Here is a 906326-nt window from a genome sequence, read left to right on the forward strand (position 1 = left end):
GCGCGAGGTGCCCTTGCCACGGCTGCGAAAAATCGCGGAGGACCCCGGGATCACGCCCTTGCCGGTGGTCGCAATGACGGGGCCGATCTGGTCGGGCACCCGGGCGGACGGGCGAACCGATCTCGACACGCTGCCGGTCGATGCCTCCGATTCGGGCGCCGATCACAGCCGGCTCGAGATGGTGCCCCAGACGAGCCGCGACGATGGCGCGAGGCGGATTTTTACGGTGGCGAGTTTCGGCGCGCGCTCCAGGCCTTTCGCGCAGCTGGTGCTGCCGCTGACGCAAGGCGGAGTGTACCGCGCCGATGCCGGTGCCTTCGCCGGGATTGCGTTCAAGGCACGCGGGCAGGGAAACTATCGCCTGCTGATCGAAACCCATGGAGCGAGCGGCGGCCAGGCTGCCGAGTTCGCCGCTTCGGACGATGCCCGTGAAATACGCCTGCCGTTCTCGCAATTCGCCGGCAGCCGCGCCGGTCCCGCGCTCGATCCGACGAACCTGCGCGCCTTGCGGTTCGAACTGGCTGGCGAGCCGGGCGGCAGCCACTGGCTGGAGCTGGGCGATGTCCGCTTCTACTGAAGGCCGGTCAGCTCCAGCGCCGCTCGTCGACGAGTTGTGCGAAGGCTTGCGGTCCTTGCGACAGGGTGGCGCGTGCATCGGCCATATCGAGGCCGAGCGCGAGCAACACGGCGAGCCTGATGTTGCGGTCTGCATCGACGAGGGCGTCACGCGCGATTTCGTCGCGGACCGATGCGATATCGGCGACCATCCTCACCGCCCTTTCGAGCAGCTTGGCGTTGGTGATCTGCATGTCGACCATGAGCCCGCGATAGACGAGCCCCATGCGCAGCATGATCGCGGTCGACAGCAGATTGAGCGCGGCCTTCTGCGCCGTACCGGCTTTCATCCGCGTGGAACCGGCGACTGCCTCGCTACCGCTGTCGAGGAGGACCGCGTAATCCGCCGCTTCGAGCAGCGCAGAGCCCGGATTGGAGGCCAGCGCGATCGTCAGGCTGCCACGTGCGCGCGCCTCTTCGATGGCCGAGATGGTGTAGGGCGTGCGCCCGCTAGCCGCGACGCCGATCAAGACGTCGGACGGACCGAAACCTGCCGCGGCAACCTCCGCCGCGCCGGCCCCTGCGTCGTCTTCCGCGCCTTCGACCGCGCGCATCAGGGCCGCCTCGCCGCCCGCGATGAAGAACGCCAGTCGCGCTTCGGGCCAGCCGAAGGTCGGGGTCAGCTCCACGCCGTCCTGTACGCCGACCCGGCCAGACGTGCCTGCACCCGCATAGCCCAGCCTGCCCGTCTCGCCGAGCCGCAGCGCCGCTGTCTCCGCGGCATCGGCCAACGTGCCCGTCTGCGAAGCGATCGCTTCGATCGCCTGGCGTTGCCCGTCGAGCATGGCCTCGATAGCGCGTTCGGTCGGCCAGCGATCGATGTCTGCAAGTGCGGGGTCGGCGGCTTCGGTCTTCATGGCCCCAAGCATATCGCGCAGCCCGGCGCGCCTGCCAATGCCCCATCGAGCCTGATTGCCATAGGGTGCCGCTATGGATGATGCGCCGAGCCTGATGTTCGCTGAGGCCGCCAGCGCGGGCGACGTGGTCGATCGCCAGCTTTCCGTCAATGCCAAGGCGATGGAGGATCTCGCCGCGCACTTGCGGCGGAGCGATCCGCCTTTCGCGCTGACGATCGCGCGCGGATCGTCGGACCATGCAGCCAGCTTTGCCAAGATCCTGCTCGAGACCCGGCTCGGCATTCCCGTGGTCAGCCAGTCGCCGTCGCTCGCCACGCTCTATCGGCGCGAACAGCCCAAGCTGGCCGGCGCACTCGCGCTGGCGATCTCGCAATCGGGCAGGAGCCCCGACCTCATCGAGACGGGGCGTGCTGCGCGGGGGCAGGGTGCCTTGCTGGTCGCCATGGTCAACGAGGTGGACTCTCCGCTTGCGGAGGAGGCCGACGTGGTCATTCCCCTTCATGCCGGTCCGGAACGCAGCGTTGCGGCGACCAAGAGCTTCATCGCTTCGCTGTCGGCGATCATGCAGCTTGCGACGTGCTGGAGCGATGATGCCGCGGCGCGCGCGGGTATGGAGGGTATGGGCGATGTCCTGAAGCAGGCATGGCGGATGGACTGGAGCGAGGCGCTCGAACCGGTTGCGGCGGTCCGAAGGCTGCTCGTTCTGGGGCGGGGGCTTACCTGGCCCATCGCCGCCGAAGCCGCGCTGAAATTCAAGGAAACGGCGCAGCTTCATGCCGAGAGCTTCTCGAGCGCGGAGGTCGCGCACGGCCCGATGGCGCTGGTGGGCAAGGGCGATCCCGTGTTTGCCTTCACTCCGTGCGACGCGGCGGAGCAAGGCTTTGCCGAGCGACTGGCGGGCTTTGCCGAACGGGGCGCGCAAGTCATCGCCGTCGGCAGCGGGAACATCGTTGCTCCGGCAGCGATCCAGCTTCCGACCGCCGTCTCGTCCGATGCAGCGGTGACCAGCATCGCGATGATCGCCAGCTATTACCGCTTCGCCGAATCGCTCGCCAGGCACCTCGGGCTGAACCCCGACGAACCGCCTTACCTGTCCAAGGTTACCCGCACCCGATGAGCCGTATCGTCCTCGAAGGAGCTGCGGTGGTGACGCCCGATGCAATCCTGCCCGAAGGTCGGGTGGCGGTGGCCGACGGCTGTATCGTCGATGGCCGGGAAGGTGATGCGATCGACCTCGGCGGCGGCTACCTCCTGCCCGGCTTCATCGACACCCAGGTGAACGGCGGGGGCGGGGTGCTGTTCAACGATGCGCCGAGCGTCGAAGGAATTGCGGCCCTTGCCGAAGCGCACCGCCGGTACGGGACGACCGGCATCATGCCGACGATCATCAGCGACGACCTGTCGGTGATCGCCAGCGCCATAGCAGCCACCGACGAGGCGATCGCGGAAGGGGTTCCCGGCGTGCTGGGCCTCCACATCGAGGGGCCGTTCATCAATGTCGAGCGGCGCGGTATCCATGATGCTCGGTTCATGCGCGAACTCGACGACGAGGCACTCGCCGTCCTGACGAGCGACGGACGGGGCGCAAGGATCGTCACGCTCGCGCCTGAAACGGTGCAACCGGGCACCATCCGCCGGCTGCACAAGGCGGGGCTTATCGTCGCTGCCGGGCACAGCACCGCCGATTACGATGAAACCCGTGCCGCGCTGGCCGAGGGTCTCGACGGTTTCACGCATCTATTCAACGCGATGACGCAGTTTTCCAGCCGCGCTCCCGGGATGGTCGGCGCCGCGCTGGAGGATCGGAACAGCCGGTTTGGCCTGATCGTCGACGGGCATCACGTCCACCCGGCTGCATTGCGCGTTGCGATCGCCGCACGCGGTATCGACGGGGCGATGTTGGTCACCGATGCCATGCCGCCGGCCGGGACGGACATGCGCGCATTTTCGCTGCAGGGGCGACAGATCTCGGTCGAGAGCGGCACGTTGCGCGGAGAGGACGGCACGCTCGCGGGATCGGCCCTTACGATGGATCTCGCGCTGCGAAATGCGATGGACCTGCTCGGCCTCGACCTGGTCGCCTCATCGCGGCTTGCGAGCGGCAATCCGGCGGCATTCCTACGGATGACGCAGAAGGGGGGCGCGATCGCGCCGGGCAAGGCCGCCGACCTGGTTCACCTCGATGACGATTTTTGCGTCCGCCGCATCTGGATCGGCGGAAAAGAATGTCCTGTCAGTCAGGCAGACGGCGACCGGTAACCGGCGAGATAGAGCGCACCGTCCAGCGGGTCGCCCTGTGGCTCGACAAGCCGCGCAACCGTCCGTTCGCGCAACCAAGGGCGGATGCGCTGCGCCAGCCCGCCGGCAAGCGAGCACCGCTCTGCTCCACGCCGGAAGATCGTTTCGATGAACTGTTCGATATGCAGCACCGCGTCCTCGACGATCGACCGGGCGATCGCGTCATTGGCTTCGGCGAAATCCATCACCAGGGGTGCGAATGCGGCGTAGTCGCCCGGCGTCGCCTTATCCATCCAGGCGATCGCGAGCGCGGTTTCATGGTCGAACTGTGCGGTGACCGCGCTGCTGAGAGGGGTCGGCTTGGTCCGCCCGTCCAGTGCGCGCAGGGCATGGCGCATGGCGCTGAGGCCGAGGGCCGCGCCGCTGCCCTCGTCGGAAATCGGGAAGCCGTAGCCACCGATGGCGAAGCTCTTCCCCTCGTGTCGGACGTGGGCGATGCTGCCGGTCCCGATCACCAGGATCGCGCCGTCCCTGCCGCCATGTGCGCCCAGATTGGCGATCATTCCGTCGCTGTCGAAAGCGCAACTCGCGTAGGGGAACGGTAGCGCGGCGATCGCCTCGCGCATTCCGGGACGCGAAAGGCCCGCGATCCCTGCGCCCATCGCGATCTTGCCAACGGCATCGCTGTCGAGCCCTGCCATGGCTATCGCTTGCGAACCCACCTCGAGCAGCCGGAGATGGACCGTCTCGAGGCCGAGATGCGTGTTGGCAGCACCGCCGTCTGCCTGCCCGATGACGTTTCCCCGATCGTCGATCAGCCGTGCGCGGCATCGACTGCCGCCGGCATCGAACCCCAGGAAATAGCTTGGCATCGCGAAGCCCGTCCTTTCTCGCAAATAGCCCGTGAGGCCTATCGGTCCCTGCTTTTGTTGGCAATCGTACCACGAAGGCGATCGGTGGCAGTCCATCACCGCGAGCTATGAGGCTGGGCCTGAAATTCCTGTGTCGCAGAATCGCTTCGGCGCAGTAGCATGGGCCGATGCGCACACCCGCCTTCCTGTTCGCCGCAGCCGCCTGCATTGCCGCAACGCCTTTCGCCCTTGTGGCGCAGGAACGCGAGAGCGCACCGGTCGCCCCTTCGCTGCCCGCGAATGCCGCGCAGGCGAGCCTGCTCGACAGCGTGGAGGCCATCCTGTCTGCAGCCCCCGCGGGAACGCGGTACGGCCTGATGGTCACGACGCTGGACGGGCGCGAACTGCTCGCGATTGCGCCGGACCAGCGCTTCATGCCCGCGTCAAACACCAAGATATTCACGACCGTCGCGGCCTATCATCGCCTCTCGCAACTCCAGGACGCCGCGCGCGGCACCGGCGTCAGGCTGGAGCCGGCCAAGGGCAAGCGGGTCGATGTCGTTCTCGAAGGGCGTGGCGATCCCGACCTGTCGAGCGCGAGCGACTGTACGCACCAGTGCCTCGCCACGCTGGCCGATGCGGTCGCGGCGAAGACGCGGGTGGTCCACGACATCGTGGGCGACGCCAGCTTTTATCCCGACGAGCGCTGGACCCCGGGAATGAGCTGGAACAACATGCCCTTTACCTGGGGCACGGCGATCGGCGCACTGGTGGTCGACGACAACGAGGCCCCGATCACGATCGCGCCGGGAGAAGTCGGAGCGCGGCCGAAGATCACCGGCAATGGTTTCTTCACGATCCGCAACGACGCAATGACTGTCGAAGGCGTGGCCAATACGATCGACCTGTGGCGCGATCCGGGCAGCTCCGAATTGCGCGTTTCGGGCACGATAGGGTCGGAAAACAAAACACGGGACTACGATCTGGGGATCGACGATCCCGCCCTGTACGCGGCGTTTCAGCTGAAGCGGCTGCTCGAGGAGCGCGGGGTGAAGGTGACGGGAGCGGTCCGATCGAGTTACCGGCCGCTTTCGCCCTTGGACGATCCGGTAAAGCGCGGTGAAGCTCCGGTCGCGACCGAAGCCGAGGAACCGATGCTGATGCAGCTTCCCGCTTCGCCGATCGCCGACGACGTCCGGGTCATCAACAAGGTCAGCCAGAATCTCCACGCATCGCTCATGCTGCGGCGGCTCGGCAAGCTGGCCGGGTCGGGTTCGATCGCTGACGGGCAGGCGCAGGTCTCGGAGACTTTGCGCGCGGCAGGCGTGGGCGAGGGCGGTTGGTTCCTTGCCGACGGCTCGGGCATGTCGAGCTACAACCGGGTGACCCCGCGCACGACCGCGACTTTGCTGCAGTGGGTCGCCGGTCAACCCTGGGGCGAGGCATGGCGCGCAACGCTACCGGTCGGCGGGATCGATGGCACTCTCGCCCGGCGCTACGGCGACACGGGGCTGAACGGCCGGATTTTCGCCAAGACCGGCTCGATCAACGCCTCCCGGGCATTGTCGGGCTACATGGAGGCGGCGAGCGGCCAGATGCTCGTTTTCTCGGCCTTCGCGAACGATATCCCGCCCGATGTCGAGGGCGAGGCAGTAGCGGCGATGGATGCGGCCCTGCAGGCGATTGCCGCCGCGAACTGAGGTGCGGGCGCTCAGCCTGCGGGCTCGATGATCGTCTCGCAGGTGGTAGCCGCAGCGACGGCGTCTTCGGAGAAGGCCATCGGTTGCATGTCTCCCGCGAGCCAGTCCGCGTAGAAATCGCGGTAATGCGGGGATCCGGCCTCCAGCGACTGACCGGGCAGCAGCAGATAGCGCCCTGCATCCCAGTTTCCGGCTTGCGTCGCGAACAGGAAGCTGGCGCCGTGGCGCACTTCCCACCCTCCGGCGGGTGCCATGCCGCGCGCCATGACCGTGGTGGTGTCGCCGCCGGAGCGTCCACCGGTGATGGCGGGATAGGTTTCGGCGACGGCGGGTATCGCGGACAGCGGGTGGGTAATTTCGACGCGGTGCAGGTCGCCCCATCGCCACGCGGCCGGATCCTCTCCGCCGAGTTCGATGGCGCGCTGCCAGCCCTCGGCAAGCGCGCGATCGAGAAGCGCATCGCGTGCTTCTGACGGCTTTTCGCCCAGTGCCGGGCCGGGATCGGCGAGCGTTTCGAGCATCGCCGAGAGGTTCACTGTCGGGATGAGATCACGCGCCGCTTCGGGAATGACCATCTCGCGGAAAGCGGCGCGAAGGATCGGCAGCGTCACCTCGTAGAGCAGCGCGGCAGCGCTGTCCGCGTGCACGTCGCAATCCCATTCGAGCAGCATGTCCGCAGCCTTGCGCGCCCCGTCGGAAAGCTCGCGCGGCAACAGCTTCTGCAGGGCGCGTGCAGGAAGCGACTGGACATCGTGCATCAGCGCGATGCTGTCGGCCAGCGTGTGCCTGTCTTGCGCGGAAAGGACCTCGGCGATCCGGTCGTGCCGGTAGGGGTCGTTCCAGGTGTAGCTGAGCGAACGCTGTGCAAAGGGATAGCTCGCCGGAATGTTGCAGGCATTGGCAGAGGCGATCCATCCCGCCTCGGGATTGAAGATGCTCGGCATCTCGTCCATTTCGAGCAGGCCGTGCCAGTCGTGACTGCCATCGCCGGGCGCGGGCAACAGCCCGTCGTGATCGGAGCGGCGGGGCGCATAGCCGATAGCATGCCAGCCGATGTTCCCCTCGACGTCGGCGTAATGGAAATTGGTCGGCGAGACGTGCAGCCTGAACGCCTCGCGCAAATCGTCCCAGTCCTTCGCCAGGTTCAGCGCCACAATCGCGAAACGCATGTTCGCACCCGGGGTCATGCTGACTGTGGCGGCGCAGACGGCCCGGTTGCGATCGGGCTGCGAGGCGATCACCGGCCAACCGTTGGCGTAGCGCGTTTCGACCGTTCGAGATGCTCCGTCGCGCACTTCGATCGCTTCCTCGTGCCGCTCGAAACCGACCCATTCCCCGCGATAGCGGAAATGGTCGGGCCGCGCGGGATCGGTTTCCAGGATCATGAGATCGGTCTGGTCGATGTGGAAATTGGTCCGTCCGAAGGCATAGCGATCGGTGTGACCCTGCATGATGCCGGGAAGGCCCGGAAAGCCTGCCCCGATGACGTCGAGCCCGGGCGCGGTCAGGTGGACCATGTGTCGTGGGCCGAAGCCACCGATGGCAAGATGCGGATCGTTGGCGAGGATCGGCCGTCCGCACTCGGTCCGCGACCCGGCCACAGTCCAGGCATTGCTGCCGAAATTGGCGACGTCGTACTGTCCCTGGTGCTCGAAAGAGGCGGGGAGGAGATCGCCGAGCATCCCGAGGTCTTCCGGGCCGACCGCGGCCAGATCGAGACCCCTCGGCACGATCGGGTCGTGCGAAGGGCGGAGCGGCTCGTAGTAATGATCGAACGCGAGCATTCCGCGCGCAGCCAGCATGGCGCGGCGGATCTCGTCGCTCGCATTGCTCGTCGCCAAGCCGCGAATGCGGATCATGTCGCGCATGGTCCAGATAATCGGCTCCGTGCCGAGGATGGTGTATTCGGGCGGAAGCAGCCTTCTGTCTTCGAGGCACTCTGCAATCCGTGCATTCACACCGGCAATGTAGCCTTCTACGCAGAGGCGGACATCGTGCGGAATGCCGGCAAGTTCGGCATCCAGATCACCGCGATAGTGCAGCAGGCGGGCTGCCGTATCGCCCGGCACGAAAGCCTCCCCGAAGACTTCCGCCATGCGGCCCAGTTGCTGGCGACGTTCGAGGTCGATCTGGAACAACCGGTCGCGGGCGACCAGCCAGCCTTGGGCGAAAAACGCGTCCCGCGTTGACCTAGCCTCGACATGCGGAATACCCCGGCCATCTTCGCGGATCCTGATCCGTCCGTGCAGGCCGCTAAGTGTCCGGCGTGCCGGTTCGGGCCGCTGAGCGCGCGCCATCGCTAGAAGTACCCCGTCCGTTTCATTCCCTCTCCGATCCTATCGGCACGGCACACCGGCGCACGAATAGATAGGCAGGGGAGCGCCATAGCCGCCGGCTATCGCGGCCTGACCTGACAATTCGCCGGCGCGGGGCGCAGGAGCACGCGGCCGGCCGTCGTTCCGGTGGGGTTGCTGTTCTCGACCGCCAGCGCGCCATTGACGAACAGGGCGGTCACTCCGGTAGCCAGTTCGCGCGGATTCAAGTAGTCGGCGCGAGGCGCGTAGCCGCCCGGATCGAACACCAGCACATCGGCGAAGTATCCGCTCTTGAGATAGCCGCGCTCCTCGATCCCGTAGATGTCGGCCACCTTGCCGGTCGACTGGCGAATGAAATTTCCGAGATCGATGGTCCGGCGATCGAGCACGTAGGCGTCGTATTTTTCCGGGTATGTCGCATACATGCGCGGATGGCCGTTCGACCCGTCCGATGCCGTCACGACCCACGGTTGCCGCATGAATAGGTCGACATCGGAATGAGCCATGTTGAAAGAGGCGACGTTGGTCTGCCCGCCGCCGTGCTCCAGGCTCCGCGCTATGATCGCGAGCGCCGTATCGACCGCATTTCCCCCCTGCAAATCAGCCATCTGCGCAAGGGTCTTACCAGTCCATGCCAAGTCCGGCGAAGTCAGCAGCATGGCCGAGGCACCGCCGCGACGGCGCAGGTTCTCTGCCATGTCCGCTTTCATGCGTGCGCGCTCGTCGGGTTGCGCCAGGCGCAGGCGAAGCGCGTCGTTGCCGCCGTCGAGCGCCCAAGGCGGAAGGAGCGAGGCCTCCAGGCTGGTTCCAGACGCAAGCCAGGGATACTGGTCGGCGGTCACCTCGATGCCCTGCGCGCGTGCTTTCTCGACCATCGCTATGACGGCCGGAGCCTGTCCCTGAACGTCGACCCCCAGTGCCTTTATATGCGCGATATGGACCGGCATCCCGGTCTCCCGACCGATCCGGATGACTTCGGCCACGGAAGCCAGCAAGCCAATCGAATAGCTGGATTCGTCGCGCTGGTGGGTATCGTAGATGCCGCCGCGAATGGCTGCCTCCCGCGCGATCTCGATTACTTCCCCGGTCTCGGCAAAGCTTTGCGGGGCGTAGAACAGACCGGTCGAGAACCCTCTCCCGCCGTCGCACATGGCTTGGGCGACGAGTTCCTTCATGGCGGCAAGCTCGGCGCCGCTCGGTGTCCTGTCTTCCTCGCCCATCACCCGGCTGCGGACCGCTCCGAAGCCCACGAACGGCACCGCGTTGGTCCCGATCCCGCCGGTCTCGAGCCTATCGGCGGCTTGTGCGATGTCCGGCGAGCCCCCGCCGTCGACCCCGATCATCACCGTGGAGACGCCCTGCGCGAGCCAGGCCGCGTTGACCCGCTGTTCCGGGTCCGGCGAGTTCAGGAATACCTCGGCATGGGTGTGCGGATCGATGAAGCCGGGTGCGACGATCATGCCACGCGCATCGATCGTGCGCCGTGCAGCAAGGTCGCGTTGCGGCCCGACATAGACGATCCGGTCGCCGCGCATTGCGACATCGCCGAGGTACGGCTCGCCACCGCTGCCATCGTAGACCGTGCCGCCGGAAATCACGACGTCCACAGGTTCTGCTGGCGGGGTGACGCTCGTGCAGCCACCGAGCAATGCCAGCACGATAGTGGAGCCGAGTGCCATTGTGAGGGCCGGGATGCTTTGTCGCTGCATGTCTTGAACTCCCGGCTTGGCGTAGTGGCAATCCGCCGCGTGATGCGCCGGAGACGACACTTCCGGATCGACGGCTTCTTGTCCACATTCGCCTTGCGCCAGTTGCATAGCCCGTTGGAATGCTCGCCCCTTTCAATGACCGATCCCGCACGATAGGGTCCGAACGCGATGAACCTGCGCCAGATCGAGATCTTCCACGCCGTTTACCTGCACGGCACGGTGAGCGCTGCAGCGCGCGCGCTGAACGTGTCTCAGCCTTCGGTAACGAAGGTGCTGCGCCATGCCGAGCAATCGATCGGCCTGACCCTGTTCGAACGGGCCAAGGGCCGCCTTATCCCGACGCAGGACGCACGGACGCTGTTCGAGGAAGTGTCCGATGTCCAAGACCGGGTTCGCTCGTTCCGGCGGGCATGCCAGAACCTCAAGAAGGGCGAGGGCGGCCTGCTGCGGATTTCGTCGCTGCCGTCGCTCGGGCTGGCAGCCATTCCCAAGGCGGTCGCGCGGTATATCGAGGGGCACGAGCGCATTCTGTTCGACCTGCAGACCGCGCATCACGACGACATCCTGCGGCGCCTCTACGAACGCACGACCGACATCGCGATCAGCTTCGATGTGCCCGCATCGGCCCCGGTCACTCACAAGGTCATCGGCGAGGGGGAGCTGGTCGTGCTGTTCCGCGAGGAGGATTTCCCCGATGCCCCGCCGCGGCTGCATCTCGAAGATCTGCAAGGGCGCGACATCATCAGCCCGGTGCAGAGCGGACCGATCGGGGACTTGCTGGCAGCCGAGCTCGATCGTCTCGGCATCGCCCTGACCGAATCGATTTCGGCGCGGACCTACTATGTCGCTGCCGGCCTAGTGCGAGCGGGCCTCGGCATGGCGATCGTCGACAATTTCACCGCCGAGGCATCGATCGCCGAGGGGCTTGTGAATCGACCGCTCCAGCCCGCGCTGACCTTCAACATCAACGCGGTGCACCTGGAGAACCGGCCACCTCCACACGCCGCGAACGATTTTCTCGAACTCCTGTCGCAAGTTCTGGACGAGATGTGAGGGCTTGCGGGCGCGCGCGGCCATAAGGTTCGGCTATAAGATCGCCTGCGCGCAGTATCTGGGCGAGCGTTCGCTACCTGTTTAGTCTTGGCCGCTGGACAGGGACAATTGCGACATGAGTATCGAGACGCCGTACCTCCTCTACCTGGGGCATTCCACCGATCCCGTGGAGATCAAGACTTCGCGGGGCATCGCCGTGTTCCGCCGCGAGATCTGCGTCGGCGAGTTTCGCCATGACGATTGCCCGCTGACGCTTGATCTGCCGCGCCTGACCTTTGCCGAGGCCGTGCAGCAGGGCGCGAAGACTCTCGTGCTCGGAATTGCGAATGCCGGCGGAACGTTTGCAAAGCCAGTCATCGAGGATGCGCTCGCGGCAATGGAGGCGGGGCTCGATCTCGCAGCCGGGCTGCACCAGCAGCTGGCCGACCAGCCCGCCATCACTGGGGCGGCGCGGCGTCTAGGCCGCAAGCTCCACGATGTTCGCAAGCCGTCGCCCGATCTGCGCGTGGCGACCGGCGCACCGCGCACGGGCAACCGCTTGCTGACCATCGGCACGGATTGTTCGGTCGGCAAGATGTACAGTTCGCTCAGCCTGGTGAAGGGGCTGACCGAGCGCGGGGTCACAGCGGATTTCCGCGCTACGGGACAGACCGGTATTCTCATCGCCGGGGCCGGCGTCCCGCTCGATGCCGTACCTGCCGATTTCATCTCGGGCGCGATCGAGGAACTCGCCCCTGCACGCAGCGATGCTGGCTGGGATATCATCGAGGGACAGGGATCGCTCTATCACCCGTCCTTCGCCGGGGTTTCGCTCGGCCTGCTGCACGGTGCCCAGCCCCAGGCGCTGGTGCTGTGCCATAACCCGGCGCGCGAGCACATGCGGCACCTGCCCGGCTATGCCTTGCCCGACCTTGCCGAGTGCCTTGCCGCCAATCTCGCGGCGGCCCGGCTGACCAGCCCGAACGTGCGGGCCGTCGGCATCGCACTCGATACCTCGTCGATGGGCGAGGACATGGCGCGCCGCCTGTGCGACACGATCGGTGCCTCGCTCGACCTGCCATGCACCGATCCCCACCGCTTCGGGGTGGAGGCCATTCTCGACAAGCTGCTGGCCAAGGATGAGTCCGGCATCCAGGCAGTCGCCTGAAACCATGGCGCAGCGCCGCCTGACCGCCAGTGGCGAGGCTCTGCCGCTTGCCAGGCCGTTCCGTATCTCGCGCGGGGTCAAGACCGCTGCGGACGTGGTAACGGTCTCGATCTCGGAAGGCGGGGTGACCGGGCGCGGCGAGGGCGTGCCCTATCCGCGTTACGGCGAAAGTGTCGGGTCCGCCCTCGCGCAGATTGCCGAGGTCGAGGCGGCGATTGAGAGTGGGGCGGGGCGCGAGGAATTGCTCGACGCGATGCCGGCTGGCGCAGCGCGCAACGCCCTCGATTGCGCCTTGTGGGACCTCGGACTGCGCTTGGCCGGGCGAACCGTGGAGAGTGTCGCCGGCCTCGGTCGCGCCGACAGGATCGTCACCGCCATGACCGTGGGGCTCGACCAGCCAGAGCGCATGGCCGAGGCAGCGGGCCTGCTCGCGAATGCTCCGCTCCTCAAGGTCAAGGTCGATGCAAACGATCCGGGAGCGCAATTGCGTGCAGTGCGGCGGGCTGCTCCGCAACCGAAAATGATCGTCGATCCCAATGAGAGCTGGACAATGGCGGAAGTCGAAGGGCTGCAGGACTTGCTGGCCGAGTTGCGCGTGGACCTGCTGGAGCAGCCGCTTGCGGCGGGCCAGGACGAGGGGCTGCGTGGTTATCGCTCGCAGATCGCCATCGCGGCCGATGAATCGCTTCACACGGCAGACGACCTCGCCGCGCTTCCCGACGGGTACACGGTCGGCAACATCAAGCTCGACAAGACGGGCGGCCTGACGGGTGCGTTGCAACTCGCGGCGGCGCTCGAGGCGCGCGGCATCGGCTTGATGATCGGCTGCATGATCTCGTCGTCCTTGTCGATCGTCCCGGCGATGGCATTGGCCCCGCGTTGCCGCTTCGTCGATCTAGACGGGCCGCTGTGGCTGTCGAACGACCGCGACGGGGGTGTGACCGGCGAGAACGGTTACATTTATCCGGCGCGGCCCGGTTTCTGGGGCGGATAGGCCTTCAGCCCCGCCACTCAGCGGCTTGTCGGCCGGCCAAAGAAAAAGGCGCCGGAAGTTTCCTCCCGGCGCCTCCCCCTTTTTTGTCCATTCGGCCTAGAACTTGACCTCGGCCAGCACCGTGAACGAGCGGCCACGCGGGTCGGCCACACGCGGCTCCCACGAGCTACCGGCACCCGAGTTGCTGTCGTAAGTGATGGCGAACGGCGGATCGGTGTTGAAGACGTTGCGGACGCCGAAGGTCAGCTTGAACGCTTCGTCGATGTCCACCGACGCGGTTGCATTGTAGATCGTGTAGGCATCCACACGCTCGTTGTAGCCCGGGCGCGTTACGGAGCCGTTGGCGATGCCCGGCAGGGCATAGTTCTCGTATCCGCTGCGATGGATCTGCGAGAAGGTCAGCCTCCACGCATCCTGTTCGTAGCTGATCCAGGCGTTGTGCTTCCACTTGAGGCCGAGATCGCCCGAGAAGCTGAAGACGCCGAGCTGATCCTCGAAGGGAGCGATCGGAACCGCCTTTTCCTTCTTCTTGAGAAGCAGCGTGCCGTCCATGCCGATGTCGAGAATCCCGCGGCCCAGGTCGAAGCCCCCGCGACCGGAGAACTCGATCCCCTTGGTGCGCCGGGCACCGAGGTTGTCGTAGCGCAGGTCGACCAGCGTCAGCTCGCCATTGGTCCGCGTGAAGCGGGCCGGATCGAGGAACTCGTAGTTGTCGAGCGCCTGGCTGAGCGAGAGCAGGCCGATGGTGTCATCGACCGCGATCGACCAGTAATCGGCCGAGAAGCTCCACATCGGAGCCGGACGGATCACGACGCCGACCGAGTACTGTTCCGAAGTTTCGGGCCCGAGGTTCGGATTACCGCCACGGATCGTTTCCGGAGTGATCGCGGAGCAGCCCGGATCGGAGCTGACCACGCCCGACGGGCAGGTCGTGGGATCGACCAGCGTATTGCCGGGGTTGGGCGAGATCGACTGGCCGTTGAAGATCTGGTTGAAGTTCGGCACCCGGAAACCGGTGCTGTAAGAGCCGCGGAACATCAGCCAGTCGGTTGGCGTGAATTTCGCGGTGAACTTCGGGTTCCAGGTCGTACCGAAACCGCTGTAATCGTCCATGCGGATCGCACCCGTAACCTCGAGCATGTCGAACACGGGGACGAGAACTTCTGCATAGACGGCTTTGACGGTACGCTTCTTGGTGGCCAGCGCGTTGTCGTTGTCGAATGCGACGTTGAAGATCTCCGCCCGGTCCAGTTCGGCTGCCGAGGAGCCGTTGAAGCTGTAGCCTTCGCGGCGATAGTCGGCACCGAGGGCGATCTGGACGGGACCGGCAGGAAGCTCGAAGAGCGAGCCCGAAATCGAGGCATCGGCCTGCCAGACGTCGTACTTGCCGCCGTAGAGCCGGACGCCCGAAGCCGAAACGGCTTCGAGAGCAGCCAGGGCTTCAGGGGTCTGCTCGATCGAGAAGGGGTTCAGGATACCGCTGTTGAGCAGGCCGACGATACCCGGGTAGGTGGCGCCCGGTGCCGTCGGTGCACGATAGTCCGGGCCGCCGCGGAATGCGCCAGCCTGGCCGGAAGCGGCGGCAGCTGCCGTCGAAGAGAAGATCCCGCGATAGGCGTAGCCCGAACCGAGCGTCGAGACCGCCTTGCTCTCTGCGTAAGAGATACCGGTGCTGTAGTCCCAATCGCCGAACAGCGGCCCGTCGAGATAGGCGCCTGCACGGAACGTCTTGGTATTGGTCTGATACTCGCGCGGGCCGCACTGCACACAGCGCCAGCGATAGGCGATCGGCCGGCCATACCGACCGGTCGCGTCAACCGTTCGGTCACCGACCGCACCGATCGCCGGGAATACCGCCGCGATCTGGTCGTAGATCGAGTTGTAGGTGTCGCGCGTGATGTCGTTGAGCGGGTAGAAGAGTGGCGTCGTCGTGGTGTTGCCGGCATACTGGTTCGACGAGAACTGCTTGGACGAATCCGCTTCCGAACCCGTCACTTCGGCCGACAGCTGGTGCGAACCGAAAGCGAGCGTTCCGCGGGTGTAATAGGTGAAGGTGTCGATCGGCTGCTGCAGGATCGCAGCGCGGCCCGTGTCCCACGCACAGGCGTAATAGGCACCGTTGAATGCCCACAGCTCGTGATCGTAGGGCATCCCGCCGTCGAAGCTTTCGCATCCCGCGCCGCCCGGCAAATCGAGCACGTTGATGCCACCGGTCGAGTTGAACGGCTGGCCGGGGATCGGCAGCGTCACGCCACCGGTCAGGCTGCCCTGCGGTGCGAGCGCGTTGAACAGCGGCGTGCCGTTCGGCATGACGGTCGCGATCGGGGTACCACGCGTGTCGACCGAAAGGCCGCGTTCCGGCTGGTTGGTGTTGACGAAGTCCCGCTCCGAACCGCGCAGGATGCCGCGCCAGCTCTTGCTGACCGAGGCCATGATGTTGAAGCCCTGGTCGGCCAGGTCGCCGTAGCCGACCGTCCCGGTGATCCGGTAGATCGGGCTGTCGCCTTCCTGCGTGATGTCGGTGAAGCCCGACACCGCGACGCCTTCGAAATCGGTCTTGGTGATGAAGTTGATCACCCCGCCGATGGCGTCCGTACCGTAAATAGCGGAGGCGCCGTCCTTGAGGATTTCCACCCGCTCGAGCGCGGCGAAGGGAATCTGGTTCACGTCGACGGCAGAGCCGGTCAGGCCGTGCGCGGCAACGCGGCGTCCGTTGAGCAAGACGAGCGTCGCGGACGAACCCTGGCCGCGCAGGTTGGCGGCCGACAGGCCGTTGGTGCCGCGCTGGGCGCCGCTGGTCACGTCGGTGTTGGAAGCGAGGTTGTCCGCGCCGTTACCGTTCGAGGTCAGATAGGAAATCAACTGCTCGGGGCTGCTGATGCCTTCGCGCGACAAATCGTCAGGCACCAGGATTTCGAGCGGCAGTGCGCTGCGGGTCGGGTCCTGCTTGATGCGCGAACCGGTGACGAGAATGGTGCCTGCGTCTTCCTGTACGATGGCGTCTTCTACAGGGGTGACGGTTTCGGGATCCTGGGCGTGGGCCGGAACAGCAAGCGCCATGGCCCCGAAGGCACATCCTGTCGCTAGCGCCGATCGAAACGAAGCATTCATATTACGAAACCCCCCTTAGGTGTTGTGTGATTTCGTTGTGCATTAGATCGAGGCCGAGTTGCAAGGCGCTATAAACGACTTTCGACCGTCCATAACCGCGATGCATCCGAGGCGAATAAGCCTCAGAAAAGACGAAGGAAATGCGTCTCCTTCGCTGACCACGCTGGTCCAGCCGACCTCAAAACAGTTTCCTTCGGGCAACAGCTTGGGACTAAGTTGTCCGGGCGCGGATTTTCACTGGACGCGATTGCGGCCAACGTGGCCGTCGGATCTGCCCGGCAGGTCGCATTTCAGGATCGGGAAACCATGGCGGGAAAATGTACAGCCCTGATTGTCTTGGCGTTTATGATCGGGGCCTTGCCGGCAATGGCCGCTGACGATCCCGCGACGCCCCGCCAGAGCCCGCTCGCCGAAGCGCGGGCGACGTTCGACCGGAACGATCTGACCGCAGTCGAGGCCGCTGGCGTTGCCGATCTCGCGTCCGGCCGGCCGCTGACGGCCGACGATCCCGTGCGTGTTGCCTCTATCTCAAAGCTCGTGGTCGCCATGGCGGTCATGCGGCTGGTGGAGGACGGAGTGCTCGATCTCGATGCCGACGTTGCCGAAACGCTCGGCTGGCGTATTCGCAATCCGGCTTTTCCGAATAAGCCGATTACTTTGCGGTTGCTGTTATCCCACACCTCCAGCCTGACCGACCGGATCGACTACGTCCTGCCGCTCGACGCGGACATGTCGCATGTCCTGGCCCAGCCCGCGGCCTGGGACGCCGAGCACGCACCCGGCACGTTCTTCCGCTACACCAATTTCAATTTTCCCGTCGTCGCCTCTGTGATGGAACTGGCGACGGGTGAGCGCTTCGACCGGCTGGTCGATCGGCTTGTGCTGAAACCTGCCAGGGTCGACGGCTGCTTCAACTGGAGCACGTGCGGCGAAGAGCAATGGTCGCGCGGAGTGGTGCTCTACCGAGAGCGTCAGCCGACCAAGGACGAGCAACGCGATCCGGCGGCTGCCTGTGCGGTGACGCCTGCGCGCGACGGCAGCTGCGACATCGACGCCAATTGGCAAGCGGGTCGCAACGGGGCGATCTTTTCGCCGCAAGGCGGGCTGAGGATATCGGTCAAGGGACTGGCAAGGATCGGCCAGTTCCTGCTCAATGACGGAATGTATGACGGCGTGACGCTCCTTTCGCCGGAATCGGTCGAGACCATGCTCGAACCTGTTTGGACCTATGACGGGACGAACGGAGAGACGCAGGAGGCGGGCGACCCGCATGCAGGCTTCATGTGCCGCTATGGCCTGGCGACGCAGACTCTGGCGACTTCTGTCGATGGCTGCCGCGACGATCCCTTTGCCGACGGGCGCGAAAGGGTGGGACACGCGGGAAGCGCCTATGGCCTTAAGTCGGGCCTTTGGATCGACCGCGAGGCCGGAACGGGCGTCGCCTATTTCGCGACCGACGTACTCGACGCCGACAGCGGCAGCCACTCGGCTTTCACGCGGATCGAGGAGGAGCTGGCCACGGGCAAGCCCATGTCGGTCGAGGCGGCCGGGGCCGACTGACCCGAACCCGCGATCTCTCGCGTTGCACCTTGCGTTTCGGCTCTTTAGGCAGGAGTCGATTTCCAGGGAGAAGACCTTCGTGAAAACCCGTGCCGCCGTAGCCTTCGAACCCAAGCAGCCGCTGGAGATCGTGGAAGTCGATCTCGACGGGCCCAAGGCGGGCGAAGTGCTGGTCGAGATCATGGCGACGGGCATCTGCCACACGGACGCCTACACGCTCGACGGGCTGGATTCTGAAGGCATATTCCCGTCCATTCTCGGACACGAGGGTGCAGGGATCGTGCGCGAGGTCGGACCGGGCGTGACCAGCGTGAAGGAAGGCGATCACGTCATTCCGCTCTACACGCCCGAGTGTGGCAAGTGCAAAACCTGCCTTTCGGGCAAGAGCAACCTGTGTACCGCGATCCGGGCAACCCAGGGCAAGGGATTGATGCCCGACGGAACGACGCGCTTCTCCTACCAGGGCAAGCCGATTTTCCACTACATGGGCTGCTCCACCTTCTCGAACTTCACCGTCCTGCCGGAAATCGCCGTGGCGAAGATCCGCGAGGACGCGCCGTTCAAGACCAGCTGCTATATCGGCTGCGGCGTGACCACCGGGGTCGGCGCAGTGACCAAGACCGCGCAGGTACAGCCCGGCGACAACGTGGTCGTCTTCGGCCTGGGTGGAATAGGCCTCAACGTGATCCAGGGCGCGAAGCTGGCGGGAGCAAACGTCATCCTCGGCATCGACATCAATCCCGAGCGCGAAGAATGGGGCCGCCGTTTCGGCATGACCCATTTCCTCAACACCAAGGGCATGAGCCGCGAGGACACGATCGCCAGGGTGGCGGAATTGACCGATGGCGGTGCGGATTACAGCTTCGATGCCACCGGCAATACCGAGGTCATGCGCACCGCGCTCGAATGCTGCCACCGCGGGTGGGGAACATCGATCATCATCGGTGTCGCCGAAGCGGGCAAGGAGATCTCCACGCGGCCTTTCCAGCTGGTGACCGGGCGCAACTGGCGCGGCACGGCCTTTGGCGGAGCGAAGGGGCGCACCGACGTTCCCAAGATCGTCGACATGTACATGGACGGGCTAATCCAGATCGACCCCATGATCACCCACGTGCTGTCGCTGGAAGACATCAACAAAGGCTTCGACCTGATGCATGCGGGTGAGAGCATCCGCAGCGTGGTCGTCTACTGAAGCAAGGCAGAAAAAGAGGAGAGAGCCATGTTCAATCACATCATGATCGGTTGCAACGACATCGAGAAGTCGAAGGAGTTCTACACCAAGGTACTCGGCGTGCTGGGCTGTCCGGAGCCGATGCGGAACGAGGATGCCAACGGCAACGTCCGCTATTTCTTCATCCATGACGGCAGCGTCTTCGCGATCACCCAGCCGATCGACGGGGCCGAGGCAAGCTGCGCCAACGGGTCGACCATCGGCTTTCGCTGCGGTTCGGGCGAAAAGGTCAAGGAACTGCACGATGTCGCGGTCGAAGCCGGCGGCACGAGCATCGAGGATCCGCCAGGCGTTCGCAACGGCTCGATGGGACCGATGCACCTGAGCTATTTCCGCGATCTCGACGGACACAAGATCTGCGGCATCCACCAAGGCGCGTAACCGGTCCATGGGCGGCGAGGCACGGCTTTATGCGGACCTCGCCGCACTCGGTATCCCTTTCGAGCTGCACGAGCACGAGGCGGTCTTCACGGTAGAAGAAAGCCACGGCATCAAGGCGAGCATACCCGGCCTCCACACGAAGAACCTGTTCCTGAAGGACAAGGGCGGAGCGTTCTGGCTGCTGACCGTCCCGGGCGAGGCGCCGGTCGATCTGAAAGCCCTGCCTGCAGCGATCGGCTGCAAGCGGGTCAGCTTCGGCAATCCGGCAGACATGCAGCGGCTGATCGGAATCGCGCCGGGATCGGTGACGCCGCTCGCGATGATCAATGCCGAACCCGGCACCCTAATCTGCGTCATCGACGCGGCCCTGGCGCAAGCGGAACTCGTCAACGTGCATCCGCTCCGCAATACAGCGACCGTGGGCCTGTCCGGCCCCGACATCCTCCGGCTGCTATCCCATTGGGGGCATCGACCGATGACCGCAGCAATCCCGAAGAAGGACCTCGAATGATACTGGAAACGGTCAGCGAGAATCGCGCTCACCGCGGCACGCAGGGCGTCTACTCGCACTCGTCGCAAGCGACAGGGACGGGGATGACCTTTTCGGTCTTCGTCCCGCCGCATAACGAGGGAGCGATCATGCCTGTCCTGTGGTATCTTTCGGGGCTGACCTGCACGCATGCCAATGTCACCGAGAAGGGCGAGTATCGGGCTGCCTGCGCGGAACACGGCGTAATTTTCGTCGCGCCGGACACCTCGCCTCGCGGCGAGGATGTGCCGGATGCCGCCGACGAATACGATTTCGGAAAGGGCGCGGGCTTCTACGTCGATGCAACGCGTGAGCCATGGTCCAGGCACTACCGCATGCGCAGCTATATCGAGAGCGAGCTGCCTGATCTCCTTGCAGCGAACTTCCCCGTGGACATGACGCGGCAGGCCATAACCGGCCATTCGATGGGCGGGCATGGCGCGCTCACGATCGGCCTCCGCAATCCCGGTCGCTTTCGTTCCGTAAGCGCCTTTGCTCCGATCGTCGCGCCGAGCGAAGTGCCGTGGGGCGAGAAGGCGCTGGGCCGCTATCTCGGCGATAATCGTGCCCGCTGGCGCGAATATGACGCGGTCGCACTGATAGAGGACGGCGCGCGCTTACCGGAACTTCTGGTCGACCAGGGGACAGCGGACAACTTTCTAGAAGAGCAACTCCAGACCCACCGCCTTGCCCGGGCCTGCGAGATGGCGGGCATCGGTGCGACGATCCGGATGCAGGAAGGGTACGACCATTCCTATTATTTCATCGCCAGCTTCATGGCCGACCACGTCCGTTGGCATGCCACGCGGCTGAAAGGCTGAGCCATTCCCGTAACGCGCTCCCGCTTGCTGCTGTGGCTGGTGCTCGCCTTGCCGGGCATCTGGATGCTTGGCCGGTGGACGTTCGCGCCCGATGTCTACGGCTACGGCCACGCGATCGGGGACAGTGGCGACTGGGCAGCCTGGCTGTTGATGGCGACGCTGGCGGTAACGCCACTACGCCTGCTGTTTCGCAAGCAAGGGTGGACAGGTTGGCTACTCAAGCGCCGGCGGGACCTGGGAGTTGCGAGCTTCGCCTACGCAGCGGGCCACACGCTCGTCTATTTGTGGAAGAAGGCCTCGCTGACCACGATCCTGGCAGAGGCTTCGGATGCCTACCTCATCGCCGGATGGCTGGCGCTCGCCCTGTTCGTGCCGCTGGCGGTCACTTCGAATGATCTGTCGATGCGGGCGATGAAACGCTCGTGGAAAGCCCTGCACCGGCTGGTCTACCCGGCCGCGATCCTGGCGTTCCTGCACTGGATCTGGTCGGCGTTCGATCCGACCACGGCCTGGATCCACGCCGGGATCCTGGCCGCGATCGAATTGCTCCGCGTCGCGCTGCAGCGGCAGCAACGACGCGGAAGGTCGCGCATCAGAGCGTGACGTACTGGCGGAAGCGGGCGACTTCCGCTTCGTCGACATACTTGCCGATCTCGCGGTCGAACTCGGTCATGTCCGCGTAAGGACGATATTCCTCGAACTCGTGGACCATCTTGGGGGTCATGCCCGGGATCAGCTCGATGTCCTCGCGCGTGGCGGTATTGAGATCGACCGGGACGAAGACCTTCTCGCGGACCGTGGCGGCCTGCGCTTCGTCGAGCGTTTCCATCAGCTTCGCGTTGAAGGCAGTGGCGCTGGCATAGGGCTGGCCGGCAACGACAGCTGCGGCGAGTTCGGGCGTCATGCCCTCGATGGCGGCGAGCTGCTCGGCCGTGGCAGTGCTGGCGTCGAGCACGGCTGCATCGGCAGTAGCTTCTGCTGCGGGTGCCTCCACTTCGGCTGCTGCCGTTTCCTCGGTTGCCGCTTCATCGGCACCGCCGGAACAGGCAGCAAGAGTAAGAGCCGACGTTGAAATGGTGGCAGCGATCAGAATTTTGCGCATGAATCATCCTTTATTGCGATTGGATCGCAATAGCAGACCTGCCGCGTAAGCGAAGGCCTAAAGCCCGCGCTATTACAATTTGCGACGGAATTCGGGGGGAGTGGCTGGGGTGGCAGGGATCGAACCTGCGAATGCCGGTACCAAAAACCGGTGCCTTACCACTTGGCTACACCCCAGCAGGTGCGCGCCCCTATAGCGCCTACGACGAGCAAGGGAAGGGGTTGGAGCGCATTTTGGTAGCGCCGGTCAAGACGCGGCGCGCCGCTCGGCGAGGTCGGCTTCCATCGCCGCGATCGTGCTGCGGTCGAGCTTGTAGAACAGCATCGCCAGGCCGGCAGGAACGATCATCGCCGCGGGCACGATGGCGAAGGCCAGATCGATTCCGAAGCGCGCGCCCTGGCTCTGGACGGCACCGGCCTCGAAACCGGTCAGGGCGAAGAGCGCGCCGGGGAGGGCCGCACCGATCGCGACGCCGGTCTTGATCGCGAATACCGCCCCAGAGACTGCCAGCCCGGTCATCTGCCGGCCGCTCGTCCATTCGAGGTACTCGGCGATATCGGTGAACATCGAATAGGCCAGCACCATCATCATCCCGAGCCCGATGCCCACGAACAGCTGGGCGATGGTCTGCGGCCAGACGGCGTCGACCGGCATCAGGTGAAAGACGACGATGGCAGCGATCTCGATCGCCCCTGCCAGGACCAGCAAATGGGCCTTGTCGAACCGCCTTGCCATCGCTCCGGCCAAGACGACGCCGAGCAACTGGCCCAGCGCGAAGGCGCTGTAGAACAATCCGATCCGGTCGAGGAAACCGAATACCGGCTCGCCATCGTCGCCTGCCACGTACCGGAACCAGAACAGGGCGCTGCCTGCGCGAGAGGCAAGCGCCACAGGGGTCAGGATGGCGGCTATGGCTACCGCGATCCATGCAGGCGTGCGGACGAGCAGTTTCAAATCGTCGAGCACAGCGCCGTTGGTTTCGGCGGGAGGGATCCGCTCCTTGGTGGTGGCGAATGTCAGCATGAGGCTCGCAGCGCCGATCGCGGCGATCACAAACATCGTCAGCATGATCCCGCGCCGCTCGTCTCCTGCGCCGAGTTCGCGCACGAGCGTGGTCGCGACGACCGCCACCAGCACCACGGCGAGTGCGGAGAAGATCATCCGGTAGGATGCGACCGAGGCGCGCGTGTCGGCGCTCGGCGAGATCACGCCCATCAGCGCGGAATAGGGAACGCCGGTTGCGGTGTAGGCGGCCATGGTCAGCGTATAGGTTACATAGGCCCAGGCCAGCATTGCACCGGGCGACAGGTCCGGGGCGGCGAAGATCGCCGCTCCGCTGAGGCCGAAGGGGATCGCTCCCCATAGCAGGTACGGGCGATAGCGGCCCCAGCGTGTTCGCGTCCGGTCTGCCAGTGCGCCCATCGCCGGGTCGGTCACCGCGTCGAACAGCTTGGTCAGCAGCAGCATCAGCGCCACCGCCGCCGGAGCAACTCCACCCAGCTCGATGAAGAAGTAGAGCAGGTAGATGTTGAAGAAATTGATGAACAGGGACGACGCTAAGTCGCCCTGACCGTATCCGAGCTTCTCGAGGATGCCGACGCGATCGGAAGTCCTGGTCACGACCGCGCCGCTCCCGTCAGACGTTCTTGCCGTCGAAGTCGCTCGCCGAGTGGCGCTCGGCCAGCTGGCTGTCCTCTTCGCCCCAGGTCTTGTTGACGATCCGGCCCCGCTTCACTCCGGGCCTATCGGAGATCTCGCGCACCCAGCGCTCGACATGGGTATATTCATGGATCGAGAGGAACTTGCGCGCATCGTTGTAGATGCCGCCGTAGATGAACGGCGCGAGCCAGGGGTAGTTGGCGATATCGGCGATGGTGTATTCGTCGCCAGCGAGAAAGCGGGTTTCGGCCAGCCGCTTGTCGGCGACATCGAAGATGCGCTTCGTTTCCATCGAATAGCGGTCGATCGCATATTCGATTTTTTCGGGCGCATAGGCGTAGAAATGGCCGAAGCCGCCGCCGATGAACGGGCCGGTCCCCACTTGCCAGAACAGCCAGCTGAACACCTCGGCGCGCGCTGCCGGATCGCTCGGCAGAAAAGCACCGAATTTCTCGGCCAAGTGGACCAGGATCGCGCCGCTTTCGAAAATACGGAACGGCTTATCGCCGCTGTGATCGACCATGGTCGGGATCTTGGAATTGGGGTTGGCGTCGACGAAGCCAGAGGTGAATTGCTGGCCTTCCGAAATGTTCACCAGCCAGGCATCGTATTCGGCGCCCGCGTGCCCCAGTTCCAGAAGCTCCTCGAGCATGATGGTCGCCTTGACGCCATTGGGCGTGCCCAGCGAATAGAGCTGCAGCGGGTGTTCGCCGACCGGCAGGTCCTTCTGCTCGCGCGCGCCTGCAGTCGGGCGATTGATCGCCGCGAACCGACCGCCGCTCTCCTTGTCGTACTGCCAGACTTCGGGCGGCGTGTAGATCGTATCGGCCAAGGTTCTCTCCGGTTCTGTCTTTAAATCGTTTCGTCGCAAATGCCTGTTCGGCAGCGGAACTGCAAGCAGGGTCGCAGGTTTGAGCGACATGGCGTCGCAAGCATCCGATCTGATCTACATCGATGACGATCTGCCCGGCATCACGCGCAAGCGTGCCGGCAAGGGCTGGGCCTATTACGATCCCAAGGGTCGGCTGATTACCGACGCGGCGGAGAAGAAGCGGCTCAATGCGATCGCGTTGCCGCCCGCCTATGTCGATGCCTGGTTCTGCCCGGCAAGCAACGGACACATTCTGGCAACCGGCATCGATGCGAAAGGCCGCAAGCAATATCGCTACCACCCGGATTTCCGCTCTGCGCGCGAGGGCGAGAAATTTGACGGGTGCCTCACGTTCGGCAAGCTGCTGCCGCTGGTTCGCAAAAGGGTCGAAAACGATCTGAAGGCGCCGCGCCTCACCAAGGCGCGTGCCGTCGCCAGCGTCGTTCGCCTGCTCGATCTCGGTGCGATCCGGGTCGGCAACGAAGGCTATGCGAAATCGAACAAGAGCTTCGGGGCGACGACCTTGCGTGATCGCCACGCCAAGCTCACCGGCAACACGCTCAAGCTCAAGTATCGCGGCAAGGGCGGCAAGATGCGGGAGGTGACGCTGTCCGACAACGCGCTCGCCCGCTGCGTTCGCGCGATGCAGGATCTGCCCGGCCAGAACCTGTTCCACTGGGTCGACGACGACGGCGAAACGCACGACGTCTGTTCGTCCGACGTGAACAATTACCTGTGCGAAACGATGGGCGAGAAATTTACCGCCAAGAATTTTCGCACCTGGCACGCGAGCGCGATGGGTTACGAGTTGCTCGCGAGCACGAACGACAAGGTGACGATCAAGAACGTGATCGAGAACGTCGCCCAGCATCTCGGAAACACGCCGGCCGTCACGCGCCGGAGCTACGTCCATCCGGCGGTGATCGGTCTGGTCGACATCCAGGACGAGTGGCGCGAAGGGCTCGAAGTGCCCCGGACGACGAAATGGCTCACACGGTGGGAGCGTGGGCTTATGGAGCTGCTCGAGCAGAGCCCTGCAGCAGAGGAATTGCTTGCAGCAGCGTGACTTGTCTTGGGTATCCTGATGGGATACTCATCCGGAATGCATGTAGCCGGTCAGAAAATTCGTGCCTGGCGCGAAGCCCACAGCCCCCCGCTCTCCGCCGAGGAATTCGGCGAACAATACGGTGAACCCGATCCATGGCCCAGCCGCACCGTTTATGGCTGGGAACGGCGCGGGAAGGTTGCCCGGCCAGCCGTCCAGAAACGTTTGGCGGAATTGGGAATTTGCAAGGTGAGCGACTGGATCGAAGACGTGGAAACTGACGCCAGTAACCGCGCGGAACAACGCGCAACCGGTTCCTTTTTCTCGCCTACGACGCACGGGCTGATCCGCGTCGCGACGAGCACGCCGCATGTCCGTACCGCCGACATCGACTATAATCTTGCGGGGATACTGGAGGAGGCCAGCCGGGCGGATCATGCCTGCGTGGACCTCGTCGTTTTTCCCGAATTGTGCCTGTCGTCCTACGCGCTCGATGATCTTCATTTGCAGCAGGCACTGCTCGAAAAGGCAGAGCACGCGATCGCCAAGCTGGTCGCCGCGAGCGAGCGTCTGCGTCCGGTACTGCTCGTCGGCGCACCGCTACGCCGCAACGGCCGGATCTACAATTGCGCCCTGGCGATCGCGCACGGCAAGCTGCTGGGCGCGGTCCCCAAGAGCTACTTGCCGAATTACCGCGAATTCTACGAGAAGCGCTGGTTCGCCAATGGCCGGTCGATCCAGGGACTGACGATCGCGGTGAATGGCGAAGACGTGCCTTTCGGGACTGACCTGATCTTCGCCGCGCGCGACAACGCCGGGTTCAAGGTGTTCGTCGAGATCTGCGAAGATTACTGGTCGCCCAATCCTCCCTCTACGCTCGGCGCGCTCGCCGGAGCGACGATCCTCGCCAATCTCTCGGCGTCGAACATCACGATCGGCAAGTCGGACGAACGCCACATGCTGTGCAGGGCGCAGGCCTCGCGCGCGGTAGCCGCCTACGCCTATTCGGCCGCCGGACATGGCGAGAGCACGACCGACCTCGCGTGGGACGGGCAGGGCATGATCTACGAACTGGGCGACCTGCTTGCGGAAAGCGAACGCTTCTCGCTCGAGCCGGAACTATGCATCGCGGACGTGGATGGCGAGCGTATCCTTTCCGAACGCATGCGAATGCAGACGTTCAACGATGCCGCCGAGGCTGCCGGGCGCCCGGAAGACTGGTTTCGCACCGTGCACTTCGATCAGTCGCCGATTCCCGACGGCGACGTAATCCGCCCGATCCGCCGCTTTCCCTTCGTGCCGAACCGCTTGCACAAGCTGGATGAGGATTGCTTCGAAGCGTTCAACATCCAGGTCGACGGGCTGATGCGGCGGGTCGAGGCGACCAGGCCGAAGAGTCTCGTCATCGGAGTTTCCGGCGGGCTCGATTCGACCCATGCGCTGATCGTCGCCGCCAAGACCTGCGACCGGCTGGGTCTGCCGCGCACGACTATTCGCGGATACACCATGCCGGGCTTCGCGACGTCGGACGGGACCAGGTCGAACGCCTGGAAGCTGATGAAGGCGCTCGGCATCACCGCCGAGGAGATCGATATCAAGCCGACCGCTCGGCTGATGCTGGAGAACATCGGCCACGCCTTCGCGGATGGCGAGCCGGTTTACGACACCACCTTCGAGAATGTGCAGGCAGGATTGCGTACCGACTACCTGTTCCGGCTCGCGGGTCAGCACGAGGGCTGGGTGATCGGGACGGGCGATCTGTCCGAGCTGGCGCTGGGCTGGTGCACCTATGGCGTGGGCGACCAGATGAGCCATTACGGCGTCAACGCAGGCGTGCCCAAGACCCTGATCCAGTACCTGATCCGCTGGACGACGCGCACCAATCAGTTCGATCCGCAGACAGACGCAGTGCTGGAAGCGATCCTCGCGACCGAGATTTCGCCCGAGCTCGTTCCAGCCGGCAAGGACGGGACGATCCAGAGTACGGAGAGTATCATCGGGCCGTACGAGCTCAACGACTTCTTCGTCCATCACGTGATCCGCTATGGCCAGCGGCCGAGCAAGGTCGCGTTCCTCGCGTGGCAGGCATGGAAGAGTGCCGAAGCGGGCCTATGGCCCCCCGACTTTCCCGAAGGCGCCAAGAATGAGTACGATCTGGCGACCATCGCCGGCTGGCTGGAGAAGTTCCTCAAGCGTTTCTTCGGCTTCAGCCAGTTCAAGCGGAGCGCGCTCCCCAACGGCCCGAAGGTCAGCGCGGGTGGGGCGCTCTCTCCGCGCGGGGACTGGCGGGCACCGTCCGACGCGGTGGCGGAATTGTGGCTGGAGGAATTGCGCGAAGCTTTGCCGGATCTCGGCTAGGCGGGCCTACTGGCCGCTGTCGAAATTGCACTCGCTTTCGAAACGCGCGCTGCCGCTGGAGTAATCCGCCCAGGTGTGATCGGCCTGCTGGCGGATCGCGACGGGCACGCCTACCGGACAGCTCGCCCCGGCCGCATCGGCTAGATAGTTCATCTCGGCCACCTGGTCGTACATCGTGTCGAGATTGCTTTCATAGGCTCCGCAGAAGCCGGTCAGCTTGCGGCTCGACAGGGTCATGTTGCCGTAACGCGCGGCAAAGCTGCGTGCATTGCTCATGCGCGAGCGCGTGATTTCATTGAAGCGAGCGACCACCTGGCCGCAGCTCGGGTCGGCTTCGGCTGCGGCAGGAGTGGCAGCAGCAGAGGCATATTGCGCGGACATTTGCTGGCGAGCCACGATCGGGGTTCCGTCTGCGATCGGGGTCGCTTCCCAGACATCGGCGCTTTGCGCCTGCGACACGGCAGCGCCCTGCAGCGCGGCGAAGCCGGCTCCGGCAGAAGCGATCAGGGCGAGAGCGGTGCGGGCCGACATGTTATCCTTCCAAATGCCCCGTCCGGTCAGAAAACCGACGGTTTCACAGGAAGTTCCGGGCCCCGGATGCGATGGCCCGGCGTGGTCAGTCGATGCGCATCACCCAGCCGTGCGTGTCCGCAATCTCGCTGCGCTGGATGCCGACCAGCCGCTCGCGCAATTTGCTGGTGATCTGGCCCGGGCCGCCGGTCCCGATGGTGAAAGCGCCGTCCGGCCCTTCCACCTTGCCGACGGGCGTGACGACTGCGGCCGTGCCGCAGGCCATCGTCTCGACCAGGTCGCCCCTTGTTGCATCGGCGCGCCACTGGTCGATCGAGTAGGGTTCCTCGCGCACCTGCAGGCCTTCTTCGCGCAACAACTGGATCAGGCTGTCGCGGGTGATCCCGGGCAGGATCGTTCCGGTAAGCGGCGGAGTGACGACGCTGCCGTCGTCGAACACGAAGAACAGGTTCATGCCCCCCAGTTCCTCGATCCATTTCTTCTCGACCGCATCGAGGAAGACCACCTGGTCGTGCCCCTTGGCGATCGCTTCGGCCTGCGGAACGAGGCTGGCGGCATAATTGCCGCCGCATTTGGCTGCACCGGTGCCGCCGGGTGCGGCGCGCGTGTAATTCCGGCTGACCCAGATCGAAACGGCGGGCGCGCCGGACTTGAAGTAGTTTCCGGCCGGGCTCGCGATCACGAGGAACTTGTACTTCTTGGCCGGGCGCACGCCGAGAAAGGCTTCGGAAGCGAACATGAACGGTCGCAGGTAGAGCGATCCGCCATCGACGCTCGGAAACCAGTCGCGGTCGGCCTTCACCAGCTGCCTGATCGATTCGAGAAACAGTTCTTCGGGCAGGTTCGGCATCGCCAGCCGGTCGGCCGATGCGTTGAAGCGGCGCGCGTTTTCCTCGGGCCGGAACAGCGCAATTCCGCCGTCCGCCTGCTTGTAGGCCTTGAGACCTTCGAAGATTTCCTGAGCGTAGTGAAATACGGCGGTGGCCGGATCGAGGCTCAGCGGCTCGCGCGGCCCGACAGTGGCATTGTGCCAGCCCTTGCCTTCCTCCCAGTCGATCGAGACCATGTGGTCGGAAAACAGCGTGCCGAAACCGGGATCGGCCAGCGCCTGCTGGCGGGTTTCACCGGGGACCGGGGCGGGGTGCGGGATCGAAGAGAAGTCCATTTTCGCGCGGGTAAAGATTGCACGCTGACAGGGCAAGACAGGAGGGCTTTAGTCGTCCAAAATGAGAAGGGCAGCGACACCGTGACGATGTGCTGCCCTTCGCATGGTCAGCGGCCGGAAGCGCCGCTCACGAAGCCTTACTCGGCTGGAATATTACCGAATATGCTCCGTAGGGATCTTCACCGACCTCGCTACTGAACCATGAGACATCGGATCACCTCCTTTCGAGCTTGTGAGCTAGAACCCCGTTTCACCGGGATCCAAGACCGCGCTAGCCGCTGATCTTGATCGCAATGTGAGTCGAATCGGGGGCGAAAACAAGGCTTGAAAAAAACTTATCCCGCGTCAGAATTGTGCGCTGTGGCCCGCGAGATTTCGCGGGCTTTTTGATTCTCGTTACCGGCAGTCCTCGATCACCCTGGTGACCTCCGGCCAGGACGGGACGTAGAGCGTCGCCATGCCGGGAATCTCGACCGCGAAACGCCCCTTGCTGATGGCCATCGCATCGAGGAAGCGGTCGTTCGCAGGCAGCACCGCTGCCAAGCTGGGAGTGGCACCGAAAGGCTGGGCGGCAAGCGTGCGATTGCCGGTCTCTGTGCGCACGATCATCGATGTCTGCCCGCGTGCCTCACCGGCGCGGGCGAGCGTGATCGTCCGGTTGGAACGGTTGCAGGTCATCGTGAACCGCGCATCGGCGGAAGAAGGGCCGAAGAAGGCCGATGTCGTGGTGCCGCCATTGCGGTAGGTCCAGTCGCCCGGCGTTGCTGGCGCGTCCATCCAGTTCTGATAGACCGGCTGGACCACGGCGGTCGGGGTCGGTGTAGGTGCCGGGGCGGGTGCGGGCGCAGGCGTCGGGGTGGAGGCAGGCTGCGGTGCGCAAGCGGCGACGGCGAGAGTTACGGCAATCGCGCCGGCGAAATGGGAATAGATCGGTTTCATGTCCTCTCAATGCGCGCTAGGCGGCAAGTTTCCAATGCCCGAGAACAAATGAGCCGAAAGAAACGCCTCGACCAGATGCTCGTCGACCGGGGGATGGTCGAAAGCCGGACCCGTGCGCAGGCGCTGGTGATGGCGGGACTGGTGTTCTCGAACGAGCGCAAGCTGGAAAAGCCGGGCCAGCAGATGGCTGAGGACGCGCCGCTCGACGTGCGCGGACGCGATCATCCCTGGGTCAGTCGCGGCGGGATCAAGCTGGCCCATGCCATCGAACATTTCGATCTCGATCCGGCGGGCGTCACCGCGATGGATATCGGCAGCTCGACCGGCGGCTTCACCGACGTTCTGCTCCAGGGCGGCGCTGCCCATGTCTTCGCGGTCGACAGCGGCACCAACCAGCTCGCCTGGAAGCTGCGGCAGGACGAACGGGTGACGGTTCTGGAGCAGACCAGCGCGCGCATCCTGACGCCGGAGTTGATCGATCGGCCGTGCGGCTGGGTGGTGTGCGACGCCAGCTTCATCGGCCTTGCCAAGGTGCTCGAACGCCCGCTCGAACTGGCAGCGCCTGCATGCAGGCTGGTCGCACTGATCAAGCCGCAATTTGAAGTCGGGCGCGAGGAGGTCGGCAAGAAGGGCGTGGTCAGCGATCCGGCCTTGCACGAACGGGTGTGCGGCGAAGTGCGCGCCTGGGTCGAGAGTATCGGGTTCGAGGTGCAGGGCATCGTCGAGAGCCCGATCACCGGACCCGAGGGCAATGTCGAGTTCCTGATTTCCGCGCTCAGAACCGGCTAGCCGATCCGGTAGGGGACCACGCCGCGATGGTCGGGGTCGACCTCGATTTCGCGATCGCTCGGCGGGAAGGCGCGCTGGTCGCAATCCGGGCGCGGACAGATGCGGCAGGAAATCCCGATCGGCACCACGCTGCGTTCCGAGGCGAGGTCCAGCCCGTCGGCGTAGATGAACTCGCCCGCGTGGGTCGTCTCGCAGCCCAGCGCCACGGCATAGCGGCGCGGCGGCCGCTCGAAAGTGCCTGACGGTTTTACCAGGCCCTTGGCCATCGAGACATAGCGCACCCCATCGGGCGTTTCCGCCAGCTGCACGAGGATACGGTCGGGCACGGCGACGGCCTCGTGCACGATCCAGAGCGGGCAGGCCCCGCCGAATCGTGCGAACTGGAGCCGCGTCGCCGAATGCCGCTTGGTGATGTTGCCGGCCATGTCGACGCGGCAGAAGAAGAACGGCACGCCCTTCGCGCCATCGCGCTGGAGGGTCGAGAGCCGATGGCAGGTCTGTTCGAAACTGGTGCCGAAGATCTGCGCGATGCGGTCGATGTCGTGCCGCAAGGTCCGGGCGGTGCGACGAAAGTCGTCGTAGGGCATCAGCAGCGCGCCCGCCGCGTAGTTCGACAGGCCGACGAACAGCAGCTGGCGCGAGGCGGCGCTTTGCAGCTTCGCGCCTTCGATGACGGCGAGGATCTCGTCGCGCAAGGCCAGCGAGACGAGCTGGTGCGCGAGCTGGAAGCGGCGGCTTTCGGCGGGCTGCCCCGGGTCGATGACCAGGTGGCTCATCTCCGCGTCGAAACTGCGAATGCCCGACTGGCCGGAATAGATCAGCGAGATCGACAGCGCCTGCCTGAGGTGCGTCTCGATCGCCTCTGTGCCGGGGGAGGGTGCACGGCCGCGCAACTGCCGAGCCAGCTTTTCCGCCGCGCGGTCGAGCGTGTCGACGTAATTGTTGGCGAAGTGAAACCAGTCGCGCACCTGCTCCCACGGAAGGCGGGCGGTCGCAGCGGTGTCGGCCGCGGGATTCTCGGTGGTGAGCGCCTCGTCCACCATCGCGAGCCGCTGGCCGGTGCGGCGATAGGCCTCGTGAAGCGCGACGAACCGCTCGGCAAAGGCCGGGTTCTGCTCGGCGAGGCGGGCAAGCTGGTCGGGCGGCAGCGGTTCGGCGAACAGCGGGTCGGCGCTCGCCTCGCGCAGCGCGACCACCAGCTGTTCGGTGCCGTCGGTGCCCAGGTCCTGCCAGTCGACTGGGAACAGGCTGGCGAGCTTCTCGATCAGCGCCGAAGTGAGCGGGCGCTGGTCGTTTTCCAGCTGCGAGAGATAGCTCGCACTGACGCCGAGCGCCGTCGCCAGGTCGGCCTGCCGCAACTCGCGACTTTCGCGCAGGGCGCGCAGGCGTTGACCTGCAAAGAGGCGGCGACGGACCGGCATCACACTTCGCATAATTTGCAAACACCGGCTTTGCAACTTCGCAACTTTGCATTGGACAGCGCCGTCGGGCAGCGCCAACACGCACGCTTCGCCAGTCGTGAATGGCCGCTTGTGGAGAGCCAATGTCCGCCAATATCGCCGAAATGGAACGCCGCCGGGACGCAGCAAAGCTGGGCGGCGGGGAAAAGCGCATCGCCGCGCAACACGCCAAGGGCAAGCTGACCGCACGCGAGCGGCTGGACATATTGCTGGACGAAGGCAGCTTTGAGGAACTCGACACCTACGTCGAGCATGACTGCGTCGATTTCGGGATGCAGGATCAGAAGATCCCGGGCGACGGTGTCGTCACCGGCAGCGGCACGATCAACGGCCGGCTCGTCTTCGTATTCAGCCAGGATTTCACCGTCTTCGGCGGCTCGCTGTCTAAACGCCACGCGGAAAAGATCTGCAAGGTGATGGACATGGCCATGAAGGTGGGCGCACCGGTCATCGGCCTCAACGACAGCGGCGGCGCGCGCATCCAGGAAGGCGTGGCTTCGCTCGGCGGATATGCCGAGGTGTTCCAGCGCAATGTACTCGCCAGCGGCGTGGTGCCGCAAATCAGCCTCATCATGGGGCCGTGCGCGGGCGGCGCGGTCTATTCGCCCGCTATGACCGACTTCATCTTCATGGTGGAGGACAGCTCCTACATGTTCGTCACCGGGCCGGACGTGGTGAAGACGGTGACGAACGAGGTCGTCACGCAGGAAGAACTGGGCGGGGCAAAGACGCACACCACCAAGACTTCCGTCGCCGACAACGCCTTCGCGAACGATATCGAGACGCTGCTCGCGACGCGCAATTTCTTCGATTACCTGCCGCTGTCGAACCGCGAGGATGTGCCCGAGCGGCCGACCAGCGACCCGTGGGACCGCATCGAGGACAGTCTCGACACGCTGATCCCCGACAACGCCAACCAGCCTTACGACATGCACGAAGTCATCCGGAAGACGCTGGACGAGGGCGACTTCTTCGAGATCCAGCCGGGCCATGCGGGCAACATCATCTGCGGTTTCGGCCGGGTCGAGGGCCGCACGGTGGGCGTGGTGGCGAACCAGCCCATGGTGCTCGCCGGCGTTCTCGACATCAATTCTTCCAAGAAAGCCGCGCGCTTCGTGCGCTTCTGCGATGCTTTCGAAATTCCGATCCTGACCTTCGTCGACGTGCCCGGCTTCCTTCCCGGCACGGCGCAGGAGCATAACGGCATCATCAAGCACGGCGCGAAGCTGCTGTTCGCCTATGCCGAGGCGACCGTGCCCAAGATCACCGTGATCACCCGCAAAGCCTATGGCGGCGCCTATGACGTGATGGCCTCCAAGCACCTGCGCGGCGACTTGAACTACGCTTGGCCCACGGCCGAAATCGCGGTGATGGGCGCCAAGGGTGCGGTCGAGATCATCTTCCGCCAGGACCGCGACGACCCCGACAAGATCGCCGAGAAGACGAAGGAATACGAAGACCGCTTCGCCAACCCCTTCGTTGCGGCACAGCGCGGCTATATCGACGAGGTGATCTACCCGCACTCGACGCGGCGGCGCATCGCGTTGGGGCTAAGGAAGCTGCGCGGCAAGCAGCTCGAAAACCCGTGGAAGAAGCATGACAATATTCCGTTGTGAGTAAGCGCGGCATCCTGATCGTTTTGCTTCTCACTGGGGCAGTTTTTGCGCTGATGCTTTACAGCGGGATGTTCATGCACGGAGATCCAATCGAATGAAACTCGGCCGGCTCAACCATATCGGCGTCGCGACGCCCTCGATCGCGGACTCCATCGCCTATTACCGCGAGACGATGGGGGCGGTGCGGATAACCGAGCCCTTCGATCTCGAGGCGCAGGGCGTAAAGGTCTGCTTCGTCGAAACGCCGGACGCCCATGGCGAGCTCGGCAAGGGCACCCAGATCGAGCTGATCGAGCCGTTCAACGAGAGCAGCCCGATCAACGGTTTCCTCGCGAAGAACCCGGCGGGCGGCCAGCACCACGTCTGCTACGAGGTCGAGGATATCGAAGAAGCGCGCAGCTGGTTCGAGGACAAGGGCAAGCGTATTCTCGGCCCCACGCGCATCGGGGCGCATGGCACGCCGATCTTCTTCCTCCATCCCAAGGACATGATGGGGCAACTGACCGAGATCATGGAGACGCCGAAGGACGGCGCGCACTGGTCGAACTGAGATAAACTGAAGAGACACGATGGCCGACTACGAAACTATCAAGACCGAACGCGACGGCGACGTCCTGATCATCACGCTGAACCGGCCGGAGCGCCTGAACGCGATGCCGCCGCAGATGGCGGACGAAATCGGCGCGGCCTTCTACGATCTCGAGGGTGCGCGCTGCGTGCTCATCACCGGCGAGGGCAAGGGCTTCTGTTCGGGCGCTGATCTGGCCGCGCGGGGCGAAGGCAATGCGCTCGCCAACAAGGGCGGCAGCCATCGGGCGCTGTCGAACCACTACAACCCGGCGGTCAACATGGTGCTGCGCGCGCCCGTGCCGGTCGTGTGCGCGGTCAACGGCCCGGCGGCGGGCGTCGGCTGTTCGCTGGGCCTTGCCGGCGACTTCGTGCTGGCAGGCAAGAGCGCCTATTTCCTCCAGGCCTTCGTCAACATCGGCCTGGTACCCGACGGCGGATCGACCTGGCTGCTGGCTCGGACCATCGGTCGCGCCCGCGCCACGCGCATGATGATGCTGGGCGAGAAGATTTCGGCCGAACAGGCGGAGGACTGGGGCCTCATCTACAAGGCGGTCGACGACGATGCGCTGATGACCGAAGCGAAGGAACTCGCACAGCGCCTCGCAAGCGGCCCGACGCTCGCCTATTCGACGATGAAGCGGAACATCGCCACCGCGCTCGACGGCGGCCTGCCAGAAGTGCTGCAGGCCGAGGCCGAGGGCCAGCGCCTGGCCGGCGCGAGCGAGGATGCGCGCGAGGGAGGCATGGCCTTTCTCCAGAAGCGCAAGGCCGAATTCAAGGGCAAGTAGGCGGATGCTTTTCTTCGACAGCCCCAATCCCGCGCCCAATCCGCGACGCGTGCGCATCTTCGCGGCGGAGAAAGGCGTCGAGCTGCCCACGCGCACGATCTCTATCCCCGAGCGCGAGCAGAAGTCGGACGAGTACCTCAAGCTCAATCCGCGCGGGCAGACCCCGGCGCTGCAGCTCGACGATGGCACGGTGATCGCCGAAAGCGTGGCGATCATGCGCTATCTCGAGGCGAAGCATCCCGAACCGCCGATGTTCGGGACCACGCCCGAAGAGATCGCGGCGATCGAGATGTGGAGCCGCCGGGTCGAGATGGTCCTGATGGCTCCGGTCGGCGCGGTGTGGGTGCACACGCATCCCTTCACCGCCAGGATCCCGATCCGCATGCCCGAATGGGGCGAGACGAACCGCCCGCTGGTGGAGGCGGCGTTCCGCTTCTTCGACCAGTCGCTGGAAGGACGCGAATTCCTCGCGGCCGACAGCTTCACCAGTGCAGACATCCTGCTGCTGACGACCTTCGATTTCGCGAAGTTCGTCGGCTGCGGCACACCCGACGATTGCACCCACCTGCGCGACTGGCACGAGCGGGTTTCGGCTCGCCCGAGCGCCAGCGCATGAGGACACGATGACCGACAAGCCCACCTATGACGACTGGAAGCCCCTCGCCGAAAAGGAAGTGAAGGGCCGCGATCTCACCTGGCACACGCCGGAAGGCATCGCCGTGAAGCCGCTGTACACGAGCGAGGATACCGAAGGGCTCGACCCCGCCGTGTACGCCGGAGTTCCGGGCATCGCGCCGTTCACGCGCGGGCCCTATGCCTCGATGTACACCGGCCGTCCGTGGACCATCCGGCAATATGCGGGCTTCTCGACCGCCGAGGAATCGAACGCATTCTATCGCCGCAATCTTGCCGCTGGGCAGAAGGGGCTTTCGGTCGCCTTCGACCTCGCCACGCACCGCGGCTATGACAGCGACCACCCGCGCGTGGTCGGCGATGTCGGTAAGGCGGGCGTCGCGATCGATACCGTGCGCGACATGGAAATCCTGTTCGACCAGATCCCGCTCGACACCATGAGTGTCAGCATGACGATGAACGGTGCGGTGATTCCCGTGCTCGCTTTCTACATCGTCGCGGCAGAGCGGCAGGGGGTCAGCCAGGACAAGCTCGCCGGGACCATCCAGAACGACATCCTCAAGGAGTTCATGGTCCGCAACACCTATATCTACCCGCCCGAACCATCGATGCGGATCGTTTCGGACATCATCGCATATACCTCGGCCAACATGCCGAAATTCAACAGCATTTCGATCTCGGGCTATCATATGCACGAGGCCGGGGCGACGGCCGTGCAGGAGCTCGCGTTCACCATCGCCGACGGCAAGGAATACGCCAAGCGTGCTATGGAAGCGGGGCTCGATATCGATGCCTTCGCGCCGCGCCTGTCCTTCTTCTGGGGCATCGGCATGAACTTCTTCATGGAGATCGCCAAGATGCGCGCCGCGCGGGCGCTGTGGCACGACGTGATGGACGGGCTGGGGGCGCAGAATCCCAAGTCGAAGATGCTGCGCACGCACTGCCAGACGAGCGGCGTGAGCTTGCAGGAGCAGGACCCCTACAACAACGTCATCCGCACTACGATCGAGGCGATGGCGGCGGTGCTGGGCGGCACGCAGTCGCTCCACACCAACGCGCTGGACGAGGCGATCGCGCTGCCGACCGACTTTTCCGCCCGCATCGCGCGCAATACGCAGCTGGTGATCCAGGAAGAGACCGGCGTCACCAGGGTCGCCGATCCCTTGGGCGGCAGCTATTATATCGAAAGCCTGACCGCCGCGCTGGTGGATGAAGCGAAGAAGATGCTCGACGAGGTCGAGGCGGCGGGCGGCATGACCGAATATGTCGCCAGCGGAAAACCCAAGGCGCAGATCGAGGAAGCCGCCGCCGCCAAGCAGGCGAGCGTCGACAAGGGCGAGACGGTGATCGTGGGCGTGAACAAGTACCGCCTTCCGCAAGAGGCCGAGATCGACACGCTCGACATCGACAACCACGCCGTGCGCCAGAGCCAGATCGAGCGTATTGCGAAGGTGCGCGATGGCCGTGACGAGGCGGCTTGCCGGGCGGCTCTCCAGGCGCTGACCGAAGGTGCGAAAGGCGGCGCGAACGTGCTGCAACTTGCAGTGGAAGCCGCACGCCACGACGCAACTCTGGGTGAAATTTCCTCGGCCATGGAAGAGGTGTTCGGGCGCTACGACACTTCGCCCAGGCCCGTGCGCGGGGTCTTCGCCGAAGCCTATAACGAAGATGATCGGTATGCCCAGGTCGTCGAGGGCGTGAAGGCGGTCGAGCGGCGGCTCGGCCACAAGCCCAAGCTGATGGTCGCCAAGATGGGCCAGGACGGGCACGATCGCGGCGCGAACGTGATCGCCAGCGCCTTTGCCGACATGGGCTTCGATGTGCTCAGCGGCCCGCTGTTCCAGACTCCGCAAGAAACCCGCGACATGGCACTGGCCGAGAACGTCGACGCCATCGGCGCGAGCAGCCTTGCGGCAGGCCACAAGACGCTGATCCCCGAACTGATCGGTTTGCTGAAGGAAGCAGGCCGCAGCGACATCAAGGTGATCGCCGGCGGCGTCATCCCGCAGAAGGACTACGACTTCCTGCGCGATGCCGGAGTGCAGGGGATCTACGGACCGGGCAGCAATGTGGTCGAATGCGCCGCGGATGTGCTGCGCCTGCTCGGCCACAATATGCCGCCCGCGGGCGAAGATCTGGACGAGGCGGCGGAATGAAACCCCTTGTTGCCTGGGTCAACATCTTCGGAGGCACACTGGTCTGGATCGTGGTGACTACGGTCGTCTTCTTCTATTTGAGTTTTCCCAACTACTCGACTGGCACCACGCCGCCATTTTGGCCGAGAATCGTTCTACTCGCCATTTCGATCGGCACGTGGACGCTAATGGTTCGACACTACCTTAGAAAGGCAAAACGCTAATGCCTTTGCAAATCCGCACCGATTGGACCCGCGAGGAAATCGCGGGGCTGTTCGACCTTCCCTTTACCGAGCTGCTGTTCCGTGCGGCCAGCGTACACCGGGAGAACCATCCGCCCGAACAGGTCCAGCTCTGCACGCTGCTCAGCATCAAGACTGGTGGGTGCCCGGAGGATTGCGGCTATTGCTCGCAGTCGGTGAAGGCCGACAGCGGGGTCGAGGCGACCAAGCTGATGGAGGTGCAGTCGGTCCTGCAGCGCGCGGCGCAGGCGAAGGATGCAGGTTCGCAGCGGTTCTGCATGGGCGCGGCATGGCGCAACCCCAAAGACCGCGACATGCCCGCGATTCTGGAGATCGTGAAGGGCGTGCGCGCGATGGGGCTGGAGACCTGCATGACGCTCGGGATGCTGACGCCGCGGCAGGCCGACATGCTCGCCGAAGCGGGACTCGATTACTACAACCACAACATCGACAGCAGCCCCGAATACTACGAGCGCGTCATCACCACGCGCACGATGGGCGAGCGGCTCGATACCCTCGCCAACGTGCGCGCGGCGGGGATTAACGTGTGTTCGGGCGGGATCGTCGGCATGGGCGAGACGCGTGAGGACCGCGTCGGCTTCGTCCACACGCTCGCCACGCTGCCGCAGCATCCCGAAAGCGTGCCGGTCAACGCGCTGGTGCCGGTCAAGGGCACGGTGCTGGGCGACATGCTGGCCGACACCCCGCTCGCCAAGATCGACGATATCGAGTTCGTCCGCACCGTGGCGGTCACGCGCATCACCATGCCGCTCTCGATGGTGCGCCTCTCTGCGGGCCGCGAGAGCATGAGCGAGGCCACCCAGGCGCTGTGCTTCCTCGCCGGCGCGAACTCGATCTTCACCGGCGACAAGCTGCTGACCGCGCCCAACGCCGGCGACGACAGCGACGCCGCGCTGTTCGCAAAGCTGGGGCTGATGGCGCTGAAGGGTGAGGAGCCGATGCGCGATTGTAAAGTGGTGGAGGCGGTGGAGTGACATTCACTCAGAAACTGCGTGCGAAACTGCCTTTCACGATCGCTGGCCTGATCGTCGCGGTCCTGTTGAGCGTGGCGATGTTCACTGTTTTTCCGACGAATTACCCCTGGATCAACCTAATCCCGGGGGCGATCATCTGGTTGATCGTAACCCCGCTCATGCAGCGGCGTGCAGTCCGCCTCCGCGACAGAAAGACGAACTAGGATGTTCTCCAAAATCCTCATCGCCAACCGTGGCGAAATCGCATGCCGCGTCATCAAGACCGCTCGCCGCATGGGTATCGAGACCGTCGCGGTATATTCCGATGCCGACGCGCGCGCGCCCTTCGTCAAGATGGCCGACGAAGCCGTGCATATCGGCCCGGCGCCCGCGGCTGAAAGCTATCTCATCGCCGACAAGATCATTGCGGCGTGCAAGCAGACGGGCGCCGAGGCGGTCCATCCGGGCTACGGCTTCCTCTCCGAACGGGCGAGCTTCGTCGAGCAGCTCGCTGCAGAAGGCATCGCCTTCATCGGCCCGCCGGCGAATGCGATCGCGGCCATGGGCGACAAGATCGAATCGAAGAAACTGGCCAAGCAGGCGGGCGTCAACGTCGTGCCCGGCTTCGTCGGCGAAATCCGCGATACCGACCATGCGGTCGAGATCAGCAACGAAATCGGCTACCCGGTGATGATGAAGGCCAGCGCGGGCGGCGGGGGCAAGGGGATGCGTCTAGCCTACTCCGAAAAGGACGTGCGAGAAGGTTTCGAGGCGACCAAGCGCGAAGGCCTCAACAGCTTCGGCGACGACCGCGTCTTCATCGAGAAATTCATTCTCAATCCGCGCCACATCGAGATCCAGATCCTCGGCGACCAGCACGGCAACATCGTCTACCTGAACGAGCGCGAATGCAGCATCCAGCGCCGCCACCAGAAGGTAGTCGAGGAAGCGCCGTCGCCCTTCGTCACGCCCAAGATGCGCAAGGCAATGGGCGAGCAGTGCGTCGCCCTGTCGCGCGCAGTCGGCTACTTCAGCGCGGGCACGGTCGAGCTGATCGTCAGCGGCGCGGATCCGAGCGGCGAGAGCTTCTACTTCCTCGAAATGAACACGCGCCTCCAGGTTGAACATCCGGTGACCGAGGCGATCACCGGGGTGGATCTGGTCGAGCAGATGATCCGCGTGGCGGCCGGCGAGAAACTTCCGTTTACGCAGGACGACATCGGTATCGACGGCTGGTCGATCGAGAACCGGGTCTATGCCGAGGATCCCTATCGCGGGTTCCTGCCCAGCATCGGGCGGTTGGTCCGCTACGACCCGCCGATCGAGGGCTGGACGGAAGGCGAGGTCGCCGGGAGCGACCGGCGCGGCGTACCGGTCGGCAATGGCGGGGTACGCGTCGATGACGGCGTCTACGACGGCGGCGAGGTGTCGATGTTCTACGACCCGATGATCGCCAAGCTGGTCACCTGGGCCCCGACCCGCGACGAGGCTGCGGACCTGCAGATCGCCGCGCTCGACGCGTTCCGGATCGAGGGACCGGGCCACAATGTCGACTTCCTTTCGGCGCTGATGCAGCATCCGCGCTTCCGCTCCGGCGAGCTGACCACGGGCTTCATCGCCGAGGAATATCCCGACGGCTTCGAGGGCGCGGCGACGAGCGAGCGCACGATCGGCGTGCTGGCGGCGGTCGCCGGCGTGATCGCAACGGCCGACGCGGACCGTGCGCGACGGATCGAAGGCCAGCTCGACGGGTCGCTCGCTCCTCCGGGCGACTGGTCCGTCAAGATCGGCGAGACCTCGCACGAGGTCGTGCTCGACGAGGAAAACATCACCGTCGATGGCGAACCGGTCGCCGTTTCGTTCGAATACACGCCGGGCGATAGGTTCGTGATGGTCGATCTTTACGAGACCACCGAGCGGGACGACGAGGCCGAGCCGCTGGAAAGCTACGGCATCCAGCTCGAGCCGATCCGCATGGGTTATCGCATGACCACCCGCGGCGCCAAGCACGAGGCGCACATCCTGCCGCAGCGCGTCGCGCATCTCGCCGATTACATGATCGAGAAGGTGCCGCCGGATCTGTCGAAAATGCTGATCTGCCCGATGCCCGGACTGTTGGTGAAGCTGCACGTCGCCGAAGGCGACGAGGTCCAACCGGGCCAGCCGCTCGCCACGGTCGAAGCGATGAAGATGGAGAATATCCTGCGCGCAGAAAAGGAAGGCACGATCGCCAAGATCAATGCGGGCGAGGGCGACAGCCTCGCGGTGGACGAGGTGATTCTCGAGCTGGAGTGAGCGGGACTATTCCTCGACCATCGCGACAGCGCGGATCCAGCCCGCGCTCGCGCGTTCGATCTTCACCGGAAAGCAGCTCAGCGTGAAGCCGTGGCTAGGCAGCGCGGCGAGGTTGGTCAGCTTCTCGATCTGGTAATAAGGGCGGATGCGGCCGGCCTTGTGGCCTTCCCAGATGATCGATGGATCGCGGGTTTCTGCCCAGCGCTTGGCCGTGTGGCTGAATGGCGCGTCCCAGCTCCACGCGTCGGTGCCGACGACTTCGACGCCGTGATCAGTCAGCCATAGGGTCGCTTCTTCGCCAAGGCCGACGCCCTGGTCGGTGAAATTAGCGGTGCCGTAGATCGCCCCCGATTGCACCAGCACGATATCGAGCGGCTGTACCGCGTAATCGATGCGCTCGAAGGCCTCTGCCACCTCGGCTCCGGTGACGACGTGCCCGTGCGGCAGGTGGCTGAAGTCGAGCTTCACGCCGGGCCGGAAGAACCGGTCGAGCGGGGCCTCGTCGATGCTCGGGGCAGGGGAGGCACCGGCATCGGTCGTCGAATGGAAATGCCAGGGCGCGTCCATGTGCGTGCCGTTATGCGTACTCAGCGTGAGGCTCTCGACCGCCCAGCCTTCGCCGTCGGGCAAATCGTCCTTCTCCAGCCCCGGGAAGAACATGGCGATCTGCTGCCACGTGCTCTCGTGCGTCATGTAGGTGATCTTCGGGCGCATCACCTCCGGGTCGGAAACGACGTCATTGGTGATCGGGATGCTGAGGTCGATGAAGCGGGTCATCGCCCGAACCTAGTGCGCTTGAAGCTGCTCGTCGAGGAAGGCCGCGACATCGTCAAGCGCGACGTCTTTGGCGAGAAATGCTGCACCGATGCTGCGCAGCAAGATGAACGGCAGCGTGCCTGCATCCATCTTCTTGTCGTGGAGCATGTGGTCGGCCAGATCGCGTCCGGCGCAGTCCATGCCCAGCGCGGCGATCTCTGCCGGCAGGCCGGCCGCGTCGACCGCTTCGGTCACGTTCAGCGCGGTTTCTGCATCGGTCAGCCCGGTCCGGGCGGAATAGCGTGCGGCAAGGACCATTCCGAGCGCGACGCCTTCGCCGTGGAGCAAGCGGTCGGAAAAGCCCGTCTCGGCTTCCAGTGCATGGCCGAATGTATGGCCAAGGTTCAGCAGCGCGCGCGCTCCGCTCGTCTCGCGCTCGTCTTCCGCCACGATCCGGGCCTTGGCGGCCACGCTGGTCGAGACGGCATGTTCGATTGCCGCATCCTCGAGCGCCAGCACGTCGGCGCCATTCGCGCGCAGCCAGTCGAAGAATTCCCGGTCGCCGAGAACGCCGTACTTCAGGACCTCGGCATAGCCGGCCCGCAATTCGCGCAAGGGGAGGGTGGCGAGGCACGCGGTGTCGGCCAGCACCAGCGAGGGCTGGTGGAATGCCCCGATGAGATTCTTTCCGGCAGCAGTATTAATCGCAGTCTTCCCGCCCACCGAACTGTCGACCTGCGCCAGCAGGGTGGTCGGTATCTGGATGAACCCGCAACCGCGCTTGAGGATCGCGCAGGCAAAGCCCGTCAGGTCGCCGACGACGCCTCCACCGAAGGCGAGGACGTGGTCGCCCCGTTCTACCCCCTGGGCGAGCAGCCAGTCGGTCAGTCGTTCGAGACCGGACCAGCTCTTCGCGCTTTCGCCGCCGGGCGTTTCGTACAGCGCGATCTCGTAACCCGCTGTCGCGAGGGCCGACGTCAGCCGATCGCCATGCGCGGCCCATGCGGCGGCATCCGCTACGACGGGGACGATCCTCTTGCGCAGGAAAGGCGCGGACAGCTTGCCGGCGTCTTCCAGGAGACCCTTTGCGACATGGACTTCGTAGCTGCGGCCGGCGAGCGAAACGGGAATTACAGCCATCGGTCGATTGCCTCGATTATCCGCATCGCGGTCTCGGTGTGTGGTGCATCGTCGGTGACGATGTGAATCTGTGCCTGCGAATAATCGCCGCTGCGCTGTTCTTTCAGCTGGGTCAGGATTTCCCGGGGATTGCCGTTCCTGAGCAACGGGCGGGTTTTCTTGCGACTGGTGCGCTCGACCAGTGTCTCGATTTCGCAGTCAAGCCATACGGCGATGCATTCGTCGAGTATGAGCGCCCTAGTTTCGGCATTGCAGAACGCTCCGCCACCGGTCGCGATCACGCCGCGTCGTTCCTCGACGAGCCGCGCGATGACCCGGCGCTCGCCATCGCGGAAATAGTCTTCGCCGAATTGCTCGAAGATCTCCGCCACCGTCATGTGTGCTGCATCCTCGATCGCCGTGTCTGCGTCCACGAAATCGCGTCCCAGCAGAGCGGCCAGCTTGCGCCCGACCGTCGATTTGCCGACCCCCATCAGGCCGACCAGCACGATCGGCCGTTCGATCCGGCGCGCGATCGCGGCGATCGCCGCATCGTTCAATGTGCTTGCTGTTTCGGTCATTGCCGCATCGCCTATAGATGGGCTAGATGCCGCGCAACCATGGACACGAGGGTCGAAACAGGTTTGGGACGCATGCGGATCGGGCGCAGGGAATTCATCGCGATTGCGGCCGTGGTGGTGGCCTTGCTGTTCTTCGCCTGGTTCGATGGCGGGGAAGAGCCTGTGCGCCCGATCGTCCAGGAAATCCCCTATGAAGGTTCGGCTCAATGAGGCGCGGACTGCTGATCGGCGGTGCCGCGCTGACGCTGTGCTCGGGCTTGGTGGTCGCACAGGATGCCCCCGAATCGATCCTTCCGCCCGGTTTTGACGATCCGGCTCCGGCTCCCGCCCCGGCGCCCGCTCCCTCGGCCGCACCTGCGCCGCGTCCCACGCAGCCTCCCAGCGCGCCCGGTTCCTCGCCCGGCGCATCGGTGCCGACGATCCAGCCATTGCCCGGCATTCCGGCCGACGACGGGCTCGATCGGCTGCCGTCGCTCGAGGAACTGCAGGCCATGTCGACCGACGAGCTGGACGAACTTCTGGGCCTCAAGCCCAAGTTCGATATTCCTCCGGCCGCGCGGCGCGGCCTGACCCGGGTCGGAGTTCTATCGAGCGAGGAAGGCGGTTTTCCCGCAGGTTCGCTTGCGCGTCAGCCCGGCCGACTGGTCGCGGCGGCGCTGGCGGGGACCGACGGACCGCTGGTGTCGCGATGGGGTCATATCATGCTCCGCCGCGCGCTCGCCAGCCGGCTGGCAAGTCCCGAGGGGCTGGATCCCGTGCGCTTTGCGGCGCTGCGGGCCAGGGTCCTCAACTCGATGGGAGAATTCGCCGTCGCTCGCGCCATCGCGCAGGATGTCGATACCCAGAACTGGGACGAAGGCCTGACGAACGCCGCGCTTACGTCGAGCCTTGCGACCTCCGATATTGTCGGCGCCTGCCCCGCGGTGCGGTTGCAGGGCAGCGTCCGCGACGATGCCGAGTGGACCATGCTGCAGGCGATCTGCGATGCCTATGCCGGCGAGGAAACCCGCGCCAACCTGCAGCTCGGCCGCGCGCTATCGCGAGGGATCGCCCCGCGCATCGACGTGCTGCTTGCCCAGCGTTTCGCCGGCGCGGCGGGGAATGGCCGACGGGCGGTCGACATCGAGTGGGACGAGGTCGAGGAGCTGACGCCGTGGCGGGTCGCCTTCGCCAACGCGCTCGGTCTGGAAATTCCTGAAAATCTGCGGAGCGGCGCAGGCGACTACTACCGGATGGTCTGGGCAACGTCGCCCGCGATGTCGCTGCCGCAACGTACCGACGGTGCGGAGCTTGCCGCGGCCCGCGGCATCTTCTCGTCCGACGCGATGATCGACCTGTATTCCCAGATCTATGCCATCGACGAGATCACGGGCGATCCCGCGCTCGTTTCCACGCGCCTGCGCGAAGCCTATGTGGGTAGCGATCCGGCGACGCGGGTCACCGCGATCAAGGACGTGTGGGGCGGCGAAACCCCGGACTACGGCCGGCTGGTGCTGACCGCCTATGCCGCGGCGCGAATCCAGCCGAGCGAGGATCTGGCGGACGATGCAGGTCTGCTCATCGCGTCGATGCTGACAGCCGGTCTCGATCGCGACGCCGCGCTCTGGGCCAACGCGGTCGATGACGGAAGCCTTGGCTGGGCGCTGCTGGCGCTCGCGCGCCCGGCCGACAACCTGCAGTTCGATGGCGGCGACGTGGACGGCTTCATCGACGACGACGACAGTGTCGGACAGCGCAAATCCGCGTTCCTCGTTGCCGGCCTCGCGGGTCTGGGGCGGATCGACGACGGCGTTGCCTCCGACATGAGCGAGCGGCTGGGTTTCAACCTGCGTTCGCAGAACCGCTGGACCGTCGCCATCGATCGTGCGGCGGAAGTCGGCAATCCCACGCTGGTCGCGATTCTCGCCGGGCTCGGGATGCAGGGTGACGACTGGTCGCAGATGACGCCGCGCCACCTGTATCACATGGTGTCGGCCATGCGCCGGGTGGGCCTCGAAGCCGAAGCGCGGATGATTGCGGCAGAGGCCGTCGCGCGCGCATGACCGGCGACCGATGTCGCGGGAAATAGACGAGTTTCTGGTGATGCTGGCGGCCGAACGCGGGGCCGCCGCCAACACTCTCGCCGCTTACAGGCGCGACCTCGAAGGCGCAGAGGAGACGATCGGCGATCTGGCTGGCGCCAGGAAGACAGGGCTGGCAAGGCTGGGCCAGGGCTGGGCGCATTACGCGCCGAGCACCGTCGCCCGGAAAGCCTCGGCGTTGCGACAGTTCTACGGTTTCCTCGTCGATGAAGGGCTGCGCGCGGACGATCCGAGCGATGCGCTTCCGCGCCCCGCCACGCGCCGCCCCTTGCCCAAGATCCTCTCGCACGGCGACGTCGAGGCCTTGTTCGCACGAGCCGAACTGGAGGCAGCGAGCGACGATGCGAAAGCGGTCCGGCTGCTGGCAATGCTGGAATTGCTCTACGGGTCGGGGCTGCGTGCAACCGAACTCGTCTCGCTGCCGCTTGCAGCCGTGCCGCGCGACGCGCCGTTCCTGACGATTACAGGGAAGGGCGGGCAGCAACGCATGGTCCCTGTGAGCGGTCGGGCAAAGCAGGCCCTGGCCCGCTGGCTGCCGCTTCGCGGTGCAGAGCGATCTCGCTTTCTTTTTCCCTCGCGCGACAGCCATCTTGGGCGGGTCCGCCTGTTCCAGATGCTGAAGGCGCTCGCGGTGCGGGCCGACCTTTCCCCCGATGCCGTTTCTCCGCACGTACTGCGTCACGCCTTTGCCACGCATCTGCTGGAGGGCGGGGCGGATCTGCGTGTGCTCCAGAACCTGCTGGGCCATGCCGACATCGCCACGACGCAGATCTACGCCCACGTCGATGCGGCGCGGCTGGTCGCTCTGGTCAACGAGCGTCACCCGCTTGCCAAGCGCACCCTTGCCGACCGGCGCGGTTGAGACTAGCGGGTGCGGATGAATTCTTACCTCGATTTCGAGAAGCCCGTCGCACAGCTCGAGCAGCGGATCGCAGACCTCAGGGCCGCAGCGGTCGACGACGAGGTCGACATCGCCAACGAACTGAAGCGGCTCGAACTCAAAAGTGCGGACCTGCTTGCGAGCACCTACGCGTCGCTGACGCCGTGGCAGAAAACGCAGGTCGCCCGTCACCCGTCGCGGCCGCATTTTCGCGACTACGTCGATTTCGCGTTCGAGGATTTCATGCCGCTGGGCGGCGATCGTACCTACGGCGAGGACGAAGCGATCCTCGGCGGGTTCGCGACGATCGACGGCCGCAAGGTCGTGCTGATCGGTCACGAAAAGGGCAACGACACCGAGAGCCGGCTGCGCCACAACTTCGGCATGGGCAAGCCCGAAGGCTATCGCAAGGCGATCCGCCTGATGGAACTGGCCGGGCGCTTCGGCCTGCCTGTTGTCACGCTGGTCGATACCTCGGGAGCCTTTCCCGGGATCGAAGCGGAAGAGCGGGGCCAGGCAGAAGCCATCGCGCGCTCGACCGAGGCGTGCCTTGCACTCCCGGTCCCGATGGTCGCGACGATCGTGGGCGAAGGCGGATCGGGCGGCGCCGTCGCGCTCGCCAGCGCCGAGCGGGTGCTGATGCTGGAACACGCGGTCTATTCGGTGATCTCTCCGGAAGGCTGCGCCTCGATCCTGTGGCGAACTGCCGAGAAGGCGCCCGATGCGGCAGAGGCGATGAAGATCACGGCACAGAACCTCAAGAAGCTGGGCGTGATCGACCGGATCGTGACCGAACCGGTCGGCGGCGCGCATCGCGATCCGCGCAGGATGGCCGAATCGCTGCGTACGGTGATCGTCGAGGAGCTCGACATGCTGTCCGGTCGCTCGTCGGACGAGCTGCGCCGAATGCGCGAAGAACGCTTTCTCCGGATCGGCGGCTAAATCGAACTTCGGACTGCGGGAACATCGCCTGCGCGCGAATGTTGACCCCTCATGACCAACCCGGCGCCGTCGGTGGCTGCGCCTGTCCGGAGAATTTCATGAAGGGTCTCAAAAAACTAGCTCTCGCCTCGACGGCTGCCTTGCCGATGGTGCTTGGCGCCTGCGCGTCGACCGGCAGCATTCCCAGCGCATCGGCACCGATCACCCAGACCGAGGCACAGCAGGGCGCAGAGGCGCACCCGCAGCTGTTGCAGGAATTCGGCGGGGCGATGACCGGCAGCACCGCGCAATATGTCGAGAGCGTGGGCAAGGGCATCGCAGTCCAGTCCGGGCTCGGAAACGCGCGTGACAGCTTCACCGTCTCGCTGCTCAACTCATCGGTCAACAACGCCTTCGCGATCCCCGGCGGCTACGTCTACACGACCCGCCAGCTGGTCGGCCTGATGAACAACGAGGCTGAGCTTGCCGGCGTGCTCGGCCATGAAGTCGCGCACGTCGCGGCGCGCCATTCCCAGCGGCGCCAGGCAAAGGCGCAGCAGAATTCCATCCTCGGCGCGGTTGGAGCGATCCTTTCCGGCGTCCTGCTCGGCAACAGCGGCATCGGCCAGCAATTGGGCCAGACTTTCCTGCAAGGGACGCAGCTCCTGACGCTCAAGTTCTCGCGCAGCCAGGAACTCGAGGCCGATACGCTCGGCATCCAGTATCTCAACAAGGCGGGTTACGATCCGCGCGCTATGGCGACCGTTCTGCAGAGTCTCGCGGCGCAGAACTCGCTCGATGCCTCCATCCAGGGCCGCAATGCCACGATCCCCGAATGGGCATCGACTCACCCCGACCCCGCCGGCCGCGTGCGCGAGGCGCTGCAGAAGGCGCAGGCCGTCGGCACGGGAGGTGTCACGAATCGCGACACGTTCCTCACGCGGATCGATGGACTGATGTATGGCGACGATCCCAAGCAGGGCGTCATCGAAGGTCAGAGGTTCATCCACCCCGATCTGGGCTTCTCGTTCAGCGCGCCGAACGGTTTCTACATGATCAACGGCACCACTGCCGTGTCGATCAACGGCCAGAGCGGCCAGGCGCAGCTGAGCCTTGCCCCCTACAACGGCAACATGGACAGCTACATCCGCAGCGTGTTCCAGAAGCTGGGCGGGCAGAATACCCAGCTTGCGCCGCAAACGATCGAACGGACGACCGTCAACGGACTGCCGGCTGCCTATGGTTCGGCACGCGTCAACAACGGTAACAGCCAGGTCGACGTAACGGTCTTCGCTTACGAGTTCGCGAACAACCGCGCGTATCACTTCGTGGCGATCACCCCGGCCGGCCAGGCGGGGACGTTCAACTCGATGTACCAGTCGATGCGCCGGATTTCTTCGAGCGAAGCGGCTAGCGTCGTTCCGCGCCGGATCGACGTGGTGACGGTCGGCAGCAGCGATACGGTAAGCTCGCTGGCACGTCGCATGGCCTATACCAATGCGCAGGAACAGCGTTTCCGCGTACTCAACGGCTTGTCGTCGAGCGACCGGGTTACGCCGGGCCAGAAGGTCAAGATCGTCGTCCGCTCGCGCTGAGGCGGCCCGGACGACCGGCAAAGAAAAAGGGCGGCTGGGTTTCCCCGGCCGCCCTTTTCTTGTGCCAGCTTAGTGACTGAGCGTTAGGCTTATGCCGGCGCCTTGTCGTTGCCTTCAGCCATCTTCGACTGGACGGTGTTGAACGTGGTGTTCAGTTCCGAACCCAGGCTCTGCATCGCGGTGATCGCAGCAACGGCGATCAGGGCGGCGATGAGGCCGTATTCGATGGCGGTGGCGCCCTGCTCGTCGCGGAGCAGCTTGTTGATGAACTTCATTGTGTGTCTCCTGGTTCAGTCTTCGGTACCCGACCCTGTTCGGACTGGCCGTCCAAGGCATTTGCGGAATTAGGAGCAACCGATTGATAAATTCCTAACGCCGCACTTCTCATCTCAGCCTTCGCGAGCCTTGGCGGACGAATCCGACACCTGGCTGTTCACGTCGTTCCAGGTGCTGGTGACTTCGGTGCCGACACTCTCGACAGCCCCCACCATGGCCAGGAACATCAAGGCCAAGATCAGCCCGTACTCGACGGCGGTAGCCCCCGAGATGTCGTCGCGAAGAGCCTTCAAGGATTTGAACGGATTCATCGAAACACCTGTCGAAACGGTCTGATGCTTCGCTTTTTCCGTATAACCTCTTAAGAATTTCTTATCGGGAGCCGCACGATTGAAAAATATTCCGACAGCGATGGTGGTCGTGGCAGGCGCTTTGCGTGGCGCGGACGGACGCTGGCTCATGCATCGCCGCCCGTTCGACAAGCACCACGGCGGCTTGTGGGAATTCCCGGGCGGCAAGGTCGAGGAAGGCGAAAGCCGCCCGGCTGCGCTGGTGCGCGAAATGCAGGAGGAACTCGGCATCGAGGTCGATCAGGGTGCACTTGTCGAGGTCGCCAGCGCGGCGACCGACGGCGGCGATGGCTCGCCTGCCATTGTCATTTATCTTTACACTGTCGGCCGCTGGATCGGCCAGCCTGCCGCGCTCGAAGGGCAGGCGATCGGATGGTTCGATTTTGCCGAGATCGCTGCGCTCGAAAAGCCACCGCTCGATGTCGAGCTTTCGGCGGCACTTTTTGCCGCCAACGGCGCCGATCGGATCAAATAGGACCGCATTGGGGATTGCATTGCCGGTGAGGCCTGACTATGTGCCGCCCTCCAACGCGCGCCAGTAGCTCAGCTGGATAGAGTACCTGACTACGAATCAGGCGGCCGGAGGTTCGAATCCTTCCTGGCGCGCCATAAAAAGCCCATGACCCCCACCGGGTCGTGGGCTTTTTTGGTTCCGGCGATGCCTCTCAGTCCGCCTCGTCCTCGAGCGCGTGCATGTCGTCGTCGCTGAAACCGAAATGATGGCCCGCTTCGTGCACGACGACGTGCGTTACGAGGTCGGCAAGGTCCACGCCGGTTTCCTCCCACTCGGCGATCAGCGGCATGCGGAACAGCCAGATTCGCGGCGGCATCTCGGACGGATCCCACTGGGACTGTTCGGGCAGGGGCACGCCTTCGTACAGGCCCGAGAGCTCCCACTTGTCGTCGAGGTCGACCGCAGCCAGCTGTTCGGGGGTGGCGAAATCGACCACGCGCAGTGCGACATCGACGAGCTGTTCGCGGAACTTAGCCGGCAGCCGGCGCAGCGCCGCGTCGGCCAGGCGTTCGAAGGTCGCGATGTCGGGATCGCCCGCACGTTCGTAGGACATGTGCTGCGATATGGGTCGTGGTTCGGCTAAAACCAGTGCACCGAGGAACCGTAGCGCACCTTCGCCTGTTGCTAGGGCAAATCAATCCCGGAGACTGTCAATGGCTGCCAATCAGGAAATTTTCGCTCGTTTGAAGGAAGACCACGATCGGCACCGCGACCTGCTGGATCGGCTGCTGCAGACCAGCGGGGATTCGCCCGAGCGCCAGGAGCTGTTCGAGGAGCTCACGAAGGAGCTTAAGGGCCACGCATCTGCCGAGGAGCAGGCGCTCTATTCGACCATGCTCCGCAAGCCCCCGACCACCGACGACACGCGGCATTCGGTGGCCGAGCACCACGAGATCGAAGAAGCGCTCAACGACCTTGCCGCGACCGACATGAGCGAGGGCGGCTGGCTGACGAAATTCAAGACATTCGATCACGATTACCGGCACCACATCGACGAAGAGGAGAAGGAACACTTCCCCGAATTCGCCGAATATCTGACGAAAGAAGACGAGCAGCACATGAAAGAGGTGTTCGAACGTCGGAAGAAACAGGAAAAGGCAGAAGCCGAGGTCACGCCCGAGAAGAAAGAGGACGCGAAGGAGTAGGCCGTTGCAAATGGGGGGCAATGCTGACGAAACCCATCACAATCCCGAGTTCTCCGACGAGTCGGTCGAACCCGGTGTATGGCGATACGAGAAGGCGCGGCGCGCAAGCGTTATCGTCGATGCGGAGGATTATTTCCGCCTGATGCGACAGGCGATGCTGAAAGCCCGTCGCCGGATCCTGCTCATCGGATGGGACTTCGATACCCGTATCCATCTGGAGATCGGGCGGCGTTGGTATCAGCGCTTCACATCCGACCAGGCACCGGCGAGGCTCGGAAGTTTCATCCTCTGGCTCACCAAACACAATCGCCAGCTGGAGGTGCGCGTCCTGCGCTGGGGCTACGGCGCGCTCAAGTTCTTCACCCGAGGGTCGATGACGATGGACCTGCTGCGCTGGTGGCCGCGCAAGCGCATCGACTTCGAATTCGACACTGCGCATCCGACCGGCGCGAGCCATCACCAGAAGATCGCAGTCATCGATGACGATTTTGCCGTGTGCGGCGGTATCGACATGACGACCCACCGATGGGACACGCGCGAGCATCGCGAGGACGATGATCGGCGCAAACGGCCGCGCGGTTCCAAATATGGTCCCTGGCACGATGCCACCATGATGATCGAGGGCGAGGCGGCCACTGCGCTGCGCGAACTGGGCGAAAATCGCTGGGAGCGGGCGAACGGTCCGCCGCTCGACAAAGTCGAGCCGAGCGACGACAGCCCGTGGCCCGACGAACTCGAGGTGCACTTCGAGAACGTGGAGATCGGCATTGCGCGCACGCGCGGCGAGTTCGACGATACGACAGAGGTGATGGAAATCGCCCTCTTGTTCGAAAGGCAGATCGCGGGCGCCAAGAAATTCATCTACGCCGAAAGCCAGTACTTTGCGTCGCGGCGGATCGCCGAGGCCTTGTGCAAGCGGCTGTCGGAACCCGATCCGCCCGAAGTGCTGATCGTGCACCCTGCCAATGCCGATGGCTGGCTGGAGCAGCAGGCGATGGATCACGCGCGCGCGGAGCTGGTTCGCACCCTCGGGGAAGTCGATCCGGGCAATCGCTTCAACCTCTACGTGCCCTACACGGGCGAGACGCCGATCTATGTTCACGCCAAGATCCTGATCGTCGACGACGAGATTTTCCGGATCGGTTCGGCCAACATGAACAACCGGTCGCTTGGCCTCGACAGCGAATGCGACGTCTTCATCGACAGTACGCGAGCCGGGAACGGCCACGCGCAGCCGCAGATCGCCCGCCTCCGCTATTCACTGCTGGCGGAGCATTGCGGGATCGAGGAAGACGAGGTTCCCAATCTGATCGCCCGGCACGGATCGATGGCGGCGATGATCGAGTCGCTGGGGCGCGAGCGCAACCGGACACTGCGGCGGTTCGACCTGCCCGAGCTCAACGAGGTGCAGGAAAAGCTCGCCACTTCCCAGTTGCTCGATCCCGAGAAGCCGGAAGAACTTTTCGAGCCATTCAGCAAGGGCGGCTTGTTTCAACGCAATTCGCGGCTACGGCACATCCGCAAGAAACTGATGAGACGGAAGGACCGCGAATGAGCAGCCTAGTTGGACCGGACGAAGACAGCCCGATCGATCGCAGCGGCGACCGCAAGCCTCCCGTGCCCGAAGACGTCCAGGACGCGATCCGCACGCTGATCCGGTGGACGGGCGACGACCCGACGCGTGAAGGCCTGATCGACACGCCGAAACGCGTAGCGCGCGCGTGGAAGGAATACTGTCTCGGTTACGAAGAAGATCCGTCCTATCACCTCAGCCGCGTGTTCGAGGAAGTCGGCGGGTACAACGAGATCGTCCTGCTCAAGGACATCCCGTTCCAGTCGCATTGCGAACATCACATGGCGCCGATCATCGGCAAGGCGGCGATCGCCTATCTTCCCAACGACCGAGTTGTCGGTATCTCGAAACTCGCCCGTGTTCTGCATGGCTTTGCGCGTCGGCTGCAGGTGCAGGAGAGGCTGACTGCCGAAGTGGCCGACTGCATCTGGGAGCACCTCAATCCCCAGGGCGTGGCCGTGGTCATCGAAGCGTCGCACAGCTGCATGACCGCGCGCGGAGTGCGGACGCCGGGCGTCGGCATGATTACCAGCCGGATGATGGGCACTTTTCTGGAAGACCAGCGTAGCCGCAAGGAAGTGCTGAGCCTGATGGGCTACGGTTGAGGCCGCGCCCGCTGGAAGGGTCAGGCGGGAGCGCCGCCAAGCACGCAGCGCGGACTAGATCGTACCGGGCTCGACCGCTTCGATGCTTTCGGTCAGGCAATCCGAGGCGGGGCACAGAGCGCGCCAGCTGAGGCCGCTGTCCGCATAGTCGAGCGAGACCTTGCCGCCGAAAACGTGCTCCATGTTGCGCGTAATGAGCGTAGTGCCGAAGCCCGTCCGCGTGGGCGCAGTCACTGCCGGACCTCCCGTTTCCGTCCAGGAGATATGAAGCATCTCCTCGCCGGCTTCGTCGGTAGTACGGGACCACTCCACCATGACCGAGCCGCTCTCGTCCGATAGCGCCCCGTACTTCTCGGCATTGGTGGCAAGCTCGTGGATGGCGAGACCGAGCGCTTCGGCTTGCGCCGCCTTGATCGTGAGATCGTCGCTGCCATCCAGCCGGACACGTTCGCGCGCCGCATCATCGATGTGCGCCAGCTGTGCCTCGACGATCGCATCGATCCGCGCACCCGACCAGTCGCCCCCGTCGAGCAGTTCCTGGTTCGATGCGAGGGCGGTGATCCTGCGATGAAGCGATTGCGCGAGTTCTTCGGCAGTGTCGGCGGACGAGCGATTGACCATCGCCTTCAATGTCGAGAGCATGTTGCGCGAGCGGTGATTGACCTCGCGGATCAGGAGGGCGATCCGGTTCTTCGCCTCCAGCTCGTCGGTGATGTCGGTATTGGTCCCGCACCACAGGATGACGTTTCCGTCCTCGTCCCGCAACGGGTTGGCCCGGCTCAGGAACCAGCGAAAGACCCCGTCCGCGCGCCTCAGCGGAAACAGGTCTTCCCACGGCTCGCCAGTGTCCCACGAATGTTGGATGCGTTCGACCACGCGATCGACGTGGTCGGGATGGTGGACCCGCCGCCAACCCCAGCCTTCCATGTCCTCGAGCTTGAAGCCGGTGTATTCGAACCACCGCTGGTTGTACCAGTAAATCCAGCCCTGGCTGTCTGCCAGCCATGCGAGCTGCGGGATATTGTTCGCAAGCGCGGTGAACTGGTCGCTGCGCTCACGAAGCCCGAGTACCAGCTTGGCCTGTTCGCGGGAATCATGCGCGATCTTGGAAATCGCCACCACGGTTCCATCGCTGCCGCGAATCGGAGAAACCGTCAGCGATACCGAGATGGTCTCGCCGTTTTTGGTCCGGCGCTCGGTCAGCATCCGCGAAACATTCTCTCCGCGCGCAACTGCTGACAGGATTGCAGCCTCCTGCTCGTGCAGGGCGGGCGGCACGATCAGGTCGATCGGTTTGCCGATTATTTCTTCGGGCCTCCAGCCGTAGAGCCGGGTTGCCGCGTTGTTCCAGGTCTGCACGATCCCGTCGAGCGAGGTGGACAGGATTGCATCCGAAGAATGGTCCACGATGGCAGCCAGGCGCGCCAGTTCCAGCTCGTCGGGGGGCTCAACCGCCATGGTCGGTGATCACATTGCTCGGCATCAGCTACGCTTTGGCCAATTTGCAAGCAGTGTGCAATCGCAGCATGATTCGCTGGCTGGCGTAAACCCGCTCCCGCGCAACCAGCAGTCCCTCGACCCCGCCAGAATTAACTTCGTAAGGGCCTAACAGATAAAGATAAACGGTTACTTGTATAGTTTCGCTGTTTACCGTGCCCTGCGGCAACTATTAGTTCCATGATGACGCACGCATTTCTCTCGCATCTCCGTCGTTTCGCACTGGACGAGCGAGGCGCATCCTCTTCCGAGTACGCCTTGATCCTGCTGGTTCTGGGCGTTGCCGTGGTTCTGGGTAACATGGCGATCGGCGCCGCGGTTCGCACGACGATGGATCACGAGCGGATGGCGATGAATCCCACCACCACGAGCGATGGCGGATCGACTTCCGGCAGCGGAGGTGGTTCCGGCAATGGCGGCGGTTCAGGAAATGGTGGCGGATCCGGCAACGGCGGCGGAACGAACCCGACACCGACGCCGACGCCGACGCCGACTTCAACTCCGACCCCTACGCCAACCCCGACCGCAACTTCTACGCCGCCCGGAAACGGCAACGGCAACGGCGGCGGCAACGGCAATGGTGGTGGCAACTGCAACGGCAAGAAGGCCAATTGCTGACGGCGCAGTTACCCGCAGCCATTAGGCTCGGGGACGCGAAGGGTTACGCTTCGCCGCGCTCCATGTGGCGTTTGCTGACGACATAGGCATAGGCAAGTCCGGCGATCAGCAGGACTCCGCCGCCGCGAGCGACGAAGCTGAGCTCGAAAATGACCGCCAGCATGATCAGCAAGACGGTCGCCATCAGGATTGTCAGCGTGGTTCTCGACATCTCAAAGGCTCCGGTTGCGGTTTTAAAGGTTGTTCGCGGCTTCCATCTTGCTCTGAGCGGTCTGGAAGGTCGAGTTGACCTCGCTACCGACGCCCTGGATGGCAATGATGGCTGCGACCGATACGAGGGCGGCGATCAGCGCATATTCGATCGCGGTCGCGCCGGTCTCGTCTCTCAGAAGATCATGGATAATCACCGGCCCGGTCTGCCGGCGCGAAGTTAACGTCGTGACTGGAGACGTGGTGAACACCCGATCAAGCACGAATGATCGGTTCGTGCCGGAAAGAAAAAGGGGGCGCGCCCGCAAAGGCCCGCCCCCTGTAATCAATGCAGTCGGTGCGATCACATGTGGTTGAGCATGTATTCCGCGCTCGACACTTCGAAATTGCCGCCTTGCTCGACATTCAGCTGCTGAACCACGCCGTCGTCGACGACCATCGACCAGCGCTGGCCCCGCTTGCCCATGCCGAAACCTGAGCCATCCATCGTCAGTCCGACCGCTTCGGCGAAATCGCCGTTGCCGTCGGCCAGCATCGTCACCGGGTCGGCGTCGCTAGCGGATTTCCACGCACCCATCACGAACGCGTCATTGACGGCGGTGCACGCGATCTCGTCGATCCCCTGGGCCTTCAGCTCGTCCGCCTTTTCCACGAAGCCCGGCAGGTGCTTGGCCGAGCAGGTCGGGGTGAACGCACCCGGGACCGAGAACAGCGCGACCTTCCGGCCGGCGAAAAAGTCGGCCGACTGGACCTGCTCGGGTCCGTCGGCGGTAGCTTTCACCAGCTTCACATCGGGCAGCTTGTCGCCCACCGAAATCGTCATCGCGCAATATCCTTTCGTATCTCTTCCCGTCCGCGTGTCGATATAGGCGCTTGTCGCTCGGCGGCAACGGACAATCATATAAAGATATCTTTATATTTGCCCTTGCGAGGGCTGGTCGCTACATCGCCAGGCGACCGGGTCGACCTGCCGTCGGCCCCTGTGAATTCCGCAACAGGAGATGCCAGTGGCCACGCTCGCCAAGGACCAGGATTACGTCATCAAGGACATCGCGCTCGCCGATTACGGCCGCGCCGAGATTAATATCGCCGAAACCGAAATGCCGGGCCTGATAGCCACGCGCGAGGAATATGGCGCATCGCAGCCGCTGAAGGGCGCCCGCATCACCGGCTCGCTCCACATGACCATCCAGACGGCCGTGCTGATCGAGACGCTGACGGCGCTGGGTGCCGAGGTGCGCTGGGCGACCTGCAACATTTTCTCGACGCAGGACCACGCAGCAGCCGCGATCGCCGCGCAGGACATTCCCGTTTTCGCGATCAAGGGCGAGAGCCTGGCCGATTACTGGGACTACGTCGGTCGCATCTTCGACTGGTCGAGCGAGGACGATGCCGACCAGACCGCCAACCTCATCCTCGACGACGGTGGCGATGCAACGATGTTCGCGCTGTGGGGCGCACGGGTCGAAGCGGGTGAGGAGCTTCCCGAGCCGACCAATGCCGAGGAAATCGAATTCCAGCGCGCGCTCAAGGCTTTCCTCAAGGACAAGCCGGGTTACCTGACCAGGACGGTCAAGAACCTCAAGGGCGTTTCGGAGGAAACCACCACCGGCGTCCACCGACTCTATCACCTCGCCAAGCAGGGCAAGCTGCCGTTCCCGGCGATCAACGTGAACGACAGCGTCACGAAGTCCAAGTTCGACAATCTCTACGGCTGCCGGGAATCGCTGGTCGATGCGATCCGCCGAGCCACCGACGTGATGCTCTCGGGCAAGGTTGCCTGCGTCGCGGGCTACGGCGACGTCGGCAAGGGCTCGGCTCAGTCGCTGCGCAACGGCGGCGCTCGCGTGCTCGTCACCGAAATCGATCCGATCTGCGCGCTGCAGGCGGCGATGGAAGGTTTTGAAGTCGTAACGATGGAAGACGCGGTGACCCGCGCCGACATCTTCGTGACCACGACCGGCAACGAGAACGTCATCACCGCCGAACACATGAAGGCGATGAAGCCGATGGCGATCGTGTCGAACATCGGCCACTTCGACAGCGAGATCCAGATCTCGGCGCTCGACAACTACGAATGGACGGAACTGAAGCCGGGCACCGACCTGGTGAAGTTTCCCGACGGCAAGGAAATCATCGTGCTGGCCAAGGGCCGGCTCGTGAACCTCGCCTGCGCCACCGGGCATCCCAGCTTCGTGATGAGCTGCTCCTTCACCAACCAGGTGCTCGCGCAGATCGAGCTGTGGACGAATGCCGACCAGTACCAGAACGACGTCTACGTGCTGCCCAAGCACCTCGACGAGAAGGTTGCGGCGCTGCACCTCGACAAGCTCGGGGTGAAGCTCACCAAGCTGAGCCAGAAGCAGGCCGATTACATCGGCGTGCCGGTCGAAGGGCCGTTCAAGCCGGAACATTACCGCTACTGACCGGGTCGTCGGACCCGGCTCATGCAACCAAGTGACGGGGCGGGCGGGGATTTCTCCGCCCGCTTGCGTTGGGGCCATTGCATCCGCGCTGCGGGCGGCATAGCGCATCCGCCATGGAATTTTCCGCTCTCGCGCTGGTTGCGATCGGGCTGCTGCTGGCGGCCTGGACTGGCGTTGCGGCGTGGATGATGATTGCCGCCTCGGCCAAGGCGCGCCGCGCGGAAGCAGCGCGCAAGGCTGCCCGCCGTCTTGGCCGGATGGTCGAAGAGGCGCCAGCCGTGCCGCTGACGGTGCGCGCGGACGGTCGGATCGAGGCGCCCGAGCGCCTGGCGCACTGGCTCGGCCTAGACAAAGTCCCCGCCTATCTGAGCGAGCTTTCCGGAGGTGAGGGGAAAGGCCTTTCGCCGCCCCAGCTGGAACAATTGTCCGAACTCGTCAGGCGCACCCAGAAGACCGCCGCCCCGTTCCGCATGTCGATGACCGTGCCCGGTTCCCAGCGGGCGCTCGCGCTGCGGGGCTCGCTAGCCGATCCGCAGGTTTCGCCGAGCGGCGCGGCGATGGTGTGGATCTTCGACTTCACCGAAAGCGAGCGCGAGCTCACCGACTTGCGGCTCGAGGCCGCGCGGGCGCGGGACGATTTTGCCGCGCTCGTCGGTCTGATCGAGGCTGCGCCCATGCCGATGTGGTTCCGTGGCGACGACTACCGCTTGCGCCTCGTCAACGGGGCTTACGTCGCGTCGGTCGGCGCCAGCAGCGCCGATGCCGTGGTCGAGAACCAGATCGAGTTGATCGAGCCGGTCGACGGTGTCAGTGCCGAGCAGATCGCAGTGCAGGCTGCCAGCCGGCGGATGCCGATCGAGCGGGTGGTCAGCGCCACCATCGATGGAGCTCGCCGCACCTTGCGCGTGACCGACCTGCCACTCATCGGGGCAGGGGTGGCGGGCTACGCCGTCGATATCGAGGAAATGGAGGAGCAGGCCCGCGAATTCCGCGCGTTCCGCGAGGCACAGCGCTCCATGCTCGACCAGCTGTCGGTCGGCGTCGCGCAGTTCGACCAGGAACGCCGCCTGACCTTCGCAAACCAGCCGTTCCGCCGGATTTTCTCCCTCCCGCACGGGGCGGTGAGCGAGCATGCGAGTTTCGAACAGGTGCTCCTGAGCGCACGCGATCACGGTCGCACGCCGGAGGTGCGCGATTTCCCGGCTTGGCGTGCTGAACATTCCGAGTGGTTTCTGTCGGACAACACACACGAGGAAGCCTGGCCGCTGCGCGACGGGACCCATCTGCGGATCGTCGCCCAGCCGATGCCCGATGGCGGGCTGGTGCTGATCGCCGAAGATCGGACCGAACAACTTTCGCTCTCGGCAACGCGCGACACTTTGCTGCGCACGAGGACGGCCACTTTCGACAATCTCTACGAGGCGCTGGCGGTGTTCTCGCCGGGTGGGTCGCTGGAGTTGTGGAACCGCGGTTTCGCCAGTGCCTGGGGCCTCGATGCGGAACTGCTCGACACGCATCCCGCGGCCGAACGCCTGCTGCAGGCGATCGCGCCCAACCTGGCCAATCCCCAGGAAGCCGAGGCGATCGGCCAGGTCGTGCGTTCGGCCACGCTCGACCGCCAGCGGCGCGGGGGCCAGGTGGTCATGGAAGACGAGCGTGTGCTGCAATACGCCGGTGTGCCGCTGCCCGACGGAAACGGGATGCTGACGGTTCTCGACGTGACCGATTCCCGCAAGGCGGAGGACGCGCTGCGCGAACGCAACCGCGCTCTGGAAGAAGCGGACGCGGTGATGACCCGCTTCCTCGCCAACATGTCCTACGAGTTCCGCACGCCGTTGACCTCGATCGCGGGATTTGCGGAGATGCTGGCGAGCGGGCTGGGCGGCGAACTGCCGGAGCAGGCCAAGGGATACGCGCAGGACATCCTTACCTCGGTCGAACGGCTGACCGAACAGGTCGAAAATGTGCTCGATCTTTCGCAGAGCGAGGCGGGCCTGATGCCGCTCTCGAAAGAGAAGGTCGACCTGATGCCCTTCGTGACGCAGATCGTTCACAAGCGCGAGCAGGCGATCACCGATGGCGGCCTGACGGTGAACTTGCGACGGGCCCGAGGGCTAGAGGTCCAGGCCGATCCACGCCAGCTGCGACGCGCTTTGTCGCAGCTGTTCGACAATGCAATCGCCTATACGCCGCGCGGTGGCAGCATCCTGGTGATGCTCGGTCGCGAAGGCGGGCTGACCCAGATCGTCATTTCAGACAATGGCCCGGGTATGGCTCAGGACGAACTCGCCCGCGCGCTCGATGGCTTGCGCGCCGCGCCCGACGGCAAGGGGCTAGAGCGTCGCCAAGGGCTCGGCATCCCGCTCGCACGCCAGCTGATCGAAGCGCATGACGGCACCCTGGAGATCGTTTCGAAGAAGGGCGAGGGCACCACGGTCACCGTGCGCCTGCCGTGACCATAGCGCTGCCCGATCTGGCCAGCATGGCCGCGCTTGGCGGGCGCATTGCCGGCAAATTACGGGCGGGAGACGTGGTCGCGTTGTCGGGCGGTCTCGGCGCGGGCAAGACGACTCTCGCGCGTGAAATTCTGGCCGCTCTGGGACACGAGGGCGAAGTTCCATCGCCGACATTTACGATCATCGAGACTTACGACCATCTGGCCGTGCCGGTGGTTCATGCCGATTTCTACCGTCTGGACGACCCGTCCGAAGTCGGGGAGCTGGGGCTGGAAGATTACCGTGAAGGCGCTGCGCTCATCGCCGAATGGCCCGATCATGCAGGCGGCTTCGGTCATGAAGCCGGTTGCCTAGCGATCGAGCTTCAGGTCATGCCGGAAAATGTGGGTGGCGGTCGCAAGGCGATTGTGCAGGCGGGACCGGATTGGGTAACGCGCTGGCCATGAATCGACTGCCACAGGGACTGGAAGCCTTTCTCGCCGCGAGCGGCTGGGAGGGTGCGAGCATCGCGCCTCTCCCTGGCGACGCGTCTTTCCGGCGCTATTTCCGGATTGCCCGGGGTGACGACAAGGCGATGCTGATGCACGCCCCGCCGCCCGAGGAGGACCCGGGCGAGTTCCTCGACGTCACCCGCTACCTCAACGAACAAGGCATGCGCGCACCTGCGATCTTCGCCGCCAAGCCCGAGGATGGCTGGGTGCTGCTGGAGGATTTCGGCGATCACCGCATGCGCGACTGGCTGGACGACAACCCACAGCATGAAGAGGCCACCTACGCCCGGGCCATCGACGCGCTGGTCGACCTTCACGCAAAGCCCGCTGGACCGTTCTCGCCCTATGACATGGCGACCTACCATCGCGAGGTCGACCTGTTCGTCGAATGGTATTGCCCGGCAAAGCAGCTGGCCGTGGATTCGCGTAGCTGGACAGCCGCGTGGGAAGGGGTGCTTGCCCCCTTGCACGCACAGCGGCAGCCGGGCGTTACCGTGCTGCGTGATTACCATGCCGAGAATATCATGCTTCCGGCCCCGGAGGAGGATGGTTGCGGGGAGCAGGGACTGATCGATTACCAGGATGCGCTGGTTGGCCATCGCGCCTATGATCTCGTTTCCCTGCTGCAGGACGCCCGGCGCGAGGTTTCGCCGGAACTCGAGAGCAGGATGTTCCAGCGCTACCTCTCGAAAGTCGACGCCGGCAAGGAATTCGCGGCAGACTATGCCCGCCTCGGAGCGCAGCGGAATGCCAAGATTGTCGGCATCTTCTCGCGGTTGTGGAAGCGTGACGACAAGCCGCGATACCTGTCGCTGATCCCGCGCGTGTGGCAGGCGATGGAGCGCGATCTGGCGCATCCGGCGCTGGCTCCGGTTTCCGCATGGTTCGACGCGAACATACCGCAAGACATCCGCGACAATTTCGGCGGCGAGATCGGATGAGCGAGCTTGCCAGCGATACCGCCATGCTCATGGCGGCAGGCCTCGGCAAACGCATGCGCCCGCTCACCGCGACCCAGCCCAAGCCCATGGTGCGGGTTGCCGGAAAGCCGCTGATCGATCGCGCGCTCGACCGCCTGGAGGAGGCGGGCGTCGCGAAAGCGGTCGTCAACGTCCACTACCTTGCCGACGCGATCGAAGCGCATATCGCGAAGCGACCGATGCCGCAGGTGACCTTTTCCGACGAGCGCGAGCTGCTTCTCGAAACCGGCGGCGGCATGGTCAAGGCTCGCGACGCGGGGCTGCTTCCCGATCCCTTCTTCGCGTGCAATGCCGACAGCATCTGGCTCGATGGCCCGCGCAATGCCTTCGCCGATCTGACCGCCTGCTGGGATCCGGAGCGGATGGACGCGCTGCTGCTGGTGGTGAGCCACGCGCGCGCGTTCAATTTCGACGGGACGGGCGATTTCTACATGGACGGCGCGGGCCGCTTGCGCCGCAAGGCCGCTGGCCGGATCGCCCCGTTCATCTACACCGGTATCCAGCTCGTGTCGCATCGCCTGCTGCGCGATGCTCCCGAGGGAAAGTTTTCTACCAACGTGCTGTGGGACCGCGCGATCGCAGAAGGCCGGCTGTTCGGAGTGGCCTTTACCGGCGAGTGGTACGAAGTGGGCACACCGCAGCACATCCGTCCGACCGAGGAGGCGCTGACGGGTGGGTGAGAGGGTCGCGCCGCAGGTCTATTCCATCGCTGCCCATCGCGGCTTTGCCGACGCGCTGGTCGCAGGACTCGTGCCGCGCTATTCGGAAACGGGCCTGGGGCTCGCCCGGTTGACGCTGCTGCTGCCGAGCCGCCGGGCCGCGCGCACGATTTCGGAAGCTTTCATCCGCCTGATGGGGCGGGGCGGCGAAGGCAGCACGGGCGGGATGCTCATGCCGCGCATGGTCGTGGTCGGCGATCTCGATCTCGACGAGGCGCTGGGAACACTCCTCGATCCGCTCGGCGCGAGCGATATTCCGCCTGCCATCGACCCGACCCGGCGGCTGCTTGAACTGACCGGCCTCCTGCAGGAGGAACTGGCCGAACAAGCGCCCAAGGGCCCGGCGCTTTTCCGGCTTGCCCGCGAATTCGGCCAGACGATGGACCGCCTGCTGGTAGAGAATGTCGCACCGCAGGATCTGCTTTCGGACGACATCCTCAATCTGCGCGAAGAACTCGCCACCCATATGCAGAACGGCCTGCGGACCTTTGCCCGCGTGCAGGCCCGCTGGCTGGCGAGGCTCGCCGAACTCGGCGCAGTCGACGCGGCGACGAGGCGGAACCTGCTGTTCGCCCATGCGGCGCGGCGCTGGCGCGAAGACCCGCCGCCACACCCGATCGTTGCTGCCGGAGTGACCTCCGCGGCGCCGAAACTCGCTCGCTTGCTGCGGGTCGTGTCGGAGCTTCCGGAAGGAGCGGTCATCCTGCCCGATCTCGACCTGTCGATGAGCGACGAGGTGTGGCGCGAACTCGGCAATGCCGGTGCGCCGCGCGAGGATGGCGGTGCGGAGCTTTTCGCCAAGGGGGATGCGGTGACGCATCCCCAATATCACCTCAAGCTGCTGCTCAATCGCATGGGTGTCGCCCGCGCCGAGGTGCAGCAATGGCATCGCAAGGGCGAGGCCGCCGCTCCGCCCGAACGGACCCACGCCATCTCCTCTCTGTTCCTGCCGCCCGAAGCGAGCAAGAGCTGGGTCGACCTGCCGCCCGAACGGCGGCGGCTTTCGGGCGTGCGCCTGATGGAGAGCGCGACCCCGGAAGAGGAGGCGCAGGCGGTTGCATTGCTGGTCCGCCAAGTCCTGGCAGAGCCGGCTAAGCGGGTGGCGGTGGTCACGCCCGACCGCGGTCTCGCCCGGCGGGTCGTAGAACATCTGCGGCGCTGGAACATCACTGCCGACGACAGCGCCGGCCGGCCCTTGTCGCAGACGCCGGCGGGGCGCCTGTTCCTGTTGCTGGCGGAGACGATGGCGGAAAAGGCCGCGCCGGTTCCGTTGATGGCGTTGCTCGGTCACCCGCTGGTCGAGCGTGGCGAGGAAAGCCGCGGCGAATGGCTGCGCAATCTGCGTCGGCTGGAACTGAAATTGCGCGGGCCGCGGGGTGAGCCGGGCCTCGGCTGGATTGCGGCGAGGGCGGCCAAGGCAAAGGTGGGCGACTGGTGGTCCGACGTTGCCCTGCGCCTCGCTCCGCTGGTCGATCGATCGAAGCCGGAACCGCTCGATGCGCTGGTCGACACGCTCGCTTCGGCCGGCGAGGATCTGTGCGGCGATGCCCTGTGGGCGCGTGAAGATGGGCAGGCGCTTTCCGCTTTCGTCGAGGACCTGCGGCTCCATGCCTCGCAGGCACCGGTCGGGATCGAGCCGGACGACCTGTATGGCATCTTGCGCGATGCGATGGAGGCGATCGCCGTGCGTCCGCCCTATGGCGGCCACCCGCGGGTTTCGATCTACGGTCTGCTCGAATCGCGAATGAGCCGCGCGGAACTGGTCATCTGCTGCGGCCTTGTCGAGGGGACGTGGCCGGCGGCACCTGCGCCCAATGCGCTGCTCGCTCCCGCTGTGCTTCGTGCGCTGGGCGTGCCGGGCGGCGATTTCCGGATCGGGCTGTCCGCGCATGACCTAGCCGGCGCACTTGGCGCGCCCGAAGTGGTGCTGAGCCACGCCGCGCGCGATATTTCCGGGCCGGCCATCCCGTCGCGCTTCGTCCTGCGGGTGAAGGCGCTGCTGGGCGAGCAATTGCTGGAGAGGCATAGGGAGATCGAGGCCGTTGCCATCGGCCGGGCACTCGATGACCCGGGAACGGTGACGCCTGCCGGCCAGCCCAAACCACGCCCTTCGGCGGAGCAGCGCCTGGTCGAGATCAGCGTGACCGCTCTCGACCGGCTGCGCTCCGATCCGTACCAATTCTACGCCTCCGCGATCCTCGGGCTCTCGGAACTCGACAAGCTCGACGCCGAGCCGACCCCCGCCTGGCAGGGCACGCTCGCGCACGGCATTCTCGAGGACTGGCACAACGGTGACGGCACGCTCGACGAAATCGCCGAACGACGGCTTGAGCAAATGAGCGCGCACCCGCTGGTTCGCGCGCTCTGGCGGCCACGACTTTCGAGGGCACTCGAATGGGTGGCTGCCCGGATTGCTGCAGAACCCGAACGGGTCCCGACCGTGATCGAAACGAAGGGCGACATGCTGGTCAGGGGCGTGCGGATAAAGGGCAAGGCCGACCGGATCGATGTGTTGCCCGACGGGTCGCTGACGGTGGTCGACTACAAGACTGGCAAGCCGCCGTCCGGCAAGCAGGTCGAAGCAGGCTATGCGCTCCAGCTCGGAACGCTGGCGTTGATGGCGCAGCAGGGCGGCTTCGGGAATGCACCGGCGCCAGCCGGCGGTTTCGAATACTGGTCGCTCGGTCGCAGCGACAAGAGCGAAACCGGCTTCGGCTATATCGAAACGCCGCTCAGGATTCCGCCCAAGCGCAGCGGGATCGAACCGGACGAATTCCTGCCCGAAGTCGAGCGGATGCTGCACGAAGCGCTCGACAAGTGGATCCTCGGCGACGAGCCGTTCACCGCGCGCGAGAATCCCGACGCGCCGGTCTACGCCAGCTACGACCAGCTGATGCGCTTGCAGGAATGGTTGGGGCGCGAGGCATGAGCGGTAAGGTCTACCAGCTACAGGACAACCAGGCGCTGGCGGTCGCGCCGTTCGATAGCGTATGGCTGTCGGCCTCGGCGGGAACGGGCAAGACGCAGGTGCTTTCTGCGCGCGTTTTGCGCCTGCTGCTGCGGCCAGATGTCGCCCCCGACCAGATATTGTGCCTCACCTTCACCAAGGCCGGCGCGGCGGAGATGGCGACGCGCGTGAACGAGGTCCTCGCGCGATGGGTGCGCCTGGACGAGGCGGAACTGGGCCGCGAGCTCGGTCATATAGGTGCGCCGGTGGATCCCGAGACCCGCGCGCGGGCGCGAACGCTCTTCGCAAGCGTTCTCGACTGTCCGGGCGGCGGCCTGCGGATCGACACGATCCACGCCTTTGCCCAGTGGCTGCTTGCAGCTTTCCCCGAAGAGGCCGACCTCACGCCGGGCACCCGCCCGATGGAGGATCGCGATCGTGACCTGCTGGCGCAGCAGGTGCTGGGCGACCTGTTGCTCGAAGGCGATCCGGACTTCGTCACCGCGATCGAGGAATTGTCGGTGCGGCTCGGCCCTGAGGGGACACGCGCCTATCTGATGCGCTGCGCCGAGGCGCGCGAGGCATGGTTCGGGCCGGGCAGCTGGCAGCCGCCCATGGAAGCGCGCACGAAACAGCTCCTCGGCTTGGCAAGCGATACGAGCGAAGCCAGCCTCACCGAACTGGTGAGCGACGGGGCTTTCGACCGTGCCGCTCTCGACCGCTGCCTTGCAGCCAACCGGGCCTGGGGCACGGCGACGGCGCAGAAGTCGATCGATGCGATCGAGGCGTGGACCGCGTCGGATGCAGCCGGGCGGATCGACCTGCTCGGCGCCTTGCAGGACAAACTGTTCACCCAGAAAGGCGACATCCGCTCCCTGAAATCGCTCGAGAAGCAGGACGCGGGCTATGCCGATGCTGCGGCATCGGTCCAGTCGCTGTGCCAGCAGGTCGCGCAGATGCGGGCGTTGCTGTCGCTGGCGCAATGGCTGGCCCCCGCGCTGGCTGCCGGTCGCGCATTCGCGCTTGCGTGGGACGATGCCAAGCAGCGCGAAGGCTTCATCGATTTCGACGACCAGATCCGCCGTGCGGCGGAACTCCTGTCGCATTCGGACCTATCCGACTGGATCCGCTACAAGCTCGATCGCCGTTTCGACCACGTCCTGATTGACGAGGCGCAGGATACCAACGAGTCGCAATGGAAGATCATCGACGCGCTGACGGACGATTTCTTTTCCGGCGCGGGGCAGCGGGAAGGGCGGCAGCGCACGCTGTTCGTGGTCGGAGACTACAAGCAGGCGATCTTCGGCTTCCAAGGGACGAGCCCGGAGAATTTCAGGCAGGCCAAGGAGCGCTTTGCCGCCATCATGCGCTCGAGCCGCGAGAACGCCGAAGCCTTGCGCGAACCGGTCTCGATCCGCGACCTGGTCGATCTGGGGCTCGGGCGCAGCTATCGCACCGCGCAGCCGGTGCTGGATTTCGTGGACGAGGCGATCGCATCGATCGGACCGGCCCAGTTCGGGCTGGATGCCGCGCCCGAACGGCATCGCGGCTTCGACCGCGACGGGCTCGTCCGCTTGTGGAAGCCGGTTAGTGCGATAGCCGATGATACGGAAGACCCGGACGGCCCGGACTGGATATCCGAGCCGGAGCGCCGCATGGCGGACAGCATCGCCGAACAGGTCCAGGTATGGCTGCGTGACGGCTATCCGCTGCTCAAGGAGAATCGCAACGCGAATGCCGGCGATATCATGGTGCTGGTCCGCAAGCGGCGGGAACTCGCCGGGCTGATCGTCGCGCGGCTGCACGCTGCCGGTATTCCGGTCGCCGGCGTCGATCGCCTGCGCCTCGGCGCGCCGCTGGCGGTGCAGGACCTGATGGCCGCCCTGCGCTTTGCCGCCCAGCCGCTTGACGATCTTACACTCGCGAGCCTGCTGGTTTCGCCGCTGATGGGCTGGTCGCAGGATGAGTTGCTCGAATACGGCTATCGCGATCGGGGCAAGGCGCTCTGGCGTCATCTTCGCGACAGCGATGCTCCGAAGGTCCACGAGACGGTGGACCGGCTGGGCCAATTGCTGGCGCTGGCCGATTTCGAGCCGCCCGAGGCGCTGCTGCACTGGGTGCTCGTCGGTCCGTGGAAGGGTCGCAGCACGTTGATCGGGCGGCTGGGTCGCGAGGCGAACGATCCGATCGACGAGTTGCTCAATGCCGCGCTCACATATTCGGCATCGCATGTACTGAGCCTGCAGGGATTTATCCGCTGGTTCGACGCGGGCGAGGGCGAACTCAAGCGCGACCAGGGCGAGGGTGGCGGGCAGGTGCGCGTCATGACGGTCCACGGGTCGAAGGGCTTGCAGGCGCCGATCGTCATCCTTGCCGATGCAAGCGGAAATCCGGACAATTCTCCTGTCCGCAGCCTCGTTCTGCCCGATCCGCTCGACGATACCCGCAAGCTGCCGCTTCCGCCGCTGCGGAAGGACGACCGCGCAGGCAGGATCGAGGAATATGCGGAGGCCCAGGCGACCGTCGAGCGGGAGGAACACTGGCGGCTGCTCTACGTGGCGATGACGCGCGCGGAGGAAGCTCTCTTCGTTGGTGGAGCCTTGGGCAAGCGCGAACAGGAACCGGCGCCCGACAGCTGGTATGCAAGGCTCGCGCGCATCATGCCGTCTGACGAAATTGACGACCCCGTATGGGGCTGGCGCAAGGATCGGGGCACGATGCCGCCGCCACTGGCTGGCTCGCAAGGCGCGGAAGAATCGGTCGCAGCCCGCACCGTCCCCGACTGGGCGCGGACACCGATTGGCCCCGAACCGCGCCCGCCGCGTCCGCTAGCGCCTTCCGGCCTGGGCGAGGAACGCGTAGCCAATCCGCCCCTTCCGGCGGAGCAGGTCGCCATCGCCGCGCGGCGGGGGGTCTTGATCCACGCCTTGCTCGAGCGGCTCCCCGAAACCCCGGCGGCAGGGCGGGAGGAAAAGGCGCGCGCGTGGCTTGCGCGACAGGCGGGCGATCTCGGCGAGGCAGTCCGGGAGGAGATGCTGGCGAGCGCGCTCGCCGTGCTGGCCGACGAACGCTTCGCCCATGTTTTCGGGAAGGACAGCCTTGCAGAGGTGCCGCTGGCCGCGGTGGTCGAAGGCCAGGTCGTCGCCGGTACAGTGGACCGGCTGCTCGTCACTGACCAGACGGTGACCGTGGTCGATTACAAGACTGCCAGGCGCCCTCCGACCTCGCTCGAAGCGGTGCCGGAAGCGATCCTGAGACAGATGGCCGCCTATGCGGCAGCACTGGCACAGGTCTATCCGGGTCGGGTGATCGAGGCAGCGCTGCTGTTCACCCAGACCCCGCAGCTGATCGCGATTCCCGCCGAAATGCTGGAGCGGTTCAAGCCCGCCTACCAGACCGGGCAGGAAAGGTTTGGGCCTCTGCCCGTTGAGTAACCGTAGGGCCGACCTAGATTGGCCGCCGAGACAGGAGATACCGATATGGCCACCAAGACCGTCACCGACGACAGCTTCAAGACCGACGTCCTCGAATCCGACAAGCCCGTGCTGGTCGATTTCTGGGCCGACTGGTGCGGCCCGTGCAAGATGATCGCACCCGCGCTTGAGGAAATCAGCGAGGAACTCGCCGACCAGGTGACGATCGCGAAGATGGACATCATGGAAAACACCGGCATTCCTGGCGAGATGGGCGTGCAGTCGATCCCGCTGATGGTGCTGTTCAAGGATGGCAAGCCGGTCGCGCAGAAGCTCGGCGCGGCGCCCAAAAGCCAGCTCAAGGGCTGGCTCGAAAGCGAACTCTGAGAGATCAGCCCTCGGCGGTAACTCTGGCGACGAATTCGTCCCAGATCTGCGGACTGGATGCGCCGACGAGGCCGGGCTTGTCCCCCTCGTCCACGCGATACTCGCTGCCGTCGAGGCGGCAGGCCTTGCCGCCCGCTTCGTTAAGGAACAGCACGCCGGCGGCATGGTCCCAGGCCAGTGTTCGCTTGAAACTGGAAACGTCGTTTTCGCCCAGCGCCAGCCGCGGGTATTGTTCTGCCGCGCAGCGCGGGATCTCGACCAGCCGGTAGTGCGGTGCCAGCTTGCGCCCGACCATTTCGCGCTGCTCTTCGGTCAGGAAGATGAGCGAGATCGCCGCGACCGGCTCATCTTCGCCGGTCGGTCTGGATCGGATGCGCTCTCCATCCACATAGGCCCCTTCGCCCAACGCTGCATGGCAGAGCCGGTCCGATAGCGGATCGTAGAGCCAGCCGGCCTCGGCAATCCCGCCAGTCGCGCGCGCAAGGAGAATGCCGAAGGGCGGTTTGCCCGCGGCAAAATTGTTCGTCCCGTCGAGCGGATCGATGATCCAGCAATCGCTGGAAAGCCGTTCCAGCACCGATGGGTCTGCGTGGGCAGCTTCCTCGCCGACAATCGCCAGCGACGGGTCGATGGCGGCAAGTCCCTCTGCAAGCATCTCCTCCGCCAGATGGTCCGCGACGGTGACGACATCGTCCGCCGCCTTGTTTTCGACCTGGTGGCTCGACAGCGAGCGATATTGCGGGAGGATCGCTTCTTGTGCGACCTTGCGCAGCAGGGCTGCGACGGCTTCGTTGAGGAAGCGGCTTTCCATCCTCAGGAACGGTAGTCAGCGTTTATCGAGATGTAGCCGTGCGTGAGATCGCAGGTCCATACGCTGGCGCGGCCGTCAGCCATTCCCAGATCGACATCAATGCGGATTTCCCGTCCGCGCAGATGCGCTGCAACCGGTGCCTCGTCGTAGTCGGCGAGCGGCTGGCCTTCGCGCGCTGCCCAAGTACCGCCGAAGCCGATGGACAGTCGGTCGCGATCCGCGGGTTCGCCCGCCTTGCCCACGGCCATCACCACGCGGCCCCAGTTCGCGTCCTCGCCTGCGATCGCGGTCTTCACCAGCGGCGAATTGGCAATCGCGAGGCCTACCCGGCGCGCGCTTTCATCTGAAACTGCCCCGCCGACCACGATTTCGATGAACTTGCTGGCACCTTCGCCGTCGCGCACCACCAGGTGGGCGAGCTGCCGGCAGACATCGTGCAGCGCTGCGAAGAATGCGTCCGCTCCCGCATCCTCGACCGAGGTGAGCGGGACATTGCCTGCGCCACCCGTGGCGAAAGCGAGCACGGTGTCGCTGGTCGAGGTGTCGCTGTCGACGGTGATGCAATTGAAAGTCCGGTCGCTCGCGGCGCTCAGGCAGTGCTGGAGAAAGGCCGGATCGACCGCGGCATCGGTGAAGATGTAGCCAAGCATTGTCGCCATGTCGGGCGCGATCATGCCGCTTCCCTTCACGATGCCGACCAGTTCCACCCGCGTATCGCCGATCATCGCGCTCGCCGTTGCGCCCTTGGCGAATGTGTCGGTCGTTCCGATCGTGTCGGCGGCCTCTTTCCAGCTGCACTGCGGCGCTTCGAGCGCTGCGGCGATCCCGGCCCGGGCCTTGTCCTTCGGCAGCGGGACACCGATTACGCCGGTCGAGGAAACGAACACGTCGCTCGGCTGGCATCCGAGGTGATCGGCCACCTGCGCCATGATCTGTTCGACCGCCTCGCGCCCGCGATAGCCGGTGAATGCGTTGGAATTGCCGGCATTGACGACCAGCGCACGGGCCTTGCCCAGCGTCACCTGTTCGCGTCCGAGTTCCACCTCGCTCGAACAGCACACATTCCTGGTAAAGACGCCCGCAACGCTCGTACCCTCGACCAGTTCGACATAGGTCAGGTCGCAGCGGTCCCAGTCCTTGTAGCGAGCGCGCGCGACGCGCGGCGTTGCACCCGCAATCTCAGGCATGTCGGGGAAGGGCAGGGCTAGCGGAGACGGCTCGAGATCCATGTGCCCCGCGTTATTTCAGCAAGAGGTCCGCAGACAAGCTCATTATGGCGCGCTAGGCTGCTATCGGACGTGGACAGGGCGAAAGGAAACGGACGCAATGCTTGTGCTTCCCCTCACGCTGGCTCTGGGTAGCGGACAGATCGCTGTTTCCGACAGTCCGATTCCGCGCGATCCGCCCGTAACCGCGCAGGTTTCCGAGGAGGATGCTAAAGCGTCGCCGGATTCATCCGGAGCCAGGAAACCGGCACCACTCAATGCAAGCGTATGGTTCAGTCATTACGATGTGCCGGCCCGCAATCTGAACAACCCCGCGATCCGGCCGGTCAGGTTCCGGCTGGATGTCGGCCCTGCCGGACGCGTAATTGGTTGCGCTATTCTCGACAGCAACGGTTTCGAGGACGTCGACGAGGGCATTTGCCGGGCTGCGAGCGAGCGTGCGCGTTTCGCACCTGCTCGCAACGGGCAGGGTCAGCCGATCGAGGGATATTATGTCGGCAAGATCTCGTGGAACCGCAATCAGGATCCTGTGACGGCGACATTTACCGCTGTATACGAGTTCACCCTGCACATCGACGGCACGACATCGGATTGCGAGGTGGTCGGGCTTTTCGGCCCGGTGCCGCCAACGCTGATGAACAGCAATCCTTGCACCCGCCCGCGAACCTTCGCGCCGGTGCGCGACGAGGATGGAAAACCCGTCGAACGGCGAATACGCTCGGTCTATTCGATGGAAGTGATCGAGCCGGCAGAGGGCTACTGACACGCATGCGGGCTGGCTTTTACCACCCGGCGCCCTTATATCGCGCCGCAATGCTACGCCGCCTGCTTGCCCTCTTTGCGCTCATCACCGGTCTTGCCGCGACGGCGACCCCGGCAGAAGCTGCATGGGCCGGGGAAAGACGCGCCAGCGTAGTCGCGTCGGCCTTCGCCGTGACAGGTCAGGCGGAGCAGCATTTGCATGCTGAGTTTTCCGCCTTGAACCGCCCGGTCGCAGCACCGGCCGAGCAACGCTCGCTGCTGGTCGAACGGCCCGCCGTCCGGCTGGCGCCGGTCATCCTGAAGGCCGACCGCGCGCTCGAATAGCGCCGTATCCGCCGACGACTACCCAATGCCGCCGGCCTGGCCACCAGGTCGCGAGCGGCCTCCAAACCTTATCCATATCTCCAGAATTACCGGGATTCCGCCCATGATGAACGTATTCATGAAATCCATTTTCGGTTCGTCCAACGACCGTTACGTCAAGTCGATCGGCAAGGTGGTCAATCAGATCAACGCGCTCGAGCCGCAGATCCAGGCCCTGAGCGATGCCGAATTGCAGGCCCAGACCGACAAGTTCCGCAGCCAGATCGACAATGGCGCGACGCTCGACGACATCCTGCCCGAAGCATTCGCGACGATCCGCGAAGCGTCCGTTCGCGTGCTCGGCATGCGGCATTTCGACGTGCAGATGGTCGGCGGCGTGGTGCTCCACCGCGGCGAGATCGCGGAAATGAAGACGGGCGAAGGCAAGACGCTGGTTGCGACGCTTGCGACTTACCTCAATGCCATCGAGGGCAAGGGCGTCCACGTCGTCACGGTTAACGATTACCTCGCCAAGCGCGATGCCGAGTGGATGGGTCGCCTGCATACCTGGATGGGCCTGACGGTGGGTGTGATCGTGCCCAATCTCAACGAGCAGCAGCGGCGCGAAGCTTACAACGCCGACATCACCTACGGCACCAACAACGAATTCGGCTTCGATTACCTGCGCGACAACATGAAGCACGAGCGCAGCCAGATGGTGCAGCGCCCCTTCAACCACGCGATCATCGACGAGGTTGATTCGATCCTGATCGACGAAGCGCGTACGCCGCTGATCATCTCCGGCCCGACCGAGGACAAGACCGATCTCTACGTGACCATCGACAAGGTGGTGAAGGACTTCGTCGCCGAGCAGAGAGCGCGCGAAAAGGCAGCGGGCGGCACGCTGCCCGAAGGCGAGGCCTTTTTCGAGACCGACGAGAAGTCGCGGACAGTATCGCTGACCGAGGAGGGCGCGGAAGAGATCGAGCAGCGCCTTGCCGCCAGCGGGCTGCTCGAAACCGACAACCTCTACGATGTCGAAAACACCCAGGTCGTGCACCACCTGAACGAGGGCCTGCGCGCGAACCTGATGTTCAAGCTGGACGACAATTACATCGTCAAGGACGACAAGGTCATCATCATCGACGAGTTTACCGGTCGCATGATGGAGGGCCGCCGCTGGTCGAACGGCCTGCACCAGGCGGTCGAGGCCAAGGAAGGCGTGAAGATCGAGCCCGAGAACCAGACGATGGCCTCGATCACCTTCCAGAACTACTTCCGCATGTATCCCAAGCTGTCGGGCATGACCGGTACCGCGGCGACCGAAGCGGCCGAATTCTGGGACATCTACAAGATGAACGTGGTCGAGATTCCGACCAACGTCCCGGTGTCGCGCATCGACGAGGAAGACGAGTTCTACAAGAACACGCAGGACAAGTTCCGCGCGATTGCCAAGTCGATCCGCGAGAAGAACGAGATCGGCCAGCCGGTGCTGGTCGGCACGGTCTCGATCGAGAAGTCCGAATTGCTGAGTGAATTCCTCAACCAGGAAGGCGTAAAGCACGAGGTGCTGAATGCACGGTTCCACGAGCGCGAGGCGCATATCGTTGCGCAGGCGGGGCGCCTCGGCGCGGTGACAATCGCGACCAACATGGCGGGTCGCGGGACCGACATCCAGCTCGGCGGTAACGTCGAGTTCCGGATCGAGGACGAGCTCAGCGAGATGGAGGAAGGCCCCAAGCGCGAGATGGAAGTCGAGCGCATCAAGGCCGAAGTCGCCGAGGAAAAGCGCAAGGTGCTCGAGGCGGGCGGTTTGTTCGTCCTGGGTACCGAGCGCCACGAGAGCCGCCGCATCGACAACCAGTTGCGCGGTCGATCCGGCCGCCAGGGCGACCCGGGCCTGTCGCGCTTCTACCTATGCCTCGAAGACGACCTGCTGCGCATCTTCGGGCCCGATACTCTGTTCGCCCGGATGATGAATTCGAACCTCGAGGACGGGGAGGCGATCGGCTCCAAGTGGCTGTCGAAGGCGATCGAGACGGCGCAGAAGAAGGTCGAGGCACGCAACTACGAGGTCCGCAAGCAGGTCGTGGAATACGACGACGTGATGAACGACCAGCGCAAGGTCATCTACGAACAGCGCGCCGAGATCATGGATTCGGAAGCTGTCGAGGATGTCGTCGTCGACATGCGCAGCGATGCGATCAACGCGATCGTCGGCGAAGCCTGCCCGCCCGGATCCTATCCCGAACAGTGGGATGTCGCCGGCCTCAAGTCGCGGATCGAGGAGGTCTTCGGCCTCACTCCCCCCATCGAGCAATGGCTCGAGGAAGACCAGATCGAGCCCGAAATCATCGAAGAGCGCATCCAGGCGGCTGCCGATGCCGAGATGGAAGCCAAGGCGCAGGGCACGGACCCGTCGATCTGGCGCCAGATCGAGAAAAGCGTCCTGCTCGAACGGCTCGATTTCCACTGGAAGGAACACCTCGCAACGCTCGATGCGCTGCGGCAGGTGATCTGGATGCGCGGTCTGGCGCAGAAGCAGCCGATCAACGAATACAAGCGCGAGGCCTTCGGCCTGTTCGAAAGCATGCTCGACAAGCTGCGCGAGGACGTGAGCGGCATACTGGTAAAGGCACAGCTGCGGATGCCCGAGCCGCAGCCGGCCGCGCTGCCGGACCTGCCCGATTTCCTGACCGGCCACATCGATCCGCTGACCGGCTTCGACAACAGCGACGATGGCGATGGCTCGGCGCAGCGTGCGGCCCTTTTCGGCGCGCTGGCCGGTAGCACCCGTGCCGATGCAGGTCCCGGCGGCATGGCGGACAATCCCTACGCGGACATGGAAATCAACCGCAACGCCCCATGCCCGTGCGGTTCGGGTAACAAGTACAAGCACTGCCACGGCGCGGCGCGATAACGCGGCATAGGTGACGGGTCGGCCTTGCCTAGCGGGGCCGTCTCGTCATCGGCACCAGCGGAGGGCTGCCGGGTTCCGGGTGGATGGCATCCGCCGACTGCTCGAACCCGCACGACCGGTAGAACGCCGTGTTTTCCGGGTTCGAGTTCTCGAGATAGGCGGGAAGCCGGGCCCGGTCGCATGCCTTGAGCACCGGCGTGATGAGCTTGCGGCCAAGGCCCTTGCCCTGGCTCGCCGGGCGCACGCCGATCGTGAACAGATAGGCATGCGGGAACGTGGGATGAGCGGCCTCCATCGCCGGAACCGTGTGATTGATCCGCCGGACCGCGCCGCGCGTACCCCGAAACAGCGTATTGAACTGCAGCTTCTTGAGCGCCCAGAAACCGAAATCGGCATGCTGTCCCGGTAGCAGCCACATGCAGGCGCCATCGTTGCCGAGGTGATAACAGAAGCCCTGTGGCACGTAGACGTGGCGCGCTAGTGGCAGGAAGATACCGCGAACGCCTGCCCGCGTACCCACGAGCCACAGGTTGAACGGATCATCGGCGAAGGCATCTGCGGTGATGTCACCGACCAGCCGTGCCTCGGCGGGTCCCGCACGGGTGAGATCGGTGCCCAGGTCGATATCGTCAGCTGTCATCGCCGCCTCCCGCAATCGTGTCTAGCGCAGCTTGTGCCGAACCGATAGGCGCGAACGATGCTCGCGATGATCCTCGCCTTTTTCGTCACGGCGCTGCTCTATGCGAGCGTAGGCTTCGGCGGGGGATCGACCTACAGCGCGCTGCTGGCGCTGTCCGGCTTCGACTATCGCCTGCTGCCCATTCTCTCGCTCGCCTGCAACGTCGTGGTCGTGACCGGCGGATCGATCCGCTTCGCCCGCGCGGGATTGACGCCCTGGCGCGGAGCCTTACTCCTGACCGCGGTCGCCGCGCCGGCGGCATTCCTCGGCGGGCTGACGCCGATCGCGCGCGATGAATTCCTGTTCCTGCTGGGGCTGAGCCTGCTGCTGACGGGCGCGGGCCTCCTTGTCCCGATAAGCGGCGGCGATGCGGCGGTCCCGACGCGGTTTGCGCGTTACATGCCGCTGGCTGCCGCACCGATCGGCTATCTCGCCGGACTGGTCGGGATCGGGGGAGGCATTTTCCTCGCGCCGCTGCTGCATTTGGCGCGCTGGAACTCGGCCCGCGCCGTGGCCGCCACGGCGAGCCTGTTCATCCTGGTCAATTCGCTGTTCGGTATTGCCGGACAATTGCTCAAGAGCGGGCCCGGCATGATCGGGGCAGCGGTGGAAAGCGGCCTGCCCTTGCTTCTCGCCGTCGTCGTCGGCGGGCAGATCGGCAGCCTGCTCGCGGTGCGATTCCTGCCGCAAAGGGTTATCCGCTGGCTGACCGCCGCCCTGACGATCGTGGTCGGGCTACGCCTCCTGACCGGACAGTGACGATGGCATCGCTTCCGGCGACGGGGCCGGCTCGATCTCGACCAGCTTGAGCAGGCGCCAGAAGGCATAGACTGCCGCGATCGAGACGATGCCGTCCCAGGCATAGTGCCAGGCGAGGTGGAACGAGCCGATCCAGATCGCAAAGCAGAACAGGCCTGCGGGGACCACTGCCCACCACCGGCCGACCTTTTCCCGCATCAGCAGGAAGAAGAAGAAGGCGATTGCCACGTGTACGGATGGCATGGCCGAGATCCCGGAGCCCAGGTTGCCGCTCGCACGTTGTTCGAGCAGCCACTCCGCGATCGGCAGCATCGCGAGAGGGGAGATGGCATCGGCGCGGTGCAACTCGGCCATCAGCGGCGCGTAATAGGCGCTGCGGTAATACTCCTGGTAGAAGACCGGCCCGCAGGACGAGAGCGCCATTGCCGCGAAAGTGCCCAGCACGATCCAGATGAAGAACAGCGTCAGGATCCCGCGAAACTGGAAATTGCGATCGCGAGTGGCGCAGATCCACACCGCCAGCGGCGGGATGAGCATGAACCACGCGATGTAGATCTTGTCGATGACGATGGTCCCAGCGGTTCCGAACAGGCCATGGGTCACTCGCCAGGGATCCGTGCCGAGGAACAGGAGCTTGTCCGCTTCGAGCAGCAACGGGTCGAGATAGAAGGGCACGTGCGTTGGGATCGCATCCTTGAGCAGGACGAACACGCGGCTCGGGAAAACGGTCAGGAAAATGAGCGCCACCGGGGCCAGCAGCGCCAGCGGGTTACGCTTCACCTGGGCGATCGCATAGCCGAGCGGACTTTCGACCTTGGCGCGGAATCCGTCCCAGATATACAGCATCAGCACCACCAGCGAACCGAACGAGCCGATGCCGAGCATTCGCGGGGAGAACGGGTTGCCGAAGAGACCTGCGGGCCCGTCGAAGAACGCCATCGCGATCGCGCCCGGGATCAGCGCGATGATCGCGATCACTACCAGGGCGACGGGATAGGACAGCCTAAGCACGGGGTTCTTCCGGATGGTTAACGGCAACGCCAAGGGATAGCGATCCGCGCTCTACCGTCCAGACGCTGACAAATCCTTACACAGGCGAGTGCGAGCTGGTTCAGCTGGCCTTGAGCAGGCGGCTGAGGAACCCGCGCGGGCGATGCATCGGCTGGATTGGGCCATAGGCCATCCGGCGCAGCGTGGCGTCGCTATAGGGACGCGGTGACACCCATCCGTCGGGCCGGCTGGAATGATAACTGTATTGCGACATGGCGATACTCCCTTTCTGGGTGCATCGCTGATGTCGCGCGCCATCCGCGAAGGGAACCACGTTAACCGGTCGCGTCCCGTAGCGGGATTGCGGAAATTTTGAAGGTTAAGAGCCTTGCGGGTGCCGGCCTTCGGGCGGCTGGCTGCAAGTGGCTCCCCGAGTTGGATTCGAACCAACGACCAAGTGATTAACAGTCACCTACTCTACCGCTGAGCTATCGGGGAGCAGCCTCTTGCGGGCAGGGCAGGGCCTATAGCAGCGCGCCGAGGCAATGCAATACGGCTGTTGGCGATTTTTGCCGCTAGCCCCGGATTCAGACCACGAACTGCTCGGCGACGATGCGGTCATCGAGAGCATGGCCAGGGTCGAACAGCAGGGTGAGCTCGCGATCGCGCGCGATTTCCAGCGATACTTCGGCGATGTCGCGCAGTTCCTTCTGGTCGGCCACCGCCGAAACCGGTCGCTTGTCGGGCTCGCGTACCGTGAACTTGACCTTCGAGCGATCGGGCAGGATTGCGCCGCCCCAGCGCCGCGGGCGGAAGGCGGAGATCGGCGTCAGTGCGAGCAGGTGCGAATCGAGCGGAAGGATCGGGCCATTGGCGGACAGGTTGTAGGCGGTCGAGCCGGCCGGGGTCGACAGCAGCACGCCGTCGCAAACGAGCTCGTCGATGCGGACCTTGTCGTCCACCGAGATCTCGATCTTCGCGGTCTGGCGCGTCTCGCGCAGCAGCGAGACTTCGTTGATCGCGTAATAGCTGCGGGCCTCGCCCGTCTGCGTGACGGCGTCCATCCACAGCGGCGCAACAGCGGTGGCCCGGGCGCGATTGATCCGTTTGAGGACGTTTGCCCCGCTCCGGTAGCGGTTCATCAGGAAGCCGACCGTTCCCAGGTTCAACCCGTAGGCCGGCAACACCCGGCCACCGTCGAGCATCGAGTGGAGCGTCTGCAGCATGAAGCCGTCGCCACCGAGCACGACTGCCGCCTCGGCGTCTTCCAGCGCGACGAAATCCATCGTTTCGCGCAGCGCGTCGCTGGCTTCCTGCGCACGTTCGCTTTCGGAAACCAGGAGCGCCACTCGCTCGAAGGTGTTGGTGCTGGTCAGATGATCCTCCCGGCCGGGTCACTTTATCGTCCGACGTGCCGGGAAACTATGGACCCGTGTCCCATTTGGCAACGCATTCGCAGGGCATTGTGTCGCGCACTGCCAATTTGACTATGGCAGCGGGCGATGTTGTCGCTTTCCAACCTGTCCCTGCGCGAGGGCTACTATGCCGTGCCCGGAGCGCGTGCAGCTTCGCTCGAAACCGATCTCATCGGCGCATTAGACTGTAACGAGATCGAGGTGCTGTTCCAGCCGCAATACCGGGTCTGCGATCGTGCTCTGTACGGGGGGGAGGCGCTGGCCCGCTGGCGACACCCCGCGCTGGGCGTGATCGGTGCGCAGGAGCTATTTGCCGCAGCACAGCGCGCCCATTGCGTCGCCGAGGTCTCGCAGCAGGTCTTCCAGCGGGCGCTTGCCAGCGCGGCGGATTGGCCTGCCCATCTCGTCCTGTCGCTCAACGCGACACCGGGCGAACTGACCGACAGCCGGTTCGTGGAGAAGATCGCCGCGCTCGCCGCATGGTACCGGCGCTCGCCCGAAACCGTCACGGTCGAGATTACCGAGGAATGGCTGCTCGAAGACATCGATCTGGCGGCCGAAGCATCGGAGCGGCTGAAACAGCTGCGATTTCGCATCGCGCTCGACGATTTCGGCGCCGGCTTCTGCAATTTTCACTACCTCAAGCGACTGCGCCTCGATGCGCTGAAGCTCGACCGCAGCATGATCGAGGGGGTCACGCGCGACGAGCGCGACGTCGCCGTGTTGCGCGGCATCGTCGCCATGGCGAAGGCACTTTCGCTGCAAGTCGTTGCCGAGGGGATCGAAACGGCGGCACAGCACGCGGTAATCACCCACGAGCGACTGGACGTATACCAAGGGTTTCTCGGCGCACCGCCGCTGACGGCGGAGACTTTCCTCCAGCTGACGCGCAGCTAGGCGGGCTCCTTCTCTTTCGCTGCTCCCGCTCCCGCTCCCGCCTTGGCCGCGATCCGGCTGAGGCCCTTGGTGAGCTGGAACAAGCCGTTGAGCCGGCTCTGCGGATCGGTCCAGGCCCGGCTGATCACCAGTTTCATGTCGGGCCGCAGCTTGGCCGTCCCCTTGAGCCGGTCGACATATGCCAGCAGGCCCACAGGATCGGGGAAATCGTCGTTGTGGAAGGTGACCAGCGTTCCCTGTGCCCCCACGTCGATCTTGGCGATATTGGCCACAAGTGCCTGGTGCTTGATCTCGATCAGGCGGATGAGGTTGGTCGTCGCGGCGGGCAACGGGCCGAAGCGGTCGATCATCTCTGCGGCCATCGCCTCGATTTCCGCCTTGTCCTGCGCATCGTTGAGGCGGCGATAGAGCGCCATCCGGACGGCGAGATCGGGGACATAGTCTTCCGGGATCATGATCGGTGCATCGACGGTGATCTGCGGCGAGAATTTCTCCCGCGCCGATTCGAGGCCCATCTCGCCCGCCTTGGCAGCCAGGATCGCGTCTTCGAGCATCGACTGGTAGAGTTCGAAACCGACTTCGCGGATATGGCCCGACTGCTCGTCGCCGAGCAGGTTGCCCGCGCCGCGAATGTCGAGATCGTGGCTGGCGAGCTGAAACCCTGCGCCGAGCGAATCGAGATCGCTGAGCACCTTGAGCCGCTTTTCGGCGATCTCCGAAAGCTGCGTATCCTTCGCGGACGTGAGATAGGCGTAAGCGCGCAGTTTCGCGCGCCCGACCCGGCCGCGCAACTGGTACAGCTGGGCAAGGCCGAAACGATCGGCGCGATGGATGATGATCGTATTGGCAGTCGGCAGGTCGAGGCCGCTTTCGACGATCGTGGTCGAAAGGAGCACCTCGTACTTGCCTTCGTAAAAGGCGCTCATCCGCTGTTCGATCTCGCCGGCGCCCATCTGGCCGTGCGCTGCGACGACCTTCACCTCGGGTACGTTGTCGCGCAGCCACTCCTCGATTTCCGGCATGTCCGAAATGCGCGGAACCACGATGAAACTCTGCCCGCCACGATGATGTTCGCGCATCAGGGCCTCGCGCATCACCATGTCGTCCCACTCCATCACATAGGTCCGCACGGCGAGCCGGTCGACCGGCGGGGTCTGGATCGTGGTCAGTTCGCGCAGGCCCGACATGGCCATTTGGAGGGTGCGCGGGATCGGCGTCGCGGTCAGGGTCAGCATGTGCACATCGGCGCGCAGCTGTTTCAGCTTTTCCTTGTGCGTGACGCCGAAGCGCTGCTCCTCGTCCACGATCACGAGACCGAGGTTCTTGAAACTCGTGTTCTTGGACAGGATCGCGTGCGTGCCGATGACGATATCGACGTCGCCACTGGCAAGGCCGTCGCGTGTCTCGCTCATCTCCTTGGCGGAAACGAGGCGCGAGAGCCGCCCGATCTTCAGCGGGAAGCCGGCGAAACGTTCCGAGAAATTCGTAAAATGCTGCCGTGCGAGCAAGGTCGTCGGCGCGACGAGAGCGACCTGCTGTCCGTTCATGGCGGCGACGAAGGCCGCCCGCAGGGCGACCTCGGTCTTGCCGAAACCGACATCCCCGCAAATCAGCCGGTCCATCGGCTTGCCACTTTCCAGATCGCTGAGCACATCGCCGATCGCGCGATCCTGGTCGTCGGTTTCCTCCCACGGGAAGCGGTCGACGAACTGGTTATAGCTGGCGTCATCGGCTTCGAGCACCGGGGCCTTGCGCAGCGCGCGGGCAGCAGCGGTTTTCATCAATTCGCCCGCGATCTCGCGGATCCGCTCGCGCAGGCGTGCCCGGCGCTTTTGCCAGGCTTCGCCGCCGAGCCGGTCGAGCATGACCTCGTCCTCGCTCGAGCCGTAGCGCGAGAGGACGTCGATGTTCTCGACAGGGATGTATAACTTGTCGCCGCCCTTGTACTCGAGCATCACGCAATCATGCTCGGACTTGCCGACGCTGATCGGTTCGAGACCGAGGTAACGCCCGATTCCGTGCTCCACATGGACTACGAGATCGCCGCGGCTAAGCGCTTGCAATTCCGCGAGAAAGGCATCTGAATCCTTTCTGCGCTTGCGACGGCGGACGAGCCTGTCTCCCAGGATGTCGCGTTCGGTCAGGACTTCGAGATCGTCGCTGGCAAAGCTCGCCTCGAGCGGGAGCACCATCGCTGCCGCCTTGCCCTTTGCCGATTTGCCGAGCGCGTCCTGCCAGCTTTCGGCGAGCGCGACGGGAACGCCTGCTTCGGACAGGATCGAGGCCATCCGCGATCGGCTGCCGGTGGAATAGGCCGCGAGCAAGGGCCGCTTGCCCGACTTGCCGACGGCCTTGAGATGCTCGGCCACGGCTTCGTAGACGTTCTCGCCGCGCGCCCGCTCGGGGGCGAAATCCCGCCCCGACCGGAAGCCGAAATCGACCACCCCGTCACGCTCCGGCTCGGGCAGGGGGGTGGCACGATGCACCGGCCATTCGGCGAGCCTGGCGTCGAACTCGGCCTTGGCGAGGTACAGCGCCTCGCTCTCGATCGGGCGATAGCTGCCTGCCGCCTGTCCGGCGGTTTCCGCGCGAGCCCTGCGATAATCGGCGATATCGTCCAGCCGCTCTCCTGCCGCTCCTATGGCGGACGTCTCGATCACCACGAGGTCGTCGTTTCCGAGGTGATCGAACAGGGTGACGAGCTTTTCCTCGAACAGCGGCAGCCAGTGCTCCATGCCGGCGAGGCGACGACCATCGCTGACCGCCTCGTAAAGCGGGTCCTGCGTCGCATTGGCCCCGAACTGTTCGCGATACCGCGTCCGGAAGCGCTTGATGCTGTCCTCGTCGAGCAGCGCCTCGCTGGCGGGCAGCAGCAGATGCCGATCAATCACGCCGGTGCTCATCTGGGTCGATGGATCGAACAGGCGCAGGCTCTCGATCTCGTCGCCGAAGAAATCGAGCCGGAGACCCTGGTCTAGACCCGACGGCCAGATGTCGACGATGGATCCGCGCATGGCATATTCGCCGGCATCGACCACCGTGTCGACGCGGCTGTAACCCTGTCGGCGCAGGAGCGCGGAAAGGCTTTCGTGCCCGATCTGCGTGCCGACCGCGAATTCGCGCACGGCTTCGCGAATCCGGAAGGGCGAGAGCACCCGCTGCAGCAGGGCATTGGCCGTCGTTACGACGAGCTGGCTGCCGCTCTTGCCGGCCTGGAGCCGGTGGAGGGTAGCCAGCCGGGTCGCGCTGATCGATAGGGCAGGGCTGGACCGGTCGAAGGGCAGGCAGTCCCACGCCGGGAACTCGAGTACCTCGAGCTCGGGCGCGAAGTACTGCGCGGCATCGCTCACCGCGCGCATGGCCGCATCGTCCGCGGTCACCAGCACTGCGCGGCCGGTCGCCGCACGGGCAAGGTCGCTCATGACCAGCGGCTGGGCTCCGCGGGCGAGCGATGCGAGGGTCAGCGGCTGCTTGGCGGTCAGGATCTTGGAAAGGTCGGGCATCGTGGCTTCAATCCGCTTTCGGGCAATTGGTTCACGCGGCCTGCCGGATTGCAGACGCGTCGAAGCCCGCCGGAAGTATTTTTCCGCGGGCGCTTGTCATCGGGTCGCCACGGCCGGGCCGCGACATCGTCGCCGTCTATATGGTGACGTAATCCAGTTTTTGCATCGCTTTCATCAGCGGGCCGTCGAATTCGGGCGGCGTGGGCTGCGTGCCCAGCGCCCAGGCCATGACGTCGACGTCGTCCTCGTCGAGCAGCGCCTCGAACCAGACCAGTTCGGCCTCGTCCCAACCTTCGTGGTAGCGATCGAAGAAACCGCCGATCATGTAGTCCGCCTCGCGCGTGCCGCGATGCCAGGCGCGGAACTTCGCGCGGGCGATACGGGCGGGCTTGGTCAGCGACTGGGGCATGGAAAGGGCGTCATCCTCTTGCGGAATGACGCCCCTGTGGCCTTTCGGCCAGGTCAGATCAAGCGCAAGGCCCGATCACGCCCCCATGCTGCTAGGGATGGGTATGGGTGTACATGGTCTTGCTGGCCTTCTCGAGCTTGTCCCATTCTTCCAGGATCGGCGGCATCTTGTCGGCACCCCCGGCGATCTTGTTCACCTGTTGCCGGAAAGCCCAGCGCGACGCGGGCCGGTGGGAATCGAAAGTAGCCATGCCGTCCGGCATTTCGGACACCACCATCAGGTCGTAATCGTCGTTCAGCATAAGGAAGTGCACGACCTCGGGGCTCTGGCCTGCGGCCTTGCGTGCAGGAACGACATACTTTTCGTGCATCTCGAGCCAGCGCTGCTCGGCCCCGTCGGCCAGCTTTATCATCGTAATGGCGTAAGTGGTCCGCTGGTCTTCGACGTAGTTGTCGGCATCTTGCGCCAGCGCCGGAACAGCTGTGGCGCAAAGCGTCACGGCGGCAATGCCGCCAAGAATAGTACGGATCATGGTAGTCCCCCTCAATGGTTCTGCGACCACACGAGCGACCCGAAAGAACGCTCCAGTAGAGAAACCTGGGTTTCCCGGAGCGTTGTCCAGCCTTAGAGCGCGGATCGGATTCTTTTGCAAGCCACGCGCAAGCTTCGCTTTGGCGTAGGGATTGGCTAGGGCAGGCGCACGATGCGTCCCGAAGCCCTCAACCCGCTGTTCGCCGAAGTCGAAACGCTCGACGGCGTCGGGCCCAAGCTGAAAAAACCGCTCGAACGGCTGGGCCTGTCGCGGGTCCGGGACGTGCTGTTCCACCTGCCCGACCGCTTCGTAACGCGCCGCCCGGTGGCCAGCCTCGACGAGGCGGGCGAAGGCGAGAACATCGTCATCGCGCTCACTGCAACCGAACACCGCGCTTCTCGCAACCAGCGCGCACCGTACCGGGTGTTCGCGCAGGACGAGATCGGCAACGTGCTGGCGCTGACCTTCTTCGGCCGGGCATCCTTCACCGCGAAGAAACAGCTGCCGGTAGGGGAGAAACGCTGGGTCGCAGGCAAGCTCGAACGCTATGGCGACATGCTGCAGATGGTCCATCCCGATCACGTGATGGAGCAGGCCGATGCATCGCTCGTCCATTTGAACGAGCCGGTCTATCCGCTCGCCGAAGGGCTGACCCAGCCGCGCATGGCATCGCTGGCGGCTCAGGCTCTCGACCGCGCACAGGCTCTGCCGGAATGGATTGAACCCGGCGTGATCGCGCGAGAGAAATGGCTGCCATGGCGCGAGGCGCTGGTCGCTGCCCACAAGGCGGAGGCGCCGGCGGCGCGCGACCGCCTTGCCTATGACGAGCTCTTCGCCAACGCGCTCGCCCTGATGCTGGTGCGGGCGGACAACCGGGCCAGGCGCGGGCAGTCGCTGCAAGGTGACGGCTCGCTGAGGGACAGGCTTCAGTTGCCGTTTCCCCTGACCGGGGCGCAGCGCCGCTCGATCGACGAAATAACCGGCGACATGGCCCAGGAATCGCCGATGCTGCGCCTGCTCCAGGGCGACGTCGGGGCGGGCAAGACCGTGGTCGCGCTGGAGGCCATGCTCGTCGCGGTCGAGGCGGGGGCACAGGCGGCGATGCTCGCCCCGACCGAGATCCTGGCGCGCCAGCATTACGATACGCTGCGCCGGATGGCCGCGCCAACGGGTGTCGAGATCGCGCTGCTGACGGGGCGCGACAAGGGCAAGGCGCGCGAATCGACATTGCTGGGCCTACTGGATGGCAGCATCGATATCGTCATCGGGACCCACGCCATTTTCCAGGACACCGTCGGCTATCGCAATCTCGGCCTGGTGGTGATCGACGAGCAGCACCGCTTCGGGGTCAACCAGCGGCTGATGCTGACCAAGAAGGGCAGACGCACGCCGCACACGCTGGCTATGACCGCCACGCCGATCCCGCGCACGCTGACGCTGGCGCAATACGGCGAAATGGACGTCAGCCGGCTCGACGAGATGCCGCCCGGTCGCCAGCCGATCGACACGGTCGTGGTTGCGCAGGAGCGCATGGACGAGGTCGTCAACGGCGTCGCGCGGCACCTGTCGGCAGGACAGCAGGCCTATTGGGTGTGTCCGATGGTGCGCGACAGCGAGACCGCCGATATCGCCGCAGCGGAAGCCCGCTACGCCATGCTCGAACAGCGTTTCGGCGACCAGGTCGTGCTGGTCCATGGCCAGCTCAAGCCGGAGATCAAGGACGCGGCGATGGAGCGTTTCGCGAGCGGCGAGGCGAAGCTGCTCGTCGCGACTACCGTCATCGAGGTCGGGGTGGACGTACCCGCGGCGACGTTGATGGTGATCGAACAGGCCGAGCGTTTCGGTCTCGCGCAATTGCACCAATTGCGTGGACGCGTGGGGCGGGGCAGCGAGAAGTCGGTCTGCCTGCTGCTGCGCGGCGAGGCATTGTCCGAAACCGGCAAGGCGCGGCTGGCCCTGATGCGCGAGACGCAGGACGGTTTCCGCATCGCGGAAGAAGACTTGGAACTGCGGGGCGGAGGAGAGCTGCTCGGCACGCGCCAGTCCGGCGACACGCCGTTCCGGCTCGCCACGCTCGAGCAGATCCAGCGGATGCTGCAAATGGCTCACGACGATGCGCGCCTGCTGATGGAGCGCGACGGCGGGCTGACCGGCGAACGGGGCGAGGCGGCCCGCCTGTTGCTGTATTTGCAGGAACGCGACTGGGGCGTTCAGCTCCTGCGCGGCGGCTAGGCTTCGGCGAGCAGTTTTGCGACCAGCGCCTTTGCCGCAGTCCTCGCATCGTCCCAGGTGTCGAGGAAGTTCTCTTCGCCGCCGTAATACGGATCGGCGATCGATGCGCCTTCGCGCCCCGGCACGACATCCATCAGCAGGCCGATGCGCGCCGTCGTATCGCCCGGTGCGAGGGTCTTCAGGTCTTCAAGGTTCCGGTGGTCCATCGCCAGGACATGGGTGAAGCGCGCGAAATCGCGCGTCTGGACCTGCCGTGCCTCGTAATGGCGGATGTCGATGCCATGCTCTGCCGCGGTCGCGATGCTGCGCGGATCGGGCGCCTTGCCGACGTGATAGGCAGCTGTCCCCGCGCTATCGCAGTCGGCGTCTAGCCCGGCGCGCTCTGCTTCTGCGCGAAAGGCGGCTTCCGCGAGCGGCGAGCGGCAGATATTGCCGAGGCAGACGAAGAGTATCGCCGGGGGCTGGCTCACATCGCGCGGTCGCCGGCCTCGCCGACCGATTCGATATCGCGGCCAAGGCCCTTGACCGTGTTGCAGCCCGTCAGGGTCACACCTGCCAGCACTATCGCGATCATCATCTTGCGCATCTTTCACTCCCTGGAATGCGTCGTTCGGGGTCTGCGCTAACCCACCGACGCTGGCGAGGCAATGAACAGGCGACCCAGTCGATCGCACCAGCGCGCCTGGCAGACGCAATTGACGGCCGGACCCGGGAGGGGACCGACCGCCATGCGACGAGGCGAATGTCGCGGAGTTGCAGCGTATCGGCTGACGCCAGGGCAGAACCTTGCGGGGATGGGATACCGGGGATCGATGGGCAATGCCTCGCGGCGCACGACCTCGAGCATTGGCGCGATCCGATGCCGGCGCGACAAGCAAGGCCCAAGGGCCCTCAGGTCCGGCGCATGCGATCTTTAGAAGAGAAGAGAATTGGTCGGGGAGAGAGGATTCGAACCTCCGGCCCCTGCCTCCCGAAGACAGTGCTCTACCAGGCTGAGCTACTCCCCGACCGTGTCGCGCCCACCGCTCGATAAAAAGCTGTGGGTCGAGGCAAGGCGCGCCCTATAGGCAGCATGCCGCGGGGTGGCAAGCGGGCAATTGCGCGTTTAGGACACTCGGATGGCGACCGCCTCGATTCCTTCCGAACTCGTCGGCCCCGGACATCCGGAGCGGCAGTACCTCGACCTCATGCGCCGCATCAGGGAAGAGGGCAGCGAACGCGTGGATCGCACGGGAATCGGCACGCGATCGATCTTCGGCACGATGCTGCGGTACGATCTTTCCGACGGCATGATGCCGCTGATCACGACCAAGCGCGTCTACTGGAAGACCGCCACCCGCGAGATGCTGTGGTTCCTCACCGGCGAGACCAATATCCGGCCGCTGGTGCTGCAGGGCGTCAAGATTTGGAACGAGTGGCCGCACGCCAATTACGTGCGCCAGACCGGCGATGCGATCTCGCTCGGGGATTTTGTACAGCGGATTGCCGATGACGAGGATTTTGCCGCGCGCTGGGGCGATCTCGGCCCGGTCTACGGCAAGCAATGGGTCGACTGGCCGACTTATCGCTATCGCAAGGACGGTCTCTACGAGAAGGGCGAGGGGATCAACCAGGTCGCCGAGGTGATCGCGAGCCTGCGCGCCAATCCCGGTAGCCGGCGGCATATCATCGAAGGTTGGAACGTTGCCGAGCTGGACCGGATGGCGCTGCCCCCGTGCCACAAGACCTACCAGTTCCATGTCGCGGGCAACCGCCTCAACTGCGCGCTGTACCAGCGTAGCTGCGACGTGGCACTGGGCCTGCCGTTCAACCTGTGGGGCGGGGCTCTGCTCACCCGGATGATCGCCCAGCAGGTCGACCTCGAGCCCGGCGAGTTCGTCTGGATGGGCGGTGACACGCATCTCTACCTCAACCACGAGGAACTGATTGCCGAGCAGCTCGGGAGGGAACCACAGGGTCTACCGCGGCTTGAAATAAAGCGGCGGCCCGACAGCATTTTCGGATACCGGATCGAGGATTTCGAGGTGCACGACTACCAGCCGCATCCGCCGATCAAGGCTCCAGTGGCAGTCTGAAAGCCCGCGACCTTGACCAAATCATCGCCGCGCAATAATATGTCGCGAGCTTAAAACATTGCGTCAGGGAGAGCGCCGCATGGCCGACAAGGCCGCAACCACACCGGGTAGCAACCGCCCCTCGCTCGAACTGCACGTTCCCGAACCGAAGTTCCGCCCCGGGGATGCCGTCGATTTCGGCCATATCGCCATCCCTTCGGCAGAGGGGCAGAAGCGGCCCGATGAAGCCAGCGAACCGAGGGATCTGTCGGAGTATCCCTACGGCCTCGTCCGAGTGCTGGGCGACGACGATCGGGCGCACGGCGAATGGGATCCCAAGCTCGATCCCGAAACGCTGCGCACGATGCTGCGCAACATGGCGCTGGTGCGCGCTTTCGACGAGCGGATGTTCCGCGGGCAGCGGCAGGGCAAGACCAGCTTCTACATGAAGTGCACCGGCGAGGAGGCGACCAGCGTCGCCGCCGCCATGGCGCTCGCCAGCGACGACATGGTGTTCCCCAGCTACCGCCAGCAGGGCATTCTGATCACGCGCGGCTACGATCTGGTCGAGATGATCAACCAGATCTATTCGAACAAGGGCGACAAGCTGCTCGGTCGGCAGTTGCCGATCATGTATTCGAGCCGGGAACACAGCTTCTTCAGCATTTCCGGCAATCTCGCGACGCAGACACCGCAAGCGGTCGGCTGGGCTATGGCGAGCGCGATCAAGCGCGATAGCCGCATCGCCGCGACCTGGGTGGGCGAGGGCAGCACCGCGGAAGGCGACTTTCATTCCGCCTGCACCTTCGCGACCGTGTACAACGCGCCGGTCATTCTCAACGTCATCAACAACCAGTGGGCCATCTCGAGCTTCTCTGGATTCGCCGGGGCCGAGCGGACGACCTTCGCGGCGCGCGCACTGGGCTACGGTCTTGCCGGGCTGCGGGTCGACGGGAACGACGCGCTGGCGGTCTACGCGGCGCAGGCCTGGGCAGCGAACCGGGCGCGGGCGAACGGCGGCCCGACGCTGATCGAATACTTCACCTATCGCGCGGAAGGGCATTCGACATCGGACGATCCGAGCGGATATCGCAGCGCGACCGAACGCGAGGAATGGCCGCTGGGCGACCCGATCAACCGCCTGAAAAAGCATCTGATCGCGATTGGCGAGTGGGACGAGGAGCGTCAGGCGGAGATGGACCGCGAGGCCGCCGAGCGAGTGAAGGCCGCGACCAAGGAAGCCGAGAAGAACGGCATCCTCGGCCACGGGATGCACCATCCGTTCCGCACCATGTTCCAGGATGTCTACGAGGAATTGCCCTGGCACCTCAAGGAACAGGCCGAACAGGCGCGTCACGAGCGCGAGGTCAAGTGGCCGGAGGGCAAGCCGGAATGAAAAGGCCTGGCGAAATGCGCAAGTACGCAGGAATGCGGATCCTAGCAGTGGCCCTTGCGGCTTCCCTGACCGCTGGTTGCGCGATGGACCGGGCAGCAATCGCAGACCCACAGGCGGTCACGGCCGCGACGGCGGAGACGGTCACTCTTGCGGTACGCGAAGGCCGGACGACCGAACTAACCATCTGGTCGCCCGCCAAACCGCGCGGAATTGCGATCTTCTCGACCGGGATGGGTTCTTGGCCGGAACGGTATGAACGCGCTGCACGCATGCTAAACGAAGAGGGCTTCGTCGTTGTCGCCCCGTTGCACGTGGACTCCCAGCGAAGCCCCGATCTCGGCAAGTTCTCGATGCAGGAAAGCCTGGTTGAACGGGTTGCCGACTTGCAGGCGAGCGCGGCATACGCCTCCCTGCGATTTGCCGGCCTGCCGATGATCGCCGTTGGCCATAGTTACGGCGCTTTGCTTTCGATGGGAGAAGGCGGCGCGTTCGCCGGCATGATTCCGATGCGAATACCGCAGGTTCGCGCAGTGCTGGCTTTCTCTTCTCCCGCGCGCATTCCGGGCCTTGTCAGCGAGCAGGCATATTCGACGATCGAGGTTCCGGTAATGATGATCACGGGCACCGCCGATACGATCCCGGCGCAGATGGGATATGCCAATACTGCTGCCGATCATCTGCTGCCGATCGAAAGTACGAAGACGTCGGCTTACGCGGTGACGGTGCAGGATGCCGATCACGGGCTGGTCGACGACGCGAACCTTCTTGCCCGAGCGGCACCGGCGATCCGGCTCTTCCTGCAGGGACATGGTCTCGACGATAAGCAAGCCGTCGCGCGGCTCACGGCCTGGAAGGCTCACGCCGGAGACGAGTTCGTGGTGAAGGGGTCGAAGCGATGAGCACGGAAGTGAAAGAGGCTTTGGCGACGTCGAACGGCACCGAACGACGGCTCAACATGATCGAGGCGATCAACGAGGCGCTCGACATCATGCTCGCGCGCGATCCGGACGTTATCATCATGGGCGAGGATGTCGGGTATTTCGGCGGCGTATTCCGTTGTACCGCCGGCCTGCAGGAGAAACACGGCAAGACCCGGGTGTTCGACACGCCGATCTCTGAATGCGGAATCATCGGCGTTGCCGTCGGCATGGGCGCCTACGGCCTCAGGCCCGTTCCGGAAATCCAGTTCGCCGATTACATCTATCCCGGGCTCGACCAGCTCATCAGCGAGGCGGCGCGCCTGCGGTATCGCTCGGCGACGGAATTCATCGCCCCGATGACGGTGCGCTCGCCCTTCGGCGGGGGCATTTTCGGCGGGCAGACGCACAGCCAGAGCCCCGAGGCGCTGTTCACCCACGTATCGGGTCTCAAGACCGTGATTCCCTCGACGCCTTACGACGCCAAGGGCCTGCTGATTGCCGCGATCGAGGATAATGATCCGGTCATCTTCTTCGAACCCAAGCGGATCTACAACGGACCGTTCTCGGGCTATTACGACAAGCCGGTCGAGCCGTGGAAGCGACACGACGCGAGCGTGGTCCCGGAAGACTATTACCGCATACCGCTCGGCAAGGCGCGCACCGTGCGCGAAGGCGATGCGCTGACCATCCTGACCTACGGCACAATGGTCCATGTCGCCGAGGCGGTGTGCCGCGAGAAGGGCTGCGATGCGGACATCCTCGACCTGCGCACGCTCGTCCCGCTCGATATCGAGGCGATCGAGGCCAGCGTCGAGAAGACCGGCCGTTGCCTGATCGTCCATGAGGCGACCCGGACCAGCGGTTTCGGCGCGGAGCTTTCGGCCCTTGTTACCGAGCGGTGCTTCTATCACCTCGAAGCTCCGGTCGAACGCGTGACCGGCTTCGACACGCCCTATCCCCACAGCCTCGAATGGGCCTATTTCCCCGGCCCGGTCCGTATCGGCGAGGCCATCGACAAGATCCTGAGCGAGTAACCGACCATGGCAAAGTTCACATTCAACATGCCCGATGTCGGCGAAGGCGTTGCCGAGGCGGAAATCGTCGACTGGCACGTCAAGGTCGGCGATACCGTCAGCGAAGACCAGCACCTGGTCGACGTGATGACAGACAAGGCGACCATCGACATCGAAAGCCCGGTCGACGGCAAGGTTCTGGAAGTCGCGGGCGAAGTCGGCGACACGATCGCGGTCGGCTCGATGCTGCTGGTGATCGAGACCCAAGGCGATGTCGAGGTCGAGGAAGACTCACCTGCCGAGACCACGCCTGCTCCCGCGCCGAAGGATGAAGACGTGGTCGAGCGAATTGAGGTCGAGACGTCGGATGCGAGCGATGCCGACGATGCGATTGCTGCCGATCCCGACCCGCAGCCGCTGCCTGAGCCGACCCCGGCACCTGCGCCGCAATCGCACGCGAAAGTGCTGGCCTCGCCCGCAGTCCGTGCGCGAGCGAAGGACCTTGGCGTCGACCTGTCGCAGGTGAAGCCGGCCGGCGATGGCCGCGTTCGCCATGCGGATCTCGATAGCTTCCTGTCCTACAACGGCGGATTCTCCGCCGGTGGAGCCACGCGATCGGACGAGGAAATCAAGGTTATCGGCCTGCGCAAGCGCATCGCGCAGAACATGGCAGCCTCCAAGCGTTCGATCCCGCATTTCTCCTACGTCGAGGAAGTCGATGTCACGGAATTGGAGCGGCTGCGCGCCCAGCTGAACAGCGCGAAGGGCGATCGCCTGAAGCTAACGATGCTCCCGCTGCTGATCACCGCTATCTGCAAGCTGGTCCCCGAGTTCCCGATGATCAACGCTCGCTACGATGACGAGGCCAATGTCGTGACGCGGCACGGATCGGTCCATCTCGGCATGGCGACCCAGACAGATGGCGGGCTGATGGTCCCCGTGATCCGGGATGCGCAGGCGAAGAACCTGTGGCAGCTCGCTCGGGAAATCACGCGCCTGGCCGAAGCTGCGCGCGACGGTTCGGCGAAATCGGAGGAACTGTCTGGATCGACGCTGACGATCACCTCGCTCGGCCCGCTTGGCGGAGTAGCGACGACACCGGTCATCAACCGGCCGGAAGTCGCGATCATCGGCCCCAATCGCATCATCGAGCGGCCGATGTTCGTCAGCGACGGAAATGGCGGCGAGCGCATCGAGAAGCGCAAGCTGATGAATATCTCCATCAGTTGCGATCATCGCGTCGTCGACGGCTGGGATGCCGCCAGCTTCATCCAGGAGATGAAGAAGCTGATTGAAGCGCCGGCGAGGTTGCTCGCCGACTGACTTGACCGTTCAGCGCACGATCGCGCTGTAGGCAAGGCGGCGTGTCGCGCCCGTGCGCCAGCGAAGGTGCGTAACCCGGCCGCTCGCATTGCTGTCTGCGGCCTGCCAGCTGCGTCCGCCGTCTCGCGACAGCTCGACATCGTCGAGGCTCGCGTCGAGGAAGCTGAGGTGCGACGGCACCTCGCTGGTCAATACTTCGTTGCGGCGGGGCAGGGCGGACCAGTCCAGCACCGCTACTACGCGATCGCCCCGGCGCAATTCGCGCGGTTGCGACACCATGCGTTGCGAGCCGTCACGGCTCTCGAGATAAATGCGGCTGTCGACCGCGCGGTCCTGCGCGCTGAGCGGCCCCCAGAACATTGCCATCATTGCCATGCATTCGAGAATTCTGCGCATCGATTGCCCCCGCATCGCGCTGTTGTTGCGAGGCGGCAAATGGCGCCTGAGCGGTCAAAATATGGTTAACGCGGTGGCAGTTTTCTTCGTCCGAAGGGCGTGGGAAAAAACCATGCCCAAAGCGCCCCGAACGCGGTTGACAGCCTTTCGACCCTCCACTAGATGCGCGGCTCCCAAGAGGCGCTGAAGCCGCTTAAATGCGCGGGTGTAGCTCAGTTGGTTAGAGTATCGGCCTGTCACGCCGAGGGTCGCGGGTTCGAGTCCCGTCACTCGCGCCACTTGGGACCATCTTTCTAGAGAAGCTGATCGAATGTGATCGTGGATTTGCCTGCGGGCAGGCTGACGATCATGCCGTCCTTCGCCAGTTCGAGGTCGCCGGAAAAAGCTTCGCGCGCGCTGCCGAGGAAGGCCTCGTTCATGAGCGCTACGGGCGGTCCGGGAACCATGTGGTACAGCACCAGCGTCGATGCGCCGGCCCGCTCGGCAATTCGCGCTGCCTCGAGTGGCGTTGCGTGGTAATCGGGAATGTCGGTCATGATCTTCGCCAGCCGCGGCTGGTCGTGCCGCTTCAGCGCGGCGCCCATCCGGCCCACCATCTGAGGATTGAGCGCGTCGTGGAAGATGACGTCCGCATTCTTGGCAAATACAGCCAGATCGGGAACGGCAGAGGTGTCTCCGCTGATCACCACCGCGCGCCCGCCGTACTCGATGCGATAGGCGAAGGCGAAATCGACCGGGCTGTGATCGACCCGCAGCGCTTTGATCACCACCCCGTTCTCGGAGAAAACCATACCGTCCCAGCCGGCCGCTTCGAGCGCATCGATGTCGATGACCTTCGCATCTGCGCCAAAGCCGCCGGGCTTGGCAACTTGCGGGCCGTGATGCGCGATCCTGAAGCCGCGATCGGGAGCGTAGGCGCTGGTGAAGCCTGCCACTGCCTCGTCGGTCCGCGGGGGGCCGTAAATCGGCAACGGCGTGTTGCGGCCGCCGGCAATCCAGGCCTGCAGCATGAGTTCGCCGAGACCATCTATGTGATCGGAATGCAGATGCGTCAGGAAAGCCGCATCGAGCCGGTCGAACGGAAACTGCATCGCGCCGAGCTTGCGGATAGAGCCGGAGCCTGAATCGAAGACGAATCCGTGCTTACCTGCGAGTACGGCGATGCACGGTCCGGCTCGCTCTGCATCGGCCAGAGGGGCGCCGCTGCCGCAGACGAAGGCGTGCAGGCCGTCCGGCAATTCGGCGACTAGATCCCGCTGGACACGCTGATCCACCGCCCGGTCGAACAGGCGTTGTCCGATCGCGCGCTGGTTGACCCACGCGAGCGCCGCCACGGTGAGCAGAACGATTAGCGCATGCCCGAGCAGGCGCTTCACGCGCGGACGTCTCGTTCGGCCAGCTGGCGCAGGTTCTCCTCGTGGCCGGCCTTGTCGATCCTGTAGCGCGAGATGCACCACAGCGCGCTCAGCCACAGCACCAGCAGGGTGGGGGCATAGAACGCGCCGAGGTTCCACAGGATCTGCGGCGCCACGCTCGACGGTTCGGCACCTTCGGGAAACTGCACGATGGAGAGGATCAGGCCCGCGGCGAGCACGCCGAGGCCCTGCGTCGTCTTCCGGGTAAAGGTGAGCGAGGCGTAATAGACCCCCTCGTTACGGCGACCGGTCCTCAGTTGGTTGGACTCGACGAGGTCGGCGATCATCGCATAGGCCGTTGTGGTCACCGCGATGATCAGCGAGAGGTCGACGACGTTGATCGCCAGCACCAGGGGGAAGAGCAGCGGATCGCCGTTTTCCGGCATCAGCCCGGCGAGGCGCGCAAGGACCGGTGCGGGCTGGATAGTGAAGGCGAGAACGCCGAGGATCATCGTCGCCTTCTTCTTGCCCCAGCGCCGGCTTGCCCAGGGCGCGACGATGAAGCCTATCGCTGCCGAGAAGAACACCGTGCAGGTCCAGATGAAGATCTGGAATTCGGAGAATCCCCAGAAGTAATTGAGCATCAGGAAGGCAAGCGCCGCGGACAGGCCGCTCGCGATTGCGAAGATTACGGTCGAAAAGAACAGGGCGATGAAGCTCTTCTCGCTCAGCGTCTCGATCATCTCGCGAAAGATTCGCCGCACGCTGTAGCGTTCGCCGCGAGCAACCGGTCGGTGGAGATAGGGGATGCGGCTATGCGTGCCCAGCGCGGAGACCATGATGGCGATGAAGATCAGCACGCTGGCGATAATGCCGTAGGTCTCGAAAGCCTCGCGGTCGCGCATTCCGAGCGGTCCGGTCAGCAAGATGCCGAACATCAGCACGCTCATCACGTTGCCGCCGGTCCAGGCGAAGAACATGCGGAACGACTGAAGACTCGTGCGCTCGTCGTAATCGGTGCTCAACTCGGGGATCAGCGCCGAACTGGGAGTTTCGTAGAAGGTGATGAACGTCCGGATCAGGATCGCGATAAGCGTGAGGTAGACGAACAATCCGGTCTGACCCCAGTCCGGCGGGTTCCAGAGCAGGAAATAGCTGAGCGCCACGGGGATCGCGGCGGCATACATGAAGGGGTGTCGACGGCCCCATTTCGAATGGAGATTGTCGGACCAGTAACCGACCAAGGGGTCCGAAAGGGCATCGGCGCACAATGCGATCAGGATGGCGAGACCTACGAGGCCCGGCTCGAGCCCGACGACGGTGCCATAGAAAAGCAGCAGGAAATAATCGAAGCCGTTGTTCTTGATCCCGAATGCGGCTGCGCCGAAGCCATACGCCGATTTCAGGCCGATCGTTGCCGGAGGCGCAAGCTCCGCGCCTGCAACACCTTCGCGTGATACCATCCCCGTACCTCTCTCTCGAACGCGAGGCTACGGCGGCTTGGGACGCTTGGCAACTCAAACCGGAGCGTTCAGTCGGTCGGGGGCGCGCTCCAGCGGCCGGTCTCCATCCAGATCAGGAAGCGGCGCAAGGGCAGTAGCCAGATCAGTCCGAGAACCAGATAGACGACCGTCTGCACGAGGGTCGGCCAGTTGCCGATCGCGTGTGGAACATAGCGCGCGATCACGATGCCGTAGATCAGCAGTGCTGCGAGCAGCAGCAAGATGCCCACGGGAATGCGCCAGGTCGGTTCGGTTCTCATGACATGCTCCGGTCGAAGGGGCCATAGAGGCGGGTAGGGGTGACTACCGCGGTAAGCGGCACGTCGTGCGCTTCGGTAGGCAATTCGTCGACGAGTTGCGCGTCCCAGGCCATGCCGATCGTGACCGTGTTTGGATGTTCAGCGAGCCAGCGATCATAGTGGCCCGCGCCCTGGCCGATCCGTTCGCCGCGTTCGGTGAAGCCGAGCAACGGGACGAACAGCACGTCCGGAACCAGCGTCTGCGCTCTTGGTCCCGGTTGCATGATACCGGATGGAGTTTCAACGAGATCGCCTTTATCGAAAGGATCCTGGTGAAGCGCAAAGTCCATGGGCGCTTCGCGGCCCGTGAAGCGGGGCAGGGCGATGGTGTGGCCACGCTCGGCGAAGAAGCGCGCGTAAGCACCTGCAGGGGCTTCGTTTTTCGTCGCGTGATAAAGGCCGACGACCGCATCGTCTGGCACAAGCTCCTGCACCGCGCCGGGCGGACGCAGGAAGATCAGCGCGCGCGTCGTATCGGGCAAGGCGGCGACATGGGCCGCCCGCGTGGCGCGCAGCTGTGTGCGAAGCGAAGATTTGTCCATCTCGTATGGTGCCTAGATTGAAGTGCGGGTCTTCGACAAGACCGACCCTGCAGGGTTGTCAGGCACCGCGCTCGGGCAGCGGGAGCGAAACCGGCCACGGTACCCTGTGGCGCGATAGTAAAGTAGCGGAACCACCATGGGTCGTTTGCCAGTGAAATCCTCTGACGCCAAAACGTCAGGTGGGCGCCGTGTACCCCAGTTCCCAGGACGAACCCGTGTTCCGGGGCAGGGACAGCTCCCTAGGATTGCTTATAGCCTCAGGGATATTCGAACGGCTCGTGCCGGGCAGTCCCGCCAGTGGCCGATTTAGGAAGCCGGACGCCCGCTCTCAAGACCCTGCGCGCATCGTTCGAGCGAATTGGCAACGCGTTCGAGCGCATCGGCCATTTCTTCGGAGTCGTTTTCGGGGCTGGAGGTCTCGTGCACCTGGTCGGCAAGCATCAGGGCGGCGAACAGCAGGGATTGCGCTTCCGGAGTCGGGCGGCCGCCGGTGACGGCCTTGACCTTGTCGTCGATCAAACGGCCGAGGTCGCGCACATGCGCTTCCTCGCCATCGCCGCAGGAAACGGTGTAATTGCGGCCACCGATGTTGAGCGTGACCTGGCTCATCGCTCGAGCCTTGCAATCAGACTGTCGAGCTCGCCGAGTTGCTCGCGAACGGTGTCTTTCAGCCGCTCGTGACGCTTCGCAAGATCCGCGTCACCGGCGTCGACCGATCGGGGACTGGCAGCAGCACGTTCGATGCGCGCGAGCGCGTCCTCGATGCGCGACATGGCACGGGTTACGCGGCTGCTGTCCATGACCGTAAAATTACAGGCTTTGCGCAAATTGTGCAAAAGCTTGGGACGGGCTGTTGATAACTCGTCGGATCGGCAAGCGACCGCGCGAATGCGGGGCCCAATTGGGGAGTGACAAGGGCAGCTTGCTTGACCTCTTACCGAGGGTCCGCAAAGGCACTTGCGCGCGCCCGAATCAGCCTGCCGCAGGAGCCCTTTCGCATGAGCCTCGATCCCGCCCGCCTCGCACCGATGGCGAATGCCGTCCGTGCCCTTTCGATGGATGCGGTACAGGCAGCCAATTCGGGCCACCCCGGAATGCCGATGGGCATGGCCGACGTGGCCACCGTGCTGTGGTCGAAATATCTCAAATTCGATCCGTCCGCGCCCGACTGGGCAGACCGCGACCGCTTCGTCCTGTCGGCCGGCCATGGATCGATGCTGATCTACGCACTGCTCAACCTGTCAGGCTATGCCAGGCCGACGATGGAAGACATCGCCAATTTCCGCCAGCTGGGCAGCCGTTGTGCCGGTCACCCGGAGAATTTCCTGCTCGACGGCATCGAATGCACAACCGGCCCGCTGGGGCAGGGTCTCGCGATGGCGGTCGGGATGGCGATGGCGGAACGTCATCTCAACGCGATCTACGGCGACGCGCTGGTCGACCACCGTACCTGGGTGATCGCGGGCGACGGATGCCTGATGGAGGGCATCAACCACGAGGCCATCGGGCTCGCCGGGCACCTGAAGCTCGGCCGGCTCAACGTGCTGTGGGACAGCAATAACATCACGATCGACGGCGACACCGACCTGTCGACCTGCGAGGACATTCAGGCCCGCTATCGTGCGAATGGCTGGCATGTCGTCGAATGCAGCGGGCACGACTTCGGCGAAATCGACACCGCCCTGGCCGCCGCTCGGGACGACACCGACCGTCCCACGCTGGTCGTCTGCAACACCGTCATCGGCAAGGGCGCTCCCAACAAGCAGGGGACCAGCGGCGTGCACGGCTCACCTCTTGGCGCAGACGAGATTGCCGCCGCGCGCGAGCAGCTGGGTTGGGAATACGAGCCCTTCGTCGTTCCGGACGCGATCCTCGCCGACTGGAAGGCGACCGGCGAACACGGCAAGGCCGCCCGTTCGCAGTGGCAGGATCGCGCAAAGCAATACGATACCACCGGCGAATTCGCCGACCGCATGGCCGGCAAGCTGCCGGATGGCGACCTGCTTGCCGGCGCGATGGAGGAATGGCTTTCGGGCGATCAGAAGGTCGCGACGCGCAAGGCATCGGAGATGGTGCTCGGCAAGCTGACCGCCAGCGTGCCGGCGATGATCGGCGGTTCTGCGGATCTCACCGGCTCGAACAACACGAAGACGCCCTCAACCGGGCCTTTCACGGCAGACAATTACGACGGGCGCTACGTATATTACGGCATCCGCGAATTCGGCATGGCCGCGGCGATGAACGGCATGGCGCTGCACGGCGGCGTGATCCCCTATGGCGGCACCTTCCTGATCTTCAGCGACTATTGCCGCAACGCGATCCGGCTCGCGGCGCTCCAGCAGACGCGCTCGATCTTCGTGCTGACGCATGACAGCATCGGGTTGGGCGAAGACGGGCCGACCCACCAGCCGGTGGAACAGGTGATGAGCCTGCGCCTGATCCCCAATCTCAACGTATTCCGGCCGGCGGACCTGATCGAAACGGCGGAATGTTGGTTGCTGGCGCTCGAACACGCCGGAACGCCCTCGGCACTGTGCCTCACCCGGCAGAACCTTCCGCAGGTTCGCAAGGCCGATCTCGGCCAGAACATGTCCGCCAAGGGGGCCTACCGCCTGAAAGCGGCGCAAGGACCCCGCAAAGTCGTGATCGTGGCAAGCGGTTCCGAAGTGGAAGTAGCACTGGCTACTGCCGCGAGGCTGGAAGAGCAGGGCGTGGGGGCAGATGTCGTCTCGATGCCGTGCATGGATCTTCTTGAGGCGCAGGACGCAAACTACAAGGCGGACCTCTTCCCGGCTGGTCTGCTCAAGGTTTCGATCGAGGCGGGCAGCACGCTCGGCTGGGAACGCTATGTCGGCAACGACGGCATCACCATCGGCCTCGACCGGTTCGGCGCATCGGCACCGGCAGAACAACTGTTCGAGAAGTTCGGCTTCACCGCCGATGCCATCGTGCCCAAGATCATGAACAAATTGAACGGATAAGCAGGAGCTTTTAACATGGCGACCAAGGTTGCAATCAACGGTTTCGGACGCATCGGCCGCCTCGTGGCGCGGGCCATCCTCGAACGTGACGACCACGATCTCGAACTGGTCTCGATCAACGATCTCGCCGACACCGGCTCGAATGCGCTGCTGTTCGGCTTCGACAGCACGCATGGCCGCTTTCCCGGCACGGTCGAGGTCGACGGCACCGACCTCGTCGTCAACGGCAAGCACATCAAGGTCACCTCGGAGCGCGAGCCGGGCAAGCTCCCGCATGGCGACAACGGCATCGACATCGTCCTCGAATGCACCGGCTTCTTCCAGTCGGACGAGGCCGCCAGGCCGCACTTGTCGGCCGGTGCTAAGAAGGTGCTCATCTCCGCTCCTGCGACAGGCGTTTCCAAGACCATCGTCTTCGGCGTCAACCAGGACACGCTGACGCCTGAAGACGACGTCGTTTCCAACGCCAGCTGCACGACGAACTGCCTCGCTCCGGTCGCCAAGGTGCTGAACGACCTCGTCGGGATCGAACGCGGTTTCATGACCACGATCCACAGCTACACCAACGACCAGCGGATGCTCGACCAGATCCACAGCGACCTTCGCCGGGCGCGTGGCGGGGCGCAGAACATGATCCCGACAACCACCGGTGCGGCCCGCGCGGTCGGCCTTGTGCTGCCGGAACTGAAGGGCAAGCTCGACGGCTCCTCGGTCCGCGTGCCGACGCCCAACGTCAGCCTCGTCGACCTGACCTTCGTTCCCAAGCGCGATACCAGTGCCGAGGAACTGAATGCGGCGCTCAAGGCGGCCGCGGAAGGCAAGATGAAGGGCGTGCTCGATTATACGGACAAGCCGCTCGTCTCGAGCGACTTCAACCACCATCCGGCCAGTTCGACCGTCGACAGTCTCGAAACCAGCGTTATGGAGGGCAAGCTGGCGCGTGTCGTATCTTGGTACGATAACGAGTGGGGCTTCTCCAACCGGATGATCGACACCGCCGGGGTCATGGCCGGGATGCTTTGATGGCGGCCTTCAAGACCCTCGACGACCTGGGTGACGACCTGACGGGCAAGGTCGCGCTCGTACGCGTCGATCTCAACCTGCCGATGCAGGAAGGCCGCGCGAGTGACGTGAGCCGGGTCGAGGCGGCCAAGCCGACGATTCTCGAGCTCGCCGACAAGGGGGCCAAGGTGCTCCTGCTCGCCCATTTCGGTCGTCCAAAGGGGCAACGCCACTCGACCATGAGCACCAGCATGGTGCAGGGCGATCTCGAGAGGGTGCTCGATCGCGAGATCATGTTCATTCCCGAGGTTTCCGGGCCGGTCGTCGGACAGTCGATCGGGATCCTCGGCAACGGCGACATCGGCCTGCTCGACAACGTCCGCTTCTGGCCGGGCGAGGAAGCCAACGATCCCGAATTCGCCAAGGCGATCGCCGCGCATGGCGATCTGTACGTCAATGATGCCTTTTCCGCCGCGCACCGCGCCCACGCCTCGACCGAGGGGCTGGCGCATTTCCTGCCTGCCTACGCCGGACGTTCGATGGAAGCCGAACTCAAGGCGCTGGATGCGGCGCTCGGCTCGCCCGAACAGCCGGTGGCCGCAGTCGTCGGCGGGGCGAAGGTATCCACCAAGCTCGACGTGCTGGAAAACCTAGTCGGCAAGGTCCAGCACCTGATCATCGGCGGCGGCATGGCGAACACCTTCCTCGCCGCGCGCGGGGTCGATGTCGGCAAGTCGCTGTGCGAGCACGACCTGACCGATACCGCAAACCGGATCATGGACGAGGCAGACCATGCAGGGTGCACCGTGCATCTGCCCTATGACGTGGTAGTGGCGAAGGAATTCGCGGCCAATCCGCCCAGCCTGCGGACCTGCAACGTCCACGAAGTCGCCGGAGACGAGATGATCCTCGATCTCGGGCCGCAGGCGGTCGAAGCACTGGCCGACGTGCTCAAGACCTGTCGGACCCTCGTATGGAACGGGCCGCTCGGCGCGTTCGAGACCGAGCCTTTCGACGAGGCGACCGTCGCTCTTGCCCGGACTGCAGCGGCGCTGACCCAGGACGGTTCGCTGATTTCCGTCGCCGGCGGGGGCGATACCGTCGCTGCGCTTGCCCACGCGGGCGTGAAGGAAGATTTTACCTTCGTTTCAACGGCTGGTGGCGCTTTCCTCGAATGGATGGAAGGCAAGGATCTGCCGGGCGTTGCGGCGCTGCGAGCGTGAGCGGGCGGGCTGTATGAGCGAAATCGTCGAATCGTCCCACGGGCCCATCGCCATCACCGAAGGCGAGTGGGCGGGTTGGGCCACCTGGAAGTCCGATGCGTTCGAACAGCGGGCAGGCCCGTTCTACGAGAAGCAGGACGCCAACGGAGACTGGATCTGCGCCTTCGTCGCGGAAGAGCGGCACATGAACGGCGCCGGCTTCATGCACGGCGGGTGCCTGCTGACCTTCGCGGACGCGGCACTGTTCACCATCGCGCGCGAGGAAATGCGCGACAGCTACGGAGTGACGATGAACCTGGCGGGCGATTTCCTCGCCGCGGGGCAGGTAGGACAGTTCATCGAGGCCCGCGGCGAGGTGACGCGCGGAGGCGGCAAGACGATCTTCGTACGCGGCATCGTGACCGGAGACGGGACGCCCTTGCTCAGTTTCACGGGTATCATCCGCAAGCTCGGCAAACGCGGCGAGCGAGCCGCCGGCTGATCAGCGGTATTCGGGGTTGGGCGCGTCGAAGCGCCGTCCTTCCTTCCACAGGTCGACCGAGTTGCCGTGACAAGGGATGCCGCCCGCATCCTTCAGCATTCGCGCCATGTGCATCAGGTTCCACGTCATGAAGGTGGTGTTGCGGCGCGTGAAATCGTTGTCGAAACCGACATAGCCGTCGCCGTCCTCCTTCGGATCGCCATAGCTCGGCCCTGGACCTGCTTCGCCGATCCACCCCGCGTCGGCTTGCGGAGGGATGGTGTAGCCGACGTGCTGCAGCGAATAGAGCACGCCCATGCCGACGTGCTTGATGCCGTCTTCGTTGCCGGTGACGATGCAACCGCCGACCTTGCCATAGAATACATACTGGCCCTTGTCGTTTGTCTGCCCCGAATGCGCGTAAAGTCTTTCGATCAACCTCTGGCAAACACTAGATTTTTCACCGAGCCAGATTGGCGTTCCGACGATCAGGATGTCGGCTGCCCGGAACTTTTCCCAAATGACGGGCCAATCGTCCTGCTCTGCGCCATGTTCGGTCATGTCGGGATAGACGCCCGGAGCGATGTCGTGATCGACGAGCCGGATCTGCTCCAGCGCGACCTTGTTGCGCACCAGGATGGTTTCGGGAATGCCGAGCAACTTGTCGGTGTGCGATCCGCCGGGTGATGGCTTCAAAGTGCAATTGATCGTCAACGCTTTCAAGTCGCTGAAATCGGTCCGATTGTCGGTGCAGAGCTTTTCCTGGGTTTTGTCGAGCACGGGAGCCTCCTTTTCTATTTCCCCAACGCCCGGAAGCCGCGAAGGTCACGTTCCCACAGCCGCGCATGATTGTTATCGTTCACAAAGTTGCGGGCAGCGGACGTGCTGGCTAAGCCGCCTCGCAACCGCATCTCCGCCACCGAGCAGCCAAGGATCCGCCCGCATGAACACCGAGCAAATGACCGCCCAGATCGAGAACGGCGAGGGCTTCATTGCCGCGCTGGACCAGTCGGGTGGTTCGACCCCCAAGGCGCTCCAGGGCTATGGCATCGGTGACGATGCCTGGGGCAGCGAGGCCGAGATGTTCGAGCTCATTCACCAGATGCGCAGCCGTATCATCACCTCGCCCTGCTTCGCCAATGGCAAGGTTCTGGGTGCTATTCTGTTCGAGAAGACGATGAACGGCATGGTCGATGGCAAGCCCACCCCGCAAGCCCTGAAGGATCGCGGGATCGTTCCCTTCCTGAAAGTCGACAAGGGGCTGGAAGACGAGGACGACGGGGTCCAGCTGATGAAGCCGATCCCCGATCTCGACGACCAGTGTCGCCACGCTGCCGGCCTGGGGATGTTCGGCACGAAGATGCGTTCCGTCATCAATCTTGCCGATCCGAGCGGCATCGCTTCGATCGTCGAGCAGCAGTTCGCCTTCGGACGGCAGATCCTCGGCCACGGACTCGTCCCGATCATCGAGCCGGAAGTGAACATCAAGAGCCCCGAACGCGAGGCTGCCGACGCGATCCTGCTTTCGAAGCTCGGTGAGGCACTCGATGCTATGGACGGACCCGAGCGCGTGATGCTCAAGCTGTCGATCCCGGTGGATGCCAACCTCTACGCTCCGCTCATCGCACATCCGCGTGTTCTGCGCGTCGTGGCGCTGTCGGGCGGCTATTCGACCGAGGAAGCTTGCAGCGAACTGGCCAAGAACCAGGGCATGATCGCGAGCTTCAGCCGGGGACTGCTGCAGGACCTGCGCGCCGAGATGAGCGACGAGGAGTTCGATTCGACGCTCGGCGCGGCGATCGATCAGATCCACTCGGCCAGCGTCGCCTGACCGTTATCTGACCGGTGGCGGTGCCATCCGGTCCGGTGCGAACAGGAAGCCGAAGCGATAGCGGGCGGCCGGCACAGCCTCGCCTTGCGCTGTCTCGCCTGGCACGACCTCGCCGATGGAGAGCATCCCGCCATTGACGCGATAGGGCCGTTCGGTCGTCAGTTCCGCCTCTATGGTTTCCGTGCCCGTCGTCAGCCTGGCTGACAGGCGTACGCGGCCTGCCCAGACGCATTGTGCGCCGGTGGGGCAGCGCGAATCCTCCAGAACCTGCAGCGGGGTGACGACGAGGTCGCCGTCCCATCGGCCGACCTGCTGGGCTTCTCCGAGGGCGACGCATTCCATTGCGCCGCACCTTTCGGGTTCGGCCTCGTCGGCGGCGGAAACGCAGCCGGCCAGCGCCAGCACGATGAAGCCTGTCATGATCGCTTTCATTTGCGTCGCTGTGCTCCGGGGCTATTGAGCGCTCCATGAACGAACCCGGTTGCCTCCTCTACCTCATTTCGCCGCAGGACGTCGGCGGAGAATTTCCCGAACGGCTCGAACGCGCGATCGTTGCGGGGGAAGGTCTGGTCGCTGCCTTCCAGTTTCGGGTGAAGGGAATCGACCAGCACGAGGCCGCCAGGCTTGCCGAGCCGTTGCAGGCAATCTGTGCGCGGCATGACGTCGCCTTCATCGTCAACGACGACATCGCACTCGCAAAGCGGTTGAAGGCCGATGGCGTCCACCTGGGACAGGGCGACGGCGAGCCGAAGTCTGCGCGGGAAGAACTCGGCAAGGACGCGCAGATCGGCGTGACCTGTCACGATTCGCGGCACTTCGCGATGGAAGCGGGCGAAGCCGGGGCTGACTATGTTGCCTTCGGCAGCTTCTTTCCGAGTACCACGAAGGCGAGCGACCATCGCCCGCAAGTCGAGATCCTGGAATGGTGGAGCCAGCTGTTCGAGATCCCCTGCGTCGCGATCGGCGGTATCACGCCCGACAATTGCGCCCCGGTGGTGGCAGCGGGGGCGGATTTCCTCGCAGTTTCGGCGGCTGTCTGGGTCGGGGACGAAGCTGCGAACGTTAAGCGATTCAAAGACGTAATCTCCGCTTAGTCCTGCTCGTTGGACCCATCGTGGACGATGTGCGTTAGGGACCGAAAGGGCGTGAGGGTCGCGCCCGGAAAGCTGGGAGTCCCGCATGCGCCATATCCTTATCACTGCCTCGTTGATCGCCTTGGCCGCTTGCGGTCCGAACAAGAACGCCGACGATGCCGATACCGAGACGGCGCAGACGCAGACGCAGAGCGACAATCTCGCCGATTCGATGGCGTCGAACGACGACGGCGACCCCAACGATCCCGCGCTCGACATCGCGGATCCCGAAGATCGACCGATCATGCAGGCACAGGTCGTGCTCGACCGGCAGGGCTTCGGGCCGGGCGTGATCGACGGCAAGATGGGCATGAGTACCGAGAATGCGCTCGTTGGTTTCCAGACAGCGAACGACCTCGAAACGACAGGCAAGCTCGACGAGGCTACCAAGGAAGCGCTCGCGCGCTGGGAGACGATCCCGGCAACCCGCGTCGTGCGCATCCCGGCGGACTGGTCGGACAACGAATACACCGACATTCCCGACGATACGGCGGCGCAGGCCAAGCTCGACCGGATGGGTTACGAATCGCTCGACGAGAAGCTGGCGGAACGTTTCCACACGACGATCGAGGTTCTCGAGCAGCTCAATCCCGGCGGCAAACCGGCAGGCATGAAGGAAGGCTCGGCCACCGGTGATGCAACGCCATCGGCTTCGCCCAGCGCCATGGCCAGCGCGTCTCCCAGACCCACCCCGTCCGCCTCGCCGAGTGGCGGGGAGACCACCCGCACCGCCGAAAATTCCAGCACCAGCATGTACCGGCCCGGCCAGCTCATCCGGGTCCCGAACATCGGCGCCGACACGATCCAGCCGGGATCGGTCGACGACAGTGACTGGCAGGCCACGCTGACGTCGCTCGGCGTCGGTTCCGAACAGCCCAAGCTCGACCGGATCGTCGTCAGCAAGGCGGGCAAGACGCTCAAGGGTTACCAGGGCGACAAGCTCGTGGCATTGTTCACGGTCAGCTCCGGCTCGAGCGAATTCCCGCTCCCGCTCGGGAACTGGAAGATCAAGGGGGAGGCGTATAATCCGCCCTTCGCTTACGATCCCAAGGTGCTCAAGGGCGACAAGAACGCCAAGGGCGAGGAACACCAGCTCCCGCCGGGACCGAACGGCCCGGTCGGCGTCGTTTGGATCGACCTCAGCAAGGAGCACTACGGCATCCACGGTACGCCGGACCCCGAAACCATCGGTCGCGCGCAAAGCCACGGCTGCGTTCGCCTGACCAACTGGGACGCGGCGCGCCTCGCCCAGATGGTTTCGCAGAGCACCAAGGTGGAATTCGTCGCCTGATCCGGTAGAACGATAGACATGGGGATCATCGACCGCCTCCTGACCATCGTGATTACTGCCACCGCGACGTCCGCCGTGTGGATCGTGGCGGGTGGCAGCATCATCGAGAATACGTCGACCATGCGCGGCGACCAGTCGGTCAGGCCGGCCGAGGCCGCCCCGAGCCCCGATACGGGGCCGGGGGTGGTCGACCGGGAGAACGGCACCGTCGCGCGCAGCACGGCTGCTCCGCCGCTGGACCGCGGCGGTGCGAGCAATCCGGCAGCGTCGGAAACGCGGGACCTGATGATCCCGGTGCTCAATATCCGTGCCAGCGAACTGTCCGATACCTTCACCGATTCGCGCGGGAGCGGCAGCCGGTTGCACGAAGCGATCGACATCATGGCGCCGGAAGGGACCAGCGTGGTGGCGGCCGCGCCCGGTACGATCGAGAAGCTGTTCTTGTCCGATGCGGGCGGCAAGACGATCTACGTGCGCTCACCCGACCGGCAGACCATCCATTACTACGCGCACCTGGCCGATTATGCGCCGGGTTTGAAGGAAGGTCAGAAGATCGCTCGCGGCCAGCGTCTCGGCACGGTCGGCTCTACGGGCAATGCCGCGCCTGACGCGCCGCACCTCCACTTTGCGATCATGCGGACGACGCCTGGGGCGGAGTGGTGGGAGCCGGCCAATGCGCTCAACCCCTATCCGCTGCTGACCCGCTGAAGGGTCAGCTGCCGCGTTTCACACAGCGCAATTCGCCCAGTGTGCCGTCCGCCATCCGTTGCCGCAACATCGTTTGGGAAACCCGTTCGAACGTCTCGCCGCGCAGGACACCCGAGGTGAAAACCACCCGGGTCCCGGTGTGCAGATAGGTTCCGCGCTTGCCATCGCGTTCGTAGCTCGACCCGTTGACGACCTTGAAGTTTTGATCGTCGCGCGCAACGATCGGAGTATTCCCGGCCAGTCCCGGCAAGGCGCAATCATAATGCCCGCGCGGCAAGGTTCGCAGCGGCCCGCCGGGCGCGGCGGCGGCGTGGGTTGCCGCCAGAAGGGCGGCGATTGCGATCGAGATGCGGCAAATCGTCATGCTGTCTCGCGTATCATCACCGCCATGCGCTGGCCAGATCGCACATCGCCAGCCTTGCCGCACCGGCAGCGCTAGGCTAAGGCGCGCCGCGCATCCGCGGATCATCCCGCGCACTCGCACAATCGAAAGCTCATTCTCATGAAGATCAGCGGCGTGGACATCCGTCCCGGCAACATTCTCGAATACGAAGGCGGCATCTGGAAGGTCGCCAAGATCCAGCACACCCAGCCCGGCAAGGGCGGTGCCTACATGCAGGTCGAGATGAAGAACCTGCAGGACGGCCGCAAGACCAACGTGCGCTTCCGCAGCGCCGACACGGTCGAAAAGGTCCGGCTGGACACCAAGGACTACCAGTTCCTTTACGAGGATGGCGACATGCTCGTCTTCATGGACAAGGACACCTACGAGCAGATCAACCTGCCGTCCGACCTGCTGGGCGACGCCCGCCCGTTCCTGCAGGACGGGATGGAAGTCATGCTCGAACTGTGGGACGAGAAGCCGATCAGCGTCGAACTGCCTTCGCAGATCGAAGCGACGATTGTCGAGGCCGATGCAGTGGTGAAGGGCCAGACCGCCTCTTCCAGCTACAAGCCCGCGATGCTCGATAACGGCGTGCGCATCATGGTCCCGCCGCACATCGAGAGCGGTACGCGGATAGTCGTCGACGTCTACGAGCAGTCCTACGTCGGCAAGGCCAGTTGAGGTCTAGCTGATGGCTGCAATCTCCGGTCTCATTCGCGTGATGGAAAAGGCTGCCCGCAAGGCGGGTGGCCGGTTGCGGCGCGACTTCGGCGAAATCGAGCACCTCCAGGTGAGCCGTAAGGGTCCTGCGGACTTCGTTTCCAAGGCCGATATCCGTGCCGAGCGCGCGATCTACGATGAATTGCTGCAGGCCCGGCCGGACTGGGGTTTCGAGCTCGAGGAAGCCGGCACGATCGAGGGCGCCGAGGGTGCTCCGCGCTGGATCATCGACCCGCTCGACGGAACCAGCAACTTCCTTCACGGCATCCCGCATTTCGCGATCTCGATCGCGGCGCAGGAACCGCGCCTCGATGGCAAGGGTTGGGGCGACGTGATCGCGGCGGTCGTCTACCAGCCGATCACCGACGAAACCTTCTGGGCGGAAAAGACCCGCGGAGCATGGCTTCACGACGGTCGGCTGCGCGTGTCGTCGCGCCGCCAGCTCTCGGATTCGCTGATTGCAACCGGAATTCCGTTCCAGGGTGCGGGTGACCCGGTCGAATGGACCAAGATTTATGCGGCGCTCGGCCCGCAGGTGGCCGGCATCAGGCGTTTCGGCGCGGCCTCGCTCGACCTCGCATGGGTCGCAGCCGGTCGGTTCGACGGCTTCTGGGAAAGCAATCTCAAGCCGTGGGACACGGCAGCAGGCACGCTGCTGGTGCGCGAGGCAGGCGGTTTCGTGACCGACTTCCGCGGTCGCTCGAACCCGGTGCACGACGCGCAGGTTCTCGCGGCCAACGACGGCCTTCATTCCAAACTGCACAAGTCGCTGGTCAACGCTCTCAAGTAGCGCGATCGAGTGAAGCGGAAGGCTTGATGCCGCGCGGGGTCACGGCTAACAGCCGCGCTCCCGCATCAGTGCCCCTGTGGCGGAATTGGTAGACGCGCTCGACTCAAAATCGAGTTTCTTCGAAGTGCCGGTTCGAGTCCGGCCAGGGGTACCAGGGTTTCCGCATTCCCGCTTCCGCACCGGAAGCGCGAAACTCCTTGCAAAGCCGCAGCCCCTCTGGGATTCACGATCGCAACGATGCTCGGCGTCCCTTCCTTCCACGCACTGGCTGCCATGGCCGTCACGGTCTCGATGTTCGTGGCGTTCGCGCGGGGACGGCTGTCGGTCGAGATCGTGTCGCTGGTGACGATCGCGGTGATCGCGGTCGGGCTGTATTTCTTTCCGCTGCCGGGCACCGAGCCGACCGACGGGCTGGAGCTCGCCTTTGCCGGCTTCGGTCATTACGCGCTGATCACCATCTGCGCGTTGATGATTATGGGCCGCGGGCTGGTCGTCACGGGGGCGCTGGAGCCAGCCGCGCGCCTGCTCGAACGCATCTTCAAGTTCAACCTTCAGATCGGCCTGCTCGTGTCGCTGGTGGCGGCAATGGTGCTGTCGATGGGCGTCAACGATACGCCCGTGCTGGTGTTGCTGATGCCGATATTCGTGGCGCTTGCCTCGCGCGGGGCGATGCCGGCTTCAAAGACGCTGATTCCGCTCAATGCCGCCGTGCTTATCGGCGGGATGGCGACGACGATCGGCACGTCTACGAACATCCTGGTCGTCTCGATCGCGGTCGATCTGGGAATGCCGCAGATGAGCGTGTTTCACTACACGCCGATCGTGCTGATCGCTGCGCTGGTGGCGCTGCCTTACCTGTGGCTCGTCATGCCGCGGCTGCTGGGCGACAACCGCGTCGAGGCGGCCGGTGTGAAGCGCCGGTTCCACACACGCCTTCGCATCGGCGAGGGGAGCATCCTGAACGGGCAGGAACTCGCCAGCGTGATCCCGAACCTGCCCGAAAGCATCACTTTTCACGACCAGCCCGAAGGCCCGCTCTCCAGTCAGCAGCGGCTTCATATCTCGGGCACGCACGAAGCGCTCGAAGACGCGATGCGCGTACTCAAGGGCGAGGTCGCGCCCGCCTGGGTACTCGACCGCATTCGGCGGTCCTCGTCGCAGCGGCGCGAGGACATCACCGTCGTCGAGATGACGGTGACGGGCGATTCGCGCCTGATCAACCGGACGCTGCCGACATCCGGCGTCGCCGATCTCTACGGCGTGGCCGTACTCGGGATTCATCGCCCCAATCGCATAATGGGCGAAAAGGAACAGTATTCGACCGGCGGCGACCTGCGCATCCAGGAAGGCGACGTGCTGCTGGTAATGGGCCTCAACGAGGAGTTGCAGGAGTTTGCGCGCAACGACAGCCTGCTTACGCTGGACGGGGCGCAGGAATTGCCCCGCCGCTCGAAGGCGCTGTTGTCGGCCGCGATCATGGTCGGTGCCGTCGGCACGGCCTCCGTCGGGCTGCTGCCGATCGCCATTTCGGCGCTGGCCGGAGCGATCGCCATGTTCCTGACCGGCTGCGTCAAGTTCGACCGCGTCGGGCGCGCGCTTTCGGCCAAGGTGATCGTATTGGTCGCTGCGAGCATCGCGATCGGCCGCATCATCCTAGAAAGTGGGGCGGCCGAATGGCTCGGCACGGCGCTCGCATTGGGCCTGCAATTTCTGCCGCCGGCAATGGTGCTCGCCGCGATCATGCTGTTCGTGACGCTACTGACGAATTTCGCTTCCAATGCGACTGCCGCGACGGTCGGCACGCCGATCGCCTACAATATCGCGACCCAGCTGGGCTTGCCGGCAGAGCCGTTGATCCTGGCCGTGCTGTTCGGCTGCAACCTGTGTTACGCGACACCCATCGCCTACCAGACGAACATGCTGATCATGGCGGAGGGGTCGTACGAATTCAAAGACTACATCCGCACGGGCGTGCCGCTCGTGATCCTGATGACCGCGACCTTGTCGGTCCTGCTGGTGATCAGTTACGGCATGGGGTGATCGGCACGAAAACGGGGGAGCAATTATGAAAAGATGGATTCTGGCAAGCGCGGCAATGGCCGTATGCGCACCGGCACAGGCGCAAGACCTGGCGGCGGAGGTGGCGACCGACATGCCGATGCTGATGGACCTCTATCGCGACCTCCATGCCAATCCCGAACTGAGCTTCCAGGAACACCAGACCGCGGCCAAGCTCGCCGCGCGCATGAAAGCGCTCGGCTTCGAAGTGACCGAAGGCGTCGGGCAGACAGGCGTGGTCTCGGTGATGCGCAACGGCGATGGCCCGACAGTGATGATCCGCGCCGACATGGACGCGCTGCCCGTGATCGAGCAGACCGGCCTGCCTTACGCCAGCAAGGTCCGCGCGGTGTCGAGTGCCGGCGTCGAAACCGGGGTGATGCATGCTTGCGGCCACGACACCCATATGGCGGGCTTCATCGGCGCGGCGCGCAGGCTTGTTGCCAACAAGGGGGCCTGGAGCGGGACGCTCGTCATGATCCTCCAGCCAGCCGAGGAGATCGGCAGCGGCGCGCGCGCGATGATCGAGGACGGCCTGTTCACGCGCTTTCCCAAGCCGGACTACGCTCTTGCTTTCCATGATGCGGCGGCGCCGGCACCTGCCGGCATGATCGGCGCGACGCCGGGCTATGCGCTGGCCAATGTCGATTCGGTCGATGTGACGGTGAAGGGCATCGGCGGGCATGGCGCGCAGCCGCACACCACGAAGGACCCGATCGTCCTGGCGAGCGCGATCGTGATGAAGCTGCAGACCCTGGTCAGCCGCGAAACGAGCCCGATCGACCCGGCGGTCGTCACTGTCGGCAGTTTCCATGCCGGCGCAAAGCACAACATCATCTCGGACAAGGCGGAACTGCAGCTGACCGTGCGCAGCTATTCCGACGAGACGCGCAAGGCCCTGCTCGACGGGATCGGCCGGATCGCGAAGGGCGAGGCGATGGCTTCCGGCGTACCGGAAGACCTGATGCCGGTCGTCACCGTGAAGGACGAATTTACCCCTTCCACGTACAACGATCCGGAGCTGACGCAGAAGCTGATCGGCCAGTTCAAGCAGCGCTTCGGCGAAAATCGCGTCGCGGTGATGCCGCCGACCACTGGCGGTGAGGATTTCGGGCGCTACCGGCGCGAGGACCCGGAGAATATCGAATCGGTGATCTTCTGGGTCAGCGGAACGCCGCAGGCCCTGCTCGACAAGGTCGCGGCGGGCGAAGCCACCATGCCGTCGCTTCATTCGCCCTTCTGGGCTCCCGATGCGGAGAAGGTGATCGCCACCGCTGCCGAGGCGCTGTCCGCCGCGGCGATCGACCTGATGCCCGCTAGCGGCGGCTGAATTTACCTGGCCCCACAAAAAAATGACGGCCGCCGGAGCTTGGGGGCGCTCCGACGACCGTCTTCTCCTCCCCAGGAGTTGGTGTCAGCTCGGCGTGTAGGTGCCCAGCCGGTGATGCAATGCGTTGATCTTGGCGAGTTCCTCGCGGTCCTCGGTGGCCTTGGCGTGGCTTTCGAGCGCACGCCGCAGCAGTTTGAAATCGGCGGTCGAGAACAGCGCCCTGGCGCGGGCGGGTTCCTTCTGTCCGGTGCTTTCATCGCTCATGTCGAAATCTCCTCAGTCTGGCGAAGCGATCAGGCCGCTTCGAACTGATTCATCGTGTTGTCCGCGCCGCCCGCTTTCAAGGCTGCTTCGCCGGCGAAGTATTCCTTGTGGTCGTCCCCGATGTCGGAGCCGGCCATGTTCTGGTGCTTCACGCAGGCGATGCCTTCGCGGATCTCGCGGCGCTGGACCTGCTGGACGTAGCCGAGCATTCCTTCTTCGCCGAAGTACCGCTTGGCGAGATTGTCGGTGCTCAGCGCGGCCGTGTGATAGGTCGGCAGCGTGATCAGGTGATGGAAGATGCCGGCACGCTTGGCCGCATCGGCCTGGAAGGTGCGGATCCTCTCGTCGGCTTCGGCGGCCAGTTCTGTGTCGTCGTAATCGACGCTCATCAGCCTGTCGCGCTCGAATGCGGACACGTCCTTGCCGGCCTCCTCCCAGGCATCGAACACCTGCTGGCGGAAGTTTAGCGTCCAGTTGAAGCTGGGCGAGTTGTTGTAGACCAGCTTGGCGTTGGGGCAGACTTCGCGAATGCGGTCGACCATGCCGGCGATCTGTTCGACGTGCGGCTTCTCGGTTTCGATCCAGAGAAGGTCGGCGCCGTTCTGGAGCGAGGTGATGCAGTCGAGCACGACGCGGTCCTCGCCGCTGCCGGGGCGGAACTGGAACAGGTTCGAAGGCAGGCGCTTGGGCTTCAGCAGCTTGCCGTCACGGCTGATGTAGACATCGCCGTTGGCAATCGATGCCGGATCGACTTCATCGCAGTCGAGGAAGCTGTTGTACTGGTCGCCCAGATCGCCTTCTTCGCGGACATAGGCGATCTGCTTGGTCAGGCCGGCACCGAGGCTGTCGGTGCGCGCCACGATCACGCCATCGTCGACGCCGAGCTCGAGGAAGGCATAACGGACCGCCCGGATCTTCGCGAGGAAGTCTTCGTGCGGAACGGTAACCTTGCCGTCCTGGTGGCCGCACTGCTTTTCGTCCGACACCTGGTTTTCGATCTGGATGGCGCAGGCGCCGGCCTCGATCATCTGCTTGGCGAGCAAGTAGGTCGCCTCGGCATTGCCGAACCCTGCATCGATGTCGGCGATGATCGGCACGACATGCGTTTCGTAATTGTCGATCGCGTTTTCGAGGCGCTTCGTTTCCACCTCGTCACCGCGCTCGCGCGCGGTATCGAGATCGCGGAACATGCCGCCCAGTTCACGGGCGTCGGCCTGCTTGAGGAAGGTGTAAAGTTCCTCGATCAGCGCGGGCACCGAGGTCTTCTCGTGCATCGACTGGTCGGGCAGGGGACCGAAATCGCTGCGCAGCGCGGCGACCATCCAGCCCGAGAGATAGAGGTAACGGCGCTTGGTGCTGCCGAAATGCTTCTTGATGCTGATCAGCTTCTGCTGACCGATGAAGCCGTGCCAGCAGCCGAGCGACTGCGTGTACTGCGCGGTGTCGGCATCATAAGCGGCCATGTCTTCGCGCATGATCCTGGCAGTGTACTTGGCGATGTCGAGGCCGCTGTTGAAGCGGTTCTGCAGCTTCATGCGAGCTGCGCTTTCGGCATCGATCGCGGCCCACGACGATCCGTTGTCCTTGATCAGCTTCTGCAGGTCGGTGATGGTGTTTTGGTAGGTCATGGTTACGCTCCTTGGGGAGTGGGAATCGGCAGTGCGCCGTTGCAATCCAAATGCCGGAGCATGCAGCGATTCGACAGGAAAAGTTACAAACTATCTTGTCTTACGAGCGCATTTAGACCAAGTTCTGTGTAAATGTGTAAATAGCTTTACAGGTGAACCATGGCCGATGATGCCGTTTTTGCCGGGGCTGCCCTGCGTCGCCTGCGCCGCAAGGAGGGGATGACGCAGGCCGCGATGGCTGAGCGTATCGGCATTTCGCCGAGCTATCTGAACCTGATCGAGCGCAACCAGCGCCCTTTGACCGCGCGCGTGATGATGCAGGTCGTCGACCGGTTCGATTTCGATCCACGCGGGTTTCGCGAGGACGAGAGCATCGGCGGCGTTGCCGGTCTCGTCCGCCGCTTCCAGGACGAACGGTTCGCCGATCTCGGGATCGATCGCGACGACATTGCCGAGTTCCTTTCGCAGGCACCGCAAGCCGCAGCCGCATTCGCGCGTCTTTACGATACGTCGGGCGAGGGCGGCATCGTGGGCACGGATCCCCTGGACGAGGCACGCCGCGAGATCGAGCGGTGGCGCAACCACTTCCCCGACCTCGATCGCGATGCGGAAGAACTGGCCGACGAATTGCGCCTGTCGCGCGGCGATATCGGCGTCGCCCTGACGGAACGCCTGCGGGACAAGCACCAGCTGGCAGTGCGAATCTTGCCGCGCGAGGTCATGCCCGATCTGCTGCGACGGCTCGATCTTCACGCCCGGCAACTGCAGATAAACGAGATGCTGCCGCCCTCGGCACGCAACTTCCAGGTGGCGACACAGCTCGCCCAGCTCGAGAAGCGGGAGGAGATCGCGAATATCGCGCGCGGACCCGATTTTTCCGACGAGGCCGCCCGTGCGCTGTTCGAACGGCATCTGACCGGGTATTTCGCCGCCGCCCTCATCATGCCGTACAGCCGCTTCCTGCGCGCCTGCGATGCGACCGGATACGATCTCACCGTGCTGCAACGGCGTTTCGGCGTGAGTTTCGAGCAACTCGCTCATCGCCTCACCACGCTGCAGAGGGTGGGGCAGCGCGGCTTGCCCTTTTTCATGGCGCGGATCGATCGCGCCGGCCAGTTCTCGAAGCGCTTCGTCGGCGCCAGCGGCACGACACTGCTCGACAGCGATACCAGTTGCCCCTTCTGGAACGTGCATCAGGCGTTCGAACAGCCCGATCGCCTGCAGGTGCAGCAGATCGAGCTGGCCGGGTCGGACGCGGCGCCGTCGCACTGGTTCACGCTCGCCCGTTCGATCACGGCCGCCGATGGCGCCGAGGGTGCGCGCTTCAGCGTGGTAGTTGGCATCGAGGCCAGGCTCGCCGGCGAACTCGCGCATGCGCGAGGCGTCGACCTCGATCCGGCCAAGGCCCAGCCGGTCGGATTGGGATGCGCACGCTGCTTTCGGGAAAACTGCCGCCAGCGCAGCCTTCCGCCGCGCGCCACGGCGTTGCACTTCGACCCCGTCACGCGCTCGGTCGCGCCGTTTTCCTTCGGCTCCCGCTGAGCGAACCAAGCTGCGACGGGAACCGCAGGTAGCCGGCCCGCGTTCTGCCGCGATAACATAGGGAGATTCCCATGACAGAAGAACGCATTACGACCGTCGAGACGCCGACCGGCAATACGCATACGACCACCACCGTCACGCATGACGATGCGCCGCGCAAGAGCGGTGGCGGCATCATCCTTCTCGTGGTGCTGGTGATCGCGGCGATTGCTGCGGTCTTCCTGTTCTCGAACATGAGCAATTCGGAAGTCGCCAAGGACAATGCCATCGCGGGCGCAGCCGAGAGCGTTGGTGACGCAGCAGGCCAGGTCGGTGACGCCGCCCAGGAAGCCGGCGACGCGATTCAGGGCGCTGCTGACTAATTCATCGCCAGCAATGACGAGCGAGGCGGGGCAGGGCGCTGCTCCGCCTCGTCTCGTCTCATGAAGCGTCGGTTCACCCTTTTCATAAGCAAAAGGCTAAGCGCACTGGTGTGGAGCAGGCTCTCGAACACGGGAGCTTGGCATGGCAGACTGGAACCGCACCGATTACGACGCGCTCGAGCGAGCCGGGCGATGGCGTATGACTGTGCTGTCGCCTGACTCGCTGCATGGCGTCTCGCCGGTCCTGATCGGCTATCTCGCTGTAGCGCTCGCTGTCCTCGCCGCCGTCGGACGGTAAGGGTTCGGATCCCTGCCAGCCTCTCGACGCGCCTGAGGCTGTAAAGTTTACCGACATTTCATACCTTACGATTAATCCGAATGCCGGGTTAACGAGGGTGAAGACCGGCTGATGCTGCCTTTCCGATACTGCCAATCTGCAGAGGCCGCGCCGGTGCGCGGGGCGATCTCGTGAGCATTCCGGTCGATGGATGGTCGGCAGTCGTGGGCACGTTGTTCCACATGCTCGGGGCCATCGTCAGCATCAGTGCGGCTGCCTGGGTCTATCGCCGCGGCGAGAAGGCCCGTCCCGAACGTGCTGCCATCATCGGCGCGCTGTGCCTTACAGCGCTGTGGTGCATTTCCGTCGCTTCGTTCGGTCCGTTGTCGTTTCTCGCGGTCGTCACCGAAGCCGCGCGAACACTAGCGTGGCTGGTGGTCGTGCTGCGGCTGTTCGCCAATGACGGGCGCGATGCGAGCATGGCCCCGGTGCGGCCGGTAGTCGTCGTCCTAGCGCTGGTGGTGTGCCTCCAGCCACTGCTCGGCTTTGTCGAGCGCAACATCGCGGCAACGGGAGAGATCTCGCTGCTGACCGCGCAATCGGCGCGCCTGCTGCACCTCCTCGTCGCGGTCGGTGCGCTGATGCTGCTCCACAATCTCTACGCGGGGGCGGCTACGGCTTCGCGGCAGATGCTGCGCTGGAGCGCGGCAGGCCTCGCTGCGATGTGGGCGTTCGATCTCAATTACTACACGATTGCCTGGCTCGGAAAATCGCTGCCGGTCGAGCTTGCGGCATTCCACGGGCTCATTGCCGCCATCGTCGCTCTCCCGGTCGCGATCAGCACGCGGGCGAGTTCCTCCGGCATGGCTTTTCGCCCGTCGCGCGCGGTTGCTTTCCGTACTCTCTCGCTGGTCGTGATCGGCATCTACCTGCTGGGCATGATCGTGATCGCGCGGTGGCTGAGCCTGTTCGTGGGCGACATGAGCCGGCTGACGCAGGTCGGCTTCGTGGTCGCCGCGACCACGGTAGCGCTCTTGTGGCTGCCATCCCATCGCATGCGCGCCTGGTTGCGCGTGACGGCGGCCAAGCATTTCTTCCAGCATCGCTACGACTATCGTGCGGAATGGCTGAGGTTCAACGCGACTATCGGCAGCGGCGGAAACAGCGCGCTTACGCTGCAGGAACGCGCGGTGCAGGCGGTGGCGGACATCACCGACAGTCCCTCGGGACTGCTTCTCACGCCGACCGACGATGGCTCGCTCGAACTGGCTGCACGCTGGCAGTGGCCCTCGCTCGAAGTGCCAGGCCAGGCCTTGCCCGAGGACCTGGGCGACCTGCTCGAGCGCGAAAGCTTCATTCTCGATCTCGACGAGACCCGTCAGGGGCGCGACCATCATGGCGAAATGGCGCTGGTCCCCGCCTGGCTACATGCCGATCGCCGGGCCTGGGCATTGGTGCCGCTGTCGCATTTCGACCGCCTGGTCGGCGTGGTGGTGCTGGCCCGGCCACCTCATCCGCGCTCGCTCGATTGGGAAGACTTCGACCTGCTGCGCGTGGTCGGCCAGCAGCTGGCCAGCTACCTGGCGGAATATTCCGGCCAGCAGGCGCTGATGGATGCAAGCCGGTTCGACGAATTCAATCGCCGGATCGCCTTCGTCATGCACGACATCAAGAATCTTTCGAGCCAGCTGTCGCTCCTGCTCCGCAATGCCGAAAAGCACGCCGACAAGCCGGAATTTCGTGAGGATATGCTCGTCACGCTGCGCAACAGCGCGGACAAGCTGAATCATCTGCTCGCGCGGCTCGGCCGGTACGGCACGGACAGCGCGCCGCAGCGCGACAAGCTCGAGCTGGGAGGGATCGCCCGTGCGATCGCTGCGCGTTACGACGGGCAGCACAGGGTCGTCGTCGTGGCCCCCGAGCCGTGCGAGGCTTCGGGCGATCGGGAAGCGCTGGAGCAGGCAATCGCGCACCTGGTGCAGAATGCTATCGACGCGAGCGAGGCCGGTCAGACCGTCTACCTCGAGGTTTCGAACGACGGGGTGCTGGGCCGGATCGACATAGCGGATTCCGGCCATGGCATGAGCCCGAACTTCCTGCGGTCCGGGCTCTTCAAACCATTCGTGTCCTCCAAGCCCGATGGCTTTGGCATCGGCGCGTTCGAGGCGCGCGAATTGGTCCGTGCGATGGGCGGGCGGCTCGAAGTGGAATCGCGGGAAGGGCTGGGAACGCGCTTTTCGCTGTGCCTCCCGCTCAGCGCCACCGCCACCTTCCTCGCTCCCGAAAACACAGACATCCAGAAGGTCGCCTGATGCCGGAGAAGAAAACCCAAGCCCTGCCCAAACTGCTGATCGTCGAGGACGACGAGGGCCTGCAGGCCCAGCTGAAGTGGGCCTACGAGGATTTCGAAGTCCTGATCGCGGGCGATCGCGACACCGCGCTGGCACTGCTCCGCTCGGAAGAGCCGGCCGTCGTCACGCTCGACCTCGGCTTGCCCCCGGATCCCGACGGGACGAGCGAGGGCTTCGCGGTGCTGGACGCGATCATGCAATTGCGGCCCCAGACCAAGGTGGTGGTCGCCTCGGGTCACGGGGCACGTGAAAGCGCGCTGCAGGCGATCGAGCGCGGGGCCTACGATTTCTACCAGAAGCCGGTCGATATCGAGGCTCTCGGACTGATCGTGCGCCGGGCCTGCAACCTTGCCCAGATCGAGGCCGAGAACCGCAAGCTGGCAGCGCGCGCAGGCGAAGAGAACACCGTGCTGGGCGGTCTCATCACCAGCGCGCCGGAAATGCTCAAGGTCGCGCGGACCATCGAACGCGTCGCCGATACCAACGTCTCGGTGCTGCTGCTCGGGGCGAGCGGAACGGGCAAGGAACTGCTCGCCAAGGGGCTTCACGAATCGAGCGAGCGGCGCGACCGTGCCTTCGTCGCGATAAACTGCGCCGCGATCCCCGAGAACCTGCTCGAAAGCGAGCTGTTCGGGCACGAGAAGGGCGCGTTTACCGGTGCCGTTCGCACGACCGAGGGCAAGATCGAACTCGCCGACGGCGGCACTCTGTTCCTCGACGAGGTGGGCGACATTCCGCTGCCCTTGCAGGTCAAGCTGTTGCGCTTCCTGCAGGAGCGCACGATCGAGCGCATCGGGGGCCGCAAGGAAATCGCGGTCGACACGCGGATCGTGTGCGCGACCCACCAGAACCTGGAAAAGATGATCCAGGAAGGCAGTTTCCGCGAGGACCTCTATTACCGCTTGGCTGAGATCGTCGTCACGATCCCGTCGCTGCGCGAGCGTCCGGGCGATGCGCCGCTGCTCGCCAGGGCATTCCTCAACCGGTTTGCGAGCGAGATGAACCCGGCGATCAAGGGCTTTGCGCCCGATGCACTGGCCGCGATCGACGCGTGGCCCTGGCCGGGCAATGTCCGCGAACTTGAAAATCGCGTGAAGCGCGCCGTCATCATGGCCGATGGGAAGCTGGTTTCCGCCGGCGACCTCGATCTAACCGACCCGGCCGAGGCGGAACTCGATGCGCTGAACCTCAAGAGCGCCCGCGAGATGGCCGATCGCAAGATCATTCGCCACGCCCTAGCGCGAAGCGAAGGCAATATTTCCAGCACCGCCCGGATGCTCGGCATCAGCCGTCCAACGCTCTACGACCTGCTCAAGCAATACGACCTGCACGCCTGAGCGCACTCGACAGCACGCAGAGTTGAAGGCAGTGGGCCGCGGATGCGTTCACGTCTCGCAATCCTTGCCGATCCGATGGTGGTCATGCTGGTGCTGGCAACCGGCTTTGCCGTATTGCTGCCGGTCGCCGGCGAGGCGCGCACTGCAGCGCAGCAAGTCTCCAACGTCGCGATCTTCGTGCTGTTTCTCGTCAACGGGATGCGCGTCCCGCGTGGCGATATCGCGCGCGGGCTCGCCAACTGGCGGTTCTTCCTCCCGCTGACGCTGTTCGTGTTCGGCGCGATGGCCCTGATGGGGCTGGGGCTGTCGCGACTCGCGAGCCTGACGCTTCCACCGCTGGTGGCGCTGGGTTTCGTGTTTCTCGGTACGCTACCTTCCACTGTGCAATCGGCCACGTCCTATTCGACGCTGGCAGGCGGCAATGTCGCGCTCTCGGTGATCGGGGCGGCCTTGCTGAACATCCTCGGGGTATTCGTGACTGCACCGCTGTTCGCATTGCTCGGCGGGGGCGAGGCCGTCGCCGCGGGCAGCGATGTCATCGTGAAGATCGGCCTGATCCTGGTGTTGCCCTTCGCAATCGGGCAGGTGGTGCAGGGCTGGACCGGCGAGTGGGTGAAGTCGCACAAGTCCAAGATCGTCTGGCTCGATCGCGGGATCATCGCGCTCGCCGTCTACGTCGCCATGTCGGGTGCTGTCTCGCAAGGCCTGCTCGGCGATCTCGATGCGGAGAGCTGGGCCTGGCTGGTCGCAACAGTCGTCCTGTTCCTCGCGCTCGCCAATATTGCTGCGTGGATCGGCGCAAGGATGCTCGGCTACCCGCTGCCCGACCGGATCAGTTTCCTGTTCGCGGGATCACAGAAGAGCGTGGCCATCGGGGCTCCGCTCGCGGCAATCCTGTTCCCCCCGACAACCGCCGGCTTCGTGATCGCGCCGCTTTTGCTGTACCACCTTCTGCAGCTGGTGCTGGCGGCGCCGCTCGCTACTCGATTGGCACGGCTGGCGAGGAACTGACGCCGTGCCGCCGATTGTGGCGGACCGACCACCACAGCGAGAGCCCTATCAGGATTGCACCGATCAGTCCCGTGATCGTTTCCGGGATATGGATCTTCGCCGACAGCAGCATGATCGCGCCGAGCACGATGATGGCCCAAAACGCCCCGTTCTCGAGGAACTGGTATTGCGCAAGCGTGCCCTTCTTCACGAGGTGGATGGTCATCGACCGAACGAACATCGCGCCGATCGACAGGCCCAGCGCGATGACGACCATGTTGTTCGACAGGGCGAATGCGCCGATCACGCCGTCGAAGCTGAAGCTGGCATCGAGCACGTTGAGATAGAGAAATCCGCCTAGCCCGCTGCGCACGGCCGCGCCTGCAAGCTTCTGCTTTTCCTCGTGCAGTTCGAGCAGCGCGTTGATCCCCTCGACCGCGATGAAAGTCACGAGACCCAAGATACCGGCAATGAGAAAGGTCAGCGCTTCCTCATCCGGCAGCAACGTCGAAATGCCCCACAGCGCCAGCAGCAGCAGCGCGATCTCGGCGGCGGGAAGAGCCGCGAACTTCGCGAGGAACTCTTCCACCTTGCGGATCCAGTGCACTTCCTTGTCGGCATCGAAAAAGAACTTCAATCCGACCATCGCCAGGAATGCGCCGCCGAAGCCTGCGATGCCGACATGGGCCGAACTGACAAGACGCTCGTATTCCGCAGGATCGTTGAGCGACAGGTTGATCGTCTCGATCGGACCGAGGCCGGCTGCGATCGCGACGATCGCCAGCGGAAAGACGATCCGCATTCCGAAGACCGCGAAGGCGATTCCCCAGGTCAGGAAACGCCGTTGCCATACGTCGTCCATGTCCTTCAGAACCGAGGCGTTCACCACGGCGTTGTCGAAGCTGAGCGAGATTTCGAGCACTGCCAGCACCACGACGATCCACAGCAGCGACAATGTTCCTCCCACCGAGCCGGTGCTCGCCCAGCCATACCAGACCGCGAGGCCGAGGCAGAACAGCGTGAACAGGAAAGAGAATTTGTAGAAGCGCAGCAGTGTCGCCATGGGGCAGGGGCCTTCAGGTCTTGGGCTGGTAAGTCTGTTCTTCGCCCGGGAAAGTGCGTGAACGCACTTCCGAGGCATAGGTTTCGGCGGCCTTCGAGATGACGCTCGCCATGTCTTCGTAGCGTTTGACGAAGCGCGGAACCCGCTCGAACATGCCGAGCATGTCCTCGGTGACCAGTACCTGGCCATCGCATTGCGACGAGGCGCCGATGCCGATGGTCGGGCATGAAACCGCCTTGGTAACGTCGATCGCGATCGGCTCGACCACGCCTTCGACGACGATGGCGAAGGCTCCCGCCTCGTCGAGCGCCTTGGCATCGGACACGATCTTGTCCGCTTCGGCATCGCTACGCCCGCGCGCCATGTAGCCGCCGAGCACGTTGACCGCCTGCGGGGTGAGGCCGACGTGGCCCATCACCGGGATGCCGCGTTCATTCAGGAAGCGGACTGTCTCGGCCATTTGCGCCCCGCCTTCCAGCTTCACCGCTGCCGCACCGCTGTCCTTCAGCAGGCGCGAGGCGCTCTCGAAGGCCTGTTCGGGCGAACGCTCGTAACTGCCGAAAGGCATATCGACGACGACCACTGCGTGATAGCTGCCGCGCACGACGGCCGCGGCGTGGTTGGCCATCATGTCGAGAGTGACGGGAATGGTCGAAGGCAGGCCATAGATCACCTGGCCCAGGGAATCCCCGACCAGCAGGATATCGCAATGCGCGTCGAGCAGCTGAGCGGTGCGGGCGGTATAAGCGGTCAGCATCACGAGCGGTTCATCGACCGAGCCATCCTTCTTGTGCGCGCGGATTTTGGGCACCGTGAGCCGCTTCATCGGCTGCGGGGTCGGATTGGCGCGGCTGGTCGACGTATCGAGCTGGAAGGTCGTGGACATGGTCGCGGTGTGTAGACGGCCAATCTGGGCGGGGGAAGGGCGCAGATTCCGCCTTGCTTTGATACGGGCAAACGCTAGCTTCCGGCGCATTATCAAGGGGCCGGCATCCTCGAGGGAAACGACCGGTCGGGAAAGGGAACTCCTCCATGCTCTTGGATCGCGTCAAACCGCTGGATGCCATTTTGGCGGCAGCGGAAAAGAAATCGCTCAAACGCTCGCTCGGAGCGATCCAGCTGATGCTGTTCGGCATCGGCTGCATCATCGGCACCGGCATCTTCGTGCTGACCGCCGCCGGTGCGCAGAAGGCCGGACCCGGCCTGATGCTCGCGTTCATCATCGCCGGCGCCGTCTGCGTCGTGGCGGCGCTCTGCTACGCGGAAATCGCCTCCACCATCCCGGTTTCGGGGTCCGCCTACACCTACTCCTACGCCACAATGGGCGAATTCCTCGCCTGGACGGTCGGTTGGGCGCTGGTGCTCGAATACGCGATCGCGGCGAGCGCCGTTTCGGTCGGTTGGTCTGGGTATTTCGTCGGGACGATCCTCAACGAGTTCATGGGCGTACAGCTACCAGCCTGGCTCGCGGCCGGGCCACTGGTACTCGGCGGCGCGGAAGGCGGGTTCATCAACCTGCCCGCCATGTTCATCGCGTTGCTGATCACCGGCCTGCTGATGATCGGGACCAGCGAAAGCGCGAAGGTCAATGCGGTGCTGGTAGCCATCAAGGTCACCGCGCTGACGATCTTCATCGCGCTGACCCTGACCAGCGCCTATTTCGACCCCGACAAGTTCAACCCGTTCCTGCCCGCCGGCCTGTTCGGCGGCTTCGGCTCGGGCGTCGGTGCGGTCGGTGCCGCAGCGACGATCTTCTTCGCTTACGTCGGTTTCGACGCGGTCTCGACTGCGGCTGAAGAAACCAAGGACCCGCAACGCAACGTGCCGATCGGCCTGGTCGGTTCACTCGTATTCTGCACTATCTTCTACATTCTCGTCGCTGCCGGTGCGGTCGGCACGATCGGCGGCCAGCCGATCATGGGACCGAACGGCATTCCGTTCCCCGCCGGGTCGGAAGAACTGGCGCGCCAGTGCATGATGCCGGAACACGCACAGGCGCTGGTCTGCTCTAACGAGGCACTGGCTCACGTCCTGCGCCAGATCGGCTTCTCGGGCGTCGGCAACATGCTCGGCATCGCCGCCTTCCTCGCGCTTCCGTCCGTCATCCTCGTTCTGCTGTTCGCGCAGACGCGCATCTTCTTCGTGATGAGCCGCGACGGGCTGCTGCCGGAATTCCTCAGCAAGGTGCACCCCAAGTGGCACACGCCGCACGTGGTCACCGCGATCACCGGCTGCGTCGTTGCAGTCGGCGCCGCCTTCTTCCCGGTCGGCCAGCTCGCGGATATCGCCAACGCCGGAACGCTCTACGCCTTCCTGATGGTCGCGATCGCCGTCATGCTGCTGCGCAAGCAGCGTCCGGACGTGAAGCGCAGCTTCCGTGTCGCCGGCTTGTGGCTGGTTGGCCCGCTGACGATCTTCGGCTGCGCCTTCCTGTTCCTGAACCTGCCGTCGGAAGCCATGTTCGTGCTGCCGATCTGGTCGGTGCTCGGCTTCGTGATCTACTTCGGTTACAGCCGCAGCCACAGCCACCTGGGCCGCGGCATCGTCGAAGTGGTCGACGACATCGAGGGCGTGGAGCACGCCATTCCGATCGATACACCGGAAAGCAGGCGGGACTGATCCGGCAATCGGACAAGAAAAAAGGGCCGCTCCTTCATCGGGAGCGGCCCTTTTCGTTGATGCATTCGACGTGGTGAGCTGACCTTACAGTTCGACTGAGGTCACGTGCTTCTTTTCGGCATCGTCGTGGACGTTCATGCCGAGGGCCATCTTGCCGACATTGAGCAGGCTCATGTCGCCGTCCCAGATCTCGGCAGTGCCGAGGTCCATCCGCAAAAACAGGATATCGGGATCGTCCTTGCCGCCGTCGTACCAGGCGGCGACGAAGTTGTTCCACATATCGTCGAAGATTTCGCGGTCGGTTTCGACGGCTAGGGTTCCGTTGAACCGGGCGAACATCTTGTGATCGTTGCCAGCGTAAGTGGCAGTCACTCGGCCGAGCTTTGCAAAGTCGCTCTTCGTTTGGGTGAAGAACCAGATCGCGCTGTTGGCGTCCTTGTCGAGTTGTGCCGTCATCGGCACGGCCGTCTGCGGCTGGCCATCGAGCTCGAGGAAGAGGAACGAGGAATCGGCCATCGCCTTCCAGAATTTCTTCTTCAGTTCGTCGGGATTGCCTTCAGCGTGTTTCATGGGTTTCTCCTTATCAATTGTCGACGCAACGAGCAGGAGAGAGAACGGGTTCCGCAAATGTCCGGCAGATCGTTGGCGACAAGCGGCCAGCGGACGCGGGGGTGCAGGGTCAGTTGCGCGAAACGAGGCTGCGCCGTCCCTTTTGCGCGACGGGAATGTTTCCGAAATTGGCGACCGGTCCGCTGGGCGACACGCTCCTTGCAGCCATGGCCTCGATGACCTCGCTCGAGAGCGGGCGCTCGAACTCCAAGCCGCAGCCCTCTGCATTCGACCAGATGATCTTGCCGAAGGCTTCGAAACCGGCCCACTCGAGCAAGCCGGATGTTCCGGTGGGCGGCGGGTTGCTGGTCGTGAACCGGGCGCCTTCCTGCGAGATATCGTAGAGCCATCCCTGGCGCTCGCCCATCGGCATGCGGAGCTTGGCCTGGCAATCCACGCGGTAGCGCGCGCTCGATCGCCGTTCGGACGGTCGAACCGTGGTCTGACCGCGGAAAAGGCCCATGCTGTGCTCCCGAAAAATGGTGTCGGACCGGCTTCGGGCAATTTAGTTAAGAACGGATTGAGGGCGCCTCGCTGGCCACGATCAAGGGTCGCCAATTTAACATGAAAAAGGCGCGCCCCTTTCAGGACGCGCCCCTTCATCGTCACGCGGCAGTAGGCGGTCCGATAACCGCTAGCCTGCCAAATGTTCGAGCCTCAACCTTTGCGCAGAAACTCGAGAATATCGTCACCAAGGCGCTCGGTCTGCGTGGCGAATACCGCGTGCGGTTCGCCTTCGTATTCGATGATCGACGCGCTCTCGACCTGGTCGGCAACTGCGCGGCCGGTCGCATCGATCGGCACGGTCACGTCCTTGGTCCCGTGGACGACGAGTGTCGGAACGGTGAAATGCGGCAGGTCCGGGCGGAAGTCGGTGGTCGCAAAGGCATCGGCCGACTGCAAGGTTGCATACTGGTTTGCCTGCATCGTCGTCTGCCAGGCCCAGTGACGTTCTTCATCGCTGACGTCGTCGCCGTAAAAGTCCTTGAAAAACCCGGTGAAGAAGGCGCGGAAATCGTCCTTCATGCCCTCGGCCATTTCATCGAACGTCGATTGCGGGACGCCTTCGGGATTGTCGTCGGTCTTGAGCATGAAGGGCACGACCGAACTTACCAGTACGGCCTGCGTGACGCCCTTTCCGCCGTGGCGCGACATGTAGCGGGCGATCTCGCCGCCACCCATCGAGAAGCCGACGAGCGCGACATTCTCGGTTGCACCGGTTGCTGCCATGACGTCGGCAAGGTCGTCCGCGAAGGTATCGTAATCGTAGCCTGCCTTCGCATGATCGGACCGGCCGAAGCCGCGTCGGTCATACGCAATCGCGCGATAGCCGTTTTCGGCGAGCTTCATCATGATCGGATCCCAGCTGTCGCCGGACAGCGGCCAGCCGTGGATGAGAATGACGGGGCGTCCTTCGCCCAGTTCCTTGTAGCGCAGTCGAGTATCGTCCTTGGTTTGCAGATTCGGCATTGAATAGTCTCCTTGAGCCGCTCCAACCGTCGGAAAACGGCTTCAGTTCCGGCATTTGCGCGGAATTACACCTGACGCCCGTTCAGACACCGACAAAACTGTTGGCGTTGTCGTTGTGAGAACGTATATAGAACAAATGGGCGCACCATCGATCATCGAACGACTTGGGATTCTCGCCGACGCGGCGAAATACGATGCTTCCTGCGCGTCATCCGGAACCGCAAAGCGCAATTCCAAGGGAAGCGCGAAAGGCATCGGTTCGACCGAGGGGATGGGCATCTGCCACGCTTATGCCCCCGATGGTCGCTGCATTTCGCTGCTCAAGATTCTCCTGACGAACCACTGCATTTTCGACTGCCACTACTGCGTCAATCGGAAGAGCTCGAACGTGCGACGGGCGCGTTTCACGCCGCAGGAAGTGGTGGACCTCACCCTTAGTTTCTATCGCCGCAATTATATTGAGGGGCTGTTCCTTTCGTCGGGGATCATCAAGAGCTCGAACCATACGATGGAGCAATTGGTCGAGACCGCGCGGATCCTGCGCGAAGAGCATGATTTTCGCGGCTACATCCATCTGAAGACGATACCGGAAGCCGATCCGGAACTGGTTCACCAGGCCGGTCTCTACGCCGATCGGGTGTCGATCAATGTCGAATTGCCGACCGACAGCGGTCTCACGAGGCTCGCCCCCGACAAGGATGCGCGCCAAATCGAAGGCGCGATGGGCAAGGTAAAGAACGATGTCATCGAGGCGAAAGATGCGCGGAAGCGGTTCAGGAATGCGCCGCGGTTTGCGCCTGCCGGACAGTCGACGCAGATGATCGTCGGCGCGGACGCCGCGACCGATGCGGACATCGTCGGCAAGGCGAGCAGGTTGTATGACAATTTCCGCTTGCGCCGGGTGTATTACAGCGCCTTTTCCCCGATCCCCGACGCGAGCGCGGTTCTGCCGCTGAAACGTCCCCCGCTGATCCGAGAACATCGTCTCTACCAGTCGGACTGGCTCATGCGCTTTTACGGCTACAAGCCGGGCGAGGTGATGCAGGCGACCGAGGCGGACGGCAACCTTCCGCTCGACATCGATCCGAAGCTCGCGTGGGCGCTCAAGTTCCGCGAACGGTTTCCGGTCGATCTGAACTGCGCCTCGCGAGAGGAGATGCTTCGCGTGCCCGGGCTCGGTGTGAAAGCGGTGAACAAGATCCTCGCCAGCAGGCGGCACAGGACCCTGCGCCTCGATGACGTGGCACTGCTCACCCAGAGCATCACCAAAGTCCGGCCCTTTATCTGTACGGTCGACTGGCGTCCCGTGATGTTGACCGATCGGGCCGATCTTCGCGCCTTGCTCGCGCCGAAGCAGGAGCAGTTCGAACTGTTCACCGCATGAGTAGGCTCGCGAAAGACCCGGCATCGGAATGCTGGCTGGTCGAGCTGGAGCGGCCCGACGATTTCGACGCATGGCGGGACAAGGCCCGTATCTTCGTGCAGGCCGGCGTCGCGCCCGCATCGATCGTCTGGAGCGAACCGGGAGCGAGTGGCGAATTGTTCGGCGGTGGGCGCGCCGGTTTGCCGTTGCCAGCGCCGGACGCGCCGATCGTCAGGGCCAACCGGCGCTTCGTCAGCCTGGCGCGCAACGCTGCCTTGCACAGCGATCCGCAGCGGTTTGCGCTATTGTATCGTGTCCTGTGGCGGTTGCAGGCCAGTCCCCGGCTGATGGAAGACAAGGCCGACCTCGACGTGCGACGTCTGGAGGAGCTCGACAAGAACGTGCGTCGAGACAGTCACAAGATGCATGCCTTCGTGCGCTTCCGCGAAGTGGAGGATGCGCAAGGCGAACGGTACGTCGCCTGGTTCGAGCCCGAACATCATATCCTGCGCGCCAACGCCGGTTTCTTCGTCAGACGCTTCGCCAATATGAAATGGTCGATCCTGACCCCGCGTGGTTCGCTCCACTGGGACTGCGAGACCGTATCGGAGGGCCCGCCGGCCGAGCGTAGCGACGCGCCGGACGGCGATCCGACGGAAGACCTGTGGCGCAAGTATTACGCGTCCATCTTCAATCCGGCGCGGCTGAAGGTCGGCTCGATGCTGAGCGAAATGCCCAAGAAATACTGGAAGAACATGCCCGAGGCAGAGTTGATTCCCGACCTCATCGCAGGCGCGCAAAGGCGCGAGGCGCAAATGGTCGCGGCGGGGGCGCTCGATTTCGAAGATCGGCCGGAATCTCTCGCGGCGATCGCGCGTGCGATAGAGGGGTGCCGCAAGTGCCCGATCGGTGCGCTCAACAATCAAGGGGTCATGGGCGAGGGGCCGCAGGGCGCGCCGCTGATGATCGTTGGCGAACAGCCGGGCGATCAGGAGGACCAGCAGGGCAGACCCTTCGTGGGACCGGCGGGCCAGTTGCTCGATGTGCATTTGGCAAAGGCGGGGATCGACCGGTCGGCAGCTTACGTCACCAACACGGTCAAGCATTTCAAATACGTCCAGCGCGGCAAGCGGCGTATCCACCAGTCGCCATCGGCGCGCGAGATCGATACCTGCCGCTGGTGGATTGAAAGCGAGCGCGCGATCGTCCAGCCCAGGCTCGTCCTGGCGATGGGTGCCAGTGCTGCGCGCGGCGTGCTCGGCAAGACGGTGAGCATTACCAAGGCCAGGGGAACGCCGATCACGCTCGAGGATGGAAGCGAGCTTTGGATCACGGCCCACCCGTCTTACCTGCTGAGGCTGGAGGGAGAGGCGCGCGATCGCCAGTCGGAACTGTTCGATGCCGACCTTGCCGCAGTCAAGACGCGGCTCGACGAGATGTCATGCTGAATCCCGGGGAGCCTTGACCGGCGCCGGTCGTTATCGAGCGAATGAATCGCACGAATGCCTTTCGATTGTCGCGCCGCGTCGGACGGTTCCGGTGGGATCGGGCGCTCATTTCCATGCTTTGCGTCCTAGCGGTCGCAGCCGGCGCGCATGGCTGGTTGCTCGCGCATCCCGAACACGATCCGCGCGCCCCGCTCGATCTGAACGACCCGGTCGTTTGGGCGACGCAGGCCAAGCTTGACGCATTGCAAGGCGACCCGGGATTGTGCCGTGCGGTCCTGGAGCGCAGCGGCATAGAGTTCGAAGTGCAGCCGCCTGCTGGCGAGGGACCATGCCTGCGCGCGGACCGGACACGGCTTGGCGATCTTCCCCTCTCGCCCGATACGCCTTCGATCACCTGTCCTGCGGCAGTGGCGCTGTATCTGTGGGAGCGCGATACGGTGCAGCCTGTGGCGGAGCGGCATTTCGACCAACCCGTTGCTTCGATCCGTCACCTTGGAGCTTATTCCTGTCGACGGCTCTACGGCCGCGACAGCGGACCCTGGAGCGAGCACGCGACCGCCAACGCGATCGACATTTCAGGTTTCGTCCTCTCCGACGGTACCGAGATCAGCGTGCTCTCAGACTGGGACGAGCCGGGATCGAAATCCAGTTTCCTTCGGGAGTTGCGCGATGGCGCATGCGACGCTTTCGCCACGACACTGTCGCCTGATTACAACGAGGCTCATGCCGATCATTTCCACCTAGACCAGGCGGACAGAGGGTGGGGCAGCGTCTGTCGATAGGATGAAAAAAAGGCCCCGCCGCAGCGGAGCCTTTCTTTGTTCGACAAAGCGAATCAAGCGCTTACCGGATCATCGTCGTCATCGATGATCAGGAAGACCGCGATCACCAGCCCGGCCAGCAGCGCGATGTGCACGATGGCGGGCAGGCCCAGGGCATCGCCCATTTCGTTCGATTCGGCGGCCGGAGCGCTCGCGCGGTCCATGGCCGGAGCGGCGCTGGCGGAGACCGAAGTCCCGGCCAGCAAGCCAGCCGCCACGGCGGCAGAAACTAGTTTCCTCATATTCAATTCCCCGAAATTGTCTGGTTTGCGACCTTATCGTTGAGCGCCCTTGTAAGGCACCGGCCGAGACCCGGTCAAATAGGTAATATCCTCAAGCCGGTTCGAGAGCGTATCCCGCGCTCCTGACCGTGCGGATCGGATCGGTCGCCCCATCGATCTCGATCGCCTTGCGAAGCCGGCGGATGTGAACGTCGACCGTTCGCAGTTCGATGTCGCTGCCGGTCCCCCAGACGCCGTCCAGCAACTGGTTGCGGCTGAACACGCGGCCCGGGCTCTCCATGAAGAACTTGAGCAGCCGGTACTCGGTCGGACCGAGTTGCAGTGCCTGACCCTGCCGGACGACCTTGTGGGCGACAGGATCGAGGATGATGTCGCCGACCTGGACGCTCTCGCCGGCAAGCGCGGGGCGGATTCTCCGCATGACGGCAGCAACCCGCGCCAGTAGCTCCCTCGGGCTGAAAGGCTTGGTCAGATAGTCGTCTGCCCCGATCTCGAGCCCGCGGACGCGATCGTCTTCGGATTCGCGCGCGGTGAGCATGATGATTGGCAGGTGGGAAGTGAGCTTGTCCCGGCGCAACCGGCGGCAGACCTCTATTCCGCTTGTTCCCTCGATCATCCAGTCGAGGATCATCAGGTCGGGCTGGTCTTCGCGCGCCATCACCAACGCCTCGTCGCCATCAGGCGTGGCTCTTACCGAATAGCCTTCCTTCTCGAACCGGAACTGCAGCAGCTCGGAGAGTGCCGGATCGTCTTCGACGAGGATAAGCTTGGGCGACGTCACGTTCTCAGTTCCCTGCAGGTGCCTGTGTTACTGAGCAGCCTGCTGTTACGGTTTCGCGACACCGATATGACCGAAGTCGGGTTCAGTCTTCCTCGTCGGCTGGGTAGTTGCCGGTCGCGGCAAAGTGGACCATCTCCGCGACATTGGTCGCGTGATCGCCGATCCGTTCGATGTTGCGCGCGACGAACAGCAACTGGGCTGCGCTGGAAATCGTCGCCGGGTTCTCGACCATGTGGGTCACCACGTTGCGGAAGATCGAATCGTAGAAGGCATCGACCTTCTCGTCGGTCTTGATGACTTCGCGGGCCAGGATCGGGTCGCGCGCCGCATAGGCGGTGAGCACCTCGTGGACCATGTCGCCCGCGACGTCCGCCATTGCCGGGAGAAGTGTGAGCGGCTCGAAATGCTTGCGCTGTCCGATCTCGCGGCTCGCCTTTGCGATGTTCTTGGAATAATCGCCGATGCGTTCGACGACGCCGGCGATCTTGAGGGCGGCGATGACTTCGCGCAGATCGTCCGCCATCGGCGCACGCAGTGCGATGATACGCACGGCCAGCTTGTCGATCTCGCTTTCCAGCGCGTCGATCTTCTTGTCGCCCTTGACGACCAGTTCGGACAAATCGTCGTCGCCTTTGACAAGGGCTTCCATCGCCTGGTGGAGCGCCACTTCGGCAAGTCCGCCCATCTCGGCAATCAGGCCGCGCAGCTTCGTGATGTCCTCGTCGAAGGCCTTGACCGTGTGTTCCTGCATCGCCCGTGTCCTATCCGTACCGGCCTGTGATGTAATCCTGCGTCCGTTTTTCGAGCGGATTTGTGAATATGTCCGTTGTGCGACCATATTCAACCATCTTGCCGAGGTGGAAGAAGGCCGTTCTCTGGCTGACGCGCGCGGCCTGCTGCATCGAGTGAGTGACGATCACGATCGCGAACCGGCCGTTGAGCTCGTCGATCAGTTCCTCGATCTTCGCCGTGGCGATCGGGTCCAGTGCCGAGCACGGTTCGTCCATCAGGATGACTTCGGGATCGACCGCGATGGCGCGAGCGATGCACAGGCGCTGCTGCTGGCCGCCCGAGAGGGCCGTGCCACTGTCCTGCAAGCGGTCTTTGACCTCGTTCCACAGGCCCGCCCGTTTCAGCGAGCTTTCGACGATGGCATCGAGATCGTCCTTGCCCTCGGCCAGCCCGTGGATTTTGGGACCGTAGGCGATGTTGTCGTAGATCGACTTGGGGAAGGGATTGGGCTTCTGGAAAACCATGCCGACCCGTGCCCTGAGCTGCACGACATCCATCTTCGAGCGATAGATATCCTCGCCGTCGAGCATGATCTCCCCTTCGACCCGTGCCGAGGGGATCGTGTCGTTCATGCGGTTGAGCGTACGCAGGAAGGTCGACTTGCCGCAACCCGAGGGGCCGATGAAGGCGGTCACGTATTTCGTCGGAATGTCGATCGAAACCTCGTCGATGGCTTTCTTGTCACCGTAATACACGGAGACATCGCGAGCCTTCATCTTGGCGTCGGTTTCCTCGAGATTGGGATGGACTAAGGTCACCAGGTCTTCTCGAATTTGTTGCGGAGGTAGATTGCGAGGCCGTTCATCAGCAGCAGGAACAGCAGGAGCACGATGATAGCAGCGCTGGTGCGTTCCACGAAGCCGCGATCGATCTCATCGGACCACAGGAAGATCTGCACTGGCAGCACCGTGGAGGGAGACGTGAAACCGTCGGGCGGGGAAGCGACAAAAGCGCGCATCCCGATCATCAGCAGCGGCGCGGTTTCACCGAGCGCGCGGGCCATGCCGATGATCGTGCCGGTAAGAATACCGGGCAGGGCGAGCGGCAGCACGTGATGGAAGACGACCTGCACCGGGCTCGCGCCGATGGCCAGCGCGCCATCGCGGATGCTGGGCGGCACGGCCTTGATCGCGTTTCGACCCGAGATGACGATCACTGGCATGGTCATGAGCGCCAGCGTCATGCCGCCGATCAGCGGGGCCGATCGCAAGTTCGGAAACAGCGTCAGGAACACCGCCAGGCCGAGCAGGCCGAAGATGATCGACGGGACCGCTGCGAGGTTGTTGATCGACACCTCGATAACGTCGGTCCAGCGGTTCTTCGGCGCGTACTCCTCTAAATAAAGAGCGGCGAGAACACCGATGGGGAACGCGAGCAGCAGGGTGACGATCATGGTCAGGATCGATCCCTTGAGCGCGCCCCAGATGCCGACCATCTGCGGGTCTGTAGCGTCGGCGCGGCTCATGAAGCCGGAATCGAACGACTTGCCCAGAACGCCCTGGTCGGACAGCCGCTTGGCCAGCGCCTGCATTTCCGGCGAACCTTCGCCTTCGAGGCCCGCTGCCAGATTGCCGCTGGCCGGCAACTCGAATACTTCCTCGCGTTGCAGGATCCCGGGATCGGCCACGATGGCATCGCCGACAATTCGCCACGCTTGTCCGTTGAGTTCTTCGGCACCATCCGCGCCAAGCGATTGTTCGGCGAAGAAATCGACGACTTCGGGCAGACCCTGCCGTTGCAAGTTCTGAACCGCATCGGGTTCCGACAGGCTCCCGCTGTCTCCCGCGAGGCCCGCCTCGGTAAAGTCGATCGGAACGGATAGCTCCGCACGCTGGAAACCGCCGACGCCGTTGATGGTCATCGTTCCGAGCAGGAACAGAAGAACCGCAATCGAGAACAGGATCGCCGCCAGGCCGAGCGCCTTGAAACGTCGCTCCGCCTTGTAGCGCTGCTTCAGCCGTGCCTCGAAGGCTGGCGTGCGGGTGGGGGCTACGAACTCACTCATAAGCTTCGCGGAACCGCTTGACGACGCGCAGGGCGATGAAATTCAGCCCCAGGGTCACGAGAAACAGGACCAGGCCGAGCGCGAATGCGCTGAGGGTGGCCGGGTGGTCGAAGCTGCCTTCGCCGGTCAGCATGGCAACGATCTGGACGGTCACGGTGGTCATCGCCTCGAGTGGATTGGCCGAGAGATTGGCCGCCGTTGATGCCGCCATCACGACGATCATCGTTTCGCCGATCGCGCGGCTGATCGCCAGCATCACGCCGGCGACGATCCCGGGCAGGGCGGCGGGCACGAGCACACGGCGGATGGTCTCCGAAGTGGTGGCCCCCATCGCGAGGCTGCCGTCGCGCATCGCCTGCGGCACGGCGGCGATCGAATCGTCGGCCATCGACGAGACGAAGGGGATGATCATAACGCCCATCACCAGGCCTGCGGCTAGCGCGCTTTCGCTCGAGGGAGTGCTGGCGCCCAGGGCAAGCGCCGTGTCGCGGATCGCGGGCGCGACCGTCAACGCGGCGAAATACCCGTAGACCACCGTGGGCACGCCGGCGAGGATCTCGAGCGCGGGCTTCACCCACTTGCGCACGTTCGGTGCGGCATACTGCGTGAGGTAGATCGCGCTCATAAGGCCGAGCGGGATCGCGACGATCATGGCGATGATCGCCCCAATGAAGATCGTACCCCAGAAAAGCGGGATCGCGCCATATCGGCTCGCGTCCGGATTGGCTGGGTTCGCCATCGGGTCCGGGCCCCAATGGGTGCCGAACAGGAAGTCGATCGGCGACACCATGCCGAAGAACCGGACGGTTTCGAAGATCAGGCTCACGACGATGCCGAGGGTCGTCAGGATCGCGACCAGCGAAGCGACGAGCAAGATCGACATGACCGTGCGCTCGACCCTGGTACGTGCGGAGAAGTCAGGCTTGAGCCGCAGGAACGCCCAGGATCCGCAGAGCAGGGCGATCGCCAGCGTGACCGCTATCCCGACCCAGTTGTAAAACCCGAGTGCCGAGCGAAACGGTTCGACCAGATCGCGCGCTGCCGGATTGAAGACGGCCGTGCTCGCGCCTGTGGCGACAGAACGCGCCTCGGACAGCAGGGTCTGGCGCTGAAGGCCGAATGCCGGAAGATCGCTCGCCGCCGGCGAGGCGAGGACGGACTGCAGGACCAGTTGCGGTGCGATTATGCTCCACACCACGAGGAAGGCCACGACCGGGATGGCGATCCACAAGGCGACGTACCAGCCATGGTAATTCGGGCGCGAGGAGATTCGTCCGGTCTGGCTCGACGCCTGGAAATTCCAGGCGCGCGCGCGGGCGGCCAGCCAGCCGGACAGGGCCAGGGCGAGCGCCAGCAGGAGGAGAACTGTCAATGACATCGGGTATGGTGTTGTCTGGTGGAGGTGGCGCCGAAATCGGCTTCTCGCAGGCTATGGTCCGGACGGGTGGCGGTGATTTGTGACAGTTTCATGACACATCCTCCCGCTCGGTGCCGGCGAGGGGGATCCTCACGGTCACCGTCGTGCCCTGACCCAGCGCACTGGAGATGTCGAGCCGGCCGCGGTGGCGTTCCACAATATGCTTCACGATCGCAAGGCCTAGACCCGTTCCGCCGGAGGCCCGGCTGCGCCCCGGATCGGTCCGGTAGAACCGGCGCGTGAGGTGGGGCAGGTGCTCTGCGTCGATGCCCGGGCCGCGATCGGTCACCTGCAGGCGTGCCTCTTCCTCGGCAGTTCGCGACAAGTTCACGGTTACCCGTTCGCCGGTGCCGCCGTATTTGAGCGCATTGTCGACTAGGTTGCGGACGAGCTGTTCCAGCTGCTGCGTGTCGCCATGGACCGTAAGCGACCCTTCGAGATCGAGTTCGAGTCGGTCGGTCCGCTTGGGGCCGGCACCCTCGCGCGCCGCCCGTTCGACGAGCGGCCGCATGTCGACCGGCTCACGCGGGAGATCGTGCTTTTCGGCTTCCACCCTCGATAGCGACATGAGGTCGCTGACCAGGTTCTGCAGGCGCTTGGCCTCGTGCAGGATCGTGTCGAGAAACTTCTGCGACATGCCGGCCTCGATCTCGCCGTTCCCTTCGCGCAGGGTTTCCGCGTAACCGATGATCGACGAAAGCGGCGTGCGCAGCTCGTGGCTCGCATTGGCGACGAAGTCTGTGTGGGCGCGGCTGATGTCGGCCTCGGCTGTCTTGTTGATCAGTTCGATGAGGAACAGGCCTTCGGCGAGTTCCTGCCGGTTGATCTGCCATATGTCGTGACGCCGGGCGAGGCCGCTGACCACGATCGAGCCGTTGCGACCGGAATTGAGGAACTTCACCGCATCGGGCTGGCGGAATGCGACGCGAAGGTCCTGGCCCACGATGTGTCCGCCCAGCGTCCTGCGCGCCTGCAGGTTGGCCGAAGTTATCTTCGAACCTTCGATCAGGAGAAACGGAGTTCCCGACAGCTCGGTCAGGCTTTGCATCGAATCGCGGGTGAACGGGGACCCGGACGGTTTTCGAGAACTTTCCGGGGGCTTGCCCGAGACGAGGTAGAGCGAGCCGATCCACAGCGCCATCACGACGAGCGATATGTCCCAGCGTACGCCGAACACGATCAGCCCGATGGCCGCAGCGACGGCCAGGGCGAAACCCGGCCAGGGAAATGTGCGCTGATTCACCATCGCCTGCGCGCCTTAGCGGGCGATCATGACTGAATCGAGTCAAACGCCGCTGCGCCGCCAGCCCTTCCACGGGAGATACCGGTTTGCATGATGCACCGCCATGTCGATCCGATCATCGCCAGCCCGACCAGATAAGCGGGCAGCATCGTCAGGATCCAGTATTCGTTGTTCGGTCGTGCGAACAGCGCGATTACCGCGCCGAAACCGGCGAACCAGAGGATCGGCAGCATTGGGCGCGCCAAAGATGACCAGCCGGCAAGGGGTAGAAAGGTGAGAAGCGCGGCAAGCGGAATTGGCAACAGACCCAACCAGCTAACTCTAGCCAGGTCTTGGACGAGCGCGGTCGGGCCACGCAAACCGGTCCAGGGGGGAGACTGGAGATCGGCAGGCAGCCGCACCTCGACGACGGCGAGGTAATGAAGCGCCAGGAACGCTGCGAAAAGCCCGATCACTCCGGCAATCGCAGCGACTTGGCGCCAGCGCCGCTCGATGAGGGCGAGGAACCCCATCGCCAGCAGGAACAGCACTGCAAACTCGCGCACAAATACAGCGGCAGCCGCGAATGCGACCTGCATTGGCCACTCCTTGCGGGGCTGGAATCCCATGGCGATGGTCAACAGCAGGCCGCACCAGAATTCGTGGAGCACGATCGCAGCTGGTGTGATCGTTGCCGCGCCGCCCAGAGCCAGCAGTGCAACAGCCAGCGTGCGCGTAACCAGGCCATGGTCTGCAAGAGCCCTGAACCAGACAAGGATCGCGCCCAGTAGCAGCAGCCATGCCGCGACGAAGAGCCCGCTCGAACCGATAGCAGCGTTTACGTGGGCGAGCGTCGGAAGGCGAACGGTGAAGAAGGGGAAAAGCGGATAGCTTCGCTCCCGATGCAACTCGGCGGCGACCTCGTAATAATTCTCTCCTGCGGCAACGCGTGCCGCGATTGCACGATAAAGCTGGGTGTCGCGGTTTTCCGGAAGGTCGCTCGTCGTGGCTGCCAGGGAAGTGAGGCCGACTGGTGCATCGGTGCGATCGGGCTGGAGCAGTGCACTCGCGAGCGCGAGCGCCAAGGCCAGCACCGTTGTGGACAGGCAGAGAAGGCGCGCTTGCATCGCCAGCCGGGATGCCATTGGCTCGCACATGGGGGCAAGGCGCAACCGTCACGCAACTGTCGAAAGCTGGTGACCCCTACGGGAATCGAACCCGTGTTTCAGCCGTGAGAGGGCCGCGTCCTGACCGCTAGACGAAGGGGCCGTTCCAGATGAGTGGAAGACGCCCCGGCCGATGGTGACCCCTACGGGAATCGAACCCGTGTTTCAGCCGTGAAAGGGCCGCGTCCTAACCGCTAGACGAAGGGGCCAATCCGATCGGGCCGGTGGCGTGGCGGCGCAATTAGGGGCGCATGGGAGCCGCGTCAAGCTTCCTCTGGCGGGTTTTTGGCATCCGTGGCTCAATCGGCCCAAGCAGCATCTTCCAGATGAAGTTCCGCTTGCGGGCGCGAGCCCCAGTCGTCGATCTTCGCACGCCCGGCCAGCCACAGTTTGCGACCGGCGGCACCGTGCAGCAGGGCCTGGCCCATCGCACTCTCAGCAGCACGGAACGCGATCGCCTTGAGAGATCTGCCATCGTCGCCCGAAACGATCAGCCTCACGTGATCGCTGCCGACGATGTCGCATTTCACTATGCGGACCGGGCCGACCGCCACGCGCGGCCCCGGCCAGCCGACTCCGTAGGGTCCGGCACTTTCGAGTGTATCGACCAGTTCCGGCGTCAGGCCACCGGGGGCGACCGACAGGTCTAACTGCATCGTCTGGTCCTGCATTGCCTTATCGACTGCGCGCCCCAGCCGGCTGTCGAGCCACTCGGCCAGCGGATCAAGCTTCGCCCGCTCGATGGTGAGGCCGGCCGCCATCGCATGTCCACCGCCTGCCACCAGCAGCCCTTCCTCGCGCGCGGCGATGATGGCCGCACCGAGGTCGACGCCCGAGATCGAGCGGCCCGAACCCTTGCCCTGGCCGCTTTCCTCGTCGAGGGCGATCACCAGCACCGGCTTGCCCGTCTTTTCCTTAATCCGCCCGGCCACGATTCCGATCACGCCCGGATGCCAGCCGTTGCCCGACAGGACGAGCACGGCGCGGTTGTGCTGGCTTGCGATCTGCGCCTCGGCGGCCAGCTGCACTTCCGCCTCGATCGCGCGGCGTTCGTCGTTCAGCGCGGACAGCTGGCTGGCAATGCCTGCAGCCTCGTTGCCATCCTCTGTCGTGAGCAGGCGCACGCCCAGGGTCGATTCGCCCACACGCCCGCCTGCGTTGATCCGCGGGCCCAGTGCAAAGCCGAGATCGCTCGAACGCGGGGCACGCTGGAGCCGGCTGGCGTCGATCAGCGCGGCCATGCCGATTCCACCGCGCCGTGCCATGACCTTCAGGCCCTGCGTCACGAATGCGCGGTTGAGCCCGTGCAATGCCGCCACGTCCGCCACCGTGCCGAGGGCAACCAAGTCGAGGAGGCCCATCAAATCGGGCTCTGGCCGGTCGTCGAAGAACCCGTTTGCGCGCAGCGTGCGAACCAGTGCCACGGCAAGCAGGAAAGCCACCCCGACCGCGGCCAGGTGGCCGTGCGCCGCAGCCTCGTCGCACTCGTCGAGCCGGTTGGGATTGACCAGCGCTGCGGCCTTGGGAAGCTCGCTCGCGCATTTGTGGTGGTCCACGACGATGACGTCGACACCGGCCTCGTGCGCCATTTCGAGCGCTTCGTAGGCCATCGCTCCGCAGTCTACCGTCACGATCAGGCTGGAGCCTTGCTCGGCGAGACTGACGAGCGCTTCCCCGCTGGGTCCGTAACCCTCGAGCAGGCGGTCCGGAATGTAGTAGCGCGCATCGTGGCCGAGCGCCCGGAAAAGCCGGATCAGCAGGGCAGCACTCGTGGCCCCGTCGACGTCGTAGTCGCCATAGACCGTGATCGCCTCGCGCGAGAGGATCGCCTGTGCGATGCGCTCAGCCGCGAGGTCCATGTCGCGGAAGATCGACGGGTCGGGCAGGAATCCACGCAGCGTCGGATTGCGATGCCGTTCCAGCTCGTGGTCGGCCACGCCGCGCGATCGCAGCAACTGGGTGACCAGGTCGTCGGAGCCGCCCGCACCATTTCCCAGATCCATGTTGCCGGCTCGCCAGGTCCAGGCCTTGCCCGAGAGCGAGCGCTCGACACCGAACACGAGAGATTTGAGACGGGTTGCCATGGGACATTACTAGTCGACCGGGCGCCCGGGTTAAACAGGCTGGTGATTGACAATCGACAGGCGCGGGGAAATCGTCGCTCCCATGGCGGAAACATCCTCGATCCTGATTGCGTGGCACAGCCGCACCGGAGCAAGCGAAAGCCTCGCTAGAGCCGCAGCGGAAGGGACTGGAAACATGGGCCGGCTACTGCGGGCATCGGCGGTGCAGCCCGAGGACCTGCTGGCAGCTTCGGCCTACGTTTTCGCCTGTCCGGAGAACCTCGCCACAATGAGCGGCGAGATGAAGGAAATGTTCGACCGGTGCTATTACCCCGTGCTGGGCAAGTTGGAGGGACGCCCATACGCCACCTTGATCGCGGCGGGTTCCGATGGCGAGGGCGCGCAACGACAGCTGGACAGGATCGCGACCGGGTGGCGCCTGAGGCGGATAACCGAGCCCCTGATCGCCAACACCGATGCGCAAACTCCCGAACGGATCTACGCGCCCAAACACCTGGACAGTGCCGTAATCCGAAAGGCGCGCGATATCGGTCAGGGGCTGGCGGAAGGGCTCGCCCAGGGCATCTTCTGAAGAGTTGCATCCGATTACGATGAAGTAACTGGCCCGAGACTCGACCCTTGGACCAAAAGTCGGCAAGAGTTCTCTGGACTGGGACAGGGTCACGGCGAATAGGAACGGGGCCATTTCGGACGGGCGTATACAGACTGCCGGGCTGATTTTGCTCTTCGCCAAATCGGACAGGCCAGACCGTGTGGCAATCCGCGCGGCGCTTTCGCGCGTCCCGAATGCATCGATCAGCTTCGATCCCGGTGCCTCCCAGAGCAGCGAGGGGACCAGCTGGTCCGCATCCGGGGAAAACGGAGGTGAAAGCGACGCGAACGCCTGGATGGAGTTGCTGGTCGACGGACTGACGTTCGACCTCGTCGGTCTCGCGCCGGGCCCCCACGTCAGCGGGCCACCTTTCGCATTCCGCATCGATTGTCCGGCGGATATCGAGATCGAGGACTTCGAAGCAATCGGACTGGCGCCCGGTCCCCATCTTGCGGGCGGCGCGAACAGCCTGGTGGTCGCAAAGGCCATGGCCGGGCTTGCGGTTCGCCTCGCCGACGCCGTCGGGAAAGTGGCCGGCTTCTACTGGCTGCCATCGCGCAGCGTCACCGGGCCATCTTTCTTCGCCACCACGGTCAACTCCTGGATCGAAGGCGGGCCGTTTCCCGCGCTCGGCCTGTCGGCTTTCTCTACCGACGAGGACGGGGCGCTGCGCAGCATCGGGCTGTCTTTCTTCACCGGGCAGGAAGTCGTCCTGCCGGTCGAACTTTGCAGCGATCTGGCCAGTGCCACCCGGCTCGCCATGCGGCTGGTGCACCAGCTGGTGTTGCACGGCCCGCTGGAAGAAACACAAGTCATCGTCGGGCCGGACGGCCGCCAACTGGAGTTGAGGCCCGACGGGTCGGGCAATCTCGTTCGCGTGAGACCTATCTGACAGGACAATAAATGGGGTCGCAACCCTTGGCTGCCCGGCCCGGAAGGAGGCGCGGCAGCTTACCCTTTCGCGCGGTCAATCGCCGTGGCGAGCCGACGCATGATGCCGCCTTGCAGCGGCATCACCTGCTGCCGCGTCAGCTGTTGAGAATAGATGCGTTCGCCAAGCTGTTCGAGTGTCTTGTTACGCGCGCGATCGGCTTCGAGGACTTCCGGCTCAACGGCTTGCTGCTACCCGCCAAGGAAGAGGCAGTGCTGCGCCTCGGCCTTCCGCTCCACCGTGGGCCGCACCGCGGTTACAACGCGGTCGTCATCGAGCGTGTCGGACAGATCGAAATAGCCTGGTCGCTCGCCATGCGTCGGGACAGGGAGCGCGCCGGTATCCAAACCTTGCAGCGTCTCGCTGCGCTCCAGCAGGACCTGCGCGCGGAACTCCTCGCACCGTGCGTCGACTACCTGCGGCTTCACGCCAACGATCCGCTGGGCAAGGGTTTCGACTTCTCCGTGCTCGACGACATGGCCGAGCGGCTCTGGTCCGCGACCTAGCTCGCCCAGGAGCGATAGGCAGACTTCGCGTCGAGGGCGGCCTTCGCCTCGTGATACTCGCGCTCCATCCGCGCGACCATGTCCTCGACCGTTCCGACCGCCTTGATCGCGCCGACACCCTGACCCGAGCCCCAGATGTCCTTCCACGCCTTGGCCTTGGTGTTGCCGCCACTGCCGAAATTCATCTTGCTCGGATCGCTTTCGGGGAGATTGTCCGGGTCCATGCCGGCTGCCTCGATGGAGGAGCGAAGATAATTGCCGTGCACGCCGGTGAACAGGTTGGTGTAGACGATGCCGTCCGCACGCCCTTCGACGATGCCGTTCTTGTAGCCTTCGTTCGCGTTCGCTTCCTCGGTCGCGATGAAGGCGCTGCCGATGTAGCCGAAGTCCGCCCCCATTGCCTGCGCGGCAAGCACCGATGCACCGTGCGCGATGGAGCCCGACAGCGCGACGAGCCCGTCGAACCATTCGCGGATCTCGCGCATCAGGGCGAACGGTGACAGCGTGCCTGCATGGCCGCCGGCCCCTGCGGCAACAGGGATCAGCCCGGTCGCACCTTTCTCGATCGCCTTGTGCGCGAAGCGGTCGTTGATGACGTCGTGCATGGTGATCCCACCCCAGTTGCGGACGGCGTCGAACACCTCCTCGCGCGCGCCGAGCGAGGTGATGATCATCGGCACCTGCCACTTCTCGCAAGTCGCCATGTCGGCATCGACCCGGTCGTTCGACTTGTGGATGATCTGGTTGACCGCGAATGGCGCTGCCGGGCGATCCGGGTTCTCGCGGTTGTGCTTGGCCAGTTCCTCGGTGATCTGGTGCAGCCACTCGTCGAGCAGGCTCTGCGGACGTGCGTTCAGCGCCGGAAAGCTGCCGATGATCCCGGCCTTGCATTGCGCGATGACCAGTTCGGGCCCCGAAACGATGAACAGCGGCGATCCGATGATCGGCAGCCGCAGGCGGTCGAAGGGGGCGGGAAGGGTCATCCGTTACTCCGTTGCATTGTGAAACCTGCCAGCGGACTATCCACGGGCAGCAGCCTTGTCGAGCCTCGCATTTTGCTAGGCTCAGTCGAGCAGGTGTTCGATCCCGTAGAAGCGCGCAGCGGTCCCGGCGAACAGAGCGGATTTCTCGCTGTCGGAAGCACCCGACGCGAGCCGTTTGAAGGAGTTCCACAGCACCGCGTAGCTCGCGCCCCAGCGATCGACCGGATAATTGCTTTCGAACATGGCGCGATCCGCCCCAAAAGCGTCGATGCAGGTGTCGATATAGGGCTTCCACATCGCGGCGAGTTCTTCCGATCCCTTGCCCGCGGCCGGGCCTTCCTCGGGCAGTCCGCAGAACGCCATGGCGAGGCCGCCCAGCTTGACCACGACGTTCTCGCACGTCGCGATCTCGCGGATCGAGGCTTCCCAGCGATCGAAATGCTCGTCCAGCTTGCCGCGATAACAGCCGATGTTGAGCGGGGTGCCGCAGTGATCGAGGCAGATGGGCTGATCGGGGAAGGCGCGCGCCAGGTCGAGCACATCGGCCAACTGCGGTTCGAGCAGCCAGGCATCGAAGGTCATTCCGCGCTTGCCCAGTTCCGCGAAGCCTTCGCGGAACGCCGCGTCGCGGTAGAGCCCTTCGGGATGGTGGAACGGGGGGCCGAGCACATCGGGGTCCGCATCCCATGCGGCGGCGTGCCGGATTCCCTTGAAGCGGGTGGGCGAGGCGGCATGCAGCGCATCGAGTACTTCGCCGGCTCTGGCACCGAGCGTGAGGTCGGCATGGCCGATGATCGCGGCGCAGGGGCGATAGGCACCATAGAGACCGCTGGCGCCTTGGGCAGCCACGCCGTTGACGAACTCGACTTCGCCGACGGTCTTTTTCTCATCGCCGCGGCTCGCATCGTAGAAGGCGCCGCATTCCATGAACACCGTGCCGACGATGTTGTGGCCCGAATGCGTATCGGCATGAAGTTCGTCGAAGGTGTAGTAGCTTGCATCGACCAGCGCTTCGAGGAAGTCGTGCCGCGGCTGCGGGAAGGCGTCGATCAGCGGACGCAGGTCCCACAGGTGATGATGGGGATCAATAATCGGCAGGTCGGGTTCGATGATCGCTTCGGTCATTGTAGGCTCTCTCTCCGCTCAGTCCTTATCGATGGAGCACGTGGAGCACTCACATGGCAAGGAAAACTCTGCGCTCGATCGCAACTCCGCATCGCAGTCCATTCGACGATTGTGGATCGGTAGGAAAGGGCCGGAAAAATGTCGGCCCATCACTGCGTGCGCGAGATGCAAACCCGGCCTTGCGATCACGTTTGCCAACGACACGATCACGGCCATTCGGGATGCCGCCATGCATGATCGAAACCGGGTTTTCCGACCCGAAGGGTTGCACATTTCGGCAAGAGCAGTAGTCTTCTCGGTGATAAGTCATTGAGAACAGGGAGATGATATCGTGCTTGGTCTTCTGGTGATGGCGATGGGGGCGGCTCAAATCCCCGATGCAATGCTTTCCCGAACCGAAGCCGAAGCCATGTCGTCCGACAAGCTGGCGGATTTGCTTCTGGCAGAATTTCCTCATGACGACATCGTCGGCGCATATCTTCCGGACACCGGACCCGGACCACACGGAGAGATCCGCGATCCATCGCTCGGTCACATATCCTTTCAAGAGCAGGGCAGCGCGGGCGGCGGCCGACTGTGCAAAGCGCGCAGAATAGTCGCTACATTCGACTGGCCTGATGGTGAAAGCGGTAAACCGCTCGCCGAACGCAGTGCCGACGATCCCAAGCGTCTGTTCAGGGTGTACGGTCTCCCGCAAACCGCAGTCTTGGCTGAAACTGCGACCGACGCTGATTGCGCATCATTACCGAGCGAGCGTTATGCCAGTCTCGGTCAGCCGCCCGAACATGAGCAACGCTTGCGACAATTCATCGAATTGACCGGCGCCGTCGACGATGGGCGCCAGCGAGCATTACCGATTGCCTGCGGTGATTGGACAGGAGCGCAAGAGCAGCCTTGCGATGCTGACGAGGCGATCGCGAAGATCAACTGGGACAGGCTGGCCTCCGTCCGGCCGGTCGATTGGCCGCACGGCGTTTCTGCAACGCGCATCACCTTCTCGCAGCCCGACGGCCCGCTCATCCACGCCTACCTGTCCGGAGCGGAAACGATATCCGCGGCAAAAGTCACCTATGCGTGGCCAGCGCCGTTCTGAGACCTCAAACTGAAGGCCTTACCAAGCGTCATCCCGGCATAAGGGCAGGCGAAAGCCAACTCGGAAACTGGCGATTGCCTATCCTTTGCCGACAGCCGAATTCGCCGCGCTAAGCACGGCCCGGACGCTGGCGGTTGCGACGTCCTCGTCGATGCCGCAGCCCCAGATGGTATTGCCGGCTCCGTCGCGGCATTCGAGATAGGCTGCCGCGCGTGCGTCGCGACCGGTACCGAGCGCGTGTTCGGTGTAATCGCAGATTTCCAGGTGCAGGCCGAAGGCATCCTCGATCGTCGAGACGACCGAGGAAATCAGGCCATTGCCGCGACCCGAAACGCGCTGCTCCTGTCCCTCGACCGCGATCGTGCCGGCAAAGATCCGCGTGCCGTCGGATGCGCGGGTTTCCTCGTAATCGACCAGCTGGAAATGCTTGGGATGCGTCTGGACGTGATAGGTCTTGCGGAAAGCGTCCCAGATGTCGGTGGCGTTCAGCTCGCGGCCGAGATCGTCGGCCATGTTCTGCACTGCCTTCGAGAAATCGGCCTGCATCTTCTTGGGGAGCTTCAGTCCCTGGTCCTTTTCGAGCACCCAGGCGAAACCGCCCTTGCCGGATTGCGAATTGACGCGGATGACCGCTTCGTAACTGCGACCCAGATCCGCCGGGTCGATCGGCAGGTAGGGGACGCGCCAGTGCTCGTCGTTCTGCTTCTCGTTGGCTTCGAAGCCTTTCTTGATCGCATCCTGGTGGCTGCCGGAAAATGCCGTGAAGACCAGCTCGCCGCCATAGGGATGGCGTTCGTGGACGGGGATCTGGTTGCAGTATTCGACAGTCTCGATAACCCGGTCGATGTCGGAGAAGTCTAGGCCAGGATCGACGCCTTGCGTGTACATGTTGAGCGCAACTGTCACGAGGCAGCAGTTGCCGGTCCGCTCGCCATTGCCGAACAGGCACCCCTCGACCCGGTCCGCGCCCGCCATCAGGCCGAGCTCGGCCGCGGCCACTCCCGTCCCGCGATCGTTGTGGGTGTGCAGGCTAATGACCGCGCTCTCGCGGTTGGGAAGGTTGCGGCAGAAATACTCGATCTGGTCGGCGTAGACATTGGGCGTCGCCGCCTCGACCGTGGCCGGGAGGTTGAGGATGATCGGATGATCGGGCGTGGGCGCGAGCACGTCCATCACCGCCTCGCACACCTCGATGCTGAAATCGATTTCCGCAGTCGAGAAGGTTTCGGGCGAGTACTCGAAATGCCAGTCGGTATCGGGGCGCCTGCCAGCCTCGTCGCGCAGCACTTTCGCGCCGTCGACGGCGATCTGGCGGACCTCGTCCTTGCTCATTCGGAACACGATGTCGCGCCAGGCCGGGCTGACTGCATTGTAGAGGTGGACGATCGCCTGCCTGGCACCGGCCAGGCTTTCGAAGCTGGTGCGGATCAGGTCCTCACGGCTCTGTGTCAGAACCTGGACGAAGACGTCCTCCGGAATACGGCCGGAGCGGACCAGGCCGGAAATGAAATCGAATTCCGTCGCGCCCGCGCTCGGGAAGCCGACCTCGATTTCCTTCAGGCCGATTTCGACGAGCAGGTCGAAGAACCGGTTCTTCTTCACCGAATCCATCGGGTCGACGATGGCCTGGTTGCCATCGCGAAGGTCGGTCGAAAGCCAGCGCGGCGGGGCGGTGATGGTCTGGCTCGGCCACTGCCGGTTCGGCAGGTCGATCTGCGGGAAAGCGCGATATTTACGCGAAGGTTCGCTCAGCATGGGCATCCGATGGGTCCGTCAAGTCTGCTTCGAAGATGTGCCGGGCAGGTGATGTCCCTTGGGCGATCCGCGCGCCCGGAGCACGCGTTATCTCACGCCCAAGGGCGGATAAGTCGTAGCGGAAGCAGGCTGCCGATGCGGATCATGGGCACGGGTATGGGTCGCCACGGCGGGCTTGTAAAGCGAAAGCTGCGCGGGCATCGCAGGGAAAAATCGGCCTGATGCAAGGGAGACTTTATGCCGGAAGCCGCACGCGCGCCCGAGACGCTCTACGAGGAAATGGGACTGGTCGAGGTCGTTTCGACCGATTCCGAAGGCAAGGCCACGATGGAGTTCGAGGCGCGCATGTCGCAATGCCATTCGGGCGGCGTGGTGCAGGGCGGCTTCGTGACGGTGTGGATCGACGCGGCGATGGCGCACGCCTGCATGGCGAAGAACGGGCCGGGCGTCGTGCCGATGACGCTGGAATTCAAGGTCAGCTATTTCGGTCCGGCGCGCCCCGGCAAGGTGATAGCCGAGGCCTGGGTGGTGAAGCACGGCAAGCGCACGAGTTTCTACGAAGGGCACTTGAAGGCGCCGGACGGAACCGTCCTCGCCAAGGCGACGAGCACCGTGCTGTTGATGGACCTGGGCCGGGTGCAGGCCGCTTCCGAGGCCGCGCGCAAGAGTGACGGGGCATGAGCGACGTCCGCCCGTTCACGCTCGACATCCTGCAGGCCGAGATCGACCGGCTGCACCGCAAGATCGACGATACCCGCTGGCCCGAAAAGGAGCCGGTCAACGACTGGTCGCAGGGCACGAAGCTCGACACGCTCAAGGATCTCGTCGCCTATTGGCGTGACAGCTACGACTGGCGGCGCTGCGAGGCGGAACTCAACGCGCTCGGCCAGCACGTCACCGAGATCGACGGGTTGGCGGTGCATTTCCTGCACGTGCGCTCGAGCCGCGCGGATGCAATGCCGCTGCTGATCACGCATGGCTGGCCGGGTTCTGTGGTCGAGTTCCTCGACGTGATCCCGCTGCTGACCGAACCGGAAGACGGGCAGCCATTCCACGTCATCGCGCCCTCGCTTCCCGGGTTCGGATTTTCCGGCAAGCCGGAGCAAACCGGTTGGGGCGTGGAGACGATTGCGACCGCCTGGGCGGAACTGATGCGACGCCTCGGCTACGAAAGATGGGTGGCGCAGGGCGGCGACTGGGGCAGCGCTGTGACCACCGCGATCGGCGCGCAGGCGCCCGAGGGCTGCATCGGTATCCACGTGAACATGCCGATCGGCTCGCCCACTCCGGAGGAGATGGCCAACCCCTCGCCGGAAGAGCTCAAGGCGCTGATGGCGCTCAAGCATTACCAGGACTGGGACAGCGGTTATTCGACCCAGCAGAAGACCCGCCCGCAGACCGTGGGATACGGCCTGGTCGATTCGCCGGTCGGGCTGGCGGGCTGGATCCTCGAAAAGATGTGGGCGTGGACCGACAATTCGGGCTCGCCCTACGACGCGCTGAGCAAGGACCGGATCCTCGACAACATCATGCTCTACTGGTTGCCCGCGACCGGCGCGTCTTCCGCACGGTTGTACTGGGAGAGCTTCAGCAAGTTCGGCGAAGGACAAGTGGCCATTCCGGCCGGTGCGAGCCAGTTCCCCAGGGAAATCATCCCTGCACCGCGCAAGTGGGCCGAGCGCCGTTACACCCACCTCGTCTACTGGAACGATCTGCCCAAGGGCGGGCATTTCGCCGCCTGGGAGCAGCCGGAACTGTTCGCGGGGGAATTGCGCGCCTGCTTCGGCAAGATGGTCGCCAGCTAGCCGGGATCAGTTGCCGCAGCGTGCGTCGCGGATGATGCCGCTCGCATCGAGCATGACATTGAGCCGCCGGGAGTTCGGGTCGGGCTGAACGGTCGATCCGGGCAAGAGGAAGCGCACGTCTCGCTGCGGCGCGATGGCTTCCATGATCGCAACCCGCGTCGGCTCGTCCGCCTGCTTGCCATAGAAGGGCGCGACCTTGGGCGCGGCGCAACCGTTTGCCTGCGGATCGGTCGCGGTCCCGGGCACGAACTGGCCCTCGGCCGCACCGGGCATCGGCGTAGCGGTCGCGGCAGGCGTAGCGCCTGCCTGGGGCGTCGTGCTGGCGGTGGCCGAGCCACCGTTGACGCGCGCGGCGAAATCGTCGGCATTCTCGCCGTCGGCAGTTTTCGTCTGTCCGCAGGCGCTCAGCGCCAGTGCGGCAGCCAGGGGAAGAAAAGCGAATCGGATCATGCTTGCGGGCTTTCAGGAGTGGTTCGCCCGCCCAAGACGACAGCAAGTTTGCGCTTTCGTGACAGCTCAGCGCCAGCGAAGCCGCTCCGCCGTCAACTGCGAGACCGAGGTAACGCCCATCAGCCGCATCCCGCGTTCGATCTCGTCCCGCAAGATGCCAAGCGCACGCTCAACCCCGTCCTGTCCGGCAGCTGCCAGCGCATAGAGATAGAGCCGGCCGCCGCTCGCCGCGGTCGCGCCTGCACAGATAGCTTTCAGCACGTGCGTACCGCGCCGCACGCCGCCATCGCAGATGATCTCGATCTCGCCGCCGACCGCATCCTCGATCTCGCGGATCTGGTCGAAGGGCGACCGGCTGCCGTCCAGTTGCCTGCCCCCGTGGTTCGACACCATGATCGCGTCTGCTCCGATTTCGACCGCCCGCCGCGCGTCGCCTGCGCTCATCACGCCCTTGAGGCAGAAGGTGCCGCCCCAGTCCTGCCGGATCCTCGCGGCCGTGTCCCAGTCCATCGAGGTGTCGAGCATGGTGTTGAAATAGTCCGCGATGCTCACTGCCTTGCCGCTTCCTTCGGCGACGTGCGTATCGAGGTTGGGCAGGCGGAACTTGTCGCGCAGCAGGTAGTCGAGCGTCCAGCGCGGGCGCGTGGCGTAGCTCCAGATGGCCGAGGGCGAGAAGCGGGGCGGGGTGGTGAAGCCCGAGCGCAGGCACCGTTCGCGCTTGCCGGAAACGATGGTGTCGACCGTCAGCGCCAGCGCATCGAAACCCGAGTGCTGGCAACGCTCGATCATGCTGGCGTTGAGCCCCTTGTCCTTGTGGACGTAGAGCTGGAACAGCTTCGGGCCGCCGGTCAGCGCGGCGATGTCCTCGATCGAATGCGTCGCGAGGCTTGATATCCCGAACCACAAGCCGAACTTCTCCGCTGCCCGCGCCACGGCCTTTTCGCCTTGCCAGTGAAAGGCGCGCTGGACGGCGGTGGGGCTGAGCATCAGGGGCAGGGCGCTGGTCCGGCCCATGATCGTGCAGCTCGTGTCAATCTCTGCAACGCCTGCGAGGACGTCGGGCACGAGATCGGCTTCGTCGAAGGCGCTGCTATTGCGCGCCTTGGTCAACTCGTCGTCCGCCGCACCGTCGATGTAATCGAACACCGGCCACGGCAGCCGCGCCTTCGCGAGCGTGCGAAAGTCGTCGATGTTGTGACAGTCCGAAAGCTTCATGGCGCAATTCCCATAGCCCGCTCTGCAGCCGTCAGTCGTTTCGGAGCAGCGATCGGCTCGAGCGTCCGTGCATCGAACAGCGCGGCACGCCGCCGATCTCCCGAAACGACGTCTTTCACCATCCGCACGAAGAAACGGCGCATCAGTTTGTTCATTTTCAATGCCCGCAGTCCCGACACGTCACCGGTCGCGTCGGCGAGGAACAGATGGCCGAGAGGGGTGCCGAGGCTGCCGCGTCCCGTACCATCGCAGGCTGCGAGTTGCGTGGTGATGTAGGGTATCTTGCCGTTGGCATAGGTGTTGAACAGCGGCGTATTGCAGCATTCCGCGTACCAGCGCAGCGTGCCTTCCTCGGTCATGTGCAGGCCGGCGAGGCGTTCGCGCCCCTGGTCGACGGTGACGCTGGCGCAGCGCGACTGGTAAAGGTGGCTCCCGCCGTGTGCATCGAGCACCCGGTCGGCCTGGCCGAGGTAGCGCGTAAGATCCTGGCAATCGCTGCAGTGACACACGACGTAATCGCCGTGCCGGGGGTCGGCGTTGGCGATCTTGCCGCGAACCGCGCCGCACTGGCACGCAAACCGCAGGACGTTGCTCGCGCTCATACGAACCTCCTCGAAGGGGCGACCGGATAGCGCGGTACCGGCTGATGCGGCAAGGCCGTGGCGGCCGTGCCTACTGTTTCTCGAAAGCTGCCGAGATGTGCAGTTCGACTTCCTTGCCGACCATCGGAGCAGCATAGTCGATGCCCCATTGCGTGCGATCGATCACGGCGCGCCCTTCGAAGCCGATCGTCTCGGCCTTGCTCATCGGGTTGGCCCCCGCTCCGGTAAACTGAACGAGTATGGCGACCGGCCCGGTCTTGCCGTTCATCGTGAGCATTCCGGTGACGAGCGCGCTCGTCTCGCCCGTCTGGCGGACGTTGGTCGAGACGAACTTCGCCGGTTCGGGCGCCGGGCCGAAGAAATCGGGTGCCTTGCCGTCCTTGCCCGCCCGCAGGAGGTGATCCTTCAGGCCGGAGCTCGCCACGGTGACTTCCGCGATCGGGATCAACAGGTCGAAGCTGCTGGTCGCGATGTTTGCAGGATCGAGCTCCATCGTGCCGGAGATGTTGCCGAACAGACCGATGTAGTCGTTGAAGCCGAAGTGGTTCACGCGCCACGATACCAGCGTATGCGCCGGGTCGAGTGCGTAGGTGCCCGCCGTGACGCGTGAGGCATCGACAACGCCCGGTAGCTGCGGCGCATCCTGCGCGGCGATCGACACGGCGCCGATCGTGCCGGCTCCTGCGAGGGCGAGGGCTGCGAGAAGTTTCTTCATGCGTCGTCTCCGCTTCGTTAGCGTTTTTGCGCCGTGCGTCAGTTCTTGTCCTTGTCGACCAGCTTGTTGGCGGTGATCCACGGCATCATTGCGCGCAGTTCCGCCCCGGTCTTCTCGATCGGATGGGCTTCGGCGGCCTTGCGGCTGGCCTTTAGTTCCGGCTGGCCGGCGCGGTTGTCGAGCACGAAGTCCTTTACGAAACGGCCCGACTGGATGTCCTTAAGGACGCGCTTCATCTCGGCCTTGGTTTCTTCCGTGATGATCCGCGGACCGGTCTTGATGTCCCCGTATTCGGCGGTGTTAGAGATCGAATAGCGCATGTTGGCGATGCCGCCTTCATACAGAAGGTCGACGATCAGCTTGGTTTCGTGGAGGCACTCGAAATAGGCCATTTCGGGGGCGTAACCAGCCTCGGTCAGCGTTTCGAAACCGGCCTGGATCAGGTGAGTGATGCCGCCGCACAGCACGGCCTGCTCGCCGAAGAGATCGGTCTCGCACTCTTCCTTGAAATTGGTCTCGATGATGCCCGAACGGCCGCCTCCCACGCCGCGCGCATAGGCGAGTGCGACATCGTGCGCATTGCCGCTCGCATCCTGGTGGACCGCGATGAGGCAAGGCACGCCGCCGCCCTTCTGGTATTCGGAGCGGACCGTGTGGCCCGGGCCCTTGGGCGCGATCATGATGACGTCGATGTCCTGCGGCGCCTCGATCAGGCCGAAGTGGATGTTGAGGCCGTGCGCGAAGGCGAGCGCGCTGCCCGGCTTCATCTTGCCCTTGAGGTCGTTCTCCCAAATCGCTGCCTGGTGCTCGTCCGGCGCGAGGATCATCAGGATGTCGGCCCATTCTGCCGCCTCGCTGTTCGAGAGCACCTTGAACCCGGCATTCTCGGCCTTGCGGGCCGTGGCCGATCCTTCGCGCAGCGCGATGGCCACCTCCTTCACGCCGCTGTCGCGCAGGTTCTGCGCGTGGGCGTGGCCCTGGCTGCCATAGCCGAGCACGGCGATCTTCTTGTCGGTGATGAGGCCCAGATCGGCGTCGGCGTCGTAATAGACTTTCACGGCATTTCCCTTTTTCGCTTCGTCGTCGCTCCAGCCGATGCCGGTAGCGCTGTCTACAAATTCTGTCTTGGCTTTGCCCGAACCCAGCTTGGACAGGGGCTCCGGCTCGTGGCTATGCCCCTTCCGGCCCGCGCATCATGCCGACCACGCCCGAGCGACCTACCTCGACCAGGCCGAGTTCGCGCATCAGGGCGATGAAATTGTCGATCTTGCTGGTCGATCCGGTCAGTTCGAACACGAAGCTCTCCGTCGTGGTGTCGACCACGCTGGCGCGGAACACGTCCGCGATCCGCAACGCCTCGACCCGCGCATCGCCCGTGCCCCTGACCTTGACCAGTGCGATCTCGCGCTCGACGTGCGGTCCGGCGGTGGTCAGGTCGACGACCTTGTGGACCGGCACCAGCCGTTCCAGCTGCGCCTCGATCTGGTCGATCACCTCCGGCGGGCCGTTGGTGACGATGGTGATCCGGCTGACGTTGTGGCTTTCGTTGATGTCGGCCACGGTCAGGCTGTCGATGTTGTAGCCGCGCGCGGTGAAGAGCCCGGCGATCTTGGCGAGGATGCCCGCCTCGTTATCGACCGTCACGGCGAGTACGTGCCGCTCGGAATGCTGCTGTTTGATATGCATCAGACCAGGGCTTTCGCTTCGTCGTCCATCGTGCCTTGCACCTGGTCGCCATAGAGCAGCATGTCGGTGTGCGCCGCGCCGCTCGGGATCATCGGGAAACAGTTGGCGTGCTTGGAAACCATGCAGTCGACGATCACCGGACCGTCATGGTCGAGCATCGCCTGGATGCCTGCATCGAGGCCGGCCTCGTTCTCGATCCGGATGCCTTTCCAACCGTATGCCTCTGCCAGCCGGACGAAGTCCGGAAGGCTGTCGGAATAGCTGTTCGAATAGCGGCTTTCGTAGGTCAGTTCCTGCCACTGGCGGACCATGCCCATGTATTCGTTGTTGAGAATGAAGATCTTGACCGGCAGGCGATACTGGCTGGCGGTGCCCAGTTCCTGGATGTTCATCTGGATGCTGGCTTCGCCCGCGATGTCGATCACCAGGCTGTCCGGATTGCCCAGTTGCGCGCCGATGGCGGCGGGCAGGCCGTAGCCCATCGTGCCGAGGCCGCCGCTGGTGAGCCACTTGTTCGGGCCGAAGAAACCGAAATACTGCGCCGCCCACATCTGGTGCTGGCCGACCTCGGTGGTGATGATCGGGTCGCGGTCCTTCGTCAGCTCGAACAGGCGCTGGACGGCCTTTTGCGGCATGATCATCTCGCGATCGTCGGGATAGGCGAGGCTTTCGCGTGCGCGCCAGCCGGCGATCCGCGCCTTCCATTCGCCGAGGTCGCGCGGCTTGCGATCTCCCCACGCGCCGAGGATCTGCTCGAGCACCTGGCCGCAGTCGCCGACGATGCCGATGTCCACCGGCACGACCTTGTTGATCGATGCGCGGTCGATATCGATGTGGATCTTCTTGGAATTGGGCGCGAAGGCATCGAGCCTGCCGGTCACCCGGTCGTCGAAGCGCGCGCCCACGCACAGCATCACGTCGCAGCGGTTCATAGCCATGTTCGCTTCGTAAGTGCCGTGCATTCCCAGCATGCCGAGCCAGTCGGGATGGTCGGCTGGAAAACAGCCGAGGCCCATCAGCGTGCTGGTCACCGGAGCACCGGTCAGGTCCTGGAGCTGGCGCAGCAATTCGCTGGCACGGGGGCCGGAATTTATTACGCCGCCGCCCGAGTAGATCACCGGTGCTTCGGCGTTTGCGAGCAGTTCGACCGCGTCGATGATCTCGTCGATGCTGCCGACGGTCTGCGGATTGTAGCGCGAGGAGGCGAGGGTGTCGTTCGACTGCTCGCTCCAGCTCGCTAGCGCGATCTGCACGTCCTTGGGAATGTCGACCACGACCGGGCCGGGGCGACCGGTGGTCGCGATGCGGAACGCCTCGTCGATGGTCCGGCGCAGGTCTTCCGGATCCTTCACGAGGTAATTGTGCTTGGTGCAGTGCCGGGTGATGCCGATCGTATCGGCTTCCTGGAAAGCGTCCGTTCCAATGAGCGCGGTCGGCACCTGGCCGGTGATGACCACCATCGGGATCGAATCCATGTACGCATCGGCGATCCCGGTGATCGCGTTGGTCGCACCCGGGCCGCTGGTGACGAGCACCACGCCGGGCTTGCCGGTCGAGCGGGCATAGCCTTCCGCCGCATGGGCCGCACCCGCTTCGTGGCGGACGAGGATGTGACGCAGCCGCTCGTCGGAGAACAGTTCGTCGTAAATCGGCAGGACTGCGCCGCCGGGATAGCCGAAAACGAATTCGACGCCCTGCCGCACCAGGCATTCGACCAATATGTTCGCGCCGCTGCGTTCTTCGGACACGGGTACACCTCTTTCCTGTTGCACGGTCTTCTAGCGGGGGGAGGTCCGCAAGCCGAGCCAGCATTTGCTATCGCCAGACAAAGATCGACCCGATGCCGCGTGGGCACCGGGTCATCCTCTCCAGCTCCATTCATCGCCGCACTATAAGACACGAAATAGCGCGTCAACCGCTAATTTTGTAATAATCGTGCAAACTGAGTCGTAATATCGATGTTTTCCGTCCCTGCGCGCGCCCAGTCCTGCGGCGGCTGGCGGCGGAACCAGGTGTATTGCCGCTTGGCGTAATTGCGGGTCGCCTGCTGCCCGGCCGTGATCATCGCCTCGCGGCTCGCGTCGCCGCGCAGCCAGCCGGCGATCTCGGGCACGCCGATCGCCCGCATCACGGGCAGGGCGGGGTCGAGTTCGCGCGCGAGCAATTCCTCGACTTCGGCGACCGCGCCAAGTTCCAGCATTTGGGCGAACCTGCGGTCGCACCGGTCGTAGAGCCACTCGCGATCCGGCAGCAGGATCAGCGGATGGAGATCGATCGCCGCGCCGATGCCGCCGGTCTTGCTCTGCTGCCACTCGCCAAGCGGTTTGCCGGTAGACAGGACGACTTCCAGTGCGCGGGTGATCCGCTGGTTGTCTGCCGGGGCGAGGGCCGCTGCGCGCACGGGGTCCTCGTTCAGGAGTCTGGCATAGGCGGTTTCGGTATCGAGGCCGCGAATCTCGCGCCGGATCTGCGGATCGATCGCCGGAATGTCCGCGATCCCGTCGAGCAGCGTGCGGATATAGAGGCCGGTCCCGCCGACCAAGATTGGCACCGCGCCGTCCCGGTGGAGCGCCTCGATCTCGCCTCTCGCGGCGCTCGCCCAATCCGCTGCCGAACACGCTTGCGCGCCGTCCCATGTGCCGAACAGGCGATGCTCGATCCCGCCCGTCTCTTCGTCAGTCGGGCGGGCGCTCAGCACCTGCAAGTCGGCATAGACCTGCGCGCTGTCGGCGTTGACGATGACCGCGCGCCTGCCTTTGTCCTCGATCGCCTGCGCCAGCCGCACGGCCAGATCGCTCTTGCCGCTCGCGGTCGGCCCTGCAATGAGCGCGACCGGCGGCAATCCGGTCGCATTTTCGGGAGACGGTAACGTGCTCATCGCGCGGGTGATAGCAGACCCGGCCACTCTGGAAACTCGCCTCGACGCGGCATCTGCCGCGCTGGAGCAGGCTGACCTGCGCGTTGCGGCGGCGACCATGCTCGATTTCTGCGGCGACGTTCTCCAGATCATGCTGCCGGATGGCAGCCCGCAAGCGGTGGCCGCCATCCTTGCCGAACATTTCGATCCCAGCGACATCCTCGTCAGCGACCGCGAGATCGACGTGCCCCACCTCTTCGTGTCCGACATGGATTCGACGATGATCGGGCAGGAATGCATCGACGAACTCGCCGATTATGCCGGGCTGAAGGAGCGGATCGCCGCGATCACAGAGCGCGCGATGCAGGGCGAGCTCGATTTCGAGAGCGCGCTGCGCGAACGCGTCGGCCTGCTGGAAGGGCTGGGCGAGGATGCGATCGATGCGTGCCTTGCCGAGCGGATCCGGCCGATGGACGGTGCGCGCCGGCTTGTCGCGACACTGAAGGCGCGCGGTTGCCGCACGGTTCTCGTCACCGGCGGATTCCACCATTTTGCCGATCGGGTCGGCGAGGACCTGGGTTTCGAGCGCGTGGTCGGCAACCGCCTTGCCGTTGCCGAAGGGCAGCTGACGGGCGAACTGGTGGGCGCGATAACAGACAGTTCGACGAAACAGCGTGTCCTGCTGGAAGAGCTCGAGAAGCTGGGCGATGGCGCGGTGTCGCTGGCTACCGGCGACGGCGCAAACGACATCCCGATGATCGGGTCTGCGACATACGGGATCGCCTACCACGCCAAGCCCAGGGCGGCGGCCGCGGCCAACGGGCGGATCGGCCGGGGCGATCTCACGTCGGTCCTGCGATTGCTAGGTATTCCGGAAAGCGACTGGCTGGCTGCCTGACCGGCATCGGACGCGGGCGATTTACATATCGTTTCGAAACCTTATATTGACATTCGTGTCAGTATGAGAGGCCCGTCATGACCGATGCCAGTGTGATTTCACGAGACGCCACGGGCGTCGAATGCGCCCCCGACGGTACGCCGCTGCGCGCGCCCGAGCGGCCCGAGCCGAAGTACGAGCCCCTCAAGGCGTGGCACCATTTCCGCGAGCTGCTGAAGGACAAGGAAGACACCGCCGAGGTCTTCAAGATCTTCGAAGCGCTGCCGCACAAGGATTTCATGCCGCGCGTGCGCAATCTCATGCTGAGCGAGCAGGGCGAGAAGCTGCGGGCAACCGAAGGCTACCTCCCGTCCATTCTCGACGATCACGATGCGCTCCGCCGGCTGCCGGCGGGTTCCGTCGCCCATGCCTATTGCGATTTTATGGAGCGCGAAGGGCTGTCGGCTGCCGGGCTGGTGGAAGAATCGGAGAAGTCGGGCCGCCCGACCTATGACGATCTCATCCAGTTCTACGGGTTTCGCCTGCGCGACACGCATGACCTGATGCACGTGCTGACGGGCTATGGCCGCGATGGTCTTGGCGAACAATGCGTGCTGCTGTTCACGCACGGCCAGAACCCCAGTCACGGCCACCTGCTGATCGGCTATGCCGGCGCGGTCCACATGAAGAAGACGGTCAAGAGCAAGGCCCCGGTCTTCAAGGCGGTTCGCCAGGCGCACCGGACGGGCGTCGCCTGCCCTTCGATCGTCGGGATGTCGATCCGCGAACTGCTGGCGATGGACCTTGCCGAGGCGCGCAAGCAATTCAACATTCCGACGCCTAGCTGGTACCACGAATGCCATCGCATCTGGCGCAGCGAAGGGATCGATCCCTACGATTTGCTCGCGCCGCGCCGGGAATCGGAAGAGCTGGCCGCAGCCTGACGGTCAAAGCCAGCTGGCGATCTGGTCCAGCGGCTTCTTCTTCAGAGCGTGTTCGGGGACGGTGGCGTCGGCCGCCGGGTGCCCCACGACCACGATCATCAGCGGCTTTTCGCTCGCGGGTCGCTCGCAGATGTCGCGCAGGAAGCCCATCGATGAAGGGGTGTGCGTCAGCGTTGCGAGCCCGGCCTCGTGCAGCGTCGCAATCAGCATTCCGCAGGCGATTCCGACGCTTTCGGCGACATAGTAATTCTGCGTTTCGGCATCCTCGTCGATCCCGCCCTTGCGCTGGGCGAAGCAGACGATGAGCCAGGGAGCGGTCTCGAGGAACGGCTTGTCCGCATCGGTTCCGATCGGATCGAGTGCGCCCAGCCACTCGTCGCCGGCTTTCGGCGCATCGCCGTCGCTGCCGTAGAACCGCCGCTCTTCCGCCTCGGCCGCTTCGCGGATTGCGCGTTTCGTTTCCGCCGAGCCGATCGCGGCGAAATGCCATGGCTGGTGGTTGGCCCCGCTGGGTGCCGTCCCGGCAGCGCGGATCGCGAATTGGATAATCTCGCGCGGGACCGGGGTGTCGGCAAAGCCCCGGCAACTGCGCCGGGTCCGCAGCCGTTCGAATGCCGCTTCGGCGCGGGCGATGCGCTGCTCGTCGGTCAGCGCTGGAAGGAGCGGGTAGGGCCGGTGGCCCCCGCTCACATGCCCATCCACTCGCGGAAAAAGCTCTCGTGGGCTTCGCGCATGCTCGCCAAGGAAGTGCCGAGCAGGGAATCGCCGCCGACCGTACCGATCCGGTGGAAACCGACGAGCGCCGCCTCGTCGTTCTCCGGACCTTCGGCGAGGATCGCGTTGAACGCTTCGATCTTGTCCGCGCTGACCGTCATCACGTAGCGCGCCTGGTCTTCGCCGAACCACCATTGAGCTGCGGTGTAGTTAGGGCTGCCTTCCACTTGCGCACCGATGCCGCCCGCGAGCGCCATTTCGGCGAGGGCGACGGCAAGGCCACCGTCCGACACGTCGTGCACGGCGTTGACGAGGCCCTCGCCGATCAGCCGCCGCACGATCTCGCCTGCGCCGCGCTCGGCAGCAAGGTCGACCGGCGGCGCGCGCCCGTCGTCATTGCCGTGGACGATGCTCATCCACAGCGACTTTCCGAGATGCGAACGGGTCGTGTCGGGCCGCGCCCAGAATTCGGGCGCAAGCAGGTAGATCGCGTCGCCGTCGTTTTTGAAACCCGTCGTCATCATGGTCGCGTAGTCGTCGATGATGCCGACCCCGCCGATCGCGGGGGTGGGGAGAATGGCCGAACCGCCGCCGGTCGCCTTGCTCTCGTTATAGAGGCTGACGTTGCCGCTCACGATCGGGAAGTCGAGCGCGCGGCAGGCATCGCCCATGCCTTCCAGGGCGTGGACGAACTGGCTCATGATCTCGGGCCGCTGCGGATTGGCGAAGTTGAGGCAATTGGTCACCGCAAGCGGGCGCGCGCCGACTGCGCACAGGTTCCGGTATGCCTCGGCAATCGCCTGCTTCCCGCCCTCGTAGGGGTCGGCGTAGACATAGCGCGGCGTGCAATCGGTGCTGATCGCCAGCGCCTTCCTGGTACCATGCACGCGCACGACACCCGCATCGCCGCCGGTCTGTAGCGTGTCCGCACCGACCTGGCTGTCGTACTGCTCGGAGATCCAGCGGCGTGATGCGAGTGCGGGGCTCCCCATGAGCGTGACGAGGTCGGCGCCCGGATCGCTGCATTCGGGAATATCGGTTAGCGGCTTCACGCCCGCCCAGGCCTTGTATTCGTCCATCGGCAGATAGGGGCGGTCGTATTCGGGCGCGTCGGCGGCGAGGGGGCCGAGCGGGATGTCGCACACGACCTCGCCATCGAATTCGAGCTCCATGTGCCGTGTATCGGTGACTTCGCCGATCACCGCGAAGTCGAGCTCCCACTTCCTGAAGATCGCTTCCGCCATGGCTTCCTTGCCGGGCTTCAGAACCATGAGCATCCGCTCCTGGCTCTCGCTCAGCATCATCTCGTAGGGCGTCATGCCCTCCTCGCGGCACGGCACCTTGTTCATGTCGAGCCGGATCCCCGCCTTGCCGTTGGTCGCCATTTCGACCGACGAGGAAGTCAGGCCCGCCGCGCCCATGTCCTGGATCGCGACGATGGCATCGGTCGCCATCAGCTCGAGGCAGGCCTCGATCAGCAGCTTCTCGGTGAAGGGATCGCCGACCTGCACGGTCGGGCGCTTGGCTTCGGCATCTTCCTCGAAATCCGCGCTGGCCATGGTCGCGCCGTGAATACCGTCGCGGCCGGTCTTGGAACCGACGTAGACGATCGGATTGCCGACGCCGGTCGCGGCCGAATAGAAGATCTTGTCGGCATCGGCGACGCCCACCGTCATCGCGTTGACCAGGATGTTGCCGTCGTAGGCCGGGTGGAAGTTCGTCTCGCCGCACACCGTCGGCACGCCCACACAATTGCCGTAGCCGCCGATCCCCGCGACCACGCCTTGCACCAGGTGCTTCATCTTCGGATGGTCGGGACGCCCGAAGCGCAGGGCGTTGGCGTTTGCTACCGGACGCGCGCCCATGGTGAACACATCGCGCAGGATGCCGCCCACGCCAGTCGCCGCACCCTGGTAGGGCTCGATGTAGCTGGGGTGGTTATGCGACTCCATCTTGAAGATCGCCGCCTGCCCGTCACCGATATCGATCACCCCTGCGTTCTCGCCCGGGCCGCAGATCACCCACGGTGCCTCGGTCGGCAGCTTCTTGAGGTGCAGACGGCTCGATTTGTAGGAGCAATGCTCGCTCCACATCACCGAGAAAATGCCGAGCTCGACCAGGTTTGGCTCGCGCCCTAGGGCATTGAGGACGCGCTCGTATTCCTCGGGGCTGAGCCCGTGCTGTTCGACGATCTCCGGGGTGATTTCGGACGTGTGCGTAGCCATGCCCGCGCACTTAGCCGCGAGGGGCCGGATGCGCTAGGCCGTGGACACCTGCCGAGGCGAAATTTCCCCGCCTAGCCGAACTTGAGTGCGGCCCATGTTCCGACGCCCGCGGCAATCGCCGTCGCGAAAGCGCCCCAGGCGATGTCGGCAAGGCTGATATGCGTGGCCCAGACCTTCATGATCGCCTGGCTCGTGAGGTCGAAGGTGGCATAGCACAGCGCGCCCAGCAGCGCGCCGTTCAGCATCGCGGTGCCGACATTGCCGGCAGCCAGACCCGGCTTCACTGCGAACCACATCATGCCGAGCAGGTAGAGCAGGTAGAACGCGATCGCCGCGCCCTTGCGGAAGTCCTCCGCCATGATCGGACCGATCACCGGCCGGTAGAGATTGGGGCCCGCCCAACGCAGCCACATGGCATCGAGCAACCCGAAAGCCACGGCGGCAGCGACGTAGGCGATAATCCACTTCATTGCTCTGTCCCCTGTTTTCCTACAGCTTGACCCCGCGCGCCGTGGCGGTCAATGCTTCGCGCCATGAGTGAGGCCCCCGGACAGATTTCCGAGATGAGTTTCGAGGACGCGCTGCGCGCTCTCGAAGATGTCGTTCGCAAGCTTGAAGGTGGCGAAGTGCCGCTCGACCAGTCGATCGAACTTTACGAACGGGGCGAGAAGCTGCGCGCCCATTGCCAGGCACGGCTCGACGCCGCGCAGGCCCGGATCGAGAAGATCGTCGCGGGCAGCGATGGCAGAGCGACAGGCACCGTCCCCTTCGACGCGGGCAGCTGACGTGGAACTGGCCGAGGCCAACCGGGCGCTATTGCCGGACGCGCTCAGCCGCATTCAGGCTGAGGTCGATGCCTGCTTCGACGGCCTCCTGCCGGTCCCCGACGATACCCGCGCCCCGCTGTTCGAAGCGATGCGCTACGCCGCGATCGGCGGCGGCAAGCGGGTGCGCCCGTTGCTGCTGGTCTCGACCGCCGAACTGCACGGGGTCGATCGCGAAATCGCGGTGCGGGTCGGCTGCGCGGTCGAATCGATCCACGTCTACTCGCTGATCCACGATGACCTTCCCTGCATGGACGACGACGAGTTGCGCCATGGCAAGCCGACCGTGCACCGCGCCTATGACGAGGCGATCGCCGTGCTTGCCGGAGATTCGCTCCATGCGCTGGCTTTCGAGATACTGTCCGACGCAGCAGAACTGCCCGACCCGTTCGTGCGCGCCGAGCTGGTATCCGCGCTGGCGACCGCGTCGGGGATGAACGGAATGGCGGGTGGGCAGGTCATGGATATGGCGTCCGAGCATTCGGAATACGACCTCCATTCGATCACCCGGCTGCAGCAGTTGAAAACCGGTGCGCTGCTCAGCGCGAGCGTGGAGATGGGGGCCATCCTCGGCCACGTTCCGCCGGAGGGCCGTACGCACCTGCGGGGCTACGCCCGCGACATCGGGCTCGCATTCCAGATCGTCGACGACCTGCTCGACGAGGAAGGCGACGAGGAACTGGCCGGCAAGGCGCTTCGCAAGGATGGCGAACAGGGCAAGCAGACCTTCGTTTCGCTGATGGGCAGCGACAAGGCCCGCGCCCAGGCACGCATGCTGGTCGACCAGGCGATCGGGCACTTGTCCGCCTATGGCGAGGAAGCCGACCTCTTGCGCGAACTGGCGCGTTTCATCGTGGAGAGAGACAGGTGAGCACACCGCGTATCGGCATCTATCCGGGCACGTTCGACCCGATCACACTCGGCCATGCGGACATCATCCGTCGCGGCAGCAAGCTGGTCGACAAGCTCATCATCGGGGTGACGACCAATCCGTCGAAGAACCCCATGTTCTCGACCGAGGAACGCTTTGCCATGGTCGAGCGGGAGATCGCCAACATGGGCATCTCCAACGTCGAAGTCGTCGGGTTCAATGCGCTGCTGGTGAAATTCGCGCAGAAACAGGGCGCCAACGTCCTGATTCGCGGGCTTCGAGCTGTCGCCGATTTCGAATACGAGTACCAGATGGCGGGAATGAACCAGCAGCTCGACGACGATATCGAGACGGTGTTCCTGATGGCGGATGTGTCTCTGCAGCCCATTGCCAGCAAGCTGGTCAAGGAGATCGCACTGTTTGGCGGCGACATCCGGCCGTTCGTGAGCAGCCAGGTTTGCGAAGACGTGGAAGCTCGCGTCGAGGAGCTGGGCCGGCTCGGCGATTACTGAAGCGGCGCGTTTCCACAGCTATTCATTGAACCGACAGTCGCGCTTGGGTAAGCGGCGCATCAATCAATTTCGATCACCTGACGGGAATCCCATGATCAAACGCATGATCGCCGCCGGCGCGCTTCTCTCTGCCGCCATGCTGCCTGCCATGGCGCAGGCCCAGGAAGAGGGCGCGAGCGCCGAGCCGGCCGTCGCCGCCGAGGCAGACACCCGGGTTTTCAAGTCGGTGAACTTCAACCTCTCGGAAGACCGCGACGACATCCTGTTTCTCGACCTGTCGAATGGCGAGCGGGTTGCCATCCGGCTCATGCCGAGCTGGGCTCCCAACCATGTCGAGCGCATCAAGACGCTGGCTCGCAGCGGCTTCTACGACGGGGTCATCTTCCACCGCGTCATCGACGGGTTCATGGCGCAGACCGGCGATCCGACGGGAACCGGGCAGGGCGGCTCGCAGCTTCCCGATCTGGCCGAGGAATTCAACCGCATGCCGCACATCCGCGGCACCGTATCGATGGCGCGCGCGGCCAGCGAAGACAGTGCGAACAGCCAGTTCTTCATCGTTTTCTACCCGCGCTTCAGCCTCGACAACCGCTACACCAATTTCGGTCGAGTGATCTCGAACATGGCTGCCGTCGACGCAATCACCCGCGGCGAACCGCCCCAGAACCCGACCAGGGTGCTCCAGGCGTCGATCGCATCGGACAACAAGCCCGTCCCGGCACGCATGGCGCCCGCTCCCGTGCAGGACGAGGCAGTGACCGCCGATATGCTGAGCGCGCCGGCAAGCTGATCTTCCGCTTGCCTGTCCGCTGCCCTAAGGGCGCGGCATGAAAGTCGACCTCTTCGATTTCGAGCTTCCGCCGGAACGCATTGCGCTGCGTCCCGCGCGGCCGCGCGACAGCGCACGGATGCTCGTGGCACGCGGCCCGCACGAGACCATCGACAGGTCCGTGAGGGACCTGCCGCAGATGCTCGAGCCCGGCGACATGCTCGTTTTCAACGACACCCGCGTCATCCCGGCCCGGCTCGAGGGCAGAAGGGGCGACGCCAAGATCGGCGCGACCCTTCACAAGCGGATCGACCTCAGGCGCTGGCAGGCGTTCGTCCGCAACGCCAAGCGGCTGCGCGAAGGCGATCGGGTCGAATTTCCGCAGGGCGTTACCGCATTCGCCGAGACACGCCATGCCGACGGCAGTTTCACGCTCGCCTTCGAAGGCGACGAGCCGGTCGAAGTGCTGCTGGAACGGGCCGGGACAATGCCGCTGCCGCCCTATATCGCGGGCAAGCGGGCGACCGACGAACAGGACCGCTCGGATTACCAGACCATGTTTGCCGAAAAGGACGGGGCGGTCGCCGCGCCGACGGCTGCGCTTCATTTCACCGATGACCTTATGGCGGCATTGGCAGAGCGCGGAGTTCTCACCGAAACGCTGACATTGCATGTCGGGGCAGGGACCTTCCTGCCGGTGAAGGCCGAGGACACTACCGAACACGTCATGCATTCCGAATGGGGGCGGATCGATGCCGCCACGGCGGAGCGGCTCAATGCGGCCCGGGCAGCGGGCGGCCGGATCATCTCGGTCGGAACCACCAGTCTGCGTGTCCTCGAGAGCGCGGCGGGGGAGGACGGCAAACTGGCCGCGTGGGAAGGGGACACCGACATCTTCATCACGCCTGGGTATCGCTTCAAAGCGATCGACGGGCTGATGACCAACTTCCACCTGCCGAAATCGACGCTGTTCATGCTGGTCAGCGCGCTGATGGGTCTGGAACGGATGCAGGCCGTCTATGCCCATGCGATCGGGCACGAATACCGCTTCTACAGCTACGGCGACTCGTCCCTATTGCTTCCCTGAACCGAGAAAAGCGACCCGGTATCGAGCAGCACGTCGATGAGTTCGTCGTCTGCAGGAATGCGCCCGTCGAGCATGAGCATCGCGATCCCGTGCGCGATCGACCAGGCCTGCAGCGCGAGCCGCTCCGCGTTCTTCCGGTCGCCGGCCAGCATCCGCGTGTTGGCAGTCAGGAGTTCACGAGCCGGATCGCTGGCTTGGTGATCCGAGATAGGGTCGCCCTGAGTGAACATGAGCCGGAAGAGGGCAGGGTGCGCCAATGCGAAGCGCACATAGGCTCGCCCCGTTTCCGCGAAGCCCGATGGCCCGCCGCCAGCCTTTTCTGCCGCCGCCAGCTGCGCCGCGCCGAGACGATTCAGCCCTTCGAGTGCCAGCGCTTCCATGAGGGCCTGCTTGTCGGGAAAGTGGCGATAGACCGCGGTCGGCGAGACGCCAACTTCGCGGGCCAACGCGCGCAACGAGACATCCTTGCCGTCGGCCCCCTCCAGCGAGGCAATGCCGGCCTCGATCAGCGCTTCGCGCAGGCTTCCGTGATGATAGCTGTCGGTTGATGTTGACACTGTTACCATTACTGCTATGTTGACGTTGTTCACATCATAGAAGGTCCGAGTCGATCATGGCAAGCGTCATCGAGAAAACCATCCGCAAGGCAGTCACCCCGCTCATTACCGGTGTCGCGGAGCGAAACCGCAAACGGCTCGGCGATGCGGCGCAGAACCCGTTCCTCGGCGGGATCCATACTCCGATGCGCGAGGAAAAGACGCTGGACGATCTGGCTGTCACCGGCTCGATCCCGACCGAACTCGATGGCACTTATGCCCGCATCGGGCCGAACCCCTTCGACGCTACGAAATCCGGCCACCACTGGTTCATCGGCGACGGCATGGTCCACGGCGTCCGCATTCGCGACGGCAAGGCCGAATGGTATCGCAACCGCTACATCCGCTCGAATGATCTCGAGCGCGAAGGCGGTCCAAAGGCAGTCGGCGGGCCGCGCCGCGGTTTCGGGGACAGCGTCAATACCAACATCCTGCAGGTAGGCGGCAGGACCATGGCGCTGGTCGAGGCCGGATCCTTCCCCGTCGAACTCGACGAGAACCTCGACAGCGTCGCCTATTCCGATTTCGGCGGTGGTCTGACGGGCTCCTTCACCGCGCATCCGCACCAGTGTTCCGCGACCGGCGAATATCATGCGATCTGTTACGACGGGGCGGACGACAAGACGATCCGCCACGTGGCGATGGACGAACACGGCACCGTGCTGCGCGAAACGCCGATCTCCGTCCGCAACGGACCCTCCATCCACGATTGCGCGCTGACGCAGAACCACGTGGTCATCCTCGACCTGCCGGTGTGCTTCTCGATGAAGACCCTGATTGCCGGTTACCGCTTTCCGTATCGCTGGAACCCGGAGCATCAGGCGCGCGTCGGCCTGCTTCCGCGCGGCGGGACGAACGACGACGTCCGCTGGGTCGATGTCGATCCGTGCTATGTCTTCCACATCGGCAACAGCTACGAGAAAGCCGACGGCACGGTGGTCATCGACGCCTGCGTCTACGAGACCATGTTCGATGGCGACGCGCCCGGCCCTTACGGAAAGCCGCTGGGGCTCGAGCGCTGGACCATCGCGCCGGGCGCCTTGAAGGTGCAGCGCGAGACGCTCGATCCCGATGCCCAGGAATTTCCGCGACCCGACGAGCGGTACTTCGCTCAAGACTATCGCTACCTGTGGTCGATGGGTCTGCCGGCCGACCAGGACCTCGAATTCGTCGCGCCCATGCCGCTTTATCGCCACGACCTCGAAACCGGCGAGCGCGTAACGCGCGAACTGGGCGAGGGGTGCGTGCCGGGCGAGTTCGTCTTCGTACCGCGCGCCAAGGACGCGCCCGAAGGCGATGGCTGCCTGATGGGTTACATCGTCGACCGAAATGCCCGAACGACCGATTTCGCCATCCTCGATGCGATGACGCTCGACGACGTGGCACGGGTGCACATCCCGCACATCGTGCCTCCGGGCTTTCACGGAAACTGGTTACCCGCTAGCTGAGGCGGGTGACCAGCGCGCCCGATACAAATTCCGAACCGATTCTCGAACTGGATGGCCTGACCAAGGTCTATCCGGGCGGGTTGACGGCTCTCGACCATGTCGACCTTTCGATCCGCCGCGGCGAGATCTTCGCCCTGCTCGGGCCGAACGGGGCCGGCAAGACGACCCTCATCGGGGCCGTCTGCGGCCTCGTACGGCCGAGTGGCGGCACGATGCGCGCCTTCGGCCACGACCTTTCCAGCGACTGGCGCAAGGCGCGCTCGCGCATCGGCCTCGTCCCGCAGGAACTGAGCACCGACATGTTCGAAACCGTGTGGCGCGCGGTCAGCTATTCGCGCGGGCTGTTCGGCCTCGCACCGGACAAGGCCCGCATCGAGGAAGTGCTGCGGAGCCTGAGCCTGTGGGACAAGCGCGACGAGCAGATCCGCGCGCTGTCGGGCGGCATGAAGCGCCGCGTTCTGATCGCCAAGGCGATGGCGCATGAACCGGACCTCCTGTTCCTCGACGAGCCGACCGCCGGTGTCGATGTCGAACTGCGCAAGGACATGTGGCGCCAGATCGACGCGATGCGCGCGCGCGGCGTCACCATCATCCTGACGACGCATTACATCGAGGAGGCCGAAGAAATGGCCGACCGCGTCGGGATCATCGACAAGGGCCGCTTGCTCATGGTCGACGACAAGGACGCGATCATGAAGCGCCTGGGGCGGACGGAAGCCTATTTCACGCTGTCCGAGCCCTTGGCCGAAATGCCTGCCATGCTGGCCGATTATCCGGTCGAGCTGGCAAATGGCGGGCGCGAGCTTTGCTATCGCGGGGGCGACGGCACGGGCAAGGGCAAGGAGGACGTCGCCGAGATCGCGAAGCTGCTGACCCGCGCAGGGATCGATTTCGCCGGCATCGACGTGCGCGATTCGACGCTGGAGGACATCTTCGTCTCGCTGCTCGAGAACGATCATCAGGAGCGCGCGGCATGATATCCTGGCGTTCTACCTGGTCGATCTACACCCGCGAACTGACGCGTTTCCTCCGCACCTGGATGCAGTCGCTGATTGCCCCGGTGATGACGACATCGCTGTATTTCATCGTCTTCGGCGCTGCCATCGGCGACCGGATGCCGGACTTGGGGGGAGTAGGCTATGCTGCCTTCATCATCCCTGGCCTGATGATGCTGACGCTGCTGGGAGAAACCACCAGCAATTCCAGCTTCGGCATCTACATGCCGCGCTTCACCGGCACGATCTACGAATTGCTGTCCGCCCCCATCGGAGTAGCCGAGACGCTGATCGGGTTCGTCGGCGCGGCCGCGACCAAGAGCCTGATCCTTGCGGGGATCATCCTCGCGACCGCGCTGGTTTTCGTCGATTACTCGATCGCACATCCGTTCTGGGCGGTGCTGTTCATCGTGCTGGTAGCTGCGGCCTTCAGCCTTTTCGGCTTCATCCTGGGCATATGGGCGGACAATTTCGAGAAGCTCGGCATCATTCCGACGCTGTTCCTGACGCCGCTGACCTTCCTCGGCGGGACTTTCTATTCGATCGACATGCTTCCCGAGCCGTGGGACAAGGTCGCGCTGGCCAACCCGATCGTCTATCTCGTGAGCGGTCTGCGCTGGACGTTTTACGGCAGCGCCGATGTCGACTTCCGCGTATCGCTCGGCATCACGATCGGCTTCCTCGCCATCTGCGTTGCGGTTATCGCGACTATCTTCAAGACAGGGTGGCGACTGCGCGCCTGATTGGCTAGCAGGCGGCGCGTTATGACCCGCCTGTTGTCCATCCCTGCGGTCGCGTTCGCGCTGTCGACCGCCTCGCCCGCTTACGCCCATCTCGACGAACCGGTCCGCGCGATGATCGACGCGGCCATCGCCACCGGGGATGCGAAGAAGGTCGCCGTAGTCATCGAGATCGCGCGCCAGACCAATCCGGCCCATGTGGCAGAGATCGATGCCCTTTATGCCGCCTTCAAGGACGACCAGGCGAGGGAGCAACGCCTCGCCGAGAAGCGCCGCGAGAGCGAAATTCGCCAAGCCGGCCTGTTCGATCGCTGGTCGGGCGAAGGGCAGATCGGCGGATCGCATTCCTCCGGCAATTCCGACACGCTCGGCTTCAATGCGGCGGTCGCTCTGAAGCGCGAGGGGATCGACTGGAGCCACCGCCTGCGCGCGACCACGGATTTCCAGCGCAGTGGCGGCACGACGCGGCGCGAGCAGTACCTGATCGCCTACGAGCCGCGCTACCAGATCAACGACCGGCTGTTCGGCTATGGCCTCACGCAGTGGGAGCGTGACCCGGTCCAGGGTTTTTCGGCGCGCTACGCGGTGTCGGGCGGGGTCGGCTACCAGGTGTTCGACGGAAGCACCCTCGACCTGTCGGTGAAGGCCGGCCCGGCCTTGCGTCGGACCGCCTTGGTCGACGGCGGAACGGACACGCGACTGGCCGCGCTGTTCGGCCTGGATTTCGACTGGGAGATCCTCGACGGGCTAAAGCTGACGCAGGATACCAACATGGTCGCAGAAACCGGCGGCAGCGCCACGGTGCTGGTCGATTCGCGCAATACCACGCTCAGTCTTCTCACCGGCCTGCAGGCGCGGGTGAACGAGCGGATCAGCACGCGGCTGTCCTACGAAATCGAGTATGACAGCAATCCGCCTCCCTCGGCGGTAAGTACCGACGCGACATCGCGCTTCTCGCTGGTATACGGCTTCTGATGCCGCGTTTCGCATTCACCATCTCCGCTACCGACGGGGCGGCGCGCACCGGTAGCATCGCGATGCAGCGCGGCGAGATCCGCACGCCTGCGTTCATGCCGGTGGGCACGGCAGCCACGGTCAAGGCGATGAAGCCCGAAGCCGTCCGCCAGACCGGCGCGGACATCATCCTGGGCAATACCTATCACCTGATGCTGCGGCCGGGAGCGGAGCGCGTGGCGCGGCTCGGCGGGTTGCACCGCTTCATGAACTGGCAGCGCCCGATCCTGACCGACAGCGGCGGCTATCAGGTCATGAGCCTGTCCGACTTGCGCAAGCTGACCGAGACCGGGGTCGAATTCCGCAGCCATATCGACGGCAGCAAGCACATGCTGACGCCCGAACGCAGCATGGAGATCCAGCGCCTTCTCGGCAGCGATATCGTCATGGCGTTCGACGAGTGCCCGCGCGCCGACCGGCCACGCGACGAGATTGCCGCGAGCATGGAACTGTCGATGCGCTGGGCAAGGCGCAGCCGCGAGGCGTTCGATGGCGGCGGAGAGCACGCGGATCGTGCGGCGCTGTTCGGTATCCAGCAGGGCGCGCTCGACGAGGAGCTGCGACGCATTTCGGCGGAAAAGCTGACCGAGATCGGTTTCGACGGTTACGCCGTCGGCGGGCTGGCGGTGGGGGAAGGGCAGGAAGCGATGTTCGCCACGCTCGACTTCGCGCCCGCCCAGTTGCCGCCCGATCGCCCCCGTTATCTGATGGGTGTCGGAAAGCCGGACGACCTGGTCGGCGCGGTCGAGCGCGGAATCGACATGTTCGACTGCGTGCTGCCTAGCCGATCGGGTCGAAACGGGCAGGCTTTCACCTGGAACGGCGCGCTCAACCTCAGGAACGCGCGCTTTGCCGAGGATTCCGATCCGCTCGACGATCGCTGTTCCTGCCCGACATGCGCCACGTACAGCCGCGCCTATCTGCATCACTTGGTCAAGGCCGGCGAGATGCTCGGCGCGATGCTGATGACGGAGCACAATCTGAGCTTCTATCAGCAGCTGATGCAGGCGATGCGCGATGCGATCGGGGATGGGCGCTTCACTGCATTCGCGAGCGATTTCCGCCGCGATTACCTGAAGGCCTAGAGATGGTCGCCGCTGCCGACCGCACGCGCAGGATGGCGCTGCTCGCCATCCTCGCCTTCGGGTCGATCATGCTGTGGCAGAACCCGATCGGTGCAAAGCTGCTATATCCCTTCACGATCCTGTCGACCTGGTTTCACGAGATGGGCCACGGGTTGATGGCGATGCTGGTCGGGGGGCGATTCGAGAGCCTTGCGATCTATGCGGACGGTTCGGGTGCGGCGCTTTCCTCCTACGCTCCGGGGCGCCTCACCGATGCTCTCATCGCCGCAGGCGGGCCGTTCGGCCCGGCCTTGGCCGGCGCAGCCCTGATCCTCGCCTCGCGCCACCCGCGCTCGACCCGCATTGCGCTTGCCGTGCTGGCCGGCGCGATCCTGCTCTCGACCCTGATCTGGGTCCGCTCGCTGACGGGTTGGCTGGTTCTTCCGCCGATTGCCCTGGTGCTCGGCCTCATTGCTGCTCGCGGATCGAACGAAGTTCGCGAGCTCACCGCCCAGTTTGTCGGCGTGCAGGCGGCAATCAGCACTTACCGCCAGACCGGCTACCTCTTTTCACAGGGAGGGGTCGTCGGAGGCCTGCCGCAGCGGTCGGACACGCAGGCGATGGCCGATGCCCTGCTTCTTCCCTACTGGTTCTGGGGCGGCGCCATAACCGTGGCGATCGCGCTGCTCCTCTGGTGGAGCCTGCGCAGGGCGCTACGCTAGGTTACGTTTTCTCGTTCTCGCGCATCTCCAGGATCGCGCCGCGACACGGGGTGAACTGACCCTTCGGATCGAGGAATCCGGCGCCGATCGAATTGGCAAAGCGCTGGGCATCATTGAGGCTGTCGTACCACTTGCCGTGGCGGCCTTTCACATGGAAACGATACTGCGTCATGGTGATGCCGCAACGCCCGGGAATCGACCCAAGTTCCTGTAAGCCAACCGTAAATGCGACGAACGGTTGGGCGCAGATACGAAAAGGGCGGCCCCGCAGGACCGCCCTTCGAATTCATATGAGCCGATCAATCAGCGCGAGTAGAACTCGACGACCAGGTTCGGTTCCATCGTGACCGGGTAGGGCACTTCGTCGAGCGTCGGAACGCGCGTGAAGGTCACCTTGTCGTTGCCATCCGGCGAGACATAATCGGGAATGTCACGCTCGGGCAGGCTCTGCGCCTCGATGACCAGCGCCATGTCCTTGGCCTTACTGCCCAGCGAGATCACGTCGCCGACCTTGACCCGTGCACTGGGGATGTTCGTCTTCACGCCGTTCAGGTAGATGTGGCCGTGGTTGACGATCTGGCGAGCCGAGAAAACGGTCGGCGCGAACTTGGCGCGATAGACGACCATGTCGAGGCGCTGTTCGAGCAGGCCGATCAGGTTCTGGCCGGTATCGCCCTTCATGCGCGATGCCTCGAGATAGGTGCGCTTGAACTGCTTTTCGGTGACGTCGCCGTAATAGCCCTTGAGCTTCTGCTTGGCGCGAAGCTGCAGGCCGAAGTCGCTCATCTTGCCCTTGCGGCGCTGGCCGTGCTGGCCCGGACCGTAGGAACGCTTGTTGACGGGAGAATTGGGGCGACCCCAGATGTTTTCACCCATCCGGCGGTCGAGTTTGTACTTGGCGCTGTTGCGCTTCGACATGAGTCGTATCCTTCGATTTGCTGGACGGGCCCTTTGCCCGCCATTCAACCCGGCATCGCACCGCTGGAGCATTCCTCCAGCGCGGCCACCGCTTCACCGGGGTGCGGGACCAATTCGCGAAGGCGCGCATATAGCGGCCTTCCCGAAACAATCAAGTGTCGCGTGGCGGCTTGCCGAGCGAGGACAGGACGCCGCGCAGCGTGCGCACCTCGAGGTGGTTCCAGCCGGGCCGGGTCAGGATATTCCGGAGCGTGAGCCTGGTCGCGGCCACGCGATCGGGTGGCTGGAAGTATCCGCGAGGCTGGAGGAGTTGCTCGAAATGCGCGATCAGCCCTTCCAGCTCTTCCTGGGGGGCTGGCGGCAGGGCGTCTTCGGCAGTGGGCTGGACGAGAGTGCCATCGGCTTTCTTCGACCATTCGTAGGCGCACAGAATCACGGCCTGGGCAAGGTTGAGCGAACCGAAATCCGGATTGATCGGCACGGTCAGGATTTCGCGGGCAAGAGCCACGTCTTCGGTTTCCAGCCCGGAGCGTTCCGGCCCGAACAGGATCGCCGAGCGGCCATCGCGCGATGCGATGAGATCGGCTGCCTGCTCCGGGGTGACGACCGGCTTGGTGACGCCGCGCTTGCGGACGGTGGTGGCGTAGACATTGGCGCAGTCCGCCACCGCTTCGGCCGTGGTCTCGTAGACTTTCGCGTCGTTGAGGACGCTGTCCGCGCCGGACGCGGCGGGCCCGGCGGACGGGTTCGGCCAGCCATCGCGCGGAGCGACCAGGCGCATTTCGGTAAGTCCGAAATTGAGCATGGCACGCGCCGCCTTGCCGATATTCTCGCCCAGTTGCGGCCGCACGAGCACTATGATGGGCGCCTTGCCCGCCAGATCACCCATCCGCGACATCTCGCACGCTGCTGGCGAATTCCTCGAAATCGCGCGCCTCGCTGAAGTCGCGGTAGACGCTCGCGAAGCGGATGTAGGCGACGCTGTCGAGCTGGCGCAGGCCGTCCATCACCATTTCCCCGATGCGCGAGGACGAGACCTCGTTTTCGCCAGCGGTTTCGACCTGCCGCTGGATCCCGGACACGAGCTGGTCGATCCGTTCCTGCGGCACATCGCGTTTGCGACAGGCGAGCGTTACCGATTGTTCAAGCTTGCGGCGATCGAATGCCTCGCGCTTGTCGTCGCTCTTGACCACGGCGACTTCGCGCAGTTGCACGCGCTCGAAGGTGGTGAACCGTGCGCCGCAGCTCGAACACTGGCGGCGGCGCCGGATGGAGGCATTGTCCTCGGTCGGCCGGCTGTCCTTCACCTGGCTGTCGTCATGGGCGCAGAAAGGGCAGCGCATCGGGCGTGGAGCTTACTTCTTGATGCGGTTGTAGAGGACGTAGCCCGCACCGGCCGCAAGCCCGATCGGCCAGGTCACGATCGGCAGGATCGCACCGGCAACCGCGCCGATGGCCGCGCCCTTGAGGACAGGCTTCGTCGCGGGATGGTGCATGCCTTCCTTGGCCATACCGACGATTTCCTCGCGGGCATCGTCGATCATGTCCTTCTTGTCGCCGGGCTGCTTGTTCTCGCTATCCATAGTCGTGTCTCCTTACATACCCGGATAAACGGGGAAGTCGGCGCAAAGCTCCGAAACCTTGCGGCGCACGGCTTCCTCGACCTGGGCATCGCCTTCGGCCCCGTTCTTCGACAGGCCTTCGGCCACTTCGGCGATCAGCGCGCCGACCTTGCGGAATTCCTCCGTGCCGAAACCGCGCGTGGTGCCTGCCGGCGTGCCGAGGCGAATGCCGCTGGTCACAAACGGGCTGCGCGTGTCGTAGGGAATGCCGTTCTTGTTGCAGGTGAGCCATGCGCGGTCGAGACCGGCCTCTGCGGCCTTGCCGGTCACGTCCTTGGCCGTGAGGTCCACCAGCATCGAATGGTTGTCGGTGCCACCGGACACGATCCTGAGGCCGTTTTCCTCCAGGCTCGCAGCGAGCGCGCGAGCATTGGCGACCACCGCCTTGGCATAGTCCTTGAACTCGGGGCGCAGCGCCTCGCCGAACGCGACCGCCTTGGCTGCGACGACATGCATCAACGGGCCGCCCTGCATGCCGGGGAACACCGCCATGTTGATCGGCTTGGTCAGCTCCTCGTCGTTCCACAGGATCACGCCCGAACGCGGACCGCGCAGGCTCTTGTGCGTCGTGGTCGTGACGACGTGGGCGTGCGGGAAGGGGTTGGGGTGCTCGCCGCCGGCGACGAGGCCGGAGATGTGGCTCATGTCGACCATCAGATAGGCACCGACCTCGTCCGCGATCTTGCGGAACGCGGCCCAGTCCCACACCCGCGAATAGGCGGTGCCGCCCGCGATGATGATCTTCGGATTGTGGGCCTTGGCGATGGCACGGACCTCGTCCATGTCGATGCGCTCGTCTTCCTTGCGCACGCCGTAGGGGACGGGGTTGAACCACTTGCCGCTCATGTTGACCGGCGACCCATGCGTGAGATGGCCGCCCGAATTGAGGTCGAGGCCCATGAAGGTATCGCCCGGATTGAGCAGCGCGAGGAAGACCGCCTGGTTCATCTGGCTGCCCGAATTGGGCTGCACATTGGCGAACTGGCAGCCGAACAGCTTTTTCGCGCGCTCGATCGCCAGCGTCTCGACGACGTCCGCATAGTCACAGCCGCCGTAATAGCGCTTGCCGGGATAACCCTCGGCATACTTGTTGGTGAACACGCTGCCGGTCGCTTCGAGCACTGCACGCGAGGCGATGTTCTCGCTTGCGATCAGTTCGATCTTGTCCTGCTGGCGCTTGAGTTCGTTGCGGACCGCGCCGAAGATTTCGGGGTCGGCCTGCTCGAGGCTGTCGGACCAGAAGCCGGTCATCGGGCGGGTGAGGGTGTCGGTGCTCATTGGAAGGGCTCGATCGTGTCGGTGTCGGAGGGAGGGTTGGAAAGCTTGTCGACCCGGCGCTGGTGGCGGCCACCGGCGAAGTCGGTGTCGAGGAACGAAGCCAGGCAGGCTTTGGCCATGTCGCTACCGGTCAGGCGCGCGCCCATCGCGATGCAATTCGCATCATTGTGTTCGCGGGCGAGGGCGGCGGACAACGGCTCGGATACGAGCGCGCAGCGCACGCCAGGGTTGCGGTTGACCGAGATTGAAATACCGATGCCAGACCCGCACAGCGCGACGCCGCGCTCGGCCGTGCCTTCGGCGACCACTGCGGCGAGCTTGTAGCCGTAGTCGGGATAATCGACGCTGTCGGTCGTGTCGGGGCCGAGATCGGCGACTTCGTGACCCTGTTCGATCAGCCAGTCGCGCAGCTCGGCCTTCAGGTCGATTGCGGCATGGTCGGAAGCGATCGCAATGCGCATGGCACACCTTTGCTGTTGGAGGGTGCCCAGACGAGCGGCAATTCAATGCTCGCGCTCCACGGCGGTACTCCGCCTGTCTCGTCAGTCACGCAAGCGAATCGCGATATACGGATGCGGGCTTCGACTCGCAACCCGGGCGGCGAGGTTCATGCCCGCCGGATTGCAGTTTTCGTAAGGTGACGCGCACGCCCCTGCGCCATGGCCAAGGCTCCGGCGACATAGAGACAGAACAGCATCCCTTCGAGCGCACCCGTGGCCGCCGCGGTGAGCGGCCCGAAACCGGGATCGCCGATGCCACTGCCCAAGGTATCGAGCCGCACGGCGGCTTCCGGAAAGGCGTTCGACAGGCCGACGAGGCTTCCGCCGAGCATGGTTCCCCCGAGCAATGGAATGAGCGCGCCGGTCGCAGCGCCGATCATCGCTGCAAGTGCGATCCAGCTCTTGCGCTCGCCGGCGAGGGTGCCGGTGCGGGACAGGAACAGGAGCAATCCGATCGCCGCTCCGAAGCACAGGCCTTCCAGCGCGCCTGTCACGCCCAGGGGCGCGCGCCCGACCAACAGGCCGAAGGCGTCTGTGCTTACGAGATTGCCCAGCCCGCCGGTCACAAAGCCGCCAATCGCGCCGCCGACAATCGGGCCGTACTGCCTGAGCGCAGCAAAGCGATCCGCGATTTCGATGCCGAGCGCGATGCCCATTGCCGCAACCGCCGCGATCCCTGCGCAGATGGCGAACATCACCACCAGCAGGGAGACACCCGCGCTTGCTCCGCTGCCGGAGGGCGCCGACGCGGCGAAGGTGTAGAATACGGCCATCATCGCGCCCGCGAGCGCGCCGCCCAAGGCGGCCATCAGCACTGGGGAAGGCGTATCCACCCGCATGGTCACGGCGCGGTGGCCGAGCGTTTCTGTCGGTTCGCGCACGTTTTCGACGGGCGCGATGAAGCGATAGCCGTAGCGCGGGACCGTCTCGATGAAGCGCGGGTTCTGGGCCTCGTCGCCCAGTGCCTGCCGCAGGCTGCGGATCGCCTGGGTCAGTGCCTCGTCGGTGACCGGCACGCCTTTCCAAGCTTCGTTGAGAAAAAGGTCCTTGGTGACCAGTTCGCCCCGATGGCGAAGGAGCAGCAGAAGCACGTCGAGATAGCGCCCGCCCAGATCGACCGGCTCGCCATTGCGCAGCAGCCGTCGTTCGTGCGGTTCCAGCACGTAGTCGCCGAAGGACAGTGCCTCGTCCGGCATTGCTCAGATATTCCTCATGCGTTGCTCATGGCTTTCACCGCCATCCTAGGCACGCTCCGGCTATCGCTCAATGGATGAAGGAATACGACATGACCGACACGACAAATATTCCGGGCACCACTGCCGACGAAGCGGGGCGCCTCGATGGAGTGCTGCGGATTGCCGGCTGGGGCACGGCGGGAGTGATGTTCGCGATCCCGGCAATCGCCATGACGCTGACGCACGAGGTCGACTGGGATGCGACCGATTTCGCGGCGTGGGGCATCATGCTTCTCACCACCTGCCTGCTGGGAGAGGGCGTGCTGCGCGCGTACCCGAACTGGCCGGCCCGCGCCGGCGCAATCCTGTCAATCGCCGCCGGCTTCCTGCTCGTGTGGGTCAACCTGGCGGTGGGCTTCATTGGCGACGGGATCAACCAGTACAACGCCGTCTACCTCGCCATGCCGATCGGCGTCGTGGCAGCAGGAGCACTCGCACGGTTTCGCGCGAACGTCATGCAATGGTTGTTGATAGGCTGCGCCCTGGTCCAGCTGGCGATCCCGGTCGCGGCGAGTGAGAGCGGGCGGTTCGAATGGATCGCGACGGCCGTATTCTGCGCCTTGTGGCTGGGTGCCGCCGGACTTTTTCGGAAATCACTGGGCTTCCGCTGAGACAGGCGATCGCAGGGTGGTCGCCAGCATCAGAAAGCCCCGGCATCCGAAGATGTCGGGGCTCGTGAAGATAGCTCCACAAGGAAGCTACATCATAACCAGATGATTTTTACATCGTCTGATACATTAGCAATGTTCGGGCCCTCGATCGCTTCCCGAGAAAGATCACTGGTCGAGGAAGCTGCGCATCTTGCGGCTGCGCGACGGGTGCTTGAGTTTCCTCAGCGCCTTCGCCTCGATCTGGCGGATACGTTCGCGGGTGACCGAGAACTGCTGGCCGACTTCTTCCAGCGTGTGATCGGTATTCATGCCGATGCCGAAGCGCATGCGGAGCACGCGCTCCTCGCGCGGCGTTAGCGAGGCAAGAACACGGGTGACCGTTTCCTTGAGGTTCGACTGGATCGCCGCGTCGACCGGGATGACCGCGTTGGGATCCTGGATGAAGTCGCCGAGATGCGAATCTTCCTCGTCGCCGATCGGCGTTTCGAGACTGATCGGCTCCTTGGCGATCTTCATCACCCGGCGAACCTTTTCGAGCGGCATGGAGAGTCGAGCGGCCATTTCTTCCGGCGTCGGCTCGCGGCCTTCTTCGTGGAGGAACTGGCGGCTGGTGCGCACGAGCTTGTTGATCGTCTCGATCATGTGGACCGGGATACGGATCGTGCGGGCCTGGTCGGCGATCGAACGCGTGATCGCCTGCCTGATCCACCATGTCGCATAGGTCGAGAACTTGTAGCCGCGGCGGTACTCGAACTTGTCGACGGCCTTCATCAGGCCGATATTGCCTTCCTGGATCAGGTCGAGGAACTGCAACCCGCGGTTGGTGTATTTCTTGGCGATGGAGATAACGAGGCGCAGGTTCGCCTCGACCATTTCCTTCTTCGCGATGCGCGCCTCGCGCTCCGCTTTCTGCACCATGTTCACGATGCGGCGGAACTCGTTGAGGCTCATGCCGGTGGCCGCGGCGATGTCCGCGATCTCCGAGCGGATACGCTCGATCGCATCGGCTTCCTTCTCGGCGAAGGCGGCCCACTTCTTGTCCTTCTTCGACGCGTCCTTGATCCAGGTGTCGTCGAGTTCGTTGCCGATGTAGATGTCGAGGAACTCGCCGCGCTTCACCTTGTGGCGTTCGGCAAGGCGAAGCATCTGCCCGCCAAGCGCGGTCAGGCGGCGGTTGAAGGCATAGAGATTGTCGACCAAGAACTCGATCTTGGTCGCGTGGAACTGCATGCTCTCGACCTCGGCCGTGAGTTCCTCGCGCAGCTTTTCGTATTTCTTTTCCTTGGCGGCGGGGAAATCGTCGCCTCGGCCGAGCACGTCGACGCGCTCTTCCTGGATCTTCTCGAAAGTCTTGAACAGCTTGGTGATGCGCGCGAACCGTTCGAGCGCCTCGGGCTTCAGCGTCGCTTCCATTTGGGCGAGCGAGAGGGTGTTGTCTTCCTCGTCGTCTTCGTCCTTCTTGGAGGACGAGCCTTCCTCGCCATCCTCGTCGTCGGAATCGCTTTCCTCCTCGACTTCATCGTCGTCGTCGCGGATCGAGGGACCGGCGGTCTCTTCGGAAATCTCGCCGTCGTCGTCGTCTTCCGCGTCGTCGGTCATCTTGTCCGGCGGCGGTTCCTTCGACAGCATGGCGTCGAGATCGAGGATCTCGCGCAGCTGCATCTCCTCCGCATTGAGCGCTTCGGACCACTGGATGATCGCGTGGAAGGTGATCGGGCTTTCGCACAGCCCCATGATCATCATGTCGCGGCCGGCCTCGATGCGCTTGGCGATCGCGATCTCGCCTTCGCGGCTGAGCAGTTCGACCGCGCCCATCTCGCGCAGGTACATCCGCACCGGATCGTCGGTCCGGTCGACGGTTTCCTTCTTCTTGGCAGGCGCGGCGGCAGCCGTCTTGGTGCTCTTGGACGGAGCGGCGCTGATCTCTTCGACTTCGTCGGAGCTCTCGGCTTCGCCTTCCTCGTCGTTCTCGACGATCTGGACACCCATCTCGGACAGCGCCGTCTGGATGTCCTCGATCTGGTCGCTGCCGAGATCCTGCGGCAGGGCCTCGTTCAGCTCATCATAGGTGACGTAGCCCTTTTTCTTGGCCTTGGAGATGAGCTTCTTCACCGACGCCTCGTTGAGGTCGATCAGGGGAGCGTCTTCCTTTTCCGTTGCCTTCGACTTGGTGGCCATAAATCGAAATCAGTCCATCTGCTGTTCTTCCGCCTGCCGTTCGGCTTGCGGAGGAGTGGGATCCTGGGGGGCTGCGCGCGCGGCCCGTCTGCTTGCCATCTGCCCGAGTCGGCCCTCAAATTCCAGCTTAAGCTTGAGCAGTCGTTGCTGCTCGGCGAAAGCGGCTTCCGGGTCGGTCTCGAACCGCGCAGTCGCCGCTTGGAGTGCAGCTTCGAGCGCAGGCCGTTCGACCAGTAACGACACGGCTTCGGCCAGATCCTCGCGAGCACAATCCGGATCATATCCTTCCTGGAGGAAGGCAAAGCGGGTTTTATCCGGTGGCGCAGGTAGGCCTGTGAGGCGCGATATGGGCATTTCGCCGGACGGATCAAGCGTTTCCGCGGCATCCAGAGCAAAATCTATCGCTTGTCCGTACCTCGGGTCGTCCGCGGCATAGCGTGCAAGGGCTTCTGCATGGGCGAGTGCGACATCGGGAAACATCGTGAGGCCGATGGCGACTGCCGCCGCGAGCTCGCCTCGCGCGCCCCCCAAACTGGCGTTGCGCAGCCGCGAAGCCGTCTCGGGCGAGAGCTTGGCAGGGGCAGGGCGCCAGGAGCCTGCGCTGCGCGGGGTGAACGGGCGCTGTTCGCGCGGCGGATAGGCGAAGGCGGAGAATTTCTCGAGCAGTTCCCGGCGGTAGAGCGACTTGATGTCCGGGTGCTCGATTGCCTCTGTCTGTTCGATGAGGCGTTGCTTTAGTCCCGCCTTGTCCTCCGGCGTCTCGAGCGGTGCGGCGTCGCGTTCGAACAGCCACAACGTTTCGATGAGACTGGCCGCATTGTCGAGAAGGGTGTCCAGCGCTGCGCGTCCGCGCTGCTTGAGCAGGTCGTCGGGATCGAGCCCGGCGGGAAGGCGCACGATCGCCAGCGACTTACCGGGACGCAGCATCGGGAGCGCACGCGAAATGGCCCGCATCGCCGCCCGCTGGCCGGCATTGTCGCCGTCGAAGCACAGGATCGGCCTGTCGACCATGCGCCACAGCATCTCGATCTGGTTCTCGGTGAGCGCCGTGCCGAGCGGAGCGACCGCATCGGCAATCCCGGCATCGGCGAGGGCGATCACGTCCATATAGCCCTCGACCACGACCATGCGATCGCTCTGGCGGCTTGCCGGTCCGGCGCGGTGCAGATTGTAGAGCGTGCGCCCCTTGTCGAAGAGCGGTGTGTCGGGCGAATTCAGGTATTTCGCGACCCCGTCCCGCGCTTCGAGGATGCGGCCACCGAAGGCGATGACGCGGCCGCGCTGGTCGTGGATCGGCAGCATCAGACGGTCGCGGAAACGATCGTAGGGTGCCTTGTCGTCGACCGAGATCTGCATGCCGCTTTCGACCAGCATGGCCTCGTCGAACTGCGCCAGCGCGCCCTTGAGTGCGACCTTGCTGTCGGGCGCGTAACCGAAACCGAACTCGCGGATCGTGCGCCCGGAAAAGCCGCGCGACTTGAGGTAATCCTGAGCGCGCTTTCCCTCGGGAGCGCGCAGTTGCTCCATGAAGAACGCCTGGCTGGCATCCATCACGTCGACCAGGCTGGCGCGTTTCTCCGCTCTCTGCGCGGCGACCGGATCGGGGGCGGGCACATCCATCCCGGCCTGCTGCGCCAGTTCCTTCACTGCATCCATGAACTGCAAGCCGCGCTGGTCGGTCATCCAGCGGATGACATCGCCATGAGCGCCGCAGCCGAAGCAGTGGTAGAAGCCCTTTTCGTCGCTGACGGTGAAACTGGGCGTGTTCTCGTTATGGAACGGGCAGCAGGCCTTCCATTCGCGGCCCGCGCGCTGGAGCTTGGTCGTGCGCATGATCACGCTCGAAAGCGTGACGCGTGCGCGCAATTCGTCCAGCCATTGCGGGGAAAGGGCCATGCCCTAGTGTTGCATTGCGACTCTGGCGCTGTCGAGATGCCAATCCCCGATCATCTGAAGCTGGTCACTGACCCTGCGCCATGCAGGCATTGGTCGCACCGGCAGCTTCGCCCGGGAACGGTCCCTTGGCATTGGCTTCGGTGTAATTGACCTTGAGCTGGTATGCATCCTGCGGACCTGAAGGCGGGACGGTCGACTTCCAGTAGAAGGTGAGGGGTTCGGCCTGCTCCCACTGGTTGCCGCCGTCGCCCGCGCTGACCGTCCACACCAGCGCGCCGTTGTCGCAGGAGATGACGACATCCGCCTTGGGACCGATCGCGGCAAGCGCCTCGGCCTTGGAATAGCCGGCCTCGCCGGTGAAGCCGACGGCCGGGCGCGTCATGCGGAACACTTCCGCGCGTTCCACGTCGGAGGAATCATTGCCGTTTCCGCTGCCGGTGGTCGGATCGTTGTCCTCGCCCGGATAGACGATGTGGACGTAGGTATAGACCGTTCCTGCAGGCGCATTCGCCGGATCGCAGCTATCCATCCCCGCGGGACAGGCGACGTAGCTCGTCATGTCGGCGAAGTTGCCTTCCGCGGTGGAGAACACGGTCTTGGGCTCGGGCCCCTGCGGGCCTGAGATCTTTGCGCCCAGCTGCAGGTCCATGAAGCTGCCGGCGGCGATGGCGTTGGCCATGGCGACGGCCTCGCCATCGGAATTGGCCTTTTCGAGGTCGGTGGCAGAGGTATCGTCCGCTTCGCTCGTGCAGGCGCCCAGCGCCAGGGCAATCGTCGCGGCAGCGGCAAACAGCTTCGTCATGTCAAACTCTCCTTTACCAGGGCCGAGGCCCGGCTCATGTCGAGTTCAGCGCCATGCCGCGCCTTTAGTTCCGCCATCACGCGGCCCATATCCTTAATGGAATCAGCGCCCAAGGTTGATTTCACGTCCTCGATCGCGGCGCGCGTTTGCGCTTCGTCCATCTGGCTGGGAAGGAACTCCTCGATAATGGCGAGTTCCTTGCGCTCCTGCTCGGCCAGTTCCTCGCGGCCACCGTCAACATACATGGTTATCGACTCGCGCCGCTGCTTGGCCATTTTTTGCAGCACTTCGATCACGAGATCGTCGTCGTTGGCCGGAGCTTTGCCCGTCCGCGCCTCGATATCGCGGTCCTTGATCTTGGCCGAAACCAGCCGGAGCGCGGCCGTACGCTCCTTGTCGCCGGCCTTCATCGCGGTGATGGTGTGCTGCTTGATGTCGTCGCGGATCATGTGTCTCGTCCTGCCTTGGAATGGAATGTTGGCCGCCAGATAGGGATTTTGCCCCGATTAGTCGACATATCCACCGAACCCGTGTTGACGGCAGGGGCGGCTGTCCCTAGCGGGTGAGACTTAGCGACATCGCCGGAAAACCCCCTGACTCGGAGCGCCCCTTATGGCCCTTTCCGCCCCTACTCCTGCGCAACCAGCCGGTGCGACGGGAGTCCTCGTTCTGGCCGACGGAACGGTCGTTTGGGGGCGTGGCTTCGGCGCTTCGGGCGAAGCGGTCGGCGAGGTGTGCTTTAACACCGCGATGACCGGCTATCAGGAGGTGATGACCGATCCCTCCTACGCCGCGCAGATCGTCACATTCACATTCCCGCATATCGGCAATGTCGGTGCGAACGAAGAAGACCTGGAAAGCCGCGTTCCGGGCGCGGTCGGATGCATCGTGCGCGAGGATATCACCGCGCCGAGCAATTTCCGCAGCGCCGAGCCGTTCCACGTCTGGATGCACAATGCCGGAAAGATCGGGCTTGCGGGCGTCGATACCCGCGCGCTGACCCGCCGTATCCGCATGTCCGGCGCACCCAATGCGGTGATCGCGCATCACCCGCGGGGCAAGTTCGACATCGCCAAATTGCTGAAGAAGGCACAGGGCTGGGCCGGCCTCGAGGGCATGGACCTGGCTGGAAAAGTCACCCGCGAAAGCCAGGAGGACTGGGCCGGCGGAAGCTGGGCGCTGGGTTCCGGCTACGAGACGATGGGCGAAGGTGCGGGCAAGCCCCACGTCGTCGCGATCGACTACGGCGCGAAGGATAACATCTTCCGCAACCTCGTAAAAGCGGGCGCAAAGGTGACCGTCGTACCGGCCAAAACCTCGCTGGACGAGGTCATGGCGCTGAAACCTGACGGCGTATTCCTGTCGAACGGGCCGGGCGATCCGGCGGCGACTGGCGAATACGCGGTGCCGGTTATCAAGGGACTGCTCGACAAGGACGTGCCGATCTTCGGCATCTGCCTCGGCCACCAGATGCTCGGGCTGGCCGCAGGGGCGAAAACGGCCAAGATGTTCCAGGGCCACCGCGGCGCAAACCACCCCGTGCAGCGTGTCGGCGAGGGCTGGGGCGAAACGGAGGGGCTGGTCGAGATTACCAGCATGAACCACGGCTTCGCGGTCGATAACGAAACGCTGCCGGACGGTGTCGAGGAAACCCATCGATCGCTGTTCGACGGCACCAACTGCGGCATTTCGATCAAGGGCAAGAAGGCCTTCGGCGTGCAGTATCACCCCGAGGCAAGCCCCGGCCCGCAGGACAGTTTCTACCTGTTCGAGAAATTCGTGGGGATATTGGGGTGAACAGCAGCGTTAGCCACGAAGATTTGCAGGCGCAGATTGTCGAACTACTGTTCGATGCAATGAATCAAGATGCCGGGTTCGTTGGTCCAGATCAAATAGGACAGAATCTCAATATTTCGGGCGATCGCGTGACCCTTGCCGCGAGCGCACTTGTACGGAAAGGTTACCTACAAGCTCGGTACAATACTCGCTCTGGTGCCCGCTATCAAATTTCAGAGCAAGCGTATCTTGATGTCGAGGAACGGCGGGCAAAAGAAATGGAAGTGGTGGGCAAATCGTCGTCCGACCCCATCCAAGCATTGGAGGAGCAAATCGCTCCCGCTGCCGGGCGTATGGTCAGCTTTGGAGACAATCAAAGCGACGCCGATCAGGCTATTGAAATCATCGAGGAAGCAACATCTGCTCTACGCTCCTCAAATAAGATCGATACAGAACTTCGCGACGAGACAGTAATTAATCTCGACACATGGAAAGGCATGGTAGCGAAGGGTCAGCGGTTCGCAGTTGGAGCGTTCCGTTTTCTAGTCTGGGATCGGATTAAGGCGGTAATCGAAAACGGCATTGAAGATATTTATCGCGTCGCCCTTGTGACCGCGCTCATCACTCTCGGAACCCTCATAGTGGCTTTATTCTAATGCCCAAACGCACTGACATCTCCTCGATCCTCGTCATTGGCGCCGGTCCGATCATCATCGGTCAGGCCTGCGAGTTCGACTATTCCGGCACGCAGGCGATCAAGGCGCTGAAGGAGGAGGGCTACCGGGTCATCCTGGTCAACTCCAATCCGGCCACGATCATGACCGATCCGGAGTTCGCCGACGCCACCTATGTCGAGCCGATCACGCCCGAGATCGTCGCCAAGATTATCGAAAAGGAGCGGCCCGACGCGCTGCTGCCGACGATGGGCGGGCAGACCGCGCTCAACACTGCGCTCGCGCTGTTCAACGACGGTACGCTCGAGCGGCTGGGCGTCCAGATGATCGGTGCGGATGCCGATGCCATCGACAAGGCGGAGAACCGCCAGCGCTTCCGCGAAGCGATGGACAAGATCGGCCTTGAAAGCGCGCGCAGCGGCGTCGCCACCACGGTCGAGAAGGCTTACGAAATCCTCGAGCGGACGGGCCTGCCCTCCATCATCCGGCCCAGCTTCACGCTCGGCGGCACGGGCGGCGGCATCGCCTACAACAAGGCCGAGTTCGAACGAATTGTACGCGAAGGGATCGACGCCAGCCCCACCAACGAGGTGCTGATCGAGGAATCGCTGCTCGGCTGGAAAGAGTTCGAGATGGAAGTCGTCCGCGACAGGAACGACAATGCCATCATCATCTGCGCGATCGAGAACGTCGATGCGATGGGCACGCACACGGGCGATTCCATCACCGTCGCCCCGGCGCTGACGCTGACCGACAAGGAATACCAGATCATGCGCTCGGCGAGCATCGCCGTGCTGCGCGAAATCGGCGTGGAAACAGGCGGTTCGAACGTACAGTTCGCAGTCAATCCGGACGATGGCCGGTTGATCGTGATCGAGATGAATCCGCGCGTTTCGCGCAGTTCGGCCCTAGCATCCAAGGCGACCGGCTTCCCCATCGCCCGCGTCGCGGCGAAGCTTGCCGTGGGCTACACGCTCGACGAGATCACCAACGAGATCACCGGGGCGACGCCTGCCAGCTTCGAACCGACGATCGACTATGTCGTGACCAAGATCCCGCGCTTCGCATTCGAAAAGTTCAAGGGCGCCAAGCGCGAGCTCGCCACCGCGATGAAGTCCGTCGGCGAAGTCATGGCCATCGGCCGCAATTTCCAGGAATCGATGCAGAAGGCGCTGCGCGGGCTCGAAACCGGGCTCGACGGGTTCAACCGCGTCGTGGCGCTGGAAGGCGTGAGCCGCGAGAAGATCGTCGCCGCGATCAGCCAGCGCACGCCCGACCGGCTGCTCAACGTTGCGCAGGCTTTCCGCGAAGGCCTGACGGTCGAGGAAATCCAGCCGCTCACCGGCTACGACCCGTGGTTCCTGCGCCAGATCGAGGCGATTATCTACGAAGAGCGGATGATCGCGCACAACGGCCTGCCGCGCGATGCCACCGAAATGCGGCGGCTGAAGGCGATGGGCTTTTCCGACAAGCGGCTGGCGACGCTGGCCGTGCGCTCGGTCGGGGTGGCGGGCGGCCTTGCCGAGACGCAGGCGCGCCGTTCCGGTCTTTTGCACGACACGCTGCGCGCCATGGCTGGCGCAACGAGCGAGGCCGAGGTTCGCAAGCTGCGCGAAAAGCTTGGCGTCTTCCCGGTCTACAAGCGGATCGACAGCTGCGCTGCCGAGTTCGAGGCGGTGACGCCGTACATGTATTCGACCTACGAGGCTCCGAGCTTCGGCGAACCGGAGTGCGAGGCCGATCCCTCGGATCGCAGGAAGATCGTGATCCTCGGCGGCGGCCCGAACCGGATCGGGCAGGGCATCGAGTTCGACTACTGCTGCGTCCATGCCTGCTTCGCGCTCGCTGAGGCGGGTTACGAGACGATCATGGTCAACTGCAATCCCGAGACCGTCTCCACCGATTACGACACCTCCGACCGGCTCTATTTCGAGCCGCTGACCGAGGAAGACGTACTCGAGATCCTGCGGGTCGAGCAATCGCGCGGTGAACTGGTCGGCGTGATCGTCCAGCTCGGCGGGCAGACCCCGCTCAAGCTGGCACAGGCGCTGGAGGATGCGGGCATCCCGATCCTGGGCACTTCGCCCGACGCGATCGACCTTGCCGAAGACCGCGAACGCTTCGCCAGGCTGGTCGGCAAGCTCAAGCTCAAGCAGCCGGCCAACGGCATCGCGCGCAGCCGCGACGAGGCGGCCGCCGTCGCGCGCAAGATCGGCTACCCGGTGCTGCTGCGCCCCTCCTACGTCCTGGGCGGCCGGGCGATGGAGATCGTCGACAGCGAAGCGCAGCTCGACGATTATATCAACACGGCCGTCAATGTGTCGGGCGACAGCCCGGTGCTGGTCGACCAGTATCTGCGCGACGCCATCGAATGCGATGTCGACGTCATCTGCGACGGCGACGAGGTGCGCGTCGCGGGCGTGATGCAGCATATCGAGGAAGCGGGCGTCCATTCGGGCGACAGCGCTTGCACCATTCCGCCCTACAGCCTCCCCTCGGAAATCATCGAGGAAATGGAACGGCAGGCCGATGCGCTCGCGCGGGCGCTGAACGTCATCGGGCTGATGAACGTGCAGTTCGCGGTCAAGGACGGGGAGGTCTATCTCATCGAGGTCAATCCGCGCGCGAGCCGGACCGTGCCCTTCGTCGCCAAGGCCATCGGCCAGCCGATCGCGAAGATCGCCAGCCGGATCATGGCGGGCGAGAAGCTGTCGGCCTTCGATCCCTTCCGCCGTGACTTGCCGTACATGGCGGTCAAGGAAGCGGTGTTCCCCTTCAGCCGCTTCCCGGGAAGCGATCCGGTGCTCACACCGGAAATGAAGTCCACCGGCGAAGTCATGGGAATAGACAAGGATTTCGCTCGCGCTTTCCTCAAGTCGCAACTGGGTGCGGGGGTCCGCCTGCCGCGTTCGGGCACGCTGTTCGTTTCGGTGAAGGAGGGCGACAAGCCGCAGATCGTCGAGGCGGTGCGCGATCTGATCGCTCAGGGTTTCAAGGTCATCGCCACGGGCGGGACGCAGACCTATCTTGCCGACAAGGGGCTCGACGTCGAGCGGGTCAACAAGGTCGCCGAGGGACGGCCCCATATCGTCGACCGGATCGTGGACGGCGAAGTGGACCTGATCTTCAATACGACCGAGGGTTGGCAATCGCTTCTCGACAGCAAGTCGATCCGCGCTTCGGCTCTCGAGTTCAAGATTCCGTACTACACCACGGCGGCCGGTTCGGTCGCTGCGGCACGCTCGATCCGGGACGTTGCGCCCGACACGCTTGAAGTCCAGCCCCTGCAAGACTATTATAGCTGAGAAATACGCCTCCTTCCCCTGACAATCGAGCCGGAAAGCGGCCGCACCACTGGCGCGGCGGATGGTCCGATTGTTGCGGGGGCAGGCTCAACAGGGAACAGGCTGGGACGTCATGGAAAAGGTGCCGATGCTTGCGGAAGGCTATGAAAAGCTGACCGCGGATCTAAAGATGTTGCGGGCCGAGCGTCCGAAAATCGTCGATGCGATCGAGGAAGCGCGCGCCCATGGCGATCTTTCCGAGAACGCCGAATACCATGCCGCCAAGGAACGCCAGGGCCAGGTCGAGGCGCAGATCGCCGAGATCGAGGACAAGGTGACACGCGCACAGATCATCGATCCGACCACGCTGTCGGGCGACAAGATCGTGTTCGGGGCGACGGTGACGCTGCTCGACGAGGACGAAAAGCCGGTCAGGTACCAGATCGTCGGCCAGACGGAGGCAGATGCGGCCCGCGGCCGGATATCCTACAACTCGCCGATCGGTCGTGCGCTCATCGGCAAGAGCAAGGGCGAAGAGATCGAGGTCACCGTACCGTCGGGCGACCGGTTCTATCTCGTCGACAAGATCGAATACATCTGATCGCCGCCGGGGCCGGACTCAGGCGTCCGGCGTCAGCAGCTTGTGGATGTGGACGATGACGTATTTCATCTCTGCATCGTCGACCGTGCGCTGCGCATTGGCGCGCCACGCTTCGACCGCCGCATCATACGAACTGTAGACGCCCGCGACGTGGATGCTCTCGGGGTCGGCGAAAGTCGTCGAGCGCGGATCGGTGACCTTGCCGCCCATGACGAGGTGCAGGCGCTGAGTGGATTGTTCTTCCATGGTGGGATCCCGGGGATTGGATGAGGGGGAGGACTCGAGCGCCCCATAGAGAAAGCGGCGCTGCAGGCAAACCCGCAACGCCGCTTTAATCGGTCTCAGGATGCGATCAGTTGGTCAGGCTACGGCGGGCGTCGCGTACTGCGCGGCTCGACTTCTTGCTGACCGTCCGGCCGAGCGAGCGGAGCGTATCCGAAGCGTTCGCGGCCTTGTATCCAATGTCCCGGCGTGCCGAGCGCGCCGTCGAGGCCACTCCGTCTCCCAGGTCGTCGAGCCGGTCCCTGCCAGTGATCGCGGCATCTGTCGCGTAGACCAGGCCAGCTTCCGCAAGCGCGGTAGCAAGCGAACCCGCGCGCCGGCCGAGCTTTCGGCCCTTCGGCGTAAGCGCGCCGATCAGCAGTCCGAGGACAACGCCGCCGGCGACGGTGGCGAAAGGATGCTCCTTCGCGAAGCCGACAGCATTGTCGCGTGCCTCGCGTGCGTACTGCGAGAACTCCTTGCGCTCTTCGTTACGCTGTTCGCCGGCGGCGATCCGCTGGCGAAGTTCTGCGCGCTTTTCTTCGGTTGTCATGGGGCACTCCGTATCTCGAATTTCGGTTCATTGAATGAACGAGGCGACCCCCGCGATGTTCCGGATTTCGGACCTGGCAGGTCCGCGACCCATCCTAGCGAGCGCGATCCTGTTCGTCGTCATCGTCGGCAGCGTCTTCGTCGGAAAACAGTGACAGGATCGGATTGCGCGCGAACCAGATGAACACGGCGGCGATCAACGTCGCCAGGACGCCCTTGTGGTTGTCGGCTACCTCGACTGCTTCCTCGAAAACGTCGATCGCCCCTTCGCTCACCCGATCGACGAACCTTTCGCCGAAGCTCTTGCCGGTCAGATTGTTGCGCAGGTGCGAAACGTCGGCCTTGAGCAAGGCGAGGGACGCATCCCGGATGGCGCGATCTTCGCGCAGGCGCTGTGCGTAATCGGTCATCGCTTCGTCTCGCTGTAGGCCGCCGAGAGAGCATCGAACCGCCGCTTGGCCATCCTTACCAGAAGGATCGCGGCCAGCACGAGAACGGCGGTGACAAGAGCGGTAGCGCCGAAGGGCGTCAGGATCGGCGTCAGCGCAATAACCGAGCCGACCACGAGCGCCACCAGCGCCAAGTGCAACAGAGCGAACGCTGCTACGCCATACAGCGCAGCGCCTTTGCCCATCGTAGCGGTGAACGCGAGACGCGTCTTCTGAAACGCTACCTCCGATTCGACGTAGGTCTTTCCGTCATCGATCAGTGCGACGAGGTCATCCGTGAGCGAAGGGGACGCAGAGCCATGCCCTGCGTCCTCCTCGAAGACTTCGTCATCGTATTGCCGCGGCCCTTCGCCGACCGGTTGCTCGTCCAGCATCAGGTGCCCCCGCCTGCCGGGTTCAGTCGCTGCGGCCGCGGAAGAGGCGTGCGAGCAGGAAGCCCGTCACCGCTGCAATACCGATTGCCGTGCCCGGGCTCTTGCGCACGAATTCGCGAGCATCCTCGCCCAGTTCGTCGATGCTCTTGGTGTCGAGCTTGGCTGCACCTTCCTGCAAGCTGCGCGAGGCCGAACGGGCATAATCGCCGTACTTTTCGCCGAGCTGCTGGTCGATCTTGAGCGCCGTTTCGCTGATCAGATTGGCGAGACCCGAAATGGCATCGCTGGTCTTCTTCTTGCCTTCGACGGCGAGTTCGCCGGCCTTGACCTTCGCCTGGTCGCCGTAGCCCTTGGCATCTGCGACGTAGCTGTCGCGCTTGCCCTTGGCCTGCTCGCGATAGGCTACCGCGCGCTCACCGGCTTCGCTTTTGAGCGCGACTGCGCCTGCCTTTGCTTCCTCGAGCGCCGCGTTGAAACGCGATTTCGCCTCCGAGGTATTGGCGGAACCGGTCGCCGCGGCGAGTTCGGCTTGCTTGGCCGGGGTTTTCTTCGGTTTGCTGGTGCTAGCGGTGGCGTCTGCCATGATCTTTTCCTTTACCCTCACAGGTTCTGTACGTGTTTTAGGCCTGCGGAGACCGCAAACCATTCTATGTTGCAACGCAACTTGCGCCGCATAGTTCCGGCGCATACAGCGCGCCTGCATCCCCCAGATGGGGGTGTATTATGAATATGCAACACCGGCAGGGGAGTTAGCGGTACCAATGACAGCGATCATCGATGTGCACGGACGGGAAATCCTCGACAGTCGCGGTAACCCGACGGTGGAGGTCGACGTGCTGCTCGACGATGGCAGTTTCGGACGCGCCGCGGTCCCGTCAGGAGCATCTACGGGTGCGCACGAGGCGGTCGAACTGCGCGACGGGGATAAGGGCCGTTACCTCGGCAAGGGCGTGTCGAAGGCAGTGGACGCGGTCAACACGGACATCCGCGAACTGCTGGTCGACATCTTCGATGCCGAAGACCAGCGCGACGTTGACATGGCGATGATCGAACTCGACGGGACGGACAACAAGAGCCGCCTCGGCGCGAACGCGATCCTCGGCACCAGCATGGCGATTGCAAAGGCTGCGGCGAATGCGCGCGGTCTCCCGCTCTATTCCTACATCGGAGGCGTCTCGGCCCACGTGCTGCCGGTGCCGATGATGAACATCGTCAACGGCGGCGAACATGCCGACAACCCGATCGACATCCAGGAATTCATGATCATGCCGGTCGGGGCGGACAACATCGCCGAGGCCGTGCGCTGGGGCTCGGAGATCTTCCACACGCTCAAGAAAGGTCTGTCCGAAAAAGGGCTGTCCACTTCGGTCGGCGACGAAGGCGGTTTCGCGCCCGACCTTGCCAGCACCCGCGATGCGCTGGATTTCATCATGGACTCGATCGACAAGGCAGGCTTCACGGCGGGCGATGACGTCGTTCTTGCCCTGGATTGCGCCTCGACCGAATTCTTCCGCGAGGGGAAGTACGAAATTTCCGGCGAGAACCTGTCGCTAACGCCGCACGAAATGGCGGAATATCTCGACAGTCTGTGCCGCGACTACCCGATCCGTTCGATCGAGGACGGCATGGCGGAAGACGACTTCGAAGGCTGGAAGGCGCTCACCGACCGGATCGGCAACTCGGTGCAGCTGGTCGGGGACGATCTGTTCGTCACCAATCCCAAGCGCCTGGCGATGGGCATCGGCGACGGGCTCGCCAACTCGCTGCTGGTCAAGGTCAACCAGATCGGCACGCTGACCGAAACGCTGGAGGCGGTCGATATGGCCCACCGCGCGCGCTATACCTGCGTGATGAGCCACCGCTCGGGCGAAACGGAAGATGCGACCATCGCCGATCTCGCCGTCGCGACCAATTGCGGGCAGATCAAGACCGGAAGCCTGGCGCGTTCGGACCGCCTCGCGAAATACAACCAGCTGATTCGCATCGAGGAAGAGCTTGGCGACAGCGCGCGCTATGCCGGTCGCGGCTGTTTCGGCCGCTGACCCGCGGCCTAACACGGCGGCGCCGCTGAAAGTTTCGATCCGCTACCGAAGCCGATTGCCAGAACGACGGCCTGCCGATAGCCTCTGCTCCGAGATTATCCTTGGGAGAGGAAATTGGCAGAATTCCCGGTCCATCCGGATGCAGTCACGGCTGCGTGGCTGAGCGAGCTGCTCGGTGCCCGAGTAGCAAGCGTTGCATGGACCCCGATCGGAACCGGCCAAGTCGGCGACAGCGTGCGTTTCGAGCTCGAATATGCCGGTGACGCGCAAGGTCCGGCAACGCTCGCGGGCAAGTTCCCGGCGGCCGACCAGACGAGCCGTGCGACGGCTTCGACCTTCGGGCTCTACGCGAAGGAAGTGAACTTCTATCGGGACCTGGCGCCGGCACTCGAGGTCCGCGTACCCGATGTGCGATTCAGCGGCTTGAGCGAGGATGGCAGCGAGTTCATCCTGCTGTTCGAGGATCTCGGCCCGGCACGTGGCGGCGACCAGGTCGCGGGCTGCTCGATCGAGGACGCGGAGCAGGGCATCCGGCAGGCAGCAGCGATCCACGCACCCAGTTGGGGCAGGGCGGACCTGCTCGATCGGGAGTGGGTCAAGCCGCGCGAAGGGCATGGCGCGCAGGTTGCCGCGCTCTATCCGCAGGCGCAGGCGCTGTTTCGCGAGCGTTACGCCGAAACGCTTCCGCGCGAGATGATGCGGCTGTGCGACGAGCTTGCCGAACTGAGCACCTCGTATTTCACGCCGTCCGATCGCCCCGCGCCGCAATGCGTGGTCCATGGCGACTTCCGGCTCGATAACATGCTGTTCGACATAAATGGCGGCAGCGAACCCATTGCGGTTCTCGACTGGCAGACCTGCACGACCGGACGGCCGATGACCGATGTCGGATATTTCCTCGGTTGCGGCATCGGCGACGAACGGCGCCGCGCACACGAAGAGGAGCTGCTTGACCTTTATTGTTCGGAAATGACCCGGCGCGGCGTCCCGCTGTCGCGCGAGGACATCTGGCACGAGTATCGGCTCGGCGCGCTGCACGGCGTGTCGACCGCAGTCTTCAGCGCGGCATTCGTCGAACGGACCGAGCGCGGAGATGCCAATTTCCTGTCGATGGCGATGGGCGCCTGCGCGCTGGCGCTGCACCACGACAGCCTCGGCGCACTCAAGGGAGAAACATGAGATGGTCCTGACCCGCGGCGACGATTATCCCATTCATCAGACGCCCGAACCGGTTGCCTATTCTGGCACCGACCGCAATTTCTACGACCGCTACTTCTTCAACGGCTACGGGCCCGATGGCGAGGATTTCTTCGCAGCAGCTTTCGGTGTCTACCCGCACCTCGATGTCGCCGACGCGCATTTCTGCGTCGTGCGCGATGGCAAGCAGCACTGTCTCCACGCGAGCCGCAAGCTGGGCATGGAGCGGATGGAACTGAGCTGCGGGCCGGTCCGGATCGACATCGTCGAGCCACTGGAAAAGCTGCGGGTCATCGTCGAGGGCGAGGGGATCGCCGCCGACATCACCTTTACCGGCAGGGCCTTCCCCATCGAGGAACCGCGGTTCGTCTGGCGGATCGGCCCGCGCACCATCATGGACTACACGCGCCTGACGCAGAACGGCCATTACGAGGGCTGGATCGAGGTCGACGGCAAGCGCAAGACGCTCGTTGCAGGGACCTCCGGCACGAGAGACCGCAGCTGGGGGGTGCGTCCGGTCGGCGCTGCCGATCCGCAATTCCAGGGCGGCGCCGCGGTACCGCAGTTCTTCTGGCAATGGACCCCCGTCAACCTGCCGACGCGCAGCCTGTTCTATCATGTCAACGCTCATGGCGACGGAACGCCATGGAATACGCGCGGAGTTGTCGCGCCCGACGGCAACGGGCCGGAAGCGTTCACGGACCATCACGATCCGCACATGGACACGCCCCTCACGAGTGGAACCCGCTGGCCTGCCGGCGGTACGTTGACGATGGGTGACGAGAGCTTCACCTTCGAGCCGGTCGGCAGGTTCCAGATGCGCGGGCTCGGTTACACTTCACCCAAGTGGAACCACGGCCTCGATCACGGCACGCTCGAGGTGGAACGCGAGGAGATCGATCTCGATGCCGTCGATCCCGAGCGGCCCGACCATCTCCACGTCCAGATGCTGTGCCGTGTCACCAGTGATAGCGGCGAGCAGGGCATGGGCGTGTTCGAACAGCTTGCCATCGGCCCCTACGAACCTCTCGGCCTCGAAGGACTGGCCGAAGGAGCGCGCTGACCTGGCTCAGCCGGCGAACTTCTGCTGCAAGTCGAACAGGGCGAGGGCGGCTTTTGCAGCTTCGCCGCCCTTGTCCTTCTGCGCCGGGTCCGCGCGGACCAGCGTTTGCTCGCGGTTCTCCGTCGTGAGGATGCCGTTGCCGATGGCGATCCCGTCCATGGTCAAGGCCATGATCCCGCGCGCGCTTTCGCCCGCCACGATCTCGAAATGGTAGGTCTCGCCACGGATGACCACCCCGATGGCGACGAACCCGTCGTAACGACCGGTTTCCGCAGCGAGGGCGATCGCGCCTGGAAGCTCCAGCGCGCCCGGGACCGTCAGGACCTCGACCGAATGGCCGGCATCCTCGAGAACGGTCCGGGCACCCGCGACGAGCATGTCGTTGAAGTCGTCATAGAAGCGCGCTTCGACGATCAGGAAATTGGCCATGGTGCTACTCCGGGATTGCCATGTGTTCGACGATGTTGAGGCCGTAGCCTTCGATCGCGACGACGTTGGGCGTCGAATTGCTGAGCAAGATCATCTCGTGGACGTCCATGTCCGCGAGGATTTGCGATCCGATGCCAACGTTCCTGTATTCCGGATCGTCGCGGTCCTGCGGTGCGCGCGTGCGGTCCGGCGTGATGACGACGATGATCCCGGAGCCGTGCTTCCCGACCGCGTCCATGGCGCGTTGCAGCGTGCGCTTGCGGGGTCCTGCCTGGCCGAGAACATCGTCCATCAGCGAAATTGGGTGGACGCGGACCAGTGTCGGCTCGTCCGGCACGACGTGCCCTTTCTGAAGAACGAAGCTCTCCTTGCCGTCGACCTTGTTGCGATAGGTGATCAGGCGCCACTGGCCGCCGTAATCGGAGGTGAAGGCGCTGTCGGCAACGCGTTCGACCAGGTGATCCTTGCGGCTGCGATACTCGATCAGGTCGCGGATGGTGCCGATCTTGAGATCGTGCTTGCGGGCGAAATCGACCAGGTCGTCGAGCCTCGCCATGCTTCCGTCCTCGCGCATGATCTCGCAGATGACGCCGGACGGATTGAGACCCGCAAGGCGCGAGATGTCGACCGCGGCCTCCGTATGCCCGGCGCGCACCAGGACACCGCCATCGCGGGCGGTCAGCGGGAAGACATGGCCCGGCGTGACGATGTCTTCCGGACCTTTCGACGCGTCGATGGCGACCGAAACGGTGCGGGCGCGATCGGCAGCGCTGATGCCGGTCGTCACGCCCTCCTTCGCCTCGATCGAGATCGTGAAGGCAGTCTGCATGCTCTCGCGATTGTCGCGGCTCATCGGCTGCAGGCCGAGTGCATCGACGCGCTTGCGATCGAGCGCCAGGCAGATCAGGCCGCGTCCATGCGTCGCCATGAAATTGATCGCCAGCGGCGTTGCCATCTGCGCGGGAATGATCAGGTCGCCCTCGTTCTCACGGTCCTCGTCGTCGACCAGAATGTACATGCGACCATTGCGCGCCTCTTCGATGATTTCCTCGATCGGGACGAGCACCGGCTTGTCGTCGATTGCCTCGAGAAAGCGCTGGAGCTTGCCGAGCGTTTCCGCAGTCGGATTCCAGTCGTCCTCGGTGCAGTCGCGTAGCGAGTTCGCATGAAGGCCTGCCGCGCGGGCGAGGCCGGATTTGGTGAGCTTGCCGTCCAATACGATGGAGCGAACCTGTTCGATGATCGTCGTGTCCATGCGATGCAGCTATCACACTGGAATGTGACGGAGCAAGCCGATTATCACACTCTAATCCGGTTCCGATGCAGCATCGACGAGCGGCAACCGAAACTTAGCACATGATCGAAAGGGTCTGTTTACCATCGACAGGTAAAGAAAGCTGCGGCGACGATCGGATCATAATGCCCCCGAATTAACCGGAAATGCGGGAACTGGATGGCAATTCTGCCCCAAATCAACAGGTTGAACGAACGGGCTCGCGATGCCGTCTGGGCGGCCGTGGCCGCCGGTATCTTCGCTCTACTAGGCTTGCTCGGCCCGCTCGACCAGTCGATCTGGATATACCAGTCCATTTTCAGCGACGAGCAGATGAGCGGGGATATCGTCTTCGCTACCTCGCGTGACAGTTTGTCTGATCCTGCCAAGCCGCAACAGCGCAAACGATTGGCCAGCGCGCTCGACGCGCTCGGCGAAAGTGGTGTCGATCACATCTATATCGATGTCGTCTTCGATCGCCCCTCCACGCCCGAGGCCGATGCAAGGCTTGCCCAAGCGATCGAAAGGCTCGGCGATCGGGTTACGCTGGTCCGCCGTGTTGAAACCTACATCGCAGGTAAAACCTGGGTACAGACCACGATCGAGCCCATAGCCGGTGACACGCGCCAGGTCATAAGTGACCGAGTGGTGAATTACATGGGGTTCACCTGGGAGATGCCGCTGGTTCTCGAAACGCGAGCTGGTCGGTTCGAGACCCTGCCAGCAGCCTTGGCTGATGCCGAAACCTCCTCGGTCAGGTCGACGTTGATCAATTACGACTTCGACCCGACTTCCATGAAGGTCATCGAGATCGATGAAGACATCGAGCCTGCTACTCTTGCCAGTCTTGCCGGCAAGCGCGTGCTCTTTGGCAATCGTGGAGCAAAGGCTGCCGAACTTGCTAACATTCCCGGCTTGCCGGGGGTGCCGGGAAGTTACGTCTCGATCTTTGCGGCGGAGACACTCAAGGCTGGTTACGCAAAATATCTGCCCGCATGGCTTGCATGGGCCGTCGCTTTCGTTGTTCTTTTCCTGATCACAGGACTGTGGCGGCCGGCAACCGAATTGCGTCGCAAGGCCTACGCCCTGTTCGCGCTGGCCGTTCCGGCCACGGTTCTTCTCGGAACTCACTTTCACATTCGGGTCAGCGTGGCGTCGGCGCTGATGACGGGTGTGTGGTACGGTGGTCTTCGACTTCGCTCTCGCTGGCAGCGTAAATTCGCGCTGGAAGATGACAAGACCGGTCTGCCGACCTTCCGGGCGTTCGAGAAACTCATCGCGGAAAAAGGTGCACCCAGCGCGGTCATCGTCGCCAAGGTCCACGGCTACGAGGAAGTCGTGAAAGCGCTGCCACCGGATCTCCACTCCGAATACGTGCACAACATGGTCGAGAGGCTGAGGGTGACGGAGAAAGGGATGGCGATTTACGCGACCGAGGGCCGCTATTTCTCCTGGGCATCGGCGGAAACCGCGCCGCAGGACATCGAGGAGCACTTGAACGGCTTGCGCGCGCTGTTCGCCACGCCGATCAGCGTCGGGGATACTGAACTCGACGCGGGCATGACATTCGGTGTCGACATGTCCGGCGAACCGAACCCGGCACGGCGCATCGCTTCTGCCGTTTCAGCAGCCGAGAAAACCGACGAAGCGCATCGACCGATCATCTTCGCTGAAGAAAGCAACCAGAGCGACGCTCTCTGGAAATTGTCGCTCCAGGGACGGATCGATCGTGCCCTCGACCGGGGCGAAATTTACCTCGTTTACCAGCCTAAGGTCGACATCTCGACCGGCCAGATGGTTGGTGTCGAGGCTCTGGTACGATGGAACGACCCTGCTCGCGGCCAGATTTCGCCAGCCTTCTTCATTCAGGAGTGCGAGCGGGCGGGGCGGATGGACCACCTGACGCAGTTCGTGCTCGACGAAGCGGTCAAGGCTGCCGTCCTCCTTCGCGGACATGGCATCGATGCCAAGATGTCGGTGAACATCTCGGCGACCCTGCTGCGAGACAATCGTGTCGAGCGAATGGTTCAGCAGACCCTGCGAGAACACAATCTTCCGGCGCATCTTCTCGTGCTCGAGCTGACCGAGACAGCGCGCATCCTCGACCTCGACCACGCGGTAACCGTGCTCGAGCGGTTGCGCCTGACGGGTTGCAGCATATCGATCGATGACTTTGGTGTTGGTGCTGCAAATCTGGAAGTGATCTACAAGCTGCCGCTCGACGAGTTGAAGATCGACCGGGAATTCGTCGCCAACGTCCAGAATCCCAAGGCCGCCGCGGTCATCGGAAGCATGATCGCCTTCGGAAAGGCGGCGGGAATCGTGGTGATCGCAGAGGGCGCAGAGGACGCGCAAACGATTCGCAATCTGGCAGATCTGGGGTGCAATATCATTCAGGGCTACGGGATTTCCCGGCCTGTAGAGCTTGCCGATCTCCTTCAATTTCAGTGGACTACGACAAAACCGACAGCAAAAAACATGGTTTAAACTTTACAAACAAACCTGGTTAACGCATATGCAAGGTCTACAAAATGGAGACCTTGCAGTGATCGATCTTATCGCAATCGCGCTTGGCAGCCGCCGCGGCAGCTGAGCCTACACAGTTTCTGAGCCTCGGGATTTGGAAGCACAGCGCTTTCGACCCAGGTTCTCTACCGAATAAAGAAGGGGCCTCTGGTCCCTTTTTTTGCGCCCATTGGATACGTGGCTGACTGCGGCCGCCCCCGACAATCGAAGCCGAGCGCACACCACCGCCCGCTCATTGGGCGGGACTGGGTCTACGCTAAGGCTGAGGGGAAGGTGGTGGACGCACTAGGGCTCGAACCTAGGACCCGCTGATTAAGAGTCAGCTGCTCTACCAACTGAGCTATGCGTCCACACGTCGATTGCTGGCTGAACCGTAGGTGCGGTCCGAATCGAACGAGGCGCTCATATAACCGCTGTCTCGCGCATGGGAAGAGGCCACGGGCCAAAATTAGCGAAAATCAGCGCATCCCTCGCAATCCCGTTTTCGGGGCATCGCGATTCCACCGGTTCACCATCATCAGCGTGCCTATGCAGATCATGTTCGTCATCATCGACGAGCCGCCGTGGCTCATGAACGGCAGGGGGATGCCGACCACCGGAGCGAGGCCCATGACCATCATAAGATTGATCGCGATGTAGAAGAAGATCGTCGCGACCATGCCTGCAGCGAGCAGGCGCGAGAAGCGGTCGTTCGAACGCATCGAGACTTTCCAGCCCCACCGCAGGATCAGCGCGAAGATGCCGATGACCACAATGCCGCCGATCAGGCCCCATTCCTCCGCCATCGTGGCGAAGACGAAGTCAGTGTGCGGTTCGGGCAGATAATTGAGATGGCTCTGCGAACCCTCGTTGAACCCCTTGCCGGTGATACCGCCGGACCCGATCGCGATCTTCGACTGCGTAATGTGATAGCCTGCACCAAGCGGGTCGCTTTCCGGATCAAGGAAAGTGAAAACGCGCCGCTGCTGATAGGGCTTGAGGCCGAAAAAGAACGCCAGCGGGGCGATGACCATCGCCGCGGCTCCGCCAAGAGCGAACCAGCGCATCGGCAGCCCTGCGAGAAACATGGTAACGACGCCGCCGAAACCGATCGCCAGAGCGGTGCCCAGGTCCGGCTGGAGCAGAACAAGCGCCATCGGAAAACCGATCAGCGCCCCGGTAGGCACGATCGAGCGCCAGCTGTTGGTCAGACCTGTGGGAAGGGTTTCGTAGAACCGTGCGAGGGTCAGCACGATCACCGGCTTCATCAGCTCGGACGGCTGCAATTGCATGAAGCCAAGGTCAAGCCAGCGCTGGCTCCCGCCTCCTACGAAGCCCATCGCCTCGACCGCCATGAGCATGACCAGCACGATCCCGTAGACCGGATAGGCGAAGAAGCGCACGAAATCGCGGGAGAAGCGCGTCATGATCGCGGCAACGGTGAGAAACACCGCGAAGCGTACGAGGTGGGACGAGGCGTAGGGCGACATATGCCCACCCGCCGCGGAGTAGAGGACGGCCGCACCGAAAGCGACCAGCACGAACAGCGGTGCGAGCATCTGCCACGGTTGGCGCGCAATCGGTGCGGGAACGATGCTGCTCATCGGGCAGGGCTTGCCGGTGGCGAGGGTGCCGGTGTCGGAGCGGAAGCCGCGGCCGGATCGGTCGGACTCGCTGCCGTTGCCCCTGCCGGATCGGCAGCGCGCGGCGCAGACGCTGGGTTGGCTTCCGTCCGCGGCGTGATGGCATCGGTCGCGATGGCTTCTGGCTGGGTCGCAGCTGCTCGCGCTTCCGCCTCGACCTGGTCGAAGATATCCTCGTCGCGCCTCGGCGCAGGGGCCACGCTTTCGCCCGCAGCGGCGGCATAGGCCGCATACTTTCGCTCGAGCCGTTGCTTGGCAGTGCCGCCCCACTGCTTCTCCAGCGCAAACAAAGCTTCGAGGCCCTTCTGCGGATCGAACAGGAAAGTCATCACGTCGCGTGCGATCGGGTAGGCCGAGCCCGAGCCGCCGCCGTGTTCGATGACGACGGCGCCGGCGTAGCGCGGCTTGTCGAACGGCGCGAAGAACACGAACAGGCCGTGGTCGCGATATTTCCACGGGCCGGTCTTACCGTTCGAAATGCTGAGCGAGACGACCTGGGCCGTCCCGGTCTTGCCGGCCATCTTGACGTCTTCGAGCGGCAATCGGGCACGTCCCGCGGTACCCGGCCCGTTGACCACGTCGCTCATCGCTTGCCGGACGTAATTGATCTCTTCCGGCGTGAACGCGAAATGTTCGAACTTGGGTTTCTTGCCGTCGAGGATGAGGCGGGGCATCACCCGGTCCCCGGTGGCCATCCTCGCACTCATGACGGCAAGCTGCAGCGGGCTCGTCAGGTAGTAGCCCTGGCCGATGGAGGCGTTGACCGTGTCGAACGGTTGCCATGCCTGGTCGTATTTCTTCCGCTTCCAGGTCGGCGACGGAACGGTCCCGTAAAACTGCGTCGTCACCGGCAGATCGAATTCTTCGCCCAGGCCCATGCGATGCGCCCATTCGGCGACCTTGGCGAAGCCGACCTGCTGGGCGAAATGGTAGAAGTAGCTGTCGCAGCTCTGGTAAATGGCTTTGGCCATGTTGACCTGGCCGTGATTGCTCCAGCAGTTGAAGAAGCGGTTGCCGATCCTGCGTCCGCCGCCGCAGATGATCGTCTCTTCCGGTTTCACACCGGCGTCGAGGAACGCCATGCAGTGCATGGGCTTCACGGTCGAACCGGGCGGATAGAGGCCTTGCAGCACCTTGTTGCGCAGTGGCACGCGCTCGTCGTCGCGAAGCATGGCATATTCGACGCGCCCGATCCCGGCGCTGAAACTGTTGGGGTCGTAGCTCGGCATCGATGCCATGCAGAGCAAGTCGCCGGTCTCGCAGTCCATCACCACGACCGACCCGGATTCAAGGCCGATCCGCCGGGCCGCGTAATCCTGCAACGGGCCGTCGATCGTCAGTTTTACCGGATCGCCCTGGACGTCCTCGCGGGTTTCGAGATCGCGCACGATCCGCCCCGAAGCCGTCACCTCTACCCGGCGAGCGCCCGGAATGCCGCGCAAGTCCTGCTCGAATTGCTTTTCCATCCCGTCCTTGCCGATCTTGTACCCGGGGGTGATCAGCAGCGGGTTGCGATCCTTTTCGTATTCTTCGGCCGACGCCGGACCGACGTAACCCAGGAGATGGCCGACGGCAGGACCGGTCGGGTAGAAGCGCGAGAAGCCACGTTGCGGCACCACGCCGGGCAGATCCGGCAGGCGGACGCTGATCGCGGCAAACTGGTCGTATTTCAGGCCGCTTGCCACTTCGATGGGCTGGAAGCCCCGTGCATGATCGACCTGGGTCTTGAGATCGGCGATCTTGGCCGCATCGAGATCCAGTATCTCGGCAAGTACGCCGATGGTGTAATCGGCATCGCGCATGCGTTCCGGGATGACGTCCACGCGAAAGTCGGCACGATTGGACGCGAGCGGCGCTCCGTTGCGATCGAGGATCCAGCCACGACGCGGCGGGATCAATGACAGGTTCACCCGGTTGCTCTCGGATTCGAGCCGGTATTTCTCGTTCTCGGCGATGGCGATGTAGCCCATCCGGCTCGCGAGCAGGACGCCGATGCCCCCCATGACCGAGCCAATGACCATGGCGCGCCGGTCGAAGGAGTGCTTGAGACTTGCAGTCGTGACTTTTTGATTGGGAAGCTTGCCGAGCATTACGCGACCCTGCGTACCCGCATCAGCCTGAACCGGTCCAGTCTCGCCACCAGGCGCGAGAGCAGGGGGTAGACGAAAATGCCGATCGCCATTTGCGGGCCGCCCGCAATCATCATCGGCACGGTCAGCGATGCGCCGGACACTACCATGGCGAGCAAGATATATGCGAGGATCAGGCTGGCAGCGGTGATCCAGTCGATCAGGAAGTGTCGCCAGGGAAAGCGCGCTTCGAGCATCTCGAGCGCGATCATCGCCAGCGACCAGAGCGCGATGGCGCTGCCGAATGGCTGGCCGCTGTAGAGATCGTCGAAAGCGCCGAGGGGAAATCCGGCCCACACCGGCAGCAGCCCAGGACGCTGCATTCGCCACGCGATCAGCATGATGAAGCCGAGCGGCGGGAAAAGCGGAAGCGCGGTCGCCATGAAGAAGATCGGTATGAGGGAGGCGATCATCACCGAGAGCCACGGGACCACGTTTGCGAGCAGCGGCGAATGGGCGCGGTTGATGCGCCGGCCGTACGGGTCGCTGCGGGATCGGGGATTGAGCCGCTCCATCAGTCGGCCAGTTCCTCTTCGATCGGTGTCTGAACCGCGAGGACGGCTTCGGGCTGCCAGATCGGCTCGACCGATACCCAGTCCGTGGCGGCCGGATCGCTGATGATCCGCGCAAGGCCGCCATCGTCGTTGACCTCGCTGACGATCGCGACGGCGATGCCGGGGCGATAGTAGCCGCCCGCGCCACTGGTGACGAAGACATCGCCCTTCTTGAGCGGATTGATCCCGAGATTGATGAGACGGATGCGGAGCAGTCCGTCGCCGCGACCTTCGGCGAAAGCCACGACTTCGTCGCCGGCGCGGCGGACCGGAAGCACGCTCTCGCTATCGGTCAGCAGGAGGACACGCGAGCTGTCGCGGCTGACTTCGAGAATCCGTCCGACGACTCCGCGCGGCGAGCGCACCGACATCCCGACTTCGACTCCGTCGGCGGAACCCGCTCCGAGATAGGCGAAGCGGCGTGTGCTTGACGCCGTCGAGCCGACCAGCCTGCCGACAGCGACGGGAGCGACATCTTCGTCCTTGAACCCGAGCAGGCCCTTGAGGCGCCGGTTTTCCTGTTCGGTGGCCCTGGCTTCGGCGAGCTTGATGCGGGCCAGTTCCACTTCCCGCTTCAGCGCCGCGTTCTGGCTTCCGGCCCGATAATAGCCATTGATCGTTTCGAACAGCCCAAGGCCCCAGGTCCGCCCTTGCGCGCTACTTTCCGCAACCGGTTCAACCACATCATGGGCCGAGCCGCGCACGCCGTTGAAGGAAGATGGGCGCCAGAGCGAAACGCCCAGCAGGATCGCGCCGACCAGTGCACCGATACCGGCCAGGATATAGCCGGTGAATACGCTGTACTGCGCCTTGCGAGAGTAACTCGAGCGCCGGGATGAGGGCGGCGCCATGGGCCGTGGAACCTCCTTCGTTCGGTCAGGCGGTCATCAACACGCCGCGATAGATTTCGTCTTCCATCGCCCGGCCAGTACCAAGGGCAACGCAGGACAGCGGATCTTCAGCGATGCTGACGGGCAGGCCCGTCTCTTCGCGCAGGAACTCGTCGAGGCCTTGGATCAGTGCGCCACCGCCGGTGAGCACGATACCCTGATCGACGATGTCGGCTGCCAGCTCGGGCGCGGTGTTCTCTAGCGCGATGCGCACGCCTTCGATGATCGCGCCGATCGGTTCGGACAGCGCTTCGGCGACATGCGCCTGGTTGATCGTGATTTCCTTGGGCACGCCGTTGACGAGGTCGCGACCCTTGATCGTGATGCTTTCGCCGACACCGTCTTCGGGTGCCTGGGCGATGCCGTAATCCTTCTTGATCCGCTCCGCGGTGGATTCACCGATCAGCAGGTTGTGATGTCGTCGTACGTAGGAGACGATCGCTTCGTCCATCTTGTCGCCGCCGGTGCGAACCGATGTGGTGTAGGCGAGGCCGCGCAGGCTCAGCACAGCGACTTCGGTCGTGCCGCCGCCGATGTCGACCACCATGCTGCCGACCGGCTCGGTCACCGGCATGTCCGCGCCGATCGCCGCTGCCATCGGTTCGAGAATGAGAAAGACTTCCTTCGCGCCTGCGTTCGAGGCAGCATCGCGGATCGCGCGGCGTTCGACCGAGGTCGAACCGGAGGGAACGCAGATCACGATCTGCGGATAGCTGAACATGCTCTTGCGACCATGCACCTTCTGGATGAAGTGCTTGATCATCGCCTCGGCAATCTCGATGTCCGCGATGACACCGTCGCGCAACGGGCGGATCGCTTCGATGCTGTCCGGCGTCTTGCCCATCATCATCTTCGCATCGTCCCCCACGGCCTTCACTCGCTTGATGCCGTTGATCGTCTCGATCGCGACGACCGACGGCTCGTTGAGGATGATGCCTTGGCCTTCGACGTAGACCAGCGTGTTGGCCGTCCCGAGGTCGATGGCCATGTTGTGGGAGCCGAATTTGAAGAGGTTCGAGAAGAAGCTCATGGAATTGGTGCAATCCGTTATGCTTGCGTGTCGACGGCACCGATCCCGGTGCAGCGCGACGCGCCAATGGTGGGAGTGATGCGTCCTCTAGCCAAAGCGCGGTTAAAAGGCCAAAAATTTATGTCGAAAGACACGATGATTTCCACCGGCGACCTCGAATCTGCGCCGCTTCATCGCTAGGCTCTGCAAATGCCGCAAATCCGCCGCCTCCCTGAATCGCTGGTCAACCGTATCGCGGCCGGCGAGGTGGTCGAACGTCCGGCCAGCGCGCTCAAGGAGATAGTCGAAAATTCGATCGATTCCGGCGCGCACCGGATCGACGTGCGGCTGACCGGGGGCGGGCTCGATCGGCTCGAGGTCACCGACGACGGTTGCGGGATGACGCCCGACGACATGAGCATGGCGCTCGAACGCCATGCGACCTCCAAGCTGCCCGACGAGAACATCGAGCAGGTCGCAACGCTCGGCTTCCGTGGCGAGGCCCTGCCGTCGATCGCTAGCGTCGCGCGGTTCACACTCGAAAGCCGTCCGCGCGATGCCGCGCAGGGCTGGCGCAAGGTCGTCGATCACGGAACGCCGGTCGAGGACGAGCCGGTAGGCTTGCCGCCGGGCACGAGGGTCCGGGTGGAAGAGCTGTTCGCCAAGGTCCCGGCGCGGCGCAAGTTCCTGCGCACCGAGCGCAGCGAATATGCAGCCTGTCACGATGTCGTCCGGCGGCTCGCCATGGCTCGGCCGGACATCGCCTTCAGCCTGATGCATGGCGAACGGCAGGTCTTCCGGCTGCCCGAGAACCAGCGTCTGGCAGAGCGTGTCGCCCAGATCGTCGCGCGCGAGCTGCAGGAGAACGGCGTGGCGATCGAGGCCGAACGGCCGAGTAGCGAGGGGATAATGCGGCTCACTGGGATCGCCGGTCTGCCGACCTACAATCGCGGAGTCGCCGATCACCAGTACCTGTTCGTCAACGGGAGGCCGGTGAAGGATCGCCTGCTGATCGGTGCGGTGCGCGGGGCCTATTCCGACATGCTCGCGCGCGACCGGCACGCGGTACTGGCGCTCTTTCTCGACCTTGCGCCGGCCGATGTCGACGTGAACGTCCATCCGGCCAAGACGGAAGTGCGGTTCCGCGATCCGGCCGCCGTGCGCGGCTTCATCGTCTCGGGGCTTCGCGCTGCGCTGTCCACCGGCGACCGGCGCAGCGCGCAAACGCCCGATGCCGCGGCGATGGGCAAGTGGCAGCAGGAGCCGGCTCCGGCCTTGCGGTCGATCTTCGAAGGGCGCGACTGGAGCAGGCCGTCCGGCTCGCCTGCATCCGTCCGGGACGCTTCGCGCGAATGGCGTGGCTACGAAGCCGAGGTGATGACCTCGTCCGACGCCTTGCCGCAGGGCAGGGCGGAACAGGCCGAGCCCTTGCCGCAGGATGCTGCCGACTACCCGCTCGGTATCGCGCGTGGCCAGGTCGCCGAAACCTACATCGTTGCCGAGGCGGCGGACGGGCTGGTGCTGGTCGACCAGCACGCAGCGCACGAACGCCTCGTGCTGGAACGACTGAAGGCTGCCGGGTCAGGGGACGCGGTCGCCCGTGCGCAGGCGTTGTTGATCCCCGATGTCGTCGAACTGGACGAGGCCGATTGCGACCGGCTCGAGGGATCGATCGACAAACTCGCCCAGATGGGCCTCTCCATGGAGCGCTTCGGGCCTAGCGCGATGCTGGTGCGAAGCCTGCCGCATGCGTTGGCCGGGGCGGACAGCCACAAGCTGTTGCAGGACATCGCCGACGATATCGCACATCACGGCGAGGCACTTCTCCTGGGCGAAAAGCTCGACCTCGTGCTCGCGACGATGGCGTGTCACGGTTCTGTCCGGGCAGGCCGCGTCCTCTCGGTCGCCGAAATGAATGCGTTGCTGCGCGAGATGGAGCGCACGCCGCGTTCAGGCCAATGCAATCACGGCCGCCCGACGTGGGTCAAGCTGTCGCTCGACGACGTCGAGAAACTTTTCGGGAGACATTGATGCGAATGATCGGCCTCATGCTGGCTGCGGCCAGCGTTGCATCGTGCAGCGAGGAAATGTCGCCCGAAGAGCAGCGGACGGCAGACGCGGCAGATATCGCCGCTGTCGAAGCCTTGCAGACCCCGCCGCCGCAACCGATCGTCCCGCAGCCGATCGGCTATCCGGATATCGAGAAGCACAATCTCTACGGCGCGGGATGCAACTTCGCGCCCGAGGGCGGGGGGCTCGGAGCGATCGCCCTGGCACAGACGAAGGCCGGCTACATGAAAATCGACAACGCGATCCAGCGCTTCGCTCCGGATGTCGGCAGTGCCAAAATGCCCTTGGGCACCCGCGCCAAGTACGATGGCACGTCGAACAGTTTCCGGCTCAGCTTTCTCGATCAGAAAGGTAAGCAGTCGGGCATGGAAACGGTCGATTTCAAGGCGCATCTCGTCGTCAGGAACTCGTCCGACGCTATAGTCTACGAGGCGGATGGCATCGCGCAGTGCGGATCCTGACGAGCGACGGCCCGGACCGACTGGTCCAGGCCGCCATTGTCGTAGTCTTTCAGGAGATCAGGCTCGGAATTTGGGCACCCTGCCTTGGGCACCAAGGTCCGGAATGATGCGGTATCGGGCCAGCACGAGGCTGAAGAGGCCGAACATGATAAGGCCGATTGCCGTGAGCGTGAAAACTGCGCCTTCGCCGGCGAGGCTGGCGACAGCATCGCCCAGCGTCTTCACCTGTTGTGCCCCGGCCGACATGAAGCCTGCCTTGAACAGCGACCAGCCGATTACGGCGTAAACGACTGCACGGGCAAGGTAGCCCGCTGCACCCAGCCACCGTGTCGCTTCGGGGGCACGCCCGGAAATGCGGTGCATGAATTCGCCGCTGACGCCCTTCTTGGCCTGGAAGGCTGCGGTGACGAAAAAGATGATTCCGAGAATTCCGAGCACCACGCCGCCGAAGTCCACCGACAGGACGCCGGAGACGGCTTCCTGTGCGCCGCCGCCATTTTCCGATCCAGCCGATGCTTCGGCGCTGGTGGCCGAAGTCGCGAACTTGTACGCCGAATAGGCCAGCGCGAGGTGGGCAATTCCGCTCCCTCCATGGCCGAGACGCTTCGCCCAGCCTTTCTTGTCGCTACCCTCGTTCTCGATATCGAAGGCGAGAGAAGCGAAGCGGAACAGGGCGTATGCAAACAGGCCGACGACCATGAGCCACAGGATCGCCGAGCCCAGCGGAAATTCCTTGATCGCTTCGAAGATGCCATTCGTGCCCTTGGCGATCTTTTCGGCGCTGGTGAGCGCAATCAGCCCGAGGACCGAATACATGATTGCACGGCTGAAATAGCCGACGCGAACGAGCCAATTGAATTTCTCGGATTTGTCGACCACCGACACTTCTCCCCTTTGATAGTGTCCCGTCTAACGGGTCATCGCGGGAAAAGTGCCGGAGGGCGTCGATCGGGCTTTCAGTTTCCGAGGCTCAAGCGTGCAAAGACGGTGTAGCCCCACGGATTTTTGCCATACGCCGCGTCGAGCGCTTCGGGCTTGGCATAAAAGGAAGCCGAGCCTCCAAGCGCCAGCTGGAAATCACCCAGCGGGATGCGCCGGGCGTAGCCGGCCTGGAACTTCGACACGCGAAAGCGCTGGTCGTGGAGAGGATCCTCGTGATCGGGAAACAGCTCGTCATTGGCGACATTCTCGAACCGTGCGAAAACGGTGTTCGCATCGTCGAGGTCGTAATTCGCCTCCGCGAGCCAGGTGGTCAGCGCGCCTTCTTCCTCGTGGTCGGCGTCCATCGCGTCATCATGCGCTTCGACATGCTTCTTCGAGCTGAAGGCGAGCATCGCGGAAAAGCCGGAGAGGTCGGCGTAGTGGGCCGATGCGGTGAACCGGCGTTCGTCTTCACCCGGATGAATGGCTTCGGGTTCGGTTATGTCGCCGTAGCTTGCCTGCAGAACCCAGTTCGGCGTCGGCGTCAGCGTGCCGCGGATCGACCAGCTGTCGAGCTTGGGCGTCTCGATGTCCCATCGGTCCTCGTCGGGCTCTGCCCCGCGGAACGCCGACACCTCAACCTGCCCCTTGCGGGAAGCCCAGCCGAGCGTGGCGACGCCGTAAGTGATGTGGGTCGAATCAAACCAGTGATGAGTGATCGGCGGCTCCGGGTTCAGTGCTGCCGAACCCCGGTGCATGAAAGCGCTCGGGCCTAGCGCCGGTTCGCCGACCGGCCCGCCGTAAAGAAAGATCGATCCATCGTCGGTGACGTCGAAGTCTACCCGCGCGGCAAGTTCCATGAACAGGTCGTGCGGATGCTGGCGGTCGACCAGCGGTTCCCCGTCCGCCGTCTCGCCGGTCGCGAAGAGATTCGGATATCCCCGCGCATCCATCAGCGGCTCGAGGCTCATCATGCTCTTCAGCTGGATGCGTCCCCACGACGTATCGCGCTCGCCCATCAGCATCGCCATCGTCGTGACATAGAACTGGTCGTCGCCGCGCGGCCCTGAATGGTCGGTATATTGCGTGGAGGCAAAGCCATGTGTCATGAGCATCCAGTCACCGGTCTCGAAGTGCACGCCGGGCATCAAGCCTTCGTTGGACGGCAATCGCGCCGTACCCGAACCGATGTTTATCGACGGGACCATCTGGTGTCCCATCGGCATGCTGGCGTCGTCCATCGCGGCCTGCGTGGAATGGTCCATTTGCGAATGGTCCATGCCGGAATGGTCCGCGACGGGCGCTTCCTGCGCCTGCGGTGCGTGGCCAGTATGTGCTGAATGATCCTGCGCCATGGCAGGAACAGCGAAAAGGGCGCTCGAGGCGAGCGCGAGCGGAAGGGTCTTCATGTGTGCGTACTCTCAGGTCTGAAATAAACTGGCGCAGCCGGGCTGCGGCGGATCAGACCTTGAGTCGGGGAGGGGGCGTGTCTGGCTGCGGCAGGGAGGAAAGGAGCGGCTCCAGCTTCCCTGGCACGGGGTCGATAGCCTTCAGGTCGGTCGCCGCCTGCGCTTCAGGCAATCCACTGCCGGGAGGAACGCAGCCGATGCAGCTGTGAATATCGCCGGAGGTATCGTTATCTGCCGGCAGGTGATGCTTGTCCTGACGCGCGCCATGATCATCCGCGTGCTCCTCGCTCGCGATGCTCCGTTCCACGTCGGTCGGACTTCCGTGACACGCGGCGCCTTGCGCTGCCACCGGAGCGGGCAGCAGTGAAGCGAGCAGAGCCAGGATCAGTGCCTTGAGCATGTCCAACAGATACGGTCGTCGTGCGACCTGCGCAATCAGACGTTGAACTTGAACAGCATGACATCGCCATCCTGTACCAGGTATTCCTTGCCTTCCTGACGCAGCTTCCCGGCATCGCGCGCGGCACTTTCGCCGCCGAGGCCCACATAGTCATCGTAGGCGATGGTCTCGGCGCGGATGAAGCCCTTCTCGAAATCGGTGTGGATCTCGCCCGCTGCCTGCGGAGCCTTCGCCCCCGACGGGAATGTCCAGGCGCGCGCTTCCTTCGGCCCGGCCGTGAAGAAGGTGTTGAGGCCAAGCAGCTTATAGCCTGCGCGGATCACGCGGCTGAGGCCCGATTCCTCGAGTCCGAGATCGGCCAGGTACTCGCCCCGCTCGTCCGGCTCCATCGCGACCAGTTCGCTCTCGATCGCGGCTGAAACGACCACGGCTTCCGCGCCTTCTGCCTCTGCCTTTGCAAAGACCTGCGCCGAAAGGGCATTGCCGTTGGCCGCGTCTTCCTCTGCGACGTTGCAGACATAGAGGACGGGCTTTGCGGTGAGCAGCTGGGCCTGGCGGAAGATCCTCGCTTCCTCGTCGTCCCTGGGTTCGGTGAGGCGCGCCGGCTTGCCCTCGCGCAGCAGCTCGAGCGCCTGTCCAAGGACGCTGGCGGTGAGCTTGGCTTCCTTGTCGCCGGCAGTTGCCCGCTTTTCCGCTGCCGGAACGCGCTTTTCGAGACTCTCGAGATCCGACAGCATCAGTTCCGTCTCGACGACTTCCGCATCCGTCAGCGGATCGACCTTGTTCGCGACGTGCTGGATGTCGTCATCCTCGAAACAGCGCAGCACGTGGACGATCGCATCGACCTCGCGGATGTTGCCGAGGAACTGGTTGCCCAGACCTTCGCCCTTGCTCGCGCCCTTCACAAGGCCGGCGATGTCGACGAAGGCCAGCTGCGTGGGCACGATCTTTGCCGAACCGGCAATGGCAGCGATCTTGTCGAGCCGTTCGTCGGGAACGGCGACCTGGCCGACATTCGGTTCGATCGTGCAGAACGGATAATTCGCGGCCTGCGCGGCCTGCGTCTCGGTCAGTGCATTGAAAAGGGTGGACTTGCCGACATTGGGCAGGCCGACGATCCCGCAACGGAAACCCATCGATAACTCCGGAAAAATGGCTTGGCGCGCGCCTTAGCCGTGCCGGTCGTACAATGCCAGTCCGACAGCGAGCCGTCGCGATTTCGCTTGTGCGCGAGCCGAGCCGGCAATAGCCAGCAGCGATGTGGTCGCGATCCTTGATGCTGTGCTTCGGCACGCTTGCCCTGTCCGCGTGCGAGACAACCAATTCCGAAGACTGGACCGGCGGCGGCTCGACCCCGTTCGGTACCGCCGAGCGCACTTGCGAAGACCAGGCCGCGAACATCCGCGAGGAAGATAACCGGGCCGCGTTCTTCACCGGGTGCATGCAGGCGCTGGGATGGGAGCCCAGGCCCGGAACGTCGCCCGATATCTAGCTCGCAGCCGGCTCCGCTTCGTCGTCGAACACCCGCAGCCGGTGCAATTCGTCCTGCAGGTAAGCCAGGGCGAAGATGTCGTACACCGCATGGCCGATCATCACGATCAGCAGACTTCCGGTCGCCTCGTAGATGACGCCGAAGAGGATGCCGATCGCAAAGATGATCGCGCTGACGACCGGCTTTGCCAGGTGGACTAGCGCAAACAGCGCGCTGCTCGCTAGTATCGCGAGCACCGGGCCGATGTAATCGCCCGCGAGCGTCTGCAGCCCTGCGCGAAACAGCGCTTCCTCGTTGACGCCGGCGCAAATCGCTATCCAGACCACGGCGGGGAACGAGAGCCGGTTGCGCAGGAAATCATAGGTTCCGGCCTGGCTGCGGACGAGTTTCTCCGACATGCGGGGAAAGGTTCTGAACGCCGCGTAGGCGACGAGGATCATCACGCCCGCCAGCAGCAGGCCGAGCATGGCCTCGCGAAAGTTCAAGTGCAGAAAGTCTTCCAGCGGGCGACCGGACCAGTACCACAATCCTGCGCCGAGCGCGGTGAACGCAATCGTCTGAAAGGTCTGCGCCATCAGGATGGTGCGCTGGGTCATCGCCTTGTCCGGCCTGCGCGTCATTGCATCCTCAGCGCCAGGTCGCTCATGAAGCGCGCATCGTCATTTTCGGCCAGCCAGTGCGCTTCGGCCGCGATCCCCGACAGCATGTCGACCAGCGGCTCCTGCTCGGCCTTGGCGTAATTGCCCAGGACGTGGCCCGTCACGCGCGATTTGTCGCCCGGATGGCCGATGCCGATGCGCACGCGGCGGAAGTCTTCTCCGATGTGCTGGATGATCGAACGGATGCCGTTCTGGCCGGCCGCGCCGCCACCGCGCTTTACCTTGATGCGAAAAGGATCGAGATCGAGCTCGTCGTGGAAGACCGTCACGTCCTGCGGCTCCAGCTTGTAATAGCGCATGGCCTCGCCGACCGACTGTCCCGACTTGTTCATGTAAGTCGCGGGCTTCAGCAGCAGGATTTTCTCGCGCCCGATCCGTCCTTCCTGCAACCAGCCGGAAAACTTCTTCTGCACCGCGCCGAAATCATGCACTTCGGCGATCACGTCGGCTGCCATGAAGCCCACGTTGTGCCGTTGCATCGCATATTGCGGTCCGGGATTTCCGAGGCCTGCCCAAAGCTGCATTCGATGCGTCCTATCGTTTCGGGCTCACAAAACAAGAACGCCGGCCTCTTTCGAGACCGGCGCCCTGGTGATTTGCCTGGAAAGCGGAGCGGTTATTCGCTCTTCGCTTCCTGCTCGTCGGCAGCATCGTCGTCCGGACCCTGCTCGGTGGCAGCGGTTTCGCCCGGCTCCATGCCTTCGCCCGTCTGGTCGTCAGCATCGCCTTCGGCGCCTTCCGACTTCTTGAGAGCCGAAGGAGCAACCAGCGTGGCGATCGTGAAATCGCGGTCGGTGATGGCGCTCTCGCTGCCCTTGGGCAGTTCGATTTCGCTGATGTGGATCGAATCGCCGACTTCCTTGCCGGTGACGTCGATCGCGATCTCGTCGGGGATCTTGTCCGATTCGCAGATGAGGTCGAGCTCGTGACGGACCACGTTGAGAACGCCGCCCTTCTTGAGGCCCGGCGAATCTTCCTGGTTCACGAAGACGACCGGGATCTGGACTTCGATCTTCGAGTCCTTCGAAAGGCGCAGGAAATCGACGTGGGTCGGACGGTCGGTGACCGGATCGAAAGCGACGTCCTTGGGCAGCGTGCGAACGCTCTTGCCGCCGACGTCGATCATGACGATCGAGTTCATGAAGTGGCCGCCGCCGAGCTGGCGAACCAGTTCCTTGGCTTCGACGTGGATCGGGGTGGGTTCTTCCTTGCCGCCATAAATCACGGCGGGGACACGGCCTTCGCGACGCAGTGCACGGGAGGCTCCCTTGCCAGCCCGTTCGCGCGTCTCGGCCGGCAGGGTCAGAGCATCGCTCATATCAGTGCCTTTCGAAATGCAGATTTGTCTTTCCGGTCGCGCCACGCCTCCAGGGATGACCATGGCTCCGGAAGGGCGCGCCTATAACGGGATGCGGGCGGATTGCAACCACTCGATGCTGCTGCCGCCTCCGGCCCTATTGCAGGCGCCTGACCTCGTAACCGTTGCGCGCGAGCGATTCGGTCAGCCCGTCAGGCCCGACCAGATGACCTGCGCCGACGGCGATCAACGGGCGAGTGCCGCCAGCGATGATCCGTTCGATCCTTGGAAGCCATGCCCTGTTGCGGGCCAGCAGCAAACGGGCACGCAGTTCCTCGTTCGCGAGCATTCCGCTGCGCGTCTCCGCTTCCAGCGCGGCGATGTCACCCGCCAGCCAGGCTTCGGCGCGCCTGCGCTTGCTATCCGGCGCGTCGCGTTCGTCGAGGACCGACAGCAGCAGCAGGCGTTGCTGCGGCTCGGGCAGATTGTCGAAAGCGCCGAGCTGGTCGGCGGTGGTTTCGAGGCCGACGAGCGGCCTGTCGCCGCGCGCTGCCTTGAGCTGTTTGTCGACGCCTTCGCCCTTGAACGCGTTGGTCCGCGAGAGGACGAGCGCCACCGCCCAGGTCTCGAACCGGGTCATCCTGTCGGGCTCGATGCCTTCACCCGCCAGTGCAGCCTGCAAATCGTCTCGCCGGGAAGGTGCGACCCGGTCGAGAACGGGCGGCTGGTCGGGCGAAATCACAAGCTGGTTGAAGGATTCGCCGATCTTGTCGTCGTCGCCGACATCGGGAACTTCGAGGACGAGCGTACCGGCTTCGGCCCACGCGGCACCGAAAACCCCGGTGCGCCACCGGGTGCCGTCGGGGAGCGCATGGATAGTTCCGAACAGCCATCCCTTGCGGCCATCCGGCGAGGTCACTTCCCATAGTGCGGGGGAGACCGTTTCGACCTCCACCGGTTGCTCCTGCGAGCAGGCGGCCAGCACGAAGCCGGCCGCCAGCCACAAGAGAAAGCTGCGCAGCACCGCGTGTTACTGGACGCGGGTGGTTTCGATCCCGCGAGCGGTCAGCGCGTCCTGCACGCTCTGCTCGCCGGCGAGATGACCCGCGCCGACGGCGATGAAGATAGTGCCGGGCGCATCCAGGCGCTCGTCGATCCACTCGGCCCAGGCGCGATTGCGCTGGTAGAGCAGGGTTTCAGCCAGGACCGGATCGTCCATGCTCTCGTTCATCAGTGCGGCGAGGCCGTCGGCGTCGCCTTCGAGCCATTCGCCGACCATCTTGTCGAGAAGCGGCTTGATCTCGTCGACCTGATCGACCGTTTCCATCATGTATTCGATCTGCTTTTCCTGCGGCAGGTTGTCGAACAGCGAAAGCTGGTACTCGACGGTTTCCAGCTCGCCGCGCTTCTTGGCTTCACCGGCACTCTTGGCGAGCGAGAACTCGACGCCTGCTTCCGGCGAATAGCCCTGCTGCAGCAGCGGCAGCATCGAGAACATCATCGAGGCATACCACGGCTCGAAACGGTCGAAGGCCGCAGCCGGGAGGCCGAGCTTGGTCATCGTCGCCTCGTACCGCTTGGCCTGATCTGCGTCGAGCAGGCCACGCAGCGACTGATCGGCCGGGAGCATCCCCTTTTCCATCACAAGCGCCTGCATTTCGCTGGCCATACCCGGGTCGGCGATGATCTCGGTCACCAGCTCTTCCGAACCCGTCAGCGCGGTTTCAACGGGCCCGGTGTACCAGTTGAGGCCTTCGGGCAGGGCATGGACCGTGCCGAACAGGTAGATCGTGGTATCTTCGTCGGCGACCTTCCACAGGGCCGGTGTCGCGACCTTGGCTTCGACGACGGCAGTTTCGGCGACCGCGGTTTCCTGGTGGTGATCCGCGAAGGCAGGCGACGACAGCAGCAGGGCGAAGCCGGAAGCGGCAGTTGCAAGGGTATTCTTGAGTTTCATGATAGCGATCCTTCTGATTGGAGATGATTGAATTGATGGTTTGAACGGATGATGAAAATCAGCGCCAGCCGAGCTTGCGGATGCCGTAGGCGACGAGCATTGCGCCCATAGTCGTCCAGAATATGACGTCGGCGTTGATAGGAGGCGCGATGTCGAGCGAAGCGAACAGGTACCAGGAACCATAGACGACCGCGTAGGTGTAGAGGGCAGCCAGGCTTGCCCAGAGATTGTCCATGAGGTCCAGTTCGTCGACCCTGCGGAAATAGTCGCGGGTGAACCAGACGAAGGCGACCAGCATGATCGCCCAGACCGCGAAAAACAGCCAGACGGGCGCATTGCCGAGCGAAACGTTCGCAGCCAGCGCACCCGATGCGATGCCCGCGCCGAGGGCAACCACCATCGCAACACCGACGTAGGTGAAAAAGGACTTGCGACGCTTGCGGAAGCGTTCTTCGCCGCTGACCGGAAAATCTTCATTGGCCGTCATCGAAAATCTCCTCGATCGGCATGTTGAAAAGACGGGAAATGCGAAAGGCGAGCGGCAGGGACGGGTCGTGCTTGCCGGTTTCGATCGCGTTGACTGCCTGGCGCGATACGTCGAGCCGGCCGGCCAGTTCGGCCTGGCTCCAGTCGCGTTCCGCGCGCAGCACCTTGAGGCGATTGTTCACGGCTGCCTCAGAAGTTCGCGCCGACGAACTTGCCGAGATGATATCCGGCGAAACCGAGCACGATCGCGGCGAGGAACAACAGCGTCCCGCTCTTGGCGTTGAGATCGAATTGCATTGTGCGCTCCGTCAGGTTGATTCGACTTTATGTCAGGTTGTCCTGACCATATGTCGCGATTCGCTGACTATGTCAACATGACCTGACAAAATGTATCGATAACCTTCCAATCCAGTGATGGTCACGGCCCGCCGCGATTGACGCTTGCCACCCTCTCCGCCATGGGCGCAGCCCATGACCGCGATACCGCAAAGAAACCCGGCGAAAAGCTTCCAGGACATGATCCTCGCGCTCCACGATTTCTGGAGTGCGAAGGGCTGCCTGATCCTGCAACCCTATGACATGCGCATGGGGGCGGGGACCTTCCACACCGCGACCACGCTGCGCGCGCTCGGACCGGAACCGTGGAACGCCGCGTTCGTGCAACCCTGCCGCCGACCGACCGACGGCCGCTATGGCGAAAACCCGAACCGGCTGCAGCATTACTACCAGTACCAGGTTATCCTGAAGCCGAGCCCGCCGGACATTCAGCAATGGTATCTCGACAGCCTCAAGGTGATCGGGATCGACCCGCTTAAGCACGACATCCGCTTCGTCGAGGACGATTGGGAAAGCCCGACGCTGGGCGCATGGGGTCTCGGTTGGGAAGTCTGGTGCGACGGGATGGAAGTCACCCAGTTCACCTATTTCCAGCAGATGGGCGGTTTCGACTGCAAGCCGGTCGCGGGCGAGCTTACCTACGGGCTCGAGCGGCTCGCGATGTACATCCAGGGCGTCGATAACGTCTACGACCTCGATTTCGACGGGCGCGGGACCAGTTACGGCCACGTGTTCCTGGAGAACGAACGGCAGATGTCGAAATGGAATTTCGAAGTCGCCGATACGGACGCGCTGTTCGACTTGTTTAACAAGGCCGAGGCCGAGTGCAGGAACGCGCTCGCTGCCGAAGTCCCCATCGCCGCCTACGAACAGGCGGTCGAGGCAAGCCACATCTTCAACCTGCTGCAGGCGCGCGGCGTGATCAGCGTGCAGGAACGCGCGAGCTACATGGGCCGCGTCCGCGACCTCGCGCGCGGCAGTTGTGAAGCGCATATGGCGAAGGAAGCTGCCGGCTGGGCTGAGAAATTTCCGGAGTGGTCGGCATGAGCGATTTCCTCCTCGAACTGCGCAGCGAAGAGATCCCCGCCCGGATGCAGACAGGTGCGCGCGCCGAACTGGAAAAGCTGTTCCGCCGCGAGATGGAATCCGCCGGAGTCGCTGCGGGGGAGATTACCGTCTGGTCGACGCCGCGCCGCCTCGCGCTGATTGCGCGCGGTCTCCCGGAAGCAACCGAAGCGGTTAGCGAAGAACTGAAAGGTCCGCCGGTCGGCGCGCCCGACCAGGCGCTCGACGGGTTCTGTCGCAAGGCCGGTGTCGACAAGGCCGATCTCGAGATCCGCGAAGTAAAAGGCCGCGAGACCTACTTCACTGTGATCGAGCAGCCGGGCAGGGCGATGACGGACCTGCTGGCCGAGGCGATTCCTACCGTAATCGCACAGTTTTCGTGGCCTAAATCCATGCGCTGGGGTGCGGCTTCAATCAGTACCGCGTCGCAACGATGGGTGCGCCCACTTTCTGGCATTGTCGCTCTCTTCGGAGATGAGGTCGTAGAATTCGAGATCGCCTCTCATGCAGACATATATGCAAACGCTGAGGGCGATATTCGTGTTGAGCGAGTGCCGCTTGGTCTGAAGTCAGGCGCGGTGACGTTCGGCCACCGCTTCCATCATTCAGGCGAAATCACCATCGGCAATGCCGACGACTATGCGGCGAAGCTGCGCGCGGGACATGTGATCGTTGATCACGAGGAACGGCAGGACCTGATCCGCAAAGGCGCCGCGAAGGTTGCCGCTGAAACCGGTCTCAAGCTGGTCGAGGACGAGGGTCTGGTAATCGAGAACGCCGGCCTAACCGAATGGCCCGTCCCGCTGCTCGGACGCTTCGAGGAAGATTTCCTCGAAGTTCCGCCAGAGACCATCCAGCTCACCGCGCGTGTGAACCAGAAGTATTTCGTCTGCGAGGACGCAGCAGGCAAGCTCGCCAACGCCTTCATCTGCACCGCCAATATCGAGGCGGAAGACGGCGGCGCACGCGTGGTCGACGGCAACCGCAAGGTCCTCGCCGCGCGCCTGTCCGACGCGCGCTTCTTCTGGGATGTCGACCGCAAGAAGACTCTCGTCCAGCACGCCAAGGGTCTGGAGCGCATCACCTTCCACGAAAAGCTGGGCACTGTCGCCGACAAGGTCGACCGCGTGGCGAAGCTGGCCCGCTGGCTGGTTGAGGAAGGGATCGTCAAGGATGCCGACCCGGACATGGCCGAACAGGCCGCGCGCCTCGCCAAGGCCGATCTCGTCACCGAAATGGTCGGCGAGTTTCCCGAATTGCAGGGCCTGATGGGCGGGTATTACGCCCGCGCCGAAGGCCTGCCCGATGCGGTGGCCGACGCGATCCGCGATCACTACAAGCCGGTCGGGCAGGGTGACGATGTGCCGACCGCTCCGGTGACGGTGGCGGTGAGTTTGGCTGACAAGCTAGATACGCTGATCCAATTCTTTGCGATTGGCCATTATCCCTCAGGCTCAAAAGATCCGTTCGCGCTTCGGCGCGCTGCTCTCGGGGTTCTTTCGGTTTTGCAGACCAACGGGGTTCGACTTCGCTTCTCAACGCTTGCTTCGCAGACAGACGGTCAAATCTCAGCACTTTATTCACAGGGCACAAAGAACGCTCTTCCCGACCTGCTCGACTTCTTCGCCGATCGCCTCAAGGTCCAGCAACGCGAAGCAGGCGTCCGCCACGACCTCATCGACGCGGTGTTCGCGCTCGGCGGGGAGGACGATCTCGTCCGCCTGCTCGCCCGGGTGAAGGCGCTCCAGTCCTTCATGGAGACCGAAGACGGCGCGAACCTGCTCGCCGGCTACAAGCGCGCGGCCAATATCCTCAAGAAGGAAGAATGGGCCGAAACGTCGCTCGGCTACACGCCGGAACCTGCTGAGAAGGCGCTGATCGATGCGCTCGATGCCGCGGGGCCGCAGGCAGAGGCCGCCATCGAGCGCGAAGATTTCGCCGGCGCCATGACCGCGCTCGCATCCCTGCGCGCACCGATCGACCGCTTTTTCGATGAAGTGACGGTAAACGCGGATGAAGAAATGAAGCGCGCATATCGGCTCGGCTTGCTTGATCGCTTCCGTGCTGCGGTGCACAAAGTCGCCGATTTCAGTCGCATCGAGGGATAATTGGCAGTGAAGACGGTCTATACATTCGGCGGCGAGAGCGATTATTCGGATCCGCGCCAAGGCGACAAGACCGTCACCGGCGGCAAGGGCGCAAACCTCGCCGAAATGGCCAGCATCGGCCTGCCGGTTCCTCCCGGTTTCACGATCACGACCGAAGAAAGCGTGCGTTATCTGCAGGATGGCCAGGATTTCTCGGACGAGTTGAAAGCCGAGGTCGGCAAGGCGCTGGCGCATATCGAGGCGACAGTGGGCAAGAAGCTGGGCGACGAGGCAGACCCGCTGCTCGTCTCCGTGCGGTCGGGCGCGCGCGTTTCCATGCCCGGCATGATGGACACCGTCCTCAACCTCGGCCTCAACGACCGCACGGTGGAAGGCCTGGCGGCGACATCGGGTGACGAGCGTTTCGCCTGGGACAGCTATCGCCGGTTCATCCAGATGTATTCCGACGTCGTCCTCGGCCTCGACCACGGCCTGTTCGAGGAAGCGCTCGAAATCGCCAAGGAAGACCGCGGCTTCTACGCCGACACCGACATGGAAGCGGGCGACTGGAAAGAACTGGTCGCAGAATACAAATCGATCGCCGAGGGCGAGCTCGGCCACCCGTTCCCGCAGGACGTCACCGAGCAGTTGTGGGGCGCGATCCGCGCCGTGTTCGACAGCTGGGACAGCGACCGGGCCAAGGTCTACCGCAGGCTGAACGATATCCCTGGCGACTGGGGCACGGCGGTCAACGTGCAGGCGATGGTCTTCGGCAACATGGGCGATACCTCGGCCACAGGCGTTGCCTTCACGCGCGATCCCGCCACCGGCGAGCGCGCCTATTACGGCGAATGGCTCGTCAATGCACAGGGCGAGGACGTCGTCGCCGGTATCCGTACCCCGCAATATCTGACCAAGGCTGCCCGCGAGGCCGCGGGGGCCAAGCAGCCGAGCATGGAAGAGGCAATGCCGGGTGCCTATGGCGAGCTGGCGCGCGTGTTCGACCTGCTCGAAAACCACTACCGCGACATGCAGGACATCGAGTTCACCGTGCAGGACGGCACGCTGTGGATGTTGCAGACCCGCACCGGCAAGCGCACCGCCAAGGCCGCGCTCAAGATGGCGGTCGACATGGTCGACGAAGGCCTGATCGACGAGAAGACAGCGATCCTGCGTGTCGATCCGATGGCGCTCGACCAACTGCTCCATCCCACGCTCGATCCCGATGCGCAGCGCGACGTGCTGACCACCGGCCTACCGGCATCGCCCGGCGCGGCGTCGGGAAAGATCGTGCTCGATGCCGACACCGCCGAAACCTGGGCCGGGCGCGGCGAGAAGGTAATCCTCGTCCGGGTCGAGACCTCTCCCGAAGACATCCACGGCATGCATGCCGCGCAAGGCATCCTGACCGCGCGGGGCGGGATGACGAGCCATGCTGCCGTCGTCGCGCGGGGCATGGGTCGCTGCTGCGTCTCGGGTGCGAGCGCGGTTTCGATCGACCTGAAGGCGCGCACGCTGCGGATCGGCAATCGCGACCTCAAGGAAGGAGATCTGCTGACACTGGATGGTGGCAACGGGCAGGTCATGGCGGGCGAAGTCGCGACGATCGAGCCGGAGCTTGCCGGCGATTTCGGCATCCTGATGGAATGGGCCGACCAGCACCGCCGGATGAAGGTCCGCACCAACGCCGAAACACCCGACGATTGTCGCATGGCGCGCCAGTTCGGTGCCGAGGGGATCGGGCTGTGCCGCACCGAACACATGTTCTTCGACGCGGCGCGGATCAGTGCCGTGCGCCAGATGATCCTTGCCGAAGACGAGAAGGGCAGGCGGGCAGCGCTCGCGAAGCTGCTTCCCGAACAGCGCGCCGATTTCAAGGGCATCTTCGAGGTCATGGCGGGCCTGCCTTGCACGATCCGCCTGCTCGATCCGCCACTCCACGAGTTCCTGCCGCACGGCGATGCCGAGTTCGAGGAACTGGCCAATGCGACCGGCTACGGGGTCGATCACCTCAAGCGGCGTGCGGGCGAATTGCACGAGTTCAACCCGATGCTCGGCCATCGAGGCTGCCGGCTCGGGATCACCTATCCCGAGATCTACGAGATGCAGGCGCGCGCCATTTTCGAAGCGGCCTGCGAAGTCGCCAGCGAAAGCGGCGAATCGGTCGTGCCGGAGATCATGATCCCGCTGGTGGCGACGAAACGCGAGCTGGAATTGCTCAAGGCGCTGGTCGATCGGGTGGCGCAGGAAGTTTTCGCCGACACGGGAACATCGGTCGATTACCTCGTCGGAACGATGATCGAGCTGCCGCGCGCGGCCCTGATGGCGGGTGAGATCGCCGAGGAAGCGAGCTTCTTCAGCTTCGGCACCAACGACCTCACGCAGACGACGCTGGGCGTGAGCCGCGACGACGCCGGTCGCTTTCTCAACGCCTATGTCGACAAGGGTATCTTCGCACGCGATCCGTTCGTCAGCCTCGATATCGACGGTGTCGGACAACTGGTTTCGCTGGCGGCCGAGCGGGGCAGGGCGACCCGGCCCGACATCAAACTGGGCATTTGCGGCGAGCATGGCGGCGATCCGGCATCGATCCGCTTCTGCGAGCAGACCGGTCTCGATTACGTCTCCGCCTCGCCATATCGCGTACCAATCGCGCGGCTCGCCGCGGCGCAGGCGGCACTGAAGGACTAGCTTAGCCCCAGCCGGTCAGGGTCAGCAGCTCGAAGATTTCGCTCGTCTTGCCGTCGCGGGCGGCGGCGGCGAATGTGTCGCGGGCGCGCGCCCGGCTTTCGCGGGTCAGGGCTGGAGGGCGTGAGACGAGCTGATTGCCGAAACCGTGCGCGCGCAGGTCCGCGACCAACCTGTCGAGCGTTGCGTAGCGCACTTCCATCGTATGGCTGTCGACCACTTGCCGCCTGAAACCTGCGCGCTGCATGAGCGCCGTAGCCGACCCGCTGTCGATCATCGGGTGAAGCCGCGCCGCAGGCCGCTCGCCATCGGCTGCAAGCATCGCCTCGCGCAGGCGAGGCAGCGATCCTGCCCCGAGGATTGCCGCGATCGCGATGCCGCCCTCGGAGAGAGCGTGACGCATGTGGAGCAGGGCTCCCGGTAGGTCGTTGATCCGGTCCAACCGCCCGAGGTTGACGACAAGATCGTAGCTTTCGCCCCATGGATGTTCTTCGTCGAAACTGAGCGGATCGGGCACGTCGACTTGCCACGCTGCTGCGCGCAGGCTCGCCGAAAGGCCGGTCAGTTCGGCCCCGATGACGAGTGCGCGACCGGCATCGAGTTGCATGAAATCGATCCGCTCCAGAACGTCCTCTGCCATGTCCTCGAGCAGGAATGCATCGGCGCCTTTTCTGGCGGCGATGGCCAGGGCGCGCTCGGCGGCACTGCGGCGACGCGCGGGGTCAAAGATACGGGGCGGCACTGACATGCGATCCGCCTGCCGCGCTTGCGCTCGCATGGCAAGCGGTGCAGCCTGCCGCGCATGAGTGTGCTGCAGGAAATCAAGGCGGGAATCGTGCCGGTTGTGGACCTGATCTACCCGCCACGGTGCCCTCTGTGCGGCGACGGCATGGCTGCTCAGGATGGCTTGTGCGCTTCCTGCTGGAGCGAACTCGTCATTCCGGGCGAGCCGTGTTGTGCCTCGTGTCAGCGTCCGTTCGATAGCGAGCACATCGAATCAGGCGCCATCTGCGCGCCCTGTCTTGCCGACCCACCGCGCCATGCCGGGATTGCCGCCGCGACACTTTATAACGACGCCTCGCGCAAGCTGGTGCTCGCATTCAAGCACGGCGGCAGAATCGCCCTGGCTGCCATGCTGGCGCGGTTGATCGCGGCGCGTGTGCCGCAGCGTCACGAACCCTGGATGATAATTCCCGTGCCGCTCCACCGGTGGCGCCTGTGGAGGCGCGGTTTCAACCAGTCCGCATTGCTCGCAGGCGAGCTGGCCAAGCGGATCGACGGCGATCTGGCGGTCGACGCTCTGGTCCGGACACGGCACACGCCGCTGCTCGGCGGGCTCGGGAAGAAGCAACGCAAGCAAGCGCTCGCCGGCGCGATTGCCCTGTCCGGTGCCGGCAGAGTACGGGTAGCAGGGCGCGATATTCTGCTGGTGGACGATGTTCTCACCAGCGGGTCGACAAGCGATGCCTGTGTTTCCGTGCTGCATCAGGCCGGTGCGCGCTCGGTCACCATCGCCTGTTTCTCGCGCGTGCTCGACGAGGCCATCGCGCCGCGCGGACCCCGCATAAACGAAACGCCCGGAGCCGAAGCCCCGGGCGTAACGTGACGAAAAGTCATTGGATCCGCCTTGCGGCTCGGACTGCCATCCCCCAATGGCCGGTCCGGATCCGATCCCTCATTTCGTTCCGGGACGCGCCTTCGCTCTGTGGCTGGCTGCTATCCCGTGCCCCTGAACCTGGCGCTTGCTTGCACCGTCGTTCCGACGCATGACCCTTTCGGATCGGCACCTTCATTTCATCAAACGGGTCGCAGTCAAAGTAGCAATCCGGTAGCTGCCGGATTTTGGCGAACGCTTGTGGTTATCATGCAACAAAGCATCATACGACGCGTATCAAGCGCAGCTTTCGAAAGGTCAGAATAGTGGTCAGCGAAGTTTCCCCAGCCGAACGCGAAAGCGGCACGAGTTTCCTGCCCAAGTTCGGCGCAGACGGGTTGCTGACGGCAGTGGTCGTCGACGCCAACGATGGCTCGGTGTTGATGGTTGCACATATGGATCGCGAAGCGCTCGATGCCACCACGACAAGCGGCGAGGCGTATTTCCATTCCCGGTCGCGCGGTCGCCTGTGGAAGAAGGGCGAGACATCAGGAAATGTCCTGCGGGTCGAGGAAATCCTCGTCGACTGCGATCAGGACGCGCTGGTGATCCGCGCCCAGGCCGCAGGTCCCACGTGTCATACGGGTGCCCGCAGCTGTTTCTACCGCCGGCTCGAGGGCGGCGAGTTGCAGCCTGTCGCTTGACGCTTACGTAAAGAGCGGCTAGGGGCTGGTCATGGCCAGCGTGACCCATGAAGAGCAGCATTCGGGTGCCCATCTCGAGCGTCCCGACGTCCATCAGCGCGAGAAATTCTCGATCTCCGACCTGACGTCGGAATTCGAATGCTCTGCGCGCACGCTGCGCTTCTACGAGGACGAGGGGCTGATCGCGCCGTCGCGCGTCGGCCTCACCCGCGTCTATTCCAAGCGCGACCGTGCGCGTTTGGCTTGGATCATGCGCGCCAAGAACGTCGGCTTCAGCCTCGGCGAAATCCGCGAGATGATCGATCTCTACGATCTCGACGACGGCCGCGTCGAACAGCGCCGCTTCACGATCGAGAAGTGCAAGGAACACGTCGCCAAGCTGAAAACGCAGCGGGCCGACATCGATTCCTCGATCAAGGAACTCTCGGCTTTCATTACGCTTGTCCAGAAACAGGCGCTGGACGCCGACAAGAACTAACCCCCGACCAACAGGATAATCATGCCCACCTATACCGCCCCGACGCGTGACACGCGCTTCATCGTCAACGAGATGCTCGATCTTGCCAGCTACTCCAACCTTCCGGGGTTCGAGATGGCGACACCCGACATCACCGATGCCGTCATCAACGAAGGCGGTCGTTTCTGCTCGGAGATCCTGTTCCCGCTCAACCAGTCCGGCGACCAGCAGGGTTGCACCCGGCACGAAGACGGGACGGTGACGACGCCCGAAGGTTTCAAGCAGGCTTTCGACCAGTTTCGCGAAGCGGGCTGGGGAACGCTGGCGCAGCCCGAGGAATTCGGCGGGCAGGGCATGCCGCACGTCCTGGGTTTCGCGTTCGAGGAATTCATCTCGAGCGCCAACCAGGCTTTCGGCATGTACCCGGGTCTGACCAACGGCGCGATCTCGGCGCTGATTGCCAAGGGCAGCCAGGAGCAGAAAGAGAAATATCTGCCGAAGATGGTGTCGAACGAATGGACCGGCACGATGAACCTGACCGAGCCGCATTGCGGCACGGACCTGGGCCTCATCCGCACCAAGGCGGAACCGCAGGCAGACGGCAGCTATGCCATCACCGGCACCAAGATCTTCATCTCGGCCGGTGAGCACGACATGGCGGACAACATCATCCACCTGGTGCTCGCGAAGACACCAGGCGCGCCCGACAGCACGAAGGGCATCTCGCTGTTCGTGGTGCCGAAGTTCCTCGTCAACGATGACGGCTCGCTGGGCGAGCGCAATGGCGTCGTATGTGGTTCGATCGAGCACAAGATGGGCATCCACGGCAATGCAACTTGCCTCCTCAATTACGACGAGGCGAAGGGCTGGCTCGTGGGCGAGGAGAACAAGGGCCTCGCCGCCATGTTCATCATGATGAACGCGGCGCGCCTCGGCGTCGGCATCCAGGGATTGAGCCAGGCCGAAGTCGCATACCAGAACGGTGTCGCCTATGCGCTCGACCGCCGCCAGGGCCGCGCGTTGACCGGCCCGGCCGAGCCCGACGCCAAGGCTGACCCGATCTTCGTCCATCCGGACGTGCGCCGGATGCTGATGGACGCCAAGGCCTTCACCGAGGGCATGCGCGCACTGACGCTGTGGGGCGCCCTGCTGGTTGACCTGACGCATAAGGCCGCGACGGAGGAAGATCGCGCCGAAGCCGATGCGATGATCGGCCTGCTGACCCCGGTCATCAAGGGCTATGGCACCGACAAGGGCTACGAGATCGCGACAAACATGCAGCAGGTCTACGGCGGCCACGGCTACATCGAGGAATGGGGCATGAGCCAGTATGTCCGCGATGCCCGGATCGCCCAGATCTACGAAGGGACCAATGGTATCCAGGCGATGGACCTGTGCGGTCGCAAGCTCGCCCAGAGTGGCGGTGCGGCGATCCAGGCCTTCTTCAAGATGGCAGGCGAGGACATCGCCACGGCCAGGGAAATCGAGGGCCTCGCCGACATGGCCGAACAACTCGAGAAGGCGGTCGGCCAGCAGCAGGCAGCGACCATGTGGTTCATGCAGAATGCGATGCAGAACCCGAACGATCTGGGCGCCGGTGCGCATCACTACATGCACATCATGGGCATCGTCACGCTCGGCCTGATGTGGCTACGCATGGCGAAGGTTGCCACGAACCGTCTCGGCGATGCGGGTGACGACAAGCCGTTCTACGAACAGAAGCTCGCGACTGCGCGTTACTACATGGACCGCTACCTGCCCGATGCCGGTGCACTGCGCCGCAAGATCGAAAGCGGAAGCGCATCGATGATGGCGCTGGGCGAAGAAGCTTTCGCCACCGCCGCCTGATCGCAACGTCAGTATCTTGAGAGGCCTGGGCGGAAGCGTCCGGGCCTTTTCGATTCAGTCCAGTATCTCGTCGAATAACGAATGCATCGCCGCCCAGCTCTGACGGTCGGCGCTGGCGTCGTAGACGCTCGGTCCGCCCGAAGGTGGCGGGTTGGGATTGGTGAATCCGTGCGGCACTCCCGAGTAGCTATGGAAGTGCCAGTCAGCACCTGCCCGGTCCATCTCTTCCCAGAAGGCGAGGACCTGCTCGCGCGGAACGAGGCTGTCGGCATCGCCGTGGCAGACGAGGATCCGCGCCTTGACCGCACCGTTCTCTGCCTGTCTGCCCGTTTCCAGAAGCCCGTGAAAACTCGTCACGGCGAGAAGCTCGGCTCCGTCGCGTGCCAAGTCCAGCACCGCTTGTCCGCCCATGCAGAAGCCGATCGCGAGCATCGGAATATCGCCGGATAGTTCGCGCAGGGCATCGAGGCCCGATCGCAATCGCACAAGCCACGCGTCGACATCGTCGCGCAGTTCGTTCGCCCAGGCAAAGGCATGGGCGATGTTGCCCGGCTGTTTGCCGTAGAAGTCGCAGATCATCGCCAGATAGCCTGCATCGGCCAGTGACTGCGCTTTGGCCTCGACCGCAGGAGTCGGATTCATGATCGTCGGAAAGACCGCGACGGCGGCGCGCGGCGAGCCCGCGGGACGGTAGATCTGCCCGTCCAGATCTGTCTCGCCATCGCGATAGGTAATCGTTTCGCCCGTCATGCAAAAAGTCTCCGCAAACTCGACAGCGCCAGATTGGTCTCGTCCCAATCCACGCTTTCATTGTCGATGCCGTGACCCCAGTCGTCGTTGGGGCCGAGGTACTGGACGATCACGCCATCGGGCCGGGAAATGACGCTCATGGCATCGTAATACAGCGCGTAATGCGCTTCGGGTTGCGGGAGCAGCCAGTTGATCTGGCCACGCACCGGAACGAGGCTGTCATCGCCCCACATCGCCCTGGCGCCATATCCCATGCAATTGACGATCACCGCTTCCGGCAAGGCGAGCACCTCGGCCCGGTCGGCGAATTCCCGCCGCACCATGCGTCCGCCGCGAAGCAGGAACTGCCGGGCAAGCCGGTCCGTGTAGCGCGCCACGTTGAACGTCATCACCGGGCCGCTGCGCACATCCTCGTCGCCGAAAGGATTGTTCGTGCCGTCGAGCGTGGTCCAGCGCGGCCCGATTACGTCGAGTTGCCGGTCGAGAGCTAGATAGGACCGCGAGGGCCGGGTGCGCGGGTTCGACCCTCCGGGCAGATTATACTGCGTGACGTACTCGACCGGATCGTCCGCCAGGCCGACCATCTGCTGGTGTCGGGCATACGAGCGTTCTGCCCAGCCTTTCCAGCGTTCGACGAAAGCGGCATCGGTATTGTCGGCAAGGGCCACGCGGCTGCTCGGCGACCACACGCCGGTAGCGCGCGCAGAGCGTGTCTCTGCCGGAAAATCGTTCGCGTAAATGGTGACCCTTGTGCCGGATTCGACCAGTCGCAGTGCAGTCGTCAGACCGATCACCCCTGCGCCAATGACTGCAAATTCGTCTCCGCCGCCCGAGCGGGCAAGTGCGCTTGCCTCTTCGGCGCACCCCCAACTGAGCGACCAGCCCGATCCGCCGTGTCCGTAATTGTGGACGACCGTCTTCGCGCCGAACCTTTCCACCTCGAGCCGCGGGCCAGCAGCGCGGAATGGGCGCAGGCACACGGTCACCTTCATCAGGTGCTCGCGGTCGGCCAGTATCGGCGCAATCTTCGGGCGGGCGACCGGGACAATCGGCGCGAGCGCCGTGCTGCGCACGCATCCGGCCAGCGCGAGCGCGCCACCCGCGACCACGAAGTCGCGGCGGCTGAGGGATTGTGCGGCGGCCCGCGAGAGCATTATTCCGGCAGGAAGTCCGGCACCGACAGATACCGTTCGCCGGTGTCGTAGTTGAAACCCATGATCCGCGTTCCCGCGGCAAGGTCGGGCAGCTTCTTGGCGATCGCCGCCAGCGTTGCCCCGCTGGAAATGCCGACCAGAAGGCCTTCCTCGGCAGCCGAGCGACGGGCCATTTCCTTGGCGTCTTCCGGGTCGACCTGGATCGCCCCGTCGATCGACTGGGTGTGCAGGTTCTCCGGGATGAAGCCCGCGCCGATGCCCTGGATCGGATGGGGACCGGGTTGTCCGCCGGAAATGACCGGAGACAGCGAGGGTTCGACTGCATAGGCCTTCATGTCGGGCCAGGTCTTCTTCAGCTCTTCCGCGCAACCGGTCAGGTGGCCGCCGGTGCCGACGCCCGTAATCATGGCGTCGATCGGGCTGTCCGCGAAGTCCTTGAGGATTTCCTGTGCGGTGGTGCGCGCGTGGACCGCGACATTGGCCGGGTTCTCGAACTGCTGCGGCATCCAGGCGTTTTCCATCTGGTCGACGAGCTCCTGCGCGCGGGCGAGCGCGCCGTTCATGCCCTTTTCCTTGGGCGTCAGGTCGAAGCTCGCGCCATAGGCTAGCATCAGGCGACGCCGTTCGAGCGACATCGATTCGGGCATTACGAGGACGAGCTTGTAGCCCTTGACCGCCGCGACCATGGCAAGGCCGATGCCGGTATTGCCGCTGGTCGGTTCGACGATGGTGCCGCCCGGTTTCAGGTGGCCGTCACGCTCTGCGGCCTCGACCATCGCCAGGGCGATCCGGTCCTTGATCGAACCGCCTGGATTGACCCGCTCGCTCTTGATCCAGACCTCGTGGTCGGGAAACAGCCGCGACAGGCGGATGTGCGGGGTGTTGCCGATGGTTTCGAGAACGTTGGCGGCTTTCATGGGATATTCTCCTCGAGTGTCTGCTCCGGAGTCTCTTCGTCGAGGGACTCGGGCGGGTCGAATGTCTTGGTCGTGCGTAGCACGGGGAACAGCCGGCTCCATAGGCCGACCGTCAGGATGGCACCCGCGCCACCGGTGACGACTGCCGCGACCGGGCCGATCAGGAAGGCAAGCGTGCCGCTGAAGAAATCGCCGAATTCATTGGATGCGGAGATGGTCAGCAACGACACTGCGGAGACACGGCCGCGCTTTTCGTCCGGCGTATGCAGCTGGATCAGCGACTGGCGGATGTAAACGCTGAACATGTCGGCCGCGCCCACGATGAAAAGCATGGCGAGGCTGAGCGGCATCGAGGTCGAGACGCCGAAGACGATCGTCGCGAGGCCGAATACCGCCACCGACCAGAGCATCTTTGGGCCGACCTGGGTTTTCAGCGGACGGAAGCTGAAAAACAGTGCGGTCAGCGCCGCGCCCACCGCAGGGGCCATGGCCAGCTGGGCGAGCCCCGTTTCGCCGACTTCCAGAATGTCGCGTGCGTAGACCGGGAACAGGGCAGTCGCACCTGCGAGAAACACGGCGAACAGATCAAGTGTGATCGCGCCGAGCACCATCTTGTTCTGGACGACGTACTGAAGCCCATCGACCATCTGCCGGATCGGGTGCTCGTTCGCCGGTCTTGCCGGCTGCGGCACCTTGCCGATCATCGAAAGGCACAGGATCGCGATCACGAAGAGTCCCGACGCGGCGACGTAGGGCAGGGCAGGGACGATCGCGTGGAGATAGCCGCCGACCGCAGGCCCGACGATCATGCCGACCTGCCAGCTGATGCTCGACAGGGCGATGGCATTGGGCAGGATGGCCTTGGGTACCAGGTTCGGGGCAAGAGCCGACAGGGCCGGTCCGTTGAAGGCTCGCACCACGCCGAGCGCGATTGCGACACCGTAGATCCAGGGAATCGTGAGTTGCTGGGACCAGGTCAGCCACGCGAGCGTCGCGGCGCAGGCCAGCTGTACCAGGATCGTCAGCCGCGCGACATTGCGACGATCGAAATTGTCCGCGACCCATCCCGAAAAGGGGGTCAGCACGAACAGCGGCAGAAACTGCAGCAGCCCGATCAGCGCGAGTTGGCCGGAGGCTTCCCCCACGCTCATCCCGCCGTCGCGCGCGAGGTTGTACACCTGCCAGCCGATGATCAGCATCATCGCGTACTGCCCCAGCGTCATCGACAGGCGGGCGACCCAGTATGCGCGGAAGTTCGCGATCCGGAGCGGTGAAGTCTCTGCTGGCTGGGATAGGGTCTCGGCGCTCACCCGCACGCCATGGCAGGCAGCGTCACCACTGCCAAGCAATCAGTGCTTTACGGGTGCGATCCCGACTTTCAGCGGCTCTTGCGCAGCCGCGGGTTCGGCTGGATCTCGTCGATCATCGCCATGAAGTCGTCGACCCGGATGATCCGTTCGAACTGGAAGCCGGCACGTTCCTCGCGCTGCCAGATCACGTAGGCCTCGATCCGGCCGACTACGGGCAGTCGAATGAGGACCCGATCGCCGCGCGAAAGTTTGCCGGTCGCATCGTCGATCATGAAGCCGTGCGCCGAGATATTCGCGATATGCAACTGTATATCGCCCTGAGCGTGATGCTCGGCGATAACCGGGTAATGCACCGGATGACGCGCTGCGCGGCGCATATCGGTGACGCTCAGTTGTGCTCCGACACCCACGGTCGACGACTCCCTTTTTCTTTGACGGGGCCGTCCACCCCGTGTGCTGGGAGCCGTATATGCCCGGCAATGCCTGCTATTTGGTAAAGCGGCAGGTCACATTTGCGTAAGAGATCAGGGTGTCAGGATCGCGTGCCGCTTCTTGCCGAGGCTGAGGCGGCCCGCCGTCGCCAACGCCTGAATGTCGGCCACCGTCTCGCCGTCCAGCTTGACCGCGCCTTCGGCGATCTTGCGCTTGGCCTCGCCATTGGACTTGGTGAAGCCCAGCGCGGTGAGCGCCGCCATCACCGTCATCCCGTCCTCGATCTCGAGGCTCGGCAAGTCTTCGCCCGCACCGCCGGAGAAAGTCTCGGCAGCCGTCGTTGCGGCCTTGTCTGCCGCATCGCGTCCGCGGACCATCGCGGTGACCTCGTTGGCGAGGACCGTCTTCGCCTCGTTGATCTCCGCCCCTTCGAGGGCTTCAAGTCGCGCGATCTCTTCGAGCGGCAGATCGGTGAACAGGCGCAGGAAGCGGCCAACGTCGCGGTCGTCCGTGTTGCGCCAGTATTGCCAGAAATCGTAAGCCGGCAGCATGTCTTCGTTGAGCCAAATCGCCCCGTCGACGGACTTGCCCATCTTCGATCCATCGGCGCGGGTGATCAGCGGCGCGGTCACGCCGTAGAGTTCGGCCCCGTCCATCCTGCGCCCCAGTTCGATGCCGTTGACGATGTTGCCCCACTGGTCGCTGCCGCCCAGTTGCAGCCTCACTCCATGGTCACGCGACAGCTTCACGTAGTCGTAAGCCTGCATGATCATGTAGTTGAATTCGAGGAAGGTCAGAGGCTGTTCGCGGTCGAGCCGAAGTTTGACCGAATCGAAGGTCAGCATCCGGTTGATCGTGAAATGCGGGCCGACGTCGCGCAGCAGTTCGATGTAACCGAGCTTGCTCAGCCAATCGTCGTTGTTGATCAGCAGCGCCCCGGTTTCGCTGTCGTCGAAACGCAGGATCTTCTCGAAGCTGCCCTGGATCGAGGCGATGTTGCTGGCAAGCTTCTCGTCGGTCAGCATGGTGCGCGTCTCGTCCTTGCCCGACGGATCGCCGACCTTCGCCGTGCCGCCGCCGAGGATGACGATCGGGCGGTGGCCGGCCTGCTGCACACGCTTGAGCAGCATGATCGAGGCGAGATTGCCGACGTGGAGCGAAGCCGCGGTCGGATCGAATCCGACATACGCAGTGACCACTTCGTCGCAAGCCAGCTTGTCCAGCCCGGCCGCGTCGGTCACCTGATGGATGTGGCCGCGCTCTTCCAGCAGCCGCAGCAAATCTGATTCGTAGGTCGTCATCGGTCCTCTCGTGCGGGGGCCGCGCCTAGCATGGGGATACGTCGTTGCAAACGCACCAACTGACTTGCCACCCGGCAACGCCTCCGCTCGCGGTCCGCAGCGTGGAGGCCCGGGTACTCTCGATTACCGACAACTGGTTCCGCGTTCGCTGGCGTGTAGACGGCGTCGGAAAGCTGGTCATACCGTCCTTCGCCGGGAAGGGCCGCCAGGACGAATTGTGGAAGACCACCTGCTTTGAACTGTTCCTGCAGCCCAGGGGCGGCACGGCCTATTGCGAATTCAATCTGAGCCCATCGGAGCGGTGGGCGGCCTATGACTTCACCGGTTATCGCGAGGGAATGAGCGAGCGGGAGTTTCGCCGCGAACCCGATTGCACCATGCGTGTCGGCCAGGCGATCGCGATTTTCGACGCAGCACTCCCACGCGCGCAGGTCCCTGATGGCAAGTGCGCCGTCGGCCTTGCAGCGGTGATCGAGGAAGAAGGCGGGCACCTGAGCTACTGGGCGCTCGAGCATTCGGGCGACCGGCCCGATTTCCACGACGCGTCTTGCTTCACCGCCAAGGTTGGTGCACCCACGCCGGCATGAAATTCGGCATCGACCGGCTCCTCGCGGACGCCGACCTCATCAAGGAGCTCGGCGGACGCCGCGTAGCTCTCGTCGCCCACCCTGCCAGCGTTACGGAGGATCTGACGCACAGCCTCGATGCGCTGATCGCCGCCGGCATCAACGTGTCCAGCGCATTCGGCCCGCAGCACGGGCTGAAGGGTGACAAGCAGGACAACATGGTCGAGACCCAAGACGAGACCGATCCGCAATACGGGATCCCGGTCTTCTCGCTCTACGGGGAGGTGCGCCGCCCGTCCGGACAGATGATGTCGAGTGCCGACGTCTTCCTGTTCGACCTGCAGGACCTCGGCTGCCGGATCTACACCTTCGTCACCACGTTGCTGTACCTGCTGGAAGAGGCCGCCACTCACGGCAAGAGCGTATGGGTGCTCGACCGCCCGAACCCCGCCGGTCGCCCGATCGAGGGAACCTTGCTCGTCGCGGGTCAGGAAAGCTTCGTCGGTGCGGCCGAAATGCCCATGCGTCACGGCCTGACCATGGGCGAGATGGGACATTGGTTCATCCGCCGCTTCGGCCTCGACGTCGATTATCGGGTGATCGAGATGGATGGGTGGCAGCCCGATGGCGCGCCCGGTTTCGGCTGGCCGACCGATCGCATCTGGATCAACCCTTCGCCCAATGCGGCGAGTCTCAACATGGCGCGCGCATATGCCGGTACGGTCATGATCGAAGGGGCGAACGTCAGCGAGGGGAGGGGCACGACCCGCCCTCTCGAAGTGCTGTTCGGCGCGCCGGACATCGATGCGAAGGCGGTGCTGGCCGAAATGAAAAGCTTCGCGCCGCAGTGGCTCGCCGGTTGCGCTCTGCGCGAGGTGTGGTTCACGCCGACCTTCCACAAGCATGCGGGCGAGTTGTGCCACGGGCTGATGATCCACGCAGAGGGCAAGTTCTACGACCACCACGCCTTCAAACCGTGGCGTTTGCAGGCGCTCGCCTTCAAGGCGATCCGGCGCTTGTACCCGGACTACGACATCTGGCGCGACTTCGCTTACGAATACGAATTCGACCGCCTCGCGATCGATGTGATCAATGGCGGTCCAGCGCTGCGCGAATGGGTCGATGATCCCGGCAGGACGCCCGCGGACCTGGAAGCGGTCACCGCGCCCGACGAACAGGCCTGGCGCGAGCAGGTCGCCGACCTGCTGCTCTACTGACATCATGCTGCGCCGCAATTTCCTGAAGGCGAGCGGGCTGGGGCTGGCAGGTGTCGCACTGGCACCGCAACTTGCCCTGGCCTCCGCCGACGACGACGACCCCCCGAACCTGGCTGCCGATGCGATCCCGATCACGGTCGAGGAACGACAGGCCCGTGTTGCCAGGGCAGCCGCGCTGATGCGGGCGCACGAGATCGATGCCGTGCTGGTCGAAGCCGGATCAAGTCTCGTCTATTTCACCGGCGTCCAGTGGTGGCGCTCGGAGAGGCTGACAGCCGCGATCCTCACGCGCGAGGGCGAGATCGCGGTCGTCACCCCGTTCTTCGAGGAACCGTCGGTACGGGAAACGCTCGCATTGCCAGCCGAAGTCCTGACCTGGCACGAGGACGAGAGACCGACGCGACTGCTTGGTGCTTGGCTGGAGAAGCGCGGCCTTGCGAAGGGGCGCATCGGTATCGAGGAAACGGTCCGATTCTTCGCAGTCGACGGCCTGCGCCAGGCACTGCCCGATGCCTCGATCATCGATGGGTCGCCGGTCGTGCGGGGTTGCCGGATGGTCAAGTCACCGGCCGAGATCGCACTGATGCAGACTGCCAACGACGTAACTCTTGCAGCCTACCGCCATGTCGTCCCGAAGATCGAGAAAGGCATGAGCAATCGCGAAATCGGCGCCATGATCAATGCAGCGACGCGGCAATTGGGAGGAACGCCCGAATTCGCGCTGGTTCTGCTCGGCGAGGCGAGCGCCTATCCCCACGGCACCAATTCTCCGCAGGAAGTGCGCGACGGCGAAGTCGTCCTGATGGACGTGGGTTGCAACGTCCACGGCTACCAGTCGGACATCTCGCGTACCTTCGTACATGGTGGCGCCGACGTCCGGCAGCGCACGGTCTGGAAGCAGATGCGGCGCGCGCAGCAGGTCGCTTTCGATACGGCGGCGAACGGTCTGCCGGCGGGCGAGGTCGATGCGGCGATCCGGCGTTATCTGGAAGGGCTGGGCTACGGGCCACGCTACAAGCTGCCGGGTACTTCGCACCGCACCGGCCATGGCATCGGGCTCGACGGGCACGAGCCGGTCAATCTCGTCCTCGGCGAAACGGCGCCGCTCGCCCCCGGAATGTGCTTCTCGAACGAGCCGGGTATCTACCTGCCCGGCGAATTCGGCATCCGGCTCGAGGATTGCTTCCACATGACCACGGACGGGCCGCGCTGGTTCACCGAACCGCCGCGCACGATGGACGATATCCTCGCGTGAAACTCGGGCGGATATCCCTTCCGGGTTGACGAAAGACCATAACTGATTGAGGTTGCAAGCCAAGAAGCGGGCATACCCGCTCTTCTAGGAGAGAGCATTCCATGGCTACAGCCGCCCCGGTGACAACCGGCAAGCAATCCGTGCGCGTGACGCTCTGGATCCTGCTGATCGTCTACATCTTCAATTTCATCGATCGGCAGATCGTGAATATTCTGGCCGAACCGATCCGGATGGAGCTGGGACTGTCCGACACGCAGATCGGTCTGATGACCGGGCTCGCATTCGCTCTGTTCTATACCGTTCTCGGCTTGCCGATTGCGCGTTTTTCCGATCGCTCGACGACCAACAGGGCCTGGCTCATCGGCGGAGCGCTCGCCGTCTGGTCGACGATGACGGCGCTGTGCGGCCTGGCACAGAATTTCATTCAGCTGCTGCTCGCGCGCATCGGCGTCGGGGTCGGCGAGGCCGGTTGCACGCCGCCCGCCCATTCGCTGATCGCCGACATGGTGGAGCCGGCCAAGCGCTCTTCGGCGCTGGCATTCTACGCTCTCGGCATCCCGATCGGCACACTTCTCGGCATGCTGGTGGGCGGATTTCTGGCGGACACGGTGGGCTGGCGAAACGCTTTCCTGATCGTCGGCGTGCCGGGCGTGCTGCTGGCGGTTTTCGTGTTCATGCTGCTGAGGGATCCGCGGCGGACGGGCATGATGCAGGCGCAGTCTACTGGTGCGAGCCAGGAACAGATGCCGATGAAGGACGCGCTCCGTTCGATCTTCACGTCCAAGGCCTTCGTCCTGCTCGTGACTGCCGGGTCGGCGGCGGCCTTCCTCTCCTATGGCAAGACGACCTGGATCACGATCTTCTTCCAGCGCACGCATGGCCTGACGCCGGGCGAAACCGGCTTCTATTTCGGACTGGTCAACGGCGTGGCGGGCATCGCGGGCACCATGCTCGGGGGCTACCTGGCAGATCGGTTCGGGTCGAAGAACCGGCGTCACGTGCTGACGGCCCCGGCCATCGGCATGGTTATTTCGATCCCCTTTGCGCTGCTCGCCTTCATGACGGACAACTGGTCGCTCGCGCTCGTGCTGCTGATCATCCCGACACTGTGCAACTCGCTCTATTACGGCCCGACTTATTCGAGCATCCAGGGCCTCGTCCCGCTGCGCGCGAGGGCGATCGCCGCCGCCGTACTGCTGTTCTTCCAGAACCTGATCGGGCTCGGCTTCGGGCCGCTGTTCTTTGGGATGCTGTCCGATTTCCTCCAGCCGAGCTACGGCGAGGATAGCGTGCGCTACGTACTGTACGGTGCCACCTTCCTCGGCCTGGTGCCCGCGTTCTTCTTCTGGCGTACGTCGCTGAGGCTCAACGACGAACTGGACAAATACTAGTCGAGTTCCACGTAGTCCTGCGTTTGCGCGTCCCACTGGAACGCGGAGCCGACCGGGCTGTCGATCAGGTGTAGCCAGCGATCGTCGGCATTGAGGACCTTGCCGATCGCGATATAGAGCGGGGCGTCGTCGCGCTGTTGGTCTTCCGCTATCGCGGCATCCGTGCCGCGGATGCGCCAGCCGCTGTCTTCGTATTCATCGCCGTCGCGCCTCATATCGGGCTCTTCGCGATAGAGGTAGTCGGCATGGCTGCGTCCTTCGACAACGCACGCATCGACCATGCAGCGGTTCCAGAAATTGGGCCGGTTTGGCGTCTCCGGCCTCGGGTTGGCTTCGGAGAAAGCGGTGGAAATCACGTGGGTCAGCGGCACCGCCACGGGCATTCCGGCTTCGATCAGCGTCATGTCTGCCGGGTCATTGTCGAGAAGTCCGAAGACTATATCATTTTCGATCCTCTCGATTAGGACCCACAGTCGCTCTGCGGAATATTTCGTCCCGCCTTCGGTCTGTCGGAAGATCGCCTGAACGCCGTCGCCGGTCCTCAGTGCTGCCAGTTCGACATCGAACGGCACCTCGAAGGTATAGGGCGCACTCGCAGCGATCGGACGCGGATCGTCGAGGACGATGCCGGGCGGCAGGCCCGAGATATCAATGCCCCTGCTTGCGGCTCAGTTCGCGCATCGCATCGTCCAGACCGTCGATCGTGAGCGGATACATCCGGTCGTTAACGAGCTGCTTCATCACCTTGGTCGACTGCGAATAGCCCCATTGCTTCTCGGGCACGGGATTGATCCACACGGTTGCAGGATAGGTGTCGGTGACGCGCTTCATCCAAGTCGCGCCGGCTTCCTCGTTCATGTGCTCGACGCTGCCGCCCTGGTGGGTGATCTCGTAGGGGCTCATGGCCGCATCGCCGACGAACACGACCTTGTAGTCGTGACCGTATTTGTGGAGGATGTCCCAGGTTTTCGTCCGCTCCTGCCAGCGGCGCTTGTTGTCCTTCCACACGCCTTCGTAGAGGCAGTTGTGGAAGTAGAAGAACTCGAGGTTCTTGAACTCGCTGGTAGCGGCGCTGAACAACTCCTCGACCAGCTTGATGAACGGGTCCATCGACCCGCCGACGTCGAGAAACAGCAGCAGCTTCACGGCATTGCGGCGCTCGGCACGCATGTGGATGTCGAGCCAGCCCTGTTTGGCGGTGCCTTCGATCGTCGCATCGAGATCCAGCTGGTCTTGGGCGCCTTCGCGGGCAAAACGGCGCAACCGGCGCAGGGCCATCTTGATGTTGCGCGTGCCCAGTTCCTTGGTGTTGTCGAGGTTCTTGAACTCGCGCTTTTCCCAGACCTTGATCGCGCGCTTGTGCTTGCTTTCTCCGCCGATCCGCACGCCTTCCGGGTTGTAGCCCGAATTGCCGAAGGGCGAGGTGCCGCCCGTGCCGACCCACTTGTTGCCGCCCTGGTGACGCTTCTGCTGTTCCTCGAGCCGCTTCTTGAGCGTCTCCATGATCTCGTCCCAATCACCCAGCGACTTGATCTCTTCCATCTCTTCGGGGGTGAGGAATTTCTCGGCGACAGCTTTCAGCCACTCTTCCGGCACTTCGACCGGGTTCTGGCCGTAATCGGACAGGATACCCTTGAAGACGCGCTGGAAGACCTGGTCGAACCGGTCGAGCATCCCTTCGTCCTTCACGAAGGTCGCACGACTGAGGTAATAGAACGCCTCGGGCGTCTGCTCGATGACGTCCTTGTCGAGCGCCTCCAGCAGCGTGAGGTGTTCCTTGAAGCTGGCCTGGATACCGGCCGCGCGCAGCTCGTCCACGAAGTCGAAAAACATACCCGCTTCACTATCCCATCGCAGGGGCTCGCGCCAGCAGGCATTTTGCAGAGGTTCCGCAGAGCTACTTAACCGATCGCTAACCATCGCGGCCTATTCCCCTCGCGAACTTGGAAGGATCGTATTCACGATGGAACACTTCGCAATCCGGCCCGCGGATGGAGAAAATCAGGTTTCGCTGGATCTGATCACCGAGAGCTGCGGCAAGGTCACCGTCGGCTGTTCCGATGTCGCAGGAATCGTCCAGGCGGTCATCGATTCGACGGGACGCCTGCGCGCTGAACACGTCGAGCTCCAAGGCACTGTCGCCGAGCTCGAGACCGACCAGCGCAAGGTCGCCGAAGCGAGCGACGAGGCGCGGCTGCTGTCGGAACGGGCAATCGCCAGGCTGGGGGAGGGCACCGAGCTCATCCACAGCTCGCTCGGCCAGATCACTCAGCTCCTGGAACTCGTCGATACGTTGACCACGCACGTCACCGGCTTTGCCGCCGCGATGGAACAGGTGCGCCGGTCGAGCCAGGAAATCGATGCGATTGCGGAAACGACCAACATTCTTGCGCTCAACGCCACGATCGAGGCGATGCGGGCAGGCGATGCCGGGCGCACCTTTGCCGTGGTCGCCAACGAGGTGAAGAGCCTCGCCAACGAGACGCGCCGCGCTACCGACGAAATCGCCAAGACCGTCGACAATCTCGGCGAACAGGCCAGCCAGGTGATCGGCCGGATCGAGGCGGGTGCCAAGGCGAGCGGTCAGGCGAAGGCTTCTGTCGCCAGCATCGAGACGACGCTGATGGGCGTGTCCGACTTGGTCGAGGAAGTCGACAAGCAGAACGACCAGATCGCACGATCGACCAATACGATCAGCGATCACGTCATCCGTGTACAGGACGTCCTGGCAGGCTTCCAACATGCCGCGATCCAGAACGAGGGCAAACTCTCCAACGCGCAGGAGCGGATGGAAGATCTCGAGATGACCGCGAGCGAGATGTTCGACCGGTTCGTCAAGGCCGGCCTGTCGCCTGAAGACAGCCTGCTCGTCGAGACGGCCCAGGGTGTCGCGCGCGAAATTGCCCAGGTTACCAGTTCGGCAATCGCATCGGGCGATTTGTCGACCTCGCAGCTTTTCGACGAGGATTACGTGATCATCGAAGGCAGCAACCCGCCCCGGTACCGGACAAGGCTGATGGACTGGGCCCATGAGAACTGGCGTCCGATCTACGATCGGATCGAGGCGAGCGACCCGCGTATCCGCGCGGCAGCCTGCACCGACATGCACGGCTATCTGCCGACGCATCTGTCAAAGCATTCGAAGCCGCCGACCGGCAACCTTGCCTACGATACGCAGAACTGCCGGAACGGCCGTCGCATATTCGATCCGATCGACCGCAAGGCCAAGCAGAGCCAGGCACCCTACATGATGGCGGTCTATCGCCAGGAAGGCGACGGAACGACCTACCAGGTCGTCCGCAACGTCTACGTGCCGCTGGTCATCGATGGCCGCCGCTGGGGCGACCTCGAGCTGGCCTACGTGCTCTAGGCTAAAGGCTTGGGCGAATCAGGTCTGGCGGCGCGCCATGAAGGCGAGCCGCTCGAACAGCATGACATCCTGCTCGTTCTTGAGCAGCGCGCCGTGAAGCGGCGGGATCGCGCTGTTGGGATTGCTGTCCTGCAGGACTTCCAGCGGCATGTCCTCGTTCAGCAGCAGCTTGAGCCAGTCGAGCAGTTCGCTAGTCGAGGGCTTCTTCTTGAGGCCGGGGACGTCGCGCAGCTCGTAGAAGATGTCCATCGCCTTCGTGACGAGCACCTTCTGGATGTCGGGGAAGTGGACGTCGATGATGTCCTGCATCGTCTCCCGGTCGGGGAACTTGATGTAGTGGAAGAAGCACCGGCGCAGGAAGGCGTCGGGCAGTTCCTTTTCGTTGTTCGAGGTGATGACGACGATCGGGCGTTCCTTCGCAGTGATCGTCTCGTGCGTTTCGTAGACGTCGAACGACATGCGATCGAGTTCCTGCAGCAGGTCGTTCGGGAACTCGATGTCCGCCTTGTCGATCTCGTCGATCAGTAGGACCGGAAGCTGTTCGGAGGTGAAGGCCTCCCACAGCTTGCCTTTCTTGATGTAATTCGAGATGTCGTGGACGCGCTCGTCGCCGAGCTGGCCGTCGCGCAGGCGGGCAACCGCGTCATATTCGTAGAGGCCCTGCTGCGCCTTCGTGGTCGACTTGATGTTCCACTCGATCAGCGGCGCGTCGATCGCCTTGGCGATCTCGTGCGCCAGCACCGTCTTGCCCGTGCCCGGCTCGCCCTTGACGAGCAGGGGCCGGCGCAGGGTAACCGCAGCATTCACGGCGACCTTCAGATCGTCGGTCGCGATGTAGGATTTGGTGCCTTCGAAACGCTGCATGGGGACTCCTCGTTCTCAAAACTTGGCGAGCGGGTTAGGTTGTGCAACGCAACGTTTCAAGGCGAATCGCGGTTGCGGTATGGTCGAAATTGCGAGGGGCAGGGGGCTGATCGGGTGAAGCGGTGCATATGATCATTCTTGGCGACCTGCGAACTGCCAGCCGGCTAGATGCCCGTTCGGCCCGTGTTTTCGCGTGGATGTTCGCCGGATTGGCAGTGCTTTCGCTCGCCGTCCTGATCGCCACTGCGCATGGCGGGATCGACGCATTCGGCCACCTGCTCGGCAGCGATTTCCTGAGTTTCTGGTCTGCCGGGCGGTTGCTGGTAGCCGGAGGATCGCCCTACGATGCCGCGGCGCACCTCGAGACGATGAAAGCCTTTGCGCCCGACCTGCCGGGCTATCCCGCCTACTGGTATCCGCCGCTGTTCCTGGTCCTCTGCTGGCCGTTCGGCCTGTTCGCGTATTTTCCGGCGCTGGTCGCCTGGATGGCGCTGAGCGGGGCGGCCTATTTTGCGGCATTGCGCCTGTGGGCCAAGGGACTGGGGCTTAACGCGCCGGTCTGGCTCTGGTTCGTGGCCTTTCCGCCGGTCGTGACGACCATCACCCACGGCCAGACCAGCTTCCTCGTCGCCGCGCTGCTCGGCGCGAGCCTGTTCCTGGTCCGCCGCCGCCCGTTACTGGCAGGCCTGTTGCTGGGCCTCGCGACCTTCAAACCGCAATTCGGATTGCTGATCCCCTTCGCCCTGCTGCTGACCGGTAATGTCCGCGTCGGCCTGATGGCCGTGGTCAGCATGTCGGTGCTGATAACGATCGCCACGCTGGCCTTCGGCCCGCAAGTTTGGACCGACTGGTACGCGCTGACGACTACCGCCAACGCCGCGATGGAGCAGGGCGCGGTCGGGTATGGCAAGATGGTGAGCCCGTTCGCCGGCCTGATGCTAATGGGCGCGCCGGAAATGCTGGCTTACGGCGTGCAGGTGGCGATCAGCCTGTCGCTGGCGGCACTCGTCGCCATGGCCAGCTGGAAGCGCGACTGGACCGACTGGCACGCCGCACTGGTCCTTGCAGGGGCACCGCTGGCGACACCTTTCGTTCTGGATTACGACCTCGTGATCCTGGCATTTCCGCTGATCTACCTCGCCGCCACGGGGTACCGCGACTGGGAGAAATCGGTGAGTGTGCTGGTCTTCGTGGCCACGCTCGTTGCCCGCCCGATCGCTTTGAACATCGGTGTGCCGATCATGCCGGTCGCCATCGCGCTGCTGTTCTGGGTGCTCTGGCGGCGACGGGGCGCCGCGCCCGACAGCTGATTCTCAGGCGTCGATCATGTCGCGGTCGATCTCGCCCGCACGATTCTGGATGAAGTTGAACCGGTGTTCGGGGTTGCGGCCCATGAGCCGGTCGACCAGTTCTTTTACCGCGTGGCGCTGCTCGTTTTCCTGCGGCAATGTGATCCGGATCAGGCTGCGCGTTTCCAGGCTCATGGTCGTCTCCCGCAGCTGCTGAGGGTTCATTTCGCCGAGGCCCTTGAAGCGGCTGACCTCTACCTTCTTGCCCTTGAACACCGTCTCTTCCAGCTCGCGTCGATGCTCCTCGTCGCGGGCATAGGCGCTCTCCTTGCCGGCGGTCAGCTTGTAGAGCGGGGGCTGTGCCAGGTAGAGATAGCCGCCGCGCACCAGGTCGGGCATCTCCTGGAAGAAGAACGTCATCAGAAGCGTGGCGATATGCGCGCCGTCCACGTCGGCGTCGGTCATGATGACCACCCGGTCGTAGCGCAGGTTTTCCGGATCGCAGTCCTTGCGCGTACCGCAGCCGAGCGCAAGCGCCAGGTCGGCGACTTCCGAATTGGCGCGGATCTTGTCGGCACTGGCCGAGGCGACATTGAGGATCTTGCCGCGGATCGGCAGGATCGCCTGCGTCTTGCGGTCGCGGGCCTGCTTTGCGCTGCCGCCGGCCGAATCGCCCTCGACGATGAAGATCTCCGTCTCGGCATCCGTCTCGCCCGAGCAATCGGTAAGCTTGCCCGGCAGCCGCAGCTTCTTGGCATTGGTCGCGGTCTTGCGCTTGACCTCGCGCTCGGCCTTGCGTTTCAGCCGCTCGTCCATGCGCTCCATGACCGCGCCGAGCAGCGCGCGCCCCCGGTCCATGTTCTGCGTGAGGAACAGGTCGAAATGGTCGCGCACGGCGTTCTCGACGAGCCGCGCCGCCTCGGGCGAGGTCAGGCGGTCCTTGGTCTGGCTCTGGAACTGCGGGTCGCGGATGAAGACGCTGAGCATCACCTCGGCTCCGCCCATTACGTCGTCGGCAGAGATGTCTTTCGCCTTCTTGGTGCTGGTCAGTTCGCCGAAGGCACGCAGCCCCTTGGTCAGGGCGGCGCGCAGGCCCTGTTCGTGCGTTCCGCCGTCGGGCGTCGGAACGGTGTTGCAGTACCAGCTGGTCGAGCCGTCCGACCACAGCGGCCAGGCGATCGCCCATTCGACACGCCCCTGCTGCTCGCCCTTGTCGTTGGCCGGAAAATCCTGCGAGCCGGCGAAGGGATCGCTCGTCACGCATTCGCGCGTGCCGACCTGTTCCGCCAGATGATCGGCCAGGCCGCCCGGGAACCTGAAGGTCGCTTCCGTCGGGACATCGTCGCCGGCCAGCGCGGGATCGCATTTCCAGCGGATCTCTACGCCGGCAAAGAGGTAGGCTTTCGAGCGGGCCAGCTTGAACAACCGCTTGGCCTTGAACACCCGGTCGCCGAAGATCTCCGGGTCGGGAACGAAGGTGACGGTCGTGCCCCGCCGGTTCGCAGTGGTGCCCAGTTCCTGGAGCTTGCCTTTGGGCTGGCCCTGCGAGAATTCCTGCGCGTACAGCTGCTTGTCACGCGCGACTTCCACGCGTGTTTCGATGCTCAACGCGTTGACCACCGACACTCCGACCCCGTGCAGCCCGCCGCTAGTAGCGTAGGCCTTTCCGGAGAACTTGCCACCGGAGTGGAGCGTGGTGAGGATGACCTCGAGCGTGGATTTTCCCGGGAATTTGGGATGTTCGCCAACCGGAATGCCGCGCCCGTTGTCGCTGATCGACAGACGTCCCGCGGTCCCGTCCGGCCCCTTCGTCAGTGCCACTTCGATACGGTTGGCGTAGCCGGCGACCGCTTCGTCCATCGAGTTGTCGAGCACTTCGGCCGCGAGGTGATGGAGCGCGCGGTCGTCCGTGCCGCCGATATACATGCCGGGCCGGCGCCGGACGGGTTCGAGCCCTTCCAGCACCTCGATCGAGGAAGCATCGTAATCGCCGCCAGCAGCTGGCGGATTTTCGAACAGATCGTCGGACATGCGCCCGGCTATATCCTACGCGACTCCGCCTGCAAGCTGGGCCGCGAGGTTATCGTCAGTCGCTGAACTTCGCGGGAGCGCCGTCGACGACGACCACTTCGCCTGCACGGACCTGCCGGACCTCCATCGATCGTTCGACCACTCCGCTGCGCTGGAACCGGAACGGACCGTCGAGACCGAGGAATCCTCCGCTGTCGCGGAGCTTGGCAACGGGGAACACGCGGCCGACCTTCCAGTCGCGTGCCACGTTGAGTACGAGGAGCACGGCGTCGTAGCCGAGCGTCGAAATCCGGTAGGGCTGGCTGCCGAAGCGCGACTTGTAGCTGTCGTTGAAGCGGCGGTAGCGTCCGTCGGAGACGGCGGAGAACAGGGCTCCGCGCAAGGACGTCGAGCTCGCGACCGAGCTTTCGCCCGACCACAGTTCCGTTCCGAGCAGTTGGGTCGCAGCGCCACCGGCCTTGAGTTCCGCTGCGCCAGTGGCCGCGAGCCGCGCACCGTCGGGAATGAGCACGGTGTCGTAGCCGCCCTTTGCTTTCAGCCGCTGAGCCGCGCTCATGATCGAGGTGTTGCCGCGATCGTAGCGTTCGATCGCCGCGATCGATCCGCCGGCGGCGCGTACGCTGGCCGTGAGCGAGGCTTCCGCACGCCGGCCGTATTCGCCATCGGGAATGATCGCGGCAAAGGCGTTGGAACCGCGCGAACGGGCGTATCGAACCGTGCGGTCGATCGATTGTTCGGGAATCTGGCCCATCACGAAGACGTCGGCGCCGGCGACCGAGGTGTCATTGGAAAAGGAGATGAGCGGGACGTTGGCCGGCCGTGCTTCGGCCAGCACCGCACCCACGTTGTTGCCGAGCAGCGGGCCGAGGATGACCTTGTTGCCGTCCGCAACGGCCTGCTTGGCAGCGGCGCGCGCGCCGCTCGCCGTGTCGTAGGTAGTGATGCGCAGGTTGTCGGCGTTCGTATCGAGCAGCGCCATCGTCGTCGCATTCGAGATCGATTGCCCGACCGCGGCGTTCGAGCCCGAGAGCGGGACCAGCAGCGCGATCCGGTGGCGCGTTTCGTCGGTCGGAAGCGATGTCGAACTGGGTTCGGGCGTCGGAGTGGTTACCGGGCCGGTCGTCGGCTCGGCACCTTTGGGAATGACCGAACACCCGGCCATCAGGGCCGAAGCCCCCGCGAGGATCAGCATGCGCCGATCGATCCTGAAACGCTTCATCCTTGCCGCTCCCCGTGCAAATCGTCATTGGTGCGCGCGTGCAACACGAGCCCCTCATGCCCGGCCTCTACATCGTGGCAACGCCGATTGGCAATCTCGGCGACATCACTATGCGGGCAGCCGACATTCTGGCGCGATGCGATGGTGTCGCCTGCGAGGATACGCGCGTCACGGGCAAGCTGATGAAGCATCTCAAGCTGTCCAAGCCATTGTGGCGATACGACGATCATTCGGGCGAGCGCGACCGGGCGAGGCTGGTCGAATCGATGCGCGAGAAAGCCGTGGCGCTGGTCAGCGATGCCGGCACGCCGCTCGTTTCGGACCCGGGATATCGCCTGGTGCGCGATTGCCGTGAAGCCGGTATCGCGGTGACCAGCCTGCCGGGACCGTGTGCCGCCGTCGTCGGTCTGACGCTGTCGGGCTTGCCCAATGATCGCTTCCTGTTCGCCGGTTTCCTGCCGAACAAGGACAAGGCGCGCCGCGAGACGCTCGAAGAGCTTGCAGCGGTCGAGGCCACGCTGGTATTCTACGAAACCGGGCCGCGCCTGACCAAGAGCCTCGATGCGATCGCCAACGCGCTGCCCGGGCGCGAGGTTTCGGTCGCCCGCGAACTGACCAAGCTGCACGAGGAATGCCGCACCGCTTCGCCCGAGGAACTGGCCGAGCATTACACGGCGCACCCGCCCAAGGGAGAAATCGTGCTGCTGGTCGCGCCTCCTGTCGAGGAGCAAGTCAATGCCGAGGACGCGGATGCCCTGCTGATAGAGGCGCTTGCCACGATGAAGGCGTCCCAGGCCGCAGGGCAGGTCGCCAGGGAAACCGGGCTCGACCGCAAGCTGCTTTATGCCCGCGCGCTGGAATTGCGCGGCAGGTGAAGCGCCAGCAAGCCGAGCAGAGGGGCAGGGCGGGCGAAGCGCGCGCGGCGCTCTGGCTGCAGGCACGAGGCTGGCGCATTCTCGACCGGCGCCGCAAGACACCGCTCGGTGAGATCGACCTCGTCGCAAGGCGTGGCAGGATCGTTGCCTTCATAGAGGTGAAGTGGCGCAAGAGCGCTGCCGAACTCGACCACGCGATCGACCAATACCGCCTGCAGCGGGTTGCCGCCGCTGTCGAAGCGGTCGCCCACGAATACGCACGAGATGGTGAAGACATCCGTGTCGACGTGATCCTCCTTGCACCCAGGAGCCTGCCGCGCCACATCGTCAACGCCTGGCAGCCTTAGGGAGACAACATGGCCTTGCGCGTAGCCGTCCAGATGGACCCGCTGGAATCGATCAATCTCGCGGGCGACAGCAGTTTTGCGCTGATGCTGAAGGCGCAGGAGCGCGGCCATTCGGTGTGGCACTACGACGTCACCACTCTCGCATGGGAGAATGGCCAGATCACCGCCTGGGCGAAGCCGGTGACGGTCAAGCGTGTCGCCGGCGATCATTTCATCGCCGGTGAACTGCGCAAGATCGATCTCGCCGAAGAGATCGACGTCATCCTCATGCGGCAGGATCCGCCGTTCCACCTCGGCTACATCAGCGCGGCGTTGCTGCTCGATCGGCTCAAAGGCACGACGCTGGTCGCGAACGACCCGCGCGAAGTCATCAATGCGCCCGAAAAGATGTTCGTCCTCGACTACGCGCGGTTCATGCCTCCGACGCTGGTTGCCCGCACGCTCGCCGACGTGAAGGCGTTCCAGCGCAAGCACGGTGCGGTGGTGGTCAAGCCGCTGCACGGCAATGGCGGCAAGGCGATCTTCCGTATCGATGCGGACGGATCGAACCTTTCAGCACTGTTCGAAGTCTTCAACCAGACCTGGCCCGAACCGCACATGGTCCAGCCGTTTCTTCCCGAGGTGGCCGAAGGCGACAAGCGGATCGTCCTGGTGGACGGCGAAGTGACCGGTGCGATCAACCGTTTTCCGGGCGAGGGCGAGTTCCGCTCCAACCTGGCGCAAGGTGGCCATGCCGAGGCGACGACGCTCAGCGATCGCGAGCAGGAGATCTGCGATGCCATGGGGCCTGAACTCAGGCGCCGCGGGCTGGTCTTCGTCGGGATCGATGTGATCGGTGGCAAGTGGCTGACCGAGATCAATGTGACGTCGCCCACCGGCATCGTCGCCATCGACAAGTTCAACGGTACGGACACGCCCGGCCTCATCTGGGATGCGCTCGAACGTCGCCACGCAGAAATGTCGGAGCGGTAATCCGTCCGGCGCGTTGAGCGCCCATGCAGGATTTCATCATCAGTGCGATCGAGCAGGGCGGCTATTTCGGCATCTTCCTGCTGATGGCGATCGAGAACATCTTTCCCCCGATCCCGTCTGAAGTGATCATGGGCGTCGGCGGCATGGCCGTGGCCCGGGGCACGATGGATTTCTGGCCGTTGATGATCGCCGGCACGGTCGGGTCGACTGCCGGAAACTACGCATGGTACTGGGTCGGCGCCACCTGGGGCAAGCATCGCCTCGAAGGTTTCATCGACAGGCGCGGTCGCTGGCTGACGCTCGAATGGGAAGACATCGAGAAGGCACGCAGTTTCTTCCAGAAGCACGGCCCGTGGGTCGTTTTCCTCCTGCGCTTCACGCCGTTCCTGCGTACGATGATCTCGCTCCCGGCCGGGATCGCGCACATGGGCAGGGTGCGCTTCCTCGTCTATACGACGCTGGGTGTCGCGATCTGGAACCTGCTGCTGATCGAGGGCGGACGCCGGCTCTCGATCTGGCTCGCCGAATCGCAACATATCCTCGGTTACGTCATCCTCGGGTTCCTCGCTCTGGGAGTCGCCGGTTACCTGTGGCGGCTCGCGACCTGGAAGCCGCGCGCCCAGCGCTGATGGTCAGCCCTTGCGTTCGCGGGGATGCGCGTTGCGATAGGTATCGAGCAGCGTCGCGGCATCGACCTTTGTGTAGATTTGCGTCGAGCCGAGCGAGGCATGGCCGAGCAGTTCCTGCAGGCTCCTCAGGTCTGCCCCGGCACCCAGCAGATGCGTCGCGAAACTGTGGCGCAGGGCGTGGGGCGTGGCAGTGTCGGGCAAACCGAGCGCCTTTCGCGCCTGCGCCATCGCTTTTTGCACCATCCCCTGGCTGAGCGGACCACCCTTGGCCCCGCGAAACAACAACTCCTCCCGGGGGATTGGCCACGGACATTGGGCGAGATAATCTGCGACCGCTTCCTGCACGATCGGGAGGACGGGCACGACCCGCTGCTTGTTACCCTTACCCGTTACCTGAAGCGTCGGGCCGAGTGGGACGTCGCCGCCCTTCAGTGAGAGCGCCTCGGCGATCCGCAGGCCCGAGCCGTAAAGCAGCAGCAGCACGGCCCGGTCGCGCGCACCGATCCAGTCTGTTCTAGCCAGCCCGCCGGCCAGATCCGCGACGTTGATCGCTTCGTCCGGGGTGACGGGCCGGGGAAGACCTTTCTTGATCCGGGGGCCGCGCAGCCGCGGCGCAGAGGCTTCGTCTTCGCCCACCTGGGTCTTTGCGTAGGAAATAAAGGACTTTAGCGCCGACAGTTCTCGCGCTGCCGAGGCATTGGACAAGCCTTCGCTACGGCGATGGGCCAGCTGCCCCCGTAGCATTTGCGTGTCTATCCGCGCGGCGGCGGGCCAGTCGGCGATCCTTGCACGATCGAGCAGGCGGTCTGCACAGGCGAGATAGGCGCGGACCGTGTGGGGCGAGCGGCGCCGGTCGTGGAGGAGATAATTGCGCCAGTCTTCGAGCAGGTCGGCCTTGCTCATGCCGACACGAGCGCCTCGGGAACGAGCTCTGCCAGCAACCCGTCGAGGAGCGGCATCCCGCTGTCGGTCACCGTGATGCGGCTGCCGTCTTGCCGCACGAGACCGAGGTCGGAATAGAGCCGCAGCTTTTCGGGCGCGATGAGGTCGCGCTGCGCGATACTGAAGCGGCCGGAAAGTTCGCCCAGATCCAGGCCTTCGGCCAGGCGCAAGCCCATCAACAGCGCTTCGCTCGCCTGCTCGCGCAGGCCCAGGTCGCGTGCTTCCTTGATGCCGTCACCGCCGTTCTCGACCGCAGCCAGCCAGTTTTCGGGCTTCTTGTGCCGCAAGGTGGCGGTACCTCCGCGCCGCCCGTGCGCGCCCGGGCCGATCCCGAAGTAATCGCGGTAGCGCCAGTAGGCGAGGTTGTGCCGGCTTTCCTGCCCGATACGCGCGTGGTTGCTGATCTCGTATGCGGGCAAACCCGCTTCGGCGGTCAATGCACGGGTCAGCGCGAAGAGATCTGCGGCAGGATCGTCTGCCAGCGGGTCGAAGGCGCCCAGCCGGACGTCGGTCGCAAAGCGCGTGTTGGGCTCGATGGTCAGCTGATATAGCGACATGTGGTCCGTGCCGAGCGCCAGCGCTTGCGACAGTTCCTCATGCCACGCGTCCTCGGTCTGGCCGGGGCGCGCGTAGATCAGGTCGATCGAGACGCGATCGAAGTTGGTTTGTGCGGTCTCGACGGCGTCCAGCGCTTCCCCGACGTTGTGCAGCCGTCCGAGAAACTGCAAGCTTTCCTCGCGAAGCGACTGAATTCCCAGCGAAACGCGATTGACCCCGGCCTGCGCGAGTGCCGCGAAATTCGCCGCTTCCACCGAGGAGGGATTGGCTTCCAACGTGATCTCGATACCGGGTGCAAAGCCCCACAGACGCTCGGCCTCTGCCAGAAGCGCTGCGACGGTCTCCGGCGGCATCAGCGATGGAGTGCCGCCGCCGAAGAACACCGATTCGAGCGGCTCACCACCGGCTATATCGGCTTCGTGACGCAGATCGGCGAGCATCGACGCCGCCCACCGCGCCTGGTCCACGTCCTGGCGAACATGGCTGTTAAAGTCGCAGTAAGGGCACTTTCTTATGCAGAAGGGCCAGTGAATGTAGAGCGCGCGCGCCATCAGGGATTATGGGCAGCGTGCGGCCTGCAAAGTCAAGCTGGACGCTACGCAGATTAAAGGGATCGGGACGGGTCGAACATGAAACATGCCATCGGATTGGCGCTGGTGACGGGTGCGATGCTGGCTGGAATGGCGATGCAGACGCCGCCGGTGCAGGCAAGCAGCGGTTTCGCGGCCGAATTGCTCATGCACCATAATGTCGAGCGCAAGCGACTGGGGAAGCCGCCGCTCGCATGGAGCAGCAAGCTGGCCCAGGATGCGAAGCGGTGGGCGGATCGCCTCGCTCGCAGCGACCGGCTCGAACATTCCAGCCAGGCCGAGCGGGGCGGTGCGGGCGAGAACCTGTGGATGGGCTACGCCGGCTACTACAGTGCCGGCGACATGATCGGCGGATTCATCGACGAGCGGCGCCACTTCAAGCCCGGCACTTTCCCGAACATCTCACGGACCGGAAACTGGCGGGACGTCGGCCACTACAGCCAGATCATCTGGCGCGACACGCAGCAAGTCGGATGCGCGGTTGCCAAGGGCCGGACCAACGATTTTCTCGTCTGCCGGTACTGGCCGGCCGGCAATACCTACGGCAAGGAAGCTTGAGCGTGCTCTAGCCGAACTGGTCGGCGACCAGCTTGGCGAACGCATCCGCACGGTGGCTGATCGCGTGCTTTTCGGCAGGGTCGATCTCGGCGAACGTTTTGTCGCTACCCGAGGGCACGAAGACCGGATCGTAGCCGAAACCCATCGCTCCCCGTGGCGGCCAGCTCAGCGACCCGTCGCATCGCCCCTCGTAGGCGACATGCTCGCCGTCGGGCCAGGCAATGGCGAGTACGCAATGGAAGGCTGCGCTGCGATCGGTGTCCGGCCCGAGTTGCTGAAGCATCCCCTCGACCTTGCCCATCGCCATGTACCAGTCGCGCCCCGGCTCGCCTTCGAACCACTGCCGCTCGGCCCAGTCGGCGGTGTAGACACCCGGACGTCCGCCCAGTGCATCGACCGACAGGCCGCTGTCGTCGGCCAGCGCGGCAAGGCCCGATGCCTCGGCTGCCGCACGCGCCTTTATCAGCGCATTGGCGACGAAGGTCGTCCCGGTCTCCGCCGGTTCGGGCAAGCCCAGCGAGCCCGCGCTGATGCACTTGATGCCATGCGGGGCGAGCAAGGCGGATATTTCCTTAAGCTTGCCCGCATTGTGCGTTGCGATGACGAGTGACCCGGAGCCGATACGGCGCGTCATGCCACGGCCGCGTCCTGTGCCTTGAAGACCTTGGCACACCCCATCTGCGCCAGGCGGAGCAGGCGCAGGAACGCTTCCTCGTCGTACGGTGCGCCCTCGGCGGTCGCCTGAGCCTCGGCGATCTTGCCGCCCTCGATAAGCACGAAGTTTGCATCGGCCTCGGCGTTGCTGTCTTCCGGGTAATCGAGGTCGAGCACCGGCGTGCCTTGGTAGATGCCGCAGGAAATCGCCGCGACCTTTGCCGCGATCGGGTCTTCCTTGATCAGGCCCTGCTGCATCAATCCGTTGACGGCGAGACGCAACGCGACCCAGGCACCAGAGATCGACGCCGTGCGCGTGCCGCCATCGGCCTGGATGACATCGCAATCGAGCGTGATCTGCCGTTCGCCGAGCTTCTTCATGTCCACGACTGCGCGCAAGGAACGCCCGATAAGCCGCTGAATTTCTTGAGTTCTTCCACTCTGTTTGCCGCGGGCTGCCTCGCGCTGACCGCGGGTATGTGTGGCACGCGGAAGCATCGAGTACTCTCCCGTGACCCAGCCTTCACCCTTGCCGCGCAGCCACGGCGGGATGCGTTCTTCCACGCTGGCAGTGCACAGCACGCGCGTCTCGCCGAAGCTGATCAGGCACGATCCTTCCGCGTGCTTGGTGAAGCCGGTTTCGATGGTGATGGCGCGCATTTCGTCAGGCGCACGGCCGGAAGGTCGCATGGATTATCCTTGTCAGATTCGTTTCTGCCGGTGCGTTAGGCGTTTGCCGCTTGAGCCTGCAAGGGCATCGACTAGATAGTTTGCATGCCGACCCCGCCGATCGCCGAAATGACCGACCGCGCGCGCCAGATCTTCGCGATGGTGGTGGAAGGCTATCTGGAAAGCGGGCAGCCGGTCGGATCGAAGACCCTAGCCGGCAATTCCGCGCTCGACCTCTCGCCTGCCTCGATCCGTTCGGTCCTTGCCGAACTGGAAGGATTGGGCCTGCTCGCGGCTCCGCATACCAGCGCGGGCCGGATGCCGACCGAAAGCGGCCTGCGCCTGTTCGTCGACGGCATGATGCGGATGGCCGAGCCGACGCGCGAGGAACGTGCCGCGATCGAAAATCGCCTTTCCGCACCCGGCCCGATCGAGCAGGCGCTGGAACAGACCAGCGCGATCCTGTCGGATCTGTCCGGCGCTGCGGGCATGGTCATGGTTCCCACGCGTGAGCAGCGGCTCGCGCAGTTCAACCTGGTCAACCTGGGTCAGGGCCGGGCGCTGGCAATACTGGTCGGCGAAGACGGGTCGGTGGAAAATCGCGTGATCGAGACCGGCGGTGCCATCCCGCCTTCCGCGATGGAACAGGCGAGCAATTATATCACCGCGCGCCTTGCGGGGCGCACCCTGGCAGAAGCGCTTTCGGCCATGCGACAGGAGATCAGCGCCGGGCGCAGCCAGCTGGATAAAGTGAGCGAGGCGCTGGTCGAACAGGGCCTCGCAGTATGGAGCAAGGACGCGGCCCAAAGGCCGGTGCTCATCATTCGCGGGCAGGCAAACCTTCTCGACGATGCGGCCCTGGGCGATATCGAGCGCGTCCGCCTGCTCCTGGACGATCTCGAGAACAAGCAATCGGTTGCCGAGTTGCTGGAAAATGCGCGCGAGGCCGGTTCGACCAGGATATTCATCGGCAGCGAGAACCGCTTGTTCGCGCTTTCCGGCTCCTCGGTCATCGCCTCGCCCTATCGCGACCGGGAAGGGCGGGTCGTCGGAGTGCTGGGCGTGATCGGCCCGACGCGGTTGAATTACGCGCGCGTCGTCCCCATGGTGGATCTGACAGCCCGCTCGCTGGGCAAGCTCATCGGATAGCTGGAAACTTTTGACAATGATCGACAACGACAAGTCGCACGACGATGCGATTGCAAAGGAACTCGAAGGTGTGCCCGAGGAATTCCTCGATGACGGTGCGGACGCGCAAGCGGATGAAGGCGAGGCCGATCTGGCTGCGGCGCTGGAATCGCTGCGCAACGATCTCGAGACTGCCAAGCAGGAAACCCTTTATGCCAAGGCGGAGACGCAGAACGTGCGTCGCCGGATGGAAAAGGACGTGGCCGATGCCCGGGCCTATGCCGCGACCGGATTCGCGCGCGACATCCTCTCGGTAGCCGACAACCTTGCACGCGCGATCGAGGCGGTTCCGTCGGAACTGCGCGAGGACAGCAAGTTCAAGGGCCTAGTCACGGGGGTCGAGGCCACCCAGCGCGAGCTCGACAAGGTGTTCGCCCAGAACGGCATCAGCCGCATCGCGGCGATGGGTCTTCCGCTCGACCCGAACCAGCACCAGGCGATGATGGAAATTCCGACCGGCGATGCAGAGCCTGGAACGATCGTTCAGGAAATGCAGGCCGGCTACATGATCAAGGATCGGTTGCTGCGTCCGGCCATGGTCGCCGTCGCCAAGAAGCCTGACTGATTCCTGCCGTTCGGAACTCTGGCCTGACCCATCCGTAGGTAACGGAACAGGGACAGTCGGAGACGAAAGCCATGAAAAAGCAAATTCTTATCGCACCGGCGCTTGCGCTGTCGGCACTCTCGCTCTCGGCCTGCGCCGAGAACTATGCAGCCGAAGGCGGATTGGCAGGAGCCGCCGCAGGTGCCGGCATCGCCGCGGTAACCGGGGGCGATATCACGCGCTATGCGCTTGCCGGCGCTGCAGCAGGGGCGCTCGCGGGCTACTTCGTGGACAAGAACGACAAGTGCGATGGTTACGACCGCGACGGGTACCTGGACGACGACTGCTTCGACACGCGGGGCTACCCGGTCGATCCGCGCTACTAAGCGGAACCAAGCTCGAACCAATAGAGTGGGGCTGCCGGAAACGGCGGCCCTTCTCGTTTCAACCGCCCGTGCTGTGCCTGAGGGCGCCCGGAAAATTGACCAGCACATCGTAGGCCGCGACATCGGCCATCCCGGCCAGCTTCAGGCCGTTCCTGAGCAGAAAGGCATGCTTCACGATCTCGGCCTGCTGCTCGATCCCGTATTTCTCGAGCGGCCATCCCGGGCGCAAAGAATAGTCGTAGCGCGCCCAGGGCATCCGCCGCGTGACGAGATACCAGTCGCCCAGTGTCTGGGTCTGCCAGACATGCGTCATCTCGTGGATGAAGTGCGCCTGCATCGTCAGGCTGGCACTTGAGAAGTCATCGCAATAATTCTGGCCAAGCGGATGAAAGTGCAGGTGTCCGCGCGGAGCCATGGTCACGCGTTTGGGTTGCAAGGGAAACCACTTGCGCCGACGGATCGTCACCTTGCCATAGTCGATCGCGGTCCCGAAAACCGTCCGGGCGAGTTCGATTTCGCCGGGCGTGAGCGGGCGCTCTCCGCCCACCGGGCAGACCGCACCTTGCGCGATCGGTTCTGCCTTCGTCAGTCTTCGGGCTCCTCGACTTCGCCGGCAGCGACGATGTCGACCGGGAAGGTGGCGGACTTGCCGCTAGAAACCGTGAGGGTGACGTCGGTCGTGCCGCCCGGCTTGAGGTCCGGGGAGACGCCCATCGCCATGACGTGGCGCGAACCCGGCTCGAAGGCCAGCTCGGTCCCCTTGCTGAGCGTGATCGGCAGCGCTTCCATCATCTCGCGCTTGCCCTGGTTGTCGCCGTATTCGTGGATCATGGCGCTCTGCGCGCCTTCGACCGACGCGCTGCGTATCGCGAGGCCTCGATCGCCTTCGTAAGCGAGCTGGAAATAGACCGCCGCCGGATTACCTTCGACCGCGTTCAGAACCATCTTTCCGTCGGTGATCGCCAGCCCGTCGATGCCCGTTGTATCGACTTCGGCCTGCGGCGCCGGCGCGTCGCCGCATCCGGTCAGAACGAAGGCGCATCCGGCAAGCAAGGCGGCAGCAAGGTACGATTTCACGACGGATTCTCCCCCATTTGTCAGGGCGGAACTACCGTTGCCGGCACGCCCTGCCAAGGTCTTGTGCGACCGAAAAGCACACCTATATCGCTTTCGCAAACGAGCTGCCGAGCGGTCCTGCCGAGCACGGGGGGCCAAGCGAGCGGCGTCCAATTAACTGCAGAAGATAGGGAAACCATGGCAAAAGTAATCGGTATCGACCTCGGCACCACGAACTCGTGCGTAGCCGTCATGGACGGGGGCAAACCCAAGGTCGTCGAGAATTCGGAAGGTGCGCGCACGACGCCGTCGATCGTCGCCTTCACCAAGGATAACGAGCGCCTCATTGGCCAGCCGGCGAAGCGCCAGGCCGTTACCAACCCGGACAACACGCTGTTCGCGATCAAGCGCCTCATCGGCCGTCGCTTCGACGATCCATTGACCAAGAAGGACATGGAACTCGTCCCCTATGACATCGTCAAGGGCAAGAACGGCGACGCGTGGGTCGAAGCGGGCGGCGAGGAATATTCGCCCAGCCAGGTTTCCGCCTTCATTCTCCAGAAGATGAAGGAAACCGCCGAGAGTTATCTCGGCGAGAACGTCACGCAGGCGGTGATTACCGTTCCCGCGTACTTCAACGACGCGCAGCGCCAGGCAACCAAGGATGCCGGCCAGATCGCCGGCCTCGAAGTCCTGCGCATCATCAATGAGCCGACTGCGGCTGCGCTGGCCTATGGCCTCGACAAGGAAGACGGCAAGACCATCGCCGTTTACGACCTCGGCGGCGGTACCTTCGACATCTCGATCCTCGAGATCGGCGATGGCGTGTTCGAAGTTAAGTCGACCAACGGCGACACCTTCCTGGGTGGTGAAGATTTCGACGCAGCGATCGTCGAATACCTCGCCGACCAGTTCAAGAAGAAGGAAAACATGGACCTGAAGACCGACAAGCTCGCTCTTCAGCGCCTGAAGGAAGCGGCCGAGAAGGCCAAGATCGAGCTGTCGTCCTCGCAGACGACCGAGGTCAACCTGCCCTTCATCACCGCCCGCATGGAAGGCGGCTCGTCCACGCCGCTGCATCTGGTCGAAACGATCACCCGCGCTGACCTCGAAAAGATGGTCGGCGACCTGATCAAGCGTACGCTCGAGCCGTGCAAGAAGGCGCTCGAGGATGCCGGCGTGACCAAGGACCAGATCGACGAAGTCATCATGGTCGGCGGGATGACCCGCATGCCCAAGGTGCGCGAAGTCGTCGAACAGTTCTTCGGGTCCAAGCCGCACACCGGCGTGAACCCGGACGAAGTCGTTGCCATGGGCGCGGCGATCCAGGCAGGCGTCCTGCAGGGCGACGTCAAGGACGTGTTGTTGCTCGACGTCACTCCGCTCTCGCTGGGCATCGAGACGCTGGGCGGCGTGTTCACCCGGATGATCGATCGTAACACGACCATCCCGACCAAGAAGACCCAGACCTATTCGACCGCTGAGGACAACCAGAACGCGGTGACCATCCGGGTCTTCCAGGGCGAGCGTGAAATGGCGGCCGACAACAAGATGCTCGGGCAGTTCGACCTCGTCGGCATCCCGGCAGCACCGCGTGGCGTGCCGCAGATCGAGGTTACCTTCGACATCGATGCCAACGGCATCGTAAACGTGTCCGCCAAGGACAAGGGCACGGGCAAGGAACAGCAGATCAAGATCCAGGCCTCGGGTGGCTTGTCGGACGCCGACATCGACCAGATGGTGCAGGATGCCGAAAAGTTCGCCGAGGAAGACAAGAAGCGCAAGCAGGCTGCCGAGGCTCGCAACCAGGCCGACAGTCTTGTCCACGCGACCGAAAAGCAGCTCGAGGAGCATGGCGACAAGGTCGATGCGGAAACCAAGGCTGCCGTCGAGAGCGCCTTGGCCGAAGCCAAGACCGCGCTCGAAGGCGACGACGTCGATGCGATCAATGCAAAGGCGCAGGCGCTGACCGATGCGGCCATGAAGATGGGCCAGCAGATCTACGAAGCGGAGCAGGCGAATAGCGCCGGTGCCGCTGCGGATGACGGTGCGGCGGAGGAGCCGGCGAAGGACGACGATGTCGTCGATGCCGAGTTCTCGGAAGTCGACGAAGACGCCAAGAACTGAGACTGACTGTGAAAGACGACCGCCATCGGTGCCGATCCGCGCCGGTGGCGGTTGGCCTTTGAGGGGATCGCGACTGTGTCGGCGACCGAAATAGATTTCTACGAACTGCTCGAAGTGTCCCGCGACGCCGACGAGAAGACGATCAAGTCGTCCTATCGCAAGCTCGCGATGAGGTATCATCCGGATCGCAACCCCGGGTGCGCCGAGAGCGAAGCCAGATTCAAGCAGATCAGCGTTGCCTACGACTGCCTGAAAGACCCGCAGAAACGCGCCGCCTACGATCGTTTCGGCCATGCGGCCTTCCAGAACGGCGGTCCCGGTGGTTTCGGCGGGCAGGCCGGGGCCGACTTCGGCGATATCGGCGACATTTTCGAAACGATTTTCGGGAGTGCCTTCGGCGGCGGCGGCGCACAGCGCCAGAGGCCGCGCCGCGGGGCGGACCTGCGCTACGACATGGAAGTGAGCCTCGACGAGGCCTTCCATGGCAAGTCGACCGAAATCGAGATCGAGACCTCGCAGCAATGCGATACGTGCGACGGATCGGGAGCCGAACCCGGCACCGGAAGCCGCACCTGCAACCTGTGCGGCGGTTACGGCAAGGTGCGCGCCAAGCAGGGGTTCTTCGTGGTCGAGCGGCCATGCCCGAACTGTCACGGCCGCGGCGAGGTCATCGAGAAGCCGTGTCACGAGTGTCGCGGTGAGGGGCGGGTGGACCGGGCGAGCAAGATCGCCGTCGAGATTCCTCCCGGTGTCGATACGGGCACGCGCATTCGCCTGACCGGAAAAGGCGAGGCGGGACCGATGGGTGCGCCTCCCGGCGATCTCTACATCTTCGTCCATATCAAGCCGCACGCTGTCTTCCAGCGCGAAGGCACGGCGTTGTTTACGCGGGTTCCGATCAGCTTCACCACGGCAGCGCTGGGCGGTTCGGTCGACATCCCGGGGCTCGACGGCAAGACCAATGAAATCGAGATCCCGGCCGGCATCCAGTCAGGCAAGCAATTGCGCAAGCGCGGTGCGGGGATGCCGGTCCTGCAAGGGCGCGGCTATGGCGACCTGGTCGTGGAGATCGAGGTCGAAACGCCGACGAAGCTGACCAAGGAACAGCGCAGCCTGCTCGAACAGTTCCGCGATACCGAGACCGGGGAAGAATGCCCGGGGACGCGCGGATTCTTCGACAAGATCAAGGATGCCTTCGGCGGCTGACCGGCGAGGCGAAAGCTACTTCGTCCGTTCGCCGATTTCTGCTCGCAACCCGTCAAGCAGGCTTTGGCGGCATCGGCCACTCTCCGCTTCCTCGTCGAGAATGGCGTGAAAGGCCGCGCGCTTGTAAGAGTTACAGACATGGTCCGCCAGCGGCGCGTCGAGGGTAGAGCAGACGATGTCGATCAATCGCTCGGCGCCGTGCAGCCGGCCCCAGAGATAATCGTTCTCGCGATAGGCCCGGCTGAAGAAAGCCCCGAAATTATAGAACTCGGTTCCCCGCAAGGTGGCGCTGGTCCCGCCTTCCCGGATCGCGCGCGCGTCTTCCGGGCTGATGCGATCGACCTTGACCGGGTCGAACTCGGTCAAACCCTCGTTACGCAGGAGCGGTAGCGTCGCGACATCGTAGAACGGGAAGCCGAGGTAGGCGAGCAGCATCCGCCGGCGCAGGTTCTTCGGCATCTTTTCGAGCGCGGAGGACAGCATCTCCTCGGCGCGGTCGTCGACTTCGGGCAGCAGGCGCGACTGCGACAGGTGATCGAGAACACCATGCGCATCCTCGAAAACCGCGTGGGAGAGGCCGGCGAACTCGTCGCCGAGCGGTGTCAGCCCCTCGCGCTCGAAATACATGGCAAGTATCTCGTAAACCGTCTCGCGCGCTTCCTCGAGTGCGCTGTCGTCGATCTCCGGATCGGACTCCCATTCGCGCGCCAGCCGACGTGCCAGCAGCCGCATCCGGCGGATCCGGAAACCGATGTCGTGCGCGCGGAAGAAGTCGATCGCCTCTGCGCTCGCACCGCCCGACGGGTTGGCCAGGTCGGTCAGTCCGCGCTGGCTCAGCGCGATGCGTAACTGGCCGACGATCGGATCGGCAGTCGGCAAGGATAGTCCCGGTGCCGAAGCGTGGACGAGCCCTGCCAGGCGTTCGAGGATGCCGGTCAGCTTCGCCTGCGCATAGGAATGAAACGCGTAACCCGCCTGCTCGGCGGCAGCCTGCTGCGCCTTGTTGCGCCACGCCTTCAGCCGTTTGGGTGTCGGCCTGTCCAGGAAGAGGGTCATGCCGAACAGCTTTTCCACCGTCCGCTCGACCTCCGGCCGCAAGGCAGCGACTATCACCCGCAAACGCTCGGCTTCGCGCGATTGCTGTTCCAGCACCTCGAGATTGTCGCGGATCGGTTGTTCGCGCGGAATCGTCGAGAGCGAACCGAATATGGCCGAGAAGAACCCGACGTCTTTCTCGCGCGATTTGCCGATCGCGCCGAGCCGGTCCGGGCGCGGGTCAATGTAGATGAAGCGGCGGTCGACCTCGCGCTGGGCAGGGCGCCCGCGCAAGCCGGCGATCGCGCCGGCGAATGGCGCGTTCACCAGCACCGACCCGTCGATCAGCGCGACGTCGTCGGCCGTCTCGCGCCTGACGTGCACGGGCATGATCTTGCCGAGAAATTCGTCGCGCCCGCTCCACTCGAGCGCGTGTTCGTCGGCCAGCCTGTCGATCTCTTCCACCTTGAGCGGTGGGAATGCGCCGGGAAAACTAGCCGTCGATCGTGCTGACAGGACGAGTTCGGGAATGGCGGCGAGGCTCTGACCGCTCGCGGCAGGCGTGCGGGCCCTGAAAGCGATCGGCATGCGGTGTTCGCTCTCCTCGACCACCGGTGGGCTGTTGAGGCGCAGCAGCTCGACATAGCCGCGGAAATCCGTTGCCGTGACGAAGAGGTCGAGCGGATGGTTGGGTGGCAGTAGCGGCGATTCCGTCGGGCTTTGGGCCATTGCCACCAGTGCATCGTGGAGCATGCGCGAGAAGCCGATGCCGGAAAACGGCGGCTCGAACCATCTCCCGCGGATGAGATGCGACACCTTTCTGCGTACTTCGGACCGGGTTTCCGGGGCGACACTTTCCGAAACCGCATTGCCGGGGCGCTTGAGCAACCACCAGACGAAGGGCATCGCCCACCATTTCGACACGCGCGACCAGGGCCTGGCATCGGGATCGATCAACCGGTCGACATCGGCCATTTCCAGCCAGAGCTCGGTGACCGGCTCGAGCGATTGGCCCGAGTGGACGGCCTGTGCGAGGAACACCGCATTGATCCCGCCCGCACTTGCGCCCGTGAGGATGTCGGGGAGGATCCGCAGCCGCAGTTCGCTCTCCTGCTCGATCCGCTGGAGGAACTCGCGATATACCTGCCGAACGCCGTTGCCCGGTTCTGCGTTATCGAGAAAATCACGACTGGCGCGCGCGAGATTCCAGATCTCCTTCGTCACGCCGTGCATGTAGACGGCGAGGCTGACCCCGCCGTAGCAGACGAGCGCGATCCTGAGTTCTTTCTGCCGCATCCTGAAGTGGATAGTGACGGTTCCTGAGTGACAACGCAATTGCGTTCCACAAATGTTCCGGTTATTTGCCGGGGATGGCCAAGACCAAACGACGCTACATCTGTGCTGCCTGCGGCGGCGTTTCGCACCGCTGGCAGGGGCAGTGCCCGGATTGCGCGGAATGGAACACGCTTACGGAGGATGCGCCGGCCAGCGTCTTTTCGATGAAGCACGATCTGTCGAGCGGGGGGCGGGCGTTCGAGTTCGTGCCGCTCGATGCGCCGAGCGAGCCATTGGTACGCCGATCGACCGGACTGGCAGAATTCGACCGCGCATTGGGAGGCGGGCTCGTGCCGGGAAGCGCGATCCTGATGGGCGGCGATCCGGGCATCGGCAAGTCGACCCTGTTGTTGCAGGCGGCAGCCAGCGTCGCGCAGGCTGGCGGGAAGGTCGTTTACGTAAGCGGCGAGGAAGCGGCCGCCCAGGTCCGGATGAGGGCCGACCGGCTCGGTGTCGTGAAGGCTCCGATCAGCCTCGCTTCAAGCACTTCGGTCCGCGATATCCTGACGACACTGGGCCGCGACGAACCGCCCGCTTTGCTGGTGATCGATTCGATCCAGACGATGCATTCGGATACGATCGAGGGTGCGCCGGGCACAGTCAGCCAGGTGCGCGGCTGCGCATTCGAGCTGATCCGCTATGCCAAGGAAAGCGGATGCGCGCTGGTGCTGGTCGGGCATGTCACGAAAGATGGCAGCATTGCCGGGCCGCGCGTGCTCGAACACATGGTCGACGTCGTGATGAGCTTCGAGGGGGAGCGCAGCCACCAGTACCGCATCTTGCGCAGTCTCAAGAACAGGTTCGGCGCGGTCGACGAGATCGGGGTCTTCGCGATGGAGGGCAAGGGCCTCCAGGAAGTCGCCAACCCCTCGATGCTGTTCCTCACGGGCCGCGACGAGCCGCTGGCGGGCAGTGCCGTGTTCCCGGCGCTGGAAGGTACCCGTCCCGTTCTCGTCGAGGTACAGGCGCTGATCGTGCGCCTGCAATCTGGCGCGACCCCGCGCCGCGCGGTCGTCGGGTGGGACAATGGCCGCCTCGCCATGTTGCTCGCGGTCCTCGAATCGCGTTGTGGCCTCAATTTCTCCACTGCCGAAGTCTATCTCAACATCGCCGGCGGTTATCGCCTGACCGACCCTGCGGCCGATCTGGCCGTCGCGGCAGCGCTGGTTTCGGCACTGGCCGACAGGCCCTTGCCCGATCGCAGCATCTGGTTCGGCGAAGTCTCGCTCGCGGGGGAAATCCGGCCGATCGCCCATGCCGGCCTGCGGCTGAAGGAGGCAGCCAAGCTCGGCTTCGAGAGGGGTTTCGGTCCATCGGACGTCAAAACCGGCTCGTCGCGGCTCGATTACGCCGGATTGCGACAATTGCCCAATCTCGTTGACCGGGTGATGCGATAAACCTACGTCCTTCATCGGGTTATGACGGTATTCGACATCTTGGTGCTGATCGTCGTGGGGGTGGCTGCCGTGGGCGGCTTCATGCGCGGGTTCGTGCAGGAAATCCTCTCGATCGCGGCGTGGATTCTCGCGGTGTTCGCGATCCACTACCTGCATACTCCGCTGACCGAGGCGCTGCGCAACGTCTACGATGCGGAGCCGGCAACCTCCTTGCTCGGCCTCGTGCTGCTTCTGTTGATCCCTTATGCGGGGATGAAGCTCATCGCCGGTCGCTTCGGCAACGCGTCGGGGGCAAGCATTCTCGGCCCGATCGACCGCGTCCTCGGCTTCGGGTTCGGCGCGCTCAAGGGTGCGCTGATCGTCGTGGTCGGTTTTGCAGTCATCGTTCTCGGCTATGATACCGCCTGGGGCTACAAGGGCCGACCGGACTGGATCACGCAGGCGCGGACCTATCCGATCGTCAACGCCTCGGTGAACGAGATGGTCCAGATGATCGCCGAACGGCGCGCCAGCCTGCGCCGCGAAGCCGAAGAAGGCTGATGCCCGCAGGCGAGCGCGAGAAGCTCTACTCGCTGGACTTGCTCGGCCTGGCGGTGCGTCTTTCCCAGTATCCGTTTCACAAGGACTGGTCGCTGGTCGGCGAAGCCCGCTCGCGCACCTGCGGCAGCGTTGTGCAATGCTGCATCCAGGCGGAGTCCGACCGGATCGTCGCCCTCGGATTGCAGGTTTCGGCCTGTGCCGTGGGACAGGCCGCGGCAGCGATTTTTGCCGCCCACGCCGAGGGATACGGCGTGGCCGAACTCGCGCGCACCGAAGGCCAGTTGGAAGCCTGGCTCGCAGGGGGCGGGACGCTGCCGAACTGGCCGGAGATCGAGAAACTGCAACCGGCTCTGCCGTTTCCTGCACGCCACCGCGCCATCCTGTTGCCGTGGACGGCCGCGATGCGTGCGCTTTCCAAGGCCTGAGGCCTCGGCTAGAGCGGCAGCCACATTCATGGATTGGCCACGGGGAAGGGGATCATGAGCGACAGCGCGATCGCGCAGCATCAGCCAAGCGACAAGGAAGTGCGACTCGTCATTGCCGCTTCCTCGGCAGGCACGATCTTCGAATGGTACGATTTCTTTATCTACGGCACGCTCGCGGCGCTGATCGGAGCGGCCTTTTTCCCGAGCGACAATGAAACCCTGCAGACGCTGCTGGTCTGGGCCGGCTTTGCGGTCGGCTTCGGGTTCAGGCCGCTGGGTGCAATCCTGTTCGGCTTCCTGGGCGATCGCCTGGGCCGCAAGTACACGTTCCTCGTCACCGTCACGTTGATGGGCATCGCGACCGCCGGTGTCGGCCTAATCCCGAGTGCCGCGAGCATCGGCATTGCCGCTCCGATCATCGTGATCGGTTTGCGCATCCTGCAAGGCCTTGCGCTGGGCGGCGAATACGGCGGCGCGGCGATCTATGTCGCCGAACATGCGCCGCCGGAGAAGCGCGGATTCTACACCAGTTTCATCCAGGCGAGCGTGGTCGGCGGCTTCGTGCTGAGCATCATCGTGGTGCTGCTGTGTCGTTCCTTGATACCGCCGGACGATTTCGCCGCCTGGGGCTGGCGCGTGCCATTTCTGGTCTCGATAATCCTTCTCGTGATCTCGCTGTGGATGCGGCTGAAACTGTCGGAAAGCCCGGTCTTCAAGGCGATGAAGGAAGCCGGGGAAACCGCGCACAACCCCTTCGTCGAGAGTTTCACCTACCCCGGCAACAAGAAGCGCATATTCGTTGCGCTGTTCGGCGTCACCGGCGTGCTGACGACGATCTGGTATACGGCGTTCTTCTCCGGAATGAGCTTCCTGCGCGGTCCGATGCGAATGGACGACCAGCTGGTCGAGATCGTGTTGCTGATTGCCGGGACTATCTCGATGAGTTTCTATCTCCTGGTCGGGAAATGGTCCGACCGGGTCGGGCGCCGCAAACCCATCATCATCGGCGCGCTCGCTTCGCTCGCCCTGCTTTTCCCTGTGTTCTGGGGCATGGGCAGCCTTGCCAATCCCGGGCTGGCGCGCAGCTCGGCGGAAGCGCCGGTGGTCGTCGAGGGAGCAGAATGCACCTACGACCCGTTTGCCGAGAAACAATCGACCCAATGCGGCCGGATGCTGGCCGACCTGACCGCGCTCGGCGTCTCCTACTCGATCGACCGCAATGCCTGCGGCCCACTCGATGAATGCGCAGCGGGCGCATGGTCGATCGGTGACCAGACCTACATCTACGACGGGCTGGACGACGCGCAACGCAAGGCCGACGTGAAAGCCAAGCTGGAAGCCGCCGGTTACGATTTCGCCGACCAGACGCCGCCGCTGGGCAGTATAATCGGCATCATCGGCCTGCTGTGCGTCCTGGGCATGCTCTCGGCGCTGACTTACGGTTCGGTCGCGGCGCTGCTGAGCGAGATGTTCCCGCCTCGCATCCGCTATAGTTCGATGTCGATCCCCTATCACATCGGCGCAGGCTACCTCGGTGGCTTCCTGCCTCTCATCGCGAGCTACATCGTCGCGACGACCGGCAATGCCTATTCCGGCTTGTGGTACACCTGGGTGGTCGTGGCATTCGGGGTCGTGATCGCATGGTGGGGGCTTCCGTCCGGCCCGCCGCGCGATTTCGCGGACAGTCACGACGATCCGCCGGTCTCGCCGGCGATGCCCTGAGCATCATGGCGCCACTGCCTCCGGCGACATTGCGGCTGAGCGTCGACACCGACGCCCTTGCGCATAACTGGCGCGCTCTCGACACCATGTCGGGAAGCGCGGAAGCCGGTGCCGCGATCAAGGCCGATGCCTATGGGTTGGGCGTGGCGACCTGCTTGCCCGCTCTGCGCGATGCTGGCGCGCGTGCCTTCTTCGTGGCGCACTGGTCCGAGGTACCCGAAGCGATCGCGCATGTTCCGGCAGGCCAGGTGTCGGTGCTGCACGGCCCGTCGAACGCGCAGGATGCCGCGTTTGCACGTGCCACCGGGGTCAAGCCGGTCATCAACTCGCTCGCACAGGCGCGGCTGTGGATCGATACCGGCGCAGGTGCGTGCGACCTGATGGTCGATACCGGGATCAACCGGTTGGGGCTCTCGATGCACGAGATCGGCGATGCCGCCGTAGCGCAGCTCGAAATCGACACGCTGATGTCGCATCTCGCCTGCGCCGATGAAGACAGCGCCATGAACGCAGGCCAGCTTGTCCGCTTCCGTGAAGCCGTCGCCGCGATTCCGGCGAGGCGGCTGAGCCTGGCGAACAGCGCCGGGATCGCGCTGGGGCCGGACTATCATTTCGACGTGACCCGGCCCGGCCTGTCGCTCTACGGCGGAATCCAGCGCCGCGAGCACGAGGGCGTTATCCGGCAGGTCGCGCAGCTGCAGGCAGCCTTGATCCAGACACGCGAGATCGCTGCGGGCGAAAGCGTCGGCTACAATGCGACCTTCACTGCAAGCAAGCCCATGCGGATTGCAGTCGTCTGCCTCGGCTATGCGGACGGTTTCCTCCGCTCGTGGAACGGGGCATCGCTGGCTTTCGGCAGCGCACGACTTCCCATTCTGGGGAAGGTGAGCATGGACATGGTGGTCGTCGATCTGACCGCAGCGCCGGACCTGAAAGAAGGGGACTGGGTCGATGTGCCTTATAATCTGCGCAACGCTGCAGAGCACACCGGTCTATCGCAATACGAACTGCTGACGGTGCTCGGGAAACGATGGCAGCGTTGATCGGGCCACGCTTGACCTAGGCGTTATGTTGCACTGCACATTGTGCAGGTGCTAAGGTGCAGCATTACTGCCTTTTCGGGAAAGGTCCTTCATGGCCAAACGCAAAGCGGATGACGGGTCGCCGACCATCATCAAGAAATACGCCAACCGTCGTCTCTACAACACGGGCTCTTCGAGCTACATCACGCTCGACGATCTGGCCGCGATGACGCGCGAGAACGTCGACTTCCAGGTGGTCGATGCGAAATCGGGCGAGGACATCACCCACTCGATCCTCACGCAGATCATCATGGAGGAAGAAGAGAAGGGCGAGCAGATGCTTCCCGTCAGCTTCCTGCGCCAGCTCATCGGCATGTACGGCAATTCGATGCAGGCGCTGATGCCCAGCTATCTCGAGGCATCGATGGAAAACTTCCGCGCCAACCAGACGAAGCTGCGCGATGCCTTCGAGAAGGGCATCGCCGCCAACCCGATCGCCAAGATCGCCGAGACCAACATCGCGATGATGCGCGCCGCGAGCGAAGCCTTCCTGCCCAAGACCGGCTCGCCAAGGAAGTCGGCCGCCGCCGAGGACGAACTGGCAGCGATGCGCGAACAGATGGCGCAGATGCAGAAAAAGCTCGACGAGCTGTCCAAGTAATTTACCGGCGGGCGCGACCCGCCATCTTTTCCAGGAATATCATCTCCCGTGTCCAATTTCCGCCACGCCCTCAACACCAGGCGCGATGCCGATTTCTCTGCCTGGTATCAGGAAGTCATCTCCGCTGCCGACATGGCCGAGGAATCGGGTGTGCGCGGCTGCATGGTCATCAAGCCGTGGGGCTATGGTATCTGGGAAAGATTCCAGCGTCTTATGGATGACCGTATCAAGGCGGCAGGCGTCCAGAACTGCTACTTCCCGATCTTCATTCCGCTGGCGAATTTCGAACGCGAGGCAAGCCACGTCGATGGCTTCGCGAAGGAAATGGCCGTCGTCACCCACCATCGGCTGATTTCTGATGGCAAGGGCGGGCTCATTCCCGATCCCGAGGCCAAGCTGGAAGAGCCGCTGGTCGTTCGCCCGACCTCGGAGACAATCATCGGCGATGCCATGGCGCGCTGGGTGCAGAGCTGGCGGGACCTTCCGCTGCTGACCAACCAGTGGGCCAATGTCGTGCGCTGGGAAATGCGCACGCGCATGTTCCTGCGGACCAGCGAGTTCCTCTGGCAGGAAGGGCACACCGCCCACGAGAACCGCGATCAGGCCATGGAAGAGACGCTGCGCGCGCTCGAGATGTATCGCGCGAGCGCGGAAGAGGATCTCGCCTTGCCGGTCATCACCGGAGAGAAGCCGGAGAACGAACGTTTCCCGGGTGCGGTCGGCACGTGGTCGATCGAGGCGATGATGCAGGACGGAAAGGCCTTGCAGGCCGGGACCTCGCACTATCTCGGCACCAATTTCGCCAAGGCGGCGGGCATCAAGTACCAGGATCGCGACGGAGCCGAGCAGTTCGCCCACACGACCAGCTGGGGCGTATCGACGCGCCTCATCGGCGGTATCATCATGACCCATGGCGACGATGACGGACTGCGCGTGCCGCCCAAGGTCGCTCCCTACCAGGTCGTCATCCTGCCGATGCTGCGCGACCAGCCCGAGGACGAGGCACTGCTCGCTTACTGCGAGGAGATGCGCGCTGGCCTTGCGGCGCAAGTCGCACTGGGCGAACCGGTCCGGGTCCTGCTCGACAAGCGGCCCGGCAAGGCTGCCGGCAAACGCTGGGATTGGGTGCGCAAGGGCGCGCCGCTGATCGTCGAGGTCGGCCCGCGCGACATGGAGGGCGGCAAGGTCGCCCTGCTGCGCCGCGATCGCCTGTGGAACATGGACAACGGCAAGCCCAACTTCGATTTCACTCCCAGGGATGCCTTCGTCGAGAAGGCTGCGGCCTTGCTCGAGGAAATCCAGCGGGGGCTGTTCGACGAGGCACGCAAACGGCGCGACGAAAATATCGTCCGAGGTGTCACCTCGATGGAGCAGGTCTCGGAATTCTACAGCAGCGGTGCGAAATATCCGGGCTGGATCGAGGTGCAGTGGGCCAAGCCGACCGGTGCCGCGCTCGACGCGGTGGTCGAGCAACTCAAGACGCACAAACTGACCATCCGCAACGTGCCGATGGATGCACAGCCTGCCGACGGCAATTGCATCTTCACCGGAGAGCCCGCAGTCGAGCGGATCCTGATCGCGCGGGCTTACTGATTTGGCCAAACGTCAAATGCCCAGACAGGCCGGTATGCCGAGCCGCGAGCAGATACTGGAGTTTCTCCAGACGTCCGATACGGTTGCCGGAAAGCGGGAGATCGCCAAGGCGTTCGGCCTGAAGGGCCAGGAAAAGATCGCGCTGAAGAAGTTGCTGAAGGATATGGCCGAGGAAGGCCTGATCGACGGGAAGCGCACGGCATATCACCGGATGGGCGGTGTGCCGAAAGTCACCGTGCTGCGGGTGGAGGAGATCGAGGACGGCAGGCCGGTCGCGGTCCCCGAAAACTGGGATTCGGAAGCCGGCGGCAAGCCCCCCCGCATCGTGCTCAAGGAGCAGAAGAAAGGCGCGGCCCTCAAGCGCGGTGACCGCGTACTGACGCGCACCGAGGATACGCAGAACGGGTGGGTCGGCTATCCGATCAAAAAGCTTCCTTCCCGCACCGAGGGGCTGATGGGCATCGTCGAGTTCGACGGCGCCGGCAAGCCCTGGCTGGCGCCGATCGAAAAAAGCGTGCGCCAGTCCTCGCCGATCAGCGATGTCGGCGGGGCGGAGGCAGGCCAACTGGTGATAGCAGAGCGGGCAGGGCGATCTCCGCGTGCCGGGGTGAAAGTCGTCGAGGTCGTCGGTGACCCGCTGGCACCCAAGAGCTTCAGCCTGATCGCCATCGCCAAGCACGGCATTCCGCACGTCTTTCCCGAAGCTGCGATCGAGGAAGCGCAGGCGGCGACCGAGCTGGCGCTGTCTCCCGACCACCGCGAGGACCTGCGGGCAGTGCCGATCGTCGCGATCGATCCGGCCGATGCGCGCGATCACGACGATGCGATCTGGGCCGAGCCCGATCCGGACAACGAGGGCGGCTTTCGCGCGATCGTCGCCATTGCCGACGTCAGCTATTACGTCCGGCCCGGAAGCGCGCTCGACAAGGAAGCGCGCAAGCGCGGCAACTCGGTCTACTTCCCCGACCGGGTCGTACCGATGCTGCCGGAAGTGCTCAGCGCGGACGTCTGCTCGCTACGACAGGACGAGGATCGCGCGGCGATGGCCTGCCACCTGCGCATATCGGCCGGCGGCAAGGTAACCAGCCACCGTTTCACCCGCGCGATCGTGCGGATCACGCACAACATAGCCTACGAGGATGCGCAGGCAGCGATCGACGGCGACGATGCGCCACAGCATCTCCAGCATCTCTGGCAAGCATGGAAGCTGCTCGCCAAGGCCCGCGCCGAACGCGACCCGCTCGAACTCGAATTGCCAGAGCGCCAGGTCAGGCTGAACGATCAGGGCAAGATCGAGGAGATCGCCATTCGCGAGCGGCTCGACGCGCACCGGGTGGTTGAGGATTTCATGATTGCTGCCAATGTCGCGGCGGCCAAGGCGCTCGAAGCGAAGACCGCTCCGGTGGTCTACCGGGTGCACGAGACACCGAGCCGTGAGAAGCTGATCGCGCTGCGCGATTATCTCGGCACCATGGATCGCACGCTGGCGCTTGGGCAGGTGGTGACGCCCGGCCTGTTCAACCGGATGCTCAAGGACATTTCCGACGAAGCGGAAAAGGCGCTGGTGATGGAGGCGGTGCTGCGCAGCCAGATGCAGGCCTATTACGGCCCGGCCAATGCTGGCCATTTCGGCCTCGCGCTCGGCTCCTATGCACACTTCACCTCGCCGATCCGTCGCTATGCCGACCTGCTGGTCCACCGCGCGCTGGTCGACGCCTACAAGCTCGAACAGCCTGCTCCGCCCAGAAAGCTCGATTTGCCGGAGGGCACCGGCCTCGCGGATCGGGACAAGGCCAACCTGCAGGGCATAACCGATGCCATCAGCCAGACAGAACGACGCGCGATGGAGGCCGAGCGAGATACCATCGACCGCTACATGGCTGCCTGGCTGTCGAGCCGCGTGGGAGAAACCTTCAAGACGCGGATCACCGGTGTGCAGAGCTTCGGGTTCTTCGCCACGATCGTGGGAATGGGCGGCGACGGGCTTGTGCCGGTATCCTCGCTCGGGCGCGAATACTTCCGCTACGACGAGAAAGCGCAGGCGCTGATCGGCGAGAACAGCGGCACGACCTACGCCAGCGGCGACGTGCTCGAATTGAAACTGGCCGAAGCCAATGCGCTGACGGGCGCGCTCAAGTTCGAGGTTCCGGGCAGCGAGGGCCAATCGATCGAGCCACGGGGCAAGCGGCCACTCGCAAAGAAAACGGGGACTGCAAAGCATGCGCCGAAACACACGCAGGGCAAGCGCGGCCGGCCTGGAAACATCCGGCACCAGGGGCGCAAACAGGGTGGCGGAAAGAAGAAGCGCTAGCCGGCGAGCGTTTCAGGCGAGTTCGTCGATCTTCTCGTCGCTGAGGCTGCCGGGCACGATGTAGACCGGGCAGGGCAGGGCGTGCGCCCCGCTGGTGAAATGCGTGACAAGCGGTCCGGGATTGCTGTCTTCCGCGGCCGCCAGCACCAGTGCCGCGACTTCCTCGTGTTCCTCGAGATATTCGCGGACAACCGTTTGCGCGCTGCCGACCCGGACGGCGATTTGCGGCATCTTGCCACCCTCGGCAAAGATGTTGCCCGCGGCGTTGTCGGCCATCACCTCGGCCCGCTCGCGCGCCTCCTGCTCGATCGTGGCCTGCACGCCGCCGAAGGCGTTGAAGTTCTGTTGCGGCACCAGCGCGAGGATATGAAGCGATCCGCCGGTGTTGGCGGCACGGCGCGAGGCGAAGCGCACGGCTTTGCGCGCCTCCTCCGTTTCGTCCATCACGACGAGATAAACGCGAACCACGTGCCCTCCCTCGGCCGCCCAAGCGGGGCTTGTATCTGCTGAAATCTATTTTGGCGCAAGAACCTTGCCCGTGCGAACCAAATTGGCCAGAGGTGGCGCTACCCACTCCCCGGGAAGGACGTAACGTAAACCATGCCCATCGCCATCAAAATGCCCGCGCTTTCGCCCACCATGGAGGAAGGAACGCTGGCCAAGTGGCTGGTCAAGGAAGGCGATACGGTGTCCGCCGGGGACATCATGGCCGAAATCGAAACCGACAAGGCGACCATGGAATTCGAGGCGGTGGACGAGGGCACGATCGCCCAGATCCTGATCGCCGAGGGAACCGAGGGCGTGAAGGTCGGCGAGGTCATCGCCATGCTTGCCGAAGAGGGCGAGGATCCCGCCTCCATCGATACCAAGGCTGCCGTCGATGCCGAACCGGCGGAAACGCCTAAGCCAGTCCCGTCCTCCGCGCCTGCCCCGTCGCCCGATGGCCCTGCCGCCACGCCGAGCGCGCGCAAGCTCGCGGCCGAAAAGGGTGTCGACCTTGCCTCGATTACCGGAACCGGGCCGGACGGGAAGATCACCAAGGGCGATGTCGAGGATGCGCCTGCTGGCTCGGCACCCGCCAGCACACCGGCCACTACTCCGACCCCGTCGCCGAGCCCTGCTCCGGCATCGTCTCCCGCGCCGTCCGCTAGCGGCGATCGCGTTGTTGCCTCTCCCCTGGCCAAGCGCATTGCCGAGCAAAAGGGGCTCGACCTGACGGTGATCAACGGGTCCGGACCCAACGGCCGCATCGTCAAGGCGGACGTCGAAAACGCCGAGCCCGGCCAGGCTGCTGCCGCACCCGCACAGGCAATGGACGCACCCAAGACACCCGCCAGGACACCCGCCGAAAGCGAATTCGGCGCGCCTTACGAGGCGGAAAAGCTCAACAATGTCCGCAAGGTCATCGCGCGCCGCCTGACCGAGGCGAAGCAGACCATTCCGCACATCTACCTCACGGTCGACGTGCGCCTCGATGCGCTGCTCAAGCTGCGCGGCGAACTGAATGCCAGCCTGGAGGCCGATGGCGTGAAGCTGTCGGTCAACGACCTGCTCATCAAGGCGCTGGCCCGCGCGCTCCAGCGTGTGCCGGCGTGCAACGTCAGTTTCCAGGGCGACGAACTGCACCGTTATTCGCGGCAGGACATCTCGGTCGCGGTGGCTGCGCCTTCGGGCCTGATCACGCCGATCATCGTCGATGCCGGGCGCAAGGGCCTCGCGCAGATCAGCACCGAGATGAAGGAGCTTGCCGGCAAGGCGCGCGACGGCAAGCTGCAGCCGCATGAATATCAGGGCGGCACCGCCAGCCTCTCCAACCTCGGCATGTTCGGGGTCAAGCAGTTCGACGCGGTGATCAACCCGCCGCAGGCGATGATCCTCGCTGTCGGCGCGGGCGAGCATCGTCCGTACGTCGTGGACGGCGCTCTGCAGGTGGCGACGGTAATGAGCGCGACCGGCAGTTTCGATCACCGCGCGATCGACGGCGCCGACGGTGCACAACTGATGCAGGCGTTCCAGCAGCTGTGCGAGAACCCGATGGGGCTGGTGGTTTGACCTCTCGGTCAGATATCAAGGCTTATCTACTCGCTGTAGTTTGCGCATCGGCGGCCGGAAGTATTCCGCTCACTGGATTCTTTGGAGGGTGGGACTCTTTTGCACGATTGCTCATCTCCATCTTCGCAGGAACGGTAGTTCTCATCCCCTTCGTCGCTGTTGCTGGTGTTGTAATAGGATTACCGATTGCGCTGGCCCTCCGAACGACGAATATCGATAAACCAATTTGGCTAATCATCATCGGGACCGGGATTGGAGGTGGGATTAGCCTACTCCTTCTCGGACCGCTAAACGTCGATGGAGATACTCAGTTCTATCTCTTAGCTGGGTTGACTGGTGCTCTGCCCGGGCTTGTTGCCGCGCTCTGCTGGTCGAGACTCGCTGAAATCTCAGGTACGGATTCCAACCATGCCTGACCGCTCGCCCTTCATCCGCGTCACGGCTATGCCCGAACACCTCAACCCCTATGGTGGAATATTCGGCGGGTGGCTGATGAGCCAGATGGCGCTCGGCGCCGGTTCGCTTGCAAGCAGGACCGGGCAGGGCCGCGCCAATGTCGTCGCCGCGACGGATTTCGCCTTCCCGGCCGCAATGGCGCTGGGAGACGAACTCTCGGTCTATTGCGAGATCGTCCGCGAAGGGAACACGTCGATCACCATCGCCGCCGAAGGGATCGCGCGAGAGCGCAATGGCGAGACGACCATGCTGGTGTGCAAAGGCACCTTCGTCTTCGTGCTCGCCGATGATGACGGTACACCGCGCCCGGTGCGGATGGCAGCGCAGTCTGCGAACGCGATCAACGATTAGAGAGGCTTATGGCTGACACCAATTACGACGTCATCGTTCTGGGCAGTGGACCCGGCGGCTATGTCGCGGCGATCCGCTGCGCGCAGCTGGGGTTGAAGACCGCCATCGTCGAACGCGAACTGCTCGGCGGCATCTGTTTGAACTGGGGCTGCATCCCGACCAAGGCGCTGCTGCGTTCGGCCGAGATCCTGCACTATGCCCAGCATGCGAGCGACTACGGCCTGAAAATCGCAGGCACAATCGAGGCGGACCTCGAGGCGGTGGTGAAGCGCAGCCGCGGGGTGGCCAAGCAGCTCAACCAGGGCGTCACGCACCTGATGAAGAAGAACAAGATCACGGTGCACATGGGCGAGGGCACGCTGACCGGCCCGACCAGCCTAACCGTGAAGGGCGAGAAGGGTGAGGAGAAGCTCACTGCCAAGCACGTGATCGTCGCCACTGGCGCCCGTGCGCGCGACCTGCCCTTCGCCAAGGCCGACGGCAAGCGCGTATGGACTTACCGCCACGCAATGACGCCCGCCGAAATGCCGAAGAAGCTGCTCGTGATCGGTTCGGGTGCGATCGGCATCGAGTTCGCCAGCTTCTACAACGACATGGGCTGTGAAGTTACCGTGGTGGAAATGCTCGACCGGATCGTGCCGGTGGAAGACAAGGACGTTTCAGCCTTCCTCGAAAAGAGCCTGACCAAGCAGGGCATTACCATCATCACCGGTGCCGGCGTGGAGGACATCAAGTCCACCGACAAGGGCGTGACGGCCAAGATCAAGGCCAAGGACGGTAAAATCTCCGAAACCGATTTCAGCCACTGCATCGTAGCCATCGGCATCGTCCCCAACACCGAGAACATCGGCATCGAGAAGCTGGCCGAGATGGACCGCGGTTTCATCCAGATCGACCCCTATGGCCGCACGAAGTCCAAGGGCCTCTGGGCGATCGGAGACTGCACGCCCGGTCCGTGGCTGGCGCACAAGGCGAGCCATGAAGGCGTCACCGCTGCAGAGGCCATCGCGAAAGAGCTCGGCAACAAGGATGTGCACCCGCATCCGCTCGACCGTTCGAACATCCCGGGCTGCACCTATTGCCATCCACAGATCGCCAGCGTCGGCCTGACCGAGGAAAAGGCGAAGGAAGCCGGTTACGAGGTCAAGGCGGGCACCTTCCCCTTCATCGGCAATGGCAAGGCGATCGCGCTGGGCGAGGCGGATGGCTTCACCAAGACGGTATTCGACGCCAAGACCGGGGAACTGCTGGGCGCGCACATGGTGGGCGCGGAAGTGACCGAGATGATCCAGGGTTTCGTCGTCGGCAAGACGCTCGAGACCACGGAGGCGGAACTGATGAACACGATTTTCCCGCACCCGACGATCTCGGAATCGATGCACGAGAGCGTTCTGGCGAGCTACGGACGCGCGCTCCACATCTGACCGCAAACGTATATAGGGGAGGGCGATGACCGGTTTCCTGATCCTCGCCTTCCTGATCCTCGTCGCCGGGGTCGTCGCGGTCCCGCTGGCGAGCCGTTTCGGCCTGGGATCGGTGCTCGGCTATTTGCTGGCCGGCATGGCGATCAGCCCGCTGCTCGGCGCGTTGCGGGTCGATGTCGAGGCATTGCAGGTGTTCGCCGAGTTCGGTGTCGTGATGATGCTGTTCATCATCGGCCTCGAGATCGAGCCCAAGCGATTGTGGGACATGCGCGGCAAGCTGCTCGGCCTCGGCGGCGGACAGGTACTGTTGACCACGGCGCTGATCTTCGGGATCGGCCTCCTTGCCGACAATCCCTGGCAGACGTCGCTGGCAATCGGCATGGTCCTGGCGCTTTCGTCGACCGCCATCATCGTCCAGACGCTGACCGAAAAGAACCTGCTCAGGAGCGAGGGCGGGGAGGCCAGCTTCTCGGTGCTGCTGGTGCAGGACATCGCGGTGATCCCGATCCTGGCACTGATCCCCCTGCTGGCCTTGCCCGAACTCGTCGGTGGCGGCGCAGGTCACGCAGCCGAGGGCGCGCATGGAGGTCTCGACCTCACCGAACACATGAGCGGGTGGCTGGCCGCCATCGTCCGGATTGCCGCCGTTGCAGCGGTCGTCGCCATCGGCATCTACGCCATACGCCCGCTGTTCCGCTACATCGCGGCAGCGAACCTGCGCGAGCTTTTCACGGCCGCAGCATTGGTGGTGGTGATCGGCATCGCCTTGCTGATGAGCCTCGTCGGCCTGTCTCCGGCGCTCGGCGCGTTCATCGCGGGCGTCGTGCTGGCGACGAGCGAATACCGGCACGAACTCGAAAGCGACATCAATCCGTTCAAGGGGCTGTTGCTCGGCCTGTTCTTCATCACCGTCGGCGCCGGGATCGATTTCGCGCTCGCGGCCGAGGTCTGGCAGGACGTGGTGTTCTGGGCGGCAGTCACCATCGCGGCCAAGTTCGCGGTGCTGCTGGCCGTCGGATGGTTCTACGGCCTGCGCCGCCAGGCACTCTGGCTCTTCGCTCTCAGTCTTCCGCAGGCGGGCGAGTTCGCATTCGTCCTCATTTCCTTCGCCGTGGCCAATGCCGTGTTCGAGCAGCAGATGGCGGACCTGCTGCTGCTCATCGTGGCGCTGACGATGCTCGCGACCCCGCTGCTGTTCATTCTCTACGACAAGGTCATTGCCCGCGCCCTGTGCGAGGGAGAAGCGCGCGAGGCCGACGTCATCGAGGAAGAAAATCCCGTGATCATCGCCGGTCGCGGCCGCGTGGGCGGCATAGTCGACCGGATGCTGCAGGCTGCGGGCCATTCCACCACGGTGATCGATTACGACAGCAAGCAGCTGGAAATCGTCCGCAAGTTCGGGTTCCGGACCTATTTCGGCGATGCGACAAGGCCCGACCTGCTGGCATCGGCGGGCATCCACAAGGCGAAGCTGCTGGTCGTCGCACTCGACGAGCGCGAGCAGATCGATCGGCTCGTCCAGTATGCGGTCAAGCACTACCCCGATCTCCACGTCACCGCCCGCGCGATCGACCGGAACCACGTGTACGAGCTCTGGGCATATGGTTGCCGCGATGTCATCCGCGAAACCTATGACAGCGCGCTGCGCATGGGTCGTTCCGCGTTCGAGGCGCTGGGCATGGACCGCCAGCAGGCGCAGGCAGCGACCGACGCGTTCGAGGAGATGGATCGCCGATCGATGCCGCAGGTCGCCAGCCTCTACCGGCTGGACATCCCCTATCATGAAAACGAGCCCCTGATGGAGAAGGTCAAGGAGTTGCGCAGCGAGTGGGATCCGATCCTGCGCGAGCAGATGGAGTACATCCTCAAGCGCGGCCGCTGAAGCCGTTCGTCGGGCATTGGCGGTGGATTTTCAGCCGGACGTTCCCATCTGGACGGGATGACCGAAGCAAAAACCGCGACCCTTTACCGCATGGCTCTGCCAGACCACCTGTGTCCATCGGGCCAGAAGGCCAAGTGGCTGCTCGAAAGCGAAGGCTTCACGGTCGAGGATCATCGCCTGCTCACACGCGAGGAAACCGACGCCTTCAAGGCCGAGCACGGCGTCGCGACGACACCCCAGGCATGGATCGGGGTCGAACGGATCGGCGGCTACACCGATCTTCGCAAGCATTTCGGTCGCAAGGTCATCGAAAAGGGCGCAACGACCTATCAGCCGGTTATTGCCCTGTTCGCGATGACGGCGCTGATGGCGCTTGCCGCGGCCTGGGTCGCGACGGGGCAGGCCGTCTCGGTCCTGGCCGCCGAATGGTTCGTCAGCTTCTCGATGTGCGGGCTCGCCTACCTCAAGTTGCGCGATGTCGAGAGCTTTTCGACGATGTTCCTCAATTATGACCTGCTGGCCCGGCGCTGGGTTCCGTACGGTTACATCTACCCCTTTGCCGAGGGGCTCGCCGGCGTGCTGATGACCGCGCATGTGCTCGACATCGTCTCGATCCCGGTCGCGCTGTTCATCGGGACGATCGGCGCGGTAAGCGTGTTCAAGGCCGTTTACGTGGACAAGCGCGAACTGAAATGCGCCTGTGTCGGTGGGGACAGCAATGTGCCGCTGGGCTTCGTCTCGCTGACCGAGAACCTGTTCATGATCGGCATGGCGCTGTGGATGCTGTTCAAACCGGCGATGATGATGGGCTGATTGGCGGACAGGGTGGGATTCGAACCCACGAAGGGCTTGCACCCTTGCCGGTTTTCAAGACCGGTGCATTCAACCGCTCTGCCACCTGTCCGCGCAGGCGCGGCGCTAGCCTCGCGGCGTGGCCTTGTCACGCCTTGACGAACATTTCGGACACCAACTGCAATGCAGCGCGTTGGCTTGACGACTGGTCGCACAGCTCTTCCCATTTTCCGTCCCGTTTGAGACAAGGTCGCATGAAGTTCAGATACGCTCTCGCATTTATGGCATCACTTCTGGCCGGCGCATGCAGTTCGCCCGGCTCGGCACAGGACATGAGCTTCGACGCTTACATGCAGTTGCTGATCGCACGGGCGCGGGCGGAAGGCGTGAGCGAGAGCACGATCTGGCGCATGACCGACGGGCTCGAACCCAGTCAACGCGTGATCGAGCTCGACCGGTCTCAGCCCGGAACGCCGACGCGAAGCGGCTATCCGCCGCTGGCCCCTTACATCGCGACGCATGTCGACAGCGCCCGCATCGACGGTGGCCGCCGGATGCACTCGGCGACTTATGGTCTCCACCGCCAGATCGAACAGCAATACGGCGTGCCGTCCGAAATCCTTATGGCGATCTGGGGGCACGAGACCGCGTATGGCCAGGTTCTGGGAGGGTTCGATCTTGCGCAGGCGCTTGCCACGCTTGCATGGGAAGGGCGTCGCCGCGAACTTTTCGCTACCGAATTCGTCGACCTTCTGAAGGTGGCGGACAAGGGCTATCCCCGGTCGCGCTTGCGCGGCAGTTGGGCCGGCGCTTTCGGAAATCCGCAGTTCCTGCCCAGCGTCTATCTACGGCTTGCTGCGGATGGAGATGATGACGGGCGAGCTGACATCTTCTCCAACCGCGCCGACACGCTGGCCTCGATCGCGAATTATTTCCGCGATGCCGGCTGGCGTCCCGGCCAGCCCTGGGGCGTCCGCGCCAGCGTGCCGAACGGCTTCGACTGGGCGGCGGTGGACGGCGAAATCAACTCGCCCGTTTGCGAGCGCGTGCACGAACGGCACAGCCAGTGGAAGACCGTGGCCGAGTGGCGCGCGCTCGGCGTGCGTCCACAGCAGGCCATCGCGGATGACGTCATGGCTTCGCTGTTCCAGCCCGATGGTCCGGGCGCTCCGGCATGGCTGCTGACCGGCAACTATCGCGTTATTCTGGAGTATAACTGCTCCAATTATTACGCGATGAGCGTCGGGCTTCTCGCAGACGAAATCGCACGCTGAACGGCGGACAAGAGATCTGCAGGCGCTGGCCTGATCGGCAAGCCGGCGATATAGGCACAGGTCAGATGTCGGCTCGCTTTCCTACCGCCCCCCGCTCGCTCCTTGCTCTCGTCGTGGCTGCGACCGCGCTGGCCGTTCCATCGGTCCAGCCGCGCGCGGCCGAGGACATCGTGCCTGCCATTCCGAGCGAAGAGGACGCGCCGATCGCCTTGCTGGTCGATCTCACCTCCGGCCAGACGCTCTTCTCTCGCGAGGCCGACAGGCGCTTCGTTCCGGCATCGATCACCAAGACGATGACGACGTTCCTTGCCTTCGAGAAGCTCGAGCGCGGCGAAATCAACACGCAGCAGGTTGTCACAGTCAGCGACGATGCATTCCGCAAGTGGCGGCGCAAGGGATCGACGATGTTCCTCGGGCGGGGTGACCGGCTGACCGTCGACCAGTTGATTCACGGGGTGACGACGGTGTCGGCCAATGATGGATCCTACGTTCTCGGCGAAGCCGCAGACGGGTCGATCGAGGCATGGCTGGCGGAGATGAACGCCACGGCTCGCCGCTTCGGCATGAAGGACAGCCATTTCGGTTCACCCAATGGCTATCCGGACGAAGGGCAGACGTGGGTCACGGCAAACGACCTCGTCACACTGGCCAGGGCCATGATCCGCCGCCACCCGAGCAAGTTCGACCATTTCGTCGGCCATCCCGAGTTCGAATACAACGGCATCACGCAGCCCAATCACGACCCGCTGATCGGCAAGGTCAAGGGTGCGGACGGCATCAAGACCGGCTTCACCTACCAGGCAGGCTACGGATTTCTGGGTACGGCCGAGAGGGACGGGCGACGTCTCGTGATGGTCGTCGCCGGATCGGACAGCGGCCGGGCCCGCAACAAGGCCGCCCAGGCCTTCATGGAATGGGGCTTCGCCGCGTTCGACCGGATGGTGCTGTTCGGCAAGGACGAGCGAATCGCCAGCGCGCAGGTCCAGGACGGCAGCTGGCCGTCGGTCGATCTGGTCGCGCCGCGCATGATCGCCTTGTCCGTACCCGACAACGCCCGGCCGGACGTGAAGCTGTCGATCCGCTACGAAGGCCCGGTGCGCGCTCCCATCCGCAAGGGCGAACAGATCGCGACCCTGCATGTCGAGAGTGCCAGCGCACCCGCTGCGGATATTCCCCTCGTCGCTGCCGCGGATATCGAGCGGGCCGGGCCGCTGCAGCGCGTGGTCAACGGTGTCGTCGGCTGGTTCCGGTGAAGCGCGGCAGGTTCATCGCGCTCGAAGGGGGGGAGGGCACCGGCAAGTCCACCCAGGCGCGGTTGCTGGCCGACGCGCTCCGCAACCGCGGGCTGGAAGTCGAACTGACCCGTGAACCGGGTGGAACACCGGGCGCAGAAGCAATCCGCAAGCTGCTGCTCGATCCGCCCGAAGGCGGATGGAACCCGCGCGCGGAGGCGCTGCTGTTCGCGGCCGCCCGGTCCGACCACGTCGAGAAGCGCATCCGTCCCGCTCTCGCAGCCGGCCACTGGGTCGTGTGCGATCGTTTCGTCGATTCGAGCCGGGCGTATCAGGGCGGAGCAGGTGGGCTTGGCGATGCGGCCGTCTCCGCCTTGCACGACTTCGGCAGCGAGGGCCTTCGCCCCGATCTGACGGTGCTCATCGTAGCGAGCCAAGAAACCGTCGTCGCCCGGCTCGCCGCCCGCGACGAAGGCGTGTCGGACGCGATTGGCGGACGGAGCGCCGATTACCATGCGCAGGTCGCAGACAGCTTCCTCTCGCTCGCAGAGGCGGATCCGGCAGGTTTTGCCGTCATCGATGGCAATGGGACGCCTGAAGAGGTCCAAGTCCGCGTGATGGCCGCCGTTGCCGAACTGCTCGAGGCAGACACTTGAGCCTGCTCGGTCACGATACGCCCTGGCGGGAGTGGCGCGAGGCGAGCGAAGGCAGCCGGATGCACCATGGCTGGATCCTCGCCGGTCGAAAGGGGCTCGGCAAGATGCACTTCGCCATGCAGGCCGCGCGAGAACTTGTCGCCGAACCGGGTTTGCCCCAGCCCGAAGATCAGCATCCCGACATCCTCGTGCTGACGCACCTGCCCAAGGACGACAAGGAAGAGCGCAAGCGAGACGAGGGTAAGGCTTTCGAGTTGAAACGTAATATCGCGATCGCGCAGATCCGGCAGATGCAGCAGCGGTTGAATACTCGCCCCACTCTGGGCAGCCGTAGGGCCGTCATCATCGATCCGGCCGACGATCTCGAGACGAGCGCGGCCAATGCGCTCCTGAAGAGCCTGGAGGAGCCGGCGCGTGGCACATTTTTTCTGCTCGTCGCCCATCGCCCCGCGCAACTTTTACCGACGATCCGCTCGCGCTGCCGGGTGCTCAGGTTCCCTACGCTGGACGATGCCGCGATGCGCGGGTTTCTCGCCGACAAGGCGCCGCATGTCGATGAGGCGACCCGCGATGCCGCCATTGCCGCAGCGCAAGGTTCGCCGGGCATGGCGCTCGATTTCGTCGAGCGCGACCTCGCGCCTGTCGATCGGCTGATGCGGGAGATCGTCCAGAGCGGCGACCGCGATTTCATCTTGCGCGGCAGGCTGGCACAGGCGATCGGCGCAAGGCCCGATCGTGCCCGCATGCAAGCGGCCCTCGATCTGTCACGGTCGGTGCTGGGCCAGGCGCTCGAGACCGCCGGCGACGACAGGATGCCCGCGATTGCCGATGCGCACGGCGAACTCGTGCGACTGGCAGGCCAGGCGCCGACTTACAATTTTGATCCCGGTCTGCTCGCCATGGAAATCGGCGGCTTGCTAGCCTCGACCGCGACCCCTAACTAGCGCGCCCATGTCAGAACCCTTCTACATCACCACCGCGATCAACTACCCCAACGGGCGCCCGCACATCGGGCACGCATATGAAGGGATCGCGACGGACGTCATGGCGCGATTCCAGCGACTGCGCGGTCGCGATGTCCGGTTCGTGACCGGTACCGACGAACACGGCCTGAAAATGGACCAGACGGCGCGTCAGCAGGGAAAGACGACGATTGCCTTGGCTGATGAAATGTCGTCCTATTTCAAACAGATGTGCACAGGCCTTAACATCGCTTACGACGATTTCGTGCGCACCACCGAGCCGCGGCACAGGAGTGCGAGCGAGGAACTGTGGCGACGCATGGAAGCCAATGGCGACCTGTACTTGGACCGCTACGAAGGCTGGTACTCGGTGCGGGACGAAGCCTTCTACGACGAAAGCGAGCTGATCGACGGGGAAGGGGGGGCAAGGCTTTCCCCGCAAGGCACGCCCGTGGAATGGACGGCAGAGGAAACCTGGTTCTTTCGTCTCTCGCAATATCAGGACAAGCTGCTGGCGCTCTACGCGCAGAACCCTGACTTCATCCGGCCGGCAAGTCGCCGCAACGAAGTCTTGCGGTTCGTCGAGGGCGGCCTGAAGGATCTCAGCGTCTCGCGCACCAGCTTCGACTGGGGGGTTCCCGTACCCGACAGCGAGGGGCACGTCATGTACGTGTGGGTCGATGCGTTGACGACCTATATGACGGGCGTCGGCTTTCCCGATGTCGAAGGCGACCAGTTTTCGAAGTACTGGCCCGCCGATATTCACATGATTGGCAAGGATATCGTCCGTTTTCACACGGTCTACTGGCCGGCCTTCCTGATGAGCGCACGGTTGCCGCTGCCCAGACAAGTGTTCGGCCACGGGTTCCTACTCAATCGCGGGCAGAAGGAATCGAAGTCTCTCGGCAATGTGACCGATCCGATGGACTTGGCCGAGCGATACGGCGTCGACAATCTGCGATATTTCCTGCTGCGCGAGATCGCTTTCGGGCAGGATGGCAGCTATTCCGCCGAGGCAATCGTGACACGCTGCAATGCGGAACTCGCCAACAGTTTCGGCAACTTGGCGCAGCGCACGCTGTCGATGATTCACAAGAACATGGACGGGCACCTGGAAGCCTACGAGCCGGATGGCGACGACAAGACGCTGCTGACCACAGTCCAGGATGCTTGTCGCGAGGCTCTGCCGCGCGAATTCGAGCAGCTGGCCTTTTCCGTCGGCATCGAGGCGTGGTTGAAGGCGGTTTACGCGTGCAACCAGTACGTCGACGAGCAAGCGCCGTGGACGCTTAAGAAGACCGATCCGAAGCGCATGGTTGCCGTGCTGCAGACGCTTTTCATCGCGATCCGCGACCTCGCACTGGCAATCCAGCCCGTAATTCCCGAAAAGTCCGCCGCCGTGCTCGATGCGCTGGGCCTGCCACAGGAACGTCGCGACTATCAGGCCCTGGCCGACGAGGGCTGGTTCGGCGCTCTGGTTGCCTCCGGCCACGTCATCGACAAGCCGAACCCGATATTTCCCAGGCTCGAACTGCCGGCTGAAGCAGAATCGTGATGTTGATCGACAGCCACTGCCACCTGGAATACGAGGGACTGGTCGACGATCAGGCAGGCGTGCTGGCGCGAGCGCGCAAAGCCGGGGTCGGCGGGTTTCTCAACATTTCAACCCGGCAGAGCGAGTGGTCCCAAGTCGTCGGCACCGCTGAGCGCGAAAGCGACGTCTGGGCCAGTGTCGGGATCCATCCGCACGAAGCCGATGCGCACGAGGATCTGGGGCGCGAAGTGCTGCTGGAGGCGACCGGCAATCCGCGCGTTGTCGCGATCGGCGAAAGCGGTCTCGACTATTATTACGACAATTCGAAACGCGAGACCCAGCAGGCACTGTTCCGCATGCATATCGACGTGGCGCGCGAAACCGGGCTTCCGCTGATCATCCATACGCGCGACGCGGAAGATGACACGGCGGCGATTCTGGAGGACGAATTGGGGAAGGGGGCCTTCCCGGCGCTCATCCACTGCTTCACCGCCTCCCGGGAGTTTGGCCGCAAGGTACTGGACATGGGGCTGACGATCTCGCTTTCGGGTATAGTCACTTTCAAGAATGCGAAGGAACTGCAGGAAATTGCTGCGGAATTGCCCGGCGATCGCATGCTGGTCGAGACCGATAGCCCGTTTCTGGCGCCCATCCCCCACCGCGGACGAAAGTGCGAGCCTGCCTTCGTGCGGGATACTGCGGAATTCGTTGCCGGATTGCGCGACGAGCCGTTCGAGGCGCTCGCGCAACGCACCTCGGACAATTTCCGCCGGCTGTTTGCCAAGGCCGCGGCGTGAAGGTTCTCATGCTTGGTTCGGGAACTTCGACCGGGGTTCCGCGCGTCGGCAACGACTGGGGCGACTGCGATCCGGCAGAACCGCGCAACCGGCGAACAAGGGTATCGATCCTGGTCGAGAGCAACGATGGCAAGCGCCTGCTGGTCGACACGTCGACCGACCTGCGTCGCCAGTTGCTGGACAACGGTATCGACCGGATCGACGGAGTATTCTGGACTCACGATCATGCGGATCACTGCCACGGCATCGATGATCTGAGAGTGCTGCGCTACGGACGCGGCGGCCCGATTGCGGGCTTCGCCAGCGACATAACGGCGCGCCGCTTGCGCAGCCGGTTTGGCTACGTATTTGCCGGTGAATTCGGATATCCGACGATTTGCTCGCTGGAAACTCTCGAAAAGCTGCGCATTTTTGCCGGCTTCGGCATCGAATGGTGCCAGATGCCCCATGGACCGACCGAAACGACCGGTTTCCGGTTCGATAATGACGGTAAATCGATCGTTTATGCGACTGATTTCAGCGCGATTACCGACGAGATGGTCGAGACCTTCGCAGATTGCGACATTCTCGTCAGCGATTGTCTGCGGCGCGATCCGCATCCGACCCACGCGCATCTCGCCATGGCCATCGAACTCGGTGAACGCTGCGGAGCAGGACGCGTGGTTCTCAGCCATCTCGACAAGAGCATGGATTACCGAAGCTTGTGCGACGAGGTGCCGGATAACGTGGTGGTCGGTTATGACGGCTTGGAGATGGTCGCTTGAACGAGTTCCAGATCGTGCATCTGGTAGGCATTGCGGCGATGCTGGTGCTGGTCGGTAGTGGACTGGCTGCGCGGCGGTTGTCATTGAAGCGCGGCGCGCAGATGGTGCTCATCTGGATCGGGATTTTCGTTGGTGTCACGATTTTTATCGATCTGGTGCGGTAGGGGACCGTCGCGCATGATCTTGCAGACACCATCCAGTATTTTACATAATATATATTATCATTCCCTTGTCGTGACCAATGTGGTGATGAGTGACGCCGAGATCGATCGCCCCCTCTGCCGGACGCAAGCGCCGTGAGCGACGACCTGCAGCGCCTTTTGTCGATCATGGCGCGACTGCGCGACCCGGACGACGGTTGCGAATGGGACACGGCACAGACATTTGCCACGATCGCGCCCTACACGATCGAGGAAGCATACGAGGTCGCTGACGCGATCGAGCGCAACGACCTTCCCGACCTGAAGGCGGAACTGGGCGACCTGCTGCTCCAGGTCGTGTTTCACGCCCGCATGGCCGAAGAAGCAGGCGCTTTTGCATTTGACGACATCGCCCGGTCGATCGCCGACAAGATGGAGGCGCGTCATCCGCATATCTTCGGTTCCGAGAGCGGAACGATGGACAGCGCCCGTTGGGAAGACCTGAAGGCGGCGGAACGCGAGACCGCAGGTGCCGAAAGCGCAATGGACGGGGTTGCCCGCGCGTTACCTGCTTTGCTGCGCGCCGAGAAACTGCAGAAGCGCGCCGCGCGCGACGGCTTCGACTGGCAGGATGCACAGGGTCCCCACGCCAAGATTATCGAAGAATTGGAAGAACTTGCGACTGCAGATTCAGACAAGGTCGAGGAAGAGGCGGGCGACCTGCTGTTCGCGGTCGTCAATCTGCTGCGGTTTCGGGGGATCGCTCCCGAAGATGCCTTACGCGCTGGCAACGCCAAGTTCGAACGCCGCTATCGCGCGATGGAGCAACTCGCAGGTGGTTCGATTGCCGGGCTCGATATCGATGCGCAGGAAGACCTTTGGCAGCAGGTCAAACGCAACGAGAAATCATAGCGTTTCATATTGCCCCAGCTCCTTCGGGTTAAGTCTCACTCTTAGCCTTCGAAGCGGTCCGTCCTCCCCTTCCCCCGCATCCGCTTCCTCGATCACGTCACCATGTGCGTGCAGCCAGGCGATCCTCCGCCCGGCCGTTGCCGGCAGTATGAACTCTCGTGTCGTCGCTCCGGCAGTAAGAATTTCGTCAATCCTTTCCGTCAGTTCGCCGACGCCGGTGCCATCGATTGCCGAGAGAGCAACGACGTTTTCGTCATTGTGCGCAAGGGCGAATATCTCCTCGCGCTGCTCGGTGGCCAGCAGATCGACCTTGTTCCAGGCTTCGATGATCGGGATGTCCAGCTGCTCATCTGCGCTTGCGTCGGTGTCCGAGGTTCGCACGCCCAGGTCCGACAGGACCGACAGAACCTGCGCCTTTTGCGCAGCGGTGGCATCGCTTGCGATATCGCGCACATGCACGATGAGATCGGCCCCGGTAACTTCCTCGAGAGTTGCGCGGAATGCGGCGACGAGTTGGGTCGGCAAGTCCGAAATGAAGCCGACCGTGTCGGACAGGATCGCCTTTTCGATCCCGGGAAGTGCGACCGCGCGCATGGTCGGGTCGAGCGTGGCAAACAGCAGGTCCTCGGCCATGACCTCCGCTCCGGTGAGCCTGTTGAACAGGGTCGATTTCCCCGCATTGGTGTAACCGACGAGTGCAATCACCGGCCAGGGCGCCCTTCCCCGCCGCTCGCGATGCAGGGCCCGTGTCTTGCGAACCTGCTCCAGCTCCTTGCGCAAGCGTCCCATACGCTGCCGGATCATGCGCCGGTCGGCCTCGATCTGCGTCTCGCCCGGTCCGCCGAGGAAGCCGAAGCCGCCTCTCTGTCGTTCGAGGTGGGTCCAGCTTCGGACGAGCCTGCTCTGCTGGTAGTCGAGATGGGCAAGCTCCACCTGCAAGCGCCCCTCCGCAGTCGAGGCCCGTTCTCCGAAGATCTCGAGAATGAGCCCCGTCCGGTCGATGACCTTGCGCTTCAGCTTGTCCTCGAGGTTGCGCTGCTGGATCGCACTGAGCGACCCATCGACGATTACCAGTTCCGCCTCGTGAAGGTTGCAGCTCGTCTCGATCGCCTCGACCTGGCCTGAGCCGAACAAGGTACCGGGCTTGACCGACCGGATCGGTATCACCGTACCGTGAACGACTTCGATGCCGATCGCGAGGGCGAGCGCCGAGGCCTCCTCGAGCCGCTCGCCGGCATCGAGATCGTGCGTCTGTCCGCGGATGTCGGGCGAAATGACCAGCGCGCGAGCACCACGCGAGACTTCGCCCATCAGATCGTCATCGAAACTCAGCTGTCGTCGCCTTCCCAGTTTTCGGTCAGGTCGACCGGTCCAGCAGGCTGGATCGTGCTTACCGCGTGCTTGTAGGCGAGTTGCACCATGCCCTCGCGTTCGAGCAACATGCAGAACAGGTCGTAGGCGGCTATCTGGCCTTGCAGCATCACGCCGTTCACGAGGAACATGGTCACCTGTGCTTCCGCTTCGCGTACGCGCGACAGGAATACGTCCTGGAGCAGACGCTGCTTGGCGTTACTGTTCTGGCTTCCGAACTGGCCGACATCGACTGGCTGCGACGGCATGATGGTGGAGATGGCGTGCTTGTAGACGAGCTGCGATTGGCCGTCGCGCCGAAGCAGTATCGAGAAATTGTCGAACCAGGTCACGATGCCCTGCAGCTTCACGCCTTTGACCAGAAACATCGTTACCGGCACCTTCTCCCGGCGGAGAAGATTGAGAAACGCATCCTGCAGGTTCTGTTGCTTGCCCGTGGCGCGGGCTGGTTCCGGTTTCTTGGCTACCGGACGAGCCGAAAGAGTCTTGCCGCTGGACATTGCCAGGCTCCTTTTGTTGTTGGCGGCCGTTGGTGCGGTCCGCAATCTGGGTGCTGGCGCGTCGGTGCCAGCTCCCGTCTCGGTTCGTCACGAAATAAGCGTTGATCCGCTTATCGCAACTGTTTCAGGAGCAACCGGTTTCCGGCTCGCTCGTCATTCGTCCTCGTCCCCCTTGCGATTGGCCATGCCGAGCAGCTTGAGCTTGCGATGCAGCGCCGATCGTTCCATCCCGATGAAGCTCGCGGTCTTCGATATATTGCCGGAAAACCGCCGTATCTGGACCGTTAGATATTCGCGCTCGAAGCTCTCGCGTGCTTCGCGCAAGGGGGCGCCCATCATCGCATTCATGCCCGATCCTGCGCCCATCCTGCCGCCGGTGATTTCCGCCGGCAGCATGTCGACCTCGACCCGGTCGAGATGCTCGCGGGGGGTCAGTATTATCGTCCGCTCGACGACATTGCGCAGCTGCCGCACGTTACCCGGCCAATCGTAGGACTGCAGCGCTGCAAGCGCATCGTCGGACAGTTCGGGCGGCGCGATGCCTTGCTCTGCCGACTGACGAGTGAAGAAGTGTTCGGCAAGCGCCGGGATGTCGTCCCGTCTCTCCGCCAGCGAAGGAATCGAGACCGGCACGACATTGAGCCGGTAGAACAAATCCTCGCGAAAGTTCTTGGCGTCCATCTCCGCCTGCAGATCGCGCGAGGTCGAAGATACGACGCGCACGTCGACCCCGATCTGACGCGTCCCCCCTACCCTCACGAAACTCTGTTCGGTCAACACGCGGAGTATCCGCGCCTGCGTCGAGAGCGGCATGTCGGCCACCTCGTCGAGATAGAGTGTGCCGCCGTCCGCCGTTTCCAGCAAGCCCGGACGCACCAGCTTGCCGTCGGCTTCCTCTCCGAACAGCTCCTGCTCGAACCGTTCAGGGGTTATGCGGGCGGAATTGACGATGACGAAGGCGTTCTCGGCGCGCGGGCTCCACGAATGGAGCAGCCGGGCAGCGACTTCCTTGCCCGATCCGCCGGGCCCGGTGATGAGCACGCGGCTGCCGGTCCCGGCAACCCGCTTGAGCGTTGCCCGGACCGCGTTGATAGCCGAGGAATTGCCCGTGAATTCCTCTCCGCCGGCAAAGCCCTGCTTGAGCCGGGTGTTTTCGCGTCGCAGCCGCTCTGTCTCCGTGGCCCGCTCGACGAGATGGAGCAGCCGCTCGGCCTCGAACGGCTTCTCGATGAAATCCATCGCGCCGCGGCTGACGGCAGAAACCGCCGTGTCGATATTGCCGTGCCCGGAGAAGACGATGACCGGGAGTTCCGGCTCGCGCTGCTTGATCTCGTCGAGCACTTCGAGCCCGTCCATGGCGCTGCCGTGGAGCCAGACATCGAGCAGCACCAGGCTCGGTCGCCGGTCGTCGATCATCTCGAGCGCCGACTTGCTGTCGCCCGCCGTGCGGCACTCGTAGCCTTCGTCGCTCAATACGCCCGAGACGAGCTCGCGGATGTCGCGTTCATCATCTACGACGAGAATTTCTAGGGCCATACGGTCACTTCCTTGAAGGTCGTTCGTGTCATTCGCCGCGCTCTCGCGACGGAGGCGCGGGATTGCGCGCAAACCGCAGGACGATCCGGGTGCCGGTCTCTTCCGCGGGTGAAAGGTTCATCTCTCCGCCGTGCTCCTCGACGATCTTGTTGACGATCGCGAGACCGAGGCCGGTGCCTTTCTCGCGTGTCGTCACATAGGGTTCGAGGATGCGCTCGCTGTCCTTCGGCAGGCCGACGCCGTTATCCTCTATCACTATCCGCACCATCGTGTCGCTGGCTTCGAGCAGCACCGCGATACGGCCGCGATAATCGGGCTCCGAGACGTTCGCCTTGGCTTCGACTGCCTCTACGGCGTTCTTGAGTACGTTGGTCAGCGCCTGGCCCACTTGGTGCCGGTCGGCCTGGAAATGGATCGGTCCCTCTTGCGCCACCGACAGCCCGAAGTTGATTTCGGGATGGGCGACTTCTTGGAGGAACAGTGCCTGCTTGACCAGGTCGAGCGCGTCTTCCTGCCGGAACACCGGCTTGGGCAGGCGGGCAAAGGACGAGAACTCGTCGACCATCTTGCGCAGGTCGCCGACTTGGCGAATGATAGTGTTGGTCAGTTCGTCGAACAGCTCCCCGTCGCTTTCGATCTGCTTGCGATACCGTCGCTTCAGACGCTCGGTAGCGAGCTGGATCGGGGTGAGCGGGTTCTTGATCTCGTGCGCGATGCGCCGCGCAACGTCGGACCATGCGGCCTGGCGCTGGTTGAGCAGCTGGCTGGTGATGTCCTCGAAGGTGATGACGTGTCCGTCGCCCTCGCGGCCGATCTTGACTGCCAGAGTGCGCAGGTCCCCGCCCTTGTTCGCGCTGACCACGCCCTGCGACAAGTCCGCCTCGATCATGACGGCAATCTGCGGCGCGACATCGCGCAGATCGAGGCCTGTCCCTGAGCGACCGTCTTCGGTCAGTAGCTCGTTTGCCGAACTGTTCATGAGCAGGATCTGGCGGTCGGCATCCACCGAGATGATCCCGGCTGTAACGGAGCCGACCACGGCCTCGATGAACGCGCGCCTTTCGTCGAGCTCGTGGTTCGCAGTGACCAGATCGGCGGTCTGCTTCTCCAGCTGTGCGGTCATCCGGTTGAAGGCGCGGTTGAGCAGGCCGATCTCGTCGGCGCCGGTGCGTCCCTCGACCCGCAAGGCGAAATTGCCGGCGCCGACCTCGCGCGCCGCGAGGACCAGGTCGGTCAGCGGCTTTACCTGGCGATCTGCGAAGCGAAGCGCGAACCACACTGCCAGCCAGACCAGCCCGAGCGAGACGAAAAACAGGGCTAGGTTGAACCGTAGCTGCAGGGCGCGCGCCCGGCTCGTCAGTATGTCGTAAGCCGACGAGATCGATTTGGCCCGTTCCCAGCTGTTGAACGAAAGGGCCTCGGAATTGCGGGCGTTGTAGAGGAAGATTCCGCTGTCGCGATCGATCGGCGCCAGCGCCTCGATCCGGGTGGCGTTGCCTTCCACGACGACCTGTTCGCCCTTGCGCAGCGGAGCGATGAAATCGGAATCGAGGTCCTGCGGCTCGTTATCCTTGCGCAAGTCGAACATGGCTGCAGTCCGCAGCGAGCCGTCGGGCATTTCCTGGAGAATGGCTGATTCGTTGAGATCGCGACCCTGCGCCTGGAACCGGTAGAAGTCGGCGAATTCCTCATCGGTCAGCGTGCCGCGCTCGAAATAGAACCGCAGGTCGCTCGCCATGGCGATAGTTTCGTTCGCGACTTCGAGCTGGTTCTGTTCGTAGTAGGCTTCGGCCAGCTGGTTGGCGTTCTCCATCAGTCCGCGCGAGTTGTCCGAGAACCAGAAATCGACGCCGGACTGGAACAGGATGGCCGCAAAACCCGCGACCAGCAGAGTCGGAATGGCGGCGACGAGCGAGAAGAAGAAAACCAGCCGAACATGGAGCTGGGCGGTGCTGCCCGCAGCCCTGCGCAACGCGCGGCGGCGGCCCCACAGGACCAGGATCGCCATTGCCGGAATGAGCGTCCCGATCAGCAGAACCGAAACTTGCCGGGACGGCAGCAGCTGGCCGTCGGGCGGCGCGGTGGTGAAGGCAAGGTAGGTGGTGACGACCATTGCCAGGAAAGCGATCGCGGCAACGATTTCCAGCAGGAAGAATATGTTCGCCCGGCGCGCCGCGACGACGGTCCGGCGCCAGAAGCGCGGCAATCGTCTTGTCGTGGTAGCAGGAGCGGTCGCCATCGTTGCACGCTTACAACGCCGGTGTTGCCATCATGCAAGCACTAATTCGACAAACGGCGGCTGCCGGCCCGACAAACGCGATCAAATCACCGCCGGCCGGCAAATTCCTCGGGATAGATCGCGAGTTCGGCCAGGCGCTTACGCAGGGTGTTGCGGTTTATGCCGAGCAGCTTTGCCGCCTGGACCTGGTTGCCATGCGTTTCGGCAAGGGCATGTTCGAACAGCGGCTTCTCGAAAGCAGCGAGCGCGCTGTGGTACATCGTTCCATGCGCAGGATTGCTGACCGCTACCCACCTGGTCAACGCCGCCTGATAGCCGAACCGGTCGTCGTCCGACTGGCGCTCTTCCCTCGAACTGACGACTTCGCGCACCGTTGCGTCGTCGATCACGTCCTCGCGCGCAAGCAGGGCCAGCCGGTAGATGGCGTTACGCAATTCGCGCACGTTCCCCGGCCAGGAAGGCGTTTGCAGCGCGGCGATCGCTTCATCGGAAATCTGGTGGCGCGGGAGGCCTTCCTCGGCCGCAAGATGCAGGAAGTGCCTGGCCAGCGGTCCGATGTCTTCGGTCCGGTCGCGCAGTGGCGGCAATTCGATCGGCACCACATTGAGCCGGTAGAACAGGTCCTCGCGGAACGTCCCGGCAGCGATCATCGGCTGCAGGTCGCGATTGGTGGCAGCCACGATCCGCACGTCGATGCGGATTTCCTGACGACCTCCCACCCGGCGGATGCGACCGGACTGGAGCGCGCGCAACAGCCGGGTTTGCGCTTCCAGGGGCATGTCGCCGATCTCGTCCAGGAACAGCGTGCCACCGTTGGCCTGTTCGAACTTGCCGATCGATTGCGCGATCGCACCGGTGAAGGCACCCTTTTCGTGTCCGAAGAGCTCGCTCTCGATCAGATCGCGCGGGATCGCCGCGGCATTGACCGCGACGAAGGGGCCGGACTTGCGATGACCGAGCTGGTGGATCGCTTCGGCCACCAGTTCCTTGCCGGTTCCCGATTCGCCCAGCACGAGGACCGTGAGGTCGTTGCGCAGCACGCGTGTGATCATCCGGTACACCTGCTGCATGGCGCGACTACGGCCAACCATCGGCAGCCCGTCGTTCTCCGCTTCGGCTGACGGCGCACCGCTACCGCGCGACGACGCCGCCTGGTTCACCGCAAGCACCAGCTCGTCGAGATCGAACGGCTTGGGGAAATATTCGAATGCCTCGGTTTCGGCTGCGCGAACCGCGGTATCGAGCGTATTCTGAGCGGACAGCACGATGATCGGCAGCTGTGGTTGTGCCGCCCGCACCGTGGCGATGCTCTCGATGCCGTCGCCGTCGGTCAGGACGACATCGGTCAACATCACATCGTAGGTCTCGGTCGCGATGCGCTCATCGCGCCTGACGATGCTCTCGCAATGATCGACCTGGTAGCCCTCGTCGCCGAGCGCCGCCTTGATCACCGTGGCGATCGCCGGGTCGTCTTCCACCAGCAGGACTTTCTTCGCCATGGCTGGTTCCTACCTCGCGACCGGCAGGTGAATGCGGAAATGCGTGAGGCCGAGCTTTTCGTCGCGCTCGTGATGGATCCGGCCGTCCATGTCCTTGACCAGCTTGCGAACCAGCGCGAGGCCAAGTCCCTGCCCCGTCTTCTTGCCCGTGACGAAGGGCTCGAAAATGTGTCCGCGGATGGCGGGGTCGATACCGGGGCCATTGTCCGTCACGGTGACCTCGATTGGCAGGCGGATCGACTTGCCGAACCGGATCGCATTGAAAACCAGTCCGCTGACGAAGCGGGTCTTCACCCTCACCTGGGCGTCATCGTGCCCATCGACCGCATCGCGAGCATTGCTGACGAGGTTTATCAGGACTTGCTCGAGCGCGTCGGCATTCGCGAGCACCTGCGGCAGGGATGGATCGAACTCCTCGATCAGCTCGACGCCATTGGTGCCCGCCGCGCGCACGCTGGCCAGCGCACTGCGGACGACCTCGTGGAGATTGATCGGTCCGACGGGTTCGACGTTGCGGCTGCCGAGCTGCTGCATGCGGTCGATCAGCCGGGCGATGCGATCGACCTCATCGGAAATCATCCGGGCAAGGGGCCGATCCTTTTCTTCCAGCTTGCGGGCGATCAGCTGCCCTGCCCCCCGGATCGCGGAGAGCGGGTTTTTAATCTCGTGCGCGAGGATCGCCGGTGCGCGCAGTTCCGCGTCGGCCAGTTCCTCCACCTCGCTGTCGGATGGCTTGGCATCGCTCAGGGTGAGGACGCGCCAGCCCGGATGCGAAGGAAGCGGGGATGCCGTCAGGTTGACCGTCCGCGCGATCCCGTCGAGCGACAGCGAAATGCCGCGCGCAATGAGCTGTTCGTCCACGGAAGCCAGCCGCTCGCGCATCCGGCGCTCGGCAATCGGCAGTAGATCGAAAAGCTGCGTACCGACGATGCGCTTTGCGCTGCGGCCGAACATGACCTCGGCAGCGTGGTTCGCCTCGGTGACGAGGAGATCCTTGTCGATCAGGATGACTGCAAAGATCAGGCCGGCAATCTGCGCCTGCGCATCGGGGCGCTCGACCGCGATCTCCGGTTCGGCGGAAGCCATCGTCGGCTAGGCCGCCCTGCGATGGAGGAATGGTTCGTAGAAGCGCTCCACCTCGCCCAGAACCTGGTCGGGGTCGTCGATGAAATTGACCCGGTTCCGGAATTCGGCCGAGCCATGCATGCCCTTCGTATACCAGCCAAGGTGCTTGCGCGCGATCTTGGCCCCGACATCGCGGCCGTAAAGCTCGAGCATGCCGTGGTAATGCTCGACCAGCGTATCGTACTGCTCGTCGAAGCTCGGTGTGGCCAGCAGTTCGCCGGTCCGCCACCAGTGCATGACCTGACCGAGCAGCCACGGCTTGCCGTAAGCACCGCGCCCGATCATCAGGCCATCCGCACCCGATTGTTCCAGCGCCTTTGCGGCATCCTCGACGCCGCAGATATCGCCATTGACGATGACCGGGATCGAGACCGCTTCCTTGACCTTGCGCACGAAAGCCCAGTCGGCACTACCCTTGTACATCTGGTTGCGCGTGCGGCCGTGGACAGTGACCATCTTAACGCCGAGATCTTCGGCAATCCGGGCGAGTTCCGGCGCATTGAGATCGCCGTGGTCCCAGCCCATCCGCATCTTGACCGTCACCGGGACGTCGACCGCTTTGACTGTCGCTTCCATCAGCTTCGTCGCCAGCGGTACTTCGCGCATAAGGGCCGAACCCGCGAGCTGGCCGACGACCTTGCGAACCGGACAGCCGAAATTGATATCGATAACCTCGGCGCCGTTACCTTCCTGCAATTGTGCCGCTTCCGCCATGCTTGCCGGATCGCAGCCGACGAGCTGCATCGAAACCGGTTCCTCGGTCGGGTGCCATTCCGCCTTCTGCACCGACTGGCGCGTTTCCCGGATCGCGGCCTCGCTGGCGATCATTTCGGTAACATTGAGGCCCGAGCCATAGCGCCGGACAAGCGTGCGGAAGGGCTTGTCCGTCACGCCGGTCATCGGCGCGAGCACGACCGGGCAGTCGATCGTGACCGGTCCGATCGCGATCGGCTTCAGCGCCGGAGGGGTGGGAAGCGAAGTCATTGTCGTCGATGTGCCTAAAATTTGTGCAGCGCATAGTGGATTGCGGACTTGAGGGCAAGCGTCTAGCGGCTGGCCATGGCGGATGTCGCCCCCCTCCCCCCTTTCGCAGCCATCGTTGTCGCCGCGGGCGCAGGCCTGCGCGCAGGGCAGCCGCTACCCAAGCAATTCGCGCCCTACCGCGGCAAGCCGCTGCTGCGCCATTCGGTAGAGCGATTGCTGGCTGCCGGTTCAGATCCGGTTGCTGTCGTCATCCCGCTGAATGCCGAGACGATAGCCGAAGAGATCCTCACCGGCTTGGAAAACGTCGTACTGGTCACGGGCGGTGCGACCCGGCAAACATCGGTCATGCATGGCCTGCTCACGATCATCGGTCCCGATATCGAGCACGTCCTCATACACGATGCGGCAAGACCGGACGTGCCGCGGGATGTGATCGAGCGCTTGCTCGGTGCCCTCGAAACCAGCGAAGGCGCCATTCCTGTCCTGCCGGTGGTCGATAGTATCGCCGTCGCGCAAGGCGACCGGATGCAGGGTAAGGCCGATCGCGAGACGCTGCGCCGCGTCCAGACACCACAGGCCTTTCGCATGGAAACGATCTTGGCAGCACACGAGGCTTGGCAGGGCCAGCCCGACGCCGGCGATGACGCGCAGGTGCTGATGGCGAACGGAGGCGAAGTCCGCTTCGTTGCCGGCGACGAGCGGCTGAAGAAAATCACTTTCGCGGAGGATTTCGTGGACCGGCTTCCCCTGACCCGCACCGGAATGGGCTTCGATGTGCACCGCCTGGTAGAAGGTGAGGAATTGTGGCTCGCCGGCCTGAAACTCGATCACGACAAGGGGCTGTCCGGTCACAGCGATGCCGACGTGGCGCTTCACGCCATTACCGACGCGCTGCTCGGCAGTGTCGGCGCGGGCGATATCGGCGATCATTTCCCGCCCAGCGATCCGCAGTGGAAAGGCGCATCGTCCGACCGGTTCCTTGCCCATGCAGGCGGGCTCGTCGCCGAAGCGGGCTTCGCGATTGCCAGCATTGATCTGACGATCATCTGCGAAGCGCCGAAAATCGGCCCGCATCGGGACGCCATGCGAAACCGTATCGCCGACATCCTGCAATGCGATCCGGCCCGGGTCAGCGTCAAGGCAACCACTACAGAGCGCCTCGGCTTTACCGGCCGCGGAGAAGGCATCGCCGCGCAGGCTATCGCAACCGTTCAATCCAGCTGATACGGTAGGACCATGACGACCGACAGATTACTCCCCGCCGACATCGACGATCTCGCCCGCCGCGTGATCGAGGAAAACGCGGCGCTTGGTCGCAAGGTCACCGTCGCCGAGAGCTGCACCGGCGGCCTCGTGACGGCGGCATTGACCGAGATTCCCGGCTCGTCGGCGGTGCTGGAACGCGGCTACGTAACCTATTCCAACGAAGCGAAGATGGAGATGCTCGGCGTTTCGAGCGAGATTATCGAGACCTTCGGTGCCGTGTCCATCGCTTGCGTGTGGGCGATGGCCAAGGGCGCGCTCGAGAAAAGCGGAGCCGATGTCGCCGTCGCAATCAGCGGAGTAGCCGGGCCCGGCGGCGGAACCGCGCTGAAGCCCGTGGGGACGGTCGTATTCGCAAAGGCGGTCCGCGATGCTCCCGGGGAGCCGCAAGGGGAATCACGCGATTTCGGTGATAACGGGCGCGGCGAGATCCGCCGTCAGGCCGTGCTTTGCGCGCTGGACCTGCTGCTGCCGTAGAGTTCATGCGCACGCTGCTCGAAGGCGGCTACCATCCGCCGGAACGCGCTGTCGAAATACTGCCCTGCGAGCGCCTCGAACACCCTGTTCTTGAACGTGAAGTCGACGCAGAACTCGATCTCGCAACTGTCCGGCCCGAGCGGGCGGAATTCCCACCGGTTGTCGAGATCGCGCAAGGGCCCGTCGACGTAATGGACGACGATCACCCTCGGTCGATCCTTCGTCACCCGCGAGGTGAACTTCTCGCGGATCGCCTTGAAGCCCACGAGCATGTCGGCAACCATTTCGGTCTCGCTGTCCGAACGGACCCGGGTGGCGACCACCCACGGCAGAAAGTCGGAATAGCGCGCAACGTCGGCGACCAGATCGAACATCTGCTCCGCGCTGTACGGCAGGGCGTGGACTTCGTGGATTCCCGGCATCAGGCGGACTGTTTGGCGGCAGCCTTGGCGAACTTGGCTTCACGGGCGGCACGCATCTCTGCAAAATCGTCACCCGCGTGATAGCTGGACCGTGTGAGCGGACTGGCCGCGACCTGCAGGAACCCCTTCGCCCGGGCGATCGCGCCGTATGCATCGAAGGCCTTGGGCGTGACGAATTCCTCGATCTTGGCGTGTCGGGGAGTGGGTTGCAGGTACTGCCCCATCGTCATGAAATCGATGTCCGCAGTGCGCATGTCGTCCATCACCTGATGCACTTCCAGGCGCTGCTCGCCGAGGCCCAGCATGATGCCCGACTTGGTGAAGATCATCGGATCGTGCGATTTGACTTCCTCGAGCAACCGCAGCGACGCGTAATAGCGCGCGCCCGGCCGGATCGTGGGATAGAGCCGCGGCACGGTTTCCAGATTGTGGTTGTATACGTCGGGCCCGGCCTCGCAGATCGCCTCGACCGCGGGGCGCATCTTGCCCCTGAAATCCGGCGTCAGGATCTCGATCGTGGTGTCCGGAGTCTCGCGCCGCAAAGCCTTGATGACCTTGACGAACTGCCCTGCCCCGCCATCCGGCAGATCGTCACGATCGACCGACGTGACCACGATGTGTTCGAGGCCCAGCTTGGCTGCAGCCGCGGCGGTATGCTCGGGCTCGAGCGGATCGACCATCCGCGGCATGCCCGTCTTGACGTTGCAGAACGCGCAGGCGCGCGTGCAGACATCGCCGAGGATCATCACGGTCGCGTGTTTCTTGGTCCAGCATTCCCCGATGTTGGGACAAGCCGCCTCTTCGCACACCGTGTTGAGGTTGAGTTCGCGCATCAGCTTGCGCGTATCGTTGTAGCCCTGGCTCGTGGGTGCCTTGACCCGGATCCAGTCAGGCTTGCGCTGGCGCGGCTCGCGCGGTTCCGGGACAGATGAGAGATCGTTCATCCGGCCCATCTAGGGCGGCACGAGATTGGCCGCAAGACAAGCCTACTTGAACTGTGACGAGAAACATTGCAGCGCAGCCCGCGATGAAGACATTCGCAGACATGATCGAGGGCTATCGCATTTTCCGCTCGGGAGACTGGCGCGAGGAACGCGCCCGCTGGGCCGAGCTAGCCGAAGGACAGTCGCCGCAGGTGATGGTCATCTCGTGCTCCGACAGCCGGGTCGATCCTGCGCAGATCCTGAATGTCGCACCGGGCGAAATCTTCGTAGTCCGCAACGTTGCCGCGCTGGTCCCCCCTTACGAAACCACGCCCGGGCGTCACGGCGTCTCGGCAGCGGTCGAGTTCGCGGTGCAATTCCTCAAGGTGAAGGAAATTCTGGTCATGGGGCATGGCCTGTGCGGTGGCTGCCAGGCGGCCCTGACGCAGAGCCTGCACGGCAACGAACTGGGCGAAGGCGGCTTCGTCGCCCATTGGGTGGACATGCTGGAGGAAGCGCGCGAGCCGATCGCTGCTCGTCTCGGCACGAGTGGGCGCGAAGCCGAACTTGCGATGGAGCTGGAGGCGGTCAAGGTGAGCCTGACCAACCTGATGAGCTTCCCATACGTGCAGGAGAAGGTCGAGCGCGGCGAGCTTACGCTGCACGGCGGTCACTTCGCGATCTCCGACGGCATCCTGCGCGTGCTCGATCACGGGACGGGAGAGTTCGTGCCTGCGGAGTGACTTGCGCATGGATGGCCGGACGGCCATCTAGCCGGGCATGGCGGAAAACGAACTCAAGAATATCGCGTTGCTGATCGACGCGGACAACACCTCGCCGCGCGGAATCGACCCGGTCCTGACCGTCATGGCGGAACTGGGCCAGGTCAACATCAAGCGCGCCTATGGCAATTTCGCCAAGAACAACCTCGCGAAGTGGGACACGATCACCCATCGCTACGGCATCCAGCCGCACCAGCAGTTCGACCTGACGGCAGGCAAGAATGCGACCGACATGGCGATGACGATCGATGCCATCGACCTGCTCTACCAAGGGAAGGTCGACGGGTTCGGCATTATGAGTTCGGACAGCGACTTCACGCCCCTCGTTACGCGCCTGCGCCAGGACGGCCTCGTCGTCTACGGCTTCGGCAGCACGCAGAAGACCCCGGCCGCCTTCAAAAGCGCGTGTACTCGCTTCATCGACATCGACGCCCTGATCCGCGGCGCATCGGACGAGGAAACCCCGCAGCAGAAGAAGAGCGCGGCCAAGGCTCAGATCGACGAGGAACTGGTCGATCTTCTCGGAACGGCGTGGAAAGCCGCCAACCGTGACGAGGACGGTTACGCGCAGATGGGCGAAGTCGGCCAGATCGCCGGAAACCGCTCGAGCTTCGATGTGCGCAACTATGGCTTCAAGCGACTGATCGACCTGTTCGACGCGATCGAGCAGTTCAAGGTCGAACGCCGGGACAACTCGGTGTGGGTCAAGCGCCTGCGCTGACCGAGGACCGCGCTGAGAGCGCAAAAGAAAACGGCGCGGAGGTTTCCCCCCGCGCCGCTTTTCGTTCAAGAGAGGGCTGTCAGCCGCCGCTCTTCTGGGTCGCGTAGACCGAGTAGAGGTTGGCGATCGCCTGCCTTGCGCCCTGCACCTTGTTGAAGGTCGCCTGCGCTTCGGCATACTTGCCCTGATCGAGCTGTGCGATACCAAGGCGCGTGAGCACCAGCGGGGTGTTGGCGCCCGGCATGCCGGCAGCCTTGCTGTAGAACTCCTCGGCTTCTGCAGCCTTACCGTAGTTGAGATAGGCATCGCCTGCCGCAACCACAGTCTTGACGGTCGCATTGGGCTTGCGGGCATCGGCGCCGTAGCTCGGCAGTTCGGCGAGATCGACCTTCTCGCGCTCCTTGGCGATCTTGTACCAGTCGCTGATCAGCGTGTCGCTGCGATCCAGCTTGCCCTTGGTATAGCCTTCGTCGATCAGCGACACCACTTCGCCCGGAAGACGGCGCGGATCGGCTGCTTCGAGGTATTCCTTGTAGAGCTGGGCATCGCGCAGACCGTCCGCCCGGCGTGCCAGGCGCATCAGGTCGAGGATTTCCGGATACTCGTAGTTGTTCGTGTTGAGCACGATGGCGACTGCATCGGCCCAGCTCGTCTGGCTGGGATACATGCTGACGTACCGGCGCGCGTAATCCTGCGCCTGCGCATTCAGCTTGTTGTTGTACGCATTGGCCAGGCCAGCTTTGATCCACGCCTCGTCGACCGGCTCGCCGGCGGCCTGCTTGGCATCGATGATCGCGCTCAGATACTTGAGACCTTCGGCATACTGATCGTCGTTGAAATAGGTCTGTGCGATCAGCAGCTGCGGATCGTTCTCGCGGTAGCCGAGGTCGTAGGCCGTCTGGATGTAATTACGCGCCTTGGCGTAGTCCTTCGCATTGTAAGCCAGCTGACCTGCGAAGAAGTTATACAGCGGAGCCTTGTCGGCAGCGGCCTTGCCGCTGGCAATCATGAGCTCGAGGCCCTGGTACTGGAGAGCAGTGTCCTGGCCGAACTGGCCGACCTGCAGAACGAGGCTACCCGCGGCGAGGCGATCGTCCGGCGTCTGCACGGCGGCAAGGACTGTCGGCAGTGCGGCCTTCAGTGCCGCCACGTCAGGCGGCGTAACCTTGGTCATTTCGGAAACCGGGCTGTAAGCCGCGATGAATTCCTTGGAATAATTGGATTTGGGCGCCTCTTCCTTCTTTTTCTTCTGCGCATAGGCAGGCTCTGCGAAGCCGGCGGTCGCGACCAGCGCGCCGGTTGCCATCGCGAGCGCGAGTGCAAGGTGAGAAGAGCCACGCGACTTGCGCGCAACGAGATTACGGGGATCGAAGATCATTGAGTTAGTCTCCCAGAGATATCTGGCGAAGCGGTCCGGCCTCGCGTGAATTTGATGAATCTGCTGATGGCGGCGATTAGGTGAAAATGCAATTTGGTTGTAGGGTTTGTCCGCTGAACAGCCTTTGAATGCGATATGGACCAAAGCTTCATGTAACCATGGTCCGGTATTGTGGAAAAAGCGCTCGACACAGCGCCTTGGTTCCCGGTCTTGGTGGCATTGCACGGCCAGATGCCCTAGGCTCACGACGATACCGAAAAGCGCGGAAATCTGACAAAAAGGCCGCATTTTGAGCGACGAAACCGACATTATCGACACGCCCCCTCCGGGCGACGAATTCGAACGCATCGACATCGTCGATGAGATGAAGACGAGCTACCTCGATTACGCGATGAGCGTGATCGTCAGCCGCGCGTTGCCCGACGTGCGCGACGGGCTCAAGCCGGTGCATCGCCGAATTCTCTACGCCAGCCAGGAAGGCGGCTTCGTCGCCGGGCGGCCCTACCGCAAGAGCGCCAAGATCGTCGGCGACGTGATGGGTAATTATCACCCGCACGGCGATGCCGCGATCTACGATGCGCTGGCGCGCATGACGCAGCCATGGTCGATGCGCGTGCCGTTGGTCGATGGCCAGGGCAACTTCGGGTCGATGGACCCGGACCCGCCGGCTTCCATGCGCTACACCGAGGCGCGCCTGGCGCGGGTCGCCAATTCGCTGCTCGACGATCTCGACAAGGACACCGTCGACTTTGCCGAGAACTACGACGGTTCGACCAAGGAGCCGACGGTACTTCCGGCGCGCTTCCCCAATCTGCTCGTCAATGGTGCCGGCGGCATCGCGGTCGGGATGGCGACCAATGTCCCGCCCCACAACCTGGGCGAAGTGATTGCCGGCTGTCTCGCGTTCATGGAAAACCCGGCGATCACCTCGGAAGAATTGTTCGAGATCATCCCCGGTCCAGATTTCCCGACCGCGCCGCTGATCCTCGGCCAGTCCGGGGCGCGGGCAGCCTACACGACCGGTCGCGGCTCCATCCTGATGCGCGCGCGTCACGAGATCGAGACCAAGCGCGGCGATCGCCAGTCGATCGTGCTGACGTCGATTCCCTATCAGGTCGGCAAATCGAACCTGGTCGAGAAGATCGCCGATGCCGCGAAGGAAAAGCGGATCGAGGGCATTTCCGACATTCGCGACGAAAGTTCGCGTGAAGGCGTCCGCGTCGTCGTCGACCTCAAGCGCGATGCGACCGCGGATGTCGTGCTCAACCAGATCTGGCGGCACACCCCGGCGCAATCCAGCTTCCCTGCCAACATGCTCGCGATCCGCGGCGGGCGGCCGGAAACGCTTACGCTGCGCGACATCATCAAGGCCTTCATCCAGTTCCGCGAGCAGGTCATCACGCGGCGCACCAAGTTCGAACTGAACAAGGCGCGCGAGCGGGCGCATGTCTTGCTCGGCCTGGTGGTCGCCGTGTCCAACCTCGACGAGGTCGTCGCGATGATCCGCACCGCGCCCAATCCGGCTGAGGCTCGCTCGCGCCTGTTGACCAAGGATTGGCCGATCGGCGACATCGCGCAGTACATCCGACTGGTGGAAGCGATCGAGCCGAACGCCGACGAGAGCGGCGGAACCTACCGCCTGTCCGAACGGCAGGTGAAAGCGATCCTCGACCTGCGCCTGCATCGCCTGACCGCTCTGGGTCGCGACGAAATCGGCGACGAGCTCAAGGAACTCGCGACCAAGATCGAATATTTCCTCTCGCTCCTTGCCGACCGCGTGAAGCTCTACGCCGTCATGCGCCAGGAACTCGAGGAGATCCGCGACACCTACGCCACGCCGCGCCTCGCCGAGATCGCGCCGGCCTGGGACGGGCTCGAGGACGAGGACCTCATCGAGCGCGATGAGATGGTCGTCACGGTAACCCATGGCGGTTACATCAAGCGCACCCCGCTCTCGACCTTCCGCGCCCAGAAGAAGGGTGGCAAGGGCCGCAGCGGCATGGCGACCAAGGACGAGGATGCCGTGGTCGAGATGTTCGTTACCTCGACCCACAATCCGGTGCTGTTCTTTACGAACACCGGCCGGGTCTATCGCCTGAAGGTATGGAAGCTGCCGGAAGGCGGCCCGCAGACCAAGGGCCGGCCGATGGTCAACCTGCTGCCTCTTGGAGACGATGAGAGGGTTACCAACGTCCTGCCCCTGCCCGAAGACGAGACCGAATGGGCAAACCTCAACATCGTCTTCGCGACCGAACAGGGCATGGTCCGCCGCAATTCGATGGACGCCTTCACCAATGTGCCGACCAACGGCAAATACGCGATGGGCTTCGTCGAAGGGTCGGGCGACCGGTTGATCGGCGTCGAACTTCTTACCGAAGAACAGGAGATTTTCCTGGCGAGCGATGCCGGAAAGGCGATCCGGTTTTCCGCAACCGACGCGCGCGAAACCAAGAGCCGCACCGGCATCGGCGTTCGCGGCATGAAGCTGAAGGAAGGCCAGAAGGTCGTCTCGATGGCGGTGCTCGATGCGGGCGATTGGGATACCGAGCAGCGTGACGCGTATCTGCGAGCCGCGGCCTGGAAGAACAACGATGCCGAATCGGTGTTGGACAGCGCCGTCTTCGAGCAGATGGCGGAGAACGAGGAATTCATCCTCACGCTGACCGCCAACGGCTATGGGAAGATCTCGTCCGCCTACGAATATCGCACCATCGGGCGTGGCGGCATGGGCCTGACCAACATCGGCGAACCGTCGAGCAATCCAGACCGCAATGGCCCGGTCGTGGCGAGCTTCCCGGTGCGCGACGGATCGCAGCTCATGCTTGTCACCGACCAGGCCAAGCTGATCCGCTTGCCGATCCGCTTGCGCCATCTGCTCGAGAACGGGTTCGAGGAGCACAAGGGTTTCTCGGTCTACGGACGCGGGTCTTCGGGCCTCAAGATCTTTGACGTAGCCAAGGGTGAACATATCGTCGGCGCGGCGCTGATCGACGAAACCGAGGAACCGGAAAACGAAGCGGAAGAGGCGATCGCCGAAGAACTCGCCGATCGCGAAGCTTCAACGACCGAGCCCTACACCACCGCCCATTCCGACAAGAATATCGAGGGCGAACCGGGAGGCTGAGTTGCAGCAATGTGCTTGCACGTCGAATTGAGCGGACAGGCATGCGGCGCCCGTGTGAGTGGTGTCGACCTGTCCGCGCCGCTCGGTGCCGAGACCATTGCCGAGATCCGCGAAATCTGGCTTCGCCATCGTGTCGTCGCCTTCCCGGGCCAGTCCGGAATGGACGATGACGCTCTGGAGAGGTTCACTCTACACATGGGTGGTTTCGGCGAAGACCCGTTCTTTGCCCCGATCGACGGGCGACAGAACATCGCCGCGATCCTGCGCGAGGCGGACGAGACGACACCTCTGTTCGCAGAAAACTGGCACAGCGACTGGAGCTTTCTCGAGCAGCCGCCGGCGGGCACTTGCCTCCTCGCCATCGAAATTCCGCCGACTGGCGGCGATACTCTGTTTGCCGACCAGGTCGCGGCCTTTGCTGCGCTGCCCGGCGATCGCAAGCAGCACCTGCGTACGCTGACCGCGATCCATAGCGCCAGACTGGCCTATGCACCCGACGGCACATATGGCGAAAAGGACGAAGGACGCAGCATGGCGATCCGTCCGGGGGAGACGGCCCGCGCGACGCAATTGCATCCGCTGGTCCACCGCCATCCCGAGACCGGCGAAGAGGCTCTCTATTCAACGCTCGGCTACATCGTCGGGATCGAAGGCATGGCGGAGGGCGACGCCTTCGCCTTGCTGTCCGAACTTGCAGCCTGGCAGTCGCGCGACGAGTTCGTCTACCGCCATCGCTGGGAGCCCGACATGCTTGTCATGTGGGACAATCGCGCCGTCCTGCACAAGGCGACCGGCGGCTACGAAGGCCACCGGCGTGAGTTGCACCGCACGACGATCGCTGCCTTTGCCGGTTAGTCCGTGCTGGCTTTCAATTCGCCGCGCAACGTGCGGATGACGCCGGTGGCGATCAGGAACTGCGCCGAGAAATAGATCGGCCAGACGAGCAGGTCCGCAACGCCTACCAGATTTCCGCCCATGCGTGCGAAGATCAGAAAATCGGAAATCACGAACAGCACTGCCCCGGCGCCGACGCGGTAGCGGGGGAAACGGCTGATCCAGGCACCCGCCGCCATCCCCCCCAGCGCGAGGCCGTAGAGTCCTACGGCAGGGCTGGACGAAAGCAGCCAGCAGACGAGCGGTGTCGCCACGAGCAAGAGCGCGGCAAGAATTCGCTGGCTCGGCGCCAAGTGAATGCGCCGGTTGCGCAGATACAGCGAGATCGCCGCAAGGTGCGCGGCGAAGAACAGCGCGCCGCCGATCTCGAACCAGAGCTCGAGCGCCATGTCCGCCAGCGAGCACAGTAACAGGTAGAGTGCGATCAGCTTCGCATTGGCACTGTCATGCCGCTGCCACGCGTAGACCGCCAGTGCCATGCACGCGCCGCCCTTCAGGAGAATAAGCCACGTGCCCCCGAGCTGATTGTCGGTCAGGAAGTAGTACGCCACGGCGCTCACGATGCTGAGCAGCAGCCAGGGGCGATGATCGACAAGGGCGCGCTTCGGCATGATGCGGTGATGTCTGGACTTGATGCCCGCCCCTCGCAAGCTCTAGGGGGCGGCCATGGCACATGATGTCCACATCATCGGCGGCGGGCTGGCAGGCAGCGAGGCCGCCTGGCAACTCGCCAAGCGCGGCTTCAGCGTGCGGCTGTCCGAAATGCGCGGCAGCGGCGAGACGACGCCTGCACACCAGACCGATGGGCTGGCCGAGCTGGTCTGCTCCAACTCCTTCCGCTCGGACGACAGCGACAAGAACGCGGTCGGCCTGTTGCACGACGAGATGCGGCGGCTCGACAGCATCGTGATGTCGGCGGGCGAAGTGGCGCGCGTTCCGGCCGGCAGCGCCATGGCGGTCGATCGCGACGTTTTCTCCGCCGAGGTCGAGCGGCGCCTTCTGGCACATCCCGGGATCACCGTGGTACGCGAGCGGGTCGACACGCTTCCCGATGCCGGACTGACGATTGTGGCGACCGGGCCGTTGACGGCGCAAGCCCTCGCGCAGAGCATCGTCGCGGCAACGGGCCAGGACCGCCTGGCTTTCTTCGACGCGATCGCGCCCATCGTCCACCGCGACAGCATCGATATGTCGAAATGCTGGATCCAGAGCCGGTGGAACAAGCGCACCGAGGCTTCCAACGAAGGCGGCGACTACATCAACTGCCCGATGACGAAGGAGCAGTATCTCGCTTTCCACCAGGGGCTGATGGACGGCGAAAAGACCGAGTTTCGCGAATGGGAAGCGGACACGCCCTATTTCGATGGGTGCATGCCCATTGAAGTCATGGCTGCGCGCGGGGTCGAAACGCTGCGGTACGGCCCGATGAAGGGTGTCGGTCTCGACAATCCCTACGACACCAGCGAGGAACATCCACAGGGCCGCTGGCCCTACGCCGTCGTGCAACTGCGGCAGGACAACAAGCTCGGTACGTTGTGGAACATGGTCGGCTTCCAGACGAAGCTCAAGTATGGCGCGCAGGTCGAGCTGTTCCGCACGATCCCGGGCCTGGAGAACGCGGAATTCGCCAGGCTCGGCGGGCTGCACCGCAACACCTTCATCAATTCGCCACTGGTGCTCGACCGCCAGTTGCGGCTGCGTGGCGCCTCGCACGTACGCTTCGCCGGACAGATCACCGGCTGCGAAGGCTATGTCGAATCCTCTGCGGTCGGCCTGCTCGCAGGCATGATGACGGCAGCCGAACTGGCGGGCGAAACGTGGTCGCCGCCGCCACGTAGCACTGCAATGGGCGCGCTGCTGAGCCACATCACCGGTGATGCCGAAGCGGCCACGTTCCAGCCGATGAACGTCAATTTCGGATTGTTCCCGCCGCTGCACGAGGTGAAGAAGAAGCAGCGCAAGGAGGCTTATACCGCCCGCGCCAAGGCCGATATCGGGGAATGGCTTGCCGGGATGGACGCCGTCCCGGCCTGACGCGCTGGGTCAGCAGCGACACGCAGGCTTGCGTTTGGCCGGCTTGGGTGCGGTCGTCGCGAATTCCCGCTGGGTCAGGCTGTTGTCCCCGTCCACGTCCGCGCCTTCGAACTTGCCGACGGTGGCTACCGCCCATTCCTCGAAGGTCAGCAGGTTGTTGCCGTCCTTGTCGAGCTTGCGGAAGGCGTCGGTGCGGGTCGAGAGCATCTCGTTGCGCGTAATTCGCAGATCGCGATTGCGATCGTAGCGGAAGAAACGCCTTTGCTCGCGGGTCAACTCGCTTGCTTCGGGCGGCGCGGGGCCCTGCAAATCGGTGACGTCCACGCTCGGCAGGACGGTCGGATTGGCAACAGGCTCCTGGACCATGGGTGGCGGCGCGCCCTGCTCCACCTCGGCCCGACCCTGCCACCAGAACACGCCGAGGCCGGCCAATGCGAGCGCAAGAAATGCTCCGAGAACGAATGAGCGCATCGCTATAACCCCTTGTTTCGCCGAGGATAGCCTAGCGACCGGAAAAGCCAAGCCGTAGCGCGGCGAGTGCCCCGCCCCGGCCCGCCATCAGCGCGGGATCGTTGCGACGGGCGGCGCGCATCCCGAGCCCCGCGAGCACGTGAAGTCCGCGCAAGACACGGGGCAGCACCGGCAGACCGTGGTCGAGCGCAATCGCGCGCAGCATCTCGCGCTCTCCTGCGTCCGAGGCGTGGACGCTCGCGTCCATCGCTGCCCAGATAATTCCCGCCTCCCGCGCCGCCGCTTCGCTTTGCGGTTCTACAAGAGCGGCAAATCCGGCAAGGCCGTCGGCTCGTTGAGCGACGAAGTTCTCCGCCACATGGGGCGCGAGTTCGTCGACCAGCAGCAGTTCCCAGCCATCGACCAAGCTTGCGAGCGATCCTTCCCGCCCGCGCCAGTGCGCGCCGATCGCGTCCAGCACGACATCGCCGGTCGGCCTCAGCTCCGGCGGCTTCGCTAGTTCGTCACGCCACCAGGCGAGCCGCAATTGTGCGAGCATGGGCTCGCTCGCCTGGCTCACGATCCGCGCCAGCCGCTGGTCCAGCCCTAGAAAGGTCGCCAGCAACGGGCGAGCGCGAACCGGCGTCCACGCGAGCGCCACGCGCTTTTCCGGCGCGAAATCGTCCGTCAGCACATCGGGCGTCACGTCAGTCGACGTAGCACACCTTTTTCGCCGCCTCGACGATCCGCTTGCTGTCGATGAGAGCCAGCTTTTCGAGATTGGCGGCATAGGGCAGCGGCACGTCCTCGTTGCAGACCCGCAGAACCGGCGCATCGAGGTGATCGAAGCCCTGCTCCATGCAAACCGCAATGACTTCGGACGCGATCGAGCAGGTCGGCCAGCCTTCCTCGGCAATGATGAGGCGATTGGTTTTCTTGAGGCTTTCGAGGATCGCCTCTGTGTCGAGCGGGCGCAGGGTGCGCAAGTCGATCACCTCGGCATCGATGCCCTGCTCCGCCAGGTCTTCAGCCGCTTCCAGCGCGAGGCCGACGCCGATCGAATAGCTTACGATGGTCACGTCGCTACCATCGCGCACGATGCGTGCCTTGCCGATCGGCAGCACGTAATCGTCGACGTCCGGAACGTCGAAGCTGCGCCCGTACACGAGCTCGTTCTCGAGGAATACGACCGGGTCCTCGCTGCGGATCGCCGCTTTCAGCAGGCCCTTGGCATCCGTGCTGTCATAGGGCGCGATCACGATGAGACCGGGCACGCTGGCGTACCACGGGCCGTAGTTCTGGCTATGCTGTGCACCCACGCGGCTTGCTGCACCGTTGGGGCCACGGAACACGACCGGACACCGCATCTGCCCGCCGGACATGTAGTTGGTCTTGGCGGCAGAGTTGATGATGTGATCGATCGCCTGCATCGCGAAGTTGAACGTCATGAATTCGACGATCGGACGCAAGCCGCCCATCGCGGCGCCTGTACCGATGCCGGCAAAGCCATATTCGGTGATCGGGGTGTCGATGACCCGCTTGGGACCGAACTCGTCGAGCAGGCCCTGGGTGACCTTGTAGGCCCCCTGGTATTCGGCGACTTCCTCGCCCATGACGAAAACGCGTTCGTCGGCGCGCATTTCCTCTGCCATGGCATCGCGCAAGGCTTCGCGAACGGTCACCGAAGTTATCGTTGTGCCTTCGGGCACCTCGGGATCGCTGGGGCGAGCTTGCGCTGCCGGCTTGGTTGCCTGGGCTTCGCTCGTTTCGCGGCCCACGTCCTTGCCTTCGCCCGGTACGTCGTCGACTTGATCGGTAGAACTTTCGTCAGCAGCCGATGCCGCCGGCGCTTCGACATCGCTCAGCTCCTCGCCATCCTCGGCGAGCATGGCGATCACCGTGCCTACAGCCACGTTCTCGGTTCCCGCTGCGACGACGATCTTGCCTAGCGTGCCTTCATCGACGGCTTCGAATTCCATCGTCGCCTTGTCGGTCTCGATCTCGGCGATGATGTCGCCGGAGGCAATCTGGTCACCTTCCTGCTTGAGCCACTTGGCGAGCGTGCCCTCCTCCATCGTCGGGGAAAGCGCCGGCATCTTGAGTTCGATCGCCATCAGTAGTTCTCCACCAGAACGTCGGTGTAGAGTTCGGGCGGCCCCGGCTCGGGCGAATTTTCGGCGAAGTCCGCGGCTTCGGCAACCGTCGAGCGGATCGCCTTGTCGATCGCTTTCAGATCGTCTTCCGACTTGCCCTTTTCGATCAGGATCTTCTTCAGCCCTTCGATCGGATCGTGATGCTCGCGTTGTTCCTGCACTTCCTCGCGCGTCCGGTACTTGGCCGGGTCGGACATCGAGTGCCCGCGATAGCGATAGGTATTGCACTCCATCAGCACCGGACCGTTGCCTTCGCGCACGTGCTTGAAGGCCACCTCTGCAGCCTGCCTTACCTCAAGCACGTCCATCCCGTTCACTTCCATGCCGGGGATGCGAAAGGCCGTGCCGCGACGATAGAAGCGCGTTTCGGCAGAACTGCGCTTGGTGGCCGTTCCCATCGCGTACTGGTTGTCCTCGACCACGAAGACGATCGGCAGATTCCACAGGGCCGCCATGTTGAAGGTCTCGTAGACCTGGCCCTGGTTGGCAGCACCGTCACCGAAATAGGCGAGGCACAATCCGCCGTCCTCGTTGTACTTGTGCGCAAGCGCCAGTCCGCCACCGAGTGCGACCTGCGCGCCGACGATGCCGTGGCCGCCGTAGAATTTGTGCTCGGTCGAGAACATGTGCATCGACCCGCCCTTGCCCTTGGAGATACCGGCCTCGCGCCCTGTCAGCTCGGCCATGATGACCTTGGGGTCGATGCCGTAGGCGAGCATGTGACCGTGATCGCGGTAGCCGGTGATCACGCTGTCCTTGTCGTTGTCGAGCGCGGACTGCAGCCCGATCGCGACGGCTTCCTGGCCGATGTACAGGTGACAGAACCCGCCGATCAGTCCCAGGCCGTAGAGCTGGCCCGCCTTCTCCTCGAACCGGCGGATCAGCAGCATCTGCTCATAGAACTTGAGCATCTGTTCCTCGCTCGCATCGAAGCGGCGGTTCCGGTCGTATTCTTGCTGCAGGCTTCGCAGGAGGAAGTCGGTATCATCGGCTGCTGATGACGCCGGCGCGTTCTGTGGCGACTTGGCGGAGTTGGCCAACGCTGGCTCCTTGTTGTGACGGGCTGCCTGGGGAGGCGGAAAGTGCAAGCGGCTATAGGCATAACCGGCGTGGCTGCGCAATCGCAACCGGCCGCGACATCAGCAATTTACGTTAGGTCACGGCCAAGCCGCGATTACTCATTCGGCCGGATGTTCGGGCTCGAGCGTAACGACGATCTCGTCGGGATGTACGAAATTGAGATTGCCGCGAAGCAGTTCGCCAATCAGGTCCGGATCGGCATTGTTGGGGTCGAGCAGAGCGACGCGGTTCTTCAGTTCCGTACGCTCTTCCTGCAGCGACGCGATCTGCTGGTTGCGCTCGTCCAGAAGCCGGAGATTCTCGCTCCACGCAAGCAAGCCGGACGGGCCGGCAACTGCCAGACCGCCCATCAGCAAAAGCAGGCCGAGCGCAAGCGCCTGAATCCGGCGCTCCTTGCTGGTAAGTATCTGATGCCCCTCGCGTGCCACGTCGCAATAGAATCACGGTTAACGCCCGAAAGCAAGCGATTCTGCGCGTTTGTCAGTAGGAACGCGGCAGGCCGAGCACGTGTTCGGCCAGATAGCTGAGGATGAGGTTGGTCGAGATCGGCGCGACGGTATAAAGCCGCGCTTCGCGGAACTTGCGCTCGATGTCGTACTCCTCCGCGAATCCGAACCCGCCGTGGGTCTGCACGCACATGTCGGCCGCAGCCCAGCTGGCCTCGCTGGCGAGCATCTTCGCCATGTTCGCTTCCTCGCCCGCATTACCCCCCTCGTCGTAAACGCGAGCCGCATGGTGAACCATGAGTTCGGCGGCGCGCATCTGGGCATAGCAGCGCGCGATCGGGAACTGGACGCCCTGGTTCTGTCCGATCGGTCGCGAAAATACGGTCCGGTCCTTCGCGTAGTCGACAGCGCGGTCGATGAACCACTTGGCATCACCGATGCACTCGGCAGCGATCAGCACGCGTTCCGCGTTCATTCCTGACAATATGTAGCGGAAGCCCTTCCCCTCCTCGCCGATCAGCGAGGTCGCCGGGACGCGCATTTCGTCGAAGAAGACCTCCGTGGTCGAATGGTTCATCATCGTGCGGATGGGCTTGATCGTCATGCCGCCTGCGTCGCGCGCCGTGCGCATATCGACGAGGAAGATCGAAAGGCCCTCTGTCTTGCTGGCGGCTTCCTCACGCGGCGTCGTGCGTGCCAGGAGCAGCATGAGGTCCGAATGCTCGGCGCGGCTCGTCCAGATCTTCTGGCCGCTGATGACATAGTCGTCGCCGTCCCGCACCGCGCGCGTTTTCAGCGACAGCGTGTCGGTCCCGCTTGTCGGCTCGGACACGCCGAAGGCCTGCAGACGGAGTTCACCCGTCGCGATCTTGGGCAGGTATTCGGATTTCTGTTCCTCCGATCCGTAGCGCAGCAGCGTGTTCATGATGTACATCTGGGCATGGGCCGAGGCGCCATTGGAGCCGCTCGCCTGGATCTCCTCCATGATGACGGCCGCTGCGTCCAGTTTGAGGCCGCTGCCGCCGTACTCGGTAGGTATCAGCGCGGCCAGGAACCCGGCCTCGGTCAGCGCGTCGACGAATTCGGAAGGGTAGGCCCGGTCGCGGTCCTTTTCGCGCCAGTATTCGCCGGGAAAGTCTTCGCAGAGCGCGCGGACTGCGCGGCGGATCTCCGCCAGGTCTTCGGATTCGGTCATGGGGTCCTATCGTCCGGTGTCGAGAAAATCGGTGGCGGAGAAACTTTCGGGCGCGGCGACTTCCACGACTGGATCGTCGCGATCGTCGAACTCCAGTCGTAGCGCCTTCGTCATCACCGCGTGCATGTCGTAGAGGCAGGTCGTGTATGTCAATTCGAGGATCTCTACTTCGGAGAGAATGTCCTTGATCTGCGCAAACAGCGCATCCGGCACCCGCCCGCGATGCGTGACCAGCCGATCGGCATAGGCAAGGACAATCCGCTCTCGCTCGTCGAAGCAGTCCGCGCTCTGCCATGTCGGGAGCGCGGCTATCTTCTCCTCGCTGACCCCGAGGCCGCGCAGGCTCTTGCAGTGCTGCGAGAAAACGAACTGGCTGCCGACGGCATAACCGGCCCAGGTCTGTCCCAGTTCGCGGAGCACCGGGTCGAGCTTGCGCTGCGGGCTGCGGTAATAGGCAAAGCCTTGGGCGGCATGTTTCAGCGTATCGGGCGAAGCGGCGAAGACCGTCCACCAGTCCCCGCGGGTGCCGGTATCGGTGCCCGGCTCCGCAACCGGATCGCGCTCGCCGAACAGCAGCTTGTAAAGCGGCAAGGCAACTTCGGTGTCCGCCTCCTCGCGGGGTATCTCGCGCAGGCGCGGCATGTCAGGCGGTCTCCAGGCTTGCGGGTTCGTGAGCAATGTCGTCCGGCCCAAATTCCTTTGTGGTCGATGCAAATTCCATCATGATGCCATTGGGATCGGTGAAATACACCGATCGCACGAAGACGCCTTCGTGCATCTCGGCGGCGACACCCTGCGGGCTGTCGTCGTGATTGACGACCACTGGCGTGTGCGGGACCCCGGCATCCTTCAGCCGCGCCAGCATCGCCTCGAGCTGGTCCTGCTCCACGTCGAAGGCAAGATGGTTCATCGAGCCGATCGCGGTCTTGGGCTTCATCGGAAAATGCTCGACCGAAGCGATGCCGGGCGCCGCTGGCGGAGCGTCTTTCCACCAGAAGAAAGCAACGCTCGCCCCGCCCCCGCAATCGAAGAAGAAATGCTGGCCTCCATCGGGAAGCTGCACCGTCTTGAACAGGGGCATCTCCAGCACCCGGGTATAGAAATCGACCGTCTGCTTCATGTCGCGGCAGACCAGCGCGACGTGATTGATGCCTCTCGTTCTCGTCATCGACGCTCTCCCTCGTAGCCATTGTGCACTGCGCGGTTCCGCTCTGCAACGCCTTGGCATGGAACCAGCGGACGCTCCATCGGCTTTACAAATAGGGCCGAGTGGGCTATTTAGTTTCAGACGAAACCAAATCTCGTGGAGAAGATCATGCCCGACCTGTTCGACAACCCCGCCGGCCTCGACGGTTTCGAATTCGTCGAGTTCTGCGCACCCGAGAAGGGCCAACTCGAACCGGTCTTCAAGGCTATGGGATTCCAGCATGTCGCGACGCACCGTTCGAAGGATGTCGACCTTTGGCGACAGGGCGGAATCAACCTGATCGCCAATTACGAACCCAAGAGCGCCGCGTGGTATTTCGCCCGCGAGCATGGCGCCAGTGCCTGCGGCATGGCGTTTCGGGTCAAGGACGCGCGCAAGGCCTACCAGCACCTTCTCGACAAGGGTGCCGAGCCGGTTCAGGTCGAAACGGGTCCGATGGAACTGCATATCCCTGCCATTCGCGGGATCGGCGGCGCAATCCTGTATCTCGTCGACCGGTACCAGGACGAAAATGGCGACGGCCTGACCATCTACGACATCGATTTCGAGTATCTTCCCGGCGTCGACAGGCATCCCGAAGGCGCGGGCTTCACCCACATCGATCACCTGACGCACAACGTCTACGGTGGCCGGATGAAGTACTGGGCCGATTACTACGAGACCCTCTTCAACTTCCGCGAGATCCGCTTCTTCGACATCAAGGGCGAGTATACCGGACTGACCTCGAAAGCGCTCACCGCGCCGGACGGCAAGATCCGCATTCCGCTCAACGAGGAAGCCAAGGGTGGCGGCGGCCAGATCGAGGAGTTCCTGCGCGAGTTCAACGGCGAAGGCATCCAGCACATCGCTCTCATCTGCGATGACCTGATCGCAGCCTGGGACAGGCTCAAGGAATTCGGCGTGCCGTTCATGACCGCACCGCCGGAAACCTATTACGAGATGCTTCCCGAGCGCCTGCCCGATCACGGCCAGCCGACCGACGAACTCAAGGCGCGCGGCATCCTGCTCGACGGGACGACGGAAGGCGGCCAGCCACGCCTGTTGTTGCAGATATTCGCCGAGGCACAGGTCGGCCCAGTGTTCTTCGAGTTCATCCAGCGCAAAGGCGACGAGGGCTTCGGCGAAGGCAATTTCAAGGCGCTGTTCGAAAGCATGGAGCGTGACCAGATTCGGCGCGGCGTCCTGAGTGTCGAAGACGCCGAAACCGTCGATGCGGAGCCGGCAGAATGAGCGGCGCTGCATCCCATCCCGTCCGTCTCGGCGGTGTCCATCACGCGGCCTATCGCTGCAAGGATGCGAAAGAGACCGTGGACTGGTACGGCAAGGTGCTCGGCATGGACTACACCACCGCATTTGCCGAAGACCACGTGCCGTCGACCGGCGAGTACGATCCGTACATGCACGTTTTCCTGGATGCGGGTAACGGCAACATCCTGGCCTTCTTCGAACTGCCCAACCAGCGGGACATGGGCCGGGACGAAAACACGCCCGCCTGGGTCCAGCACCTCGCCTTCAGGGTCGGCAGCGAGGAAGAATTGCTGGCTGCCAAGCAGCATATCGAGAGTTGCGGCGTCGATGTCCTCGGCCCGACGCATCACGGGATTTTCAAGTCGATCTACTTCTTCGATCCGAACGGGCACCGCGTGGAGTTGGCCGCCGACATCGGTACGGACGAGCAGTATGCCGAGCTCAAGCGGGTAGCGCCGATGATGCTCGACGAGTGGAGCGAAACCAAGAAGGCCCCGCGTCATGCAGACTGGTTGCACGAGATCGCGCGCAAGGAACATGGCAGCGCGCCGGCGCCTGACTGATTGGCCAGAACCTCGGAACCCCGCCATTTTTGACGCATTATGAGGGCAGAAAACAGGGGCTCTCTTGAATTATATCGAAATACTGAAAACCCAGCTTCAGGGCATGGCCAAGGGCGCCATCGAGATCCTGCCAAGCCTGGCCATCGCTCTCGTCGTCCTCATCATCGCGTGGATCGTGTCGAAGGTCGCCCGATCGATCGTCGACAAGGTTACCGCGCGTACCAACATGCGCGAGGACCTGCGCAGCCTGATGCGTACACTCGTCAAGCTGGTCGTTTTCCTCATCGGCTTCCTGCTGGCTGCCGCGATCGTGGTGCCTGGTTTCACGCTTGGCGGAATGATCGCAGGCCTCGGAATAGGCGCGGTCGCCATCGGCTTTGCCTTCCAGGATATTTTCGAGAATTTCCTTGCCGGCGTGCTCATAATGCTGCGCGAGAAAATGCGCATCGGCGACCTGATCGAGGTCGAAGGCGTCCTGGGCAAGGTCGAACATATTACCTTGCGTGAAACGCACATCCGCCAGCTCTCCAACGAGCTGACGATCATGCCGAATTCGATGTTGTTCAAGAACCCGGTGCAGATCCTCACCGATGAAACGGTCCGCCGCAACGAGGTCGTCGTCGGCGTGAGCTACGATACCGACCTCGAAAAGGCGCAACAGGTCATCGCCGATGCGATGAAGACAGTCGACGCCATCGTCGAGGACCGGCCCGTCATCGTCTACGCGCAGGAATTCGGTGCCAGCTCGGTCGATTTCCTGGTCCAGTGGTATGCCCAATCGGCTGCTCGCGACTTGCGACAGACCAAGAGCGAAGCGATCAAGGCGATCAAGAAGCACCTCGATGCTGCAGGGATCGAGATACCGTTCCCCTATGTGACCCATACCTTTAAGGAGAAGGTGCCGTTGGGCAAGGAACCGGGCGAAGCTGCTGGCAATTAGGTTTTTGCGTGCTACTCGATCCTGCGCAAGGGAGTTCAGCCGATGCAAATTCTGTCATTCGACCCCGCCCGTTTCGCCAGTTTGCCGGACTATCCGTTCGCCGAGAATTGGCTCGAGATCGATCTTGGCGACGGCCACCACGGCCGGATGCACTATCTCGATGAGGGTCCGAGCGACGCACCGCCGGTGCTTCTCTATCACGGCGAGCCAAGCTGGAGCTTTCTCTACCGCAAGATGATTCCGATCCTCGTGGAAGCTGGATTCCGCTGCCTCGCTCCCGATCTCATTGGGTTCGGCAAGAGCGACAAACCGGACGACCAGGCATTCTACACCTATGATCGCCATGTCGACTGGCTCGGCCAATGGCGTGACAAGGTAGTGCCTGGCAAAGCCGCTCTGTTCTGCCAGGACTGGGGTAGCCTCCTCGGCCTGAGGATGGTCGGCAACGAGCCCGATCGCTTCGCCTGCGTGGTTGTGAGCAATGGCGCCCTGCCGGTCGGCGGGAGGGTGTCCGAAGGTTTCATGGCGTGGCGAGAATTCGCCCGTACCTCGCCCGATTTCGTTATCGGAAGCCTGCTCCAGCGCTCGACCGCGACCGAACTGACCGAAGCGGAGGTGGCCGCGTACGACGCCCCCTTCCCCGACGAACCGAGCAAGGCTGGCGCCCGCGCCTTCCCCGCATTAGTACCGGTCGAGGACGGGATGGACGGCATTGCGCAGAACAAGCGTGCCTGGCAAGGTCTTGCTGCTTTCGACAAGCCCTTCCTGACCTTGTTCGGCGAGGACGATCCCGTTCTCGGCCGGGGCGGTCCCGCTCTTGCAGACAATATCGCGGGTGCGAAGGGACAGCCGCACGCAATGCTGTCGCGCTGTGGCCATTTCAGCCAGGAAGATCGTCCGCGCGAACTCGCGCAGGGCATCATAGACATGGCGCGCAAGGCGGAATTTCTCACCTGACCCAAGCTCTGCCGCACAGGATGCTGACTCGGCGTGACCAATGGCTGCTGGCGCTCGCCGCAGCCGTCGTGACCGCGAATGCCTATTACATCCACCCGATCATCGGCGACGTCGCCGACGATTTCGGCGTGAGCCACGCACGGATCGGGCTCGTTCCGGCGCTCAACCAGCTCGCGCTGGCGGTGGGCATCTTCCTGTTGCTTCCGCTCGGCGATCGCTACTCGAACCGCACGCTGACGACGATCTTCACGATCGGGCAGACGATCGGTCTGGCGATCATGACGCTGGCTGGCAGTTTCGTTCTGTTCACGGCGGGATCGACGCTGCTGGGGTTCTTCACGATCGCGCCCTATCTGCTGCCTGCATACGCATCCAAACGGATCGCGCCCGAGCGGCTCGGCCAGGTCACCGCCCTGCTGACGGTCGGCGTGATCTTCGGGATTCTCGTCGCGCGTGTCGGCGCCGGAGTCATCGCCGAGAACTTCGGCTGGCGCCCGGTCTACTGGATCGCGACGAGCCTGATGATCGCGATGACGATCATGTTGCCGCTGGTGATGGACAAGGGCGAACGCGAGCGTTCTGCCCGTGGCAGCTACGTCGGACTGCTGAAATCGCTGGTGACCATTGCCCGGCAGCATCCGGACATCTTTCGCGCAGGCTCCATCCAGGCGCTGAACTTCGGCACGTTCATCGCCCTGTGGCTTGGCCTCGCATTGCACCTGACATCGCCGGAGATGGGCTACGGGACCGATACCGTGGGCTACCTGGCCGCGCTCGCCGCTGTCAGTATCTTCTCGACCCCGCGTATCGGACGCTGGGCCGACCGGGTCGGTGCTCGCAAGGCGCGCGCGGTCCTGGCGGTCATCGCGCTCTGCGGGATTGCGCTCTATTACCCACTGGGGTGGAACCTGTGGCTGTTGCTCGTCCCGCTCATCCTGACGAACCTCGTCGGTCCTACCGTCGACGTGACGAGCCGGATGACGTTCCTCGCGCTCGACGCCAATCTGAGAACGCGCCTGACGACGATCTACATCGTGATGATGTTCGTGGGCGGGGGCCTTGCGAGCTTTGCCGGCACGTGGGTGTTCGACCACTACGATTGGGCCGGAACCTGCGCCCTGCTCGTCACCATGTCGGCGATTTCGGCCTTGCTCGCATGGCAGGGAACTCGCCGAACATAGGCTGGTGCGCCCGACAGGATTCGAACCTGTGGCCCCCAGATTAGGAATCTGGTGCTCTATCCGACTGAGCTACGGGCGCACCGCAAGCGCGCCATTAGCATGCAGGCGCGAGCGCGCAATCAGTTCAGTTCGCCGGGCGGCGTGTAAGGCGCCAGGAGCGGCGCCACCGCCACGCCTTCCTCAAGCAGTTCCTTCGCTTCCTTCAGCGTTGCCTTGCCGTGGATCGCTTCCAGATCCTTGTCGCCGTAATGCATGGCGCGGCTCTCTTCCGCGAACTTGTCGCCGACATAGCGGCTTTCCTTCAATGCCTTTGCCTGCGCTTCGGCGAGTGCCTGCATGGCCTTGCGGACTTCGGGAGGAATATGACCGCCCGACACGGTCTCGCTACGATCGATGGCAGCCGGGCGCTGGTTGCCTTTGGCGGGGACTGCCGGCGCCATCGGCGCCTTGGATATTTCGGCCGATCCGCAGTGCGGGCAGGTAACCAGTCCGCGATCCTGCTGGGAGCGATAGTCGTCGGACGATCCGAACCAGCCTTCGAATCGGTGGCCGAGGGCGCAATCGAGGTCGAAAACGATCATGACTAGCTATGTGGCGATGTCGCGACGGTTGGCAAGGCTGGGAACCTGCCGGCGAACTGCCTCGATGCGCGTCAGGTCGATCTCGCACAGCCCCACCCCGGCACCTTCCTCTCCCATGTCGAGCAGTACCTGCCCCCAGGGATCGACGACCAGCGAGTGGCCATAGGTCTGTCGGCCATCCTGGTGCTCGCCCACCTGCGCGGCAGCGACGACGAAGGCGCTTGCCTCGATGGCCCTTGCCCTTTGCATGACGTGCCAATGATCGCTTCCAGTGGGTACGGTGAAGGCCGCGGGAATGGCGATGCAATCGCACCCAGCCCTCCCCAGCGCATCGTAGAGAGCAGGAAATCTCAGGTCGTAGCAGATGGTCAAACCGAGCTTGCCGACCGGCGTGTCCGCAACGGTCACGACTTCGTCGCCCGGCACAAAGGCGTTCGATTCGCGCCAGCTTTCGCCCGTCTGCAGGTCCACGTCGAACATGTGCATCTTGTCGTATCGCGCGCGTACTTCGCCTGCGCCGTCGATCAGGAACGAGCGATTGGCGTAGAGCCCGTCCCCGCGATCGATCGCGAGCGAACCGATCGCCACCCAGATACCGGCCCGCGCCGCAGCTTCGCGAGTGCGTGCCAGCACCTGATCGACGTCTTCCGAGACGATCGAAGCGGCTGCCCGCTTTCGGTCACGGTCGAGCAACCCGCTCATCTCGGGAGTGAAAAGGATTTCGGCGCCATCGCCGGCGGCTTGTTCGATACCTTTGGCAATCGACCCGGCGTTGGCCAACGGATCGATGCCCGTTGTCATCTGCAGAAGCGCGATGCGGGTCATGCCCCGGCAGCCATCAGCCGGCCAGCAGCCCGTCGAGTTTTCCGTCACGCTCCAGCGCGGCCAGCTCGTCCGAGCCGCCGACATGCGTGTCGCCAATGAATATCTGCGGGACGGTGCGAGCGCCCGGAGCCCGCTCGAGCATTTCGGCACGCTTGGGACCGCCCATCGTGATGTCGAATTCCTCGTATTCTGCACCCTTCTCGTCGAGCAGCCGTTTCGCACGATAGCAGAAGCCGCAGCCGAACTTGGTGTAGACGTCGATTTTCGGTGCAGTCATTCTGGCCCTTCATTCCGGTCGCTCGCCGGATGCTTGAAAGCGATCCGGCCGACCTTATCTTGATCCTGCGTCCCACGCCATACGGGTGGAGCGCAAAGGAACGTCGGTTTCGGCCGAGTTCCATACATGTCAAATTGCTCAGAAGAGGATTTGTTTCGATGAACCGTTTTGATTTCACCCCGTATCGCCGCAGCACCGTCGGTTTCGACCGCGTCTTCGACCTGCTCGAATCGACTGCCCGAAACAACGCCGGCGACAACTATCCCCCTTTCAATATCGAGCGTCGAGGCGATGACGACTTCCGCATCACGCTGGCGGTGGCCGGCTTCAAGCCCGCCGATCTCGATATTACCGCCCAGCAGAACCTGCTCGTGATCCAGGGCCGCAAGCGCGACGATGCAGCCGATGGCGAGATGATCCATGTGGGTATCGCCAACCGCAGCTTCGAACGCCGCTTCGAACTGGCGGACTACGTCCGGGTAGAGAACGCGGACCTCCACGATGGGCTGCTGGTGATCGACCTGGTGCGCGAAGTGCCCGAGGCCATGAAGCCGAAGAAGGTTTCGATCAACGGGCAGCCGACGCTCGAAGTCATCGAAAACGATGACGACGATCACGCCGACAAGGTTGTCGACGCCGCCTGAGGCATTCCAGCATTGGTGCATAAAATAGTGGGGGCGGATCCGAAGATCCGCCCCCGCGACGCATTGCGCCGCCATGTCCGATGTTGATCGCCCGGGTCGCAGAAGACGATCAAAACCGGAACAAGTCCGGTACTCGATTAGAGAGCCACCCCACCGTGGAGACTCGCATGGCTCCAACGCTGAAAACACAGTGCAGCAAACATAACAAAAGATAAAGGGTCTTTGTAGAAAACCGACATTTAGCGCGCGCCAGGGGCGCCGTCGGTCTTCTAGCGGATCAGACCAGTCGCGATTGCGCGAGTGCCGCTGCCACGAAACCGGCAAAGAGCGGATGCGGATCGAACGGCTTGCTCTTTAGCTCGGGATGGAACTGGACGCCAACGAACCAGGGATGGTCCGGTCGTTCCACGATCTCGGGCAAAAGTCCGTCGGGCGACATTCCGGAAAAGATCAGTCCCTGCTTCTCGAGTGCGTCGATGTAGGCCGAATTGACCTCGTAGCGATGACGATGCCGCTCGGAAATCGTCGTGGCACCGCCGTAGATCGCGCTGACATGGCTGTTGGCCGCAAGGCTCGCATCATAGGCGCCGAGCCGCATCGTACCGCCGAGGTCACCCCCGCTCTCGCGCTGCTGAAGCCCTTCCTGGCTCATCCACTCGGTGATGATGCCGACGACCGGCTGCTCGGTTTCGCCGAACTCCGTCGAGGACGCTTTTTCGAAACCGGCGCTGCGTGCCGCCTCGATGCAGGCCATCTGCATGCCGAGACAGATCCCGAAGAAGGGGACGCTGTGCTCTCGCGCGAAACGGACGGAAGCGATCTTGCCTTCCGACCCGCGCTCGCCAAACCCGCCCGGGACCAGAATCCCGTGCAGCGGCTCGAGTTGCGCCGCGATCTCCGAATCGTCCTGCTCGAAGATCTCGGCGTCGATCCACTCGATCTTGACCTTGGTCCGGTTGGCGAGGCCGCCGTGCACCAGCGCCTCGTTGAGCGACTTGTAGGCATCTGGCAGGCCGACGTACTTGCCGACCACGCCGATTGTGACTTCGCCTTCAGGATTGAAATAGCGGTCGGTCACGTCGTCCCAGCGCGACAGGTCCGGCGGCGGTGCATCGTGAATGCCGAAGCTCTTGAGCACCTGCTCGTCGAGGCCCTCGCGATGATACTGCATCGGGACGGAATAGATCGAGGGCGCATCGAGCGCCGGGATGACCGCTTCGGCCCTGACGTTGCAGAACTGCGCAATCTTGCGCCGTTCGCCTTCGGGAAGCGGATGCTCCATCCGGCACAGCAGCACGTCCGGCTTGATGCCGAGCGATGCGAGTTCGCGCACCGAGTGCTGGGTCGGCTTGGTCTTGAGCTCGCCGGCTGCGGCGATGTAGGGCACCAGAGTAACGTGGACCGACAGCGTTTGCAGCGGCTCGAGTTCGTTCCGCAGCTGACGGATCGCTTCCATGAAAGGCAGCGATTCGATGTCGCCGACCGTTCCGCCGATCTCGCACAGAACGAAGTCGAGATCGTCCGCGTCGGACAGGGCGAACTTCTTGATCTCGTCGGTGACGTGCGGGATGACCTGCACCGTCGCGCCGAGATAATCGCCCCGCCGCTCGCGCTGGATGATGTCGCGATAGACCCTGCCCGAAGTGATGTTGTCGCTTTGCCGCGCGGAAACGCCCGTGAAGCGCTCGTAGTGACCGAGATCGAGGTCGGTTTCCGCGCCGTCGTCGGTCACATAGACCTCGCCGTGCTGATACGGGCTCATCGTGCCGGGATCGACGTTGAGGTAGGGGTCGAATTTCCGGATGCGGACCTTGTAGCCACGCGCCTGGAGGAGGGCAGCAAGGCTTGCCGCCATCAGACCCTTGCCGAGCGATGAAACCACGCCGCCGGTGATAAAAATGTACCGCGCCATGGGAGTCGGGCCTTAGGGACTTAAACGGATTCGGGGCAAGCGCGAAATGGCGACGCGAAGGCCGCCATCCACAACTTGTTCGGGGTGCTTACTCGGTCGCGCCGGCGAGCGGGTCGTCGCCAGTCGCGGGAGCCGCTTCGGCAGGCGCTGACGGCTGAACAGGCTGGCTCGGCGCAAGTGCGCCTGCCAGCGGGTCGTTCTCGACCGGAGCGACACTGCGATCGAGCGTGCTGGTGATTTCGTCGGTGCCGGTCGTCTCGACCGCCACCGCTGCCAGCGCAATCGACAGGGTCACGAACGCGATCGCGAGGATCTTGGTCGTGCGGGTCATGAAATCGGCCGCACCGCGCGCACCGAGCATTCCCGTCGGGCTGCCCCCGATGCCGAGCCCGCCGCCCTCGGAACGCTGCATCAGGATGATGCCGACAAGGGCTGCGGCGACGATCGCCTGGAGTACGGTCAGGAAGAGAAAAAGGGACATGTCTGGTCTTCTGCTATGACTTGGGGGCCCAGATAGGCGTCGCGCGCCGCCCGGGCAAGCATTGAGCCGTCAGGCGGCTACGAGTTCGCTGGTGGCAAGAACGATGCCGAGGAAACTTTCGGCCGTCAGGCTGGCGCCGCCGACGAGCGCACCGCCGACGTTCTTTGCCGCCATGAGCTCGGCAGCATTGTCCGGTTTGACCGAGCCGCCATAGAGGATGCGGACGTCGCTTCCCGCCGTTTCGCCGTAGAGTTCGATCAGCAGCGTGCGGATCGCGCCGTGCATTGCCTCGACCTCCGCGACCGTCGGCGTGCGCCCGGTCCCGATCGCCCAGATTGGCTCGTATGCGACGGTCAGGCGGTCGGCAATTTCGTCCGCCTCACTCTGCATCTGCGGCAAGGACTTGCGCAGTTGGTTGAGAACGAAGGCTTCCGCGGTTCCGCCATCGCGCACGCTTTCTTCTTCGCCGCAGCAGAGGATGACACGCATTCCGGCACCGAGCGCTGCATCGGCTTTCGCCCGGACCAGCTCATTCGTCTCGCCGTGGTCCTGGCGCCGCTCGCTATGACCCAGAATGACGAACTTGGCGCCGGCGTCGGCCACCATCGTGGCCGAGATGTCGCCGGTATGCGGGCCATCTTCGCCGGCGTGACAATCCTGCGCTCCGACGCCGATCTGCTCGACTTCGCGATGGACGGCGTGGATGAGGGTGAAAGGAGGAGCGAGGGCGACTTCGACCTTCATCAATCGCTGCGCTGCGCGATCGATTGCGCGGGCTTCGCCGAGCATCGAGCGCATTCCGTTCATTTTCCAATTGCCGACGATGTAGGGCCTCGGGGCCATGCGACTACCATTCCTGTATGAAATGCGAATCTGCAATCAGCAGGTTCTGCGTGTTTGGATCGCTCCGCTAGCCGAGCAGGGCCCGTCAGTCAAAACCCCGCCGATCCCTGTTGGCGAGACTGCCGAGACCTGTTGCCGCGAGAACGCAGGCCCGATAAAGCGCCCCGGTAAATCGGGCCCGTCCCATCGGGTCCGTCCCACCCATTTGCCGGACTTCTCGTTCTCATGATTCACTTCTTCCGCAGGTTCTTCCAGTCCAAGGTCGGGCTCGGCATCACCTTTGCGTTCCTGGCGCTTATCGCCTTCGCCTTCGCCAGTTCCGACGTTGCGAACACCGGGACCTTCGGCGGCGTTGCCGGCGGCAATCGCGTGGCGGTGGTCGGCGATACGAAGATCGGGACCGCGGACCTCAGCCGTGCGGCGACCTCGGCGGTGAACCAGATGCGTCAGGAAAACCCGACGATGTCGATTCAGGCCTTCGTCCAGCAGGGCGGCCTAGAAGAAGTCCTGGACAGCCTGATCAACCGGACGGCGATCCGCGAATATGCCCAGAAGTACGGCCTGCGTGCCGGCGCCAACCTGATCAACAGCGAGATCATCGGCATCCCGGCGTTCCGCGGGCCTGACGGCAATTTCAGCCAGACCGCTTACCAGAACGCGCTCGCCCAGCAGGGCCTGTCGGACGCGGTCGTTCGCGAGGACATCGCCAGTTCGCTCTACGCCCAGCAATTGCTCGTGCCGGCAAGCTATGCTGCCACCATGCCAGAGCCGATGGCGCGGCGGTATGCAGCACTGCTTCGCGAACGCCGCCAAGGCGCGATCGCGACCTTGCCGAGCGCCGCCTACGCACCCAAGGGCGATCCAACGGCAGCGCAGCTTCAGGCTTTCTACCAGTCGAACCGGTCGGACTTCATCCGGCCCGAACGCCGCGTGATCCGCTATGCGACCTTCGGCACCGATGCGCTCGACGGATCGATCGAGCCCACCGACAACGAGATCGCCGCCCGCTACGAACGCGACAAGGCGCAATATGCCGCGAGCGAGACGCGCACTCTCACGCAGATCATCGTCCCGACCGAGGCGGGCGCAAACGCGCTGCGCCAGCAGCTCGCCGGGGGTGGCTCGATCGACCAGGTCGCCCGCAGCGCAGGCTTTTCGACTGCGCAGATCGGCCCGATCGGCAAGGCAGCGTACCAGCAGCAATCCTCCAAGCCGGTTGCCGATGCCGTATTCGGCGCGGCCGGTGGCTCCGTTGCGCCGATCGCGCGGTCCGGCCTCGGCTACCATGTCGTCAAGGTGGACAGCGTCGCACGCACCGGCCAGCGCTCGCTCGCCGATGCCCGCAGCGAAATCGCCGAGTCAGTTCGCGCGGAGAAGCGTCGCGCCGCGATTTCAGACCTGAGCGCCCGCGTCGAAGAGGAAATCGACCAGGGCATCGCTCTTTCCGACATGGCCAAGCAGCTCGGCGCGAAGATCGAGACCACGCGTCCGCTCACCGGAGACGGCCGCGTGTACGGCGCCACCGATGAAACCGCTCCCGAAATCCTGGCACCGGCGCTGGGCACCGCGTTCCAGATGCAGGAAGGCGAGCCGCAGCTCGCCGAGGTCGTACCCGGCCAGACTTTCCTGATCTACGAAGTTTCGGAAATCACCGAGAGCGCGGCTGCGCCGCTGGCAGAGATCCGCGAGCAGGTCGTCAATCGCTGGCGCACCAAAGAGGGATCGACACGGGCCCGCGCCGCTGCCGACCGGGTGCTCGCGCGGCTGCGGGAGGGCAAGACCCTCGCTGCCGCCGTCGCCGAGGAAAAGGTAACCGTCCCCGGCGTCGACCGGGTCGATTTCAACCGCGAACAGCTGACGCAGATGTTCCAGGGCCGCGTGCCCTCCCCGCTGGCGCTGATGTTCTCGATGGCGCAGGGAACGGCGAAGAAGCTCCAGGCGCCCGGCGCCAACGGCTGGTTCGTGGTCGATCTCGACAAGATTTCGGCTGAGCCGCTGGCAACGGACGATCCGCTGATCGCCCGCGCCCGCGCCGAACTGTCGCAGGCGGTCGGGGCGGAATATGCCGAACAGCTCGGCATCGCGATGCGCAAGGAAATCGGCGCGGAACGCAACGCCGACGCGATCGAGGCTGTTCGCAAGCAGCTTGCCGGCGAAAGCTGAGGTGGGCACCGAGCGCCGCTACCTGCTCGAGGGTGAGGACCGTGCCCGCGCCGCGCTGGCGCAGGGCAGGCACGCGCTCGTCTGGCGCAGGACCATCGCCGATACCGAAACGCCGGTCGGCGCGGCATGCAAGCTGTTCGAGGCCGAGCGCGGCGATTTCCTGCTGGAATCGGTCGAAGGCGGCGAGGTACGCGGACGCTACAGCCTGATCGGACTCGACCCCGATCTGGTATTTCGCGCGCAGGGCGACACGTCCAAGATCAACCGTCGCTGGCAAACCGATCGCGAGAACTTCGAGGAATGTGCAGGCGATGGCGTCACCGCGTTGCGCGAACTGGTCGAAGCCTGCCGCATAGACGTGCCCGAAGGCTTGCCGCCCGCGCTATCGTGCCTGGTCGGCTACTTCGCGTACGAAACCGTGGGGCTCGTCGAAAACCTTCCTCGCGCACCGGAAAATCCGCTGGGGCTGCCGGACATGCTGTTCGTGCGACCGACCGTGATCCTCGTCTTCGACCGGCTGAGCGAGGAACTCTACTGCATCGCACCGGTCTGGGCCGATGTTTCCCGCGACCTCGAATCTGCGCTGGAGCTTGCGGCCGAGCGGATCGACAACGTCCAGCGACGGATGCAGGCCAGCGTGGTGCCCGAGAATGCCGGATCGCATGCGGGCGAACTCGCCCTCGAGCCCCAGATGCCGCCCGGGCGGTATCGCGAGATGGTGCTCGCCGCGAAGGAGTATATCGCGGCAGGCGACATCTTCCAGGTCGTGCTGGCGCAGCGCTTCACCTGCCCGTTCGACCTGCCACCACTCTCGCTCTACCGGGCATTGCGGCGCGTGAACCCCTCGCCCTTTCTCTATTTTCTCGACCTGCCGGGATTTGCGATCGTCGGCTCCAGTCCGGAAATCCTGGTTCGCGTGCGCGACAACGAAGTGACCATCCGGCCGATCGCCGGTACCCGGCCGCGTGGCGCGGATCCCAAGGCCGATCGCGAGGCCGAGATCAGCCTCCTCGACGACCCCAAGGAATGCGCCGAGCATCTCATGCTGCTCGATCTCGGGCGCAATGACGTCGGCCGGGTAGCCGAGAAAGGCACCGTCGAGGTGACCGACAGTTTCACCGTGGAGCGCTACAGCCACGTGATGCACATCGTCAGCAATGTCGTCGGCCGGCTGGCAGGCGACAGGGACGCGCTCGACGCCATGTTCGCCGGCTTTCCGGCCGGCACGGTCAGCGGTGCACCCAAGATCCGCGCCTGCGAGATCATCGCCGAACTGGAACCGGAAACGCGCGGTGCATATGCCGGCGGGGTCGGCTACTTCGCGCCTGACGGTTCGCTCGACAGCTGCATCGTCCTGCGCACGGGGGTCGTGAAGGATGGCGTCCTGCACGTGCAAGCCGGTGCGGGGATCGTTGCCGACAGCAATCCCGAATACGAACAGCGAGAATGCGAGGCGAAGGCCGGCGCGCTGATCGCGGCAGCGCGCGAAGCAGTGCGCGTGTCGAACGAGACCGGATACGCCCAGTGAAACGCATATTTCTTCTGACCCTGTTGAGCCTGGTTGCGTGCGATCAGCAGCAGGAAGCGGGCAATCCCGTCATCAGGCATGACATCAGCGGCGACACGGTTCGCGATGTCACCGGCGCGAGCAAGAAAGCTGCCCCCGCTCCGAGCGAGTCGCCGAGCGCCGCATTCGCATCCGCCTGCACACCGCATTTCTTCGAGGACGTCCTGCTGACGGATTGCGTCGCCGAGCCTGGCAAGCATGTCATTAGCACGGCGCTCGGTCCCAAGGGCGGTGCGCCCTATCGCTCGCTGAAAGCCTATGCCGGCGCGGTCGAGGCAGGATCGGTGGCGTTTGCCGTCAACGCCGGCATGTTCGACAAGGAAGGCAAGCCGATCGGCTATTTCGTCCAAGGCGGTGATCGGCTGAAGGAACTCAACCGGGCCGACGGATCGGGCAACTTCCACATGAAGCCCAATGGCGTGTTCTACGGCAGCAGCGGCAACTGGCACGTCAAGACCAGCGAGGACTTCTTCTCCTCGGTGCGCGATCGCCCGGCCTTTGGTACGCAGTCGGGGCCGATGCTGGTCATCGGCGGCAAGCTGCACCCTGAATTCCAGGACGATGGCCCGTCCAAGGCGATCCGCAACGGTGTCGGCGTCGATGCCCAGGGCCGCGCCCACTTCGTCATCAGCGAAGCACCGGTATCGTTCGGCAAGTTCGCGCGTTTCTATCGTGACGAGCTGAAAGTGGCGAACGCGCTCTATCTCGACGGCAGCGTTTCGGCGCTGTGGGATCCGGCCAAGAACCGCATCGATGGCGGTGCGCCGATCGGCCCGATGCTCGTCGTCACGCGAAAGGACTGATCCGGTGACCGACGAACGACGCACACTCTATCCTGAAATCGAACCCTACGAGACAGGCATGCTCGATGTGGGAGAGGGTCATTCGCTCTACTACGAGCGGGTCGGGACGCCCGGCGCGAAGCCCGCCGTCTTCCTGCATGGCGGGCCGGGCGGCGGCATGTCGCCTAGCCATCGTCGCCAGTGGGACCCCGAACTCTACGACGTTCTGCTGTTCGACCAGCGCGGCTGCGGCAAGTCGCTGCCGTTTGCCGAGATCGAGAACAACGATACTTGGCGCATCGTCGCGGACATCGAGCGGTTGCGAGAAATGTGCGGTCACGATGCATGGCAGGTGTTCGGCGGCAGCTGGGGCGCGACGCTCGCCCTCGCCTACGCCCAGACGCACCCCCAACGCGCGACCGAACTGGTGCTGCGCGGCGTCTTCCTCGCCCGCCAGAAGGAAAAGGACTGGCTCTATTCCTACGGCGCGAGCGAGATCATGGCCGAACAGTGGGACGATTTCTCCGGCCTCGTTCCGGAGGATGAGCGCGGGAATCTGGTCAAGGCTTACTACGAGCGGCTGACCAGCGATCGGGAGGACATCCGGTTTGCGGCCGCGCGCGAATGGTCCCTGTGGGAGGGCAACGTCGCCACTCTCCTACCCGACGAGGCGCTGCTCGACAGCTTTGCCGATCCATCCAAGGCCGTGCCGTTCGCGCGGATCTGCGCGAAGTTCTTCCTCGAAAACTTTTATCTGGAGGAAGCGCAATTGCTGGAGAACGTCGACAGGATCGCGCATATTCCGGGCATCATCGTGCAGGGTCGCCATGACATCTGCACGCCGCCGACCTCGGCCTGGGCGCTGAAGAAGGCGTGGCCGCAAGCCGAGCTTTGGATCGTCCATGATGCCGGCCACTCCGCCGGCGAACCGGGCATTGTCGACGGCCTTGTCCGCGCGACCGACAAGCTGGCCGGCAAAGCGGACTGACAAGAAACTTGCTTGATCGAGATGCCCGGAAAAGCGATGGCCGCCCGATGATCCTAGTCATCGATAATTACGACAGCTTCACCTTCAACCTTGTCCATTACCTGATGGAACTGGGTGTCGAGGTCCAGGTCGAGCGTAACGACGCCTTGTCGGCAGCCGATGCAATCCGGACTGAAGCAGCAGGCTTTCTGATTTCCCCCGGCCCTTGCACGCCGAACGAGGCCGGCATCAGTCTCGAACTCGTCGCGGCCTGTGCGGATGCGCGCAAGCCTTTGCTCGGCGTGTGCCTCGGCCACCAGGCGATCGGCCAGCATTTCGGCGGTACGGTCGCGCGCGGCGGATTGATGCACGGCAAGACCTCGCCGGTCGATCATGACGGTACGGGAGTGTTCGCCGGCCTACCCTCGCCCTTCACCGCGACCCGGTATCACTCGCTTATCGTGGAAGGCATCCCCGATGCGCTACGGGTCAATGCGACGAGCGAGACTCCCGGCCTCGACGGGACGAGCGTGATGGGCTTCCGGCACCGCGACCTGCCGATCCACGGTGTCCAGTTCCACCCCGAAAGCATAGCGACAGAACACGGCCACGCCTTGCTCGCAAACTTCCTGCGGGTTTGCGGGCTCGATCCGGTCATGCCGAACAGGCTGGCGGCATGAAGACGCTTCCTGCAGCTGACGCCCATCTGACCGAGGACGAAGCCGAGGAAGTCTTCGGCGCCATTCTGGACGGCGAGACGAGCGAGGAGGAGATTGCCCGCTATCTCGTCGATCTGTCCGATCGCAGCGAAACCTCCGAAGAGATTGCAGGCGCGGCCCGGGCGCTGCGCGCGCGTCTCGTTCCGATTTCCGCGCCCCCGGGTGCGATCGATGTTTGCGGAACGGGCGGCGACGGCCATCACACGCTGAACGTATCGACTGCGGTCGGGCTGGTCGTCGCGGCTTGCGGTGTTCCGGTGGCGCGACACGGCAACCGGGCGGTCTCGTCGCTGGCCGGCGTCGCCGATACACTCGAGGTCCTTGGCCTCGACATGGCTGCCGCGGGGCAGTCCGCCGAGCGTACGCTCAACGAGATCGGCATCTGCTTCCTGTTCGCGCCAAATCACCATCCGGCGATGGGCCGCATCCAGCCCATTCGCAAGAAGCTCGGCCGCCGCACGATCTTCAACCTGATGGGCCCGCTCTCCAACCCCGCGCAGGTCGAGCGGCAGCTGATCGGCATCGCGCGCCCTGCCTATGTTCCGATCTACGCGCGGGCGAAGGCAAGGCTCGGCGGCGAGCACACGATGATCGTCTCCGGCGACGAGGGGCTCGACGAACTCAGCCTTGCCGGGGGGAACGAGCTAGCCGACGTGCGCGGCGCGGATTTCGAGATGCGCCGCGTCGATGCAAGCGCTGTCGGCCTCGACCATGCGCCGGTAGAAGCCATTCGCGGCGGCGATGCGGCCCACAACGCAAAGGCGCTGAAGGCCCTGCTGCAAGGAACGCCCGGTCCCTATCGCGACGCGGTGCTGCTCAATGCGAGCGCGGCCTTGCAAGTTGCCGGAAAGGCGACAGGCTGGACCGACGGCGTTGCCATGGGGGCCGAGGCCATAGACAGCGGCTCTGCCGAGGCGCTGCTCGCCCAGTGGATCGACCTGACCCGATGAACAAGCTCGAGGAAATCTGCGCCACGAAGCGCATCGAGGTCGCTGCGCGCCGCGCGGCGGAATCGATCACCGCGCTCGATCACCGGGCGGCCGGCCAGTCCGCGCCGCGGGGATTCCGCGCGGCACTGGAAGCCAAGGCCAAGGCGGGCTTCGCACTGATTGCGGAAGTGAAGAAAGCATCGCCTTCCAAAGGGCTGATCCGAAAGGATTTTAAGCCTGCCGATCATGCGCGCGCTTACGAAAACGGAGACGCAGCCTGTCTCTCCGTTCTGACCGATGCGCCCTATTTCCAAGGTCATGAGGACTATCTGATGGAAGCGCGCGCGGCGTGTTCCCTGCCGGTCCTGCGCAAGGACTTCATGGTTGAGCCCTGGCAGGTCGCCGAAGCGCGTGCGATCGGCGCCGATGCCATCCTCATCATCGTCGCCGCGCTAGATGATACGGCGATGGCCGAAATCGAGGCGGCAGCGATCGAGCGCGATATGGACGTGCTGGTCGAAGTCCACGACAAAGCCGAAATGGAGCGCGCCGCTCGCCTCAAATCCCGGCTGATCGGCGTAAACAATCGCGACCTCAGGACTTTCACCACCGATCTCGCCACGACGGAGCGGCTTGTCCCGCTCGCACCCGAGGGAACACTGCTGGTCGGCGAGAGCGGGATTTCGACGCATGCGGATTGCGAGCGGCTCGCCGCGAGCGGCGTGCGCACTTTTCTCGTCGGCGAAAGCCTGATGCGGCAGCCCGACGTCGAGGCGGCGACCCGCTCCCTACTGACGGGCACGGCATGACCGAAAAGCTCACGCATCTCGACGATACCGGGGCGGCCCGCATGGTCGACGTCGGCGGTAAGACGCAAACGCAGCGTGTCGCGATCGCCAGCGGCACGATCCGAATGCAGCCGGATACGCTCGAAGCGGTTCGCCTGGGCAATGGCCCCAAGGGTGACGTTCTCGGCGCGGCGCGGATCGCCGGGATCATGGCCGCGAAGAAGACTGCAGACCTCATTCCGCTGTGCCATCCGCTGCCGCTGGATTCGGTCAGCGTGGATTTCACCTTCGAAAGTGGCGCCATCAGGGCGACCGCAACTGCCAGCATCACCGGCAGGACCGGCGTCGAAATGGAAGCCCTTACAGCAGCTTCGATCGCATTGCTTACAATCTACGACATGGCCAAGGCGCTGGAGAAGGGCATGGTCGTCTCCGACATCCGGCTGCTCGAGAAGCGCGGTGGCAAGTCGGGCGACTGGCGCGCATCGTGACAGGCACGCAGCCGCCGATCCCGCTCGACGAAGCGTTGGACCGGCTGCTGCGCGGCATCGAGCCCCTTGCAAGCGAACACCTCGATACAGAGCAGGCAATCGGCCGGTATCTCGGCGAAGACCTGGTGGCCCTACGCACCCAGCCCGCGACGGACCTGTCGGCGATGGACGGCTATGCCCTGCATGCAGATGACGACCGGGGCCCCTGGCAGGTTGTCGGCGAAAGCGCCGCCGGACACCCGTTCCGCGGGAGCTTCGGTCGGGGCGAGGCAATCCGCATCTCTACCGGCGCACACATGCCGGAAGGCGACATGGCGGTGCTGCTCCAGGAAAACTGCACGCGCACCGGCGAGGTCATCGCGCTCAACGGCGAAGGCGAGCCGACAGCGCGCCATATCCGGCGTGCCGGTTACGATTTTTCCAAGGGGCAAGTCTTGCTTCCTGCCGGAACACGCATCGATGCCAACCAGATGGCGCTCGCATTGGGATCGGGCCACGCAAGGCTGTGCGTTCACCGGCTTCCTTCCCTCGCGGTAATCGACAGCGGCGACGAGTTGGCACCGTCTCCCGAAGATTGTCCCGCGCACCGGATTCCGGCGACCAACGGCGCCATGCTGGAAGCGCTGGCGCGCGCCCCTGCTGGCCGGATCGAACGCCTGGGACCGGTGGCCGATACGATGGAGGCTTTGCTGGCCGCGCTCGACAATGCAGGCGCTTGCGACGTGATCGTCACCACGGGCGGTGCCTCGGTGGGCGATCACGACCTCGTGCGCCCGGCGCTCGAACGATGGGGCGCGCGCATCGATTTCTGGCGGGTTGCCATGAAGCCGGGCAAGCCCCTGATGGTCGGGCGCAAAGGAAGTCAGGTCATCCTCGGGCTGCCGGGCAATCCCGCCTCCGCCTACGTCACGGCGTTCCTGTTTCTGCTCCCGCTCTTGCGGAAGCTGGCAGGCTGCCTGAGACCGGGGCCGCAGGCCATCTCGTTACCGACGGCGCTCGATCTTGCGCCGGGTCATGCCCGAAGGGAGTTTCTCCGCGCCACCGTAGCCGAAGGGAAGGTCCATCCGGTCCTTGAACAAGATTCCGCTGGCTTGCTGGCCTTGGCGACCGCGACCGCCCTCATCGATCGACCGCCGAACGCACCCGAGACGAAAGCGGGAACATATGTTCCGGTGTACCTGCTCGAAAATGGCGGGATTGCTTGACTTCACCTATTTGGTTGCCTAATTGTTCCGCATTCGTTCGCATTCGCGAGTCGAAGGAACAGATGGCTATCACGGAGCCCGGCCCATGCTGACGGCAAAACAGCACGAATTGATCCGCTTCATCCAGCAGTGTCTCGAAGAGACGGGCATCTCGCCCAGCTTCGAGGAAATGAAGGAAGCGCTGGACCTCAAGAGCAAGTCGGGCGTCCACCGCCTCATCTCGGCGCTGGAAGAGCGCGGCTTCATCCGCCGCCTGCCGAACCGGGCACGGGCTCTCGAAGTGCTCAAGCAGCCGGAGGATGCGATTTCTACCGCCCCGCGCGCTCGCGCAGCGAACGACATGGTGGCAGCCGCGACCAAGCCGACCGCGTCGCGCCAGTCCGAAGCGGCGAACGATGTCATCGAGATACCGCTGCACGGCCGCATTGCCGCCGGTGCCCCGATCGAGGCGCTTGAAGGTCAGAACTCGCTGCCGGTCCCTGCCGCCCTGCTCGGTCCGGGCGAGCATTATGCGCTCGAAGTCTCGGGCGATTCGATGATCGAAGCGGGTATCTTCGACGGCGATTTTGCATTGGTCCGCCGCACGGACAGTGCTCGCGATGGGGAAATCGTGGTCGCACTGGTCAACAATGAGGAAGCGACGCTGAAGTACCTGCGCCGCGAGAACGGTCGCGTCCGCCTCGATCCGGCAAACGCCAGCTACGATCCGCAGATCTACGATGCCGGGCAAGTGCAGGTCCAGGGCAAGCTCGCCGGGCTCCTGCGCCGATACCACTAATTTCGTGACGCGGGGCGCGTGGAGCTTATGGCTCCTCGTCCCGCCACCACCCGTGTTCGCCTTGGTGATCGGCTACCCGGTTGATCCTTTTCCGCTCCAGAAACAGGGCGAGGCCACCTGTCTGCCGCATCATCCGCGCATCGGCCTTCAGCCAGCGCGGGCGACAGCTTCGCGGCAACCAGCGATCGGCGACCACGATATCGATTTCGCTGCAGGCGGCTGCAAGTGCGCGCTCCTCGATCCTGTCGTGGCTCCGTGCCATCAGTAGCGTCCATCTCCTGCCGCCACGATCGAGCATAAGGGTGCAGAAATCGCGAGAGCAGCGCGCCGCCGGCCAGTCTGCAAGGGCAATCGGTTCGCCATTCATTCCTGCCATTTCGAGCAGATTGTCCTTCGCATAATCGGATCGCCCTTCGCGCAGGACAAGCAGCCTGTCCCCCTCGCCCGCGATTCCCACATGGCGCGCGTCACTAGAGATCAAAACATCCGGCGTCGGCGTTACCGCGAGAAGCAGGGTCGCAACGGCAGCCGGCGCCAGGCCAAGCAGGCGCGCTCGCCCACGCCACAAGCCCAGCCACAGTCCGCCTGCGAGGAACAGGAAGTAAGTAAATCCGCCGATCTGCGGGAACAGCTTGATCGCACCTGGCTGCGCTGCGGTGAAATGCGCGATCCCGACCAGCAGCTCCAGCGAATGCTGCGTCAGCCACCATGCCGGTGCGCCAAGGCCCGCCAGATCGAGCAACAGGCCGAGCGCGATCAGCGGCATGGTCACGAATGTTACCAGCGGTATTGCCACGACATTCGCGAACGCGCCGTAGACCCCGCCACGATGAAAGTGGAAAAGAACGATCGGCATCAGTGCGAATTCGATGACGAGCCCCGTGGCGAGCAACATCGTGCCACGCCGCCCGATCCGGGCCTGCCAACTCTCCTCGCGCGGAGCGAGGAATCGCCGCACCGGCCCCGCATTGTGGAGCGCGACGATGGCCAACACCGCGGTGAAGCTCATCTGGAAGCTCGGCCCGACCAGCGATTCCGGCCAGACGAACAGCACGAAAGCCGCCGCGACGGCAACCATGCGGATGCTCAGCGGCTCCCGTCCCATCGCCAGCGCGAGCAGCACCAGCACCGCTCCGATGCAGCTGCGGACGGTCGGAACCTCGCTGCCGGTCAGGATCGTATATCCGATGCCGAACAAAGCGCCGATGGCCGCAGCAACGACCGGCAGGCGGACCCGCAACGCGAGCCACGGCCAGAGCGCGAGAAGTTTCAAAGAGAGGAAGTAGCCTGCCGCGATCACCGCGCTGACATGCAGGCCGCTGATCGAGAGCAGGTGGGTCAGCCCGCTGTCGCGCATCGCCTCTTCGTCGGCATCGCTGATCGCGCCCCGGTCCCCGCTCGCAAAAGCGGCAGCGATCGACGCCGGCGAGCCGCTCATCTGCGACCTCACGTGGCCTGACAGGCGGCGCTGGATGCCTGCCAGGCCCGTGCGCTCAAGGCTCTCCTCGACCAGTTCGACCGGACCGAGGATGGAGCCGGTCGCCGACAATCCCTGGAACCACGCGGCACGGGCAAAGTCGTAGCCGCCCGGTAGCATCGGCGGTGCGGGCGGCATCAAGCGGGCGCGAAGCCGGATGACTGCGCCCTCGCGAAAGCGTGGGTCGTCCCGGTCCAGCGCCAGGTTGAGACGGATCTTGCGCGCTACGCCGGCCTCGGGATCGTGCATGGCGACCGTTAGGCGCACGCGCTCGCGCGCAGGTTGTTGCTCCCGCTCGAGGATCCGCGCTTCGAAGCGTTCGACCCGGGGATAATCGATCGCCTCGACCCCGACGCTGGCCGAGCGTGCCCAGACGATCAGCACGCCGGCGGCAAGCGCGAGTGCCAGGCCGGTTAACGCCAGCGCCAGTTCGCTCCGATCCGGTCGGTCCCGGTAGCGTGTGCTTGCAGCGATCGCGGCGAGTATGCTCGCTCCGACCAGCGCGCTCCACTGCCAAGGCCCATCGAGCACGAACCACGCGGCAATCCCGCCGGCAAAGGCAACCGCCAGCCACGGCCCGCGATCGAAACCGGCCCGGCGCAGAAATTCGTTCGCGCCCCTTGCAAAACTGGACAAACCGGTACGCTTGCGCCAAGTGCGCTGCACCGCAGCATCAAGGCTGCCCGCATTATCTCCCATCGGGACAGCCGGGCCCTGGTTAGTCGCCATTGGGCCATCGAAAGGAAGCGCTTTTTCATGGCAAGCGAAGGTGGATTAAAAGACGGCAAGGTGGTCACCCGCTTTGCTCCCTCTCCCACCGGATTCCTGCATATCGGCGGCGCGCGTACTGCGCTGTTCAACTGGCTGTTCGCGCGCCATAACGGCGGCACGGCGCTGCTGCGGATCGAGGATACCGACAAGAAGCGCTCGACGCAGGAAGCGATCGACGCGATTCTCGACGGGCTCGACTGGCTCGGGCTCGATTACGACCAGGAGCCGGTATTCCAGAGCGAACGCGCAGCGCGTCACGCCGAAGTTGCGAACGAGCTGCTGGCCAGTGGCAACGCGTACAAATGCTTCGCCACTCCCGAAGAGCTCGAAGCCATGCGCGCCGACCAGCGCGCCAACAAGCAGCCGATGCGCTATGACGGGCGGTGGCGCGATCGCGATCCTGCCGAGGCGCCCGAAGGCGCCCCCTTCGTGATCCGGCTCAAGACCCCGGCCGATGGCGAGACGACGATCGAGGACGCGGTCCAGGGCAAGGTCTCGGTCAAGAATGCCGAGATCGACGACTACATCCTGCTGCGCGCCGACGGCACGCCGACCTACATGCTGGCCGTGGTTGTCGACGATCACGACATGGGCGTCACCCATGTCATTCGCGGCGACGATCATCTCAACAACGCGTTTCGCCAGCTGCCGATCTATCGCGCTATGGGTTGGCCGGAGCCGGTCTATGCGCATGTGCCCCTGATCCACGGCAATGACGGTGCCAAACTGTCGAAGCGCCACGGTGCGTTGGGGGCAGAAGCCTATCGCGATGAGCACGGCATTCTGCCGGAAGCGCTGTTCAACTACCTGCTTCGCCTTGGCTGGGGCCACGGCGACCGCGAGGAAATCACCTGGGACGAGGCGATCTCGCTGTTCTCGCTCGATGGTGTCGGAAAGAGCCCTTCCCGCTTCGACATGAAGAAGCTGCTTCACCTCAACGGTCATTATATTCGCGAGGCGGACGATGCGCGGCTAGCCGCACTGGTTGCGCCGCGGATCGGTGACGCCGCAGACGAGGCTTTGCTCGCCGAGGCCATGCCGGTTCTCAAGCCGCGCGCCCGCGATCTGGACGAATTGGCCGAAGGCGCCGCCTTCCTGTTCCGGCAACGTCCGCTGCAGATGACCGACAAGGCCGAGGCGCTGCTCGATGACGAGTCGCGGGCGCGCCTCGCAGGGATTTCGGCCCTTCTGTCGCAGGAAAACGACTGGACTTTGGAGGCTCTGGAGGCCAGTTTGAAGGCCTATGCCGAGGAGCTCGAAGTGGGTCTCGGCAAACTGGCGCAGCCATTGCGAGCTGCGCTGACCGGGACGACCACGTCGCCCGGGATTTTCGATGTTCTGGTCCTGCTCGGCCGGGAAGAATCGCTTGCTCGCATCGACGCGCAGGCGCACCCGGCCAGCAAGGACTAAATTGGTAAGGAGAACGCATTTGGCAGACAAGCAGGCACAGCTCGATCTGGCGGGAAAGACGACCGATTTTCCGGTCCTCGAAGGCAGCATCGGGCCGGATGTCGTCGACATCCGCGCGCTCTACGGCAAGACCGGCGCCTTCACCTACGATCCCGGTTACAAGTCGACTGCCAGTTGCGAAAGCGCGCTCACCTACATCGATGGCGAGGAGGGAATCCTTCTCCACCGCGGCTATCCGATCGGTCAGTTGGCCGAGCATTCCAGTTTCATGGAAGTCGCCTATCTGCTTCTCAACGGCGAGCTGCCCAGCGGCGAAGATCTCGACGATTTCACGCACACGATCACCTACCACACGATGCTGCATGACCAGATGCGGCAGTTCTATCAGGGTTTCCGCCGCGACGCGCACCCGATGGCGATCATGTGCGGCGTGGTGGGAGCGCTGTCGGCGTTCTACCACGACAGCACCGATATCTCGGACCCCGAGCAACGCAAGATCGCCAGCCACAGGCTGATTGCGAAGATGCCGACGATCGCCGCGATGGCCTACAAGTACTCGGTCGGTCAGCCGTTTCTCTATCCCGACAACACGCTGAGCTACACCGGCAATTTCCTGCGGATGACGTTCGGCGTTCCGGCTGAGGAATACGAAGTGATCCCGGCCGTCGAAAGCGCGATGGACAAGATCTTCATCCTCCACGCCGATCATGAACAGAACGCCTCGACTTCGACCGTCCGGCTCGCCGGGTCGTCTGGCGCCAACCCGTTCGCCTGCATCTCGGCCGGTATCGCCTGCCTGTGGGGCCCGGCACACGGCGGCGCCAACGAAGCTGCGCTCAACATGCTGCGTGAAATCGGGACGCCGGACCGGATCCCGCACTACATCGAGCGTGCCAAGGACAAGAACGATCCGTTCCGCCTGATGGGCTTCGGCCACCGCGTCTACAAGAACTACGATCCGCGGGCCACGGTCATGCAGAAGACCGTTCGCGAAGTCTTTGATGCCCTCAAGGTCACCGATCCGGTGTTCGAGACCGCCCTGCAGCTCGAGGAAATGGCGCTCAACGACGACTATTTCAAAGAGAAGAAGCTGTTCCCCAACGTGGACTTCTACTCGGGTGTCATTCTGTCGGCGATCGGATTCCCGACCACCATGTTCACCGCATTGTTCGCCCTCGCCCGCACAGTGGGCTGGGTTGCACAGTGGAACGAGATGATCTCCGATCCCGCACAGGTCATCGGTCGTCCGCGCCAGCTCTACACCGGGCCGACGCAGCGCGATTACGTGCCGGTCGACAAGCGCTGAGGCATCAATCGAGGGCGGGGACGCTCAGCGTGAAGCGAGCGCCCCGCCCCGGTTCGCTCTCCACGGTCAGCTCTCCGCCCATCGCACGGGCTATCCGGCGCGAAATGTAGAGCCCGAGCCCCGAGCCACCGTCGCCGCTGCGACCCAGGCGTTCGAATTTCTCGAAAATCTTGCGTTGCTGGTCTGCGTCCAGCCCCGGGCCCTGATCGGCAACGGTCAGTGTCGCATGGTCGCCGGTCCGCCCGATCGATAGGGAAACCGTGCTGCCTTCCGGCGCATAGCGGATGGCATTGCCCACCAGGTTCAGCACCACTTGCATGACCCGCCGGAATTCAGCCCTGGCCATCTGGCTCGCCTCCGCACCCGGCAGCACCAGATCTATCCCGCGTTCCTGAGCCTTTCCGCCTAGGATACCGCTTGCCCTGCGCACCGCGTCGATGAGGTCGATCTGATCCGGCGCGGTATGGAAATCGTCCTTCTCGACCGCATCGAGGTCCGCGAGGTCGTCGATCAGGCCGAGCAGATGCTGCGCCGCGTCGGCAATATCCCCGGCGTACTCGCTGTATTCCTTCTTCAGCGGCCCGGCGAGGCGCGAGCGGATGGTTTCCGCATTGGCGATGATGCGCCCGATCGGTTCGCGCAGGACCGGTGCGATGTCGCGTCCGATCGGCGTTGCATCGGCATCGCTCGCTTCGAGCGGCTTGCGCGAGGGCAGCGGCGTATCGGCAGTCAGGTAAAGCTGGAACCCCGCGCTGCCTTGCTCCGCCTGTCCCAGCGGGACGAGCGAAGCGGTCCACAACCTGGACGAGCCTTCGATCACGCAGCGCGCACCGTCGAGAATACGCCAGTGCATCGGCTGCTCATGCCCGAGTTCCGGCAATTCCAGGAAATCGGTCCAGGCGCGGCCCAGCCCACCTTCCATCCGTTCGACAAGGCCGGCAAGATCGCCTGCATCGCTGCTGACCGAAAGGACGCGTTGACCGGGGCCGAGCCGGGCTGAAAATTCCGCCAGCTGGCGGTCGATCTCGCGAATTCGTCGTGCCTCGGCTTCTTCGGTTTCGGGCGCCTGCGCCTCTATGTTCCAGGACACGACGCCGATGTCGCATCCTGCTTCGCCACCCTGTCCGACTGGCGTTACTTCGACCCATGCGGAAACGTGGCGCTCGCCATCGAAAGCGCGGACCTCGCGCGAAAGGCGAAGACCGTACTCGCGCGACCTTCGAACGAGCGCGAGCAGTTCGGGAACCGCGATCACCCCCTCGAGGCTGCCGCCGCACTCGCCGTGCAACCGGGCGAGCAGCTCGTCGGCCTCGACCAGGCGGTCCGCCGCATCGCTTCGCCCTACGGCCAGATAGGTCGTCGTGGTGATTGTCATCGCGGCAACCCGCTTGCGGCATCGTCGAGTATCGCTGCCGCCTCGTCCGGATCGATGGCACTGCTGCCCGGGGGCAGGCTCACCGAGGGATGAAGGAAGACTAGCTGCAGGTCGACGGAATGGGGCTTCAATCCGGTCGCGCGGAGCGACAGCAGCAGCCGAGCCGCCTGCGATTCATTGGTCGAGAGGATGATGCGGTTGCGCGGTTGGCCCGATGCTGCGGCCAGAGCGCTGACGAAAAGCGCTACACCGGCGTGTTCGATCGAGAGCGCAGCCGTGACGCCTTTCCCCATCGCCACGACCAGGCGTTCCAGCAGGCCCAGGCGGCTCGTGCTGCTGTCGAAAGCGGCACGCAGCGCGCCCTCGGCGGCGTCGAGCGCGTTTACGCTGGCTGGCCCGGCCTTCCCGCGCCAGCACTGAAGCGCTTCGTGGAAAAGCTCGGGCGGCAATTCGCCTAGCGGCAACTCCATCCTGCGCTGCGACTGGGCGAAGCGAGCCTGCGCCGCGAGCGCGGCCATGCCCAGTCCCGAAGTCGAGGTCTCGTCGGAGGCGATCAAGGCCTGGACGAGCGGGGAAAGGACCGGGTCGAGCGCCCGTTCAGATTCCATCCGCAGAGCCAATTGCCATTCCAGCGCGACGGCGTGGCAATGGGCGAGCAATGCCGAATGGTCGATCAGCGCCCGAAACAACGCCTGGGTCCGCCTCGGATCGGGCACGAAGTCCCGATCGCTGTCGCTCGCGTGCATTTCGGCGGCAATCAGCTCTCGAGCCATGCCTGCGAGCATGCCGCGAACGCGCGCCACGACCTCGTCGCTGAACAACGCATGGTCGGCATTGCCGAGCAGGTGGCCGAGCACCGGCGCCACCTTGGCAAGATCGCCGTCGCCACGCGCCAGCCTTTCAGCGAGCTGGTCGACGTGGTCGGTCTTCGCGGAACTGATCTGGGCGCGCTCGATCATGCGATGAACCTAGCACAGCGTAGTTAAGCGGGCGTTAGCCGCGCCTGTCGCTGCACGAGCAGCAGGAGGCCGATGATCGCGAGGCACAAACCGGCCATGGCAGGCTTGAGCAAGCCGATCCCTGCGCCGATCGCGAGGACGATGTAAACGAGCGTACGATCCTTTAAGGGCGCGAGCAGGCGCGACTGGCTCACCTGTTCCGAAAGGTGAAGCAGGCCGATCAGCATCAGGGCAAGGACCCCCATCTCGATACGCGGGCCTCCGTCAGCGGCGAGCACGGACAGCGCGACCAGACTGACATCGAACACGAGTGAAAAAGCCGTAGCAACCCATTGCTTTTGGCTGCCCTTCTGCCGGATGGCCGCTAGCATATCGCTCAAGGAACGGCCGATGTCCCGCGCAAAGGATCCGAAGGCGAGCAGGCCAAGCCCCAGAACCGGCATGCCTTCGGAGGCCGCGGCAACCGAGCCGACGGCGCAGACTGCCCCTATTATCGACGCGGGAAGACCTGTCGCCTGCCGGTCGAGCGCCCTGCCGGCAAAGCGGAGCGCGATCACGTCCGCCAGAGAGCGCGTCGGTTGGGCCAGGCCGCTGTGTTTGGCAAACCGCCGCAGGAATTCGGTTTCCTGTGCGGCGAGCTGCGTTTCGTCGCGTGCGAGCAGCCAACCTGCGCGCATGGCTTTCGCCCCGTCGATTGGGACTACCCTGGTGCCGCGCTGCAGTGCGATTCGCAGCAATGCGGACACCGGATCGATATCGACCGGCAACTGCGAAAGCGCTTCGATACTCGCCCCGCTGGCCCGCAATACGCCCGCCCACGCCCATTCGCCGTCGATCCGCTCGTACCCTTCCTCGACCGCGCCTTCCGCCGGTATCACGAGCACACCCGATCGCTCACCCAGGTGCTTTTCGACCGCCGCGCCCGCCGGCAGGACACCGTCGCCGAAGAGGAGCAATTCATCGCCGGCCGCGACTTGCCCCAGCAGCGACCTGGCACCCGATACGGCAGTAAACTTGACGCCCAGGTCGCGCGCGGCATCCTGCAGGTCGATCACCTCGGCATCGATCGTGTCGACCAGGCACACTACGCGGTCGGCACCCATGCGCACCGCCAGCTCTATCTGGCGCTCGGCAATGCTCTGCCCGGCGAAATGCAGCAGTCCGCGGGGAATTTCTCCGCCGCTTTCCGGCTCGGCACAAATTGATAGCAGTGCCACCAGCACGCGCGAATTCTCCCGTCTCGAAGCCCGACCTTATCGGCTTGCCGCCACCTTGACCACGGCATTCGCACCCCGATCGGGCAAACCAAAAGGTGGCGCAGGTTAACGCTCTTTCACCATTGCAGAAACATGGTAGATTTGCCCGATGACATCCGGAACGCATATTCGCGCGGTCGACGAGACGAAGCCTGGCAAGGATCTGCTGGCCGAAGACGCGCCGCTGGAACTCGACCAGCCCGCAGATAGCGATGGCGAGTGGGTCGACTGGGTCGACGAGCCCGCAGCGACGGCCCGTCGTCCGATGGACTACTTGTTGCCGGCGGTTTTCGGTCTCGCCATCGCAGGTTGGACGGGTTTCTTCGCTTTCGTAAGGCGCGCGGAGATCCTGGCCGGTGCGAGCGGCGAGCAGTGGATCGGCTTCATCACCCAATGGGCGATACCCGTGCTGCTGGTGATCGCGGTCTGGCTGCTGGCGATGCGGTTGAGCCGCCGCGAAGCGGCCCGGTTCGGCGATGCCGCCGCTGCCCTGTCGTCCGAAGCGCGCGAACTGGAGACGCGCCTTTCGGTCGTCAATCGCGAGCTGAGCCTGGCGCGCGAGTTCCTCGGCGAGCAGTCGCGCGAACTGGATTTCCTGGGCCGGACCGCTGCGGACCGGCTGTCCACGCATGCCGACAGGCTGCAGGCGCTAATTCACGACAACAGCGCGCAACTCGACACGATCGCTTCAGTGAGTACCTCGGCAGTCGAGAACATGGACCGCTTACGCGACGACCTGCCGGTGATCGCCAATTCGGCCCGCGACGTGACCAATCGCATCGCCGGCGCTGGTCGCGAAGCGCATATTCAGGTCGCGGACCTCGTGACTGAGTTCGAGCGGTTGCAGGAAATTGGCGAAGCGAGCGAGAAGCAGGTGGCGTCCTTCCGGTCGCGCGTGGACGACGCCGTCGCCGCATTCCACCAGCAGGCCGGCCAGCTCGGCGACGTTGCCGACCAGCGGTTCGCGGCCCTGCGCGACAGGTCCGACCAGTTCCGCCACGAGCTTGCCGCGCGCGAGGTCGACGCGCTGGCCGCGATGCGTACGCGCGCGGACCAGCTGGACGAACAGATCGCCGCAGCACGGCTGGCGCTCGAAGCGGAGGAAGAGGAAGCGCTGAAGTCGCTGAGGTCGCGGGTCGAGACGCTTCGGGACGAGGCTGGCACCATCTCTCGCTCCGTCCGCAATGCGGAAGACCATGCTGCCACGGCCTGGCAGGGACAGATCGAGCAGATCCGGGCACGACTGGTCGAAGCGATCGAAGAGATCCAGCGCATCGACGCTCTCGCACTGGAGAATGCACAGGCGAAAATGGCCGGTCTGCGCCAGGAAGCCGAGAACATCGACGCGAAGCTCATCGAGCGCAACGCCGTTTTCGCATCGGAGCTCGAGAAGCGGCAGAAGATCTTCGCCGACGACGAGGCCAGTGCGATCGCTGCCCTACACGAACGCCTGGCATTCCTGGACGAGCAGGTGGCATCGCGCCAAGATGCCCGCATCGAGCAGGCACGCACGTTCGCGGGCGAGAGCGACGCGCTGGTTGCTCGGATCGATGGCCTCGGCGAGGCGCTGGACGCGATGGCCGAACGGGCAATCCAGGTCGAATCGGTGCTCGGTACCGGTGCGGACACTCTACATGCCAAGCTCGGAGAGAGCCGGGAAGCGATCGACGCGACGAAAACCGTGCTCGCAGACCTGACCGAAGCGAGCGTGCGCCTGCTCGAACTTATCCAGGCGGGATCGCAGCACAGCAAGGGCGAGCTTGTAGAATCGATCGGCGTCGCCAACCGCCAGCTAGAACAGATCGAGGAGCGCGGACAGGCGATGCGGCTGATGCTCGAGGCCTCCGAAGAACGCGGCAAGTCGCTATCGGATTATGTCATCCGCGCTCGCACCGTGAGCGAGGAGACGGCCGGCCACATCGACCGGCTCCACGAGGGCTTCGATCAGCGCAACCGCCAGCACATGCACGAGCTCGGCCGGTTGCAGGAGCAGCTCGTCACGCTGTCGACGCAGAGCGATGCCCTTTCGCAGCGCGCCAGGACAGAGCTGTCAGAAGCGATCGAACAGCTGGAAGGCGCGGTGCGTGCCGTCGGGTCGAGCCTTGCGGAGACATCGCGGGATAATGTCCGCAAGCTGGCCGACGAAGTCGGCGAAGAAAGCGCCAAGGCGGTCGAACGCGCCCTCAGCGAACATACACGGCAATCGATCTCCGACGTCGAACAGGCGGCGGCTCGCGCCTCTACCGTCAGCCGCGAGGCCGCCGGTCAGCTCAGGGACCAGCTCGTCAAGGTGGACGAGCTTGCCGGCAATCTCGAAGCGCGCGTCGCACGGGCGCGTGAGCGGGCCGAGGAAAACACCGGCAATGATTTCGCCCGGCGCATGGCGCTCATCACCGAAAGCCTCAATTCGAATGCTATCGACATCTCAAAGGCACTGGACAGCGAAATTCCGGACACGACCTGGGCATCCTATCTGCGCGGTGACCGGAGCATTTTCACCCGCCGCGCCGTACGCCTGGTGGACAATGTTTCGGCTCGCGATATCGCCGAAATCTACGATAACGACACGGCGTTCCGCGACCAGGTGGCCCGCTATGTCGCCGATTTCGAGGCCATGCTGCGCTCGGTTCTCTCGACCCGCGACGGCAACGCGCTGGGCGTCACATTGCTTGGTTCGGACATGGGCAAGCTCTATGTCGTGCTGGCGCAGGCGATCGAGCGCCTGCGCGACTAGCGATCAGCTGCCGCGGGCCGGCGGTTCGGGAAAAATCCTGATGTCGTCGATCCCGATCCAGCCATACACGTAGTTCAGGACGTAGATCGTCGTCAGCACCATCGCGACGAGGGTGGCGCGAACCACGAGCTTGCCGGGCCGGAAGTTGCCAGGTGCGCTGTCTGCCTGTCCGGGCACCTTGTCGATGCCGAGCTCGTCGTGCGTGCGAACGCCGAACGGCAGCAGGACGAATGCGCTCATCACCCAGAACAGGGCGTAGATTGCGAGTATCGAGGTCCACTGCATCGCGTCAGTCGCCCAGCATCATCACGCGGACCTGCGGGCGCTTGCCGCTCCAGCGCTGCGCCGCCCTGCGCGTCGCGAGACGGGTGGCTTCGGAAATCTCGGAGCGGTCCTTGCGCGCGGCGCCCTTGAGCCGCGCGATGGCCTTTTCGATATCTGCCGTCGCCTCGAGAACGAACTGCGGCATGTCCTCGTCGAGCGGCAGGCCGAAAGCCTCGATATGCGGCTGCAGCTTGCGGTCGAGCACGACGACGATCGCACCATCGCGCATGATCCGCCGGCGCATGGTGATCGCCTCGCCATCGGCCGGCACGATGAGATCCCCGTCGAGCAGCAGCCTGCCGGTCTGCACCTGAGCGATCCGTTCCGCCTTGCCGGGCGCGAGCCGCACGATGTCGCCGTTCTTCTGGACGATATTCGCCGCGATCCCGTGCGCTTTGCCGACACGCGCCTGTTCGGCCATGTGCTTCATCTCGCCATGCACTGGGACGAGCACGTCGGGCCGCAACCAGCTGTACAGGGCTTCCAGCTCCGGGCGGCCCGGATGACCGGATACGTGAATCAGTTCCTGCCGATCGGTGACCATCACGATGCCGCGCTCGGCGAGCTTGTTCTGGACTGCGCCGATCGAAATTTCGTTGCCGGGTATCTGCCGGCTCGAGAACAGCACCACGTCTCCGGCGACCAGTTCGATCGGGTGGTTCTCCTCCGCGATGCGGGCAAGCGCAGCGCGTGGTTCGCCCTGCCCGCCGGTCGCGACGATCAGGACTTCTCCACGCGGCAGGCTCATCGCCGTGTCGAAATCGACCGGCTTCGGGAAATCCTGGAGGTAGCCATTGTCCTGCGCGACCTCGATGATGCGGTCGAGGGACCGGCCCGCTACGCACAGCTGCCGGCCGGTCGCCTTCGCGACTTCGCCGAGCGTGTGCAGGCGCGCGACGTTGCTGGCGAAGGTGGTGACCAGTACGCGCTTGCCGGCGTGCCGCTTCACCTCGTCCATCAGGCCCTTGTAGACCGCCCCTTCCGAGCCGCTCGGCTGCGGATTGAAGACATTGGTCGAATCGCAGACAAGCGCGAGAATGCCTTCATCGCCCAGTTCGATCAGTTCCTGCTCGGTCGTCGGATCACCGATTATCGGCTCGTCATCGAGCTTCCAGTCGCCGGTGTGGAACACCGTGCCGTAGGGCGTTTCGAGCAGCAGCGCGTTGCCTTCCGCGATCGAATGGGCGAGCGGCACGTAGGTGACGTCGAACGGGCCGATCGCGAAATTGCCGTGGTCTTCCTCGACCACGTGTACTTCGACCGTATCAAGCAGACCGGCCTCGGCCAGCTTGCGCCGCACCAGATCGGCGGTGAACGGGGTCGCCCAGATCGGTACGCCCAGTTCCTCCGCGAAATAGGGGACCGCGCCGATGTGATCCTCGTGCGCGTGGGTGAGCACGATCCCGAGGAGATCGTCGGCACGCTCCTCGATGAAGTCGAGGTCGGCAAAAACCAGGTCGACACCGGGATACTGGTCGCCGCTGAACGTCATGCCCAGGTCGACCATCAGCCACTTCCCGTCGCATCCGTAAAGATTGACGTTCATGCCGATCTCGCCCGACCCGCCGAGCGCAAGGAAGAGCAGTTCGTTTTCGGGGGAGTAATCGCGTCTCACGCAGTGCCCGCCCGTTCCGCGAGGATCGCCAGCCCGTCGAGCGTGAGGTCGGCATCGACCGCATCGAAAGCATCCGTGTGCTGGTCGAACAGGATCGCCAGGCCTCCTGTCGCGACCACCGTGAGATCGCGTCCGATCTCGGCCTTCATGCGCCCGATCAGCCCCTCCATCATCGCGACATAGCCCCAGAATACGCCGACCAGCATCTGATCCTCGGTATTCGTGCCGATCACGCTGCGCGAACGCGGTGCCTCGATTGCGATCCGGGGCAGCATCGCAGTCTTGCCGACGAGCGCATCGAGCGAGAGGTTGATGCCGGGGGCTATGATCCCGCCCTTGTATGCCCCGTTGAAATCAATCGCGTCGAACGTCGTCGCGGTACCGAAATCGACGATGATCAAATCGCCGTCGAACTTGGCGTGGGCGGCAAGCGCGTTGAGCGCGCGGTCGGCGCCGAGCGATCGCGGGTTGTCGACGTCGATCTGGAAATTCCAGCAGGCCGCACCCTGCCCGGCGACCAGCGGCGTGATGTCGAAGTATTTCTCCGCCAGCACGGTCAGGTTGTGAATCGCCCGCGGCACGACCGTGCCCACGATGATCTGGTCGATATCCTGCCGCCCCAGCCCTTCGAGCTCGAGCAGTTGCATCAGCCAGACCGCATATTCGTCTCCCGTGCGACGGGGATCGGTCGCAATGCGCCAGCGGGCCTTGATCTCGCGCCCCTCGTAAAGCGCAAAGACGACATTTGTGTTTCCGACATCGGCGACAAGCAGCATCTTCAATTCCTGGTGGCGAGCATCACATCGCCCGCATGGATGGCACGGAGCGAGCCGTCAACCAAGCGCAGTCGCAGCGACCCGTCGCTGGCGAGCCCGGCGTAGGATCCTTCGACGATCGCGCCGTCTGGTTCGTGCACCGTCAGCGGCGTCCCCTCGATATGGGCGACAGCCTGCCAGCGACGCAACAGCGGGTCGATCCCGAAATCGCGCCAACGAGAAAGCTCGGTCGCAAAGCTGGCGGCCAGCGCGTGCGCGAAAGTGTCCCGGACGGGTGCCGGGCCGAGCGCGGAAAGCGCCACCGTCTCGCGATCCGGCAACTCCGGGGCTTTCGCGAGGTTCACCCCGATCCCTACGATCACGGCATCCTCGACCCGCTCCAGCAGGATTCCGGCGAGCTTGGCATTGTCCAGCAGCAGGTCGTTGGGCCATTTGAGCGAGAGCCCGGCACGCCCCTGAACCATCGGCGTGACCGCCTCGTACAGGGCGAGGCCTGCCATCAGGGCAAGCGTCGGCGGTGGCGGATCGTTGGGGCCGAGCAGGACAACGGTGGAACCCATGAAATTGCCCGACCCGTCGAACCAGGCGCGGCCCTGGCGCCCCCGGCCGGCAGTCTGGCGGTCCGCGACCAGCCAGTCACCCTCGCCCACGCGCTCGCGAGCCGACAGGCGCGTTGCGAGATCGGCGTTGGTCGAGCCGGTTTCGGCGATAAACTCGATCAAATGGTCAGCAGCAGCGCTTGCGCGGCATGGTCGGCCCAGTTGCCGAGCCATCCGTTGAGCAGATAGCCAAGCGGCGACACGAACAGCGTCGCGGCCAGCAGAACCACCCAATGCGCCGTGCCGGGCTTGCCGGTTACCACGCCAGCTGCATCGTCGAAGTACATCACCTTGACGATCTTGATGTAATAGAACGCGCCGATCACGCTCGCCGCAATACCGAGGACCGCCAGCGGCAGCAGGTCCGCTTCCACCGCAGCCTGGAATACCACGAACTTGCCCCAGAAGCCGAACAGCGGCGGAATGCCGGCGAGGCTGAACATCATCGCAGCAAGGCAGGCGGCGAGCAGCGGCTGCGTCGTCGAAAGTCCGGCGATATCGGCAATGCTCTCGACCTGGTCGCCCTCTGCATTGCGCAGCATCAGTACGGCAACGAAGCTGCCGATGGTCATTGCAACGTAGATCGCGAGGTAAACGAGCATCCCGCTCGCGCCCGCAGCCGTTCCGGCAGCCAGACCGATGAGGATGAAGCCGACATTGTTGATCGAGGAATAGGCCAGCAGGCGCTTGACGTTAGCCTGACCGATGGCGCCGAGCGCACCGATCACGATCGATGCCAGGGCCGCGAATACGACGATCTGGCGCCAGGCATCGATCTGGCCACCGAAGGCATCGAGCGCCATGCGCATCAGCACCGCCACGGCCGCGACCTTGGGCGCACTGGCGAAGAACGTGGTCACCGGCGTGGGCGCGCCTTCGTAGACGTCCGGCGTCCACATGTGGAACGGCACAGCGGCGATCTTGAAGGCGAGGCCTGCAAGGACGAACACTACCCCGAAGAGCGCTCCGGTCGACAGGCCACCGGCGAAGGCAGTGCGAATGCCGGCATAGGAGGTCGAGCCGGCGAAGCCGTAGGTCAGGCTCATGCCGAACAGCAGGATCCCGCTGGCGAGCGCGCCGAGTACGAAATACTTGAGCCCTGCTTCGGCCGAGCGCGTGTCGTGCCGCATGAAGCTGGCAAGAACGTAGGACGACAGGCTGCTGAGTTCGAGACCAATGTACAGCGTCATCAGGTTTGTCGCAGAAACCATCAGACCCATGCCGAGCACGCTGAAGACGATCAGCAAGGGATACTCGGGACGGTAGGTCGCGGCACTGCGGACGAAGAACGGCTGCGAAACCGTCAGAACCGCGATCGCCGCGAGGCCGATCAGTATCTTGGCGAAACCGGCGAAACCGTCGGCTGCGAACTGGTCACCGAAAGCAAAGACATCCGGGCCGATCGCGGCACCGCCGTTCATGGATGCGACTGTGAAAGCCATCGCGCCGACGATGATCGCGACTGCAAAGATCGACATGGCGCGCGCGGACTTCTCGCCGAGCCAGGCTGCCAGAAGCGTCATCGCGAGCCCACCGAGGCTGAGGACCAGCTCCGGTGCGATCAGCGAGAGGGACTTGCCGAATTCCATCAGTGTGCCCCCTCGGCAGCGGATTCGTCGCCGTGCGCTTCACCGCCGGCGGAATGGTGGATTGCATTGGCAGCTTCTGCCCGCGGCTCGCCGACGACGAGCATGGAATCTCCTGCCGGAGCGGAGCGTTCGAGGCGCGCATCGAGTGCGGCTATGTCGGCGCGCATCGGTGCAAGGAAGCTCTCGGGATAAACGCCCATCCACAGCACGCCTGCGGCGATCGGCGCGAGCATCGCCCATTCGCGCAGGTTGAGATCCGGCATGGCGGCTGCATCGGCGTTCTTCTGCTCGCCGAATGCGACGCGGCGATAGAGGTAGAGCATGTAGGCCGCGCCCAGGATGATGCCGGTCGTGCAGACCAGCGTGACAAGCGTCGAGACCTCGTAGATGCCCGCCAGCGCGAGGAATTCACCCACGAAGTTGCTGGTGCCCGGCAAGCCCACGCTGGCCATCGTGAACAGCATGAAGAAGATCGCGTATTTCGGCATGTTGATCGAAAGCCCGCCGTACCGGTCGATCTCGCGCGTGTGCAGACGGTCGTAGATGACGCCGACACAGAGGAACAGCGCGCCCGAGACGAGACCGTGACCGAGCATGACCATCATCGCGCCTTCGAGCCCCTGCACGTTGAACGCGAACAGGCCGACCGTCACGATCGCCATGTGGGCAACCGAGGAGTAGGCGATCAGCTTCTTCATGTCGTGCTGCACCAGCGCGATCAGGCTGGTGATGACTACCGCCAGCATCGAGAGAATGTAGATCAGCCAGGCGAACTGCGCGCTCGCTTCGGGGAACATCGGCAGGCTGAAGCGGATGAAGCCGTAGCCACCCATCTTCAGCAGCACGCCGGCCAGGATCACCGAGCCCGCAGTCGGCGCCTGGACGTGCGCGTCAGGCAGCCAGGTATGGACCGGCCACATCGGCATCTTGACCGCGAAGCTGGCGAAGAACGCGAGCCACAGCCAGGTCTGAGCCTGCGCCGGGAAATCGTACTGCATCAGCGTCGGGATGTCGGTCGTCCCGGCCTCGTTCACCATCCACAGCATGGCGATCAGCATCAGGACCGAACCGAGCAGCGTGTAGAGGAAGAACTTGTAACTCGCGTAAATGCGGTTGTCCCCGCCCCACACGCCGATGATCAGGTACATCGGGATGAGGCCGGCTTCGAAGAAGATGTAGAACAGGAACAGGTCCTGCGCTGCGAACACGCCGATCATCAGCGTTTCCATGATCAGGAACGCGGCCATGTATTCGCCAACGCGCTTGGTGATCGAATCCCAGCTCGCGAGGATGCAGATCGGCATCAGGAAGACCGACAAGGCGATCAGCAGCAGGGCGATGCCATCGATCCCGAGTGCGTAGCTGAAGCCGGCGAAAATGTCCGCCCGCTCGGTGAACTGCCACTGCGCCCCGCCGATGTCGTAGCTCAGCCACAGGACCACGCCGAGCGCGAGGTTGACCAGCGTCGCGACCAGCGCGGTCATCCGCGCAGCCCCGGCATCGAGGAAATAACATGCGATACCGGCCACCAACGGCACGGCGAGCATCAGCGAAAGGATGGGAAAGCCCTCCATCAGAACAGCACCCAGCTGATTGCCGCGACAAGGCCGAGAAGCATCACGAGCGCGTAGCTGTAGAGATAGCCGGATTGGACCTTCCTGGCCGCGATCGTGCCTTTCTCGACAACCCAGGCCGCACCGTTGGGTCCGAACCTGTCGATCAGCCCGACGTCGCCGCGCTGCCAGAACACCCTGCCGAGCCAGAACGCGGGAACGACGAACAGGTAGTGATACAGTTCGTCGAACATCCACTTGCGGTAAACGAAGGTGTAGATCGGACCGAGCTGCTCTGCGACCTTTCCCGGGAAGCTGGTGTTGCGGATATAGCCGTACCAGGCGATCACGAAGCCGAGCACCATGACGATGAAGGCGGCGTATTTCACCAGCGTAGGCACCCCGTGCATCGCGTGGATCAGCGGCTCGTTGTAGAAGATCGAACCGTTCCAGAACGCCGCGCTGTCGAGGAAGCTCGGCGCGAAGACCTGGCCTGCTGCGATCGCGCCCAGGCTCAGCACGGCGAGCGGGATCAGCATCGAGATCGGACTTTCGTGCGGGTGGTAACCCGCGGTCCCCGCTTCGTAGTCGGACGAAGGCGCATGATGCTGCACGTCGTGGCCGGCATCTTCCTGGCGCGGCGGATTGTGTTCGTCGGGCTCGTCATGGCCGTGGTGGACGGCGTGCTGGATATGTTCGCTGTCGGCCCAGCGCGGCTTGCCGAAGAAGGTCAGGAACACGAGGCGCCAGCTGTAGAAGCTGGTCAGCAGCGCGGCGAAGACGCCCATCCAGAAAGCGAAGGTCGCAGCTTCCGTCCCGCGAGCGAAAGCGACCTCGATGATCGCGTCCTTCGACCAGAAACCGGCGAAGCCCGCATGTAGGTCGTAGACACCGAAGCCGGTGATCGCGAGCGTGCCCATCATCATCGCCCAGAAGGTCAGCGGGATGTGCTTACGGAGCCCGCCGTAATACCGCATGTCCTGCTCGTGATGCATCGCGTGAATGACGGAGCCGGCCCCCAGGAACAGCAGCGCCTTGAAGAAGGCGTGGGTGAACAGGTGGAACATCGCCGCGCCGTAGGCGCCGACGCCGGCGGCGAAGAACATGTAGCCGAGCTGCGAGCAGGTCGAATAGGCGATGACCCGCTTGATGTCCCACTGGGTGGTGCCGATCGTCGCGGCGAAGATGCAGGTTGCAGCGCCGATTACCGTGACCACCGTCAGGGCGACCGGTGCGGCTTCGAACATCGGCGAAAGGCGGCAGACCATGAAGACGCCTGCGGTGACCATCGTCGCGGCGTGGATAAGCGCCGAGACTGGAGTCGGGCCTTCCATGGCGTCTGGCAACCAGGTGTGGAGCCCGAGCTGCGCGGACTTGCCCATCGCACCGATGAACAGGAGGATGCACAGGATATCCATCGTCTGCAGCCGCATGCCGAGGAAGCCGATGCTCGCCCCGCTCATTGAAGGCGCCGCCGCAAGGATTTCCGGGATCGACACCGTCCCGAACACGAGGAACGTGCCGAAGATGCCAAGCATGAAGCCGAGATCGCCGACGCGGTTGACCACGAAGGCCTTCATCGCGGCAGCGTTGGCGCTGGGCTTCCTGAACCAGAACCCGATCAGCAGGTAGCTGGCGAGGCCCACGCCTTCCCAACCGAAGAACATCTGGACGAGGTTGTCGGCGGTCACCAGCATCAGCATGGCGAAGGTGAACAGCGACAGATACGCGAAGAAGCGGGGCTGATCCGGATCCTCGTCCATGTAGCCCCAGCTGTAGAGGTGGACGAGTGCGGAAACGGTGGTGATCACCACCAGCATGACCGCAGTCAGCGTATCGACACGCAGCGCCCAGTCGAAAGTCAGATCGCCGCTCTGCACCCAGGTGAGAACCTCGACGACGCCGGCTTCGGAGGTGCCGTTGAGGAACCCGATGAAGATCGGCCAGCTCAGCGCACAGGAGACGAACAGCGCGCCGGTCGTGATCGCCTTCACCACGGTGTTGCCGAGCGCACGGTTGCCGAGCCCGCCGACGATGGCCGCGAGCAAGGGCAGGAAGACGATAAGCAGGATCGTGTTCACGGGGTGCTTATCCCTTCATCCGGTTTACGTCGTCGACCGCGATAGTGCCCCGGCCGCGGAAGTAGATGACCAGGATCGCAAGGCCGATCGCCGCCTCGCCCGCCGCCACGGTCAGCACGAACATGGCGAAGACCTGGCCGGTCAGGTCGCCGAGGAAGGCACTGAAGGCGACGAGGTTGATGTTCACCGCGAGCAGGATCAGTTCGATCGACATCAGGATGACGATCACGTTCTTGCGATTGGCGAAGATGCCGAGCACGCCGAGCACGAACAGGATCGAGCTCACCACGATGTAATGTTCGATGCCGATCACAGCTCGACCCCCTGCCCGACTTCGGGCTGCTTGAGCACGGTTGCCTCTTCCGGACGACGCCGGACCTGCTTGCCGATGTCCTGGTGTCCGCGCGTGGTCTTGGTCGGGCGATGGGTCAGCACGATGGCGCCGATCATCGCGACCAGCAGGATGATGCCGGCACTCTCGAAGAGGAACAGGTAACGCCCGTAAAGCAGCGCGCCGATGCTCTCGATATTGCTTTCCCCCACCAGCGGAGCGCCTTCGCCCGCAGGTGTGCCCAGATCGAGCGCGCCCGCCTGCCAGGCACCAATGCCCAGCACCAGTTCGGCCAGCAGGACCAGCGCGATCAGGATGCCGAGCGGGAAATTCTTGGTGAACCCTGCGCGAAGTTCGGCGAAATCGATGTCCAGCATCATCACGACGAACAGGAACAGTACCGCCACCGCGCCGACATAGACGATCACGAGCAGCATCGCGATGAACTCGGCGCCGACCAGCACCATCAGCCCCGCCGCGTTGAAAAAGGCCAGGATCAGCCACAGCACCGAGTGGACCGGGTTGCGCGCGGTGACGACCAGCACGGCGCTGGCAATCACGAGAAACGCGAACAGGTAGAAGGCGATTGTCTGGATCATCTTTGCGCGCGGCCCCTATCGGTAGGGCGCATCGGCTTCAAGGTTCGCGGCCAGGGCCCGCTCCCACTTGTCCCCGTTGGCCAGCAGTTTCGCCTTGTCGTAGAGCAACTCCTCGCGCGTTTCGGTCGAATATTCGAAGTTCGGCCCTTCGACGATCGCATCGACCGGGCAGGCTTCCTGGCAGAAACCGCAGTAGATGCACTTGGTCATGTCGATGTCGTAGCGCGTGGTGCGGCGGCTGCCGTCCTCGCGCGGTTCGCTCTCGATGGTAATCGCCTGCGCCGGGCAAACCGCTTCGCACAGCTTGCAGGCGATGCAACGTTCCTCGCCGTTGGGATACCGGCGCAGCGCGTGTTCGCCGCGGAAGCGCGGAGACAGCGGGTTCTTCTCGAACGGGTAGTTGATCGTCACCTTGGGCTTGAAGAAGTACTTCAGCGTGAGGGCGTGCGCCTTCACGAACTCCCACAAGGTGAACGATTTGATGAGGTGCGCGACGGAGGTCATGCGGCAGCTCCAAAATGGCCTGTGGCCATCAGATATCCGGAAATGAGGACGACGAAGATCAGGCTCATGGGCAGGAACACCTTCCACCCGAGCCGCATCAGCTGGTCGTAACGGTAACGCGGCACCGTCGCCATGACCCAGCTGAACATGAAGAAGAAGAAGAACGTCTTCAGCAGCAGCCACACGATGCCGGGGATGTCGAACCACGGGATCAGGTCGATGTTGAGCGGCGGCAGCCACCCGCCGAAGAACAGGATGGCGTTGAGAATGCACATCAGGAGGATGTTCGCATATTCGCCGAGCCAGAAGAGCGCGAAGCTCATCGAGCTGTATTCGGTCTGATAGCCGGCGACGAGTTCGCTCTCCGCCTCGGTCAGGTCGAACGGCACGCGTTGCGTCTCGGCCAGCGAACTGATGAAGAACACCACCCACATCGGGAACAGCAGCGGATGCACGACATAGGCATTGATCAGGCCGAGGCCGAAGCCTTCCTGCGCCCGGACGATGTCGTTGAGGTTGAACGTGCCGGCGAACAGCACGACGCAGATCAGGATGAAACCGATCGAGACTTCGTAGCTGATCATCTGCGCGGCGGCGCGCATTGCCGAGAAGAACGGGTATTTGGAGTTACTCGCCCACCCGCTCATCACGACGCCGTAAACCGACAGAGAGCTGATCGCGAGTATGTAGAGCAGGCCGACGTTGATGTCCGCCAGCACGGCAGTCGCGCTGAAGGGCACCACCGCCCAGGCGGCAAGCGCCACGGTGAACGTGACGATCGGCGCGAGGATGAAGATGCCCTTGTTCGCCGCGCTCGGAATGATGGTTTCCTGCAGGAAGACCTTCAGACCGTCGGCGAAACTTTGCAGCAGACCGAAGGGTCCGACCACGTTGGGCCCGCGGCGAAGGTTGATCGCCGCCCAGACCTTGCGATCGACATAGATGATCATCGCCACCGCGAGCATCAGCGGCAAGGCGATGAGCAGGATGCCAGCGATGGTCGCGGCAAACCAAGCAGCCCCGTAGGACAGGCCGAGGTCCCACGGACCCCAAGGTGTCCAGAATGGCAATTGGAAAGCTTCGGTCATTCCGCGGCCTCCTGCAACTCGTCACCGTGGAGCAATTCTTCCGAGCACCGCTGCATCACCGCGCTCGCGCGGGCGATCGGGTTGGTCAGGTAGAAGTCCTTGATCGGATAGGCTTCCATCGTGCCTTCGGCCTTCGCATTCGCATCGACATCGGGCAGTGCGCCGTAATCGGCGAGACCTTCCTCGCCCAGCGCCGGCACCTCGGCAATCATTGCCGACTGGAGCTCGGCGAAACTGTCGAAGCCCACCTTGACGCCCAGCGCATCGGCCAGCGCGCGCAGGATCGTCCAGTCTTCCCGCGCGTCACCCGGCGCGAAGACGGCCTTTTCGGCGAACTGCACCCGGCCCTCGGTGTTGACGTAAGTGCCGTCCTTCTCCGCATAGCTCGCAGCGGGCAGGATGATATCGGCCGCATGGGCGCCCTTGTCCCCGTGATGGCCGATATAGACCTTGAGGCTGTCCTTGAAGCTGGAGAAATCCATCTCGTCGGCGCCCAGTGCGAGCAGCACCTTGGGCTTGGCCTTGGCGAGGTCGGCCATGCCGCCCTTCTGTGCGAAGCCGAGCATCAGGCCGCCCATGCGCGCGGCCGAGAAATGCAGCACGTTGAAATCCGCGCCCCAGCCCTTCGCAAGCGCCATCGCCTTGCCGTGCGCGCCCTTGAGCGCGCCGCCACCGACGATCACCGCGGGCCGCTCGGCCTTGGCGAAGACGTCGCTCATGTCGGACGACAATTCGTTCAAAACGCCGAGGTCGTTGCCGAGGAAAGTCGCCGGATAGGTCGTGTCCCATTCCGGCCCGACCACAAATACCTTGGCCCCGCGCTTGACCGCCTTGCGCAGCCGCACGTTGACCAGCGGCGCTTCCCAGCGGATGTGGCTGCCCACGATCAGGACCGCGTCGGCATGCTCGATGCCTGCGAGGGTCGAGTTGAAGTTGACCGCCGCCAGGTTGGACACGTCGTAGTCCATGCCGGTCTGGCGGCCTTCGATCAGCTTCGAACCGCAGGCCTTGAGCAGCGCCTTGGCGGCGAACATGGTCTCGCAATCGAGCATGTCGCCCGCGACCGCGGCAATGCTCTTGCCGGGCTTGGCGGAAGCGATCTTGCTGAACGCCTCGTCCCAGCTCGCCTGCTCCAGCTTGCCGCGCTTCCTGATCCACACCTTGTCGAGCCGGCGCCGCATCAGACCGTCGACCTGGTAGCGGGCCTTGTCCGAAATCCATTCCTCGTTGACCGCATCGTTGATGCGCGGCAGCGCCCGCATCACTTCACGCCCGCGGCTGTCGAGACGGATGTTGGCGCCGACCGCATCGGAAACGTCGATGCTCAGCGTCTTCTTGAGCTCCCACGGGCGCGCTTCGAACGCATAGGGACGCGAGGTCAGCGCGCCGACCGGGCAAAGGTCGATCACATTCGCCGAAAGCTCGTGCTCGGCCGCCTGCTCGAGATAGGTCGTGATCTGCATGTCCTCGCCGCGACCGATCGCGCCGATCTCGTCAACGCCCGCGATCTCCTCCGAGAAGCGGACGCAGCGCGTGCAGTGGATGCAGCGGGTCATCACCGTCTTGATCAGCGGACCCATGTATTTCTCGGTAACGGCGCGCTTGTTCTCGTCGTAGCGCGAGGCGCCGCGACCATACATCATCGACTGGTCCTGCAGGTCGCATTCGCCACCCTGGTCGCAGATCGGGCAATCGAGCGGATGGTTGATGAGGAGGAACTCCATCACCCCTTCGCGCGCGGTCTTGACCATCTCGCTGTCGGTGCGGATTTCCTGGCCTTCGGTCGCGGGAAGCGCGCAGCTTGCCTGCGGCTTGGGCGGTCCGGGCTTCACCTCGACCAGGCACATACGGCAATTGCCGGCGATGCTCAGCCGCTCGTGATAACAGAAGCGCGGGATCTCCTTGCCGGCAAGCTCGCACGCCTGAAGCACGGTCGCGCCGTCCGGAACCTCGATTTCCTGTCCGTCTACGGTGACCTTAGGCATCGGCATCGTCTTTCTGGGCGGCAAGAAGGCGGAAAGACGCGGTCGCGAGCATCGAGCGCATCGCGAGCGGCGAAGCCTCGACCGGCGTACGGTCTTTGGTGCAATAGGCGACGACCGGCGCGAGCGCGGCGAAGGAGGCTTGCTCGTCCGGCGTCTCAATTTCGGTCGCGAACAGGCGGGCGACGATGTCCGGCGCGCCGCGAACCGCGCACATGGCGACCTCGTCGGTGTAGGAGAAGGTTTCGGCCTCGGGTCCGATCACGGCCATCGACAGGCGCGTCAGCAGCGGTTCGGCATCCTGTTCGATCAGCCGCTCGGCCAGCCCGCCGGCAAAGGGTAATCCGCCGAGTCTCATCTGCCGGTAACGGCGCGGCATCGCGTCGAAGCATTCCTGCGACACGCGCGTCTGCGCAAGCGCTTTCATGCCGAGCTTGTAGCCATCCGAGCGATAATCGCGGACCAACAGGTCGCGCGCGGTATCGGCATTCTCGTCCGCGATGCAGGTCGCCCAAGCTGCGACCGCCGCCCGCTGCTCGGCGACCGGTGCTTCGCGCTGCGACAGTGCCGGGCCGGCACCGAGTGTCGCACAAGCGAGGAAAAGAGCTGCCTTCTTCATTCCGCAGCCTCCGCAAACTTGGCGTTGTGCTCGTGAATGCGACGCTCGAGCTCGGGGCGGAAATGCCGGATCAGGCCCTGGATCGGCCAGGCCGCCGCGTCGCCTAGAGCGCAGATGGTGTGGCCTTCGACCTGCTTGGTCACCTGCTGCAGCATGTCGATTTCCTCGATCGCGGCGTCGCCGGTGCGCAGGCGTTCCATCATGCGCCACATCCAGCCCGTGCCTTCGCGGCAGGGGGTGCACTGGCCGCAGCTCTCGTGCTTGTAGAAGTAGCTGAGGCGGCTGATCGCCCGGACGATGTCGGTCGACTTGTCCATCACGATGACGCCTGCCGTGCCGAGGCCTGAGCCCAGTTCCTTGAGCCCGTCGAAATCCATCGGCGCGTCCCAGATCTGCTCTGCCGGAACCAGCGGGACCGACGAGCCGCCAGGGATCACGGCCAGCAGATTGTCCTTGCCGCCGCGAATACCGCCGCAATGCTTCTCGATCAGTTCGCTGAACGGGATCGAAAGCGCTTCCTCGACCACGCAGGGCTTGTTCACATGGCCGCTGATCTGGAAGAGCTTGGTGCCCTTGTTGTTTTCGCGGCCGAAGCTTGCAAACCAGCTCGCGCCGCGCCGCAGGATTGTCGGGACGACGGCGATCGACTCAACGTTGTTCACCGTGGTCGGGCAGCCATAGAGGCCTGCCCCTGCCGGGAATGGCGGCTTGAGGCGCGGCTGGCCCTTCTTGCCTTCCAGGCTCTCGATCATCGCGGTCTCTTCGCCGCATATGTAGGCGCCCGCGCCGCGGTGCATGAACACGTCGTAGTCGTAGCCCGACCCGCTAGCGTTCTTGCCGATCAGCCCGGCATCGTATGCTTCGTCGATCGCGGCCTGCAGCGTCTCCGCCTCGCGGATGTATTCGCCGCGAATGTAGATGTAGGCCGCCCTCGCCCGCATCGCGAAGCCGGCGACCAGCGCGCCTTCGATCAGCTTGTGCGGATCGTGGCGAATGATCTCGCGGTCCTTGCACGAACCGGGTTCGGATTCGTCGGCGTTGATGACGAGGAAGCTCGGGCGCCCGTCCTTCGATTCCTTCGGCATGAACGACCATTTTAGGCCGGTCGGAAAGCCTGCGCCACCACGGCCGCGCAGGCCCGAGGCCTTTACTTCCTCGATGATCGAATCCTGCCCGCGCTGGATCAGCGCCTTTGTATCGTCCCAATCGCCGCGCGCCTGCGCCGCCTTCAGCCCCCAGTCCTGGAAGCCGTAGACATTGGTGAAGATGCGGTCCTTGTCAGCGAGCATTGTTGCCTCGGTTCTTGCCTGCAACACGCGGGAGTACGAGCGCGATGACGCCCACGACTATTGCGACGATGCCGGCATTGTCGCCCTGCACGAAGACGACGTACGCGCCGAGCAGAATAGCGATTACACCAAGCAGCATTGCGACTGTCGCCAAGGTCTTGCTCATGCCGCAAACCCTCCGGTCGAAAGGAACCACACGGTCGCGACGATCACAATGGCGATGGCTGCAAACTTGATCAGGCCCGACAGGACCTTCCACGCGATGAAGGCGATCGCCAGCGCGATGAGGATGGAGACGATGCTCATGCCCATTCACTCCGGTAATCGTGGTTTTCGGTGACCATTTCCTTGAGCGTCGTCGGACCGCCTTCGGGCTCGCTGGTGCGCTTGCCCTCGATCTGCGTGCCGGTCTTCGGTTGCTCGCCGGCGGCCAGTTCGTCGAGAATTTTGTCGAGGCGCTCGGGCGTGAGGTCTTCGTAGTTGTCGTCGTTGATCTGGACCATCGGTGCGGTGGCGCAATTGCCCATGCACTCGACCTCGGTCAGCGTCCACAAACCGTCGTCGGAGACATGGCCCTTCTTCATACCGCGCGCCTTGCAGGTTTCGAACAATTCGTCGGAACCGCGCAGCATGCAGGGCGTCGTGCCGCAGACCTGCACGTGGTACTTACCCACCGGCACCATGTTGTACATGAAGTAGAAAGTCGCAACCTCGAGCACGCGGATGACCGGCATGTCGAGATAGTCGGCGACGTATTCGATCACCGGCAGCGGCAGCCAGCCCTGCGTGTTCGTTTCCTCGCCGACCTGGCGCTGGGCAAGGTCGAGCAGTGGCATCACCGCAGAACGCTGGCGCCCTTCGGGATAGCGCGCAATCGCCTTGTCCGCCTTGGCCTTGTAGGCCTCGGTGAATGCGAAATTGCCCCAGCGCTCGCGCAGCTCGGGAGTGTCGGGTGCGGGGGAACGGTCAGCCATGGCGGTGGATCTCGTTGCGACGTTTGAAGCGCGCGGTGTAAATGGTCAGCACAATCAAGCTCAACATGATGAGCACAAACGCACAGAAAACAGCAGAGTAGAGAGCAGGAAACGCAGCTTCCTCAATGAGGAAAAGTGCACCGGCGGAGGCAGCCGCTAGCAAGCCAATTGCACGCCCAAGGGTCACGAGTTTCTCGTATTTCTCAAGCGCAACACTCACCGGTCACACTCCCCGAACACCACGTCGATCGCGCCGAGAATGGCGGTTGCGTCGGGCAGCATGTGGCCCTTGCTCATGAAGTCCATCGCCTGCAGGTGGCTGAAGGCGGTCGGGCGGATCTTGCAGCGGTACGGCTTGTTCGAGCCGTCGCTGACGAGGTAGACGCCGAATTCGCCCTTGGGGCTTTCGGTGGCGACATAGACTTCGCCCGCAGGCACGTGGAAGCCCTCGGTGTAGAGCTTGAAGTGGTGGATCAGCGCTTCCATCGACTGCTTCATCTCGCCGCGCTTGGGCGGGGAAACCTTGCGGTCGTCGCTCGCGATCGGGCCTTCCGGCATTTCGGCGAGACACTGCTTGATGATGCGCGCCGACTGGTAGACTTCCTGCACGCGGACCATGAAACGGTCGTAGCAGTCCGAGTTCGTGCCGACGGGAATGTCGAATTCCATCCGGTCGTAAACGTCGTAGGGCTGCGACTTGCGCAGATCCCAGGGAATGCCGGCAGCGCGGATCATCGGACCCGAGAAGCCCCAGGCGATCGCGTCGTCCTTGCCCACCACAGCGATATCGACGTTGCGCTGCTTGAAGATGCGGTTGTCGGTGACAAGGCTCATCGCATCGCCGAACAGTTCCGGCAGGCGGCCATCGATCCAGTCTCCGATGTCGGTCAGCACCTTGAGCGGCACATCCTGGTGGACCCCGCCCGGACGGAACCAGGCCGAATGCATCCGCGCACCCGAAATCCGCTCGAAGAAATTCATGCAGTCTTCGCGCAGTTCGAACACCCACAGGTTGGGCGTCATCGCACCGACATCCATCACATGCGCGCCGATGTTGAGCATGTGATTGGAAATGCGGGTCAATTCGGCGAACAGCACGCGCAGGTACTGCGCGCGGATCGGTACTTCGACGTTGAGCAGCTTCTCGATCGCGAGGACGTAGCTGTGCTCCATGCAGAGCGGGCTGCAGTAATCGAGCCGGTCGAAGTACGGAAGCGCCTGCAGGTAGGTCTTGTTCTCGATCAGTTTCTCGGTGCCGCGGTGGAGCAGACCGATGTGCGGATCGATGCGTTCGATAATCTCGCCGTCGAGCTCCATGACCATGCGGAGCACGCCGTGCGCAGCAGGGTGCTGGGGCCCGAAATTGATCGTGTAGTTGGAAATGACCTCGTCGCCGGTGGTCGGCGACTGTTCGGCTACGAGACCGTTCATGCCTTGTCCTCCGCGCCATCGCCCGCTGCGTCCGCGTCCTCGTCGACCTCGGTCGCAGCCTTGGTGTCGGTGGTCTTGCCTTCGCGTTCCTTGCGGTCAGGCCGATCCTCTGTCGGATCGGGCGCTTCGCTCTCGACGTTGGAATCCTCTTCCGCCGGAGCACCGGCACTGACCTTCTCTTCCGCTTTCGCGTCGGTTTTCGCGCCGGCACCGGTCTGCGCCGGGCTCTCGGTCGTCTTGGGCTCGTCGACCGGAGGCGTATCCGCCTTTTCGTCGCCGGGCAGGACGTAGTCGGCCCCTTCCCACGGGCTCATGAAGTCGAACTGGCGTAGGTCCTGCGCGAGTTCGACCGGCTCATACACCACGCGCTTTTCCTCTTCGGAATAGCGCAACTCGGTATAGCCCGTGAGCGGGAAGTCCTTGCGGAAGGGATGCCCTTCGAAACCGTAGTCGGTCAGGATGCGGCGCAAGTCGGTGTTGCCGTCGAACAGCACGCCGTAGAGATCGAAAACCTCGCGCTCGAGCCAGCCCGCATTGGGCCACAGCCCGGTGACCGTCGGCACCGGCGTACTTTCGCTCGCCGTCACCTTCACCATCACGCGGTGGTTCTTCGTCAGGCTCAGGAGCATGTAGACGACTTCAAACCGCTCGGGGCGACCGGGATAATCGACCCCGGCAATTTCCATCAGCTGCTGGTAGCCATGCTCGTCGCGCAGCGTGCGCAGCACCGGCTCGATGGCCTCGCGCTTCACGGTGAGCAGGATTTCGCCGTGCTCCTCGCGCGAGTCCAGCAGGCTCGCGCCGATCGCGGAGCCGAGCGCGTCGCGCACGCCTGCGTTGGAGGCGTATTTCGGAGCGGAATGGAGGACAGTGGCCATGTCAGCGCACCCTTACCGTTCGACCGTGCCGACGCGGCGAATCTTGCGCTGCAACTGCATCACGCCATAGAGCAACGCTTCGGCAGTCGGCGGGCAGCCTGGCACGTAGATATCGACCGGGACGATGCGATCGCAGCCGCGCACGACGCTGTAGCTGTAATGGTAATAGCCGCCACCATTGGCGCAGCTGCCCATCGAGATGACGTACTTGGGGTTCGACATCTGGTCATAGACCTTACGCAGCGCGGGTGCCATCTTGTTGCACAGCGTCCCGGCGACGATCATCACGTCGGACTGGCGCGGGCTGGCGCGCGGGGCGACCCCGAACCGCTCCATGTCGTAGCGCGGCATGTTGACGTGAATCATCTCGACCGCGCAGCAGGCGAGACCGAAGGTCATCCACCAGAGCGAGCCGGTGCGGGCCCACTGGAACAGGTCTTCGGTCGAGGTGACGAGGAAACCCTTGTCGTTGACCTCGGTCTGGAGCGCGTTGAAATATTCGGCGTCCGGCTGCCGCGTCTCGCCCGGCTGGGCCGTCGGCTGCACCAGCGCATCGCGCCCGTGCGGTGTGGTCGTCATCTGCTGGGTCATGCGGTCACTCCCACTCCAGCGCGCCGACCTTCCACGCATAAGCGAGGCCGATCGCCAGTTCACCGAGGAACACCATCATCGTGATCCAGCCCGGCCAGCCCGTCAGGTCGAGACTGACTGCCCAAGGGAAGAGAAACGCTGCCTCGAGGTCGAAAATGATGAACAGGATCGCGACGAGATAGAAGCGCACGTCGAACTGGCTGCGCGGATCCTCGAAGGCGGGAAATCCGCATTCGTATTCGCTGTACTTCTCGGCCGTCGGCTCGTGCGTTCCGGTCAGGCGTGCGACACCCATCGGCAGGAACACGAAGAGCGCGGAAAGAGCCACGGCGACGCCGAGGAATATCAGGATCGGCAGGTATTCAAGAAGATCGACCAAGGGTCTGACTCGTCCGGCTGCGGGGTTGTGCGCGCCCTAGTATCCCGTACCCGCAGGCGCAAGGGGTGCCACGTGCAAATCCCGCAATTCCAATTGCAAGCGGCAGGACAGGCGGGCGCTCGCCAAAGGCCGACAGAGCGCCCCGCCCCGTCATCGGCGTTACTTCAGCATTCCGCGCACCGCCTTGTCGGTCTTCTCGCCATAGGGCGGCTTGAAGCCTGCCAGACCGGCGACGTCGATCTTAGGCTGGGTGTAGACGCTGCGACCGTGGCTGAACTCGCGGAACCCCTCGATACCGTGGTAGCTGCCCATCCCCGACGGACCGACTCCGCCGAACGGCAGGTCCTCCATCGAGACATGGAACACCACGTCGTTGACCGTCACCCCGCCGGAAATCGTCTTGGTCAGGACATGCTCGCGCTCGTCTTTGTCCTCGCCGAAGACATAGAGGCCCAGCGGACGATCGCGCTTGTTCACGTAATCGATCGCCTCGTCGATGTTCTTGTAGGTCTTGACCGGCAGGACGGGGCCGAAGATTTCTTCCTGCATCGCCTGCATGTCGTCGGTGACGTTGCGCAGCACCGTCAGCGGCATCTTGCGGGCATTGGTGTTGGAGAAATCCTCGTTCCCCGGATTGATCTCGATCACTTCGGCGCCTTTCTCGCGCGCGTCGGCGACCAGGCCCTGAAGCCGGTCAAAATGGCGATCCGTCACGACCGAGGCGTAATCGTCGTTGTCGAGCAGGCTGGGATACATGTTGCGCACGCCCAGCTCGACCGCCGCGATCGCGCTGTCCTCGCGCTCTTCCGGGACATAGAGATAGTCCGGAGCGAGGCAGATCTGCCCCGCGTTCATCATCTTGCCCAGCGCGATGCGTTCGCCCGCCTTCTCGTAATCGGCGCTGCGACCGAGGAACACCGGAGACTTGCCACCCAATTCCAGTGTCACCGGAACGAGGTTGGCTGCAGCCGCCTCCATCACCTTGCGGCCCGTCGCGGTCGATCCGGTGAAGACCAGGTGATCGAACGGCAAGGAGGAGAAAGCGTGCGCGACTTCGGGTCCGCCGGTGAACACCGCGACCTCGTCCTGGGTGAAATATCCTTCCACCAGTTCCTTCATCAGCTCGCTGGTGCGCTCGGTAAACTCGCTCGGCTTGATCATCGCGCGGTTGCCCGCGGCGAGCACCTGCATGAGCGGCCCGAAGGCGAGGTTGACCGGGAAGTTCCATGGGCTGAGGATGCCGATCACGCCCTTGGGCTCGTAGCGGACTTCGGCCTTCGCGCCGAGCAGGCCCAGCGGGAACTGGACGTGGCGCTTGTCGGGCCTGGCCCACTTGTCCAGGTTCTTGAGACAATATTTGCCGAAGCCGATCGTCGAGGCGATGTCGGTGATCATCGACTGGCGCATGGAGCGGCTGCCGAAATCGTCGGCCATGGCCTTGGACAGCGCCTCGCCATTGTCCTTGAGCAGCTTCATCGCGCGATTGATGCGGTCCTTGCGCAGGTCCATCGGTTCGGGACGGTTGGCCGTGTGGGCATCGCGCTGCAGCTTGAGCACGCGCTCCATTTCGCTCTTCTGGTCGTCGGCCATTTTCGGCTCTCCCTCTGGGTTTCGATTTGCCATCGTGTTTGGGCGAAAGCTCGGCTTGTGACAAGCGCAGAGCTATTCGGTTTGCACTCGCCGCAGTGCAGCATTAGATCGTCGGCTCACCCATACTACTCCCAAGCAGGACATCCGCTCCCATGACCCAGTTTGCCGCGAACGATCCCGTCGTCATTCTCTCCTACGCACGCACCCCGATGGGCGGCATGCAGGGCGCGCTGTCCGACGTGAGCGCGACGGACCTCGGCGCGACGGCGGTCAAGGCTGCGGTGGAGCGTTCGGGCGTGCCGGGCGAGAAGTTCGACCGCGCCTACATGGGCTGCGTCCTTCCCGCGGGGCTTGGCCAGGCGCCCGCACGCCAGGCGATGGTCAAGGCAGGCTTGCCCAAGTCGGTCCAGGCGACCACCGTGAACAAGGTCTGCGGCAGCGGCATGCAGACCGTCATCATGGGCGCAGAAGCGCTCGCCAGCGGAACGATCGATTATGTCGTATCGGGCGGCATGGAGAGCATGACCAACGCCCCCTACCTGCTCAAGAAGCACCGCTCGGGCGCGCGGATCGGCCACGACACGGCCTATGACCACATGTTCCTCGACGGGCTGGAAGACGCCTACGAGGAAGGCCGTGCGATGGGCACTTTCGCGCAGGAAACCGCCAACGAATACCAGATGACGCGCGAAGAGATGGACGAGTATTCCATCGAGAGCCTCCGCCGCGCCAATGCCGCCATCGAAAGCGGCGCCTTTGCCGACGAGGTCGTGCCGGTGACCTTCTCGACCCGGGGCGGCGACGTGACCGTGGAGCATGACGAGCAGCCCGGACGCGGCAAGCCGGACAAGATCCCGACGCTGCGCCCGGCTTTCGCCAAGGACGGAACCATCACGGCCGCGACATCGAGCTCGATTTCGGATGGCGCCGCAGCCGTCGTGCTAACCCGCGAAAGCGTTGCCAAGGAAAACGGCCATCAGCCCGTCGCCAGGATCGTGGCCATGGCTGCCCACGCCCAGGAGCCCGCCAAGTTCACCACCGCCCCGATCGGGGCGATCGAAAAGGTGCTGAAGCAAGCCGGCTGGAGCGCCGACGAGGTCGACTTGTGGGAAGTCAACGAGGCGTTCGCCTGCGTCGCCATGTTCGCGATGCGCGACATCGGCATCCCGCACGACAAGATCAACGTCAACGGCGGCGGCACCGCGCTAGGCCATCCGATTGGCGCCAGCGGCACACGGATCATCGTGACGCTGCTGAATGCGCTCAAGCAGCAGGGCAAGACCAAGGGCGTCGCCTCGCTGTGCATCGGCGGTGGCGAGGCGACTGCGGTGGCGGTCGAGCTGGTCTAGCCGCTCGCATTCATGATTCGCTCTCGGGCTGCCATCGTGGTATGTCCCCAGTTCTTCGTTCCGGGTCCGAAGGTGGGGAGACACGTAATGAAGAACTTGATTGCAGCAACATCCGTATTCTTGATCGCGGCCTGTTCGGAGCCGGCAGCAGAAGCGCCGGTCGACGACGAGGTAGTGGTCGAGGAAACCGCAAGCGCGATGGCAGCCGTCGGCGGTCCCGGTACCTACGAGGTTACTTACGCGGATGGCAGCATCGGCACCGTGACATCGACGGCCGACAACACCTTCACCGCTACCGTTGGCGACCAGACCGTGAACGGCACGGTTTCCGAAGCCGACGGCAAGGTCTGTTTCGACTTCGAGGCCGAAGACATGGAAACGCGATGCTGGACCAACGGCGATGTGGCCGCGGACGGATCGTGGAGCTCGACCGCGGATGACGGCGAAGTCGTCACCGTGCGTCCCGCAGATGCCGCTGCACAACCGGCAGCCTGAACCGACAACTCGATGAGACGAAGGCGGCCCCGCTTGGGGTCGCCTTTGTCGCGGTTCGTCAGGGGTCGCCGTCGCCCCAGAGACGTTCTGCATCGACCCAGCCCTTGTGCCCCGCAACATCGAGCTGGCACCAATTGCCCTCGCACTTGCCGAGACTGCCGACCACGCCGGGCTCGAGATTCCAGAGCATCCTGCCCGCACCTCCCGGTTCGGAGCGCATCTCTGCCTCGCCCTCGCCGATCACCAGCGCGTGGCGATCGGGCGTCAGCAGACGCGCGACGACCCAGCCTTGCGCGCCGTCGACATCCTGGACCAGGCGCCACCCTTCGCGCATCCGGATGACCCGGACCGGCAATCCCTGCCGGTGATAGACCCACTCGATCTTGTATTCCGCGCTCGGCCCAACGCGCATGTTCACTTCCTCGGCACGCATCGCCGCCCAATAGGGTAGCTCGCGATCCTGCGAGGCAGCCGGGGCTGCAACGACGAGGGATGCGATCATGGCAAGGAATGTCCGGGTAAGCATCGCTGCCCGATACACGCGCACGAATGCAAATTCATCAATTTCCTGTTGTCGCCCGCTTGACCGGCTCGCCGCCCTACCCCAATCCCGGCCCATGCCCAAACAGCCACAGGACAGCCAGCGTCGCATCGAAGGCACGCCGCGCGTGATCGTCACCCGCCACCTGATGCCTTCGGTCGAGGCGCGGATGGAAGAGCTCTTCGACTGCCGGCTCAATCGCGAGGACAGGCCGATGAGCCGGGACGAGCTGGTGGCCGCCATGCAGGACTGCGACATCCTCGTGCCGACAGTGACGGACACGATCGACGGCGAAATGATCGCGGCAGCCGGCGACCGTTTGCGCCTGATCGCCAATTTCGGGGCCGGGACCGATCATCTCGATCTCAGGGCCTGTGCCGAACGGCGCATCATGGTCACGAACACGCCGGGCGTCTTCACCGACGATACCGCCGACATCGCGATGGAGATGATCATCGGCGTGCCCCGGCGAGTGCGCGAAGGCGTCGCGCTCGTCCGGCGCGGCGAATGGACGGGGTGGGCTCCGTCCCACCTCCTGGGACGCAAGCTCGGCGGGAAAGTGCTCGGCATCGTCGGGATGGGGCGTATCGGACAGGCCGTGGCGCACCGGGCCAAGGCCTTCGGCCTCGAGATTGCCTATCATAACCGCAAGCCGCTGCCCGAGGCAGTCGAAAGGATGTTCGGCGCACGCTACGTCGCCGAACTCGACGATCTGCTCGCCGAAGCCGATATCGTCACCCTGCATTGTCCGCATACCAAGGACACGCACGACCTGATCGATGCGCGGCGCTTCGCCCTGATGAAGGACGGGGTCTCGCTCATCAACACCGCCCGCGGCGAACTCGTCGACATCGACGCTCTGGTCGATGCGCTCGAGGCGGGCAAACTCGCCGGAGCGGGGCTCGACGTCTATCCGAACGAGCCGGAAGTGGATCCCCGGCTGCTCGCATTTCCCAACGTGATGACCCTGCCGCATATCGGCAGTGCCACGATCGAGGGACGCGAAGCCTCCGGCGAGAAGATCATCGCCAACATCCGCTTCTGGATCGACGGACACCGGCCGCCGGACCAAGTGCTCGACGCACTCGTCTGAGGCGCAATCCCGACCTGTTCGACGGTTAATTCTGCCCGAGTGGCAAATAAGCAATTCGGCAAGGATTTGCCCTTACAAGCAGTGACATCGAAGGATGTCGCACGCGTGATCGAAGTCGAAATTCAGAACGAAACGCACCAGACGCAAGCGCGCCTGCGGTTTGCCGCAGTGCCACGCATCGGCGAAGGCATTCGCCTGCGCGAACCCGACGGATTCTGGGCGTCCTACGACGTCATCGATCTCTGGTACCAGCAAGCCGAATACGGCGACATCTGGATTCCCTATCTGCACGTGCGCATGACCCCGACCGAGCACGCCGCGCAAAATGGCACCGGCATTGCCAATCAGTTCGTAGACCCATCGCGCGACTACGAAGAGCTGGAGTTCGATCCATTCAAGGGCTGATCAAACGCAACAACCCGCCCGCCGGGACGAAGCTATCCGCAGACGGCACGGTGCGCGATGCACGTGCTTCCGATAGTGCAGGTGCGACTCCCGGCCGTCAGGTCGAGCGGAGCGCGGCTCCTGCGACCAAGCGGTACGCGCTGATCGTCGACGACAGCCGCATGATCCGCAGCCTTTCGCGAAGAATCGTCGCAAGCGTCGGCTTCGAGGTGAACGAGGCGGAGAACGGACAGGAAGCGCTCGCCCGGTGCAAGGCTGCCATGCCCGATCTCGTCCTGCTCGACTGGGACATGCCGGTTATGACCGGCATCGAGTTCGTCGCCGCACTGCGTGCCATGCCCGGCGGAACCCGGCCGAAGGTAGTCTTCTGCACGTCCAAGTCGGGCGCGCACGACATCCACAAGGGGATCGATGCGGGCGCCGACGAATGGATCGCCAAGCCGTTCGACGAAGCCGGCCTGCGAGCGAAGCTGCAGACCGTCCTCGCGAGCTGATCAGTCGCCGGTCAGGATCCGCTCGACCAGCTGCGCCACCGTGGGCGTAAAATTGTTCGAATAGAACGGGTCCTGCTTGAACCGGTAGGCCGCATGGCCGGCAAACGCGAGATTGTCGTCCGGATCGCCGCCGTGCGCGATGTCCTGGAGCGTCTTCTGGATGCAGAAGCTGCGCGGGTCGGCGAGGCGACCGGTCGTGTGGTTGTCGTGATCCTTCCAGCTCGAAAACTGGCAGTGCGACAGGCAGCCCATGCAATTCTGCTGATCGGTGCGGATTTGCTCGGCGCTTTCGGGCGTGGCGAACACGACCGTGTCGTCGGGCGTCTTCAGCGCTTCCGTGAAGCCTTCCTGCATCCAGCTCTGCGCCTTGCGCTGATCGCCCGGGTGGACGAAGAAATACTTGGCCTTGCCGTGATCCATGAGCGGGATCGTGCCTTCTTCCTCGTCACGCTTGAAGATCGGGATCTGGCGCTCCGACCGGTGCATCAGATCGTAGAGGAAAGGGGTCTTCACCGCGCTCGAATAGAAGCCGGTGGGCGAGAACTTGTGCAGCAGGACGTCGCCCGGCTCGACGGTGCGGAGCATGTCCTTCCACACCTGCGGAATGGGGCTTTCCTCGGTCAGCAGGGGCCTCGTTCCGAACTGGAAGGCGATCTTGCCCAGCTCGGGATTGTCGATCCATTCATCCCATTCGCGCAGGAACCACACCCCGCCGGCCATGACGATCGCGGTGTCTTCCGAGACGCCTTCGGCACGCATGGTTTCACGCAGCGCCTTGACGCGCGGATAGGGGTCTTCGGGCTTGCGCGGGTCTTCCGCATTGGAGAGGCCGTTGTGTCCGCCCGCGAGCCAGGGGTCTTCGTACACGACCGCCGCCATCAGCTCGGGCACCTTGGAATAGCTGCGCTTCCAGAGCGCGCGGAACGCGCGGGCCGAACTGACGATCGGCAGGTAATGGACATTGTGCTTCGCCGCGATCTCGGCCAGCTTGTAAGGCATGCCTGCACCGCAGGTCACGCCGGTGACCAGACCCGGGCAATTTTCGAGAACCCCTTCGAGCACCTGCTGCGCGCCGCCCATTTCCCACAGGACGTTGATGTTGATCGCGCCCTTCCCGTTTGCGATCTCGTGCGCCATCTTCACCTGAGTGGTGGCTCCATCGATCGCGTAACGGACCAGCTGCTCGAACCGCTCCGTGCGGGTTGCCTGCGGATAGACCTGCGGGATCGGATTGCCATCGCTGTCGTAGCTGTCGGCGTTCACCGCGCTGACGGTTCCGATGGCGCCGGCCGCAGCCCAGGCGCCCGAACTCGCATGGTTCGTCGCGGAGACGCCCTTGCCGCCTTCGATGATCGGCCAGACTTCCCGTCCGCCGTAAACTATCGGGCTCAGCCCCTTGAATGCCATCGGTAATCCTGTCCAGTTTCGCGGTTACTTCGCCGCTTTGCCAGCCTCGCCCGGCGACCCGCGGCATGGCTTGATTTCATTCGGTTGCGGCCTCTTAGCCGCTGCCTTGAATTGTGCATAGTACCCCGACAATTCGGGCGCATCCTTGAAGGCGACGAGTTCAAAGCCGACCTGCTTGAACTCGCACGACAGCAGCAGGGGGTCGATGCCGTGCCGGTCGGTCGGCCGATCGATATCGACGACGATCACTTGCCCGTTCTCGCGAAGCGACGGCCACATGTGCCACAGGAACGCGTAAGGCTCCTGAATCTCGTGATACATGTGGACCATGAATATCCGGTCGAAGCTGCCCGCGGGAAGCTTGGGATCTTCGGGCTCGCCGAGCTTGATCGACACATTGTCGAGCCTTTCGCGCTCGACGCGCCCGGCAAGACGCCGCAGGGCTTCCGGATCGATGTCTTGCGCCAGGACCCGGCCGCCCTTCCCGACACGTTCCGCCAGGCGGACGGTATAATAGCCGTTGCCTGCACCGATATCGGCGACGGTCATCCCTTCCTCGATTTCGGCGAGATCCATCACGGTCTGCGCCTCGCCCCTGCTGTCGCGGGCATCCTCGGTCGAAAACTGGTTGGAACCCAGATTGGAGACCGGACGGTCGGGCTGCGGGAAGCTGGCTGCCTCTTCAGAGCGCCCCTTGCCTGCCTGCTGGCACCCGGCGAGCAATGCAGCTGTTAACAGGTATGGCCCGAGCGACTTCATCAGTCGACGTCCTCGATCTCCACCTTCTCCCCGGTCACGCGCTGTGCAAGGGCGGCGGAGATATAGTCGTCGATCGCGCCGTCGAGAACGCTGTCGGGAGAGGAAGAGGTGACGCCGGTCCGCAAGTCCTTGACCATCTGGTAGGGCTGGAGAACGTAGCTGCGGATCTGGTGGCCCCAACCGATGTCGGTCTTCTCGGCATATTCGCCGCTCGCCGCCGCTTCGCGCTCGGCCATCTCGCGTTCGAACAGCCGCGCCTTCAGCATGTTCATCGCGGTGGCGCGGTTCTTGTGCTGGCTGCGATCGTTCTGGCTTGCGACGACGATACCGGTCGGCTGGTGCGTGATCCTGACCGCGGAATCGGTCGTGTTGACGTGCTGACCGCCCGCCCCGCTTGCGCGATAGGTGTCGATCTTGAGGTCGCTCTCGTTGATCTCGATCGCGATGTCGTCATCGATCACGGGATAGACCCAGACCGAGCTGAAGCTCGTATGGCGCCGCGCCGAACTGTCGTAGGGGCTGATCCGGACGAGCCGGTGCACGCCGCTCTCTGTCTTGGCGTAGCCATAGGCGTTTTCGCCCTTGATCAGCAGCGTCGCCGACTTGATCCCGGCCTGGTCGCCAGACTGGTATTCCACCGTTTCCACCTTGAAACCGCGCCGTTCAGCCCAACGGGCATACATCCGCAGGAGCATCTCGGCCCAGTCCTGGCTTTCCGTGCCGCCTGCACCGGCGTGGATTTCGATATAGGTGTCATTGCCATCGGCCTCGCCTGAAAGCAGCGCCTGAACCTTGTCCGCATCCGCTCGGGCGGCGAGCTTTTCCAGACTGGCGAGACCGTCCGCGACGACGTCCTCGTCGCCTTCTGCGTCGCCCATCTCGATGAACTCGATCGCATCGGCCATTTCGGAGGAGATGTCGTTGACTGTGTTGACCGCCGTCTCGAGCTGCTTCTGCTCCCTACTGACCGCCTGGGCTTCCTTGGGATTGTCCCACAATGTCGGATCCTGGACGCGCGCATTGAGCTCGTCGAGGCGGCGCAGCGCCCGCTCCCAGTCGAGCGATTGGCGGACCAGCGCAAGCGCAGCTTCGATACGGTCGATATAGGCCTGCCCTTCGGCACGCATGTCAGGTCCCCAAGCAATCGGAGGGTAGGAATTGGCGCCCGCTTAGCGGACGCTCCGGAAATGTGAAAGCCTTGTGGCGATCGTGTAAGCGGCGGTTAGTAGATGCCGCCCTGGTCTTCCACGAAATCGGCAGGTTCATCGGCGCGGCCGCTTCTCCGCCCGCTGCGAACCGGATTGCGCGCGGCCCGGATCAGTTCGAGAATCTCGTCGCGACGCGATGCGATCTCGTCCTGCCGGGTGCTGCGATCGGGCTCGGTATCGGGCTTGAAGGCTTCCCAAATGACCCCGGCGAGGGGCTCGTCCGTCGGCCAGGCGTCGAATACGCGCTTGCCAGAGCGGCGGTCGATGCGGACCATGCGGATGCCGGGCGGTGCGACAAAGGGCTCGTCGCTCCATTTCTCGCGCGTTTCCTGCACGAACTGCTTGAAGATCGGCGCGGCGTGCCGCCCGCCCTGGGCATAGCCGCCAAGGCTGCGAGGCTGGTCGAAACCCATGTAGACGCCCGCCACGATGTCCGGCGATCCGCCGACGAACCAGACATTGGTCGGGCCGTTGGTCGTGCCCGTCTTGCCGAACAGGGGGAGATCGAGATCGCGAAGGACGGTCGCGGTGCCGCGCTGCACCACGCCTTCGAGCATGTGCACGACCTGGAAAGCAGTGCGCGGGTCGAGGACCTGCTGGCCGGCCGGTTTGAAGCGCGGCATCGGCTGCCCGTCCCATTGCGCCATGTTGCAGCCGGTGCACTTGCGGTTGTCGGCGCGCCAAACGACCTTTCCGCGCCGGTCCTGCACGTAATCGATCGTCGTGCCCGCTTGCTGGCGTCCGTGATTAGCGAGCGCCGCGTAGGCGTTGACCATCTTGCGAACCGTCGTGTCGCCCGCACCGAGCGCGGTGGAGTAATAGGGATCGTAGTCGCCGATGCCGACGCGCTTGAAGGTCTTGACGACGTTGGTCATTCCCGCCTCGTCGGCGATATGCACCGTCATCAGGTTGCGCGACTGTTCGAGGCCCCAGCGCATCGTGTGCACCCCGCCCCCGCCGCGGTCGAAGTTGCGGAAGCATTTCTCTCCCAGGGCAGCGCCCTGATAGACGCAGAACGTCTGGTCGGGCACTTCGCTCGCGGGCGTCATCCCGCTGTCGAGGCCGGTCGCGTAGACGAAGGGCTTAATCGTCGAGCCCGGCTGGCGATCGGCCTGGGTGGCGCGATTGAAATCGCTGAGCCGCGAATCGAACCCGCCCTGCATCGCGACGATGCGCCCCGTCTGGGGCTTCTCGGCGAGGAATCCGCCCGATACTTCGGGCACGGTGCGCACGCGGTAACCGTTGCCCGAGGGCGAGGCGACGATGACATCGCCCGTCTTGAGAGCGTCGGGAAGGCCGGTCAGCGGCTTTTCCTCGCCATCGGAAAATCCGATAGTCGCGCTCTGTCCCGTTCGCTGGGTCACGACACCCACGCGCCAGTCCTCGTAATTGATCCCGAGGTAGGAGCTGACGAGCTGGCTCTGCCAATTGCCGTCCTCCATCTTCAGGGTGGCAATCGGGCCCGTCCAGCCACGTCCACCATGATAGCGCAGCAGGCCTGCCCGCAGGGCGTTGCGCGCGGCATCCTGCAACTCCGGATCGAGCGAGGTGCGCACCCACAGTCCGCCGGCATAGACCGAATCCTTGCCGTCCTCGGCCGTCTCTCCGAAGCGTTCGATCAGCTCGCGGCGCACTTCCTCGAGGAAGTAGCCGGCATCGACCGAGGCATGGGCCGAACGCAAGGCGCCCAGCCCCAGCGGCCGCGCTTTCGCTTCGGCAGCCTGCGCGTCGGTAATGAAATCGTTCGATGCCATCTGGTCGAGCACGAAGTTGCGGCGCTCGATGGCAAGCGCTTCGTTCTTCTTGCGGCCATAGCGTTCCGGCGCCTTCGGCAGGATCGCGAGAAAGGCCATTTCGTGCAGCTCGAGGTCGCCGACGTCCTTGTCGAAATAGGCGCGCGAGGCGGCCTGCACGCCGAAGCTGCGCCGGCCGAGCGGAATCTCGTTGAGATACAGCGTCAGGATTTCCTGCTTGGACAGGACGCTCTCGATCCGGCGGGCGAGCAGCATTTCCTTCAGTTTGCGGGTGACCGAGTATTCGTCGCCGAGCAGCAGGTTCTTGGCGACCTGTTGGGTGATGGTCGAGCCGCCGACCGCACGCTCGCCCGAGCCGTATTTCGTGGCATAGTCGACGACGGCGCCCAGCGTGCCGGTGATATCGACGCCGCCGTGGCTGAAGAAGGTCTTGTCCTCTGCCGCCAGATAAGCCTCGATCAGCTGCGAGGGGAAATCCTGGTACTGCAACTGGACGCGCCGTTCGCGCGCGTAGGAATGGACGATCTCGCCGTCGATCCCGCGCACCATCGTCGGCAGCGGCGTCTCGTAATCCAGTAGCCGGTCGGCGTCGGGCAGATTGCTCGCGAGCACGGTCCAGCCGATGATGACGATGGCCGCGCCGAGGCCGAATAGAACGGCGAAGACCTTGAACAGGCGGCTTTCCCGCCAGCGCGCAAGAAACCATTGCCACAGAATGGCGGGGTCGCGACGCAGGCGATAGCGGAGGTATTCGAGATCGGCGAGTTCGGTCATCGTGGGCGGTGCCCTAGCATGCGTGGCTCATCTATCGCCAGCCACATTGCTGGAAAGTTTACGCGAAAAATGCGTCCTGATAGCCGAGGCCATTGCTTGCGCAAATCGCTCCTGTCCTTCGCGCGAAGCGAGGCGCTGCGCATCGCGCGCGTTGGTGACGAAACCCGATTCGAACAGGACCGAGGGGATGTCGGGGGCACGCAGCACGATCAGCGAGGCAGATCGCTGCACCTGCGGGTGGAACTCGATCTGTCCGCGGCCCGAACGCTCGATCAGCTGCGCGAACGCGACCGATTCCTCCTGCGTGCGGCGGCGCGACAGGTCGACGAGGATGTCGTTTACCGCCGCGCTGCGACCGCCAAGGTCCACACCGTTGACGGCACCGGACGCGTTCTCGCGCGCCGCGAAGCGCGCCGCAGCCGCGCTCGATGCCGAACTCGACAGCGTGTAGATGCTTGCCCCCGAGACGTCGCTCTGCTCGCCGGCGGAATCGGCATGGATCGAGATGTAGAGGTCGGCCGACAGCTCGCGCGCGATCTGCGGACGGCGCTCGAGCGGCACGAAGCTGTCGTCGTCGCGGATCATCGCCACCCGTACATCGCCCGCCTCGAGCAACCGCTGACGCAAGGCATTGGCAAGGCCGAGGACCAGGTCCTTCTCGAGATAGCCATCCCCGGTCGCCCCGTAATCGAAACCGCCATGCCCCGGATCGAGCACGACCAGCGGATAGGCATCGCCGGCAGGGCCGGAAACGCGCGGAAGTTCTGCCGGCGCCTTCGCCTCCTCGATCGCGAACCGCAGGACATAGTCGCGTCCAAAGATGGGAACGGTGATCCGCGTTCCGGTCACCACGAGGCCCAGCAGCGCTGCCGCAATCAGGGCGATGACGAGGCCGAGCTGGATGCGCAGTTTCATTGCCCGCATGGGTTAGAAGGATGCGTTGCATTTGTGCAATATGGTTGCTCATCAAAACCGGGGGTGCTAGCGCTCCGCCCATCGATGGCACACCGTCGATACCCCGCGCCGGGCACCCTCGCCCGGACCTTACGACAGGTTGACGCACCGATGAGAAGCCTCCTCCCGCAACCGCAGGCGCCGCATTCCGGCGAACTCCTGCGCGTCGCCGGCAGGGCAGCGTGGATATCCCGCATTCTCTGCGATGCAGACACATCATTCCGGCCAGTCGCGGCAGAGCGCGCATGCCGGTCCGTTCAAGCCGCACCAGCCATCCGGCCGGTCGGCCCTTCATACAATTCGCGTCGAGAGCAGGCCGTGGTTCCACGGCCGCCAGGCGCATGGAGAATATTTAATGGCAACGCGTATGCTGATCGATGCGCGCCACCCGGAAGAAACGCGGGTGGCAGTGCTCAAGGGCAACCGGATTGAAGAATTCGATTTCGAATCTGCTGATCACAAGCAGATCAAGGGTAACATCTATCTAGCCAAGGTCACGAGGGTCGAGCCCTCGTTGCAGGCCGCATTCGTCGATTTCGGCGGCAACCGGCACGGTTTCCTCGCCTTCAACGAAATCCACCCCGACTATTACCAGATCCCCCAGTCGGATCGTGAGGCGCTGCTCGCCGAAGAAGCGGCGCACGCCGAAGAAGAAGCGATGCTTCGAGCCGAGGACGACGAGGAGAACGACGGCGAGGACGCCGGTGACGATCTCGACGACAACGGCGACGAAGACGAGGACGACGAGGAAAGCTCGGACGCCCTGGTCGACGATCTCGCCGGTGACGACGAAGGTGTCGAGGAAATCGACACTTCCGAGAAGGACGACGTCTCTACTATCGAGGAAGGCCAGGTCGACGGCAGCGAAGACGACGCGTCAGACGAAGACGAGGACGAAGATCGCAAGTCCGACCAGCGGCGCGGTCGCGGCCGGCGCAAGGGCCGTCGCCAGGGCGGCGGTCGCGGCAAGGCCAAGCAGGCCGACGAATTGCGCGCCAAGCGCCTTGAGCTTCGTCGCCGCTACAAGATCCAGGACGTCATCCAGCGCCGCCAGGTGCTGCTGGTCCAGGTCGTAAAGGAAGAGCGCGGCAACAAGGGGGCGGCGCTGACCACATATCTCAGCCTTGCCGGCCGCTATTGCGTGCTCATGCCCAATTCGAGCCATGGCGGCGGCATCAGCCGCAAGATCTCGAATGTCGGCGACCGCAAGCGGCTGAAGAGCATCGTGTCCGATCTCAGCCTGCCCAAGTCGATGGGGCTGATCGTCCGCACCGCCGGCCTCAGCCGCACGAAGCCGGAGATCAAGCGCGACTTCGATTATCTAGCACGGCTGTGGGACGAGATCCGCGAGCGGACGCTCGCCTCGACCGCGCCGACGCTGATCCACTCGGACTCGGATCTCATCAAGCGCGCCATCCGCGACATCTACAATCGCGAGATCGAGGAAGTCGTCGTCGAGGGCGAGGAAGGCTACAAGTCGGCCAAGCAGTTCATGAAGCTGCTGATGCCGAGCCACGCCCGGCGGGTGAAGGCCTATTCCGATCCGGTCCCGCTGTTCCAGCGCTATGGCGCCGAGGACCAGCTGCGCGCGATGTACGACCCGGTGGTCCAGCTCAAGTCTGGCGGCTACCTCGTCATCAACCCGACCGAGGCGCTGGTCTCGATCGACATCAACTCGGGCCGCTCGACCAAGGAACACGGGATCGAGCAGACCGCGCTCGCGACCAATCTGGAAGCGGCGAAGGAAATCGCCCGTCAGTTGCGGCTGCGAGACATGGCCGGCCTCGTCGTGATCGACTTCATCGACATGGAGTACAACTCCTCCAATCGTAAGGTCGAAAAGTGCATGAAGGATGCGCTCAGGAACGACCGTGCACGCATCCAGATCGGCAGGATCTCCAGTTTCGGCCTGATGGAAATGAGCCGCCAGCGTCTGCGCACCGGCGTGCTCGAGGCGACAACCCGCGAATGTCCGCATTGCGACGGCACCGGCCTTGTCCGGACCGCATCGTCGGCCGGCCTGTCGGCGCTGCGCCTGATCGAGGACGAGGCAGCCAAGGGCAAGGGATCGCTCATCACGCTGTCCGCCAGCACCGAGGCCGCCATCTACCTGCTCAACTCGAAGCGCGCCGACCTGCGCGAAATCGAGGATCGCTACAATGTCTCGGTCGAAGTCCTTCCCGAAGGCGAGGACGAAGGCGCGAAGATGGGTGTGCGCAGCAGCGGACCCCGCCCGACCGCAGCTCCCAAGTTCGATCCGATCGTCGATGAGGAAGACGACGAGCCCGAGGTCGATGAGCCCGAAGATCTGGCCGACGACGAGGACGAGGACGACCGGCCGAAGAAGAAGCGCCGGCGGCGTCGTGGCGGTCGCAACCGCAACCGCAGCCGCGACGAACGCGACGGCGACGACAATGGTTCGGACGATGGCGACGACAGCGACGACGGCGAGGGAAGCGATAGCTCCGACAGCGCTTCCGACGATTCATCGGACAGCGACGACAAGCCCCGCAAGCGGCGTCGCCGTGGCGGCCGTGGACGTCGCGGACGAGGTCGGGATATGGCCGATGGCGACGGAGACGGCAACGAGACCGTGACCGCGGAAGACGCTGCGAACCTGGAGCAGGTGTCGGAACAGATCGTCGAGGACATGGCGGTCGTCGCCGGTCCTGAAGACGCTCCCGAGACCGCGGAAGTTGCGGCCGAGGAAGACGCTAAGCCGAAGAAGAAGCGCGCTCCGCGCAAGAAAAAGGCCGACGCCGAAGCGGCTGCAGAGCCGGTTGCAGGGGAAGATGCCGCGCCCGAGGCAAAGCCGAAGGCAAAGCGCGCCCCTCGCAAGAAGAAGGCTGAAGCCGAGGCGGAGGCCATTGCTGACGCTAGCGACGAGGAAAAGCCGGTGGCCAAGCCGCGCAAGCCTCGCGCTAAGAAAGCCGACAAGACTGACAAGGCGGAAGAGCCCGAAACGGTTGCCAAGTCCGCCGATGCCGCAGCGCCGGCGGTGGCTGAAGTCGGAGCAGATCAAACTGATGAATCTGCGGCACCGGTGTCCCAGGACAGCGGCTCCGACGATCAGGACGACAAGCCGCGCCGCGGTTGGTGGCAACGCACCTTCGGCGAATGACGAGAAGCGAGACCGCCGTCGAGGTACCGGCTCACCACCGGCTTGGCGGCGGTTTTCGCAATCCGCCCGGCAGCCCCCGCCAGACGGCAGGTCTGCGCGACATGTTACGCTTCCTGTTCGTCGACATGCGGCGGGCGAGTGTGCCCCCGATCCCTGCCGGCCATCTAGCGGCGAACCCGCTGAGTCTCGCACAGCTGCATGAAAACGAGATCGCCTGGCTCGGCCATGCCTGTTTCGCAATGCGGATGGCAGGCCAGCTGATCCTGACCGATCCCTATCTGAGCGAAACCGCGGGACCTGCCGGATTGGGGCCAAAGCGGTTCATACCGCCGGCAGTCAGCGCCGATGCGCTGCCCAGGCTCGATCTCATCGCGATCAGCCACAACCACTACGATCACATCGATGCCAAGGCCCTGCGCGCCTATCGCTGGCGAGCCGAGACGCCGGTGATCTGCCCGCTCGGCGTCGGCAAGCTGATGCGCAAGCTCGGCTACGAGCAGGTCACCGAACTCGACTGGTGGCAGCGACAGGTGTTCGGCGAGCTGACGGTGAAATGCCTTCCCGCCGTCCATTTCTCGGGCCGCGGGCCATTCGATCGAAACCGCACCCTCTGGGCGAGTTTCTCATTCCTCTCGAACGAGCGCAAGGTCTGGTTCGGCGGGGACACCGCGCCCGGGCCGGTATTTCGCGAGATCGGCGAACGCGACGGCCCCTACGATCTCGCGATTGTCGGTATCGGGGCCTACGAGCCCCGCTCCATCATGCAGGCAAGCCATGCGACGCCGGAAGAAGGAATTGCGATCGCCCGCGACCTGGGTGCGAATGCCGCATTGGGCATGCACTGGGGCACCGTAATGCTGACGCCGGAAGACCCGTTCGAAGCACCGGAGCGGTTCCGAAAGGCCGCGCTGGAGCAGCAGTATGGCGAAACCAATGCGTGGATTCTGCCGATCGGCGGTAGGCGCGCCTTCTGAGGCGTCAATTGCGCTTGTGCGCGACACCCCATTCGACCCAGCCTGCGAACTTCGGCGTGCGCTTGATGTATTTCTGGCCGAGCGGCTCGACATCGAACAGCGCCCCGCGCAACGAACCGCCGACGGGCCGGGTCAGGTGACACCCGCCCGCGAAGGGCTTCCACACCGGCTCTATCCGCTCCTGCCAGCGCGCGACGTTCGCATCGGGCGAACGCCCGTGTTCGAGGAAGATCAGGCGGCCTTCCGGTTTCAGGATGCGCTTGAGTTCGCTCAGCACCCGCGTTTCGTCCTGTACCGAGCACAGGGTGAAGGTGCATACGACGCTGTCGAAGGTTGATGACGCGAACGGAATGTCTTCGCCCACCCCTTCCTTCATTTCGGTATCCCACCCGTTTGCGCGCGCCCGGGTGCGCGCGTTTTCCAGCAGTTTTGCATTGGGATCGATGCCCGCGAACAGGGAAACCGCGTCACGCTTGTAATATTGCTGGTTGAGACCGCCGCCGCAGCCGATTTCGAATACCCTGCCCGTGGCAAGCGGCACCACTCGTTCCCGCAAACTCGCGATCGCAGGCATCCCGCATGCACATTCGATGACTCGCGGCACGCCATGCCGGTTCCACCAATCCGCCAAACCCATTGCGTGGTCTCCCAGACACGCGCGACCGAGTGGACAGGCTAGCTGCTAAACGGGGATTGGCAACAGGATTTGCGGGAGTCAGCCGAGCGCGACTTGCGGCGCCTGCGGTGCCAGCATCAGCCGCACGGCCTCCAGATCTTCCGGCTTGTCGACATCTACGGCAGCAAGGCCGTCTTGGGCACAGACCACGCTGGCCCGCACTCCGATACGGTCACCGACGCGCGCGATGGCCTGGGCAGCGGTGAGTTTGCCGGACAGGTAATCGAAGAGATTGCGCCATCCCAGGCGTGCGACGAGCTTCCACGGCTTCTTGCGATCGCGTTCCGCCGAGCGCCACAGTTCGAAAACCGCGCGGGCGGCGGGTGTTCGCAGGTAGAACAGGTTGCAGCCCGACCAGCTGCCATCGGCGAACTTGTAGTAGGTCCGCTTACTGCCCGGCACGGCTTTCTCGATCGTTTCACTGCGCGCGAACATCAGCGAAAAGTCTGCCGAGCGCGGTGTTTCCTCCATCAAACTGACGACCCAGTCCGACTGGAGCAGCGCATGGTCTGCGGTGGTAACGATCAGCGGGCGATCTGTCTTGTCGAGGGCGTTGAGCACGCTGGCACTCGGCCCGCCTGCGGGCTGGACGATTTCCGCGCCCAGTTCCAGTGCGCGCGCCACGACGTCGGGATGGTTGCACGACACCAGCACGCGCTTTGCGCCAGCCTGGCGCAATGCCGTGACGACCCTTTCCAGCATGGATTGGCCGGATACCTCGATCAGCGACTTGTGCCGATACCCGTCGATGAGAGCCATGGGATCCACTTCGGCGCGCGATCCAGCCAGCACCAGAGCGTCGAACGCCGGAAGAGTGGGATATTGGGACATCGGTTCCGAGTGTGCGCGATATCGGGCATTTTCGTTTTGCTGCAAGTGCGAAATGTAAAAATGCCCCGTCAGCGCGCCAGAGCGTGGCAGTTTTACGCTTAACCAGTGGCAGGCGGTACCGAATTGCGATAGCGAGCGCGCTGCGATGGCCCGGGTCCTGTTTCTCTTCAACCACGACCAGTTCCATCAGGTGGCGCACAGCCTTCCGATCGCCCTGCAACTGCGTGCGGCTGGTAGGCATGATGTGGTTCTCGCCGCGAGTACGCAGCAGATGGCCGTACACGTCGAGACTCTGGTACGTGAGGCAGGCCAGTCGGTCCCGGTCGAACGGCTGTCCCTCCATCGCGCGACATCGAGGGCATTGGCCAGTTGGCTGGACACCGTCGTTCCGGCACGGAAACTGCTGCTCTATCGCGACAATATCGAGTTCTTTCGCTCGTTCGATGCGCTCGTTACCAGCGAAAAGACCTCGCTGCTGCTCAAGTCGCGCTACGGGCTGACGGACCTGCGGATGATCCACACGCGCCACGGGGCGGGTGATCGGGCGATCGGCTTCGGGCGGGAAGCGCGCGAGTTCGACCTGACTCTCGTCTCCGGCGAGAAGATCGCGCGGCGGCTGGTCGCAGAAGCGAACGTGGATCCGGCCCAGCTGGCAATCGTCGGCTATTCCAAGTTCGACCTGCATGGCGACAACCGCATCGCCAACCCGTTTCCCGATCCGGATCTGCCTATCGTGCTCTATGCACCCCATCCCTCGCCGCGCCTCTCGAGCTATTATCGCTTCGGCCCGGAAGTCCTGCGACGCTTTGCCGCGAGCGAGCGATACAACCTCGTTTTCGCGCCGCATGTCATGCTCTTCGAACGAAGCCGGGTGGTGACGATCAGCCCGCCAGCCATCGCTCGTGTGCCGCAAGTTCCCGCAGAAGCGATCGAGGCTTCCAACATCCTCGTCGATCGCGGCAGCCCGGCATCGAGCGACATGAGCTATACCAACCTTGCCGATATCTACCTCGGCGATGCCAGCAGCCAGGTCTATGAATTTCTCTTCCGGCCGCGCCCTGTCGTCCACCTCGATGCGCACCAAACGCACTGGCATGGAGATCCGAACCATGCCCACTGGAACGCGGGACCGGTATGCACCGATCCTGCGCGCATTCTCGAGACGGTGGACGAGGCGATCGCCACGCATGCGGATTTCCTGCCTACGCAACGGCAGATGGTCGAGGATACTTTCTCCATCTCCGGCGAACCATCGAGCCGGCGTGCCGCCCAAGCCATCGAGAATTTCCTGGAAAAGGAGGGGCTCGGATGAGCGATGTCCGCATCCTGTATGTCATCAATTCGATGGAGGGAGGCGGCGCGGCTTCCCCCCTCCCCGCGATCATGCGCGCGCTGGAAACTGCCGGCGCGCAGGTAAGGCTCGGGGCGCTGCTACGGCGCAACGGTAAGGCGATTCCGCCGATCGAGCGCGCGGGCTACCATGTGCATGTGCGTGACGGCGGCGAGAAGGATCACTTCGCAGCCTACCGCTGGATTGTCGCGCAGGCGCGGGAAATCGGAGCGACGCATGTCTGGACTTCGCTGTCGCGCGCGACGCTTCTCGGCCAGCTCGCCGGCAAGCGGCTGGGGCTGCCAGTGGTCAGCTGGCAGCACAATGCCTTTCTCAAGCTCTGGAACGAGCGGCTCTTGCGCTGGAACTCAGGTGCCTCGCGGTTGTGGATCGCCGATTCCGAGCAGGTTGCGCGGCTCACCGAGCAACGGCTCGATGTGGCTGCTGCCGACCTGGTCACCTGGCCGATCTTCTTCGCTGACCCGGACGCACCGCAAGCCGCGCCCTGGCAAAACGGCGAGACACTCCGGATCGGATCCCTCGGCCGACTGCACAAGGCAAAGGGCTACGATTTCCTGATCGATGCCCTGGCGCAGTTGCAGGCGGAAGGCTTCGTGCCCCCAGTCCCCTTCCAGATCGCCATCGCCGGTGAAGGCGGGCAGGAGCAGGCCTTGAGGGAGCAGTGCGAGCGACTGGGCGTGACGTCGGTCCATTTCTCCGGCTTCACCTCGGACCCCCGCGCATTTCTCGCCGCGCAGCGCCTCTATCTCCAGCCATCGCGGCGGGAAGGCTTCTGCATCGCGGCACACGAGGCCATGCAGGCCGGCCTGCCGGTGCTGGTCAGCGCGACCGGGGAGATGCCGCACACCGTTCACGATGGCGAGATGGGGCGGGTCGTCCCGGTCGGCGATGTCCCGGCACTTGCGGCAGCACTGCGCGATCTGCTGTCCCGACCGGAGCGCCTTGCCGCACTTGGCGCTGCCGCGCGAGGCCGCGTGCTGGAGCGTTACTCGCAGGATCGCTTCGATCGGATCGGCGCCGAAATCGTCGAGCGAATGCGCCGGATGAATTAGCCGTCAATAGAAGGTCGCAACTTCCCATCCGCTGCCCTGGGCCTTGCGGCGAGCTTTCGCCGAGCCATTGACCAGCACCGCGCGGTCCGACCAGTCGAACAGCGGCGCATCGCTCGCGCTGTCGGAGTAGAACACGAAATCGGCCTCGGCCCGGGTCACGCCTTCTTCGGCGAGCGCTTCCTCCATGCGGGCAACCTTGGTCGCGCCGTAGCAATTGTCGCCGCGCAGCAGCACACGACCGTCACGCGTAACCTCGTGCCCGGTCGCGATCACGCGATCGAAGCCGAGCCGCCGGCCGATCTCTTCGGCATAAAACGCCATCGCTGCCGTCACCAGCCACAGCTCGCGACCTTCGGCGCGGTCCGCATCGATCGCGCGCGCAGCGCCCGGCGCGATCCATCCCGGTGTGATGTGGTCGACATATGCCCTGCCGAGCGCGAGTGCCTGTGCATCATTGGCGAGCCGTCCGACCATCAGGCGAAGGCCGAACTGCTTGAGCGCCCCCCTCGACCACAGCCCGAGCTTGTAGCCGCCCATCGCCAGCACCCACAGCGGCAGCAGGGCCACGTGCAGCGGCGACCGGCGGCGAGCAGCGAAGATCAGGAATGGAGTGAAGCTGGCATGGCGCAGCACCGTCTTGTCGAGATCGTATAGGGCGTAAAGGCGCTTCATCGACCGCACCCTTGGCGCGGCGTTGCGCCGCGTTCAAGACCACTGGCATTAAAAGCATTGCTGCCACGCTTGCCCTCGCCGCACGAGACGCTAGAGAGGGGCGCACAGCAAAGGATCACGGTCGACCCATGGCGCAATTCACGCTTCCGAAGAATTCCAAGATCACCGGCAAGACGCGCGAACATCGCGCGCAAGGCGGCGGGCGTGTCCGCAAGTTCAAGATCTATCGCTACGATCCCGACAGCGGCGAAAACCCCCGCTACGATACGTTCGAAATCGATCTCGACGATTGCGGACCGATGGTTCTCGACGCCCTCTTCAAGATCAAGAACGAGATCGACCCCACGCTCACCTTCCGCCGCTCCTGCCGCGAAGGTATCTGCGGGTCATGCTCGATGAACCTCAACGGGAAGAACGGGCTCGCCTGCACGACCGCGATCGAGGACCTCAATGGCGAGATCCGCATCACCCCGCTGCCGAGCATGGACGTGATCAAGGACCTGGTCCCCGATTTCACGCATTTCTACGCGCAATATGCCTCCATTCGGCCCTGGCTGCAGACCGTCAGCCCCACGCCGAGCGGCAAGGAACGTCTGCAAACCCCGGAACAGCGCGAGAAGCTCGACGGCCTTTACGAGTGCATCCTGTGCGCCTGCTGCTCGACCGCCTGCCCGAGCTACTGGTGGAACAGCGACAAGTTCCTCGGCCCCGCGATCCTGTTGCAGGCCTATCGCTGGCTGGCCGACAGCCGCGACGAGATGACGGGCGAGCGGCTCGACAGTCTCGAAGACCCTTTCCGTCTCTACCGCTGCCACACGATCATGAACTGCGCCAACGTCTGCCCCAAGGGTCTCAGCCCGGCGAAGGCGATCGCGGAAACCAAGAAGATGATCGCCGAACGGGCCATCTGATCGCGGCATGGCATTGCGCGACGAGGTATTCGATCACGGGCCCGACCCGGATAATCCGGGCTGGCGGAACTGGAACCTGCGCGACGAGACGCTGTTCAACGCGGCCGTCATGGGCAAGCTCATCACCCGTGTCGACGAAGACGGCAAATGCCGCCTGCGGATGTTTCCGGAACGCAGGCACACCAACCTCCAGGGGATCATCCACGGCGCGATCACCCTGTCGCTGATCGACATCGCACTGTTCGCGACAATGCACACGATCGGAACCGGCAATGCCGGCCCGTCGGTAACGCTGGAACTTTCCAGCCAGTTCATCGGCGGCGGCGATCCGGCGCGCCCGCTCGATGCCGTGACGGAGATCATGCGCGAAACCGGCAAGCTGGTGTTCGTGCGTGGCGAGGTCGTGCAGGGCGAGGATCGCGTCGCGGCGTATTCGGGCATCGTGCGCAAGTTCCTGCCACGATGATGCCGGCATGACCGGAATGCTCGCCCGCTACGATGCCCTGGTCGATGGCGGGGAACTGAAGCCGGACGAGGCACAGCGCGCAGCGGCGCAGGCGCTGGATGCTCTCCAGACCCGACTGGAAGAGACGAGGCCCGCAAAACGCGGCCTGCTGTCGTCGCTGTTCGGTTCCGACGAGAGCGCACCTCCGCGCGGGATCTACATGTGGGGCGGTGTCGGCCGCGGCAAGTCGATGCTGATGGATCTGTTCGTCGAGACGCTGGCGATCGAACGAAAGCGCCGCGTCCATTTCCATGCCTTCATGCTGGAAGTCGATCGCCTGATCCGCGAGGAGCGTGCCAAGGAAACGGGCGACCCGATCGCGCCTGTCGCCGCCCGCATCGCGCAAGGCGTGCGTTGCCTCGCCTTCGACGAAATGGTGGTCAACAACACCGCCGATGCGGCGATCATGAGCCGGCTGTTCACCGCCCTGATCCACGACGAGGGCGTGACCGTGGTTACCACCTCAAACCGCCCTCCCCGCGATCTCTACAAGGACGGGCTGAACCGATCGCTCTTCCTGCCTTTCATCGACCTCGTGCAGGCGCAGCTCGACGTGATCGAGCTGAACGGCCCGACCGATTACCGGCTCGACCGGCTCGGCGATCTAGACAGCTGGCACACGCCGCTTGGAGACGGGGCCACGGCACAGGTGCGCGAGGCGTTTTTCCGCCTGACCGACTACAAGCCCGAAGATGCCGAGCATGTCCCCAGCGGCGAACTGGACCTGGCCGGCGGGCGCCGGCTCCATGTACCGAAAAGCCTCAAGGGTGTCGGGGTTTTCAGTTTCAAGCGGCTGTGCGGCGAGAACCGCGGAGCGGCCGACTATCTGGCCATCGCGCAGGCGTTTCACACGGTGATCGTCGTCGGCATCCCGCGCATGGGGCCGGAAAACCGCAACGAGGCGATCCGCTTCACCAAGCTCGTCGACGCGCTCTACGAGAACAACGTCAAGCTGTTCGCCACCGCCGCAGCGGAGCCGGAAGACCTCTACGTAAGCGGCGATGGCGCCTTCGAGTTCGAGCGCACCGTCAGTCGCCTGAAGGAAATGCAGAGCAAGGACTACATGGAACTCGGCCACGGGGTCTCTTGAACGCGGCGGGCGTAACACCATATCATCGTCATTCCGGCGGACAAACTCTCCCCGCCGATGTGAGACTACCCATGATCGACGTTAGACCCTTCGGCTCGCTCGGCCACGCCGACCACGGCTGGCTCGACGCCCGTCACCATTTCAGCTTCGCCTCCTATCACGATCCCGAGCGCATGGGCTGGGGCGCCATCCGCGTCTGGAACGATGACACGATCGCGGCGCAAAGCGGCTTCCCGCCGCATCCGCACGACAACATGGAAATCGTCACCTTCGTGCGCACGGGCGCTATCACGCACAAGGATTCGCTTGGCAATCAGGGCCGCACGGCGGCTGGTGACGTCCAGGTCATGAGCGCCGGGACTGGGATCACCCATGCCGAGGTGAACCTGGAGAACGAAGCGACCACGTTGTTCCAGATCTGGATCATTCCCGATCGGCGCGGCGAAGCGCCCGGCTGGGGCCAGCGCGAATTTCCCAAGGCCAATCGCGACGGGGGATTCGAAGTGCTCGCCAGCGGCACGCCTGACGAAGGCGATGCGCTATCGATCCGCGCCGATGCCAGGATCGCGGCGGCGACGCTGAAGGCGGGCCAAACTGCGACGTGGTCGACCGAAGCTGCCCGTCATCCCTACCTTGTCGCACCGACCGGCAAGATCAGGGTGAACGGCGTCGAAGCCAATCCGCGCGATGGCGTTGCGATCACCGGCGAAAGCGAGATCGTCGTCGAGGCCATCGAGGACGCCGAAGTGGTGCTGGTCGACGCGCGCTAGGCGGCAACAGCGGGGCGAGGCGCGTGTCTCGCCCTGCGCTTTTTCAGCCGGCTGCCTGTCCCTCGATCCACTCGATCAGCATGGTCAAGGTATGGCGCAGCACCTGCTGCTGCTCGTCGATGCGGGCTTCGAGCGCTTCGATGCGCGCGCGGATTTCCGCATTGCCGTCAGAACCCAGGCCCAGGCGCAGGGCGTCCAGTTGCGCTTCGCCTTCGGCGAGCATTCGATCGAGATGGCACGGGTCGAGTTCCATGCCGCACGGCGTAGCGGCCAAGCGTAAAGATCGGCTTTAGACAAGCATCTCGCGCGCCGGACCCTGACCGAGGAAGCTGGCGGGAGAAGCGCTCGCGCCATAAGCCCCGGCGCAGAACACCGCGACCAGATCGCCGACGTCGGCGTACGGCAATTCTGCGGCATCGGCAAGCCGGTCGAGCGGGGTGCACAGGCACCCGACCACGTTGACCTCTTCGGCTGGCTCGGCTGCAAAACGGCTCGCAATCGCGACCGGGTAGTTGCGGCGAACCACTGTCCCGAAATTGCCCGAGGCGGCAAGCTGGTGGTGCAAGCCTCCATCGGTGACGAGATAGGTCACTCCGTTACTTTCCTTGCGATCGATCACGCGGGTCAGATACACTCCGGCCTCTCCCACCAGGTATCGCCCGAGTTCGAGGCACAGGTCGGTGCGGGCGAGCGATGCCGGCAGATCCGCGAGACGTCCATGAAGCGCTTCGCCCACGGCAGCGATGTCGAGCGGGCTATCGCCGGGAAAATAGGGAATGCCGAACCCGCCGCCCATGTTGAGCTTGGGCAACGGTATGCCGACTTCGTCCGACAAGCGCGCGGCGAGATCGAGGACATTGGCCTGAGCATCGATAATCGCGTCGGCCGACAAGGCCTGGCTGCCGGTGAAGATGTGAAAACCGCGCCATTCCGCCCTGCCCTCGATGATCGAGCGGACAAGTGCGGGGACGCGCTCCGCATCGACGCCGAAGGGCTTGGCCCCGCCTCCCATCTTCATGCCGGAGCCCTTGAGCTCGAAATCGGGATTGACCCGCACCGCCATCCGGGGCGTGCGCCCGATCCTTTCGGCGATGGCAAGCGTGCGTGCAGCCTCGCCCTCGCTTTCGCAATTGAGCGTGACGCCCGCGACCAGTGCTGCTTCGAGTTCATCGTCGCGCTTGCCGGGACCGGCAAAGCTGACCTTGGCGGGATCGATGCCGATCCGTTCGACCAGCTGCAGTTCTCCGCCAGAGGCGATGTCGAAGCCGTCGACCTGCCCGCGCATGTACGACAGCAGCGGCTCGAAGGGATTGGCCTTGATCGCGTAGTTTATGCCGACGCGCGCAGGCATGGCCGCTCGCAGATGGCTCAGCCGGGTGGCGATCCGGTCGCGTGCATAAACGAACAGCGGCGTGCCGCCTGCTTCCGCGACGAGATCGGATACCTTGCCGCCGCCAATCACCAGTTCGCCATCGCGGGAGACAAAGCCGGGTGGGATCGGGCCGAGCGGTTTCATGCCAAAGCTTCCTGCGCGATTTCGAGTTGCAGCGCCACCCGGTCGACCTTTCCATTGGGATTCTTCGGCATGGCTTCGCGCCAGTGGAACGCCCTAGGCTGCATGAAATTGGGCAATTCCCCCGAGAGATGCTTCGCAAGCGCAACCTCGTCCGCCGGATCGCCGCGCACCACCAGATGGATCGCCTGTCCGAGCCTGTCGTCAGTGACGCCGAGCGCCACCGCCTCGCGCGCGAAGCCACTGGCAAGCGCGGCGTCTTCAATCTCCTGCGGGCTGACGCGGTTGCCGGACGTCTTGATCATCGCATCGCGCCGTCCGGCAAAATACAGCAATCCATCGGCATCGCGGATTACCCGGTCGCCCGACCAGACCGCCGTTCCGCCGTACTCCGAAGACTGCGGGGCAGGCCTGAACCGTTCGGCCGTGCGCGCCCGGTCCTGCCAGTATCCCTGTGCCACCAGCGGTCCGCAATGGACGAGTTCGCCTTCCTGCCCGTCTGCGGTCTGCCTGCCATCATCATCGATTACGAGGACCTCGGCAAACGGTATCGCCCGGCCCATGCTGGTCGGATGATCGGCGACGAGGTCCGGCGGCAGATAGGTCGAGCGGAAGGCCTCGGTCAGGCCGTACATCGGATAGATGTCGCTGTCTGGGAAGATGCCAGCGAGTGCGTCGATCAGCCGGGGCGTGAGCGCACCACCGCTGTTGGTCAGGCGCCGCATCGAAGCGACCGCTTCTATCGGCCAGTCGATTTCCGTCAGTTGTGTCCACAGTGGCGGAACGGCTGCCAGCGTCGTGACACCGTGGCGCGCGCACGCCTTGGCGACGTCCTTGGGAAACAGGTAGTCGAGCGGGACGACACTGCCGCCTGCATACCATGTGGAAAGCAACTGGTTCTGTCCGTAATCGAAGCTGAGCGGCAGGACTGCCTGCGTGACGTCATCGCTCGCGAGTTCGAGATAATGCGCAACGCTTACCGCGCCGAGCCACATGTTCGCATGGCTGAGCATGACGCCCTTCGGGCGGCCGGTTGATCCGCTGGTGTAGAGGATCGCCGCCAGATCGTCGACATTCGCCTGCGACGGGTCCAGCCTTTCATCGACAGCCTGCAAAGCGAGCGCGAGGTCTTTTTCGCCCATCGCGCTGCAGCTTTCCGGCAGATCGTCGCCTTCCAGGCTGGCAAGTCGCGCCTCCGTCCCGATCAGCAGGCTTGCACCGCTGTCGGCCAGGATGTGCGCGACCTGAGCGCGTTTGAGCAGCGGATTGATCGGAACATGGACCAGCCCTGCCCGTGCGCAGGCGAGCGGCAGGAGACAGGCCGTTTCGGTCTTCGCGAGCCAGCTGGCGACCCGTCCGCCCGTTTCCGGTATCGCGCCCCGCAACCAGGCAGCCAGTCCAGCCGTACGCTCTTCCAGTTCGCGATAGGTCAGCACGCGGTCTTTCAGGACGAGTGCTGGCGCATTACCCGCTCCGCGAAGGGCGAGATGGTCGAGAGGTCGGGGGGTGGGATCGAGTGCAACCATTTAACCTTGGCTATCCCCGCACAAATGCTTGGATGCAAGCGCCTTGCAGCGTCTCGTGCCGGTCTGTATTGCGCGCCGGCGCGCCGCAACATGGGAGCAAAGCGACACGCGATGACCGGCAAGATTGCATCATCGAACATGGACGCGGCGCTGCCGCCTAGTCGGGCCGCGACCGACAACACCTTGCGGGCCGTGCTCGTCGACACGCTTGCGCTCGACGAGGCACAGGTGGCGGACTTCGAGGCCGATACCGGTCTTTTCGGACACCTCCCCGAACTCGATTCGATGGCGGTTGCCACTCTGTTGACCGAGATCGAGGATCGCTTCGACTTCACGATCGACGATGACGAAATCGACGGCGAGATGCTGGAAACCTATGGCGCGCTGCTCGCCTTCATCGAGATGAAGCTCGTAACGGACTGAATTACTTCACGAACTGGCTGGCGAGTTCGACGTGGGTCGACCACCGGAATTGCCCCACCGGCTTGACCCGTTCGAGGCGGTATCCGCCTTCCACGAGCCGCGCCGCATCGCGCGCCCAGCTCGCCGGGTTGCAGCTGACATAAACCACGCTGCCCACCGCGCTTTCGGCGATCCGCGTAATCTGCTCCCTCGCCCCCGCGCGTGGCGGATCGAGCAGGACGCCGGAAAACCGGTCGAGTTCCTCCGGCATCAGGGGATTACGGAACAAATCGCGATGGACCGGCACGACGCGATTGCCGCTGCGGCCGGCGGCGGATTTGCAAGCGAGGAAGGCGTCTTGGGCGGCTTCGGCGGCGAGAACCTTGCGCCCATCGGCGAGCGCAAAAGCAAAGGTGCCCAGACCGGAGAAAAGGTCGGCGATGATGCCGTCCGCCGGAAGCCACTGGCGCGCGCAGTCGACGAGGGTATCCTCGCCATCCTGCGTCGCCTGCAGGAAACCTTCCGACGGAAATCCGACCGGAACGCCCGAGAGGCTGACGGTCACCGGCTCCGGCTCCCACACCGCCTCCGGGCCATAGCCCAGATCGACCGTGAGCCGTGCCAGACCATTGTCGCGCGCGAAATCGAGCATCGCTTCGGTTTCTGAAAGACCGTCCATCGACAGGCCCTTGATGGAGCAGTCCACTCCCTGGTCGATCAGCGTCAACGAGATATCGGCCGCGAGCTTGCCCTTCCGCCGCGCGAGCATGGCCTTGAGCGGAGCGACCAGATCGAACAGCTCCGGCCGCAGGATATGGCATTCCTTCATCGCCACAATCCGGTGCGAGCCTTCCTCACGGAAGCCGATCACGACACCGCCTCCCGCGTTGGCGGCATGCAGGGTTGCACGCCTCCGGCTGCGCGGCGGGGAGAGATGCGCGGGCAGCACTTCGGCGCTCGTGACACCTTGCCCTGCGGCAGCATCGACGACGCGTGCGGTGACGAATTGCCGCAATGCCTCCTCGTCGGCATGCTGGAGCTGGCATCCACCGCATTGCGGGAAATGACGGCACGGCGGATCGACGTGGTGCGGCCCGCGCTCGATCGACCCGTCGGAGGCAAGCTGGTCGCCCGTCACCGTGCCGGGAACATGGCGGCCGGATGCCGTGACGCCATCGCCTTTCGCGGCGATGCGGATGATCGTTTCGGTAGTGCTCACAGGAAGCGCGCGTAGGCGCTCGAGACGGTTTCCGCCAGATCGTCGGCTGTGAAAGCGGGGCCGCACAAATGCGCCGCCTCCGAATGGAGAAAGACCGCTTCGCGCGCAGCCTGCGCCGGGTCGCCATGATGCGCCAGCCTACTCGCGGCGATTCCGGCAAGGACATCTCCGGTTCCCGCGGTCGATAGCCAGCTAGATGCCGGCGGAAAGAACTGGGCAGGCTCGCCGGGCGCTGCGAGAATGGTGTCGGCCCCCTTGGCTAGGACGGTCAGCCCACTTGCCTCAGCCAGTCGGCGGGCGGAATCGAGCTTGCTGTCGGCGCGGACTCCGAAGGTTTCGGACAGCTTCGCCAGTTCGCCTTCATGGGGCGTTACGACAATGCGCGACGCATCGGTCCCGTCCATTACCTGCTTGTCGAGCAGATGCAGGGCATCGGCATCGAGAACCTTGGCACAGTCTGCTTGCAGCGCTGCGACAAGCCGTGCTCGCGAGGCATCCGACCGACCGAGGCCCGGCCCAACGAGGATGGCATCGATGCGTTCGTCCGACAGCAGATCGGCCAGTTCGGCCCCGTCGATTACGAGACCCGCAGGTGCATCGGGATGAGAATGATCGCTCAGCAGCTTCACGTAGCCTGCGCCTGCGCGCATGGCCGCCTTGGCCGACAGCATGGCTGCACCCGGCATTTCGCCCGCCACGATCGTCAGCAGGCCGCGCGTGTACTTGTGCGCATCGGGCTCTGGAGCGCAAAGGCGGGGCCGCTCGACGACATGCGCCGCGCCCTCCACCTCGCCTATGCCGATATCGACCAGTTCGAGCCGCCCCATCTTCGAGCGCGCAGGCATGAGGCAATGCGCCTGCTTCCATGCGCCCAGTGCCAGCGTCAAATCATAGTGCGGAATGGGGGAAAGCACTCTGCCGCTGTCGCTTTCGACTCCGCTCGGCACATCGACGGCAGCAAGCTTGTGGTGTGTTTGCGCAAGGCCTTGCAGCAGCGATTGCAATTCATCGGACAGCCCGCGCGATAGGCCGTAGCCGAACAGGCAATCGACCAGTACTTCGCCGCGCACGCCCTCGCCCGTACCGCGAATTTCGCCTTCCCAGCTCTCTCGCGCCCGGGCAGCCGCTCCGTCCTTGGCATCGAAGGCTGATACGACGGTGACGTCGCAGCCGCTGTGCCTAAGGCTTCGGGCGATGACGTAGCCATCGCCGCCATTGTTACCGGGACCGCAGAGCACCGTGACCGGGCGCCCACCGGATATCCGCCAGACCCACCGGGCGGCGCCTTCGCCCGCGCGGCGCATCAATTCGTCCACCGAAACGCCCTCGTCGACCAATTCGGCCTCCGCGGCGCGCATCTGCTCGACCGTCAGAACCTGGTCGAGGCGAGCGCTCACCGGCTGAGCTGGTCGACGTCGCGGATCGCGCCCCTGGCGGCGCTGGTGGTCATCGCGGCATAGGCACGAAGGGCCGGCGAAACCTTGCGCGGCCGGTCCTCCACCGGCGTCCACGCCTCGTCGCCGCGCGCCTCCTGCGTTGCACGGCGCTCCGCCAGTTCCTCGTCGCTCACAGCGAGATGGATCATCCGGTTGGGTATGTCGATGTCGATCCGGTCGCCTTCGCGCACCAGCGCGATTTCGCCACCTTCGGCTGCTTCGGGGCTCACGTGGCCGATCGACAGGCCGGAGGTTCCGCCCGAAAAGCGCCCGTCGGTGAGCAGCGCACAAGCCGCGCCCAGGCCCTTCGACTTGAGGTAGCTCGTCGGGTAGAGCATTTCCTGCATGCCCGGCCCACCGCGCGGGCCTTCATATCGAATGACGACCACGTCGCCCTCGACCACCTGGCCGGTCAGGATCGCGGTCACCGCATCGTCCTGGCTCTCGTAGACCTTGGCAGTGCCGGAGAAGGTCAGGATGCTCTCGTCGACCCCCGCGGTCTTCACGATGCAACCGTCCCGCGCGATGTTGCCATAGAGAACGGCGAGCCCGCCATCCTGGCTGAATGCATGTTCGGCGCTGCGGATCACGCCGCCCTCGCGGTCGAGATCGAGCTCGGCCCAGCGGCGATCCTGGCTGAAGGCCGTCTGCGTCGGCACGCCGCCCGGCGCTGCGGAAAAGAATTCGCGCACTTTGTTGTTCTGGGTGCGGCCAATGTCCCAGTCGTCGAGCGCGTCGGCCATGGTCGGGCTGTGCACTGTCGGCAAGGCAGTGTGGAGGAGGCCCGCCTTCTCCAGTTCTCCCAGGATAGCCATGATCCCGCCGGCGCGATGGACATCCTCCATGTGGACGTCGCTCTTTGCCGGGGCGACCTTCGATAGACACGGCACCTTGCGGCTGAGCCGGTCGATGTCCGACATGGTGAACTCGACGCCTGCCTCGTGTGCGGCTGCCAGCAAATGAAGCACGGTGTTGGTCGAACCGCCCATGGCGATATCCAGGCTCATCGCGTTCTCGAAAGCCTCGAAGGTCGCGATGGAGCGCGGCAGCACGCTCTCGTCATTCTCGTGATAGTAACGCTTGGCGAGAGCCACCACGAGCCGCCCCGCCCGCTCGAACAGCTGCTTGCGATCGGCGTGGGTCGCCAGTGTCGAGCCGTTGCCGGGCAGCGAGAGGCCGAGCGCCTCGGTCAGACAATTCATCGAATTGGCGGTGAACATGCCGCTGCACGATCCGCAGGTCGGGCAAGCCGAGCGCTCGATCTCGGCGACCTGCTCGTCGGTGTAACTTTCGTCGGCCGCGGCAACCATCGCGTCCACCAGGTCGAGCGCCACTTCCTTGCCGTCGAGCACGACCTTGCCCGCCTCCATCGGTCCGCCGCTGACGAACACCACCGGGATATTGATCCGCATCGCGGCCATCAGCATGCCCGGCGTGATCTTGTCGCAGTTGGAGATACAGACCATCGCGTCGGCGCAATGGGCGTTGACCATGTACTCGACGCTGTCGGCGATCAGGTCACGGCTCGGCAAGCTGTAGAGCATCCCGTCGTGCCCCATGGCGATCCCGTCATCGACGGCAATGGTGTTGAATTCCTTGGCGACGCCGCCTGCCGCCTCGATCTGGCGCGCGACCAGCTGGCCCAGGTCCTTGAGGTGGACGTGCCCCGGCACGAACTGCGTGAAGCTGTTGACCACCGCGACGATCGGCTTGCCGAAATCGTCGTCCTTCATCCCCGTCGCGCGCCACAACCCCCGCGCGCCCGCCATGTTGCGGCCATGGGTGGAAGTCTTGGAGCGAAGGTCGGGCATGATCGGATCTCGGGTGGCTGGTTTCTCCGCCCAACACTAGGCTATCGCCGCCCCCTGTCGAAAGGGAAAAACTTTAGCGCGCTACAGGCTCTTGAGCGCGAGCGCGGTCCGGTTGGCAATATCGGCGAGCAAGGCCGCCCAGCGGGCCTGCTGCGCCTTGTTCGCGATCTGGTCCTGCCGCACCTCCACCGCGATGTAGGGGCGGCCGTGCGCCTCGGCGTGGCGGTTCATGGTCGCGTTGAGTTCCTTGCCCGAATAGGGCTCGTTTTCGCCCACGGTCAGGCCCTCTTCGCGCAGCAGCCGGATCGCCTGCCGCGCGGCCTCGCCATGTTCGTTGTAGAGCAGCGCGACTTCCCACGGCCGTTCCTCGTCGCTGGTTTCGAGGCTGGGCGTGAAACTGTGAAGCGAGACGATCAGTTCGGGCCTTGCAGCGTCGAGCCACTCGGCCAGGGCCGCGTGATAGGGCCGGTGATAGAGTTCGAGCCGCCTTTCGACATCGGCCCCGATATTGCCGGGAATGGTGTGGCCGTCGCTCGACATGGGGACCACCGACGGATTATCTTCCTCGCGATGAAAGTCGCAGACCAGCCTGCTCACGGTGGCGAGGTGGGCGGCAATGCCGTGCCGGCGCGCGAGCCGCTCGGCTACGCCATCGACCCCGATGTCGAGCGCGATGTGCTCGTTCATGAGGTGGGCGGGCACACCCAGTTCGATGCCGTCGGGCACGTAGTTGGATGCATGGTCTGCCACGCAGACGATCCGCCCGGGCACCAGTTCTCCGACCTGTCGGTAAGGCAAGCCGTCGATCATCTGAGTTTCCCTTTCATCTGCCACCAGTCCGGCTGATCGCGCGCGATCGCCTCGGCGGCCGCATCGGCCTGTGCGACGTTTTCGTAGAGCGCGAAGCAGGTCGCGCCCGAACCGGACATACGGGCGAGAAACGGCGAAGTTCCGCGCAGCGCGGCGAGGACTTCCGCTATTTCAGGCACGAGCGCTATGGCAGGCACCTGGAGGTCGTTGCGCCCGGCAAGAGCGATGGTGCGCGCATCGCCCTGCGGCATAGCCCCCAGGTCCTCGCCGTCCCATCCAGCGAACACCGGGCCGGTGCCGAGAGGGATGCGCGGATTGACGAGGAGGACAGGCGTGCCGGCGAGGCTGTCGTCTGCCGGTTCCAGCTCGGTCCCCGTACCGCGCCCGATGCAGGTGCGGCTCTCGACACAAGCCGGGACGTCCGCGCCGAGCTTTGCTGCACGCGTCTGCCAGTCTTCCGGCAGGCCATGCAGTTCGCGCACGATCCGGAAAACCGCCCCGGCATCCGCAGACCCGCCACCCAGCCCCGCTGCGACTGGCAGGTTCTTCTCGAGCGTGATGGCAAGCCCGCCCGGCCGCGGCAGAGCGCCCAGCGCCCGCATTACGATATTGTCGAACGGATCGGTCAGCGCTCCCGCAAACTCGCCCACCACGCGCAATTCGTCCTGGGCCGAGCCGGACGCCTCCAGCTCGTCCCCCGCATCGACGAAGGCGAACAGCGTCTCCAGCTCGTGATACCCGTCTCCCCTTCGCGCCCGAACATGCAGCGCGAGGTTGATCTTGGCGTATGCGGTTTCGCGCAACTTCCTTGCTACTTTCTCTCTTGCCGCAAACGGCGTCTTATCCGCGCTTTGGTAGCACTCTCGGAGTGACGGTAATCCTGCGATAGCGAATGCCGCGTCTGGCGATCGTAAAGCGCGTCGCTAGCTCTTGCGAGGCGAACGCCGCGCCAGATGACAAAGCAAGTCCACACCAATGCGAAACCCATCGCTGGCCAGAACCACCATCTACCAAGGACTGGGACACCCAAGAAAGGTAAGATGCTGACCGCGGCCAGAATCTTATTACCCGATGCCCCAACCCAACAGCGATCCACCCACCACCGCAATCTGAGGTATGGGCTCATCCCGCCAGATCACATATTCGGATAATTCGGCCCGCCGCCGCCCTCGGGCGTCGTCCATTCGATGTTCTGGTTGGGGTCCTTGATGTCGCAGGTCTTGCAGTGGACGCAGTTCTGCGAGTTGATCTGGAACTTGGGCTCCTTGCCTTCCTCGATGATCCACTCGTACACGCCCGCCGGGCAATAGCGGTTCGACGGGCCGGCATATTCGCCCAGCTCGCTTTCCCGCTGCAAATCCAGATCGCAGACCTTGAGGTGGTTACGCTGGTCCTCGGCGTGGTTGGTGAAGCTGAAGGCCACGTTCGTCAGCCGGTCGAAGGTCAGTTCGCCATCGGGCTTGGGATACGCGATCGGCGAATAGAGATCCGCGCGGCGCAGGTGCTCGTAATCCGGCTCGTGCTTCATCGCGATCGGCAGCCCGATCTTGAGATAGCGCATCCACATGTCGATCCCCGCGACGATCGTGCCGAAATCCTCGCCGAACTTCGCCACCGCAGGCTCGGCATTCTGGACCAGTTTCAATTCGTCGGCGATCCAGCTCGAGCGGACGGCGGAATCGTATTCCATCAGCTCGGTCTTCTCCTTGCCTGCGGAAATGGCCGCTGCCACGCTTTCGGCAGCCAGCATCCCGCTCTTCATGGCGGTATGGCTGCCCTTGATGCGCGGTACGTTTACGAAGCCTGCCGCACACCCGATCAGCGCGCCGCCCGGGAAGGCGAGCTTCGGGACGGATTGCCACCCGCCTTCGTTGATCGCGCGCGCGCCATAGGCCACGCGCTTGCCGCCTTCGAGATATTCGCGGATCGCCGGATGCGTCTTCCACCGCTGGAATTCCTGGTAGGGCGACACGTAGGGATTCGCGTAATCGAGCGCGGTAACGAAGCCGAGCGCGACCTGGCCGTTCGCCTGGTGGTACAGGAAGCCTCCGCCCCAGCTCTCGCTTTCCGACAAGGGCCAGCCCTGGGTATGGATCACCCGCCCCGGAACGTGCTTGTCGGCCGGAATGTCCCACAGCTCCTTGATGCCGAGGCCGTAGATCTGCGGCTGGCAATCCGCCTCCAGGTCAAAGCGCGCCTTCATCTTCTTGGTCAGGTTGCCGCGCGCACCTTCGGCGAAGAGCGTGTACTTGGCGTGGATTTCCATGCCCGGCTGGAAATCGGGTTTGTGGCTGCCGTCCGCCGCCACGCCCATGTCCTGGGTGATGACGCCGGCGACCGCGCCGTCTTCGCCGATGATGACGTCCGCCGCCGGAAATCCCGGGAAGACCATCACGCCGAGCGCTTCGGCCTGCTCGCCGAGCCAGCGGGTCATGTTGCCGAGCGAGCCGGTGTAGCAGCCCTTGTTCGAGAGGAAGGGCGGCATGATGAGGTGCGGCATCGAGTACTGCTTGCCCTCGGTCAGCACCCAGTGCCAGTTGTCGGTCACCGGCGTTTCCGCCATCGGGCAGCCCATGTCGCGCCATTCCGGGAACAGTTCGTTCAGCGCCTTCGGATCGACGACCGCGCCCGACAGGATATGCGCGCCGATCTCCGAACCTTTTTCCAGCACCACGACCTCGAGGTTCTCGTCGATCTGCTTGAGACGGATCGCGGCGGAAAGGCCAGCCACGCCTCCGCCGATGACGACCACGTCGCAAGGCATCGACTCACGCTCAATCGTCTCGGCGACAGTCTCGGTGCTCATGGATAAGTCCCTTGTTGATTCAAAATGCCGCTACGCCTTGATTGCTGGCGGTTGAGAGGTCAAGACATAGCCACCGACCATGATGGCAGAAAACTCCCGAAAACACGGCTCGAGCCGCTTTGCCGACGAGCTGGGAGCAGCGCTCGACTGGTGGCGCGATGCGGGCGTCGACACCGGCTTCAGCGACGAGCCGATCGACCGGCTGGCAGAAGCGGCGGCCGAGCGGGAAGATGCCGTGCCCGCGCCGACGCCCGCGGTCCCGCCGCTGCCGATTGGCGACGGGCAGACGGGCGCGCACTCCAGCGCGCAGCCGCAGCAGATCGGCGGCGAGCCTTCGGCCTGGCCGAGCGACCTCGCCACTTTCCGGCAATGGTGGATGGATGACCCGAGCGTCGAGGCGGGAGGAACGGGTCCGCGGATTGCGCCGCGAGGGGCAGGCGGTGCGGAACTGATGGTGCTGGTCGCACAGCCTGGACCGGAGGATCGCGAGAACTTGCTCGAAGGGCGTCATGGACAGCTGCTGGCGGCTTTCCTGCGCGCGGCGGGTGTCGATGAGAACGGCATCTACCTCGCCAGCGCCCTGCCCCGCAGCATCGCGATGCCTGACTGGGCTGGATTGCAGGCACGCGGCCTCGGCGAACTGGCGAAGCATCACGTTGCGCTCGCCGCCCCACGGCGGCTTTTGATCCTCTCACGCAACATCCTGCCGCTGATGGGACACGATATGGCGCAAGGCCCTCACCTGCTGACTCGCGAACACGGCATGACGCGGGATGTGCCGGTGCTGGCCGCCGCGGGGCTCGAAGAGTTGCTGCGTTCAGGCAAGAGGCGTCAACGCTTGTGGCAGGACTGGCTCGACTGGACCGCCGATTGAGGGAAATTCACATGGGTCGTCTTACCGTTCTTGCGCTGGCTGCCGGACTAATCGTTTCCGCCACGCCTGCGCTGGCACAGCAGCAGCCCTCGCTCGGCTCCGCGCCGGTACGGGTGAACCAGAACGTGCCCGCCGTCATGTCGACAGACGAACGCGCGTTCTATCGCAGCCTGTTCGGTGCGATCGATCGCCAGAGCTGGACGGAAGTGCAAGCCATGCTCGCCCAGCGCCCCGATGGCCTGCTGACCGGCATGGCCACCGCGGAATTCTACCTGCACCGAAACAGCCCGCGGGTCGAACTGCCGCAGATCGAGGCGTGGCTTGCGAACAATCGCAACCTGCCCCAGGCCGAGCAGATGGTGCTGCTGGGACAGAAGCGCGGTCTCTCCCAGGCGCCCTACCTTCCCGAAGCGAGCAAGTTCACCTGGCAGGGCAGCGCGCCGCTCAGGACCAAGCCACGGCCGACCAACGACGGCACCATGCCTGCCGAGATCGCATCGGCGATCGAAGACCGGATCAAGAATGACGATCCTTCCGGCGCGCGCCTGCTGCTCGATGGCATCGATGCATCGCTCAGCAGCGCGGCGCGAGCCGAATGGCGCCAGCGCGTCGCGTGGAGCTATTACATCGAGAACCAGGACGCATCGGCTTATGCCATGGCGCAGACCGCGTTACAGGGCAGCGGACCTTGGGTCGCGGAAGCGGACTGGACGGCCGGCCTTGCGGCGTGGCGGATGAACGATTGCGCCGATGCCGCGACCTCCTTCAAGCGGGCCGCGGCTGGCTCGGACAATGTCGAACTGCGGACCGCGGCGCATTACTGGGCGAGCCGGGCGCTCGTCCGCTGCCGCAAGCCCGGCGAAGCGCAGGACGAACTGCGCCGAGCAACCGGTTACGACGAGACGCTTTACGGGATGCTGGCGGCAGAGCAGCTCGGCCAGACCCTCCCTAACCGAGCGGTGTCGACACGGTTCGACGGTGACGACTGGCGTCAGCTGGCTCGCGAACAGAATATCCGGATCGCCGTGGCGCTCACGGAGATCGGCCGCGACGGCCTTGCGGACGAGGTCCTGCGCCACCAGGCCAAGATCGGCAATCCCTCCGATTTCGACGAGATCTCGAGACTGGCCCGCGCGATGGGGCTGCCGGCGACCCAGCTCTATCTTGCCCACAACGCCCCTCGCGGCGCGAAGAGCGATCCGGCGCTGCGGTATCCGACCGCCAGCTGGGAGCCAGCGAATGGCTGGCGGGTGGATCCCGCTCTCGCCTTTGCCCACACGCTGCAGGAATCGCGGTTCCAGACCAGCGCGATCAGCCCGGCCCAGGCACGCGGCCTGATGCAGATCACCCCGATCACGGTGCGCCAGCATGCCCCGCGCATCGGCCTCAGCGCCACCTACGACGATCTCGACGATCCTCGTATCAATCTCGCATTCGGCCAGCAGAACCTTGAAATGCTAAGAGATTCCGGCGCGACCCAAGGCAAGCTCCCGAAGATCATGGCCGCCTACAACGCGGGCCTCACCCCGATCACCCGCTGGAACAGCGAGGTACGCGACCAGAACGATCCGCTGCTCTACATGGAATCGATCCCCTACTGGGAAACGCGCAGCTACGTTGCCATCGTGATGCGCAATTACTGGATGTATCAGCGCCAGGCCGCGCTGGAATCGGACAGCCGCAAGGCACTGGCCGGCAATGCCTGGCCCCTGTTCCCGCGTGCAACCGACAGCAACCGTCGCACGATGGAGGCCCGTTACTGATGGCGATCGACGAAAGCCGGACTTTCAAGCCCATCAATATCGCCGTGCTGACCGTCTCGGACACGCGGACCGAAGCCGACGACACATCCGGCGACATCCTCGCCCGGCGCGTTACCGACAAGGGCCACAATCTCGCGGCCCGCGCCATCGTCCGCGACGATGCGGACGCGCTGGTCGAACATCTCTATCGCTGGATCGCCGATCCCCAGATCGACGCGATCGTTTCGACAGGCGGAACCGGGTTGACCGGGCGCGACGTAACGCCCGAAGCGCTCGACCGCATAAAGGACAAAGACATTCCCGGCTTCGGCGAACTGTTCCGCTGGGTCAGCTTCAACACCATCGGCACCAGCACGGTTCAAAGCCGCGCGCTCGCGGTGCTGGCCGGCGGAACCTACATCTTCGCACTTCCAGGATCGAACGGTGCGGTCAAGGACGGCTGGGACAACATCCTCGACGAGCAACTCGATAGCCGCAATCGTCCGTGCAACTTCGTCGAACTGATGCCCCGCCTGAAGGAAACCTAGGCGCTTTCTCCTTCTTGCGCCGGAAGTTTGTTCTCCGTATGTTCCGTCCATGTCGGAGTCGGAGCCAGTACATCGTGTAAAGGGCCGCGGCGCCCAGTCGGGTGCGGTTCCCCAGCGCTTCGGGCTGGCCGATCGGCAGGTCGACGGTGACTGGCGGGACCACGTGGCATTGCTCGACGGGCCACCGGTCAACCTCCGGACCACCGTGACCGAAGAGCGTCCCAAGACAATCATCAGCTTCAACCAGTCGCCGGACATATTCTTCGATCGTTCGATCAACGCTTATCGTGGTTGCGAGCACGGATGCGTCTATTGCTTTGCCCGCCCGACCCATGCGTACCACGACCTCTCGCCGGGCCTCGACTTCGAGACGAAGCTCTTCGCCAAGCCCGATGCACCTCGCCTGCTGCTCGAGACGCTGGCGCGCCCGAAATATAGGCCTGCCCCGATCGCTATGGGGACGAACACCGATCCTTATCAGCCGATAGAGGGTCGCTACGCGATTACGCGCAAGCTCCTGGAGATCTGCCTCGAAACCCGCCATCCGGTGACGATCACGACGAAATCGGACCGGGTGTTGCGAGATCTCGACCTGTTGACCGAGATGGCGGAGCACGATCTCGTGGCGGTGGCGATTTCAGTGACGACGCTCGACCCGGTACTCTCAGGCAAGCTGGAACCGCGCGCAAGTTCCCCCGAAAAGCGATTGACAGCTCTGGAGAAACTGGCGCAAGCGGGGATCCCCTCGCATTGCTCGGTCGCGCCGGTCATTCCAGCGATAACCGACGAGTTCATGGAGGGGATCGTGGCACGCGCCGGGGAAATCGGCGTCGGCTCCGTCGGCTGGATACCGCTGCGCCTTCCCCACGAAGTCGCGCCGCTGTTCCGCGAATGGCTCGCCGTCCATTTCCCCGAACGTGCAGGAAAGGTGATGAGCATCGTCCGCTCGATCCGCAACGGCCGCGACAACGACCCGCAGTTCTTCAGCCGGCTTCGCCCGACCGGTGTCTGGGCCGAACTTTTCCGGGCGCGCTTCATGCTGGCGCAGAAACGCGCCGGCCTGCGCAAAGTCCGGTTGGAATTGGACTGTTCCAGGTTCCGCCGGCCATCGAGCGATGGGCAGCTGGTCCTGATCTGACACGAGTATTCGCCAGCCTACTGGTCACGGGCCGCCGCTATGGTACAAGGCGGCTGACAGGATTGTGGGGATCCGCAAAGTGCTGAGCCGGGCAACAAGCCGAGACATCGACGACGACGAGGAGGTTCGCGATCCCGCAGGGCGCGGGCTGGCCGTGTTTACGTTCGGGCTGATCGGCCTCGCGCTGGCGGGCCTCATTACCGATACGATCATCCGCACCCGGGCCATGCAAGCCGATCCGGATGGCTATCCGGTACGTCTGATCCTTCCAGAAGCCCTGGTGACGATCGCCAACCGGCCTCCGCCGGTCCTGCTGGGCGAGAATGTCGAACTGGTGTCGGATGCGCTGGCGCAAGCCGACGAGAACGGCACGACGCCCCCCGCGCTCGATATCCTGAACCCGGACCCCGGCGCCTTCGAACGCGCTTTCGGAAGCGAGCCTGTCCGCACGGCAGCAAGGCCGGAGGCCAGGCCGATCCCGAAGCCCGGCAGGGACGGGATGCTCAAGATCGACTTCGACCTGCAGGGTGGCGCGCAGTCCTCGCGCGCGATCGCGGTCGACAAGCCCGTGGCGATCGGCGGAAGCAGTGGCGGCAAACTCGCAATCCGGATCGACGGGGCAGCGCAGATTTTCGCCAATCGCGGACAGGTCGCCTCGCTGATCGAAGGGCAGGATGCCGCCAAGGCGGAGAGAGTCCGCACCGCCTCGTCCGACGAATACCTCAGCTTCACCCAGCTACGCGATCTGGGGGTCAACATCCGCTATGATCCGAGCGCCGACCGGATCGTCATCCCGACCGATGGATAGCGTTCAACCGCGCAGGTCCCTCTGCATGTAGACGGTGTCGAGCAGCCGGCCGAACTTGTAACCGACTTCGCGCATGCGGCCCGCCTCGACGAAACCGCATTTGCGGTGGAGCGCCACGCTGGCGGGCTCCCCACCTCCGATCACGCCGATCATTTGCTGGAAACCTGCCGATGCTGCCGCATCAGCGAGTGCGTCCAGCAACTGCGTCCCGATTCCTGCTCCGCCTCGCCCGGGCGCCACGTAAATGCTGTCTTCGCAAGTATGGGAATAGGCTGCGCGGTCGCGAAATTGCGTCGCGTAGGCATACCCGACGAGTTCGTCGGCCTGTTCCGCAACGAGATACGGCCAACCGCGATCGAGAATATGGCTGATCTTCTCTCGCCAGAATGCCTCCGACGGCGGCTCCGTATCGAAAGTCGCGGTGCCGTTCACCACGTGATGGGCGTAGATCGCGGTGATGGCGGGCGCATCGGTCGCAAGGGCTGACCGGATGCGAAGCGTACTGCTCACCCGAAACCGTCGCCGCCCTCGCCCGGCTTGAAGCGCATTAGGCGGCTGTCGACCAGTGCAGCGGTCCGGTTGACCACCGCCAGCTGGTATTCCGGGTCCTTGATCATCTCGAAGAATGCCGCCGACCCGGGGTACTGCGCGACGAAGCCGTCGTCCCAATGCTTGTCCGAAGGTCCGGTGACCATAGCCTCGAAGGTTCCGCGCCAGACAATCGATCCGCCGACCCGGCGGAAAATGGGCCCGCTGGTCTTGCCGTATTCCTCGTAGGCCCGCCGACCGCTCCAGCCCTTTCCATGATGTTCGTGTCCGGCGGGATACTCGGCCTGCTCGCGGTAGCGCAGCAGATTGAGCATGTGGATCGGCTCGTCGCGCGGGAGTTCCTTGAAAGCCTGGAAACCTTCAGGCGTCGGATCGATGTAGAATTCGGCCATCGCTCAGGCGTCCGCCAGCTTATAGTCGGAGAACCGGTCCCGCAGATCCTTCTTGGAGATCTTGCCGGTGGCGGTGTGCGGGATATCGTCGACGAATTCGACCGCGTCGGGCAACCACCACTTGGCGACCTTGTCCGACAGGAATGCGATCACGCTCTCGGCGTCGATCTCCTGGCCTTCCTTCTTGACCACGAACAGCACCGGCCGTTCGTCCCACTTGGGATGATACATGCCGACTGCCGCGGCCTCGGCAACTCCCGGATGGCCAACGGCGGCGTTCTCGAGCTCGACCGAGCTGATCCATTCGCCGCCCGACTTTATCACGTCCTTCGTGCGATCGGTCAGTTGCAGGGTGCCGTCGGGATGGATGATCCCGACGTCGCCCGTGTCGAACCAGCCGTCCGCGTTGGTCGCGTCCTCTTCCGCCTTGAAATAGCGCTTGATGACCCACGGCCCGCGCACCTGCAGCGCGCCCGAAGTCTTGCCGTCGCGCGGCAGCGGCGTGGTCATGTCGTCAAGATCGACGACGCGCAATTCGACTCCGAAGACAGGGCGACCCTGCATCGCGGTCTTGTCGACCTTCTCTTCGAAAGTGAGCTGGTCCCAGTCCCAGGTCGGGCCACCGACCGTGCCGATGGGCGAAGTTTCGGTCATGCCCCATGCGTGCTGCACGCGGGTCCCGTTCCTCATCAGCCGCTCGATCATGAAGCGCGGGCAGGCCGACCCGCCGATCGTGGCGGCCTTGAGCGGCGGCAGGTCGATGCCTTCCTTATCGCAATACTGGAAATGCGCGAGCCACACCGTCGGAACGCCGGCGCTGTCGGTCACGCCTTCGCGCATCATCAGTTCGTGGAGAACTGCGGGCTCGTTGACGGCGGAAAAGACGAACTTGATGCCCGCCATGGCGCCGGCATAGGGCAGGCCCCAGCTTGCCGCGTGGAACATCGGCACCACCGGGAGCATCACCGACGAAGAGCTGAAATTGAACGAGGACGGCTGCAGACCCGCCATCGCGTGCAGCACCGTGGAGCGGTGCTCGTACTGTACGCCCTTGGGATTACCGGTCGTGCCGCTGGTATAGCAGATCATGCACGGCTCGGTTTCCTCGCCGGTGACCCACTCGAAATCGCCGTCCTGCTCGCCGATCCAGTCCTCGAACGATGGCGAGTGCTCACCGGAATCGTAGCAGATGTAATGTTCGACCGTGGTCCACTTGTCGCGCATCCGGTCGACGATCGACTGGAAAGCGGCGTCATAGCACAGGACCTTGTCCTCGGCGTGATTGACGATGTACTCGAGCTGGTCGTCGAACAGGCGCGGATTGACGGTGTGAAGCACCCCGCCCATCCCTGCAACGCCGTACCAGCTGACCAGATGTCGCGAATGGTTCATGGCAAGGCTGGCAACCTTGTCGCCCTTGCCGAGACCAAGCGCTTGCAGCGCCTGAGCCATCTTCAGCGCATCCGTGCGGATCCCGCTCCAGGTCGTGCGGGTTTCGCTGCCATCGGCCCAGCGCGACACGATCTCGCGATTGCCGGCCTCGCGCGCGGCGTGGTCGATCACATGCGTAACACCCATGGTCCAGTCCTGCATGGCACCCAGTTTGTTCAAGCGTCCTCTCCTTCGCCCGATTGTCAGGCCTGTTCTATGCGACGAGGCGCAAATGCTCGCTTCCCCGCCGCGTGGTCAGCGCCACATTGGCAAGGCCTTCGATGTTTGCCAAGCGTTCCGCGACTTCGCCATCGAGCCGGAAGTTGCGACCGAGCCGGACGGTGGGCTCTTCGCCGTTACCTGTCTTGAGGCAGAGCATGACCTCGCCCTGCCCGGGCGCGCCCGGTTCCAGCACGCTGGCGACCTCTGCAACGGCCAGCGGCGACAGCACGTCCATCTTGAGCAGCATCCGCGCGCTGCTGGTCACCTCGGATAGCGGACGCCCGCCGCGTACCGTGATCCGGGGCGGTTCATCGGCGCTCGGGCTGTCGAGTTCGACGTTGAGCAGGATGCAGGTGCCGTCCGCCGCCCATTGTTCGAACTTTTCGACCATGCCTTCCTCGAAACACGCAGCGCTGAACTGCCCGGTGTTGTCGGAGAAATCGGCGCGCACGAAATCCTTGCCGCGCCGGGTCTTTTCGCGCCGGACGTTCTCGACCATCGCAGCCATGACCGCGGGCGTGCGGCTGCCGGCCGGCGCGCCGCCTTCCATCAGCGATGCGAAGCTGCGCGCGCCATTGGCCGAGGCGACCGCGCGGAACTGCTGGACCGGGTGGGCGGAGAAATAGAAGCCGAAGTTCTCGCGCTCCTTCGCCATCTTCTCGGCGCGCGACCAGGGTTCGGCGTCGGTCAGCCGCAACGTGTCTTCCTGCTTTTCCTCGGAAAAGAACAGCCCCGCCTGTCCGCTCGACCGCTCACGCTCGGCATGGTCGGCGACCGCAAGCAGATGGTCGATATTGGCGAAGAGCCTGGCGCGGTTCTCGTCGATGGAATCGAGCGCTCCTGCGCAGATCAGCCCTTCGAGCTGGCGCGAGTTCATTGATCCCTTGGGCAACCGCTCGAAGAAATCCTGCAGGCTAGTGAAAGCGCCGTTGCTTTCGCGCTCGGCGACGATCGCCTCCATCGCCTTGCCCCCGACATTGCGGATCCCGGCAAGGGCGTAGCGTACCGCCAGCCCATGGTCGGTTTCCTCGACCGTGAAATCGGAACGCGAGGCGTTCACGTCCGGCGGCGCGATTTCCACGGGTCCGCCCTGCGCGACCGGATAGCGCCGTGCATCGTCGACGAAGATGGCGAGCTTTTCCGACTGGTGCATGTCGAAGCACATCGACGCGGCGTAGAATTCGTGCGGGTAATGCGTCTTGAGCCAGGCTGTCTGGTAGGCAAGGAGCGCGTAGGCGGCCGCGTGGCTCTTGTTGAAACCGTAGCCGGCGAACTTGTCGATCAAGTCGAACAGCTCGTTCGCCTGCTTCCTGTCGATCCCCGAAACTTCCTTGCAGCCATCGACGAAGCGCTGGCGCTGCGCGTCCATTTCGGCCTGAACCTTCTTGCCCATCGCGCGGCGCAACAGGTCGGCATCGCCGAGCGAATAGCCGGCGAGTATCTGCGCGGCCTGCATCACCTGTTCCTGGTAGACGAAAATACCGTAGGTCTCGGCGAGGATACCCTCGAGCCTCGGGTGCGGATACTCGATCGCGACCTCGCCCGCCTTGCGTTTTCCGAACAGCGGGATGTTGTCCATAGGACCCGGCCGATAGAGCGAGACGAGCGCGATGATGTCTTCGAACTTGGTGGGCTTCACCGCGGTCAGCGTGCGCCGCATTCCTTCCGATTCCAGCTGGAACACGCCGACGGTATTGCCCGATTTCATCAGGTCGTAGACGGTCGCATCGTCGAGCGGCAAGCGATCGAGATCGATCGAAACCCCGCGCGCCTCGAGCAGGTCGACGGCCTTGCGCAGGACAGACAGCGTCTTCAGGCCGAGGAAGTCGAACTTGACCAAGCCCGAGCTCTCGACGTGCTTCATGTCGAACTGGGTGACCGGGATGTCCGATCGCGGATCGCGATAAAGCGGGACCAGCTGGTCGAGCGGGCGATCGCCGATCACCACGCCGGCGGCGTGGGTCGAGCTGTTGCGCGGGAACCCCTCAAGCTGCATCGCGAGGTCGATCAGCCGCCTGACCTCGTTGTCGTTGTCGTATTCGCGCTTGAACTCGGCCACGCCGTTCAGCGCGCGCGGCAGGGTCCACGGATCGGTCGGATGGTTCGGCACCATTTTGCACAGCCGGTCCACGTGGCCGTAGCTCATCTGCAGGATGCGACCGCAATCGCGCAGCACGGCACGGGCCTTGAGCTTACCGAACGTAATGATCTGGGCGACGTGATCGCTGCCGTACTTGGCCTGCACGTACCGGATCACTTCGCCGCGGCGCGTTTCGCAGAAGTCGATGTCGAAGTCCGGCATCGAAACACGCTCGGGATTGAGGAATCGCTCGAACAGCAGGCCCAGCCTGATCGGATCGAGATCCGTGATCGTCAGTGCCCAGGCGACGAGGCTGCCGGCGCCGGACCCGCGCCCCGGCCCGACCGGGATGCCGTTGTCCTTCGCCCATTTGATGAAATCGGCAACGATCAGGAAGTAGCCGGGGAAGCCCATCTGGTTGATGATCCCGATCTCGTACTCGAGCCGGTCGTCGTATATCTTGCGCTCGTCGGCGCTCAGCTCGCCATAGGGCGCAAGACGCAGGTCTAGGCCCTTGCGCGAATCCTGTGCCAGCGCCCTCGCCTCGCCCTCGAGATCGCCGGCAAGGCTCGGCAGGATGGGATCGCGATATGGCGGTGCGAACGCAGTCCGCTGCGCGATGACGAGAGTGTTCGCGGTCGCCTCGGGCAGATCGTCGAACAATTCCTCCATCATCTTGGCCGACTTGACCCAGGCGTCCGGATTGGAGCGCGCGCGGTCCTCGTTATCGACATGGGTGGAAGCGGCAATGCAGAGCATCGCGTCATGCGCCTCGCTCATGTGCGGTTCGGCGAAATTCGCGGGATTGGTCGCCACCAGCGGCAGATCGCGCGCATATGCGAGATCGACCAGCGCATGTTCGGCGGCTTCCTCCACCGGATTGTGACGCCGCGCCAGTTCCACATACAGACGGCCAGGAAACAAACGTTCGAGTTCGGCCAGCACCGCTTCAGCATGCCTGTGTTGCTGTTCGGCGAGCAGCTTCGTCACCCCGCCTTCGCTCGCCCCGGTCAGCGCAATCAGGCCGTCGGTCCGTCCCTGTAGATCGGCCAGCCTGATATGCGGATCAAGCTCGAGCGGGCGTTCGAGATGCGCCTTGCTGACCAGATGGCAGAGGTTGTCGTAGCCTTCCTCGTTCTGCGCATAGAGCGGGAGGTAGTCGACCGGCGGCAGATCCCCGCCGCCGCCATGCTCGGCCTCGCGTGCCACGCCCAGCAGCGTGCCGATGATCGGCTGCACGCCTTCGTCCTTGCACGCCTTGGCGAACATGACCGCGCCGTAGAGCCCGTTGCGGTCGGCAATCGCGATCGCGGGAAAGCCGCGTTCCCTGGCAAGCTTGGCAATGCCCTTGGGGTCGATCGCCCCTTCGAGCATCGAGTAGGAGGAAAGGACGCGCAGCGGAACGAAGGGAGCGAAAGCCATGCGCGCAATATGCGAAGTTCGCGCGCGATTCTCCACCTCTGGCTGCCGTCAATTCTCCACAGCGGGCGAATATTTCGTCAGAGAAGCTTTTCGATGTCCTTGGCGATCCGTGCGGGCGTATCCTGCGGGGCGTAGCGCTTCACCACATTGCCCTCGCGATCGACGAGGAACTTGGTGAAGTTCCACTTGATCGCCTTGGAGCCCATCAGGCCGGGCGCTTCGCCCTTCATCCAGTCGAACAGCGGGCTGGCATCGTCGCCGTTGACGTCGACCTTCTCCATCAGCGGGAAGGTAACGCGGAAGTTCACCTTGCAGAACTCGGCGATCTCGTCGGCATTGCCCGGTTCCTGCGCCCCGAACTGGTTGCACGGGAAGCCGAGCACTTCGAAGCCCTTGTCGGCATAATCCTGGTAGAGCTTCTCGAGCCCGTCGTACTGAGGTGTGAAACCGCATTTGCTGGCCGTATTCACCACAAGCAGCACCTTGCCGAGCTTGTCCGACAGATCGACTTCCTCGCCCCGGTTCGAAGTCACGGTGAAATCGGCGATAGTCGTCATGCGTCTGCCTTCCCTTGATGCTGCAAGCGCCCTTCGTGCAAGCGTACCACCCGGTCCATCCTTGCAGCGAGACGCTCGTTATGCGTTGCGACGAGAGCGGCGCTTCCTTCCCCGCGAACGAGCGAAAGAAACTCCGCGAAGACGCGGTCCGAAGTCGCCTCGTCCAGATTGCCGGTAGGCTCGTCCGCCAGCACCAGTTCGGGCCGGTTGGCAAGCGCCCGGGCTACCGCGACGCGTTGCTGCTCGCCGCCCGACAGCTGGCTCGGCCGGTGGTCGAGCCGCTGCGCGAGGCCGAGCGCAGTCAGCAGTTCAGCGGCCCGATCTTCGGCCGTCGCGCGAGCGCGGCCTGCTACCAGCTGGGGTAGGACCACGTTCTCGATCGCGTTGAAATCGGGCAGCAGGTGATGGAACTGGTAGACAAAGCCCATGTGATTGCGGCGAAGCTCCGTGCGGCCGGACGCATCGAGCGTTTCCGCATCGGTCCCCGAGATGGCGATATTACCGCCAAACCCGCCTTCGAGCAGACCGACGGCCTGGAGCAGGGTCGACTTACCCGAGCCCGACGGCCCGAGCAGCGCGACGATCTCGCCCCGGTTGATGTCGAGATCCACGCCGCGCAGCACGTCGATCCGGACGCCGCCCTGCTCGAAACTGCGGGTCAGCCCACGCAGGCGTACGACAGGACTATTCATAGCGAAGCACCTGTACCGGATCGGTGCTCGACGCCTTGAACGCCGGGTAAAGCGTCGCAAGGAAGCTCATCACCAGCGCCAGCGCCGCGATCCCGACGACTTCGAGCGGATCGGTTCGCGAAGGCAGGGTGGAAAGGAAGCGGATCGACGGATCCCACAGGTTCTGCCCCGTGACGACCTCGATCAAACGCACGATGCCCTGCCGGAAATAGAGCACAATGAAGCCCAGGATCAGGCCGGCGAACGTGCCGATCGCGCCAACCGTGAAGCCGGTGGTGACGAAGATCTTGAGCAGGCTCTTCCGGGTCGCCCCCATCGTTCGCATGATGGCGATGTCGCGCGTTTTGGCGCGCACCAGCATGACCAGCGAGGACAGGATGTTGAACGCGGCCACCACGACCATGAAGCTGAGCGCGAAGAACATCGCCACCCGCTCCACCTGGAGCGCCTCGAACAGGGTCGCGTTGATCGTCTTCCAGTCGGAGACTACCGCCCTGCCCGACAAGCGCGCCTCTACCGGCGCGAGGATTTCCTCGACCCTATCGGGATCGGTCACCTTGACTTCGATCATGCCGACCGTGTCGCCGATCAGCAGCAGCGTCTGGGCATCTTCCATCGGCATGACGACGAAGGACTGGTCGTAATCGTAGATACCCACTTCGAAGATCGCGGCCACGCGGTAGCCGATCTGGCGCGGGACCGTACCGAACGGGGTCGAGCGGCCTTGCGGATTGATGATCGTGATCGTGTCACCGACACGCGCGCCGATGTTTTCGGCAAGCCTCGCGCCGATCGCGACATTGCTCGCACCGGCCTGCAGTTCGCCCAGGTTTCCGAAGACGACCTTGTCCTTCAGATCGTCGATGTCGCGCTGGACGTTGCCGCGCACGAGCACTGCCTCGACCCGGCCGTTGAAACTGGCGAGCAAGGGCTGCTCGATGAGCGGCGATGCGCTTACGACATCGGGCGTCTCGCGGATCTCGTTGAGGACATTTTCCCAGTCGTCGAGCCGGCCGCCGTACGCCTGGACGATGGCGTGGCCGTTCAGACCTACGATCTTGTCGAGCAGTTCGGCCCGGAAGCCGTTCATGACACTCATGACGATGACCAGCATCGCAACCGAGAGCATGACGACGCCCACCGAAATGCCCGCAACGAGCGCGATGAAGGCCTCGCCCCTGCCCGGAAGCAGGTAACGTTTTGCAATCGTCCATTCGAACGGGGAAAGTATCAAGACTTGCTCTGCATGATTGATGCGTGGCGTCGCCTTACGGAGAGCGCGCAGTGCGCGCAACGCGAAAAGCGGGCGCAGCCTGCCGCTCGGCCCTTGTAATCGACCTGCAACATCGCCATTGACCGGGCCAATCAGCGCAGCATCGGGCCGGCCCAGCCATGAACCTCACGCATCCGTTTCTAGACGTCGACGGCGACAAGCTGCGCGAGGAATGCGGTGTGTTCGGCGCAATCAATGCGCCCGACGCCGCGGCGCTGACCGCGCTGGGCCTCCACGCGCTCCAGCATCGCGGGCAGGAAGCGGCCGGCATCACCAGTTTCGACGGTGCGGAATTCTTTTCCCGGCGCGGCATCGGCCACGTGGCGGAAAACTTCTCGTCCAGCGAAGCGATCGCCGAACTTCCGGGCTTCATGGCCGCGGGCCATGTCCGCTATTCGACGACAGGCGGCTCCGGCCTCCGAAACGTGCAGCCGCTTTATGCAGACCTTGCATCCGGCGGTTTTGCCGTCGCGCACAACGGCAATATCTCGAACGCGGCCACCCTGCGCGAGGAACTTGTCGGTCGCGGTGCGATCTTCCAGTCGACTTCCGACACGGAGGTCATCATCCACCTCGTCGCGACGAGCCGCTATCCGACAATGATCGATCGCTTCGTCGACGCGCTGCGCATGGTCGAAGGTGCCTATTCGCTCGTCGTGATGACGCCGGAAGGCATGATCGCCTGCCGCGACCCGTTGGGGATCCGCCCGCTCGTGATGGGCCGCATCGGCGATGCCACGGTGTTCGCCAGCGAGAGCGTCGCTTTCGACGTGTGCGGCGCCGACTTCATCCGCCAGGTCGAGCCCGGTGAGCTCATCCGCGTTGATTTCGACGGAGAGATCCAGTCGCTCCGGCCCTTCGGGACGCACCGCCCGCGCCCCTGCATTTTCGAACACGTCTATTTCAGCCGCCCCGATTCGATCTTCGACGGCCGCTCGGTCTATTCGGCGCGCAAGGCGATCGGCCAGGAACTGGCCAAGGAAAGCCCGGCGGATGTCGACCTGGTCGTACCGGTCCCCGACAGCGGGGTACCGGCAGCCATCGGTTATGCGCAGGAATCGGGCGTTCCGTTCGAGCTCGGCATCATCCGGTCCCATTATGTCGGCCGCACTTTCATCCAGCCATCCGACAGCGCGCGTCATTCGGGCGTGCGGCGCAAGCACAACGCGAACCGCGGCCTGGTCGAAGGAAAGCGCATCGTTCTCATCGACGATTCGATCGTCCGCGGCACGACAAGCATGAAGATCGTGCAGATGATGCGCGATGCCGGTGCCCGCGAAGTGCATTTCCGTGTCGCCAGTCCGCCGACCGCGCACAGCTGCTATTATGGCGTAGATACGCCGGAGCGTTCGAAACTGCTTGCCGCGCGCATGGATGTCGAGCCGATGCGGGAATTCATCAAGGCCGACAGCCTCGCCTTCGTCTCGATCGACGGGCTTTATCGCGCGGTCGGCAGCGAGAAGCGCAACTCTTCGTGCCCGCAATTCTGCGATGCCTGCTTTACCGGCGAATATCCGACGTCGCTTACCGATCTCAACCAGCAGGTCGAAGGCAACGCTCAACTATCATTCCCCGTACACAAGGTCGCCTGATGTCCGTCGAAAAGCCATTCGAAGGGCGGCTTGCGCTCGTCGCGGGAGCGAGCAAGGGAATTGGCGCGGCCACGGCCAAGGCCCTGGCCGCAGCGGGCGCGCACGTCGTGCTGACCGGTCGTGACGTCAAGGCGCTCGAAGCGGTCGAAGACGAGATCCACGATGCGGGCGGAAATTCCACGATCGCGCCGCTCGATCTGACGGAGCCCGATGCCATCGCGCGGCTGGCCAATGCGATTGCCGGGCGTTGGGAGAAACTGGATTTCCTCGTCCTGTCAGCAGCTTATCTACCACACCTCACACCGGTTACGCAGATCGACGGCAAGCAGTTCAGCCAGGCAATCACGACGAACCTGATCGCTCCGCAGGCCCTTCTCGCCGCCTTCGATCCGATGTTGAAGCGCGCCGATGCCGCGCGCGTCATCGGGCTCACGAGCAGTATCGGTACGAGCCCCCGGCCCTACTGGTCTGCCTATGCGACCACCAAGGCGGCGTTCGAAAACCTGCTCGACAGCTATGCCGAGGAAGTCGAGCGCATCTCGAAAGTGCGGGTCGCGATCCTCGATCCCGGGGCGACGCGCACCGAAATGCGGGCAAAGGCCTATCCCGGCGAAGATCCGCAAAGCGTGAAGTCGCCCGACGTCGTCGCGGCTCGCATTTTCCAGCTGTTACGGCAGGACTTCGAGACCCGCTATCGCGAGCGCGTGGTTAATCCCGCTTAACCGTGTCCGGTGACGTTGCGGTCACCATTTCGCGTCATTCGTGCGTAGTCGTATCTCGTCAGCGCTTCGAAAGCCTGACCGATGCGATAGGGATAATCACGCAGGGGAACGCACCGTGACATCATCGACCCAGTACCGCTATGAAGTCGCCGCGCAGGAAGACCGCTGCGCTCCGCGCGTGAAGCTGACGATCCCGGGCCAGCTGCGCGCTTCGGGCGGACGGGCGTTCCAGACCGTCGTTCACGATCTCTCGATCTCCGGCTTTTCGGCATCGGCGATCAGCCGGATGCACGATGGGCAGCTTTGCTGGCTTACCTTGCCAGGGCTCGAATCCCTCCAGGCCCAGGTCGTCTGGTGGGACAATTGCCAGGTCGGTTGTGCGTTTTCAGAGTTGCTGAACCCGGTCGTGCACGAGAACATTCTCGCACGCTACTCAGGCCAGGGTGCCTACCGCTAAGCCGGAATCAATCCTCGAGAATTACCGGGATCAGGTCGCGTGTCGCCTGGCGATACTTCGAGCTTGTGGCCGTCGGCCAGTTGCTGACGGCGGCGATGACCAGCCGTTCCGACGGCACGATCGTGATCGACTGCCCGAAAATTCCCTGCGCGCCGTAAGCACCGTCCGGATAGGCCCACCACTGGTATCCGTATCCGAAGCCCGGCGCCTGCGGCCCGAACTCCACCAGCGGCGACCCGGACTTGGTGAACCATCCATCCGGCACCACGCCCTTCCCGCCTTCGAGCGCGAACTGGCCGAAACGCGCATAGTCGGACAGGCGCAACGACAGGCAGCAACCGCCGATATTGCCGCCGGTCAGATCCTGCATCCAGAACATGCCGCCCGCAAAGCCCGCCGGCTCCACGATCTTGCTTGCCGCGTATTCGGCCAGAGGCATGCCGGTCGCCTCCTCGACGATCAGGCCGAGCAGGTTGGTCTCCAGTGTCTTGTAGACCCATTTCTCCCCCGCCGGCGCTTCCCGACGCAGGGTCTTGGCGTAGGTGATCACTTGCGATTCGCCCGCGACCGGCTCGACGGCCAGCATCTTGGCCACATCGCTGTCGGGATCGGTGTAATCCTCGTTCCACGCGACGCCCGAGGTCATCGTAGCGATCTGGCCGACGTTCACGCCGTCGTAGGCGCTTCCGGCGAGCGCGGGAATGATCGAGACGACCGGTGTATCGATGCTGGCGATCTTGCCATCGCGGATCGCCGCGCCGAGCAATGTCGAGGTAAAGCTCTTCGCGACCGAGAAGCTCGTCCAGCGCTCTTGCGGCCCGAAGCCCAGACCATAGTCCTCGAACCGGACTTTCCCGTCCTGCAGCACCATGACCCCAGCCGCGCTGGACTCGCGCATCAGGCTGCGGATGGCGGCCTGTGCTTTCGGCGAAAGCGGTTGGCCCTGTGCCAGTGCGCGCGGATTGCTGGCGGCGGACACCTCCAGCCCGGTGAAGCGCTGTTCCATGTCGCGGAAAGCCGCGGAACGGCGCGCATCGTCCCAGAAGAGGATCGAGTCCGCTGCGGCCATGCTGGGCCCCTGGGCGGGAGTGACCTGCGTCACGGTTGGCTTCGCAGCCGTCGCCATCGGAGCGGTACCGTTGCTTGCGCAGGCTGCGAGCGCAAGCGCTGCCGCCGAAGCCATGAATGTTCGCATCAAGTCTCTCCCTCTTTCACCAGCGTGACCTGGTGTACATCGATACCGCCACCGCGGAACCCGCCTTCGCAATACATCAGATAGTAGCGCCAAAGGTCGATGAACGGCGCATCGAAACCGTCCGGCAACCGGCCCTGCGCAACAGCGAGGTCGAAACGCTCGCGCCACAGGCGGAGCGTCTCGGCATAATCGATGCCGAAATCCTGCTGGCCGTGCCATGCAAGCCCGCGCTCTTCGGCAAGCCTGCGAAACTCGCTGGTGCGGATCAGCAACCCGCCTGGAAAGATGTAAGCCTGGATGAAATCCGCGCTGGCGGCATAGTCGTCGAAGAGCTCGTCGCGCATGGAGATATACTGGATGGCCGCGCGGCCTCCCGGATTGAGGTTGCGGGCGATGCAGTCCATGAACGTCGGCCAGTACTCCCGGCCGAGCGCCTCGACCATCTCGACGCTCGCGATGGCGTCGAATGACCCGTCGACCGCGCGATAATCCAGATGCCGGAAATCGACGCCGGAATGGTGCGCCCGCGCCCAGGCGAGCTGTTCGTCGGAGAGGCTGATTCCGGTGACCTGGGCCCCGCGCTCGAGGAGAAACCCCGACAGCCCGCCCCAGCCGCAGCCGATTTCGAGCACGCTGGCCGGATCGCCGAGCCGTGCGGCGAGCAAAGCCCATTTCGCCTTCTGCGCGGCCTCGAGGTCGGTTGCGTCACCGAACATCGCGCTCGAATAGGTCATCGTCGGATCGAGCCACGCCTCGTAGAAATCATTGCCGAGATCGTAGTGCGCCGCGATGTTCTTCTTTGCGCCGGCGTGCGTGTTGCGGTTGACGAGGTGGGCCAGCTTGAGCGCGTGCCGGAACGGGCCCTTAGCCCGCGCGGTGTCGCCGAGCCTCTCGGCGTGCTGCATGAACAGGGCAAACAGGGGAACGGGATCCGGGCTCCACCATTCGCCGCTCGCCCACGCCTGGTACCAGCCGACCGAACCATTGCTCGCGAGCCGGACGAGCGCATTCCAGCTCCGCAGTTCAACCACGCATTCAAATCCCGGCGCGCGGCCGCCCAGCGTGCGCAAGGTGCCGTCGGGCAATCGCCCGTGGATCGTGCCGGAGATCAGGGCATCGTCTATCTTGTCGAGAATCTTGCCGAAGCCGGGAGCGATCATCCGGGCAATGAGGCCGGGCTTGCGCGCAAAGCGATTGCCGCCAGCAACGAGCTCCCTTCCGCGCCTGGTCGTGATCGCATCCATCCGGCTGCCCCTAAGCCCCAGCGGCGGCGAAACGCAAGTCAGCCGTTCTTGCTGTCCCGATATGCCTGCAAAGCGCGCTCCCGCGCCTCCTTGTGGCCGATGATCTTGGCGGGATAATCGCCCCGCCTATCGTCGGGCGGGTCATGGATGCAGTCGTCGTCGACATCGGCGAGCTCGGGTACATATTCGCGAATGTAACCGGCTGCATCGAACTTCTCGCTTTGGCTCAGCGGTGCCATGATCCGGCTGAACATGTTGCTGTCGACGCCCGTTCCGGAAATCCACTGCCAGTTGACGCCGTTGTTCCCATAGTCGGCATCGACCAGGCAGTCCCAGTACCATTGCTCGCCATGGCGCCAGTCGATCAGGAGATGCTTCACCAGAAAGCTGGCGCAGATCATCCGGACGCGATTGTGCATCCAGCCGGTTTGCCACAACTGGCGCATCCCGGCGTCGACGACCGGATAACCCGTCATCCCCTTTTGCCAGCATTCCAGTTCCTCCTGGATCAGATGCCCGGAATTGGGGTTCCGCCACAGCGTACGCTCGTCGTAGTCGCGGTAACTGTCACGCGCGTAATCGGGAAACTGGCAGATCACATTCTGAGCGTAGTCACGCCAGATGATCTCCTTGAGGAAGGTTTGCCAGCCGGAAGAGCGCTTGTCCTTCAGCCGGTGATAGACCTGCACCGGCGTGATCTCGCCCCAGTGCAGATGCGGCGACAGGCGGCTGGTCGTATCCTGCGAAGGGAGATTGCGGCCTTCGTCGTAATCGCCGACTTCGTCCGCCCACCAGTCGAGCCGCTTGTGCGCGGCCTGCTCGCCGAACTTCCAGAAATTGCGGATGCCCCCTGCCCAGTCCGGCTTCGTCGGAAGCAGGCTCCACTCGTCGAGATCATCGCTCCCGGGCCAGGTTTCGGGGGAATGGATAATGTCGGGCTCGGGAAGCTCGTCGCGTGGCGGCAGGCAATCGAGCATCGATTTCGCGAAAGGGGAGTAGATCTTGTAGGGATCGCCCGAACCGGTGGTCACACTGCCGGGAGGCATGAGGTAATTGCCATCGTGAAGCACCAGTGTGCAATCTTCCGGAAGGGCGTCGGCAAGCTCTTCCTCGGCCTTTTTCCACCACGGTTCGTAATGGCGGTTGGCATGGATCGCCCCTGCCCCGAATTCATCGGCCAGCGCAGCGAGGATCTGCGGCGCATCGCCCTTGCGCAGCACGATTTGCGAGCGTCTGCCGCCGAACGAGTTGCCGAGGCTCTCGAGCGAATGGTGCAGCCAGACCCGGCTCGCACCGCCATACGCGTGGTCGCCAGCTCGATCGTCGTCGAGGACGAAGACCGGAATTACCGGGCCCGCCTGCGAGGCGGCATGGAGGGCGGGCTGATCGGCCAGGCGCAGGTCGCGCCGCAGCCATACGATTTGCGGAGAACTCATGGCCTTGGAACGGGACTGCCCCGAGAAGGGTTCCGGCACACATGAACACCAATTCCGAACTCGTCGACCGGGACGATCCGCCGCTGCCGGCGCAAACTGTCCGGATCCCGGCACGCGGCTACGCGATCGACCGGCGCAAGGTCTTGATCGTCGCCGCCTTGTTGTGGGCCGGATTTGCCGTGGTCGCCTGGATGGTGCTCAACGGTCGTACCGGCGCGTTCGACGAATGGGGCCTGAAGCTGTTTCGCACCGGCGCGGATTTCCATGCCGCGGGTTCGGAGAAGCTGGTCGAGGCCGTGCGCGACATGACGGCACTGGGCGGCGTGTTCCTGCGCAATCTTTTTGCGCTTGCCGCCGTCGTCGCGCTCCTGTTCCTCAGGCTTCGGCGCGAAGCGGTCCTCTATGCCTTGGCGGTCATGGCGGGGTGGCTGGTCAACAGCGGCCTCAAGCTGGTGGTTGGCCGCGAACGCCCGCAGATCGTCCCACACCTGACTTCGGCGGGTGGCGAAAGCTTTCCGAGCGGCCACAGCTTTTCATCGGCAGTAGTGTGGATCGGCATGGCGCTGGCCTTCGCTACGTTGAGCAATCGCCACTCCGTCCGCTACACCATGGTCGTCGCGGCTATGGCTTTGGCGGGCATGGTGGCGTGGAGCCGCGTGATGCTGGGCGTGCACTTCCCGAGCGATGTCGTCGCGGGCTGGCTCGCGGGGAGCGGCTGGGCCTTCCTGTCTGCGGCGCTGTTCTATGGCGCTGCAAAAAGCGCGGCCGACAGCGAGACCGCCCGCAAGCTCGATCCGTCTAGCCGCTGACCAGCCCCTCGCACTCCAGTTCCGGGATTTTGACCGTGAACCGGTCACGCGACAGCGGGTCGTAATAGCGCGCATCGGCAAGCCAGTAGCTGCCGTCCTCGCGCGGAACGATCAGCGGCGTGCGAGACCAGAAAAGGAAAGCGCGAACCTGTTCGTCGGCTTCACCGGCAGCCGCGAGATCGCAGCGGTCGAGCGGAATGCCGGGCAAGGTCTTGTCCGCACCGATCGTGTAGAGGCCATTTCCACCGGAAATCATCTCGCGCTGCCACGACCACAACGGCGGCGGACTGGCGATGACCACCTCCGCGCCGGTCGGACTGTCGGTCACCGCGGCCTCTGCACGGGCCGTGATCAGGGCGTTCACCCCGATATAAGCCAGCGCCACGCTCAGCGCGATGCGCGCGGGCTGCTTCCATTCCCCGGCTCTCCTCTCGCGTCGCAGGGAGAACCACGTCGCGAAGCCCATCAGCACCCACAGCCAGATGTCGATGATGAAGAGCACGTCGCCGTAGAACCATCGAGAGGAGAACGGCTCGAGCAGGCGGATTCCATAGACGTTCAGCCAGTCGAGTGCGGGGTGCGTAAGGCAGCCGATGAAGCTCAGCAGGAACAGCCATTTGAAGCTGACCGGAAGGCGGCTCTCGGGTCGTTTCCCGCGGCTCGCCTGCCAACGGTCGATGCCGTAGAGTAGCCCCGCCAGTATCAGTGGCAGCAGCACGAGCGCGGGCGGGCCGTGCGTGATCCCGCGCCGGAAAGCCAGGTGTTCCACTCCGTTGAGCCAGAAGAAGCATGCCGCATCGACGTCGGGCAGGTTGGCCCCGATGATCAGCGCTGGCATGGCGAGGCCGGTCTTCTTCTTCAGGCCCGCCTGCCCGATCAGCGCGCCGACCAGGCTATGAGTGATATTGTCCATGGCCGATGGACTAGTGGCTCGTCGGCAAAAGAAAAGGGCGCCGGAATCCTTCCAGCGCCCTTCCCTCGATTATTTGGCTAGCGTCAGCCGAGATCATCGCCCCTGCGCGCGGAGGTGAACTCGCGCTGCGACAGTTCGCCGTCACGATTCTGGTCGTAATAATAGAAGCTGTCGACGATACGCTTTTCCTGCTCGTCGGTCAGTTCGGCGTTGCCCTGCTCGACCGTAGCGGCCCAGATGGCATATTCGCCCGGAGTTAGATGGGCGTCGTCATTGCGATCGAGATCCGCCCAGCTGAGGCCAGCGCGCGGATCGGTGTCGGCCTGGGTCGCGGCGTCCGCAGCGTCGCCATCGGCAGTCGCGGCTGTTTCGTTCTCCTGGCGATACCCCATGTATTCCTCGCGGAATGCTGCCATGTCGGCCTCGTCGCGCAGAGCCTGCGCTTCGGGCGCAAGCGTGTAATCGCGGCTTGCCGGATCGTATTCAGCAACGGGGGTAGGAGTGGCAGTCGGCGTCGGCTCTGGCTGCTGCGGCTCTCCGCCGCATGCGGTGAGCGCAAGTGCCAGGCTCGAGGCCAGAATGGTCTTGGTCGTCAGGGTGTTCACGAAAGTCTCCGTTGGGTGGTCTTGGCCCGTGACCACGGGCTGCGAACCCATAACGGGCGCAAGGCGGATTGGTTCACCAATATTTCTGCACCTGCGAACCGGGCTTTCCTCTCCTTCCCCTGACCGATGGCCGTGCCAGACAATCACTCGCGCGCCCGTGCACCCGCTTTGCCAATCCGTGCGTTACGCTCTTCAAGACAGGTTGGAACCACCGCTCATGCTCCAGAAATTGCGCACCGCAATCACATGCGAATATCGCCTCCTGCTGGGAGCGATCGGCACGCTCCTGCTGCTATGGGGCTTCGGGGCGCTGGCCGGGGAGATGATCGAAGGCGAGACAGGTGCCTACGATAGTAAGATCGAACTGGCCTTGCGCCATTCGGACAATTTGGCCGTGCCCGTTGGGCCGGCTTTTCTGAAGACGGCGATGATCGATCTCACGGCTCTGGGTAGCGAGACGATCCTGACTCTGGTCACCGTGCTCGCGATAGCCTTCCTGCTGCTGCGCAAGCGGCAGAACCAGGCATTGCTGGTCGCGGCAGCGGTAGGCGGCGGCGCGCTGCTTAGCGGACTTCTGAAGTCGCAGTTCTCGCGCGCCCGCCCCGAGATCGTGCCCCATCTCGTGCCGGTCCACTCGGCTAGCTTCCCGAGCGGTCACGCGATGAACAGTGCTATCGTCTACCTCACGATCGCCGTCTTGATCGCGCGCAGTTACGAGGATGCGCGCACGCGCAATTTCATTGTCGGGCTGGCAGTGATCGCAACAGGCGTGATCGGATTCAGCCGCGTCTATCTCGGGGTCCACTGGCCGAGCGATGTCGCAGCCGGCTGGCTCGTCGGCGGCGCATGGGCAAGCCTGATGGGCCTGGTCGCGGTGACGCTGCAGCGCCGCCGCAAGATCGAACAGCCGGCCCGACCCAGTTCGGATACGGAGCAGGCCAGGCCGTAAGGCCCGACCCGTGCCGATTGCCTAGATAGGATCCTGCGCGGTCCCGTCGACGGTCCAGGTCTGGCCAGTGCCCAGCAGCTTTGCGAGATTGGCAGTCTTGCCGCTGGTCGCTTTTTCGCGCTCTGCCGCGACACCATCCTCGAAGGTCGGCGCCGGATCGTCGTAGAGCACGCCGAGCGCCATCGGGAACGGACCGAAGGGCATTTCGACGAGCATGTGCGCGATGACGCGATTTGTGGCGTCGTGCACCAGCACGCCCGCCTCTTCCCAATTGTCTTCGGTTGCCTCGACAACCTTCAGGTGCAGCCCGTCACGATCGAGCGCGATGCCCTTGTCGTAACCGGTCTTTTCGTCGCCGAAGAGCATCGGCTTGCCATGTTCGAGCCACAGCTGGCGATCTCCCGCCCCCTTGGGCGCGGCGAAATCGTCGAACACGTCCTTGTTGTAGACGATGCAGTTCTGGAAGATCTCGATGAAGGCGGCGCCCTTGTGGCCGTGCGCGGCCTTCAGGACGTCCGGCAGGTTCTTCGAGACGTCGAAACCGCGACCGACGAAGCGCGCACCGGCACCGAGCGCGAAGGCAGCGGGATTGGCCGGGCGGTCGTAGCTACCGAGCGGGGTCGACGGGCTGCGCGTCCCGACCCGGCTGGTCGGCGAGAACTGGCCCTTGGTCAGCCCGTAAATCTCGTTGTTGAACAGCATGATCTGCATGTTCACGTTACGCCGCAACACATGCATCAGGTGATTGCCGCCGATCGAGAGCCCGTCGCCGTCGCCGGTCACCAGCCAGATGTCGAGATCCGGGTTGGCGAGCTTGACGCCCGTTGCCACGGCAGGCGCACGTCCGTGGATCGTGTGGAAGCCGTAGGTTTCCATATAGTAGGGGAAGCGGCTCGAGCAGCCGATACCGCTGATGAAGCAGGTGTTGGCAGGGTTTGCTCCAAGCTGCGGCAGCGTGCGCTGTACGGCCTTGAGGATCGCATAGTCGCCGCAACCCGGACACCAGCGAACCTCCTGGTCGGTTTCCCAGTCCTTGAGCGTGGTTTCGAACTTTGCCGGTGCGTTCATCAGGATTTTCCGATCGTTATTCCGGCCGCGATGATCACGGCGATCAGCGCCGCTATCACCAGGCCAAGGACGAATTTTTTCTGCCTGTCGGTCACTCTATGCCTCGTCCTGCCCTGGACTGGGCAATTGCTGGTCGTTGACCTCGACCTGCCCGCCTTCATTGCCGTCAATATCGTCGAAGAATTTCGCGATAGCGGCTTCGAGTTCGGCGATCTGGAACGGCTGTCCGCTGGTCTTCGTCAGCGGCTGCGCGTCGACGAGGAACTGGTCACGCAGTACGGTCTTGAACTGGCCGGTGTTCATCTCGGGCACGAGGATCTTGTCGAACTTGCGAAGCAGCTCGCCGGTGTTTGCCGGCAGCGGCCAGATGTGACGGAATTGGATATGACTGACGTCCATGCCCTTGCCTCGGCAGTTGTCGACCGCGCGGCGGATCGGGCCGAAGGTCGACCCCCAGCCGACGACGGCAAGCTTGCCGCCCTCTTCGCCCAGCGTGACACCCTGAGGTGCCAGCTCGCGCGCAATCCCGTCGATCTTGGCCTTGCGTGCATCGGTCATGGCCTGGTGATTGTCCGGCGAATAATCGATGTTGCCTGTTTCCAGGTGCTTCTCGATCCCGCCGATGCGATGCATCATTCTCGGCGTACCGGGCTTGATCCACGGACGGGCGCCGTTCTCGTCACGCTTGTAGGGAAGCAGTTGCTCGCCCCGCGGCTCGGTCAGGAAAGATGCCGGAAACGGCTCGAAGGTGGCCGGGTCGGGGACTTTCCACGGCTCGGCGGCATTGGCGATATAACCGTCGGTCAACAGCATAACCGGGGTCATGTACTTGACCGCGATACGGCAGGCCTCGATCGCACATTCGAACGCGTCTGCCGGGCTGCTGGCAGCGATAACCGGCATCGGTGCATCGCCGTTGCGACCGTAAACCGCCTGGTAGAGGTCGCTCTGTTCGGTCTTGGTCGGCAGGCCGGTCGAAGGGCCGCCGCGCTGCGAGTTCACGATCACCAGCGGCAGCTCGGTCATGATCGCAAGGCCCATCGCCTCGCCCTTGAGCGCGATGCCGGGGCCAGAGGAACTCGTGACGCCCAGACTGCCGGCATAGCTGGCGCCGATCGCGGCGCAGATCGCGGCGATCTCGTCTTCCGCCTGGAAGGTGGTGATCCCGTATTCCTTCAGCCGGGCAAGGTGATGCAGGATCGCGCTTGCCGGAGTGATCGGATACCCGCCGAAGAACATCGGCAACTCGGCCAGCTGGGCTCCCGCGACCAGGCCAAGGCTCACGGCTTCCGCGCCGGTGATCGTGCGATAGAGGCCGGGTTCCGAGGGAACCGGATCGACATGCACCTGCCGCAAGGGGCCGGCCAGCTCGGCGGTCTCGCCATAGGCATGACCGGCATCGAGCGCAGCGATATTGGCGTCGGCGATGTCGGGCTTGGACTTGAACTTGTCGCGCAGCCACTGGTGGATCGGATCGCGCGGGCGGTCGAACATCCACAGCGCCAGCCCCAGCGTCCACATGTTCTTGGACCGCAGCGCATCCTTGTTGCCGAGGCCGAAGGGCTTGACCGCCTCGATCGTCTTCTCGCTGATGTCGAAAGCGAGCAGCTGCCACTTGTCGAGGCTGCCATCCTCGAGCGGGTTGGTGTCGTATTTCGCCTTGTCGAGATTGCGCTTCGAAAACTCGCCGGTGTCGGCGATGATCAGGCCGCCCGGCTTGAGCGCCGCAAGATTGGTCTTCAGCGCCGCAGGGTTCATCGCGACGAGCACGTCCGGCGCATCGCCCGCCGTGTTGATCTCGCGACTGCCGAAGTTGATCTGGAAGGCCGACACACCGAACAACGTGCCCTGCGGCGCGCGGATTTCGGCGGGGAAATCTGGGAAGGTTGCAAGATCGTTGCCCGCAAGCGCGGTCGACAGCGTGAACTGGCCGCCGGTCAACTGCATGCCGTCACCGGAATCTCCGGCGAAGCGGACGACGACCGCCTCTGGGTTGCCCGATTTGTCGGGGCCGTCGGGCCGTTCGGCGGCAGTGGTCGCCATGTGCAATCCTTTTCGTGCGCCTCGACGTGCGCCAGTCCTCTGGGGACGTTTCAGTTTCGGGAATGGGCACCTATGAAGCGCCCCCCTCTCCCGCAATCAACATTTTCTCCCATGGCGACAAAATGTCGAGTGGAAAAGCCCGTGCAGCCAGCCTAACCTGTCGAAAAGGCTAGCCCGCAAACGGGCACCGCGAGGAGAGCGCATGACCGATACCACCCCCTATGTCCGCGACGATGTGAAGGCTTTCCTGGCGATGCTGGCCCAGGCGGGCGGTCCGGCGATCGACGAGGTTTCGCTTGAAGAGGCCCGGGCGGCCTACCAGGCGATGCACGATCTCGCCGATCGACCGGCGCGGGAGCTGCCGGTCGTCCGCGACCTGACCTGTCCGGGCCCGGCGGGCGAGATACCCCTTCGCCTGTACGATGCGCGCGACACGCGCGAGGCCGGTCCCGTCATCGTCTTCTATCACGGGGGCGGCTTCGTCATCGGAGACCTCGATACGCACCACAATCTGTGCACCGAAATCGCGGCCCAGATGGATCTGCCCGTCGTCGCGGTCGACTATCGTCTCGCGCCGGAGCATCCCTTCCCTGCCGCGATCGAGGATTGCGAGGCAGCGACGCGCTGGATTGCGAGCAATCCGGACGAGCTCGGCCGCAACGCCAGCGGCATCGTCACCATCGGCGACAGTGCGGGTGGCAACGCCACGATCGTCGTCGGGCAATTGCTCGCAGCACAGGACGCAGAGGTGCCAGTCGTCCTGCAGGTGCCGATCTTTCCGCTCGCCGCCGATGCCTTCGGCTCCAAGAGCATCGAGGATTTCGCCGACGGATATGTCCTGACGCGCCGCGCGATAATATTCTTCGACACCCATTACGCGCCGGTCCGGGACGATCCGCGGGCCATGCCCATCCTCGGCGACATTGCCGCCAGCCCGCCGACCGTTCTGGTCACCGCCAGCCTCGACCCGATCCGCGATTCGGGCCGCGAATACGGGGCAGCACTTGCGCATCACGGCATCGACCACATCTTCCTCGAAATGAAAGGCGTCACCCACTCGTTCACCAACCTGCGCCAGGCGGTACCCGGCACGCAGGACGATCTCGAGACGGTGTTCGCCGCGATGAAGCTGATGCTGGAGCGTCTGGATCGATGAACGAACTGGGTTACCGCCCCTGCGTGGGCGTGATGCTGGTCAACTCCGAAGGCAAGGTCTTCGTCGGGCGCCGGATCGATACCAAGGAAGGCGACTGGTGGCAGATGCCGCAGGGCGGCGTGGACGAAGGCGAAGACCTCGACAGTGCGATGCTGCGCGAACTGCACGAGGAAACCGGCGCCAGGCCGGAGCATATCTCCGTGCTCAAGGCGATGGACGAACCGCTCCGCTACGACTTGCCCGATGAATTGATCGGCAAACTATGGGGCGGGAAGTATCGCGGGCAGGAGCAGGTTTGGTATCTCGCGCGCTTCAAGGGCACCGAAGCCGATATCGATCTCGATGCGCACGATCCGGCGGAATTCTGCGACTACAAATGGGTCGATGCGGAAGATCTTCCGGACCTGATCATCCCGTTCAAGAAACGCGTCTACCGCCAGGTAGTGGAGGCATTCCGCGAACTCGTTTGAGTTCGGCCAACGCGTTCAATTCTGCGATACGACCTGAGTGTCGGGCATGACCGCTTCGGCAGTCATGACGCGTTCGCGTGGCTGGCGCGACAGCGCGATGGCTAGACTGCGCGTCTCCGTGCAATTCGCCCCGCACAGCGATTTGAGCTTGGCAAGGTTGCGGCGCGCCTTCTCGATCGCGCCCTTTTCGACCAGGGCCTCGCCCTCGCCCGAAATCGCGGCGAAATTCTTGGGGTCGCGAGCCAGGGCCTCCCGGTAGTAGCCGATCGCCTTGCCCTGCAGTTCCTCGGCGCGGGCGGCTTCGGCGAGCTTGAGAAGCACCGGCGTGTATCCGGGATCGATCGAGAGGGCGGCTTCGTAGGAATCGATCGCGCCCTGCGCATCATCTGCGGCCAGCGCCTTGTCCCCTTCGGCAAGCAAGGCGACAGCTCGAGGATCCGGGGCGCGATCTGCGCTCAGCCCCACGCTCGCGCTCACAGCCAGCATCAGCGACAGGGCAGCGGCGGCGGGTGCGTAACGCATCAGGGTCTCCCGGAATGGAGTTGAAATTTCCCTCGCCATCGCAGCAAGGTTAACATGACTTTTTCAGACAAGCGACGAAAAATCCGTCGGTTCCGTCGAGTGCCGGCGACAATCTTACACCGTCGCCATGAACGCAGCCTAACGGCAGATCGGGGCCCGCGCGAGTCCATTCCTGGTCTTCCGCCAGTAACGTTGCGACGCGGTCCTTGCCCTCGGCATCGAGTAGCGAACAGGTGACGAAGACCAGCCTGCCCCCGGGACGCACAAGCTCGGAAGCGATGCGCAGGAGACGGTCTTGGACTTGGGTGAACCGGGCGAGCCGGTCCGGCGTGAGGCGCCACTTTGCTTCCGGCTTGCGCCGCCAGGTCCCGGTGCCCGAGCAGGGTGCATCGACCAGCACCGCGTCGGCCTTGCCATGCCAATCTGCCAGCATCTCCAATTCCTTGCCGGGATCGAGCAGGCAAATCTCGATCATTCCTGCACCCGCTTTCTCGGCGCGAGGTTGCAAATTGCCGAGCCGGCGCTTGTCGGTATCGCAGGCGATCAGCGTCCCGCTGTTGTCCATCATCGCCGCGAGCGAAAGCGTCTTGCCCCCGGCGCCCGCGCACAGGTCGACGACTGTCTCGCCGGGCATTGCGCCGGCCGCCATGCAGGCCAGCTGGCTGCCATGGTCCTGAACCTCGACCAGCCCGTCGCGCCAGGCCTCCCATTGCTCGACCTGCGTTCCGGATTCGAACCGCAGTCCCTGCGGCGCGGCCAGGATTTCGCCGGCTTCAGGGAGTTCGATCGTGGCGCGGTCGGCCTTGAGAGCGTTGACCCGCACGTCGAGGGGTGCGCGCGACATCAGGGCCGCGGCGTCCTGTCCCGAAACATCCGAAGCTTCGAGCGCGTCGACCAGCCACTGGGGCGCGAGCCCGCCCGCTGCAGCTTCTTCCGTCTCGCCGATCGGCTGGGGACCGTGCGCCGAACCGTCGAACAATGGATCGAGACCTTCGTCCAGCTGCGCAAGTCGCAACATCGCCGCGCGGCCACTCGCCGGTACGGGACCGCACGCGCGGATCGAGGAATAAACGAGTTCGCGAACGGCCCTGCGATCCTTCGATCCTGCATAGCGACGGGCCTTGAAATAGGCCGCAACGAGCCGGTCGGCGGGCGCGCCCTCGGTGCGCGCCGCTTCGATCACCTCGTCGACGATATCGATCGCGGCCTGGACCCGGGCTGCCGGTGTCATGGCCTACCGCGTCGGATAGTTCGGAGCCTCGCGCGTGATCGCGACATCATGGACATGGCTTTCCGTCAGACCGGCCCCCGTGATGCGCACGAACCGCGCGCGCTCCTTGAGTTCGGCGATCGTTGCAGAACCCGTGTAGCCCATCGCGGCCTTGATCCCCCCGACGAGCTGGTGGACGACATCGGCCGCCGGACCCTTGAACGGTACCTGCCCCTCGATGCCTTCCGGCACCAGCTTCATCGCCGAAACGTCTGCCTGGAAATACCGGTCGGCACTGCCGCGCGCCATCGCGCCGACGCTGCCCATGCCGCGGTAGCTCTTGTAGCTGCGACCCTGGTAGAGGAAGGTCTCACCCGGAGCCTCGGCGGTCCCGGCCAGCATCGAGCCGATCATCACGGTCGATGCCCCGGCAGCCAGCGCCTTAGCTGCATCGCCGCTCGTGCGCAGTCCGCCATCGGCGATTACCGGAACATTGGACTTGGCCGCTTCCGCCGCGCTTTCGAGGATCGCGGTCAGCTGGGGCACGCCGACGCCCGCGACCACGCGGGTCGTGCAGATGGAGCCGGGTCCGATGCCGATCTTCACCGCGTCGGCACCCGCATCGATCAATGCGCGGGTCGCCTCTGCGGTCGCGACGTTGCCGGCGATGATCTGCACCGAGTTCGAGAGCATCTTCGCCCGCTCGACCGCGCGCGCAACGTCCTTGTTGTGGCCGTGCGCGGTGTCGATGATGACGACGTCGCATTCGGCATCGATCAGCGCCTCGGTGCGGGCGAAACCCTTGTCGCCGACCGTGGTTGCGGCCGCCACGCGCAGCCGGCCGGTCCCGTCCTTGGTGGCATCGGGATAGTTGACCGCCTTCTCGATGTCCTTGACCGTGATCAGGCCGACGCACTTGCCTTCGTCGTCGACGACCAGCAGTTTCTCGATCCGGCGCTGGTGAAGCATCCGCCGCGCCTCTTCCTGCCCGGTGCCGAGCGGCACGGTGGCGAGATTGTCGGTCGTCATCAACTCGCGGACCGGCTGGTTGGGGTTTTCTGCGAACCTCACGTCGCGATTGGTCAGGATGCCGCACAGCTTGCCGCCACGGTCAGTTACCGGAATGCCGCTGATGCGGTTCTGCGTCATCATCGCCTGCGCCTCGCCCAGCGTCGCGTCCGGCGAGATGGTGATGGGATTGACGACCATGCCGCTTTCGAAGCGCTTGACCGCGCGCACCGCCGCGACCTGTTCGTCCACTTCGAGATTGCGGTGCAGCACGCCGATACCGCCGAGCTGCGCCATCACGATCGCCATGTCGGCCTCGGTCACGGTGTCCATCGCCGCCGAGATCACCGGGATGTTGAGCCCGATCTCGCGCGTCAGCCGGGTCGACGTATCGGCCATCGAGGGCAGGATGTCGCTTTCCGCCGGACGGAGGAGAACGTCATCGAAGGTGAGGCCGACGGGGATTTCCATGGAGTGCCACTTTGCTGCTGGTGCGGGACGATTCGTGGCGGCCCATGTAAACGCGGATTGCGTCATTCGCTAGTGCAGCACGGCGGTATTTGTGCACGCTGTCGAGATCGCATGCGAAAGGGTTGCCATCCGTGTCGAGCGGTTCGACAAGCGAGCCATGTCTGACGATCCCGTCTCCCCACACGTCGCCTACGGGCGCTGGCTTGCCGATGCTCCGCGCGAATGGCCGGAAGAGGCGTTGCATGTCGCGCGGCGCGCGCTGATCGATACGCTCGCCGTGATGGTCCCCGGAGCGGCGGACAGTGCCCCGGCGAAACTCTGGCCGGTGCTCGCCGAATTCGGCAGTGGGCCGTGCCGGGCGGTCGCGCGCAGCAAGGAGCTTTCGCCTGCCGACGCCGCGCTTTTCAACGGCACGGCGGCACACGCGCTGGATTTCGACGACAATTTCGATCCTGCAAAGGCCCATGCGAGCGCGGTGCTGGTCCCTGCCCTCCTCGCCGTCGCGGACCTCAATAATGACAGCGTCGGCGCGCTGCTCGACGGCTATATCTGCGGCCTTCAAGTGATGGGCCTGGTCGGCCAGGCGGTGAACCCGTTCCACCGCAGTCGCGGCTGGCACGCCACCGGGACGCTCGGGGTGATCGGCGCGGCAGCGGGCTGCGCGCGCCTCCTGGAGCTGGATGCGCAGCAGGCGGCGACCGCTATCTCGATCTCGACGAGCCTTGCGGGGGGCTTCATGAGCCAGTTCGGATCGGATGTGAAACCGCTCCACGCAGGGCTAGCCGCGCGCGGCGGGGTCGAGTCGGCGCTGTTCGCCCGCGCAGGGATGACGGCAGGCAGCGACACGCTAAATGGGCCAACGGGCCTGCGCACGCTGATGGTCGGACCCGACGTGGAAGAGCTTGCCGCAGCGATGGCGGGCAAGGTCGAGCACGGACAGACGATGCGCTTCCGCACCACGGACGTGGGCGAGCCGCTCCATGTTCTCGAGCATGGCCTCAAGGTCAAACGCTACCCCAATTGCGGGAGCCTGCACCGCGCACTCGACGGCATTCTGGAATTGCGCGACGCGCACGAGATCACGGCAGAAGCGGTCGATCACGTGCTGGTCCGCGCGCCCGCCGCGCACCTGCGCAATCTCATGTACGAGGATCCGCAGACCCCGGCGCAGGCCAAGTTCAGTCTGGAATACAGCGGTGCCGCCGCGCTGGTTACGGGCAACAGCACGCTCGCCGATTACGAGCCCGAAGCGATAGGTCGGCCGGAGGTGCGCGCCGAGATGCCCAAAATCCGCAAGGAATACGTCGAGAGGCTCGAGAGCGAGTTTCCGACCGAAGTCCATATCACGATGCAGGAGGGCTCGGTCCATTCGACCAGCGTCGCCATGCCGGCGGGCAGCAAGGCCGCGCCGCTTACCGACGGACAGCTCTGGGCCAAGCTGGAGGGTTGCATCGCCGCCGCACCCGGTTTCGATAACGCCGAGGCATTGCTCGGCGCGCTCGCCGATCTTGACGCGGACATGCCCGTGCGTCACCTGACCGCAGCGATGCAAGGCATAGGAGGGCAGGCCGATGGCCGCGCAAGGCGCTGAAAACAAAGTGACTGTGCTGGTGCTCGCCGCCAGTCGCGCCGGGCCTGACGACGCCGTGGCAGCATTGCAGGGGGTCAGCCACAAGTGCCTCGTCGAGATCGACGGCGAAGTCATGCTCCAGCGGGTCGTGCGCCAGATCGCCGAGAGCGAGCACACCGGCCGGATCTACGTCTCGATCGAGAGCGAGGACATCATCCGCAAGGTCCCTCTCCTCGCGCACATGATGGACGAAGGCCGGCTGCACTTCCTTCCTTCGTCCGACAATCTCTTCAACAGCGTCATGGCGGGTGCCCGGGCCATTCCCGACCCGCTGCCGCTAATGGTTTCGGCCGGCGACAACGCTCTCCACACGCCCGCGATGGTCGATTATTTCGCCAAGGCGGTGCTCGACGGCTCGATGGATGCCGCGGTGGGCATGACGCCTGCGGAAACGATCCTCGCCGCCTACCCCGACGGCAAGCGCGCGTTCCACGAGCTGAAGGACGGCGGCTGGTCGAGTTGCAACCTCTACGCGGCGAAGACCGAGCGCGCCCTGAAAGCAGCAAGGGTGTTCGAAACCGGTGGCCAGTTCGGCAAGCGGCCGAGCCGGATCCTGAAGGCATTCGGCGCGCGTTTTATGCTGATGTACAAGTTCAGGCTCGCCAGCCTGCAGGGCATGGCGGACTATCTGTCGAAACGCTGGGAAATCGATGTCCAGCCCGTCGTCATGCCGTTTGCCGACGCACCGATCGACGTCGACAACCCGGGCGATTTCAAGCGCACCGAAGCGATCCTGAAGCAGCGCCGCGGGGCTGCCTGAAGCTGCCCGGAGAACGCGTCAGCCTCTCGGCAGGCTAGCGTCTCGCTCTCCATTCGGTGTTCCGCGATGGCTCCTCACGCGCCAAGCGGCGCGCTGTTACCCAGGTCTGGAGAACAAACAAAGCGATCAGAACCGCGCCGACAAATGCGACGAACACGTCGAAGCCGTTTACTCTGCCGAAAAGGCCCGGCCCCGTGCCGAAATATACCATCGCCAATGTCAGCGTAATGAGCAGGAAACGAAGCTCGGTAGGACCCGCATTGAGATACGAAAGCTTTAGCTCTCCCAACACGCGGACCGAGAGAAACGCGTGGATTGACAGCAGAAGGTAGCCTGCGAGACCGACGAGCGCGACCTCCAGTGTAACGTAGGGCGTCAGCCCGATGCCCACCACCACCAGCGTCGTCGCAAGCCCGTCGCAGCTATGGTCGAGGAAGTAGCCGTAGCGCGGCCGCTCGATCTTGCGGAACCGGGCAAGACTGCCGTCGGTGGAATCGCCGAACCACTGGACGATGTATCCGGCGATGGCCACCCACAGCCACCTATCACCCAGGTTGCTCGCCACGTAGCCGGCAAAAACCAGGAAAGCCCCAACCATTCCGATAAACGTGAGCATGTCAGGCGTCACCCACGCGGGCATTCGCGCACAGATCCAGTTGAGCAGTCTCCGCTCGCTCCGGGCCAGAAGGTTTTCCTGGATGCGCTCGATGGGTTGCTGAGCCTGCTGCTCCATCATTCGGCTCCGTCAGGTGAATGTTGCAGCTCGATTACAGGATTATCGCCCGGCGAGCCATTGCGCATTTGACCTGCACATCTAACGGCGCAGCCGCTTCCGAATGTCCTACTCCGCCGTCCATCCACCGTCGATCGACCAGTTCGCACCGGTCACGTTGCCCGCTTCCTCGCGGCAGAGGAACACGGCGAGCGCGCCGACCTCGTGCGGCTGGACGAACTTCTTGGTCGGTTGCTTGGCCAGCAGGACATCGTTGATCACTTCCTCGCGCGAGAGGCCGCGGGCCTTCATCGTGTCAGGAATCTGCCCTTCGATCAGCGGCGTCCAGACATAGCCGGGGCTGATGCAATTGGCGGTGACGCCGGACTGCGCAAGTTCGAGCGCGATGGTCTTGGTGAAGCCGGCAACCCCGTGCTTCGACGCGTTGTAGGCGCTTTTGAACGGCGAAGCGGTCAGCGAATGCGCGCTGGCAGTATTGATGATCCGGCCCCAGCCCTTGTCCTTCATCGCGGGCACGGCGAGCCGGGTCGTGTGAAAAGTCGCCGTCAGGTTGAGGCCAATCACCTGGTCCCATTTCTCGACCGGAAAATCCTCTACCGGCGAGACATGCTGCATCCCGGCATTGTTGACGAGAATGTCGAGCGGGCCGGCCTCTGCCATCATCGCCTCGATCTCGCCTACGTCGAGCAGGTTCGCGGCCGAATGGCTGGCGCCCAGTTCCTCGCACAGCGCCGCGATCTCGTCCGAGTCGCCGAACCCGTTCAGGATCACTTCCGCCCCTTCGGCCCGCAGCGCCCGGGCGATCGCGAGACCGATGCCCGAGGTCGAGCCGGTGACGAGAGCGCGCTTGCCGGAAAGGAACATAAGTTTCTCCAAGGGGTTTGCTGGATTGAGAGACGTGGCTGCCTGTTTCGATGCATCCGCGAAATGTGTCCAGCGATATTGCGCCGCAGCGCACGCAGATTGGGGGAAATTCATGAAGCTCAATCCGTTCAATCCGAACAACGTCAGCGTCCGTAGCGGCGGCGGCGGTGGCGGTTTCCCCGGCGGCGGTGCCGGTGGCATCGGCTGCGGCACGCTGGTGATCGCGGCGATCGCCTATTTCATCTTCGGCGCGGATCCCATGCAGACGATCGGCGTGGTCGAGAGCGTTCAGAACTCAGGCGCGCAGCAGGGTGCGACTTCCGACAACCCGCAGGAAGTGTGCAACCAGGGGCCTTACGCACTCGAAGCCTGCAATGCGCTGAGCTCGCTCAACGAGACATGGCAGCCCGAATTCCAGCAAGCCGGGATCGGTTTCAAGCAGCCCACTCTGTTCCTGTACGATCGTGGCGTTCGCACCGCCTGCGGATCGGGCAGTTCGGCGATGGGGCCGTTCTACTGCCCCGGGGACGAGACGATCTACATCGACACCAGTTTCTACGACACGCTCGAGCAGCGGCTGGGCGCGGGCGGCGATTTCGCCCGCTATTACGTCATGGCGCATGAATACGGGCACCACATCCAGAAGCTGACCGGCCTCGCCGACCAGATCCGCAGCGCGCAATCGCAGGACCAGCGCCGCGCCAACCAGTTGCAGGTCCGCATGGAGCTCCAGGCGGACTGCTATGCCGGCGTCTGGGCGGGCAAGAACCGCAACCTGATAGAACCGGGCGACTTCGAGGAAGGCATGACCGCCGCGGCCGCGATCGGTGACGACAAGCTGACCGGCGGACGCGTATCGTCGGAGAACTTCACCCACGGCACCAGCGCGCAGCGTTCGGCATGGCTCAGGCGCGGTCTCGAAACTGGCGATTCCGATCAGTGCGATACTTTTGCCGACCTGCGTCGGTAAGCTCGCTTACTAGCAGATGAGAAGGGCCGGTTCCCATGTCGGGAGCCGGCCCTCTGCGTATCGGCGTCCGCCCTAATCAGGTGAGCGCCTGCTCCTCACTCTCTGCCCGGCGGCCCACGCTCGACCAGTCGATGCGCCGCGTTGCGTACATCGTGCCGGCCAGCGCGAAGAACAGCAGCACCGCGCCGATCAGCAGCGACCATGCTTCGAGGTTCAGCAGCACGTAGAGCAGCGCGTAAAGCCCAACGAGCAGAGCGCCGATCACCCTCGCCCGCAACCAGCTGCCTAGTACCGCGGCACTGTATGCTGTCAGCAAGCCGATGATCGCGGCGCTCGCCACGAGATAGGCCAGCATGAAGCCGATGACCTCGGCAAAGGCCAGCAGCAGCACGAAGAACAGTACGAGCCCGGCGCCGGTCAGCAAGTATTCGGCCGCAGCCACCCTCGCCCCGCCGACGATATCGAACATGAAGAAGGCGAGGAACGTGAAGCCGATAAACAGAAAGCCGTATTTCACGGCGCGATCGACCCGACTGTAGAGATCGACCGGCTCGACCAGCGCGATGCTCGCCGCCATGCTGGGTCCGGACGGCGCTGCGGCCCGCTCCACCGGCGCAGGCGGCGCAAGCTCGATCATCTCGTCCATAAGGATTGGCGGACCCGGATCGGCCTTCATCACCAGCGACTGGCCGAGTGCCAGGTTCGCGACCGACCACGTCGCCTCGAACCCTTCAGTGCCTATGTCCTTGCGCTCTGGCAGGAAGCTGCCGCCGAAACCGGGGTGCGGCCACGGCGACTTCACTGTCCATTCGGTGACCCCGCCGCGCGGGACAAGGCTGACCGAACGGCTCCCGCGAAGGCTGTAGGAATAGGCCACATCGAGAGGTGCATCGGCCGCCCAGTCGACGAAGCCGTGAAAACCCGAACCGCCCGACGCGGCGACCCCATTACCTGGTTTGAGAGCCACGGCCTTGCCGCCGACGGTCGCCTTCGCATCGCTCTGCAATCCACGCGGATCGGATGCGCCGAAACGCAGTTCCGCCTCGCCAAGCAGCAGACGCTCACGGCTGACGCCGGAGCGTTCGAGGTCGGCAGGCAGCGCGAAGCGCGCCGAGCCGGTGTTGGTGGCAAGGTATGTCACCGTCTCGTAGATCGACCTGGTGCGCTTTTCCGGTTCGAGGTCGGTGCTCAGTTTCTGCTGTTCGGGCGACAGGAACAGCTCTTCGCGAACCTTGATCGAGCGCGTGGTGTTGCGGCCATTGACCAATTCCGTCTGTACGCGCTCGACCTCGTAGGGGATCACGAGGACTGGTCCGGAAAGAACCTGGTCGCCGCCCCAGCCCGCCGTGATCGACTGCTGCGCTATGCGGGACTGGTGTTGGCGATCGGAAACCAGGCCGTAGACCATCAGCAGCGGGATCACGAGCGCTGCGCCGATCAGCGCGACGAAGAGAAGTTTAATGCCGGGTGTTCGTTCGCTAGCCATGATCCGCTCCATCTGTCGTGCGACGAAGCGTGGTGTGTGAGCGACGAACTGAATGCCGTGTTAATTCGGATAGAGCGGCCGAGAAGGCGGCAGGTGGGGACGCACCCGCCGCCGGCGCAAGGCTTGCAGAAGCGTCAGCCTTCGCTCGTTACCTCGGCAATCGCTTCGTCGAGTCCGCGCAGCACTTCGGCCTTGATGGCGGAGTCCATCTGCGGATCGGCTGCAATCTCGCGCCTCGCTTCGCGCAGGCCTTGCAGTGCGCTGGCAGTGACCGCCGATTCGCAGACCACGGTGACTTTCTTGCCGTCGGCACCAACGCGCTTGGCCACCATGTCGTTATTCTCGCACCGGGTCTCGATCCGGACCACGTCGCTGCCTGAAGCGCGGACTTGCGCAAAGGCCGATTTGCGTGCCTCTTTCGCCTCTGCCAGCGCAATGCGTACGTCTGCCATCGCTTCGGATACATCGGCCAGGATCGCGGCGCGTTCCTGCTCCGACAGGGCGCCTTCACCCTTGCGCAGGACCCTGACTTTTCGCCGGGTGGTGACGTCCGCATCCCCGATGCGCTTTTCTTCGCGGGCAATCTCGCGTTCCACCCCGGCAATCTCGCGTTCCACCTCGGCGATTTCCTGTTCCGATTGTTCGATCGCCTGCACTGCTTCTTCAATCTGGATCTCGACTGCGTCGTCGGTCGCATCGGGCGCATAGGGCGGATCCGGCGGCAGTGGAGCGCCGGGCGCCTCGGGAGGAGCAGGTGGTAAAGGCGCTTTGTCCTGCGGGGCTTCGGCGTAGCTGATCGTCGCGGTCAGCGGCAGCGCGAACGCCGCTGCGGCAAAACCGAGGCTGCCGAGGCGGCGGCGACGTGGGGATGGTGAACTCATGGTCAGGCTCCTCAACCGGTGAATTATGGATTTATCGCCGAGCACGGGGCAGGCCATCGGTGCCGCCAGTGCCAGGCGGGGGCTGGTCGCGAAGCCGGCGATGACTTCGGCGTACCGGGCACGCTCCTCTTGCGGGCGTTGGCGCACCACCCGGGCATCGCAAGCCGCCTCCTGGTCGCAGCGCAGCGCATGCCAGCCCAGCCAGCACAAGGGATTGAACCAGTGCAGTGCGAAAAGCGGCTGGATCGCGAAATTGACCAGCAGGTCGTGCCCGTGATGATGCGCCAGCTCGTGCGCCAGCGCGAGATCGCGAACGGTGCGATCGGTCCGGTCGAGAAAGCCTTCGGGCAGCGCGATGATCTTCTCGGCCACGCCGAAAGCGATCGGGGCTTCAGTGAGCGGCGTCTCGACCAGGCGGACCTTTCCGATAGCCCCCACCTCGACCGCGTTGGCGAGCATCACGGCGCGCATCCGGCGATAAGCTCGAAAGCGCATGACCAGGAACGTCAGGGCGCCCGCCAGCCACGCCAGCACGGCAATCGTCGACCAGTCGATCGAGGCGATCACCGTCGGCGAAACCTGCTCGACCGGAACATTCGCTACCGGTGCCAGGACGAGGTCGGCGTTCGACAACTCGGTCGCCAACGGTGCCGCGGGGGTTGCAGCTATTTGGCCGGCGGGTTTCATCCAAGCGGGGAGCAACAGCGGTGGAAGAACGAGCCGCAAAGCCGGCAGACACCAGAGGGCATAGGCGGCGCCCGCACCGAGATGGCGCGAAATAGGCCGGCGAAGAACGAGGACCAGCGCGATCAGCAACCCGGTCCATACGAGCGTGTCGATTAGCCAGCTCATTTGCGCATCTCCTTCAAGAGACGCTCGATCTCGGCGAGATCGTCATCGCTCAGGACTTCCTGCTCTGCGAGATTGGCAAACAGCGTGGCGGCTCGCCCGCCGAACAGGCGATCGACCAGTCGCCGGGACTCGCCGCCGACATAAGTGGAACGCTCGATGATCGGTGAATAAAGGAACCTGCGCCCGTCGGGTTCGGTCCTGATCGCCTGCTTCGTCACGAGGCGCGAGAGCAGCGTCTTCACGGTCGGCAAGCTCCAGTCGCGCGTCCGGCAGACTTCGTCGCAAACCTCCGTGGCCGTCAGGGGATGGCGGTCCCACAAGACCTCCATGACAGCGTGTTCGGCTTCGCTGATCCGCTCTCCGGAAATATCCTCACGCGCCATTTCGGCCTCCCCGACCTTTCGATTACGCCTGTAGTCATATCGACTACGTTTGTAAACATTAAGCGCGGATGAATAATCGGAAGCGGTCGTATGGAGCTCTGCGAAGGAGTGACGCCGCCCGACAAACTGCAACCTTGCCCAAGCCGTCGACCGGCCCGAGCGGGTCTCAGCATTCTTCGGCGGTATTCCTCGGCACGGGTCCGGGCGGCACGCGAGCAGCGCTCATCGCGAAAGGATCGGATGCGAGGCGGTGTGTCTGCGGATACGCCTTGGCAAGTACGGCATAGAGTTCCGGGTCGTAGGCCGCGAGGTCGGGATGGTTCAGTATCCAGACGCCGTCGACCACAACGAGCCGGTTCGAGTTGAACCAGATCTGCGTCCCTTCCGCCCAGTATTCCTGGATGGTGGTCGTGGCATATTCGTTGAGCCACAGCCCCTTCGAAAGCGCATTGGCATAGGCTGCTTCGATTTGCGCGTAGAGCGGCTTGTCGATCGCCTCGATCGCGAACAGGACATTATGCGCCATCTCGTGGACGAAGATCGTCTCGCCCCAGTACCTCGTCGAGGGATAGCCGAGGACATCCTCCTCCGACCCGACCGTACGCTCGCCGCCGATGCCCCTCGCCCGAGCGTCCCAGTATGCCCGATCGGAAAGTGCGCCGATGCGCGTGACATAATGCTTGCGCTCGCACCGCGTCAGACGCGGATCGTCGGGCGCGGGCCTGGTCCAGTTTGCCTTGTCCGGCAGGTCGAGCAATGCCTCGTCCTCTGCGATTATGGCAACGCGATAATCGTTCTGCGAGAGCCATTGCGCAAAATCGGGGCGCTTCGCCAGCATCCCTTCGATCATGTCGCTAGCGGCGAGCAGCGCTGCGTCCGGCACCCGTGCCGACGAAAGGACCGGTATTCCGGCGGCATCCACATGCTTGGCATAGAAAGGCTCGGCCCCAAGCTGTCGGGGCGGCGTGGACAATCCGGAGGCAGTGCACGCGCTCGCAAGCGCGATTGCCGCCATCACCCCCCACCGTTTCCTGATCGTGCTCATCGCGCTACATATGCCTCGATCGAATGAACCATGGATGGCGAAACCCTTGTCCCGCAGTGGCGCAACCGTCGGAAAAATCCAATCGCCGCCGGCAGGACCGCGCTAGCTGCGAGGCATCATGACCGATTTGCGCGATTCGATTTACTTCCAGCAGCTGGCAAGGTCCGCCCGGAAGCTTGCCGCGCAGCACGCCGATCCGGTGGTTAAGCGCAGGCTGCGTGAAACGGCAATCGAGCACGATCGCAGGGCACGGGAACTCGCGCGCGAGGAAGCAGGTCAGGCCAAACCCAGACGGGGCCTCAGGGACCTGCTTCGCCCGCGGTGAGCCGCGCGCCGCAAAATCCGGTCAGTACACCCGTTTCTTGGGCTTGATGTATTCGACGTCGTCGGTGAGCGTGTATTCGTGCACCGGGCGATAATCGATCCGGACACCGCCGCCCTTGCCGCCCCAGCCTTCGAACCAGGCGGCAGTATGCTTCATCCATTCGCCGTCGTTGCGATCGGGGAAATCCTCATGCGCGTGCGCGCCGCGGCTTTCCTTGCGATTCTCGGCACTGGCGATGGTGACGTTGGCCTGCGCCATCAGGTTGTCGAGCTCGAGCGTCTCGACGAGATCGGTGTTCCAGATGAGCGAGCGGTCGATCACGTCCACGTCTTCCATCCGCTTGTTGACCGCCTTCAGCTGCTCGACCCCTTCGGACAGCAGCGCGCTGTCGCGGAAGACCGCGCAATGCTTCTGCATCGACTGCTGCATCTCGGTCCGGATCGCGGCCGTGGGCGACCCGCCCTTTGCGTTGCGGAAGTGGTCGAGCCGGGTGAGCGACATTTCGGCGCTATCCGACGGCAGTTCGTCATGCGAGGTGCCGGGCTTGATCAGCTCCTTGAGGCGATGGCCGGTGGCGCGGCCGAAGACCACGAGGTCAATCAGCGAATTGGAGCCCAGCCGGTTGGCGCCGTGCACCGAGACGCAGGCCGCCTCGCCCACGGCGAACAGGCCTGGCACGACCGTTTCCGGATTGCCGTCGTCGCCGATTGTCACGACCTCGCCGTGATAGTTCGTCGGGATGCCGCCCATGTTGTAGTGCACGGTCGGGGTGACAGGGAGCGGCTGGCGCGTCAGGTCGACACCTGCAAAGATCTTGCCGCTTTCGGTGATGCCCGGCAGGCGTTCGGCCAGGATCGCCGGATCGATGTGGTCGAGGTGCAGGTAGATGTGGTCGCCATTGGGCCCCACGCCGCGCCCTTCGCGCATTTCGAGCGCCATCGAGCGGCTAACGACGTCGCGGCTGGCGAGGTCCTTTGCGCTAGGTGCATAGCGCTCCATGAAGCGCTCGCCCTCGGAGTTGGTGAGGTAACCGCCCTCGCCGCGCGCGCCTTCGGTGATGAGCACGCCCGCACCGTAGATCCCGGTCGGGTGGAACTGGACGAATTCCATGTCCTGCAGCGGCAGGCCTGCGCGCAGCACCATCCCGCCACCGTCGCCGGTGCAGGTATGGGCCGAAGTCGCGGTATAGTAGCAGCGGCCGTAGCCGCCGGTCGCCAGCACGACCGAGTGCGAGCGGAAGCGGTGGATCGTCCCGTCGTCGAGGCACAGCGCGATCACGCCGACGCAGGCGCCGTTCTTCATGATCAGGTCGATCGCGAAATACTCGATGAAGAAGTCCGCGTCGTACTTCAGGCTCTGCTGGTAGAGCGCGTGGAGCATGGCGTGCCCCGTACGGTCGGCCGCGGCGCATGTGCGCTGCACCGGCGGGCCTTCGCCCATGTTCTGCATGTGCCCGCCGAAGGGCCGCTGGTAGATCGTCCCGTCTTCGTTGCGGCTGAAGGGCACGCCGGCGTGCTCGAGTTCGTAGACCGCCTGCGGGGCTTCGCGCACCATGTATTCGATCGCGTCCTGGTCGCCGAGCCAGTCGGATCCCTTGACGGTATCGTACATGTGCCACGACCAGTGGTCGGGCGAATTGTTGCCGAGGCTGGCGGCGATGCCGCCTTGCGCTGCCACGGTGTGCGAGCGGGTCGGGAAGACCTTGGAGATATTCGCCGTGCGCAGACCGGCTTCGGCTGCACCCATGGTCGCACGAAGGCCGGATCCACCGGCCCCCACGACCACGACGTCGTATGTGTGGTCGACGATCGGATAGGCGCGGCCGCCGATTTCGAAAGTGTCAGCAGGCATCAGGCAGCTCCTCCACCAAGAGCGAGACGGACGATGCAGAACACGCCGAAGGCGGCGCCCGCGATGGCTGCGAGGTTGAGCAGCGCGATCACGCCGAACTTGGTGCCAGCATCGTGAACGTAATCCTCGACCAGCACCTGCAGGCCGAGCCGCGCGTGCCAGAAAGTCGATACGACCAGCAGGGCCAGGACGGTCGCCGGGACCGGCTCGCTGAAAAAGCCGGTGGCGGTCGCGTAGGACAGGTCGGGCAGCATCAGGATGCTGCCCACCAGGAAGAGCACCGAGACAAGGTTGCCGATCGCCGTGAAGCGCTGGACCATCCAGTGATGCGCGCCCTCGTGCGCGGAGCCGAGCCCGCGTACGCGTCCGAGAGAAGTACCGTTACCCATTTGCGAAACCTACTTGAGAAGAATGATGGCCCAGAAGGCCACGGTGAGGGCGATGCCGATGATCGGCGCGGCAATCGACCAGGTCTTGTTGATGTCGAGTTCGTAGCCCGCCCCGATGTCGAGCACGAAGTGCCGCAGGCCGGACGTCAGATGCGAAAAAAACGCCCAGGAGAGACCGACCAGCACGACATAGCCGATCGGCGACGTCATCACCTCCGCGAAGGTCGCATAGGAGGCAGGCCCGCCAGCCATTGCGCCGAGCCACCACAGCAGCACGGCGAGACCGACGAGCGCGAGGCCGTCTCCAGTGACGCGGTGGAGAATGGAAACGAGCATGTGCGGCCCCCATTTCCAGATCTGCAGGTGCGGGGCTGTCGGGCGATTGGCCATCGGCAAGGCTTTCCTGTTGGGACGTTGCGTGTGCACCCCTTAGCGTATGCAACACGCGAGGCAAGCGGGCTTTCCCGCAGGACGGCGCTCGACTTCACTCGCAAATTTGCCAATAGGGCGCGGATGACCACCATCCTTCTCACCGGCAGTTCGCGCGGCATCGGCGCCGCGATCCGGCGGCAACTCGAAGTGCGCGGGGCGACCGTGATCGGCCATGCGAGTTCGGCCGGCGACGAGCATACAATCGGCGCGGATCTGGCCCATGCCGGAGCAGCGGCGGCGCTTTGGACTGAGGCACTGGCCCGTTCCGGCGGAACTATCGACGCGGTAATTTTGAACGCGGGACTGTTCGAGGCAACACCACTTGGCGCGAGCGATGCGGAATGGCTCGCCGGATGGGAAAAGACGCTCGCGATCAACCTCTCCAGCGCTGCCCAGCTGGCCCGCCACGCCGTTCTGCACTGGCAGGAAAAACGCTCCGGCGGGCGCATCGTGCACGTCGCGAGCCGTGCCGGACATCGCGGCGATTCGCCCGCACATTGGCATTACGCGGCGGCCAAGGGCGGAATGCTGGCGATGCACAAGACCATCGCGCGCGCCTATGCCGCCGAGAACATCCTGAGCTTCGCGATCACGCCCGGCTTCACCGACACGGCCATGGCAGGCGATTACCTCGAAAGCCGCGGCGGAGCGGGTCTGCTCGCGGACATCCCGCTCGGGCGGGTCGCGACACCCGACGAAATCGCCACGATCGCGACCTTCTGCGCGCTCGAGGGGCCACCCAGCATGACCGGCGCGACGATCGACGCCAACGGAGCAAGCTATGTCCGCTAGAACCGCATTTTGCGCCCTTGCCCTCGCTTGCCTCGGAGCGACGCAACCAGCCGAGTTCGACGACCCGGATCCCTCGCAAGCCGCATGGGCAGAGCGATGCGAGGCTTGGGACGACTGGAACAAGCCCGGCCCTGCGTTTCGCATTTACGGCAACAGCTGGTATGTCGGGACCTGCGGCATCAGCGCGATCCTGATCGCCGGAAGCGACGGCCACGTGCTGATCGACGGGGGCACGGTGAAGGGCGCCGACCTGATCGCCGCGAACATCGCTGCCGCCGGGTTCGATATCCGCGACGTCAAGGTGATCCTCTTCAGCCACGAACATGACGACCACGTGGGCGGACTGGCGAAATTGCAGGAATTGAGCGGTGCGGTCGTCCTGTCGTCGAAAGGGGCGCGTACGACGATGGAGACGGGAGGACCGTCATCGGACGATCCACAGAGGGCCATCGCCAACCGCTTCGATCCGGTGCGCGTTGCGGGCATCGCCGAAGACAACATGGCGGTACAGGTCGGTGACCTGTCGATCATAGGATGGGAAACTCCCGGTCACACCCCGGGAGCGATGAGCTGGCAGTGGCAAGCGAGAAGCGCGCATGGTAATCCCGCGATGACGATCAATTACATCGACAGCCTCTCGCCGATTTCCGCCGACGAATACCGATTCTCCGATCATCCCGCCTATGTCGCCCAGTTCAGGGCCGGCCTGGAACGGATGAAATCGATCGGCTGCGGTATCCTCGTCACTCCCCATCCCTCGGCAAGCGCGATGGAGGTCCGCATTGCGCAGGGTGGCCTCGTCGAAGATCGCAGCGCCTGTTTCGAATATGTCGATGCAGCAGGCAAGCGGCTCGATGCGCGCCTGGCGAAGGAAGCAGATTCCGGGGAAGCGGCCGAATGACCAGCTGGAAGCTCACGGCCTATGCCGACAAGCCGGTGATCGAAGCCGCGCTGGCAGCGCAGGAAGCCGATCCATCATGGGACGATGAAGTCGTCCTGACAGGCTTCGAGGTCGCGCCGGACCAGCCCGATGACTGGGTGCTCGAGGCATACTTGCCGCGCAAGCCGAACGCGCAGGACCGAAAGGCCGTCGCCGCTCTTTTCGGAGACATGAACCCCGAAATGTCGGCCCGGAAACTGCCCGAAGAGGATTGGGTCGTGACCAGCCAGCAAGGGGTCGAACCGATCCGCGCAGGCCGATTCTACATCCACACGCCGGATTACCCGCCGAGCGAGGACCCTGCCCTGCGCAGCTTCGCCATCCCGGCGAGCCAGGCCTTCGGCACGGGCCAGCACGAGACGACCGCCGGGTGTCTCGCGATGCTTACGGCGATGAAGCGACGCGGCGTCGTCGCACGCACGATCGCGGACATCGGCACCGGGACCGGGTTGCTGGCATTCGCGGGGATGGAATTGTGGCCGAGCGCGCAAGCGACTGCTTCCGACATCGATCCCGTGTGCCTGCCGGTGGTCGAGCGAAACATGGTCTCGAACGCGATTCGCGAAGGCGCGGGCGCAGGCGAACTGACGATGTTGATCGCCGACGGCATGGACGATCCGCTGCTGCAGGCGCGCGCCCCCTACGATCTCCTGATTGCCAACATCCTCGCCCGACCGCTCATAGATCTCGCACCGGATTTGGCCGCGGTCGTCCCGCCCGGTGGAAGTGTGGTGCTGGCGGGTCTGCTCGAAACGCAGGAAGGCGACGTGCGGGCAGCCTATCGGCGCGCTGGCTTCAGGCTAGCGGCCCGCATCGTCAACGGCGACTGGTCGATCCTGTGGCTGCGACGGCGCAACGCGCGCTGAGGTTCGCTGGCAAGGCGCTGGCTTGGCTGGCGCTTGCGCTGGGCCTGTTCGTGCTGGCCGGCTGGATCGGCAGCAGCATTCCGCGCAACTCCGGCTGGACCGAGCCCGACGACGGCATAGCGATCATGGTCGAGACCAACGGCGTACACACGGCGCTCGTGCTGCCCTTGGTGACCCCCCAAAAGGACTGGCGCAGAGATTTTCCCGCGTCCGACATCGAGGCCAGCGACGCGCCCTACACGCATGTCTCGATCAGCTGGGGGCAGCGGGAGGTCTTCCTGGAAACGGAAACCTGGGCAGATCTGAGGCTTTCGACGGTGTGGCATGCAATGGCCGGGAGCGATGCCCTGCTCCACGTCGCGCATTACATCCGCCCCGCCCCGGCAGCGGACATTCGCAGATTGACCCTGCGTGCACACGAATACGCCCGGCTGGTGGCTGCAATCGAGGCACAGGCCCGGATCGGCCGACAGCGCCGGATGTATCCCGGTTACTACGCACAGGATGTCTTCTACGAGACTGGCGGCAGTTATCACCTCGGCAACACCTGCAACCAGTGGACCGGCGACATCCTTGCAGAAGCGGGTGTCGAAACAGGCTGGTGGACGCCCTTTGCGGGCGGCGTGATGAAATGGATCCCGGACTAGTTCGCGAGGGCAGCGCGCCTGGCCAGCTTTTCCTTGGCCCACGCGGCGAGCATCAGCGGAACGATGACCGAAAACGCGATACCTGCCAGCATGCACATGGTGATGAACCAGGTCATCGCCGATCCGCCATGCTGGTAAAGCGACCAGACGATCGGGGCGGCCATCACGAAGCCGCGGATTTCGTTGAGGATCAGCAGCACGGCTCCGAACTTGAGTAGGAATGCCGAAATTGCCGAAAGTTCCACGATGCTCACTCCTGCCTGGGTATACCCGATCAAGCCGCGAAACCGCGTTCGGGTTCCGCGACCCCCCTCGCCAACCGGCAGTAGCCGTGCCAGACTTGCGACAGGCTGAAGCTGACGATGCGGGAGAGCAATCTGGTGTACGAGACGATAACCATCGAGAAGCGCGGCGCTGCCGACTGGCTGACCCTCGATCGGCCGGGCAGCCTCAATGCGATCAACCTGAAGATGGTCGAAGAGCTGAACGATTATTTCGGGAAGCTCTACAACGACGGGTCGGTGCGCGTCGTCGTGATGCGTGGCGCGGGCAAGGCCTTCTGTGCCGGTCTCGATATCAAGGAGCGCTCTGACAGCGAGGCGGAAATTCCCTTTGGTGGCGGGTTCTCCTTCCAGGGCTACCTTGCCGACGTCTACATCAAGATGCGCCGCTGCCCGCAGCCGATCGTCACCTGCATCCAGGGCGCGGCATGCGGCGGTGGCTTCGCCTTTGCCCTTGCCAGCGACATTCGCATTTCCGCGACCAGCGCGAAGATGAATTCCGCCTTCATCAAGCTGGGCCTGTCCAGTTGCGACATGGGGGTGAGCTACTTCCTGCCGCGCATCGTCGGGCTGACTTTGGCGAGCGAACTCATGCTGACAGGTCGCTTCATTCATGCGGAACGCGCGCTGGCAGTCGGGCTGGTCAACGAGGTCGTCGCCGAGGATGCGCTCGAGGCCACCGCACAGGGCTATGTCGAAGACATGCTCAACGCCTCGCCGAAGGGGCTTCGGATGACCAAGGAAGGCCTCGCGCTCGCCATCGACGGGCAGAGCCTGGAAGCGGTGATGGCGATCGAGAACCGCAACCAGCTCATGACCAGCGCCAGCCCCAACTTCGCCGAGGGCATGCGCGCCTTCCTGGAAAAACGCGCACCGGATTACATACCGGACTAGGGAACGTCGGTCGCTCCGAAACCTTGGTCACGCGAAAGCACTGACCAAGGAGCAAAACATGGCCCGCACCCTTCTCATTACCGGCGCATCGAGCGGCATCGGCGCAGCCACCGCCAGGGCAGCAGCAAAGGCGGGGTGGAACGTCGCCCTGCTCGCCCGATCGCAGGACAAACTATCGGACCTCGCCGGCGAGCTGGGCGATTGCGCGCTGGCCCTGCCATGCGATGTGACCGACCGCGATGCCGTGGCCAAAGCGGTTGCCGACACGGTTGCAAGGTTTGGCGGGCTCGACGCGGTCTTCGCCAATGCCGGCAAGGGGGTGGAGCATCCCGGGGTGGAAAATGGCAGGCCGGACGAATGGCACGACATGATCCACCTCAACGTCATGGCAGTGCTGTACACGGCGCACGCCGCGCTGCCGCACCTGCGCAAGGCAAAGGGCCAGTTCATCGTCACCGGGTCAAAGGCCGGGCGCGACCACATGAAGGGTTCGATCTATTCGGCGACGAAATGGTTCATCCACGGCTTCGCAGGCAATCTCGCAGAGGAAATGCGCGAATGGGGTGGCCGCTGCACGGTCATTTCGCCGGGCATGGTCAACACCGAATTCTTCGACGAAGAGAAGCCGACCAAGCTGCAGCCCAAGGACGTGGCGGATGCGGTTGTGTTCGCGCTCGAGCAGCCGGACACCTCCTGCGTCCGCGAGATCCACCTGATGCCGAACGACTGAGCGGGCTCAGCGAGCCTCCGACAGAACCGTCTCCAGATGCGCCAGCGCGGCGCGGGCGAAGGTCTCCATGTTGGCGATGCGCTCGTCGCTGCCGGTCACGGTGACATGCGTCCACATGGTATCCAGCGGCCCTGCCACGGCGGCGCAGCTTCGGCCTGCGGGCGCACCGCTCGGATGGGTCGAGCCGCCGACCGACCCGCTTTCGGCCAGCCCCCAATCGGCCTGGAAATTGTCGCGGATGCCGCGCGCCTGCAGCAAGGCGTAATGCTCGCTGGTGCCGGTTGCACCGCGGTAGGCGTCGCGCGGCAGATCGAACAGCACGTCCCGCGCCCGCAGCGAGTAGACCACGCCGCCACCCACGAAGAAATCGAGCGCGCCGGGCACGGTGAGCAGGCTGGCCACGAGCAGGCCCCCGGTCGCGCCATCGGCGACCGCGATCTTTTCGCCCCGTGCACGCAGCAGTGCAGCTATCCGCGCCGCCTGCGGATGGAGTTCCGCGAGCAGGCTCATCCCGCCTCCTCCACGATCTGTGCCCACCCTGCCTCGTCGATAACCTCGATGCCTAGTTCGGCGGCTTTCTTCAGCTTGCTGCCAGCACCCGGCCCGGCGACCAGCAAGTCCGTCTTGGCGCTCACCGATCCACTAGCCTTGGCACCAAGCCGTTCGGCCTGGGCCTTGGCCTCGTCGCGGCTCATCGTTTCCAGTTTGCCGGTAAAGACGACGGTCTTGCCGGCCACCCGGCTTGCGAGTGTCTCGATCTCGTAGCGGGGCGGTGTGACTTCGCCGAGAATGTCTTCCCAGACCGCGACGTTGTGATCCTCGTGAAAGAAATCGCCGAGTGCCTCGACAACGGCCGACCCGATACCGTCGATCGCGGTCAGTTCTGCTGCGGCGCCATCATCGCCCCCGTGCGCCCTTTCCGCTGTTTCGCGGAGCATCGGGAGGCCGTGGAAATGCTTGAGCAAATCACGTGCGGTGACCGCGCCGACATGCCGGATGCCGAGGCCGAACAGCAGCCGCGCGGCATCGGGCGAACGTCGCGCCTCGATACTGGCGAGCAGCTTGTCGACCGACGTTTCCTTCCATCCGTCTAGCGCGAGAATGTCCTCCCGCCGGTCCTTGAGGCGGAATATATCTGCCGGACTTTCCAGCCAGCCGAGGGCGAAGAACTGGTCGATCGTCTTTTCGCCGAGCCCGTCGATATCCAGCGCGGCACGGCTCACGAAGTGCTTGAGCCGCTCGGTTCGCTGCGCTGGACAGATCAGGCCGCCGGTGCAGCGCACGTCGACCTCGCCTTCCTCCGCAACAGCCTCGCTTCCGCACTCCGGGCAGTGATCGGGGAATGCGAAGGGTTCGCGCTCGGCATCGCGGGTGAGGTTCTCGACGACTTGAGGGATCACATCCCCGGCGCGCTGGATCACTACGCGGTCCCCCGGACGCACGCCGAGCCGCGCGATCTCGTCGCGATTATGCAGCGTGACATTGGTCACGGTGACGCCGCCGACCAGCACCGGGGCGAGCCTGCCGACCGGTGTCAGCTTGCCCGTACGACCGACCTGGATGTCGATCGCCTCCAGCGTGGTCTCGGCACGTTCGGCGGGGAACTTGCGCGCGATCGCCCAGCGCGGGGCCTTTGCGACGAACCCCAATCGCTGCTGCCAGTCGAGCCGATCGACCTTGTAGACCACGCCGTCGATCTCGTAGCCGAGCCCATCGCGAGCGTCGCCGATGCTGCGGTAATGCTGCAGCATTTCCTCAAGCGTCTCGCACCGAGCGAACAGCGGTGAGACTGGCACACCCCAGCTTTCGATCGCGCGAATTACCTCGACCTGGGTCTTGCCCGGAACCGCGCTGGCCGCGCCCCATCCGTGCGCCCAGAAGCGTAGCGGGCGTTGCAAAGTGACGCTCGCATCCTTCTGTCGCAGCGAGCCCGCCGCCGCGTTGCGCGGGTTGGCGAACAGCTTGCCGCCGGCATCCGCCTGTGCAGCATTGAGCGCGGCAAATGACTGTTTTTCCATGTAGACTTCGCCACGTATCTCGAACATCTCGGGCACGTCCTTGCCGCTCAACTGCTGCGGAATATCGGCGATATGCTGCACGTTGGGGGTAACGTTTTCGCCGGTCTGCCCGTCGCCACGCGTTGCTGCCATCACGAGCTTGCCATGCTCGTAGCGCAGCGAGCAGGACAGCCCGTCGATCTTGTCTTCGGCGGTGAACGCTACGGGTTCGTCCTCGCCGAGACTGAGGAAGCGCTTCACGCGGGCGACGAATTCCGCCACTTCCTCGTCCGCAAACGCATTGTCGAGGCTCATCATGCGCACTGCATGCTGCACCTTCGACAAGGGCGAGGCAGCTACCTCGTGGCCGACAGCTACGGACGGAGAATCGTGACGGATCAGATGCGGAAACGCCTCCTCCAGCTCGGCATTGCGCCGCACCAGCGCGTCGTACTCCTGGTCGGTGATCTCCGGATCGTCCTCGGCGTGATAAAGCCGGTTGTGGTGGGCGATCTGCCTGGCGAGCCGCATGAGTTCATTGGCGGCGTCGGCTTCGCTCATATCGGAAGGCTTGGTCATCGTGTCTGCCTATGCCCCAGCACCCGCGCGCGGCAAAGTCACAAAACCGGTCAGGACATGACTGCCAGGCCGGTCTTGTCGAAGCGCCACCCGGCCAGGCCTTTGTTGACGCGGTACTGGTCGTATTCGGCACCGAGGTTCGCCGAGATCCACCCGGCCATGCCGGTGCAGTCGTCGCTGGCGACACATTCGAGGGAATGGACCTGGTAGAGGCGCGCCGATTCACCCGTGATCGAATCGACGATCTGTCCGCCCTTCCAGACGCAGCGATCGTAGGGAGCCAGTTCCGGATAACGTTCGATCAAGGCCGTCTCGACGCTTTCGGGAAGCGCCTTCGGTGTTGCCTCATCGGATAGGATCGTCGCGCAGACGGTTTTCACGTTCGCAGGTCGGGCTTCGAAGTGCTCGTCCAGCACGTGGCGCAGCAAGGCTATGCCGGGAGTATCGGGAAGCTCGGTCGTAAAGCCGCCCACCGGCTCGTTGGGCGACTCCGCGGGAGTTCCCGCCGGAACACAGCCACTCAGAACGAAAGCCGCGAAGGTCGCGACGAACGGGGGCAAGAACACTCTTCGCATCATCGGCAATTTCCTGTCTGGACTATAGACGCAGCGTCTAGTCGCATGTTCCGAGGCGCAAAACTGGACTTCAGGGGTGACACGCAGGCACTTGCGCCAGTATCAAGGCACAATGAGCAAGCGGCTGGTAAACCGGTATCTCGATGGCATCGTCAAGCGCGGCACTCTGGAGGTGACGTTTGCCGATGGCTCAAGGGAACAGTTCGGCAAGGCGGATCCCGGGTTTCCGGACGTCAGGCTCCACTTCACCGACAGCAAGGTCCCGCGTGACATCCTGCTCGACCCGAGGCTGGGCGCGGCCGAGGCCTACATGGACGGTCGGCTGGTGCTGGACGAAGGCGGTATCATGGAGCTGGTCGAACTGCTCCGGTCGAACCAGCCCTGGGACCGCGGCGGGACCATCGGTGGCCCCACAAGGCTGCGTCGCCTTGCCAACCGGATCGCCTTCGCGCGCGAGGCTGTAAACGACCGGATCGGTTCGCAGAAGAACGTCTCGCATCACTACGACATCGGCAACGATCTCTACAAACTCATGCTCGACCCAGAGCACATGCAGTATTCCTGCGCCTATTGGGCCGACGGGGTCGAAACGCTTGGCCAGGCACAGGAAGCCAAGCTGGCGCATATCGCGGCGAAGCTGGCGCTGGACGACGGGCAGAGCGTGCTCGACATCGGTTGTGGCTGGGGCGGGATGGCGATCTATCTCGCCCGTCATTTTGACCTGAAAGTCCACGGCATTACCCTGTCGCGCGAGCAGATCGAGCTCGCCCGGCAGCGTGCCGAGGAAGCCGGCGTTTCCGACCGGGTAACGTTCGAGCTGATCGATTACCGCGAGCTACCGGAGCGCAGCACGCGCTACGACCGGATCGTATCGGTCGGCATGTTCGAGCATGTCGGCCGTCCGCAGTTCGAAACCTTCTTCAAGTCCTGCGCCAATCTTCTGACCGGCGATGGCGTCATGTTGCTCCACACGATCGGCCGGATCGGCGGACCGGGCATGACGGATGCCTTCACCCGCAAGTACATCTTCCCGGGCGGCTATATTCCTGCCTTGTCCGAAACTGTCGCCGCGAGTGAGAAATTCCGGTTGATCGCCAGCGATATCGAGATGCTCCGGCTGCATTACGCCAGGACCCTGCGTGCGTGGTACGCCAACTGCATGGCCAATCGCGACGCCATCGTCGCGATGTACGACGAGACATTCTTCCGGATGTGGACCTTCTATCTCGCCGGGGCGACCTCGAGCTTCGAGGGTGGCGGTATGTGCAATTACCAGATCCAGTACTGCCGCAACCGGCGCGTACTGCCGCTGACGCGCGAGTACATGCCCGAAGCCGAGACCAGGCTGCGCCCGTAGCGCGGCCCGCTCTAGCTCATCTGACCGTCTGGCCGGCCGGCAGTCCGATCCTCGTCCGGGATGTTCATCGCCCGCTGGCGTTTGGCGCGACGCTTGGGTTCGTCGAACTGGAACGATCGATAGGGCGTGTGGTCCAGCAGTTCATATTCCATGGCAGCTCTCCTCTGCACCCCTGCAGGAACTGAAACGGCCGATCCGCCGGGCGGCTCCCGCCCCAGCGCCAAAATGACGAGAAAATCCGGCGAATCGAACGGCTTGCGCCCACCTGACATTTTACGAGGCTAGACGCCTTCCAGCAGCCGATCGGCCTGCGCCCGCGCTTCGGCGGTCACTTCGGCGCCGCTAAGCATGCGGGCGATCTCTTCCTGCCGCTCGGCGGGATCGAGAAGGACGACCGACGTGCGCGTGACGGTGCCTTCAGAAGTCTTGGCGATCATGTAGTGGCGGGCGCCACGAGCCGCGACCTGCGGACTGTGGGTGACGACCAGCACCTGGCCGCCATCGGCAAGCCGTGCGAGCCGCTCGCCGATCGCGCTGGCGACTGCACCGCCGACCCCGCGGTCGATCTCGTCGAAGATCATCGTCGCCGCCCCGCCCTGCTCGGCCAGCGCGACCTTCAGGGCGAGGATGAACCGGGAGAGCTCGCCACCGGACGCGATCTTGGCCAGCGGCGCGAACTCCGCTCCCGGATTGGTCGAGATGAGAAATTCGACCCCGTCCATGCCGTGCGCGCCCCAGCGCTCTTCGGGCAACTCCTCGATCGATGTCCGGAACTGCGCGGAATCGAGCTTGAGGGGCGCGAGCTCGGCGGCAACCGCTTCGTCGAGCTGCCTCGCCGCAGACAAGCGCGCCTCGTGCACCTTTGCCGCCAGCGCACGGAAGGCCGCGCCTGCTTCGCGGGCTGCCTGTTCCAGCGCATCCAGCTGCGCCTCGCCGCCTTCGATCGCATCGAGCTGGCTGCGCATCACGCGCATCTTCTCCGGCAGGTCGTCGACCTCGCAGCGGTGCTTGCGGGCAAGCGCTCGCAGCTCGAACAAGCGCGTCTCGGCCCGCTCGAGTTCCTCCGGATCGTGGATTAATGTGTCGGCGGCAGAATTGAGCCGATCCTCGGCCTCGCCCGCCTCGATGATCGCCCGGTCGAGGCTTGCCAGTGCCTCGGCAAGTAGGTCGTGCTCGGGCGCGATCCGGTCGAGCCTGCGCGCGGCGGACCGAAGCGCCGCCAGCGGCGCGTCCGATCCTTCCCACATGCGCCGCAGTTCCTCGAGGTCTTCGGCGAGGCGTTCGCCCTTCTGCATCGTGGCGCGAACCTCGGCGAGGCGCGCTTCCTCCCCCGCTTGCGGCTCGATCGCGTTGAGTTCGGTCAGATGCGCCAGCAGCAGGTCCTGATCCTCGCGGATCCGGTCGACTTCACCGCGCGCTTCGGCAAGGCGATCCTCGGCGCGTCGCCACGTGGACCAGGCTGACTCCAGTGTTTTTCCGTCGATGCCGGCAAAGCGATCGAGCAAGGCGCGGTGGCCACGGGCATTCACCAGGCCGCGATCGTCGTGCTGGCCATGAAGTTCGACGAGGGCGCTGCCGAGGGTGCGCAACAAAGCCACGCCGACGGGCTGGTCGTTAATGAAAGCCTTGGATCCGCCGTCTGCCTTCAGCTGCCGGCGCACGATCATCGGCTCGCCCGCCTCCATCTCGATATCGGCATCGTCGAGCGCCTCAGCCAAGGCATCGGGCAAGCGCGCGAACTCGAAACTGGCTGTGACGCTGGCCTTGGCCTGCCCTGCCCGCACCAGGCCGCTGTCGGCGCGATCGCCCAGGACCAGTCCAAGCGCGTCGAGCAGGATCGACTTGCCCGCGCCCGTTTCGCCGGTGAGCACACCGAGGCCGCCTGCGAAATCAAGATCGAGCGCCTCGATCAGCACGATGTTGCGGATGGAAAGGCGGGTCAGCATTCTGCTGACATAGATAGCGCAGGCCGCACCCGCAATCACGCTGGCGCGGCCTGCTTATCCTCCGTTACGGGTTGCTCAGCGCGGAGCCACCAGCAGGCGCCCCTTGCGCTCCTGCAGAGAACGCGCACTTGAACCGAGCACTGCTCGCAGTGCCGCTATCTGTTCGGCGCTGGCTTCGACCGGCTCGTTCGCAACGTGCCAGTTCACGCCTTCCGTGCAGGGCGGTGTCGTCAACGAGCCCATGTAGCGCCACACCGCGAGCGTATCGGGGACCATGTCGTCGATATCGACCGTCAGCGCGGTACCGTTGCCCTTCGCGTGCGCCTGCAGCAGGGCCGCGATGCCGGGATTCGCCTCGCCTTCGGTGAACATGACACCGAGCACGCCCAGCCTGCCCTCCTCGGTCGCGTGGACGAAGTGGGCGACCAGCGGATGGCGCTCCCCGTCAAAGGCGTGTTCGGCAGGCGTGTGGAAGTGGACCTGAAGCAGATCGTACTGCGTATCGCCGCTCTTCATGCCCTTATCCTGACCGGGGTCGAAATCGATCTGCACCTTCTGCTTGCCGAGCGAGAGCTTGCCGGCAGCCGTGCCGAAATGGGTCTCGAGCTCCACCGTGGCTCGTGCGTCCGGATCGACGAGGTCGATCGGCGACTGCATGTGGCCGGCATCGCAGGCAGCATACGCAGCATCGACCTCGGACCAGCGTTCCGCCGCCGTTCCGTCGCCAAAGCTCCATTCCTTGGTCTGGGCGACCGCGACACCAGATGCCGCCAGAGCGAGCGCCGCCGTTGCAAGTGCCTATTTCATGATAAAACGTCCTCCTTCGAATTTCACATCGATCGAACGCCGATGGTCTCGAGGAGAAAGCGCTTGGCCCACCTATCCACATCGGCATGTCCGATGCGGTCCGACATCACGTGCGCCGAAAAGGCGCGCGCCAGAGGGGCCCGGTCCGCGCGACCTAGATGCAGCGGACGGACCGGAATTTCAAGTCTTGGCGGATAAAATCAGTGCGGCAGATGCCGCTCAGCTGGCGGTGACGCCCGCGGCATTGTCGCCAACGAGCTCGTAAGCCTTCTCATACCATTCGGTACCGGGATAATTGGCGCCGAGAACCGCCGCGTATTTCACTGCCTCTTCCTTGAGGCCGAGCGAGAGGCTCGTTTCCGTCAGGCGATACAGCGCTTCGGGCGCGTGGCTGGTGGTCTGGTAGTTCTCGACCACGTTCTGGAAACGTAGCTGGGCCGAGATCCACTTGCCCGACCGCTCGTAGAAACGCCCGATCTCCATCTCCTTGCCGGCGAGATGGTCGTTCACGAGGTCGAGCTTCAGACGCGCATCATTGGCATATTCGGTGTTGGGGAATCGACGGACCACCTCGGCCAGCGCGCGCTGAGCCTGTTCGGTAATCTTCTGATCACGCTGCACGTCGCTGATCTGCTCGTAATAGCTGAGCGCGATCAGGTAGTAGGCATAGGGCGCATCCTTGTTACCCGGATGTATCGACAGGAACCGCTGCGCGCTCTGGATAGCGGAGTTGTAATCTGCCGCGACATAATAGCTGAACGCGCTCATTAGCTGTGCCCGGCGTGCCCAAGGCGAATAGGGGTGCTGGCGTTCCACCTCGTCGAACAGGGCGGCGGCCATTTTGGAATTGCCGCGATCGAGCCGGCTCTTCGCCTCTGCATAGAGCGTTTCCACGTCCCGCGCGACGTAGGCTGTGTCCGCCTGGTCGCCGCCGCCGCGCGCGCACCCCGCTACAACGAGGGTCGAACCCAGCAGGAGGGCGGCGAGTGCGGTGCGCAGCCCGCGATGCGAAGCAGTCGTCGACTTGGTGATCATGGACCGAGCCTATAGCCAGCGCACAGGTGAACGCCAAGTGAAGTTGCGGCTGTTCGAAGACGTGTCCACACACATCTCCGCGCGATCCGTTTGCCAAATCGAAAGCATGTTCGTTGTGCATGCATTACAGGGATGCATCCTACATCGGCTCCACACACGTGGAGACCAGGACACCAATGACTACCCTTCACAGGATCGCCCGCGACACGACGGGCGCCTCGACGCTCGAATACGCCATGATGGCTGCATTGATTGCCGTCGCCAGCATGGGGGCGATCGGCGCGCTCGGCAGCGAGGTGGCCACCACCTATGATTCGGTCAGCTCGTCCGTCGCGGACTCCGGCGCATCGGGTAGCGGCAGCAGTGACGATGGCGGCGGCAGCAGCGACGGCAGTGGCAGCGGAGGCAGCGGGAACACCAACGGAAACGGTGGTGGCGGCAACGGTAACGGTAACGGTAACGGGAACGGAAATGGGAACGGAGGTGGCTCCGGCGGGAGCAGCTCTGGCGGAACATCCTCCGGCGGGACCGGGAGCACGACCGGTGGTTCGACGGGAAGCACTACGGGTTCCGGCACGTCCACCGGGGGCAGCACTTCGACGGGGAGTGGCGCGACGACAGGCGGTGGCACGACGACAGGCGGTGGCACTTCGACGGGGGGTGGAACTTCGACTGGGGGTGGCACGTCTACAGGCGGCGGCACTTCAACCGGCGGTGGTACGTCGTCGGGTGGTGGCACGGGATCGGGAACCGGTACGTCCACCGGCGGATCTGGCGGCTCGACTGGCTCGACCGGCGGCACCGGCGGTGGCGGCACTTGGACCGGCGGCAACGGTAACGGCAATGGGAACGGGAACGGCAAGGACAAGAAATAGTCGCAGCGCCGCTCCACCATCCAGGTTTGGGTTAACGCCTTCATAACCCGGCCGTGGCATAGGCTCGCGCGACGGGCGGCCCTTCGGCTTGCCGCCGGGGGGACCAGACAATGCTCAAGAAACTCGATGCCCTGCTGAAGGACAAGACCGGCGCCACCGCGGTCGAATACGCGATCGTCGCGTCGGTGATCTCGGTCGCGGCGCTGGGCGCCTTTCTCGCGGTCGGCCAGCAGTCCAAGGACAACATGGAAAGCGTGGCAACCCAGTACCAGGACGTCCAATAGGCGAGCGCCCGGTCCTTGGGGCCCGGAGGCTTCCTACTCCTCCCCCATCCGCAGCGCAGCGATAAACGCCTCCTGCGGGATGCTCACATTGCCATACTCCCGCATCCGCGCCTTGCCCTTCTTCTGCTTTTCCAACAGCTTTTTCTTGCGCGTGATGTCGCCGCCGTAGCACTTGGCGGTCACGTCCTTGCGCAGGGCGGCGATGGTTTCGCGGGCGATGATCTTGCCGCCGATCGCAGCCTGGATCGGGATCTTGAACAGGTGGCGCGGGATGAGGTCCTTGAGCCGCTCGCACATGCCCCGCCCGCGCTCTTCGGCCACGTTGCGGTGTACGATCAGCGATAGCGCGTCGACCGGCTCGTTGTTGACAAGGATGTTCATCTTCACGAGGTCGCCTTCGCGCAGGCCGATCTGCTCGTAATCGAAGCTGGCATAGCCGCGGCTGATCGATTTCAGCCGGTCGTAGAAATCAAACACCACCTCGTTCAGCGGCAGCTCGTAGGTGACCTGCGCGCGTCCGCCGACATAGGTGAGGTCGGTCTGGATGCCGCGCCGGTCCTGGCACAGCTTGAGGATCGCGCCGAGATACTCGTCGGGCGTGTAGATCACCGCCTTGATCCACGGCTCCTCGATCGATTCGATCCGGCTGGGATCGGGATAGTCGGCAGGGTTGTGCAGCTCGATGACCTTTGCGTCCTCGTTCTTCGTATGGCCGAGCTGGATGCGGTAGACGACCGAGGGCGCGGTAGTGATGAGATCGAGGTCGTATTCGCGGCTCAGCCGCTCCTGGATGATCTCGAGGTGCAGCAGGCCGAGGAAGCCGCAGCGAAAGCCGAAGCCGAGCGCTGCGGAGCTTTCCATCTCGTAACTGAAACTGGCGTCGTTAAGCCGCAGCTTGCCGATGCTCTCGCGCAGCTTCTCGAAATCGGCGGCGTCGACGGGAAATAGGCCGCAAAACACGACCGGCTGGACTTCCTTGTAGCCTTTCAGCGCTTCGGGCGCCCCGCCCTTCACCGTCGTTATGGTGTCGCCGACGCGGGCCTGTTCGACTTCCTTGATCTGCGCGGTGATGAAGCCGATCTCGCCCGGGCCGATTTCCGGCAGGTCGATGCGCTTGGGGGTGAAGGCGCCGACACGGTCGATCAGGTGCTGCGTACCGCCCTGCATGAAGCGGACGTGCAGACCCTTCTTGATAACCCCGTCGATCACCCGCACGAGGATGACCACGCCGAGGTAGGGATCGTACCAGCTGTCGACCAGCATGGCCTTTAGCGGTGCGTCGCGGTCGCCCTTGGGCGGCGGGATCTTGGCGACGATCGCCTCGAGTGTATCCTCGATGCCGATGCCGGATTTCGCGCTGGTGAGCACGGCTTCGGAAGCATCGAGGCCGATGATGTCTTCTATCTCCGCACGAACCTTGTCGGGTTCGGCGGCGGGCAGGTCGATCTTGTTGATGACAGGCACGATCTCGTGATCGTGCTCGATCGACTGGTAGACGTTGGCGAGCGTCTGGGCTTCCACGCCCTGCGCCGCATCGACCACCAGCAATGCGCCTTCGCACGCGGCGAGGCTGCGGCTGACTTCGTAGGCGAAGTCGACGTGGCCGGGCGTGTCCATGAGGTTGAGCTCATAGGTCTCGCCATCCTTGGCAGTGTAGTTGAGGCGCACTGTCTGCGCCTTGATGGTGATCCCGCGCTCGCGCTCGATGTCCATGTTGTCGAGCACCTGCTCGCTCATCTCGCGGTCGGTCAGGCCACCGGTGAACTGGATCAGGCGGTCGGCCAGCGTCGACTTGCCGTGGTCGATATGCGCGATGATGCTGAAATTGCGGATCTTGGAAAGGTCGGTCATTTGCGCCGGCCCTTAGCCGCCCGGATACATCCTGTCAGCAGACATCGTGTTTCGCGTCAGGCGGCGATGTCCACCTGGCTGAAGGCGGGCAAGGCCGGTCGACGATCTGCGCCCGCCCCTACGTCCTTGCCGACCAGCGGATAGGCGCCCGGCGGCAAGGCGGCGAGCGGCATGCCGGCAGCTGCCAGCACGTAAGGCGAAACCCGGTGACGAGTGCACCACCCGTCGCCGCCGTCGTTGACCAGCGGTTCCTCGAACTCCAGCCCCTGCCAGCTCCCTTGCGAGCGGCGGACCTTGGCGACCACGAGTTGGCCTTCGCCGAAATCGACGACGAACTCGGTCCCCACCGGTACGTCGACCAGCCCGTGAACCCGCGCACCCGTCTGCGACAGGTTGCGCATCGTCACCTCGTAGCGATGATCTTCGTGGATCAGACCGACCTTGCGCAGGATGGACCGGCGGTTCGAGCGCGACTTCTCGGGCCCCGATGGCTCGATGCGGATGGAGCCGCCTTCGATCATTGCGAGCACTTCCTCTTGCGGCATGGCCTGGCCGTAGACATAGCCCTGGACCGTCGTCACGCCCCGCTCGCGGATGAAGTCGAGTTCGTCGATCGCCTCGATGCCTTCGGCCGTGGTGTCCATATCCAGCGCCTCGGCGAGGCTGACGATCGCGGCGATGATGGCAGCATTGCCCCGGCCGCCTTCTGTCACGGCCCCGCGAATAAAGCTCTGGTCGATCTTGATCTTGTCGAAAGGAGCATCGCGCAGATAGCCGAGTGAGGAATATCCGGTCCCGAAGTCGTCCAAGGCAAATCGCAGGCCCAGGCGCTTGAGCGAGTCGAACGTCTCGCGGGTCGCCTTGGAATCGCCGATGAACACGCTTTCGGTGATCTCGAGTTCGAGCCGCGACGGTTCGAGCTGCGAGGATGCGAGAGCGTTGGCAACGACCGTCGGCAGGTTCTCGTTCATGAACTGGATCGGCGAGACGTTGACCGCGACGCGGATGTCGTCCGGCCAGGCCACCGCATCTGCACAGGCCTGGCGCAAGACCCACTCGCCCAGCGGCAGGATAAGGCCGGTCTCTTCCGCGACCGAGATGAACGTTGCGGGATTCACGCGGCCCCGCACAGGGTGATCCCAGCGCAGCAAGGCCTCGAAGCCCTTCACCCGGTTTTCGACCGGGCAGGTGAGTGGCTGGTAATGCAGCTGCATCTCGCCGCGATGGAGAGCGTCGCGCAGCTCTTCCTCGATCGCTCGCCGCTCCTGCGCCTTGCGATGCAGGTCATTCGAATAGAAGCGCAACTGTCCGCGGCCGGCTTCTTTTGCCGCATAGAGCGCTAGGTCGGCGCTGCGGGTCAGTTCCTCGGCATCGATACCGTCATACGGTGCGATCGCGATGCCGACCGAAGCGCCGATCGCGCAGCTCGATCCCTGGATGGTATAGGGCTGGCTGAGAAGCTGGATGATCTGGTCGGCCTTCGGGCCGAGCACGCCGCGGTCGTCGACATCGGGCAGGATCACCTGGAACTCGTCGCCGCCCAGCCGGCCGAGTTCGAACTGTTCCTCGGTGACCCGCTGCAGCCGCTGCGCGACCTGCTTCAACAACTCGTCGCCGGCCTGGTGACCCAGCGTATCGTTGACCTGCTTGAACCGGTCGAGGTCGAGCATCATCAGCGCACAGGTGCGTTCCGTCAGCATGCAGGTCGACATCAGCGCTTCGAGCCGGTGCGACATGTATGCGCGGTTGGACAATCCGGTCAGGCTGTCGTGGCGCACCGAAGTCTGCGCGGCAGCCCGCTGGCGGCGGGCTTCAGTGACGTCCCTGGCGTGGCCCTGATAACCGATGAACTGCCGATCGGCATCGAATTGCGGGCGCCCGCTGACCGACCACCACCGCTCGTGGCTGTTGGTGTTGGCGGGAAACTCCCGATCCACGAACTTGCCCTTGGAACGCAGCTGAAAGGTGAGGCTGCGGCCCTGCGAGCTTTCCGATCCGTGCGCCGGCGTGCGGAACAGCACTTCGACCGGCTGTCCGAGCAAGTCGGCCGTCGACTTGCCTAGTATTTCTGCGGCGAATGGCGACACATAGGTGAGGCGACAATCGGCGTCTGCCGCCCAGAACCAGACCTGTCCCGAGGATTCGCAATCCAGCATCGTCGCCAGCTGCTTTTCGCGCACGCTTTTGGAACCGTCCTGTGACGATTTGCGGAATGCTCCGAACAGACCTGAAATGGAATTCTTTGGTCGAGGCACTCGATCGTTCCGTTCTTGGTGTTCGCAAGAGGTCGCGGTTAGGGATCGCTTACCGCGCAACTCTTAGAAAATAGCTAAGACCGCGGATGCCGGGGGCCCGGAACCCTTAACCCAGCTGCGGAACCAGCTGGAAGCGCGGAACGCTTTTGCTCGCGACCTGCGCTGCAGGCAGCCCGGTGTACCTGCCGGCAGGCAGCGCTTCGAGCGGGGCTCCGACCGCTGCAAGCTCGTAGGGCGAGACACGGTGGCGCGTGCACAGGCCACCGGCTCCGTCGTCGACCAGTTCCTGTTCGAATTCGAGCCCCTGCGTATCCTCGGAGGCACGCTTGACGGTCGCGACGGCCAGCTGCCCGCCGCCGAAGTCGACCACGAACTGCTCGCCCAGCGGTACATCGCGCAAGCCTTCGATCATGCAGCCGCTGCGCGAGAGATTACGCATGGTCACTTCGTAATAGTGATCTTCGTGGATCAGCCCGACCTTGCGGAACACGGTGCGCCGGCTGGCGCGCTGGGAACCGCTGGCAAGCGGTTCGATGTGCCAGGTGCCGCCCTTCAGCGCCTTGTCGAGCTGCTCCTTGTCGAGCGCGTCGGAGAAAACGTACCCCTGCACCTGCGCGACCCCGCAGGCGACCACGAGATCGAGCAGTTCGATCGATTCCACGCCGTCGGCAATCGTGTCCATGCCCATCGCCTTGGCGAGCGTGACGATCGCCTTGATGAGCTCGGTATCCGGCTTGTCGTCGAACATCGTGCCGAGCAGAAATTTCTCGCCGATCTTGATGGAGTTGAACGGCGCGCGGCGCAGGTAGCTGAGCGAGGAGAACCCCGCGCCGAACTGGTCGAGCGTCAGGCGCACGCCCATCTTGAACAGCGCGGACAGCACCTTGTCGGCGCTGCCGGCATCGCCGAGGAAAACCGATTCCGACAGCTGCAATTCGAGCCGTTCGGCCGGCAGGCCGCTTTCCTTCAGGGCCTTTTCGACTTTCTGCACGAAGCCGTCGGTGGTGAACTGTACCGACGAAACGTTGAGCGCGACGTTGATTTCGCCTTCCCACTGCATGGCTTCCATGCAGGCCTGGTTGAGAGCCCATTCGCCCAGCTGAACGATCAGGCGGCTCCCCTCCGCAATCGGCAGGAAAGTGGCCGGGCTGACTTCGCCACGCTCCGGGTCGATCCAGCGATATTGCGCTTCAAGCGCGACGACGCGGTTTGCGCCTGCTGAAACGATCGGCTGATAGGCGAGAGAGAATTCGCCGCCGTCGATCGCTGAGCGCAGGTCTTCTTCCATGCGCTTGCGCAGGTTCGCCTCGTGCTCGAGATCGGTGGAATAGAAGCGGAACTGCCCGCGTCCCCCGCCCTTCGCCGCGTAGAGCGCGAGGTCGGCGGAACGAGTAACCTCCTCGCGCGTGATGCCGTCGTGCGGCGCGATCGCGATGCCGACCGATGCGCCGATCGATGCCCGGCCCTCTTCCAGCGAATAGGGCTGCGAAAGCATCTCGATGATCTTCTTGGCGATTTCGCCCAGCTTGCCGCGATCGTCCATGTCGGGAAGCATGACCTGGAATTCGTCACCGCCGAGGCGCCCGATCTCGCAGCCACCGTCGATGACCCGCTGCAAGCGCGAGGACACCTGCCGCAACAGTTCATCGCCCGCTGCGTGACCGAGTGTGTCATTGACCTGCTTGAAGCGGTCCAGATCGAGCATCATGATCGCGCAATTGCGCTTTGCGGCGCGAAAGGCGTTGAGCGTGGAATCGATGCGTTGCGCCATCCGGTGCCGGTTGGATAGCCCGGTGAGCGAATCGTACTTGGCGAGGCGCTCCGATTCCTCTTCGGCGCGCCGTTCCTCGGTGATGTCGAGGCAGCTTCCGCGCCACCCGCGGAAATCCCCGCTCCTGTCGAGCAGCGGCTTGCCGGACAGCTTCAGAGCGAGATCGCAACGCTCGCCGCTGGCCCGGACGGTGAGGCCGGTGAACGGCTTGCCGGCATTGAGCTTGAGCGACAGCGAGCGGGCTCCGCCCGAGGCCTGGTCGGTTTCGAACAGCGCCTGCATCGGCTTGCCGAGCAGATCGGTGGGTTCGCATCCCATCGCTTCGGCGATCATCGGACTGAGATAGGAAACCCGGCCCGCCTTGTCGGTTGCCCAGAACCAGCCGAGGCCCAGCTTCTCGAGGTCGTCGATAATGGACAGCTTGTCGTCGGCAGAAATCGAGCCGAGCCCGATCCGCGCCTCACGACTGCTTCCAGACCCTTTCAGGCTGTCAAAAATGCCCTTGAAAGGCATCTCGCCCATGACTGCGACTTCCCCCGGTGAAACTTCAGTGAACCCTGGGTAGAACGGAAGGGTTAGTTTTTCCCTAATTCCGGAGCTCTCCAAAGCACACCGGCAAGGCGGTTTTAACCATTGTGAGAGGCGCTTGGGGCGCGTGTCGGCTTGAAACCTGCCCGATTGCGCGCCATGGTCCGCCACGGGAAGAGAGGGCGAGACAAAGCCTATGCGTCACATCGCGATCGTCGGCTCGGGACCGGCCGGCTACTACACTGCCGAGGCCGCGCAAAAGCACTGGGGAGACGATGTCGCGATCGACGTGTTCGACCAATTGCCCGTGCCCTACGGCTTGATCCGCACCGGCGTGGCTCCCGATCACCAGTCGATCAAGGGCGTCTCGCGCAGATACGAGAAAGTGGCGCTGAGCGAGAACGTGCGCTTCGTCGGCAATATCAACATCGGGCGGGACGTTTCGGTTGCGGAACTGCAGGGCCTCTACGATGCCGTGATCTTCGCGACCGGCGCGCCCAACGATCGCGCGCTGGGGATCGAGGGTGAGGATCTTGCGAACGTGTTCGGCAGCGCCGCCTTCGTCGGGTGGTACAACGGTCACCCGCAATTCGCAGGGTTGGGCCCCGACCTGTCGGGGCATCACGCGGTCGTCATCGGGATGGGCAACGTCGCGCTGGATGTTGCCCGCATCCTTTCGAAAACGCAGGACGAATTTGCGGGCAGCGACATCGTGGCTCACGCACTCGATGCATTGCGCCCATCGAAAATCAGGACCGTCACGATCGTGGGCCGGCGCGGGCCTCACCAGATCATGATGACGCCCAAGGAACTGGGTGAACTTATGCATCTGGAGCGGGCCAGTCCGCGGGTCGATCCGGGCGACCTGCCGCCCGAGGCGGACGACGCGATCCTGGAGCCGGGACTGCGCAAGTCGGTGAATTTGCTGCGCGATTTCGCCGCTATTCCGGAAAGCGAACGCGCGGACAAGGCGATCGAAATCGAGTTCGACATGTTCGCCAGTCCCACGCGCTTCGTCGGCGAGAACGGCAAGGTCAGCGGCGTCGAGGTCGAGCGCACCGTGGTCGAAGCGGGTCGCGCCCGCGGCACGGGAGAACACTACGTCATCCCGGCAAGCCTGGTCGTCAGCTGTATCGGCTATCGCAGTTCGCCTATCGCGGACGTCCCATTCGACGAGCGCGCGGGGCGCTTCGCCAATGACGACGGCCGGATCCTGCCGGGGATGTATTGCGTCGGCTGGGCGCGCCGCGGCCCGACCGGGACGATCGGCACCAATCGTCCCGATGGCTACGACGTCATCGACAAGGTGGCCGAGGACGCGCAAGCCGGTGTTCTCGGGCGCGGCGGCAAGCAGGGACGCGCAGGCTTCGATGCGCTTGCAAGCGAACGCGGGCTCGACGTCGTCACGTTCCGCGACTGGCAGAAGATCGAGGAAGCGGAGAACGCGGCCGCCAGGGACGGGTCGCCGCGCGAGAAATTCGTGGATGTGGCAAGCATGATCGCGGCCCGCGGAAACTGACGGAACGCTGCGTCGAGCATGCGCGTTCATTTCGCGAACCGTTTGCAAAACAAAAACATGACGAGGATGACCCGATGACTACCCACCTGGAGAACGAAGCCTCACAATCGACGAGCGCGCTCGGCCCGCTCGTCGGACTGGCCCGCGAGGACATCATCGGCGCGGTTGCGATCTTGCTCCGCGAAACTGCCACCAATCCCCAGCGTAATATGAAACACGCGCAGGCGATGGGCATGGACATGGTCAAGATCATGACCGGCCAGTCCGAGCTTGCGCCCGATCCCAAAGACAAGCGGTTCAAGGATCAGGCATGGCAGTACAATCCCTTCATGCGGGCCGGGATGCAGTATTACCTCGCCGTGCAGAAAGGCATGTCCAACTGGCTCGAGGATCTCGAGCTGGACGAACTCGAGCGCGATCGTGCGCGCTTCATTTCCAATATTATCATCGATTCGGTGGCGCCGACCAATACTCTGATCGGCAATCCGACGGCGCAGAAGGTCGCGATCGATTCAGGCGGGCTGTCGCTCATCAAGGGTCTTAAGAACGCCTATGACGACATGGTCCACAACAAGGGCATGGTCAGCCAGGTCGACAAGAAGCCTTTCAAGCTCGGCGAGAACGTGGCGACGTCGAAAGGTTCGGTCGTGCTGCGCACCGAGATGTTCGAACTGATCCAGTATGCGCCGACCACCGACGAGGTCCACGCCGTTCCCCAGCTGACGATCCCGCCGCAGATCAACAAGATGTACATCAACGACCTGTCGCCGGACAAATCGGTCGTCAAATACCAGCTCGACAACGGCATCCAGACCTTCGTCATCTCGTGGCGCAATCCGTCCAAGGAACAGGGCGTGTGGGACATGGCGGATTACATCCGCTCCTGCCGCGAGGCGATGGAGGCGGTCGCCAAGATCACCGAAAGCGACAAGGTGAACGTGTCTGCCGGGTGCTCCGGCGGCCAGACGGCCTCCATGCTGGCGAGCAAGATGGCCGCCGACAAGGACGACCTGCTCGGCGCACTGACGCTGATGGTCTGCGTGCTCCATCCGCAGCAGAACGACATCGAGGCCGGCTCGCTGATCAGCGATAACGGCCTGGCGCTCGCCAAGCGGCGCGCCACCAAGGCGGGCATCATCAAGGGCGACGATCTGGCGCGCGGCTTTGCCTGGTTGCGTCCGAACGACCTCATCTGGAACTATGTCATCAACAACTATCTGCTCGGGCAGGACCCGCCGGCTTTCGACGTGCTGTTCTGGAATGCCGATGCGACCAACCTGTCAGCCAGCCTGATGGGCGACTTCCTGCACATCTATGAAACGCTGGCCTTCACCAAGAAGGGCGAAGTCGAAATGGTCGATCACAAAGTCGACCTTTCAAAGGTGACGAGCGACCTGTTCATCCTCGGCGGCGTGACCGATCACATCACCCCGTGGAAAGCGACCTACCGGTCGACCCAGTTGTTCGGGTCGAAGGACGTGACCTATGTACTCAGCCAGTCGGGCCACATGCAGGCGATCCTCAACCCGCCGGGCAACCCCAAGGCAAAGTATTACGTCCAGAAAGACGGCAGGAAGAAACTGCCCGCGACCGCCGACGAATGGCTGAAAGGGACCGAGGAAGTCGCCGGAAGCTGGTGGCCGTTCTGGATCGAATGGGTCCAGAAACGTTCTGGCGAAAAGATCCCGGCACCCGACAAGCTGGGGAATGCCGACTACAAACCGCTGGACCCGGCCCCCGGAAAGTATGTAGTCGAGGAAGTCTGACCCCTCCCCCACATCGAAGGATGATTGCGTGACGCAGAAAATCGGCAGCGGCGAAATGTCGCTGGAAACGGCGGGAGGCCGGACATTGCGCGTTGCGCGCTGGCGGCTCGATAAACCCAGCGATCACCCTCCGGTGCTTTTCTTTAACGGGATCGGCGCCAATATCGAGGCCGTCTCCCCGCTCGCCGAAGCGCTGAGCGATCGCGGCTTCATCATGTTCGACATGCCCGGCGTCGGCGGCTCACCCGAGCCGACCGTGCCGTACAACCCCTTCACCATGAGCTGGACGGCGGCGAAAATCCTCGACAAGTTCGGCATTTCCGAAGTTGACGTCATGGGCGTGAGCTGGGGCGGCGCCATGGCGCAGCACTTCGCACTGCAGCACTCGGGGCGTGTCCGCCGCGTAGTCCTCTGCGCCACGACCGCCGGGATGCTGATGGTGCCCGGCAATCCGGCCGCGCTCACCAAGATGGCGAACCCGCGCCGCTACATCGATCCCAAGTTCATGAACGAGCACTTCCAGACGCTCTATGGCGGCGCGATCGACAAGGCCCGGCCCAAGGACGCGCATATCGGCCGCCTCACTCCGCCGACCCCCCGCGGCTATTTCTACCAGCTGCTTGCCATGCTCGGCTGGACGAGCGTACCCGGCCTGCCTTTCCTCAAGCAGCCGACGCTGATCATGATGGGCGGAGACGACCAGATCGTCGTGCCGATCAACGGCAAGATCCTCGCCAGCCTGATCCCGAATTCTACGCTGGTCGAGATCGAGGACGGCGGGCACCTGTTCCTGTTGACCCACGAGGAGCAGAGCATTCGCACGATCCGCGAGTTTCTGGACTCGCCAGAGGCGGAGGCCCGCGCCGCCGCCTGATCGGGCGCTGCGCTGGAATCTTCCATGGACACGGCGCAAACCGACCCGAAAATCGTTTTGGACGGCGCGAGGCAATCGCGCGGTGATGGCGGCGCGCTCGGCCGGACAGGCTTTGCCTGGGCGATCTTCGAATGGGCGCGCAATCCCTATTACATCCTCGTCGTCATTTATATTTTCGCGCCCTATTTCGCGCGCGACATCATCGGGGCTGACCTCCTCGCGAGCGGCGATCTTGCCGGCATGTCTCCCGACGAGGCGCTGAAGACGGCCAATGCGACCGGACAGGCGACCATCGCTTCGGTGACCAAGTGGGCAGGCTTCATCGCCGCGCTCACTGCGCCATTCCTCGGCGCGGCGCTCGATCGCGGAGGGCGGCTGAAGCCCCTGCTCGCCGTGTTCCTGAGCGCGATCGTCGTAAGCTCCGCCATGCTCTGGTGGGCGATGCCGGGCGGTCAGGGGCTGCCGATCCCGGCTATCATGGCGCTGCTGGTCGTCGCCTATGTCTCCTTCACCTATTCCGAGGTTACGCATAATTCGATGCTGGCTGTTGCCGGCACGCCCGACCGCCTGTCGATGATCTCGGGCCTGGGCCTGGGACTGGGTAATCTGGCCGCCACGCTGATCTTCGTCGCCATTGCCCTGCTGTTCGTGCTGCCGGCAACGATGCAGTGGCCGCTGGCGGCCCCTGCATTCGGGCTCGATCTCGCGAAGTTCGAGCATGCGCGACTGGTCGGCCCGATCTGCGCGGTCTGGCTGGCGGTCTTTTCGATCCCGTTCTTCCTCAATGCCCGCGACCCCGGCGTACCGGGTGCAAGCTGGCGTCTGGCCTTTGCCGAAGGCATCCGCAGCGTCGTCCGGACGATAAGGGCCGCGGCGCAATACCGCGAACTGATGAAGTACCTCGTCGCGCGCATGTTCTACGCCGACGCGATGGCAGCATTGCTGGCGCTGGGCGCGGTCTATGTCGCGCTGTTCCTGGAGTGGGGATTTCTCGAAATGCTATGCTTCGCCATCCTGGCGAGTGCATCGGCCTTCGGGGGCGGTATCCTCGGCGGTTGGCTCGATACGAGGATCGGTGTGAAGAACGCCCTGATCCTCGAAATCGTGGTGATGGTCGTCACGCTCGTGCTGCAATTGAGCGTGACGCAGGACAGTTTGCTGTTCGGCCTGGTCGCCAACGAACAGGTGTGGAGCGGGCCCTTCTTCCAGACCCGCGCCGACCTGTTCTATCTCTCGCTCGTCTCGGTCATCGGTATCACCGCCACGGCCAGCATCTCGTCGAGCAGGGCCATGCTGGTGACACTCGCCCCGCCCGGCCGCAGCGGCGAGTTCTTCGGACTGTATGCCATCGCCGGGACGATCACCGTCTGGATGGGCCCGCTGCTGGTCGAATATTTCACCCTCTGGTTTAACGACCAGCGGATCGGATTCGGTTCGATCTCGGTGCTGTTCCTGATCGGGCTGGCAATTCTGTTCAGTGTTCGCATGCCGGAGCGTGCAAGCGCCTAGCCGCGCGTTTCCAGCCAAGCCATCAGTTCCGCATTGACCTTCTCCGGCACATCCTGCTGGACCCAGTGCGATGCATCGGGAAAGCGCCTCACCGTCAGGTCTTCGACATAGTCCTCCATCCCGTCGAGCACCTCGATGCTGATCGCGACATCCTGCTCGCCCCACAGGACGAGCGTCGGTACGTCCACCCGACCATCGCCGATCCGGCGTGCGTCCGGGCGGCGCAGAAGTGCGCGGTAGTAATTCACCATCGCCGTCGCAGCGCCCGGTCGCAGCGCCGCCTGGCGATAGGGTTCGAGCGCCGCTTCGGTGAACCGGTCCTTGTGAATCGCCGACCCGCGGAACGCCTCGACCACGGTCTGCGCTTCGTCCTTCAGCAGCATCCGCTCTGGCAGGCGCGGCAGCTGGAAGAAGAAAATGTACCAGCTCTTCTTCAGCTGGCGCCAGGTCCTGAGCTCGCGCTGCGCGCACTTGGGATGGGGCACGTTGAGAATCACCAGGCGATGCAGTGGCCGCACTTTCTTGATCGCGAAGTGCCAGGCGATCAGCGCACCCCAGTCGTGCGCGATCAGGGTCACCTCCTTCGCGCCGCTCGCGTCGATCAGTCCGGCGATGTCCTGCGCCAGCGTATCGAGCCGATAGGACTCGATCCCTTCCGGCCGGTCGCTCGCACCGTAGCCGCGCAGATTCGGGGCCCACACCCGGTAACCCATTTGCGCCAGCACCGGGATCTGGTGTCGCCAGCTGTAATGCAATTCGGGAAAACCGTGCAGCAGCAGCGCAAGCCGGTCCCCTTCGCCAGCCTGCGCGACCTCGAAAGCAAGGCCATTCGCCTCGACCTCGGCGATCGAAATGCCGCTCGTCGGGTCGGGATTCCAGCTCGGCGTCATAGCTGTTTTCTCCAGTTGGCGTCGCTCCACAGGCTATGATAACAAGGTTTCAATAAGAAATGGAGAGAGAGATGCCTGCATTCGATTTGATCATCCGCAATGCCACCATCGTCGACGGAACCGGCGATGACCGATTCACCGGCGATATCGCGATCAGGGACGGCCTCATCGCGCAGGTAGGCTCGGTCAGCGGCGATGCTGCCGAAGAAATCGACGCGGGCGGTCATGTCGTCACTCCGGGCTTCGTCGACATCCATACCCATTACGATGGCCAGGCGACCTGGGACCAGGAAATGGCCCCGTCGAGTTGGCATGGCGTCACGACCGTCGTCATGGGCAATTGCGGAGTCGGCTTCGCCCCTGCCCGGCCCGATCGGCACGATTGGCTGATCCAGCTGATGGAGGGGGTCGAGGACATCCCGGGCACCGCGCTCGCGGAGGGAATCACCTGGGACTGGGAAACCTTCCCCGAATATCTCGACGCGCTCGAGAAGCTGCCGCGAACGGTCGACATCGGCACCCACGTGCCGCATGGCGCAGTCCGCGCCTACGTCCTGCAGGACCGGGAGGAGCCCGGTGCCGTCCCGACCGAGGACGACATCGCGCAGATGGCCCAGATCGTCGAGGACGGCGTGCGCGCAGGCGCACTCGGTTTCTCGACCAGCCGCACCGTGCTGCACAAGGACGTCAACGGCGTGCTCGTACCCGGAACGACGGCGACCGCCGAAGAACTGGTCGAACTCGGCCGGGCCATGGGCCGCGCGGGCCACGGCGTGTTCGAGATGGCTTCGGATCTTCGCCGCGAATGGAACGAGTTCGAATGGATGGGCAATCTCAGCCGCGAAACCGGCCTGCCGGTCACTTTCGCCGCCCTTCAGTCGATCGCCAAGGAACAGTCGCTCGACGAACAGATCTCCAACATGCGCGCCCAGAACGACAATGGCGCGAACATCGTCGCCCAGATCGCCCTCCGCGGCAATGGCATCATCATGGCCTGGCAGGGCACGGTGAATCCCTTCGTCCTGCGGCCGAGCTGGCAGGCCATGGCCGATCTGCCGTGGGAGGAGAAGAAAGCCCGCCTGCTCGATCCCGAGTTCAAGGCCAGCCTGCTCGCCGAGGCGAACGATTATTCGCAAGTCGCCGAAGATACCAAGGAGGTCATCTTTGCCCTCACCAACGGGTGGGGCCTGATGTTCGAGATGGACGAGGACTTCGATTACGAGCCCCCGCAGGATGCGACGGTCAACGCCCGTGCCAATGCCGCCGGCATCGATCCGCAGGAATATGCCTACGACATGCTGTGCCGCGACGACGGCAAGGGATTCATCTACTTCCCGATCCTCAACTATGCCGATGGCGACCTCGAATTCCTCCTGCCGCTCCAGCATAGCGACGATACGGTCAATTCGCTTTCCGATGGCGGCGCTCACTGCGGGACGATCTGCGATGCGGCATCGCCCACATTCATGCTCGAACATTGGGTGCGTGATCGCAAGCGCGGCAAGACAATCACGCTCGAGAACGCGATCAAGCGCCAGTGCCTCGACACCGCACGGCTTTACGGCTTGGATGATCGCGGGATCATCGCGCCCGGCTATCTCGCCGATCTCAACATCATCGACATGGACCGCCTCAAGCTCGGCAAGCCGTGGCTCGCCTTCGATCTGCCCGCAGGCGGCAAGCGCCTGCTGCAGAAGGCGGAAGGATATGTCGCGACGATCAAGAACGGCGTCGTCACCTTCCGCGAGGGCGAATGGACCGGGGACACGCCCGGCGGGCTTATTCGCGGTCCCCAACGCGCCGAACTGGCGGAGGCAGCAGAATGAAGGCTATCCGCACCGGCGCGACGCCCTCTACTCTCGAAGCCCTGGAATTCGTCGACATCGACAGCCCCTCCGAACCCGGACCGGGGGAGATCACCGTCGCGCTGAAGGCGAGTTCGCTCAACTTCCACGACTATGCCGTGGTCAAGGGGATGATCCCCGCGCAGCAGGGCCGCATCCCGATGTCGGACGGCGCGGGCGAAGTGGTGGCGGTCGGCGACGGGGTGACCGACTACAAGGTCGGCGACCCGGTCGTCTCGACCTTCTTCCCCGAGTGGCTGGACGGCGGACCACCGCAGACGGCTTTCACCCGCGTACCCGGCGATGGCATCGACGGATACGCCCGTGAAACGGTAACCGCGCCGACGACCTGGTTCACCCGCGTGCCGCACGGATATTCGGCGGCCGAGGCGGCTACGCTCACTTGCGCGGGGCTCACGGCCTGGCGAGCCCTGTTCGTCGACAATGCAATCAAGCCCGGCGATACCGTTCTGGTGCAGGGATCGGGCGGCGTCTCGATCTTCGCGTTGCAATTCGCGAAGGCTGCGGGCGCGACGGTGATCGCCACCAGTTCGGCTGGCGAAAAGCTGGAACGGCTGAAGGACCTCGGGGCCGATCACCTGATCAACTACAAGGAAGTCGAGGCCTGGGGCGCAAAGGCGCTCGAGATAACCGGCGGCAGGGGCGTCGATTGCGTCGTCGAGATTGGCGGCGCCGGCACACTCGACCAGTCGATGATGGCGACACGCGTTGGCGGCCACGTCGCGCTGATCGGAGTGCTCGCAGGCTTTGCCGGCCCGGTGCAGACCGCGCTGCTCATGGCGAAGAACCTTCGCGTCCAGGGCCTGACCGTGGGGAGCCGCGCACAACAGCTCGACATGATTGCAGGGATCGAGGCGAACGGCATCAAGCCGATAATTTCCGATACGTTCGAGCTCGAACGGCTCGCCGACGCCTTCAGGCATCAGGAAGCCAACCGGCATTTCGGCAAGATCGCAGTGGCGATCTGATCCGACGAACTAGGGTTTGATGATGACGCCGGTGGCGGGATCGACCTCGCCACCGACCATCTTCGCGAAGATGGAGGCGGCCGCATCGAGCCCGTCATGGACTTTCATCTCGATCGCGTTGCCGATGTCCGCCAGGAAGGTCTTCCAGCTGGTCGCCATGTGTCGCCCGGCTTCTTCCGGCCCCAGTTCCTTGAACAGTGCCACCGCATGGTCGGGAGCGAAGAACAGCGTCGGTGTCGGGCCGGGCAGGTTCGGCCCTGCGCCCATCCCTTCGCCCCTGTCGTCGATATGCGTCACTCCGACGAGACAGGAGTATTTCAGCGCATCGCCGAAATGCTCGTGCAACCGGCGGAGCAGCACGGCGTTGCCCGCGAAATCGACGGTGACCGTAGGCTTGTCAGCTAGCGAGCCGACATCGTCATAGGCGACGACCTCGTCGTAGAGACCGGAATTCTTCACGAAATCCACATTGCCCGATGACGTCAGCCCGATGCGGCGGATCGCCGGGGATTTGGCCCTGGCCACGCTTGCCAGACCCATCGCCGTCTTCGAGGACGCGCTGGTGAGGACGACCTGCTCGGCGCCGAACCAGTCTTCGCCGCGCATGAAGTATTCGATCAGGAAGCCGGTCTTGAATAGCGGTCCGAAGATCATCCGCTCGTTCTCGCGCGCCGGATCGTGTTCGGGATCTGCCGCGAGCCGCGAATACTGGTTGTAGATCGGGCTCATCGGCTGGCGGTGATCGGCCGCGTCGACGAAACCGCTGGCAGAGACCTTGCCAGGCTGGACTACGAGGTGCGAGGCCATCGGCAAGTAGCCGTAGACCCGCTCGCCCTCGGCGATATCGGGATGGCGGCTTTCCGCAACGCGCGCGTGACCCCACATCGGAACGATGCCCTTGCCTGCGGGCGCGGGGAAGAAGTTCCAGTAACCGACCATGTCGCCGACCACGACATAGGTCACGTTGTTGGCGGTGACCGAAAAACTCTCGACCGCCAGCAGAACCTCGCCATCGGCCAGCGCCGGAGCATCCTGCTCGACCGGCTGAAGCTTGGTCAGATCATCGCGGGCAACATGGACCTGGATCGGCATCGGCATCTCCTCTGGAAGGAGTGCTAGCCGATCCCGGCAATTCTGGCGAGTGTCAGACGCGCATCGGCATCAGGACGTAAAGCGCCGGCGACTTGTCGTCCTTGCGGATCAGCGTCGGCGCACCGGCATCGGCCAAGTGCAATTCAACGGTGTCGCTGTCGATCTGGCTGAGGATGTCCTTGAGGTAATTGGCGTTGAAGCCGATCTCCAGCGGTTCGGCACTGTAATCGGCCGCGATTTCTTCGGCCGCCGTGCCGTTGTCGGGCGAAGTGACCGAAAGCGTGACCTTGTCGCCTTCCAGACCCATCTTGACGGCACGGGTTTTCTCGGTGGCGATGGTCGCCACGCGATCGACGCCTTCGTAGAAACTCTTCGGATCCAGTTTCAACAGCTTGTCGTTACCCGTTGGAATAACGCGCGAATAATCGGGGAACGTCCCGTCGATCAGCTTGCTGGTCAGTACCACGCCGCCCTCGCCGCCGAGCGTGAAGCGGATCTTGCTCGCCGACAGGTCGACCTGCACGTTTCCGTCGAGCGATTCGTCGAGCAGCTTGCGCAGTTCTGCGACCGCTTTGCGCGGCACGATCACGTCGGGCATGCCTTCGGCGCCGGCCGGGCGCGGCAGAGTGAAGCGCGCGAGGCGGTGGCCATCGGTGGCCGCAGCCTTGAGCACGGGCTGGTCCTCGTCCGAGACGTGCAGGAAAATGCCGTTGAGGTAATAGCGGGTTTCCTCGGTGGAGATCGCAAACCGCGTACGATCGATCAGCTCGGCCAGCGTTTTCGCCGGAATCTCGAAACTGGTCGGCAGATCGCCCTCGACGATCACGGGAAAATCGTCCCGCGGCAGTGTCGGCAGCGAGAAGCGGCTGCGCCCGGCCTTCACCGCCATGCGGTTGTCGGCGGTCTCGAGGCTCACCTGGCTACCGTCGGGCAGCTTGCGGGCGATGTCGAACAGCAGGTGCGCCGAGACGGTGATCGCACCGGGGCTCTCGACGCTGGCCGCAGCCATGTTCTCGACCACTTGCAGGTCGAGGTCGGTCGCCATGACCTTCAGCGACCCGTTCGTGTCCGCGTCGATCAGCACGTTCGACAGGATCGGAATGGTGTTGCGCCGCTCGACGACGGACTGGACGTGGGAGAGGCAACGAAGGAGCGTCGCGCGTTCGATGGTGGCCTTCATGGGTCCCTTCTCTTGTACCCTGCTGCGCCCGCGTGGCCGGAATCGCCACGTAGCGCCGGAATTGGTCCGTAAACCTTAGCGGAGCGGCCTATGCGGGCAAGCCGCAGGGCGTGCAGTGCCGGATTCCTTGGGGATAAATGACGGTTTGGGCCGGCTGGCCTAGCCCATCATCGCCATGCCGCCGTTCACGTGGATCGTCTGCCCGGTGACATAGGCGGCCTCGTCGCTGGCGAGAAAGACCACTGCGGCGCCGATCTCGTCTCCCTCGCCCATCCGCGCCATCGGGATGCGGCTGTTGATCGCGGCCTTCTGGTCGTCGGTCAGAGCATCTGTCATCGCGGTGCGGATGAAGCCCGGCGCAACGCAATTTACGGTGATGTTGCGGCTGGCAAGCTCCTGCGCGAGGCTCTTGCTCATTCCGGTCAGGCCTGCCTTGGCGGCGACGTAGTTCATCTGGCCGGGATTGCCGGTGTGGCCGACGACGCTGGTGATGGAGATGATCCTGCCGCCTTTTGCCTTCATCATCGGGCGAGCGCTGGCGCGCATCAGGCGAAAGCTCGCCTCGAGGTTGATGCGCATGACCTCGTCCCATTCCTCGTCCTTCATCCGCATGGCGAGGTTGTCGCGCGTGATGCCGGCGTTGTTGACGAGGATGTCAATGCGACCGAGCGTATCGACCGTCGCTGGGATCAGCTCCTCGACCTGGGTCGTGTTGGAAAGATCGCAGGTGATCTCCACGTGATCATGGCCGAATTCGTCGTTCAGCTGTTCGCGGAAAGCGCGCAGCTTGGCAGGATTTGAACCGGACAGCGCCAGCCGGGCGCCCTGTTTCGCCAGCGCATAGGCGATCGAGGAGCCGATGCCCCCGCTCGCTCCTGTGACGAGGGCGGTCTTACCTTCGAGGCTGAACATCATCCGATCTCCTCCGCCAGTGCTTCGATATCGTCCATCGTGACCACGCTGGTCACGGCGGCGTCGGGTGCGATCCGGCCGATCATCGGACCGAGAACCTTGCCGCCCAGTTCGACGAAGTGTTCGACCCCCGCCCCTGTCATGGCAAGCACGCTTTCACGCCAACGGACGCGGCCCGTCACCTGCTCGACCAGCAATCGCCGAACATCTTCCGGGTCGGTGACCTGCGAGGCCGTGACATTTGCATAGAGCGGCAATCTCAGCGCCCCCGGAGGTGTCGCCGCCAGCGCCTCGTCCATGGCGTCGGCAGCCGGCTGCATCAGCGGGCAGTGGAAAGGCGCGGAAACGGGCAGCTTGATGCCGCGCTTGATCCCGTGCTCCTTGGCGAGCGCGATGGCGCGTTCGATCGCCTCCGCATGGCCGGAGATCACGACCTGCGTCGGGTCGTTGTCGTTCGCGACCGTGCAGACCTGACCTTCGGCGGCCGCATCGGCAAGTGCCTGCGCTTTCTCGATGTCGGCGCCGAGCAAGGCGGCCATCGCACCCTCGCCCACCGGTACCGCCGCCTGCATCGCCCGTCCGCGCAGCTTCAGCAGCCGCGCCGTATCGGCGAGCGAGAACGCGCCGACTGCACACAGGGCCGTATATTCGCCGAGGCTGTGCCCGGCGACGCAATCACCCTTGTCGGCGAGCGTGATTCCGCCTTCCTTTTCAAGCACGCGCAGGGTCGCAATGGCATTGGCCATGATCGCGGGCTGCGCATTCTCAGTGAGGGTGAGCTGGTCGTCCGGCCCATCGCGCATAATTGCCGACAGCTTTTGGCCGAGCGCGTCGTCGACTTCCTCGAAAACCTCGCGCGCGATGGTGCTCGCTTCGGCGAGGTCCGCCCCCATCCCGACCTTCTGGCTGCCCTGTCCCGGAAAAACGAAAGCTCTCATCTGCGTCTCCTTTGGCCGGCGCGCCTATTGGCCCGCCGCGGGGCTGGCAAGGCCGAAGGGCACGATCCGGTTGTCCGCCGTGTGGCCGATCATCGCCCGGCCGAGGTAGGGAATCCCTGCGCGGTCGCACCAGAACTTGGCGATCTGTTCCGGCGTCTGGCCGAAGTCGGTGTAGTTTTCGGGCACGTTGCTGACCGCACCCAGGCGCAAGCCAGCAACGCGCGGCAACGCATTGCTGAGCTGGAAGAACAGCCGATCGACGGCATAGAGGTGCTCGCTCACTTCCTCGACCATGACGACATGGCCCGTGAGATCGGGCATCATCGGGCCGTTGGACAGCATCGACAGGGTGATGAGGTTGAAAGCGACGGCCGGCGTCTGCCCGTCGAGCGACGGTTCGAGCCCGCTGTTGTCGCCCGAGAACCAGCGCAGCACGCGGCGCACCGCCTCGCGCCCGCGCTCGCTGCGCGCACTGGCGGGCATGGATGCGTGGACCGGCTGGCCTATTCCCGCACGGTAAAGCGCACCCAGGAGGTATCCGCAGTCGGAGAACCCGGCATAGGTCTTCTCGCGCGCGGCATCGTTCATCCGCGCGATCGCGGCCTGTGCGATGCGGTTCGAACCATAACCACCCTTGGCGAACCAGACGATGTCGAAGCCGGGGTCGTTGGCGCACTGGACCAGTGCCTCCATCCGGCGGATGTCCGGCCCCGCGAAATGTCCCGATTTTTCGAAGCATTGTTCGTGAAACCAGACCGAATGCTGCGGAAACTCGGCGGCGACGAGCTCCTCCAGCGCCGCCGCGTGTTCGCGGGTGATCGGCGTGGCGGGAGCGCAGATGGCGATGCGGCTCATTGCGGCTGTGTAGCCAGCTTGTGCTGGCGCGCACAACTCAATACCTGACGCCAATGAGCGAATTTCCCACGCCCGAACAGCTTTTTGCACGACCCTTCTTCTTTTGCGGCATCGGCGGGTCCGGCATGTTGCCGCTGGCGCAGATCCTGAAAAGCCGCGGATGCACCGTGGCGGGAAGCGATCGCGCCTACGACCAGGGGCATACGCCCGAAAAATTCTCCGCGCTCGAGCAGCAGGGTTTCGCGCTTCACCCGCAAGACGGCAGCGGGATCGTCTCCGGCGACCAGGTCCTCGTGGCCAGCGCGGCGATCGAGGATACGGTTCCTGAAGTGAAAGCCGCCAAGGATCTAGGCTGCCTGCGGATGACACGCGCCGAGCTCAATTCCATCCTGTTCAACACCAGTGGCGCCGGGATCGCGGTGGCGGGGACGAGCGGCAAATCGACCGTCACCGGTATGCTCGGCTGGATCCTGGAGGCGACCGGCCGCAGCCCGACGATCATGAACGGCGCGGTGATGAAGAACTTCGTTTCGCCCGAACGACCCTATGCCAGCTCCGTCGTCGGCGGAAACGCCATCTACCTGTCCGAAGTAGACGAGAGCGACGGCTCCATCGCCCTTTATCGCCCGGCAGTGGGTGTGCTGCTCAACGTCAGCCTAGACCACAAGAGCATGGAGGAATTGCGCCAGCTGTTCGGCGATTATCTCGACCGCAGCCGGATCGGCGTGATCAACGCCGACGATGCGGAAGCGCTCGCATTGCTGCCCCGCGCAAAGGAGGTCATCACCTTCGGTATCGAGCAGGACAAGGCGCAGATCGGCATCGTTGCGGGCAGCATCGCCGAAGGGCCGGTGCGGCAGGCGGCGATGGTCGTGGACCGGCACGACGGGAGCGAGCATTCGCTGCTGCTCAACGTGCCAGGCAGGCATAACCTCTCTAATGCGCTGGCCGCCATCGCCGGAGCCGCCGCCGCGGGCGTCCCCGTGGCTGCCGCGGTGGAGGCGCTGGCGGGCTATGCAGGTCTCGCCCGCCGGTTCGACATCATCGGCACCAATCACGCCGCGATCACGGTCATCGACGACTTCGGCCACAACCCGGAGAAATGCGCGGCAACCTTGCGCACGTTGCGACAGCATCCCGGCCGGGTCATCGCCTTCTTCCAGCCGCATGGCTACGGTCCCTTGCGTCAGATGGGCGATGAACTGGCGCAGACGTTCGCAAGCGAACTGGCCGAAGGCGACCGCGTGATCTTCTCCGATCCGGTCTATTTCGGCGGCACGACCGATCGCAGCGAGGGCAGCGAACGGATCGTCCGGCTGATCGAGGATGCCGGCAGCCATGCCGAACACATTCCGACGCGCAAGGCCTGCGGCGACCGGATCATGCAGATTGCCGGACCGGGAGACCGGATCGTGGTCATGGGTGCGCGCGACGACACGCTGACCGCGTTCGCGCAGGACCTCTACGCGCGCCTCTCCTGAAAAGTCAGTGGGCCTCGGCTTCCTTGCCCGGGCCATGGCCAAAGCCGAAGACCTTGTGCAGCACGAGCACTATGACGAAGCCGAGCACCAGGCCGACGATCGCTGAAACGCTTGCATAGGCGAGCCAGCCGAGAACCCCCGATAGCGAGCCTGTCGCTTCGGCGACCGCGTGTTCGGCGCCATGCGCGATATCGTAAAGCCCATCCCATCCAAGCTCATGCGTGCCATGGATGATGATCCCCCCACCGACCCACAGCATCGCGATCGTGCCGATGAAGCTGAGCGCGACCAGCAGTCGCGGCATGGCATGGAGAAGCCCGCGGCCGAGTTTGCGCGCCGCGGAGGATTCCTTTTTCGCAAGGTGCAGGCCGACATCGTCCATCTTCACGATCATCGCTACCGCGCCATAGACCACCAGGGTCACGGCGATCGCCACGGCCGCGAGGGCGAGCGCCCGGGTCAGGAAGTTGTCGGTCACCGAAGCGATCTCGTTCAGCGCGATCGCCATGATTTCCGCCGACAGGATGAGGTCGGTGCGGATCGCGCCGTTGACTCGCTGCGCTTCGAACTTTGCAGGATCCTCGATCGGGTCCTCCAGCGTCTTGCCGTGCTTGGTGCCGCTCAGCTTCTCCATCACCTTTTCCGCGCCCTCGAACGACAGGTAGGAGCCGCCGAGCATGAGGATATAGGTGATCGCGCTCGGCAACAGCCAGCTCAGGATCAGCGCGCCCGGCAGCAGGAAGATCAGTTTGTTCTTGAGGCTGCCCTTGGTGATGTTCCAGATGATCGGCAGCTCGCGCGCGGGGCTGAGGCCGGTCACATAGCTGGGCGTCACGGCCGCATCGTCGATGATGACGCCGGCCGTCTTGGTTCCGGCCTTGCCCGCCGCGATGCCGACATCGTCGATCGAGGCCGCCGCAACGCGTGCGATGACCGAGATATCGTCGAGCAGGGCTACCAGTCCACCGGGCACGTCATTCTCCTTGATTGCGCCTCGGCGCTCGGGTCACCCTACGCCTGAGGGCTGCGGTCTATCCCGAAAACATTCCCTGCGGTCAAACCGGGTGCGTTCGGAACGTGTGGCTAAGATGCTGGCGCTGCGGCTTTCTCGCGTGCCACCGCCTCGCGATACCCGGCCCGCGCCACCAGTCGCTCGCGATATTTCCTGAGGCTGTCAGGCACACCGTCGTCCAGCCCGACCTTCTCGGCGAGGATCAGGGCATAGCCACAGCAAATATCGGCCACGGTGAAGCGATCAGCGCACAGGAATTCGCGCGTCGCCAGCCGCTCTTCCAGCTTGACGAGCCGCTTGTGGAACCAACGGCCATAAGCCTCGCCAGCCTCGGCCAGACCGCGTTCCTTCTCGAATATCGCGAAGCGCATGAACACCGTCTGCGGGAAGGTTATCGTCGCATCGGCATGATAGGTGAAATCGAGATATGCGCCGTAATCCTGTTCGTCCGCCGCCACCACGAGACCGTCCGCCCCCGCCCTGACTGCAAGGTAATGCGCGATCGCGCAGCTTTCGGTCATCCGCGTTTCGCCATCCACCAGCAGCGGTATCGTGCCCAGCGGATTGCGTTCGAGATATTCCGGCGCCTTGATCCTCGGCGGGAACGGGAGCATCTGGAGATCTATGGTAGCGCCCGCTTCGCAGGCGGCCCATGTCGCGCGAAGGCCGCGCGATCCGGCGCAGGTGTAAAGCGTGGGGTTCGTCATACCGGCGGTCTAGGCGGCAATGCGGACAGCCGCAATCGGCCAAGGCAAGCCTTGCAATCCCCGCCAATACCGCTATGTGCGCGCCTTCCTTCGGCTCTGCCCTGGGAAAGAAGAAAGCCGGAGGGGCCCCGCGATCCGCGCGGACAAGCCAGCGATCGGCAGCAATTGAAAGGACGCAAGGATGGCTCTGTACGAGCATATCTTCCTCGCGCGTCAGGATCTGAGCCAGGCTCAGGTCGACGCGCTGGCGGCGCAAGCCACCGAAATCATCGAAGCGAATGAAGGCAAGGTGACCAAGACCGAGACCTGGGGTCTCAAGTCGCTCGCCTACAAGATCGATCGCAACCGCAAGGCGCATTTCGTGATGATCAACATCGACGGACCGGGCACGGTCGTCGAGGAACTCGAGCGCCAGACCCGTATCAACGAAGACGTCATCCGTTACATGACCGTCCGTGTCGACGAACACGAAGACGGCCCCTCGGTAATGATGCGCAAGAACGACCGCGACCGCAAGCGTCGCGGGGACCGTGGAGACGACTGATGGCCCGCCCGTTTTTCCGCCGCCGCAAGAGCTGCCCGTTCTCGGGTAACGATGCTCCCAAGATCGACTACAAGGACGTGCGCCTGCTGCAGGGCTTCATGTCCGAACGTGGCAAGATCGTACCGAGCCGCATCACCGCAGTCAGTGCCAAGAAGCAGCGCGAACTCGCCAAGGCGATCAAGCGTGCGCGTCACATCGGCCTGCTGCCCTACATCGTGAAGTAAGGGGAGAAGCACCATGGATATCATTCTCCTCGAACGCGTCGAGAAGCTCGGCAGCATCGGCGACGTCGTCACCGTCAAGGACGGCTATGCGCGCAACTTCCTGCTTCCGCAGAAGAAGGCCCTCCGTGCCAATGAAGCCAACAAGAAGGTCTTCGAGGCCAATCGCGAGCGTCTGGAACAGGAAAACGCCGAGCGGCGTACCGACGCAGAGAAGCAGGGCGAAAAGGTCGGCGGCACCGAGATCGTGATGATCCGCGCCTCGTCGAACACTGGCCAGCTTTACGGTTCGGTCAACGTGCGTGACGTGGTTGCCGGCCTCGCCGACAAGGGTCACGAGATCGACAAGAAGCAGGTCATCATGGGCCACCCGATCAAGACGATCGGCATGCACGACGTGACCATCGCGTTGCACCCCGAGGTGCACGTGACCGTCAAGGCCAACGTCGCCCGCTCGGACGACGAAGCCAAACTGCAGAGCCAGGGCGTCGACGTCCTCGCGCAGATTTTCGAAGACGAGCAGGCCGAGATCGAGGAAATGGCCGCGGCCAATGCCATCGATCCGAACCTCGAGCCGGGCGAAATCCCGAGCGAGCTCTTCGAGGACGGCGTGAGCACGCCCGACGACATGTCGGTCACCGAAGCGAAGATCGAAGCGACCGCTCCGGACAGCGACGCTTCCTGAGCAAGGAGCTGACGGGCGCGAGCCCGACACTCTCGCAGACGAGTAAACGAAGGGGCGCGGTCGCAGGATCGCGCCCCTTTCTCGTCGCCATCCTGCAACCTGTCGCCCTTGAATTGTCACGGGCAGGCGCTAGTGGCTGGCCATGAAGAGTTTCGATTCAATCCTTGCCGATCTCACGCGGATCTACGACGCGTCCACCGCCACGCTGCGCGAAGACATTCTCGCCTACGCTGCTGACGGAACCCTGCCCTCGCCGGACAAGCGCAAGGACGGCTCCTACGCCTATCCCGAACTGCGACTGGTGTATCGCGGACGCGGCGAACCGACCGATCGCAGCCGCGCCTATGGCCGCCTCGAACAGGCGGGTACCTATGCGACCACGATCACTCGTCCCGACCTGTTTGCGGACTATCTGCGCGAACAGCTCGAGCTGATCGCCCAGGACTACGAGATCGAGGTCGATGTCGCGGCCTCGCGCCAGGAGATCCCCTTCCCCTACGTGCTCGATGGCGAACAGGGCGCAGCCATGGCGGGGATCGCGCCGCAGGAACTGGCCAATCATTTCCCGGCGACCGACCTCGCCCTGATCGGTGACGAGTTGGCCGACGGGATCGAGTTCGGACTGTTCGGGTCGAGGATGCCGCTCATGCTGTTCGACGGGTTGCGGACCGATTACTCGCTTGCCCGGCTCGCGCATTACACCGGCACGCCACCGGGCGATTTCCAGAACTACATCTTGTTCACCAACTACCACCGCTACGTCGACGAATTCGTGCACTGGGCCGCCCAGCGGATCGGCGACGACGGGTTCACCAAGCTCACCGGTGCGGGCGGGTTGAGCCTGTCCGAGCGGACCGATGGCGCCGCGACCCATTATTCCGAAAGCGCGTGGCGCAAGCACCAAATGCCCGCCTACCACCTCCAGCGCGAGGACCGGTCGGGGATCACTCTGGTCAACATCGGTGTCGGCCCATCGAACGCCAAGACGATCTGCGACCACCTGGCGGTTCTGCGCCCGCACAGCTGGTTGATGATCGGGCATTGCGGCGGCCTGCGCTCGAGCCAGAAGATCGGCGATTTCGTCCTCGCCCACGCTTACCTGCGCGACGACAACGTCCTCGACGCAGTGCTGCCACCCGAAATCCCGATCCCGCCGATCGCGGAGGTCCAGCAGGCCCTTGCCGGGGCCGCCGAGGCAGTGTCCGGAACGCAGGGCGCCAATCTCAAACAGCGGATGCGCACCGGCACCGTCGTCACCACCGACGACCGCAATTGGGAACTTCTCTATTCGCGTTCGGCAAAGCGCTTCTCGCAGAGCCGCGCGATCGCGATCGAGATGGAAAGCGCCACCATCGCCGCGCAGGGATATCGCTTCCGCGTTCCCTACGGCACATTGCTGTGCGTGAGCGACAAACCACTGCACGGCGAAATCAAGCTGCCCGGGCAGGCCAACCAGTTCTACGAGGAAGCAATCGCGGCGCACTTGCAGATGGGTATCGAGGCATGTCACCGGTTGCGCGCCGAAGGCGACCGGCTGCACAGCCGCAAGCTTCGGGCGTTCAACGAGCCGCCGTTCCGGTAGAGACCGATCGAGGGGAGAGAGAAGAATGCCGAACCGTTCGCGATCCGTTGCAGGCCGCGTCGCCATCGTCACCGGGGCCGCGAGCGGCATGGGTCGTGCTACGGCCCGGCTGCTGGCTGCCGAGGGGGCGAAGGTTGCCGTCACCGACCTCGATCTTGCGTCCTGCGCGGGAGTGGCGGCAGAATGCGGCGACGATGCGCGCCCTTACGCACTGGACGTTGCAGACCCGGATGCGATCAAGTCCGTCGTCGCGCAGATCGCCAAGGATTTCGGCGGGATCGACATCCTCGTGAACAATGCCGGCGTTTCCAGCTTCTCGCCGCTCGACGCAGGTGATGAATACGACGAGATCTGGTCGCGCGCGCTGGCAGTGATGCTGACCGCACACCAGCGGATGGTGCGTGCCGCCCTTCCCCATCTGCGCAAGAGCGATGCCGCGCGGATCGTCAACATCGCGTCGACGGAAGGGCTCGGCGCGACCCCTGGCGACACGCCCTATGTCGCGGCCAAGACCGGCGTGACCGGGCTTACACGCGGGCTTGCGGTCGATTTGGGGCCGGACGGGATCACCGTCAATTGCATCTGCCCCGGCCCGATCCGCACCGCGATGACCGATGCGGTGCCGGACGAGCACAAGACGATCTTCGCCAAGCGTCGCACGGCGCTGCGTCGCTACGGCGAGCCAGAAGAAGTGGCGCAGATGACGCTCTCGCTTGTCCTCCCGGCAGCCAGCTACATCACCGGTGCAGTCATCCCGGTCGATGGCGGACTGATGGCGCGCAACGCCTGAGGCTCAGCTCGTCCCGAGATATTCGGAAACGATCCGCGCTGCATCGGCGGGATCCTGGAACGGGTGGAAATGGGTCATGTCCGGCCGGTGGAGATCGGTCCCGTCGGGAATAATCGAGGCGAGTTCGGGCCAGGTCGGCGAGCCCTTGAAATCCATGCCATCGCGTTGCTGGGCACGGACAACCAGCACCGGAATATCTACCTTGCGGGCCGCGTCGAAGATCGCGCCATTGCTCCGGCTGGACTGGTAGATGCTGGCTTCCGTCTGCGGCGCACAAGCCAGGGTCAAGCCCTCGCCGCTGTCCTTCGGCACCAGGCCAAACCGGCAATACAGCTCGAAAACGCGGCGATCGAAGATGTCGTAAGGGTCGCGATCGCCGAACCGTTCGATCATCTGCTCGACGCTTTCGAAATCCGCCTTGCGACGGGCGGTCGGATGCTCGCCCATCGGTGAGGGGTCCGCGTAATAATCAGGCGCAAGTATTACCGGATCGAACAGCACCAGCCGGGTGAACAGGTCGGGGCGCTGGGCGGCTGCCTGCAACAGCGAATGGGCTCCCATCGAATGACCGACGCCTACGGCACCCGATACGCCGCTCGTGTCCAGGACCGCCGCTATGTCGCCCGCAAAAACGCGCCAGTCGGAAATCGGGCCTCCGCCGGATCGGCCGTGACCGCGCATGTCGAGTTGCAGCACTCGCGTCTCGGCAAAATGCTCGACGATGGGATCGTAGCAGCGGCCGTGAAATCCGGTCGCATGGGCGACGACCAGCGGCGGCGCATCGCTCGCTTCGAGGCCTGCCCGCTCCCACCACGCCAGTTCGCAATCGCCGACATTCATCTTGCGCAATTCCACTCCGGACATGGCTATCACCCCGCGCCCTTGGTCTTGGTCTTGCCCGCCTTGGCGTTGTCTTCGATGAACTTGATGATCATTCCTGCCACGTCCTTGCCGGTCGCGTTTTCGATGCCTTCCAGACCCGGTGACGAGTTCACTTCCATGATGACCGGGCCGTGATTGGAGCGCAGCATGTCCACGCCGCACACATTCAGGCCCATCCGCTTGGCAGCGCGCAAGGCGGTCGAGCGTTCCTCCGGCGTGATCTTGATCACGTCCGCGCTACCGCCCCGGTGCAGGTTGGAGCGGAAATCGTCCGCCGCGCCCGTGCGCTTCATCGCCGCGACGACCTTCCCGCCCACGACCAGCGCGCGGATGTCGGTTCCGCCCGCTTCCTTGATGAATTCCTGGACCAGGATGTTCACGTTGGCTCCGCGAAAGGCCTCGATCACCGACTTGGCGCTGCTCATCGTCTCGGCAAGCACGACACCGATCCCCTGCGTGCCCTCGAGCAGCTTGATGACCACCGGCGGACCCTTCACCGCCCTGATGATCTCCTCCGCCTGCTTGGGATCGTTAGCATAGGCGGTTAGCGGCAGGCCGAGGCCGTGCTTGGCGAGAATCTGCATGCTGCGCAGCTTGTCGCGGCTGCGACCGATCGCGACGCTTTCGTTGAGCGGCCAGACCCCGCCCATCTCGAACTGGCGCAGGATCGCGAGGCCGTAATTGGTAATGGAGGCGCCGATCCGCGGGATCACCGCGTCGTAACCGTTCAGCGTCTCGCCATTGTAACTCAGCGTCGGGCGATGGCTGGCGATGTTGACCGTACAACGCAGCGTATTGATGATGTCGAGCGAATGCCCGCGCTGCTCTGCGGCGTCCTTGAGCCGCTGGTGCGAGTAGAGATTGGCGTTGCGCGCCAACATTGCGATTTTCATGACCCGGCCCTCCTTGGGCCTCGTATTATGGTTTGTGACCCTCGACGGGGTCCATGCCGCGCGTCTGCAACCAACTATGCCCGCTGTCGACGACAAAACGACGACGGAGCGACGAACGCCCGATCAGCATCGGAAATTTCATGTCCGAGCGGTCGGCAAGGCTGATTTCGGCGCGGAATTTGAGCGGTCCGATGCGAAGCGGCGTCTTGATGATCATGCGGCGCTGGGTTTCGCCGTTGGAGCTCGTGATTCCCCGCCAGTCGACGTGCACGGCCTCGCACACCTGCTGCACATGCTGGTCCGGGAAATCGACCGCGAAGCGCACGAACTGCTGCCCGTCGCGCTCGAACGTCTCGAGCACCTTGCCGTGAAGCGAGGAGGTGCGCGCACCGGTGTCGATCTTGGCCGGAATCCCCCGCAGGCCGAGTTCGGGCAGGTCGACCAGCTCTCGCCAGCCGACCGTGGCCATCTGGCGCGGCAAACCGCTCACTTGCCCCCGCCCCGCAGGGGCTTTTCCTCGACCCGCCTGTGCATGCAATCCTCCCTGAACGGAGAGGACTACATCGCAAGACGGCGGATCACCAGCCCGAAGGTTTGCCCTTGTTCTGTTCGTCCAGCCAGGCCTTCAACGGGGCGAAATACTCGGCCATCGCGGCACCTGACATCTCCCGGCTGCCGGTAAACGCCTCGAGAGCGTCGGGCCACGGCTTGGACTGCCCCATCTCGAGCATGGCGTTCAGCTTTTCGCCGACTTCCTTGTTTCCGTAGAACGAGCAGCGGTGCAGCGGCCCGGTCCACCCTGCCTCGTCGCAGGCGGCCTTGTAGAACTGGAACTGGAGGATCGCCGCGAGGAAATAGCGCATGTAGGGCGTGCTCGCAGGGATGTGATACTTCGCCCCCGGATCGAATGCATCCGCCGGCCGCTCGACCGGAGGCTCGATGCCCTGGTACTCGCGCTTCAGGTCGACCCAGGCCGAGTTGTATTCGGCCGGCGTGATAGAGCCGTCGAACACGCCCCAGCGCCATTTGTCGACCAGCAGGCCGAACGGCAGGAATGCAACCTTGTCCATCGCCTTGCGCAGCAGCAGGCCGATGTCCTTGTCGGCCGACGGCACCTTGCTCTTGTCGAGCATGCCGATCTGGACGAGGTATTCCGGCGTGATCGACAGGGCGATCATGTCGCCGATCGCTTCGTGGAAGCCATCGTTAGCCCCGCTCAGGTAAAGATAGGGCTGCTCGTTGTAGGCCCGCTGATAGTAGTTGTGGCCCAGTTCGTGGTGGATCGTCGTGAAGTCGTCGGCATTCTTCTTGATGCACATCTTGATCCGCAGATCGTCGACGTTGTCGAGGTTCCACGCACTGGCGTGGCACACCACTTCGCGATCGGCGGGCTTCAGGAACTGGCTACGCTCCCAGAAGGTGTCCGGCAGTTCGGCAAACCCGAGCGAGGAGAAGAAATTCTCGCCCGTGCGCACCATGTCGAGCTCGCTCATGCCCTTCGCGGCAATGAGGTCGGTAACGTCGTAACCGATGTCGCCTGCACCCGGCGGTGCGACCAGCGGGTAGATATTGCCCCATTCCTGTGCCCACATGTTGCCGAGCAAGTCGGCGCGGATCGGGCCGGTCCTGCCCTGCACCGCATCGCCGTAGTGCTCGTTGAGCTTCCAGCGGACATAGGTGTGGAGGCTGTCGTAAAGCGGCTTCACTTCCTGCCAGAGCCGCTCGGTGGTCGCCTCGAACTCCTCGGGCGACATGTCGTAGTTGGAACGCCACATGGTGCCGGCGTTGTCGTAGCCGAGCTCGCGCGCACCTTCGTTTGCCAGCGCGACCATGCGGGCGTAATCGCCCTTCATCGGCGCACCGACGCGGTCATGCCAGGATTGCCACATCTCGGTCAGCTCTTCGGGCGTGCGCTCCAGATTGCCCATTTCCGCTTCGGCGTCATTGCCGGCGATATCCTCGCCGTTGAGGAGCGCCTTGCCCTTGCCGTATTGCGCCTCGAGCTTGGTCGAGATCGCCGACATTTCCTCCGCCGCGCCCTCGGTCGTCGGTGCGGGCATGGTGATGCTGGAACGCAGCAGGTCGAGCTTGCGTTCGACGTCGGGATCAAGACCGGGAACTTCGGCATAACGCGCTGCAGCGAGCGCATAATCGACGCTCATCTTCTTGCCTTGCGCGCCGTAAATGGTCGCCAGTGCGTTCGTATCGTCGGTGATGTAGGTCGAATTGACCCACGAAACGCGGCTGCTGACGGAAGAGAAATCTGCCATTTGCCTTTCGGCTTCGGCAACGAATTGCGCCGCGCCGGCAGGGGTCAGGGGATAGGCGGGCGCCACGCTCTGCGAGCTTGGCTCAGCTTCCTGGGCGACGAGCGGGGTGGCGACGGCGGCAGTGGCAATGGCCAGCACCGCGCAGGATGCGCGTGCGAGAGATTTCATGGAGTGCGACCTCTAGTTCGTTGAATTCGATATGCTTCAGATGGTAGCGAACGTGGCTGTCTTCAGGATGAATTGCGCAGCGCGCGGCCAGTTCCCGTTACTTCAGAAACTCGACGAGGGCCTCGCCCAGAGCAGGCTCGGTCACCGAACTCATGTGCGTGCCGGGAATTGTCGCGAGGCTTGCATCGGGCAGCGCCTCGACCAGCTTTTCCGGTGAACCGTTGTCGCGATCATTGTCGCCGCACAGCACCAGCGTCGGCATGGTGATTTTCGCCAGTTCGTCGGGCGAGGTATCGGCGACCGACTGCAGCAACAGGCGGGCCGCATCGCGATCGACCTTCATCGTCTTCATGAAGCTCACGGCGAAGAAGGCGCGATCGCCGTGCTTGACCTCGGCGAAGCGATCGATCGCGTCGATGAAAAACGCCGCGCGCGCGTTCCATCCCGCGAGCCCTTCGAGGCCCATTCCGCTCAGTACCAGCCGCCGCGGCTCCAGTCCGGCAATCACTGCCCGGGCAGCCGTACGCGACCCGAGCGAAAAGCCCACCAGATCGAAGTCGTCGAGGTCGAGCGTTTCGGTCAGCGCGAACAGGTCGCGCACCAGCACGTCGGGCGGATAGCTGGCCGGATCGTGCGGCTTGCCGCTGTCTCCATGGCCGCGCAGGTCCGGCATGATCGCTTCGAAACCGGCTAATGCCAGCATCTGCGCGTGACCGAAACGCAGCCAGTTCATCTCGGCATTGGAGAACAGGCCGTGCAGCAGAACCACGGGCCGTCCCTCGCCCAGGCGATGAACGGCGAGTTCGGTATCGTCGAAGGAGCGGATTTTCGAAGTTTCAAGGGGTTTCATGGGCCGGTCGGTATCGCAGGAAGGGCGGGTGCGAAAGCCGATTGTTTTTGCTAAGCACACTTATTATATACCCCGCTATGAAACAGAACATCGGTTACCTGCTCTCCGACAGCGCACGCCTGTTGAGACGTACTTTCGACCAACGGGTGCGCAGCCTCGGGCTCACCGCCGTGCAGGCTCGCCTGCTGCTGGTCCTCGACAAGTTTCCCGACGAGAACCAGGCTTTCTACGCCGAGCGGATCGAGGTCGAGCCGATCACGCTTACCCGGATCGTCGACCGGCTCGAGGAAGCCGGCTGGGTGACCCGCATCGCCGATCCGGCGGACCGGCGGGCGCGCCTCTTGCACCCGACCGACAAGAGCCGCGAGATTCTCGAACCGCTCCGGGTCAAGGTCGACGGTCTCGTCGCGGACATGGCCGCGGACCTGAGCACGGAGGAAACCGCCATGCTCGCCGACCTGCTCGGCCGCGTTGCAGCCAACCTCGAAGCCAGCAAGATACTCGCGGAGGCCGCCAATGGCTGAGGCCGATCCAGGAACCATCGAGCGCGACACTGTGTCGGTCCCGGCCGACGATGCAGCCGGTCCGGTCACGGAGAAGGAGCCGGCTTCGCGGGTCTGGCGTCGCCGGGCGCTGATGTTCGCTATCCCCCTCATCCTCATCGCGGCCGCTGCCTTCTACTGGGCAGGCCTGCAGGGGAAGGCCGTGACCGACAATGCCTACGTCCAGATGGACAAGGTCTCGATTAGCGCCGAGGTTGGCGGAAAGATCATCGAAGTCGCAGTCGCCGATGGAGATACAGTGCAGCAGGGCGACTTGCTGTTCCGGATCGATCCGACGCCCTATCAACTGCAGGTTGCGCAAGCCAACGCCGCGATCGCCACCGCGCAGGCCAATGTGACAGCGCTTGCCAATTCGTCCGACCTTTCGGGCGCGGATATCTCGGCCGCGCAGGAGGACATCGCCTTCGCCCAGGCCAATTTTGCGCGGAAGGATGCTCTCTACGAGCGCGGCTTCCTGACGAAGACCGAGCATGATGCCGCCCGCCATGCGGTGGCCCAGGCACGCGAGCAATTGCGCCAGGCACAGGCTCGCCAGCAGGCCGCACAGGCAAAGCTCGCCACCGGGTCGGCAGTGCCTGGAGAGAACCCGCAAGTCGCAGCAGGCAAGGCGCAGCGCGAGGTGGCACAACTGTCGCTCAGCCGGACCGAGGTGCGCGCCCCGGCGGCAGGCCGCATTGCCGAGGCGGATCGGCTGCAGATCGGCCAGCAGCTCGTCCAGGGCCTGCCGGTGGTGACCATCGTCCGAGAATCGACGCCCTATGTCGAAGCCAATTTCAAGGAAACCGACCTCGCCGACATGCGGGTGGGACAAAGGGCGAAGATCCATCTCGATGCCTATCCCGATCTCGAACTGGAAGGGCGGGTTGAGACCATCGGAGCCGGAACAGGGTCGGAGTTCAGCGTGCTTCCGGCGCAGAACGCGACCGGCAATTGGGTCAAGGTCACGCAGCGCGTGCCTGTCCGGATCCGTCTGCTCGGGAAAAGTCCGCGCCAGCTGATCGCCGGCCAGTCGAGCGAAGTGACGGTCTACACCGACGAGGGCAAGTAACCGCGTGGCGACGACTGCGCCCTCACCAGCCGGCTCCGGACGCGCAGCCACGGGGACTGTGGCGACGCACGCGGTGGCGGACGACGATGCTCCGCTGCTGCCGGTCGCCAACCACGCTCTCCTGATCGTGGGCATCATGGCAGCATCGCTGCTGGCTGTGCTCGACACCACGATCGCCAACGTTGCCATTCCGCATATGCAGAGCGCGCTCGGCGCGACGGCGGACACCGTTACCTGGGTCCTGACCAGTTACATCATCACCTCGGCAGTCGCGCTGCCGATGACCGGCTGGCTGGCCGAGCGGATCGGAGCGCGGCGGCTGTTCCTCTTCTCGGTGACCGGCTTCGTCGCCAGTTCGATGCTGTGCGGCCTCGCCCAGAACCTCGAACAAATGGTCGTCTTTCGCGCGCTGCAGGGCGTGGCAGGGGCATTCATCGCCCCGCTCAGCCAGAGCTTCATGCTCGACACGACGCGCCGCAGCCGCCACCCCCAGATGATGGCGATCTGGGGAATGGGCATCATGATCGGCCCGATCCTGGGCCCGGTGCTCGGCGGCTGGCTGACCGAGAACTGGAACTGGCGCTGGGTATTCTATGTCAACCTGCCGGTCGGCATCATCAGCATCGCCATCCTGTCCGCCAACCTTCCAAGGCGCGTCCAGCAGGCCCGCAAGTTCGACCTGACCGGCTTTGCCATGCTCGCGGTCGCGCTGTGTTCGTTCCAGCTCCTGCTCGATCGCGGACAGCAAGCCGACTGGTTCGATGCGGTCGAGATCTGGATTTATGCAGTGCTGTGCGCGTCGGCCGTGTGGATGACGATCGTCCACTTCGCGACTGCCCGCAATCCGTTGTTCGACAGGGCATTGTTCAAGGACCGCAATTTCGTCATCTCGCTCACCTTCATGCTGGTCATCGGCTCGGTGCTGTTCTCGGTCATGGCGCTGCTTCCGCCGATGCTGCAGGGGCTGTTCGGCTATGACGTGATCGATACGGGCCTCGTTCTGATGCCGCGCGGTGTCGGTGTCCTCATATCGATGCAGCTTGCCGGCTTCCTGATGCGGCGCGGGTTCGACGCGCGACCGGTGGTCGCAAGCGGTTTCATCATCTGCGGGCTGTCGCTCATGCAGATGAGCCACTGGTCGCTGGCGGTCGACAACTGGCATGTCGTCGCATCCGGGCTTCTGCAGGGGGTCGGCATCGGGCTCGTATTCATCCCGCTCAACGTGAGCGCATTCGCCACCCTGCCCCCGCAACTGCGGACCGACGGATCAAGCCTCCTCAACCTGATGCGCTCGCTCGGTGCCTCGGCGGGCATTTCGCTGATGACGGTGCTGCTGGCCCGCAACATCCAGACCAGCCACTCTGACCTGGCCGGGCATGTCACTGCGGGCGCGGTGAACTCGATCGATGTATCGACGGTGGACCGATTCCAGAACCTCGGCGACGTCGTGCTGCGGATCATCGACGGCGAAGTCACCCGGCAGGCGGCCATGATCGCCTATATCGACGACTTCCACCTGATGATGTGGATGAGCTTTGCGGCTGCGCCGCTCACGCTTCTCATGCGGCGCAACGCCGCTCCTGCCGGCAGGCCTGCGCCACCCGCGCACTGATCAGGGGGTACCGAGGCCCTTCTGTTCCATCCGCCAGATCGCCATCGCGATACGGTCCTGACCGAAGAAGGGTTCGCCATCGAGCACCAAGGTCGGTACGCCCCAGTGCCCTGCATCCTCCAGCGCCTGCTGGTTGGCGGCGATTTCCTCGTCGAGCGCTTCGGCCTGTTCCGCGACCTCGGCTTCGATCTCGGCGGGATCGAGCCCCGCGCGCTGCGCTGCACCGGCTAGGTGCTCACCCTGGTGCCAGTTCTCCTGCCCGCCCCAGATCAATTGCGCCGCCTCGTGCGCGAATGCGAGGCCCTTGCCCCTGCGCGCAGCGGCCTGGCCCATCCGCGTCACCCGCCGGATATAGGGCTGTTCGTCGGCAATCACCCTTGTCGCCGCATCCTGGACGATGGGATCGGGCCGCGGCGGGCCGAAGGGGATGCCCTCCATCTGCGCCACGCGGAACATGTCGCGAAAGGTGTAACCGAGCCAGTTGGGGTGATTGCGCTCGAAGAAGTCTGGCTGGCGGACCGCCAGCGGATAGACCGGCTTCAAGGCGATATCGACGTCGCGCTTTTCGGACAGCTCGCGATATCGACCGATCGCCAGATAGCTATAGGGCGAGCGAAAGCTGAAATAGAGGTCGGCAGTCAGCGTCATGCCGACCTTGTTGCGCCAATCAGCGGAAGAAGCAATTCATCCCGGCGTTGAGCGACAAAATCGTGCCGTCCCGATCGACAAAACCGCCGACGCGCTCGCCGCCGCCGAGCGGCTGATAGGAAAATTCGCCTTCCAGCGTGCTGCCGTCGGCCATCCGGCCTTCGTGATCGCGCGCGAGGTCGTCGAAGGTGGTGACGCCCGGCTGCACACCATCGACCGTCGCGACCTTGCCACCGCTCTGCAGGAACCAGCCCACGAGGGCTCCGTCCTGGAAATTCAGCTGGAGCGGGCCGTATTGGGCGAACTCCATCGGGCCCGCGCCACATTCCTCGTTCGAAGTGCGCTCTCTGGGTTCACCGAAAGCCTCTCGCGCGACGCGCTCGATCGACTCCTGCGGCGCTCCGAAGCTGACCTGCACGGTCTCGGTACCGCCCGCGACGCGGTAACTGAGCCCGTCGGGGAGCAACGCCATCGACGGTTTCGCGCCGATCTCACTGTGCATTTCGGTCGCGGCGCGATCTTCCGGGCTAGCGGCGGTTTCCTCGGCCTGGCGGCTGTCGGCCTGCTGGTTGCAGGCTGCAGGCAGCAGCAGGACGGCGAGAAGGAAGCGCTTCATTCTCGCCTAACGCTCAACCCTTCTTCAGGTGCCGTCGCCCGAGCAGTTCGGCAATCTGAACCGCGTTGAGCGCTGCACCCTTGCGCAGGTTGTCGGACACGCACCACAGGGTCAGGCCGTTGTCGACCGTCGGATCGTCACGCACGCGGCTCACGTAGGTCGCGCCGTCACCGGCTGCCTCGACCGGGGTGACGTATCCACCGTCCTCGCGCTTGTCGACGAGCATGATGCCGGGGGCTTCGCGCAGGATATCCTGCGCTTGCTCGGCCGAAAGCTCGTTCTCGAACTCGATGTTGACCGCTTCGGAATGGCCGACGAAAACCGGCACGCGCACGCATGTCGCGTTGAGCTTGATCTTAGGGTCGAGGATCTTCTTCGTCTCGACCACCATCTTCCATTCTTCCTTGGTCGAACCGTCATCCATGAAGACGTCGATGTGCGGAATGACGTTGAAGGCGATCTGCTTGGTGAACTTGTTCGCCTCGACACTGTCGCCGACGAAGATCCCGCGGCTCTGTTCGAACAGCTCGTCCATGCCCGCCTTGCCCGCGCCGGAAACCGACTGGTAGGTCGAGACGACGACGCGCTTGATGGTCGCGGCATCGTGCAGCGGCTTGAGGGCAACGACCAGCTGCGCGGTCGAGCAGTTCGGATTGGCGATGATGTTGCGCTTGGAATAGCCGTCGATCGCGTCGGGATTCACTTCCGGCACGATCAACGGAACGTCGGGATCCATGCGGTAAAGCGAGCTGTTGTCGATCACCACGCAGCCCGCCGCGGCGGCCTTGGGCGCATATTCCTTCGCCGGGCCGCTACCGGCCGCGAACAGGGCGATGTCCCAGCCGCTGAAATCGAAATGCTCGATGTTCCTGCACTTGAGCATCTTCCCGGTGTCGCCGAATTCGACTTCCGTGCCATGCGATCGCGACGATGCGACAGCCGCGACCTCGTCGCAGGGAAACTCGCGCTCGGCGAGAATGGCCATCATCTCGCGGCCCACGTTGCCCGTCGCGCCGACGATCGCTACCCGGTAACCCATCTCAACTCACTCCGATCTCACTGCTGCTCGTGCAGGCGCGCGGCGATAGCCTAGTCGTGCTGCAGCGCAAAACACTTCCGCTAGGGCGATGCCTAGTTCAGATAAGGCCGCTGAGGTGAGCTGCAAGCACCAGCAGCGCCGCAAAGCTCAGCACCGTGCCTGGCAGGGTGATCCAACGCGAACCGACATCGCGGCGCAGCGCAAGGGCATTGAGTGTGCCGAACGCCATCAGGAAAACCAGGCTAGCCCCGCTCACGAGCCCGTCGAGCCCGCCGAGAAGCGCCAGCGCCAGGGCAAGCGCGGACAGCACGAGAACCGACCAGTACGGAGATCAACGCGGCGCTGCCGATCGCCAGCGGCATGACTTTCGTGAGCGTGGCCTTGCGATCCTCCATCTCGTCGTAATCGTAGGCGAGAAGCTCGAACCCCTCGTACGCCATGAAGACGCTCGCGGCGCCGATCACGATACCGATCAAGCCGGGTTACGAGGCGATTTCGAGCTTCCCCGCATCGAAGCCGGAAAGCCCGAGAACGGCCAGGGCGGCAAGGATCGCGAGTTTGACGACCACGATACCGATCTCGACCCCGGCGCTGGAGATGACCACCCCGAGCGTCGAGAATATCCCGCCGCCGACCATTCCTCCGACAGCTATGGCCCAGACCGCCCATGGCCCGAGCTTGCCCGACGTATCGCCGACGCCGCTCATTCGGGCGGCGTTACGCCATGCCGCTCCAGGAAGTTCATGATCGTGTACCACAGGTGCGGGCTGATCTTCGGCCCACCGACGCCATGCGTCTGCCCGGGATAAAGCATCATCTCGAACGGCACGTTCGCGCCCTGCATCGTCGCGATCAGTTCCGACGAGTTCTCGAATACGACATTGTCGTCGGCCATCCCGTGGATCAGCAGCAGCGGATCGGTGATCTTCACCGAATCCTCGATCACCGCGCCGACCTTGTAGGCTTCCGGCTCATCCTGCGGCGTGCCCATGTAGCGTTCGGTATAGGCCGTGTCGTAGAGTTCCCACTTGGTCACCGGCGCACCCGAGATGCCGGCGGCATAGAGTCCCGGATCGGCTTCCAGCATCGCCAGCGTCATGTAGCCGCCATAGGACCAGCCATATGTCGCGATCTTCGCCGGATCGACGAAGGGCAGCGTCTTGAGGTACTCGGCCCCGACCTTCTGGTCTTCCACCTCGACCGTGCCCATCGCGCGATAGATCGGCTTTTCGAAGGCAACGCCGCGGTTGTAGCTGCCGCGGTTGTCGATCGTGAAATGGATGTAACCGGCATCGACGATCGCCTGCTCGAGCGCCCCGCCCCACCCCTTGGTGACGACCTGCACGTGCGGCCCGCCGTAGTGCTGGAAGAACACCGGGTATTTCTTGCCCGGCTCCATCTTGGGCTTGAGCATCCGCCAGTACATCACCTGGCCGTCGGCAGCTTTCAGCGTGCCGTATTCCGGCGTAACGTGGCTCGCGACATAAGGCGCGTAGGGATGCCCGGCATCGAGGGTGTTTTCCTCGATCCAGGTGATCCGCTTGCCGTCGGTATCGGCGATGAAGCTCTGGGTTGGCTGGCTGGTCGAATTGCGCGAGACGAGCAGTGTCTGTGCCTTGCCGTCCATTGCCACCGAGTTGACGTAGGCCGGATCGGTCAGCCGGACGATCTCGGATGGGTTCGCCAGCGACAGGCGATAGGCCTGCGTCGCCAGAACGTCGTCCTTGTTGGCAGTGAAATAGACGAGGCCCTTGTCCTGGTCGACGCCGTCGAGGTCGGTGACGACCCAGTTGCCCTTGGTCAGCTGGGTCCACTTGCCGTCGGCGAAGCGGTAGAGGTGGCCGAAACCGTCACGCTCGCTGCGCCACAGGATCGAGCCGTCCTTCATGATCTTGTAGCTGTCGGTCAGGTTGATCCAGTGATCGTCCGCCGCGCGCTCGGTAAACAGGATCTGGCTCTTGCCCGTCGCCGGATCGACCGTGAGCATGTCGAGCCTGGATTGCGCCCGGTCGAGCCGCTGGACGTACATCGTCTTGCCGTCGGCCGACCAGTCGACCCGCGCGAGATAGAATTCCTCCTCGCCCAGCGGGACTTCGACACGGTTCTTGCCGTCCGGGTCCATCACGAACAACCGAACCTCGGCATTGGGCGTACCGGTGGCGGGATAGCGCTGGTCGAACACCTTGGTCCCGGTCGCCCCGATCGAGGCGCGGGTGACGATGCCGACCGGCGCCTCGTCGGTGCGCTGCACGGCGATCCGCCGTTCGTCCGGCGACCACCAGAAGCCGGTCATCCGGTCGAGCTCTTCCTGGACGACGAATTCGGCCTCGCCCCACAGAACGGTCTCGTCTTCCTGCGGCGTGATCGGCTGCGGTTCCTCGCCGACTTTGCCGACGTAGAGCTGCCGATCGCGCACGAAACTTATGTGTTCGCCCTTGGGGCTGAGCGTGGGATTAAGTTCGCCTTCTTCGGTCTCGGTCAGGCGGGTGACCGTGCCGTCGAGCCCGGCCAGATAGAGGTCACCATCGAGCGGCACTAGCAGCGCATCGCCGGTGTCCGACCACTGGTAGGTGACGATACCCTTGAGCGTGCCAATGCGCGCGCGCTCGCGCTGCATCTTCTCCGCTTCGGACAGTTCCGCCCCGCTGCCGACCTTCTCGCTGTCGACGAGCATCCGCCAGTCGCCGGTCTGCCGGTCGAAGGCCCACAGGTCGTAACGATCCTTGTCGTCTTCCCGGTTCCGCAGAACGGTCAGGTAACGCCCGTCGGGCGAGAGCTTGACCGCGCGCGGGCTCGAACCGTTGAGGCTCGGGCTGCCGAAGACCTTCTCGAACGTCAGCTGCCGGCCTTGTTCGGTCTGCGTTCCGCTCATCGCGTGGTGATCCGCAAGGGCAGGAGCGGAGAGGCAGAGTGCGGTGGCAGCAAGAAGTGTGCGCATAACAAGGCTTTCGAATCCCGGAAAAGAAAAGGGCGCCCCGACATGCCGCCGGGACGCCCTTTCGTCAAACAGTTGCCTGTGTAACTATTACGCCTTGGGCGCGTTCTCGCGACGTTCGGCGATACGCGCGCGCTTGCCGGTGCGGCCGCGCAGGTAATAGAGCTTCGCACGGCGCACGATACCGCGACGCACGACGGTGATGCTGTCGACGATCGGCGAGTACAGCGGGAACACGCGTTCCACGCCTTCACCGAACGAGAGCTTGCGCACCGTGAAATTGCTGTTGATCGAGCGGTTCGACCGCGCGATGCACACGCCTTCGAAGTTCTGTACACGCTCGCGCGTGCCTTCGATGACCTTCACGCCCACGCGAACGGTGTCGCCCGGACGAAAATCGGGGATCTCTTTCCCCTCTGCGAGTTGCTCGATGGCTTCCGCTTCGAGCTGCTGAATCAGGTTCATGTGCCCTGGTCCTTCTGTTCATGCCGCGCGCCAGAGGCAGGCTGGTCCCGAACGTCCCTGTGACGCTCCCAAAGGTCCGGCCTGCGTAACCGAGTATCGTCCTCGCTGCGTTGCTTGCGCCACGCCGCGATCTTCGCATGATCCCCCGATCGCAGCACTTCGGGGATCGTGCGCCCTTCCCATTCCTGAGGTCGGGTGTAATGCGGATATTCGAGCAGACCTTCCTCGAAGGATTCCTCGGCTCCGCTATCCGGCGCGCCCATTACCCCCGGCAACAGGCGAATGCAAGCATCGAGTATGGCGAGCGCGGCAGGCTCTCCGCCAGACAGGACGATGTCGGCAAGGCTGACCTGCTCGATCTGCGGATAGGCCTCGAAGATACGCTCGTCGAAGCCCTCGAACCGGCCGCAAAGGATGGTAACTCCGCCGCCTGATGCGATCTGGCGGATGCGGGCTTGCGTTATCGGCCGCCCGCGCGGTGTCATCGCCAGTACGGGTGCGTCCGGACGGCTTCCGATGGCATGGTCCAGCGCCCGGGAGAGAACGTCGGGCTTCAGCACCATGCCCGCCCCGCCGCCGGCTGGCGTATCGTCGACCGTACGGTGCTTGTCCGTCGCAAAGTCGCGGAGCTGCACCGCCTCGCAAGACCATTTTCCCTGCTCGAGCGCCCGCCCGGCCAGGCTCACGCCCAGCGGCCCGGGAAACATCTCGGGATAAAGCGTCAGGATGGTGGCGGCGAAGGTCATCGCGCGCCGGTTAGCCGAGCGGGGACCGCAAAGCCATCCCGCGCGTTGGCGCATCCATGGAAGATTGCATCATCATCGGCGGCGGACCTGCGGGACTGACGGCCGCCATCTATCTCGCGCGCTATCATCTCGACGTCCGCCTGTTCGACTGCGGGACGAGCCGCGCGGCGCTGATCCCCTGCACTCACAACCACGCGGGATATCCCGACGGGATCGAGGGCACGGAGCTGCTGGCACGTATGCACGAGCAGGCGGCGAAATACGGCTGCAAGCGGGAGAACAAGCGCGTCGAGCATCTCGCCGTGGCGGGGGATCACTTCGCAGTCGGCACAGACGAGGGAACGTTCAACGCTCGCTCGGTCCTGCTGGCGACCGGGGTCTTCAACCGCCATCCGCCGGGGATGAGCGACGAACTGCACGACGAAGCGCTGTCACGCGGCCTGCTGCGCTATTGCCCGGTGTGCGACGGTTACGAAGTGACGGACAAGCGTGTCGGCGTGATCGGCACGTCGGACCATGGAACGGCGGAAACGATTTTCCTGCGTGGCTTCACCCGCGACCTGACGCTGATCTCGCCCGACGGCGATCACGACCTGTCGACGGATTGTTCGAGCGAGCTCGACCAGGCAGGCGTGCGCCGCGTGGCCGGCCCTTGCGGGAAATACGAAATTCGCGGCGACAAGCTCGGGGTCGATACTGCCGACGGCTGGCTCGAATTCGACAGCGTCTACCCCGCGCTCGGCAGCGATGTGCGTTCCGGGCTGGCGGTGATGGCCGGCGCGAAAACCACCGGCGACGGCTGCATCGTGGTCGACGACCACCAGGAGACTAGCGTGCCGAGGCTGTTCGCAGCCGGGGACGTCGTCATCGGGCTGGACCAGATCAGTCATGCCATGGGAGCTGCGGGCGTAGCCGCGACAACCATTCGCAACACCCTAGCAGAAGAACGACCGATAAGACGCTGATTTCAGGACGGAATATCCGGCCATTAGTTCTGAGAGATCGACCCTCGCGGCTTCACGTAGCGCGTCGATCCGATTGCCGCCGCCACACCGGCCAGAGCCGCCCCGCCGAGCACCAGCAGGTCGGTTCCCGTAGCGACCACGCTGTCGCGCGGGCCGATATGGGCGGCGAGCGTCACCACGACCGGGCCAAACCCGGAAAGCGCATGGCGCAAGCGTTTCGAGACATGAGGCGAAAACCTGAGAACCGCCAGATTGACTGCTGCTGCCGCTGCGGTGCAGGTCGCCAGGACAAGTGCAGGATTATCGATCATCATTTTCCCCGTTTAGCTTTTCACTACCGGAGGAGTGTATTGCACGTACAATACACTTGATCAAGCCGGGCTAGTCGTTCTCGACAAAATCCGTGTTGACGACGAGGCGCTCGGCATCCCACGAAGGAACCGCCTGTTCGGTCAGCGGGACCATGAACTTTTGGCCATCGGCCTTTTCGATTTCTACGATGTCGGTCGCACCGAAGTTTTCGACCGCGTGCACCGTACCCACCGGGTCGCCCGCATCGGTGATCACCGCCAGGCCGAGGAGATCGGAGAAGTAGAACTCGCCTTCGGCCAGGCCGGGCAAGGCATCGCGCGGGGCCTCGATCAACGTGCCGCGCAGTTTTTCCGCCGCCGTGCGATCGGAAACCTCGTCGAAACGGGCGATCGCCCCACCCTTGTTGTCGGAGCGCAGCTTTTTCAGCGTGAGCGCGCCGCCGTTCAGGCTCTTGATCGAGGCGAGCGTGTCGACGCCTTCGCCGAAGAGCTTAAGGCGGACTTCGCCCGCCACGCCATGCGCGCCGACGACGGCTGCGAGCGTGACGGGCTTGTCCTGCATCGAAACGGCTTACTCGGCCTTTTCGGCGCCTTCGGCCGGTGCTTCTTCAGCAGCGGCTTCTTCGGCGGTTTCCGTAGCTTCGGCAGCAACGCCTTCATCGGAAGCTGCTTCCTCGGTTGCGGTTTCTTCCGCGGCCGGAGCGTTGGCTTCTTCCTCGGCTGCCTTGGCGGCTTCCTCAGCTTCGGCTGCCTTGGCAGCCTTTTCTTCGGCACGTTCCTTGGCCTTCTCGCCAGGCTCGGCCTTGTTCGGGTTGTTGCGGGCTGCACGCTCGCGGATGCCGGCGGCATCGAGGAAGCGGGCGACACGGTCCGACGGCTGCGCGCCGACGCCCAGCCAGTAGCGGGCCCGGTCTTCGTTCAGCTTCACGCGGCCTTCGTCGTCCTTGGGCAGGAGCGGATTGTAGACACCGATCTGCTCGAGATACTTGCCGTCACGCGCCTTGCGGCTGTCGGCCGCGACGATGCGATAATACGGACGCTTCTTCGCGCCACCGCGCGAAAGCCGGAGAGAGATTGCCATTGTGTGTTACCTTTCGAAATTAAACGTTTGAAATTACTTGTTCTTGAGAAGTTTCTGAAGATCCGGAGGAAGCGTCGACGGATCGACACCCGGACCGTTGGCACCGCCGCTTCCGAGACCGGGCAAGCCGCCACCCATGCCCCCCATCCCGGGCATCCCGCCGCCGAGACCGCCCGATCCGAACAGGGCGCCGAGCCCCTTGAGCCCGCCCATCTTGCGGATCTGCTTCATCGCGCGGCCCATTTCCTGGTGCATCTTGAGCAGCTTGTTGACCGTTTGGACATCCGTCCCCGAACCTGCCGCCACGCGCTTCTTGCGCTTGGCGTTCATCAGTTCGGGCCGGGCTCGTTCCTTGGCGGTCATCGAGCCGATGATCGCATCCATGTGAAGCAGCACCTTGTCGTCCATGTTGCTGGCCGCGAGCGCCTGCTTCGCCTTCTTCATGCCCGGCAGCATGCCTGCAAGCATGCCAAGCCCGCCCATGGACTGCATCTGGCGCAGTTGCATGCGCAGGTCGTTGAGGTCGAACTGCCCCTTCGCCATGCGCTTGGCGAGAAGTTCCGCCTCTTCTTCCTTGATGGACGCAGTTGCCCGTTCGACCAGGCCGACCACGTCGCCCATGCCGAGAATGCGATCGGCCACGCGGCTCGGCACGAAAGCCTCGAGCGCGTCGAGCTTTTCGCCCGTGCCCGCAAACTTGATCGGCTTGCCGGTGACGAACCGCATCGAGAGCGCCGCACCGCCACGCGCATCGCCATCCATGCGGGTCAGCACCACGCCGGTCAGCGGCATCTCGTCGTTGAACGATTTGGCGACGTTGACCGCGTCCTGTCCAGCCAGCGAATCGACGACCAGCAGCACCTCGGTCGGGGTGGAGACCTGGCTGATCGCCTTCATCTCGCCCATCAACGCCTCGTCGACGTGAAGGCGACCGGCGGTATCGAGCAGCAGCACGTCGACCGCCTGTAGCTTCGCGCTTTCCATCGCCCGCCTGGCGATGTCGACGGGTTGCTGGCCCGACACGATCGGCAGCGTCGCGATCCCGACCTGCTCGCCGAGCACCTTGAGCTGTTCCTGCGCCGCCGGACGATTGACGTCGAGCGAGGCCATCATGACCTTCTTGCCGTGCTTTTCGCGCACGAACTTGCCGAGCTTGGCGGTGGTGGTGGTCTTGCCCGATCCCTGCAGGCCGACCATCATCACGACGACCGGGGGCCTGGCATCGAGGTTGAGACCTTCCTGCCCTTCCCCGCCGAGCATCTCGATCAGCTCGTCGTTGACGATCTTTACGACCTGCTGGCCCGGCGTGACCGACCGCAGGACGTCCTGTCCGATCGCCTTCTCGGTTACCGCGTCGACGAAACGGCGCACCACCGGCAAGGCGACGTCGGCTTCGAGCAGTGCCACGCGCACTTCGCGCATCGCGTCGCGCACGTCCTGTTCGTTGAGCGCGCCACGCCCGCGCAGCTTGTCGAAGACTCCGCCGAGCCGGTCTGAAAGACTGTCGAACATGGGTCTTCAACTCCTCTTACGGCCCGCCAGGGCCAGTAAACGCGAAAAACGCCGGCGGACGAAACCTCGTCAGCCAGCGTTGCGAATTTCTCAAGGAAATCCGACTTTTGTCTGCGAATGGTGGAGCCTAGCGGGATCGAACCGCTGACCTCTACAATGCCATTGTAGCGCTCTCCCAGCTGAGCTAAGGCCCCGTACCATTCGTGCCCGGCATGCCCTGGGAGGCCTGCCGTCCTGCCGCACCGAAGCGCGGGATGCGCCCTTTATAAAGGGGCACCCCGCAATGCAACAGCTAAATCAATTGTCGTCGTCTTCGTCGTCGCCCTTGCCCTTGGCAACGCCGAGATCGTCGTCGCCGCCGAGATCGACGTCGTTGTCCGGGGAATCGTCATCCTCGTCGATGTCCAGATCTTCCAGATCGTCGTCATCGCCGCCGAGATCGGAATCGGGCTCCTTGCCTTCCTTCTTCTTCTCGTCCTCGAAGGGGATCGGCTGCTTGGACTTGAGCACCGGCTCGGGCGACCATTCCTCACCGCATTCGATGCAGGTGACCGGATCGTCCTTGCCGAGATCGTAGAAACGCGTGCCGCATTTCGGGCACGAACGCTTTGTGCCCCATTCTGGCTTGACCATTATATTTCCTCAAAAGCTTCCCGCTGGCATCACGAAGCCTGCGGGACGTCAGATTCTCTCATACTTGATGGGTGCCGACGGGTCGGGAATCAAGAGCGGGCGCGCCTTGCCATAGGGCAATCGCACTGTCAAAAGCCGCGCGCACTTTCTCGCCTCCCACCGAAAGACCGGCGCTTGCCCACCCACACGCCCGACTCCCCGCATTCCACGACCTTCCGTCCCATGGGGCCGCTCACGGGGCGAATCCGCGTGCCCGGCGACAAGTCGATCAGCCACCGCTCGATCATGTTTGGCGCGCTGGCCGTAGGCGAAACGCGGGTGACCGGCCTGCTCGAGGGCGAAGACGTGATGGCGACGGCCGCAGCGATGCGCGCGATGGGCGCCTCGATCGAGCGGTCGGGCGACGAATGGCGCATCTGCGGCGTGGGTGTCGGCGGCCTGCTCCAGCCGCAAGCCGCGCTCGACATGGGCAATTCGGGCACGTCCACGCGGCTGCTCATGGGCCTCGTCGCGACCCATGCGATCACCGCGACCTTCACCGGCGACGCCAGCCTGTCGAAGCGCCCGATGGGCCGGGTGATCGATCCGCTCTCGCTGATGGGCGCGAGCTTCGAAGCCTCGCCCGGCGGCACGCTGCCGCTGATGGTGCGCGGCGCGACCACCGCCGTGCCGATCGAATACCGCCTGCCGGTCGCGAGCGCACAGGTGAAAAGCGCGGTGCTGCTGGCAGGGCTCAACACGCCCGGCATTACCCGCGTCATTGAGCCGATCGCCACGCGCGATCATTCGGAGCGGATGCTGCGCGGTTTCGGAGCGGAACTGGAAATCGAGGAAGTCGACGGCGAACGGATTATCTTCATCCGCGGCGAGGCGGACTTGCAGCCGCAGGTCATCGAGGTCCCGGGCGATCCGTCGTCCGCGGCGTTCTTCATCGTCGCCGCTCTCGTGACCGAGGGAAGCGACCTCGTGATCGAGAATGTCGGCCTCAACCCGACGCGCGCAGGACTGGTCGAAGTGCTGCGCCAGATGGGCGGCAGGATCGAGGAATTCGACCGGCGCGAGATCGGCGGCGAGCCGGTGGCAGACCTGCGCGTCACGTACAGCAGATTGACCGGTATCGATGTCGATCCCGCAATTGCGCCCAGCATGATCGACGAATTTCCCGTGCTGTTCGTAGCGGCCGCGCTGGCCGACGGGACGACCACGACCAGCGGGCTCGAGGAGTTGCGCGTCAAGGAAAGCGACCGGCTCGATGTCATGGCCTCGGCTCTGCGTGCTGCAGGAGCCGACCTCGACGAAGAAGAGGACGGGCTGGTCATCCGCGGCACGGGCGGAGTTCCCCTGCGCGGAACCGCCAATGCCCGGGTGAAGACGCATCTCGACCACCGCATCGCGATGAGCATGGCGATCGCCGGCCTCGCCAGCCGCGACGGCGTGCTGATCGACGACACTGCGCCGATCCGCACCAGTTTCCCGAATTTCGAGGCTTTGCTGGCGGAGGCCACGTCGTGATGGATCTCGACTGGGCCACGCTGGTCGGCTTCGTCGGCATGGCCTGCATCATCGGCGCCTATGCCTATCTGACATGGCAGGACGAGCCGAACCCCTTCGTGCTCCACATCACCAATCTCGTAGGTGCCGCGCTGCTGACCGTATCGCTCCTGGTGCACATGAACCTGCCGAGCCTCGTGCTCGAGGGGTTCTGGGCCGCCATTGCTATCTGGGGTCTGGCCAAGGCGATGCGCTCTCGAAGGAATGTCCGATGATCATTGCCGTCGACGGACCCACCGCCAGTGGCAAGGGCACGATCGCCAAGGCGCTCGCCGCGCATTACGGGCTGCCTCACCTCGACACGGGCCTGCTCTATCGCGCGGTCGGACGACAAGTCTTCCTTGATGGCGGCGATCCGGACGATGCTTCGGACGCCCTTGCCGCGACCAGCTTCCCCGACAGCCTGCTCGGCGATCCGCGTCTGCGCAGCGAGGATATCGGCGGCCTCGCCAGCCGCGTTTCGGTGCATGCCGTGGTGCGCCAGGCCCTGTTCGATCGCCAGCGCGCCTTTGCCACGCAGACCGGTGGCGCGGTGCTCGACGGGCGCGATATCGGGACCGTGATCGCACCGGAAGCGGATGCCAAGCTGTTCGTCACGGCCAGTGTGGAAGCGCGCGCCGAGCGTCGCTGGAAGGAAATGCAGGAGCGCGGCGAACCGCACACGCTCGAAGTGATCGTCGATGACCTGCGACGGCGCGACGAACGCGACCGCAACCGGGCCGAGGCTCCGCTGGTCGCCGCCCCCGACGCCTTCGTGCTCGATACGTCCGACCTCGGCCGCGACGAAGCGATCGCGGCTGCCATCGACGCCGTCGAAGATGCGCTGAAGAGCCAGTGACCTACCGGGCGAAGCTCTGGTCGGTCACCGCGGTCTGGATCGTCGCCCTCGCCCTCTCCGGTTGGCAACCATACGACAGGGCGACGTGGTGGATGGAAGTCGCGCCGGTGCTGATGGCCCTGCCGGTCTTGTGGCTCAGCGCTCGCCGCTTCCCTCTGACCACGCTGTCTCTCGTCCTGATCGCGCTGCATGGGCTCGTCCTAATCCTCGGCGGGGCTTATACCTATGCACGGGTGCCGATCGGCTTCGCGGTGCAGGACTGGCTGGACCTTGCCCGCAATCCCTACGACCGGTTCGGCCATTTCTTCCAGGGTTTCACTCCGGCCATCGTCTTGAGGGAAATGCTGATCCGTCTGGGCGGCATCGGGCGCGGATGGCTGCTTGCGACACTCGTGCTTGCCTGTTGCCTCGCGGTCAGCGCCAGTTACGAGCTGATCGAATTCGGAGCGGCCATGGCGCTTGGCCAGGGCGCGGACGAGTTTCTCGGTACGCAGGGCGATCCGTGGGATACCCAGTGGGACATGCTGATGTGCCTGATCGGGGCGGCGAGCGCCTTGCTGGTGCTGACTCCCACGCATGATCGCCAGGTTGCAGCCATCCGGGCTTAGCGCTTTTTCTTGCTTTCGGCCCCGCTTTCGCCTAGGCGCGCGGCCGTTCACGCACATCCCTGGATGCACGGAACCTTTGCGGCACGCATTCGGCACCGCGAAGACGTCGGCCTCTTGCCCCGTACGGCCCGCAATGGTGCGGGCAGACGGTGAAAGACCCCGGGTAAACCGGTGGCCGGTAGCAAAACGATCGAAGGACCTACCCCTATGGCAACTTCTGCCAACCCGACGCGCGACGATTTCGAAGCGCTTCTCAACGAACAGCTCGGCGGCGCCGACGAAGACGGTTTCGAAGGCCGCGTCGTCAAGGGCACCGTGACCGCTGTCGAAAACGGCTATGCCGTCATCGACGTGGGCCTCAAGAGCGAAGGCCGCGTCGACCTCAAGGAATTCATGCGCGGCGAAGACGAGCACGGCCTGTCGGTCGGCTCCGAAGTCGAAGTCTATGTCGACCGCGTCGAGAACGCCGACGGCGAAGCGATGCTATCGCGCGACCGCGCACGTCGCGAAGCCGCGTGGGACAAGCTTGAAAGCGAGTTCGGCGAAGGCAAGCGCGTCGATGGCCGCATCTTCGGCCGCGTCAAGGGCGGCTTCACCGTCGATCTCGACGGCGCGGTGGCCTTTCTCCCCGGCAGCCAGGTCGACATCCGCCCCGTGCGCGACGTCACCCCGCTGATGGACCAGCCGCAGCCGTTCCAGATCCTCAAGATGGATCGCCGTCGCGGCAACATCGTCGTCTCGCGCCGTGCGGTTCTGGAAGAAACCCGCGCCGAACAGCGCAGCGAGCTGATCAACGACCTGGCCGAAGGCCAGGTGATCGACGGCGTCGTGAAGAACATCACCGATTACGGTGCCTTCGTCGACCTCGGCGGTATCGACGGCCTGCTCCATGTCACCGACATGAGCTACAAGCGCGTCAACCACCCGAGCGAAATGATCGAGATCGGCGCGACCGTGACCGTCCAGATCATCCGCATCAACGAGGAAACCCAGCGCATCAGCCTCGGCATGAAGCAGCTGGAATCGGATCCGTGGGATGGCGTTTCCGCCAAGTATCCGATCGGCATGAAGCTGACCGGCACGGTCACGAACATCACCGAATACGGTGCCTTCGTCGAAATTGAGCCGGGCATCGAAGGCCTGGTCCACGTCAGCGAAATGAGCTGGACCAAGAAGAACGTCCACCCGGGCAAGATCGTCTCGACCTCGCAGGAAGTCGAAGTCATGGTCCTCGAAGTCGATAGCGAGAAGCGCCGCATTTCGCTCGGCCTCAAGCAGGCCCAGCGCAATCCGTGGGAAGAGTTCGCCGAGAAGCACCCGGTCGGCACCGAGGTCGAAGGCGAAGTCAAGAACGCTACCGAGTTCGGCCTGTTCATCGGTCTCGACGGCGACGTCGACGGCATGGTTCACATGTCCGACATCGCCTGGGGCATCTCGGGCGAGGACGCACTGGCGCTCCACCGCAAGGGCGAGCAGGTCAAGGCGATCGTGCTCGACGTCGACACCGACAAGGAGCGCATCAGCCTCGGCATGAAGCAGCTCGAAAAGGGTGCACCTTCGGCAGATGGCGCCGATGCCAGCACGCTGCGCAAGAACCAGACCGTCACCGTTACCGTGCTCGAAGTGCGTGACGGCGGCCTCGAGGTTCAGGTCGGCGAAGACGGCGCAACCGGCTTCATCAAGCGTTCGGACCTCGGTCGCGACCGCGACGAGCAGCGTTCGGATCGCTTCCAGCCCGGCGCCAAGGTCGATGCGATGGTCACCGGTTTCGACCGTTCGAAGAAGCCGACCTTCTCGATCAAGGCGCGTCAGATCGCCGAAGAGAAGGAAGCGGTTGCCCAGTTCGGTTCGTCCGACTCGGGTGCCTCGCTCGGCGACATCCTCGGCGAAGCGCTGAAGAAGAAGGAAGACTAAGCTCTTCCAGCCTTTTCGAAGGTCATCAGGACAGGCCCGCCGCTCACCTCGAGCGGTGGGCCTTTCTTATTGGCGCGCCGAGAGTTAGGTTGCGCCCATGACTGCTCAAGACACCTGGCTCGAAGTCCACCAGTTCCCCTGCCTGTCCGACAATTACGGGTTCCTCCTCCACGATCCCGACAGCGGAGAGACGGCGGCGATCGATACGCCGGACGGCGCGGAGTACCTGCGCCAGGCCGAGGCGAAAGGCTGGCGGATCACGCAGATCTGGAACACGCACTGGCATCCCGATCATGCCGGTGGAAACAAGGAAATCGTCGAAGCGCATGGCGCGACGATCGTCGCCCCGCGGGAAGTCGAGAAACTGTCGAACATCGACACGGTCGTCGGCAACGGCGACACGGTCACGCTCGGCGCGTGGGAAGCCAGGGTGATCGACGTATCTGGCCATACCAACGGCCACGTGGCGTATTACCTGCCAGAGGCTGCCATGGCCTTCGTCGGAGACAGCGTATTCGCGCTGGGTTGCGGGCGCATGTTCGAAGGCGAGCCGCAGCAGTTCTGGGACAGCCTCGACCGCATCCGCCAGTTGCCGCCCGAAACGACACTCTATTGCGCGCATGAATACACGCAGGCCAATGCGAAGTTCGCTCTCCATGCAGATCCGGACAACGTCGAATTGCAGCTCTACGCGAAAGAGATCGAAGCCAAGCGCGCGAAGGACGAGCCGACCGTGCCGACGCAACTGGCGCGTGAGCTTAAAACCAATCCATTCCTGCGCGCCGACCACAATGCGATGCGAAACCGGTGGGGCGGGACCAATCCGGCAGAAACCTTCGCCGCCTTGCGCGCTGCAAAGGACAGTTTCTGAGCACGATGCGCGCCTTGCGAGTCGAGAGCCTGTCGGACGACCTTTCCGGCGTGATTCTCGCCCAACTGCCCGTTCCCGAACGCAGGCCGGGCGAAGTGCTGGTCCGCATGCGCGCTGCCTCGCTCAACTTTCCCGACCTGCTGATGACGCAGGGCAAATACCAGTTCAAACCTGAAGTGCCCTTCACCAGCGGGCTGGAGATGGCCGGCGAAGTCGTCGAAGCCGATGCCGACAGCGGTTTCGCCGTTGGTGATTCGGTCATGGGCGGCGCGAAGACCGGCGGTTTTGCCGAGTACATCGCCCTACCCGCCTCTGTACTGAAGCCGGTCCCCGGTGCCTTCGACTTCCGCCAGGCCGCCAGCTTCGGCGCTGCCTATCACACGGCCTATGTCGCGCTCGTCGAGATCGGCAAGGTCGAAGCAGGGCAAGCCGTGCTGATCCATGGCGCGAGCGGGGGTGTGGGCCTTGCCGCCTGCAACCTGGCCAAGGCACTGGGCGCCCGGGTTTTCGCGACCAGCGGCGTCGAGAGTAAGCTGGCGCGGATCGAAGCCGCGGTCGCGCCGGACGCGGTGTTTCTGGCCGCAGGCAGATTTCGCGAAGACGTCCAGCGCGTGACCGACGGGACACTGTGCGACATCGTGTTCGATCCGGTCGGCGGCCACGTGTTCGACGAGAGCACTCGCTGCGTTGCATTCGGTGGCCAGCTACAGGTGATCGGCTTCACCAGCGGACGGATTGCCGAGATTGCGACCAACATTCCGCTTATCAAGGGATTTTCGGTCGTCGGAGTCCGCGCCGGCGAATACGCTCGGCGATTCCCGGAGCGCGGCGAAGCCGTCTCCGCTGCTATCCGCGAGTTGGCCGAACAGCGCAAGATCGCGCCGGTGATCGATCGGGTGCTGCCGCTGGACGAATGGCGCGAAGGCTTCGATGCGATGGCCGGACGCGACCTGGTCGGCAAGGTCGTCCTCGAGCCGTGAAGCCAGCCTCCGGGTAAAGGAAGGATACCAGGCACAAAAAAAGGCGGCCCCGCGGGACCGCCTCTTTTTCATGCGAAGTCGGTTCGGCCTCAGATAGCGGCGATCGTCTCGTCGACCAGCTTGCGATCCTCGGTCTCGCCATGCTTTTCGGCAATCAGCGAGCGCGCCGCAGCCGTTGCAGCGCCAGAGGCACTGGCGCGCAGTTCGTCGGTCGCAGTGCGCTCTGCAGCAGCGATCTTGTCTTCGGCCATGCGCTTGCGCCGCTCGATCAGCGCCGCGGTCGAAGCCTCGGCATCGGCCAGGATGTGCTCAGCCTCCACCTTCGCATTGGCGAGCATCGCCTCGGCTTCGCGGGCGCTTTCGGCCTGCTGCCGCTTGGCGTCTGCGAGAAGGGCTTCGGCTTCGGCACGAATGTTCTTTGCCTCGTCGAGCGAAGCGCGCGTGTCGGCGATCCGCTGGTCGAGCCCGTCGGTAATCTTGCGATGCGCCTTGAACACGAAAAACGCGAGCAGGAAGAAAATCGAGATACTGACATAGACCCAGCCGGCCGCATCCAGCCCGAGCAGTTCGGGACCGTGATGGCCGGCTTCTTCCATGTGTTGTTCAGTTTCTACGATGCTGGGGAGCGCGAGCATGATCCGATCCTAGTTCCTAGCGGCCATCGCCGCATCGACCTTCGCATAAGCGGCATCGATGCCCGGTTCCTGGCCGGTCAGCTTGGCGACGATCGCCTGGGCGCTTTCCGCAGCGACCTGGCGCAGGGATTCGCCCGATTCCGCCTTGGCGGCAGCGATGCGCGCCTCGGCCTCGGCAACCTTCTTGTCCAGCCGGCCGTCGGCAGCCTTGAGCCGCTTCTCGCCCGCCAGTGCCGCGTCTTCCTTCGCCGCCGTGATCGCGGCGCGTGCCGCTTCCCGATTGGCAGCGAGCTGTGCGCGGTAGGATTCTCCGAGTTCGTCGGCGCTGTCCTTTGCCGCACGGGCCTGCGCCAGATCACCCTCGATCGTGTTTTCGCGTTCGGTCATGACCTTGCCGAGACGCGGCAAGGTCGTCTTTATCACCCCGAAATACAGGATGATGAAGAACAGCCCCAGCCAGAACAGCTGGGGAATGAACACATTCTCGAAGTCGAATTGAGGCATGGTGCCGCTCTTGTCCGAACCGGGTCAACACTAGCGACCGGCCGGAGCGCGAACGCCCCGGCCCGGCCGCGCAAGTCTTAGCTGAAGGCGAGCGCCAGCGCGACAACGGCCGCGATGAGGCCGAGAGCCTCGGTCACGGCGAAGCCGAAGATCAGGCGGCCGCCCATCTTGGCATCCGCTTCGGGATTGCGAAGCGCGCCGTTGAGGTACTGACCGAAGATGGCACCCACACCGATCGCGGCAAGACCCGCACCGATCGCGGCGAGGCCCGCACCAATTACCCGTGCTGATTCAGCGTCCATGATAAAACCTTTCGATTGAAATTTGCGTAGTGGATTAGTGAAGATTGACCGCGTCGTTGAGATACAGCGACGCGAGCAGAGCGAAAACGTAAGCCTGGACGACCGCGATCAGCAGTTCCAGCGCGGTCAGCGCGACATTGACGGCCAGCGGCAGGATACCGAACACGTAGGGCAGCGCCTGGAAGCTTCCGAGCGTGATGACGAATGTACCGAAGACCTTCAGCAGCACGTGACCGGCGGTCATGTTGGCGAACAGTCGGATGGCCAGGGTGAACGGGCGCGAGAGGAAGCTCAGCACCTCGATCACAAATACGAACAGGCCGAGGAAGATGTTGGCATCCTTTGGCCAGAAGAGGCTGAAGAAATGCAGGCCGTGGCGCGCGAAGCCGACGATGCAGACCACGATGAAGACGAGAAAGGCGAGGCCGAGCGTCACGGAAATGTGACTGGTGGGCGTGAATGCGCCGACCCAGGGTAACATGCCGAGCAGGTTGCAGATCAGCACGAAGATGAAGATCGAGAATATCAGCGGCGCATAGCGGCGCCCTTCCGGACCGACGTTCTCGTCGAGCATCCCGCGCACGAAATCGTACACGTACTCGACCGCGGCCTGCCAGCGGCCCGGAACGAGCTGCGGACGCGCCGTGCCGACGAACATGAAGACGGCGATGACGCCGAGCGCGATCGCCATCCACAGCGAGCTGTTGGTGAACGACAGGTCGTACCCGCCCGCTTCCAGCGGCTGCATGGTGACGACTTCGAACTGTTGCATTGGGCCGGCCATGGCTGCGGCTTATCCTTCGTTCTTCGGATCGTTGGAGGGGTCGCTGTCGAACTGCGCGCTGGTCTTCATCGCGCGGCGCACGCCGGCGGCAAATCCGAGCACCAAGAAAACGATCATGCCCCAGGGAGCGGTGCCGAGGCCCGACCAGTTGTCGATCGCCCAGCCGATGAAGCCGGACACCAGGATCGCACCGACGAATTCGATGCCCACGGCCCAGCCCTTCGTCTCCGCATTGCCTTCCGCGCGGGTCGCACCACGATCGTGCTTGTCCCGTGCTTCGGAAATGCGACGATCGAGATCGTCGGAGCCATTGTTTCCGTTGCTGTTCGCCAAAGCGTCTCGCCTCGAAGTGTCGACCGATCTTCCGGCCCGGTTTGGCTAGGCAAATCGGCCGGTCAGATATGCAAAACCGGCCTCCTCGCCAGAGGGAGAAGGCCGTTGGGCCGCGCCTTAGGTTGGGGTCGTTTGCGAGTCAACCGCGCGTGCGGCATTGCAGCATGAAAAAAGCGGGCCGCTCCACAGGTGAAGCGGCCCGCATCGACTTTATCCGGATGCCTTGTTTAGGCGGGACAACGGCTGTCGCGCTGCGGCGGCGCGGTGGTCCGCGTCTGCCAGCTCCCGTCGGGCGCCTGGTATTTCTCGCCCGGAGACGTGCGCGCGATCGCGATGCAACCGGCGGTCAGCGCATATTCCTCCAGCGTCGCATTCGCCGCCTGAGCCTTCTCGGCGTAGACCGCGCGGCGCTTGATATTGATGTCGTTGACGAGCCGCTGAAGTTCCGCAGTCGCGGGGCCGACGATGCCGAGATAGCCATCCATCTTTTCCCCGACCTTGCCGGACGAGCGTGCCGCGTCGTAGGCCGGATCGCGCTGCGCGAAAGCGGGCGCCGCAACGCCGCCGAGTGCGGTCGCGGCGAGCGTGGCGGCAATCGCGCCCTTCGCCCATCGTTTGGTCACAAAGTTCATCATCAGAAAATGTCCTGGTTCTCTTCGATCGTGTTGCCGGCATCTTCCGCTAGCCGGTAAATCACTTCCTGCCGGATATTGATGTTGAGCTCGATCACGATCGGCTCTTCCGGCGCGTTGACCGTCACGCATCCTGCCAAGGCGATCGCCCCGGCGACAGCCGACGGTATCATCACTTTCCGCATCCGCGCCCCTGCCCCGCTTTCCCTCATGGCATAAAGTGTCGCAGCAGGCGCAGCTCCGGTCAATTCGGCATTGGTCATGGCATGGTCTCGCTTTCCGGAGTCTGAATAGGTGGTTCATCGGGAATGATGTCTGCAGGTCCGACATCGGGTGCGGCATCGGCACCGGTCACGCTTCGCTTCAACCGCGTTCCATCGTCCGACAGCAGGCCCAGCTCACGCGGATCGCGCACGAAGGCCGGGTCGTACATCGCCTTGAGGCTGGTGATCAGCTGGTAGAAAGGGGCGCGGATGTTGACGTTGAAACGGATCGGCAACCTGGCGATCTGCTTCGTAATGATGTTCGACCTGGCGCCCTCGCCCTGGGTCACCCCGTCGAACCGGACGCGCGTGACGATCTCGCCCGTAAGCGAACCATCCATCCGCACGACCATGTCCGTAAAATCGAGCGAGCGCAGCGTATCGAAGGCGAAGTTGGCGATCGGCGACAAGTCTTCGTAAGTCAGTTCGCCGACGTAGGATACATTGCCGCCCGGAGGCCTGGCGGTGAGCACGCCACCTTCGATCCGGCCATTACCCGCCTCGTCGAAGATCAGCGGCACGGTCCCGTCGAAGGTGCCGGTGGCGCTGATGTTGCCGAGTTCCATGCGCTCGACGAACTGCGCGGCTTCCAGCCCGGTAATGACGAGAATGTACTTGCGCACCTCGCTCGCCCCGAAAGTGATCTTGACCGGCTCTATCTGGAGCGTTCCGCCGAGGAACGGCCAGGTGCCACCCGCGATCGTCAACGCCGTGCCGCCATTCAGGTCGAAGGCGACCTCCCCGTCGAAAATCTCGATACCGGGGTTGATTGAGGCCACCTTGAGCGTCTGCCCCGGCGCCGTGGTAAGGCCTAGGAGGTCGGTGAAGACGATCGTTCCGCTGGCCCCCTTTACCGGGCCGAAGGCGGCGGCGAAATCGAACCCGTCGGTCGAGAATTCGCCCGAACTGGTCACGCCAGCCTCGTTCCAGTCGATCCTCCCGGTCCCGGTCACGATCCCTTCCGCATTGGCGATCACGCCGAGAGCCCGCTGGCTGAGCATGTCGGGCTGAAGGCTGTCGTCGAAGCGCAGGCCGGCGACATCGAGATCGGCATGTCCGGTTCCGGTGGCGAGGCTGTGGCGAATATCGAGCGCCGTTACGATCCGGTCGGTCGTCGGCTCGCGCAATTCGGCAAAGGCATCGATGACGTTGTTTTCGAGCACAAGCCGCGCGTCGCGCGCAACCAGTGGCTCGAAGCGGGCCTGCTCCTCCCGATCGACAAGGTTGAAGGTGGCATCGCCGATCGACAGCGCACCGCCGCGATAGGCCCAGTTGCCCGACGCACCGTTCAGGTCGAGCGGAACGGCGTAGAGCCTGACATCAGCGTCGTCGAACGTGCCCTGGATATCCTTGCCGAGCTGCGCATCGAGATTCGCGATGCGGAAACGGGTGTCCGTTCCTGCCGGGCCGAGCGTCACGTCGAGCGCGCGCGCGCTCATCGCGCCCGGCCAGGCAAAGCCCACCGGTCCGCTGGCGATCCTGATCGGCGTTTCGCCGAGCATCCCGGACAGATTGAGCGACGGTGACCCGGCGGCAATGCGCAGTCCCCTTGGTCCGGTCCGCACGATCGCCCCCGACGAGCTCGGGCACAGCGTCAGGCTGGTTCCGCCGAGCGCGAGATTTGCGACCTCGAGTCGATCGAAACGGACATCCGTGCAGGCGCGCCACAGGGACAGCCCACCGCTAGCGGAATAGTTGCCGCTGACCGGCACGCGCAGTCCGCGGGTCGAGCCGCCGGGCAAGGCTCCGCTAGCCTCCATCCGGCCCGCAAAACCGATCACGCCCTGCGGCGATTGCGCGACCACCAGTTCGGGGATCGCGAGGCTGGACGATCCAGCGGTATATTCGGCCATCCGCATACGGAGAACCGGTGCGCCCTGCCCGCGGCGTTCCATGCGGCCGACGATGCGCGGAACACCGTCGCCGCCGGTCGCGAAATTGCCGAGGAACCGCCCACCCTCGTCCGCCGAGCCGAACTGGACCCGGGAAAGCGACAGGAGGGTCGCGCCGCTGCCGCCGACAACCCGTCCTTCCGGCATGACGAAGCTGAAACCCTTGTCCGAGGAGCGGACACTGACGCGACCGGCAAGGCTGCTTCCCCGCGATTCGCGCTCGAACGCCAGCCGCGCCTTGCGCAGCAACGGGGCGAGCAGCGTGTCGGATGTACTCGTCTCCAAATCCGCGAGCGATGCCCCGAGCCCATCGCCGATCCGCAGCCCGTTGCCTTCGAGGCTGGTCTCCAGCTCGATCTGTCCGAAGCCATCGCTCGCGCGCAAGGTACCGTCAGCGGTCAGCACCGCGATCCGCGCTTGCTCCGCATCGACCCCGCGGACCGCCAGCGTGTAGCGCGAGCGCAGGTTCCCGCCGCGGAATGTGCCGCTCATGGTTCCGTTGGCGCCATTGGCGGCAAGCCAAGGCGTAACTAGCGAGCGCGTCGCGATCCGGGCCTTGCCCTCGATACCGGACAAGTCCTTGTCGCCGGTTACGTCGGCCATAAGAGCAAGCCGGCGCACCGCGATAGATCGTTCCGGGCATTCGAGCCTGTCGAGCCTGACTGGGCCATCGAAGCTCGGCTTTCCGGCGCGGGTCGTGAGCCGGCCATAAGCCGACCCGTCGGAAATCGCGCATCCTCCGGTGGAAAGCGCGGGAGCAGCTACCGCCACGATCCCGGCAAAGCCGCTGTCGATCTCGCCCTCGCCTTCCAGCTTGATGCCGATCGGACCCATGTCCGAGGCGATCAGGCCACGCCCGTCGGTGATCTTCACATCGAGGTCGGGCAGGCTCGGCGGTTCTCCGCTGTCGGTGAAAATCAACGGATCGAGCGTTCCGAAACTTAGCTGACCGTCGCGCAAAGTGCCGAACAGGCGCGGCTTCACCAGCTCGATGCGCCCGATGACGGGCGCGCCGAAACGATAGCGCAGAATAACACTCACCTGCTCGGCGGTAAAATCCGGATGCTGCGGGTTGCCGACCACGAGATTGGAGACGACCTGGCGTGTGCCGCCGACGCGTTCGATATCATACGTGGCGTCGATACCGAGGGCGTCGAGCTGCTCCTCGATGATGTTGCCAGCGATCCGCTCGCGCGCGAACCAGGCGACGGCGACGACGGAGAGGAGAAGCACGAGCAAGCCGAGCGAGATGCGCCAGCGCCACATGCTGAGGCGGGGCCTGCGTTCCCCGCTTGCCTGTTCGGCCGGCATTTCCTCGTCTGCCATCGACCCGCCCTTGCGCGCATCGCCCTCTAAAGGCAATGCAATCCCGAACGCAGTGGCGGGGGTTGGGTTGCCGCAAGCTGAAGATAAACCGGGCGCCGTGCGAAAGGATCATGGCGGACATGGTCATCGTGCACGGCTGCGCGAACGGCTGCTGTCCGGCGGCGCAGAGGCGCTCGCGGATTACGAAGTGCTCGAGTACCTGCTGTTCGCCGGCATCCGCCAGGGCGATACCAAGCCGGTCGCCAAGGCGCTGCTGGCGCGCTTCGGCAGCCTTGCCCATGTCCTCGATGCCGAACCCGGCGCGCTGCTGCAGGTCGATGGCGTTGGCGAAGCGAGCGTGGCCGCGTTGAAAAGCGTGGCCCTTGCCGCGCGGCGCATGGCCCGCAGCCAAGTGCGCGACCGGCCGGTGCTGGGCAGCTGGCAGGCGCTGCTGGATTACCTGACCATCGACATGGGCCACCTGACAGTCGAGAGGGTGCGCGTGCTCTATCTCGACACCCGCAACCACCTCATCCTGGACCACCACGTGGGCGACGGATCGATCGACGAGGCCGCGATCCATCCGCGCGAGGTCATCCGCAAGGCGATGGACGTCGGCGCGACGGCGCTGATCCTCGTCCACAATCACCCCAGCGGCGATCCCTCTCCCAGTTCCGCCGACATCCAGATCACCAGGCGTATTGCCGAGGCGGGCCGCCTGATGGGCGTGACCGTCCACGATCACGTCATCGTCGGGCGAAACGATCACGTTTCGCTGCGCGCCAAGGGGCTGATCTGAGATGTGCATCGCCGTCCTTGCTCGCGGTGCCCACCCGGACTGGCCGCTGGTGGTGGTGGCCAATCGCGACGAATTCCACGACCGGCCCACCGCGCCGCTCGCTCGCTGGACGGACGGCACGGGCATCATCGCCGGGCGCGATTTGCAATCGGGAGGAAGCTGGCTCGGCATTTCCGAGCGGACAGGCCGTGTCGCTCTCATAACGAACTTCCGCGATCCCGATGGACCACGCGCAGACGCGCCGAGCCGCGGCCAGCTGGTCACCGACTGGCTGACCGAGGACTGGTCGGGGGTCGACGACAGGGCCGATGAACTGGAAAACTACAACGGTTTCAGCCTGATGCTGGTGGACGGCCCGAATGCCTCAATTCTCGACAACCGGAGCCTCGACCGGCCGGTTTCCATCGACGCACCAGGGTTCTACGGCCTCTCCAACGGGCCGTTCACCGCCCCCTGGCCCAAGACGGAGCGGCTGGTAGAAGGCCTGCGCGACGCCATCGCTCACGGTGCCGATGCCGACTCCCTGTTCGATCTGCTCGCCCAGCGCGGCCCGCTGGTTCCGGGCGACAGCCACGGCGCGCCGATCTTCATCGAGAACGAGACCTATGGCACACGCTGCTCCACGGTGATCGCAGTCGATGCACAGGGGCAAGGCACGATCACCGAGCGCCGCTTCGACCGGACCACTGCGGCCATCGGCGAGACGGCCTTCACCTTCCGCTGGAGTTAGCCCTCAGGCGGCCGTAAGACCGTAAGCCTCGTAACGATCGTCGATCTGGGGATCGAGCCTGCGGGCATGGGTCAGGTCGAGCGCGCCAGCCTTGGCATCGCCCTGCCGCTTGCGGATCAAGCCGCGCAGGAACAGGCTTGCCGCCTGGTCCGGTGCTTTCTCCAGCGCCATCTCGAGATCCTTGAGCGCATCGTCCATCCGGCCCTGACGGTAATACACCAGTGCCCGGCTATCGACGGTCGCTGCAGACTGTCCCGACAGATCGACCGCCCGGTCGCAATAGGCTTCGGCATCGTCGACATTGTTGTTCCAGATGGCCGCGTGCCAGCAAAGGGCATTGAATACCGCTGATTCGTTGGGTCGCTCGTCCAGCATCGCTTCGAGCCGGTTCCATGCCTCGCCCTGCCGGTCGGCGTGGCCGGAGTATTCGGACCACATGATCTCCATGTCGAGCTTCTCGTCGCCCGACAGGCCGAGATCGTCGAGCATGTCGAGCGCTTCGTTCGCCTCGCCGTTGCGCGCCATGTAGCTGGCGAGCATCGAGGCAGTCGCGAGGTCGCCTTGCAGGTCGAAGGCCGCCTGCGCATCGGCCTGCGCGGCGTCGATGTCGCCGAGAATGAAGTGGATGTTGGCGCGCTCGGCATAGGTTTCCGCACTCGCCGTCGTGTCGATGGCGCGGTCGTATTCGGCAAGCGCCTTTTCGTACTGGCGACCGAAACGGTAGAAATTCGCGTTCAGGGCATGGATCGGCGCGGCATCCTCGCTCACCGCGATCAGCTTGCTGCCGGCGGCGATGTAGGGCTCAATGCGCTTGGCAATCTCGCTGTCCGACAGTTCCCAAAAACGCCTTGCACCGTGCAACCGGATCTGCGGATCACCGCTGCCGATCCGCGCTATCGCAGTGCGTTGGGCGGGGATGTCGGCGGGCGCGATCTCGGCAGCGATATAGGCGATCGAATCGTCCAGCCTGACCGTGCTGCCGTCGAGCACGAGCGTCCGCTTGAACCGGCGACCGCCAGCTTCCTCGTCGAGCGAGCGCGTACCGGTCAGCTCGATCCGCTCCTGTCCCTCGGGGAGCAGGAATTGCGCCTGCTCTGCCGAGTAATAAGGTCCGTCGAGCCTATAAGGAATGTCGCGCCACAACGAGCGCGCACGGTCGGTTTCGAACGACCAGCCAATTGACGCGCCGTCCATCGCATAGGTCGAGATGCCTCGATCGTACTTGAAGTTGTCGAAAGTCATTCCCTTCGCTCGCAGGGTGCCGACGCCGCTGGCTTCGTCGTACGTATAAGCCGCGTCGTAGGTCAGCCCCCCGACGAGGCTTTCGAGATAGGTCATGGCGCGGCCGATAAGGGTGCGCTCGCTGGTTTCGGAGGCAAGCTGGCGAAACTGTGCCCCGGCGACGCCGCGTGCTTCGATCTCGATCTCGTAGAGCGCCGGAAAATCGACCCCGTTCCGGAAATCGAAGGTCGTGCGATAGATGCGATCGGGCACTTTCTGCCAGCGCTGCGTCATCGGGGTCAGGTCGCTGCCCGGCTCGGTCAGCGGCAGCGCCCAGCCGAAGTTCGGAACCTCGTACACGGTATCGTGCCGCGTGCCGGCGCTGGTTCCATCGAGCCAGTAGTCGGTCCCGTCGATGCTGGCACGCACAATCATGTGATCGAATGCACCCGGCACAGGTTGCGAGATCGAGGCAACGTCGCCCTGGGTCGAATGGACGAGCACTACTTCGCCATCGATGTCCATTTCGCGCAGCATGGCGAGCAGCAGCAGGCTCTTCGCCTTGCAATCGCCATAGCGCAGCTGCCACGTATCGGCCGGCGATTGCGGCAGGTAATTGCCGCCATCCATGCCGTTGGCGAGATAGCTGATCTCGTCCTGCACGACCTGCAGCGCGAGTGCCATGCGCTTCACCGGATCGGAAGTAGCCTGCTCGATCCGTGCAATCTGCTGCGCGATCGGCCCGCCCGGCGCGATCGTGCCTTCGGTGCCGAAATGGGGAGCCATGGTGGACGAGACATCCTGCCAGTCAGCGAAGCTGCCGACCTGGACGAGCGGATTGACCAAGAACCGTCGCGGCGCGTCTTCGGGCATCTTCTTGGGCTCGGCGATCGGCATCGAGAACTCGACCACGCGGTATCCGTCGCGCGTCTCAGGCTCGGGCTTCTCGAGCTGGCCCAGCGTGCCCCAGTTGATCTGCGTGTCGTCCGGCCAGAGCACGCGCAGGCGTCCGAAACCGACCCGCGCCGGCCTCGCGATGAACCCTTCGCTCACCTGCATCTCGCCATCGAGCGCCTGGTCGCGCGCCGTCGTCGTTGCGGAAACGCGCAACACGTCGCCGACCTGCAGGCGCGGCACGGAAATCATCGCCGTGAGCTGCCCGTCGACGGTCCGCTTCTCGAGTTGCTGTTCGCGGCGGATGACTTCGGGCTTCACGCCTTCTGCAAGCAGGTCGATCGTCTCGCCGCCGCGAATGATCGCCAGCCGGTGGATCGTCAGATCGCCCTTATCCGGCATCCATGCGAATTGCAGCGTGCCGAAGCGCTGCATCGCCTGCGTCGTCGAAATGTCGTAGGCGAGATCGGTGTAGCGCGTGACGACCCCGTCCTCGAGCGCGACTTGCCGGTCGTAGAGAATCAGGTCCTCGCGCTTGTCCAATGCGGCGGAAATATCGGCCACCTCGACCCAATCGGGCGCCGGTTGATACAGGACCTGCTCGCCCGCCCGAGCGGGACTTGCAGCGGCAATGATGGCGATGGCGGCAGTGCCGGCGAATAGTCTCATGTGATGGCGACCCCCTGGTAACCGAGCTACTCTATCGGCTCCGCACGTCGATGCAAATGCTTCGAAATCCGCAAGGCTGCGCACTTGCCTTCCGCCCCTGCCCCGACTAGCCGCGCGGCAACGCGATTCCAGCCCGCCAATTCCAGTCCCACGGAGCTCCCATGGTCCCCCGCTACGCCCGCCCCGAAATGTCCGCTCTGTGGGAGCCGGAAGCCAAGTATCGAATCTGGTTCGAGATCGAGGCCCATGCGACCGAGAAACTGGGCGAACTGGGCGTCGTTCCGCAGAGTGCAGCGAAGGCGCTCTGGGACTGGTGGGCGACCGATCCCAAGATCGATGTCGAGGCGATCGACGCGATCGAGGCGGTGACCAAGCACGACGTGATCGCGTTCCTCACTTGGGTCGCCGAGCAGGTGGGCGACGAAGCGCGCTTCATGCACCAGGGCATGACCAGCTCCGACGTGCTCGATACCACGCTCGCCGTCCAGCTCGCCCGCGCGACCGACCTGTTGCTGGCCGACATGGATGATCTGCTCGCGGCGATCGAGCGTCGTGCCCGTGAACACAAGTACACTCCGACCATCGGGCGCAGCCACGGCATCCACGCCGAGCCGGTGACCTTCGGTCTCAAGCTCGCCCAGGCCTATGCCGAGTTCGCACGCAACCGCGAACGCCTGGTCGCGGCGCGCAGGGAAATCGCCACCTGCGCCATCAGCGGCGCGGTCGGCACTTTCGCCAATGTCTCGCCCGCGGTCGAAGCGCATGTCGCCGACAAGCTGGGGCTGGAAGCGGAGCCGGTCTCCACCCAGGTTATCCCGCGCGATCGCCACGCCATGTATTTCGCGACACTGGCCGTTGTCGCCGGATCGATCGAGCGGGTCGCGGTGGAAATCCGCCACCTGCAACGCACCGAAGTGCTCGAGGCGGAGGAATATTTCTCACCCGGCCAGAAGGGCTCGAGCGCGATGCCGCACAAGCGCAATCCGATCCTGACGGAGAACCTCACCGGCCAGGCGCGCATGATCCGCGCTTATGCGCTGCCCGCGCTCGAGAACGTGGCCCTGTGGCACGAACGGGACATCTCGCATTCCTCGGTCGAGCGCTTCATCGGCCCCGACGCGACCATCACGCTCGACTTCGCGCTCGCGCGCCTGACCGGCGTGATCGACAAGCTGCTCGTGTATCCCGAGCGGATGCAGGCCAACATGGACCGCATGGGCGGCCTCGTGCACTCGCAGCGGGTGCTGCTCGCCCTGACGCAGAACGGGGTCAGCCGCGAGGATGCCTATCGCCTGGTGCAGCGCAACGCGATGAAGGTGTGGGAATCGGACGGCCAGCTGTCGCTGCTCGATCTGCTCAAGGCCGATCCGGAAGTGACCGCGGCGCTGACCGAAAGCCAGCTCGAAGAAAAATTCGACCTCGAATACCACTTCAAGGAAGTCGACACGATTTTCGACCGGGTCTTCGGCAAATAACGCTGGTGCTGGATTCGTACGCCGTTCCAGCCTAGCATCGCAGCGAACTGATAGGAGAGAAGGCGATGCAGATCGTCCGCACGGTCGTCTGGGTTCTGATACTCGTAGTGGTGCTGTTGTTCACGCTGGGCAACTGGGACCAGCAGGTCACTGTCCGCATCTGGCAGAACCTGGTGTGGGATACGCGCCTGCCGGCCGTCGTGATCGTTTCCTTCCTGCTCGGCATGCTGCCCATGTGGCTCATTCTGCGCGGCACGAGCTGGCGCCTCAATCGCCGGATCGGCCATCTCGAACAGGCCACCCGCACCGTCCACGGCCATACTGCGGACGCCGGCGCCACTGCGACCGGAGCCACCGCGTCCGCCGCGGCCACTACCGGCGAACCGCTCGATGACACTGATGCCGCGCCCGCCCCGACCCCGCATCCCGACGGTCCGCGTCCGCTCGACCCGCCGCGCTCGGTGACCAACGACAAGCTCAAGCCCGAATGAGCAATCCCGTCTTCCTCGCCGTCGACGTGCCGCAGCTCGATGCGGCAAAGGCGCTGGCCCAGATGGTCAAGGGCCATGTCGGCGGCCTGAAGCTGGGTCTGGAATTCTTCTGCGCGCACGGATCGCACGGTGTCCACGAAGTCGCCCACGCCAGCGGGCTGCCGATTTTCCTCGACCTCAAGCTGCACGACATCCCCAATACCGTCGCCGGGGCGATGCAGGCGATCCACGTCCTCGAACCGGCGATCGTCACCGTACATGCGGGCGGCGGACGCGCGATGATGGAAGACGCCAAGGCAGCCGCCGGCGAGCACACGAAGGTCGTCGCAGTCACCTTGCTGACCAGCCTCGACGAGCGCGATCTGGAGCGCACCGGGGTTACGGGCACACCACACGATCACGTGATGCGGCTTGCCGATCTGGCCCAGGATGCCGGGCTCGACGGCATCGTGTGCTCGGGTCATGAAGTGAAAAGCGTCCACAAGCGCTGGAAGGACGGCTTCTTCGTCGTACCCGGCCTGCGTCCCGAAGGGAGCGCCGCAGGTGACCAGAAACGCGTGGTGACGCCGCGCCAGGCGCGCGACGACGGGGCGAGTGTGCTGGTCATCGGACGCCCGATCAGCCGGGCCGACGATCCGGCCCAGGCCGCCCGCGCGATCGAGGCGACGCTCTAGTCCGACGAGACGTTCAGCGGAACGAAACCCGCGCGGCGCGACTTCCACCTGCAGACAGACAGGGAGTCGTTTTCATGAAGTTACTCGCACCCTTGCTCGTTGCCGGCGCTGCACTCGCCTTGCCGCTCGCGCCGGCGGCAGCGCAAACAGTCCAGCCCGACATGGCCATCGCGCCGGGCCACAGCCTGTTGACCGTGAGCGGCGAAGGCCGTTCGTACAAGGAACCGGACATGGCCGTCTTCACCGCCGGCGTTACGTCGCAAGGTCGCACTGCGGCCGAAGCGCTGGCGTCCAATGCCCGGTCGATGGAACAGGTCATCGCCGCGCTGAAACGCGCCGGGATCGCCGAGCGCGACATCCAGACCAGCAATCTTTCGATCAATCCGGTCTATCGCGATCCGAATCGCGAGGCGGCGATGGCCGCGCGCGCCGGGCAGCCCTATGTCGCGCCCGCACCCGAAGACCAGATCCCCACCATCATCGGCTACCAGGCGAACAATTCCGTCTCCGTTCGCCAGCGCAAGCTCGGCGATTACGGCAAGGTGATCGACACCCTCGCCGCCGCAGGAGCGAACCAGATCAACGGCCCGAATTTCCAGCTCGACGAGCCCGGCCCGGCGCTCGACGATGCGCGCAAGCAAGCCGTCGCCGAAGCGCGCGACCGCGCGCAACTCTACGCCAATGCACTGGGGCTGAGGATCGTGCGGGTCGTCTCGCTCAACGAAAGCGGCGGCTACTATGCGCCCCAGCCGCGCATGTTCGGCGAGAGCGCGATGCGCGCCCCGCCCGCGCCGCCTCCGCCGCCTTCCGCGGTCCTGCCCGGCGAGATGCAGATGACCGCCAGCGTGACCATCCAGTACGAGCTCGCCCCGTAACCGCGAGCGCGCTTTCCCCGGCCGTGGCTTTGGCCTAGAGGCGCAGGGCCATGGCCGGACCTCACATCAAGATCTGCGGCGTTTCGTCGCCTGCCGCGCTCGATGCGACGATCGCCGCGCGCGCGAGCCATGTCGGCTTCAATTTCTACCCGCCCTCGCCCCGCTACGCCTCGCCCCTCGACGTGGCCGCACTGGCTGCGCGTGCCGCGGGCCGGATCACGCGGGTCGGTGTGTTCGTGGACGCCGACGACGATTTCCTCGCCGAGCATCTCGGCGCCGGCAATCTCGATGCAATCCAGCTTCACGGCAGCGAGACGCCTGCGCGTACGGCACAGGTGAAGGCACGCTTCGGTCTGCCGGTGTGGAAAGTCATCGCCGTGACGACTGCCGAGGACATCGCCAGGGCGCAGGCCTACCAGGGGGCAGCCGATTTCATCCTGTTCGATGCGAAGACCCCCAAGGGCGCGCTGCCGGGCGGCATGGGCCTCGCCTTCGACTGGTCGCTGCTCGCGGCCTATCGCGGTGCGCTGCCCTGGGGCCTTGCGGGAGGGCTATCCCCCGCCAACGTCGCCGAAGCCGTGGACCGGACCGGTGCGCCGCTGGTCGACACATCGAGCGGCGTCGAGAGCGCGCCGGGGGTCAAGGATGTGGACTTGATCGCCGCCTTCTGCAAAGCGGCTGGCCGATGACAGAGCAGAACAATTCTTTCCGCCAGATGCCCGATGAACGCGGCCATTTCGGCGATTACGGCGGGCGCTATGTGGCGGAAACGCTGATGCCGCTCGTGCTCGACCTCGAGCGTGAATATCGCGCGGCGCAGGCCGATCCCGCCTTCCAGGCGCAATTCGACGATTTGCTGGAGCATTACGTCGGTCGCCCCTCCCCGCTCTATTTCGCCGAGCGGCTGACCGAGGCACTCGGCGGCGCGCAGGTCTGGTTCAAGCGCGACGAGCTCAATCACACCGGCGCGCACAAGATCAACAATTGCATCGGACAGATCCTGCTCGCGATCCGGATGGGCAAGACGCGCATCATCGCGGAAACCGGCGCGGGCCAGCACGGGGTCGCCACGGCGACCGTCTGCGCACGCTTCGGCCTGCCTTGCGTCGTCTACATGGGCGCAGAAGACATCCGCCGCCAGCAACCTAACGTTTTTCGCATGAAGCTGCTCGGTGCAGAGGTCGTGCCGGTCACCAGCGGGCGCGGCACGCTGAAGGACGCGATGAACGAAGGGCTGCGCGACTGGGTCGCGAATGTCCACGACACTTTTTACATCATCGGCACCGCTGCTGGCCCGCATCCGTATCCGGAGCTCGTCCGCGACTTCCAGAGCGTGATCGGCAAGGAAGCGCGCCAACAGATGCAGGACCGCATTGGCCGCCTGCCCGATTTGCTGGTGGCAGCCATCGGCGGCGGCTCCAACGCGCTCGGCCTATTCCACCCCTTCCTCGACGACGCGGATGTCAAAATGCTCGGGGTCGAGGCGGCCGGCTACGGCCTTGACGGCGACCAGCACGCAGCGAGCCTGCTCGGCGGGTTCCCGGGCGTGCTCCACGGCAACAAGACCTACCTGCTGCAGGACGAGGATGGCCAAATCACCGAAGGCCACTCGATCAGCGCGGGGCTCGACTATCCCGGTATCGGGCCGGAACACGCCTGGCTGAAAGATACGGGCCGCGTCGAATATACCGCCGTCACCGACGACGAGGCGCTCGACGCCTTCCAGCTGCTGTGCCGGACCGAGGGTATCATCCCGGCGCTCGAACCCAGCCACGCCATCGCTGCCGTGGCCAAGGTCGCCAAGACCATGGACCGCGACCGGATCATCCTCGCCAACCTCTGCGGCCGCGGGGACAAGGACATTTTCACTGTGGCGGAGAAGCTGGGAGTGGAGATGTGACGGTTTCTCCTGCCCGAGGTCTCGTTTTCTTTATCATCGGCCTTCCGATCGGCTTTATCCTGACGTCCCTCGGTTTCGTCGTTACCCAACGTGCCATCGACGCCCCGGCGCTAGCACCTTATGCTGCGGCAATAGCGGTATTGGTCGGCCTCGCGGCAGCCTTGTGGAAACCAGCCGCATGACCCGCCTCTCCGACGCCTTCGCCAAGCCCCACGCCGCGCTCGTCTGCTTCATCACCGCAGGCGACGGCGACACTGCCGCCAATCTCGACGCACTGGTCGAGGGCGGCGCGGATGTGATCGAGCTTGGCATGCCCTTCACCGATCCGATGGCCGATGGTCCGGCGATCCAGGAAGCGAACCTGCGCAGCTTCGGCAAGGGTACGACCACCGCCGATGTTTTTGCGATCGCCAGCGCATTCCGGTCACGCCATCCGGATGTGCCGCTGGTGCTGATGGGCTATGCCAACCCGATGATCCGGCGCGGGCCGGAATGGTTCGCCAGTTCGGCGAAGGACGCAGGCGTCGACGGCGTGATCTGCGTCGACATTCCGCCGGAGGAGGACGACGCGCTCGGCCCGGCCCTGCGCGCCAATGGCATCGCCCCGATCCGCCTCGCCACGCCGACCACCGATGCGAAGCGCCTGCCGCAGGTGCTCGAGAATTCGTCCGGCTTCCTCTACTACGTCGCGGTGGCCGGCATAACCGGGATGCAGCAGGCGGCGATCGAATCGATCGAGGCAAATGTCAGCCGTATCAAGCGATCGACCGAGATACCCGTCGCGGTGGGATTCGGTGTAAGAACACCCGAACAAGCCGCTGAAATCGCCCAAGTCGCGGACGGCGTCGTCGTCGGCTCCGCACTGGTCGAACTGGTCGGCAAACATGGCGTCGATGCCCCCGCCCGCTTGCGCGAACTGACGGCAAGTCTTGCCAAGGCCGTGCATTCCGCCGCAAAGGCAGCCGCATGAACTGGCTCACTCGCGTACGCAATTCTATCTCCTGGCTGCCCAAGCGCAGCACCGACAAGGACTTGTGGGTGAAATGCCCCGGCTGCCAGGAAATGATCTTCGCCAAGGAATATGAGGAAAACTGCTACGTCTGCCCGCGCTGCGAGCACCATGGCCGCATCGGCGCGGACGAGCGGCTGGCGATGCTGCTCGACGAAGGGTTCGAGATGCTCGCGCAGCCAGAGGTCAAGGAAGACCCGCTCAAGTTCAAGGATTCGAAGAAGTACACCGACCGGCTCAAGCAGGCGCGCGCCAAGAGCCCCCACGCCGATGCCTTCAGCGTCGGCAGCGGAACGATCGACGGTCATCCGGCGGTGGTCGGCGTGCAGGATTTCGGCTTCATGGGTGGCAGCATGGGCATGGCGGTGGGTACGGCCTTCTGCCAGGGCGCCGAGCGCGCGCTGAGCCGCAAATGCCCCTACGTGGTGGTGACTGCCGCTGGCGGAGCGCGTATGCAGGAAGGCATCCTCAGCCTGATGCAGATGCCCAAGGCGACCGTGATGACCCGGCGCCTGAAGGAAGCCGGCCTGCCCTACATCGTCGTGCTCAGCGATCCCACGACGGGCGGCGTGACCGCGAGCTACGCCATGCTCGGCGACATCCACATCGCCGAGCCTAACGCCCTGATCGGCTTCGCCGGCCAGCGGGTGATCCAGGATACGATTCGCGAGCAATTGCCCGAAGGCTTCCAGCGCTCCGAGTATCTCTACAAGCACGGCATGGTCGACATGGTGGTCCACCGGCATGACCTGAAGACCCGGCTGGCGAGCGTGCTGGACTACCTCGCGCCCAAGAAGGCTGCCTGAACCCGCGATGCGGGATTTCGCCCGCTCCGAAAGCCCCGCAGTCCAGGCCCAGCTCGACCGGCTGGCGCAGCTGAGCGTGCCCGACGGCAGGCTCGGGCTGGGTACCATCCGCGCTCTGCTTAGCCGGCTCGGCAATCCGCACGAGCAGTTGCCGCACGTGTTCCACGTCGCGGGGACCAACGGCAAGGGATCGACCTGTGCTTTCCTGCGAGCCATGCTGGAGGCGGAAGGATACAAGGTTCACGTCACCACCAGCCCGCACCTGGTGCGCTACAACGAGCGCATCCGCGTGGCGGGCGAGCTTATCTCGGACGAGCGACTGGCCGAATTGCTGGCAGAGATTCTCGATGTTGCCGACGGCCTCAACCCCAGCTTCTTCGAAGTCACCATTGCCGCTGCTTTCACCGAGTTCGCCCGCGTCCCGGCGGATGCCTGCGTGGTGGAGGTGGGACTCGGTGGCCGGTTCGATGCGACGAACGTGATCGAACATCCTGCGGCCTGCGGAATTGCCACGCTCGGCATGGACCACGAACGGTTCCTGCTCGCCCCCGAGGAAGGCACGCCGACCGATCCGCTGAGCCGCATCGCGTTCGAGAAAGCGGGCATCACCAAGCCCGGCTGCTCGCTGGTCACGCTGTCCTATCCCGAAGGCCCGACGCTGGAGATCGAACGAGCGGCAATGGCCGCTGGCGCGCCACTGGCGATGCGCGGGCGCGAATGGCATTCGAGCGTCGATGTCGCTGGCCTCCACTATGCCGACCGCCACGGCGAACTGGTCCTGCCCCTGCCCGCCATGCCCGGAGCGCACCAGGCCGACAACGCTGCGCTGGCGGTAGCCATGCTGCGCCATCAGGACTTCGTGTCCGTGTCCGCAGAAGCGATCGCCGAAGGCATCCGCTCCGCCCGCTGGCCAGCGCGGATGCAGCGCCTCGCGCCTGGGCCTTTGACCGGGGACAGGATCATCTGGCTCGACGGTGGACACAATCCCGATGCCGGCGCGATGATCGCGCGCCATTTCGCTGGCGAGCGGCTGCACCTCGTCATCGGCATGATCGAGGCGAAAAACCCGCAGGCACTGATCGCACCACTTGCCGACAGCATCGGCAGCATCACGGTCGTACCCGTGCCCGGACACGAGTGGCATCCCGCAATCGCTTTCGGACCGGACGCGAGATCGGCGGACGATGTGCCGACGGCGCTGGCAGCACTGCCGGATGATGGCCTGCCGGTGCTGGTTTCGGGCTCGCTCTACCTCGCGGGCGAAGTCCTGCGGCTCAACGACGAGCTGCCCGACTAGCTTCCCGCGGCGACGTCGTGATCGACTTCGGCGATGTCCGGCTGGACCACTCCGGAATTGCGCGATCGGCTCTCGCGATACCATTCGACGCAGACCAGCACCGCTGCGCCCAGCCCGATCCAGGTCGTCAGGACGAAAACGTCGTAATAGCCCTGGTTCTCGATCATCTCGCCCAGCGCTCCGCGCCCCAGCGTGCCGATCAGCAAGGTGAGCGATGACAGCAGTGCGTATTGCACGGCACTGAACTTCTTCGACACGATGGACGACAGCCAGGCGATGTAGGCCGCACCCGCGATGCCGATGGCGAGGTTCTCGAACGCGATGGTGATGGTCAGCTTGGCAAGGTCGGCATCACCGATCCCGGGCACCTGCTCGATCAGGTAGGTGAAGCCGATCGCCTTGCTGAATGCCGCCATATTGGCTCCGCCCACCGCCATGTCGGCATAGAGCAGGTTCGTGAGCGCGGCGAGAATCCCGCCGATCAGCAGCGTTGCCATCCGTCCGATAGTGGTGAGCATCAGTCCGCCCAGCGCGAGCCCCGCGATGATCGCGCCGACCCCGAAGAACTTGGACGCGAACGCAACATCGTCGTTCGTGTACTGCAGCTCGCCGAGGTAGAACGGATAGGCGAAGGTACCCCAGATCGCGTCGCAGATGCGGTAGGTCAGCACCACGGCGAGGATCAGCACCAGGCTCCAGCCCATGCGGCCGACGAACTCGACCAGCGGCAGGACGAGCGCGCGATAGAGATGGTCCATCGCGTAGGAGCCGCCGCTGGCGGGCGGCGCATCATGGCTGAGCAGATGCTTGCCCTGTTTCTTCTGTCCGGCGAGCCAGCCGGCGATGAGCGCGGGGAGGATGATCGTGGCGACGATGATCCACGGGCCCCAGTTGACCGTGAACTCGGTCGGGTTGGGCCGGTCTTCCGGCGCACTGGTCAGCGACAGGATCATGAATACCAGCACGACGCCGATCGCTGCCGCCCAGAGGAGGCCGACCGCGACGAGCGCACGGCTGCGAATGGCCGGCTCGAGTTCGCCCGCGAGGCGCAGCGCGCGGACTTGCTCGTCGCCCTGGCTATTCTCGGCCACGCCCTCAGCATTGGGGGCCCACAAGCCGACGAAACCGACGAACAGCAGGATCGCGCCCATCATGGCGTAGGTTTCCGGCCAGCCGATCCGCGCCGCGATGATCAGGCCGAGCGCGCCGCCCACGAGCGAGGAGAGGCGATAACCCATCTGGTAGATCGTCGAGAGAATATCGATCGTCGCCCGTTCGTCTGCCACGTCGATGCGCCAGGCATTGATCGCGATGTCCTGGGTCGCGCTGGCGAAGGCGCCGATCCCGGCGAGCAGGCTGAACATGCCGAGTTGCGACTTGGGATCGAGCAGGCTCATGGTGACGAGGAAGCTGCCGAGCAGCACCTGCATCGGGACGATCCACTGCTTGCGGCGACCCAGCCGGCGCAACAGCGGCAGATCGACCTTGTCGATCAGCGGCGACCACAGGAACTGGAAGGCATAGGCAAGGCCGATGAGGCTGAACACGCCCATCGTCTCCAGATCGACTTCCGCCTCGGTCAGCCAGGCGAAAAGCGTGCCGAGGAACAGCGCGAAAGGCAGCCCGCTGGCAAAGCCGAACAGCAGCATGAAGCCTGTCTTGCGATTGCTCAGCGCCATACCGAGCACCCGCCAAGCGGATTGCTTCTTAGCGGCTGCGACCTCTGCCATACCCTAGCGTCCTTTTGTTTTCGCCAATTTGGTGCGACACTAGCGGCGCGAAAGAGGAAGGAACAGCCACCATGAGTGCTGTGGGTATAACCAAGTCCGTTGGTGATCCGGCCCGCAGGCCGACCGACGGGATGCTCGCGCTGGCGAAAGACCTCGCCGAGAACCGCAAGCGCGATGCCGCCGAACCGTCGACCGTGCCCGCGCGTGTCTATACCGATCCCGATCATTTCGCGCGCGAGAAGGGGGCGATCTATGACCGCCTGCCGCAGATCCTGTGCCCCTCGGTCTTACTGCCCGAGCCGGGCATGGCAGTGCCGCACGATGCCACCGGGCGACCGCTGCTAATCACCCGCGACGCGGATGGCACGGCGCATGTGTTTATGAACGTCTGCCGCCATCGCGGAACGCGGCTGGTCGAGGGCGCGGAGGTTTGCGCCACGAAGAAGCTCGTCTGCCCCTATCATGCGTGGACCTACGCGGTGGACGGACGGCTGCTCGCCCTGCCCCGCCCCGATACTTTCCCGGATCTCGACAAGGCGGATTTCGGTCTCGTCGAATTGCCCTCGAAGGAGACCGGCGGCCTGATCTGGTTCGCTCCTCATGAGGAAACCGCCGACTTCACGCTTGCCGAAACGATCGGCGAGGATTTCCACGCGCTCGGCATGGGCGAACAATTCCTGTTCCGGCGCAAGCTGCACACCGTGAAGGGCAACTGGAAGCTCATCATGGATGCCTTCCTCGAAAGCTATCACGTCACGCGCCTGCACGCGCAGACGATCGGCCCTTTCTTCAAGGACGGGGTCACCAGCGGCGACATGATCGGCCCGCATTCGCGCAGCGCGGTCGGCAGGCTGGAGGAAATGGACGGCATCGACCTCACCGACATGGCGCAGCTGCGGCGCGTCGTGACCTATGCCTACCAGCTCATGCCGGGTGCGCTCGTCATCCCCAGCCCCGATTACATCAACGTGATGGTGATGATGCCGCAGGCTCACGACCTGACGCTGGTCGAGGACTTCATGCTGATCCCCGAGCCGCCCGCGACGGACAAGGCGCGCGATCACTGGGAACGCAGCTGGGCGCTGCTCGACGGCGGGGTCTTCGCCAGCGAGGACTTCCGCGCCGCAGAACTCGGCCAGCAGGGTCTGGAGAGCGGCGCGATTGACGAACTGACGCTCGGCACGATGGAAGGCGGCATCCGTCGCTACCACGAGACCGTCGAAGAGGCGTTGCGCGCGGCGAACTGACGGCCTAGGCGCGGGCGCATGTCCAGAACACCGCGTGCAGACGACCGGCCCGAAGGGGATCGCATTGCCAAATTGCTGGCGCGCGCAGGCGTCGCCTCGCGCCGCGAGATAGAGCGGATGATCGAAGACGGGCGCGTGACCCTGGCCGGCAAGCCGGTGACGACCCCGGCGACCTTCCTGACCTCGCTCGACGGCGTGTCGGTCGACGGCAAGCCCGTCGGCAAGGTCGAAGCGCCGCGGCTGTTTCGATTCCACAAGCCCTCGGGCCTGCTGACTGCGGAACGCGATTCGTCGGGTCGCCCGACGATCTACACCGCGCTGCGCAACGCGCTGCCCAAGGGTACGCCGCGCATGATCCCGGTCGGTAGGCTGGATTTCACGACCGAAGGCTTGCTGATGCTGACCAATGACGGCGAGCTGAAGCGCGCGATGGAGTTGCCGTCGTCCGGCATTCCGCGCACCTATCGCGCACGGGCATTCGGCGACGTCACGCAGGCACAGCTCGACGATCTCATCGAGGGCGTGGAGATCGACGGCATTCGCTACGGCAAGATCGAAGCCGATCTTGAACGCGGATCGGGGAAGAACCGTTGGGTCCAGATGACGCTGACCGAGGGCAAGAACCGCGAAGTGCGCCGCGTTCTCGAACACCTGGGGCTGAAGGTGAACCGGCTGATGCGACTCGCCTACGGGCCGTTCGAGCTCGCCGACCTGCCGCGCGGCGCTGCCCAGGAAGTGCCGCAGAAGCAGGTCGAAGCGTTCCGCAAGCAGCTGATGCGCAGCAAATGAGAGTGATTGCCGGCGACTGGCGCGGGCGCAGAATCGTCGCCCCCAAGGGAGACGCCACCCGTCCCACAGCCGATCGCACGCGCGAGACGCTGTTCAACATGTTGGCGAGCCGCTTGGGCTCCTTCGAAGACCTGTCGGTCGCGGACCTGTTCGCAGGCTCGGGCGCGCTGGGGATCGAGGCGCTATCGCGCGGCGCGGCGCACTGCCTGTTCGTGGAGAACGATGCGGCCGCGATAAAGGCGATCAGGGAGAATGTTTCCGGCCTCGATGCCCGCGAGAAGGCGACCATCCAGCAGGGATCGGTGATGCAGCTCGGCCCCGCGAAGCAGGCGACCGATCTCATCCTTCTCGATCCGCCCTATCACACCGGTGCGGGCGGCGTGGCGCTCGACCGGCTGTTGCGACTGGGCTGGATTTCCGAAGCTACGTGGATGGCGGTAGAATCGGCTGCGGACGAGACGATCGCGGTGGCGGGGCTGTCGATCGATGCCGAGCGCAAGGTCGGCAAGGCCAAGCTGACCCTGCTTCGTCGCGAAGCCTGACCCAGGCAAGAAAAAGGACAGCGACACCATCGTGCCGCCGCCCCTCTTCGTGGCCCGAGAGACGCGAACGCCCCGGTTTGCGAAAAATGATTACCGGTTCTGCGGAAGCGGACCGTCGATTTCGCTCGCGGGCTTACCCGGCCAGTAATTCAGCGGACGATTGCCGTAGTTGAGGCCGGCTTCACGCGGGTTGACGCAGTTGTCCTGCTGATCGCCCTTGCAAGGCGGATATTCCCCGTTGTGGGCAGCCGGAGCCGTCTGGGTGACTGCATTGCCGCGGAACACTATGTTGCCGCTCGTGGCCGAACGGGTCGTGCGGGCAGTCGCGCTAGCATTCGATGCCGTCGCGTTGCCGGCCGCATTCATCTGGTTGCGGATCGAAGTCCAGGCCGCGACGCGCTGGGGTTCCGTCATCGTGACGATGCTGACGCGCTGTTCGTTGTTGAGCGCATTCCACCATACCCCCTGCTGCATTTCGTCGAGAGTCCAGTAATACGTCTGTGCTTCCATCGGCCAAGCATCGTAGGTCGCCTGCTGCTCGGCATCCCACGCATCGTACATGGACTGCTGCATCGCCGTCAGTTCCATCGGCTCCATGTGATGATCGGCCATCGCGGGCGCTGCGGTGAGAGCAAGTGCGGCTGCTCCGGCATAAATCAGCGACTTCATATGAGTTCTCCGTTTTTATTCCTGTCGGGCCACTTACGCAGAAGGGTGGCCCAAGGTTCCGGATCGCCCTTGCGCCCGCCCCTCGCGTTCCCTACCTGTTCACCGCTTCATGACCGAGATTCCAGCCACCGACAGCGCGCCTCCGGCAGACGTCCCTCCCCCCTATGCGGCGCGGCTCAACACGCCGCAGCGCGAGGCCGTGCTGACGACCGAGGGGCCGGTGCTGATGCTGGCCGGGGCCGGCACCGGGAAGACGGCGGCGCTCACCGCAAGGCTGGCACATCTCATCGCGATGCGGCTCGCTTGGCCCAGCGAGATTCTCTGTGTCACCTTCACCAACAAGGCTGCGCGCGAGATGCGGGAGCGCGTGGGACGCCACATCGGCGACGCCGTGGAAGGAATGCCGTGGCTCGGCACGTTTCACTCGGTCTGTGCGAAGATGCTTCGCCGCCATGCCGAACTGGTCGGTCTCCAGAGCAATTACACAATCATCGATACCGACGACCAGCTGCGGTTGCTGAAGGCTCTCATCCAGGACAACGATATCGATGACAAGCGCTGGCCCGCGCGCCAGCTTGCCGGACTGATCGACGGCTGGAAGAACCGCGGGCTCAATCCCGCCGACCTCGATGCCGTCGACAACGAGAGTTACGCAAACGGTCGCGGCCAGCAGATGTACGGGCTCTACCAGCAGCGTCTGAAGGCGCTCAACGCCTGCGATTTCGGCGATCTGATGCTGCACATGCTGAACATCTTCCGCCAGCACCGCGACGTGCTGGAACACTATCAGAAGCGCTTCAAATACATCCTGGTGGACGAATACCAGGACACCAATGCCGTCCAGTACCTGTGGCTTCGGCTGCTCGCGCAGGAACGCAAGAACATCTGCGTGGTCGGCGACGACGATCAATCGATCTATTCCTGGCGCGGTGCGGAAGTCGCCAACATCCTGCGCTTCGAGAAGGATTTTCCGGGCGCCAAGGTCGTCAAGCTGGAGCAGAACTACCGCTCAACCCCGCAGATCCTGGCGGCGGCCTCGGGCCTTATCACCGCCAACAGCCAGCGGCTCGGCAAGACCTTGTGGACCGAGCTGGAGCATGGTGAGAAAGTTCGCGTCATCGGCGTGTGGGACGGCCCGGAAGAAGCGCGCCGCGTGGGCGAGGAGATCGAGCGGCTCGAGCGTGAGGGCGCAAGCCTCGACAAGGTCGCGATCCTTGTCCGTGCGCAGTACCAGACCCGCGAGTTCGAAGACCGGTTCATCCAGATCGGCATCAACTACCGCATCATCGGCGGCTTCCGTTTCTACGAGCGCGCCGAAATCCGCGACGCCCTCGCCTATCTGCGCGTCATTGCGCAGCCTGCCGACGACCTCGCGTTCGAGCGCATCTACAATCAGCCCAAGCGCGGTCTCGGCTCCAAGACCCTGGAAAAGATGTACCAGCACGCACGGCGGACGCAGATGCCGCTGGCGGCAGCATCGCTCGATCTGGCCGAGACCGACGAATTGCCCGCGCGCGCGCGCAACACTCTGGTCGGCCTGCTCCAGCAGTTCGTCCACTGGCGCGAACTGGCCGAGGAAACGACCCCGGCCGAACTGATGCGCGCGGTGCTCGCCGAGAGCGGCTACGACGACATGCTCGCTGCCGATCGTTCGGCAGAAAGCGCCGGCAGGGCGGAAAACCTCTCCGAACTGGCGCGTGCGATGGAAGAGTACGCGACGCTGGGCGATTTCCTCGAGCACGTCAGCCTCATCATGGACAATGACGCGCGCGACGATGGCGAGAAGGTCACGATCATGACCATGCACGCTGCCAAGGGCTTGGAATTCGACCATGTTTTCCTGCCGGGCTGGGAAGAGGGTGTCTTCCCCTCGCAGCGCTCGCTCGACGAAGGGGGCCTCGCCAGCCTGGAGGAAGAACGTCGGCTCGCCTATGTCGCGATCACGCGCGCAAGACGCCGCTGCACGATCCTCCATGCCGCGAACCGGCGCATCTACGGCCAGTGGACAAGCTCGATCCCGAGCCGCTTCGTGGAGGAATTGCCCGAAGAGACCATCACGAGCGAAACCACCATGACCGGCGGCGCATCGCTATGGCGCGCCAACTGGAGCGAGAACGAGGACCCGTTCGCCCACGTGTCGAGCAGCCGGCCGGATCGATCCTCTGCACGTGGCCCAGGCTGGCAGCGGGCGCTCGAAACCGGGTACGACATGAAACAACTGGTGGTGAAGGAAAGCCGCCGCAGCGCCGCGAGCTTTGCGGCCTCTGCTCGGACAGACATCGCGATCGGAGCGCGCGTCTTCCACGACAAGTTCGGCTACGGCGAAGTCACCGGCCAGGAAGGCAACAAGCTGACCATTTCTTTCGAGAAGGCCGGCGAGAAGCGGGTCATCGACAGCTTCGTCACGCTGGCCTGAACGGACCTGAGACGGCCTCATTCCGGCAGGCACAAAAAAAGCGCCGCCCGGAGGCAGCGCTTCTTCTGGTTTGAATCTCGACTTGGCTGTTCAGCAGTTGTTGTCGACGCCGTCGACGCAATCGCCAACCGATTCGACATCATCAACGGCACCGCGAACGGTGTTGCACGCCTGCAGGGCGAGCATGCTGGTTCCAAGGGCGACCACGGCAAGAAGCTTCTTCATGTTATTCCTCCAAAATCGCGGCCAAAACCCGGAAGGAATTCAGGCCGCTGGATGACGGTGACCAAACAACGTCAACGCGCGAGAAGGGTTCCGCGCATGGCAAACATGACCTTATCAGCAATTCCGGAGGGGCAGTTTCGCCCCTGTACGGTCGCGGCGATCAGCCGAAACCGACGTCCAGGAAGCCGGGCTTGGGCCCGTTCCATTCCCCGGCGGCAACCGGCTCGTCGTCCTCGTCGCGAGGCGAACGGCGCTGGTTTCGGACGGGCTCGTCGGAGCGGTGTTCGCGCGACTTGCGAGGCTTGCTGGGCGCTTGCTCGCGACGTTCGTCCGAGTTGTTCGCGCGCCGGGGCTTTTCCGCCGGCTCTGCAGCGTTGTTCTTGGCGGGCTTCTCTACCGTTTTTTCAGGGGCAGCGTCGCCATCCGACTTCTCGACCAGGTCGACCCGTACGTCCTTCTTGCCGAAGACCGGGATCTTGTTCTTGGTCAGCTTCTCGACATTGGCGATCGCTTCCGCATCCTCCGGAGCGACGAAGGTGAAAGCCCTGCCCTTTGCCCCTGCCCGCCCGGTACGGCCGATGCGGTGGACGTAATCGTCCGGATGCCAGGGAGTATCGTAATTGAAGACGTGGCTCACGCCCTTGATGTCGAGCCCGCGGGCGGCGACGTCGGAGGCGACGAGGATATTGATCCCGCCGTCTTTGAAGCGCTGCAGTTCCTTCTGCCGGCTGGCCTGGTCGATGTCGCCGTGGATTTCCCCGCTAGCGAAGCCGTGCTGCTGCAGGCTCTTGTTCAGTTCGCGCACGGTCGTCTTGCGATTGGCGAAGATGATCGCGGTGTCGACGTGGTCGTGACGCAGCAGCCAGCGCAGCGTTTCGCCCTTCTGGCGGCTACCGACGTTGACCTTGAAGGCCGTGATGTCCTCGTTGGTCGACGCCGCCCGGCTGACTTCGATCCGCTTCGGATTATTGAGAAACTTCTTGGCAAGTTTCTCGATCGGCGGCGGCATCGTGGCGGAGAACAGCATCGTCTGCCGCGTTTCGGGCAGTTTCGAGCAGATGAATTCGATGTCGGGAATGAACCCCATGTCGAGCATCCGGTCGGCCTCGTCGATGACCAGCAGCTCGCAGCCGCTCATCAAGATCTTGCCCCTCTCGAACAGGTCCATCAGCCGGCCCGGTGTCGCGATCAGCACATCGACGCCTTCGTCGAGCGCCTTGAGCTGGTCGCCCATCTGAACGCCGCCGATCAACAGGGCCATCTTGAGATCGTGGTTCTTGCCGTATTTCTCGAAGTTCTCGGCCACCTGGGCAGCGAGTTCGCGCGTCGGCTCGAGGATCAGCGAGCGCGGCATCAGCGCCCTGCGCCGACCGGCTGCCATCACGTCGATCATCGGCAGGACGAAGCTGGCCGTCTTGCCGGTTCCCGTCTGGGCGATGCCGATCAGGTCACGCATCATCAGCACGGTCGGGATGGCTTGCGCCTGGATTGCCGTCGGCTCGGTGTAGCCGGCGGATTCGACCGCCTTCAGCAGGTCTGGAGAAAGGCCGAGATCGGCAAAGGTCATGGGCAGCGTATTGTCCGGTATGAGAGAGAGCCCGGCGCATTTTGCCATGCCGGGCGAAAACTGTTCGCGCCCATTGCCCGGGACGGGCCAAAAGTCAAGATTTCAGCACTCGCGCGCCGAGGCGTCAGTCGCCGTTGGATGCGACCAGCTGGCGCATCCGGTCGATCTCGCAATTGGCGCCGGACCGCGAGAGCAGCTTGTCGCGCCTGATGCAGATCCGGCCATCATCGTTGGGCTCGACGTAGAAGCCGGAATAATAGTCGCGCGCACGGCAGGATTTCTCGAGGCTGGCGCTCACCAGCCGCCGATCGCGCAGATAGAGCAGCAGGCGATTGTCGCGGGTGGTCTGGACGCCGGCGATCTTGGAGACGTCGATGCAGTCGTCCATCTTGCGCTCGACCAGTTGCGGTGGCGCCGGACTGTCGGGCAAGTCGGCGACGAGACTCTGCCGCTGGTACGGATTTCTCGGCGAAATACGCACGATCACGCGCTGCTCGATGCGGACCTGCCGCGCCTCTGGAACGTGCGACGCATTGTCGAACGAGAGCCAGCGCCGTGCCCCGCCGGGCTGAAGTGGGAGCCGATCGGCATCGACCGATTCGGCGGTCAGATCGCCGGCGGTACGCACTGGGTCGAAAGGCGTCTTGTCGCCAGCCGGCTCGGCCCACGCCGCCATCGAAAGCGACAGCGCGAGGGGAGCAAGCAAGGCAGCCCTTTTCGTCATCGCTGTCGCTCGCACTCCTCTGTTCGCGCAGGATCACCTGCTCGCTGGCGTGATCTAGCGCAAATGCTTGAATGACGGCTTAATCCCCTCGCCGCTGCTGGCAAGTACTGGCTTGGATCGGTCGAATAGTGCAGAGAAGCGCCATGAGCGAACCTACCGAATTTCTCGCTGCCGCCGAGGCTCTGCTCGGATCGCGCGGCTTCACGCGTGACCCCGATCTGATGGATCCCTGGCTGACCGACTGGCGCGGTCGTTTCTCGGGCAAGGCGCTGGCCCTCCTCTCTCCGTCCTCGACGCAGGAGGTTTCCCGAACCGTGCGGCTGTGCGCGGACCATGGCATTGCGATCGTCCCGCAGGGCGGCAACTCCGGCATGTGCGGAGGCGCGACACCCGATGCCAGCGGCAATGCGGTGCTGTTGTCGCTGCGCCGGATGGACGCGATCCGCTCCCTCGATACCGAAGCGCGGCAGATCGTGTGTGAGGCAGGCCTGGTCCTCCAGACGCTGCACGAGGTGGCCGCGCGCGAACGCCTGCGGTTTCCCCTCACGCTCGGCGGCAAGGGATCGGCAACGGTCGGTGGACTTATCTCGACCAATGCCGGCGGGACGCAGGTGCTGCGCCATGGCGTGATGCGCGACCAGGTCCTGGGGCTCGAGGCGGTGCTCGCCGACGGGAGCATTTTCAACGGGCTGACGGTTCTTAAAAAAGACAATCGCGGCTTCGACCTCAAGCAGATGCTGATCGGATCGGAAGGCACGCTGGGTATCGTCACGGCCGCCACCTTGCGGCTGCTGCCCGAGACCGGCGGACGCAGCGTGGCCTGGGCGGGCCTCAAATCGATCGGCGATGCACGCAAGCTCCTGCTGCTCGCGCAGGACAAGGCCGGGCACTACCTCGAAGGTTTCGAAGTGATGCCGCAGCATTCGCTCGAGGCGGTGCTGGCTCACACGCCCGACACGCGCAACCCGCTTACGGACATCCATCCCTGGCAGGCCCTGATCGAGCTCGTCGGCGAGCCAGGCGAAGCGGCGGACCTGCCTGCCATCGTCGAGGACATCCTTGCCGCCGGAATGGAACAGGGCCTGGTCGATGACGCCACCATCGCGGCCAACGAAAGCCAGGCCGAGGCATTCTGGCTCATGCGGGACGAGATCGCCCCGGCCGAGCGCGCCGTCGGCCCTGCAATGCAGCACGACATCTCCGTCCCGGTCGCCCGGATGGCGGATTTCGTCGAGGCGGCGATCCCGCAGGTCAAGGCCAGGTTCCCGGACACGCTGCCGGTCGCCTTCGGCCACCTGGGCGACGGCAACGTGCACTTCCACGTCATCGGTCCCGCCGACGCAGTGCGCGGCCAGTGGGAACTCGACCAGGGCAAGACGATCAGTGCCTATGTCCACGATCTGGTGACCGAGTGGGGTGGCTCGATCAGCGCCGAACACGGGATCGGGCAGATGAAACGCGACGAGCTCGGCCGGCTGGGCGATCCGGTCGCCAACACCATGCTGCGAAACGTAAAACAGGCGCTCGATCCGCAGGGGATACTCAATCCCGGCAAGCTCGTCCCGCTTGCACCGGCGCCATAAGCAAACTAAAGCGCGCGCTTCACGCGCCGCGTGCCTGCCACGCCGGAGCGCCGCAATTTCCAGCTCACGACTTTCGGAGACGTTTCATGGCCAGCGCGCCGCAAGCCAACCTACCGCTGTTTTACAACGACCTGATGCCGCTCAACTCGCGCGATCATGCGAACTGGACGAGCCGCACGCTCGACGGCGCGGATTTCCTCAAGAACCAGCATGCCATCCCGCTGACCGCCGACGAGTTCGTCGAATGCCAGCGCAGCTATCCGATCGTCTTCACCTCGGGCGACAACTCGCTTCCGATCGCGCTGATGGGCCTCAACGAGGGCGTCAACACCTTCGTCAACGATGAAGGCAAGATCAGCGAGCCTGTCTACCTGCCGGCCTACATCCGCCGTTATCCCTTCCTGCTCGCCAAGCTTCAGCCCGACAGCGAGGAACTGTCGCTGTGCTTCGATCCGTCGCAGGAAGTTTTGGGTGAGTACGAAGGCGGCCAGCCCCTGTTCGACGACAAGGGCCAGCCGACCGAATACACCAAGGGCGTGCTGCAGTTCTGCGAGAATTTCGAGCAGTCGGGCCAGCGCACCAAGGCGTTCATGGACGAGCTGGCGGCAGCCGACATCCTGATGGACGGCGAAATCGCGATCACCCAGAACGACGAGCCGGACAAGCCTTTCGTCTATCGCGGTTTTCGCATGGTCGACGAGGCCAAGCTGCGCGAATTGCCGGCTGCGAAGCTGGAAGAGTGGAACAAGAACGGCTTGCTCATGCTGATCCACGCGCACCTGTTCTCGCTCAACCTGATGCGCATCATCTTCGGGCGCCAGGTCCAGCAGGGAACCGCGCCGAAACGGCAGGAACAAGCGGTCAACTGATCGACGGCGGGAAGCGTAGGTCGCTTCCCGGCCTTGAAACCCGCGAGTTCCGCGCTTATCTCACCCTCAGTCCTCGCGGCGCTACCCTCATGGCCCGCCAAGGACCGGTGCGCACTGCGCACCTCCTCCCTGAACCTTGGCCACCTCGTGCGTTTGCACGAGGTGGTTTTTTCATGCTCGCAAGGTGCTACTCGGCAGCGATCGGCAATCCCTTCTGCCCGCCGATTTCCATGATCGCGTCGGCCATTTCCCGGACCAATCCGGCAAGCGTGCGGGCGACGGAAGCGAAGCGCGCGGACGGCTCGGCAAAGTCTGCATCGAGGTAGCTGCTGCGACAGACCTCGATCTGCATCGCGTGGATATCGCGACCCGGGGCGCCGTGCGAATCCAGAACGAAGCCACCGGCGTAAGGGCGGTTGTGCGCGACCAGCCGCTCGCGCCGGCCGAAATAGGCGATCGCGCGCGACGACAACATCGGCTCGCAGCTTGCGCCAAACCGGTCCCCGATTACGAATTCCGCGCCGCGTTCATCTGGATGCCTCCCGGGCAGCGGAGGCATGGAATGGATATCCAGCAATAGCGCAGCACCCCACCTGTCGCGCAGCTGCGCAAGCGCACCGGCAATGGCGCGGTGGTACGGGCGGTGAACGGTATCGATCCTGCGATCGAGCTCTGCGCGCTCGATCGGACTCTTCCATATCTCGCCAGAGTGCGGCAGCCGTCGCGGGACCAGGCCAAGGCCGCTGCGCGCGCGCCGGTTGGCGGCCGAGTTCCTGACGCGTGGCTTGTCGCCGCCTGTCACCATGCTCCAGTCGACATCCTCGCTCGACCTGTTGAGATCGATCAGGGCACGCGGTGCCTTGGCATAAATGAGCATGGCCGATGTCTGGCGGGCGACTTCGATGGCCAGCGTATCCGCATGCCGATCCTCCAGCCGCATGGTCGCAAGGCGAGGATCGCGCATCGCGCCGAGCAACTCGTCCGGATAGCTGCGTCCGCCGTGCGGCGCCGCGAGCAGGATCGGAACGCCGCAGTCCGCCGGCTCGATCAATACGAAGGGACTCGCTGCTGCCTCGTGCGAATCGGCGCGCCCGTTGTCGGATCCGTTCATCGGGCCTTGCTGGCGCGACATTCGCGGCAAGTCAAAGTCTCGCGCCTGCGAACGGGAGTGTTCCATTTTCGATCACTTCGTCGCGAAGCCAAAGATTTCTTAAATCCTATGCCCTATGCGAACCCCTATGGACGACCAGCACGCTTTCACCATCCTTCTCGCCGAAGACGACGAGATCATGCGGACCTACCTGACGACCGCGCTGGAAAAGGCCGGGTATCACGTGATCGCGGTGGAAAGCGGCGTGGCTGCGATGCCGCACCTCGAGAGCGCGGACATCGATCTCCTGCTCTCGGACATCGTGATGCCGGAAATGGACGGGATCGAGCTGGCGCAGCATTGCAACGAATTGAGCCCGCATACCAAGGTGATGTTCATCACCGGCTTTGCCGCGGTAACTCTCAAGGCAAGCCGCGAACAGCCCAATGCCAAGGTTCTTTCGAAGCCCTTTCACCTGCGTGACCTCGTCCTCGAGGTCCAGCGCACTCTCGGCGACCGGGCGCAGGCCAGCCTCTAAATCGTCGCGGGGTCCAAACGGGCCTTGCGCGTGCAAATCGGCTTGGCTAAAGGGCGCCCCTGCCGCGCATCAGCGGCACTCTCGATGGCTCGGGCGTATAGCTCAGTGGTAGAGCACTATGTTGACATCGTAGGGGTCCCAAGTTCAATCCTTGGTACGCCCACCATCGAAGCGAAAGCCCGTCGGATTCCGGCGGGCTTTTCGATTCCGGCGCCATTCGGCTACGGCACGCGAATGTGATAGACCTCCCGCGATGGGCGCGTTGCGGGGGGAACGGCGTGGGCAAGGATATCCTGATCTTTTCCGACGGGACCGGCCAGTTCGGCGGGCTCAAGCCGGACCAGCGCCTGTCGAACGTCTACAAGATGTACCGGGCGATGCGCCCCGGCCCTGAATCGCCGATCCGCTACACCGACCAGATTGCCTATTACAATCCGGGCCTCGGCGCGGGAGAAGTCCAGGGCTGGTCATTCCGCAGGATTCGCAACTTCCTCGCCGCTGCAGTCGGTACCGGAATCGATGACAACATCATCGATTGCTACACCGCCATCATGCAATATTACGAGCCCGGCGATCGCGTATTGCTGTTCGGCTTTTCGCGCGGGGCCTACACGGTCAGGTCGCTCGCCAACGTCATGCACCTGTGCGGCGTACCGACGCGGATGCCCGACTGGTCGGCGCTTCCCCCGTCGGGCCCGCGATTGCGCAGCATCGCCCGCGACGCGGTCAAATCGGTCTACGGCCATGGCGCGGGGATGGCGCGCGACAGGCAGCCCTATCTCGAACAGCGGCTGGAGAAAGGACGACGCTTTCGCGCAGCCTATGGCAGCGAGCCGCCTCCGGACGAGGAAAACATCCGCGGCAACGTGCAGCCCGATTTCATCGGCGTTTTCGATACGGTCGCGGCGCTGGACAATGCCGCCGTTTCGCGGGCTTTCGGGCTGGCCGTGACTTCGCTCTTCGCGCTCGCTTGGGTGTCGCAGGAAGAGCAATGGCCTGCCTGGACCACGATAATGCTGGCGGTACTTGGCGGGTTCGGAGCGCTGTGGTTTCTCGGCCTCCTCGCGAGCCAGATCCGTTTTTTCGAACCAGACCCGGCACACCCGCTGCGCTGGTACCGGCCATGGGATTGGCCGCGTATCTTCAAGTACACCCATTTCGCCCGATGGAGTCGCAAAAACTACGACCGCTGGCTCGACGAGACCGTCGGCCATGCTCGGCACGCGCTGTCGATCGACGAGAACCGGGCGGACTTCGCGCAGGTCGACTGGTTTGCTTATCGCGATCTGCCGGAACACCACGTCAGCCAGCCACCCTGGCTCGAGCAGGTGTGGTTCGCCGGGTGCCACAGCGATATCGGCGGCAGCTACCTCGAGCTGGAAAGCCGGCTGAGCGATATCGCGCTGCAATGGATGGTCGCGGAACTCGAGCGGTGCCGCCCAGGCATACGCGTGCGCCATGATATCCTCCACACCTCGCCCGATCCGCTGGGCCAGCAGCACGAGGAGCGCATTTTCGAGAAGATCGGTGCGATCGCCTTCAGGTGGCGGGTCAGGCCGCGAACGGTCGACCCGGCGCAACCGCTGCACCCGTCGGTCATTGCGCGGCTCGAGGCCGATCAGGTGCCCCACCCCGATGCGATGCGTCCCTATCGCCCGGAGCAGCTGCGACACCACCTGCAGGCCAGCAAGTATTATTCCGGCAAGGAGCCCTGAACAACTGGCATAGTCGCGGCACGATCTGGCCCACCTTGCGCCGCGGCCCTCCTCTGCTAAAGCCCGCCCGAACGCTCTTTCGCGATAAGCTAACAGGACAGACATGCAGAAAATTCAGGTGAAGAACCCCGTTGTCGAACTCGATGGCGACGAAATGACGCGGATCATCTGGCAGTGGATCCGCGAACGGCTGATCCTTCCCTATCTCGATGTCGACCTCAAATATTACGACCTGTCGATCGAAAAGCGCGACGAGACCGACGACCAGATCACGGTCGATGCCGCCAATGCCATCAAGGAACATGGCGTCGGCGTGAAATGCGCCACCATCACGCCGGACGAAGCCCGGGTCGAGGAATTCGATCTCAAGAAGATGTGGAGGAGCCCCAACGGCACGATCCGCAACATCCTTGGCGGCGTTGTCTTCCGCGAACCGATCGTGATCGAGAACGTCCCGCGGCTGGTGCCGGGCTGGACCGACCCGATCGTGGTCGGACGCCATGCCTATGGCGACCAGTATCGCGCCACCGATACGCTGATCCCCGGCCCCGGCAAGCTGCGCCTGGTGTTCGACGGGGAAGACGGCACCAAGCTCGATCTCGACGTATTCGATTTCCCCAGCGCCGGTGTCGCGATGGCGATGTACAATCTCGACGATTCGATCCGCGACTTCGCCCGCGCCAGCTTCAATTACGGCCTGAACCTCGGTTGGCCGGTCTACCTGTCGACCAAGAACACGATCCTGAAGGCCTATGACGGGCGCTTCAAGGATCTGTTCCAGAAAGTGTTCGACACCGAAGGCTTCGCGGAGAAGTTCAAGGAAGCCGGCATCGTCTACGAACACCGCCTGATCGACGACATGGTCGCCTCCGCGCTCAAGTGGAACGGCAAGTTCGTCTGGGCCTGCAAGAACTACGATGGCGACGTTCAGTCGGATACCGTCGCACAAGGCTTCGGCTCGCTCGGCCTGATGACGTCGGTGCTGATGACGCCGGACGGCAAGACCGTGGAAGCAGAAGCCGCTCACGGCACCGTCACCCGTCACTATCGGCAGCATCAGCAGGGCAAGGCGACTTCGACCAACCCGATCGCATCGATTTTCGCCTGGACCCGCGGCCTCATGTATCGCGGCAAGTTCGACGACACGCCCGACGTGGTGAAGTTCGCCGAGACGCTGGAGCGTGTCTGCATCAAGACCGTCGAAAGCGGCAAGATGACCAAGGATCTCGCACTGCTCATCGGTCCGGAACAGAGCTGGCTGACGACCGAGCAATTCTTCGAGGCTATCGTCACCAACCTGGAGGCTGAAATGGCGTCCCAGGGGTTCGCTGCGTAGTTCCTCAGGCGGAATTTGTACCGGTAAGCTGGGTTTGCGGCCCAGGGGGCGTCGACGTTCACCGTCCCGCCTCTCTTGGCGCTGCAACTGCCTGCTTTGCCGCACTGACTGAAACCGTCGTCCGTCTCGTTCGTTAGCGGGGCAAGTTTGAAAGTCCGGGTCGGCAATTGCCGGCCGCGTTTTCATCGGGTCGCTGAATACTGACGGGGCACAAATGGCACAGCAACCAGCTCGAAAGGGCAAGCCGCGCCGCAAGGCAGACGAGAAACTGGGCCAGAAGCGGCTCGAGATCCGCAATGCGCGCCCCAAGGATGTGCGCGGGATCGCCGAACTCGTGCGCCGGGTCTATGACGACATGCCTGCCTACACCCACGGCGAGATCCGCGGGCAGATCAACAATTTTCCCGAGGGCTGCTTCGTCGCCATGCTCGACGACCAGGTCGTCGGCTATTGCGCGACCATGCAGCTGCCCGAGCCCGTCGCGCTGGGCGAGCATGACTGGGACGAGGTCACCGGCAATGGCTACGGCAGCCGCCATGATCCGACGGGCGACTGGCTCTATGGCTACGAGATGTGCGTCGATCCCAAGGTGCGCGGCGTGCGCATCGGACGCCGTCTCTATGAAGAGCGGCGCGCCATCGCCGAAGAGAAGGACCTGACGGGGATCGTCTTTGCCGGCCGGATGCCGGGGTTCGCCCGCGCGCGCCGTCGCAAGACCAACCGAGTGGAAACACCGCAGGAATATCTCGATCTCGTGCTCGCGGGCAAGCTGCACGATCCGGTGCTCCGGTTCCAGCTCGCCAACGGCTTTGAGCCCAAGGGGATCATCGAGAATTACCTGCCGGAGGACAAGGCCAGCCTCGCGAACGCCGTGATGATGGTCTGGCGCAACCCCTATGTGGAGCGCGACCAGCCAGAGAAGAAACGCCTTCCGCGCGGTGTGGAGGCGGTGCGTATCGCCACCTGTCAGCTGCAGGCGCGTGCCGTCGCCGACTACGACGAGTTCCTGCGCGCGATCGACTACTTCGTCGATGTTGCAGCGGATTACGAATCGGACTTCATAGTCTTTCCCGAACTCTTCACGCTCATGCTGCTCAGCTTCGAACCCAAGGAGCTCTCGCCGGTCGAGGCGATCGAGCGGCTGTCCGACTACACCCCGCGCCTCAAGAGCGACATCTCCGAAATGGCGATGCGCTACAACATCAACATCATTGCTGGCTCGCATCCGACGCGCATGGATGACGGCGACATCCACAACATCGCCTACATCTGCCTGCGCGACGGCTCAGTTCACGAACAGGAGAAGATCCACCCCACGCCGAACGAGCGATACTGGTGGAACATCAAGGGCGGCGACGAGATCGACGTCATCCAGACCGATTGCGGACCGATCGGGGTCCTGATCTGCTACGACAGCGAGTTCCCGGAGCTTGCCCGGCGCCTTGCCGACGAAGGCGCGCGGATCATCTTCGTCCCGTTCTGCACCGACAGCCGGCAGGGTTACCTGCGCGTGCGCTACTGCGGACAGGCGCGTGCGATCGAGAACCAGTGCTTCGTGGTTCTCTCGGGCAATGTCGGCAATTTGCCGAACGTCGCCAACATGGACATCCAGTACGCCCAGAGCTGCATTCTGACGCCGTGCGACTTCCCCTTCGCGCGCGATGGCATTGCCGCCGAGGCGAGCGAGAACGTCGAGACGCTGACTATCAGCGACGTCAATCTCGCCGACCTTGCATGGGCGCGTGCCGAGGGGACGGTCCGCAATCTCGCCGACCGCCGGTTCGACCTTTACCGGATCGAGTGGGACGTCGACGGCAAGCATCCCGGCAAGCCGCGCCCGCGGCGTGAACCGCTCGGCTCAAGTTCTCCCGGCGGCGGCTGACACATCGCGTCCTAAACGCGTGCTTCGGCTGGTGACTTTGGCAGACCGCCTGCCTATTCACGCTTCATGGCTTCCGGTGAACTCGCCTCCCCTGCCCTGTCCGATGCGCTGGTGATCCTGGGATCGGCGGGAATAGTCATTCCCGTCTTCACCCGGTTTCGCATCACGCCGGTGATCGGCTTCATCCTGATCGGCGTGCTCGTCGGTCCTTTCGGGCTCGGCAAACTGGTTTTCGATTACCCGTGGCTCGCCCACGTGACGATCACCGATCCCGAAGCGCTCGACCCGTTTGCGGAGTTCGGGATCATCCTCCTGCTTTTCACGATCGGGCTCGAACTGTCGTTCAATCGCCTGTGGCAGATGCGCAGGCTCGTTTTCGGGCTGGGTGCGCTCGAACTGCTCGTCATCGGCCTGTCGCTCGCGATCTTCCTCAGCATGATGGGCCAGTATTGGGTCGGGGCGCTGGCGCTGGGCTTCGCCCTCGCCTTTTCCTCGACGGCGATCGTGCTGCCGATATCGGGCACGAACAGCCCGGTCGGGCGCGCAGCACTTTCGATGCTGCTGTTCGAAGACATCATGATCGTCCCGATCATCTTCATCCTTGGCGCGATGGCGCCCTATGCCCAAGCCGAAGGATGGGGCGGCCTCGTCGATACCCTATGGCAGGGGGCGCTGGTGATCGCAGGCCTGCTGGTAGTCGGCCGCTTTGCCCTACCCCGCCTGTTCGGCCAAGCCGCACGAACCAAGAGCCCCGAACTGTTCCTCGCCGCATCCCTGCTCGTCGTTATCGGCGCGAGCCTTGCGACGGCGGTCGTCGGCTTGTCTCCGATCGTGGGTGCGCTGATTGCGGGCCTGCTGATCGCGGAGACGGAATATCACGGCGAGGTCGAAGGCATCATGGAGCCGTTCAAGGGCCTCGCTCTGGGGATCTTCCTCATCACCGTCGGCATGTCGATCGATCTCACGTCCATCTGGGCTAATCTCGGCCCGATCGTCCTCGCGGTGGTCGGCGTGCTGGTCTTCAAGTCGCTCGTCACGTTCCTCCTCCTGCGGTTGATGGGAGCAAGGCGATCGACAGCGGCAGAAACCGGGCTGCTGATGGCAAGCCCGTCCGAGACAACGCTGATCGTGCTGGCCGCGGCGAGCTCTGCCTTGCTGATCCAGCCCGGAACCGCGCAGTTCTGGCAGATCGTCACCGCGATCGGGCTGACCGTCACCCCTGTCCTTGCCCGGGCGGGACGTTTCGTCGCGCGGCGCATCGAGCCTGTCGCACAGCTCGACGAGGCCGATGCCGCGACGCCGAGGGTCATCGTTGTGGGTGCCGGGCGGGTGGGACGGCTGATCGCCGACATGCTGGCCGCACACGACCAGCCATATGTCGCAATCGATTCCGACACCGACATGATCGAGAGCGCCAAGCGCAAGGGATATCGCGCGGTCTTCGGTGACGCAGCACGCGGCCACGCGCTCGAAAACCTCGGAATAGATCATTCACCGGCCGTCATCCTGACGATGGACGAACCTGTTCTGGCGCAGCGCCTGACCGCGAAACTGCGCAAGTCGCATCCCGATCTCCCGATCATCGCCCGTGCGCGCGATGCCATACATGCAGCCGAACTCTATCGCGCAGGTGCCAGCACAGCCGTGCCCGAAACGCTCGAAGCCTCGCTCCAGCTATCCGAGGCCGCGCTCGTCGATCTCGGCGTCGCGATGGGCCCAGTGATCGCTTCGATCCACGAAAAGCGGGACGAGTTGCGCGCGCAGATCCAGGAGATGGGCGCGCTGGAACGTCGGCCGAAGCTCAAGACCAGCACCGCATCCACCTGACTTTTCGGACCTTTGTCGCGCCCGGGCCGTTGAATGGGCGAAGGAGACGAAAATGTCAGACAAGACCCCGCCGAGCGAACCGATCTCGGATGCCGAGAAGTTCAAGCCGCAAAACGTGCAGGACGGAGACATGACTGATCCGAAGCTCATGGAGAGCCGCGGCAAGGGACCGGACACCGCACGCGGTGCCGAGCATCACCTGCAGATGAAGAGCATGAACCGCCGCTAGCGGTCCACGGCCTCAGGCATCAACGCTCGACAGCGCCTTGCGCACCGCGTCGATCGCCTCGGCTGCCTTGGAACCGTCCGGACCACCGCCCTGCGCCATATCCGGACGACCACCGCCGCCCTTGCCGCCGAGCACTGTTACGCCATCGCGTACCAGCTGAACCGCATCGAACCGACCGGTCAGATCGTCTGTCACGCCCACCGCGAATGCCGCCTTGCCATCGTTGACTGCGCAGATCGCGCCTACTCCCGATCCCATGCGTTTCTTCGCTTCATCAAGTAGCGGGCGCAATTCCTTGGGGTCCAACCCTTCGATTACCTGACCTGAAAATGCGACGCCGGCGATCTGTTCGTCAGCCTGTGCGCCAGCGTTCGCGTTCGACGTATTGCCGGCGAGTGCCAAGGCGCGCCTGGCTTCCGCGAGTTCCTTTTCGAGGCGCTTGCGTTCTTCCGCCAGCGCAGCGACCCGGCCAGCAGCCTCGTCGGGTGCTGCCTTGATCACGCCCGCGATCGCCTTCAGCGCATCCTCGCGACCCACCAGCCACCTGCGAGCGGCCTCTCCCGTCAGCGCCTCTATCCGGCGCACTCCCGACGAGACGGCGCTTTCGGACACGATCCGGAAAACGCCGATATCGCCAGTCGCCTTGACATGGGTTCCCCCGCACAGTTCGACCGAGAAATTCCGTCCGCCCTCTCCCAGGCCGCCCATGGACAGGACGCGGACTTCGTCGCCGTATTTTTCGCCGAACAGTGCGAGAGCGCCTGCTTCGACGGCCTCGTCCGGGCTCATCAAGCGCGTTACGACCGGTTCGTTGCGGCGTATTTCCGCATTCACCTCGGCCTCGATCGCAATGATGTCTTCATCCGTCAGCGGCTTGGGGTGCGAAAAGTCGAAGCGGAAGCGATCGTCGGCAACGAGCGATCCCTTTTGCGTGACGTGCCCGCCGAGGCGGTTGCGCAGCGCGGCATGAACGAGATGCGTTGCGGAATGATTGGCGCGAATCCGATCCCTGCGTTCGGCATCGACTTCCAGATGCACGGTTTCGCCGACCTTGATCGAACCCTTCGTCACCTTGCCGTAATGCGCGTGAAGTCGCCCAAGCGGTTTGGACGTCTCTTCGACCGCGATCTCCAATCCGGCGGGGCTGCTGATCGTGCCCGCGTCGCCCGACTGGCCGCCGCTTTCGCCGTAGAAGGGCGTCTGGTTCGTCAGAACGGTGATGGTGTCGCCTTGCGACGCGCTGTCGATCTCGGTGCCATCGCGCAGCAGTGCCACGACGCGGCCTTCTCCCGAAGTCGAGGTGTAGCCGGTAAACTCGGTTGCACCATCGCGCTCGGCAATGTCGAACCAGACCTCGCTCGATCCGGCATCGCCGGAACCCTTCCAGGCGGCGCGGGCAGCAGCCTTCTGCCGCTCCATCGCGGCATCGAAGCCTGCGCGATCAACTTCGAGACCGCGGCTGCGCAGCGCATCCTCCGTCAAATCGTAAGGGAAGCCATAGGTGTCGTAGAGCTGGAAGGCCGTCTCGCCATCGAGCCGGTCGCCGTCGCTCATCGTCGACGTCGCCTCGTCGAGCAGACGCAGACCCTTCTCCAGCGTACGACGGAACTGTGTTTCCTCGCGCTGCAGGGTTTCCTCGATGAGCGGCTGCGCCCGGCCCAGCTCGGGATAGGCCTGTCCCATCTCGGCAACGAGCGCCGGCACGAGCCGGTGCATCAGCGGATCTTTGGCGCCAAGCAGGTGTGCATGGCGCATCGCGCGCCGCATGATGCGGCGAAGGACGTAACCGCGGCCCTCGTTGGACGGCAGTACGCCGTCAGCCATCAGGAAACTCGTCGAACGCAAGTGGTCCGCAATGACCCGGTGGCTCGCCTTGTGCTCACCCTCGGCCTTCACGCCGGTCAGGCTTTCTGACGCGGCGATGAGTTCCACGAAGGTATCCGTATCGTAATTGTCGTGGACGCCCTGCATGACCGCCGCGATACGTTCGAGCCCCATACCGGTGTCGATCGAGGGCTTGGGAAGAGCGGTTCGCGATCCGTCGGCCGACTGGTCGAACTGCATGAACACGAGGTTCCAGATCTCGACGAAGCGATCTCCATCCTCGTCCGGACTGCCTGGAGGCCCACCGAAGATGTGGTCGCCGTGATCGTAGAAGATTTCCGAACAGGGACCGCACGGCCCCGTATCGCCCATCGACCAGAAGTTGTCGCTGGTCGGGATGCGGATGATCCGCTCCTCCGGAAGGCCGGAAATCTTGCGCCACAGATCGAAGGCTTCGTCGTCGGTATGATAGACAGTCGCAGTCAATCGCGCCGGATCGAGCGCCCATTCCCTGGTAAGCAAAGTCCAGGCATGGAGGATCGCCTGCTCCTTGAAGTAATCGCCGAAGCTGAAATTGCCGAGCATCTCGAAGAACGTGTGATGCCGCGCGGTATAGCCGACATTGTCGAGATCGTTGTGCTTGCCTCCGGCGCGCACGCATTTCTGGCTGCTGGTGGCGGTCGGGTTTGGCGGGGTTTCGAGACCGGTGAACGCGTTCTTGAACGGCACCATTCCCGCGTTGACGAACATCAGCGTCGGATCGTTGTAAGGTACGAGCGGCGCTGAAGGCACTTCGGCGTGCCCGGCAGCAGCGAAATAGTCGAGGAAGCCCCGGCGAATATCGTTGGTCGACGTCATGGCCGGTCAGTTAGGCAATGTCGGGGCTAGCGACAAGCGCGAAACCTGCGGCAGGGCGTGCGGTTTCCTCGATCACTGCGCCTTTGCCGCTATTGCGGACCCTAGGGGGTGTCTGGAAACGAAAAGCCGCCACATGCCGGATGGGGATGGCATGCAGCGGCATTCCGTGTGTTCGGGCCCCGAACCCCTGCCGGGTTCTGTCGGACAGAAGGACCCGCTTGAGGATCAGTCGTCGGAGTCCGCGTCCGGCCCCGCCATCATCTCCTCGGCGACCACGTCGGTGCGGCCACGAATCGCAGCTTCCAACTTGGTGCAAATCTCAGGGTTTTCCTTGAGGAAGGTCTTGGCATTCTCGCGGCCCTGGCCGATCCTGACGCTGTCGTAGCTGAACCACGACCCCGACTTCTCGACGATGCCCGCCTTCACGCCGAGATCGAGGATCTCGCCGATCTTCGAAATGCCCTCGCCATACATGATGTCGAATTCGACCTGCTTGAACGGGGGAGCGACCTTGTTCTTCACGACCTTCACGCGGGTCGAGTTGCCGACGACCTCGTCGCGATCCTTGATCTGGCCCGTGCGGCGAATGTCGAGCCGGACCGAAGCGTAGAACTTGAGGGCGTTACCGCCCGTCGTCGTCTCGGGATTGCCGTACATCACGCCGATCTTCATGCGCAGCTGGTTGATGAAGATCACCATGCACTTGGATCGGTTGATCGAACCGGTCAGCTTGCGCAGCGACTGCGACATCAGTCGAGCCTGCAGGCCGACGTGGCTGTCTCCCATCTCGCCCTCGATCTCGGCCCGGGGGACCAGTGCGGCGACCGAGTCGACCACGAGAACGTCGATCGCGTTCGAACGGACCAGCGTATCGGTAATTTCCAGCGCCTGCTCGCCCGTGTCGGGCTGCGAAACGATCAGCTCGTCGATATCGACGCCGAGCTTCTTGGCGTAGACCGGGTCGAGCGCGTGTTCGGCATCGACGAACGCCGCCGTGCCGCCATTCTTCTGCGCTTCGGCGATCACATGCAGCGCGAGTGTCGTCTTACCCGAGCTTTCCGGCCCGTAAACCTCGATCACCCGGCCTTTCGGCAGGCCGCCGATGCCGAGCGCGATATCGAGCCCGAGCGAACCGGTCGAAATCGATTCGACGTTCATCGTTTCCTTCGAGCCCAGCTTCATTGCCGAGCCCTTGCCGAAAGCGCGATCGATCTGCGCAAGGGCGGCATCGAGCGCCTTTTGACGGTCTGCGTTCATTTCCTTGCCCTCTACCAGCTTCAGGTTCGCCGCCATGGCACATGCCTCCATCGTTTGCCCAGACCGATCCGGGCTCTTTCCAACATGTAAGCCATGTATCGCATTTGTTCTCATGGAACAAGAGGAGAACGCGATTTAATTTTCAGGGGTGCCGGCAAAGCCCTGCCCGTGTCCTGTCAGACCTTCGCCGGAGCGTGCTTGCCGAGGATTTCCGCGACCTTGTCGCCGATCTGCTGGACCGAGAATGGCTTGGGAAGGAAATGCATGTCGGCCATCGCGATGTCGTTGCGCAGCTGTTCTTCCGCGTATCCGGACATGAACAGCAAGGGCATGTGCGGATGGATCTTGCGAATGCCCTTGGCCATGGTGGGCCCGTCCATGCCCGGCATCACCACGTCGCTGACCACAAGGTCGAATTCGCCGCCGGCCTTGATCAGCTCGAGCCCTTCTTCGCCGTCGGCGCAGGCGGTGACTTCATAACCCGCACGGGTGAGCGCGCGGGTGGCGATGGTCCGGACCATGTCCTCGTCCTCGACCAGCAGCAGCCGACCGCCCCCGGCCCAGTCGCTGGTGTCGGGCTCGACATCCGCCTTGCGCCCGCGCGCCGGGTCGCTCTCGACCTGGTGGACCGGGAGGTAGACCGAGAAGCGCGCGCCTTCCGTCCTGCCATCGTTGCCGACGACGTTGTCAGCGAAGATGAAGCCATTGGACTGCTTGACGATGCCGTAGACGGTCGAGAGGCCGAGGCCCGTCCCCTTGCCCTGTTCCTTGGTCGTGAAGAACGGCTCGAAGATCTTTCCGATGAGGTTTTCGGGGATGCCACCACCGGTATCCTGCACGATGAGCGCGGTATAATCGGTGGCAGGCATGAAATCGTACCCGATCTTGCCGACTTCAGACGCCGGGATCCGGCGCGTCGCCATGGTGAGCCGGCCCGGACCGTCGCCATGCGACTGGATCGCGTCGCGCGCATTGACCGCCAGGTTCACGATCACCTGTTCCAGCTGCTGCGGATCGGCGCGCACCGGCCCCAGCTCGCGGTCGTGCCTGACGACGAACTCGATCCGGTCGCCCATCAACCGCTTGAGGAGCTGGCTGACCTCGCTCACGATGTCGGGCAGCTGCACCGTCTCCGGGCGCAGCGTCTGCTGGCGCGAGAAGGCCAGCAGCTGGCGCGTGAGCGAGGCGGCGCGGTTCGAATTGGCGCGGATCTGCTGGATGTCGTCGTAATCGCTGTCGCCGGGCGTGTGCCGCAGCAACATCAGGTCGCAATAGCCGATGATAGCGGTAAGGACGTTGTTGAAGTCGTGCGCAACGCCGCCGGCCAGCTGGCCGACCGCCTGCATCTTGGTGGCCTGCGCCACCTGCCGCCGCAGCCGGACTTCCTCGGTCGAGTCGGCCAGGCTGAGAAGCACCGCCGCCTCGCCAAGCCCGCGCACGCCGGCAAGGCCGATGGATACCGGATCGTCGGGCTGGTTCGACAGGCGGACCGCCATGTCGCCACTGCTTGCCGGCCCGCGTCCGAAGCGACGCACGGCATCGGAAACGGTCGCCTTGTCCTCGCGCACCACCAGGTCGGTCGGATACTGGGGCAACCCCTTTTCCTTGCGACCGATCGCGCGCAGGAAGGCCTTGTTGGCGAACAGGAACCGGCCGTCGCGATCGGTCAATGCCAGGCCGAGCGGCAAGGCACCCAGCAGCGCCTCTACCTGCGGCATGGCTGCGCGACCTCCGCCGTCCCAGCCTCCGCCGATGCCCACTCCGCTATCCACCAGCGCCATCAGCGAAGCGGCCTGGTCGGCAGCGGCCAGCTCGCCCGCGGCAGGATCGTTCAGGGGAATATGTACGAGTGTCTGCGGCGTCCCCTGCTTGCCCTCGCGCGCGAAAAAGATGCGCTCCCGATCGTCGGAGCGCAGCAGGTTGACGAAGTCCTGCCCGGCGAGCGTCGCCGTCGGATCGCCCGATGCCCGCTCGGCAAAACCGGCGCTGGCAGCGCGGATCGAGCCATCGGGTTCGACCAGCGCGACCTCGATCCCGGCGCGCGACAGGATCGCGCCAGCGCGGTCGCCGACCAGTCCTGCAACCAGCTCGTCGGCGGACTGACGCACCTCGCTGGCGAAACGCCAGAGGAGATAGTCTTCGCCCCGCCCGGTTCGCTCGATCGTGAGCGACCATTGCTCCCCGGAAGCCTTTCCAGCCAGCGCCGCGACTTGCGCCATCCCGTCCCGCCAGGCTTCGCGTGCAGCGCGCGACAGCTCGTTTCGCGAGGGTTCGGCAAAAGCGATGCTCGGCGGCGCGGATTCCAGTCCGAAGCTTTCGACGAAGCGGGCGTTGGCACACACCAGCCTGTTAGCCCTGTCGGTCAGCGCGCAGGCATCGTCAGACTGCTCGAGCGCGGCGACGGTGACCGACCAGTCGGGTATGGCAAAGTCGGCACTCGCCGGTTCCTTGCGCAAGCGCGACTGGCCGAAGATCGCGATCAGGATCGCCGCCAGACCGCCGCCGTAGGCCAACGTGACGAGCGCGGATCCGGACGCGAACCAGAGGATCGCCATGCTGGCCACAACCGCGATGGCGAGCCCCATCTGGAGGCGGGCCCCGGGCAGCAGCGTGTCCTGTGGGTCGGAGCTCATGCCTCGCTATTGCCCAGGCGTTCGTCGAGCCGCTGCTCCATCACTGCCAGGCGCCGTGCACGCTTGCGAGCCACGATGAAGCGCCAGGCGAAACCTGCGAGCAGGTAACCGAGCGCCGCCCCGACCACCGCCAGCACCACGAAGCCGAAGGCCGTCACGCCGGCCATCTCAAAGAAAACCGCGAGCGCGCCGCGATCATGCGCCAACTGCTCGCCGGCATGCGAGCCCATCACCTGCTCAATGTTGAGCATCATCTCGCCGACCCTGTTCGCGGCGACCACCCAGGCGGGAAAGGTGAACGGGTTGGTCACGAAGGTGACCGCGGCGGCAAGTGGCACATTCGCGCGCGCGGGCAATGCCATGAATGCTGCAAGGAATATCTGTCCGATCGGAATGATGAAGGCGCAGAACAGGCCCAGTGCGACGCCACGGGGCACCGATCGGCGGGTAAAGCGCCATAGCTCGGGCGAAAGGAAGCGATGGGCGATCGGCGCGAGATACTTGTTGCGTGCCAATTCCTCACGCTCCGGCATGCGCTTTCTCAGCCAGTCGGCAAGGGCGGTCTTGGAGCGTTTTTCCGGCATCGTGCTGGCGGTCCACTTGAAGGCTCGGGTCGCAATCCGCAAGGGCTGGTTTGGCATATGCGGCAAGTAGCCGCGCCGCGGCGACGAAGCAGGAATGTCAGCTGTGCTCGCGCAGGATATTCGACTTGTTTCGCTTCCAGTCGCGTTCCTTGATATACTCGCGCTTGTCCGCCGCTTGCCGGCCCTTCGCCAGCGCGAGGTCAACCTTCGCCTTGCCCCGCGAATTGAAATAGATCGCCAGCGGAACCAGCGTCATTCCCTTGCGCTCGACTGCGCCGGTCAGCCGATCGATCTCGCGGGCGTTGAGCAGCAGCTTGCGCGGCCGCTTGGGCACGTGGTTGTGGCGGTTTCCGTGGCTGAACTCGGGAATGTTCGAATTGACCAGCCAGACCTCGCCGTCGCGCAGTTCGGCATAGCTTTCGGCAATGCCGCCCTCGCCCGCGCGCAGAGATTTGACCTCGGTCCCGGTCAGCGCGATCCCGGCTTCGAAATTTTCCTCGATCGCATAGTCGAAGCGGGCGCGCCGGTTCTCGGCGACGACGTTCTGCTTGTCGAAGGTTGCGTGTTTGGGTCTGGCCATCAGGCTGCGCCATGTAGGCGCTGGGCGAGCGGTTGCAAACCCGCCGCGAGCTTACAGGATGCCGGCGTGCTCCAGCGCCTCGTCCACAGCCTTGCGCGACGCATTGCTCGCGTTGCACAGCGGCAGGCGCACATCGCACGAAAACCATTCGTGGACGCGGCTGAGTGCATATTTGACCGGCGCCGGGCTAGCGTCCGAAAACATGGCGTAATGCAGCGGGAACAGCCGGTCGTTCAATTCGCGCGCGCGGGCGAGCTCGTTTGCAGCGATCGCCGCGTGAAACTCAGAACACAATGCAGGAGCGACGTTGGCGGTCACCGATATGGCGCCCCGCCCACCTGCTGCGGCATGGGGCAGCCACAGCTCGTCATTGCCCGACAGCTGGCAGAAATCGTGATCCAGTCCCATCCGGTGGTCGGCCACGCGGGACAGGTCGCCGCTCGCATCCTTGATCGCGACGATCCGGTCGGGATACTTTCGCACCAGTTCGACGACGGTCTCGTCCTCGATGTCGGTGACCGTCCGGCCCGGCACGTTGTAGAGCACGATCGGAAGGTCCGAGTTTTCGGCGAGATAGCTGAAATGGGCGATGAGCCCCGCCTGGCTGGGCCGGTTGTAATAGGGCGCGACGCAAAGTCCCGCGGTAACGCCGACGCGTTCGCAGAATTTCATGTGCATCAACGCATTGTTCGTATCGTTCGACCCGCAACCCGCAATCACGGGAACGCGGCCCGCCGCCTGGTCGACACATACCTCGATGACGCGGTGATGTTCCTCGTTGGACAGAGTCGAGGCCTCACCCGTGGTCCCGCATGGTACGAGGCCGCTCGAACCGTTCTCGATCTGCCATTCGACGAGCTTGCGATAGGCGCTTTCGTCGAACTGGCCGTCACGAAAAGGAGTCGCCAGGGCGGGAATCGAGCCGGAGAACATTTGTCTGACACCTGCGTTGTGATAATAGGGCCTTGCGATTCAACAGAAAAACGCGAGGCCGCGGATCGTATTCACGCCCTGATAAGGAGCCAGTCGGCAGAATGTCCAGCATGGACCGTAAAGCATTGATCGCAATGGCCGCCCTGGCCACCACCGCCATGACCTCGTCGGCGCCGCTGATGGCGCAATCTGCCGACCCGACCGCAGGCGCCCGCGCCCAGCTCGTCGCGAGCCAGCCTCGCGGTGGTGCACAGCTGGTCGATCGATGGAAGATGCTGCGGGCCAACGACCAGTTGCCGTTCTCGACCTACGCCGGTTTCCTGCTCGCCAATCCAGGCTTCCCGCAGGAAGACAGCCTGCGCAGAACCGCCGAAGATTCGCTCGATCGCGATGCCGCCAGCCCCGAACAGCTGGTCGCCTACTTCGATCGCTTTCAGCCCCTGACGAATTCCGGTGCCACTCGCTACGCGCTGGCGCTCAATGCGCTCGGTCGCCCGCAAGCCGCCGAATGGGCCAAGAAAGCCTGGCGTGGCGGAAAGATGAGCAGCACGGCTGAGGCGTATATGACCGGTCTGTTCGGTTCACGCTTCGGTCCGCAGGACCAGGATGCGCGGATGGATGCGCTGCTGTGGCAAGGCGAACTCGAAGCAGCACGCCGCCAGATCGCCCTCGTCTCGCCAGCCTATCGCCCGATGGCGATGGCACGACTGGCGCTGCTCGAAGGCAATGGCACGCCGGCGCAACCTGCCGGCGCACTGAACGATCCAGGTTACGTCTACAATCTTGCCCGCAACTATCGCGTCACACGGCAATTGCCCCAGGCGATCCAGTTGCTGTCTACCCGCCCTGCCTTTTCCGGCCCGGCATTCGATGCCGAGGATTTCGTGGGCCAGGCGTTGACCATCGCGCGCGGCGCGGGCGCACGCCAGGCACAGCAGATCGCGGCCAAGGTCGACGATCTGTTCGCACCCGGTGCCGATATCTCGGGCATGTCCTACCGTCTGCGCGACGATTACACTTCGCTCATGTGGCTCGGCGGCACCAAGGCGCTGTGGCAGTTGGGCGATGGCAATGCCGCGGCACCGCTGTTCTATCGCTATGGCGCGGCCGCGCGGACGCCGCAGACTCGTTCCAAGGGTTTCTACTGGGCTGGCCTCGCCTCGCAAAGGGCCGGCAATGCCGCCGAAGCGCAGCGCTATTTCGACATGGCCGCTGCCTACCCAGAATATTTCTACGGATTGCTCGCGCTCGAGCGGCTCGGTCGGCCCATCCCGGCCTTCCCGGCCAATGCCGGCGTTCAGCCGACGCAGGCGCAGCGCGAGGCGTTCAACGCCCAGCCGCTCGTCCAGGCTGTCCGGACGCTGCCACGCGGGATGACCGACTGGCGGACCGAGCGCTATTTCTTCACTGCCCTGGCAGACAGCGCGGCAACGCCGACCGACATGCAGATGGTAGCGGATCTGGCGCGCGAGCTGCGCTTGCCGGAACTGGCCGTCGTGGTCGGCCGGACCGCGCCGGAAAAGGGCTTCACCGGATTCGAGAGGGTCGGTTTCCCTACTGTCACGCAGCCGGCCGGCAGCGACTTCACGATCGTCCACGCGATCGCCCGGCAAGAGAGCGAGTTCGACGAGGATCGCGTCAGCCATGCCGGTGCGCGTGGCCTGATGCAGTTGATGCCCGGTACGGCACGCGAGCAGGCGGGCAAGCTCGGCATCAGCTACATGTCGGCCAATCTCACTCAGGACGAGCATTACAACATCCGCCTGGGCGATGCCTATTTCAGCCGGATGATGGATTATTATGGCGGAAGCTATCCGCTTGCCGTGGCCGCTTACAACGCAGGTCCGGGCAACGTGAACAAGTGGCTGCGCAGCAATGGCGATCCGCGTAACGGGTCGATCGACTGGCTGCAATGGATCGAGGAAATTCCGATCTTCGAGACGAAGAACTACGTCCAGCGTGTGCTCGAGAACGCCGTGGTCTACGAACAGATGAATCCCGACCGTGTCCGCTACGGGGAACCGAAGTCGCTCACCCGCTTCATCGGAAAACGGACCCCGGGCTGATTCCCTTCGCGGTGATTGATCGCTAGGGGTGGACGCGATGTCCGCCCCCAAGCCTGCCCCCACCCACCCGATCACGCCTGCCGGCTATGCCGCGCTGAAGGCGCGCTACGACCATCTGCTCGGCTCCGAACGGCCGGAGATCGTCGAGATCGTCAGTTGGGCGGCCGGCAATGGCGACCGCAGCGAAAACGGAGACTATCTCTACGGACGCAAGCGCATGCGCGAGATCGATCGCGAACTCGCTCACCTCGCCCGCCGGATGAAGAATTCCCGCGTGGTCGAACCGTCCGAGCAGCCGGATCGCGAACGCGTGTTCTTCGGCGCCACGGTGGAACTCGCCGACGAAGACGACGCGCGGCGAACCGTCACGCTGGTCGGCGACGACGAGCAGGATGCGAGCGCGGGCCGGATCGGATGGTCTTCCCCCATGGCACGATCGCTACGCGGAGCATCGCTCGGCGATCTGCGTACCGTGCGCCTGCCCGCAGGCGAAAAGGAATGGGAGATAATCGCAATTTCGTACCCGGAGCGGAGCGCATGAGGGGCACATTCGCCGCACTCGCAGCACTGGGGCTGCTCGCAAGTCCGCTCGCCGCGCGCGACAGCCTCGGGATCTTCGGAAGTTGGGGTGCCTTTCGCGATGCCAATATCCCGCGCTGCTATGCCATCGCGCAAGCCAGCGAGGGCGCCGGATACTTCAGCGTGGGAACCTGGCCGCTGCGCAAAATCCGCGGGCAGGTCCACGTCCGGCTCTCGGCATCGCCGAGGCAGGGGAGCGCCGTCACCCTTTCTCTGGCCGGGCGCCGCTTCCCCCTCCAATCTCGCGCAAACAACGCCTGGGCCGCCGACCCGGCGATGGATGCGGCAATCGTCGCGGCGATGCGTTCGGCTACCGCGCTGACCGTCAGCTTCCGCGACGCGCAGGGCAATCGCGTGCGCGACAGGTACGAACTGCCGGGCGTTGCCAGTGCCCTCGATGCAGCGACAGTGGCCTGCGCCAGAAGATAGCCAAGAAAAAGGGCCGGAGGATTGCTCCCCCGGCCCCGTTTTCTGGTTCGACAAGCCTGCGCTTAGAAGCGGAAGCCCACGCCGACCACGAACTGGTGGCGGTCGGTGTCGATGTCGAAGCGGTCGCTATCCGGGATATCGCCGCCGAAATCGATCTCGGCTTCCTCGTACTTCGAGTAGCGGTACTCGGCCTTCACGAACATGTTGTTGCTGGTAGCGTATTCCACGCCAGCACCCACGCGCCAGCCATCGGTATCGATGTCCTGGTTGAACTCGGTCGTTCCGTCGTTCGAACGCACGTCGAACTTGGCGTTGGTGTAGCCGCCCTTGGCGTAGAGCAGCAGGTCGGGCTGGACCGGAACGCCGACGCGCGCGCCGATGTAGAGGTCGCGGTTGGCATTGACGTTGCCGAAGCCGAAGCCTTCGAAGTCACCGTTCTCGAAATCGGTATCGGCGCTCGAGTCCATGTATTCGGCCTCGACGCCGAGGACGACGCCGCCGGCGTTGAAGTCGTAGCCGATGCCGGCGCCGTAGTTGATGCCTTCCATCGACTGGTCGTTGTTGTCGTTGCCGTCGTCATCGACGCTGCTGCCGGCCTTGACGATGTCATAGCCGACCAGGGCTTCGACGCGGGGGCCGGTGAACGGCGTGTTGTCCTGCGCGAGAGCCGGGGTGGCGAAGGCAGCGGCCGAAGTGGCGGCGGCGAGGATTGCAATCTTCTTCATACTTACTCCGTTGTACTCATCAGTGGTTCCATCCACCGTGGACATCGCAAACGGAACGAGGGCGCATTCGGTTTCATTAATACAATACAACGAAATATCTGTTGCCCAAAAGTAACAATGTTGCGTTGAGCCGTGCGCGGCCAGCGACGGTATTTTGGAACCTGCGCGCCGAAGCCGGCTTTCGCGCTCGACCTTTCGCTCTTGCTGCTCCCGCACTATATGGCTCGCCATGGCCGATACCCATCTGATGAGCATTCCGGGACAAGTGGACCCGGTCCCCGTGGCGCGCGACATCACACCGCGCGCGGACGGCAAGCTCGACCTGCTCGGCCTGCCCAAGGCGCGCATCCGCGACCTGTTCGCCGATGCCGGGCTCGATGCGAAGCAAGCCAAGCTGCGCGCCAAGCAGGTATTTCACTGGATCTATCATCGCGGCGTTACCGACTTCGAGGCGATGACCGATATCGCCAAGACCATGCGCCCTTGGCTCGCGGAGCGCTTTGTCATCGGGCGGCCCGACGTGGTCGAGGCGCAGCATTCGACCGATGGCACGCGCAAGTGGCTGCTCCGCACTGCAGACGGTCACGAATTCGAGATGGTCTTCATTCCCGACGCCGATCGCGGAACCCTGTGCGTCTCGAGCCAGGTCGGCTGCACCCTCAACTGCCGCTTCTGCCACACCGGCACCATGAAACTGGTCCGCAATCTAACTCCGGGCGAGATCGTCGGTCAGGTCATGCTGGCGCGCGATGCGCTCGGCGAATGGCCGAAAGGAAGCATGGCGGGCCTCGAGGATGCTGAGGATGCGGGTCATTACACTTCCGATGGACGCCTGCTCACCAATATCGTCATGATGGGCATGGGCGAACCGCTCTATAATTTCGACAATGTCCGCGATGCGCTGACCTTGGTGATGGATGGCGACGGCCTTGCCCTGTCGAAGCGCCGCATCACGCTTTCGACCAGCGGCGTCGTCCCGATGATGGCCAGGTGCGGCGAAGAGATCGGCGTAAATCTCGCCGTCTCGCTCCACGCGGTAACCAAGGAAATCCGCGACGAGATCGTGCCGATCAACAAGAAGTACGGCATCGAGGAATTGCTTCAGGCATGCGCCGACTATCCGGGCGCCAGCAATGCGCGGCGGATCACGTTCGAATATGTGATGCTCAAGGACAAGAACGACAGCGACAAGGATGCACGCGAACTCGTTCGCCTGATCAAGCAGTTCGACCTGCCCGCCAAGGTCAATCTCATCCCGTTCAACCCGTGGCCCGGCGCGAATTACGAATGCTCCAGCCCGGAGCGGATCAGGGCGTTCTCCGACATCGTCTTCGAAGCGGGTATCAGCGCGCCGGTACGCACTCCGCGTGGCCGCGACATCGATGCGGCCTGCGGCCAACTCAAGACGGCGGCGGAAAAGAAGAGCCGCGCCCAGCGCGACAGAGAAGCAGCCGAAGCCGAAGCCCACGCGTGAGCGGCGACGAAGCGACGATTGCCTTCTACCAGCGCGAGGCGCCGCATTACACGGCGAGCGGCGCTCAGGCGCAGAGCCGACATCTGGACGCGTTTCTCGATCGTCTCGATGCTGGCGCACGGATCCTCGAGTTGGGCTGCGGCGGCGGGCGGGATGCTGCGCACATGGCCAGTCGCGGGTTCAGCGTCGATCCGACCGACGGCACGCCGGCCATGGTCAGAAAGGCACGGGAGCGCTGGGGCCTCCCGGCACGCCTCATGCGCTTCGACGAGCTGGAGGCAATTGGCGAATACGACGCGGTCTGGGCGCATGCGAGCCTGCTGCACTGCCCTCGCGATGCACTGCCATCGGTGCTCGGGCGCATCCATCGCGCGCTGACGCCCGGCGGATGGCATTTCGCCAATTTCAAGCTCGGCGCCGGCGAGGATCGCGATACCTTTGGCCGGCTTTACAATTTCCCCGACCGGGAATGGCTGCGTGCACGGTATGAAGACATCGCGGGCTGGCAAATCGTGGAAGCGTCGGAATATCTCGGCGGCGGCTTCGACAACATAGCGCGTGACTGGCTGGCCCTGACCGTTCGCCGCGATAATGCGCAGAAAGTCTTGCCGACATGAAGGTAACGATCGACGCCATCTGCGCCGGGCGCGCGCACCCTCTCGCCAGCGGCAAGCGAAGCGGCATCGCGAAATCGCCCTTGTCGGGCACGGTCGTGATCGGCCTGCGTGGCCTGGCGGGCGACGTACAAGTCGATCGCCGACATCACGGCTATCCCGCCATGGCGCTCCATCACCTGCCTTTCGAGCACCATGAATGGATGGCCGCCCGGTTCGCAGATCCGGAGCCGCTGGGGGCGGCAGGCGGTCTCGGCGAGAACCTGTCGAGCACCGGCCTGCTCGAACCCGATGTCCGCATCGGCGACCGTTTCCGGCTCGGCACGGCATTGATCGAAGTAACGCAGCCGCGTCAGCCGTGCGCCACCATCGAACAGCACCTGCAGCGAAAGGGCGTGGTAAAGGCGATGGTCGCCGCAGCGCGCTCTGGCTGGTTCTATCGGGTGCTGGAGGAAGGCATCGCGCAGGCCGGGGATGCTTTCGTTCTCGTAGAGCGTGGCCATCCGGAATGGTCAGTCGAGCGGGCCTTCCGCTGCGTCTATGCGAAGCCGGGCGGAAGCGAATCCGAGCTGCGCGAACTGGCCGCGCTGGACCGGGTTTCCGACCGCCTGATCCACGACATTGCAAAGCGGATTTCGCTTTAAATCAACGGCTCGTCCGCCGGTTCGCCACGGTTCGTCTCTAATTCGTCACCCGCCAATTCTGTTCATCTTGCGTTGTGCTGCGCTGAACAAAACGGGTCGCAACAGAAAACAGAGCCATGAGGACATTGGTATGAAGAAGTTCGCTCTCGCATTCGCCGCCGGCACGATGGCCGTGACCGGCCTGGGCATGGCAGCCCCCGCCGCCGCCGACCCGCCGCCATGGGCGCCGGCGCACGGCAAGCGCGCCAAGGATCGCCATTATGACCGCTACGATCGGGGTTCGCGCGTATATGACTCGCGTGGCTATTACTACGAGCCGCGCCGCATCACGCGCTCTAGCCGCATGTGGCGCGGTGACGACGGACGCTACTACTGCCGCCGCGACAATGGCACGACGGGCCTCGTCATCGGCGCTGGCGTGGGCGCGCTGGCCGGCCACGAACTCGCAGGGCGTGGCGATCGCACGCTCGGCGCCATTCTCGGCGGTGCGGTAGGCGCGATCGTCGGTCGCGAGATCGACCGCGGCAGCCTGAAGTGCCGCTAATCTGCTGATCCGCCGATCGCTTACGACGCGAGAACAGGCGCGCCCGGTCTATAACGATCGCGGCGCGCCTTTTCTTTGCGCAATTTGACGCTACAACCGGAGACGGATGGGAAATGACAGACCGGCAGTCCTGATCACGGGCGGTGCGAAGCGCATCGGCGCGGTCCTGTCCCGATCTTTCGCCGATGTCGGCTGGCACGTCATCATTCACTACGGCAGTTCCGCCAGCGAGGCCGAGGCGCTTGCCGCCTCCCTTCCCTCTGCCGAAACGGTGCATGTCGACCTGATCGATAGCGACGGCGCGGTTTCGCTGGTGCAATCCCTGGCTGGCCGGCTGTCCGACTGGCGCCTGCTCATCAATTGCGCTGCCGTTTTCGAGCCGGACGAAGGCGAGATCCTCGACTGGCGAAAGTACCGCAAGGCGAACATCGTCAATGCGCGCACGCCGACCATGATGGCGCAAGCCTATCTGCGCTCCACCTCTGCGCGCGAGGGGCGCAGGGTCATCCAGTTCACCGACCAGAAGCTGGAAAATCCGAACCCCGATTTCTTCAGCTATACCATCAGCAAGCATGCCATGGATGCGAGCATCGCCATGCTGGCCATGCAGGCGAACGATCCGCGCGACCGTGTCTACGGCCTTGCGCCCGGTGCGATCCTGCCGAGCCACGACCAGAGCGAGGCGGAAACCGAGACCAGCCATCGCCTGAACCTGCTGCGCCGCAAGACCGGTGCGGACGAGGTCGCAAACGCCTGCTTGTTCCTCGCCGACGGTCACCTGGCAAGTGGACAGACAATTTACGTCGACAGCGGGCAGCACCTGCTCAGCCAGCCGCGCGACGTAATCTACCTCGCGCGCGAAATGGAGAATGGATGATGCGACATGCTCTCTCGACGCGGTTGTGGCACTGGATCAACCTGATCTGCTTGGTCGTGCTGTTGATGAGCGGCCTCAACATCTCGAACGCCCACCCGCGTCTCTACTGGGGCGACTGGGGCTTCGCACCCGAACAGGCCTGGCTGCACGTCCCGCGCTTTCCCCAGTGGATGACGATCCCGGATTACTACAGCCTCGCGCAGGCCCGCAGCTGGCATTTCCTCGCCGCCTGGCCCTTCGCGCTCGGCTTGCTGTTCGTCTGGATCGCAATGCTGGCGAACCGGCACTTCAAGCGCGATGTCGCGACCACACGCAGGGAATGGCGCTGGAGCGCGATCAAGGCGGATCTGGTGTCGCACCTCAAATTCGATTTCGACCACGGTAGCGGCTACAATTTCCTGCAGAAGCTTGCCTACGGCGCGGTCTACGGCCTGTTCCTGCCGATGATGATCTTCACCGGGCTCGCGATCAGCCCGGGTATCGAGCCCGTGCTCGGCTGGCTGGTCGATCTGCTCGGCGGACGCCAGAGCGCCAGATCGCTGCATTTCATTTTCGCCGCACTGACCTTCGGGTTCTTCCTCGTGCACATCGCGCTGGTACTTGCGACCGGGCCAATCAAACAGATCTGCGGAATGATCACGGGAGACAGGCCATGAACCGTCGCACCTTGCTGGCAGGCGCTGCCGCATTCCTGGCCGCCGGCTGCTCCAGAATTGCCAAGTCCGGCCCCGGAGAGCGGTTGTTCGCCCTCGCCGAAAACTGGCACGAAACCGCACAGAAAGTCTTGCGGGGCGATGCTCTGGCACCGGAATTTCCCCGGTCGGCGATCTCGCCGGACTTTCGCGGGAACGGGTCCACCAGCGTCGATACCCCGGAATATGCGGCCCAGACGGCCACCGGATTCGCCGGCTGGCAGCTCGAAATCGGCGGCCTCGTGGAGCAACCGCTGACGCTCAACATGGACAATATCCGCCGCCTGCCCCAGCGCACCCAAGTCACCCGGCACGATTGTGTCGAAGGGTGGAGCGCCATCGGCGAATGGACCGGACCGCAACTCGGCCTGTTGCTGGAGGCGGCACAGGTCAAACCGGAAGCGAAGTTCATCCTGTTCCGCTGTGCCGACACGCTGGGCGGCGATCCCTATTACGAAAGCATCGACCTCGACGATGCGTACCATCCGCAGACGATCATCGCCCATGCGCTCAACGGCGAACCGCTACCGGTCAAGAACGGCGCGCCGCTGCGTCTGCGCGTCGAACGGCAACTCGGCTACAAGCAGGCAAAATATCTGACCGGTATCGAGGCGGTCGCGACGCTCGACGGTATCGGGCGCGGCAACGGCGGCTACTGGGAAGACCGCGGATATCAGTGGTATGCCGGCCTCTGAGGCCGCCGGTTACGTCGCTTGCCTTGCCATCGCCCGAACGGCGCAATGCGTTGAAATAGGCGAGATATGTCTTACCTTTCGAGGTGAGGAGACCGTTCAATGGCAGGCGGATGGGCGCGTGATGGCGCCGTTCAGGACCAGATCGACGATACCGTGTCCGACGCGGTCAGTGCCGCGCGTGCCCGCCTTCCCTCTGGCGAAAGCGAGCAATGGTGCGTCGAATGCGGCGAGGAAATACCCGAGAAACGGCGCGCCGCCCTGCCAGGCGTGAAGCGCTGCGTCTCGTGCCAATCGGGGGTCGACAGCACTGCCCGCAGCTCCGGCATCAATCGCCGCGGCAGCAAGGATAGCCAGCTGCGCTGAAGGAGCCTCGTGGCTCGAACCCTCCTTCCAACAGACCTCAGCTTTAGCGCGGGCAAGCTTGTAACGATTGCCCGACGCCCCTCGCCCTGCTAGCCGCGCGCCGTTCCCAAACCACGCATCAGCTCGCAAAGGTCCGCCCATGTCCGCATCCGCTCACGCAGACGTGAAGAAAGTCGTCCTCGCCTATTCCGGAGGGCTCGACACCAGCGTGATCCTCAAGTGGCTGCAGGTGGAATACGGCTGCGAGGTCGTCACCTTCACGGCCGATCTGGGCCAGGGAGAGGAGCTGGAGCCTGCTCGCGCCAAGGCCAAGCTCATGGGCATCCCCGACGAGCACATATTCATCGACGACCTGCGCGAGGAATTCGTGCGCGACTTCGTTTTCCCGATGATGCGCGCCAATGCCCGCTACGAAGGCGATTACCTGCTCGGCACTTCCATTGCGCGCCCGCTCATCTCGAAGCGCCTGATCGAGATCGCGCGCGAGACCGGCGCGGACGCGATCGCCCATGGCGCGACCGGCAAAGGCAACGACCAGGTGCGCTTCGAACTGTCGGCCTATGCACTCGACCCGAACGTCAAAGTCATTGCCCCGTGGCGCGAGTGGGATCTGACCAGCCGCACCGCGCTCATCGATTTCGCCGAAAAGCACCAGATTCAGGTTCCCAAGGACAAGCGCGGCGAAAGCCCCTTCTCGACCGATGCCAACCTTCTCCACACCTCGTCCGAAGGCAAGGTGCTGGAAGACCCGTGGGAGGAGACGCCCGACTACGTGTATTCGCGGACCAACAATCCCGAAGATGCGCCGGATGCTCCCGAGTACATCACCATCGATTTCGAAAAGGGCGATGGCGTTGCCCTTAATGGCGAAGCGATGAGCCCGGCCACGCTCCTCGCAGCGCTGAACGACCTGGGCAAGAAGCACGGCATCGGACGGCTCGACCTGGTCGAGAACCGTTTCGTCGGTATGAAGAGCCGCGGCATGTACGAAACCCCGGGCGGCGAGATCTATGCCCGCGCCCACCGCGGGATCGAACAGATCACGCTCGATCGCGGCGCAGCACACCTCAAGGACGAGCTGATGCCGAAGTATGCCGAGCTCATCTACAACGGGTTCTGGTTCGCGCCCGAGCGAGAGATGCTGCAGGCGGCGATCGACCACAGCCAGGAGAAGGTCGGCGGCACGGTCCGGCTCAAGCTCTACAAGGGCAACGCCAGCGTTGTCGGCCGCAAGTCTGCCAACTCCCTCTATTCCGAAGCGCACGTCACTTTCGAGGACGATGCGGGCGCCTACGATCAGGCCGATGCGGCGGGCTTCATCAAGCTCAACGCGCTGCGCCTGCGGCTGCTCGCCCAGCGCGATCGGGGCTGAATTCGCCACCTGCCTGGTCTTTGCGGCGAGGCGTGGAGTTATCCACTCGCGTCCACAGGCATTTCGTTGAAAAGTGGATAACTCCCATTTCGCCTGCTTGTGCGACTCACGATTCAGGCGCAGCTTCAACTCATCGGAACGGCAAGGAAAAGCCACTTCGAAAAGGTCTTCGGACCGGATCGAAACGGAATTTCGGACCCGAACCGACATGGCGGTCACTGTCCGCGCGGTCCTGGAGATCGGCATTGTGAAAGGCTCCGGCCGGACACGAAGCCAATCGTTGAAAGGAACGCGAACGCAAGATCGACATGGGCCGGGAAGACCGGTCGAAGCCGAAGGGATGCGAGATCGCAAGGTCTTCATACCGCTCGAGGCATCGGCCACACGGTTGGAACGGTCCCGGTGTCGGGAAACGACGGAAACCGGCGCGAAAGGGCTTCGGCCTGGACGCAAACGGACCGAGACGCGCCCGGAACCGGATGCCGGTGCGAGCACCGGTGACAGAACTGGAATTCCGCTTCGGTGGGAGGACAGGAAAACATCGGGTGCCAAGTTCATCTGACGGTCTTCGGACCAGAAAATGACCACGGACCGGTAAGAGTGGGGTCGGCAGCAATGCCGGCCCCATTTGCTTTGGCGGACCCGCCCCCGCCCGCCATTTTGCCCGCCGAATCGGTCTGCGCGCGATTTTCCGGGCATTTCCACGTAGATTCCTCCAGCGCGGAACCGATCGCGGGCCGAAACGTAGTTAACGGCGCACGGACTCGCGATCAGTCGAGCCAACCGCGGGGCGAGCCGCCCGCGCGGTGGTGCCCACCCCCATTTTACCCCTGTATACGTCCTTCCCATGACGCGAGGGACCATCCAAGCCGTTCTGGCACGCCCGCTGCGAGCCGCCTTCATGGCTGCTGCGCTGCTCCTGCCTGCCAACGCCGCCACTCCGGCGCTCGCCGACGAAGGCGACGCGACCGAGCTGTCGGTAGCAAAAAGCTTCGACCATCTGGCCGTGCCCAAGGCCCGCCCGCAGGTCAGCGCCGGCGCGGTCGACATCACCTCGATCGAGGTTCCGGTCGAACCCGAAGCCCAGGGCAAGCCGCTGGGCGGAGGCGTCGCCTCCTACTACGGGCGCAAGTTCCACGGCCGCCCGACCGCGAGCGGCCAGCGCTTCGACATGAACGCCATGACCGCCGCGCACCGAACCCTGCCCTTCGGCAGCCAGGTCCGCGTGACCAATCCGGCGACCGGCCGCAGCGTCGTCGTCACGATCAACGATCGCGGCCCGTTCCACGGCAACCGCGTGATCGATGTGAGCCGCGCCGCAGCGACCGAACTCGGCCTGATCGCCCGCGGCCACGGCTCGGTAGAGCTCGAACTCCTTTCCTGACGCTTGCCAGCGCGGGGCCGCTCGCGCCGGCGGTACCAGCCCCTAGCCTTCCGCGTGCGCCAGTTGCGGCCGCAACGCCGCGCGCAGGCGCGCCGCCGCATGCTCCTCCTCCCAGCCGGGTTGGATCTCCTCCCCGCAAGTCACACAGGATGGAGCACATGGAGCACACTCCTCGCAATAAACGTCCACCGGCAGGTCGGGCAGCGCCACCTCGGCGGCAGTGCCTTCGCGCAGGGCAGCGATCGCCGCGTCGAGCCGCGGGAGCATGACGGTCACTTCCGCCCGTTCGCCGAGCCGGTCGAGCCGCGCCAGGTGCGCGAGCAGCAGCCGGTCGGAATAGCGCCGCCGCCGCGCCACTTCCTCGCCGTGGTAGAATACTGCCTCCTCCCACCCGTCGAGCGCCCGGTCGGCGAGCACCTGCTCGGCATGATCGCGCGCGGCGAGCAGCGCGGCATCCCACGCCCGCGCGAAACCGGGCGAGGCGCGCCTGGCGCGATAGGCCGTCTGCGCCGAGACCCGCGCCGCCCGGCAGGCGAGCCGGACATTGCCGAACAGCTGGAGGCTAGCGAGAAACTCGGCCTGCCGCCGGGGCGAGAACACGGTGTGCGCCTCCCCGTGAGCACCGGCGGTGGGGGCGGCTTCGATTGGGACGAGAGCGTTCATGGTTCACCTCATGGGTTTGAGTGAACCGAGTTAGTTATACGCCCGTGTGGAAGTAGGACAGCTTCGAGGCATAAATCTTACCCTTGCTCAACGTATCAGCCGATACGATACAAGCTCCGATTTGATTCGAGAGGTCGCATGAGCAGAGAACAGAGTTTTTGGTCCACGGAGAGGCTGTCTCCAGGAAAACCTGACGAAAAGGGCACCGATGGAGACCGGGCACACCGATCCGCCTTCGAGCACGATCACGATCGCATTCTGTTCTCCACTCCTGTCAGGCGCTTATCTGACAAGACTCAAGTCTTTCCGCTCGAGAAGAACGATGGCGTAAGAACGAGGCTCACGCATTCTCACGAAGTTTCCAACCTGTCTCGGTCGATTGGGGCGCGGATCAAGCGTAGAAACGCCGCTTCTTTTGACGGCCAAGATTTTGAGAAGGTGGTAGCGCCCATCTTGGGCGCTATCGGATTGGCTCATGACCTGGGAAATCCACCGTTCGGGCATCAAGGAGAGGCGGCAATCTCTCGCTGGTTCGAACAAAGGAAAGGCTGGATTTTTGATAGAGAGTCCGACGCAGAGAGCAGCGGGGCGATTGAGCCGGTCACAACCGATTGCAAAGCAGAGTTCACGTCATTCGACGGCAACCCTCAGTCGATCCGGCTGCTAACCCGCCTACAAACCTCTTTTGGTAAAGTCGGACTTGATTTGACTGCGGCAACTATTGCCGCATCATTGAAGTATCCGGTCAGCGCAGCAAACATGAACAAGGATGATCCGATTGCAAAGAAGTTTGGCTTCTTTGCTTCGGAAGCCGACATCATTCATTGGGCATGGGAGCAAACAGGTCTGAGTGAGGGACAGCGGCACCCATTGACTTGGTTAATGGAGGCAGCCGATGATATTGCCTACAGTGTGCTTGATGTCGAAGACGCGATGAAAAAGGGCATCATTTCGCCAAATGACTTAATCAATGTCCTACAGGCAGATGGAAATCATACCGTTCTTTCCGACAAGATTCTGGCCGATTTTCAGAAGGCCGATCAATCCAACCGACCTCCATCAATCATCCGCGACATAAAAATCGGCTACGCCCGGTCACACTTGATTGCCAATCTCATTGAACATGCGACCGACGCGTATTTGGCTAAGGAAGCGGAGATACTGGCTCTCACGCCGATACTGCCCCTCATGGATTCCAGCGAACTTTGCGACTGTCTCAAAGGAATCGCATTTGAATATGCTTTTGGGAACACTGAGGTTCTGCAAGTCGAGGCAATTGGAAGACGTTCCGTCGAAGAGCTAATGTCTCACTTTTGGACAGCGATTCATGTCCGCAAGGATCCGACAAAGATCGACTCCAAGCGGAGCGATGCCTTTTCCAGATATGTGTACAGTCTGATCAGTTCAAATTATATTGAAGCCGCAACTGACTTGGCTCAGGCTGGCAGTGAGGGTTGCGCTCAAAGGCTGAGGTATCGAGAACTGCGCCTGCTCACGGATATGATTTCTGGAATGACTGACAGTTTTGCTATGAATATCGCCAAAGAAATCGCGACTGTAGAATGAGCCTCTCTGCTTCGACGAAACAGATAAAGAGGCGTGTGGATGACTACGTTTGGTATGACAAATCACAGCCACTACAAGAACTTAGACACCTACTTCGCACTCAATTTTTACAGGAAGGCGAGGTAGCGATTATTGGCGGGATGGTAAGGGACATCGCAACAGGTGGTGCGGCATCTTTTTCATCCGACGTCGATCTTGTGCTCAACATAGCACCAAATCGAGTCGACGAAATCGCCCGCTCTCTCAATGCCGTGCCAAATCGGTTCGGCGGATACGGTATCCGCTTTCCCAGATGGAAGGTGGATTTTTGGGCCTTGCGCAATACTTGGGCCCACACTCAAGGCCATGTTCGTGTCCGTGAGCTTTCTGACCTAACAAAAACCACTTTCTTCAACGTTGATGCAGTACTTTACACCCTCAACACTCGAAAAGTGATCGCCCAAGATCGATACCTTGATAGTGCCTTGAAAAGGAAGTTGGAAGTAAACCTACTTCCCAACCCAAGTATTGATGGTAATCTTGTTCGTACAGTTCGGAGGGCGCTAAGGTGGAACTACCACCTTGGACGTGACTTGCGGAATTTTGTGTCCGAGAATCTCGATTCCAAAATGTTCGATCATATTGTTCGAACTGAGAATAGACTTTATGGGTTCTCTTACGCGGAGTTACACGAGGACTACATAGGCCTGCTTGATGCACTATTTGATGGCCGCAAGCGTAGAGTTGAGTACTCTGAAAAGCGCTTCCAGATGGAGTTGCCATTCTGATAGTAGCCTAACTCAAGAGACGCTGCCCGCTACTCCGCCGCCTCCCGCTGCCGCTCCAGCATCGGCTTGAGATACTGCCCCGTGTAGCTCTCCGCCACCTCGGCCACTTCCTCCGGCGTACCCTGCGCCACAACCTCCCCGCCCCGCACACCGCCGTCCGGCCCCAGGTCGAGGATGAAACCGGCGGTCTTGATGACCTCGAGATTGTGCTCGATCAGGACCAACTAATTTCCTTGCTCGACCAGCCGGTGCCGCACTTCCAGCAGCTCGCGCATGTCAGCGCAGTGCAGGCCGGTCGAGGGGTCCGTTACCTTTGCGACCCGCAGCAAAGCGTCATGCCAGCATCATTCCCACCGCCGACAGCACCTGGCCGGCAGTTATCGTCACGCCCAGCAGGCCCAGCACGGCATCGGTTACGGGCTGCCTCTTTTTCGGGAAGTCTTCCGGGAAGCGGGCTTGTGCGCCTTCGAGGCAGGCGGTCCCGAGTTCGACACACCGCTGGCGGTTCCAGTGATAAACTTCAAACCGAGGGAGCAGTCCGTCGTCACCGGCAAAGGTGGCCCTGAAGGAGTCTTCGCGTTGTTCGAGGATCATGGCATTCTTGCGACCGGAGAGGCGACCCGCCGATTGCCCTTTCTTGTTGTCGGCCAACTGCCGATCGGCTCTTCATCGTGGAAGAGGACTCATCGGTCGAATTACCTGTCTGTCATCTCGCCGAAACTGCCGGTTCCCCACCCCCATTGCCCCGGCAAGCCCCCGCGCCTAGGCTCGGGCGATGGAACCCCTTCTCGCCATTGTCGTCGCGATCGGGGCGATCGTCCTCGTCCTCGCCATCTTCCTGCGCTTCCGGCGCGGCGGGGAGGACATGATCGCGCGGCAGAAGCGCAAGACCATCGCCGCGCTCGAGCGAGCACCGTCCGGCCAGCGCGAGGTCGCGCCCGACACCGCGCGCTCGGACGTGGAAGCGCTGCTCGCCGTGCCCGACATCCGCGATGCCCTGCAGAAGGGCCGCAAGGTGGAGGCGATCAGGCTGGTGCGCGAGCGCGCCGGGATCGGCCTCAAGGAAGCGAAGGAGCTGGTCGAACGCGCCACCCGGCGCTGACCGGCGGCAGGCGGATTACTCCGCCGGCTCGGTTTCCGCTTTCGCCTTGCCCGAAGACCGGGCCTTGTCCGAAGCCGTCGCCGGTTTCGCCTTGGCCGGTTTCGCCTTGGCGAGCATCGGCTGGAGATACTGCCCGGTGAAGGAGCGCGGTTCGCGTGCCACCTCCTCCGGCGTGCCCTGCGCCACGATCTCGCCGCCGCGCACGCCGCCGTCCGGCCCCAGGTCGAGGATGAAGTCGGCGGTCTTGATGACGTCCAGATTGTGCTCGATCACGACCACCGAATTGCCCTGGTCGACCAGCCGGTGGAGCACTTCGAGCAGCTTCCTCACATCTTCGAAATGGAGGCCCGTAGTCGGCTCGTCGAGGATGTAGAGCGTCTGCCCGGTGCTGCGTTTCGACAGTTCCTTGGCGAGCTTCACGCGCTGCGCCTCGCCGCCCGAGAGCGTCGTCGCCTGCTGGCCGACCTTGACGTAGCCGAGGCCGACCTCGTTCAGCATGTGCATCTTGTCGCGGATCGGCGGGACGGCCTTGAAGAAGGTTTCCGCATCCTCGATCGTCATGTCGAGCACGTCGGCGATCGACAGCCCCTTGAACTTCACCTCCAGCGTTTCGCGGTTGTAGCGCTTGCCGCCGCATTCCTCGCAGGTGACGTAGACGTCGGGCAGGAAGTGCATCTCGATCTTGATCAGCCCGTCGCCCTGGCACGCCTCGCACCGGCCGCCCTTGACGTTGAAGCTGAAACGGCCCGGCTTGTAGCCGCGCGCCTGCGCTTCGGGCAGGCCGGCGAACCAGTCGCGGATGTTGGTGAAGGCGCCGGTATAGGTCGCCGGGTTGGAGCGCGGGGTGCGGCCGATTGGCGACTGGTCGATCTCGATCACCTTGTCGCAATATTCGAGGCCGGTGACCTTGTCGTGCGCGCCCGCGACCACCCTCGCCCCGTTCAACTGGCGCGCGGCGGAGGCGTAGAGGGTGTCGATGGTGAAGGACGACTTGCCCGAACCGGACACGCCGGTGACGCAGGCGAAGGTGCCGAGCGGGATCGAGGCGGTCACGTCCTTGAGGTTGTTCGCCCGCGCGCCGTGAACGGTCAGCTTGTGCCCGTTGCCCTTGCGGCGGGTGGCCGGGACCGCGATCTCGCGCCGCCCGGTGAGGTAATCGGCGGTGAGCGACTTTTTGGACTTCAGCACCTGTTTCAGTGTGCCCTGCGCCACGATCTCGCCGCCGCGCACGCCCGCGCCCGGCCCGAGGTCCACCACGTAGTCCGCCTGGCGGATCGCGTCCTCGTCATGCTCGACCACGATCACCGTATTGCCGAGATCGCGCAACCGCTTGAGGGTTTCCAGCAGCCGGTCGTTGTCGCGTTGGTGAAGGCCGATGCTCGGCTCGTCGAGCACGTAGAGCACGCCCGACAGGCCCGAGCCGATCTGGCTGGCGAGGCGGATGCGCTGGCTTTCCCCGCCCGACAGCGTGCCGCTGGTCCGGTCGAGGTTGAGATAATCGAGCCCGACGTTGTCGAGGAAGCCGAGCCGCTCGTTGATCTCCTTCAGGATGGCCTTGGCGATCTGGCTCTGCGTGTCGTTGAGCTGGTCGGGCAGCGCGAGGAACCAGTCCTTCGCGTCGGAAACGCTCATCTTGGTCGGCGTGGCGATGTCGGTCGCCTTGTCGCCCGGCCCGACCTTTACCGCCAGCGCCTTCTCGTTGAGGCGCTTGCCGTTGCAGGTTTCGCACGGCTGCGCGGTCTGGAACTTCGACAGCTCCTCGCGCATCCACGCGCTCTCGGTCTGCAGCAGCCGGCGGTTCAGATTGCCGATCACGCCCTCGAACGGCTTCTTGACCGTGTATTGCTTGCGCCCGTCCTTGAAGGTGAGCGGGATCGCGCGGCCCCGCGTGCCATGGAGAATGATGTCGCGGATCTCCTGGTCGAAATCCTCCCACGGCGTCTCGAGACTAAATTCGAACTCCTTCGCCAGGCTGGCGAGCACCTGCATGTAATAAGGCGACGGCGGGTTGGACTTGGCCCACGGCACCACCGCGCCCTTCTTGAGGCTGAGCGCCTCGTTCGGCACGACCAGCTGCGAGTCGAACAGCTGCTTCTCGCCGATACCGTCACAGGTCGGGCATGCCCCCTGCGGCGCATTGAAGGAAAACAGCCGCGGCTCGATCTCCTCGATCGTGAAACCGGACACCGGGCAGGCGAACTTCTCGGAAAAGACGATGCGGTTAGCAGGCAGACCCGCACCCTTCATCGCGCCGCCACCTTCGGCTTCGCTCTCGCGCCCCGGCACCACGCCATCGGCGAGATCGACGAAGGCAAGCCCCTCGGCCAGCTTGAGCGCGGTTTCGAAACTGTCGGCCAGGCGCGTCTGGATACCGTCCTTCACGGCGATCCGGTCGACCACGACCTCGATATCGTGCTTGAATTTCTTGTCGAGCGCGGGTGCTTCCTCGATGCCGTACATCTCGCCGTCGATCCGCACGCGGGTGAAGCCCGCCTTCTGCCACTCGGCCAGTTCCTTGCGGTATTCGCCCTTGCGTCCGCGGACCACGGGGGCGAGCAGGTACAGCCGCGTGCCTTCGGGCAGTTCCATCACCCGGTCGACCATGTTGGAGACAGTCTGGGCCTCGATCGGCAGGCCGGTGGCCGGCGAATAAGGCACGCCCACCCGTGCCCACAGAAGGCGCATGTAATCGTAGATTTCGGTGACCGTCGCCACGGTCGAGCGCGGATTGCGGCTGGTGGTCTTTTGCTCGATGGAGATGGCCGGAGACAGGCCGTCGATATGCTCGACATCGGGCTTCTGCATCATCTCGAGGAACTGCCGCGCGTACGCGCTCAGCGACTCCACGTAGCGCCGCTGCCCCTCGGCATAGATCGTGTCGAAAGCCAGGCTCGACTTGCCCGACCCGGACAGCCCCGTGATCACGATCAGGCTGTCGCGCGGCAGATCGATGTCGATGCCTTTGAGATTATGTTCGCGCGCGCCTTTGACGCTGATCTTCGTGAGTGCCATGGGCTACGGTGTTCCGCTAATGTTCTTGACTGTCAAGGGGAGCGACAGGCGCATCCCCGACGAGCCGCCGATGTGGGGGCAGCCAGCGGGTTTACAACATGGTCGCCGGCGTTCGCAGCGCATCGTTCACGCCCGAACCGTGCAGGTTGCGGGCTGAGCCGAGGACCGTTCTGCCTGATCCAACCGTTGATCAACTGAATGGCGCGCATGTTTTGTGCCGCCCCAAGCAATAAAGAAATGGTGGACCGATATCGATGAACGACAGGAAAAAACGACGAAGCACCGGCAAGATGATGCCGAAAACACTGACCATGCGGGGGCTCGGGACGGAGAGATACGGCAGCGTGAGGCTGCTGGATACGTGGTCAGCACGTATCCTTCCTCTCAACTGATGGCCCCGCGCGACAGCAAGCCGTACGGCCACCCCATCCGGACGATCCAGTCCAGCCGAAGGGCGCAGAGCGTGCCGAAGGCGATGGCGCGTCAGACAACCCCGGCCAAACCCGGCAATGACCTGCTCGGGCGTATAAAGCGAAAACGGGCAATCCGGCAGGATCTGCGACAGATGCGGATCGAGAAGGGTCTGCGGTCGAAAACCAAGCGCAAGAAGATGGCCGTCGCCTTGGGAGCGAGTGCCATTACGCTGAACACGGCGGCCGTCGGTACGGGCGCTTTCTACATGCCATCGGCGGCAATGGCCTCTGCCCAATTCCAGGATCCGACCCAGGTGCGTGTGCCCGCTTCACAGATTCTCGTAAGCGATCAGATGAAGATGGCGCTGATCGAGGAAGAAGGGATGCATCATACGGTCTACGCGGACCCCGTCGGATATCTGACAGTCGGCGTGGGGCACCTGGTGATCCCGAAGGACAATCTGAAGGTGGGCGACAGGATATCGCAAGGTCGCATGGCGCTCCTCCTGGAACAGGACCTGCGCATCGCCGAGGATGCGGTGGTGCAGCTAGTCGGCGATCTGCCTCTCTACCAGCACGAATTCGACGCGCTGGTCGATCTCGTCTTCAACGTCGGTGCGGGTAATCTTTCTCCCGAAGAAAGCCCTAAACTGAACCGTGCCATCGAGGTCGGCGACTACGAAGCGATCGCGGAAGAACTCGCTTATCACAACGCGGCGGGCCAGAAGCTGAAGGGTCTCGAATATCGCAGCGACCGGCGGGAGAAGATCTTCATGGAAGCCAGTTACGATAACCCGAGGTCGCAATCGGAGGTCACCCGCACCTGATCGTCTTTACAAACGTAATCTACTAAAAGGAGAGGGCCTTCGCGCCCTCTTTTCCTTGCCACGATGTCTCGACGCCCCACACCTCGCGGATAATCTCGGCCGAGAGCGCGCTTTGCGGTGCGCCATCCGCAGCCACCCTGCCCTTGTCGAGCACCACGACGCGATCGGCGTGGTTCATCGCGACGGCGAGATCATGGACGACCAGCACCACGCCGGTCCCGTCTCGCGACTGCCGTCTCAGCACGTCGAGCAAGGCGAGCTGGTGCGCGAGGTCCAGCGCAGCCAGCGGCTCGTCGGCGAGTATCCAGCGCGGCTCGCCGGCAAGCACCCTCGCGAGGAGTGCGCGCGCTCTTTCACCGCCCGACAGGCTCGAGACGGGTCGATCCGCGAAGTCCAGGAGGTCCAGCGCTGCGAGCGCCGCGTCGATGCTCTGTGGCGTCGCATCGCGATATGGCAACCGACCGAGCGCGACGACATTGCGGACCGACACGTCCCAAGCGACGCCCCCGTCCTGCGGCAAATAGCCGATCGCTCGTGCGCGCTCGCGCGGGTGCAGCGCTGCCAGCGGTCGATCATCGAGCGCGACAGCACCGCCGGAGGGCTTCTCCAATCCGGCAAGCATTGTGAGCAGCGTCGATTTGCCTGCGCCGTTGGGGCCGCAGATCGCGGTGATCGTGCCCGCTTCCAGTTCGAGATCGAGCGGTCCGAGGATCGCTTTCCCGCGCCGCTCCACCGACAGCGATCGTGCGCGAAGCTTCATGCCAGCCCCCTGCGCATCCGCAGCAGCAGCGCGAGGAAAAACGGCGCACCCAGCAGGCTGAGCGCGATGCCGAGCCGCAATTCGGTCACCAGTGGCAGCACCCGCACCACCATGTCGGCCAGCAGCAGCATGAGGCCGCCCGCAAGCGCACTCGGCGCTATCAGCCGGGACGGCCGGCGATCGGTGAACGGGCGCACGAGATGCGGTACCATCAGTCCGACGAAGCCGATGATACCGGCGACCGCGACCCCGCTGCCGACGGTCAGTCCGGTGCCGAGCACCAGCAGCGCCTGCACCAGCGCGGGGCGAACGCCGAGCGAACGGCCAGCGGCCTCGCCGAGCATCATCGCGTCGAGCGAAGGTCCGGCAAGCCGCAGCAGCACGATCCCGACCATCGTCAGTGGCGCGGCGAGCCACACATCGCTCCACCCGCGATCCGTCAGCGCGCCCATCAGCCAGCTCACGATCTCCCCCATGGCAAAGGCATTGGGTGCCATCGAGATGACCAGGCTCGTCAGCGCGCCGGCGAGGCTCGCGACCATCAAGCCGGCAAGCGTGAACAGCGCGATGCCGCCGCTGCGCCCCGCGATCAGGACCAGCAGCGCCATCGCACCCGCCCCCCCGGCCAGCGCGAAGATCGGCAGCACATGCGCCGTGTCGATGCCCGCCCCGCGGCTGGCAAGAAACAGTGCGAGCACCGCGCCCAGCGCTGCGCCGGGTGCAATCCCGAACAGCCCCGGATCAGCGAGCGGGTTTCTCAGGTAGCCTTGCATCGCGGCGCCTGCGGCTCCGAGGCCCGACCCGATGACCAGCGCAAGGACGGCGCGCGGCAGGCGCAATTCCATCAGGATGACGGCGGCATTGGGCGTGTTCGCCGGATCGATCCACACGCGTCCGGCGAGCAACGAGAGCGGCACGGCGAGGGCGATCAGGCCGAGGAGAATGGCGGTGAGGCGTGTCATTCGACGCTCGCCCTCACATCGGCCAGCCGCTCTGCGGCGCGGATGATGGTCGGCCCGCCGCAGTAGAGCAGCGAGGGATCGAAACGCGCAACCGTCATGCCCGGAATTTCGCGCAAGGCCGGGTGCTGCTGCCCACGCTCGTTCCCGGCGACCAGCAGGACTTGCGGCGGATCGGCGATTACGGCCTCGAGGGGAAGATAGCTCGCCTGTCCCAGCCCGCGCGCGGCGGTATAATTCGCGAACCCGGCATTGCGCAGCAATTCGCCCACCAGCGTGCCCTCGCCGGGAACGATGCCGCCCGGCTGCCACAGCACGGCGTCCACCGACGTGCCGTCGGTTCGCGCGTCTTGCACGGCATCCTCGATCCGCCGGGACAGCGCCCGCGCCTTGCCCTGCTCGCCGAGCAGATCGCCCATGCGCGCCACCTGCGCCTGCGATTGCGCGACGCTCGACGCAATGCCGAAGGTCTCTACGCGGATGCCCAGATCCTCCAGCGCGCGGCGGGTCGACGGGGGCAGGAAAGCGCCCGCGATCACCATGTCGGGATCGAGCGCGAGCACTTCCTCGACCGTCCCGCCGGTAGCCGCGAAACTGCGGGCCAGCGCCGGGTTCATCGAGCTTGCCGACGGATCGTGACTGTAATGCGAGATCGCCAGCAATTGGCCCGGTGCGGCAGTCTCGGCGGCGATCGCATCGGTGCACGGGTTGAGACTGACCACAAGGGGATGCCCGCCCTCGCCGTCGCGCGATCGAGCGGCTGGCGACCCGGCGCAGCCTCCCAGCGTCAGCAGGACGCTTGCGACGACAAGGGCGAGCAAGCTCTTCACATCCGCAGCCTCGCGCCGAGGTAGGCCGCGCGGCCCTGCGTGCCATAACCGGCGACCGTCGTGTAATCGGTGTCGAAGACGTTCTCGACGCGTCCGAAAAACTCTACCTTCTCGCCGAGCGGCATGCTCGCCCGAACATCGACCAGCGCATAGCCATCCAGCCGGGTGACATTGCCCGCATCGTCGAAACTGTCGCCGACCAGGCGCACGTCGCCTCCCAGCGACAGGCCCGCCAGCGGGCTGCGCCAGTCCATCGACGTGGTCAGCGCATGGCGCGGCCGGCGCGCCAGCCAGTTGCCTTCGTTCGCGCTGCCTGCCGTCCGGTTCTCGGTGTCGATGTAGCTGTAGACCGCCAGTGCCGAGAGCCGCTCGCTCACCTGCGCGCCCAGTTCGACCTCGACACCCTGCGCGCGCGCCCGGCCGATATTGTCGTAAGTGCCAAAGGGGCGCGGATAGGCAGGATCGGTGCAGAACCCAGCGGACGACCCGAAGCAGGACACGAAATCGATGAGATTGCGACTGTCGCGGCGGAACAAAGTCAGCGCCGCATGGACCGGCGCGCCGCGGGTGCCGTGTTCAATTCCTACATCGAGGCTCTTGCTCGTTTCGGGCTGCAGGAACCGGTTTCCGTAGTCCGACAGCAGCTGGTAGAGCGTCGGCGTCTTGAATCCCTCGCCGTATGATGCGCGCAGGCGTGTGTGCTCGGCGAATTCCCAGCTGCCGTTCGCGCCGAAGCTGATCTGGCTGCCGAAGCGGTCGTGATCGTCCAGCCGCACACCGGCCGAGCCGTGTACCGGACCGCGGTCGTAATCGAGCAGCGCGTAGGCGGACGACAGGCGCGCGGTTCCGTCGGATAGGGCACCGTATCCCTCTGTGCGATAATCCTGCCATTCGCGCTCGGCACCCAGCTTCACGTCGAGTTCCTGGAACAGCATGTAATTGGCGGAAAACTCGGCGCGCTGGCTCTTGCCGTCGCTTTCGAAATAGGCCGCGTCACCCGAAGCCGGATCGAACAGGTCGCGGGCAGTATCGGCAATGGTGTAGGCAGCCTGCAATTCCAGCCGGTCGATCGCGACATAGCGGACCTGCGCCCGGGCGGACAGCTGGCGCGTATCCTGGTATTCAGCGGTATCGGCGAAAGTGTAGTTCGGTGCGGGATAGCCATCGATATCGAGCCGCCCGTCGGCGTACCGTCCGCTAAACGCCAAGTCGAGGCTCTCCGCCGCCATCAGGTCTGCGCGCGCGTGGACCGCCGTCTGCCGCAATCCGTCCGGCTCCGTGCCTGATGCAGCCGATGAGAATCCGTCGCCCTCGTAATGGCTCGCGCCGATTCCGAAGCCGTAGCGATCGCCCTGCACTGCGCCAGAAGCGGTCAGGTAAAGCTCGTCGTCGCCGCCGTATTCGACGCTGGCCACAGGTTCCGGGCGCAAGCGCGTCACCACCGAGATCACTCCGCCCATGGCATCGCTGCCCCAGACGGTCGAATTGGACCCGCGCAGCAGTTCGACCCGCTCGACCTCGCCGAGCAGCAAATTGCCGAAGTCGAATCCGCCGCCGGGGGAAGCCACGTCGCTGACGCGCACGCCGTCGATCAGGACCAGCGTCTGCTCGGATGCCGCACCGCGCACGAAGACGCCGGTAAAACCGCCGACCGGCCCGTTGCGCGCAACGGTCACGCCCGGTGCCCGCTCGATCAGGCGGACAATGTCCGGCCCCTGTACCACGTCGCCCTCGCCCAGCACGGTGACTGCCTGGCCGACCTCGTCGACCCGCTCCGGCTCTCCGGTGACGATCATCGTCCACGGCGCGTGATAGGGATCGCCGGTGACGATGTCGGCGGTTTCGACAGCGTCCTGCGCCATCGCGGGTGCAGAAAAGACGACGGCGGCGGTAGCGGTTGCAAACAGGTATCCGGGTTTTCGCATTTACATCTCCATCATGAACGACATTGTCGCTCAGACGCAGATGCGCGCAGGGCCATTGCCCTCCACGGATCCCGCTGCCTTCGGTACACCCCGCCCGCCGGCTCGAACGACCATCGCAGGCAGGTCTCCTGGCTCCCGGATCACCGCTTTCCCGCCGCCTTCCCGCCCTCGTCGAACAGTGGCATGTGGCGGGATCGCTCCCCGGTCACAGTTGCGGGGGCAGCAGGAGGTTCGAGGACAAGCCTCTCACTCCTTTCCCTCTTAGGTCCGGTCTCCCGGACAACCCGTGACGTCGGGCGGGCCATTAGGCCGCAGCAGGGCGCTGCGCAAGCCCGCAGGCTGCGATTAACAAGGCGGAAACCGTAAGCACGAACCGGGTTTTAGCGGGTGATGGTCCACAAGCTCGCCAACAACAAAACGGATCGCAGGTTCACCAGTCCATGACAGTTCATTTCGCTGCCGCGCGGTCGCGCGCCTCCTCTCCGCTCGCCCGGATCATGGGGAATGCGCGCAGGGGCATACCCGCCAACGACGAGCCCGCCGCGCAAACGGCCATCATCGACGGACTGACGGAGGCGACGCTGCGGCATTTCGCCGAGCACGGACTTGGCGCCGCGCGGGCAGCGCTCGATTTTGCCGAACAGGCGCGCGAAGCGGGCGATATCGCGGAAAGCGAATACTGGGTCGACATGTGCCGGCGGTTGGACACCCAGGCAGCAGTGCGGTTCGAGCGATCACACGAGGATCTGATCGGCTGAACCGATGGCCTGTAGCGGGAACCACGTGGCCTCCCCGCCGTCTAGACACTGGTCGGTCCGGGCCGCCCGACCACCCCTTTTGGGGGTTCTTCCGCAACCTAATGCAATTGCGAACTATTTGCAAAGATAGTTGAAGCAAAGCGCCCGATTCCGGTTGCATTCCCCTACTGCCCCGCCTAGCGCAGCCTGCGAATGCCGGGCGCGCGCACCCACGCGGGACATGCCGTGCGCCATAGCGGTCGAGACAAACCGGTCCCGCGACGCTCGGAAGGACGCTTTTCCCTTATGGCACGCAAGAAGATCGCACTGATCGGTTCCGGCATGATCGGCGGCACGCTCGCCCATCTCGCCGCGAAGAAGGAAATGGGCGACATCGTCCTGTTCGACATCGCCGAAGGCATGCCGCAGGGCAAGGCGCTCGACCTTTCGCAGTGCGGCCCGATCGAAGGCTTCGACGCGAAGATCACCGGCACCAACGACTATGCCGACATCGCCGGCGCGGACGTGGTCATCGTCACCGCAGGTGTCCCCCGCAAGCCGGGCATGAGCCGCGACGACCTGCTCGGCATCAACCTCAAGGTGATGAAAGCCGTCGGCGAAGGCATCAAGAACAACTGTCCCGACGCATTCGTGATCTGCATCACCAACCCGCTCGACGCGATGGTCTGGGCGCTGCGCGAATTCTCCGGCCTGCCGCACAATAAGGTCGTCGGCATGGCGGGCGTGCTCGACAGCGCGCGGTTCGCCACCTTCCTCGCCTGGGAATTCGATGTCTCGGTGAAGGACGTGAACGCCTTCGTTCTCGGCGGCCACGGCGACACGATGGTTCCTGTCACCAGCTACACCACCATCAACGGCATCCCGGTCAACGACTTCGCCAAGATCAAGGGCGTCTCGGAAAGCCGCATCGACGAAATCGTCAAGCGCACCCGTGCCGGTGGCGGCGAGATCGTCCAGCTGCTCGGCAATGGCTCGGCCTATTATGCCCCGGCCACCAGCGCGATCGCGATGGCCGAAGCATACCTCAACGACAGCAAGCGTATCCTGCCCTGCGCCAGCTATGTCGAGGGCAAGTACGGCCTCGACGGCCTCTACGTGGGCGTGCCCACCATGATCGGCGCGGGCGGCACCGAGGAAGTGATCGAGATCGAGCTGTCGGACGAGGAAAAGAGCAACCTGAAGGTCTCGACCGATGCCGTCGAAGAACTGCTCGAAGCCTGCAAGGGCCTCGACAGCTCGCTCGCCTAACCCAAAAATCAATCGAACAGGAGAGGCGGCATGAGCATCCTCGTAGACAAGAACACCAAGGTCATCACCCAGGGCATGACCGGCGAAACCGGCACCTTCCACACGCAGCAGGCGCTCGATTACGGAACGCAGATGGTTGGCGGCGTGACGCCCGGCAAAGGCGGCACGACGCATATCGGCCTGCCCAATTTCAATACCGTGCGCGAAGCCAAGGCCGAGACCGGGGCGACCGCATCATGCATCTACGTGCCGCCGCCCTTCGCCGCCGACGCGATCTGCGAAGCGATCGATGCCGAGATGGAATTGATCGTCTGCATCACCGAAGGCATTCCGGTGCTCGACATGGTGCGCGTGAAGGCCGCGCTCGAAGGCAGCAAGTCGCGCCTCATCGGCCCCAACTGCCCCGGCGTGCTGACGCCCGGTGAATGCAAGATCGGCATCATGCCCGGATCGATCTTCAAGAAGGGTTCGGTCGGCGTGGTCTCGCGCTCCGGCACGCTGACGTACGAAGCCGTCCACCAGACCACCATGGTCGGCCTCGGCCAGACCACCGCGGTCGGCATCGGCGGCGACCCGGTCAACGGCACCAATTTCATCGACGTGCTCGACATGTTCCTGTCCGACGACGACACCAAGTCGATCATCATGATCGGCGAAATCGGCGGTAGCGCGGAAGAAGAAGCCGCTGCCTTCATCAAGGACCAGGCCGCGAAGGGCCGCCAGAAGCCGATGGTCGGCTTCATCGCGGGTCGCACGGCGCCTCCGGGGCGCCGCATGGGCCACGCCGGCGCGATCGTCTCGGGCGGCCAGGGCGGCGCGGACGACAAGATCGCGGCGATGGAAGCGGCGGGCATCCGCGTGTCGCCCTCTCCGTCCGAACTCGGCACCACGCTCGACGCGATGCTGAAGGAACTCGCCTGACCGCGAGACGGCCGAGGAACCCGCATAGTTTCCGCACGCTTCCTCCCCAAGGAGTGCCTCAATGGGTAACGAAATCCACGACTTCATGCCCGCCATGGGCGACCAGGAAGGCCCGCAGCCCGGGCCCAGCTGGGCCAATCCGCGCTGGCTGAGCGAAGTCGTCGATTCCGACGCCGACCTGACTGCTGCCCTCGACCCGACGCAGATGAAGCTCGCGGTCGCGGCAGCTGCGGAAAAGGGTGGCAAGCCGCTAGATGCGAAGGCGATCCAGCAGGCGGCGGACGATTCCATCCGCGCGATGCTGCTCGTGCGGCTTTATCGCGTGCGCGGCCACCTGGCTGCGAATCTCGATCCGCTCGGCCTCTCGCACCGCGACCAGCCGGGCGATCTCACGCTGGAATGGCATGGCTTTGCCGGCCAGGAGGACCGAGAGGTCTTTGTCGGCGGCGTGCTCGGCTACGACTGGGTGACGGTTGGCGAACTCTTCCGCCGCCTACGCGAGATCTACTGCGGCGATGTCGGCCTCGAATACATGCACATTTCCGACACGGAGGAACGCCGCTTCCTCCAGGAACAGTTCGAGAGCCCGGGCGATACGATCCAGTTCACCGACGAAGGCAAGCGCGCGATCCTGGCTGCCGTGGTGCGCGGCGAACAGTACGAGAAGTTCCTCGGCAAGAAATACGTCGGCACCAAGCGCTTCGGTCTCGACGGGGGGGAATCGATGATTCCCGCGCTCGAGGCGGTCATCAAGCATGGCGGCCAGCTGGGCGTGCGCGAGATCATCTACGGCATGGCCCACCGCGGCCGCCTCAACGTTCTCGCGAACGTCATGGGCAAGCCGTACAAGGTCATCTTCCACGAGTTTTCCGGCGGCAGCGCGACGCCCGACGAAGTGGGCGGTTCGGGCGACGTGAAATATCACCTCGGCACCAGCACCGACCGCGAATTCGATGGCATCGAGGTTCACATGAGCCTCGTGCCTAACCCCAGCCATCTCGAGGCGGTCGACCCGGTCGTCCTCGGCAAGGCGCGCGCGCAGCAGGCCATCCGTGACGACCTCAAGAAGCATGAGCAGGTCCTGCCCGTGCTCATCCACGGCGATGCGGCCTTCGCCGGCCAGGGCATCGTGTGGGAGTGTCTCGGCTTTTCCGGCGTGCGCGGCTACAACACCGGCGGCTGCCTGCACTTCGTCATCAATAACCAGATCGGCTTTACCACCAGCCCGCAGTTCGCGCGCAGCTCGCCGTATCCGAGCGACGTCGCCAAGGGCGTCCAGGCACCGATCCTGCACGTCAACGGCGATGATCCCGAAGCGGTGACCTTCGCCTGCAAGCTGGCGGTGGACTACCGCCAGACGTTCGGCCGCGACATCGTGATCGATATGTGGTGCTATCGCCGCTTCGGTCACAACGAAGGCGACGAACCGAGCTTCACTCAGCCGATCATGTACGACCGGATCCGCAAGCACCCGAAGGTGAGCGAGATCTATTCGGCGCGGCTCGAGAAGGAAGGCGTGATCGACCAGGCATACCTCGACGGGCTGATTACCGAATTCACCGACACGCTCGAAGAGGACTTCAAGGCCGCTGAAAGCTACAAGCCCAACGAGGCCGACTGGTTCGGCGGCCGCTGGGCGGGCCTCAACAAGCCGGTCGATCCCGAAACCGCACGGCGCAATGTCGATACAGCGATCGAGCGCAAGCTGTTCGACAGCCTCGGCCGCACGCTGACTACCGTCCCCGACGACGTAACGATCCACAAGACGCTCGGCCGCGTGCTCGATGCCAAGCGGGCGATGTTCGAAAGCGGCGAAGGCTTCGACTGGGCAACGGGCGAAGCGCTCGCCTTCGGCAGCCTCGTCACCGAAGGGTTCGGCGTGCGCCTCTCGGGCCAGGATTCGGGTCGCGGTACGTTCAGCCAGCGCCACGCGGTGTGGATCGACCAGAACGACGAGCGCAAGTACATCCCGCTCGCGACCCTGCCGCATGGCAAGTTCGAGGTCTACGACAGCCCCCTATCCGAATACGGCGTGCTCGGCTTCGAATATGGCTTTGCGATGGCCGATCCCAAGAGCCTGGTGATGTGGGAAGCGCAGTTCGGCGATTTCGCCAACGGTGCGCAGATCATGATCGACCAGTACATCGCCAGCGGCGAGGTCAAGTGGCTGCGGGCCAACGGCCTGGTGATGCTGCTGCCCCATGGCTACGAGGGCCAGGGGCCGGAACACAGCTCCGCCCGGCTCGAGCGGTTCCTGCAACTGTGCGCGAACGACAATATCCAGGTGTGCAATATCACCACGCCGGCGAACTACTTCCACGTGCTGCGTCGGCAGATGCTCCGCCCGTTCCGCAAGCCGCTGGTCATCATGACCCCCAAGAGCTTGCTGCGGCATCCGCTCGCCAAGTCGAATGCCGACGAGTTCGTCGGCGAGAACCATTTCATGCGGATCAAGTCCGACATGAAGGAAATTGCCGACAAGAACGTGCGGCGCCTGGTGCTGTGCAGCGGAAAGGTCGCCTACGACCTGATGGAACGGCGGGACAAGGAAGGGCTGGAAGACGTCTCGATCGTCCGCATCGAGCAGCTCTACCCCTTCCCCGGCGATCCGCTGGCGATCCGCCTGAAGCGCATGACCAATCTCGAAGAGATCGTCTGGTGCCAGGAAGAACCGAAGAACAACGGCGCGTGGTTCTTCGTCGACCGTCTGATCGAACAGGCCGCCGCCGATGCCGGAAAGCCCGGCATGCGCCCCGTTTACGCGGGTCGCGAACCTGCGGCATCGCCTGCCACGGGCCTTGCCAAGCGGCACCAGGTCCAGCAGGAATCGCTCGTTTCCATCGCCCTCGGCCTGGCCGACGGCGGCGACGCTGCCCGGCAGCTGAAATCCCGCAAATCCAGCAAGAAAGCCGGATAACCTATTATGGCCACTGAAATCACCGTCCCCGCCCTCGGCGAATCCGTTTCCGAAGGCACCATCGGCGAATGGCTCAAGCAGCCCGGCGATGCCGTCGCCGTCGACGAGCCGATCGCCAGCCTCGAAACCGACAAGGTCGCGGTCGAAGTCCCCTCGCCCGTCGCAGGCGTGCTCGGCGAACATCGCGCCGCCGTCGGCGATACGGTCGAAGTCGGCGCAGTCATCGCCACGGTCGAGGAAGGCGGCGCGCCAGCCGCCAAGGCCGATGCGCCCAAGGCCGAAGTCCCCGATGCAGGCGTGGAAAAGGCTGCTCCCGCCCAGGCGAAGGAAGCTGTCGGATCTTCTGCCAGTTCCGCCCCGGAAGGCGGCGACGGCGCGCAGACCCTGTCGCCGGCAGTGCGCCGCGCGGTGCTCGAACACGGGCTCGACCCCTCGACGATCAAGGGCACCGGCAAGGATGGCCGCCTGACCAAGGAAGACGTGCTCGCCGCGGCCAGCCAGAAGCAGGACACGGCCAAGACCGGCTCGCCCGCACCGGCTCCGGCGGCATCGCCTGCTCCGGCCGCTGCTGCCGCGCCTTCCGCAAGCGGCGAACGCCGCGAGGAACGCGTCAAGATGACGCGCATGCGCCAGACCATCGCCCGGCGCCTCAAGGGCGCACAGGAAGAAGCGGCGTTGCTCACCACCTTCAACGATTGCGACATGAGCGCGGTCATCGAAGCGCGCGAGAAATACAAGGACCTGTTCGCCAAGAAGCACGACATCAAGCTCGGCTTCATGGGCTTCTTCGCCAAGGCAGCCTGCCTCGCGCTGAAGGACGTGCCAGCGGCCAATGCCTATATCGAGGGCGACGAGATCGTCTATCACGACTACGTCGACATCTCGGTCGCGGTTTCGGCCCCAAACGGCCTCGTGGTCCCCGTCATCCGCGATGCGCAGGCCAAGGGCTTCGCGCAGATCGAGAAGGACATCGCCGATTTCGGCAAGCGCGCCAAGGACGGCACGCTGACGATGGAAGACATGAAGGGCGGCACCTTCACCATCAGCAACGGCGGCGTGTTCGGCTCGCTCATGTCGACCCCGATCATCAATCCGCCGCAGAGCGCCGTGCTCGGCCTTCACCGGATCGAGGATCGCCCTGTCGCAGTGAACGGCGAAGTCGTCATACGCCCGATGATGTACCTCGCTCTGTCCTACGACCACCGCCTGATCGACGGCCGCGAGGCCGTGACCGCGCTCAAGATCATCAAGGAAGCGATCGAAGATCCCACGCGGATGCTGATCGACCTCTGAGGAAAATACCATGGCTGAATACGACTACGACGTCCTCGTCATCGGCGCAGGCCCGGGCGGCTATGTTGCCGCCATTCGCGCCGCGCAACTGGGGCTGAAGACCGCCTGTGCCGAAAGCCGCGAGACGCTGGGCGGGACCTGCCTCAACGTCGGCTGCATTCCGTCCAAGGCCCTGCTTCATGCGTCCGAATATTTCGAGGCCGCTGCCGGCGATCACATGGCACACATGGGTATCGAGGTGACGCCGAAGCTCGATCTGCCCAAGATGCAGGCCCACCGGCAGGACGCCGTCGATGGCCTGACGAAGGGCATCGAATTCCTGTTCAAGAAGAACAAGGTCGACTGGAAAAAGGGCCGCGCCACGTTCCAGGACGCGCATACTGTCAAGGTCGGCGACGAAACGGTAACCGCCAGGGAAGTCGTCATAGCGACCGGCTCTTCGGTCACCCCCCTGCCCGGTGTCGAGGTCGACAATGACAAGGGCGTAGTCGTCGACTCCACCGGCGCGCTGGTCCTCTCCAAGGTGCCCGAGCACATGATCGTGATCGGCGGTGGCGTGATCGGGCTGGAACTCGGCAGCGTATGGCGGCGCCTCGGCGCCAAGGTGACCTGTGTGGAATTCCTCGACGAAATCCTGCCCGGCATGGACGGCGACATCCGCAAGGAAGCGCGCAAGGTTTTCAAGAAGCAGGGCATCGAGTTCAAGCTCGGCACCAAGGTCACCGGCTGCACCGTCAGCGGCGACAAGGCCACGCTGACGATGGAGCCCGCCGCGGGCGGCGATGCCGAAACGATGGAAGCGGACTGTGTACTCGTGTCGATCGGACGCAGGCCAAATACCGAAGGCCTAGGGCTCGACGCGATCGGGCTCGAACTGAACAAGCGCGGCCAGATCGAGGTCGATCACGAATTCCGCACGGCGGTCGATGGCGTTCGCGCGATCGGCGACGTGATTCCGGGCCCGATGCTGGCGCATAAGGCCGAAGATGAAGGCATCGCGGTCGCCGAATGGATCGCGGGCCAGACCGGCATCGTGAACCACGACGTGATTCCGTCGGTCGTCTACACCCACCCGGAAATCGCCGGCGTCGGCCTCACCGAGGAAGAGGCCAAGGAACATGGCACGATCAAGGTCGGCAAGTTCCCGATGATGGCCAACAGCCGCGCCAAGACCAACCACGAGCCCGACGGTTTCGTGAAGGTCATTTCCGATGCGGAAACCGACCGCGTGATGGGTGTCTGGGCGATCGCCGTTCCCGCCGGGACCATGATCGCAGAAGCTGCGTTGGCGATGGAATTCGGCGCCACGTCGGAAGACATCGCCTACACCTGCCACGCTCATCCGACGCATTCGGAAGCGGTCAAGGAAGCAGCCATGGCGGTGACCGGCAAGCCGATCCACATGTAGGAATCGCGCTGCCTGCTGGCGGTGCGCTGAGCGCGCTCGGCTCAGCTCAGGCCAGCGGGATCCAGTTACCGTGCGCGCCGTAAGGCACGCGCTCTTCGAGATGGATCGTCGCGACCGGCGGTCCGTCGAAATCCTTCGCGTCGAGAATGACGAAGTGCGACCGGTCGGATTCCTCGTCGTGTACGAAGGTCATCACGTAACCGTCGTCCTCGCCCTCGCCGGTCTGGACGAAAGTGGGCTCCCCACCGTGTACCCGCTCGCCCAGGAAATGCGGCGTGCAATTGCCGGAATGAAGATCGTATTTCAGCAGGGCGTGCCCGTAGGTCGGCGCTTCGGGCTCGCCTTCGCCGGCCATCTCCATCAGATAGCCATAGCGAGCGTCCAGCCCGACGACCTTATCGTTTACCCGGCCAAAATCGCCCGGCCGATCGTCCACCTGCTCCTCGCGAACCGTGCCGCTCTCGAGGTCGATCGTCCAGCGCCACAGATAGCCGACATCGGCAAAATCGTCCGCGCTCCATGAACCCATGCGCGATGCCGTCATCACGATCTTGCCGTCGGACTCGTGCGCATTGACCGTATGGAAAATGGCGCAGGGCTCGATCTCGAACCATCGAACATCCGCATTCGATCCTTCGCGCGGCATGACGCCCAGGCGCGCTCCGGAAGCGGGACGGAACTCGTAGGGAAATCCCTTCGCCGCCAGGGCGAAGTCGAATACGACCGGCAGATCGAGGAAGATGACGTAATTCCGGGTGATCGCGAAGTCGTGCATCATCACCTTCTGCGGAATATCGATCGCTTCGAGCTGCTTGAGCTGCCCGTCCGCGCCGACCCTGATGTAATGCACGAAGGGCGCCTGGTAGCTGGCGTAGGAAAAGGCCATCAGCTCACCGGTTTCCGGGCACACCTTGGGATGCGCCGTCATCGCGGTCGTCAACTTGCCGCCGTAGTTCTCGACCCCCTTCGTCGCCAGTTCCTGGTCGATCGCGTAAGGCCAGCCGCCTTCGTTCAGCGCCAGGATCTTGCCAGCATGGCTGACGATGTGCGTATTGGCCTTGCTGTAATCGAGCTTGCCGAGATTGCCCGAAGCGAGGGGGTCCTCGCCGAGGCCGCGCGTCTGCACGTATCTGCTGCGATGCCATCTCGCCTTGCCGTTCTCCAGCCGGATGCCGTGCAGCATCCCGTCGCCGAAGAACCAGTGCACCGAATGGCCTGAGGCCGGATTTGGGCCGGTGCGGATATAAGTCCCGTTGAGATCGCTCGGGATCTCGCCCTCGACGCGCAGCTCGCCCGTCTCGAGTTCATCGACGACTGGAGCCCAGTTGCCGCGGAGATGCCAGGGCTTGGCGGGCGCTTCGACGCTGTTCATTCTGACCATCCTCGTTTCCCGACCCTGCGACCGTCAATGCAGACCTCATATCCGCATCTTCGGCCCGATTGACCCGCCGACGGGCCAGCGTAGAAAGTCCCAGTCAATCGCGTCGGTTGCCACTGCGTTTTTGGCTAGGCTGGCGAGCAGGTGTCCGGGAGGCTTCGGGAACAGATGCAACCTTCTCCTGCTCGCATTGCAGCCTGCCTCGCGCTCGCCCTGCCCGTTCTCGTCGGCATTGCCTGGATGGCATTTGCGGGCGCTCCAGCGCACTATCTGGCGATCAACGGTGCGAGCCTTGCGCTTGCATTTGCGTGGATTGCATTCGGTCGCGCGCCTTCCTCGCCAGCCTTGCAGCGCGGGGTCGTGCTTTTCCTGCTGGCAATCCTGTTCGTCCCGCTTGCGACCGGCCCCTGGCAAGAGGCCGTCGGAGGCGGACAAGTCTCGCGCTGGCTACCTGCCGGTCCGTTCATGATCCATGCCGGGTTGCTGGCCTTTCCGACGCTCGCCATCCTGGCCGCGCGGGACGAAGGCTTCGCGCCGCCGATACTGTTTACCGCCCTGCTTGCCGCCTCGCTCCAGCCGGATGCGGGTACGGCCTTCGCGATAACTTTCGCAGCAGTCGGTGTGCACGACGCGACACGTGACTGGCGGATCGGGCTCGTCGCGATCGTCGGCTTCGTCGCGGCGATCGTCGCCGCCCTTAAGGGCGAGCTGCCGCCCGTGCCGTTCGTCGAGCGCGTCTTCCACGATGCGCTGCGGATCGCCTGGCCCGCCGCGATCGTCCTGGGCCTCGCGCTCATCACAAGCCTCGTACTGTTGCTGCGCTTCGCCCCTTTCGCCCGCCGCGAACGATATGCCGCCGGCGGCGCATTGTTCGGCTTCACCCTGGCGGCAGTGATCAATCACTATCCGACACCGCTGATCGGCTACGGGGCGGCATCGATACTCGGCTTCGGCCTCGCGCTGGGTTTCGCGGAACCTCGGCTGCGCGATCAGACCTCGTCGGGGTAAACCGGCAGGATGTCGACCGGAATGGCATCCATCGAGGCGATCGCAGCTTCCGCATGCGCGTCGAGATGGGCGTACTGGTCGAAAAAGGCTTTCGCTCCGGCATAGTCGCCGGCTGCCTGGATCATCAGCTGCTTGTTGAGCAGGCTCTCGATCCCGGCTTCCATCTTCGCAGGGTCGATGACGTAGTGGCCGTTCGCCTCGTCGAAACGGAACGCGCCGACGCTCTTGAGGTAGCCGTATTGCAGTGCAGCGCCATAACCGTGAGCGCTTTCTGTCCCGAAACGGACCGAACGGAACAGGCCTGCAAAATAGGTCGCGAAGAGCTGGTTCTTCTCGGCGCGGGGCAATTCGCCCTTCTCCATCATGAAGAGGATGTTCCAGATCCCCATGACGTCGGCCTTGGATTCTTCCAGCCGCGAATACTGGTCCTTCAATTCGTCGTTCACTGTGGTTGCCCGGCCACCGACCGTGATCGAGCCCGGCCCCAGGCTGTGAGACAGCTCGTGGAACAGCGTGTTGAGCTGCATGTATTTCTTGACCACCAGCGGTGCCTGGTCCGCGCTCAGCACGACATCGGCGATGGGATCGAGGATGCGGTCGTATTTGGCCCCCAGGACGTTCGACAGGATGACCTTCTTGGCCCCCTTCGCTTCGCGGACCCGCTCGTCGTTCGGCAGGTTGAAAGCGATGGTCTGCGTACCGGGCACGTTGTCGCCCCCGCCCTGGATCTGGTCGGCGACCGCGATCGGGCTGGCGAAACCGCGCTGGAAGTTCTTGTCCTTCTCAGGGATCGGCAGGTTCGCCTCCATGTCGCGGAGGTAGCCCTTGTACTTGTCGAGTGCGGCGGAAGCCTGCGGGTCCTTCAACGTCACGAAGCTTTCGAACGCGGCCTTCTTACCATAGAGCTTGTCGGTGTAGACCTCGTAAGGACCGATCGCGACTTCGATCGGCGTGCCTTCGAGATCCATCCAGGCGAGTTCGCTCTCGAAATAATCGTCGCTCAGGAAGCTTGCCGCGCGCAACGAGAGGAACTTCTTGAGGCTGGGGTTGGTGGTGATCTGCGCCGCTTCGCGCAGCAGTTGCGCTGCCGGTACCAACCATGCCCGGTATTCGACCGAATAGGGGACGGCGACCAGCCGGTCGCCTTCGCGCCGGACGACGGTATATTCGCTGGTCAGCGATTTTGCCTGCTCGGGATGCGCGGCGAGATAGGCGTCGAACTCCTCGACCGTCAGATCCTCGGGATAGAAGCCTGCACCCTTCGGCATGGGATCGGTGCCCCAGAACGGGTGCAGTTCGGCCATCTCGTCCCACGGACCGAGGTTGCGGTCGAACATTTCGAGCAGCAGCTTCTGGTCCGCCCGGCGGCTGCGCTCGATCGCGGTGCGGATCTGCGGATTGTCGACGCTGCGCTGACGCAGGTAAATCTGCGTCATCAACCCGGATGCCTCGATCAGCTTGTTGACGACCTGGCGTTCCTCGCCAGTCAGATAGCTGGTGTCGGGATTCATATCGACCACTGCGAGCGTATCCATGCTCGCGCGGTAGTCATAGGCAGCCTCGGCTTCCGAAACCTGGCTGACGGTGACGCCCGAATTGGCCGACTTGACCGGGTCGCTGGCCGGATAGGTGGTGCAGGCGGCGGTCGCGAGAAGCAGCGGCAGGACGGCAAGGCGCATGAAAGATTCCCCGGGCAAACTGGTTGCGTGTGTAACGTGACAACCGGATAGCGAGCGCGCCGGTTCCTGTCACGGGCTAGGACTTCGCCGATGAAGCAGCCATTGACGGCGGGTTGTGGTTGGGTGAAGCAGTCGCTCGAGGAGAGACTGTCATGAGCTACCCGAAATTGACCGGAGAACCGGGCGCGATCGAACTGGCGGCGCAGATCTCCGCCGGAGAGCTGTCACCGCTCGAGGCGGTCGATGCCGCGATCGCGCGGATCGAAGCTGGCGATGGCGAGATCAATGCCGTCGTGGTGCGCGATTTCGAACGCGCCCGCGATACGGCGCGCTCGCTTGACGGCAAGGCAGCGGGCAAGGACCAGCCGCTGTTCGGCGTGCCGATCACGGTCAAGGAGAGCTTCGACGTCGCCGGGCTGCCGACCTGCTGGGGGCACGAGAACTTCGCCGGGCAGATCGCGGCGGCGGATTCGCATGTCGTATCCGCGCTGAAGGCCGCGGGCGTCATCATCGTCGGCAAGACGAACGTTCCCGTCGACCTCGCCGACTGGCAGAGCTTCAACCCGGTCTACGGTCGCACCCGCAATCCGCACGATCCTGCGATGAGTGCGGGCGGCTCCTCGGGTGGCAGCGCGGCGGCGGTGGCCGCGGGGTTCGTGCCGTGCGAATACGGAACCGACATCGGCGGATCGGTCCGCGTACCGGCGCATTTCAACGGCATCTGGGGCCACAAGACGAGCTGGGGCCTGGTCAGCAAGGCAGGCCACGATCACCCGATTACGCAAGGTGCAGGCGCGCATGACGGCGCGCTGTCCATCGCGGGGCCACTGGCGCGCAATCCCGAAGATCTCGACCTGCTTGTTCGCCTGACGGCCAACCTTCCGATCAAGCAGCGCAGCAAGCCGATCCGCGAATGCCGGATTTTCTACCTGCGAGAGCACCCGGTCAGCCCGACCGACGCGAGCGTGCGCGAGCCGCTCGATGCCGCTTTCGCAGCATTCGACAAGGCGGGCCTGCGCGTCGATACCGATGGCGTCGGCCTGCCCGATCTCGTCACCCAGCACGCCGACTACCTCAAGATGCTCAACATCGCGATGGCACGCGGCGAGCCGGGCCCGGGCGGCGAGCGGGCCACCGCGACCGACTGGTTCGAACTGCTCGACCGCCAGTCCCGTTGCGAAAGCGCCTGGGCGGAGTTCTTCCAGGACTATGATTTCGTCCTGGCTGCGCCCACACCGATCGTCGCCTTCCCGCACCGCGACCGGCAGATCTTCCAGGAGAACTACACGATCGACGGGGTCGAACGACCGGCCGCCGAAGGCCTCGCCTGGGCCGGGCTCGCGACTTTCCCCAACCTGCCGTCCACCGTGCTGCCGGTCGGCGCAAGCGCTTCGGGTCTGCCCTGCGGGATGCAGGTGATGGGGCCGCACTGGCGCGATCTCGATTGCATTGCAGCCGCAAAGGCGCTTGGCGAAATCCTCCACCACTGACGGAGACGCACCATCGCTAAATCCATGCGCCTGTTTGCCAAATGGCACATCTGGCTCGCCTGGCTGACCGGCATCCCGATCCTGATGTGGGTCGTCACCGGCCTAGTCATGGTGTCGAAACCGATCGAGGAAGTTCGCGGCACGGACCTGCTCATTGAGGTGCCCGAGCAGAACCTGCCGCGCGATATCACCATCGCCGTGAACCTGCCGCCGAGCATCACCAAGCCGGTCCGCTCCGTGCGCACCGCGATGGAACGTGGCGAGCTGGTGACCCGGATCGAATATGCCGACGGCACGAGCGACCGCTTGCGCGAGGACGGCACGACCATGGGGCCGCTGTCGGAGCTGGAAGCGCGGCTGATCGTCGAGGAAGGGGTCCTCGGCGGCGACCGGATCGCGAGCACGCGGCGGTATACCGCCGAAGGCGTGCCGTTCGATTTCCGTCGCCCGATGCCGGTCTGGCAAGTCGCGCTGGAGAACGGGACCAACGTCTATGTCGGAGCCGAGACGGGGCGGATCGAGGCGGTGCGGACTCGCTGGTGGCGCCTGTTCGATTTCATGTGGGGCCTGCACATCATGGACCTTCAGACGCGAGAGGACACCTCGCACCCGGTGCTGATCCTGTTCGCAGCCCTGAGCGCGCTGGCCTCGCTGCTCGGCGTCGTCCTGATGTTCCGTCGCCGCAGGGCACGGGTCGCGCCGCCTGCCGTCACCGAGCAACAGCAAGACGAGGCAGTGCCGAGCACCGATCCGGCCCCGGACTCACCGGACGCGGCATGACCCCGCCCGCGCTGCCCCCGCTTCTCGACCTGCTGGGAACGGCCGTTTTCGCGCTGACCGGTGCGCTGGTTGCCGCGCGGCTTGGCCAGACTTTCGTCACTATGGCCTTCTTCGCGCTGGTGACCGGGGTCGGCGGCGGTTCGGTTCGCGACATGCTGATCGGCACGCCCGCCTTCTGGCTGCGCGACCCGTGGGTCGCCCCGGTCATCCTCCTGACCGCGCTGCTCGCATGGTTCACGCCGCGCCGCTGGTGGGAGGGAAAACTGCTCGAATATGCCGATGCCGCGGGGCTGGCGGCCTTCGCGGTTCTCGGCACGGCCAAGGCACTGGCTTTCGGTGTCGCACCCCTGCCGGCGATCGTCCTGGGAACGGTGACGGGATGCGCCGGAGGTGTGATCCGCGACGTCATCGCGGGCGTTCCGTCGATCCTGATGCGGCCCGAGCTTTACGTGACCGCGGCAGCGCTCTCTGCGCTCGTCACCGCAGCCGGGGCTCTGGTCGGGCTCGGCAACGCGGTCACCTGGATCGTGGCATGGCTTGCCGGTTTCGTCCTGCGGGCAGCTGCGATCAGGCTCGGCCTGGCCCTGCCCGCCTATCGCGAGATGGAAAGCGGCCCGGCCGACTGACCGGGCCTGCAAACGTCAGGCGTCGTCGAAATCGGGAGCGGTGTGCGCATCGTAACGGCCATCGCCGCCGGTCGAGCCCGATGCTGCCAGATCTTCGTCGATCACGTCCCCGTCGACCGGTCCGCCGGGATAGGCGGGTGCCTGCGCGGACCGCTCGGGAACGGGCGTAGCGCGATCGAGCCGGGCGCGAGCCTGTGCATAGCGCTGCTCGTCCCACTGGCGGTCATCGACCTCGGCCCCGGACCCGCGCGGAGCGGCATAAGCGACATCGCGACCATCGATCTCGATATCCTCGATCCGGCCATCGCTGCCGATCTCGCACGAGAACTGCTCGCCGTTGTAGAGGCGGCCTTCAACTTCCCAGCCCTCGCCGTCGCGTTCGACGCTGTCGACCCGGTCGACCCGCGCATCACGCTCCACTTCGCGCACGCACATCTCGACCGCCCGGTCGATCCCGCGGCTCTCGTCATACCGGCTGTCTCCGCGACGGTCGCGGTAGCGCGCGTCCCGGTCGCGATAGTCATTGTCGCGATAGCGATAATCGCGATCGCGGTAACGCTCGTCGCGGTCGCGGCTGTTCTTGGAAGCAGCGTTGGCGATCGCGGCCACCGTGCCGAGGATCACTACGCCCGTGAGAATATCGGCTGCCGTCGAACGGCGATAGCGCCTGTAGCCATACGGATAATAGCGGTGGTCGTCCGCCTTCATCGCCTCGGCGTCGAATACCCCGTGGGTGGCGACGGAAGCGTGGGCCACGGAAACGGGCAAGTCGGCGGCGGCGACATCGGTCGCGGCGATCGAACCGGCGGCAAGAACGGAAATAACGGCGGCGGTTGGCTTGAACAGGCGCATGTGCGTGACCCCTACGCGAAATGAACGGGCGATCCCCACCGAATCGCAGATGCGGCTAGGCGGTCCAGACTTGATGAAGCCTGAACCGCCTGAATCCGGTAAACGTGTCGTGATCCGTCAGAGACGCTTGAGACCACTGTAATCGACGTTCGCGACCCGGCCACGTTCGATGTAGCAGGTGAACTTGCCGTCGTCGGTCCGGGCACGCCGGTCGTACCGATCGTACCGGTCGTTGCCGTAGCGCCGGTCGTAACGATCATAGCGGTCATAACGATCATATCGGTCGTAGCGGCCTTCGCGCACTTCGACCCGGCCCTTCACGCGCCAGCCGTAACGGGTGTCGTCTACGTCACGAATCTGCGTGACGCGGGCGTTGCGATAGCCGTAGCGGCGCGCGTCGCGATTGACCGCGTTGACGCACTGCTCGACCGCTGCACGCGGGCTGCCGTTGTAATAGCCGGCCCGGCCGTTGCGATAATAGCGATCGTCACGGTAACGGTCCTTGCCGATCGATCCGGCCACGGCGGCAATGCCACCCAGAATTACCGCGCCGGCGATGATCTCGCCCGCACTGATGCCGTCACGATCGCGATAGCGGTCGCTCGCCATCGTCGGGGTTGCACTTGCCAGCGCCATGGCGCCAACTGCGGCCGTAGCGATCCCACCTTTCGCCCATGCCTTCGCTGCTTTTGTCATTCGAGGCTCTCCTCATGTCAGGCCGCGGCGGGATTGCCTCGGCTATGAGGGAGTTTCTAGATGAACGGCGGTGAGGCCTGTCTGAATTGCCGATGCAGGAAATATTCAGAAAAAAGGCCTAGTTCCTGAACGCGGGTCATTCGTCGGATTTCTCCGCAATTACCGGAACTTGCAGGCCTGCGTGGTGCGCCAGGAAGCCCAAGATTTCACCATATTCCTCGATAAGCTTGTCGGTCGGCTTTCCCGAACCGTGTCCTGCGCGGGTCTCGATTCGGATGATGTGCGGTTCGTCGCCGATCTCCGCTGCCTGGAGCGCGGCGGCGTATTTGAAGCTGTGCCCCGGCACCACGCGGTCGTCGGTATCGGCGGTGGTGACGATGATCGCCGGATAGTCCTCGCCCGCGCGGATGTTGTGATAGGGCGAATAGGCGCGCAGGATCTTCCAGTCTTCCTCGCGCTCGGGATACCCGTAATCGTCGACCCATGTGCGGCCGGCCGTCCATCGGTCGAAGCGCAGCATGTCCATCACGCCGACCTGCGGATTGGCCGCTGCGAACAGATCGGGCCGCTGATTGCTGACCGCGCCGACCAGCAATCCGCCGTTCGATCCGCCCTGGATGGCGAGACCGTCTTCGGAGGTGTAGCCGTTGGCCTTCAACCACTCGCCCGCCGCGATGAAGTCGTCGAACACGTTCTGCTTGTTCGCCCGGCGTCCGGCATCGTGCCAGTCCTTGCCGTACTCCCCGCCTCCGCGAATGTTGGCCAGCGCGTAAACGCCGCCTGCTGCGAGCCACGCCATGCGGGTGGTCGAAAATCCGGGTGTCAGCGAGATGTCGAAGCCGCCGTAGCCATAGAGCAGGGTCGGTGCCGGACCGGAGACGTCGCTGCGCCGCACGATGAACATCGGCACCCGGGTCCCGTCCCTGGACGCATAGAACTTCTGTTCGACCAGGTAGTCGCCGGGATCGAAGGTCAGCCGGGGCGCGGCGAACACGCTGCTTTCGCCCGTGGCCGGATCGAGGCGGTAGATCGTCGCCGGGCGATTGAAACTGGAAAAGCTGTAGAAGGTGTCGCTGCTCGCCGGTGAGCCGCCGAAGCCCTCCGCCGCGCCGATGCCGCCGAGCCGGATGTCGTCCTTGCGGCTTCCATCGAGGCCGAAGACGGCGACTTTCGAAGCCGCGTCCTGAAGATAGCTGACGATCAGGCGATCGCCCACGATCGAAGCATGATCGATCGGAAAGTCACCCTGTGGCACGACGACCTGCCATCGGGGTTCGCTCGCATCCATGTCGATCGCGACGACACGGTAAGTGGGCGCTCCCTGGTTGGTCCGGAAATAGAGCGTCGCGCCGATGGCATCGAGAAAGTCCCACTCGTGCTCGAAACCGGGGACCAGCATCCGGTTCTGCCAGCGGTCGATACCGGTTCGACGCAAGTCGATCACGCGGATCTCGTTGCGTTCTTCGGTAGCCTGCCGGCTGCGCAGGACCGCCCACGAACCATCGTGGGAAACGAGCGCGTCATTGCTGCGCTCGGGCTCGTCGGGGGTCGCGAAGACCAGCAGGTCGTCCGACTGGTCGGTCCCGATGCGGTGGTAGTAGACCCTGTTGTTGAGGCTGGTCGCCTGGAATTCCTCGCCCGCTGCGGGAATATCGAAGCGGCCGTAGAGAAAACTGTCCCCGTCCACCCAGTCCCAGTTGTTGTAGCGGATCGGGAATTTCACCCCGTCGATCGCGTCCGGCAAGTCCTTGCCGCTATCGACATCGAGCACCTTGAGTTGTCGCCAGTCGCTCCCGCCGTCCTGGATGGAATACAGCAACCGCCTGCCATCGGGCGACGGGCGAATGTCGCCGAGCGCGGTCGCACCGTCCTTCGCCCAGGCGTTCGGATCGATCAGCAGGCGCCGCGCGGCATCCGGGCCATCCTGTACGAACAGCTGCGACTGGTTCTGCAATCCCGAATTGTAGCCGAAGAAGTACCGCCCGCCCGCAACCACCGGCACGTCGTAGCGCTCGTAATCGATCAGCTCCGCGAGCTTGGCCTTGAACCACGCGGTCTCGGGGATCCGATCGAGAACGCTATCGCTGAAGGCATTCTGCCGCGCGACCCAGTCGGCGACCTCGCTGCTCTGGCGCACGTCCTGTTCGAGCCAGCGGTAAGGGTCGGCCACCGTCTCGCCGAAGATCACGTCCTCTACCGCTTCGGCCCGGGTTTCCGGATAGTCCGGCAGGGCTGCATCTTGCGCGAAGATCGCGGCGGGACTGGCGGCAAGCAACATGGCGACAGCAGAGGAGACTGCGTGGGATTTGCGGATCATGGCGGCGTGATTGCCCGCAAGGCAGACAAAAGAAAAGGGCCGAGCGTTACCGCCCGACCCCTTTCAGCGACCCGAAGGGCCCGGGATATTGCTATCCTCAGGCTTCTTCGAACTCGGATTCGTCTTCGTTCATCACCGGGCCGGAATCCTGGCCCTTGGCGTCGACATCGCGGTCGACGAACTCGATGATCGCCATCTGCGCAGCGTCGCTACCGCGGTAGCCGGCCTTGATGACACGGGTGTAGCCGCCGTCACGGTCCGAATAGCGATCGGCCAGAACGTCGAACAGCTTCTTGAGCTGCGTTTCGTCGCCCAGGCGGCTCATCGCGAGGCGACGGTTCGACAGGCCGCCGCGCTTGGCGAGGGTGATCAGCTTTTCCACATAGGGACGCAGTTCCTTGGCCTTGGGAGCCGTGGTGAGGATCTGCTCGTGCTTGATAAGTGCCGCAGCCATGTTGCGGAACATGGCGGTGCGGTGGCCCGACTTGCGTCCAAGCTTACGCTGCGAAATACCGTGACGCATAATTCATATCCTTCGTTCGTAGGGGGCCCGTACCAGGTAGCCCGATGCAGGCCGGAAAAAGGGGTCCGGCCCATGCCCCGTGAGCGGGTGTCAGCCGAGCAGTTCCTGCTCGAGCTTCTTCGCCATTTCCTCGATGTTTTCCGGCGGCCAGCCGGGGATGTCCATGCCGAGGCGCAGACCCATCGACGAGAGCACTTCCTTGATTTCGTTCAGCGACTTGCGGCCGAAGTTCGGCGTGCGCAGCATCTCGGCTTCGGTCTTCTGGACCAGGTCGCCGATGTAGATGATGTTGTCGTTCTTGAGGCAGTTTGCGGACCGGACCGAAAGTTCGAGCTCGTCCACCTTCTTGAGAAGATAGCGGTTGAGCTGGTTGGCATCCGATTCCTGCGGCTCTGCAGCCTGGCCGATCATCGCCGACGGAGCCTGCGGAATGCCGTCCTCGAAGTGGACGAACAGGGTCAGCTGGTCCTGGAGGATGCGCGCGGCATAGGCGACTGCATCTTCCGGAGTGACCGTGCCGTCGGTCTCGACCGTCAGCGACAGCTTGTCGTAGTCGAGCTCCTGGCCGACGCGGGCGTTCTCGACCTTGTAGGAAACCTGGCGGACCGGCGAATAGAGGCTGTCGACCGGGATGAGACCGATCGGCGCATCGACAGGACGGTTCTGGACCGCCGGCGAGTAACCCTTGCCGGTGTCGGCGGTCAGTTCCATGTTCAGCGTTGCACCTTCGTCGAGGTGGCAGATCACCAGGTCCTTGTTGAGGACTTCGATGTCGCCCGAAACCGCGATGTCGCCAGCCTTGACTTCGGTCGGGCCTGTGACGGAAAGCTGAAGGCGCTTCGAGCCCTCGCCTTCCATCCTCAGCGCGATCTGCTTCACGTTGAGGACGATGTCGGTAACGTCTTCGCGAACGCCGGCGAGCGAGCTGAACTCGTGCAGCACGTTCTCGATCTTGATCGAGGTGATGGCCGCGCCCTGCAGGCTCGACAGGAGCACGCGGCGCAGCGCGTTACCGATGGTGAGACCGAAACCGCGCTCGAGCGGTTCCGCGACGAAGGTCGCCTTGCGCTTGGGATCGCCCGATTCCTTGATGTCGAGGGCGGTGGGCTTCTTGAGTTCCTGCCAGTTCTTGGTGTTGACGGACATGGATTTCCCCTAATTCGCTCTATGGCGGGTTCAAACTGTTGCGGGACCGGGCGCTGTTTCAAGCGCGTCCGGTCCTTAGGTGTGGCGCCTCGAACGAGGCGCCGGGCAGCTAATGATCAGACGCGACGACGCTTGGACGGCCGAACCCCGTTGTGCGGGATCGGGGTCACGTCGCGGATCGAGGTGATCGTGAAGCCGACTGCGGCAAGACCGCGCAGCGCGCTCTCGCGACCCGAACCCGGGCCCTTCACTTCCACTTCCAGCGTCCGCACACCGTGCTCTGCTGCCTTCTTGCCGGCATCGTCGGCGGCGACCTGCGCGGCATAGGGAGTCGACTTGCGACTACCCTTGAAGCCCATCATCCCGGCGCTGGACCAGCTGATCGCGTTGCCCTGTGCGTCGGTGATGGTGATCATGGTATTGTTGAAGCTGGCGTTGATGTGCGCAACGCCGCTCGTGATGTTCTTCTTGTCGCGCCGCCTGATCCGGCCTGGTTCGCGTGCCATGTGGTGATTTCCTCTAAATTCTCAAGTCGGGAAGAATGCGAAAAGCTGTGACAGCTTCGCGGCTTACTTCTTCTTGCCGGCGATCGGCTTGGCCTTGCCCTTGCGGGTGCGGGCGTTGGTGTGGGTGCGCTGGCCGCGAACGGGAAGACCCGCACGATGCCGCAGGCCACGGTAGGACTTGAGGTCCATCAGCCGCTTGATGTTCATCGCGGTATCGCGGCGCAGGTCGCCTTCGACCTGATAATCAGAATCGATCGTTTCACGGATCCGCAGGACTTCCTCGTCGGACAGGTCCTGAACGCGGCGGGTGTGATCGATGCCGAGCTTGTCGGCGATCTGGACGGCCGTGGTGCGGCCGATACCGTGAATGTAGGTGAGCGCGATGATTACGCGCTTGTTGGTGGGGATATTCACCCCGGCAATACGAGCCACTTACTTCTCCATGCTCCACAGGGCCTTGCGGTTGCGCGCCCTATCTCAACGCCTTGTTATTCAACGCTTTCCCGCAGTCGGAACGGCCATAGGCCCGGATGGCGCGCAATTAGGCTGCCGCCTGCCGGACTCGCTGGAAGTGTCGAATGGGTGCGCAAATAAGGGGATTCGCCCCCGGCGTCAACCGGCAAGCGCAGGAAACCGACGCGTCGGACCGAAGGCCCGCGCTGCCTTTCTCCCGCCGGTACTACACCAAGCGCCGAGCGACGTCAAAACCCGCGCGCGCCGGCTTGCCGGAATCAGAAGTTCGTCCGGCTCTGCCCGCCGTCCATCAGGATGTTCTGTCCGATGATGAAGCCTGCATGGGCGCTCGCCAGGAAAGCGCAGGCCGCGCCGAATTCGTCCGGACGGCCGATCCGCCCGGTCGGGGTCGCGGCATCGCGCGCCGCCTCGATCTCCGCCACGCTCCGGCCCGTACGCTCGGCAGCAGCGGCGATGATCGCATCCTGCCGGTCGGTGTCGAAACTCCCCGGCAGGAGGTTGTTGATCGCGACGTTCGACCCGGCGACCTGCCGCGCGACACCCGACAGGAAGCCGGTCAGCCCGGCCCGTGCGCCGGAGGAAAGATCGAGCTTCTCGATCCCCGTGACGACGCTTGCCGAGGTGATGTTCACGATCCGCCCGAAGCCCCGTTCGACCATGCCGTCGATCACCAGTTGCACGAGCGCGATCGGGGTGGCCATGTTGGCTTCCACGCCCTTGATCAGGTCGGCATGGGATACGTCCCGGAAATCGCGCGGGGGCGGCCCGCCCGCGTTGTTGACCAGGATATCGACCGGGGCGACCGCGACCAGCGCCTCGCGCACGGCCGGATCGGTGACGTCGCCCGCGATCGCCGTGATTGTCGCTCCGGTAGAGGCGCGCAGTTCCGCAGCGGTTTTCTCGAGCGTTGCCTCGTCGCGTCCGTTCACGACCACCGAACACCCCGCCTTGGCAAGCGCGGTTGCGCAAGCCCTGCCCAGCCCGCGACTGGACGCACAAACGACCGCGTGGCGACCTGCGATTCCCAAATCCATCACTGCAATCCTCTCGTCAGCTCGTCGTGAGATAGCGGATCAGCGCGAGCCGGCAGGCGCATCGTCTGCGCCCGCTGCCTCTGCTGCCCCGTCGCTCGGTTCGTCATGCGCTTGTGCCGCAGCAGGTATCGGGCCCAGGTGCGCGGCCAGGCGCGTCAGTTGCTCGGTCATCACGCCGTCGACCGCGCTCGAAATCTTCGGAACCTCGTAGCGCATCGCGCCGCCGACGACGTATTCCCACAGGATCCGCGTGCCGCTTTCGACCGGCTTCAAGGTTACCGTCAGCACTCCGTCGACCGGCTCGCTCTGCAGCGGGCCGAGGCCGCCGCGCATCCGCAACACCTGCTCGGGCAGCGCGAGAAGCACGGTCATGTGCTGCACGCTGCCGGCCAGCGCGATCTTCTCGCCCTCGTCCTTCGCCGGCAGCCGCTCGCAGAAACAGCCTCCGCCTTGCGGAACGATCGTCATGTTCGCGGCATCGCCCGACCAGCTGTGTTCGCCATTCCACCACTTCGACGGCGTGACCAGGGCGAGCCAAGTTTCCATCGGGGTCGCGGCGACATCGGCCGTTGCGCGGGTAACGAAGAGATAGCTCTTCGTTTCGACCACCTCAGCATGGGCGGCTGTCCCGCCAATTAGCAGCGCGGCCACGAGCATTGCGCTCTTCAGTCCTGCGATCATGTCCGCGTGTCCCTCCCCTTATGCCTCATGCATAACGCGGCAGGCGGGTGTGACAAGCGGCGCGAGCAGGTCGCCTCAGGTAAGGATCGCGTCGATCGAGTGGGTCACGTCTTCGATCGAGGCCATGCCGTCGACCTTGGTGACGATACCGCGCGTTTCGTAATACGGCAGGATCGGCGCGGTCTTGGCGCGATATTCCTGCATCCGCGTGCGCACGGTCGCCTCGTTGTCGTCCGGGCGGCGCTTGAACTCGGTCGAGCCGCACTTGTCGCAGACGCCTTCGACGCGCGGACGCTTGTAGCGTTCGTGATAGCCCTCGCCGCAATTGGCGCAGGTGTACCTACCGGTAATCCGGTCGACCAGGGCATCCTCGTTGACTTCGAGCTCGATCACGTGGTCGAGCGAACGCCCGTGTCGCGCCAGAATCTCGTCGAGTGCGATCGCCTGCGCCTCGGTCCGCGGATAGCCGTCGAAGATAGCGCCGACCTGCGGGCCCATCGCGGTCAATTCCGCATCGATCAGGGCCGACACGATCTCGTCCGAAACGAGCTCGCCGCGGTCCATGACTTCCTTCGCCTGCACGCCCACAGGTGTCTGCGCCTTGACCGCCGCGCGCAGCATGTCGCCGGTCGACAACTGCCGCATCCCGTGGTGTTCCACGAGGCGATTGGCCTGCGTTCCCTTGCCTGCGCCCGGAGGCCCCAGAAGAATGATATCCATCTGTCAGAAACCTCCCAGCACTTGCCGTGTTAGCGCATCCGGCCCTTGAGCTTGGCCTTCTTGATCAGGTCGCCATACTGGTGCGCCAGCAGATGCGACTGGATCTGGCTGATCGTGTCAACGGTGACGTTCACGACGATCAACAGGCTGGTCCCGCCAAGGAACAACGGAATACCGGTTTGCGCGATACCCCATTCGGGAATGACGCAGACGAGCGCCAGGTAGATCGCGCCGACCACGGTGATGCGGGTCAGCACGTAATCGAGATATTCCTCGGTCCGCTTGCCCGGACGGATGCCGGGGATGAAGCCACCGTTCTTCTTCAGGTTCTCTGCCGTTTCCTCGGGATTGAAGACGACGGCGGTGTAGAAGAAGGCGAAGAAGATGATGCCGGCCGCATAGAGCGCCATGTAGAGCGGCTGCCCGTGCGCCAGGTACTGGTTCAGCGTCACGATGATGCTGCCCGCAGTGCTTTCGGTGTTGACCGAGTTACCGGCGAACTGCGTGATCGTGAGCGGCAGCAGCAGCAGCGAGCTGGCGAAGATCGGCGGAATGACGCCGGCGGTGTTGAGCTTGAGCGGCAGGTGCGAGCGATCGGCCTGCATCATGCCGCGCTGCGTCGCGCGCTTGGGATACTGGATCAGGAGGCGCCGCTGGGCGCGTTCCATGAAGCTGATGACCAGGATCAGGACCACCAGCATGACCAGGAAGCCGGCGATGATCACCGGCGAAATCGAACCGGTGCGGCCGCCTTCGAAAAGGTTGGCGGTAAAGCCGGGGAACTGGGCGACGATACCGGCCATGATGATCAGCGACACGCCGTTGCCGATGCCGCGGGCGGTGATCTGCTCGCCCAGCCACAGCAGGAACATCGTGCCCCCGACGAGGCTGATGACGCACACGACGCGGAACATGATGCCCGGATCGACCACGGCCTGGATGCCGCTCTGCGCGCCGAAGCTCTCGAGACCCGAGGCCAGGAACCAGCCCTGCATCGCGCACAGGAAGACCGTGCCGTAGCGGGTATACTGGTTGAGCTTCTGGCGACCAGTCGTCCCTTCCTTCTTCAGCGCGGCGAGCGCCGGATGGAGCGAAGCGGCCAGCTGCACCACGATCGACGCCGTGATGTACGGCATCACGCCGAGCGCGATGAGGCTCATGCGCTCGAGGCTGCCGCCGGTGAACATGTTGAACATGTCGAGGATGCCGCCGCGGGTCTGGTCGACCAGGCCCTGGAGGGCCAGCGGATTGATCCCCGGCAGCGGTACGAAGCTGAGGAACCGGAACACGATCAGCGCGCCGATCGTGAACCAGATGCGGTTCTTCAGCTCGGTAGCCTTGGAGAAGTTCGCGAGGCTCAGATTGCTCGCGATATTGTCGGCGCGTGAAGCCATGATATTCGGTCAAATCCCGTGCAGGTGCCGGACGCCCCGGCTCGATCAGGATACATAGGTAGCGAGAGGCGGGATGTCGAACCCCGCCTCCCGAATTATCCCGCTTACTTGGCCTTCTTGGCCTTGTTCGCCTCGGCGCGAGCAGCCTTCTTCTCGTGCTCGGGCTGGCCCTTGTCGATTACTTCGACCGAACCGCCGGCCTTCTCGACCGCCTCGATCGCGCCCTTCGAGGCACCGGCGACGACCAGCTTGACCTTGGTGGTGATTTCACCCTTGCCGAGCAGGCGGACGCCGTCCTTGCCACCGCGTGCGAGGCCAGCAGCCTTGAGCGCTTCGTGGTCGATGTCCTTCTTGGCATCGAGCTTCTTGGCGTCGATGAACTTCTGCAGCATGCCGACGTTCACTTCGGCAAAATCCTTGCCGAACGGATTGTTGAAGCCGCGCTTCGGCAACCGCATGTGGAGCGGCATCTGGCCGCCTTCGAAACCCTTGATGGCTACGCCGGAACGGCTCTTCTGGCCCTTCTGGCCACGGCCGGCAGTCTTGCCCTTGCCCGAGCCGATGCCACGGCCGACGCGCATGCGCTCCTTGCGGGCACCATCATTGTCACGGATATCATTGAGTTTCATAGTCAACACTCGCTTTCGCTTTTCTGCGCGTTGTTTGGGAAGCGGGGCCACTAGCGACAGTGACGCATGTTTGCAACCTCTCAGACGATTTCTGTGACCATGCTGGGCCGCTCTACTTGTGAGCAGAGGACCTGCGTGCTTCAACCCGCCCGTGAACGGCACGTCGAGGACGCAACGATGAAACGCGAGGATCTGGCCGCGGCCAGTGCGTACACGGTCGGCTTGCCGCAGCAGCCCGTCGAACCGATCGACTTCGATGACCCCAAAACGGCGTACGTGACCAGGCGTTGCGAGGGCAAACGCGTCCTCGACCTGGGGTGCGTGATGCACGATCCGTCGGAGTATGCGAGCCGGTATTTCCTGCACCGCGCAATCACCGAAGTAGCGCACGAGACCGTCGGTCTCGACCTCCACGCCGATGGTGTAGCCGCGCTGAACACGCTGGGATTCGATGTGGTCGTGGGTGACGCGGAGCGTTTCGCCTTCGACCGACAGTTCGACGTCATCGTCGCCGGCGACCTGATCGAGCACCTGGGAAATGTAGAGGGCTTTCTCACCAGCGCTCGTGCAGCTCTCGCTCCAGGGGGCATGCTGATCGTCCAGACACCCAATCCCTGGTATTGGCGAAACGTCGCCAAGGCGGCGCTGCTACCCGAAGTGCCCAACAATCCTGAACATACCTGCTGGTTCGATCCAAGAACCTTGCGGCAACTGGCCGCGCGTCATGGGTTCGCAGTCCGCGCTGTCGAATTCGCCTCGCGCAGCCTGCGCGACCGGATCATGCCGCTGCCGCGCGGTCTCAGACATACATCCTGGTCGGCCGAACTCGTTGTGCAGTAAGCGGCCGACGAAAGCTGCCGCCACACAAGAGAAAGGGCCGCAAGCGCGTTAACGCCCCGGCCCTTTCCTCGTTATCCTGTCGAAAGATCGTCAGTCGACGATCGCAACCAGATGCGGGACCTTCGCGATCGCGCCGCGCACCTCGGGGGTGTCCTGGCGGGTGACCACCTTGTGCATCTTGTTGAGACCCAGGCCGATCAGGATCTTGCGCTGGCTTTCCGGCCGGCGCAGCGGCGATCCGATCTGCTTGATCGTGATGGTGTCGTTCTTCTTGGCCATCTATCTTACTCCACGACGGCAGCGGCTTCGGCTTCCGCCTCGGCTTCGCTGGCGCCACCACGGCCGAGCAGGTCGGCAACCTTCTTGCCACGACGCTGCGCGACCGACTTCGGCGAAGTCTGGTCCTGCAGCGCGTCGAAGGTGGCGCGGATCATGTTGTAGGGATTGGACGTACCGACCGACTTGGTCACCACGTCGGCAACGCCCAAGCTTTCGAACACGGCGCGCATCGGACCACCGGCGATGATGCCGGTACCCGGAGGCGCGGTGCGCACGGTCACCTTGCCGGCACCGAAACGGCCGTTGCCGTCATGGTGCAGCGTGCGACCTTCCTTGAGCGGAACGCGGATCATCTTCTTGCGCGCGGCAGCGGTAGCCTTGGTGATGGCTTCGGGCACTTCGCGCGCCTTGCCATGACCGAAACCGACGCGGCCCGAACCGTCGCCCACGACGACCAGCGCGGCGAAACCGAAGCGCTTGCCGCCCTTCACCGTCTTCGACACGCGGTTGATGTGGACCAGCTTCTCGATGATGCCGTCGTCTTCTTCCTCGCGGCGGTTGCCACGACGATCGTTACGACCGCCACGACCGCGACCACGGTCACCGCCATCGCGGTTGCCACCACGGCCACCACGACCGCCACGCCCTTCGGCGGGCTTGCCAGGGACGCCGCTGTCGGCGCTCTGGTTGTCGGCCGCCTCGGTCGAGGCAACGGTCGGCGTCGGGGTCGAACCCTCGTTATCGATCACCGGCTGTTCCTTGACGGCATGTTCCGTCTCGGCAGTCACGGCTTCCGTTTCCGGGGCGTTGTTCTCGGTGTTTTCGTTCTCTGGCATCATCAGAACTCCAGCCCGCCTTCGCGGGCGGCGTCGGCCAGCGCCTTGACGCGACCATGGTAAAGGAAGCCGCCGCGATCGAACACGACGGTGGTGACGCCTGCCTTCTTGGCAGCCGCGGCGATGTCCTTGCCGACCTGCGTGGCAGCATCGACATTGGCGCCCGAGCTCTTGCCGCCGAGCGTCGAGGCCGCAGCAACGGTCTTGCCGTCCGCGTCATCGATGATCTGGGCATAGATGTGCTTGCCGGTGCGGTGCACCGACAGGCGGGGCTTGTCGCCCGAGCGAGCGCGGAGCGCGGTCCGCACGCGGCGGCGACGGCGTTCGAAAAGAGAAAGCTTTGCCATCTTACTTCTTCTTCCCTTCCTTGCGGAAGATATACTCGCCGCGATACGCGATACCCTTGCCCTTGTAGGGTTCGGGCTTGCGCCAGCGACGGACTTCGGCGGCGAACTGGCCGACCTTCTGCTTGTCGATACCGCTGATCTCGACCGTGGTCTGATCGGGCGTCTTCACGTCAAGGCCTTCCGGAACATCGAGATCGACATCGTGCGAATAGCCGAGCTGCAGCTTGAGCTTCTGGCCCTGTGCCTGGGCTCGGTAGCCGACGCCCTTGATCTCGAGGACCTTGGTGAACCCTTCGGTGACACCTTCGACCAGGTTCGACACCAGCGTGCGCTGCATGCCCCAGTAGTTACGCGCGGTGCGCGTATCGTTGGCCGGCTTCACCGAGATCTCGCCGTCTTCGAGCTTGTACTCGATGATGTCGGCCAGACCCATGCTCAGCTCGCCCTTGGGGCCTTTCACGGTCAGCGTGTCGCCTTCAATCTTGGCGTCGACCCCGCTCGGGATCTTGACCGGAACCTTACCGATGCGGCTCATCAGAAAACCTCCGCCAGCACTTCGCCACCGACGTTCTGCGAACGGGCTTCCGCGTCGGAAAGCACGCCCTTCGGCGTCGAGACGATGGTGATGCCAAGGCCGTTGCGGACATGCGGGAGTTCCTTGGAACCCGAATATACGCGGCGGCCAGGCTTCGAGACACGGCTGACATGCTTGATCGCAGGTTCGCCTTCGAAATACTTCAGTTCGATCCGCAGCGCCTTGTGCTTGCCGGTCTCGTCCTCGGAATAGCCACGGATGTAGCCTTCGCGGGCGAGAACTTCGAGCACGTTTGCACGGAGCCTGGAAGCGGGCGAAAGGACGGAATCCTTCTTCGCCTGCTGGCCGTTGCGGATGCGGGTGAGCATGTCACCCAGGGGATCGGTCATTGCCATCTTTCAGGTCCTCACCAGCTCGACTTGGTCAGACCGGGGATCATCCCCCGGTTGCCGAGTTCGCGAAGTTCGATGCGGTTGAGGCCGAACTTGCGGTAATAGCCGCGCGGGCGGCCGGTGGTGGTGCAGCGGTTGCGCACGCGGGTCGGGTTTCCGTTACGCGGAATTTCCGCCATCTTCAGACGCGCGATAAGGCGCTCGCCATCGTCGAGCGACTTGTCGTCCGCGATCGCCTTCAGCTTGGCATATTTGTTCGCGTACTTCTTCACGAGCTTCTTGCGCCGCTCGTTCTTGTTGATGGAACTCAGTTTCGCCATGGACTTAAGCTCTCTTTGCTTTCGTGTTCATCGAAGGGCGGCGGCTTATGCCGCTTCCTTCTCAGCACCCTCGGCTTCGCTCTTGGCGGCGCCGGGGAACGGGAAACCGAACAGGCGAAGCAGCTCGCGCGCTTCATCGTCGGTCTTGGCGGTGGTGGTGACGATCACGTCCATGCCACGCACCTTCTCGATCTTGTCGTAGCTGATCTCGGGGAACACGATCTGTTCCTTGAGACCCATCGCGTAGTTGCCACGGCCGTCGAACGAACGCGGGTTGAGCCCGCGGAAGTCGCGAATGCGCGGCATGGCGATGGTGACGAGGCGGTCGAGGAATTCGTACATCCGATCGCGACGAAGGGTAACCTTCGCACCGATCGGCATGCCTTCGCGCAGCTTGAACTGTGCGATCGACTTCTTGGCCTTGGTGATGACCGGCTTCTGGCCGGCGATCAGTGCCATTTCCTCGGCAGCAGTCTGGACCTTCTTCTTGTCCTGGCTGGCTTCGCCCACGCCCATGTTGAGCGTGATCTTTTCCAGCCTGGGGACTTCGAGGCGATTGGTGTAACCGAACTTCTCGGTCATCGCCTTGACGATCTCGTCCTCGTACTTCGACTTGAGACGGGGGGTGTAATCAGCCATCGATGGTCTCCCCGGACTTGACTGCAATGCGGACCTTCTTGCCGTCCTTCGTTTCGAAACGGACGCGGGTCGGCTTGCCGTCCTTCGGATCGGCCAGGGCAACCTTGGAGATGTGCATCGGCGCTTCGAAGCGATCGATGCCACCCTGCGGGTTGGTCTGGCTCGGCTTGCGGTGACGCGCAGCGATGTTCACGCCCTCGACGACGATCTTGCCTTCTTTCGGCAGGACCTTGGACACGGTGCCGGTCTGGCCCTTGTCCTTGCCCGAGAGCACGACGACGCTGTCGCCCTTCTTGATCTTGGCGCCGGCCATTACAAAACCTCCGGTGCGAGCGAGATGATCTTCATGAAACCGCGACCGCGCAGTTCGCGCACGACCGGGCCAAAGATACGGGTGCCGATCGGCTCCTCGTTCTTGTTCACGAGGACCGCTGCGTTGCTGTCGAAGCGGATCACGCTGCCATCGGGACGACGGACGTCCTTCTTGGTACGCACGATCACCGCACGGTGCACGTCGCCCTTCTTAACGCGGGCACGCGGCTGGGCTTCCTTAACGGAAACCACGATCACGTCGCCGACGGACGCAGTACGACGCTTCGACCCGCCCAGCACCTTGATGCACTGGACGCGCTTCGCGCCGCTGTTGTCCGCGACGTCGAGAGTGGATTGCATCTGGATCATCGATCCGTTCCTTCTCTTGGCTTGCCGAAACCAGTCCGGCAGTTCCTAAAACGTCAGTTGCTTGCCGCCTCGACGTCGAGGTCGGCTTCGACCGCCTGCGTACCGCCGGCGGTAACCCGGTCGATCACCTGCCAGGTCTTGGTCTTGGAGATCGGCTTGGTTTCCTCGATGCGAACGGTGTCGCCGAGGCCGTATTCGTTGTTCTCGTCGTGAGCGTGATACTTCTTCGAACGACGGATGATCTTCCCGTAGAGCGGGTGCTTCACCTTGCGTTCGACCAGTACGGTCACGGTCTTGTCGGTCTTGTCGGAAGTGACAGTGCCGATCAGGATGCGCTTGGGCATGGTCTTTTCCTTAAGCCTTCGCTTCTGCGGACCGCTGGGTCTGCAGAGTCTTGATCCGGGCGATCTGGCGGCGCACTTCCTTGATGCGCGCCGGACGCTCGAGCTGGTTGGTCGCGGCCTGGAAACGCAGGTTGTACGCTTCGCGCTTGAGCTCGGTCAGCTGTTCGTCCAGCTGGTCGTCGCTCTTGGTCCGCAGGTCTTCGATTGCCTTGGCCATCATTCGCCTCCCAGGTGCGAGGTGTCGCCGAGACGGGCAACGACCTTGGTCTTGATCGGCAGCTTCATCGCGGCCCGTTCGAAGGCTTCGGCGGCCAGCGGGCCGGCAACGCCGTCGAGTTCGAACAGGATGCGACCCGGCTTCACGCGGGCAGCCCAGTATTCGACCGAACCCTTGCCCTTACCCTGACGGACTTCGGCAGGCTTCTTCGACACCGGCACGTCCGGGAACACGCGGATCCACAGGCGTCCCTGACGCTTGATGTGGCGCGTGATCGCACGACGGGCGGCCTCGATCTGGCGAGCGGTGATACGCTCGGGCTCGAGGGCCTTGAGGCCGTAGGAACCGAAATTCAGCGAGGTTCCACCCTTGGCTTCACCCTTGATGCGGCCCTTGAAGGCCTTCCGGTACTTGGTTTTCTTCGGTTGCAGCATTGCTCTTACCTAACTCAGCGTGCCGGGCGGACGCCGGACGTCTGCGCTTCCATCATGAGGCGGTCCTGCGCGGTCGGATCGTGCGCGAGAATCTCGCCCTTGAAGATCCAGACCTTGATGCCGATGATGCCGTAAGCCGTCAGCGCTTCGGCTTCGGCGTAATCGACATTGGCACGCAGAGTGTGCAGCGGAACGCGACCTTCGCGATACCATTCGACGCGGGCGATTTCCGCACCGCCAAGACGGCCGCCACACACGATCTTGATGCCTTCGGCACCCAGACGCAGAGCGGACTGCACGGCGCGCTTCATCGCGCGGCGGAAGGCGACACGGCGAACCAGCTGGTCTGCCACGCCTTCGGCGACGAGCTTCGCATCGATTTCCGGCTTGCGGATCTCGACGATGTTCAGCTTCACTTCGCTCTCGGTCATCGAGGCCAGCTTGACGCGCAGCTTCTCGATGTCCGCGCCCTTCTTGCCGATGATGACACCGGGACGGGCCGCGTAGATCGAGATGCGGCAAAGCTTTGCCGGACGCTCGATCACCACCTTCGAGATCGCTGCCTGCGGCAGGTTCGCGATGATGTACTTGCGGATCTCGATGTCTTCCTTGAGCAGCGCGGCATAGTCACGCCCTTCGGCGTACCACCGGCTGTCCCAGGTGCGGTTGATCTGCAGGCGCAGACCGATCGGATTGCTCTTCTGGCCCATCTTACGCCTCTTCTACTTCGCGAACGACGATGCGCAGCTTGCTGAAGGGCTTCAGGATGCGCGTCGACTTGCCGCGGCCACGGGTGTGGAACCGCTTCATCGTGATCGACTTGCCTACCGAAGCCTCGGCAACGACCAGAGCGTCGACGTCGAGATCGTGGTTGTTCTCGGCATTGGCGATCGCCGACGCGAGCACCTTGGATGCATCGCGGGCCATTGCCTTCTTCGAGAAAGCGAGGATGTTCATCGCTTCCTCGGCCTTCTTGCCACGGATCAGAGCGGCAACGAGGTTCAGCTTCTGCGCCGAGCCACGGATCGTGGTGCCGACGGCCAGAGCCTCGTTATCCGCAACGCGGCGGGGGGATTTCGCCTTGCCCATTAGCGCTTGCCCTTCTTGTCGGCAGCATGGCCCGGGAAGGTGCGCGTGGGCGCGAATTCACCGAGCTTGTGGCCGACCATCTCTTCCGAAACGGATACAGGAATGAATTTGTGGCCGTTGTGGACGTTGAACGTCAGGCCGACGAACTGCGGCAGGATCGTCGAACGACGCGACCAGGTCTTGATGGGCTTGTTGCCACCGGCGTCCTGTGCGTCCTCGGCCTTCTTGAGAAGGCTGAGTTCGACGAAGGGACCTTTCCAGACGGAGCGTGCCATGTCCGGTTACCTCTTCTTCTTGGCGTGGCGCGAACGGATGATCATCTTGTCCGTCTGCTTGTTGTTGCGGGTGCGAGCGCCCTTGGTCGGCTTGCCCCACGGGGTCACCGGATGGCGACCGCCCGAGGTCCGGCCTTCACCACCACCATGCGGGTGGTCGACCGGGTTCTTGGCGACACCGCGCGTCAGGGGCTTCTTGCCCTTCCAGCGGTTGCGGCCGGCCTTGGCGAAGTTCTGGTTCGAGTTGTCGGGGTTCGACACCGCACCAACCGTGCCCATGCAGTCGGCGCGCAGGTAACGCTGCTCGCCGCTGTTGAGGCGCACGATGACCATCCCGCGGTCACGACCGACGAGCTGGACGTAGGTCCCGGCCGAACGGGCGATCTGGCCGCCCTTGCCCGGCTTCATCTCGACATTGTGGCAGATCGTGCCGACCGGCATCTGACCGAGCAGCATGGCATTGCCAGGCTTGGTATCGGTCTTTTCGCCGGCGATGATCTTGTCGCCTTCCTGGATCCGCTGCGGACACAGGATGTAAGCCAGTTCGCCGTCCTCGTACTTCACAAGCGCGATGAAAGCGGTGCGGTTGGGATCGTATTCGATCCGTTCCACGGTGCCTTCGACGTCCCACTTGCGACGCTTGAAGTCGATGTAGCGGTACTTCTGCTTGTGACCGCCGCCCATGCCGCGCGAAGTGACATGGCCCTTGTTGTTGCGTCCGCCCGTCTTGCGCTTGCCTTCCGTGAGCGACTTGACCGGCTTGCCCTTGTACAGGCCGGACTTGTCGACGAGGATGAGGCCGCGCCGTGCGGGGCTCGTCGGTTTGAAGTTCTTGAGTGCCATGTTCCGCCTCAGATACCGCTTGTGATGTCGATCATGTCGCCGTCGGCCAGCGTTACGATCGCCTTCTTCTGGTCGGTGCGCTTGTAGGGCTTGCCCTTCCAGCGCTTGGTCTTGCCCTTGGTCACGACCGTGTTCACGCCCACGACCTTCTTGTCGTAGATCGCTTCGACCGCTTCCTTGATCTGCGGCTTCGTGGCGTCGCCGGCCACCTTGAAGACAACCGCGTTGTGCTCGGAGAGCAGGGTCGACTTCTCGGTGATGTGCGGCGCCAGGATGACGTCGTAGTGACGCGCAGCGATGTCCTGCTTCTTAGCCATTGAAACGCGCCTCCAGCTTCTCGACCGCATCCTTGGTGAGGACCAGCGTGTCGTGGTTGAGGATGTCGTAGACGTTGGCACCCATCGCTGGCAGGACATTGATGCCCTTCAGGTTGCGTGCAGCCCGCGCGAAACCATCATCGACGCTTTCGCCACCGATGACCAGCACCTTGCCGTTCCAGCCCGACTTGTCGAGGTGGCCCTTGAGCACCTGGGTCTTGGCATCCTTGAGCTCCAGGCTGTCGACGACGACGAGGCCGTCCTTCGCCTTGCTCGAAAGAGCCATCTTCAGACCGAGCGCGCGGACCTTCTTGTTGAGCGACTGCTCGAAGTCACGCTTGCGCGCACCGTGAGCCTTGCCGCCGCCGATGAAGATCGGAGCACCGCGATCGCCGTGACGGGCACGCCCGCCACCCTTCTGGTTGCCGAACTTGGCGCCCGTGCGAGCGACGTCGGAGCGTTCGCGCGTCGGACGCGCGGTTCCGCGACGGTTCTCGAGTTGCCAGGTGACGACGCGATGGAGGATGTCGGCGCGCGGGGTCACCCCGAACACGTCATCGCTCAGCTCGACATCGCCGGCAGCCTTGCCGTCGAGTTTCTGGACCTTGACCTTCACGATCAGGACTCCTTGCTCTCGTCCGAAGCATCGGCTTCGGGCGCGTTGTTTTCGGTACCGGCGTCCTTGTCGGCTGCGATCGAAGCTTCGGCCTCCTGGGCCAGCTTTTCCTGCTCCGCGGCGGAAACCTCGGTCACCACTTCGTGCTCGGCGGCGCTTTCGACCATGCCGGCAGCAGCTTCCTCGCTCTTCGTTTCATCCGCGTTGCGACGCATCGCACCGGGGAACGGAACGCCTTCGGGAAGCGGAAGCTTGACCGCATCGCGAACGACCAGCCAGCCGTTCTTGTGGCCGGGGACCGAACCCTTGACGAAGATCAGGCCACGCTCGGCGTCGGTGCGAACCACTTCGAGGTTCTGCTGCGTGCGCTGGCGATCACCCATGTGACCGGCCATCTTCTTGTTCTTGAAGACGCGACCCGGATCCTGGCGGTTACCCGTCGAACCGTGGGCACGGTGGCTGATCGAGACGCCGTGGGTGGCGCGCATACCGCCGAAACCCCAGCGCTTCATGGCGCCGGCAAAGCCCTTGCCCTGCGTGTGTCCGGTGATGTCGACCTTCTGGCCGGCGATGAAGTGGTCGGCCGTGATCGTGGCACCGACGGGAAGGAGACCTTCCTCGTCGTCGACACGGAATTCGGCGACACGCTTCTTCAAGCCGACGTCCGCCTTCGCGAAATGCTCGCGCTGCGGCTTGGCGACGTTCTTCTGTTTCGCTTCTCCGGCGCCGAGCTGAACGGCGAAATAGCCGTCCCGGTCGCCGGTACGCTGGGAAACCACCTGACAGTTCTCGAGGGAAAGAACGGTCACGGGAACGTGACGTCCATCCTCCTGGAACAGGCGGGTCATCCCGACTTTCTTAGCGATCACGCCAGTGCGCATGATCCATTCTCCTAAACAGAGGCACCCCGGGCCCATCCCGAAGGTGCATGACGAGACCCTGGCAAACCTGCGTCCGCCAGGAGCTCCAGCCCGATATGTGAAACGTCGCCCCGTCCGGGCTGTATGCACTCCTGCCCGGATGGACGAGAGTGCGAGACGGGGGACGCAGACCCGGATAAATCCGGCGGTATCCCAATGTCTTGCCGGCTTCCTTGAAGCCGACGGGGCCATCGAGAGCCCCTGAAACTTTCGGCCAGATTTTAGGTCCTGACCGCAGACCGGATCGATCGAGAGGCTTACGCCAGCTTGATTTCGACGTTCACGCCGGCAGCAAGATCGAGCTTCATCAGCGCATCGACCGTCTGGGCGTTCGGCTGCACGATGTCCAGCAGCCGCTTGTAGGTACGCACCTCGAACTGCTCACGCGACTTCTTGTCGATGTGCGGACCGCGGTTCACGGTGAACTTCTCGATCCTCGTCGGCATCGGAATGGGACCCCGGATCAACGCGCCCGTGCGGCGTGCCGTGTCTGCAATCTCGCCAGTTGCCTGGTCGAGAACGCGGTGATCGAACGCCTTGAGGCGAATGCGAATATTCTGGGCTTCCATGTCCGTGTACCGATGAGAAAGAGCAAACATAAAAGTTGCCCCGCCCCCTCCCGTCTCCAGGGAGAGCGGGGCAACCAAATTCGATTTTTACCGAGGTAATTCGGCGCGACGGGGACGAATCCCCGCCGTGTTGAGCGCGCCTATATTACTTCGTGATCTTGCTGACAACCCCCGAACCGACGGTACGACCGCCTTCACGGATGGCGAAACGCAGACCTTCGTCCATGGCGATCGGAGCGATCAGCTTGACGCCGATCGAAACGTTGTCGCCCGGCATGACCATCTCGGTGCCTTCGGGAAGAACGACTTCGCCGGTCACGTCCGTCGTGCGGAAGTAGAACTGCGGGCGATAGTTCGCGAAGAACGGCGTGTGACGGCCGCCTTCGTCCTTCGACAGGACGTAGACTTCGGCTTCGAAGTCGGTGTGCGGATTGACCGTACCCGGCTTGGCGAGAACCTGGCCACGCTCGACGTCGTCACGACCGACACCGCGGATCAGGGCGCCGATGTTGTCGCCGGCTTCACCGCGATCGAGCAGCTTGCGGAACATTTCGACGCCGGTGACGGTCGTCTTCGAAGTGTCCTTGATGCCGACGATCTCGACTTCGTCACCAACATTCACCACGCCGGTTTCGACGCGGCCGGTGACGACCGTACCACGGCCCGAGATCGAGAACACGTCTTCGATCGGCATGAGGAACGGCTGGTCGACCGGACGTTCCGGAGTCGGGATGTAGGTGTCGACCGCTTCCATGAGAGCCTTGATCGAGTTCTCGCCGATTTCCGGATCGCGACCTTCGAGGGCGGCCAGAGCCGAACCCTTGACGATCGGAATATCGTCGCCATCGAAGCCGTATTCGGTCAGCAGTTCGCGGACTTCCAGCTCGACGAGCTCGAGGATTTCCTCGTCGTCGACCTGGTCGACCTTGTTCATGTACACGACGAGCTTCGGCACGCCGACCTGACGTGCGAGCAGGATGTGCTCGCGGGTCTGCGGCATCGGGCCGTCGGCAGCGTTCACGACCAGGATCGCGCCGTCCATCTGGGCGGCACCGGTGATCATGTTCTTGACGTAGTCGGCGTGGCCCGGGCAGTCGACGTGCGCATAGTGACGCGCATCGGTTTCGTACTCGACGTGAGCCGTCGAGATCGTGATGCCGCGCTCGCGCTCTTCGGGAGCCTTGTCGATGTTCGCGAAATCAACCGGCGCGTCCTGCACCTTGGTGATCGCCGCGGTCAGCGTGGTCTTGCCGTGGTCGACGTGACCGATGGTGCCGACGTTCACGTGCGGCTTATTACGCTGGAATTTTTCCTTCGCCATTTTACTCGTAACCTCTGTCTGTCAGATTGATTTTCTGCGGGACAGGACGGCACCCGCTGAATCAGGCGCCGCCCCTAGACCGTGTCGCCTGCTTACGCAAGCTTCTCCTTGACTTCCTGCGCGACATTTGCCGGCACTTCGTCGTAGTGGCTGAACTGCATCGTGTACTGCGCGCGACCCTGGGTGAAGGACCGCAGCTCGTTCACGTAGCCGAACATGTTCGCCAGCGGCACGAATGCCTCGACCGCCTGCGCATTGCCGCGCGTGTCGGTACCCTGGATCTGGCCACGACGGCTGTTCAGATCGCCGATAACGTCGCCGAGATAATCCTCGGGAGTGACGACCTCGACCTTCATGATCGGCTCGAGCAGCTTGATGCCCGAACGTTCGGCCACTTCGCGCATGGCGCCGCGACCGGCGATTTCGAAGGCGATCGCCGAGGAGTCGACGTCGTGGTACGCGCCGTCATACAGCGTGACCGAGAAGTCGATGATCGGGAAGCCGACGAGATGGCCGCTTTCGGCCTGCTCGCGGAAGCCCTTTTCGATCGCGGGGATGTATTCCTTCGGAATGTTACCGCCCTTGATCTCGTCTTCGAAGATGAAGCCCTGGCCACGCTCGCCCGGCTGGACGCGCACCTTGACGCGGCCGAACTGGCCCGAACCACCCGACTGCTTCTTGTGGGTGTAATCGACGTCGACCGGCTTGTTGAGGCTTTCGCGGTAAGCCACCTGCGGCGCACCGACGTTGGCCTCGACCTTGAACTCGCGCTTCATGCGATCGACGAGGATGTCGAGGTGAAGCTCGCCCATGCCCTTGATGATCGTCTGGCCGCTTTCGTGGTCGGTCGTGACGCGGAAGGACGGATCCTCGGCGGCCAAGCGGTTGAGCGCAACGCCCATCTTTTCCTGGTCGGCCTTGGTCTTCGGTTCAACCGACAGTTCGATCACCGGCTCGGGGAACTCCATCCGCTCGAGAATGATCGGCTTGGCCGGATCGCACAGCGTGTCACCGGTGGTCGTGTCCTTCATGCCGGCAAGCGCGACGATGTCGCCGGCGAACGCTTCCTCGATGTCCTCGCGGTTGTTGGAATGCATCAGCAGCATGCGGCCGATCTTTTCCTTCTTGTCCTTCACCGAGTTCAGGACCGAGCCCTTGGAGAGCTTGCCCGAGTAGATGCGGGTGAAGGTCAGCGAACCGACGAACGGGTCGTTCATGATCTTGAACGCCAGCGCGGCGAAAGGCTCGTCGTCGGACGACGGACGGGTTTCTTCCACTTCGCTGTCGGGCAGCACGCCCTTGATGGCCGGAACGTCGAGCGGCGACGGCATGTAGTCGACCACTGCGTCGAGCAGCGGCTGGACGCCCTTGTTCTTGAAGGCCGAACCACAGGTGACGGGCACGAAATCACGCGCCATCGTGCCCTTGCGGATCAGCTTCTTGAGCGTGGCGACATCGGGCTCGTTGCCTTCGAGATAGGCTTCCATGACATCGTCGTCCTGCTCGACGACTGTCTCGATCAGCTTCTCGCGGTATTCCGCGACCTTGTCGGCCATGTCTTCGGGAATGTCGACGAATTCGTACTTCGCACCGAGGTCTTCGGCCTGCCATACGATGCCGCGGTTGGCGACGAGGTCGACGACGCCCTTGAGGTCGCTTTCCGCGCCGATCGGCAGGGTGATCACCAGCGGGGTCGCGCCGAGACGATCGACGATCGACTGCACGCAATAGTAGAAGTCGGCGCCGGTACGGTCGAGCTTGTTGATGAAGCACATGCGCGGAACGCCGTACTTGTCAGCCTGCCGCCACACGGTCTCGGACTGCGGCTCAACACCGGCAACCCCGTCGAACACGGCGACCGCGCCGTCGAGCACGCGCAGCGAGCGTTCGACTTCGATGGTGAAGTCCACGTGGCCGGGCGTGTCGATGATGTTGATCCGGTACTTCGGCATGTCGGCACGAAGCGCTTCGGGGTCCGAACGCGGATCCATCGACGGATCTTCCGGGGTCCAGAAGGTCGTGGTCGCAGCCGACGTGATCGTGATCCCGCGCTCCTGCTCCTGCTCCATCCAGTCCATCGTCGCGGCGCCGTCGTGGACTTCGCCGATCTTGTAGGACTTGCCGGTGTAGTAAAGGATACGCTCGGTCGTGGTGGTCTTGCCGGCATCGATGTGCGCCATGATGCCGATATTGCGATAGCGCTCCAGCGGGTAATCGCGGGCCATGTTCATATTCCTCGGGTCTTGGGGGTGAGAAAGCTCTCCACGCCCCATATGGTTACTTTTGTGACCAATTGAAGGCAGGGTCGCCGCACGCGCGACACGCCCTGCCCCAATCCGGCCCGCGTCCTACCAGCGGTAGTGCGAGAAGGCGCGGTTCGCGTCCGCCATGCGGTGCGTGTCTTCGCGCTTCTTCACCGCGTTGCCGCGGTTGTTTGCCGCATCCATGAGCTCGCCCGAAAGGCGTGCGGCCATGGTGGTCTCGGCCCGGCCGCGAGCGGCCGTGATGAGCCAGCGGATGGCAAGCGCCTGAGCGCGCTCGTCGCGCACCTCGACCGGCACCTGGTAGGTGGCACCGCCGACGCGGCGGCTGCGCACTTCGACCTGCGGCTTGATGTTGTCGAGCGCTGCATGGAACAGCTCGATCGGGTTTGCCTTGGCCTTGGTCTCGACCGTGTCGAGCGCACCGTAGACAATGCGTTCGGCGACCGACTTCTTGCCGTCGAGCATGAGGTTGTTCATGAACTTCGACAGGACCTGATCACCGAACTTGGGATCAGGCAGGATTTCCCGCTTCTCGGGACGACGACGACGTGACATATTTCCTAACTCCTTCGGAGTGACCGTCCACCATTGTGGACGTTCTGCGGCACCGCCCGCTCCTTCTCTCCGCCACCCGGAAACCGCCACTCGGGCAGCAGGGAGGCGGAGCGGTCCGGAGCCGGACCGGCCGCACCAAACTTACTTCGGGCGCTTCGCGCCGTACTTGGAACGGCTCTTGCGACGGTCCTTGACACCCTGCGTGTCGAGCACGCCGCGAAGGACGTGATAGCGCACGCCGGGAAGGTCGCGCACACGGCCGCCGCGGATCAGCACGACGCTGTGTTCCTGGAGGTTGTGGCCTTCGCCGGGGATGTAGCTGATGACTTCGCGCTGGTTGGTCAGGCGGACCTTGGCAACTTTACGCAGAGCCGAGTTCGGCTTCTTCGGGGTCGTCGTGTAGACGCGGGTGCAAACGCCGCGCTTCTGCGGGTTCTGCTCCATCGCAGGGACCTTGGACTTGGCCTTCTGCGGAACGCGGCCCTTGCGGACCAGCTGGTTGATCGTCGGCATGTGAGTTCTTTCTCTTCACCGGGTGATGGTGACGACTAGCGGTTGCAGGCGGTGTGTTCGGATCGGGCAATCCCCGCGCGAGACGCCCGGAACCGGGCACCCTTGGCGGTCTGATCGCACGAGCCTGAAACGCTCCACCCACGGCCACACGGCCACCGGGTTACTTTGACGGTTGCCCCGAACGGCCCGGCTTTCGCTTCCGAAAGGACTGGGCTGCTGCAATAGAAAAGAGCCTCGCCGCTACTGCGACAGGCTCCCGGGACAGGTCCGGCAATGTTCAGCTCTATCTGACCGGTGCAGGTTCCGCGGTGCGAATCCCACGCCGGATGGCGCGCCATGTAGGAGAAGCCGGCAGGCGGGTCAAGTAAGACGGGGCGTCCTGCTCGATCCCGGTTGCCCCTGCACCCACCGCTGCTAGGATGCCCGCCAGGGTCGCGCCCGCACCACACCCTAGTGCCCACCCGGAACGCCGATGCCCCCGCCCGTCCCACCGCCTGCCCCCGACCCGATCTCCGCAACTGCGAGCGGCCCCGCAGGCTGCACCATCGTCACCGAACTGGAGAACGGAACGCCGGTCTGCATCCGCACGATCACGCCGGGCGACAATGCGCTGATGCGCGCCGGCATCGCGCGGATGTCGCAGCGCTCGCGCTACCTGCGCTTCTTCTCCGGCGGTGCCACCCCGCCCGACTGGGTGATCGACCGGCTGCTCGATGCGGACGGGGTCAAGCACATGGCCTGGGGCGCGATCGACCTCGCTGCGGACGGCCAGCCGGCGATCGGCGCGGTCCACGCGTTCCGCAACGATGACGATCCGGACTGCGCGGAGTTCTCCATCGCCATTCTCGACGAATGGCACGGTCTCGGGCTCGGCAAGCTGCTGACCGCGACGATCCTGCTGGATGCGCAAGCAGAGGGGATCGAGCGCTTCCACGTCGAGACCCTGCACGAGAATCGCAGCGCGATCGACTTCGTGCGCTCGATCGGCGGGCGGCAGAGCGGAACGGCCGACGTGACCATTCCCTACACGCTCGACGTGTCAGAGGCGCTTGCAGTGCTGGAACAGGAGGCCGATCCGCCGGGGATGGCGCGGGTATTCGCGGTGCTGCGACCTACTCGGTAAGGAAAGCGACCAGCGCCTTGACCTTCTTCTGGCGCCATTGCGGCAACGGAGCGACCAGCCAGTAGGCGCGGCGGCCCTCGTCCGGCCCTTCGAGCACTTCGAGCCGACCTCGGCCCAGGGCCTCCTCGACCAGCAGGAACGGCAGGATCGCCTTGCCCATGCCCGCCATCGCGCTGGAGAGCGCCTGGCCCGCATTGCCGACCTGGATATCGGCCTTGGCACCTTCGGGCAGCGGCGCGCCCGGCCAGTCGATCCAGGTGTTCTGCACTTCCTCCGGCGCTTGCGGCGCGCAGACGACCACGCGTTGCGCAGGCGCCAGCTCGATCCCCTCGAGCTCGCCCGGACCGTCGACCAGCCGCACCGCAAGGTCGAGATTGGCCTCGGTGAAGTCGGCGTTCTCGTTCTCGATCAGCTGGTAATGCACGCCCTCGTTCGCCTTGCGGAAGGCGGCGAGCCGCGGCGCGAGCCATTGGGCGTAGAATTCGCGCGGGGCGGCGATCGTGTAGCGGTCGGAGGCCTGGCCGGCCTGCATCGCTTGGACGCTTTCCTCGAACTTGAGGAAGCCTTCGCGCAACGCATCGAGCCCGGCAGCGCCTTCCTCGGTCAGCTCCAGCCCCTTGCTGGTGCGACGGAAGAGCACCGTGCCCAGGTGATCCTCGAGCGCGCGGATCTGCTGGCCGACGGCAGCCGGCGTAACCGCCAGCTCGTCCGCCGCGCGGGTGAAGCTGAGGTGGCGGGCCGCCGCGTCGTAAACGCGCAGGGCGTTGAGAGGAAGATGCGTGCGTTTCATGTCCGGGAAGCGCCTTTAGTGGGCGCAGCGCCTGCTCGCAAGCAGGTCAGATCGCGTCGGCAGGCGCGGCGAGCGGGAAGAACGGGATTGCCACCTCCAGCGGGGCACCGTCCTCGCGGTGGAAGGTATAGAAGCCTTCCATCGATCCGTGCGGCGTCGTCAGCGGGCAGCCCGAAACATAATCGTGGCTCTCGCCGGGCTTGAGCACCGGCTGTTCGCCGACCACGCCTTCGCCGTCCACATGATTGATCATGCCGCGCGCATCGGTGATGCGCCAGTGCCGCGCGATCAGCTGCACCGTCTCGTGGCTGCGGTTCTCGATCCGCACGTGATAGACCCAGAACCACTTGCCCGCCTCGGGCTGCGATTGCTCGGGCAGGAAGTTGACCGCCACTCGGACGGTGATGCCTTCGGTGATGGCGGCGTGCTGGAACAGCTGTTTCATTGCATTGCCAAGGTAGCGTCTCCCTCGCCCGCTGCAAGGGGGTGAACCCCTCCATACTACCGGGTTTTCCCAAGATTTGCGTTTGTCGGGAGCAATGGACGCGCGTTTGGTTAACCTGTCGGAAACCCTGTTCGCGAACGGTCCCTTAGCCAGCATTGCGCCAAAGGCCCAGTGAAGGATTGCGCCCGTTGCGCACAGTCAGGGGACACGATTGAGATGCAGGCATTCCTGAAACGCCTCCGCAAGAACACCAAGGGGAACATCCTCGTGATGGTCGGCGCGGGCACGGCTGCGCTCGTCGGATCGGCCGGGATCGCGGTCGACGCGGTGCAATGGTACCTGTGGAAACGCCAGATGCAGCAGACCGTCGACAGCGGTTCGATGTCTGCCGCGCTCGCCCTGTGGCGCGACGACGACTGGGAGAACAGCGCGCAGGACACGATGGCGAAGGCCGCCAACTCCAAGTACGTGATCGAAAAGCTCACCAATCCGCCGGACTCCGGCGCCTATGCCGACGATGATCTTGCGATCGAGATCATCGCGACGACCAGCGCGAAACTGCCTTTCTCGAGCGTGTTCATGGCCGATCCCGCGGTGATCCGCGTGCGCTCGGTCGCAACCGCGATCGGCGACGGCGAATATTGCGTTGTCTCGCTGCGCCAGAGCGGCACCGGGATCAATGTCAGTGGTACCGCCAACCTGGACCTGGGCTGCGGAATGGTCGCAAACTCCCAGAGCGCCGGTGCGATCACCCTGAGCGGCAGCAGTTACGTCATCGCCGATCCGATCAGCGCGGTCGGCGGGGTGACCTATTCGGACGGCAACCTGGCGAAGGGAACCTCGGTTCGATCCTACGCCCCGGTTGCTCCCGATCCGATGGCCGATCGCGAGCTCGAGGTTCCGCAGGAACCGAGCAAATGCGATTACACCAACGAAAAATCGAGCAACAAGGCCGTCACGAACTACAAGCCTTCCGTCAGCGGCGTGCCGGTGCGTTTCTGCGGCGGCCTCAGCATAGCCGGGCAGGCGAACTTCGCGCCCGGGGTCTACATCATCGATGGCGGAACCTTCGATCTCGGTAACAAGGCAAATGTCGCCGGTACCGGCGTCACCTTCGTTCTCACCGGAAAGACACCGGCAACTGTCGCGACCATGGACGTCAACGCCCAGGCCAAGGTCAAGCTCTCGCCGCCGGACGATGCCGACAACGAATGGGACGGGGTGCTGGTGTTCCAGGATCCGATGGGATCCACCAAGGAAAGCATCCTCAACGGCGGGTCGGATATCGACATGGAGGGCATCATCTACATGCCCAAGGGCGACATGCGGTACAACGGCAACTCCGAGATGGGGACGGACTGCCTGATGCTGATCGGCTACACGCTGAACTTCATGGGTACCTACGATCTCGTCAACGACTTCTCCGACTGCCCGTTTGATGCCAGCAGGATCAACAACAAGTCGCGCGTGATCAGGGTGGTCGAATGATGCTGGCATCTTTCGAACCCCTGCGCGGACTTGTCCGGCTCTCGCGGCGCATTCGGCGCGATACGCGTGGCGTCGCCCTCGTCGAAATGGCGCTGTCCCTGCCGCTGCTGATGTTGCTGTGCCTGGGCATGATCGACATCTCGCGCCTGGTCGCGACCAAGATCGATCTGGAGCAGGCCGCCCAACGCACGACCGACTTCGTTCTTGCCAAGCGACCGAGCAGCGCGAACACCACGGTCTACGTCAACGAAGCGGTGAGCGCCTCCGGCCTCCCCAAATCGGGCGTGGTGGTGAAGCTCTACCTCGAGTGCGACGGCGAGGTTCAGGCCAGTTTCACCGATATCTGCGCCGACGACGAGACCATCGGGCGCTATGCAACGGTCTCGCTGACGAAGAACGTCGGTCTCGATTTCAACTGGTCCGCCTTCGCAACCATGTTTGATGGCAAGACCCGCTCGTCGACGGTCAAGGTCGTCGGCGACAGCACCGTGAGGTTCCAGTAATGGCCGTCCGTATCTTTCGACGTATCGCGCATGATCGCCGGGGTTCGCTCGGCTTCGAATTCGCCATGGCGATTCCCATCCTTGTGACGCTAATGCTGGGGATCCTGCAGTTCGGCATGGCTCTGCACACTGCAGGTGCGATGCGGAACGCGATGGGTGAAGGCTTGCGGCTGTACAAGGTCGAGCCGACGACGACCGAGGCCCAAGTCTACACCGAAACGCTCGACGAACTGGTCGGCGTGGACCAGTCCGGTGTGACATCGCTCAAATTCACCAAGGGCACCGCTACCAACGGGGCCCAGTACGGCCAGCTCAAGATGACCTACAAGATGACGCCGATGCTTCCTTTCGCGCCGATCCCGGACATCGTGCTGGAAGAGGAAAAGTGGGTATACTTGCAGGCGTGACGGCTGCGTGAGGTCGGGGACCTAGGCGGAGAGCTGGTCCTCGATCTGGCCGAGCCTTTCCTTCCCGAAATAGATCTCGCCATCGACGAAAAAGGTCGGGATGCCGAATGCGCCCCGCTCGACCGCCGCTTCGGTGTTGTCGATCAGCGCCTGCTTGATGGAGGCGTCCTGTGTGGCAGCTGTCAGCGCGGCCCCGTCGAATCCTGCCGAGTCCAGCGCCGCACCGAGCGCCTCTGCGTCCGCCGGATCAGTACCGTCCTCCCAGATCGACTTTAGCAGGCACTCGGCAAGGTTGACCCGCTCTTCGCCCTCGACCGCCAGCAGCATGCGTTGCGGGACGATGGAATTGAACGGAAAGGTCGCGGGCATGCGATATCTGGTGAGGCCGTGTTTCGCGATGAACCGCTCGATCTCGAGCATCGCGTAGGCGTTCTTGCCCTTGATCTCGGCATTGCGAACGAACGGCGGGGCGTTGCCCGTCAGCTTGTGCATTCCGCCAAGGAAGACCGGCGTCACTTCGAGCGTCGCCTGGTGCCGGCCGAGCAGATCGCGCAGTGGCCACCACGCGAGATAGGCGTTGGGGCTCACGCAATCGAAAATGAACTCGACGGTCTTCGGCATCGCTAGAGCCCTCCTGCGCTCAACGCGCGATCCATGTCTTCCTTGAGGTCATCGATATCCTCGAGCCCCACGTTAATTCGCAGCAGTCCTTCGGGGATGCCCATTTCCTCGCGTGCTTCTGCGCCCATGTTGGCATGGGTGGTCGAGGCGGGATGGCACATCAGGCTGCGCGCATCGCCGATGTTGTTGGAAATATCGATCAGCTCGAGCGCATCGAGGATCGCATGCGCCTGCGCCCGCCCCTCGACCACGAAGCTGAAGATCGGGCCGCAGGCATCCATCTGGCGCATCGCGAGCTCGTGACGCGGGTGGCTCGGAAGGCCGGGATGAAGCATGTGCGGCACCCTTCCCTCCATGAACTTGCCGAGCGCCATCGCGTTCTCGCTCTGCTTGTGGGCACGCAGCGACAACGTCTCCAGCCCCTTGAGGACGACCCAGGCGTTGAACGGGGCACAATTGGGGCCGGTGTTGCGCTGGAAGGGCAGCAGCTTCTCGTCGATGAACTCCTGGCTGCCGCATACCGCGCCGGCGAGCACCCTGCCCTGCCCGTCCATCAGCTTGGTCGCGCTGTAAGCCACGACGTCGGCGCCCCATTCGAGCGGGCGCTGGAGCGCCGCAGTGGCAAAGGCATTGTCCACCACCGTGGTCACGCCGTTCGCCCTGGCGACATCGCAGACGTGCTTGAGATCGACGATATCGAGCGTCGGATTGGCGGGGGTTTCGAAGAAGAATACCTTGGTATTGGGCCGCAGGGCGCGCTCCCATTCCTCGTCCACGGCGCTGTCGATGACCGTCGTCTCGATCCCGAACTTCGGCAGCAGGTTGTCGACGAGCCAACGGCACGACCCGAAAGCGGCCCGCGCGGCGACGACGTGATCGCCTGCTTGTAGCTGGCACAGGAGAGCAGTCGTCATCGCAGCCATCCCGCTCGCCTGCGCGCGGCAGGCATCGGCGCCCTCCATGAGCGCGATGCGTTCTTCCAGCATCGCGACGGTCGGGTTCTGGAGGCGAGAATAAGTCATCCCGTCGGCATCGCCCGAGAAACGATCGGCGACCGTCTGGGCGTTGTCGTAGGTGTAGCCCGAGGTGAGAAACAGCGCTTCGCTGGTTTCGCCGTGTTCGGAGCGCCAGGTACCGCCACGCACGGCCTGGGTAGCCGGACGCCACTTCTTCGTGATGGAACGATCGATGCCGGATGTCTTCTTCATATGCCGGCAGCCTTAGGGTGCGCGCTTTGCCGAGCGCAACGAAAAACGGGGCCCGAAGGCCCCGTCCCGTAACATCGTATTTCTGCGATCAGGCGCTGATCGGATCGTCGTCGCCATCATCGAGGACCACGATAAGCCCCACGACCACTGCAGCAAGCAAGAGCAAGGTGACCGGGCTACCGAAGCCCATCGCACCGAGTTCGCCTTCCTGCTCGGCAGCAGGCGCAGCACGTTCGATTGCGGGCGCGGCCTGTGCAACGACAGGTGCGGCAGCAAGCGATGCAGCGGCGGCAACGGTGGCAAGTTTAGCGAGTTTCATAAGCGTCCCCTGTAAAAAAGCGTTCATTGAACCAAATGCCCAAAGAACGAACCGTTCCGAAACGGTTGGACGAAAACGACAATTCACAAAAACTTGCGGCGAACCGTGGCGTTTCGCCGACGGTCCGCTCGCGAGAATGCAGTGATCAGGACTTAGGCGCTGATCGGATCGTCATCATCGTCGGTCAGCAGCAGGATTGCCATGCCGATCGCGGCGATCGCGATGACGATGAATGCCGGACCGATGCCGCCGCCCATCTCTTCGTTCTGAGCCGAGGGAGCAGCTTCACGATCGATGGCAACCGGAGCGGCCTGGGCGGCGATAGGCGCCGTAACGAGGGCGGCAGCGGCGAGAGCAGTGGCAATCTTGGCGGATTTCATAATGTTGACCCTTTCAGTGCAATGAAGGCTCAATCACCGGCCGGCGTTCCGGTTCCAACAAGAAAACAAAAAATCGAACTTTCCCTAGGGGTTGCGACGAACCGTGGTCACATGAGGGTCAATTACCCGGCCGAACGATATGGCGCTTGCGGGGCGCAAGGCCGCCACCTAATCACCGCGACGATGAGTTACGCACCGCCTCACGAACGTGATCCGATGGGCTGGTGCTTCGCAATCGCCATCGCTTTCCTCGTCTTGTGCTCCATCCGGCTGACCACGCCCGCAGCGCCCTATTTCGATGAGGTACATTACCTGCCCGCCGCGCGCGCCCTGCTCGAAGGGGCGACCTACCCCAACCGCGAGCACCCGCTGTTCGGCAAGGAAGCGATCGCCGCCGGCATAGCTCTGTTCGGCGACGGGCCGCTCGGGTGGAGAATTTTCTCGTTGCTGGCGGGCACGATGACGCTTTTCGCCGCGATGCGCGCGCTATGGTTTGCAAGCTGCTCGCGGCCTGCGACGATCGCATACGGGCTGCTGTTGGCGACCGGCTTTGCGCTCTTCGTGCAATCGCGCATCGCCATGCTCGACATCTTCATGGCCGCATTTCTTGCCATTGCCGCGTGGCAGTTTGCAGGTGCTGTCCGGGAACCCGAGACGGGACGCAGGCGATTGGCGATGACCGGGATCGCGCTGGGCCTGGCAGCCGCTTCCAAGTGGAATGCACTGCCGCTGCTGCCTTTGCCCGGCCTCGCTTTTCTTGTCGCGCGCCTGCATGCCGATGGCTGGCGCGGCCTGTGGAGCCGCCGCGGCGCGCCGGTTCCGGGAATTACCCTGCCCGAGGCCGCTCTCTGGCTCGGAATGGTGCCGCTGATCGCCTATTGGGCGACCTTCCTGCCGGCATACACATTCGCGGATGGCTCGATCTCGCAAACCGGGATCATAGCGCTGCACCGCGAGATGCTGGCCCTGCACGAAAGCGTGCTCGCGCCCCATCCTTACCAGAGCACCTGGCCCGACTGGATCCTCAACGTCCGCGCGATCTGGTACCTTTACGAGCCGGTCGACGGGGTCCAGCGCGGGATCGTGCTGATCGGCAATCCGCTGACCATGCTCCTCGGCCTCGGCGCGCTGGGCTGGTGTGCGTGGGTGGGAGTCGTGCGCCGGCGCATGGACGCGCTGGGGGTATTCCTGGTGTACGCCGCAAGCCTTGGCCTCTGGTTCTTCGCGGCCAAACCGGTGCAATTCTATTATCACTACTTCGTGCCGAGCATCGCCCTGCTGGCTGCCCTCGCGCTGCTTACGGCCGAGCTGTGGCGCGACGGCTGGCGCTGGATTTCGCTCGCCATTCCAGCGGCCAGCATCGCGATGTTCGCATGGTTCTACCCGATCCTGAGCGCCGCGGCGCTGGAAGGTCCGGGGTCTTTCGCGACCTGGATGTGGCTCGACAGCTGGAGGTAGGAAGGCCGGTTGGCCCTCAGTATCGACCCCAGACAAAGCGGCTCGACAAGGCGTAGTTCCACACCGAGCCGATGACGATCCCGGCCAATGCGGCGACGAACCACCAGATCCCGCGCGATTCGAGAAGGGTGGCGACAGCCACGTTGGCAAAGCCGCCGACCGCACAGGTCGCGCAAAATCCGATCCAGCCGCGCAGCAGCGCGCCCGTCCCGGTCAGCCGCTGGTCGCGGTAGGTGAGCCAGTTGTTGAGCCAAAAGTTGAAGCTCATGGCGACGATCACCGCGCCCAGCTGCGCCTTCCAGAAGGTAGCGGTCATACCGGGAAACAGCACCGCGAGCACCGCCATGTGGACGAGCACACCGGCCGCCCCGACCGTGCCGAACAATGCAAAGCGGGTCGGGATGATCTTGCCGAAGGTCTTGTCGTAGAGTCCGGCAAGGAAATCGAAGGCGATCGCTCGATCGAGCTTGCTCTCGCCCGAGCGGCGTGCGGCGAATTTCAACGGGAATTCCTTTACCCTGAGCGTTTCGGTCGAGGTGGCCAGTAGATCGAGCAAGATCTTGAACCCGATGCCCGAGAGGTTCGGAACGAGCGTCCGCGCCCGGTCGCTGGACAGGAGAAAATAGCCGCTCATCGGGTCCGACAGGCTGACCCCGGTGAGCTTGCGGGCAAGGCCGTTGGCGACGCCGGACAGCTTCTCGCGATCGGGCCGGCCCCAGTCCTCCATGCTCGCCCCTTCGGCAAAGCGCGATGCGACCGCGACGTCCGCCTCGCCCGAGCGGACCGCGTCGAGCATGCCAGGCAGCAGCGCCGGATCGTGCTGGTGGTCGGCATCCATCACCGCCACGAAGGGCGCTGCGGTAGCGCAGAAGCCCTCGATGGCCGCGCTCGCCAGGCCGCGACGACCGATCCGCTGGATGACCCGAACCCGCGGATCGACCAGCGAGAGCGCGCGGGCCGCATCCGACGTTCCGTCGGCGCTGTTGTCGTCGACGATCAGCACTTCCCAGGAAATCTCGCCCAGTGCGCCATCGATTCGCTCGACCAGCGATGCGAGGTTGTCCCGCTCGTTGAGCGTCGGCAGAATGATGGCGAGTTCGAGCGCGCGGGTGCGATGTTCGGCGGCACGCTGGAATGCGGTCTGATCCATGTCCATGGCCTCGCGCGATATATGGTAAACGTCAACGCAAGGTTACGAGCCTGCGTTTTTCGACCACCGCTAAAGCCGCTCGATCACCGCGTCGCCGATCTCGGTGCAACCAGCGCTACCGCCGATGTCGCGACCGCGAACGCCGTCGGCCAGCGCCTTCGCCACAGCGGCTTCGACGCGCGATGCGTCGGCTTCGCGCCCGAGGCTGTGACGCAGCAGCATGGCCACCGAGAGGATCGCAGCCATCGGATTGGCCCAACCCTTGCCCGCGATGTCCGGCGCGCTGCCATGGATCGGTTCGTAGAGCCCGAAGGTGCCGAACTCGGTCTGCCGCTCGCCGAGCGAGGCACTCGCCAGAAGCCCGATCGAGCCTACGCATACGCTCGCCTGGTCGGACAGGATGTCGCCGAACAGATTGCCGGTCACCACGACGTCGAACGCTCCCGGATTGCGAACCAGCTGCATCGCGGCATTGTCGACGTACATGTGGTCGAGCGTCACGTCGGGGAAGCTGGCGGCCACCTCGATCACCGTGTCGCGCCAGACCTGGCTCGTCTCGAGCACGTTGGCCTTGTCCACGCTAGTCACCTTGCCGCGGCGACCCTGGGCCGCGCGAAAGGCGAGCTCGGCGATACGGCGCACCTCGCCGGTCGAATAGGACATCATGTCCCACCCCTCGCGATCGCCGTTTTCGAGCGTGCGAATTCCCTTGTCGCCGAAATAGACGTCGCCGTTCAGTTCGCGCACGATCAGCATGTCGATCTGGCGGGCGATTTCCGGCCGCAAGGTGGAGAGTTCTTCCAGCCCGTCGAACAGCGTGGCGGGGCGCAGGTTGGCAAACAGGCCGAGCTCGGCGCGAAGACCCAGGATCGCCTGTTCGGGCCGCATCGCGCGCGGCAGGTCGTCGCAGGACGGGTCGCCGACTGCGCCGAACAGCACGGCATCGCTCGCGCGGGCCATTTCCAGCGTTTCGGCGGGCAGCGGGTGTCCGTGCCGCCGGTAGGCGATGCCGCCGACATCCCCTTCGAACAGCACCAGCCGTGGCAGGTCGAGCCGTTCGAGGACCCGACGGGCCTGCGCCGTCACTTCGGGTCCGATGCCGTCTCCGGGGAATATCGCGATTTTCATTCGACCATCCGTGCCAGGCGCTGTCTCAGCAAAGTCCGCGCGGCCATAACATCGCCCAAGCGGTCGGCAAGCAGGTAGCGGGCGATCGGCGCTTCCAGCCGGTCCAGAAATTCGAGGGCCGCCGATAGATCGGCTACCTCGGGCCGCTCGGCATTTCCGCCATAGCCCATTTCGCGCAGCATCAGCGCCTCGTAGGCAACCAGAGCCGGCGCCCAGCCCCGCGCAGAGGGCGCATTGCAGATCGCATCGAGCGTCGCGGACAGTGCGTGATAGAGCGCGGGATAGGCATTGCGCTCGGGCAGGACGCTGGCGGTGAGCGCGCAGGACCAGGCGATCGCGGCAGCCGGCAGCGGCTCGCTCAGCCACGGGCCGCGGCTTTGCACCAGTTCGAGGCGGGCGAAAGGCAGCTGGCTGTCCGAGCGAGCGCGCAAGTCTGCCTCGACCAGATTGCCGGGTATGACCACTGGGCGCAGGCGCCGGCCCCTGCCCCCGGCGACATAGGCCGCGACGAGGCCGTGTTCCTCGGTCAGGAGGCGCGCAACGACCGCCGTCTCGCCATGCGGACGGGCGGCAACGAGAATGGCTGGTGCGCGCAGCTGCATCGGGTGCAGCTATAGCGCGTTCGGGATCAGGATTTCAGCTTCGCTTCGAGCGCGGCGACGCGGGCTTTCAGATCGTCCGCCTCTTCGCGCGCCTTTGCGGCCATCGCCTTGACCGCGTCGAATTCCTCGCGGCTGACGAAATCCATGCCGCCGACCGCTTCGCGCACGCGCTCGCGCGCGCTCTCGCGCGCCTCGCGGGTCATGCCGGCAAAAGTGCCTGCTGCGCCGTTGGCGAGCTTGACGAGATCGGCGATCAGGGGGTTCTGGCTTTGCATGGCAAGCTATGTGGCGAGGCCGCAGCGCTATCGCAAGCCCTTACAGGCGCACCCTCTGCACCGCGCCGCTGTCGCCGGGGACGGCATCGGGGTTCATCACGATGAATTGCCAGTTGAGCACCGTCGCGAACAGGATCCACGCGAGGTACGGGAGCATCAGCACCGCCGCGAGCCGACGCACGCGCCAGAACAGCACGACAGTGATCAGCACCAGCACGTCGAGGACGCCGATCACGACAAGCGCGGCGCGCATGTCCTGCATGCCGAAGAACACGGGCGTCCAGGCCAGGTTGACCAGCAATTGCAGGATGAAGAAGGTTATCGCCAGCCCGCGCCCTCGCGCACCCCAGGCCGCGCAGACCAGCGCCAGCGCGAACCCGATCATCGCGTAAAGGATCGACCAGACGATGCCGAAGGCCGCAGGAGGCGGATAGATTGCCGGTTTTTCGAGGCCATTGAACCACGGATTTTCCGGACCGCTCTGCACCACCATGCCCGAAAGGAAGCCGAGCAGCATGACGGCCGGTACGGTCAGAAGTGCCCAGCGGAAGAAACTTGCCCGCAATTGGCCACGCGATGCCAGTACGTTCATTCGGCCTCCCGGAAGGTGGTTAACGCGATTCGGACCCATAGCCGTATACGCAGCCCCTTGTCAGACGCGCAACGGCTCGCGCCGTTCCGTGTCCCGCTGCGGACCAGTAGTGAACGCGGCGCTGGTCAGTTGCCGGGCGGTTTGGGCGGAACTCTCAACTCGCGCACATGCGGATACTGGGTCGCGAAGCGCTCTTCCGATTCGGGCGAGCCGACGACGAGAATCTCGCCCGGGCCGCATTTTTCCAGAATCTCGGCCTCAAGCTCCGGGGCGATATAGGCCGATGGCGGACCGCCCCAGTTCATCTGTTCGCCTATCCGCGCGAGCGTGCTGCCGGACACGCGATCGCGCAGGATGAAATAGCCTTCCGCATCGACATCGAGACCGATCTCTTCGTGGAAGAAGGCCAGCTTCTGCGGGGTCCCGTCGCCGGTATCGCCGTAAAAGCAGCCGTCGCGCAGCTCGACCCGGCCCCACAGCAGCGCCTCGTTCTGCGCGCCGGTGCGCGCCGTCGAGGCAGGCCAGACGCGGATGCCCTTGGCTGCTGCTTGGGAAACGCGCGGCAGTGCCAGTGCGGGCACGAAAGTCCAGTAGATGTGCGTCGGAAGGGTCCAGCCGTTTTCCTTGGCCCAGGCCTCGAACTCGCTCTCCGGCATTCCGACGTCGATCAGTGAGACCGGACCATCGGGTCCCTTCCCGCTAAGGCCGTAGCCGCTCAGTGCCTTGCGCTGCTCGAGCCGGTCGATCCATGCCTGTCCGATCGCCTTCGCATCGGCTGGAGGGGCCGATGTTGGTTCGCGCCGTACCCATCCGCTATCCGCCAGCGGTGCTTCGGCGAGGAGCGCCTTGTAATCGGGCGTCGGAGCCTTGGTCTGCGTCGCGTAAACGCGCTCCTCACCGCCCTGGACGTCGGCCGCAGCCATCTGGTCGCCAGCGGGCTGGCACCCGGCAACGACTAGCAGCAACGGCAAGTAACATTCTGATCGCACGGCATTGCTCCCCGGTTACCTCATTCTTGCCGCTGTGCCTGAAAGCGCGCTGAATGGGGCCGGAAGCTCAGCGCATGAGGACGAGCTCTTCTGCCATGGTGGGATGGATCGCGGTGGTCGCGTCGAAGTCTTCCTTGGTCAGGCCCGCCTTCACCGCGATCGCCGCGGCCTGCATCATCTCGGGCGCTTCGGGGGCGATCATGTGGATACCGACGATCCGGCCGTTCTCGCCGTCGCAGATCATCTTGAACAGGCTGCGCTCGTTGCGCCCCGCCAGCACGTTCTTCATGGGCCGGAAATCGGAGAGATAGACCTTAACGCTGCCCAGCTTGTTCTTCGCCTCGCCCTCGGTCATCCCGACAGAGGCGATCGGCGGATGGCTGAACACCGCGCTGGGGATACAGCTGTGGTCCACCGCCACCGGATCGCCCTTGCCGAAAACGGTATCGGCGAATGCCTGACCTTCGCGGATGGCGACCGGAGTCAGCTGCACGCGGTCGGTCACATCGCCCACCGCATAGATGTGGTCCACATTGGTCTTGCTGAAACGGTCGACCTTGATCTCGCCATTATCGCCGACTTCGACTCCCGCCTTGTCGAGGCCGAGCCCCTTGGTGTTGGGAACGCGGCCGGTCGCGAACATGACGAGATCGGCCTTCTCCTCGTCGCAGTCGGACATCTTCACGAAGTATCCGCCCTCGTCGCAGGGCTTGATGTATTCGAACGTCGTGTTGAAGCGGAACTTGATCCCCTTCATCGTGCTGATCTGCAACAGGCGGTCGCGGACCGCCTCGTCATACTGGCGCAGCAGGCGGTCGCCGCGATTGACGATATGAACATCACAGCCGAATTCGTTGAAGATGCCGGCGAATTCATTGGCGATGTAGCCACCGCCGGCGATGATGATCTTCTTGGGCAGCTCGTCGAGATGGAATGCCTCGTTGGAGCTGATCGCATGATCGGCGCCCTGACATTCGGGCATGCGGGGATGAGCGCCCGTCGCAATCAGGATGTACTTCGCGGTTACGGTCTTGCCGCTCGCCAGCGTGATCTCGTGCTCGCCGGTAATCTCGGCACGCTCGTGGAAAATGGTGACGTCGTGGTTCTCGAGCGTGTCGGTGTACGCGCCTTCGAGCCGGTCGACATCGGCCAGCACGTTGTCGCGCAGCACCTTCCAGTCGAATTTCTTCTCGCCGATTTCCCAGCCGAACTTCTGGCAATCCTCCAGGTCCTCCGCGAAATGCGCGCCGTAGACGAGCATCTTCTTTGGCACGCAACCGCGGATGACGCAGGTTCCGCCGACGCGGTGCTCCTCCGCGATCGCGACGCGAGCGCCATGCGCGGCCGAAACGCGGCTGGCGCGCACCCCGCCCGACCCCGCACCGATGGTGAAGAGGTCGAAATCATATTCGGTGTTGGTATCGGCGGCCATGCGGCGCTCCTGTCAGGCGTGGGACTGTTGTCTCAGTCCCTTGCCAACAGGAGCCGCGCTGGCAAGTTCCGAATTAGCCGCGGCTGGCGTTCTGCCCGCCTCCGCTGCGATTGCGATTGCGGTTGCGGTTGCCGCCCGGGCGGCCCTGTCCGCCGGCACCCGCTCCGGCGCCCTGCGGCCGACCCTTGCGAGCAGGATGCTTTGCCTTGGGCTTGCGCTGCTGGCCTTCGCCCTGCCCGCCCGCTGCGCCGCTTGCGCCGCGTGCCCCGCCCTTGGGCTTGGGGCTGACGCGCTGGCGCGGCTGCTTGGCCGGCGGCTTCGTCGGGCCAACGCCTTCGACCACGGCGCGGAAATTGTCCGGCAGCGGCAGCCGCTCGAACTCGGCATCGGTGTTGCGGGTAATGTCCTTGAGATAGGCACGCTCGTCCTCGGCGCAGAAGGCGATCGCCACCCCGTCCGCCCCGGCACGCGCGGTCCGCCCGATCCGGTGAACATATTGTTCCGGAACATTGGGCAGCTCGTAATTGATCACGTGGCTGACACCGGGAATGTCGATCCCGCGCGCCGCGACATCGGTCGCGATGAGGATCGGGGTCTTGGCCCGCTTGAACTCGTCGAGCGCGCGCTGGCGCTGCGGCTGGCTCTTGTTGCCGTGGATCGCATTGGCCGGGATGCCGCGCTGGGCCAGCTTCTTCACGACGCGGTCCGCGCCGTGCTTGGTCCGGGTGAAGATCAGCACGCGCTCGAACTTGCCGGGCACCTTGTGGCGCTCGGACAGGATGAGCTCGAGCAGCGCCTGCTTCTCGTCCTGCTGGACCATGAAGAGATACTGGTCGATGCGCTCGGCAGTGGTTGCCGCGGGGGTGACGCTGACCTTGACCGGGTCGTGGCAGTACTTGCCCACCAGTTCCTGGATCTGCTTGGGCATGGTGGCGCTGAAGAACAGCGTCTGGCGGTCGTCGGGGACCAGTTCGCTGATCTTGCGCAGCGCGTGGATGAAGCCGAGGTCGAGCATCTGGTCGGCCTCGTCGAGCACCAGCACCTCGACCGCGTCGAGACGGAAGGCCTTCTGGTCGATCAGGTCGAGCAGGCGGCCCGGCGTCGCGACGAGGATGTCGGTTCCCCGATGCAGCTTGTTGCGATCCTTGTTGACGGAGGTTCCGCCGACGATCGAATGCACCTTGAGGCCCGCCAGCGCGCCGTAATCCTTGGCACTCTGGGCGATCTGGCCGGCAAGTTCGCGCGTCGGTGCAAGCACCAGCATGCGACAGCTCTTGAACGGGGTCTGGTTGTCGGCAGCCCGCAGCCGGTCGATCGAGGGCAACATGAAGGCTGCGGTCTTGCCGGTCCCGGTCTGGGCGATGCCCATAAGGTCGCGCCCTTCGAGCACGGGCGGAATGGCCTGCGCCTGGATCGGCGTGGGTTCGGAATAGCCCTTGAGATCGAGGGCCTGGAGGACGGGCTGCGACAGCCCGAGTTGGTCGAAAGTGATCGTCATGAAGTAACTCGCATCATGTGCGATGGCGCGCGCAGGCCATCGGCCACGGCGCACGTGTCGCGTCGGTTGAAACCGCCCGCGTGAATAGGGAAGTCTTGGGAAAAACGTCGAAGCTACGGCCGGGGCGGAGGTCTGTCTGTCATCCGCCGCTTCACGCTGGCTGCGTGCTTCGCTTGGACGGGCAGATGGATGCTGCGCTGCAAAAAGTCAATGCCAAACGGCCGATCGTCAAACCCGCGGCGCGGTCAGAACCTCTTGCGGAAGGAAGAACCGCTTGTTCGCCGTGAGCACGTAATCGAAGCCGCCAGGCGAGAAATCGAGCGTTGCCCGCCCGTCCAGCCCGCGCGGCGCGATATCGCGCAGGATGCGCGATCCGAAGCCTTCGGTGATCGCGTTGCGCTGCCCGGTCACGGAGAAATTCTCGCTCCACTTGATCGTGACCCCCTCGGCATGATCGGTGTCGAGGACGATGGTACCGTCATCGCTCGCGAGCGCGCCGTGTTTGGTCGCATTCGTGGCGAGTTCGTTGAGGACGAGAGTGACGAGGAAAGCGCCGCGCTCCGACACCATCAGGTCGTGGCTGTCCTCGACCTTGATGCGCCCGGCTGCCACGGCAGCCGAGAACGGCAGCAGGGCGTTCTTGACGAGGTCGCGAAACGGGACGCTGTCGTACTTGTTCGCGGCAAAGAGCGTCTGCACCTGCGACATCGTGCGGATGTTGTCGTTGAGCTTGCGCATGAAGCTCTGCACGTCGGCTTCCGACTTGCCGATCAACGACGCGACACCGGAAACCTGGGCGTAGAGATTGCCCATCCGGTGCTGCAATTCGCGATTGATGACCTCGAGATCGTCGATCTCGCGTTCCCGCGCGGCCGATTCGATCTCGTTCATCACGCCGCGCGCCAGATCGCGCAGGATGTCGCGCTCGATCTGCGAGAACTCCTCGCGCGGTACGTGGTCGATGACGCAGAGCGACCCGATCGCATGGCCCGAGGCGGTGACGAGCGGCGCGCCTGCGTAGAAAGCCACCGGCTTGTCGCTCGCGGTCACGAGGGGATTGGTGCGGAAACGCTCGTCCCGGGTCGCGTCGAGCACGACCATGACCTCCTCCGGCTTGCGAATGGCGTGATCGCAGAAGGATACGCTGCGCGGGGTCTGCTGCACTTCCATACCGACCCTGGACTTGAACCACTGGCGGTCCAGATCGACGAGCGAAATCAGGGCGACGGGTGCGCGAAGCGTGTTGCTCGCCAGGCGGGTCAGGCGATCGAATCGCTCCTCGCCTTCGGTGTCGAGGAGACCGGTCGCAATCAAGCTGCGCAGGCGCTCGTCTTCTATCGACATGGTAGTGCTGCTTCTCCGCACGTGCCTCGCCATCTCGGCACTAGGCCGAGCGCCATACAAGGTGGCTCACGCAGCGGCAATATCAATGCGTAAGAAACTGTATTACCAAGGTTTTCAGCACTACCTACGATAGCCCGGCAGCCGCCAGCAGCGCCTGTGTGCTGGCATCGAAGGTCTCGCCGCCCGCTTCGATCTTCTTCGCCATCTGCTTGCCGAGTTCGACGCCGAACTGGTCGAACGGATTGATCCCCATCAGCACCGCGTTGGCGAACGTGCGATGCTCGTGAAACGCGATCAGCGCCCCGAGCGTGGCGGCATCGATATCGTCGCACAGGATCGTCGCGCTCGGCCGGTTGCCGGGGAACGCGCGCGCGGGATCTTTGCCATCGGCCGCCATATTGCCGCCCGCCATCAGCGCCGCCCCTTGCGCGAAGCAATTGGTCAGCAGGATGCGGTGGTGGGCCGGGTCGAGCTCGTCGCCCGGCGCGATGCTGGCGACGAAATCGACCGGGATCAGGTGCGTGCCCTGGTGGAGCAACTGGAACACCGCGTGCTGCGCATCCGTGCCTACCCCGCCCCAGGTGATCGGCGCGGTCGGCGCATCGATGGCATTGCCGGATGCCGTCACGCCCTTCCCGTTCGATTCCATCTCAAGCTGCTGGAGATAATCGGGCAGCAGCGCCAGCCGCTCGTCATAGGCGAAGCAGGCGCGGGTCTGGCAGCCGCGGATGCGCGAATAATACTGGTCGGCGAAAGCGGCGCGCAGGGGCAGGTTCGCCCGCCCGTCCGCCTGCGCGAAATGCGTGTCGACCGCCTCTGCACCTTCGAGCATTGCGGCAAAGTCCTCCCAACCGACCGCGAGCGCGACGGGAAAGCCGATGCTCGACCACAGGGAATAGCGCCCGCCGACGCTTTCGGGGAACGGCAGCACGCGGGTCTCGTCCACGCCCCAGTCGACTGCCTTTTCGGGCGATGCGGTGAGCGCAACGACCCGCCCATGCGGATCGGACACGCCGTTGTCGCCCAACCATTTGAGCGCGCTGGCCGCATTGGTCATCGTCTCGATCGTGGTGAAGGTCTTGGACGCCACCGCGATCAGGGTCGTTTTCGGGTCGCAGGCGGCAAAGGCCTGCTCCATCGCCAGCCCGTCGATGTTCGAGACGACGTGGACGTCCACCAGCTTCAAATCGCGGGTCAGCGCATCCACTGCCAGCGCGGGACCCAGCGCGCTGCCGCCGATACCGATGTGGATGAGATGGTTCACGTCTCCCAGGGCGCCCTGGTGGATCGCCTCCACCAGCATCCGCATCCGCGCATGCAGCGCCTGCGCTTCCTCCACGTCCGCCTCGTCGCCGGTGCCGCGTTGTGCGGTGTGAGTTGCCGCGCGTCCCTCGGTCACGTTGACTTGCTTGCCGGACAGCAGCGCCGTGCGCTTGCCATCGAAATCGCAGGCTTGCGCAAGCGCCTCGAAATCGGCGAGCAGATCGTCTTCGAGATGGGTCTTGGACCAGTCGAACCGGATCCCGGTCTCGGCCTCGCCCGCCCCCCAGGCGATCCGCCCGGTCAGCTTTTCCACCCTCCCGGGGTCTGCGGCAAACAGCTCCTCCAGCGTAGGGTCGTCATGCAGGCCGATCGCTCTCCATGCGTCTTCGATCCTGTCTGCTCCGGCATCGCTCACGTGAAAATCCTTTTATGGCGCGTGGGGTGCGGTTAGAGGCCGTCGCGATGAATGTTAAGGACCAAACCGCGGCCCAGGCGCCTGCCGAGCCCCCGGAGGCTGCGGCCGCCGACAGGAAGAACAAGAAGGAGGACGGCAGCTTCATCGTCTTCCTGATCAAGCTGGCGGTAGTCGTGCTGATCTTCCGCAGCTTCATCTTCTCGCCCTTCACGATACCGTCGGAAAGCATGCTGCCCAAGCTGATGAACGGCGATTACCTGCTGGCGGCGAAGTGGCCTTACGGCTTCTCGAAATATTCCCTCCCGGGCGAGCTGGACGTCTTCGACGGCCGCGCTTTGGCGAGCCAGCCCGAGCGCGGCGACGTCGTCATCTTCAAGCACCCGATCGACAAGGTCGACTACATCAAGCGGGTCATCGGCCTGCCTGGCGACACGATCGCGATGGTCAACGGCCAGCTGGTGCTCAACGGAGAGATGGTGGCGAAAAAGCGGGTCGGGGATTTCATCCTGCCGGTAAGCGACAACACGACCTGCGCATGGGGCGCGGTGGAAGAGCGCGAGACCAGCGGCAGGGACGTGTGCCGCTATACCCGGTTCCGCGAGACGCTGCCTTCGGGCAAGAGTTACGAAGTGCTCGATTTCGGGTCCGGCCCGGCGGACAATTACGGCCCAACGATAGTGCCCGAAGGATCGATGTTCGTCATGGGCGACAACCGCGACAATTCGCAGGACAGCCGCTTCACCGCCGCGCCCGGTGGCGGGGTCGGCATCGTCTCACAGGACCTGCTGGTCGGCAAGGCGACCGTGGTGCTGTGGTCTACGGATGGCGGGGCGGAATGGCTGCTGCCATGGACCTGGTTTACCGCGGCGCGCTGGAACCGGATCGGAACGACATTTTGAGCAAGCTCGCACCTGAAACCCGCGCCTGGCTCGAACAGTCCGGCTTTACGGTCGGCGACGAGGCCTTGTGGCACGCTGCGCTGACGCACGGCAGCATGGACGAGGACCAGGATTACGAGCGGCTGGAGTTTCTCGGCGACCGGGTCCTGGGCCTGGCGATCGCGGCCTGGCTCTTCGAACGCGAGCTGTCGCCCGAAGGCACCTTGTCGCAGCAGCTCAACGCTCTCGTCAGCCGCGAGATGTGTGCCCGCGTCGGGCGTGGCATCGGCCTTGGCGAACATGTCCGGATTTCCAAGCAGGCGCGCAGCGACGGCGGCGCGGACAGCGACAACATCCTCGGCGATGTCATGGAATCGCTTCTCGGGGCGCATTTCCTTGAACAGGGTTTCGCACCTTCTGCCGATCTCGTGCGCAACCTGTGGCGGCCCGCTATCGAGAGCGGTGCGGGCCGGGACAAGCATCCCAAGAGCGCGCTGCAGGAATGGGCGGCGGGCAACCAGCGCAAGCCCCCGGTCTACGAGGTCACCGACCGCTCCGGCCCCGATCACGCGGCAAAATTCACCGTCAGGGTGACCGTCCACAAGGTCGGCGAGGCCGAGGCGACCGCATCGAGCAAGCAGGAAGCGGAGACCGCCGCCGCGCGTGCCTTCATGGAGAAATTCGCGTGAGCCAGTCACAAACCCGCTGCGGCGTTGCCGCGATCATCGGCGCGCCCAATGCCGGCAAGTCGACGCTGGTCAATGCGCTCGTCGGGCAGAAGGTCGCCATCACCAGCGCCAAGGCGCAGACCACCCGCGCACGCCTGATGGGCATTGCTCTGCATTCCGGCGAGGATGCCGAGACGCAGATCATCCTCGTCGATACGCCGGGAATCTTCGCGCCGCGCCGCCGCCTCGACCGGGCGATGGTCAGCGCCGCATGGGACGGGGCCCAGGCAGCCGATGCGGTGCTGCTGGTCGTCGACCCCGTGAAGCAACGCCGGCACGAACTGATCCCGCTGCTCGAGCAGCTGGCGAACCGACCGGAGCGCAAGATCCTCGTCCTCAACAAGGTCGATATCTCGAAGAAGGAGCCGCTGCTCGCGCTCGCGCAGGAATTGTCGCAAACGGCCAGTTTCGACGAGGTGTTCTTCGTCTCCGCTTTGACCGGCGACGGGGTCACTGAGCTGAAGGACGCGCTTGCCGCGATGATGCCCGAAGGTCCCTGGCATTATCCCGAGGACCAGGTTTCGGATGCGAGCGAGCGCCTGCTTGCCGCGGAAGTCACCCGCGAGCAGCTCTACCAGCAACTGCACGAGGAACTGCCCTACGATTCGGCCGTGCGCCCGGAAAGCTATCAGGAGCGGCCCGACGGCAGCGTCGAGATCCACCAGCAGATCGTCATCGCCCGCGACAGCCAGAAGCCGATCGTGCTCGGCAAGGGCGGCGCGCGGATCAAGGCCATCGGCGAGGCTGCGAGGAAGGAACTGGCCGATATGCTCGGCCAGAAGGTTCACCTCTTCCTGCACGTCAAGGTCGAGGAAAACTGGGCCGAAAGCCGCGAGATCTTCGAGGAAATCGGCCTGGACTGGGTGAAGTAGAACCCAACCCTTGCCCGCTGAAACTGCCCGGAAGCAGGCAGCGATATCCTACCGCTTCTTCTGGATTTCGATCTTGTTCTTCTTGGCGAAGTCCTTGGTCGACTCCTCGCTGCGGCCGATGGCCTTGGCGATTTCCTTCAGCCCCTTGCCCTTGCCTGCGAGCATGCGCAGCTGGCCCGCCTCGTCGGCTTTCCACGGCTGCTTGTGCCGTTCGAAAAACTCCTTCGCCATCAGTCCGCCTTCGCTGCCTTCTTGGCCGGAGCCTTCTTCTTGGGCGCGGCCTTCTTCTTGGCAGGAGCCTTCTTCTTCGCCTTCTTCTTGGCGGGCCCCTTGGCCGCGCGGGCATCGATCAGCTCGATCGCCTGCGCATCAGTGAGGTCTTCGGGCTTCTGATCCTTGGGAATGGTCGCATTCGTCGTGCCGTCGGTGACGTAGGGTCCGTAACGACCCGGCATCACCTTCATCTCGGCACCGCTGGTCGGATGCTCGCCCAACGTCTTGATCGGTTCGGCCTTGCCGCGCCCTCTGCCCTTGCGATTGGCTGCTTCGGCCAGGATCGTGACTGCAGCATTCATCCCGACATCGAACACGTCGCTTGTCGAGCCGAGCTTGCCGTACTTCCCATCATGCCGCAGGTAAGGCCCGTAACGCCCTATCGCCGCTTCGATTTCCTTGCCGGTTTCGGGATGCGCGCCGACGATGCGCGGCAGGCTGAGCAACTTGATCGCCCACTCCAGGTCGAAGTCCGGCAGGTCCTTCGGGATGCTCGCCCGCTTCTTCGCCCCGTCAACTTCCATTTCGACATAGGGGCCGAACCGGCCGGTCTTTCGCTCGACCTGTGCGCCGGTCTCCGGGTCGGTGCCCATGACCCCGTCCTCGCCCGCGCCGTCCTCTTCTCCGCCCGGCTGGGCAAAGCGGCGGGTGTACTTGCATTCAGGGTAGTTCACGCAGGCGATGAAAGCGCCGTAACGGCCGCCGCGCAGATGCAGCTCGCCGCCTGCGCGCCCCTCGTCGCGGCACAGCGGGCAGGCCCGCGGATCGCTCCCGTCGGCGGTCGGCGGGAAGAGATAGTCGGACAGATACTCGTCGAGCGCCTCGGTCACTTCCGAGGGCTTCTTGTCCATCACCTCTTCGGTCTTCGGCTTGAAATCGCGCCAGAACTGCTCGAGCAAGGTCTTCCACTGCTCGTCCCCGGCGGAGACCTCGTCGAGCTCGTCTTCCATCTCGGCGGTGAAATCGTATCCGACGTAGCGGGTGAAGAACCGTTCGAGAAAAGCTGTCAGCAAGCGGCCCGATTCCTCTGCGAAGAAACGGTTTTTCTCCATCCGGACATAGTTGCGGTCGCGCAGCGTCTGGATGGTCGAGGCATAGGTCGACGGACGTCCGATGCCCAGTTCCTCCAGCCGCTTGACCAGCGATGCTTCCGAGAAGCGCGGCGGCGGCTGGGTGAAGTGCTGGGTCGCATCGACGCCCGTCTTGGCCGGCGTATCGCCCTTCTTCATCGCGGGCAGCAGGCCGTCATCGTCGCCGTCGTCGCCGTCCGACTTGTCGTCGAACCCTTCCTGGTAGACCGCGAGGAAACCGGCGAACTTCACCACCTGGCCGGTTGCGCGAAGCTCGTGCCGGCCGGTCGGGTCGCGCATCGTCACGGTCGTCCGCTCGAGACTGGCAGCGGCCATCTGACTCGCCATGGCGCGCTTGTAGATGAGGTCGTAGAGCTTGCCTTCGTCGCCCGATCCGGCCCGGTCGCGCATGAAGTTCGTCGGGCGGATCGCCTCGTGCGCTTCCTGCGTGTTCTTGGCCTTGGTCTTGTACATCCGCGGCTTTTCCGGGAGGTAATGCCCGTCGTAGCGCTCGGTGATTGCCTTGCGCGCAGCCGAAATCGCACTGCCGTCCATGCTCACCCCGTCGGTCCGCATGTAGGTGATCGCGCCCGCCTCGTAGAGCGATTGCGCACAGCGCATCGTGTGGCTGGCCGAAAAGCCGAGCTTGCGCGCGGCTTCCTGCTGCAGGGTCGAGGTAGTGAACGGCGGGGCCGGATTGCGCTTCAGTGGCCGGGTCTCGATGTCCTCGACCGTGAAGCGGCCTTCCTCAACGGCCTTCCGAGCCGCCTTGGCAGTGCCTTCCTCGCCGATCGACAGGCGATCGATCTTCTCGCCGTCGTAGCGTACCAGCCGCGCATCGAACGCGGTACCGTCATGCTCCATGTGCGCGACGACCGACCAGTATTCCTGCGGGACGAAAGCCTCGATCTCGCGCTCGCGATCGACGATCAGCCGCAGGGCCACCGACTGGACGCGACCGGCGCTCTTGGCCCCCGGCAGGCGGCGCCACAGCACCGGCGAGAGCGTGAAGCCGTAGAGGTAATCGAGCGCGCGGCGCGCGAGATAGGCGTCGATCAGTGGCTGGTCGAGGTCACGCGGGCTCTTCATCGCCTCGGTCACCGCGTTCTTGGTGATCGCGTTGAAGGTCACGCGATCGACCTTGTCGGGCAGCGCCTTGCGCTTTTTCAGCAGTTCGCGGACGTGCCAGGAAATGGCCTCGCCTTCGCGGTCGGGGTCGGTCGCGAGTACCAGCCGGTCCGCTTTCTTTGCCGCATCGGCGATTTCCTTGAATCGGCTCTGCTTGTCGCGGTAGAGTTCCCAGTCCATCGCGAAGTCCTCGTCCGGGCGGACGCTGCCGTCCTTGGGCGGCAGGTCGCGGACGTGGCCATAGGATGCGAGGACCTTGAAGTCCTTGCCCAGGTACTGCTCGATGGTTTTCGCCTTAGCCGGCGATTCTACAATAACTAGTTGCATTGCGGTTTTTGGAAGCCCTTACGCGTATACGTGTACGTACACGCGAGAGTGGGGTGTGAGATTCGGAGGTGTCAAGCGCGATCGGCGCAAGCCTCGGCCTCGTGATTGCCGCGGGGACGATGCCAAGGCCGCGCCCGCGACACCGCCCCCGTTTGTTTCTCGCCTAACGCTGGGCGGCCATCTGCGCGACGATCCTTTCGTTCGCATTGCCTACGAGGGCCACGGCGCCAGCCTGGTACTGCTCGCCGTTGGCAGTGAACTCGAACTTGCGGGTCTTGCCGAACATCGGCAGGCCGATACCGGCGGCAGCGGCCAGTCCACCAGCGACATTGGCTGCCGACTGGGTTGCCTTCGCGGCACCGGTACTGGCATCGGCGACCTCGATGAACTCGCCGTCGACCGACATCGGCGACGTGATGACGACCTGGTTCTGCTTGCCGTTGGCGCCGATCACGGTCACCTTCGACAGGTCCGGCACGACGGATAGGTTGGCGTTCACTTTCAGACTGCCGCCGAAACTGAAGGCACCCGGACGCTTCTGGTCCGAGAAGTCGATCAGGTAGATCACATCGACCGCGGGCACGCCGCTTTCCTTCGCGTATGTGCCGACCGCCAAGGCGCTGCGCGTGGCCTTCATGTTGCTGCCGATGGAACCGAAACCCCCGCCCAGCGAAACGTCGCCCGGCAGGATCACCTGGATCGGCAGGGCGCTCGGAGCGTAGAAAACCGCTTTGCCTTTGCTCTTCTTCTCGAGCTGGATCGATTCCTCGCTCGGACCGCGATCTGACCCGGCCTTGGCCATGGTTTCGCTAGCGAAGACCGTCGCAGGCGCGATGACCGTCATGCCGGCAGCGGCGAGCCTGGCGGTGAAATCGGCATAGGCCGCATCGGTGATTGCCTGCATCATCTCCGGCGTCACGCCGACCAGCTTGCTTTGCGCCTTGGTCGTCCCCCCGAATGCGCCCATCAGGCCGCCGGTCTTCTTGGTCTGGTCGATCGATTCGAAGATGAAGCCGACGTTGAAGGCCACGACGGCGACCTGCCCGGCGCCCTGTAGCGCGCCCTTGTCCTTGACCTCGAATTCCTTGGCATCCTTGGCAACCACTTCGGCCGCCGGAAAAGAAATCGCCAGGGCAATGCCCATGGCCAGCGCAAATTTACGCATAAGCCCCCCATGTGAATGCTGAAATGACTGCGGTTCGTTGACCGACTGCGCCCCGTTGATCGGTTGGTTAACAGCCGGCCGGGCTTGCAACAAGACGTTGGGCGAGCAACGCCGAACATCCCCGAATTTCAACGGATTGAAACCTTGCCTCCGGCATGGCGCTCAAGCACGCCGGCGATCTCGAGCTCCAGCAGGGCCAGTTGCACGGCAGCGGTGCTTACACCGGACTGGCGAACCAGTTCGTCGACCGAGACTGGCGCATTGCTGAGCAGGCCGGCGATGTCGGCGGGTTCGGCCTCCGACAGTTCCTCGGGCAGGTAATCGAACATGGCGGCCGGCTCGCGAAAGGTCGATCGCGGGCTGCCATCGAAGCCGGAGAGCAGTTCGATGACATCCTCGGGCGACTGGACCAGCACCGCCCCTTCGCGGATCAGGTGGTTGCAGCCGTGCGAGCGCGCATCGAGCGGGCTGCCGGGGATCGCCATGACTTCCCTGCCCGCCTCCCCCGCCAGCCGTGCGGTGATGAGCGAGCCTGACTTGACCGCCGCCTCGACCACGAGCGTGCCACTGGCGAGGCCCGCGATGATGCGGTTGCGGCTCGGAAAGTGGCTGCCGCGCGGCTCGGTCCCCGGGGGCTGCTCGGCGATCAGGAGTCCTTCGCGCGCGATCCGATCCTGCAACGCCTCGTGCTGCGGCGGATAGGCGATGTCGATCCCGCTGGCGATGACGCCGATGGTATGCGGGAACGCACCTTCATGCGCGGCACCGTCGATTCCGCGTGCCAAACCCGAAACCACCACCAATCCCGCTTCGCCGAGCGCCGCACCGAAATCGCGCGCCAGCTTGACCGCGGCGGCGCTGGCGTTGCGCGCCCCGACCATGGCGACACAGGGCTTGCCGGCGAGCGCGATATCGCCGCGCCACGTCAGGATCGGAGGTGCGCTTTCCAGCTGGCCGAGCAGCGAGGGATAGTCCGGCTGGTCGTGGAACAGGTATTTCGCGCCCGCCTTGCGAAGCGCGTCGACCTCGCGCTCGATCCTGTCGACCGGCGCGGCGCGATATTGCCGTCCGCCGCGTTTGCCGAGCTCCGGCAGCGCCTCGAGCGCGTTCGCAGCCGAGCCGAATCGGACCAGCAGTTGCGCGTAGGAGACCGGGCCGATGTTCGGCGAGCGCAGCAGGCGGATGCGTGCGAACGCTTCGTCCTGCGTGAGAGTAACCGGGCAACTGGCGGGCGCATCCATTGCCGACCCGTCGGGCGATGCACCCGCCCGGTCAACTTACGGTGCTGTAAGCGTCAGCCCTTCTTGCTTCCGACCTTCGGTTCCTCGCCCTTCGTCAGCCGGGCGATGTTTTCCCGATGGAGGTACAGGACGACCACCGCGATGGCGGCCAGCACCGGGAAGAACTGGGGGTAACCGAGCAGGGGGGCTGCCGCGGCTGCGGCGACGACGGCGCTCATTCCCGCAAGCGAGCTGATCCGGAATATGGCGAGCACCGAAAGCCAGATGAAGGCATAGACGAGACCGATCGGCCAGCCGAGCCCGAAGGCGACGCCGGCGTTCGTCGCCACGCCCTTGCCGCCCTTGAAGCCGAGCCAGATCGGGAAGCAATGGCCGATCACCGCGGCGCCGGCAGCAAATGCCATCGCCACGTCGTTCCACAAATGCCCCGCGATGAAGACAGGCAGGAAGCCCTTCACCAGGTCCAGCAACAGCGTGGCCGCGGCCAGTCCCTTGTTGCCGGTGCGCAGCACGTTGGTCGCGCCGATGTTGCCGCTGCCAATGTTGCGGACATCGCCCATGCCCGCCGCCTTTGTCAGCAAGAGGCCGAAGGGAATGGATCCGACGAGATAGCCGAGCAGCGCTGCGAATAGTGCGTCCATGTCTCTCCCCTACCCGTTAGCCCCGAGCTTGTCGAAGGGGCGTTCTTTCTTCTAAGCGACCGCGAAAGTGAAGTGCGGGGCTTCGACAAGCTCGGCCCGAACGGAGTTTTCTGTGGACGCCAGCCCCTCTTCCCCCATCCTGATGTTCGATTCCGGCGTCGGCGGGCTGTCGGTGCTCGGCGAACTGCGAAAGGTGCTGCCCCAGGCGCCGATCATCTATGCCGCGGACGAAGCGGGCCTGCCCTATGGCGACAAGAGCGAGGCGGAGATCGCCGCGCGCGTTTCGGGCCTGCTCGGCAGAATGGCCGAACGCTGGCAGCCGCGGCTGATCTGCATCGCCTGCAACACCGCCAGCACTATCGCGCTCGGCATGGTGCGCGACGTCCTCGAAACCCCGATCGTGGGTACGGTCCCCGCGATCAAGCCAGCTGCTGCGATCACGAGGACCGGCGTCTTCGGCCTCCTGGGTACCGAGGCGACGATGCGACAGGCCTATGTCGACGATCTCGAAACCGAGTTCGCTGCCGGCAAGACCCTGCTGCGTCACGGCGCGAACGGGCTGGTACCGCTGGCCGAGGCCAAGCTGCGCGGCGAGCCGGTTTCGATCGATGCCGTGGCCGAAGCGACCAAGGGCCTGCTTCTGCAGGTGCACGGGCAGGAGATCGACACGGTGGTTCTCGCCTGTACGCATTTCCCGCTGCTGGCGGACGAGCTCCACGCGGCGCTGGGCCGTGAGCTGACCTTCGTCGACGGATCGGAAGGGATCGCGCGGCGGATCGCCCAATTGACGCGGGACCAGGCTTTCGAACGCTCGAACCCCGATCGCGCGGTCACCACCGGCGACCTCGCCGAGTTCCGGCAGCTCGCGGACGCCTTTGCAGGCTACGGCATTGCTCGGCTGGAGAAATTCTAGCTGCGAATCGCTCGCAAAGATCGCGGTAGAATTTCGCGGGAAACAGGCCTAAATCGCCCCCGACCAAGGCAGGCACAGACCGGGGCAACCGGCGCCGCAGGATGGACGGACGAGCGTGAACTACGACCAGATCTTCGACAAGGCGATCGACCGCCTCCACGAGGAAGGGCGCTATCGCGTCTTCATCGACATCATGCGCAACAAGGGTGCCTTCCCCAACGCGCGCTGTTTCCACGGCCACAACGGCCCCAAGCCGATCACCGTGTGGTGCTCCAACGATTATCTCGCCATGGGCCAGCACCCCAAGGTGATCGAGGCGATGGAAAACGCGCTGCACGACGTCGGCGCGGGCTCGGGCGGTACGCGCAACATCGGCGGCAACACCCACTTCCATGTCGAGCTCGAACGTGAACTCGCCGACCTGCACGGCAAGGATGGCGCGCTGCTCTTCACCAGCGGCTATGTCTCCAACGACGCCACCCTCTCGACGCTTGCGAAGCTGCTGCCCGGCTGTGTGATTTTCTCCGACGAGCTCAACCACGCGAGCATGATCGCAGGCATCCGCAATTCGGGCTGCGACAAGCGCGTGTTCCGCCACAACGACATCGAGCATCTCGAGGAATTGCTGGCGGCCGAGGATATCGACACGCCCAAGCTGATCGCCTTCGAAAGCGTCTATTCGATGGACGGCGACGTGGCCCCGATCCACGCGATCTGCGACCTGGCAGAAAAGTACAACGCGCTGACCTATATCGACGAAGTCCACGCGGTCGGCATGTATGGCGAACGCGGCGGCGGCATCTCCGAACGCGACGAGGCCGCCCACCGGATCGACATCATCGAAGGTACGCTGGGCAAGGCATTCGGCGTCATGGGCGGCTATATCGCGGCCGACACCAAGGTGATCGACTGCATCCGCAGCTATGCCCCCGGCTTCATCTTCACCACCTCGCTCAGCCCCGTGCTGGTCGCGGGCGTTCTGGCCGCGGTGAAGCATTTGAAATCGAGCTCTGTCGAGCGCGAAGGCCAGCAGGCCGCAGCTGCCGCGCTGAAAGCGAAGTTCCGCGATGCGGGCCTGCCCGTCATGGACAGCACGACCCACATCGTGCCGCTGATGGTCGGCGATCCGGTTCGCGCCAAGAAGATCAGCGACATCCTGCTCGCCGAATACGGCGTCTACGTGCAGCCGATCAATTTCCCGACCGTGCCGCGCGGGACCGAGCGCCTGCGCTTCACGCCCGGCCCTGCGCATAGCGAGCCGATGATGGACGAGTTGACCAACGCGCTGGTCGAGATCTGGGACCGGCTCGAACTGGAACTGAAGAAAGCCGCGTAGTCTCGTCGCTCGTGTGGCGGCTTGCCGCGGGCCATTCTGCCTGGCGCAGGAAAGCGATGTAGCATCGTCGAATGGACGACGAGCAGGCGCTCGAGCACCCCTCCGGAGCGATCCCGCAGCTTGCATAGCCGTGCGGACCGGCGCATCCTCTGTCTCGAGGAGAGACGCACGATGGCCACGATCGCCGACAAGACCACGCTGGACACCGGATCACTCGATATCCGGCCGATGACGCCCGCGATCGGGGCCGAAATCCACGATATCGATCTTGGCGCTCCAGACATCGCCAGCCGCATTCCGGAAATCCGCGCCGCGCTTCTGAAATACGGCGTGATCTTCTTTCGCGAGCAAAGCCTCTCGCGCGCGCAGCACATCGCCTTTGCCAGGTCATTCGGGGAGCTCGAGATCCACCCGGCGACTCCGAAGGACCAGCCCGATCCCGAAGTACTGCGAATCGTGCACGGTCCAGAGAGCCGGGGCAGCGAGAACAACTGGCATTCCGACGTTACCTGGCGCGAATGCCCGTCGCTGGGCTCGATCCTCTACGCGCACGAAGTGCCCGAAGTCGGCGGCGACACATTGTTTGCCAACATGCACCTCGCCTACCAGCGGTTGTCCGAGCAGATGCAGCGCTTTTGCGAAGGGCTGACCGCAGTTCACGATATTGCGCGTGTCTTCGCCAAGCGGCTCGGCAAATCGCCCGAGGAACTCCACGAGCAATATCCGCCGATGCGCCATCCGGTGATCCGCACCCATCCCGAGACCGGTGAACGGGCAATCTACGTGAACACCGGCTTCACCAGCCATATCGAGGGCCTGTCGAAGGACGAGAGCGCCTGGCTGCTCGACCACCTCTACAAGACCGCCTGGGACGTCGAGATCCAGTGCCGGTTCCGCTGGCAGAAGGGCTCCGTCGCCTTCTGGGACAATCGCGTCTGCCAGCACCTCGCAGTCAGCGACTATTTCCCCGCACGCCGGGTAATGGAACGGGTGACGATCGCGGGCGACAAGCCCTTTTTCACCCCCGACTGACCAGCCATTCCCTAGCGGACTTTGCGTGCCCCGCTCGCTGCGCTAGCAGTTGGGCGAAGCCAAGAATTTCAGGAGCGGACATGGCCGGCAATTCCGAGCAGACTTACGAAGAGGTGGTGCGGGGACGCAAGTCGATCCGCGGGTATCAGGACAAGCCGGTCCCGCAGGATCTGATCGAGGAAGTGCTCGAACTGGCGATGCGCTCGCCCTCCTCGATGAACACCCAGCCCTGGCATTTCCACGTCATCACCGGCGAACCGCTCGACCGGATCCGCAAGGGCAATACCGACAACATCCTCGCAGGCGTACCCGACAGCCGCGAATTTCGCCGGGGCGAGCCCTTCGCGGGCGTCCACCGCGATCGGCAGGTCGAGGTCGCCAAGCAACTGTTCGGGGCCATGGGGATCGAGCGCGACGACAAGGACCGTCGGCAGGACTGGGTCCTGCGCGGTTTCCGCCAGTTCGACGCGCCCGTCTGCGTGATCGTCACCTACGACAAGGAACTCGCCGGAAGCGACGATACCGCTTTCGATTGCGGCGCGGTGACCACCAGCCTCGTCAATGCCGCATGGTCGCGCGGCCTCGGCTGCGTCATCAACTCGCAAGGCATCATGCAAAGCCCCGTGGTGCGCGAACATGCGGGGATCCCCGACGACCAAGTCATCATGAAGGCCGTGGCGATGGGCTTTCCCGATTACGACTTTCCCGCCAACGAAGTTTACTCGAACCGGAAACCGGTTGACGAAGCGGCGCGTTTCGTCGGCTTCCCCGATAGAGAGAATTGATGAGCGAACAGATACAGGACCTCGGCCAGGGCTTCCGCACGATCCGCGGCAGCTTCAAGATCGCCGGAATGGTGGACGTCGGCACGCAATGTTCGCTGGTCGAGATGTCCAATGGCGAGTTCGTTTTCCTCGACAGCTATACGCTGCCAGACGAGATCAGGGACGAGGTCTACGAACTGACCGAAAACGGCCGCAAGGTTTCGGCGATCATCAACGTCCACCCGTTCCACACCATCCATTGCGAGTGGATGCATCGCGCCTTCCCGCAGGCGAAACTTTACGGAACGGCGCGTCATCACCGCAAGTGGCCCGACCTGCCGTGGCAGGACGAGACATGCGAAGGGACCAGCTTCCCGGGCCTGTTCCGGCAGGATTTCGAGTTCAGCCAGCCTGCCGGATGCAGGCTCGTGTGCGAAGACGAGAACGTCCACTTCTCGTCGATCCTCGTCTACCACCCGGCAAGCCGGACCATCCACGTCGACGACACCCTGTCCTACCTCGACGCGGCCTTTCCGCTGTCGCTGCTGCCGATGACCGGTCGGCTCGACTTCCACCCGACACTGGGCAAGGCGCTCGAACAGCGGGCAGGAGCGGCCGACGATTTCCGCGAGTGGGCCTACGACATCGGCGTGCGCTGGGCCGACGCGCGCCAGATCGCGGCTGCGCACAACAGCGTCGTCGAGCTGGAGCCGGAGAGTTTTCCCGATCGCATCGGCGAAGCGCTCGGCAGGGTGAAGAAGACCCTCGACGAGCATCGCGAGAAATACGGTTGAGGCTCAACCGATCGCGGTTACCCGGTGCCGCACCAGCGGGAGCTGGTCGTTGCCAAAATACATGCGCTCTGCCCTCTCGCCCGGTCCGCTGACGAACAGCGTGGGCGAGCCGTAGGCGCCGCGTTCGATCGCTTCCTCGGTATTTGCGCGCAGGCGATCCTTGACCGGCTGGGTGCCGGCCTGCTCGGTCAGCGCAGCGCCATCCATGCCGATTTCGTCGGCAATGGCCGCCAGCACCGCGGGATCGTCGAGATTGCGCCCATCGGTGAAATACGCCTCGAAGGCCGCGCCCGCGAACCGCTCGAGCGCTTGCTGGTCGTTTTCCAGCGCACAGCAGAACCGCATCGCGTGGACCGATTTCACCGGATGATGCTCGGACGGGAAGTTCATCGCCACGCCCGCCAGTTCGGCCCACTCCCTGAGCCAACCGAAACTGCGCGCGAGCCTGGCGGCATTTTCTGGCTTGCGGCTTTCGTAGACCGAGGGATTGACCGCGTTGAACACCCCGCCGACCAGGAAGGGTCGCCAAGTAATCTCGTAATCGAGGCCGTCCAGCGCCGGGCGAATGTTGCCGAATGCGAGCCGCGTCCACGGACTCGACAGGTCGAAGAAGAAATCGATGTGTGCAGTCATGCTGGCAGGCTCTCCCGGTTGTCGGAGAGAGCCTAGCGCAGGATCAGCGAAGGCTCACCACATTATCGGCCGCCGGGCGGACCCTGCTGCCATCGTAGAGGCTGGCCATCGGCTCGTCCGCAACGACGATCTGCTCGGCATTGCCGAAGCCGTTGAAGCCGGTCTTCATAGCGGCACCGTACGCTCCCAGCATTCCGATCTCGATGAAATCGCCGGACTGGATATCGGCAGGCAGAAGGAACGGGCCCTTCATGAAGTCGGCATCGTCGCAGGTGGGCCCGTAAAAGCTGAACTCGGTCAGGCCTTCATGCAGGTCGTCCTCCAGCGCGCGGACCGGGAAACGCCAGTCGACGTGCGCTGCATCGAACAGCGCGCCATAGGCGCCGTCGTTGATGTAGAGCTCGTCGCCGCGACGCTTTTCGACGCGCACGATGATCGAGGAATATTCGGCGCACAACGCGCGGCCCGGCTCGCACCACAGCTCCGCGTTATAGGCGATCGGCAGGTTCTCGAAATGCCGCGCGATGACTTCGAAATAATCTTCCAGCGGCGGCGGATCCATGTCCGGATAAGCCGAGGGGAAGCCGCCACCCACATCGACCACGTCGATCACGACGCTGGCCTGCGCCACAGCAGCGCGCACCCGCTCGAGCGCCTGGACATAGGCGAACGGGGTCATCGCCTGGCTACCGACATGGAAGCACACGCCCAGCCAGTCGCAATGCTGGCGGGTCTGCTGCAGCAGCAGCGGCGCATCGACCAGGTCGACGCCGAACTTCGATGCGAGGCTCAGCTCGGAAAATTCCGAAGAGACGCGCAGGCGCACGAGCAAGCGCAGGTCCGAAGCCGGATTGCCGGCTTCATCGCGGCAGGCGTCGACGATCTTTTCGAGCTCCTCGACCGTGTCGAGGCTGAAGGTCTTGCAGCCATGGTCGAAATACGCCTCGCGGATGGCGCGCGGCGTCTTGACCGGATGCATGAAGCACAACGTCGCTTCGGGCAGCGTCTGGCGCACGAGCCGGACCTCGGCGATCGAGGCGACGTCGTAATGGCGCACGCCATTGTCCCACAGGATCTGCAACAGTTCCGGCGATGGGTTGGCCTTTACCGCATACAGCGACTTGCCCGGAAACTTCTCTGCAAAGAAGCGGGCTGCGCGCGCGGCGGCATGCGGTCGGTTGAGGATGACGGGCTCGTCCGGCGAGATAGCGCGGACGACGGCGCGTGCATCTACGTGATCAGCGTGAGGAAATTCGTGCAACTCAAGGGACCCCCTAAACAGCCCTTGCGGGCCATGAAACGACAAGCTGCCTTGCGGTTAGGAAGTCCCCTTGGGGCAGCAGGAGGCGCGCATATAAATCACAGGTCATGAAACGCAAGTGAATACGCGGGCAAAAATCGCAAGGATCGCACCGGACGCGGCGGGGCTGAGATGCGATGGATCGATGCTTCAGCTTAGCCGGTCGCGGAAGGTTTCGTAACCGAATTCCTTCACCAGTTCGAGCGCGTCAGTCTCGCTGTCCCAGAGGTAGATGCTGGGAAGCTGTACCCCGTTGAAAGTGTTGGTTTTCACCATCGAGTAATGAGCCTGGTCAAGGAAGGCGACGCGCTGGCCCGGCTCTGCCCTGACCGGCAGCATGTAGTCCCCGATGACGTCGCCCGCGAGGCAGGATGGCCCGCCCAGGCGCACCGGCTGCCCTTCCCCCTGGTCTTCGTGCAGCATCGCTGGGCGATAGGGCGCCTCGATCACGTCGGGCATGTGGCAAGTGGCCGAAATGTCGAGAATCGCCGTCGGCAATTCGTTGAAACCGGTATCGAGAATCGTACCAACGAGAATGCCGGCATCGAGCGCGACAGCTTCGCCCGGTTCGAGGTAGATTTCCGCGCCGGTATCGTCCTTCGCGTCCTTCAGGAATTCGATCAGCTCGTCGCGCTGGTAATCGGCGCGGGTAATGTGATGACCGCCGCCCATGTTGATCCACTTCAGCTGGTCGAAGTACGGCTCGATCGCGTCGAAGACGCGGTCCCAGGTCTGGATCAGCGGCTCCAGGTCCTGCTCGCACAGATTGTGGAAGTGGATCCCGTCGACGCCTTCCATGTGCTCTTCGGTCAACTGGTCGAGCGGGAAGCCGAGGCGGCTACCGGGGCTGGAGGGATCGTAGCGAGGCACTTCGCCCGTCGGGACTTGCGGATTGATCCGCAGGCCCACGTCGAAGGAGCCGCCCATTGCCCTGCCCTGTTCGAGGATCAGCGCAGCGCGCTGCATCTGCGCAGGCGAGTTGAAGATCACATGGTCCGACAGGCGGCAGACCTCTTCCAGCTCGTCAGGCTTGTAGGCCGCCGAATAGGTCGCGATCTCGCCGTCGTAGAACTCGGACGCCAGCCGCGCTTCCCACAGGCCGGAGGTGCACACGCCGTCGAGATATTCGCCGATGATGGGCGCGACCGACCACATCGAGAACGCCTTCAGGGCGGCGAGAACCTTGATGTCGGCCGCATCGCGGATGTCGGCCAGAACCTGGCAATTGGAGCGCAGTTTCGCCGCGTCCACCACGAAGGCGGGACTATCGACCCGGTTCAAGTCGAATTGCGCGAAGGCGCCCGGATCGCCGGCCCTGGTTTCCATCAGAAGTCGACCGGACCGTCGAGTTCCTTCACCTGCCAGGGCAGGCCGTGTTCGTTGAGCATGTCCATGAACGGATCGGGGTCCATCTGCTCCATGTTGAACACGCCGTCGCCCGACCATTTGCCGGTGACCATCATGGCGCTGCCGATCATGGCGGGTACGCCGGTAGTATAGGATACCGCCTGGTTGCCGGTTTCCTCGTAAGCCGCTTCGTGGCTGCAGATGTTGTTGATGTAGAAGGTCTTCTCGCCGCTGCCATCCAGCGCCTCGCCGGTGGCGATCACGCCGATGTTCGTGTTGCCCTTGGTCGTCTCGCCCAGCGTTTCGGGCTTGGGGAGGACGGCTGCGAGGAACTGCAGCGGGATGATCTCCTTGCCCTTGTACTTGATGGGGTCGATCCGCGTCATGCCGACGTTCTGCAGCACGGTGAGGTGCTTGATGTACTCGTCACCGAAGGTCATCCAGAAGCGCGCGCGCTCCATTTCCGGGTTGAACTTGGCGAGGCTTTCCAGTTCCTCGTGGTACATCATGTACATGTTCTTGGGTCCGACGCCCTCGAAATCGAATTCGACCTTCTTGCCCATAGCGGGGGTTTCGACGAATTCGCCGTTCTCCCAGTGACGCGCGGGCGCGGTGACTTCGCGGATGTTGATTTCCGGATTGAAATTGGTGGCGAATGCCTGGCCGTGATCGCCGCCATTGCAATCGAGAATGTCGAGCTGGCGGATGGTCTTGAGCTTGTGCTTCTTGAGCCACATGGTGAAGACGCTGGTCACGCCCGGATCGAAGCCCGACCCCAGGAGGGCCATCAGCCCCGCTTCCTTGAAGCGGTCGTGATAGGCCCACTGCCAATGGTATTCGAACTTGGCTTCGTCCTTGGGCTCGTAATTCGCGGTATCGAGGTAGGAAACGCCTGCTTCCAGACAGGCGTCCATGATCGGCAGGTCCTGATACGGCAGCGCGAGGTTCACGACGAGGCTGGGCTGCACCTTGCGGATGAGATTGACCATCGCCGGGACTTCCTCGGCGTCGATCTCGTAGGTGGCGACATCCACGCCGGTACGCTCCTTGACCGAAGCAGCGATCGCATCGCACTTGCTCTTGGTGCGGCTGGCGAGGTGGATGCTCGAGAAGATATCGGCATTCATCGCCATCTTGTGGACGCAGACCGAGCTGACGCCCCCTGCCCCGATTACCAGCACTGTCGACATGAAAAGTTACTCCGGAAACGAATCTTTCGCGCGTCCCATAATCGAATGCGCTAGGGGCGCAAAATGATCCAAGACGATTTCCGGGAGCCCACTGCCCAGGGCGTCGAAGATGCGGCGGCATCGATCGCGGCGATCCTGCCACCGACACCGCTGCTCCCGATCGAGATCGGCGGTGTGCGCTGCTGGGCAAAGGCGGAAGTTCTCCAGCCGGTCGGCGCGTTCAAGATCAGGGGCGCCTGGTGGCGCCTGTCGCAGCTATCGCCCGAACAGCGCTCTGCCGGTGTGATCGCCGTGTCGAGCGGCAATCACGCGCAGGGTGTCGCCTGGGCTGCACGCCGGCTTGGAATAGCGGCGGTGATCGTCATGCCCGCAGATGCGCCGCGCGTGAAAGCCGATGCCACGCGGGCGCTCGGCGCACAGATCGTGACCTACCGGAGGCCGGGCGAGGATCGCGACGAGGTTGCGGCGAAACTGCTTGAGGAACGTGGCGGCACGCTCGTCCACGCATTCGGCGACCCGTGGGTAATCGAGGGCCAGGGGAGCGCCGGCCACGAAATCACCCGGCAACTCGGCCGACAGCCCAGCCGCATCGTGGCGTGTTGTGGCGGCGGCGGACTGGCCGCGGGGCTGGCCCTCGCCTGCCCGGAAGCTGCGATCCACGTCGTCGAACCGCACGGCTGGGACATGGTGGGCCAGTCGCTCGCGGCAGGCGAGATCGTGCGTGTCGGTAACGATCCGCCCGGAACGATTTGCGATGCACTCCAGCCGGATGCGACCAAGCCCATCAATTTCGGCGTGTTGCAGGGTCGTGCGGAGCCGGGAGTGTCCGTCACCGACGAGGAAGTCCGCGCAGCCCAGCGTTTCGCCTTTGCGAAGCTGCGGCTGGTGGTCGAGCCCGGCGGCGCAGCGGCGCTGGCAGCGGCGCTTTGCGGCAAGGTGCCGCTAGACGAGAATTCGGTCATCATGCTTACCGGCGGCAATGTCGATCCGGCTGCGTTTGCGGAGACGATCTCGGCCGCCGGCTAGCTTGCGTTTGACAATACCCCGGTCCGGCAGCACTCTCGCAGACGGGTCAGACACAGGGGGAGAATCTCGATGCAGGCACAAATGCTCGCGCCGGCGGCAGCGCTGGTAGCCTGGTCGCTGGTCATGCTCATGCTGATACCGGTCACCCGATTTCCGGCGCTGGCAAAGCTTGGCATCAATGTCGGCAATGCTCCGCGCGGCGCACGGGGCGGCGACAGCGAAGACCAGATGCCCGAGCGGGTGAGGTGGATTTCGCACAATTACACGCACCTGATGGAACAGCCGACGATCTTCTATCCGGCGGTCATCATCATCGCGATGATGGGCGCTGCCGCAGGCGACGTGCTGGCAGCGTGGATCTACGTCGGCCTCAGGATCATCCATTCGCTCTGGCAGGCTTTCGTGAACGTGGTGGCGGTCCGCTTCCTGCTGTTCCTCGCGATGAGCGCGGCGCTCATCTACCTGTCCGTTCGCGCGGTTATCCTCACCATGGGAGTTGCATGATGCTCAATGTCGGAACGCTCGGACCGGTCGTCGCCCTGGCGGCATGGACCATGGTGATGTGGATCTGGATGTATGCGACGCGCTTCCCTGCGATGACGAAGGCAGGCGTCGATCCCGAAAAACTCTCGCGGGAGAATACCGCGAGCGGGCTCGATGCCGCGCTGCCACCGGAGGTCCAGTGGAAGGCGCACAACTACAACCACCTGCACGAGGCGCCGACCGTGTTCTACGCGGTCGCGCTGGCACTGGCGCTGGTCGGTGCGGGCGACGGTCTGGCGGCGATCCTTGCCTGGACCTACGTGCTGCTGCGCGTTGCCCACTCGATCGTGCAGGCGACGGTCAACAAGGTCGTCGTGCGTTTCATGCTGTTCGCGCTGTCCAGCCTGACCCTAATGGGGCTGGTAGTGCTCGCCGCGATCGCGGTGTTCTAGCGGGCGAAGCTACTCGGCCGCCTCGTGCGTCGGCTCGACTTCCGGCGCGTGGGCGTGGCCATCGAGATCGACTTCGAGGCCGGCGAGATATTTCTCCGCATCGAGCGCCGCCATGCAGCCCGTGCCCGCCGCCGTCACCGCCTGGCGGTAGACATGATCCATCACGTCGCCGCAGGCAAAGACACCGGGGATTTCGGTCTTCGGCGTGCCCGGCTCGACTAGCAGGTAACCGCTCTCGTCCATCGGCAGCTTGCCCTTGAACAGTTCGGTCGAAGGGGCGTGACCGATCGCCACGAACGCGCCGTCGACTTCCAGCGTCGATTCCTCGCCGGTCTGCGTGTCCCTGAGCACCAGGTGGTTCAGCGTGCCGTTGTCGCCGGCGACGAATCGCTCGACCGTTTTGTTCCACAAGGTGCTGATCTTGTCCGACTTGAACAGGCGATCCTGCAGGATCTTCTCGCTGCGCAACTCGTCGCGGCGGTGGATCAGGGTCACGTCGTCGGAATGGTTGGTGAGATAGAGCGCTTCCTCGACCGCGGTATTGCCGCCGCCGATCACCGCGACCTTCTTGCCGCGATAGAAGAACCCGTCGCAGGTCGCACAGGCCGAAACGCCCTTGCCGCCCAGTTCCTGCTCGCCCGGAACGCCGAGCCACTTGGCCTGCGCGCCGGTCGCGATAACCAGCGTATCACCGATGTACTCGTCGCCGCTGTCGCCCACTGCGCGGAACGGGCCGCCGCTCTCGAGGTCGATCTCGGTGATCGTGTCCCACATCATCCGGGTGCCGACGTGCTCGGCCTGCGCCTGCATCTGCTCCATCAGCCACGGGCCCTGAATGACGTCGGCGAAGCCGGGATAATTCTCCACTTCGGTCGTGATGGTCAGCTGCCCGCCGGGCTGCAGGCCCTGCACCACGATCGGCTCCATCATCGCGCGCGCGCCGTAGATCGCGGCGGAAAGCCCGGCAGGGCCGGAACCGATGATGAGCATCTTGGTGCGGTGGATAGCCATTGTGCGTCTCTTCAAATCTGTCGAATGCGTTTGCGGCTATATGGGAAGCCGGCAGCCAGAGTCACGCCAGGAAGCGCGCCTTCAGCCGTTCGCGCATGGCATCATCCACACCTAGTTTGGTCTCGATGTACCCGTCGAGCGAACCGGCTTCCTCGCGCGCGGTCTCGAACCAGCGGTGGATATAGTCCTCATGCACGCCCAGCAACGCCTCGAGCGCGTCGTCGTCGAGCGGCCGTCCGAGGCGTTCCTCGATGCCCGGCGCGGATTGCCGCTTGAGGACGTCGAAGGTCGGCGCGGCATTGGTCAGCACGAACTCGGCGACCTGGTCGTCCTCGTTCACGCCGAGAACGTGCAGCAGGAGGGTCGCCGCAACGCCGGTGCGATCCTTGCCGGCGAAACAATGAACGAGGCTCGCCCCGTCGCGCTCGTCGAGAATCCGGAAATAGCGCCTGAACATTTCGATCATGGCGGGATTGCGCGGCATCCGGGTGTAAAGCTGCATCATCCGGTCGCGAGCATATTCGACAGTCGTGGTCGTTTCGTCGATGTCCATGTGCGGCGGCGAACTGGCGGTTTCTCCGTCATAGAAGATCACTTCGCCATCCCAGCCGTCCACCCGGCGGCATGGATGCGCGTCGCGCTCGCTGTTGCCGCGCAGGTCGATCACGGTCTGGATGCCTGCCTCGGCGAACTGGCGCAGGTCCTCGTCGGTCGCGCCGACGTGATGTCCGCTGCGATAGAGCAGGCCGGTCTTTACCCGCCCGCCTTCGCGCGTGGTCCAGCCGCCGTAATCGCGGAAGTTGTGGATGCCGGTCGTCGGCACGAAGCGGTCTCGAATCGTAAGGTCAGTCATCCAGGTCAGCCGTGCCAGCCACCGGGCGAGCGCACAAGCGCTGCGGGAAAATGCCTAGGCGACCTTTTGCCTGCCCTTGGCGCGCACTGGCTAGATCGGCCCGCGAACGGAGCGCAAGACATGGCACACATCCTTATCGCCGACGACGACGAAATCGTCGCGGAACTTGCCTGCAACATACTGATGGACGAAGGCCACGCCTGCGGCTGGGTTTCCGACGGCGAGCAGGCGCGAAAACTGCTCGAATGGCGGCGACCCGACCTGCTGTTGCTCGACCAGGACATGCCCGGCGTCCACGGCTCCCGGCTGCTGCGCGAATTGCGCAACAGCGAGCTCTATTACGACTTGCCCATCATCATGTTCACCGCGCTGACCGGCAAGGCGGACGAAGACCAGGCGCGGTATCACGGGGCGCAGGACTATGTCCGCAAGCCCTTCGAGCCCGAGCGGCTGGCCTCGGCAGTGGCCGACGTGCTGGCGGCGCGCGCGGACCGACCCAAGCATCTCGAACTGCAGGAAGTCCTGCGGCGCAACGCAGGATGGGAAACGGGCGATCGCGCGGAAGGGCGCCGCTCGCTCGCCTGATGCGCTACTCGCCGACCCGCACCAGGTCGTCCTGCGGGTTGTTCGGCACCAGGATCAGGGTCTGCCCCTCGACCCGCCATGAGGCGAGCCGCGACAGCAGGTTCATGCCGATCACGTTCACGTCGCCAAGGTTCGGCGCGATCACCGCGTCGAGTCCGCGCGCGGCGACATTGCCGAAACGCAATTCCTCGATCGGCGCGATCTGCGCGGTAACCTGGCCGTTGGCCGTATTGAGCATGATCGGGATACCGCCCCGGCGCGGCTCGAGCCCGGCCTCCAACGCGAGGTCCTCGTTGACCGCCGTCAGCGTCGCGCCCGTGTCGACCAAGAATTCGGCCGGGACGCCGTTGATCTCTGCTTTCAGCCAGAAGTGGCCGTCCTGCGCCATCGGGACGCGCGTTTCATCGCCCTCGACCACCTGCGGAGGCAGGCCGAGTTCGGGAACCGCAAGGTCGATACGCGGATCGAGGCGCGACATCTGCAGCACGATGGTTACGAGAATTCCGACGAGGATTGCCGTGCTGGCGCCGCCCAGCAGCCGACCGAGGACCCGCGACCGTTTCATCAGGGCCGCGCCTATCCAGCCGAGGACCAGCGACGCAAGCGCGAGCCACAGCAGGTCGGTGCGGGGGATCGATCCGATCAGTTCGGCCACGCCGGCCCAGATTTCCCTGAGTTCCATCAAGGCAACATAGGCGCTCGAAGACAGACCGCCAATGAACGCGGCCGGATCAGGGTGCGTTGCGCGGCGTTGCTGCGCGCGCCAGGATCAGGGAGAAACGATCCTCTCCATCGGTCCAGCGCCTGACCGGGGTCCAGCCCCCCGCCAGCAACAGCGTGAAGGCGCTGCGCCGCGAGAACTTGTGGCTGTTCTCGGTATGGATGCTTTCGCCCGCAGACATGGCGAAGCTTTCTCCAGACACTTGGAAAGCGATGTCCTGCGTCGCCACGAGATGCATCTCGATGCGTGAATAATCGTCCATCCAGCGCGCCTGGTGGCGCAACCTGTCGAGCGGTATCGTGCCGCCCAGTTCGCGATTGATCCGCTCGGCCAAGTTGAGGTTGAAGGCCGCGGTCACACCAGCCGCATCATCGTAGGCCGATTCGAGCACCGCCCGGTCCTTGACCAGGTCCATGCCGATCAGCAGCATCGCGCCATCGTGGCTATCGTGGCCGAGCGTCGCACGCATCGACCGCAGAAGATCTACTGCCGTTCGCGCGACCATGTTCCCGATCGTCGAGCCCGGGAAGAAGCCGAGTTTCGGCAAGTCCGCGACTTCGTCCGGCAGCGCCGTCTCGCGCATGAAATCTGCCTCAACCGGATGCACCGGCAGATCGGGGAACTTGGCGGACAGGTCGGCTACAGACTGGCGCAGGAAGTCGCCGGCAATGTCGAGCGGCACATAGGCTGACGGATCGATGCACCCGAGCAGCACGGGTGTCTTGACCGAACTGCCTGATCCGAACTCGACGACCGCCCTCCCCGGACCGATCAGCTCGGCGAATTCGCCACAGCGTTCGCGCAGGATCTCCGTCTCGGCGCGGGTCGGATAATATTCGGGCTGCCGGGTGATGTCCTCGAACAGCTGCGATCCGCGATCGTCGTAGAACCAGCGCGCCGGAACCGCCTTCTGCGGCTGGCGGAGCCCTTCGAGCACGTCGTTGCGAAATGCGCGGTCGACGCCATCCTCGTCGCGATCGACGAGCGCGAGACCCTTTTGCGAAACCATCAAATGTCCTTTGCGAGCCGCAGGCCGGTGAATTGCCAGCGCTGCTGCGGGTAGAAAAAGTTGCGATAGCTGGCGCGCGAATGGCCGCGCGCCGTGGCGCAGCTGGCGCCCTTCAATACGCCCTGCCCGCTCATGAACTTCCCGTTGTATTCTCCGACCGCGCCCTCCGCGACTTCGAAGCGGGGATAGGGCAGGTAGGCGGATCGAGTGAATTGCCAGCAATCGCCGAACAGGCCGTCGCTTCCGACCGGCTGCGGCGGCGCGGCTTCGTCGAGCTGGTTACCAGCCGCAGGATCGTGAGAGGGAGCTGCTTCGGCATGCTGGCCACGGGCAATCGCTTCCCATTCGAACTCGGTCGGCAGGCGGGCTCCGGCCCAGCTGGCGAAGGCGTCGGCCTCGAAATGGCTGATATGCGTCACCGGTGCATCTGGATTGCGGTCCTGCCAGCCGGAATGGGTAAACTGCTCCGGACCGTCGTCGCCATCGCGCCAGTACAGTGGCGTGGCTATGCCCTCGCCCTGCACCCAGGCCCATCCGTCCGACAGCCACAGGCGCGCGTCGCTATATCCGCCGTCGGCGATGAATTGGTCCCATTCGCCGTTCGTGACCAGCCGGTCCGCCAGCGCGAAGGGTTCGAGCAGGACACGATGGCGCGGCCCCTCGTTATCGAAGGCGAAGCCCGCTCCGTCGTGACCGATCAGCGCTATGCCACCGGGATGCTCATGCCAGCCGATTTCCCGCGGCACAGTTCGCTCGGAAGGGTGGCGTTCCCACATCGCCTCTCCGCACGGATTCTGGAACAGCGCATGCTTGATGTCGGTCAGCAACAATTCCTGATGCTGCTGCTCGTGCGCGATGCCCAGCGCGATCAGCGGGCGCAGATCCTCGCGGTCCAGCAATCGGTCCATCGCCGCGGTGACATGGCCGCGCCAGTCGATAATTTCAGCCAGGGTCGGTCGCGAAAGCATCCCGCGCCGCGCGCGGGCGTGACGTTCCCCCTCTGCCTCGTAATAGGAATTGAAAAGGTAGGGATATCGCTCGTCGAACAGGACATAGCCGTCGGCGTGATCGCGCAAAAGGAACGTTTCCCAGAACCAGGTGACATGCGCGAGATGCCACTTGGTCGGTGATGCATCGTCCATTGACTGGATTGTCGCATCGGCATCCGACAGCGGGGCCGCGAGCGCTTCGCTCAGCTCTCGCGTTGCCAGGAATCGCTGCCGCAAGCTGTCTTGCTGGCGAAGCTCTGCCGCGGTGCGGCTGGGCTGGGACACGGGTCTCTCCTTCGGCGTCCGTTCCCAGCATAGGGATGCGACAACACAAATAAACCCCCGAGCAAGCCGATGGTTTCGAGCGTTTTTTCCGAGCTGGTCAGGTTCACGCAGCCATGCGGACCTGGTTGCGACCGGCCTGCTTGGCTGCATAGAGCGCCGCATCGGCGCGGGCGAACAGGCTCAGACTGGTATCGGCGCTGTTGCAAGTGGCGTAGCCCATGCTCGCGGTTACCGCAGGCATGCCATCCGTCGAACTGCGCAAAGCGATCGCGCGCCGCATCCGCTCGGCAATCATGCGCACTTCCGCCTCGCCTGCCCCGCGCAGGCCGACGACGAACTCTTCACCCCCGATGCGACCGACGAGGTCGCCCCTGCGCGCTTCCTCGCAGGCGATCTGCGCGATCCGCTGCAGGACCCGGTCGCCGGCCTGGTGGCCCCAGGTATCGTTGACCGACTTGAAGTGATCGATGTCGAGCACGATCAGCGAGACCAGTGCTTCGCCCGCCCGGCAAGTCACCATCGCGCGGTCGACCCAGTCCATAACGCGTCGCCGGTTGGCGATCCCGGTCAGGGCGTCCGTTTCTGCGAGCTCGCGCGCGCGGCGAGCCTCCATTCGCGCACTTCGCCTCGACTTGCGCAACTGCTCCTCGCGAATGGCGAGCTCGGTGACGTCGATTACCACCCCGATGATGCAGTGCAATTGTCCGGAACCGTCGTTCAACCGGCACGCGCGCATCTTGAGCGACCTGTGCTCGCCGTCGAGGTTCTCGACATCGAAGCGCAGCCTGAAGTTGCCCGGCTCGCCGTTGGCTTTGTTCATGGCATCGTTGACGAGATCGACGCCTTTGGCGGCCAGGAATGTCTCGGCGTCACCCTCCCCAAGCCGGTCCTTTGCTTCCAGACCGAACAGCAACTTCAGACCTTCGGACCAGACCTGCCTGTCTTCCTTCGGAAAGTACTGCCACAGGCCGATGTCGGCCGTCTCCTCGATCAACCTGCCCACGCGGATGTTGTGCGCAAGGCGGCGCCCCCTGTTGCGCACGACGAGGTGCAATCGCTCGAGACGATCTGCGGCTTCGGACACTTGCGCGAGCCGCAACGACCGCTCGCGGGCGAGCAGGACAAACGCCGCGACGGCCATCGCCGTTGCCAAAAGTGCCTGGACAGCAGAAAATTCCATCGGACGCCTTGTTTCCCTCGAGGGGGAACTAGGCATCCGCGATCAAGATTCCCGTTCGGCCAAGCTACGCATTAGTGCGCAGCCGCGCCGGCGTTCAGGCAGCGTCTGCGCGCCTCTCGCTCGCCTCGAGATTGAGCATTTCGGCGATCAGGAACGACAGTTCGAGCGATTGCGCGGCGTTGAGGCGCGGATCGCAATGCGTGTGATACCGATCGCCCAGCGCCTCGTCGGTGATGGCGACGGCGCCGCCCACGCATTCGGTCACGTCCTGGCCGGTCATCTCGACATGGATGCCGCCGGCATGGGTTCCCTCCGCGCGGTGGACCGCGAAGAAGCCCTTCACCTCGGTCAGGATACGATCGAACGGCCTGGTCTTGTAGCCGCTGTCCGACTTGACCACGTTGCCGTGCATCGGGTCGCAGCTCCATACCACCGGGTGGCCTTCGCGCTTCACGGCGCGGACCAGCGGCGGCAGGCCTTGCTCGACCTTGTCGTGCCCGAACCGGCTGATCAGCGTGATCCGTCCCGCCTCGCGCGCCGGATTGAGCGCATCGAGCAGGTGCAGCAGGCTGTCGGGATCGAGGCTGGGTCCGCATTTCATGCCGAGCGGATTGCCGATGCCGCGGCAGAATTCGATATGCGCGGAACCGGGGAAACGCGTGCGGTCGCCGATCCAGACCATGTGCGCAGAACAGTCGTACCAATCGCCGGTCAGGCTGTCCTGCCGGGTGAGCGCCTGCTCGTAGGGAAGCAGCAGAGCCTCGTGGCTCGTGTAAAAACTGGTGCGCTGCAATTGCGGCAGCGTCTGCGGGTCGACGCCGCAGGCTTCCATGAAATCGAGCGCTTCGCCGATCCGGTCGGCAATGTCCTTGAACTTGTCGGCCCACGGGCTGCGGCCCATGAAGTCGAGCGTCCACTGGTGGACCTGGCGCAGGTTCGCATAGCCGCCGCCGGCAAAGGCACGCAGCAGGTTGAGCGTGGCGGCCGCCTGCGAATAGGCCCGCACCATCCGCTCGGGATCATTGGTCCGTCCGACCGGGTCGAATTCGATCGAGTTGACGTTGTCGCCGAAATAGCTCGGCAGGGTCACGTCACCCTGCGTTTCGGTCGCGGAACTGCGCGGCTTGGCGAACTGGCCGGCCATGCGCCCGACCTTCACCACCGGTCGCTTGCTGGCGAAGGTCATGACGACCGCCATCTGCAGCAGCACGCGGAAAGTGTCGCGGATGTTGTTCGGGTGGAACTCGGCGAAGCTTTCGGCGCAGTCGCCGCCCTGCAGCAGGAAACCGTTGCCATTGGCGACATCGGCCAGCTCGGCCTTCAGTGCGCGGGCTTCCCCGGCGAAGACGAGTGGCGGATAGGACGCGAGCGTCGCTTCCGCTGCGGCGAGTGCCGCCTGATCCTCGTATTCGGGCAGATGGCGCGCTTCATGCGCTTTCCAGCCGTCGGGTTGCCAATTGTAAGCCACGTTGAAAGTCTTTCGTTCTGCGGGAGGCGCGCCTTATGCGCTGCGCAATTCAAACGCAAAGCCGCGCCGCCCGCAACGATAATATTCTTGTCCGCGGGCTAGCCCCGCTGCCAACCGCCGCGATCTGCCGGGCCTATTTGGCCCCGGTGACGACAGCGGTGCCTTCCGGAACCACTGCCAGCTTGTAGCCCGGCCGGGCGGCGAGGTACTTCTGCGCCAATTGCTGCATGCGTTCCGGCGTAGTCTGCGAATAATCGTTGAGCAGGCTGCGCATGAGCGCGATGCGGCGCGGGTCGCTGCTCGCGCCCTGCAACTGGTAGAGCCAGAACGAATTGCCCGTGGAGGCTCGGCTGATCAGCTGCTTGAGCGGCTCCGTCACCCGCTCGAGCTCGTCGGCGCTCGGCGGCGAAGCGGCGAGTTCGCTGGCGATCTTGTCCGCTGCGGCGAAAAATGTCGGCACATCCTCCGGCTTGATCTGGCCGAGAGCGGTGATCTGGCCGCCGGTATCTATGTCGACGGGCCAGCTGGCACCGACCTGCGGAGTGTAACTCGCACCCGATTCCTCGCGCATGACATCCATCAGTCGGTTGTTGAACAATTGCGAGAGGATCTCGAGCTGGCGCGATTCCCGCAGGTCCGCAACGCCGCCGCCCGTCGGCCAGCTGACAACCGCAGCCGCCTGGTCCGGGTCGCCACGGTGATTGAGCACGCGGATCGGTTCGCCGGCGTCCGGGAAGGCCGGCATGCGGGCAAGCGTGGCCGCGGGGATCGGCTCGCGCGCAGGCAACGCGCCGAAAGTCTCGGCCAGCGTCCGCACGGTCGCGTCGCGGTCGAATTCGCCGAAGATCAGCACCTCGACCGGGCCTTGCTTGAGCAACGGCTCCCATACGGTGCGGAACTGCTCGGGCGTCATGGCCGCGATCTGCTCGGGTGTCGGCATGGCGAAGCGCGCGTCCGCATCGTTGAGATAGTAATCGAGGTCGCGGTTGAGCACGCCGCCGGGGCTGGTGCCGAAGCTCTCGTAGGTCAGGGCCGCAGCTGCCTTGGCCCGAAGCACCGGGTTCGCATCCCAGCGCGGCATCCCCAGCTTCGCGGCGAAGAGATACAGCTGGTCTGCAAGGTCGGCCGAGCGGGTCTGGGCATCGAAGGTGAACACTCCGTCCTCGATTCCGAAATCGAAGCCCATCTTGCGGCCCGTGGTGATCCGGTCGAGCTCTTCCTGCCCGAGTTCGCCCACGCCCGAGCCAACCAGCGCCATTTCGCCCAGCAGCTTGTAAGGCGCGGTATCGGCAGTGAAGGCGCGTTCGCCTGCGCCGAAGCGCACCTTGACCGCCACGCGACCGGGTTCCGCGTCGTTCGCCCACAGGATCGCCCTCGCGCCGTTGGCGAAGTTGACCTGCTCGATTTCGAGCAGACCGATCGGGCCCTCGCTCACGATGGTTCCGGGCTTGCCGATCTTCGGCAGGTCGTCGAACGAGATGGTCTGCGCGGCGAGGCGCGATGTTCCATCGGCATCGACGGACTGGCTCAGGGCCGTTCGCAGAGCAGCCGCATCGGCCTCTTCACCCTGCGGCGTGACATAGACCGAGCGAACCACGTCGCCGTCGAACAGCGTGCGGGTATGGGCGAGGATATTCGCCGGGGTCATCTTGTCGCGCATGTTGCGGAACACGTTCAGCACCACATCGGGTGCGGCCACGGTTTCACGGATGTTCACCGCTTCGACGATGTTGTCCGCGAGTTCCGACCCGGCGCGTACCGAGGCCTGTTCGAGCGTGCTGGCGAGCGCGACGTCGAATTCGGCGGCTTCACGATCGATCTCTTCCTGCGTCGGCGGCTCGGCCAGCGCATCGGCGATCACCGCGCGGACATCGGCCAGTGCGGACTGCCAGTCCTGCGACAGCGGGGCGACGGTCACGAAGGTCGCATCGGTCGAACGATAGACGTCCTCTTGGTAGACCTGCGCGTAGAGATAGGAGCCGCCTGCCCGTGCTCGCGCTTCGAGCCGGCGATTGATGATCGCCTGTGCCAGCGAATCCAGCATCAGCCCTTCGTTGTAGACGATGGTGTCCTTGACCGGGCGCCACGGCCGCATGACCGCGTAGGTGAGACTGCGCGGCAGGTCGGGTTCCACGAGCACTGCCGTCTCGCCGAGCGGAAACTGCGGGTCGGCCCCGGCCGGTGCCACCGGATCGCCGAAGGCAGGAGGCGCGGTACGCGGTCCCTTGCCTTTCCAGTCGCCGAAATATTTCTCGATCATCGAGGCGAACAGCTTGGGATCGAGATCGCCGGCCACCACCACGATCGCATTCTCGGGCCGATACCAGCGATCGTGGAAGGCGCGGATGGTCTCGGGCGTTGCGCTGTTCAGCGTTTCCTCGGTACCGATGGGCAGCCGGATCGCCAGCCTCTGACCCGAAAACAGCGTCTTGCGGGTCGCTTCCTCGACCCGGCTCGCTGCGCCGCCCCGCTCGCGCTTCTCGGCCAGCACGATCGGCAGGTCGGCAGCCAGGTTCGCCTTGTTGAATACCGGTTCGCGCATCATCCCCGACAATAGCTTGAAGATCTCGTCGAGCTTGGCCGGCGTCGCTTCGGGCAGGTCCATCTGGTAGACGGTCTGGGTCGGCGTGGTCGAGGCGTTGGTGTCGTAGCCGAACGTCGCACCGAGGCGCTGGAACGTGGGGATCGCCTCGCCCGGCCCAAGGTACTTGCTCTGCCGGAAGACCATGTGCTCGAGCAGGTGCGCATAGCCCTGCTCGTGGTCCAGTTCGTGCAGCGAACCGGCGTCCATCAGCACGCGGATCGAGACCTGGCCGGGCGGCACGCCATTGTGGCGCACGGCATAGCGCACGCCGTTGTCCATCTTGCCGAACAGCCAGTCCTTGTCCTGCGGAATGTCGCTGTCTTCGTAGAGCCAGGGCGTCTCGCCCCCGGTCTGGAGAGCCGTGGGCGCCGGCAGGGCGCTTGCCGCGACCGACTTGCCGACGGCAGCTTCCTGCGCCGGAAGCGGGGTGGTCAGCAGCAGGAATGGGAGGGCAAGCGAGATGCGCCGCAGGGCGCCGGTCGGGAAGGTCATGCGCGCCATATAGGGAGCCGACAGGTGAAGGGATAGTGAATGTATGGCGCGCCCGTGGCCGGATTTGCTTGTGGGCGGATGGTCGGACACCTACATTCCCGGGTATGTTCATCGAAACCGAAACCACGCCCAATCCGCAAAGCCTCAAGTTCCTGCCCGGTCAGCCGGTCATGACCTCGGGCACGCGCGAGTTCGCTTCTCCAGAAGCCGCCGAAGCAAGCCCGCTTGCTCAAGCGATCTTCGATACCGGTGAAGTGACGAACGTGTTCTTCGGCAGCGATTTCGTTTCGGTGACCGCCGCACCCGGCGTCGAGTGGAGCGCGCTCAAGCCGCAGGTCGTGGCGATCCTGCTCGATCATTTCGTTTCCCAGGCCCCGCTGTTCGTGCCAGGCACCGCAGGTGGAATCGCAGTGCCGCCGGAAGACGAAGAGATGGCGGTAAAAGACGATCCGGCCGATGCCGACATCGTCGCCCAGATTCACGAGTTGCTGGATACGCGCGTGCGACCGGCCGTGGCCGGCGACGGTGGCGACATCCGCTATCGCGGTTACAAGGACGGCGTCGTGTATCTGACCATGCAGGGCGCATGCGCCGGTTGCCCGAGCTCGACCGCGACGCTCAAGCACGGGATCGAAGGTTTGCTGAAACATTACGTGCCCGAGGTCGTTGAGGTCCGCGCCGCCTGAACCGCGCACGACTTCGAGGACTCCATGACGACCCAATTCCACGAGAAGACACTCAGCGCCGACGCGCTCGACCAGATCTTTCGCGAGGCGCGCAGCTACAATGGCTGGCTCGCCAAACCCGTCACCGAAGCGCAGATAAGTGCCATCTACGAGCTCATGAAAATGGGCCCGACGTCCGCCAACATGCAGCCCGCCCGTATCGTCTGGGTCAAGAGCGCGGACGCGAAGGACCGGCTCGCTGCCTGCGCGTCGGAAGGCAACCGCGACAAGATCCTGACCGCGCCGGTAACCGCAGTCATCGGCTACGACATCGATTTTCACGAGGAACTGCCCTGGCTGTTCCCGCATACCGATGCCAAGAGCTGGTTCGACGGCGACGAGGAAGGTCGCAAGGAAGGCGCGTTTCGCAATTCGGCGCTGCAAGGCGCCTACCTGATGATCGCGGCGCGCGCGATCGGTCTCGACTGCGGCCCGATGTCGGGCTTCGATGCCAAGAAGGTCGAGCAGGAATTCTTCGGCGACAATCCGTGGCACCGGGTGAATTTCATCTGCTCCATCGGCTATGGCGATCCCACGTCCATTTTCGATCGCAGTCCGCGCCCCGAATTCGACACCTTCAACACGCTCGTCTGACTTGAAGCGCGCCGTCCGCTGAGGCAGGGGCGCATCATGCGCGTGCTCGCCATAGAAACCGCCAGTGAAGCCTGCTCGGTCGCCCTGTTCGACGGTGCGGAATTTCTCGCGGGCAGTCACCGGTTGCTGGGGCGCGGCCATGCCGAAAGGCTGGTCCCGATGATCGCCGACTTGCCTGGCCGGGGCCGCGCCGACCGTATCCTCGTATCGCTCGGCCCGGGCAGCTTCACCGGCGTCCGGATTGGCCTCGCCACCGCCCGGGCTCTCGGCGTCGCGTGGAATGCCGAGGTTCTCGGATACCCGACGCTGGCGCTCGTCGCGGCGATGGCCCGCGGTGCGAGCAGGCAATCCGTTACCGTCTGCGTGAACGGCGGCCACGGACAGTGGTTCGTCCAGAACTTCGACGAAGCGGGAGTTCCTGAGGACGAGGTCGCTTCGCTTGCTCCGGCAGATGCCGCCCGCACGGTCGTGCACGAGTTCATCGCCGGCAACCGTGCCCGGGACCTCGCGGCCCTCGTGCCGGACAATCGACAGGTCCGCGACCTGCAGCCCGATGCCCGCGAAACCCTCGCGCTTGCGGACGCCGTGATGACCAGCGACCTCGCTCCGATCTACGGGCGGGCGCCCGATGCCAAGCCACAGCAGGCCGCGTCATGATCGAGGAACTCGATGCCGTGATGGAGGTCATGGAAACCGCTTTCGATCCGCATTGGGGCGAAGCGTGGAACCGGGCGCAGGTGCTGGGATCGCTGCAGATGCCGCACAGTCACCTGCTGATCGCCGATCCATCCGGCGACCCATGGGCATACCGAAGGGAGCCTGCCGGTTTCCTGCTGTCGCGAAATGCGCCCGGCGAAGAAGAATTGCTGCTGGTCGCCGTCGTCCCCGCCCACCGCGGCAAGCGGATCGGGGCAACGCTCATGGAACGGTTCCGCCAAGACGCACAGGCCCGCGGGGCGGAACGACTGTTTCTGGAAATGCGCGCCAACAATCCGGCCGAAAGACTGTATCGCGCCCAGGGTTACCAGCCGATCGGCAGGCGCAAGGACTACTATCGGCTGGCCGACGGCAGCAGATTGGACGCGATTACTTTCGCTCTCGATCTCGAAACGGATGCGCGTTCCTATTGAACCAATATTTCGACTATTGTGTCGATGGCTTGAAAAATTAGCTCCATTACGGATATAGCCGACTAATCGCAGAATCGAAAAGCCGGGTCGCACTGGCTTCGACTGGAGAAACATAATCATGGAAGCCCCAGAAAACGATATGACCGAAACGCTGATCACGCTGACGTCCGACATTGTCGCCGCACATGTCAGCAACAACAGCGTGGGCGTGGACGATGTCCCTGCCCTCATCCGCAACGTGCACGAAGCGCTTGCCGGGCTTGGCAGCCCCGCGGCTTCCGAAGCGCCGCGGCCCGATCCGGCAGTCTCGGTTCGCAACTCGGTCAAGAAGGATCATCTCGTCTGCCTCGAAGACGGCAAGAAGATGAAGATGCTCAAGCGTCACCTGATGACCGAACACGGCATGACGCCGGCCGAATATCGCCAGCGCTGGGAGCTGCCTTCGGATTATCCGATGGTCGCGCCAGCCTATGCGGAAACCCGCCGGGACCTGGCGAAGAAGATCGGCCTCGGGCGCAAGCCGGGCCAGAAAGTAGCCAAGAAGACGGCGGCTCCCGCGGCGAAGAAAACGGCTGCGACGAAGACTTCCAAGAAAGCACCGGCCAAGAGCTGAGGCTGCGAAGTCTGCGGGTATCGGCCCGAGTTCGCTTGAGAAAGACGCCCCGCCACCCTATGTGGTCGGGGCGTTTTTGCACTGAGGGACCGGCTTGCAGCAGAAAATCGATCTCGAGCAATTGTGTGCGGACAAGGGCCTGCGCATAACGGAACAGCGCCGCGTCATCGCGCAGGTGCTGTCCGATAGCGACGACCATCCCGATGTCGAGCAACTGCATCGCCGGGCGAGCCGGGTCGATCCGAAGATCTCGATCGCTACGGTCTACCGCACGGTGCGCCTGTTCGAAGAGGCCGGGATACTCGACCGACACGATTTCGGAGACGGCCGGGCGCGTTACGAAGCCGCGCCGGAAGCGCATCACGATCACCTGATCGATGTCGAGAGCGGCAAGGTCGTCGAATTCGTCGACCCCGAGCTCGAGGCCCTGCAGCGCCAGATCGCCGAGAAACTCGGCTACCGGCTCGTCGACCATCGTATGGAACTCTACGGTGTCCGGCTCGACCGCGACAACTGAGCGGGCATTGCGCAAGGCCGAGCTGCGGGCTGCCGCTGCGCGCGGCGAAGGCTATCCGATTTCTCCCATTGGCTGGCTGCGGCTTTCCGTCCGTGCGCTTGGCCTGATCCTGGCGCTGATGGTCTGTGTCCCGCTGCATTACCTCTACCGCCTGCTCAAATACGGCTCGCCCTTCCCCAAGCTGTTCCTGTGGCTGGCGACCCGGATCGTCGGCGCGCGCGTTAGACGCCACGGTGTGTACCTGAGGCGCGACGTCTTCTTTGTCGCCAACCACATCTCGTGGGTGGACATCCTCGCGCTGGCGGGTGCCAGTGGAACGGCCTTCGTCGCCAAGCAGGAACTGTCCGAAGTACCCGTCATCGGCTGGCTGTGCCGCCTCAACCGTACCGTTTTCGTCAAGCGCGAGCACCGGATGGGCGTTGCCGAACAGATCAACGACCTGCGCGAGGCACTGGCCGACAACTGGTCGGTCACCGTTTTTCCCGAAGGCACGGTTACCGACGGACAATCGCTGCTGCCGTTCAAGACTTCCATGCTTTCCGTGCTCGAGCCACCTCCGCCCGGAGTGCTCGTCCAGCCGGTAGTCCTCGATTATCGCGAGAATGCGGAGGAGATCGGCTGGGTCGGCGACGAAAGCGGGCTGAACAATGCCAAGCGCTTGCTCGCACGGCGCGGCACTTTCCGGCTCGACATCCATTTCCTCGAGCCGTTCAGTCCCGAGGAGTTTCGTGGCCGCAAGGCGATCGGCAATGAATCGCGTCGGCGGATCGAGGACAAGCTGGTCGAGGTCCTGGGCAAGCCCCTGCGCGAATATCGCTTCCCGTCAGAACCCGTGCGCTACATCCCCAGGCCACAGGCCCAGGCGGACATCCCGATCGAATAGCCACCTTGGCTTGGCAGCGCGCCCGCGCTAATGCGCGCCCTCCGATGAAACCGACCACGCCTCCCAAGACCTACAGGGTCAAGAGCTTCGGCTGCCAGATGAATGTCTATGATGGCGAGCGGATGGCCGAACTGCTCGCCGCGCAGGGCATCGCGCCTGCGCCCGAGGGCGAGGACGCGGACCTGGTCGTCCTCAACACCTGCCACATTCGCGAGAAGGCGGCGGAGAAGGTTTATTCCGACATCGGCCGGATTTCCAAGGCTGGCGCGGCATCCGGCAAGCAGCCGCTGATCGCGGTCGCGGGATGCGTCGCGCAGGCCGAAGGCGAGGAGATCATGGCACGCGCACCGGCGGTATCGATCGTCGTCGGCCCGCAAGCCTATCACCGCCTGCCGGAAATGCTCGACCGGGCGGTGGCCGGCGAGAGTGCGACCGATACCGACATGCCGCCGATCGCCAAGTTCGACGCGCTTCCTGATCGCCGCAAGATCGGCCCGTCCGCTTTCCTCACGATCCAGGAAGGCTGCGACAAGTTCTGCACCTATTGCGTCGTTCCTTATACCCGCGGCGCGGAAATCTCCCGCCCGTTCAGGGACCTGGTGACCGAAGCGCGCAAGCTGGTCGATGCCGGCGCCCGCGAGATCACGCTGCTCGGCCAGAACGTCAGCGCTTGGAGCGGGGAAAACGAGAAGGGTCACCGGATCGGTCTTGCCGGGCTCGTGCGCACGCTTGCCGAAACCGACGGGCTGGCGCGCATCCGCTACACCACCAGCCATCCGGCCGACATGGACGAGGACATCATCGCCGCGCATGGCGACACGCCCAAGCTCATGCCCTATCTCCATCTGCCGGTGCAGAGCGGTTCCGACCGGGTGCTGAAAGCGATGAACCGCAGCCACACTGCCGAAAGCTACCTCGAGCTGCTGGAACGTTTCCGCGCCGCGCGGCCCGACCTCGCGCTTTCGGGCGATTTCATTGTCGGCTTCCCCGGCGAAACCGACGCGGAGTTCGAGGAAACGCTGAGGCTGGTCGACACCGTCGGCTATGCGCAGGCATTCAGCTTCAAATATTCGCCGCGTCCCGGGACTCCGGCTGCGACGATGGACGACCAGATCGCGAAAGAAGTCATGGACGAACGCCTCCAGCGCCTGCAGGCCGCGCTCAATCGCGACCAGTTCGCCTTCAACAAGGCAAGCGTCGGCAGGACCTGCCAGGTCCTCGTCGAGCGGCGCGGAAAGCATCCCGGCCAGTGGCTCGGCAAATCACCGTGGCTGCAATCGGTCTGGTTCGAAGGGGATTACGCGATCGGCGATCTCGTCGACGTCGAACTGGTCGAAGCGGGACCAAACTCGCTCGCCGGCCGAATTCTGCAGCGCGTCGCCGCCTAGTCGGCGCTTAATCGCCTGCCTCCGCGACCGGCTCCGCCATGCGCAGTTCCGGTTCTTCCGCAAGTACCTCGGTTCCCTTCGCATCGGTCATGTCGGCCATCGAGGCATTGCCCGGATAGGCCTTCCCGTCGAACCTGAGCACGGCTCTCCCGTTCGCACCGCCGCCGCCGGCTACGGCGACCGTCAGGTCTTTCCAGCCGTTCGAACTGGTGTCCAGGACCTCGATCGGTGTGCGCGAGACGCTGATGTCACCGACCTTTTCGTACATCGGACCGGCGGGGGTCAGGACCAGGGTGTTGCAGCCGCCGGATCCGCAAAAGAACGGGCCGATCGGATAGACGATCGCCTCGTCCGCCCCGTCGCCGTTCAGGTCTCTCCAGGCGAGCGCGTACTGGATCGCACCTGCATCGGGATATTCCTGCAGCAGATAGCGATTGATATCCTCGTCCCGCGTCGGCGCGGCTCCCTGCGTTTCCGCCGAAGAGGGCGTTGCCGTGGCATCCTCGGCAGCGCCGGGCTCGGGCGCGTCCTGGGAGCAGGCACAAGCTGCGAGGGCGAATAGCGAAACGGCGAGCAAGCGCATGGGTCATGCCTCCTGACTTGAATGGCGGGTGCCATGCTGCGCTTTCGCGGCGGATCTTTCAAGCGCATGACTTTCCACCGTCTTGATGCGGCACCCTCCTTGCCAGCGTCACAATCGCGCCTAGATTCCGAATCGCAACATGAAAGGAATGCATTGGGCAGGAAACCCACCGGCAAGAATACGCAGAGGGCGATGCCTGCCTTCGCGTCCCCGCCCGTCCCGCAGCGTGAAATACGCCGCGCCAAGGCAGAACTGGGTTTCGATGACCAGTCGCTGCTCGTCCCGCTTTTCGGGCAATTCGATGCCAATCTTGTGCAGGTCGAGAATCGGCTCGGCGTGTTCATCTCCGCTCGCGGCGACAAGGTGCAGATCGAAGGCCCCGAAGACAGCGTGGCCCGCGCGCGCGACGTGCTCAAGGCCATGTACGACCGGCTGGCCATGGGCCAGGACCTGGACGCAGGCGCGATCGAATCGCTGATCGCCATGTCCAACGAGCCCACGCTGGAGGGGATCGTGCGCGGCGATGCCGAACATCCGCCGGTGATGATCCGCACGCGCCGCAAGACGATCGTGCCGCGCAGCGCGGGTCAGATCCCCTACATGCGCCAGCTGGCGAAGGACGAGATCATCTTCGCGCTCGGCCCTGCGGGGACCGGCAAGACCTATCTAGCGGTCGCGCAGGCGGTCAGCCAGCTGATCACCGGCAGCGTGCAGCGACTGATCCTGTCGCGCCCGGCGGTGGAAGCGGGCGAGAAGCTGGGCTTCCTGCCCGGCGACATGAAGGACAAGGTCGACCCCTATCTGCGCCCGCTTTACGATGCGCTGTTCGATTGCATGCCGCCAGAACAGGTCGAACGGCGCCTGGCGTCGGGCGAAATCGAGATCGCGCCGATCGCCTTCATGCGCGGACGCACGCTGGCCGATGCCTTCGTCATCCTCGACGAGGCGCAGAACACCACTCGCGAACAGATGAAGATGTTCCTCACCCGCTTCGGACAGAACAGCCGGATGGTGGTGTGCGGCGATCCCAAGCAGGTCGACATACCCGGCGGCGACCGGATGAGCGGGCTGGCAGATGCGGTCTCGCGCCTCGAAGGGGTCGAGGGGATCGCGGTCTCGCGGTTCACGTCTGCCGACGTGGTGCGCCACCCGATCGTGGGGCGCATCGTCGAGGCATACGAGGGCCAGGACGCCGGTTAGCTCTTGCAGCTCGAGATCGACATCGAGGAATGGCCCGGCGACGGTTGGGAACGGCTCGCGGAGCGGGTGGCGGGTGCTGCCTGCTCGGTTGCGCCGGAGCTCGCCAGCGATCGCCTGACCGTGTCGATCCTCTTTACCACCGACGCTGAGGTGCACGAACTCAACCGGCAATGGCGGGACAAGGACAAGCCGACCAACGTGCTGTCCTTTCCCATGCTCGATCGAACCGAATTGCTGGAGCTTGCGCCGGACGGGCCGCCCGAAATGCTCGGCGATCTCGCCCTCGCACACGAGACATGCGCACGCGAGGCGGCCGCCAAGGACATCGCCCTTGCCGATCACGCGGCGCATCTGTTGGTGCACGGATTGCTGCACCTTGCCGGCTACGATCACGAGACGAGCGAGGCGGATGCCGAGAAAATGGAGGCGCTGGAAATAAAGGCGCTTGCGGAACTGGGTATCGGGGACCCATATGGGGACCGCGACTTAGAGGAGTAGCCACCGAGGGCCATGCCCGATCCTGAAACCGCCGGCGGAGAGGCGGAGAGTAGCAGCGGGCTGTGGCTCGCCATCCGCAAATTTTTCGATGCCGATGACGGCGATCGTTCGCTTCGCGCGCAGATCGAGGAAGCGATCGACGAGCACGAGGGCGAGAACGGTTCGCCGTCGGACGCCGCCTCGCCCGACGGCGACCTGTCGCAGGTCGAGCTGCAGATGCTACGCAACCTGCTGCACTTTTCCGAGCACGATGCGGACGATGTCGCGATTCCGCGCGGCGAGATCATAGCGGTCTCCGCAGAGGCGAGCTGGGAAGAGCTGGTCAGGGTGTTTTCCGAACACGGGCATTCGCGCATCCCCGTATATCGCGACACGCTCGACCAGGTGGTCGGCATGATGCACATCAAGGATGTCTTCAGCCATCTGGCGGACGGCACGAAGCCGACTGACTGGACCGCACTGATGCGCCAGCCGATCTTCGTTCCGCAGAGCCGCGGCGCGCTCGACGTGCTGGCCGACATGCGCCTGCAACGCATGCACCTGGCTGTGGTGCTCGACGAGTATTCCGGGACCGACGGGATCATCACGATCGAAGACCTGGTCGAGGAGATCGTCGGCGAGATCGAGGACGAACACGACGACGCGCCCGAAGAATGGATTGCCCCCATCGGCAATGGCATGTGGGATTGCGACGCGCGCGCCGAACTGGACGACGTGGCCGAGAAGGTCGATCCCGCGCTTGCCGAGGTGGAAGAAGCGGTCGACACGCTGGGCGGCCTCGCTTTCGTGCTGGCCGAGCAGATCCCCGAAGTCGGAGCGATGCTGCGGCACCCGAGCGGCTGGACCATCGAAGTGACCGATGGCGACGCGACCCATGTGACGCGCCTGCGCCTTCATCCGCCGGTCGATCAGACCGAAGAGGCGCTCGCAGACGGCTGATATTGTGCAACTGCACAAAAGTGCCTCGACAAGGGGTGAGCGGGTCGCCATCTATCGGCAATGGCGACGCGTCGACTTCCTCCCCTGCGCGCTCTCGAAGCCTTCATGCGCACCGTCAGGCTGGGTTCTGCCCGGGCTGCTGCGGAGGAGCTCGGGCTGAGCCCGTCTGCGCTGTCGCGCCGGATCGGCAATCTCGAAGCCTTCGTCGGCAAGAAGCTTTTCACCCGCGCCCGCCAGTCGATGCAGCTGACCGACGAAGGGCATCATTTCTACGAGGCCGTCGCTCCGCAGTTCGAGGCGCTGGCCCGGGCGGTCGAAGGCCAGTCGGAAAACCTCTCGCTCCTGCGCCTCCGGCTCGGCGTCCTGCCCCTGTTCGGCAGCCAGCGGCTGTTCCCCAAGCTGGCCGAACTGCGCCAGCGCCACCCGCTGCTGCACATCGACATCGATACCGGCCCGCACCTCGAAGGCCGTGTCGGGGACGTGCTCGATGCGGCGATCATCCTGTCGCGCGGGCCCGATACGTCGCTTCACGCAGTCCGGCTCGACGAGAACAAGGTCCACGCGATCGCCAACCGGCCGACCGCCGAGATGCTGGGCAAGACGCCCGACATCGACCGGCTGCGCAAGCAGACCTTCCTCGTCCATAACGAATTGCCGGACAGCTTCGTCGCGTGGAAGCGCGAACTGGGGCTCGACGGCTTGGAGCCTGCCGCCATCGACCACTTCGATTCCGGCCAGCTGATGCTGGAAGCTGCGGCCCAGGGTCTCGGCATCGCCATCATGCACGACGATCACATGCGCCGCGCGGACGACGACCGGCTGACCGACCTCTACGACATCGAGGTCGAGAGCCCGTACAGCTACTGGTTCGTGTGCAAGCCGACGGCGCTGGAAGAGCGGCCGGTGAGGCTGTTTCACGACTGGCTGGTCGGCGCAGGCCTCTAGCAGCCCGGGGTCGTCAGGCAGCTTTCGCCTGTGGCAGTCGCAGCTTGAGATGTTCGTAGATCGTCTCGTGCATGACGCGTTCGAACGCGATCCCCGCCCTGTCATCCTCGATCCAGAGGACGTATCCGGGCATGAATTCGAGCCCTTCCATCTTGACCAGGATGCGGTCGTCCACGCGCAATCCGGTCCCGCGCGCATCGACCATGCAGCCCGCCGCCGACAGGTCTAGCACCTGGACATCCGTCATCCCGCCGCGCGCATTGCGCAGCTTGGCCTGCAACGCCTTGTCTTCGCGGTAGTCGGGAGGCGGGTTCATCGATCAAGCTCCACGCATCGGACATGCCGGATCGCCGGAAATGGCTTTCCGATCTATGCCCGTTAGTGCTTTGCGAAATGCTGCCGGACATGCTTGTGAGCAGATGTCCGGACAGCCCTAATTTCGCGTGAACCCGCCCCTTCGGGGCCGATACCGCCTTTTAGGAAACGGCCGCCTTGACGATCTTACCCGGCTCGCGCGGCGGCTCACCCTTGGGCAGCGCGTCGACGTGTTCCATGCCGCTCTCGACCTGGCCCCAGACGGTGTACTGACCGTCGAGGAAATGCGCGTCGTCGAAGCAGATGAAGAACTGCGAATTGGCGCTGTCGGGAACCTGGGTGCGTGCCATCGAGCAGGTGCCGCGAACATGCGGCTCGCTGTTGAACTCGGCCTTGAGATCCGGCTTGTCGCTGCCGCTCATGCCGGTACCCGTCGGATCGCCGCCCTGCGCCATGAAACCGGGGATCACGCGGTGGAAGACCACGCCATCGTAGAAGCCCTCGCTTGCTAGCGTGGTGATCCGCTCGACATGGCCCGGTGCAAGGTCCGGCCGCAGCTTGATGACCACATCGCCCCCTTCGCCATTGCCGGTGTCGAGGGTGAGCGTAAGTTTGTCGGCCATGCTGGTATATTCTCCTGAAATTCGTGAGCGCCCTACATAGGGGCAGCGCACCATCTCTCAACCCCGCTTGCCTTTTCGCAAGCCGCGCCTAGAGCCGAGCACATGGCGCAGCGGGGCGAAGACGACCTGATCCTGGACGATCCGCCCCTGGCGGAGGATGGCGGCCGTCCCGACGACCGGGTCGATGACGAGCGTCATGACGAGGACAACCGGCTGAAGCCCGAATTCGTGCGGCGCGTGCGCGAAGCGCTCGAAGACGAAGCCGACGACGAGCTGTACGACCTGGTCGAGCCGCTCCACCCGGCCGACGTCGCCGACCTCGTCGAACTGTTCGACGCCGACGAACGCTCCGACTTCGCCGCCGCGGTTCCCGATCTCGTCACTTCCGAGGTGGTCGCCGAACTGAACGACCACGTCCGCGAGGACATGATGGAAGCGCTGCCTGCGGGAGCCGTCGCGGCGATCGTCGAGCAGCTCGAGACCGACGACGCGGTCCAGCTCATCGAGGATCTCGATGCCGACGACCAGCGCGCGATCCTTGCGGAAGTCGAGCCGGAAGACCGGATCGCGATCGAGAGCGCACTCTCCTATCCCGAGGAGACTGCCGGGCGCCTGATGAACCGCGATTTCGTCGCGGTACCCGAACACCTGACGGTCGGCGACCTGATCGACATGCTGCGCGACGACACCGGCCACTGGGGCGACTTGTCGAACGATTTCTGGGAAGTGTTCGTCGTCGATCACAAGCATCACCCGGTCGGTACCTGCCAGCTTTCCTGGATCCTGAGAACGCCGCGCACGATCGCGCTCTCCGACGTGATGAAGCGCGACCAGACCCTGATCCCGGTGACGATGGACCAGGAAGAACTGGGCAACATGTTCCAGAAATACGGCCTCATCAGCGCCGCCGTGGTCGACGACAGCGGCCGACTGGTGGGCCAGATGACGGTCGACGATGTGGTTCACATCATTTCCGAGGAAGCAGGCGAGGACGTCCTGCTCCTTTCGGGTGCGGGCGACGGCGACATCAACGAGCCTATCCGCGAAGCCTATTCCAGCCGCGTGCGCTGGCTGATCGCCAATCTCGGCACGGCCGTGGTGGCGAGCGCGATCATCGCGTTCTTCGGCGCGGCGATCGAACAGCTGGTGGCGCTTGCCGTGCTGATGCCGATCGTCGCCAGCATCGGCGGGAATGCCGGCACCCAGACCATGGCGGTGGCGGTCCGCGCAATCGCGACCAACCAGCTGACGCGCGCGAACACGCGCAAGATCCTGTGGCGCGAGATGCGCGTCGCCATGCTCAACGGGGCAACCGTTGCCGTCCTCATCGGGATCGCGGTCGGCCTGCTGTTCACTCCGATGCTGGGCGCGGTGATCGCGGTCGCGATGGTGGTCAACATCGTCATCGCCGGCCTTGCGGGCGTGCTGGTCCCGGTGATCTTCGAGCGGCTCGACCAGGACCCGGCGGTCGCCTCCTCGGTCTTCGTCACCATGATTACAGATTCGATGGGCTTCTTCGCCTTCCTCGGACTTGCCGTGGCGAGCGGGCTGGTTTCTGCCGGCTGAGTGCCTATGTCTGCGGCCATGCCGCTTCACCTGACCAAGATCGCTTTCGGCGCGCAGAGCTTCGGTGACATCGAGAGCTGGTACGCCCAGCGGCGCAGCCCCAACCTCACCACCCGCTATCGCCCGACCCGCTGGGAGGAATGCATCGGCGGATCGCTGTACTGGATCCACCAGCACAGCATCGTAGCGCGCAGCGAGATCCTGGGCTTCAGCGAAACGGCGGGCGGTCGCTGGTCGATCGATCTCAAGCCCGAACTGGTCCGCGTCTATCCCCGACCCAAGCGCGCGCACCAGGGCTGGAGGTATCTCAAGGGCGAACCGCCCCGCGACCTGGCGGAAGGCGAAGACATCGGCGACGTCCTGCCCGGCAAGCTTGCCGGCAAGCTGGAGCGGCTCGGCTTGATCTGACGGCTCTCGCGCGCTCTAAGGGGCACAGGTCGCGCCTGCACTGGGGGATGTCATGGCATTGAGCGACTTTGGCGGCGAGCTGATCGACGCAGGACACTCCGACTACGACAAGGCCCGCTTCGGCTGGAACGGCATGATCGACCGGAAGCCGGCCTTGATCGCGCGCTGCAAAACTGTCGCGGACGTGCAGGCAGCGGTCCGCCACGCAGGCATGCATGGTCTGACTGCGGTCGCCCGCGGTGGCGGCCATTCGGTTTCCGGAGCGTCGGTGCCGGCAGACGGCATCATGATCGATCTGTCGCCGATGAACACAGTCGAGGTTGATCCCGATGCGCGGATCGCGCGCGTGGGTGGGGGCGCGTTGCTGGGCGATCTCGATGCGGCGACACAGGCGCACGGCCTGGCGGTCACCGCCGGGGTCGAGCCGGAAACCGGTGCAGGCGGCCTGACGCTGGGCGGCGGGATCGGCTTCCTTGCCCGCAAGCTCGGCCTGACGATCGACAATTTGCTTGGCGCGCAGATGGTGCTGGCCGACGGCAGCGTGGTCGAGACGAACGCGCAGAGCCATCCCGACCTGTTCTGGGCGATCCGCGGAGGCGGCGGCCAGTTCGGCATCGTCACCCGGTTCGACTATCGCCTGCATGCCATCGGCCCCGACGTCATGGTCAGCCAGGCGTGGTATCCCGTCGACAAGGCCCACGAGGTGCTGCATTTTCTCGACGAGACCCTGCGCGGCGCGCCGGACGATGTCGCCATGGGCCCGGCGATCCTGAAGGTCCCCCCGGTCGAGCCCTTCCCCGAGGAATGGCACGGACGCCTGGCGATTGCCGCCGTCGGTTGTCATACCGGGGATCCCGATGCCGCGCGCCGGCAACTTCAGCCGAGCCTCGAGCTCGGCGGGATGATCTTCGGCTTCGTCGACAGCCAACCCTATGTCGAGTTCCAGAAGACCTTCGGTGGCGCGAGTCCCAAGGGCGGCCGCTATTACTGGAAATCGATCTTCGTCGAGTCGATGACCGACGAACTGATCGACACGCTGGTAACGGGCGCGAATGCCGTCCCCGGGGAATACACGCAGATCTTCATGGAAGGGCTCGGCGGCGCGATCGCGCGCGTAGGCGTCACCGAGACTGCATTTTCCAATCGCACTGCGCGCTGGAACCTCGGCATTTCGGCCGGCTGGACGGATCCCGCGATGGACGAGGAAATCATCGCGAAGACCCGGCACTTCGCAGAACGGCTGGGCCGGTTTTCCGACGGAACCGTGTACCTGAACTATCTCGACCGGGACGATGGCGCGCGCACGAAGGCAGGCTTCGGTCCCAATTACGAACGGCTGATGCAGGTGAAGGCGCAGTACGATCCGGACAATGTCTTCGGCGGTCCGCTCGGCGGGGCCGGCCAGGCCGCAGCGCCAGCTAGGCCGCAGCGGCGGCGATGTGAACAAGACTGTCGGCACCCGGGCCGAACTCATCCGCGCGACCGATCCGGAGGATACTGAGCGTGCCCTCGGGTCCGACAATCCGGCGCAGGACGCCGAGAAGGGCCCGAAGACCCAGGCTGCGATCCAGTCCGATCGCAGTTGATCAGGCGGCGGCGGGAAACCTGTCCGCCACGCGGCGCAAGGCATTGGCATAGGTTTCCGGCTCCTGCGCCCCAGGAATGAGGAACTTGCCCTCGACCAGCATTGCCGGAACGCCCGTCACGTTCATGTCCCAGGCGGCGCGTTCTTCCGCGCGGACCCGCTCGCCGAGCTGATCGTCGTCGAGCGCGCGCTCAGCGGCTCCACGCACTAGGCCGTGCTCCTCCGCGATATCGAGCAGCACGCCGCGGTCACCGACATCGCGGCGGCGATTGAAATGCGCCTCGAACAGCGCGAGCTTCAGCTCGGTCTGCTTTTGGGCACCGTAGCTGTCGAGCGCGTGGGCGAGCAGCTTGTGCGCCAGGAAAGTGTTGCGCATCATCGCGGGCGGCGCGGGCTCTTCGCCCCGATACTCCATGCTCACCCCGGCCTTGTCCGCTATCGCCTTCATCTGGCCGCGGATCGCCGCGCCTTCTTCAGCACTGCGGCGGTACTTGCGCTGGATATGCGCGGCCTGCTCCTCCCCTTCGGGCGGCATGTCGGGATTGAGCTCGAACGGTCGCCAGCGAATGTCGGCCTCTATCTCGCCGTCGAGCAGGGCGAGGCCTTTCTGCAGCTGGCCGTAGCCGATAAGGCACCACGGACACATCACGTCCGACCAGATATCGATCGTCAGCTTGCGAGGAGCGTCTTGTTTCGTCTCGGTCATTTATCGAGCCACCATGTAACGAGGTGATGCGCAATCGCGAAACTGCGCGGAAAAATCAGGTCGGGGGTGCCATCGTCGCCGGCCGCGCGGGCTTCCTCCAGTTCGGCACGCGTGAACCAGCGCGCGTCCTCCAGCTCGGTTTCATCGAGCGTGATCTCCGGATCGTCGGTGTAGGAATGGCATCCGATCATGAGCTGGCTGGGGAACGGCCACGGCTGGCTGGCGACGTAGGTGACATCGCGCACGCGCACGCCAGCTTCCTCGTGGATTTCGCGCGCCACGGCTTCCTCGATGCTTTCCCCCGGCTCGACGAAACCGGCCAGCGCGGAGAACATGCGCGGCGGGAAACGCGGCTGGCGCCCGAGCAGCAGGCGATCATCGTGTTCGACCAGCATTATCGTCACCGGATCGGTGCGCGGGAAATGGTTCGCGCCGCAGCTTCTGCAATCGCGTTGCCAGCCGCCCTTGGCGATCTTCGTGGTCGATCCGCAACGGGCGCAGAAGCGATGTCGGGCGTGCCAATCCACCAGGCTGCGTGCGCCGCCGTACAAGGCGAGCTGGCCCGGCTCTAGCAGCTGCATCGCGCGCCAGATCGCCGGATTGGCATAGGCCGGCCCGGTGGCACCCTGCGCGGGCACCGCCGCGAAGCAGGCCTTCCCGTCGGGATCCATGCCCAGGAAGCACAGCTCTGCATCCGGGTCGCAATCCGCGAGCGTGCCCCAGACGAGCGCACCCAGGTCGTCGAACACCGGCTCCAGCCCGTCGAGCGCGAGCAACCGCGCACGGAAGTTCATCTGTCCGGCAAGCGCATTCTCGTCGACGCGGATGTGATCCGCCCGGTCGATCGGCGAACCGGTGAACGCGACAGGCGGGCGGCTCACGCCCCGGCCATCGCCATGATGTCCTTTGCCACCGCCTCGGGGAAGGCCGAGTGGATCGGATAGGCGTCCGACGGCATGTATTGCGTGAACAGCGAAGCGCGCAGGCCACGCCGCATGTCGACCGCGGCCACTGTCCCGGCCGCACCGCCCCAGCCGTACTGGCCCTTCTGGTCGCCCTCGATCCCGACCCTACCGCCGGCGCCGAAGCCCTGCCCTTGCGCGAAGGTCCCGGCAGTCTTGACGCCTTCCGGCAAGAGGTTGGATGTGCCGACGCGAACCGCCAGTTCGCCCATCACACGCTTGCCGTCGATCACACCGTAGCCGAGCAACATGCGCAGGAAGCGGTCGTAATCGCGCGGACTGGATACGAGGCCCGAACCGCCATAAGGCATCGACGGCGTGTCGAGGTAGATCGAGGTGCGCGCCGGATCGATCGGCAGCAAGGCACCGCCCATCGCGCCGTAATTGGTCGTCAGACGGCTGGCCGCATTCTTCGGCACGGTGAAGAAGGTGCTGGTCATCCCCGCCGGCTTGAAGATGGCGTTGTCGAGGAACGTGTCGAATTTCTGGCCGGCTGCGAGTTCGATCACCCGGCCGAGAAGGTCGAGCCCGACCGAATAGCTCCAGTGCGTGCCCGGCTGATAGACCAGCGGCAGTTCGGCCAGCCGGTCGGCGAATTCCGCCAGGCCCCTGGCGTTGGTGGCGGCATTCCCGAAGCCCGGAATCGGAAGTTTGGAAACCTGTCCCGCGCCCAGCCCGGCCTTGGCATAGGCATCGCGGATCGGACCTTTCTGGATGATCCCGTAGCCGAGCCCGGCGGTATGGGTCATCAGGTGGCGCACGGTGATCTGGCGCTCTGCCGGAACGAGATCGGTCAGCGATCCGTCATAGGTCTTCTGCACCTTCATGTTGGCGAACTTGGGCAGAAAATCGGCAATCGGCTGGTCGAGACCGAGCTTGCCCTGGTCGATCAGCATCATCGCGGCCATGCCGGTGATCGGCTTGGTCATCGAGTAGACCCGGTACAGCGAATCGATGTCCGCCATGACCGGTTGACCGATGGTGAGCGGCCCTTCTGCGATGACGGTCGGCGCACGCTGGCCCATGCCCACGACCGCGACCATGTTGGCCAGCTTGCCGGTATCGACGTAGCTGTCGATCAGCGCCCGCACGTTCTTCCACTGCACTGCGCTGTCACGCGCAAACGCACCGCCGAACGGCAGGGCCGACATTGCAGCGCCCGCCCCCAGCATCGCGCTTCCGCGCAGCAGGGCACGGCGGGAAAATGCAGTCTCATCGAAGTCGCGGTAGGCCATGAAGTATCCTCGTTCCCGTAATTTGCGCGCATCAATGCGACATGCACGATGAACGGTCAATTGCCTTGCAAATCGCAACTGTCATGCTCATATAACACACATGCTGAACGTCATTTCGATCATCCTCGGCCTGCTCTCGCTGGTCATCGTCATTCCCGCGACAATTCCGCTCCTCGGCTGGGCCAACTGGATCGCGCTCCCGATCATCGTGATCGGCGCGGTCATCGGCCAGATGTCGAGCAGCAATTCGGGCAGGAACCTGTGCCTCGTGGTGATGGTTATCGCGGCGATCCGCCTCAGCATCGGCGGCGGCGTGATCTAGCGCTCGGCCAGCGCCAGCCGCGCAGCCTTTGCAAACAGCGTCGGCAAACCGGCCTCGTCCAGATCCTCGAGCGGCCACCACCGGCCCGTGCCGTCGGGCATCGCCTCGCCGTCGATGGCGACCACCGACAGTTCCAGCGCGAAATGCGTGAACGTGTGCCGCACGATGCCGAGCGGGGTCTGTGCCGCGTCCATCGGGGCGCTGCCCGAACCGTCGCCGCCGGCATGCCAGCCATCATCCGGTAGCGCGCGCATCCCGCCGAGCATCCCCGTGCCCTGCCGCGTGACCAGCCACACCCGGCCTTCCCGCTCGATCCACCAGGCGGTGCCGGACCGCACAGGCTTGGCTTTCCGGGGTGCCTTCACCGGCAGGCTCGCCGGATTCCCGGTCTTGCGGCCTTCGCAAGAATGGGACAGCGGGCACAACAGGCACTTCGGATCGCGGGAGGTGCAGACGGACGATCCCAGATCCATCATCGCCTGCGCGAAGTCTCCGGCGCGTTCGTCGGGCGTGATGCGGTCGGCCGCCTCTCGGATCGCCTTGCGCGCCCCGGGCAGCGGCTCGTCTATCGCGAACAGTCGCGCCACCACCCGCTCGACATTGGCATCGACCACGACTGCGCGCCGTCCGAAGGCGATCGCCGCGATCGCGGCCGCGGTATAGGCGCCCAAGCCGGGCAGTTTTCGCAACTCGTCCTCGGTGTCCGGAAATGTCCCGCCCCGTTCGGCAACGGCGCGGGCGCAGGCATGAAGGTTGCGCGCCCGCGAATAGTAGCCGAGGCCGGCCCAGGCAGCCATGACTTCGCTTTCCTCCGCAGCGGCGAGCGCGCCGACGTCGGGCCAGATGTCCAGGAACCTGGCGAAATACGGTTTCACTGCTGCGACCGTCGTCTGCTGCAGCATCACCTCGGACAACCACACCCAGTAGGGTGCGGGCGCGGGCATCCCCGGCGGGCTACGCCAGGGCAAGGTGCGTGCATGGCGGTCGTACCAGCCGAGCAGCGTGGATGCGATCGTCTCGGTGCTGGCGGTCATGGCGCGCCTATGGCATGGGCTGCAGCGCAATGGAACGGGACGATCGGAAGTCGAAGGGCAAGCGGAGCAAGCCCCGCGAATACCACCGCCCGCGTGGCGGTTCGGCCAAGCCGATCGCCGACCTGATGCCGCAGATCGGGCGAACGGCTTTCCGCCGGTTCGGCTTCGTCCAGTCCTCGGTCGTCACACGCTGGCCGGAAATCGTCGGTGAAACGCATGCCAAGGTCTGCGTGCCTGAGGCGATCCGCTTCCCCCCGGGCGAAAAGGCCGACGGGATCCTGCAACTGGTGGTCAAGCCTGCACACGCGCCGCTGATCCAGCACGTCATCCCCGAGATCATGGAGCGGGTGAACCGGTTCTTCGGCTACAAGGCGGTAGCACGGGTCAAGCTGCGGCAAGGTGAGGTTAAGCCCCTCTATGCTGAACAGCGCGCGAGTGCGCCGCCCTCGCTCAAGCCGATCCCGATGGAACTGGGTGACAGCTTGCGCGACATCGGCGATCCGGAATTGCGCACCGTGCTCGAATCGCTGGCACGGAGCCTGGGTGGGAAAAACGAGACATGACACGATTTACGGGCAAGGTTCTGGCGGCGGCGACTTCCGCACTGGCGCTGGCCTTCGCGGTGCCTGCGCAGGCGCAGCTCAGCAACGGCAACACCAGCGGACAGGGCAGCGCCACGGTCGTCGAACTGGGCGGTGCGCATTTCGTGGGCAATCCGGAAGCCGAGCTGACCCTGACCGAATACGTCAGCTACACCTGTCCGCATTGCGCGCATTTCGCCACCGACGGTGATGCGGCGCTCAAGCTCGCCTACATTCCTTCGGGCAAGCTAAGGGTCGAATACCAGACTTTCCTGCGCAACCCGGTCGACGTGGCCGCCTCGCTCCTCGCCCGGTGCGGGGATTCCTGGCGTTTCCCGGCGAACCATCACGCGCTGATGTTCAACCAGCCCGAATGGCTGGGCAAGGCGCAGAAGGCGATGCCTTCTCAGACGCAGCGCTGGGGCACCGGGCCGATGTCCGACCGCATGCGCGCGATTGCCGGCGACCTCGGATTGTACGCCATCATGGAAGCGCAAGGCTATCAGCGGACCGAGCTCGACCAGTGCCTCGCCGACGAGGCAGCGATCGGTGTCTTCGTCGCGCAAACACAGGCGGCTATCGAGAACGGCGTCACCGGCACCCCCAGCTTTGCCCTCAATGGCGAGCTGCTGGTGGACGTCCATGCATGGCAGCCGCTCCAGCCGCTGCTCGACACGGCGCTGGGTGTCGGCACGGTGACCGAGACGCCCTGATTGCACCGTCCGGGCAATTCTGTTCAAAAAATTGGCTCTCGCCTTCAGTCGCCCGCTCTGCTGGGCTAGCTTCATCCGTAAATCCAGGAGGAATGTCCCGAGCATGGTCCGTTTCAGCAAATCCGTAGCCGCAGCTATCACTCTCCCGCTGGCTCTCGGCCTCGCAGCGTGTGGCGATACCGCCGACGACGCCACCGTTGCCGAAAGCGCACCGGTCGAGAACGTCGCCGCGCCCGCCGGCACCAGCTGGAGCGAAACCGTCGCGACGACGGATCGCGGCGGCTATCTCGTCGGCAACCCCGATGCTCCGATCAAGCTGGTCGAATACGGCTCGCTGACCTGCCCGGGTTGCGCCGGTTTCTCGCAGCAGGCTTCCGAGCCGCTGATGAACGAATACGTCGATTCCGGCCGGGTGAGCTTCGAATTCCGCAGCTTCCTCATCCACGGCCCGCTCGACCTCGTGCTGACCCGGCTGATCGGATGTGGCCCGAAGGAAAGCGCGGTTCCGCTGGCTGACCAGATCTGGGCCAACCTGCCCGCTATCCAGCAGCGCGCCTATGCCGACCAGGCAAGCCTCGAACGGGCGCTTCTCCTGCCGGAAGACAAGCGTTTCGTGGCTTTCGCGGAAGTGGCGGGCGTCTACGATTTCTTCGCGGCGCGCGGCATCAGCCGGGACCAGGCCGCGACCTGCCTCGCCGATTTCGGCGAGATGAAGCGACTGGCCGATTTCTCCCAGAGCTACGCCAACGACGACAAGATCGCCGGTACGCCGACTTTTCTGCTCAATGGCACCCAGCTGACCGAAACGTCGTGGGAATCGGTCGAGGCAGCGTTGCAACGGGCCGGAGCCCGGTAATGATGGCGTCGGGGGGCTAGCGCAGCGATGCAGATCAGGCGGCTCAAGCTCAGCGGTTTCAAGAGCTTCGTCGAGCCTGCCGAACTGCGTATTGAGCCCGGCCTGACCGGAGTCGTCGGCCCCAATGGGTGCGGCAAGTCCAACCTTCTCGAAGCGATCCGCTGGGTCATGGGCGAGAATTCGCCCAAGTCCATGCGCTCGGGCGGGATGGAGGACGTGATTTTCGCCGGCACCGCCCAGCGTCCGCCGCGCGACTTTGCCGAAGTCGTATTGCACGCGACCGACGACAGCGGCGAGGACATGGAAGTGACCCGCCGGATCGAGCGCGGCGCGGGCAGCGCCTACCGCGTCAACGGCAAGGACGTGCGCGCCAAGGACGTCGCGCTCGCCTTTGCCGACGCGGCGACCGGGGCGCACTCCCCCGCCCTCGTCAGCCAGGGAAAGATCGCGCAGGTGATCGCGGCCAAGCCGACGGAACGCCGGCAGATGCTCGAGGAAGCGGCCGGTATCGCCGGCCTCCACGTTCGCAGGCGTGATGCCGAGAGCAAGCTCAGGAGCACCGAGAAGAATCTCGAGCGGCTCGAGGACATCATGTCGGGCCTCGACACGCAGATGGCCTCGCTCAAGCGGCAGGCCAGGCAGGCCGAACGCTATAAGACACTGTCCGAACAGATCCGCATTGCCGAAGCGCGGCTGCTCTATGCTCGCTGGCGCGACGCTGCCGCAGCGGCGGAAAAAGCGCGCACCGATGCCGAAGCTGCCGACCGCGCAGTCGCTGACGCCAAGGCGGCAGCCGACGAGGCGCAGAAGGTGCAGCACGGTGCAGCGGCCCGGCTTGCCGAAGCGCGCGACGAATTGGCCGACCGTCGCGACGATGCAAGCGCGCATGGCCACCGGATGGCTTCGCTCACCAGCCAGCTCGAGGCGGCCGAGCAGCGCGTCGCCGATCTCGACCGGCAGACGCAGCGGCTGACCGAGGATCGCGGCGAAGCCGACCGGCTGACGCAGGAAGCGGCAAGGCGGCTGGCCGAACTGGAGAAGGCGATCCGGGCGGGCGCCTCTACCCTGGAAGCCGACGAGGCGCGACGCCCCGAACTCGCCCGTGCCCTCGAAGCGGCCGAGCGCGCCGGCCGGGCAGCGGAGCTCGCGCTCGCCAAGGCCACTGCCGACCATGCCGGCGTGGAGGCCGAATGGCGCGTCGCCGAAAGCGAAGTGACGCAGGCGCAGAACCGGCTCGCGCGGCTGGAGGACGACCAGCAGCGTTTTGCGGCGCAGCGCGAGACTCTGACCGAGGGGGACGACCCGGAAAAGGCAGTCGATACCGCGAAAGAGGCGGCGGACGCTGCAGCCGAGCTGCTGAAGGCGAAGCGCGGCGAACTCGAAGCGCTGCAGGCTAGGAAGCAGGAGCTGCAGGTCGAACGCGACGAGGCAGGCAGCGCGCTGGCGTCGGCTCGCGCGGAACTGGCCGGTATAGAGCGCGAATACCAGGCGCTCGCCCGCGACAAGGCGGCGCGCGAGAAGCAGGCTTCGGGCAAGAGCGGGATGCCGCAAGCGCTCGACCGGCTCGGTGCGGAACCCGGGTACGAGCGCGCGCTCGCCGCGGTCCTCGGACGCGACGGCAAGGCACTGGTCGGCCAGCCGCAGGGCGGTGCGGACGGACGTTACTGGACGGGGCGAGCGGCCCCGGCGAAGGTCGCCGACAGCCTCGCCGATCACGTGAAGACCTGCCCCGACGAGTTGCGTGCACGCCTCAGCCTAGTCCACGTGGCCGAGGCGGACGATGGCCGCGAGCTGCCGCCCGGAGAATGGCTGGTGACCCGCGACGGCGCGCTGCGCCGCTGGGACGGTTTCGTCGCACGCGGTGAAGGCGCTGCGGAAGCCGCACGGCTCGAAGCGGAAAACCGCCTCGCCGATCTCGAAGGCAGGCTCCCTGCCCTGCGTGCAGCAAGCGAGGCGGCACAAGCCCGCCAGTCGCAGGCCCAGGAAGCTCTCGGGCAAGTTCAGCGAGACCTCGTCGCTGCAGACCGGGCACTGGCCGATGCCGCCAACGAGGAACGAGCTGCCCTCCGCGCGCTCGACCAGGCCGAAGCCGCCCGCGAACGCATCGCCGGCCGGCTGGAGGAACTGGCCCGGAACGAGCGCGAGGTTGCCGAACAGCTCGACAGCGTGCGTGCCGAACTTTCCTCCGCCGAGAACCGCCGCAAGGAACTACCCGATCCGGCGAGCGGGCGTGCCGCACTCGAAGCCGCTCAGGCCCGGAACGAGGCTTCGCGCAGCGCCGTCCAGGCCGCTGCCGCGGACCTTGCCGCACACGACCAGGCGCTTGCCGTCTCGCGAGAACGCAGCGCCGCCCAGCGGGCCGAGAAATCGAGTTGGGAAGCGCGCTCGGGCGAAGCGGCGACCCGGCTCTCGGACATGGCGACCCGCCTGGAGGAGATCGAGCAGGAGCGCGCGATCTTTGCCGCCAAGCCTGCCGGGCTGATCCGCGAAATCGAGCAGGGCGACGCGACCCGCGCCCGACTCGGCGAGGAGCTGGCCAGGGCAGAAGCCGCGGTTGCCGAAGCGCAGGCGGCGGCACAGAGCGCAGACACCGCGCTGGCCCAGGCCAACGAAGCGCTCGCGACAGCGCGCGAAGCGCGCGGCAGCCTCTCGGCCCGCGCGGAAAGCGAGGAGAATCGCCGCAGCGAAATGGCGCGCATCTCGGGCGAACGTTTCCAGTGCCCGCCCCCGATGCTGGCGACCGGTTTCGACTTCGATCCGGATGCGGTGAAGGCCTCGGCCCAGGAATCCGAGGAAATGGACCGGCTGACGGCCAGTCGAGAACGGCTCGGCCCCGTCAATCTCGTCGCCTCCGACGAGCTCGAGCGGATCGAGCAGGAACACGGCGCGAGCGCTGCCGAACAGGCTGAACTGGCCGAGGCGGTCAGCCGCCTGCGCGGATCGATCGGCAATCTGAACCGCGAGGGACGCGAGCGCTTGCGCGAGGCTTTCGAGCAGGTCGACCAGCATTTCCAGCGTCTTTTCACCCGCCTGTTCGAGGGCGGGCAGGCGCACCTGGCGTTGATCGATTCCGACGATCCGCTGGAAGCGGGGCTCGAAATCTACGCGCAGCCGCCGGGCAAACGCCTCCAGTCGCTGACGCTGCTTTCGGGCGGCGAGCAGGCCCTGACCGCAATTGCACTTATCTTCGGACTGTTCCTGACCAACCCCGCACCGATCTGCGTGCTCGACGAGGTCGATGCGCCGCTCGACGATGCCAATATCGATCGCTTCTGCGACCTGCTGGACGCCATGGTGAAGGAAACCGACACCCGCTACCTTATCGTCACACACAATGCTGTGACGATGAGCCGGATGCACCGCCTGTTCGGTGTCACGATGATCGAAAAGGGCATCAGCCGCTTGGTCAGCGTGGACCTCGGCCAGGCGGAGGAACTGCTCGAAGCGGCGGAGTAGGGACGCCTGGCAAGCGTTCCTGAGCCGTGACGGAATAATGTCGGTCGGAGACCTGTCCTAGTTGGTCAGCGCCTCGGCCAGCCTGGCCCGAACAGCTTTCAGACCGGACAGGATCGCAGGATCGAGTTCTATCTTCTGGCCGTCGGCGGGACCGGGCTCACCGACGCTGCCGGGACTGGCAGGAGCCGGTGCGGCGGCGAGCGCGGCGCGAGCACCCTTGAGCGTATAGCCCTCGCGGTTGACGAGCCGGTCGATCCGCTGGACCAGTGCGACGTCGTCCGGACGGTAGTACCGCCGGCCGCCGCTGCGTTTGAGCGGTTCGAGCATCGGAAACTGCTGTTCCCAGTAGCGCAGCACATGCGTCTTGATGCCAAGCGCCTCGCTCACTTCCCCGATGGTGCGCAAGGCACCTGCGTCCTTGCCGTCGTCAAACAGCGTTTCCATAGCCCTAGCCGTTGGCGACCTTATCCTTGAGGAGCTGGCTGGCGCGGAAGGTCATCACCCGCCGCGGGGTGATCGGAACCTCCACCCCCGTTTTGGGATTGCGGCCGATCCGTTCCTTCTTGTCGCGCAGCACGAAACTGCCGAAACCGGATATCTTGACGTTCTCGCCATTTCGCATCGCTTCGCACATATGACGAAGGATGGTCTCGATCGCATCGAGCGACTCTGCCCTTGAAAGGCCCATCTTGCGATTGATCGCTTCTGCGAGATCTGCGCGAGTCAGCGTGCCCACCGAACGCATTTCGGCTCTCCCTACCCAATCGCGACCCGTGCGAAGTAATTGAGCTGTATGGGAATATTACCGGGAGGGCAACATTTGATATAGGTTTTCCGCGGCGAAGTTACATGCGAGCGAGGCTGGCACCCCAGGTGAAGCCACCGCCCATGGCCTCGAACATCACCAGATCGCCCTTCCTGATCCGTCCGTCGGCGACCGCGGTATCGAGCGCGAGCGGGACCGAGGCGGCGGAAGTATTGGCGTGCCGATCGACGGTGACGATAACCTTGTTCTCTTCGATGCCGAGCTTGCGCGCGGTCGCATCGAGGATCCGCTTGTTCGCCTGGTGGGGCACGACCCAGTCGATCTCGTCGGCCGTGACACCTGCTTCGTCGAGCACTTCACCGAGCACCTCGGCGAGATTCACGACTGCGTGGCGGAACACCTCGCGTCCCTTCATCCGCAGCTTGCCGACTGTGCCGGTCGTCGATGGCCCCCCGTCGACATAGAGCAACTCGTTGTGCTGCCCGTCGGCATGGAGGCGGGAAGCGATGATGCCGGGTCCGTTCTCGGCCACGTCCTGCGCTTCCAGCACCACGGCCCCGGCCCCGTCGCCGAAGAGGACGCAGGTGCCGCGATCTTCCCAGTCGAGGATCTTGCTGAATGTTTCCGCGCCGATCACCAGGGCCTTTGTCGCCATCCCGGTGCGCAGCAGCGAATCCGCCGTGGCGAGCGCGTAGAGAAACCCCGAGCACACGGCCGCGACATCGAAGGCGACGCCCCCGTTGCAGCCCAGTTCGTGCTGCACGATCGTGGCGGTCGCCGGAAAGGTCTGGTCCGGAGTCGCGGTCGCCAGCACGATCAGGCCGATGTCCTTCGCATCCACGCCTGCCGCTTTGAGCGCCTTGCGTGACGCCTCGACCGCCAGGCTGGAAGTCGTCTCGCCATCGCCCGCGATATAGCGCTGGGTGATTCCGGTCCGCTCTACGATCCACTCGTCGCTGGTGTCGACCTTCGCCGCCAGCTCCTCGTTCGACATGCAATGTTTCGGCAGAGCCGAGCCGGTACCGGTTATCACCGAGCGGATCATTTCCCTGCGCCTTCGCCAACGCGCGTCCGGTCGACCTCGGCAAGATCGGCAGCGATGCGTTCGGTGATGCTGTTCTCGAGCAGGCGCGCCGTCACCGCCACCGCATTGGCGACGCCCTGCGCGTTGGCGCTGCCGTGACTTTTCACGACAACACCGTTGAGGCCAAGAAAGACCGCGCCGTTGTGGTTGTTCGGATCGAGATGGTGCTTGAGCAATTCGGTCGCCGGTCGGGACACGAGGAACCCGATCTTGGACCGGACCGAGCTGGTGAAGGCATTGCGCAGCAGGTCGGTGACGAACCGCGCCGCTCCCTCGATCGCCTTGAGCGCGATATTTCCGGAGAAACCGTCGGTCACGACGACATCGCAATCGCCACGGTTGATCTTGTCGGCCTCGATGAAGCCGTCGAACTGGAGCGAGAGGCCGGTCGCGCTGCGCAGCGCGGCAGCCGCGTCCTGCAACTGGTCGGTACCCTTGATCTCTTCGGTGCCGATGTTGAGCAGGCGGACGCGCGGCGCCTCCCGCCCGGTCACGATCCGCGAATAGGCAGCGCCCATGACGGCGAACTGGATCAGGTTGCGCGCATCGCATTCGGTATTCGCGCCGAGGTCGAGCATGACGACATCGTCGTCGCCGAGCGTCGGGAGTAGTGCGGCGAGCGCGGGCCGGTCGATACCCGGCATCGTGCGCAGGGCCAGCTTGCTCATGGCCATCAGCGCGCCGGTATTGCCAGCGCTGACCGCGGCTCCGGCATCGCCCGCCTTCACCGCGTTGACGGCGAGGCCCATGGAGGTGGTCTTCGCACGGCGAAGGGCCTGGGTCGGCTTCTCGTCGCCCGCAACGACATCTTCGCAGTGCAGGATTTCGGACGCACCGGACATGCCCGGGTGCGTTTCGAGCGCACGCTTGATGCGAGGCTCGTCGCCGACGAGAAGAAACTTGAAACGGTCGTGACTGCGCCGCGCGAGCGCAGCCCCTTCGACCATCACCCGCACGCCTTCATCGCCGCCCATCGCATCGATAGCGATACGCGGCAAAGTCATGGCAATCTCCGGCTAACGGCTATTAAAGGCCGACGGCGACGATCTCGCGACCGTTGTAATAACCGCAATGCGGGCACAGATTGTGCGGACGCTTCAGTTCGCCGCAGTTCGAGCACTCGTGATGAGCTTCGACCTTGAGCGAATCGTGCGAACGGCGGTTGCCGCGGCGGTGGGGCGATACTTTTCTTTTGGGTACAGCCATTGCGGCACCTGTTCCTGTAAATTCAATCTGTTGATCGGGGCCGCTCTAGGCCAAGCAACAGCGGCGCACAAGTGCACGCCCCGATGGCCCGGCTCTTCACGGTGAAGGCGCGCCCTATACCTGTTTTTCGCCCGCTTGCAAGGCTTGTGGCACGAAGGTAGCACCGTAACGGGTCGATGCGAGAGGGGACACGCATGCTCACGATACCTGTAACGCTGATTTCGGTCGCGGTTGCCGCGCTCATCAACCTGTGGCTGGCGATCCGGGTCGGCCAGATGCGCGGCACGACCAAGACCATCCACGGCGACGATGCTGGCGGTCCGCTCACCCGGCGCATGCGGGCGCAGCTCAATTTCGTCGAGAACACGCCATTCGTGCTATTCCTGATCCTGGCACTGGAACTGGAAGGGCGCACGGGCCTGTGGCTGGCGATCGTCGCAGCGGTCTATTTCGTCGGCCGGATCCTGCACGGGATCGGAATGGACGGTGACGGTCCGACCAAGCCGCGCATGATCGGAACCGTCGTTACCATGCTGACGCTGCTCGGTCTGTCGGTCTACGCGATCCTGGTATGGCTGGCGCTGATCTGACCCGAAAAAGTCGATCGGCGCTTCGTAACCGGCCGATCGCTACGGCCTATGACAAGGCGTAGTCGCTGACGAACGCGTTGGTCTGCCGCTCGCGGCCGAATGTGCTGACCGGTCCGTGCCCGGGAATGAAGGTGACATCGTTGCCCAGCGGCCAGAGCTTTTGCGTGATCGCGTCGATCAGGTCCTGGTGATTGCCCTTGGGAAAATCGGTCCGCCCGATGCTCCCCTGGAACAGGACGTCGCCGACGATCGCGAACTTGCTCGGCTCGTGGTAGAACACGACGTGCCCGGGCGTGTGACCGGGACAGTGGATAACGTCCAGCGTCAGCTCGCCCACGGTGACCGTGTCGCCGTCTTCCAGCCAGCGGGTCGGCTCGAAACTGTGCGCTTCCATGCCGTAGCGGGCACCGTCGCCGTCCAGTTTCTCGATCCAGAAGATGTCGTCCTTGTGCGGCCCTTCGATCGGCAGGCCGAGCTCCTCGGCCAGCATGCCGGTCTGGCCGCAATGGTCGAGATGGCCATGCGTCACGAGCAGTTTCTCGAGCGTGACCCCGGCCTGTGCTACGCCAGCCTTCAACTTGTCGAGATCGCCCCCGGGATCGACCAGTGCGCCCTTCATCGTCTTCGTGCACCAGATCAGCGAGCAGTTCTGCTGCAGGGGAGTGACAGGCATGATCGCTGCCTTCATGGGCGGGATCGGCTTGGATGCTTCGGTCATGGTTTTGAAATGGCTTGGTGCGAGAGTGATTGCAAGCAGGGCGTGGGCGCGATCGCGTTTCGCTCTTGAAACCAGTAGGGCCTTTGTCGAAAGAGACAGGTAACGCGCACGGCGTAAGAAGGCGCGATGGGTGCTGCAAGGTTAGGAACGGGACGCGCCTGGTCGGCGCGTGAACAGGGGCCCGAAATGGAAAGCAGCCAGGATTTCATCGATTATTACGACGTGTTGCAGGTCGATCCGAACTGCGACGCGCGAATTCTCGAGATCGCCTATCATTACTTCGCCAAGATGTATCACCCGGACCACGCCGAAACGGCCAACCCGGACAAGTTCAACTCGGTCGTCGAAGCCTATCGCGTCCTACGGAATCCGGAGAAGCGGGAAGAATACAACCGCGTCTACGCGCTCAATCGTGAACAACCGCCGCGGACGGTCCATATCGAGCGCGAACTCGAGATCGACGAAAGCACCGCGATCGACGACGAGGCGATTCGCGAGAAGATTCTGCTCCACCTCTACAAGCGACGGCGGGAAAACCCGTCCGATCCGGGCGTGATCGGCTGGCTGTTGCAGGAAGCGCTCGAGTGCAGCGACGAACAGTTCGATTTCCACATGTGGTATCTCAAGGCCAAGGGGCTGATCGCGATCACGGAGGACAGCGGGCTGGCGATCACGATCGAGGGTGTCGACCACATCATCGCGACCGCCCGCGCCAAGCCCGAACCGCAATTGCTGATCGACAAGGTCGTCGACGAGGTGATCTTCGCCGAAGGCGCCGCTGCCGAAGAGGAATAGGCGACTTCACGCAGCGCGCGTTTCGCGCTTTACAGAGGCGCGAACGAAGCCCAGCGGCAAGCTGATGGCCGCGCTGCGCGATCCGATTCGACTGATTCCCTTGCTGTTTGCAGGCCTGATCGTGCTCGGCACACTGGTCCTTTCGCTTCCGGTCTCGACCAGCGACGCGAACGGTGCACCCTTCATGACCGCATTCTTCACCGCGACCTCGGCCGTCGCCGTGACGGGGCTGATCGTCGCTGACACGCCGGTCTACTGGTCGACCTTCGGCCAGGTGGTGATCCTCGCACTGTTCCAGATCGGCGGCTTCGGAATCATGACGGCAGCGACGCTGTTCGGCCTGATGGTCGGTCGCGGATTCGGCCTGCGCGACCGGATGGCGACTCAGGTCGAGCGCAATCGGCTGGAGACCGGAGACGCGGCCTCCGCGCTGCGACTGATCTTCGCGATCACGCTCACGGTCGAGGGTGTTGTGGCCGTGGCCCTCGCGATGCGCTTTGCCACCAGCTACGATATCTCTGCGCTGTCAGCCCTGTGGCACGGCATCTTCCATTCGGTCAGCGCCTTCAACAACGCCGGCTTTTCGAGCTTCTCGGACAGCGTGATGGGTTTTCAGGACGATCCGCTGGTACTGGGGCCGATCATGTTCGCAGTCGTCCTCACAGCGCTGGGCTTTCCGGTCATGCAGGACGTGCGGCTGCGCGGTCTGCGCTGGCGGCTCTACTCGCTCCATTCGAAGATCACCGTGGTCGGCACGGCCGCCTTGCTGGCACTGGGTTTCTTCGCGATCCTGGCGATGGAATGGAGCAACCCCGATACGCTCGGGCCGATGGCAGCAGGCTCCAAGATGCTCAACGCCGCCTTTCATTCGGTCATGCCGCGCACTGCCGGGTTCAACAGCCTCGACGTCGGAGCATTCCACGACGAGACGATCATGATGAATTTCTTTTTGATGTTCGTCGGCGGCGGCAGCGCGGGAACGGCAGGCGGCATCAAGGTCACGACATTCGTCGTCCTGTTCGTGCTAGTCGCATCGGAGGTTTCCGGTAGCCGCGATGCCAATCTGTTCAATCGCCGCTTCGGCGGATCGATCGCGCGTCAGGCCCTGACGGTCACTGTCCTGGCCGCCTCGATCATCTTTCTCGCGACGACCTATATCGCGTCGATCAGCCCCCTGCCACTCGACCACATCCTGTTCGAATGCATCTCCGCCTTTTCGACCGTCGGCATGTCGACCGGCATCACCGCAGACCTGCCCGCATCCGCGCTTATCGTCCTGTGCGTGCTGATGTTCGTCGGCAGGGTGGGAACCATCACGGTAGCTACCGCGCTGGCTCTGGGCGAGCGCAAGCGCCTTTACCGCTATCCCGAGGAGGATCCGATTGTCGGCTGAGAAACGCAAACCCGTTCTGGTAATCGGCCTGGGCCGCTTCGGTGGCGCCGTCGCCCTGACGCTGGAGCGGATGGGGCACGAGGTGCTGGCAGCCGATCTCGACCCGCGGCTGGTGGAGGAATTCGCCGGCGAAGTCACCAAGGCGGTGGAGGCCGATTGCACCGATGTCGCCGTCCTGCGCCAGCTGGGCGTCGCCGATTTTGAGGCGGCGGTCGTCGCCATCGGCACGGATATCGAGGCGAGCGTGCTGGCCGTCCTCGCACTGGCGGACGTGGGACTGACGAACATCTGGGCGAAAGCGGTCAACGAGAACCACGCGCGCATCCTCGAGCGGATCGGGGCCGCCCACGTCGTATTCCCCGAACAGCGCATGGGCGAACGGGTCGCTCGCTTGCTCAACGAGCGACTTCTCGATTTCATCGCGTTCGGCGACGAATTCGCGATCGCGCGGCTGCGCGCTCCCGAGCCGATCGTGGGTCTGCCCCTGATGACCAGCGAATGTCGCAGGAAATACAAGGTCACGGTGGTCGGCGTAAAACGCAAGGGCGAGGATTTCATCCACGCCGTGCCGGATACGCTGGTCTTCCCAGACGACGAACTGGTGGTCAGCGGACGCATCCCGGACATCGAGGAATTCTCGGCGATTTGATCGCCGCGGCGCGCTAGACCCGCCCGCCCTTCCACACGACCCTGCCGATGATCGCGATCTCGTCGAACGCGACCTCGACCGGAGGGTACGCCAGGTTCTGGCTCAGCAAAGTAAGCCTGCCCGGCCCCGACGATGCAAGCCGCTTGACCATCAGCGTGTCGCCCATGCGAACGACGTGTACCCCGTCGCGAAACGGGCGCGGCGTGCGATCCACCAGGATTTCGTCCCCGTCGCGCAGCAGCGGTTCCATCGAATCGCCCTCCACCGTGATCGCCGACAACTGCGCGCCCTCCAGCCCCTGTTCGCGCAGCCAGCGGCGCGAGAAGCGGAACGCGTCGAACGCCTCCTCGCGCTCGGCAAGCGCACCCGGGCCTGCCGACGCGCCGAGCGGCAGGCGCCCCACGTCGACCCATTCGGGCGCTGCATCTGCCGGAACATAGGAATTTCCCTCAGGCGCACCCAGTTCACGCTCGTCCACGCCGAAGAACTGCGCCAGCATCCGCCGGTCGCGTTCCTCCAGCCTGCGCGGCGAGCCCTTGCGAATGAATTGCTGGAGATAGGCCGCATTGCGCCCGAGCATGGCAGATAGCGAGGCCAGGCTCGCGCCATTTTCCTGCGACAATTCAAGCAATCGCTGTCGTTCGGGCTCGTTCTGCCAAACCTGTGCCGTCATGCGCCTTCTCCTTCGCCCGGCATGGCCGACGGCGAGTTTATCTCAACCCTCCGGATAAATACCGGGTTTCCCGAGAATATTCCTATACCATAGGATTTTTCCTAGACAAGTAGGATTTGGACTGGAACGAATCAGGAACACAACGTCGCACAGACATTCGATTCGTCCAACTGGGGAGCGCCAAATGCTGATCCGATCCGTCGAGAAATTCCTTCGTACCTATGACATGCCCGCGACCAAATTCGGGCGTCTGGCCGCGCACGATCCGCGGTTCGTCCTCGATCTAAGGATGGGGCGCATTCCGCGCCAGCAGACCGAGGCCCGGATCGTCGCTTTCATGGCCGGCTTCGAAGCCGCCGGTCAGCACAAGCGGGTGAGCGCAAATGTCGGTTGAGGCACACATCGGGCGCGCACCGCGCATTCGCAGAACCGCTGCCGACCGGCTGCGCGAAGCAGTGCTGGCGCTTGCCCAGCATCGGGGACAGTTGATCGAACACCACGAAAAGCCGTGGGCCAGCATCACCTTTGCTGGTGCGCGGCATACGCTCTCGCTGCTGTTCATGGGCGACGACGCAGTGGCAGCGGGCGAGGAACTGCTCGCCGCCCTGCCCGATCACGAGTTCGCGATCCCGGGCCAGCTGGTCGCGGATGCGAACGTCATCTCTGTCGAGCACCGGCTGCTGCCGACCCCGCGCATGGCGATTACCTGCGAGCTGTTGCTGTTAGAGGATGCCTAGCCGTCAGTAGCCGAGCGCAAGGTCCATCTGCGGGCTGAGCGGTTCGCCGGTGCGATACCGCTCGAGGTTTTCGAGGAAACGGTCGGCGCTGCGCTGGAACATCTTGGTCTGCGCCCGTCCCGACAGATGCATGGTGACCTGCGCGTTGTGCAGGTCCCACAGCGGGTGATCTGCGGGCAAGGGTTCCGGGTCGGTAACGTCGAGCAGCGCCGCTTCGATCCGGTCTTCCTTCAGCGCATCGACGAGAGCGCCCTGGTCGATCACGTCGCCGCGCGCGATGTTCACGATCACGGCATTGGGCCGCATGGCGGCGAGTTCAGCCGCGCCGATCATCCCGACCGTTTCCGGCGTCGAGGGGACTGCGAGCACGATCCAGTCGAAATCGCCGAGGCGACCACGCCATTCGGTCGGCTTCAGCGAATCGCCTTCGCCCGAGCGGCGCACCGGCATCACGCTCATGTCGAAGGCTTCGAGCCGGGTTTTGACGAGCGAACCGATCGCTCCGAGGCCGAGCAACAGCACCCGCTCGCCCGCCAGTTCGCGCTTGCCCGGGCTATCGGTCAACCATTCCTTGCGGTCCATCGCGCGCACGACCTCGCGATAGCCCTTGGCATGGGCAAGCATCAGCATGACGGTATATTCGGCGATGGTGAGCGCGTTGATGCCGACCCCGTTGGTCACCGTGACGCCGCGTTCGGCGAGCAGGTCGAGCGGCATGAAATCGAGTCCTGCGTAGATGGAGTTCATCCACTTGAGGTTCGTCGCGGCCTTCGCCGTGTCGATCATCGCCTGCTTGTCGTTCATGTCGAACCAGCCGATCTCGGCTTCCGACGCGACTTGCTGCGCTTCCTCGGCCGTCATGAACCAGCGCGGTTCCACCCATTCGGGCAGGCGCGGCTCTATCAGCGGCCGGATCATGCCCGACAGCGCCGCAACCGTTTTCGTATCGCTCATAATTTCCACTCCCAGCCCAGCGGATCGCCGTCCATGACTTCAACGCCCTTTGCACCGAGTTCGGCGCGGATGGCATCGGATGTCGCGAAGTCCTTCGCCATGCGCGCCTCCTTGCGGCGGATCAGCGCGGCCTCGATCTCCGCCTCGGTGATTTCCACGCCCGCGGGGCGAATACGCAATTCCTCACGCGGAACGATCGCAATGCCGAGCGGCCACAACATGGCGAGCGCAAGGTCTGCCTTCTGATCGATCGGCACTTTCTTTGTGGCGATGACTTCTTCGAGCGCGGTCAGGGCGACCGAGGTGTTGAGATCGTCGCACAGCGCGGCTTCGAATTTTTCGAGCAGCGGCACCAGTTTCGCATCGTCGATCGTGCCTCGCAGCGCATCTATCCGCGTCGGCGGAGGAGGAACGACCGGATTGCCATGGGCTGCGAAGTGCGCGTCCTGGACCTGGCGCAGCCCCATCACCATCCGTTTGAGGCGGGTCAGCGCGGCAGTCAGGCCTTCCCAGGTAAACTCCAGTTCGCTGCGGTAATGCGCCTGCAGGCACATCAGCCGGTAGGCGAGCGGGTGGTAGCCGCGATCGACCAGCGTCTGCAGCGTGAGGAACTCGCCGGTCGATTTCGACATCTTCCCGAGGCTGCCCGATTCCCTGCGATCGACGAGGAAATTGTTGTGCATCCAGATCCGCGCGCCGGTGTCGGGCGAGCAGCCGTGCGCCTGGTTCTGGGCGATCTCGTTCGGGTGGTGAATTTCCCGGTGGTCGATCCCGCCGGTGTGAATGTCGAACGGGTGGCCGAGCAGTTCGGCGCTCATCACCGAACATTCGATATGCCAGCCGGGTGCACCCCTGCCCCACGGCGAATCCCATTCCATCTGCCGGTTCTCGCCCGCAGGCGTCGTGCGCCAGATCGCGAAGTCGGCGGCATTGCGCTTGCCATCCACCGTATCGATCCGGCCCTCGCCCCCGTCTTCCATGGCATCGGTGACCGCGCGCGCCAGCCGCCCGTATTCGGGCACGGTGGTGACATCGAAGTAGAGCCCAGTGTCGAGGCGGTAGCAGTGCTTCTCCTCGATCTCCTTGCCCCATGCGATCATCGCCTCGACGTAATCGGTCGCCTTCGGATGTTGCGGCTTGCGGATGTTGAGCCGCGCGAGATCGGCCTCGAACACGTCCTGGTAATGACGCGCGATGTCCCACGCGCTCTTGCCCTGGCTCGCGGCGGCCTTTTCCATCTTGTCGTCGCCCGCATCGGCATCGCTCGTCAGATGGCCGACATCGGTGATGTTGATGACGTGGGTGAGGTCGTAGCCTTTCCAGCTCAGCGTCCGGCCGAGCGTGTCGGCAAAGACATAGGCGCGCATATTGCCGATGTGCTGGTAGTTGTAGACCGTCGGCCCGCAGGTATAGACGCGCGCCTCGCCCGGATGGAGCGGCTCGAAAGTCTCGAGCGCGCGGGTCAGCGAATTGAACAGCTTCAAGTCGGTACTGGGCGGGGCATCAGTCATCGGGCGGCTTTGCGAGCCACGCGGCAGAGCGTCAATCCCAACCGAGAAACTTTACCTGCTCGTCCAGCGGGACGCGCTCGCGTTCGAAATTGTTGATCGGTGCGTCCGGGTCCCGGTAGCCGATCGCCATGCCGCAGAAGACCATGTAGCGATCGTGGTCGAGGCCGAGGAAATCGCGGATCGTCTTGGGATAGAGGCCCATGAATTCCTGGAAGCAGCTGTCCAGCCCTTCCTCGCGCAGCAGCAACGCCACGGTCTGGAGCCACATGCCCGTGTCGGACCATTGCGCCTCTTTCATCAGGCGGGGGAAATAGCACAGCAGCAGGACCGGCGCTCCGAAGCTGGTAGTGTTGCGCGCCATCGCCTTCATGCGCGCTTCGGTGTCGCCCCGCTCGATCCCGAGCGCGCCGAACATTCCGGCGGAAACCCGGTTCAACCTTTGCTTGTAGGCATCTTCCTGGCCCGGAGCGGTCCAGTCGTATTCGGCTGCCTGGGGGCCGTCGGCAGCCATCCTGGCCTGCAAATCGGCCAGCGGCTGGCCGGTCAGGATGCTCGCTTCCCAGGGCTGGTAATTGCACCCGGAGGCCGCCCAGCGCGCGGTGTCCATCACCCTGCGGATGGTTTCGAGATCGACCGCCCGATCCGAGAAGTCCCGGACGGATCGGCGACTCTTGACTGCTTCGGTGACGTTCAACGCTTTCTCCCCTTGTCGATGTCGAACAGGTCGGCGAGCTGTTCGATAATCGTTCCGCCGAGTTGTTCGACGTCCATGATCGTGACCGATCGCTTGTAATAGCGGGTGACATCGTGGCCGATACCGATGGCCGCGAGCTGGACCGGAGACTGCCGCTCGATCCAGTCGATCACCTTGCGCAGATGGCTCTCCAGATAGCCCGCGGAATTCACGCTGAGGGTCGAATCGTCGACCGGCGCGCCATCCGAAATCACCATCAGGATCCGGCGCTCTTCGGTCCGGCGGACCAGCCGGTCGTGCGCCCAGAGCAGCGCCTCGCCGTCGATGTTTTCCTTGAGGATGCCTTCGCGCATCATCAGGCCAAGGTTGCGGCGCGCGCGGCGCCACGGTTCGTCGGCCTGCTTGTAGATTATGTGCCGCAGGTCGTTGAGCCGGCCGGGCTGCGGCAGCTTGCCATCGGCGAGCCATTTCTCGCGGCTCTGGCCGCCCTTCCACGCGCGGGTGGTGAAGCCGAGGATCTCGACCTTCACGCCGCAGCGTTCGAGCGTGCGGGCGAGGATGTCGGCACTGATCGCGGCGATCGAGATCGGCCGCCCGCGCATCGAGCCCGAATTGTCGATCAGCAGCGTGACGACGGTATCCTTGAACTCCTGCTCGCGCACGACCTTGTAATTGAGCGCGTGGGCCGGGCTGACGACCACCCGCGCCAGCCGCGAGGTGTCGAGGACGCCTTCTTCCTGGTCGAAATCCCAGCTGCGGTTCTGCTGCGCCATCAGCCGCCGTTGCAGCCGATTGGCGAGCCGAGTGACCACGCCCTGCAGGCCGGTCAGCTGGCTGTCGAGATAGGTGCGCAGCCGGTTCAGTTCCTCGGTGTCGCACAGGTCCTGCGCCTCGACCACCTCGTCGAACTGCGTGGTGTAGGTCTTGTAGTCGAAGCCTTCGGGCAGTTCGGTCCACGGGCGGTTCGGGCGAACCGGCATCATGCCTTCCTCGCCCTCGTCGGAGGCTTCGCCCTCCTCCATCTCGCCGTCGGCTTCTACCTCGCTGTCGGTTTCGCCCTCGCCTTCGCCTTCGGCCAGCTCGCCGGCCATTTCGGCAGACTGCGGATCGCCTTCCGCGCCTTCATCCTCGCCGTCGGTGTCGTCCTCGTCCTGGCCGTCCTCGTCCTCGCCCTCGTCGTTCTCGGTAGAATCCTGCTGGTCCTGCGGCTGGGTCAGGTCGAGATGCCGCAGCATGTCGAGCGCAAGGTTCTGGAACGCGCGCTGGTCGTCGAGCGAGAGTGCGAGCGAAGCCATGTCGCCGCCGGCCTTTTCCTCGATCCACTCGCGGACCATGTCGACGCCGCGCCGTGCCGCCTGCGGTATCTCCTGCCCGGTCAGCTGTTCGCGCAGCATCAGAGACAGCGCGGTGGCGACCGGCACGTCCTCGGCCGTCTGCGCCCGTGCGATCGGGTCGGAGGCTGCGCGCATGTTGGCCGAATGGCCCAAGTTCGTGCGCATCCCAGGAAAATTGTTCGCGCCCAGGGCCTCGTAGCGCACCTGCTCGATCGCGTCGTAGCAGGCGCGAGCCAGCGGCTCGGCAGGCATCCCCGCCGCGTGGGTCGCCTCGTCGTGATGGCGCAGGCGGAGCGAGAAGCTGTCGGCGAAGCCGCGCGCTTCCTGCGCCTGTTCGCGCGGCACGTCGCGGCCGGGCAGCGGCACGCGGAAGTTCTTGCCGGCGGAACTGGGCGAATCGGCGCTCCAGGCGACTTCGACCTCGGGCTCGCGCGCGATCGCGCGGGCAGCGCCGGTCAGCGCCTGCTTGAAACGATCGAGGGGTGTCTCTTCTGCCAAGTCGCGGGTCGTCCGTTCAGCGCAGGATCGACTGGCCGGTCGCTTCCCAGTCCTTGAGGAAGCCTTCGATACCCTTGTCGGTCAGCACGTGGTTGAACAGCGACTTGATGACCTTGGGCGGCGCGGTCATCACGTCGGCCCCGATCTTCGCGCTTTCCAGCACATGGGTCACGTGCCGCACGCTCGCGACGAGGATCTGGGTCTCGTAATCGTAATTGTCGTAGATCAGGCGGATGTCCTCGATCAGTTCCATGCCGTCGAAGCCGTTGTCGTCGTGCCGGCCGACGAAGGGCGAGACGAAGGTCGCCCCGGCCTTGGCCGCGAGCAGCGCCTGGTTGGCGGAAAAGCACAGCGTCACGTTGACCATCGTGCCGTCGTCGGTCAGCGCCTTGCAGGTCTTTAGCCCGTCGATCGTCAGGGGAACCTTGATGCAGACATTATCCGCCAGCCGCCTGAGGACATCAGCTTCCTTCATCATCGTCTCGTGATCGAGCGCGACCACTTCGGCGCTCACCGGCCCATCGACGATGGCGCAGATCTCCTTGGTCACTTCCATGAAATCGCGACCGGACTTGGCAATCAGCGAAGGATTGGTCGTCACCCCGTCGAGCAGGCCGGTTTCGGCCAGCTCCCTGATGTCGGCGATTTCGGCGGTGTCGGCAAAGAATTTCATGGTCGGCTCAGGCTCCGGGGGTGCTGGCAATGCGATTCCCCCAGAGCCTTAGCCAACCAATTGCCGGTCGGCTAGAGCGCGGCCTAGAGCGCCGCGTCCGCCCCGAAGACGCCGATGATCAGAGGGTCGTTGGTAGCGCGCGGATTGCGCCTGATCTCGGACTCCTCGAAGCCGATCTCGCGCCAGATCGTGTTGTCGATATTGCCCGCAACGCGCGTGGCGATCGTGCCGACTTCGGTGCCGGTCACCGCGCCGAGCAATTGCCCGACCAGCGGATCGCTTGCCACCCGCATCGCGGTGCCGAGTTCGGGGACCATCGCCTCGACCAGGCTCATGCCCATTTCCTGGCGCAGGAAACTTGTCGCAGCGGTCGGCCCGCCACGCACCAGGTCGATCGCGTTCTGCACGCCGATCACTCGCACGGTGTCGCGAACCAGCGGCGCGGCCCGTTCCGCACCGCGGTAGGCGACTTCGCCAAACGCGTCCTGCAATCGGTCCTTGAACAACGCGGACGTCAGGATTCGCGACAGGATGTCTCCCCGCGTGCCGAGAAAGTTGCCGAGGCCCAGCGAGGCGACCTGGTCGTCCCAGAAGCCCCCACCGCTCAACATCCGGGCAAAGGCCCGGTCGCTCGACAGGAACAGCAGCCGCTGGATCGCATCCGTCAGGCCGTAGCCACCCAACCCGCCGGCACAGCCGCCCAGCGACAGCACCACGCCGCCCGCGCCGATCCCGGCCAGAAAGCTGCGGCGCGTCGGGACACTTTTCATCAAATCGGACATTTCTCGTCTCCTCGCCTTGCCGCGCCCACACCGCGAGGCCCATATGAGGCGCACGCCATGAACCGCGTTCGCCTCCTCGTCTTGAATGCCGCACTCGGCCCGCTCGACTATCGGGTTCCCGAAGGAACCCGGGTCATGCCCGGGCAGGTCGTCATCGCTCCGCTCGGGCCGCGCCAGGTCACCGGCATCGCCTGGGAGGAAGAACACCTCCCGAGCGAGCGGGTTCCGGATGCGAAACTGCGCCCGATTCTGGAGATTCTGCCTGTCCCGCCGCTGAATGCCGCGTTGCGGCGGCTGATCGAATGGACGGCGGACTATTATTGTGCGCCGCTTGCCTCGGTCGCGCGGATGGCGTTGTCGAGCGGTGGCGCGCTCAAGGGCCCGGCGACGACCACCGAATATCGCCTGTCGGGCGGCTTGCCCGAACGCATGACCGCCCAGCGCGAGGCGGCGATGGAAGCGCTGGAAGGCGAGCAGGCGACGATCCGCGAACTGTCCGGCATCGCGGGCGTTTCCGAAGGCGTGCTGCGCGGCCTCGTAAACCAGGGCGTGCTGGAACCGGTGGAGGTGGACATCGACCGTCCCTATCCCGCCGCCGATCCCGCCTTTGCAGAGCCGGACCTGTCGCCGGACCAGCAGGCAGTCGCCGACCGGCTGGTCAAGGCAGTCGAGGCGAGGGAATTCGCGCCGTTCCTGCTCGACGGAGTGACCGGATCGGGCAAGACCGAAACCTATTTCGAGCCGGTGGCCGCTGCGCTCCAGGCCGGGCGGCAGGTGCTCGTGCTGCTGCCCGAGATTGCGCTGACCGAAGCCTTCCTCAAGCGGTTCGAGGATCGTTTCGGTGTGCCGCCGGTGCTGTGGCATTCCTCGCTCAAGTCGACCGAGCGGCGGCGAGCCTGGCGCGCGATCGCCAACGGCCCCGCGCGCGGCGGCGCACAGGTCGTGGTCGGCGCGCGTTCTGCCCTGTTCCTGCCCTACGCCAACCTCGGGCTGATCGTGGTCGACGAGGCGCACGAGGTCAGCTTCAAGCAGGACGACGGGGTACGCTACAACGCCCGTGACGTGGCCGTGATGCGCGCCCATTTCGAGCGGATCCCGGTGGTTCTCGCCAGCGCGACCCCAGCGATCGAGAGCCTGCAAATGGCGCAGTCCGGCACGTACGAGCGGCTGGAACTGGCGAGCCGCTACGGCGGGGCGGAACTGCCCGAGATCAGGACCGTCGACCTGACCGAGTACAAGCCGGGCCATGGCGCGTGGCTAGCCGAACCGCTGGTCGAGGCGATGGAAGAACGCCTGGAACGCGGCGAACAGGTGCTGCTGTTCCTCAACCGGCGCGGCTACGCCCCGCTGACTCTGTGTCGCAATTGCGGATACCGTTTCCAGTGCCCCAATTGCAGCGCATGGCTGGTGGAGCACCGGTTTTCCGCGCGGCTCGCCTGCCATCACTGCGGCCACGAAGTACCTTCGCCCGACACCTGCCCCGAATGCGGCGAGCCCGATTGTCTCGTCGCGTGCGGACCGGGCGTGGAGCGGATCGCGGACGAGGTCGCCGAACGCTTCCCCGAGGCGCGCACGGTGGTCGCCACCTCGGACACGCTGTCGAGCCCCGGACGCGCGGCCGAATTCGTCGCGCTGGTCGAGAGCGGGCTGGTCGATGTCATCGTCGGCACGCAACTGGTAACCAAGGGGTTCCATTTCCCCGAGCTGACGCTGGTCGGCGTGATCGATGCCGACCTCGGCCTGGAAGGCGGAGACCTGCGCGCAGCGGAGCGGACCTTCCAGCAGATCGCACAGGTCGCGGGCCGTGCCGGACGCGGTTCAAAGCCTGGCAAAGTGCTGCTCCAGACGCGTCATCCCAAAGCCCCCGTCATCGCGGCGCTGGCGAGCGGCGAGCGCGACGCGTTCTACGAAACCGAGACCGAGATGCGGCGCGACGCGGGCGCTCCGCCCTTCGGTCGCTGGGCGGCGATCATCATCTCATCCGAAGACGAGGCCGAAGCACGCGAAGCGGCCCGCAAGCTGGGCGATACCCGGCCCAACCTGCCAGACATGTCGATCTTCGGTCCGGCGCCCGCCCCGCTCGCCCTGCTGCGGGGTCGCTACCGCTATCGCCTGCTGGTTAGCGCAAAGCGCAGTGTCGACCTGCAGGGGGCGATCCGTCGCTGGCTGGGCGGGATCAATCACCCGAACGGCGTTCGCGTCGGTATCGATATCGATCCCTACAGCTTCGTGTAGGGTGACCGCCAAGGCAGACCGAATCAGGGAGAAAATTACGCCATGCTGACCGTCCACCACCTGCGCCTGTCGCAATCCGAACGCATCGTCTGGCTGTGCGAGGAACTGGGGCTCGACTACGATCTCAAGCTCTACACGCGGCGATCGGACAACAACCTCGCGCCGGACGAATACAAGGCGCTGCACCCGATGGGCATCGCGCCTGTCATCACAGACGGCGATTTCGTGTTGGGTGAAAGCGGAGCGATCATGGAATGGATCGTCGCGAAACACGCGCCTGACACCGAACTCGTCCCCGGGCCTGACCACCCCGATTTCGCCGATCACCTGTTCTATTTCCACTGGGCCAACGCGACCTTCATGACCAATGGCATGATGGCGCTGGTTGCCGGCCGGATGGTGGAAGGCGGCGAGATGCCGCCCTTCGTCGCGGACCGCAACGCCAAGGGCTGGGCGATCGTGGAGAAGCGGCTCGGGGAAGCCGACTATTTCGGCGGATCGCAGCTGACCACGGCCGACATCATGATGGGTTTCCAGCTGACCACCAGCCGGGCGATGAGCGGCATGGTGATCGAGGGAATGCCCAATCTGCAGGCTTATCTCAAGCGTATCGGCGAGCGCCCGGCATACCAGGCAGCCATGGCGAAAGCCGAGCCGGGAATGCCACCCAAGCTCGACTAGTTTCGCTTGATACCGGGCTAGCAAAGGTAGGCGGCGCGCCCCTCGCGCCCGCCTCCCGGCGCTCCATATGGGTGGCACACCAACAGGAGTTCCCCCAATGCAGATCCTTCGCATCGACAGCGCCACCACCGGCGAACAGAGCGTTACCCGCAAGCTCACGCAGAAGCTGGTCGACCACTTCCGGCAGCAGAACCCGGACGCCACCGTGATCGAGCGCGACCTCGTTGCCGATCCGCTATCGCATATCGACGGCATCACCACTGCGGCCATCCGTACTCCGCCCGAAACGCACGAGGAAGCCGTAGCCGAAGCCTATCCGGAACAGCGCGCGGTGCTCGACGAATTCCTCGCCAGCGATGTCGTGATCGTCGGCGCGCCGATGTACAATTTTTCGATTCCCTCGCAGCTGAAGGCCTGGCTCGACCGGCTGGGCGTACCGGGCGTGACGTTCAAATATTCCGAGGCCGGACCCGAAGGGCTCGCCGGAGGCCGCAAGGTCGTGGTCGCTTCGGCGCGCGGCGGCACCTACGACAACGACCAGATCGCCGAGAACCAGGAAAGCCTGCTCCAGACCTTCTTCGGTTTCATCGGGGTGGACGACCTGCACTTCGTCCGCGTGGAGAAGACGGGCTTCGGTCCCGACGCAATCGCGGCAGGCCTGAAGGCCGCCGAGGAGAAAATCGCGGGGCTCTAGGGCACCTCGGGCGCGTCCGGGCATTGTTCGATCGATGTCCGCCGCGCCCGAACACCCGATTCTGGTCCCCATACTCGGCGACCAGTTGACCCGCGACCTCGCTTCCATCCGGGGCCGCACGAAGGACGATACCGTCATCCTGATGATGGAGGTCTGGGACGAGGCCACCTACGTCAAGCACCACAAGCAGAAGATCGCGCTGATCTTTTCCGCCATGCGCCACTTCGCAGCCGAATTGCGGGATGCGGGCTGGACGGTCGATTATGTCAAACTGACCGACGAGGACAATGCGGGCAGCTTCACCGGCGAAGTCGCCCGCGCGGTGGAACGGCACGATCCGCGCGCCATCCACGTTGTCGAGGCGGGCGAGTGGCGGGTGCAGCAGGCGATCGAGGAATGGCCCGACAAGTTCGACTGCGAGGTCGAAATCCTGCCCGACGACCGCTTCATCGCCAGCATCGCTGAATTTCGCGACTGGGCCGAGGATCGCGATCACCTGACGATGGAGCATTTCTATCGCGAGATGCGCCGCAAGACTGGCCTCTTGATGCGCGACGACGGCAAGCCGGAAGGCGGCGACTGGAACTACGACAGCGAGAACCGCAAGCCGCCCGGGGAAAAGATGGACGCCCCGCCCCGGCCCCTGTTCGAGCCCGACGGGATCACGCAGGAATGCATCGATCTGGTCGGGGAGCAATTCGGCGACCATTTCGGCAGTCTCGACAACTTCGGCTGGCCGGTGACGCGCGACGAGGCGGAAAAGGCCGCCGATGCCTTCTTCGCCGAACGGATCGAGAAATTCGGCCCCTACCAGGATGCGATGGTCTGCGGCGAGGACGACCTGTACCATTCCATGCTGTCGACCAGCATCAACCTCGGCCTGCTCGACCCGCTCGAACTGTGCCGGCGTGCGGAACAGGCGTATCGGGATGGCAAGGCGCCGATCAATTCGGTCGAGGGCTTTATCCGGCAGATCATCGGCTGGCGTGAATATGTCCGCGGGTTCTACTGGCACCAGATGCCGCATCTCCAGATTGCGAACGCGCTCAACGCGCAGCGCGGCCTGCCCGAGTTCTACTGGACCGCCGAGACCGAGATGGCCTGCCTTGCCGACTGCATCCGTTCGACCCGCGACAATGCCCATGCACATCACATCCAGCGGTTGATGGTGCTCGGCAATTTCGCGCTGCTGGCGGGCATCAATCCGAGGGAAGTGCAGGACTGGTATCTTGTGGTCTACGCCGATGCCTACGAGTGGGTCGAATTGCCCAACGTAGCCGCGATGATCCTCTATGCCGATGGCGGAAAGCTGGCGACGAAGCCCTATGCGGCGAGCGGCAATTACATCAACAAGATGAGCGATTACTGCAAGGGCTGCACCTATTCGCCGAGCAAGAAGACCGGCGAAGGGGCCTGCCCCTTCAACCCGCTCTACTGGCATTTCATGGACCGGCACCGCGAGCGGCTGGAGAAGAACCACCGCGTCGGGCGGGTCTATTCGACCTGGGACCGGATGGACGACGATCGCAAGCAGGAATATCTCGACAGTGCCGAGGCGTTCCTCGAGACGCTCAGCCCCGCAGACAGCAGCTGGGCACGCAGCGCCTGACCGCCATCAATAGGCGGTGATCGGTTCGCCCTTGCGGCTCCACATCGGGCGCACGATCTTTCCAGCCTTGCTCGCTTTCACCAGCATCCAGATGCCCGCGCTCGTCGCGACGACTAGTGCGAAGATCGTCGCCTCCAGCCCGAAACCTCCGCCGGCCAGCAGCGCCGGGCCTTCCAGTGTCGCCGCGATCGGGCCACTCGTCGGATTGCCGGACACCGGCACATCCCACAGCGCCTGGACGACGTTCCACCCGGCATGCAGCCCGATGGCGAGCCAGAGCGAGCGCGTCAGGATATAGGCCGCGCCGAGCAGGATGCCCGCCTCGATCGCGATCGCCATCGAACTGACCACGGTCGCGTTGTCGTTCCACGCATGGCCGAAGCCGAACAGCAGGGAGCTGACCGCGAGCGCGATCCACGTGCCGGTCATCTCTTCGAACCAGCGAAAGACGATGCCGCGCATCAGCAGTTCTTCGAAGAACCCGGCATAGAGCCCGAATACGAAGATGATCTGCGCCCAGTCGGCGAAATTGTCCCCGCCCTGGATACGATAGACGCCGAACAGCGCGGCGAGCGCGACGCAGACCGAGATCAGCGCGGCCCCGCCAGCGAACCCCAGCCCCGATTCCCGCGCCAATCCGGCCAGCGGCAAGTCGTCGTGCTTCTTTCCTCCCAGATGCCGGATCACCAGCTTGTAGGCCGCGGTGAGCAGCGCCACGAGCAGGACCGTGCTCACGATCATGCCGACGCTGGGCTCCAGGTTGGGGACCAGTAGCTGCATCTGCACGACGCCGACGAGGCCCGCGCACAGAATGACCACGAGGATCGCGAACAGCATCGCCGTCAGCGGAAATTCCCAGATCCTGAGCCAGATCGAGCGTTTGGGCTCCGTGGCTGCGTTCTCGGTCATCGGCGTGCTCTCCTTCAACGGGCGAGAGCACCCGATACGGCTCGCCAAGTCAATCGCCGCCCGCGCGTTCCCTGCGGAGAAGTTCGGTCTTGATCTCGGGGCCATAGGCATAGCCCCCCAGGCCGCCGTCGGCTGCGATCACCCGGTGACAGGGAATGAGCACGGCGATGTTGTTCGCGCCGTTCGCCCCGCCCACCGCGCGGCTGGCTTTTGCATTGCCGAGTGCGGCTGCAAGCTCGCCGTAGCTGCGCGTTTCGCCTGCCGGGATTTCGCGCAGCGCCTGCCACACCCGCTGCTGGAACGCCGTCCCCTTCACGTCGAGCGGGATGGTGTCGCCGGAACCGGGCCGTTCGACCGCCCGGGCGACCTCCTCGAACAGTCCGCGGAAATCCTCGCCTCCCTCGACGAGTTCCGCCTTGGGGAAGCGCGCGCTCAACTCCGCCTCGCCCTCCGCGAAGGAAAGGCAGCAAACGCCCTTCTGGGTGGCTGCGACGAGCATGGGTCCGAGCGACGTGTCGACCTGTGCCCAGTGAATGGTGCGGCCTGCCCCGCCGTTCTTCCAGTCGCTTGCCGTCATCCCGAGTTTTCCCTTCGTGTCGTCGTAAAAGCGCGACGCGCTGCCATAACCTGCATCGTATATCGCATCGGTCACGCTCCCGGCTCCGCCGAGCGAGCGGCGCGCGCGGGTTTCGCGCAGGGCCCTGGCGTAGACCGCAGGCGACAGGCCGGTCGCCCGGGTGAAGATCCGCTGGAAATGGCTCGGCGAATAGCCGGTAGTCTCCGCGAGATCGGCCAGCGGAACGGTAGTCTCTGCCCGCTTGATCATTGCGATCGCGTCGAGGACCGCCTGCTCGTCCCGCGCCACGTCGTCGGGCATGCACCTCTTGCACGCGCGCAGGCCCGCCAGTCTCGCCGCAGGCCCGTCAGGAAAGAAGCGCACGTTTGCGCGCGCCGGGTGCCGCGCCGCGCAACTGGGCCGACAGTAAATGCCGGTCGAAAGCACGCCGGTCACGAAGCGTCCGTCCCACGCGCGATCGCGCCGCAACACTGCCGCCCAGGCCTCTTCGGGATCGATATGTGCCGCGGCGCTCATGCCCGTCCGTCTAGCCGCATCAACACCTTCGCGCATCCCGATGCTTGCGGTCAAAAGCCCTTCCCGCGTAAATCGACGACCAATGTCGAGACTATTCGCTCTTGTGGTCGCACTGCTTACCCTGTGCCTGCCCGCTTTCGCCAGTGCCGATCAGGCCGATGTCGACGCGGCCGCACGCGGGGTGGTGCGCGTCGTCATCATCGGGACCGACGGCCGCGAGGTCTACCCCGTTAGCCACGGCAGCGGCTTTGCCGTGACGTCCGACACCATCATTACCAACGCGCATGTCGTGCGCGAGGCGCTGCTCGACGACACGCTGACGATCGCGGTGGTCCCTTCGGAAGGCGACGAGGCCGAGTACGCCAAGGCCATCAGCGTCGATCCGCGCACCGATCTCGCGCTCATCAGGATCAACGGACCGCTGCGCCTGCCCCGGCTGACGATCGCCGGGCGCACCGATCCCGACAGCGGCGAAGTCTCGTCGGTCGGCTATCCGATGAATGTTGACCGGGCGCAGGGGCTGGAGATCGGCGACATCTTCAAGTCGCAGCCCCCGGTAAAGAGCCGCGGCTTCATCTCCGGCGCCCGCCCTGCCCGGCAATTCGACTCGATCCTCCACACCGCGCCGATCGCGCGCGGCAATTCGGGCGGCCCGCTGCTCGACGGCTGCGGCAGGGTCATCGGCGTCAACAGCTTCGGCGCGGATTCCGAAGGCGGCGATGCGGAGTTCTACTTCGCGGTCTCGACCCGCGAGTTGCTCCCGTTCCTGCGCAAGAACGGCATCGAGCCGAGCGTCAATTCGCTGCCCTGCCGCAGCATGGCCGAACTCGATGCGGCCGAGCGCGACCGGATGGAACGCGAGCAGGCCGAGGCCCGCCGCGCCCTGATGGAGCGCACCAATACGCTCAGCCGCCAGCGCGAGCGCGCGCAGCTCGAAGCGGAAATCGCAGTGATGACCGAACGCGAGAACGCCATGGCGATCGCCGCCCTGCTGCTGATCCTGTCGCTGGCATCGGGCTTCGTTGCGTGGCAATCGCGTGCCGAGGGGAACGAGCGCCGGATAATGATCGCGGGCACGCTGTCCGGCCTGGCAATGCTCGGCGCGCTCGGCTTCTGGTTCACGCGACCGGGCCTTGCAGACATCGATGGACGCGTCGCCGCGACGATGCAGGGTAGCGAAGACGACGATCCGGCCGATCCGGCGCTGGCAGACGGGGGCACGATGATCTGCAGCCTCGTGGAAAGCCGCAGCCGGGTGACCTCGGCCATGACCGACGATGTCGAATTCGGCTGGGCCGAGGGCGGCTGCGTGAACGAGCGCACCCAATACGGCCTATCTGCCGGTGACTGGACCCGGGTGCTGGTACCCGACGACGAGGACGCGGTCTCGGTAAACCGCTACGACCCCGCGACCAGGACATTCCGTACCGATCGCTACCTGCTGTCGCGCAGCGCGATGGCGAACGCGCGCGCCGAGCGGTCGAAGTATTCGCCCCCAAAATGCGGCGAGGAAAACGCGGCGGCCCGGCTCGGCGACATGCAGGCCGCGGTCATCGGGCTCCTGCCGAACGCACCCAACGAACGGCTGGTCTACAGCTGCAACGTCCGCAAGCCCGATCCGACAGTGAAAGTGCTACAGGCACCGACCGACGAATAGCTCGCTGCTAAAGCAGCGGAGCGGTAGCGCGGCGAACGCGCGCTCAAGCAGCGAAGCGGTAGCGCAATAAGTTACGCCGCCAGTGCCTCGCCCGTCAGCGTGATGCGGTGCATCTCGCGCGCGTAACCCGGGTAGTCGTTGAGCGCATTGTGCCAGGTCGTCCGGTTGTCCCAGATCGCGACCGTGCCCGGCTGCCATGCGACGCGGCACTGGATCTCCGGCGACATGGCAACGGCATAGAGTTCCTGCAGCAACGGCAGGCTCTCAGCGCGGGTCATGCCGGTCAGATTGATCGTGAAGCTCGGATTCACATAGAGAAGTTTCTGGCCCGTATGCGGATGGCGGATGACCACCGGATGGGTCGCACCGGTCTGCAGGTCCTGCCCGCGCAGATCGGCGCCCTGGTCGGTCTGAGCGTAGGCACCGTCCGGCGAATAGACGTGGTCGGCGCTATGATAGGCGCTCAGCCCCGCCACCTTTTCCTTCAGTTCGTTGGACATCAGTTCGTAAGCCGCGCCCATGTGCGCCCACATCGTGTCGCCGCCGCTCGGCGGAAGCAGCCGAGCGACGAGGATCGAGCCCATCGCCGGCACCTGGTCGTAGGAATGGTCGGTATGCCACGCCCCGCCGATGTTGGTTTCCTGGTCGGCGCGCTTGCGCACGACCGCGATTTCCGGGTGCTCGTCGGTCAGCGGGAAGTAGTTGTTGATGTCGATCCCGCCCCAGCGCCTCGCGAAGGCGATGTGCTCCTCGGGCGAAAAATCCTGTTCGCGGAAGACGGCGACACCGTGGCGGTAGATCGCATGCTTGATCGCATCCATGGTCTCGCCTCGGGCTTCGGCGAGCTGCACGCCCGTGATTTCCACCCCGCACTTCGGGGCCAGCGGCTTCGTGTCCATATGTCCTCTCCCGGCGTCGTCCGCGCCTGCTATCGAACTTTGTAATGGGGAGCGCGGACGAGTCCAACAGATTCACCGCCATGCTGGTTGCATCGCAGCATGGCCGATGCTAGGCGCGCGCCAGCCTTGCCGGGAGTGCTCTGACGCATCCCGATCGATCAGGGCGATGCATCGTTATTTTCCGGACCTTTCGAAGGACCTATCACGCGTGGAAATCTCCGCCGGTATCAAGTCAAGCCTGGCAGGCCGCTATGCCTCGGCCCTGTTCGATCTCGCGGTCGAGGTGGGGACCGTGTCTGCCGTCGAATCGGATCTCGATACGCTCGAGCGTGCGCTCGCCGAATCGAACGATCTGAAGGCCCTGATTCGCAACCCCGAAGTAGGCAGCAAGGCCAAGGGCGCTGCGATCGAAGGGGTCGCCGGGGTTCTCGGCCTGTCGCAGCTGACGCAGAAGTTTCTCGCCGTCCTCGCGACCAATCGCCGCCTCGGCTCGCTGCCGGATATGATCCGTGCCTTCCGCGCGATCGCGGCCGCCCAGCGCGGCGAGGTCAATGCCGAAGTCACCAGCGCCCACGCGCTGACGGACGACCAGCTGACCGCGCTGCGTCAAAAACTGACCCAGCGTGAAGGCCGCACGGTCAAACTCACCTCGAAGGTCGACCCCGATCTTCTCGGCGGTCTCGTCGTGACCGTCGGTTCCCGCCGGATCGATGGCTCGATCCGCACCCGTCTCAATTCGCTCTCCCAGGCCATGAAGGCTTAAAGGACAATACTCATGGATATCCGCGCCGCAGAAATCTCCAAGGTCATCAAGGACCAGATCGCCAATTTCGGTACCGAATCCGAAGTCAGTGAAGTCGGCTCCGTGCTGTCGGTGGGTGACGGGATCGCCCGCATCCACGGCCTCGACAACATCCAGGCCGGCGAGATGGTGGAATTCGCCAACGGGGTACAGGGCATGGCCCTCAACCTCGAAGCCGACAACGTCGGTGTCGTTATCTTCGGCTCCGACCAGGAAATCGGCGAAGGCGACAGCGTCAAGCGGACCAACACCATCGTCGACGTGCCGGTCGGCAAGGCCCTGCTCGGCCGCGTGGTCGACGCGCTCGGCAATCCGATCGACGGCAAAGGCCCGATCGCGACGACCGAACGCCGCCTGGTCGAACAGAAGGCCCCCGGCATCATCCCGCGCGAATCGGTCAGCGAACCGGTCCAGTCGGGCCTCAAGGCGATCGACGCCCTCGTCCCCGTCGGCCGCGGCCAGCGCGAACTGATCATCGGTGACCGCCAGACCGGCAAGTCCGCCGTCGCGATCGACACCTTCATCAATCAGAAGGAAGTCAACCAGGGCGACGACGAATCGAAGAAGCTCTACTGCATCTACGTCGCCGTCGGCCAGAAGCGCTCGACCGTCGCGCAGATCGTCAAGCAGCTCGAAGAAAACGGCGCGATGGAATACTCGATCGTCGTTGCCGCGACCGCTTCGGAGCCCGCTCCGCTGCAGTATCTCGCGCCCTACACAGGTGCCGCGATGGGCGAATTCTTCCGCGACAACGGCATGCACGCCGTGATCGTTTACGACGACTTGTCCAAGCAGGCCGTCGCCTATCGTCAGATGTCGCTGCTGCTGCGCCGCCCGCCGGGCCGCGAAGCCTACCCGGGCGACGTGTTCTACCTCCACAGCCGCCTGCTCGAGCGTGCGGCCAAGATGAACGCAGCGAACGGCGGCGGATCGCTGACCGCGCTGCCGATCATCGAAACGCAGGCCGGTGACGTGTCGGCCTACATCCCGACCAACGTGATCTCGATCACCGACGGCCAGATCTTCCTGGAAACCGACCTGTTCTTCCAGGGCATCCGCCCGGCGATCAACGTCGGCCTGTCGGTCAGCCGCGTCGGCGGTGCCGCACAGACCAAGGCGATGAAGAAGGTCGCCGGTTCGATCAAGCTGGAGCTGGCGCAGTATCGCGAAATGGCTGCTTTCGCGCAGTTCGGCTCGGACCTCGATGCCGCCACGCAGAAGCTGCTCAACCGCGGTGCGCGCCTGACCGAGCTGCTCAAGCAGCCGCAGTTCTCGCCGATGCCGGTCGAAGAGCAGGTCGTCTCGATCTTCGCGGGCACCAATGGCTTCCTCGATGCCGTCGCGGTCGACCGCGTGACCGAATACGAAGCCGAAATGCTCTCGTTCATGCGTGCCGAACACGCCGATGTGCTCGCGGAAATCCGTGACACCGGCAAGTTCGAGGACAGCACGCGGGACAAGGTCGTCTCGGCGCTTGATTCCTTCGCCAAGAAGTTCGCCTGAGCCCTTCGAAGACTAGCTAGGGAGCCGTCATGGCCTCGCTGAAAGAACTCAAGGGCCGGATCAACTCGGTCAAGTCGACCCAGAAGATCACCAAGGCCAAGCAGATGGTCGCGGCAGCCAAGCTGCGCCGTGCGCAGGCGGCGGCGGAAGCCGCTCGCCCCTATGCGGAGCGGCTGACCTCGGTCATGGCATCGCTCGCCGGCAAGGTTTCGGGCGATAGCGCCCCGCGGCTGCTGGCCGGCAATGGCAAGGACCAGCGTCACCTGCTGGTCGTCGTCAACACCGACAAGGGCCTGTGCGGCGGTCTCAACTCGAACATCGTCAAGGAAGCCAAGACCCAGGCGCGCAAGCTGATCGCCGAAGGCAAGAACGTGCAGTTCTACCTCGTCGGCAAGAAGGGCCGTGCGCCGATCAAGCGCGACTATGCCGAGAAGATCGACACCTGGTTCGATACCTCCAACGTCCGCCAGCCGGGCTTCGAGGAAGCGGACGAAATCGCCAGCGAACTGATCGCGAAGTTCGAGAACGACGAGTTCGACGTCGCGCATCTCATCTTCCCGGTCTTCAAGTCGGCGCTGGCGCAGGACCCGACCACGGTCCAGCTGATCCCGGTCCCGGCATCGGACAGCACCGAAACGTCGGAAGCCGCGGTCGAATACGAGCCGGACGAGGAAGAAATCCTTGCCGAGCTGCTGCCGCGCTTCATCAAGACGCAGCTGTTCGGCGCGCTGCTCGAGCGCGAGGCTTCCGAACAGGGCGCGTCGATGACCGCCATGGACAATGCCACGCGTAACGCCGGCGACCTGATCAACAAGCTGACGATCCAGTACAACCGCAGCCGCCAGGCCGCGATCACGACCGAACTGATCGAAATCATCGCGGGCGCCGAAGCGCTGTAGGCGCGCCGCATGGCCGGCAACCGCATACGAAAAGGGCGCTCCGCCGGTTGGTGGGGCGCCCTTTTGCTTTGCGGCATGATGCTTGCTCTGATCGCGGGCGAGGTCGCCGCGCGGCTGGCAGGTGTCGGCGATTTTCCGCTCTACCTCGCCGACGAAGAGGTCGGCTACATACCTGCGCCGAGCCAGCAGGGCGCATTCCTCGGGCGCAATAGCTGGGCATTCAACGAACACTCGATGGGCGTGAGCGAAAGCTATGCGCCGCAGCCCGAAGACATCATGCTGGTAGGCGATTCGCTGGTGCTCGGCGGGAACATCATCGACCAGCCGGACAAGCTCGGGCCAAGGCTCGAAGCGGCAACGAATTGCGACGTCTGGCCGCTGTCCGCCGGAAGCTGGGGCCTGCGAAACGAACTGGCCGCGCTGCGCCGCGACCCCTCGCTGTCCATCCCGCAGACGCTGGTGCTGGTTCTGAACAGCGCAGATTTTGCCGCGCCATCGCGGTGGAGGAGCGAGCTCACCCATCCGCGCAGCAAGCCCGTGTCCGTGCTGGCCTATGCGATCCGCAAGCGCTTCTTTTCGCCGGGAGAACCAGCACCACCGCAGCAAGACCCTCGCTGGCGCGCGGAACTGGACGGATTCCTGCAAGCATATCCCGGCCGCGTCATCGCGGTCGCCTATCCCGCGCTGGACGAACTGGACCGCAGCAGCAGCCCCATCCCCGCTCTGCCCGCACGCATTGCGGTGATAGACCCGCGCACATCGCCCGGATGGGACCCGGCAGACTATGCCGATTCGATCCATCCAACGGCTTCCGCGAACGCGGAACTGGCCGCCATGATCGCGTCGGCGACCGGGCAATGCGCGGCTTGACCGCAGTGCAGCAAATATCGGCCAGATTTCGGCGTGTAGGCAGTGGACTTTGCACCCCGTTCTGCCTAAGGCGCGCGCATCCACGATTCACTCCGCGGCAATCGGACTTTTTCGGCCCCGCACGGGCCAGGGAAAGATCGGCAGCCTCGGCCCACACCGATCCGAACGTTTCGATCGAATAGGAAGACCATATGGCCACCGCCCCCGTCCTCAACCAGACCACGAACGGCACTATCAGCCAGGTCATCGGCGCAGTCGTCGACGTGACCTTCGAAGGCGAACTGCCGGCAATTCTCACCGCGCTCGAGACCAAGAACGGCGACAACACGCTGGTTCTCGAAGTCGCGCAGCACCTCGGCGAGAACACGGTCCGCACCATCGCGATGGACGGAACCGACGGCCTGACCCGTGGCCAGGAAGTCGTGAACACCGGTTCGCAGATCTCGGTCCCCGTCGGTCCGAAGACTCTCGGCCGCATCATGAACGTCGTCGGCCAGCCGATCGACGAGCGCGGCCCGATCGGCGCCGAGCAGTCGGCCCCGATCCACGCCGAAGCCCCGCTGTTCGTCGACCAGTCGACCGAAGCCAGCATCCTCGTAACCGGCATCAAGGTCATCGACCTGCTCGCCCCTTACGCGAAGGGCGGCAAGATCGGCCTGTTCGGCGGCGCCGGCGTGGGAAAGACCGTGCTGATCCAGGAACTGATCAACAACATCGCCAAGGGCCACGGCGGCGTTTCCGTCTTCGCGGGCGTCGGCGAGCGTACCCGCGAGGGTAACGACCTCTACCACGAATTCCTCGACGCCGGCGTCATCGCCAAGGACGCCGACGGCAACGCGACCTCGGAAGGCTCCAAGGTTGCGCTCGTGTTCGGCCAGATGAACGAGCCGCCGGGCGCGCGTGCCCGCGTCGCTCTGTCGGGCCTGACGATGGCCGAATACTTCCGCGACCAGGAAGGCCAGGACGTGCTGTTCTTCGTCGACAACATCTTCCGCTTCACCCAGGCGGGTTCGGAAGTGTCGGCGCTGCTCGGCCGTATTCCTTCGGCCGTGGGCTACCAGCCGACCCTGTCGACCGACATGGGCAACCTGCAGGAACGCATCACCTCGACCACCAAGGGTTCGATCACCTCGGTCCAGGCCATCTACGTTCCCGCCGACGACCTTACCGACCCGGCTCCGGCAACCTCGTTCGCCCACCTCGATGCGACGACCACGCTGAGCCGCGCGATTTCCGAACTCGGCATCTATCCCGCGGTCGACCCGCTCGATTCGACCAGCCGCGTTCTCGAACCGCGCGTCGTCGGTGAAGAGCACTACAATACGGCTCGCCGCGTCCAGGAAACGCTGCAGAAGTACAAGAGCCTGCAGGACATCATCGCCATTCTCGGCATGGACGAACTTTCCGAAGAAGATAAGCTGACCGTCGCCCGCGCGCGCAAGATCCAGCGCTTCCTCTCGCAGCCGTTCCACGTGGCCGAGGTGTTCACCAACATTCCGGGCAAGTTCGTCCAGCTCGAAGACACGGTGAAGTCGTTCAAGGCCGTCGTCGACGGTGAATACGACCACTTGCCGGAAAGCGCCTTCTACATGGTCGGCGGCATCGACGAAGCAGTCGAGAAGGCCAAGAAGCTGGCCGAGGACGCGTAAGCCAGATGGCCCTTCACTTCGAACTCGTCACGCCTGAAAAGCTGGTCCGCTCGGACGACGTCTACATGGTCGTCGTCCCGGGTTCGGAAGGCGATTTCGGCGTGCTCGAAGGTCACGCGCCGGTCATGAGCACGATCCGCGACGGCGCGCTCAAGGTCTATGCCAAGGACGGTGCCGAGCCCGAGGAGATCGAGGTTCGCGGCGGCTTCGCGGAAGTCGGCGAAAACGGCCTGACCGTGCTGGCGGAACGCGTCGAAGGCTGAACCTCGCTCCCATCGCAAAGATAACACCAAAGGGCGGCCTCGCGGGGCCGCCCTTTCTCGTCGTGCCGAGGTTTCGACGAACGGGTCACGCAAACCGCTCGAGTTGCTTGAAGTTTCGTCCGCATCCGCCAAGTAGGAGGCGCAGATCAACACGGGACGCCCATCGATGAAAACCCTTCTCGCGCAGTCGAGCGCGCTGACGCTGGCCATTGCCGCCCTCGCCCCCCTTCCGCTCATGGCCCAGACCGCCAGCACAGACACCACCGGAGAGAACATGTTCGAAGCCGAAAACGACCCCTACATCTGGCTGGAAGAAGCGCGCGACGAAAAGGCGCTTGCCTGGGTCGAGGACGAGAACAACCGGACGCTCGCCGCGCTGGCTACCGATCCGCGGTTCGATGAATTGCAGGCCGAAGCGCTGGCGATCCTCGATGCGCAGGACCGGGTCCCCTACGGCTCCTTCTATCCCGACGGGATCTACAATTTCTGGCAGGACGAGACCAATCCCAAGGGTCTCATCCGCCGCACCACCATGGACAGCTATCGCACCGACAATCCGGTATGGGAGACGGTCCTCGACATCGATGCCCTCGCCAAGGCGGAAGGCCGCGAATGGGCCTATTCGGGCCGCACCTGCCTCGAGCCGGAACGCACGCTGTGCCTCTTGTCGCTATCGGACGGCGGCAAGGACGCGACCGTGATGCGCGAATTCGACGGCAAGACCGGCAAGTTCGTCGAGGACGGATTCGATCTTCCCGAAAGCATCGGCAGCGCCAGCTGGGTCGATCGCGACACGCTGCTGGTGACCCGCGATTTCGGCGAAGGCACCATGAGCGAAAGCGGCTATCCGCTGACCACCCGGCTACTGAAGCGCGGTCAGTCGCTGTCCGATGCACCCGAAGTCTTCCGCGGCGAGCCGACCGATCTCGGAGCCGGATCCTACGTGCTGCGCGACAGCGACGGCGTCGAACACGCACGCATCGCCTATCGCTCGATCGATTTCTGGAACAGCGCCAATTTCGTCGAGCATGACGGCAAATGGGTGCAGCTCGACATTCCCAGCAAGGCAGGTCTTGCAGGGATCGTTGGCGACCGGCTGCTGTTCTCGACCGATGTCGACTGGACCGTCGGCGGCATCACTTTCCCCGCCGATTCCATCGTCTCGGTCGACCTCGAAGACTGGAAGCGCGACCCCAACGGCGTCGATTACGAGCTGGTCTGGGCACCGGGCGACCGCCAGACGGCGCAGGGTGTGGCGGTCACGTCCGACGCGCTCTACGTCAGCGTGCTCGACAACGTCCGCGGCCGGGTAATCCGCTACGAACGCGACGGCGGGAAGTGGCGCACCAAGCCGCTCGCACTGCCCGACAACTCGACCATCGGTGTCATTTCCACCGCCGATACCAGCGACGAGCTGATGATCAACGTGACCGGCTTCCTCGAGCCGAGCCAGCTGTTCTACTATGACGGGTCGAGCGACACGCTCGAAGTGCTCAAGACCTCTCCCGCCCGCTTCGATGCGGCCGGAGCGAGCGTCGTCCAGCAAGAAGCGACGAGCAGGGACGGTACGAAGATCCCCTATTTCGTCGTTCTCCCCAAGGGTGGACTCGACAAGGGTCCGTTGCCGGTTCGCATGACCGGATATGGCGGCTTCCAGAACGCCAATACGCCCGGTTATCTCGGTCTCACCGGCAAGCTGTGGCTGGAGCGTGGCGGCGCCTACGTGCTGACCAACCTTCGCGGCGGCGGCGAGTTCGGTCCCTCCTGGCACCAGAACGCGATCCGCGAGAACAAGCAACGCACGTGGGACGATTTCATCGCGGTCGCCGAGGACCTGCAGGCACGCGGGATCACCACGCCCGGCCAACTCGGGATCACCGGCGGTAGCCAGGGCGGCCTGCTCGTCGGCACCGCGATCACCCAGCGGCCCGAACTGTTCAACGCGGCCGTCGTCTGGGTCCCGCTCTTCGACATGCTGCGTTACCCCTACATCGGTCGCGGAGCATCGTGGATCGGCGAATACGGCGATCCGCGCATTGCCGAACAGCGCGCCTGGATCGAGCCCTATTCGCCGTACCAGGCCCTGCTCAACGGCAAGGACTTCCCTTCGCCGTTGTTCATCACCTCGACCGCCGACGACCGCACGCATCCAAGCCATGGGCGCAAGGCCGCCGCGCGGCTCGCGGAGATCGGCCAGCCGTACTACTATTTCGAGGATACGGTCGGCGGCCACTCTGGCGGGGTGGACAACGCCCAGCGCGCCAAGCTCCAGGCGATCGAGTTCACCTACATGATGCAGCGCCTGATGGACAAAGCCGAAAACTGAGCCCTCGGCACCGGTCACGGCGGGCAGCGATCCTTGTCCCGCCGTGGAACATGTGCCAGCAACCCCTGTGCCGGGCTTCACCTGTCATGCGATAGGAGGTGTCCGACCACAGGGGGCCATCTGCCGGGATGCAACGCACTGCTGCCATTGCCGTTCTGCAGCGCGAGCTGCCAATCTACGCGGTCGCGCTCGCATGCATCTTCGCGTTTGCCATCAGCCTCTCGCTGGCTGGGGTCGCGTTCCATCCGTGGAGCTCGGTTCTCTATAACTTCTTCCTCTTTGCCGCGAGCTGGCTGCTGGTAATCGCCGTGCTGTTCGCGGCCCGCCTGTTTCGCGAACGTCCCGAATCGCTCTTTGCCTTCGGGGCGGAGGTCTTCGGACAGAAAGCCTTCTGGCTGCGGCAACTGCGTGCCGTGCCGCTTCTGGCGCTCCTGTCGGTCTTCATGATCTATTTCGGCGGAATGAAGAGCGCGATACCGCTGTTCAACCCTTTCTCCTGGGACCAGACCTTCATCCGCTGGGATGCCGCGCTCGGCTTCGGTTACGACCCGTGGCGTATACTGCATCCCCTCATCGGGTATCCCGTCGTCACCTCCGCGCTTGCGGCCCTCTATCACCTGTGGATCCTGCTGATCTATGCCGGCTCGATCTACCTTGGCGCATACCAGACCGACGAACTCCTGAGGACGCGGTACTTCGTAAGCTATTTCCTGTGCTGGAGCCTCGTCGGCGTAGCCCTCGCGGTCCTGTTCTCGTCGGTCGGCCCGGCGTTCATGCAGCCACTTTTCGGCGACCCACGCTTCGTGCCGCTGATGGATTACCTGCAGCAAGCAGACAAGCAATTCCCGGTCATGGTGCTGACAGTGCAGCAGCAACTGCTGGACTGGCAGGCGGGCGGTGAACTCGGCCTCGGTCGTGGGATATCGGCCATGCCTTCGATGCACATTTCGCTGGCGACGCTTTTCTGGCTCGCCATGCGGAAGATCTCGGCGCGAGCCGGCTGGTTCTTCGGCGTCTTTGCGCTCCTGATCTTCGTCGGGTCGATCCATACCGGCTACCATTACGCGCTCGATGGCATAGTCGCCGCTACGGCGACCCTGGCGATCTGGTGGATCGTCGGCCGGGTCCTGCCTTCAGGACAAAACGGCGAAGTCGCCAGCTGACGAAGCCAGCCGAGCCTCGGCTCTTACCCTACCGGGATCATCACCTCGTTGCGGCGCAGCGGCGGCGGCACCATCGGTGCATCGTAGAACGCGAATTCAGCCGGGCCGGTGGCGGTCAGGCCACGTTCGGCCAGCCATTCGCGCAGAGCATTCTCCTGCTCTGCCAGGTCCTTGTTGCTGCCGTTCCCGGAGAACCTGATCGCAGCGACGCGGCGTGACGGAACCTGGGTCAACGAGATGTCGGCAGGCGGTGTCGGAAGCGTTTCCAAAGTGTACTGGGCCGGCATGACGAAGCGCGTGCGCCAGGTGCCGGTCCCCTTGCCGCCATCCTGGATGACCGGCGCGGTCATTGCGATTTCGACGCTCTGGTCCTGCATGACCGGGCTGGTCATGGCGATTTTCTCTCCTGGCCGGTCCTGGGCAAAGATGTAGGCCGCGAGGCGACGAAACCCTGCGTTGAGCGCCGGTTCGCGGTCGCCCGTATGCGTGACCTCGGCAACGATCATCGGCGCGTATTGGCGCAGTTCGATATCGCCGCTTTTCTCGACCAGCCGATAGGGCGGCTCGTCGACGGCTTGCCGGTAGTAGGCGAAAGCTGCGGTCGCCCCCGCGGCGAGCACGCCGATACCGATCGCTGCGCCTTTCCAGAATTTCATGCAAACACGCTCCTTGGTCCAGCACCATCAACGCGCCGCTGCACAAGGTGTTTCCGATTATCGCGGTCGCCGCGTCGGTGCGTGGAAATCGGGCGGCTTGTCCGAGACCCAGCGCACGAAGCTCGCCAGTGCCTCGTTTGCGAACAGGCCTTCGCGCTCGTTCCCGATGCGGGAGAGCTTGGCATTGGTGAAGTTTGCGTGGATCGCGCGGTGGCAAATGGGGTGGACCGGCACGGTCTCCCGCCCCTTTTTCGCCTTGGGAACCGTGTGGTGCTGCTGCACCTTGCGGCCCAGCGGGCGAAGGCACAGCCAGCAGGAAGGCGGCTGCTCGCTCAACTCTTCTTCGCGGCCGCTTTCTTCTTCTTCATCGCGTCGTGGAAGCGGTCTGCCCAGCCCGGTTTCACGATCTGCTCGCCCCGGACCATCCGCAAGTCGCCGTCGTCGACATCGCGGCTTACCGCGCTGCCTGCCGCCACGATGGCATCGCGGCCGATCGTCACCGGCGCGATCAGCGCGCTGTTCGAACCGATGAAGGCATTTTCGCCGATGACCGTCTTGTACTTGAAATAGCCGTCGTAATTGCAGGTGATCGTGCCCGCGCCGATGTTGGCGCCCGCGCCGACCTCCGCATCGCCCAGATAGGTCAGGTGGCTCGCCTTCGCGCCTTCGCCGAGCGTCGCCTTCTTCATCTCGACGAAATTGCCGACGAAGCTGTTCTTGCCCATGACCGCTCCGGGCCGCAGGCGCGCATAGGGGCCGACCTGCGCGCCTTCGCCCACGCTCGCACCCTCGAGATGGCTGAATGCCTTGATGTGCGCACCCCTGGCGACGGTCACGCCCGGGCCGAAGACGACGTTCGGCTCGATCGTCACGTCGGCGCTGAGCTCGGTATCCCAGCTGAAGAACACCGTTTCCGGCGCGCGCAGGGTCACGCCTTCGGCCATCCAGTAATCGCGCTGCTCGGCCTGCCACAGTGCCTCGGCGGCGGCGAGTTCGGCGCGCGAATTGATCCCGCGAACCTCGTCCGGCGTGTCGGAGGGGACTGCGGCGCAGGTCTCCCCGTCGGAGATCGCGATGTTGACGATGTCGGGCAGGTAGTATTCGCCCTGCGCGTTGTCGTTGCCGACACGGCGCAGCAGATCGAACATGTCGGCAGCGCTGGCCGCCATCAGGCCCGAATTGCACAGGGTGCAGGCACGCTCCGCCTCGTTCGCGTCCTTGAACTCGACCATTTTCGAGATTCTGCCACCGGCGTCGGCGATCACCCGGCCGTAGGCTCCGGCATCGTCCGGCTCGAAACCGAGCACCACGACCTTGGGCCGGTCCTCGGCATGCAGCCGGTCGAGCATGGCCTGCATGGTTTCGCCCTTCACGAAGGGAACGTCTCCATAGAGGACGAGCACATCGCCCGAAAAGCCTGCCAGCTCGCGCTCGGCCTGCTGCACGGCATGGCCGGTGCCCATCTGCGGCTCCTGCAGGCAGGTCGTCGCGCGGTCGCCCAGCGCCATCTCGAGCTGCTCGCGTCCGGCACCGACGACCACGACGGTCTTCGCGGGCCGAAGCGCCGCAGCGCTCGCGAGGAGATGGTCGATCATCGGACGGCCCGCGATCGGGTGGAGCACCTTGTGCAGGTCGCTCTTCATGCGGGTTCCTTTGCCCGCGGCAAGAACGACGATGGCGAGTTCGCGCGTGGAAGCAGTCATGTCGGCGGCCTTGCCACCAAACGCTTGCCGTTTGAAGCGTCATGCGCCACTTCGCACCGCCATGAGCGATTTTCCCTTTGCCGCCATCGGCTTCGACCTCGACGGAACGCTGCTGGACACCTTTCGCGACCTCGGCGCGGCGGTGAACCATGCATTGGAACTGGGCGGCTTCGACCCCGTGCCGGTCGACAGCAGCAAGGACCTGATCGGCGGCGGGGCGAAGATCATGCTCGCCCGGGCGGTGGATCAGCAGGGCGGCATGCCCGAAGACGAGTTCCGCGCGCTCTATAAGCAAATGCTCGCCTATTACGCGGAGCACAACGCCGACCACACCCGACCCTACCCCGGCGTCGAGCCGATGCTGGACGAGCTCGCGGAGATGGGCGTGACAATGGCGGTGGTGACCAACAAGTTCGAGGAATTTGCGACCCAGGTCCTGACCAAGCTCGGGCTGGCCGACCGCTTCGTCGCGATCATCGGCGGCAACAGCCTCGGGAAAGGCGACGACGGCCGCTACCTCGCCAAGCCCGCGCCCGAACCCGTTCTGCACGCGCAGGAAGTGTGCGGCAGCACGCGCTTCGCCTTCGTCGGCGATTCGAGCTATGACGTGAAGGCGGCTCGCGGCGCAGGCGTGCCGATCGTGGTCGCGGGATACGGCTATTGCGACGGCGATCCCGCAGGGCTCGGCGGTGATGTCGTGATCGATTCGGTTGCGGGGCTCATTCCGGCTTTGCGCGCTCTCTGACCCCCGCGCCCTGACGTTACGGAACGGCCACTGGCCGAAGTGGCGGTTGCAAGCGATCGAGGACTCTGCCAACCCGCACGCAAATTGACCCTTACGTAAACCCATTCGGAGAGACATCATGAGCATCGACTTCAAGGACAAGGTAGCCATCGTGACCGGCGCGGGCGGCGGTCTGGGCCGCGAATACGCGCTCGAACTCGCACGGCGCGGCGCAAAGGTCGTCGTCAACGACCTCGGCGGATCGCGCGACGGTACCGGTCATTCCGACATGGCGCTGAAGGTCGTCGAGGAAATCGAGGCGATGGGCGGCGAAGCCATGTCGAACGGCGGCTCGGTCACCGAAGTCGAACAGATGGAAAAGATGGTCGCCGACGCCAAGCAGAAGTGGGGCGGCGTGCACATCGTCATCAACAATGCGGGCGTCCTGCGCGACAAGACCTTCGCCAAGATGACGATGGACGACTTCCGTTTCGTCGTCGACGTGCACCTCAACGGCTCGGCCAACGTCTCCAAGGCCGTCTGGGAAACCATGCGCGAGCAGGCCTACGGCCGCATCCTGATGACCGCCTCCTCGACCGGGCTGTTCGGCAATTTCGGCCAGGCCAATTACGGCGCGGCCAAGCTCGGCCTCGCCGGGCTCACCAAGACGCTCCAGCTCGAAGGCGCTAAGTACAACATCAAGGTCAATACGCTCTCGCCGGTCGCCGGCACGCGCATGACCGAAGACCTGTTCCCCGAAGAAGCGTTCAAGCTGTTCGACCCGGTCAATGTCGTTCCGGCCGCACTCTTCCTCGTCAGCGAGGACGCTCCGACCAATGCCATCGTCGGCGCCGGCGCGGGCGGTTTCCACTCGGCCTGGACGGTGATGAACGATGCCGTTTGGTTGAAGGACGAAGACCGCACGGTCGAAGGTTTCGCCGCCAACTGGGACAAGATCTCCGAGTTCTCGAACCTATCCGCCCCGCAGTCGGGCAGCGAGCAGTCGGCGAATATCCTCAAGGCGATGCAGAAGGTGACCGGCACCGGACCGAGCTCCGCCCGCGGCTGACGCGTCCCCTTATTGGGGCGCTGTATTGACACACTAACACAGCATGGCGTAGCTTCTTCCCATTCCGGGGCAATCCCGTGGGGGAGAGTTACGCCATGTACTCAGAAGAAGACATCAATTCGGCCGTCGCGGCCGGTGCCCTGAGCGCCGATGCCGCCGCAGCCTTTCGCGCGCACATGACGCAGGTCCGCGACATGCCGCGGGGCGACGAGGAGAACTTCCGCCTCGTCACCAGCTTCAACGACATCTTCGTTACCATCGGCGTGGTCATCATGCTGATGGCCGCCGGTGCCATTGGCGAGGCGATCCTGCATTCGAACAACGGCCCCTCCCCGCTCGCCGGGGCGCTGGTCGCGGCGACCGCCTGGGGCCTGGCGGAGTTCTTCACCCTGCGCCGCCGGATGGCGCTTCCCAGCATCATCCTGCTGCTCGCGTGGGTGGGCGGCATCTTTGCCACCCTGCTCGGCATCGTCATCGGGCTTGCCGACAACGGCAACGACACGCTGGCGGCAATTCTTGTCTCGGCGAGCGCGCTGGTCGCGGCGGGCGCGGCCTGGGTCCACTGGCGACGCTTCATGGTCCCGATCACCGTTGCCGCCGGCGCGGTCGCGGTGGGCGGATCGCTGATCGCGCTGATCGGCGGTACGATCGCTTCGGGCACCGACATCAAGCCCGAGACGGTCTTCATTCCGCTGGTCTTTGCCGTCGGGATCGCGATCTTCGCGTTTGCCATGCGCTGGGACGCGAGCGATCGGGCGCGCACGACGCGCCGCAGCGACGTCGCCTTCTGGCTTCACCTGGCTGCCGCGCCGATGATCGCCCATCCGCTGTTCCACTGGCTCGGCGTGACGGACGGTGGCGAGATCGGCGTCGCCGCGGCGGCCGGAGTGCTGACGGTCTATGTCGCGCTCGGCCTCGTCGCGCTGGCGATCGACCGTCGCGCGTTGCTCGTCTCCGCGCTCGCCTACGTGCTCATCGCGCTGACCTGGCTGTTCGACCGTTTTGGCGCCGTCGAACTGAATTTCGCGCTGACCGCACTGGTGATCGGCTCCGCCCTGCTCACCCTTTCGGCCTTCTGGACACCGATCCGAAAGCTGGTGGTCGAGCAGCTGCCGAACGGCCTTCAGGCGCGCCTGCCGGAGGCCATTCTCGTCGGTTGATGACGTCCAAGCGGTGGCGGGCCGAGATCAGTCCGTCACCGCCTTGACCAGCCTCCGCTCGATCGGCGCGAGGACGCCGGCCAGTTCATGGCCGCGCTTGAGAATCTGACCGTGTTCACCGAAGAGCGTCCACATGCCCTGCCGACCGCGAAGGGACGGGCGCTTTTCCACCCGCGCCTGCGGGCGCTCCGCAGTACGGCGAAAGGCGGCAAAGGTCGCCGTGTCCTTGTCGAAGTCCATCGCGTAGTCACGCCATTCGCCGGCCGCGACCATCCTGCCGTAGAGGTCGAGGATGCGTTGCAGTTCTTCCCGCTCGAAGCCGACCTGGTTGGGCTTGCGACCCGGAAACGCGACGATCGAACCGGACATACCCGTGCCTGGCGATGAAACCATCAGCTATCGGTCCCGCTGCGCTGGGCAGGCCCGTCGAGCCGGTCCCGCAAATCGCGGATTTCCGCGCGCAGGTTCGCCATTTCGGATTCCATTTTGGCAAAGCAATCGACCTTGTTGCCATCCGCGTCCTCGCACGGGGTGCCGTAGGGGATGAATTCCTTGATCCATTCCTCGGCCGGAACGAGCGTGGACCGCGCCTTGATCCCGATCATCGTGGCACCGTCGGGCACGTCGTCGGTGACCACGGCGTTGGCGCCGACGCGCGCACGCTCTCCGACGGTGATTGGCCCGATGATCTGCGCGCCCGAACCGATGATGACGTTGTCCTTCAAGGTCGGGTGCCGTTTGCCGCGCACGCCATTGGTCGGGTTGGTGCCGCCGAGCGTGACGCATTGGTAGAGCGTGACGTTGTCGCCGATCTCTGCCGTCTCGCCGATCACCGTGAAGCCGTGATCGATGAAGAAATTCTTCCCGATCGTGGCACCCGGATGGATATCGATCGCGGTCACCATGCGCGAGAAATGGTTCACCAGCCGGGCAAGGAAGAACAGCTTGGCCTCGAACAGCCAGTGCGCGATGCGATGATAGAACACCGCCCAGACGCCCGGATAAAGCAGCACTTCCCAGCGACTGCGCGGCGCGGGATCGCGCGCCTTGATCGAGTCCAGATAGGCCGTCACATTATCGAACATCGACGGGATTCTCCCACTTTTACGGCCCTAAAGCAAGCTGGCCTGCTCCGGCCCTTCCACTGCATCCAGCGCCGCCCGCCAGATCGCCAGCGTCGCCGGAACCTTGCGCTCGAGCGTCAGCCGATCGATCTCCTCGACCAGCTTCTCGATCGCCGCGAAGCTGCGGGTCGCCCGCGGTACCAGATAGGTAAGTGCGCCCTCGCCCAGCGCAAGCCCGCGCTGCTGCGCGTGGGCTTCGATCAGCGAGGCGAGCATGTCGTCGTCGGGCGTCCCGATCTCGAGATGCAGCGCCGCTCCCAATCGCGAGCGCAGGTCCGGCAGCGCGATGGTCCAGCCGCTAGCCGGACCGGCGAGAAGCAGCGTCTCGCCCTCTTCTTGCGCGCGGTTCCAGCGGTGGAACAGTTCGGTTTCGTCGAGCCTATCGGCATCGTCCACGAAGGCCCCGCCTCCGGTCTGCTCGAACCATCTGCCGAGCAGGCTGCGGCCCGAGCGCGGCGGTCCTGCCAGGATTGCGGTGCGAAACGGCCAGCCGGCCGGTTCGGCCAGGGCATCCACGGCCGCGCGATTGGCGTTGCCGGTCACGATGCGCAGCGAGTCGGCGCTCCGGCCCAGCGTCAGCGGAAGGACGATCTGCGACACGGAAAACCCGCGCTTCCTAGCGGCTGATGGCGAGCGCGGTGCTGCCCTGATTGACGGTGAAGCCGGCTCCGCGCAGCGCCGCGGCGAGCTGGTCGAGCGAGCCCGCATAGGTCACCTGCATGACCGACGTGCCGCCGATCGCGGTGCTGCTGATCGAGGCCGATCGCACCCCGCCGATGCCGCGCACCTGGCCGAGCGTCGCATCGAAAGCGGCTGCATTCGGCGTGGCGAACTGGACGGTGTGGCGGTTGAGTACCTGCGGCGCATCGGGCGTCGCGGTCGGGGCGGCGACAGGAGCGGGTGCGATCTCGTCGGCACGTTCGAGCAAGGCGTTCTCGCGGGCTCGCATCGCGCGACCGATCTCGATCAGGCGGGCGACCGCAGGATCGATTTCGCCCGAGCCCAGATTGAGCGTCGGATCGGGGGTGAGCTTGCCGTCGGCAAGTGCCTTGCGGAAGATCGCGTCGAAGCGCGTCACGGCGGTGTTCAGCATCGCCGGCAGGGCATCGGGCGACGCGGCTTCCAGCTCGAAACTGCCGAGCACGCGGCTGTCCGGGCCGTAGCGGGCGGTGAAGCGGCCCGCGACCGGACCGCCGGGATAGCGATAGTCGAGCTGTGCGACCGGCACGAGCACGTCGGCTGCGCCGAACTGGTCGAGGATGTTGCGCCACCAGGTCCGGCTGCGACGCTGGATCTGGCCCGAGGTCAGCAGCAGCGAATCGCCGCCAGATCCGGTCGGGCGCACGTAATTGATCGGGCTGCGCCCCGGCTGGTACTCGGCCCAAGCGCGCTGCCACGGATTGCGCATCTCGTACACCGTCGCCGTACCGCCGGTGTAGGTCACGGGAAGCAGCAGCATCGGCGCCGAAGACTGCTGCGCCTGGTCGCCGCCCAGATAGGCGCTTGCCCGCGTCCGATCAAAGATGACGCCCAGCGTGGCGATATAGCGGCCGGGAGAAATCCGCTCCTGCTCGATGACGATTGCCGACACCAGCGATTCGAGCTGCGAATCGGCCAGCTTGGGCCCCTTGATCTTTTCCCACGCCTTGCGCTGCGCCTCGCGCCAGCCGTTTTCGCGCGCTTCCTCTGCGGACTTTCCGCGCACATCGACTTCGACGCCGTTGACCTCGATGTCGCTGCTGGCCGCAACCGGTGCGATCCCGCGCTCTCCGTCGACTTGTGCGAGCAGCGCGTCGAGCAGCAACCCGGCGCTCAGCGCTGCGAACAGCAGCGCAAGCAGCACCGGAAAGGATGCCGGGAACGACGGGCGCGCGTTGCGAGGGAGGGAAAGCGTATGGGCCATCGGGGAAATCGCGGGTCTTTTGCCCAATGGGGCGTGGAAATCCAAGCGCGAATAAGTATGGCAGCAGGATGAGTTCGAACACCCCGTCCTATACCTACGCCGATGCCGGTGTATCGATCGATGCCGGCAATGCGCTCGTCAAGGCGATCGGGCCGCTGGTCAAGGCGACCATGCGCCCCGGCACGGACGGGGAAATCGGCGGCTTCGGCGGGTTCTTCGATCCCAAGGCAGCCGGTTACAAGGATCCGCTGCTGGTCGCGGCAAACGACGGCGTAGGCACCAAGCTGAAGCTCGCGATCGATCACGACCGTCACGACCAGGTCGGCATCGATCTTGTCGCCATGTGCGTCAACGACCTGATCGTCCAGGGCGCGGAACCGCTGTTTTTCCTCGACTATTTCGCAACCGGAAAGCTCGAGAACGGCGTAGCCGAACGAGTCATCGCCGGGATCGCGGAAGGCTGCAAGCAGGCCGGCTGCGCGCTCATCGGTGGCGAGACTGCGGAAATGCCCGGAATGTACGCGCCCGGCGATTACGACCTGGCCGGCTTCTGCGTCGGCGCGGTCGAACGCGGCGAGCAACTGACCGGTGCACGCGTCGCCCCCGGGCACATCCTGCTCGGGCTGGCGAGCTCGGGTGTCCATTCCAACGGCTATTCGCTCGTCCGGCGGCTGGCGGCAGACAAGCTGTGGCGGCTCGATCGCCCCGCCCCGTTCGATCACGAGCGATTGCTGATCGATGCGCTGATCGAGCCGACGCGGATCTATGTGAAGACGCTGCTGCCCCTGGTCCGCGACGGACTGGTCGATGCGATGGCCCACATCACCGGCGGCGGCCTCCTCGAGAATATCCCGCGTGTCCTTCCGGACGGCGCCCATGCTATTGTCGATGCGGACGGCTGGCCGCAGCCGCCGCTGATGGAGTTCCTCCAGGCGCAGGGCAATATCGAGCCGGGCGAAATGGCACGGACGTTCAATTGCGGCGTCGGAATGGTGCTCGCCGTCGATCCCGCCCATGCCGAACTGGTCCGCTCGCGGCTGGAGGCGGCCGACGAAACTGTCCTCGCCGTCGGCCGCATCGAGGAGGGTCCACGCGGCTGCACCGTCGAAGGCTCCGCCGGCACCTGGAGCGCACGAGAAGGCTGGAAAGCCACTCATAATGCCTGAAACCCGCGCGGCCAGAGCAAGGGTGGCCGTGCTCATTTCTGGTCGCGGGACCAATCTGGCGGCATTGCTCTACGCCAGCCGTTTGCCTGACTGCCCCTACGAGATCGTCCTCGTCGCCAGCAATGATCCGCAAGCCGGCGGTCTAGCGATCGCCGAAGCGGAAGGCATAAAGACGTTCGCGCTGTCTCACCGGGGCATGGACCGCACCGCGCACGACGATGCGATGGACGCGGCGATACGCTCATCGGGGGCGGATTACGTCGCGCTGGCAGGATACATGCGCGTCCTCGGCGACGCGATGGTCGCGCGCTGGACTGGCCGGATGGTCAACATCCATCCCTCGCTCCTGCCCCTGTATCCCGGGCTCGACACCCATGCCCGGGCCATCGAAGCCGGCGACAGCCACGGCGGCGCAACCGTCCATCTGGTGACCAGCGAGCTCGACAATGGCGAGCCGCTCGGCCGGATCGAAGTCGCGATCCTGCGCGGCGACACGCCCGATACCCTCGCCGAGCGGGTGCTCTTCGCCGAACACCAGCTCTACCCCCGCGCGCTGGCAGATTACGTTTCGCGCTCCAGCGATCCAGAGCACTTGTTGGCCCGGGTGCGCGAATTGGCGCTCGCCTTGCCCAATACGCACGAACGGGAAAGCCACGGCTCGCCCGGCTGGCGCGTCGGCAGCGAGAAATCGGGCAAGTTCTTCGCCTATTTCTCCGACCATCATCACGGCACGCCGCATGTTTCGCTGCTCGCCAAGTGCGGGAGCATGGACGAGCTGGACGGGCTCGTCGAAGCGCAGCCGCACGCCTATCACAAGCCTGCCTATTACGGCGCGAGCGGATGGATCGGGGTCATCCTCAATCGCGAGGGGCTCGACTGGGACGATGTCTCGGACTGGCTGGAGCGCAGCTGGCGCCAGGTCGCACCCCGGTCCACGACCCGGTTGCTCGACGCCGCCGACGAATTCTGACTGCGATGGCCATCCCGCCACGCCCCCACCCTCTCGCCCGCTCGGCTTTCGCGCAGCGCCTCGACGGGCTGCTGGCCAAGAGCTGGACCTTGCCGGGCAATCCGCGCCCTCCGCTGTCGCCCGACTACCTGTGGCAGGTCGGAGCGAAGGGCTTCGATGCCGCCGACGAGCGCAGTAATCGCAGCGATGAGGATGTCGCCGATTTCCGCGAGCGACTGGCACGGTTGTGCAAGGCGCTGAACGAGCAGGCGAGGCTCAATTCGCTCGGTCATACCATGGCGTATGGACAACTGCGCGCGGCGATCCGCACGCGCCACGGGCTCGGCCAGCTTTGGCGTGACCGACCCGCGCTGGCGAACACGCCGATCGCCCCGCCGATCATCGTCGCCGGACAGATGCGGGCCGGCACAACGCGGGTTCATCGCCTGCTCGCCGCCGATCCGGCCCATGCGGGCACGCGGTTCTGCGACAGCTTCAATCCCGTCCCGCCGGTGCCGGATCACCGCCCGCTGAAATCGGCTCTCGCTCTTGCGATGGCGCGCAGGATCAACCCCTGGCTCGACGCCCTGCACCCCTTCGGATCGGCTCGCGAGGACGAGGAAATCGGCTGGCTCTCGCTCGCGCTTTCGCCTGCCGCCTACGAGGCGCAATGGCACATTCCCGCCTATATCGCGTGGAGCGAAGCGCGCGATCCTGCGCCCGTCTATCGCGAGTTCGCGCGGATCCTGCGCACCGATGCGGCGCTCGCCGGCAATGCCGACAGGCCCCGCGTTCTCAAGTGTCCGCAGTATGCGGAAGACCTGGAAGCGTTGGTGGAGCAGTTTCCGGATGCGCGGATCGTCGTTCCGGAGCGGTCCCGCGAGGACATTCTCGAAAGTGCCGTCTCGCTCGTCGCGAGCCAGACGGCGGCGCAAAGCGACCATGCCGATCTGGCCGTCATCCGGCGCGAGTGGGAGCGCAAGCTGGACCTGCGACATCAACGCACGAAGCAGGCTCTCGGGCGGTTTGCAGGGCCGGTGGCGCACGTCCCGTTCGATAGCCTCAACCGGGACTGGGAAGCGGCCATGCGCAAACTCTACGCCGACCTCGGGCTCGCCTGGACCCTCGACGCGCAAGCCGCGACGCGCGGTGAACAGGCACGCGCGCAAAATCAGGATCACGACGCGCACCGCACGCAGATCGAAGGGTTTGACGCCGCCTAGCTGCGACCAGATGCGCGTAAACTGCGCGCTCAGCCGTCCTCGTCGTCGCTTTCGGCTGCTCGGCGAGCGGCGAATTGCGGCAAGGTGAGCTCTCCGGGGGCCCGGGTAACGTCGATCGTCGCGATCAGATCGTCCCGAAAGGTGCCACGCCACATCGCCTTGCCGGAAAGTTCTTCGGGCGCATTCTCGAAATGTCCGCGGACCAGCACATCGTCCTCCCGGAACTGGATACTGTCGATCACGATGCGCGCACCGGGGGCGTGACGCATCATCTCGCGATCCGCCGCCAAGTACCGGTCCCGGCCACTCAGCACGGTTCCGCGCCCGTCGCTGATAGCGATGTCCGGCGTCAGATAGGCAGCCGCGGCCTCGTAATCGCGCCGGTTCAGGGCGTCAACGAGACCGCGCACGACGCGATCGTGTCGATCGTGGATCTTGGCCCGGCTGTGGTTCCAGAACTTGCGCATGAAGCGCACAGACTAGCGTCCGCGCAGCACGGGGTAAATTGTCCTATGAGGTAGGGCGGGAGTGCTCCCGCCCCGCCGGTCAGCCGACGATTTCGTCCGCGTCGAAGAAATAGTCGATCTCGATCTTGGCGTTCTCGTCGCTGTCCGAGCCGTGGACCGAATTGGCCTCGATGCTCTCGGCATAGGTCTTGCGGATCGTGCCGTCGGCGGCATCGGACGGATTGGTCGCGCCCATGACGTCGCGGTTGCGCTTCACGGCGTCTTCGCCTTCGAGGACCTGGACCACGACCGGGCCCGAGATCATGAAATCGACCAGTTCGCCGAAGAAGGGGCGTTCCTTGTGGACCGCATAGAAGCCCTCGGCCTGTTCCTTGGTCATGTGGATGCGCTTGGAAGCCACGACGCGCAGGCCGGCGTCTTCCAGCATCTTGGTGACGGCGCCGGTCAGATTGCGGCGCGTGGCATCGGGCTTGATGATCGAAAAGGTGCGGGTAACCGCCATGGGAAATTCCTTGGACACGATTGGGGGAATACAGGTTGCGCGCGCCCCTAGCCGCGCCGCCCCCGCTTCGCAAGACTTGGCGCTCGGCCCAAAAGGATCAGAGCCCTTCGGCGACCATCAGCTGCGCCTGGCTCCCGCCTTCGCCGGGAGATGCGTTGAAGGTGAACTTGGTGCCCGCCTTGTTTTCGCCGACGATCGCCTGCTGATCACCCATCCTGGCATCCATGGTGATCTCGTACCCTGCCGCGCCGGCCTGCTTGCGATAGAATTCGACCAGTTTGGCCGGATCGTCCGTCGAGGTCATGTTGATGAGCGCGCCCTGCCCGCCGTCGCCCCCGAAACTCGTGTTGTTGGCGACAGTCGCGCCCGGATAGAGCGTAAAGCCTTCGGGCAGTTGGACCTTCACGTTCGGTCCCGATTTCAGCGTGGCCGTGCCATCGCCGTTCGTGACCGTCGCGACCGTGGCATCGCCATCCTGGTCAACCGTGTAGCTGCCCTCGCCCCCTTCGCCATCGTCGAACGTGCCCGACTTTTCCGAACCGCAGGCTGCAAGCGCCAGCGGTGCGAGCGTGACGAGTGCAAGTTTCTTCATCGATAGTCTCCCGTGAAAGGCGAGCTTATCCCATCCCTGCGCAGGCTCAACCCCGTTCACGGCCCTTCGCGCCACTTGCCCCCGTCCTGCTTCCAGAAATGGCGATTGGCCCCCTCGATCGAATCCAGCATGCGCCAGACACCCCGCGTCTCTTCGATCCGCTCGTCGCCGAAGACGAGAAACACGCGCGCGAACCCGTTGGCTTCGTCGCGCCATTGGCCGTCGGCGAGCACGCAATACTTCGCGCCATTGTCGGACGTGCAGGCGCTCGCAAGCAGGATCGGCTGGCGTGCGGCGTGGGTCGTACCCTCTTCGCCGTGGGCGAGAAAAGCCTCCGGATGCGCGTCCCACAGTGCCGCATCGATCGCCGAGCGCAGTTGTGCATCCTCCGCCACCACCAGCAGCCGCTCGCCCGCCTGCAGGCTCGCGCGGGCCAGCAGGGGAACGACCTGTTCGGGCCCGTCCTGCGACAGCTGGTAGAAGTCCACTCTCACGGGCTAGCCGAGTTCTTTTCGCGCCGGCATCGGTCGGAGCAGTATTTCACCTCGTCCCAGACGTCCGCCCATTTCTTGCGCCAGGCGAAGGGGCGATCGCACACCGGGCAGACCTTCGTCGGAAGATCGCCCTTGCGCCGCATCTTCGCCATGGCGGAAGATCACTTCTCGATCGTGTTGGCGACCAGCCGGTCGATCAGGCGCACGCCATAGCCGGTCGCACCCTTGCCCCACGTCGCGCCGGGCTTGTCGGACCAGACCATGCCCGCGATGTCGCAATGGGCCCAGGGCGTGCCATCGGCGATGAAGCGCTGGAGGAACTGCGCCGCGGTGATCGATCCGGCAGGCCGCGGGCCGACGTTCTTCATGTCGGCGATGGGGCTGTCGATCAGCTTGTCATAGGCCGGGCCGAGCGGCAGCCGCCACAGCTTGTCGCCCGATTGCTTGCCGGCAGCGAGCAGGTCTTCGGCAAGCGTATCGTCGTTGGCGAAGAGGCCGCCGTGCTCGTGACCGAGAGCGATGATCATCGCACCGGTCAAGGTGGCGAAATCGACGATCCGTGCCGGTTGGTATTCCTGCTGCACCCAGTGAAGCGCGTCGCACAGCACCAGCCGCCCCTCGGCGTCGGTGTTGAGGACCTCGATCGTCTGCCCCGACATCGAAGTGACGACATCGCCAGGCCGCTGCGCGCGCCCGTCGGGCATGTTCTCGACCAGGCCGACGACGCCGACGATATTGGCCTTCGCCTTGCGTTTCACCAGCGCGAGCATCGCACCGACCACCGCGGCCGAACCACCCATGTCCCACTTCATGTCTTCCATGCCGGCAGCGGGCTTGATCGAGATACCGCCGGTATCGAAGGTCACGCCCTTGCCGACGAAAGCGGTCGGCGCAACGCCGGCCTCGCCGCCCTTCCAGACGATCGCGAGCAGGCGCGATTCGCGTTCGGAGCCCAGTCCGACGCCGAGTAGCGCGCCCATGCCAAGCTCTTCCATCTGCGCGTCGTCGAGCACCACTAGTTCGGCACCGGTCCCTTCGAATTTCGCACGGCACAATTCGACGAAGCTTTCCGGATAGACGACATTCGCAGGCTCGGTGACGAGATCGCGCGCGAACTCGACCCCGTCCGCCAGATGGGCCGTCTGGACCCAGGCAGCCTCGGTGCCATCGGGAGCCCCGACGACTGTGACGCTCTCGAGCGTGCGCTTCTGCTCGTCCTTCATCTTGGTGCGATAGACGTCGTGACGCCAGCTGCGCAGCCTCAGGCCGAGCAACACGGCAGCGATATCCTGCGCGGAGAGCTTTCCGGCATCGAGCGCCACGGTCTTTTCGCCAGAGGTCAGGTATTTCGCGGCGATCGCGCCGCCTGCCTTTTCCAGATTGGCCATGCGGCCTTCCGAGTCCGGCTTGCCCGCGCCAGCCAGCGCGACGCGGACCACCCGGTCATCCTGCTCTGTGAAACCGTCGAAAAGCTGGCCCGCAGAGCCGGTGAAGCGCGCTGCCGAAGCCCCTTCGCGCACCGTCCGGGCGATCTGTGCAGGAATCGAACCCTGGTCGAGTACATGCGCCACGAAACGCGCATCTGCGGGCAGGGAATCGGTGAATTTGACTTGCATGGAGACTCCGAAAGTTCTCAAGGGACCAGCCGCCACAAGAGGCGGGTTCGGCCGCGTTCAATGGCGATTGCGATTAGGGATAGAGGGTGCGATAGGCAAGTGATGCTCCCCGCCAGCGCCAACTCCCAGCGAGCACCCTCGGTCCGCTTGCTCCGATGCCATGCGACCCTCGCCGCGCTGATGCTGCTCGGCCTGCCCGTGGCAGGCGCGCTCGCGCAGGACGGCGCCGCTCCCGGCATGGGTACCACGCTCGAGCCGAGCGGAAGGCCGGGCGACAGCATCTCCGATCTGCCCCAGGACGAGCAGGCGCAAGATGCCGATCCGGCCATCTTCTCGGTCGAGATGGACAGACAGAAGGCTTCCGCCGGCGAGCGCACGATCGATTTCGAAGCCGACGATCTCGCCTATAATTCTCAGACCCAGGTCGTCACCGCATCGGGCAATGTGCTGCTGGTCAGCGACGACCGCTCGGTACGCGCCGACAACGTTCGCTGGGACCGGGCGAGCGGGGCGATCCTGGCCGAAGGCAACGTCCATTTCGTCGACGAGGACGGCAACCAGCTTTTCACCGATTCCATCACCCTCACCGACGAGTTCGAGGCAGGCGCGATGGAAGACCTGCTCATCGCCTTGCGCGAAGGCGGAAGGCTGGCTGCCCGCAGCGGCGAGCGGGACGAAAACGGCGATGTCATCCTGACTCAGGCGGCCTATTCCGGGTGCGCGGTCGTCAACGAGGATGGCTGCCCCAAGACGCCGAGCTGGCGGATCACTGCCGAACGCGTCGTCTATGATGCGAAAGCCGACCGGATCAGGTTCCGCGGCGCATTCCTCGAGCTGTTCGGTGCGCGGCTGTTGCCGCTGCCCGGCCTGTCGATCCGCACCGACGGCAGCGCGGTTTCCGGTTTCCTCGTACCCGACCTCAGGATTTCGCAGAGCAACGGCGTCGAGATCACCGGCAGCTATTACGTGCGCGTGGCGGAGAATGCCGACCTGACGCTCGGCGGCTATCTCTATACCGAGGCCAATCCGATGGTGTCCGCCCAGTGGCGTCACCTGACCGAGAAGGGCGCCTACCAGGTCACCGGCTACCTGACGCAGAGCCGCCGCATATCCGATTTCACCGGAGAGCCGACGAGCGAGCGCGACCTGCGCGGCTATATTTTTGCCAACGGCAAGTTCCAGCTCGACCCGAACTGGAGCGTGACCGGGGCGATCCGGCGGGCAAGCGACCGGACGTTCCTGCGCCGCTACGACATCAGCCGCGACGACCGGCTGCGCTCGACCATCGAAGTCGAGCGGATCGATTCCGACAGCTATTTCAGCCTGGCCGGCTGGGCGACCCAGACGCTGCGCCTGAACCAGGAGCAAGGCCAGGTGCCGGTGGCCCTGCCGGTCATGGACTACCGCCATCGCTTCGATGATCCGGTGCTGGGCGGCAAGGTCCAGTTGCAAGTCAACTCGCTCAACATCGCGCGCGACGACGGGCAGGACACGCAGCGCGCCTTCGTAGGTGCGCGGTGGGATACGCGGCGGCTGACCGGGCTCGGCCAGGTCTTCACCCTGAGCGCGCTGGTGCGCGCCGACGTCTATCACTCGGACGAGAACTATCTCACGGATACTGCCAGCTATCGCGGCAACCCGGGCTGGCAGACGCGTGGCATAGCAATCGGCGCGGTCGACATGCAGTGGCCCTTCGTCGGCGAGGTATTCGGCGGAACGCAGATCTTCACCCCGCGCATCCAGCTCGTCGCCAGCCCGCCGATCCGCAACCTCGCGATCCCGAACGAGGATTCGCGCGCGATCGACCTGGAGGATTCGAACCTCTTCGCGCTCAATCGCTTCCCCGGGTACGACCGGGTCGAGGAAGGCCCGCGCGTCGTCTACGGCTTCGACTGGCAGCTTCAGCGGCCCGGCTGGCGGATCGACACGACTTTCGGCCAGTCCTACAACCTCGATGCCGATCCGGGCATCCTGCCCGACGGGACCGGCCTTTCCGAGCGTGTGTCGGACTTCGTGGGGCGGACCGAGGTGCGCTATCGCGACTTCCTCAAGCTCACCCACCGCTACCGGCTGGACAAGGACAATTTCGCCGTCCGGCGCAACGAGTTCGACGCGACCATCGGATCGCGCAAGACCTACGCCGAAATCGGCTATTTGCGCCTCAACCGCGACATCGACACGATCGAGGACTTGCAGGACCGCGAGGAATTGCGCGCCGCCGTGCGCGTGGCTTTCGCCAATTACTGGTCGGTCTTCGGATCGGGAATCGTCAACCTCACCGACCGTGCGGAAGACCCGACTTTCGATTCGGACGGGTTCGACCCAGTCCGCACAAGGCTCGGCATCGCCTATCAGGACGATTGCCTCGAAATGGGCGTCACCTGGCGGCGCGATTACACCGACGCCGGCGATGCGCAGCGCGGCGACACCTTCCAGTTCTACTTCTCGCTTCGCAATCTGGGGTTCCGTTAGGCCGCCCGATTGGCAGCGCAGGGCAGATGCGCTATCGGCCCCGCTAACTCAGCTAGCGTTCAGCCGCTTCGCGGCAATCGCAGCGACTTACAGGGCCCAGATGACCGGGCTTGCAGACGGACAACCAGAGTGAAGAACACGCGTCTTTCGAAATTGCTTTCGGGTCTTGCCGCAGCGAGCCTTGCGATCGTGCCGAGCGTGGCACAGGCGCAGGCATCGCCCGCAGCTGGCGGCATCGATCTGCCGGCGAACATCAACCTGCTGCGCGATAACGACCCCAATTTGCGCACCGCCACGGCGGTCGTGAACGGCCAGGTCATTACCCGCACCGACGTCGAACAGCGGATGGCGCTGATCACCAGCGCATCGGATACGCAGTTCGGCGACGAGGAATTGCAGCGGCTGCGTACGCAGGTGCTGCGCAACCTCATCGACGAAACCCTGCAGGTCCAGGAAGCGGCCGCACAGGAAATCGTCATCGACCCGGCCGAGGTCGACCAGACCTATGCCCGTGTCGCAGCGCAGAACTTTGGCCAGAATGTCGACGCGATGGACGAATATCTCGTCTCCATCGGCTCCTCGCCGAGCTCGCTCAAGCGCCAGATCCAGGGCGAACTCGCCTGGCAGCGCCTGCTGCGGCGCAATATCCAGCCTTTCATCAGCGTGTCCGAAGAAGAGGTCAACGAGCTGCTCGAACGGCTCGAAGCCTCGCGCGGGACCGACGAGTATCGCCTGGGCGAAATCTTCCTGTCTGCCACCAGCGAGAGCGAAAAGGCGGCCTTCGAGAACGCACAGCGGATCGTAGAACAGCTTCGCCAGGGCGGCAGCTTCGTCGGCTATGCGCGGCAGTTCTCCGAAGCCTCGACTGCGGCAGTCGGCGGCGACCTGGGCTGGATCCGTCTCGCCCAGTTGCCGAGCGAACTGGCGACCGTCGCACGCGAAATGCAGGTCGGCCAGCTGGTCGGCCCCGTGCAGATCCCGGGCGGCTTCTCGATCCTGTACCTGATCGACAAACGCCAGGTGCTGATGGCTGATCCGCGCGACGCCCTGCTGAGCCTCAAGCAGATCTCGATCGCGTTCGAACCGGGAATCAGCGAAGCGGCTGCGACCGCCAAGGTCGAAACCTTTGCCAACATGGTCCAGACCATTCGGGGTTGTGGCGATGCCGAACGGGCTGCCGGCGAAATCGGTGCGACGGTAGTTTCCAACGATCAGATCGCCGTCCGCTCGCTGCCCGAACAGCTGCAGAGCGTGATGTTGCAATTGCAGGTCGGCCAGACCACTCCGCCCTTCGGCAGTGTCGAGGACGGTGTGCGCGTGCTGATGCTGTGCGGACGCGACGATCCGCAGGCCACTGCAGGTCCGACTTTCGACGACCTCATGGCGCAGCTGGAAGACGAGCGAATCAACAAGCGCGCCCAGCGATACCTGCGCGACCTGCGCAACGACGCTGTCATCGAATATAATTGAGCACGGTGCCCGATGCCCAGACCGGACGGCCGCTCGCCTGTTCGATCGGTGATCCGGCAGGCGTCGGTCCGGAGCTGATCTGCAAGGCCTGGACGCGGCGCGAGGCAGAAGGCCTGCCGCCGTTCTTCGTCGTCGGTGGCGCAGGCCTGCTCGCGCAGGCAGCGTCCGGCCGCGGCCTGGACGTCCCGATCGAGGTCATCGACGATGCCGCCGACGCCGCCTCGGTGTTCGGCGAAGCGCTGCCGGTGCTGGGTTCCGGCGATATCGACTACAGCCCTGCCGAGCCGAGCCGCGGTGGCGCGAAGCTGGCGCTCGATTCGCTCGAAAGCGCGACTGGGCTCGTCATGCTCGGTGAGGCAAGCGGCCTCGTCACCGGCCCGGTATCCAAGGGCCTGCTGGCAACGGTCGGCTTCGAGCATCCCGGCCAGACCGAGTTCCTGGCGCACGCATGCGGCATCGCCGCGGACGAAGCGGTGATGATGCTGGCCGGACCCAATCTCCGGACCGTACCGATCACCGTCCACTGCGCGCTGGCAGAGGTCGCGGCCATGCTCAGCATCCGGCTCATCGGACGCAAGGCGATGATCGTCGCAGAAGCGCTGGCACGGGATTTCGGGATCGAACGGCCGCGCCTCGCGATCAGCGGGCTGAACCCGCATGCGGGCGAGGACGGCAAGTTCGGCGACGAGGAGGCGCGCATCATTGTGCCTGCGATCGAGGCGCTGCGTGCCGCCGGGATCGAAGCGAGCGGGCCGCATCCCGCTGATGCCATGTTCACCCCTCGCGCCCGGGCGGGGTATGACGTGGCCATCTGCATGTATCACGACCAGGCTCTCGTCCCTCTGAAAGCGCTCGATTTCGACGCGGGCGTGAACGTCACCCTCGGCCTGCCGATCGTGCGCACCAGCGCCGATCACGGCACCGCCTTCGATATCGCAGGCAAGGGCATTGCCGATGCAGGGGCGACGATCGCCGCGATCCGCATGGCGGGCGAGATGGCTGCCCGGCGTGCCATGCATGGCTGATCTCCCGCCGCTGAGGGAAGTGATCGCCCGCCACGGGCTGTCCGCCAGCAAGGCGCTGGGCCAGAACTTCCTGTTCGACGAACAACTGCTCGACAGGATCGCCGCAATACCCGGCGATCTCGACGGCAAGCGCGTGCTCGAGATCGGCCCCGGCCCCGGTGGCCTCACCCGCGCGCTGCTGCGCGCCGGAGCGCAAGTGACCGCAATCGAGATGGACACCCGCTGCCTGCCGGCGCTGTCGGAATTGTCCTACGCCTTCCCGGAGCGTCTCCAGGTGATCGAAGGCGATGCGATGAAGCTCGATCACGATGCGATCATGGGCAGCGCGCCTTACGCCGTCGTCGCAAATTTGCCGTACAATGTCGGCACGGCACTGTTCGTGCGCTGGCTCGGCGGAGAAGCCTGGCCGCCGCAGTGGACCTCGCTGACGCTCATGTTCCAGCAGGAAGTCGCCCAGCGCATCGTCGCGCAAGCCGGCGGCTCGGCCTATGGCAGGCTGGCGGTGCTGGCCCAGTGGCGCAGCCGTGCAAAGCTCGCGATGAAGGTTCACCGCAGCGCTTTCACCCCGCCGCCCAAGGTGATGAGCGCGATCGTCCACGTCGAGCCGCGAGAAATGCCGGACGGTGTCTCTGCCAGGGTGCTCGAGCGCGTGACAGAGGCCGCCTTCGGCCAACGCCGCAAGATGCTGCGCCAGAGCCTCAAGCCCGTCACCGGCGCGCTCGACGCGCTGGCTGCGCTCGGCATCGACGAGACGCGCCGTGCCGAAACGCTCTCGGTCGAAGAATTCGTCGCGGTCGCCCGCGAACTGAGCGCCTAGCCCGCCTTCTTGACCTGCCGGTAGTGGTGCAGCAGCGGCTCGGTGTAGCCCGATGGCTGCTCCACCCCCTTGAACACCAGATCCTTCGCAGCCTTGAAAGCCACGCCGTCCTCGTTGCCGGACAACGGCTCGTAGAACGGATCGCCCGCGTTCTGCTCGTCGACCTTGGCAGCCATCCGGCGCAGCGAATCCATCACCTGTTCTTCGGTGCAGATGCCATGGAGCAGCCAGTTGGCCATGTGCTGGCTGGAAATCCGCAGCGTCGCGCGGTCTTCCATCAGCCCGACATCGTTGATGTCCGGCACCTTGGAGCAGCCCACGCCCTGGTCGATCCAGCGAACGACATAGCCGAGGAGGCCCTGGGCATTGTTGTCGAGCTCTTCGCGCACCTCTTCTTCGGACCAGTTCACGCCGTCGGCCAAAGGTATCGTGAGCAGTGCATCGACGCCGGGCACCTCGCCCAGCCCCTTCTGGACAGCGAACACGTCCTTCTGATGGTAATGCAGCGCGTGGAGCGTCGCGGCGGTCGGCGAAGGGACCCAGGCGGTGTTGGCGCCCGCATCGAGGTGACCGATCTTCTCGATCATCATCTGCCCCATCAGGTCGGGCGCGGGCCACATGCCCTTGCCGATCTGTGCGCGGCCCGACAGGCCATGTCGCAGCCCGATGCCGACATTGCGTTTCTCGTAGGCGGGCAGCCATTCGCTCGACTTCATCTGCGCCTTGCGGACCATCGGGCCAGCCTGCATCGAGGTGTGGATCTCATCGCCGGTGCGGTCGAGGAAGCCGGTGTTGATGAATACGATGCGATCCTTCACCGCGTGGATGCAGGCGCCGAGATTGGCGCTGGTACGCCTCTCCTCGTCCATGACACCGACCTTCATCGTGTGGCGCGGCAGGTCCATCAGGTCCTCGACCCGGTCGAACAGCTCGTTGGTGAAGGCGCATTCTTCCGGCCCGTGCATCTTGGGCTTGACGATGTAGATGCTGCCGCAGCGCGAGTTGCCGTACTTGCCCAGCCCACGCACGTCCTGCGCGCCGATCGCGCCGGTGATGACGGCATCCATGATGCCTTCGGGTATCTCGCTCCCGTCGGGAAGCAGGATCGCCGGATTGGTCATCAGGTGGCCGACGTTGCGCACGAACATCAGGCTGCGGCCAGGAAGGCTGTGCTCGTCACCTTCGTCGGTGGTGTAGCGCTTGTCGCCGTTCAGCGAGCGGGTCATCGTCGATCCGCCCTTCTCGAAGCTTTCCTCGAGATCGCCGCGGATGATCCCCAGCCAGTTCGAATAGCCGACCAGCTTGTCCTCTGCATCCACTGCCGCGACCGAGTCTTCCAGGTCGGCGATGGTCGTGAGCGCGGCTTCGAGCACGATGTCCGCGATGCTGGCCTTGTCGGTCTTGCCGACCTGGCTCCCGGGATCGAAGACAACCTCGATGTGCAAGCCATTGGACTTGAAGAGAAGGCCGCGCTCCGTCTTGCCGACGTACTGGCTCTCGTCCTTCAGCTTGCCATCGTGCGAACCCTCGATATCGGCCCAGCTGCCACTGGCCAGCGGCAGCGTCTCGTCGAGAAACTGCCGACCGCGGGCGATCACCGCCGCGCCGCGTTCCTCATCGTAGCCGCCCGGTCGTGCCGCCGGAGCATCGAGCGCGTCGGTGCCGTAGAGCGCGTCGTAGAGGCTGCCCCAGCGGGCATTCGCGGCATTCAGCAGGAAGCGCGCATTCAGGATCGGCACGACCAGTTGCGGCCCCGCCATGGTCGCGATTTCCGGGTCGACGTTCTGAGTCCCGATCGTGAAGTCACCCGGCTCCGGCACGAGATAGCCGATGTCCTGCAGGAAGGCCTTGTACTCGGCCATGTCGATCGGCTTGCCGCGACGGTCCTTGTGCCAGGCATCGATCCGGGCCTGCAACTCGTCACGCTTTTCGAGGAGCGCGCGATTCTTCGGGGTTAGTTCCGCAGCCAGCGCGGCAAAACCCGTCCAGAACATTTGCGGTTCGACGCCGAGCGGGCCGAGCACCTGCTCGTCAACGAAACGGGCCAGCGCGCTGTCCACGTCGAGGCCGGACTTGTCGGTTCTGTCGCTCATCAATTCCTCGCTGATAGGTTCCGCGATGCGCATAGGGCATGCGGTCCGGGTTGCCATGTGGTTTTCCGGGGAGGAACGGGGAGCGCCTATGGCCAATCGTCGGGCGGATTGCAACCGGCAGCGGAAGGTCGCTGCGGCGGGGTTGGACTGGCGCAGCCGCGCGGCTAAGGCACATGCCGATGCAACATCTCGAACCCTCGCAGAAGTCCCTGATCGATCCGATCGACGGCGATACCATGCTTGCCCAGACGCGCGAATGGGCCGCGATCAATACCGGCACGGCAAATCTCGCCGGGCTCGCGCGGCAGGCGGCGGCGCTGGCGGACGCGTTCTCCGCGCTGCCCGGCGAGATCGAGCTGGTCGAACCCGCACCGGTCACGGTGGTCGATGCCGAAGGCCGTGAAGTCGAGAAAGGCCATGGTCGCCACATGGTCCTGCGGGTGCGTCCCGAAGCCGACCGGCGGCTGCTGTTCACCGGGCACATGGACACTGTATTTCCGAAGGACCACCCGTTCCAGGAACAGGAATGGCTCGAAGACGGCGTGCTCAACGGCCCGGGCCTGGCCGACATGAAAGGCGGCCTCAACGTCATCCTCCATGCGCTCATCGCATTCGAGACCTCGCCCGACGCCGCAAGGATCGGCTACGACGTGATGGTCAATTCCGACGAGGAAACGGGATCGCTCTCGAGCGCGGGGCTGATCGCGGAACTGGCACGCGGCAAGTACGCGGCACTGACTTACGAGCCGTCCGCCCTGCCCGACGGAACGCTCGCCCATGCGCGCGGCGGCAGTGGCAATTATTCGCTCACGATCACCGGCCAGTCGGCCCACGCGGGCCGCAACCCGGACGATGGCCGCAACGCGATAGTTGCCGCGGCGGACCTCGCGGTGCGCCTGAAGGCGATGCACGGCCCGCAACTGTCGGTGAACCCGGCGAAGATCGATGGCGGCGCGGCCAACAACGTCGTCCCCGATCTTGCCATCCTGCGCTTCAACATCCGCCCCAAGGCGGTCGAGGCGGCGGAGCAATTCGCGCGCGATCTGAAGGCACTGGTCGCCGAAATCGAGAAATCGCACGAAGTATCGATCCACACGCATGGCGGGGTCACCCGCCCGCCCAAGCCGGTCGACGAGCGCGCGCAGAAGCTGTTCGATCTGGTCAGGGACTGCGGCGCCGCGCTCGGCCAGAAGATCGGCTGGCAATCGACCGGCGGCGTTTGCGACGGCAACAATATCGCGGCTTGCGGTGTGCCGGTGGTCGACACGATGGGCGTGCGCGGAGGATCGATCCACTCGCCCCAGGAATTCCTCATCACCGCCTCGCTGGCGGAACGGGCCGCACTGAGCGCGCTCGTCCTGCAGCGGCTGGCATCGGGAGAACATCTTTGAGTTTCGTGATCCGCGCCGCGCGCGCGAAAGACCTCGAGCCGCTGTACGAAATGGCCAAGCTGACCGGGGGCGGCTTCACCAACCTGCCCGCCGATCGCAATGCGCTGTCGGGCAAGCTCCAGCGGGCGGAAAACGCCTTTGATAACGATGCCGACGAACTCGCCGACGAACAATTCGTGCTGGTGCTCGAGAATGTGGAGAACAAGGCGGTGCGCGGCACCTGCCAGCTGATGACGCAGGTCGGCCAGCAGTGGCCTTTCTATTCCTATCGCATGACGACGCTGACCCAGCACAGCCAGGAGCTCGACCGGACGGTACGCGCCGAACTGCTCAGCCTGGTCACCGATCTGGAAGGCTGTTCGGAAGTGGGCGGGCTTTTCCTCCACCCCAACGAGCGCGCCGGCGGGCTCGGCCTGCTGCTCGCGCGTAGCCGTTACCTGTTCATCGCGATGCACCGCAAGCGGTTCGCGGAGCGGGTGCTGGCGGAGCTTCGCGGGATCATCGACGAGCGCGGTGGATCGCCTTTCTGGGACGGCGTCGCCGGGCGCTTCTTCGGAATGAACTTCCAGGAAGCCGATTACTTCAATGCGATCAACGGCAACCAGTTCATCGCCGACCTGATGCCCAAGCACCCCGTTTACATCGCCATGCTCGACGACGATGCGCGCGAGGTGATCGGCGTGCCCCACCCGACAGGGCGCGCGGCGATGCGGATGCTCGAGAACGAGGGATTCGCCTTCGAAGGCTACGTCGACATCTTCGATGGCGGCCCGACCATGATCGCCAAGACCGACCAGGTGAAAAGCGTCGCCGAAGCGGCTGAGCGACAAGTCTCCGCAGTCGACCTCGGCGAAGGAGAGCGGGCACTGCTGGCGACCGGCAAGCTGGCCGACTTCCGCTGCTGCTACGGCGCACGCTCGATCGGCGAGGACGGCACGATCGCGATCGACGCGCATAGCGCCGATATTCTCCACGTGAGCCCAGGCGATACGGTGTGGAGCGTGGTACGTTGAGCACGCTGGTCGAAATCAACTTCGACGGGATCGTCGGCCCGTCGCACAACTATGCCGGGCTCAGCCTCGGCAATCTCGCCGCCACCAGCCATGCGGGCGATACTTCCTACCCGCGCGCCGCCGCGCTGCAGGGAATCGCCAAAATGCGCTCCAACATGGCGCTCGGCCTCGCGCAGGGTTTTCTGCTGCCGCTGCCGCGCCCCAATCATGTGCTGCTCGATCGGCTTGCCGTCGACGAGAATGCCGACCGTGCGCTGCTCGCCGCCGCGTGGTCGGCCAGCAGCATGTGGACCGCCAATGCCGCCACGGTCAGTCCCGCGCCCGACACGGCCGACGGGCGCTGCCACCTGACCCCAGCCAATCTGGTGACGATGCTGCACCGGGGACAGGAATGGCGCGACACGCAAGCGCAGCTGAAGATCGCGTTCGGCGACGATCGGCACTTCGCGGTCCACGAGGCCGTGCCCGACAGCTTCGGCGACGAAGGGGCGGCAAACCACATGCGCTTCTGCACCAGCCACGAGGAGCCTGGCGTCGAAGTCTTCGTCTATGGCCGTCCGGGCGGGCGTTTCCCCGCGCGCCAGCATGAACAGGCCAGCCGCGCGGTGGCTCGCCTCCACGGCCTCGCGCCGGATCGGTCGGTCTTCATCGAACAGAACCCGGTCGCGATCGAAGCCGGGGCATTCCACAACGATGTCGTCTCCGTGGCGAACGGGCGCGTGCTGTTCACGCACGAACAGGCCTTTGCCGAGCGCGAAACAGCCTACGACGCGATTCGAGCAGCTTTTCCGCAGCTCGAGGTTGTCGAGGTTCCAGCCGATGCGGTGAGCCTCGAAGAAGCGATCGCGACCTATCTTTTCAACGCCCAGCTCCTCACCCTGCCGTCGGGCGAGATGGCGCTGGTTGTCCCGACCGAATGCCAGGAAAGCGCCGCGGTCTGGAGCTGGCTCGAACACATGCTCGCGGGCAACGGCCCGATCCGCCAGGTCATCCCGGTCGACGTGAAACAGTCGATGGCGAACGGCGGCGGCCCCGCCTGCTTGCGGCTTCGCGTAGTGGCGGATCCCGCCACGGTCGACCGGCGCTTCCTGCTGGACGATGCCAAGGCGACGCTGATCGAGAAGGTCGTGGCAGAGCACTGGCCCGAAACCATCGCGACCGCACAGCTCGGTTCCCCGGAACTGGAGGCGCGTGTCGTTTCGGCACGACGCGCGCTTCTCGACGCGCTCGACTTGCAGGAACTCGGTTAACGCGCTTGCCACCATCTATCGCAGGCGTAAGGTAACCTCTTGTTAACCACCGACGAGAGGTTTCATGCTCGCCAAGGTCAAGCGGCTGTTCACGATCAAGACGCGGTTCGAAGCGTATCTGATCATATACGCGCTGGCGCTGGGCGCGATGACCCGCGGCGCGCACTACACGGTCCAGTATCCCGGCTGGGGCGGCTGGATCCTGTTCGCAGCGACTGCCGGCGCGGTATTCCTCGGCGGCGCGAAGATCCTCGACGCCATCCGCTACGAACAGGCTGCAAACAAGGTGGTGGAAGCTGAGGCCATCGTCGAAAGCTGAGTGCCGCTTCGCAGCAAATTCCGCCTGATAGTAAATTGGCGCTGAGCGAAGGTGGGGGTTTCTGTTGCTAGCTACCCCCGGAGCCCCGGAATCCGCTTCTGTTGCCCGGTGGGTCCAACCGCGCTTTAGCTTTGTAAGATCAGGCCGTTAGGCCGTCAGGTTACGCAGCGATTGCGAGTGCTTCGTTATCGTTGGCACTTGTGTGTTTTGAGCCTTGAACGGGTTACTCAGCCCGGGCGAAAACAGTGTCTTTCAACACACGTCGATCCTGGTTCGGCCCCTTCACAAATGGCGGAAAACCGCCCTTTGTGGTGGAGCCGCCGGGTACTGCCCCCGGGTCCGCTGTGCCTATTGCACACCGCAATTTATCGCCATAGCCCGCCGAAGCGAGCAGACCCTATATAGGCGCGCTCGCGTTAATGTGAAGTGTATCCGCTCACCCCATCGGACCCTTCTCGGGCGCGTAGTCCGGCTTCGCACCGTCGCCGTGGCGCAATTCGGCCAGAATCTTCTTGAGCACGTCGAGCTGCGGATCGGTCGGCACCTCGTCGCTCTGCGAGCTGTCTTCCGTTTCCATCTGCTTTTTCTGCATTTCTTCGGTCACCTTGTTCACGCTGCGCACGAGCATGAAGAGAGCGAAGGCGACGATCAGGAAATTGATGACCGCGGTGATCAGCGCGCCGTAGCCGATCATGGCGACGCCGGCTTCCTTGAGTTGCTCGTAATTGTCGAGTGCCCCCTCGTACCCTTCGGGCACGTCACCCAGGCGGATGAACCAGTTGGAGAAATCGATCTCGCCGAAGATCCAGCCGATGACCGGCATGATGATCGCCTCGGTCAGCTGGGTCACGATCCCGCTGAACGCCGCCCCGATGACGACGCCGACCGCGAGGTCCACGACATTGCCGCGCGCGATGAATTTCTTGAACTCGGTCCCCAGGCTCATGGGCCACTCCCTGTCGGTGAATTGTCCGATCGCTTTGTGTCATTTGACATTCGGATTGCAAGCCCTCGATCCTTCTTGAAGCGCGGCGCAGGTGTGCTAACAAGGTAACACGCAGTCGGCTCGAGGCCGGCCCAAAGGGAGCACAATCGCATGAACTTCACTGCCATCCGCCGCTATGCGCTGGTCGCCATGGCCTCGTTCGGCCTCGCGGCCTGCGGGATCAACTCCGTCCCCGCCGCGGAAGAAAACGCCAAGGCGAAGTGGGCCGATGTCGAGGCGCAGTTCCAGCGCCGCGCCAACCTCATCCCGAACCTGGTCGAAGTGACCAAGGGCGCCGGCGAGAACGAGCGCGCGATCCTGACCGAAGTCACGAATGCACGCGCCCGGGCGACCGGCATCAACATCCAGGGCGACGATCTGAGCGATCCCGAGAAAATGGCGGAATTCCAGGCGGCGCAGAACCAGCTCGGCCAGGGTCTCGGCCGCCTGCTGGCGAGCTTCGAAGCCTATCCGCAAATCCAGTCGAACCAGAACTACCTCGCGCTGCAGAGCCAGCTCGAAGGGACCGAAAACCGCATTGCCGTGTCGATCCGCGACTACAACGAGGCGGTGCGCCAGTATAACACCACCATCCGCACCTTCCCCGACACGATCGGCGCGAACATCATCCACGGTGCAGAGCCGATGGTGCCCTACAAGGCCACCACCGAAGGGGCCGAGGTCGCACCGACCATCGACATGACCGCCAACTGAGCGGTTCGATGCGCCGCCTCGCCCTCCTGTTCGCCCTCGTGGCGGGGCTTCTCGCCCTGCCCGCATGGGCGCAACCGAGCTTTCCCGAGCTGACCGGTCGCGTGGTCGACAACGCCGACCTGCTCTCGCCGGAGGAAGAGGCGCAGCTGACAGCGCAGCTCGAAGGGCTGGAAACCCGCACCCAGCGCCAGCTCGTCGTCGCGACCATCCCCGATCTCGAAGGCTACGACATCGCGGACTACGGCTACCAGCTGGGCCGGGCGTGGGGCATCGGCGATGCCGAGCGCAACGACGGTGCGCTGCTGATCGTCGCGCCGAACGATCGCAAGGTGCGCGTCGAAATCGGCTACGGGCTGGAAGGCGTAATGACCGATGCGCTTTCCTCGGTGATTATTCAGCAGGACATCCTCCCGCGCTTCCGCGACGGCGACATGGCTGGCGGGATCATCGCAGGGACCGATGCGCTGGTGCGCCAGCTCGAACTGCCCGAAGACGAGGCGCGGGCGGTGGTCCAGCAGGCCAGCGAGAGCCAGTCCGACGGCGGCTTTCCCATCGGGGCGATCATCTGGATCGCCTTCGTGTTCTTCTTTTTCGTGCTGCCCATGCTGAGGGGCGGCAAGCGCTATCGCCGCAGGGGTGTTGGCGGCGCGGTCGGCGACATCATCCTGTGGGAAGCCGGCAAGGCCATTGCCCGCGGCGCGAGCGGCGGGGGTGGCGGAGGCTGGGGCGGCGGCGGCTTCGGTGGCGGCGGGGGCTTCTCCGGCGGTGGCGGCAGTTTCGGAGGCGGCGGCGCCTCCGGGGGGTGGTGACATGGGGAAGTATCTGAGCGCGGAAGCGCATGACACGGTGACCGCTGCGGTCGCGGAAGCCGAACTCCATACTTCCGGCGAGATCGTGACTGTCCTCGCCGACCGGTCGGACGGTTACACTGACATCGCCCTGTGGTGGGCGATCGCCGCTGCCTTCACCGCGATGAGCCTGCTGGCGGCCCTGCCCGATGTTTTCCTGCCCGAGCTTGCCTGGCTGTGGGGCGGCTGGGTACCCGAATGGACGCTCGGCGAATTCGCGGCGCTGATCATCGGCTTCGGGCTGATGAAATTCGTCGGCGTGCTGCTGTTCCAGCTGTGGCAACCGCTCAAGTTCTGGCTCGTCCCGCCGCCGGTAAAGACCGCGCGGGTACACGACCGCGCCGTCGCGCATTTCAGGGTCGGAGCCGAACGCCGGACCCACGGGCGCACGGGCGTGCTGCTCTATCTCTCGATGCGCGAACACCGCGCCGAGATCGTTGCCGACGAACCGATCGCGGCCCTGGTTCCCGCCGAGGTCTGGGGAGAGGCGATGGCCGACATGCTGGTCGAGATCAAACAGGGCCGGATTGCGGAAGGCCTCGCCGCCGGGATCCGCGATGTGGGCGCGGTGCTGTCCGAACATTTCCCCCGGTCGGAGGACGACCAGAACGAACTGCCCGACCGGCTGATCGAGGTCTGACCCTGTCCGTCCCCGATCACGACGCGGACGAGCAGATCGTCTGGCAAGGAGATTTCGTCACCGCGAAGAAGCGCGGGCGCTGGGAATATGTCTCGCGCAGCAGGGGAATCAAGGCGGCGGTGATCCTCGCGGTCGAAGACGGTCACGTGCTTCTGGTCGAACAGTATCGCGTGCCGCTGGGTCGCAACTGCCTTGAACTGCCTGCCGGCCTGATCGGCGACCACGACGAGAGCGAGAAGGACGATCCGCTGTCCGCGGCCGGACGCGAGCTCGAGGAAGAGACCGGCTATCGCGCCGCGCGGCTCAAGGATTGCGGCACCTATTTTTCCTCGCCCGGAATGCTCGGCGAGAGTTTCACGCTCGTTCGTGCAAGCGGACTGACCAGGGTCGGTGATGGCGGCGGCGTGCATGGCGAGAACATCACCGTGCATCGCATCCCTGTTTCGGGCCTCGGCGAATTCTGCCGCAGCAAGCGCGAGGAAGGTTGCGGGATCGACGTGCGCCTGCTCATACTGCTGGCAAACGAGATTCTAGCGGGAGAGTAGAGATGGCAGGTCGGGTAGCGGGCAAGCTCGCATTGGTCACGGGCGCGGCGCAGGGTCTGGGTGCGGCGCATTGCATGACGCTCGCGCGGGAAGGCGCGAGAGTTCTGTGTACCGATATCAACGGCGAAGGTGCGGCCGCGACGGCTGCGGCGATCAACGACGCGCATGGCGCGGATACCGCCTTTTCGATGCAGCACGACGTCACCAGTCCCGAACAATGGGACGAGGCGATCGAGATGGCGGCAGACAAGCTCGGCGGCCTGTCGGTACTCGTCAACAACGCCGGGGTCGGCGTTCGCGGCAATATCGAGACCTGCACGCTGGAGGAATGGCGCAAGGGCTTCGCGATCAATGTCGATTCGGTGTTTCTTGGCTGCCAGAAGGCCTTGCCACTGATGAAGGACAACCAGCCCGGGTCGATCATCAACATCAGCTCGATCGCCGGTCTGATCGCCAGCGATACCATGCCGGGCTACAATGCCAGCAAGGCGGCGGTGTGGATGCTGTCGAAATCGGTCGCCCTCTATTGCGGCAAGATGGGATGGAACATCCGCTGCAATTCGGTCCACCCGACGTTCGTCGATACACCGATCCTGGACGGGATCACGCGGAATTCTGGACATCCCAAGGACGTGGTGATGGGCAAGCTGGCGCGGCAGATTCCGCTCAAGCGGGTCGGCGTGCCGCAGGAAATCGCCGACGGGGTGCTGTTCCTCGCCAGCGACGAGAGCAGCTTCATGACCGGAGCCGAGCTCAAGCTCGACGGCGGCATCTCGGCCATGTGAGAATGGTGAGGAGGAGGTCCCTCGCGGGACCCCCTCAGTCTGCGATCAGGGCGATCGCGAGGTAGACCAGGATCAGCGAACCGAAGCCGATCAGCGTGCCGAGCACGAAGCCGATGCGGACCATGGTCGCGTCGATCCCGAAGTAGTTGGCGATCCCCGAGCATACGCCCCAGATCTTGCCGTTGTTTCGGTCGAGACGAAACTCGCGCGAAGGCGGGGTACCAACCGGGCGGACGTCGAGTTTGCTCATGCGAGAACTCCCGAGCCGACGAGGCTGGGCGAAGCGGGCGCAATCGCCATGGCGAGGAAGACGGCCGAGAAAGCGATCGAGCTTACGGCTGCAAGAAAACGGTTGGAGAGTGACATGGTATTTTTTCCCTTTTTACCTGCCGGCGGAGTGATTTCCACCGACACCCAACTCTTTGCATAGGGTGTGCCAATTCGCGCAAATGACGGAATTCAGCCATTGTTCATCCTAGCGACGCGTTTTTGACCATCGCTCGACGCCGATTGTTGGTGAAAATGACCAACTTTCGGAAATCGCCCTTTTAGTGGCTATCCGAGCCCGCGCTGGCTACCAGCAGCACGACCCGAAATGCTCGACCGCATCGCCCTCTCCCGCTTCCGCAATCATGCCGAAACCGCGCTCGATGGTGCGGGCAAGCTCAACCTGTTGCTGGGCGAGAACGGCGCGGGCAAGACCAACGTTCTCGAAGCCTTGTCGCTCTTCGCGCCCGGACGCGGACTGCGCAGGAACCGTCCGTCCGATATGGCTTCGAATGGGGGTGACGGCGGCTTCGCGATCGGCGCATCGCTGGCGACCGGCGGGGAAAGCGTGCGCCTCGCGACCTTCGTGGAAGCAGCCCACCCGAACAGGCGGAACGTCCAGATTAACGGCGCGCCCTCCCCGGCGACGGCGCTCGGCGAATGGGTCGCGGTGAGCTGGCTGACGCCTGCAATGGATGGCCTCTTCGCCGACAGTGCCGGTGCGCGGCGACGCTACATGGACCGGCTTGCCGTGGCGCTCGACCCGCTTCATGCCCGCCACGCGGCCCGGTACGAGCAGGGTTTGCGCGAACGCAACCGGCTGCTCGCGGACGATGCCGCGCCCGATCCGGCCTGGCTCGACGGCATCGAGGCGCAGATGGCTGAACACGGGTTTGCGCTGGCAACAGGGCGAGCACGGCTGGTTGCCGACCTCGTCGAAGCGCTATCGCACCTGCCGGACGAGCCCTTCGCACGCCCTGCTCTCTCCTATGACGCGGGTGGTCCGCTAGACCGCGCAGAACTCGCCGCCCGCTGGCATTCCAACCGGCAGCGCGACCGTGCCGCCGGACGCACGCTCACCGGTCCCCAGCGCGACGAGCTGTCGGTGACGATGTCCCGCAATGCGATGCCTGCCGCCGATTGTTCGACCGGTGAACAGAAGGCGATGCTGATCGCCATGACGCTGGCCCATTCGGAACTGGCCGCGCGCGGGCGGCCGAGCGTGTTGCTCCTCGACGAGGTTGCTGCCCATCTCGATCCGCGTCGCCGCGCGGCACTGTTCGAGCGCCTGAACGAAGGCGCAGCCCAGGTCTGGATGACGGGAACCGAACCTGCTCCATTCGACGAAATTGTCGGATCGAGCGCCTATTGGCGCGTGGCCGGCGGATCGGTGCGCAAGATCGGCTAGTTGTCGTTCGCCGCGTCCGGCAGCGCTTCGGCGACCTGCGACACGGTCGCGCCGACGATCTCCTCTATCCCCACCGCGGTCGGGTGGATCCGGTCGTCCTGGAAAAGCTCCGGCCTCTGGTAGATAGCCTCGAGGAAGAACGGGACCAGTTCCGCGCCATACTGGCGGGCGATGTCGCCATAGAGTGCATCGAAACGCTGCTGATAATCGGGGCCGAGATTGGGCGGCGCACGCATCCCCATCAGCAGCACCGGAATATCGCGATCGGTGATCTCGTCCAGGATGGCGGCGAGATTTTCGCGCGTCTGCGCCGGATCGATGCTGCGCAGCAGGTCGTTGCCGCCAAGTTCGACGATAACCAGATCGGGCTTCTTCTCCTGCGCGTCGAGTGTGAAGGCGATCCGCTGGCGCCCGGCGGCGGTCGTGTCGCCCGACACACCTGCATTGGCGATCTGTGCATTGATGCCGCGCGCCCGCAGGGCTGCTTGCAGCCGCTCCGGATAGCTTTCGCCCGGGCCAAGACCATAGCCTGCGAACAGGCTGTCGCCGAAAGCGACTATATGGCGTTCGGGTCCCATGACCGGCACCTCGTCGGGAGAGACCTGCGCGCTCGGCTCGCCGGTTTCCCCTTCCTGCGCCCCGCCACAACCGGCCAGCACCAGCGCGGCAGCGAAGGGAACGATCGACGAAAAGCGCAGGCGCATCTGCGGACTCCTTGAAACTGGCGTGAGCGGGCTTGTGCGGTTCCCATGCCTATGCCATCGCACGGCTGTGGCAAGCCCTCCCCCTGCAATTTCCGCCCGTAACGTCACCCTCACGCTCGGCAGCCGGAGCGCGCCGGTCGAGATCCTGCGCGGGATCGACCTCGATGTGGCAAAGGGCGAAACGCTCGCACTGCTGGGGCCCTCGGGGTCGGGCAAGAGCAGCCTGATGGCAGTCATGTCCGGCCTGGAAAGGGCTACCGGCGGATCGCTGGACGTCGCCGGCCAGGATTTCGCGGCGATGGACGAGGACGGTCTCGCGCTCGCCCGGCGGGGGCGGATCGGCATCGTGCTGCAGGCATTCCACCTGCTGCCGACCATGACCGCGCTCGAAAACGTCGCCACCCCGATGGAACTGGCCGGGATGGAAGGCGCGCGCGAACGCGCCGCGGAAGAATTGCAAGCCGTCGGCCTCGGCCACCGGCTCGACCATTACCCGACCCAGCTTTCGGGCGGCGAGCAGCAACGCGTCGCCATAGCCCGCGCGATCGCCCCGCGCCCGGACCTCATCTTCGCCGACGAGCCGACCGGCAACCTCGACGCGGCAACCGGACACGAGATTGTCGACATCCTCTTCGCACGTCGCGCGGAAACCGGCGCGACGCTGGTCGTCATCACGCACGATCCGGAACTGGCGGAGCATTGCGACCGCGTGGTCACGCTGGCCGACGGGCGCATCGCCACCGATACGGGAGCGAGATGAACGCCAACCTGCCATGGCGCACTGCCTGGACGATCGCGCGGCGCGATCTCAATGGCCGGTTCAAGGGGTTGCGCCTGCTGCTCGTCTGTCTGTTTCTCGGCACCGGAGCGATTGCTGCCATCGGGACGCTGACGACCGCGATCGAGACCGAGCTTTCCGATCGCGGGCAGGCACTGCTGGGCGGGGACATCCAGGTGTCGGTCTGGCAGCGGCTTCCCAACGAGGAGGAACTGGCTGCCTTCCGCGAACTGGGCACGGTTTCCGGCGGGACGCGGCTGCAGGTCGTCGCGCGCGCAGGGGAGAACAACGCGCCGGTCGAACTGAAGGCAGTCGACGCGAAATACCCGTTATATGGCCGTTTCGTGCTGGAGGACGGTCGCGAGGTCGGCGCACCGCCACCGGGCCGGGCCTGGCTGGCGCAAGGGGCACTCGACCGGCTCGGCCTCAAGGTCGGCGACAGTTTCGAGGTCGGCACGGCGAGCCTGCGCGTCGGCGGGATCATCCGCACCGAGCCCGACCGGCTGGGCGAAGGTTTCCAGCTCGGGCCGACGGTGATCGTCGCCGACGACGTACCGCAAGCCGCCGGCCTGCTCGCGCCCGGGTCGATGTTTCGCAGCAAGTATCGCATTGCGCTCGAGGATCCGGCGACCGATCTCGAGGCAACGACCGAAGTGCTCGACCAGCGCTTCCCGCTCTCCGGTTTCGAGCTGCGCACGCGTGATCGCGCTTCGCCCGGTGCGGACCGCTTCGTCGACCGGATGGGAGAATTCCTGACCCTGGTCGGTCTTGCCGCGCTGATCATCGCCGGCATCGGGATCGGCGGCGGGGTGACATCCTATCTCGAAGCGCGACGGACCAGTATCGCGACGCTGAAGGTACTGGGCGCGACCAGCACCGACATCGCGCGCATCTACGTCCTCCAGATTGGCGCGGCGGCGCTCGTCGGTTCGCTTGCAGGCCTGGCGGTCGGCGTAGCGGTGACCCCGCTTCTCGCCGGTGCGCTGTCCGGGCTGCTGCCGGTGGAGGGCGGCGTCACCGTCGCTCCGCTCGCACTCCTGAGTGCGCTGGCCTACGGGCTGCTGGTGGCGCTCGTGTTCGCAGCGACGCCGATTATCCGCGCGCGAAACTTTCCGGCCATGGCGCTGATGCGCGCCCGCGTTGCGCCGCTCAGCCGCGACCGGACGGCATTGCGCTGGGTCGGCGGCGGACTGCTGGCGATCATCGCGCTGGCGCTGCTGAGCGCCGCACAACCGCTGCTGACCGCAGGTTTCCTCGCCGGCGCCGCAGCGGTGCTGGCGCTGCTGGGCCTGATCGGCTGGGCCATTCGCAAGGGTGTCGGCGCGCTTCCCCGGCCGGGCAATCCGATCCTGCGTAATGCAATGGCAAACCTCCACCGGCCTGGCTCGAACACCGGAGCGCTGGTCACGGCCCTTGGCTTCGGCCTTGCCGCCTTCGTGGTGCTGGCGGCGATCCAGACCGCGATCGACGGAAACATCGAGCGGCGCGTACCAGACGAGGCTCCGGATTATTTCGTGCTCGACATCCCGCGCGACCGGATCGACGAATTCGGAACGCTGGTCCGCTCAGAGCAGCCCGAGGCCGCCATCCGCACCGTTCCCGCGTTACGCGGCTCGATCACTGCCTACGGCCCGCGCGATGCGATGACGCAGGTCGCCGAACTGGAGGAAATCCCGGATGGCGCCTGGCCGCTGCGGGGCGAGCGCGGCCTCACCTATTCGGAAGACTTGCCGGTCGGCAACACGATCCTCGACGGGACCTGGTGGCCGAACGGCTATGACGGCGAACCTCTGGTCTCGGTCGACGAGGAGTTTGCCGCCGCTATCGATCTCCAGATCGGCGATTACCTGACGGTCGCCCTGCTCGGTGTCGAGCGCACCGTGCGCGTCGCCAACCTGCGACGTATCGACTGGGAAAGCATGGGCTTCAACTACGTACTCGTCTTCTCGCCCAACGCTCTGGAGGATGCGCCGCACAATATCGCGGCGACGATCGAGCTGCCCGGCGAAACTCCCACCGGGCCGCTGCTGCGCGCGCTGGTCAATGCCTTCCCGTCGAGCTCGGTGATCGAGATCGGGCAGGTGCTCGCCCAGGCACGCACGATCCTGACCCAAGTCGGCCTTGCGACCTTCGCCGCTGCCTCGGTCGCGGTTCTGGCAGGTCTGGCCGTATTGCTCGGGAGCATCGCAGCCGCACGGGCCGCGCGCACCTACGATACCGTCGTATTGCGCGTGCTTGGTGCGAGCCGTGGCCAGATCCTGCTCATGCAATTCGCGGAATATGCCTTGCTGGCACTGGTCCTCGCGGTCGTCGCGCTCGGTCTCGGGAGCCTGACCGCCTGGCTGGTCGTCACCCAGTTGTTCGAGTTCGACTGGCTGCCCGACTGGCCGACCGTGCTGGCCGTACTCGGTGCCGGCATCGCGGTGGTCCTCGGCTTCGCGATCGGCGGCTCGCTGCCGTTGCTGCGGGCTCGGCCTGCACAGGCGCTCCGCTCGCTCTAGAGAGTCTCGGGCAAAGAAAAAGGGCCCCGCCATCGCCGGCGAGGCCCTCCCCTTTTTAACGCTATGCGCCGCTTCAGAAGCGGTAGCGCGCAGTCACACCATAAGTGCGCGGCTGGCTCGGATAGCCCGAGATCGTGCCCGGCTGGGCGACACCCGGGAAGATCGTCGTCAGATAACGCTCGTTGGTGAGGTTGCGGACCCAGCCCGCGATCTCGAAGCCAGCGTCGGCGACGAAGGTGAGCGAGCCGTTCACCTGGTTCACTTCGCGGCGATAGTTGCGCGCGATGCCGATCGGGTCCGGGAAGCCCGGGATGCCGTCGAGGATCTGCGTGTTGCTCTCGTGGTAGTAGTCGAGGCGACCGATCAGCAGGTTACCCGTGGTGCCGAATTCGTGCGTGTAGGTCGCCGAGGTCGCGATCGAGAACTCGGGAACACCCGCTACCGGCTGGCCGGTCAGGTCGCCGACTGCCGAACCCGGGAAGCTGTCGTACTTCGAATCGAGATAGGTCAGCGCGAAGGTCAGGACGAGCGGATCGACCGGGTTGACCGAGGAATCGAGCTCGAAACCGCGGACCGACTGCGAACCCGCATTGGCGAGCGCGAAACCGGTGCCGGTGAAGGCGTTCGACTGGAACCCGTCGATCGTCTGGTCGAACAGCGCGAGGTTGAAGCCGAAGCGATCGAATTCGCCCTTCAGGCCGACTTCCCAGACCTTGGCCTTTTCCGGTCCGGCGAAGCGCGAACCGGTGGTGAGGTTGGGCACTGCCAGACCGGCATCGCGGATCGGCGAGGACGGCGCGAGGATCGTGCTGCCGAACGGACCGGCGGTGTAATCGGTGTTCGTCGGGCGGCTGTCACGCGACAGGTTCACCGAGCTCGCCTTGAAGCCCGTTGCATAGGTCACATAGGCGTTCAGCGAGTCGGTCAGCTCGTAGGCCGCACGCAGCGTGTAGCTGAAGTTGTCGTCGCGGGTCTTGCCCGGTTCGACGGCGTTCGGCACCGCGAGGAACGGCGGCAGGAACTGCAGCTGCTGCAGCGGCAGAAGCTGGTTGCAGAACGGCGGCGGCGAAGTCGGCGAACACGGCGTCGTCGCGATGGTCGTGATCTGCTGGAAGCCGGCCGGAGCATTGGTCGCGAAGTTCTGGATCACGGTCGGAGTGACCGCCGACGCCGGGATGTTGAGTGCCTGTGCGATGCCGCCGACGATCACGGCGTCGACGAAGTTCACGCTGGCAAACGGATCGAGCGACTGCTGCGAGAGCGCGAAATCCTTCTTGTCCTTGGTGTAGTTGAAGCCGCCGGTCAGCGTCAGGCGATCGGTGACTTCGAAATCGACCGTGCCGAAGATCGACCACGAGGTGTTGTCGAGTTGGAAGCTCTCGCGCGTCGTCGGGCCCTGCGCGAAGGATGCACCAACCGGAATGCCGAGCTGCGATTCGACGAAGCCGATCGTTCCGGGCGTGCCGCTGCCGGCCAGCAGGTCGAAGAACAGGCGGCTGTTCGCGCCGTTGTCGAGACCGCTGTTCTGGTCGACCGATTCGTCGAAGTAGAAGCCGCCGAGCAGGAAGTTGAGCGGGCCGTCGAAGTCCGAAGCGACGCGCAGTTCCTGCGTGAAGGTGTCGACCGCCTGGTCGGTGATCTGGTTGACGATGTCGGCGCTGGTGAAATCGACGTCCTGCACGTTGTAGCTGCGCAGTTCGCGATAGGACGTGATCGAGGTGAAGCTCAGCGCGCCGGCTTCGTAGTCTGCCTGCACCGAGCCGCCGTAGCTCTCGATATCGTTGAGCGGCAGGACGTTGAGATAGGCCTTGTCGGAAAACGGCGATTCGACGTCGACTGCGCCGCCGACACCGAAGATCAGCGGAACGGTCGTGCCGGCGCGGACATTGGCCGCGTGGCAGCACAGTTCGTCGATCTTCGAATAGTCGCCGATCGCGCGCAGGCGGAACGCACCGCCGTTGTCGAACAGGAGCTGGCCGCGCAGCACGTAGCGGTCGCGATCGTTGATCTTCTCGTCGAGGTTCACGACGTCGACGTATCCGTCACGCTTGTTGTAGGTGCCGTCGAGCGAGAAGGCGATGGAATCGGTGATCGGGCCGGTCACGTCGGCCTTGGCGACGATATTGTCGTAATTGCCGTAGGTGAGGCTCACCGAACCGCCGAAGTCGAACTGCGGCTCGCGGGTGACGACGGAGATGACGCCGGCGCTGGCGTTCTTGCCGAACAGCGTGTTCTGCGGGCCGCGCAGGACTTCGATCCGCTGGACGTTGGCGAGATCGTTGATCGAGCTGGCCGAGCGCGAGCGGAACACGCCGTCGATGAAGACGCCGACCGACGGCTCGATACCGAAGTTGTTGGCGCCGTTACCGAAACCGCGGATGATGAAGGTGGTGTTCGCACTGCTCTGGAGCGTGCTGACGCGCAGCGAGGGCGCGACCGTCTGCAGATCGGCGAGATCGCGGATTTCCGCGCGCTCGAGCGTTTCGCCGCTGGTCACGCTGACCGAGACAGGGGTTTCCTGGAGCGTCTGTTCGCGCTTGGTCGCGGTAACGATGATGACGTTGGCTTGCGCGTCCGACGCGTCGTTGATGTTATCGCCGTCGGTGTCGATTTCTTCCTGGACGTCTTCGATGACGTCAGCATCCTGCGCATGGGCGACGCCGGGCAAGGCGACGATGGCCGCACCGGTCAGAAGGGCGGCACGCGCGGTGTTGTAAGCGATAGATCGCATGAAGTTCTCTCTCTGTTGGGATTTTCGGGCGCCATCTCTGCTTCGGCGACGCCTCTGGTTCTCATTGACGGGCGGCTCTTACGGTTAGGTAAACGGGGGGACAATCCGTAAGTTTCGGACGATTCAACGGGTTTTCGCCAGTTGTGACCTTGGCGCAACACCCATGCCGCGCTTGCCGCATTGCAGCATCGGCGTCGAGCGGCTAGGGGCGCGAACGAAATGCTGGCGCGCCATCTGGCTGCGCCTCCTCCCCGTTTTCGAAAGCTCCGTTCCTCATGACCACTTCGCAGCGCAATATCGCGATCATCGCCCACGTCGACCACGGCAAGACGACGCTGGTCGACCAGCTGTTCCGCCAATCCGGGACCTTCCGCGACAACCAGCGCGTGGAAGAGCGCGCCATGGATTCCAACGACCTCGAAAAGGAACGCGGGATTACCATCCTCGCCAAGCCGACGAGCGTCGAATGGGTTTCGTCGAAGGGCGAGAACTTCCACATCAACATCGTCGACACGCCCGGCCACGCCGACTTCGGGGCCGAGGTCGAGCGGATCCTGAGCATGGTCGACGGCGTCATCCTGCTCGTCGACGCAGCCGAAGGGCCGATGCCGCAGACCAAGTTCGTGACCGGCAAGGCGCTCGGCCTCGGGCTCAAGCCGATCGTGGTCGTGAACAAGATCGATCGCGGCGATGCCCGCCCCTCCGAAGTGCTCGACGAAGTGTTCGACCTGTTCGTTTCGCTCGATGCCAACGACGAGCAGCTCGACTTCCCCGTGCTCTACGCCTCCGGCCGCTCGGGCTTTGCCAGCGACGACGAGAACGCACGCGAAGGCGACTTGCTGCCGCTGTTCGAACTCATCACCAGCCACGTTCCGGCACCGGGCCTCGACCAGGACGGCGCCTTCTCGATGCTGGCAACCCTGCTCGACCGCGACAGCTTCCTCGGCCGTATCCTGACCGGCCGGATCGAGAGCGGCACGCTCGAAGTCGGCATGCCGATCAAGGCGCTCGACGTGAACGGCAAGCTGGTCGAAAGCGGCCGCGCCACCAAGGTCTTCGCCTACGAGGGTCTCGAACGTGTTCCGGTCGACCGCGCCAAGGCCGGCGACATCGTCGCCATTGCCGGGCTGACCGAAGCGACCGTCTCCAACACGCTGTGCGATCCGCAGGTCACCGAGCCGATCGCCGCGCAGCCGATCGATCCGCCGACGCTGGCAATGACCTTCACCGTCAACGACAGCCCCTATGCCGGGCGCGAGGGCGACAAGGTCCAGAGCCGCGTGATCCGGGACCGGCTCGAGCGGGAAGCGGAAGGCAATGTCGCCATCCGCATCTCCGAGAGTGCCGACAAGGACGCGTTCGAAGTCGCGGGTCGCGGCGAACTGCAGCTGGGCGTGCTCATCGAAACGATGCGGCGCGAAGGCTTCGAGCTGTCGATCAGCCGCCCGCGCGTGCTGTTCCGTGACGGTCCCGATGGTCGCGAAGAGCCCTATGAAACGGTGGTCATCGACGTCGACGACGAGTTTTCGGGCACGGTCGTCGAGAAGATGGCCATGCGCAAGGCCGAGATGACCGATATGCGCCCGTCCGGTTCCGGAAAGACCCGGATCACCTTCTCGGCGCCGAGCCGTGGCCTGATCGGCTATCACGGTGAATTCCTGTCGGACACGCGCGGCACGGGCATCATGAACCGCCTGTTCGAGAAATACGGGCCTTACAGGGGTAAGATCGAAGGCCGCCAGAACGGCGCGATGATCTCGATGGAACAGGGCGAAGCCGTCGCCTACGCGCTCAATTCGTTCGAAGACCGCGGCGTCCTGTTCGTCTCGCCGGGCGACAAGCTTTACGAAGGCATGATCATAGGCGAAAACGCCAAGCCGCAGGACCTCGAAGTCAATCCGCTGAAGTCCAAGCAGCTTACGAACTTCCGCTCGACCGGAAAGGACGACGCGGTGCGCCTCACTCCGCCGCGCCGGATGACTCTGGAGCAGGCCATCGCCTATATCCAGGACGACGAGCTGGTCGAAGTCACACCAAAGACGATCCGCCTGCGCAAGCGCTATCTCGATCCGCACGAGCGCAAGCGCCAGTCGCGCAAGTCGGAGTAGGCGGTAGGTCCGGAGCCAGATTGGCCAGAGCCGGTTTCGTCTGTTACCAGCCGCGCCCATGCAAACCGGAACACTCGTTACCCTCGCCCTCTACTTCATCCTGATGATCGGCATCGGGCTCTTCGCCTGGCGCAAGTCGACCGACACGAGCGAAGGCTACATGCTCGCCGGGCGCAACCTGTCGCCCGGCGTCGCTGCCCTCAGCGCCGGCGCTTCCGACATGAGCGGCTGGCTCCTGCTCGGCCTGCCGGGCGCGCTCTATGCGAGCGGCCTGGTCGAGGCGTGGATCGCGATCGGCCTTTTCGCAGGGGCGATCGCCAACTGGGTCATCGTCGCCCCGCGCCTGCGCCAGCAGACGGAAGAGCTCGGCAATGCGCTGACCATTCCCGAATTCCTGGCCAATCGCTTTCCCGACAAGGCGGTTGCACTGCGGGTCATTTCCGCGATCGTCATCGTGCTGTTCTTCACCGTGTACACGGCCGCAGGGCTGGTCGGCGGCGGCAAGCTGTTCGAGACGGCCTTCGCCGGAATCCTGCCCAACGTTGCGATGAGCGATTACATGCTCGGCATCTGGATCACGGCGGGCGTCGTCCTTGCCTACACCATGGTCGGCGGGTTCCTCGCGGTGAGCCTTACCGACTTCGTGCAAGGCTGCATCATGGTTGTCGCACTGGTGCTGATGCCGCTCGTGGTGATGTTCGGCGAAGGCGGTAGCGCAGGCGGATCGATCCTGGCGGTCGCGGCCGAGCAACCCGGCTTCCTCAGCCTGACCGAAGGGCTGACTTTCCTCGGCTTCGTCAGCGCGGTGACCTGGGGACTCGGCTATTTCGGGCAGCCGCACATCATCGTGCGCTTCATGGCGATCCGCAGCGTCGCCGACGTGGCTACCGCCCGCAACATCGGCCTGACGTGGATGGCGGTGTCGGTGATCGGTGCAGTCGGCCTCGGCATCGCCGGCCGCGCCTACGCCATGCGCAACGGCCTGGTGGTCGAGGATCCGGAGACGATCTTTATCGTGCTGTCCGAACTCCTGTTCCATCCGCTCATCACCGGCTTCCTCTTTGCCGCGCTGCTCGCCGCGATCATGTCGACGATCAGCTCGCAGCTGCTGGTTTCGTCCAGCTCGCTGACCGAGGATTTCTACCGCCTGTTCCTGCGCCAGAATGCCAGCGAGCGCGAGGCGGTGAACGTCGGGCGCGTGTGCGTCGCACTGGTCGCGCTCGCCGCCATCGTCATCGCGCAGGATCCCGAGAGCGAAGTTCTCGGCCTCGTGTCCAACGCCTGGGCCGGTTTCGGTGCGGCTTTCGGCCCGCTGATTGTGCTGTCGCTGACCTGGGACCGGATGACCGGCACCGGCGCCGTCGCAGGACTGGTTACCGGCGCGGTGGTGGTTGCGCTGTGGATCGCGCTGGGCTGGAACGCGGATTTCGTCGGTGGCCGTGGTCTTTACGAGATCGTGCCGGGCTTCATCGCGGCGTGGCTGGCGATCTGGCTGGTCAGCAAGGCAACCTATCGGCACAAGGTCGCGACAGCTTAGGAGATCTGCCCATGAACCGGATTCTGGCCGCTATCGGTCTCGCCAGCCTCGCCCTGCCCGTCGCAGCACAGGAGCAAGCCGGCAAGGAGGCGCTGCCGCCGGTCGACCAGCAGATCGGAGCCGGTGGACGGCCAGTCGGCGCGAGCTGGAGCCGAAGCCCCGTCATCGCGCAGCACGGCATGGCGGCGACCGAACAGCCGCTGGCGACGCAAGTCGCGCTCGACATCCTGAAAGCCGGCGGAACCGCAGTGGACGCGGCAATCGCGGCCAATGCCGCGATGGGCCTGATGCATCCGACCGGCAACGGCATTGGCGGCGACCTGTTCGCGATCATCTACGATCCGGCGACCCAGCAACTCTACGGGATCAACGGCTCGGGCCGCTCCCCGAAGGGCCAGACTCTCGACCAGCTGAAAGCCAAGCTCGGCGATGCCGATGCCCTGCCCTCGGTCGGCGCGCTTCCCGTCACCATCCCCGGCACGATCGATGCCTGGTTCACGATGCACGGCAGGTTCGGCAAGCTGCCGATGGACCGCCTGCTCGCGCCGACGGTGACCTATGCCCGCGATGGATTTCCGGTATCGCCGGTCGTGGCCGCCTATCTCGCCGGAAACCTGCGTGCGTTCGAACGGATGTCCGACCAGTTCGACTTCACCAATGCGCGGGCGACATGGTTTGCCGATGGCGAGGCGCCGAAGGCGGGCGAGATCTTCAAGAACCCCGATCTTGCACGAACTCTCCAGAGCATCGGCGCATCGGGTCGCGATGCCTTCTACGACGGCGAGCTGACCGACCGGATGGTCGATTATCTCCGGGCGCAGGGCTCGGCCTTCACGCGTGCCGACTTCGCAGCACACCGTAGCGAATGGGTCGAGCCGGCCTGCGCCGCCTATCGCAAAGGGTTCGAGCTGTGCGAACTGCCGCCCAACGGCCAGGGATTTGCCGCCCTGCAAATGGTCAATATCCTCAAGAACGTCGATCTGGCGCAATGGGAGCGCGGCAGCCCCGAGGCGATGCACTTCATGGTCGAGGCCAAGCGCCTGGCGTACGAGGATGTCGCACGCTTCTACGCCGATCCCGATTTCGCCAGCTTTCCGCTCGATCTCCTCTCCGAAAGTTACGGCAAGGCCCGATTCGCGCTGATCGACAGGACGCGGGCCAACCCCGAATTCGGACCTGGAGAACCCAAGCTGGAGGGGCCGGGCGATACGACCTATCTCACCGTGGTTGACGGCACGGGGATGATGGTCAGCCTCATCCAGTCGAATTATCGCGGCATGGGGAGCGGGCTCACCGCGCCGGGGACCGGCTTCATGTTCCAGGATCGGGGCGAGCTTTACAGTCTCGATCCGGCGCATCCCAATGCCTATGCTCCGGCCAAGCGACCGTTCCAGACCATCATCCCCGCCTTCGTGAAGAAGGACGGCGAGCCCTACATGACGCTGGGGCTGATGGGTGGCGGAATGCAGCCGCAGGGCCATGTGCAGGTGCTCGTCAACATCGTCGATTACGGCATGAACCTGCAGGAAGCGGGCGATGCGGCGCGCTTCAATCACGATGGCGGACGCCAGCCGACCGAGCCGCTCGAGGGGCCGACCGCCGATCCGCTCGGCACGCTTTACGTCGAGGCCGGCATCCCGGCGGAAACGGTCGAGGCGCTCCGGGCGCTGGGGCACAAGGTGGTGGTCGATCCGACGGGGGTCCAGTTCGGCGGATACGAAGCGATCGCCCGCGATCCGGAAACCGGCGTCCTGACCGGCGCAACCGAAATGCGCAAGGACGGCCAGGCGGCCGGGTACTGAGGAGAAAGCCGATGGCGAAAATAACCGGGCTCGGCGGCATCTTTTACGTGGTCGAGGACCCCGAGGCGACGCGCGCATGGTATCGCGACGTCCTCGGCATCGACGGCGAGTACGGACCGCAACTGCCGTGGTCGGAAGAAACCTGCGACAAGCCCTACTCGCTCATCAGCCATTTTTCCGACGACACCTATCTCAATCCGGGAACGGCGGGCTTCATGATCAATCTGCGGGTCGATGATCTCGACGGTTTCGTCGCGGAGCTCGCCGCCAAGGGGATCGAGGTTCTCGACACGGCAGACGAAGGCTACGGAAAGTTCGCCTGGCTGCTCGATCCCAACGGGGTCAAGATCGAACTCTGGGAACAGTGCGCGCCGCCGCCTTCGTGATGCTTGCAGATGAAGGAGGGCGCCGGTTAGCATTGCGTTAACCATCCTTGGCGAAACTGGCCGCATGACCCGATTGCTCGCCACGGCCCTACTGTCCTTCGCTCTCGCATCCTGCGGGGCCGTGCCTGAAGGTCGTCAGGCCCAGCGCCCGGCGGCAACGCAGGCGCGTATGCCGACCGCCACTGCACCGATTTCCCGACCGAGCCAGGATACTCAGATGTGTTTGGCGACGCTGGGAGCGAGCGGCGCTCGCTTCGAGCCGCTGCCCGACCGCTATCTCGGCCCAGGGTGCCACCAGCTCGGCACCGTCAAGCTCGAGCGACTATCCTCGGACGCAGACCGGATCGAGCTCAGCAGCCTCGGCCCGCTGTCCTGCCCCGTCGCCAACACACTGGCAGGCTGGGTTCGCTTCGGCGTAGACCGGGCCGCGCGCCAGTATCTCGGTAGCGGCATTGCGCGGATCGAGACGATGGGCAGCTATTCCTGCCGCAATGTCGCGGGATCCTCGCGCCTGTCCGCCCATGCCACGGCCGAAGCCGTCGACATCGCCGCTTTCCTGCTCGAGGACGGTCGGCGGGTCAGCGTCAAGCAGGACTGGAGTGAGGGATCGAGCGCAGAACAATCGTTCCTTCGCGTTGTTCACCAGAGCGCCTGCAAGCGCTTCGGCACGGTCCTCGGCCCGGATTACAATGCTGCCCATGCCGATCATCTCCATGTCGAGAGAACGGGGCAGGGAAAGAGCTTCTGTCGCTGAGCGGTCTTGTACCCGAAGAGCTCGTGCAGGCGACATCGACCCGATCGCCTACCCCAGACCGGCTTCCAGTTGCAGCCGGACGGCATCCGCCGGATGGTTGGCGCCCAGCTTGGTCATCATGTTCGCACGGTGGATCTCGACGGTGCGCGGGCTGATCGCCAGTTCGCGCGCGATGGCCTTGTTGCTGCTCCCGCGGCTGAGCCAGTCGAGCACCTCGCGCTCGCGATTGGACAGCGTCGAGATGCGGCTGCGCGCCTCGATCATCCGCTGGCGCGCCGCTGCATAGGCCTCCGCTTCGGCCGCGATATTGTCGAGAACGCGCGAGAGATAGTTCGCGTCGATCGGCAGCGAGAGATAGTCGAGCGCCCCGGCCTTGATCGCATCTACGACCCGACCGGTTTCCGGCGACGTATCCATCGCCAGCACCGGCAGGCCGACGTCGTGATCGGCCAGGCTGCGGATCACGTCGTGCAGGCCGAAATAGGTCGGCTCGTCGCGCAGCAGCAGGATGCCGTCGCGCGGCGGCCGCTCGACCAGTTCGGCGATGTCGGCATAGACTTCGGCGTGGTGACCGAGATCGAAGACCATCCGCGCAAGCTCGCCTCGCGTGCGAGTCGATCGGTCGACGATGTGAAGCGTTGTCCTGGTGTCCATGCGACGCATGCTGCGCGCAAAGCCGGCATGCAATCACGCGCGATTACAACCACTTCAGACCCATATTGCGGGAGACCCGCCGCCGTTTCGCGTTGAGCCTTCGTGAAAACCCGTAATCCGGAATGGAGGCAATTTACGCCGTTCTACGCATCCGAAAGACTGCCTAGGCACCTCCGCCTAGGTATTAGTCCTCAGCGTAGAAGCTGTAGTCTGGCAGCGCGTGAAACGCATGGCGCAGCGCATCGGCCCAGGTCGAGGAAACCGCCTGGAAATAATGGTCGTCGTGCATGATCCGCCGCTCGTGCGTCGGCTCGAAACCGTCGCGCTCGATTACCAGCAGGTCGAGCGGCAGTCCGACCGAAAGGTTCGCCTTGAGGGTCGAATCGAAGCTGACCATCAGCAGCTTGACCGCATCCTCGAAGCTCATCGTCTTGTCGTAGCCGCGCAGGATGATCGGGCGGCCGTACTTGGTCTCGCCGATCTGGAAGAACGGCGTGTCGAAGCTCGCCTCGATGAAATTGCCTTCGGGGTAGATCAGGAACAGGCGCGGCTCCATCCCCTTGATCTGGCCGGCGAGGATGATCGAGGCGGTGAAGCGCCCCCTGCCCTTCACGCCATTGCTTTCCTGGGTCTGCTTGACCGTCTCGCGCAGCAGCTTGCCGATTTCGGTCGCGACCTGAAACATGGTGTCGGCCTTCAGCAGCGTATTGTCGCGGTCTTCCGGGGCCTTGGTCCGCTCCTCCAGCTGGCTGATCACCGCCTGCGTGGTGGCGAGATTGCCGGCGGTCATGACCGAGATGATCCGCTCTCCCGGCACCTTCCAGTAGAACATCTTGCGGAATACCGAGATGTTGTCGACGCCCGAGTTCGTCCGGGTATCGCTCATCATCACGAGGCCCTTGTCGAGCACCATTCCCACGCAATAGGTCATTCTCTCTCCGTTCGTCCGGCTGGCGCGAAGTGGCGCGCCTCGCGGGCGCTGCCAAGTCCCTGCCGTCAATTCTTCACTGTTGTTGCTGTTCCACCGCGACGTCCACCTTGAGGGCCTGGGTGGTGGTTCCGAAGCTGATGCCGGTAATCGGTGCGGCATCGCGGTAGTCGCGGCCGGTCGCCACGCGGACATAGCGGGCATCCGGGCTGATCCCGTTCGAAATGTCGAACCCGACCCAGCCCAACCCCTCGATGAAAGCTTCCGCCCAGGCGTGAGTCGCTTCCTGGTCGATCCGGTCGTTCATCATCAGGTAGCCGCTGACGTAGCGGGCCGGACAGTCCAGCAACCGCGCAGCGCCGACAAAGATATGCGCATGGTCCTGGCATACGCCGGCGCCCTGCTCGACAGCCTCTTCGGCGGTCGTCCCGACGTGAGTGGCGCCGACCTTGTATTCGACTTGGGCGAGCACGCCCGCGGACAGGAGATGCAACTGTTCCAGCTTGTCGCTGGTGTTCTTCTCGATGTCGCGGACCAGCGACCGGATGACCGGTCCCGGCCTCGTCAGCGGGGTCTGGCCGAGAAAGCTCCACAAGGGCATGTGGCCCGAATGGCGCCCGATCACGCCGGCATTGTCCTCGGTATCGACGATCCCGTGGCAGGTGACGACCACTTCGGTCGCCTCCGGTTCGGCCGAAACGAGCGTGACGGTGTTGAAATGCTGGTCGTCGTAGCTGAGTTCGGGCGACGCGTTCTCGTACTCCATCGCCCATTCGACGATCTCCTGCCCCTGCGTGTGCTTGGGGGTCAGGCGCAGGCGCTGGAGAGCGTGCACGACCGGCTTCGAATAGGTGTAGCGCGTGGTATGGCGGATCGCGAGTCTCATAGGGTCAGGCCAGAAATCTGTAATCGTCCGAGATCGCCTGGGCGATCGCGGCGTTGCTGCGGTTGAATTCCACCAGGAACTGGTGAAGCCCGGTCTCGAAAATCTCCTCGACGTCGACATCGGACAGGCGGATGTCGGCTTCGCGCATCAACTCGTTGGACCTGCCTTCGCGGCCGTGAAGCTTGGCAAGCGCGGCGAGGTTTTCTCGCAAGGCTGAATGGCAGAAGGCGAGACTGCGCGGAAACCGGTCGTCGAGCACGAGGAATTCGACGATATGCCGGGCATCGATCTGCCCGCCGTGGATATAGCGATAGGCTCGGTCGCCGGACACCGAGCGCAGGATATTGTCCCACTGGCCCGTATCGAGGCTGGAGCCGACGTAGGACAGCGAAGGCAGCAGCAGGTAATACTTGATGTCTAGGATGCGCGCGATGCTGTCCGCCCGCTCGAGATACGTGCCTGCGCGGGCAAAGTGGAACGTCTCGTCACGCAGCAAGGTGCCGGCCATCGCGCCGTGGGCGAGCGTTCCGGCCTGCCGAACCATCGCCACCACTTCGCCGACGTTGTTCTGCGTGACCGGCTTCGCGACCGCGTCCTCGATCTGCATCCAGCTTTCGTTGATCGCTTCCCACAATTCGCCACTGATGACACTTCGGGCGAGCCGCGCATTGTTGCGGACCAAGCCGAGCATTTCGCGCACGCTTGCAGGATTGCTCTTGTCGCGAAGCAGGAAGTTCCACGCCTGCAGGCCGGTATAGGTGCCATGCCGGTTCTCGTAGCCGGCGCGCTGGCCGGACGTCTCGATGACCGACCGCCATTCTTCCTCGGCGGTGACGAGGTCGCGCGTCAGCGACATCCGCAGCCCTGCGTCGATCAGCCGCGCGGTGTTTTCCGACCGCTCGAGATAGCGGAACATCCAGAACAGGCCGTTGGCAGTCCGACCTAGCATGGCGTTTCCCCTGCCATCAGTCCTTCAGCACCCAGGTATCTTTGGTGCCGCCGCCCTGGCTCGAATTGACGACCAGCGAGCCCTTCTTGAGCGCGACCCGCGTCAGCCCGCCGGGCGTGATGTCGATCTTGTCGGGCGAGACGAGAACGAAGGGCCTCAGGTCCACGTGACGCGGTGCAAGGCCGTTTTTGGTCAGGATCGGACAGGTCGAGAGCGACAGCGTCGGCTGCGCAATGTAGTTGGCCGGCCGTGCCTCGAGCTTCTTGCGGAACTCCGCGATTTCGCCCTTGGTCGCCGTCGGCCCGATAAGCATCCCGTACCCGCCGGATCCGTGGACTTCCTTGACCACCAATTCGGCAAGGTTGTCGAGCACGTATTTGAGGCTTTCGGGATCGGCGCAGCGATGCGTCTCGACATTGGGCAGCAATGGCTTCTCGCCGGTGTAGAATTCCACGATCTCGGGCATGAAGGAATAGATCGCCTTGTCGTCGGCGACCCCGGTTCCGGGCGCATTGGCGATGGTGACGCCGCCGTCGCGATAGACGTCCATCAGCCCCGGCACGCCCAGGACGCTATCCGGGTTGAAGGTCATCGGGTCGAGGAATTCGTCGTCCACGCGCCGGTAAATGACGTCGACCGGCTCGTAGCCGCGCGTCGTGCGCATGGCGACACGGCCGTCGACGACCCTCAGGTCGCTTCCCTCGACCAGCTCCGCACCCATCTGGTCGGCGAGAAAGGCATGTTCGAAATAGGCGGAATTGTAGATGCCCGGCGTCAGCACGGCGACCACCGGCTTGCCGGTCGTCTTGTTCGGCGCGCAGGCCGCGAGGCTCTTGGCCAGCCGCCGCGGATAGTCGGACACCGTTTCGATCGGCACGCGCATGAACAGGTCGGGGAACATGCGCATCATCGTTTCGCGATTTTCGAGCATGTAGCTTACGCCCGATGGCGTGCGCGCATTGTCCTCCAGCACGTAGAATTCGTCGGGCCCGGTGCGTACCAGGTCGATCCCGACGATATGGGTGTAGACCCCGCCCGGCGGCGTGAAACCGACCATGTTCGGAAGCCAGGCCGCGTTGTCGCGCAGCAGCCTTTCCGGAATACGACCGGCGCGAACGATCTCCTGCCGGTGATACAGATCGTGCATGAAGGCGTTGAGCGCGCTCACGCGCTGCTCGATCCCGCGCGTCAGCTTGCGCCATTCCTGCGCGGAGATGATCCGCGGCACCATGTCGAAGGGGATCAGCCGCTCTTCGGCTTCGTCGTCGCCGTAGACATTGAAGGTGATGCCGGTCTTGCGGAAACTGGACTCCGCCTCGTCATGCTTGCGGCGGAGGGCCTTGTTGTCCTGGCCTTCGAACCAGTCGCAGTAGTCGGCGTAGGCGTCGCGTATGCCGCCGCCGGAGCGGTGCATCTCGTCGAAATTGTCGTCCCAGTTCGCCATCAACCCCCGCGATTTGTGCAATGCACCATAGATGGAAAAAGGCCGCTGGCAAGCCGCCTCACCCTATTAAGGCGCGAAACAGGCTAGAGTTCCGCCAGCACCGCGCGGATCGCCTCGGGTGAAAAGGAAAAGCCCATGTGCGTACACCGCAGCGCGATCGCGCGATCGCGCTCGCCGGGCCTGCCGCAGGCACTGCGCGGACTGACCACCCCGTCGCACGGGCTCCACAAGGCCACCGTTTCGACCGGCGGCTTGCCGGCGATGTCCGCTTCGATCGGGGGCGAATCGACCCGGTGCCCGGTTACGAACTGGTAGGCACGCCAGGCATTGTTGGCCCTCTGGCTGCCGGAAAAGGGCGAGCCCATGGTAATGACCTTGTCGACGCACTGGGGATGGCGCTTCGCCAGCTCGCGCGCGAATATCCCGCCGAGGCTCCAGCCCACGAGCGTCACCTTACCCTCGTACCGCGTGCATATGTCAGCCAGCCGCTTCTCGAGCACGTCGAAGCGTTCCTGCGTCGGTCCCAGGTTGAGGCCCAGGCCCCAGCGTTTGACGGTGTGGCCGGCCCGCTCGATCTGCCGTGCCATGTAGCGCATCCGCAGCGGATGGGCGGCGAAGCCGGGCAGCATCATGACCGTTTTCGGGTTATCGGACGTGGCAATGTCGAGCGGGCCACGCCGCTTGCGGCGGACCGGCTCTGCCATCCAGTCGAGTTCGCGCAGCAGCAGCTTGAGCGGTGGGGAGGAGACTTGCTCGGGGCATGGCTCGACCGCGAGCGCCCAGCGCCGGGCAAGTTCCTGGCGATTGGCCGCGACGCTGGTCATGATCGATAGGCTTGCCATCACCCTCCAATAATGCACGAGTGCCATGAACGGCTCCCGGCCGGTGGCGTCATCTGCCGTTCAACCGCCGACCGAAAACGGGCCTCGGGGCCTGCTCGGCTCGCAAACCGCCGTTGCACCGGACCGCAGTGTTCCCCATATGTGCGTCATGGCCGAATTGGTGATCAGACGCGGACTGGACGAGCCGGACACGACCGGCGAGTTCGTCCCCCATAAGCCCGCCCGCCCCGAAAAATCGATGGGCGGACGAAGGTTCGAACTGGTGTCGGATTACGAGCCGGCAGGCGACCAGCCGACCGCGATCGCCGAACTGGTGGCGAGCGCGCGCGAGGGGGAGCAGACCCAGACCCTGCTCGGCGTGACCGGCAGCGGCAAGACGTTCACCATGGCCAAGGTGATCGAGGAGTTGCAGCGCCCGGCCCTGATCCTCGCGCCCAACAAGATCCTCGCCGCCCAGCTCTACGGCGAGTTCAAGAGCTTCTTCCCGAACAACGCGGTCGAGTATTTCGTCAGCTATTACGACTATTACCAGCCGGAAGCCTACGTGCCGCGGTCGGACACCTACATCGAGAAGGAAAGCTCGGTGAACGAGGCGATCGACCGGATGCGCCACTCGGCCACCCGCGCCCTGCTGGAACGCGACGACGTTATCATCGTCGCCTCGGTGTCGTGTCTCTACGGGATCGGCTCGGTCGAGACCTATTCGGCGATGATCTTCGATATCAAGACCGGCGAGAGCGTCGACCAGCGCGAGCTGATCCGCAAGCTCGTCGCGCTCCAGTACAAGCGCAATGATGCCGCCTTCGCGCGCGGCAATTTCCGCGTGCGTGGCGACAATCTGGAACTGTTCCCGAGCCACCTCGAGGATACCGCCTGGCGCATCAGCTTCTTCGGCGACGAGATCGAGGAGATCGCCGAATTCGACCCGTTGACGGGCAAGAAGGGCGCGGTGCTGGACAAGGTGCGGGTCTATGCGAATTCGCACTACGTCACGCCGGGACCGACGATGAAACAGGCCAGCGCGGCCATCAAGTTCGAGCTCGAGGAACGGCTCAAGGAACTGCACGAGGAAGGCCGCCTGCTCGAAGCCCAGCGGCTGGAGCAGCGGACCAATTTCGACCTCGAGATGATCGCTGCCACGGGCTCGTGCGCGGGAATCGAGAACTACAGCCGCTTCCTGACCGGGCGGTTGCCCGGCGAACCGCCGCCGACGCTGTTCGAGTATTTGCCCGAGAACGCGCTGCTATTCGTCGACGAAAGCCACCAGACCGTGCCGCAGGTCGGCGCGATGGCGCGCGGCGACCACCGCCGAAAGATCACGCTGGCCGAGTACGGCTTTCGCCTGCCGAGCTGCATCGACAACCGGCCCTTGCGGTTCAACGAATGGGACGCGATGCGCCCGCAGACCTTCTGCGTTTCGGCGACGCCCGGATCGTGGGAAATGGAACAGACCGGCGGCGTCTTCGCCGAACAGGTTATCCGGCCGACCGGGCTGATCGACCCGCCGGTCGAGATCAAGCCGGTCGAGGACCAGGTCCAGGATTGCATCGAGGAATGCAAGAAGACTGCGGCCAAGGGATATCGCACGCTCGTCACCACGTTGACCAAGCGGATGGCGGAAGACCTGACCGAGTTCATGCACGAGGCAGGCGTGCGCGTCCGCTACATGCATTCCGATGTCGAGACGCTTGAACGCATCGAGCTGATCCGCGACCTGCGGCTCGGCGTCTACGACGTGCTGGTCGGCATCAATCTGCTGCGCGAAGGGCTCGACATCCCTGAATGCGGGCTGGTCTGCATTCTGGATGCCGACAAGGAAGGTTTCCTGCGCTCCGAAACCTCGCTCATCCAGACGATCGGACGTGCTGCCCGCAACGTCGACGGGCGGGTGATCCTCTATGCCGACCGGATTACTGGCAGCATGGAACGCGCGATGGCGGAAACCGAGCGCCGCCGCGAGAAGCAGCGTGCCTACAACGAGGAACACGGCATCACGCCGACGACGATCAAGCGCCAGATCGCCGATATCGTCGCGCATACCGCGTCCCAGGACGGGGTGACGGTCGATACCGGTGACGATGAACGCAACAACCTCGTCGGACACAATCTTCGCGCCTATATCGAGGATCTGGAAAAGCGGATGCGCAATGCCGCGGCCGATCTCGAGTTCGAGGAGGCCGGTCGGCTCCGCGACGAGATACGCCGGCTCGAAAACGACGAGCTCGGCCTGTCCGATCACGAAAAGAAGGCACCGCTCGTCGGGCGAAGCAACGAAGGCAAGCCGGGGACGCGCAAGACCCGTTACGGGAAGACTCGCTACAAGAGGATGGGCGGCAAGCCCTGACCCGAAAAGTGGGCAAGTCGCGGCAACGCGATTGCCACGCGTTGCGCGCGATGGAATAGCGCCGACACCATGCGCCCAGCCTTCCCCCTCGGCCTGCTCGCCCTTGCCGCGTGCCAGCCGCCCGCTGCCGACAGCTATGTCGAGCGCAGCGATATCCGCCCGGCCACCCGCCAGGCGAGCAAACCCTTGCCCTCGCCCGACACGCAGGGCGCGGTCTGGGCCGAAGTCGAGGGACAGGATCGACTGATCTACGGAAAACCGGGCAAGGCACCGCTGTTCGCCATCGCCTGCGTCCTGGATGGCGACCAGGTGGGCTTGCGCCTCACCCGCTATTCGCCCGCGGACCGCGGCGCGAAGGCATTCATGGCAGTCATCGGCAACGGCCATGTCGCGCGGCTGAAAGTCGATGCCGTTCCGGTCGGCGACGTGACGCTATGGCAGGGCGAGACATCGATCGACAATCAGCGGCTGGAGGCGCTGACCGGTGCGCGCGGCGTGGAAGCCACGGTGCCGGGTGCCGGAACGCTCAAGCTCAATGCCAGCAACCGGCCCGGCGTGCTGATCGAACGCTGCCGCGCGATGCAGCGCTCCATCCTGAAGGCTAAGGCTAAGGCCGAGGCCGAGGCCGAGCGGCCAGCTGCGCAAGACCCTCCGGCGTAAGCACCTGAGGCAATTGCTCGGCGTCGCCACCGGGCTCGTACCAAAGGTAGAGCGGAACGCCCGCCGCACCTTGGCGGGCGAGGAACTCGGCGATTTCCGGATTGCGCCGCGTGTAGTCGCCGCGAAGACTGATTACCCCGGCCTTATCGAAAGCGGTCTTGGTCGTTTCGCGCTCGATCGCGACCCGCTCGTTGACCTTGCAGGTGACGCACCAGTCGGCAGTGAACCACACGAACACGGGCTTTCCGCTCGCCCGCGCAGCGGCCAGTGCGGCCCCGGAAAACGGCTGCGGGGCGAGCAGGCTCTCGTCCGCTTCCATCGCCTCGCCGGGGCCAGCGCGTGGCACGGTCAAACTGGCGATGATCGCCAGGGCCACGACCGCTCCTGCGAAAATTGTCTGTCCCGGTGCGCCTTGCCTTTGGCGCTTGCCGAGCGTCGCAAGCAATCCGACGATCACCAGCGCGACCAGTGCTGCCGCGACCAGCGGCACTGTTCCGCCGAATCGCCACAGCAGCCAGAAAAGAGCTGCCGCCGTCAGCCCCATGGGCAGAGCCATCCACCGGCGGAACGTCACCATCCAGCCACCGGGCCTGGGCAGCAATCCGCGTAGCGCAGGAACGAAGCCGATCAGCAGGAACGGAAGCGCAAGCCCGATGCCCAGCGCCACGAACAGCAGCATAGCTTCCAGCGGCGGCAACAGCAGAGCAGCGCCAAGCGCCGCAGCCATGAACGGCCCCGTGCAGGGCGTCGCCACGAATGCCGCGAGCAGCCCGGTCGCAAAGCTGCCCCGGCTGGTGGGCGGTCCACCGGAAATCGACATGCCCGGAACCTCGAACAGGCCCAGGAAGTTGGCCGTTATCGCGACCGCGAGCAGGAACAGCGCGACCACAACTGCCGGCTCCTGCAGCTGGAAGGCCCAGCCGACCTGCTCGCCCGCCGATCGCAGCAGGAGCAGTCCCGCGCCGAGCGCCGCACAGGCGATCACCACACCTGCGGTATAGGCCAGCGCATCGCGTCGCGCAGAAATGGCGTCCCCGCCCGCCTTGGCCAGCGCCAGCGCCTTGAGGCTGAGGATCGGGAACACGCAGGGCATCACGTTGAGCAGCAAGCCGCCTGCCAGCGCTGCCAAGAGCAGGACGAGCAGCGCCGGCGTCTGTGCGCCCGAAGCGAGCGGCTCGCCCCCTTCGAGCGGTACGTCGCCCGGCAGCGCGGTGAACCGCACGCCTTGGCCTTCGCCGAACGACAGGATCCCGCCGAACTCGCGAAGTTCTCCGGTCGCGGTCTGCCCGGCCCCGGGCGACATCGCGCCGTCCTTGATCGGCACTTCCGCGACCAGCAGGTCGCCATTGCGTATGAAGGTCTGGATCGCCGCGTAGTCGACCTGGCGACCCTCGCCCAGATCGGGAGACGCGACGAAGACGTGCGGCTCGCCAAGACCGATACTCGCAGGAAGCGGGATGCCTATTCTGAGGCGGTTGCCCGAAAATTCGAAGCGCGGATTGCTGTCGAGTTGCGGCGCGATTGCCGCCCGCCAGGCACCAAAGCGCCCGTCGGTGCGGCTCGTCGCGGGGTCGAGCACGAGCCGGGCGGATTGCGGCACGCAGACCCTGTCGGTGCAGGCGAGGTAGTCGATCGACAACTCGACGGGTTCGCGATCGGCGACGTTTGCGTTCCGCGGCACCGTGACCGGCACGAGGACGGCGTAGTCGCCTTCGTAGATGTGGTTCATCAATCCGCCGATCAGCAGCGTTTCGGGAACCGGATAAAGCGGCTCGCCGACCTTCCAGCCCGGCGGCAGCCGCCAGTCCAGCGTCATGCCCAGCCCCGCATCGCCCGGATTGGACCAGTAGCCGTGCCATTCGGGCGAGCTCGGCGTGAAGTGGAGGGCGAGCAGCCACTCGCTGCCCGGCTCCGGCTGTCCGTCCGCGACAAGTTCGACGGCCATCTTGCTGCTGTCGAGGCGCGGTTGCGCGTCGGCAGACGGTGCCAACAGGGCAAACAGCAGCAGGCAGAGCGCCGCCAGCTTGCGCAACCCGTCCATTTGCCTTGCCTCGGTCACGGCGCTGGCTCTAGGGATGCAGCCGATGGACGACAAGAAAGACCTTCTGATCCTGGGCGGCGGCCTCGTCGGCATGACGCTTGCGCTCGCTGCGGCGAAGAAAGGCATTTCCAGCCACGTGGTGGATCGCGCCGATCCGGCCGAACTCACCGATGAAGGCTTCGACGGGCGCGCTTCGGCGATTTCCACCGCGAGCTGGAGCCTGTTCCGCAACATCGGGCTCGCCGACAGGCTGGAACCGCACGCCTGCCACATCGCCTCTATCGCGGTGACCGACCAGATGAAGCCCGGCCGGATCGACTTCCAGCCCGAATCTCACGAGCCGTCGCTCGGACGCATGTTCGCCAATCGCGAACTGCGGCTCGCCTTGTTCGAAGCCGCGCGCGAAGAGCCGCTCATTGCCTGGCATTCCAGGGCCGAGATAGTCGAACGGCACCGGGACGATTTCGGCGTTGCCGCCATTCTTGCCGACGGCAGACGGCTCGAAGCCGCGCTCATGATCGCCGCCGAGGGGCGCGGATCGCCGACGCGCGAGGATGCCGGAATCTCGATCGCCAAGTGGGATTATTCGCACCGCGCGATCATCGCCGGACTGGTTCATGAAAAGCCGCACGACAATGTCGCGTGGGAAATCTTCTACCCCGCCGGGCCCTTCGCCCTGCTCCCGATGCTGGACACCGAAAGCGGCGAGCACCGCAGCGCGCTGGTCTGGACCGTGAGCGAAAGCGATGCCGCAGGCACACTCAAGCTCGGTGACCGCGCCTTCCTCGCCGAAGTCGAGAAGCGGATGGGCGGCATGTTCGGTGAAATCCGCAGCGTGGGTCCGCGCTCGTCCTTCCCGCTCGGGTTCCACCACACGGCCAGGATCACCGGGCAGCGGCTGGCGCTGATCGGCGATGCCGCGCACGGCATCCACCCGATCGCCGGCCAGGGCCTCAACCTCGGGCTGAGGGATGTAGGCACGCTGGTCGAGGTGCTCGACGAAGGGCTCAGGCTCGGGCTCGACATCGGCGATGCGCAACTGCTCGCGCGCTACGAACGCTGGCGCGGCCTCGACAGCTTCATGGTCGCGCTGGCGACCGACGGCCTCACGCGCCTGTTCGGCGTCCCCGGTCAGGCGGCCTCGGCGATCCGGCGCGCAGGCATGGGCGCGGTCGAACGCATGCCGATGCTCAAGCGCTGGTTCATGGACGAGGCGCGCGGCGTCTCGGGAGACTTGCCGGAACTCTTGAAGAGCTGACCGGCCAGACCGCTCAGTTTTCCCGGGCTTCCCCGGCGAGTGGACTGGGCTGGTCGATCCGGTTGCCCGACCCGTCACGCAGCAGGCGGGGTTCGAGAACGGCAGAGGTTTCGATCAATTCCAGCGCCCGCTGGGCCCCGGCATAGCGCTCCGCATCGGCGATCCACTGGTCGGCCCGATCTGCGCCCGGCAGATTGCGGACTTCCTCGATCGCTGCCTCGACGCGCCCGCTTTCCAGGAACAGCCGCGCGCGTTCGAGCCGCTTTTCCGGCTGGGGTGAAGGTGCATCCTCGCGGCGGATCACGAACAGGCTGCCGAGATCGTTCCACAGCTTGCCGAAACTCGGCTGGTCCTCGCCTTGCGACAGTTCCGGTGCGAGCCCTTCGAGCCGGGCGATCAGCTGATCGAGCGTGATCGGCTTTCGCGACGCGGCAATAACCGTGCGAACGGCGTTCGGCAGCGCATCACCGAACCGCAGCCGCAGCTGGTCGGCGAGATAGCCGAGCTCGGCACCGCGTTCCAGCGCGCGCCTGGTGGCAAAAGCGATCAGCAGGCCTTCGGCACGCGCGGCATTGCCGGCCGCCGCTTCCGACTGGAGGTCGAGCCGGGCAAGCCGCTGTTCGGCGGCCGCAAGCCGTTGCTCGATCCCGCCCTGCTGTTCGGCCACGCGCTCTGCAGCTTCGCTGGCGGTCGCGCTGGGCGACGGGGTCGGCGACACGCTTTGCGATGGCAAGGGGGATGCAGGGACTTCCGAGGCAACCGTGGCAGGCTCCTCGCCACCCAGCAGCCCGTCGCGCTGGGTGAAATAGGCGACCACCGCTGCTCCGAAGAGAAACGAGATCAACGCCACGCCGAAAAAGGCGCGTGAAGGGCCGCTCGTTCGGCTCTCGCTCACGAATTTGTCCATCCCGACCTGTTCCACGACCCTAATTCCCGCAGTCTCCCGCTGCAGTGTGTCCGCAGGCTCATTGGCACATAGTGCGGGCCAAAGCCAGCAAAGCCGCATCATTTGGTGAGTCGGCGCTTTCGACGCAGGCCCAGCCCTCGCCCGCAGCGCTGGCAATGCGGGGGCCGAGACAGGCCAGCGAAATGCTGGGCAGAGAGATGTCCAGCCGCTCGCAGTTCCTGCGAAAACTGCGTGCGGCACCTGCCGAATGGAGCGCCACGGCGGCGTCTTTGCCCAGCACGCCTGCCTCTTCCGCCGTCAGCTCGATGTCGACCAGCCGGTACGCGGCTGCTTCGACGACATTCACATGCTCCGGCAGGTCGAGGGGTACCCGCTCCTCCCCGCCGATGCGCAGCAGCCGGTGATGCTTGTCGGCGGGAAGCGCGTCGATCACCGCCTGGAGGCCGCCTACCCCGGTCGATGCAACGCGGTAGCCGGAACTCTGCGCCGCCGCCGCAGTGGTCGCGCCGACTGCGTGGACCGGAAGGTGGCGGGTTTCGTCGAGCATGGCGGAGGGGAAGGCGAAGGCCATCGCGCTGCCGACCAGCAGGCCATCGAAGTCGCCCCGCGGCATGTGCCATTCGACAGGTTCGTATTCCTGCACCGGCATCGCAACCGCGACCAGACCTTGCGCGCTCGCCGCCTCGACGGTGCGGAGAGCGCCGGGCAGCGGGCGGACGACGACCAGGCGCTTCATTCAGCCTCCGAAAAGCCGGGTAACATTGGTCGAAGCCCGTGCGAGAAGATCCTCCGCCAGCCGTTCTGCACCATCGGTGTCGCCTGCCCGAAGCGTGATCGTGCCTTCGAACCGCTCGGAACCGTCCTCGGCGAATATGGCCGCGCGCAAGCCGATCGTCTCCCCCTCGATCCACGACAAGGCGGCCACCGGACTGTGACAGGTGCCTTCGAGACTGGCGAGCAGCCCGCGCTCCGCTTCGACCCGCCAACGGCTTTCGGCATGGTCGATCGCAGCCAGCAACTCCCGCGTTCGTGCATCACCGCTGCGGCATTCGAGCCCGATCGCGCCCTGCGAGGGAGCAGGCAACCATTCTTCGGGATCGAGCCGCGTCCCCACGCCGTGTTCGCCCAGCCGGTCGAGCCCGGCGGCGGCAAGCAGTGTCACGTCCGCTTCGCCAGCCTGCAGCTTGGCGAGACGGGTGGCGACATTGCCGCGAATGCCGACGATGGTGCAGTCGGGCCGGTGGTGGAGCATCTGCGCGGCACGGCGCGGCGCGCTGGTTCCCACGCGCGCGCCTTGCGGGATGCCGCGGATCGACGCTGCGCCGACCAGGACGTCGGCAACATCGGCGCGTGGCAGGATCGCACCGATCGCGATTTCCGCCGGACGCAGAGTTTCCACATCCTTCATCGAGTGAACTGCGGCATCGATCCGGCCCTCGACCAGCCAGGCATCCAGTTCCTTCGTCCACAGCGCCTTCCCGCCGATCTCGGCGAGCGGGCGCTCCTGGATTCGGTCGCCGCTGGCGATTACCGGAACCAGTTCGACGGCATGTACGTCCCAGCCATGCGCCCTGCACAGGCGGTCGCGAGCTTCATGCGCCTGCGCCATCGCAAGCGGTGACTGGCGGGTTCCGAGGCGGAGTCTGGGCGTATCGGTCATAGGGCGCGCTTGCCCTAGCCCCGCATCTGGTTCAGGGGAAGCCGCATGGCCGTCGTCCTGGGCATAGAGTCAAGCTGCGACGAAACCGCAGTCGCCGTCGTCGACAGCGATCGGCGCATCATCGCGCAGCGCATCGCGAGCCAGGATGCGGCACATGCTCCCTATGGCGGCGTCGTCCCGGAAATCGCGGCCCGCGCCCATGCCGAAAAGCTCGCGCCGATGATCGAGGGGGTCCTTGCCGAGAGCGGGATCGCCCTTCCCGACTTCGACGCGATCGCCGCGACCGCCGGTCCCGGCCTGATCGGCGGCGTGATGGTCGGCCTCGTCAGCGCCAAGGCGCTCGCGATGGCAAGCGACGTGCCGCTGTTGGCGGTCAATCACCTCGAAGGTCACGCGCTATCGCCCCGCCTTGCCGATGCGGGCATCGCATTTCCTTATTTGCTGCTGCTGGTTTCCGGCGGGCATTGCCAGATCCTGCGGGTCGAGGGAGTCGGTCGATATCGGCGGCTCGCGACCACGATCGACGATGCACTGGGCGAAGCCTTTGACAAGACCGCCAAGATCCTCGGCCTGGGCTATCCGGGTGGGCCCGCGGTCGAGCGGTTGGCACGCGAGGGCAATGCCGCTGCCGTGCCCCTGCCCCGGCCGCTGGCAGGCTCGAAGGAGCCACATTTCTCCTTTGCCGGGCTCAAGAGCGCGGTGATGCGCGCGCATGAAAGCGGCGAACACGCGGTCGCCGATATTGCCGCGAGTTTCCAGCAAGCGGCAATGGACTGCGTCGTCGACCGGTTGGAGTATTCGCTCGCCCGGACCGATCCGGTGGCGACGCTGGTCGTCGCGGGAGGCGTGGCCGCCAACCAGGCGATCCGAACGGCGCTCGAGAGACTGGCCGAACGCCACGACATGCGGTTCTCCGCGCCGCCGCTGGCCCTTTGCACCGATAACGCGGCCATGATCGCATGGGCCGGGCTGGAGCGTCTGGCGGCAGAGGGCGACGCGTTCCGCTCCGACCCGCTCGACCTTGCGGCGCGTCCGCGCTGGCCGCTCGACCCGGAAGCGGAGCCGGTGCGCGGCGCGGGTTACAAGGCTTGAGGAGGAACCGGCGATGACCCAACCAAGAACCGGCGTGCTCGGAGCGGGCGCGTGGGGCACCGCGCTGGCGCAAATGCTCGCTTCGGACGGACGCGACGTGCTGCTGTGGGCGCGCGAGAGCGATCTCGTGGAGGAGATCAATACGCAGCATCGCAACACGCCATTCCTTCCCTCCGCGGTGCTGTCCGACAATATCCGTGCGACCGGCGACCTGGCCGAGATGGCGGAGCTGGATATGCTCCTGGTGGTGACGCCTGCGCAGCATTTGGGCAGCGTGCTGGGCGAGATGCCGGCCCACCCGCTCGACCTCGTGCTGTGTTCCAAGGGTATCGAGCGCGGGACCGGGCGCCTGATGAACGAGGTCGCCAAGGCGATCGCTCCCGACAGCGCGATCGCCGTCCTGTCCGGACCGACCTTCGCCCATGAAGTCGCGGACGGCCTGCCGACGGCAGTGACCCTCGCCTGCGGTGGCAAAGAAGCGCAATGGCAGCGCCTCGCGCCGCAGATCGCACGCAAAAACTTCCGGCCCTATTACACGACCGATGTCGCCGGTGCGGAAGTCGGCGGGTCGGTGAAGAACGTGCTCGCGATCGCCTGCGGCGTGGTCGAGGGTCTTGGCATGGGGCAGAACGCCCGCGCCGCGCTGATCGCCCGTGGCTATGCCGAAATGCTGCGGTTCGGCGAGGAACTGGGCGCAGAGCGCGAAACGCTTGCCGGCTTGTGCGGCCTCGGCGACCTGGTGCTGACTTGCAATTCGACCTCGAGTCGCAATTTCTCGCTCGGCAAGGCCCTGGGTGAAGGCCGCACCGCCGAAGAATTGATGGCCGACCGCAAGACCGTGGCCGAGGGCGCGCATACCGCGCCGGTGCTGGCCGAGCTTGCACGGGACAAGGGCATCGCCATGCCGATCGTCTTCGCGGTCGAGCGGCTGCTCGAGGGCGATCCGGTGGACGAGGTCGTCAGCGCGCTGCTCGCCCGGCCACTGCGCGCGGAAAATCCGCCGCAGGACTGATGGTCCGGCCATGACCGATACAGCGAGCCCTCCCGGCCCCGACAAGGGCATCGACGACACCAGCGACCTCGCCGCGCTCGCCAAGGGCGGACGAACCAATTTCATCGGCTTCCTGCTGCGGCTGCTGGCGCGCATCCCGTTCCTGTTCATCGCGGGCAGGCTGTACGGCCTCGACGCGACCGGGCGTTTCGCATCGGCGCTGGTGCTGGTGGAGTTGACCGCGCTGGTCTGCGCGATGGGCGAAAAGCGCGGGCTGGCCCAGCGGCTGACCGACGACGACGAGCGGCATCCGGCAAATCTCGTCTACGACGGGATGCTCCTCGCGCTGCTGTTCTCCGGCATCGCCGCGGCGTTCTTCTGGTTCGTGCCGGGCCCTCTCTTCCCGAGCGGAGAATTTACCGCGCTCGACCGGCTCATCGTGCTGGCGATACCGGGTTACGCGCTGACCGAGATCGTGCTCGCCGCGCAGGCCTATCGCTACGATATCGCGACCACTGTCAGGGCCCGGGCAGTCGTCGAGCCCTGGACGATCTCGATCGTGGCCGGTGCGCTCTATTTCGTACCGGCGCTTTCGCAATCGGGCCTCTCGCTCGCCTACCTCGCCTCGATCTACGCAGGACTCGCGACGGCACTATGGGCCTTCTTCCGCAGCTACGGACGCCCGCTCGCCTGGCGACCCAGACCCCGCTACCTGCACAAGGTGGTGATGCGCGCCCTTCCCCTTGCCACGGCAGATGCCGTCGAGTGGGGCACACGCAGGGTCGACGTGTTCATCCTCGGCCTGTTCGCCGCCCCGGCCGCCGTCGGCATCTATTACATGGCCCAGCAGGTCGCGAGCCTGCCGCAGAAGCTGAAGACCAGTTTTGAGCCGATCCTCGGGCCGGTCATCACCAAGAACCTCAAGACGAAGAACTACGAGGCGATCGCGAAACAGGTCTGCCAGGTCGGGTTCTGGATCATCGCGGCGCAGGCCGGGATCGGTCTGGCGCTGGGCGTTCCGGGCGAAGCGGTCATGGGCCTGTTCGGGCCGCAGGCCGTGGGCGGAACCGGCGCGCTGGCCTTCCTGCTGATGGCCGAAGTGGTCGCCGCGACCGCCGTCGTTTCCGAAGCGGTGCTGGTCTATGTCGCGCGCGGGCGGAACCTCCTGATCTCGCTTGCGACGATCGTGCTGCAGGTCGTGCTCACCATCGTGCTGATCGAGACGATGGTGGCGTATGGATACGGCGAGCCTTTCAAGGCGGCCGCGGCGGCGATCGCGCTGATGATCTCGCTCGGCCTGGCAAGCCTCGTCAAGGCCACCCTGCTTACGCGGATCCTCGGCCATGGCATCAACAACTGGCGCTGGGCGCTGGTCTATGCCGCGGCGCCGGCAGTGCTGGTCGGCTGGCTCGCGACCTTCCTGCCCGAATGGGCGGAGCTCGCGCTGGGCGTCCCCGCGATATTGCTGACATACGGTGCGGTAATCTGGCGCAGGGGATTCGGCCCGGAAGACCGCGTCCTATTCCGGCGCGGCGTGTCCGCCCAAGCATCTGACAACGCCTAGCAATTCGTCGCACGCCAGGGGCGTTCAGTCGCCGTTCAAGTCAAGATACAATGTTACATGGCATCACGCCCATGGGGAGAATGCCGTGACCAAGACCGTTCGACTGATAGCCGCCGCGTCGCTGATCGCCCTCGCGACAGGGTGCGCGCGAACCTCCGACGATCGGATCGTCCTGACGGGTGCCAAGCCCGCCCAATCCCAGGACGAGGCTGCCCCCCTTCCGCCGCCGCCTCCCCCGCCACCATCGCCGCCTCCTTCGCCGGTGATCGGTGCGCCTGCGCTTGCCGAGCAGTCGATCAAGGTCACGGCTTCGACGCGGACATCGGCCCCCACCTATTACGTTCCGCCGGTGATGATCGCGCAGGATCCCGGCCGGGAGCGCTACGAGGGCGAGGAAGTCTCGCCCGTCCGGCTCGTGCAGCAGGAGCCCGTCAGCACCTTCTCGGTCGATGTCGACACCGGCGCCTATGCCAATACGCGGCGCTTTCTCACTCTCGGCCAGATGCCGCCGCGCGATGCCGTCCGGACAGAAGAACTGATCAACTATTTTCGCTACGACTACGCCGCGCCGAAGGACCGTAGCCAGCCCTTCACGGTGACCAGCGACATGGCGCTGACGCCGTGGAACCCGAATACGCGGCTGCTGCGGATAGGCCTGCGGGGCTACGACCTGCCGCGTTCCGAGCGACCCCCGGCCAACCTCGTTTTCCTGATGGACGTATCCGGCTCAATGCGCTCGCCGGACAAGCTGCCGCTGGTCAAGACCGCGCTCAAGGGACTCGCCGCCGGACTGTCGCCGAAGGACAAGGTTTCCATCGTGGTCTACGCCGGTGCTGCCGGCCTGGTGCTCGAACCGACCAGCGACACGCAAAAGATCCGCAGCGCGCTCGACCGGCTGGAGGCCGGCGGTTCGACCGCGGGCGGCGCGGGGCTGCAGCTTGCCTACCAGATCGCCCAGGACAATTTCATCGAGGGCGGCGTCAACCGCGTCCTGATCGCGACCGACGGTGACTTCAACGTCGGCCAGACGGACCGCGACGCGCTGGTCGAGATGATCGAGGACAAGCGCGACAGCGGCATCACCCTGACGACGCTGGGCTTCGGCACCGGCAATTACAACGAGGCGATGATGGAACAGATCGCCGATCACGGTAACGGCAATTACGCCTATATCGACAGCGCACTCGAAGCGGAGAAAGTGCTCGGCGACGAGATGGGATCGACGCTGTTCACGATCGCCAAGGACGTGAAGATCCAGGTCGAATTCAACCCCGCGCGGGTGAGCCAGTATCGCCTGATCGGCTACGAGAACCGGGCCCTGCGCGAAGAGGATTTCGACAACGACAAGGTCGATGCGGGCGACATCGGTGCCGGCCACCAGGTGACCGCGATCTACGAGATCGTGCCGGCCGGCCAGAAGGGCTGGATCGCGCCGCGTCGCTATGGCGAGCAGCTTCCGGCCGCTGCGGTTCGCCAGTCGGGCGAGATCGCGCATGTCAAGTTGCGCTACAAGCTGCCCGACGGCGAGACTTCGCGACTGATCGAGAGGGTCGTGCCGGCCGCTGCGCTCGGCAGTGCCAAGGCACCGCGGGGCGACTTCGCCTTCGCGACGGCGGTCGCAGCCTACGGGCAATTGCTGCGCGGCGACGACTTGCTGGGAGGCTTCGGGTTCGGCGATGTCCGGCGCCTTGCCGGCCAGCAGGAGGGATACTGGCGGCAGGAATTCCTGCGGCTGGCCGGGGTCGCCGACAGCCTAAGCAGCACTGCGGGCCCTGAAACCGAGCGAACCGGCGGCTGACCCCTTTCGCGCAAGGGCGTGGCTCGCTAAGGCGCGGGCATGTTTTCGCGCACCAGCCTGATCGCAACCCTTGGCGCGCTGTTGGTCGCAGCCATCGGGTTCCTGGTCGCGACGACATCCGACGATGCGCTCGCAGACCGGCTGTCGCGCGATGCAGAGCGCGCGATAGCTCAGGCAGGGGCTGAGGGTGTCGTGGCGAGTTTCCGCACCGCGAGCGGCTGGCCGACGCGGCATCCGCTGCTGACCGGCGGCCAGGCGTTGGACGAAGGCTTGCGCGCAAAGGTCGCCCGTGCCGTCTACGGGCTGGACGGCGTCGGTGGGGTCATCTGGGCCGACGGGACGATCATGGCCGAAGCTGCCGCCACCCAGTACAAGCCGCTGCACTGCCAGGAGGACGTCGAGGCCCTGCTGCGCGCTCGCACGATCCGCTTCGAGGAGGCGAGCAGCCGCATCGATGCGAACAGCAGCGAACTGCTCGATGAGGTGGCGACCGCGCTCAGGCCGTGCCTCGGCAGCATCATCGCGATCGAAGGGCATACCGACAGTTCCGGGCCCGAACCGGGTAATCTCGCCCTGTCGCAGGAGCGCGCGGATTCGATCGAGCAGGCGCTGGTGGAACGCGGCATCCCGGCAGACGGCCTGCGCCCGCGCGGGTTCGGCTCGAGCGAGCCGGTCGAGGGCCTCGAGCCGGAAGACCCGGCCAACCGTCGGATCGAGTTTTCGGTCATCGCGACGGAACCTCTTCTGCCCACGCCCATAGATACGCCGGGGGCACGCTGAGATGCCGATCGCATTCGAAGTCGTCGCCCTCGTCGTCCTTGCCTATCTGCTCGGGATGGCAATTGGCTGGATCGTCTGGTCCTCCCTCCCGAACGACACTGGAGACTGAACTTTCATGCTTCCGCTTCTAGAAACCTACTGGCCGCTGCTGGTTGCAGCGCTCGTTTTCGGCGTGGTCGTCGCCTGGTTCCTGTTTGCATCCAACCGCAAGACACGGGTCGAGGCCGACCGGCGCGACGTGCTCGACGAAGGTGCCGCCCCGGCGCAGCGCAACCAGGCGCTGATCGACAGCAAGGCAGAGGCGGCGGAGCTCGAGCAAGCGGCCAATTCGCAGCAAGTCGCCCATGCGACGGCCGAAGCCGACGCGGAAGCCGGGCCCGAAATCGTGCCGACGACATCGACGCCGCAGGCGCCTGCCAGCGGCGCTGAAGGAGACGATCTGACGCGGATCAAGGGGCTTGGCCCCAAGCTCGCAGCCATGCTGGGCACGCTCAACGTCACCCGTTTCGAGCAGATCGCCGCCTGGGACGATGCCGAAATCGACCGGATCGACAGCAAGCTCGGCAGGTTCCAAGGCCGCATCAGGCGCGACAACTGGACCGAGCAGGCGCGCCTCCTGGCCGACGGCAAGGTCGACGAATTCGACAGCAAGTTCGGAAACAGCTGACCCGCCGGAACCGATCGGCGTCCTCCGTGTTGAATTTTGCAGGGTCGTCGCAGCTAGTGGAGGGTCGTTCATGACTCAGCCTACCGTCCTGGTCGCCGAAGACGACTTCATCATCGCCTGCGATCTGTGCGATACCGTCGAAGAAGCCGGTTTCTGCGTCGAGGGTCCGCACAACGACGTCTCCTCGGCGATGCTGGCGTTCCAGAAGCACAAACCCGATCTCGCGATCCTCGACATCCACCTCGGTGACGATGTCGTCTATCCGCTTGCCGAGCGGCTGATGGCCGAGAACGTGCCGGTCATTTTCCATTCCGGGCTGGCCGATCCCAAGGACGTGCACGCGCGCTATCCGCAATCGAGCACCCTCTCCAAGCCCTGCCCGCCGAACGAGGTGATCGAGACCATGTCCCGCGCGCTCTGCGCCTGATCGACCGGTCCCTCGTACTTCCGCCACTGGCAAAACATCACCGGTTCACCTATCGCTGGCTTCTGAGAAACACAGGAGAGAGCGATGAGTGCAGCGGTGTTCCCCGTTCCCGAGGACTGGGCCGACAAGGCCCTGATCGGCGAGGACAGTTACGCCGAACGCTACGCTCGCTCGATCGCCGACCCGGACGGCTTCTGGCGCGAGGAAGCCAAGAGGATCACCTGGCTCGAGCCGTTCGACACGGTCAAGGACACCAGCTTCGACAAGGCCGATTTCCACATTCGCTGGTTCACCGGCGGCAAGTTGAACATCTGCGCCAATGCGCTGGACCGGCACCTCGTCGAACGCGGCGAGCAGATCGCGATCATCTGGGAGCCCGATTCCCCCGGCGATCCGGTGCGCCGGATCACCTATCGTGAACTTCACCGCGATGTATCCCGCTTCGCCAACGCCCTGAAGGAACGTGGTGTAGCGAAAGGCGACCGGGTCACGATTTACCTGCCGATGGTCCCTGAAGCCGCGATTGCTATGCTTGCCTGCGCCCGGATCGGCGCGATCCACTCGGTCGTCTTCGCCGGCTTTTCTCCCGATGCGCTCGCCGGACGGATCGAGGATTGCGGATCGCGCATCGTCGTGACCGCCGACGAGGGCCTGCGGGGCGGCAAGACGGTCCCGCTCAAGGCCAATGTGGACGCAGCGCTGGAAAAGGTCGCGGTCGATACGGTGGTCGTCTTCAATCACACGGGCGCGGACGTGCCGATGGTCGAAGGTCGGGACGTCAGCTGGTCGGACGCCGTGGCCGGCGTGGCAGAGGACTGCGCCCCAGAACCGATGGACGCTGAAGACCCGCTTTTCATTCTCTACACTTCCGGCTCCACGGGCAAGCCCAAGGGCGTACTCCACACCACTGGCGGCTACGCCGTCTGGACCAGCATGACCCACCAGTACGTGTTCGACTACCAGCCGAACGAGGACGGCTCGATGCCGGTCTACTGGTGCGCGGCCGATGTCGGCTGGGTCACCGGCCACAGCTATGTCGTCTATGCGCCGCTGATGAACGGCGCGACGCAGGTGATGTTCGAAGGCGTGCCGAACTTTCCGGATCATTCGCGGTTCTGGGACATCGTCGACAAGCACCAGGTCGAAATCTTCTATGCCGCGCCCACCGCATTGCGGGCCCTGATGCGCGAGGGCGACGAATACGTCACGCGCACCAGCCGCGCGTCTCTCAAGCTGCTTGGCTCGGTCGGCGAACCGATCAACCCCGAGGCGTGGGACTGGTACCACCGGGTCGTAGGCGAGCGGCGCTGCCCGATCGTCGATACCTGGTGGCAGACCGAAACGGGCGGCGCGATGATCACCCCGCTCCCCGGCGCGATCGACCTGAAACCCGGCAGCGCATCCAAGCCGATGTTCGGCGTGCAGCCGGCACTGCTCGATGCGGAAAGCGGCAAGGTCCTGGAAGGCGCGGGCCAGGGTGCGCTCGTCATCACCGACAGCTGGCCCGGGCAGATGCGCACCGTCTATGGAGACGACCAGCGTTTCTTCGACACCTATTTCAGCCAGTATCCCGGCTATTACTTTACCGGCGACGGCTGCCGCCGCGACGAGGACGGATACTACTGGATTACCGGCCGCATCGACGACGTCATCAACGTCTCGGGCCATCGCATGGGCACGGCCGAAGTCGAGAGCGCGCTGGTCGAGCACCCTTCGGTGGCTGAGGCGGCGGTCGTCGGCATGCCGCACGAGGTCAAGGGCCAGGGCATCTACGCCTATGTCACGACCACGGCGGGAACCGACGATAGCGAGGATCTTCGCAAGGAACTCGTCCAATGGGTCCGCAAGGAAATAGGCCCGATCGCCACGCCCGACGTGATCCAGTTCGCGCCATCGCTGCCGAAAACCCGCAGCGGCAAGATCATGCGGCGGATCCTGCGGAAGATCGCCGAAAACGATACCGGCAGTCTCGGCGACACCTCGACTCTGGCCGACCCGTCGGTGGTCGAAGACCTGGTGGCCAACCGCCCGCAGGCCTGAATTCGGCGCGAACCGGAACTTCGCCGGCAGCCTCCGGTTGGGAAGGTAACCCCTTTTCAATTCAGGAGAACAGCATGTCGTTGCAGGAAATGGTTTCGCGCCACCCACAGGTCGAGAACGAGACCGAGGAACTCATCCTGGCCTCGCGCCACGCGATGCTGTGCTCGCTGTTCTGCACCTCGTGCGCCGATGCCTGTGTCGCCGAGATGACGGCCGATGGCATGGACATGAGCCAGTGCATCCGCAATTGCCTCGATTGCGCCGACATCTGCGCTGCGACCGCGCGGCTTGGCGTGCGGCGTACCGCGCAGAACATAGAGGTGCTGCGCGCACAGATCGAACTGTGCATCAAGGCTTGCGAGACCTGCGCAGCGGAATGCGAAGGTCACGACAACGAACATTGCGCCTGGTGCGCGAAGATGTGCCGCGAATGCGCGGACGATTGTCGCAAGGCGCTGCCGACGATTCACTGATCGCAAACCGGTTTCATCCGGTACTGGACGCATGGCCCCGCCGGGACTAGCGTCCGGTCCCGATGGGGAAACTGACGACGTTTCGCGAACTCACTCGCGAAGAGAAACTGGCCGCATTCGAGGCCGCATCCTTCCTGCTGCTTGCGCGGATTCTGGTGACGCTCGTTCCGTTGCGCTTCTGGCGGCGCAAATTCGGATCGGTCGACACCGAACAGGTCGGCGCGCGCTGTGCCAGTTCCGTCCGGCTCGTCCGTCAGGCGGTTCGCCGGGCAATGCGCAACGCACCGGTTGGCTTCATCTGTCTGCCACAAGCTCTCGCAGCGCGCTGGATGCTCGCCCGGCGCGGCGTAGCCAGCAAGCTTTCGATCGGTGCCCGCCGCGAGGACGGCCGGATGGCTCTGCATGCCTGGCTCACCAGCGGCGAGGCCTGGGTGACCGGCGATTGCGACCCCCGGGAATACGCGCTCCTCGCCTGACTTTCGCTGGCGAAGCGCTGCCCCCCTTGCCGCTGCCGCGCGCCTCTGCGAAAGGCTGTGTAGCAATCTGACACAGAGGATGACCGATGGCCGGAATGGCGCCCTTCGCTTGGGACGATCCCTTCAATCTCGACGACCAGCTGAGCGAGGAAGAGCGGATGATCCGCGATGCCGCTCATGGTTTCGCGCAGGACGAATTGCAGCCTCGCGTGATCGAGGCCTTCGCCAACGAGACGGACGCCCCCGAACTCTTCCCGATGATGGGCCGCGCCGGATTGCTCGGCGCCACCATCCCCGAGGAGTACGGCGGCGCGGGCGCGAATTATGTGGCCTACGGCCTGATCGCGCGCGAGATCGAGCGGGTCGACAGCGGCTATCGCTCGATGGCCTCGGTGCAGTCGAGCCTCGTGATGTTCCCGATCTACGAATACGGGAGCGAGGAGCAGCGCCGCAAGTACCTCCCCGGCCTTGCCTCGGGCGAGCTGATCGGCTGTTTCGGCCTGACCGAACCCGATGCCGGATCGGACCCGGGCGGAATGAAGACCTGGGCGAAGCAGGATGGCGACGGCTACAAGCTGTCCGGGTCCAAGACCTGGATTTCCAACGCACCCTTCGCCGACGTCTTCGTCGTCTGGGCCAAGAGCGAGGCGCATGGCGGCGCGATCCGCGGTTTCGTGCTGGAAAAGGGCATGGAGGGGCTGTCGGCCCCAAAGATCGAGGGCAAGATCTCGCTTCGTGCCAGCACCACCGGCATGATCGTGATGGACGAGGTGAAAGTCGGCGCAGACGCGCTGCTGCCCGAAGTCCAGGGCCTGAAGGGTCCGTTCGGCTGCCTCAACCGCGCGCGTTACGGCATCAGCTGGGGCGCGCTGGGCGCGGCCGAATTCTGCATGCATGCGGCGCGGCAGTACGGCCTCGACCGCGAGCAGTTCGGCGTGCCGCTTGCCAGCAAGCAGATCTACCAGCTCAAGCTCGCCGACATGATGACGGACATCGCCATGGGCCTGCAATCGAGCCTGCGCGTCGGACGCCTCATGGACGAAGGCAAGTTCGCACCGGAAATGATCTCGATCGTCAAGCGCAACAACGTGGGTAAGGCTCTCGATGTCGCCCGCAAGGCGCGCGACATGCACGGCGGCAACGGAATCTCGGAAGAATACCAGGTCATCCGCCACATGGTGAACCTCGAAACAGTCAATACCTACGAAGGTACGCATGACGTCCATGCGCTGATCCTGGGCCGCGCCATCACCGGTATTCCCGCGTTCTGATGCGGCTCCACGCCTATTACCGCAGTTCGACCAGCTACCGCCTGCGCTGCGCGCTGAACCTGAAGGGCCTCGACTACGAGGTCGTGCCGGTGAACCTGCTCAAGTCGGAGCAACGGGGCGAGGCTTTCCGCTCGCGCAATCCCTTTGCCGGGGTTCCCATGCTGGAAGCCGACGGGCACGACCGCGCGCAGTCAATGGCGATCATCGAGTGGCTCGACGAAGCCTACCCGGCGCGACCGTTGTTGCCGGCAGATATCGAACAGCGCTTCATCGCCCGCGAGCTCGGCTACGCGATCGCGACCGAGCTGCATGCGCCGCTCAACCTGCCGATCCTGCAATATCTCAAGAACGAGCTCGAACAGTCGCAGGAAGACATCGGCATCTGGTATCGCCACTGGCTCGCCAAGACACTCGAGCCGCTCGAACAGCGCCTCGAACAGCTCGGCACCGGCGATTTCCTGTGCGAAGCGCCCGGCTTCTTCGAAGCCGTGCTGATCCCGCAGATGTACAACGCGCGGCGCTTCGATTTCGACTTTTCCGCCATGCCGCACATGGAGCGGATCGAGGCGGCCTGTCTCGCCCTGCCCGCTTTCCTGCGCGCCCATCCCGACAACCAGCCAGACACTCCCGAAGGAGAAAAGGTCTTATGAAACTCGCCTCGATCAAGGACGGAACCCGCGACGGGAAACTGGTCGTCGTCTCGAAGGACCTGACGCGCTACTGCGCGGCCGATAATATCGCGCCCACCCTGCAGGCCGCGCTCGACGACTGGGACACCATCGCTCCGAAACTCGAACTGCTCGCCACCGACGTCGAGCACCAGGCCGTTCCGTGCGAGCGGTTCCACGAGCACGACGCGCTTTCGCCCTTGCCGCGCGCCTACCAGTGGGCCGACGGTTCGGCCTACATCAACCACGTCGAACTCGTTCGCAAGGCACGTGACGCCGAGGTGCCGGAGAGCTTCTATCACGACCCGCTGATGTATCAGGGTGGCAGCGACCGGTTCCTCGCCCCGCGCGATCCGATCCCGCTCGGCGACACCGCCTGGGGCTGCGACATGGAAGGCGAAGTCGCCGTCATCACCGACGACGTGCCGCAGGGCGTCTCGAAGGAACGGGCCGCCGATCACATCAAGCTGGTGATGCTGGTCAACGATGTGTCCCTGCGCGGATTGATCCCGGGCGAACTCGGCAAGGGCTTCGGTTTCTTCCAGTCCAAGCCCGCCAGCGCCTTTTCTCCCGTCGCGGTCACTCCCGACGAACTCGGCGATGCGTGGAAAGACAGCGTCATCCATCTGCCCCTGATCGTAGACTACAATGGCGAGCCGTTCGGCCGTGCCGAAGCGGGCGAGGATGCAACGTTCAGCCTGGCGGAACTGGTCGCCCACGCCGCGAAAACCCGCGAGCTCGGGGCCGGCACGATCATCGGCTCGGGCACGGTCAGCAACAAGGGCGCGGACGGCGGCCCGGGCAAGCCGGTGAGCGAAGGCGGGCGCGGTTACAGCTGCATCGCCGAAATCCGCATGATCGAGACCATCTATGACGGCGAGGCCAGGACCCGCTTCATGGCGCCAGGCGACAAGGTTCGCATCGAGATGAAGGACAAGACAGGCCATTCGATCTTCGGCGCGATCGAGCAGGACGTGGTCGCCGCCTGACGATGGGCCAGCCGCTCGCCGGCAAGCGGATCGGACTGGTTGCCGGCTGGGCGTCGCGCCGCAACGGGGGCGTGTTCGAAGCCATGGTCGGGCAGGCTGCCCTGATCCGCGATCTCGGCGGCGAGCCCTCGATTTTCGCCGCGCGCGACGAGCATTCCGACGCGGACCGCGCACGGTTCGGTGAAGCGCAGGTCTTCTACGCCGATCCCGTCGGGCCGGCCGCGCTCGCCTATGCTCCTGCCCTCTCCGATGCGATGGCCATGGCGAAACTCGACTGCCTGCACCTGCACGGCATCTGGCAGGGCAGCTCCCTGGTGGCGGCGCAATGGGCACGGGCCAACGAACGGCGGTACGTCATCAGTCCGCACGGCATGCTCGATCCCTGGATCACGGGCCGCAGCCGCACCAGAAAAGCGCTGTTCCGCTGGACGGTCGAGCGCGCGAACTGGCGTTCTGCGCGCATCTTCCATGCGCTGACGCGGGACGAGGAAAATGACATACGGCGCTGGATCCCAGAGGCGCAGGTATCGGTCGTACCGAACCCTGCCCCCGCAACGTGTAAGTCGCGTACGTCCTTGCCACCGCCGCATGCCATCTATCTCGGCCGGATTCACGAGAAGAAGAACGTCGACGGCCTGCTGGATGCGTGGAACCTGCTGGCGGAGCGAGGCGAACTCGCCGCTGATGCACGCCTGACGATCGCCGGCTGGGGCGAGCCTGATGCCATCGATCGACTGGAGCGCAGGTTCGCATCGGGCGTACCGCAAGCGGACTTCGTCGGCCCGGTCCATGGCGAGGCGAAGACATCGCTGCTTCGCGATGCGCGCACACTCGTGTTGCCGTCCTTCAGCGAAGGACTGCCGATGGCTATCCTGGAAGCCTGGGCCGCGGGCACGCCCACCATCCAGAGCGAAGGCTGCCACCTGCCGGAGGGCATGGACGCTGGCGCGGCAATCGCAAGCTCGACGGAACCCGACAGCATCGCCTCGGCGTTGAGGCAGGTCTTGTCACTCGACGAGAGAGGCTGGCTGGCCATGTCACGCGCAGCGCAGGGCCTCGCTGCCGGAGCGTTCGGGCGCGAAACCATCGCCAGCCGCTGGGCGAAGGTCTACAGCGGCCTGATGGACGATCAGGCGCATGGCTGACTGGGACAGATTCCGTCCCATGGGCGCAGGCGCCGCGTTCGGCTTAACGAACAAGATCGAGCGCACCTTCTGGCGCATCGCGTGGCTGTTGCTCGCCCGCTGGACGCCCGCGCCGCTGTTCTCCTGGCGCGCGCTGGTGCTGCGAGCCTTCGGCGCGAAGATCGGCAAGGGGACCCGCATCTATCAGGATGTCCGCGTCTGGTTGCCGCGCCACCTTACGGTCGGTGACGAGACCATCGTCGGACCCGCCGTCGAGCTCTACAACCAGGGCACGATCACTATCGGGCCGCGCTGCGTCGTCAGCCAGCGCGCGCATCTTTGCGCCAGCACCCATGATGCAAGCGATCCGGATTTTGCGCTGGTCGTGCGGCCCGTGGTCATTCGGCAGGCATGCTGGATCGCCGCCGAGGCTTTCGTCGGTCCCGGAGTGACGATGGGCGAAGGCGCGGTGCTGGCCGCGCGTGGAGCGTTGTTCGAGGATGCCGAGCCGATGACGATCTATCGCGGCAATCCCGCGACGGCCGTCAGGCAGCGGGTGTTGCGGACCGACTGACCGGGAGTGTCAGACCGGACAATGTCGTTCCTGGACGGCGCGCGCGCGCCCGGTCATCTGCCGGCTTGCCAGGCCTTCGATCATCGGCTCCACGATTGTGCAACCCAGTGGTTGCTCTTCGAATCCGGGGTCGAGCAGCAAGTCTGCTCGTTGGGCGACCGCAGCGCTCAGGGCGAGAGCGTCCACTGCCAGAAGCTTTCTCGCGAAGTAAGGTCGGCGGCCCATTCGCTCGATGAGCAAACCGCGCGCTTCGCTGTCCGCCATCAATGCGCCGAGCAGTCGATCGGTCGCGGGGAAGGAAGGGTTACCGCGCACGATCGCCTCGAACCGGTCTATCGCCGCGCGTGCTTCACCTTCCTGCAGCCTGGCATTGAGCCAGTAGGTCTGCACCACGGGATCGCGCCAGCCGAGCGTCCCGGCCAGGCCGAATGCCCGTTGCGTTCTCTCCGCATCACCGGACAGCAGCATGGCCGTGGCGAGAAGTCCGATCGCTTGCGCATCCGCGGGCGAAGCCGTCACCGCCCTTGCCGCCTCGGATCCGGCGCGACGCACATCGCCATCCGCGAATGCGAGGGTGGCGGAAATCTGTGCCGCCTCTGCCCGGAAAGGCGTGGGCACCAGCCGCGACCACGTCGGGTCCCTCTGCGTCATACGGTCGGCCGCGCTGGCGAATGCCACGAAGGCGAAACCCGATAGCACGACAGTCAGGACAGTGGGGCGAAGAAGGGACCGTGCCGTGCCCATGGTCAGGCAGGCTGGCCTTCCTGGTCCTTCGCATAGCGGTAGTATTCATAGCCGTAGTAGGCCGAATAGCGGTTGCCACCCTTTTCCGGATCGAACTTGGCCAGCACTGCGCCGATCAGAACCGGGTCGACTGTCCGCAGCCGCCGCAGTGCCGCGCGCAATTGCCCGCTGCGCCCGCGTTCCGCCTCGACCACGAAGATCGTACCATCGGCCAGCGCCGCCAGCATCGGCGCATCCGCCAGCCCCAGCACCGGCGGGCAGTCGACGACGACCACGTCGTAAGCCTCGCTGGCCTGTTCGAGGATCTGCGCCATGCGCGGCGAGGTTATCAGTTCCGACGGGCTCGGCGGCGGTGGCCCCGATGGCAGGACATCGAAGGCGCCGTCCTCAAACGAAGCGACGGCGCTCTCCAGCGGATCGGCAGAGGTGAGCAAATCGGTCAGGCCGCGGGTGTTGGGAATGCCGGTTGCGATATGCGCGGCCGGACGTCGCAAGTCTGCGTCGATCAACAGCACCTTCATGCCCATGCGGCCGAAACCGCTGGCAATCGCGTGGCTGGAGGTGGTCTTGCCCTCGCCGGCCTGGGCACTGGTCAGCGCGAGCACCCGCGGGAGACCCGAGCGGGTCGAATACAGGAGAGCGCCGCGCAGCGAATTGTATGCTTCGGCGACCGGCGACTTCGGGTTCGTCATGTCTTCGAAGGGCTTGCCTTCGGCCCGTGGCACGACGCCGAGCAGCGGCAACCCGAGCTTCTCCTCGACATCCTCCGGCACGCGGATCGCATCATCGAGACGGTCACGCAGATACACCGCCGCGAGTGCTGCAACGAGCCCGGCAAGAAGGCCGATGGCCAGGTTTCGCGGCAGGCTGGGCGATGATGGCATCAAGGGCGGATCGGCCCGGTCGATGATCGCGATATTGCTTGCCGCGATGCCTGCCGAGGCATTGAGCTCGCGGTATCGTTGCAGCAGGCCATCGTAGATGGATCGCGCAGTGTCGGCCTCGCGCGCCAGCGTGTTGTAGCGCACCGCCCTGTCCTGTTCGCGCAGGGTGTCGCCCTGCAGACGGCTGACCTGGCCTTGCAGCGCGTCCTCCGCAGCCTGCGCCGCCCGGTACTCGGCGCGGATGGAATTGCGCACCTGCGCCGCGGTCGCAGTCAGCTCGGCATCGATCGCGGAGAGGTCGCCCTGCAGGTTCTGCACCGCCGGGTGATCCGGCAGATAGCGATCGCGCGCCGCTTCGAGGTCAGACCGCGCCTTGGCCCGGCGGGTCATCAGTTCCTGCACCGTCGGATTGGCGAGCACGGTGCGCGAGGACAGCAGCGGCGTGGCCGATTCCGCCTGCCAGCGGGTCTGCGCGGCGATCCGGTCGGCCCGCGCGGCATTCGCCGCTTGGTTGAGCTGCAGCAGACTGGAAGCGGTCACGCTGCCGGCAACCGGGCGGCTGTCATCGACGGTGAAGGCATCACGAGTACGGATCAGTCCGGCCTGCCGCGCGTAGGCGTTCAGTTCCTGCTCGCTCGTTTCGAGTTGCTTGCGGGCATCGTCGAGCTGCTCTTCGACAAAGGTGCGGGCGTAGGCCGAACTGTCGAACCGGCGCTGCAGGTTGGCCTGGATGAACTCGTCGGCGAAGGCATTCGCGATCCTGGCCGAAATCTCCGCATCGGTGCTGGTGAAGCTTACCCGCGCGATGCGGGTGGACCGTGGCAGGTCGATCGACAGGCTGTCACGCAGCAGGGCGATCACCGTTTCGCGCCGCGCCGTAGCATCCGTGTCGGCTGCCGGCGGAGCCATCTCCATCGCCGCGAAAAAGCGTGGATCTTCATAGAGCTTCAGGGCGTTGGCGACCCGGATCGCCAGCGCCCGGCTGCGCAGGATATCGAGCTGGGTATTGAGAAAGCGATCGACGTCCCAGTCCGAGCTTTCGGGCGCACGCGCATCGAACTCCTCGCCCAGCACTTCGTCGCTCTGCTCGTTGATCTGGATGCTGGTCGCGGCGGTGTAGCGCGGGGTGACCAGCATGGTGGCGATCACCGCGACGGCAAGCGCCGCGCCGAGAATGGCCACGAACAGCCAGATGTTCCGCCGGAGCGCCGCGAGTGCATAGCGCAGGTTTGCGCTTACCGGATTGTCTCCGAATGCACCGGCGGGATAGCCATAGGAACCGCCCCGGCCGTCGCCCCCGTCGCTGCCATTGCCGCGATAGCCCGGTGAATCGGCCGCCCTCAACATGCGCTGTCCGTCCTCACAGCGGCCTCAGCACGCCGACGAGCGGTGCGGTCTGGAGGATATCCTTGTAGGTTCCCCGCAGCGAGGAATAGCCGACGACCACGATGTCGCCGGGAACCAGCGCCAGGTCTGGCATCCGCCCGCCACGGATAGCCTGCAAATCGAACCGGCCGCCGTATCGCTGGCCATCGACCGTGCGGAAAACCAGCACCTGATCCAGCCGGGCGACATCCGTCGGGCTGCGCGCCTGCGCGAGCGCCGTCAGCAGCGTGTCGCCCTGCTTCCACGGATAGACTCCGGGAAGGTTGACTTGTCCTTCGACCGAGACGGTCATCTCGCGCGCCTTCTTGATCGCTACCGAGGCGCGCGGGTTGCGCAGGTAGCGCGCGCCGTAGGCACGCTCGATTGCGGCGGCGAGTTCGGTCGCGTTCGATCCGGCGGCACGAATGTCGCCGATAAGAGGCAGGCTGAGATTGCCCGCATTGTCGATCGCTACCTCGTCCTGCGAGAGTTCGGGCTCGTCGAAAATGCGGATCGAAAGAATGTCGCCCGCCTGCAGACTGTAGGACGCCGGCGTTGCCTGCGCGGCGCCGTCGATTGCCGCGTAACCGGCCTCGCCGACCGGGACGACCGGATCCATGGCCGGAATACAGCCGGACATCATGGTTGCGAGAATGCCCGCCAAAACCAGCTTCGAAAATGTCCGACCCGTCATGTCCCGTCCGTATCCGGCTCTTGCGGCCGCGCGAGCATCCCCAGCGCTATCGCGACCAGGCTTGCTCCTGCCATGTTTCGCAGCGGATAATCAATTAACGCATGCAATGCCACGAGGATAAAACAGGTCAGCGCGAAGATCGCCGCGGGCCGCGAGGCAGGATCGCCCAGGCTGCGGCGCGCGAGCGCTGCTCCGAGCACGATCGCCGTTGCGAGCAACACATAGCCCGGCAGACCGGCCTCCATGGCAAACTCCAGCCATTCGCTGTGCGCGCGATTGGGCATGGACGCGTCGACATGCATCAATTGTTCGTGCGGAAGAAAGGCGTCGACGAAGGTCCCCATACCGGTTCCCCACGGCCAGCCGGCCGCCAGCGCACGGGCGCCATCCTGCCACAGGGCGATGCGGGTATCGTCGAACATGCCGAAGCGGGCAGCGGCATAGCCCAGTCGCTGGTCGAAGATCGCGAAGGCCGATAAGACGATGACGAGCGCTGCGACCAGCGCGAAACCCGCGCTCCACCTGCTGCGCCGGCTCGTCTGGCGTGCCGTGACGAGTATCGCGATGCCGGCAGCGGCGACCGATACCAGCATGATTCCTGCCCGCGAGCCGGTCAGCAGCAGGGCGACGAGGAGAACGCCGAGTGCCGCCGTCAGCCCGATGGCCGACGTGACCCCGTCCTGTCGCTCGCGCATGGCAAAGCGCGCAGCAGCCGCCACTGCGCCGATCAGCAGCAGGTCCGCCGCCGCGTTGCGGTTGGCATGGAACCCGGTCAACCAGCCGGTATGCGACCCGTCGTAGAGACGGAAGGCATCGCCCGGTCCGGCTACCTGGAGCGTGCCGAGAACGGCACTGGCCAGCGCCATCAACGCAACGGTTGCAAGGATGCGGCGACGTCCGGCCGTGTTCTCGCCCGCGACCAGCAGCGCCAGCGCCAGCGGGACGACCATCGCGAGAAGGCTCGCCAGCGTCTTGTGCGGCGCGATACTGAGCGGCCGCCAGTTGTCCGCGAGCCCGACCAGATCGAGAGCTGCGCGCTGGCCCTCGCGCCCCGGCAGTGCCTGCCACCCGGCGGGAGGCAGCGGGACGAGTTGCAGTACCGGGATTGCCAGCACGAATGCGCAGATCGCCCAGATCGTGCGCGAGGGACGAGCACGGGCATCGCCAGCACTCCAGGCAAATGCAGCCAGGATCGCGGCAGCAGACATCTGCAGCAGGAGCTCGGCGAGAGGATGCGGCGATCCTCCGCCGCCCAGCCCGATCGCCAGCACGACGAACAGGCAGATCAGCGCCGAGCGCTGCCCTACCCGATCATCCGGCCAAAATCGTTTCGTTAAGGACATGCGCGAAACCCGATCTCCCTTGTCAGGAGACTAGGCCGCGCAGCCCTGCCGGCAAAGGCCAGGACGGATTGGCTCGGGGAAAAACCGCGCGGCTTTCCCCGTCGCATCACGATCACATCGAGCGGGCGATCACCATCTTCATGACCTCGTTCGATCCTCCGAAAATCCGCGTGATCCGGCTGTCGCGGAACATGCGGGCGATCGGGTAATCGTTGATGAAGCCAGCGCCTCCGTGAAACTGAAGGCACTTGTCGACGACTTCACCCTGCAATTCGGTCACCCAGTACTTGGCCATGCAAGCGGTCGCCACATCGAGTTCGCCCTTGAGGTGGCGTGCGATACAATCGTTGACGAAGACCCGTGCCGCGGTGCCCCGCGCCTTGAGATCGGCGAGCACGAACTGCGTGTTCTGGAAATCCCAGATCGTCTGGTTGAACGCCTTGCGGTTTTTCACGAAGTCGAGCGTGACTTCGAGAGCCTTCTCGATACCCGTCATCGCGCCCATGGCGATGATCAGGCGTTCCTGCGGGAGTTCGCCCATCAGCTGGTAGAACCCCTTGCCCTCGACCCCGCCGAGGACGTTTTCGGCAGGCACGAAGACGTCGTCGAAGAACAGCTCCGACGTGTCCGCGGCATCGAGCCCGACCTTGTCGAGCTTCTTGCCGCGCTGGAACCCGTCCGCACCTTCCGTCTCGAGCAGCATGAGCGAGATGCCCTTCGCCCGTTCCTTGGGGTCGGTCTTGGCGACGACGATGATGAAGTCCGCGGTCTGACCGTTGGAGATATAGGTCTTGGCGCCGTTGATCCGGTAGCCGTTGCCATCCTTGAGCGCGGTCGTGGTAATCGACTGGAGGTCGGAACCCACGCCCGGCTCGGTCATCGCGATCGCGCTGACCAGTTCGCCCGTGACGAGCTTGGGCAGATACTTCTTCTTCTGCTCCTCGGTCCCGTGGCGCACGAGGTAGGGCAGGATCACGGTGTTGTGGAGCGAGGCGGCAAAGCCTTCCACGCCATGCTTCGCCTGCTGGTCGATGACCACCATGTCGTGGCGGAAGTCGCCGCCATGGCCGCCGTATTCTTCCGGCACCGACACGCCGAGCAGGCCGGCCTGGCCGGCCTCGCGCCAGAAATCGCGCTCCACCTGGCCGTTCTTGCGCCATTCGAGAACGCGCTTTTCCGGTGCATGCTGCTGATAGAACTTGCCGACGGCGTCGGCGAAGATGGCGATCTCCTCGTCTTCCATGAATTCGGGCTGGGGAACGTCGATTGCGGGCATGATTATGTTATCCTCTCTCAGAAATCGGTCGTGCGGCGGGCGTTACTTACCCTTCCAGTTGGGTGCGCGCTTTTCGGCAAACGCAAGCGAGCCTTCGCGGGCATCCTCGCTCATGAAGACCTGCGGCAGCAATTCGGCCTGCCTGTCCCAGCGCTCGTCGAGCGGCCAGCCGCGCGATTCGTTGACGATCTGCTTCGACACGCGGACGGCGATCGGGCCGTTGGCGGTGATCGCATTGGCGAGCTCGATCGCGGCATCGAGCGCCGATCCGTCGACCACGCGATTGAGCAGGCCGAGATCGTAAGCCCGCTGTGCGTCGATGAAATCGCCGGTCAGCGCCAGCTCCATCGCGATCTTGGGCGGGATGAGGTCGGGCAGTTTCATCAGGCCGCCGGCCGCAGCCGCGAGGCCCCGCTTGGCTTCCGGGATGCCGAACTTGGCGTCCTTGTGCGCCACGATCATGTCGCAGGAGATCATCAGTTCCATGCCGCCGGCGAGCGCATAGCCCTCCACCGCGGCGATCAGCGGCTTGACCGGGCTCTTCTCGGTGAGGCCGCCGAAACCGCGTCCTTCGACGCTCGGCCGCTCGCCGCGCAGGAATCCCTTGAGATCCATGCCGGAGCAGAAAGTGCCGCCTGCGCCGGTCAGGATGCCGACCCTGAGGTCGTCGTCCGAATCGAGCCGGTCCAGCGCTGCTGCGATTCCCTCGGCAGCGGCCTTGTTCATCGCATTCTTCGCTTCGGGCCGGTTGATCGTAATGATCAGGACCCCGTCGCGCACCTCGGTCAGCAGCTCTTCGCTCATCCGGAAACTCCCATTTTATTTAGAAACTCTTTGTTGTGTCATTGCTGGCCACAGCTTACGCATGCGTCAACCGCAATTTCGATAAAACGAGAGGATCCGACCATGGCAGAGGCCTATATCATCGATGCAGTTCGTACCCCGCGGGGGATTGGCAAACAGGGCAAGGGCTCGCTCGCCCACATGCATCCGCAGCATCTTGCCGCGACCTGTTTGAAAGCGATCAAGGATCGCAACAATCTCGACACCTCGACGGTCGACGACGTGATCTGGTCGGTCAGCTCGCAGGACGGCCTGCAGGCAGGCGACATGGGCCGCATGGCTTCGCTCGATGCCGGCTACGACATCACGAGTTCTGGCACGACGCTCGACCGCTTCTGTGGCGGCGGCATCACGTCGGTCGCGCTCGCCGCTGCTCAGATCATGAGCGGAATGGAAGACTGCGTCGTCGCCGGCGGTACTGAAATGATGAGCCTGACCGCTGCCCAGGCGCGCGAAAAGATGCAGGCCGGCCTCAACCCCGGCCGGATGGGCGCCGGCAACGAGCGCCTCGAGAAGGTGCACCCGCAGTCGCACCAGGGTATCTGCGGCGACGCGATCGCCAGCATGGACGGGTTCACCCGCGAGGAGCTGGACGAGGTCGGCTATCGCAGCCAGCAGCGCGCCGCCAAGGCGATCGAGGAAGGCCGCTTCGCAAAGTCGATCGTCCCGGTGACCGACGACGAAGGCAACGTAGTCCTCGACCACGACGAATATCCCCGTCCACAGACCACCCGCGAAGGGCTCGCCGAACTCGAGCCGGCCTTCACCAAGATCGCCGACATGCCGCTCAACGAAAGCGGCACGACCTTCCGCAAGCTGGTCAACCAGAAGTATCCCGACCTCGAGATCAAGAACTTCCACCATGCCGGCAACAGCTCGGGCGTCGTCGACGGGGCCGCAGCGGTCCTGCTGGCGAGCAAGGACTATGCGAAGAAGCACGGCCTCAAGCCGCGCGCCCGCATCGTCGCGACCGCCAACATGGGCGATGATCCCACGCTGATGCTGAACGCGCCAGTTCCGGCAGCGAAGAAGGTCCTCGAAAAAGCCGGAATGACCAAGGACGACATCGATCTCTACGAAATCAACGAGGCGTTCGCCGTCGTCGCCGCCAAATTCGTGAAGGATCTCGATCTCGACTGGGACAAGGTCAACGTGAACGGGGGGTCGATCGCGCTCGGACACCCGATCGGAGCGACCGGTTCGATCCTGATCGGCACGATGGTCGACGAACTCGAACGCCAAGACAAGAAATATGGCCTGGTAACCATGTGCGCGGCCGGCGGCATGGCGCCGGCAATCATCATCGAGCGGGTCGAGGATTTCGTCGACTAAGGGAAATTCCGGGAAGCGCGGTCGCCATGGTTAGCGGCCGCGCAACCTTCATGAACCGATTTCCGGATTCGGTTTACCTTTTTCCGGAACCAGACCTTGAGAGCTCCCGTGAAAAACGGGTGGCATGGAAAACCAGAACTCCATGCCCGCCCGTTTCGGGGCACTTGCCGGCTCCGCCGCCCTTGCCCTCGGCATTGCGGCACCCGCGCAAGCGCAGGGCACGTCGCCGAGCCTGCTTTTGCCGGCAGCGGCGGCCTTCGTCAGCCAGGCCGATTGCTTCCGTCCGGCCCCGGCCGTGCAGAGCATCGCCCAGCAGGTCGCGGCCCATCCACAACTCAGCAAGAGCGCTGCAATCCTCGGCGGTGCCAGTGCGCTCGACCGGATGCGCCAGGCGCAGACGAGCGGCGGGGCCGCCACCAGCATCGAGCAATACGTCCCTGGGCGTGCGCTGACACCTGGCGCGCAGGGCTTTGGCTCGGCGACCAATTGCACCGCATTAACGAAGCTGGCGGCCACCAGCCGCCTGCCGCAGGTACGGATGCCAAAGCCGACCGGAGACATCCTCTCCAGCCGCCGTATCGCGATCAACCACACGATGTTCGACGCCGACTGGAAACGTGTGCGCGGCGCAGGGCTTTCCCGCTCACGGGCGAACGCCTTCATCGGCGGGCGCCCGGCCAGCGACCTTGAGTTGATCCGCAAGGTCAACCGGGTGACCAACCACCGGATCCGCTATGTCGAGGACCGTGTCCAGTTCGACCGCCCCGATTACTGGGCCGGTGCGCAGGCGACGATCGCAAGCGGCAAGGGCGATTGCGAAGACTATGCGATCACCAAGATGCAGCTCCTGATCGCGCATGGCTTCCGGCCGGAGGACCTGACGCTCACGATCGCTAAGGACATGATCCACGGATCGGACCACGCCGTGCTGCTGGTTCGCCACGAGGGGCGCTATCTGATGCTCGACAATGTCACCGACCGCATTCTCGACGGGTCGCTGGCGAACGAATACAAGCCGATCTTCAGCTATTCGGACCGCAAGGCCTGGCTGCACGGATACGCGCTGAACAGCTGAGCCAATCGGGCGGCACCGCGTGCCCTGCCCGGCTCAGCGTTCGGTCAGTGCCTCGTCGAATGCCTTGGCAACGGGCTTGAGGAGGTACGACAGCACCGACTTGCGGCCGGTGATGATCTCCACGTCGCACACCATTCCGGGCACGATCGGCAGACGCTTGCCATCACGCTCGATGTAGGCCTTGTCGGTCTCGACCAGCACCAGGTAGTACGCCTCGCGCTCCACCTCGTCGTAGATCGAATCCGCGCTCACGTTCTGCACCCTGCCCTTCAGGCCACCGAATACCGAGAAGTCGTAGGCGGTCACCTTCACGTTCGCCGGATCGCCGACCTTGATGAAGGCGATGTCCGAGGGGCTGACGCGCGCTTCGACCAGCAGCTTGTCGCCAACCGGCACGATCTGCATGATCTTCTCGCCCGCGCCGACAAAGCCGCCCACCGTGGTGATCTGCACGTCGTTGACGATACCGGCCGAAGGGGCGCGCAATTCCTGCCGCTGCTGGCGCGCCTCGGCACCGCGCAGGGTTTCCTGGTTCACGGCGATGCGGGTGTTGACCTCGCTGCGCTCGGAAAGCGCCGTTTCGCGGAATTCGAGCCGCGCCGACTGCAGATCCGACTGTGCCTGGCGAACGGCCGCTGCTGCACGGGCGACACCCTGGCGCGCGCCCGAAAGGCGCCCCTGGATATCTACCATCTCGCGCTGGGCGGTCAGCAATTCGGTCTGCGGGACGATGCCCTGCTGGGCGAGCGGACGCAGCATGTCGACCTGTTCTCGCGACAGTCGCAGGCTGCTTTCGAGCGAGGAAACGGTGGCCTGGCCTTCGCTCAGGTCGCGGCGACGCTGCTCGACTGCCGAGGCAAGCGAGGCTTCGCGACTGCGCGCGGTGGCCTTGCGGACCTGGGCGAGGCGCTGTTCCTCGGCGCACAGGCTACCCTCGGCACAGCCAACGGGCCCGCCGCCCGCCTCGGTCGTGAGGCGCTGCGAGCGTGCCTGCAACCGCTCCGTCTCGGTCCGCAGCTGCCCCAGTTCGGACGACGACTGGGCATCGTCGAGGCGCACGAGCAACTGGCCCTTGCGGACCGATTGACCGGCGCGGACGAGGATCTCGCGAATAGTCGCAGGCTCTGCCGGCTGCACCAGCTGCGCCTTGCTCGACGGGATGACCTTGCCCATGCCGCGCGTGACCTCGTCGACCGGGGCGAGTGCCGCCCAAACGATGAGGACGAACAGTCCGAGCGCGCTGACCGCTATGAGGCGCCGGCTGGCGTCCCACGAATCGAACCTTTCACGCCATGTCATGGCTGCTGCTCCGCAGAAGATGTGTCGCCGGCGGAAGAACCCGCGCCGTGCTCGCCAAGAGTGGCGCGATAGGTTGAACTTGCCGTTACCGGATCGGGGATCGTCAGGCGCCAGGTCTTGGTCGTGTCGATCCGCCCACCCACGTCATAGGAAGCGTGACGATCCTTCACGTCCGCGACCACGGTGGTACCGGGCACGAACTCCGGTTCCGGCGCGACGATCTCGACGTTGGCAGCGAGCCGTTCTCGCATCCGGCCGAAATCCAGCGAGGGAATGGCTTCATGGCCCGACCAGCGCCGGGTGAAGGCATTGCTGGAGCCCCACGACCCCTTGAACCGGTAGAAGATATGAACGCCGATCTTCTCCAGCTTGCCGAGTTGGAAGGCCCAGCGCGGCAGGACGTAATCGGCGTGGTAATGGGTCGCCGTGCCGACGCTCGGCTCGGTCGATCCCGCGAGGGCGGCCTTCGCCACCTCGCGCGATTCGTTCCACTGGCGCGCCATAGGGCCGCGCAGGAGCGAGCCGTCGCAGGTGAAACTGAACTGGCAGACGCGCTGGTTCGATCCCTCGTAGACGACCCCGCAGACCGAGTTGGGATAGGCGCTGTGCCGCATCCGGTTGAGCACCACCTGCGCGACCGCGCGCTTGCCGCGCAGCGGCTCGTTCGCAGCCTCGTAATAAACGGCCTGAGTCATGCACTTGAGCGCGGTTTCGTATACCGGCCCGCTCAGGGGCAGGCCGCTGACGCCCGACAGCCGCTCGAGGGTAGAGGACATGGGAATGCGCGAGTTGCGCGCCTGCGCGCTTTCGCCTTGTAGCACGAGCTCGGCGCCCTCGCCCTCGTTGATGGTATTCAGTTCGTGGATCTTGCGCGCGACGGCCTGCTTCTTCGCCGTCGCGACTTCGGCAGCGGCTTCGGCACGGCTGTCCATCAGCCATACGCCGCCTGCCGTCCCGACCGCGACGAGGCTGACCAATGCGCTCAGCATTATCGGCCGCCTGGCGGCACCGGCGCTGTTGCGCGCGAGATCTGACAGCCAGCTCACGAGATTGCTCCCGCGGCGGCGGTGATCTTGTCCTTCGGGCCGTCGGCGACGATCCGGCCCTTGTCCAGTACGATGATCCGATTGCACAGCGAGAACAACGCCGGGCGGTGGGTCGAGATCAGCAGCGTCTGGCTGGGGCGCATCGCCCCGGTCAGCCGGTCGACGAACAGTTTTTCGGTCTGCGAATCCATCGCGCCGGTCGGCTCGTCGAGAAACAGCAATTCGCTCGGCGAAACGAAAGCCCGGGCGAGCGCAAGGAAGCTGCGCTGGCCGCCGGACAGCTTGTTGCCGTGTTCGCCGACCGCGCGGTCGAAACCGCCGGCATCGCGCGAGAGGAACTGGTCGGCACCGGTGATCCGCAGGGCCTCGACCATCGCCTCGTCGGTCGCTTCCGGGCGGCCGAGTGTCAAATTGTCCTTCACCGAACCGGTGAACACATTGGCATCCTGCCCGACGAACCGGAACGCCGTTCGCAGGTCCTGGGGTCGGAACTGGCGACTGTCGATCCCGTCGACGGTCATCGAGCCTTCGGTCGGCTGGTAGAGGCCACACAGGACGCGGCCCAGGGTCGACTTGCCCGACGCGACCCGCCCGACCACCGCGATGCGCTCGCCCGGCTCGATCGTGAGATTGATGTCGGACAGGGCGGAAGATTCCACGCCGGGATACCGGAACCCGAGATTGTCCATCCGGATCGTCGCCGAGCGTACCCGTGCGGGGATCGACAGGCTGCCGTGCTTGCGCTCGTCCTCGCCATCGAACAGCTCGTCGATACTGGAAAGCGTCGTCTTCACCTGGCGTGCCCTGGTCAGCAGGTAAGCGATCTGGCCGGCCGGGGCGAGCGAGCGGGACGACAACATGACGATCGCGATGATCGCACCCATCGAGATGGCGCCGCTGGCGAACAGGTAATAGCCGCCGATGATCAGCGAGATGTTGGACACCTGCTGGAACGTGGCGGCGAGGCCGACCGCGGTCGAATTGATCTTGCGCAGTCGCGCCTGCGAGAAAGCGCCCACTTCGGCGAGGCGATACCAGCGCCCGACCATGCCGCCTTCGCTGGTCATGCTCTTGAGCGTTTCCATGCTCGACAGCGATTCGACCAGGAGCGTCTGCTGGAGACCGTAATCGGTCTGCGCATCCTGCGCCGCCTCGGTCACCTTGTTCTGGAGACGCCAGCCCGCGATAGCCATGCCGGCCATGGCGGCGAGCGGGATGAGCGCCAGCCACCCGCCGATGTAGGCGATCGCGGCGACGAAGACGACGAGGAACACCAGGTCGACCATCAGCACGACGGTGGTCGATGCGAAGAAATCGCGCACTTGCGCATATTCGGAAACGCGCGCGGCAAGCGAGCCGGTGTGCCCCTTGCGCGAAGCGAGAGGAGTGGTCAGCAGCCGGCCGTAGATCTTCTGCGAGAGCTTGAGATCGAGACGCTTGCCGATCTGGTCGACGACATTGTTGCGCGCTGCCTTGAGCGCGAATTCAAGCGCGAAGGCCAGCGCGACGCCGACTGCGAGAACCCACAGGGTCGATTCCGCGCGATTGGGGATGACCCGGTCGTAGACGTTCATCGTGAACAGCGGGAGCGACAGAGCCAGCAGGTTGATGATGACCGACGCGAGAATCACCGGGCGGAACGAATCCCGCTCTTTGTGGATCTCGCTCCAGAACCAGTGACGCCTGCCCTTGGCGTACCACGGGGCCTCGCTCTCGCGCAGGCTGTCGGGGTCGCCGAACACGCTCAGGAAGCCGCCGTTGAACTGGTCGGCGATCTGGCTCTGGGGCACCCAGACACCCTCGCCGCTGCCCGGCAGCCAGAGACGAATCTCGTCCTCGCGGACCTCGTGCAGGACGGCGATGCCGTCCCGCTCGAGATTCACGAGTGCAGGATAGAGATCCGGATCGCGCGGTAGCCGTGCTCCGCGCCGCGGGATGAAGTTCAGCCCGGCCAGTTCGACCGCCGGACCCGCCTGGTGGAACGGCAGGCGTCCGTCCGGCCCACGTGCGAGCGTGGTAAATTGTGTCGAAGCAAAGCCGATGCCGAAACGCGCCGCCAGTTCGGCGACGGCTTCGGTCAAGGGGTCAGTTGCGGCACCCGCCTCGACTTGCTCCTGCAACACAAATTACCTGCCTATTCCCCGCCATTTTCAGTCGGTCTTGTTCCGGTACTGAAGCTCTGCCGGAGGACGCGGGCCGTAGTTGTGTTCGTCCCGCTCGTTTTCGCCCGCACCTTCACCGGGTGCTACCGACAGCGCTTCAAGGAGGCGGTTGGTAGCAGCAAGCGCTTGGTATTCCGCGAACTGTTTGCTGAAACGTGCCGTTTCGAGACGCACCTGCGTGTTGTAGCGGGTGTTCTGCGCATCGAGCACGTCGAGCAGCGAGCGGCGGCCGACGTTGAACTGGCTGCGATAGGACAACAACAGGTCGTCGCTCACCTGGCTCTGGCGCTGCAGCTGCGAGGTGATGTTGGTCTGCGCGTCCATGGCGATGTAGGCATTGCGCACATCTTCTTCGGCCTGCCGCTGCAGTTCGTGCAGGCGATAGCGGGCCTGGCTCGCGCGGCGCACCATTTCCTGGTGCTTGGCGCGATTGATGCCGCCGTCGAACACGTTCCAGCGGATGTAGCCGCGGGCCATGACGTCATTGGTGTCGCCATCGAAACCGTCGATGTCCTCGCCCACCCGGCCCACGACTTCGACGCCGATGGTCGGGAAAAGGTCGCCCTTGGCCGACTTGACGAGGCCGTGGGCCGCATCGACGTCGGCTTGCGCTTCGTTGACCAGCGGGTTGTTGAGGCGTGCGAGACCGACTGCCGAATCGATGTTCGGCGGCAGCGCCGCGCTGAGATCCGGCGGAGCCACGACCTGCGAGATGTCGAGCCCGGTCAGGCGGCGCAAGGCCGTCTTCGCATTTTCAAGGTCCTCGACCGCTTCGGTCTGGCGAACGAGTGCCGACTGCAGGCGCTCTTCGGCCTGCTGCTGATCGGCAACCGAGATCGACTGCTGGCGCACGCCTTCGGCGAGATCGCCGGCGAGGCGTTCGTGGAACAGCACGTTGTCCTGCGAGGCGGCGACGACGCGCTGCTGCAGCAGGATGTCGAAATACTGGCGCGCAACCTGAAGCGCGATGAATTCCGAACGTTCCTCGACCCGCATCGACGCACCGTCGACCCGCGCCGCCTGACGCAGCACTTCACCGCGACGGCGACCGAAATCGACCAGCGCCCAGTCGCCGCGAATGTTCGCTTCGAGCGGATAGAGCTCGCGATCGGCGATCCCGAGCGTGCGGCGCGTGTTGTTCTCGAGGCGACGGATGCCGCCCGAGGCTTCCACGTCGACGCGCGGCGCATACAGGCCTTCGGCCTGCCGGCGCTCGAACTCGATCGCTTCCTTGTTGTACTGCGCCTGCAGGATTTCCGGGTTGGCAGCCATTGCGACTTCAACCGCTTCCTGCAGCGTGGTCGCCCCGTCCTGAGCCAGTGCCGTGCCCGCAGTTCCCGCGAGCAGGGCAGCCATTAGAGCCAGTTTACCCTTGTACATATTGACCCCCATTACTTCGCGGTGATTTCGACGCGGCGATTTTGCGGATTGCGCTCGCCGTCGACAGTCGGAACACGCGGTTCGCTCTCACCCTTCCAGGCGGTCGAGATGCTGGAGCGATCCACGCCCATCGACACCAGGAAATCGGCAACTGCCTGAGCGCGCGCACGCGACAGGCCCTCGTTGTAGGCATCGCTCCCGGCGCGGTCGGTGTGGCCGACGACCTGGAGCTGCGTCCAGTTGCAGGCTGCTGCCGTTTCGTTGACGAAGCTCAGGGTCTGCGATGCGGACGCCGGCACTTCGGCCCGGTCGAAATCGAAGAACACCGTTCCTGCCTGTTCGCGATCGCACATAGCGGGCGGCGGCGGGGGCGGCGGTGCCGCAACCACCGGCGGCGGCGGCATGATCGACATGCGGTTCGAGGCGAGCACGCACTTGCGAATACTGACCTCGTCGACCGTCGAGGACTTCAGGAAGCCGAGCGCGATACCGCACTGCACCTTCGCCTCGCTCGCCCACATGTAGCGATTGTCGTCGGCGGAGATGACGGTGGGATCGGTGCTGACCGCCAGAGCCGCATCGTAGCGCTGCTGAATTTCGGTCCGCAGGCTGTTCTTGTCGAGCGCCAGCAGGGCATCTGCATCGCCCTGCTGTGCCCAGGCTGCTGCCGGCATGGCTGCGACAAGCGCAACCAGGGCAACAACAGGCTTCCTCAAATCGCTCATTCGGTATTCCCCCGTGCTATCTCGAAATTAACCTTAAGCAGCCGCAGCTGCCAATGCGCTGGCATCGTCCGCCATGTCTGCAATGAGCGCCCCGTGTACCATCGGTGCGGCGTTAACCAGCCCGATGTCGAGCATCTCATGGCCCCCAAACGCGCCGTCTGCAACCTTGATCGCTACCTGGTTGGAGATGAGGTGCTCGCCGAACTGGCCGTCCGAGGCATCCGCGAAGTGGTTGACGATCGTGTCGATCGCCGCCGCATCCGCGACATCGGCCAGGGCATCTTCGACCGTTGCGATGTCCACCTGCTTGGTGCTTTCCGCATCGACCGTCTTGGTCGCTTCGGCAGCCAGCGTAAGCAGGGCGTCCATCGTCGCATCGACATTGCCGCCGGTGACGAAGCCCGCATCGGCGACCGTGCCGACCGTGCCATCGGTCATCGTGTAGCTTGCCGAGCCGAAGACCGTCACGTCCCCGTCCGCGGCGCCGTAGACGATGCCGTCGGAAACCAGGTCGATCGACGAGATCCCGGCATCGGCCAGCGTGACGAACTCGCCCGCATCAGGGTTACCGTCCAGGTTACTGTCCAGCCAAACCCCAAATTTACCATAAGCCGCGTCGGAAGCATCGAGGACGCCATCGGCATTGTCGTCGAACATCGCCGCGACTGCCTGGAGGTCCGTGAGACCGTTGCCGCCGAAGACGAATTCCGAAGCGTCGGTGACGTAACCGTCGTTGTTGGCGTCGTAAGCCAGGATGGCAGCACCGGCCGCGATCCAGGCAGTCTTCGTCTTCACACCGTCGCCGTCGTAATCGTAGGCGACATTGGCTGCCAGGCTCGAGAACAGCGGATTGTCGTTCGCGACATCCATGTCGAGGACGATCGGTGCGGTCGGGTTGACGAACAGCGTCTGGTTGAAGCTGTCTCCGTCGCCGTCGGTCACCGTGACGTTCAGGTCGAGCGTCAGCGCCTCCGAGTTGGTCGTCGTCCGGACTACACCGATGTCGATGATCTTGGCGACATCCTGGTCGTTCGTTCCATTGTTGCTCACGATCGAGTTCGACCCGGCAGCATTCAGCTGTCCATTGAAGTCCCACAGTGTCGGGATCGTCGGTCCGCTCGAGGACAGGAACTGGACACCGACGATCTCGTAATTGTCCGGAACCGCCGGAAGGTCGAGATAATCGTTGGGCTCGATGATGATCAGGCCCTCGTTGGTGCCGACTGTCGGATAGCCATCCTGGTTCGTCGTCAGGACATCGTTCGAATCCACCCTCAGCGCCCGGGTGATATAATTGGCCGGGTCGTTCGGATCAGCAAGCTTCAGGACGATGATGAAGTCTTCCTTGCCGCTGTTGAACTGGGTGAGCTTGATATAGAACCCGGTCGCACTTGCCGTCGGAGCAAGGTTCGGATTGTTGCCGGGATTGGTTGCGTAGAAGTTGAAATCGAGCGCTTCGTCGTTCTGGATTGCGTTGCCGTTCACCCCAGTCGCGACCGACGAAAGCTGCACATAGCCTTCGCTGCCGATGTATTCGCCGTTTGTGGCGAGTCCGGATTTTTGCGCGATGCCGGTAAACTGCGCGTAGAAATCGCCCGACTGGAAATCGACCACCGCGACCTCGTCCTGGCCGTTACCCGTGTAGGGATTGGTCGGCGACTGGAGATAGTTGATCGTCGTATCACCGAACACCGAGCTGATTTCGTAGCTCTCGATCGGCTGATCGAGCGTGACGATGTAGTTGCCGGTATCCGTCTCGAACGTCACCGTGCCGGTTGCCGCGACCGTGATGCCCGGCTTGTCCGGATTGGGCGCGTAGTTGAAGCTGATATTGTAAGTGATATCGTCGCCCGAAACCGTGCCCGCACTCACTGTCGGATTGAGGATATTGGCCGAGCCCACCTTGCCCGAGAAGCTGTTCAGCAGCACCTCGTTCACCGTGGTCGAAGGGCCATCCGCACCGATCTTGTAGATGAACGTTCCGGTTCCGGTCGGCGTATCGCTGTCGTCGAGCAGAGCCGCAGTCTTTGACGTGAAGGTCGGGCCATCGTCGTCGAAGTTGATCTGCTCGGAGATATCCGCAGGCGAGGACACTCGCTTGTCGCCGTCGCCGTCCGTGATCGTTGCCACCACGCCCAGCGTATTTGCGTCGAGGTCCACGGTGTCATCCGGATTGTTCGGATTGTCGTGGAACAGCGAGAGATACTGCTCGACGGTCACGACGCCGGTCGTCGCGTTGATCTGGATCGCGAAGGCGACCTGGCCGGCGTAGGTTCCGCCCTGCACCACGCCGACGACGTTCCCGTTGGCCAACTGCTGCAGGAAGATCGAGCTTCCGTCGGTCACATTGAGCCCGGAGTCCGGACCGCCTGCAAGGACCGTCAGTGCGAAGGTCACCGAAGCGGTACCATCGGCACCGCCATTGGCAGTGAAGCTCACGACCGAGGAATTGCTGGTACCGCGGCTGATATAGCCGCTTCCCGGGACGTGCGGATCGTTGCCGATCGTCAGGCCGCCGACGTCGATCGTGGGTGCCACGCTCGCGGTGGCGGTCTCGTCCAGGTCTACCGTAGCAACAGGCGAGGCATTGACCGTCACGCTCGGACCGTCATCGTCGAAGTTGATGTTTGCCGAGATGTCGACCGCTGCGCTCGTCGCCTTGTCGAGATCGCCGTCGGTCACCGTCACCGTGACGCTCACCGAACCGTCGTCGAGGTCGATCGTCTCGTCGTAGTTGTTCGGGAAGATTGGGTGCTTGAGCGAGAGATACTGCTCGACCGAGACCACGCCCGTCGCGCTGTCGATCCCGATCGCGAACGCCGCCTGGCCCGCAAACGAACCGTTGTTGACCACGCCCACGATCACGTCGCCCACCTTCTGCAGGGTGATCGTCGAACCGTCGGTCAGCGTCACATCGCTCAGCGCCGTCAGCTTGTTCACCTGCAGCGCATAGACCGGAGCCGCGCCCTGGCCGTCCGCACCGTACAGCGGGTTGTTCGCCGCAAAGCTCACGATCGCCGATCCGCTCGAGGCCTTCGAGATCGCTCCCGAGCCCGCGACATGCGGATCATCGCCCTTCGCGATACCGCCCGTGTTGAGCGCTGCGGCACCTGCACCATCGCCGCTCTCGTCCAGGTTCACCTGGGCCTGGGCATTCAGGACCACCGAGACAGACGGACCATCGTCGTCGAAGTTGATGTTTGCCGAGATGTCGACCGCTGCGCTCGTCGCCTTGTCGAGATCGCCGTCGGTCACCGTCACCGTGACGCTCACCGAACCGTCGTCGAGGTCGATCGTCTCGTCGTAGTTGTTCGGGAAGATTGGGTGCTTGAGCGAGAGATACTGCTCGACCGAGACCACGCCCGTCGCGCTGTCGATCCCGATCGCGAACGCCGCCTGGCCCGCAAACGAACCGTTGTTGACCACGCCCACGATCACGTCGCCCACCTTCTGCAGGGTGATCGTCGAACCGTCGGTCAGCGTCACATCGCTCAGCGCCGTCAGCTTGTTCACCTGCAGCGCATAGACCGGAGCCGCGCCCTGGCCGTCCGCACCGTACAGCGGGTTGTTCGCCGCAAAGCTCACGATCGCCGATCCGCTCGAGGCCTTCGAGATCGCTCCCGAGCCCGCGACATGCGGATCGTCGCCCTTCGCGATACCGCCCGTGTTGAGCGCTGCGGCACCTGCACCGTCGCCGCTCTCGTCCAGGTTCACCTGGGCCTGGGCATTCAGGACTACCGAGACAGACGGACCATCGTCCTCGAACGCGAACGCATCGGTGATGTCGAGCGTCGCGCTCGCCGTGTCGAGATCGCCGTCGGTCGCGGTCGCGGTCAGCTTGATGAGGTCGCCCACCATCTGCTCGGCACCGGCGCCGCTCTCGACCGGATCGGCCGGGTTGTCGTTGTAGATCGCACGTGCCTGCTCCAGGCTCACCGTGCCCGCGTTCGCATCGACCGTGATCGTGAACGCCACCACCGTCGGATCGCCCGACAGGTAGCCCTCGATCTCGCCGCTCGCATTGACCCGCAGCAGGATGTCGTCACCCGACAGCGTGTCGTTGAGGCCGCTGTCGGTCCCGTTGCCGCCCGTGATCGACAGCGCATAGGTCACCGCATCGGCATCGGCCACGTCGTTGTCGTCGGCATCCTTGAACCCGTCGGCACCGAAGGCAACGTCGAACAGGCCCGCAAAGCTCACCGGACCCGCCGTATCGGTGATGTCCGTGTCGTCGGTCACCAGCTGCGGCAGGCCATTGCTATCGGCAAGGGTGACGACCGGGCTGTCATCGTCGATCACGACGGTGATCGAGCCATTGGCCGTTTCGCCTTCGGCATCGCTTACGACGACGCCGATCGACAGCGACTGTTCGTCCTCGGTGTTGGCGGTCGGGTGTGCGACCGGCTGCAGCAAGGTGAAAGTGTAGGCACCCGTCGCGAGATCGGTGATGACCAGAGTGAAGACGGCTTCGCCGGTCACGGAATCCTGGCCGGTAAGCGTACGCGTCGCACCGTCCCAGACCGTTTCGATCGGATTGCCGGCAAGCGACACGAGGCCCGTGTCGGCAACCGCGGTAAGGGTGATGCCCCCGGGACCGTCGACGCCGAAGGAAAGCCCGCCGAGCGTGCCGCTCTGGACCGTGGCTTCGCCGGCCAGATCGTCCGGTCCGCCGGGCAGGCCGCCGGGCAGACCGTCTTCGTCCACCGAGAAGGAGGCCGCTGCAGGGTCGATCGACGGGCCTTCGTCCGTCAGGCGGACCTGGAAGGTCGCCGTCGCGGTATCGTCGTCACCGTCCTGGATCTGATAGGTGAAGGTCTCGACCACATCCCCATAGGGAGCGGTGATGTTCGTCGCAGACGTGTAGACGAGATTCCCGCCCACGATCGTGACCGTGCCGCCCAGGCTGCCGGTGCCGACGATGGTGATCGCCGGCGTGCCCTGACCGTCCGCGCCATACAGGTCGTTGGCAAGCAGATCTGCGACGGTACCGATGACAACGGCGGTCGCATTGTCGTCGACGCTGGCAAGCTCGCCGTCATTGGTGGCGAGCGGAACATCATCGACAATGTCGATCTGGATGCTGCCGGTGCCCAAAACGTTGCCGAGCGAATCCTCGACGCGGTAATTGAAGCTCTCGGCATTGAGGACGGTATTGGTCGTATTCTCGACCGCGTCGGTATCGGTGAACGCCGTGTCGAGCGTGTAGGTATAGGACCCGTCGGCATTGAGCGTCAGCGTACCGTAGGTGCCGTCCGCCGGGCTTTCCAGAATGTAGACGAACGGACCGGTGGCGCCGGTGACAGTGATCTGGCCGCCGGTGAAGATTTCGCTGGTGTCGCTCTGGTTGGCGGCATTGCCGTCGGCAAGCTCGCCCGTGCCGTCAGGCAGGCCGGCTTCATAGACGATCGCGCCATTGTCGGTCACTTCGGCGCCGACATTGTCGATGTTGATGGTCAGCGTCGTCGTCGAGAGGTCGCCGTCGCCATCGCGGATCGTGTAGACGAAGACGTCCTGCTGATCCGAATTGATCTGGTTGGGATTGGCTGCGTAGGTGTAGGTCCCGTCCGGGTTAAGCGTGAGCGTGCCGTACAGGCCGACGATCGGCGTTCCGACCCCGCCAGAGACCTGGGTCGTGGTGTCGCCACCAGCGGCGCGAACGCCTTCGATCGCGGAAATGCCGTCTGCACCCGCAATATCGTTGTCGAGTACGCTGACAGGGCTGCTGACGAGCGTCGCGCCTTCGGTCACCGAGCCGGTATCGGCCTGCGCCTCGGGAGCGTCGTCGATGATGGTGATGACGAGATTATCCGGGCCGTTATCGGCCGTGGAATCGCCATCGAGATCGATGATCTCGATCGGGAAGGACACGGTGGTGTTGCCGCCGTTGACGTCGTTGTCGCCGAGCGTGTTGTCCTTGAGCGTGTAGGTGTAGTCGATCGTGCCCTCGCCGGTCACAGGATCGTAGGTGACCCCCGTGATGACGAGCGTGCCGGTCGCATCGTCGACGATCGTCTGGTCGTCGGCCGAGGAAGCGGGATCGTTGTCCAGATTGACCTGGACGCCGTTGATGATGATCGCCGCGAGACCGTCGGGCGAATTGAACGTGATGGTCGAGTTGCTGATCTCGCTGTCGACCAGCTCGCTGTCGTCCGAATTGTTGTTCGGATTGCCGTCGGCACCTTCACCCGTTCCGACGGGCTCGTCGCCACGCGGCGGAAGGCCGGCTTCGTTGACCGTCGTGCCTTCACCGATTTCGGGGGGACTCACGGTGTCGAGCGCATTCTCGATCGTGATGACGAGGTTGGCGTTCGAGGTGCTGCCGTCCTGGTCGACGATGGTGTAGTTGAACGTATCCGTCACGCCGCCGGGCGTGTTGTAGTCGCGCACGTAAGTGTAGGTGCCGTCCGCGTTGAGCGTGAGGACGCCGTAAACGCCCTGGAGGCTCGATCCGGGTGCTACCGTCGAGCCGAGGGTGCCGCCGTTGTTGACCACGCGGAAGCCGGTGACGGCATCGTCGAACGTGCTGCCGTCGTCGCGCGTGCCGACCGGATAGTCATCCGCGCCGGATTCGTCGTTGGCGAGAACCGTGCCTTCGATCGGGCCGAACGTGCCCGCCGGGATCGTGTTGGCATCGGCGCGCGCGATCGGCACGTCGTCGATGATGTCGACGGTGAGGGTGGCCGTGGCTTCGTCGCCATCGGTGTCGACCACGCGCACGTCGAACGTGTCGGTGGTATCGCCGCCGAGCGTATTGTCGGTCAGCGTGTAGCTGAACCCGACTTCGCCGGTCGCCAGGTTGACGCTGGTGATGGTGAGCGTGCCGTGATCACCCTGAAAGGTCGACCCGACGCTGCCTGCGGTGATCGATACACCGTCGAGGAACAGCGCCTGCAAGCCGTCGGGCGCAGCGAACACGATCGTGCCGGCAGTGGTTTCGGAACTCGTCGGCTCCTGCGTACCCTGCGGCTCGACCGGCGTGTTGCGCACAGGAAGGCCGTTCTCGTTCACGGTCGCGATCGCATTGGTCGCACCGGCCGGATTGTTCGGCGTCTGGATGACGACTTCCGGATCCTCGTCCGGAAGGTAAGGGATGATTTCTTCGTCCTGCTGCTCGGGGAAGGCGAGTTCGGTGTAGGGAAGAAGGTTGCCGAGGTCGAAGGCCGGCTGGATATCGCCCGGATCGACAGCAAAGTTGTTGCCCGAGCTCTGGACCGTGGCGCCAGGCTGCGGACCCGCGTCCGGCGTCGCGCCGACCAGCAGGGCCGCGAGGTTCATCGGGGGCACCGCGACACCGTCGACGATGATCAACGGAACGTCGATGGCGCCGCCGGGAATGACGTAGACGACCCCGTCGGCACCTTCGATCACCAGATCGCGGCCAACTGCACGAATGCTGTCGAGCGAAGCGTCGGCGGGCAGCACGACGACGTTGTCGGCTCCGGCCTGAAGCGTCACGACATTCGCGCCTTGCAAGGCTGCGCGTGCGCTGCCGGCGTTACCGGTGCTGTTCGCGTCCTGCTCGAAGTTCTCGTTCGTGCCTTCGTAGTCCATCTCGAACTCTTCCCATCGTTCGGCTGCGAAATCCGCAGCGGTCTGCGAGCGCCAGCTATCACGATCGGGCGAGGCACGATGCCACACCCTGAAGTGACCTTACTGATAGCGGCGACCGTTTTTCTGGAGCAGTTTTCGACTCTGTCGCGACTCGACAGGGTCCCGCCCCCATTGCTCACTTAGAAAAACAGGGAATCCCTCTAGTTACAAGGTCGTTAACTATAAACGGTTACCTGAACGGCGGGGGCCGAGAGCGTAAAATCGCCGCAAAGGCCTTGTTTTCGTTGGATAGTCGAAAATGGCAACGTTTCCAAGGAGTTCGGGAAGTGTCCCGATTCCGGACGGCGTTAATAGCCGATCAGCGTGATGGCGAGCCCGGCAGCGATCGCGACGCCATAGGGGAGTTGCATCTTGCGCAGCTCGGAAACGGAGAAATTGGCTCGGCTCACGAACCGCCGACCGATCACCATGACGATCATCAGGACGAAGCCAGATAGTGCCGTCGCGGCGAGCATCGGAAGCGCCTGCGACATCTGGAGCGAGAGCGCGCCCGCGGTGTAGAACTTGGCATCTCCGCCGCCGATCGCACCCAGCGCGAAAAGCCCCATGCCCACCAGCAATGCCGCAAGGCCATGCAGGCCGGCCCAGGCGAGACCCTGGATGCCGAACATCGAAAAGGAATATGCGGCCGCCACGAGGGCAAGCACGAGGCACAGCCAGTTGGGAATTTGCCGCCTGGCAATGTCCCAGGCCGCGCCGCCGGCCGCGATCACGAGGATCGCGACCAGCAAGACTTGTTCGATCATGCGCCGATGCGGACCCTGACCGGGTACTGGCGCTGGGCCGGTGCCGCGGGCTGACCGCCCGGCTTGCGCGCGAAATCGATCGTCAGCGGATAGCTCTTGGCTTCGGCTGCCTCGGCGGCTTCATCGGGCGGCAGCGCCCCAGCTTCCTTCTCGGCTAACCTCGCCACCTCCGGCTTCTTGGCGGTGTGCATGGCCAGAACTTCCATCTTCGGCGCGACGCCCTGGGGCATGGCCTGCGTGTTGATCTGGACCTGGCCGCGCGAAACCCGCTCGATCCTGCCGGGCTCGACACGCCGGGCGAGAGCCGCCTGCCGGTCCGCCTCTGCGCGCTGGGCGAGCATCGCAGCTTCCTCGTTGCGCCGGAGCATCATGCTGTGGTCGCGTTGAAGGCGAACCATGTTCGCAGCGAACCTTGCTTCTTCCGGCCTGAGCGCGAGGGCCATCCGGAAATACCGGTCGGCGAGATCGTGCCGGCCGAGCTTGGCATAAGCGACCCCCAGCGCATTGCTGGCTTCGGCCATGCTCTCCGGATCGCGCTGCGCCACGCGCAAGAGCTCGACAGCCTGCGCGATGCGACCTGCCTGAAGCAGCTGCCGCCCCTGCTCGAGCGCCGGATTGACGGTAGCTTCTGCGCCGGCCACACGCGCTTCGCTGGCGCTGTCGACGTGAGCCGTTCGCGACCCGAACAATGCCTGGCAACCAGACAGCGAAACACCGACAGTTACGGCCAGCGCTATGGTGGATGTGGATTTCATTTTAGCCCCCTCCTCATAAAGCAGGTATCAGAACGCGCACGGCCCTTACGACCGCAGGCAACATCAGTACGCCGATCATCGTCGGCAGCATGCAGACCACCAGCGGGATCGAGATGAGCACCGGCAGGCGATGCGCCTTTTCCTCGGCACGCATGCGACGCTTCTCGCGCATTTCGGCGGAATAGACCCGCAGGGTCTGGGCAACGCTCGTCCCCAGCCTGTCAGACTGGATCAGCAGGGTCGCAAAGCTCTTGATCTCGTCCACGCCACTGTCCTGCCCCATCATGCGCAAGGCTTCCTCGCGTGGGACGCCGGCGCGCATTTGCAGCGTGGCCTGCGAGATGAGACCAGCAACCAGCGGGTGCGAATGGACCATTTCCCGGCCCACGCGATCCAACGCGGATTCGAGCCCGAGACCGGCTTCGACGCAGACCAGTAGCAGGTCGAGGCAGTCCGGGAAGCCGTTGACGATCTCCTCGCGCCGGCGGTCTGCCCGTGCGGTGACCAGCAGCGCCGGCAGGAAATAGCCGGCGAGCGCCAGGACGGATCCGAGGAGGTAGATCTTGATGAATGTGAGCTCGGTGTTCGTCAGCCAGGCGAAAAGGAAGAAGATCGCCGGCAGGACGATGACGCCGATCAGGCGAGAAAGCGTGTAGATGCGCGGCGCCGTCGGCGAGGTGAAGCCGGCCGCGACCAGCTTGTCGCGGACCTTGTCGCCCTTGGTATCGGTCAGGTTGAGGCCCGATTTCTCGATCTTATCGGCGAGGGCCGACCAGGCGGTTTCCTTCTTCTGCGTCAGCTGGTCGCGCTGGACCGCGGCGCCTGCGGAAGACAGGTCGCGCAGCTCGGAGCGGATGAGCATGCGGCTGTTGTAGCGCGTGATACCAAGCGCAGCGACACCCATGACCGTCGCGAACACCAGCGCCAGTAGCGCGAAGCGGGCAAGGTCGTTGTTGGCGAAGAAATCCAGCATTTCAGACCTTCAGATCGATCAGTCGGCGGATCATGTAGATCCCGAACAGGTACCACGCGATCAGGATCGGGAAACCGATGTAGAAGATCGGGTCGAGCGCGACCTCCAGGTAGAACTTGGCGTTCAGCAGGAAGAGCGCGACGAACAGCAGGATCGGCAGCAGGCCGAGAACCCAGCCCGTCATCCTGCCTTCCGAACTGAGGGCCCGGACCTTCATGTAGAGGCTGGCGCGTTCGCGGATGACATCGGAAAGGTTCTCGAGAATTTCAGCGAGGTTGCCGCCGGTCTCGTTCTGGAGGGACAGGGAGACGACGAACATGCGGATGTCGTCCATGTCCCATCTTTCCGCCATCGAATCGAGTGCCGAGGTCAGGTCCGCGCCATACGAGACTTCGTCGGCCACCAGGCCGAACTGCGAGCCGATCGGGTCTTCCATTTCCTCGGTCAGCAATTCGATTGCCGAGGCGACCGGATGGCCCGACCGAAGCGCGCGCACGAAGATGTCGAGCGCCACCGGGAACTGTTCCTGCATACGCTTGCGGCGCCGTGTTCCGAGATAACTCAGCACGGCGAGCGGCAGGGCGATCGAGATGGCCGCGGCCACCGCGAGGATCAGCTGTATTACGCCGAAGGTCAGCGGGAAATTGGAAAGGCTGGCAAAGAAGGCGATCGCGATCGCGAGCACGAAGAAGATGCCCGCCATGGCTATCATGACCTGGCCCGGACCGAACGGCACGTCCGCCATCATCAGGTTGCGCCGGAACGACCGGTTCCAGTTGGCGATCATGCCGGAGCCCTGCACGTCGCGGACAGGATCGTTGCGGCGGAATTCGGCGATCACGTCCTCGCGCTGCGTACCCTGCCGGATCATGCGCAGGCGCTTGTTGATCGCGGTCAGATGCACCGTCTTGTCGGCCGTCACCCGCAGCAGAACCTGCAGCAGCAGGAACACCGCGAGGAACACGGCAATGAGCAGGAAGAACCGGACGAGATCGTTGTCGAGCATCGGCTAGCCCAGGCTGATCTGCGGCCGGAAGATATCGCCGGGAAGCTCGATCCCGTGATCGGCAGCGGTCGTCAGGAACTTCGGCCTGATGCCGGTCGCCTCGTGCTGGCCGAGAACTTCCCCGTTTTCTCCCCTGCCCGTCATGCGGAAGCGGAAGATCTCCTGCATCGAGACCGTCCCGCCTTCCATGCCGGTGAGCTCGGACAGGCTGGTCATCTTGCGGCGACCGTCGGCAAGGCGCGACACCTGGATCACGACATTCACTGCCGAGGCGATCTGCGCGCGCGAGGATTCCGACGAGATGTCGATTCCGCTCATCCCGATCATCTGCTCGACGCGCGAAAGGGAGTCGCGCGGCGAGTTGGCGTGGACGGTCGTCATCGAACCATCGTGGCCGGTGTTCATCGCCTGCAGCATGTCGAATGCCTCCCCGGCGCGAACCTCGCCGACGATGATCCGGTCGGGCCGCATGCGCAGCGCGTTCTTGACCAAGTCGCGCTGGGTGACTTCGCCCTTGCCCTCGATATTGGCGGGGCGGGTTTCGAGCCGCGCGACATGTTCCTGCTGGAGTTGAAGTTCCGCGGAATCCTCGATCGTGACGATGCGCTCGCGGTGATCGATGAAGGACGACAGCGCGTTGAGCATGGTCGTCTTGCCCGAGCCGGTGCCTCCGGAAATCAGCACATTGCGGCGCGACTGGACGACTGCGCCCAGTACATCGGCGACGATCGACGGCATGCTGCCGAGCTCGACGAGCTTGGCCATGCTGATCGGCTTCTTGGAGAACTTGCGGATCGAGAGCAGCGATCCGTCGATGGCCAGCGGCGCGACAATCGCGTTAACACGCGACCCGTCGGCAAGACGCGCATCGACGAAAGGCGAGGACTCGTCGATCCGTCGGCCGACCGCGCTGACGATCTTCTGTATGATGCGGAGCAGATGCTTCTCGTTCTGGAACTGGGTTCCCACGCGCTCGAGAATGCCGTTGCGCTCGACGAACACCATCTGGTGCCCGTTGACGAGCACGTCGTTGATCGAATCGTCCTTGAGCAGCGGCTCGAGCGGACCGAGGCCGAGGAGCTCGTCGAGCACCTCGACGACGAGCTGTTCGCGCTCGCGTGCATTGAGGGCGGCGTCTTCCTCGACCAGGATCTCGGCGACCAGGTCGCCGACTTCGGCGCGGATCTGCTCGGGCGACAGCTTGTCGAGTACCGAGAGGTTGATGCGATCGATCAGCTTGCGATGGACCGCGACCTTGAGATCGAGCAGGCGTCTCGCCTGGGTGCTCAGCTGCTCATGGGCGCTGATCGAAGGCTCGACTGCGGCAACCTCGGTGGAGGTGGCTTCGGGTTCTTCCGTATGCTCTTCGGCGCGTTTCTTGACTTGCCAGATCATGCGAGTTTCTCCTGCCTGCTGCGGTCGGCAACCAGGTTTGCCAGTTTCACGATATCGCTGGCAAAACGGCTCTTGCGCTGGATCTGCCGGACGAAGCTGCCCTGATCCTGCGCGGTTGCCAGCAAGTCGGAATCCTTGGTGATTCCGACGAGAACATCCTGTTTCAGCGTCTTGGCGACATCATCGAGGCTGATGGCGCGGAATAGTTTCTTCTCGACCTGGTTCACGACGATCGAGATCCGCTTGGACTCGACGCCGAACGAACGGAACAGCTCGATCCGGCGCTTCGCCTGTTTCAGGCTCGCAATATTGAGTTCGACGACCATCAGGATCTGGTCCGCGGCCAGCACCGTCGAGAGGTTCCAGCTGGTCCAGTTCGAGGGCATGTCGAGCACGACGTAGTCGTATTCCGACTTCGCGATGTCGATGACCTTGAGCAGGTAATCGGTCTCGATGGTTTCCAGCGGCACGATCTCGTCGGGTGCTGCGATCACACTCAGGTGGCTGCTGTGCTCGACGGCTACCGCCCGCAGGAAGGAGCCGTCGGTCCGGTCGCCCGCGACGAGCAGATCGTGCAGATTGCGGCGCGGGGTGAGCCCGATTGCCGATGCCGCCGCGCCATACTGGACGTCTAGATCGATGAGGCAGGCGCCGCGTGTCGCACCCTCTTCGCGGCCCAGCTCGTCTGCCAGGTGGGTGGCGATCGTGGTTGCCCCGCTACCGCCGACAGCGCGCACGACCGCGATGACCGGGGCGATCTTGCCGGGAATGGTGACCGAGCGGGCCTCGTTCTCGGCCGCCGAGATCGATGCCTGGAGAATTTCGTCGGGATCGAAGGGCAGCGCGACGACGTCTGCGACGCCCTGCTTGATGAGCGTGCGCACCAGCGCGACGCTGGCATTCGGAAGCGCCGCGATGCGAGGCAGGCGCGGCGCTGCTGCGCGCACGGCATCGAGCCGGTCGAGCGATGCCGGGACCGACGGATCGACCTCGATGACGAGGCAGCTGGCGGTCTCGATAACCTGCGCTGGAATGCTCTCGTCGAGTTCGAGCGGCACGAGCGTGATCTCAGCGACTTCTTGCGAGCCGAGCGTTTCGCGCAGGTCCGCAATGTGCGCGGGCGTACCCGCGATCGTCAGGCGCGCAGGAAAACGGGCGTTCGATCCGCGCTCTGTTTCGATTGGATACTGCTGATCGCCCATCATGTCCTCAGTTCGAATAATCCCCGTCGCCGTCTTCCAACGTCAACGAATAGCTGCTTTCGGGAATGCCGATCGTGCCCCCGAACAGGTAGAAAGTCAGAGGCTGAAACTCCATGTCGCGCAAGCTTACAGTGGTAAGGGGTGCCACATCGGGACCGAATGGATCTCCGGAATAGCCGAGGCCCGACCACGCATATTCGACGACCACGTTGTCGGAATCGATGGCCGGATAGATGTTGCGCATCCGGGCGATCAGCCGGTCCCAGGCATCCTGGGCGGTCGCATCTACGGCGACTTCGAAGTTGCAGGTACCTCCAGCTGCACATTCGCACTCCGCAATGCCGTCTTCCGATGTGCAGATGACACCCGGGAACAGGGTGTCGTCGACCGGCTCGCCCTGCGTCACCTCTCCCGTCTCGGCAAAACTGTAATTCTTCAGACCGTCATCGGCATCGCCGCCGGGAATGAGGTCCGTCACAACCGCCCAGCGGGCACCGGTTTGCGTCGCCTTGGCAGCGCGATTGAACTCCCAAGCGTATCGGCCGGCATCGATCGTGCCGAGCAGGAAAATCAGGAAAACCGGCAGGATGAGCGCGAATTCCGCCGCACTGGCTGCGCGCCGGTCATCAAGGATGGAGCGGAGAAATCTCATATCCCCATCACCGCTGCTTGCGCTTCGGCTCTGAGCCGGATGTTGGATGTGTCGAAGCCCAGCATTCCGAACAGCGGCACATAGGCGACGTTCGCCGTGACCTGCACCCTAGGCGCACCGCCCGCCACGGACCTGTACATGCCCGTGCTGGTGGCAGAATCGCAGTTGTATTGAACGGTGACATCGCTCGCCGCCCAGCCGGGCAGATAGGGCTGCGCCGTCCCGTCGGGTCGTCCCGAACGGGTGATGTTCTGCACATCCGCGACCAGTGCGGTGTCGGAGACATCCGTTAGTGCAGGCGGCGTGGCAGCGGTCGCACAATTGTATTTGGTGAAACTCTGCCGGGCAGCAAAGCGCGCGCCGTCACGCACGCCCTTGGTGGCGAGGTGTTGGCTGTACATGTAGTAGCCGCCTTCGAACATGCCGAGCAGGATCAGGACCATCAAGGGCAGCAACAGCGCCATCTCGGCCGCCGCAGCGCCCTTTCGACAAGCGAGGAATGCCTTTTCACCCAGCATCACTGCACCAGGTAGGGTACGTCGCGCCGGATTTCCTGCGGGCCGCCGGCGCCGTTCTTCCCGCCAAGGCTCGCAGGCCCGATCACCTCGACATAGATTACGTTGTTCTCGCGGCCGTTGTCGGATTCCGACTTGTCGCTGATGCCGATCGCAACCGGTTCCACCAGGAACACGTCGACCCATTCGTCCACCTCGATTTCGGTCGATGGCGTCAATGAAGCACAGTTCTTGACGACAGCTACGGTCAGGACGCGGCGATCTATGCCGCCAACTGCTGCTGGCTGACAGACAGGCGTCGTGCGTTGCCCTGCCGCGAGATTTGCGGTGGGAACCGCACCGCCGGGTACCGTCGTGAAGCCGCCGGCTCCGTTCGGAACCTGCAATTTGCCCAACTCCCAGAGATACGTTTCGTAGCGTGTCCAGGTCGCAGGATTGGTCCCCGCACTTGCAACGGTCGTCGCAACCGATGCCAGGCTGGTGTGATATTTCTGGAAATAATCGCCGCGTGCCCAGTATCCGTTGCCATATCGCGAAGTAGGATCCTTCGCGCCGAGCCCGTTCAGTGACTTACAGGACGCGCCGTAGCTGGTGTAATGGCACAGGTCTCGGCCGAGCCCCATTGCACTCACGCCGTCGGCGTCGTGGATCGTGCCCGCAGTTTCCGTCGCGGTATTTCGCACCTTCGGGAAAAACCTGTTCGCGGGGAAGCCCCATCCGTTGTTGTTATACGTGATCTTGCAAGCATTCGCGCCGTTGAACGTGGTGTTGAAGTTGACCAGGTCCTTGGTCACGTTCGGCGCGGGCGGGCAGTCGCCGTCATAACACGGGCCAAGCGTCGTCCCGCTGCCCTTCGAAAAATCATAGATATCGAACCGCGTGTTGAGCGCGCGATAGAAGTTGGTGTCGTTTCCAGGTTCGGCCTGTGTCCCATCCAGAGGCGCGCAGTCCAGGTTGGCATCGCCGTAAGCCAGCGCGATGATCACGTCTTCCTTCGTACCGTCGCCGACCTCGAGGAAGCCGAACGCACCGGGAGCCCAGGTGCCACCACCGGTAGCCTTGATCCCCCATCCCTTCTTTACCGAAGCGTTGAAGGGCGCCAAGGGATCGGGGCTGCAGATCATCAGCGGCGGGACCTTGCAGATCGCCGATCCGAGCCCGGCCATGGCTGCCGCATTGAGTTCATCGTTCAGCGCGCCGACGATCGGAGTGAAGGCGTACCTGGCGACGCGATCGTCGACAATGACCTCGATGAAAGCGGCTTCCGCATCCGAATCGGCGAGCTCGCTCTTGTCCTTATCCGTCCAGAAGCGGACCCCGGGGGTTTCGTCGCTGCAGATGTCAGCTGCGACCGTAATGGTCGAACCGCCATTGATCTGGACTTCGCTCAACACCCCGTCATTGGCGAGCCGGCTCTGATTGTTCAGCAGCGCGATCGCCGCATTGGTGGCCCTGGCGCAGGCTCCGGTTTTCTGGTCGAGCTGCGTGACCCCGGCGAGCGCCGCCTGGTCCGCCGCATTCTGAAGTTCGCTATCCATCCCTGCGAGGCGGGCATAATCGAAGCCGATACCGGCAACCGCGATCAGCGCGAAAAGAGAAAGTGCATAGGTCGCTGCGACCGCCCCGCGGTCGTCCACCTTAAAGCAATCTGCAACTTTCCGTTTCATCGCCCTTGTCCATCTCGCTCGCTCGCAAACCCGATACCCGCGTTAACTTCCGCCTCCGCCGCTCCCGCTTGTGACCCCTTGCCTACGGGGTTCCTTCACGTTGCCCTCGCGGTAACGCTTGATAGCCGCCGAAGAGTGTTCGCCGCTGCTTTCCGGAACGAGAGTCTCATACTCGGGATCGGGATCGACCACCTGCGCCATCATCGTCTGTTTGACCGCATCGCCGAATTCGTATTGGACAAAATCGCCAGTCTTCGGATCGGTCGCGCAGGCACCTAGCATTGCGGAGGCGCCGAGAACGAAAGCAACCTTCTTCGGATCAATATTCATAATCGCCTCCAGTCGCCGGCTGTGCAGGTGCGGCCGCTGCCGATGCGCCGTCCTTCATCTCGTGGGTATTGCCCATCAGGAAGATATCGAGCTCGTTGGCTTCCTTGACGCTGTCGGTCGGCAGCCTGACCTGTTGAGGTTTGAGCGGCGCGACGAGGCGCGGCGTCACCACGATGATCAGCTCGGTTTCGCCCTTCTGGAAGCTGGTCGAACGGAACAGCGCACCGATGATCGGGAGCGATCCCAGCAACGGGACCTGGCTGACCTGCGTCGTCATGTCCTGCTGGATGAGCCCGGCGATCGCGAAACTTTCGCCATCGCGCAGTTCGATCGTCGTGCTCGCCCGACGCGTCTGCACTCCGGGAATGTTCAGGCCGCCGAGCGCGATCGAGGCATTGCTGTCGATCGAGCTCACTTCCGGCTCGACCACCAGGTTGATGGTCTTGTCGCCGAGAACTGTCGGTGTGAAACCGAGGCTTACGCCGAACGGCTTGAACTGGACCGAGATGGCATCGTTGTTGCCGTTCTGCGCCACGGGGATCGGGAACTCACCCCCGGCGAGGAACGATGCGGTTTCGCCCGACATCGCCACGAGCGTCGGATTGGCGAGCGTCTTGGCGAAGCCCTTGGCTTCGAGAGCCTCGACATATGCGTCGATGGTCAGGCCGAGCAGGCCGATGCCGGTCCGCGACGCGACGCCGAAACTGTTGCTGATCGCATCGGCATCGATAGCACCGCCGACGATTTCCGCTCCCTGGCCGCTTCCGAAACCGAAGTTGCGCCCGTTGTCTCCGAGCAGCCGGAAGCCAAGTTCCTTGCCCGCGCTCTTGTTGATCTCGGCGAACTTGACCTCGAGCATGACCTGCTGGCTGCTGCCGAGCGAGATGAGGTTGACGAGATTGTCGCCGGCGAATGTGCGCGCGAGTTGTACGGCACGATCAATCGCGCCGGCATCGGAAACGAGGCCGGTAAGGACCATCGATCCGCCGGAGATATGCGCATCGATCTGCTGGTCCGGAATGACGCGAGCCACCTGGTCCCGAAACCCGTCGGTATCCGGACCCACCGCGACGTCCATGATGGTCAGCACGCGGCCCGACGCATCGTAGAGCGTCAGGCTGGTCGTGCCGAAGGACTTGCCGAGCACGTAGATCGAACGATCGGTGACCGGCAGGATATCGGCGATATCCGCATTGCCGATCATCGCCCGCGCGATCGGACGGTCGGTGCTGACGATCTGGCTCTTGTTGAGCGGAACCTCCAGCGTGCCTGCATGGAGCGAGCTGCCGTCGACATACTGGGCAGCCGCGGGCGCAGCCCACGCGACGGGAGCGATAGTGGCCAGCAGCAGGGCTGCTGCGCGCATGGATTTAGCGGCGACCATTGCGATTCACCTCATATTGCGTGCCGGTTGTGCCCCGGAAGATTGTCATGGACGGTCCGCTGGGAACACGGACCGGATTGGCAGCGGCGGCCCCTTCACCCGAAGATGCGCGGACCGGCGCAGCGGCGACCGGCTGCGGATTGCTCGCCGGAGCAGGTCGCTCGCGCGAGGCGATGTAGAAGTTGGAACCCGGGATCTCGCGACCGGTAACGACCGGCGTGCTGCCGAAGTTCTGGTCCTCGATGTTGCGCAGCGTCAAGCTGAGTGAACCGAGCCGCGATGCGAGCAGGAGTTTCTGCGCATCGTAAGGGCTGAGAAGCACGGTTGCCGCGTTCACGACCTTGGGCTTGGTGTCCTTCTCGTTCGAACGCTGGTCGATCGCGAGGACCTGGACCGCTTCGAGAATGACCGTGTTGAACACGTCGTTTTCGCCCGAACCGGGTCCCGGCATCTGGCGGGTGAGGATGATGTCGACGACGTCACCGGGGACGACGAAGCCGCCCACGCCGGAAATCTCGTTCACGCGGAAGGTGATCGCGCGCATGTCTTCGGGGATGTTCATCGAGATCGCCGCGCGGCCATCGGTGCCGGAAACGCGTTCCGCCAGGATCGGCTCGCCGACCAGGATCGGCCGCAGCGCGACGCGGGTGCCGTTGAGAACGGTCTCGGTATTGTTGAAGGCGCCGGGCGGGACCGAGCGCGAGGGCCAGTCGACCAGCCGGATGTTGTCCTGCGTCAGCGGTGCACCGAATTCGAGCGGCTGCGTCGCGACGACCACCTTGGCGAGCGGTGTTTCCGCTGCCAGCTGTTCCTGTTGCTGTTCGACGCCCGAAAACCAGGCGTTGACGATAATTACGGCGATCAGCCCGAAAAGAGCTGCAGCCGCCAGGATAATTATATTGCGTCTGTTCACGAAACCCCCCCCGTGAATTACGCCCCAATGCTAAAAGGCCCGCCCTTCATATCGAAGGACGGGCCCATTGTCAGCAGTTACTTACTTGCAAGCGTCGCTGATGTTGGTTGCGCTGGTGCCGGGATCGGCGATGCACGAAGCGGCGTTCGACATCGCGCTGCCGATCGAGTCACCCAGCGCGAAAGCGCCGAGAACGATGGCGATGCCGATGATGACGAGGATCAGAGCGTATTCGGCAGCCGAAGCACCGGATTCGTCAGCGGCGAAGTTCTTGATGAAGTTTTTCATGGTACAAATCCCTGTAGTCTGGTGTCCCGCATGCGGGACGGATCGTTGTGTTTTTGCAAGACCGGCCCCGGCATCTATTTCCGGCTAGCCATTTCCGTGGAGCTTCTTAACGGGTTGCGTGCCTTGACCGGAACGCTGTTCCCTGTGCGACCCGCAACCGGTTAAGTTGCTGCTGCCCCTTCGGATGCATTGAATAATCCACGTTAACCCCCGGTTGGTCAACGAGCTGTCAACCAATTGGCAGTTATCGCCGGATTTCAATACTTTGAACTGGTCGAAAAGGAAAAGAACATCGTTAACGCTGCGTCCGAAAAGCAACAGGAAAGCGCGTGGCTTACGTCGAATCCGGCCGCGATTCCCTGTCTTGGGCTGCCAGCACACGAGTGAGACAACCGCACGCCCACCAGATCGCCAGCACCCCGGCTATCGAGGCAAGTCCGTCTGCCAGATAGTGCCACGCCAGATGGACGGACCCCACCAGGATCGCCGCGAAGTAGATGCAGGCCAGCGTCCTCAGCGCGACATGCGATCGTCGCTCGAAAGCAATCAGAACCACCAGGAATGCGATAGCGACATGGAGCGATGGCATAGCCGAAATGCCGCCAGCAAACGCATCGGTCCCGTAGGTCGAAAGCAGGTACTCCATCGAATTGAACGAGTTCACCGGGTATAGCTTATCGATCTCTTCCAGCCGCTCCATCAGCGGCGCGAACCGGTCGCTTGCGAAGAAATCATCCATGAAGCACGGGCCCACGGAGGCCAAAACTGTTGCCAAAAAGCCACCCAGTATTAACCATGTCAGCTGGAACGTCAGGACGGCCCTCACCTGAAACGCGCGATTGGCGCTCAGGACCAGCCAGACGATCAGTCCGATGTTCACCAGGTGCCAGACGCCGTAGAGCAGATCGATCGCATGGGTCCCCAGCGGTCCGATGATCGCGTGGGTGTATTCCCAGGCATCGGCACCGAGAAGCGCGTGGTCGAAAGCGATGAAATAGGGGTCCGCATAGAATGGCTGGACTTGCGCGATACTGCGCTTGGCCATGCCCGCAAAGCCCATCGCCTGGACGAGGCCGAAGAATGCTACCGCGCAGGTCGCCAGCCACCATCGCTTCTCGCGAACGTCGGCCGCCAGTTGCTTGAGCGGATGCGGATGTCTGCGAACGAGCAATACGATCGGGCGCAGCAGAGCGAGCAGGTAGGCGACGACGAGGGCAACCTTGGCCAGCCCATACCCGCCCATCGGCGTGTCGGGCAGATCGAACAGGCGCTCGTACAGCTCGATGCCGATCGTGGAGGCGAGCCCGATCAGCAGGATCAGCGCATAGCCCCACAGGAGTGACGGCCTCCTCAGCCGCTGGCGCAGGCCTGCATCGCCGGTTGTCCCGATTTCCCCCATTGCAGCGCCCCCTAGCTGCCGGCGGTTAATTCCCCGCTACCCGAACGCCAGCGTCATCCGCGCATGAACTTCTGCGCGCTCTGCCCGTCGTCGACCTTGATGATCGCGCCGGTCACGCATTCGCTCGCGGGCGAGACCAGAAACAACAATGTGCTGTCGAGCTGCGCCGGGACCGGGATGCGCCCGCGCACCACGTTATCTTCCTGCGGGCCGATCCGTTCGAACATGCCGTCGGTCATCTCGGTCACGAACATGCCGGGCGCGATCGCGTTGACGTTGATCCCGGCATAGGCCCACTCGACCGCCAGCGTCTCGGTCATTCTCGCAGTGGCCGTCTTGGTCACCGCGTAGAGCGCCGCCCCGCCCCCTCGATAGCTGTAATGAGCGGTCGAGGAGATGTTGACGATATTGCCGGGCTTCTTCGCCTCGATCAGCCGGCGGGCAATCTCGCAGGCGAGCAGCCACGGACCGCGCAGGTTCACGCCGAGAACCCGGTCGACCAGGTCGACCGACATCTTGTGAGCCCTCTGCGCATCGGGAATGCCAGCGTTGTTGACCAGTATGTCGATCGTGCCGAACGCCTTTTCCCCCGCGTCGATGGCGGCGAACAGCGCATCGGTATCGGTCGCATCCATCTCGACCGCGAGCGCGCGGCCGCCCTCGTCCTCGATCTCCTTGGCCAGCGCCTCCAGCCGGTCGATCCGGCGCGCTGCGAGCACCACTGCCGCGCCCTGCTTCGCCAGCACGCGGGCGAAACGCTCGCCGAAGCCGGAGGATGCGCCGGTCACCAGGGCCACCCGTCCGGTAAGGTCGGTCGAATTGTTCGGCATCGCAAAATCGGTCATGTTCTGGTCTCTCCCTCAGACGCCATAGGCTTCGGCCAGCGCGATCAGCCGCTCGGCCTGCTTCTTGTGTGGTATATCGAGCATCTTGCCATCCATGCCGACGGTGCCAGCGCCCGGGTTGGTGGCGAAGGCCGCCATCACCTTGCGCGCATGGTCGACCTCTTCGACGGACGGCGTGAAAGCCTCGTTGATCGGACCGACCTGCGCCGGATGAATCGCGAGTCGGCCGGTGAAGCCTTCCGCCCGCGCCTGGCGCGAGTGGGCGAGCAGGCCCTCGCTATCGCGAAAATCGGCATGGAGCGTTTCGATCGCCTGCACGCCGCTGGCGTGGGCGGCAAGCAGCGTGAGCGAGCGGGCGAGCCGGAAGGTTTCGTGCCATTCGCCATTGGGAAGGCGATTGCCCGTCGCTCCTAGTGCTGTCGCGAGGTCTTCCGCGCCCCACGTCAGGCCAACGAGGCGGGACAGGTCGGCATCGGCAAACTCGCCTAGGTGAAAGGGGGCCGTCGCGGTTTCGGTCGCGACCGGGACGATGGCGGTGCTGCCGCTTTCGAGACCGTGTGTTTGCTCCGCCTCGTCCAGCATGGCCGACAACTGGCGCACGCAGTCCGGCCCGTCGATCTTGGGTTGCACGATGCCGTCGGGAGCACAGGCCATTACCGCGTCGAGATCGTCCCGCGTCAGCCCGCTATCGAGTGGGTTGACCCGCACCCAGTATTGCATGGGCCGCTGCCCGCGCGGCGTGGCACGGAGCGTCTCCGCCACCAGCGCGCGCGCGGCAGGCTTGTTTGCGGGCGCGACCGCGTCCTCTAGATCGAAGATGACGGCATCGGCGCCGCATTCGGGTGCCTTGGCGATCTTCTTCTCACTGTCACCGGGGATGAACAGCATCGAGCGCAGCGGCAATCCGGCTCCGTTCATTCGGCGGGTCGCTTGTGCTGGAGGCCCGAGCGCTTGCAGCTCGCAACGAGTTCGTCGTGCTGGTTGTATGCGCGATGCTGGAAGGTGACGATGCCCGCCGTCGGGCGCGATTTCGATTCCCGCAGCTCGAGAACTTCGGTCTCGATCCGCACGGTGTCGCCGACAAACAGCGGCTTTGGAAAACGGACCTCGTCCCAGCCGAGATTGGCAACCGCGGTACCCAGCGTCGTGTCGCCGACCGAGATGCCGACCATCAGTCCCAGCGTGAAGCACGAATTGACGAGCACCTGCCCGTAATCGCTGTTCTTCATGTATTCCGCGTCGAGATGGAGTTGCGCGGGGTTGTGCGTCATGGTCGTGAAGAGCAGATTGTCTGTCTCGGTCACCGTTCGCCTGATCGCATGATCGAAGACCTGCCCTATTTCCAGATCGTCGAACCAGACGCCAGCCATGCTTCCCCCCGTAACTATCGCGTCGCGCAGCCTTTCCCTGCGCGGCCGCGCCAGTCAACAGGGGATGTCGCGGAAATCTCCCGCCTGAAGGTCAGCCCGGGCTGTCGGGTCCGGTGCTGCTGCCGCCGCCTCCGCCGCCCGCGGCGATCGCGGTGATCGCCAGCGCACCGACGATGCCGCCGATCAGGGCGGCATTGCCCGGTAGCTTGGCGTCGGCCGGTGCAGCCGCGGGGCATGCGCGTGCATGCCAATCCAACCAGTCGCCCCAGTCGTAGCGAGTACCGTCGGCGACGTCCTTGTATTCCTTGCCGACATAGCGCCAAGTTTCGGCGGTGTTGCCGGCATCGAGCCAGGCCTCGTATTCGGGGAATATCCGCTTGCAGTCCCAGGCACGCGGGGGTGGCATCGCCCCGCCGGTATCCGACGAAATCACGTTGTCCTGCGCTGCGACGAGCGAGGTCGTGGCGATCGCAGCAGCGGCCATGACCGTCGCTATCCGTCCTACCAGTGAAGTTGTCGCCATGTTCGACCCTTGTTGTGTTCGGCCCGACTTATAGCGTGCTCCAGCGCATTGCGAAAGACCGGCCGGCCCGGTCCCTTGCGCAAGGCATCAGACCTCGCCAGTTTCGATGCGGCTGTCGAGACCCAGCCAGTCGGCCAGCACCTCCAGATCCTTCGTCAGCGGATAATGCGCCAGCGCCGCGTGGCTTTCGGAAAGCCGCAGGACCAGCTCCTTGTTGGTGCGACGCAGGCTGCTGTTGCCGATCGATCCGCGCGACGATGCACCCAGCCGCCGGGCAAGTCGGATCGCCAGCCCCCAGCCTGTACCGGTTCGCAAGGCCGCGTCGCTGGCCAGCCGGCGCAGTTCCTTCGGCATCTCCGTCCGGCCGAGGCTGCCCAGCAGCGATGCGCACAACATCGCGCGGTCGGCTGCGTCGATGCCGATCCAGCGCTTGTCGAGCGACCATTCGGTAGCGTGATTGGCGCGCAGGTTCGGTTCGACCCTTTGCAGCGCCATGCACAAGAGCGCGGCGGCGAGCCGCAGGCGCTCGGTGCCGTTGCCCTCGCCTGTCGCCACATCGGCGGTCCACCCGGCGACAAGCGTGGCATCGGTGATCTGCGCTTCGTACATGCGCGCGAAATCGGCGATGCCGACTAGGAGCGGGTCCTTGGCGCGCTGCAAATCATCGAGCCGGGCATAAAGCAGGCCTTCGCGGATACCCCAGGACGAGAACACTAGCCGGTCCGGCTCGAACTGTTCGATCATCACGCGCAGCAGCGCGGCCGCGTCGGAAAGGTATCCGGCGCGCATCGGGCTGATACCGGGAACCCGCATCAGCTTCTCGGGCTTCGATCGCGCCAGCCTGGCGCACAGGCGCAGCGCCTCGTCGGGGGCGAGTTCGAAGGCCTGGGGATCGGTCAGCGGATACTTGCACGAATGCATCGCGTATTGCGCGAGCGCCCGCCACGTCCCGCCGACCATGTACAGCGGGCCGGGATGCGCCTGTGCCCAGCCGACTTTCCCGAATGCCTTCTTCACGCGCCTGGCGAAGCCTTTATTCATCCTGAGCGAAGGCAGTCTGAGCGTACCCAGCGGCAGGCTCTCGCCGTGATGCCATGTCCCCTGCGCGATCGAGACGAGCTCGAGGCTTCCTCCGCCGAGATCGGCGACCACGCCCTCGGCGCCCGGGAATGCGCCGATCGCGCCCCAGGCGGAAGTGACTGCCTCCTCCTCGCCCGAAAGCAGTCTCGGATCGAGCCCCAACGCGCGCACCTTGTCGAGGAACTCGCCGCCGTTGTCAGCTTCGCGGGCAGCGGCCGTTGCTACGGTCTGCACATCCGCGACTTCGAGCTCGTCGAGGATCACCCGGTAGCGGGCGAGCGCGCCGAGCGCATCGTCGCTCGCTTCCTTGGGAATGGATCCGGTCGTCGCCAGATCGCGGCCCAGCCGGGCGGCGACCTTCTCGTTCCAGACCGTCACCGGCGCCCGCGGCGGTCCGCCGTAGATCACCATTCTCACCGTGTTCGAACCGATGTCGACCACGCCGGACAAGCGTTCGCGGTCTAGCCGGCTGCGCTGCTTTGCCGGCGACCTCGTCGGCGTCACGCGCGATTGCCCAGCGACAACCGCGGAACTTCCTGCGCCTTCAGTGCCGAGCCGCGCCCCGAGAGCGAAGGATTGGCCATGAAATAGTGGTGGCAGTTGAAGCCCGCATCGGGACCTTCCGAGCCGAGATGCATGCGATGATATTCTCCGTCGGCGCCAAGGCTCCAGCTCTGTTCCGTGTCGAGGATGTTCGCCAGCATGACCTGGCCCAAAACCTGGTCGTGCACCGTCTTGTTGGTGATCGGGACGAGAACCTCGACCCGTCGGTCGAGGTTGCGCGACATGGCATCGGCGGAGGTGATGAAGAGATCCGCCTTCCGGCTCGGCAGTTCCTGCCCGTTGGCAAAGGCCCAGATGCGGCCATGCTCCAGGAACCGGCCGATGATCGACTTGACCCGGATGTTCTCCGACAGGCCCGGCACCCCTGCCCGCAGGCTGCAGATGCCGCGCACGACCATGTGGATCTCTACGCCCGCCGCGCTCGCCTCGTAGAACTTGTCGATCATCTCGCGGTTGGTGACCGAGTTCATCTTGACCCAGATAGCCGCCGGCTTGCCCTCGCGAGCGTGGGCGATCTCGCGATCGATCAGGTCGTAGAGTTTCTGGCGCAGCCCGAGCGGCGAGATCGCGAGCTGTTCGAGCGCGGTCGGTTCCACATAGCCGGTGACGAAGTTGAACAGCTTCGCCGCGTCGCGACCGAACGCCGGATCGGCGGTGAAGAAGCTGAGATCGGTATAGATGCGCGCGTTGACCGGATGGTAGTTGCCGGTGCCGAAATGGCAGTAGGTGCGATAGCCGTCGTCCTCGCGTCGCACCACGAGGCTGACCTTGGCGTGGGTCTTCCACTCGGTGAAACCGTAGATCACCTGCACCCCGGCGCGTTCCAGCTCGGTCGCCCAGTGGATGTTGCGTTCCTCGTCGAAGCGGGCCTTCAGCTCGACCACGGCCGTCACCGCCTTGCCTTCCAGCGCGGCCTCGATCAGTGCCGCGATCACCGGCGACTGGTCGCCCGCGCGGTAGAGCGTCTGCTTGATCGAAACGACCGCGGGATCGGCGGCCGCCTGGCGCAGGAAGTCGACGACCACTTCGAAACTCTCGTACGGGTGATGGACGACCAGGTCCTTCTCGCGGATCGCGCCGAAACAGTCCCCGTCATGCGCCAGGATGCGTTCGGGATAGCGCGGATCGAAAGGCGCGAACTTGAGGTCGGGCCGGCTCTCGTTGCAGATCGCCGCGAGGTGGCGCATGCCGAGCATGCCCTTGGTCTTGACGATCATCGCGGCATCGACGTCGAACTGTTCGCGCAGCAGCGCTTCGGCGCCTTCGTCGCATTCGTCGTCGAGCTCGAGCAGGACGGCTCGTCCTCGCCGTCGCCGCTGGATCGCGGTGCGGAAGAAGCGCACCAGGTCTTCCGCCTCTTCCTCCACCTCGATGTCGCTGTCGCGCAGGACGCGGAACAGGCCGTCACCCAGGATCTTGAACCCGGGAAACATCAGCTCGGCGAAATGGGTGATGATGTGCTCGATCGCGACGTATGTCGCTGCATCGCCGGGAATGCGGACGAAGCGCGGAACGCCGGCGGGGATAAGCACCATCTCGATCAGGGGCGCTTTGCGCTTGCCGCGCTTCAGGCGGAAGATTGCGCCCATCCCCATGTTCGCAACGAAGGGGAACGGGTGCGAGGGATCGATCGCCTGTGGGGTGATAAGCGGCAGGATGTCGGTGCTGAAATAGTCTTCCAGCCACGCGATCTCGCCCTCGTCGAGCTGCGCGATCGACGCGATTTCGATGCCTTCCTGCGCGAGCAATCCGCACAAGGTGTCGAGCGCCGCCTGCTGGCGCTGTTCGAGCCCGACCATCTCGTGGCGAATGGCCTCGAGCTGCTGGGCGGGAGACTTTCCGTCGATGGCGGTCGATTCGATGCCGCGGCTGGCCTGGCCTTCCAGCCCGGCGATCCGGATCATCGTGAATTCGTCTAGATTGCTGGCGGAAATGGATAGAAAGCGCAGGCGTTCGAGAAGCGGATAATTCTCGTTCTCGGCTTCGGCCAGCACGCGCCGATTGAATGCCAGCCACGACAGCTCGCGATTGACGTAGCGGTCCTCGGGCGCTTCGACAGCACCGGTGGTCGCGACGGGATCGGGCGCGTTCATTGCTCTTGGCAGTCTCCGGAGATCATCCATCCGCATGGGCGGGTGATGTTACACTCCGGTGACAGCGAGCCAAGCCCGAACTGCGTTTGCCGGCAATGTGCCTGCTTTGGGGGCCGTGCGGGCGCCAGCGATGCCGGCGCCCGTGGAGTTGCCTAGAACTTGACGCCCAGTTCCACGCCGTAGAGCTGGCGAGCACCCGGCGAAATGAACGACCCGCCGAATTCGATCGCGGGGATCGCTTCGGAGATATAGTCTTCCCCCAGGATGTTCTCGCCGAAAGCGAAGATGCTGAAATTGCCGAATTCCAAGCCGGCGCGCACGTTGAGTATCCCGAAGGCGTCGCGCCGTGCGACATCGTAGCGGGCATTGCCGAAATCGGCCGGCAGGAAGTTGACCGCCGAAATGGGAATCAGGCCGGAAAAGATCGTCGGACGCTCCTGGTCCTGGACCGAGTGGAACCAGGTCGGGCCGGTTATACGGTAGTCGGCACGCACGATCAGGTCGGTGCTGTCGTTGACCGGCGTATCGATCTCCGTCCCCAGGTTGATCGTGTAGTCGGCAGTGTAGGGCGACTTGTTGCCGACCGTGTAGGGCCGCGAAGAGTTCTCCTTGATCTCGCTGTCGGTGACGTTGAACGCGCCGTAGAACTTCCAGCCCTCGACCACTTCGGCAGACAGGTTGAATTCTGCGCCCATCACCTCGACCTTGTCGATGTTCGAGACCACGCGCAGCAGGCCGTAGCTGCCGACGAAGAACTCGAAGAACTGCATGTCGTCGATCGTGGTGTAGTAGCCGGCCAGGTCGAAGGTGATCCTGCCATTGGCGAACTGGCCCTTCACGCCCGCTTCGAAGGCGCTGGACACTTCCTTGTCGTACTGGTCCTCGACCGTGACGTTGGCGTTGATCGTGCCCGGGGTTACGCCGTCGTTGAAGTTCGCATCGATCAGCGCTTGCGAGCCTTGGTTGTTGAAGCCGCCCGATTTGAAGCCGATGCCCCAGTTGGCATAGACGTTGATATCGGGCGTCGGCTCCCAGCTGAGGCTTACCTTGGGCTGGAGCTGCTTGAACTTGGCCGATTGCGGGCTGAGCGCGCCGAAAGCCTGACCGGGATTGATCGGACCCCCAGTGAAGGGATCGGTCGCGGTCGGCACGAGCGAGCGCGATTTGCGATCCTCGATGTCGTAGCGCAGCGCCAGCCCCGCGGTGACCGTCCCGAAATCATATTCGACATTGCCGAAGGCCGCATAAACGTCGGTCTTGAAAGCGTCCGCGAGAACGAGCGAAGACGGGTTGGCGGAATCGGGCGGGTTGTAGATCCCCTCGATCACCCCGGCCCCGGTATCCGCGCCGAGCGTGACGGCCGTCTCGCGGTCGATGTTGAGATAATAGGCACCGACCTGCCAGCTGAGCGGACCGCCGTCGTTCGACGCCAGCCGGACCTCGCCGCTGATATCGGTCTGGTTGCGCATCTGGTACTGCGTACCGTCGCAGGTCGTCGGGCTATAGGGCCCGAAGGTCGACCCCGTCGCCGGCGCGAACAGGAACGGCACCGGAATCTGGCCGATGAAGCCGGGCTGGTTGACCGGGAAGCCGGTGAGATCCGCAGTGGACGCGAAGCAGGCGTTGACCGCTGCCAGGCCCGATGGATCGGCTGCGCCGATGTAGCGTGCGAAGTCCGCGGAAGTCCCGTCCGCAACCAGGCTCTGGTCCACGTCCGAATAGAGCGCCCACGCCGTCAGCATGGTGCTCCCGAAATCATGCTCGACCTTGGCCGAAACGTCGAAGCTGTCCTGGTCGTTCGACGGGTCGATGTTACCGTAATACCGGAACTCGTGCTTGTTCACGTCTTCGTAGAAGGCGGGGTTGAAGGCCGCGAACTGGGGCAGGTGAAACGATGCGTTGAAGTTGATCGAGGAACCGCGCAACTGCGAATAGCGCGCCTTCACGTCCAGCTCGGTCGCAGGACCCAGATCGGCGACCACGCGGCCATCGACGGTCCAGATTTCCTGGTTGTCGACGTTGTTCTTGTCGAGGAAGATATTGCGGTAGAAACCGTCGGTCGTCCGGTAATAGCCGGACAGCACGAAGCCCAGGTTCTCCCCGATCGGCCCCGCGACATGGCCGGTCGCCTCGATCGTGTCGTGGTTGGCGTAGGACAGTTTCGCGCCGCCTTCGAAATAGTCGCCGGGCTTGAGCGTCGACAGCACGATAGCGCCGGCGGCCGCGTTGCGGCCGTAGAGCGCGCCTTGCGGCCCCTTCAGAATCTCGACCTGGCGCAGCGTGCCCTGCGTCTGGTTGAGCTGCGCGGTATTGGTCTTGAGAATGCCGTCGACCACGAGCGCGATCGAGCTCTCGGCATCGCGCGCGCCGTTGATGCCGCGAATGTTGACCTGCGTGTCGCCTGCTTCGGCCGTACCGGTAACGATCGTGACGCCGGGAGTCAGCTGGACGAAATCCTCCGCGTTGTCGGCACCGGTCTTCGCCAGCGCATCGGCAGTCAGGACCGAGACGGATGCCGGGACATCCTGCAAGCGCTCGTTCTGCCGGCGTGCGGTGACGATGATGACGTCGCCGTCCTGCTCGGCACTTGCCACCGCGACTTCCGCGTCCTGGGCGATTGCCGGAGAAGCGAAAGCCACCGCACTCGCGGCCACACCCAAACCAAGAGCCGTCTTGAGGCCGCGCCCCGTCATGAACCTATCCATCGTCAGTTCTCCCCGAACCGTGAGTTACCAGCGCCTTGCGGTGTCGGCCGAAGTACCGACCCCGAGAAACCACCTTCGGCGCCCTCCATCTCCAACCGCTTCCTGCGGCTTGACGAGCGTGTATTGTATACAATATGACATCGTCAAGATTGTTATTGCGGGACGCATATCTTGGCCAAGGCTTCCGACAAGGCGTATTCGGCGATCAGGGCGATGATCCTGTCGGGCGAACTCGTGCCCGGTCAGCAATTGTCGGAAGAAGCGCTTGCCGAACAGTGCGACGTTTCGCGCACGCCGGTGCGCGACGCGCTGCGCCGGCTGGAGGCCGATCTGCTGATAAGGCGCAGCGAATCCCAGCGCAGCTTCGTGGCCGACTGGTCGATCGACGACGTCGAGGATTCCTTCGAATTGCGCGCCATGCTCGAAGGGCTCGCCGCCCGGCGTGCGGCAGACCGGATGACGCGGGAAATTCTCGATCGTTTACGGGCGTGCAACGCGCGAATCGGCGCAGCCGTACGCGGCAAGTCGCCCGACATTACCGCCTTCCTCGAAGCCAATCTGACGTTCCACGAGATCATTCTCGAAACCTCGGGATCGAGGCGGCTGACGAGCCTGCTCGGGGCGCTGATCGAACAGCCGGTTGTCTGGCGCACCGCGCAGCATTACGGCCCCGATGCCTTCCACAAATCCCACAGCGAGCACGAGGATTTGCTCGCCGCTTTCGCGCGACGCGACGGCGAATGGGCACAGGCGATCATGGCCGGCCATATCCGCCGCGCTTTCCACGCCTATGCCGATGCGCACAGCGGCCTGGCGTCAATCGATCGCAAGACGGCTCGGCAGGCATAATGTATACAGAACGCATCGAAATGGTCGAAGTCAGCCCGCGCGACGGGTTGCAGAACGAGAAGCGCGAGGTCGCAACCGCCGACAAGGTTGCGCTGATCGAGCGCGCGATCGCTGCTGGCGCGCGCCGCATCGAGGTGACCAGCTTCGTCAACCCGCGCGCGGTCCCGCAAATGGCGGATGCCGACGCCGTGTGCGCAAGCCTGCCGGAGCGCGAAGACGTCACCTACATCGGCCTCGTCATGAACCGTCGCGGGGCCGACCGCGCCATCGCGACGGGCCGGATAGACCAGCTGGGCGCGGTCTGCGTCGCGACCGACCGTTTCGCCATGGCTAACCAGGGTCAGACGAGCGACCAGTCGGTCGAGGTGGCGAGCGACATCATCGCCCTCGCCCGCGATAACGGCCTCACCGGCCAGGCGACCATCGCTGCCAGCTTCGGCTGCCCCTTCGAAGGCGAGGTCGCGGAAGACCGGGTCGTTGCCATGGCGCGCCGGCTTGCCGAGGCGGAGCCGGTCGAGATCGCGCTTGCCGATACCATCGGCGTCGGCAATCCGGCCCAGGTCGCCCGCCTCATTGCGAAGGTGCGCGAAGCGATCGGCGCGATCCCGGTCCGGGTCCATTTCCACAACACCCGCGGAACCGGCCTCGCCAATGTCTGGGCCGCGATCGGCGCGGGCGCGCGGAGCGTCGATGCATCGATCGGCGGGCTCGGCGGGTGCCCCTTCGCCCCCGGAGCGGCCGGAAACGTCGCGACCGAGGACGTCGCCTACATGCTCGAGCGGGCCGGGATCGACACCGGCCTCGACCTCGCCGCGCTGATCGAGACGAACCGCTGGCTCGCCGGCGTGATGGACAAGGAGTTGCCGGCGATGGTCGGCAAGGCGGGCGGTTTTCCCGCCCCGAAAAAAGAGACACCGGAAAGGACTACCGCCTGATGCGATACCGGCTTGGAGTGGACGTCGGAGGGACGTTCACCGACCTCCTCCTGTTCGACAACGACAGCGGCCAGTTCTGGCGGCACAAGACACCTTCCACTCCCCATGACAGCTCGGAAGGCATTCTCAACGGGGTCCAGGCGATCACCGCGGACGCAGGCGTCGATCCGGCAGATATCGAGTTCTTCCTCCACGGCACGACCGTCGCCACCAATGCCGTGCTCGAGGGCAAGGGGGCGCGCGTCGGTCTGATCGTAACCGAAGGCTATCGCGACGTGATGCAGATCGCGCGCAGCTTCGTGCCCGGCGGGCTTGCCGCGTGGATCGTCTGGCCCAAGCCGCAACCGCTCGCCGCGCTGGAAGACACGATCGACGTGCCCGGCCGGATGGGCGCGGACGGAAAGGAAGTCCGCCCGCTCGACGAGGAAGCGGTGCGGAAGGCGATCCGCAAGCTCAAGGACCAGGGTATCGAAGCGCTGACGGTCAGCCTGATGAACGCCTACGTCAACGGCGCGCACGAGCAGCGGATCGGGGAAATCGCGGCAGAGGAACTGGGCGACCTGCCCGTGTCGCTCAGCCATGAAGTGCTGCCCGAAATGCAGGAATACGAACGCACGCTCTCGACCGTGGCCAATGCCGCGGTGCGGCCCGTAGTCGGCAAGTACATCTCCAACCTGCGCTCCAAGCTCGCCGATGCGGGCGTGACCGGCAAGCTCTCGCTGCTGCGTTCCGACGGTGGCCTGATGAGCAGCCAGAAGGCCGAGGAGCACCCGGTCAACATCCTCATGTCCGGGCCGGCCGGCGGGGTGACGGGCGCGCTGTGGGTCGCCAGGAACGCAGGCTTCAAGAATATCCTGACGCTCGACGTCGGCGGCACGTCGACCGACGTCGCCCTGATCGAGAACCTCGAACCGCGGCGCGTCCGCACGACCGATGTCGGCCACCTCTCGGTCCGTGCGTCCTCGCTCGACGTCAAGACGGTCGGCGCAGGTGGCGGCTCGATCGCCCACGTGCCCGAACTGACCAGGGCGCTGCGCGTCGGGCCGGAAAGCGCGGGCGCGGTCCCCGGGCCCGTCGCCTACGGCAAGGGCGGCGAGCAACCGACTGTGACCGACGCGAACGTCGTGCTCGGCTACCTGCCGGAAAACCTGCTCGGCGGATCCTTCAAGCTCGACCGCGAGGGCGCCAAGAAGTCCGTCCAGACCATCGCCGACGCGCTCGACATCGGGCTGATGGAGGCCGCACGCGGCATCATCGACATCGTCAACGAAAACATGTTCGGTGCCCTGCGGATGATCTCCGTCCAGCAGGGTTACGACCCGCGCGACTTCGCTCTGATGGGCTTCGGGGGCGCAGGTCCGCTGCACGTGAACGCCGTGGCCCGCCTGATGGGCAGCTGGCCCGCGATCAGCCCCGTCTCGCCCGGCGTGCTGTGCGCGCTGGGCGATGCGACGACCCGGATGCGAACCGAGACCGCGCGCAGTTTCAGCCGCCTCGCCAGGGACACCGACGTTTCCGAGCTCGTCGAACTGCTGGACGAGATGGCCGCGCAGACCCGTGCCGAACTGGAGGCCGACGGCATTCCCGCCGATACCATCCGCAGCGAGTTCGAGGTCGACGTGCGCTATGCCGGGCAGGCTTTCGAAGTGCCGCTCACGATCGATCAGGCGACCCTGCGCGACAAGGGGATCGACGGCATTCTCGCCCGGTTCGACGAGGAGCATCGGCGCCTGTTCACCTTCAACATGGATACGCCACACGAGATCGTGAACCTGCGCGCCGTGGCGCTGGGCGAGGCGCTCGAAATCGATGCCGCCGAGCTGGACAAGGGCGACGGCAATCCCGACGGCGCAAAGCTGCGCGACCACACGTTGTGGATGGGCGGGAAGCAGCGCGAAGCGGCGATCTACGACCGCTCCAGGCTGCGGCAGGGCGACACGATCCCGGGCCCCGCCATCATTACCGAAATGGACTCGACCACGCTGGTCGAGACGGATTGCGTCGCGACCATCGACGCCGTCGGCAACATCCTGATCAACCCGGCCTGAGGAGGCGCGAGACATGCCCGCTCAAATCGTCGAAACCAACGACACCCCCTTCCAGCGGCTCGATATCGATCCGGTCACGCTCGACATCATCGAGAATGCGCTGCGCAATGCACGCATCGAGATGGACGCGACGCTCGTACGCACCGCCATGTCGCCCGGCATCCGCGAACAGGGCGACAGCTTTCCGTTGATCGCGGACCCGGCCGGCAAGATGATCGTCGGGCAATTCGGCAGCTTCATCGATGGCTTCCTCAGGGGCTTCGACGGCACGCTGGAAGACGGCGACATGATCTTCCTGTCCGATCCCTATTCCTGCGAGGGCGCGATCAGCCATTCCAACGACTGGCTGGTGCTGCTGCCGGTATTCAAGGACGGGCGGCTGATCGCTTACACCGCGATGTTCGGCCACCAGTCCGATATCGGCGGCTCGGTCCCGGGATCGATGCCGATCCGCGCCAAGTCGATCTTCGAGGAAGGCGTGCGCATCCCGCCGGTGAAGATCTGGAAGAAGGGCGAGTACAACGAGGACCTGATGAAGCTCGTCATGCACCAGACGCGCAAGCCCGACTGGTGCCAAGCCGATCTCGACGCCCTGATCGCCAGCTGCCGGGTCGCCGCCAACCGGGTGGTCGAGATGGCCGAGCGATTCGGCGACGACGTCTACTATTCCGCGACGCAGGAGCTCCTGGCCCGCAATTACCGCGCCATGAAGGCACTGATCGGCCAGGCGGTTGCCGAGGAACCAGTCAGTTTCGAGGATTACATCTGCGACGACGGCATGGGCTACGGCCCGTACAAGATCAGGTGCACCATGCGGCGCGAAGGCGACAAGGTGGTGCTCGATTTCGAGGGCACCGATCCGCAAAGCGTCGCCTCGATCAATTTCTATCTCAATGAGAACATGTTCAAGATGTTCTTCGGCATCTACATGATCATGGTCTTCGACCCTCAGATCCTTTTCAACGACGGGTTCTACGACCTGATCGAGGTACGCATCCCGGAAGGATCGCTCCTCAAGCCCAAGTTCCCGGCAGCCCTGTCGGGTCGCACCCACGCCCTCGGGCGTATCTTCGACATCCTCGGCGGATTGCTGGGCCAGAAGACGCCCGAATTCCTCAATGCCGCGGGTTTCAGCTCCTCGCCGCACCTGTTCTATTCCGGGTGGGACAACCGTCCGGGGCACGAGGGTAACTGGTTCCAGCTGTTCCAGATCGGCTTCGGCGGGATACCCGGCAGGCCGCTGGGCGACGGACCGGACGGCCATTCGCTTTGGCCCGGCTTCACCAATGTCCCCAACGAGTTCCTTGAACGGTACTTCCCCTTGCGGATCGAGCGTTACGAGACCGAGCCGGACAGTGGCGGCGCGGGCCTGCATCGCGGCGGCAACGGCATCCACATGACCTACCGGTTCCTCGCCGATGGCGCGATCGCCATCCATGACGACCGCTGGTTCGTGCCGCCCTGGGGCGTCAACGGCGGCCATCCTGGCGAGCGCGCGACCAAGATCCTCGAGCGCGTCGACGGCACGAAGGAGATCGTCGGCAACAAGGTCGAAGAGGTCGAGGTCAAGGCAGGCGAGCAGCTCCATTTCATCACCTGGGGTGGCGGTGGCTGGGGCGACCCGCTCGACCGCGACCCCGAACTCGTCGCGCTGGAAGTGCGGCAGGGTCTGGTGACGGTCGACGGCGCGCGCGATTACGGCGTCGTCATCACCGATGAACACTCGGTCGACAGCGAGGCTACCGCCAAGCTGCGCGAGGAGATGAAGGCCGGTCGCGGCGAATTGCCCCTGTTCGATTACGGCCCGTCCATCGACGAGCTTCGCGCCGCCTGCGAGGCCGAGACCGGTCTGCCCGCGCCCGTACAGCCCGTCTGGCACGACCAGCCCGATTACGCGGAGGCAGCAGAGTGAGCACTCCTGCGCCCGGAGCGCTCAGCGACATCCGAGTGATAGAAATGGGCCAGCTGCTCGCCGGCCCGTTCTGCGGGCAATTGCTCGGCGACATGGGTGCCGACGTCATCAAGCTCGAGCCGCCCGGCGCCGGCGACCCCATGCGGCTATGGGGCCAGGGCGAGGAAAAGGTGCAATGGGAGGTGATCGCGCGCAACAAGCGCTCGGTGACCTGCAACCTGCGGATCCCGGAAGGCCAGCAATTGGCCCGCGAACTGATCGCCAAAGCCGATGTGCTGGTCGAGAACTTCAAACCCGGCACGCTCGAGAAATGGGGCCTCGGCCCCGACGTTCTGCTGGCCGACAACCCCGGCCTCATCATCGCGCGCATGTCCGGTTACGGCCAGGACGGCCCCTACTCCGACCGGGCAGGCTTCGGCGGCATCGGCGAGGCGATGGGCGGCTGGCGCTACATCGTCGGCGACCCGGACCGGCCCCCTGCGCGCATGGGCATCTCGATCGGCGATACGCTGTGCGCGACCTACGGCACGATGGGCGTGCTGGCCGCGCTGCATCATCGGGAGAAGACCGGCGAAGGCCAGGTGATCGATACCGCGCTCTACGAGGCGGTGCTGCAAGTGATGGAGGGGCTGGTCCCCGAATACGATCACAACGGCTTCATCCGCGAACGATCGGGCTCGATCCTGCCGGGCATCGCCCCCTCCAACGTCTACACCTGCAAGGACGGCCCCTTCATGATCGGGGCCAACAAGGATGCGATCTTCGCCCGGCTCGCCCGAGCCATGGGGCGCCCGGAACTGGCCGAAGACCCGCGCTACGCGACGCACCTTGCCCGCGGGAGACACCAGACCGAGCTGGATGATCTCATCAACGCCTGGACGTCGACGCTCACCATCGACGAGGTCGATGATTTGATGATCGAGTATTCGATTCCCGCCGGGCGCGTCTATACGGCGAAGGACATGCTCGCCGACCCGCACTTCAAGGCGCGCGAGGCAATCATCGACGTCGAGACCGAAACGCACGGCACGTTAAAGATGCAGAACGCCTTCCCCAAGTTCTCGAAAAGCCCTTCCGGCGTTCGCCGCCCCGCCCCTTCGGAGCCCGGCCAGCACAATGCCGAGGTGCTTTCCGAACTGCTCGGCTACGACGAGGCGAGGCGCGAGGAACTCGCCGCCGCCGGCGCGCTGTGAAGGCCTGACGTGGGTTCGGGCGGCCAGACCTTCGAGGAAAGCTACGCAGGCGTCTACGACGGCAGGCTGGAGCCTGGTGACAAGGCTGCATTGCTGGTCGTCGACCTGGTCGTTGCCTATTCGGACGAAAGCTCGCCCCTCTACTGCGAGACGGCAGGGGCCGCGATCGAGGTAAACCGCCGCCTGATCGCCGCGGCGCGCAAGGCCGGTGTGCCTGTCGTCTTCACCAATGTCGCCTATGGTCCCGGCGACAAGGCGGGCAACGTCTTCTACCGCAAGGCCCCGGTGCTGCGGGTGTTCGACGACGGTTCGCCGCTCGGAGCATTTCCCGACGGCATCGATGCGCCTCCCGGCGATACGATCACCAAGCAATATCCGTCCGCCTTCTTCGGGACCGGACTTGCCGACCGGCTGCGCGCAAATGGCGTGGACACGCTGCTCATCACGGGCTTCTCGACCTCGGGCTGCGTGCGCGCCTCTGCCCTCGATGCGCTGCAGGAAGGCTTCATCCCCTTCGTTGTGCGCGACGCATGCGCCGATCGCCACCCCGAGCCGCACGAGGCGAACCTGCGCGACCTCCAGGCGAAATATGCCGAGGTGATCGACAGCGACGCTGCGCTCGCCATCCTCGCGCGGTAGATCAGACTACCCGGATCAGTCTCCCTCGCGAAACCGGTCGGCGCCGAGGGGCTAGCTGAACTCCAGCCCCTCGAACGTGCCCGCTTTGCGCCACTGGTCGATGTGCGTGAAGAATCCCTGCGCGCCTGCCGGATGACCCATGGCGAAGCGTTCCTGCTCTCCGTATCCCTGGCCCTCGTTGTTGTAATAGCCGGGCGTACACTCGGTGCTGCCGAGCCGCGCTCCGGGGCCCGTCAGCAGGAAATCGATCCAGGCCTGCTCCGCTTCGGCACTCGGCTCTACGCTCGCATGGCCCTCGCCTTCCGCATGCTTGACAATGCAGGCGACCGTGTCGGCATGGTCGACGAGGTTGTGCGGATAGTTGGCGATGAAGGCCGCCGCCTGGTTCTGCTGCACGACGAACATGTTCGGAAACCCGTGAACGTGCAGGCCGTGCAGGCTGCGCATGCCCCCCGCCCAATAGTCCGACAGCTTCTGGCCGTCGCGACCCGTCACGTCGAAGCCGGCGCGATCGTGGAAGTCGGTCCCGACCTCGAAACCGGAAGCATAGACGATGCAATCGACCTCGTACTCCTCGCCGTTTGCGATCACGCCTTTTTCGGTGATCCGTTCGACCCCCTTGCCGTCGGTATCGACGAGATGGGTGTTCGGGCGCGTGAAGGCCTGCAGATACTCGTCGTGGAAGCACGGGCGCTTGCACAGCTGGCGGTACCAGGCCTTGAGCTTCTCGCCCGCTTCGCCGCCGACGATCGCCTCGGCACGGGCGCGGATTTCGCTCATCTTCTGGTTATCGGCGTCCTCGAACGCGGCCATGATCCCTTCGGGCGTGCGCTGCTCCGGCGGCATGTCGATGACCTGTGCCCGGATGCGCTTGCCCAGATCGGTCCAGCCGTCGTCGACCAGGTCTTCGGCCGGGAAGCCGACACCGAGATTGGCGACGAAATTCTCCTGCCATTTCTTCTGCCAGCCGGGTCCGGTCACCTCGTCGAACCAGTCGCGCTCGAGCGGCTTGTTGTTGCGCTCGTCGACACTCGAGGGCGTGCGCTGGAACACGTAGAGTTCCTTTGCATCGCGCGAGACGTTCGGCACGACCTGCACGGCCGTCGCACCCGTACCGATGATCGCCACGCGCTTGTCGGCAAGGCCGGTCATCGGATCGCCTTCGGGCGTACCGCCGGTATACTCGTAGTCCCAGCGGCTGGTGTGAAAGCTCTTGCCCCGGAACTCGTCGATACCGGGCAGGCCCGGCAGCTTGGCGACATGGAGAGGTCCGGTGCCCATGCCGACGTATTTGGCGGTGAATTCGTCGCCACGGTCGGTGCGAACGATCCAGACAGAGCGCCCTGCATCCCATTCCAGATCGGTCACCTGCGTGTGGAACAGGGCGTTGTCATAAAGGTCGAAGGTCTCGCCGATCCGACTGCAATGGTCGCGGATTTCCGGGGCATGAGCGTATTTCTCGCTCGGCATGTGCCCGGTTTCCTCGAGCAGCGGCATGTAGATCATGGATGCGGTATCGCATTGGGCGCCGGGATAGCGGTTCCAGTACCAGGTGCCGCCGAAGTCGCCGCCCTTCTCGATGATGCGCACGTCGTTGATGCCCGCATCCTTTAGCCGCGCTCCGACGACCAGCCCGGCAAACCCGCCGCCGATGAAGGCGAAGGTGACATGATCGGTGCGCGGGGCACGCTCCTTGCGAGGCGTGTAGGGATCGACTGCGAGGTCGGAATACTCGCGCTCCAGGCGCACATATTGCGCCGAGCCGTCTGTACGAAGGCGCTTGTCGCGCTCCTCGGCATACTTGCGGCGCAAGGCCTCCTTGTCGACGGGTGCTGCCAGCGCTTCGCTCGCCATTGTCCTCTCCTCCTGTGGTCCCGGTCCGAACCCGATTCGAACTTCGGGTTCGGTTTCGCAAAGAGACTGACCCATCTCGTCAGGAGAGGCAAGTACCCTGCCGCAGGTGGGTAAGGTCGCGACTTTGCCCGAGGCCATCGGCGATCCGACAAACGAAAAGTCCCGTCGTTTCCGACGGGGCTTTCCTGGTATTCGACGTGGAGTGGGTCAGGCCACTGCAGCAGGGGCTTTCGAGGTAGCCGGGGGTGTCTGGTCGGTGTCGTTGGCCGCCGTGGCGGACTTCTTCTGCTCGTTCTTGTCGATCAGTTTCTTGACGACATAACCGCCCGCGCCCAGCGCGATCATCGCGGGCAAGCTCATGCGGCGAAGGACCGTGCTGGCTACCACGCCCAGTGCCGCGCCGGTAGCGCCGCCGACACCGCTGGTCTGCTTGGCGACCTTGTCGCCCACGAAAGCTCCGATAATCTTACCAATCATGCGTAATTCTCCTTTGTGCGAACAACGGTCCACCCTGCCCGATGTTCCGTCGCGTCACTCCGCATGACCGCCGCCCGCCGACCTGCGCGTCCGCTTGCGCTGATGCCATCCGGGCCGGTCGCAATCCGAGGAACGGAAGCACGCCCCAATCCTTTCACTTTCAAGCGAGAATTCGCTGCTCCCGAAAGGATTTCCCATGACCAAGAAAAGCACCACGCCGCCCACCACGACGGACGCCGGCATTCGCGCGCCGAGCGACGAGCATTCGCTGACGCTCGGCCCTGACGGCCCGATCGTCCTCAACGACCACTACCTCATCGAGCAGATGGCGAACTTCAACCGCGAACGCATTCCCGAGCGTCAGCCCCACGCCAAGGGGTCGGGTGCCTTCGGCTATTTCGAATGCACCGAAGACGTCTCGCAATACACCAAGGCGGTCTGCTTCCAGAAAGGCAAGAAGACCGAAACTGCCATGCGGTTTTCGACCGTTGCCGGCGAGCGTGGCAGCCCCGATACCTGGCGCGACCCGCGCGGCTTCTCCGTCAAATTCTACACCGAGGACGGCAATTTCGACATGGTCGGCAACAACACGCCGATCTTCTTCATCCGCGATCCGCTCAAGTTCCAGCATTTCATCCGCAGCCAGAAGCGCCGCGCCGACAACGGCCTGCGCGATCACGACATGATGTGGGATTTCTGGACCCTCAGCCCCGAAAGCGCGCACCAGGTGACCTACCTGATGGGCGATCGCGGCGTGCCGAAGAACTGGCGCGAGATGAACGGCTACGGTTCGCACACCTACATGCTGATCAACGAGGAAGGCGAGAAATTCTGGGTCAAGTTCCACTTCATGACCGATGTCGGCGAGATGAGCGGCAACGCTCACCTGACGCAGGACGAGGCGGTCAAAAAGGCAGGCGAGGACAGCGATTACCATCGTCGCGACCTGTTCGACGCGATCCACAAGGGCGATTTTCCCAGCTGGACGCTCAAGTGGCAGATCATGCCCTACGAGGATGCCAAGACCTATCGCATCAACCCGTTCGACCTGACCAAGACCTGGCCTCATGCAGACTATCCGCTGATCGAGGTCGGCAAGCTGGTGCTGAACGAGAACCCGGTCGACTGGGATACTCAGATCGAGCAGCTCGCCTTCGAGCCGAACAACATGATCCCCGGCATCGGCCTGAGCCCCGACAAGATGCTGCTTGCGCGCGGGTTTTCCTATGCGGATGCGCACCGGCATCGTCTCGGCGTCAACTACAAGCAGATCCCGGTCAATTCGGCGCGGAATGCCGAGGTCAATTCCTACTCGCGCGCAGGTGCGATGCGGACCGTCAATGCAGTCGACCCCGTCTATGCGCCCAATTCCTATGGCGGCCCGGCAGCGCAACCCGTCACCGGCAACGAGGCCGCCTGGTATGCAGATGGCGACATGGTGCGCCAAGCCTATACCCTTCGCGAGGACGATGACGACGTCAGCCAACCGCGTGCGCTGATCAACGAGGTCATGGACGACGCGCAACGCGATCGCTTCGTATCGAACGTCGCCGGCCACCTTGCCGACGGTGTCAGCGAGAAGGTGCTGCAACGGGCATTCGAATACTGGAAGGCGATCGACGCGAAGATCGGCGAACGGATCGAGAAAATGGTGCGCGACAAGATCGGCGGCAAGTCGAAGGCTCCGGGCATGGGCTCGGCCAAGTCGACCACGGATGAAGCAACGCTCGGCCCGGTCGGGGTCGGCGATCCGACGCGCGAGACCGAACCGGCAGAGTAACGTTGGGCCCCTACCTCCCGAGCGCGAGCCTGCGCTTGCGTTCGGGAGCACGGCTTTCCACCGGCACATCGAAGCGGCGGATGTAGTCGCCGAGTTCTTCCTGTACCCGTTCGCTGCTCAGGCCGAATTCCTCCAGGCTGTACCTGTGCGGATGCCGCTTGAGCGAGCGCGAGCGTTCGAGATAGGCTTCCATGCCCGCGGCCGCTGGCGCCATGTCGAATTCCAGGAAGCGATAGACGCGCTCCATCGTGCCGCGCCAGTCGCTTTCCATGTCATCGTACTGCACGTCGATGTAGCGGTCCGGCGACAGTTCTTCGCGCGCTTCCTGCATCCGTTCGACCTGCAGGCGCGTCTTGCGTAGCCATTCCTCGCCCATCTGCGCCGGATCGGGATCGTCGGAATAGATGATCGTCTGGTTCCACGCGAGCGAGGTCGCACTGCCGACTACGGCGTTGGGATCGCGGTGGGTGAAGATGAGCCTCGCATCGGGAAAGACATTGAGCAGGGCCTTCAGGTCCAGCATGTGCTGCGGAGTCTTGAGGATCCACGGGCGGATGGAACTGACCTGCTGCGACCAGCCGACCAGCCGCAACAGGTCTGCAAGATAACGATAGGCCGGCGTCGCATCCTCGCCTTCGCACCAGCGGCCATAGGCCGGCACGTGCCACTGCGCCTCGTGCTTCATCCCCCACATGCTCGCCACCAGCAGGCCGAGTTCTTCTTCGGGTTCGTAAGGGCCGGTCGGGTGAATCGAGAGCGTGCGCGGATTGGCGAGCCGGGCGACCTTCATGATCCGTCCCGCCAGGACCGGGCGGAAATCCTCCTTCTCGCCCGCCAGCACTTCCTCGAAATCCGGCCGGGGGACCGGGCTGATCGTCTCGAAACTGCGCATGTGCGAGAAGCGGCGATCGCTCGCCAGCAGGCGATGCATCCGGGTAGTCCCCGATCGCATCGGGCCCACGATCACCACCGGGCGCTTGATCGGGCGGGAGAGAATTTCCGGGTGCCGCCTGAACCACATCTGCGCCCAGAGACGGTCGACCAGCACCTTGTGGAATTGCTGCATGGCCGAAAAATCGCCCGCGACGTTGAGCCGTGCCTCGGCATGGATCGAGTCCAGCAGGACGTCCATCGGGCCTTCGAACCAGCGGTCCCCGAAATCGTCCATCCCGGCAGCCTCGGTCGCCTGTTCGAGCAGGTAGTCCTTTTCCAGCCTTGCAGGCTGGATCAGGCCGAGCGCTCGCCCTGCGCCGACGAACTTTTCCGCTATGTCGATGAAAGCCGTGCGACGAGGTGGCTGGATCTTCTGCTGGTCCAAATTTCCTCGCCCTGTAGCCTCGCGCAGGGCCAAAAGCCCTTGTTGTCCAATTCCCTAGCCGCTCGCTTGTTCCGATCAACCCTCGCCGGCGGGTAACACGCGCGAGGAGTCTGGCATTTGCCGGCCCGAGCGGGCATAGGCCGCGGCCATGCACGACATCCGCATGATCCGCGATAATCCCGAAGCTTTCGACCAGGCACTCGAGGCGCGCGGCGCGCAGCCCGTGGCCGCCAAGATCGTCGCGCTCGATGCCGAGCGTCGCGACGTGTCCACCAGGCTGCAGGCGATGCAGGGCCGCCGCAACGAGGCATCCAAGGCGATCGGCCAGGCGATGGGCGCTGGCGACAAGGAACGCGCCGAAACGCTCAAGGCCGAAGTCGCCGAGATCAAGTCGGCCATGCCGCAGCTCGAGGACCGTGATCGTGCGCTGGGCGAGGAACTGAATGCCCTGCTGGCAGGCATTCCGAACATTCCGGCAGACGGCGTACCGGTCGGACCGGACGAGGATTCGAACCAGGAAGTCTCGCGCTGGGGCGACCAGCGCAATTTCGCTTTCGAACCCAGGGAACACGCCGACCTCGGACCTGCGCTCGGCCTCGAGTTCGAGACGGCGGCGGCGATGAGCGGCGCGCGTTTCGCTTTCCTGCGCGGCTCCATGGCGCGGCTCGAACGCGCGCTCGGCCAGTTCATGCTCGACATGCAGAGCACGGAGCGAGGCTATACCGAGTGCCAGCCCCCGCTGCTGGTTCGCGACGAGGCGCTATACGGCACCGGGCAACTGCCCAAGTTTGCCGAAGATCTTTTTAAAATCTACCGAAATTCCAATTGGCTAGAATTCCAGTTGAGAAAAATAGAAGAGAAAATCTCTGGTGATGCAACTCTTCGGGAGACAATTGAGGCAGCCTCGGAAGCTGAGCGGGAGTGGCGAGAAATGGGCGGAGATCGCCTATGGCTCATCCCCACCGCCGAAGTCTCGCTGACGAATTCGGTGCGCGATCAGATCATCGACGATCTCTCGCAGCCGCTGCGCCTCACCGCCCTCACCCCCTGCTTCCGGAGCGAGGCCGGCGCGGCGGGTCGCGATACGCGCGGTTATATCCGCCAGCACCAGTTCTCCAAGGTCGAGCTGGTTTCGATCTGCGAGCCCGACGACCACGAAGCCGAGCACGAGCACATGGTCCGTTCGGCGGAGCTCGTGCTCGAAGCGCTCGAACTGCCCTATCGCAAGATGCTGCTGTCGACTGGCGACATGGGCTTCGGCGCGAGGAAGACATACGACCTCGAAGTGTGGCTTCCCGGCCAGCAGGCCTATCGCGAGATCAGCTCGATCAGCTGGTGCGGCGACTTCCAGGCGCGGCGCATGAATGCGCGCTTCCGGCCCGAGGCTGGCGGGAAGAAGACCGAATTCGTCCATACGCTGAACGGCTCGGGCCTGGCGGTCGGACGCACGCTCGTCGCGGTGCTAGAAAACTACCAGCAGGAAGACGGCAGCGTCGCGGTGCCGAGCGTTCTTGCGCCCTACATGGGCGGGATCGAGCGGCTGGAGCCTGCCGCCTGATGCGCATTCTCGTCACCAACGACGATGGCATCCACGCGCCGGGCCTCGAATTGCTCGAAGCCGTGGCACGCGAACTGAGCGACGATGTCTGGGTGTGCGCGCCCAGCGAGGAACAGTCCGGCATGGGCCACGCGCTCACGCTCACTCGCCCCGTTCGCCTCAACAGCCACGGAGACCGGCGCTTTTCCGTGTCCGGCACGCCGACCGATTCGGTCATGCTCGGCATGCGCACGGCGATGGATGCCAAGCCCGACCTGGTTCTTTCGGGCATCAACCGGGGCGCGAACCTGGGTGACGACATCACCTATTCCGGCACTGCATCGGCGGCGATGGAGGGGGCGCTGGCGGGCGTCAAATCGGTCGCGCTGAGCCAGGTACTGGGCCGCGAAGCCGGTCGTGACGACGTGCCCGATTTCGCCGCGGCGCGCGCATGGGCGGTGCGCACGCTTCGCCCCCTGATCGACGCGCCCTATGCCGAGCGCACCCTGTTCAACGTCAACTTCCCGCCCTGCGCGGCAGAGGACGTGCGCGGTATCCGCGTGACGCGGCAGGGTTTTCACGACTACGATCGTGGCACGGTCGTCGAAGGGACGGACCCGCGCGGACGCCGCTATTACTGGTTCGGCCTCGACCAGATCGAACACACGCTCGACCATGGCACGGACCTCGAAGCCATCGACGAGCGTTACGTGTCGGTGACCCCGCTGCAACTCGACCTGACGCATTACAATTCCATCGGCCGCATCGCGGAGCTTTACGAATGAGCGCGGGTTGAGCCAGCCGCCCGACACCACCCTGCCGCAAGGCTTGCGCGGTCGCACCATACGCGGCCCCAAGTTCAAGCCGTTGCGCCGCGCGATCAGCCTGCCGGTGTGGGGCGATCTCGGCATAAGGCTCGGCCTCGCGATCTTCCTCGTCTTCATCGTGGTCATGATCCACTGGTGGGACAAGGAAGGGCTGGTCGACAATCTCGACGGCGAGGTCAGCTTCCTCGACGTGATCTATTTCACCATGATCTCGATCACGACTACCGGCTTCGGCGACATCGCCCCGATTTCCGACCGGGCGAGGCTGGTCGAGGCGGTCATCGTGACCCCGATCCGTTTCGCCGTGTTCTTCATTTTCGTGGGCACGGCCTACAACTTCCTCATCAAGCGCAGCTGGGAGAAATGGCGCATGGCCCGTATCCAGGAAAAGCTGTCCGATCACATCGTGGTTCTGGGCTATGGCGTCTCCGGCTCCGAAGCGGTCAACGAGCTGATCGAGCGCGGAACCGATCCGGCCTGCATCGTGGTCATCGACCCGAGCGAGGAGCGGCTGGCGGTCGCCGAGGCGCTGGGCTGCAACGTCATGGCGGCAGATGCGACGCGCGACGATACTCTCAACGCGGTTCGCATCGGCGAGGCGCAACGGGTGCTCGTATCGGCGGGGCGCGACGATACCTCGATCCTGATGGTCCTGACTGTCCGGCACCTCGCACCCGAGGTTCCGATCAGCGTCGTCGTGCGCGCGGAAGACAACGAACTGCTCGCGCGGCAGGCAGGCGCGAACAACGTCATCAATCCGGTGCGCTTTACCGGCCTGCTGCTGGCCGGCAGTGCGCGCGGCGCGCATATCAGCGAGTATCTGGCCGATCTGGCCTCGGTCGCGGGGCGCGTCCAGCTTGTCGAGCGACCGGCCAAGCCGGAGGAATTCGGCAAGCCGATTACTGAGCTCAGCAGCGGCGGAACCGGCCTGCGGATCTACCGCAACGGCGAAGCCCTGGGCTTCTGGGAGCCCGCTTGCCAAATCATGGAAGAAGGCGACATCATCGTCGAGATCGTGCCCACGGACAATGGCCACCCGAGCCGCCAGGATCTCGAAGAAGGCGGCGCGACCGTTCTCTAGCTCATCCGGTGATCCAGAACGCCAACCCCATCGCGAGATAGGCGCAAAGCCAGTAAGCCCAGTCGTAAAAAGCCGCGGATACCGGTCTGCCGTGCCGTATTGCCCCGATCACCAGCGCGGGCCCGATGAATGTCAGCGCCAGCCCGCCGGTCATCATGAAATACAGCCACGGCTTGGCCTCGAGTGTTTCTGCGCCGACCCGCGCAAGCATGTGGCCGACCATGACCGTGCTCACCACCAGCAGCAATGCGGCCAGACCATGCAGCCAGTAGGGCGGCTTCGGCATGGCCCGCTTGCCGTAGAAAGCCACGCCGAGCGCTGCGGCGACCAGCCAGGCGAGCGCGACTCCGATCCAGTTGACAGGTCCCATGGCGATGCCTCCTAGCGCAGCGACGCGTTTGGGTGTAGGGGGCGCGCCGTTCATGACCGATACCGCTACCTCGATCCCCGACCAGAAGAAGGTCGGCATGGTTTCCCTCGGCTGCCCCAAGGCGCTCGTGGATTCCGAACGCATTCTCACGCGCCTGCGCGCCGATGGCTATGCGATGAGCCCCGATTACGCCGGTGCCGACGTGGTGCTGGTCAATACCTGCGGCTTTCTCGACAGCGCCAAGGAAGAAAGCCTTGCCGCGATCGGCGAGGCTATCGCAGAGAACGGGCGCGTCATCGTGACCGGCTGCATGGGCGAGGAAGCCGACGCGATCCGCGCAGCCCACCCCCAGGTTCTCGCGGTAACCGGCGCGCACCAGTACGAGCAGGTCGTCGAGGCGGTGCACACCTACGCGCCCCCGTCGCAAGGGCCGTTCATCGACCTCATTCCGCAGCCGGACATCAAGCTGACGCCGCGGCATTACAGCTACCTCAAGATTTCCGAAGGCTGCAATCACTCCTGCTCCTTCTGCATCATCCCCGATTTGCGCGGGAAACTTGCCAGCCGCCGGGTCGATGCCGTGCTGCGCGAGGCGGAAAAGCTGGTTGCCGCTGGAACCAGGGAGCTGCTCGTCATCAGCCAGGATACCTCGGCCTACGGCGTCGATATCCGTCACGAGGAGCGCGACTGGAAGGGCCACCCCGTCCGGGCGCACATGACCGATCTCGCGCGTGAGCTCGGGCACTTGAAGACACCGCAGGGCGATACGCCGTGGGTCCGGCTGCACTACGTCTATCCCTACCCCCATGTCGACGCGGTGATCCCGCTGATGGCCGAGGGGCTGCTTACGCCGTATCTCGACATCCCCTTCCAGCACGCCTCACCGTCGGTGCTCAAGCGCATGAAGCGCCCGGCGAATGAGGCCAAGGTGCTCGAACGGCTGAAGGGCTGGCGCGAGATCTGTCCCGAAATCGCCGTCCGATCGAGCTTCGTGGTCGGCTTTCCGGGCGAGACCGAGGACGATTTCCGCTACCTGCTCGACTGGCTGGAAGAAGCCCAGCTCGACCGCGTGGGCGCCTTCCGGTTCGAGCCGGTCGAGGGTGCGCAGGCCAACGCGCTGCCCGATCCCGTGCCCGAGGAAATCAAGGAAGAGCGCTACGCACGGATCATGGAAGTGACCGAGCGGATCAGCGCCGCCAAGCTGGCCGCCAAGGTCGGCAGCACCATCCCCGTCATCATCGACGAGGTCGGCGAACCGGACGAGGATGGCGACATCGGCGCCACGGGCCGCAGCCAGGCCGACGCACCCGAAATCGACGGCGCAGTCTACCTCCGTAACGTCCCCGGATCGCTTGCATCGGGCGACTTCGTCGACGTCACCGTCGAGGACGCGGACGCGCACGACCTGTTCGGGGTTATCGCAGGCTCCTGAAGGTGATTGATCGGCGGGTCGCATCGATCGGCGCGATCGAATGCTCCCAGTTCTCGCGCACCTCGCCCGACAGGAGATAGGCGGAGCGCGGCGGCAATTCGACCTTCCGGCGATCGAACCCATCAGCCGTCCTGCGACGCAAACGCAGCACTGCCGGCGCGCCCAGCGAGAGCCCCACGACCTCGTCGTAATGCGGCCGGTCGCGATGCCAGCCGATCCCGGCTCCCGGGTCGTAGCGGATCAGCAACGCCTGACCGAATTGCCCGGGTTCGCGTTCCAATCGGGGAAGTAGCGTCGCGCGCAAGGCAACCAGCCAATCGGGCAAGTCCGGTGCGGGCACGGGGCGCGCATGCTGGTAATCGTAGGCGCTGCCGTAATGCGCGGTCAGCCGCTTGCCTTCCCACTGACCGAACTGGAACGGTGCGAGAGGTACTGCGTCGATCCGCTGCTCCAGCGCGGCCTCCGTCGCCGGATCGATCGCGTCTTCCACGAAAAGCAGTCCGGGTACTACCGGACCGGTGTCGAAGAGGAGTCCCTGCTGCGGCATGGCTCGGCATATAGGAACCACGCAGTAGGATTTCATCGGCTGGCCTTCGCCCCTGCCGAGCGCGTGGTCTTAGCCCACCTGCGAAAAACCCGGCCCCGTCGCGTGGACGGAGCCGGGCTCTTCACTTGTGCCGAACGGCTTACCTGCGCTTGAGTTCGGCGACGATGTGCGGCGCCGGGTAGATCTTCTCGAGCGCTTCCTGGACTGCTGCGGTCGAAACCGAAACCGTCCGGTTGAGCGTGCCATCGTAGCCGTAATTGCCGCCCAGCGAATGGATGTTGCCGTCGAAGGCAGCACCGATCACCGTGCCGTTGCGATCGATCACCGGCGAGCCCGAATTGCCGCCGATGATGTCGTTCGTGCTGACGAAGTCATAGGTGACGCTGGGGTCGATCTTCGCCTTGTTGGCGGCGAAGGCCGGGGCGAGGTCGAACGGAGCATTGCCGGTCGCACGCTCGAACGTGCCGCCCATAGTGGTCGCGATCGGCACTTCCTGGCCGCGCTCGGTCCAGCCCTTTACCTGTCCGTAGCTGATGCGCAGCGTGAAGGTCGCATCCGGGTATAGGCTGTCGCCGTAGGCTGCGAAGCGCGCATCGGCCAGCTGTCCGCCGGCGATCGCCAACGGCCCGCTGTAGGCTTCGCGCACCGCGGTGATCTGTTCGCGCTGTAGCGGGGCAAGCCTGAGCGCATACTGGATCATCGGGTCATCCGACGCCTGGATTGCTGCCAGCCCGCCGTCCCACAACGCCTTGCGGACGGCCGGATCGGCCAGCTTCGTGTTGGTGACCAGCCGTTCGGCCAGCTGTTCGGGGCTCTCGCGACCGAGCAGCAGCTTGCTCTGCGGATCGTCGACGCCGAGATATTCGCGCGCCTTCGAAAGGCTCCAGCCCATCATCAGCTCGTCGAGCCACGGGTAGATGGGCTTGGCGTCGAGCAGGCTCTTTTCCATCAGCGGCAGCGAGCTGTCGGTGTAGCCGGGCAGCCGTTCACCATTGGGCTTGCCGCGTTCCTGCGCCGCGAAAACCAGCGACTGTGCATAGGCGAACAGCTCGCCCGACGGCTGGTTGAAACGGTACGGGATGTAAAGGTCGCGATAGGCGGCGACCGCCTGTTCGACCGCAGCCCAAGGATCGCCGATCGCGTCGTTGTCCGCGCTCTGCGCCTTCAGGTCGGCTTCGGCTGCGGCAAGCTTGCCGGTGAATGCCGGATCGTTGAGCGCCTTGGTCCGCCCGATGTAGACCTTCAGGCTGTTCTCGACGCCGCTCAACGTGTCGAGCCCTTCGCGCGCATGTTCGGGGCTTTCGTCCATCGCACGGATCAGGCGCCCGCGCAGTTCCGAAAGGGTCGCCACCGTGATCGGCAGGCGAACCTCGCGCTCGAACGCGAGCTGGCTCTGCGTGTTGAGCCGGCTGGTCGAACCGGGGTTGCCGACCACGAAGGTCAATTCGCCTTCCTGGGGTGCGCGCGGGTTCCAGACCAGGTGATCCGGCGTGCTCACCGGCTTGCCGTTTTCGTAGGCGCGCAGGAAGCTCGCATCGAGCGAATAGCGCGGGAAGTTGAAGTTGTCGGGATCGCCGCCGAAGGTCGCGGCCCGGTCCTCCGGTGCCCAGACGAGGCGCACGTCCGAATACTTGCGATAGGTATAGAGCTTGTACTGGCCGCCGCCGAACAGCGTGACGACCTGGCAGCGCGTCGTCGCGAGATCGGTGCAGTTTGCCTTTTCGATCTCGGCGATCTTGGCATCGCGGGCACGGGCAAGTGCGTCACCCGACAGGCCTGCGAACGAGGCCTTCACGTCGCCGGTCACGTCGGTGATCTTGGTCACCACTTCGGCCTGCTGGCCGGGGCACATCTTCTCATCGCTGTTGCGCGCGGCGATGAAGCCGGCATCGAGCAGGTCTTCCGCGCTGGTCGAATTGTCGAACAGGCAGGTAGCGATGCAGTGGTGGTTGGTGAGGATCAGGCCCTTGGGCGAGACGAAGCTGGCCGAGCATCCGCCGGTCAGGCGAACGGCGCCCTTCTGCACCTTGTCGAGCCAGGCCTGGTCAGGGGCCCAGCCGTAAGTGTCGCGCATGGCCTCTGCCGGGAAATTATCGAAGGTCCACATGCCTTCGTCGGCCTTGGCAGGAGCAGTTGCGACCATGGCTGCCGCGACCGAAACGGATGCGAGGCAGGCGATGCGATGAAATCTCATTTATCTCTCCGGTTACAATGGAAACTGCTCTGGCTTCGATGCAAGGCGGAGTCCATTGCAAATGTAATCCGCTCCCCTCGGGAAACCGGAAGGCAGCTGGTCCGTTCGAAGACCACATGACCATTTCCATCCAGACCGATTTCGCATTCGAGCTCGAGCACACCACCGACGTACTCCTGCAGTTTGAAGCAGCGATCATCCCCGAACAGCAGCTGAGCGGCCTCTCGACCGAGATGTCGCGGGCAGAGCACATCGCCCGCGTGCCTGCGCAGGACGGGATCGGCGATCGTATCTGGGTCCGCGCCCAAGGCCGCTACGAGGTGAGCCACCGGGCCACTGCAGAGATCAACCGCATCGTGCCGAACCTGTCGGAACTGCGCGGTCTCGACCCGCACGACTTGCCGGGCGAGACGATCAAGTACCTGTTTGATTCGCGCTATTGCCAGGCCGACCGGATGCAGCATTTCGTCGAGGCGGAATTCGGCGATTGCGCCGGCGGCGCGCGGATCGATGCGTTCCGCGCCTGGATATCGGACAATTTCACCTACGAGCCCGGCAGCAGCAATGCGACCACGACCGCGCTCGACAGCTTCGTCGAACGGCGCGGCATCTGCCGCGACTACGCGCATGTCCTGATCACACTGGCGCGCGCATCGACCATCCCGGCCCGCTATGTCGCCTGCTATGCCCCCGGGGTCGACCCGCAGGACTTTCATGCTGTTGCGGAAGTCTTCCTCGAGGACCGGAGCCAGCCGCATGGCGGCGCCTGGCACATCGTCGATGCCACCGGGATGGCCGATCCGGCCAAGACCGTTAAGATCGGCGTCGGGCGCGACGCTGCCGACGTCAGCTTTCTGACCAGTTTCGGCATCGCCAACCTGTGCGAAAAGAATGTGAGCGTTATCGAGAGCTAAAGCCATTCTTTGCGGCTGTCCGGGCGACCCGCTCTGGATAGCGCGGGTATGCGCTGCTAGGGCTGATGCTGCGATGCACCAATTCCGGGGCCTCGCGATCCGATATCGGCTTTGGGGAGGCGATAGGACATGGATTTCACGGCCGATCGGCTGTTGCTGTTTGGCGCCACGGGCGATCTGGCCCAGCGCATGCTCTTGCCGTCGCTCTGCGCGCTGCACGCCGACGATCTCCTGCGGCCCGATCTGAAGATCATCGGAACTGCCCGCTCGGATCTCGACGATGCGGGTTTCAGGGATTTCGCACGCGACGCGCTGGAGAAGCATTTGCCGGAAAACCGGCGCGGCTCGATGGACGATTTTCTCGGGCGCCTCTTCTACCAGCCACTCGATGCGACGACGCTCGACGGTTACACGCTGCTCGCCGAGAAGGTCGGCCAGTCCGAGAGCGGTCTCGCGATCTTCCTCAGTACTGCGCCCAGTCTGTTCGAACCGACCATTAAGGGTCTGCAGCACGCGGGCCTCACGGGCGAGAACGTGCGCATGTGCCTGGAAAAACCGCTCGGCATCGACCTCGAGAGTTCGTGCGAGATCAACGACGCGGTCGCCGAGGCATTTCCCGAAGAGCGCATCTTCCGGATCGACCACTATCTCGGCAAGGAGACCGTGCAGAACCTGCTCGCGCTGCGCTTTGCCAACATCATGTTTGAACCGCTCTGGAATGCAGCGCACATCGACCATGTCCAGATCACGGTCGCGGAAACGGTCGGGCTGGAAAGCCGGGTGGCGTATTACGACGACAGCGGCGCATTGCGCGACATGGTGCAGAACCACATGCTCCAGCTGCTCGCCCTGGTCGCGATGGAGCCGCCGAGCGATTTCGACGCAACCGCGGTGCGCGACGAGAAGGTCAAGGTGCTGCGCGCGCTACGCGAAGTGCAGAACGGCGAGACGGTTACCGGGCAGTATCGCGCTGGCGCGATCGGCGGCGAGGCAGTGCCGGGATACGACGACGAGCTGGGCAAGGACAGCGACACCGAGACCTTCGTCGCGATCAAGGCGCATGTCGACAACTGGCGCTGGAAGGGCGTGCCCTTCTACCTTCGGACCGGCAAGCGCCTGCCCGAGCGCGTTACCGAAATCGTGGTGCAGTTCCGCTGTGTCCCGCACTCGATCTTTGCCGGTGACAAGAAGGGCCACGGCGGCGCGAAGCTGCAGCCCAACCGACTGGTCATCGGCATCCAGCCCGAGGAGAACATCTCGCTCACGCTGATGGCCAAGGTCCCCGGCCTCGATCGCGAAGGCATTCGCCTGCGCCCGGTGCCGCTGGATATCGCCATGCCCGATGCCTTTTCCGGGGCGGTCCGGCGGATCGCCTACGAACGGCTTCTGCTCGACCTCATCGAAGGCGATCAGACGCTCTTCGTGCGGCGCGACGAGGTCGAGGCGCAATGGCAATGGGTAGACCACATTCGCGACCTGTGGCGGGCCAACGCGACTGCGCCCAGGACCTACACGGCGGGCAGCTGGGGCCCGTCTGCAGCGATCGCGCTGGCCGAACGCGACGGAGTGAGCTGGCATGAGTGATCTCTCGAGCGTCGACGGACTTGTCGAGCGTCTCCAGCAGCTGCACCAGCGGACGCAGGAAACGCCTCTTTTCAATCCGGTCTTCCAGCTCGCGCACGACCTATCGCGCCAGTTGGAAGGGGGCGAGATCGACCTCGATCGTATCGATTCCCTCATTGCCGAGCTCGAATGCGAAGCGCTTCAGAGCCGCGCTCGGCGGCTGCGCCGGATGGTCGGCCCGATCGGACGCGAGCACGACTGGATCGGGGAAGCCGCCGACTTCGCCGAGTTTCGCGACCGCTGGGAGACGCCCCAGCTCCACGCCGTGTTCACCGCGCACCCGACCTTTCTGCTCACGCCGGAGCAGATCGCCTCGATCGCCGATGCGGCGGAAGGTGACGACGACATCGGGCAGAACGCCTGCGTGGCGCCGCACGACCGGCCAGCGATCACGCTCGATTTCGAACACCGGCGCGCCATGCGCGCGATCGCCCATGCACAGGATGCGCGCGACGCGATGGTCGCCCGCCTGATCGAGCAGGCACGCGAGAACTGGCCTTCGGACTGGCAGGATTTCGCCCCGCAGCCTTTCCGCTTCGCAAGCTGGGTTGGCTACGACATGGACGGGCGCACCGACATCAAGTGGTACACCTCGATCGCCTTCCGACTGTCGGAAAAGGCAGAGCGGCTGGCCCGTTACGCCACCACCCTCGAAGCGATCGACGCGGGCCACCCGCTCCTCCCCAGGCTGCGCGACGCGGCAGCTTATACGGCCGAGCGTGCCGGGGACTTCCGGCAGGATCTGAGCGATCCGGCGGACCTGTCTGCCGCGGCGAACCGGCTGACCGACGATCACCCGGACAAGCTGCTAAGCCTTGCGCCGATCATCGCGCAACTTTCCGAGGAAGCGCTCGCCGCAGATCCTGGCCGGGCGGTCGCTCTGAAAACGCTGGTCGCCGCCATGCGGGCCGACGGGCTCGGCATGGGGTGGATCCATTTCCGGGTGAATTCGAGCCAGCTGCACAATGCCATCCGTCGCCGGATCGATCCGGACAACACGCTCGATCTTGCCAGCAAGGGCGCAGTCGCCGCGCTGCGCGACATCCTTGCCGAGGTGCAGCCTCTGCGAAGCAATTTCGCGGCGCTCGCGATCGAGAGTTCGACCGCGATCCGCCAGTTCCTCGCGATGGCGCAGATCCTCGCCCACGTCGATGCGGACACGCCGATCCGGATGCTGATCGCCGAATGCGAGCAGCCGACGACGATCCTGGCCTCGCTCTATTTCGCGCGGCTGTTCGGGATCGAGGACAAGGTCGACGTATCGCCCTTGTTCGAGACCGAAAGCGCGCTCGAACACGGCGGGCGCTTCCTCGATGCCCTGCTGCAGGAACCAGCCTATCAGGACTACGCGCGCAAACGCGGACGCGTGGCGATCCAGACCGGATTTTCCGACGCCGGCCGTTTCGTCGGGCAAGTCCCCGCAAGCCTCGCGATCGAGCGGCTGCAGGGCCGGATGGCCGAAGCGATGGCGAAGAACGGGTTGACCGATGTCAGCGCGCTGATCTTCAATACGCATGGCGAGGGCATGGGCCGCGGCGCACACCCGGGCAGCTTTGCAGACCGGCTCGAATGGCCGCTTTCGCCGTGGACGCGGCGGCGTTTCGTGCGCGCAGGAATCCGGCTGGAGCCGGAAGCGAGCTTCCAAGGCGGCGACGGCTATCTCTATTTCGAGACGCCCGAACTGGCGCGCGCCACGCTGGAGACGATTGCCGCCAACCGGCCCGCGGAAACCGATCCCGATGCGCCGGCCGACCCGTTCTATCGTCGCACCGACCTGAGCCTCGACTTCTACCGCGCGATCCGCAGCCATCAGCGCAATCACCTGGAGAGCAAGACCTACAGCCGCGCGATCACGGCATTCGGCCTCGGGCTGCTCAACGAGACCGGCAGTCGCAAGTCGCGCCGCCAGTCGGACCTGTCGGCCGATCGCGACATGAGCCTGCGACAGATCCGGGCGATCCCGCACAACGCGATCCTGCAACAGCTCGGTTACCCGGTAAACATCATCGCCGGCATCGGTACCGCGGCGGACGGCAATTACGAGGACCTCGCCGCGCTCGTCGCCGACAGCCCGCGCGGGCGGCAGATCATGCGGATGGTGCGCGCCTCCAATGCGCTCGCCAGCATCAAGACAGTCGCGGCCTACGGCGAGTTGTTCAATTCGGCCTACTGGGCGAGCAGACCCTATCGCGGCACCGAGGACAACCTGGCCCAGGCGTGCGAGACGCTCGCGGAATACCTGACCAAGGACGATCGCAACGGGGTGTTCCGCCGGCTCGCCTCACGCCTAAGGGTGGACGGGCTCAAGCTGCATCGCCTGCTCGATATGGTGCCGGACGAAAGCCCGCTGGAAGATCGCGAGGACATCCGCCGCCGCATCGGCGTCCTGCAGGCGCTGCGACTGGCGCTCTTGCAGCACATGTTCCTCAAGGTCGTCTCGATCCCCGTCTTCAGCCGCGCCAACGACATCAGCCGCGACGATGTGCTGGAGATGGTGTTCACGCTGCGCGTCGAGGACGCTCTGGCGCAATTGCGGCGCGCCTACCCCACCAGCTTCCCGCAGATCGACGATTTCGCCGTGGACGAGCCGAGCGATTACCCCGACGGCCAGGGCGAGGGATACTCCTCGATCCAGCGCAATTACATCGAGCCGCTCGAGAGAGCCTACGAATTGTCGCTGAGGATATCGACCGCGATCGCCAACGAATTCGGCGCCCACGGCTGAGCCATCAGGTCCGGGGCGGTTCCTTTAGGACCCGCCAGCCCTCACCCGTCCGCTCGATCAGCGCCCCCGCGATGGTGCCGCGCTGCCCTGCTTCGAGCGAGCGCATGAGTCTCGCAAGCGCACCGTCGCGCGGTTCGTTGCCATGGAGCGCGACCAGCGACGAGAGGACGCGTAACTGGACCGCAAAGGGTGCCGGCGAGCGGTAAGTCGTCATGTCGCCGTCCCTCTCGACCCGCTCCGCGACTTCCCGCCCTGCGGCCCACTCCAGCACTTCTGCGGCATCGGCGAGATTGGCGGCGCTCGCTGCCAGTGCGGCAACGTCCAGCCAGTCGGCATCGGCCAGCGCCTTGCGGACGCGCACCCGGTCGAAACGCTCGTCGAGGTTGGACGGATCGCGAACCGGATCGACGCCCTTGGTCGCACAGACCGCCTCCAGCTCGCTCTTGCGCCATCCGAGCAGCGGACGAAGCAAGGGCAGCTCCACGCCGGGGACCATTGCTGTCGCGCGCACGCCCGCAAGACCCGCGACACCCGACCCGCGGTTGAGTCGCATCAGAAGCGTCTCCGCCTGGTCGTCCGCATGGTGGCCGGTCAGCAAGGCCTCAATTGCTTGGTCTTCGGCCCAAACTGCGAGCGCGGCGTAGCGCGCGGACCGGGCTTCGGACTGGAGATTGCCGCGCGCCACTTCGACCGTCAGGATCCGATGGGGGACATCCAGCCTGGAGCAGACATCGGCGCACAACCGCGCTTCATCGGCGCTTTCCGGGCGCAGACCGTGATCGACCGTCGCGGCGCGAACCCTGCCCGGAAAAGCCTCGGCAGCGAGCACCAGCAAGGCCAGACTGTCCGGCCCGCCCGACACCGCGACACCCGGACGCTCGATGCCCGGCAGAAGCGCCTCGAGATCGCCGCGAAAGCGTCCGATCAGTTGCGGGTCGAGCGGCCTATCAATTGCATTTCACTTTCTTCCGGTTCGCCTCGTACTGGTCCTTGAGGCGGCCGGACGCGACCGCGGGATAGGTTTCGCTGAACTCAGCGAGCGCGATGCAGGCGCGGTCGGTATCCTTCAGCTGGATCATCGATTCCGCGAGATAGAGAAGGCTGTCGGGTGCGCGGGCAGACTGCTTGTCCGCCTGGTAATTCTTGAGGAACCACGGGGCGGCCTCGCGCGGCTTGCCATCGTCGAGATAGGCACGGCCGAGAAGGTTGCGGGCCCAGCTGGTCCGCGCATGGTTCGGGTACTTCTCGAGAAACAGCGCGAGCTGCTGCTGCGCTTCGGGGAAGAACTTGGCATCCCACAGGCGGAAGCCATAGGAATACTCGTCGTCGCCGGCGTCGTCGGTCTGCGGCTTCATGATCGCCTGCACGGCTGCCAGCCGCTCGGCAGTCGGGCCTGCAGGCCTCGCTGCGGCGGCAGGGGTGGGAGCGGGTCTCGCAGCCGCGGGCGCGGGCGTGGCGGTTGCGGGTGCAAGCGCGCTCGGGCCGGTCGCTGCCGGAAGCGGGTTGCCTGGTGCGGCTACTCCGCTGGTGACCTCGAGCGCGGCGAGCCTGCTGGCGAGATCGCGGTAGGAGTTGCCGTTTTCCTCGACCTGCGCCGTCAGCTGCTGCATCTGCGCTTCCATCGCATCGAGACGAGCGAGAATGTCGGTTACTGCCGTGGTCGACGGATTGGCCGGGGTAAAGGTCACCGAACCCTGCCCCGTCGAAATCTCGGGTTCGAAAAACTTGCCGTCGCCGCCCGGGAAGACCTTGCGCTGCAACGCGCGCACTTCGGCTTCCAGCTTGCGGATGCGGACTTCGGAATTGTCCTGCGCCGCGGCGGGCACGGCGGTCAGGGCCGTGGCGGCCAGCGCGGTGGCGCCAAGGGTCAACCGGATCGATCGGGCGAAACTCACGTCACATGCTCCCATTGCACAGTGCAGGATCGAACCTGCCGGACCATCATACCCATTGTCGAGCGTGGCTGAATGTCAGGTTGCCGGATTGTCCACCGCTGCGGCAGGCTGACCGGGGCTTGCCGGCTCGTCGGCGCGGGCGAGCAGGGATTTGGCATCGATCGCGACGTCGCTGACAACCGCCTGCTGCTCCGCCAGCTTGGGCACGGCCTTGCCGCCGATGGTGACTGCGAATGCGTCCGGGCGACCGGTGCGGATCTTTGGAGCTTTCGCTTCGGACGGGATGGTGAACTGCTCGCCCTTGTCCATCAGCTTTTCGAGCAGCACGTTTTTCTCGGTGCCGTCGTAGAAGCGGACCCACATCCCGTCGCCGAGCGAGGTGAATACGACTGGCGCTGCCGGATCGACCGCTTCGCTGGGGCTTTCGCTCGGCTGCGCTGCGGCCTGCCGGGCAGCAGCCTGGCGGGCCTGTTCCGCCTCTTCCTGCGCGATGAGCGAGCCGGGCCCCGCGCCGGGCGCAAGATAGCTGCGGTAGAAGGCAAAGCCCCCGACGATGAGCAGGATGACCGCGAGCGCCGACGCCAGGGCGAGCCCGCGCGAGGGGACGCGTGCCGGGTCGCCCGGCTCCATGGCGCGCGGCCGGTCCGACCGGTCGCCGCTGCCGGCCAGTTCCTCGCGCACGTCGGCAGCGATTTCCTTCTCGTCGAGCCCGACGACACGGGCATAGCTGCGCGAAAAACCGACTGCATAGGTGCGTGCCGGCAGAGCAGAGAAATCGCCGCTCTCGATGACACGCAAATGGCGCTCGGGAATTCGGGTTTCCGCAGAAACCTGCGCAATTTCGAGTCCCGCTGCCTCGCGCGCGGCACGCAGGCGCTGTCCCACCCCTGCCCGGGCCTGCGGCTCTGCGTCGAGATATTCTTCAGTGTTGTCCATATACGATCCGTTGCGTCCCGATCCCTCGCCGCTGCCATGCTGCGATCGCAATCATAGTCAAGCCGACGGTCGCAAGCGCGCGTCGGCTTATAGACGGGCTGCGCTCAATGCGCGATGAATTCATTCGAGGTCGATGTCGCGTTCGCTGGCCCACTGGTTGACCGCCGCGCGCATGTCGTCCGGCGGATTTGCGAGCCAGTCCGTCATCGCCTTGGTTATTTCCGACAGGTCGACCTTGCGGATCAGTTCCTTGATCGGCCCCACGGCCGCTGGCGTGATCGACAGCCTGCGATAGCCGAGCCCGAGCAACGCGAGCGCTTCCATCCGCCGGCCACCCATCTCGCCGCAGACGCCGAGGTCGATGTCGTATCCGGTCAGCGATTGCGGGATGCGCCGCAGGAAACGCAGGATCGCGGGGCTCATCCAGTCATAGCGCGCCGCGAGCTTGGGATTGGCCCGATCGGCCGCGAACAGGAACTGCGTCAGGTCGTTGGTGCCCACCGACAGGAAGGATACCCGCCCGACGAGCTGGTCGAGCACCTCGGCCAGTGCGGGCACTTCGAGCATCGCTCCGTAATGGATCGCTTCGGGCAAGACTCGTTTCAGCTTGCGCAGATAGGCCAGCTGCTCGTCGAACACCGCTTTCGCCTCGTCGAACTCCCACGGTTCGGAGACCATCGGAAACATCACGTAGAGCGAGCGTCCCGATGCCGCTTCGAGCAAGGCGCGCGCCTGCGATTTGAGCAGGCCCTCGCGTTCGAGCGAAAGCCGCAGCGCCCGCCAACCCATCGCGGGATTCTCGTCGTGGATGCTGGAATCGGACTGCAGGTAAGGCACCGCCTTATCGCCGCCGATGTCGACCGTGCGAAAAACGACCGGCTTGTCGCCCGCCGCCTCGAGAACGTCGCGATACAGGCGCGTCTGGCGCTCTCGCTGCGGAAGCGTCGCCGAGACGAGGAACTGGAACTCGGTGCGGAACAGGCCGATGCCGTCCGCACCGGTCAGCGCCAGCGCCGCGACATCGTCGCGCAGGCCGGCATTCATCATCACCTGGATCCGCGTGCCGCAACGCGTGAAGGGCTCGACATCGCGCAGTTCGGCATAGGCCGCCTGCTTCTCGCGGGACTTGGCGAAGCGTCCCTCGAAGGCGTCGAGCATCGATTGGCTCGGGCGCAGGGTGACGATCCCGCGATCGGCGTCCAGCAGGACTTCGTCGCCGTCGCGGAGCATTCCGCGGATGGCCCGCGCACGGCCGATGACCGGGATGCCCATGGCCCGCGCGACGATCACGACGTGCGCGGTCAGCGATCCTTCTTCCAGCACGACACCCTTCAGCCGACGCCGGTCGTATTCGAGCAGTTCCGCCGGTCCGAGGTTGCGCGCAATCAGGATCGTGTCGCGCCGCAGGCCCTGCGTCGCAGCCGTGCCGAGCTGGCCCGACACGATCCGCAGCAGCCGGTTCGACAGATCCTCGAGGTCGTGCATCCGGTCTGCGAGCAGCGGATCGTCGATCTCGCGCATGCGCATCCGCGTGCGCTGCTGGACCCGCTCGATTGCCGCTTCGGCGGTCAGGCCGCTGTCGATGGCCTCGTTGATGCGCCGCGACCAGCCCTCGTCGTATGCGAACATCTTGTAGGTCTGGATGACTTCGACGTGCTCGCCGCCGGCGCCGAACTCGGCCTGGCTCGCCAAGTGGTCGATCTGATCGCGCATCTTGTCGAAGGCGCGATAGACGCGCTGGCGTTCGGCCTCGACATCTTCGGCGACGACCTGGTCGATCGTGACCCGCGGCTGGTGGAACACCGCCTGCCCGCGCGCGAGGCCCTGCACCAGCGTAAGCCCCTCGATCGTTTCCGGTCCGGTCTGCGCCGCGCTGCGGCCGAGTACTTCCTCGTCGTCGGCCAGCCCGGCATTGGCGATCAGTTCTGACAGGACCATCGCGGTGGTCTGCAGCGCCTCGATCTCGACGTCCTCGTAACGGCGCGGCTCGACATGCTGTACGTTGAGCGCACCGATCACCCGTTCGCGATAGACGATCGGGACACCGGCGAAACTGTGGAATTTTTCCTCGCCCGTTTCGGGGCGGTACTGGAAGTCTGGATGCGCCTTCGCCTCGGCGAGGTTGAGCGTTTCCATGTTCTGCGCCAGCGTGCCGGTCAGCCCTTCGCCGATCGCCATGCGGGTGACGTGGACCGCGCTCTGGTTGAGGCCGCGGGTCGCGAACAGTTCGAGCATCCCGTCACGCAGCAGGTAGATCGAGCACACTTCGCTGTTGAGCGTTTCCCCGATGATCTCGACCACGCGGTCGAGCTTGGCCTGCGCGTGGATGCGCGATGCCATGACATCGTGGAGGCGTGTGAGGATCTGGCGGGCGGCCGCTGCTGCAGTCATGCGACCCGCCTATAGCATAGCCGGGTAAACGGAAAGCGGGGGCGCGCCGCCCCCGTTCGCGTAATCCTCAAATGTGTTCGAGTTCCTGCTTGATCCGCAGTTTCTGGAGCTTGATCTGCTTGATCGTCGTATCGTCCGGCGCCGGGCGGCTCATCTCGGTCTTCAACCGGGCCTCGAGGCCTGCGTGTTTGCTGTGAAGGGCGGCGGCGTGGGACGATTCCATTGGCATCTCCATCTGGGGCTTGCGACCCGGGGGAAGCGACTCGTCCGATGCGGACGGGCCGCGTTTCAGCATCAAGACATAGAATTGATCTCTTGCGAACCCCTTTCCGGGCCTTACTCGGTAATCCCGCATGAAATTGCGACGAATCGCGCGGCGCTGCGCAACGAGGGGATGCCCGGTTTTGACCGAACAGGAACTCAGGAAAAGGCTCGAAGCCTTGCGGATCGAACATCGCGATCTCGATGCAGCGATCGATGCGCTGACCGAGACCGGACGCCAGAACGGATTCATCGACCAGTTGCAGATGCAGCGGCTGAAGAAACGCAAGCTCGCACTGAAGGACCAGATCGCGGCAATCCAGGACACGCTGCTGCCCGACATCATCGCCTGATCCCGTCTGCCCTGCCGCAGCGGACTGTCCCGCCACGGGACGGGTGCCTTCGAAATGTGGAGGATCTTGGTTAAGCGACTGGTCGGGTTCAGCCTCGCAATGTAACCCGACTGTCATGCGATGGACGAGTGACATCTCCGAACCGATTGTCGAAGCGCTGTATTGCGAAGCGCTGGTGCTTGCCGACGAGGTGCGCGCCGCCTTCGACCTCATGCCAGCCGACCAGCGGTACGAACCTTCCGACAGCGAGAAGCTCGCCATGTCGGTCGAAGGGCTCCGCACGACCACGCGCATGATGCACGTGCTCGCCTGGCTGCTGAACCAGCGCGCCTATTTCTCGGGCGACCTCAGCGAAACGCAGCTGCGTCGCCACGGCGAATTGCCGCAGGACCGGCCTGCCGATCCCGAACAGCTCGAACTGCTCGACGCCGAAACGCGGGATCTGGTGGCCCAGACCGAACAGATGCATTCGCGGATCGCCCGGCTCGACCGCGCCTGGCGCGACGGTTTCGAAGTGCATATCCCGACGGTGCGGCAGATGCGCGGCCGGCTCGAAGAGGCTCTCCAGGCCGGGCTTTGACGGCGGCTAGCTTGCCTGCAGCGCTTTCTGCCAGCGCCCCAGCCTTTCCTTCCTGACATCGTCGCCCATCGCGGGTTCGAACCGCGCGAGCTCCCCGCGCATGGCTTGCGCTGCCGTCGCCAGATCCGGATGGATCCCCGCGCCCGCTGCCGCGAGCATCGCTGCACCCAAGGCAGTGGTCTCGACGAAATCCGGTCGCTCGACAGTGATACCGAGCATGTTTGCCAGATCCTGCGCCATCCAGTCGTTGGCGCTCATCCCCCCATCGATCCGCAATCTTTGCCACGCGGCCTTGTCGGCGGCAAAAGCGGTCGCGAGATCCCATGTCTGGTGCGCCATCGCCTCCAGCGCGGCGCGGGCCAGTTCCGCCCGTCCGCTCGAGAAACTCAGTCCCGCCACCACCCCGCGCGCGTCCGCCTGCCAGTGCGGTGCGCCAAGACCCGAAAGGGCCGGCACGATCACGACCTCGCCGCTGCTGTCGATCGAGCGAGCCAGCGCTTCGGTTTCGGCCGCGCTCTTTATCAGGCCCAGGCTATCGCGTAGCCACTGGATGAGGCTGCCGGCGACGAACACGGAGCCTTCGAGGGCATATATGCGCTCTCCCCCCAGCTGATAGAGCACCGTGCCGAGGAGGCGGTGCTGCGAATGGGGCATCTCGCTGCCCTTGTTGGTCAGCACGAAGGCACCGGTGCCGTAAGTCGCCTTGGTTTCGCCCGGAGCGAGGCAGGCCTGCCCGATGGTCGCCGATTGCTGGTCGCCGGCGAGACCGGTGATCGGTATCTCGCGGCCAAGCCATTGCGCCGCACAGGTGGCGAGCGGGCCGGCATTGTCGACCACTTGTGGCAGCGCGGCGCCCGGAACTTCGAACAGGTCGCACAACCCCTTGTCGAACTGCGCCCCATCGAGCGCGAGCAGGAGCGTGCGGCTGGCATTGCTGGCGTCGGTGATGTGCCGCCCCCCGCTGAGCTTGAAGACGAGCCAGCTCTCGATGGTCCCGAATGCGAGCGTTCCCCGCTCCGCCGCAGCCGCGACCGCATCCTCGTTGCGCAGAAGCCAGCGCATCTTCGTGCCCGAGAAATAGGGATCGAGCAGCAAGCCGGTGGAGGCCTGGACACGCGCTTCCTCTCCGCGTTCGCGCAGGGTTTCGCAGAAATCGGCAGTGCGCCGATCCTGCCAGACTATGGCGTGGGCGAGCGGTTCGCCCGTATCGCGATCCCAGGCGACGACCGTTTCCCGCTGGTTGGTGATGCCGATTGCGGCAATCGTCTCCGCCCCGCCGAGCTTGCCGGCGACATCGCGTGCGCACGCCAGCGTCTTGTCCCAGATTTCCGCCGCATCGTGCTCCACCCAGCCGGGTCTGGGATAGTGCTGCGTGAGTTCGGCCTGCGCCAGCGCGAGCAAGGCGCCGTCGGGTGAAAATGCCATCGCGCGGGTCGACGTCGTACCGGAATCGAGGACCAGGATGGTGTCGGACAATGCGCTCTCCCTTTCGCGCCTAGTTAGCAGGGGCGTGACATGGGCCGAAACGCACTGCATATGCAAGCCATGGCGAAAATCCCCGAAAAGCCGTGGCCTACGGGCAAGACCGAGCAACTAGAGGCGCTGGTGCGCCGCGTGCTGGCGCCCAATCCCTCGCCCTACACCTACACGGGCACGCAGACCTACTTGGTCGGCGGGAACGACGGGCTTGCCGTGATCGACCCGGGCCCGGCAGAGCCCGCGCATCTCGAGGCACTCTACGAGGCGATCGGCGATGCGCCGGTTCTGGCGATCATGTGCACCCATACCCACCGCGACCATTCACCCGCCGCTGCGCCTCTCAAGGAGAAGACGGGCGCCCCGCTGGTCGGTTGTGCGCCCTTGCGTCCACAGGGCGGACACGGCGAGTTCCGCGCCGACGAGGCGCTCGATGTCGATTACGAACCCGACCGGGTGATGGAAGACGGCGAGGCGATGACGGGTCCGGGCTGGACCCTGCGCGCCGTCGCGACCCCCGGGCATGTCTCGAACCACCTGTGTTTCGCGCTCGAGGAAAGCGGCGCGCTGTTCACGGGCGACCATGTCATGGGCTGGTCGACCAGCGTGGTGATCCCGCCCGACGGCGACATGGGCCAGTACATGGATAGCCTCGAGAAGCTGAACGGGCGCGAGGACACGGTCTATTATCCCGCCCACGGTCCGCAGGTCGACAAGCCCCGCCAGCTGATCCGCGGGATGATCGGCCATCGCCGCCAGCGCGAGAACCAGATCGTGCGGATCCTGGGCGAAGGCCCCGCGACCATTGCCGAAGGTCTCGTGCCGAAGATGTACAAGGGCCTCGACCCGAAGCTGGTCAAGGCGGCCGGCATGTCGGTAATGGCGCATTTGCTCGACATGGAACGCCGCGGGCTGGCCGTGCGTTCGGGCGATACATGGCAGACAATCTGACAAGTCGCGATACGACCGCCACCACGGTCGACCCCGATTTCCGGCCCGAAATCCGGCACGAGCGGTCGCTGGCGCGGGTGCAGGCGGTTCCGTGGCTGATCGTCATCGCCTTGCTGGCCGCGGTAGCGTGGCTCGGGTGGCGCGCTTTCATCTACCAGGAAGAAGGCGATCCGGTCGGCAGCGCCATGCTCGCCTTCGAGAAGCAGAATTCGCTGACCGTCTTTTCGAGCCGTTTCGAAGTCGTGGCGGAAAGCGTCGACTCGCGCGGGATCGCGGGCATCGACCTGCTGAAGTCGCGTCAGGCAGCGATCATTCCGGCGACCGTCGAGTACCGGCTCGATCTCAGCCAGATGGACCGCGACCGGTTCCTGTGGAACGACGCGACCGACACGATGACTGTCGTCCTTCCGGTCCTGAAGATTTCCCGGCCCAATCTGGACGAAGCGGAACAGCGCGTGTTCACCGAAGGAAACTGGGTGACGCGCGATGCCTCGGCCGACCTTGCGCGCAACAATTCGCAGCAGGCCGAACGCAAGGCGGCGGCATTTGCCAAGAATCCCGAGATTCTCTCGATGGCACGGCAGGCGGCAAAGGATGCGGTGCGCCAGAACCTCGCCATTCCGTTGCAGGTCGCCGGCTACGGTGACGTGACGGTAAACGTGCGCTTCGATGGCGAGGGCGAGGCCGGCTGACGCCGGTGGAGCGAGACACCCCCGTGGCTGCCCGACGGCCTGTGCGGCCAATCGCGGACGGCCTCGGAACCCCCTCGCCTCCCCCGCCGTTCCGTCTATAGACATGCCACACGCATCTGACGGGACCGATTGATGACTGCCGAAACCAAAGCCCTTTCGGGCACCGATCTGCTCGAAGAGATCAACCGTCTCCGCAAGGAGAAGAACGCGATCATCCTCGCGCATTATTACCAGACCTCCGACATCCAGGACATCGCGGACTTCGTCGGCGACAGCCTCGAGCTGAGCCGCAAGGCCGCTGAAACCGATGCCGAGGTGATCGTGTTCTGCGGGGTCAAGTTCATGGCCGACACGGCCAAGATCCTCAGCCCAGAAAAGATCGTCGTGTTGCCCGACATGGATGCCGGTTGCAGCCTCGAGGACAGCTGCCCGCCCGACAAGTTCAGGGCGTTCCGCGAGGCGCATCCCGATCACATCGCGCTGACCTACATCAACTGCTCGACCGAGGTGAAGGCGCTGTCGGACGTGATCGTCACCAGTTCGAGCGCGGAGACGATCCTGTCGCAGATCCCCGAGGACCAGAAGATCATCTTCGGGCCCGACAGGCATCTCGGCGGTTACCTTTCGCGCAAGTTCGGCCGCGAGATGCTGCTCTGGCCCGGCGTGTGCATCGTCCACGAGGCTTTCAGCGAAACCGAGTTGCTCAAGCTCAAGGAGCAATATCCCGGCGCGCCGATTGCCGCGCACCCCGAATGCCCGCCGACCATCATCGACCACGCCGACTATGTCGGGTCGACCAGCGGCATCCTGCAGTTCGCCAAGACCTTCGAAGGCGACACGCTGATCGTTGCGACCGAGCCGCACATCATCCACCAGATGGAAAAGGCGCTGCCGGAGAAGAATTTTATCGGCGCGCCCGGTGCGGACGGCAACTGCAGCTGCAACATCTGCCCCTACATGGCGCTCAACACGATGGAAAAGCTCTACGCCTGCCTGCGCGACCTGGAACCGCGCATCGAGATCGAGGAGGGTCTGCGGCTGAAGGCCAAGCAGAGCCTCGACCGGATGCTCGAGATGGCCAGCGGCACGATCGGCAAGGGCGATCTCGGCAAGGTGTGATCGCGTGCGCTAGCGCTCGAGCCGCTCGGTCAGCATGTGCGGGGTGGCCATGCCGAACGCCAATGCGACCGCGATTTCCATTGCGAGCAGACCGTTTGCCACCAGTGCGACGATCGTCGCCGCTCCGGCGATCGCGATGCCCGTCGGCAGCGCCACTGCCCGCATGATGGCCGGGACACCGTAACTAGCGATCTGTCGTTGCTGGACGGGCACTGCGTGGGCGAGCACGAAGATCAGCCCGACCGCAAGCACCGGATCGAACAGCGCGACCGCGCCGAGCGAGAGGACGGCGTGACCCGAACCGCTCTCGCCGCGGACGAGCGCCAGTATCGCGAGCGCGACGCCGACCCCGCCCGCAACCGAAAACGCCACGACGAGTTCGCTCGGCACGCTCCCTGCGGTGATCTGCTCGAAGATCGCCGTCGTCTCCCGTCGCTGGAAGAGCGCGCTGCCGCCCGTCGCCAGCGCGGCGATGGCGAGCCGGCTCGTGGCCGAGAACGCGCAGTCGCTGCGCGCGAAATGCCAGGCCGACAAAGCGAGAAAGAGCACCAGCCCGGCAAGCGGCGCGGCAAGGAAAAGTGCCGCGATGGCTGCGCCCACTACGAGGTAGCCCGCCACGTGAAGCGCGCCGAAGCGCCGCAATTCGCCGTCCTGCTCGTCACCCGCGCCATGCGCGAAGCCGAGCACGTAGAGGATCAGCCCGCACGCCAGCGCATAGTCGGGGCCTGCGACCTGTGCGGCGATCGCAGCAATCAGCACGGCCCACGCGAAAAGGGCCCCGGCATCGCGCCAGGGCCCTTGTCTTGCGAGGCGTAGCCGGTCCAGGCCCTGCCCCCGGCTAACTTATCAATCGCCGCGCCGCGACGCGACGGCCGAGCCCAGCGGCGAGGTTTCGAGCGCCTCGGCAGCCGGGACATAGCCTTCCAGCGCGCTACGGCGCAGGACGTAGCGGCTGAGGATGATGCCGTAGATCAGCTTGGACGAGATGTCGGCAATCGAGAACAGCAGCTGGCGGACGACCACAACGTCGCCGGTGAAGCCGAGTTGCGGCAGCGCGTAGCCGATCGGGTAGAGACCCCAGGTGGCGAGGAAGTACCACCAGATGTTCTTGGGCCATCCCTTGAGCTCGGCCGGGCTGTTGGCGACACCAAGCGTGATGACGCCGCGGACCTCCACGATCAGCCACACGAAGAACACGGTGGAAATTACGCCCCACAGATTCAGGCGCGACCAGTCGCCGGTCTCGCCGAACTGGCCGTAAAGACCCGTCCAGATCATCAGCAGGGCCGGTACGATCATGCGCAACACCCGCTTGTGCAGGTCGGGACGCGAGATACCGAAGGCGATTGCCAGCTGCGTCAGCAGGATCGGAACCGTGATGGTCCAGTTCCCGTATCGGAAAGCGTTGGTGAAGCTCTGGTTTTCAGCGAGCGGGCGATAGATGCCGTCGACCAGTTCGTAACTCGCCTGCCAGAGGCTGAACTCGCGCAGCAGGCTGAGGCCCGCCGATGCCATGACGACGGCCGACAGGACGGGAACGATGCGATACCGCGGCGCGAGCTGCAGCGACATCATCAGGAAGAACAGGATGAAGGCGAAGTGGGCACCGTAGCTGACCATCAGGATCAGCGATCCGGTGGTGTATTGCCCGGCGGTGAGTTGAACCAGGTTTTCGATACTGCCGAACTGCGCGGCCGTTTCCATGGATATCATACAAGTATCCTTTGATTGACGGGAGTTAGCTCCGTTGAATGGGCGCCACCGCTTTTCCCAAGCCCCCTTGGCCGCTGCGCGTAGCAACCAAATCGCCCCTGCGCGGTTATGTTCCTAAGTGCAGATCAACAGGGGTGTTTTTTTGTCGAGGCCACGCCCGATCAAGGATTTGTTCGGCTGGGCTCTCCACCGTTTGACGGCCAATTACTGGTCGCTGGCGCTCGGAGCTGTCCTGCTGGCGCCGATCGTTTTTGCCGCAACGCTGTATGCCGACCGCCAAGGCCTGACCGCCTGGCTGCTGGAACGCGACCTTGCGCTTGTTTCCTCGGCGGAAACCGCGCGCGATGCCGCGGCGGTCATTGCCGGCATCGACGCCGCCTTTCTGACGCTGTTCTTCTCGATTTCGCTGATCGTGCTGACCATCGCCGCAGGCAATCTCGGCGTCCGGCTGATCGATCGCTGGCTCGCCAAGCGGCTGGTCCGGGTGTCGATTGCGGGCCTCGCCTTCACCTTGATCCACGCCGTGCTGACGATGAGCGCGATCGATGCCGAAGCCACGCTCGCGCAGACCCCGCTGGCGACCTTCGCCAGCTGCATCGTGCTGCTCGCCATCAACACCGTGATGCTCGCGGTCGCAACGCACGATCTCGGCCGCACGATGTTCGTCGACAAGGCTCTCCATGCCGTGTCACGGGACGGACAGGAGCCGGCCATCGCCGTACGCGCGGGCGAACCGGCAAATTTGGCCCTGCCCTTCGCGATCACTGCACCGCGCAACGGATATGTCGAGGGCATCCATCTCGATCAGCTGGCCAATGCAGTCGAGGGCTGCGGCGAGGCACGCCTGACAGCCGCCCCCGGCCAGCACGTCCTCGAAGGGCAAGCCCTGATCGAAACCGCGAGCAAGTGCCCCGATCGCAAGGCGGTTCTCCGGGCCATTCCGATCGGGCGGTTCCGCAGCAACAGCCAGGGTCCGGTGTTCCAAATCCGCTTGCTCGTCGAAGTGGCCGCCCGGGCGCTCTCGCCGGCCGTCAACGATTTCTACACCGCGATCGCCGCCGTCGACGCGCTGACAGAAGTCGCTGGCGCGCATGTCGGCAACTGGGTCGACGCGGATCGCAGCGTAGTCAGCAGCGAATATCCGAAGATCGCGTTGCCGGGGCAGGATTTTCGCGGCCTCTTCGAAGACCCGCTTGCCGCGCTGCGCCAGGCGGCAGCCGACTATCCTTCCGTCTCGATCCGGATCATCGGCAATCTCGAACGGCTCATCCACCTCCATACCGAGGGCAGGCCCGGCCTCGTGCGCTTTCTGCGAGAATATGCACAGCAGGTCCACCAGCAGGCGCGCGCGCGCTGCGAAATCGATAAGGACCGGTCGTCACTGGATGCCGCATTGGCCTCGTTTCAGGAAATTCCGCACGCATGACTTCCGATATCCGCTTCTTCTGGGCCCGCCTCAACGCGAACTACTGGTTCTATCCGGCGCTGTTCTCGATCATCGCGGGCGTCCTGGCCTTTGTGATGATCTACCTCGACCGGGCGGGCTTTGCCGAGTTCCTCAACGAAACTGACTGGATCGTGCCGGCCCGTCCCAAGGGCGCTTCGGACATGCTGACGGTGATGGCCGGATCGATGATCGGCGTCGCCTCGACCGTATTCTCCATCACGATCGCAGCGGTGGCCTACGCCAGTGGCAATTACGGCCCGCGCCTGCTGACCAATTTCATGGAAGACCGCGGCAACCAGCTCAGTCTGGCCACCTTCATCGGCGCCTTCGTCTATGCATTGATCGTCCTGCGCGCAGTGCGGGCCGAGGACGAGACGGCGAGCGACCTGAGCGATGCGACGGCGACTGCCCTGCCCGGCTTCGCACCGCAGCTATCCCTGCTGGTCGCTTACCTGCTGATGGCATTCTGCGTCGCGGTGCTGGTCTACTTCCTCAACCACATCCCCTCCTCGATCCGGATCAACCGGGTGCTGCAAGGGATCGGCTCGAGGCTCCTCGATGCGATCCGCGACGTCTATCCGGTAGAGGGCAGTTTCTCCGCCGCCGCCGAACACGATCCGGGCGAGCCGCTGACCGCCTTGGAAACCGGCTACGTCCAGCTCATCGATTTCGAGGATCTCGCCAAGGTCGCGCGCGATTGCGAAAGCGTCTTCACGCTCAAGGTGCGCACCGGCGATTTCGTGCACCGCGGCCTGCCGTTGCTCGATGTCGACGGGTGCGATCCCGCCGAGGTCGAGGACCGGGTTCGAAAGTGCTTTACCCTCGGAGCGACCCGGACACCCGAGCAGGACCCGCAATTCCTCATCGACGAGCTGGTCGAGATCGGCCTGCGCGCGCTGTCTCCCGGGATCAACGATCCCTTCACCGCGATTACCTCGCTGCACTGGCTCGGCGCGGCGACGTCGGAAATCGGACGGCGGGATCTGCGCAAGAACCTCTGCGGAGACGACGTCGAGGATTGTCCTCTCGTGCCGCTGACAGATGATTTCGAACACTACG

At 64.4% G+C, this 906326-nt stretch carries 874 protein-coding genes, 13 tRNA genes, 2 other RNA genes, 1 pseudogene and 2 riboswitches (2 of these 892 only partly in view); of the genes and pseudogenes, 417 read left to right on the top strand and 473 right to left on the bottom strand.

Annotation, left to right across the window (positions count from 1 at the left end; translation table 11 throughout):
• Positions 1–577, top strand: partial view of an amidohydrolase family protein gene (locus GRI48_RS00260; RefSeq protein WP_160669712.1) — the final stretch only. 1295 nt of this gene lie to the left of the window's left edge; 577 of the gene's 1872 nt are visible here — the last part of the coding sequence; the start codon falls outside the window, past its left edge; it ends in the stop codon at positions 575–577.
• Between the two features lie 7 nt (positions 578–584).
• Here GRI48_RS00260 and GRI48_RS00265 read toward each other — a convergent pair whose 3' ends face one another.
• On the bottom strand, positions 585–1472 hold the full coding sequence (locus GRI48_RS00265; protein ID WP_160669715.1) for an N-acetylmuramic acid 6-phosphate etherase: 888 nt from the start codon (positions 1470–1472) through the stop codon (positions 585–587).
• 73 nt (positions 1473–1545) lie between these two features.
• Here GRI48_RS00265 and GRI48_RS00270 point away from each other — a divergent pair, with 73 nt between their 5' ends.
• Both GRI48_RS00270 and nagA read left to right on the top strand, forming a co-directional pair.
• On the top strand, positions 1546–2589 hold the full coding sequence (locus GRI48_RS00270) for an SIS domain-containing protein (protein WP_160669718.1): 1044 nt from the start codon (positions 1546–1548) through the stop codon (positions 2587–2589).
• Positions 2586–3731 (top strand): N-acetylglucosamine-6-phosphate deacetylase, encoded by a 1146-nt coding sequence (nagA, locus tag GRI48_RS00275; RefSeq protein WP_160669721.1) that lies wholly within the window; start codon positions 2586–2588, stop codon positions 3729–3731. Before GRI48_RS00270 ends, nagA begins: the two co-directional genes overlap by 4 nt.
• Here nagA and GRI48_RS00280 read toward each other — a convergent pair.
• Entirely contained in the window at positions 3710–4582 is an 873-nt protein-coding gene (locus GRI48_RS00280; protein WP_160669724.1) for a glucosamine kinase nucleotide-binding domain-containing protein, read from the bottom strand. The two genes, nagA and GRI48_RS00280, sit on opposite strands and share 22 nt — an antisense overlap.
• A 167-nt stretch (positions 4583–4749) precedes the next feature.
• Here GRI48_RS00280 and dacB point away from each other — a divergent pair, with 167 nt between their 5' ends.
• The gene (dacB, locus tag GRI48_RS00285) at positions 4750–6261 is read left to right on the top strand and encodes a D-alanyl-D-alanine carboxypeptidase/D-alanyl-D-alanine endopeptidase (protein WP_160669727.1); all 1512 of its coding nucleotides are present in this window, start codon (positions 4750–4752) and stop codon (positions 6259–6261) included.
• Between the two features lie 11 nt (positions 6262–6272).
• Here the strand turns inward: dacB and GRI48_RS00290 are convergent, their stop codons facing one another.
• Positions 6273–8558: a penicillin acylase family protein gene (locus tag GRI48_RS00290; protein ID WP_160669730.1), complete on the bottom strand. Its 2286-nt coding sequence runs from the start codon at positions 8556–8558 to the stop codon at positions 6273–6275.
• A 98-nt stretch (positions 8559–8656) separates the two neighbouring features.
• Positions 8657–10285, bottom strand: a complete 1629-nt coding sequence (locus GRI48_RS00295; RefSeq protein ID WP_160669733.1) for an N-acyl-D-amino-acid deacylase family protein — start codon at positions 10283–10285, stop codon at positions 8657–8659.
• A gap of 168 nt (positions 10286–10453) precedes the next feature.
• On the opposite strand from GRI48_RS00295, the gene GRI48_RS00300 reads away from it, so the two are divergent.
• The 3 genes from GRI48_RS00300 to dgcA all read left to right on the top strand — a co-directional run bounded on the left by GRI48_RS00300 (position 10454) and on the right by dgcA (position 13479).
• Entirely contained in the window at positions 10454–11338 is an 885-nt protein-coding gene (locus GRI48_RS00300) for a LysR family transcriptional regulator (protein ID WP_160669736.1), read from the top strand.
• A 115-nt stretch (positions 11339–11453) separates the two neighbouring features.
• Positions 11454–12485, top strand: coding sequence for an N-acetyltransferase DgcN (gene dgcN / locus GRI48_RS00305; RefSeq protein WP_160669739.1), 1032 nt, complete (start codon positions 11454–11456; stop codon positions 12483–12485).
• Positions 12486–12489: 4 nt separating this feature from the next.
• The gene (gene dgcA, locus GRI48_RS00310) at positions 12490–13479 is read left to right on the top strand and encodes an N-acetyl-D-Glu racemase DgcA (RefSeq protein ID WP_160669742.1); all 990 of its coding nucleotides are present in this window, start codon (positions 12490–12492) and stop codon (positions 13477–13479) included.
• 96 nt (positions 13480–13575) lie between these two features.
• Here the strand turns inward: dgcA and GRI48_RS00315 are convergent, their stop codons facing one another.
• Positions 13576–16539, bottom strand: a complete 2964-nt coding sequence (locus GRI48_RS00315; RefSeq protein ID WP_160669745.1) for a TonB-dependent receptor domain-containing protein — start codon at positions 16537–16539, stop codon at positions 13576–13578.
• A 417-nt stretch (positions 16540–16956) separates the two neighbouring features.
• Between GRI48_RS00315 and GRI48_RS00320 the strand changes: the two genes are divergently transcribed.
• From GRI48_RS00320 to GRI48_RS00345, 6 genes are all read left to right on the top strand, one after another.
• Positions 16957–18150 (top strand): serine hydrolase domain-containing protein, encoded by a 1194-nt coding sequence (locus GRI48_RS00320; RefSeq protein ID WP_160669748.1) that lies wholly within the window; start codon positions 16957–16959, stop codon positions 18148–18150.
• 79 nt (positions 18151–18229) lie between these two features.
• A complete protein-coding gene (locus GRI48_RS00325; protein WP_160669751.1) occupies positions 18230–19342 on the top strand; it encodes an S-(hydroxymethyl)glutathione dehydrogenase/class III alcohol dehydrogenase in 1113 nt (370 codons plus the stop codon).
• Positions 19343–19369: 27 nt separating this feature from the next.
• Positions 19370–19762 (top strand): VOC family protein, encoded by a 393-nt coding sequence (locus GRI48_RS00330; protein WP_160669754.1) that lies wholly within the window; start codon positions 19370–19372, stop codon positions 19760–19762.
• A gap of 7 nt (positions 19763–19769) precedes the next feature.
• Positions 19770–20273, top strand: coding sequence for a prolyl-tRNA synthetase associated domain-containing protein (locus GRI48_RS00335; protein WP_160669756.1), 504 nt, complete (start codon positions 19770–19772; stop codon positions 20271–20273).
• Entirely contained in the window at positions 20270–21112 is an 843-nt protein-coding gene (gene fghA, locus GRI48_RS00340; protein WP_160669759.1) for an S-formylglutathione hydrolase, read from the top strand. Before GRI48_RS00335 ends, fghA begins: the two co-directional genes overlap by 4 nt.
• 24 nt (positions 21113–21136) lie before the next feature.
• Entirely contained in the window at positions 21137–21715 is a 579-nt protein-coding gene (locus GRI48_RS00345; protein ID WP_237451666.1) for a protein-methionine-sulfoxide reductase heme-binding subunit MsrQ, read from the top strand.
• Here the strand turns inward: GRI48_RS00345 and GRI48_RS00350 are convergent.
• From GRI48_RS00350 to yghU, 4 genes are all read right to left on the bottom strand, one after another.
• On the bottom strand, positions 21705–22214 hold the full coding sequence (locus GRI48_RS00350; protein ID WP_160669762.1) for a ComEA family DNA-binding protein: 510 nt from the start codon (positions 22212–22214) through the stop codon (positions 21705–21707). The genes GRI48_RS00345 and GRI48_RS00350 overlap by 11 nt on opposite strands.
• A 101-nt stretch (positions 22215–22315) precedes the next feature.
• A tRNA-Gln gene (locus tag GRI48_RS00355) sits at positions 22316–22390 on the bottom strand.
• A gap of 70 nt (positions 22391–22460) precedes the next feature.
• Complete coding sequence (locus tag GRI48_RS00360) at positions 22461–23834, bottom strand: glycoside-pentoside-hexuronide (GPH):cation symporter (RefSeq protein ID WP_160669765.1); 1374 nt, start codon at positions 23832–23834, stop codon at positions 22461–22463.
• A 16-nt stretch (positions 23835–23850) separates the two neighbouring features.
• A complete protein-coding gene (yghU, locus tag GRI48_RS00365) occupies positions 23851–24705 on the bottom strand; it encodes a glutathione-dependent disulfide-bond oxidoreductase (RefSeq protein ID WP_202389154.1) in 855 nt (284 codons plus the stop codon).
• Positions 24706–24793: 88 nt separating this feature from the next.
• Here yghU and GRI48_RS00370 point away from each other — a divergent pair, with 88 nt between their 5' ends.
• Together GRI48_RS00370 and GRI48_RS00375 are read left to right on the top strand one after the other, a co-directional pair.
• Positions 24794–25810: a DNA topoisomerase IB gene (locus GRI48_RS00370; protein ID WP_160669771.1), complete on the top strand. Its 1017-nt coding sequence runs from the start codon at positions 24794–24796 to the stop codon at positions 25808–25810.
• A 228-nt stretch (positions 25811–26038) separates the two neighbouring features.
• Positions 26039–28147 (top strand): NAD(+) synthase, encoded by a 2109-nt coding sequence (locus tag GRI48_RS00375; RefSeq protein WP_419956936.1) that lies wholly within the window; start codon positions 26039–26041, stop codon positions 28145–28147.
• A gap of 6 nt (positions 28148–28153) precedes the next feature.
• Here GRI48_RS00375 and GRI48_RS00380 read toward each other — a convergent pair whose 3' ends face one another.
• From GRI48_RS00380 to GRI48_RS00390, 3 genes are all read right to left on the bottom strand, one after another.
• The gene (locus tag GRI48_RS00380) at positions 28154–28678 is read right to left on the bottom strand and encodes a hypothetical protein (protein ID WP_160669774.1); all 525 of its coding nucleotides are present in this window, start codon (positions 28676–28678) and stop codon (positions 28154–28156) included.
• Positions 28679–28763: 85 nt separating this feature from the next.
• Positions 28764–29843, bottom strand: a complete 1080-nt coding sequence (locus tag GRI48_RS00385) for a branched-chain amino acid aminotransferase (RefSeq protein ID WP_160669777.1) — start codon at positions 29841–29843, stop codon at positions 28764–28766.
• 396 nt (positions 29844–30239) lie between these two features.
• Complete coding sequence (locus tag GRI48_RS00390) at positions 30240–30782, bottom strand: hypothetical protein (protein WP_160669780.1); 543 nt, start codon at positions 30780–30782, stop codon at positions 30240–30242.
• 48 nt (positions 30783–30830) lie between these two features.
• On the opposite strand from GRI48_RS00390, the gene GRI48_RS00395 reads away from it, so the two are divergent.
• A complete protein-coding gene (locus GRI48_RS00395; protein WP_160669783.1) occupies positions 30831–31571 on the top strand; it encodes a TlyA family RNA methyltransferase in 741 nt (246 codons plus the stop codon).
• Here GRI48_RS00395 and GRI48_RS00400 read toward each other — a convergent pair.
• Positions 31568–32992 carry a helix-turn-helix domain-containing protein gene (locus tag GRI48_RS00400; RefSeq protein ID WP_160669786.1) on the bottom strand — a complete coding sequence of 475 codons (1425 nt, stop codon included), beginning with the start codon at positions 32990–32992 and terminating at the stop codon, positions 31568–31570. The two genes, GRI48_RS00395 and GRI48_RS00400, sit on opposite strands and share 4 nt — an antisense overlap.
• A gap of 122 nt (positions 32993–33114) precedes the next feature.
• Between GRI48_RS00400 and GRI48_RS00405 the strand changes: the two genes are divergently transcribed.
• The 7 genes from GRI48_RS00405 to GRI48_RS00435 all read left to right on the top strand — a co-directional run bounded on the left by GRI48_RS00405 (position 33115) and on the right by GRI48_RS00435 (position 42284).
• Positions 33115–34647, top strand: a complete 1533-nt coding sequence (locus GRI48_RS00405; RefSeq protein WP_160669789.1) for an acyl-CoA carboxylase subunit beta — start codon at positions 33115–33117, stop codon at positions 34645–34647.
• 94 nt (positions 34648–34741) lie between these two features.
• Positions 34742–35197, top strand: a complete 456-nt coding sequence (gene mce / locus GRI48_RS00410) for a methylmalonyl-CoA epimerase (RefSeq protein WP_160669793.1) — start codon at positions 34742–34744, stop codon at positions 35195–35197.
• 19 nt (positions 35198–35216) lie between these two features.
• Positions 35217–36005, top strand: coding sequence for an enoyl-CoA hydratase-related protein (locus tag GRI48_RS00415; protein WP_160669796.1), 789 nt, complete (start codon positions 35217–35219; stop codon positions 36003–36005).
• 4 nt (positions 36006–36009) lie between these two features.
• Complete coding sequence (locus tag GRI48_RS00420; protein WP_160669799.1) at positions 36010–36621, top strand: glutathione S-transferase family protein; 612 nt, start codon at positions 36010–36012, stop codon at positions 36619–36621.
• Positions 36622–36628: 7 nt separating this feature from the next.
• Positions 36629–38794 (top strand): methylmalonyl-CoA mutase, encoded by a 2166-nt coding sequence (scpA, locus tag GRI48_RS00425; RefSeq protein WP_160669802.1) that lies wholly within the window; start codon positions 36629–36631, stop codon positions 38792–38794.
• 202 nt (positions 38795–38996) lie between these two features.
• Complete coding sequence (gene bioB, locus GRI48_RS00430; protein ID WP_160669805.1) at positions 38997–40010, top strand: biotin synthase BioB; 1014 nt, start codon at positions 38997–38999, stop codon at positions 40008–40010.
• Positions 40011–40214: 204 nt separating this feature from the next.
• Entirely contained in the window at positions 40215–42284 is a 2070-nt protein-coding gene (locus GRI48_RS00435; protein WP_160669808.1) for an acetyl-CoA carboxylase biotin carboxylase subunit, read from the top strand.
• Between the two features lie 6 nt (positions 42285–42290).
• Here GRI48_RS00435 and GRI48_RS00440 read toward each other — a convergent pair whose 3' ends face one another.
• Genes GRI48_RS00440 through GRI48_RS00450 form a run of 3 tightly spaced genes read right to left on the bottom strand, consistent with a single transcriptional unit; the run spans position 42291 to position 44740 of the window.
• Entirely contained in the window at positions 42291–43061 is a 771-nt protein-coding gene (locus GRI48_RS00440; protein WP_160669811.1) for a cyclase family protein, read from the bottom strand.
• A gap of 9 nt (positions 43062–43070) precedes the next feature.
• Positions 43071–44180 (bottom strand): 3-dehydroquinate synthase, encoded by a 1110-nt coding sequence (gene aroB, locus GRI48_RS00445; protein WP_160669814.1) that lies wholly within the window; start codon positions 44178–44180, stop codon positions 43071–43073.
• Positions 44171–44740 carry a shikimate kinase gene (locus GRI48_RS00450; protein WP_160669817.1) on the bottom strand — a complete coding sequence of 190 codons (570 nt, stop codon included), beginning with the start codon at positions 44738–44740 and terminating at the stop codon, positions 44171–44173. The genes aroB and GRI48_RS00450 overlap by 10 nt, the downstream gene beginning before the upstream one ends.
• Positions 44741–44779: 39 nt before the next feature.
• Between GRI48_RS00450 and GRI48_RS00455 the strand changes: the two genes are divergently transcribed.
• The 5 genes from GRI48_RS00455 to GRI48_RS00475 all read left to right on the top strand — a co-directional run bounded on the left by GRI48_RS00455 (position 44780) and on the right by GRI48_RS00475 (position 50217).
• Positions 44780–44950 (top strand): hypothetical protein, encoded by a 171-nt coding sequence (locus GRI48_RS00455; RefSeq protein WP_160669820.1) that lies wholly within the window; start codon positions 44780–44782, stop codon positions 44948–44950.
• Positions 44947–46782 carry a hypothetical protein gene (locus GRI48_RS00460; protein WP_160669823.1) on the top strand — a complete coding sequence of 612 codons (1836 nt, stop codon included), beginning with the start codon at positions 44947–44949 and terminating at the stop codon, positions 46780–46782. Before GRI48_RS00455 ends, GRI48_RS00460 begins: the two co-directional genes overlap by 4 nt.
• Before the next feature lie 10 nt (positions 46783–46792).
• Positions 46793–47683 (top strand): tyrosine recombinase, encoded by an 891-nt coding sequence (locus GRI48_RS00465; protein ID WP_160669826.1) that lies wholly within the window; start codon positions 46793–46795, stop codon positions 47681–47683.
• Between the two features lie 15 nt (positions 47684–47698).
• Positions 47699–48643, top strand: coding sequence for an acetyl-CoA carboxylase carboxyltransferase subunit alpha (locus tag GRI48_RS00470; RefSeq protein WP_160669829.1), 945 nt, complete (start codon positions 47699–47701; stop codon positions 48641–48643).
• A gap of 98 nt (positions 48644–48741) precedes the next feature.
• Positions 48742–50217 (top strand): M48 family metalloprotease, encoded by a 1476-nt coding sequence (locus tag GRI48_RS00475; RefSeq protein ID WP_160669832.1) that lies wholly within the window; start codon positions 48742–48744, stop codon positions 50215–50217.
• Between the two features lie 89 nt (positions 50218–50306).
• On the opposite strand, the gene GRI48_RS00480 is transcribed toward GRI48_RS00475, so the two are convergent.
• Both GRI48_RS00480 and GRI48_RS14215 read right to left on the bottom strand, forming a co-directional pair.
• Complete coding sequence (locus GRI48_RS00480; protein WP_160669835.1) at positions 50307–50492, bottom strand: Flp family type IVb pilin; 186 nt, start codon at positions 50490–50492, stop codon at positions 50307–50309.
• 114 nt (positions 50493–50606) lie between these two features.
• Positions 50607–50954, bottom strand: coding sequence for a Flp family type IVb pilin (locus GRI48_RS14215; protein WP_237451668.1), 348 nt, complete (start codon positions 50952–50954; stop codon positions 50607–50609).
• Here GRI48_RS14215 and GRI48_RS00490 point away from each other — a divergent pair.
• Entirely contained in the window at positions 50953–51318 is a 366-nt protein-coding gene (locus GRI48_RS00490; protein WP_237451669.1) for a (deoxy)nucleoside triphosphate pyrophosphohydrolase, read from the top strand. The two genes, GRI48_RS14215 and GRI48_RS00490, sit on opposite strands and share 2 nt — an antisense overlap.
• A 57-nt stretch (positions 51319–51375) precedes the next feature.
• A tRNA-Arg gene (locus GRI48_RS00495) sits at positions 51376–51452 on the top strand.
• Between the two features lie 56 nt (positions 51453–51508).
• On the opposite strand, the gene GRI48_RS00500 is transcribed toward GRI48_RS00495, so the two are convergent.
• Entirely contained in the window at positions 51509–51910 is a 402-nt protein-coding gene (locus GRI48_RS00500) for a metallopeptidase family protein (protein WP_160669841.1), read from the bottom strand.
• A gap of 100 nt (positions 51911–52010) precedes the next feature.
• On the opposite strand from GRI48_RS00500, the gene GRI48_RS00505 reads away from it, so the two are divergent.
• Genes GRI48_RS00505 through folE form a run of 3 tightly spaced genes read left to right on the top strand, consistent with a single transcriptional unit; the run spans position 52011 to position 54680 of the window.
• Positions 52011–52502, top strand: coding sequence for a hemerythrin domain-containing protein (locus GRI48_RS00505; protein WP_160669844.1), 492 nt, complete (start codon positions 52011–52013; stop codon positions 52500–52502).
• A 10-nt stretch (positions 52503–52512) separates the two neighbouring features.
• A complete protein-coding gene (locus GRI48_RS00510) occupies positions 52513–54057 on the top strand; it encodes a phospholipase D-like domain-containing protein (protein WP_160669847.1) in 1545 nt (514 codons plus the stop codon).
• Positions 54054–54680 (top strand): GTP cyclohydrolase I FolE, encoded by a 627-nt coding sequence (gene folE / locus GRI48_RS00515; protein ID WP_160669853.1) that lies wholly within the window; start codon positions 54054–54056, stop codon positions 54678–54680. The genes GRI48_RS00510 and folE overlap by 4 nt, the downstream gene beginning before the upstream one ends.
• A gap of 54 nt (positions 54681–54734) precedes the next feature.
• Here the strand turns inward: folE and GRI48_RS00520 are convergent, their stop codons facing one another.
• The gene (locus tag GRI48_RS00520) at positions 54735–56138 is read right to left on the bottom strand and encodes a sensor histidine kinase (protein WP_160669856.1); all 1404 of its coding nucleotides are present in this window, start codon (positions 56136–56138) and stop codon (positions 54735–54737) included.
• 219 nt (positions 56139–56357) lie between these two features.
• On the opposite strand from GRI48_RS00520, the gene GRI48_RS14150 reads away from it, so the two are divergent.
• Positions 56358–56795 carry a hypothetical protein gene (locus tag GRI48_RS14150; protein WP_202389155.1) on the top strand — a complete coding sequence of 146 codons (438 nt, stop codon included), beginning with the start codon at positions 56358–56360 and terminating at the stop codon, positions 56793–56795.
• Positions 56796–56838: 43 nt separating this feature from the next.
• Here GRI48_RS14150 and GRI48_RS00530 read toward each other — a convergent pair whose 3' ends face one another.
• The 3 genes from GRI48_RS00530 to GRI48_RS00540 are packed head-to-tail and all read right to left on the bottom strand — an operon-like array spanning position 56839 to position 57828.
• Positions 56839–57006 carry a hypothetical protein gene (locus GRI48_RS00530; protein ID WP_160669859.1) on the bottom strand — a complete coding sequence of 56 codons (168 nt, stop codon included), beginning with the start codon at positions 57004–57006 and terminating at the stop codon, positions 56839–56841.
• Positions 57007–57028: 22 nt separating this feature from the next.
• Positions 57029–57352, bottom strand: a complete 324-nt coding sequence (locus GRI48_RS14465) for a Flp family type IVb pilin (RefSeq protein ID WP_337190740.1) — start codon at positions 57350–57352, stop codon at positions 57029–57031.
• Positions 57349–57828 (bottom strand): peroxiredoxin, encoded by a 480-nt coding sequence (locus tag GRI48_RS00540; protein WP_160669862.1) that lies wholly within the window; start codon positions 57826–57828, stop codon positions 57349–57351. Before GRI48_RS00540 ends, GRI48_RS14465 begins: the two co-directional genes overlap by 4 nt.
• Positions 57829–58006: 178 nt before the next feature.
• Between GRI48_RS00540 and ahcY the strand changes: the two genes are divergently transcribed.
• The 8 genes from ahcY to trxA all read left to right on the top strand — a co-directional run bounded on the left by ahcY (position 58007) and on the right by trxA (position 70824).
• A complete protein-coding gene (gene ahcY, locus GRI48_RS00545) occupies positions 58007–59431 on the top strand; it encodes an adenosylhomocysteinase (protein ID WP_160669865.1) in 1425 nt (474 codons plus the stop codon).
• Positions 59432–59544: 113 nt separating this feature from the next.
• On the top strand, positions 59545–61887 hold the full coding sequence (locus GRI48_RS00550) for a sensor histidine kinase (protein ID WP_160669868.1): 2343 nt from the start codon (positions 59545–59547) through the stop codon (positions 61885–61887).
• Positions 61884–62333, top strand: coding sequence for a tRNA (adenosine(37)-N6)-threonylcarbamoyltransferase complex ATPase subunit type 1 TsaE (gene tsaE, locus GRI48_RS00555; RefSeq protein WP_160669871.1), 450 nt, complete (start codon positions 61884–61886; stop codon positions 62331–62333). Before GRI48_RS00550 ends, tsaE begins: the two co-directional genes overlap by 4 nt.
• Complete coding sequence (locus GRI48_RS00560; RefSeq protein WP_160669874.1) at positions 62330–63319, top strand: aminoglycoside phosphotransferase family protein; 990 nt, start codon at positions 62330–62332, stop codon at positions 63317–63319. The genes tsaE and GRI48_RS00560 overlap by 4 nt, the downstream gene beginning before the upstream one ends.
• On the top strand, positions 63316–64038 hold the full coding sequence (locus GRI48_RS00565; RefSeq protein ID WP_160669877.1) for a nucleotidyltransferase family protein: 723 nt from the start codon (positions 63316–63318) through the stop codon (positions 64036–64038). Before GRI48_RS00560 ends, GRI48_RS00565 begins: the two co-directional genes overlap by 4 nt.
• A complete protein-coding gene (gene addB, locus GRI48_RS00570) occupies positions 64031–67006 on the top strand; it encodes a double-strand break repair protein AddB (RefSeq protein ID WP_160669880.1) in 2976 nt (991 codons plus the stop codon). Before GRI48_RS00565 ends, addB begins: the two co-directional genes overlap by 8 nt.
• Positions 67003–70458 (top strand): double-strand break repair helicase AddA, encoded by a 3456-nt coding sequence (gene addA / locus GRI48_RS00575; RefSeq protein WP_160669883.1) that lies wholly within the window; start codon positions 67003–67005, stop codon positions 70456–70458. The genes addB and addA overlap by 4 nt, the downstream gene beginning before the upstream one ends.
• Before the next feature lie 45 nt (positions 70459–70503).
• Positions 70504–70824, top strand: a complete 321-nt coding sequence (gene trxA, locus GRI48_RS00580) for a thioredoxin (protein ID WP_160669886.1) — start codon at positions 70504–70506, stop codon at positions 70822–70824.
• A 4-nt stretch (positions 70825–70828) separates the two neighbouring features.
• Here the strand turns inward: trxA and GRI48_RS00585 are convergent, their stop codons facing one another.
• Together GRI48_RS00585 and argJ are read right to left on the bottom strand one after the other, a co-directional pair.
• The gene (locus tag GRI48_RS00585) at positions 70829–71635 is read right to left on the bottom strand and encodes an inositol monophosphatase family protein (RefSeq protein WP_160669889.1); all 807 of its coding nucleotides are present in this window, start codon (positions 71633–71635) and stop codon (positions 70829–70831) included.
• 2 nt (positions 71636–71637) lie between these two features.
• Positions 71638–72864 (bottom strand): bifunctional glutamate N-acetyltransferase/amino-acid acetyltransferase ArgJ, encoded by a 1227-nt coding sequence (gene argJ, locus GRI48_RS00590; RefSeq protein ID WP_160669892.1) that lies wholly within the window; start codon positions 72862–72864, stop codon positions 71638–71640.
• Positions 72865–72961: 97 nt separating this feature from the next.
• On the opposite strand from argJ, the gene GRI48_RS00595 reads away from it, so the two are divergent.
• The 3 genes from GRI48_RS00595 (at position 72962) to secA (ending at position 76846) form a co-directional block, all read left to right on the top strand.
• Positions 72962–73624: an energy transducer TonB gene (locus GRI48_RS00595; protein WP_160669895.1), complete on the top strand. Its 663-nt coding sequence runs from the start codon at positions 72962–72964 to the stop codon at positions 73622–73624.
• Between the two features lie 50 nt (positions 73625–73674).
• Positions 73675–73947: a hypothetical protein gene (locus GRI48_RS00600; protein WP_160669898.1), complete on the top strand. Its 273-nt coding sequence runs from the start codon at positions 73675–73677 to the stop codon at positions 73945–73947.
• Positions 73948–74050: 103 nt separating this feature from the next.
• Positions 74051–76846 (top strand): preprotein translocase subunit SecA, encoded by a 2796-nt coding sequence (gene secA, locus GRI48_RS00605; protein ID WP_160669901.1) that lies wholly within the window; start codon positions 74051–74053, stop codon positions 76844–76846.
• A gap of 28 nt (positions 76847–76874) precedes the next feature.
• Here the strand turns inward: secA and GRI48_RS00610 are convergent, their stop codons facing one another.
• The gene (locus tag GRI48_RS00610; RefSeq protein WP_160669904.1) at positions 76875–77486 is read right to left on the bottom strand and encodes a GNAT family N-acetyltransferase; all 612 of its coding nucleotides are present in this window, start codon (positions 77484–77486) and stop codon (positions 76875–76877) included.
• 57 nt (positions 77487–77543) lie between these two features.
• On the opposite strand from GRI48_RS00610, the gene GRI48_RS00615 reads away from it, so the two are divergent.
• Positions 77544–78284 (top strand): sulfite exporter TauE/SafE family protein, encoded by a 741-nt coding sequence (locus tag GRI48_RS00615; protein ID WP_160669907.1) that lies wholly within the window; start codon positions 77544–77546, stop codon positions 78282–78284.
• On the opposite strand, the gene GRI48_RS00620 is transcribed toward GRI48_RS00615, so the two are convergent.
• The 4 genes from GRI48_RS00620 to GRI48_RS00630 all read right to left on the bottom strand — a co-directional run bounded on the left by GRI48_RS00620 (position 78261) and on the right by GRI48_RS00630 (position 80650).
• Positions 78261–79295 (bottom strand): phosphatase PAP2 family protein, encoded by a 1035-nt coding sequence (locus GRI48_RS00620; protein WP_160669910.1) that lies wholly within the window; start codon positions 79293–79295, stop codon positions 78261–78263. The two genes, GRI48_RS00615 and GRI48_RS00620, sit on opposite strands and share 24 nt — an antisense overlap.
• Before the next feature lie 100 nt (positions 79296–79395).
• Positions 79396–79548, bottom strand: a complete 153-nt coding sequence (locus tag GRI48_RS14155; protein WP_202389157.1) for a hypothetical protein — start codon at positions 79546–79548, stop codon at positions 79396–79398.
• Positions 79549–79697: 149 nt separating this feature from the next.
• Positions 79698–79772 (bottom strand) — tRNA-Asn (locus tag GRI48_RS00625).
• An 89-nt stretch (positions 79773–79861) separates the two neighbouring features.
• The gene (locus GRI48_RS00630) at positions 79862–80650 is read right to left on the bottom strand and encodes an NAD kinase (RefSeq protein WP_160675174.1); all 789 of its coding nucleotides are present in this window, start codon (positions 80648–80650) and stop codon (positions 79862–79864) included.
• Between the two features lie 126 nt (positions 80651–80776).
• Between GRI48_RS00630 and GRI48_RS00635 the strand changes: the two genes are divergently transcribed.
• Entirely contained in the window at positions 80777–81586 is an 810-nt protein-coding gene (locus GRI48_RS00635; protein ID WP_160669913.1) for an EAL domain-containing protein, read from the top strand.
• Here GRI48_RS00635 and mfd read toward each other — a convergent pair.
• The 3 genes from mfd to GRI48_RS00650 all read right to left on the bottom strand — a co-directional run bounded on the left by mfd (position 81583) and on the right by GRI48_RS00650 (position 86030).
• The gene (gene mfd / locus GRI48_RS00640) at positions 81583–85089 is read right to left on the bottom strand and encodes a transcription-repair coupling factor (protein ID WP_160669916.1); all 3507 of its coding nucleotides are present in this window, start codon (positions 85087–85089) and stop codon (positions 81583–81585) included. The genes GRI48_RS00635 and mfd overlap by 4 nt on opposite strands.
• Positions 85090–85225: 136 nt before the next feature.
• Entirely contained in the window at positions 85226–85498 is a 273-nt protein-coding gene (locus GRI48_RS00645; protein ID WP_160669919.1) for an FAD assembly factor SdhE, read from the bottom strand.
• 91 nt (positions 85499–85589) lie between these two features.
• Positions 85590–86030, bottom strand: a complete 441-nt coding sequence (locus tag GRI48_RS00650) for a hypothetical protein (protein ID WP_160669922.1) — start codon at positions 86028–86030, stop codon at positions 85590–85592.
• Between the two features lie 171 nt (positions 86031–86201).
• On the opposite strand from GRI48_RS00650, the gene recG reads away from it, so the two are divergent.
• The gene (gene recG, locus GRI48_RS00655) at positions 86202–88262 is read left to right on the top strand and encodes an ATP-dependent DNA helicase RecG (protein WP_160669925.1); all 2061 of its coding nucleotides are present in this window, start codon (positions 86202–86204) and stop codon (positions 88260–88262) included.
• On the opposite strand, the gene GRI48_RS00660 is transcribed toward recG, so the two are convergent.
• The 3 genes from GRI48_RS00660 to GRI48_RS00670 all read right to left on the bottom strand — a co-directional run bounded on the left by GRI48_RS00660 (position 88259) and on the right by GRI48_RS00670 (position 89269).
• On the bottom strand, positions 88259–88732 hold the full coding sequence (locus GRI48_RS00660; protein WP_160669928.1) for an arsenate reductase/protein-tyrosine-phosphatase family protein: 474 nt from the start codon (positions 88730–88732) through the stop codon (positions 88259–88261). The two genes, recG and GRI48_RS00660, sit on opposite strands and share 4 nt — an antisense overlap.
• Positions 88729–88839: an entericidin A/B family lipoprotein gene (locus GRI48_RS00665; RefSeq protein ID WP_419956952.1), complete on the bottom strand. Its 111-nt coding sequence runs from the start codon at positions 88837–88839 to the stop codon at positions 88729–88731. The genes GRI48_RS00660 and GRI48_RS00665 overlap by 4 nt, the downstream gene beginning before the upstream one ends.
• 353 nt (positions 88840–89192) lie before the next feature.
• Positions 89193–89269 (bottom strand) — tRNA-Pro (locus tag GRI48_RS00670).
• 111 nt (positions 89270–89380) lie between these two features.
• On the opposite strand from GRI48_RS00670, the gene GRI48_RS00675 reads away from it, so the two are divergent.
• The 5 genes from GRI48_RS00675 to GRI48_RS00695 all read left to right on the top strand — a co-directional run bounded on the left by GRI48_RS00675 (position 89381) and on the right by GRI48_RS00695 (position 94968).
• The gene (locus tag GRI48_RS00675; protein ID WP_160669934.1) at positions 89381–90337 is read left to right on the top strand and encodes a thymidylate synthase; all 957 of its coding nucleotides are present in this window, start codon (positions 89381–89383) and stop codon (positions 90335–90337) included.
• A 79-nt stretch (positions 90338–90416) separates the two neighbouring features.
• Positions 90417–91712, top strand: a complete 1296-nt coding sequence (locus GRI48_RS00680) for a thiamine pyrophosphate-dependent enzyme (RefSeq protein ID WP_160669937.1) — start codon at positions 90417–90419, stop codon at positions 91710–91712.
• Positions 91713–91795: 83 nt separating this feature from the next.
• A complete protein-coding gene (locus tag GRI48_RS00685) occupies positions 91796–92611 on the top strand; it encodes a serine aminopeptidase domain-containing protein (protein ID WP_160669940.1) in 816 nt (271 codons plus the stop codon).
• Complete coding sequence (locus tag GRI48_RS00690; RefSeq protein WP_160669943.1) at positions 92608–93666, top strand: alpha-ketoacid dehydrogenase subunit beta; 1059 nt, start codon at positions 92608–92610, stop codon at positions 93664–93666. The genes GRI48_RS00685 and GRI48_RS00690 overlap by 4 nt, the downstream gene beginning before the upstream one ends.
• A gap of 6 nt (positions 93667–93672) precedes the next feature.
• Entirely contained in the window at positions 93673–94968 is a 1296-nt protein-coding gene (locus GRI48_RS00695) for a dihydrolipoamide acetyltransferase family protein (protein WP_160669946.1), read from the top strand.
• Between the two features lie 9 nt (positions 94969–94977).
• Here the strand turns inward: GRI48_RS00695 and GRI48_RS00700 are convergent, their stop codons facing one another.
• Positions 94978–95343, bottom strand: coding sequence for a hypothetical protein (locus GRI48_RS00700; RefSeq protein ID WP_160669949.1), 366 nt, complete (start codon positions 95341–95343; stop codon positions 94978–94980).
• A gap of 222 nt (positions 95344–95565) precedes the next feature.
• Here GRI48_RS00700 and GRI48_RS00705 point away from each other — a divergent pair.
• Positions 95566–95642 (top strand) — tRNA-Asp (locus GRI48_RS00705).
• Positions 95643–95657: 15 nt separating this feature from the next.
• Here the strand turns inward: GRI48_RS00705 and GRI48_RS00710 are convergent.
• The 7 genes from GRI48_RS00710 to GRI48_RS00740 all read right to left on the bottom strand — a co-directional run bounded on the left by GRI48_RS00710 (position 95658) and on the right by GRI48_RS00740 (position 99862).
• Complete coding sequence (locus tag GRI48_RS00710; RefSeq protein ID WP_160669952.1) at positions 95658–96740, bottom strand: MBL fold metallo-hydrolase; 1083 nt, start codon at positions 96738–96740, stop codon at positions 95658–95660.
• Complete coding sequence (locus tag GRI48_RS00715; RefSeq protein WP_160669955.1) at positions 96737–98182, bottom strand: MFS transporter; 1446 nt, start codon at positions 98180–98182, stop codon at positions 96737–96739. Before GRI48_RS00715 ends, GRI48_RS00710 begins: the two co-directional genes overlap by 4 nt.
• A gap of 68 nt (positions 98183–98250) precedes the next feature.
• Positions 98251–98481: a DUF2842 domain-containing protein gene (locus GRI48_RS00720; RefSeq protein ID WP_160669958.1), complete on the bottom strand. Its 231-nt coding sequence runs from the start codon at positions 98479–98481 to the stop codon at positions 98251–98253.
• Positions 98478–99062 (bottom strand): 5-formyltetrahydrofolate cyclo-ligase, encoded by a 585-nt coding sequence (locus tag GRI48_RS00725; RefSeq protein ID WP_160669961.1) that lies wholly within the window; start codon positions 99060–99062, stop codon positions 98478–98480. The genes GRI48_RS00720 and GRI48_RS00725 overlap by 4 nt, the downstream gene beginning before the upstream one ends.
• A gap of 124 nt (positions 99063–99186) precedes the next feature.
• A non-coding RNA gene (ssrS, locus tag GRI48_RS00730) (6S RNA) lies at positions 99187–99357 on the bottom strand.
• Between the two features lie 11 nt (positions 99358–99368).
• Positions 99369–99671: a cell division protein ZapA gene (locus GRI48_RS00735; RefSeq protein ID WP_160669964.1), complete on the bottom strand. Its 303-nt coding sequence runs from the start codon at positions 99669–99671 to the stop codon at positions 99369–99371.
• Entirely contained in the window at positions 99668–99862 is a 195-nt protein-coding gene (locus tag GRI48_RS00740; RefSeq protein WP_160669967.1) for a hypothetical protein, read from the bottom strand. Before GRI48_RS00740 ends, GRI48_RS00735 begins: the two co-directional genes overlap by 4 nt.
• A 198-nt stretch (positions 99863–100060) precedes the next feature.
• On the opposite strand from GRI48_RS00740, the gene tkt reads away from it, so the two are divergent.
• Genes tkt through GRI48_RS00760 form a run of 4 tightly spaced genes read left to right on the top strand, consistent with a single transcriptional unit; the run spans position 100061 to position 104749 of the window.
• Positions 100061–102043, top strand: a complete 1983-nt coding sequence (tkt, locus tag GRI48_RS00745) for a transketolase (protein ID WP_160669971.1) — start codon at positions 100061–100063, stop codon at positions 102041–102043.
• Positions 102044–102058: 15 nt separating this feature from the next.
• The gene (gap, locus tag GRI48_RS00750; protein WP_160669974.1) at positions 102059–103066 is read left to right on the top strand and encodes a type I glyceraldehyde-3-phosphate dehydrogenase; all 1008 of its coding nucleotides are present in this window, start codon (positions 102059–102061) and stop codon (positions 103064–103066) included.
• The gene (locus GRI48_RS00755) at positions 103066–104268 is read left to right on the top strand and encodes a phosphoglycerate kinase (RefSeq protein ID WP_160669977.1); all 1203 of its coding nucleotides are present in this window, start codon (positions 103066–103068) and stop codon (positions 104266–104268) included. The genes gap and GRI48_RS00755 overlap by 1 nt, the downstream gene beginning before the upstream one ends.
• Positions 104269–104281: 13 nt before the next feature.
• A complete protein-coding gene (locus tag GRI48_RS00760) occupies positions 104282–104749 on the top strand; it encodes a PaaI family thioesterase (RefSeq protein WP_160669980.1) in 468 nt (155 codons plus the stop codon).
• Here GRI48_RS00760 and GRI48_RS00765 read toward each other — a convergent pair whose 3' ends face one another.
• Positions 104750–105508, bottom strand: a complete 759-nt coding sequence (locus GRI48_RS00765) for an NAD(P)H-dependent oxidoreductase (RefSeq protein ID WP_160669983.1) — start codon at positions 105506–105508, stop codon at positions 104750–104752. It abuts the gene before it with no gap.
• Between the two features lie 163 nt (positions 105509–105671).
• Here GRI48_RS00765 and GRI48_RS00770 point away from each other — a divergent pair, with 163 nt between their 5' ends.
• Positions 105672–106559: a fructose bisphosphate aldolase gene (locus GRI48_RS00770; protein ID WP_160669986.1), complete on the top strand. Its 888-nt coding sequence runs from the start codon at positions 105672–105674 to the stop codon at positions 106557–106559.
• A 3-nt stretch (positions 106560–106562) separates the two neighbouring features.
• Here GRI48_RS00770 and GRI48_RS00775 read toward each other — a convergent pair whose 3' ends face one another.
• Complete coding sequence (locus GRI48_RS00775) at positions 106563–106979, bottom strand: hypothetical protein (RefSeq protein ID WP_160669989.1); 417 nt, start codon at positions 106977–106979, stop codon at positions 106563–106565.
• Positions 106980–107026: 47 nt separating this feature from the next.
• Between GRI48_RS00775 and thiE the strand changes: the two genes are divergently transcribed.
• The 3 genes from thiE to GRI48_RS00790 all read left to right on the top strand — a co-directional run bounded on the left by thiE (position 107027) and on the right by GRI48_RS00790 (position 109691).
• Positions 107027–107653: a thiamine phosphate synthase gene (thiE, locus tag GRI48_RS00780; protein WP_160669992.1), complete on the top strand. Its 627-nt coding sequence runs from the start codon at positions 107027–107029 to the stop codon at positions 107651–107653.
• Positions 107654–107738: 85 nt separating this feature from the next.
• The gene (locus tag GRI48_RS00785) at positions 107739–108983 is read left to right on the top strand and encodes a L,D-transpeptidase family protein (protein ID WP_160669995.1); all 1245 of its coding nucleotides are present in this window, start codon (positions 107739–107741) and stop codon (positions 108981–108983) included.
• 18 nt (positions 108984–109001) lie between these two features.
• Positions 109002–109691, top strand: a complete 690-nt coding sequence (locus GRI48_RS00790) for a M23 family metallopeptidase (protein WP_160669998.1) — start codon at positions 109002–109004, stop codon at positions 109689–109691.
• A 4-nt stretch (positions 109692–109695) separates the two neighbouring features.
• On the opposite strand, the gene GRI48_RS00795 is transcribed toward GRI48_RS00790, so the two are convergent.
• Positions 109696–110055, bottom strand: coding sequence for a hypothetical protein (locus GRI48_RS00795; protein WP_237451671.1), 360 nt, complete (start codon positions 110053–110055; stop codon positions 109696–109698).
• Between the two features lie 138 nt (positions 110056–110193).
• On the opposite strand from GRI48_RS00795, the gene efp reads away from it, so the two are divergent.
• The 5 genes from efp to GRI48_RS00820 all read left to right on the top strand — a co-directional run bounded on the left by efp (position 110194) and on the right by GRI48_RS00820 (position 114974).
• On the top strand, positions 110194–110757 hold the full coding sequence (gene efp, locus GRI48_RS00800) for an elongation factor P (RefSeq protein WP_160670001.1): 564 nt from the start codon (positions 110194–110196) through the stop codon (positions 110755–110757).
• Positions 110758–110767: 10 nt separating this feature from the next.
• A complete protein-coding gene (locus tag GRI48_RS00805) occupies positions 110768–111586 on the top strand; it encodes an inositol monophosphatase family protein (RefSeq protein WP_160670003.1) in 819 nt (272 codons plus the stop codon).
• 70 nt (positions 111587–111656) lie between these two features.
• Positions 111657–111740: transfer RNA gene (locus GRI48_RS00810), tRNA-Leu, on the top strand.
• Between the two features lie 83 nt (positions 111741–111823).
• On the top strand, positions 111824–113626 hold the full coding sequence (locus GRI48_RS00815) for an SLC13 family permease (RefSeq protein WP_160670006.1): 1803 nt from the start codon (positions 111824–111826) through the stop codon (positions 113624–113626).
• 25 nt (positions 113627–113651) lie between these two features.
• Positions 113652–114974: an amidohydrolase gene (locus GRI48_RS00820; RefSeq protein ID WP_160670009.1), complete on the top strand. Its 1323-nt coding sequence runs from the start codon at positions 113652–113654 to the stop codon at positions 114972–114974.
• 84 nt (positions 114975–115058) lie between these two features.
• On the opposite strand, the gene GRI48_RS00825 is transcribed toward GRI48_RS00820, so the two are convergent.
• Both GRI48_RS00825 and GRI48_RS00830 read right to left on the bottom strand, forming a co-directional pair.
• Positions 115059–115238, bottom strand: coding sequence for a hypothetical protein (locus GRI48_RS00825; RefSeq protein WP_160670012.1), 180 nt, complete (start codon positions 115236–115238; stop codon positions 115059–115061).
• Positions 115239–115267: 29 nt separating this feature from the next.
• Positions 115268–116866, bottom strand: a complete 1599-nt coding sequence (locus GRI48_RS00830) for an isocitrate lyase (RefSeq protein ID WP_160670015.1) — start codon at positions 116864–116866, stop codon at positions 115268–115270.
• Positions 116867–117025: 159 nt separating this feature from the next.
• Between GRI48_RS00830 and GRI48_RS00835 the strand changes: the two genes are divergently transcribed.
• The 6 genes from GRI48_RS00835 to GRI48_RS00860 all read left to right on the top strand — a co-directional run bounded on the left by GRI48_RS00835 (position 117026) and on the right by GRI48_RS00860 (position 123746).
• Complete coding sequence (locus GRI48_RS00835) at positions 117026–118408, top strand: helix-turn-helix domain-containing protein (protein ID WP_160670018.1); 1383 nt, start codon at positions 117026–117028, stop codon at positions 118406–118408.
• Between the two features lie 71 nt (positions 118409–118479).
• On the top strand, positions 118480–118770 hold the full coding sequence (locus tag GRI48_RS00840; RefSeq protein WP_160670021.1) for a hypothetical protein: 291 nt from the start codon (positions 118480–118482) through the stop codon (positions 118768–118770).
• 142 nt (positions 118771–118912) lie between these two features.
• A complete protein-coding gene (locus tag GRI48_RS00845; protein WP_160670024.1) occupies positions 118913–119068 on the top strand; it encodes a hypothetical protein in 156 nt (51 codons plus the stop codon).
• A 170-nt stretch (positions 119069–119238) separates the two neighbouring features.
• Positions 119239–121359 (top strand): XrtA/PEP-CTERM system histidine kinase PrsK, encoded by a 2121-nt coding sequence (gene prsK, locus GRI48_RS00850; protein ID WP_337190741.1) that lies wholly within the window; start codon positions 119239–119241, stop codon positions 121357–121359.
• The gene (gene prsR / locus GRI48_RS00855; RefSeq protein ID WP_160670027.1) at positions 121359–122735 is read left to right on the top strand and encodes a PEP-CTERM-box response regulator transcription factor; all 1377 of its coding nucleotides are present in this window, start codon (positions 121359–121361) and stop codon (positions 122733–122735) included. The genes prsK and prsR overlap by 1 nt, the downstream gene beginning before the upstream one ends.
• Before the next feature lie 42 nt (positions 122736–122777).
• Positions 122778–123746, top strand: a complete 969-nt coding sequence (locus GRI48_RS00860; protein WP_160670030.1) for a bile acid:sodium symporter family protein — start codon at positions 122778–122780, stop codon at positions 123744–123746.
• On the opposite strand, the gene GRI48_RS00865 is transcribed toward GRI48_RS00860, so the two are convergent.
• Both GRI48_RS00865 and panB read right to left on the bottom strand, forming a co-directional pair.
• Positions 123715–124788 carry a DUF475 domain-containing protein gene (locus tag GRI48_RS00865; RefSeq protein ID WP_202389158.1) on the bottom strand — a complete coding sequence of 358 codons (1074 nt, stop codon included), beginning with the start codon at positions 124786–124788 and terminating at the stop codon, positions 123715–123717. The genes GRI48_RS00860 and GRI48_RS00865 overlap by 32 nt on opposite strands.
• Before the next feature lie 13 nt (positions 124789–124801).
• Positions 124802–125674 (bottom strand): 3-methyl-2-oxobutanoate hydroxymethyltransferase, encoded by an 873-nt coding sequence (gene panB / locus GRI48_RS00870; protein ID WP_160670033.1) that lies wholly within the window; start codon positions 125672–125674, stop codon positions 124802–124804.
• Between the two features lie 146 nt (positions 125675–125820).
• On the opposite strand from panB, the gene GRI48_RS00875 reads away from it, so the two are divergent.
• Positions 125821–127407, top strand: coding sequence for an amino acid permease (locus tag GRI48_RS00875; protein ID WP_160670036.1), 1587 nt, complete (start codon positions 125821–125823; stop codon positions 127405–127407).
• Between the two features lie 84 nt (positions 127408–127491).
• Here the strand turns inward: GRI48_RS00875 and GRI48_RS00880 are convergent, their stop codons facing one another.
• From GRI48_RS00880 to GRI48_RS00890, 3 genes are all read right to left on the bottom strand, one after another.
• Positions 127492–127977: a pyridoxamine 5'-phosphate oxidase family protein gene (locus GRI48_RS00880; protein WP_160670039.1), complete on the bottom strand. Its 486-nt coding sequence runs from the start codon at positions 127975–127977 to the stop codon at positions 127492–127494.
• Between the two features lie 109 nt (positions 127978–128086).
• The gene (locus GRI48_RS00885) at positions 128087–128479 is read right to left on the bottom strand and encodes a PilZ domain-containing protein (RefSeq protein WP_160670042.1); all 393 of its coding nucleotides are present in this window, start codon (positions 128477–128479) and stop codon (positions 128087–128089) included.
• A 194-nt stretch (positions 128480–128673) separates the two neighbouring features.
• Positions 128674–129486 carry an alpha/beta fold hydrolase gene (locus GRI48_RS00890; RefSeq protein WP_160670045.1) on the bottom strand — a complete coding sequence of 271 codons (813 nt, stop codon included), beginning with the start codon at positions 129484–129486 and terminating at the stop codon, positions 128674–128676.
• 136 nt (positions 129487–129622) lie between these two features.
• Here GRI48_RS00890 and GRI48_RS00895 point away from each other — a divergent pair, with 136 nt between their 5' ends.
• The 3 genes from GRI48_RS00895 (at position 129623) to GRI48_RS00905 (ending at position 133079) form a co-directional block, all read left to right on the top strand.
• Positions 129623–130870 (top strand): putative DNA modification/repair radical SAM protein, encoded by a 1248-nt coding sequence (locus tag GRI48_RS00895; protein WP_160670048.1) that lies wholly within the window; start codon positions 129623–129625, stop codon positions 130868–130870.
• The gene (locus GRI48_RS00900) at positions 130867–132297 is read left to right on the top strand and encodes a UdgX family uracil-DNA binding protein (protein ID WP_160670051.1); all 1431 of its coding nucleotides are present in this window, start codon (positions 130867–130869) and stop codon (positions 132295–132297) included. The genes GRI48_RS00895 and GRI48_RS00900 overlap by 4 nt, the downstream gene beginning before the upstream one ends.
• 113 nt (positions 132298–132410) lie before the next feature.
• Entirely contained in the window at positions 132411–133079 is a 669-nt protein-coding gene (locus GRI48_RS00905; RefSeq protein WP_237451673.1) for an extensin-like domain-containing protein, read from the top strand.
• Positions 133080–133132: 53 nt separating this feature from the next.
• On the opposite strand, the gene GRI48_RS00910 is transcribed toward GRI48_RS00905, so the two are convergent.
• From GRI48_RS00910 to recJ, 11 genes are all read right to left on the bottom strand, one after another.
• On the bottom strand, positions 133133–133360 hold the full coding sequence (locus GRI48_RS00910; RefSeq protein WP_160670057.1) for a hypothetical protein: 228 nt from the start codon (positions 133358–133360) through the stop codon (positions 133133–133135).
• Between the two features lie 91 nt (positions 133361–133451).
• Positions 133452–134141, bottom strand: a complete 690-nt coding sequence (phoB, locus tag GRI48_RS00915) for a phosphate regulon transcriptional regulator PhoB (RefSeq protein ID WP_160670060.1) — start codon at positions 134139–134141, stop codon at positions 133452–133454.
• An 82-nt stretch (positions 134142–134223) separates the two neighbouring features.
• Positions 134224–134892 carry a phosphate signaling complex protein PhoU gene (phoU, locus tag GRI48_RS00920; protein ID WP_160670063.1) on the bottom strand — a complete coding sequence of 223 codons (669 nt, stop codon included), beginning with the start codon at positions 134890–134892 and terminating at the stop codon, positions 134224–134226.
• Positions 134893–134902: 10 nt separating this feature from the next.
• Complete coding sequence (gene pstB, locus GRI48_RS00925; RefSeq protein ID WP_202389223.1) at positions 134903–135649, bottom strand: phosphate ABC transporter ATP-binding protein PstB; 747 nt, start codon at positions 135647–135649, stop codon at positions 134903–134905.
• A 38-nt stretch (positions 135650–135687) separates the two neighbouring features.
• Positions 135688–136938, bottom strand: a complete 1251-nt coding sequence (pstA, locus tag GRI48_RS00930) for a phosphate ABC transporter permease PstA (RefSeq protein WP_160670069.1) — start codon at positions 136936–136938, stop codon at positions 135688–135690.
• Positions 136931–138316, bottom strand: a complete 1386-nt coding sequence (pstC, locus tag GRI48_RS00935) for a phosphate ABC transporter permease subunit PstC (RefSeq protein WP_160670072.1) — start codon at positions 138314–138316, stop codon at positions 136931–136933. Before pstC ends, pstA begins: the two co-directional genes overlap by 8 nt.
• Before the next feature lie 88 nt (positions 138317–138404).
• On the bottom strand, positions 138405–139601 hold the full coding sequence (locus tag GRI48_RS00940; RefSeq protein ID WP_160670075.1) for a sensor histidine kinase: 1197 nt from the start codon (positions 139599–139601) through the stop codon (positions 138405–138407).
• 23 nt (positions 139602–139624) lie between these two features.
• A complete protein-coding gene (locus GRI48_RS00945) occupies positions 139625–140722 on the bottom strand; it encodes a hypothetical protein (RefSeq protein ID WP_160670078.1) in 1098 nt (365 codons plus the stop codon).
• A 49-nt stretch (positions 140723–140771) separates the two neighbouring features.
• Positions 140772–140846: transfer RNA gene (locus GRI48_RS00950), tRNA-Glu, on the bottom strand.
• 31 nt (positions 140847–140877) lie between these two features.
• Positions 140878–140952, bottom strand: a tRNA-Glu gene (locus GRI48_RS00955).
• Positions 140953–141042: 90 nt separating this feature from the next.
• Positions 141043–142827 carry a single-stranded-DNA-specific exonuclease RecJ gene (gene recJ, locus GRI48_RS00960; protein ID WP_160670081.1) on the bottom strand — a complete coding sequence of 595 codons (1785 nt, stop codon included), beginning with the start codon at positions 142825–142827 and terminating at the stop codon, positions 141043–141045.
• Between the two features lie 82 nt (positions 142828–142909).
• Between recJ and GRI48_RS00965 the strand changes: the two genes are divergently transcribed.
• The 3 genes from GRI48_RS00965 (at position 142910) to GRI48_RS00975 (ending at position 144856) form a co-directional block, all read left to right on the top strand.
• Positions 142910–143398 carry a flavodoxin family protein gene (locus GRI48_RS00965; RefSeq protein ID WP_160670084.1) on the top strand — a complete coding sequence of 163 codons (489 nt, stop codon included), beginning with the start codon at positions 142910–142912 and terminating at the stop codon, positions 143396–143398.
• A 181-nt stretch (positions 143399–143579) separates the two neighbouring features.
• The gene (locus tag GRI48_RS00970; protein ID WP_160670087.1) at positions 143580–144311 is read left to right on the top strand and encodes a hypothetical protein; all 732 of its coding nucleotides are present in this window, start codon (positions 143580–143582) and stop codon (positions 144309–144311) included.
• An 11-nt stretch (positions 144312–144322) separates the two neighbouring features.
• Positions 144323–144856 (top strand): AHH domain-containing protein, encoded by a 534-nt coding sequence (locus GRI48_RS00975; RefSeq protein WP_160670090.1) that lies wholly within the window; start codon positions 144323–144325, stop codon positions 144854–144856.
• Here GRI48_RS00975 and GRI48_RS00980 read toward each other — a convergent pair.
• Positions 144853–145839, bottom strand: coding sequence for an NAD(P)H-dependent flavin oxidoreductase (locus tag GRI48_RS00980; protein ID WP_160670093.1), 987 nt, complete (start codon positions 145837–145839; stop codon positions 144853–144855). The two genes, GRI48_RS00975 and GRI48_RS00980, sit on opposite strands and share 4 nt — an antisense overlap.
• Before the next feature lie 81 nt (positions 145840–145920).
• Positions 145921–146964, bottom strand: a complete 1044-nt coding sequence (locus tag GRI48_RS00985; RefSeq protein WP_160670096.1) for an amidohydrolase family protein — start codon at positions 146962–146964, stop codon at positions 145921–145923.
• A gap of 331 nt (positions 146965–147295) precedes the next feature.
• Between GRI48_RS00985 and GRI48_RS00990 the strand changes: the two genes are divergently transcribed.
• On the top strand, positions 147296–148057 hold the full coding sequence (locus GRI48_RS00990) for a hypothetical protein (RefSeq protein WP_160670099.1): 762 nt from the start codon (positions 147296–147298) through the stop codon (positions 148055–148057).
• Between the two features lie 78 nt (positions 148058–148135).
• Here GRI48_RS00990 and leuA read toward each other — a convergent pair whose 3' ends face one another.
• Positions 148136–149818, bottom strand: a complete 1683-nt coding sequence (gene leuA / locus GRI48_RS00995) for a 2-isopropylmalate synthase (RefSeq protein WP_160670102.1) — start codon at positions 149816–149818, stop codon at positions 148136–148138.
• Positions 149819–150049: 231 nt separating this feature from the next.
• Here leuA and GRI48_RS01000 point away from each other — a divergent pair, with 231 nt between their 5' ends.
• The gene (locus GRI48_RS01000) at positions 150050–150493 is read left to right on the top strand and encodes a PaaI family thioesterase (RefSeq protein WP_160670105.1); all 444 of its coding nucleotides are present in this window, start codon (positions 150050–150052) and stop codon (positions 150491–150493) included.
• On the top strand, positions 150490–151617 hold the full coding sequence (locus GRI48_RS01005) for an epoxide hydrolase family protein (protein WP_160670108.1): 1128 nt from the start codon (positions 150490–150492) through the stop codon (positions 151615–151617). Before GRI48_RS01000 ends, GRI48_RS01005 begins: the two co-directional genes overlap by 4 nt.
• A 6-nt stretch (positions 151618–151623) precedes the next feature.
• On the opposite strand, the gene GRI48_RS01010 is transcribed toward GRI48_RS01005, so the two are convergent.
• From GRI48_RS01010 to miaA, 8 genes are all read right to left on the bottom strand, one after another.
• Positions 151624–152067 carry a hypothetical protein gene (locus GRI48_RS01010; protein WP_160670111.1) on the bottom strand — a complete coding sequence of 148 codons (444 nt, stop codon included), beginning with the start codon at positions 152065–152067 and terminating at the stop codon, positions 151624–151626.
• Positions 152068–152133: 66 nt separating this feature from the next.
• On the bottom strand, positions 152134–153282 hold the full coding sequence (locus GRI48_RS01015) for an alpha-hydroxy acid oxidase (protein ID WP_160670114.1): 1149 nt from the start codon (positions 153280–153282) through the stop codon (positions 152134–152136).
• On the bottom strand, positions 153279–153884 hold the full coding sequence (locus GRI48_RS01020) for a DUF6151 family protein (RefSeq protein WP_160670117.1): 606 nt from the start codon (positions 153882–153884) through the stop codon (positions 153279–153281). The genes GRI48_RS01015 and GRI48_RS01020 overlap by 4 nt, the downstream gene beginning before the upstream one ends.
• A gap of 70 nt (positions 153885–153954) precedes the next feature.
• Positions 153955–154599: a YceI family protein gene (locus GRI48_RS01025; RefSeq protein ID WP_160670120.1), complete on the bottom strand. Its 645-nt coding sequence runs from the start codon at positions 154597–154599 to the stop codon at positions 153955–153957.
• 38 nt (positions 154600–154637) lie between these two features.
• Positions 154638–155696, bottom strand: a complete 1059-nt coding sequence (ilvC, locus tag GRI48_RS01030; RefSeq protein WP_160675186.1) for a ketol-acid reductoisomerase — start codon at positions 155694–155696, stop codon at positions 154638–154640.
• A 73-nt stretch (positions 155697–155769) separates the two neighbouring features.
• A complete protein-coding gene (gene ilvN / locus GRI48_RS01035) occupies positions 155770–156285 on the bottom strand; it encodes an acetolactate synthase small subunit (RefSeq protein WP_160670123.1) in 516 nt (171 codons plus the stop codon).
• Positions 156285–158033, bottom strand: a complete 1749-nt coding sequence (locus tag GRI48_RS01040; RefSeq protein ID WP_160670126.1) for an acetolactate synthase 3 large subunit — start codon at positions 158031–158033, stop codon at positions 156285–156287. Before GRI48_RS01040 ends, ilvN begins: the two co-directional genes overlap by 1 nt.
• A gap of 170 nt (positions 158034–158203) precedes the next feature.
• Positions 158204–159163: a tRNA (adenosine(37)-N6)-dimethylallyltransferase MiaA gene (gene miaA / locus GRI48_RS01045; RefSeq protein WP_160670129.1), complete on the bottom strand. Its 960-nt coding sequence runs from the start codon at positions 159161–159163 to the stop codon at positions 158204–158206.
• Here miaA and serB point away from each other — a divergent pair.
• Positions 159108–160040, top strand: a complete 933-nt coding sequence (serB, locus tag GRI48_RS01050) for a phosphoserine phosphatase SerB (RefSeq protein ID WP_202389159.1) — start codon at positions 159108–159110, stop codon at positions 160038–160040. The two genes, miaA and serB, sit on opposite strands and share 56 nt — an antisense overlap.
• 77 nt (positions 160041–160117) lie before the next feature.
• Positions 160118–160963, top strand: coding sequence for a Coq4 family protein (locus GRI48_RS01055; protein WP_160670132.1), 846 nt, complete (start codon positions 160118–160120; stop codon positions 160961–160963).
• 3 nt (positions 160964–160966) lie between these two features.
• Here GRI48_RS01055 and GRI48_RS01060 read toward each other — a convergent pair whose 3' ends face one another.
• From GRI48_RS01060 to GRI48_RS01070, 3 genes are all read right to left on the bottom strand, one after another.
• On the bottom strand, positions 160967–161653 hold the full coding sequence (locus GRI48_RS01060) for a nitroreductase family protein (RefSeq protein ID WP_160670135.1): 687 nt from the start codon (positions 161651–161653) through the stop codon (positions 160967–160969).
• Entirely contained in the window at positions 161650–163902 is a 2253-nt protein-coding gene (gene purL / locus GRI48_RS01065; RefSeq protein ID WP_160670138.1) for a phosphoribosylformylglycinamidine synthase subunit PurL, read from the bottom strand. Before purL ends, GRI48_RS01060 begins: the two co-directional genes overlap by 4 nt.
• 71 nt (positions 163903–163973) lie before the next feature.
• The gene (locus tag GRI48_RS01070; protein WP_160670141.1) at positions 163974–164372 is read right to left on the bottom strand and encodes a DUF2177 family protein; all 399 of its coding nucleotides are present in this window, start codon (positions 164370–164372) and stop codon (positions 163974–163976) included.
• A gap of 63 nt (positions 164373–164435) precedes the next feature.
• Between GRI48_RS01070 and GRI48_RS01075 the strand changes: the two genes are divergently transcribed.
• From GRI48_RS01075 to queA, 5 genes are all read left to right on the top strand, one after another.
• Positions 164436–164687: an exodeoxyribonuclease VII small subunit gene (locus GRI48_RS01075; RefSeq protein ID WP_160670144.1), complete on the top strand. Its 252-nt coding sequence runs from the start codon at positions 164436–164438 to the stop codon at positions 164685–164687.
• Between the two features lies 1 nt (position 164688).
• A complete protein-coding gene (locus GRI48_RS01080; RefSeq protein ID WP_337190742.1) occupies positions 164689–165597 on the top strand; it encodes a polyprenyl synthetase family protein in 909 nt (302 codons plus the stop codon).
• Positions 165594–166109, top strand: a complete 516-nt coding sequence (gene coaD / locus GRI48_RS01085; RefSeq protein ID WP_160670150.1) for a pantetheine-phosphate adenylyltransferase — start codon at positions 165594–165596, stop codon at positions 166107–166109. Before GRI48_RS01080 ends, coaD begins: the two co-directional genes overlap by 4 nt.
• 91 nt (positions 166110–166200) lie before the next feature.
• Positions 166201–166899 carry a peptidylprolyl isomerase gene (locus GRI48_RS01090; RefSeq protein WP_160670153.1) on the top strand — a complete coding sequence of 233 codons (699 nt, stop codon included), beginning with the start codon at positions 166201–166203 and terminating at the stop codon, positions 166897–166899.
• A gap of 37 nt (positions 166900–166936) precedes the next feature.
• Positions 166937–167965 (top strand): tRNA preQ1(34) S-adenosylmethionine ribosyltransferase-isomerase QueA, encoded by a 1029-nt coding sequence (queA, locus tag GRI48_RS01095; RefSeq protein WP_160670156.1) that lies wholly within the window; start codon positions 166937–166939, stop codon positions 167963–167965.
• Here queA and GRI48_RS01100 read toward each other — a convergent pair.
• Entirely contained in the window at positions 167935–168531 is a 597-nt protein-coding gene (locus GRI48_RS01100; protein ID WP_160670159.1) for a TetR/AcrR family transcriptional regulator, read from the bottom strand. The genes queA and GRI48_RS01100 overlap by 31 nt on opposite strands.
• Before the next feature lie 47 nt (positions 168532–168578).
• Between GRI48_RS01100 and GRI48_RS01105 the strand changes: the two genes are divergently transcribed.
• The 6 genes from GRI48_RS01105 to GRI48_RS01130 are packed head-to-tail and all read left to right on the top strand — an operon-like array spanning position 168579 to position 174544.
• Positions 168579–170009: an 8'-apo-carotenoid 13,14-cleaving dioxygenase gene (locus GRI48_RS01105; RefSeq protein WP_160670162.1), complete on the top strand. Its 1431-nt coding sequence runs from the start codon at positions 168579–168581 to the stop codon at positions 170007–170009.
• 5 nt (positions 170010–170014) lie between these two features.
• Positions 170015–170986, top strand: a complete 972-nt coding sequence (locus tag GRI48_RS01110) for an ATP-binding cassette domain-containing protein (protein ID WP_160670165.1) — start codon at positions 170015–170017, stop codon at positions 170984–170986.
• The gene (locus tag GRI48_RS01115; protein ID WP_160670168.1) at positions 170983–171747 is read left to right on the top strand and encodes an ABC transporter permease; all 765 of its coding nucleotides are present in this window, start codon (positions 170983–170985) and stop codon (positions 171745–171747) included. The genes GRI48_RS01110 and GRI48_RS01115 overlap by 4 nt, the downstream gene beginning before the upstream one ends.
• Positions 171748–171768: 21 nt before the next feature.
• The gene (locus GRI48_RS01120; RefSeq protein ID WP_160670171.1) at positions 171769–172719 is read left to right on the top strand and encodes a DUF481 domain-containing protein; all 951 of its coding nucleotides are present in this window, start codon (positions 171769–171771) and stop codon (positions 172717–172719) included.
• The gene (gene tgt / locus GRI48_RS01125) at positions 172716–173843 is read left to right on the top strand and encodes a tRNA guanosine(34) transglycosylase Tgt (RefSeq protein WP_160675192.1); all 1128 of its coding nucleotides are present in this window, start codon (positions 172716–172718) and stop codon (positions 173841–173843) included. The genes GRI48_RS01120 and tgt overlap by 4 nt, the downstream gene beginning before the upstream one ends.
• Before the next feature lie 2 nt (positions 173844–173845).
• Positions 173846–174544 (top strand): M50 family metallopeptidase, encoded by a 699-nt coding sequence (locus GRI48_RS01130; RefSeq protein ID WP_160670174.1) that lies wholly within the window; start codon positions 173846–173848, stop codon positions 174542–174544.
• Between the two features lies 1 nt (position 174545).
• On the opposite strand, the gene GRI48_RS14160 is transcribed toward GRI48_RS01130, so the two are convergent.
• The 8 genes from GRI48_RS14160 to GRI48_RS01165 form a co-directional block, all read right to left on the bottom strand.
• Entirely contained in the window at positions 174546–174716 is a 171-nt protein-coding gene (locus GRI48_RS14160; protein ID WP_202389161.1) for a hypothetical protein, read from the bottom strand.
• Positions 174717–174847: 131 nt separating this feature from the next.
• The gene (gene rpsD / locus GRI48_RS01135) at positions 174848–175462 is read right to left on the bottom strand and encodes a 30S ribosomal protein S4 (protein ID WP_160670177.1); all 615 of its coding nucleotides are present in this window, start codon (positions 175460–175462) and stop codon (positions 174848–174850) included.
• Positions 175463–175613: 151 nt separating this feature from the next.
• Positions 175614–176351 carry an RNA methyltransferase gene (locus GRI48_RS01140; protein WP_419956937.1) on the bottom strand — a complete coding sequence of 246 codons (738 nt, stop codon included), beginning with the start codon at positions 176349–176351 and terminating at the stop codon, positions 175614–175616.
• A complete protein-coding gene (gene nrdR, locus GRI48_RS01145) occupies positions 176344–176805 on the bottom strand; it encodes a transcriptional regulator NrdR (RefSeq protein WP_160670180.1) in 462 nt (153 codons plus the stop codon). The genes GRI48_RS01140 and nrdR overlap by 8 nt, the downstream gene beginning before the upstream one ends.
• A 12-nt stretch (positions 176806–176817) precedes the next feature.
• Complete coding sequence (locus GRI48_RS01150) at positions 176818–177045, bottom strand: hypothetical protein (RefSeq protein WP_202389162.1); 228 nt, start codon at positions 177043–177045, stop codon at positions 176818–176820.
• 12 nt (positions 177046–177057) lie between these two features.
• On the bottom strand, positions 177058–178362 hold the full coding sequence (gene glyA, locus GRI48_RS01155; protein WP_160670183.1) for a serine hydroxymethyltransferase: 1305 nt from the start codon (positions 178360–178362) through the stop codon (positions 177058–177060).
• Positions 178359–178823, bottom strand: a complete 465-nt coding sequence (gene rpiB, locus GRI48_RS01160) for a ribose 5-phosphate isomerase B (protein WP_160670186.1) — start codon at positions 178821–178823, stop codon at positions 178359–178361. The genes glyA and rpiB overlap by 4 nt, the downstream gene beginning before the upstream one ends.
• Positions 178824–178840: 17 nt before the next feature.
• Positions 178841–178922: riboswitch (ZMP/ZTP riboswitch) on the bottom strand.
• 47 nt (positions 178923–178969) lie between these two features.
• Positions 178970–180058, bottom strand: a complete 1089-nt coding sequence (locus tag GRI48_RS01165) for a winged helix-turn-helix domain-containing protein (RefSeq protein WP_160670189.1) — start codon at positions 180056–180058, stop codon at positions 178970–178972.
• An 89-nt stretch (positions 180059–180147) separates the two neighbouring features.
• On the opposite strand from GRI48_RS01165, the gene GRI48_RS01170 reads away from it, so the two are divergent.
• A complete protein-coding gene (locus GRI48_RS01170; protein ID WP_160670192.1) occupies positions 180148–180708 on the top strand; it encodes a hypothetical protein in 561 nt (186 codons plus the stop codon).
• A gap of 165 nt (positions 180709–180873) precedes the next feature.
• On the opposite strand, the gene rpoD is transcribed toward GRI48_RS01170, so the two are convergent.
• From rpoD to GRI48_RS01190, 4 genes are all read right to left on the bottom strand, one after another.
• Positions 180874–182886 carry an RNA polymerase sigma factor RpoD gene (gene rpoD / locus GRI48_RS01175; RefSeq protein ID WP_160670195.1) on the bottom strand — a complete coding sequence of 671 codons (2013 nt, stop codon included), beginning with the start codon at positions 182884–182886 and terminating at the stop codon, positions 180874–180876.
• Between the two features lie 9 nt (positions 182887–182895).
• The gene (gene dnaG / locus GRI48_RS01180) at positions 182896–184782 is read right to left on the bottom strand and encodes a DNA primase (RefSeq protein WP_160670198.1); all 1887 of its coding nucleotides are present in this window, start codon (positions 184780–184782) and stop codon (positions 182896–182898) included.
• A 64-nt stretch (positions 184783–184846) separates the two neighbouring features.
• Entirely contained in the window at positions 184847–185584 is a 738-nt protein-coding gene (locus GRI48_RS01185; RefSeq protein ID WP_237451676.1) for a hypothetical protein, read from the bottom strand.
• Positions 185581–186033, bottom strand: coding sequence for a GatB/YqeY domain-containing protein (locus tag GRI48_RS01190; protein WP_160670201.1), 453 nt, complete (start codon positions 186031–186033; stop codon positions 185581–185583). Before GRI48_RS01190 ends, GRI48_RS01185 begins: the two co-directional genes overlap by 4 nt.
• A 163-nt stretch (positions 186034–186196) precedes the next feature.
• On the opposite strand from GRI48_RS01190, the gene carA reads away from it, so the two are divergent.
• From carA to greA, 4 genes are all read left to right on the top strand, one after another.
• On the top strand, positions 186197–187381 hold the full coding sequence (carA, locus tag GRI48_RS01195; protein ID WP_160670205.1) for a glutamine-hydrolyzing carbamoyl-phosphate synthase small subunit: 1185 nt from the start codon (positions 186197–186199) through the stop codon (positions 187379–187381).
• The gene (locus GRI48_RS01200; RefSeq protein WP_160670208.1) at positions 187378–188016 is read left to right on the top strand and encodes a hypothetical protein; all 639 of its coding nucleotides are present in this window, start codon (positions 187378–187380) and stop codon (positions 188014–188016) included. Before carA ends, GRI48_RS01200 begins: the two co-directional genes overlap by 4 nt.
• Positions 188016–191339: a carbamoyl-phosphate synthase large subunit gene (carB, locus tag GRI48_RS01205; RefSeq protein ID WP_160670211.1), complete on the top strand. Its 3324-nt coding sequence runs from the start codon at positions 188016–188018 to the stop codon at positions 191337–191339. Before GRI48_RS01200 ends, carB begins: the two co-directional genes overlap by 1 nt.
• A gap of 112 nt (positions 191340–191451) precedes the next feature.
• Positions 191452–191919 carry a transcription elongation factor GreA gene (gene greA / locus GRI48_RS01210; RefSeq protein ID WP_160670214.1) on the top strand — a complete coding sequence of 156 codons (468 nt, stop codon included), beginning with the start codon at positions 191452–191454 and terminating at the stop codon, positions 191917–191919.
• An 18-nt stretch (positions 191920–191937) separates the two neighbouring features.
• On the opposite strand, the gene GRI48_RS01215 is transcribed toward greA, so the two are convergent.
• The 5 genes from GRI48_RS01215 to GRI48_RS01235 all read right to left on the bottom strand — a co-directional run bounded on the left by GRI48_RS01215 (position 191938) and on the right by GRI48_RS01235 (position 194138).
• Positions 191938–192165, bottom strand: coding sequence for a DUF4170 domain-containing protein (locus GRI48_RS01215; RefSeq protein ID WP_160670217.1), 228 nt, complete (start codon positions 192163–192165; stop codon positions 191938–191940).
• A 106-nt stretch (positions 192166–192271) separates the two neighbouring features.
• Positions 192272–192733 (bottom strand): hypothetical protein, encoded by a 462-nt coding sequence (locus GRI48_RS01220; RefSeq protein ID WP_160670220.1) that lies wholly within the window; start codon positions 192731–192733, stop codon positions 192272–192274.
• 94 nt (positions 192734–192827) lie between these two features.
• Positions 192828–193142 carry a hypothetical protein gene (locus GRI48_RS01225; protein ID WP_160670223.1) on the bottom strand — a complete coding sequence of 105 codons (315 nt, stop codon included), beginning with the start codon at positions 193140–193142 and terminating at the stop codon, positions 192828–192830.
• Positions 193139–193555 carry a phage holin family protein gene (locus GRI48_RS01230; RefSeq protein ID WP_160670226.1) on the bottom strand — a complete coding sequence of 139 codons (417 nt, stop codon included), beginning with the start codon at positions 193553–193555 and terminating at the stop codon, positions 193139–193141. Before GRI48_RS01230 ends, GRI48_RS01225 begins: the two co-directional genes overlap by 4 nt.
• Before the next feature lie 22 nt (positions 193556–193577).
• Positions 193578–194138 (bottom strand): dehydroquinate synthase/iron-containing alcohol dehydrogenase family protein, encoded by a 561-nt coding sequence (locus GRI48_RS01235; protein ID WP_160670229.1) that lies wholly within the window; start codon positions 194136–194138, stop codon positions 193578–193580.
• Positions 194139–194316: 178 nt separating this feature from the next.
• On the opposite strand from GRI48_RS01235, the gene eno reads away from it, so the two are divergent.
• The 3 genes from eno to GRI48_RS01250 all read left to right on the top strand — a co-directional run bounded on the left by eno (position 194317) and on the right by GRI48_RS01250 (position 197857).
• Positions 194317–195597: a phosphopyruvate hydratase gene (eno, locus tag GRI48_RS01240; RefSeq protein WP_160670232.1), complete on the top strand. Its 1281-nt coding sequence runs from the start codon at positions 194317–194319 to the stop codon at positions 195595–195597.
• A 114-nt stretch (positions 195598–195711) separates the two neighbouring features.
• Positions 195712–196776 (top strand): phosphotransferase family protein, encoded by a 1065-nt coding sequence (locus GRI48_RS01245; protein WP_160670235.1) that lies wholly within the window; start codon positions 195712–195714, stop codon positions 196774–196776.
• Position 196777: 1 nt separating this feature from the next.
• Positions 196778–197857, top strand: a complete 1080-nt coding sequence (locus GRI48_RS01250) for an Rv3169 family protein (protein WP_160670238.1) — start codon at positions 196778–196780, stop codon at positions 197855–197857.
• Positions 197858–197863: 6 nt separating this feature from the next.
• Here GRI48_RS01250 and ribH read toward each other — a convergent pair whose 3' ends face one another.
• Positions 197864–198286, bottom strand: a complete 423-nt coding sequence (gene ribH, locus GRI48_RS01255) for a 6,7-dimethyl-8-ribityllumazine synthase (protein WP_160670241.1) — start codon at positions 198284–198286, stop codon at positions 197864–197866.
• A gap of 4 nt (positions 198287–198290) precedes the next feature.
• On the bottom strand, positions 198291–199541 hold the full coding sequence (gene ribB / locus GRI48_RS01260; RefSeq protein WP_160670244.1) for a 3,4-dihydroxy-2-butanone-4-phosphate synthase: 1251 nt from the start codon (positions 199539–199541) through the stop codon (positions 198291–198293).
• 198 nt (positions 199542–199739) lie between these two features.
• Between ribB and GRI48_RS01265 the strand changes: the two genes are divergently transcribed.
• Entirely contained in the window at positions 199740–202046 is a 2307-nt protein-coding gene (locus GRI48_RS01265) for an EAL domain-containing protein (RefSeq protein ID WP_160670247.1), read from the top strand.
• Positions 202047–202359: 313 nt separating this feature from the next.
• Here the strand turns inward: GRI48_RS01265 and GRI48_RS01270 are convergent.
• The 6 genes from GRI48_RS01270 to GRI48_RS01295 all read right to left on the bottom strand — a co-directional run bounded on the left by GRI48_RS01270 (position 202360) and on the right by GRI48_RS01295 (position 208310).
• Positions 202360–202435: transfer RNA gene (locus tag GRI48_RS01270), tRNA-Lys, on the bottom strand.
• A 108-nt stretch (positions 202436–202543) separates the two neighbouring features.
• Entirely contained in the window at positions 202544–203668 is a 1125-nt protein-coding gene (rodA, locus tag GRI48_RS01275) for a rod shape-determining protein RodA (protein ID WP_160670250.1), read from the bottom strand.
• Positions 203665–205797 (bottom strand): penicillin-binding protein 2, encoded by a 2133-nt coding sequence (gene mrdA / locus GRI48_RS01280; protein WP_160670253.1) that lies wholly within the window; start codon positions 205795–205797, stop codon positions 203665–203667. Before mrdA ends, rodA begins: the two co-directional genes overlap by 4 nt.
• Positions 205797–206351, bottom strand: coding sequence for a rod shape-determining protein MreD (gene mreD / locus GRI48_RS01285; protein ID WP_160670256.1), 555 nt, complete (start codon positions 206349–206351; stop codon positions 205797–205799). Before mreD ends, mrdA begins: the two co-directional genes overlap by 1 nt.
• The gene (gene mreC / locus GRI48_RS01290) at positions 206351–207241 is read right to left on the bottom strand and encodes a rod shape-determining protein MreC (RefSeq protein ID WP_160670259.1); all 891 of its coding nucleotides are present in this window, start codon (positions 207239–207241) and stop codon (positions 206351–206353) included. The genes mreD and mreC overlap by 1 nt, the downstream gene beginning before the upstream one ends.
• A 25-nt stretch (positions 207242–207266) precedes the next feature.
• Positions 207267–208310, bottom strand: coding sequence for a rod shape-determining protein (locus GRI48_RS01295; protein ID WP_160670273.1), 1044 nt, complete (start codon positions 208308–208310; stop codon positions 207267–207269).
• Between the two features lie 189 nt (positions 208311–208499).
• Between GRI48_RS01295 and mutL the strand changes: the two genes are divergently transcribed.
• Entirely contained in the window at positions 208500–210320 is a 1821-nt protein-coding gene (gene mutL / locus GRI48_RS01300) for a DNA mismatch repair endonuclease MutL (protein ID WP_160670276.1), read from the top strand.
• Positions 210320–210820 (top strand): hypothetical protein, encoded by a 501-nt coding sequence (locus GRI48_RS01305; protein ID WP_160670279.1) that lies wholly within the window; start codon positions 210320–210322, stop codon positions 210818–210820. Before mutL ends, GRI48_RS01305 begins: the two co-directional genes overlap by 1 nt.
• Positions 210821–210877: 57 nt before the next feature.
• On the opposite strand, the gene GRI48_RS14470 is transcribed toward GRI48_RS01305, so the two are convergent.
• From GRI48_RS14470 to ychF, 4 genes are all read right to left on the bottom strand, one after another.
• Positions 210878–211699, bottom strand: coding sequence for a DUF1206 domain-containing protein (locus GRI48_RS14470; RefSeq protein ID WP_160670282.1), 822 nt, complete (start codon positions 211697–211699; stop codon positions 210878–210880).
• A gap of 77 nt (positions 211700–211776) precedes the next feature.
• On the bottom strand, positions 211777–213150 hold the full coding sequence (locus GRI48_RS01315; RefSeq protein ID WP_160670285.1) for a hypothetical protein: 1374 nt from the start codon (positions 213148–213150) through the stop codon (positions 211777–211779).
• Between the two features lie 52 nt (positions 213151–213202).
• Positions 213203–213550 carry a hypothetical protein gene (locus GRI48_RS01320; RefSeq protein WP_160670288.1) on the bottom strand — a complete coding sequence of 116 codons (348 nt, stop codon included), beginning with the start codon at positions 213548–213550 and terminating at the stop codon, positions 213203–213205.
• A gap of 35 nt (positions 213551–213585) precedes the next feature.
• Positions 213586–214686, bottom strand: coding sequence for a redox-regulated ATPase YchF (gene ychF / locus GRI48_RS01325; RefSeq protein WP_160670291.1), 1101 nt, complete (start codon positions 214684–214686; stop codon positions 213586–213588).
• A 122-nt stretch (positions 214687–214808) separates the two neighbouring features.
• Between ychF and GRI48_RS01330 the strand changes: the two genes are divergently transcribed.
• A complete protein-coding gene (locus tag GRI48_RS01330; protein WP_160670294.1) occupies positions 214809–215042 on the top strand; it encodes a hypothetical protein in 234 nt (77 codons plus the stop codon).
• Here GRI48_RS01330 and GRI48_RS01335 read toward each other — a convergent pair.
• The 7 genes from GRI48_RS01335 to GRI48_RS01365 all read right to left on the bottom strand — a co-directional run bounded on the left by GRI48_RS01335 (position 215039) and on the right by GRI48_RS01365 (position 219623).
• Complete coding sequence (locus tag GRI48_RS01335; RefSeq protein WP_237451678.1) at positions 215039–215662, bottom strand: CPBP family intramembrane glutamic endopeptidase; 624 nt, start codon at positions 215660–215662, stop codon at positions 215039–215041. The two genes, GRI48_RS01330 and GRI48_RS01335, sit on opposite strands and share 4 nt — an antisense overlap.
• Positions 215659–216225 (bottom strand): aminoacyl-tRNA hydrolase, encoded by a 567-nt coding sequence (pth, locus tag GRI48_RS01340; protein WP_160670297.1) that lies wholly within the window; start codon positions 216223–216225, stop codon positions 215659–215661. The genes GRI48_RS01335 and pth overlap by 4 nt, the downstream gene beginning before the upstream one ends.
• Before the next feature lie 92 nt (positions 216226–216317).
• Positions 216318–217019: a 50S ribosomal protein L25/general stress protein Ctc gene (locus GRI48_RS01345; RefSeq protein WP_160670300.1), complete on the bottom strand. Its 702-nt coding sequence runs from the start codon at positions 217017–217019 to the stop codon at positions 216318–216320.
• A gap of 136 nt (positions 217020–217155) precedes the next feature.
• A complete protein-coding gene (locus GRI48_RS01350) occupies positions 217156–218022 on the bottom strand; it encodes a TraB/GumN family protein (RefSeq protein ID WP_160670303.1) in 867 nt (288 codons plus the stop codon).
• Positions 218023–218028: 6 nt separating this feature from the next.
• Positions 218029–218955: a TraB/GumN family protein gene (locus GRI48_RS01355; RefSeq protein ID WP_160670306.1), complete on the bottom strand. Its 927-nt coding sequence runs from the start codon at positions 218953–218955 to the stop codon at positions 218029–218031.
• 58 nt (positions 218956–219013) lie between these two features.
• Positions 219014–219442: a hypothetical protein gene (locus GRI48_RS01360; RefSeq protein ID WP_160670309.1), complete on the bottom strand. Its 429-nt coding sequence runs from the start codon at positions 219440–219442 to the stop codon at positions 219014–219016.
• Positions 219429–219623, bottom strand: coding sequence for a helix-turn-helix domain-containing protein (locus GRI48_RS01365; protein WP_160670312.1), 195 nt, complete (start codon positions 219621–219623; stop codon positions 219429–219431). Before GRI48_RS01365 ends, GRI48_RS01360 begins: the two co-directional genes overlap by 14 nt.
• A 289-nt stretch (positions 219624–219912) precedes the next feature.
• Between GRI48_RS01365 and GRI48_RS01370 the strand changes: the two genes are divergently transcribed.
• Genes GRI48_RS01370 through ppdK form a run of 3 tightly spaced genes read left to right on the top strand, consistent with a single transcriptional unit; the run spans position 219913 to position 225620 of the window.
• A complete protein-coding gene (locus GRI48_RS01370; protein ID WP_160670315.1) occupies positions 219913–220824 on the top strand; it encodes a glycine--tRNA ligase subunit alpha in 912 nt (303 codons plus the stop codon).
• Entirely contained in the window at positions 220821–222950 is a 2130-nt protein-coding gene (glyS, locus tag GRI48_RS01375) for a glycine--tRNA ligase subunit beta (RefSeq protein ID WP_160670318.1), read from the top strand. Before GRI48_RS01370 ends, glyS begins: the two co-directional genes overlap by 4 nt.
• A 6-nt stretch (positions 222951–222956) precedes the next feature.
• Positions 222957–225620 (top strand): pyruvate, phosphate dikinase, encoded by a 2664-nt coding sequence (gene ppdK, locus GRI48_RS01380; protein ID WP_160670321.1) that lies wholly within the window; start codon positions 222957–222959, stop codon positions 225618–225620.
• 1 nt (position 225621) lies between these two features.
• Here ppdK and GRI48_RS01385 read toward each other — a convergent pair whose 3' ends face one another.
• Positions 225622–226365 (bottom strand): methyltransferase domain-containing protein, encoded by a 744-nt coding sequence (locus GRI48_RS01385; RefSeq protein ID WP_160670324.1) that lies wholly within the window; start codon positions 226363–226365, stop codon positions 225622–225624.
• A gap of 54 nt (positions 226366–226419) precedes the next feature.
• Between GRI48_RS01385 and GRI48_RS01390 the strand changes: the two genes are divergently transcribed.
• The 4 genes from GRI48_RS01390 to GRI48_RS01405 all read left to right on the top strand — a co-directional run bounded on the left by GRI48_RS01390 (position 226420) and on the right by GRI48_RS01405 (position 230220).
• The gene (locus GRI48_RS01390; protein WP_160670327.1) at positions 226420–227223 is read left to right on the top strand and encodes a ComF family protein; all 804 of its coding nucleotides are present in this window, start codon (positions 226420–226422) and stop codon (positions 227221–227223) included.
• A gap of 314 nt (positions 227224–227537) precedes the next feature.
• Entirely contained in the window at positions 227538–227915 is a 378-nt protein-coding gene (hisI, locus tag GRI48_RS01395; RefSeq protein WP_160670330.1) for a phosphoribosyl-AMP cyclohydrolase, read from the top strand.
• 31 nt (positions 227916–227946) lie between these two features.
• The gene (locus GRI48_RS01400) at positions 227947–228393 is read left to right on the top strand and encodes a MerR family transcriptional regulator (protein WP_160670333.1); all 447 of its coding nucleotides are present in this window, start codon (positions 227947–227949) and stop codon (positions 228391–228393) included.
• 21 nt (positions 228394–228414) lie between these two features.
• The gene (locus GRI48_RS01405) at positions 228415–230220 is read left to right on the top strand and encodes an acyl-CoA dehydrogenase C-terminal domain-containing protein (RefSeq protein WP_160670336.1); all 1806 of its coding nucleotides are present in this window, start codon (positions 228415–228417) and stop codon (positions 230218–230220) included.
• Positions 230221–230274: 54 nt separating this feature from the next.
• On the opposite strand, the gene GRI48_RS01410 is transcribed toward GRI48_RS01405, so the two are convergent.
• From GRI48_RS01410 to tyrS, 6 genes are all read right to left on the bottom strand, one after another.
• A complete protein-coding gene (locus GRI48_RS01410) occupies positions 230275–230970 on the bottom strand; it encodes a dienelactone hydrolase family protein (protein WP_160670339.1) in 696 nt (231 codons plus the stop codon).
• Positions 230967–232124: an FAD-dependent oxidoreductase gene (locus GRI48_RS01415; protein ID WP_202389165.1), complete on the bottom strand. Its 1158-nt coding sequence runs from the start codon at positions 232122–232124 to the stop codon at positions 230967–230969. The genes GRI48_RS01410 and GRI48_RS01415 overlap by 4 nt, the downstream gene beginning before the upstream one ends.
• Positions 232124–233041 carry a cysteine synthase A gene (gene cysK / locus GRI48_RS01420; RefSeq protein ID WP_160670342.1) on the bottom strand — a complete coding sequence of 306 codons (918 nt, stop codon included), beginning with the start codon at positions 233039–233041 and terminating at the stop codon, positions 232124–232126. Before cysK ends, GRI48_RS01415 begins: the two co-directional genes overlap by 1 nt.
• Positions 233038–234351, bottom strand: a complete 1314-nt coding sequence (locus tag GRI48_RS01425; RefSeq protein ID WP_160670345.1) for an MFS transporter — start codon at positions 234349–234351, stop codon at positions 233038–233040. Before GRI48_RS01425 ends, cysK begins: the two co-directional genes overlap by 4 nt.
• Positions 234352–234419: 68 nt before the next feature.
• Complete coding sequence (locus GRI48_RS01430; protein ID WP_337190743.1) at positions 234420–234761, bottom strand: PilZ domain-containing protein; 342 nt, start codon at positions 234759–234761, stop codon at positions 234420–234422.
• 114 nt (positions 234762–234875) lie between these two features.
• On the bottom strand, positions 234876–236084 hold the full coding sequence (tyrS, locus tag GRI48_RS01435; protein ID WP_160670348.1) for a tyrosine--tRNA ligase: 1209 nt from the start codon (positions 236082–236084) through the stop codon (positions 234876–234878).
• Positions 236085–236185: 101 nt separating this feature from the next.
• Here tyrS and GRI48_RS01440 point away from each other — a divergent pair, with 101 nt between their 5' ends.
• The 4 genes from GRI48_RS01440 (at position 236186) to GRI48_RS01455 (ending at position 240513) form a co-directional block, all read left to right on the top strand.
• Positions 236186–236671, top strand: a complete 486-nt coding sequence (locus GRI48_RS01440) for a DOMON-like domain-containing protein (RefSeq protein WP_337190744.1) — start codon at positions 236186–236188, stop codon at positions 236669–236671.
• Positions 236668–237867: an exo-beta-N-acetylmuramidase NamZ family protein gene (locus GRI48_RS01445; RefSeq protein ID WP_160670354.1), complete on the top strand. Its 1200-nt coding sequence runs from the start codon at positions 236668–236670 to the stop codon at positions 237865–237867. Before GRI48_RS01440 ends, GRI48_RS01445 begins: the two co-directional genes overlap by 4 nt.
• Positions 237868–237871: 4 nt before the next feature.
• Positions 237872–239122 (top strand): M24 family metallopeptidase, encoded by a 1251-nt coding sequence (locus GRI48_RS01450; RefSeq protein ID WP_160670357.1) that lies wholly within the window; start codon positions 237872–237874, stop codon positions 239120–239122.
• A gap of 101 nt (positions 239123–239223) precedes the next feature.
• Positions 239224–240513, top strand: coding sequence for a spinster family MFS transporter (locus GRI48_RS01455; RefSeq protein WP_160670360.1), 1290 nt, complete (start codon positions 239224–239226; stop codon positions 240511–240513).
• Here the strand turns inward: GRI48_RS01455 and GRI48_RS14475 are convergent.
• On the bottom strand, positions 240510–241085 hold the full coding sequence (locus GRI48_RS14475) for an immunity protein Imm33 domain-containing protein (protein ID WP_160670363.1): 576 nt from the start codon (positions 241083–241085) through the stop codon (positions 240510–240512). The genes GRI48_RS01455 and GRI48_RS14475 overlap by 4 nt on opposite strands.
• A gap of 76 nt (positions 241086–241161) precedes the next feature.
• On the bottom strand, positions 241162–242346 hold the full coding sequence (locus GRI48_RS01465) for a vWA domain-containing protein (protein ID WP_160670366.1): 1185 nt from the start codon (positions 242344–242346) through the stop codon (positions 241162–241164).
• A 130-nt stretch (positions 242347–242476) separates the two neighbouring features.
• Here GRI48_RS01465 and GRI48_RS01470 point away from each other — a divergent pair, with 130 nt between their 5' ends.
• Positions 242477–243883 carry a methyl-accepting chemotaxis protein gene (locus tag GRI48_RS01470; RefSeq protein ID WP_160670369.1) on the top strand — a complete coding sequence of 469 codons (1407 nt, stop codon included), beginning with the start codon at positions 242477–242479 and terminating at the stop codon, positions 243881–243883.
• Between the two features lie 18 nt (positions 243884–243901).
• Here the strand turns inward: GRI48_RS01470 and GRI48_RS01475 are convergent, their stop codons facing one another.
• Positions 243902–244747, bottom strand: a complete 846-nt coding sequence (locus GRI48_RS01475; RefSeq protein WP_160670372.1) for an AAA family ATPase — start codon at positions 244745–244747, stop codon at positions 243902–243904.
• 128 nt (positions 244748–244875) lie between these two features.
• Between GRI48_RS01475 and GRI48_RS01480 the strand changes: the two genes are divergently transcribed.
• A complete protein-coding gene (locus GRI48_RS01480) occupies positions 244876–246057 on the top strand; it encodes a glycosyltransferase family 87 protein (RefSeq protein WP_237451680.1) in 1182 nt (393 codons plus the stop codon).
• A gap of 3 nt (positions 246058–246060) precedes the next feature.
• Here the strand turns inward: GRI48_RS01480 and parE are convergent, their stop codons facing one another.
• A complete protein-coding gene (parE, locus tag GRI48_RS01485; RefSeq protein ID WP_160670375.1) occupies positions 246061–248067 on the bottom strand; it encodes a DNA topoisomerase IV subunit B in 2007 nt (668 codons plus the stop codon).
• A 55-nt stretch (positions 248068–248122) separates the two neighbouring features.
• Positions 248123–249286 (bottom strand): penicillin-binding protein activator, encoded by a 1164-nt coding sequence (locus tag GRI48_RS01490; protein ID WP_160670378.1) that lies wholly within the window; start codon positions 249284–249286, stop codon positions 248123–248125.
• A gap of 56 nt (positions 249287–249342) precedes the next feature.
• Between GRI48_RS01490 and rsmI the strand changes: the two genes are divergently transcribed.
• From rsmI to GRI48_RS01510, 4 genes are read left to right on the top strand one after another with little or no spacing between them, the layout of a single operon-like run.
• Positions 249343–250161: a 16S rRNA (cytidine(1402)-2'-O)-methyltransferase gene (rsmI, locus tag GRI48_RS01495; protein WP_160675216.1), complete on the top strand. Its 819-nt coding sequence runs from the start codon at positions 249343–249345 to the stop codon at positions 250159–250161.
• Entirely contained in the window at positions 250158–250508 is a 351-nt protein-coding gene (locus GRI48_RS01500) for a YraN family protein (protein ID WP_160670381.1), read from the top strand. The genes rsmI and GRI48_RS01500 overlap by 4 nt, the downstream gene beginning before the upstream one ends.
• Positions 250509–250517: 9 nt before the next feature.
• Positions 250518–251480 (top strand): glutathione synthase, encoded by a 963-nt coding sequence (gene gshB / locus GRI48_RS01505; protein WP_160670384.1) that lies wholly within the window; start codon positions 250518–250520, stop codon positions 251478–251480.
• A 23-nt stretch (positions 251481–251503) separates the two neighbouring features.
• The gene (locus GRI48_RS01510) at positions 251504–252109 is read left to right on the top strand and encodes a DedA family protein (protein WP_160670387.1); all 606 of its coding nucleotides are present in this window, start codon (positions 251504–251506) and stop codon (positions 252107–252109) included.
• 3 nt (positions 252110–252112) lie between these two features.
• Here GRI48_RS01510 and GRI48_RS01515 read toward each other — a convergent pair whose 3' ends face one another.
• Entirely contained in the window at positions 252113–253012 is a 900-nt protein-coding gene (locus GRI48_RS01515) for a tyrosine recombinase XerC (protein WP_160670390.1), read from the bottom strand.
• Complete coding sequence (gene hemW / locus GRI48_RS01520) at positions 253009–254160, bottom strand: radical SAM family heme chaperone HemW (RefSeq protein WP_160670393.1); 1152 nt, start codon at positions 254158–254160, stop codon at positions 253009–253011. The genes GRI48_RS01515 and hemW overlap by 4 nt, the downstream gene beginning before the upstream one ends.
• 78 nt (positions 254161–254238) lie before the next feature.
• Between hemW and GRI48_RS01525 the strand changes: the two genes are divergently transcribed.
• Positions 254239–254757 (top strand): CAP domain-containing protein, encoded by a 519-nt coding sequence (locus GRI48_RS01525; RefSeq protein ID WP_160670396.1) that lies wholly within the window; start codon positions 254239–254241, stop codon positions 254755–254757.
• Positions 254758–254764: 7 nt separating this feature from the next.
• Here GRI48_RS01525 and rdgB read toward each other — a convergent pair whose 3' ends face one another.
• A complete protein-coding gene (gene rdgB, locus GRI48_RS01530) occupies positions 254765–255391 on the bottom strand; it encodes an RdgB/HAM1 family non-canonical purine NTP pyrophosphatase (protein ID WP_160670399.1) in 627 nt (208 codons plus the stop codon).
• Positions 255388–256101 (bottom strand): ribonuclease PH, encoded by a 714-nt coding sequence (gene rph / locus GRI48_RS01535; protein WP_160670402.1) that lies wholly within the window; start codon positions 256099–256101, stop codon positions 255388–255390. Before rph ends, rdgB begins: the two co-directional genes overlap by 4 nt.
• 84 nt (positions 256102–256185) lie before the next feature.
• Between rph and hrcA the strand changes: the two genes are divergently transcribed.
• The 3 genes from hrcA to GRI48_RS01550 all read left to right on the top strand — a co-directional run bounded on the left by hrcA (position 256186) and on the right by GRI48_RS01550 (position 258198).
• Positions 256186–257229 (top strand): heat-inducible transcriptional repressor HrcA, encoded by a 1044-nt coding sequence (gene hrcA / locus GRI48_RS01540; protein WP_160670405.1) that lies wholly within the window; start codon positions 256186–256188, stop codon positions 257227–257229.
• A 16-nt stretch (positions 257230–257245) separates the two neighbouring features.
• Positions 257246–257833: a nucleotide exchange factor GrpE gene (gene grpE / locus GRI48_RS01545; protein WP_160670408.1), complete on the top strand. Its 588-nt coding sequence runs from the start codon at positions 257246–257248 to the stop codon at positions 257831–257833.
• Positions 257834–257904: 71 nt separating this feature from the next.
• The gene (locus tag GRI48_RS01550) at positions 257905–258198 is read left to right on the top strand and encodes a glycine zipper domain-containing protein (protein WP_160670411.1); all 294 of its coding nucleotides are present in this window, start codon (positions 257905–257907) and stop codon (positions 258196–258198) included.
• Between the two features lie 58 nt (positions 258199–258256).
• Here GRI48_RS01550 and GRI48_RS01555 read toward each other — a convergent pair whose 3' ends face one another.
• Together GRI48_RS01555 and GRI48_RS01560 are read right to left on the bottom strand one after the other, a co-directional pair.
• On the bottom strand, positions 258257–258745 hold the full coding sequence (locus GRI48_RS01555; protein ID WP_160670414.1) for a vgr related protein: 489 nt from the start codon (positions 258743–258745) through the stop codon (positions 258257–258259).
• Positions 258746–258783: 38 nt separating this feature from the next.
• Positions 258784–259275, bottom strand: coding sequence for a copper chaperone PCu(A)C (locus GRI48_RS01560; RefSeq protein ID WP_337190745.1), 492 nt, complete (start codon positions 259273–259275; stop codon positions 258784–258786).
• A gap of 177 nt (positions 259276–259452) precedes the next feature.
• Between GRI48_RS01560 and dnaK the strand changes: the two genes are divergently transcribed.
• A complete protein-coding gene (gene dnaK, locus GRI48_RS01565; RefSeq protein WP_160670417.1) occupies positions 259453–261381 on the top strand; it encodes a molecular chaperone DnaK in 1929 nt (642 codons plus the stop codon).
• Positions 261382–261456: 75 nt separating this feature from the next.
• Positions 261457–262587, top strand: coding sequence for a molecular chaperone DnaJ (gene dnaJ, locus GRI48_RS01570; RefSeq protein WP_160670420.1), 1131 nt, complete (start codon positions 261457–261459; stop codon positions 262585–262587).
• A 15-nt stretch (positions 262588–262602) separates the two neighbouring features.
• Here the strand turns inward: dnaJ and GRI48_RS01575 are convergent, their stop codons facing one another.
• Positions 262603–264918, bottom strand: coding sequence for a patatin-like protein (locus GRI48_RS01575; RefSeq protein WP_160670423.1), 2316 nt, complete (start codon positions 264916–264918; stop codon positions 262603–262605).
• A gap of 74 nt (positions 264919–264992) precedes the next feature.
• On the opposite strand from GRI48_RS01575, the gene radA reads away from it, so the two are divergent.
• From radA to rnr, 8 genes are all read left to right on the top strand, one after another.
• A complete protein-coding gene (gene radA, locus GRI48_RS01580; RefSeq protein WP_160670426.1) occupies positions 264993–266354 on the top strand; it encodes a DNA repair protein RadA in 1362 nt (453 codons plus the stop codon).
• Positions 266355–266375: 21 nt separating this feature from the next.
• On the top strand, positions 266376–266894 hold the full coding sequence (locus GRI48_RS01585; RefSeq protein ID WP_160670429.1) for a CvpA family protein: 519 nt from the start codon (positions 266376–266378) through the stop codon (positions 266892–266894).
• Entirely contained in the window at positions 266894–267319 is a 426-nt protein-coding gene (locus tag GRI48_RS01590; protein ID WP_160670432.1) for an iron-sulfur cluster assembly scaffold protein, read from the top strand. Before GRI48_RS01585 ends, GRI48_RS01590 begins: the two co-directional genes overlap by 1 nt.
• A 54-nt stretch (positions 267320–267373) precedes the next feature.
• On the top strand, positions 267374–269041 hold the full coding sequence (locus GRI48_RS01595; protein ID WP_160670435.1) for an MFS transporter: 1668 nt from the start codon (positions 267374–267376) through the stop codon (positions 269039–269041).
• A 5-nt stretch (positions 269042–269046) separates the two neighbouring features.
• Positions 269047–270084, top strand: a complete 1038-nt coding sequence (gene alr / locus GRI48_RS01600; RefSeq protein ID WP_160670438.1) for an alanine racemase — start codon at positions 269047–269049, stop codon at positions 270082–270084.
• Positions 270085–270175: 91 nt separating this feature from the next.
• Entirely contained in the window at positions 270176–270724 is a 549-nt protein-coding gene (gene phaR, locus GRI48_RS01605; RefSeq protein ID WP_160670441.1) for a polyhydroxyalkanoate synthesis repressor PhaR, read from the top strand.
• Between the two features lie 48 nt (positions 270725–270772).
• Positions 270773–272317, top strand: a complete 1545-nt coding sequence (proS, locus tag GRI48_RS01610; RefSeq protein WP_160670444.1) for a proline--tRNA ligase — start codon at positions 270773–270775, stop codon at positions 272315–272317.
• Positions 272318–272333: 16 nt separating this feature from the next.
• Positions 272334–274628, top strand: coding sequence for a ribonuclease R (rnr, locus tag GRI48_RS01615; RefSeq protein ID WP_237451688.1), 2295 nt, complete (start codon positions 272334–272336; stop codon positions 274626–274628).
• A 12-nt stretch (positions 274629–274640) separates the two neighbouring features.
• Here the strand turns inward: rnr and GRI48_RS01620 are convergent, their stop codons facing one another.
• Complete coding sequence (locus GRI48_RS01620; RefSeq protein ID WP_160675227.1) at positions 274641–275072, bottom strand: universal stress protein; 432 nt, start codon at positions 275070–275072, stop codon at positions 274641–274643.
• A gap of 156 nt (positions 275073–275228) precedes the next feature.
• Here GRI48_RS01620 and GRI48_RS01625 point away from each other — a divergent pair, with 156 nt between their 5' ends.
• The 5 genes from GRI48_RS01625 (at position 275229) to GRI48_RS01645 (ending at position 281606) form a co-directional block, all read left to right on the top strand.
• Entirely contained in the window at positions 275229–276680 is a 1452-nt protein-coding gene (locus GRI48_RS01625; protein ID WP_160670448.1) for a 2-oxo acid dehydrogenase subunit E2, read from the top strand.
• 408 nt (positions 276681–277088) lie between these two features.
• Positions 277089–277487: an acyl-CoA thioesterase gene (locus GRI48_RS01630; protein ID WP_160670451.1), complete on the top strand. Its 399-nt coding sequence runs from the start codon at positions 277089–277091 to the stop codon at positions 277485–277487.
• A gap of 8 nt (positions 277488–277495) precedes the next feature.
• A complete protein-coding gene (gene lpdA / locus GRI48_RS01635) occupies positions 277496–278911 on the top strand; it encodes a dihydrolipoyl dehydrogenase (RefSeq protein ID WP_160670454.1) in 1416 nt (471 codons plus the stop codon).
• 25 nt (positions 278912–278936) lie between these two features.
• Positions 278937–280793: a monovalent cation:proton antiporter-2 (CPA2) family protein gene (locus GRI48_RS01640; RefSeq protein ID WP_160670457.1), complete on the top strand. Its 1857-nt coding sequence runs from the start codon at positions 278937–278939 to the stop codon at positions 280791–280793.
• A 57-nt stretch (positions 280794–280850) separates the two neighbouring features.
• Positions 280851–281606 (top strand): MauE/DoxX family redox-associated membrane protein, encoded by a 756-nt coding sequence (locus GRI48_RS01645; RefSeq protein ID WP_160670460.1) that lies wholly within the window; start codon positions 280851–280853, stop codon positions 281604–281606.
• A 1-nt stretch (position 281607) separates the two neighbouring features.
• Here the strand turns inward: GRI48_RS01645 and GRI48_RS01650 are convergent.
• Positions 281608–281697: transfer RNA gene (locus GRI48_RS01650), tRNA-Ser, on the bottom strand.
• Positions 281698–281866: 169 nt separating this feature from the next.
• Here GRI48_RS01650 and GRI48_RS01655 point away from each other — a divergent pair.
• From GRI48_RS01655 to mazG, 9 genes are all read left to right on the top strand, one after another.
• A complete protein-coding gene (locus tag GRI48_RS01655) occupies positions 281867–282859 on the top strand; it encodes a lytic murein transglycosylase (protein ID WP_237451690.1) in 993 nt (330 codons plus the stop codon).
• A 113-nt stretch (positions 282860–282972) separates the two neighbouring features.
• Positions 282973–284112 (top strand): D-alanyl-D-alanine carboxypeptidase family protein, encoded by a 1140-nt coding sequence (locus GRI48_RS01660; protein ID WP_337190746.1) that lies wholly within the window; start codon positions 282973–282975, stop codon positions 284110–284112.
• On the top strand, positions 284109–284747 hold the full coding sequence (gene tmk / locus GRI48_RS01665) for a dTMP kinase (protein ID WP_160670471.1): 639 nt from the start codon (positions 284109–284111) through the stop codon (positions 284745–284747). Before GRI48_RS01660 ends, tmk begins: the two co-directional genes overlap by 4 nt.
• A complete protein-coding gene (locus GRI48_RS01670) occupies positions 284744–285691 on the top strand; it encodes a DNA polymerase III subunit delta' (RefSeq protein ID WP_160670474.1) in 948 nt (315 codons plus the stop codon). Before tmk ends, GRI48_RS01670 begins: the two co-directional genes overlap by 4 nt.
• A gap of 7 nt (positions 285692–285698) precedes the next feature.
• Positions 285699–287264 (top strand): methionine--tRNA ligase, encoded by a 1566-nt coding sequence (gene metG / locus GRI48_RS01675; protein WP_160670477.1) that lies wholly within the window; start codon positions 285699–285701, stop codon positions 287262–287264.
• Positions 287264–288040 carry a TatD family hydrolase gene (locus tag GRI48_RS01680; RefSeq protein WP_160675230.1) on the top strand — a complete coding sequence of 259 codons (777 nt, stop codon included), beginning with the start codon at positions 287264–287266 and terminating at the stop codon, positions 288038–288040. The genes metG and GRI48_RS01680 overlap by 1 nt, the downstream gene beginning before the upstream one ends.
• Positions 288037–288804, top strand: coding sequence for an MBL fold metallo-hydrolase (locus GRI48_RS01685; RefSeq protein ID WP_160670480.1), 768 nt, complete (start codon positions 288037–288039; stop codon positions 288802–288804). The genes GRI48_RS01680 and GRI48_RS01685 overlap by 4 nt, the downstream gene beginning before the upstream one ends.
• Complete coding sequence (locus tag GRI48_RS01690) at positions 288801–288968, top strand: hypothetical protein (RefSeq protein ID WP_160670483.1); 168 nt, start codon at positions 288801–288803, stop codon at positions 288966–288968. Before GRI48_RS01685 ends, GRI48_RS01690 begins: the two co-directional genes overlap by 4 nt.
• Before the next feature lie 132 nt (positions 288969–289100).
• Entirely contained in the window at positions 289101–289856 is a 756-nt protein-coding gene (mazG, locus tag GRI48_RS01695) for a nucleoside triphosphate pyrophosphohydrolase (RefSeq protein ID WP_160670486.1), read from the top strand.
• Here mazG and hflX read toward each other — a convergent pair.
• The 7 genes from hflX to dusB all read right to left on the bottom strand — a co-directional run bounded on the left by hflX (position 289851) and on the right by dusB (position 299110).
• A complete protein-coding gene (hflX, locus tag GRI48_RS01700) occupies positions 289851–291167 on the bottom strand; it encodes a GTPase HflX (RefSeq protein ID WP_160670489.1) in 1317 nt (438 codons plus the stop codon). The genes mazG and hflX overlap by 6 nt on opposite strands.
• Positions 291168–291184: 17 nt before the next feature.
• Positions 291185–291727 carry an RNA chaperone Hfq gene (gene hfq / locus GRI48_RS01705; protein WP_160670492.1) on the bottom strand — a complete coding sequence of 181 codons (543 nt, stop codon included), beginning with the start codon at positions 291725–291727 and terminating at the stop codon, positions 291185–291187.
• Between the two features lie 153 nt (positions 291728–291880).
• Positions 291881–293263, bottom strand: coding sequence for a nitrogen assimilation response regulator NtrX (gene ntrX, locus GRI48_RS01710; RefSeq protein WP_160670495.1), 1383 nt, complete (start codon positions 293261–293263; stop codon positions 291881–291883).
• 28 nt (positions 293264–293291) lie between these two features.
• Positions 293292–295502 (bottom strand): sensor histidine kinase, encoded by a 2211-nt coding sequence (locus tag GRI48_RS01715; RefSeq protein ID WP_160670498.1) that lies wholly within the window; start codon positions 295500–295502, stop codon positions 293292–293294.
• 86 nt (positions 295503–295588) lie between these two features.
• The gene (locus tag GRI48_RS01720) at positions 295589–297001 is read right to left on the bottom strand and encodes a sigma-54-dependent transcriptional regulator (RefSeq protein WP_160670501.1); all 1413 of its coding nucleotides are present in this window, start codon (positions 296999–297001) and stop codon (positions 295589–295591) included.
• 9 nt (positions 297002–297010) lie between these two features.
• Entirely contained in the window at positions 297011–298087 is a 1077-nt protein-coding gene (locus GRI48_RS01725; RefSeq protein ID WP_160670504.1) for a two-component system sensor histidine kinase NtrB, read from the bottom strand.
• Positions 298088–298093: 6 nt separating this feature from the next.
• Positions 298094–299110, bottom strand: a complete 1017-nt coding sequence (gene dusB, locus GRI48_RS01730; RefSeq protein WP_160670508.1) for a tRNA dihydrouridine synthase DusB — start codon at positions 299108–299110, stop codon at positions 298094–298096.
• A 75-nt stretch (positions 299111–299185) separates the two neighbouring features.
• Here dusB and GRI48_RS01735 point away from each other — a divergent pair, with 75 nt between their 5' ends.
• Positions 299186–300334: a bifunctional 2-C-methyl-D-erythritol 4-phosphate cytidylyltransferase/2-C-methyl-D-erythritol 2,4-cyclodiphosphate synthase gene (locus GRI48_RS01735; RefSeq protein ID WP_160670511.1), complete on the top strand. Its 1149-nt coding sequence runs from the start codon at positions 299186–299188 to the stop codon at positions 300332–300334.
• A 12-nt stretch (positions 300335–300346) separates the two neighbouring features.
• Positions 300347–300850, top strand: a complete 504-nt coding sequence (locus GRI48_RS01740; RefSeq protein ID WP_160670515.1) for a CinA family protein — start codon at positions 300347–300349, stop codon at positions 300848–300850.
• Here GRI48_RS01740 and GRI48_RS01745 read toward each other — a convergent pair.
• Positions 300811–301272 carry a type II toxin-antitoxin system RatA family toxin gene (locus tag GRI48_RS01745; RefSeq protein WP_160670518.1) on the bottom strand — a complete coding sequence of 154 codons (462 nt, stop codon included), beginning with the start codon at positions 301270–301272 and terminating at the stop codon, positions 300811–300813. The two genes, GRI48_RS01740 and GRI48_RS01745, sit on opposite strands and share 40 nt — an antisense overlap.
• Positions 301272–302216, bottom strand: a complete 945-nt coding sequence (gene lipA / locus GRI48_RS01750; RefSeq protein WP_160670521.1) for a lipoyl synthase — start codon at positions 302214–302216, stop codon at positions 301272–301274. Before lipA ends, GRI48_RS01745 begins: the two co-directional genes overlap by 1 nt.
• A gap of 83 nt (positions 302217–302299) precedes the next feature.
• Here lipA and GRI48_RS01755 point away from each other — a divergent pair, with 83 nt between their 5' ends.
• The gene (locus GRI48_RS01755; RefSeq protein WP_160670524.1) at positions 302300–302938 is read left to right on the top strand and encodes a carbonic anhydrase; all 639 of its coding nucleotides are present in this window, start codon (positions 302300–302302) and stop codon (positions 302936–302938) included.
• 37 nt (positions 302939–302975) lie between these two features.
• Positions 302976–303698 carry an NYN domain-containing protein gene (locus tag GRI48_RS01760; protein WP_160670528.1) on the top strand — a complete coding sequence of 241 codons (723 nt, stop codon included), beginning with the start codon at positions 302976–302978 and terminating at the stop codon, positions 303696–303698.
• Positions 303699–303777: 79 nt separating this feature from the next.
• Here GRI48_RS01760 and GRI48_RS01765 read toward each other — a convergent pair whose 3' ends face one another.
• A complete protein-coding gene (locus GRI48_RS01765) occupies positions 303778–305076 on the bottom strand; it encodes a hypothetical protein (RefSeq protein ID WP_160670531.1) in 1299 nt (432 codons plus the stop codon).
• A 289-nt stretch (positions 305077–305365) separates the two neighbouring features.
• On the opposite strand from GRI48_RS01765, the gene gyrA reads away from it, so the two are divergent.
• Entirely contained in the window at positions 305366–308200 is a 2835-nt protein-coding gene (gene gyrA, locus GRI48_RS01770) for a DNA gyrase subunit A (protein ID WP_160670534.1), read from the top strand.
• A 9-nt stretch (positions 308201–308209) separates the two neighbouring features.
• On the top strand, positions 308210–309055 hold the full coding sequence (locus GRI48_RS01775; RefSeq protein WP_160670537.1) for a TauD/TfdA dioxygenase family protein: 846 nt from the start codon (positions 308210–308212) through the stop codon (positions 309053–309055).
• Here GRI48_RS01775 and GRI48_RS01780 read toward each other — a convergent pair.
• Positions 309052–309705 carry a lysoplasmalogenase family protein gene (locus GRI48_RS01780; protein ID WP_160670540.1) on the bottom strand — a complete coding sequence of 218 codons (654 nt, stop codon included), beginning with the start codon at positions 309703–309705 and terminating at the stop codon, positions 309052–309054. The two genes, GRI48_RS01775 and GRI48_RS01780, sit on opposite strands and share 4 nt — an antisense overlap.
• Positions 309706–309760: 55 nt before the next feature.
• Between GRI48_RS01780 and trmFO the strand changes: the two genes are divergently transcribed.
• The gene (gene trmFO / locus GRI48_RS01785; RefSeq protein ID WP_160670543.1) at positions 309761–311128 is read left to right on the top strand and encodes a methylenetetrahydrofolate--tRNA-(uracil(54)-C(5))-methyltransferase (FADH(2)-oxidizing) TrmFO; all 1368 of its coding nucleotides are present in this window, start codon (positions 309761–309763) and stop codon (positions 311126–311128) included.
• A gap of 9 nt (positions 311129–311137) precedes the next feature.
• Here the strand turns inward: trmFO and GRI48_RS01790 are convergent, their stop codons facing one another.
• The 8 genes from GRI48_RS01790 to GRI48_RS01825 form a co-directional block, all read right to left on the bottom strand.
• Positions 311138–311599, bottom strand: coding sequence for an EF-hand domain-containing protein (locus tag GRI48_RS01790; RefSeq protein WP_160670546.1), 462 nt, complete (start codon positions 311597–311599; stop codon positions 311138–311140).
• A gap of 31 nt (positions 311600–311630) precedes the next feature.
• The gene (locus tag GRI48_RS01795) at positions 311631–312284 is read right to left on the bottom strand and encodes a hypothetical protein (protein ID WP_160670549.1); all 654 of its coding nucleotides are present in this window, start codon (positions 312282–312284) and stop codon (positions 311631–311633) included.
• 1 nt (position 312285) lies between these two features.
• Positions 312286–313692 (bottom strand): pyruvate dehydrogenase complex E1 component subunit beta, encoded by a 1407-nt coding sequence (locus tag GRI48_RS01800; protein WP_160670552.1) that lies wholly within the window; start codon positions 313690–313692, stop codon positions 312286–312288.
• The gene (pdhA, locus tag GRI48_RS01805) at positions 313692–314771 is read right to left on the bottom strand and encodes a pyruvate dehydrogenase (acetyl-transferring) E1 component subunit alpha (RefSeq protein ID WP_202389169.1); all 1080 of its coding nucleotides are present in this window, start codon (positions 314769–314771) and stop codon (positions 313692–313694) included. The genes GRI48_RS01800 and pdhA overlap by 1 nt, the downstream gene beginning before the upstream one ends.
• A gap of 138 nt (positions 314772–314909) precedes the next feature.
• Positions 314910–315239, bottom strand: coding sequence for an FtsB family cell division protein (locus GRI48_RS01810; RefSeq protein ID WP_337190747.1), 330 nt, complete (start codon positions 315237–315239; stop codon positions 314910–314912).
• A gap of 52 nt (positions 315240–315291) precedes the next feature.
• Positions 315292–316452, bottom strand: a complete 1161-nt coding sequence (locus GRI48_RS01815; protein ID WP_160670561.1) for an acyl-CoA dehydrogenase family protein — start codon at positions 316450–316452, stop codon at positions 315292–315294.
• A gap of 6 nt (positions 316453–316458) precedes the next feature.
• Positions 316459–317094, bottom strand: a complete 636-nt coding sequence (locus tag GRI48_RS01820; protein WP_160670564.1) for a carboxymuconolactone decarboxylase family protein — start codon at positions 317092–317094, stop codon at positions 316459–316461.
• Between the two features lies 1 nt (position 317095).
• Complete coding sequence (locus tag GRI48_RS01825) at positions 317096–317620, bottom strand: VOC family protein (RefSeq protein WP_160670567.1); 525 nt, start codon at positions 317618–317620, stop codon at positions 317096–317098.
• Between the two features lie 147 nt (positions 317621–317767).
• Here GRI48_RS01825 and hppD point away from each other — a divergent pair, with 147 nt between their 5' ends.
• From hppD to GRI48_RS01850, 5 genes are all read left to right on the top strand, one after another.
• A complete protein-coding gene (gene hppD, locus GRI48_RS01830) occupies positions 317768–318889 on the top strand; it encodes a 4-hydroxyphenylpyruvate dioxygenase (RefSeq protein ID WP_160670570.1) in 1122 nt (373 codons plus the stop codon).
• Positions 318886–319470, top strand: a complete 585-nt coding sequence (locus tag GRI48_RS01835) for a VOC family protein (protein ID WP_160670573.1) — start codon at positions 318886–318888, stop codon at positions 319468–319470. Before hppD ends, GRI48_RS01835 begins: the two co-directional genes overlap by 4 nt.
• 64 nt (positions 319471–319534) lie before the next feature.
• On the top strand, positions 319535–320410 hold the full coding sequence (locus GRI48_RS01840; RefSeq protein ID WP_160670577.1) for a mechanosensitive ion channel family protein: 876 nt from the start codon (positions 319535–319537) through the stop codon (positions 320408–320410).
• Positions 320411–320452: 42 nt separating this feature from the next.
• Entirely contained in the window at positions 320453–321367 is a 915-nt protein-coding gene (locus tag GRI48_RS01845; protein WP_160670580.1) for a haloalkane dehalogenase, read from the top strand.
• Between the two features lie 20 nt (positions 321368–321387).
• Positions 321388–322548 (top strand): MFS transporter, encoded by a 1161-nt coding sequence (locus tag GRI48_RS01850; RefSeq protein WP_160670583.1) that lies wholly within the window; start codon positions 321388–321390, stop codon positions 322546–322548.
• Between the two features lie 2 nt (positions 322549–322550).
• On the opposite strand, the gene GRI48_RS01855 is transcribed toward GRI48_RS01850, so the two are convergent.
• The 4 genes from GRI48_RS01855 to grxC all read right to left on the bottom strand — a co-directional run bounded on the left by GRI48_RS01855 (position 322551) and on the right by grxC (position 324231).
• A tRNA-Arg gene (locus GRI48_RS01855) sits at positions 322551–322627 on the bottom strand.
• Between the two features lie 40 nt (positions 322628–322667).
• Entirely contained in the window at positions 322668–323129 is a 462-nt protein-coding gene (locus tag GRI48_RS01860; protein ID WP_160670586.1) for a DUF1178 family protein, read from the bottom strand.
• Positions 323130–323135: 6 nt separating this feature from the next.
• Entirely contained in the window at positions 323136–323954 is an 819-nt protein-coding gene (locus GRI48_RS01865; RefSeq protein WP_160670589.1) for a carbon-nitrogen hydrolase family protein, read from the bottom strand.
• Positions 323955–323967: 13 nt separating this feature from the next.
• Entirely contained in the window at positions 323968–324231 is a 264-nt protein-coding gene (gene grxC, locus GRI48_RS01870) for a glutaredoxin 3 (RefSeq protein WP_160670592.1), read from the bottom strand.
• 158 nt (positions 324232–324389) lie between these two features.
• Between grxC and GRI48_RS01875 the strand changes: the two genes are divergently transcribed.
• Positions 324390–324875 carry an Hsp20 family protein gene (locus GRI48_RS01875; protein WP_160670595.1) on the top strand — a complete coding sequence of 162 codons (486 nt, stop codon included), beginning with the start codon at positions 324390–324392 and terminating at the stop codon, positions 324873–324875.
• Positions 324876–325152: 277 nt separating this feature from the next.
• Here the strand turns inward: GRI48_RS01875 and GRI48_RS01880 are convergent, their stop codons facing one another.
• The 3 genes from GRI48_RS01880 to tpiA form a co-directional block, all read right to left on the bottom strand.
• Positions 325153–326787 (bottom strand): CTP synthase, encoded by a 1635-nt coding sequence (locus tag GRI48_RS01880; RefSeq protein WP_160670598.1) that lies wholly within the window; start codon positions 326785–326787, stop codon positions 325153–325155.
• 88 nt (positions 326788–326875) lie between these two features.
• Positions 326876–327268: a preprotein translocase subunit SecG gene (gene secG / locus GRI48_RS01885; RefSeq protein ID WP_160670600.1), complete on the bottom strand. Its 393-nt coding sequence runs from the start codon at positions 327266–327268 to the stop codon at positions 326876–326878.
• Between the two features lie 69 nt (positions 327269–327337).
• On the bottom strand, positions 327338–328111 hold the full coding sequence (gene tpiA / locus GRI48_RS01890) for a triose-phosphate isomerase (protein WP_160670603.1): 774 nt from the start codon (positions 328109–328111) through the stop codon (positions 327338–327340).
• A gap of 225 nt (positions 328112–328336) precedes the next feature.
• Between tpiA and GRI48_RS01895 the strand changes: the two genes are divergently transcribed.
• The 10 genes from GRI48_RS01895 to lexA all read left to right on the top strand — a co-directional run bounded on the left by GRI48_RS01895 (position 328337) and on the right by lexA (position 338500).
• Entirely contained in the window at positions 328337–330274 is a 1938-nt protein-coding gene (locus GRI48_RS01895; protein ID WP_160670606.1) for a peptidylprolyl isomerase, read from the top strand.
• Between the two features lies 1 nt (position 330275).
• On the top strand, positions 330276–331802 hold the full coding sequence (gene trpE, locus GRI48_RS01900) for an anthranilate synthase component I (protein ID WP_419956938.1): 1527 nt from the start codon (positions 330276–330278) through the stop codon (positions 331800–331802).
• The gene (locus GRI48_RS01905; RefSeq protein ID WP_337190748.1) at positions 331799–332644 is read left to right on the top strand and encodes a phosphodiester glycosidase family protein; all 846 of its coding nucleotides are present in this window, start codon (positions 331799–331801) and stop codon (positions 332642–332644) included. Before trpE ends, GRI48_RS01905 begins: the two co-directional genes overlap by 4 nt.
• Before the next feature lie 4 nt (positions 332645–332648).
• Positions 332649–333611: a prolyl aminopeptidase gene (gene pip, locus GRI48_RS01910; protein ID WP_160670615.1), complete on the top strand. Its 963-nt coding sequence runs from the start codon at positions 332649–332651 to the stop codon at positions 333609–333611.
• A 47-nt stretch (positions 333612–333658) separates the two neighbouring features.
• A complete protein-coding gene (locus GRI48_RS01915; RefSeq protein ID WP_160670618.1) occupies positions 333659–334270 on the top strand; it encodes an anthranilate synthase component II in 612 nt (203 codons plus the stop codon).
• On the top strand, positions 334267–335259 hold the full coding sequence (gene trpD, locus GRI48_RS01920; RefSeq protein WP_160670621.1) for an anthranilate phosphoribosyltransferase: 993 nt from the start codon (positions 334267–334269) through the stop codon (positions 335257–335259). The genes GRI48_RS01915 and trpD overlap by 4 nt, the downstream gene beginning before the upstream one ends.
• Complete coding sequence (trpC, locus tag GRI48_RS01925) at positions 335256–336047, top strand: indole-3-glycerol phosphate synthase TrpC (RefSeq protein ID WP_160670624.1); 792 nt, start codon at positions 335256–335258, stop codon at positions 336045–336047. The genes trpD and trpC overlap by 4 nt, the downstream gene beginning before the upstream one ends.
• The gene (gene moaC, locus GRI48_RS01930; protein WP_160670627.1) at positions 336044–336517 is read left to right on the top strand and encodes a cyclic pyranopterin monophosphate synthase MoaC; all 474 of its coding nucleotides are present in this window, start codon (positions 336044–336046) and stop codon (positions 336515–336517) included. Before trpC ends, moaC begins: the two co-directional genes overlap by 4 nt.
• Positions 336514–337722: a molybdopterin-binding protein gene (locus GRI48_RS01935; RefSeq protein WP_160670630.1), complete on the top strand. Its 1209-nt coding sequence runs from the start codon at positions 336514–336516 to the stop codon at positions 337720–337722. Before moaC ends, GRI48_RS01935 begins: the two co-directional genes overlap by 4 nt.
• An 85-nt stretch (positions 337723–337807) precedes the next feature.
• Positions 337808–338500: a transcriptional repressor LexA gene (gene lexA, locus GRI48_RS01940; protein ID WP_160670633.1), complete on the top strand. Its 693-nt coding sequence runs from the start codon at positions 337808–337810 to the stop codon at positions 338498–338500.
• A 25-nt stretch (positions 338501–338525) separates the two neighbouring features.
• Here the strand turns inward: lexA and GRI48_RS01945 are convergent, their stop codons facing one another.
• Positions 338526–340706: a ComEC/Rec2 family competence protein gene (locus GRI48_RS01945; RefSeq protein WP_160670636.1), complete on the bottom strand. Its 2181-nt coding sequence runs from the start codon at positions 340704–340706 to the stop codon at positions 338526–338528.
• 27 nt (positions 340707–340733) lie between these two features.
• Here GRI48_RS01945 and gltX point away from each other — a divergent pair, with 27 nt between their 5' ends.
• Entirely contained in the window at positions 340734–342158 is a 1425-nt protein-coding gene (gene gltX / locus GRI48_RS01950; protein WP_160670639.1) for a glutamate--tRNA ligase, read from the top strand.
• A gap of 19 nt (positions 342159–342177) precedes the next feature.
• Complete coding sequence (locus tag GRI48_RS01955) at positions 342178–343464, top strand: citrate synthase (RefSeq protein ID WP_160670642.1); 1287 nt, start codon at positions 342178–342180, stop codon at positions 343462–343464.
• A gap of 4 nt (positions 343465–343468) precedes the next feature.
• On the opposite strand, the gene GRI48_RS01960 is transcribed toward GRI48_RS01955, so the two are convergent.
• Genes GRI48_RS01960 through GRI48_RS01970 form a run of 3 tightly spaced genes read right to left on the bottom strand, consistent with a single transcriptional unit; the run spans position 343469 to position 347021 of the window.
• Complete coding sequence (locus tag GRI48_RS01960; RefSeq protein WP_160670645.1) at positions 343469–344839, bottom strand: sensor histidine kinase; 1371 nt, start codon at positions 344837–344839, stop codon at positions 343469–343471.
• Positions 344836–345798, bottom strand: coding sequence for a hypothetical protein (locus GRI48_RS01965; protein ID WP_160670648.1), 963 nt, complete (start codon positions 345796–345798; stop codon positions 344836–344838). The genes GRI48_RS01960 and GRI48_RS01965 overlap by 4 nt, the downstream gene beginning before the upstream one ends.
• A 23-nt stretch (positions 345799–345821) precedes the next feature.
• Positions 345822–347021 (bottom strand): hypothetical protein, encoded by a 1200-nt coding sequence (locus GRI48_RS01970; protein WP_160670651.1) that lies wholly within the window; start codon positions 347019–347021, stop codon positions 345822–345824.
• A 142-nt stretch (positions 347022–347163) separates the two neighbouring features.
• Between GRI48_RS01970 and GRI48_RS01975 the strand changes: the two genes are divergently transcribed.
• The gene (locus GRI48_RS01975) at positions 347164–349788 is read left to right on the top strand and encodes a coiled-coil domain-containing protein (RefSeq protein WP_160670654.1); all 2625 of its coding nucleotides are present in this window, start codon (positions 347164–347166) and stop codon (positions 349786–349788) included.
• Between the two features lie 3 nt (positions 349789–349791).
• On the opposite strand, the gene GRI48_RS01980 is transcribed toward GRI48_RS01975, so the two are convergent.
• From GRI48_RS01980 to GRI48_RS02090, 23 genes are all read right to left on the bottom strand, one after another.
• On the bottom strand, positions 349792–350073 hold the full coding sequence (locus GRI48_RS01980; protein ID WP_160670657.1) for a DUF1467 family protein: 282 nt from the start codon (positions 350071–350073) through the stop codon (positions 349792–349794).
• 4 nt (positions 350074–350077) lie between these two features.
• Positions 350078–351658: a ribonuclease J gene (locus GRI48_RS01985; RefSeq protein WP_160675236.1), complete on the bottom strand. Its 1581-nt coding sequence runs from the start codon at positions 351656–351658 to the stop codon at positions 350078–350080.
• 65 nt (positions 351659–351723) lie between these two features.
• Positions 351724–352503, bottom strand: coding sequence for a type III pantothenate kinase (locus GRI48_RS01990; RefSeq protein ID WP_160670661.1), 780 nt, complete (start codon positions 352501–352503; stop codon positions 351724–351726).
• 2 nt (positions 352504–352505) lie between these two features.
• Positions 352506–353225, bottom strand: a complete 720-nt coding sequence (locus tag GRI48_RS01995; RefSeq protein ID WP_160670664.1) for a biotin--[acetyl-CoA-carboxylase] ligase — start codon at positions 353223–353225, stop codon at positions 352506–352508.
• The gene (gene nuoN, locus GRI48_RS02000) at positions 353222–354691 is read right to left on the bottom strand and encodes an NADH-quinone oxidoreductase subunit NuoN (RefSeq protein WP_160670667.1); all 1470 of its coding nucleotides are present in this window, start codon (positions 354689–354691) and stop codon (positions 353222–353224) included. The genes GRI48_RS01995 and nuoN overlap by 4 nt, the downstream gene beginning before the upstream one ends.
• On the bottom strand, positions 354691–356265 hold the full coding sequence (locus GRI48_RS02005; protein ID WP_160670670.1) for an NADH-quinone oxidoreductase subunit M: 1575 nt from the start codon (positions 356263–356265) through the stop codon (positions 354691–354693). Before GRI48_RS02005 ends, nuoN begins: the two co-directional genes overlap by 1 nt.
• Positions 356265–358325 carry an NADH-quinone oxidoreductase subunit L gene (gene nuoL, locus GRI48_RS02010; RefSeq protein ID WP_160670673.1) on the bottom strand — a complete coding sequence of 687 codons (2061 nt, stop codon included), beginning with the start codon at positions 358323–358325 and terminating at the stop codon, positions 356265–356267. The genes GRI48_RS02005 and nuoL overlap by 1 nt, the downstream gene beginning before the upstream one ends.
• 7 nt (positions 358326–358332) lie before the next feature.
• Entirely contained in the window at positions 358333–358638 is a 306-nt protein-coding gene (nuoK, locus tag GRI48_RS02015; RefSeq protein WP_160670676.1) for an NADH-quinone oxidoreductase subunit NuoK, read from the bottom strand.
• Positions 358635–359255, bottom strand: coding sequence for an NADH-quinone oxidoreductase subunit J (locus GRI48_RS02020; protein WP_160670679.1), 621 nt, complete (start codon positions 359253–359255; stop codon positions 358635–358637). The genes nuoK and GRI48_RS02020 overlap by 4 nt, the downstream gene beginning before the upstream one ends.
• Before the next feature lie 15 nt (positions 359256–359270).
• A complete protein-coding gene (gene nuoI / locus GRI48_RS02025) occupies positions 359271–359759 on the bottom strand; it encodes an NADH-quinone oxidoreductase subunit NuoI (RefSeq protein WP_160670682.1) in 489 nt (162 codons plus the stop codon).
• Positions 359756–360847: an NADH-quinone oxidoreductase subunit NuoH gene (gene nuoH / locus GRI48_RS02030; protein WP_160670685.1), complete on the bottom strand. Its 1092-nt coding sequence runs from the start codon at positions 360845–360847 to the stop codon at positions 359756–359758. Before nuoH ends, nuoI begins: the two co-directional genes overlap by 4 nt.
• Positions 360844–362832: an NADH-quinone oxidoreductase subunit NuoG gene (gene nuoG / locus GRI48_RS02035; RefSeq protein ID WP_160670688.1), complete on the bottom strand. Its 1989-nt coding sequence runs from the start codon at positions 362830–362832 to the stop codon at positions 360844–360846. The genes nuoH and nuoG overlap by 4 nt, the downstream gene beginning before the upstream one ends.
• A complete protein-coding gene (locus GRI48_RS02040; protein WP_160670691.1) occupies positions 362825–363448 on the bottom strand; it encodes a hypothetical protein in 624 nt (207 codons plus the stop codon). The genes nuoG and GRI48_RS02040 overlap by 8 nt, the downstream gene beginning before the upstream one ends.
• Positions 363445–364737 (bottom strand): NADH-quinone oxidoreductase subunit NuoF, encoded by a 1293-nt coding sequence (gene nuoF / locus GRI48_RS02045; protein WP_160670694.1) that lies wholly within the window; start codon positions 364735–364737, stop codon positions 363445–363447. The genes GRI48_RS02040 and nuoF overlap by 4 nt, the downstream gene beginning before the upstream one ends.
• Positions 364727–364903 carry a hypothetical protein gene (locus tag GRI48_RS02050; RefSeq protein WP_160670697.1) on the bottom strand — a complete coding sequence of 59 codons (177 nt, stop codon included), beginning with the start codon at positions 364901–364903 and terminating at the stop codon, positions 364727–364729. The genes nuoF and GRI48_RS02050 overlap by 11 nt, the downstream gene beginning before the upstream one ends.
• Entirely contained in the window at positions 364900–365043 is a 144-nt protein-coding gene (locus tag GRI48_RS02055) for a hypothetical protein (protein ID WP_160670700.1), read from the bottom strand. The genes GRI48_RS02050 and GRI48_RS02055 overlap by 4 nt, the downstream gene beginning before the upstream one ends.
• On the bottom strand, positions 365040–365711 hold the full coding sequence (nuoE, locus tag GRI48_RS02060) for an NADH-quinone oxidoreductase subunit NuoE (RefSeq protein ID WP_160670703.1): 672 nt from the start codon (positions 365709–365711) through the stop codon (positions 365040–365042). The genes GRI48_RS02055 and nuoE overlap by 4 nt, the downstream gene beginning before the upstream one ends.
• Entirely contained in the window at positions 365704–365931 is a 228-nt protein-coding gene (locus GRI48_RS02065; RefSeq protein ID WP_160670706.1) for a hypothetical protein, read from the bottom strand. Before GRI48_RS02065 ends, nuoE begins: the two co-directional genes overlap by 8 nt.
• The gene (locus tag GRI48_RS02070) at positions 365928–367142 is read right to left on the bottom strand and encodes an NADH-quinone oxidoreductase subunit D (RefSeq protein ID WP_160670709.1); all 1215 of its coding nucleotides are present in this window, start codon (positions 367140–367142) and stop codon (positions 365928–365930) included. Before GRI48_RS02070 ends, GRI48_RS02065 begins: the two co-directional genes overlap by 4 nt.
• Positions 367139–368020: an NADH-quinone oxidoreductase subunit C gene (locus GRI48_RS02075; RefSeq protein WP_160670712.1), complete on the bottom strand. Its 882-nt coding sequence runs from the start codon at positions 368018–368020 to the stop codon at positions 367139–367141. Before GRI48_RS02075 ends, GRI48_RS02070 begins: the two co-directional genes overlap by 4 nt.
• 12 nt (positions 368021–368032) lie before the next feature.
• Entirely contained in the window at positions 368033–368611 is a 579-nt protein-coding gene (locus GRI48_RS02080; protein WP_237451693.1) for a NuoB/complex I 20 kDa subunit family protein, read from the bottom strand.
• A 4-nt stretch (positions 368612–368615) separates the two neighbouring features.
• Positions 368616–368990 carry an NADH-quinone oxidoreductase subunit A gene (gene ndhC, locus GRI48_RS02085; RefSeq protein WP_160670715.1) on the bottom strand — a complete coding sequence of 125 codons (375 nt, stop codon included), beginning with the start codon at positions 368988–368990 and terminating at the stop codon, positions 368616–368618.
• A 159-nt stretch (positions 368991–369149) separates the two neighbouring features.
• A complete protein-coding gene (locus GRI48_RS02090) occupies positions 369150–370580 on the bottom strand; it encodes a coniferyl aldehyde dehydrogenase (protein ID WP_160670718.1) in 1431 nt (476 codons plus the stop codon).
• A 152-nt stretch (positions 370581–370732) separates the two neighbouring features.
• Between GRI48_RS02090 and GRI48_RS02095 the strand changes: the two genes are divergently transcribed.
• Positions 370733–371929: a thiolase family protein gene (locus tag GRI48_RS02095; protein WP_160670721.1), complete on the top strand. Its 1197-nt coding sequence runs from the start codon at positions 370733–370735 to the stop codon at positions 371927–371929.
• Positions 371930–372016: 87 nt separating this feature from the next.
• The gene (locus GRI48_RS02100; RefSeq protein WP_160670724.1) at positions 372017–372424 is read left to right on the top strand and encodes a hypothetical protein; all 408 of its coding nucleotides are present in this window, start codon (positions 372017–372019) and stop codon (positions 372422–372424) included.
• A 58-nt stretch (positions 372425–372482) separates the two neighbouring features.
• On the opposite strand, the gene GRI48_RS02105 is transcribed toward GRI48_RS02100, so the two are convergent.
• On the bottom strand, positions 372483–372950 hold the full coding sequence (locus tag GRI48_RS02105; protein WP_160670727.1) for an SH3 domain-containing protein: 468 nt from the start codon (positions 372948–372950) through the stop codon (positions 372483–372485).
• 91 nt (positions 372951–373041) lie between these two features.
• On the opposite strand from GRI48_RS02105, the gene GRI48_RS02110 reads away from it, so the two are divergent.
• From GRI48_RS02110 to GRI48_RS02120, 3 genes are all read left to right on the top strand, one after another.
• Positions 373042–374058, top strand: coding sequence for a 2-hydroxyacid dehydrogenase (locus GRI48_RS02110; protein WP_160670730.1), 1017 nt, complete (start codon positions 373042–373044; stop codon positions 374056–374058).
• Positions 374059–374163: 105 nt separating this feature from the next.
• Entirely contained in the window at positions 374164–374463 is a 300-nt protein-coding gene (locus GRI48_RS14225) for a hypothetical protein (RefSeq protein ID WP_337190750.1), read from the top strand.
• A 50-nt stretch (positions 374464–374513) separates the two neighbouring features.
• Positions 374514–374957, top strand: coding sequence for a response regulator (locus tag GRI48_RS02120; RefSeq protein WP_337190751.1), 444 nt, complete (start codon positions 374514–374516; stop codon positions 374955–374957).
• Here GRI48_RS02120 and GRI48_RS02125 read toward each other — a convergent pair whose 3' ends face one another.
• The 5 genes from GRI48_RS02125 to GRI48_RS02145 all read right to left on the bottom strand — a co-directional run bounded on the left by GRI48_RS02125 (position 374958) and on the right by GRI48_RS02145 (position 381774).
• Entirely contained in the window at positions 374958–376364 is a 1407-nt protein-coding gene (locus GRI48_RS02125; RefSeq protein WP_160670733.1) for an NAD(P)H-dependent flavin oxidoreductase, read from the bottom strand. It abuts the gene before it with no gap.
• A 24-nt stretch (positions 376365–376388) separates the two neighbouring features.
• Positions 376389–377123 (bottom strand): class I SAM-dependent methyltransferase, encoded by a 735-nt coding sequence (locus GRI48_RS02130; protein ID WP_160670736.1) that lies wholly within the window; start codon positions 377121–377123, stop codon positions 376389–376391.
• A complete protein-coding gene (gene prfB / locus GRI48_RS02135) occupies positions 377123–378250 on the bottom strand; it encodes a peptide chain release factor 2 (protein WP_160670739.1) in 1128 nt (375 codons plus the stop codon). Before prfB ends, GRI48_RS02130 begins: the two co-directional genes overlap by 1 nt.
• A 95-nt stretch (positions 378251–378345) precedes the next feature.
• A complete protein-coding gene (locus GRI48_RS02140) occupies positions 378346–380859 on the bottom strand; it encodes a penicillin-binding protein 1A (protein WP_160670742.1) in 2514 nt (837 codons plus the stop codon).
• Between the two features lie 27 nt (positions 380860–380886).
• Positions 380887–381774, bottom strand: a complete 888-nt coding sequence (locus GRI48_RS02145) for an N-acetylmuramoyl-L-alanine amidase family protein (RefSeq protein WP_160670745.1) — start codon at positions 381772–381774, stop codon at positions 380887–380889.
• A 394-nt stretch (positions 381775–382168) separates the two neighbouring features.
• Between GRI48_RS02145 and GRI48_RS02150 the strand changes: the two genes are divergently transcribed.
• Both GRI48_RS02150 and GRI48_RS02155 read left to right on the top strand, forming a co-directional pair.
• The gene (locus tag GRI48_RS02150; protein WP_160670748.1) at positions 382169–384934 is read left to right on the top strand and encodes an Rne/Rng family ribonuclease; all 2766 of its coding nucleotides are present in this window, start codon (positions 382169–382171) and stop codon (positions 384932–384934) included.
• Positions 384931–385908: an MBL fold metallo-hydrolase gene (locus GRI48_RS02155; RefSeq protein ID WP_160670751.1), complete on the top strand. Its 978-nt coding sequence runs from the start codon at positions 384931–384933 to the stop codon at positions 385906–385908. Before GRI48_RS02150 ends, GRI48_RS02155 begins: the two co-directional genes overlap by 4 nt.
• 4 nt (positions 385909–385912) lie before the next feature.
• On the opposite strand, the gene GRI48_RS02160 is transcribed toward GRI48_RS02155, so the two are convergent.
• Complete coding sequence (locus GRI48_RS02160; RefSeq protein ID WP_160670754.1) at positions 385913–386545, bottom strand: class I SAM-dependent methyltransferase; 633 nt, start codon at positions 386543–386545, stop codon at positions 385913–385915.
• Between the two features lie 78 nt (positions 386546–386623).
• The gene (locus GRI48_RS02165) at positions 386624–387415 is read right to left on the bottom strand and encodes a nucleotidyltransferase family protein (RefSeq protein ID WP_160670757.1); all 792 of its coding nucleotides are present in this window, start codon (positions 387413–387415) and stop codon (positions 386624–386626) included.
• Between the two features lie 145 nt (positions 387416–387560).
• Here GRI48_RS02165 and GRI48_RS02170 point away from each other — a divergent pair, with 145 nt between their 5' ends.
• Together GRI48_RS02170 and GRI48_RS02175 are read left to right on the top strand one after the other, a co-directional pair.
• Complete coding sequence (locus tag GRI48_RS02170; protein WP_160670760.1) at positions 387561–388727, top strand: hypothetical protein; 1167 nt, start codon at positions 387561–387563, stop codon at positions 388725–388727.
• Complete coding sequence (locus GRI48_RS02175) at positions 388724–389818, top strand: glycosyltransferase (protein WP_160670763.1); 1095 nt, start codon at positions 388724–388726, stop codon at positions 389816–389818. Before GRI48_RS02170 ends, GRI48_RS02175 begins: the two co-directional genes overlap by 4 nt.
• Before the next feature lie 3 nt (positions 389819–389821).
• Here the strand turns inward: GRI48_RS02175 and GRI48_RS02180 are convergent, their stop codons facing one another.
• Positions 389822–390490 carry an HAD family hydrolase gene (locus tag GRI48_RS02180; protein WP_160670766.1) on the bottom strand — a complete coding sequence of 223 codons (669 nt, stop codon included), beginning with the start codon at positions 390488–390490 and terminating at the stop codon, positions 389822–389824.
• Positions 390491–390618: 128 nt separating this feature from the next.
• Between GRI48_RS02180 and GRI48_RS02185 the strand changes: the two genes are divergently transcribed.
• From GRI48_RS02185 to GRI48_RS02200, 4 genes are all read left to right on the top strand, one after another.
• Positions 390619–391401, top strand: a complete 783-nt coding sequence (locus GRI48_RS02185; RefSeq protein ID WP_160670770.1) for a succinate dehydrogenase iron-sulfur subunit — start codon at positions 390619–390621, stop codon at positions 391399–391401.
• A gap of 7 nt (positions 391402–391408) precedes the next feature.
• Positions 391409–391867 carry a PaaI family thioesterase gene (locus GRI48_RS02190; RefSeq protein ID WP_160670773.1) on the top strand — a complete coding sequence of 153 codons (459 nt, stop codon included), beginning with the start codon at positions 391409–391411 and terminating at the stop codon, positions 391865–391867.
• Between the two features lie 7 nt (positions 391868–391874).
• Entirely contained in the window at positions 391875–392996 is a 1122-nt protein-coding gene (gene zapE, locus GRI48_RS02195; protein ID WP_160670776.1) for a cell division protein ZapE, read from the top strand.
• A gap of 71 nt (positions 392997–393067) precedes the next feature.
• Positions 393068–393766 (top strand): pirin family protein, encoded by a 699-nt coding sequence (locus GRI48_RS02200; protein ID WP_160670779.1) that lies wholly within the window; start codon positions 393068–393070, stop codon positions 393764–393766.
• A 43-nt stretch (positions 393767–393809) separates the two neighbouring features.
• Here GRI48_RS02200 and GRI48_RS02205 read toward each other — a convergent pair whose 3' ends face one another.
• From GRI48_RS02205 to GRI48_RS02215, 3 genes are read right to left on the bottom strand one after another with little or no spacing between them, the layout of a single operon-like run.
• Complete coding sequence (locus GRI48_RS02205; RefSeq protein ID WP_160670782.1) at positions 393810–394019, bottom strand: hypothetical protein; 210 nt, start codon at positions 394017–394019, stop codon at positions 393810–393812.
• A 36-nt stretch (positions 394020–394055) separates the two neighbouring features.
• Positions 394056–395282: a pyridoxal-dependent decarboxylase, exosortase A system-associated gene (locus GRI48_RS02210; RefSeq protein ID WP_160670785.1), complete on the bottom strand. Its 1227-nt coding sequence runs from the start codon at positions 395280–395282 to the stop codon at positions 394056–394058.
• A complete protein-coding gene (locus GRI48_RS02215; RefSeq protein ID WP_160670789.1) occupies positions 395279–396805 on the bottom strand; it encodes an acyl-CoA ligase (AMP-forming), exosortase A system-associated in 1527 nt (508 codons plus the stop codon). The genes GRI48_RS02210 and GRI48_RS02215 overlap by 4 nt, the downstream gene beginning before the upstream one ends.
• Before the next feature lie 111 nt (positions 396806–396916).
• Between GRI48_RS02215 and GRI48_RS02220 the strand changes: the two genes are divergently transcribed.
• On the top strand, positions 396917–397228 hold the full coding sequence (locus GRI48_RS02220; protein WP_202389171.1) for an acyl carrier protein: 312 nt from the start codon (positions 396917–396919) through the stop codon (positions 397226–397228).
• 1 nt (position 397229) lies between these two features.
• On the opposite strand, the gene GRI48_RS02225 is transcribed toward GRI48_RS02220, so the two are convergent.
• From GRI48_RS02225 to GRI48_RS02250, 6 genes are all read right to left on the bottom strand, one after another.
• Positions 397230–398426 (bottom strand): class I SAM-dependent RNA methyltransferase, encoded by a 1197-nt coding sequence (locus GRI48_RS02225; protein ID WP_160670792.1) that lies wholly within the window; start codon positions 398424–398426, stop codon positions 397230–397232.
• Positions 398423–399823 carry an NAD(P)H-hydrate dehydratase gene (locus GRI48_RS02230; protein WP_337190752.1) on the bottom strand — a complete coding sequence of 467 codons (1401 nt, stop codon included), beginning with the start codon at positions 399821–399823 and terminating at the stop codon, positions 398423–398425. Before GRI48_RS02230 ends, GRI48_RS02225 begins: the two co-directional genes overlap by 4 nt.
• The gene (gene ilvD, locus GRI48_RS02235; RefSeq protein ID WP_160670795.1) at positions 399820–401673 is read right to left on the bottom strand and encodes a dihydroxy-acid dehydratase; all 1854 of its coding nucleotides are present in this window, start codon (positions 401671–401673) and stop codon (positions 399820–399822) included. Before ilvD ends, GRI48_RS02230 begins: the two co-directional genes overlap by 4 nt.
• A gap of 81 nt (positions 401674–401754) precedes the next feature.
• The gene (locus GRI48_RS02240; protein ID WP_160670798.1) at positions 401755–402483 is read right to left on the bottom strand and encodes an N-formylglutamate amidohydrolase; all 729 of its coding nucleotides are present in this window, start codon (positions 402481–402483) and stop codon (positions 401755–401757) included.
• The gene (locus tag GRI48_RS02245; protein WP_337190806.1) at positions 402480–403370 is read right to left on the bottom strand and encodes a 4-(cytidine 5'-diphospho)-2-C-methyl-D-erythritol kinase; all 891 of its coding nucleotides are present in this window, start codon (positions 403368–403370) and stop codon (positions 402480–402482) included. The genes GRI48_RS02240 and GRI48_RS02245 overlap by 4 nt, the downstream gene beginning before the upstream one ends.
• Before the next feature lie 248 nt (positions 403371–403618).
• Positions 403619–405289, bottom strand: coding sequence for an electron transfer flavoprotein-ubiquinone oxidoreductase (locus tag GRI48_RS02250; protein WP_237451694.1), 1671 nt, complete (start codon positions 405287–405289; stop codon positions 403619–403621).
• A 79-nt stretch (positions 405290–405368) separates the two neighbouring features.
• Between GRI48_RS02250 and GRI48_RS02255 the strand changes: the two genes are divergently transcribed.
• The 5 genes from GRI48_RS02255 to GRI48_RS02275 all read left to right on the top strand — a co-directional run bounded on the left by GRI48_RS02255 (position 405369) and on the right by GRI48_RS02275 (position 410399).
• On the top strand, positions 405369–406163 hold the full coding sequence (locus GRI48_RS02255) for a uracil-DNA glycosylase family protein (RefSeq protein ID WP_160670804.1): 795 nt from the start codon (positions 405369–405371) through the stop codon (positions 406161–406163).
• A gap of 11 nt (positions 406164–406174) precedes the next feature.
• Positions 406175–407926, top strand: coding sequence for a transglycosylase SLT domain-containing protein (locus GRI48_RS02260; RefSeq protein WP_160670807.1), 1752 nt, complete (start codon positions 406175–406177; stop codon positions 407924–407926).
• Entirely contained in the window at positions 407926–408453 is a 528-nt protein-coding gene (gene moaB / locus GRI48_RS02265; RefSeq protein WP_160670811.1) for a molybdenum cofactor biosynthesis protein B, read from the top strand. Before GRI48_RS02260 ends, moaB begins: the two co-directional genes overlap by 1 nt.
• 49 nt (positions 408454–408502) lie before the next feature.
• Complete coding sequence (locus GRI48_RS02270; RefSeq protein ID WP_160670814.1) at positions 408503–409591, top strand: PA0069 family radical SAM protein; 1089 nt, start codon at positions 408503–408505, stop codon at positions 409589–409591.
• Between the two features lie 64 nt (positions 409592–409655).
• Positions 409656–410399, top strand: a complete 744-nt coding sequence (locus tag GRI48_RS02275) for a hypothetical protein (protein ID WP_160670817.1) — start codon at positions 409656–409658, stop codon at positions 410397–410399.
• A gap of 3 nt (positions 410400–410402) precedes the next feature.
• Here GRI48_RS02275 and GRI48_RS02280 read toward each other — a convergent pair whose 3' ends face one another.
• The 7 genes from GRI48_RS02280 to GRI48_RS02310 all read right to left on the bottom strand — a co-directional run bounded on the left by GRI48_RS02280 (position 410403) and on the right by GRI48_RS02310 (position 418978).
• Complete coding sequence (locus GRI48_RS02280; protein ID WP_160670820.1) at positions 410403–410909, bottom strand: GNAT family N-acetyltransferase; 507 nt, start codon at positions 410907–410909, stop codon at positions 410403–410405.
• Complete coding sequence (locus GRI48_RS02285; RefSeq protein WP_160670823.1) at positions 410906–411340, bottom strand: DUF1330 domain-containing protein; 435 nt, start codon at positions 411338–411340, stop codon at positions 410906–410908. Before GRI48_RS02285 ends, GRI48_RS02280 begins: the two co-directional genes overlap by 4 nt.
• Before the next feature lie 3 nt (positions 411341–411343).
• Positions 411344–412933 (bottom strand): long-chain fatty acid--CoA ligase, encoded by a 1590-nt coding sequence (locus tag GRI48_RS02290; protein WP_202389240.1) that lies wholly within the window; start codon positions 412931–412933, stop codon positions 411344–411346.
• Positions 412934–412985: 52 nt separating this feature from the next.
• Positions 412986–416495, bottom strand: a complete 3510-nt coding sequence (gene dnaE / locus GRI48_RS02295; protein ID WP_160670830.1) for a DNA polymerase III subunit alpha — start codon at positions 416493–416495, stop codon at positions 412986–412988.
• 77 nt (positions 416496–416572) lie between these two features.
• Entirely contained in the window at positions 416573–417052 is a 480-nt protein-coding gene (locus tag GRI48_RS02300; RefSeq protein ID WP_160670833.1) for a glutathione peroxidase, read from the bottom strand.
• The gene (locus GRI48_RS02305; protein ID WP_160670836.1) at positions 417049–417744 is read right to left on the bottom strand and encodes an ABC transporter ATP-binding protein; all 696 of its coding nucleotides are present in this window, start codon (positions 417742–417744) and stop codon (positions 417049–417051) included. Before GRI48_RS02305 ends, GRI48_RS02300 begins: the two co-directional genes overlap by 4 nt.
• Positions 417737–418978 carry a lipoprotein-releasing ABC transporter permease subunit gene (locus GRI48_RS02310; RefSeq protein ID WP_160670839.1) on the bottom strand — a complete coding sequence of 414 codons (1242 nt, stop codon included), beginning with the start codon at positions 418976–418978 and terminating at the stop codon, positions 417737–417739. The genes GRI48_RS02305 and GRI48_RS02310 overlap by 8 nt, the downstream gene beginning before the upstream one ends.
• Positions 418979–419136: 158 nt before the next feature.
• Between GRI48_RS02310 and purF the strand changes: the two genes are divergently transcribed.
• The 3 genes from purF (at position 419137) to GRI48_RS02325 (ending at position 421788) form a co-directional block, all read left to right on the top strand.
• A complete protein-coding gene (gene purF / locus GRI48_RS02315; RefSeq protein WP_160670842.1) occupies positions 419137–420609 on the top strand; it encodes an amidophosphoribosyltransferase in 1473 nt (490 codons plus the stop codon).
• Positions 420609–421331: an SDR family NAD(P)-dependent oxidoreductase gene (locus GRI48_RS02320; protein ID WP_160670845.1), complete on the top strand. Its 723-nt coding sequence runs from the start codon at positions 420609–420611 to the stop codon at positions 421329–421331. The genes purF and GRI48_RS02320 overlap by 1 nt, the downstream gene beginning before the upstream one ends.
• A 115-nt stretch (positions 421332–421446) precedes the next feature.
• A complete protein-coding gene (locus GRI48_RS02325) occupies positions 421447–421788 on the top strand; it encodes a PilZ domain-containing protein (RefSeq protein ID WP_160670848.1) in 342 nt (113 codons plus the stop codon).
• A 7-nt stretch (positions 421789–421795) separates the two neighbouring features.
• Here GRI48_RS02325 and GRI48_RS02330 read toward each other — a convergent pair whose 3' ends face one another.
• Genes GRI48_RS02330 through GRI48_RS02340 form a run of 3 tightly spaced genes read right to left on the bottom strand, consistent with a single transcriptional unit; the run spans position 421796 to position 425663 of the window.
• Complete coding sequence (locus tag GRI48_RS02330; RefSeq protein WP_160670851.1) at positions 421796–422983, bottom strand: serine hydrolase domain-containing protein; 1188 nt, start codon at positions 422981–422983, stop codon at positions 421796–421798.
• Positions 422983–424227, bottom strand: coding sequence for an SAM-dependent methyltransferase (locus GRI48_RS02335; RefSeq protein WP_160670854.1), 1245 nt, complete (start codon positions 424225–424227; stop codon positions 422983–422985). The genes GRI48_RS02330 and GRI48_RS02335 overlap by 1 nt, the downstream gene beginning before the upstream one ends.
• A 38-nt stretch (positions 424228–424265) precedes the next feature.
• On the bottom strand, positions 424266–425663 hold the full coding sequence (locus GRI48_RS02340; RefSeq protein WP_160670857.1) for a cryptochrome/photolyase family protein: 1398 nt from the start codon (positions 425661–425663) through the stop codon (positions 424266–424268).
• Between the two features lie 41 nt (positions 425664–425704).
• On the opposite strand from GRI48_RS02340, the gene GRI48_RS02345 reads away from it, so the two are divergent.
• Complete coding sequence (locus GRI48_RS02345) at positions 425705–426472, top strand: phosphatase PAP2 family protein (RefSeq protein WP_160670860.1); 768 nt, start codon at positions 425705–425707, stop codon at positions 426470–426472.
• Here GRI48_RS02345 and GRI48_RS02350 read toward each other — a convergent pair.
• Both GRI48_RS02350 and GRI48_RS02355 read right to left on the bottom strand, forming a co-directional pair.
• Positions 426462–427385: a metal-dependent hydrolase gene (locus GRI48_RS02350; RefSeq protein WP_160670863.1), complete on the bottom strand. Its 924-nt coding sequence runs from the start codon at positions 427383–427385 to the stop codon at positions 426462–426464. The two genes, GRI48_RS02345 and GRI48_RS02350, sit on opposite strands and share 11 nt — an antisense overlap.
• Positions 427386–427468: 83 nt before the next feature.
• On the bottom strand, positions 427469–427990 hold the full coding sequence (locus GRI48_RS02355) for an EF-hand domain-containing protein (RefSeq protein ID WP_160670866.1): 522 nt from the start codon (positions 427988–427990) through the stop codon (positions 427469–427471).
• Positions 427991–428207: 217 nt separating this feature from the next.
• Between GRI48_RS02355 and GRI48_RS02360 the strand changes: the two genes are divergently transcribed.
• Entirely contained in the window at positions 428208–428939 is a 732-nt protein-coding gene (locus tag GRI48_RS02360) for a phosphatase PAP2 family protein (protein ID WP_160670869.1), read from the top strand.
• Positions 428940–428960: 21 nt separating this feature from the next.
• Here GRI48_RS02360 and GRI48_RS02365 read toward each other — a convergent pair whose 3' ends face one another.
• A complete protein-coding gene (locus tag GRI48_RS02365; RefSeq protein ID WP_160670872.1) occupies positions 428961–430007 on the bottom strand; it encodes a 2-oxoacid:ferredoxin oxidoreductase subunit beta in 1047 nt (348 codons plus the stop codon).
• Between the two features lie 96 nt (positions 430008–430103).
• Positions 430104–432050: a 2-oxoacid:acceptor oxidoreductase subunit alpha gene (locus tag GRI48_RS02370; protein ID WP_160670875.1), complete on the bottom strand. Its 1947-nt coding sequence runs from the start codon at positions 432048–432050 to the stop codon at positions 430104–430106.
• Between the two features lie 202 nt (positions 432051–432252).
• Here GRI48_RS02370 and GRI48_RS02375 point away from each other — a divergent pair, with 202 nt between their 5' ends.
• Together GRI48_RS02375 and GRI48_RS02380 are read left to right on the top strand one after the other, a co-directional pair.
• Positions 432253–433206, top strand: coding sequence for an alpha/beta hydrolase (locus tag GRI48_RS02375; protein ID WP_160670879.1), 954 nt, complete (start codon positions 432253–432255; stop codon positions 433204–433206).
• Entirely contained in the window at positions 433203–433676 is a 474-nt protein-coding gene (locus GRI48_RS02380; RefSeq protein ID WP_160670882.1) for an RNA pyrophosphohydrolase, read from the top strand. The genes GRI48_RS02375 and GRI48_RS02380 overlap by 4 nt, the downstream gene beginning before the upstream one ends.
• Positions 433677–433691: 15 nt before the next feature.
• On the opposite strand, the gene GRI48_RS02385 is transcribed toward GRI48_RS02380, so the two are convergent.
• Genes GRI48_RS02385 through guaB form a run of 3 tightly spaced genes read right to left on the bottom strand, consistent with a single transcriptional unit; the run spans position 433692 to position 436887 of the window.
• The gene (locus tag GRI48_RS02385; protein ID WP_202389172.1) at positions 433692–434198 is read right to left on the bottom strand and encodes a hypothetical protein; all 507 of its coding nucleotides are present in this window, start codon (positions 434196–434198) and stop codon (positions 433692–433694) included.
• Positions 434199–434247: 49 nt separating this feature from the next.
• Positions 434248–435429 (bottom strand): RsmB/NOP family class I SAM-dependent RNA methyltransferase, encoded by a 1182-nt coding sequence (locus GRI48_RS02390; RefSeq protein ID WP_160670888.1) that lies wholly within the window; start codon positions 435427–435429, stop codon positions 434248–434250.
• A gap of 3 nt (positions 435430–435432) precedes the next feature.
• Positions 435433–436887: an IMP dehydrogenase gene (guaB, locus tag GRI48_RS02395; RefSeq protein WP_160670892.1), complete on the bottom strand. Its 1455-nt coding sequence runs from the start codon at positions 436885–436887 to the stop codon at positions 435433–435435.
• Between the two features lie 157 nt (positions 436888–437044).
• On the opposite strand from guaB, the gene GRI48_RS02400 reads away from it, so the two are divergent.
• Both GRI48_RS02400 and GRI48_RS02405 read left to right on the top strand, forming a co-directional pair.
• On the top strand, positions 437045–438478 hold the full coding sequence (locus GRI48_RS02400) for an MmgE/PrpD family protein (RefSeq protein WP_160670895.1): 1434 nt from the start codon (positions 437045–437047) through the stop codon (positions 438476–438478).
• Positions 438459–439277: an NTP transferase domain-containing protein gene (locus tag GRI48_RS02405; protein WP_160670898.1), complete on the top strand. Its 819-nt coding sequence runs from the start codon at positions 438459–438461 to the stop codon at positions 439275–439277. Before GRI48_RS02400 ends, GRI48_RS02405 begins: the two co-directional genes overlap by 20 nt.
• 34 nt (positions 439278–439311) lie before the next feature.
• Here GRI48_RS02405 and GRI48_RS02410 read toward each other — a convergent pair whose 3' ends face one another.
• Both GRI48_RS02410 and GRI48_RS02415 read right to left on the bottom strand, forming a co-directional pair.
• Positions 439312–440010 carry a CDP-alcohol phosphatidyltransferase family protein gene (locus tag GRI48_RS02410; protein WP_419956953.1) on the bottom strand — a complete coding sequence of 233 codons (699 nt, stop codon included), beginning with the start codon at positions 440008–440010 and terminating at the stop codon, positions 439312–439314.
• Positions 440011–440118: 108 nt separating this feature from the next.
• On the bottom strand, positions 440119–440874 hold the full coding sequence (locus GRI48_RS02415) for a 3-hydroxybutyrate dehydrogenase (RefSeq protein ID WP_160670904.1): 756 nt from the start codon (positions 440872–440874) through the stop codon (positions 440119–440121).
• A 112-nt stretch (positions 440875–440986) separates the two neighbouring features.
• Here GRI48_RS02415 and ypfJ point away from each other — a divergent pair, with 112 nt between their 5' ends.
• Positions 440987–441844, top strand: a complete 858-nt coding sequence (ypfJ, locus tag GRI48_RS02420; RefSeq protein ID WP_160670907.1) for a KPN_02809 family neutral zinc metallopeptidase — start codon at positions 440987–440989, stop codon at positions 441842–441844.
• Between the two features lie 76 nt (positions 441845–441920).
• On the opposite strand, the gene creD is transcribed toward ypfJ, so the two are convergent.
• The 4 genes from creD to GRI48_RS02440 all read right to left on the bottom strand — a co-directional run bounded on the left by creD (position 441921) and on the right by GRI48_RS02440 (position 446491).
• On the bottom strand, positions 441921–443330 hold the full coding sequence (gene creD / locus GRI48_RS02425) for a cell envelope integrity protein CreD (RefSeq protein ID WP_160670910.1): 1410 nt from the start codon (positions 443328–443330) through the stop codon (positions 441921–441923).
• 134 nt (positions 443331–443464) lie between these two features.
• Complete coding sequence (locus GRI48_RS02430; RefSeq protein ID WP_160670913.1) at positions 443465–445063, bottom strand: M56 family metallopeptidase; 1599 nt, start codon at positions 445061–445063, stop codon at positions 443465–443467.
• A complete protein-coding gene (locus tag GRI48_RS02435; protein WP_160670916.1) occupies positions 445060–445446 on the bottom strand; it encodes a BlaI/MecI/CopY family transcriptional regulator in 387 nt (128 codons plus the stop codon). Before GRI48_RS02435 ends, GRI48_RS02430 begins: the two co-directional genes overlap by 4 nt.
• 166 nt (positions 445447–445612) lie before the next feature.
• The gene (locus GRI48_RS02440) at positions 445613–446491 is read right to left on the bottom strand and encodes a glycoside hydrolase (protein ID WP_237451696.1); all 879 of its coding nucleotides are present in this window, start codon (positions 446489–446491) and stop codon (positions 445613–445615) included.
• 118 nt (positions 446492–446609) lie between these two features.
• Between GRI48_RS02440 and GRI48_RS02445 the strand changes: the two genes are divergently transcribed.
• Positions 446610–446816 (top strand): hypothetical protein, encoded by a 207-nt coding sequence (locus GRI48_RS02445; protein ID WP_160670919.1) that lies wholly within the window; start codon positions 446610–446612, stop codon positions 446814–446816.
• Between the two features lie 21 nt (positions 446817–446837).
• Here the strand turns inward: GRI48_RS02445 and sdhA are convergent, their stop codons facing one another.
• The 3 genes from sdhA to sdhC are packed head-to-tail and all read right to left on the bottom strand — an operon-like array spanning position 446838 to position 449446.
• The gene (gene sdhA, locus GRI48_RS02450) at positions 446838–448667 is read right to left on the bottom strand and encodes a succinate dehydrogenase flavoprotein subunit (RefSeq protein WP_202389173.1); all 1830 of its coding nucleotides are present in this window, start codon (positions 448665–448667) and stop codon (positions 446838–446840) included.
• A complete protein-coding gene (gene sdhD / locus GRI48_RS02455) occupies positions 448667–449056 on the bottom strand; it encodes a succinate dehydrogenase, hydrophobic membrane anchor protein (protein WP_160670922.1) in 390 nt (129 codons plus the stop codon). The genes sdhA and sdhD overlap by 1 nt, the downstream gene beginning before the upstream one ends.
• A 9-nt stretch (positions 449057–449065) precedes the next feature.
• Positions 449066–449446, bottom strand: a complete 381-nt coding sequence (gene sdhC, locus GRI48_RS02460; RefSeq protein WP_160670927.1) for a succinate dehydrogenase, cytochrome b556 subunit — start codon at positions 449444–449446, stop codon at positions 449066–449068.
• A gap of 123 nt (positions 449447–449569) precedes the next feature.
• On the opposite strand from sdhC, the gene GRI48_RS02465 reads away from it, so the two are divergent.
• From GRI48_RS02465 to GRI48_RS02480, 4 genes are read left to right on the top strand one after another with little or no spacing between them, the layout of a single operon-like run.
• Positions 449570–450280 carry an SDR family NAD(P)-dependent oxidoreductase gene (locus tag GRI48_RS02465; RefSeq protein ID WP_160670930.1) on the top strand — a complete coding sequence of 237 codons (711 nt, stop codon included), beginning with the start codon at positions 449570–449572 and terminating at the stop codon, positions 450278–450280.
• Entirely contained in the window at positions 450270–451181 is a 912-nt protein-coding gene (gene bla / locus GRI48_RS02470; RefSeq protein WP_160670933.1) for a subclass B3 metallo-beta-lactamase, read from the top strand. The genes GRI48_RS02465 and bla overlap by 11 nt, the downstream gene beginning before the upstream one ends.
• Positions 451178–452086: a 50S ribosomal protein L11 methyltransferase gene (locus tag GRI48_RS02475; RefSeq protein ID WP_160670936.1), complete on the top strand. Its 909-nt coding sequence runs from the start codon at positions 451178–451180 to the stop codon at positions 452084–452086. Before bla ends, GRI48_RS02475 begins: the two co-directional genes overlap by 4 nt.
• The gene (locus tag GRI48_RS02480) at positions 452059–452733 is read left to right on the top strand and encodes a DUF2459 domain-containing protein (protein WP_337190753.1); all 675 of its coding nucleotides are present in this window, start codon (positions 452059–452061) and stop codon (positions 452731–452733) included. The genes GRI48_RS02475 and GRI48_RS02480 overlap by 28 nt, the downstream gene beginning before the upstream one ends.
• Here GRI48_RS02480 and GRI48_RS02485 read toward each other — a convergent pair.
• The gene (locus tag GRI48_RS02485; RefSeq protein ID WP_160670939.1) at positions 452730–452978 is read right to left on the bottom strand and encodes a hypothetical protein; all 249 of its coding nucleotides are present in this window, start codon (positions 452976–452978) and stop codon (positions 452730–452732) included. The genes GRI48_RS02480 and GRI48_RS02485 overlap by 4 nt on opposite strands.
• Before the next feature lie 117 nt (positions 452979–453095).
• On the opposite strand from GRI48_RS02485, the gene GRI48_RS02490 reads away from it, so the two are divergent.
• Together GRI48_RS02490 and GRI48_RS02495 are read left to right on the top strand one after the other, a co-directional pair.
• On the top strand, positions 453096–453908 hold the full coding sequence (locus GRI48_RS02490; protein WP_160670942.1) for an enoyl-CoA hydratase/isomerase family protein: 813 nt from the start codon (positions 453096–453098) through the stop codon (positions 453906–453908).
• 58 nt (positions 453909–453966) lie between these two features.
• A complete protein-coding gene (locus GRI48_RS02495) occupies positions 453967–454638 on the top strand; it encodes an SDR family oxidoreductase (protein WP_160670945.1) in 672 nt (223 codons plus the stop codon).
• Between the two features lie 6 nt (positions 454639–454644).
• Here GRI48_RS02495 and GRI48_RS02500 read toward each other — a convergent pair whose 3' ends face one another.
• From GRI48_RS02500 to GRI48_RS02510, 3 genes are read right to left on the bottom strand one after another with little or no spacing between them, the layout of a single operon-like run.
• The gene (locus tag GRI48_RS02500; protein ID WP_160670948.1) at positions 454645–455148 is read right to left on the bottom strand and encodes a CinA family protein; all 504 of its coding nucleotides are present in this window, start codon (positions 455146–455148) and stop codon (positions 454645–454647) included.
• On the bottom strand, positions 455145–457214 hold the full coding sequence (gene ligA, locus GRI48_RS02505) for an NAD-dependent DNA ligase LigA (protein WP_160670951.1): 2070 nt from the start codon (positions 457212–457214) through the stop codon (positions 455145–455147). Before ligA ends, GRI48_RS02500 begins: the two co-directional genes overlap by 4 nt.
• Before the next feature lie 50 nt (positions 457215–457264).
• Positions 457265–457789: a ubiquitin family protein gene (locus GRI48_RS02510; RefSeq protein ID WP_160670954.1), complete on the bottom strand. Its 525-nt coding sequence runs from the start codon at positions 457787–457789 to the stop codon at positions 457265–457267.
• A 112-nt stretch (positions 457790–457901) separates the two neighbouring features.
• Between GRI48_RS02510 and GRI48_RS02515 the strand changes: the two genes are divergently transcribed.
• Positions 457902–459146 carry an SAM-dependent methyltransferase gene (locus GRI48_RS02515; RefSeq protein WP_160670957.1) on the top strand — a complete coding sequence of 415 codons (1245 nt, stop codon included), beginning with the start codon at positions 457902–457904 and terminating at the stop codon, positions 459144–459146.
• An 11-nt stretch (positions 459147–459157) separates the two neighbouring features.
• Here GRI48_RS02515 and GRI48_RS02520 read toward each other — a convergent pair whose 3' ends face one another.
• From GRI48_RS02520 to GRI48_RS02535, 4 genes are all read right to left on the bottom strand, one after another.
• Positions 459158–459298: a hypothetical protein gene (locus GRI48_RS02520; RefSeq protein WP_160670960.1), complete on the bottom strand. Its 141-nt coding sequence runs from the start codon at positions 459296–459298 to the stop codon at positions 459158–459160.
• 129 nt (positions 459299–459427) lie between these two features.
• Positions 459428–461092 carry a DNA repair protein RecN gene (gene recN, locus GRI48_RS02525; protein ID WP_160670963.1) on the bottom strand — a complete coding sequence of 555 codons (1665 nt, stop codon included), beginning with the start codon at positions 461090–461092 and terminating at the stop codon, positions 459428–459430.
• Positions 461093–461167: 75 nt separating this feature from the next.
• The gene (locus GRI48_RS02530; RefSeq protein ID WP_160675267.1) at positions 461168–461866 is read right to left on the bottom strand and encodes a carbonic anhydrase; all 699 of its coding nucleotides are present in this window, start codon (positions 461864–461866) and stop codon (positions 461168–461170) included.
• A 252-nt stretch (positions 461867–462118) separates the two neighbouring features.
• A complete protein-coding gene (locus tag GRI48_RS02535) occupies positions 462119–462934 on the bottom strand; it encodes an outer membrane protein assembly factor BamD (protein ID WP_160670966.1) in 816 nt (271 codons plus the stop codon).
• Positions 462935–463110: 176 nt separating this feature from the next.
• On the opposite strand from GRI48_RS02535, the gene GRI48_RS02540 reads away from it, so the two are divergent.
• Together GRI48_RS02540 and GRI48_RS02545 are read left to right on the top strand one after the other, a co-directional pair.
• Complete coding sequence (locus GRI48_RS02540) at positions 463111–463809, top strand: Flp family type IVb pilin (RefSeq protein WP_160670969.1); 699 nt, start codon at positions 463111–463113, stop codon at positions 463807–463809.
• Between the two features lie 110 nt (positions 463810–463919).
• Positions 463920–464093 (top strand): Flp family type IVb pilin, encoded by a 174-nt coding sequence (locus tag GRI48_RS02545; protein ID WP_160670972.1) that lies wholly within the window; start codon positions 463920–463922, stop codon positions 464091–464093.
• Between the two features lie 33 nt (positions 464094–464126).
• Here GRI48_RS02545 and lepA read toward each other — a convergent pair whose 3' ends face one another.
• The 3 genes from lepA to GRI48_RS02560 form a co-directional block, all read right to left on the bottom strand.
• Entirely contained in the window at positions 464127–465944 is a 1818-nt protein-coding gene (lepA, locus tag GRI48_RS02550) for a translation elongation factor 4 (protein WP_160670975.1), read from the bottom strand.
• 56 nt (positions 465945–466000) lie between these two features.
• Positions 466001–468124 carry a sensor domain-containing protein gene (locus GRI48_RS02555; RefSeq protein WP_337190754.1) on the bottom strand — a complete coding sequence of 708 codons (2124 nt, stop codon included), beginning with the start codon at positions 468122–468124 and terminating at the stop codon, positions 466001–466003.
• Between the two features lie 181 nt (positions 468125–468305).
• A complete protein-coding gene (locus tag GRI48_RS02560) occupies positions 468306–470492 on the bottom strand; it encodes an EAL domain-containing protein (protein WP_160670978.1) in 2187 nt (728 codons plus the stop codon).
• A 202-nt stretch (positions 470493–470694) separates the two neighbouring features.
• Here GRI48_RS02560 and GRI48_RS02565 point away from each other — a divergent pair, with 202 nt between their 5' ends.
• The 4 genes from GRI48_RS02565 (at position 470695) to GRI48_RS02580 (ending at position 476166) form a co-directional block, all read left to right on the top strand.
• The gene (locus tag GRI48_RS02565; protein ID WP_160670981.1) at positions 470695–472017 is read left to right on the top strand and encodes an FAD-dependent oxidoreductase; all 1323 of its coding nucleotides are present in this window, start codon (positions 470695–470697) and stop codon (positions 472015–472017) included.
• A gap of 74 nt (positions 472018–472091) precedes the next feature.
• Positions 472092–473783, top strand: coding sequence for a PHA/PHB synthase family protein (locus tag GRI48_RS02570; RefSeq protein WP_160670984.1), 1692 nt, complete (start codon positions 472092–472094; stop codon positions 473781–473783).
• Positions 473784–473811: 28 nt separating this feature from the next.
• Complete coding sequence (locus tag GRI48_RS02575; protein WP_337190755.1) at positions 473812–474657, top strand: alpha/beta fold hydrolase; 846 nt, start codon at positions 473812–473814, stop codon at positions 474655–474657.
• Positions 474658–474681: 24 nt separating this feature from the next.
• Complete coding sequence (locus tag GRI48_RS02580; RefSeq protein WP_160670987.1) at positions 474682–476166, top strand: MFS transporter; 1485 nt, start codon at positions 474682–474684, stop codon at positions 476164–476166.
• Here GRI48_RS02580 and GRI48_RS02585 read toward each other — a convergent pair.
• Positions 476163–477056, bottom strand: a complete 894-nt coding sequence (locus GRI48_RS02585; RefSeq protein ID WP_160670990.1) for an alpha/beta fold hydrolase — start codon at positions 477054–477056, stop codon at positions 476163–476165. The genes GRI48_RS02580 and GRI48_RS02585 overlap by 4 nt on opposite strands.
• 71 nt (positions 477057–477127) lie before the next feature.
• Here GRI48_RS02585 and GRI48_RS02590 point away from each other — a divergent pair, with 71 nt between their 5' ends.
• Both GRI48_RS02590 and GRI48_RS02595 read left to right on the top strand, forming a co-directional pair.
• The gene (locus GRI48_RS02590; RefSeq protein WP_160670993.1) at positions 477128–478882 is read left to right on the top strand and encodes an N-acyl-D-amino-acid deacylase family protein; all 1755 of its coding nucleotides are present in this window, start codon (positions 477128–477130) and stop codon (positions 478880–478882) included.
• The gene (locus GRI48_RS02595) at positions 478879–479889 is read left to right on the top strand and encodes a zinc-dependent alcohol dehydrogenase family protein (RefSeq protein ID WP_160670996.1); all 1011 of its coding nucleotides are present in this window, start codon (positions 478879–478881) and stop codon (positions 479887–479889) included. Before GRI48_RS02590 ends, GRI48_RS02595 begins: the two co-directional genes overlap by 4 nt.
• Before the next feature lie 9 nt (positions 479890–479898).
• Here GRI48_RS02595 and GRI48_RS02600 read toward each other — a convergent pair whose 3' ends face one another.
• The 5 genes from GRI48_RS02600 to GRI48_RS02620 all read right to left on the bottom strand — a co-directional run bounded on the left by GRI48_RS02600 (position 479899) and on the right by GRI48_RS02620 (position 484866).
• On the bottom strand, positions 479899–480981 hold the full coding sequence (locus tag GRI48_RS02600) for a DUF2855 family protein (protein WP_160670999.1): 1083 nt from the start codon (positions 480979–480981) through the stop codon (positions 479899–479901).
• Between the two features lie 52 nt (positions 480982–481033).
• Positions 481034–482161, bottom strand: a complete 1128-nt coding sequence (dnaN, locus tag GRI48_RS02605; protein WP_160671002.1) for a DNA polymerase III subunit beta — start codon at positions 482159–482161, stop codon at positions 481034–481036.
• A 159-nt stretch (positions 482162–482320) separates the two neighbouring features.
• The gene (gene fabG / locus GRI48_RS02610; protein ID WP_160675276.1) at positions 482321–483073 is read right to left on the bottom strand and encodes a 3-oxoacyl-[acyl-carrier-protein] reductase; all 753 of its coding nucleotides are present in this window, start codon (positions 483071–483073) and stop codon (positions 482321–482323) included.
• Positions 483073–484011, bottom strand: a complete 939-nt coding sequence (gene fabD / locus GRI48_RS02615) for an ACP S-malonyltransferase (RefSeq protein WP_160671005.1) — start codon at positions 484009–484011, stop codon at positions 483073–483075. The genes fabG and fabD overlap by 1 nt, the downstream gene beginning before the upstream one ends.
• A 24-nt stretch (positions 484012–484035) precedes the next feature.
• On the bottom strand, positions 484036–484866 hold the full coding sequence (locus tag GRI48_RS02620) for an LD-carboxypeptidase (RefSeq protein WP_160671008.1): 831 nt from the start codon (positions 484864–484866) through the stop codon (positions 484036–484038).
• A 53-nt stretch (positions 484867–484919) separates the two neighbouring features.
• Here GRI48_RS02620 and GRI48_RS02625 point away from each other — a divergent pair, with 53 nt between their 5' ends.
• Positions 484920–486347 (top strand): glutamate ligase domain-containing protein, encoded by a 1428-nt coding sequence (locus GRI48_RS02625; protein ID WP_160671011.1) that lies wholly within the window; start codon positions 484920–484922, stop codon positions 486345–486347.
• Positions 486348–486351: 4 nt separating this feature from the next.
• Here the strand turns inward: GRI48_RS02625 and GRI48_RS02630 are convergent, their stop codons facing one another.
• Entirely contained in the window at positions 486352–487320 is a 969-nt protein-coding gene (locus GRI48_RS02630; RefSeq protein ID WP_160671015.1) for a DUF808 family protein, read from the bottom strand.
• A gap of 110 nt (positions 487321–487430) precedes the next feature.
• Entirely contained in the window at positions 487431–488066 is a 636-nt protein-coding gene (locus tag GRI48_RS02635) for a glutathione S-transferase family protein (protein ID WP_160671018.1), read from the bottom strand.
• Between the two features lie 181 nt (positions 488067–488247).
• On the opposite strand from GRI48_RS02635, the gene rpsF reads away from it, so the two are divergent.
• The 5 genes from rpsF to GRI48_RS02660 all read left to right on the top strand — a co-directional run bounded on the left by rpsF (position 488248) and on the right by GRI48_RS02660 (position 491888).
• Complete coding sequence (gene rpsF, locus GRI48_RS02640; protein ID WP_160671023.1) at positions 488248–488610, top strand: 30S ribosomal protein S6; 363 nt, start codon at positions 488248–488250, stop codon at positions 488608–488610.
• Positions 488610–488834 carry a 30S ribosomal protein S18 gene (gene rpsR / locus GRI48_RS02645; RefSeq protein WP_034904833.1) on the top strand — a complete coding sequence of 75 codons (225 nt, stop codon included), beginning with the start codon at positions 488610–488612 and terminating at the stop codon, positions 488832–488834. Before rpsF ends, rpsR begins: the two co-directional genes overlap by 1 nt.
• Positions 488835–488847: 13 nt before the next feature.
• Entirely contained in the window at positions 488848–489516 is a 669-nt protein-coding gene (gene rplI / locus GRI48_RS02650) for a 50S ribosomal protein L9 (RefSeq protein ID WP_160671026.1), read from the top strand.
• A gap of 142 nt (positions 489517–489658) precedes the next feature.
• Positions 489659–491098 (top strand): AMP nucleosidase, encoded by a 1440-nt coding sequence (locus GRI48_RS02655; protein ID WP_160671029.1) that lies wholly within the window; start codon positions 489659–489661, stop codon positions 491096–491098.
• A gap of 25 nt (positions 491099–491123) precedes the next feature.
• Positions 491124–491888, top strand: a complete 765-nt coding sequence (locus GRI48_RS02660; protein WP_160671032.1) for an SDR family NAD(P)-dependent oxidoreductase — start codon at positions 491124–491126, stop codon at positions 491886–491888.
• 3 nt (positions 491889–491891) lie between these two features.
• Here GRI48_RS02660 and GRI48_RS02665 read toward each other — a convergent pair whose 3' ends face one another.
• The 5 genes from GRI48_RS02665 to GRI48_RS02685 form a co-directional block, all read right to left on the bottom strand.
• Positions 491892–492752, bottom strand: coding sequence for an alpha/beta fold hydrolase (locus tag GRI48_RS02665; protein ID WP_160671035.1), 861 nt, complete (start codon positions 492750–492752; stop codon positions 491892–491894).
• A gap of 5 nt (positions 492753–492757) precedes the next feature.
• Positions 492758–493663 (bottom strand): 30S ribosomal protein S6--L-glutamate ligase, encoded by a 906-nt coding sequence (rimK, locus tag GRI48_RS02670; protein WP_160671038.1) that lies wholly within the window; start codon positions 493661–493663, stop codon positions 492758–492760.
• Positions 493664–493688: 25 nt separating this feature from the next.
• Entirely contained in the window at positions 493689–494132 is a 444-nt protein-coding gene (locus GRI48_RS02675) for an ATP-dependent zinc protease family protein (RefSeq protein WP_160675279.1), read from the bottom strand.
• A gap of 109 nt (positions 494133–494241) precedes the next feature.
• Complete coding sequence (locus GRI48_RS02680) at positions 494242–496101, bottom strand: M2 family metallopeptidase (protein ID WP_160671041.1); 1860 nt, start codon at positions 496099–496101, stop codon at positions 494242–494244.
• A 97-nt stretch (positions 496102–496198) separates the two neighbouring features.
• On the bottom strand, positions 496199–496951 hold the full coding sequence (locus GRI48_RS02685) for an alpha/beta fold hydrolase (protein ID WP_160671044.1): 753 nt from the start codon (positions 496949–496951) through the stop codon (positions 496199–496201).
• Between the two features lie 77 nt (positions 496952–497028).
• On the opposite strand from GRI48_RS02685, the gene GRI48_RS02690 reads away from it, so the two are divergent.
• From GRI48_RS02690 to GRI48_RS02700, 3 genes are read left to right on the top strand one after another with little or no spacing between them, the layout of a single operon-like run.
• Positions 497029–497475, top strand: a complete 447-nt coding sequence (locus GRI48_RS02690) for a MarR family winged helix-turn-helix transcriptional regulator (protein WP_160671047.1) — start codon at positions 497029–497031, stop codon at positions 497473–497475.
• The gene (locus GRI48_RS02695; protein ID WP_160671050.1) at positions 497468–498562 is read left to right on the top strand and encodes an HlyD family secretion protein; all 1095 of its coding nucleotides are present in this window, start codon (positions 497468–497470) and stop codon (positions 498560–498562) included. Before GRI48_RS02690 ends, GRI48_RS02695 begins: the two co-directional genes overlap by 8 nt.
• A 58-nt stretch (positions 498563–498620) precedes the next feature.
• Positions 498621–500174: an MDR family MFS transporter gene (locus GRI48_RS02700; protein ID WP_419956954.1), complete on the top strand. Its 1554-nt coding sequence runs from the start codon at positions 498621–498623 to the stop codon at positions 500172–500174.
• Here GRI48_RS02700 and GRI48_RS02705 read toward each other — a convergent pair whose 3' ends face one another.
• From GRI48_RS02705 to trmD, 9 genes are all read right to left on the bottom strand, one after another.
• Positions 500175–500822, bottom strand: a complete 648-nt coding sequence (locus GRI48_RS02705) for a 2-hydroxychromene-2-carboxylate isomerase (RefSeq protein ID WP_160671053.1) — start codon at positions 500820–500822, stop codon at positions 500175–500177.
• Between the two features lie 19 nt (positions 500823–500841).
• The gene (locus GRI48_RS02710; protein ID WP_160671056.1) at positions 500842–501438 is read right to left on the bottom strand and encodes a hypothetical protein; all 597 of its coding nucleotides are present in this window, start codon (positions 501436–501438) and stop codon (positions 500842–500844) included.
• Positions 501439–501451: 13 nt separating this feature from the next.
• On the bottom strand, positions 501452–502477 hold the full coding sequence (locus GRI48_RS02715) for an aspartate-semialdehyde dehydrogenase (protein ID WP_160671059.1): 1026 nt from the start codon (positions 502475–502477) through the stop codon (positions 501452–501454).
• A gap of 97 nt (positions 502478–502574) precedes the next feature.
• Positions 502575–502733 (bottom strand): hypothetical protein, encoded by a 159-nt coding sequence (locus tag GRI48_RS14230; RefSeq protein ID WP_237451701.1) that lies wholly within the window; start codon positions 502731–502733, stop codon positions 502575–502577.
• Positions 502720–502953: a hypothetical protein gene (locus GRI48_RS14235; RefSeq protein ID WP_237451703.1), complete on the bottom strand. Its 234-nt coding sequence runs from the start codon at positions 502951–502953 to the stop codon at positions 502720–502722. The genes GRI48_RS14230 and GRI48_RS14235 overlap by 14 nt, the downstream gene beginning before the upstream one ends.
• 6 nt (positions 502954–502959) lie before the next feature.
• On the bottom strand, positions 502960–503184 hold the full coding sequence (locus GRI48_RS14240; protein ID WP_237451705.1) for a hypothetical protein: 225 nt from the start codon (positions 503182–503184) through the stop codon (positions 502960–502962).
• Positions 503181–505415 (bottom strand): S9 family peptidase, encoded by a 2235-nt coding sequence (locus GRI48_RS02725; RefSeq protein ID WP_160671062.1) that lies wholly within the window; start codon positions 505413–505415, stop codon positions 503181–503183. Before GRI48_RS02725 ends, GRI48_RS14240 begins: the two co-directional genes overlap by 4 nt.
• Positions 505416–505502: 87 nt before the next feature.
• A complete protein-coding gene (gene rplS, locus GRI48_RS02730) occupies positions 505503–505877 on the bottom strand; it encodes a 50S ribosomal protein L19 (protein WP_160671065.1) in 375 nt (124 codons plus the stop codon).
• Positions 505874–506623, bottom strand: a complete 750-nt coding sequence (trmD, locus tag GRI48_RS02735; protein WP_160671068.1) for a tRNA (guanosine(37)-N1)-methyltransferase TrmD — start codon at positions 506621–506623, stop codon at positions 505874–505876. The genes rplS and trmD overlap by 4 nt, the downstream gene beginning before the upstream one ends.
• A 56-nt stretch (positions 506624–506679) precedes the next feature.
• On the opposite strand from trmD, the gene GRI48_RS02740 reads away from it, so the two are divergent.
• Positions 506680–507588 (top strand): NAD(P)/FAD-dependent oxidoreductase, encoded by a 909-nt coding sequence (locus tag GRI48_RS02740; protein ID WP_160671071.1) that lies wholly within the window; start codon positions 506680–506682, stop codon positions 507586–507588.
• Positions 507589–507611: 23 nt separating this feature from the next.
• Here the strand turns inward: GRI48_RS02740 and GRI48_RS02745 are convergent, their stop codons facing one another.
• The 6 genes from GRI48_RS02745 to GRI48_RS02770 all read right to left on the bottom strand — a co-directional run bounded on the left by GRI48_RS02745 (position 507612) and on the right by GRI48_RS02770 (position 511125).
• Entirely contained in the window at positions 507612–507899 is a 288-nt protein-coding gene (locus tag GRI48_RS02745; protein ID WP_160671074.1) for a hypothetical protein, read from the bottom strand.
• 70 nt (positions 507900–507969) lie between these two features.
• A complete protein-coding gene (gene rimM, locus GRI48_RS02750) occupies positions 507970–508461 on the bottom strand; it encodes a ribosome maturation factor RimM (RefSeq protein WP_160671077.1) in 492 nt (163 codons plus the stop codon).
• A 9-nt stretch (positions 508462–508470) separates the two neighbouring features.
• Positions 508471–508980: a 30S ribosomal protein S16 gene (rpsP, locus tag GRI48_RS02755; protein WP_160671080.1), complete on the bottom strand. Its 510-nt coding sequence runs from the start codon at positions 508978–508980 to the stop codon at positions 508471–508473.
• 33 nt (positions 508981–509013) lie between these two features.
• Positions 509014–510492, bottom strand: coding sequence for a signal recognition particle protein (gene ffh, locus GRI48_RS02760; RefSeq protein WP_160671083.1), 1479 nt, complete (start codon positions 510490–510492; stop codon positions 509014–509016).
• Positions 510493–510610: 118 nt separating this feature from the next.
• Positions 510611–510686 (bottom strand) — tRNA-Ala (locus GRI48_RS02765).
• 103 nt (positions 510687–510789) lie between these two features.
• Positions 510790–511125, bottom strand: a complete 336-nt coding sequence (locus tag GRI48_RS02770; RefSeq protein WP_160671086.1) for an FYDLN acid domain-containing protein — start codon at positions 511123–511125, stop codon at positions 510790–510792.
• Positions 511126–511347: 222 nt separating this feature from the next.
• Here GRI48_RS02770 and aroA point away from each other — a divergent pair, with 222 nt between their 5' ends.
• From aroA to GRI48_RS02805, 7 genes are all read left to right on the top strand, one after another.
• Positions 511348–512637: a 3-phosphoshikimate 1-carboxyvinyltransferase gene (gene aroA / locus GRI48_RS02775; RefSeq protein WP_160671089.1), complete on the top strand. Its 1290-nt coding sequence runs from the start codon at positions 511348–511350 to the stop codon at positions 512635–512637.
• Complete coding sequence (locus GRI48_RS02780; RefSeq protein WP_160675284.1) at positions 512637–512891, top strand: CBU_0592 family membrane protein; 255 nt, start codon at positions 512637–512639, stop codon at positions 512889–512891. Before aroA ends, GRI48_RS02780 begins: the two co-directional genes overlap by 1 nt.
• Entirely contained in the window at positions 512888–513514 is a 627-nt protein-coding gene (locus tag GRI48_RS02785; protein WP_160671092.1) for a (d)CMP kinase, read from the top strand. Before GRI48_RS02780 ends, GRI48_RS02785 begins: the two co-directional genes overlap by 4 nt.
• A complete protein-coding gene (locus GRI48_RS02790) occupies positions 513511–514122 on the top strand; it encodes a DUF2238 domain-containing protein (protein ID WP_337190758.1) in 612 nt (203 codons plus the stop codon). Before GRI48_RS02785 ends, GRI48_RS02790 begins: the two co-directional genes overlap by 4 nt.
• A 207-nt stretch (positions 514123–514329) precedes the next feature.
• Positions 514330–516036 (top strand): 30S ribosomal protein S1, encoded by a 1707-nt coding sequence (rpsA, locus tag GRI48_RS02795; RefSeq protein ID WP_160671095.1) that lies wholly within the window; start codon positions 514330–514332, stop codon positions 516034–516036.
• A gap of 97 nt (positions 516037–516133) precedes the next feature.
• Entirely contained in the window at positions 516134–516907 is a 774-nt protein-coding gene (gene gloB, locus GRI48_RS02800; RefSeq protein ID WP_160671098.1) for a hydroxyacylglutathione hydrolase, read from the top strand.
• A gap of 5 nt (positions 516908–516912) precedes the next feature.
• Entirely contained in the window at positions 516913–517887 is a 975-nt protein-coding gene (locus GRI48_RS02805) for an NADPH:quinone oxidoreductase family protein (protein ID WP_160671101.1), read from the top strand.
• An 89-nt stretch (positions 517888–517976) separates the two neighbouring features.
• Here GRI48_RS02805 and GRI48_RS02810 read toward each other — a convergent pair whose 3' ends face one another.
• From GRI48_RS02810 to GRI48_RS02845, 8 genes are all read right to left on the bottom strand, one after another.
• On the bottom strand, positions 517977–518522 hold the full coding sequence (locus GRI48_RS02810; RefSeq protein ID WP_160671104.1) for a F0F1 ATP synthase subunit B family protein: 546 nt from the start codon (positions 518520–518522) through the stop codon (positions 517977–517979).
• Between the two features lie 9 nt (positions 518523–518531).
• Complete coding sequence (locus GRI48_RS02815; protein ID WP_160671107.1) at positions 518532–519026, bottom strand: F0F1 ATP synthase subunit B family protein; 495 nt, start codon at positions 519024–519026, stop codon at positions 518532–518534.
• 77 nt (positions 519027–519103) lie between these two features.
• Positions 519104–519328 carry a F0F1 ATP synthase subunit C gene (locus GRI48_RS02820; RefSeq protein ID WP_160671110.1) on the bottom strand — a complete coding sequence of 75 codons (225 nt, stop codon included), beginning with the start codon at positions 519326–519328 and terminating at the stop codon, positions 519104–519106.
• Positions 519329–519362: 34 nt separating this feature from the next.
• The gene (locus GRI48_RS02825) at positions 519363–520112 is read right to left on the bottom strand and encodes a F0F1 ATP synthase subunit A (protein ID WP_237451707.1); all 750 of its coding nucleotides are present in this window, start codon (positions 520110–520112) and stop codon (positions 519363–519365) included.
• A gap of 9 nt (positions 520113–520121) precedes the next feature.
• On the bottom strand, positions 520122–520445 hold the full coding sequence (locus GRI48_RS02830) for an AtpZ/AtpI family protein (protein WP_160671113.1): 324 nt from the start codon (positions 520443–520445) through the stop codon (positions 520122–520124).
• A gap of 227 nt (positions 520446–520672) precedes the next feature.
• The gene (locus GRI48_RS02835; protein WP_160675293.1) at positions 520673–521077 is read right to left on the bottom strand and encodes a YdbL family probable chaperone protein; all 405 of its coding nucleotides are present in this window, start codon (positions 521075–521077) and stop codon (positions 520673–520675) included.
• A 2-nt stretch (positions 521078–521079) separates the two neighbouring features.
• Complete coding sequence (locus tag GRI48_RS02840) at positions 521080–521340, bottom strand: YnbE family lipoprotein (protein WP_202389174.1); 261 nt, start codon at positions 521338–521340, stop codon at positions 521080–521082.
• Positions 521337–524558, bottom strand: coding sequence for an intermembrane phospholipid transport YdbH family protein (locus tag GRI48_RS02845; protein ID WP_160671116.1), 3222 nt, complete (start codon positions 524556–524558; stop codon positions 521337–521339). Before GRI48_RS02845 ends, GRI48_RS02840 begins: the two co-directional genes overlap by 4 nt.
• A gap of 67 nt (positions 524559–524625) precedes the next feature.
• Between GRI48_RS02845 and radC the strand changes: the two genes are divergently transcribed.
• Together radC and GRI48_RS02855 are read left to right on the top strand one after the other, a co-directional pair.
• On the top strand, positions 524626–525336 hold the full coding sequence (gene radC, locus GRI48_RS02850; RefSeq protein WP_160671119.1) for a RadC family protein: 711 nt from the start codon (positions 524626–524628) through the stop codon (positions 525334–525336).
• Position 525337: 1 nt separating this feature from the next.
• Entirely contained in the window at positions 525338–526066 is a 729-nt protein-coding gene (locus GRI48_RS02855) for an NRDE family protein (RefSeq protein WP_160671122.1), read from the top strand.
• A 3-nt stretch (positions 526067–526069) separates the two neighbouring features.
• On the opposite strand, the gene GRI48_RS02860 is transcribed toward GRI48_RS02855, so the two are convergent.
• A complete protein-coding gene (locus GRI48_RS02860) occupies positions 526070–528850 on the bottom strand; it encodes a DUF3857 domain-containing protein (protein ID WP_160671125.1) in 2781 nt (926 codons plus the stop codon).
• Between the two features lie 161 nt (positions 528851–529011).
• Between GRI48_RS02860 and purB the strand changes: the two genes are divergently transcribed.
• The 9 genes from purB to GRI48_RS02905 all read left to right on the top strand — a co-directional run bounded on the left by purB (position 529012) and on the right by GRI48_RS02905 (position 537377).
• Positions 529012–530325 carry an adenylosuccinate lyase gene (purB, locus tag GRI48_RS02865; protein ID WP_160671128.1) on the top strand — a complete coding sequence of 438 codons (1314 nt, stop codon included), beginning with the start codon at positions 529012–529014 and terminating at the stop codon, positions 530323–530325.
• 65 nt (positions 530326–530390) lie between these two features.
• Entirely contained in the window at positions 530391–530816 is a 426-nt protein-coding gene (locus GRI48_RS02870; RefSeq protein ID WP_160671131.1) for a LapA family protein, read from the top strand.
• Positions 530813–531490 (top strand): orotidine-5'-phosphate decarboxylase, encoded by a 678-nt coding sequence (pyrF, locus tag GRI48_RS02875; RefSeq protein ID WP_160671134.1) that lies wholly within the window; start codon positions 530813–530815, stop codon positions 531488–531490. The genes GRI48_RS02870 and pyrF overlap by 4 nt, the downstream gene beginning before the upstream one ends.
• Positions 531491–531564: 74 nt before the next feature.
• Positions 531565–532365, top strand: a complete 801-nt coding sequence (locus GRI48_RS02880; protein WP_160671137.1) for an SIMPL domain-containing protein — start codon at positions 531565–531567, stop codon at positions 532363–532365.
• A 50-nt stretch (positions 532366–532415) separates the two neighbouring features.
• Positions 532416–533054, top strand: a complete 639-nt coding sequence (locus GRI48_RS02885) for a phosphoribosylanthranilate isomerase (RefSeq protein WP_160671140.1) — start codon at positions 532416–532418, stop codon at positions 533052–533054.
• Positions 533051–534265, top strand: a complete 1215-nt coding sequence (trpB, locus tag GRI48_RS02890; protein WP_160671143.1) for a tryptophan synthase subunit beta — start codon at positions 533051–533053, stop codon at positions 534263–534265. The genes GRI48_RS02885 and trpB overlap by 4 nt, the downstream gene beginning before the upstream one ends.
• A gap of 178 nt (positions 534266–534443) precedes the next feature.
• On the top strand, positions 534444–535235 hold the full coding sequence (gene trpA, locus GRI48_RS02895; protein ID WP_160671146.1) for a tryptophan synthase subunit alpha: 792 nt from the start codon (positions 534444–534446) through the stop codon (positions 535233–535235).
• Positions 535232–536080, top strand: a complete 849-nt coding sequence (gene accD, locus GRI48_RS02900; protein ID WP_160671149.1) for an acetyl-CoA carboxylase, carboxyltransferase subunit beta — start codon at positions 535232–535234, stop codon at positions 536078–536080. The genes trpA and accD overlap by 4 nt, the downstream gene beginning before the upstream one ends.
• A 7-nt stretch (positions 536081–536087) precedes the next feature.
• Complete coding sequence (locus GRI48_RS02905; protein WP_160671152.1) at positions 536088–537377, top strand: bifunctional folylpolyglutamate synthase/dihydrofolate synthase; 1290 nt, start codon at positions 536088–536090, stop codon at positions 537375–537377.
• Here the strand turns inward: GRI48_RS02905 and GRI48_RS02910 are convergent.
• Positions 537374–539107 (bottom strand): AmpG family muropeptide MFS transporter, encoded by a 1734-nt coding sequence (locus GRI48_RS02910; protein WP_160671155.1) that lies wholly within the window; start codon positions 539105–539107, stop codon positions 537374–537376. The genes GRI48_RS02905 and GRI48_RS02910 overlap by 4 nt on opposite strands.
• A gap of 71 nt (positions 539108–539178) precedes the next feature.
• On the opposite strand from GRI48_RS02910, the gene GRI48_RS02915 reads away from it, so the two are divergent.
• The 3 genes from GRI48_RS02915 to rsmD are packed head-to-tail and all read left to right on the top strand — an operon-like array spanning position 539179 to position 541685.
• A complete protein-coding gene (locus GRI48_RS02915; RefSeq protein WP_160671158.1) occupies positions 539179–540354 on the top strand; it encodes an aromatic ring-hydroxylating oxygenase subunit alpha in 1176 nt (391 codons plus the stop codon).
• 18 nt (positions 540355–540372) lie between these two features.
• Positions 540373–541143: a pseudouridine synthase gene (locus GRI48_RS02920; protein ID WP_160671162.1), complete on the top strand. Its 771-nt coding sequence runs from the start codon at positions 540373–540375 to the stop codon at positions 541141–541143.
• Entirely contained in the window at positions 541140–541685 is a 546-nt protein-coding gene (rsmD, locus tag GRI48_RS02925; RefSeq protein ID WP_160671165.1) for a 16S rRNA (guanine(966)-N(2))-methyltransferase RsmD, read from the top strand. Before GRI48_RS02920 ends, rsmD begins: the two co-directional genes overlap by 4 nt.
• 90 nt (positions 541686–541775) lie before the next feature.
• Here the strand turns inward: rsmD and GRI48_RS02930 are convergent, their stop codons facing one another.
• Positions 541776–542354 (bottom strand): hypothetical protein, encoded by a 579-nt coding sequence (locus GRI48_RS02930; protein ID WP_202389175.1) that lies wholly within the window; start codon positions 542352–542354, stop codon positions 541776–541778.
• Between the two features lie 109 nt (positions 542355–542463).
• Here GRI48_RS02930 and GRI48_RS02935 point away from each other — a divergent pair, with 109 nt between their 5' ends.
• Positions 542464–544770, top strand: coding sequence for an ATP-dependent helicase (locus tag GRI48_RS02935; protein WP_160671168.1), 2307 nt, complete (start codon positions 542464–542466; stop codon positions 544768–544770).
• Between the two features lie 90 nt (positions 544771–544860).
• Here the strand turns inward: GRI48_RS02935 and GRI48_RS02940 are convergent, their stop codons facing one another.
• From GRI48_RS02940 to GRI48_RS02950, 3 genes are all read right to left on the bottom strand, one after another.
• Entirely contained in the window at positions 544861–544995 is a 135-nt protein-coding gene (locus GRI48_RS02940) for an entericidin (RefSeq protein ID WP_160671171.1), read from the bottom strand.
• 160 nt (positions 544996–545155) lie between these two features.
• Positions 545156–546562 (bottom strand): DEAD/DEAH box helicase, encoded by a 1407-nt coding sequence (locus GRI48_RS02945; protein ID WP_160675299.1) that lies wholly within the window; start codon positions 546560–546562, stop codon positions 545156–545158.
• 124 nt (positions 546563–546686) lie between these two features.
• Positions 546687–547286 carry a hypothetical protein gene (locus GRI48_RS02950; RefSeq protein WP_160671174.1) on the bottom strand — a complete coding sequence of 200 codons (600 nt, stop codon included), beginning with the start codon at positions 547284–547286 and terminating at the stop codon, positions 546687–546689.
• Positions 547287–547429: 143 nt separating this feature from the next.
• On the opposite strand from GRI48_RS02950, the gene GRI48_RS02955 reads away from it, so the two are divergent.
• Positions 547430–548869, top strand: coding sequence for an FAD-binding oxidoreductase (locus GRI48_RS02955; RefSeq protein ID WP_160671177.1), 1440 nt, complete (start codon positions 547430–547432; stop codon positions 548867–548869).
• An 86-nt stretch (positions 548870–548955) separates the two neighbouring features.
• Positions 548956–549738: a SapC family protein gene (locus GRI48_RS02960; protein WP_160671180.1), complete on the top strand. Its 783-nt coding sequence runs from the start codon at positions 548956–548958 to the stop codon at positions 549736–549738.
• A gap of 187 nt (positions 549739–549925) precedes the next feature.
• Here GRI48_RS02960 and GRI48_RS02965 read toward each other — a convergent pair whose 3' ends face one another.
• On the bottom strand, positions 549926–550849 hold the full coding sequence (locus GRI48_RS02965) for an N-formylglutamate amidohydrolase (protein WP_160671183.1): 924 nt from the start codon (positions 550847–550849) through the stop codon (positions 549926–549928).
• 115 nt (positions 550850–550964) lie between these two features.
• Between GRI48_RS02965 and GRI48_RS02970 the strand changes: the two genes are divergently transcribed.
• From GRI48_RS02970 to GRI48_RS03000, 7 genes are all read left to right on the top strand, one after another.
• Entirely contained in the window at positions 550965–551366 is a 402-nt protein-coding gene (locus tag GRI48_RS02970) for a response regulator (RefSeq protein ID WP_237451708.1), read from the top strand.
• A gap of 91 nt (positions 551367–551457) precedes the next feature.
• A tRNA-Val gene (locus GRI48_RS02975) sits at positions 551458–551532 on the top strand.
• A gap of 112 nt (positions 551533–551644) precedes the next feature.
• Positions 551645–553081 carry a phospholipase effector Tle1 domain-containing protein gene (locus GRI48_RS02980; protein ID WP_160671186.1) on the top strand — a complete coding sequence of 479 codons (1437 nt, stop codon included), beginning with the start codon at positions 551645–551647 and terminating at the stop codon, positions 553079–553081.
• A 103-nt stretch (positions 553082–553184) separates the two neighbouring features.
• The gene (locus tag GRI48_RS02985) at positions 553185–554417 is read left to right on the top strand and encodes an NADP-dependent isocitrate dehydrogenase (protein ID WP_160671190.1); all 1233 of its coding nucleotides are present in this window, start codon (positions 553185–553187) and stop codon (positions 554415–554417) included.
• A 214-nt stretch (positions 554418–554631) separates the two neighbouring features.
• Positions 554632–556299, top strand: a complete 1668-nt coding sequence (locus GRI48_RS02990) for a bifunctional GNAT family N-acetyltransferase/carbon-nitrogen hydrolase family protein (protein WP_160671193.1) — start codon at positions 554632–554634, stop codon at positions 556297–556299.
• Positions 556300–556365: 66 nt separating this feature from the next.
• Positions 556366–558126: a cation:proton antiporter domain-containing protein gene (locus tag GRI48_RS02995; RefSeq protein ID WP_160671196.1), complete on the top strand. Its 1761-nt coding sequence runs from the start codon at positions 556366–556368 to the stop codon at positions 558124–558126.
• Positions 558127–558178: 52 nt separating this feature from the next.
• On the top strand, positions 558179–558355 hold the full coding sequence (locus tag GRI48_RS03000; protein ID WP_160671199.1) for a hypothetical protein: 177 nt from the start codon (positions 558179–558181) through the stop codon (positions 558353–558355).
• A 12-nt stretch (positions 558356–558367) separates the two neighbouring features.
• Here the strand turns inward: GRI48_RS03000 and alaS are convergent, their stop codons facing one another.
• The 6 genes from alaS to dapA form a co-directional block, all read right to left on the bottom strand.
• Positions 558368–561037, bottom strand: coding sequence for an alanine--tRNA ligase (gene alaS, locus GRI48_RS03005; RefSeq protein ID WP_160671202.1), 2670 nt, complete (start codon positions 561035–561037; stop codon positions 558368–558370).
• A gap of 225 nt (positions 561038–561262) precedes the next feature.
• Positions 561263–562330 carry a recombinase RecA gene (gene recA, locus GRI48_RS03010; protein ID WP_160671205.1) on the bottom strand — a complete coding sequence of 356 codons (1068 nt, stop codon included), beginning with the start codon at positions 562328–562330 and terminating at the stop codon, positions 561263–561265.
• Between the two features lie 140 nt (positions 562331–562470).
• Positions 562471–564927 carry a hybrid sensor histidine kinase/response regulator gene (locus tag GRI48_RS03015; protein WP_160671209.1) on the bottom strand — a complete coding sequence of 819 codons (2457 nt, stop codon included), beginning with the start codon at positions 564925–564927 and terminating at the stop codon, positions 562471–562473.
• Positions 564924–565511, bottom strand: coding sequence for a DUF2062 domain-containing protein (locus GRI48_RS03020; RefSeq protein ID WP_160671213.1), 588 nt, complete (start codon positions 565509–565511; stop codon positions 564924–564926). The genes GRI48_RS03015 and GRI48_RS03020 overlap by 4 nt, the downstream gene beginning before the upstream one ends.
• Positions 565512–565608: 97 nt before the next feature.
• On the bottom strand, positions 565609–566091 hold the full coding sequence (gene smpB, locus GRI48_RS03025; protein WP_160671216.1) for an SsrA-binding protein SmpB: 483 nt from the start codon (positions 566089–566091) through the stop codon (positions 565609–565611).
• A 51-nt stretch (positions 566092–566142) separates the two neighbouring features.
• On the bottom strand, positions 566143–567024 hold the full coding sequence (dapA, locus tag GRI48_RS03030; RefSeq protein WP_160671219.1) for a 4-hydroxy-tetrahydrodipicolinate synthase: 882 nt from the start codon (positions 567022–567024) through the stop codon (positions 566143–566145).
• 134 nt (positions 567025–567158) lie between these two features.
• Between dapA and GRI48_RS03035 the strand changes: the two genes are divergently transcribed.
• From GRI48_RS03035 to GRI48_RS03045, 3 genes are read left to right on the top strand one after another with little or no spacing between them, the layout of a single operon-like run.
• Positions 567159–569090 carry a lytic transglycosylase domain-containing protein gene (locus GRI48_RS03035; protein WP_237451709.1) on the top strand — a complete coding sequence of 644 codons (1932 nt, stop codon included), beginning with the start codon at positions 567159–567161 and terminating at the stop codon, positions 569088–569090.
• A gap of 37 nt (positions 569091–569127) precedes the next feature.
• On the top strand, positions 569128–569631 hold the full coding sequence (greB, locus tag GRI48_RS03040) for a transcription elongation factor GreB (RefSeq protein WP_160671222.1): 504 nt from the start codon (positions 569128–569130) through the stop codon (positions 569629–569631).
• The gene (locus tag GRI48_RS03045; RefSeq protein ID WP_160671225.1) at positions 569628–570098 is read left to right on the top strand and encodes an invasion associated locus B family protein; all 471 of its coding nucleotides are present in this window, start codon (positions 569628–569630) and stop codon (positions 570096–570098) included. The genes greB and GRI48_RS03045 overlap by 4 nt, the downstream gene beginning before the upstream one ends.
• Positions 570099–570160: 62 nt before the next feature.
• Here the strand turns inward: GRI48_RS03045 and GRI48_RS03050 are convergent, their stop codons facing one another.
• Entirely contained in the window at positions 570161–570823 is a 663-nt protein-coding gene (locus tag GRI48_RS03050) for an outer membrane protein (RefSeq protein ID WP_160671228.1), read from the bottom strand.
• Positions 570824–571052: 229 nt separating this feature from the next.
• On the opposite strand from GRI48_RS03050, the gene rlmN reads away from it, so the two are divergent.
• From rlmN to GRI48_RS03100, 10 genes are all read left to right on the top strand, one after another.
• Complete coding sequence (rlmN, locus tag GRI48_RS03055; RefSeq protein WP_160671230.1) at positions 571053–572297, top strand: dual-specificity RNA methyltransferase RlmN; 1245 nt, start codon at positions 571053–571055, stop codon at positions 572295–572297.
• Positions 572294–572914 (top strand): methyltransferase domain-containing protein, encoded by a 621-nt coding sequence (locus GRI48_RS03060; protein WP_160671233.1) that lies wholly within the window; start codon positions 572294–572296, stop codon positions 572912–572914. Before rlmN ends, GRI48_RS03060 begins: the two co-directional genes overlap by 4 nt.
• Positions 572911–573555 (top strand): MOSC domain-containing protein, encoded by a 645-nt coding sequence (locus GRI48_RS03065; protein ID WP_160671236.1) that lies wholly within the window; start codon positions 572911–572913, stop codon positions 573553–573555. Before GRI48_RS03060 ends, GRI48_RS03065 begins: the two co-directional genes overlap by 4 nt.
• Positions 573556–573685: 130 nt before the next feature.
• Complete coding sequence (locus GRI48_RS03070) at positions 573686–574099, top strand: glycine zipper 2TM domain-containing protein (RefSeq protein WP_160671239.1); 414 nt, start codon at positions 573686–573688, stop codon at positions 574097–574099.
• A gap of 106 nt (positions 574100–574205) precedes the next feature.
• Positions 574206–574976: an SDR family oxidoreductase gene (locus tag GRI48_RS03075; protein ID WP_160671242.1), complete on the top strand. Its 771-nt coding sequence runs from the start codon at positions 574206–574208 to the stop codon at positions 574974–574976.
• Positions 574973–575632 (top strand): cytochrome b/b6 domain-containing protein, encoded by a 660-nt coding sequence (locus GRI48_RS03080; RefSeq protein WP_160671245.1) that lies wholly within the window; start codon positions 574973–574975, stop codon positions 575630–575632. Before GRI48_RS03075 ends, GRI48_RS03080 begins: the two co-directional genes overlap by 4 nt.
• Positions 575629–576363: a molybdopterin-binding protein gene (locus GRI48_RS03085; RefSeq protein WP_160671248.1), complete on the top strand. Its 735-nt coding sequence runs from the start codon at positions 575629–575631 to the stop codon at positions 576361–576363. The genes GRI48_RS03080 and GRI48_RS03085 overlap by 4 nt, the downstream gene beginning before the upstream one ends.
• Positions 576364–576462: 99 nt before the next feature.
• Positions 576463–576726 carry a DksA/TraR family C4-type zinc finger protein gene (locus GRI48_RS03090; protein WP_160671251.1) on the top strand — a complete coding sequence of 88 codons (264 nt, stop codon included), beginning with the start codon at positions 576463–576465 and terminating at the stop codon, positions 576724–576726.
• Positions 576727–576865: 139 nt separating this feature from the next.
• Positions 576866–578098: an argininosuccinate synthase gene (locus tag GRI48_RS03095; RefSeq protein ID WP_160671254.1), complete on the top strand. Its 1233-nt coding sequence runs from the start codon at positions 576866–576868 to the stop codon at positions 578096–578098.
• Positions 578099–578945: 847 nt separating this feature from the next.
• Entirely contained in the window at positions 578946–579482 is a 537-nt protein-coding gene (locus GRI48_RS03100) for a septal ring lytic transglycosylase RlpA family protein (protein WP_160671257.1), read from the top strand.
• A gap of 42 nt (positions 579483–579524) precedes the next feature.
• Here the strand turns inward: GRI48_RS03100 and GRI48_RS03105 are convergent, their stop codons facing one another.
• On the bottom strand, positions 579525–580145 hold the full coding sequence (locus GRI48_RS03105; protein ID WP_160671260.1) for a hypothetical protein: 621 nt from the start codon (positions 580143–580145) through the stop codon (positions 579525–579527).
• 138 nt (positions 580146–580283) lie between these two features.
• On the opposite strand from GRI48_RS03105, the gene dgt reads away from it, so the two are divergent.
• Together dgt and GRI48_RS03115 are read left to right on the top strand one after the other, a co-directional pair.
• Entirely contained in the window at positions 580284–581711 is a 1428-nt protein-coding gene (dgt, locus tag GRI48_RS03110; protein WP_160671263.1) for a dGTP triphosphohydrolase, read from the top strand.
• Positions 581708–582478 carry a hypothetical protein gene (locus GRI48_RS03115; protein WP_160671266.1) on the top strand — a complete coding sequence of 257 codons (771 nt, stop codon included), beginning with the start codon at positions 581708–581710 and terminating at the stop codon, positions 582476–582478. Before dgt ends, GRI48_RS03115 begins: the two co-directional genes overlap by 4 nt.
• A gap of 29 nt (positions 582479–582507) precedes the next feature.
• On the opposite strand, the pseudogene GRI48_RS03120 reads toward GRI48_RS03115, so the two are convergent.
• A pseudogene (locus tag GRI48_RS03120) lies at positions 582508–582783 on the bottom strand (hypothetical protein); the annotation flags it as partial.
• Between the two features lie 28 nt (positions 582784–582811).
• Positions 582812–583129: a hypothetical protein gene (locus tag GRI48_RS03125; protein WP_160671272.1), complete on the bottom strand. Its 318-nt coding sequence runs from the start codon at positions 583127–583129 to the stop codon at positions 582812–582814.
• A 124-nt stretch (positions 583130–583253) separates the two neighbouring features.
• Between GRI48_RS03125 and GRI48_RS03130 the strand changes: the two genes are divergently transcribed.
• A complete protein-coding gene (locus GRI48_RS03130; RefSeq protein ID WP_202389176.1) occupies positions 583254–583580 on the top strand; it encodes a ribosomal protein L7/L12 in 327 nt (108 codons plus the stop codon).
• A 15-nt stretch (positions 583581–583595) separates the two neighbouring features.
• On the opposite strand, the gene uvrA is transcribed toward GRI48_RS03130, so the two are convergent.
• Entirely contained in the window at positions 583596–586592 is a 2997-nt protein-coding gene (gene uvrA / locus GRI48_RS03135) for an excinuclease ABC subunit UvrA (protein ID WP_202389177.1), read from the bottom strand.
• 214 nt (positions 586593–586806) lie between these two features.
• Between uvrA and GRI48_RS14480 the strand changes: the two genes are divergently transcribed.
• Positions 586807–587832, top strand: coding sequence for a lysozyme (locus GRI48_RS14480; RefSeq protein ID WP_337190760.1), 1026 nt, complete (start codon positions 586807–586809; stop codon positions 587830–587832).
• A 22-nt stretch (positions 587833–587854) separates the two neighbouring features.
• On the opposite strand, the gene GRI48_RS03145 is transcribed toward GRI48_RS14480, so the two are convergent.
• Genes GRI48_RS03145 through GRI48_RS03160 form a run of 4 tightly spaced genes read right to left on the bottom strand, consistent with a single transcriptional unit; the run spans position 587855 to position 592306 of the window.
• Positions 587855–588592: an ABC transporter ATP-binding protein gene (locus tag GRI48_RS03145; protein ID WP_160671275.1), complete on the bottom strand. Its 738-nt coding sequence runs from the start codon at positions 588590–588592 to the stop codon at positions 587855–587857.
• On the bottom strand, positions 588589–589554 hold the full coding sequence (locus GRI48_RS03150) for a FecCD family ABC transporter permease (protein WP_160671278.1): 966 nt from the start codon (positions 589552–589554) through the stop codon (positions 588589–588591). Before GRI48_RS03150 ends, GRI48_RS03145 begins: the two co-directional genes overlap by 4 nt.
• Positions 589551–590381, bottom strand: coding sequence for an ABC transporter substrate-binding protein (locus GRI48_RS03155; protein ID WP_337190761.1), 831 nt, complete (start codon positions 590379–590381; stop codon positions 589551–589553). Before GRI48_RS03155 ends, GRI48_RS03150 begins: the two co-directional genes overlap by 4 nt.
• Positions 590378–592306: a TonB-dependent receptor plug domain-containing protein gene (locus GRI48_RS03160; RefSeq protein ID WP_160671281.1), complete on the bottom strand. Its 1929-nt coding sequence runs from the start codon at positions 592304–592306 to the stop codon at positions 590378–590380. The genes GRI48_RS03155 and GRI48_RS03160 overlap by 4 nt, the downstream gene beginning before the upstream one ends.
• Positions 592307–592407: 101 nt before the next feature.
• Positions 592408–592609: riboswitch (cobalamin riboswitch) on the bottom strand.
• 137 nt (positions 592610–592746) lie between these two features.
• Between GRI48_RS03160 and GRI48_RS03165 the strand changes: the two genes are divergently transcribed.
• The 6 genes from GRI48_RS03165 to lpdA (GRI48_RS03190) all read left to right on the top strand — a co-directional run bounded on the left by GRI48_RS03165 (position 592747) and on the right by lpdA (GRI48_RS03190) (position 600851).
• Positions 592747–593064: a hypothetical protein gene (locus GRI48_RS03165; RefSeq protein WP_160671284.1), complete on the top strand. Its 318-nt coding sequence runs from the start codon at positions 592747–592749 to the stop codon at positions 593062–593064.
• 285 nt (positions 593065–593349) lie between these two features.
• Positions 593350–594312 carry a malate dehydrogenase gene (mdh, locus tag GRI48_RS03170; protein ID WP_160671287.1) on the top strand — a complete coding sequence of 321 codons (963 nt, stop codon included), beginning with the start codon at positions 593350–593352 and terminating at the stop codon, positions 594310–594312.
• A 30-nt stretch (positions 594313–594342) separates the two neighbouring features.
• Positions 594343–595233: a succinate--CoA ligase subunit alpha gene (gene sucD / locus GRI48_RS03175; protein ID WP_160671290.1), complete on the top strand. Its 891-nt coding sequence runs from the start codon at positions 594343–594345 to the stop codon at positions 595231–595233.
• Between the two features lie 61 nt (positions 595234–595294).
• Positions 595295–598150, top strand: a complete 2856-nt coding sequence (locus GRI48_RS03180) for a 2-oxoglutarate dehydrogenase E1 component (protein WP_160671293.1) — start codon at positions 595295–595297, stop codon at positions 598148–598150.
• Between the two features lie 6 nt (positions 598151–598156).
• Positions 598157–599443, top strand: coding sequence for a 2-oxoglutarate dehydrogenase complex dihydrolipoyllysine-residue succinyltransferase (gene odhB / locus GRI48_RS03185; RefSeq protein WP_160671296.1), 1287 nt, complete (start codon positions 598157–598159; stop codon positions 599441–599443).
• A 10-nt stretch (positions 599444–599453) separates the two neighbouring features.
• Complete coding sequence (gene lpdA / locus GRI48_RS03190; protein ID WP_160671299.1) at positions 599454–600851, top strand: dihydrolipoyl dehydrogenase; 1398 nt, start codon at positions 599454–599456, stop codon at positions 600849–600851.
• Between the two features lie 46 nt (positions 600852–600897).
• Here the strand turns inward: lpdA (GRI48_RS03190) and GRI48_RS03195 are convergent, their stop codons facing one another.
• Positions 600898–602223 carry a carotenoid oxygenase family protein gene (locus GRI48_RS03195; protein WP_160671302.1) on the bottom strand — a complete coding sequence of 442 codons (1326 nt, stop codon included), beginning with the start codon at positions 602221–602223 and terminating at the stop codon, positions 600898–600900.
• Between the two features lie 174 nt (positions 602224–602397).
• Here GRI48_RS03195 and GRI48_RS03200 point away from each other — a divergent pair, with 174 nt between their 5' ends.
• On the top strand, positions 602398–603237 hold the full coding sequence (locus tag GRI48_RS03200) for a hypothetical protein (protein ID WP_160671307.1): 840 nt from the start codon (positions 602398–602400) through the stop codon (positions 603235–603237).
• On the opposite strand, the gene GRI48_RS03205 is transcribed toward GRI48_RS03200, so the two are convergent.
• Positions 603219–604916: a dipeptidyl-peptidase 3 family protein gene (locus GRI48_RS03205; protein ID WP_160671310.1), complete on the bottom strand. Its 1698-nt coding sequence runs from the start codon at positions 604914–604916 to the stop codon at positions 603219–603221. The genes GRI48_RS03200 and GRI48_RS03205 overlap by 19 nt on opposite strands.
• 152 nt (positions 604917–605068) lie before the next feature.
• Here GRI48_RS03205 and GRI48_RS03210 point away from each other — a divergent pair, with 152 nt between their 5' ends.
• Genes GRI48_RS03210 through GRI48_RS03220 form a run of 3 tightly spaced genes read left to right on the top strand, consistent with a single transcriptional unit; the run spans position 605069 to position 607812 of the window.
• A complete protein-coding gene (locus GRI48_RS03210) occupies positions 605069–606406 on the top strand; it encodes an amidase family protein (RefSeq protein ID WP_160671313.1) in 1338 nt (445 codons plus the stop codon).
• 24 nt (positions 606407–606430) lie between these two features.
• Positions 606431–607186: a PepSY domain-containing protein gene (locus GRI48_RS03215; protein WP_160671316.1), complete on the top strand. Its 756-nt coding sequence runs from the start codon at positions 606431–606433 to the stop codon at positions 607184–607186.
• Positions 607183–607812, top strand: coding sequence for a trimeric intracellular cation channel family protein (locus GRI48_RS03220; RefSeq protein WP_160671319.1), 630 nt, complete (start codon positions 607183–607185; stop codon positions 607810–607812). Before GRI48_RS03215 ends, GRI48_RS03220 begins: the two co-directional genes overlap by 4 nt.
• 15 nt (positions 607813–607827) lie before the next feature.
• On the opposite strand, the gene GRI48_RS03225 is transcribed toward GRI48_RS03220, so the two are convergent.
• The 12 genes from GRI48_RS03225 to rplO form a co-directional block, all read right to left on the bottom strand.
• Positions 607828–608664, bottom strand: coding sequence for a hypothetical protein (locus GRI48_RS03225; protein ID WP_160671322.1), 837 nt, complete (start codon positions 608662–608664; stop codon positions 607828–607830).
• Between the two features lie 117 nt (positions 608665–608781).
• Positions 608782–609360 (bottom strand): hypothetical protein, encoded by a 579-nt coding sequence (locus tag GRI48_RS03230; RefSeq protein ID WP_160671325.1) that lies wholly within the window; start codon positions 609358–609360, stop codon positions 608782–608784.
• Positions 609361–609496: 136 nt separating this feature from the next.
• On the bottom strand, positions 609497–611677 hold the full coding sequence (locus GRI48_RS03235) for a prolyl oligopeptidase family serine peptidase (RefSeq protein WP_160671328.1): 2181 nt from the start codon (positions 611675–611677) through the stop codon (positions 609497–609499).
• 97 nt (positions 611678–611774) lie between these two features.
• A complete protein-coding gene (gene rplQ, locus GRI48_RS03240; RefSeq protein ID WP_160671331.1) occupies positions 611775–612200 on the bottom strand; it encodes a 50S ribosomal protein L17 in 426 nt (141 codons plus the stop codon).
• Between the two features lie 90 nt (positions 612201–612290).
• Positions 612291–613346 (bottom strand): DNA-directed RNA polymerase subunit alpha, encoded by a 1056-nt coding sequence (locus GRI48_RS03245; protein ID WP_160671334.1) that lies wholly within the window; start codon positions 613344–613346, stop codon positions 612291–612293.
• Positions 613347–613462: 116 nt separating this feature from the next.
• On the bottom strand, positions 613463–613852 hold the full coding sequence (rpsK, locus tag GRI48_RS03250; protein ID WP_067680150.1) for a 30S ribosomal protein S11: 390 nt from the start codon (positions 613850–613852) through the stop codon (positions 613463–613465).
• 63 nt (positions 613853–613915) lie between these two features.
• Positions 613916–614284, bottom strand: coding sequence for a 30S ribosomal protein S13 (gene rpsM, locus GRI48_RS03255; RefSeq protein WP_160671337.1), 369 nt, complete (start codon positions 614282–614284; stop codon positions 613916–613918).
• A gap of 299 nt (positions 614285–614583) precedes the next feature.
• A complete protein-coding gene (locus GRI48_RS03260) occupies positions 614584–615360 on the bottom strand; it encodes an SDR family oxidoreductase (RefSeq protein ID WP_160671340.1) in 777 nt (258 codons plus the stop codon).
• 39 nt (positions 615361–615399) lie between these two features.
• Positions 615400–616041 (bottom strand): SRPBCC family protein, encoded by a 642-nt coding sequence (locus GRI48_RS03265; RefSeq protein WP_160671343.1) that lies wholly within the window; start codon positions 616039–616041, stop codon positions 615400–615402.
• A 75-nt stretch (positions 616042–616116) separates the two neighbouring features.
• A complete protein-coding gene (locus tag GRI48_RS03270) occupies positions 616117–616761 on the bottom strand; it encodes an adenylate kinase (RefSeq protein ID WP_160671346.1) in 645 nt (214 codons plus the stop codon).
• Between the two features lie 29 nt (positions 616762–616790).
• On the bottom strand, positions 616791–618155 hold the full coding sequence (gene secY / locus GRI48_RS03275; protein WP_160671349.1) for a preprotein translocase subunit SecY: 1365 nt from the start codon (positions 618153–618155) through the stop codon (positions 616791–616793).
• A gap of 104 nt (positions 618156–618259) precedes the next feature.
• A complete protein-coding gene (rplO, locus tag GRI48_RS03280) occupies positions 618260–618784 on the bottom strand; it encodes a 50S ribosomal protein L15 (RefSeq protein ID WP_160671352.1) in 525 nt (174 codons plus the stop codon).
• A 177-nt stretch (positions 618785–618961) separates the two neighbouring features.
• On the opposite strand from rplO, the gene GRI48_RS03285 reads away from it, so the two are divergent.
• A complete protein-coding gene (locus GRI48_RS03285; protein WP_160671355.1) occupies positions 618962–619624 on the top strand; it encodes a class I SAM-dependent methyltransferase in 663 nt (220 codons plus the stop codon).
• 90 nt (positions 619625–619714) lie between these two features.
• On the opposite strand, the gene rpmD is transcribed toward GRI48_RS03285, so the two are convergent.
• The 24 genes from rpmD to rpsL all read right to left on the bottom strand — a co-directional run bounded on the left by rpmD (position 619715) and on the right by rpsL (position 633930).
• Positions 619715–619903: a 50S ribosomal protein L30 gene (gene rpmD, locus GRI48_RS03290; protein ID WP_160671358.1), complete on the bottom strand. Its 189-nt coding sequence runs from the start codon at positions 619901–619903 to the stop codon at positions 619715–619717.
• 5 nt (positions 619904–619908) lie between these two features.
• Positions 619909–620742 (bottom strand): 30S ribosomal protein S5, encoded by an 834-nt coding sequence (rpsE, locus tag GRI48_RS14245; protein WP_237451712.1) that lies wholly within the window; start codon positions 620740–620742, stop codon positions 619909–619911.
• Positions 620742–621086 carry a 50S ribosomal protein L18 gene (gene rplR, locus GRI48_RS03300; RefSeq protein WP_160671361.1) on the bottom strand — a complete coding sequence of 115 codons (345 nt, stop codon included), beginning with the start codon at positions 621084–621086 and terminating at the stop codon, positions 620742–620744. The genes rpsE and rplR overlap by 1 nt, the downstream gene beginning before the upstream one ends.
• A 1-nt stretch (position 621087) precedes the next feature.
• Positions 621088–621621 carry a 50S ribosomal protein L6 gene (rplF, locus tag GRI48_RS03305; RefSeq protein ID WP_160671364.1) on the bottom strand — a complete coding sequence of 178 codons (534 nt, stop codon included), beginning with the start codon at positions 621619–621621 and terminating at the stop codon, positions 621088–621090.
• A complete protein-coding gene (gene rpsH, locus GRI48_RS03310) occupies positions 621621–622016 on the bottom strand; it encodes a 30S ribosomal protein S8 (RefSeq protein ID WP_160671367.1) in 396 nt (131 codons plus the stop codon). The genes rplF and rpsH overlap by 1 nt, the downstream gene beginning before the upstream one ends.
• A gap of 11 nt (positions 622017–622027) precedes the next feature.
• Positions 622028–622333 carry a 30S ribosomal protein S14 gene (gene rpsN / locus GRI48_RS03315; RefSeq protein ID WP_160671370.1) on the bottom strand — a complete coding sequence of 102 codons (306 nt, stop codon included), beginning with the start codon at positions 622331–622333 and terminating at the stop codon, positions 622028–622030.
• A 45-nt stretch (positions 622334–622378) separates the two neighbouring features.
• Positions 622379–622972, bottom strand: coding sequence for a 50S ribosomal protein L5 (gene rplE, locus GRI48_RS03320; protein WP_160671373.1), 594 nt, complete (start codon positions 622970–622972; stop codon positions 622379–622381).
• Positions 622965–623285 (bottom strand): 50S ribosomal protein L24, encoded by a 321-nt coding sequence (rplX, locus tag GRI48_RS03325; protein WP_160671376.1) that lies wholly within the window; start codon positions 623283–623285, stop codon positions 622965–622967. Before rplX ends, rplE begins: the two co-directional genes overlap by 8 nt.
• Complete coding sequence (gene rplN / locus GRI48_RS03330) at positions 623285–623653, bottom strand: 50S ribosomal protein L14 (protein WP_160671379.1); 369 nt, start codon at positions 623651–623653, stop codon at positions 623285–623287. The genes rplX and rplN overlap by 1 nt, the downstream gene beginning before the upstream one ends.
• A gap of 53 nt (positions 623654–623706) precedes the next feature.
• Positions 623707–623997 (bottom strand): 30S ribosomal protein S17, encoded by a 291-nt coding sequence (gene rpsQ / locus GRI48_RS03335; RefSeq protein WP_160671383.1) that lies wholly within the window; start codon positions 623995–623997, stop codon positions 623707–623709.
• A 10-nt stretch (positions 623998–624007) separates the two neighbouring features.
• Positions 624008–624214: a 50S ribosomal protein L29 gene (rpmC, locus tag GRI48_RS03340; protein ID WP_202389247.1), complete on the bottom strand. Its 207-nt coding sequence runs from the start codon at positions 624212–624214 to the stop codon at positions 624008–624010.
• A complete protein-coding gene (rplP, locus tag GRI48_RS03345) occupies positions 624214–624648 on the bottom strand; it encodes a 50S ribosomal protein L16 (protein WP_160671389.1) in 435 nt (144 codons plus the stop codon). The genes rpmC and rplP overlap by 1 nt, the downstream gene beginning before the upstream one ends.
• A gap of 14 nt (positions 624649–624662) precedes the next feature.
• The gene (rpsC, locus tag GRI48_RS03350) at positions 624663–625358 is read right to left on the bottom strand and encodes a 30S ribosomal protein S3 (protein ID WP_160671392.1); all 696 of its coding nucleotides are present in this window, start codon (positions 625356–625358) and stop codon (positions 624663–624665) included.
• Between the two features lies 1 nt (position 625359).
• Entirely contained in the window at positions 625360–625737 is a 378-nt protein-coding gene (gene rplV, locus GRI48_RS03355; protein WP_160671395.1) for a 50S ribosomal protein L22, read from the bottom strand.
• A complete protein-coding gene (gene rpsS, locus GRI48_RS03360) occupies positions 625737–626012 on the bottom strand; it encodes a 30S ribosomal protein S19 (RefSeq protein ID WP_160671398.1) in 276 nt (91 codons plus the stop codon). Before rpsS ends, rplV begins: the two co-directional genes overlap by 1 nt.
• A gap of 6 nt (positions 626013–626018) precedes the next feature.
• Positions 626019–626855: a 50S ribosomal protein L2 gene (gene rplB / locus GRI48_RS03365; RefSeq protein ID WP_160671401.1), complete on the bottom strand. Its 837-nt coding sequence runs from the start codon at positions 626853–626855 to the stop codon at positions 626019–626021.
• A gap of 8 nt (positions 626856–626863) precedes the next feature.
• Positions 626864–627172: a 50S ribosomal protein L23 gene (locus tag GRI48_RS03370; protein ID WP_160671404.1), complete on the bottom strand. Its 309-nt coding sequence runs from the start codon at positions 627170–627172 to the stop codon at positions 626864–626866.
• Positions 627165–627788 (bottom strand): 50S ribosomal protein L4, encoded by a 624-nt coding sequence (gene rplD, locus GRI48_RS03375; protein ID WP_160671407.1) that lies wholly within the window; start codon positions 627786–627788, stop codon positions 627165–627167. Before rplD ends, GRI48_RS03370 begins: the two co-directional genes overlap by 8 nt.
• Before the next feature lie 2 nt (positions 627789–627790).
• On the bottom strand, positions 627791–628669 hold the full coding sequence (gene rplC / locus GRI48_RS03380; RefSeq protein WP_160671410.1) for a 50S ribosomal protein L3: 879 nt from the start codon (positions 628667–628669) through the stop codon (positions 627791–627793).
• Between the two features lie 296 nt (positions 628670–628965).
• Positions 628966–629277: a 30S ribosomal protein S10 gene (rpsJ, locus tag GRI48_RS03385; RefSeq protein ID WP_006831877.1), complete on the bottom strand. Its 312-nt coding sequence runs from the start codon at positions 629275–629277 to the stop codon at positions 628966–628968.
• 145 nt (positions 629278–629422) lie between these two features.
• Complete coding sequence (tuf, locus tag GRI48_RS03390) at positions 629423–630598, bottom strand: elongation factor Tu (protein ID WP_160671413.1); 1176 nt, start codon at positions 630596–630598, stop codon at positions 629423–629425.
• A 92-nt stretch (positions 630599–630690) separates the two neighbouring features.
• Positions 630691–632823: an elongation factor G gene (gene fusA, locus GRI48_RS03395; protein ID WP_160671416.1), complete on the bottom strand. Its 2133-nt coding sequence runs from the start codon at positions 632821–632823 to the stop codon at positions 630691–630693.
• A 123-nt stretch (positions 632824–632946) separates the two neighbouring features.
• Positions 632947–633417: a 30S ribosomal protein S7 gene (gene rpsG / locus GRI48_RS03400; protein WP_160671420.1), complete on the bottom strand. Its 471-nt coding sequence runs from the start codon at positions 633415–633417 to the stop codon at positions 632947–632949.
• Between the two features lie 141 nt (positions 633418–633558).
• Entirely contained in the window at positions 633559–633930 is a 372-nt protein-coding gene (gene rpsL / locus GRI48_RS03405; protein ID WP_054118152.1) for a 30S ribosomal protein S12, read from the bottom strand.
• 472 nt (positions 633931–634402) lie between these two features.
• Here rpsL and GRI48_RS03410 point away from each other — a divergent pair, with 472 nt between their 5' ends.
• Complete coding sequence (locus tag GRI48_RS03410) at positions 634403–635053, top strand: GNAT family N-acetyltransferase (protein WP_202389178.1); 651 nt, start codon at positions 634403–634405, stop codon at positions 635051–635053.
• Here GRI48_RS03410 and GRI48_RS03415 read toward each other — a convergent pair.
• Both GRI48_RS03415 and apaG read right to left on the bottom strand, forming a co-directional pair.
• The gene (locus tag GRI48_RS03415; protein ID WP_160671424.1) at positions 635043–635843 is read right to left on the bottom strand and encodes a LysR substrate-binding domain-containing protein; all 801 of its coding nucleotides are present in this window, start codon (positions 635841–635843) and stop codon (positions 635043–635045) included. The two genes, GRI48_RS03410 and GRI48_RS03415, sit on opposite strands and share 11 nt — an antisense overlap.
• A 46-nt stretch (positions 635844–635889) precedes the next feature.
• Entirely contained in the window at positions 635890–636288 is a 399-nt protein-coding gene (gene apaG, locus GRI48_RS03420) for a Co2+/Mg2+ efflux protein ApaG (RefSeq protein WP_160671427.1), read from the bottom strand.
• Positions 636289–636504: 216 nt separating this feature from the next.
• Between apaG and GRI48_RS03425 the strand changes: the two genes are divergently transcribed.
• Genes GRI48_RS03425 through GRI48_RS03435 form a run of 3 tightly spaced genes read left to right on the top strand, consistent with a single transcriptional unit; the run spans position 636505 to position 638686 of the window.
• Positions 636505–637776 carry a Tad domain-containing protein gene (locus GRI48_RS03425; protein WP_160671430.1) on the top strand — a complete coding sequence of 424 codons (1272 nt, stop codon included), beginning with the start codon at positions 636505–636507 and terminating at the stop codon, positions 637774–637776.
• Positions 637773–638279, top strand: coding sequence for a TadE/TadG family type IV pilus assembly protein (locus tag GRI48_RS03430; protein ID WP_160671433.1), 507 nt, complete (start codon positions 637773–637775; stop codon positions 638277–638279). Before GRI48_RS03425 ends, GRI48_RS03430 begins: the two co-directional genes overlap by 4 nt.
• Entirely contained in the window at positions 638279–638686 is a 408-nt protein-coding gene (locus tag GRI48_RS03435) for a TadE/TadG family type IV pilus assembly protein (protein WP_160671436.1), read from the top strand. Before GRI48_RS03430 ends, GRI48_RS03435 begins: the two co-directional genes overlap by 1 nt.
• A gap of 21 nt (positions 638687–638707) precedes the next feature.
• Here the strand turns inward: GRI48_RS03435 and GRI48_RS03440 are convergent, their stop codons facing one another.
• The 4 genes from GRI48_RS03440 to GRI48_RS03455 all read right to left on the bottom strand — a co-directional run bounded on the left by GRI48_RS03440 (position 638708) and on the right by GRI48_RS03455 (position 641214).
• Positions 638708–639307, bottom strand: a complete 600-nt coding sequence (locus tag GRI48_RS03440; RefSeq protein ID WP_160671440.1) for a 2-hydroxychromene-2-carboxylate isomerase — start codon at positions 639305–639307, stop codon at positions 638708–638710.
• 2 nt (positions 639308–639309) lie between these two features.
• Positions 639310–640515 carry a trans-sulfuration enzyme family protein gene (locus tag GRI48_RS03445; protein WP_160671443.1) on the bottom strand — a complete coding sequence of 402 codons (1206 nt, stop codon included), beginning with the start codon at positions 640513–640515 and terminating at the stop codon, positions 639310–639312.
• 88 nt (positions 640516–640603) lie between these two features.
• Positions 640604–640834: a hypothetical protein gene (locus GRI48_RS03450; protein WP_160671446.1), complete on the bottom strand. Its 231-nt coding sequence runs from the start codon at positions 640832–640834 to the stop codon at positions 640604–640606.
• Positions 640835–640986: 152 nt separating this feature from the next.
• Complete coding sequence (locus GRI48_RS03455; protein WP_160671449.1) at positions 640987–641214, bottom strand: hypothetical protein; 228 nt, start codon at positions 641212–641214, stop codon at positions 640987–640989.
• Between the two features lie 183 nt (positions 641215–641397).
• Between GRI48_RS03455 and GRI48_RS03460 the strand changes: the two genes are divergently transcribed.
• Positions 641398–642672: a phospholipid carrier-dependent glycosyltransferase gene (locus tag GRI48_RS03460; protein ID WP_160671453.1), complete on the top strand. Its 1275-nt coding sequence runs from the start codon at positions 641398–641400 to the stop codon at positions 642670–642672.
• A gap of 16 nt (positions 642673–642688) precedes the next feature.
• Here GRI48_RS03460 and GRI48_RS03465 read toward each other — a convergent pair whose 3' ends face one another.
• The 10 genes from GRI48_RS03465 to pgi form a co-directional block, all read right to left on the bottom strand.
• A complete protein-coding gene (locus tag GRI48_RS03465; RefSeq protein WP_160671456.1) occupies positions 642689–643828 on the bottom strand; it encodes a glycosyltransferase in 1140 nt (379 codons plus the stop codon).
• Between the two features lie 63 nt (positions 643829–643891).
• Positions 643892–644950 carry a 3-isopropylmalate dehydrogenase gene (leuB, locus tag GRI48_RS03470; protein ID WP_160671459.1) on the bottom strand — a complete coding sequence of 353 codons (1059 nt, stop codon included), beginning with the start codon at positions 644948–644950 and terminating at the stop codon, positions 643892–643894.
• Positions 644947–645552, bottom strand: coding sequence for a DNA repair protein RecO (gene recO, locus GRI48_RS03475; RefSeq protein ID WP_160671462.1), 606 nt, complete (start codon positions 645550–645552; stop codon positions 644947–644949). The genes leuB and recO overlap by 4 nt, the downstream gene beginning before the upstream one ends.
• 26 nt (positions 645553–645578) lie before the next feature.
• Positions 645579–645827, bottom strand: coding sequence for an accessory factor UbiK family protein (locus GRI48_RS03480; RefSeq protein WP_160671465.1), 249 nt, complete (start codon positions 645825–645827; stop codon positions 645579–645581).
• A 40-nt stretch (positions 645828–645867) separates the two neighbouring features.
• The gene (locus GRI48_RS03485) at positions 645868–646419 is read right to left on the bottom strand and encodes a TspO/MBR family protein (RefSeq protein ID WP_160671468.1); all 552 of its coding nucleotides are present in this window, start codon (positions 646417–646419) and stop codon (positions 645868–645870) included.
• A gap of 125 nt (positions 646420–646544) precedes the next feature.
• Positions 646545–647342: a hypothetical protein gene (locus GRI48_RS03490; protein WP_160671472.1), complete on the bottom strand. Its 798-nt coding sequence runs from the start codon at positions 647340–647342 to the stop codon at positions 646545–646547.
• Positions 647343–647475: 133 nt separating this feature from the next.
• Positions 647476–648840, bottom strand: coding sequence for a glutathione-disulfide reductase (gorA, locus tag GRI48_RS03495; RefSeq protein ID WP_160671475.1), 1365 nt, complete (start codon positions 648838–648840; stop codon positions 647476–647478).
• 73 nt (positions 648841–648913) lie between these two features.
• Entirely contained in the window at positions 648914–650338 is a 1425-nt protein-coding gene (locus tag GRI48_RS03500) for a DEAD/DEAH box helicase (RefSeq protein WP_160671478.1), read from the bottom strand.
• Positions 650339–650566: 228 nt separating this feature from the next.
• A complete protein-coding gene (locus tag GRI48_RS03505; RefSeq protein WP_160671481.1) occupies positions 650567–651682 on the bottom strand; it encodes a GAF domain-containing protein in 1116 nt (371 codons plus the stop codon).
• Between the two features lie 124 nt (positions 651683–651806).
• On the bottom strand, positions 651807–653336 hold the full coding sequence (gene pgi, locus GRI48_RS03510) for a glucose-6-phosphate isomerase (RefSeq protein WP_160675323.1): 1530 nt from the start codon (positions 653334–653336) through the stop codon (positions 651807–651809).
• Positions 653337–653407: 71 nt separating this feature from the next.
• Between pgi and lepB the strand changes: the two genes are divergently transcribed.
• From lepB to era, 3 genes are read left to right on the top strand one after another with little or no spacing between them, the layout of a single operon-like run.
• Positions 653408–654259, top strand: a complete 852-nt coding sequence (gene lepB, locus GRI48_RS03515) for a signal peptidase I (RefSeq protein WP_160671484.1) — start codon at positions 653408–653410, stop codon at positions 654257–654259.
• Positions 654256–654927, top strand: a complete 672-nt coding sequence (gene rnc / locus GRI48_RS14250) for a ribonuclease III (RefSeq protein WP_237451714.1) — start codon at positions 654256–654258, stop codon at positions 654925–654927. Before lepB ends, rnc begins: the two co-directional genes overlap by 4 nt.
• Positions 654924–655838, top strand: coding sequence for a GTPase Era (gene era / locus GRI48_RS03525; RefSeq protein WP_160671487.1), 915 nt, complete (start codon positions 654924–654926; stop codon positions 655836–655838). The genes rnc and era overlap by 4 nt, the downstream gene beginning before the upstream one ends.
• Before the next feature lie 48 nt (positions 655839–655886).
• On the opposite strand, the gene GRI48_RS03530 is transcribed toward era, so the two are convergent.
• The 5 genes from GRI48_RS03530 to plsY form a co-directional block, all read right to left on the bottom strand.
• Positions 655887–656069 carry a hypothetical protein gene (locus GRI48_RS03530; RefSeq protein WP_160671490.1) on the bottom strand — a complete coding sequence of 61 codons (183 nt, stop codon included), beginning with the start codon at positions 656067–656069 and terminating at the stop codon, positions 655887–655889.
• The gene (gene topA, locus GRI48_RS03535) at positions 656069–658636 is read right to left on the bottom strand and encodes a type I DNA topoisomerase (RefSeq protein WP_160671493.1); all 2568 of its coding nucleotides are present in this window, start codon (positions 658634–658636) and stop codon (positions 656069–656071) included. Before topA ends, GRI48_RS03530 begins: the two co-directional genes overlap by 1 nt.
• 163 nt (positions 658637–658799) lie before the next feature.
• The gene (locus GRI48_RS03540; RefSeq protein WP_237451716.1) at positions 658800–659801 is read right to left on the bottom strand and encodes a hypothetical protein; all 1002 of its coding nucleotides are present in this window, start codon (positions 659799–659801) and stop codon (positions 658800–658802) included.
• A 128-nt stretch (positions 659802–659929) separates the two neighbouring features.
• Positions 659930–661042, bottom strand: a complete 1113-nt coding sequence (gene dprA, locus GRI48_RS03545) for a DNA-processing protein DprA (RefSeq protein WP_160671496.1) — start codon at positions 661040–661042, stop codon at positions 659930–659932.
• Positions 661043–661095: 53 nt separating this feature from the next.
• Positions 661096–661683: a glycerol-3-phosphate 1-O-acyltransferase PlsY gene (plsY, locus tag GRI48_RS03550; protein WP_160671499.1), complete on the bottom strand. Its 588-nt coding sequence runs from the start codon at positions 661681–661683 to the stop codon at positions 661096–661098.
• 142 nt (positions 661684–661825) lie between these two features.
• Here plsY and murI point away from each other — a divergent pair, with 142 nt between their 5' ends.
• The 5 genes from murI to GRI48_RS03575 all read left to right on the top strand — a co-directional run bounded on the left by murI (position 661826) and on the right by GRI48_RS03575 (position 666522).
• Positions 661826–662596 (top strand): glutamate racemase, encoded by a 771-nt coding sequence (gene murI / locus GRI48_RS03555; RefSeq protein WP_160671502.1) that lies wholly within the window; start codon positions 661826–661828, stop codon positions 662594–662596.
• 115 nt (positions 662597–662711) lie between these two features.
• Entirely contained in the window at positions 662712–663932 is a 1221-nt protein-coding gene (gene hemA / locus GRI48_RS03560) for a 5-aminolevulinate synthase (RefSeq protein WP_160671505.1), read from the top strand.
• Between the two features lie 171 nt (positions 663933–664103).
• Positions 664104–664964, top strand: coding sequence for a TauD/TfdA dioxygenase family protein (locus GRI48_RS03565; protein WP_160671508.1), 861 nt, complete (start codon positions 664104–664106; stop codon positions 664962–664964).
• An 80-nt stretch (positions 664965–665044) separates the two neighbouring features.
• Positions 665045–665749 carry a nitroreductase gene (locus tag GRI48_RS03570; protein WP_160671511.1) on the top strand — a complete coding sequence of 235 codons (705 nt, stop codon included), beginning with the start codon at positions 665045–665047 and terminating at the stop codon, positions 665747–665749.
• The gene (locus tag GRI48_RS03575; protein WP_160671514.1) at positions 665749–666522 is read left to right on the top strand and encodes a hypothetical protein; all 774 of its coding nucleotides are present in this window, start codon (positions 665749–665751) and stop codon (positions 666520–666522) included. The genes GRI48_RS03570 and GRI48_RS03575 overlap by 1 nt, the downstream gene beginning before the upstream one ends.
• A 3-nt stretch (positions 666523–666525) precedes the next feature.
• Here the strand turns inward: GRI48_RS03575 and GRI48_RS03580 are convergent, their stop codons facing one another.
• The 4 genes from GRI48_RS03580 to GRI48_RS03595 all read right to left on the bottom strand — a co-directional run bounded on the left by GRI48_RS03580 (position 666526) and on the right by GRI48_RS03595 (position 670992).
• The gene (locus GRI48_RS03580) at positions 666526–667155 is read right to left on the bottom strand and encodes a 2-hydroxychromene-2-carboxylate isomerase (RefSeq protein WP_160671517.1); all 630 of its coding nucleotides are present in this window, start codon (positions 667153–667155) and stop codon (positions 666526–666528) included.
• 43 nt (positions 667156–667198) lie between these two features.
• Positions 667199–668416 (bottom strand): type III PLP-dependent enzyme domain-containing protein, encoded by a 1218-nt coding sequence (locus GRI48_RS03585; protein WP_160671520.1) that lies wholly within the window; start codon positions 668414–668416, stop codon positions 667199–667201.
• 189 nt (positions 668417–668605) lie between these two features.
• Positions 668606–669781, bottom strand: coding sequence for a carboxynorspermidine decarboxylase (locus tag GRI48_RS03590; RefSeq protein WP_160671523.1), 1176 nt, complete (start codon positions 669779–669781; stop codon positions 668606–668608).
• On the bottom strand, positions 669781–670992 hold the full coding sequence (locus GRI48_RS03595) for a saccharopine dehydrogenase family protein (protein WP_160671526.1): 1212 nt from the start codon (positions 670990–670992) through the stop codon (positions 669781–669783). Before GRI48_RS03595 ends, GRI48_RS03590 begins: the two co-directional genes overlap by 1 nt.
• Positions 670993–671055: 63 nt before the next feature.
• Here GRI48_RS03595 and GRI48_RS03600 point away from each other — a divergent pair, with 63 nt between their 5' ends.
• The 3 genes from GRI48_RS03600 to GRI48_RS03610 all read left to right on the top strand — a co-directional run bounded on the left by GRI48_RS03600 (position 671056) and on the right by GRI48_RS03610 (position 672953).
• Positions 671056–672018 (top strand): threonine ammonia-lyase, encoded by a 963-nt coding sequence (locus GRI48_RS03600; RefSeq protein ID WP_160671529.1) that lies wholly within the window; start codon positions 671056–671058, stop codon positions 672016–672018.
• 69 nt (positions 672019–672087) lie between these two features.
• Positions 672088–672522, top strand: a complete 435-nt coding sequence (locus GRI48_RS03605) for an MAPEG family protein (RefSeq protein WP_160671532.1) — start codon at positions 672088–672090, stop codon at positions 672520–672522.
• Positions 672522–672953, top strand: coding sequence for an MAPEG family protein (locus GRI48_RS03610; protein ID WP_160675332.1), 432 nt, complete (start codon positions 672522–672524; stop codon positions 672951–672953). The genes GRI48_RS03605 and GRI48_RS03610 overlap by 1 nt, the downstream gene beginning before the upstream one ends.
• A gap of 9 nt (positions 672954–672962) precedes the next feature.
• Here the strand turns inward: GRI48_RS03610 and trxB are convergent, their stop codons facing one another.
• Together trxB and GRI48_RS03620 are read right to left on the bottom strand one after the other, a co-directional pair.
• Complete coding sequence (trxB, locus tag GRI48_RS03615; RefSeq protein WP_160671535.1) at positions 672963–673964, bottom strand: thioredoxin-disulfide reductase; 1002 nt, start codon at positions 673962–673964, stop codon at positions 672963–672965.
• A gap of 61 nt (positions 673965–674025) precedes the next feature.
• Positions 674026–674817: a tyrosine-protein phosphatase gene (locus GRI48_RS03620; RefSeq protein WP_160671538.1), complete on the bottom strand. Its 792-nt coding sequence runs from the start codon at positions 674815–674817 to the stop codon at positions 674026–674028.
• Positions 674818–674937: 120 nt separating this feature from the next.
• Here GRI48_RS03620 and GRI48_RS03625 point away from each other — a divergent pair, with 120 nt between their 5' ends.
• On the top strand, positions 674938–675402 hold the full coding sequence (locus GRI48_RS03625) for a response regulator (protein ID WP_160671541.1): 465 nt from the start codon (positions 674938–674940) through the stop codon (positions 675400–675402).
• Positions 675403–675406: 4 nt separating this feature from the next.
• On the opposite strand, the gene GRI48_RS03630 is transcribed toward GRI48_RS03625, so the two are convergent.
• The 6 genes from GRI48_RS03630 to GRI48_RS03655 form a co-directional block, all read right to left on the bottom strand.
• A complete protein-coding gene (locus GRI48_RS03630; protein WP_160671544.1) occupies positions 675407–676084 on the bottom strand; it encodes a retropepsin-like aspartic protease family protein in 678 nt (225 codons plus the stop codon).
• Positions 676085–676133: 49 nt separating this feature from the next.
• Positions 676134–677132 (bottom strand): L-histidine N(alpha)-methyltransferase, encoded by a 999-nt coding sequence (gene egtD, locus GRI48_RS03635; RefSeq protein WP_160671547.1) that lies wholly within the window; start codon positions 677130–677132, stop codon positions 676134–676136.
• Positions 677132–678406: an ergothioneine biosynthesis protein EgtB gene (gene egtB / locus GRI48_RS03640; RefSeq protein WP_419956939.1), complete on the bottom strand. Its 1275-nt coding sequence runs from the start codon at positions 678404–678406 to the stop codon at positions 677132–677134. Before egtB ends, egtD begins: the two co-directional genes overlap by 1 nt.
• A gap of 103 nt (positions 678407–678509) precedes the next feature.
• Positions 678510–679586, bottom strand: a complete 1077-nt coding sequence (locus tag GRI48_RS03645) for a GGDEF domain-containing protein (protein WP_160671554.1) — start codon at positions 679584–679586, stop codon at positions 678510–678512.
• A gap of 94 nt (positions 679587–679680) precedes the next feature.
• Positions 679681–681054 (bottom strand): class II 3-deoxy-7-phosphoheptulonate synthase, encoded by a 1374-nt coding sequence (locus tag GRI48_RS03650; RefSeq protein WP_160671557.1) that lies wholly within the window; start codon positions 681052–681054, stop codon positions 679681–679683.
• Positions 681055–681187: 133 nt separating this feature from the next.
• Entirely contained in the window at positions 681188–684130 is a 2943-nt protein-coding gene (locus GRI48_RS03655; protein ID WP_160671560.1) for a M16 family metallopeptidase, read from the bottom strand.
• Positions 684131–684234: 104 nt separating this feature from the next.
• Here GRI48_RS03655 and GRI48_RS03660 point away from each other — a divergent pair, with 104 nt between their 5' ends.
• The 8 genes from GRI48_RS03660 to miaB all read left to right on the top strand — a co-directional run bounded on the left by GRI48_RS03660 (position 684235) and on the right by miaB (position 689980).
• Positions 684235–684816 carry a NifU family protein gene (locus GRI48_RS03660; protein WP_160671563.1) on the top strand — a complete coding sequence of 194 codons (582 nt, stop codon included), beginning with the start codon at positions 684235–684237 and terminating at the stop codon, positions 684814–684816.
• 24 nt (positions 684817–684840) lie between these two features.
• Entirely contained in the window at positions 684841–685449 is a 609-nt protein-coding gene (locus GRI48_RS03665; protein ID WP_160671566.1) for a malonic semialdehyde reductase, read from the top strand.
• Between the two features lie 36 nt (positions 685450–685485).
• Complete coding sequence (gene tsaB / locus GRI48_RS03670; protein ID WP_160671569.1) at positions 685486–686106, top strand: tRNA (adenosine(37)-N6)-threonylcarbamoyltransferase complex dimerization subunit type 1 TsaB; 621 nt, start codon at positions 685486–685488, stop codon at positions 686104–686106.
• Entirely contained in the window at positions 686103–686579 is a 477-nt protein-coding gene (locus GRI48_RS03675) for a GNAT family N-acetyltransferase (protein WP_160671572.1), read from the top strand. Before tsaB ends, GRI48_RS03675 begins: the two co-directional genes overlap by 4 nt.
• Before the next feature lie 118 nt (positions 686580–686697).
• On the top strand, positions 686698–687192 hold the full coding sequence (locus GRI48_RS03680; protein WP_160671575.1) for a Ros/MucR family transcriptional regulator: 495 nt from the start codon (positions 686698–686700) through the stop codon (positions 687190–687192).
• 94 nt (positions 687193–687286) lie between these two features.
• Positions 687287–687709: a Fur family transcriptional regulator gene (locus tag GRI48_RS03685; RefSeq protein WP_160671578.1), complete on the top strand. Its 423-nt coding sequence runs from the start codon at positions 687287–687289 to the stop codon at positions 687707–687709.
• Positions 687684–688592 carry a lysophospholipid acyltransferase family protein gene (locus GRI48_RS03690; protein WP_337190762.1) on the top strand — a complete coding sequence of 303 codons (909 nt, stop codon included), beginning with the start codon at positions 687684–687686 and terminating at the stop codon, positions 688590–688592. Before GRI48_RS03685 ends, GRI48_RS03690 begins: the two co-directional genes overlap by 26 nt.
• Positions 688593–688636: 44 nt before the next feature.
• The gene (miaB, locus tag GRI48_RS03695; RefSeq protein ID WP_160671581.1) at positions 688637–689980 is read left to right on the top strand and encodes a tRNA (N6-isopentenyl adenosine(37)-C2)-methylthiotransferase MiaB; all 1344 of its coding nucleotides are present in this window, start codon (positions 688637–688639) and stop codon (positions 689978–689980) included.
• A gap of 7 nt (positions 689981–689987) precedes the next feature.
• Here miaB and GRI48_RS03700 read toward each other — a convergent pair whose 3' ends face one another.
• Positions 689988–690563, bottom strand: coding sequence for a hypothetical protein (locus GRI48_RS03700; RefSeq protein WP_160671584.1), 576 nt, complete (start codon positions 690561–690563; stop codon positions 689988–689990).
• A gap of 192 nt (positions 690564–690755) precedes the next feature.
• On the opposite strand from GRI48_RS03700, the gene GRI48_RS03705 reads away from it, so the two are divergent.
• Genes GRI48_RS03705 through GRI48_RS03720 form a run of 4 tightly spaced genes read left to right on the top strand, consistent with a single transcriptional unit; the run spans position 690756 to position 694145 of the window.
• Positions 690756–691763 carry a PhoH family protein gene (locus tag GRI48_RS03705; protein WP_160675338.1) on the top strand — a complete coding sequence of 336 codons (1008 nt, stop codon included), beginning with the start codon at positions 690756–690758 and terminating at the stop codon, positions 691761–691763.
• 3 nt (positions 691764–691766) lie between these two features.
• Entirely contained in the window at positions 691767–692261 is a 495-nt protein-coding gene (ybeY, locus tag GRI48_RS03710; protein WP_160671587.1) for an rRNA maturation RNase YbeY, read from the top strand.
• Between the two features lie 12 nt (positions 692262–692273).
• Entirely contained in the window at positions 692274–693200 is a 927-nt protein-coding gene (locus GRI48_RS03715; RefSeq protein WP_160671590.1) for a hemolysin family protein, read from the top strand.
• Positions 693201–693260: 60 nt separating this feature from the next.
• Positions 693261–694145: a LysR substrate-binding domain-containing protein gene (locus GRI48_RS03720; protein WP_160671594.1), complete on the top strand. Its 885-nt coding sequence runs from the start codon at positions 693261–693263 to the stop codon at positions 694143–694145.
• Between the two features lie 13 nt (positions 694146–694158).
• On the opposite strand, the gene GRI48_RS03725 is transcribed toward GRI48_RS03720, so the two are convergent.
• The gene (locus tag GRI48_RS03725) at positions 694159–694461 is read right to left on the bottom strand and encodes a PilZ domain-containing protein (protein WP_160671597.1); all 303 of its coding nucleotides are present in this window, start codon (positions 694459–694461) and stop codon (positions 694159–694161) included.
• Between the two features lie 160 nt (positions 694462–694621).
• The gene (locus GRI48_RS03730; RefSeq protein ID WP_160671600.1) at positions 694622–695083 is read right to left on the bottom strand and encodes a peptidylprolyl isomerase; all 462 of its coding nucleotides are present in this window, start codon (positions 695081–695083) and stop codon (positions 694622–694624) included.
• Positions 695084–695185: 102 nt separating this feature from the next.
• Here GRI48_RS03730 and mgtE point away from each other — a divergent pair, with 102 nt between their 5' ends.
• From mgtE to GRI48_RS03745, 3 genes are read left to right on the top strand one after another with little or no spacing between them, the layout of a single operon-like run.
• Positions 695186–696649, top strand: a complete 1464-nt coding sequence (gene mgtE, locus GRI48_RS03735; RefSeq protein ID WP_160671603.1) for a magnesium transporter — start codon at positions 695186–695188, stop codon at positions 696647–696649.
• 18 nt (positions 696650–696667) lie between these two features.
• Positions 696668–697057 (top strand): DUF1489 family protein, encoded by a 390-nt coding sequence (locus GRI48_RS03740; RefSeq protein ID WP_160675341.1) that lies wholly within the window; start codon positions 696668–696670, stop codon positions 697055–697057.
• 52 nt (positions 697058–697109) lie between these two features.
• Entirely contained in the window at positions 697110–698558 is a 1449-nt protein-coding gene (locus GRI48_RS03745; RefSeq protein WP_160671606.1) for an FAD-binding oxidoreductase, read from the top strand.
• A gap of 85 nt (positions 698559–698643) precedes the next feature.
• Here the strand turns inward: GRI48_RS03745 and GRI48_RS03750 are convergent, their stop codons facing one another.
• The 3 genes from GRI48_RS03750 to GRI48_RS03760 are packed head-to-tail and all read right to left on the bottom strand — an operon-like array spanning position 698644 to position 701545.
• A complete protein-coding gene (locus GRI48_RS03750; RefSeq protein WP_160671609.1) occupies positions 698644–699348 on the bottom strand; it encodes a DsbA family oxidoreductase in 705 nt (234 codons plus the stop codon).
• Positions 699345–700229 (bottom strand): NAD(+) diphosphatase, encoded by an 885-nt coding sequence (nudC, locus tag GRI48_RS03755; RefSeq protein ID WP_160671612.1) that lies wholly within the window; start codon positions 700227–700229, stop codon positions 699345–699347. The genes GRI48_RS03750 and nudC overlap by 4 nt, the downstream gene beginning before the upstream one ends.
• Complete coding sequence (locus GRI48_RS03760) at positions 700226–701545, bottom strand: serine hydrolase domain-containing protein (RefSeq protein WP_160671615.1); 1320 nt, start codon at positions 701543–701545, stop codon at positions 700226–700228. Before GRI48_RS03760 ends, nudC begins: the two co-directional genes overlap by 4 nt.
• 100 nt (positions 701546–701645) lie before the next feature.
• Between GRI48_RS03760 and GRI48_RS03765 the strand changes: the two genes are divergently transcribed.
• Positions 701646–701867: a hypothetical protein gene (locus tag GRI48_RS03765; protein ID WP_160671618.1), complete on the top strand. Its 222-nt coding sequence runs from the start codon at positions 701646–701648 to the stop codon at positions 701865–701867.
• On the opposite strand, the gene GRI48_RS03770 is transcribed toward GRI48_RS03765, so the two are convergent.
• Positions 701864–702901 (bottom strand): A/G-specific adenine glycosylase, encoded by a 1038-nt coding sequence (locus tag GRI48_RS03770; protein WP_160671621.1) that lies wholly within the window; start codon positions 702899–702901, stop codon positions 701864–701866. The genes GRI48_RS03765 and GRI48_RS03770 overlap by 4 nt on opposite strands.
• Before the next feature lie 29 nt (positions 702902–702930).
• On the opposite strand from GRI48_RS03770, the gene GRI48_RS03775 reads away from it, so the two are divergent.
• The 4 genes from GRI48_RS03775 to smc all read left to right on the top strand — a co-directional run bounded on the left by GRI48_RS03775 (position 702931) and on the right by smc (position 708507).
• The gene (locus GRI48_RS03775; RefSeq protein WP_160671624.1) at positions 702931–703464 is read left to right on the top strand and encodes a DUF721 domain-containing protein; all 534 of its coding nucleotides are present in this window, start codon (positions 702931–702933) and stop codon (positions 703462–703464) included.
• Positions 703461–704195, top strand: coding sequence for a DsbA family protein (locus GRI48_RS03780; protein WP_160671627.1), 735 nt, complete (start codon positions 703461–703463; stop codon positions 704193–704195). The genes GRI48_RS03775 and GRI48_RS03780 overlap by 4 nt, the downstream gene beginning before the upstream one ends.
• A 103-nt stretch (positions 704196–704298) precedes the next feature.
• Positions 704299–705051: a thioredoxin domain-containing protein gene (locus GRI48_RS03785; RefSeq protein ID WP_160671630.1), complete on the top strand. Its 753-nt coding sequence runs from the start codon at positions 704299–704301 to the stop codon at positions 705049–705051.
• Between the two features lie 27 nt (positions 705052–705078).
• Positions 705079–708507, top strand: a complete 3429-nt coding sequence (gene smc, locus GRI48_RS03790; protein ID WP_160671633.1) for a chromosome segregation protein SMC — start codon at positions 705079–705081, stop codon at positions 708505–708507.
• Between the two features lie 57 nt (positions 708508–708564).
• On the opposite strand, the gene GRI48_RS03795 is transcribed toward smc, so the two are convergent.
• From GRI48_RS03795 to rpmF, 5 genes are all read right to left on the bottom strand, one after another.
• Complete coding sequence (locus GRI48_RS03795; RefSeq protein ID WP_160671636.1) at positions 708565–708951, bottom strand: MerR family transcriptional regulator; 387 nt, start codon at positions 708949–708951, stop codon at positions 708565–708567.
• A 4-nt stretch (positions 708952–708955) separates the two neighbouring features.
• Positions 708956–709252, bottom strand: coding sequence for an integration host factor subunit alpha (locus GRI48_RS03800; protein ID WP_160671638.1), 297 nt, complete (start codon positions 709250–709252; stop codon positions 708956–708958).
• Between the two features lie 100 nt (positions 709253–709352).
• Entirely contained in the window at positions 709353–710318 is a 966-nt protein-coding gene (locus GRI48_RS03805) for a beta-ketoacyl-ACP synthase III (RefSeq protein ID WP_160671641.1), read from the bottom strand.
• Positions 710315–711361, bottom strand: coding sequence for a phosphate acyltransferase PlsX (plsX, locus tag GRI48_RS03810; RefSeq protein WP_160671644.1), 1047 nt, complete (start codon positions 711359–711361; stop codon positions 710315–710317). The genes GRI48_RS03805 and plsX overlap by 4 nt, the downstream gene beginning before the upstream one ends.
• Positions 711362–711383: 22 nt before the next feature.
• Positions 711384–711563, bottom strand: coding sequence for a 50S ribosomal protein L32 (gene rpmF / locus GRI48_RS03815; protein WP_160671647.1), 180 nt, complete (start codon positions 711561–711563; stop codon positions 711384–711386).
• Between the two features lie 194 nt (positions 711564–711757).
• Between rpmF and GRI48_RS03820 the strand changes: the two genes are divergently transcribed.
• Entirely contained in the window at positions 711758–712153 is a 396-nt protein-coding gene (locus GRI48_RS03820) for an MAPEG family protein (RefSeq protein ID WP_160671650.1), read from the top strand.
• 46 nt (positions 712154–712199) lie between these two features.
• Here GRI48_RS03820 and GRI48_RS03825 read toward each other — a convergent pair whose 3' ends face one another.
• Complete coding sequence (locus tag GRI48_RS03825) at positions 712200–712841, bottom strand: MBL fold metallo-hydrolase (RefSeq protein ID WP_160675344.1); 642 nt, start codon at positions 712839–712841, stop codon at positions 712200–712202.
• 216 nt (positions 712842–713057) lie between these two features.
• On the opposite strand from GRI48_RS03825, the gene GRI48_RS03830 reads away from it, so the two are divergent.
• From GRI48_RS03830 to GRI48_RS03840, 3 genes are all read left to right on the top strand, one after another.
• Complete coding sequence (locus GRI48_RS03830) at positions 713058–713666, top strand: J domain-containing protein (RefSeq protein ID WP_160671653.1); 609 nt, start codon at positions 713058–713060, stop codon at positions 713664–713666.
• 64 nt (positions 713667–713730) lie between these two features.
• Positions 713731–715059: a TrkH family potassium uptake protein gene (locus GRI48_RS03835; RefSeq protein WP_160671656.1), complete on the top strand. Its 1329-nt coding sequence runs from the start codon at positions 713731–713733 to the stop codon at positions 715057–715059.
• Positions 715049–715708: a potassium channel family protein gene (locus tag GRI48_RS03840; protein ID WP_237451718.1), complete on the top strand. Its 660-nt coding sequence runs from the start codon at positions 715049–715051 to the stop codon at positions 715706–715708. Before GRI48_RS03835 ends, GRI48_RS03840 begins: the two co-directional genes overlap by 11 nt.
• Positions 715709–715721: 13 nt before the next feature.
• Here the strand turns inward: GRI48_RS03840 and GRI48_RS03845 are convergent, their stop codons facing one another.
• A complete protein-coding gene (locus GRI48_RS03845; RefSeq protein WP_160671659.1) occupies positions 715722–716381 on the bottom strand; it encodes a S24 family peptidase in 660 nt (219 codons plus the stop codon).
• A 184-nt stretch (positions 716382–716565) separates the two neighbouring features.
• Here GRI48_RS03845 and GRI48_RS03850 point away from each other — a divergent pair, with 184 nt between their 5' ends.
• Positions 716566–716775 (top strand): hypothetical protein, encoded by a 210-nt coding sequence (locus GRI48_RS03850; protein ID WP_160671662.1) that lies wholly within the window; start codon positions 716566–716568, stop codon positions 716773–716775.
• Complete coding sequence (locus GRI48_RS03855; protein ID WP_160671665.1) at positions 716765–717118, top strand: hypothetical protein; 354 nt, start codon at positions 716765–716767, stop codon at positions 717116–717118. Before GRI48_RS03850 ends, GRI48_RS03855 begins: the two co-directional genes overlap by 11 nt.
• 3 nt (positions 717119–717121) lie before the next feature.
• On the opposite strand, the gene GRI48_RS03860 is transcribed toward GRI48_RS03855, so the two are convergent.
• From GRI48_RS03860 to GRI48_RS03885, 6 genes are all read right to left on the bottom strand, one after another.
• Positions 717122–718072 (bottom strand): D-2-hydroxyacid dehydrogenase, encoded by a 951-nt coding sequence (locus tag GRI48_RS03860; RefSeq protein WP_160671668.1) that lies wholly within the window; start codon positions 718070–718072, stop codon positions 717122–717124.
• Entirely contained in the window at positions 718069–719583 is a 1515-nt protein-coding gene (gene cysS / locus GRI48_RS03865; RefSeq protein WP_160671671.1) for a cysteine--tRNA ligase, read from the bottom strand. Before cysS ends, GRI48_RS03860 begins: the two co-directional genes overlap by 4 nt.
• A gap of 31 nt (positions 719584–719614) precedes the next feature.
• Entirely contained in the window at positions 719615–720277 is a 663-nt protein-coding gene (locus GRI48_RS03870) for a nitroreductase (protein WP_160671674.1), read from the bottom strand.
• Positions 720274–722109 (bottom strand): cobaltochelatase subunit CobT, encoded by a 1836-nt coding sequence (cobT, locus tag GRI48_RS03875; RefSeq protein ID WP_160671677.1) that lies wholly within the window; start codon positions 722107–722109, stop codon positions 720274–720276. Before cobT ends, GRI48_RS03870 begins: the two co-directional genes overlap by 4 nt.
• A gap of 16 nt (positions 722110–722125) precedes the next feature.
• Positions 722126–722782, bottom strand: a complete 657-nt coding sequence (fsa, locus tag GRI48_RS03880; RefSeq protein ID WP_160671680.1) for a fructose-6-phosphate aldolase — start codon at positions 722780–722782, stop codon at positions 722126–722128.
• A gap of 83 nt (positions 722783–722865) precedes the next feature.
• Complete coding sequence (locus GRI48_RS03885) at positions 722866–723564, bottom strand: DUF4197 domain-containing protein (protein ID WP_160671684.1); 699 nt, start codon at positions 723562–723564, stop codon at positions 722866–722868.
• A 57-nt stretch (positions 723565–723621) separates the two neighbouring features.
• Between GRI48_RS03885 and GRI48_RS03890 the strand changes: the two genes are divergently transcribed.
• The 4 genes from GRI48_RS03890 (at position 723622) to GRI48_RS03905 (ending at position 728783) form a co-directional block, all read left to right on the top strand.
• Positions 723622–725799, top strand: coding sequence for a primosomal protein N' (locus GRI48_RS03890; RefSeq protein WP_160671687.1), 2178 nt, complete (start codon positions 723622–723624; stop codon positions 725797–725799).
• Positions 725800–725841: 42 nt separating this feature from the next.
• Entirely contained in the window at positions 725842–726480 is a 639-nt protein-coding gene (locus tag GRI48_RS03895) for a glutathione S-transferase family protein (protein ID WP_160671690.1), read from the top strand.
• 97 nt (positions 726481–726577) lie between these two features.
• Positions 726578–727174 carry an FMN-dependent NADH-azoreductase gene (locus GRI48_RS03900; RefSeq protein ID WP_160671693.1) on the top strand — a complete coding sequence of 199 codons (597 nt, stop codon included), beginning with the start codon at positions 726578–726580 and terminating at the stop codon, positions 727172–727174.
• Between the two features lie 34 nt (positions 727175–727208).
• A complete protein-coding gene (locus GRI48_RS03905) occupies positions 727209–728783 on the top strand; it encodes a cryptochrome/photolyase family protein (protein WP_160671696.1) in 1575 nt (524 codons plus the stop codon).
• 6 nt (positions 728784–728789) lie between these two features.
• Here the strand turns inward: GRI48_RS03905 and GRI48_RS03910 are convergent, their stop codons facing one another.
• Both GRI48_RS03910 and GRI48_RS03915 read right to left on the bottom strand, forming a co-directional pair.
• Positions 728790–729692 (bottom strand): CPBP family intramembrane glutamic endopeptidase, encoded by a 903-nt coding sequence (locus GRI48_RS03910; RefSeq protein ID WP_160671699.1) that lies wholly within the window; start codon positions 729690–729692, stop codon positions 728790–728792.
• A 49-nt stretch (positions 729693–729741) separates the two neighbouring features.
• Positions 729742–730785 carry a bifunctional transcriptional activator/DNA repair enzyme AdaA gene (locus GRI48_RS03915; protein ID WP_160671702.1) on the bottom strand — a complete coding sequence of 348 codons (1044 nt, stop codon included), beginning with the start codon at positions 730783–730785 and terminating at the stop codon, positions 729742–729744.
• 82 nt (positions 730786–730867) lie between these two features.
• On the opposite strand from GRI48_RS03915, the gene GRI48_RS03920 reads away from it, so the two are divergent.
• On the top strand, positions 730868–732442 hold the full coding sequence (locus tag GRI48_RS03920) for a S1C family serine protease (protein ID WP_160671705.1): 1575 nt from the start codon (positions 730868–730870) through the stop codon (positions 732440–732442).
• 71 nt (positions 732443–732513) lie between these two features.
• On the opposite strand, the gene GRI48_RS03925 is transcribed toward GRI48_RS03920, so the two are convergent.
• Positions 732514–733341, bottom strand: coding sequence for a TauD/TfdA dioxygenase family protein (locus GRI48_RS03925; RefSeq protein WP_160671708.1), 828 nt, complete (start codon positions 733339–733341; stop codon positions 732514–732516).
• 208 nt (positions 733342–733549) lie between these two features.
• Here GRI48_RS03925 and GRI48_RS03930 point away from each other — a divergent pair, with 208 nt between their 5' ends.
• The 8 genes from GRI48_RS03930 (at position 733550) to GRI48_RS03965 (ending at position 742816) form a co-directional block, all read left to right on the top strand.
• Complete coding sequence (locus GRI48_RS03930) at positions 733550–734104, top strand: F0F1 ATP synthase subunit delta (RefSeq protein ID WP_160671711.1); 555 nt, start codon at positions 733550–733552, stop codon at positions 734102–734104.
• Positions 734105–734116: 12 nt separating this feature from the next.
• Positions 734117–735646 carry a F0F1 ATP synthase subunit alpha gene (gene atpA / locus GRI48_RS03935; RefSeq protein ID WP_160671714.1) on the top strand — a complete coding sequence of 510 codons (1530 nt, stop codon included), beginning with the start codon at positions 734117–734119 and terminating at the stop codon, positions 735644–735646.
• 29 nt (positions 735647–735675) lie between these two features.
• Complete coding sequence (locus tag GRI48_RS03940; protein WP_160671717.1) at positions 735676–736545, top strand: F0F1 ATP synthase subunit gamma; 870 nt, start codon at positions 735676–735678, stop codon at positions 736543–736545.
• Between the two features lie 75 nt (positions 736546–736620).
• A complete protein-coding gene (locus GRI48_RS03945; protein WP_160671720.1) occupies positions 736621–737415 on the top strand; it encodes a hypothetical protein in 795 nt (264 codons plus the stop codon).
• Between the two features lie 191 nt (positions 737416–737606).
• Positions 737607–739064 (top strand): F0F1 ATP synthase subunit beta, encoded by a 1458-nt coding sequence (gene atpD, locus GRI48_RS03950; RefSeq protein ID WP_160671723.1) that lies wholly within the window; start codon positions 737607–737609, stop codon positions 739062–739064.
• A 5-nt stretch (positions 739065–739069) separates the two neighbouring features.
• Positions 739070–739327 carry an ATP synthase F1 subunit epsilon gene (locus GRI48_RS03955; RefSeq protein WP_160671726.1) on the top strand — a complete coding sequence of 86 codons (258 nt, stop codon included), beginning with the start codon at positions 739070–739072 and terminating at the stop codon, positions 739325–739327.
• A gap of 166 nt (positions 739328–739493) precedes the next feature.
• Positions 739494–741653 (top strand): prolyl oligopeptidase family serine peptidase, encoded by a 2160-nt coding sequence (locus tag GRI48_RS03960; RefSeq protein ID WP_160671729.1) that lies wholly within the window; start codon positions 739494–739496, stop codon positions 741651–741653.
• A 128-nt stretch (positions 741654–741781) separates the two neighbouring features.
• Positions 741782–742816: a phosphatase PAP2 family protein gene (locus GRI48_RS03965; protein WP_160671732.1), complete on the top strand. Its 1035-nt coding sequence runs from the start codon at positions 741782–741784 to the stop codon at positions 742814–742816.
• A 23-nt stretch (positions 742817–742839) separates the two neighbouring features.
• Here GRI48_RS03965 and GRI48_RS03970 read toward each other — a convergent pair whose 3' ends face one another.
• Genes GRI48_RS03970 through glmU form a run of 3 tightly spaced genes read right to left on the bottom strand, consistent with a single transcriptional unit; the run spans position 742840 to position 745175 of the window.
• The gene (locus GRI48_RS03970; RefSeq protein WP_160671735.1) at positions 742840–743472 is read right to left on the bottom strand and encodes an SOUL family heme-binding protein; all 633 of its coding nucleotides are present in this window, start codon (positions 743470–743472) and stop codon (positions 742840–742842) included.
• Between the two features lie 57 nt (positions 743473–743529).
• The gene (locus GRI48_RS03975; RefSeq protein WP_160671738.1) at positions 743530–743808 is read right to left on the bottom strand and encodes an HNH endonuclease; all 279 of its coding nucleotides are present in this window, start codon (positions 743806–743808) and stop codon (positions 743530–743532) included.
• On the bottom strand, positions 743805–745175 hold the full coding sequence (glmU, locus tag GRI48_RS03980) for a bifunctional UDP-N-acetylglucosamine diphosphorylase/glucosamine-1-phosphate N-acetyltransferase GlmU (RefSeq protein ID WP_160671741.1): 1371 nt from the start codon (positions 745173–745175) through the stop codon (positions 743805–743807). The genes GRI48_RS03975 and glmU overlap by 4 nt, the downstream gene beginning before the upstream one ends.
• 61 nt (positions 745176–745236) lie before the next feature.
• On the opposite strand from glmU, the gene GRI48_RS03985 reads away from it, so the two are divergent.
• The 3 genes from GRI48_RS03985 to GRI48_RS03995 all read left to right on the top strand — a co-directional run bounded on the left by GRI48_RS03985 (position 745237) and on the right by GRI48_RS03995 (position 748128).
• A complete protein-coding gene (locus GRI48_RS03985; protein ID WP_160671745.1) occupies positions 745237–745920 on the top strand; it encodes an HAD-IA family hydrolase in 684 nt (227 codons plus the stop codon).
• 118 nt (positions 745921–746038) lie between these two features.
• The gene (locus GRI48_RS03990) at positions 746039–746968 is read left to right on the top strand and encodes an SDR family NAD(P)-dependent oxidoreductase (RefSeq protein ID WP_160671748.1); all 930 of its coding nucleotides are present in this window, start codon (positions 746039–746041) and stop codon (positions 746966–746968) included.
• 95 nt (positions 746969–747063) lie between these two features.
• Positions 747064–748128, top strand: a complete 1065-nt coding sequence (locus GRI48_RS03995) for a hypothetical protein (protein ID WP_160671752.1) — start codon at positions 747064–747066, stop codon at positions 748126–748128.
• 27 nt (positions 748129–748155) lie between these two features.
• On the opposite strand, the gene GRI48_RS04000 is transcribed toward GRI48_RS03995, so the two are convergent.
• The 4 genes from GRI48_RS04000 to GRI48_RS04015 are packed head-to-tail and all read right to left on the bottom strand — an operon-like array spanning position 748156 to position 751155.
• Positions 748156–748521, bottom strand: a complete 366-nt coding sequence (locus GRI48_RS04000; RefSeq protein WP_160671755.1) for a DUF2794 domain-containing protein — start codon at positions 748519–748521, stop codon at positions 748156–748158.
• Positions 748521–749213: a serine O-acetyltransferase EpsC gene (gene epsC, locus GRI48_RS04005; protein WP_160671758.1), complete on the bottom strand. Its 693-nt coding sequence runs from the start codon at positions 749211–749213 to the stop codon at positions 748521–748523. Before epsC ends, GRI48_RS04000 begins: the two co-directional genes overlap by 1 nt.
• A 27-nt stretch (positions 749214–749240) precedes the next feature.
• Positions 749241–749852 (bottom strand): HdaA/DnaA family protein, encoded by a 612-nt coding sequence (locus tag GRI48_RS04010; RefSeq protein WP_419956940.1) that lies wholly within the window; start codon positions 749850–749852, stop codon positions 749241–749243.
• 16 nt (positions 749853–749868) lie between these two features.
• The gene (locus tag GRI48_RS04015; protein WP_160671761.1) at positions 749869–751155 is read right to left on the bottom strand and encodes a heavy-metal-associated domain-containing protein; all 1287 of its coding nucleotides are present in this window, start codon (positions 751153–751155) and stop codon (positions 749869–749871) included.
• Positions 751156–751223: 68 nt separating this feature from the next.
• Here GRI48_RS04015 and purM point away from each other — a divergent pair, with 68 nt between their 5' ends.
• From purM to GRI48_RS04030, 3 genes are read left to right on the top strand one after another with little or no spacing between them, the layout of a single operon-like run.
• Positions 751224–752321, top strand: coding sequence for a phosphoribosylformylglycinamidine cyclo-ligase (gene purM, locus GRI48_RS04020; RefSeq protein ID WP_160671763.1), 1098 nt, complete (start codon positions 751224–751226; stop codon positions 752319–752321).
• Positions 752314–753291 carry a phosphoribosylglycinamide formyltransferase gene (purN, locus tag GRI48_RS04025; RefSeq protein ID WP_160671766.1) on the top strand — a complete coding sequence of 326 codons (978 nt, stop codon included), beginning with the start codon at positions 752314–752316 and terminating at the stop codon, positions 753289–753291. The genes purM and purN overlap by 8 nt, the downstream gene beginning before the upstream one ends.
• A 5-nt stretch (positions 753292–753296) precedes the next feature.
• Positions 753297–754493, top strand: a complete 1197-nt coding sequence (locus GRI48_RS04030; RefSeq protein ID WP_160671768.1) for a sulfotransferase family protein — start codon at positions 753297–753299, stop codon at positions 754491–754493.
• A 29-nt stretch (positions 754494–754522) separates the two neighbouring features.
• Here the strand turns inward: GRI48_RS04030 and GRI48_RS04035 are convergent, their stop codons facing one another.
• The 6 genes from GRI48_RS04035 to GRI48_RS04060 all read right to left on the bottom strand — a co-directional run bounded on the left by GRI48_RS04035 (position 754523) and on the right by GRI48_RS04060 (position 758164).
• Positions 754523–754960 carry a nuclear transport factor 2 family protein gene (locus GRI48_RS04035; RefSeq protein ID WP_160671770.1) on the bottom strand — a complete coding sequence of 146 codons (438 nt, stop codon included), beginning with the start codon at positions 754958–754960 and terminating at the stop codon, positions 754523–754525.
• 79 nt (positions 754961–755039) lie between these two features.
• Entirely contained in the window at positions 755040–755462 is a 423-nt protein-coding gene (gene ndk, locus GRI48_RS04040) for a nucleoside-diphosphate kinase (RefSeq protein ID WP_160671772.1), read from the bottom strand.
• Between the two features lie 97 nt (positions 755463–755559).
• Positions 755560–756054: a hypothetical protein gene (locus GRI48_RS04045; RefSeq protein WP_160671774.1), complete on the bottom strand. Its 495-nt coding sequence runs from the start codon at positions 756052–756054 to the stop codon at positions 755560–755562.
• Between the two features lie 56 nt (positions 756055–756110).
• Entirely contained in the window at positions 756111–756542 is a 432-nt protein-coding gene (locus GRI48_RS04050; RefSeq protein WP_337190763.1) for a DNA polymerase III subunit chi, read from the bottom strand.
• A 2-nt stretch (positions 756543–756544) separates the two neighbouring features.
• Positions 756545–756700: a DUF2256 domain-containing protein gene (locus GRI48_RS04055; RefSeq protein ID WP_160671778.1), complete on the bottom strand. Its 156-nt coding sequence runs from the start codon at positions 756698–756700 to the stop codon at positions 756545–756547.
• 9 nt (positions 756701–756709) lie between these two features.
• Positions 756710–758164 (bottom strand): leucyl aminopeptidase, encoded by a 1455-nt coding sequence (locus GRI48_RS04060; RefSeq protein ID WP_160671780.1) that lies wholly within the window; start codon positions 758162–758164, stop codon positions 756710–756712.
• A 102-nt stretch (positions 758165–758266) separates the two neighbouring features.
• On the opposite strand from GRI48_RS04060, the gene GRI48_RS04065 reads away from it, so the two are divergent.
• The 4 genes from GRI48_RS04065 to rsmA all read left to right on the top strand — a co-directional run bounded on the left by GRI48_RS04065 (position 758267) and on the right by rsmA (position 763948).
• Complete coding sequence (locus GRI48_RS04065; RefSeq protein WP_237451720.1) at positions 758267–760636, top strand: LPS-assembly protein LptD; 2370 nt, start codon at positions 758267–758269, stop codon at positions 760634–760636.
• A gap of 129 nt (positions 760637–760765) precedes the next feature.
• Positions 760766–762106 (top strand): peptidylprolyl isomerase, encoded by a 1341-nt coding sequence (locus tag GRI48_RS04070; RefSeq protein ID WP_160671782.1) that lies wholly within the window; start codon positions 760766–760768, stop codon positions 762104–762106.
• Positions 762103–763131, top strand: a complete 1029-nt coding sequence (gene pdxA / locus GRI48_RS04075; RefSeq protein ID WP_202389181.1) for a 4-hydroxythreonine-4-phosphate dehydrogenase PdxA — start codon at positions 762103–762105, stop codon at positions 763129–763131. Before GRI48_RS04070 ends, pdxA begins: the two co-directional genes overlap by 4 nt.
• Positions 763124–763948, top strand: a complete 825-nt coding sequence (rsmA, locus tag GRI48_RS04080) for a 16S rRNA (adenine(1518)-N(6)/adenine(1519)-N(6))-dimethyltransferase RsmA (RefSeq protein WP_160671784.1) — start codon at positions 763124–763126, stop codon at positions 763946–763948. Before pdxA ends, rsmA begins: the two co-directional genes overlap by 8 nt.
• On the opposite strand, the gene GRI48_RS04085 is transcribed toward rsmA, so the two are convergent.
• Positions 763945–766041 (bottom strand): malate synthase G, encoded by a 2097-nt coding sequence (locus GRI48_RS04085; RefSeq protein ID WP_160671786.1) that lies wholly within the window; start codon positions 766039–766041, stop codon positions 763945–763947. The genes rsmA and GRI48_RS04085 overlap by 4 nt on opposite strands.
• A gap of 179 nt (positions 766042–766220) precedes the next feature.
• On the opposite strand from GRI48_RS04085, the gene GRI48_RS04090 reads away from it, so the two are divergent.
• From GRI48_RS04090 to GRI48_RS04105, 4 genes are all read left to right on the top strand, one after another.
• Positions 766221–767432: a hydrolase gene (locus GRI48_RS04090; protein WP_160671788.1), complete on the top strand. Its 1212-nt coding sequence runs from the start codon at positions 766221–766223 to the stop codon at positions 767430–767432.
• Entirely contained in the window at positions 767429–768445 is a 1017-nt protein-coding gene (locus GRI48_RS04095; protein WP_160671790.1) for an arginine N-succinyltransferase, read from the top strand. The genes GRI48_RS04090 and GRI48_RS04095 overlap by 4 nt, the downstream gene beginning before the upstream one ends.
• Entirely contained in the window at positions 768442–769695 is a 1254-nt protein-coding gene (locus tag GRI48_RS04100) for an N-succinylarginine dihydrolase (RefSeq protein ID WP_160671792.1), read from the top strand. The genes GRI48_RS04095 and GRI48_RS04100 overlap by 4 nt, the downstream gene beginning before the upstream one ends.
• Positions 769696–769759: 64 nt before the next feature.
• Positions 769760–770014 carry a hypothetical protein gene (locus tag GRI48_RS04105; protein WP_160671794.1) on the top strand — a complete coding sequence of 85 codons (255 nt, stop codon included), beginning with the start codon at positions 769760–769762 and terminating at the stop codon, positions 770012–770014.
• Positions 770015–770101: 87 nt separating this feature from the next.
• Here GRI48_RS04105 and ssrA read toward each other — a convergent pair.
• Both ssrA and mscL read right to left on the bottom strand, forming a co-directional pair.
• Positions 770102–770444: a transfer-messenger RNA gene (gene ssrA / locus GRI48_RS04110) on the bottom strand.
• 6 nt (positions 770445–770450) lie between these two features.
• Entirely contained in the window at positions 770451–770960 is a 510-nt protein-coding gene (gene mscL, locus GRI48_RS04115) for a large conductance mechanosensitive channel protein MscL (RefSeq protein WP_160671797.1), read from the bottom strand.
• Between the two features lie 150 nt (positions 770961–771110).
• Here mscL and GRI48_RS04120 point away from each other — a divergent pair, with 150 nt between their 5' ends.
• The 5 genes from GRI48_RS04120 (at position 771111) to GRI48_RS04140 (ending at position 774531) form a co-directional block, all read left to right on the top strand.
• Complete coding sequence (locus GRI48_RS04120; RefSeq protein WP_160671800.1) at positions 771111–771713, top strand: LemA family protein; 603 nt, start codon at positions 771111–771113, stop codon at positions 771711–771713.
• Positions 771714–771721: 8 nt separating this feature from the next.
• Positions 771722–772522: a TPM domain-containing protein gene (locus GRI48_RS04125; protein WP_160671803.1), complete on the top strand. Its 801-nt coding sequence runs from the start codon at positions 771722–771724 to the stop codon at positions 772520–772522.
• Between the two features lies 1 nt (position 772523).
• Complete coding sequence (locus GRI48_RS04130) at positions 772524–773201, top strand: TPM domain-containing protein (RefSeq protein WP_160671806.1); 678 nt, start codon at positions 772524–772526, stop codon at positions 773199–773201.
• Between the two features lie 119 nt (positions 773202–773320).
• Positions 773321–773746, top strand: a complete 426-nt coding sequence (locus GRI48_RS04135; protein WP_337190764.1) for an NUDIX hydrolase — start codon at positions 773321–773323, stop codon at positions 773744–773746.
• 2 nt (positions 773747–773748) lie between these two features.
• Positions 773749–774531: an SDR family oxidoreductase gene (locus tag GRI48_RS04140; protein ID WP_160671809.1), complete on the top strand. Its 783-nt coding sequence runs from the start codon at positions 773749–773751 to the stop codon at positions 774529–774531.
• Positions 774532–774565: 34 nt separating this feature from the next.
• Here the strand turns inward: GRI48_RS04140 and GRI48_RS04145 are convergent, their stop codons facing one another.
• A complete protein-coding gene (locus GRI48_RS04145; RefSeq protein WP_160671812.1) occupies positions 774566–774781 on the bottom strand; it encodes a PspC domain-containing protein in 216 nt (71 codons plus the stop codon).
• 345 nt (positions 774782–775126) lie between these two features.
• Between GRI48_RS04145 and recF the strand changes: the two genes are divergently transcribed.
• Positions 775127–776206 carry a DNA replication/repair protein RecF gene (gene recF / locus GRI48_RS04150; protein WP_160671815.1) on the top strand — a complete coding sequence of 360 codons (1080 nt, stop codon included), beginning with the start codon at positions 775127–775129 and terminating at the stop codon, positions 776204–776206.
• Here the strand turns inward: recF and GRI48_RS04155 are convergent.
• On the bottom strand, positions 776203–776910 hold the full coding sequence (locus GRI48_RS04155; protein ID WP_160671818.1) for an arylesterase: 708 nt from the start codon (positions 776908–776910) through the stop codon (positions 776203–776205). The two genes, recF and GRI48_RS04155, sit on opposite strands and share 4 nt — an antisense overlap.
• Before the next feature lie 67 nt (positions 776911–776977).
• On the opposite strand from GRI48_RS04155, the gene GRI48_RS04160 reads away from it, so the two are divergent.
• Both GRI48_RS04160 and GRI48_RS04165 read left to right on the top strand, forming a co-directional pair.
• Positions 776978–777670: an ATP-binding cassette domain-containing protein gene (locus GRI48_RS04160; RefSeq protein WP_160671820.1), complete on the top strand. Its 693-nt coding sequence runs from the start codon at positions 776978–776980 to the stop codon at positions 777668–777670.
• Positions 777667–780189, top strand: coding sequence for an ABC transporter permease (locus GRI48_RS04165; protein WP_160671823.1), 2523 nt, complete (start codon positions 777667–777669; stop codon positions 780187–780189). The genes GRI48_RS04160 and GRI48_RS04165 overlap by 4 nt, the downstream gene beginning before the upstream one ends.
• Positions 780190–780262: 73 nt before the next feature.
• On the opposite strand, the gene GRI48_RS04170 is transcribed toward GRI48_RS04165, so the two are convergent.
• Positions 780263–782920 (bottom strand): TonB-dependent receptor, encoded by a 2658-nt coding sequence (locus GRI48_RS04170; protein WP_160671826.1) that lies wholly within the window; start codon positions 782918–782920, stop codon positions 780263–780265.
• Between the two features lie 275 nt (positions 782921–783195).
• Here GRI48_RS04170 and typA point away from each other — a divergent pair, with 275 nt between their 5' ends.
• The 5 genes from typA (at position 783196) to GRI48_RS04195 (ending at position 789507) form a co-directional block, all read left to right on the top strand.
• Positions 783196–785028: a translational GTPase TypA gene (gene typA / locus GRI48_RS04175; protein WP_160671829.1), complete on the top strand. Its 1833-nt coding sequence runs from the start codon at positions 783196–783198 to the stop codon at positions 785026–785028.
• A 58-nt stretch (positions 785029–785086) separates the two neighbouring features.
• Positions 785087–786565, top strand: a complete 1479-nt coding sequence (gene putP / locus GRI48_RS04180) for a sodium/proline symporter PutP (RefSeq protein ID WP_160671832.1) — start codon at positions 785087–785089, stop codon at positions 786563–786565.
• Positions 786566–786576: 11 nt separating this feature from the next.
• Positions 786577–788367, top strand: a complete 1791-nt coding sequence (gene ggt / locus GRI48_RS04185) for a gamma-glutamyltransferase (RefSeq protein WP_160671835.1) — start codon at positions 786577–786579, stop codon at positions 788365–788367.
• 11 nt (positions 788368–788378) lie between these two features.
• A complete protein-coding gene (locus GRI48_RS04190) occupies positions 788379–788753 on the top strand; it encodes a VOC family protein (RefSeq protein WP_160671838.1) in 375 nt (124 codons plus the stop codon).
• A 217-nt stretch (positions 788754–788970) separates the two neighbouring features.
• Positions 788971–789507 carry an extensin family protein gene (locus GRI48_RS04195; protein ID WP_337190765.1) on the top strand — a complete coding sequence of 179 codons (537 nt, stop codon included), beginning with the start codon at positions 788971–788973 and terminating at the stop codon, positions 789505–789507.
• A 48-nt stretch (positions 789508–789555) separates the two neighbouring features.
• On the opposite strand, the gene GRI48_RS04200 is transcribed toward GRI48_RS04195, so the two are convergent.
• The 6 genes from GRI48_RS04200 to GRI48_RS04225 form a co-directional block, all read right to left on the bottom strand.
• Positions 789556–790161, bottom strand: coding sequence for a response regulator transcription factor (locus GRI48_RS04200; RefSeq protein ID WP_160671844.1), 606 nt, complete (start codon positions 790159–790161; stop codon positions 789556–789558).
• Positions 790162–790345: 184 nt separating this feature from the next.
• On the bottom strand, positions 790346–791092 hold the full coding sequence (locus tag GRI48_RS04205; RefSeq protein WP_160671847.1) for a proteasome-type protease: 747 nt from the start codon (positions 791090–791092) through the stop codon (positions 790346–790348).
• A 73-nt stretch (positions 791093–791165) separates the two neighbouring features.
• Positions 791166–791975, bottom strand: a complete 810-nt coding sequence (locus tag GRI48_RS04210) for a transglutaminase family protein (RefSeq protein ID WP_160671850.1) — start codon at positions 791973–791975, stop codon at positions 791166–791168.
• Positions 791976–791979: 4 nt separating this feature from the next.
• Positions 791980–792924, bottom strand: a complete 945-nt coding sequence (locus GRI48_RS04215; protein ID WP_160671853.1) for an alpha-E domain-containing protein — start codon at positions 792922–792924, stop codon at positions 791980–791982.
• Between the two features lie 16 nt (positions 792925–792940).
• Positions 792941–794368 carry a circularly permuted type 2 ATP-grasp protein gene (locus GRI48_RS04220; RefSeq protein ID WP_160671856.1) on the bottom strand — a complete coding sequence of 476 codons (1428 nt, stop codon included), beginning with the start codon at positions 794366–794368 and terminating at the stop codon, positions 792941–792943.
• A gap of 83 nt (positions 794369–794451) precedes the next feature.
• The gene (locus GRI48_RS04225; RefSeq protein ID WP_160675363.1) at positions 794452–795210 is read right to left on the bottom strand and encodes an esterase/lipase family protein; all 759 of its coding nucleotides are present in this window, start codon (positions 795208–795210) and stop codon (positions 794452–794454) included.
• Positions 795211–795358: 148 nt separating this feature from the next.
• On the opposite strand from GRI48_RS04225, the gene uvrB reads away from it, so the two are divergent.
• On the top strand, positions 795359–797554 hold the full coding sequence (gene uvrB / locus GRI48_RS04230) for an excinuclease ABC subunit UvrB (protein WP_160671859.1): 2196 nt from the start codon (positions 795359–795361) through the stop codon (positions 797552–797554).
• A gap of 69 nt (positions 797555–797623) precedes the next feature.
• Complete coding sequence (locus GRI48_RS04235) at positions 797624–798214, top strand: hypothetical protein (RefSeq protein WP_160671862.1); 591 nt, start codon at positions 797624–797626, stop codon at positions 798212–798214.
• Here GRI48_RS04235 and GRI48_RS04240 read toward each other — a convergent pair.
• The gene (locus GRI48_RS04240; protein WP_337190766.1) at positions 798162–800273 is read right to left on the bottom strand and encodes a protein-disulfide reductase DsbD family protein; all 2112 of its coding nucleotides are present in this window, start codon (positions 800271–800273) and stop codon (positions 798162–798164) included. The genes GRI48_RS04235 and GRI48_RS04240 overlap by 53 nt on opposite strands.
• A gap of 25 nt (positions 800274–800298) precedes the next feature.
• Here GRI48_RS04240 and GRI48_RS04245 point away from each other — a divergent pair, with 25 nt between their 5' ends.
• Positions 800299–801513, top strand: a complete 1215-nt coding sequence (locus GRI48_RS04245) for an FAD-dependent monooxygenase (RefSeq protein ID WP_160671865.1) — start codon at positions 800299–800301, stop codon at positions 801511–801513.
• A 13-nt stretch (positions 801514–801526) separates the two neighbouring features.
• On the opposite strand, the gene GRI48_RS04250 is transcribed toward GRI48_RS04245, so the two are convergent.
• Genes GRI48_RS04250 through hemC form a run of 3 tightly spaced genes read right to left on the bottom strand, consistent with a single transcriptional unit; the run spans position 801527 to position 804080 of the window.
• Positions 801527–802420, bottom strand: a complete 894-nt coding sequence (locus GRI48_RS04250; RefSeq protein ID WP_160671868.1) for an MICOS complex subunit MIC60 — start codon at positions 802418–802420, stop codon at positions 801527–801529.
• A 58-nt stretch (positions 802421–802478) separates the two neighbouring features.
• A complete protein-coding gene (locus GRI48_RS04255) occupies positions 802479–803156 on the bottom strand; it encodes a uroporphyrinogen-III synthase (RefSeq protein WP_160671871.1) in 678 nt (225 codons plus the stop codon).
• Complete coding sequence (gene hemC / locus GRI48_RS04260) at positions 803157–804080, bottom strand: hydroxymethylbilane synthase (RefSeq protein ID WP_160671874.1); 924 nt, start codon at positions 804078–804080, stop codon at positions 803157–803159.
• A gap of 45 nt (positions 804081–804125) precedes the next feature.
• On the opposite strand from hemC, the gene tsaD reads away from it, so the two are divergent.
• From tsaD to GRI48_RS04335, 15 genes are all read left to right on the top strand, one after another.
• Positions 804126–805172 carry a tRNA (adenosine(37)-N6)-threonylcarbamoyltransferase complex transferase subunit TsaD gene (gene tsaD / locus GRI48_RS04265; protein WP_160671877.1) on the top strand — a complete coding sequence of 349 codons (1047 nt, stop codon included), beginning with the start codon at positions 804126–804128 and terminating at the stop codon, positions 805170–805172.
• A gap of 13 nt (positions 805173–805185) precedes the next feature.
• Positions 805186–806184 carry an NAD(P)H-dependent glycerol-3-phosphate dehydrogenase gene (locus GRI48_RS04270; protein ID WP_160671880.1) on the top strand — a complete coding sequence of 333 codons (999 nt, stop codon included), beginning with the start codon at positions 805186–805188 and terminating at the stop codon, positions 806182–806184.
• A 10-nt stretch (positions 806185–806194) separates the two neighbouring features.
• Positions 806195–807727, top strand: a complete 1533-nt coding sequence (locus GRI48_RS04275; protein WP_160671883.1) for a lipopolysaccharide biosynthesis protein — start codon at positions 806195–806197, stop codon at positions 807725–807727.
• A gap of 85 nt (positions 807728–807812) precedes the next feature.
• Positions 807813–809525, top strand: coding sequence for a YfbK domain-containing protein (locus GRI48_RS04280; protein ID WP_160671886.1), 1713 nt, complete (start codon positions 807813–807815; stop codon positions 809523–809525).
• 39 nt (positions 809526–809564) lie between these two features.
• Entirely contained in the window at positions 809565–810305 is a 741-nt protein-coding gene (locus tag GRI48_RS04285) for an OmpA family protein (protein WP_160671889.1), read from the top strand.
• A gap of 115 nt (positions 810306–810420) precedes the next feature.
• The gene (locus tag GRI48_RS04290) at positions 810421–810972 is read left to right on the top strand and encodes a hypothetical protein (RefSeq protein ID WP_160671892.1); all 552 of its coding nucleotides are present in this window, start codon (positions 810421–810423) and stop codon (positions 810970–810972) included.
• A gap of 70 nt (positions 810973–811042) precedes the next feature.
• Positions 811043–811399 (top strand): response regulator, encoded by a 357-nt coding sequence (locus GRI48_RS04295; protein ID WP_160671895.1) that lies wholly within the window; start codon positions 811043–811045, stop codon positions 811397–811399.
• Positions 811400–811483: 84 nt separating this feature from the next.
• Positions 811484–813439, top strand: a complete 1956-nt coding sequence (gene acs, locus GRI48_RS04300; RefSeq protein WP_160671898.1) for an acetate--CoA ligase — start codon at positions 811484–811486, stop codon at positions 813437–813439.
• A gap of 74 nt (positions 813440–813513) precedes the next feature.
• Positions 813514–813912: a four-helix bundle copper-binding protein gene (locus GRI48_RS04305; RefSeq protein ID WP_160671901.1), complete on the top strand. Its 399-nt coding sequence runs from the start codon at positions 813514–813516 to the stop codon at positions 813910–813912.
• Positions 813913–813974: 62 nt separating this feature from the next.
• Positions 813975–814388, top strand: coding sequence for a lasso peptide biosynthesis B2 protein (locus GRI48_RS04310; protein WP_160671904.1), 414 nt, complete (start codon positions 813975–813977; stop codon positions 814386–814388).
• 95 nt (positions 814389–814483) lie between these two features.
• Positions 814484–815659, top strand: a complete 1176-nt coding sequence (locus GRI48_RS04315) for an acyl-CoA dehydrogenase (RefSeq protein WP_419956941.1) — start codon at positions 814484–814486, stop codon at positions 815657–815659.
• Positions 815659–816309 (top strand): maleylacetoacetate isomerase, encoded by a 651-nt coding sequence (gene maiA, locus GRI48_RS04320; protein ID WP_160671910.1) that lies wholly within the window; start codon positions 815659–815661, stop codon positions 816307–816309. Before GRI48_RS04315 ends, maiA begins: the two co-directional genes overlap by 1 nt.
• Entirely contained in the window at positions 816306–817316 is a 1011-nt protein-coding gene (locus GRI48_RS04325) for a fumarylacetoacetate hydrolase family protein (RefSeq protein ID WP_160671913.1), read from the top strand. Before maiA ends, GRI48_RS04325 begins: the two co-directional genes overlap by 4 nt.
• A gap of 2 nt (positions 817317–817318) precedes the next feature.
• On the top strand, positions 817319–818461 hold the full coding sequence (locus GRI48_RS04330) for a glycosyltransferase (protein ID WP_160671916.1): 1143 nt from the start codon (positions 817319–817321) through the stop codon (positions 818459–818461).
• Positions 818454–819014, top strand: a complete 561-nt coding sequence (locus GRI48_RS04335; protein WP_160671919.1) for an LbetaH domain-containing protein — start codon at positions 818454–818456, stop codon at positions 819012–819014. The genes GRI48_RS04330 and GRI48_RS04335 overlap by 8 nt, the downstream gene beginning before the upstream one ends.
• A 9-nt stretch (positions 819015–819023) precedes the next feature.
• Here GRI48_RS04335 and GRI48_RS04340 read toward each other — a convergent pair whose 3' ends face one another.
• The 6 genes from GRI48_RS04340 to GRI48_RS04365 form a co-directional block, all read right to left on the bottom strand.
• Positions 819024–819665 (bottom strand): hypothetical protein, encoded by a 642-nt coding sequence (locus tag GRI48_RS04340; protein WP_160671922.1) that lies wholly within the window; start codon positions 819663–819665, stop codon positions 819024–819026.
• 95 nt (positions 819666–819760) lie between these two features.
• A complete protein-coding gene (locus GRI48_RS04345; protein ID WP_160671925.1) occupies positions 819761–821989 on the bottom strand; it encodes a GumC family protein in 2229 nt (742 codons plus the stop codon).
• A 13-nt stretch (positions 821990–822002) separates the two neighbouring features.
• Positions 822003–822650, bottom strand: a complete 648-nt coding sequence (locus GRI48_RS04350) for a polysaccharide biosynthesis/export family protein (protein ID WP_160671928.1) — start codon at positions 822648–822650, stop codon at positions 822003–822005.
• A gap of 47 nt (positions 822651–822697) precedes the next feature.
• Positions 822698–824044, bottom strand: a complete 1347-nt coding sequence (locus tag GRI48_RS04355) for an O-antigen ligase family protein (RefSeq protein ID WP_160671931.1) — start codon at positions 824042–824044, stop codon at positions 822698–822700.
• 112 nt (positions 824045–824156) lie between these two features.
• Positions 824157–825320: an acyl-CoA dehydrogenase family protein gene (locus GRI48_RS04360; protein ID WP_160671934.1), complete on the bottom strand. Its 1164-nt coding sequence runs from the start codon at positions 825318–825320 to the stop codon at positions 824157–824159.
• A gap of 42 nt (positions 825321–825362) precedes the next feature.
• Entirely contained in the window at positions 825363–826124 is a 762-nt protein-coding gene (locus tag GRI48_RS04365; RefSeq protein ID WP_160671937.1) for a crotonase/enoyl-CoA hydratase family protein, read from the bottom strand.
• 102 nt (positions 826125–826226) lie between these two features.
• Between GRI48_RS04365 and GRI48_RS04370 the strand changes: the two genes are divergently transcribed.
• Together GRI48_RS04370 and GRI48_RS04375 are read left to right on the top strand one after the other, a co-directional pair.
• The gene (locus tag GRI48_RS04370) at positions 826227–827495 is read left to right on the top strand and encodes an acetyl-CoA C-acetyltransferase (protein WP_160671940.1); all 1269 of its coding nucleotides are present in this window, start codon (positions 826227–826229) and stop codon (positions 827493–827495) included.
• A gap of 124 nt (positions 827496–827619) precedes the next feature.
• A complete protein-coding gene (locus GRI48_RS04375; RefSeq protein WP_160671943.1) occupies positions 827620–828570 on the top strand; it encodes a transglutaminase-like cysteine peptidase in 951 nt (316 codons plus the stop codon).
• Between the two features lie 33 nt (positions 828571–828603).
• Here the strand turns inward: GRI48_RS04375 and GRI48_RS04380 are convergent, their stop codons facing one another.
• From GRI48_RS04380 to GRI48_RS04510, 27 genes are all read right to left on the bottom strand, one after another.
• Positions 828604–829869 carry an HlyD family type I secretion periplasmic adaptor subunit gene (locus GRI48_RS04380; protein ID WP_160671946.1) on the bottom strand — a complete coding sequence of 422 codons (1266 nt, stop codon included), beginning with the start codon at positions 829867–829869 and terminating at the stop codon, positions 828604–828606.
• The gene (locus tag GRI48_RS04385; protein WP_337190767.1) at positions 829866–830915 is read right to left on the bottom strand and encodes a cell wall hydrolase; all 1050 of its coding nucleotides are present in this window, start codon (positions 830913–830915) and stop codon (positions 829866–829868) included. Before GRI48_RS04385 ends, GRI48_RS04380 begins: the two co-directional genes overlap by 4 nt.
• Positions 830912–832996 carry an ATP-binding cassette domain-containing protein gene (locus GRI48_RS04390; protein ID WP_237451724.1) on the bottom strand — a complete coding sequence of 695 codons (2085 nt, stop codon included), beginning with the start codon at positions 832994–832996 and terminating at the stop codon, positions 830912–830914. The genes GRI48_RS04385 and GRI48_RS04390 overlap by 4 nt, the downstream gene beginning before the upstream one ends.
• 69 nt (positions 832997–833065) lie before the next feature.
• Positions 833066–834433 carry a TolC family protein gene (locus GRI48_RS04395; protein ID WP_237451725.1) on the bottom strand — a complete coding sequence of 456 codons (1368 nt, stop codon included), beginning with the start codon at positions 834431–834433 and terminating at the stop codon, positions 833066–833068.
• Positions 834434–834468: 35 nt separating this feature from the next.
• Positions 834469–835182: an OmpA family protein gene (locus GRI48_RS14415; RefSeq protein ID WP_160671952.1), complete on the bottom strand. Its 714-nt coding sequence runs from the start codon at positions 835180–835182 to the stop codon at positions 834469–834471.
• 33 nt (positions 835183–835215) lie between these two features.
• Positions 835216–842820 carry a DUF5801 repeats-in-toxin domain-containing protein gene (locus GRI48_RS04405; RefSeq protein ID WP_160671954.1) on the bottom strand — a complete coding sequence of 2535 codons (7605 nt, stop codon included), beginning with the start codon at positions 842818–842820 and terminating at the stop codon, positions 835216–835218.
• Between the two features lie 260 nt (positions 842821–843080).
• Positions 843081–843539, bottom strand: coding sequence for an A24 family peptidase (locus GRI48_RS04410; protein WP_160671957.1), 459 nt, complete (start codon positions 843537–843539; stop codon positions 843081–843083).
• Positions 843536–844294, bottom strand: a complete 759-nt coding sequence (locus tag GRI48_RS04415) for a hypothetical protein (RefSeq protein ID WP_160671960.1) — start codon at positions 844292–844294, stop codon at positions 843536–843538. Before GRI48_RS04415 ends, GRI48_RS04410 begins: the two co-directional genes overlap by 4 nt.
• Before the next feature lie 13 nt (positions 844295–844307).
• Positions 844308–845267, bottom strand: a complete 960-nt coding sequence (locus GRI48_RS04420) for a type II secretion system F family protein (protein ID WP_160671963.1) — start codon at positions 845265–845267, stop codon at positions 844308–844310.
• Between the two features lies 1 nt (position 845268).
• A complete protein-coding gene (locus GRI48_RS04425; protein WP_160671966.1) occupies positions 845269–846273 on the bottom strand; it encodes a type II secretion system F family protein in 1005 nt (334 codons plus the stop codon).
• Positions 846274–846276: 3 nt separating this feature from the next.
• Positions 846277–847665 carry a TadA family conjugal transfer-associated ATPase gene (locus GRI48_RS04430; protein ID WP_419956955.1) on the bottom strand — a complete coding sequence of 463 codons (1389 nt, stop codon included), beginning with the start codon at positions 847663–847665 and terminating at the stop codon, positions 846277–846279.
• The gene (locus GRI48_RS04435; RefSeq protein ID WP_160671972.1) at positions 847665–848873 is read right to left on the bottom strand and encodes a CpaE/TadZ family protein; all 1209 of its coding nucleotides are present in this window, start codon (positions 848871–848873) and stop codon (positions 847665–847667) included. Before GRI48_RS04435 ends, GRI48_RS04430 begins: the two co-directional genes overlap by 1 nt.
• A 4-nt stretch (positions 848874–848877) precedes the next feature.
• Positions 848878–849522, bottom strand: a complete 645-nt coding sequence (locus GRI48_RS04440; protein ID WP_160671975.1) for a TadE/TadG family type IV pilus assembly protein — start codon at positions 849520–849522, stop codon at positions 848878–848880.
• The gene (locus GRI48_RS04445) at positions 849519–850040 is read right to left on the bottom strand and encodes a TadE/TadG family type IV pilus assembly protein (protein WP_160671978.1); all 522 of its coding nucleotides are present in this window, start codon (positions 850038–850040) and stop codon (positions 849519–849521) included. The genes GRI48_RS04440 and GRI48_RS04445 overlap by 4 nt, the downstream gene beginning before the upstream one ends.
• Positions 850040–851704, bottom strand: coding sequence for a pilus assembly protein TadG-related protein (locus GRI48_RS04450; protein WP_160671981.1), 1665 nt, complete (start codon positions 851702–851704; stop codon positions 850040–850042). Before GRI48_RS04450 ends, GRI48_RS04445 begins: the two co-directional genes overlap by 1 nt.
• 42 nt (positions 851705–851746) lie before the next feature.
• Complete coding sequence (locus GRI48_RS04455; protein ID WP_160671984.1) at positions 851747–852034, bottom strand: hypothetical protein; 288 nt, start codon at positions 852032–852034, stop codon at positions 851747–851749.
• Complete coding sequence (locus tag GRI48_RS04460) at positions 852024–853418, bottom strand: type II and III secretion system protein family protein (RefSeq protein WP_160671987.1); 1395 nt, start codon at positions 853416–853418, stop codon at positions 852024–852026. The genes GRI48_RS04455 and GRI48_RS04460 overlap by 11 nt, the downstream gene beginning before the upstream one ends.
• A complete protein-coding gene (gene cpaB / locus GRI48_RS04465; RefSeq protein ID WP_160671990.1) occupies positions 853405–854331 on the bottom strand; it encodes a Flp pilus assembly protein CpaB in 927 nt (308 codons plus the stop codon). The genes GRI48_RS04460 and cpaB overlap by 14 nt, the downstream gene beginning before the upstream one ends.
• An 81-nt stretch (positions 854332–854412) precedes the next feature.
• Entirely contained in the window at positions 854413–854619 is a 207-nt protein-coding gene (locus GRI48_RS04470) for a Flp family type IVb pilin (RefSeq protein WP_160671993.1), read from the bottom strand.
• Between the two features lie 334 nt (positions 854620–854953).
• Positions 854954–856018: a phosphatase PAP2 family protein gene (locus GRI48_RS04475; RefSeq protein ID WP_160671996.1), complete on the bottom strand. Its 1065-nt coding sequence runs from the start codon at positions 856016–856018 to the stop codon at positions 854954–854956.
• A 53-nt stretch (positions 856019–856071) separates the two neighbouring features.
• The gene (locus GRI48_RS04480; protein ID WP_160671999.1) at positions 856072–856863 is read right to left on the bottom strand and encodes an SDR family NAD(P)-dependent oxidoreductase; all 792 of its coding nucleotides are present in this window, start codon (positions 856861–856863) and stop codon (positions 856072–856074) included.
• A 15-nt stretch (positions 856864–856878) separates the two neighbouring features.
• The gene (locus tag GRI48_RS04485) at positions 856879–857781 is read right to left on the bottom strand and encodes an HpcH/HpaI aldolase/citrate lyase family protein (protein WP_160672002.1); all 903 of its coding nucleotides are present in this window, start codon (positions 857779–857781) and stop codon (positions 856879–856881) included.
• Positions 857778–858233 carry a MaoC family dehydratase gene (locus GRI48_RS04490; RefSeq protein WP_160672005.1) on the bottom strand — a complete coding sequence of 152 codons (456 nt, stop codon included), beginning with the start codon at positions 858231–858233 and terminating at the stop codon, positions 857778–857780. The genes GRI48_RS04485 and GRI48_RS04490 overlap by 4 nt, the downstream gene beginning before the upstream one ends.
• A gap of 91 nt (positions 858234–858324) precedes the next feature.
• Positions 858325–858756, bottom strand: coding sequence for a hypothetical protein (locus GRI48_RS04495; RefSeq protein ID WP_160672008.1), 432 nt, complete (start codon positions 858754–858756; stop codon positions 858325–858327).
• Positions 858757–858843: 87 nt separating this feature from the next.
• Complete coding sequence (locus tag GRI48_RS04500; protein ID WP_160672011.1) at positions 858844–860340, bottom strand: Ppx/GppA phosphatase family protein; 1497 nt, start codon at positions 860338–860340, stop codon at positions 858844–858846.
• Positions 860337–862493 (bottom strand): RNA degradosome polyphosphate kinase, encoded by a 2157-nt coding sequence (locus GRI48_RS04505; RefSeq protein ID WP_237451726.1) that lies wholly within the window; start codon positions 862491–862493, stop codon positions 860337–860339. The genes GRI48_RS04500 and GRI48_RS04505 overlap by 4 nt, the downstream gene beginning before the upstream one ends.
• Positions 862494–862645: 152 nt before the next feature.
• On the bottom strand, positions 862646–865198 hold the full coding sequence (locus tag GRI48_RS04510) for a TonB-dependent receptor (RefSeq protein WP_237451728.1): 2553 nt from the start codon (positions 865196–865198) through the stop codon (positions 862646–862648).
• Between the two features lie 171 nt (positions 865199–865369).
• On the opposite strand from GRI48_RS04510, the gene GRI48_RS04515 reads away from it, so the two are divergent.
• The 6 genes from GRI48_RS04515 to GRI48_RS04540 are packed head-to-tail and all read left to right on the top strand — an operon-like array spanning position 865370 to position 872774.
• Complete coding sequence (locus GRI48_RS04515; RefSeq protein WP_160672017.1) at positions 865370–866047, top strand: GntR family transcriptional regulator; 678 nt, start codon at positions 865370–865372, stop codon at positions 866045–866047.
• Positions 866047–866982: a hydroxymethylglutaryl-CoA lyase gene (locus GRI48_RS04520; RefSeq protein ID WP_160672020.1), complete on the top strand. Its 936-nt coding sequence runs from the start codon at positions 866047–866049 to the stop codon at positions 866980–866982. Before GRI48_RS04515 ends, GRI48_RS04520 begins: the two co-directional genes overlap by 1 nt.
• Positions 866982–869030 carry a hydantoinase/oxoprolinase family protein gene (locus tag GRI48_RS04525; protein ID WP_160672023.1) on the top strand — a complete coding sequence of 683 codons (2049 nt, stop codon included), beginning with the start codon at positions 866982–866984 and terminating at the stop codon, positions 869028–869030. The genes GRI48_RS04520 and GRI48_RS04525 overlap by 1 nt, the downstream gene beginning before the upstream one ends.
• Before the next feature lie 13 nt (positions 869031–869043).
• Positions 869044–870942 carry a hydantoinase B/oxoprolinase family protein gene (locus GRI48_RS04530; protein WP_160672026.1) on the top strand — a complete coding sequence of 633 codons (1899 nt, stop codon included), beginning with the start codon at positions 869044–869046 and terminating at the stop codon, positions 870940–870942.
• A gap of 44 nt (positions 870943–870986) precedes the next feature.
• Positions 870987–872135, top strand: a complete 1149-nt coding sequence (locus tag GRI48_RS04535; RefSeq protein WP_202389258.1) for a CaiB/BaiF CoA transferase family protein — start codon at positions 870987–870989, stop codon at positions 872133–872135.
• Between the two features lie 9 nt (positions 872136–872144).
• Positions 872145–872774 (top strand): isochorismatase family protein, encoded by a 630-nt coding sequence (locus GRI48_RS04540; RefSeq protein WP_160672029.1) that lies wholly within the window; start codon positions 872145–872147, stop codon positions 872772–872774.
• A gap of 51 nt (positions 872775–872825) precedes the next feature.
• Here GRI48_RS04540 and GRI48_RS04545 read toward each other — a convergent pair whose 3' ends face one another.
• Together GRI48_RS04545 and GRI48_RS04550 are read right to left on the bottom strand one after the other, a co-directional pair.
• A complete protein-coding gene (locus tag GRI48_RS04545; RefSeq protein ID WP_160672032.1) occupies positions 872826–874628 on the bottom strand; it encodes a flavin-containing monooxygenase in 1803 nt (600 codons plus the stop codon).
• A 207-nt stretch (positions 874629–874835) separates the two neighbouring features.
• Positions 874836–875105 (bottom strand): hypothetical protein, encoded by a 270-nt coding sequence (locus GRI48_RS04550; RefSeq protein ID WP_160672035.1) that lies wholly within the window; start codon positions 875103–875105, stop codon positions 874836–874838.
• 196 nt (positions 875106–875301) lie between these two features.
• On the opposite strand from GRI48_RS04550, the gene GRI48_RS04555 reads away from it, so the two are divergent.
• Complete coding sequence (locus GRI48_RS04555; protein WP_160672038.1) at positions 875302–876885, top strand: catalase; 1584 nt, start codon at positions 875302–875304, stop codon at positions 876883–876885.
• A 10-nt stretch (positions 876886–876895) separates the two neighbouring features.
• Here the strand turns inward: GRI48_RS04555 and GRI48_RS04560 are convergent, their stop codons facing one another.
• Complete coding sequence (locus tag GRI48_RS04560; protein WP_160672041.1) at positions 876896–878203, bottom strand: sulfotransferase family protein; 1308 nt, start codon at positions 878201–878203, stop codon at positions 876896–876898.
• Between the two features lie 148 nt (positions 878204–878351).
• Here GRI48_RS04560 and serS point away from each other — a divergent pair, with 148 nt between their 5' ends.
• The 3 genes from serS to GRI48_RS04575 are packed head-to-tail and all read left to right on the top strand — an operon-like array spanning position 878352 to position 881648.
• Positions 878352–879761 carry a serine--tRNA ligase gene (serS, locus tag GRI48_RS04565; protein WP_160672044.1) on the top strand — a complete coding sequence of 470 codons (1410 nt, stop codon included), beginning with the start codon at positions 878352–878354 and terminating at the stop codon, positions 879759–879761.
• Positions 879761–880525, top strand: coding sequence for a 5'/3'-nucleotidase SurE (gene surE / locus GRI48_RS04570; RefSeq protein WP_160672047.1), 765 nt, complete (start codon positions 879761–879763; stop codon positions 880523–880525). The genes serS and surE overlap by 1 nt, the downstream gene beginning before the upstream one ends.
• 43 nt (positions 880526–880568) lie before the next feature.
• Complete coding sequence (locus tag GRI48_RS04575; RefSeq protein WP_202389260.1) at positions 880569–881648, top strand: potassium channel family protein; 1080 nt, start codon at positions 880569–880571, stop codon at positions 881646–881648.
• A gap of 1 nt (position 881649) precedes the next feature.
• On the opposite strand, the gene GRI48_RS04580 is transcribed toward GRI48_RS04575, so the two are convergent.
• Positions 881650–882018 carry a DUF1761 domain-containing protein gene (locus tag GRI48_RS04580; protein WP_160672050.1) on the bottom strand — a complete coding sequence of 123 codons (369 nt, stop codon included), beginning with the start codon at positions 882016–882018 and terminating at the stop codon, positions 881650–881652.
• Positions 882019–882070: 52 nt separating this feature from the next.
• Here GRI48_RS04580 and rimO point away from each other — a divergent pair, with 52 nt between their 5' ends.
• Positions 882071–883450, top strand: a complete 1380-nt coding sequence (rimO, locus tag GRI48_RS04585) for a 30S ribosomal protein S12 methylthiotransferase RimO (protein ID WP_160672054.1) — start codon at positions 882071–882073, stop codon at positions 883448–883450.
• Here the strand turns inward: rimO and GRI48_RS04590 are convergent.
• Together GRI48_RS04590 and GRI48_RS04595 are read right to left on the bottom strand one after the other, a co-directional pair.
• Entirely contained in the window at positions 883434–883997 is a 564-nt protein-coding gene (locus tag GRI48_RS04590) for an alpha-ketoglutarate-dependent dioxygenase AlkB (protein ID WP_160672057.1), read from the bottom strand. The two genes, rimO and GRI48_RS04590, sit on opposite strands and share 17 nt — an antisense overlap.
• Positions 883998–884136: 139 nt before the next feature.
• Entirely contained in the window at positions 884137–886191 is a 2055-nt protein-coding gene (locus tag GRI48_RS04595; RefSeq protein ID WP_160672060.1) for a S46 family peptidase, read from the bottom strand.
• Positions 886192–886307: 116 nt separating this feature from the next.
• On the opposite strand from GRI48_RS04595, the gene GRI48_RS04600 reads away from it, so the two are divergent.
• From GRI48_RS04600 to GRI48_RS04610, 3 genes are all read left to right on the top strand, one after another.
• Positions 886308–887105: a transglutaminase-like domain-containing protein gene (locus tag GRI48_RS04600; RefSeq protein WP_160672063.1), complete on the top strand. Its 798-nt coding sequence runs from the start codon at positions 886308–886310 to the stop codon at positions 887103–887105.
• 129 nt (positions 887106–887234) lie between these two features.
• Entirely contained in the window at positions 887235–888689 is a 1455-nt protein-coding gene (zwf, locus tag GRI48_RS04605; protein WP_160672066.1) for a glucose-6-phosphate dehydrogenase, read from the top strand.
• Positions 888682–891453, top strand: a complete 2772-nt coding sequence (locus GRI48_RS04610; protein WP_160672069.1) for a phosphoenolpyruvate carboxylase — start codon at positions 888682–888684, stop codon at positions 891451–891453. Before zwf ends, GRI48_RS04610 begins: the two co-directional genes overlap by 8 nt.
• Before the next feature lie 4 nt (positions 891454–891457).
• On the opposite strand, the gene tilS is transcribed toward GRI48_RS04610, so the two are convergent.
• The 5 genes from tilS to GRI48_RS04635 form a co-directional block, all read right to left on the bottom strand.
• Positions 891458–892315: a tRNA lysidine(34) synthetase TilS gene (gene tilS, locus GRI48_RS04615; protein WP_160672072.1), complete on the bottom strand. Its 858-nt coding sequence runs from the start codon at positions 892313–892315 to the stop codon at positions 891458–891460.
• Between the two features lie 85 nt (positions 892316–892400).
• The gene (locus tag GRI48_RS04620) at positions 892401–893348 is read right to left on the bottom strand and encodes a tetratricopeptide repeat protein (RefSeq protein ID WP_419956942.1); all 948 of its coding nucleotides are present in this window, start codon (positions 893346–893348) and stop codon (positions 892401–892403) included.
• Between the two features lie 75 nt (positions 893349–893423).
• On the bottom strand, positions 893424–894284 hold the full coding sequence (locus GRI48_RS04625; protein ID WP_160672078.1) for a helix-turn-helix domain-containing protein: 861 nt from the start codon (positions 894282–894284) through the stop codon (positions 893424–893426).
• Positions 894285–894404: 120 nt separating this feature from the next.
• Positions 894405–896675, bottom strand: a complete 2271-nt coding sequence (ptsP, locus tag GRI48_RS04630) for a phosphoenolpyruvate--protein phosphotransferase (RefSeq protein ID WP_160672081.1) — start codon at positions 896673–896675, stop codon at positions 894405–894407.
• A gap of 67 nt (positions 896676–896742) precedes the next feature.
• On the bottom strand, positions 896743–896898 hold the full coding sequence (locus GRI48_RS04635) for a YdcH family protein (RefSeq protein WP_160672084.1): 156 nt from the start codon (positions 896896–896898) through the stop codon (positions 896743–896745).
• 181 nt (positions 896899–897079) lie between these two features.
• Between GRI48_RS04635 and GRI48_RS04640 the strand changes: the two genes are divergently transcribed.
• Positions 897080–897289 carry a YdcH family protein gene (locus tag GRI48_RS04640; protein WP_160672087.1) on the top strand — a complete coding sequence of 70 codons (210 nt, stop codon included), beginning with the start codon at positions 897080–897082 and terminating at the stop codon, positions 897287–897289.
• Between the two features lie 115 nt (positions 897290–897404).
• Complete coding sequence (locus GRI48_RS04645) at positions 897405–897869, top strand: DUF1465 family protein (protein WP_160672090.1); 465 nt, start codon at positions 897405–897407, stop codon at positions 897867–897869.
• 6 nt (positions 897870–897875) lie between these two features.
• Here GRI48_RS04645 and glpK read toward each other — a convergent pair whose 3' ends face one another.
• Entirely contained in the window at positions 897876–899345 is a 1470-nt protein-coding gene (glpK, locus tag GRI48_RS04650) for a glycerol kinase GlpK (RefSeq protein ID WP_160672093.1), read from the bottom strand.
• 69 nt (positions 899346–899414) lie between these two features.
• Here glpK and GRI48_RS04655 point away from each other — a divergent pair, with 69 nt between their 5' ends.
• The 3 genes from GRI48_RS04655 (at position 899415) to nadA (ending at position 902107) form a co-directional block, all read left to right on the top strand.
• A complete protein-coding gene (locus tag GRI48_RS04655; RefSeq protein ID WP_160672096.1) occupies positions 899415–900296 on the top strand; it encodes an MBL fold metallo-hydrolase in 882 nt (293 codons plus the stop codon).
• Complete coding sequence (locus GRI48_RS04660; protein WP_160672099.1) at positions 900281–900988, top strand: DUF4230 domain-containing protein; 708 nt, start codon at positions 900281–900283, stop codon at positions 900986–900988. The genes GRI48_RS04655 and GRI48_RS04660 overlap by 16 nt, the downstream gene beginning before the upstream one ends.
• Positions 900989–901120: 132 nt before the next feature.
• On the top strand, positions 901121–902107 hold the full coding sequence (gene nadA / locus GRI48_RS04665) for a quinolinate synthase NadA (RefSeq protein WP_160672102.1): 987 nt from the start codon (positions 901121–901123) through the stop codon (positions 902105–902107).
• 9 nt (positions 902108–902116) lie between these two features.
• Here the strand turns inward: nadA and GRI48_RS04670 are convergent, their stop codons facing one another.
• On the bottom strand, positions 902117–902866 hold the full coding sequence (locus GRI48_RS04670) for a Brp/Blh family beta-carotene 15,15'-dioxygenase (protein ID WP_160672105.1): 750 nt from the start codon (positions 902864–902866) through the stop codon (positions 902117–902119).
• 87 nt (positions 902867–902953) lie between these two features.
• Positions 902954–903820: a bacteriorhodopsin gene (locus GRI48_RS04675; protein ID WP_160672108.1), complete on the bottom strand. Its 867-nt coding sequence runs from the start codon at positions 903818–903820 to the stop codon at positions 902954–902956.
• Positions 903821–903962: 142 nt separating this feature from the next.
• On the opposite strand from GRI48_RS04675, the gene GRI48_RS04680 reads away from it, so the two are divergent.
• Both GRI48_RS04680 and GRI48_RS04685 read left to right on the top strand, forming a co-directional pair.
• Complete coding sequence (locus GRI48_RS04680) at positions 903963–905246, top strand: DUF2254 family protein (RefSeq protein WP_160672111.1); 1284 nt, start codon at positions 903963–903965, stop codon at positions 905244–905246.
• A protein-coding gene (locus GRI48_RS04685) for a DUF2254 domain-containing protein (protein WP_160672114.1) crosses the window boundary here: on the top strand, positions 905243–906326 show its 5' portion. Its footprint extends 236 nt past the window's final position; 1084 of the gene's 1320 nt are visible here — the first part of the coding sequence; it begins with the start codon at positions 905243–905245; its stop codon lies off the right edge, out of view. Before GRI48_RS04680 ends, GRI48_RS04685 begins: the two co-directional genes overlap by 4 nt.

The organism is Qipengyuania oceanensis, assembly GCF_009827535.1.
GTDB classification, from domain to species: Bacteria; Pseudomonadota; Alphaproteobacteria; order Sphingomonadales; family Sphingomonadaceae; genus Qipengyuania_C; species Qipengyuania_C oceanensis.

Coding starts and splice junctions, on each gene's coding strand:
- GRI48_RS03485 (WP_160671468.1), bottom strand. CDS start 646,419: ATGAACGTACTGGCATCGCGTGGCCAATTGCGGGCAAGTTTCTTCCGC.
- recO (WP_160671462.1), bottom strand. CDS start 645,552: ATGCAGCTGCGCGCACCAGCCATTCTCGTTGCCGCCCGTCCGCATGGC.
- GRI48_RS03580 (WP_160671517.1), bottom strand. CDS start 667,155: ATGACTGCACACATCGATTTCTTCTTCGACCTGTCGAGTCCGTGGACG.
- GRI48_RS03070 (WP_160671239.1), top strand. CDS start 573,686: ATGAAGAAGTTCGCTCTCGCATTCGCCGCCGGCACGATGGCCGTGACC.
- GRI48_RS02590 (WP_160670993.1), top strand. CDS start 477,128: ATGCCTGCATTCGATTTGATCATCCGCAATGCCACCATCGTCGACGGA.
- GRI48_RS01225 (WP_160670223.1), bottom strand. CDS start 193,142: ATGACCGATTACGCACAGCGCCTGCGCGAAGATCGCGCCATCCGGGAT.
- tyrS (WP_160670348.1), bottom strand. CDS start 236,084: ATGACGACCTACGAATCAGATTTGCTGCGGCTGCTGGAAGAGCGCGGC.
- GRI48_RS03665 (WP_160671566.1), top strand. CDS start 684,841: ATGACGACCCAATTCCACGAGAAGACACTCAGCGCCGACGCGCTCGAC.
- GRI48_RS02375 (WP_160670879.1), top strand. CDS start 432,253: ATGACCGATACCACCCCCTATGTCCGCGACGATGTGAAGGCTTTCCTG.
- GRI48_RS03180 (WP_160671293.1), top strand. CDS start 595,295: ATGGGTAACGAAATCCACGACTTCATGCCCGCCATGGGCGACCAGGAA.
- greA (WP_160670214.1), top strand. CDS start 191,452: ATGGAAAAGGTGCCGATGCTTGCGGAAGGCTATGAAAAGCTGACCGCG.
- GRI48_RS01790 (WP_160670546.1), bottom strand. CDS start 311,599: ATGCGCTCATTCGTTCTCGGAGCATTTCTTGCGCTCGCATTGGCCGGC.
- GRI48_RS03035 (WP_237451709.1), top strand. CDS start 567,159: ATGGCCGCCCTGGCCACCACCGCCATGACCTCGTCGGCGCCGCTGATG.
- mfd (WP_160669916.1), bottom strand. CDS start 85,089: ATGCCCGACCTTTCCAAGATCCTGACCGCCAAGCAGCCGCTGACCCTC.
- GRI48_RS00940 (WP_160670075.1), bottom strand. CDS start 139,601: ATGGTGAATCAGCGCACATTTCCCTGGCCGGGTTTCGCCCTGGCCGTC.
- GRI48_RS04595 (WP_160672060.1), bottom strand. CDS start 886,191: ATGAGATTTCATCGCATCGCCTGCCTCGCATCCGTTTCGGTCGCGGCA.
- GRI48_RS02185 (WP_160670770.1), top strand. CDS start 390,619: ATGGCGCAATTCACGCTTCCGAAGAATTCCAAGATCACCGGCAAGACG.
- hemC (WP_160671874.1), bottom strand. CDS start 804,080: ATGACCGATACGCCCAGACTCCGCCTCGGAACCCGCCAGTCACCGCTT.
- GRI48_RS01715 (WP_160670498.1), bottom strand. CDS start 295,502: ATGGCGACCGCTCCTGCTACCACGACAAGACGATTGCCGCGCTTCTGG.
- GRI48_RS00475 (WP_160669832.1), top strand. CDS start 48,742: ATGAAGGGTCTCAAAAAACTAGCTCTCGCCTCGACGGCTGCCTTGCCG.
- GRI48_RS02560 (WP_160670978.1), bottom strand. CDS start 470,492: ATGGGCGAGATGCCTTTCAAGGGCATTTTTGACAGCCTGAAAGGGTCT.
- GRI48_RS02385 (WP_202389172.1), bottom strand. CDS start 434,198: ATGCGTTACGCACCCGCCGCCGCTGCCCTGTCGCTGATGCTGGCTGTG.
- GRI48_RS01150 (WP_202389162.1), bottom strand. CDS start 177,045: ATGGATAGCGAGAACAAGCAGCCCGGCGACAAGAAGGACATGATCGAC.
- rpsK (WP_067680150.1), bottom strand. CDS start 613,852: ATGGCACGCGAACCAGGCCGGATCAGGCGGCGCGACAAGAAGAACATC.
- glyS (WP_160670318.1), top strand. CDS start 220,821: ATGAGCGATTTCCTCCTCGAACTGCGCAGCGAAGAGATCCCCGCCCGG.
- GRI48_RS04145 (WP_160671812.1), bottom strand. CDS start 774,781: ATGAGCAAACTCGACGTCCGCCCGGTTGGTACCCCGCCTTCGCGCGAG.
- GRI48_RS00985 (WP_160670096.1), bottom strand. CDS start 146,964: ATGACCGAAGCGATCATCGAACCCGACCTGCCGATTATTGATCCCCAT.
- GRI48_RS03465 (WP_160671456.1), bottom strand. CDS start 643,828: ATGGACATGGATCAGACCGCATTCCAGCGTGCCGCCGAACATCGCACC.
- dnaN (WP_160671002.1), bottom strand. CDS start 482,161: ATGAAGGCCACCATCGAACGCGCGACGCTCCTTCGTTGCCTCTCCCAC.
- ribB (WP_160670244.1), bottom strand. CDS start 199,541: ATGGACACGACGATCATCGAACAGGTTCGCTCCATCGTATTGGACGGC.
- GRI48_RS00370 (WP_160669771.1), top strand. CDS start 24,794: ATGGCGTCGCAAGCATCCGATCTGATCTACATCGATGACGATCTGCCC.
- GRI48_RS02405 (WP_160670898.1), top strand. CDS start 438,459: ATGGCCGCGCAAGGCGCTGAAAACAAAGTGACTGTGCTGGTGCTCGCC.
- sdhC (WP_160670927.1), bottom strand. CDS start 449,446: ATGGCCAATCGCCCGACAGCCCCGCACCTGCAGATCTGGAAATGGGGG.
- GRI48_RS00490 (WP_237451669.1), top strand. CDS start 50,953: ATGCATCGCCGCCCGTTCGACAAGCACCACGGCGGCTTGTGGGAATTC.
- purM (WP_160671763.1), top strand. CDS start 751,224: ATGAGTTCGAACACCCCGTCCTATACCTACGCCGATGCCGGTGTATCG.
- GRI48_RS04055 (WP_160671778.1), bottom strand. CDS start 756,700: ATGGCGAAGATGCGGCGCAAGGGCGATCTTCCGACGAAGGTCTGCCCG.
- phaR (WP_160670441.1), top strand. CDS start 270,176: ATGGCCAAACGCAAAGCGGATGACGGGTCGCCGACCATCATCAAGAAA.
- GRI48_RS04030 (WP_160671768.1), top strand. CDS start 753,297: ATGGCCATCCCGCCACGCCCCCACCCTCTCGCCCGCTCGGCTTTCGCG.
- GRI48_RS04660 (WP_160672099.1), top strand. CDS start 900,281: ATGGCAGACAATCTGACAAGTCGCGATACGACCGCCACCACGGTCGAC.
- mdh (WP_160671287.1), top strand. CDS start 593,350: ATGGCACGCAAGAAGATCGCACTGATCGGTTCCGGCATGATCGGCGGC.
- tsaD (WP_160671877.1), top strand. CDS start 804,126: ATGGCCGTCGTCCTGGGCATAGAGTCAAGCTGCGACGAAACCGCAGTC.
- dusB (WP_160670508.1), bottom strand. CDS start 299,110: ATGACTTCGCTTCCCACCCCTCCGGCGCTGAAGCCGATCGCGATCGGA.
- GRI48_RS14240 (WP_237451705.1), bottom strand. CDS start 503,184: ATGAGCGGCGTCGGCGATACGTCGGGCAAGCTCGGGCCATGGGCGGTC.
- gorA (WP_160671475.1), bottom strand. CDS start 648,840: ATGGCCGCCGATACCAACACCGAATATGATTTCGACCTCTTCACCATC.
- GRI48_RS01185 (WP_237451676.1), bottom strand. CDS start 185,584: ATGACGAAGCTGTTTGCCGCTGCCGCGACGATTGCCCTGGCGCTGGGC.
- GRI48_RS03260 (WP_160671340.1), bottom strand. CDS start 615,360: ATGGATTTGGGAATCGCAGGTCGCCACGCGGTCGTTTGTGCGTCCAGT.
- GRI48_RS03015 (WP_160671209.1), bottom strand. CDS start 564,927: ATGAGCTCCGACCCACAGGACACGCTGCTGCCCGGGGCCCGCCTCCAG.
- GRI48_RS02150 (WP_160670748.1), top strand. CDS start 382,169: ATGGCAACGCGTATGCTGATCGATGCGCGCCACCCGGAAGAAACGCGG.
- GRI48_RS03165 (WP_160671284.1), top strand. CDS start 592,747: ATGACAGTTCATTTCGCTGCCGCGCGGTCGCGCGCCTCCTCTCCGCTC.
- GRI48_RS02520 (WP_160670960.1), bottom strand. CDS start 459,298: ATGGAATATGAACTGCTGGACCACACGCCCTATCGATCGTTCCAGTTC.
- GRI48_RS04365 (WP_160671937.1), bottom strand. CDS start 826,124: ATGAGCGAAGAGCTGCTGACCGAGGTGCGCGACGGGGTCCTGATCATT.
- GRI48_RS00975 (WP_160670090.1), top strand. CDS start 144,323: ATGGGGTCGCAACCCTTGGCTGCCCGGCCCGGAAGGAGGCGCGGCAGC.
- GRI48_RS01585 (WP_160670429.1), top strand. CDS start 266,376: ATGACGGTATTCGACATCTTGGTGCTGATCGTCGTGGGGGTGGCTGCC.
- GRI48_RS01845 (WP_160670580.1), top strand. CDS start 320,453: ATGCAAATTCTGTCATTCGACCCCGCCCGTTTCGCCAGTTTGCCGGAC.
- rpsA (WP_160671095.1), top strand. CDS start 514,330: ATGGCAACTTCTGCCAACCCGACGCGCGACGATTTCGAAGCGCTTCTC.
- GRI48_RS01720 (WP_160670501.1), bottom strand. CDS start 297,001: ATGGCGAAGAAAGTCCTGCTGGTGGAAGACGACCCGGCGATCGCCACG.
- thiE (WP_160669992.1), top strand. CDS start 107,027: ATGAACGAACCCGGTTGCCTCCTCTACCTCATTTCGCCGCAGGACGTC.
- GRI48_RS04645 (WP_160672090.1), top strand. CDS start 897,405: ATGCGATGGACGAGTGACATCTCCGAACCGATTGTCGAAGCGCTGTAT.
- GRI48_RS00885 (WP_160670042.1), bottom strand. CDS start 128,479: ATGGGCCTTTTCCGCGGTCAGACCACGGTTCGACCGTCCGAACGGCGA.
- GRI48_RS03500 (WP_160671478.1), bottom strand. CDS start 650,338: ATGACGATCACTTTCGACCAACTCGGGCTGTCGCAGCCCGTCCTCCAG.
- GRI48_RS02715 (WP_160671059.1), bottom strand. CDS start 502,477: ATGGGTTACCGGGTAGCGATCGTCGGCGCGACGGGCAACGTGGGCCGC.
- GRI48_RS04610 (WP_160672069.1), top strand. CDS start 888,682: ATGAGTGATCTCTCGAGCGTCGACGGACTTGTCGAGCGTCTCCAGCAG.
- GRI48_RS01975 (WP_160670654.1), top strand. CDS start 347,164: ATGACATCCGGAACGCATATTCGCGCGGTCGACGAGACGAAGCCTGGC.
- GRI48_RS00890 (WP_160670045.1), bottom strand. CDS start 129,486: ATGCCGAATCTGCAAACCAAGGACGATACTCGACTGCGCTACAAGGAA.
- scpA (WP_160669802.1), top strand. CDS start 36,629: ATGACCGACAAGCCCACCTATGACGACTGGAAGCCCCTCGCCGAAAAG.
- GRI48_RS00395 (WP_160669783.1), top strand. CDS start 30,831: ATGAGCCGAAAGAAACGCCTCGACCAGATGCTCGTCGACCGGGGGATG.
- ggt (WP_160671835.1), top strand. CDS start 786,577: ATGAACCGGATTCTGGCCGCTATCGGTCTCGCCAGCCTCGCCCTGCCC.
- GRI48_RS02810 (WP_160671104.1), bottom strand. CDS start 518,522: ATGCTCGCGCTCCCCAGCATCGTAGAAACTGAACAACACATGGAAGAA.
- gap (WP_160669974.1), top strand. CDS start 102,059: ATGGCGACCAAGGTTGCAATCAACGGTTTCGGACGCATCGGCCGCCTC.
- GRI48_RS04410 (WP_160671957.1), bottom strand. CDS start 843,539: ATGATCGAACAAGTCTTGCTGGTCGCGATCCTCGTGATCGCGGCCGGC.
- GRI48_RS03720 (WP_160671594.1), top strand. CDS start 693,261: ATGGCGACGCGTCGACTTCCTCCCCTGCGCGCTCTCGAAGCCTTCATG.
- GRI48_RS02675 (WP_160675279.1), bottom strand. CDS start 494,132: ATGGCCACGGTCGGCTGGCGAGAGCTGGTCGACCTGCCCGAACTCGGC.
- GRI48_RS00835 (WP_160670018.1), top strand. CDS start 117,026: ATGGCCGATGATGCCGTTTTTGCCGGGGCTGCCCTGCGTCGCCTGCGC.
- ilvN (WP_160670123.1), bottom strand. CDS start 156,285: ATGCATATCAAACAGCAGCATTCCGAGCGGCACGTACTCGCCGTGACG.
- GRI48_RS04380 (WP_160671946.1), bottom strand. CDS start 829,869: ATGACATGGCGTGAAAGGTTCGATTCGTGGGACGCCAGCCGGCGCCTC.
- GRI48_RS02945 (WP_160675299.1), bottom strand. CDS start 546,562: ATGACCTTTGCCGATCTCGGCCTTTCTCCAGACCTGCTGAAGGCGGTC.
- GRI48_RS00450 (WP_160669817.1), bottom strand. CDS start 44,740: ATGACCGAAACAGCAAGCACATTGAACGATGCGGCGATCGCCGCGATC.
- GRI48_RS01945 (WP_160670636.1), bottom strand. CDS start 340,706: ATGGCGACTAACCAGGGCCCGGCTGTCCCGATGGGAGATAATGCGGGC.
- GRI48_RS04035 (WP_160671770.1), bottom strand. CDS start 754,960: ATGCGCAAGTTCTGGAACCACAGCCGGGCCAAGATCCACGATCGACAC.
- mscL (WP_160671797.1), bottom strand. CDS start 770,960: ATGAGCCTGGGGACCGAGTTCAAGAAATTCATCGCGCGCGGCAATGTC.
- recJ (WP_160670081.1), bottom strand. CDS start 142,827: ATGGCAACCCGTCTCAAATCTCTCGTGTTCGGTGTCGAGCGCTCGCTC.
- GRI48_RS02305 (WP_160670836.1), bottom strand. CDS start 417,744: ATGAATAGTCCTGTCGTACGCCTGCGTGGGCTGACCCGCAGTTTCGAG.
- GRI48_RS02320 (WP_160670845.1), top strand. CDS start 420,609: ATGTCCGTCGAAAAGCCATTCGAAGGGCGGCTTGCGCTCGTCGCGGGA.
- GRI48_RS03725 (WP_160671597.1), bottom strand. CDS start 694,461: ATGAACCCGCCTCCCGACTACCGCGAAGACAAGGCGTTGCAGGCCAAG.
- dnaE (WP_160670830.1), bottom strand. CDS start 416,495: ATGGCTTTCGCTCCCTTCGTTCCGCTGCGCGTCCTTTCCTCCTACTCG.
- GRI48_RS00550 (WP_160669868.1), top strand. CDS start 59,545: ATGGAATTTTCCGCTCTCGCGCTGGTTGCGATCGGGCTGCTGCTGGCG.
- GRI48_RS02435 (WP_160670916.1), bottom strand. CDS start 445,446: ATGGCGCGTGAGGATATTTCCGGAGAGCGGATCAGCGAAGCCGAACAC.
- GRI48_RS02055 (WP_160670700.1), bottom strand. CDS start 365,043: ATGAGCATCGTCTCCATCCTCATCGCGCTGGCGATCGCCTTCATCGCG.
- GRI48_RS04315 (WP_419956941.1), top strand. CDS start 814,484: ATGGCGCCCTTCGCTTGGGACGATCCCTTCAATCTCGACGACCAGCTG.
- GRI48_RS01630 (WP_160670451.1), top strand. CDS start 277,089: ATGCCTGACCGCTCGCCCTTCATCCGCGTCACGGCTATGCCCGAACAC.
- GRI48_RS04360 (WP_160671934.1), bottom strand. CDS start 825,320: ATGCCCGCAATCGACGTTCCCCAGCCCGAATTCATGGAAGACGAGGAG.
- uvrB (WP_160671859.1), top strand. CDS start 795,359: ATGGCCGAATTGGTGATCAGACGCGGACTGGACGAGCCGGACACGACC.
- GRI48_RS04550 (WP_160672035.1), bottom strand. CDS start 875,105: ATGATTGGTAAGATTATCGGAGCTTTCGTGGGCGACAAGGTCGCCAAG.
- GRI48_RS02180 (WP_160670766.1), bottom strand. CDS start 390,490: ATGAAGCGCCTTTACGCCCTATACGATCTCGACAAGACGGTGCTGCGC.
- GRI48_RS02175 (WP_160670763.1), top strand. CDS start 388,724: ATGAGCGATGTCCGCATCCTGTATGTCATCAATTCGATGGAGGGAGGC.
- GRI48_RS02815 (WP_160671107.1), bottom strand. CDS start 519,026: ATGCCTCAATTCGACTTCGAGAATGTGTTCATTCCCCAGCTGTTCTGG.
- GRI48_RS01250 (WP_160670238.1), top strand. CDS start 196,778: ATGGTCCTGACCCGCGGCGACGATTATCCCATTCATCAGACGCCCGAA.
- GRI48_RS03740 (WP_160675341.1), top strand. CDS start 696,668: ATGCCGCTTCACCTGACCAAGATCGCTTTCGGCGCGCAGAGCTTCGGT.
- argJ (WP_160669892.1), bottom strand. CDS start 72,864: ATGGATCTCGAGCCGTCTCCGCTAGCCCTGCCCTTCCCCGACATGCCT.
- GRI48_RS01140 (WP_419956937.1), bottom strand. CDS start 176,351: ATGGGTGATCTGGCGGGCAAGGCGCCCATCATAGTGCTCGTGCGGCCG.
- rplR (WP_160671361.1), bottom strand. CDS start 621,086: ATGGCAAAGCTTTCTCTTTTCGAACGCCGTCGCCGCCGCGTGCGGACC.
- GRI48_RS03910 (WP_160671699.1), bottom strand. CDS start 729,692: ATGACCGAGAACGCAGCCACGGAGCCCAAACGCTCGATCTGGCTCAGG.
- GRI48_RS04065 (WP_237451720.1), top strand. CDS start 758,267: ATGCTCCCCGCCAGCGCCAACTCCCAGCGAGCACCCTCGGTCCGCTTG.
- GRI48_RS04395 (WP_237451725.1), bottom strand. CDS start 834,433: ATGGCTGCCCTGCTCGCGGGAACTGCGGGCACGGCACTGGCTCAGGAC.
- GRI48_RS00680 (WP_160669937.1), top strand. CDS start 90,417: ATGGCCGACAAGGCCGCAACCACACCGGGTAGCAACCGCCCCTCGCTC.
- GRI48_RS00270 (WP_160669718.1), top strand. CDS start 1,546: ATGGATGATGCGCCGAGCCTGATGTTCGCTGAGGCCGCCAGCGCGGGC.
- glmU (WP_160671741.1), bottom strand. CDS start 745,175: ATGACTGCTTCCACGCGCGAACTCGCCATCGTCGTTCTTGCCGCGGGC.
- GRI48_RS03415 (WP_160671424.1), bottom strand. CDS start 635,843: ATGAAACGCACGCATCTTCCTCTCAACGCCCTGCGCGTTTACGACGCG.
- GRI48_RS01680 (WP_160675230.1), top strand. CDS start 287,264: ATGTTGATCGACAGCCACTGCCACCTGGAATACGAGGGACTGGTCGAC.
- folE (WP_160669853.1), top strand. CDS start 54,054: ATGAGCAGCCTAGTTGGACCGGACGAAGACAGCCCGATCGATCGCAGC.
- GRI48_RS00585 (WP_160669889.1), bottom strand. CDS start 71,635: ATGGAAAGCCGCTTCCTCAACGAAGCCGTCGCAGCCCTGCTGCGCAAG.
- GRI48_RS00795 (WP_237451671.1), bottom strand. CDS start 110,055: ATGACGATTTGCCGCATCTCGATCGCAATCGCCGCCCTTCTGGCGGCA.
- GRI48_RS00720 (WP_160669958.1), bottom strand. CDS start 98,481: ATGAGAACCGAACCGACCTGGCGCATTCCCGTGGGCATCTTGCTGCTG.
- GRI48_RS01865 (WP_160670589.1), bottom strand. CDS start 323,954: ATGACCCGCATCGCGCTTCTGCAGATGACAACGGGCATCGATCCGTTG.
- GRI48_RS02165 (WP_160670757.1), bottom strand. CDS start 387,415: ATGTCCCAATATCCCACTCTTCCGGCGTTCGACGCTCTGGTGCTGGCT.
- GRI48_RS02785 (WP_160671092.1), top strand. CDS start 512,888: ATGATCATTGCCGTCGACGGACCCACCGCCAGTGGCAAGGGCACGATC.
- GRI48_RS04305 (WP_160671901.1), top strand. CDS start 813,514: ATGTCGTTGCAGGAAATGGTTTCGCGCCACCCACAGGTCGAGAACGAG.
- ribH (WP_160670241.1), bottom strand. CDS start 198,286: ATGGCCAATTTCCTGATCGTCGAAGCGCGCTTCTATGACGACTTCAAC.
- rplQ (WP_160671331.1), bottom strand. CDS start 612,200: ATGCGTCACGGTATTTCGCAGCGTAAGCTTGGACGCAAGTCGGGCCAC.
- GRI48_RS00320 (WP_160669748.1), top strand. CDS start 16,957: ATGGCCGCTGACGATCCCGCGACGCCCCGCCAGAGCCCGCTCGCCGAA.
- recF (WP_160671815.1), top strand. CDS start 775,127: ATGCTCGACCGCATCGCCCTCTCCCGCTTCCGCAATCATGCCGAAACC.
- GRI48_RS03905 (WP_160671696.1), top strand. CDS start 727,209: ATGTCCGCCGCGCCCGAACACCCGATTCTGGTCCCCATACTCGGCGAC.
- GRI48_RS00465 (WP_160669826.1), top strand. CDS start 46,793: ATGTCGCGGGAAATAGACGAGTTTCTGGTGATGCTGGCGGCCGAACGC.
- GRI48_RS03425 (WP_160671430.1), top strand. CDS start 636,505: ATGCAGGCATTCCTGAAACGCCTCCGCAAGAACACCAAGGGGAACATC.
- GRI48_RS03620 (WP_160671538.1), bottom strand. CDS start 674,817: ATGACTGACCTTACGATTCGAGACCGCTTCGTGCCGACGACCGGCATC.
- recN (WP_160670963.1), bottom strand. CDS start 461,092: ATGCTGACCCGCCTTTCCATCCGCAACATCGTGCTGATCGAGGCGCTC.
- GRI48_RS02260 (WP_160670807.1), top strand. CDS start 406,175: ATGGGTCGTCTTACCGTTCTTGCGCTGGCTGCCGGACTAATCGTTTCC.
- GRI48_RS02690 (WP_160671047.1), top strand. CDS start 497,029: ATGAAACAGAACATCGGTTACCTGCTCTCCGACAGCGCACGCCTGTTG.
- murI (WP_160671502.1), top strand. CDS start 661,826: ATGTTCGATTCCGGCGTCGGCGGGCTGTCGGTGCTCGGCGAACTGCGA.
- GRI48_RS02400 (WP_160670895.1), top strand. CDS start 437,045: ATGTCTGACGATCCCGTCTCCCCACACGTCGCCTACGGGCGCTGGCTT.
- GRI48_RS01335 (WP_237451678.1), bottom strand. CDS start 215,662: ATGACGCGCAGGCCGGACAAGGCGATGACCCAGCGCACCATCCTGATG.
- GRI48_RS02710 (WP_160671056.1), bottom strand. CDS start 501,438: ATGAAGCGCTTCCTTCTCGCCGTCCTGCTGCTGCCTGCAGCCTGCAAC.
- bla (WP_160670933.1), top strand. CDS start 450,270: ATGTCCGCTAGAACCGCATTTTGCGCCCTTGCCCTCGCTTGCCTCGGA.
- GRI48_RS02955 (WP_160671177.1), top strand. CDS start 547,430: ATGAGCGAACCTACCGAATTTCTCGCTGCCGCCGAGGCTCTGCTCGGA.
- GRI48_RS04125 (WP_160671803.1), top strand. CDS start 771,722: ATGCGCCGCCTCGCCCTCCTGTTCGCCCTCGTGGCGGGGCTTCTCGCC.
- GRI48_RS01775 (WP_160670537.1), top strand. CDS start 308,210: ATGTGCTTGCACGTCGAATTGAGCGGACAGGCATGCGGCGCCCGTGTG.
- GRI48_RS01470 (WP_160670369.1), top strand. CDS start 242,477: ATGGAACACTTCGCAATCCGGCCCGCGGATGGAGAAAATCAGGTTTCG.
- GRI48_RS02805 (WP_160671101.1), top strand. CDS start 516,913: ATGCGCGCCTTGCGAGTCGAGAGCCTGTCGGACGACCTTTCCGGCGTG.
- GRI48_RS02300 (WP_160670833.1), bottom strand. CDS start 417,052: ATGACGACTATCGCCGATTTCACCGTGACTTCGAACCGGGGCGAGGAA.
- dgcA (WP_160669742.1), top strand. CDS start 12,490: ATGGCGCAGCGCCGCCTGACCGCCAGTGGCGAGGCTCTGCCGCTTGCC.
- GRI48_RS03645 (WP_160671554.1), bottom strand. CDS start 679,586: ATGGAATTTTCTGCTGTCCAGGCACTTTTGGCAACGGCGATGGCCGTC.
- GRI48_RS02635 (WP_160671018.1), bottom strand. CDS start 488,066: ATGACGAACCCCACGCTTTACACCTGCGCCGGATCGCGCGGCCTTCGC.
- GRI48_RS04270 (WP_160671880.1), top strand. CDS start 805,186: ATGACCCAACCAAGAACCGGCGTGCTCGGAGCGGGCGCGTGGGGCACC.
- GRI48_RS02445 (WP_160670919.1), top strand. CDS start 446,610: ATGACCGATTTGCGCGATTCGATTTACTTCCAGCAGCTGGCAAGGTCC.
- GRI48_RS02130 (WP_160670736.1), bottom strand. CDS start 377,123: ATGAAGTCGCTCGGGCCATACCTGTTAACAGCTGCATTGCTCGCCGGG.
- GRI48_RS03410 (WP_202389178.1), top strand. CDS start 634,403: ATGCCCCCGCCCGTCCCACCGCCTGCCCCCGACCCGATCTCCGCAACT.
- GRI48_RS04345 (WP_160671925.1), bottom strand. CDS start 821,989: ATGTTGAGGGCGGCCGATTCACCGGGCTATCGCGGCAATGGCAGCGAC.
- GRI48_RS04335 (WP_160671919.1), top strand. CDS start 818,454: ATGGCTGACTGGGACAGATTCCGTCCCATGGGCGCAGGCGCCGCGTTC.
- GRI48_RS01165 (WP_160670189.1), bottom strand. CDS start 180,058: ATGCCGGACGAGGCACTGTCCTTCGGCGACTACGTGCTGGAACCGCAC.
- moaC (WP_160670627.1), top strand. CDS start 336,044: ATGACCGAAAAGCTCACGCATCTCGACGATACCGGGGCGGCCCGCATG.
- GRI48_RS02360 (WP_160670869.1), top strand. CDS start 428,208: ATGCTCCAGAAATTGCGCACCGCAATCACATGCGAATATCGCCTCCTG.
- GRI48_RS02870 (WP_160671131.1), top strand. CDS start 530,391: ATGCAGATCGTCCGCACGGTCGTCTGGGTTCTGATACTCGTAGTGGTG.
- GRI48_RS02885 (WP_160671140.1), top strand. CDS start 532,416: ATGGCCGGACCTCACATCAAGATCTGCGGCGTTTCGTCGCCTGCCGCG.
- purN (WP_160671766.1), top strand. CDS start 752,314: ATGCCTGAAACCCGCGCGGCCAGAGCAAGGGTGGCCGTGCTCATTTCT.
- trxB (WP_160671535.1), bottom strand. CDS start 673,964: ATGGCTATCCACCGCACCAAGATGCTCATCATCGGTTCCGGCCCTGCC.
- GRI48_RS03480 (WP_160671465.1), bottom strand. CDS start 645,827: ATGCAAAGCCAGAACCCCCTGATCGCCGATCTCGTCAAGCTCGCCAAC.
- GRI48_RS03765 (WP_160671618.1), top strand. CDS start 701,646: ATGCTGAACGTCATTTCGATCATCCTCGGCCTGCTCTCGCTGGTCATC.
- GRI48_RS00665 (WP_419956952.1), bottom strand. CDS start 88,839: ATGATGATCGCGATAGTGCTGGCAGGTGTGACCCTGACGGGCTGCAAC.
- GRI48_RS04085 (WP_160671786.1), bottom strand. CDS start 766,041: ATGAGCGACAGAACCGACAAGTCCGGCCTCGACGTGGACAGCGCGCTG.
- rpsF (WP_160671023.1), top strand. CDS start 488,248: ATGGCTCTGTACGAGCATATCTTCCTCGCGCGTCAGGATCTGAGCCAG.
- GRI48_RS00965 (WP_160670084.1), top strand. CDS start 142,910: ATGGCGGAAACATCCTCGATCCTGATTGCGTGGCACAGCCGCACCGGA.
- GRI48_RS04525 (WP_160672023.1), top strand. CDS start 866,982: ATGCGATACCGGCTTGGAGTGGACGTCGGAGGGACGTTCACCGACCTC.
- GRI48_RS01835 (WP_160670573.1), top strand. CDS start 318,886: ATGAGCGGCGCTGCATCCCATCCCGTCCGTCTCGGCGGTGTCCATCAC.
- GRI48_RS00645 (WP_160669919.1), bottom strand. CDS start 85,498: ATGCCCCAGTCGCTGACCAAGCCCGCCCGTATCGCCCGCGCGAAGTTC.
- GRI48_RS01980 (WP_160670657.1), bottom strand. CDS start 350,073: ATGCAGTGGACCTCGATACTCGCAATCTACGCCCTGTTCTGGGTGATG.
- rpsD (WP_160670177.1), bottom strand. CDS start 175,462: ATGTCGAAGCGCAACAGCGCCAAGTACAAACTCGACCGCCGGATGGGT.
- trpC (WP_160670624.1), top strand. CDS start 335,256: ATGAACAAGCTCGAGGAAATCTGCGCCACGAAGCGCATCGAGGTCGCT.
- maiA (WP_160671910.1), top strand. CDS start 815,659: ATGCGGCTCCACGCCTATTACCGCAGTTCGACCAGCTACCGCCTGCGC.
- GRI48_RS04220 (WP_160671856.1), bottom strand. CDS start 794,368: ATGGCGAACTGGGACGACAATTTCGACGAGATGCACCGCTCCGGCGGC.
- pth (WP_160670297.1), bottom strand. CDS start 216,225: ATGCAGCTTTGGGCAGGCCTCGGAAATCCCGGACCGCAATATGCGATG.
- rplI (WP_160671026.1), top strand. CDS start 488,848: ATGGATATCATTCTCCTCGAACGCGTCGAGAAGCTCGGCAGCATCGGC.
- GRI48_RS04250 (WP_160671868.1), bottom strand. CDS start 802,420: ATGGACAAATTCGTGAGCGAGAGCCGAACGAGCGGCCCTTCACGCGCC.
- rplO (WP_160671352.1), bottom strand. CDS start 618,784: ATGAAACTCAATGATATCCGTGACAATGATGGTGCCCGCAAGGAGCGC.
- tsaB (WP_160671569.1), top strand. CDS start 685,486: ATGCGCGTGCTCGCCATAGAAACCGCCAGTGAAGCCTGCTCGGTCGCC.
- GRI48_RS02080 (WP_237451693.1), bottom strand. CDS start 368,611: ATGACCCAGCAGATGACGACCACACCGCACGGGCGCGATGCGCTGGTG.
- GRI48_RS02330 (WP_160670851.1), bottom strand. CDS start 422,983: ATGCGAACATTCATGGCTTCGGCGGCAGCGCTTGCGCTCGCAGCCTGC.
- GRI48_RS00785 (WP_160669995.1), top strand. CDS start 107,739: ATGCGCCATATCCTTATCACTGCCTCGTTGATCGCCTTGGCCGCTTGC.
- GRI48_RS04310 (WP_160671904.1), top strand. CDS start 813,975: ATGGGGAAACTGACGACGTTTCGCGAACTCACTCGCGAAGAGAAACTG.
- GRI48_RS04325 (WP_160671913.1), top strand. CDS start 816,306: ATGAAACTCGCCTCGATCAAGGACGGAACCCGCGACGGGAAACTGGTC.
- GRI48_RS03105 (WP_160671260.1), bottom strand. CDS start 580,145: ATGAACGCTCTCGTCCCAATCGAAGCCGCCCCCACCGCCGGTGCTCAC.
- GRI48_RS01815 (WP_160670561.1), bottom strand. CDS start 316,452: ATGACCGAATCCGAAGACCTGGCGGAGATCCGCCGCGCAGTCCGCGCG.
- cysS (WP_160671671.1), bottom strand. CDS start 719,583: ATGACTGATGCCCCGCCCAGTACCGACTTGAAGCTGTTCAATTCGCTG.
- GRI48_RS01985 (WP_160675236.1), bottom strand. CDS start 351,658: ATGAACGTCAATCTTTACGGATGCGACGGGAAGTGGCTGATGGTCGAC.
- GRI48_RS00400 (WP_160669786.1), bottom strand. CDS start 32,992: ATGCCGGTCCGTCGCCGCCTCTTTGCAGGTCAACGCCTGCGCGCCCTG.
- GRI48_RS00440 (WP_160669811.1), bottom strand. CDS start 43,061: ATGACCCGCTTCATCGACCTCAGCATCCCGATCACCAATGACGTCGTT.
- purL (WP_160670138.1), bottom strand. CDS start 163,902: ATGGCTACGCACACGTCCGAAATCACCCCGGAGATCGTCGAACAGCAC.
- GRI48_RS01765 (WP_160670531.1), bottom strand. CDS start 305,076: ATGATCTTCGATCCCCGTAATCTCGTTGCGCGCAAGTCGCGTGGCTCT.
- GRI48_RS02840 (WP_202389174.1), bottom strand. CDS start 521,340: ATGACCAATGCCGAATTGACCGGAGCTGCGCCTGCTGCGACACTTTAT.
- GRI48_RS04415 (WP_160671960.1), bottom strand. CDS start 844,294: ATGAAATCCACATCCACCATAGCGCTGGCCGTAACTGTCGGTGTTTCG.
- GRI48_RS02680 (WP_160671041.1), bottom strand. CDS start 496,101: ATGAAATCTCTCGCACGCGCATCCTGCGCGGTGCTGGCCATTGCCACT.
- GRI48_RS01410 (WP_160670339.1), bottom strand. CDS start 230,970: ATGACGGGCGAAACGATTACCTATCGCGATGGCGAGACAGATCTGGAC.
- GRI48_RS00825 (WP_160670012.1), bottom strand. CDS start 115,238: ATGAGCGATGAAAGCACCGGACAGAAGGAACCCGCCCGCGCCAGGGCG.
- GRI48_RS02665 (WP_160671035.1), bottom strand. CDS start 492,752: ATGTCCGGAGTGGAATTGCGCAAGATGAATGTCGGCGATTGCGAACTG.
- GRI48_RS03195 (WP_160671302.1), bottom strand. CDS start 602,223: ATGAACAGCGTCGAAGCGCCCGCCAAGCCCTGGCATCTCCGCGGCAAC.
- GRI48_RS01025 (WP_160670120.1), bottom strand. CDS start 154,599: ATGAAGAAACTTCTCGCAGCCCTCGCCCTCGCAGGAGCCGGCACGATC.
- lpdA (WP_160670454.1), top strand. CDS start 277,496: ATGGCTGACACCAATTACGACGTCATCGTTCTGGGCAGTGGACCCGGC.
- ndk (WP_160671772.1), bottom strand. CDS start 755,462: ATGGCGGTTACCCGCACCTTTTCGATCATCAAGCCCGATGCCACGCGC.
- GRI48_RS02105 (WP_160670727.1), bottom strand. CDS start 372,950: ATGCTTACCCGGACATTCCTTGCCATGATCGCATCCCTCGTCGTTGCA.
- GRI48_RS02215 (WP_160670789.1), bottom strand. CDS start 396,805: ATGGTTGCACTCGATCCCACCCCCCGACCTCTCGACCATCTCGCCCTT.
- trpD (WP_160670621.1), top strand. CDS start 334,267: ATGAAGACGCTTCCTGCAGCTGACGCCCATCTGACCGAGGACGAAGCC.
- GRI48_RS02655 (WP_160671029.1), top strand. CDS start 489,659: ATGAAGAGTTTCGATTCAATCCTTGCCGATCTCACGCGGATCTACGAC.
- GRI48_RS02200 (WP_160670779.1), top strand. CDS start 393,068: ATGATCGACGTTAGACCCTTCGGCTCGCTCGGCCACGCCGACCACGGC.
- GRI48_RS03630 (WP_160671544.1), bottom strand. CDS start 676,084: ATGGAACTCAGGGAAATCTGGGCCGGCGTGGCCGAACTGATCGGATCG.
- GRI48_RS02880 (WP_160671137.1), top strand. CDS start 531,565: ATGAAGTTACTCGCACCCTTGCTCGTTGCCGGCGCTGCACTCGCCTTG.
- GRI48_RS03890 (WP_160671687.1), top strand. CDS start 723,622: ATGAACCGCGTTCGCCTCCTCGTCTTGAATGCCGCACTCGGCCCGCTC.
- serB (WP_202389159.1), top strand. CDS start 159,108: ATGAGCGCGACCGGCGGCAATCCGGTCGCATTTTCGGGAGACGGTAAC.
- GRI48_RS02855 (WP_160671122.1), top strand. CDS start 525,338: ATGTGCATCGCCGTCCTTGCTCGCGGTGCCCACCCGGACTGGCCGCTG.
- dnaG (WP_160670198.1), bottom strand. CDS start 184,782: ATGGCCCTTTCCCCGCAATGGCTGGACGAATTGCGCGCACGCGTCACG.
- bioB (WP_160669805.1), top strand. CDS start 38,997: ATGCCTTTGCAAATCCGCACCGATTGGACCCGCGAGGAAATCGCGGGG.
- odhB (WP_160671296.1), top strand. CDS start 598,157: ATGGCCACTGAAATCACCGTCCCCGCCCTCGGCGAATCCGTTTCCGAA.
- GRI48_RS04350 (WP_160671928.1), bottom strand. CDS start 822,650: ATGATGTCCGGCTGTATTCCGGCCATGGATCCGGTCGTCCCGGTCGGC.
- GRI48_RS01005 (WP_160670108.1), top strand. CDS start 150,490: ATGAGCGACGTCCGCCCGTTCACGCTCGACATCCTGCAGGCCGAGATC.
- GRI48_RS04475 (WP_160671996.1), bottom strand. CDS start 856,018: ATGGGGGAAATCGGGACAACCGGCGATGCAGGCCTGCGCCAGCGGCTG.
- GRI48_RS03150 (WP_160671278.1), bottom strand. CDS start 589,554: ATGACACGCCTCACCGCCATTCTCCTCGGCCTGATCGCCCTCGCCGTG.
- GRI48_RS04155 (WP_160671818.1), bottom strand. CDS start 776,910: ATGCGCCTGCGCTTTTCGTCGATCGTTCCCTTCGCTGCCGCGCTGGTG.
- grpE (WP_160670408.1), top strand. CDS start 257,246: ATGATCGACAACGACAAGTCGCACGACGATGCGATTGCAAAGGAACTC.
- GRI48_RS01305 (WP_160670279.1), top strand. CDS start 210,320: ATGCGAATGATCGGCCTCATGCTGGCTGCGGCCAGCGTTGCATCGTGC.
- GRI48_RS02580 (WP_160670987.1), top strand. CDS start 474,682: ATGGACACGGCGCAAACCGACCCGAAAATCGTTTTGGACGGCGCGAGG.
- nuoE (WP_160670703.1), bottom strand. CDS start 365,711: ATGGCTGACCGTTCCCCCGCACCCGACACTCCCGAGCTGCGCGAGCGC.
- GRI48_RS03460 (WP_160671453.1), top strand. CDS start 641,398: ATGAGTTACGCACCGCCTCACGAACGTGATCCGATGGGCTGGTGCTTC.
- uvrA (WP_202389177.1), bottom strand. CDS start 586,592: ATGGCACTCACGAAGATCAGCGTCAAAGGCGCGCGCGAACATAATCTC.
- GRI48_RS03785 (WP_160671630.1), top strand. CDS start 704,299: ATGGTCCGTTTCAGCAAATCCGTAGCCGCAGCTATCACTCTCCCGCTG.
- GRI48_RS04425 (WP_160671966.1), bottom strand. CDS start 846,273: ATGCTCGACAACGATCTCGTCCGGTTCTTCCTGCTCATTGCCGTGTTC.
- rpiB (WP_160670186.1), bottom strand. CDS start 178,823: ATGCGCATTGCGATCGCTTCCGACCATGCCGCAATCGACCTGAAGGCC.
- GRI48_RS00560 (WP_160669874.1), top strand. CDS start 62,330: ATGAATCGACTGCCACAGGGACTGGAAGCCTTTCTCGCCGCGAGCGGC.
- GRI48_RS03050 (WP_160671228.1), bottom strand. CDS start 570,823: ATGAAGAAGATTGCAATCCTCGCCGCCGCCACTTCGGCCGCTGCCTTC.
- trpB (WP_160671143.1), top strand. CDS start 533,051: ATGACAGAGCAGAACAATTCTTTCCGCCAGATGCCCGATGAACGCGGC.
- tpiA (WP_160670603.1), bottom strand. CDS start 328,111: ATGGCCCCGAGGCCCTACATCGTCGGCAATTGGAAAATGAACGGAATG.
- GRI48_RS02825 (WP_237451707.1), bottom strand. CDS start 520,112: ATGGCCGGCCCAATGCAACAGTTCGAAGTCGTCACCATGCAGCCGCTG.
- GRI48_RS04675 (WP_160672108.1), bottom strand. CDS start 903,820: ATGATATCCATGGAAACGGCCGCGCAGTTCGGCAGTATCGAAAACCTG.
- GRI48_RS00905 (WP_237451673.1), top strand. CDS start 132,411: ATGCTTTGCGTCCTAGCGGTCGCAGCCGGCGCGCATGGCTGGTTGCTC.
- GRI48_RS03505 (WP_160671481.1), bottom strand. CDS start 651,682: ATGTCGATAGAAGACGAGCGCCTGCGCAGCTTGATTGCGACCGGTCTC.
- GRI48_RS02240 (WP_160670798.1), bottom strand. CDS start 402,483: ATGATCGACGGCTTGCCTTACCGACAGGTCGGAGAACTGGTGCCCGGG.
- GRI48_RS04205 (WP_160671847.1), bottom strand. CDS start 791,092: ATGACCTATTGCGTGGGAATGGTGCTCGACAAGGGCCTCGTGATGATG.
- GRI48_RS00775 (WP_160669989.1), bottom strand. CDS start 106,979: ATGACAGGCTTCATCGTGCTGGCGCTGGCCGGCTGCGTTTCCGCCGCC.
- GRI48_RS03085 (WP_160671248.1), top strand. CDS start 575,629: ATGAACCGTCGCACCTTGCTGGCAGGCGCTGCCGCATTCCTGGCCGCC.
- GRI48_RS01295 (WP_160670273.1), bottom strand. CDS start 208,310: ATGAGCTTCTTCTCGAACCTCTTCAAATTCGGCTCCCACAACATGGCC.
- panB (WP_160670033.1), bottom strand. CDS start 125,674: ATGTCCACGACCTTCCAGCTCGATACGTCGACCAGCCGCGCCAATCCG.
- GRI48_RS03625 (WP_160671541.1), top strand. CDS start 674,938: ATGGCACACATCCTTATCGCCGACGACGACGAAATCGTCGCGGAACTT.
- GRI48_RS01055 (WP_160670132.1), top strand. CDS start 160,118: ATGACCGATGCCAGTGTGATTTCACGAGACGCCACGGGCGTCGAATGC.
- GRI48_RS03825 (WP_160675344.1), bottom strand. CDS start 712,841: ATGAAGGCAGCGATCATGCCTGTCACTCCCCTGCAGCAGAACTGCTCG.
- nagA (WP_160669721.1), top strand. CDS start 2,586: ATGAGCCGTATCGTCCTCGAAGGAGCTGCGGTGGTGACGCCCGATGCA.
- GRI48_RS02745 (WP_160671074.1), bottom strand. CDS start 507,899: ATGATCGATAATCCTGCACTTGTCCTGGCGACCTGCACCGCAGCGGCA.
- rpsL (WP_054118152.1), bottom strand. CDS start 633,930: ATGCCGACGATCAACCAGCTGGTCCGCAAGGGCCGCGTTCCGCAGAAG.
- GRI48_RS04245 (WP_160671865.1), top strand. CDS start 800,299: ATGGACGACAAGAAAGACCTTCTGATCCTGGGCGGCGGCCTCGTCGGC.
- GRI48_RS03065 (WP_160671236.1), top strand. CDS start 572,911: ATGAAGGTAACGATCGACGCCATCTGCGCCGGGCGCGCGCACCCTCTC.
- glyA (WP_160670183.1), bottom strand. CDS start 178,362: ATGAGCACCGACACCCTCACCCGCCCGATGACCGGCTTCTGGTCCGAC.
- GRI48_RS03660 (WP_160671563.1), top strand. CDS start 684,235: ATGTTCATCGAAACCGAAACCACGCCCAATCCGCAAAGCCTCAAGTTC.
- dapA (WP_160671219.1), bottom strand. CDS start 567,024: ATGTTCTCCGGCTCGATTCCCGCCCTGGCGACTCCTTTTCGTGACGGC.
- rplC (WP_160671410.1), bottom strand. CDS start 628,669: ATGCGCACTGGCGTGATCGCTAAGAAAGTCGGGATGACCCGCCTGTTC.
- GRI48_RS00735 (WP_160669964.1), bottom strand. CDS start 99,671: ATGAGCCAGGTCACGCTCAACATCGGTGGCCGCAATTACACCGTTTCC.
- GRI48_RS01480 (WP_237451680.1), top strand. CDS start 244,876: ATGATCATTCTTGGCGACCTGCGAACTGCCAGCCGGCTAGATGCCCGT.
- GRI48_RS04485 (WP_160672002.1), bottom strand. CDS start 857,781: ATGAACGGAGCCGGATTGCCGCTGCGCTCGATGCTGTTCATCCCCGGT.
- GRI48_RS01355 (WP_160670306.1), bottom strand. CDS start 218,955: ATGAAACTCAAGAATACCCTTGCAACTGCCGCTTCCGGCTTCGCCCTG.
- GRI48_RS01515 (WP_160670390.1), bottom strand. CDS start 253,012: ATGAGCAAGGCCGACCTGCTCGAAGACTGGCGCAATTATCTCCTCCAC.
- GRI48_RS02075 (WP_160670712.1), bottom strand. CDS start 368,020: ATGGCCACTGTCCTCCATTCCGCTCCGAAATACGCCTCCAACGCAGGC.
- GRI48_RS00650 (WP_160669922.1), bottom strand. CDS start 86,030: ATGATCCGTACTATTCTTGGCGGCATTGCCGCCGTGACGCTTTGCGCC.
- recA (WP_160671205.1), bottom strand. CDS start 562,330: ATGGCGGCGAACCTGAAGCTGGTAGAGGGCAAGGAAATGAACGCAGAC.
- GRI48_RS04060 (WP_160671780.1), bottom strand. CDS start 758,164: ATGCAAGTCAAATTCACCGATTCCCTGCCCGCAGATGCGCGTTTCGTG.
- GRI48_RS14415 (WP_160671952.1), bottom strand. CDS start 835,182: ATGAGCGATTTGAGGAAGCCTGTTGTTGCCCTGGTTGCGCTTGTCGCA.
- GRI48_RS02510 (WP_160670954.1), bottom strand. CDS start 457,789: ATGCGAAGAGTGTTCTTGCCCCCGTTCGTCGCGACCTTCGCGGCTTTC.
- GRI48_RS03530 (WP_160671490.1), bottom strand. CDS start 656,069: ATGGCGAAGGAGTTTTTCGAACGGCACAAGCAGCCGTGGAAAGCCGAC.
- sucD (WP_160671290.1), top strand. CDS start 594,343: ATGAGCATCCTCGTAGACAAGAACACCAAGGTCATCACCCAGGGCATG.
- GRI48_RS04355 (WP_160671931.1), bottom strand. CDS start 824,044: ATGTCCTTAACGAAACGATTTTGGCCGGATGATCGGGTAGGGCAGCGC.
- GRI48_RS03080 (WP_160671245.1), top strand. CDS start 574,973: ATGATGCGACATGCTCTCTCGACGCGGTTGTGGCACTGGATCAACCTG.
- GRI48_RS01800 (WP_160670552.1), bottom strand. CDS start 313,692: ATGGCGATCGAACTCAAGATGCCGGCGCTTTCCCCGACGATGGAGGAG.
- GRI48_RS04210 (WP_160671850.1), bottom strand. CDS start 791,975: ATGAGACTCGCGATCCGCCATACCACGCGCTACACCTATTCGAAGCCG.
- GRI48_RS02050 (WP_160670697.1), bottom strand. CDS start 364,903: ATGAGCAAGACCTTGGCGACAGTCGCAATGCTGCTTGGTGTAATCGCT.
- GRI48_RS00610 (WP_160669904.1), bottom strand. CDS start 77,486: ATGACAGCTGACGATATCGACCTGGGCACCGATCTCACCCGTGCGGGA.
- GRI48_RS02285 (WP_160670823.1), bottom strand. CDS start 411,340: ATGGCCGAATTCTACATCGATCCGACGCCTGAAGGTTTCCAGGCTTTC.
- GRI48_RS02860 (WP_160671125.1), bottom strand. CDS start 528,850: ATGAGACTATTCGCCGGCACTGCCGCCATCGCCATCATTGCCGCTGCA.
- GRI48_RS03965 (WP_160671732.1), top strand. CDS start 741,782: ATGCAACGCACTGCTGCCATTGCCGTTCTGCAGCGCGAGCTGCCAATC.
- rsmI (WP_160675216.1), top strand. CDS start 249,343: ATGCCCGGCCTCTACATCGTGGCAACGCCGATTGGCAATCTCGGCGAC.
- GRI48_RS03760 (WP_160671615.1), bottom strand. CDS start 701,545: ATGGCCTACCGCGACTTCGATGAGACTGCATTTTCCCGCCGTGCCCTG.
- GRI48_RS02770 (WP_160671086.1), bottom strand. CDS start 511,125: ATGGTCAAGCCAGAATGGGGCACAAAGCGTTCGTGCCCGAAATGCGGC.
- GRI48_RS00675 (WP_160669934.1), top strand. CDS start 89,381: ATGGCGACCGCCTCGATTCCTTCCGAACTCGTCGGCCCCGGACATCCG.
- GRI48_RS01475 (WP_160670372.1), bottom strand. CDS start 244,747: ATGCAGCGTTTCGAAGGCACCAAATCCTACATCGCGACCGACGATCTG.
- GRI48_RS03235 (WP_160671328.1), bottom strand. CDS start 611,677: ATGATCCGCAAATCCCACGCAGTCTCCTCTGCTGTCGCCATGTTGCTT.
- GRI48_RS01965 (WP_160670648.1), bottom strand. CDS start 345,798: ATGATCGAGCGCGCCCAGATCAGTTCCGCGAAGACCGACCACGTCGAC.
- GRI48_RS02390 (WP_160670888.1), bottom strand. CDS start 435,429: ATGACACCGGCAGCCCGGGTCCAGGCCGCGATCGATATCGTCGACGAG.
- GRI48_RS03285 (WP_160671355.1), top strand. CDS start 618,962: ATGAAACGCGAGGATCTGGCCGCGGCCAGTGCGTACACGGTCGGCTTG.
- GRI48_RS03970 (WP_160671735.1), bottom strand. CDS start 743,472: ATGAAATTCTGGAAAGGCGCAGCGATCGGTATCGGCGTGCTCGCCGCG.
- GRI48_RS03835 (WP_160671656.1), top strand. CDS start 713,731: ATGGCCGCGCTGCGCGATCCGATTCGACTGATTCCCTTGCTGTTTGCA.
- parE (WP_160670375.1), bottom strand. CDS start 248,067: ATGTCCGACGATCTGTTCGAAAATCCGCCAGCTGCTGGCGGCGATTAC.
- GRI48_RS00840 (WP_160670021.1), top strand. CDS start 118,480: ATGACAGAAGAACGCATTACGACCGTCGAGACGCCGACCGGCAATACG.
- GRI48_RS00790 (WP_160669998.1), top strand. CDS start 109,002: ATGGGGATCATCGACCGCCTCCTGACCATCGTGATTACTGCCACCGCG.
- GRI48_RS04470 (WP_160671993.1), bottom strand. CDS start 854,619: ATGAAAAACTTCATCAAGAACTTCGCCGCTGACGAATCCGGTGCTTCG.
- GRI48_RS02145 (WP_160670745.1), bottom strand. CDS start 381,774: ATGAAACTGCGCATCCAGCTCGGCCTCGTCATCGCCCTGATTGCGGCA.
- creD (WP_160670910.1), bottom strand. CDS start 443,330: ATGGCTAGCGAACGAACACCCGGCATTAAACTTCTCTTCGTCGCGCTG.
- GRI48_RS00435 (WP_160669808.1), top strand. CDS start 40,215: ATGTTCTCCAAAATCCTCATCGCCAACCGTGGCGAAATCGCATGCCGC.
- GRI48_RS01000 (WP_160670105.1), top strand. CDS start 150,050: ATGCCGGAAGCCGCACGCGCGCCCGAGACGCTCTACGAGGAAATGGGA.
- GRI48_RS03745 (WP_160671606.1), top strand. CDS start 697,110: ATGGCATTGAGCGACTTTGGCGGCGAGCTGATCGACGCAGGACACTCC.
- GRI48_RS04330 (WP_160671916.1), top strand. CDS start 817,319: ATGGGCCAGCCGCTCGCCGGCAAGCGGATCGGACTGGTTGCCGGCTGG.
- GRI48_RS01370 (WP_160670315.1), top strand. CDS start 219,913: ATGACCGCGATACCGCAAAGAAACCCGGCGAAAAGCTTCCAGGACATG.
- GRI48_RS01320 (WP_160670288.1), bottom strand. CDS start 213,550: ATGCTCAAGGCACTGATCCTGGCTCTGCTCGCTTCACTGCTGCCCGCT.
- GRI48_RS04285 (WP_160671889.1), top strand. CDS start 809,565: ATGTTTTCGCGCACCAGCCTGATCGCAACCCTTGGCGCGCTGTTGGTC.
- GRI48_RS04435 (WP_160671972.1), bottom strand. CDS start 848,873: ATGATGGGCGATCAGCAGTATCCAATCGAAACAGAGCGCGGATCGAAC.
- GRI48_RS02190 (WP_160670773.1), top strand. CDS start 391,409: ATGGCATTGCGCGACGAGGTATTCGATCACGGGCCCGACCCGGATAAT.
- GRI48_RS03595 (WP_160671526.1), bottom strand. CDS start 670,992: ATGTCGACAGTGCTGGTAATCGGGGCAGGGGGCGTCAGCTCGGTCTGC.
- GRI48_RS04255 (WP_160671871.1), bottom strand. CDS start 803,156: ATGAAGCGCCTGGTCGTCGTCCGCCCGCTGCCCGGCGCTCTCCGCACC.
- hemW (WP_160670393.1), bottom strand. CDS start 254,160: ATGGCGCGCGCGCTCTACATTCACTGGCCCTTCTGCATAAGAAAGTGC.
- GRI48_RS03845 (WP_160671659.1), bottom strand. CDS start 716,381: ATGACGGCACAGGTTTGGCAGAACGAGCCCGAACGACAGCGATTGCTT.
- GRI48_RS02170 (WP_160670760.1), top strand. CDS start 387,561: ATGGCCCGGGTCCTGTTTCTCTTCAACCACGACCAGTTCCATCAGGTG.
- rpsE (WP_237451712.1), bottom strand. CDS start 620,742: ATGATGCCAGAGAACGAAAACACCGAGAACAACGCCCCGGAAACGGAA.
- GRI48_RS01960 (WP_160670645.1), bottom strand. CDS start 344,839: ATGACAATCACCACGACGACCTATCTGGCCGTAGGGCGAAGCGATGCG.
- GRI48_RS03680 (WP_160671575.1), top strand. CDS start 686,698: ATGGAAGCCCCAGAAAACGATATGACCGAAACGCTGATCACGCTGACG.
- GRI48_RS02220 (WP_202389171.1), top strand. CDS start 396,917: ATGACCGGCAAGATTGCATCATCGAACATGGACGCGGCGCTGCCGCCT.
- lepB (WP_160671484.1), top strand. CDS start 653,408: ATGAATGTTAAGGACCAAACCGCGGCCCAGGCGCCTGCCGAGCCCCCG.
- dgcN (WP_160669739.1), top strand. CDS start 11,454: ATGAGTATCGAGACGCCGTACCTCCTCTACCTGGGGCATTCCACCGAT.
- GRI48_RS04105 (WP_160671794.1), top strand. CDS start 769,760: ATGCTCGCCAAGGTCAAGCGGCTGTTCACGATCAAGACGCGGTTCGAA.
- dgt (WP_160671263.1), top strand. CDS start 580,284: ATGAGCAGAGAACAGAGTTTTTGGTCCACGGAGAGGCTGTCTCCAGGA.
- nuoI (WP_160670682.1), bottom strand. CDS start 359,759: ATGACCTCCGTCGCGCACCTCATCAAATCGTTCACCTTGTGGGAGTTC.
- GRI48_RS02140 (WP_160670742.1), bottom strand. CDS start 380,859: ATGACCGAACTCGCCGATCTCGAATACCTCCGCTATCGCCTGCGTCGC.
- GRI48_RS01315 (WP_160670285.1), bottom strand. CDS start 213,150: ATGAAGACCCTTCCGCTCGCGCTCGCCTCGAGCGCCCTTTTCGCTGTT.
- secY (WP_160671349.1), bottom strand. CDS start 618,155: ATGGCTTCACGCGCCGACAATATCGCGAGCAATCTGAGCCTCGCGAAC.
- rpsJ (WP_006831877.1), bottom strand. CDS start 629,277: ATGGAAGCCCAGAATATTCGCATTCGCCTCAAGGCGTTCGATCACCGC.
- rlmN (WP_160671230.1), top strand. CDS start 571,053: ATGGCCGATACCCATCTGATGAGCATTCCGGGACAAGTGGACCCGGTC.
- GRI48_RS04235 (WP_160671862.1), top strand. CDS start 797,624: ATGCGCCCAGCCTTCCCCCTCGGCCTGCTCGCCCTTGCCGCGTGCCAG.
- GRI48_RS03455 (WP_160671449.1), bottom strand. CDS start 641,214: ATGAAATCCGCCAAGATTGCCACTGCTCTCGCCGCTGCCGCCCTCGTT.
- GRI48_RS03435 (WP_160671436.1), top strand. CDS start 638,279: ATGGCCGTCCGTATCTTTCGACGTATCGCGCATGATCGCCGGGGTTCG.
- GRI48_RS00770 (WP_160669986.1), top strand. CDS start 105,672: ATGAACACCGAGCAAATGACCGCCCAGATCGAGAACGGCGAGGGCTTC.
- GRI48_RS02475 (WP_160670936.1), top strand. CDS start 451,178: ATGACCAGCTGGAAGCTCACGGCCTATGCCGACAAGCCGGTGATCGAA.
- GRI48_RS00760 (WP_160669980.1), top strand. CDS start 104,282: ATGAGCGAAATCGTCGAATCGTCCCACGGGCCCATCGCCATCACCGAA.
- GRI48_RS03115 (WP_160671266.1), top strand. CDS start 581,708: ATGAGCCTCTCTGCTTCGACGAAACAGATAAAGAGGCGTGTGGATGAC.
- GRI48_RS02995 (WP_160671196.1), top strand. CDS start 556,366: ATGGCTTCCGGTGAACTCGCCTCCCCTGCCCTGTCCGATGCGCTGGTG.
- GRI48_RS01880 (WP_160670598.1), bottom strand. CDS start 326,787: ATGGCGCGGTACATTTTTATCACCGGCGGCGTGGTTTCATCGCTCGGC.
- GRI48_RS04510 (WP_237451728.1), bottom strand. CDS start 865,198: ATGGATAGGTTCATGACGGGGCGCGGCCTCAAGACGGCTCTTGGTTTG.
- GRI48_RS01230 (WP_160670226.1), bottom strand. CDS start 193,555: ATGCTGGACGAGCAACCGGTCGGCGAAGGGCCGCGGCAATACGATGAC.
- GRI48_RS01075 (WP_160670144.1), top strand. CDS start 164,436: ATGAGTGAGGCCCCCGGACAGATTTCCGAGATGAGTTTCGAGGACGCG.
- GRI48_RS04190 (WP_160671838.1), top strand. CDS start 788,379: ATGGCGAAAATAACCGGGCTCGGCGGCATCTTTTACGTGGTCGAGGAC.
- GRI48_RS03800 (WP_160671638.1), bottom strand. CDS start 709,252: ATGCGTTCGGTGGGCACGCTGACTCGCGCAGATCTCGCAGAAGCGATC.
- GRI48_RS03780 (WP_160671627.1), top strand. CDS start 703,461: ATGACACGATTTACGGGCAAGGTTCTGGCGGCGGCGACTTCCGCACTG.
- GRI48_RS03575 (WP_160671514.1), top strand. CDS start 665,749: ATGAGCGAACAGATACAGGACCTCGGCCAGGGCTTCCGCACGATCCGC.
- GRI48_RS02205 (WP_160670782.1), bottom strand. CDS start 394,019: ATGGAACTCGACCCGTGCCATCTCGATCGAATGCTCGCCGAAGGCGAA.
- lpdA (WP_160671299.1), top strand. CDS start 599,454: ATGGCTGAATACGACTACGACGTCCTCGTCATCGGCGCAGGCCCGGGC.
- GRI48_RS01090 (WP_160670153.1), top strand. CDS start 166,201: ATGATCAAACGCATGATCGCCGCCGGCGCGCTTCTCTCTGCCGCCATG.
- GRI48_RS14155 (WP_202389157.1), bottom strand. CDS start 79,548: ATGTCGCAATACAGTTATCATTCCAGCCGGCCCGACGGATGGGTGTCA.
- carB (WP_160670211.1), top strand. CDS start 188,016: ATGCCCAAACGCACTGACATCTCCTCGATCCTCGTCATTGGCGCCGGT.
- GRI48_RS01070 (WP_160670141.1), bottom strand. CDS start 164,372: ATGAAGTGGATTATCGCCTACGTCGCTGCCGCCGTGGCTTTCGGGTTG.
- GRI48_RS04495 (WP_160672008.1), bottom strand. CDS start 858,756: ATGGCGACAACTTCACTGGTAGGACGGATAGCGACGGTCATGGCCGCT.
- nuoH (WP_160670685.1), bottom strand. CDS start 360,847: ATGACCGAAGCTTTCCAATTGCCATTCTGGACACCTTGGGGTCCGTGG.
- GRI48_RS02685 (WP_160671044.1), bottom strand. CDS start 496,951: ATGAAACCCCTTGAAACTTCGAAAATCCGCTCCTTCGACGATACCGAA.
- GRI48_RS04445 (WP_160671978.1), bottom strand. CDS start 850,040: ATGCTGGGTGAAAAGGCATTCCTCGCTTGTCGAAAGGGCGCTGCGGCG.
- GRI48_RS00470 (WP_160669829.1), top strand. CDS start 47,699: ATGAATTCTTACCTCGATTTCGAGAAGCCCGTCGCACAGCTCGAGCAG.
- GRI48_RS03490 (WP_160671472.1), bottom strand. CDS start 647,342: ATGGCTGCGGCCGACGTCCAGGGCGGTGAGGAGCGCGTTTACGCGACG.
- GRI48_RS00290 (WP_160669730.1), bottom strand. CDS start 8,558: ATGGCGCGCGCTCAGCGGCCCGAACCGGCACGCCGGACACTTAGCGGC.
- GRI48_RS03715 (WP_160671590.1), top strand. CDS start 692,274: ATGCCCGATCCTGAAACCGCCGGCGGAGAGGCGGAGAGTAGCAGCGGG.
- surE (WP_160672047.1), top strand. CDS start 879,761: ATGCGCATTCTCGTCACCAACGACGATGGCATCCACGCGCCGGGCCTC.
- GRI48_RS03565 (WP_160671508.1), top strand. CDS start 664,104: ATGGCCACGATCGCCGACAAGACCACGCTGGACACCGGATCACTCGAT.
- GRI48_RS04170 (WP_160671826.1), bottom strand. CDS start 782,920: ATGCGATCTATCGCTTACAACACCGCGCGTGCCGCCCTTCTGACCGGT.
- GRI48_RS04455 (WP_160671984.1), bottom strand. CDS start 852,034: ATGAATATTGATCCGAAGAAGGTTGCTTTCGTTCTCGGCGCCTCCGCA.
- GRI48_RS02100 (WP_160670724.1), top strand. CDS start 372,017: ATGAAGAACTTGATTGCAGCAACATCCGTATTCTTGATCGCGGCCTGT.
- GRI48_RS00505 (WP_160669844.1), top strand. CDS start 52,011: ATGGCTGCCAATCAGGAAATTTTCGCTCGTTTGAAGGAAGACCACGAT.
- fghA (WP_160669759.1), top strand. CDS start 20,270: ATGATACTGGAAACGGTCAGCGAGAATCGCGCTCACCGCGGCACGCAG.
- mreC (WP_160670259.1), bottom strand. CDS start 207,241: ATGGCGCCGCCCTCATCCCGGCGCTCGAGTTACTCTCGCAAGGCGCAG.
- GRI48_RS03730 (WP_160671600.1), bottom strand. CDS start 695,083: ATGGCCGACAAACTTACGCTCACCCTCGACACCGGCAATGGCGAAGGG.
- GRI48_RS04600 (WP_160672063.1), top strand. CDS start 886,308: ATGACCATTTCCATCCAGACCGATTTCGCATTCGAGCTCGAGCACACC.
- ptsP (WP_160672081.1), bottom strand. CDS start 896,675: ATGACTGCAGCAGCGGCCGCCCGCCAGATCCTCACACGCCTCCACGAT.
- GRI48_RS01015 (WP_160670114.1), bottom strand. CDS start 153,282: ATGAAGCTTTCGGACTGTCACAACATCGACGACTTTCGCACGCTCGCG.
- rpsS (WP_160671398.1), bottom strand. CDS start 626,012: ATGGCACGCTCCGTCTGGAAAGGTCCCTTCGTCGAACTCAGCCTTCTC.
- GRI48_RS01235 (WP_160670229.1), bottom strand. CDS start 194,138: ATGGCAGACGCCACCGCTAGCACCAGCAAACCGAAGAAAACCCCGGCC.
- GRI48_RS03675 (WP_160671572.1), top strand. CDS start 686,103: ATGATCGAGGAACTCGATGCCGTGATGGAGGTCATGGAAACCGCTTTC.
- greB (WP_160671222.1), top strand. CDS start 569,128: ATGTCCGCCCCCAAGCCTGCCCCCACCCACCCGATCACGCCTGCCGGC.
- rpsP (WP_160671080.1), bottom strand. CDS start 508,980: ATGGCAATCTCTCTCCGGCTTTCGCGCGGTGGCGCGAAGAAGCGTCCG.
- GRI48_RS02500 (WP_160670948.1), bottom strand. CDS start 455,148: ATGAGCCTGCTCGCGGAACTCCATCCGCAGGCGGCGCGGATAGCTGCA.
- nuoG (WP_160670688.1), bottom strand. CDS start 362,832: ATGCCTAAGGTCACCGTAGACGGACAGGAAATCGAGGTTCCGGACGGC.
- GRI48_RS00860 (WP_160670030.1), top strand. CDS start 122,778: ATGCGTTCACGTCTCGCAATCCTTGCCGATCCGATGGTGGTCATGCTG.
- GRI48_RS02985 (WP_160671190.1), top strand. CDS start 553,185: ATGCAGAAAATTCAGGTGAAGAACCCCGTTGTCGAACTCGATGGCGAC.
- GRI48_RS04225 (WP_160675363.1), bottom strand. CDS start 795,210: ATGGCAAGCCTATCGATCATGACCAGCGTCGCGGCCAATCGCCAGGAA.
- GRI48_RS04590 (WP_160672057.1), bottom strand. CDS start 883,997: ATGCCGCAGCAGGGACTCCTCTTCGACACCGGTCCGGTAGTACCCGGA.
- GRI48_RS01215 (WP_160670217.1), bottom strand. CDS start 192,165: ATGGAAGAACAATCCACTCAGCGCCTGCACCTCGTCATGGGCGGCAAG.
- GRI48_RS00805 (WP_160670003.1), top strand. CDS start 110,768: ATGGCTGCAATCTCCGGTCTCATTCGCGTGATGGAAAAGGCTGCCCGC.
- moaB (WP_160670811.1), top strand. CDS start 407,926: ATGGCGATCGACGAAAGCCGGACTTTCAAGCCCATCAATATCGCCGTG.
- GRI48_RS03850 (WP_160671662.1), top strand. CDS start 716,566: ATGCTGATCCGATCCGTCGAGAAATTCCTTCGTACCTATGACATGCCC.
- GRI48_RS00830 (WP_160670015.1), bottom strand. CDS start 116,866: ATGACCTACCAAAACACCATCACCGACCTGCAGAAGCTGATCAAGGAC.
- trpA (WP_160671146.1), top strand. CDS start 534,444: ATGACCCGCCTCTCCGACGCCTTCGCCAAGCCCCACGCCGCGCTCGTC.
- pstA (WP_160670069.1), bottom strand. CDS start 136,938: ATGAGTGAGTTCGTAGCCCCCACCCGCACGCCAGCCTTCGAGGCACGG.
- GRI48_RS02960 (WP_160671180.1), top strand. CDS start 548,956: ATGGCCAGCGCGCCGCAAGCCAACCTACCGCTGTTTTACAACGACCTG.
- atpD (WP_160671723.1), top strand. CDS start 737,607: ATGGCCACCGCCCCCGTCCTCAACCAGACCACGAACGGCACTATCAGC.
- apaG (WP_160671427.1), bottom strand. CDS start 636,288: ATGAAACAGCTGTTCCAGCACGCCGCCATCACCGAAGGCATCACCGTC.
- GRI48_RS00865 (WP_202389158.1), bottom strand. CDS start 124,788: ATGGCGACACTGCTGCGCTTCTACAAATTCTCTTTCCTGTTCACGCTG.
- rpoD (WP_160670195.1), bottom strand. CDS start 182,886: ATGGCCACCAAGTCGAAGGCAACGGAAAAGGAAGACGCTCCCCTGATC.
- GRI48_RS02835 (WP_160675293.1), bottom strand. CDS start 521,077: ATGAACTTTGTGACCAAACGATGGGCGAAGGGCGCGATTGCCGCCACG.
- GRI48_RS03990 (WP_160671748.1), top strand. CDS start 746,039: ATGAGCATCGACTTCAAGGACAAGGTAGCCATCGTGACCGGCGCGGGC.
- lepA (WP_160670975.1), bottom strand. CDS start 465,944: ATGACCGACCTTTCCAAGATCCGCAATTTCAGCATCATCGCGCATATC.
- GRI48_RS01875 (WP_160670595.1), top strand. CDS start 324,390: ATGAACCGTTTTGATTTCACCCCGTATCGCCGCAGCACCGTCGGTTTC.
- prsR (WP_160670027.1), top strand. CDS start 121,359: ATGCCGGAGAAGAAAACCCAAGCCCTGCCCAAACTGCTGATCGTCGAG.
- alr (WP_160670438.1), top strand. CDS start 269,047: ATGGCGCCACTGCCTCCGGCGACATTGCGGCTGAGCGTCGACACCGAC.
- GRI48_RS02820 (WP_160671110.1), bottom strand. CDS start 519,328: ATGGACGCTGAATCAGCACGGGTAATTGGTGCGGGCCTCGCCGCGATC.
- GRI48_RS01760 (WP_160670528.1), top strand. CDS start 302,976: ATGGCGGAAAACGAACTCAAGAATATCGCGTTGCTGATCGACGCGGAC.
- GRI48_RS01725 (WP_160670504.1), bottom strand. CDS start 298,087: ATGGCTTCCGCCGAACCGGAGATCGCGGTCGAGCGCCCCGATGCGCAG.
- accD (WP_160671149.1), top strand. CDS start 535,232: ATGAACTGGCTCACTCGCGTACGCAATTCTATCTCCTGGCTGCCCAAG.
- metG (WP_160670477.1), top strand. CDS start 285,699: ATGTCAGAACCCTTCTACATCACCACCGCGATCAACTACCCCAACGGG.
- GRI48_RS04555 (WP_160672038.1), top strand. CDS start 875,302: ATGACCAAGAAAAGCACCACGCCGCCCACCACGACGGACGCCGGCATT.
- nuoF (WP_160670694.1), bottom strand. CDS start 364,737: ATGCTCGCTGACAAGGACCGCATCTTCACCAATGTCTACGGCTTCCAG.
- GRI48_RS02940 (WP_160671171.1), bottom strand. CDS start 544,995: ATGAAGAAGCTTCTTGCCGTGGTCGCCCTTGGAACCAGCATGCTCGCC.
- smpB (WP_160671216.1), bottom strand. CDS start 566,091: ATGGCCAGACCCAAACACGCAACCTTCGACAAGCAGAACGTCGTCGCC.
- prfB (WP_160670739.1), bottom strand. CDS start 378,250: ATGCGTGCCGAAGGGCAGGCCTATATCGACCGTATCGAAGCTGCGCTT.
- GRI48_RS00600 (WP_160669898.1), top strand. CDS start 73,675: ATGCTACGCCGCCTGCTTGCCCTCTTTGCGCTCATCACCGGTCTTGCC.
- GRI48_RS00500 (WP_160669841.1), bottom strand. CDS start 51,910: ATGTCCTACGAACGTGCGGGCGATCCCGACATCGCGACCTTCGAACGC.
- aroB (WP_160669814.1), bottom strand. CDS start 44,180: ATGGCTGTAATTCCCGTTTCGCTCGCCGGCCGCAGCTACGAAGTCCAT.
- GRI48_RS02465 (WP_160670930.1), top strand. CDS start 449,570: ATGACCACCATCCTTCTCACCGGCAGTTCGCGCGGCATCGGCGCCGCG.
- GRI48_RS00530 (WP_160669859.1), bottom strand. CDS start 57,006: ATGTCGAGAACCACGCTGACAATCCTGATGGCGACCGTCTTGCTGATC.
- guaB (WP_160670892.1), bottom strand. CDS start 436,887: ATGGAAATCCCCGTCGGCCTCACCTTCGATGACGTTCTCCTCCGTCCG.
- rpsN (WP_160671370.1), bottom strand. CDS start 622,333: ATGGCGAAACTGAGTTCCATCAACAAGAACGAGCGGCGCAAGAAGCTC.
- GRI48_RS03945 (WP_160671720.1), top strand. CDS start 736,621: ATGATGCTTGCTCTGATCGCGGGCGAGGTCGCCGCGCGGCTGGCAGGT.
- GRI48_RS03075 (WP_160671242.1), top strand. CDS start 574,206: ATGGGAAATGACAGACCGGCAGTCCTGATCACGGGCGGTGCGAAGCGC.
- GRI48_RS01510 (WP_160670387.1), top strand. CDS start 251,504: ATGCAGGATTTCATCATCAGTGCGATCGAGCAGGGCGGCTATTTCGGC.
- GRI48_RS00315 (WP_160669745.1), bottom strand. CDS start 16,539: ATGGCGCTTGCTGTTCCGGCCCACGCCCAGGATCCCGAAACCGTCACC.
- pyrF (WP_160671134.1), top strand. CDS start 530,813: ATGAGCAATCCCGTCTTCCTCGCCGTCGACGTGCCGCAGCTCGATGCG.
- GRI48_RS02935 (WP_160671168.1), top strand. CDS start 542,464: ATGACCGAGATTCCAGCCACCGACAGCGCGCCTCCGGCAGACGTCCCT.
- GRI48_RS03090 (WP_160671251.1), top strand. CDS start 576,463: ATGGCAGGCGGATGGGCGCGTGATGGCGCCGTTCAGGACCAGATCGAC.
- GRI48_RS02210 (WP_160670785.1), bottom strand. CDS start 395,282: ATGAAACCGCTCGGCCCGATCCCACCCGGCTTTGTCTCCCGCGATGGC.
- GRI48_RS03795 (WP_160671636.1), bottom strand. CDS start 708,951: ATGGAAACGCTGTTTGACGACGGCAAGGACGCAGGTGCCTTGCGCACC.
- rsmA (WP_160671784.1), top strand. CDS start 763,124: ATGGCTGATCTCCCGCCGCTGAGGGAAGTGATCGCCCGCCACGGGCTG.
- GRI48_RS03605 (WP_160671532.1), top strand. CDS start 672,088: ATGCAGGCACAAATGCTCGCGCCGGCGGCAGCGCTGGTAGCCTGGTCG.
- GRI48_RS03955 (WP_160671726.1), top strand. CDS start 739,070: ATGGCCCTTCACTTCGAACTCGTCACGCCTGAAAAGCTGGTCCGCTCG.
- GRI48_RS02095 (WP_160670721.1), top strand. CDS start 370,733: ATGACCCAGTTTGCCGCGAACGATCCCGTCGTCATTCTCTCCTACGCA.
- grxC (WP_160670592.1), bottom strand. CDS start 324,231: ATGACTGCACCGAAAATCGACGTCTACACCAAGTTCGGCTGCGGCTTC.
- smc (WP_160671633.1), top strand. CDS start 705,079: ATGCAGATCAGGCGGCTCAAGCTCAGCGGTTTCAAGAGCTTCGTCGAG.
- GRI48_RS04460 (WP_160671987.1), bottom strand. CDS start 853,418: ATGGTCGCCGCTAAATCCATGCGCGCAGCAGCCCTGCTGCTGGCCACT.
- GRI48_RS01010 (WP_160670111.1), bottom strand. CDS start 152,067: ATGATCCGATTCGCTTTTCTTCCCCTGGCTGCCGCACTGGCGCTGAGC.
- GRI48_RS04420 (WP_160671963.1), bottom strand. CDS start 845,267: ATGCTGGATTTCTTCGCCAACAACGACCTTGCCCGCTTCGCGCTACTG.
- rpmD (WP_160671358.1), bottom strand. CDS start 619,903: ATGGCCAAGAAGAACGACACCATCACGATCAAGCAGATCGGATCGCCG.
- plsX (WP_160671644.1), bottom strand. CDS start 711,361: ATGACTTTGCCGCGTATCGCTATCGATGCGATGGGCGGCGATGAAGGC.
- GRI48_RS02920 (WP_160671162.1), top strand. CDS start 540,373: ATGTCCAGAACACCGCGTGCAGACGACCGGCCCGAAGGGGATCGCATT.
- radA (WP_160670426.1), top strand. CDS start 264,993: ATGGCCAAGACCAAACGACGCTACATCTGTGCTGCCTGCGGCGGCGTT.
- GRI48_RS01595 (WP_160670435.1), top strand. CDS start 267,374: ATGAGCGACAGCGCGATCGCGCAGCATCAGCCAAGCGACAAGGAAGTG.
- putP (WP_160671832.1), top strand. CDS start 785,087: ATGCAAACCGGAACACTCGTTACCCTCGCCCTCTACTTCATCCTGATG.
- GRI48_RS02345 (WP_160670860.1), top strand. CDS start 425,705: ATGAACACCAATTCCGAACTCGTCGACCGGGACGATCCGCCGCTGCCG.
- GRI48_RS01345 (WP_160670300.1), bottom strand. CDS start 217,019: ATGAGCGATGCTCTGACCCTGCCGGCCGAGACGCGCGAACGGGCTGGC.
- GRI48_RS01550 (WP_160670411.1), top strand. CDS start 257,905: ATGAAAAAGCAAATTCTTATCGCACCGGCGCTTGCGCTGTCGGCACTC.
- GRI48_RS03020 (WP_160671213.1), bottom strand. CDS start 565,511: ATGCCGGAAAAACGCTCCAAGACCGCCCTTGCCGACTGGCTGAGAAAG.
- GRI48_RS04450 (WP_160671981.1), bottom strand. CDS start 851,704: ATGAAACGGAAAGTTGCAGATTGCTTTAAGGTGGACGACCGCGGGGCG.
- nuoN (WP_160670667.1), bottom strand. CDS start 354,691: ATGGAATTCGGCAAGTCCCTCTCGCTGATCGCACCGGAGCTGGTCCTC.
- GRI48_RS03270 (WP_160671346.1), bottom strand. CDS start 616,761: ATGGATATCATTCTTCTGGGGCCTCCGGGCGCAGGCAAGGGAACGCAG.
- GRI48_RS02725 (WP_160671062.1), bottom strand. CDS start 505,415: ATGCGCACACTTCTTGCTGCCACCGCACTCTGCCTCTCCGCTCCTGCC.
- GRI48_RS00880 (WP_160670039.1), bottom strand. CDS start 127,977: ATGAAACACGCTGAAGGCAATCCCGACGAACTGAAGAAGAAATTCTGG.
- secG (WP_160670600.1), bottom strand. CDS start 327,268: ATGTCCCTTTTTCTCTTCCTGACCGTACTCCAGGCGATCGTCGCCGCA.
- rplV (WP_160671395.1), bottom strand. CDS start 625,737: ATGGGCAAGGCGAAATCCCCCCGCCGCGTTGCGGATAACGAGGCTCTG.
- GRI48_RS00635 (WP_160669913.1), top strand. CDS start 80,777: ATGTTGTCGCTTTCCAACCTGTCCCTGCGCGAGGGCTACTATGCCGTG.
- trmFO (WP_160670543.1), top strand. CDS start 309,761: ATGGCACATGATGTCCACATCATCGGCGGCGGGCTGGCAGGCAGCGAG.
- dnaK (WP_160670417.1), top strand. CDS start 259,453: ATGGCAAAAGTAATCGGTATCGACCTCGGCACCACGAACTCGTGCGTA.
- GRI48_RS02950 (WP_160671174.1), bottom strand. CDS start 547,286: ATGACGAAAAGGGCTGCCTTGCTTGCTCCCCTCGCGCTGTCGCTTTCG.
- GRI48_RS00900 (WP_160670051.1), top strand. CDS start 130,867: ATGAGTAGGCTCGCGAAAGACCCGGCATCGGAATGCTGGCTGGTCGAG.
- GRI48_RS04530 (WP_160672026.1), top strand. CDS start 869,044: ATGCCCGCTCAAATCGTCGAAACCAACGACACCCCCTTCCAGCGGCTC.
- GRI48_RS02350 (WP_160670863.1), bottom strand. CDS start 427,385: ATGGACAATATCACTCATAGCCTGGTCGGCGCGCTGATCGGGCAGGCG.
- GRI48_RS02535 (WP_160670966.1), bottom strand. CDS start 462,934: ATGATCACCAAGTCGACGACTGCTTCGCATCGCGGGCTGCGCACCGCA.
- mutL (WP_160670276.1), top strand. CDS start 208,500: ATGCCGCAAATCCGCCGCCTCCCTGAATCGCTGGTCAACCGTATCGCG.
- GRI48_RS03370 (WP_160671404.1), bottom strand. CDS start 627,172: ATGGCTAAGAAGCAGGACATCGCTGCGCGTCACTACGACGTCATCCTG.
- GRI48_RS00910 (WP_160670057.1), bottom strand. CDS start 133,360: ATGAGGAAACTAGTTTCTGCCGCCGTGGCGGCTGGCTTGCTGGCCGGG.
- GRI48_RS03960 (WP_160671729.1), top strand. CDS start 739,494: ATGAAAACCCTTCTCGCGCAGTCGAGCGCGCTGACGCTGGCCATTGCC.
- typA (WP_160671829.1), top strand. CDS start 783,196: ATGACCACTTCGCAGCGCAATATCGCGATCATCGCCCACGTCGACCAC.
- atpA (WP_160671714.1), top strand. CDS start 734,117: ATGGATATCCGCGCCGCAGAAATCTCCAAGGTCATCAAGGACCAGATC.
- GRI48_RS01465 (WP_160670366.1), bottom strand. CDS start 242,346: ATGTTTTTCGACTTCGTGGACGAGCTGCGCGCGGCCGGTATCCAGGCC.
- GRI48_RS04580 (WP_160672050.1), bottom strand. CDS start 882,018: ATGGGACCTGTCAACTGGATCGGAGTCGCGCTCGCCTGGCTGGTCGCC.
- GRI48_RS02705 (WP_160671053.1), bottom strand. CDS start 500,822: ATGACGCTGACTGCCGACCTCTATTTCAGCTTTCGCTCGCCCTATAGC.
- rph (WP_160670402.1), bottom strand. CDS start 256,101: ATGCGACCTTCCGGCCGTGCGCCTGACGAAATGCGCGCCATCACCATC.
- GRI48_RS00295 (WP_160669733.1), bottom strand. CDS start 10,285: ATGCAGCGACAAAGCATCCCGGCCCTCACAATGGCACTCGGCTCCACT.
- GRI48_RS00815 (WP_160670006.1), top strand. CDS start 111,824: ATGCTCGGCGTCCCTTCCTTCCACGCACTGGCTGCCATGGCCGTCACG.
- GRI48_RS00455 (WP_160669820.1), top strand. CDS start 44,780: ATGGACACGAGGGTCGAAACAGGTTTGGGACGCATGCGGATCGGGCGC.
- GRI48_RS03915 (WP_160671702.1), bottom strand. CDS start 730,785: ATGAGCGCCGCGGCACATATCGATCCCGAAGAGGCCTGGGCGGCAGTG.
- rsmD (WP_160671165.1), top strand. CDS start 541,140: ATGAGAGTGATTGCCGGCGACTGGCGCGGGCGCAGAATCGTCGCCCCC.
- addA (WP_160669883.1), top strand. CDS start 67,003: ATGAGCGGTAAGGTCTACCAGCTACAGGACAACCAGGCGCTGGCGGTC.
- GRI48_RS00725 (WP_160669961.1), bottom strand. CDS start 99,062: ATGGACAAATCTTCGCTTCGCACACAGCTGCGCGCCACGCGGGCGGCC.
- GRI48_RS03265 (WP_160671343.1), bottom strand. CDS start 616,041: ATGATCGCAGGACTGAAGAGCGCAATGCTCGTGGCCGCGCTGCTAATT.
- GRI48_RS02410 (WP_419956953.1), bottom strand. CDS start 440,010: ATGGAGCAGCAGGCTCAGCAACCCATCGAGCGCATCCAGGAAAACCTT.
- GRI48_RS03210 (WP_160671313.1), top strand. CDS start 605,069: ATGAGCTACCCGAAATTGACCGGAGAACCGGGCGCGATCGAACTGGCG.
- GRI48_RS03820 (WP_160671650.1), top strand. CDS start 711,758: ATGCTCACGATACCTGTAACGCTGATTTCGGTCGCGGTTGCCGCGCTC.
- carA (WP_160670205.1), top strand. CDS start 186,197: ATGGCCCTTTCCGCCCCTACTCCTGCGCAACCAGCCGGTGCGACGGGA.
- GRI48_RS02930 (WP_202389175.1), bottom strand. CDS start 542,354: ATGAAGTCGCTGATTTATGCCGGAGCAGCCGCACTTGCTCTCACCGCA.
- GRI48_RS00420 (WP_160669799.1), top strand. CDS start 36,010: ATGCTTTTCTTCGACAGCCCCAATCCCGCGCCCAATCCGCGACGCGTG.
- GRI48_RS00820 (WP_160670009.1), top strand. CDS start 113,652: ATGAAAAGATGGATTCTGGCAAGCGCGGCAATGGCCGTATGCGCACCG.
- sdhA (WP_202389173.1), bottom strand. CDS start 448,667: ATGCCTGCTGACACTTTCGAAATCGGCGGCCGCGCCTATCCGATCGTC.
- GRI48_RS14215 (WP_237451668.1), bottom strand. CDS start 50,954: ATGAGCCAGCGTCCGTCCGCGCCACGCAAAGCGCCTGCCACGACCACC.
- GRI48_RS01105 (WP_160670162.1), top strand. CDS start 168,579: ATGGCAAGCGTCATCGAGAAAACCATCCGCAAGGCAGTCACCCCGCTC.
- GRI48_RS02340 (WP_160670857.1), bottom strand. CDS start 425,663: ATGAGTTCTCCGCAAATCGTATGGCTGCGGCGCGACCTGCGCCTGGCC.
- GRI48_RS03130 (WP_202389176.1), top strand. CDS start 583,254: ATGGAACCCCTTCTCGCCATTGTCGTCGCGATCGGGGCGATCGTCCTC.
- rplB (WP_160671401.1), bottom strand. CDS start 626,855: ATGGCACTCAAGAACTTCAAACCGACGAGCCCCGCACGGCGCGGCCTC.
- GRI48_RS03245 (WP_160671334.1), bottom strand. CDS start 613,346: ATGTCCGTCAACACCAAGAACTGGCAGGAACTCAAGAAGCCCACCGCC.
- GRI48_RS01740 (WP_160670515.1), top strand. CDS start 300,347: ATGACGACCGACAGATTACTCCCCGCCGACATCGACGATCTCGCCCGC.
- ligA (WP_160670951.1), bottom strand. CDS start 457,214: ATGACCAAGCCTTCCGATATGAGCGAAGCCGACGCCGCCAATGAACTC.
- GRI48_RS00690 (WP_160669943.1), top strand. CDS start 92,608: ATGAGCACGGAAGTGAAAGAGGCTTTGGCGACGTCGAACGGCACCGAA.
- aroA (WP_160671089.1), top strand. CDS start 511,348: ATGGGGCCGCTCACGGGGCGAATCCGCGTGCCCGGCGACAAGTCGATC.
- rimK (WP_160671038.1), bottom strand. CDS start 493,663: ATGAAAATCGCAATGTTGGCGCGCAACGCCAATCTCTACTCGCACCAG.
- GRI48_RS02595 (WP_160670996.1), top strand. CDS start 478,879: ATGAAGGCTATCCGCACCGGCGCGACGCCCTCTACTCTCGAAGCCCTG.
- rpsG (WP_160671420.1), bottom strand. CDS start 633,417: ATGTCACGTCGTCGTCGTCCCGAGAAGCGGGAAATCCTGCCTGATCCC.
- GRI48_RS01640 (WP_160670457.1), top strand. CDS start 278,937: ATGACCGGTTTCCTGATCCTCGCCTTCCTGATCCTCGTCGCCGGGGTC.
- GRI48_RS01990 (WP_160670661.1), bottom strand. CDS start 352,503: ATGCTGCTTGTCGCCGATGTCGGAAACACAAATGTCGTCTTTGCGCTT.
- GRI48_RS03860 (WP_160671668.1), bottom strand. CDS start 718,072: ATGAGCGATACGAAAACGGTTGCGGCGCTGTCGGGCATGATCCGGCCG.
- ntrX (WP_160670495.1), bottom strand. CDS start 293,263: ATGGCCCTAGAAATTCTCGTCGTAGATGATGAACGCGACATCCGCGAG.
- GRI48_RS03900 (WP_160671693.1), top strand. CDS start 726,578: ATGCAGATCCTTCGCATCGACAGCGCCACCACCGGCGAACAGAGCGTT.
- GRI48_RS03775 (WP_160671624.1), top strand. CDS start 702,931: ATGGAACGGGACGATCGGAAGTCGAAGGGCAAGCGGAGCAAGCCCCGC.
- nrdR (WP_160670180.1), bottom strand. CDS start 176,805: ATGCGCTGCCCTTTCTGCGCCCATGACGACAGCCAGGTGAAGGACAGC.
- GRI48_RS00755 (WP_160669977.1), top strand. CDS start 103,066: ATGGCGGCCTTCAAGACCCTCGACGACCTGGGTGACGACCTGACGGGC.
- GRI48_RS02380 (WP_160670882.1), top strand. CDS start 433,203: ATGAACGAACTGGGTTACCGCCCCTGCGTGGGCGTGATGCTGGTCAAC.
- GRI48_RS14150 (WP_202389155.1), top strand. CDS start 56,358: ATGATGACGCACGCATTTCTCTCGCATCTCCGTCGTTTCGCACTGGAC.
- GRI48_RS03805 (WP_160671641.1), bottom strand. CDS start 710,318: ATGATCCGCTCGGTGATAACCGGTACCGGCTCGGCTCTGCCGAAACAT.
- rplF (WP_160671364.1), bottom strand. CDS start 621,621: ATGAGCCGCATCGGTAAGGTTCCGGTCAAGATCCCGAGCGGGGTCGAC.
- GRI48_RS03995 (WP_160671752.1), top strand. CDS start 747,064: ATGTACTCAGAAGAAGACATCAATTCGGCCGTCGCGGCCGGTGCCCTG.
- GRI48_RS00460 (WP_160669823.1), top strand. CDS start 44,947: ATGAGGCGCGGACTGCTGATCGGCGGTGCCGCGCTGACGCTGTGCTCG.
- GRI48_RS02490 (WP_160670942.1), top strand. CDS start 453,096: ATGCGGGAGAGCAATCTGGTGTACGAGACGATAACCATCGAGAAGCGC.
- GRI48_RS01170 (WP_160670192.1), top strand. CDS start 180,148: ATGACCGACACGACAAATATTCCGGGCACCACTGCCGACGAAGCGGGG.
- nadA (WP_160672102.1), top strand. CDS start 901,121: ATGACTGCCGAAACCAAAGCCCTTTCGGGCACCGATCTGCTCGAAGAG.
- GRI48_RS00980 (WP_160670093.1), bottom strand. CDS start 145,839: ATGACCCTTCCCGCCCCCTTCGACCGCCTGCGGCTGCCGATCATCGGA.
- GRI48_RS00330 (WP_160669754.1), top strand. CDS start 19,370: ATGTTCAATCACATCATGATCGGTTGCAACGACATCGAGAAGTCGAAG.
- GRI48_RS01625 (WP_160670448.1), top strand. CDS start 275,229: ATGCCCATCGCCATCAAAATGCCCGCGCTTTCGCCCACCATGGAGGAA.
- GRI48_RS02160 (WP_160670754.1), bottom strand. CDS start 386,545: ATGGGTTTGGCGGATTGGTGGAACCGGCATGGCGTGCCGCGAGTCATC.
- mreD (WP_160670256.1), bottom strand. CDS start 206,351: ATGGAGCGGCTCAATCCCCGATCCCGCAGCGACCCGTACGGCCGGCGC.
- GRI48_RS04165 (WP_160671823.1), top strand. CDS start 777,667: ATGAACGCCAACCTGCCATGGCGCACTGCCTGGACGATCGCGCGGCGC.
- GRI48_RS00700 (WP_160669949.1), bottom strand. CDS start 95,343: ATGGCAATGATGGCAATGTTCTGGGGGCCGCTCAGCGCGCAGGACCGC.
- GRI48_RS04635 (WP_160672084.1), bottom strand. CDS start 896,898: ATGGAATCGTCCCACGCCGCCGCCCTTCACAGCAAACACGCAGGCCTC.
- GRI48_RS00405 (WP_160669789.1), top strand. CDS start 33,115: ATGTCCGCCAATATCGCCGAAATGGAACGCCGCCGGGACGCAGCAAAG.
- GRI48_RS03705 (WP_160675338.1), top strand. CDS start 690,756: ATGCCTGCCTTCGCGTCCCCGCCCGTCCCGCAGCGTGAAATACGCCGC.
- GRI48_RS01825 (WP_160670567.1), bottom strand. CDS start 317,620: ATGACGAGAACGAGAGGCATCAATCACGTCGCGCTGGTCTGCCGCGAC.
- GRI48_RS02270 (WP_160670814.1), top strand. CDS start 408,503: ATGTCGGAGTCGGAGCCAGTACATCGTGTAAAGGGCCGCGGCGCCCAG.
- GRI48_RS04505 (WP_237451726.1), bottom strand. CDS start 862,493: ATGAACGCGCCCGATCCCGTCGCGACCACCGGTGCTGTCGAAGCGCCC.
- trmD (WP_160671068.1), bottom strand. CDS start 506,623: ATGACCTTCGCCGCCACCATCCTGACGCTTTATCCCGAGATGTTTCCC.
- GRI48_RS00895 (WP_160670048.1), top strand. CDS start 129,623: ATGGGCGCACCATCGATCATCGAACGACTTGGGATTCTCGCCGACGCG.
- GRI48_RS03895 (WP_160671690.1), top strand. CDS start 725,842: ATGCTGACCGTCCACCACCTGCGCCTGTCGCAATCCGAACGCATCGTC.
- GRI48_RS04290 (WP_160671892.1), top strand. CDS start 810,421: ATGCTTCCGCTTCTAGAAACCTACTGGCCGCTGCTGGTTGCAGCGCTC.
- GRI48_RS04520 (WP_160672020.1), top strand. CDS start 866,047: ATGTATACAGAACGCATCGAAATGGTCGAAGTCAGCCCGCGCGACGGG.
- GRI48_RS02695 (WP_160671050.1), top strand. CDS start 497,468: ATGGCTGAGGCCGATCCAGGAACCATCGAGCGCGACACTGTGTCGGTC.
- rpsR (WP_034904833.1), top strand. CDS start 488,610: ATGGCCCGCCCGTTTTTCCGCCGCCGCAAGAGCTGCCCGTTCTCGGGT.
- epsC (WP_160671758.1), bottom strand. CDS start 749,213: ATGTTCGATAATGTGACGGCCTATCTGGACTCGATCAAGGCGCGCGAT.
- mgtE (WP_160671603.1), top strand. CDS start 695,186: ATGGCGCAGCGGGGCGAAGACGACCTGATCCTGGACGATCCGCCCCTG.
- GRI48_RS03450 (WP_160671446.1), bottom strand. CDS start 640,834: ATGAAACTCGCTAAACTTGCCACCGTTGCCGCCGCTGCATCGCTTGCT.
- GRI48_RS03540 (WP_237451716.1), bottom strand. CDS start 659,801: ATGCGTAAATTTGCGCTGGCCATGGGCATTGCCCTGGCGATTTCTTTT.
- GRI48_RS00480 (WP_160669835.1), bottom strand. CDS start 50,492: ATGAAGTTCATCAACAAGCTGCTCCGCGACGAGCAGGGCGCCACCGCC.
- GRI48_RS04490 (WP_160672005.1), bottom strand. CDS start 858,233: ATGGCTGGCGTCTGGTTCGACGATCTGGAAATAGGGCAGGTCTTCGAT.
- GRI48_RS04545 (WP_160672032.1), bottom strand. CDS start 874,628: ATGGCGAGCGAAGCGCTGGCAGCACCCGTCGACAAGGAGGCCTTGCGC.
- GRI48_RS01360 (WP_160670309.1), bottom strand. CDS start 219,442: ATGACGGCCAATGAAGATTTTCCGGTCAGCGGCGAAGAACGCTTCCGC.
- GRI48_RS02585 (WP_160670990.1), bottom strand. CDS start 477,056: ATGACGCCGAGCTGGAATCCCGACCCGACGAGCGGCATTTCGATCGCC.
- GRI48_RS02370 (WP_160670875.1), bottom strand. CDS start 432,050: ATGGCGACCACTGCCGCCGAACGGCCCGACGGCCCCGACAAATCGGGC.
- rdgB (WP_160670399.1), bottom strand. CDS start 255,391: ATGACGCGCCGTATCGGCTCCGGGTCACTCGTCATCGCAACGCACAAT.
- hfq (WP_160670492.1), bottom strand. CDS start 291,727: ATGTCCAGCGGCAAGACTCTTTCGGCTCGTCCGGTAGCCAAGAAACCG.
- GRI48_RS01400 (WP_160670333.1), top strand. CDS start 227,947: ATGGCCAGCGTGACCCATGAAGAGCAGCATTCGGGTGCCCATCTCGAG.
- GRI48_RS03700 (WP_160671584.1), bottom strand. CDS start 690,563: ATGCGCTTGCTCGCCGTTTCGCTATTCGCCCTCGCAGCTTGTGCCTGC.
- GRI48_RS02905 (WP_160671152.1), top strand. CDS start 536,088: ATGCGGGATTTCGCCCGCTCCGAAAGCCCCGCAGTCCAGGCCCAGCTC.
- GRI48_RS03100 (WP_160671257.1), top strand. CDS start 578,946: ATGACGCGAGGGACCATCCAAGCCGTTCTGGCACGCCCGCTGCGAGCC.
- fabD (WP_160671005.1), bottom strand. CDS start 484,011: ATGAGAGCTTTCGTTTTTCCGGGACAGGGCAGCCAGAAGGTCGGGATG.
- rodA (WP_160670250.1), bottom strand. CDS start 203,668: ATGAGCAGCATCGTTCCCGCACCGATTGCGCGCCAACCGTGGCAGATG.
- GRI48_RS01100 (WP_160670159.1), bottom strand. CDS start 168,531: ATGGTAACAGTGTCAACATCAACCGACAGCTATCATCACGGAAGCCTG.
- GRI48_RS02415 (WP_160670904.1), bottom strand. CDS start 440,874: ATGTTCCTTTCCGGCAAGCGCGCTCTCGTCACCGGCTCGACCTCGGGC.
- leuA (WP_160670102.1), bottom strand. CDS start 149,818: ATGCCCATGCTGAGCGAACCTTCGCGTAAATATCGCGCTTTCCCGCAG.
- GRI48_RS04275 (WP_160671883.1), top strand. CDS start 806,195: ATGACCGATACAGCGAGCCCTCCCGGCCCCGACAAGGGCATCGACGAC.
- GRI48_RS04295 (WP_160671895.1), top strand. CDS start 811,043: ATGACTCAGCCTACCGTCCTGGTCGCCGAAGACGACTTCATCATCGCC.
- GRI48_RS00385 (WP_160669777.1), bottom strand. CDS start 29,843: ATGGACTTCTCTTCGATCCCGCACCCCGCCCCGGTCCCCGGTGAAACC.
- GRI48_RS03830 (WP_160671653.1), top strand. CDS start 713,058: ATGGAAAGCAGCCAGGATTTCATCGATTATTACGACGTGTTGCAGGTC.
- GRI48_RS01390 (WP_160670327.1), top strand. CDS start 226,420: ATGAGTGTGCTGCAGGAAATCAAGGCGGGAATCGTGCCGGTTGTGGAC.
- GRI48_RS00280 (WP_160669724.1), bottom strand. CDS start 4,582: ATGCCAAGCTATTTCCTGGGGTTCGATGCCGGCGGCAGTCGATGCCGC.
- tkt (WP_160669971.1), top strand. CDS start 100,061: ATGAGCCTCGATCCCGCCCGCCTCGCACCGATGGCGAATGCCGTCCGT.
- hrcA (WP_160670405.1), top strand. CDS start 256,186: ATGCCGACCCCGCCGATCGCCGAAATGACCGACCGCGCGCGCCAGATC.
- GRI48_RS02740 (WP_160671071.1), top strand. CDS start 506,680: ATGGAAGATTGCATCATCATCGGCGGCGGACCTGCGGGACTGACGGCC.
- GRI48_RS01645 (WP_160670460.1), top strand. CDS start 280,851: ATGACCGAAGCAAAAACCGCGACCCTTTACCGCATGGCTCTGCCAGAC.
- rnr (WP_237451688.1), top strand. CDS start 272,334: ATGCCCAGACAGGCCGGTATGCCGAGCCGCGAGCAGATACTGGAGTTT.
- GRI48_RS02915 (WP_160671158.1), top strand. CDS start 539,179: ATGAGTGCTGTGGGTATAACCAAGTCCGTTGGTGATCCGGCCCGCAGG.
- GRI48_RS00540 (WP_160669862.1), bottom strand. CDS start 57,828: ATGACGATTTCGGTGGGCGACAAGCTGCCCGATGTGAAGCTGGTGAAA.
- GRI48_RS03000 (WP_160671199.1), top strand. CDS start 558,179: ATGTCAGACAAGACCCCGCCGAGCGAACCGATCTCGGATGCCGAGAAG.
- GRI48_RS02845 (WP_160671116.1), bottom strand. CDS start 524,558: ATGGCAGACGAGGAAATGCCGGCCGAACAGGCAAGCGGGGAACGCAGG.
- GRI48_RS00380 (WP_160669774.1), bottom strand. CDS start 28,678: ATGTCGGCCCGCACCGCTCTCGCCCTGATCGCTTCTGCCGGAGCCGGC.
- serS (WP_160672044.1), top strand. CDS start 878,352: ATGCACGACATCCGCATGATCCGCGATAATCCCGAAGCTTTCGACCAG.
- trxA (WP_160669886.1), top strand. CDS start 70,504: ATGGCCACCAAGACCGTCACCGACGACAGCTTCAAGACCGACGTCCTC.
- ffh (WP_160671083.1), bottom strand. CDS start 510,492: ATGTTCGACAGTCTTTCAGACCGGCTCGGCGGAGTCTTCGACAAGCTG.
- mrdA (WP_160670253.1), bottom strand. CDS start 205,797: ATGCTCGGCAAGCTTCCCAATCAAAAAGTCACGACTGCAAGTCTCAAG.
- GRI48_RS04535 (WP_202389258.1), top strand. CDS start 870,987: ATGGGCCAGCTGCTCGCCGGCCCGTTCTGCGGGCAATTGCTCGGCGAC.
- GRI48_RS00715 (WP_160669955.1), bottom strand. CDS start 98,182: ATGGTATCACGCGAAGGTGTTGCAGGCGCGGAGCTTGCGCCTCCGGCA.
- gloB (WP_160671098.1), top strand. CDS start 516,134: ATGACTGCTCAAGACACCTGGCTCGAAGTCCACCAGTTCCCCTGCCTG.
- sdhD (WP_160670922.1), bottom strand. CDS start 449,056: ATGGGTAACGGTACTTCTCTCGGACGCGTACGCGGGCTCGGCTCCGCG.
- GRI48_RS01265 (WP_160670247.1), top strand. CDS start 199,740: ATGGCAATTCTGCCCCAAATCAACAGGTTGAACGAACGGGCTCGCGAT.
- GRI48_RS02545 (WP_160670972.1), top strand. CDS start 463,920: ATGCTCAAGAAACTCGATGCCCTGCTGAAGGACAAGACCGGCGCCACC.
- fusA (WP_160671416.1), bottom strand. CDS start 632,823: ATGGCCCGCGATTACCCGCTGGAGCGCTATCGCAATATCGGCATCATG.
- fsa (WP_160671680.1), bottom strand. CDS start 722,782: ATGAAATTCTTTGCCGACACCGCCGAAATCGCCGACATCAGGGAGCTG.
- GRI48_RS04000 (WP_160671755.1), bottom strand. CDS start 748,521: ATGGTTTCATCGCCAGGCACGGGTATGTCCGGTTCGATCGTCGCGTTT.
- GRI48_RS04015 (WP_160671761.1), bottom strand. CDS start 751,155: ATGGCCCATACGCTTTCCCTCCCTCGCAACGCGCGCCCGTCGTTCCCG.
- tuf (WP_160671413.1), bottom strand. CDS start 630,598: ATGGCGAAGGAAAAATTCCAGCGTAATAAGCCGCACGTGAACGTCGGC.
- GRI48_RS00845 (WP_160670024.1), top strand. CDS start 118,913: ATGGCAGACTGGAACCGCACCGATTACGACGCGCTCGAGCGAGCCGGG.
- GRI48_RS01455 (WP_160670360.1), top strand. CDS start 239,224: ATGGCTACAGCCGCCCCGGTGACAACCGGCAAGCAATCCGTGCGCGTG.
- GRI48_RS04625 (WP_160672078.1), bottom strand. CDS start 894,284: ATGGACAACACTGAAGAATATCTCGACGCAGAGCCGCAGGCCCGGGCA.
- GRI48_RS03570 (WP_160671511.1), top strand. CDS start 665,045: ATGGCCGGCAATTCCGAGCAGACTTACGAAGAGGTGGTGCGGGGACGC.
- GRI48_RS02070 (WP_160670709.1), bottom strand. CDS start 367,142: ATGAACGGTCTCGTAGCCGAACAGTCGCCGACCACCGGCGACGAGGTC.
- GRI48_RS02440 (WP_237451696.1), bottom strand. CDS start 446,491: ATGAGCACGATCAGGAAACGGTGGGGGGTGATGGCGGCAATCGCGCTT.
- gltX (WP_160670639.1), top strand. CDS start 340,734: ATGGCAAGCGAAGGTGGATTAAAAGACGGCAAGGTGGTCACCCGCTTT.
- GRI48_RS03855 (WP_160671665.1), top strand. CDS start 716,765: ATGTCGGTTGAGGCACACATCGGGCGCGCACCGCGCATTCGCAGAACC.
- ilvD (WP_160670795.1), bottom strand. CDS start 401,673: ATGCCCGACCTTCGCTCCAAGACTTCCACCCATGGCCGCAACATGGCG.
- GRI48_RS02620 (WP_160671008.1), bottom strand. CDS start 484,866: ATGAGCCGCATCGCCATCTGCGCTCCCGCCACGCCGATCACCCGCGAA.
- lipA (WP_160670521.1), bottom strand. CDS start 302,216: ATGAACGATCTCTCATCTGTCCCGGAACCGCGCGAGCCGCGCCAGCGC.
- phoU (WP_160670063.1), bottom strand. CDS start 134,892: ATGCAGGAACACACGGTCAAGGCCTTCGACGAGGACATCACGAAGCTG.
- GRI48_RS01780 (WP_160670540.1), bottom strand. CDS start 309,705: ATGCCGAAGCGCGCCCTTGTCGATCATCGCCCCTGGCTGCTGCTCAGC.
- GRI48_RS02625 (WP_160671011.1), top strand. CDS start 484,920: ATGAGCGAATTTCCCACGCCCGAACAGCTTTTTGCACGACCCTTCTTC.
- rpmC (WP_202389247.1), bottom strand. CDS start 624,214: ATGGCCAAGGCAATCGAAGACCTGCGGACCAAGAGCGACGACCAGCTG.
- GRI48_RS02090 (WP_160670718.1), bottom strand. CDS start 370,580: ATGGCCGACGACCAGAAGAGCGAAATGGAGCGCGTGCTCAAGCTGCAG.
- GRI48_RS02565 (WP_160670981.1), top strand. CDS start 470,695: ATGCGTCACATCGCGATCGTCGGCTCGGGACCGGCCGGCTACTACACT.
- GRI48_RS04130 (WP_160671806.1), top strand. CDS start 772,524: ATGGGGAAGTATCTGAGCGCGGAAGCGCATGACACGGTGACCGCTGCG.
- alaS (WP_160671202.1), bottom strand. CDS start 561,037: ATGACGTCGACCAACGATATTCGCCGGGGCTTCCTCGACTATTTCGCT.
- GRI48_RS01330 (WP_160670294.1), top strand. CDS start 214,809: ATGTGGTCGCGATCCTTGATGCTGTGCTTCGGCACGCTTGCCCTGTCC.
- GRI48_RS00520 (WP_160669856.1), bottom strand. CDS start 56,138: ATGGCGGTTGAGCCCCCCGACGAGCTGGAACTGGCGCGCCTGGCTGCC.
- GRI48_RS04370 (WP_160671940.1), top strand. CDS start 826,227: ATGGCAGAGGCCTATATCATCGATGCAGTTCGTACCCCGCGGGGGATT.
- GRI48_RS03770 (WP_160671621.1), bottom strand. CDS start 702,901: ATGACCGCCAGCACCGAGACGATCGCATCCACGCTGCTCGGCTGGTAC.
- GRI48_RS03920 (WP_160671705.1), top strand. CDS start 730,868: ATGTCGAGACTATTCGCTCTTGTGGTCGCACTGCTTACCCTGTGCCTG.
- GRI48_RS03145 (WP_160671275.1), bottom strand. CDS start 588,592: ATGAAGCTTCGCGCACGATCGCTGTCGGTGGAGCGGCGCGGGAAAGCG.
- GRI48_RS02155 (WP_160670751.1), top strand. CDS start 384,931: ATGACGAGAAGCGAGACCGCCGTCGAGGTACCGGCTCACCACCGGCTT.
- GRI48_RS02515 (WP_160670957.1), top strand. CDS start 457,902: ATGAGCAAGCGGCTGGTAAACCGGTATCTCGATGGCATCGTCAAGCGC.
- GRI48_RS02495 (WP_160670945.1), top strand. CDS start 453,967: ATGGCCCGCACCCTTCTCATTACCGGCGCATCGAGCGGCATCGGCGCA.
- GRI48_RS03750 (WP_160671609.1), bottom strand. CDS start 699,348: ATGACCGAGACGAAACAAGACGCTCCTCGCAAGCTGACGATCGATATC.
- rplN (WP_160671379.1), bottom strand. CDS start 623,653: ATGATCCAGATGCAATCCACTCTCGACGTCGCGGACAACAGCGGCGCG.
- plsY (WP_160671499.1), bottom strand. CDS start 661,683: ATGGACGCACTATTCGCAGCGCTGCTCGGCTATCTCGTCGGATCCATT.
- GRI48_RS03655 (WP_160671560.1), bottom strand. CDS start 684,130: ATGACCTTCCCGACCGGCGCCCTGCGGCGCATCTCGCTTGCCCTCCCA.
- GRI48_RS01735 (WP_160670511.1), top strand. CDS start 299,186: ATGGCGGATGTCGCCCCCCTCCCCCCTTTCGCAGCCATCGTTGTCGCC.
- GRI48_RS03205 (WP_160671310.1), bottom strand. CDS start 604,916: ATGCGCCTTGCCGTCCTGCCGCTGCTTCTCGCGACCGCCGCCTGCACC.
- GRI48_RS00300 (WP_160669736.1), top strand. CDS start 10,454: ATGAACCTGCGCCAGATCGAGATCTTCCACGCCGTTTACCTGCACGGC.
- GRI48_RS03985 (WP_160671745.1), top strand. CDS start 745,237: ATGAGCGATTTTCCCTTTGCCGCCATCGGCTTCGACCTCGACGGAACG.
- GRI48_RS01820 (WP_160670564.1), bottom strand. CDS start 317,094: ATGCCGCGCCTGCGCGAGATACCCCGCGAGGAGGCGGACACCGAAGTT.
- GRI48_RS00510 (WP_160669847.1), top strand. CDS start 52,513: ATGGGGGGCAATGCTGACGAAACCCATCACAATCCCGAGTTCTCCGAC.
- leuB (WP_160671459.1), bottom strand. CDS start 644,950: ATGAAAATCGCGATATTCCCCGGAGACGGCATCGGACCCGAAGTGACG.
- GRI48_RS02250 (WP_237451694.1), bottom strand. CDS start 405,289: ATGAGCACCGAGACTGTCGCCGAGACGATTGAGCGTGAGTCGATGCCT.
- GRI48_RS01620 (WP_160675227.1), bottom strand. CDS start 275,072: ATGGACGAAACGGAGGAGGCGCGCAAAGCCGTGCGCTTCGCCTCGCGC.
- GRI48_RS00945 (WP_160670078.1), bottom strand. CDS start 140,722: ATGGCATCCCGGCTGGCGATGCAAGCGCGCCTTCTCTGCCTGTCCACA.
- cysK (WP_160670342.1), bottom strand. CDS start 233,041: ATGAAAGCCGCCAACGTTCTCGAAACCATCGGCAACACCCCGCACATC.
- ychF (WP_160670291.1), bottom strand. CDS start 214,686: ATGGGTTTCCGTTGCGGGATCGTCGGCCTGCCCAATGTCGGCAAGTCC.
- GRI48_RS02660 (WP_160671032.1), top strand. CDS start 491,124: ATGCCGAACCGTTCGCGATCCGTTGCAGGCCGCGTCGCCATCGTCACC.
- GRI48_RS01755 (WP_160670524.1), top strand. CDS start 302,300: ATGAAGACATTCGCAGACATGATCGAGGGCTATCGCATTTTCCGCTCG.
- rpsH (WP_160671367.1), bottom strand. CDS start 622,016: ATGGCAATGACCGATCCCCTGGGTGACATGCTCACCCGCATCCGCAAC.
- GRI48_RS00415 (WP_160669796.1), top strand. CDS start 35,217: ATGGCCGACTACGAAACTATCAAGACCGAACGCGACGGCGACGTCCTG.
- GRI48_RS01590 (WP_160670432.1), top strand. CDS start 266,894: ATGCCCGCAGGCGAGCGCGAGAAGCTCTACTCGCTGGACTTGCTCGGC.
- GRI48_RS03940 (WP_160671717.1), top strand. CDS start 735,676: ATGGCCTCGCTGAAAGAACTCAAGGGCCGGATCAACTCGGTCAAGTCG.
- GRI48_RS01895 (WP_160670606.1), top strand. CDS start 328,337: ATGATTCACTTCTTCCGCAGGTTCTTCCAGTCCAAGGTCGGGCTCGGC.
- GRI48_RS04375 (WP_160671943.1), top strand. CDS start 827,620: ATGGAAAACCAGAACTCCATGCCCGCCCGTTTCGGGGCACTTGCCGGC.
- GRI48_RS00875 (WP_160670036.1), top strand. CDS start 125,821: ATGCTCTTGGATCGCGTCAAACCGCTGGATGCCATTTTGGCGGCAGCG.
- topA (WP_160671493.1), bottom strand. CDS start 658,636: ATGCAACTAGTTATTGTAGAATCGCCGGCTAAGGCGAAAACCATCGAG.
- miaB (WP_160671581.1), top strand. CDS start 688,637: ATGAAACCGACCACGCCTCCCAAGACCTACAGGGTCAAGAGCTTCGGC.
- GRI48_RS01575 (WP_160670423.1), bottom strand. CDS start 264,918: ATGCGGCAGAAAGAACTCAGGATCGCGCTCGTCTGCTACGGCGGGGTC.
- GRI48_RS03230 (WP_160671325.1), bottom strand. CDS start 609,360: ATGACAAAAGCAGCGAAGGCATGGGCGAAAGGTGGGATCGCTACGGCC.
- GRI48_RS01915 (WP_160670618.1), top strand. CDS start 333,659: ATGATCCTAGTCATCGATAATTACGACAGCTTCACCTTCAACCTTGTC.
- GRI48_RS03200 (WP_160671307.1), top strand. CDS start 602,398: ATGCAACCTTCTCCTGCTCGCATTGCAGCCTGCCTCGCGCTCGCCCTG.
- GRI48_RS01655 (WP_237451690.1), top strand. CDS start 281,867: ATGGCATCACTTCTGGCCGGCGCATGCAGTTCGCCCGGCTCGGCACAG.
- dacB (WP_160669727.1), top strand. CDS start 4,750: ATGCGCACACCCGCCTTCCTGTTCGCCGCAGCCGCCTGCATTGCCGCA.
- GRI48_RS04045 (WP_160671774.1), bottom strand. CDS start 756,054: ATGAAGAAACTTGCACTCGTCACGCTCGCACCGCTGGCGCTTGCAGCC.
- GRI48_RS01020 (WP_160670117.1), bottom strand. CDS start 153,884: ATGAGCGCGAGCAACGTCCTGCGGTTTGCGTGCCAGTGCGGCGCGGTT.
- GRI48_RS03430 (WP_160671433.1), top strand. CDS start 637,773: ATGATGCTGGCATCTTTCGAACCCCTGCGCGGACTTGTCCGGCTCTCG.
- pstB (WP_202389223.1), bottom strand. CDS start 135,649: ATGAAGGCTCGCGATGTCTCCGTGTATTACGGTGACAAGAAAGCCATC.
- dprA (WP_160671496.1), bottom strand. CDS start 661,042: ATGGATGCGCCCGCCAGTTGCCCGGTTACTCTCACGCAGGACGAAGCG.
- GRI48_RS03095 (WP_160671254.1), top strand. CDS start 576,866: ATGTCCGCATCCGCTCACGCAGACGTGAAGAAAGTCGTCCTCGCCTAT.
- rimO (WP_160672054.1), top strand. CDS start 882,071: ATGACCGATACCGCTACCTCGATCCCCGACCAGAAGAAGGTCGGCATG.
- queA (WP_160670156.1), top strand. CDS start 166,937: ATGAAAGTCGACCTCTTCGATTTCGAGCTTCCGCCGGAACGCATTGCG.
- GRI48_RS02020 (WP_160670679.1), bottom strand. CDS start 359,255: ATGATCCAGACAATCGCCTTCTACCTGTTCGCGTTTCTCGTGATTGCC.
- GRI48_RS03045 (WP_160671225.1), top strand. CDS start 569,628: ATGAGGGGCACATTCGCCGCACTCGCAGCACTGGGGCTGCTCGCAAGT.
- eno (WP_160670232.1), top strand. CDS start 194,317: ATGACAGCGATCATCGATGTGCACGGACGGGAAATCCTCGACAGTCGC.
- GRI48_RS01450 (WP_160670357.1), top strand. CDS start 237,872: ATGCTGCGCCGCAATTTCCTGAAGGCGAGCGGGCTGGGGCTGGCAGGT.
- GRI48_RS04120 (WP_160671800.1), top strand. CDS start 771,111: ATGAACTTCACTGCCATCCGCCGCTATGCGCTGGTCGCCATGGCCTCG.
- GRI48_RS03925 (WP_160671708.1), bottom strand. CDS start 733,341: ATGGACACGAAGCCGCTGGCCCCGAAGTGCGGGGTGGAAATCACGGGC.
- rplP (WP_160671389.1), bottom strand. CDS start 624,648: ATGCTGCAACCGAAGAAAACCAAGTACCGGAAGGCCTTCAAGGGCCGC.
- GRI48_RS03600 (WP_160671529.1), top strand. CDS start 671,056: ATGATCCAAGACGATTTCCGGGAGCCCACTGCCCAGGGCGTCGAAGAT.
- GRI48_RS04140 (WP_160671809.1), top strand. CDS start 773,749: ATGGCAGGTCGGGTAGCGGGCAAGCTCGCATTGGTCACGGGCGCGGCG.
- GRI48_RS02540 (WP_160670969.1), top strand. CDS start 463,111: ATGACTACCCTTCACAGGATCGCCCGCGACACGACGGGCGCCTCGACG.
- ahcY (WP_160669865.1), top strand. CDS start 58,007: ATGCCAGTGGCCACGCTCGCCAAGGACCAGGATTACGTCATCAAGGAC.
- GRI48_RS03610 (WP_160675332.1), top strand. CDS start 672,522: ATGCTCAATGTCGGAACGCTCGGACCGGTCGTCGCCCTGGCGGCATGG.
- GRI48_RS04340 (WP_160671922.1), bottom strand. CDS start 819,665: ATGACGCAGAGGGACCCGACGTGGTCGCGGCTGGTGCCCACGCCTTTC.
- zapE (WP_160670776.1), top strand. CDS start 391,875: ATGACCGGAATGCTCGCCCGCTACGATGCCCTGGTCGATGGCGGGGAA.
- GRI48_RS00695 (WP_160669946.1), top strand. CDS start 93,673: ATGGCAAAGTTCACATTCAACATGCCCGATGTCGGCGAAGGCGTTGCC.
- GRI48_RS14160 (WP_202389161.1), bottom strand. CDS start 174,716: ATGACGCAGTATCGTTTCCATGTGAAAGGCCGCCACGGCAAGTGGTAC.
- GRI48_RS01490 (WP_160670378.1), bottom strand. CDS start 249,286: ATGAAGCGTTTCAGGATCGATCGGCGCATGCTGATCCTCGCGGGGGCT.
- rpsC (WP_160671392.1), bottom strand. CDS start 625,358: ATGGGCCAGAAGAGCAATCCGATCGGTCTGCGCCTGCAGATCAACCGC.
- rpsQ (WP_160671383.1), bottom strand. CDS start 623,997: ATGCCCAAGCGCATCCTGATCGGCACTGTCACTTCCGACAAGACCGAC.
- GRI48_RS02910 (WP_160671155.1), bottom strand. CDS start 539,107: ATGGCAGAGGTCGCAGCCGCTAAGAAGCAATCCGCTTGGCGGGTGCTC.
- rplX (WP_160671376.1), bottom strand. CDS start 623,285: ATGGCCGGCGCCAAGATCAAGAAGGGCGACAGCGTCGTCGTGCTCTCG.
- GRI48_RS01525 (WP_160670396.1), top strand. CDS start 254,239: ATGAAACATGCCATCGGATTGGCGCTGGTGACGGGTGCGATGCTGGCT.
- GRI48_RS00685 (WP_160669940.1), top strand. CDS start 91,796: ATGGACCGGGCAGCAATCGCAGACCCACAGGCGGTCACGGCCGCGACG.
- fabG (WP_160675276.1), bottom strand. CDS start 483,073: ATGTTCAGCCTCGAAGGTAAGACCGCCCTCGTCACAGGAGCGAGCGGG.
- GRI48_RS01745 (WP_160670518.1), bottom strand. CDS start 301,272: ATGCCGGGAATCCACGAAGTCCACGCCCTGCCGTACAGCGCGGAGCAG.
- egtD (WP_160671547.1), bottom strand. CDS start 677,132: ATGGTTTCGCAAAAGGGTCTCGCGCTCGTCGATCGCGACGAGGATGGC.
- GRI48_RS02125 (WP_160670733.1), bottom strand. CDS start 376,364: ATGGCATTCAAGGGGCTGAGCCCGATAGTTTACGGCGGACGGGAAGTC.
- GRI48_RS04440 (WP_160671975.1), bottom strand. CDS start 849,522: ATGAGATTTCTCCGCTCCATCCTTGATGACCGGCGCGCAGCCAGTGCG.
- pstC (WP_160670072.1), bottom strand. CDS start 138,316: ATGTCATTGACAGTTCTCCTCCTGCTGGCGCTCGCCCTGGCCCTGTCC.
- GRI48_RS03215 (WP_160671316.1), top strand. CDS start 606,431: ATGCGCCTGTTTGCCAAATGGCACATCTGGCTCGCCTGGCTGACCGGC.
- GRI48_RS00335 (WP_160669756.1), top strand. CDS start 19,770: ATGGGCGGCGAGGCACGGCTTTATGCGGACCTCGCCGCACTCGGTATC.
- GRI48_RS00390 (WP_160669780.1), bottom strand. CDS start 30,782: ATGAAACCGATCTATTCCCATTTCGCCGGCGCGATTGCCGTAACTCTC.
- GRI48_RS04090 (WP_160671788.1), top strand. CDS start 766,221: ATGCAACATCTCGAACCCTCGCAGAAGTCCCTGATCGATCCGATCGAC.
- GRI48_RS02970 (WP_237451708.1), top strand. CDS start 550,965: ATGCGAACCCCTATGGACGACCAGCACGCTTTCACCATCCTTCTCGCC.
- zwf (WP_160672066.1), top strand. CDS start 887,235: ATGGATTTCACGGCCGATCGGCTGTTGCTGTTTGGCGCCACGGGCGAT.
- miaA (WP_160670129.1), bottom strand. CDS start 159,163: ATGAGCACGTTACCGTCTCCCGAAAATGCGACCGGATTGCCGCCGGTC.
- recG (WP_160669925.1), top strand. CDS start 86,202: ATGCGTCCCGAAGCCCTCAACCCGCTGTTCGCCGAAGTCGAAACGCTC.
- mce (WP_160669793.1), top strand. CDS start 34,742: ATGAAACTCGGCCGGCTCAACCATATCGGCGTCGCGACGCCCTCGATC.
- GRI48_RS01120 (WP_160670171.1), top strand. CDS start 171,769: ATGACCCGCCTGTTGTCCATCCCTGCGGTCGCGTTCGCGCTGTCGACC.
- GRI48_RS01220 (WP_160670220.1), bottom strand. CDS start 192,733: ATGACAACCGAAGAAAAGCGCGCAGAACTTCGCCAGCGGATCGCCGCC.
- GRI48_RS02005 (WP_160670670.1), bottom strand. CDS start 356,265: ATGGAGGGCTTTCCCATCCTTTCGCTGATGCTCGCCGTGCCGTTGGTG.
- GRI48_RS03885 (WP_160671684.1), bottom strand. CDS start 723,564: ATGTCCGATTTGATGAAAAGTGTCCCGACGCGCCGCAGCTTTCTGGCC.
- secA (WP_160669901.1), top strand. CDS start 74,051: ATGATGAACGTATTCATGAAATCCATTTTCGGTTCGTCCAACGACCGT.
- GRI48_RS01130 (WP_160670174.1), top strand. CDS start 173,846: ATGGTCGCCGCTGCCGACCGCACGCGCAGGATGGCGCTGCTCGCCATC.
- GRI48_RS00615 (WP_160669907.1), top strand. CDS start 77,544: ATGCTCGCGATGATCCTCGCCTTTTTCGTCACGGCGCTGCTCTATGCG.
- GRI48_RS02335 (WP_160670854.1), bottom strand. CDS start 424,227: ATGGATGCGATCACGACCAGGCGCGGAAGGGAGCTCGTTGCTGGCGGC.
- GRI48_RS02040 (WP_160670691.1), bottom strand. CDS start 363,448: ATGAAGAAGGCAGCTCTTTTCCTCGCTTGTGCGACACTCGGTGCCGGC.
- GRI48_RS04195 (WP_337190765.1), top strand. CDS start 788,971: ATGTGTTTGGCGACGCTGGGAGCGAGCGGCGCTCGCTTCGAGCCGCTG.
- GRI48_RS02365 (WP_160670872.1), bottom strand. CDS start 430,007: ATGAACGCACCGGCAAAGTTCGAAACCACGCTCAAGGACTGGGAAACC.
- acs (WP_160671898.1), top strand. CDS start 811,484: ATGAGTGCAGCGGTGTTCCCCGTTCCCGAGGACTGGGCCGACAAGGCC.
- efp (WP_160670001.1), top strand. CDS start 110,194: ATGAAGATCAGCGGCGTGGACATCCGTCCCGGCAACATTCTCGAATAC.
- GRI48_RS04480 (WP_160671999.1), bottom strand. CDS start 856,863: ATGACCGATTTTGCGATGCCGAACAATTCGACCGACCTTACCGGACGG.
- gshB (WP_160670384.1), top strand. CDS start 250,518: ATGGCCTTGCGCGTAGCCGTCCAGATGGACCCGCTGGAATCGATCAAT.
- GRI48_RS03590 (WP_160671523.1), bottom strand. CDS start 669,781: ATGGAAACCAGGGCCGGCGATCCGGGCGCCTTCGCGCAATTCGACTTG.
- lexA (WP_160670633.1), top strand. CDS start 337,808: ATGCTGACGGCAAAACAGCACGAATTGATCCGCTTCATCCAGCAGTGT.
- GRI48_RS04215 (WP_160671853.1), bottom strand. CDS start 792,924: ATGCTAGGTCGGACTGCCAACGGCCTGTTCTGGATGTTCCGCTATCTC.
- GRI48_RS01445 (WP_160670354.1), top strand. CDS start 236,668: ATGAAATTCGGCATCGACCGGCTCCTCGCGGACGCCGACCTCATCAAG.
- GRI48_RS01385 (WP_160670324.1), bottom strand. CDS start 226,365: ATGTCAGTGCCGCCCCGTATCTTTGACCCCGCGCGTCGCCGCAGTGCC.
- GRI48_RS03220 (WP_160671319.1), top strand. CDS start 607,183: ATGACCCCGCCCGCGCTGCCCCCGCTTCTCGACCTGCTGGGAACGGCC.
- hppD (WP_160670570.1), top strand. CDS start 317,768: ATGCCCGACCTGTTCGACAACCCCGCCGGCCTCGACGGTTTCGAATTC.
- GRI48_RS03160 (WP_160671281.1), bottom strand. CDS start 592,306: ATGCGAAAACCCGGATACCTGTTTGCAACCGCTACCGCCGCCGTCGTC.
- GRI48_RS04200 (WP_160671844.1), bottom strand. CDS start 790,161: ATGGACACCAGGACAACGCTTCACATCGTCGACCGATCGACTCGCACG.
- GRI48_RS04655 (WP_160672096.1), top strand. CDS start 899,415: ATGGCGAAAATCCCCGAAAAGCCGTGGCCTACGGGCAAGACCGAGCAA.
- GRI48_RS01415 (WP_202389165.1), bottom strand. CDS start 232,124: ATGCTCTCGCGGGCCGCCGCACAATCCCTCAGCCGCCGCGACTTCGTG.
- GRI48_RS00350 (WP_160669762.1), bottom strand. CDS start 22,214: ATGCGCAAAATTCTGATCGCTGCCACCATTTCAACGTCGGCTCTTACT.
- rimM (WP_160671077.1), bottom strand. CDS start 508,461: ATGCAGGACAAGCCCGTCACGCTCGCAGCCGTCGTCGGCGCGCATGGC.
- GRI48_RS02990 (WP_160671193.1), top strand. CDS start 554,632: ATGGCACAGCAACCAGCTCGAAAGGGCAAGCCGCGCCGCAAGGCAGAC.
- GRI48_RS03440 (WP_160671440.1), bottom strand. CDS start 639,307: ATGCCGAAGACCGTCGAGTTCATTTTCGATTGCGTGAGCCCCAACGCC.
- rplE (WP_160671373.1), bottom strand. CDS start 622,972: ATGGCTGATTACACCCCCCGTCTCAAGTCGAAGTACGAGGACGAGATC.
- GRI48_RS01405 (WP_160670336.1), top strand. CDS start 228,415: ATGCCCACCTATACCGCCCCGACGCGTGACACGCGCTTCATCGTCAAC.
- GRI48_RS01860 (WP_160670586.1), bottom strand. CDS start 323,129: ATGATCGTTTTCGACCTCGATTGCGCCCTCGGCCACCGATTCGAAGGC.
- GRI48_RS03445 (WP_160671443.1), bottom strand. CDS start 640,515: ATGAAGAAGACATCCGGCATCGATCGTTCCATCACGAAGAAGTGGCGT.
- GRI48_RS02965 (WP_160671183.1), bottom strand. CDS start 550,849: ATGAACGGATCCGACAACGGGCGCGCCGATTCGCACGAGGCAGCAGCG.
- purB (WP_160671128.1), top strand. CDS start 529,012: ATGGTCCCCCGCTACGCCCGCCCCGAAATGTCCGCTCTGTGGGAGCCG.
- rpmF (WP_160671647.1), bottom strand. CDS start 711,563: ATGGCTGTACCCAAAAGAAAAGTATCGCCCCACCGCCGCGGCAACCGC.
- GRI48_RS00740 (WP_160669967.1), bottom strand. CDS start 99,862: ATGGACAGCAGCCGCGTAACCCGTGCCATGTCGCGCATCGAGGACGCG.
- GRI48_RS01115 (WP_160670168.1), top strand. CDS start 170,983: ATGATATCCTGGCGTTCTACCTGGTCGATCTACACCCGCGAACTGACG.
- GRI48_RS02570 (WP_160670984.1), top strand. CDS start 472,092: ATGACTACCCACCTGGAGAACGAAGCCTCACAATCGACGAGCGCGCTC.
- GRI48_RS02255 (WP_160670804.1), top strand. CDS start 405,369: ATGATGGCAGAAAACTCCCGAAAACACGGCTCGAGCCGCTTTGCCGAC.
- GRI48_RS02430 (WP_160670913.1), bottom strand. CDS start 445,063: ATGAGCTGGCTAATCGACACGCTCGTATGGACCGGGTTGCTGATCGCG.
- ypfJ (WP_160670907.1), top strand. CDS start 440,987: ATGAAGCTCAATCCGTTCAATCCGAACAACGTCAGCGTCCGTAGCGGC.
- rplS (WP_160671065.1), bottom strand. CDS start 505,877: ATGAACCTGATTCAGCAGCTCGAAGCGGAAGCCATCGAGCAACTCGCA.
- GRI48_RS02780 (WP_160675284.1), top strand. CDS start 512,637: ATGGATCTCGACTGGGCCACGCTGGTCGGCTTCGTCGGCATGGCCTGC.
- GRI48_RS01190 (WP_160670201.1), bottom strand. CDS start 186,033: ATGATCCGCGACGACATCAAGCAGCACACCATCACCGCGATGAAGGCC.
- hflX (WP_160670489.1), bottom strand. CDS start 291,167: ATGGGCGAAGTCTCGCGTGGTGCTCGCGCGCTGGTCATTTCGCCCGAC.
- GRI48_RS00565 (WP_160669877.1), top strand. CDS start 63,316: ATGAGCGAGCTTGCCAGCGATACCGCCATGCTCATGGCGGCAGGCCTC.
- GRI48_RS00265 (WP_160669715.1), bottom strand. CDS start 1,472: ATGAAGACCGAAGCCGCCGACCCCGCACTTGCAGACATCGATCGCTGG.
- GRI48_RS02600 (WP_160670999.1), bottom strand. CDS start 480,981: ATGCCGATCCAGGTCCATGTTGCCCGCGATGATCTGACCAAGCTTCAG.
- purF (WP_160670842.1), top strand. CDS start 419,137: ATGAACCTCACGCATCCGTTTCTAGACGTCGACGGCGACAAGCTGCGC.
- GRI48_RS01850 (WP_160670583.1), top strand. CDS start 321,388: ATGCTGACTCGGCGTGACCAATGGCTGCTGGCGCTCGCCGCAGCCGTC.
- GRI48_RS02290 (WP_202389240.1), bottom strand. CDS start 412,933: ATGCAGGACTGGACCATGGGTGTTACGCATGTGATCGACCACGCCGCG.
- GRI48_RS00595 (WP_160669895.1), top strand. CDS start 72,962: ATGCTTGTGCTTCCCCTCACGCTGGCTCTGGGTAGCGGACAGATCGCT.
- GRI48_RS02110 (WP_160670730.1), top strand. CDS start 373,042: ATGCCCAAACAGCCACAGGACAGCCAGCGTCGCATCGAAGGCACGCCG.
- GRI48_RS03225 (WP_160671322.1), bottom strand. CDS start 608,664: ATGCGCCTGTTCAAGCCAACCGCCGCCGTTATTTCCGTTCTTGCCGCC.